This window comes from Ammoniphilus sp. YIM 78166 (assembly GCF_004522215.1).
Lineage (GTDB): Bacteria > Bacillota > Bacilli > Aneurinibacillales > RAOX-1 > YIM-78166.
The window spans coordinates 1-920,851 of record NZ_SDLR01000003.1; the positions used below are offsets into that span (position 1 = coordinate 1).

968 protein-coding genes, 7 tRNA genes, 1 other RNA gene, 25 pseudogenes, 3 riboswitches and 2 other annotated features are annotated in these 920,851 nt (G+C 44.2%); of the genes and pseudogenes, 602 read left to right on the forward strand and 399 right to left on the reverse strand.

Annotation, left to right across the window (positions count from 1 at the left end; genetic code table 11):
* Window positions 1–676 precede the first annotated feature (676 nt).
* The 6 genes from EIZ58_RS11485 to brnQ form a co-directional block, all read right to left on the reverse strand.
* Window positions 677–752 (reverse strand) — tRNA-Ala (locus EIZ58_RS11485).
* 33 nt (window positions 753–785) lie between these two features.
* Window positions 786–903, reverse strand: a tRNA-Thr gene (locus tag EIZ58_RS33255).
* Between the two features lie 3 nt (window positions 904–906).
* Window positions 907–983: transfer RNA gene (locus EIZ58_RS11495), tRNA-Val, on the reverse strand.
* A gap of 44 nt (window positions 984–1,027) precedes the next feature.
* Window positions 1,028–1,102, reverse strand: a tRNA-Asn gene (locus tag EIZ58_RS11500).
* 273 nt (window positions 1,103–1,375) lie between these two features.
* Window positions 1,376–1,513, reverse strand: coding sequence for a YvrJ family protein (locus EIZ58_RS11505; protein ID WP_370297670.1), 138 nt, complete (start codon window positions 1,511–1,513; stop codon window positions 1,376–1,378).
* Window positions 1,514–1,536: 23 nt separating this feature from the next.
* Window positions 1,537–2,877: a branched-chain amino acid transport system II carrier protein gene (brnQ, locus tag EIZ58_RS11510; protein WP_370297706.1), complete on the reverse strand. Its 1,341-nt coding sequence runs from the start codon at window positions 2,875–2,877 to the stop codon at window positions 1,537–1,539.
* Between the two features lie 170 nt (window positions 2,878–3,047).
* Here brnQ and EIZ58_RS11515 point away from each other — a divergent pair, with 170 nt between their 5' ends.
* Window positions 3,048–3,179, forward strand: a complete 132-nt coding sequence (locus tag EIZ58_RS11515; RefSeq protein ID WP_205672168.1) for a zinc ribbon domain-containing protein — start codon at window positions 3,048–3,050, stop codon at window positions 3,177–3,179.
* Between the two features lie 651 nt (window positions 3,180–3,830).
* The gene (locus tag EIZ58_RS11520) at window positions 3,831–4,085 is read left to right on the forward strand and encodes a hypothetical protein (RefSeq protein ID WP_134700985.1); all 255 of its coding nucleotides are present in this window, start codon (window positions 3,831–3,833) and stop codon (window positions 4,083–4,085) included.
* Between the two features lie 729 nt (window positions 4,086–4,814).
* On the opposite strand, the gene EIZ58_RS11525 is transcribed toward EIZ58_RS11520, so the two are convergent.
* Window positions 4,815–5,465, reverse strand: a complete 651-nt coding sequence (locus EIZ58_RS11525) for a DUF429 domain-containing protein (RefSeq protein WP_167577627.1) — start codon at window positions 5,463–5,465, stop codon at window positions 4,815–4,817.
* A 401-nt stretch (window positions 5,466–5,866) separates the two neighbouring features.
* On the opposite strand from EIZ58_RS11525, the pseudogene EIZ58_RS11530 reads away from it, so the two are divergent.
* The 5 genes and pseudogenes from EIZ58_RS11530 to EIZ58_RS11550 all read left to right on the forward strand — a co-directional run bounded on the left by EIZ58_RS11530 (window position 5,867) and on the right by EIZ58_RS11550 (window position 10,414).
* Window positions 5,867–6,166 (forward strand): annotated as a pseudogene (locus tag EIZ58_RS11530) (RNA-guided endonuclease InsQ/TnpB family protein).
* A gap of 455 nt (window positions 6,167–6,621) precedes the next feature.
* Window positions 6,622–6,891, forward strand: coding sequence for a hypothetical protein (locus EIZ58_RS11535; protein ID WP_134700988.1), 270 nt, complete (start codon window positions 6,622–6,624; stop codon window positions 6,889–6,891).
* 541 nt (window positions 6,892–7,432) lie between these two features.
* Window positions 7,433–8,218: a hydroxypyruvate isomerase family protein gene (locus EIZ58_RS11540; RefSeq protein ID WP_134700989.1), complete on the forward strand. Its 786-nt coding sequence runs from the start codon at window positions 7,433–7,435 to the stop codon at window positions 8,216–8,218.
* 3 nt (window positions 8,219–8,221) lie between these two features.
* Window positions 8,222–9,124 carry an NAD(P)-dependent oxidoreductase gene (locus EIZ58_RS11545; protein ID WP_134700990.1) on the forward strand — a complete coding sequence of 301 codons (903 nt, stop codon included), beginning with the start codon at window positions 8,222–8,224 and terminating at the stop codon, window positions 9,122–9,124.
* A gap of 84 nt (window positions 9,125–9,208) precedes the next feature.
* Window positions 9,209–10,414 carry an alpha/beta hydrolase gene (locus tag EIZ58_RS11550; RefSeq protein ID WP_134700991.1) on the forward strand — a complete coding sequence of 402 codons (1,206 nt, stop codon included), beginning with the start codon at window positions 9,209–9,211 and terminating at the stop codon, window positions 10,412–10,414.
* Window positions 10,415–10,607: 193 nt separating this feature from the next.
* Here the strand turns inward: EIZ58_RS11550 and EIZ58_RS11555 are convergent, their stop codons facing one another.
* A complete protein-coding gene (locus EIZ58_RS11555; RefSeq protein WP_134700992.1) occupies window positions 10,608–11,213 on the reverse strand; it encodes a histidine phosphatase family protein in 606 nt (201 codons plus the stop codon).
* Between the two features lie 471 nt (window positions 11,214–11,684).
* Here EIZ58_RS11555 and EIZ58_RS11560 point away from each other — a divergent pair, with 471 nt between their 5' ends.
* The 9 genes from EIZ58_RS11560 to EIZ58_RS11590 all read left to right on the forward strand — a co-directional run bounded on the left by EIZ58_RS11560 (window position 11,685) and on the right by EIZ58_RS11590 (window position 19,280).
* Complete coding sequence (locus EIZ58_RS11560) at window positions 11,685–14,111, forward strand: sensor histidine kinase (RefSeq protein ID WP_240689043.1); 2,427 nt, start codon at window positions 11,685–11,687, stop codon at window positions 14,109–14,111.
* Between the two features lie 10 nt (window positions 14,112–14,121).
* The gene (locus tag EIZ58_RS11565) at window positions 14,122–14,769 is read left to right on the forward strand and encodes a response regulator transcription factor (protein WP_134700993.1); all 648 of its coding nucleotides are present in this window, start codon (window positions 14,122–14,124) and stop codon (window positions 14,767–14,769) included.
* A gap of 151 nt (window positions 14,770–14,920) precedes the next feature.
* Entirely contained in the window at window positions 14,921–16,273 is a 1,353-nt protein-coding gene (locus EIZ58_RS11570; RefSeq protein WP_134700994.1) for a DJ-1/PfpI family protein, read from the forward strand.
* 14 nt (window positions 16,274–16,287) lie between these two features.
* Window positions 16,288–16,515 carry a hypothetical protein gene (locus EIZ58_RS34350; RefSeq protein WP_240689044.1) on the forward strand — a complete coding sequence of 76 codons (228 nt, stop codon included), beginning with the start codon at window positions 16,288–16,290 and terminating at the stop codon, window positions 16,513–16,515.
* A complete protein-coding gene (locus tag EIZ58_RS34355) occupies window positions 16,512–16,664 on the forward strand; it encodes a type 1 glutamine amidotransferase family protein (protein WP_240689045.1) in 153 nt (50 codons plus the stop codon). Before EIZ58_RS34350 ends, EIZ58_RS34355 begins: the two co-directional genes overlap by 4 nt.
* A gap of 17 nt (window positions 16,665–16,681) precedes the next feature.
* Window positions 16,682–17,038: a hypothetical protein gene (locus tag EIZ58_RS34360; RefSeq protein WP_240689046.1), complete on the forward strand. Its 357-nt coding sequence runs from the start codon at window positions 16,682–16,684 to the stop codon at window positions 17,036–17,038.
* 245 nt (window positions 17,039–17,283) lie between these two features.
* Window positions 17,284–18,000, forward strand: a complete 717-nt coding sequence (locus tag EIZ58_RS11580; RefSeq protein WP_134700995.1) for a nucleoside phosphorylase — start codon at window positions 17,284–17,286, stop codon at window positions 17,998–18,000.
* A 106-nt stretch (window positions 18,001–18,106) separates the two neighbouring features.
* Window positions 18,107–18,589 (forward strand): UPF0158 family protein, encoded by a 483-nt coding sequence (locus EIZ58_RS11585; protein WP_240689047.1) that lies wholly within the window; start codon window positions 18,107–18,109, stop codon window positions 18,587–18,589.
* A gap of 343 nt (window positions 18,590–18,932) precedes the next feature.
* Window positions 18,933–19,280 (forward strand): VOC family protein, encoded by a 348-nt coding sequence (locus EIZ58_RS11590; protein ID WP_134701951.1) that lies wholly within the window; start codon window positions 18,933–18,935, stop codon window positions 19,278–19,280.
* Between the two features lie 626 nt (window positions 19,281–19,906).
* Here EIZ58_RS11590 and EIZ58_RS35125 read toward each other — a convergent pair.
* Window positions 19,907–20,064, reverse strand: a pseudogene (locus tag EIZ58_RS35125) (FCD domain-containing protein); the annotation flags it as partial.
* A 199-nt stretch (window positions 20,065–20,263) separates the two neighbouring features.
* Here EIZ58_RS35125 and EIZ58_RS11600 point away from each other — a divergent pair.
* The 6 genes and pseudogenes from EIZ58_RS11600 to EIZ58_RS11625 all read left to right on the forward strand — a co-directional run bounded on the left by EIZ58_RS11600 (window position 20,264) and on the right by EIZ58_RS11625 (window position 27,241).
* Window positions 20,264–20,596, forward strand: coding sequence for a nucleotidyltransferase family protein (locus tag EIZ58_RS11600; protein WP_205672170.1), 333 nt, complete (start codon window positions 20,264–20,266; stop codon window positions 20,594–20,596).
* The gene (locus EIZ58_RS11605; protein ID WP_134700998.1) at window positions 20,572–20,964 is read left to right on the forward strand and encodes an HI0074 family nucleotidyltransferase substrate-binding subunit; all 393 of its coding nucleotides are present in this window, start codon (window positions 20,572–20,574) and stop codon (window positions 20,962–20,964) included. The genes EIZ58_RS11600 and EIZ58_RS11605 overlap by 25 nt, the downstream gene beginning before the upstream one ends.
* Window positions 20,965–21,252: 288 nt before the next feature.
* Window positions 21,253–21,357, forward strand: a pseudogene (locus tag EIZ58_RS34365) (VOC family protein); the annotation flags it as partial.
* 557 nt (window positions 21,358–21,914) lie between these two features.
* Window positions 21,915–23,960 carry a heavy metal translocating P-type ATPase gene (locus EIZ58_RS11615; protein ID WP_134701952.1) on the forward strand — a complete coding sequence of 682 codons (2,046 nt, stop codon included), beginning with the start codon at window positions 21,915–21,917 and terminating at the stop codon, window positions 23,958–23,960.
* A gap of 32 nt (window positions 23,961–23,992) precedes the next feature.
* On the forward strand, window positions 23,993–24,892 hold the full coding sequence (locus EIZ58_RS11620) for a type 1 glutamine amidotransferase family protein (protein WP_167577629.1): 900 nt from the start codon (window positions 23,993–23,995) through the stop codon (window positions 24,890–24,892).
* A gap of 381 nt (window positions 24,893–25,273) precedes the next feature.
* Window positions 25,274–27,241, forward strand: coding sequence for an oxidoreductase (locus EIZ58_RS11625; RefSeq protein ID WP_134701000.1), 1,968 nt, complete (start codon window positions 25,274–25,276; stop codon window positions 27,239–27,241).
* 52 nt (window positions 27,242–27,293) lie between these two features.
* On the opposite strand, the gene EIZ58_RS11630 is transcribed toward EIZ58_RS11625, so the two are convergent.
* The gene (locus EIZ58_RS11630; RefSeq protein WP_134701001.1) at window positions 27,294–28,196 is read right to left on the reverse strand and encodes a LysR family transcriptional regulator; all 903 of its coding nucleotides are present in this window, start codon (window positions 28,194–28,196) and stop codon (window positions 27,294–27,296) included.
* A gap of 228 nt (window positions 28,197–28,424) precedes the next feature.
* Here EIZ58_RS11630 and EIZ58_RS11635 point away from each other — a divergent pair, with 228 nt between their 5' ends.
* On the forward strand, window positions 28,425–29,834 hold the full coding sequence (locus EIZ58_RS11635; RefSeq protein WP_240689049.1) for a sodium:solute symporter family protein: 1,410 nt from the start codon (window positions 28,425–28,427) through the stop codon (window positions 29,832–29,834).
* 384 nt (window positions 29,835–30,218) lie between these two features.
* Here EIZ58_RS11635 and EIZ58_RS11640 read toward each other — a convergent pair whose 3' ends face one another.
* Window positions 30,219–31,136 carry a DMT family transporter gene (locus EIZ58_RS11640; protein ID WP_167577630.1) on the reverse strand — a complete coding sequence of 306 codons (918 nt, stop codon included), beginning with the start codon at window positions 31,134–31,136 and terminating at the stop codon, window positions 30,219–30,221.
* 276 nt (window positions 31,137–31,412) lie between these two features.
* Here EIZ58_RS11640 and EIZ58_RS11645 point away from each other — a divergent pair, with 276 nt between their 5' ends.
* The 17 genes from EIZ58_RS11645 (at window position 31,413) to EIZ58_RS11725 (ending at window position 49,805) form a co-directional block, all read left to right on the forward strand.
* On the forward strand, window positions 31,413–31,994 hold the full coding sequence (locus EIZ58_RS11645; protein ID WP_134701003.1) for a Uma2 family endonuclease: 582 nt from the start codon (window positions 31,413–31,415) through the stop codon (window positions 31,992–31,994).
* A gap of 659 nt (window positions 31,995–32,653) precedes the next feature.
* Window positions 32,654–34,024, forward strand: coding sequence for an MATE family efflux transporter (locus tag EIZ58_RS11650; RefSeq protein ID WP_134701004.1), 1,371 nt, complete (start codon window positions 32,654–32,656; stop codon window positions 34,022–34,024).
* 206 nt (window positions 34,025–34,230) lie between these two features.
* Complete coding sequence (locus tag EIZ58_RS11655) at window positions 34,231–35,277, forward strand: LacI family DNA-binding transcriptional regulator (protein WP_134701005.1); 1,047 nt, start codon at window positions 34,231–34,233, stop codon at window positions 35,275–35,277.
* Window positions 35,278–35,749: 472 nt separating this feature from the next.
* The gene (locus EIZ58_RS11660; protein ID WP_134701006.1) at window positions 35,750–36,163 is read left to right on the forward strand and encodes a VOC family protein; all 414 of its coding nucleotides are present in this window, start codon (window positions 35,750–35,752) and stop codon (window positions 36,161–36,163) included.
* A gap of 27 nt (window positions 36,164–36,190) precedes the next feature.
* The gene (locus tag EIZ58_RS11665) at window positions 36,191–38,440 is read left to right on the forward strand and encodes a PxKF domain-containing protein (protein WP_134701007.1); all 2,250 of its coding nucleotides are present in this window, start codon (window positions 36,191–36,193) and stop codon (window positions 38,438–38,440) included.
* 383 nt (window positions 38,441–38,823) lie between these two features.
* The gene (locus EIZ58_RS11670; protein WP_134701008.1) at window positions 38,824–39,471 is read left to right on the forward strand and encodes a GntR family transcriptional regulator; all 648 of its coding nucleotides are present in this window, start codon (window positions 38,824–38,826) and stop codon (window positions 39,469–39,471) included.
* Between the two features lie 58 nt (window positions 39,472–39,529).
* On the forward strand, window positions 39,530–40,573 hold the full coding sequence (locus EIZ58_RS11675) for a glycoside hydrolase family protein (protein WP_134701009.1): 1,044 nt from the start codon (window positions 39,530–39,532) through the stop codon (window positions 40,571–40,573).
* A 42-nt stretch (window positions 40,574–40,615) separates the two neighbouring features.
* The gene (locus tag EIZ58_RS11680) at window positions 40,616–41,662 is read left to right on the forward strand and encodes a glycoside hydrolase family protein (protein WP_205672172.1); all 1,047 of its coding nucleotides are present in this window, start codon (window positions 40,616–40,618) and stop codon (window positions 41,660–41,662) included.
* 14 nt (window positions 41,663–41,676) lie between these two features.
* Window positions 41,677–42,696, forward strand: coding sequence for a Gfo/Idh/MocA family protein (locus tag EIZ58_RS11685; RefSeq protein ID WP_134701010.1), 1,020 nt, complete (start codon window positions 41,677–41,679; stop codon window positions 42,694–42,696).
* 19 nt (window positions 42,697–42,715) lie between these two features.
* Window positions 42,716–44,074: an ABC transporter substrate-binding protein gene (locus EIZ58_RS11690; RefSeq protein WP_134701011.1), complete on the forward strand. Its 1,359-nt coding sequence runs from the start codon at window positions 42,716–42,718 to the stop codon at window positions 44,072–44,074.
* An 81-nt stretch (window positions 44,075–44,155) separates the two neighbouring features.
* Complete coding sequence (locus EIZ58_RS11695) at window positions 44,156–45,028, forward strand: carbohydrate ABC transporter permease (RefSeq protein ID WP_167577631.1); 873 nt, start codon at window positions 44,156–44,158, stop codon at window positions 45,026–45,028.
* Window positions 45,029–45,049: 21 nt separating this feature from the next.
* Window positions 45,050–45,928: a carbohydrate ABC transporter permease gene (locus tag EIZ58_RS11700; RefSeq protein WP_134701013.1), complete on the forward strand. Its 879-nt coding sequence runs from the start codon at window positions 45,050–45,052 to the stop codon at window positions 45,926–45,928.
* A 17-nt stretch (window positions 45,929–45,945) separates the two neighbouring features.
* Window positions 45,946–46,563, forward strand: coding sequence for a YesL family protein (locus EIZ58_RS11705; protein WP_134701014.1), 618 nt, complete (start codon window positions 45,946–45,948; stop codon window positions 46,561–46,563).
* Window positions 46,564–46,573: 10 nt separating this feature from the next.
* Window positions 46,574–47,311 (forward strand): amidohydrolase family protein, encoded by a 738-nt coding sequence (locus EIZ58_RS11710; protein WP_134701015.1) that lies wholly within the window; start codon window positions 46,574–46,576, stop codon window positions 47,309–47,311.
* A gap of 96 nt (window positions 47,312–47,407) precedes the next feature.
* Window positions 47,408–48,511 carry an isocitrate/isopropylmalate dehydrogenase family protein gene (locus EIZ58_RS11715; protein ID WP_134701016.1) on the forward strand — a complete coding sequence of 368 codons (1,104 nt, stop codon included), beginning with the start codon at window positions 47,408–47,410 and terminating at the stop codon, window positions 48,509–48,511.
* Window positions 48,512–48,612: 101 nt separating this feature from the next.
* Window positions 48,613–48,975, forward strand: coding sequence for a VOC family protein (locus EIZ58_RS11720; RefSeq protein ID WP_167577632.1), 363 nt, complete (start codon window positions 48,613–48,615; stop codon window positions 48,973–48,975).
* A gap of 575 nt (window positions 48,976–49,550) precedes the next feature.
* Window positions 49,551–49,805, forward strand: a complete 255-nt coding sequence (locus EIZ58_RS11725) for a hypothetical protein (RefSeq protein ID WP_134701018.1) — start codon at window positions 49,551–49,553, stop codon at window positions 49,803–49,805.
* A gap of 725 nt (window positions 49,806–50,530) precedes the next feature.
* On the opposite strand, the gene EIZ58_RS11730 is transcribed toward EIZ58_RS11725, so the two are convergent.
* A complete protein-coding gene (locus EIZ58_RS11730; protein ID WP_134701019.1) occupies window positions 50,531–51,355 on the reverse strand; it encodes an HpcH/HpaI aldolase/citrate lyase family protein in 825 nt (274 codons plus the stop codon).
* A gap of 234 nt (window positions 51,356–51,589) precedes the next feature.
* On the opposite strand from EIZ58_RS11730, the gene EIZ58_RS11735 reads away from it, so the two are divergent.
* The 23 genes from EIZ58_RS11735 (at window position 51,590) to EIZ58_RS11840 (ending at window position 77,755) form a co-directional block, all read left to right on the forward strand.
* Window positions 51,590–52,960, forward strand: a complete 1,371-nt coding sequence (locus EIZ58_RS11735; protein WP_167577633.1) for an MmgE/PrpD family protein — start codon at window positions 51,590–51,592, stop codon at window positions 52,958–52,960.
* Between the two features lie 15 nt (window positions 52,961–52,975).
* Window positions 52,976–54,136 carry an acyl-CoA dehydrogenase family protein gene (locus tag EIZ58_RS11740; protein ID WP_134701021.1) on the forward strand — a complete coding sequence of 387 codons (1,161 nt, stop codon included), beginning with the start codon at window positions 52,976–52,978 and terminating at the stop codon, window positions 54,134–54,136.
* Window positions 54,137–54,165: 29 nt separating this feature from the next.
* Window positions 54,166–54,663 carry a MaoC family dehydratase gene (locus tag EIZ58_RS11745; protein ID WP_134701022.1) on the forward strand — a complete coding sequence of 166 codons (498 nt, stop codon included), beginning with the start codon at window positions 54,166–54,168 and terminating at the stop codon, window positions 54,661–54,663.
* A gap of 15 nt (window positions 54,664–54,678) precedes the next feature.
* Window positions 54,679–55,866 (forward strand): CaiB/BaiF CoA transferase family protein, encoded by a 1,188-nt coding sequence (locus tag EIZ58_RS11750; protein WP_134701023.1) that lies wholly within the window; start codon window positions 54,679–54,681, stop codon window positions 55,864–55,866.
* Between the two features lie 15 nt (window positions 55,867–55,881).
* The gene (locus EIZ58_RS11755) at window positions 55,882–57,111 is read left to right on the forward strand and encodes an MFS transporter (RefSeq protein ID WP_134701024.1); all 1,230 of its coding nucleotides are present in this window, start codon (window positions 55,882–55,884) and stop codon (window positions 57,109–57,111) included.
* Window positions 57,112–57,122: 11 nt separating this feature from the next.
* The gene (locus EIZ58_RS11760) at window positions 57,123–57,896 is read left to right on the forward strand and encodes an electron transfer flavoprotein subunit beta/FixA family protein (protein WP_134701025.1); all 774 of its coding nucleotides are present in this window, start codon (window positions 57,123–57,125) and stop codon (window positions 57,894–57,896) included.
* Between the two features lie 17 nt (window positions 57,897–57,913).
* A complete protein-coding gene (locus EIZ58_RS11765; protein WP_134701026.1) occupies window positions 57,914–58,891 on the forward strand; it encodes an electron transfer flavoprotein subunit alpha/FixB family protein in 978 nt (325 codons plus the stop codon).
* A gap of 134 nt (window positions 58,892–59,025) precedes the next feature.
* On the forward strand, window positions 59,026–60,972 hold the full coding sequence (locus EIZ58_RS11770) for a sigma 54-interacting transcriptional regulator (RefSeq protein ID WP_134701027.1): 1,947 nt from the start codon (window positions 59,026–59,028) through the stop codon (window positions 60,970–60,972).
* A gap of 155 nt (window positions 60,973–61,127) precedes the next feature.
* The gene (locus EIZ58_RS11775) at window positions 61,128–61,817 is read left to right on the forward strand and encodes a carbon-nitrogen hydrolase family protein (RefSeq protein ID WP_134701028.1); all 690 of its coding nucleotides are present in this window, start codon (window positions 61,128–61,130) and stop codon (window positions 61,815–61,817) included.
* Window positions 61,818–62,009: 192 nt separating this feature from the next.
* A complete protein-coding gene (locus tag EIZ58_RS11780) occupies window positions 62,010–62,813 on the forward strand; it encodes a response regulator transcription factor (protein ID WP_240689050.1) in 804 nt (267 codons plus the stop codon).
* Window positions 62,814–62,852: 39 nt separating this feature from the next.
* Window positions 62,853–63,953: a Gfo/Idh/MocA family protein gene (locus EIZ58_RS11785; protein ID WP_134701029.1), complete on the forward strand. Its 1,101-nt coding sequence runs from the start codon at window positions 62,853–62,855 to the stop codon at window positions 63,951–63,953.
* Between the two features lie 59 nt (window positions 63,954–64,012).
* The gene (locus tag EIZ58_RS11790) at window positions 64,013–65,710 is read left to right on the forward strand and encodes a sensor histidine kinase (RefSeq protein WP_134701030.1); all 1,698 of its coding nucleotides are present in this window, start codon (window positions 64,013–64,015) and stop codon (window positions 65,708–65,710) included.
* A 146-nt stretch (window positions 65,711–65,856) separates the two neighbouring features.
* Window positions 65,857–66,861: an ABC transporter permease gene (locus tag EIZ58_RS11795; RefSeq protein WP_370297673.1), complete on the forward strand. Its 1,005-nt coding sequence runs from the start codon at window positions 65,857–65,859 to the stop codon at window positions 66,859–66,861.
* Window positions 66,862–66,880: 19 nt separating this feature from the next.
* Window positions 66,881–67,762 (forward strand): carbohydrate ABC transporter permease, encoded by an 882-nt coding sequence (locus EIZ58_RS11800; RefSeq protein WP_134701031.1) that lies wholly within the window; start codon window positions 66,881–66,883, stop codon window positions 67,760–67,762.
* A gap of 67 nt (window positions 67,763–67,829) precedes the next feature.
* Entirely contained in the window at window positions 67,830–69,344 is a 1,515-nt protein-coding gene (locus EIZ58_RS11805; protein ID WP_134701032.1) for an ABC transporter substrate-binding protein, read from the forward strand.
* Window positions 69,345–69,356: 12 nt separating this feature from the next.
* Window positions 69,357–70,880, forward strand: a complete 1,524-nt coding sequence (locus EIZ58_RS11810; protein WP_134701033.1) for a M81 family metallopeptidase — start codon at window positions 69,357–69,359, stop codon at window positions 70,878–70,880.
* An 83-nt stretch (window positions 70,881–70,963) separates the two neighbouring features.
* Window positions 70,964–71,533: a glucose-6-phosphate isomerase family protein gene (locus tag EIZ58_RS11815; RefSeq protein ID WP_167577634.1), complete on the forward strand. Its 570-nt coding sequence runs from the start codon at window positions 70,964–70,966 to the stop codon at window positions 71,531–71,533.
* Window positions 71,496–72,362 carry an isocitrate lyase/PEP mutase family protein gene (locus EIZ58_RS11820; protein ID WP_134701035.1) on the forward strand — a complete coding sequence of 289 codons (867 nt, stop codon included), beginning with the start codon at window positions 71,496–71,498 and terminating at the stop codon, window positions 72,360–72,362. Before EIZ58_RS11815 ends, EIZ58_RS11820 begins: the two co-directional genes overlap by 38 nt.
* An 18-nt stretch (window positions 72,363–72,380) precedes the next feature.
* Complete coding sequence (locus EIZ58_RS11825) at window positions 72,381–73,871, forward strand: M81 family metallopeptidase (RefSeq protein ID WP_134701036.1); 1,491 nt, start codon at window positions 72,381–72,383, stop codon at window positions 73,869–73,871.
* Window positions 73,859–75,073 (forward strand): MFS transporter, encoded by a 1,215-nt coding sequence (locus EIZ58_RS11830; protein ID WP_134701037.1) that lies wholly within the window; start codon window positions 73,859–73,861, stop codon window positions 75,071–75,073. Before EIZ58_RS11825 ends, EIZ58_RS11830 begins: the two co-directional genes overlap by 13 nt.
* Before the next feature lie 438 nt (window positions 75,074–75,511).
* Entirely contained in the window at window positions 75,512–76,738 is a 1,227-nt protein-coding gene (locus tag EIZ58_RS11835) for a cytochrome P450 (protein WP_134701038.1), read from the forward strand.
* A gap of 93 nt (window positions 76,739–76,831) precedes the next feature.
* Window positions 76,832–76,990 (forward strand): hypothetical protein, encoded by a 159-nt coding sequence (locus tag EIZ58_RS33260; protein WP_167577636.1) that lies wholly within the window; start codon window positions 76,832–76,834, stop codon window positions 76,988–76,990.
* A 171-nt stretch (window positions 76,991–77,161) separates the two neighbouring features.
* Window positions 77,162–77,755, forward strand: a complete 594-nt coding sequence (locus tag EIZ58_RS11840) for an SF0329 family protein (protein ID WP_134701039.1) — start codon at window positions 77,162–77,164, stop codon at window positions 77,753–77,755.
* Window positions 77,756–77,897: 142 nt separating this feature from the next.
* On the opposite strand, the gene EIZ58_RS11845 is transcribed toward EIZ58_RS11840, so the two are convergent.
* From EIZ58_RS11845 to EIZ58_RS11860, 4 genes are all read right to left on the reverse strand, one after another.
* On the reverse strand, window positions 77,898–78,869 hold the full coding sequence (locus EIZ58_RS11845; RefSeq protein ID WP_205672222.1) for an aldo/keto reductase: 972 nt from the start codon (window positions 78,867–78,869) through the stop codon (window positions 77,898–77,900).
* A 386-nt stretch (window positions 78,870–79,255) separates the two neighbouring features.
* Window positions 79,256–80,158, reverse strand: coding sequence for an NAD(P)-dependent oxidoreductase (locus EIZ58_RS11850; protein ID WP_240689051.1), 903 nt, complete (start codon window positions 80,156–80,158; stop codon window positions 79,256–79,258).
* Window positions 80,159–80,194: 36 nt separating this feature from the next.
* On the reverse strand, window positions 80,195–81,034 hold the full coding sequence (locus EIZ58_RS11855; RefSeq protein WP_134701042.1) for an aldo/keto reductase: 840 nt from the start codon (window positions 81,032–81,034) through the stop codon (window positions 80,195–80,197).
* Window positions 81,035–81,073: 39 nt separating this feature from the next.
* On the reverse strand, window positions 81,074–81,922 hold the full coding sequence (locus EIZ58_RS11860; protein WP_134701957.1) for an NAD-dependent epimerase/dehydratase family protein: 849 nt from the start codon (window positions 81,920–81,922) through the stop codon (window positions 81,074–81,076).
* A gap of 467 nt (window positions 81,923–82,389) precedes the next feature.
* On the opposite strand from EIZ58_RS11860, the gene EIZ58_RS11865 reads away from it, so the two are divergent.
* The 5 genes from EIZ58_RS11865 to EIZ58_RS11885 all read left to right on the forward strand — a co-directional run bounded on the left by EIZ58_RS11865 (window position 82,390) and on the right by EIZ58_RS11885 (window position 88,437).
* Window positions 82,390–82,959 carry an SF0329 family protein gene (locus EIZ58_RS11865; RefSeq protein WP_134701043.1) on the forward strand — a complete coding sequence of 190 codons (570 nt, stop codon included), beginning with the start codon at window positions 82,390–82,392 and terminating at the stop codon, window positions 82,957–82,959.
* Between the two features lie 62 nt (window positions 82,960–83,021).
* The gene (gene rbsK / locus EIZ58_RS11870; RefSeq protein ID WP_134701044.1) at window positions 83,022–83,927 is read left to right on the forward strand and encodes a ribokinase; all 906 of its coding nucleotides are present in this window, start codon (window positions 83,022–83,024) and stop codon (window positions 83,925–83,927) included.
* Between the two features lie 693 nt (window positions 83,928–84,620).
* Entirely contained in the window at window positions 84,621–85,640 is a 1,020-nt protein-coding gene (locus tag EIZ58_RS11875; protein ID WP_134701045.1) for an ABC transporter substrate-binding protein, read from the forward strand.
* A gap of 20 nt (window positions 85,641–85,660) precedes the next feature.
* On the forward strand, window positions 85,661–87,403 hold the full coding sequence (locus EIZ58_RS11880) for an ABC transporter permease (RefSeq protein WP_134701046.1): 1,743 nt from the start codon (window positions 85,661–85,663) through the stop codon (window positions 87,401–87,403).
* Window positions 87,400–88,437, forward strand: coding sequence for an ABC transporter ATP-binding protein (locus EIZ58_RS11885; protein ID WP_134701047.1), 1,038 nt, complete (start codon window positions 87,400–87,402; stop codon window positions 88,435–88,437). The genes EIZ58_RS11880 and EIZ58_RS11885 overlap by 4 nt, the downstream gene beginning before the upstream one ends.
* A 70-nt stretch (window positions 88,438–88,507) precedes the next feature.
* Here EIZ58_RS11885 and EIZ58_RS11890 read toward each other — a convergent pair whose 3' ends face one another.
* Together EIZ58_RS11890 and EIZ58_RS11895 are read right to left on the reverse strand one after the other, a co-directional pair.
* On the reverse strand, window positions 88,508–89,695 hold the full coding sequence (locus EIZ58_RS11890) for a Ger(x)C family spore germination protein (protein WP_134701048.1): 1,188 nt from the start codon (window positions 89,693–89,695) through the stop codon (window positions 88,508–88,510).
* A 7-nt stretch (window positions 89,696–89,702) separates the two neighbouring features.
* Window positions 89,703–91,112 (reverse strand): spore germination protein, encoded by a 1,410-nt coding sequence (locus tag EIZ58_RS11895; RefSeq protein WP_134701049.1) that lies wholly within the window; start codon window positions 91,110–91,112, stop codon window positions 89,703–89,705.
* Between the two features lie 120 nt (window positions 91,113–91,232).
* Between EIZ58_RS11895 and EIZ58_RS11900 the strand changes: the two genes are divergently transcribed.
* Genes EIZ58_RS11900 through EIZ58_RS11910 form a run of 3 tightly spaced genes read left to right on the forward strand, consistent with a single transcriptional unit; the run spans window position 91,233 to window position 94,667 of the window.
* Entirely contained in the window at window positions 91,233–92,210 is a 978-nt protein-coding gene (locus tag EIZ58_RS11900) for an AAA family ATPase (protein WP_240689052.1), read from the forward strand.
* Complete coding sequence (locus EIZ58_RS11905) at window positions 92,210–93,412, forward strand: DUF58 domain-containing protein (protein WP_167577637.1); 1,203 nt, start codon at window positions 92,210–92,212, stop codon at window positions 93,410–93,412. The genes EIZ58_RS11900 and EIZ58_RS11905 overlap by 1 nt, the downstream gene beginning before the upstream one ends.
* Window positions 93,369–94,667 carry a DUF4129 domain-containing protein gene (locus EIZ58_RS11910; protein ID WP_134701051.1) on the forward strand — a complete coding sequence of 433 codons (1,299 nt, stop codon included), beginning with the start codon at window positions 93,369–93,371 and terminating at the stop codon, window positions 94,665–94,667. The genes EIZ58_RS11905 and EIZ58_RS11910 overlap by 44 nt, the downstream gene beginning before the upstream one ends.
* Before the next feature lie 113 nt (window positions 94,668–94,780).
* On the opposite strand, the gene EIZ58_RS11915 is transcribed toward EIZ58_RS11910, so the two are convergent.
* The 4 genes from EIZ58_RS11915 to EIZ58_RS11930 are packed head-to-tail and all read right to left on the reverse strand — an operon-like array spanning window position 94,781 to window position 96,629.
* A complete protein-coding gene (locus tag EIZ58_RS11915) occupies window positions 94,781–95,263 on the reverse strand; it encodes a hypothetical protein (RefSeq protein WP_134701052.1) in 483 nt (160 codons plus the stop codon).
* 14 nt (window positions 95,264–95,277) lie between these two features.
* A complete protein-coding gene (locus EIZ58_RS11920) occupies window positions 95,278–95,766 on the reverse strand; it encodes a hypothetical protein (RefSeq protein ID WP_167577638.1) in 489 nt (162 codons plus the stop codon).
* A 13-nt stretch (window positions 95,767–95,779) separates the two neighbouring features.
* Window positions 95,780–96,208: a hypothetical protein gene (locus tag EIZ58_RS11925; RefSeq protein WP_134701054.1), complete on the reverse strand. Its 429-nt coding sequence runs from the start codon at window positions 96,206–96,208 to the stop codon at window positions 95,780–95,782.
* Between the two features lie 10 nt (window positions 96,209–96,218).
* Window positions 96,219–96,629: a hypothetical protein gene (locus EIZ58_RS11930; protein WP_134701055.1), complete on the reverse strand. Its 411-nt coding sequence runs from the start codon at window positions 96,627–96,629 to the stop codon at window positions 96,219–96,221.
* 190 nt (window positions 96,630–96,819) lie between these two features.
* On the opposite strand from EIZ58_RS11930, the gene EIZ58_RS11935 reads away from it, so the two are divergent.
* Complete coding sequence (locus EIZ58_RS11935) at window positions 96,820–96,984, forward strand: hypothetical protein (RefSeq protein ID WP_167577639.1); 165 nt, start codon at window positions 96,820–96,822, stop codon at window positions 96,982–96,984.
* A gap of 160 nt (window positions 96,985–97,144) precedes the next feature.
* On the opposite strand, the gene EIZ58_RS11940 is transcribed toward EIZ58_RS11935, so the two are convergent.
* Window positions 97,145–97,261, reverse strand: coding sequence for a YhfH family protein (locus EIZ58_RS11940; protein ID WP_134701057.1), 117 nt, complete (start codon window positions 97,259–97,261; stop codon window positions 97,145–97,147).
* A 209-nt stretch (window positions 97,262–97,470) separates the two neighbouring features.
* Between EIZ58_RS11940 and EIZ58_RS11945 the strand changes: the two genes are divergently transcribed.
* The 15 genes from EIZ58_RS11945 (at window position 97,471) to EIZ58_RS12020 (ending at window position 114,625) form a co-directional block, all read left to right on the forward strand.
* Window positions 97,471–98,034, forward strand: a complete 564-nt coding sequence (locus tag EIZ58_RS11945; protein WP_134701058.1) for a pyridoxamine 5'-phosphate oxidase family protein — start codon at window positions 97,471–97,473, stop codon at window positions 98,032–98,034.
* Complete coding sequence (locus EIZ58_RS11950; protein ID WP_134701059.1) at window positions 98,027–98,518, forward strand: GNAT family N-acetyltransferase; 492 nt, start codon at window positions 98,027–98,029, stop codon at window positions 98,516–98,518. Before EIZ58_RS11945 ends, EIZ58_RS11950 begins: the two co-directional genes overlap by 8 nt.
* A gap of 917 nt (window positions 98,519–99,435) precedes the next feature.
* A complete protein-coding gene (locus EIZ58_RS11955; protein WP_134701060.1) occupies window positions 99,436–100,668 on the forward strand; it encodes an MFS transporter in 1,233 nt (410 codons plus the stop codon).
* A gap of 449 nt (window positions 100,669–101,117) precedes the next feature.
* Window positions 101,118–102,551, forward strand: coding sequence for a PhoH family protein (locus tag EIZ58_RS11965; RefSeq protein WP_167577640.1), 1,434 nt, complete (start codon window positions 101,118–101,120; stop codon window positions 102,549–102,551).
* Between the two features lie 75 nt (window positions 102,552–102,626).
* Window positions 102,627–102,818: riboswitch (cobalamin riboswitch) on the forward strand.
* 189 nt (window positions 102,819–103,007) lie between these two features.
* On the forward strand, window positions 103,008–104,561 hold the full coding sequence (locus EIZ58_RS11970; protein WP_134701062.1) for an ABC transporter substrate-binding protein: 1,554 nt from the start codon (window positions 103,008–103,010) through the stop codon (window positions 104,559–104,561).
* Window positions 104,562–105,485, forward strand: a complete 924-nt coding sequence (gene nikB, locus EIZ58_RS11975; protein ID WP_134701063.1) for a nickel ABC transporter permease — start codon at window positions 104,562–104,564, stop codon at window positions 105,483–105,485. It abuts the gene before it with no gap.
* 12 nt (window positions 105,486–105,497) lie between these two features.
* The gene (gene nikC / locus EIZ58_RS11980) at window positions 105,498–106,313 is read left to right on the forward strand and encodes a nickel transporter permease (protein ID WP_134701064.1); all 816 of its coding nucleotides are present in this window, start codon (window positions 105,498–105,500) and stop codon (window positions 106,311–106,313) included.
* A complete protein-coding gene (locus EIZ58_RS11985; protein ID WP_167577641.1) occupies window positions 106,310–107,047 on the forward strand; it encodes an ATP-binding cassette domain-containing protein in 738 nt (245 codons plus the stop codon). Before nikC ends, EIZ58_RS11985 begins: the two co-directional genes overlap by 4 nt.
* The gene (locus EIZ58_RS11990) at window positions 107,025–107,804 is read left to right on the forward strand and encodes an ABC transporter ATP-binding protein (protein ID WP_134701065.1); all 780 of its coding nucleotides are present in this window, start codon (window positions 107,025–107,027) and stop codon (window positions 107,802–107,804) included. Before EIZ58_RS11985 ends, EIZ58_RS11990 begins: the two co-directional genes overlap by 23 nt.
* Before the next feature lie 122 nt (window positions 107,805–107,926).
* Window positions 107,927–109,534, forward strand: coding sequence for a helix-turn-helix domain-containing protein (locus EIZ58_RS11995; protein ID WP_240689115.1), 1,608 nt, complete (start codon window positions 107,927–107,929; stop codon window positions 109,532–109,534).
* Between the two features lie 84 nt (window positions 109,535–109,618).
* Entirely contained in the window at window positions 109,619–111,076 is a 1,458-nt protein-coding gene (locus tag EIZ58_RS12000; RefSeq protein WP_370297675.1) for an aldehyde dehydrogenase family protein, read from the forward strand.
* Window positions 111,076–111,990, forward strand: a complete 915-nt coding sequence (locus EIZ58_RS12005) for an NAD(P)-dependent oxidoreductase (RefSeq protein WP_134701068.1) — start codon at window positions 111,076–111,078, stop codon at window positions 111,988–111,990. Before EIZ58_RS12000 ends, EIZ58_RS12005 begins: the two co-directional genes overlap by 1 nt.
* 28 nt (window positions 111,991–112,018) lie before the next feature.
* Complete coding sequence (locus tag EIZ58_RS12010; protein WP_134701069.1) at window positions 112,019–112,855, forward strand: DUF3100 domain-containing protein; 837 nt, start codon at window positions 112,019–112,021, stop codon at window positions 112,853–112,855.
* A gap of 3 nt (window positions 112,856–112,858) precedes the next feature.
* On the forward strand, window positions 112,859–113,311 hold the full coding sequence (locus tag EIZ58_RS12015; RefSeq protein ID WP_134701070.1) for a hypothetical protein: 453 nt from the start codon (window positions 112,859–112,861) through the stop codon (window positions 113,309–113,311).
* A gap of 399 nt (window positions 113,312–113,710) precedes the next feature.
* Window positions 113,711–114,625 (forward strand): TRAP transporter substrate-binding protein, encoded by a 915-nt coding sequence (locus EIZ58_RS12020; RefSeq protein WP_167577643.1) that lies wholly within the window; start codon window positions 113,711–113,713, stop codon window positions 114,623–114,625.
* Here EIZ58_RS12020 and EIZ58_RS12025 read toward each other — a convergent pair.
* Window positions 114,602–114,946 carry a type 1 periplasmic-binding domain-containing protein gene (locus EIZ58_RS12025; protein WP_134701072.1) on the reverse strand — a complete coding sequence of 115 codons (345 nt, stop codon included), beginning with the start codon at window positions 114,944–114,946 and terminating at the stop codon, window positions 114,602–114,604. The two genes, EIZ58_RS12020 and EIZ58_RS12025, sit on opposite strands and share 24 nt — an antisense overlap.
* On the reverse strand, window positions 114,918–115,187 hold the full coding sequence (locus tag EIZ58_RS35130) for an ABC transporter substrate-binding protein (protein WP_134701960.1): 270 nt from the start codon (window positions 115,185–115,187) through the stop codon (window positions 114,918–114,920). Before EIZ58_RS35130 ends, EIZ58_RS12025 begins: the two co-directional genes overlap by 29 nt.
* Before the next feature lie 99 nt (window positions 115,188–115,286).
* Between EIZ58_RS35130 and EIZ58_RS12035 the strand changes: the two genes are divergently transcribed.
* The 6 genes and pseudogenes from EIZ58_RS12035 to EIZ58_RS12065 all read left to right on the forward strand — a co-directional run bounded on the left by EIZ58_RS12035 (window position 115,287) and on the right by EIZ58_RS12065 (window position 120,554).
* Window positions 115,287–115,982 carry an ABC transporter substrate-binding protein gene (locus EIZ58_RS12035; protein WP_134701073.1) on the forward strand — a complete coding sequence of 232 codons (696 nt, stop codon included), beginning with the start codon at window positions 115,287–115,289 and terminating at the stop codon, window positions 115,980–115,982.
* A gap of 567 nt (window positions 115,983–116,549) precedes the next feature.
* Window positions 116,550–117,488, forward strand: a complete 939-nt coding sequence (locus tag EIZ58_RS12040) for an SDR family NAD(P)-dependent oxidoreductase (protein ID WP_134701074.1) — start codon at window positions 116,550–116,552, stop codon at window positions 117,486–117,488.
* A gap of 258 nt (window positions 117,489–117,746) precedes the next feature.
* Window positions 117,747–118,121, forward strand: a complete 375-nt coding sequence (locus tag EIZ58_RS12045; RefSeq protein ID WP_134701075.1) for a nuclear transport factor 2 family protein — start codon at window positions 117,747–117,749, stop codon at window positions 118,119–118,121.
* A gap of 60 nt (window positions 118,122–118,181) precedes the next feature.
* A complete protein-coding gene (locus tag EIZ58_RS12050) occupies window positions 118,182–118,682 on the forward strand; it encodes a DUF1572 family protein (protein WP_134701076.1) in 501 nt (166 codons plus the stop codon).
* Window positions 118,683–118,823: 141 nt separating this feature from the next.
* Window positions 118,824–119,633, forward strand: a pseudogene (locus EIZ58_RS12055) (FtsW/RodA/SpoVE family cell cycle protein).
* A 516-nt stretch (window positions 119,634–120,149) separates the two neighbouring features.
* Window positions 120,150–120,554, forward strand: coding sequence for a hypothetical protein (locus EIZ58_RS12065; protein ID WP_134701079.1), 405 nt, complete (start codon window positions 120,150–120,152; stop codon window positions 120,552–120,554).
* A 499-nt stretch (window positions 120,555–121,053) separates the two neighbouring features.
* Here EIZ58_RS12065 and EIZ58_RS12070 read toward each other — a convergent pair whose 3' ends face one another.
* The gene (locus tag EIZ58_RS12070) at window positions 121,054–121,449 is read right to left on the reverse strand and encodes a hypothetical protein (RefSeq protein WP_134701080.1); all 396 of its coding nucleotides are present in this window, start codon (window positions 121,447–121,449) and stop codon (window positions 121,054–121,056) included.
* Window positions 121,450–121,759: 310 nt separating this feature from the next.
* Between EIZ58_RS12070 and EIZ58_RS12075 the strand changes: the two genes are divergently transcribed.
* The 4 genes from EIZ58_RS12075 (at window position 121,760) to EIZ58_RS12090 (ending at window position 125,309) form a co-directional block, all read left to right on the forward strand.
* Window positions 121,760–122,200, forward strand: a complete 441-nt coding sequence (locus EIZ58_RS12075; RefSeq protein WP_134701081.1) for a DUF4275 family protein — start codon at window positions 121,760–121,762, stop codon at window positions 122,198–122,200.
* Window positions 122,201–122,773: 573 nt separating this feature from the next.
* The gene (locus tag EIZ58_RS12080; protein ID WP_134701082.1) at window positions 122,774–123,154 is read left to right on the forward strand and encodes a fucose-binding lectin II; all 381 of its coding nucleotides are present in this window, start codon (window positions 122,774–122,776) and stop codon (window positions 123,152–123,154) included.
* Window positions 123,155–123,783: 629 nt separating this feature from the next.
* Window positions 123,784–124,722, forward strand: coding sequence for an SDR family NAD(P)-dependent oxidoreductase (locus tag EIZ58_RS12085; RefSeq protein ID WP_134701083.1), 939 nt, complete (start codon window positions 123,784–123,786; stop codon window positions 124,720–124,722).
* A gap of 200 nt (window positions 124,723–124,922) precedes the next feature.
* Window positions 124,923–125,309: a hypothetical protein gene (locus tag EIZ58_RS12090; protein ID WP_134701084.1), complete on the forward strand. Its 387-nt coding sequence runs from the start codon at window positions 124,923–124,925 to the stop codon at window positions 125,307–125,309.
* Window positions 125,310–126,097: 788 nt separating this feature from the next.
* Here the strand turns inward: EIZ58_RS12090 and EIZ58_RS33265 are convergent.
* Window positions 126,098–126,268: a hypothetical protein gene (locus EIZ58_RS33265; protein WP_167577645.1), complete on the reverse strand. Its 171-nt coding sequence runs from the start codon at window positions 126,266–126,268 to the stop codon at window positions 126,098–126,100.
* A 93-nt stretch (window positions 126,269–126,361) separates the two neighbouring features.
* Between EIZ58_RS33265 and EIZ58_RS12095 the strand changes: the two genes are divergently transcribed.
* From EIZ58_RS12095 to EIZ58_RS12120, 5 genes and pseudogenes are all read left to right on the forward strand, one after another.
* Complete coding sequence (locus EIZ58_RS12095; protein WP_167577646.1) at window positions 126,362–126,607, forward strand: hypothetical protein; 246 nt, start codon at window positions 126,362–126,364, stop codon at window positions 126,605–126,607.
* Between the two features lie 883 nt (window positions 126,608–127,490).
* The gene (locus tag EIZ58_RS12100; RefSeq protein ID WP_134701086.1) at window positions 127,491–128,516 is read left to right on the forward strand and encodes a DUF3231 family protein; all 1,026 of its coding nucleotides are present in this window, start codon (window positions 127,491–127,493) and stop codon (window positions 128,514–128,516) included.
* Window positions 128,517–128,530: 14 nt separating this feature from the next.
* Window positions 128,531–129,142: a hypothetical protein gene (locus EIZ58_RS12105; protein ID WP_134701087.1), complete on the forward strand. Its 612-nt coding sequence runs from the start codon at window positions 128,531–128,533 to the stop codon at window positions 129,140–129,142.
* A 420-nt stretch (window positions 129,143–129,562) separates the two neighbouring features.
* Window positions 129,563–130,146, forward strand: a pseudogene (locus EIZ58_RS34370) (DUF3231 family protein).
* A 49-nt stretch (window positions 130,147–130,195) separates the two neighbouring features.
* Window positions 130,196–130,666, forward strand: a complete 471-nt coding sequence (locus EIZ58_RS12120) for a hypothetical protein (protein ID WP_134701090.1) — start codon at window positions 130,196–130,198, stop codon at window positions 130,664–130,666.
* Here the strand turns inward: EIZ58_RS12120 and EIZ58_RS12125 are convergent.
* On the reverse strand, window positions 130,619–131,719 hold the full coding sequence (locus EIZ58_RS12125; RefSeq protein ID WP_134701091.1) for an ATP-binding protein: 1,101 nt from the start codon (window positions 131,717–131,719) through the stop codon (window positions 130,619–130,621). The two genes, EIZ58_RS12120 and EIZ58_RS12125, sit on opposite strands and share 48 nt — an antisense overlap.
* A 396-nt stretch (window positions 131,720–132,115) precedes the next feature.
* Between EIZ58_RS12125 and EIZ58_RS12130 the strand changes: the two genes are divergently transcribed.
* The 5 genes from EIZ58_RS12130 (at window position 132,116) to EIZ58_RS12145 (ending at window position 134,842) form a co-directional block, all read left to right on the forward strand.
* The gene (locus EIZ58_RS12130) at window positions 132,116–132,619 is read left to right on the forward strand and encodes a hypothetical protein (protein WP_134701092.1); all 504 of its coding nucleotides are present in this window, start codon (window positions 132,116–132,118) and stop codon (window positions 132,617–132,619) included.
* Window positions 132,620–132,811: 192 nt separating this feature from the next.
* Entirely contained in the window at window positions 132,812–133,159 is a 348-nt protein-coding gene (locus EIZ58_RS12135; protein ID WP_134701093.1) for a hypothetical protein, read from the forward strand.
* A gap of 144 nt (window positions 133,160–133,303) precedes the next feature.
* Entirely contained in the window at window positions 133,304–133,750 is a 447-nt protein-coding gene (locus EIZ58_RS12140; RefSeq protein WP_134701094.1) for a protease complex subunit PrcB family protein, read from the forward strand.
* A 103-nt stretch (window positions 133,751–133,853) separates the two neighbouring features.
* Window positions 133,854–134,042, forward strand: a complete 189-nt coding sequence (locus tag EIZ58_RS33270; RefSeq protein WP_167577649.1) for a hypothetical protein — start codon at window positions 133,854–133,856, stop codon at window positions 134,040–134,042.
* 236 nt (window positions 134,043–134,278) lie between these two features.
* The gene (locus EIZ58_RS12145; protein ID WP_167577650.1) at window positions 134,279–134,842 is read left to right on the forward strand and encodes a hypothetical protein; all 564 of its coding nucleotides are present in this window, start codon (window positions 134,279–134,281) and stop codon (window positions 134,840–134,842) included.
* On the opposite strand, the gene EIZ58_RS12150 is transcribed toward EIZ58_RS12145, so the two are convergent.
* The 5 genes from EIZ58_RS12150 to EIZ58_RS12165 all read right to left on the reverse strand — a co-directional run bounded on the left by EIZ58_RS12150 (window position 134,800) and on the right by EIZ58_RS12165 (window position 138,270).
* A complete protein-coding gene (locus EIZ58_RS12150; protein ID WP_240689054.1) occupies window positions 134,800–135,087 on the reverse strand; it encodes a DMT family transporter in 288 nt (95 codons plus the stop codon). The two genes, EIZ58_RS12145 and EIZ58_RS12150, sit on opposite strands and share 43 nt — an antisense overlap.
* 225 nt (window positions 135,088–135,312) lie before the next feature.
* Window positions 135,313–136,791, reverse strand: coding sequence for a potassium/proton antiporter (locus EIZ58_RS12155; RefSeq protein ID WP_134701096.1), 1,479 nt, complete (start codon window positions 136,789–136,791; stop codon window positions 135,313–135,315).
* A gap of 15 nt (window positions 136,792–136,806) precedes the next feature.
* A complete protein-coding gene (locus EIZ58_RS12160) occupies window positions 136,807–137,616 on the reverse strand; it encodes a YitT family protein (RefSeq protein WP_134701962.1) in 810 nt (269 codons plus the stop codon).
* Window positions 137,617–137,766: 150 nt separating this feature from the next.
* Entirely contained in the window at window positions 137,767–137,892 is a 126-nt protein-coding gene (locus EIZ58_RS34810; protein WP_255438256.1) for a hypothetical protein, read from the reverse strand.
* Between the two features lie 33 nt (window positions 137,893–137,925).
* A complete protein-coding gene (locus EIZ58_RS12165) occupies window positions 137,926–138,270 on the reverse strand; it encodes a hypothetical protein (protein ID WP_134701097.1) in 345 nt (114 codons plus the stop codon).
* A gap of 376 nt (window positions 138,271–138,646) precedes the next feature.
* On the opposite strand from EIZ58_RS12165, the gene EIZ58_RS12170 reads away from it, so the two are divergent.
* A complete protein-coding gene (locus EIZ58_RS12170; protein WP_205672174.1) occupies window positions 138,647–138,937 on the forward strand; it encodes a DUF6199 family natural product biosynthesis protein in 291 nt (96 codons plus the stop codon).
* 250 nt (window positions 138,938–139,187) lie between these two features.
* Here EIZ58_RS12170 and EIZ58_RS12175 read toward each other — a convergent pair whose 3' ends face one another.
* The 3 genes from EIZ58_RS12175 to EIZ58_RS12185 form a co-directional block, all read right to left on the reverse strand.
* Window positions 139,188–140,606, reverse strand: a complete 1,419-nt coding sequence (locus tag EIZ58_RS12175; protein ID WP_134701098.1) for a sodium:solute symporter family protein — start codon at window positions 140,604–140,606, stop codon at window positions 139,188–139,190.
* A gap of 62 nt (window positions 140,607–140,668) precedes the next feature.
* The gene (speB, locus tag EIZ58_RS12180) at window positions 140,669–141,652 is read right to left on the reverse strand and encodes an agmatinase (RefSeq protein ID WP_134701099.1); all 984 of its coding nucleotides are present in this window, start codon (window positions 141,650–141,652) and stop codon (window positions 140,669–140,671) included.
* A 145-nt stretch (window positions 141,653–141,797) separates the two neighbouring features.
* On the reverse strand, window positions 141,798–143,186 hold the full coding sequence (locus EIZ58_RS12185) for a sigma-54 interaction domain-containing protein (RefSeq protein WP_134701100.1): 1,389 nt from the start codon (window positions 143,184–143,186) through the stop codon (window positions 141,798–141,800).
* Window positions 143,187–143,386: 200 nt separating this feature from the next.
* Between EIZ58_RS12185 and EIZ58_RS12190 the strand changes: the two genes are divergently transcribed.
* From EIZ58_RS12190 to EIZ58_RS12205, 4 genes are all read left to right on the forward strand, one after another.
* Window positions 143,387–143,782: a VOC family protein gene (locus EIZ58_RS12190; protein WP_134701101.1), complete on the forward strand. Its 396-nt coding sequence runs from the start codon at window positions 143,387–143,389 to the stop codon at window positions 143,780–143,782.
* Between the two features lie 84 nt (window positions 143,783–143,866).
* Window positions 143,867–144,319 carry an SRPBCC family protein gene (locus tag EIZ58_RS12195; protein ID WP_134701102.1) on the forward strand — a complete coding sequence of 151 codons (453 nt, stop codon included), beginning with the start codon at window positions 143,867–143,869 and terminating at the stop codon, window positions 144,317–144,319.
* A 312-nt stretch (window positions 144,320–144,631) separates the two neighbouring features.
* The gene (locus EIZ58_RS12200) at window positions 144,632–144,997 is read left to right on the forward strand and encodes a hypothetical protein (RefSeq protein WP_134701103.1); all 366 of its coding nucleotides are present in this window, start codon (window positions 144,632–144,634) and stop codon (window positions 144,995–144,997) included.
* Between the two features lie 305 nt (window positions 144,998–145,302).
* Complete coding sequence (locus tag EIZ58_RS12205; protein WP_134701104.1) at window positions 145,303–145,821, forward strand: hypothetical protein; 519 nt, start codon at window positions 145,303–145,305, stop codon at window positions 145,819–145,821.
* A gap of 578 nt (window positions 145,822–146,399) precedes the next feature.
* Here the strand turns inward: EIZ58_RS12205 and EIZ58_RS33275 are convergent.
* On the reverse strand, window positions 146,400–146,543 hold the full coding sequence (locus EIZ58_RS33275; RefSeq protein WP_167577651.1) for a hypothetical protein: 144 nt from the start codon (window positions 146,541–146,543) through the stop codon (window positions 146,400–146,402).
* Between the two features lie 38 nt (window positions 146,544–146,581).
* Between EIZ58_RS33275 and EIZ58_RS12210 the strand changes: the two genes are divergently transcribed.
* The 6 genes and pseudogenes from EIZ58_RS12210 to EIZ58_RS12235 all read left to right on the forward strand — a co-directional run bounded on the left by EIZ58_RS12210 (window position 146,582) and on the right by EIZ58_RS12235 (window position 152,833).
* Complete coding sequence (locus EIZ58_RS12210; protein WP_134701105.1) at window positions 146,582–147,181, forward strand: hypothetical protein; 600 nt, start codon at window positions 146,582–146,584, stop codon at window positions 147,179–147,181.
* Between the two features lie 226 nt (window positions 147,182–147,407).
* Window positions 147,408–148,115, forward strand: a pseudogene (locus EIZ58_RS12215) (bifunctional acetaldehyde-CoA/alcohol dehydrogenase); the annotation flags it as partial.
* Window positions 148,116–148,312: 197 nt separating this feature from the next.
* Window positions 148,313–149,695 (forward strand): class II fumarate hydratase, encoded by a 1,383-nt coding sequence (gene fumC / locus EIZ58_RS12220; RefSeq protein ID WP_134701106.1) that lies wholly within the window; start codon window positions 148,313–148,315, stop codon window positions 149,693–149,695.
* Between the two features lie 101 nt (window positions 149,696–149,796).
* Window positions 149,797–150,165 (forward strand): hypothetical protein, encoded by a 369-nt coding sequence (locus EIZ58_RS12225; RefSeq protein WP_134701107.1) that lies wholly within the window; start codon window positions 149,797–149,799, stop codon window positions 150,163–150,165.
* A 199-nt stretch (window positions 150,166–150,364) separates the two neighbouring features.
* A complete protein-coding gene (locus EIZ58_RS12230; RefSeq protein WP_134701108.1) occupies window positions 150,365–151,969 on the forward strand; it encodes an ABC1 kinase family protein in 1,605 nt (534 codons plus the stop codon).
* A 123-nt stretch (window positions 151,970–152,092) separates the two neighbouring features.
* Window positions 152,093–152,833, forward strand: coding sequence for a YdcF family protein (locus EIZ58_RS12235; RefSeq protein ID WP_134701109.1), 741 nt, complete (start codon window positions 152,093–152,095; stop codon window positions 152,831–152,833).
* Between the two features lie 210 nt (window positions 152,834–153,043).
* Here EIZ58_RS12235 and EIZ58_RS12240 read toward each other — a convergent pair whose 3' ends face one another.
* Window positions 153,044–153,442, reverse strand: a complete 399-nt coding sequence (locus EIZ58_RS12240) for a GyrI-like domain-containing protein (protein WP_134701964.1) — start codon at window positions 153,440–153,442, stop codon at window positions 153,044–153,046.
* Between the two features lie 385 nt (window positions 153,443–153,827).
* Here EIZ58_RS12240 and EIZ58_RS12245 point away from each other — a divergent pair, with 385 nt between their 5' ends.
* The 6 genes and pseudogenes from EIZ58_RS12245 (at window position 153,828) to EIZ58_RS12270 (ending at window position 159,187) form a co-directional block, all read left to right on the forward strand.
* Window positions 153,828–154,766, forward strand: coding sequence for a YndJ family protein (locus EIZ58_RS12245; protein WP_134701110.1), 939 nt, complete (start codon window positions 153,828–153,830; stop codon window positions 154,764–154,766).
* 74 nt (window positions 154,767–154,840) lie between these two features.
* A pseudogene (locus EIZ58_RS34375) lies at window positions 154,841–155,172 on the forward strand (MBL fold metallo-hydrolase); the annotation flags it as partial.
* A 380-nt stretch (window positions 155,173–155,552) separates the two neighbouring features.
* Entirely contained in the window at window positions 155,553–156,593 is a 1,041-nt protein-coding gene (locus EIZ58_RS12255) for a Bug family tripartite tricarboxylate transporter substrate binding protein (RefSeq protein ID WP_134701111.1), read from the forward strand.
* Between the two features lie 80 nt (window positions 156,594–156,673).
* The gene (locus EIZ58_RS12260; protein WP_134701112.1) at window positions 156,674–157,093 is read left to right on the forward strand and encodes a tripartite tricarboxylate transporter TctB family protein; all 420 of its coding nucleotides are present in this window, start codon (window positions 156,674–156,676) and stop codon (window positions 157,091–157,093) included.
* 25 nt (window positions 157,094–157,118) lie between these two features.
* Complete coding sequence (locus EIZ58_RS12265) at window positions 157,119–158,639, forward strand: tripartite tricarboxylate transporter permease (protein WP_205672176.1); 1,521 nt, start codon at window positions 157,119–157,121, stop codon at window positions 158,637–158,639.
* A 29-nt stretch (window positions 158,640–158,668) separates the two neighbouring features.
* Window positions 158,669–159,187 (forward strand): gamma carbonic anhydrase family protein, encoded by a 519-nt coding sequence (locus tag EIZ58_RS12270; protein ID WP_134701113.1) that lies wholly within the window; start codon window positions 158,669–158,671, stop codon window positions 159,185–159,187.
* A gap of 49 nt (window positions 159,188–159,236) precedes the next feature.
* On the opposite strand, the gene EIZ58_RS12275 is transcribed toward EIZ58_RS12270, so the two are convergent.
* Entirely contained in the window at window positions 159,237–159,923 is a 687-nt protein-coding gene (locus EIZ58_RS12275; RefSeq protein WP_134701114.1) for a response regulator, read from the reverse strand.
* 12 nt (window positions 159,924–159,935) lie between these two features.
* On the reverse strand, window positions 159,936–161,534 hold the full coding sequence (dcuS, locus tag EIZ58_RS12280) for a DcuS/MalK family sensor histidine kinase (RefSeq protein WP_167577652.1): 1,599 nt from the start codon (window positions 161,532–161,534) through the stop codon (window positions 159,936–159,938).
* A 163-nt stretch (window positions 161,535–161,697) separates the two neighbouring features.
* Here dcuS and EIZ58_RS12285 point away from each other — a divergent pair, with 163 nt between their 5' ends.
* The 18 genes and pseudogenes from EIZ58_RS12285 to EIZ58_RS12360 all read left to right on the forward strand — a co-directional run bounded on the left by EIZ58_RS12285 (window position 161,698) and on the right by EIZ58_RS12360 (window position 177,228).
* Window positions 161,698–162,885, forward strand: a complete 1,188-nt coding sequence (locus EIZ58_RS12285) for a CaiB/BaiF CoA transferase family protein (protein WP_134701116.1) — start codon at window positions 161,698–161,700, stop codon at window positions 162,883–162,885.
* Between the two features lie 15 nt (window positions 162,886–162,900).
* On the forward strand, window positions 162,901–164,085 hold the full coding sequence (locus EIZ58_RS12290; protein WP_134701117.1) for a CaiB/BaiF CoA transferase family protein: 1,185 nt from the start codon (window positions 162,901–162,903) through the stop codon (window positions 164,083–164,085).
* A gap of 20 nt (window positions 164,086–164,105) precedes the next feature.
* A complete protein-coding gene (locus EIZ58_RS12295; RefSeq protein ID WP_205672178.1) occupies window positions 164,106–164,912 on the forward strand; it encodes an enoyl-CoA hydratase in 807 nt (268 codons plus the stop codon).
* Between the two features lie 34 nt (window positions 164,913–164,946).
* Window positions 164,947–165,966 (forward strand): 4-hydroxythreonine-4-phosphate dehydrogenase PdxA, encoded by a 1,020-nt coding sequence (locus EIZ58_RS12300; protein WP_134701118.1) that lies wholly within the window; start codon window positions 164,947–164,949, stop codon window positions 165,964–165,966.
* Between the two features lie 132 nt (window positions 165,967–166,098).
* A complete protein-coding gene (locus EIZ58_RS12305; protein WP_134701119.1) occupies window positions 166,099–167,361 on the forward strand; it encodes a nickel pincer cofactor-dependent isomerase, group 22 in 1,263 nt (420 codons plus the stop codon).
* Between the two features lie 32 nt (window positions 167,362–167,393).
* Window positions 167,394–168,809 carry an aldehyde dehydrogenase family protein gene (locus EIZ58_RS12310; protein ID WP_134701120.1) on the forward strand — a complete coding sequence of 472 codons (1,416 nt, stop codon included), beginning with the start codon at window positions 167,394–167,396 and terminating at the stop codon, window positions 168,807–168,809.
* Window positions 168,810–168,826: 17 nt separating this feature from the next.
* Window positions 168,827–170,029, forward strand: coding sequence for a hydroxyacid-oxoacid transhydrogenase (locus EIZ58_RS12315; protein WP_134701121.1), 1,203 nt, complete (start codon window positions 168,827–168,829; stop codon window positions 170,027–170,029).
* 94 nt (window positions 170,030–170,123) lie between these two features.
* Window positions 170,124–171,107, forward strand: coding sequence for a 2-hydroxyacid dehydrogenase (locus EIZ58_RS12320; protein WP_134701122.1), 984 nt, complete (start codon window positions 170,124–170,126; stop codon window positions 171,105–171,107).
* Window positions 171,108–171,173: 66 nt separating this feature from the next.
* Window positions 171,174–171,365 (forward strand): hypothetical protein, encoded by a 192-nt coding sequence (locus tag EIZ58_RS12325; RefSeq protein WP_134701123.1) that lies wholly within the window; start codon window positions 171,174–171,176, stop codon window positions 171,363–171,365.
* Entirely contained in the window at window positions 171,362–172,228 is an 867-nt protein-coding gene (locus EIZ58_RS12330) for a M56 family metallopeptidase (RefSeq protein WP_134701124.1), read from the forward strand. Before EIZ58_RS12325 ends, EIZ58_RS12330 begins: the two co-directional genes overlap by 4 nt.
* A 59-nt stretch (window positions 172,229–172,287) precedes the next feature.
* Entirely contained in the window at window positions 172,288–172,434 is a 147-nt protein-coding gene (locus tag EIZ58_RS33280) for a hypothetical protein (protein ID WP_167577653.1), read from the forward strand.
* Window positions 172,431–172,757 (forward strand): redoxin domain-containing protein, encoded by a 327-nt coding sequence (locus EIZ58_RS12335; RefSeq protein ID WP_167577654.1) that lies wholly within the window; start codon window positions 172,431–172,433, stop codon window positions 172,755–172,757. The genes EIZ58_RS33280 and EIZ58_RS12335 overlap by 4 nt, the downstream gene beginning before the upstream one ends.
* A gap of 66 nt (window positions 172,758–172,823) precedes the next feature.
* Complete coding sequence (locus tag EIZ58_RS12340) at window positions 172,824–173,363, forward strand: C40 family peptidase (RefSeq protein WP_240689055.1); 540 nt, start codon at window positions 172,824–172,826, stop codon at window positions 173,361–173,363.
* Between the two features lie 263 nt (window positions 173,364–173,626).
* Window positions 173,627–173,929: a hypothetical protein gene (locus tag EIZ58_RS12345; RefSeq protein WP_205672179.1), complete on the forward strand. Its 303-nt coding sequence runs from the start codon at window positions 173,627–173,629 to the stop codon at window positions 173,927–173,929.
* 283 nt (window positions 173,930–174,212) lie between these two features.
* Window positions 174,213–174,461: a hypothetical protein gene (locus EIZ58_RS12350; RefSeq protein WP_134701127.1), complete on the forward strand. Its 249-nt coding sequence runs from the start codon at window positions 174,213–174,215 to the stop codon at window positions 174,459–174,461.
* Between the two features lie 589 nt (window positions 174,462–175,050).
* A pseudogene (locus EIZ58_RS12355) lies at window positions 175,051–176,051 on the forward strand (glycoside hydrolase family 88/105 protein).
* Window positions 176,048–176,170: a hypothetical protein gene (locus tag EIZ58_RS35135; protein WP_370297679.1), complete on the forward strand. Its 123-nt coding sequence runs from the start codon at window positions 176,048–176,050 to the stop codon at window positions 176,168–176,170. The pseudogene EIZ58_RS12355 and the gene EIZ58_RS35135 overlap by 4 nt, the downstream one beginning before the upstream one ends.
* A 44-nt stretch (window positions 176,171–176,214) precedes the next feature.
* A complete protein-coding gene (locus EIZ58_RS12360; RefSeq protein ID WP_134701128.1) occupies window positions 176,215–177,228 on the forward strand; it encodes an NAD-dependent epimerase/dehydratase family protein in 1,014 nt (337 codons plus the stop codon).
* A gap of 1,018 nt (window positions 177,229–178,246) precedes the next feature.
* On the opposite strand, the gene EIZ58_RS12370 is transcribed toward EIZ58_RS12360, so the two are convergent.
* Complete coding sequence (locus EIZ58_RS12370) at window positions 178,247–178,858, reverse strand: class I SAM-dependent methyltransferase (protein ID WP_134701130.1); 612 nt, start codon at window positions 178,856–178,858, stop codon at window positions 178,247–178,249.
* 217 nt (window positions 178,859–179,075) lie between these two features.
* On the opposite strand from EIZ58_RS12370, the gene EIZ58_RS12375 reads away from it, so the two are divergent.
* From EIZ58_RS12375 to EIZ58_RS12525, 33 genes and pseudogenes are all read left to right on the forward strand, one after another.
* Window positions 179,076–180,512, forward strand: a complete 1,437-nt coding sequence (locus EIZ58_RS12375; protein WP_134701131.1) for an ethanolamine ammonia-lyase reactivating factor EutA — start codon at window positions 179,076–179,078, stop codon at window positions 180,510–180,512.
* A gap of 16 nt (window positions 180,513–180,528) precedes the next feature.
* The gene (locus EIZ58_RS12380) at window positions 180,529–181,914 is read left to right on the forward strand and encodes an ethanolamine ammonia-lyase subunit EutB (RefSeq protein ID WP_134701132.1); all 1,386 of its coding nucleotides are present in this window, start codon (window positions 180,529–180,531) and stop codon (window positions 181,912–181,914) included.
* Between the two features lies 1 nt (window position 181,915).
* The gene (eutC, locus tag EIZ58_RS12385) at window positions 181,916–182,629 is read left to right on the forward strand and encodes an ethanolamine ammonia-lyase subunit EutC (protein ID WP_134701133.1); all 714 of its coding nucleotides are present in this window, start codon (window positions 181,916–181,918) and stop codon (window positions 182,627–182,629) included.
* Window positions 182,630–183,202: 573 nt separating this feature from the next.
* Window positions 183,203–184,414 (forward strand): L-2-hydroxyglutarate oxidase, encoded by a 1,212-nt coding sequence (gene lhgO, locus EIZ58_RS12390; RefSeq protein ID WP_134701134.1) that lies wholly within the window; start codon window positions 183,203–183,205, stop codon window positions 184,412–184,414.
* Window positions 184,415–184,566: 152 nt separating this feature from the next.
* Window positions 184,567–185,274: a FadR/GntR family transcriptional regulator gene (locus EIZ58_RS12395; RefSeq protein WP_134701135.1), complete on the forward strand. Its 708-nt coding sequence runs from the start codon at window positions 184,567–184,569 to the stop codon at window positions 185,272–185,274.
* 162 nt (window positions 185,275–185,436) lie between these two features.
* Complete coding sequence (locus EIZ58_RS12400; RefSeq protein WP_134701136.1) at window positions 185,437–186,495, forward strand: TRAP transporter substrate-binding protein; 1,059 nt, start codon at window positions 185,437–185,439, stop codon at window positions 186,493–186,495.
* Window positions 186,496–186,548: 53 nt separating this feature from the next.
* Window positions 186,549–186,851, forward strand: coding sequence for an NIPSNAP family protein (locus tag EIZ58_RS12405; RefSeq protein ID WP_205672181.1), 303 nt, complete (start codon window positions 186,549–186,551; stop codon window positions 186,849–186,851).
* 124 nt (window positions 186,852–186,975) lie between these two features.
* The gene (locus EIZ58_RS12410) at window positions 186,976–188,232 is read left to right on the forward strand and encodes a benzoate/H(+) symporter BenE family transporter (protein ID WP_134701138.1); all 1,257 of its coding nucleotides are present in this window, start codon (window positions 186,976–186,978) and stop codon (window positions 188,230–188,232) included.
* A 401-nt stretch (window positions 188,233–188,633) separates the two neighbouring features.
* A complete protein-coding gene (locus EIZ58_RS12415; protein WP_134701139.1) occupies window positions 188,634–189,797 on the forward strand; it encodes an iron-containing alcohol dehydrogenase in 1,164 nt (387 codons plus the stop codon).
* Between the two features lie 22 nt (window positions 189,798–189,819).
* Entirely contained in the window at window positions 189,820–190,866 is a 1,047-nt protein-coding gene (locus EIZ58_RS12420) for a TRAP transporter substrate-binding protein (protein ID WP_134701140.1), read from the forward strand.
* A 32-nt stretch (window positions 190,867–190,898) separates the two neighbouring features.
* Complete coding sequence (locus tag EIZ58_RS12425; protein ID WP_305034062.1) at window positions 190,899–192,329, forward strand: NAD-dependent succinate-semialdehyde dehydrogenase; 1,431 nt, start codon at window positions 190,899–190,901, stop codon at window positions 192,327–192,329.
* 13 nt (window positions 192,330–192,342) lie between these two features.
* Window positions 192,343–193,767, forward strand: a complete 1,425-nt coding sequence (locus EIZ58_RS12430) for an FAD-binding oxidoreductase (protein WP_134701142.1) — start codon at window positions 192,343–192,345, stop codon at window positions 193,765–193,767.
* Window positions 193,768–193,775: 8 nt separating this feature from the next.
* Complete coding sequence (locus EIZ58_RS12435) at window positions 193,776–195,074, forward strand: (Fe-S)-binding protein (RefSeq protein ID WP_134701143.1); 1,299 nt, start codon at window positions 193,776–193,778, stop codon at window positions 195,072–195,074.
* Between the two features lie 216 nt (window positions 195,075–195,290).
* A complete protein-coding gene (locus EIZ58_RS12440; protein WP_134701144.1) occupies window positions 195,291–196,457 on the forward strand; it encodes an iron-containing alcohol dehydrogenase in 1,167 nt (388 codons plus the stop codon).
* A gap of 16 nt (window positions 196,458–196,473) precedes the next feature.
* The gene (locus EIZ58_RS12445) at window positions 196,474–197,526 is read left to right on the forward strand and encodes a TRAP transporter substrate-binding protein (RefSeq protein WP_134701145.1); all 1,053 of its coding nucleotides are present in this window, start codon (window positions 196,474–196,476) and stop codon (window positions 197,524–197,526) included.
* Between the two features lie 57 nt (window positions 197,527–197,583).
* Complete coding sequence (locus tag EIZ58_RS12450; RefSeq protein ID WP_134701146.1) at window positions 197,584–198,120, forward strand: TRAP transporter small permease; 537 nt, start codon at window positions 197,584–197,586, stop codon at window positions 198,118–198,120.
* Complete coding sequence (locus tag EIZ58_RS12455) at window positions 198,120–199,382, forward strand: TRAP transporter large permease (RefSeq protein WP_134701147.1); 1,263 nt, start codon at window positions 198,120–198,122, stop codon at window positions 199,380–199,382. Before EIZ58_RS12450 ends, EIZ58_RS12455 begins: the two co-directional genes overlap by 1 nt.
* Before the next feature lie 48 nt (window positions 199,383–199,430).
* Entirely contained in the window at window positions 199,431–200,903 is a 1,473-nt protein-coding gene (gene gucD, locus EIZ58_RS12460; protein WP_134701148.1) for an alpha-ketoglutaric semialdehyde dehydrogenase GucD, read from the forward strand.
* Between the two features lie 283 nt (window positions 200,904–201,186).
* A complete protein-coding gene (locus tag EIZ58_RS12465; protein ID WP_134701149.1) occupies window positions 201,187–201,897 on the forward strand; it encodes a FadR/GntR family transcriptional regulator in 711 nt (236 codons plus the stop codon).
* 37 nt (window positions 201,898–201,934) lie between these two features.
* Window positions 201,935–202,639, forward strand: a complete 705-nt coding sequence (locus EIZ58_RS12470; protein ID WP_134701150.1) for a FadR/GntR family transcriptional regulator — start codon at window positions 201,935–201,937, stop codon at window positions 202,637–202,639.
* A 500-nt stretch (window positions 202,640–203,139) separates the two neighbouring features.
* Window positions 203,140–203,313, forward strand: coding sequence for a hypothetical protein (locus tag EIZ58_RS33285; protein ID WP_167577655.1), 174 nt, complete (start codon window positions 203,140–203,142; stop codon window positions 203,311–203,313).
* A gap of 28 nt (window positions 203,314–203,341) precedes the next feature.
* Entirely contained in the window at window positions 203,342–203,785 is a 444-nt protein-coding gene (locus tag EIZ58_RS12475) for a CapA family protein (protein WP_167577656.1), read from the forward strand.
* A gap of 449 nt (window positions 203,786–204,234) precedes the next feature.
* Window positions 204,235–205,800 carry a spore germination protein gene (locus EIZ58_RS12480; RefSeq protein WP_134701152.1) on the forward strand — a complete coding sequence of 522 codons (1,566 nt, stop codon included), beginning with the start codon at window positions 204,235–204,237 and terminating at the stop codon, window positions 205,798–205,800.
* Window positions 205,801–205,805: 5 nt separating this feature from the next.
* Entirely contained in the window at window positions 205,806–206,915 is a 1,110-nt protein-coding gene (locus EIZ58_RS12485; protein ID WP_134701153.1) for a GerAB/ArcD/ProY family transporter, read from the forward strand.
* Window positions 206,912–208,099: a Ger(x)C family spore germination protein gene (locus EIZ58_RS12490; protein ID WP_134701154.1), complete on the forward strand. Its 1,188-nt coding sequence runs from the start codon at window positions 206,912–206,914 to the stop codon at window positions 208,097–208,099. The genes EIZ58_RS12485 and EIZ58_RS12490 overlap by 4 nt, the downstream gene beginning before the upstream one ends.
* Window positions 208,096–208,320 (forward strand): hypothetical protein, encoded by a 225-nt coding sequence (locus EIZ58_RS12495; RefSeq protein ID WP_134701155.1) that lies wholly within the window; start codon window positions 208,096–208,098, stop codon window positions 208,318–208,320. Before EIZ58_RS12490 ends, EIZ58_RS12495 begins: the two co-directional genes overlap by 4 nt.
* 42 nt (window positions 208,321–208,362) lie before the next feature.
* The gene (locus tag EIZ58_RS12500) at window positions 208,363–209,454 is read left to right on the forward strand and encodes a GerAB/ArcD/ProY family transporter (RefSeq protein ID WP_205672183.1); all 1,092 of its coding nucleotides are present in this window, start codon (window positions 208,363–208,365) and stop codon (window positions 209,452–209,454) included.
* Window positions 209,455–209,865: 411 nt separating this feature from the next.
* Window positions 209,866–210,174: an HPr family phosphocarrier protein gene (locus tag EIZ58_RS12505; protein WP_240689056.1), complete on the forward strand. Its 309-nt coding sequence runs from the start codon at window positions 209,866–209,868 to the stop codon at window positions 210,172–210,174.
* 527 nt (window positions 210,175–210,701) lie between these two features.
* On the forward strand, window positions 210,702–210,866 hold the full coding sequence (locus tag EIZ58_RS33290) for a hypothetical protein (protein WP_167577657.1): 165 nt from the start codon (window positions 210,702–210,704) through the stop codon (window positions 210,864–210,866).
* Window positions 210,867–210,914: 48 nt separating this feature from the next.
* Complete coding sequence (locus EIZ58_RS12510; protein WP_134701157.1) at window positions 210,915–211,166, forward strand: spore gernimation protein GerQ; 252 nt, start codon at window positions 210,915–210,917, stop codon at window positions 211,164–211,166.
* A 23-nt stretch (window positions 211,167–211,189) separates the two neighbouring features.
* Window positions 211,190–211,570 carry a spore coat protein gene (locus tag EIZ58_RS12515; RefSeq protein WP_370297680.1) on the forward strand — a complete coding sequence of 127 codons (381 nt, stop codon included), beginning with the start codon at window positions 211,190–211,192 and terminating at the stop codon, window positions 211,568–211,570.
* Window positions 211,567–212,553: pseudogene (locus tag EIZ58_RS12520) on the forward strand (alcohol dehydrogenase catalytic domain-containing protein); the annotation flags it as partial. The gene EIZ58_RS12515 and the pseudogene EIZ58_RS12520, both read left to right, overlap by 4 nt.
* Window positions 212,554–212,781: 228 nt before the next feature.
* Window positions 212,782–213,177, forward strand: a pseudogene (locus tag EIZ58_RS12525) (hypothetical protein).
* Between the two features lie 81 nt (window positions 213,178–213,258).
* Here the strand turns inward: EIZ58_RS12525 and EIZ58_RS12530 are convergent.
* The 3 genes from EIZ58_RS12530 to EIZ58_RS12540 are packed head-to-tail and all read right to left on the reverse strand — an operon-like array spanning window position 213,259 to window position 216,990.
* A complete protein-coding gene (locus tag EIZ58_RS12530; RefSeq protein WP_240689057.1) occupies window positions 213,259–214,359 on the reverse strand; it encodes a GerAB/ArcD/ProY family transporter in 1,101 nt (366 codons plus the stop codon).
* Between the two features lies 1 nt (window position 214,360).
* Window positions 214,361–215,404 carry a Ger(x)C family spore germination protein gene (locus EIZ58_RS12535; RefSeq protein ID WP_240689117.1) on the reverse strand — a complete coding sequence of 348 codons (1,044 nt, stop codon included), beginning with the start codon at window positions 215,402–215,404 and terminating at the stop codon, window positions 214,361–214,363.
* Between the two features lie 59 nt (window positions 215,405–215,463).
* Window positions 215,464–216,990 (reverse strand): spore germination protein, encoded by a 1,527-nt coding sequence (locus EIZ58_RS12540; protein ID WP_134701161.1) that lies wholly within the window; start codon window positions 216,988–216,990, stop codon window positions 215,464–215,466.
* Window positions 216,991–217,317: 327 nt separating this feature from the next.
* Between EIZ58_RS12540 and mnmA the strand changes: the two genes are divergently transcribed.
* The 10 genes and pseudogenes from mnmA to EIZ58_RS12580 all read left to right on the forward strand — a co-directional run bounded on the left by mnmA (window position 217,318) and on the right by EIZ58_RS12580 (window position 224,825).
* Window positions 217,318–218,439, forward strand: a complete 1,122-nt coding sequence (gene mnmA, locus EIZ58_RS12545; protein ID WP_134701162.1) for a tRNA 2-thiouridine(34) synthase MnmA — start codon at window positions 217,318–217,320, stop codon at window positions 218,437–218,439.
* 32 nt (window positions 218,440–218,471) lie between these two features.
* Window positions 218,472–219,422, forward strand: a complete 951-nt coding sequence (locus tag EIZ58_RS12550; protein ID WP_134701970.1) for an LLM class oxidoreductase — start codon at window positions 218,472–218,474, stop codon at window positions 219,420–219,422.
* Window positions 219,423–219,459: 37 nt separating this feature from the next.
* A complete protein-coding gene (locus EIZ58_RS34380) occupies window positions 219,460–219,624 on the forward strand; it encodes a Rossmann-fold NAD(P)-binding domain-containing protein (protein ID WP_240689058.1) in 165 nt (54 codons plus the stop codon).
* Between the two features lie 12 nt (window positions 219,625–219,636).
* Window positions 219,637–219,891, forward strand: a pseudogene (locus EIZ58_RS34385) (SDR family oxidoreductase).
* A gap of 29 nt (window positions 219,892–219,920) precedes the next feature.
* Complete coding sequence (locus EIZ58_RS34105) at window positions 219,921–220,061, forward strand: hypothetical protein (protein WP_205672185.1); 141 nt, start codon at window positions 219,921–219,923, stop codon at window positions 220,059–220,061.
* Window positions 220,062–220,274: 213 nt separating this feature from the next.
* A complete protein-coding gene (locus EIZ58_RS12565; protein WP_134701163.1) occupies window positions 220,275–220,589 on the forward strand; it encodes a DUF3219 family protein in 315 nt (104 codons plus the stop codon).
* Entirely contained in the window at window positions 220,582–221,196 is a 615-nt protein-coding gene (locus tag EIZ58_RS12570; protein WP_240689059.1) for a DNA-formamidopyrimidine glycosylase family protein, read from the forward strand. The genes EIZ58_RS12565 and EIZ58_RS12570 overlap by 8 nt, the downstream gene beginning before the upstream one ends.
* Window positions 221,197–221,222: 26 nt before the next feature.
* The gene (locus EIZ58_RS34390; RefSeq protein WP_240689060.1) at window positions 221,223–221,387 is read left to right on the forward strand and encodes a zinc finger domain-containing protein; all 165 of its coding nucleotides are present in this window, start codon (window positions 221,223–221,225) and stop codon (window positions 221,385–221,387) included.
* A gap of 343 nt (window positions 221,388–221,730) precedes the next feature.
* Complete coding sequence (locus EIZ58_RS12575) at window positions 221,731–223,662, forward strand: PAS domain S-box protein (RefSeq protein ID WP_134701164.1); 1,932 nt, start codon at window positions 221,731–221,733, stop codon at window positions 223,660–223,662.
* Between the two features lie 119 nt (window positions 223,663–223,781).
* The gene (locus EIZ58_RS12580; protein WP_134701165.1) at window positions 223,782–224,825 is read left to right on the forward strand and encodes an acyl-CoA dehydrogenase family protein; all 1,044 of its coding nucleotides are present in this window, start codon (window positions 223,782–223,784) and stop codon (window positions 224,823–224,825) included.
* Between the two features lie 47 nt (window positions 224,826–224,872).
* On the opposite strand, the gene EIZ58_RS12585 is transcribed toward EIZ58_RS12580, so the two are convergent.
* On the reverse strand, window positions 224,873–225,481 hold the full coding sequence (locus EIZ58_RS12585; protein WP_134701166.1) for a TetR/AcrR family transcriptional regulator: 609 nt from the start codon (window positions 225,479–225,481) through the stop codon (window positions 224,873–224,875).
* Window positions 225,482–225,609: 128 nt separating this feature from the next.
* Here EIZ58_RS12585 and EIZ58_RS12590 point away from each other — a divergent pair, with 128 nt between their 5' ends.
* From EIZ58_RS12590 to EIZ58_RS12625, 9 genes are all read left to right on the forward strand, one after another.
* Window positions 225,610–226,602 (forward strand): NADPH:quinone oxidoreductase family protein, encoded by a 993-nt coding sequence (locus tag EIZ58_RS12590; protein ID WP_134701167.1) that lies wholly within the window; start codon window positions 225,610–225,612, stop codon window positions 226,600–226,602.
* A 291-nt stretch (window positions 226,603–226,893) separates the two neighbouring features.
* Window positions 226,894–227,532: an alpha/beta fold hydrolase gene (locus EIZ58_RS12595; protein WP_240689061.1), complete on the forward strand. Its 639-nt coding sequence runs from the start codon at window positions 226,894–226,896 to the stop codon at window positions 227,530–227,532.
* 180 nt (window positions 227,533–227,712) lie between these two features.
* The gene (locus EIZ58_RS34815; protein ID WP_255438260.1) at window positions 227,713–227,844 is read left to right on the forward strand and encodes a hypothetical protein; all 132 of its coding nucleotides are present in this window, start codon (window positions 227,713–227,715) and stop codon (window positions 227,842–227,844) included.
* A 67-nt stretch (window positions 227,845–227,911) separates the two neighbouring features.
* Window positions 227,912–228,811 carry a phosphatase PAP2 family protein gene (locus tag EIZ58_RS12600; protein ID WP_240689062.1) on the forward strand — a complete coding sequence of 300 codons (900 nt, stop codon included), beginning with the start codon at window positions 227,912–227,914 and terminating at the stop codon, window positions 228,809–228,811.
* Window positions 228,812–228,974: 163 nt separating this feature from the next.
* Complete coding sequence (gene nasC, locus EIZ58_RS12605; protein WP_240689063.1) at window positions 228,975–231,092, forward strand: assimilatory nitrate reductase catalytic subunit NasC; 2,118 nt, start codon at window positions 228,975–228,977, stop codon at window positions 231,090–231,092.
* Window positions 231,093–231,104: 12 nt separating this feature from the next.
* On the forward strand, window positions 231,105–231,620 hold the full coding sequence (locus EIZ58_RS12610) for a hypothetical protein (protein ID WP_134701168.1): 516 nt from the start codon (window positions 231,105–231,107) through the stop codon (window positions 231,618–231,620).
* A gap of 51 nt (window positions 231,621–231,671) precedes the next feature.
* Window positions 231,672–231,983: an MTH1187 family thiamine-binding protein gene (locus EIZ58_RS12615; protein WP_134701169.1), complete on the forward strand. Its 312-nt coding sequence runs from the start codon at window positions 231,672–231,674 to the stop codon at window positions 231,981–231,983.
* A gap of 278 nt (window positions 231,984–232,261) precedes the next feature.
* Window positions 232,262–232,504, forward strand: a complete 243-nt coding sequence (locus EIZ58_RS12620) for a hypothetical protein (protein ID WP_134701170.1) — start codon at window positions 232,262–232,264, stop codon at window positions 232,502–232,504.
* 173 nt (window positions 232,505–232,677) lie between these two features.
* Window positions 232,678–233,823: a citrate/2-methylcitrate synthase gene (locus EIZ58_RS12625; protein ID WP_134701171.1), complete on the forward strand. Its 1,146-nt coding sequence runs from the start codon at window positions 232,678–232,680 to the stop codon at window positions 233,821–233,823.
* Between the two features lie 338 nt (window positions 233,824–234,161).
* Here EIZ58_RS12625 and EIZ58_RS12630 read toward each other — a convergent pair whose 3' ends face one another.
* Window positions 234,162–234,836, reverse strand: coding sequence for a hypothetical protein (locus tag EIZ58_RS12630; RefSeq protein WP_134701172.1), 675 nt, complete (start codon window positions 234,834–234,836; stop codon window positions 234,162–234,164).
* A gap of 666 nt (window positions 234,837–235,502) precedes the next feature.
* Here EIZ58_RS12630 and EIZ58_RS12635 point away from each other — a divergent pair.
* From EIZ58_RS12635 to EIZ58_RS33295, 5 genes are all read left to right on the forward strand, one after another.
* On the forward strand, window positions 235,503–235,826 hold the full coding sequence (locus EIZ58_RS12635; protein ID WP_134701173.1) for a hypothetical protein: 324 nt from the start codon (window positions 235,503–235,505) through the stop codon (window positions 235,824–235,826).
* Between the two features lie 221 nt (window positions 235,827–236,047).
* Entirely contained in the window at window positions 236,048–236,671 is a 624-nt protein-coding gene (locus EIZ58_RS12640; protein ID WP_134701174.1) for a CBO0543 family protein, read from the forward strand.
* A 199-nt stretch (window positions 236,672–236,870) separates the two neighbouring features.
* Window positions 236,871–237,377, forward strand: a complete 507-nt coding sequence (locus EIZ58_RS12645) for a GNAT family N-acetyltransferase (protein ID WP_134701974.1) — start codon at window positions 236,871–236,873, stop codon at window positions 237,375–237,377.
* A 128-nt stretch (window positions 237,378–237,505) separates the two neighbouring features.
* Window positions 237,506–237,691, forward strand: coding sequence for a hypothetical protein (locus tag EIZ58_RS12650; protein WP_134701175.1), 186 nt, complete (start codon window positions 237,506–237,508; stop codon window positions 237,689–237,691).
* On the forward strand, window positions 237,651–237,893 hold the full coding sequence (locus tag EIZ58_RS33295; RefSeq protein ID WP_167577658.1) for a hypothetical protein: 243 nt from the start codon (window positions 237,651–237,653) through the stop codon (window positions 237,891–237,893). The genes EIZ58_RS12650 and EIZ58_RS33295 overlap by 41 nt, the downstream gene beginning before the upstream one ends.
* A 158-nt stretch (window positions 237,894–238,051) precedes the next feature.
* Here the strand turns inward: EIZ58_RS33295 and EIZ58_RS12655 are convergent.
* Window positions 238,052–238,671, reverse strand: a pseudogene (locus EIZ58_RS12655) (NAD(P)-dependent oxidoreductase).
* A 104-nt stretch (window positions 238,672–238,775) separates the two neighbouring features.
* Here EIZ58_RS12655 and EIZ58_RS12660 point away from each other — a divergent pair.
* From EIZ58_RS12660 to EIZ58_RS12670, 3 genes are all read left to right on the forward strand, one after another.
* Window positions 238,776–239,339, forward strand: coding sequence for a hypothetical protein (locus tag EIZ58_RS12660; protein ID WP_167577659.1), 564 nt, complete (start codon window positions 238,776–238,778; stop codon window positions 239,337–239,339).
* A gap of 435 nt (window positions 239,340–239,774) precedes the next feature.
* The gene (locus EIZ58_RS12665) at window positions 239,775–240,017 is read left to right on the forward strand and encodes a hypothetical protein (RefSeq protein ID WP_134701177.1); all 243 of its coding nucleotides are present in this window, start codon (window positions 239,775–239,777) and stop codon (window positions 240,015–240,017) included.
* Between the two features lie 372 nt (window positions 240,018–240,389).
* Window positions 240,390–240,953 (forward strand): beta-class carbonic anhydrase, encoded by a 564-nt coding sequence (locus tag EIZ58_RS12670; RefSeq protein WP_134701178.1) that lies wholly within the window; start codon window positions 240,390–240,392, stop codon window positions 240,951–240,953.
* 5 nt (window positions 240,954–240,958) lie between these two features.
* On the opposite strand, the gene EIZ58_RS33300 is transcribed toward EIZ58_RS12670, so the two are convergent.
* Together EIZ58_RS33300 and EIZ58_RS12675 are read right to left on the reverse strand one after the other, a co-directional pair.
* On the reverse strand, window positions 240,959–241,255 hold the full coding sequence (locus EIZ58_RS33300; protein WP_167577660.1) for a hypothetical protein: 297 nt from the start codon (window positions 241,253–241,255) through the stop codon (window positions 240,959–240,961).
* A gap of 209 nt (window positions 241,256–241,464) precedes the next feature.
* Entirely contained in the window at window positions 241,465–241,659 is a 195-nt protein-coding gene (locus EIZ58_RS12675) for a transposase (RefSeq protein WP_134701179.1), read from the reverse strand.
* 543 nt (window positions 241,660–242,202) lie between these two features.
* On the opposite strand from EIZ58_RS12675, the gene sda (EIZ58_RS12680) reads away from it, so the two are divergent.
* The 4 genes from sda (EIZ58_RS12680) (at window position 242,203) to yhfH (EIZ58_RS12695) (ending at window position 245,121) form a co-directional block, all read left to right on the forward strand.
* On the forward strand, window positions 242,203–242,379 hold the full coding sequence (gene sda / locus EIZ58_RS12680) for a sporulation histidine kinase inhibitor Sda (RefSeq protein WP_240689064.1): 177 nt from the start codon (window positions 242,203–242,205) through the stop codon (window positions 242,377–242,379).
* 44 nt (window positions 242,380–242,423) lie between these two features.
* A complete protein-coding gene (gene arsB / locus EIZ58_RS12685; RefSeq protein ID WP_134701180.1) occupies window positions 242,424–243,488 on the forward strand; it encodes an ACR3 family arsenite efflux transporter in 1,065 nt (354 codons plus the stop codon).
* A gap of 148 nt (window positions 243,489–243,636) precedes the next feature.
* Window positions 243,637–244,917 carry an isocitrate lyase gene (gene aceA / locus EIZ58_RS12690; protein ID WP_205672187.1) on the forward strand — a complete coding sequence of 427 codons (1,281 nt, stop codon included), beginning with the start codon at window positions 243,637–243,639 and terminating at the stop codon, window positions 244,915–244,917.
* A gap of 72 nt (window positions 244,918–244,989) precedes the next feature.
* On the forward strand, window positions 244,990–245,121 hold the full coding sequence (gene yhfH, locus EIZ58_RS12695; RefSeq protein ID WP_134701181.1) for a protein YhfH: 132 nt from the start codon (window positions 244,990–244,992) through the stop codon (window positions 245,119–245,121).
* Between the two features lie 168 nt (window positions 245,122–245,289).
* Here the strand turns inward: yhfH (EIZ58_RS12695) and EIZ58_RS12700 are convergent, their stop codons facing one another.
* The gene (locus tag EIZ58_RS12700) at window positions 245,290–245,616 is read right to left on the reverse strand and encodes a hypothetical protein (RefSeq protein WP_134701182.1); all 327 of its coding nucleotides are present in this window, start codon (window positions 245,614–245,616) and stop codon (window positions 245,290–245,292) included.
* 566 nt (window positions 245,617–246,182) lie between these two features.
* Here EIZ58_RS12700 and EIZ58_RS12705 point away from each other — a divergent pair.
* From EIZ58_RS12705 to EIZ58_RS34400, 6 genes are read left to right on the forward strand one after another with little or no spacing between them, the layout of a single operon-like run.
* Window positions 246,183–246,431 carry a sulfurtransferase TusA family protein gene (locus tag EIZ58_RS12705; RefSeq protein WP_134701183.1) on the forward strand — a complete coding sequence of 83 codons (249 nt, stop codon included), beginning with the start codon at window positions 246,183–246,185 and terminating at the stop codon, window positions 246,429–246,431.
* Window positions 246,432–246,444: 13 nt separating this feature from the next.
* Window positions 246,445–246,804 (forward strand): DsrE family protein, encoded by a 360-nt coding sequence (locus EIZ58_RS12710; protein WP_134701184.1) that lies wholly within the window; start codon window positions 246,445–246,447, stop codon window positions 246,802–246,804.
* 12 nt (window positions 246,805–246,816) lie between these two features.
* Window positions 246,817–247,536, forward strand: a complete 720-nt coding sequence (locus EIZ58_RS12715; protein WP_134701185.1) for a sulfurtransferase TusA family protein — start codon at window positions 246,817–246,819, stop codon at window positions 247,534–247,536.
* Between the two features lie 23 nt (window positions 247,537–247,559).
* Entirely contained in the window at window positions 247,560–247,916 is a 357-nt protein-coding gene (locus EIZ58_RS34820) for a uroporphyrinogen decarboxylase/cobalamine-independent methonine synthase family protein (RefSeq protein WP_255438261.1), read from the forward strand.
* A gap of 29 nt (window positions 247,917–247,945) precedes the next feature.
* Window positions 247,946–248,305 carry a uroporphyrinogen decarboxylase/cobalamine-independent methonine synthase family protein gene (locus EIZ58_RS34825; RefSeq protein ID WP_255438300.1) on the forward strand — a complete coding sequence of 120 codons (360 nt, stop codon included), beginning with the start codon at window positions 247,946–247,948 and terminating at the stop codon, window positions 248,303–248,305.
* A gap of 12 nt (window positions 248,306–248,317) precedes the next feature.
* Complete coding sequence (locus EIZ58_RS34400; RefSeq protein ID WP_240689065.1) at window positions 248,318–248,719, forward strand: uroporphyrinogen decarboxylase/cobalamine-independent methonine synthase family protein; 402 nt, start codon at window positions 248,318–248,320, stop codon at window positions 248,717–248,719.
* A 102-nt stretch (window positions 248,720–248,821) separates the two neighbouring features.
* On the opposite strand, the gene EIZ58_RS12725 is transcribed toward EIZ58_RS34400, so the two are convergent.
* Both EIZ58_RS12725 and EIZ58_RS12730 read right to left on the reverse strand, forming a co-directional pair.
* Complete coding sequence (locus EIZ58_RS12725; RefSeq protein ID WP_134701186.1) at window positions 248,822–249,985, reverse strand: sulfite reductase subunit alpha; 1,164 nt, start codon at window positions 249,983–249,985, stop codon at window positions 248,822–248,824.
* Window positions 249,986–250,027: 42 nt separating this feature from the next.
* On the reverse strand, window positions 250,028–250,387 hold the full coding sequence (locus EIZ58_RS12730) for a hypothetical protein (protein WP_134701187.1): 360 nt from the start codon (window positions 250,385–250,387) through the stop codon (window positions 250,028–250,030).
* A gap of 282 nt (window positions 250,388–250,669) precedes the next feature.
* Between EIZ58_RS12730 and EIZ58_RS12735 the strand changes: the two genes are divergently transcribed.
* The 7 genes from EIZ58_RS12735 (at window position 250,670) to EIZ58_RS12765 (ending at window position 261,805) form a co-directional block, all read left to right on the forward strand.
* Window positions 250,670–252,220 (forward strand): glycine betaine uptake BCCT transporter, encoded by a 1,551-nt coding sequence (locus tag EIZ58_RS12735; RefSeq protein WP_134701188.1) that lies wholly within the window; start codon window positions 250,670–250,672, stop codon window positions 252,218–252,220.
* Between the two features lie 186 nt (window positions 252,221–252,406).
* Window positions 252,407–255,853: a pyruvate carboxylase gene (pyc, locus tag EIZ58_RS12740; protein ID WP_240689066.1), complete on the forward strand. Its 3,447-nt coding sequence runs from the start codon at window positions 252,407–252,409 to the stop codon at window positions 255,851–255,853.
* Window positions 255,854–255,868: 15 nt separating this feature from the next.
* Window positions 255,869–256,063, forward strand: a complete 195-nt coding sequence (locus tag EIZ58_RS12745; RefSeq protein ID WP_134701189.1) for a hypothetical protein — start codon at window positions 255,869–255,871, stop codon at window positions 256,061–256,063.
* A 226-nt stretch (window positions 256,064–256,289) separates the two neighbouring features.
* Window positions 256,290–257,099 (forward strand): ABC transporter permease, encoded by an 810-nt coding sequence (locus EIZ58_RS12750; RefSeq protein WP_134701190.1) that lies wholly within the window; start codon window positions 256,290–256,292, stop codon window positions 257,097–257,099.
* A gap of 17 nt (window positions 257,100–257,116) precedes the next feature.
* Window positions 257,117–258,988: a molybdate ABC transporter substrate-binding protein gene (gene modA / locus EIZ58_RS33305; RefSeq protein WP_167577662.1), complete on the forward strand. Its 1,872-nt coding sequence runs from the start codon at window positions 257,117–257,119 to the stop codon at window positions 258,986–258,988.
* 9 nt (window positions 258,989–258,997) lie between these two features.
* Window positions 258,998–259,561 (forward strand): 4Fe-4S dicluster domain-containing protein, encoded by a 564-nt coding sequence (locus EIZ58_RS12760; RefSeq protein WP_134701191.1) that lies wholly within the window; start codon window positions 258,998–259,000, stop codon window positions 259,559–259,561.
* Window positions 259,562–261,805, forward strand: a complete 2,244-nt coding sequence (locus EIZ58_RS12765; protein ID WP_134701192.1) for a molybdopterin-containing oxidoreductase family protein — start codon at window positions 259,562–259,564, stop codon at window positions 261,803–261,805. It begins immediately after the preceding gene.
* A gap of 241 nt (window positions 261,806–262,046) precedes the next feature.
* Here EIZ58_RS12765 and ystJ read toward each other — a convergent pair whose 3' ends face one another.
* Window positions 262,047–263,222 (reverse strand): NADP-dependent malic enzyme, encoded by a 1,176-nt coding sequence (gene ystJ, locus EIZ58_RS12770; RefSeq protein WP_134701978.1) that lies wholly within the window; start codon window positions 263,220–263,222, stop codon window positions 262,047–262,049.
* Between the two features lie 203 nt (window positions 263,223–263,425).
* On the opposite strand from ystJ, the gene EIZ58_RS12775 reads away from it, so the two are divergent.
* The 25 genes and pseudogenes from EIZ58_RS12775 to EIZ58_RS12890 all read left to right on the forward strand — a co-directional run bounded on the left by EIZ58_RS12775 (window position 263,426) and on the right by EIZ58_RS12890 (window position 288,530).
* Window positions 263,426–264,733 carry a glycine/sarcosine/betaine reductase component B subunit gene (locus EIZ58_RS12775; protein WP_134701193.1) on the forward strand — a complete coding sequence of 436 codons (1,308 nt, stop codon included), beginning with the start codon at window positions 263,426–263,428 and terminating at the stop codon, window positions 264,731–264,733.
* Window positions 264,734–264,747: 14 nt separating this feature from the next.
* Window positions 264,748–266,055: a glycine/betaine/sarcosine/D-proline family reductase selenoprotein B gene (locus tag EIZ58_RS12780; protein WP_134701194.1), complete on the forward strand. Its 1,308-nt coding sequence runs from the start codon at window positions 264,748–264,750 to the stop codon at window positions 266,053–266,055.
* A 26-nt stretch (window positions 266,056–266,081) separates the two neighbouring features.
* Window positions 266,082–266,540, forward strand: coding sequence for a glycine/sarcosine/betaine reductase complex selenoprotein A (grdA, locus tag EIZ58_RS12785; RefSeq protein ID WP_134701195.1), 459 nt, complete (start codon window positions 266,082–266,084; stop codon window positions 266,538–266,540).
* Window positions 266,541–266,615: 75 nt separating this feature from the next.
* Complete coding sequence (gene trxB / locus EIZ58_RS12790; protein ID WP_134701196.1) at window positions 266,616–267,581, forward strand: thioredoxin-disulfide reductase; 966 nt, start codon at window positions 266,616–266,618, stop codon at window positions 267,579–267,581.
* Between the two features lie 13 nt (window positions 267,582–267,594).
* Complete coding sequence (gene grdC, locus EIZ58_RS12795; RefSeq protein ID WP_134701197.1) at window positions 267,595–269,043, forward strand: glycine/sarcosine/betaine reductase complex component C subunit beta; 1,449 nt, start codon at window positions 267,595–267,597, stop codon at window positions 269,041–269,043.
* Window positions 269,043–269,378 carry a thioredoxin family protein gene (locus tag EIZ58_RS12800; protein ID WP_134701198.1) on the forward strand — a complete coding sequence of 112 codons (336 nt, stop codon included), beginning with the start codon at window positions 269,043–269,045 and terminating at the stop codon, window positions 269,376–269,378. Before grdC ends, EIZ58_RS12800 begins: the two co-directional genes overlap by 1 nt.
* 160 nt (window positions 269,379–269,538) lie before the next feature.
* On the forward strand, window positions 269,539–270,198 hold the full coding sequence (locus EIZ58_RS12805; RefSeq protein ID WP_370297683.1) for a TetR family transcriptional regulator: 660 nt from the start codon (window positions 269,539–269,541) through the stop codon (window positions 270,196–270,198).
* Between the two features lie 25 nt (window positions 270,199–270,223).
* Window positions 270,224–272,377, forward strand: coding sequence for a sensor histidine kinase (locus tag EIZ58_RS12810; RefSeq protein WP_134701200.1), 2,154 nt, complete (start codon window positions 270,224–270,226; stop codon window positions 272,375–272,377).
* 5 nt (window positions 272,378–272,382) lie between these two features.
* Window positions 272,383–273,594, forward strand: coding sequence for a sigma-54-dependent transcriptional regulator (locus EIZ58_RS12815; protein WP_134701201.1), 1,212 nt, complete (start codon window positions 272,383–272,385; stop codon window positions 273,592–273,594).
* A gap of 39 nt (window positions 273,595–273,633) precedes the next feature.
* The gene (locus EIZ58_RS12820) at window positions 273,634–273,798 is read left to right on the forward strand and encodes a helix-turn-helix domain-containing protein (RefSeq protein ID WP_134701202.1); all 165 of its coding nucleotides are present in this window, start codon (window positions 273,634–273,636) and stop codon (window positions 273,796–273,798) included.
* A gap of 13 nt (window positions 273,799–273,811) precedes the next feature.
* The gene (locus EIZ58_RS12825; protein WP_134701203.1) at window positions 273,812–274,786 is read left to right on the forward strand and encodes an ABC transporter substrate-binding protein; all 975 of its coding nucleotides are present in this window, start codon (window positions 273,812–273,814) and stop codon (window positions 274,784–274,786) included.
* A gap of 404 nt (window positions 274,787–275,190) precedes the next feature.
* On the forward strand, window positions 275,191–275,385 hold the full coding sequence (locus EIZ58_RS12830) for a hypothetical protein (protein ID WP_134701204.1): 195 nt from the start codon (window positions 275,191–275,193) through the stop codon (window positions 275,383–275,385).
* A gap of 371 nt (window positions 275,386–275,756) precedes the next feature.
* The gene (locus EIZ58_RS12835) at window positions 275,757–276,614 is read left to right on the forward strand and encodes an ABC transporter substrate-binding protein (protein WP_167577663.1); all 858 of its coding nucleotides are present in this window, start codon (window positions 275,757–275,759) and stop codon (window positions 276,612–276,614) included.
* A 183-nt stretch (window positions 276,615–276,797) separates the two neighbouring features.
* Window positions 276,798–277,040, forward strand: a complete 243-nt coding sequence (locus EIZ58_RS12840; RefSeq protein WP_134701206.1) for a hypothetical protein — start codon at window positions 276,798–276,800, stop codon at window positions 277,038–277,040.
* Between the two features lie 152 nt (window positions 277,041–277,192).
* Window positions 277,193–277,289 (forward strand) — tRNA-Sec (locus EIZ58_RS33310).
* A gap of 85 nt (window positions 277,290–277,374) precedes the next feature.
* Window positions 277,375–278,790 carry an L-seryl-tRNA(Sec) selenium transferase gene (gene selA / locus EIZ58_RS12845; RefSeq protein WP_134701207.1) on the forward strand — a complete coding sequence of 472 codons (1,416 nt, stop codon included), beginning with the start codon at window positions 277,375–277,377 and terminating at the stop codon, window positions 278,788–278,790.
* Window positions 278,787–278,993: a hypothetical protein gene (locus tag EIZ58_RS12850; RefSeq protein ID WP_134701208.1), complete on the forward strand. Its 207-nt coding sequence runs from the start codon at window positions 278,787–278,789 to the stop codon at window positions 278,991–278,993. Before selA ends, EIZ58_RS12850 begins: the two co-directional genes overlap by 4 nt.
* Before the next feature lie 209 nt (window positions 278,994–279,202).
* Window positions 279,203–280,595: pseudogene (locus EIZ58_RS12855) on the forward strand (YjiH family protein).
* A gap of 105 nt (window positions 280,596–280,700) precedes the next feature.
* The gene (locus EIZ58_RS12860; RefSeq protein ID WP_205672197.1) at window positions 280,701–281,888 is read left to right on the forward strand and encodes an aminotransferase-like domain-containing protein; all 1,188 of its coding nucleotides are present in this window, start codon (window positions 280,701–280,703) and stop codon (window positions 281,886–281,888) included.
* Window positions 281,889–282,086: 198 nt separating this feature from the next.
* Window positions 282,087–282,749, forward strand: a complete 663-nt coding sequence (locus EIZ58_RS12865; RefSeq protein WP_134701210.1) for a GntR family transcriptional regulator — start codon at window positions 282,087–282,089, stop codon at window positions 282,747–282,749.
* Between the two features lies 1 nt (window position 282,750).
* Window positions 282,751–283,806 carry a TRAP transporter substrate-binding protein gene (locus EIZ58_RS12870; protein ID WP_134701211.1) on the forward strand — a complete coding sequence of 352 codons (1,056 nt, stop codon included), beginning with the start codon at window positions 282,751–282,753 and terminating at the stop codon, window positions 283,804–283,806.
* A 66-nt stretch (window positions 283,807–283,872) separates the two neighbouring features.
* Window positions 283,873–284,379, forward strand: a complete 507-nt coding sequence (locus EIZ58_RS12875) for a TRAP transporter small permease (RefSeq protein ID WP_134701212.1) — start codon at window positions 283,873–283,875, stop codon at window positions 284,377–284,379.
* A gap of 23 nt (window positions 284,380–284,402) precedes the next feature.
* Window positions 284,403–285,686, forward strand: a complete 1,284-nt coding sequence (locus EIZ58_RS12880) for a TRAP transporter large permease (protein WP_134701213.1) — start codon at window positions 284,403–284,405, stop codon at window positions 285,684–285,686.
* Between the two features lie 23 nt (window positions 285,687–285,709).
* A complete protein-coding gene (locus EIZ58_RS12885; protein ID WP_134701214.1) occupies window positions 285,710–286,891 on the forward strand; it encodes an aminotransferase A in 1,182 nt (393 codons plus the stop codon).
* Window positions 286,878–288,530 (forward strand): M20/M25/M40 family metallo-hydrolase, encoded by a 1,653-nt coding sequence (locus tag EIZ58_RS12890; protein WP_134701215.1) that lies wholly within the window; start codon window positions 286,878–286,880, stop codon window positions 288,528–288,530. The genes EIZ58_RS12885 and EIZ58_RS12890 overlap by 14 nt, the downstream gene beginning before the upstream one ends.
* A gap of 50 nt (window positions 288,531–288,580) precedes the next feature.
* Here the strand turns inward: EIZ58_RS12890 and EIZ58_RS12895 are convergent.
* Window positions 288,581–289,219 (reverse strand): annotated as a pseudogene (locus EIZ58_RS12895) (MFS transporter); the annotation flags it as partial.
* Between EIZ58_RS12895 and EIZ58_RS12900 the strand changes: the two are divergent.
* The 13 genes and pseudogenes from EIZ58_RS12900 to EIZ58_RS12945 form a co-directional block, all read left to right on the forward strand.
* Window positions 289,217–289,549, forward strand: a pseudogene (locus EIZ58_RS12900) (transcriptional regulator YeiL); the annotation flags it as partial. The pseudogenes EIZ58_RS12895 and EIZ58_RS12900 sit on opposite strands and share 3 nt — an antisense overlap.
* A 499-nt stretch (window positions 289,550–290,048) precedes the next feature.
* Window positions 290,049–290,417, forward strand: coding sequence for a YciI family protein (locus EIZ58_RS12905; RefSeq protein ID WP_134701216.1), 369 nt, complete (start codon window positions 290,049–290,051; stop codon window positions 290,415–290,417).
* A gap of 442 nt (window positions 290,418–290,859) precedes the next feature.
* Window positions 290,860–291,204 (forward strand): sulfurtransferase, encoded by a 345-nt coding sequence (locus EIZ58_RS12910; protein ID WP_167577665.1) that lies wholly within the window; start codon window positions 290,860–290,862, stop codon window positions 291,202–291,204.
* Between the two features lie 198 nt (window positions 291,205–291,402).
* Window positions 291,403–292,083, forward strand: coding sequence for an NAD(P)H-dependent oxidoreductase (locus EIZ58_RS12915; RefSeq protein WP_370297685.1), 681 nt, complete (start codon window positions 291,403–291,405; stop codon window positions 292,081–292,083).
* A 191-nt stretch (window positions 292,084–292,274) separates the two neighbouring features.
* Window positions 292,275–293,089 (forward strand): annotated as a pseudogene (locus EIZ58_RS34405) (TOTE conflict system archaeo-eukaryotic primase domain-containing protein); the annotation flags it as partial.
* A 210-nt stretch (window positions 293,090–293,299) separates the two neighbouring features.
* Window positions 293,300–293,908, forward strand: coding sequence for a DEAD/DEAH box helicase family protein (locus EIZ58_RS35320; protein ID WP_483296328.1), 609 nt, complete (start codon window positions 293,300–293,302; stop codon window positions 293,906–293,908).
* 24 nt (window positions 293,909–293,932) lie between these two features.
* Window positions 293,933–294,379: a hypothetical protein gene (locus EIZ58_RS34415; protein ID WP_240689069.1), complete on the forward strand. Its 447-nt coding sequence runs from the start codon at window positions 293,933–293,935 to the stop codon at window positions 294,377–294,379.
* A complete protein-coding gene (locus EIZ58_RS34420) occupies window positions 294,376–294,516 on the forward strand; it encodes a hypothetical protein (protein ID WP_240689070.1) in 141 nt (46 codons plus the stop codon). Before EIZ58_RS34415 ends, EIZ58_RS34420 begins: the two co-directional genes overlap by 4 nt.
* Window positions 294,517–294,579: 63 nt before the next feature.
* Entirely contained in the window at window positions 294,580–294,966 is a 387-nt protein-coding gene (locus EIZ58_RS12925) for a DUF6398 domain-containing protein (RefSeq protein WP_240689071.1), read from the forward strand.
* Window positions 294,967–294,997: 31 nt separating this feature from the next.
* Entirely contained in the window at window positions 294,998–295,552 is a 555-nt protein-coding gene (locus tag EIZ58_RS12930) for a GNAT family N-acetyltransferase (RefSeq protein ID WP_240689072.1), read from the forward strand.
* Between the two features lie 217 nt (window positions 295,553–295,769).
* Window positions 295,770–296,000 (forward strand): type VII toxin-antitoxin system HepT family RNase toxin, encoded by a 231-nt coding sequence (hepT, locus tag EIZ58_RS12935; RefSeq protein WP_240689073.1) that lies wholly within the window; start codon window positions 295,770–295,772, stop codon window positions 295,998–296,000.
* A 246-nt stretch (window positions 296,001–296,246) separates the two neighbouring features.
* Window positions 296,247–297,422 carry a glycosyltransferase gene (locus EIZ58_RS12940; protein WP_134701219.1) on the forward strand — a complete coding sequence of 392 codons (1,176 nt, stop codon included), beginning with the start codon at window positions 296,247–296,249 and terminating at the stop codon, window positions 297,420–297,422.
* Window positions 297,419–298,180 (forward strand): DUF6492 family protein, encoded by a 762-nt coding sequence (locus EIZ58_RS12945; protein WP_134701220.1) that lies wholly within the window; start codon window positions 297,419–297,421, stop codon window positions 298,178–298,180. The genes EIZ58_RS12940 and EIZ58_RS12945 overlap by 4 nt, the downstream gene beginning before the upstream one ends.
* Window positions 298,181–298,254: 74 nt before the next feature.
* Here the strand turns inward: EIZ58_RS12945 and EIZ58_RS33315 are convergent, their stop codons facing one another.
* From EIZ58_RS33315 to EIZ58_RS12965, 4 genes are all read right to left on the reverse strand, one after another.
* Entirely contained in the window at window positions 298,255–298,482 is a 228-nt protein-coding gene (locus tag EIZ58_RS33315; protein WP_167577666.1) for a hypothetical protein, read from the reverse strand.
* Between the two features lie 400 nt (window positions 298,483–298,882).
* Window positions 298,883–299,917 (reverse strand): YheC/YheD family protein, encoded by a 1,035-nt coding sequence (locus EIZ58_RS12955; RefSeq protein ID WP_134701222.1) that lies wholly within the window; start codon window positions 299,915–299,917, stop codon window positions 298,883–298,885.
* Window positions 299,918–300,039: 122 nt separating this feature from the next.
* Window positions 300,040–300,219 carry a helix-turn-helix domain-containing protein gene (locus EIZ58_RS35140; protein WP_134701223.1) on the reverse strand — a complete coding sequence of 60 codons (180 nt, stop codon included), beginning with the start codon at window positions 300,217–300,219 and terminating at the stop codon, window positions 300,040–300,042.
* Window positions 300,177–300,419, reverse strand: coding sequence for an AAA-type ATPase lid domain-containing protein (locus EIZ58_RS12965; RefSeq protein ID WP_167577668.1), 243 nt, complete (start codon window positions 300,417–300,419; stop codon window positions 300,177–300,179). Before EIZ58_RS12965 ends, EIZ58_RS35140 begins: the two co-directional genes overlap by 43 nt.
* Window positions 300,420–300,517: 98 nt before the next feature.
* Here EIZ58_RS12965 and EIZ58_RS12970 point away from each other — a divergent pair, with 98 nt between their 5' ends.
* The 11 genes from EIZ58_RS12970 to EIZ58_RS13010 all read left to right on the forward strand — a co-directional run bounded on the left by EIZ58_RS12970 (window position 300,518) and on the right by EIZ58_RS13010 (window position 309,692).
* Window positions 300,518–301,678: an amidohydrolase family protein gene (locus tag EIZ58_RS12970; RefSeq protein ID WP_134701225.1), complete on the forward strand. Its 1,161-nt coding sequence runs from the start codon at window positions 300,518–300,520 to the stop codon at window positions 301,676–301,678.
* Window positions 301,679–301,692: 14 nt separating this feature from the next.
* A complete protein-coding gene (locus EIZ58_RS12975; protein WP_255438301.1) occupies window positions 301,693–303,033 on the forward strand; it encodes an APC family permease in 1,341 nt (446 codons plus the stop codon).
* Window positions 303,034–303,191: 158 nt separating this feature from the next.
* Entirely contained in the window at window positions 303,192–303,563 is a 372-nt protein-coding gene (locus EIZ58_RS34425; RefSeq protein WP_305034065.1) for a M20/M25/M40 family metallo-hydrolase, read from the forward strand.
* Between the two features lie 43 nt (window positions 303,564–303,606).
* Window positions 303,607–303,780 carry a hypothetical protein gene (locus EIZ58_RS34430; RefSeq protein ID WP_240689075.1) on the forward strand — a complete coding sequence of 58 codons (174 nt, stop codon included), beginning with the start codon at window positions 303,607–303,609 and terminating at the stop codon, window positions 303,778–303,780.
* Window positions 303,781–303,795: 15 nt separating this feature from the next.
* The gene (locus EIZ58_RS34435; protein WP_240689076.1) at window positions 303,796–304,098 is read left to right on the forward strand and encodes a hypothetical protein; all 303 of its coding nucleotides are present in this window, start codon (window positions 303,796–303,798) and stop codon (window positions 304,096–304,098) included.
* 44 nt (window positions 304,099–304,142) lie between these two features.
* Window positions 304,143–305,141: a glutamine synthetase family protein gene (locus tag EIZ58_RS12985; protein WP_240689077.1), complete on the forward strand. Its 999-nt coding sequence runs from the start codon at window positions 304,143–304,145 to the stop codon at window positions 305,139–305,141.
* Window positions 305,142–305,339: 198 nt separating this feature from the next.
* On the forward strand, window positions 305,340–305,822 hold the full coding sequence (locus EIZ58_RS12990; RefSeq protein WP_134701227.1) for a hypothetical protein: 483 nt from the start codon (window positions 305,340–305,342) through the stop codon (window positions 305,820–305,822).
* Between the two features lie 59 nt (window positions 305,823–305,881).
* Complete coding sequence (locus EIZ58_RS12995; RefSeq protein WP_134701228.1) at window positions 305,882–306,403, forward strand: hypothetical protein; 522 nt, start codon at window positions 305,882–305,884, stop codon at window positions 306,401–306,403.
* A 3-nt stretch (window positions 306,404–306,406) separates the two neighbouring features.
* The gene (locus EIZ58_RS13000; RefSeq protein WP_134701229.1) at window positions 306,407–307,738 is read left to right on the forward strand and encodes a glutathionylspermidine synthase family protein; all 1,332 of its coding nucleotides are present in this window, start codon (window positions 306,407–306,409) and stop codon (window positions 307,736–307,738) included.
* Entirely contained in the window at window positions 307,735–308,136 is a 402-nt protein-coding gene (locus EIZ58_RS13005; RefSeq protein ID WP_134701230.1) for a DUF350 domain-containing protein, read from the forward strand. Before EIZ58_RS13000 ends, EIZ58_RS13005 begins: the two co-directional genes overlap by 4 nt.
* A gap of 119 nt (window positions 308,137–308,255) precedes the next feature.
* Window positions 308,256–309,692, forward strand: a complete 1,437-nt coding sequence (locus EIZ58_RS13010) for a DEAD/DEAH box helicase (RefSeq protein WP_134701231.1) — start codon at window positions 308,256–308,258, stop codon at window positions 309,690–309,692.
* Between the two features lie 128 nt (window positions 309,693–309,820).
* Here EIZ58_RS13010 and EIZ58_RS13015 read toward each other — a convergent pair whose 3' ends face one another.
* From EIZ58_RS13015 to EIZ58_RS13025, 3 genes are all read right to left on the reverse strand, one after another.
* Window positions 309,821–310,564, reverse strand: a complete 744-nt coding sequence (locus tag EIZ58_RS13015) for a sulfite exporter TauE/SafE family protein (protein ID WP_134701232.1) — start codon at window positions 310,562–310,564, stop codon at window positions 309,821–309,823.
* A gap of 240 nt (window positions 310,565–310,804) precedes the next feature.
* Complete coding sequence (locus EIZ58_RS13020; protein WP_134701233.1) at window positions 310,805–311,257, reverse strand: DUF2269 family protein; 453 nt, start codon at window positions 311,255–311,257, stop codon at window positions 310,805–310,807.
* A gap of 354 nt (window positions 311,258–311,611) precedes the next feature.
* Window positions 311,612–312,052, reverse strand: coding sequence for a hypothetical protein (locus EIZ58_RS13025; protein WP_134701234.1), 441 nt, complete (start codon window positions 312,050–312,052; stop codon window positions 311,612–311,614).
* Window positions 312,053–312,176: 124 nt separating this feature from the next.
* Here EIZ58_RS13025 and EIZ58_RS33320 point away from each other — a divergent pair, with 124 nt between their 5' ends.
* The 7 genes from EIZ58_RS33320 to EIZ58_RS13055 all read left to right on the forward strand — a co-directional run bounded on the left by EIZ58_RS33320 (window position 312,177) and on the right by EIZ58_RS13055 (window position 318,597).
* Window positions 312,177–312,353 (forward strand): hypothetical protein, encoded by a 177-nt coding sequence (locus EIZ58_RS33320; protein ID WP_167577669.1) that lies wholly within the window; start codon window positions 312,177–312,179, stop codon window positions 312,351–312,353.
* 88 nt (window positions 312,354–312,441) lie between these two features.
* Window positions 312,442–312,960: a YfiT family bacillithiol transferase gene (locus EIZ58_RS13030; protein WP_134701235.1), complete on the forward strand. Its 519-nt coding sequence runs from the start codon at window positions 312,442–312,444 to the stop codon at window positions 312,958–312,960.
* 277 nt (window positions 312,961–313,237) lie between these two features.
* Window positions 313,238–314,662: a Na+/H+ antiporter NhaC gene (gene nhaC / locus EIZ58_RS13035; RefSeq protein WP_134701236.1), complete on the forward strand. Its 1,425-nt coding sequence runs from the start codon at window positions 313,238–313,240 to the stop codon at window positions 314,660–314,662.
* A 26-nt stretch (window positions 314,663–314,688) separates the two neighbouring features.
* Window positions 314,689–315,798 carry a mandelate racemase/muconate lactonizing enzyme family protein gene (locus EIZ58_RS13040; RefSeq protein ID WP_134701237.1) on the forward strand — a complete coding sequence of 370 codons (1,110 nt, stop codon included), beginning with the start codon at window positions 314,689–314,691 and terminating at the stop codon, window positions 315,796–315,798.
* Window positions 315,799–315,810: 12 nt separating this feature from the next.
* Complete coding sequence (locus tag EIZ58_RS13045; protein WP_134701238.1) at window positions 315,811–316,512, forward strand: GNAT family N-acetyltransferase; 702 nt, start codon at window positions 315,811–315,813, stop codon at window positions 316,510–316,512.
* 133 nt (window positions 316,513–316,645) lie between these two features.
* Window positions 316,646–317,956, forward strand: a complete 1,311-nt coding sequence (locus EIZ58_RS13050) for a uracil/xanthine transporter (RefSeq protein ID WP_134701239.1) — start codon at window positions 316,646–316,648, stop codon at window positions 317,954–317,956.
* A gap of 227 nt (window positions 317,957–318,183) precedes the next feature.
* The gene (locus EIZ58_RS13055) at window positions 318,184–318,597 is read left to right on the forward strand and encodes a GreA/GreB family elongation factor (protein ID WP_167577670.1); all 414 of its coding nucleotides are present in this window, start codon (window positions 318,184–318,186) and stop codon (window positions 318,595–318,597) included.
* 347 nt (window positions 318,598–318,944) lie between these two features.
* Here the strand turns inward: EIZ58_RS13055 and EIZ58_RS33325 are convergent, their stop codons facing one another.
* Window positions 318,945–319,100: a hypothetical protein gene (locus EIZ58_RS33325; protein ID WP_167577671.1), complete on the reverse strand. Its 156-nt coding sequence runs from the start codon at window positions 319,098–319,100 to the stop codon at window positions 318,945–318,947.
* Between the two features lie 92 nt (window positions 319,101–319,192).
* On the opposite strand from EIZ58_RS33325, the gene kamA reads away from it, so the two are divergent.
* From kamA to EIZ58_RS13070, 3 genes are all read left to right on the forward strand, one after another.
* Window positions 319,193–320,590, forward strand: coding sequence for a lysine 2,3-aminomutase (gene kamA, locus EIZ58_RS13060; RefSeq protein WP_134701241.1), 1,398 nt, complete (start codon window positions 319,193–319,195; stop codon window positions 320,588–320,590).
* Window positions 320,591–320,661: 71 nt separating this feature from the next.
* Window positions 320,662–321,357 carry an AzlC family ABC transporter permease gene (locus EIZ58_RS13065; protein WP_167577672.1) on the forward strand — a complete coding sequence of 232 codons (696 nt, stop codon included), beginning with the start codon at window positions 320,662–320,664 and terminating at the stop codon, window positions 321,355–321,357.
* Window positions 321,350–321,670, forward strand: coding sequence for an AzlD domain-containing protein (locus EIZ58_RS13070; protein ID WP_134701243.1), 321 nt, complete (start codon window positions 321,350–321,352; stop codon window positions 321,668–321,670). Before EIZ58_RS13065 ends, EIZ58_RS13070 begins: the two co-directional genes overlap by 8 nt.
* A 59-nt stretch (window positions 321,671–321,729) precedes the next feature.
* Here the strand turns inward: EIZ58_RS13070 and EIZ58_RS13075 are convergent, their stop codons facing one another.
* Entirely contained in the window at window positions 321,730–323,145 is a 1,416-nt protein-coding gene (locus EIZ58_RS13075) for a PQQ-dependent sugar dehydrogenase (protein ID WP_134701244.1), read from the reverse strand.
* Between the two features lie 107 nt (window positions 323,146–323,252).
* On the opposite strand from EIZ58_RS13075, the gene EIZ58_RS13080 reads away from it, so the two are divergent.
* The 10 genes from EIZ58_RS13080 (at window position 323,253) to EIZ58_RS13125 (ending at window position 332,531) form a co-directional block, all read left to right on the forward strand.
* Window positions 323,253–323,792 (forward strand): hypothetical protein, encoded by a 540-nt coding sequence (locus tag EIZ58_RS13080; RefSeq protein WP_134701245.1) that lies wholly within the window; start codon window positions 323,253–323,255, stop codon window positions 323,790–323,792.
* Between the two features lie 160 nt (window positions 323,793–323,952).
* A complete protein-coding gene (locus EIZ58_RS13085; RefSeq protein ID WP_134701246.1) occupies window positions 323,953–324,639 on the forward strand; it encodes a response regulator transcription factor in 687 nt (228 codons plus the stop codon).
* A complete protein-coding gene (locus tag EIZ58_RS13090; protein WP_240689078.1) occupies window positions 324,626–326,695 on the forward strand; it encodes a HAMP domain-containing sensor histidine kinase in 2,070 nt (689 codons plus the stop codon). The genes EIZ58_RS13085 and EIZ58_RS13090 overlap by 14 nt, the downstream gene beginning before the upstream one ends.
* Window positions 326,696–326,761: 66 nt before the next feature.
* A complete protein-coding gene (locus EIZ58_RS13095; RefSeq protein ID WP_255438265.1) occupies window positions 326,762–328,312 on the forward strand; it encodes a malate:quinone oxidoreductase in 1,551 nt (516 codons plus the stop codon).
* Window positions 328,313–328,351: 39 nt separating this feature from the next.
* Window positions 328,352–328,540, forward strand: a complete 189-nt coding sequence (locus EIZ58_RS13100; RefSeq protein WP_134701248.1) for a hypothetical protein — start codon at window positions 328,352–328,354, stop codon at window positions 328,538–328,540.
* Window positions 328,541–328,702: 162 nt separating this feature from the next.
* Window positions 328,703–329,182, forward strand: coding sequence for a DUF2975 domain-containing protein (locus EIZ58_RS13105; RefSeq protein ID WP_134701249.1), 480 nt, complete (start codon window positions 328,703–328,705; stop codon window positions 329,180–329,182).
* Between the two features lie 10 nt (window positions 329,183–329,192).
* A complete protein-coding gene (locus EIZ58_RS13110) occupies window positions 329,193–329,414 on the forward strand; it encodes a helix-turn-helix domain-containing protein (RefSeq protein ID WP_134701250.1) in 222 nt (73 codons plus the stop codon).
* Between the two features lie 32 nt (window positions 329,415–329,446).
* Window positions 329,447–330,661 (forward strand): DUF4153 domain-containing protein, encoded by a 1,215-nt coding sequence (locus EIZ58_RS13115; protein ID WP_370297708.1) that lies wholly within the window; start codon window positions 329,447–329,449, stop codon window positions 330,659–330,661.
* A 470-nt stretch (window positions 330,662–331,131) separates the two neighbouring features.
* Entirely contained in the window at window positions 331,132–331,839 is a 708-nt protein-coding gene (locus EIZ58_RS13120; RefSeq protein ID WP_134701252.1) for a YjjG family noncanonical pyrimidine nucleotidase, read from the forward strand.
* Window positions 331,836–332,531: a polysaccharide deacetylase family protein gene (locus EIZ58_RS13125; RefSeq protein ID WP_134701253.1), complete on the forward strand. Its 696-nt coding sequence runs from the start codon at window positions 331,836–331,838 to the stop codon at window positions 332,529–332,531. Before EIZ58_RS13120 ends, EIZ58_RS13125 begins: the two co-directional genes overlap by 4 nt.
* A 109-nt stretch (window positions 332,532–332,640) precedes the next feature.
* Here the strand turns inward: EIZ58_RS13125 and EIZ58_RS13130 are convergent, their stop codons facing one another.
* Window positions 332,641–333,096, reverse strand: coding sequence for a radical SAM family protein (locus tag EIZ58_RS13130; RefSeq protein ID WP_167577673.1), 456 nt, complete (start codon window positions 333,094–333,096; stop codon window positions 332,641–332,643).
* Between EIZ58_RS13130 and EIZ58_RS13135 the strand changes: the two are divergent.
* Window positions 333,061–333,784, forward strand: a pseudogene (locus tag EIZ58_RS13135) (TIGR00366 family protein); the annotation flags it as partial. The gene EIZ58_RS13130 and the pseudogene EIZ58_RS13135 overlap by 36 nt on opposite strands.
* A 51-nt stretch (window positions 333,785–333,835) precedes the next feature.
* On the opposite strand, the gene EIZ58_RS13140 reads toward EIZ58_RS13135, so the two are convergent.
* The 3 genes from EIZ58_RS13140 to EIZ58_RS13150 are packed head-to-tail and all read right to left on the reverse strand — an operon-like array spanning window position 333,836 to window position 335,730.
* Entirely contained in the window at window positions 333,836–334,195 is a 360-nt protein-coding gene (locus tag EIZ58_RS13140) for a GerD family protein (protein ID WP_134701255.1), read from the reverse strand.
* A gap of 32 nt (window positions 334,196–334,227) precedes the next feature.
* Window positions 334,228–334,848 carry a YdcF family protein gene (locus EIZ58_RS13145; RefSeq protein ID WP_134701256.1) on the reverse strand — a complete coding sequence of 207 codons (621 nt, stop codon included), beginning with the start codon at window positions 334,846–334,848 and terminating at the stop codon, window positions 334,228–334,230.
* 15 nt (window positions 334,849–334,863) lie between these two features.
* Window positions 334,864–335,730, reverse strand: a complete 867-nt coding sequence (locus tag EIZ58_RS13150) for a helix-turn-helix transcriptional regulator (RefSeq protein WP_240689079.1) — start codon at window positions 335,728–335,730, stop codon at window positions 334,864–334,866.
* Window positions 335,731–335,858: 128 nt separating this feature from the next.
* Here EIZ58_RS13150 and EIZ58_RS13155 point away from each other — a divergent pair, with 128 nt between their 5' ends.
* From EIZ58_RS13155 to EIZ58_RS13195, 9 genes are all read left to right on the forward strand, one after another.
* The gene (locus EIZ58_RS13155) at window positions 335,859–337,229 is read left to right on the forward strand and encodes an MATE family efflux transporter (protein WP_134701257.1); all 1,371 of its coding nucleotides are present in this window, start codon (window positions 335,859–335,861) and stop codon (window positions 337,227–337,229) included.
* 158 nt (window positions 337,230–337,387) lie between these two features.
* Window positions 337,388–338,365 (forward strand): sugar-binding protein, encoded by a 978-nt coding sequence (locus EIZ58_RS13160; RefSeq protein WP_134701258.1) that lies wholly within the window; start codon window positions 337,388–337,390, stop codon window positions 338,363–338,365.
* Window positions 338,366–338,370: 5 nt separating this feature from the next.
* Window positions 338,371–339,804 (forward strand): sensor histidine kinase, encoded by a 1,434-nt coding sequence (locus EIZ58_RS13165; protein ID WP_134701259.1) that lies wholly within the window; start codon window positions 338,371–338,373, stop codon window positions 339,802–339,804.
* Between the two features lie 18 nt (window positions 339,805–339,822).
* Window positions 339,823–341,394 (forward strand): helix-turn-helix domain-containing protein, encoded by a 1,572-nt coding sequence (locus EIZ58_RS13170; RefSeq protein WP_134701260.1) that lies wholly within the window; start codon window positions 339,823–339,825, stop codon window positions 341,392–341,394.
* 186 nt (window positions 341,395–341,580) lie between these two features.
* Window positions 341,581–342,681, forward strand: coding sequence for a D-xylose ABC transporter substrate-binding protein (xylF, locus tag EIZ58_RS13175; RefSeq protein WP_370297686.1), 1,101 nt, complete (start codon window positions 341,581–341,583; stop codon window positions 342,679–342,681).
* Between the two features lie 83 nt (window positions 342,682–342,764).
* Window positions 342,765–344,258 carry a xylose ABC transporter ATP-binding protein gene (locus tag EIZ58_RS13180; protein ID WP_205672226.1) on the forward strand — a complete coding sequence of 498 codons (1,494 nt, stop codon included), beginning with the start codon at window positions 342,765–342,767 and terminating at the stop codon, window positions 344,256–344,258.
* Window positions 344,259–344,263: 5 nt separating this feature from the next.
* The gene (locus EIZ58_RS13185) at window positions 344,264–345,442 is read left to right on the forward strand and encodes a sugar ABC transporter permease (protein WP_134701262.1); all 1,179 of its coding nucleotides are present in this window, start codon (window positions 344,264–344,266) and stop codon (window positions 345,440–345,442) included.
* Window positions 345,443–345,454: 12 nt separating this feature from the next.
* Window positions 345,455–346,447 (forward strand): Gfo/Idh/MocA family protein, encoded by a 993-nt coding sequence (locus EIZ58_RS13190; protein ID WP_134701263.1) that lies wholly within the window; start codon window positions 345,455–345,457, stop codon window positions 346,445–346,447.
* Between the two features lie 17 nt (window positions 346,448–346,464).
* Window positions 346,465–347,442, forward strand: coding sequence for a Gfo/Idh/MocA family protein (locus EIZ58_RS13195; RefSeq protein WP_134701264.1), 978 nt, complete (start codon window positions 346,465–346,467; stop codon window positions 347,440–347,442).
* Between the two features lie 44 nt (window positions 347,443–347,486).
* Here EIZ58_RS13195 and EIZ58_RS13200 read toward each other — a convergent pair whose 3' ends face one another.
* Window positions 347,487–347,669, reverse strand: a complete 183-nt coding sequence (locus tag EIZ58_RS13200; RefSeq protein ID WP_134701265.1) for a hypothetical protein — start codon at window positions 347,667–347,669, stop codon at window positions 347,487–347,489.
* Between the two features lie 449 nt (window positions 347,670–348,118).
* On the opposite strand from EIZ58_RS13200, the gene EIZ58_RS13205 reads away from it, so the two are divergent.
* The 6 genes from EIZ58_RS13205 to EIZ58_RS13230 all read left to right on the forward strand — a co-directional run bounded on the left by EIZ58_RS13205 (window position 348,119) and on the right by EIZ58_RS13230 (window position 354,907).
* Entirely contained in the window at window positions 348,119–349,351 is a 1,233-nt protein-coding gene (locus tag EIZ58_RS13205; protein ID WP_134701984.1) for an MFS transporter, read from the forward strand.
* 282 nt (window positions 349,352–349,633) lie between these two features.
* Complete coding sequence (locus tag EIZ58_RS13210; protein ID WP_134701266.1) at window positions 349,634–351,007, forward strand: hypothetical protein; 1,374 nt, start codon at window positions 349,634–349,636, stop codon at window positions 351,005–351,007.
* 96 nt (window positions 351,008–351,103) lie between these two features.
* Complete coding sequence (locus EIZ58_RS13215) at window positions 351,104–351,748, forward strand: glycoside hydrolase domain-containing protein (RefSeq protein ID WP_134701267.1); 645 nt, start codon at window positions 351,104–351,106, stop codon at window positions 351,746–351,748.
* 364 nt (window positions 351,749–352,112) lie between these two features.
* The gene (locus EIZ58_RS13220) at window positions 352,113–352,436 is read left to right on the forward strand and encodes a hypothetical protein (RefSeq protein WP_167577675.1); all 324 of its coding nucleotides are present in this window, start codon (window positions 352,113–352,115) and stop codon (window positions 352,434–352,436) included.
* Between the two features lie 116 nt (window positions 352,437–352,552).
* A complete protein-coding gene (locus EIZ58_RS13225) occupies window positions 352,553–354,088 on the forward strand; it encodes a gluzincin family metallopeptidase (protein WP_134701269.1) in 1,536 nt (511 codons plus the stop codon).
* 60 nt (window positions 354,089–354,148) lie between these two features.
* Window positions 354,149–354,907 carry a hypothetical protein gene (locus tag EIZ58_RS13230; RefSeq protein ID WP_134701270.1) on the forward strand — a complete coding sequence of 253 codons (759 nt, stop codon included), beginning with the start codon at window positions 354,149–354,151 and terminating at the stop codon, window positions 354,905–354,907.
* A 44-nt stretch (window positions 354,908–354,951) separates the two neighbouring features.
* On the opposite strand, the gene EIZ58_RS13235 is transcribed toward EIZ58_RS13230, so the two are convergent.
* From EIZ58_RS13235 to EIZ58_RS33330, 3 genes are read right to left on the reverse strand one after another with little or no spacing between them, the layout of a single operon-like run.
* On the reverse strand, window positions 354,952–355,308 hold the full coding sequence (locus EIZ58_RS13235) for an ATP-binding cassette domain-containing protein (RefSeq protein ID WP_167577676.1): 357 nt from the start codon (window positions 355,306–355,308) through the stop codon (window positions 354,952–354,954).
* Window positions 355,305–355,784 carry an ATP-binding cassette domain-containing protein gene (locus EIZ58_RS13240; protein ID WP_167577677.1) on the reverse strand — a complete coding sequence of 160 codons (480 nt, stop codon included), beginning with the start codon at window positions 355,782–355,784 and terminating at the stop codon, window positions 355,305–355,307. Before EIZ58_RS13240 ends, EIZ58_RS13235 begins: the two co-directional genes overlap by 4 nt.
* Window positions 355,777–356,151: a hypothetical protein gene (locus EIZ58_RS33330; RefSeq protein ID WP_167577678.1), complete on the reverse strand. Its 375-nt coding sequence runs from the start codon at window positions 356,149–356,151 to the stop codon at window positions 355,777–355,779. Before EIZ58_RS33330 ends, EIZ58_RS13240 begins: the two co-directional genes overlap by 8 nt.
* Window positions 356,152–356,406: 255 nt before the next feature.
* Here EIZ58_RS33330 and EIZ58_RS13245 point away from each other — a divergent pair, with 255 nt between their 5' ends.
* From EIZ58_RS13245 to EIZ58_RS13300, 12 genes and pseudogenes are all read left to right on the forward strand, one after another.
* Entirely contained in the window at window positions 356,407–356,967 is a 561-nt protein-coding gene (locus EIZ58_RS13245; RefSeq protein WP_134701273.1) for an acyl-CoA thioesterase, read from the forward strand.
* Window positions 356,954–358,261 carry an FAD-dependent oxidoreductase gene (locus EIZ58_RS13250; RefSeq protein ID WP_134701274.1) on the forward strand — a complete coding sequence of 436 codons (1,308 nt, stop codon included), beginning with the start codon at window positions 356,954–356,956 and terminating at the stop codon, window positions 358,259–358,261. Before EIZ58_RS13245 ends, EIZ58_RS13250 begins: the two co-directional genes overlap by 14 nt.
* A 225-nt stretch (window positions 358,262–358,486) precedes the next feature.
* Window positions 358,487–359,398, forward strand: coding sequence for an arginase (rocF, locus tag EIZ58_RS13255; RefSeq protein ID WP_134701275.1), 912 nt, complete (start codon window positions 358,487–358,489; stop codon window positions 359,396–359,398).
* 263 nt (window positions 359,399–359,661) lie between these two features.
* Window positions 359,662–359,982 (forward strand): DUF3870 domain-containing protein, encoded by a 321-nt coding sequence (locus EIZ58_RS13260; protein ID WP_134701276.1) that lies wholly within the window; start codon window positions 359,662–359,664, stop codon window positions 359,980–359,982.
* Between the two features lie 270 nt (window positions 359,983–360,252).
* Window positions 360,253–361,185, forward strand: a complete 933-nt coding sequence (glaH, locus tag EIZ58_RS13265; protein ID WP_134701277.1) for a glutarate dioxygenase GlaH — start codon at window positions 360,253–360,255, stop codon at window positions 361,183–361,185.
* Between the two features lie 29 nt (window positions 361,186–361,214).
* A complete protein-coding gene (lhgO, locus tag EIZ58_RS13270; protein ID WP_134701278.1) occupies window positions 361,215–362,429 on the forward strand; it encodes an L-2-hydroxyglutarate oxidase in 1,215 nt (404 codons plus the stop codon).
* Window positions 362,430–362,604: 175 nt separating this feature from the next.
* Window positions 362,605–363,828, forward strand: a complete 1,224-nt coding sequence (locus EIZ58_RS13275) for an acetate kinase (RefSeq protein ID WP_134701279.1) — start codon at window positions 362,605–362,607, stop codon at window positions 363,826–363,828.
* A complete protein-coding gene (locus tag EIZ58_RS13280; RefSeq protein WP_134701985.1) occupies window positions 363,825–364,415 on the forward strand; it encodes a phosphate propanoyltransferase in 591 nt (196 codons plus the stop codon). The genes EIZ58_RS13275 and EIZ58_RS13280 overlap by 4 nt, the downstream gene beginning before the upstream one ends.
* A gap of 102 nt (window positions 364,416–364,517) precedes the next feature.
* Window positions 364,518–364,661: pseudogene (locus EIZ58_RS35145) on the forward strand (IS1096 element passenger TnpR family protein); the annotation flags it as partial.
* A 78-nt stretch (window positions 364,662–364,739) separates the two neighbouring features.
* A complete protein-coding gene (locus EIZ58_RS34440) occupies window positions 364,740–365,285 on the forward strand; it encodes a DUF6155 family protein (protein WP_240689080.1) in 546 nt (181 codons plus the stop codon).
* A gap of 780 nt (window positions 365,286–366,065) precedes the next feature.
* Complete coding sequence (locus EIZ58_RS13295) at window positions 366,066–366,560, forward strand: cation:proton antiporter regulatory subunit (RefSeq protein ID WP_134701281.1); 495 nt, start codon at window positions 366,066–366,068, stop codon at window positions 366,558–366,560.
* The gene (locus tag EIZ58_RS13300; RefSeq protein ID WP_134701282.1) at window positions 366,560–367,735 is read left to right on the forward strand and encodes a cation:proton antiporter; all 1,176 of its coding nucleotides are present in this window, start codon (window positions 366,560–366,562) and stop codon (window positions 367,733–367,735) included. Before EIZ58_RS13295 ends, EIZ58_RS13300 begins: the two co-directional genes overlap by 1 nt.
* A 22-nt stretch (window positions 367,736–367,757) precedes the next feature.
* Here the strand turns inward: EIZ58_RS13300 and EIZ58_RS13305 are convergent, their stop codons facing one another.
* On the reverse strand, window positions 367,758–369,008 hold the full coding sequence (locus tag EIZ58_RS13305; RefSeq protein WP_134701283.1) for an MFS transporter: 1,251 nt from the start codon (window positions 369,006–369,008) through the stop codon (window positions 367,758–367,760).
* 133 nt (window positions 369,009–369,141) lie between these two features.
* Between EIZ58_RS13305 and EIZ58_RS13310 the strand changes: the two genes are divergently transcribed.
* Together EIZ58_RS13310 and EIZ58_RS13315 are read left to right on the forward strand one after the other, a co-directional pair.
* A complete protein-coding gene (locus tag EIZ58_RS13310; protein ID WP_134701284.1) occupies window positions 369,142–369,630 on the forward strand; it encodes a MarR family winged helix-turn-helix transcriptional regulator in 489 nt (162 codons plus the stop codon).
* Entirely contained in the window at window positions 369,602–370,789 is a 1,188-nt protein-coding gene (locus EIZ58_RS13315; protein ID WP_134701285.1) for an MFS transporter, read from the forward strand. Before EIZ58_RS13310 ends, EIZ58_RS13315 begins: the two co-directional genes overlap by 29 nt.
* 47 nt (window positions 370,790–370,836) lie before the next feature.
* Here EIZ58_RS13315 and EIZ58_RS35150 read toward each other — a convergent pair whose 3' ends face one another.
* Window positions 370,837–371,040, reverse strand: coding sequence for a hypothetical protein (locus tag EIZ58_RS35150; RefSeq protein WP_370297709.1), 204 nt, complete (start codon window positions 371,038–371,040; stop codon window positions 370,837–370,839).
* Between the two features lie 99 nt (window positions 371,041–371,139).
* Here EIZ58_RS35150 and EIZ58_RS13320 point away from each other — a divergent pair, with 99 nt between their 5' ends.
* The 4 genes from EIZ58_RS13320 to EIZ58_RS13335 all read left to right on the forward strand — a co-directional run bounded on the left by EIZ58_RS13320 (window position 371,140) and on the right by EIZ58_RS13335 (window position 373,677).
* Window positions 371,140–371,505 carry a group I truncated hemoglobin gene (locus tag EIZ58_RS13320; protein WP_134701286.1) on the forward strand — a complete coding sequence of 122 codons (366 nt, stop codon included), beginning with the start codon at window positions 371,140–371,142 and terminating at the stop codon, window positions 371,503–371,505.
* Window positions 371,506–371,510: 5 nt separating this feature from the next.
* Complete coding sequence (gene lpdD / locus EIZ58_RS13325) at window positions 371,511–371,840, forward strand: prenylated flavin chaperone LpdD (protein ID WP_134701287.1); 330 nt, start codon at window positions 371,511–371,513, stop codon at window positions 371,838–371,840.
* A 198-nt stretch (window positions 371,841–372,038) separates the two neighbouring features.
* Window positions 372,039–372,797, forward strand: coding sequence for a hypothetical protein (locus EIZ58_RS13330; protein WP_134701288.1), 759 nt, complete (start codon window positions 372,039–372,041; stop codon window positions 372,795–372,797).
* A 103-nt stretch (window positions 372,798–372,900) separates the two neighbouring features.
* Window positions 372,901–373,677 carry an alpha/beta fold hydrolase gene (locus tag EIZ58_RS13335; protein WP_167577679.1) on the forward strand — a complete coding sequence of 259 codons (777 nt, stop codon included), beginning with the start codon at window positions 372,901–372,903 and terminating at the stop codon, window positions 373,675–373,677.
* Between the two features lie 94 nt (window positions 373,678–373,771).
* Here EIZ58_RS13335 and EIZ58_RS13340 read toward each other — a convergent pair whose 3' ends face one another.
* Entirely contained in the window at window positions 373,772–373,888 is a 117-nt protein-coding gene (locus tag EIZ58_RS13340) for a YhfH family protein (protein ID WP_134701290.1), read from the reverse strand.
* Between the two features lie 288 nt (window positions 373,889–374,176).
* Between EIZ58_RS13340 and EIZ58_RS13345 the strand changes: the two genes are divergently transcribed.
* The 4 genes from EIZ58_RS13345 to EIZ58_RS33335 all read left to right on the forward strand — a co-directional run bounded on the left by EIZ58_RS13345 (window position 374,177) and on the right by EIZ58_RS33335 (window position 376,845).
* The gene (locus EIZ58_RS13345; protein ID WP_134701291.1) at window positions 374,177–374,968 is read left to right on the forward strand and encodes an amino acid ABC transporter substrate-binding protein; all 792 of its coding nucleotides are present in this window, start codon (window positions 374,177–374,179) and stop codon (window positions 374,966–374,968) included.
* A gap of 65 nt (window positions 374,969–375,033) precedes the next feature.
* Window positions 375,034–375,693 (forward strand): amino acid ABC transporter permease, encoded by a 660-nt coding sequence (locus tag EIZ58_RS13350; RefSeq protein WP_134701292.1) that lies wholly within the window; start codon window positions 375,034–375,036, stop codon window positions 375,691–375,693.
* A gap of 6 nt (window positions 375,694–375,699) precedes the next feature.
* The gene (locus EIZ58_RS13355; RefSeq protein WP_134701293.1) at window positions 375,700–376,446 is read left to right on the forward strand and encodes an amino acid ABC transporter ATP-binding protein; all 747 of its coding nucleotides are present in this window, start codon (window positions 375,700–375,702) and stop codon (window positions 376,444–376,446) included.
* Between the two features lie 180 nt (window positions 376,447–376,626).
* Window positions 376,627–376,845 (forward strand): hypothetical protein, encoded by a 219-nt coding sequence (locus EIZ58_RS33335; protein WP_167577625.1) that lies wholly within the window; start codon window positions 376,627–376,629, stop codon window positions 376,843–376,845.
* Here EIZ58_RS33335 and EIZ58_RS13360 read toward each other — a convergent pair.
* A pseudogene (locus tag EIZ58_RS13360) lies at window positions 376,756–377,385 on the reverse strand (glycoside hydrolase family 88 protein). The gene EIZ58_RS33335 and the pseudogene EIZ58_RS13360 sit on opposite strands and share 90 nt — an antisense overlap.
* Window positions 377,386–377,543: 158 nt before the next feature.
* Between EIZ58_RS13360 and EIZ58_RS33340 the strand changes: the two are divergent.
* The 21 genes from EIZ58_RS33340 (at window position 377,544) to EIZ58_RS13460 (ending at window position 403,395) form a co-directional block, all read left to right on the forward strand.
* Window positions 377,544–377,696: a hypothetical protein gene (locus tag EIZ58_RS33340; protein ID WP_167577626.1), complete on the forward strand. Its 153-nt coding sequence runs from the start codon at window positions 377,544–377,546 to the stop codon at window positions 377,694–377,696.
* Window positions 377,697–377,703: 7 nt separating this feature from the next.
* Entirely contained in the window at window positions 377,704–378,690 is a 987-nt protein-coding gene (locus EIZ58_RS13365) for a bile acid:sodium symporter family protein (RefSeq protein ID WP_134701294.1), read from the forward strand.
* Between the two features lie 358 nt (window positions 378,691–379,048).
* On the forward strand, window positions 379,049–380,110 hold the full coding sequence (locus EIZ58_RS13370; protein ID WP_134701295.1) for a TRAP transporter substrate-binding protein: 1,062 nt from the start codon (window positions 379,049–379,051) through the stop codon (window positions 380,108–380,110).
* 60 nt (window positions 380,111–380,170) lie between these two features.
* Window positions 380,171–380,737: a TRAP transporter small permease gene (locus EIZ58_RS13375; RefSeq protein WP_370297687.1), complete on the forward strand. Its 567-nt coding sequence runs from the start codon at window positions 380,171–380,173 to the stop codon at window positions 380,735–380,737.
* Window positions 380,738–382,015, forward strand: a complete 1,278-nt coding sequence (locus EIZ58_RS13380; protein WP_134701296.1) for a TRAP transporter large permease subunit — start codon at window positions 380,738–380,740, stop codon at window positions 382,013–382,015.
* A 19-nt stretch (window positions 382,016–382,034) separates the two neighbouring features.
* Window positions 382,035–383,063, forward strand: a complete 1,029-nt coding sequence (locus EIZ58_RS13385) for a C-terminal binding protein (RefSeq protein WP_134701297.1) — start codon at window positions 382,035–382,037, stop codon at window positions 383,061–383,063.
* Window positions 383,064–383,096: 33 nt separating this feature from the next.
* Complete coding sequence (locus EIZ58_RS13390; protein WP_134701298.1) at window positions 383,097–384,173, forward strand: TRAP transporter substrate-binding protein; 1,077 nt, start codon at window positions 383,097–383,099, stop codon at window positions 384,171–384,173.
* A 68-nt stretch (window positions 384,174–384,241) separates the two neighbouring features.
* A complete protein-coding gene (locus EIZ58_RS13395; RefSeq protein ID WP_134701299.1) occupies window positions 384,242–385,507 on the forward strand; it encodes a nickel pincer cofactor-dependent isomerase, group 22 in 1,266 nt (421 codons plus the stop codon).
* Between the two features lie 36 nt (window positions 385,508–385,543).
* Window positions 385,544–387,739 (forward strand): dihydroxy-acid dehydratase domain-containing protein, encoded by a 2,196-nt coding sequence (locus EIZ58_RS13400; protein ID WP_134701300.1) that lies wholly within the window; start codon window positions 385,544–385,546, stop codon window positions 387,737–387,739.
* 14 nt (window positions 387,740–387,753) lie between these two features.
* Window positions 387,754–388,707, forward strand: coding sequence for a U32 family peptidase (locus EIZ58_RS13405; RefSeq protein ID WP_134701301.1), 954 nt, complete (start codon window positions 387,754–387,756; stop codon window positions 388,705–388,707).
* A gap of 89 nt (window positions 388,708–388,796) precedes the next feature.
* A complete protein-coding gene (locus EIZ58_RS13410; protein WP_134701302.1) occupies window positions 388,797–389,567 on the forward strand; it encodes an IclR family transcriptional regulator in 771 nt (256 codons plus the stop codon).
* Between the two features lie 119 nt (window positions 389,568–389,686).
* Window positions 389,687–390,589 carry a fumarylacetoacetate hydrolase family protein gene (locus EIZ58_RS13415; RefSeq protein ID WP_134701303.1) on the forward strand — a complete coding sequence of 301 codons (903 nt, stop codon included), beginning with the start codon at window positions 389,687–389,689 and terminating at the stop codon, window positions 390,587–390,589.
* 17 nt (window positions 390,590–390,606) lie between these two features.
* Window positions 390,607–391,371 carry an SDR family NAD(P)-dependent oxidoreductase gene (locus EIZ58_RS13420; protein ID WP_134701304.1) on the forward strand — a complete coding sequence of 255 codons (765 nt, stop codon included), beginning with the start codon at window positions 390,607–390,609 and terminating at the stop codon, window positions 391,369–391,371.
* Window positions 391,372–391,411: 40 nt separating this feature from the next.
* Window positions 391,412–392,878, forward strand: coding sequence for an alpha-ketoglutaric semialdehyde dehydrogenase GucD (gene gucD / locus EIZ58_RS13425; RefSeq protein WP_240689081.1), 1,467 nt, complete (start codon window positions 391,412–391,414; stop codon window positions 392,876–392,878).
* A gap of 65 nt (window positions 392,879–392,943) precedes the next feature.
* Window positions 392,944–393,831 carry a fumarylacetoacetate hydrolase family protein gene (locus EIZ58_RS13430; protein WP_134701305.1) on the forward strand — a complete coding sequence of 296 codons (888 nt, stop codon included), beginning with the start codon at window positions 392,944–392,946 and terminating at the stop codon, window positions 393,829–393,831.
* A 92-nt stretch (window positions 393,832–393,923) separates the two neighbouring features.
* Window positions 393,924–395,909 (forward strand): YjhG/YagF family D-xylonate dehydratase, encoded by a 1,986-nt coding sequence (locus EIZ58_RS13435; protein WP_134701306.1) that lies wholly within the window; start codon window positions 393,924–393,926, stop codon window positions 395,907–395,909.
* Entirely contained in the window at window positions 395,906–396,703 is a 798-nt protein-coding gene (gene larE, locus EIZ58_RS13440) for an ATP-dependent sacrificial sulfur transferase LarE (protein WP_134701307.1), read from the forward strand. Before EIZ58_RS13435 ends, larE begins: the two co-directional genes overlap by 4 nt.
* Before the next feature lie 19 nt (window positions 396,704–396,722).
* Window positions 396,723–397,949, forward strand: coding sequence for a nickel pincer cofactor biosynthesis protein LarC (gene larC, locus EIZ58_RS13445; RefSeq protein ID WP_134701308.1), 1,227 nt, complete (start codon window positions 396,723–396,725; stop codon window positions 397,947–397,949).
* Window positions 397,950–397,974: 25 nt separating this feature from the next.
* Window positions 397,975–400,662 carry a UxaA family hydrolase gene (locus tag EIZ58_RS13450; RefSeq protein WP_134701309.1) on the forward strand — a complete coding sequence of 896 codons (2,688 nt, stop codon included), beginning with the start codon at window positions 397,975–397,977 and terminating at the stop codon, window positions 400,660–400,662.
* A 245-nt stretch (window positions 400,663–400,907) separates the two neighbouring features.
* Complete coding sequence (locus tag EIZ58_RS13455) at window positions 400,908–402,320, forward strand: HEAT repeat domain-containing protein (RefSeq protein ID WP_134701310.1); 1,413 nt, start codon at window positions 400,908–400,910, stop codon at window positions 402,318–402,320.
* Window positions 402,321–402,378: 58 nt separating this feature from the next.
* Window positions 402,379–403,395 (forward strand): zinc-binding alcohol dehydrogenase family protein, encoded by a 1,017-nt coding sequence (locus tag EIZ58_RS13460; RefSeq protein WP_134701311.1) that lies wholly within the window; start codon window positions 402,379–402,381, stop codon window positions 403,393–403,395.
* Between the two features lie 63 nt (window positions 403,396–403,458).
* Here EIZ58_RS13460 and EIZ58_RS13465 read toward each other — a convergent pair whose 3' ends face one another.
* Window positions 403,459–405,510: an alpha-amylase family protein gene (locus tag EIZ58_RS13465; RefSeq protein WP_240689082.1), complete on the reverse strand. Its 2,052-nt coding sequence runs from the start codon at window positions 405,508–405,510 to the stop codon at window positions 403,459–403,461.
* Between the two features lie 21 nt (window positions 405,511–405,531).
* Window positions 405,532–406,794 (reverse strand): alpha-L-fucosidase, encoded by a 1,263-nt coding sequence (locus EIZ58_RS13470; protein WP_134701312.1) that lies wholly within the window; start codon window positions 406,792–406,794, stop codon window positions 405,532–405,534.
* Between the two features lie 279 nt (window positions 406,795–407,073).
* Between EIZ58_RS13470 and EIZ58_RS13475 the strand changes: the two genes are divergently transcribed.
* From EIZ58_RS13475 to EIZ58_RS13500, 6 genes are all read left to right on the forward strand, one after another.
* Window positions 407,074–408,111, forward strand: a complete 1,038-nt coding sequence (locus EIZ58_RS13475; protein WP_167577681.1) for a LacI family DNA-binding transcriptional regulator — start codon at window positions 407,074–407,076, stop codon at window positions 408,109–408,111.
* A gap of 135 nt (window positions 408,112–408,246) precedes the next feature.
* Window positions 408,247–409,581: an ABC transporter substrate-binding protein gene (locus tag EIZ58_RS13480; RefSeq protein ID WP_134701314.1), complete on the forward strand. Its 1,335-nt coding sequence runs from the start codon at window positions 408,247–408,249 to the stop codon at window positions 409,579–409,581.
* 71 nt (window positions 409,582–409,652) lie between these two features.
* Entirely contained in the window at window positions 409,653–410,609 is a 957-nt protein-coding gene (locus EIZ58_RS13485) for a carbohydrate ABC transporter permease (RefSeq protein WP_205672199.1), read from the forward strand.
* A gap of 13 nt (window positions 410,610–410,622) precedes the next feature.
* On the forward strand, window positions 410,623–411,462 hold the full coding sequence (locus EIZ58_RS13490) for a carbohydrate ABC transporter permease (RefSeq protein ID WP_205672201.1): 840 nt from the start codon (window positions 410,623–410,625) through the stop codon (window positions 411,460–411,462).
* 22 nt (window positions 411,463–411,484) lie between these two features.
* Window positions 411,485–411,775, forward strand: coding sequence for a hypothetical protein (locus EIZ58_RS13495; RefSeq protein WP_134701315.1), 291 nt, complete (start codon window positions 411,485–411,487; stop codon window positions 411,773–411,775).
* Complete coding sequence (locus EIZ58_RS13500; RefSeq protein WP_134701316.1) at window positions 411,768–412,559, forward strand: phytanoyl-CoA dioxygenase family protein; 792 nt, start codon at window positions 411,768–411,770, stop codon at window positions 412,557–412,559. Before EIZ58_RS13495 ends, EIZ58_RS13500 begins: the two co-directional genes overlap by 8 nt.
* A 38-nt stretch (window positions 412,560–412,597) precedes the next feature.
* On the opposite strand, the gene EIZ58_RS13505 is transcribed toward EIZ58_RS13500, so the two are convergent.
* Window positions 412,598–413,440 (reverse strand): AraC family transcriptional regulator, encoded by an 843-nt coding sequence (locus tag EIZ58_RS13505; protein WP_134701317.1) that lies wholly within the window; start codon window positions 413,438–413,440, stop codon window positions 412,598–412,600.
* Complete coding sequence (locus EIZ58_RS13510; RefSeq protein ID WP_134701318.1) at window positions 413,441–414,451, reverse strand: LacI family DNA-binding transcriptional regulator; 1,011 nt, start codon at window positions 414,449–414,451, stop codon at window positions 413,441–413,443. It lies immediately after the preceding gene.
* 273 nt (window positions 414,452–414,724) lie between these two features.
* On the opposite strand from EIZ58_RS13510, the gene EIZ58_RS13515 reads away from it, so the two are divergent.
* The 33 genes from EIZ58_RS13515 (at window position 414,725) to EIZ58_RS13675 (ending at window position 446,417) form a co-directional block, all read left to right on the forward strand.
* On the forward strand, window positions 414,725–415,525 hold the full coding sequence (locus EIZ58_RS13515; protein WP_134701319.1) for an SDR family NAD(P)-dependent oxidoreductase: 801 nt from the start codon (window positions 414,725–414,727) through the stop codon (window positions 415,523–415,525).
* Between the two features lie 13 nt (window positions 415,526–415,538).
* Window positions 415,539–416,315 (forward strand): SDR family NAD(P)-dependent oxidoreductase, encoded by a 777-nt coding sequence (locus EIZ58_RS13520; protein ID WP_134701320.1) that lies wholly within the window; start codon window positions 415,539–415,541, stop codon window positions 416,313–416,315.
* A gap of 23 nt (window positions 416,316–416,338) precedes the next feature.
* On the forward strand, window positions 416,339–417,238 hold the full coding sequence (locus tag EIZ58_RS13525) for a fumarylacetoacetate hydrolase family protein (protein ID WP_134701321.1): 900 nt from the start codon (window positions 416,339–416,341) through the stop codon (window positions 417,236–417,238).
* A gap of 71 nt (window positions 417,239–417,309) precedes the next feature.
* Window positions 417,310–418,167, forward strand: a complete 858-nt coding sequence (locus EIZ58_RS13530; RefSeq protein ID WP_134701322.1) for an amidohydrolase family protein — start codon at window positions 417,310–417,312, stop codon at window positions 418,165–418,167.
* Window positions 418,168–418,374 (forward strand): hypothetical protein, encoded by a 207-nt coding sequence (locus tag EIZ58_RS13535; RefSeq protein ID WP_134701323.1) that lies wholly within the window; start codon window positions 418,168–418,170, stop codon window positions 418,372–418,374.
* Window positions 418,371–418,757: a D-ribose pyranase gene (rbsD, locus tag EIZ58_RS13540; RefSeq protein ID WP_134701324.1), complete on the forward strand. Its 387-nt coding sequence runs from the start codon at window positions 418,371–418,373 to the stop codon at window positions 418,755–418,757. The genes EIZ58_RS13535 and rbsD overlap by 4 nt, the downstream gene beginning before the upstream one ends.
* A gap of 95 nt (window positions 418,758–418,852) precedes the next feature.
* Window positions 418,853–420,037 carry a hypothetical protein gene (locus EIZ58_RS13545; protein ID WP_134701325.1) on the forward strand — a complete coding sequence of 395 codons (1,185 nt, stop codon included), beginning with the start codon at window positions 418,853–418,855 and terminating at the stop codon, window positions 420,035–420,037.
* Window positions 420,034–420,909 carry an SMP-30/gluconolactonase/LRE family protein gene (locus EIZ58_RS13550; protein WP_134701326.1) on the forward strand — a complete coding sequence of 292 codons (876 nt, stop codon included), beginning with the start codon at window positions 420,034–420,036 and terminating at the stop codon, window positions 420,907–420,909. Before EIZ58_RS13545 ends, EIZ58_RS13550 begins: the two co-directional genes overlap by 4 nt.
* Complete coding sequence (locus tag EIZ58_RS13555) at window positions 420,893–421,195, forward strand: MoaD/ThiS family protein (RefSeq protein WP_167577682.1); 303 nt, start codon at window positions 420,893–420,895, stop codon at window positions 421,193–421,195. The genes EIZ58_RS13550 and EIZ58_RS13555 overlap by 17 nt, the downstream gene beginning before the upstream one ends.
* A 40-nt stretch (window positions 421,196–421,235) precedes the next feature.
* Complete coding sequence (locus tag EIZ58_RS13560; protein WP_134701328.1) at window positions 421,236–423,104, forward strand: aldehyde ferredoxin oxidoreductase family protein; 1,869 nt, start codon at window positions 421,236–421,238, stop codon at window positions 423,102–423,104.
* 1,014 nt (window positions 423,105–424,118) lie between these two features.
* The gene (locus tag EIZ58_RS13565) at window positions 424,119–425,114 is read left to right on the forward strand and encodes a LacI family DNA-binding transcriptional regulator (RefSeq protein ID WP_134701329.1); all 996 of its coding nucleotides are present in this window, start codon (window positions 424,119–424,121) and stop codon (window positions 425,112–425,114) included.
* A gap of 242 nt (window positions 425,115–425,356) precedes the next feature.
* Window positions 425,357–426,382 carry a LacI family DNA-binding transcriptional regulator gene (locus EIZ58_RS13570; RefSeq protein WP_134701330.1) on the forward strand — a complete coding sequence of 342 codons (1,026 nt, stop codon included), beginning with the start codon at window positions 425,357–425,359 and terminating at the stop codon, window positions 426,380–426,382.
* A 25-nt stretch (window positions 426,383–426,407) separates the two neighbouring features.
* Window positions 426,408–427,376 (forward strand): sugar phosphate isomerase/epimerase family protein, encoded by a 969-nt coding sequence (locus EIZ58_RS13575; protein ID WP_134701331.1) that lies wholly within the window; start codon window positions 426,408–426,410, stop codon window positions 427,374–427,376.
* Between the two features lie 23 nt (window positions 427,377–427,399).
* Window positions 427,400–428,539 carry a Gfo/Idh/MocA family protein gene (locus EIZ58_RS13580; RefSeq protein WP_134701992.1) on the forward strand — a complete coding sequence of 380 codons (1,140 nt, stop codon included), beginning with the start codon at window positions 427,400–427,402 and terminating at the stop codon, window positions 428,537–428,539.
* A gap of 37 nt (window positions 428,540–428,576) precedes the next feature.
* A complete protein-coding gene (locus EIZ58_RS13585; protein ID WP_134701332.1) occupies window positions 428,577–429,683 on the forward strand; it encodes a Gfo/Idh/MocA family protein in 1,107 nt (368 codons plus the stop codon).
* 73 nt (window positions 429,684–429,756) lie between these two features.
* The gene (locus EIZ58_RS13590) at window positions 429,757–430,536 is read left to right on the forward strand and encodes a sugar phosphate isomerase/epimerase family protein (protein WP_134701333.1); all 780 of its coding nucleotides are present in this window, start codon (window positions 429,757–429,759) and stop codon (window positions 430,534–430,536) included.
* Between the two features lie 12 nt (window positions 430,537–430,548).
* Entirely contained in the window at window positions 430,549–431,877 is a 1,329-nt protein-coding gene (locus EIZ58_RS13595) for an ABC transporter substrate-binding protein (RefSeq protein ID WP_240689083.1), read from the forward strand.
* Window positions 431,878–431,944: 67 nt separating this feature from the next.
* Window positions 431,945–432,901, forward strand: coding sequence for a carbohydrate ABC transporter permease (locus EIZ58_RS13600; protein ID WP_370297688.1), 957 nt, complete (start codon window positions 431,945–431,947; stop codon window positions 432,899–432,901).
* On the forward strand, window positions 432,898–433,722 hold the full coding sequence (locus tag EIZ58_RS13605; protein ID WP_134701335.1) for a carbohydrate ABC transporter permease: 825 nt from the start codon (window positions 432,898–432,900) through the stop codon (window positions 433,720–433,722). The genes EIZ58_RS13600 and EIZ58_RS13605 overlap by 4 nt, the downstream gene beginning before the upstream one ends.
* Window positions 433,723–433,741: 19 nt before the next feature.
* The gene (locus EIZ58_RS13610; RefSeq protein ID WP_134701336.1) at window positions 433,742–434,833 is read left to right on the forward strand and encodes a Gfo/Idh/MocA family protein; all 1,092 of its coding nucleotides are present in this window, start codon (window positions 433,742–433,744) and stop codon (window positions 434,831–434,833) included.
* A gap of 33 nt (window positions 434,834–434,866) precedes the next feature.
* Entirely contained in the window at window positions 434,867–435,592 is a 726-nt protein-coding gene (locus tag EIZ58_RS13615; protein ID WP_134701337.1) for a ThuA domain-containing protein, read from the forward strand.
* Between the two features lie 66 nt (window positions 435,593–435,658).
* Window positions 435,659–436,165, forward strand: a complete 507-nt coding sequence (locus EIZ58_RS13620; RefSeq protein ID WP_134701338.1) for a type 1 glutamine amidotransferase domain-containing protein — start codon at window positions 435,659–435,661, stop codon at window positions 436,163–436,165.
* Window positions 436,166–436,447: 282 nt separating this feature from the next.
* On the forward strand, window positions 436,448–437,137 hold the full coding sequence (locus EIZ58_RS13625) for a GntR family transcriptional regulator (RefSeq protein WP_134701339.1): 690 nt from the start codon (window positions 436,448–436,450) through the stop codon (window positions 437,135–437,137).
* 22 nt (window positions 437,138–437,159) lie between these two features.
* Window positions 437,160–438,248, forward strand: coding sequence for a mannonate dehydratase (gene uxuA, locus EIZ58_RS13630; RefSeq protein WP_134701340.1), 1,089 nt, complete (start codon window positions 437,160–437,162; stop codon window positions 438,246–438,248).
* A complete protein-coding gene (locus tag EIZ58_RS13635; RefSeq protein ID WP_134701341.1) occupies window positions 438,232–439,080 on the forward strand; it encodes an SDR family oxidoreductase in 849 nt (282 codons plus the stop codon). The genes uxuA and EIZ58_RS13635 overlap by 17 nt, the downstream gene beginning before the upstream one ends.
* A 145-nt stretch (window positions 439,081–439,225) precedes the next feature.
* Window positions 439,226–439,831, forward strand: coding sequence for a nucleotidyltransferase family protein (locus tag EIZ58_RS13640; RefSeq protein WP_134701342.1), 606 nt, complete (start codon window positions 439,226–439,228; stop codon window positions 439,829–439,831).
* 14 nt (window positions 439,832–439,845) lie between these two features.
* Window positions 439,846–442,008 (forward strand): xanthine dehydrogenase family protein molybdopterin-binding subunit, encoded by a 2,163-nt coding sequence (locus tag EIZ58_RS13645; protein WP_134701343.1) that lies wholly within the window; start codon window positions 439,846–439,848, stop codon window positions 442,006–442,008.
* Entirely contained in the window at window positions 442,001–442,468 is a 468-nt protein-coding gene (locus tag EIZ58_RS13650; protein ID WP_134701344.1) for a (2Fe-2S)-binding protein, read from the forward strand. The genes EIZ58_RS13645 and EIZ58_RS13650 overlap by 8 nt, the downstream gene beginning before the upstream one ends.
* Entirely contained in the window at window positions 442,462–443,325 is an 864-nt protein-coding gene (locus tag EIZ58_RS13655) for an FAD binding domain-containing protein (protein WP_134701345.1), read from the forward strand. Before EIZ58_RS13650 ends, EIZ58_RS13655 begins: the two co-directional genes overlap by 7 nt.
* A gap of 4 nt (window positions 443,326–443,329) precedes the next feature.
* Window positions 443,330–443,830 (forward strand): 2-oxo-4-hydroxy-4-carboxy-5-ureidoimidazoline decarboxylase, encoded by a 501-nt coding sequence (uraD, locus tag EIZ58_RS35155; RefSeq protein WP_134701346.1) that lies wholly within the window; start codon window positions 443,330–443,332, stop codon window positions 443,828–443,830.
* 13 nt (window positions 443,831–443,843) lie between these two features.
* On the forward strand, window positions 443,844–444,791 hold the full coding sequence (gene pucL / locus EIZ58_RS13665; protein ID WP_134701347.1) for a factor-independent urate hydroxylase: 948 nt from the start codon (window positions 443,844–443,846) through the stop codon (window positions 444,789–444,791).
* Window positions 444,788–445,147, forward strand: coding sequence for a hydroxyisourate hydrolase (uraH, locus tag EIZ58_RS13670; protein ID WP_134701348.1), 360 nt, complete (start codon window positions 444,788–444,790; stop codon window positions 445,145–445,147). Before pucL ends, uraH begins: the two co-directional genes overlap by 4 nt.
* 13 nt (window positions 445,148–445,160) lie before the next feature.
* Complete coding sequence (locus tag EIZ58_RS13675) at window positions 445,161–446,417, forward strand: ArgE/DapE family deacylase (protein WP_134701349.1); 1,257 nt, start codon at window positions 445,161–445,163, stop codon at window positions 446,415–446,417.
* A 100-nt stretch (window positions 446,418–446,517) separates the two neighbouring features.
* On the opposite strand, the gene EIZ58_RS13680 is transcribed toward EIZ58_RS13675, so the two are convergent.
* The 3 genes from EIZ58_RS13680 to EIZ58_RS13690 form a co-directional block, all read right to left on the reverse strand.
* Window positions 446,518–447,312 (reverse strand): ABC transporter ATP-binding protein, encoded by a 795-nt coding sequence (locus EIZ58_RS13680; RefSeq protein WP_134701350.1) that lies wholly within the window; start codon window positions 447,310–447,312, stop codon window positions 446,518–446,520.
* A gap of 166 nt (window positions 447,313–447,478) precedes the next feature.
* Window positions 447,479–448,333, reverse strand: a complete 855-nt coding sequence (locus tag EIZ58_RS13685; RefSeq protein ID WP_134701351.1) for a M56 family metallopeptidase — start codon at window positions 448,331–448,333, stop codon at window positions 447,479–447,481.
* Entirely contained in the window at window positions 448,333–448,755 is a 423-nt protein-coding gene (locus EIZ58_RS13690) for a BlaI/MecI/CopY family transcriptional regulator (protein ID WP_134701352.1), read from the reverse strand. Before EIZ58_RS13690 ends, EIZ58_RS13685 begins: the two co-directional genes overlap by 1 nt.
* A gap of 174 nt (window positions 448,756–448,929) precedes the next feature.
* Here EIZ58_RS13690 and EIZ58_RS13695 point away from each other — a divergent pair, with 174 nt between their 5' ends.
* A complete protein-coding gene (locus EIZ58_RS13695; protein WP_134701353.1) occupies window positions 448,930–449,331 on the forward strand; it encodes a DoxX family protein in 402 nt (133 codons plus the stop codon).
* A gap of 270 nt (window positions 449,332–449,601) precedes the next feature.
* Here EIZ58_RS13695 and EIZ58_RS13700 read toward each other — a convergent pair whose 3' ends face one another.
* Window positions 449,602–449,805: a hypothetical protein gene (locus EIZ58_RS13700; RefSeq protein ID WP_134701354.1), complete on the reverse strand. Its 204-nt coding sequence runs from the start codon at window positions 449,803–449,805 to the stop codon at window positions 449,602–449,604.
* 348 nt (window positions 449,806–450,153) lie between these two features.
* On the opposite strand from EIZ58_RS13700, the gene EIZ58_RS13705 reads away from it, so the two are divergent.
* The 13 genes and pseudogenes from EIZ58_RS13705 (at window position 450,154) to EIZ58_RS13760 (ending at window position 464,101) form a co-directional block, all read left to right on the forward strand.
* The gene (locus EIZ58_RS13705; RefSeq protein ID WP_134701355.1) at window positions 450,154–451,182 is read left to right on the forward strand and encodes a DUF3231 family protein; all 1,029 of its coding nucleotides are present in this window, start codon (window positions 450,154–450,156) and stop codon (window positions 451,180–451,182) included.
* Between the two features lie 80 nt (window positions 451,183–451,262).
* Window positions 451,263–451,874 (forward strand): annotated as a pseudogene (locus EIZ58_RS13710) (DsbA family oxidoreductase).
* 178 nt (window positions 451,875–452,052) lie between these two features.
* Complete coding sequence (locus EIZ58_RS13715) at window positions 452,053–452,895, forward strand: aldo/keto reductase (protein ID WP_134701356.1); 843 nt, start codon at window positions 452,053–452,055, stop codon at window positions 452,893–452,895.
* A gap of 222 nt (window positions 452,896–453,117) precedes the next feature.
* On the forward strand, window positions 453,118–453,246 hold the full coding sequence (locus tag EIZ58_RS34835) for a hypothetical protein (RefSeq protein WP_255438268.1): 129 nt from the start codon (window positions 453,118–453,120) through the stop codon (window positions 453,244–453,246).
* 312 nt (window positions 453,247–453,558) lie between these two features.
* On the forward strand, window positions 453,559–453,741 hold the full coding sequence (locus EIZ58_RS13720; protein WP_134701357.1) for a hypothetical protein: 183 nt from the start codon (window positions 453,559–453,561) through the stop codon (window positions 453,739–453,741).
* Between the two features lie 312 nt (window positions 453,742–454,053).
* The gene (locus EIZ58_RS13725) at window positions 454,054–455,295 is read left to right on the forward strand and encodes an ABC transporter substrate-binding protein (RefSeq protein WP_134701358.1); all 1,242 of its coding nucleotides are present in this window, start codon (window positions 454,054–454,056) and stop codon (window positions 455,293–455,295) included.
* Between the two features lie 24 nt (window positions 455,296–455,319).
* Window positions 455,320–457,086 (forward strand): cache domain-containing sensor histidine kinase, encoded by a 1,767-nt coding sequence (locus tag EIZ58_RS13730; protein ID WP_134701359.1) that lies wholly within the window; start codon window positions 455,320–455,322, stop codon window positions 457,084–457,086.
* Window positions 457,076–458,245 carry a response regulator gene (locus EIZ58_RS13735; protein ID WP_134701360.1) on the forward strand — a complete coding sequence of 390 codons (1,170 nt, stop codon included), beginning with the start codon at window positions 457,076–457,078 and terminating at the stop codon, window positions 458,243–458,245. The genes EIZ58_RS13730 and EIZ58_RS13735 overlap by 11 nt, the downstream gene beginning before the upstream one ends.
* A gap of 184 nt (window positions 458,246–458,429) precedes the next feature.
* On the forward strand, window positions 458,430–459,821 hold the full coding sequence (locus EIZ58_RS13740) for a type 2 periplasmic-binding domain-containing protein (protein WP_134701361.1): 1,392 nt from the start codon (window positions 458,430–458,432) through the stop codon (window positions 459,819–459,821).
* 70 nt (window positions 459,822–459,891) lie between these two features.
* Complete coding sequence (locus EIZ58_RS13745) at window positions 459,892–460,824, forward strand: carbohydrate ABC transporter permease (protein WP_134701362.1); 933 nt, start codon at window positions 459,892–459,894, stop codon at window positions 460,822–460,824.
* Window positions 460,821–461,654 (forward strand): carbohydrate ABC transporter permease, encoded by an 834-nt coding sequence (locus EIZ58_RS13750; RefSeq protein ID WP_134701363.1) that lies wholly within the window; start codon window positions 460,821–460,823, stop codon window positions 461,652–461,654. Before EIZ58_RS13745 ends, EIZ58_RS13750 begins: the two co-directional genes overlap by 4 nt.
* Window positions 461,655–461,667: 13 nt before the next feature.
* Entirely contained in the window at window positions 461,668–463,146 is a 1,479-nt protein-coding gene (locus EIZ58_RS13755) for a glycoside hydrolase family 32 protein (protein ID WP_167577683.1), read from the forward strand.
* Window positions 463,139–464,101 (forward strand): carbohydrate kinase family protein, encoded by a 963-nt coding sequence (locus EIZ58_RS13760; RefSeq protein ID WP_134701365.1) that lies wholly within the window; start codon window positions 463,139–463,141, stop codon window positions 464,099–464,101. The genes EIZ58_RS13755 and EIZ58_RS13760 overlap by 8 nt, the downstream gene beginning before the upstream one ends.
* Window positions 464,102–464,472: 371 nt before the next feature.
* On the opposite strand, the gene EIZ58_RS13765 is transcribed toward EIZ58_RS13760, so the two are convergent.
* From EIZ58_RS13765 to EIZ58_RS13775, 3 genes are read right to left on the reverse strand one after another with little or no spacing between them, the layout of a single operon-like run.
* Window positions 464,473–465,324 carry a phosphate/phosphite/phosphonate ABC transporter substrate-binding protein gene (locus EIZ58_RS13765; RefSeq protein ID WP_134701366.1) on the reverse strand — a complete coding sequence of 284 codons (852 nt, stop codon included), beginning with the start codon at window positions 465,322–465,324 and terminating at the stop codon, window positions 464,473–464,475.
* A gap of 19 nt (window positions 465,325–465,343) precedes the next feature.
* Window positions 465,344–466,486, reverse strand: a complete 1,143-nt coding sequence (locus EIZ58_RS13770) for an acyl-CoA dehydrogenase family protein (protein WP_134701367.1) — start codon at window positions 466,484–466,486, stop codon at window positions 465,344–465,346.
* 33 nt (window positions 466,487–466,519) lie between these two features.
* On the reverse strand, window positions 466,520–467,806 hold the full coding sequence (locus EIZ58_RS13775; protein WP_134701368.1) for a sulfurtransferase TusA family protein: 1,287 nt from the start codon (window positions 467,804–467,806) through the stop codon (window positions 466,520–466,522).
* 229 nt (window positions 467,807–468,035) lie between these two features.
* Between EIZ58_RS13775 and EIZ58_RS13780 the strand changes: the two genes are divergently transcribed.
* The 4 genes from EIZ58_RS13780 to EIZ58_RS13795 all read left to right on the forward strand — a co-directional run bounded on the left by EIZ58_RS13780 (window position 468,036) and on the right by EIZ58_RS13795 (window position 472,072).
* Window positions 468,036–469,031 (forward strand): hypothetical protein, encoded by a 996-nt coding sequence (locus tag EIZ58_RS13780; protein WP_134701369.1) that lies wholly within the window; start codon window positions 468,036–468,038, stop codon window positions 469,029–469,031.
* A 101-nt stretch (window positions 469,032–469,132) separates the two neighbouring features.
* Window positions 469,133–469,930, forward strand: a complete 798-nt coding sequence (locus EIZ58_RS13785; protein ID WP_134701370.1) for an alpha/beta hydrolase — start codon at window positions 469,133–469,135, stop codon at window positions 469,928–469,930.
* A gap of 90 nt (window positions 469,931–470,020) precedes the next feature.
* Entirely contained in the window at window positions 470,021–470,551 is a 531-nt protein-coding gene (locus EIZ58_RS13790) for an NfeD family protein (RefSeq protein WP_134701371.1), read from the forward strand.
* Between the two features lie 15 nt (window positions 470,552–470,566).
* Window positions 470,567–472,072: a flotillin lipid rafts scaffold protein FloT gene (locus EIZ58_RS13795; RefSeq protein ID WP_134701372.1), complete on the forward strand. Its 1,506-nt coding sequence runs from the start codon at window positions 470,567–470,569 to the stop codon at window positions 472,070–472,072.
* Between the two features lie 53 nt (window positions 472,073–472,125).
* Here EIZ58_RS13795 and EIZ58_RS13800 read toward each other — a convergent pair whose 3' ends face one another.
* Window positions 472,126–472,791, reverse strand: coding sequence for a PspA/IM30 family protein (locus EIZ58_RS13800; RefSeq protein ID WP_134701373.1), 666 nt, complete (start codon window positions 472,789–472,791; stop codon window positions 472,126–472,128).
* A gap of 167 nt (window positions 472,792–472,958) precedes the next feature.
* Here EIZ58_RS13800 and EIZ58_RS34840 point away from each other — a divergent pair, with 167 nt between their 5' ends.
* The 3 genes from EIZ58_RS34840 to EIZ58_RS13810 all read left to right on the forward strand — a co-directional run bounded on the left by EIZ58_RS34840 (window position 472,959) and on the right by EIZ58_RS13810 (window position 474,536).
* Window positions 472,959–473,087, forward strand: a complete 129-nt coding sequence (locus EIZ58_RS34840; RefSeq protein WP_255438269.1) for a hypothetical protein — start codon at window positions 472,959–472,961, stop codon at window positions 473,085–473,087.
* A gap of 177 nt (window positions 473,088–473,264) precedes the next feature.
* The gene (locus EIZ58_RS13805) at window positions 473,265–474,092 is read left to right on the forward strand and encodes a metalloregulator ArsR/SmtB family transcription factor (RefSeq protein WP_134701994.1); all 828 of its coding nucleotides are present in this window, start codon (window positions 473,265–473,267) and stop codon (window positions 474,090–474,092) included.
* A 12-nt stretch (window positions 474,093–474,104) separates the two neighbouring features.
* Window positions 474,105–474,536: an SRPBCC family protein gene (locus EIZ58_RS13810; protein ID WP_134701374.1), complete on the forward strand. Its 432-nt coding sequence runs from the start codon at window positions 474,105–474,107 to the stop codon at window positions 474,534–474,536.
* 58 nt (window positions 474,537–474,594) lie between these two features.
* Here the strand turns inward: EIZ58_RS13810 and EIZ58_RS13815 are convergent, their stop codons facing one another.
* Genes EIZ58_RS13815 through EIZ58_RS13825 form a run of 3 tightly spaced genes read right to left on the reverse strand, consistent with a single transcriptional unit; the run spans window position 474,595 to window position 477,609 of the window.
* Complete coding sequence (locus EIZ58_RS13815) at window positions 474,595–476,148, reverse strand: DUF6056 family protein (protein ID WP_134701375.1); 1,554 nt, start codon at window positions 476,146–476,148, stop codon at window positions 474,595–474,597.
* A complete protein-coding gene (locus EIZ58_RS13820; protein ID WP_134701376.1) occupies window positions 476,145–476,549 on the reverse strand; it encodes a GtrA family protein in 405 nt (134 codons plus the stop codon). Before EIZ58_RS13820 ends, EIZ58_RS13815 begins: the two co-directional genes overlap by 4 nt.
* Before the next feature lies 1 nt (window position 476,550).
* Entirely contained in the window at window positions 476,551–477,609 is a 1,059-nt protein-coding gene (locus tag EIZ58_RS13825) for a glycosyltransferase family 2 protein (protein ID WP_134701377.1), read from the reverse strand.
* A 215-nt stretch (window positions 477,610–477,824) separates the two neighbouring features.
* Between EIZ58_RS13825 and thiT the strand changes: the two genes are divergently transcribed.
* The 6 genes from thiT to metA all read left to right on the forward strand — a co-directional run bounded on the left by thiT (window position 477,825) and on the right by metA (window position 482,608).
* The gene (gene thiT, locus EIZ58_RS13830) at window positions 477,825–478,370 is read left to right on the forward strand and encodes an energy-coupled thiamine transporter ThiT (protein ID WP_134701378.1); all 546 of its coding nucleotides are present in this window, start codon (window positions 477,825–477,827) and stop codon (window positions 478,368–478,370) included.
* An 84-nt stretch (window positions 478,371–478,454) separates the two neighbouring features.
* Entirely contained in the window at window positions 478,455–478,844 is a 390-nt protein-coding gene (locus EIZ58_RS13835; protein ID WP_134701379.1) for a VOC family protein, read from the forward strand.
* A gap of 553 nt (window positions 478,845–479,397) precedes the next feature.
* On the forward strand, window positions 479,398–479,874 hold the full coding sequence (locus tag EIZ58_RS13840) for a DUF3939 domain-containing protein (protein WP_167577684.1): 477 nt from the start codon (window positions 479,398–479,400) through the stop codon (window positions 479,872–479,874).
* Window positions 479,875–480,078: 204 nt separating this feature from the next.
* Window positions 480,079–480,249, forward strand: a complete 171-nt coding sequence (locus tag EIZ58_RS33345) for a hypothetical protein (RefSeq protein WP_255438302.1) — start codon at window positions 480,079–480,081, stop codon at window positions 480,247–480,249.
* 27 nt (window positions 480,250–480,276) lie between these two features.
* Window positions 480,277–481,464, forward strand: coding sequence for a dihydrolipoyl dehydrogenase family protein (locus EIZ58_RS13845; RefSeq protein WP_167577686.1), 1,188 nt, complete (start codon window positions 480,277–480,279; stop codon window positions 481,462–481,464).
* A 211-nt stretch (window positions 481,465–481,675) separates the two neighbouring features.
* Complete coding sequence (metA, locus tag EIZ58_RS13850) at window positions 481,676–482,608, forward strand: homoserine O-acetyltransferase MetA (RefSeq protein ID WP_134701382.1); 933 nt, start codon at window positions 481,676–481,678, stop codon at window positions 482,606–482,608.
* 42 nt (window positions 482,609–482,650) lie between these two features.
* Here the strand turns inward: metA and EIZ58_RS13855 are convergent, their stop codons facing one another.
* Together EIZ58_RS13855 and EIZ58_RS13860 are read right to left on the reverse strand one after the other, a co-directional pair.
* Complete coding sequence (locus tag EIZ58_RS13855) at window positions 482,651–482,893, reverse strand: hypothetical protein (protein WP_134701383.1); 243 nt, start codon at window positions 482,891–482,893, stop codon at window positions 482,651–482,653.
* Between the two features lie 67 nt (window positions 482,894–482,960).
* Entirely contained in the window at window positions 482,961–484,964 is a 2,004-nt protein-coding gene (locus EIZ58_RS13860; RefSeq protein ID WP_134701384.1) for a transglycosylase domain-containing protein, read from the reverse strand.
* Window positions 484,965–485,879: 915 nt separating this feature from the next.
* Between EIZ58_RS13860 and EIZ58_RS13865 the strand changes: the two genes are divergently transcribed.
* Entirely contained in the window at window positions 485,880–486,686 is an 807-nt protein-coding gene (locus EIZ58_RS13865; RefSeq protein WP_134701385.1) for a serine hydrolase, read from the forward strand.
* Between the two features lie 257 nt (window positions 486,687–486,943).
* Here EIZ58_RS13865 and EIZ58_RS13870 read toward each other — a convergent pair whose 3' ends face one another.
* Complete coding sequence (locus EIZ58_RS13870; protein ID WP_167577687.1) at window positions 486,944–488,998, reverse strand: ATP-dependent DNA helicase; 2,055 nt, start codon at window positions 488,996–488,998, stop codon at window positions 486,944–486,946.
* A gap of 145 nt (window positions 488,999–489,143) precedes the next feature.
* On the opposite strand from EIZ58_RS13870, the gene EIZ58_RS13875 reads away from it, so the two are divergent.
* The gene (locus EIZ58_RS13875) at window positions 489,144–489,575 is read left to right on the forward strand and encodes a hypothetical protein (protein WP_134701387.1); all 432 of its coding nucleotides are present in this window, start codon (window positions 489,144–489,146) and stop codon (window positions 489,573–489,575) included.
* A 54-nt stretch (window positions 489,576–489,629) separates the two neighbouring features.
* Here EIZ58_RS13875 and EIZ58_RS13880 read toward each other — a convergent pair whose 3' ends face one another.
* On the reverse strand, window positions 489,630–490,361 hold the full coding sequence (locus EIZ58_RS13880; RefSeq protein ID WP_134701995.1) for a ZIP family metal transporter: 732 nt from the start codon (window positions 490,359–490,361) through the stop codon (window positions 489,630–489,632).
* A gap of 79 nt (window positions 490,362–490,440) precedes the next feature.
* Here EIZ58_RS13880 and EIZ58_RS13885 point away from each other — a divergent pair, with 79 nt between their 5' ends.
* The 4 genes from EIZ58_RS13885 (at window position 490,441) to EIZ58_RS13900 (ending at window position 494,285) form a co-directional block, all read left to right on the forward strand.
* On the forward strand, window positions 490,441–490,998 hold the full coding sequence (locus tag EIZ58_RS13885; RefSeq protein WP_167577688.1) for a DUF502 domain-containing protein: 558 nt from the start codon (window positions 490,441–490,443) through the stop codon (window positions 490,996–490,998).
* Entirely contained in the window at window positions 490,995–491,546 is a 552-nt protein-coding gene (locus tag EIZ58_RS13890) for a SprT-like domain-containing protein (protein WP_134701389.1), read from the forward strand. Before EIZ58_RS13885 ends, EIZ58_RS13890 begins: the two co-directional genes overlap by 4 nt.
* Before the next feature lie 88 nt (window positions 491,547–491,634).
* Window positions 491,635–493,896, forward strand: coding sequence for a YcdB/YcdC domain-containing protein (locus tag EIZ58_RS13895; RefSeq protein WP_167577689.1), 2,262 nt, complete (start codon window positions 491,635–491,637; stop codon window positions 493,894–493,896).
* A 188-nt stretch (window positions 493,897–494,084) separates the two neighbouring features.
* Complete coding sequence (locus EIZ58_RS13900) at window positions 494,085–494,285, forward strand: cold shock domain-containing protein (protein WP_134701391.1); 201 nt, start codon at window positions 494,085–494,087, stop codon at window positions 494,283–494,285.
* 104 nt (window positions 494,286–494,389) lie between these two features.
* On the opposite strand, the gene EIZ58_RS13905 is transcribed toward EIZ58_RS13900, so the two are convergent.
* A complete protein-coding gene (locus EIZ58_RS13905) occupies window positions 494,390–495,529 on the reverse strand; it encodes a tyrosine-type recombinase/integrase (protein WP_134701392.1) in 1,140 nt (379 codons plus the stop codon).
* 131 nt (window positions 495,530–495,660) lie between these two features.
* Here EIZ58_RS13905 and EIZ58_RS13910 point away from each other — a divergent pair, with 131 nt between their 5' ends.
* From EIZ58_RS13910 to EIZ58_RS13920, 3 genes are all read left to right on the forward strand, one after another.
* Complete coding sequence (locus tag EIZ58_RS13910) at window positions 495,661–496,761, forward strand: DUF2515 family protein (protein ID WP_167577690.1); 1,101 nt, start codon at window positions 495,661–495,663, stop codon at window positions 496,759–496,761.
* A gap of 164 nt (window positions 496,762–496,925) precedes the next feature.
* On the forward strand, window positions 496,926–497,210 hold the full coding sequence (locus tag EIZ58_RS13915) for a hypothetical protein (RefSeq protein WP_205672203.1): 285 nt from the start codon (window positions 496,926–496,928) through the stop codon (window positions 497,208–497,210).
* 14 nt (window positions 497,211–497,224) lie between these two features.
* Window positions 497,225–497,569, forward strand: a complete 345-nt coding sequence (locus tag EIZ58_RS13920) for a carboxymuconolactone decarboxylase family protein (RefSeq protein ID WP_240689084.1) — start codon at window positions 497,225–497,227, stop codon at window positions 497,567–497,569.
* Window positions 497,570–497,599: 30 nt separating this feature from the next.
* On the opposite strand, the gene EIZ58_RS13925 is transcribed toward EIZ58_RS13920, so the two are convergent.
* Window positions 497,600–497,938 carry a hypothetical protein gene (locus tag EIZ58_RS13925; protein ID WP_134701395.1) on the reverse strand — a complete coding sequence of 113 codons (339 nt, stop codon included), beginning with the start codon at window positions 497,936–497,938 and terminating at the stop codon, window positions 497,600–497,602.
* A 42-nt stretch (window positions 497,939–497,980) separates the two neighbouring features.
* Complete coding sequence (locus EIZ58_RS13930) at window positions 497,981–498,442, reverse strand: YhcN/YlaJ family sporulation lipoprotein (RefSeq protein WP_167577691.1); 462 nt, start codon at window positions 498,440–498,442, stop codon at window positions 497,981–497,983.
* 288 nt (window positions 498,443–498,730) lie between these two features.
* Here EIZ58_RS13930 and EIZ58_RS33350 point away from each other — a divergent pair, with 288 nt between their 5' ends.
* The 7 genes from EIZ58_RS33350 (at window position 498,731) to lpdA (ending at window position 505,938) form a co-directional block, all read left to right on the forward strand.
* Window positions 498,731–499,048, forward strand: a complete 318-nt coding sequence (locus tag EIZ58_RS33350) for a hypothetical protein (RefSeq protein WP_167577692.1) — start codon at window positions 498,731–498,733, stop codon at window positions 499,046–499,048.
* A gap of 177 nt (window positions 499,049–499,225) precedes the next feature.
* Window positions 499,226–499,381: a hypothetical protein gene (locus tag EIZ58_RS33355; RefSeq protein WP_167577693.1), complete on the forward strand. Its 156-nt coding sequence runs from the start codon at window positions 499,226–499,228 to the stop codon at window positions 499,379–499,381.
* A 561-nt stretch (window positions 499,382–499,942) separates the two neighbouring features.
* The gene (locus EIZ58_RS13935) at window positions 499,943–500,734 is read left to right on the forward strand and encodes a lipoate--protein ligase family protein (RefSeq protein WP_134701397.1); all 792 of its coding nucleotides are present in this window, start codon (window positions 499,943–499,945) and stop codon (window positions 500,732–500,734) included.
* 363 nt (window positions 500,735–501,097) lie between these two features.
* Complete coding sequence (gene pdhA / locus EIZ58_RS13940; protein WP_134701398.1) at window positions 501,098–502,183, forward strand: pyruvate dehydrogenase (acetyl-transferring) E1 component subunit alpha; 1,086 nt, start codon at window positions 501,098–501,100, stop codon at window positions 502,181–502,183.
* 2 nt (window positions 502,184–502,185) lie between these two features.
* Complete coding sequence (locus EIZ58_RS13945; protein WP_134701399.1) at window positions 502,186–503,166, forward strand: alpha-ketoacid dehydrogenase subunit beta; 981 nt, start codon at window positions 502,186–502,188, stop codon at window positions 503,164–503,166.
* A 36-nt stretch (window positions 503,167–503,202) separates the two neighbouring features.
* Window positions 503,203–504,522 carry a dihydrolipoamide acetyltransferase family protein gene (locus tag EIZ58_RS13950; RefSeq protein WP_134701400.1) on the forward strand — a complete coding sequence of 440 codons (1,320 nt, stop codon included), beginning with the start codon at window positions 503,203–503,205 and terminating at the stop codon, window positions 504,520–504,522.
* A 3-nt stretch (window positions 504,523–504,525) separates the two neighbouring features.
* Window positions 504,526–505,938, forward strand: a complete 1,413-nt coding sequence (gene lpdA / locus EIZ58_RS13955; protein WP_134701401.1) for a dihydrolipoyl dehydrogenase — start codon at window positions 504,526–504,528, stop codon at window positions 505,936–505,938.
* A 53-nt stretch (window positions 505,939–505,991) separates the two neighbouring features.
* Here lpdA and yhfH (EIZ58_RS13960) read toward each other — a convergent pair whose 3' ends face one another.
* Window positions 505,992–506,138: a protein YhfH gene (gene yhfH / locus EIZ58_RS13960; RefSeq protein ID WP_134701402.1), complete on the reverse strand. Its 147-nt coding sequence runs from the start codon at window positions 506,136–506,138 to the stop codon at window positions 505,992–505,994.
* A 266-nt stretch (window positions 506,139–506,404) separates the two neighbouring features.
* On the opposite strand from yhfH (EIZ58_RS13960), the gene EIZ58_RS13965 reads away from it, so the two are divergent.
* The 5 genes from EIZ58_RS13965 to EIZ58_RS13980 all read left to right on the forward strand — a co-directional run bounded on the left by EIZ58_RS13965 (window position 506,405) and on the right by EIZ58_RS13980 (window position 509,288).
* Window positions 506,405–506,902, forward strand: a complete 498-nt coding sequence (locus EIZ58_RS13965) for a hypothetical protein (protein ID WP_134701403.1) — start codon at window positions 506,405–506,407, stop codon at window positions 506,900–506,902.
* Window positions 506,903–506,984: 82 nt separating this feature from the next.
* Complete coding sequence (locus tag EIZ58_RS13970) at window positions 506,985–507,791, forward strand: alpha/beta hydrolase (protein ID WP_134701404.1); 807 nt, start codon at window positions 506,985–506,987, stop codon at window positions 507,789–507,791.
* 45 nt (window positions 507,792–507,836) lie between these two features.
* Window positions 507,837–508,166 carry a YolD-like family protein gene (locus EIZ58_RS13975; RefSeq protein WP_167577694.1) on the forward strand — a complete coding sequence of 110 codons (330 nt, stop codon included), beginning with the start codon at window positions 507,837–507,839 and terminating at the stop codon, window positions 508,164–508,166.
* Between the two features lie 58 nt (window positions 508,167–508,224).
* Entirely contained in the window at window positions 508,225–508,395 is a 171-nt protein-coding gene (locus tag EIZ58_RS33360; protein ID WP_167577695.1) for a hypothetical protein, read from the forward strand.
* A gap of 56 nt (window positions 508,396–508,451) precedes the next feature.
* On the forward strand, window positions 508,452–509,288 hold the full coding sequence (locus EIZ58_RS13980; RefSeq protein ID WP_134701406.1) for a deoxyribonuclease IV: 837 nt from the start codon (window positions 508,452–508,454) through the stop codon (window positions 509,286–509,288).
* Here EIZ58_RS13980 and EIZ58_RS13985 read toward each other — a convergent pair.
* On the reverse strand, window positions 509,285–509,683 hold the full coding sequence (locus EIZ58_RS13985; RefSeq protein WP_134701407.1) for a hypothetical protein: 399 nt from the start codon (window positions 509,681–509,683) through the stop codon (window positions 509,285–509,287). The two genes, EIZ58_RS13980 and EIZ58_RS13985, sit on opposite strands and share 4 nt — an antisense overlap.
* A gap of 101 nt (window positions 509,684–509,784) precedes the next feature.
* Between EIZ58_RS13985 and EIZ58_RS33365 the strand changes: the two genes are divergently transcribed.
* Entirely contained in the window at window positions 509,785–509,940 is a 156-nt protein-coding gene (locus EIZ58_RS33365) for a hypothetical protein (protein WP_167577696.1), read from the forward strand.
* A complete protein-coding gene (locus EIZ58_RS13990) occupies window positions 509,940–510,488 on the forward strand; it encodes an SLOG family protein (RefSeq protein WP_134701408.1) in 549 nt (182 codons plus the stop codon). The genes EIZ58_RS33365 and EIZ58_RS13990 overlap by 1 nt, the downstream gene beginning before the upstream one ends.
* A gap of 39 nt (window positions 510,489–510,527) precedes the next feature.
* On the opposite strand, the gene EIZ58_RS13995 is transcribed toward EIZ58_RS13990, so the two are convergent.
* The gene (locus EIZ58_RS13995; RefSeq protein WP_134701409.1) at window positions 510,528–510,824 is read right to left on the reverse strand and encodes a DUF1292 domain-containing protein; all 297 of its coding nucleotides are present in this window, start codon (window positions 510,822–510,824) and stop codon (window positions 510,528–510,530) included.
* A gap of 170 nt (window positions 510,825–510,994) precedes the next feature.
* Between EIZ58_RS13995 and EIZ58_RS14000 the strand changes: the two genes are divergently transcribed.
* Both EIZ58_RS14000 and EIZ58_RS14005 read left to right on the forward strand, forming a co-directional pair.
* Window positions 510,995–511,693, forward strand: coding sequence for a thermonuclease family protein (locus EIZ58_RS14000; RefSeq protein WP_134701410.1), 699 nt, complete (start codon window positions 510,995–510,997; stop codon window positions 511,691–511,693).
* A 76-nt stretch (window positions 511,694–511,769) separates the two neighbouring features.
* The gene (locus EIZ58_RS14005) at window positions 511,770–512,588 is read left to right on the forward strand and encodes a C39 family peptidase (protein ID WP_134701411.1); all 819 of its coding nucleotides are present in this window, start codon (window positions 511,770–511,772) and stop codon (window positions 512,586–512,588) included.
* Between the two features lie 158 nt (window positions 512,589–512,746).
* Here EIZ58_RS14005 and EIZ58_RS14010 read toward each other — a convergent pair whose 3' ends face one another.
* On the reverse strand, window positions 512,747–513,160 hold the full coding sequence (locus EIZ58_RS14010) for a DUF309 domain-containing protein (protein WP_370297690.1): 414 nt from the start codon (window positions 513,158–513,160) through the stop codon (window positions 512,747–512,749).
* A gap of 145 nt (window positions 513,161–513,305) precedes the next feature.
* On the opposite strand from EIZ58_RS14010, the gene EIZ58_RS14015 reads away from it, so the two are divergent.
* Both EIZ58_RS14015 and EIZ58_RS34845 read left to right on the forward strand, forming a co-directional pair.
* Window positions 513,306–513,743 (forward strand): universal stress protein, encoded by a 438-nt coding sequence (locus EIZ58_RS14015; RefSeq protein WP_134701412.1) that lies wholly within the window; start codon window positions 513,306–513,308, stop codon window positions 513,741–513,743.
* 489 nt (window positions 513,744–514,232) lie between these two features.
* Complete coding sequence (locus EIZ58_RS34845) at window positions 514,233–514,367, forward strand: hypothetical protein (RefSeq protein ID WP_255438272.1); 135 nt, start codon at window positions 514,233–514,235, stop codon at window positions 514,365–514,367.
* Window positions 514,368–514,668: 301 nt separating this feature from the next.
* Here the strand turns inward: EIZ58_RS34845 and EIZ58_RS14020 are convergent, their stop codons facing one another.
* The gene (locus tag EIZ58_RS14020; protein WP_134701413.1) at window positions 514,669–515,094 is read right to left on the reverse strand and encodes a Fur family transcriptional regulator; all 426 of its coding nucleotides are present in this window, start codon (window positions 515,092–515,094) and stop codon (window positions 514,669–514,671) included.
* 186 nt (window positions 515,095–515,280) lie between these two features.
* On the opposite strand from EIZ58_RS14020, the gene cls reads away from it, so the two are divergent.
* The gene (cls, locus tag EIZ58_RS14025) at window positions 515,281–516,861 is read left to right on the forward strand and encodes a cardiolipin synthase (RefSeq protein WP_205672205.1); all 1,581 of its coding nucleotides are present in this window, start codon (window positions 515,281–515,283) and stop codon (window positions 516,859–516,861) included.
* Window positions 516,862–516,881: 20 nt separating this feature from the next.
* Here cls and EIZ58_RS14030 read toward each other — a convergent pair whose 3' ends face one another.
* Both EIZ58_RS14030 and EIZ58_RS14035 read right to left on the reverse strand, forming a co-directional pair.
* Window positions 516,882–517,709, reverse strand: coding sequence for a M55 family metallopeptidase (locus EIZ58_RS14030; RefSeq protein ID WP_134701414.1), 828 nt, complete (start codon window positions 517,707–517,709; stop codon window positions 516,882–516,884).
* 76 nt (window positions 517,710–517,785) lie between these two features.
* Window positions 517,786–519,417, reverse strand: a complete 1,632-nt coding sequence (locus EIZ58_RS14035) for a peptide ABC transporter substrate-binding protein (protein WP_134701415.1) — start codon at window positions 519,415–519,417, stop codon at window positions 517,786–517,788.
* Between the two features lie 164 nt (window positions 519,418–519,581).
* Between EIZ58_RS14035 and EIZ58_RS14040 the strand changes: the two genes are divergently transcribed.
* Entirely contained in the window at window positions 519,582–520,292 is a 711-nt protein-coding gene (locus EIZ58_RS14040) for a gamma-glutamyl-gamma-aminobutyrate hydrolase family protein (RefSeq protein WP_134701416.1), read from the forward strand.
* 37 nt (window positions 520,293–520,329) lie between these two features.
* Here the strand turns inward: EIZ58_RS14040 and EIZ58_RS14045 are convergent, their stop codons facing one another.
* A complete protein-coding gene (locus EIZ58_RS14045; protein WP_134701417.1) occupies window positions 520,330–520,542 on the reverse strand; it encodes an alpha/beta-type small acid-soluble spore protein in 213 nt (70 codons plus the stop codon).
* Between the two features lie 110 nt (window positions 520,543–520,652).
* Window positions 520,653–522,161 (reverse strand): S-layer homology domain-containing protein, encoded by a 1,509-nt coding sequence (locus EIZ58_RS14050; RefSeq protein WP_134701418.1) that lies wholly within the window; start codon window positions 522,159–522,161, stop codon window positions 520,653–520,655.
* 73 nt (window positions 522,162–522,234) lie between these two features.
* On the opposite strand from EIZ58_RS14050, the gene dapF reads away from it, so the two are divergent.
* The 23 genes from dapF to EIZ58_RS14165 all read left to right on the forward strand — a co-directional run bounded on the left by dapF (window position 522,235) and on the right by EIZ58_RS14165 (window position 540,299).
* Window positions 522,235–523,107, forward strand: a complete 873-nt coding sequence (dapF, locus tag EIZ58_RS14055; RefSeq protein WP_134701419.1) for a diaminopimelate epimerase — start codon at window positions 522,235–522,237, stop codon at window positions 523,105–523,107.
* 53 nt (window positions 523,108–523,160) lie between these two features.
* Window positions 523,161–523,499 carry a hypothetical protein gene (locus EIZ58_RS14060; RefSeq protein WP_134701420.1) on the forward strand — a complete coding sequence of 113 codons (339 nt, stop codon included), beginning with the start codon at window positions 523,161–523,163 and terminating at the stop codon, window positions 523,497–523,499.
* 50 nt (window positions 523,500–523,549) lie between these two features.
* Window positions 523,550–523,768 (forward strand): hypothetical protein, encoded by a 219-nt coding sequence (locus tag EIZ58_RS14065; protein WP_134701421.1) that lies wholly within the window; start codon window positions 523,550–523,552, stop codon window positions 523,766–523,768.
* Window positions 523,769–523,873: 105 nt separating this feature from the next.
* On the forward strand, window positions 523,874–524,374 hold the full coding sequence (locus EIZ58_RS14070; protein WP_134701422.1) for a GNAT family N-acetyltransferase: 501 nt from the start codon (window positions 523,874–523,876) through the stop codon (window positions 524,372–524,374).
* Between the two features lie 78 nt (window positions 524,375–524,452).
* A complete protein-coding gene (locus EIZ58_RS14075) occupies window positions 524,453–527,275 on the forward strand; it encodes a DEAD/DEAH box helicase (RefSeq protein WP_134701423.1) in 2,823 nt (940 codons plus the stop codon).
* Window positions 527,276–527,294: 19 nt separating this feature from the next.
* The gene (locus EIZ58_RS14080; protein ID WP_167577697.1) at window positions 527,295–528,017 is read left to right on the forward strand and encodes a hypothetical protein; all 723 of its coding nucleotides are present in this window, start codon (window positions 527,295–527,297) and stop codon (window positions 528,015–528,017) included.
* A 71-nt stretch (window positions 528,018–528,088) separates the two neighbouring features.
* Entirely contained in the window at window positions 528,089–529,030 is a 942-nt protein-coding gene (locus EIZ58_RS14085; protein ID WP_167577698.1) for an AEC family transporter, read from the forward strand.
* 43 nt (window positions 529,031–529,073) lie between these two features.
* Complete coding sequence (gene mscL, locus EIZ58_RS14090; RefSeq protein WP_134701426.1) at window positions 529,074–529,535, forward strand: large conductance mechanosensitive channel protein MscL; 462 nt, start codon at window positions 529,074–529,076, stop codon at window positions 529,533–529,535.
* A complete protein-coding gene (locus tag EIZ58_RS14095) occupies window positions 529,505–529,807 on the forward strand; it encodes a hypothetical protein (RefSeq protein WP_134701427.1) in 303 nt (100 codons plus the stop codon). Before mscL ends, EIZ58_RS14095 begins: the two co-directional genes overlap by 31 nt.
* Before the next feature lie 77 nt (window positions 529,808–529,884).
* Window positions 529,885–530,802 (forward strand): patatin-like phospholipase family protein, encoded by a 918-nt coding sequence (locus EIZ58_RS14100; protein ID WP_134701428.1) that lies wholly within the window; start codon window positions 529,885–529,887, stop codon window positions 530,800–530,802.
* Window positions 530,803–530,932: 130 nt separating this feature from the next.
* Window positions 530,933–531,565 carry a precorrin-2 dehydrogenase/sirohydrochlorin ferrochelatase family protein gene (locus EIZ58_RS14105; RefSeq protein ID WP_134701429.1) on the forward strand — a complete coding sequence of 211 codons (633 nt, stop codon included), beginning with the start codon at window positions 530,933–530,935 and terminating at the stop codon, window positions 531,563–531,565.
* A gap of 95 nt (window positions 531,566–531,660) precedes the next feature.
* Window positions 531,661–532,449, forward strand: a complete 789-nt coding sequence (locus EIZ58_RS14110) for a sirohydrochlorin chelatase (RefSeq protein WP_134701430.1) — start codon at window positions 531,661–531,663, stop codon at window positions 532,447–532,449.
* 60 nt (window positions 532,450–532,509) lie between these two features.
* A complete protein-coding gene (locus EIZ58_RS14115; protein ID WP_134701431.1) occupies window positions 532,510–534,129 on the forward strand; it encodes a nitrite/sulfite reductase in 1,620 nt (539 codons plus the stop codon).
* A gap of 14 nt (window positions 534,130–534,143) precedes the next feature.
* Window positions 534,144–534,395 (forward strand): DUF3906 family protein, encoded by a 252-nt coding sequence (locus tag EIZ58_RS14120; protein ID WP_240689085.1) that lies wholly within the window; start codon window positions 534,144–534,146, stop codon window positions 534,393–534,395.
* A 108-nt stretch (window positions 534,396–534,503) separates the two neighbouring features.
* Entirely contained in the window at window positions 534,504–535,223 is a 720-nt protein-coding gene (locus EIZ58_RS14125; protein WP_134701433.1) for a phosphoadenylyl-sulfate reductase, read from the forward strand.
* Window positions 535,224–535,252: 29 nt separating this feature from the next.
* A complete protein-coding gene (gene sat, locus EIZ58_RS14130) occupies window positions 535,253–536,398 on the forward strand; it encodes a sulfate adenylyltransferase (protein WP_134701434.1) in 1,146 nt (381 codons plus the stop codon).
* Window positions 536,399–536,413: 15 nt separating this feature from the next.
* Window positions 536,414–537,019, forward strand: coding sequence for an adenylyl-sulfate kinase (gene cysC / locus EIZ58_RS14135; RefSeq protein ID WP_134701435.1), 606 nt, complete (start codon window positions 536,414–536,416; stop codon window positions 537,017–537,019).
* Between the two features lie 70 nt (window positions 537,020–537,089).
* Window positions 537,090–537,887: an ABC transporter substrate-binding protein gene (locus tag EIZ58_RS14140; protein ID WP_134701436.1), complete on the forward strand. Its 798-nt coding sequence runs from the start codon at window positions 537,090–537,092 to the stop codon at window positions 537,885–537,887.
* On the forward strand, window positions 537,884–538,657 hold the full coding sequence (locus EIZ58_RS14145; protein WP_134701437.1) for an ABC transporter ATP-binding protein: 774 nt from the start codon (window positions 537,884–537,886) through the stop codon (window positions 538,655–538,657). The genes EIZ58_RS14140 and EIZ58_RS14145 overlap by 4 nt, the downstream gene beginning before the upstream one ends.
* Before the next feature lie 86 nt (window positions 538,658–538,743).
* Window positions 538,744–538,941: a hypothetical protein gene (locus EIZ58_RS14150; protein ID WP_134701438.1), complete on the forward strand. Its 198-nt coding sequence runs from the start codon at window positions 538,744–538,746 to the stop codon at window positions 538,939–538,941.
* Window positions 538,942–539,008: 67 nt separating this feature from the next.
* Window positions 539,009–539,818, forward strand: coding sequence for a bifunctional DNA-formamidopyrimidine glycosylase/DNA-(apurinic or apyrimidinic site) lyase (gene mutM / locus EIZ58_RS14155; protein WP_134701439.1), 810 nt, complete (start codon window positions 539,009–539,011; stop codon window positions 539,816–539,818).
* 19 nt (window positions 539,819–539,837) lie between these two features.
* On the forward strand, window positions 539,838–540,050 hold the full coding sequence (locus EIZ58_RS14160; protein WP_134701440.1) for a hypothetical protein: 213 nt from the start codon (window positions 539,838–539,840) through the stop codon (window positions 540,048–540,050).
* Window positions 540,051–540,068: 18 nt separating this feature from the next.
* Window positions 540,069–540,299, forward strand: a complete 231-nt coding sequence (locus tag EIZ58_RS14165; protein ID WP_134701441.1) for a hypothetical protein — start codon at window positions 540,069–540,071, stop codon at window positions 540,297–540,299.
* A gap of 29 nt (window positions 540,300–540,328) precedes the next feature.
* Here the strand turns inward: EIZ58_RS14165 and EIZ58_RS14170 are convergent, their stop codons facing one another.
* Complete coding sequence (locus EIZ58_RS14170) at window positions 540,329–540,904, reverse strand: guanylate kinase (RefSeq protein WP_134701442.1); 576 nt, start codon at window positions 540,902–540,904, stop codon at window positions 540,329–540,331.
* A gap of 283 nt (window positions 540,905–541,187) precedes the next feature.
* Here EIZ58_RS14170 and EIZ58_RS14175 point away from each other — a divergent pair, with 283 nt between their 5' ends.
* The 11 genes from EIZ58_RS14175 (at window position 541,188) to glnA (ending at window position 553,331) form a co-directional block, all read left to right on the forward strand.
* Window positions 541,188–541,940 (forward strand): DeoR/GlpR family DNA-binding transcription regulator, encoded by a 753-nt coding sequence (locus tag EIZ58_RS14175; protein WP_134701443.1) that lies wholly within the window; start codon window positions 541,188–541,190, stop codon window positions 541,938–541,940.
* Complete coding sequence (pfkB, locus tag EIZ58_RS14180) at window positions 541,937–542,848, forward strand: 1-phosphofructokinase (protein WP_134701444.1); 912 nt, start codon at window positions 541,937–541,939, stop codon at window positions 542,846–542,848. Before EIZ58_RS14175 ends, pfkB begins: the two co-directional genes overlap by 4 nt.
* 18 nt (window positions 542,849–542,866) lie before the next feature.
* Entirely contained in the window at window positions 542,867–544,756 is a 1,890-nt protein-coding gene (locus EIZ58_RS14185) for a PTS fructose transporter subunit IIABC (RefSeq protein WP_134701445.1), read from the forward strand.
* Between the two features lie 13 nt (window positions 544,757–544,769).
* Window positions 544,770–545,036 (forward strand): phosphocarrier protein HPr, encoded by a 267-nt coding sequence (locus EIZ58_RS14190; RefSeq protein ID WP_134701446.1) that lies wholly within the window; start codon window positions 544,770–544,772, stop codon window positions 545,034–545,036.
* A 1,050-nt stretch (window positions 545,037–546,086) separates the two neighbouring features.
* Entirely contained in the window at window positions 546,087–546,539 is a 453-nt protein-coding gene (locus EIZ58_RS14195) for a PAS domain-containing protein (protein WP_167577699.1), read from the forward strand.
* A 133-nt stretch (window positions 546,540–546,672) separates the two neighbouring features.
* The gene (gene spoVK, locus EIZ58_RS14200; RefSeq protein ID WP_134701448.1) at window positions 546,673–547,632 is read left to right on the forward strand and encodes a stage V sporulation protein K; all 960 of its coding nucleotides are present in this window, start codon (window positions 546,673–546,675) and stop codon (window positions 547,630–547,632) included.
* A gap of 99 nt (window positions 547,633–547,731) precedes the next feature.
* On the forward strand, window positions 547,732–548,733 hold the full coding sequence (locus EIZ58_RS14205; RefSeq protein WP_167577700.1) for an LCP family protein: 1,002 nt from the start codon (window positions 547,732–547,734) through the stop codon (window positions 548,731–548,733).
* Window positions 548,734–548,817: 84 nt separating this feature from the next.
* Window positions 548,818–550,095, forward strand: coding sequence for a GTPase HflX (hflX, locus tag EIZ58_RS14210; RefSeq protein WP_134701450.1), 1,278 nt, complete (start codon window positions 548,818–548,820; stop codon window positions 550,093–550,095).
* Window positions 550,096–550,143: 48 nt separating this feature from the next.
* Window positions 550,144–551,415, forward strand: coding sequence for a methionine gamma-lyase family protein (locus EIZ58_RS14215; RefSeq protein ID WP_134701451.1), 1,272 nt, complete (start codon window positions 550,144–550,146; stop codon window positions 551,413–551,415).
* Window positions 551,416–551,524: 109 nt separating this feature from the next.
* Entirely contained in the window at window positions 551,525–551,935 is a 411-nt protein-coding gene (locus EIZ58_RS14220) for a MerR family transcriptional regulator (RefSeq protein ID WP_134701452.1), read from the forward strand.
* Window positions 551,936–551,990: 55 nt separating this feature from the next.
* Window positions 551,991–553,331, forward strand: a complete 1,341-nt coding sequence (glnA, locus tag EIZ58_RS14225) for a type I glutamate--ammonia ligase (RefSeq protein ID WP_134701453.1) — start codon at window positions 551,991–551,993, stop codon at window positions 553,329–553,331.
* 915 nt (window positions 553,332–554,246) lie between these two features.
* Here glnA and lexA read toward each other — a convergent pair.
* Entirely contained in the window at window positions 554,247–554,867 is a 621-nt protein-coding gene (gene lexA / locus EIZ58_RS14230; protein WP_134701454.1) for a transcriptional repressor LexA, read from the reverse strand.
* Window positions 554,868–555,028: 161 nt separating this feature from the next.
* Here lexA and yneA point away from each other — a divergent pair, with 161 nt between their 5' ends.
* The 4 genes from yneA to EIZ58_RS33370 all read left to right on the forward strand — a co-directional run bounded on the left by yneA (window position 555,029) and on the right by EIZ58_RS33370 (window position 556,192).
* A complete protein-coding gene (gene yneA / locus EIZ58_RS14235; protein WP_134701455.1) occupies window positions 555,029–555,322 on the forward strand; it encodes a cell division suppressor protein YneA in 294 nt (97 codons plus the stop codon).
* Window positions 555,323–555,382: 60 nt separating this feature from the next.
* Window positions 555,383–555,616: a DUF896 domain-containing protein gene (locus EIZ58_RS14240; protein WP_134701456.1), complete on the forward strand. Its 234-nt coding sequence runs from the start codon at window positions 555,383–555,385 to the stop codon at window positions 555,614–555,616.
* A 90-nt stretch (window positions 555,617–555,706) separates the two neighbouring features.
* Complete coding sequence (locus tag EIZ58_RS14245; RefSeq protein ID WP_134701457.1) at window positions 555,707–556,015, forward strand: hypothetical protein; 309 nt, start codon at window positions 555,707–555,709, stop codon at window positions 556,013–556,015.
* A 3-nt stretch (window positions 556,016–556,018) separates the two neighbouring features.
* Window positions 556,019–556,192 carry a hypothetical protein gene (locus EIZ58_RS33370; protein WP_167577701.1) on the forward strand — a complete coding sequence of 58 codons (174 nt, stop codon included), beginning with the start codon at window positions 556,019–556,021 and terminating at the stop codon, window positions 556,190–556,192.
* A 407-nt stretch (window positions 556,193–556,599) separates the two neighbouring features.
* Here EIZ58_RS33370 and sda (EIZ58_RS35160) read toward each other — a convergent pair whose 3' ends face one another.
* Window positions 556,600–556,815 carry a sporulation histidine kinase inhibitor Sda gene (sda, locus tag EIZ58_RS35160; protein WP_134701458.1) on the reverse strand — a complete coding sequence of 72 codons (216 nt, stop codon included), beginning with the start codon at window positions 556,813–556,815 and terminating at the stop codon, window positions 556,600–556,602.
* A gap of 454 nt (window positions 556,816–557,269) precedes the next feature.
* Between sda (EIZ58_RS35160) and EIZ58_RS14255 the strand changes: the two genes are divergently transcribed.
* Entirely contained in the window at window positions 557,270–558,133 is an 864-nt protein-coding gene (locus tag EIZ58_RS14255; protein WP_134701459.1) for a metal-dependent hydrolase, read from the forward strand.
* 24 nt (window positions 558,134–558,157) lie between these two features.
* Here EIZ58_RS14255 and EIZ58_RS14260 read toward each other — a convergent pair whose 3' ends face one another.
* Window positions 558,158–558,931, reverse strand: coding sequence for a TatD family hydrolase (locus EIZ58_RS14260; RefSeq protein ID WP_134701460.1), 774 nt, complete (start codon window positions 558,929–558,931; stop codon window positions 558,158–558,160).
* A gap of 17 nt (window positions 558,932–558,948) precedes the next feature.
* Window positions 558,949–559,437: a hypothetical protein gene (locus EIZ58_RS14265; RefSeq protein WP_134701461.1), complete on the reverse strand. Its 489-nt coding sequence runs from the start codon at window positions 559,435–559,437 to the stop codon at window positions 558,949–558,951.
* A gap of 144 nt (window positions 559,438–559,581) precedes the next feature.
* Here EIZ58_RS14265 and EIZ58_RS14270 point away from each other — a divergent pair, with 144 nt between their 5' ends.
* Complete coding sequence (locus tag EIZ58_RS14270) at window positions 559,582–560,475, forward strand: DUF4349 domain-containing protein (RefSeq protein WP_134701462.1); 894 nt, start codon at window positions 559,582–559,584, stop codon at window positions 560,473–560,475.
* A gap of 35 nt (window positions 560,476–560,510) precedes the next feature.
* Here EIZ58_RS14270 and mug read toward each other — a convergent pair whose 3' ends face one another.
* A complete protein-coding gene (mug, locus tag EIZ58_RS14275; RefSeq protein ID WP_134701463.1) occupies window positions 560,511–561,032 on the reverse strand; it encodes a G/U mismatch-specific DNA glycosylase in 522 nt (173 codons plus the stop codon).
* A gap of 165 nt (window positions 561,033–561,197) precedes the next feature.
* Here mug and EIZ58_RS14280 point away from each other — a divergent pair, with 165 nt between their 5' ends.
* Window positions 561,198–562,550 carry an aspartate kinase gene (locus EIZ58_RS14280; protein WP_134701464.1) on the forward strand — a complete coding sequence of 451 codons (1,353 nt, stop codon included), beginning with the start codon at window positions 561,198–561,200 and terminating at the stop codon, window positions 562,548–562,550.
* A 38-nt stretch (window positions 562,551–562,588) separates the two neighbouring features.
* Here the strand turns inward: EIZ58_RS14280 and EIZ58_RS14285 are convergent, their stop codons facing one another.
* Window positions 562,589–563,686, reverse strand: a complete 1,098-nt coding sequence (locus EIZ58_RS14285) for a potassium channel family protein (protein WP_134701465.1) — start codon at window positions 563,684–563,686, stop codon at window positions 562,589–562,591.
* A gap of 68 nt (window positions 563,687–563,754) precedes the next feature.
* On the opposite strand from EIZ58_RS14285, the gene EIZ58_RS14290 reads away from it, so the two are divergent.
* The 3 genes from EIZ58_RS14290 (at window position 563,755) to EIZ58_RS14300 (ending at window position 565,993) form a co-directional block, all read left to right on the forward strand.
* Window positions 563,755–564,063: a thioredoxin family protein gene (locus EIZ58_RS14290; protein ID WP_134701466.1), complete on the forward strand. Its 309-nt coding sequence runs from the start codon at window positions 563,755–563,757 to the stop codon at window positions 564,061–564,063.
* 122 nt (window positions 564,064–564,185) lie between these two features.
* Window positions 564,186–564,803 carry a nitroreductase family protein gene (locus EIZ58_RS14295; RefSeq protein WP_134701467.1) on the forward strand — a complete coding sequence of 206 codons (618 nt, stop codon included), beginning with the start codon at window positions 564,186–564,188 and terminating at the stop codon, window positions 564,801–564,803.
* Between the two features lie 170 nt (window positions 564,804–564,973).
* Complete coding sequence (locus tag EIZ58_RS14300) at window positions 564,974–565,993, forward strand: zinc-binding alcohol dehydrogenase family protein (RefSeq protein WP_134701468.1); 1,020 nt, start codon at window positions 564,974–564,976, stop codon at window positions 565,991–565,993.
* A 555-nt stretch (window positions 565,994–566,548) separates the two neighbouring features.
* On the opposite strand, the gene EIZ58_RS14305 is transcribed toward EIZ58_RS14300, so the two are convergent.
* Entirely contained in the window at window positions 566,549–567,619 is a 1,071-nt protein-coding gene (locus tag EIZ58_RS14305; RefSeq protein ID WP_167577704.1) for a LysM peptidoglycan-binding domain-containing protein, read from the reverse strand.
* A 178-nt stretch (window positions 567,620–567,797) separates the two neighbouring features.
* Between EIZ58_RS14305 and EIZ58_RS14310 the strand changes: the two genes are divergently transcribed.
* Genes EIZ58_RS14310 through EIZ58_RS14320 form a run of 3 tightly spaced genes read left to right on the forward strand, consistent with a single transcriptional unit; the run spans window position 567,798 to window position 570,668 of the window.
* A complete protein-coding gene (locus EIZ58_RS14310) occupies window positions 567,798–568,007 on the forward strand; it encodes a DUF5342 family protein (RefSeq protein WP_134701470.1) in 210 nt (69 codons plus the stop codon).
* A gap of 28 nt (window positions 568,008–568,035) precedes the next feature.
* Window positions 568,036–569,943 (forward strand): DUF294 nucleotidyltransferase-like domain-containing protein, encoded by a 1,908-nt coding sequence (locus EIZ58_RS14315; protein WP_240689123.1) that lies wholly within the window; start codon window positions 568,036–568,038, stop codon window positions 569,941–569,943.
* Window positions 569,940–570,668 (forward strand): 3'-5' exonuclease, encoded by a 729-nt coding sequence (locus EIZ58_RS14320; protein ID WP_134701472.1) that lies wholly within the window; start codon window positions 569,940–569,942, stop codon window positions 570,666–570,668. Before EIZ58_RS14315 ends, EIZ58_RS14320 begins: the two co-directional genes overlap by 4 nt.
* Window positions 570,669–570,689: 21 nt before the next feature.
* Here the strand turns inward: EIZ58_RS14320 and EIZ58_RS14325 are convergent, their stop codons facing one another.
* Window positions 570,690–570,842 (reverse strand): YycC family protein, encoded by a 153-nt coding sequence (locus EIZ58_RS14325; RefSeq protein WP_134701473.1) that lies wholly within the window; start codon window positions 570,840–570,842, stop codon window positions 570,690–570,692.
* A gap of 215 nt (window positions 570,843–571,057) precedes the next feature.
* Here EIZ58_RS14325 and EIZ58_RS14330 point away from each other — a divergent pair, with 215 nt between their 5' ends.
* Complete coding sequence (locus EIZ58_RS14330) at window positions 571,058–571,585, forward strand: type 1 glutamine amidotransferase domain-containing protein (protein WP_134701474.1); 528 nt, start codon at window positions 571,058–571,060, stop codon at window positions 571,583–571,585.
* A gap of 70 nt (window positions 571,586–571,655) precedes the next feature.
* Complete coding sequence (locus tag EIZ58_RS14335; protein WP_134701475.1) at window positions 571,656–572,009, forward strand: flagellar protein; 354 nt, start codon at window positions 571,656–571,658, stop codon at window positions 572,007–572,009.
* Between the two features lie 34 nt (window positions 572,010–572,043).
* On the opposite strand, the gene ytxJ is transcribed toward EIZ58_RS14335, so the two are convergent.
* The gene (ytxJ, locus tag EIZ58_RS14340; protein WP_134701476.1) at window positions 572,044–572,385 is read right to left on the reverse strand and encodes a bacillithiol system redox-active protein YtxJ; all 342 of its coding nucleotides are present in this window, start codon (window positions 572,383–572,385) and stop codon (window positions 572,044–572,046) included.
* A gap of 115 nt (window positions 572,386–572,500) precedes the next feature.
* On the opposite strand from ytxJ, the gene EIZ58_RS33375 reads away from it, so the two are divergent.
* Complete coding sequence (locus EIZ58_RS33375) at window positions 572,501–572,677, forward strand: hypothetical protein (protein WP_167577705.1); 177 nt, start codon at window positions 572,501–572,503, stop codon at window positions 572,675–572,677.
* 117 nt (window positions 572,678–572,794) lie between these two features.
* Window positions 572,795–573,262, forward strand: coding sequence for a DUF2062 domain-containing protein (locus EIZ58_RS14345; protein ID WP_134701477.1), 468 nt, complete (start codon window positions 572,795–572,797; stop codon window positions 573,260–573,262).
* Between the two features lie 24 nt (window positions 573,263–573,286).
* Here the strand turns inward: EIZ58_RS14345 and hemY are convergent, their stop codons facing one another.
* The 8 genes from hemY to EIZ58_RS14380 form a co-directional block, all read right to left on the reverse strand.
* Window positions 573,287–574,741 (reverse strand): protoporphyrinogen oxidase, encoded by a 1,455-nt coding sequence (hemY, locus tag EIZ58_RS14350; protein ID WP_134701478.1) that lies wholly within the window; start codon window positions 574,739–574,741, stop codon window positions 573,287–573,289.
* A gap of 13 nt (window positions 574,742–574,754) precedes the next feature.
* The gene (gene hemH / locus EIZ58_RS14355; protein WP_134701998.1) at window positions 574,755–575,687 is read right to left on the reverse strand and encodes a ferrochelatase; all 933 of its coding nucleotides are present in this window, start codon (window positions 575,685–575,687) and stop codon (window positions 574,755–574,757) included.
* A gap of 16 nt (window positions 575,688–575,703) precedes the next feature.
* Window positions 575,704–576,747 carry a uroporphyrinogen decarboxylase gene (gene hemE / locus EIZ58_RS14360; protein ID WP_134701479.1) on the reverse strand — a complete coding sequence of 348 codons (1,044 nt, stop codon included), beginning with the start codon at window positions 576,745–576,747 and terminating at the stop codon, window positions 575,704–575,706.
* 148 nt (window positions 576,748–576,895) lie between these two features.
* Window positions 576,896–577,066, reverse strand: a complete 171-nt coding sequence (locus EIZ58_RS33380; protein ID WP_167577706.1) for a hypothetical protein — start codon at window positions 577,064–577,066, stop codon at window positions 576,896–576,898.
* 53 nt (window positions 577,067–577,119) lie between these two features.
* Entirely contained in the window at window positions 577,120–577,590 is a 471-nt protein-coding gene (locus EIZ58_RS14365) for a hypothetical protein (protein ID WP_134701480.1), read from the reverse strand.
* A 116-nt stretch (window positions 577,591–577,706) separates the two neighbouring features.
* Window positions 577,707–577,919: a hypothetical protein gene (locus EIZ58_RS14370; protein WP_134701481.1), complete on the reverse strand. Its 213-nt coding sequence runs from the start codon at window positions 577,917–577,919 to the stop codon at window positions 577,707–577,709.
* Window positions 577,920–577,984: 65 nt separating this feature from the next.
* The gene (locus tag EIZ58_RS14375) at window positions 577,985–578,836 is read right to left on the reverse strand and encodes a TIGR03943 family putative permease subunit (protein WP_134701482.1); all 852 of its coding nucleotides are present in this window, start codon (window positions 578,834–578,836) and stop codon (window positions 577,985–577,987) included.
* Between the two features lie 12 nt (window positions 578,837–578,848).
* Window positions 578,849–579,856: a permease gene (locus EIZ58_RS14380; protein ID WP_134701483.1), complete on the reverse strand. Its 1,008-nt coding sequence runs from the start codon at window positions 579,854–579,856 to the stop codon at window positions 578,849–578,851.
* 162 nt (window positions 579,857–580,018) lie between these two features.
* On the opposite strand from EIZ58_RS14380, the gene EIZ58_RS14385 reads away from it, so the two are divergent.
* Window positions 580,019–580,333: a hypothetical protein gene (locus EIZ58_RS14385; RefSeq protein WP_134701484.1), complete on the forward strand. Its 315-nt coding sequence runs from the start codon at window positions 580,019–580,021 to the stop codon at window positions 580,331–580,333.
* A gap of 31 nt (window positions 580,334–580,364) precedes the next feature.
* On the opposite strand, the gene EIZ58_RS14390 is transcribed toward EIZ58_RS14385, so the two are convergent.
* Window positions 580,365–581,099: a class I SAM-dependent methyltransferase gene (locus tag EIZ58_RS14390; protein WP_167577707.1), complete on the reverse strand. Its 735-nt coding sequence runs from the start codon at window positions 581,097–581,099 to the stop codon at window positions 580,365–580,367.
* 24 nt (window positions 581,100–581,123) lie between these two features.
* On the reverse strand, window positions 581,124–582,014 hold the full coding sequence (locus tag EIZ58_RS14395; protein ID WP_134701486.1) for a TIGR01777 family oxidoreductase: 891 nt from the start codon (window positions 582,012–582,014) through the stop codon (window positions 581,124–581,126).
* Between the two features lie 178 nt (window positions 582,015–582,192).
* Between EIZ58_RS14395 and EIZ58_RS14400 the strand changes: the two genes are divergently transcribed.
* On the forward strand, window positions 582,193–583,974 hold the full coding sequence (locus tag EIZ58_RS14400; protein WP_167577708.1) for a monovalent cation:proton antiporter family protein: 1,782 nt from the start codon (window positions 582,193–582,195) through the stop codon (window positions 583,972–583,974).
* A gap of 54 nt (window positions 583,975–584,028) precedes the next feature.
* On the opposite strand, the gene EIZ58_RS33385 is transcribed toward EIZ58_RS14400, so the two are convergent.
* Together EIZ58_RS33385 and leuS are read right to left on the reverse strand one after the other, a co-directional pair.
* Window positions 584,029–584,166 (reverse strand): hypothetical protein, encoded by a 138-nt coding sequence (locus EIZ58_RS33385; RefSeq protein ID WP_167577709.1) that lies wholly within the window; start codon window positions 584,164–584,166, stop codon window positions 584,029–584,031.
* A gap of 134 nt (window positions 584,167–584,300) precedes the next feature.
* Entirely contained in the window at window positions 584,301–586,721 is a 2,421-nt protein-coding gene (leuS, locus tag EIZ58_RS14405; protein WP_167577710.1) for a leucine--tRNA ligase, read from the reverse strand.
* Between the two features lie 64 nt (window positions 586,722–586,785).
* Window positions 586,786–586,995 (reverse strand) — a binding site (T-box leader).
* A gap of 147 nt (window positions 586,996–587,142) precedes the next feature.
* Here leuS and EIZ58_RS33390 point away from each other — a divergent pair.
* A complete protein-coding gene (locus EIZ58_RS33390) occupies window positions 587,143–587,310 on the forward strand; it encodes a hypothetical protein (RefSeq protein ID WP_167577711.1) in 168 nt (55 codons plus the stop codon).
* Between the two features lie 557 nt (window positions 587,311–587,867).
* Here the strand turns inward: EIZ58_RS33390 and EIZ58_RS14410 are convergent.
* Together EIZ58_RS14410 and EIZ58_RS14415 are read right to left on the reverse strand one after the other, a co-directional pair.
* A complete protein-coding gene (locus EIZ58_RS14410; RefSeq protein WP_134701489.1) occupies window positions 587,868–588,218 on the reverse strand; it encodes a hypothetical protein in 351 nt (116 codons plus the stop codon).
* Window positions 588,219–588,223: 5 nt separating this feature from the next.
* On the reverse strand, window positions 588,224–589,180 hold the full coding sequence (locus EIZ58_RS14415) for an HD-GYP domain-containing protein (protein ID WP_134701490.1): 957 nt from the start codon (window positions 589,178–589,180) through the stop codon (window positions 588,224–588,226).
* A 343-nt stretch (window positions 589,181–589,523) separates the two neighbouring features.
* On the opposite strand from EIZ58_RS14415, the gene EIZ58_RS14420 reads away from it, so the two are divergent.
* Both EIZ58_RS14420 and EIZ58_RS14425 read left to right on the forward strand, forming a co-directional pair.
* A complete protein-coding gene (locus tag EIZ58_RS14420; protein ID WP_134701491.1) occupies window positions 589,524–590,495 on the forward strand; it encodes a PH domain-containing protein in 972 nt (323 codons plus the stop codon).
* A gap of 264 nt (window positions 590,496–590,759) precedes the next feature.
* Window positions 590,760–591,194, forward strand: coding sequence for a DUF2621 family protein (locus EIZ58_RS14425; RefSeq protein WP_134701492.1), 435 nt, complete (start codon window positions 590,760–590,762; stop codon window positions 591,192–591,194).
* A gap of 21 nt (window positions 591,195–591,215) precedes the next feature.
* Here the strand turns inward: EIZ58_RS14425 and EIZ58_RS14430 are convergent, their stop codons facing one another.
* The 3 genes from EIZ58_RS14430 to EIZ58_RS14440 form a co-directional block, all read right to left on the reverse strand.
* A complete protein-coding gene (locus EIZ58_RS14430; RefSeq protein WP_134701493.1) occupies window positions 591,216–592,865 on the reverse strand; it encodes a protein O-GlcNAcase in 1,650 nt (549 codons plus the stop codon).
* Between the two features lie 92 nt (window positions 592,866–592,957).
* Complete coding sequence (locus EIZ58_RS14435) at window positions 592,958–593,641, reverse strand: zinc metallopeptidase (RefSeq protein ID WP_134701494.1); 684 nt, start codon at window positions 593,639–593,641, stop codon at window positions 592,958–592,960.
* 125 nt (window positions 593,642–593,766) lie between these two features.
* On the reverse strand, window positions 593,767–594,243 hold the full coding sequence (locus EIZ58_RS14440) for a YhcN/YlaJ family sporulation lipoprotein (protein ID WP_134701495.1): 477 nt from the start codon (window positions 594,241–594,243) through the stop codon (window positions 593,767–593,769).
* A gap of 150 nt (window positions 594,244–594,393) precedes the next feature.
* On the opposite strand from EIZ58_RS14440, the gene EIZ58_RS14445 reads away from it, so the two are divergent.
* Both EIZ58_RS14445 and gerQ read left to right on the forward strand, forming a co-directional pair.
* A complete protein-coding gene (locus tag EIZ58_RS14445; protein WP_134701496.1) occupies window positions 594,394–594,822 on the forward strand; it encodes a cell wall hydrolase in 429 nt (142 codons plus the stop codon).
* 12 nt (window positions 594,823–594,834) lie between these two features.
* Window positions 594,835–595,410, forward strand: a complete 576-nt coding sequence (gene gerQ / locus EIZ58_RS14450; RefSeq protein ID WP_240689086.1) for a spore coat protein GerQ — start codon at window positions 594,835–594,837, stop codon at window positions 595,408–595,410.
* Between the two features lie 58 nt (window positions 595,411–595,468).
* Here gerQ and EIZ58_RS33395 read toward each other — a convergent pair whose 3' ends face one another.
* The gene (locus EIZ58_RS33395; protein ID WP_167577712.1) at window positions 595,469–595,621 is read right to left on the reverse strand and encodes a hypothetical protein; all 153 of its coding nucleotides are present in this window, start codon (window positions 595,619–595,621) and stop codon (window positions 595,469–595,471) included.
* A 30-nt stretch (window positions 595,622–595,651) separates the two neighbouring features.
* Window positions 595,652–596,752, reverse strand: a complete 1,101-nt coding sequence (locus EIZ58_RS14455) for an esterase/lipase family protein (RefSeq protein WP_134701497.1) — start codon at window positions 596,750–596,752, stop codon at window positions 595,652–595,654.
* Window positions 596,753–596,917: 165 nt separating this feature from the next.
* Between EIZ58_RS14455 and purU the strand changes: the two genes are divergently transcribed.
* The gene (purU, locus tag EIZ58_RS14460; RefSeq protein WP_240689088.1) at window positions 596,918–597,790 is read left to right on the forward strand and encodes a formyltetrahydrofolate deformylase; all 873 of its coding nucleotides are present in this window, start codon (window positions 596,918–596,920) and stop codon (window positions 597,788–597,790) included.
* A 38-nt stretch (window positions 597,791–597,828) separates the two neighbouring features.
* Window positions 597,829–598,764, forward strand: a complete 936-nt coding sequence (locus EIZ58_RS35055) for a lytic transglycosylase domain-containing protein (protein WP_134701499.1) — start codon at window positions 597,829–597,831, stop codon at window positions 598,762–598,764.
* A 46-nt stretch (window positions 598,765–598,810) separates the two neighbouring features.
* Here EIZ58_RS35055 and EIZ58_RS14470 read toward each other — a convergent pair whose 3' ends face one another.
* From EIZ58_RS14470 to EIZ58_RS14495, 6 genes are all read right to left on the reverse strand, one after another.
* A complete protein-coding gene (locus tag EIZ58_RS14470; RefSeq protein ID WP_134701500.1) occupies window positions 598,811–599,923 on the reverse strand; it encodes a deoxyribonuclease IV in 1,113 nt (370 codons plus the stop codon).
* Window positions 599,924–600,020: 97 nt separating this feature from the next.
* A complete protein-coding gene (locus tag EIZ58_RS14475) occupies window positions 600,021–600,248 on the reverse strand; it encodes a hypothetical protein (protein WP_134701501.1) in 228 nt (75 codons plus the stop codon).
* Window positions 600,249–600,295: 47 nt separating this feature from the next.
* The gene (queC, locus tag EIZ58_RS14480; protein ID WP_134701502.1) at window positions 600,296–600,967 is read right to left on the reverse strand and encodes a 7-cyano-7-deazaguanine synthase QueC; all 672 of its coding nucleotides are present in this window, start codon (window positions 600,965–600,967) and stop codon (window positions 600,296–600,298) included.
* A 4-nt stretch (window positions 600,968–600,971) separates the two neighbouring features.
* A complete protein-coding gene (locus EIZ58_RS14485) occupies window positions 600,972–601,670 on the reverse strand; it encodes a 7-carboxy-7-deazaguanine synthase QueE (protein WP_134701503.1) in 699 nt (232 codons plus the stop codon).
* Window positions 601,670–602,137, reverse strand: a complete 468-nt coding sequence (gene queD, locus EIZ58_RS14490) for a 6-carboxytetrahydropterin synthase QueD (protein WP_134701504.1) — start codon at window positions 602,135–602,137, stop codon at window positions 601,670–601,672. The genes EIZ58_RS14485 and queD overlap by 1 nt, the downstream gene beginning before the upstream one ends.
* A gap of 159 nt (window positions 602,138–602,296) precedes the next feature.
* Window positions 602,297–603,325, reverse strand: a complete 1,029-nt coding sequence (locus EIZ58_RS14495; RefSeq protein WP_134701505.1) for an NADH:flavin oxidoreductase/NADH oxidase — start codon at window positions 603,323–603,325, stop codon at window positions 602,297–602,299.
* A gap of 121 nt (window positions 603,326–603,446) precedes the next feature.
* Between EIZ58_RS14495 and EIZ58_RS14500 the strand changes: the two genes are divergently transcribed.
* Window positions 603,447–604,562 (forward strand): alanine racemase, encoded by a 1,116-nt coding sequence (locus EIZ58_RS14500; RefSeq protein ID WP_134701506.1) that lies wholly within the window; start codon window positions 603,447–603,449, stop codon window positions 604,560–604,562.
* A gap of 30 nt (window positions 604,563–604,592) precedes the next feature.
* Here EIZ58_RS14500 and EIZ58_RS14505 read toward each other — a convergent pair whose 3' ends face one another.
* The gene (locus EIZ58_RS14505; RefSeq protein ID WP_134701507.1) at window positions 604,593–605,630 is read right to left on the reverse strand and encodes an enoyl-CoA hydratase/isomerase family protein; all 1,038 of its coding nucleotides are present in this window, start codon (window positions 605,628–605,630) and stop codon (window positions 604,593–604,595) included.
* Between the two features lie 123 nt (window positions 605,631–605,753).
* A complete protein-coding gene (locus EIZ58_RS14510; RefSeq protein WP_134701508.1) occupies window positions 605,754–606,719 on the reverse strand; it encodes a DMT family transporter in 966 nt (321 codons plus the stop codon).
* Window positions 606,720–606,814: 95 nt separating this feature from the next.
* On the opposite strand from EIZ58_RS14510, the gene EIZ58_RS14515 reads away from it, so the two are divergent.
* A complete protein-coding gene (locus EIZ58_RS14515) occupies window positions 606,815–607,372 on the forward strand; it encodes a methyltransferase domain-containing protein (protein WP_134701509.1) in 558 nt (185 codons plus the stop codon).
* On the opposite strand, the gene EIZ58_RS14520 is transcribed toward EIZ58_RS14515, so the two are convergent.
* From EIZ58_RS14520 to EIZ58_RS14555, 9 genes are all read right to left on the reverse strand, one after another.
* Window positions 607,352–608,236, reverse strand: coding sequence for an aminoglycoside adenylyltransferase domain-containing protein (locus EIZ58_RS14520; RefSeq protein ID WP_134701510.1), 885 nt, complete (start codon window positions 608,234–608,236; stop codon window positions 607,352–607,354). The genes EIZ58_RS14515 and EIZ58_RS14520 overlap by 21 nt on opposite strands.
* A 118-nt stretch (window positions 608,237–608,354) precedes the next feature.
* Window positions 608,355–609,452 carry a 3-phosphoserine/phosphohydroxythreonine transaminase gene (serC, locus tag EIZ58_RS14525; protein ID WP_134701511.1) on the reverse strand — a complete coding sequence of 366 codons (1,098 nt, stop codon included), beginning with the start codon at window positions 609,450–609,452 and terminating at the stop codon, window positions 608,355–608,357.
* Window positions 609,453–609,594: 142 nt separating this feature from the next.
* The gene (locus EIZ58_RS14530) at window positions 609,595–610,485 is read right to left on the reverse strand and encodes a metal ABC transporter permease (RefSeq protein ID WP_134701512.1); all 891 of its coding nucleotides are present in this window, start codon (window positions 610,483–610,485) and stop codon (window positions 609,595–609,597) included.
* Window positions 610,482–611,837, reverse strand: a complete 1,356-nt coding sequence (locus EIZ58_RS14535; protein ID WP_167577714.1) for a metal ABC transporter permease — start codon at window positions 611,835–611,837, stop codon at window positions 610,482–610,484. Before EIZ58_RS14535 ends, EIZ58_RS14530 begins: the two co-directional genes overlap by 4 nt.
* An 8-nt stretch (window positions 611,838–611,845) precedes the next feature.
* Window positions 611,846–612,598 (reverse strand): metal ABC transporter ATP-binding protein, encoded by a 753-nt coding sequence (locus tag EIZ58_RS14540; protein ID WP_134701514.1) that lies wholly within the window; start codon window positions 612,596–612,598, stop codon window positions 611,846–611,848.
* Window positions 612,599–612,614: 16 nt separating this feature from the next.
* Entirely contained in the window at window positions 612,615–613,550 is a 936-nt protein-coding gene (locus tag EIZ58_RS14545) for a metal ABC transporter solute-binding protein, Zn/Mn family (RefSeq protein ID WP_134701515.1), read from the reverse strand.
* Between the two features lie 157 nt (window positions 613,551–613,707).
* Window positions 613,708–613,854 carry a hypothetical protein gene (locus tag EIZ58_RS33400; RefSeq protein ID WP_167577715.1) on the reverse strand — a complete coding sequence of 49 codons (147 nt, stop codon included), beginning with the start codon at window positions 613,852–613,854 and terminating at the stop codon, window positions 613,708–613,710.
* 116 nt (window positions 613,855–613,970) lie between these two features.
* Entirely contained in the window at window positions 613,971–614,681 is a 711-nt protein-coding gene (locus EIZ58_RS14550; protein WP_167577716.1) for an exonuclease domain-containing protein, read from the reverse strand.
* On the reverse strand, window positions 614,681–615,700 hold the full coding sequence (locus tag EIZ58_RS14555; RefSeq protein ID WP_134701517.1) for a DUF294 nucleotidyltransferase-like domain-containing protein: 1,020 nt from the start codon (window positions 615,698–615,700) through the stop codon (window positions 614,681–614,683). Before EIZ58_RS14555 ends, EIZ58_RS14550 begins: the two co-directional genes overlap by 1 nt.
* A gap of 196 nt (window positions 615,701–615,896) precedes the next feature.
* Between EIZ58_RS14555 and EIZ58_RS14560 the strand changes: the two genes are divergently transcribed.
* The 4 genes from EIZ58_RS14560 to EIZ58_RS14575 all read left to right on the forward strand — a co-directional run bounded on the left by EIZ58_RS14560 (window position 615,897) and on the right by EIZ58_RS14575 (window position 619,759).
* Window positions 615,897–617,561 (forward strand): AMP-binding protein, encoded by a 1,665-nt coding sequence (locus tag EIZ58_RS14560; RefSeq protein ID WP_134701518.1) that lies wholly within the window; start codon window positions 615,897–615,899, stop codon window positions 617,559–617,561.
* Between the two features lie 104 nt (window positions 617,562–617,665).
* A complete protein-coding gene (locus EIZ58_RS14565; RefSeq protein ID WP_134701519.1) occupies window positions 617,666–619,156 on the forward strand; it encodes an ATP-binding protein in 1,491 nt (496 codons plus the stop codon).
* A 50-nt stretch (window positions 619,157–619,206) separates the two neighbouring features.
* Complete coding sequence (locus EIZ58_RS14570) at window positions 619,207–619,479, forward strand: hypothetical protein (RefSeq protein WP_134701520.1); 273 nt, start codon at window positions 619,207–619,209, stop codon at window positions 619,477–619,479.
* A 100-nt stretch (window positions 619,480–619,579) separates the two neighbouring features.
* On the forward strand, window positions 619,580–619,759 hold the full coding sequence (locus EIZ58_RS14575; protein ID WP_134701521.1) for an aspartyl-phosphate phosphatase Spo0E family protein: 180 nt from the start codon (window positions 619,580–619,582) through the stop codon (window positions 619,757–619,759).
* A 77-nt stretch (window positions 619,760–619,836) separates the two neighbouring features.
* Here EIZ58_RS14575 and asnB read toward each other — a convergent pair whose 3' ends face one another.
* The 6 genes from asnB to EIZ58_RS14605 form a co-directional block, all read right to left on the reverse strand.
* The gene (gene asnB, locus EIZ58_RS14580; protein WP_134701522.1) at window positions 619,837–621,684 is read right to left on the reverse strand and encodes an asparagine synthase (glutamine-hydrolyzing); all 1,848 of its coding nucleotides are present in this window, start codon (window positions 621,682–621,684) and stop codon (window positions 619,837–619,839) included.
* 112 nt (window positions 621,685–621,796) lie between these two features.
* Complete coding sequence (locus EIZ58_RS14585; protein ID WP_134701523.1) at window positions 621,797–623,014, reverse strand: ABC transporter permease; 1,218 nt, start codon at window positions 623,012–623,014, stop codon at window positions 621,797–621,799.
* Complete coding sequence (locus tag EIZ58_RS14590; RefSeq protein ID WP_134701524.1) at window positions 623,007–623,762, reverse strand: ABC transporter ATP-binding protein; 756 nt, start codon at window positions 623,760–623,762, stop codon at window positions 623,007–623,009. The genes EIZ58_RS14585 and EIZ58_RS14590 overlap by 8 nt, the downstream gene beginning before the upstream one ends.
* Entirely contained in the window at window positions 623,762–623,968 is a 207-nt protein-coding gene (locus tag EIZ58_RS14595; RefSeq protein ID WP_134702000.1) for a YrzA family protein, read from the reverse strand. The genes EIZ58_RS14590 and EIZ58_RS14595 overlap by 1 nt, the downstream gene beginning before the upstream one ends.
* Window positions 623,969–624,078: 110 nt before the next feature.
* Window positions 624,079–624,483, reverse strand: coding sequence for an FxsA family protein (locus EIZ58_RS14600; RefSeq protein ID WP_134701525.1), 405 nt, complete (start codon window positions 624,481–624,483; stop codon window positions 624,079–624,081).
* Window positions 624,484–624,541: 58 nt separating this feature from the next.
* Window positions 624,542–625,501: an SIR2 family protein gene (locus EIZ58_RS14605; protein WP_134701526.1), complete on the reverse strand. Its 960-nt coding sequence runs from the start codon at window positions 625,499–625,501 to the stop codon at window positions 624,542–624,544.
* Window positions 625,502–625,778: 277 nt separating this feature from the next.
* Between EIZ58_RS14605 and EIZ58_RS34850 the strand changes: the two genes are divergently transcribed.
* A complete protein-coding gene (locus tag EIZ58_RS34850; RefSeq protein WP_255438285.1) occupies window positions 625,779–625,907 on the forward strand; it encodes a hypothetical protein in 129 nt (42 codons plus the stop codon).
* Window positions 625,908–625,965: 58 nt separating this feature from the next.
* Here the strand turns inward: EIZ58_RS34850 and EIZ58_RS14610 are convergent, their stop codons facing one another.
* Window positions 625,966–626,145 (reverse strand): hypothetical protein, encoded by a 180-nt coding sequence (locus EIZ58_RS14610; protein ID WP_134701527.1) that lies wholly within the window; start codon window positions 626,143–626,145, stop codon window positions 625,966–625,968.
* Entirely contained in the window at window positions 626,138–627,892 is a 1,755-nt protein-coding gene (gene thiC, locus EIZ58_RS14615; RefSeq protein ID WP_134701528.1) for a phosphomethylpyrimidine synthase ThiC, read from the reverse strand. Before thiC ends, EIZ58_RS14610 begins: the two co-directional genes overlap by 8 nt.
* A gap of 391 nt (window positions 627,893–628,283) precedes the next feature.
* Between thiC and EIZ58_RS14620 the strand changes: the two genes are divergently transcribed.
* Complete coding sequence (locus EIZ58_RS14620) at window positions 628,284–628,520, forward strand: hypothetical protein (protein ID WP_134701529.1); 237 nt, start codon at window positions 628,284–628,286, stop codon at window positions 628,518–628,520.
* A 12-nt stretch (window positions 628,521–628,532) separates the two neighbouring features.
* Window positions 628,533–628,895 carry a hypothetical protein gene (locus tag EIZ58_RS14625; protein ID WP_134701530.1) on the forward strand — a complete coding sequence of 121 codons (363 nt, stop codon included), beginning with the start codon at window positions 628,533–628,535 and terminating at the stop codon, window positions 628,893–628,895.
* 78 nt (window positions 628,896–628,973) lie between these two features.
* Here EIZ58_RS14625 and EIZ58_RS14630 read toward each other — a convergent pair whose 3' ends face one another.
* The 4 genes from EIZ58_RS14630 to EIZ58_RS14645 all read right to left on the reverse strand — a co-directional run bounded on the left by EIZ58_RS14630 (window position 628,974) and on the right by EIZ58_RS14645 (window position 631,885).
* On the reverse strand, window positions 628,974–629,417 hold the full coding sequence (locus tag EIZ58_RS14630) for a DUF2062 domain-containing protein (protein ID WP_134701531.1): 444 nt from the start codon (window positions 629,415–629,417) through the stop codon (window positions 628,974–628,976).
* A gap of 216 nt (window positions 629,418–629,633) precedes the next feature.
* Window positions 629,634–630,302, reverse strand: coding sequence for an SOS response-associated peptidase (locus tag EIZ58_RS14635; RefSeq protein WP_134701532.1), 669 nt, complete (start codon window positions 630,300–630,302; stop codon window positions 629,634–629,636).
* A gap of 51 nt (window positions 630,303–630,353) precedes the next feature.
* Window positions 630,354–630,758, reverse strand: a complete 405-nt coding sequence (locus EIZ58_RS14640) for a hypothetical protein (RefSeq protein WP_134701533.1) — start codon at window positions 630,756–630,758, stop codon at window positions 630,354–630,356.
* Between the two features lie 2 nt (window positions 630,759–630,760).
* Complete coding sequence (locus EIZ58_RS14645) at window positions 630,761–631,885, reverse strand: DUF2515 family protein (RefSeq protein ID WP_240689090.1); 1,125 nt, start codon at window positions 631,883–631,885, stop codon at window positions 630,761–630,763.
* Between the two features lie 138 nt (window positions 631,886–632,023).
* On the opposite strand from EIZ58_RS14645, the gene EIZ58_RS14650 reads away from it, so the two are divergent.
* Complete coding sequence (locus EIZ58_RS14650; RefSeq protein ID WP_134701535.1) at window positions 632,024–632,383, forward strand: hypothetical protein; 360 nt, start codon at window positions 632,024–632,026, stop codon at window positions 632,381–632,383.
* 60 nt (window positions 632,384–632,443) lie between these two features.
* On the opposite strand, the gene accC is transcribed toward EIZ58_RS14650, so the two are convergent.
* The 10 genes from accC to EIZ58_RS14700 all read right to left on the reverse strand — a co-directional run bounded on the left by accC (window position 632,444) and on the right by EIZ58_RS14700 (window position 644,951).
* Window positions 632,444–633,796 (reverse strand): acetyl-CoA carboxylase biotin carboxylase subunit, encoded by a 1,353-nt coding sequence (gene accC, locus EIZ58_RS14655; RefSeq protein WP_134701536.1) that lies wholly within the window; start codon window positions 633,794–633,796, stop codon window positions 632,444–632,446.
* A gap of 13 nt (window positions 633,797–633,809) precedes the next feature.
* Window positions 633,810–634,277: a biotin/lipoyl-containing protein gene (locus EIZ58_RS14660; RefSeq protein ID WP_134701537.1), complete on the reverse strand. Its 468-nt coding sequence runs from the start codon at window positions 634,275–634,277 to the stop codon at window positions 633,810–633,812.
* A 26-nt stretch (window positions 634,278–634,303) separates the two neighbouring features.
* Window positions 634,304–635,845: an acyl-CoA carboxylase subunit beta gene (locus EIZ58_RS14665; RefSeq protein WP_134702001.1), complete on the reverse strand. Its 1,542-nt coding sequence runs from the start codon at window positions 635,843–635,845 to the stop codon at window positions 634,304–634,306.
* Between the two features lie 106 nt (window positions 635,846–635,951).
* The gene (meaB, locus tag EIZ58_RS14670) at window positions 635,952–637,094 is read right to left on the reverse strand and encodes a methylmalonyl Co-A mutase-associated GTPase MeaB (protein ID WP_134701538.1); all 1,143 of its coding nucleotides are present in this window, start codon (window positions 637,092–637,094) and stop codon (window positions 635,952–635,954) included.
* Window positions 637,095–639,281 carry a methylmalonyl-CoA mutase gene (scpA, locus tag EIZ58_RS14675; RefSeq protein WP_134701539.1) on the reverse strand — a complete coding sequence of 729 codons (2,187 nt, stop codon included), beginning with the start codon at window positions 639,279–639,281 and terminating at the stop codon, window positions 637,095–637,097.
* Window positions 639,278–641,404 carry a methylmalonyl-CoA mutase family protein gene (locus EIZ58_RS14680; protein ID WP_134701540.1) on the reverse strand — a complete coding sequence of 709 codons (2,127 nt, stop codon included), beginning with the start codon at window positions 641,402–641,404 and terminating at the stop codon, window positions 639,278–639,280. Before EIZ58_RS14680 ends, scpA begins: the two co-directional genes overlap by 4 nt.
* A gap of 33 nt (window positions 641,405–641,437) precedes the next feature.
* A complete protein-coding gene (accB, locus tag EIZ58_RS14685) occupies window positions 641,438–641,926 on the reverse strand; it encodes an acetyl-CoA carboxylase biotin carboxyl carrier protein (protein WP_134701541.1) in 489 nt (162 codons plus the stop codon).
* Between the two features lie 121 nt (window positions 641,927–642,047).
* Window positions 642,048–642,710 (reverse strand): TetR/AcrR family transcriptional regulator, encoded by a 663-nt coding sequence (locus EIZ58_RS14690; RefSeq protein WP_134701542.1) that lies wholly within the window; start codon window positions 642,708–642,710, stop codon window positions 642,048–642,050.
* A 161-nt stretch (window positions 642,711–642,871) separates the two neighbouring features.
* Window positions 642,872–644,119: a threonine ammonia-lyase IlvA gene (gene ilvA, locus EIZ58_RS14695; RefSeq protein ID WP_134701543.1), complete on the reverse strand. Its 1,248-nt coding sequence runs from the start codon at window positions 644,117–644,119 to the stop codon at window positions 642,872–642,874.
* A gap of 28 nt (window positions 644,120–644,147) precedes the next feature.
* The gene (locus EIZ58_RS14700) at window positions 644,148–644,951 is read right to left on the reverse strand and encodes a Cof-type HAD-IIB family hydrolase (RefSeq protein WP_134701544.1); all 804 of its coding nucleotides are present in this window, start codon (window positions 644,949–644,951) and stop codon (window positions 644,148–644,150) included.
* A gap of 168 nt (window positions 644,952–645,119) precedes the next feature.
* Here EIZ58_RS14700 and EIZ58_RS14705 point away from each other — a divergent pair, with 168 nt between their 5' ends.
* Window positions 645,120–647,399, forward strand: coding sequence for a DEAD/DEAH box helicase (locus tag EIZ58_RS14705; RefSeq protein WP_134702002.1), 2,280 nt, complete (start codon window positions 645,120–645,122; stop codon window positions 647,397–647,399).
* The gene (locus EIZ58_RS14710) at window positions 647,390–648,619 is read left to right on the forward strand and encodes a ribonuclease H-like domain-containing protein (RefSeq protein WP_134701545.1); all 1,230 of its coding nucleotides are present in this window, start codon (window positions 647,390–647,392) and stop codon (window positions 648,617–648,619) included. The genes EIZ58_RS14705 and EIZ58_RS14710 overlap by 10 nt, the downstream gene beginning before the upstream one ends.
* Before the next feature lie 205 nt (window positions 648,620–648,824).
* Here EIZ58_RS14710 and EIZ58_RS14715 read toward each other — a convergent pair whose 3' ends face one another.
* Together EIZ58_RS14715 and EIZ58_RS14720 are read right to left on the reverse strand one after the other, a co-directional pair.
* A complete protein-coding gene (locus EIZ58_RS14715; protein ID WP_134701546.1) occupies window positions 648,825–650,225 on the reverse strand; it encodes an amidase in 1,401 nt (466 codons plus the stop codon).
* A 345-nt stretch (window positions 650,226–650,570) separates the two neighbouring features.
* Window positions 650,571–651,233, reverse strand: a complete 663-nt coding sequence (locus tag EIZ58_RS14720; RefSeq protein ID WP_134701548.1) for a hypothetical protein — start codon at window positions 651,231–651,233, stop codon at window positions 650,571–650,573.
* Window positions 651,234–651,504: 271 nt separating this feature from the next.
* On the opposite strand from EIZ58_RS14720, the gene EIZ58_RS33405 reads away from it, so the two are divergent.
* From EIZ58_RS33405 to EIZ58_RS14725, 3 genes are all read left to right on the forward strand, one after another.
* Window positions 651,505–651,681 (forward strand): hypothetical protein, encoded by a 177-nt coding sequence (locus EIZ58_RS33405; protein WP_167577717.1) that lies wholly within the window; start codon window positions 651,505–651,507, stop codon window positions 651,679–651,681.
* Window positions 651,682–651,684: 3 nt separating this feature from the next.
* Window positions 651,685–651,807, forward strand: coding sequence for a hypothetical protein (locus tag EIZ58_RS34855; RefSeq protein WP_255438286.1), 123 nt, complete (start codon window positions 651,685–651,687; stop codon window positions 651,805–651,807).
* Between the two features lie 110 nt (window positions 651,808–651,917).
* A complete protein-coding gene (locus EIZ58_RS14725) occupies window positions 651,918–652,220 on the forward strand; it encodes a hypothetical protein (protein WP_134701549.1) in 303 nt (100 codons plus the stop codon).
* A 10-nt stretch (window positions 652,221–652,230) separates the two neighbouring features.
* Here the strand turns inward: EIZ58_RS14725 and EIZ58_RS14730 are convergent, their stop codons facing one another.
* From EIZ58_RS14730 to EIZ58_RS14740, 3 genes are all read right to left on the reverse strand, one after another.
* Window positions 652,231–652,914, reverse strand: a complete 684-nt coding sequence (locus EIZ58_RS14730) for a YwaF family protein (protein ID WP_370297693.1) — start codon at window positions 652,912–652,914, stop codon at window positions 652,231–652,233.
* Between the two features lie 133 nt (window positions 652,915–653,047).
* A complete protein-coding gene (locus EIZ58_RS14735) occupies window positions 653,048–654,859 on the reverse strand; it encodes a helicase-related protein (RefSeq protein WP_134701553.1) in 1,812 nt (603 codons plus the stop codon).
* 103 nt (window positions 654,860–654,962) lie between these two features.
* A complete protein-coding gene (locus tag EIZ58_RS14740) occupies window positions 654,963–655,454 on the reverse strand; it encodes an acyl-CoA thioesterase (RefSeq protein ID WP_134701555.1) in 492 nt (163 codons plus the stop codon).
* A 140-nt stretch (window positions 655,455–655,594) separates the two neighbouring features.
* Here EIZ58_RS14740 and EIZ58_RS14745 point away from each other — a divergent pair, with 140 nt between their 5' ends.
* A complete protein-coding gene (locus EIZ58_RS14745) occupies window positions 655,595–656,497 on the forward strand; it encodes an NAD(P)/FAD-dependent oxidoreductase (protein WP_134701557.1) in 903 nt (300 codons plus the stop codon).
* Between the two features lie 82 nt (window positions 656,498–656,579).
* The gene (locus EIZ58_RS14750) at window positions 656,580–656,879 is read left to right on the forward strand and encodes a hypothetical protein (protein ID WP_134701558.1); all 300 of its coding nucleotides are present in this window, start codon (window positions 656,580–656,582) and stop codon (window positions 656,877–656,879) included.
* 40 nt (window positions 656,880–656,919) lie between these two features.
* Here EIZ58_RS14750 and EIZ58_RS14755 read toward each other — a convergent pair whose 3' ends face one another.
* On the reverse strand, window positions 656,920–657,369 hold the full coding sequence (locus EIZ58_RS14755) for a universal stress protein (protein ID WP_134701560.1): 450 nt from the start codon (window positions 657,367–657,369) through the stop codon (window positions 656,920–656,922).
* Between the two features lie 143 nt (window positions 657,370–657,512).
* Here EIZ58_RS14755 and EIZ58_RS14760 point away from each other — a divergent pair, with 143 nt between their 5' ends.
* Together EIZ58_RS14760 and yhfH (EIZ58_RS14765) are read left to right on the forward strand one after the other, a co-directional pair.
* A complete protein-coding gene (locus EIZ58_RS14760; protein WP_134701562.1) occupies window positions 657,513–658,061 on the forward strand; it encodes a hypothetical protein in 549 nt (182 codons plus the stop codon).
* 76 nt (window positions 658,062–658,137) lie between these two features.
* On the forward strand, window positions 658,138–658,266 hold the full coding sequence (yhfH, locus tag EIZ58_RS14765; protein WP_134701564.1) for a protein YhfH: 129 nt from the start codon (window positions 658,138–658,140) through the stop codon (window positions 658,264–658,266).
* Window positions 658,267–658,309: 43 nt separating this feature from the next.
* On the opposite strand, the gene EIZ58_RS33410 is transcribed toward yhfH (EIZ58_RS14765), so the two are convergent.
* Window positions 658,310–658,468, reverse strand: a complete 159-nt coding sequence (locus EIZ58_RS33410) for a hypothetical protein (protein ID WP_167577718.1) — start codon at window positions 658,466–658,468, stop codon at window positions 658,310–658,312.
* A 172-nt stretch (window positions 658,469–658,640) separates the two neighbouring features.
* Here EIZ58_RS33410 and EIZ58_RS14770 point away from each other — a divergent pair, with 172 nt between their 5' ends.
* The 3 genes from EIZ58_RS14770 (at window position 658,641) to EIZ58_RS14780 (ending at window position 660,578) form a co-directional block, all read left to right on the forward strand.
* On the forward strand, window positions 658,641–659,501 hold the full coding sequence (locus EIZ58_RS14770; protein WP_134701566.1) for a copper amine oxidase N-terminal domain-containing protein: 861 nt from the start codon (window positions 658,641–658,643) through the stop codon (window positions 659,499–659,501).
* Window positions 659,502–659,596: 95 nt separating this feature from the next.
* Window positions 659,597–659,980 (forward strand): hypothetical protein, encoded by a 384-nt coding sequence (locus tag EIZ58_RS14775; RefSeq protein ID WP_134701567.1) that lies wholly within the window; start codon window positions 659,597–659,599, stop codon window positions 659,978–659,980.
* A 73-nt stretch (window positions 659,981–660,053) separates the two neighbouring features.
* The gene (locus tag EIZ58_RS14780) at window positions 660,054–660,578 is read left to right on the forward strand and encodes a YhcN/YlaJ family sporulation lipoprotein (RefSeq protein ID WP_134701569.1); all 525 of its coding nucleotides are present in this window, start codon (window positions 660,054–660,056) and stop codon (window positions 660,576–660,578) included.
* Between the two features lie 638 nt (window positions 660,579–661,216).
* On the opposite strand, the gene EIZ58_RS14785 is transcribed toward EIZ58_RS14780, so the two are convergent.
* On the reverse strand, window positions 661,217–662,167 hold the full coding sequence (locus EIZ58_RS14785; protein ID WP_134701570.1) for an MBL fold metallo-hydrolase: 951 nt from the start codon (window positions 662,165–662,167) through the stop codon (window positions 661,217–661,219).
* Between the two features lie 168 nt (window positions 662,168–662,335).
* Here EIZ58_RS14785 and EIZ58_RS14790 point away from each other — a divergent pair, with 168 nt between their 5' ends.
* Window positions 662,336–662,893 (forward strand): YpiB family protein, encoded by a 558-nt coding sequence (locus EIZ58_RS14790; protein WP_134701571.1) that lies wholly within the window; start codon window positions 662,336–662,338, stop codon window positions 662,891–662,893.
* Here EIZ58_RS14790 and cysQ read toward each other — a convergent pair.
* Window positions 662,890–663,657, reverse strand: a complete 768-nt coding sequence (cysQ, locus tag EIZ58_RS14795) for a 3'(2'),5'-bisphosphate nucleotidase CysQ (protein WP_134701573.1) — start codon at window positions 663,655–663,657, stop codon at window positions 662,890–662,892. The genes EIZ58_RS14790 and cysQ overlap by 4 nt on opposite strands.
* A 106-nt stretch (window positions 663,658–663,763) precedes the next feature.
* Between cysQ and EIZ58_RS14800 the strand changes: the two genes are divergently transcribed.
* Window positions 663,764–663,982 (forward strand): hypothetical protein, encoded by a 219-nt coding sequence (locus tag EIZ58_RS14800; protein ID WP_134701575.1) that lies wholly within the window; start codon window positions 663,764–663,766, stop codon window positions 663,980–663,982.
* A 76-nt stretch (window positions 663,983–664,058) separates the two neighbouring features.
* Complete coding sequence (locus EIZ58_RS14805; protein WP_134701577.1) at window positions 664,059–664,892, forward strand: protein-glutamine gamma-glutamyltransferase; 834 nt, start codon at window positions 664,059–664,061, stop codon at window positions 664,890–664,892.
* Between the two features lie 75 nt (window positions 664,893–664,967).
* Here the strand turns inward: EIZ58_RS14805 and EIZ58_RS14810 are convergent, their stop codons facing one another.
* The 6 genes from EIZ58_RS14810 to EIZ58_RS14835 all read right to left on the reverse strand — a co-directional run bounded on the left by EIZ58_RS14810 (window position 664,968) and on the right by EIZ58_RS14835 (window position 672,040).
* Window positions 664,968–666,755, reverse strand: coding sequence for an acyl-CoA dehydrogenase family protein (locus EIZ58_RS14810; protein WP_134701578.1), 1,788 nt, complete (start codon window positions 666,753–666,755; stop codon window positions 664,968–664,970).
* A gap of 16 nt (window positions 666,756–666,771) precedes the next feature.
* Window positions 666,772–667,959 (reverse strand): acetyl-CoA C-acetyltransferase, encoded by a 1,188-nt coding sequence (locus tag EIZ58_RS14815; protein WP_134701580.1) that lies wholly within the window; start codon window positions 667,957–667,959, stop codon window positions 666,772–666,774.
* A gap of 10 nt (window positions 667,960–667,969) precedes the next feature.
* A complete protein-coding gene (locus EIZ58_RS14820) occupies window positions 667,970–670,330 on the reverse strand; it encodes a 3-hydroxyacyl-CoA dehydrogenase/enoyl-CoA hydratase family protein (protein WP_134701582.1) in 2,361 nt (786 codons plus the stop codon).
* Between the two features lie 280 nt (window positions 670,331–670,610).
* Window positions 670,611–670,687, reverse strand: a tRNA-Arg gene (locus tag EIZ58_RS14825).
* 35 nt (window positions 670,688–670,722) lie between these two features.
* On the reverse strand, window positions 670,723–671,286 hold the full coding sequence (locus EIZ58_RS14830) for an HD domain-containing protein (RefSeq protein WP_134701583.1): 564 nt from the start codon (window positions 671,284–671,286) through the stop codon (window positions 670,723–670,725).
* An 88-nt stretch (window positions 671,287–671,374) separates the two neighbouring features.
* Entirely contained in the window at window positions 671,375–672,040 is a 666-nt protein-coding gene (locus EIZ58_RS14835; protein ID WP_134701585.1) for a uracil-DNA glycosylase, read from the reverse strand.
* 74 nt (window positions 672,041–672,114) lie between these two features.
* On the opposite strand from EIZ58_RS14835, the gene EIZ58_RS33415 reads away from it, so the two are divergent.
* Window positions 672,115–672,267 (forward strand): hypothetical protein, encoded by a 153-nt coding sequence (locus EIZ58_RS33415; RefSeq protein ID WP_167577719.1) that lies wholly within the window; start codon window positions 672,115–672,117, stop codon window positions 672,265–672,267.
* Window positions 672,268–672,464: 197 nt separating this feature from the next.
* Here the strand turns inward: EIZ58_RS33415 and deoD are convergent, their stop codons facing one another.
* Together deoD and EIZ58_RS33420 are read right to left on the reverse strand one after the other, a co-directional pair.
* Window positions 672,465–673,169, reverse strand: a complete 705-nt coding sequence (gene deoD, locus EIZ58_RS14840; RefSeq protein WP_134701586.1) for a purine-nucleoside phosphorylase — start codon at window positions 673,167–673,169, stop codon at window positions 672,465–672,467.
* Window positions 673,170–673,282: 113 nt separating this feature from the next.
* Window positions 673,283–673,420, reverse strand: coding sequence for a hypothetical protein (locus EIZ58_RS33420; protein WP_167577720.1), 138 nt, complete (start codon window positions 673,418–673,420; stop codon window positions 673,283–673,285).
* 151 nt (window positions 673,421–673,571) lie between these two features.
* On the opposite strand from EIZ58_RS33420, the gene EIZ58_RS14845 reads away from it, so the two are divergent.
* From EIZ58_RS14845 to phaC, 5 genes are all read left to right on the forward strand, one after another.
* Window positions 673,572–674,282, forward strand: coding sequence for an N-acetylmuramoyl-L-alanine amidase (locus EIZ58_RS14845; protein ID WP_134701588.1), 711 nt, complete (start codon window positions 673,572–673,574; stop codon window positions 674,280–674,282).
* A 128-nt stretch (window positions 674,283–674,410) separates the two neighbouring features.
* Window positions 674,411–674,590: a hypothetical protein gene (locus EIZ58_RS14850; RefSeq protein ID WP_134701590.1), complete on the forward strand. Its 180-nt coding sequence runs from the start codon at window positions 674,411–674,413 to the stop codon at window positions 674,588–674,590.
* A 93-nt stretch (window positions 674,591–674,683) separates the two neighbouring features.
* Entirely contained in the window at window positions 674,684–675,622 is a 939-nt protein-coding gene (locus tag EIZ58_RS14855) for an aromatic acid exporter family protein (protein WP_167577721.1), read from the forward strand.
* An 81-nt stretch (window positions 675,623–675,703) separates the two neighbouring features.
* Window positions 675,704–676,051 (forward strand): hypothetical protein, encoded by a 348-nt coding sequence (locus EIZ58_RS14860; RefSeq protein ID WP_134701593.1) that lies wholly within the window; start codon window positions 675,704–675,706, stop codon window positions 676,049–676,051.
* A 16-nt stretch (window positions 676,052–676,067) separates the two neighbouring features.
* Window positions 676,068–677,135, forward strand: coding sequence for a class III poly(R)-hydroxyalkanoic acid synthase subunit PhaC (gene phaC / locus EIZ58_RS14865; RefSeq protein ID WP_370297694.1), 1,068 nt, complete (start codon window positions 676,068–676,070; stop codon window positions 677,133–677,135).
* A 31-nt stretch (window positions 677,136–677,166) separates the two neighbouring features.
* Here the strand turns inward: phaC and EIZ58_RS14870 are convergent, their stop codons facing one another.
* The gene (locus EIZ58_RS14870) at window positions 677,167–678,141 is read right to left on the reverse strand and encodes a DUF4097 family beta strand repeat-containing protein (RefSeq protein WP_167577722.1); all 975 of its coding nucleotides are present in this window, start codon (window positions 678,139–678,141) and stop codon (window positions 677,167–677,169) included.
* A gap of 201 nt (window positions 678,142–678,342) precedes the next feature.
* On the opposite strand from EIZ58_RS14870, the gene EIZ58_RS14875 reads away from it, so the two are divergent.
* Complete coding sequence (locus EIZ58_RS14875) at window positions 678,343–678,840, forward strand: hypothetical protein (RefSeq protein ID WP_134701599.1); 498 nt, start codon at window positions 678,343–678,345, stop codon at window positions 678,838–678,840.
* Here the strand turns inward: EIZ58_RS14875 and EIZ58_RS14880 are convergent, their stop codons facing one another.
* The 5 genes from EIZ58_RS14880 to EIZ58_RS14890 form a co-directional block, all read right to left on the reverse strand.
* Window positions 678,841–679,035, reverse strand: a complete 195-nt coding sequence (locus tag EIZ58_RS14880; RefSeq protein WP_134701601.1) for a hypothetical protein — start codon at window positions 679,033–679,035, stop codon at window positions 678,841–678,843. It lies immediately after the preceding gene.
* A 130-nt stretch (window positions 679,036–679,165) separates the two neighbouring features.
* Complete coding sequence (locus EIZ58_RS14885) at window positions 679,166–680,116, reverse strand: 3'-5' exoribonuclease YhaM family protein (RefSeq protein ID WP_134701603.1); 951 nt, start codon at window positions 680,114–680,116, stop codon at window positions 679,166–679,168.
* A gap of 138 nt (window positions 680,117–680,254) precedes the next feature.
* Complete coding sequence (locus EIZ58_RS33425; protein WP_167577723.1) at window positions 680,255–680,416, reverse strand: hypothetical protein; 162 nt, start codon at window positions 680,414–680,416, stop codon at window positions 680,255–680,257.
* Window positions 680,417–680,485: 69 nt separating this feature from the next.
* Complete coding sequence (locus EIZ58_RS33430) at window positions 680,486–680,626, reverse strand: hypothetical protein (protein WP_167577724.1); 141 nt, start codon at window positions 680,624–680,626, stop codon at window positions 680,486–680,488.
* Window positions 680,627–680,820: 194 nt separating this feature from the next.
* The gene (locus EIZ58_RS14890) at window positions 680,821–681,357 is read right to left on the reverse strand and encodes a ribonuclease H-like YkuK family protein (protein ID WP_134701605.1); all 537 of its coding nucleotides are present in this window, start codon (window positions 681,355–681,357) and stop codon (window positions 680,821–680,823) included.
* Window positions 681,358–681,499: 142 nt separating this feature from the next.
* On the opposite strand from EIZ58_RS14890, the gene EIZ58_RS14895 reads away from it, so the two are divergent.
* Window positions 681,500–681,994: a hypothetical protein gene (locus tag EIZ58_RS14895; RefSeq protein WP_134701606.1), complete on the forward strand. Its 495-nt coding sequence runs from the start codon at window positions 681,500–681,502 to the stop codon at window positions 681,992–681,994.
* A gap of 98 nt (window positions 681,995–682,092) precedes the next feature.
* Here the strand turns inward: EIZ58_RS14895 and EIZ58_RS33435 are convergent, their stop codons facing one another.
* Window positions 682,093–682,242, reverse strand: coding sequence for a hypothetical protein (locus tag EIZ58_RS33435; RefSeq protein WP_167577725.1), 150 nt, complete (start codon window positions 682,240–682,242; stop codon window positions 682,093–682,095).
* 114 nt (window positions 682,243–682,356) lie between these two features.
* Window positions 682,357–682,809 carry a hypothetical protein gene (locus EIZ58_RS14900; RefSeq protein ID WP_134701608.1) on the reverse strand — a complete coding sequence of 151 codons (453 nt, stop codon included), beginning with the start codon at window positions 682,807–682,809 and terminating at the stop codon, window positions 682,357–682,359.
* Window positions 682,810–682,923: 114 nt separating this feature from the next.
* Here EIZ58_RS14900 and EIZ58_RS33440 point away from each other — a divergent pair, with 114 nt between their 5' ends.
* Window positions 682,924–683,082, forward strand: a complete 159-nt coding sequence (locus EIZ58_RS33440; protein ID WP_167577726.1) for a hypothetical protein — start codon at window positions 682,924–682,926, stop codon at window positions 683,080–683,082.
* A 147-nt stretch (window positions 683,083–683,229) separates the two neighbouring features.
* Here the strand turns inward: EIZ58_RS33440 and EIZ58_RS14905 are convergent, their stop codons facing one another.
* Both EIZ58_RS14905 and EIZ58_RS14910 read right to left on the reverse strand, forming a co-directional pair.
* The gene (locus EIZ58_RS14905; RefSeq protein ID WP_134701610.1) at window positions 683,230–683,490 is read right to left on the reverse strand and encodes a hypothetical protein; all 261 of its coding nucleotides are present in this window, start codon (window positions 683,488–683,490) and stop codon (window positions 683,230–683,232) included.
* Between the two features lie 94 nt (window positions 683,491–683,584).
* On the reverse strand, window positions 683,585–683,797 hold the full coding sequence (locus tag EIZ58_RS14910) for a DUF1540 domain-containing protein (RefSeq protein WP_134701612.1): 213 nt from the start codon (window positions 683,795–683,797) through the stop codon (window positions 683,585–683,587).
* Window positions 683,798–683,926: 129 nt separating this feature from the next.
* Here EIZ58_RS14910 and EIZ58_RS14915 point away from each other — a divergent pair, with 129 nt between their 5' ends.
* Together EIZ58_RS14915 and rodA are read left to right on the forward strand one after the other, a co-directional pair.
* Window positions 683,927–684,751, forward strand: a complete 825-nt coding sequence (locus EIZ58_RS14915) for an ion transporter (protein ID WP_134701614.1) — start codon at window positions 683,927–683,929, stop codon at window positions 684,749–684,751.
* Window positions 684,752–684,819: 68 nt separating this feature from the next.
* Window positions 684,820–685,956, forward strand: a complete 1,137-nt coding sequence (rodA, locus tag EIZ58_RS14920; protein ID WP_134701615.1) for a rod shape-determining protein RodA — start codon at window positions 684,820–684,822, stop codon at window positions 685,954–685,956.
* Between the two features lie 18 nt (window positions 685,957–685,974).
* On the opposite strand, the gene EIZ58_RS14925 is transcribed toward rodA, so the two are convergent.
* From EIZ58_RS14925 to EIZ58_RS14940, 4 genes are all read right to left on the reverse strand, one after another.
* Window positions 685,975–687,831 (reverse strand): flagellar assembly protein A, encoded by a 1,857-nt coding sequence (locus EIZ58_RS14925; RefSeq protein WP_134701616.1) that lies wholly within the window; start codon window positions 687,829–687,831, stop codon window positions 685,975–685,977.
* A 15-nt stretch (window positions 687,832–687,846) separates the two neighbouring features.
* A complete protein-coding gene (locus EIZ58_RS14930) occupies window positions 687,847–689,019 on the reverse strand; it encodes a MalY/PatB family protein (protein WP_134701617.1) in 1,173 nt (390 codons plus the stop codon).
* A 117-nt stretch (window positions 689,020–689,136) separates the two neighbouring features.
* Window positions 689,137–689,376, reverse strand: coding sequence for a hypothetical protein (locus tag EIZ58_RS14935; RefSeq protein WP_134701618.1), 240 nt, complete (start codon window positions 689,374–689,376; stop codon window positions 689,137–689,139).
* Between the two features lie 96 nt (window positions 689,377–689,472).
* Window positions 689,473–691,572, reverse strand: a complete 2,100-nt coding sequence (locus EIZ58_RS14940) for a DNA topoisomerase III (RefSeq protein ID WP_134701619.1) — start codon at window positions 691,570–691,572, stop codon at window positions 689,473–689,475.
* 161 nt (window positions 691,573–691,733) lie between these two features.
* Here EIZ58_RS14940 and EIZ58_RS14945 point away from each other — a divergent pair, with 161 nt between their 5' ends.
* Together EIZ58_RS14945 and EIZ58_RS14950 are read left to right on the forward strand one after the other, a co-directional pair.
* On the forward strand, window positions 691,734–692,525 hold the full coding sequence (locus EIZ58_RS14945; protein ID WP_134701620.1) for an HAD family hydrolase: 792 nt from the start codon (window positions 691,734–691,736) through the stop codon (window positions 692,523–692,525).
* 169 nt (window positions 692,526–692,694) lie between these two features.
* Window positions 692,695–693,120 (forward strand): hypothetical protein, encoded by a 426-nt coding sequence (locus tag EIZ58_RS14950; RefSeq protein WP_134701621.1) that lies wholly within the window; start codon window positions 692,695–692,697, stop codon window positions 693,118–693,120.
* Between the two features lie 88 nt (window positions 693,121–693,208).
* Here EIZ58_RS14950 and EIZ58_RS14955 read toward each other — a convergent pair whose 3' ends face one another.
* On the reverse strand, window positions 693,209–694,120 hold the full coding sequence (locus tag EIZ58_RS14955) for a DMT family transporter (RefSeq protein ID WP_134701622.1): 912 nt from the start codon (window positions 694,118–694,120) through the stop codon (window positions 693,209–693,211).
* 123 nt (window positions 694,121–694,243) lie between these two features.
* On the reverse strand, window positions 694,244–694,609 hold the full coding sequence (locus EIZ58_RS14960) for a DUF1516 family protein (protein ID WP_134701623.1): 366 nt from the start codon (window positions 694,607–694,609) through the stop codon (window positions 694,244–694,246).
* Between the two features lie 168 nt (window positions 694,610–694,777).
* Here EIZ58_RS14960 and EIZ58_RS14965 point away from each other — a divergent pair, with 168 nt between their 5' ends.
* On the forward strand, window positions 694,778–695,677 hold the full coding sequence (locus EIZ58_RS14965; protein WP_134701625.1) for a LysR family transcriptional regulator: 900 nt from the start codon (window positions 694,778–694,780) through the stop codon (window positions 695,675–695,677).
* A gap of 32 nt (window positions 695,678–695,709) precedes the next feature.
* Here the strand turns inward: EIZ58_RS14965 and msrB are convergent, their stop codons facing one another.
* Window positions 695,710–696,660 (reverse strand): peptide-methionine (R)-S-oxide reductase MsrB, encoded by a 951-nt coding sequence (gene msrB / locus EIZ58_RS14970; RefSeq protein ID WP_134701626.1) that lies wholly within the window; start codon window positions 696,658–696,660, stop codon window positions 695,710–695,712.
* 138 nt (window positions 696,661–696,798) lie between these two features.
* Here msrB and EIZ58_RS14975 point away from each other — a divergent pair, with 138 nt between their 5' ends.
* Window positions 696,799–697,248 carry a hypothetical protein gene (locus tag EIZ58_RS14975; protein ID WP_134701628.1) on the forward strand — a complete coding sequence of 150 codons (450 nt, stop codon included), beginning with the start codon at window positions 696,799–696,801 and terminating at the stop codon, window positions 697,246–697,248.
* 58 nt (window positions 697,249–697,306) lie between these two features.
* Here the strand turns inward: EIZ58_RS14975 and EIZ58_RS14980 are convergent, their stop codons facing one another.
* The 10 genes and pseudogenes from EIZ58_RS14980 to fdhD (EIZ58_RS15010) form a co-directional block, all read right to left on the reverse strand.
* Window positions 697,307–698,215 (reverse strand): STAS domain-containing protein, encoded by a 909-nt coding sequence (locus EIZ58_RS14980; protein WP_134701630.1) that lies wholly within the window; start codon window positions 698,213–698,215, stop codon window positions 697,307–697,309.
* Between the two features lie 311 nt (window positions 698,216–698,526).
* Window positions 698,527–699,132: a molybdenum cofactor guanylyltransferase gene (locus tag EIZ58_RS14985; RefSeq protein WP_134701632.1), complete on the reverse strand. Its 606-nt coding sequence runs from the start codon at window positions 699,130–699,132 to the stop codon at window positions 698,527–698,529.
* Between the two features lie 15 nt (window positions 699,133–699,147).
* Window positions 699,148–699,972: a formate dehydrogenase accessory protein FdhE gene (locus EIZ58_RS14990; protein WP_134701633.1), complete on the reverse strand. Its 825-nt coding sequence runs from the start codon at window positions 699,970–699,972 to the stop codon at window positions 699,148–699,150.
* Between the two features lie 54 nt (window positions 699,973–700,026).
* The gene (nrfD, locus tag EIZ58_RS14995; protein WP_134701635.1) at window positions 700,027–700,953 is read right to left on the reverse strand and encodes an NrfD/PsrC family molybdoenzyme membrane anchor subunit; all 927 of its coding nucleotides are present in this window, start codon (window positions 700,951–700,953) and stop codon (window positions 700,027–700,029) included.
* 13 nt (window positions 700,954–700,966) lie between these two features.
* Window positions 700,967–701,767: a 4Fe-4S dicluster domain-containing protein gene (locus EIZ58_RS15000; RefSeq protein WP_134701637.1), complete on the reverse strand. Its 801-nt coding sequence runs from the start codon at window positions 701,765–701,767 to the stop codon at window positions 700,967–700,969.
* Window positions 701,768–701,769: 2 nt separating this feature from the next.
* Window positions 701,770–702,057 carry a molybdopterin dinucleotide binding domain-containing protein gene (locus tag EIZ58_RS35325; protein WP_205672209.1) on the reverse strand — a complete coding sequence of 96 codons (288 nt, stop codon included), beginning with the start codon at window positions 702,055–702,057 and terminating at the stop codon, window positions 701,770–701,772.
* Between the two features lie 14 nt (window positions 702,058–702,071).
* A complete protein-coding gene (locus EIZ58_RS35330) occupies window positions 702,072–702,230 on the reverse strand; it encodes a hypothetical protein (RefSeq protein WP_205672211.1) in 159 nt (52 codons plus the stop codon).
* Window positions 702,205–704,271 (reverse strand): annotated as a pseudogene (locus EIZ58_RS34140) (molybdopterin-dependent oxidoreductase); the annotation flags it as partial. The gene EIZ58_RS35330 and the pseudogene EIZ58_RS34140, both read right to left, overlap by 26 nt.
* A gap of 63 nt (window positions 704,272–704,334) precedes the next feature.
* The gene (locus EIZ58_RS35335; RefSeq protein WP_205672238.1) at window positions 704,335–704,904 is read right to left on the reverse strand and encodes a twin-arginine translocation signal domain-containing protein; all 570 of its coding nucleotides are present in this window, start codon (window positions 704,902–704,904) and stop codon (window positions 704,335–704,337) included.
* A gap of 24 nt (window positions 704,905–704,928) precedes the next feature.
* A complete protein-coding gene (fdhD, locus tag EIZ58_RS15010; RefSeq protein WP_134701639.1) occupies window positions 704,929–705,681 on the reverse strand; it encodes a formate dehydrogenase accessory sulfurtransferase FdhD in 753 nt (250 codons plus the stop codon).
* 242 nt (window positions 705,682–705,923) lie between these two features.
* On the opposite strand from fdhD (EIZ58_RS15010), the gene EIZ58_RS15015 reads away from it, so the two are divergent.
* Together EIZ58_RS15015 and EIZ58_RS15020 are read left to right on the forward strand one after the other, a co-directional pair.
* A complete protein-coding gene (locus EIZ58_RS15015) occupies window positions 705,924–706,463 on the forward strand; it encodes a hypothetical protein (RefSeq protein WP_134701641.1) in 540 nt (179 codons plus the stop codon).
* A 187-nt stretch (window positions 706,464–706,650) separates the two neighbouring features.
* Entirely contained in the window at window positions 706,651–707,286 is a 636-nt protein-coding gene (locus EIZ58_RS15020) for a GNAT family N-acetyltransferase (protein ID WP_167577727.1), read from the forward strand.
* A 118-nt stretch (window positions 707,287–707,404) separates the two neighbouring features.
* Here EIZ58_RS15020 and EIZ58_RS15025 read toward each other — a convergent pair whose 3' ends face one another.
* Together EIZ58_RS15025 and EIZ58_RS34150 are read right to left on the reverse strand one after the other, a co-directional pair.
* A complete protein-coding gene (locus tag EIZ58_RS15025) occupies window positions 707,405–708,892 on the reverse strand; it encodes an IS1182 family transposase (RefSeq protein ID WP_240689093.1) in 1,488 nt (495 codons plus the stop codon).
* 116 nt (window positions 708,893–709,008) lie between these two features.
* Window positions 709,009–709,377, reverse strand: a complete 369-nt coding sequence (locus tag EIZ58_RS34150) for a hypothetical protein (protein ID WP_205672213.1) — start codon at window positions 709,375–709,377, stop codon at window positions 709,009–709,011.
* A 205-nt stretch (window positions 709,378–709,582) separates the two neighbouring features.
* Here EIZ58_RS34150 and EIZ58_RS15035 point away from each other — a divergent pair, with 205 nt between their 5' ends.
* Together EIZ58_RS15035 and EIZ58_RS15040 are read left to right on the forward strand one after the other, a co-directional pair.
* Window positions 709,583–710,233: a S1C family serine protease gene (locus tag EIZ58_RS15035; RefSeq protein WP_167577728.1), complete on the forward strand. Its 651-nt coding sequence runs from the start codon at window positions 709,583–709,585 to the stop codon at window positions 710,231–710,233.
* A gap of 111 nt (window positions 710,234–710,344) precedes the next feature.
* On the forward strand, window positions 710,345–710,521 hold the full coding sequence (locus EIZ58_RS15040; protein WP_134701646.1) for a sporulation protein YjcZ: 177 nt from the start codon (window positions 710,345–710,347) through the stop codon (window positions 710,519–710,521).
* A 104-nt stretch (window positions 710,522–710,625) separates the two neighbouring features.
* On the opposite strand, the gene EIZ58_RS15045 is transcribed toward EIZ58_RS15040, so the two are convergent.
* The 8 genes from EIZ58_RS15045 to purT all read right to left on the reverse strand — a co-directional run bounded on the left by EIZ58_RS15045 (window position 710,626) and on the right by purT (window position 718,487).
* On the reverse strand, window positions 710,626–710,733 hold the full coding sequence (locus tag EIZ58_RS15045; RefSeq protein WP_134701648.1) for a sporulation protein YjcZ: 108 nt from the start codon (window positions 710,731–710,733) through the stop codon (window positions 710,626–710,628).
* A 686-nt stretch (window positions 710,734–711,419) separates the two neighbouring features.
* Window positions 711,420–711,710: a stage VI sporulation protein F gene (locus EIZ58_RS15050; protein ID WP_134701650.1), complete on the reverse strand. Its 291-nt coding sequence runs from the start codon at window positions 711,708–711,710 to the stop codon at window positions 711,420–711,422.
* A 53-nt stretch (window positions 711,711–711,763) separates the two neighbouring features.
* Window positions 711,764–712,327, reverse strand: coding sequence for a hypothetical protein (locus EIZ58_RS15055; RefSeq protein WP_134701652.1), 564 nt, complete (start codon window positions 712,325–712,327; stop codon window positions 711,764–711,766).
* Between the two features lie 185 nt (window positions 712,328–712,512).
* Entirely contained in the window at window positions 712,513–714,306 is a 1,794-nt protein-coding gene (locus EIZ58_RS15060; protein ID WP_134701654.1) for an aliphatic sulfonate ABC transporter substrate-binding protein, read from the reverse strand.
* Window positions 714,227–715,066 carry an ABC transporter ATP-binding protein gene (locus tag EIZ58_RS15065; protein WP_134701656.1) on the reverse strand — a complete coding sequence of 280 codons (840 nt, stop codon included), beginning with the start codon at window positions 715,064–715,066 and terminating at the stop codon, window positions 714,227–714,229. Before EIZ58_RS15065 ends, EIZ58_RS15060 begins: the two co-directional genes overlap by 80 nt.
* A 181-nt stretch (window positions 715,067–715,247) precedes the next feature.
* Window positions 715,248–715,913 (reverse strand): GntR family transcriptional regulator, encoded by a 666-nt coding sequence (locus EIZ58_RS15070; protein ID WP_134701658.1) that lies wholly within the window; start codon window positions 715,911–715,913, stop codon window positions 715,248–715,250.
* 39 nt (window positions 715,914–715,952) lie between these two features.
* Window positions 715,953–717,185, reverse strand: coding sequence for a diguanylate cyclase domain-containing protein (locus EIZ58_RS15075; RefSeq protein WP_134701660.1), 1,233 nt, complete (start codon window positions 717,183–717,185; stop codon window positions 715,953–715,955).
* Between the two features lie 123 nt (window positions 717,186–717,308).
* Complete coding sequence (gene purT, locus EIZ58_RS15080) at window positions 717,309–718,487, reverse strand: formate-dependent phosphoribosylglycinamide formyltransferase (protein WP_134701662.1); 1,179 nt, start codon at window positions 718,485–718,487, stop codon at window positions 717,309–717,311.
* 197 nt (window positions 718,488–718,684) lie between these two features.
* On the opposite strand from purT, the gene EIZ58_RS15085 reads away from it, so the two are divergent.
* Window positions 718,685–718,888 carry a CotD family spore coat protein gene (locus tag EIZ58_RS15085; protein ID WP_134701664.1) on the forward strand — a complete coding sequence of 68 codons (204 nt, stop codon included), beginning with the start codon at window positions 718,685–718,687 and terminating at the stop codon, window positions 718,886–718,888.
* Window positions 718,889–719,201: 313 nt separating this feature from the next.
* Window positions 719,202–720,389 carry a methionine gamma-lyase gene (gene megL / locus EIZ58_RS15090; protein WP_134702004.1) on the forward strand — a complete coding sequence of 396 codons (1,188 nt, stop codon included), beginning with the start codon at window positions 719,202–719,204 and terminating at the stop codon, window positions 720,387–720,389.
* Window positions 720,390–720,438: 49 nt separating this feature from the next.
* Here megL and EIZ58_RS15095 read toward each other — a convergent pair whose 3' ends face one another.
* From EIZ58_RS15095 to EIZ58_RS15120, 6 genes are all read right to left on the reverse strand, one after another.
* Window positions 720,439–720,807, reverse strand: a complete 369-nt coding sequence (locus tag EIZ58_RS15095) for an ankyrin repeat domain-containing protein (RefSeq protein WP_134701666.1) — start codon at window positions 720,805–720,807, stop codon at window positions 720,439–720,441.
* Between the two features lie 66 nt (window positions 720,808–720,873).
* Window positions 720,874–722,445 carry an AMP-binding protein gene (locus EIZ58_RS15100; RefSeq protein WP_134701667.1) on the reverse strand — a complete coding sequence of 524 codons (1,572 nt, stop codon included), beginning with the start codon at window positions 722,443–722,445 and terminating at the stop codon, window positions 720,874–720,876.
* Window positions 722,446–722,552: 107 nt separating this feature from the next.
* Window positions 722,553–722,810, reverse strand: coding sequence for a DUF2621 family protein (locus EIZ58_RS15105; RefSeq protein WP_167577730.1), 258 nt, complete (start codon window positions 722,808–722,810; stop codon window positions 722,553–722,555).
* 158 nt (window positions 722,811–722,968) lie between these two features.
* Window positions 722,969–723,736: an NRDE family protein gene (locus tag EIZ58_RS15110; RefSeq protein ID WP_134701669.1), complete on the reverse strand. Its 768-nt coding sequence runs from the start codon at window positions 723,734–723,736 to the stop codon at window positions 722,969–722,971.
* A 27-nt stretch (window positions 723,737–723,763) separates the two neighbouring features.
* Window positions 723,764–724,723, reverse strand: coding sequence for a type I pantothenate kinase (gene coaA, locus EIZ58_RS15115; protein ID WP_134701670.1), 960 nt, complete (start codon window positions 724,721–724,723; stop codon window positions 723,764–723,766).
* 151 nt (window positions 724,724–724,874) lie between these two features.
* On the reverse strand, window positions 724,875–725,294 hold the full coding sequence (locus tag EIZ58_RS15120; RefSeq protein ID WP_134701671.1) for a hypothetical protein: 420 nt from the start codon (window positions 725,292–725,294) through the stop codon (window positions 724,875–724,877).
* Window positions 725,295–725,430: 136 nt separating this feature from the next.
* Here EIZ58_RS15120 and EIZ58_RS15125 point away from each other — a divergent pair, with 136 nt between their 5' ends.
* The gene (locus EIZ58_RS15125) at window positions 725,431–725,652 is read left to right on the forward strand and encodes a hypothetical protein (protein ID WP_134701672.1); all 222 of its coding nucleotides are present in this window, start codon (window positions 725,431–725,433) and stop codon (window positions 725,650–725,652) included.
* Window positions 725,653–725,697: 45 nt separating this feature from the next.
* Here the strand turns inward: EIZ58_RS15125 and EIZ58_RS15130 are convergent, their stop codons facing one another.
* Window positions 725,698–726,549, reverse strand: coding sequence for a DegV family protein (locus EIZ58_RS15130; protein ID WP_134701673.1), 852 nt, complete (start codon window positions 726,547–726,549; stop codon window positions 725,698–725,700).
* A gap of 139 nt (window positions 726,550–726,688) precedes the next feature.
* Here EIZ58_RS15130 and EIZ58_RS15135 point away from each other — a divergent pair, with 139 nt between their 5' ends.
* Window positions 726,689–727,606 carry an HD-GYP domain-containing protein gene (locus tag EIZ58_RS15135; RefSeq protein ID WP_134701674.1) on the forward strand — a complete coding sequence of 306 codons (918 nt, stop codon included), beginning with the start codon at window positions 726,689–726,691 and terminating at the stop codon, window positions 727,604–727,606.
* Between the two features lie 131 nt (window positions 727,607–727,737).
* Window positions 727,738–728,016 (forward strand): hypothetical protein, encoded by a 279-nt coding sequence (locus EIZ58_RS15140; RefSeq protein WP_134701675.1) that lies wholly within the window; start codon window positions 727,738–727,740, stop codon window positions 728,014–728,016.
* Between the two features lie 73 nt (window positions 728,017–728,089).
* On the opposite strand, the gene EIZ58_RS15145 is transcribed toward EIZ58_RS15140, so the two are convergent.
* Window positions 728,090–728,506, reverse strand: coding sequence for a hypothetical protein (locus EIZ58_RS15145; protein ID WP_134701676.1), 417 nt, complete (start codon window positions 728,504–728,506; stop codon window positions 728,090–728,092).
* 155 nt (window positions 728,507–728,661) lie between these two features.
* Between EIZ58_RS15145 and EIZ58_RS15150 the strand changes: the two genes are divergently transcribed.
* The 3 genes from EIZ58_RS15150 to htpX all read left to right on the forward strand — a co-directional run bounded on the left by EIZ58_RS15150 (window position 728,662) and on the right by htpX (window position 731,886).
* Window positions 728,662–730,215, forward strand: coding sequence for an ABC-F family ATP-binding cassette domain-containing protein (locus EIZ58_RS15150; RefSeq protein ID WP_134701677.1), 1,554 nt, complete (start codon window positions 728,662–728,664; stop codon window positions 730,213–730,215).
* 76 nt (window positions 730,216–730,291) lie between these two features.
* A complete protein-coding gene (dapD, locus tag EIZ58_RS15155) occupies window positions 730,292–730,921 on the forward strand; it encodes a 2,3,4,5-tetrahydropyridine-2,6-dicarboxylate N-acetyltransferase (protein ID WP_134701678.1) in 630 nt (209 codons plus the stop codon).
* A gap of 83 nt (window positions 730,922–731,004) precedes the next feature.
* Window positions 731,005–731,886, forward strand: a complete 882-nt coding sequence (gene htpX / locus EIZ58_RS15160) for a protease HtpX (RefSeq protein WP_134701679.1) — start codon at window positions 731,005–731,007, stop codon at window positions 731,884–731,886.
* A 51-nt stretch (window positions 731,887–731,937) separates the two neighbouring features.
* Here the strand turns inward: htpX and EIZ58_RS15165 are convergent, their stop codons facing one another.
* From EIZ58_RS15165 to EIZ58_RS15175, 3 genes are all read right to left on the reverse strand, one after another.
* On the reverse strand, window positions 731,938–732,900 hold the full coding sequence (locus tag EIZ58_RS15165) for an L-threonine 3-dehydrogenase (protein ID WP_134701680.1): 963 nt from the start codon (window positions 732,898–732,900) through the stop codon (window positions 731,938–731,940).
* A gap of 24 nt (window positions 732,901–732,924) precedes the next feature.
* Window positions 732,925–734,115: a glycine C-acetyltransferase gene (locus tag EIZ58_RS15170; RefSeq protein WP_134701681.1), complete on the reverse strand. Its 1,191-nt coding sequence runs from the start codon at window positions 734,113–734,115 to the stop codon at window positions 732,925–732,927.
* Between the two features lie 264 nt (window positions 734,116–734,379).
* Entirely contained in the window at window positions 734,380–735,276 is an 897-nt protein-coding gene (locus EIZ58_RS15175; RefSeq protein ID WP_134701682.1) for a MerR family transcriptional regulator, read from the reverse strand.
* Between the two features lie 188 nt (window positions 735,277–735,464).
* Here EIZ58_RS15175 and EIZ58_RS15180 point away from each other — a divergent pair, with 188 nt between their 5' ends.
* The gene (locus tag EIZ58_RS15180) at window positions 735,465–735,755 is read left to right on the forward strand and encodes a hypothetical protein (protein WP_134701683.1); all 291 of its coding nucleotides are present in this window, start codon (window positions 735,465–735,467) and stop codon (window positions 735,753–735,755) included.
* A 132-nt stretch (window positions 735,756–735,887) separates the two neighbouring features.
* A complete protein-coding gene (locus EIZ58_RS15185) occupies window positions 735,888–736,400 on the forward strand; it encodes a hypothetical protein (protein ID WP_134701684.1) in 513 nt (170 codons plus the stop codon).
* 278 nt (window positions 736,401–736,678) lie between these two features.
* Here EIZ58_RS15185 and EIZ58_RS15190 read toward each other — a convergent pair whose 3' ends face one another.
* The 3 genes from EIZ58_RS15190 to EIZ58_RS15200 all read right to left on the reverse strand — a co-directional run bounded on the left by EIZ58_RS15190 (window position 736,679) and on the right by EIZ58_RS15200 (window position 739,372).
* The gene (locus tag EIZ58_RS15190) at window positions 736,679–737,419 is read right to left on the reverse strand and encodes a ferritin-like domain-containing protein (RefSeq protein ID WP_240689095.1); all 741 of its coding nucleotides are present in this window, start codon (window positions 737,417–737,419) and stop codon (window positions 736,679–736,681) included.
* A 12-nt stretch (window positions 737,420–737,431) separates the two neighbouring features.
* A complete protein-coding gene (locus EIZ58_RS15195) occupies window positions 737,432–737,998 on the reverse strand; it encodes a spore coat protein (protein WP_134701685.1) in 567 nt (188 codons plus the stop codon).
* A 360-nt stretch (window positions 737,999–738,358) separates the two neighbouring features.
* Entirely contained in the window at window positions 738,359–739,372 is a 1,014-nt protein-coding gene (locus tag EIZ58_RS15200; protein ID WP_134701686.1) for an ABC transporter substrate-binding protein, read from the reverse strand.
* 191 nt (window positions 739,373–739,563) lie between these two features.
* On the opposite strand from EIZ58_RS15200, the gene EIZ58_RS15205 reads away from it, so the two are divergent.
* Window positions 739,564–739,755, forward strand: coding sequence for a hypothetical protein (locus EIZ58_RS15205; RefSeq protein ID WP_134701687.1), 192 nt, complete (start codon window positions 739,564–739,566; stop codon window positions 739,753–739,755).
* A 90-nt stretch (window positions 739,756–739,845) separates the two neighbouring features.
* Window positions 739,846–740,607: a divergent polysaccharide deacetylase family protein gene (locus EIZ58_RS15210; protein WP_134701688.1), complete on the forward strand. Its 762-nt coding sequence runs from the start codon at window positions 739,846–739,848 to the stop codon at window positions 740,605–740,607.
* Window positions 740,608–740,660: 53 nt separating this feature from the next.
* Here the strand turns inward: EIZ58_RS15210 and EIZ58_RS15215 are convergent, their stop codons facing one another.
* From EIZ58_RS15215 to EIZ58_RS34865, 7 genes are all read right to left on the reverse strand, one after another.
* Window positions 740,661–740,897 carry a hypothetical protein gene (locus EIZ58_RS15215; RefSeq protein ID WP_134701689.1) on the reverse strand — a complete coding sequence of 79 codons (237 nt, stop codon included), beginning with the start codon at window positions 740,895–740,897 and terminating at the stop codon, window positions 740,661–740,663.
* An 89-nt stretch (window positions 740,898–740,986) separates the two neighbouring features.
* Complete coding sequence (locus EIZ58_RS15220; RefSeq protein ID WP_134701690.1) at window positions 740,987–741,817, reverse strand: hypothetical protein; 831 nt, start codon at window positions 741,815–741,817, stop codon at window positions 740,987–740,989.
* Window positions 741,818–741,942: 125 nt separating this feature from the next.
* The gene (locus EIZ58_RS15225; RefSeq protein WP_205672242.1) at window positions 741,943–742,881 is read right to left on the reverse strand and encodes an NAD(P)H-dependent flavin oxidoreductase; all 939 of its coding nucleotides are present in this window, start codon (window positions 742,879–742,881) and stop codon (window positions 741,943–741,945) included.
* A gap of 205 nt (window positions 742,882–743,086) precedes the next feature.
* Window positions 743,087–743,269, reverse strand: coding sequence for a hypothetical protein (locus EIZ58_RS15230; protein ID WP_134701692.1), 183 nt, complete (start codon window positions 743,267–743,269; stop codon window positions 743,087–743,089).
* Between the two features lie 378 nt (window positions 743,270–743,647).
* The gene (locus EIZ58_RS15235) at window positions 743,648–745,486 is read right to left on the reverse strand and encodes an SLC13 family permease (protein WP_370297696.1); all 1,839 of its coding nucleotides are present in this window, start codon (window positions 745,484–745,486) and stop codon (window positions 743,648–743,650) included.
* A gap of 24 nt (window positions 745,487–745,510) precedes the next feature.
* Window positions 745,511–746,023 (reverse strand): EAL domain-containing protein, encoded by a 513-nt coding sequence (locus EIZ58_RS34860; RefSeq protein WP_255438290.1) that lies wholly within the window; start codon window positions 746,021–746,023, stop codon window positions 745,511–745,513.
* Window positions 746,016–747,128 (reverse strand): putative bifunctional diguanylate cyclase/phosphodiesterase, encoded by a 1,113-nt coding sequence (locus EIZ58_RS34865; protein ID WP_134701695.1) that lies wholly within the window; start codon window positions 747,126–747,128, stop codon window positions 746,016–746,018. The genes EIZ58_RS34860 and EIZ58_RS34865 overlap by 8 nt, the downstream gene beginning before the upstream one ends.
* A gap of 399 nt (window positions 747,129–747,527) precedes the next feature.
* Between EIZ58_RS34865 and EIZ58_RS15250 the strand changes: the two genes are divergently transcribed.
* On the forward strand, window positions 747,528–749,045 hold the full coding sequence (locus tag EIZ58_RS15250) for an NCS1 family nucleobase:cation symporter-1 (protein WP_134701696.1): 1,518 nt from the start codon (window positions 747,528–747,530) through the stop codon (window positions 749,043–749,045).
* Window positions 749,046–749,061: 16 nt separating this feature from the next.
* Here EIZ58_RS15250 and EIZ58_RS15255 read toward each other — a convergent pair whose 3' ends face one another.
* From EIZ58_RS15255 to EIZ58_RS15275, 5 genes are all read right to left on the reverse strand, one after another.
* On the reverse strand, window positions 749,062–749,607 hold the full coding sequence (locus EIZ58_RS15255) for a hypothetical protein (protein ID WP_134701697.1): 546 nt from the start codon (window positions 749,605–749,607) through the stop codon (window positions 749,062–749,064).
* A gap of 144 nt (window positions 749,608–749,751) precedes the next feature.
* On the reverse strand, window positions 749,752–750,645 hold the full coding sequence (locus EIZ58_RS15260; RefSeq protein WP_134701698.1) for a nitrilase-related carbon-nitrogen hydrolase: 894 nt from the start codon (window positions 750,643–750,645) through the stop codon (window positions 749,752–749,754).
* 14 nt (window positions 750,646–750,659) lie between these two features.
* Window positions 750,660–752,042, reverse strand: coding sequence for a dihydropyrimidinase (gene hydA, locus EIZ58_RS15265; protein ID WP_134701699.1), 1,383 nt, complete (start codon window positions 752,040–752,042; stop codon window positions 750,660–750,662).
* A gap of 27 nt (window positions 752,043–752,069) precedes the next feature.
* Entirely contained in the window at window positions 752,070–753,344 is a 1,275-nt protein-coding gene (preA, locus tag EIZ58_RS15270) for an NAD-dependent dihydropyrimidine dehydrogenase subunit PreA (RefSeq protein WP_134701700.1), read from the reverse strand.
* Window positions 753,345–753,370: 26 nt separating this feature from the next.
* Window positions 753,371–754,747, reverse strand: a complete 1,377-nt coding sequence (locus EIZ58_RS15275; protein WP_134701701.1) for an NAD(P)-dependent oxidoreductase — start codon at window positions 754,745–754,747, stop codon at window positions 753,371–753,373.
* A 224-nt stretch (window positions 754,748–754,971) separates the two neighbouring features.
* On the opposite strand from EIZ58_RS15275, the gene EIZ58_RS15280 reads away from it, so the two are divergent.
* Window positions 754,972–755,529, forward strand: a complete 558-nt coding sequence (locus EIZ58_RS15280) for a hypothetical protein (protein ID WP_134701702.1) — start codon at window positions 754,972–754,974, stop codon at window positions 755,527–755,529.
* Window positions 755,530–755,551: 22 nt separating this feature from the next.
* Complete coding sequence (locus EIZ58_RS15285; protein WP_134701703.1) at window positions 755,552–755,944, forward strand: hypothetical protein; 393 nt, start codon at window positions 755,552–755,554, stop codon at window positions 755,942–755,944.
* 62 nt (window positions 755,945–756,006) lie between these two features.
* Here EIZ58_RS15285 and EIZ58_RS15290 read toward each other — a convergent pair whose 3' ends face one another.
* From EIZ58_RS15290 to EIZ58_RS15325, 8 genes are all read right to left on the reverse strand, one after another.
* Window positions 756,007–756,189: a helix-turn-helix domain-containing protein gene (locus EIZ58_RS15290; RefSeq protein WP_134701704.1), complete on the reverse strand. Its 183-nt coding sequence runs from the start codon at window positions 756,187–756,189 to the stop codon at window positions 756,007–756,009.
* Window positions 756,190–756,295: 106 nt separating this feature from the next.
* The gene (locus EIZ58_RS15295; RefSeq protein WP_134701705.1) at window positions 756,296–757,561 is read right to left on the reverse strand and encodes a Y-family DNA polymerase; all 1,266 of its coding nucleotides are present in this window, start codon (window positions 757,559–757,561) and stop codon (window positions 756,296–756,298) included.
* A gap of 59 nt (window positions 757,562–757,620) precedes the next feature.
* Complete coding sequence (locus tag EIZ58_RS15300; RefSeq protein WP_370297710.1) at window positions 757,621–757,818, reverse strand: WYL domain-containing protein; 198 nt, start codon at window positions 757,816–757,818, stop codon at window positions 757,621–757,623.
* Between the two features lie 133 nt (window positions 757,819–757,951).
* Window positions 757,952–758,140, reverse strand: a complete 189-nt coding sequence (locus EIZ58_RS15305) for a hypothetical protein (RefSeq protein WP_134701707.1) — start codon at window positions 758,138–758,140, stop codon at window positions 757,952–757,954.
* Window positions 758,141–758,286: 146 nt separating this feature from the next.
* Window positions 758,287–760,014 (reverse strand): 5'-nucleotidase C-terminal domain-containing protein, encoded by a 1,728-nt coding sequence (locus EIZ58_RS15310; protein ID WP_134701708.1) that lies wholly within the window; start codon window positions 760,012–760,014, stop codon window positions 758,287–758,289.
* A 127-nt stretch (window positions 760,015–760,141) separates the two neighbouring features.
* Entirely contained in the window at window positions 760,142–760,459 is a 318-nt protein-coding gene (ppnP, locus tag EIZ58_RS15315; protein ID WP_134701709.1) for a pyrimidine/purine nucleoside phosphorylase, read from the reverse strand.
* A gap of 166 nt (window positions 760,460–760,625) precedes the next feature.
* Window positions 760,626–760,982: a hypothetical protein gene (locus EIZ58_RS15320; RefSeq protein ID WP_134701710.1), complete on the reverse strand. Its 357-nt coding sequence runs from the start codon at window positions 760,980–760,982 to the stop codon at window positions 760,626–760,628.
* 54 nt (window positions 760,983–761,036) lie between these two features.
* Entirely contained in the window at window positions 761,037–761,708 is a 672-nt protein-coding gene (locus EIZ58_RS15325) for an LbetaH domain-containing protein (protein ID WP_134701711.1), read from the reverse strand.
* Between the two features lie 131 nt (window positions 761,709–761,839).
* Here EIZ58_RS15325 and EIZ58_RS15330 point away from each other — a divergent pair, with 131 nt between their 5' ends.
* Complete coding sequence (locus EIZ58_RS15330) at window positions 761,840–762,340, forward strand: hypothetical protein (protein ID WP_134701712.1); 501 nt, start codon at window positions 761,840–761,842, stop codon at window positions 762,338–762,340.
* 400 nt (window positions 762,341–762,740) lie between these two features.
* Here EIZ58_RS15330 and EIZ58_RS15335 read toward each other — a convergent pair whose 3' ends face one another.
* Window positions 762,741–765,239: a U32 family peptidase gene (locus EIZ58_RS15335; RefSeq protein ID WP_134701713.1), complete on the reverse strand. Its 2,499-nt coding sequence runs from the start codon at window positions 765,237–765,239 to the stop codon at window positions 762,741–762,743.
* A 184-nt stretch (window positions 765,240–765,423) separates the two neighbouring features.
* On the opposite strand from EIZ58_RS15335, the gene yjcZ reads away from it, so the two are divergent.
* On the forward strand, window positions 765,424–765,693 hold the full coding sequence (gene yjcZ, locus EIZ58_RS34455; protein WP_240689097.1) for a sporulation protein YjcZ: 270 nt from the start codon (window positions 765,424–765,426) through the stop codon (window positions 765,691–765,693).
* Between the two features lie 119 nt (window positions 765,694–765,812).
* Entirely contained in the window at window positions 765,813–767,258 is a 1,446-nt protein-coding gene (gene hpaB / locus EIZ58_RS15345) for a 4-hydroxyphenylacetate 3-monooxygenase, oxygenase component (RefSeq protein ID WP_134701714.1), read from the forward strand.
* A 27-nt stretch (window positions 767,259–767,285) separates the two neighbouring features.
* Here hpaB and EIZ58_RS15350 read toward each other — a convergent pair whose 3' ends face one another.
* From EIZ58_RS15350 to EIZ58_RS15370, 5 genes are all read right to left on the reverse strand, one after another.
* Window positions 767,286–768,908, reverse strand: a complete 1,623-nt coding sequence (locus EIZ58_RS15350; RefSeq protein ID WP_134701715.1) for an ABC-F family ATP-binding cassette domain-containing protein — start codon at window positions 768,906–768,908, stop codon at window positions 767,286–767,288.
* Window positions 768,909–768,975: 67 nt separating this feature from the next.
* Entirely contained in the window at window positions 768,976–769,803 is an 828-nt protein-coding gene (locus tag EIZ58_RS15355; protein ID WP_134701716.1) for a YihY/virulence factor BrkB family protein, read from the reverse strand.
* A 90-nt stretch (window positions 769,804–769,893) separates the two neighbouring features.
* Complete coding sequence (locus EIZ58_RS15360; protein WP_134701717.1) at window positions 769,894–770,124, reverse strand: excisionase family DNA-binding protein; 231 nt, start codon at window positions 770,122–770,124, stop codon at window positions 769,894–769,896.
* A 9-nt stretch (window positions 770,125–770,133) separates the two neighbouring features.
* Window positions 770,134–771,042, reverse strand: coding sequence for a YitT family protein (locus tag EIZ58_RS15365; RefSeq protein ID WP_167577732.1), 909 nt, complete (start codon window positions 771,040–771,042; stop codon window positions 770,134–770,136).
* Between the two features lie 38 nt (window positions 771,043–771,080).
* On the reverse strand, window positions 771,081–771,998 hold the full coding sequence (locus EIZ58_RS15370) for a chemotaxis protein CheV (RefSeq protein WP_134701719.1): 918 nt from the start codon (window positions 771,996–771,998) through the stop codon (window positions 771,081–771,083).
* A gap of 142 nt (window positions 771,999–772,140) precedes the next feature.
* Between EIZ58_RS15370 and EIZ58_RS15375 the strand changes: the two genes are divergently transcribed.
* Window positions 772,141–773,235 (forward strand): DNA polymerase Y family protein, encoded by a 1,095-nt coding sequence (locus EIZ58_RS15375; protein ID WP_134701720.1) that lies wholly within the window; start codon window positions 772,141–772,143, stop codon window positions 773,233–773,235.
* A gap of 383 nt (window positions 773,236–773,618) precedes the next feature.
* On the opposite strand, the gene EIZ58_RS15380 is transcribed toward EIZ58_RS15375, so the two are convergent.
* The 3 genes from EIZ58_RS15380 to EIZ58_RS33445 all read right to left on the reverse strand — a co-directional run bounded on the left by EIZ58_RS15380 (window position 773,619) and on the right by EIZ58_RS33445 (window position 776,760).
* A complete protein-coding gene (locus tag EIZ58_RS15380) occupies window positions 773,619–775,700 on the reverse strand; it encodes a molybdopterin-containing oxidoreductase family protein (protein ID WP_134701721.1) in 2,082 nt (693 codons plus the stop codon).
* Between the two features lie 68 nt (window positions 775,701–775,768).
* Entirely contained in the window at window positions 775,769–776,389 is a 621-nt protein-coding gene (locus EIZ58_RS15385; RefSeq protein WP_134701722.1) for a LysE family translocator, read from the reverse strand.
* A gap of 215 nt (window positions 776,390–776,604) precedes the next feature.
* Window positions 776,605–776,760: a hypothetical protein gene (locus EIZ58_RS33445; protein WP_167577733.1), complete on the reverse strand. Its 156-nt coding sequence runs from the start codon at window positions 776,758–776,760 to the stop codon at window positions 776,605–776,607.
* 262 nt (window positions 776,761–777,022) lie between these two features.
* On the opposite strand from EIZ58_RS33445, the gene EIZ58_RS15390 reads away from it, so the two are divergent.
* Window positions 777,023–777,961 (forward strand): beta-ketoacyl-ACP synthase III, encoded by a 939-nt coding sequence (locus EIZ58_RS15390; protein ID WP_483296327.1) that lies wholly within the window; start codon window positions 777,023–777,025, stop codon window positions 777,959–777,961.
* Between the two features lie 63 nt (window positions 777,962–778,024).
* Here EIZ58_RS15390 and EIZ58_RS15395 read toward each other — a convergent pair whose 3' ends face one another.
* Window positions 778,025–778,300, reverse strand: coding sequence for an HU family DNA-binding protein (locus EIZ58_RS15395; protein WP_134701723.1), 276 nt, complete (start codon window positions 778,298–778,300; stop codon window positions 778,025–778,027).
* Between the two features lie 151 nt (window positions 778,301–778,451).
* Between EIZ58_RS15395 and EIZ58_RS15400 the strand changes: the two genes are divergently transcribed.
* Window positions 778,452–778,838, forward strand: a complete 387-nt coding sequence (locus EIZ58_RS15400; RefSeq protein ID WP_134701724.1) for a (deoxy)nucleoside triphosphate pyrophosphohydrolase — start codon at window positions 778,452–778,454, stop codon at window positions 778,836–778,838.
* 141 nt (window positions 778,839–778,979) lie between these two features.
* Here EIZ58_RS15400 and EIZ58_RS15405 read toward each other — a convergent pair whose 3' ends face one another.
* The 6 genes from EIZ58_RS15405 to EIZ58_RS15425 form a co-directional block, all read right to left on the reverse strand.
* Window positions 778,980–780,014 (reverse strand): cytochrome d ubiquinol oxidase subunit II, encoded by a 1,035-nt coding sequence (locus EIZ58_RS15405; protein WP_134701725.1) that lies wholly within the window; start codon window positions 780,012–780,014, stop codon window positions 778,980–778,982.
* Window positions 780,011–781,363, reverse strand: a complete 1,353-nt coding sequence (locus EIZ58_RS15410) for a cytochrome ubiquinol oxidase subunit I (RefSeq protein ID WP_134701726.1) — start codon at window positions 781,361–781,363, stop codon at window positions 780,011–780,013. The genes EIZ58_RS15405 and EIZ58_RS15410 overlap by 4 nt, the downstream gene beginning before the upstream one ends.
* Window positions 781,364–781,378: 15 nt before the next feature.
* Window positions 781,379–781,525 carry a hypothetical protein gene (locus EIZ58_RS33450; RefSeq protein ID WP_167577734.1) on the reverse strand — a complete coding sequence of 49 codons (147 nt, stop codon included), beginning with the start codon at window positions 781,523–781,525 and terminating at the stop codon, window positions 781,379–781,381.
* A 109-nt stretch (window positions 781,526–781,634) separates the two neighbouring features.
* The gene (locus EIZ58_RS15415; protein ID WP_134701727.1) at window positions 781,635–782,615 is read right to left on the reverse strand and encodes an ABC transporter ATP-binding protein; all 981 of its coding nucleotides are present in this window, start codon (window positions 782,613–782,615) and stop codon (window positions 781,635–781,637) included.
* A 23-nt stretch (window positions 782,616–782,638) separates the two neighbouring features.
* Window positions 782,639–783,451, reverse strand: coding sequence for an ABC transporter permease (locus EIZ58_RS15420; protein WP_134702008.1), 813 nt, complete (start codon window positions 783,449–783,451; stop codon window positions 782,639–782,641).
* 4 nt (window positions 783,452–783,455) lie between these two features.
* Window positions 783,456–784,259, reverse strand: a complete 804-nt coding sequence (locus EIZ58_RS15425) for an ABC transporter permease (RefSeq protein ID WP_205672216.1) — start codon at window positions 784,257–784,259, stop codon at window positions 783,456–783,458.
* An 83-nt stretch (window positions 784,260–784,342) separates the two neighbouring features.
* Here EIZ58_RS15425 and EIZ58_RS15430 point away from each other — a divergent pair, with 83 nt between their 5' ends.
* Window positions 784,343–785,602 carry a SpoIID/LytB domain-containing protein gene (locus EIZ58_RS15430; RefSeq protein WP_134701729.1) on the forward strand — a complete coding sequence of 420 codons (1,260 nt, stop codon included), beginning with the start codon at window positions 784,343–784,345 and terminating at the stop codon, window positions 785,600–785,602.
* A 108-nt stretch (window positions 785,603–785,710) separates the two neighbouring features.
* Here the strand turns inward: EIZ58_RS15430 and EIZ58_RS15435 are convergent, their stop codons facing one another.
* The 6 genes from EIZ58_RS15435 to EIZ58_RS34870 all read right to left on the reverse strand — a co-directional run bounded on the left by EIZ58_RS15435 (window position 785,711) and on the right by EIZ58_RS34870 (window position 791,792).
* The gene (locus EIZ58_RS15435) at window positions 785,711–786,457 is read right to left on the reverse strand and encodes an SDR family NAD(P)-dependent oxidoreductase (protein ID WP_134702009.1); all 747 of its coding nucleotides are present in this window, start codon (window positions 786,455–786,457) and stop codon (window positions 785,711–785,713) included.
* Window positions 786,458–786,593: 136 nt separating this feature from the next.
* Entirely contained in the window at window positions 786,594–787,370 is a 777-nt protein-coding gene (locus tag EIZ58_RS15440) for a 3-hydroxybutyrate dehydrogenase (protein ID WP_134702010.1), read from the reverse strand.
* A 31-nt stretch (window positions 787,371–787,401) separates the two neighbouring features.
* Window positions 787,402–788,721 (reverse strand): GntP family permease, encoded by a 1,320-nt coding sequence (locus EIZ58_RS15445; protein WP_134701730.1) that lies wholly within the window; start codon window positions 788,719–788,721, stop codon window positions 787,402–787,404.
* Between the two features lie 225 nt (window positions 788,722–788,946).
* The gene (locus EIZ58_RS15450; protein ID WP_134701731.1) at window positions 788,947–790,404 is read right to left on the reverse strand and encodes a sigma-54 interaction domain-containing protein; all 1,458 of its coding nucleotides are present in this window, start codon (window positions 790,402–790,404) and stop codon (window positions 788,947–788,949) included.
* A gap of 23 nt (window positions 790,405–790,427) precedes the next feature.
* Window positions 790,428–791,561 carry a peptidylprolyl isomerase gene (locus EIZ58_RS15455; protein ID WP_134701732.1) on the reverse strand — a complete coding sequence of 378 codons (1,134 nt, stop codon included), beginning with the start codon at window positions 791,559–791,561 and terminating at the stop codon, window positions 790,428–790,430.
* Between the two features lie 96 nt (window positions 791,562–791,657).
* The gene (locus EIZ58_RS34870) at window positions 791,658–791,792 is read right to left on the reverse strand and encodes a hypothetical protein (protein ID WP_255438292.1); all 135 of its coding nucleotides are present in this window, start codon (window positions 791,790–791,792) and stop codon (window positions 791,658–791,660) included.
* A gap of 200 nt (window positions 791,793–791,992) precedes the next feature.
* Between EIZ58_RS34870 and EIZ58_RS15460 the strand changes: the two genes are divergently transcribed.
* Entirely contained in the window at window positions 791,993–792,610 is a 618-nt protein-coding gene (locus EIZ58_RS15460; protein ID WP_134701733.1) for a TVP38/TMEM64 family protein, read from the forward strand.
* Window positions 792,611–792,629: 19 nt separating this feature from the next.
* Here EIZ58_RS15460 and EIZ58_RS15465 read toward each other — a convergent pair whose 3' ends face one another.
* Both EIZ58_RS15465 and EIZ58_RS15470 read right to left on the reverse strand, forming a co-directional pair.
* Window positions 792,630–792,968, reverse strand: coding sequence for an ASCH domain-containing protein (locus EIZ58_RS15465; RefSeq protein WP_134701734.1), 339 nt, complete (start codon window positions 792,966–792,968; stop codon window positions 792,630–792,632).
* 260 nt (window positions 792,969–793,228) lie between these two features.
* Window positions 793,229–795,106, reverse strand: a complete 1,878-nt coding sequence (locus EIZ58_RS15470; protein ID WP_134701735.1) for an electron transport protein — start codon at window positions 795,104–795,106, stop codon at window positions 793,229–793,231.
* A 140-nt stretch (window positions 795,107–795,246) separates the two neighbouring features.
* Here EIZ58_RS15470 and EIZ58_RS15475 point away from each other — a divergent pair, with 140 nt between their 5' ends.
* Window positions 795,247–795,474, forward strand: coding sequence for a hypothetical protein (locus EIZ58_RS15475; RefSeq protein WP_134701736.1), 228 nt, complete (start codon window positions 795,247–795,249; stop codon window positions 795,472–795,474).
* Window positions 795,475–795,535: 61 nt separating this feature from the next.
* Here EIZ58_RS15475 and EIZ58_RS15480 read toward each other — a convergent pair whose 3' ends face one another.
* Together EIZ58_RS15480 and EIZ58_RS15485 are read right to left on the reverse strand one after the other, a co-directional pair.
* Entirely contained in the window at window positions 795,536–795,766 is a 231-nt protein-coding gene (locus EIZ58_RS15480; RefSeq protein ID WP_134701737.1) for a DUF1450 domain-containing protein, read from the reverse strand.
* 8 nt (window positions 795,767–795,774) lie between these two features.
* A complete protein-coding gene (locus EIZ58_RS15485) occupies window positions 795,775–796,743 on the reverse strand; it encodes a cupin domain-containing protein (protein ID WP_134701738.1) in 969 nt (322 codons plus the stop codon).
* A gap of 131 nt (window positions 796,744–796,874) precedes the next feature.
* Between EIZ58_RS15485 and EIZ58_RS15490 the strand changes: the two genes are divergently transcribed.
* Window positions 796,875–797,747 (forward strand): LysR family transcriptional regulator, encoded by an 873-nt coding sequence (locus tag EIZ58_RS15490; protein ID WP_134701739.1) that lies wholly within the window; start codon window positions 796,875–796,877, stop codon window positions 797,745–797,747.
* 30 nt (window positions 797,748–797,777) lie between these two features.
* Here EIZ58_RS15490 and EIZ58_RS15495 read toward each other — a convergent pair whose 3' ends face one another.
* The 3 genes from EIZ58_RS15495 to EIZ58_RS15505 form a co-directional block, all read right to left on the reverse strand.
* Window positions 797,778–798,113 carry a YmaF family protein gene (locus EIZ58_RS15495; RefSeq protein ID WP_167577735.1) on the reverse strand — a complete coding sequence of 112 codons (336 nt, stop codon included), beginning with the start codon at window positions 798,111–798,113 and terminating at the stop codon, window positions 797,778–797,780.
* Window positions 798,114–798,185: 72 nt separating this feature from the next.
* Window positions 798,186–799,235 carry a hydantoinase/oxoprolinase family protein gene (locus EIZ58_RS15500; RefSeq protein ID WP_134701741.1) on the reverse strand — a complete coding sequence of 350 codons (1,050 nt, stop codon included), beginning with the start codon at window positions 799,233–799,235 and terminating at the stop codon, window positions 798,186–798,188.
* A 71-nt stretch (window positions 799,236–799,306) separates the two neighbouring features.
* A complete protein-coding gene (locus tag EIZ58_RS15505; RefSeq protein WP_134701742.1) occupies window positions 799,307–799,948 on the reverse strand; it encodes an L-fuculose-phosphate aldolase in 642 nt (213 codons plus the stop codon).
* Between the two features lie 187 nt (window positions 799,949–800,135).
* Between EIZ58_RS15505 and EIZ58_RS15510 the strand changes: the two genes are divergently transcribed.
* On the forward strand, window positions 800,136–801,368 hold the full coding sequence (locus EIZ58_RS15510) for an aminopeptidase (protein ID WP_134701743.1): 1,233 nt from the start codon (window positions 800,136–800,138) through the stop codon (window positions 801,366–801,368).
* A gap of 81 nt (window positions 801,369–801,449) precedes the next feature.
* On the opposite strand, the gene EIZ58_RS15515 is transcribed toward EIZ58_RS15510, so the two are convergent.
* The 8 genes and pseudogenes from EIZ58_RS15515 to EIZ58_RS15545 all read right to left on the reverse strand — a co-directional run bounded on the left by EIZ58_RS15515 (window position 801,450) and on the right by EIZ58_RS15545 (window position 806,154).
* Entirely contained in the window at window positions 801,450–801,734 is a 285-nt protein-coding gene (locus EIZ58_RS15515) for a hypothetical protein (RefSeq protein WP_134701744.1), read from the reverse strand.
* A gap of 194 nt (window positions 801,735–801,928) precedes the next feature.
* Window positions 801,929–802,066, reverse strand: a complete 138-nt coding sequence (locus EIZ58_RS33455; RefSeq protein WP_167577736.1) for a hypothetical protein — start codon at window positions 802,064–802,066, stop codon at window positions 801,929–801,931.
* 197 nt (window positions 802,067–802,263) lie between these two features.
* Window positions 802,264–802,977, reverse strand: a complete 714-nt coding sequence (locus EIZ58_RS15520) for a DUF421 domain-containing protein (protein ID WP_134701745.1) — start codon at window positions 802,975–802,977, stop codon at window positions 802,264–802,266.
* 305 nt (window positions 802,978–803,282) lie between these two features.
* Window positions 803,283–804,017, reverse strand: a complete 735-nt coding sequence (locus tag EIZ58_RS15525) for an AIR synthase related protein (protein WP_134701746.1) — start codon at window positions 804,015–804,017, stop codon at window positions 803,283–803,285.
* Window position 804,018: 1 nt separating this feature from the next.
* Complete coding sequence (locus EIZ58_RS15530) at window positions 804,019–804,516, reverse strand: ECF transporter S component (protein WP_134701747.1); 498 nt, start codon at window positions 804,514–804,516, stop codon at window positions 804,019–804,021.
* A gap of 78 nt (window positions 804,517–804,594) precedes the next feature.
* Window positions 804,595–804,780: riboswitch (cobalamin riboswitch) on the reverse strand.
* Between the two features lie 118 nt (window positions 804,781–804,898).
* Window positions 804,899–805,102: pseudogene (locus EIZ58_RS15535) on the reverse strand (manganese catalase family protein); the annotation flags it as partial.
* A 3-nt stretch (window positions 805,103–805,105) separates the two neighbouring features.
* Window positions 805,106–805,702 carry a CAP domain-containing protein gene (locus EIZ58_RS15540; protein WP_167577738.1) on the reverse strand — a complete coding sequence of 199 codons (597 nt, stop codon included), beginning with the start codon at window positions 805,700–805,702 and terminating at the stop codon, window positions 805,106–805,108.
* A 116-nt stretch (window positions 805,703–805,818) separates the two neighbouring features.
* On the reverse strand, window positions 805,819–806,154 hold the full coding sequence (locus tag EIZ58_RS15545) for a hypothetical protein (RefSeq protein ID WP_134701750.1): 336 nt from the start codon (window positions 806,152–806,154) through the stop codon (window positions 805,819–805,821).
* 139 nt (window positions 806,155–806,293) lie between these two features.
* Between EIZ58_RS15545 and EIZ58_RS33460 the strand changes: the two genes are divergently transcribed.
* On the forward strand, window positions 806,294–806,437 hold the full coding sequence (locus EIZ58_RS33460) for a hypothetical protein (protein ID WP_167577739.1): 144 nt from the start codon (window positions 806,294–806,296) through the stop codon (window positions 806,435–806,437).
* Window positions 806,438–806,471: 34 nt separating this feature from the next.
* Here the strand turns inward: EIZ58_RS33460 and EIZ58_RS15550 are convergent, their stop codons facing one another.
* The 3 genes from EIZ58_RS15550 to EIZ58_RS15560 all read right to left on the reverse strand — a co-directional run bounded on the left by EIZ58_RS15550 (window position 806,472) and on the right by EIZ58_RS15560 (window position 807,948).
* Window positions 806,472–806,861 (reverse strand): hypothetical protein, encoded by a 390-nt coding sequence (locus EIZ58_RS15550; RefSeq protein WP_134701751.1) that lies wholly within the window; start codon window positions 806,859–806,861, stop codon window positions 806,472–806,474.
* A gap of 284 nt (window positions 806,862–807,145) precedes the next feature.
* On the reverse strand, window positions 807,146–807,529 hold the full coding sequence (locus EIZ58_RS15555; protein ID WP_134701752.1) for a MaoC/PaaZ C-terminal domain-containing protein: 384 nt from the start codon (window positions 807,527–807,529) through the stop codon (window positions 807,146–807,148).
* A 14-nt stretch (window positions 807,530–807,543) separates the two neighbouring features.
* Complete coding sequence (locus tag EIZ58_RS15560) at window positions 807,544–807,948, reverse strand: FAS1-like dehydratase domain-containing protein (protein WP_134701753.1); 405 nt, start codon at window positions 807,946–807,948, stop codon at window positions 807,544–807,546.
* Window positions 807,949–808,098: 150 nt separating this feature from the next.
* On the opposite strand from EIZ58_RS15560, the gene EIZ58_RS15565 reads away from it, so the two are divergent.
* Window positions 808,099–808,368 (forward strand): hypothetical protein, encoded by a 270-nt coding sequence (locus EIZ58_RS15565; RefSeq protein WP_134701754.1) that lies wholly within the window; start codon window positions 808,099–808,101, stop codon window positions 808,366–808,368.
* Between the two features lie 216 nt (window positions 808,369–808,584).
* Here EIZ58_RS15565 and EIZ58_RS15570 read toward each other — a convergent pair whose 3' ends face one another.
* The gene (locus tag EIZ58_RS15570) at window positions 808,585–808,983 is read right to left on the reverse strand and encodes a secondary thiamine-phosphate synthase enzyme YjbQ (RefSeq protein WP_134701755.1); all 399 of its coding nucleotides are present in this window, start codon (window positions 808,981–808,983) and stop codon (window positions 808,585–808,587) included.
* 95 nt (window positions 808,984–809,078) lie between these two features.
* Here EIZ58_RS15570 and EIZ58_RS15575 point away from each other — a divergent pair, with 95 nt between their 5' ends.
* Window positions 809,079–809,267: a hypothetical protein gene (locus EIZ58_RS15575; RefSeq protein ID WP_134701756.1), complete on the forward strand. Its 189-nt coding sequence runs from the start codon at window positions 809,079–809,081 to the stop codon at window positions 809,265–809,267.
* Between the two features lie 44 nt (window positions 809,268–809,311).
* Here the strand turns inward: EIZ58_RS15575 and EIZ58_RS15580 are convergent, their stop codons facing one another.
* From EIZ58_RS15580 to EIZ58_RS15600, 5 genes are all read right to left on the reverse strand, one after another.
* The gene (locus EIZ58_RS15580; RefSeq protein WP_134701757.1) at window positions 809,312–809,971 is read right to left on the reverse strand and encodes a YpjP family protein; all 660 of its coding nucleotides are present in this window, start codon (window positions 809,969–809,971) and stop codon (window positions 809,312–809,314) included.
* Window positions 809,972–810,104: 133 nt separating this feature from the next.
* Window positions 810,105–811,223 carry a virulence factor gene (locus tag EIZ58_RS15585; protein ID WP_134701758.1) on the reverse strand — a complete coding sequence of 373 codons (1,119 nt, stop codon included), beginning with the start codon at window positions 811,221–811,223 and terminating at the stop codon, window positions 810,105–810,107.
* 24 nt (window positions 811,224–811,247) lie between these two features.
* Window positions 811,248–811,712, reverse strand: a complete 465-nt coding sequence (locus tag EIZ58_RS15590; RefSeq protein ID WP_134701759.1) for a hypothetical protein — start codon at window positions 811,710–811,712, stop codon at window positions 811,248–811,250.
* A gap of 13 nt (window positions 811,713–811,725) precedes the next feature.
* Window positions 811,726–812,700 carry a YbgA family protein gene (locus EIZ58_RS15595; protein WP_134701760.1) on the reverse strand — a complete coding sequence of 325 codons (975 nt, stop codon included), beginning with the start codon at window positions 812,698–812,700 and terminating at the stop codon, window positions 811,726–811,728.
* Between the two features lie 122 nt (window positions 812,701–812,822).
* On the reverse strand, window positions 812,823–813,848 hold the full coding sequence (locus EIZ58_RS15600; protein ID WP_167577740.1) for a YeiH family protein: 1,026 nt from the start codon (window positions 813,846–813,848) through the stop codon (window positions 812,823–812,825).
* A gap of 116 nt (window positions 813,849–813,964) precedes the next feature.
* Here EIZ58_RS15600 and EIZ58_RS15605 point away from each other — a divergent pair, with 116 nt between their 5' ends.
* Complete coding sequence (locus EIZ58_RS15605; protein ID WP_134701762.1) at window positions 813,965–814,852, forward strand: LysR family transcriptional regulator; 888 nt, start codon at window positions 813,965–813,967, stop codon at window positions 814,850–814,852.
* Here EIZ58_RS15605 and EIZ58_RS15610 read toward each other — a convergent pair.
* The 4 genes from EIZ58_RS15610 to EIZ58_RS15625 form a co-directional block, all read right to left on the reverse strand.
* On the reverse strand, window positions 814,844–815,818 hold the full coding sequence (locus EIZ58_RS15610; protein WP_134701763.1) for an MBL fold metallo-hydrolase: 975 nt from the start codon (window positions 815,816–815,818) through the stop codon (window positions 814,844–814,846). The two genes, EIZ58_RS15605 and EIZ58_RS15610, sit on opposite strands and share 9 nt — an antisense overlap.
* Window positions 815,819–815,892: 74 nt before the next feature.
* Window positions 815,893–816,888, reverse strand: a complete 996-nt coding sequence (locus EIZ58_RS15615) for an ion channel (RefSeq protein WP_240689099.1) — start codon at window positions 816,886–816,888, stop codon at window positions 815,893–815,895.
* 53 nt (window positions 816,889–816,941) lie between these two features.
* Window positions 816,942–817,403 carry a hypothetical protein gene (locus EIZ58_RS15620; protein ID WP_134701765.1) on the reverse strand — a complete coding sequence of 154 codons (462 nt, stop codon included), beginning with the start codon at window positions 817,401–817,403 and terminating at the stop codon, window positions 816,942–816,944.
* Between the two features lie 18 nt (window positions 817,404–817,421).
* Entirely contained in the window at window positions 817,422–818,348 is a 927-nt protein-coding gene (locus EIZ58_RS15625; RefSeq protein ID WP_134701766.1) for a DMT family transporter, read from the reverse strand.
* Between the two features lie 132 nt (window positions 818,349–818,480).
* On the opposite strand from EIZ58_RS15625, the gene EIZ58_RS15630 reads away from it, so the two are divergent.
* Window positions 818,481–818,714: a hypothetical protein gene (locus tag EIZ58_RS15630; protein ID WP_134701767.1), complete on the forward strand. Its 234-nt coding sequence runs from the start codon at window positions 818,481–818,483 to the stop codon at window positions 818,712–818,714.
* Between the two features lie 67 nt (window positions 818,715–818,781).
* On the opposite strand, the gene EIZ58_RS33465 is transcribed toward EIZ58_RS15630, so the two are convergent.
* The 9 genes from EIZ58_RS33465 to EIZ58_RS15670 all read right to left on the reverse strand — a co-directional run bounded on the left by EIZ58_RS33465 (window position 818,782) and on the right by EIZ58_RS15670 (window position 827,830).
* Entirely contained in the window at window positions 818,782–818,955 is a 174-nt protein-coding gene (locus tag EIZ58_RS33465; RefSeq protein ID WP_167577741.1) for a hypothetical protein, read from the reverse strand.
* A 61-nt stretch (window positions 818,956–819,016) separates the two neighbouring features.
* Window positions 819,017–821,059, reverse strand: coding sequence for a molybdopterin-containing oxidoreductase family protein (locus EIZ58_RS15635; protein WP_134701768.1), 2,043 nt, complete (start codon window positions 821,057–821,059; stop codon window positions 819,017–819,019).
* Window positions 821,060–821,114: 55 nt separating this feature from the next.
* Window positions 821,115–822,260: a thiolase family protein gene (locus EIZ58_RS15640; protein WP_134701769.1), complete on the reverse strand. Its 1,146-nt coding sequence runs from the start codon at window positions 822,258–822,260 to the stop codon at window positions 821,115–821,117.
* Complete coding sequence (locus EIZ58_RS15645; protein ID WP_134701770.1) at window positions 822,257–823,744, reverse strand: AMP-binding protein; 1,488 nt, start codon at window positions 823,742–823,744, stop codon at window positions 822,257–822,259. Before EIZ58_RS15645 ends, EIZ58_RS15640 begins: the two co-directional genes overlap by 4 nt.
* 85 nt (window positions 823,745–823,829) lie before the next feature.
* Window positions 823,830–824,390, reverse strand: coding sequence for a biotin transporter BioY (locus EIZ58_RS15650; RefSeq protein ID WP_134701771.1), 561 nt, complete (start codon window positions 824,388–824,390; stop codon window positions 823,830–823,832).
* A gap of 96 nt (window positions 824,391–824,486) precedes the next feature.
* Window positions 824,487–824,927: a threonine/serine exporter family protein gene (locus EIZ58_RS15655; protein ID WP_134701772.1), complete on the reverse strand. Its 441-nt coding sequence runs from the start codon at window positions 824,925–824,927 to the stop codon at window positions 824,487–824,489.
* A gap of 17 nt (window positions 824,928–824,944) precedes the next feature.
* Complete coding sequence (locus EIZ58_RS15660; RefSeq protein ID WP_134701773.1) at window positions 824,945–825,700, reverse strand: threonine/serine exporter family protein; 756 nt, start codon at window positions 825,698–825,700, stop codon at window positions 824,945–824,947.
* A gap of 95 nt (window positions 825,701–825,795) precedes the next feature.
* A complete protein-coding gene (locus tag EIZ58_RS15665) occupies window positions 825,796–827,313 on the reverse strand; it encodes a ferredoxin--nitrite reductase (protein ID WP_134701774.1) in 1,518 nt (505 codons plus the stop codon).
* 112 nt (window positions 827,314–827,425) lie between these two features.
* Entirely contained in the window at window positions 827,426–827,830 is a 405-nt protein-coding gene (locus EIZ58_RS15670; RefSeq protein WP_134701775.1) for a DUF2203 domain-containing protein, read from the reverse strand.
* Between the two features lie 136 nt (window positions 827,831–827,966).
* Here EIZ58_RS15670 and EIZ58_RS15675 point away from each other — a divergent pair, with 136 nt between their 5' ends.
* The gene (locus EIZ58_RS15675; RefSeq protein ID WP_134701776.1) at window positions 827,967–828,104 is read left to right on the forward strand and encodes a sporulation protein YjcZ; all 138 of its coding nucleotides are present in this window, start codon (window positions 827,967–827,969) and stop codon (window positions 828,102–828,104) included.
* A gap of 42 nt (window positions 828,105–828,146) precedes the next feature.
* Complete coding sequence (locus tag EIZ58_RS15680) at window positions 828,147–828,278, forward strand: sporulation protein YjcZ (RefSeq protein WP_134701777.1); 132 nt, start codon at window positions 828,147–828,149, stop codon at window positions 828,276–828,278.
* Between the two features lie 45 nt (window positions 828,279–828,323).
* Here EIZ58_RS15680 and EIZ58_RS33470 read toward each other — a convergent pair whose 3' ends face one another.
* A complete protein-coding gene (locus EIZ58_RS33470; RefSeq protein WP_167577742.1) occupies window positions 828,324–828,506 on the reverse strand; it encodes a hypothetical protein in 183 nt (60 codons plus the stop codon).
* A gap of 224 nt (window positions 828,507–828,730) precedes the next feature.
* Here EIZ58_RS33470 and EIZ58_RS15685 point away from each other — a divergent pair, with 224 nt between their 5' ends.
* Window positions 828,731–829,528 carry a C40 family peptidase gene (locus EIZ58_RS15685; RefSeq protein ID WP_167577743.1) on the forward strand — a complete coding sequence of 266 codons (798 nt, stop codon included), beginning with the start codon at window positions 828,731–828,733 and terminating at the stop codon, window positions 829,526–829,528.
* A gap of 46 nt (window positions 829,529–829,574) precedes the next feature.
* Here EIZ58_RS15685 and EIZ58_RS15690 read toward each other — a convergent pair whose 3' ends face one another.
* Complete coding sequence (locus EIZ58_RS15690; RefSeq protein ID WP_134701779.1) at window positions 829,575–830,396, reverse strand: ABC transporter permease; 822 nt, start codon at window positions 830,394–830,396, stop codon at window positions 829,575–829,577.
* Window positions 830,356–831,156 carry an ABC transporter ATP-binding protein gene (locus EIZ58_RS15695; RefSeq protein ID WP_134701780.1) on the reverse strand — a complete coding sequence of 267 codons (801 nt, stop codon included), beginning with the start codon at window positions 831,154–831,156 and terminating at the stop codon, window positions 830,356–830,358. The genes EIZ58_RS15690 and EIZ58_RS15695 overlap by 41 nt, the downstream gene beginning before the upstream one ends.
* Before the next feature lie 72 nt (window positions 831,157–831,228).
* Here EIZ58_RS15695 and EIZ58_RS15700 point away from each other — a divergent pair, with 72 nt between their 5' ends.
* Window positions 831,229–831,966: a YheC/YheD family protein gene (locus EIZ58_RS15700; protein ID WP_134701781.1), complete on the forward strand. Its 738-nt coding sequence runs from the start codon at window positions 831,229–831,231 to the stop codon at window positions 831,964–831,966.
* Between the two features lie 72 nt (window positions 831,967–832,038).
* Here EIZ58_RS15700 and EIZ58_RS15705 read toward each other — a convergent pair whose 3' ends face one another.
* The 4 genes from EIZ58_RS15705 to EIZ58_RS15720 form a co-directional block, all read right to left on the reverse strand.
* The gene (locus EIZ58_RS15705; RefSeq protein ID WP_240689102.1) at window positions 832,039–832,671 is read right to left on the reverse strand and encodes a response regulator; all 633 of its coding nucleotides are present in this window, start codon (window positions 832,669–832,671) and stop codon (window positions 832,039–832,041) included.
* A gap of 9 nt (window positions 832,672–832,680) precedes the next feature.
* Window positions 832,681–834,060, reverse strand: a complete 1,380-nt coding sequence (locus tag EIZ58_RS15710; protein ID WP_167577744.1) for a sensor histidine kinase — start codon at window positions 834,058–834,060, stop codon at window positions 832,681–832,683.
* 119 nt (window positions 834,061–834,179) lie between these two features.
* A complete protein-coding gene (locus EIZ58_RS15715) occupies window positions 834,180–834,362 on the reverse strand; it encodes a hypothetical protein (protein ID WP_134701784.1) in 183 nt (60 codons plus the stop codon).
* A 39-nt stretch (window positions 834,363–834,401) separates the two neighbouring features.
* Window positions 834,402–834,860, reverse strand: a complete 459-nt coding sequence (locus EIZ58_RS15720; protein ID WP_134701785.1) for a BsuPI-related putative proteinase inhibitor — start codon at window positions 834,858–834,860, stop codon at window positions 834,402–834,404.
* Between the two features lie 112 nt (window positions 834,861–834,972).
* Between EIZ58_RS15720 and EIZ58_RS15725 the strand changes: the two genes are divergently transcribed.
* The 3 genes from EIZ58_RS15725 to EIZ58_RS15735 all read left to right on the forward strand — a co-directional run bounded on the left by EIZ58_RS15725 (window position 834,973) and on the right by EIZ58_RS15735 (window position 837,275).
* Complete coding sequence (locus tag EIZ58_RS15725) at window positions 834,973–836,085, forward strand: metallophosphoesterase (RefSeq protein WP_134701786.1); 1,113 nt, start codon at window positions 834,973–834,975, stop codon at window positions 836,083–836,085.
* Window positions 836,086–836,144: 59 nt separating this feature from the next.
* Complete coding sequence (locus EIZ58_RS15730; protein ID WP_134701787.1) at window positions 836,145–836,363, forward strand: YozQ family protein; 219 nt, start codon at window positions 836,145–836,147, stop codon at window positions 836,361–836,363.
* 165 nt (window positions 836,364–836,528) lie between these two features.
* Window positions 836,529–837,275, forward strand: coding sequence for a yteA family sporulation protein (locus tag EIZ58_RS15735; protein ID WP_134701788.1), 747 nt, complete (start codon window positions 836,529–836,531; stop codon window positions 837,273–837,275).
* 95 nt (window positions 837,276–837,370) lie between these two features.
* Here the strand turns inward: EIZ58_RS15735 and EIZ58_RS15740 are convergent, their stop codons facing one another.
* Complete coding sequence (locus EIZ58_RS15740) at window positions 837,371–838,636, reverse strand: hemolysin family protein (protein WP_134701789.1); 1,266 nt, start codon at window positions 838,634–838,636, stop codon at window positions 837,371–837,373.
* A gap of 148 nt (window positions 838,637–838,784) precedes the next feature.
* Here EIZ58_RS15740 and speD point away from each other — a divergent pair, with 148 nt between their 5' ends.
* The gene (speD, locus tag EIZ58_RS15745) at window positions 838,785–839,204 is read left to right on the forward strand and encodes an adenosylmethionine decarboxylase (RefSeq protein ID WP_134702011.1); all 420 of its coding nucleotides are present in this window, start codon (window positions 838,785–838,787) and stop codon (window positions 839,202–839,204) included.
* 43 nt (window positions 839,205–839,247) lie between these two features.
* Here the strand turns inward: speD and fdhD (EIZ58_RS15750) are convergent, their stop codons facing one another.
* The 5 genes from fdhD (EIZ58_RS15750) to EIZ58_RS15770 all read right to left on the reverse strand — a co-directional run bounded on the left by fdhD (EIZ58_RS15750) (window position 839,248) and on the right by EIZ58_RS15770 (window position 845,365).
* Window positions 839,248–840,048, reverse strand: a complete 801-nt coding sequence (gene fdhD, locus EIZ58_RS15750; RefSeq protein WP_134701790.1) for a formate dehydrogenase accessory sulfurtransferase FdhD — start codon at window positions 840,046–840,048, stop codon at window positions 839,248–839,250.
* Between the two features lie 21 nt (window positions 840,049–840,069).
* On the reverse strand, window positions 840,070–842,427 hold the full coding sequence (locus tag EIZ58_RS15755; RefSeq protein WP_134701791.1) for an FdhF/YdeP family oxidoreductase: 2,358 nt from the start codon (window positions 842,425–842,427) through the stop codon (window positions 840,070–840,072).
* A gap of 153 nt (window positions 842,428–842,580) precedes the next feature.
* Window positions 842,581–842,946: a Na-translocating system protein MpsC family protein gene (locus EIZ58_RS15760; RefSeq protein ID WP_134701792.1), complete on the reverse strand. Its 366-nt coding sequence runs from the start codon at window positions 842,944–842,946 to the stop codon at window positions 842,581–842,583.
* Window positions 842,947–843,058: 112 nt separating this feature from the next.
* A complete protein-coding gene (locus EIZ58_RS15765) occupies window positions 843,059–844,318 on the reverse strand; it encodes an L-lactate MFS transporter (protein ID WP_134701793.1) in 1,260 nt (419 codons plus the stop codon).
* A 333-nt stretch (window positions 844,319–844,651) separates the two neighbouring features.
* Window positions 844,652–845,365 (reverse strand): sporulation protein, encoded by a 714-nt coding sequence (locus tag EIZ58_RS15770; protein WP_134701794.1) that lies wholly within the window; start codon window positions 845,363–845,365, stop codon window positions 844,652–844,654.
* A 178-nt stretch (window positions 845,366–845,543) separates the two neighbouring features.
* Here EIZ58_RS15770 and EIZ58_RS15775 point away from each other — a divergent pair, with 178 nt between their 5' ends.
* Complete coding sequence (locus EIZ58_RS15775) at window positions 845,544–846,074, forward strand: hypothetical protein (RefSeq protein WP_134701795.1); 531 nt, start codon at window positions 845,544–845,546, stop codon at window positions 846,072–846,074.
* A 46-nt stretch (window positions 846,075–846,120) separates the two neighbouring features.
* On the opposite strand, the gene EIZ58_RS15780 is transcribed toward EIZ58_RS15775, so the two are convergent.
* Window positions 846,121–846,717 (reverse strand): peroxiredoxin, encoded by a 597-nt coding sequence (locus EIZ58_RS15780; RefSeq protein WP_240689104.1) that lies wholly within the window; start codon window positions 846,715–846,717, stop codon window positions 846,121–846,123.
* Window positions 846,718–846,846: 129 nt separating this feature from the next.
* Between EIZ58_RS15780 and EIZ58_RS15790 the strand changes: the two genes are divergently transcribed.
* On the forward strand, window positions 846,847–847,143 hold the full coding sequence (locus tag EIZ58_RS15790; RefSeq protein ID WP_134701798.1) for a HesB/IscA family protein: 297 nt from the start codon (window positions 846,847–846,849) through the stop codon (window positions 847,141–847,143).
* 124 nt (window positions 847,144–847,267) lie between these two features.
* Here EIZ58_RS15790 and EIZ58_RS15795 read toward each other — a convergent pair.
* The 24 genes and pseudogenes from EIZ58_RS15795 to EIZ58_RS15900 form a co-directional block, all read right to left on the reverse strand.
* A tRNA-His gene (locus EIZ58_RS15795) sits at window positions 847,268–847,343 on the reverse strand.
* A gap of 5 nt (window positions 847,344–847,348) precedes the next feature.
* A non-coding RNA gene (gene ssrS / locus EIZ58_RS15800) (6S RNA) lies at window positions 847,349–847,537 on the reverse strand.
* Between the two features lie 88 nt (window positions 847,538–847,625).
* Complete coding sequence (locus tag EIZ58_RS33475) at window positions 847,626–847,793, reverse strand: hypothetical protein (RefSeq protein ID WP_167577745.1); 168 nt, start codon at window positions 847,791–847,793, stop codon at window positions 847,626–847,628.
* A 116-nt stretch (window positions 847,794–847,909) separates the two neighbouring features.
* The gene (aceA, locus tag EIZ58_RS15805) at window positions 847,910–849,193 is read right to left on the reverse strand and encodes an isocitrate lyase (protein WP_134701799.1); all 1,284 of its coding nucleotides are present in this window, start codon (window positions 849,191–849,193) and stop codon (window positions 847,910–847,912) included.
* A gap of 90 nt (window positions 849,194–849,283) precedes the next feature.
* Entirely contained in the window at window positions 849,284–849,586 is a 303-nt protein-coding gene (locus EIZ58_RS15810) for a hypothetical protein (RefSeq protein WP_134701800.1), read from the reverse strand.
* A 339-nt stretch (window positions 849,587–849,925) separates the two neighbouring features.
* Window positions 849,926–850,150 carry a DUF5348 domain-containing protein gene (locus tag EIZ58_RS15815; protein WP_134701801.1) on the reverse strand — a complete coding sequence of 75 codons (225 nt, stop codon included), beginning with the start codon at window positions 850,148–850,150 and terminating at the stop codon, window positions 849,926–849,928.
* Window positions 850,147–850,947 carry an ExeA family protein gene (locus EIZ58_RS15820; protein WP_134701802.1) on the reverse strand — a complete coding sequence of 267 codons (801 nt, stop codon included), beginning with the start codon at window positions 850,945–850,947 and terminating at the stop codon, window positions 850,147–850,149. Before EIZ58_RS15820 ends, EIZ58_RS15815 begins: the two co-directional genes overlap by 4 nt.
* A gap of 4 nt (window positions 850,948–850,951) precedes the next feature.
* Window positions 850,952–852,295, reverse strand: coding sequence for a DDE-type integrase/transposase/recombinase (locus EIZ58_RS15825; RefSeq protein ID WP_134701803.1), 1,344 nt, complete (start codon window positions 852,293–852,295; stop codon window positions 850,952–850,954).
* Between the two features lie 43 nt (window positions 852,296–852,338).
* Entirely contained in the window at window positions 852,339–852,620 is a 282-nt protein-coding gene (locus EIZ58_RS15830; RefSeq protein WP_240689135.1) for a hypothetical protein, read from the reverse strand.
* 37 nt (window positions 852,621–852,657) lie between these two features.
* A pseudogene (locus tag EIZ58_RS34460) lies at window positions 852,658–852,978 on the reverse strand (DUF6431 domain-containing protein); the annotation flags it as partial.
* A 267-nt stretch (window positions 852,979–853,245) separates the two neighbouring features.
* The gene (locus EIZ58_RS15835; RefSeq protein ID WP_134701804.1) at window positions 853,246–853,575 is read right to left on the reverse strand and encodes a DUF1904 family protein; all 330 of its coding nucleotides are present in this window, start codon (window positions 853,573–853,575) and stop codon (window positions 853,246–853,248) included.
* A gap of 214 nt (window positions 853,576–853,789) precedes the next feature.
* Window positions 853,790–855,367 (reverse strand): MDR family MFS transporter, encoded by a 1,578-nt coding sequence (locus EIZ58_RS15840; RefSeq protein ID WP_134701805.1) that lies wholly within the window; start codon window positions 855,365–855,367, stop codon window positions 853,790–853,792.
* Window positions 855,368–855,371: 4 nt separating this feature from the next.
* Window positions 855,372–855,812 (reverse strand): MarR family winged helix-turn-helix transcriptional regulator, encoded by a 441-nt coding sequence (locus EIZ58_RS15845; RefSeq protein ID WP_167577746.1) that lies wholly within the window; start codon window positions 855,810–855,812, stop codon window positions 855,372–855,374.
* Between the two features lie 119 nt (window positions 855,813–855,931).
* Window positions 855,932–857,182, reverse strand: coding sequence for an erythromycin esterase family protein (locus tag EIZ58_RS15850; protein ID WP_134701807.1), 1,251 nt, complete (start codon window positions 857,180–857,182; stop codon window positions 855,932–855,934).
* 302 nt (window positions 857,183–857,484) lie between these two features.
* Window positions 857,485–858,417, reverse strand: coding sequence for a manganese-dependent inorganic pyrophosphatase (locus tag EIZ58_RS15855; protein WP_134701808.1), 933 nt, complete (start codon window positions 858,415–858,417; stop codon window positions 857,485–857,487).
* Between the two features lie 102 nt (window positions 858,418–858,519).
* Complete coding sequence (locus EIZ58_RS15860; RefSeq protein WP_134701809.1) at window positions 858,520–859,506, reverse strand: NAD(P)/FAD-dependent oxidoreductase; 987 nt, start codon at window positions 859,504–859,506, stop codon at window positions 858,520–858,522.
* A 6-nt stretch (window positions 859,507–859,512) separates the two neighbouring features.
* Window positions 859,513–860,232, reverse strand: coding sequence for a metallophosphoesterase family protein (locus EIZ58_RS15865; protein ID WP_134701810.1), 720 nt, complete (start codon window positions 860,230–860,232; stop codon window positions 859,513–859,515).
* Between the two features lie 109 nt (window positions 860,233–860,341).
* A complete protein-coding gene (gene pdaA / locus EIZ58_RS15870) occupies window positions 860,342–861,076 on the reverse strand; it encodes a delta-lactam-biosynthetic de-N-acetylase (RefSeq protein ID WP_370297711.1) in 735 nt (244 codons plus the stop codon).
* 172 nt (window positions 861,077–861,248) lie between these two features.
* Entirely contained in the window at window positions 861,249–862,502 is a 1,254-nt protein-coding gene (locus tag EIZ58_RS15875) for an FAD-dependent oxidoreductase (protein WP_134701812.1), read from the reverse strand.
* A 188-nt stretch (window positions 862,503–862,690) separates the two neighbouring features.
* Complete coding sequence (locus EIZ58_RS15880; RefSeq protein ID WP_134701813.1) at window positions 862,691–864,493, reverse strand: L-lactate permease; 1,803 nt, start codon at window positions 864,491–864,493, stop codon at window positions 862,691–862,693.
* A 74-nt stretch (window positions 864,494–864,567) separates the two neighbouring features.
* Window positions 864,568–865,989 (reverse strand): FAD-linked oxidase C-terminal domain-containing protein, encoded by a 1,422-nt coding sequence (locus tag EIZ58_RS15885; protein WP_134701814.1) that lies wholly within the window; start codon window positions 865,987–865,989, stop codon window positions 864,568–864,570.
* Window positions 865,986–867,338 (reverse strand): (Fe-S)-binding protein, encoded by a 1,353-nt coding sequence (locus EIZ58_RS15890; RefSeq protein WP_134701815.1) that lies wholly within the window; start codon window positions 867,336–867,338, stop codon window positions 865,986–865,988. The genes EIZ58_RS15885 and EIZ58_RS15890 overlap by 4 nt, the downstream gene beginning before the upstream one ends.
* A gap of 2 nt (window positions 867,339–867,340) precedes the next feature.
* Window positions 867,341–868,648 carry an FAD-binding oxidoreductase gene (locus EIZ58_RS15895; RefSeq protein WP_134701816.1) on the reverse strand — a complete coding sequence of 436 codons (1,308 nt, stop codon included), beginning with the start codon at window positions 868,646–868,648 and terminating at the stop codon, window positions 867,341–867,343.
* 229 nt (window positions 868,649–868,877) lie between these two features.
* Complete coding sequence (locus EIZ58_RS15900; protein WP_134701817.1) at window positions 868,878–869,579, reverse strand: FadR/GntR family transcriptional regulator; 702 nt, start codon at window positions 869,577–869,579, stop codon at window positions 868,878–868,880.
* Between the two features lie 142 nt (window positions 869,580–869,721).
* On the opposite strand from EIZ58_RS15900, the gene EIZ58_RS15905 reads away from it, so the two are divergent.
* Window positions 869,722–870,879 carry an acyl-CoA dehydrogenase family protein gene (locus tag EIZ58_RS15905; protein ID WP_134701818.1) on the forward strand — a complete coding sequence of 386 codons (1,158 nt, stop codon included), beginning with the start codon at window positions 869,722–869,724 and terminating at the stop codon, window positions 870,877–870,879.
* 85 nt (window positions 870,880–870,964) lie between these two features.
* On the opposite strand, the gene EIZ58_RS15910 is transcribed toward EIZ58_RS15905, so the two are convergent.
* The 3 genes from EIZ58_RS15910 to EIZ58_RS15920 form a co-directional block, all read right to left on the reverse strand.
* Window positions 870,965–871,741, reverse strand: a complete 777-nt coding sequence (locus tag EIZ58_RS15910; RefSeq protein ID WP_134701819.1) for a GDYXXLXY domain-containing protein — start codon at window positions 871,739–871,741, stop codon at window positions 870,965–870,967.
* Between the two features lie 2 nt (window positions 871,742–871,743).
* Entirely contained in the window at window positions 871,744–872,934 is a 1,191-nt protein-coding gene (locus EIZ58_RS15915) for a DUF2157 domain-containing protein (protein ID WP_167577747.1), read from the reverse strand.
* A 144-nt stretch (window positions 872,935–873,078) separates the two neighbouring features.
* The gene (locus EIZ58_RS15920) at window positions 873,079–873,903 is read right to left on the reverse strand and encodes a histidinol-phosphatase (protein WP_240689106.1); all 825 of its coding nucleotides are present in this window, start codon (window positions 873,901–873,903) and stop codon (window positions 873,079–873,081) included.
* A gap of 104 nt (window positions 873,904–874,007) precedes the next feature.
* Between EIZ58_RS15920 and EIZ58_RS33480 the strand changes: the two genes are divergently transcribed.
* Window positions 874,008–874,166 (forward strand): hypothetical protein, encoded by a 159-nt coding sequence (locus tag EIZ58_RS33480; RefSeq protein ID WP_167577748.1) that lies wholly within the window; start codon window positions 874,008–874,010, stop codon window positions 874,164–874,166.
* A gap of 57 nt (window positions 874,167–874,223) precedes the next feature.
* On the opposite strand, the gene EIZ58_RS15925 is transcribed toward EIZ58_RS33480, so the two are convergent.
* From EIZ58_RS15925 to EIZ58_RS15935, 3 genes are all read right to left on the reverse strand, one after another.
* Window positions 874,224–875,375: a hypothetical protein gene (locus EIZ58_RS15925; protein ID WP_134701821.1), complete on the reverse strand. Its 1,152-nt coding sequence runs from the start codon at window positions 875,373–875,375 to the stop codon at window positions 874,224–874,226.
* A 431-nt stretch (window positions 875,376–875,806) separates the two neighbouring features.
* Window positions 875,807–876,634 carry a 1,4-dihydroxy-6-naphtoate synthase gene (locus EIZ58_RS15930; RefSeq protein ID WP_134701822.1) on the reverse strand — a complete coding sequence of 276 codons (828 nt, stop codon included), beginning with the start codon at window positions 876,632–876,634 and terminating at the stop codon, window positions 875,807–875,809.
* Window positions 876,631–877,275 carry a futalosine hydrolase gene (locus tag EIZ58_RS15935; protein WP_134701823.1) on the reverse strand — a complete coding sequence of 215 codons (645 nt, stop codon included), beginning with the start codon at window positions 877,273–877,275 and terminating at the stop codon, window positions 876,631–876,633. The genes EIZ58_RS15930 and EIZ58_RS15935 overlap by 4 nt, the downstream gene beginning before the upstream one ends.
* 202 nt (window positions 877,276–877,477) lie before the next feature.
* On the opposite strand from EIZ58_RS15935, the gene EIZ58_RS15940 reads away from it, so the two are divergent.
* The gene (locus EIZ58_RS15940) at window positions 877,478–877,966 is read left to right on the forward strand and encodes a GNAT family N-acetyltransferase (RefSeq protein WP_134701824.1); all 489 of its coding nucleotides are present in this window, start codon (window positions 877,478–877,480) and stop codon (window positions 877,964–877,966) included.
* A gap of 40 nt (window positions 877,967–878,006) precedes the next feature.
* Window positions 878,007–878,639: a bifunctional 4-hydroxy-2-oxoglutarate aldolase/2-dehydro-3-deoxy-phosphogluconate aldolase gene (locus EIZ58_RS15945; protein WP_134701825.1), complete on the forward strand. Its 633-nt coding sequence runs from the start codon at window positions 878,007–878,009 to the stop codon at window positions 878,637–878,639.
* A gap of 56 nt (window positions 878,640–878,695) precedes the next feature.
* Here EIZ58_RS15945 and thrS read toward each other — a convergent pair whose 3' ends face one another.
* The 4 genes from thrS to EIZ58_RS15965 all read right to left on the reverse strand — a co-directional run bounded on the left by thrS (window position 878,696) and on the right by EIZ58_RS15965 (window position 883,067).
* Window positions 878,696–879,895, reverse strand: coding sequence for a threonine--tRNA ligase (thrS, locus tag EIZ58_RS15950; protein WP_134701826.1), 1,200 nt, complete (start codon window positions 879,893–879,895; stop codon window positions 878,696–878,698).
* Between the two features lie 322 nt (window positions 879,896–880,217).
* Window positions 880,218–880,455, reverse strand: a binding site (T-box leader).
* Between the two features lie 63 nt (window positions 880,456–880,518).
* Window positions 880,519–880,974, reverse strand: coding sequence for an HAD domain-containing protein (locus EIZ58_RS15955; RefSeq protein WP_134701827.1), 456 nt, complete (start codon window positions 880,972–880,974; stop codon window positions 880,519–880,521).
* Between the two features lie 24 nt (window positions 880,975–880,998).
* Window positions 880,999–881,445, reverse strand: a complete 447-nt coding sequence (locus EIZ58_RS15960; RefSeq protein WP_167577749.1) for a hypothetical protein — start codon at window positions 881,443–881,445, stop codon at window positions 880,999–881,001.
* A 422-nt stretch (window positions 881,446–881,867) separates the two neighbouring features.
* Complete coding sequence (locus EIZ58_RS15965; protein ID WP_134701829.1) at window positions 881,868–883,067, reverse strand: MFS transporter; 1,200 nt, start codon at window positions 883,065–883,067, stop codon at window positions 881,868–881,870.
* 344 nt (window positions 883,068–883,411) lie between these two features.
* Between EIZ58_RS15965 and qoxA the strand changes: the two genes are divergently transcribed.
* From qoxA to qoxD, 4 genes are read left to right on the forward strand one after another with little or no spacing between them, the layout of a single operon-like run.
* A complete protein-coding gene (gene qoxA / locus EIZ58_RS15970; RefSeq protein ID WP_134701830.1) occupies window positions 883,412–884,371 on the forward strand; it encodes a cytochrome aa3 quinol oxidase subunit II in 960 nt (319 codons plus the stop codon).
* Complete coding sequence (gene qoxB / locus EIZ58_RS15975; protein WP_134701831.1) at window positions 884,334–886,313, forward strand: cytochrome aa3 quinol oxidase subunit I; 1,980 nt, start codon at window positions 884,334–884,336, stop codon at window positions 886,311–886,313. Before qoxA ends, qoxB begins: the two co-directional genes overlap by 38 nt.
* Window positions 886,303–886,908, forward strand: a complete 606-nt coding sequence (gene qoxC / locus EIZ58_RS15980; protein WP_134701832.1) for a cytochrome aa3 quinol oxidase subunit III — start codon at window positions 886,303–886,305, stop codon at window positions 886,906–886,908. Before qoxB ends, qoxC begins: the two co-directional genes overlap by 11 nt.
* Complete coding sequence (gene qoxD, locus EIZ58_RS15985) at window positions 886,909–887,208, forward strand: cytochrome aa3 quinol oxidase subunit IV (protein ID WP_134701833.1); 300 nt, start codon at window positions 886,909–886,911, stop codon at window positions 887,206–887,208. It abuts the gene before it with no gap.
* A 21-nt stretch (window positions 887,209–887,229) separates the two neighbouring features.
* Here the strand turns inward: qoxD and EIZ58_RS15990 are convergent, their stop codons facing one another.
* Entirely contained in the window at window positions 887,230–887,559 is a 330-nt protein-coding gene (locus tag EIZ58_RS15990; RefSeq protein WP_134701834.1) for a hypothetical protein, read from the reverse strand.
* Between the two features lie 126 nt (window positions 887,560–887,685).
* Here EIZ58_RS15990 and EIZ58_RS15995 point away from each other — a divergent pair, with 126 nt between their 5' ends.
* Entirely contained in the window at window positions 887,686–887,883 is a 198-nt protein-coding gene (locus EIZ58_RS15995; protein ID WP_134701835.1) for a hypothetical protein, read from the forward strand.
* Window positions 887,884–887,913: 30 nt separating this feature from the next.
* Here the strand turns inward: EIZ58_RS15995 and EIZ58_RS16000 are convergent, their stop codons facing one another.
* From EIZ58_RS16000 to EIZ58_RS16020, 5 genes and pseudogenes are all read right to left on the reverse strand, one after another.
* Window positions 887,914–889,227: a S8 family peptidase gene (locus EIZ58_RS16000; RefSeq protein WP_134701836.1), complete on the reverse strand. Its 1,314-nt coding sequence runs from the start codon at window positions 889,225–889,227 to the stop codon at window positions 887,914–887,916.
* Between the two features lie 102 nt (window positions 889,228–889,329).
* Window positions 889,330–889,905: pseudogene (locus EIZ58_RS16005) on the reverse strand (peptide-methionine (S)-S-oxide reductase); the annotation flags it as partial.
* A gap of 100 nt (window positions 889,906–890,005) precedes the next feature.
* A complete protein-coding gene (locus tag EIZ58_RS16010) occupies window positions 890,006–890,857 on the reverse strand; it encodes a DUF72 domain-containing protein (protein ID WP_134701838.1) in 852 nt (283 codons plus the stop codon).
* A gap of 103 nt (window positions 890,858–890,960) precedes the next feature.
* A complete protein-coding gene (locus EIZ58_RS16015) occupies window positions 890,961–892,412 on the reverse strand; it encodes a sensor histidine kinase (protein WP_370297701.1) in 1,452 nt (483 codons plus the stop codon).
* Window positions 892,409–893,101 (reverse strand): response regulator transcription factor, encoded by a 693-nt coding sequence (locus EIZ58_RS16020; protein WP_134701839.1) that lies wholly within the window; start codon window positions 893,099–893,101, stop codon window positions 892,409–892,411. Before EIZ58_RS16020 ends, EIZ58_RS16015 begins: the two co-directional genes overlap by 4 nt.
* A gap of 162 nt (window positions 893,102–893,263) precedes the next feature.
* On the opposite strand from EIZ58_RS16020, the gene EIZ58_RS33485 reads away from it, so the two are divergent.
* Window positions 893,264–893,410, forward strand: a complete 147-nt coding sequence (locus tag EIZ58_RS33485; RefSeq protein WP_167577750.1) for a hypothetical protein — start codon at window positions 893,264–893,266, stop codon at window positions 893,408–893,410.
* Window positions 893,411–893,431: 21 nt separating this feature from the next.
* On the opposite strand, the gene EIZ58_RS16025 is transcribed toward EIZ58_RS33485, so the two are convergent.
* Window positions 893,432–894,988: an ArnT family glycosyltransferase gene (locus tag EIZ58_RS16025; RefSeq protein ID WP_134701840.1), complete on the reverse strand. Its 1,557-nt coding sequence runs from the start codon at window positions 894,986–894,988 to the stop codon at window positions 893,432–893,434.
* Between the two features lie 154 nt (window positions 894,989–895,142).
* On the opposite strand from EIZ58_RS16025, the gene EIZ58_RS16030 reads away from it, so the two are divergent.
* Entirely contained in the window at window positions 895,143–895,604 is a 462-nt protein-coding gene (locus EIZ58_RS16030) for a DUF441 domain-containing protein (RefSeq protein ID WP_134701841.1), read from the forward strand.
* A 242-nt stretch (window positions 895,605–895,846) separates the two neighbouring features.
* Window positions 895,847–896,703: pseudogene (locus EIZ58_RS16035) on the forward strand (manganese catalase).
* Window positions 896,704–897,696: 993 nt separating this feature from the next.
* Here the strand turns inward: EIZ58_RS16035 and EIZ58_RS16040 are convergent.
* The 13 genes from EIZ58_RS16040 to EIZ58_RS16105 all read right to left on the reverse strand — a co-directional run bounded on the left by EIZ58_RS16040 (window position 897,697) and on the right by EIZ58_RS16105 (window position 908,835).
* Window positions 897,697–898,008 (reverse strand): hypothetical protein, encoded by a 312-nt coding sequence (locus tag EIZ58_RS16040; protein ID WP_167577751.1) that lies wholly within the window; start codon window positions 898,006–898,008, stop codon window positions 897,697–897,699.
* 79 nt (window positions 898,009–898,087) lie between these two features.
* The gene (locus EIZ58_RS16045; RefSeq protein WP_134701843.1) at window positions 898,088–898,759 is read right to left on the reverse strand and encodes a GNAT family protein; all 672 of its coding nucleotides are present in this window, start codon (window positions 898,757–898,759) and stop codon (window positions 898,088–898,090) included.
* A gap of 27 nt (window positions 898,760–898,786) precedes the next feature.
* Window positions 898,787–899,458, reverse strand: coding sequence for a GNAT family N-acetyltransferase (locus tag EIZ58_RS16050; RefSeq protein WP_134701844.1), 672 nt, complete (start codon window positions 899,456–899,458; stop codon window positions 898,787–898,789).
* A 12-nt stretch (window positions 899,459–899,470) separates the two neighbouring features.
* Window positions 899,471–900,328: a carbon-nitrogen hydrolase family protein gene (locus EIZ58_RS16055; protein ID WP_134701845.1), complete on the reverse strand. Its 858-nt coding sequence runs from the start codon at window positions 900,326–900,328 to the stop codon at window positions 899,471–899,473.
* 176 nt (window positions 900,329–900,504) lie between these two features.
* Complete coding sequence (locus EIZ58_RS16060) at window positions 900,505–901,314, reverse strand: alpha/beta hydrolase (protein WP_134701846.1); 810 nt, start codon at window positions 901,312–901,314, stop codon at window positions 900,505–900,507.
* Window positions 901,315–901,442: 128 nt separating this feature from the next.
* On the reverse strand, window positions 901,443–901,811 hold the full coding sequence (locus EIZ58_RS16065; RefSeq protein ID WP_134701847.1) for a hypothetical protein: 369 nt from the start codon (window positions 901,809–901,811) through the stop codon (window positions 901,443–901,445).
* Between the two features lie 297 nt (window positions 901,812–902,108).
* Window positions 902,109–902,606 (reverse strand): GNAT family N-acetyltransferase, encoded by a 498-nt coding sequence (locus EIZ58_RS16070; RefSeq protein ID WP_167577752.1) that lies wholly within the window; start codon window positions 902,604–902,606, stop codon window positions 902,109–902,111.
* A gap of 10 nt (window positions 902,607–902,616) precedes the next feature.
* Window positions 902,617–903,030 (reverse strand): hypothetical protein, encoded by a 414-nt coding sequence (locus tag EIZ58_RS16075; RefSeq protein ID WP_134701849.1) that lies wholly within the window; start codon window positions 903,028–903,030, stop codon window positions 902,617–902,619.
* Window positions 903,031–903,084: 54 nt separating this feature from the next.
* Complete coding sequence (locus EIZ58_RS16080; RefSeq protein WP_134701850.1) at window positions 903,085–905,241, reverse strand: sensor histidine kinase; 2,157 nt, start codon at window positions 905,239–905,241, stop codon at window positions 903,085–903,087.
* The gene (locus tag EIZ58_RS16085; protein WP_134701851.1) at window positions 905,219–905,911 is read right to left on the reverse strand and encodes a response regulator transcription factor; all 693 of its coding nucleotides are present in this window, start codon (window positions 905,909–905,911) and stop codon (window positions 905,219–905,221) included. Before EIZ58_RS16085 ends, EIZ58_RS16080 begins: the two co-directional genes overlap by 23 nt.
* Before the next feature lie 123 nt (window positions 905,912–906,034).
* Entirely contained in the window at window positions 906,035–906,502 is a 468-nt protein-coding gene (locus tag EIZ58_RS16095) for a PCYCGC motif-containing (lipo)protein (RefSeq protein WP_305034055.1), read from the reverse strand.
* A 180-nt stretch (window positions 906,503–906,682) separates the two neighbouring features.
* Window positions 906,683–907,204 carry a hypothetical protein gene (locus tag EIZ58_RS16100; protein WP_134701854.1) on the reverse strand — a complete coding sequence of 174 codons (522 nt, stop codon included), beginning with the start codon at window positions 907,202–907,204 and terminating at the stop codon, window positions 906,683–906,685.
* Between the two features lie 197 nt (window positions 907,205–907,401).
* A complete protein-coding gene (locus EIZ58_RS16105) occupies window positions 907,402–908,835 on the reverse strand; it encodes an NAD(P)/FAD-dependent oxidoreductase (RefSeq protein ID WP_134701855.1) in 1,434 nt (477 codons plus the stop codon).
* 56 nt (window positions 908,836–908,891) lie between these two features.
* A riboswitch (purine riboswitch) is annotated at window positions 908,892–908,991 on the reverse strand.
* 229 nt (window positions 908,992–909,220) lie between these two features.
* On the opposite strand from EIZ58_RS16105, the gene EIZ58_RS16110 reads away from it, so the two are divergent.
* Window positions 909,221–910,150, forward strand: a complete 930-nt coding sequence (locus EIZ58_RS16110) for a patatin-like phospholipase family protein (protein WP_134701856.1) — start codon at window positions 909,221–909,223, stop codon at window positions 910,148–910,150.
* A 42-nt stretch (window positions 910,151–910,192) separates the two neighbouring features.
* Here the strand turns inward: EIZ58_RS16110 and EIZ58_RS16115 are convergent, their stop codons facing one another.
* The 3 genes from EIZ58_RS16115 to hprK form a co-directional block, all read right to left on the reverse strand.
* Window positions 910,193–910,990 carry a TerC family protein gene (locus EIZ58_RS16115; RefSeq protein WP_134701857.1) on the reverse strand — a complete coding sequence of 266 codons (798 nt, stop codon included), beginning with the start codon at window positions 910,988–910,990 and terminating at the stop codon, window positions 910,193–910,195.
* A gap of 235 nt (window positions 910,991–911,225) precedes the next feature.
* Entirely contained in the window at window positions 911,226–912,065 is an 840-nt protein-coding gene (locus EIZ58_RS16120) for a phosphatase PAP2 family protein (protein ID WP_167577754.1), read from the reverse strand.
* A 231-nt stretch (window positions 912,066–912,296) separates the two neighbouring features.
* Window positions 912,297–913,220, reverse strand: coding sequence for an HPr(Ser) kinase/phosphatase (hprK, locus tag EIZ58_RS16125; RefSeq protein ID WP_134702014.1), 924 nt, complete (start codon window positions 913,218–913,220; stop codon window positions 912,297–912,299).
* Between the two features lie 164 nt (window positions 913,221–913,384).
* Here hprK and EIZ58_RS16130 point away from each other — a divergent pair, with 164 nt between their 5' ends.
* The gene (locus EIZ58_RS16130; RefSeq protein WP_134701859.1) at window positions 913,385–914,479 is read left to right on the forward strand and encodes a nitric oxide synthase oxygenase; all 1,095 of its coding nucleotides are present in this window, start codon (window positions 913,385–913,387) and stop codon (window positions 914,477–914,479) included.
* A gap of 49 nt (window positions 914,480–914,528) precedes the next feature.
* On the opposite strand, the gene EIZ58_RS16135 is transcribed toward EIZ58_RS16130, so the two are convergent.
* Together EIZ58_RS16135 and EIZ58_RS16140 are read right to left on the reverse strand one after the other, a co-directional pair.
* Window positions 914,529–914,807 carry an acylphosphatase gene (locus tag EIZ58_RS16135; RefSeq protein WP_134702015.1) on the reverse strand — a complete coding sequence of 93 codons (279 nt, stop codon included), beginning with the start codon at window positions 914,805–914,807 and terminating at the stop codon, window positions 914,529–914,531.
* Between the two features lie 64 nt (window positions 914,808–914,871).
* Entirely contained in the window at window positions 914,872–915,432 is a 561-nt protein-coding gene (locus EIZ58_RS16140; protein ID WP_134701860.1) for a non-oxidative hydroxyarylic acid decarboxylases subunit B, read from the reverse strand.
* Window positions 915,433–915,690: 258 nt separating this feature from the next.
* Here EIZ58_RS16140 and thrC point away from each other — a divergent pair, with 258 nt between their 5' ends.
* Window positions 915,691–917,085 (forward strand): threonine synthase, encoded by a 1,395-nt coding sequence (gene thrC / locus EIZ58_RS16145; RefSeq protein ID WP_134701861.1) that lies wholly within the window; start codon window positions 915,691–915,693, stop codon window positions 917,083–917,085.
* Between the two features lie 99 nt (window positions 917,086–917,184).
* Here the strand turns inward: thrC and EIZ58_RS16150 are convergent, their stop codons facing one another.
* From EIZ58_RS16150 to EIZ58_RS16170, 5 genes are all read right to left on the reverse strand, one after another.
* Entirely contained in the window at window positions 917,185–917,931 is a 747-nt protein-coding gene (locus EIZ58_RS16150) for a phosphate ABC transporter ATP-binding protein (RefSeq protein WP_134701862.1), read from the reverse strand.
* Entirely contained in the window at window positions 917,925–918,614 is a 690-nt protein-coding gene (locus EIZ58_RS16155; protein ID WP_134701863.1) for an ABC transporter permease, read from the reverse strand. Before EIZ58_RS16155 ends, EIZ58_RS16150 begins: the two co-directional genes overlap by 7 nt.
* 15 nt (window positions 918,615–918,629) lie before the next feature.
* Window positions 918,630–919,553, reverse strand: coding sequence for a helix-turn-helix transcriptional regulator (locus tag EIZ58_RS16160; protein WP_134701864.1), 924 nt, complete (start codon window positions 919,551–919,553; stop codon window positions 918,630–918,632).
* A 163-nt stretch (window positions 919,554–919,716) separates the two neighbouring features.
* The gene (locus tag EIZ58_RS16165; protein WP_134701865.1) at window positions 919,717–920,235 is read right to left on the reverse strand and encodes a hypothetical protein; all 519 of its coding nucleotides are present in this window, start codon (window positions 920,233–920,235) and stop codon (window positions 919,717–919,719) included.
* Between the two features lie 111 nt (window positions 920,236–920,346).
* On the reverse strand, window positions 920,347–920,787 hold the full coding sequence (locus tag EIZ58_RS16170) for a universal stress protein (protein WP_134701866.1): 441 nt from the start codon (window positions 920,785–920,787) through the stop codon (window positions 920,347–920,349).
* Window positions 920,788–920,851: the final 64 nt, after the last annotated feature.

The following is a 920,851-nucleotide window of genomic DNA, read 5'->3' on the forward strand; positions in this document are numbered from 1 at the left end:
GGCGAAGCATATTATCTTTAGGAACGACAATATCATAAAACTCTGTAAACCTACTTAGTTTCAGCGTTTCTTGGTTTGAAATCATTTTAGTACCACCCACCACATACATTATTATCTTCAAGTATAAAGCAAAAGGGATACAGTCGCTCGATAAACATCAAGCAATTGCATCCCTTATTGTATAAATGGTACTTTTTCAGTGCCCTCCATTACAATTGGATAGGTTTATTTACTTTTCAGGTCTCCACCAACGTAGTCTCGTTCTAGCATCCATGAATCGTTTGTGTCATCTCGTCGATCGAGGAGGTCAAGGCTTCCATCTTACTTCCAACGCTAGTTAAGAGGTACTTAGATTGCCAACCAGCGGGATCAGGTCCAACTGTTTAATTGATTTCCCTCCAGGGACTTTTTTCGAAATGAGATTATTCTTCTACAGCAAAGTCGGATATAGTTCGTTGAGTGATTCCGGCATCCTTAATAATCTGAAGCTGCGGAAAACCTATCTTTCTTCACACGCTTTCCATAACGCAAAAAGCACCTCCAGTAATTTTGGAAAGTGCTTAGAAACGAAACGTCTATGTAATGGACTTGTACAGTGATTGACCGTTGGGCGGTACAGTGTAACGAAATTTATTCGTTTAGTCCTCGTCTAAGTCCCCGTTAATTAAAACGCTATTGGTGGAGCATAGCGGGATCGAACCGCTGACCTCTACACTGCCAGTGTAGCGCTCTCCCAGCTGAGCTAATGCCCCTTTATACGCAAATAGGCAAGAATGGCAAGGAAATGGTGCCGGCTAAAGGACTTGCCTGTCCTCGAGCTTTGCTTCCTGAATAGACTTCGAGGGGAAACCCTCAACCCCCCTGATTACAAGTCAGGTGCTCTACCAATTGAGCTAAGCCGGCGTATGGTGGACGATGACGGATTCGAACCGCCGACCTCTACGATGTCAACGTAGCGCTCTAGCCAACTGAGCTAATCGTCCAAAAATGGCTATGGAATTATGACCACTTCGGTATTCCTCCATATTGGCTCCTCAGGACCGACTCGAACCGCCAGCGTACCGGTTAACAGCCGGTTGCTCCACCATTGAGCTACTGAGGAATCTCTTAACAAGAATGATAATAAGACAGTCGAAAGAGAAGATCAAAGGTAATTTTCTGGCATGAAAACCAAAGAAAACATACTATTTCTCGGCATTTAAAGGGTTACTTTTCTTTCTAGCGCTCCAGCTTTTCCGAAAGAAAGAGTTGATAGGCATCTATTTAAGGATCTGAGCGAATGAAGCAGTTTTGTTTATCTAGCTTTCAAACTAGGATTAGCTTCTGCTTGAAATACATAAAAAAGAACCCGAAGTAACGGGTTCATTTTACATTTTTAGGGTTTCCACCAACTAAGTCTCCCTTTGCCAACCGTGGATCGCTTGGCTTCCATTTTGCTTTCTTCCCTTGTGAGCAAATACCAGGAAACAAAGATGGGGAAACCCAGATTGCCGATCAGTGGAATCAGGTCCAACTGTTCCAGAAGCTGTGCCCTATTTAAGAAACCTTCCGCTTAACCTGTTCCCCTTGGCTCTTGCCTTTCTCTAACACATATCCGATTCCCCCGCCAATCACAGCAGGAAGAACCCAACCTAATCCTAGGTCATATAGAGGCAGTGAACCGAAAAGGGCGACCATAGACTCCATGTTTAAGCCTGCTGATTTCAAGGCATCCACAATGCTCACGATCGCGGTTCCGATCATGGCACCGACATACACGCGACTAGCCCCAGCTAGTCGGCTGATGAAAGACAGGGCAATCAGCGTCATGGCCAGCGGATAAAGAGCGAGCAATACAGGCACCGAGAAAGCGAGAATCTGATTGAGCCCCATGTTCGCTAACCCCATGCTGAATAGGGCCAGCCCTACAACAAAGGTGTGGTAGGATACACTCGGCCAAAGCTTCGTGAAATACTCTCCGCAAGCGGTAACCAGCCCGACCGATGTGGTCAAGCAAGCTAGCGTAATCGCCACACCCAGCAAAACAGAACCCGATGTGCCCAGCAAGTGATGAGCGACAGTCGATAGGATTTCTCCTCCGTTGCCGGTTGGGCCAAGCAAGGACAAGCTAATCGCCCCTACGTACCCCAAAGATACATACACCAAGCTTAAACCGATCGCGGCAATCACTGCTGCTTTAATCGTTGCTGCTGTCAGCGCTCGACGGTCGGTCACGCCCTGACTTTGTACCGCTGAAATGACGACAATTCCAAAAACCAAAGCGGCTAAAGCATCCAAGGTAAAGTAGCCCTCAATTAATCCTTTGAAGAAAGGAGCCTCGGCATACGCCTCAGAAGGAGCGCCGATATCATCCAAAGGAGAGAAAATCGCGCGCAAGACCAGGACGGCAATGACAATCAACAAGACCGGTGTCAGCAGATTTCCGATCCGCCCAACAAGCTTGGAGGGATTTAAAGCCAGCCAATAGGTTATTCCAAAGTAAACCAACGTATAGACAAACAACGGCCAGCCTTGGGCATTCAGCACTGTAGGGAGGAAAGGGACCGCTCCCATCTCAAAAGCTACGGTTCCCGTTCTCGGGATGGCGAGCAATGGACCGATTGCCAAGTAAATGGAAAAGGTGAAGACGACCGAAAACTTCGGGTGAACGCGACTGGCTAAATCCTGCAAGTCCCCTCCCATTCGCGCAATCGCGGTTACAGCCAACAGGGGCAAACCGACCCCAGTAGCGAGGAAGCCAAGAATAGCCACCCAGAGGCTGGTTCCCGCGCCCTGTCCTAAAGAAGGAGGAAAAATCATGTTTCCGGCCCCGAAAAATAAGGCAAACAGCATAAGTCCGATGGTGAAGGTGTCTTTGGTTGATATTCGATTCATAATGTATGAAACCCTCCGGAAATGTTCTGAAAATAGTATGTGAATAAATCTTTCTAAGAATAACACATCCGAGACAATTGTTTAAGAGACTCCATAATTTTATAAAGGATTATTCGTGACTTTAGTCGTGAGAGGAATATGCACTCTAGTTAGGTTTTTCTTGAGGCAGGCTAATGTACCCGCGATACACTTCTCAGACATGCCCAAAACGTGGACATGACGAGAAGGCAAACCGAAACAAGAAAATGCCTTCATTCTACTGCAAAACGTGCAGGTATGCGTCCAATGATGTAATATTTCATTAGGATCTAATAAGAGATATAGATTAATAGCTTATTAGAATTAAAGGAATCTAATTTAATATATTAACTATGAATGTAAATTCGTAGAGGGACTGAAGGATACGCCAGCAAAGAATAAAGAGGAAAATGTAATCAATATAAGGGATATTGCACAAGGGCATAAGAAAACAGGAAGTTTGTCTGCTACAACAATTAATCGAATATTGGCTTGTATATCTTCTTTTTATCAATGGGTGATGTTGTCTGATGAAAGCTCAATGGTCAACCCTCTGCCTTGTGTTATTAACTTCAAGAAACATTCTATTAATGAAGGGTATACCGGCTTTTTATCATTCGCTGTCAAGAAGAGTGAAATTAAATCTAAGTTTTTGAAGGTGAAGACACCAAAAGCTCTTTACCTTGTGATGAGGGACAGTCCCTCAGTTGAGTATAATGAAAGAGGGTCCTGCCATTTGCAGGGCCCTCTTGATTGTGTGGGGGTGCAAGTCGAAAGGATTGCCTATACTCGACCCTTTTACAAAGTAAAACGCACAGCACTTTGCCGTCGGCGATCATAAACCAGCTGGTTCAGTTTCAAATGTCGCCTATAAAGCTCGTCATTCCGTTCGCAACATGGTAAAATGAAGAAAATATGTAGGATTGAGGTGATATTTTATGGTTTTTCGTAAGAAGATCGTTGGTTCAGATGCAGAAGTATTCAAACAATGGCTGGAACAGGACGAGAATACAGTAATTGACTTAGACGGAAAATTGTATTTAGTCAAGCCATTAAAAAATGAGGTGCAGGAAGAAATAGAATCAGATCTGGAATTAAAAAAGATCATTCAACATGCTAAAAAAGATATTGTAAACGGAGATCTCTACTTGACGGATGACATTCTTGACGCCATTGAGCGTGGTGAAATATAAGATGGTTATCAAATGGACTCGTACTGCTAGGGAATGCTTAACCCGTATTTCCAGTGAACGTTTCACTATCGAAGAAACTATGGTGTATAAAAGGCATATAGTCAAAGAAATCGAAAGGAAAATACTCTTCATGATGGAAGTAACTCCTTCAAAGGAGCCAGAGTGGAGAGGTACGTATCGAATCCTAGTGGGAAATTACAAAGTTTATTATTCTTTTTCGGAGGACATGAATCATTGTTATATTGAAGGTCTTAAGCACCAGCATCAAAAGTGATAAAAGATTCCATCATGATAAATGCTACACAAACATCACCTCAAAATATACTCCTCTACTCCATTCCTCCCATGCTGGCATCGTAGTATGATAGCTCCCATCAAATAATTTCAAATTAAGGGGAATTGTCCCATCTTAGAAAATCGAGCTTTCAGCATCAGGGAACGGACTATTCAATTGTTTATCAAATTCTTGAAGATCGGATCGAGGTCAAAGTATTGCAAAATGGAACAAGGGTAAACTCCTATGATGAGCTGAAGTGTAGAAAATCGAATAAAGAAACCCATGTCCGCAACCAATACGAAACCTCGCCCGGAAATAATTATTGCTGAGACAAAGATACCCCCTCAGGTAGGGGTGTTGTTCCCCTTTTACAAGGCAAAGTGCGGAGCGCTTTACCGTGGCGAACAGGTTCCTAACAGGGAGCCTGTTTTTCTTTCATCTGAGATGTAAAATTAGCAAACGATGGGAAAAGGATGAAAGGGCGGACGAGCTTTTCCTACCCACTTGGCTTCGCCACGACTCCACGCCCAAACCCCTAAGGCCGCTCCGCAAGAATCGAGGGTGTGAGATTCAGCAGAGACTTCATTCGGTACTTTAAACATGGACCAATCGGGAAAATAGGATGCCACTCGCTCTCGGTCAGCTTGATCCTTTTTATAATTCAAGACGACATGGATCTCTTTTTGCATTCGTAAGCCAAAGACAGCACCCGGGTGAACCTCAGCGATCTGAATGGGATTAGGCGTTGGAATGCTTAAAAAAAGTCTAGTAAGGGCGATCCCTCTGAGGGTTAAGTAGGCCATTCGGGTAAAAGTTGGAGGCATCACAGAGCTGCTTCGCATGCCAATGGATTTTACAACGGTTTGAAGCTCTTTATCCAGCTGTCGTAAGCCCCCTCCGTCTTCGTAAGAAAGGGGCGAATCGATCCCGATGAAAAGTGGCTGTTCTTTCGTTAACGTTTGAACAAGCTGAAAGATTTGCTGATCGGAGACTTCCTTCCATTGTTTCTCAAAGAATAGGCCCTCTTCTTTCACTTGGAACAAAGTCATCACGGTATCGCGATGGTTGGATGGACCTGCTAAATCGATTCCCATTACTTTCATGCTGATACTCCTTTTTGTACAGTAGTTATGATCATTGTATCGTCTACGGGGAGAAGGAGGATAGGCTTTTTTGAGAGAGGAAGAAATGGTAACAAAGTCCAACGGAAACTGGACTTTTTTCCGTGACTGGCTTTCCTCCTGCAAAAAAGATAAGTTATCAATAAAAGATATATTAGATAGGCGAACGGGACTCCTCTCCAATTCATTGGAGAGATGAAAGTGAGCTTTGCCCAAGCATCCCTTTTGGCATGAGTAGGGCAAATTTTCTCTCTTTCTACATACCATATGAAATTCAATCAACCGTTTATATAATTGATATTTTAATATTTTTTGATAGACTATAATTCAAGTTTAAGCTAGAACCGACGAAAGAACAGATGGGAAAAATGGAATGGACATACATGATTGCTTTTGAAGATTTAAACATCAAAGGTATGGTTAAAAATCATAACTTGGCAAAAAGCATTGTAGACGGTGGATGGAAGCAACTCATTCAATACACGCAATACAAAGCAGGGTATGCTGGTAAGCGTGTTGTATTGGTCAATCCACATCATACAAGTCAAGTTTGTTTGGAATGTAGAGCCATCGTAAAGAAAACATGATCTGAACGGATGCACGTATGCTTATGCGGTTACACCGAACACAGGGATGTGAATGCCGCAAAGAATGTACTTCGTCTTGCTCTGCAAGTAGCATAAGAAAAATAGGCTCGGAACGTGCCTTCGGGGAGAGAACGACAATAGTCGGCTCAATGAAACGAGAAGCTCGCTAATTTATTGGCGAGAGGTTCACTGCGAGTGCTAAAGACCGATGGAATGAAGAACCGGTTTTCTGTAAAAACCAGTTTACTCAGCAAAGGTTCAGGCTCTTTTAAGAACCAATGGTTAGGTGATGCCCGAAGTGGGGATTAGAACTGGTTTTGAGTTGTCCTCAATCGGGAGAGGAGGTTTCCCCATTAGGGAAAGCACTGAACTGGGATGTCCCGCATGAGGCGAGTCTAACTTCAATCAGAAGGATATAGAGGACTTAGGGTTGGAAGATGCCGTCTTGATCTGAGTCATCCAGTGCATTTGGTATCGGTGTCAGACCGATGCTTTTTCTTTCTTCGCAAGGATGTGCTGTGCTAAAATAGAACGCAAGGAGGTGAACATGAATGAATCAAAATGAAATGCTGCAGCTGATTTTAGAGAAGCTTGTTTCTTTGGAACAAGGACAAAAAGCATTAGAACAAGGACAAAAATCACTCGAACTAGGTCTAAAAACGTTAGAACTAGGCCAAGCAAGCCTGAAGGAGGAAATTCAAGAAAATAGGCAAGCGATACGAGAATTGCAAAACGATGTACAGGAGATCAAACAAGGGATGCGCTTTTATGATCACAAGATCGTAGAACATGAAAAGGAAATCTTTAAATTGAAAAGCTAATCCCCCTTTTTTATATCCCCCAAAGACTACCTCTTGACCTTCCCCACGCCAAGTCTCTTTTCATATCCATCCATTCTTCCCAAATTAACCCTTATAAGAGGTGACTTGTCTATGGAAAATATGACAGAAGGGCTGCGTGCCGTTCTCCAGGAAGAATTAAAACCTTATTATTTAAAAAAGATCTTCAGGTCATAAAGGAAGGGCAAAAACAAAATCCCAGCGAGCCTATCTCCCCTTTTAAGTAAAGTGCGGAGCGCTTTGCCGTGGGCGTTAATGAAGAAGGCGATAAAAAGATCGTTAATGAAGTAGCCCTATTCGCGTGATTCCTGATGAAGAGGTAAATAGAGTTTTTTTGGGCAAGCCTAGGCGCATTGTTTACCATACATCTAATGAAAAATGTATTATTTCACTAAGGTGATAGATGAAATCCAAATAGAGCGGATCGATATATCGATTCGCTTTTTTTCATAGCTAGGATCAAGATGTGGTATAATTTAGAATATTTATCTATGATTGATTTTGGTATTGTCTAGGAGGGACTATGCTGAAATTTGCTGCTAATCTTTCTACGCTGTTTACTGAAGTGGAATTCATGAAGAGGTTTTCTGAAGCGCAGAAAGCAGGGTTTCGTTATATTGAGTTCCAGTTTCCTTATGCTTACCCTTTTGAATCGATTAAAAGGGAGATGGAAATGAGAGAGCAGGAGTTAATCCTTTTTAATCTTCCGCCCGGAAATTGGGAAAAGGGGGAACGGGGGATCTCTATTATTCCAGACCGTAGACAGGAATTTCGTGAAGGTGTGGAAGAGGGGATCCGATATGCGGAGGTCTTGGGTTGCAGCAAGCTTCACTGCATGGCTGGAATCCTTCCCCATGATCTGGATTTCAGGGATGCTGGGAAGGTTTACGAGGAAAATATTCGGTTTGCCGCCGACAGGCTAAGAGAGTACGAAATTACCCTTATGATCGAACCGATTAACCGTTTGGATATGCCTGGCTACTTCTTGCACCGACTTGATCAGGCTGTAGGTTGGATTCAGGAATGGAAGCTGCCGAATGTAAAGCTGCAGTTTGATTTTTACCATGTCCAGCGCATGCAGGGAGAACTGCTTTCCTCATTTGCCCAATGTCAGGAGTATATTGGGCATGTTCAGATTGCGGACAATCCGGGTCGGCACCAGCCGGGGACAGGTGAAATTCACTATCCTAATGTTTTCCGCTTTCTTCAGGAAAGGGGATATACCGGCTTTATAGGCTTGGAATACTTTTCGCTAGGAAATACAGCACAAAGCTTGGATTGGCTCCAAGCAATGGATAGGGAGGTATAAAAAATGCGGATCGGGTTTATTGGATTAGGCGTTATGGGCTCGCGTATGGTCAAACGACTTTTGGATGCAGGCTATTTGGTAACGGTGTTTAATCGAACTTCAGAAAAAATGGCGCCCTTGCTTGAGCAAGGAGCCGAGGCTGCTGAGGATAAAGCCACATTGGCTGCCGAGTCAGATATCCTCTGCACCTGCTTAGCGATGCCAAGCGATGTCTGGGAAGTCTATGAAGGAGAGGGCGGAATCCTGAAGCATGCCCGTCCGGATACGATTTGTCTTGACTTTACCACGGTTGATCGGGAGACCAGTGTACGGCTGGCCGCCAAGGCCAAACAACAGGGCATTTATTATCTGGATGCTCCGGTAAGCGGTGGACCGGAGGGAGTGGAACAAGGAACATTAACCATTATGGTTGGGGGAGAAGAGTCAGCCTTTGAACAGGTATCGTCTGTCCTTCAGCGGTTAGGCAGTCATGTTCATTATTTAGGGTCATCTGGTTTAGGGAGTGTGGCCAAGCTTATGAACCAATATTTAGTTGCTGTTCACTCCCTCTCTGCATCAGAGGTCATGGTAGCGGGAACGGCGTTTGGACTTCGGTCCGAGCAGCTGTATGAGATCCTGAAAACAAGCTATGGGGACAGCCGGATGCTGCGCAGGCATATGGAAACCTATGTCCTTCCGCGTTCTTTTGAACCTGGGGGTGCAGTGAAATATGTCCTAAAGGACGTTCGATTAGCCAACCAGCTGTTTGAAAAAGTGGGGCTCGACGCCCGCACGGGGAAAAGTGCAGCCGAAGCTTTTCAGCTAGCGGTAGACGAAGGGCTGGCAGACTTGGACATGTCAGCGGTGATTCAGCCGTTGGAGAAGCAAGGAAAGGTAATCGTAAAGGACTCTAATAATAGGGTCTAACCCCGTGGTGCCCCCTTTGCGGGGCCTTTGTTTAAAGTACTCCCGATCGGAGATATCAGCCGTGGTGTCTAGGGAGGTGATAACATGTTTGCCCGTGGTTTCGTTAGAGGTCCAGAGCATCTCGAACTGAGTGTTATCTCGTACTATGTTTCTCATGTACGCCCGTTTTTCGGGATCCTTGCTAGTTACCTGTTCGCTAGCCGCCATCATTTTTATCGTATTTTTCTGCGTGATGCTCCAATCATCGATCTTCGATTGGATCAGGCGAAGCTTCAAGTAAGCTTCATTCTCAAAGTCTGCGATTTTTTCTATTATTGTAAGAATAATTGGCACATGATTCATTTGGATTGGAGTGTGAGTTTGATGTCGTTGTATCCCCATGTTAAACAAGCCTTAAGTTTGCTGCCCCCAACCGAGCCGTCAGCGGAAGAGATTGTTCGCTCGCGGCAGCTGGAGCCTACGCTTGTTCCGCCACTTGAAGACCGCCCCCATGTTCCATCGGTGGAGGACTTCACCATTCCAGGGCCTGCGGGAGAGATTCCGGTTCGCCTATATACGCCTAAGGGGGAGGGGCCTTTTCCGCTATTCGTTTTTTATCATGGAGGAGGTTTTGTTCTGGGCAGCATCGAGACCCATGATGTAGTGTGCCGCATCTTGGCCCGAGAAACCCGCTGTAAGGTCATCTCCGTGGGCTATCGTCTCGCGCCGGAGCACGCTTTTCCGGCAGCGCCTGATGATGCTTATGCCGCTGCACAATGGGTGGCGGAGCATGCGAAGTCCTTAAACGGGGATCCGGAGCGGTTATTTGTCGGTGGAGACAGTGCCGGAGGAAATTTAGCCGCCGTGGTGGCCCTCATGGCTCGCGACCGGGGAACGCCTTTTATCGCCAAGCAGGTTTTGCTCTATCCTGTAACGGATTTTCACGAGCACGAAACGCCATCGATTTACCCTTCTTATCATGAGAATGCTACAGGCTATGGGCTTACCAATCAGAAGATGAGCCATTTTTGGAATTTCTATCTGAAAAACCGAGAAGATCGAATGAATCTCTATGCTTCGCCGATTCGCGCAAAGGATTTAAGCGGACTTCCTCCTGCCCTTTTGATCAGTATTGAAAAGGATGTTTTGCGGGATGAAGGGGAATGGTTTGGCGAGCAGCTGCGGGAAGCGGGGGTACCCGTGATGTCCAAGCGGATAAAAGGTACGATCCATGGGTACTTGCGAATGTTTCCGGATCAAGTGGAAACTCAAGAAACGATGGAGCTGATCACGTCCTTTATTATAGATTAACTAGGAAAAGCTGTTGTTTAACCCGGTCTTGAGGAAATGACCGGTACGGTCCATTGTGCAATATGTCAAAGGCGTTGGCACTTAGACAACAGAGATGTTCTTGTTTTTTCGTTCTAGCGGAAACTGGGGATCTTAAGCACCGGTATGAGTGGGATTTTCATACTGGTGCTTTTTCGTCATTCATCACCATAATTCACCTTGCACGGTCTTCAATTTTGATGGAACACGGCGAAGTACCGTCGAAACCACCAACTTGAAAATTTTCAAATACATACAGCTTGCCGTTCTCCGGGGTCCTGAATTGGGGTCCCTTAAACCCTCTCTTCCGTAATTCTTTTCTTAACTCAAACATGAGGGCAGCATGTGCAACAAGAAGAACTTCTTGTTCAGGCTGTTGTTCGAGGTAGTCTAGGTAGGCGGAGATTCTCTTGTGTACGTCTGCCTGGGTTTCTTTGTAGGCGCGATGTTGAACATACCACGAAAAGCGTACAAGCATAGCCCATACTAAGAAAGGAAGTCTTCCTCTCCAAATCTCATGAAAGACAGGATAGTCTATCTCTCTTAAATCCTTGATTTCTATAATGTTTCCAGAGTAAATGGTTTGAGCTGTAGTGATGGCTCTTGGCATCGGACTCGAATAGCAGATCTTCCACTCTGTATCACCAAGTTGAGTGGTGGTAGTCTCTACATCAGAACTGTCATAATCTATAAACCATTGAGTTAGCTCCTCTGGTGAGAGGGTTCTTTTTTTTGGTAAGCCCTTGAGGACTTTAAAATGGCGAACTAACCCGATCTTCATTTCACATTTTCCTTTTCGAATTTATATTTTGAATTGGTGAAGATAACGGCAGAGAGTAGAGAAACTCTAGCGGTCAAACGGTGACCGTCAACGGCAAAGTGGGAAAGTGTTTTACGTCAACTTCTTGGAAGAATAGACCTCGTTTACTTGAGGATGAACCGATAGTCCACTAGAAATGATCGTAGCTGCCGCTACTACGCTGGCTATGATTTTCTTCATACAGCTTCCTCCTCCATGTGTTTTACTTTCGTGCTTCTTGTTAACTAGCATAATAAAAACCAAGCTAGGTTCACGCGCAAACATTGAAGGCATCCACGCAAATTTTTGCGTGCCTTACGCTAGAAGAAAGGGGTAAATCATAAAACTCATCGGGTACTCGAAAATTGCGGGCAACCCCGTTTTTTTGCGCGGAAAACATGGGTTGATTTATCTATAATGAAGCGTAGAGGATAGAGTAAAGGGTGAGGATGTATGGGGAGCTATGAAGAGATCATCAGGGGGGCTCAGCGTTTGTTGCTGAACTTGCCTGATCCTATTTATATCATGGATTTAAATGAACGAGTGTTTTGGGGGAACCACACATTTAAAGATTGGGTGGGTCATGAGGAGGAAAATGTACATCATCATCAAATTCTCCAGCTCGGAGAATTCAGGTTCCAGGATGTCCATCGAGAGCCGATCCTGAATGATGAAAATGTGCCGATTGCTTATTCGGTGTTCATGCCAAGAATACCGGGGTCAAGAGGGGTGGAAGAAGAAATCTTTCGAATTATTGCAGAGAATACATTGGACACGATTGTATTGGTCGACAGCCAAACGCTGGTGAGATATGTCTCACCCTCCATGACCTCGCTTACGGGATACGAGAGGGAAGAGTATGTGGGAATGAATGCATTCGATATCATTCATCCAGAGGATCGGGAACGCGTTCGTCTCGTTCATGAGCGTGCGCTTGAAACCAAGCAGCACATTGATATTGAATATCGAGTCATCCATGCGAAAGGCCATACTTTGCATATTGAGGCCAGAGTAAAGCAGGTCATCGACCAAGAAGGGAATATCAAGTATGTAGTGGCAGTAGCTCGGGATGTTACCGAGCGGAAAACGACGGAGCTGTTGCTGGAGAATATTTTAGATAATGTAAACGCCGCTGTCTGGTCGACGGATAAAGACTTTACAAGCTATACTTTCTGTTCGAATAGTATCCAGAAGATTTCTGGCCTATCCAAAGAAGAGATCATGTCTCGTCCTATACGACTGCATGATCATATTCACCCTGAAGATAACGAGCGGCTCCTGGGGGAAGTGAAAACGGGGCTCGATTGCGGCCTTCCCGTCGAAGTACCGATTCGCTGGATTCATCTTGAAGAGGAGATCCGTTGGAGCAGACTGATCGTTCACCCTTGGCTGGATCATGCGGGGAATGTCGAGCGATTAGACGGCATGATCTTAGATATTACCGATAAGATGCGCGCTGAACGGGCCTTGGAAGAAAGTGAGCAAAGATATAAGTCCTTATTTGAGCATAATTTGGACGGTGTCTTTTCGATCGAACTGGAGAATCTTTATTTAGTTCATGCCAACCGTGCTTTTGAACAGATCGCTGGAATGGAGTTATCCAAGCTGACGGATCGGTGCTTCTTAGGTCTGATTTATGATGAGGATCACCCACAAGTCTATCAGACTTTAGTTGAGGTGATGAACAGCGGGGAACCCAGGGATCTGGAGTGTCGTCTGGCTAATCAACGAATGGGTGAGAGGATTGTCAGCATTACGTTTGTACCGATTTACCTGTCTCAAAAATTAAAGGGAATTCATGGCATTGTCAAAGATATTACCCAACGAAAAGCAGAGGAGAAGGAGTTGATCCAAAGCGGGGAGAGAACGAAATTCCTGCAGCAAAGCTTACATCGATTGGCTAACGATTTGGCGAATGTGATGAAAGTATCCCAATTAGAGACCCGTCTTCAAGATGAAGTACAGGCGACCCTACAGGAAATGAGTGTTACCATTGAAGAAGTGCCGAAAGGAAGGGAAGCGGAAATCATGCTTCCGCATGAAACCTGGATCCAAATTGGAGAGAAGCAGCATCCTGTCTACTTGCGATTAGTACTGGGCCAACCCTTGCTCAAAATGGAGGAAGAATGGCTGGACACGGCGGTTCACTATGTGACCATTCTTTATGACAATCTACAATTGATTGAAGACCTCATGAATCGACTCGAAGACATGGTGTCGACGAAAGAAACGCCAAGATGGATGCTAAGGCTGTTATTTAAGCTATCGGAGAAGGAACGTTCCTCTCTATCCAGCGACCTGCACGACTCGGTGCTGCAGGATTTGATCATCTGGTATCGCAAGCTGGAATCCTTGTGCTCCGGTGGACCGTTTCAACAGGAGGTAGAGAAGCAACTCAGACAGATTGAAGAAGGGCTGTTAGATGCCATTCATCAAATACGAATTACCTGCAATGAATTGCGGCCGCCATTCCTACTGAAGATGGGGTTGGTAGAATCCTTGAAGAGTCTCATTGAATATACACGAATGTTTGCCAACTATGAAATTCAATTCCAAGCCGATCCGCCAGATGTCCCCTTGCATGAGGACCAAATGATTGGCCTCTATCGAATTGTACAGGAGCTGTTGAATAATGCCTCCAAACATTCTGGCGCCAATCAAGTTTGCTTATCTCTTTTCAGTCAGGGCGATGAGATCCATTTTACCTATTCCGATGATGGAGTGGGCATGGATCGGGAACTGCTCAAGGGATCTTTTCAGCATATGGGGATTGCGGGAATTGAAAAAAGGGTGTTGAGTTTGGAAGGTCAAGTGGAATTTCATACCGCCCCGCAGCAAGGGTTTCGTGTCGCGATACAATGTCCAAAGAATATGGTTTAGAGGTGAGGAGATGGAAGTCTTATTAATTGATGATCACCGGTCTGTCGTGGAAGGAACGAAAATGCTAATCGAATCGGAGCCGGATATCAATGTGACCATTGAAACGGATGTTTATTACGTATCCGACTTGGTCAGGCTGAGAAAATTTGATGTCATCCTGTTGGATTTATATATGCCGCATATCAATGGGGCCGATTTATCTAAGATAATACTCGAGCATGTTCCGGATGCGATCATTCTGATTTATTCGGGATTTGAAATTGCGCCACATTTTAATTTGCTGATGGAGTCAGGGGTTTCCGGTTTCATATCGAAGACATCGACCCGTGAACAACTGATTCAGACCATTCGCTGTGCCGCCAGGAAAGAAGCCATCATTCCCATGCAGTTACTGAAACAGCTGAGACGGCAAGAGATTGTCGTGCAAGGGGACACGGAGCATGATCAAACCACCATTACCCAGGAGGAGGATAAGTTGCTTCGCGAGTTGGCAAAAGGGAAGAGCAATAAAGAAATTTCCAAAACCTTAATGATCAGTCAACGATCGCTGGAGTATAGCTTGACAGAACTGTTCCAGAAGCTGAAAGTCAGCTCACGCGTTGAGGTCATTAAGAAGGCCAAAAACTTAGGGATCCTTCCGACAGAGGATCTATACTAATTCCGACCAGTCCATTTGTGACTGGTCTTTTCTTTTTGCGTGACCTGCGCAAAAATCTGCGGGCAGAGGAGCATGGTTTGCGCGTTCGGCTGAACGCATCCGGATTATGATAGGACCAGGAAGATAAAGGAAAGAAGAAGGAGGAAAGGAAATGAAGAGGTTATTCATTCGTTTTCTTGTTTATGCCATGAGTTTTGTCGTGTTTGTGGGAGGGATTGGGGCACTCGGAATGATCCGCTCTCAAAAGGATTTTTACGGCGCTTTCCGCACAGAGCCCATCCCTTCTTTACCAGCTATGGAGAAACCAATCTATGATCCGAGTAAACCAACGGTGGCCGTTCTATTAGGTAACGAAACGACAGAGGGAACCGATTTTTCGATTCCGTACGAACTCTTCTCCAGGACCGGAGAATTCAATGTCTATGCCGTGGCTTCAGACAATCAAGTACGGACATTAACGGGCGGACTAGAAGTCGTGCCTCACTATTCTTTTGCAGAACTGGATCAACTAGTAGGAAGAAGTCCTGACATGATCGTCATTCCGTTTATGACAATGAAACATGAAAAGAAGTTTCAACCGGTTCAAGAATGGGTTCAAAAGCATGCGAAAACCAATTTGCTTACGATCTGCGGCGGGTCGGGAAATTTGGCAGCGATGGGTTTATTGAAAGGTAGCACGGTGGCTACCCACTGGCAGAACCGAATATTTGGCGGAATCGAAAGTAGATTTCCTGAAACCCATTGGGTCTGGGATCAACGCTATACGCAATCTGGCAATGTCGTATCTTCAGCAGGTGTTTCCTCCGGAATGGATGCTGTACTGTATGTGATTTCGCAAAGATTAGGCGAGCAGGCGGCTGCAAAACTGGTAGAAGAAATGAACTATCCATCTTACCACTATGTGAAAAACCCACAGATGGATCCATTTGATGTCAATTTGTGGACCTATACCTTAAATAACGCCTTTCATTGGAGTAAGAAAAAGGCCGGTGTCTTGCTTTATAACGGCATCGAGGAAATAGCGCTCGCTTCCGTCTTCGACATCTATTCGGATACAGGAACGACAAAGGTTCTTTCCATCTCCGCTTCGGAGCAGCCGATCGTGACCAAACACGGTCTCACCCTGATTTCCAGAAATCTAATAAAGAATACTCCAACGCTAGATAAATTGGTTGTTCCGGGTAGAGAAGCGAAGTCGCTTGCCGCAGAGGACATTATTAAATGGGAGGAAACGGGCCGTGCCAAGGAAGTGAAGTTCGTTCACAGTGATTCGCCACAACGATTTCTATTTGAAGTGGAGCTTGAAGATTTAGCTAAGCAAGAAGATCTTCTGACCGCCGAACATGCGGTGAGACGACTGGAATTCCGAGCCGACGATATCCAGCTTGAAGGCAAACCGTTTCCCGTGGAGACCTACGGCAATCTTCTTCTTACTGTCCTACTCGCAATTCTGGCAGCATTCTGCATGGACAGAAGATTAATTATGAAAAACAAAAGCCATTGAGGAGGAAAAAGAGCATGAAAAGGTTATTCCTGCGCCTGGTTATTTATGTATGTACATTCCTAGTGTTATTCGGAGGGATAGGGGGATTGGGATTTTTTCGTTCCACAGGTGCTTTTTACGAAGCTCCTCGCCAGGAGCCCCTTCCTTCTTTACAAGGAGTGAAAAAGCCGGAATATAATCCAAACAATCTACGGTTGCTGTACTGTTGGGAAATGAAACCACGTATGGCTCCGATTTTATGATTCCCTATGAATTGTTCTCTCGAACGGGAGCATTCAATGTCTATGCTGTTGCATCAGATACTCAGGTGAAGTCATTAACGGGGAGCCTAGATGTGGTGCCCCACTATTCTTTTCATGAATTAGATCAACTATTAGGAAACACGGTCTGAATCTGACTTCCAGATATGTGATACCAGATCTGCCGAAACTAGATAAAATCATCGTTCCAGGAAGAGAAGCGAGACCGTTGGCATCAAAGGAAATAACAGACTTGAATGAAAAGGAACCCACCATGGAAGTTCAGTTTGTTCATAGCGATTACCCAGATCGGTTTATATTGGAAGTGGAGCTCGAGGATCTGGCCAAGCAAGAGGACCTCCTTACCGCTAATCATGTGGTGAAACGACTTGAATTCCGAGGAGATGATATCCAACTTGAAGGCAGACCGTTTCCACTTGAAACCTATGGTAATATGATGTTAACCGCTTTACTAGCGTTATTAGTAGCATTCTATATGGATAGAATATTCTTGAAGAGTGTTTAACAGAAATACCTCCTCGGGTAGGGGTTGACACCAAATAGAAAAATTGAATATATTTCCATATCTGTTATAATGAAAAGGTGATTTTGAAAACAGACAGACTATACTTCTATTTGGAATTCATCAACCCGATGTCCATGCAAAATAGAATCCATGATAGCTTGAATGAAAAAAGTTGCCTCAGGTTCTATGAGACAACTTCTTTTTGTATGGGAACGACTTATTTCAGATGTGAGGGAGAAGATGAAATGTTTTTACCCATTCTAAAATTAGATTCTATCGATTTACCCACAGCCGCTCTGGTTTGCGGAGATCCAGATAGGGCAAAACAAATAGCCGAACGATTGGAGGGGGCGAGGGAATTGTCCTTTAACCGGGAATACCGGACCTTTGTCGGGAGCTATAAAAGCAGGGATCTCGCAGTTGTGAGCCATGGTGTTGGATCCCCTGGGGCAGCGGTCTGCTTTGAGGAGCTCATTCGAGGGGGAGTGAATACGATCATCCGGGTGGGGACAGCCGGATCCTACGTTCAAGATCTGTCTTCTGGGAGCCTTGTGGTTAGCATCGGGTCAGTGAGGGAGGAGGGGCTAACCCGCCAGTTGGTTCCCATGGGCTTTCCAGCCGTGGCTGATACGGTTCTTTCCGAAGAACTCTTTCAAATGGCGTTAGAGAGAAAAGCGAGCGTCCGCAAGGGAATTACGTTGACTTTGGATGCTTTTTATTCCGGAGTGGAGGAGTTCCCGCACAAAAAATACAAGCAAGCTGGCGTCTTGGCTGTCGAGATGGAGAATGCAGCCCTATTTGTGATTGCCTCTCTCAGGGGAGCGCGGGCGGGAGCGATTATGGCTATTGATGGTTACGCCGATGAGGAGTTGGCTGAAGTGTATGATCCTTATACGAAACAGGTCGGAAAAGCCATTGAACTCGAAATCGAAATCGCCTTGGAAGCTCTGGTTAAGATCTGATAGCAATGGAACGGACTTGGTGAGAAAGAAACAGCATCAAATATCTCTCGGAAACCCAAGGGTATGGCGGTAGGGAGCAAAATGATTAAAATACGAAACGACAGGAATGAAAATCATGAAAAATAAGCCTGTGAAGTTGAATGATTTAGTGGAAGAAATTGAAATACAAATAAATGGTACATTTACATATATCAATACCCAAACAGGAGAGGTGATCACATTATCGGAAGAAGAGATCCGTGCGGTAGAAAGTGAGAAGCCTATCGAGAACTTTCCTGATTGGCAAAAAGAGAATATTGAAAAAGCAATAGAAATCCTAGAGGATGAGGAAGGGATTTACTTCGACTTCACGTTGAGGAACGAGTACGATGAGTATGAAATTATAGAGGATTTTATTGGAACCGTTATTGAACAAGAGATTCAAGAAACATTGTATGAAGCCATTCAAGGAAGAGGGGCATTTCGGAGATTTAAAGATGGGATCATCGAACATGGTGTTGAAAAAGAATGGTATGAATATAAGGAAAAGAGGATAAAGGAATTAGTCATTGAATGGTGTAAAGAGCATGACATCGAAATAGAGGAATGATCCTTTGATCCTTGCATCATATCGGGATAGTCAATTGAATAGGAAATCCATTGATTTCTTACATATCAGTAGATGAAATGGGAGCGACGGATTCAACACCATCGCTCCTTTTGATTTCCTTTCTGACCAAGCAAAATCCCTTTAGCTAGGGAAGAGTTAATTAAAATAGCTTCATCTATAAACTAAGGTCAGACTGAAAACTTTGAACAAATGTGATCGATAGCGCGTGTCGGCATCAAGCATCCGTCGGTTGGTTGACAAAGGAATTTACTTTTTTTTCCTTGAATGGATTTCTAATTAATGGGAAAATTAAAATGTTAGAGAAGGGAGCGAGTTTATTATGATGATAAAAGGTTTTGGAGGAATATTTTGGAGGACTAAAAATATAGAGGCTATAAAAAAATGGTACAGTGAAGTGCTAAAAATTGAAATAGAGAATTGGAATGGTACCATTATTACACCACAATCAGGAAATCAAACTATCTTTTCCTTCTTTTCCGAAAATGACAACTATTTTCCAACAGAACAGCAAGTGATGTTAAACTTCCAAGTATATAATCTAAACGAGACTATTAAGCATCTTGAACATATTGGTGTACCTCTTGTAAAGGAAAAAGAGGTTAGTGAATTTGGTAAGTTTATTTGGATTAAAGATCCTGAAGGTAGATTGGTTGAGCTATGGGAGAAATAACAGGTTGTAATTATCCATATTTTGTTGAACAAAGGGTGCTTGAGCGAAACAAGGAGTTGTAGTTGGTTTTACTATTGGGGAGTTTAGCTCAACAGTGTGAGGGCATCGAGTTGGGACGTTGTAAAGATTAGTGGTATAAAGTCCATTTATCTGAAAAAATTAGAGGTAAAAGAGGAAAATAAGTGGAGAATCGATAACTACAGCTACAATATAGCTTGTAATTTTGGCTTTCAGAGCTAATAGTTGGATTTTTTCCACCTACAAAATGAATCCCGTTCTCTTTTTTATCAATAGGTGGAGAATCTCCACTATTTACTCTCCCTTCCATCTTACATGTATACTATCAGTGGACTTTTGCTGATTATTGTCTTTATAAATACCCTGTAGGGGGTATTTTTTAGTTTGGTCATTTTCAGGCGGGGGAACGGGATCGCGGTATTCATCTCCCTGCTTTTTTGCACCGGTAATGGGAGTTAAGTTAGGATACTGATCCAAAGCAAATGAAAGAATCGGCTTAATAATTGATGAGGGACTACCCTTCAGTTCGGTAAAGTGTGAAAGTGTTTTGCGATTACGTTCATTTTGAAAGGCGCAGGTGTGGCTGACTGATTGATCGATAAAGCCCTTATCTCTTCATGCTCGTCAATGAGAAAAGGGCGGTTATGGAGGACACAGTTTTTCGGAAAAGGTAGATGATAGATTGCATGCAGTCAATAATATCCACCATGACAGGATTGTGGCTGGCTTGGACGATGATATCGTGAAATTCCTCATTGGCCTTCATAACTATCGTAACGTTGCGGTTTGTAGTAATGCAGTCGTTCAATCGTTTTATGTTTTCTTCATCCATATAGGCTGCATTTTGTCGAAGCCGTGTTGAACTCAACACGGCTTCTTAGTTAACTCCCTGTTACCAGTTTTCCTGTTTTCCCTAAATTCCCTATGATACAATGAGGATAGTACAACTGAAGGGGTTGGCTATTGTGGTTCATTCCGAAGGTAGGTTGAATAGAGAAAGGCTGTTAGATCAAGTTAAAGACATAGTGGTACAAGCTACACAAGACTATCCCGTCTCTGTTTACTTATTTGGATCTTGGGCTAGAAATGAAGAAAAGCGATCTTCTGATATCGATATAGCAATTGATTCAGAAGAGGAGGGTATTTCTCCATCGCTACTCAACACTCTTCGTGATGCTGTAGAGGAATCACTCATTCCTTACCGTATAGATATAGTTGATTTGGTTAAAGCTGATCCAGCTATTCGTCAAAAAGTTCAAAAGGAGGGGATATTATGGAGAGATTACAAGAGCGTTTAAATGTAGCTGAAAAAGCCTTTAATACCCTTGAAGAAGTAATGGCCATTGTACAACCAAACTCCATTGAACGGGATGCCTCGATTCAGCGGTTTGAGTTTACATTTGAAGCTGTATGGAAAGCAGCTAAACAATGGCTCTATGATGTTGAAGGATTAGATGTTGGCTCTCCTAAAAGTGTGATTCGCACTTTCCGCGAGATTGGTCTTTTTGACGAGGAAACCACCGTTCTTGGACTCCAGATGGTCAATGACCGAAATCTTACGGTTCATACATACAATGAAGCTCTAGCCAATGAAATATATAGTAAACTTACCCTATACGCTCCCTTGTTAAAGGATTGGATTAGGAATATGAAAGAAAAGATTTGATCCCGCTCCCGGGGTCTGTCAGTTTAGTACGGACTATTAAAGATAGGGCTTCCCACACAAATTAAGGTTGCTGTAGGAGCGCTTTCTTTCTATTTCTGCGGTAATCAAACAGAACTGAACTTTGATTTGTATGAGAACACTTCATACGCAGAAGGGCTCCCTTGGTTTGTCATCCCCGTAAGAAACTAAAAAGCAGATTGAAAAAGTAGATAAAGAAAACGAGAAGCGGAAGCCCAGTTTGGGTTTCCGCTACTTAAATAACTCCTGTAAAAGTATGGGGAGGTAATCATGGGAAGATTAACTCATTTTCAAATTCATGTGAATAACATGGAACGGACCAAGAAGTTCTATGGAGAGGTATTCGGATGGTCATTTCAAAGGAGCAGATATGCTGCTTCTTTTATTTTATAAAATAGATATAGAGGTTCATTTCTTTAAAGACGGAGTCTAAATCCAAATCTTCATAATTAAACTAACGCTCATCCAAGCTGTTCATCCAGCGGTGCACCCAAGCTGGTACCCAGACAGGCATTTTCATACACCAGGTGTCCTCCAAACGCTCATTTCGCAATAAACGATACAAGCAGTAGATGAAGGTAATGACTGATATAAAAATGGTAAGTATTACATTCGTGCTCATTTTCTAGTTGGGAAGCTCAATGGAATTTACAGGATTATAAAACACAACGAAACGAAAAAGGGAGAAAAAAGCTGATTCTAAATGAGGAACGAAATAATTTCGTTCAACAACGCCTATACAGGTTTTCGCTGATCGGTCAAACGACCGGTCTTTTTTGCGTGAAGTCCGCAAAATTCTGCGTTGAGGCTTGCATGGTTTGCGCGTTGGCGTTTCGTGACCAGCAGTATGATGTAATCAAGAGAATGAATTAAACAGAAGGGTGTGACTTTCCTTGAATACAACGGCAACGGAAACGCTCGCGATATCCAGAATGACGTGCGCCGCGTGTGCAATGAGAATTGAAAAAGGACTTAACAAAATGCAAGGCGTCAAAGCATCAGTTAATTTAGCCATGGAAACCGCACGGGTTGAGTTTCAAGCAGAAGAGATCACTGCTGATGACATCATCAAAAAGGTAGAGAAATTGGGGTATGGGGCGAGTCTCCAATCCCAATCGGGCGGGAACCAAGATCAAGGTCGTCGGAAACATGAGATCCGCTTGCAACAAGGGATCCTATCCATCTCCATCCTACTCACTCTTCCGTTGTTGTGGGCGATGGTGACCCATTTTTCTTTCACCTCTTGGATCTGGTCTCCAGAGATCTTGATGAACCCCTGGTTTCAGTTTGCGTTGTCTACACCGGTTCAGTTTTGGATTGGAGCTCGGTTCTACATTGGAGCGTTTAAAGCTCTTCGAAACGGCAGTGCGAATATGTATGTACTCGTAGCGCTAGGAACCTCTGCGGCCTATTTCTATAGCTTATACGTCACGATCTACGAACCCTCCTCCGAGCTTTACTATGAAACCAGTGCGGTATTGATTACGTTGATCTTACTTGGAAAGCTGTTCGAGAATCTTGCGAAAGGACGGTCATCGGAAGCGATCAAATCCCTCATGGGACTTCAAGCGAAGACCGCACTCGTGATTCGTGTTGGAGTCGAGATGAGTATAGCGATTGAGAACGTGGTCGTTGGAGATCTCGTCCTCGTCAAACCCGGTGAAAAAATACCGGTAGATGGCACGGTCATGGAAGGATCCTCTGCTGTCGATGAATCGATGCTAACCGGAGAAAGCTTACCCGTCCGTAAGCGAGCGGGAGATTCAGTCATCGGGGCGACGATGAACAAAGAAGGTGTACTACAGATCAAGGCGACGAAGGTGGGCAAAGAGACGGCACTTGCCCAAATTATCAAAGTGGTGGAAGAGGCACAGGGTTCCAAAGCACCGATCCAGCGACTCGCTGATGTGATATCAGGAATCTTCGTCCCCATCGTCGTAGGAATTGCCATCATCACCTTTCTTGTTTGGTATTTTCTAGGGGAGCCAGGGAATTTTGCTGGAGCGCTAGAAAAAGCGATCGCCGTTCTCGTGATTGCCTGTCCGTGCGCATTAGGGCTAGCTACCCCAACCTCGATTATGGCAGGTTCAGGTCGTGCAGCAGAGCTCGGGATTTTATTCAAGGGGGGAGAACACCTTGAAAACACCCATACGATCACGACGATCCTTTTAGATAAAACAGGAACCGTGACCAAAGGAAAACCAGAGCTAACCGATATTCATATCGTAGGCGAGTATGAGGAAGCGAAGGTCCTCTCGTTCATTGGTGCAGCAGAAAAGAATTCAGAACACCCTCTTGCCGAAGCGATCGTGAGCGGGATTCAGAAAAGAGGACAGCTTCTCCCATCGACGGAAGAATTTCAAGCGATTCCGGGGTATGGCATTCAAGCGAGGGTTGAAGGCCACGAAGTATTAATTGGAACCCGAAAGCTTATGGAGCAACATGGGGTTAGGATTGAGAGTGCCTTAGAGGAAATGAGTCGATTGGAATCGCAAGGGAAGACCGCGATGTTGTTAGCCATCAATGGAAGGTATGCAGGATTTCTGGCCGTAGCCGACACCGTGAAAGAAACTTCCCGAGAAGCCATTACGCGTATGAAGGAGCTTGGGCTTGAGGTCATGATGGTCACGGGGGACAATGAACGGACCGCTAAGGCCATTGCGAATCAAGTACGCATTGATCACGTATTGGCTGGTGTACTTCCAGAAGGTAAGGCCAAGGAAGTCAAGAAGCTGCAAGCAGTAGGCAAGAAAGTGGCCATGGTTGGAGATGGGATTAATGATGCTCCTGCCCTGGCGACAGCGGATATCGGAATGGCCATGGGAACGGGAACAGACGTAGCCATGGAATCCGCCGATGTTACGTTAATGCGAGGGGATTTGGACAGTATCCCTGAAGCGATCTCTATGAGTCGGAAAACGATGGTGAATATCAGACAAAATTTGTTTTGGGCGCTGGCTTACAATGTCAATTGCTAGGTAAGAGCCCTGATATAATTGCCATTCCCTATATGACGAACACGAAAAACGAAGAACTCGTTAGCGATTGGATTCTAAAGCATCAAGATACGACATTATTAAGTATTTGTGCTGGAGCAGGCAATTTAGCAGCAACCGGATTATTAGATGGGAAGTTAGGGGCAACTCATTGGCAGACCATGCCCTATCTAACTAAGAAATTTCCTGATGTGAAATGGCAAGACAATAAACGATTTGTAACGAATGGCGAAAACATGGTTTCCTCTGCAGGCATTTCATCAGGAATTGACGCCACTCTGTATGTCATCTCGAAAAACCTAGGTGAGCCGATGGCAGAGAAAGTGGCGAAAGAGATAAACTATCCTTCCTATCAATTCGTAAAGAATCCGACAGTAGACCCCTTTTACATGGATTGGCGCTTCTCCACCTACGTATTGAACAATATGTTACAGTGGAACAAAACAGAGGCTGGGGTTCTCCTTTATAATGGTGTAGAAGAAATGGCCTTGGCCTCCGTATTTGATATTTATTCAGACTCCGGAACGAGCAGGGTACATTCCATTACCCGTTCGGCCGTTCCCGTAGTTACCAAACACGGACTCCATTTAGTTTCTAGATATGCCATGTCTGATGCACCAAAGCTGGATAAAATGATTGTTCCAGGTACCGACGCAAGAACATTGGCTTCAGAAGATCCTCAATGGAACGAGGTAGAGAATACGAAGGGTCTTCGATTTGTCCATAGCGATTCACCAGAACGATTTATTTTTGAGGTTCAGCTAGAAGATTTAGCAAAGCAAGAAGACATTCTAACCGCTAGACACGCAGTGAAACGACTCGAATATCGTGCGACGGATATTCAACTGGAAGGGAATGCTGTTCCGTTTGAAACTTATTTTAACCTTCTACTAACTGTGATCGTTCCTTATTAATTGCAGGTTATATGGATAGACGATTCATTTTAAAGAGAAAAATGCCAAAGGTCGTCAATCCAGAGCTCTGATCAAAATGCTGGAAAGGTAGTGACTGACAATGCTCATCCTCACGGACATTCAGGATGCAATAGAACGCCAACTTCTTCACAATAAGAGTAAGAGTATTTTTTATGAGCTGGCCAATTTACCTTGATGAGAGACTGTCCCTCAGTTGAGTAAAGCACGAAAGTGCTTTGCTATAACCTCTATAATTAATAAGTATAAGTTATTAGTTATTCATTAAATGAATATTGGACTTATTATTCAACATGTCTTACATTTAATTTATAGAATAATTCGAATAGGTAATCACCTACGAAACTATAAGGAGATGTGGATATGTATCAATTTCCGACACTTTTTAGCCCCATAACCATTGGGAAGCGAGTAATCAAAAACCGAATCGTATCGAGTGCCCATGGGGAAGGGTTTGCCCATGGAGGTCTTATGAATGAACAGCTGCTTCGCTATTATGAGAGAAAGGCCGAAGGGGGAACAGGCTTGATTATGGCCTTCGGTTCCGGGAATGTCTACGAGAAAGCTACTCATCCTAAGTATGTAAGCCTATGGAATCCGAAGAACGAGTCCCTGTTTAGAGAGCTTTCCGATCGGATCCATGCTCATGGCAGTTTGCTTATGGCTCAGGGGACTCATAAGGGGCGTCGTTTAAATTCAAAGGTTACAGGACACCCGATTCAAGCGCCTTCCGCCATTGCCGAAAAGATCAGTAGGGAAATTCCAGCAGCGCTACGAATAGATCAGATTAAAGAGATCGTTCAGGCCTTTGCTGCCTCAGCTGCCCTATTGGAGAGATGCGGGTTTGATGGAATGGAAATTACATCTTACGGCGGTCATCTGATTGAACAATTTTGGAGCCCCGCGGTCAACCAGCGTACCGATCAATACGGGGGTGATTTAACCGGACGGATGCGTTTTTCCATGGAAGTCATGGAAGCTATCGCAGAAGCCGTATCGGACGAATTCATTCTGAGTTTCCGAATGACCGGTGATCCTCTGGCGGAAGAAACGCTTGGCCTCAATCAAGACGATATGCTTGAAATTGCCTTAAAGCTCGATAGCTTAAAACGGATTAATGTTTTTCATATCAGTGGGAGCAGCGGGGATACGGCGGCCTTAACGGCGGCCATGGTGCCGCCGGATCCTTTTCCGCGCGGACTTTATAACCATTTGTCAAGGAGGATGAAAGAATATCTTTCCGTTCCTGTCCTGGTAGCTGGACGCATACTGGATCCCAATCAGGCTGAAAAGGCCCTTGCTGAAGGGGATTGTGATTTGGTCGCCATGACTCGAGCCATCATAGCGGATCCCGATATGCCGCGAAAGGCCATGGGAGGAGAAGTGCTGCAGATTCGTCCATGTATCGGAACCAATCAAGGTTGCATCGGAAGAACCTATGATGGACTACCCATGGGTTGTGCGGTAAATCCGGCCATTAGCGATGATCGTTTCTATGACTTTCAATCGACCACCGAATGTCGAAAGGTCGCTGTAATAGGGGGCGGTCCAGCGGGTATGGAAGCGGCCCGGGTGGCTGCGGAACGCGGACATGAGGTCGTTCTTTTTGAACGCTCCCAACGCTTGGGCGGTCAGGTCCTTTTCGGCGCGATGCAACCGGACCGTGAGCACTATGGTTTGCATATTGACTGGATTAGGCACGAGCTGCAAAGGCTTGGAGTGGATATACGCTTAGGCATAGAGGCAAGTCTGGAAGATATACTTGCCCTTAATCCTGATTCCGTTGTGCTTGCGACAGGCTCTAAGACGATCATTCCTAGAGAGGCTGAAGGGTTAGCGGTTCCATGTATAACAGATGTAGACCTCCTTACCGGCAAGGAGAAGATGGAACCGGGAGCGCGGGTTTTCATCTACGATGCGGGAGGAAGGCGGGGGGCCTATGCGGCAAAATTTGCAGCCCAGTCCGGAGCCGGCCGAGTGGAGTTGGCATCTTCGCTCCAAACGGTCTGTGAAGATCTTGACAGTACAACGAAACCCACGATGTTCAGAACTCTAACCCAAAGCCGCGTCGTATTAACGCCTAATCAGAATTTAATTGGGCAGCGTGAAGGGTTGCTTACCATTCGTGATAATTGGTCGGATACGGAGCGTGCGGTAGATGATGTAGATCTGATTGTTTTCGCTGGTTACCGAGTTTCCTTGAATTATCTCGAGGGGATGCTAAGAGAGCAAAAGCCAGATATGGATGTGTATACGATTGGGGACTCTCTTGCCCCGCGATCCATGAGTGATGCCGTTGCGGATGGGGTTCGTGTAGGAAATAAGATTTGATAACAAAGGCCGTTCTTCGAAAAGGAGGAGCGGCCTTTTCATTTGTTCTGCCTTAAGACTCGAGAAGGTGAGGAATGACCTCCTCATTCATAAGGGTAAGAAATGAACGCACAACCGGAGAGAAATTGTCTTTTTTGCATGCAATTGCGGTATGAATTTTCGTATATTCATCTTGTATGGGGAGATAGGCCACATTTTCATTTTTCAAGTATTGAATAGAAGCAGGCAAAATGCAAATCCCTAATTCGGAGGCAACAAGAGACACCATGGTTTGCAGTTCTTGCGCTTCCTGAACCGTCTTAGGGCTGAACCCCGCTTGATAACACAAGCTGATAATGGCATCGTAGTAGCCTGGCCCTGAGAGTCTTGGCGGCATGATAAACGATTCATTCATTAACTCAGACATAAAAAGAGTAGTAGCAGAATGGGCCAGGGGGTGACTTTTAGGCAACGCGACAATAAAGGATTCTTTCCTTAGTACCTCTAAATCCAAGGATACACTTTCAATCGGGGGGATCAGAATTCCTACGTCAATCTCCTCTTCAAGCAAGCCGTTCACCTGTTCAACTGTGGTTAGATGCCTTAGAACGATTTTCACGTTGGGGTAGTGTTCCCGGTAAACTTTAAGAATGAATGGCAAAAGGTCAAAGGTGACGAGCCCTGCAAACCCTAATTTCAATTCACCGGATTGTCCCTTATGTACTCTTTTAGCTTCCTCACACGCGTCATCGACCTGGATGAGGATTTGATTGGCCCGGTTCAAAAAGACCTTTCCTGCTTCTGTCAGATGGACCTGCCGTTTCGTTCGATGAAAGAGTGGAACGCCAATTTCGGTTTCAAGCTGTTTAATTTGTTGACTTAGTGCAGGCTGTGCCAACTGCAATCGTTCAGCCGCCCGGCCGAAATGGAGTTCTTTAGCCAAGGTTACAAAGTATCTTACATGCCGTAACTCCATCTTGATCTCCTCCTTTCTTCTTCATTAATAATTATAAACTATTAGTAATTAACAAACTAGATATTGGACTTATCAATAGGAAATCGTGTACATTTGTTTTATAGAATAATAAGAAATGTTTTAAAGTTAACAATAGTGAGAAAGGAGGACGTTCGAGGTTAATTACAAAGGTTGGGGGATCCTCTCCGCGAATTACATTCTTAAGCCATGTAGAAAGGAAGTTGATCTATGTCCGCATTGCCCGTTATTGTGATCTACGCTCTCCTAATGGTTATTTTTGCTATATACTTTAGTAAACGTGAGGTAAAGAGCGGGGAAGATTTTATGGTCGCAGGTCATCGTCTCCCCCTCATCGTGGTCATCGGTACGTTGACCGCCACATGGGTAGGTTCTGGATCCCTTATAGGCGGGGCAGGCTTTGTTTATCAAAAAGGGCCAATGGCGGCAGCCTTCTACTTCTTAGGGGCTCCTTTAGGAATCCTCGTCATGTATTTTATAGCTGCTAAAACACGGCTACTGGCGAAACGCACCGTTCCAGAAATGCTCGAAATACGATTTGGAAGCTTAACCCGTTTGCTGGCGGCCGTTTTTATCCTCATTACTTATATCAGTGTGCTATCTTATCAATTCATTGCTGGGGGCTATATCCTTCATATTACTACGGGCCTACCGGAGCAAACGGGATCCTTCTTGACCGTGTTGCTGGTGATTGTCCTTGCGTGTACAGGAGGATTGTTCTCCGTATCTTATACGGATGTGATCAGCGCCTTTATCATCGTTTTTGGATTTATACTAGCTATTCCCTTTATCTTGTCAGAGGTTGGAGGCTTCACAGGTCTTGCCGCTAGTTTACCCGATCAGCAGTCTACTTGGACTGGGGGATTAACGTTAGCACAGCTCATAGGTTACCTTTTACCCATGTTCATCTATATTATTGGGGACCAGAATTTGCTTCAGCGCTTTTCGGCTTCCAAGGATGAAAAAGTGGCCAAAAAATCAACCATCGGCTTTTTCATTGGGGTACTGTCTATCTACAGTTTAATTACATTATTAGCAACGTCCGCGATCGTACTTCTGCCATCGATCAAGCCCGATACCGCGCTCATAGAAATTGCAAGTCAAGTGTTACCACTGTCTGTCGGCTCTATTATCCTAGCTGCCTTTACTGCCTTACTTGTCACGACGGCAAATTCCTTCCTGTTATCCATGTCAGGTAATGCCGTATATGATTTGTATGGAAGATTTAAAGGGGAATTGAATGAGAGACAGTACTTGAAGATTAGTCGCATCTTTGTTGTCCTGATTGGAATTGTTGCTTATTTTCTTGGTACTTTCTTTACCAGTGTTCTGGAATTGTCCGTATTTGCCTTCACCATGTACGGAGCAGCGCTTACACCCGTTATTCTAGCAGGCTTCTTCTGGAAACGGGCCACGACGGCAGGGGCCATTGCCTGTATATTAACGGGAGGTATTGCAACGATAATCTGGCAAGCGATGGGTAAGCCATTTGGGTGGAACGCGGTACTCATCTCCTTACCTTTATCGATTCTAGCACTTGTTTTTGTTAGTTTGATCACTGGCAATAAACAAAATAGTTACCCAACCGAGCTAACCGGAAATGAAGAGCTGGCAAAATGATAGGAAGGCTGGCTCCGGCATTATGAAAGAGGGACCTGCAAATGGCAGGTCCCTCTGATGCTTTCCTACTGTGGCTGACACAGTCCTTTCCGAAGAACACTATCAAATAAAGCGAGCATCCGCAAGGGAACTACGTTGACTTTGGATGCTTTTTATTCCGGAGTGGAGAGTTCCCGCACAAAAAATGCAAACAAGCCGGCGTCTTGGCTGTCGAGGATGGAGAATCCAACCCTTTTTGTGATTGCCTCTCTCGGGCGCGAGCGATTATGGCTATTATGGTTACGCCGATGAGGAGTTGGTTGTAGTGTATGATCCTTATATGAACCAGGTCGGAAAAGCCATTGAACTCGAAATAACATTTAAAAGAAAAAGACTACAATTCTCCTAAGAGATTGTAGTCTTCTGATTTAATGCGGTTTTTTCTGCTTTAACTGTGCGTTGTTTGGTAGAAATCCAAATTCCTGCGCTGATTAGCATAAATCCAACAATATGCTGAATCAGTAATGTTTCTCCCAAATAGACGACCGACCCAAAAACGGCTGTAATGGTTATGACATTTAAGAAAATCGACGCGCCTCCGGCCCCCAGTCTCTGTAGGCAAATATTCCAGCCAATAAACCCAAGAGTGGTTAACACGGCGGACGAAAGGAAAATTTTTCCCCAAGTAAGCCCACCGAATGTAAATAAGGAAGACATATCCTGGCCTATCGGCACAACCAGTAGCATCAAAGCACCGAGCACATAGGTATACATATTCACATGGACAACGTGCATGGTATCCGCTAACTTTCGAAAGTATATAAAGCTAAAAGCTTGAGTAGCCATCGAAATGAACAGCAGAATATCCCCCGCGGAAAAAGCAAGAGAAGAAAATCCTTTAAATACAATCGAGAAGATTCCAATAAAACCAAGAACCACTCCGACATAGTGGTTTCTATTCAACGGTTCTTTCAACAGCAAAGCGGCAAATAATGTCGTTGTTAATGGGTTTAACCCCATGATGAGTGCCCCATTCGTGGCTTGTGACAGTTGGAGTCCAAGTGCTAGAGTGATCTGATGAAGAAAGACACCAAAAAAGCTGGTGAGAAACAAATGCTTCCACTGGTTACGATGAGGCCATATGAACCCGCATGCGGTATACGATAACAATACCAAGGTCAAAGCCGTAATCGTCATGCGAATATAGGTTAGAACGAGCGGTTCAACAGTAAAAAGCAATGACTTTATCAGAATCATATTATGGCCCATGGAGATGGTCACAAAGGTCGCAAATAGGTAGGCACCTCGTTGTGACTGAAACACAATGATCCCCCTTAAATGGACTATGATCATTCATTATATAACAATTGTTCTGATATGTCCCAGGAAATTGAAAAATTAACCAGGAAATGTTTGTTGTAAATCAGCTAGGTGTCAATTGCAGAGGATCTATCCTCATTCCGACTAGTCCATTTGTGACTGGTCTTTTCTCTGCGTGCAGGGGAGAATTGTTTTTTTTCAATTGCACTGGCAATGTGAAGTCAAATTCCATCTTATGGTATAATTGATGATAGATTAAATTTTTAGGTGGTGATGACATTGACAGTACCACAAGAAAAACAAAATTTTACTTACGAGGACTATATAAAATTAACTGATGATATGAGGTATGAGGCCATCGATGGTCAAATCTACAATATGACTCCCTCACCTACACCAAACCATCAAGGAATATTAGGTGAATTATTCATTGAATTTGGAAGTTATCTTAGAGGAAAACAGTGCAGGGCTTTTATTTCCCCAATAGACGTTTGTTTTTCTGATGAAAAAGAGGATTTAGGTCAGATTAAAGAATGGGTGATTCCAGATCTCGTTGTAGTTTGTGATAAGAACAAAATTGGGGATAAGCGGATCATGGGTACTCCTGATTTGTTGATCGAAGTATTATCTCCTTCTACGGCAAAACATGACAGGCTGACCAAGTACAATAGATATCAAAGGGCGGGGGTTAAGGAATACTGGATAGTAGACCCGGTCCATAAAACGATTGAGGTCTATTTTCTTGAGGGAGAAGGATATAAGCGAAAGGGTATTTATTCTAGGGGTGACATCCTTCCGGTAAGCATTTTTGAGGATTTCAGCCTTGATTTGGATATTGTTTTTCGAAATGATGAAGAATAACCTATTAGTGCTTATTTAGGGTATACCCCCCTCAGGTAAGGAATTGTCCCTTCTACAAGGTAAAGCACGGAGAGCTTTACCGTTAGCAAATATATAATATCCTCTACAGAAAAGAAAACTTGGCTGGGGCGCCAAGTCTTAAAAGGCTCCCCTACCTGCGGGTTCATTTTGATTTATCAAAATGAAGGTAAAATCTTGATGTCAAGATCGGGGAAAGGCGATAGCCAAGTTGCCTTTATGTAGAAAAATGAATTGCTATCATATATAAAATAGTTAATGAGAGTCTCTTGATCAATTCAGGAGACTTTTTTTACTATCATATCAATTGTTGAGAAAATGTAGTTGTTGAGTATCCGAGGCCAGTTTACCTATCGAACAGTTTCATTCTTGGGAGGTTATAAAGTACTGGCAAGCCTGCCGCCTATTAACTTTATTAGGCTCGATCCGTCGCTGCCATCTGTGTGAATCTAGTTTTATTGAGAATAATTAGAAATGGTCAAAAAAGGATGAGTTTTATGAATGTACAATATTCTCAATCTAAAATATAATTTGGAAAATATCATTTAAAGGAGAAAAATGAGTCGAGGTTCTATCATGACCGACTATGAATGCGAAGTGACCAATCGAAGAATAAAACTTCCGAGGAAGGCCGGGACAACATGAATAATGTAGATAGGAAGAAACTATCGCTTGTAGCGATCACATGGCCTATTTTTATTGAGTCTTTCTTACATATGATCTTGAGGTCCGCCGATACGTTCATGCTAAGCAAGGTGTCTGATGCTGCAGCAGCTTCGGTTGGCGTATCTAATCAGCTCATCATGTTTATATTTTTCCTTTTCAACTTTGTTGCGATGGGTTCAGCTATAGTTATTTCACAGTATCTTGGAGCCCGGAAATATGACGTGATACCCCAACTTACAGGGAACGCCATTTCATTGAATTTTCTGTTCGGATTGCTGATTAGCTTGAGTGTGTTCATATTTAGTGCTCCTCTTATCGGAATGTTCGGCCTAGAAAAAGAACTATTCTCACAAGCTGAAGTTTATCTTCGCATTGTTGGCGGTATGGTGTTCATTCAAGCGGTCATGCTTACTGTTTCAGCGATCGTCCAGGTTCATGGATTTACGAGAGACACGATGATTGTGACGGTAGGAATGAATCTCCTGAATATCGCAGGAAATTACCTGTTAATTTTTGGCGCTTTGGGCTTTCCTAAATTAGGGGTTGAAGGAGCAGCGCTATCGACCGTGATCAGCCAGGCTCTTGGGTTAATGGTTATGGTCGTGGTCCTCATCAAGAGGGTAAAAGTTCCCTTGAGGTGGAAGGAAGCCGTCCAATGGAAGAAGGATCACATAAAAATGATCGTGGCCATTGGAGGTCCTGTTTCTGTCGGACAATTGTCGTATACGGCGAGTCAAATTGTAACGACCTCTTTTATTACGGGCCTTGGAGCACAGATGTTAGCGACGAGAATCTACACGCAAAATATCATCATTTTCATTATGGTTCTGTCGATTGCTCTGGCGAAAGGAACACAGATCATGATTGGGCATTACGTAGGAGCGGGAAAAAAAGAGGAGGCCTATCAGCAGGCATTTCGAAACCTGAAGTTCAGTATCGGTATGGCGTTAGGGGCTACGGCCATAATCTGTCTATTCAGGGAACCGCTGTTTCAATTATTTACGGATGATCCTGTTATTATTGCGATGGGAACAACCTTGCTTTTACTGGGGTTTTTGCTGGAACCTGGCAGATGTTTTAATATCTTGATGGTCCAATCGCTGCAGGCGGCGGGTGATTCCCGTTTTCCCATGTTGGTACAGATCCTCTTGATTTGGAGTTTTACCGTACCGGTTACGTATGTAATGGGGATTCATTTCGGATTTGGTTTAATCGGAATGTGGGCAGCCTTTATCGCAGATGAATGGCTGCGTGGAATGATTGTCGCTTGGCGTTGGAAGAGTAGGGCATGGGATAAAAAAGCACTGGTACGGTCTGATAGTGCCACCATGATGAAGGAGGCTTAGGACCTCACCCCATCGGTAAAGGATACGCGGAAAGACATAATCAGTGCTCTTCGCACCATTGGATATGCAGGAAAGAGCTGTGGTAAAATAGATCGCCGAATCCTTCATAAATACATCATTGACAGTCTTTTCCATTTAATGGTACGATAGCACCGTAATAAACGCGTGTTCACAGGCGCCTATTATTGTGAAATGAGGATAATGACTTGAAGAAAAAAATAGATATCAACAGTGAAGAAATCGCGAGGCTTGCGGGAGTATCAAGGAGTACGGTTAGTAGAGTCATTAATCATTATCCGAACGTCCCCCAAAAAACGAAAGAAAAAGTCATGAAAGTCATCAAGGAATACAATTATTATCCGAACCTATCAGCGCAAGTTCTCGCAGGAAAGAAAACCAAGACATTGGGTTTGTTTATCATTGAACGGGGACACCTATCTGAAGACACATCGGTCAATGAAGTAATCACCTGTTTGATTGAACATGCCTCTCTTTACGGATTTTATGTGCTTGCCCATGTGATCAGGGATACAACCGATCCTGAGAATGTCCACAATGTGAAGGAATTCTTTTATCAAGGGAGAATTGACGGAGGCATTTTTATTGGCGCAGCGAACCATGAACCCCTGGTCGAAGAGTTAATCGCTGAAGGTTTCATTGTGGGCATTGTCGATCAGGTCCTGCCGGGCCGAAATGAATCGAATAGGATCGTATGCAACTTCAATAATGAAGGAGCAATCATGCAGGCAGTGGATTACTTCGTAAGCATGGGTCATAAGCGGATTGGCATCATTACGAGCGATCTGAAAAAGTCTTCCACAACTTCTAAGCTGAATGGCTTTATGGCGGCAATGGAAAAGCACGGCTTATCCATCAATGACAGATGGATTCTTCCAGGCTTTTACGAGGGTGGGGGGTACACCGCCATTGAGCATCTGGTCCGAAAATCCAAGGATTTACCCACAGCCATTTTTGCTTCCAATGATAATATTGCATTTGCCGCTATTAGGGCGCTAAACGATTTTTCTCTGCGAGTTCCAGAAGATATATCGATTATCGGTATGAACGATCAGAAATTAAGCGCCTATTATAAGCCTGCTTTAACCACATTTCGGGCAAACTTCCGGGAAATGATGCTATTGGTGACTAAAATGGTAGTAGAGTCTATCCTAGAAGGTGCAGGAGAAGAATCACTTAAGGTGACCATGGATATGCAGTTTATTGAACGTGAATCTGTCGCAAGAATCAACTGAGTGCCTCTATGTATCTATCCATAGAGGTGTTGCTTTTATCGATCTGTGAACGCGTGTTTATAACATGATTAATGACTATGAAATCGGGAGAGATCGGATTCTTGGAGACGCTGGGAATGCCCCTTTCCTTCAAACAGGATAAAGGACATGAAAGATATGCCTATTTTGATTCGTTAGCAAAATTGGGGGTGACCATAGAGTTGAAAGAAGGAGGAGAAAGATAGTCTTTCTTTGTCGCAATAATTCAGAAAATTAAATCCTGTCATAAAATACTGCAAATAATACTTAATTTTCTTCTATTAAATGTGAATGTAAAAAACGTAGAAAGAGCCCAAAAACTGTTAATGAAAGGGCTGAGTGAAGGGCCGTCAAGGGGTAACGCTTAAGTAACCCGAAGGCTTGAAAGGGGTGATGTCTTCAGCGGATTCATTTTGATAAAAAATGAAAATATCTCACATTGGAGGAGTTAAAAATGATTAAAGGAATTGGTCATGCAGCCTATACTGTCCAGGATATGGAAAAGTCGCTTCATTTTTATTGTGATGTGTTGGGTTTTAAAAAAATGTTTGAATTAAACAGACCCGAAAACGGAGAACCATGGATCGTTTATCTTAAAGTGCAGGAAGGACAATTCATCGAGTTGTTTTATGGTGGAAGTAAGAATGTAAGTATCGATAAAGATACGATCGGTTATTCTCACTTATGCTTAGAAGTCGAGAACATTCATGAAATCGCGGATCATATCAAGAGCCACGGGTTGACTCTAGATGTGGAGCCGAAGCAAGGTGTAGATTTAAATTATCAATGCTGGGTAAAGGATCCCGATGGAAACCGGATTGAATTTATGCAAATGAACCCAGAATCTCCACAAATGACATTAAAGTAAAATTAGCGAAAAGAAAGGAAGTTATAAATGAAGAAAATTTCAACCCGGATACTGACTCTGTTAATCGTGATGGTCATGATCCTTCCTATGAGCAGCTCTTTGTCTTTTGCCAACGACGGCAACATCACCGCAGCAGATCTTAAAGCGTCGATGCAGAACGCCAACCAGCTTCCCCCCCCAACGGACGTGGACGAGAGGGCGGCGAGAGGGAATTATCTTCCCTACACCGGCTACTTTGAGGAAAGTTTTACGGACGGCGCTGCTGCCGGCCGGAAGGCGAGGTTCTATATCCCGGAAGGCTCCTATGTGCGCAATTACTTTCTAACGCTTGCGCTGCCGAGCGAAACAGATGTCGAGGAATTTCTGGTGGACAGCGGGTGGATCGATATTGCCAAAGCCAATCGACTCTGCCTGATGATCCTGCTGCCGAACGGCGATAAGTGGGGCTCCTACGCGGAGGAGCGGGCCTATGTGGATTATATGCTGGACGGCTATACTTCAGCCCGCAAGTGGTATTCCATCTACAATGAATTCTATCTGGCCGGTTACGGTGACGGCGGAGACATCCTTCAGCAATGGACCGCCGAGAATCCCCTGTTTGTGATCAGTCAGGCCTATTTTGATTCGTCCATCGATGCAGACGCGCTTATGGCCGCGGGAGAAAAATATTACGTCCATGACGGGCAAAAGGCGGCGACCTCCGCAACGCCGGTGGAGGCTACCTTCGAGAGCGTACAGAAGAAGGACATCCCGGTTCCCACCTACTTCTTTGGAAGCCATACGCCGCAAGGCGCGATCGATTACTGGAAGTCCGCGAACGAGAGCGACGGGAGCGTGAAAGAAGGCGCCGGCCCGCTGGGAAGCGATATCTTCTTCCAGAACAAAGTGAACTCCAAGGCTATAGCCACTGCGTACAGTAATGTGGTTTCGCGGGTTGCGGTGCTGGACGATCAGGTCGACTACGTTGACCCGAAAGTTACGCAGGAAGTATACGATGCTCTCGCAGTATACACGCGTTACACGAACAGCTCGGCCTGGAGCAACGCGCTGGGATTCCGGCCCGACCACAAAAAGCTTGGAATCGAAATTGTGGATTTCTGGACCAAGGAAGAGGGCGGTAAAGATTTCAAACGCCAATACATCGTCTATGTGCCCGAGAAAGTGAAGGACAAGAAGCTTTATCCTAATGGCGCCCCCGTGCTTTACGCGTTCGGAGGCAATGGAAATAACGCCTTCCAGTTTTTCGAGGCTAGCCAGTATGTTGAGTTGGCCGATACGTATGGCTTCAGCGTTGTTATGCCCAGTGAACACACGTCACCAAACGGCGTGACCACAACGTGGCGCATCGGCGAGGATGAATATCAATTCGTTTTGGCTGTGATGAATCAAGTGAACGCCAAATACGGCGAATACTTCGACCAGAAAAGGCTCTTCGCCCTCGGGCACTCCCAGGGCGGCGGTATGGTGAACTACCTTTCCGAAAGGGATCCTGATCTGTTCACAGCTTACGCTATAATGGCCGGTGTGACCCGAACCTTCGCGGAGGGCGCGCCCCCTGTTCCGATGTACACGATTTACGGCGAGTATGATACCGTACCTTACGCTACTAACAGGGCCCAATGGCTTAAACGAAATCATTTCAAAGAAGAAGATGCCGTCATCACCGATCCGTTCGATCTGCCGGCGAGATACAATAACCCTATCCAGTACCTGATTTATCCTAACACCCCCGAATACCCGGGGAATAAGTTTGTAACATCCACCTGGTACGACGAAAGCGGCATTCCTATGTTCAACGACACAACCGCCTATGGGCGCGAGCACAACAACACCGTTCCGGACGCGTGGCGGATATGGAAAGAATGGTTCTCCAAATGGGGCCGCGATGAAGACGGCAACCGCGTATACGGATACATTTTCGACGGCGTTAGGGCTCCGCTCAAGATGGATCAGGAAAACACCGTTAACTCGGGCAGTGTCATACCGGTCAAATTTGCCTTGAAGGATATTAACGGCCAACATGTTGGCAGTGCAAAAGCAGAATTGTATTATGCGCCAGTTGTTTCGGGTACGGTCGGAGCATACCAACCGGCAATCTCCAGTGGCAAAGCCAATACGGGCCATACCTTCAAATTCAGCGCGGAGGATCATCAGTACGTTTTCAATATGGATACCAAAGGCCTTGCAGCCGGCTCCTACAGGTTGAAAATTGTACTTGACGGTTCTCGGGAATTCAAAATTGACGTTACAATCAAAGCAACCTCCAAAAAAGGATAACGATCGGATTCGGTTATTTGAAGGGCTCTATGTCAATAGGGTGTAGAGCATAAGCAGAAATGATCCGGCAGGTAGCGAAAGCTATTTGCCGGATTTTATAAGTCTTAAGCTTGTTTCCTGGACTGGAAGGTTCCTCCATATTACTATAGCCTCTTTTTATGTATACAAGGTATTCTGTAAGAACAGAGAATAGCTTATTGGTAGAATACAATAGTATTTGTTATAAGATTTTGAATAATTCCTATTTTCAGTATTGACAAAAATTGGTGAAAGATTTACTATAAATACATAGTACACGCTGTATACAGCGTTCCTGATGAATACATCAGTTAAACATAGGTGATTACTCGCCTATCAGATATATAAGAAAGGAGGGAAAGTCTATGTTACTAAGATCATACGAAACGCTCGATGAAACCGTATACACGAAAGTTAAGGAAATGATTGTCAATCAGGAATTAAAGCCCGGTGATCTGATTGTACAGAATCAACTGGCACAAGTTTTAGGCGTAAGCAGAACCCCTCTCCGAAAAGCAATAGGAGAGTTAGAAGTGGAAGGTTTATTAGTGCGAACGACAAAAGGCTGGTATGTCAAAGAGTTTACACTTCAGGACATGCTATCAATTTTTGAAATACGGGCTGTTCTAGAAGGGCTAGCCTGCAGACTCGCGGTTCTGAACATTACCAAGGCAGATATTGCCTACATGAGAGCCTTATTCCAAGATGCGTATAAGCAGATTGATAAACATCAGGCTGAAGCGTATTATCATGCGGACGTTAAATTCCACAATATGATTGTGGAAATAGCTGATGACGAAATGCTGAGAAAGACAATTGAGTCCCAAAAGATTATTGCTACTAGCCAAATTCAAGGCTTGTACAGGGATCCAGCAGAAACGTATGACGAACATATGAAGATAATTGATGCTTTGGAGGCAAGAAACGGAGATCTGGCAGAACAACTTATTTGTGAACATCTTCGAAAATCAGCTAGCGTTATCAGGTCAGGGAAATATCATCTCTACAAGTAATATGTCATGAAGAAATTTCTTCATCGATATAAATCTTTGAAAAATTAAAGGAGGTTCTATGAAAAGGAGAAACACCATCGTCTCTATCCAAGGAGATCGATTCTTGATCAATGGAGAACTGACGTATAAAGAAAGGTATTGGGAAGGAAATCGTATTGAAGGCTTATTGATGAACACGCGTATGGTACAGGGGATCTTTGACGATCGAAACCAAGATACTGTGGGAAGGTGGGTCTACCCGGATACAGGAGTGTGGGATCCCGAACGGAACACGCGTGAGTTTATTGAGCAGATGCCGCTTTGGAAGGAGCACGGGATTTTAGCTTTTACCATCAACCTGCAGGGAGGAAGTCCGGAAGGATACTCCAAGACTCAGCCTTGGTACAATTCCGCTTTTCTTCCTGATGGAACATTGGATCCGGCATACATGGGCCGTTTGGAGCGAATCATGGACAAAGCTGATGAATTGGGCATGGTCGTGATCCTGGGGTACTTTTACTTTGGACAAGACAACCGATTGGAAAGTGAACGAGCTGTTAAACAAGCCACTGCAAATGCAACAGCATGGATATTAGAGAAGGGTTATACGAACGTATTGGTAGAGATTGCGAACGAATGCGATAACGGCAAGTACACACAGCCAATCATAAAAGCTGAACGAATCCATGAGCTAATAGAGTTAGTGCAAATGATGAGCCGTGCGGTCCGGCCGATTCAGCCTCTATTGACAGGAGCAAGCTTCGTATTCCAAACTCCGACGGATAACGTGATGGAGTGCTCGGATTATGTGCTGATCCATGGAAACGTCAGTGACGTCAACTGGATGCCTCAACAAATTCAGTTAGTGAAAGACAGAAGTTCCTATCGAGGACAGCCGATCGTCAATAACGAGGATGATCATTTCGACTTTGAGCAAGAGAAAAACCATCTCAAAATATCCGTTCAGCATGGCGTTTCCTGGGGCTATTTCGATCCAGGTGAAAGCAACTACTGCGATGGCTATCAATGTCCGCCCGTGCAATGGGGGATAAATACCGAACGAAAACAGGGCTTTTTTAACAAGCTGAAGGAGATTACAGGGGTGGGAGCAGCTGTTAAGTAAGTTAACTTTGACAATAATTTTTTGAATATTAGGAGGATAAACGTGAAGCAAAGAAATACGATGGTTTCTATTCAAGGCAACCAATTTCTCATCAACGGTGAACTGACGTACAAGGGTAGGTACTGGCAAGGTCACCGGATTGAAGGGCTGCTCATGAATACGCGCATGGTGCAAGGGATTTTTGATGATAAGAATCCTGATACGGTTGGAAGGTGGGCTTATCCCGACACCGGTGTATGGGATCCGGAGCGCAATACACGCGAGTTTATTGAGGCCATGCCGACGTGGAAAGAGCACGGGATTCTGGCCTTCACGATTAATCTGCAGGGGGGAAGTCCAGAAGGATATTCCAAGACTCAGCCTTGGCACAATTCGGCTTTTTTGTCGGATGGAACGTTGGATTCGGAGTACATGGATCGCTTGGAGCGGATCATCGACTGTGCAGATGAGCTAGGGATGGTGGTCATTCTCGGCTACTTCTACTTTGGGCAGGATATCCGCCTCGGAAACGAACGAGCTGTCAAGCAAGCTGTAGTGAATGCGACAACATGGGTACTTCAAAAGGGGTATACGAACGTCATTATCGAAATCGCTAACGAATGCGACATTGTCTATAAGCATTCCATTATCTTGGCTCCGCGCATACACGAACTGATTGAACTAGCTCAAATTACAGGCAAGGCACTTCGACCGGAGAACCCATTGCTAGTAGGAACAAGTTTTAGCGGTCGCCAGGTTCCAACCGACAATGTGATTGAGGTATCCGATTTCCTCCTGATTCACGGCAACGGCAGCAACGTACTATGGGTGCCTCAGCAAATAAAAATCCTGCGCGAAAAGAAGGCATATCGTGGACAGCCGATCCTGAACAATGAGGACGATCATTTCGACTTTGACCAGGAAGAGAACCATCTTGTTCTTTCCGTTCAGCAGTATGTATCATGGGGGTATTTCGATCCGGGCGATAGCAATTATCGCGACGGCTATCAATGTCCACCAGTGCAGTGGGGTCTGAATACGGAACTGAAAAAATCTTTCTTTACAAAAATGAAGGAAATTACGGGAGTGGAAACGACCGTAAAAAATTGAGGTGAAGAGGGGACATGGGCCAAAAATTAAAAGGAGTCATCTTGGGCGCCGGCCACTTTGCTGATATTCAGCTGGAGGCCTGGCAATCAGTCCAAGGGGCGGAAATGAAAGGGATCTTAAGCCGCACAAAAAAAAATGCCGAAGTCCTGGCGCAAAAATACGGATTACAGGTCTATGACGACTTTGACCAGATGATCCTAGATATCCAGCCGGACTTCGTAGATGTTTGTACACCGCCAGATGTACATCTTCATTATACAATACTTTCGGCGGACAGGGGAATCCCTGTTCTTTGCCAAAAACCTGTTGCCCCCAGTCTAGAAGAAAGCGAAGCGCTGGTCCAATACTGCCTGGACAGAAAGGTCCCGTTGATGATCAACGAGAATTGGCGCTGGCAGGGCTGGTATCGGGAGATAAAGAACATGATTGATCAAGGGATGCTGGGGAAAGTCTATCATACTTACTTTGCAATGCGTCCGGGAGATGGATGGGGAAACGACCCTTACCCGGTACAGCCCTTTTTTAAAGATATGAAGCAGTTTTTAATCTATGAAACAGGTGTTCATTGGATTGATACATTCCGCTATTTGTTTGGGGAAATCCGAAGTGTGTACTGCCAAATTCGCAAGATTAACTCGGTTGTCGCGGGAGAGGATCTAGCCATCATACATTTTGATTTTCGTAACGGGATGACAGGGATCTATGATGCGAATCGGACTACTTATATGGAAGAAGTTCGTTCACCGGCCTATGGTTGGATGACCCTGGAAGGTACGGAAGGAAAACTCCGATTAGAGCAGGATGGCCGAATTTATTATACTCCGCGAGGAGGATTGGAAAAAGAACACGCTTACACTATCCCCCCTGGCTGGAAAGGCGGTTGCGCCATTGCTACACAGCAGCACTTTATCGATGGTTTGCTGAAAGGAATCTCATATGAATCCTCGGGACCGGAATACTTAAAGACCGTTCGAGTGGTATATGCGTGCTATGAATCTGCTAGACAAAATCAAGTCGTGCACTTAGAAGAATAAAAGGGGGGGCTTTCCATTTATGAAAAAAATTCGAAAGTGGCTATCTTCCATGCTGGTTGTATCCATGTTGGGCTTAGTGAGCATGGGTTGCGGCGGTTCAACACAGACTCAAGGGACGACTCCAAGCACATCTGGCGAGCAAACAACGGAAAACAAGAAAGAGGAACCGAAAAAAGAGGGAAAGCCGGTTGAACTTCGCTTTGCAACGAATCAGACAGAGCAAACGGCCCTTCCTGTTATCAGCGCAGTATTTGACCAGTATATGAAGGAAAATCCCCATGTCAAAATTAAGGTGGAACAAGCACCGAATTACGATTTACAAACGAAAATCCAATTGGATGCCACGAGTGGAAGATTACCAGACTTCTTTCAATACTGGCGTCCGGATCCAGCTTACGGCTTGGATAAGATGATAGCAGCAGGATTGATTGCTGACTTAACCGAGTTTGCTAACCAACCGGACATCAAGGGATTATTTGATGAAACCGCATGGAATACGGCAACGGTTGATGGGAAAGTTCGGGGGATTCCGTTGCTGATGTTTTATATTCACATTTTAGCGAATAAGGAAGTATTCGAGAGTGCAGGAGTAAAGATTCCAGAAACTTGGGATGAGATGCTTACGGCGATGGACCAGCTTAAAGGAAAAGGCATTATCCCTTGGGGAGCAACGATTAAAGGAGATCACGGGGTAAGATTGTTCGACTATGTGTTTAGCGCTCACTTAACGAATGACCGAGCCTTAAATATGTTTGCGGGTAAGGAACCGATCGATATTCCGGAAGTAGTAGCAGCAGCCAAAGATCTGCAAAAGCTAGTAGTGGGCAACATTCCGGAAGATTCCATCGCCATTGAATATGATGCTTTGTATGCCAAGTATATTAATACCGGTAAAGCTGCACTTGTCATTGACGGTTCCTTTAGAACTTCTTCAATCGATAAAGCGATGGAAGATAAATTCCAAGTCATTCATTTCCCGATCATTCCAGGGGGAGCTCAAACCGAAACGCGCATTGAAAAGGATTTAACTACTTTGTTCTATTCCAGCGCCAAAGCATGGGACGACCCTGATAAGCGCCCGCACGTTGAAGAACTATTAAAGCGTTTGGTTAGTCGTGAATCGGCCAAGAAATATGCGGAAGATCAAAAGCAGCCGATTCCAACGCTTGGAGTGGAAATTGATGGATCAAAGCTTGGTCCGATAGCATCTGAAGCTCAAGCTCTCGCGCTCAGCGTGAAAGGAAATGTATGGATTCCAAAAGTCATGCAGCCAGAGAAGAGAAAGAAGTGGGAGCCAATGCTTGCTGAGTTCTTGAATGGTAAGTACACGCCAGAAGAGTTCGTTAAAAAGATGCATGATATTTTCTATGAAGGATAATCCAGTCTAAGAGTTCGATGAAAAGTGCTCATACCCTTCACGAGTATGGGCACTTTTTTACAAAGAAAGGAGTCGGTTGCGTTGGGTGAATTGAAGTTCCGAAAGTCGATCCTGTTTTATATGCTGCCTGCCTTTTGCATTTATAGCCTCTTTTTTGTCCTACCTTTTGCCCAAACTTTTTACTACAGCCTTTTCAAATGGGATGGCTTTGGGGAACCAACCTTTATCGGAATAGCCAACTACTTTCAATTGGTGACAGATGAACTGTTTACAAACGGGATTGGAAGAGTGCTGATATGGGCGTTTATGGCGATTTTATTCAAGGTTGGGATGGCACTAATTTTAGCTAATATTTTACGTAAAGCTATACGGGGCTCTAAGTTTTTCACAGGTGTCTACTTCATGCCTGTCGTGATCTCTTCAGCTGCGCTCTGTCTGATGTTTACGCTCATGTATGACAAGGATATTGGCATCTTTAACTGGATCCTATCGGCGATTGGCTTGGAGGGACTGACGCGCGCTTGGCTGGGAGATCAGAATACCGCCTTCTATGCGGTTCTGGCTGTGCCTATTTTTCACACGATCGGCTACTTCTTTATCATCCTGTTAGCAGGCATCAAAAATATCCCCGAGGAAATCTATGAATCCGCAGTCATAGATGGAGCCAATGCATGGACACTGTTTACTCGGATTACGGTTCCGCTCATATGGCCAGTTCTGCAAATCTGCATTATCCTAGCGATTAATGGAGCTATGAAAAGCTTTGATTATGTATTTATCATGACGCAAGGCGGACCGGGAACGTCTACCCAGGTTCCTGCTACTTACATGTACGATACGATATTTACTGCTTTCCAATTTGGGTATGGAACCGCTATCGCGTTCAGCATCTTTATATTTACCCTATCTGTCGTGCTGGTCTTCCGCAAATTGACAAACTTCGGAACTCATTAACCCTGAAGGGAGGTATTTCAAGTGGAACAAATTGTTGAAAAGGAAAAACAGTACCTGGTGGTTCATCAAAAGGAGAGCGCGATCAAGCCAATCCTATTCGCAACTTTAAAGTATGCATTTTTGATTGGCTTTTCTGTATTAACGATCTTTCCTATCCTATGGGTATTTAGTAATTCTTTCCGAAACAACAGTCAGATCTTTACAAAGATCACTCTCATTCCAGAAGCCTTTGACTTAACAAACTATATCAACGTGATTACTAAATCTAACATTCCTTTATCTTTTTGGCATTCATTAAGCATTACCGTCGTTAGCTTATGTCTTTTGATCGCCGTTGTCTTGCCAACAGCTTTCGCGATATCCCGCTTCAAATTTAAAGCAGCAGGCTATATCTACATCTTTTTCTCGCTAGCCGTATTCGTACCAACCATCACGATCTTGCCGATGCTGTTCAAGCTTTACAACCAACTGGGCTTCCTTGGACAAAAGTATCCGATCGTATTTGCCTACGTGGTAGAGCAGATGCCCATAGCTATCTTCTTGATGGTGACGTTCATGCGGGCCATTCCAAAGGAATTAGAAGAGGCAGCGATCATTGACGGTTGCAGCACTTGGAAGATTTTCCTAAAGATTATTATCCCACTTTCACAAAACGCGATTGTAACAGTCTTAATTCTAGCCTTCGTCAGCATTTGGAACGATTATATTCAAGCCTTTATCATCATTCCGGATTTCCGCACACTTACCGTTCAATTGGCCTATGCGAAGGATGAATATACAGTCGATTATGGCATGATGTCTGCTTCGATTATGTTTGCAATCACCCCGATGATCATCTTCTATCTATTTATTAAAGAACGGTTAATTAAAGGGATGGCTGCTGGGGCTGTTAAAGGATAAACAAAGGAGAATGCCGCATGAATAGTTGGATAGAGGGAACAAACCGAATCTGTGACTGGGTCGCTAAGCTTGCCTGGCTTAATATCCTATGGCTTTTGTTCTCTCTATTGGGCCTAGGGTTGTTTGGATTAATGCCTTCAACGATTGCCATGTTTGCTGTCATACGAAAATGGCTGCAGGAGGAGGAAGTATCGGATGGGAAAGAGTTTTGGAGGATTTACAAAAAGGAATTCTGGAGAGCCAATCTATTGGGGGGCGGATTAGCGTTAATCGGCTATCTGCTGTATTTGAATGCTCAAATCTTTTCAACAATGGACGGTATGGCTTTCGAGGTAATGAGCTACATCCTAGTCGGCTTTCTAGGTTATCAGTGCCTTATGCTGATTTATTTCTTTCCTTTATATGCAAACTATGAATTCACCTTCTCTCAATACCTAGTTTATGCTAGCTCGATGATTATTTATCATCCGATCCGAACAGCATTTAGTTTAGCCGGTTGTATCCTATTATTTTTCCTGTATCTTTCTTATCCTGCGCTTCTCATCTTTTTCAGTGGAAGCTCGATCGCTTTTCTTCTTATGTGGAATGCGTATGGCATGATACTAAGATTTGAACAAATAAATATGAGAGGTTAGGTGGAAGTTGATGATTATCGATACTCATTGTCATTTAGGGGTTTCCAAATTCTCCGGGGTCGATACCACGGAAGAGGATCTCATTCGGGCTATGGACTGGAACGGAGTTCAAGCTAGCCTTGTTATGCCGCAGCCTACGCTGGAAGATATTAGCGAGGTGCACCGAAGAATATATCGTGCCAGTCAAAGCTATCCAGGGAGGATTTTCGGCATGAGCAGCACGGATCCTTGGCTTGATGAGGACAGCTACCGCAACGAAGTAAATGCTTGTTTGAGCGATTATGGCTTTGTTGCATTAAAACTCCATCCGATGGGTCATAACATTTCACCCCTTTCGCCTAGGTGCGACAAGATCTATGAAATGGCTCTTGAGCATAAGGTTCCAGTGATTGTACATACCGGGATTGGAAATCCGTTTTCCCTTCCGTCTTTGCTCATTGATCCGGCCAAACGCTATCCCGATGTCACCTTCATTCTCGCTCATGCTGGATTTGCAGTTTATACGGATGAAGCTGTTGTCGCTGCCAAATATTGTGAAAATATTATTTTGGAGCCTTCCTGGTGTCCAACCTATACGGTTCGGAAAATGGTCAATACGATCGGGGCTGAGCGGATACTGATGGGTTCAGACCACGCCAGCAATTTGTCAGTGGAACTGGCCAAGTTTCATTCTATCGGTTTATCGGAGAGAGAATTAGAACAGATATTCTATGAAAATCCCAAACGGATATTTAAGCTAGAACTATAAGGAGGAAACATCCAAACGGTTTTGTTCCTGGCATCTCCGCCACGGGAGGTTCTTCAAGAGCGGTTTCAATTTAAAATTGGAGAGGAGAATAAATAAATGAGTAATTATAAAATAGCAGTATTGCCTGGAGACGGAATTGGACCTGAGGTAACAAACCAAGCTTTGAAAGTACTTGATGCTGTAGAATCCGTATACGGAGATATAAAATTTGAAAGAGAACTATTTGATGCAGGTGCGGAGCGTTTCCTCAAAACGGGTGTTACGATGCCGGAAGGTGTATTTGAACACTGTCAAGCAGCAGATGCCATGCTGATGGGTGCTATTGGATTGCCTGAAGCACGTCACCCGGATGGAAGAGAAGTCAATGGTGATGTCATTTTTCGCCTTCGGTTCGATCTCGATCTATATGCTGGTGTAAGACCAGTTAAACTGTACCCAGGAGTAACTAGTCCCCTGAGAGATGTCTCGAAAGGAATCAATTATGTCATTGTTCGAGAAAATATTGAAGGGCTGTATGCTTCACGTACAGGTGGGTGTAATGTTCGTGGAAATGTAGCAACAGATACGATTATCATTACGAGAGAAGGGACTGAAAAGATCGTCAACTATGCGTTTAAATTGGCTCAGAAACGGACGGGGCGTCCTATCGATGGGAAGTCCATAGTCACGTGTGTTGACAAATCGAATGTATTAAGTTCCTACGCTTATTTTAGAAGTGTATATGACGAAGTGGCTTCTACATATTCGGATATTCATAAAGATTATGCTTATGTAGATGCAATGACTCTGTTCCAGGTAATGACCCCCCACAACTATGATGTAGTAGTTGCAGAGAATATGTTCGCTGATATTATCTCTGATCTTTCTTCTGCTACGGTAGGGGGACTAGGCTTAGCACCTTCTGGGGACATTGGCGATAATCATGCTTTATTTCAATCCTCACATGGGACGGCACCATCTATTGCAGGTAAGGATATTGCCAATCCTTTGGCAACGATTCTCTCGGCTTCTATGATGTTAGATTGGTTAGGGGAACGTCATCGAGATCATAAGGCAATAGAAGCTGGTAGAAAAATTGAAGAAGCAGTTTCTAATGTTCTTCGGGAAGGTCATTATTTGACGAGTGACATTGGCGGTAAGGCAGGAACTACTCAGGTAGGAGATGCTGTAGTGGCTGCGTTCAGAAAACTGTTTGTATAGTCGGCAAAAAATTAGCGTGGGGAAATTCAAGAACCATGAGCGCCCGGCTAGACTCCAGTTTAAATATGCAACGGATAGATATCAATAAGGGAGGAAACGAAATGAAAAATTTCATTTTAGACCATGTGCATATTTATACCGAAGATGTGGAAGGTACCATTCAGTTCTATAAGCAAGTATTTAAGGCTAAAGAATTAAGAAAGATTCAACTAGAAGATCTTCAGCTAGTCCATTTAAAAGTGGGCGAAAACAGATTGGTAGTTTCGAATTCCTCTGAGAAAAATCCTGTAGGATTAGGACATTTTGCTTTTGCAGTAGATAACTTAGAAGAGGTTATGACTTATCTTTCGGAAAAAAATAATATAAAGATAACTCAACGTGGTCAAGCAGGAGAGTATACTAATGTTTTTATTAAGGATCCAAATGGAGTAGTTATTGAAATCCTTTCACCAAGTACTAGATGAATGGGTGAGACTATTGTCAACGGTAAAGCACGAAAGTGCTTTTCGATAACCTCAACAACAATTTTTAGATATTTCAGAAATTACGCATCACAGCAGCGATATGAGTCTTACGACAGATAAACAAACGAATCAAGCACATCTTTTTTATATGATTGATTCTTTAATTGAATATACTAAGTAAGGGTATGGTTTTCCGAATCGAAGTTCATTCTTGTTAAACCAACAAAAGGCAGAGTGCCATTGTACTCTGCCTTTAGTACCATATGGGATTCGGGGGACTTTTGTGGAGAAAAAGATGTCAGCAGAAATGCATAGGGGAAGTAAAGTAAATGGATAACGAAAACCTTGAAAGTATTATGCAAATTATGTTAATCCATAGAGAGTGGCAATCGTCCCAGAAGTAAGGGGAGCCGCTAGACATTCAGCAAGAGTATCAAATGCATCGTTTGTTGTGCCCGGCTTCTGGGATACCCCCTCTGGTAGGGGGACTGGCTACTTTTACAAAGTAAAGCGCGCAGCATTCCTTTCACAAAATGGTAAAATGAAGAAATTATTTAGGATTGAGGTGATATTCTATGGTTTTTCGTAAGAAGATCGTTGGTTCAGATGCAGAAGTATTCAAACAATGGCTGGAACAGGACGAGAATACAGTGATTGACTTAGACGGAAAGTTGTATTTAGTCAGGCCATTAAAAAATGATGTGCAGGAAGAAATAGAATCAGATCCGGAATTAAAAAAGATCATTCAACATGCTAAAAAAGATATTGAAAACGGGGATCTCTACTTGACGGATGACATTCTTGACGCCATTGAGCGTGGTGAAATATAAGATGGTTATCATCCTAGTGGGAAATTACAAAGTTTATTATTCTTTTTCGGAGGACAGGAATCTTTGTTATATTGAAGGTCTTAAGCACCAGCATCAAAAGTGATAAAAAGATTCCTTCATGATAAATGCTACACAAACATCACCTCAAAATATACTCCTCTACTCCATTCCTCCCAGGCTGGCATGATCGCATGGTAGCTCCCATAGATTAGTCTCAAATATAAAGGATATTTTTGACTGCCTCTGCAGAAAGCGATACACCCTAGTCATTCCCCTCATCCTAAATCTCAGCGATTATCCGCAAGCCTATTTCACCTTCGAAAACCTTTGTCTATCGAAAAGTTCCACTTCTGGGATACCCACTCAGGTTGGAGACTCTCCACTTTTATAAGGTAAAGCGATGAGCACTTTGCCGTTGGAGATCAAAAAGAAATAGACCACCTACGAGCTAGCTGAGGGCTCCGAGGTCTATTTCTTCGACATTGAGCCGAACCCCGTACGGGGAGCGTCTGTTGTACGTGACCGGTAGTGTTCCAACACTGACGATCTCTTTTTATTGTTGAGACTTATGAAGCGATAAAAGGAACCATGTTCATCTCAATCCTCCTCCTTGCTTTCGCCTCGACGATCCGACAAAAGAGATATCCCCCTCAGATAATCCTCGTTTTATGTTTTCTTCCTATCGATATATTTAATTTTACTGCTACCGATAGCTTTCTAGTTAATCAAAGTGAACGAACCATCTCTACCATCTTTTTCGCAAGCTTATATACGGGAAAATCAATCAACTTCCCATCGAGGGAAAAGGCGCCCGTTTCGGTCCGAGTCTCAAAAGCTTCTACGATTCTTTTGCTCCATTCCATCTGTTCTTCGTTCGGCCTATACACTTCCCGTACCCAATTGATATGTTTAGGATGAATGATCAATTTCCCATAGAATCCGATCTTCCTCCCATAGGCTCCATCAAACAAAAAGGCCTGCTTATTGTCCAACTGTGGAAATACGGCATCAATCGGAGAGTCAGCTCCCGCGGTTCTCGAGGCCAAGACGAGGTGATTCATGGCAAAGTGCCGTTCGGTTCCGTCTTCACTCCATTCCGTACCGATATCCAGCGCATAATCCACCGAACCGAAGGCTAGTCTCTTCACTTGTTCGCTAGATTGAAGAATGTCATAGGCATGCCAAACGCCTCTCGCAGACTCGATTAAAGGGATGATTTCTATATCTTGAATATCGCTGGCAATCGTTTGGATATGACTGCAACTCTCGCATTTTGGCAGCATCACAGCGTCCGGTTTGGTTTGCGTGAGAATGGTCAAATCTTCGTGAAACCAGGGGGTATCAATGGGATTGATCCGCACGATGATTTTCTTGGTTGAGGAAGAGTGATTCTTCAAGGCCTGTACTAAGGTTCTGCGCGCGTTAGCTTTATCCTCAACCCGAATCGCATCCTCCAAGTCAAGAATTACGGCATCCGCTGAAGATTGAAAAGCTTTCGCGATTTTTTTTTCATCAATTGCGGGAACGAAAAGATAAACAAGGGAATCCATGGGAAGCCTCCTATACTAATGAAATTATTCTATCTATTACTAGTTGCAAAAATAATGCCATAAGCACCTGTTTAATTGTGGTTCACAATGATTTTGAATGCGTTTCAAAGTGTTCCAAAAAGAAATTGAGTCTGACACACTTTGAAACAGTAATGGGTAATTAGAAAGTGGAAAACTTGGCATCTAACTTGCAATATAAAAATGCGGAAAGACAAAAAGGAAAGGGAGGAAGGTATGACAACAGCTGAATTTTTATCTTATTTGAGCTCAAAGATTCGCTATGAAGAAAGTCCTTACGAGCTATTAGATCGCGCGAAATATCTCACACTCGATTATATAGGGTTAGCTGCTCGCGGCAGCCGATTTAGCTCCAGCGATCCTATCCTTCAATTTATAAGAAGCGCGGGGGGTGAAGGGAAAGGCACTATCATGGGGATCCGTGAACTTCGTTGTTCCCCTCAATATGCTGCACTTGCCAATGGAGCCTTTTCCCATAGCTTGGAGTTGGATGATACCTATAATGAAGGATCTCTCCACCCCGCCGCCGCCGTTCTTCCCACTGCGTTTGCCGTTGGAGAAGTGCAGGGTGCATCGGGTAAAGCCTTTCTAGAATCGGTCATCTATGGATATGAGGTCATGGGGCGTTTAGGGAAGGCCCTGAATCCGACCAGCATGTATAACAGAGGGTTTCATCCGACAGGGATTTGCGGCTTTTTTGGTGCAGCGGCTGCTGCAGGGAAGCTATTGAACTTATCCGAGGAGCAGCAAACCCATGCGTTCGGCATATCCGGCAGCCAAGCTTCGGCTTCCATGGAATTTCTAGAAACGGGCGCTTGGACCAAACGTTTGCATCCCGGATGGGCAGCCCATGGCGGGATGGTGGCAACGGAATTGGCCAAATCGGGATTTACAGGACCTTCTACCATCATCGATGGGAAAAAGGGCTTGGCTCATGCTTATTCCGACAACTATGACCTCTCTCTTTTGGAATCGGACTTTTCCCCAGAACATAACGTCGTAATGGGCACTTCCATCAAGGCTCATGCCTGCTGTAGATACAAGCAAGGGCCAATGGATTTAATAATAGATATCGTGAAAGCGAATCAATTGCGACCGGAGGATATTGAACAGGTACATGTTTATTTAGTCCAAACGGCTCTTCCTATCGTCTGTGAACCGGTTGAAGGGAAGAGAAACCCACAGTCCAGTGTGGATGCACAATTTAGTATGCCCTATGGGGCTGCCGTGGCCATTTTGTACCAAAAGACACTACTGGAAGCCTATGATCAGGGAACGGTCGATGCACCGCAAGTAAAAGAGATGATGCAGAAGGTATATTGCCATCATGATCCAACGTTGGATCTGGAATTTCCCAAGAAATGGCCGGCCCGAGTGGAGATCGTGAGTACAAAGGGAACCTTTGTCGGGTCGATCGAATACCCCAAGGGAGATCCCGAGAACCCGCTTTCCTGGGATGAACTCATCGCCAAATTCAACTACGTAACAGAGCCGGTCTATTCGAAGTCCCAGCAGGATGAAATTGTACATGCGGTTCAAAATTTGGAGAGATATGAAGATGTAGGACAAATTACGAGACTTTTCTAAGGAGGCTGGATGGAGATGGCGCTGCTTGAATTGAATGTGGAACAAAAAACGGTTTTGGACATGGTTCGTGATTTTTGCCGGAAGGAGATCGCTCCTGTGGCTAGGGAAATGGATCATCGGGACGAATATCCGCATGAGATTGTAGAAAAGATGAAAGAACTTGGATTTTTCGGCTTTACGATTCCTGAAGAATATGGCGGCATTGGACTGGATTATGTAACCTATGCTCTTGTCATCGAAGAAATCACGAGGCATTGGATGAGCGTGAGCGGTATTATCAATAGCCATCTGATTATGGCTTACATTATTGAAAAATTCGGAACCGAGGATCAAAAAAGGAATTTTCTCCCAAGACTCGCTACTGGTGAATTCCGAGGCGGCTTGGCCCTATCTGAAGCCGAAGCGGGAACCGATGTGCAAAACATGAGTACCAAGGCCGTTCGGGATGGAGATCGCTACATCGTCAACGGAAACAAAATGTGGATTACCAATGCGCGATTTGGCAATACCTTTATCCTTGCAGCCAAGACCAATACAGAAGTGTTGCCTCCGTATAAAGGAATCAGCCTTTTCATTGCCCAGAAAGGGCATCCTGGATTCCAGGTTCAGCGCGATATTGATAAGCTGGGGTATAAAGGAGTTAAAACCTGTGAGATTGTGTTTGATAATTATGAAATCTCGGCTAATCAGCTAATTGGCGGTGAGGAAGGAAAAGGGTTCAAGCAGGTGCTGGGTGGCTTGGAACTGGGCAGAGTGAATGTAGCGGCCAGGGGAGTCGGCTTGGCACGTGCTGCCTTTGAAGATTCCATTCGTTACGCGCAGGAAAGAAAGACGTTCGGTAAACCCATATGCGAGCATCAGGCCATTCAATTAAAGCTGGGTGAGATGGGCACGAAGCTGGAAGCAGCGAGACTGCTGACGCTTAATGCAGCGCAGAAGCTGCAGCGGGGTGAGCGCTGTGACCTGGAAGCTGGTATGGCTAAATTGTTCGCTACTGAAGCTGGGTTTGAACTCTCCGCGGAAGCGATGCGAATCCACGGGGGATATGGCTATACGAAGGAATTTGATGTTGAACGCTATTATCGGGACTCTCCGCTGATGCTGATCGGGGAAGGAACGAATGAAATGCAGAAAATAATCATCAGTAAAGGGCTTGTGGAAAAATATAAAATCTAATTCACGCAAATAAGGGAGGCTGATCGAATATGGCAGTGATTCATACCCCGTATGGAAGAACTTATGAGGATTTTCAAGTAGGCGATATCATTAAGCATTGGCCGGGAAGAACAATTAATGCGTCGGATGACACTCTATTCAGCTTGCTAGCTCTTAATCAGCATCCTCTGCATATCGATTCCCACTATGCTTCAAATAGCCAATTTGGCAAGAACTTGGTGAACGGAACCTTGGTGTTTGCCGTTGGTGTGGGGATGACCGTAAATGATATTAGCGGGGCAGCCATTGCAATGCTAGAGTATGAACAAGTAAAGCATCTTGGCCCCACCTTCCATGGCGATACTCTCTATGGTCGTACAGAAATCTTGGATAAATGGGAAACCCAAAGCAAGCACGACCGGGGAATCGTTTATGTTGAAACCATCATCAGCAATCAGCGCGAAGAGGAGGTTCTTTTCTTCCGCAGAAAGCTGCTTGTACCCAAAAGAGAATTTGCCGCTAGACCTTATACCCATCGAAACGACTAAAAAGGAGGTAAGCGGATGAGACCATTGGAAGGTGTCCGAATTCTATCCATTGAGCAGTATGGCGCAGGGCCTTTCGCCACTTCACATCTCGCCGATCTAGGAGCTGAAGTGATCAAAATTGAAGACCCAGGAACCCAAGGTGAGGTCTCGCGCTTTGTCATTCCTTATGCGGAAAACGGAGATAGCCTGTTTTTTCAAACCTTTAACCGCAATAAGAAAAGCATCTCGTTAAACCTGAAGTCAGACGCCGGCAAGGAGCTGTTTCATGAGCTGGTAAAGCAGTCCGATGCCGTGTTCAACAACCTTCGAGGGGACGTGCCGGAGAAATTGGGGATCACGTACCAGGCTCTCAAAGCGATCAATCCCCAAATTGTCACCTGCTCCTTATCCGGTTTCGGCACCTACGGATCCATGAAAAGCGAACCCGCATACGATTATCTGCTTCAAGGCATGCTGGGACATATGTCCCTTACGGGCGAACCAGGAGGTGTGCCGACGAAGTATGGGATCTCCATCATTGACTTCTCGACCGGAATGATGGCAGCTCTGGGATTAATGATCGGCATCTTCCAGTCCCGAATCCAGGGCAAGGGCTGTGATATTGACGTGAGCTTGTTTGATACGGCTCTTTCGGAGCTCAACTATTTGGCGACTTGGCATTTGAATCAAGGCTACAAGCCTGAGAGGAGCCGCCTTTCCTCTCATCCGACACTTGTTCCTTCGCAATTGTTCCCGACCAAAAATGGTCATATTGTCGTCATGTGCAACAAGGAGAAGTTCTTCCCGATCCTCTGTGAAGTGCTAGGGGCAACCCATCTCGCGAGAGATCTGCGCTTTAAAAATTTCTCTTCTCGCTTGGAGAATAAGGAGCTGCTGATCCCGGAACTGATCCGGTTATTTGAGAAAGAAGACACCGAAGTGTGGCTTGAGCGCTTGAGGGGAAAAGTGCCGATTGCGCCGGTCAATACCGTAGAAAAGGCGTTGCAGGAACCCTTGATTAGGGAAAGAGGCATGATCGTGGAAGTGGAGCATGAGCGCTTTGGAAAAGTGAAAATGCTGGGTACCCCAATCAAGGTGCTGGGTGACCAGCCAGATTACAAGAGGGGGCCACAGCTTGGGGAGCATAATCTGGAAATCTACGGAGAGCTATTGCAACTTACCCTGAGCGATCTGGAACGCTATAAGGCCGAGTCTATAATCTAGGAAAGGAGGGGGAGGATGGGCAGAACACCATGGATCATGCTGGGGTGGCTCCTTTTAGCTCAATTGACCGTTGCGTTTGTGGGGCGCAGCATTGGTCCGCTGGCTCCGTTCATACGCGAAAGCTTTGAGCTGTCAAAAGCGGAAATCGGTCTATTGCCGGCTGCGCTATTTGCCGGTCAGGCCTTGATCAGCCTACCGGCCGGTTGGTACGCGGATGTGATAGGTACTCGAAAAATGCTTTTGATCTTAACTTCTCTAGTAAGTATCGGCTTTATTGTTGTCAGTCTCGTTCCATCATTTGCTATCGTTCTCGTATTTGTCTTTATTGGGGGCTTTGGGTATGGCGCCATGCATCCAACGTCCAATCGCGGGATTATTCACTGGTTTCCTAGGAATCAGGCAGGAACCGCAATGGGGATAAAGCAGATGGGAGTGACCGGCGGATCGATGCTGGCCGCCGTCCTCCTCATCCCTCTTTCCGTCATGATCGGATGGAAGCCGGTTGTCATTCTAGCTTCCTGCGTGCTCTTTGGAGTTGGATTTCTTTCCTATTTTTTTTATCGGGATGCGCCGGAGGGCGAAGGCCAAAAAAAACCCAAACCAGCGTTTAAGTCGACGGTAATCCAGCTTCTCAAACATAAACCTCTTGTTTTGGTCAGCATCGCGGCGATGGGGTTGACGGGGGCACAATTATCCCTTACGACCTATTTGGTTTTGTATACCTCTGACATCCTTCGGTATCCGCTTGTCCTTGCTGGCGGATTCCTAGTCCTATCCGAATTAGGGGGCACCTTGGGCCGGGTGGTTTGGGGAACGGTCAGCGACCGTTGGTTTCATGGGAATCGAAGCTTTGTACTAATCTTGATTTCTATCATCACGGCTCTATGCAGCTTGGCCGTTGGCATGCTCCCGCCAGGCTTCTCGTTATTCCTGCTTATTCTTCTCATTTTCATTTTTGGATTTTGTATTGCCGGTTTTAATGGGCTTTGGATGAATTTTGCAGCAGAATCCGTTCCTAGGGAAATTGCGGGGGTAGCAAGCGGGTTCAGCCTGGCTATCGGTTCGTTGGGCGTAGTTCTGGGTCCGCCATTGTTCGGCTGGATCATCGACTTATCAGGGAGTTATGCATGGGCTTGGATATGTTTATCATTAGAAATGATCCTGGTTATTGGCTTGTTATTCTGGGCTGAAAGAGAAAGCAGAGCGCATCAGGATCGGCTGGAATATCAAGTAATTAAGCTATGAGGAGGGTTATTGTGAACATCGTAGTGCTTATGAAGCAAGTATTCGATACGGAAGAAAAGATTATCATTCAGAACGGTCAGATCCAAGAAGATGGCGTGGAGTTCATTATTAATCCTTACGATGAATACGCAATAGAAGAAGCAGTCAAGTGGAAGGAAGAGGTCGGAGGGGAAGTGACAGTAATCTCCTATGGACCGCCACGTGCTGAGAATGCCTTAAGAACGGCTCTGGCCATGGGAGCGGATAAAGCCGTGTTAATTGAACAACCGCATGATGGTAAAGAAGCGGACGAGTATGTGCTATCTCATATTTTCGCAGCTGAGATGAAGCAACACTCCTACGATCTCGTATTGGGCGGGAATATGGCTGTGGATACCGGGTCAGGTCAAGTGGCAATCCGAGTAGCGGAAGCCTTGGGTATTTCTCATGTGTCTACGATTACCAAGCTAACCATAGAGGAACAAAAGGCTACCGTCCAACGCGATGTCGAAGGCGATATCGAGGTTCTAGAAGTTACGCTGCCCTTCGTCGCAACCGCACAGCAAGGGCTGAACGAACCCCGGTACCCCTCACTTCCAGGAATCATGAAAGCGAAGAAAAAGCCGCTTAAGCGAGTATCTCTGAAGGAACTATCATTGACAGAGGAGCAAAGGTCGTCTCAGACGACAGTACTAGAGCAATATTTGCCTGCAAAGAAGCAAGCGGGGCGAATCTTAACTGGAGACAAGAATGAACAAGTGAGAACACTGGTTCAAATGCTCAGAAGCGAAGCCAAAGTGATTTAATAAGGAGGAAACAGCAGATGAGTAGAAAGGTGCTTATCCTAGCGGAGATTAAAGACGAAAAAGTCCGGAATATATCGCACGAAGCCTTAAGTGTAGGGAGGAAGCTAGCTGATGGCGGGGAAGTTGTTGCGGCACTTTTTGGCCCTTCTTCCTCAAAACATGTCGAGGAATTGAGCAAATACGGTGCGCATAGACTTTATACTTGTCAAATAGAGGCACTAGTCAACTATACGACAGATGCCTATACACAGGCTATTGTCCAATTGGTTCATGAAATTAACCCAGATGTGATATTAATGGGGCATACCTCCATCGGGAGAGATTTGGCGCCCCGCGTAGCTGGACGCTTAGGAATAGGTCTTGTCTCCGATTGCATTGAAATTCATGAGGAGAATGGATCGGTTGTACTCAGTCGTCCTATCTATTCCGGTAAGGCCTTCCAAAAGAAGAAGTTCTGCCATGGCAAGATATTTGCTACATTGCGCCCTAATAACTTTGAAGTCATAGAGCAGCAGACGGATACTCATGTTAATGTTTTTCTCCCGGAAATAAAAGATTTACGTACGAAAGTGATTGAAGTGGTAAGAAAATCCGCTGCAGGCGTGGATCTAAGTGAAGCGAAAGTGATTATCTCTGGCGGTCGCGGCGTTAAAAGCGCAGAAGGGTTTAAGCCACTTCAAGAATTGGCTGATGTTCTAGGGGCAGCAGTAGGCGCTTCTAGGGGAGCTTGCGATGCCGATTATTGCGATTACAGTCTGCAGATTGGTCAGACGGGCAAAGTGGTCAATCCTGACTTATATATTGCTTGCGGCATCTCCGGTGCCATCCAGCACTTAGCGGGAATGTCCAACTCAAGGTTTATTGTTGCAATTAATAAAGATCCAGAAGCTCCTATTTTCCAAGTAGCCGATTATGGGATTGTTGGGGATCTGTTTGAAGTTGTTCCCTTATTGACGGAAGAATTTCGTAAAGTATTGAACGGGGCAGCGGTCTAGGTTTGGACCAAGGTCTCTCCAGCAAAAAGAGGGAAAGATTCCGGTCAGTTTTATAAACTTTCCGAATCTTCCTCTTATTTGCGTTTGTCTAATGGTATAATTAACAAAGAGAGTTACATTAGCAGGAGGATCTTATGAAAACGAAAATCCTAGTCATTACTCACCGAAATTTTACCCAATTGGTTGAACAAGTTTTTTGGGACTTGCATCTTCCCATTGAGCTGAAGATTTTAGAAGCACGATTCGGGGAGGTCAATCGAGTCATTGATTTGGAGACTATTGGTGAATTTGATATCGTCATAACAAGCGGAGCTCACCTGGAATATATTAAGAGGGAGCTTTCTGAACTGTTTTATAAGATAACCATATACCCCCTAAGGTTTTCGGAATCTGATCTGGTAAAGGCGCTAGTGGATGCCAAGGCCTTTAGCTCAAAAATTCTGCTCATGTATTTCAACGAGGAGAACTACGACCTCGAGAAGTATCACAGGCTGTTGGACATTGAATTGATTCGTCTACAGCATAAGGATATCCGTGAGGTAAACAAGCTGTTAATGGAATACAAGGGACAAGGTTATCATGTAGTGGGGACAAGCTCGATCTGTGAACTGGCCGAACAAAATGGATATGACTGCACCCTAATTTATTCCGCAGAGATGATGAAACTGGAATTGATGAAAGCCTATCAGCTCGCCGCTGCAAGAAGCAAAATGATGCATTACGCCAAATTGAAGGATGCCCTTTTTCACTATGTCCCTATACCACTCTATGTTCTGGATGAAAACGGTATTATTTTGGATGCTAATGCAGCGGCCCTCGCCTATTCCCAAAAAAGATCAAAGAGGGAGCTCATTGGGGAAACGATCAATGATTTTTTACAGACTCGCCTGACCTTTGGAGCTGAACAAGCCCCAGGTCCAGACAAGGTATTCATCCATAGTCAAAAACAGATAAGAGAAACGACGGTTCCCATGTTTACTCAAATGAGACTAACAGGATTTTTGACCCTAATTGAAAGCGAGGGTCCAGTGCAGGGGAGTTCCTTATCACCGAAGTCACCCTCGATGCATTCAAAGTACAATTTCAGGGATATTGTAGTTCAGTCTTCCACCATGAAGAAAGTCATTGTCAAAGCTCAGCAGTATGCCCAATCTTCTGCTCCCACCCTGATCTATGGCGAATCGGGCACCGGCAAGGAACTAATTGCGCACAGCATCCACCGGTACAGCTCGAAGAGTACGGCCCCTTTTGTCGCCGTGAACTGTGCAGCTATTCCGCAGAACATTCTGGAAAGTGAATTGTTTGGTTACGAAGAAGGCTCTTTTACAGGCGCGAAAAAAGGCGGCCATATCGGGTTCTTTGAACTGGCTCAGAACGGGACCATTTTTCTTGATGAAATTGGGGAGATTGCACTTGAAACTCAGACTAAGCTGCTTCGGGTACTACAGGAAAAAGAACTGATTCGGGTTGGGGGAAGGAAAGTGATTCCGCTGGATGTAAGGATCATAACCGCAACGAATAAATCCCTTCCAGAACTCATTCGGAAGGGGCTTTTTAGAGAGGATCTCTATTACCGCATTAACGTATTGCAGATCAATCTTCCACCGCTTAAGGATAGAAAAGAAGACATTCCCTTGATCTTTAGTCACCTATTGCTTAAATATGGCATGGAGCCTGAACAAATCGATTACTTGATACAAATCGGGCGCTCATTTCTCTTTTCTTACAGTTGGCCCGGAAACATTCGAGAAATGGAAAACTTTGTCCAAAGAATTACCGCATTAAGTTCAATCACTCATACCACATATGAGATCGCGAAGTATTTCAAGGATGCCATCCATGAATACCTAGACTATCAAAAGATGAATAAAGAGAATCAAGTGGCGATGGAGCTAGAATCGAATCTAAAGCAAGAGGATAATATGGGTGGATCCGGATCACAAGTGAATTACCGGGATCTCGAAAAGAAAAGAATATTAAATTATCTGCTGGAGTGCAATGGCAATAAGTTAGAAGCGGCAAAAAAACTTGGGATTTCCAGAACAACGCTTTGGAGAAAGATGAATGAATTGGGTATTTGATCGATCCATTGCGTTTCATAGTGTTTCAAAATGTTTCTATTAAGTAGTAACGTTATGAAACACAAGTTGAAAGAAGTCAGCATTTTACTAGGAGATTTTTGGCATCCATTTTGCAAATGTGATAAGTGAAGAATTTCTATTAAGGAGGTGATAGTTTGTACAAGGAGATCAAGGTTTCAGTCATTCAGCTAGGTCCGTATCCTGGGTCTTACGAAAAAAACAGCAAAGTGTTATATCAGCTTATTGAGGAGGTTGTAATAAACGAGCAGCCACATCTGATTGTATTTCCGGAGCTCATGACGGTGCCTTTGGCTTCTGATGTTCAAATGGCTGAAGCGATCCATAGAGAAACCGTACAAAATTTCTGCGCATTGGCTAGCACATTCCACGTGAATTTGGTAGGAACATTGCTGGAGAAGGAACAAACGAATGGCAAGGTGAATCATTTTCATTCTGCCTTTGTTTGTACCCCAACCCAAGGGTTGCTCGGACGCTATCGGAAATTAAAGGGGGATGCTGCTTCACCGGTATGGGATTTAGGAAACGGTTTTCGTTTAGGGACCTTAATAAAATCTGAACCATGCGATCAGGATGTTTGGCAGTCCTTGTGTGAACAGCTGGTTGATATTATTGCCGTACCCATAGCTGCATCCGAATCTTCGCAGATTGTAGAAGAATTACGTGAGCGTGCAAAAGAGTACGGGGTATACGTAGTTGCCTCCAATAAAGCTGGTGAGGGTTTCAGCGGAAAAAGCTGCATCATTGATCCTTTGGGGAGAATCGTTGTCCAAGCAGGGGAAGAGGAATGGTCGGTCATTACGGGTAACGTTATTCGTAAGGAATAGAGACGACCTCGCTTACATGTAAGGGATAATCCTTCCTTTTTCTTTTGCTGGGCCTATGTTATAATGTCGATACAATTTGGAACGTTCTGTCTTCTAATAAACCTTGTCATATAATATGCCGCTATTCATTCCTCATCCATTCCCGCATTGTAAGGTAAAAGGAACGAGATCTCAGCACGAATGGAGGCGATCATGTACATGTACCATGTTCTTGTTGTCGACGATGAAGTCTATACCGTAAAAGGTCTTCAGGCCGGTGTCCAATGGGACAAGTTTGACATTTCATCCGTTCATACGGCACACAGTGCGAAGCAAGCAAGGGCTGTATTCGAAGCGCATCCTGTTGACCTGCTAATCTGTGATATCGAGATGCATCAGGAATCGGGCTTAGATTTGTTAGAGTGGATAAGAAGGTATTACCCATCCACTGAGGCTGTTTTCTTAACTTGCCACTCGGAATTTTCCTACGCCCAGAGAGCCATTCAACTCCATGCGCTAGACTATCTTCTTAAGCCAGTGAAGTATGAGGCACTGGAAGAAGTGATGAAGAGAGCGCTGGAAAAAATCAAAGAAAGCAAAAGATTATTGCAGGTATTGGAGTCCCATCGATCCAAGGCGCTCGCGATTTCAAACGGAGAGGTAGGGGGCATGCCGTCTGTCACCGTTGTCGAGAAGGCCAAGCAGTTTATCGATGAGCATATCGGTCAACAGGACCTGTCTAGAGTTGATATCGCAAATAGTGTCTTTTTGCACCCTGATCATTTGACCAGAGTGTTTAAAAAAGAAACGGGAATGTCCCTTTCTAATTACTTGCAAGTAAAACGTCTTGAACTGGCCAAAGAGCTACTGACGCATTCCGAAATGCCAATCAGCGATATTGCTCTTACAGTTGGCTATTCGAATTTATCGTATTTCTCCAATATTTTTAAGAAGCATACAGACATGAACCCGATTAATTATAGAAGGAATGCGCAAAGCCATTCTCCCACCGGATAAGCTCATCCATGAATCTTATAAAAACAGGAGGCTGTGAGAATGAGCAAAATTAAAGTAGGAATCATTGGGTGTGGAAACATCAGCCCGATTTATTTCCAAGCAGGAAAGAAATTTGGCCTGTTGGATATTGTGGCCTGTGCCGATAAGGATATAAGCCGCGCGAAGGATAAAGGAGAAGCATTTGGGATTCCCAAGATCTATACGATTGAACAGCTTTTATCCGACCCGGAAATAGAAGTGGTTGTCAACTTGACTATTCCCCAAGACCATGCGGAGATTCATATTCGGACCTTGGAAGCGGGAAAGCATACCTATGGGGAGAAGCCCTTGGCTGTCGGCCTGGAGGACGGAGCGCGAATTCTGTCCCTGGCGAGAGAGAAGGGGCTTCGGGTTGGTTCTGCGCCGGATACGTTTTTAGGCGGCGGAATCCAGACCTGCCGCAAGTTAATTGATGACGGATGGATCGGAACGCCCATTTCTGCAACCGCATTTTTTATGTCTCATGGACCTGAGCATTTTCACCCTAATCCGTCCTTCTTATATCGGGAAGGAGCGGGGCCCTTATTTGATATGGGACCCTATTATCTCACTGCATTGATCAATCTGATAGGCCCTGTTCGCCGTGTCGCGGGATCCTCCTCGATGTCGTTTAGAGAAAGAATCATCATGGCGGAACAAAATTATGGCACCCCCTTTCCCGTTCATACCCCTACTCATGCTGCTGGGCTGTTGGAATTTCATAATGGCGCTATCGGTACGTTGATTACTAGCTTTGATGTGTGGGGAACCCGTTCTCCAAACCATATTGAAATACACGGAACAAGCGGCTCCTTACTCGTTCCGGATCCGAACAAATTCGGGGGACCTGTTCTGATAAAAAGACAGCACCAGCGTGAGTTTGCCGAAGTGCCTCTGACGCATGGATATGCGGAAAACAGTCGCGGGCTTGGGGTCCTGGAAATGGCCGATGCAATCCAAACCGGAAGAAGCCACCGTGCCCATGGGGAAATGGCTTACCACGTGTTGGACATCTTGCATGGAATCTATCATTCTGCCCGAGAAGGAAGATACTATGAGATCAGAAGTTTCTGCGAACAGCCGGCCATTCTTCCGATGGCTTATCCAGAGCGCATGGTGTGAGTCCCATTAAATTATTCCTCAACTCATTAGGCACAAAACTCTTCTTGGGCATATTCCTGATGATTGTCCCGTTCGTCACGGTTTTGATCATTATTAATTACTATTCCGTTCAGGTTGTCCGCAATCAAGTGGCCGATTCCAATCATAATATGCTGAGCATGTACATGGGGGAAATCGATCGAAGGCTGTCGGCCGTGGATCACTACTTATTCCATTTGGTAGGTCAAAATTTAGATCTGCTGGACATGGAACTTCCTAAAAACATGGACATGGACAGGTATATGAAAGCACAGTTGCGCCTTTTTAACTCCATGAATCAGGAGATAGGTTACCATGAGTCCATCGATTTGCTGTTCATCTATTCAGCTGTCAATCAGGATCTTTTCATGACTCAAACCTTCGGCCGAGGATACGAAGAACGAGCAGAAGTCAGAAATCAGATTCTGAAGCTCGTCCAAGGGGATACCCAACCCTATAATAATAACCGGTGGTATATCTGGAAGGGCGACCAAGGCTATTATCTATTCCATCTTGTAAAAGCAGGGGATGTCTATGTGGGGGCTTGGGTGGATGCAGATAAAATCATTTTTCCCTTGGATCGGGTTGATTTTGGGGAAAATGGTTCAGCCCTCTTGGCGACGCAAGATTGGGTTCCCATGAACCACGCGGATCTTGTCGGGCAATACGGCATTTCCCTTCAATACGAACCTAGCCGCTACCATCTCTCAGGAGACAAAGCCCAGTATCTCGTTATGGGGCAATCCTCAAGCAAAGGGCATTTTCACCTGATTGCTTTTATTCCCGAGAGCAAGATATTAGAGAAGCTGCCCTACCTTCAGCGAATTTCGTCGATCTTAACAATTGGCGCAGGAATCTTTTTACTGCTGTTTATTTTCTTTATGAGAAAAGTATTTCTGCTGCCCATTAGTCGCTTAATCGTATCGATCAGAAAGCTTCAAAGTGGAAATTTCTCTCATGCACATATTAAAGAGGTTCCCACTTCTACGGAGTATAGAATGCTGAACGAGGCTTTCAATCAAATGGTAAGGGAAATTGAGAAGCTCAAAATCGACGTATACGAGGAAAAGCTAAACCATCAAAAAGCGGAATTGAAACATTTGCAGCTGCAGATTAATCCGCACTTTTTCTTGAATTCTTTAAATATAATTTATAATTTAGCTACCATTAAAGATTTTAAGCTCATTCAGGAAATGAGTATGTGCTTAGTCACGTACTTTCGGTTTATGTTCCGAAGCAACTCCAGTTTTGTAACTCTTCAAGATGAATTAATGCATACGGAAAACTATTTGCGGATTCAGCAACTTCGATTCCCGGATCGTTTAACCTTTCATGTAACTGCACCGGAACAGCTAATGAATTGTCCCATTCCTCCACTAGTCATTCAGACGATAGTAGAGAATTCCGTCAAGCATGCTGTAAATATGGATGATTACACGGAAATTACTATTAGGGTGGGGCTCGAACAAGAGCAGGAAAGTACGTATGCAAGAATTGAGATTCAGGATACCGGCCGAGGGTTCCCGCAAAGTGTCTTGGATCAATTGCAGCAAGATGAGGAATGGGAGAGCAAAGAAGGGGAACAGATCGGAATTTGGAATGTGAAGCGCAGACTCCGGCTACTTTATCACTACCAAGCCGTCATCGAGTTTTCTAACACTCCCGGAAAAGGAGCAAACGTACGATTCAGATTGCCGATAAAAATAAAGAAGGAGCAGGAGTTATCCTTGTTTTGTTGATTCATGCGACAGAACAGGGATTTTGTTTTGATCTGTAGACAAAAAAGTCGGAAAATTACAAATCGATGTCGTTTTATTAGTGAGTCGAGCCTGTTGAATTGAGATAGAATGAGTACAAATCCATAGAGGAAATGAGGGAGAAAAGCATGAAAGAAACCGAAGTTTCGGTAAGTTTGGAGGCTGTCAGCCATCCCGCTGTTCAGGTGAATGCCAGGCTGCCAACCCAATCCAAACTAAGGTTGAGTTGGAAAAAAATCTGGCGGTACCGTGCTTTATTCCTCATGATGGTACCGGGACTCCTTTATTTTATCATCAACAACTATCTGCCCATGTTTGGGGTCATCATTGCCTTCAAGGATATTGATTATGCCAAAGGGATACTCGCGAGCGATTGGGTAGGCTTCAAAAACTTTGAGTATTTGTTTTCAACATCGGATGCCTGGAGAATCACGCGCAACACGCTCCTCTATAATGGGGCATTTATCATCATTGACATCACGTTAGGTGTAGCTTTGGCCATCTTGGTAAATGAAATCAGAAGCAAATTCTTGTCGCGCTTCTATCAGAGCGTGCTGCTCCTTCCTTATTTAATATCCATGGTAATCGTAGCGTATTTAGTGCTTGCATTTCTGAATGTGGAAAATGGGTTCATGAATCGCCAGATCCTTCCGATTCTCGGGATTGAGCCGATATCCTGGTACAACGAAGCAGGAAAATGGCCTTTTATCCTCCCCCTTGTCAACATGTGGAATCATGTCGGTTATATCAGCATTATTTTCTATGCCTCGTTGGTTTCTATCGGGAATGAGTACTATGAGGCTGCCATGATTGACGGTGCAAGCAAATGGCAGCAAATCAAAGAGATTACGATCCCGATGCTGATGCCGACGATCATCATTATCGGATTGCTGAAAGTCGGGAAAATCTTCTATTCGGACTTTGGCCTTTTCTATCAAGTACCGCTGAATTCGGGCCCGATTCAATCAACAACGGACGTTATTGATACGTATGTATACCGGGGATTCATGACCCTAGGAGATATCGGGATGTCCTCGGCAGCCGGTTTCTATCAATCCTTGGTAGGTTTTGTACTCGTCATTGCCGCAAACTATGTTATTAGAAGGAAGAATCCAGACCAGGCGCTATTTTAATAGAAAGGGGAACCAAGCTATGAAATCGAATCATATGAATCAATTTGTAGTTAATGGAATTTTCATTGTTCTGGTCTGCTTGTGCGTGTTCCCGTTGGCGCTTCTGTTCATGACCTCCATTACGGATGATAAAGCGGTCATCCTCAATGGCTATTCCCTTTTTCCGAGTCAATTCAGTTTGGACGCCTACAAGTATTTGCTCTATGACTACAGCGCCATTCTGCGTGGATATGGGATCACGACGTTCATTACTGTTTTTGGAACGTTTACTGGCTTACTGATTTCCTCATTACTCGCTTACCCCTTGTCAAGAAAAGATCTGCCGTACCGCAACTTCTTCGCATTCCTTGTTTTTTTCACCTTACTCTTTAACGGTGGGCTTGTCCCAACCTATCTCGTATACACCGAAATTTTTCATATTAAAAACACCATTTGGGCTCTGATTGTACCCAATATCCTCACAAACGGATTTTTAATCCTGCTGATGCGAACCTACTTTATGAATTCCATACCGGCTGAGCTCATTGAATCGGCAAAAATCGACGGAGCTAGCGAATTCAAGATTTACTATCTGATCGTTTTGCCGCTATCGCTTCCGATCCTAGCTACGATTGGTTTGATGCTCACCATCACGTATTGGAATGACTGGTTTAATGGCTTGATATACGTGACCAACAGAGAACTCTTTAGCATTCAAAACATGATGTACCGGATGCTGGTGGATATCCAGTTCATGAACCAGGATACGAGCAGCCATGCAGCAGGTGAATTGGCCAGCATGCCTGCAGCTACCGTTCGCATGGCCATGGCGGTGATTGGAGTGTTCCCGCTGTTCTGCGCTTATCCGTTTTTCCAAAAATATCTGGTCAAAGGGCTTACGGTCGGGGCTGTTAAAGGGTAAAGGCGTCACCCGAACCACCAGGTTCGGTTCAATATAAAGAATTCATATTTTTAAGGGAGGGTCTACCATGTCTAAGAAAGCGAAATATCCTTCATTGTTACTTGCTCTTCTGTTAGGGGTCTCTACCGTCTTGTCCGCTTGCTCCTCTTCGAAGGAACAACAAGCCACCAATGCTCCAACCGATGGCAGTGAAGCTCCTCCCTATGAAGTGACGGTCATGATTATGGACCGTTCCGGACAAATGGCAGACCTTGGGTCAGTTCAAGAAGAGGTCAATAAAATGACGAAAGAGAAAATCAACGCCACGGTGAATTTTCTCCCCATTGGCCGATCCGCTTATTTGCAGCAGATGAATTTAATGATGGCAGGCAGCGAGAAGTTAGACTTGGTGGTGACCTCCAGCTATTACGGTTTCAGCGGGCAGGTATCGAAAGGGCAGCTCCTTCCATTAAATGAGCTTCTCGAAAAGCATGGATCTGGGATTAAGGAAGTTGTAAGACCTGAATACATTAACGCAACGAAGGTCAATGGGAATATCTACGGCGTTCCGAGCATCCGAGACTTGGCGGCAGAGTATGGCGCTGTGGTTCGCAAAGATATCTTCGACAAATATAATATCGATTCCTCAGCCATCAAGACATGGGAGGATCTAGAAAAAGCATTTGAAGTCATCCAAAAGGGTGAGCCGGGTATGGCCATGGTGGTCGGTACAGCCCAAGCCTTTCCGGTTGCCGAAGCGATTTGGGGCGGTTCCTATGACATCCTGAATGACCGGTTAGGCGTACTGCCGGAAATGGATAACAACCTTAAGGTGGAAAACCTGTTCGAAACGCAAAAGTATAGGGAAGCTGTTGATATGGCGAGAAGATGGTACCAAAAAGGGTATATCATGCAGGATGTCAATACGTCGCAAGAAGGTGGCGTTAATTTAGTAAAAGCCGGTAAAGTCGTCGGATATGTGGTTAACATGAAGCCGGGCATGGATACGCAGGAATCCAGAAATACGGGCATGGAAATGCTGGCCATTCCGCTGTCAAGAGCAACGGCACAAACGCACAACATGCAAACCTATATGATGTCCATTTCCAAGAACAGCCGCAATCCGGAAAAAGCCATGGAATTCATGAATCTGCTTTACACGGATAAAGATATTATGAATTTGATCACCAACGGAATTGAAGGTCAACATTATGTCAAAAAATCGGATCAAGTCATTGCCTTCCCAAGCGGAGTCACGGCAAAAGACACCAAATATTTGTTTAACCAATTCTTGTTAGGCAACAACTTTTTAACGCACGTATGGGAAACCGATGATCCGCAAATCTGGGAAAAAACCCAAGAATTTAATGACAGTGCTATTTTCTCCAAGGCCTTAGGCTTTACCTTCAGTCAAGAACCGGTGAAATCGGAAGTGGCTGCTGTAACCAATGTCATCAATCAGTATCGATTGGCACTGGAGAACGGTACCCTCGATGTGGAAAAGAACTTGAAGGAATTCAATACGAAGCTGAAGGAAGCAGGCTTGGATAAGATTATAGCGGAAAAGCAGAAGCAGTTGGACGATTGGATGAAGACGAAATAAGGAGGAAAGCTGATGAGGATTCTTACGGGCACAATGATGCATGAAACGAATACGTTTAATACGGTTCCGACCACCTTCGAGGATTTCCGGCCGGTTTACGGACAGGACCTATTCAACCATACCTTCTATGAGGACAACAGTGAAGCAACGGGCGGAATCATGAAAGTATTGAGGGCTGAAGGTGTGGAAATTATCCCTACCTTGCACGTATTTCCGTTCGTATCCGGAATTATTGTCGATGAAGCTTATCAAAAAGCGAAGGAAGTGATTCTTGAGGCGGTACGAAATGCAGGAGAGTTGGACGGCATTTGCTTCTGCCTTCATGGATCCATGTACACTCAGGCAGTCGAAGATCCGGAAGGCGATCTGATGAGTGCCATTCGCGAAATCGTGGGACCTGATCTTCCGATTGTTTGCGCCTTGGATATGCATGCGACCGTCACGGACGAACTGATCCGGAGTGTGAATGCCTTGACCGTGTTTCGCACGGCTCCGCATATTGACCGTTTCGACACAGGGGTACGTGCCGCTGACCTGCTATTGAAGATTATACGCCAAAAGCTAAAGGTTGTTACCGTATCGGCTAAGCTGCCAATGATCATAGCCGGAGAGCATTCCATGACGACGATCAATCCCATGAAGGAGCTGATACACCAGCTCTATCGCAAAAATCACCTGATCCATGTACTCAACGCAGATTATGCAGTCGGCTTTCCTTGGGCCGACACTCCGCACCATAGTGTGAGAACCATCGTATCCGGTGAAGTGCAGCATGTGGAAGAGCTTATGGAGGTCGCACTGGACTTGGCGCAGCAATTCTGGGATCGGAGATTTGAGTTCACTTACTCGTTTGAGGCCTATCCGCTGGATGAAGCGTTGGACGTTGCCTTGGCCGAGCCGCAGGGCCCCGTCATTATCTCCGACGCCGGTGATAACCCGACGGCAGGAGCGTCCTCAGATAATGCCCTTGTCCTCCATCGCTTATTGGAACGCAAGATCGACAACGCCCTGATTGCCGTTTTCGCCGACCGCTCGTCCTATGAAAAATGCCGGGAGGCAGGAGAGGGAGCGGTCGTGAATCTACAGCTTGGCCGCAAAGAGCCTTATGTGCTTGAACCTTACCCTGTAAGAGGGGAAGTGCTTGCGATCAAGACGGGACTTAGCGATCCGAAGCGAATCCGGATCAGCAGCAATGCGGCTATTGTGAAAATTGAGGGGGTTACGGTCATTATCGCCGAAGAGCGAATGGCCGTTTACGACCCAGGCTATCTCTATAAGCTAGAACTGGAACCGAAGGATTTTCAAATCATCGTCATCAAAAACGGGTATCAAAGCCCACCCTATCAAGAGCTTGCTTCCAAAAGCCTGTTTGCCCTAACACCGGGACATACCAATATAACCTTAACAGAGATTGAGTACCGCAAGGCGCCGCGTCCCATTTACCCACTAGATGAGGAGGCGGAATGGAACGCCGACCTGGATAGGGAAAGCATGAAAATCAATCTGCAGCTGTCCCAACGGTATGCGATAAAGTAAAAACTTGGTCCGGATCCCGCATCCTTACCGAAGCGATGCGGGATAATCATGGGAAACTATTATTTATGAGGAGAGATGCACTGATGGAAAAATTATTTTCAATCCCCTTGCTGCCTATGGACTACGAAAAATATGGAGCACTCAAAACAAGAAGAGTACTTTCGCAAATGAAGGGGCTGTACTTGGATCAAGAGGCCGTCGAGAAGCAGCTAGCAATAGAAGATCCGGTTATCTACGAAGTCTATGAACTCCCTCATCCGAATGATGAAACCGATTTGCTTGCTAATATCACAGTGCTTTATCCCGGGAAGATCGGGGATGAATTCTACATGACAAAAGGGCACTTTCACTTAGAGCCGGATACCGCTGAAGCCGTTATCGGCATCGCGGGCAGCGGGGAAATGCTGGTTCAAAATCGGGAAGGGGTGCTTAAAAGCTTGGCTGTATTGCCGGGGTATATTAGCTATGCCGGCGGAGGTTGGGGTCACCGTGTGGTCAATACCGGGACAGAGCAACTCGTGTTCTTTGCCGTAAGCGGAGCAAATATTATTCATGACTATGATACGGCAGCTAAATTGAACTTCAAGCCTGTCATGAAAGGAGAGGAGAGCCCTCATGAACAAGGCCAGCGTGCTGAAGGAGCGATTAAATAGACCTGGCATTATCATAGCCCCAGGCGTTTATGATTGCGTTTCTGCCAAGCTGGTTGAAGGCGCTGAATTTGAAGCCCTGTATATGACGGGGTATGGCACATCTGCTTCCTTATTGGGGATGCCAGACTACGGCTATATCACCCTGAACGAGATGGCAGACAATGCAGGGAGAATCGCCCGTTCGGTGGATATCCCTTTAATTGCCGATGCCGATACCGGTTTCGGCAATGCCCTTAACGTCATTCGAACCGTACAGGAGTATGAAAAACGCGGTGTGGCAGCCTTCCATATTGAAGATCAAGTGTTTCCCAAACGCTGCGGGCATATGGAAGGGAAGATGGTCATTCCGATGGAGGAGCATGTCCAAAAAATCAGAGCAGCCGTCGATGCCAGAGAGCATCTATTAATCATTGCAAGAACCGATGCTCGAGCCCCTTTGGGATTGGATGAAGCAATCCGCCGAGCGGTGGCCTATAAGGAAGCAGGGGCTGATATTATTTTCGTGGATGCCCCCCAATCCGCCCAAGAGCTTGAAGTGATCGCTAAAGAAGTTGAAGGGCCGTTATTTGCCAACATGGTTGAAGGCGGAAAAACGCCTAGTCTATCTGCACGCGAGCTAGAGAAGCTGGGATATAAAATTGTCGTGTATCCCGTGTCCACTCTCTACAGTGCTGTGAAGGCAATGCAGCAAACTCTATCGATTCTCAAACATTCGCATAGCACAGATGGAGCGATAGAGAACATGGTTAATTTCACGCAATTCAATGACTTGATGGATTTGAAGAACTCCTTCAACATACAGGAGAAATATGCGGCCGCAAGAAGCTGAGAGAAATGAGGGAAGGACATGAGAGTCTTAATCGGATCGATGCTGCATGAGACCAACACGTTTAATCCCATTCTTACCACATTGGAGCATTTTGACTTGTGGTATGGTGATCAATTATTTAAAACATCGTTAGGTCAACGAATGGAAGGAGACCCTAGCAATTGGCAACGATTCGCAACGGGAGGGATTGTTGACCGATTGCGGGCGGAAGGAGTGGACATTGTACCCACGGTGTACGCACGAGCGAACACATCGGGTACTATTGAAGGCTCAGCCTATCAAACCATAAAGGAAGGGTTTCTTTCCGCCGTTTCGATGGCAGGCAAACTGGATGGAATCTGCCTGGCGCTTCACGGATCCATGTACGCGCAGGGAGAAGAGGATCCTGAAGGAGATCTAATGAGTTCGATACGTGAAATCGTAGGACCGGAAATGCCGATTGTTTGCACGTTAGACATGCATGCTACGGTGACGAACCGACTCATTGAGAGCGTGAATGCTTTTACTGTGTATCGTACCGCCCCGCACATGGATACCTATCAAACGGGAGAAAGAGCCGTTAACCTGCTTCTCTCTATCATTCGTAATCAATTGCAGGTCAAGACTCTCTCTGTTAAGATTCCCATGATCATTTCAGGAGAACAAACGGAAACGGCGGTTTCTCCCATGAAAGAGCTGATGGATCTCGTATACGAAACTGACCATAATCCATTGATTATGAATGCCGATTATGTTCTTGGGTTTCCTTGGGCGGATACCCCTCACCATAGTGTAAGAACCCTGGTTTCCGGAGAAGTAAGGCATCTGGAAGAACTTCAATCCGTTGCGGCTTATCTGGCGACTGCTTTTTGGGAGAAGCGCTATGAGTTAGGCTACTCAACAGAAGCATATCCGCTTGATGAAGCATTAGATATAGCAATGGCTGAGTTGAAGGGACCTATCATTATATCGGATGCGGGAGACAATCCTACTGCGGGCGCAACATCTGATGTAACCCTTGTATTGAACCGATTACTCCAGAGAAAAATGGAAAACGTGCTGATTGCGGTTATTGTGGATAAAGAAGCCTTTGACCTATGTAAGGCTGCAGGGGTGGGAGCTCAAGTGAGACTGGCTTTGGGGCGCTTGGAGCCATCACCGGAAGCGGATCCCCTTCGGGTTGAAGCGGAGGTGTTGCATGTCAAAAGCGGTCTGGAAGCGAAGACATCGAGCTGGTGGAACAGCGACGCTGCTGTATTAAGATCGGAAGGCGTGACGTTTATCGTGGCGGAGCAGCGGATGGCTGTATACAATCCTGCTTATTTAGAAGAAGTTGGGCTAAACCCCCATGATTTTAACATCATTGTCATCAAAAGCGGCTATCAAAGCCCCTATTACCGAAAGATTGCCGCAAGAAGCTTATTTGCCTTAACGCCGGGGAATACCAATTTGGATATCGCATCCATCCCTTACCAGGTAGCTCCGCGCCCGATCTTTCCGTTGGATAAGAATTTCACATGGAATATATAAATGTAAATTTTAGATTGTTTTACTTCACTATTTATTTCAGTTTCGGCATCTTATCTACTTTAATTTCGGTCTATTTCCATAGTGAACTTCACTTGAACGGAACGCAGATTGGGATGATTCTATCGCTAACCCCTGTGATCGTTATTTTCAGCCAACCTCTTTGGGGAATTGCTAGTGATACTGTCCCAAAACCTAAATTGCTCCTCTTTATCGTGTTAATATGCACAGCATTGATGAGTATTTTTTTATCCAAGACCTCCACCTTCTTATTCTTGATTATTGTGCATATCCTATTTTCGTTCTTTCAAAGTGCTGTTGTTCCACTTTCCGACAGCACCACACTCAACTACACACAAAAAGAAGTTTCAGACTACGGCTCCATTCGATTGTATGGGGCCATTGGCTTTGCACTTGCTGTTTTTATTGGTGGAAAGGCTTCTGAGCTATTTGGACTAAAAATCATATTTTATATTTATTCTCTCATGTTCCTAATAGCAGCTTACTTATCCGTTTACCTGCCAGCTCCTAAGAGCCCTAAAAGGAATGACTTGCGCATTAAGGATGGGTTCTTGCTTTTGCTTAAACAAAAGCCGTTTATTCTCTTTCTCGCCGTTGTATTTTGTATTTTCGGTCCTATTAATGCCAATAATACCTACTTTGGTTTATTCATTGTCAGCTTGGGCGGATCCTTAACAAGCATAGGAATCGCCTTTTTGCTCTCTACAGGTTTGGAAGCCCCTATGATGAAAGTGGCCCAGCGATTTGTAAAAAGATTAGGTATGGAAAAAGTCATTATTTTAGCTGCAGCAGCGTCAACGCTCCGCTGGTTCATCTATTTCTTTCAACTGCCAATATATGTAGTGTATGCCTCTGCTATTTTACAAGGTTTGTCCGTTGGCTTGTTTATTCCAACCGCGTTGCAGTACGTTTCTAAATTGACAGAACGTTTCTCGATTCAATCTACTGCTATATCCATTTATCAGGCGATAGGACTAGGGGTGGGCGTTTGGTTTAGCACGGTTGTTGGTGGCGTCATCTTTGAATACCTGTCCATATTCTACGTGTATGCCTTCTTTATGATACTAAATATGTCTGGGATCATTTTTATGTATATGTTAATCAAAAGCCTTCGGTCAGAGGTGAGGAGTGATCCCTCAGTTTCTATGATCAATCTAATTCGCTATAAACTGCTGTTTTGTTGAGGATGAAAGCTCGATCATGAATGGCTCATGAAGTTCATTGGACACCGTATTGCTTCACATGCATAGTTTTGAGAGGATTGCAGGTCGAAAGGCCTGCTTCTACTCAACTCAGCCGAAAAACGTCGAAAGCCACGAAGTGTTCACCACGCGCTACAACTACTCGACCACATCCTCATGAAGAAACTTACCCACTACGTGGTAGACGCAGATATTGAGGATTCTTCGACCACGTAGACCATCAGTGGCTCATGACATTTATCTAACATCGAGTGGCGGACTCCAACATTTTGCGTCTAATTGATGCTTCCGGTTCATACTTGGTTATAATGAAAATATACCATTAGCTTTGTGGAGGGGAGTATTCTGAGTAAGATAGTAGAAATAGAAGGGGCTCGCCTGAAGAATTTCCTTCACTTTCAACGTGATTCTCTCGGATTTATGACGAGTGTACTACACCTGGGTGATATTGTTTCGGTACGGTCTAGTAAGAAGACGCCTTCTTACATTTTAAATCATCCGGAAGCGATCCGCGAGGTGCTGGTTTCGAAAGAGCAATCGTTTCGAAAAGGGAGATCAAGTAGAATTCTAAGAGAAACAGTAGGTCAGGGGATTTTGACTACGGAAGGTGAAAAGCATGGCCGTCAGCGACAGTCTATGCTGCCTGCCTTTCACAAACAGAGGATTCAGGAGTATGCTCCCATCGTGATCGAACAAGCCACGCGAACCTTTGATAAGTGGCAAGATGGAGAGGAACGATGGATCCATCGTGATTTTATGACACTGACCCTTACCGTGATCTTGGAAACCTTGTTTGGATCCAAAAAGATGGAGGATCCCGAGAAAATTGCCAGAGCTGTGGAAGAGACGATCCAATATACAGCCAAGCGGATGTATTCCCCGATCCCTTTGCCCAAGTTCATTCCGACTCGGGGAAACCTGCGGCACACCCAGTCTATGCGGGTGTTACAGGAAACAGCAAAGAGTTTTGTTCAACAACAAGAAAAACGAGATTCACCTTCTCTATTAAGGCATCTGTTGGAGGAAGAAGGGGTCGAGGAACAAGAGCTTATTGATCAGATCATTACGATGCTCATCGCAGGACATGAAACAACAGCGAATGCGTTAAGCTGGACATGGTACTTACTATCCCAACACCCTGAGGTGGAAGCTAAATGGAGAGAGGAACTACACCGAGTTTTGGGCGATCGCCCTTTGACATACGAAGATTTAACGAATCTTGCTTATACTCAGCAAATTTGGCAAGAGTCCCTACGTTTGTATCCTCCTGCTTGGATGATCCTACGGGAAGCAAACGAAGATGTGGACATTCTTGGGGAACACTTTTCTCGCCACTCTATTTTTATGATTTGTCCTTACAGTCTTCATCGTAACCCACAATATTTTTATCAACAAGAGAAATTTATGCCGGAACGGTTTGCCGATCAAGCCGCAAAAAGCATCCCTAGGTATGCTTATCTTCCTTTCGGAGCGGGTTCAAGATCGTGTATCGGAAACCAATTTGCTAGTATGGAGGCTATGTTGATTATGGTGCTTCTGGCCCAGAGATATCGGCTAGTGTTAGCTCCGTCACAGGCTCCGATTCAAGCTGAGCCTTCGGTTTCTTTAAGAATCAAAGGTGGATTAAAGATGGTAGTAAAGAAGTAACGAGGATATGTTATAGCAAAACTCTCCGTCTGGGGAGTTTTTCTTTGTCCAGAAAAACGGCAAGGGGTAAAAGGAGATGGGAGAAACCCTACAATGAGCTGGTGGGGGAACATGGGTGCCAACATTAACCCGGTGGTTAATCCGGGAAGACTAAGACGTGGCAGACCCAAGGTCAGAAACGGCGAGGGGAAATTCGATTGTCCAGGATCGCAGGGGGCTTTAGAAAACGTGATCTGCTCTAATCGAGCTTGATTCTACGGGCTCGTTTGTTTTTTTCACTACACATGAAACTAGAACAAATGGGAGTTATGTTTGCTATACTCATTCCAATTTTGTGGTAAAATGGCCAAAGGGATTTTATTGTTGATCAAGCCGATGTTATGTTTCAATAGGTATTAATTATATAGAACATAGGAGAATTACATGTCCTGGAGCAAATTGAAGCAAAATCTAGAGAGTTTTCTCTGTCCTGCGTTATATGGAAGGGTCGAATACCGTGCAACCAGCTATCGTTATTTGCCTGATAAAGCAGGACATTGTTATATTTCGGTTGATAAAAAGAACGTATTCAATATGAGTGATCGAACTACCTTAATCAGATGGTACGAGACGGAGCAGGAAATTAAGAATGATCCAGATATCGAAATTCCTATCAACCATGAAGAAATGGAATCGGTCAGAAGAGATACTAACGGGAAAGTACCGGAGGATCGTCTAAAAGTAATAGCTAGAAATAGAAAAATATCCGAATATGCAAAGGAGCTTTTGTCAGCACAGTCATCATTAAGTAAATCCAATTTTATCGTTGTGGCTAATAAGTTTCTATCCATTTCTATAGAGGAAAGCCTAGAGAGCCATGATATCTTATTGAATATTCTTGCTTTGGTGGATAGACGAGTTGGAAAAAAGCGACTGCTAAACATGGCCGAGAAGATGAAGTTAAAGCATCCCATTGTGCAGTATTTTTATGAACTACGGCTGAGTACGTTAAGCCAACCGAAAGGATCAGGTGGTTAAAGTCCCACTGAACCTCGGAATAGGGGGCTCATACAAACCTGGGGATAATGTCACAGGGGCTGATGTAACTAAAAAAAGGACCAGAAAAACCTTCATACTGGCCCTTTTTTATATACAACGAAAGCTATCTATTAATTATTGGTTAACCTTTCGTTATCCTATCCAGCTGATCTAAGATTTCCTTGTCTAAAATTATTTCCTTGCTCTGAATAATGTCTTCTAGCTGTTCCTTTTTAGTTGCTCCGACTATAGCCGATGTAATGATTGGATTATGCAACACCCAGGAGAGAGCGAGTTGAGGAAGGTTCACGTTCAACTGATCAGCAATCCTTCCGAGCTGATGCACCTTTTCAAGATTCTTTTCTTGATGGAGTAGATCGAGAAGACGCTCTTCACCGGCTTCAGCACGAGAATCGCTTGGAAATTCGGTGGCGGATTTATACTTGCCTGAAAGCAATCCGCGCGCAAGTGGACTATAGACGATCACGCCAACCTGCTCAGACTGGCAGAAAGGAAGCAATTCTTTCTCAATGTCTCGAACCAATAAACTATATTGCGGCTGCACTGCTTCGAATCGCTCCACCCCCATTTGAGCACTGATCCCATGACATTTTGCAACCTGCCAGGCCTGGAAATTGGAACAAGCAATATAGCGGACTTTGCCTTGCCTAATTAGGTCATCAAAAGCGCGAATGGTTTCTTCAAATGGAGTGTCAGGATCAGGGCGATGGGCGTAATAGACATCGATGTAATCGGTTTGCAGACGCTGCAGGCTATCCTCAACGGACTTCATAATATGTCGGCGATTCAGTCCAGCGTCATTAATTCCTGAACCCATCCTATTGCACACTTTTGTTGCGATTATCACATCATCTCTTCGACCCTTAAGGGCTTTTCCTAAGATGACTTCAGCCTCCCCGAGCTGGTCGAATTTGCCATTATCCTGCCCGCGACCATACAGATCTGCCGTATCAATCATATTGATGCCGTTTTCAAGCGCAATGTTAAGAATTTCTAAAGAAGACTGTTCATCAATCCACCTTCCAAATGACATGGTGCCAAGGCTAATCTCGGAAATTTTTAAGCCTGTGTTTCCTAGTCTCTTCATCTTCATCTTCATTTCACCGCCGCTTCTTTTATATAGAGTTCGTTTTTATCCAGGATCGGATTTAGTAAGGGTGTTGAGATCTCCGATACTGCCGCCCATGGTTTACTAGAACAAAGGGGGGCTGTTCATTAATCTCTGTGGTTGATAGGCTCCATCAACTGCCTATAATGCACAATGCATTGTTCATTTAGAAAACCTGCGTTCCATTGCGATTCTTCATGCGAATAAAACCCGCTTACCAAGACTCATTTCATCATGGAGGATGGGGAGAAGAAAGAGGTCTCAGAACGGGTTCGCACCTGGGAAGATGCTAATGAACCAAGTGGCGTCCACGGGAGAAAAGTGCTCTTATATATGCGTTGTTTGAATTCGGGATCAGAAAAACCTCAAGACTAGAGGTTTTTCTGATCGTGTTTCTTCACTTCTACATTTGCCCATTCTTCATAGAGCTTTACAACCGAACACACATCTTCTTTGCTGTAGCCCTTGGACATGCCCATTTGCAGCATTTGGCGCACCAAGGATAAAACAGGAACCGGAATGTTCATGTCCGCTGCAATATCCACGGCTAAGGTTAAATCTTTATGCATCAATTCTGTAGCAAAGTTGGGATGAAAGTCGCGGTTGATCATTTTGGGAGATTTGGTATCCACCATTCCGCTCCTTGCACCACCCCCGTTAACCACCTGGACAAACAGCTCGGGATCTATGCCAGCTTTTGCGGCCATGACGATGCTCTCGGATAAGGACAGTAAGTTGATGGCGGCCATCGTATTGTTGGCTAACTTGATATAAGACCCAGCTCCAGACTTCCCCATGTAGAAGGATGCCTTTCCCATGACTTCAAATAAAGGCAGGCACTTCTCATAAATTTCCTTCTTGCCGCCCACCATAAACGTCAGAATCCCTTCGATGGCTTGAGGCTCACTTCCCGTCACTGGCGCATCGAGCATGTCGACTCCGATGCCCGCCAATTGATCAGCCAGCTTTTGGCTGGTTTTTGGAGAAATGGTGCTGCAATCCATTACAATCTGGCCTGCTTTGGCGCCTGCCAACACACCGTTTTCTCCTAATATGACTTCTTCTACTGCACGGTCGTTAGATAGCATGGTGATCACAATGTCACTATGTTGCGTAGCTTCCTTGGGTGAGGAGGCGACGGATGCTCCCGCTTCCGCCAACTTCAGCGAACTTTCCCGTGAACGGTTATAAACCATGACATCATATCCTGCTCGCAAAAGATGCGTAGCCATCGGTCTTCCCATCGTGCCTAGTCCAATAAAACTAATTTTCATGATCGCTGTCCTCCTGGATTTATCCATGTGTTTGATCTAAACTCTATTCATATCATCAGGATCTGCAAACATTCGTTTATCCTGATTCAGAGCGTTAATTTGATCCATATCCTCTGGTGTAAGCTCAAAGTCAAAGACATCCGCATTTTCAGCAATGCGATGAGGCTTGACGGACTTAGGGATGGTCACGACTCCCGTTTGGATATCCCATCGGATAATGACTTGGGCTGTGGATTTATTGTATTTCTTTGCAATCTCAACTAAAGTAGGGTCTTCAAGAAGTCCGCCTTGCATTAAGGGAGACCAAGCTTCAAGCTGTATTCCGTGCTTTTTGCAAAAGTCATGCAATTCTCGTTGATTGAAGCGGGGATGATATTCCACCTGATTGACCATCGGTATCATCTCACAGTTGGCCATGATATCTTCCAGATGATGAATCTTGAAATTACTTACCCCAATGGCACGAACCCGTCCATCCTTGTAAAGTTTTTCAAGTGCTTTCCACGTTTCTACGTATTTTCCATGAGAGGGAAGAGGCCAGTGAATTAAATAAAGATCCAAGTAGTCCAAGCCTAATTTCTCCATACTCTCATCAAAGGCAGCGAGGGTCGTTTCATACCCCTGATTGGCGTTCCAAACCTTCGTTGTAATAAATAGCTCTTCCCGAGGTATATTAGACTCGGCAATGGCACGGCCTACTCCTTCTTCATTTCCATAAATAGCAGCGGTATCAATGCTTCGATAGCCTGCTTCCAGAGCAGCTTTAACCGAATGTACAACTTCTTCGCCATCGGTTACTTTGAATACGCCTAAGCCAACCCAAGGCATTTTTACGCCATTGTGTAGAGTTGTCGTGCTCTGTAAATTTTCTAGCATAGATCTCCGTCCTTTATCTCGTTTTTAGTCAATCCAAGCTTAAAGCAACACATAATTTCGCCACTGATGAACGGGCTTCCAATTTAATAGTTTCTTAGCTTTTTCACTGCTTAATAAGGATTCAAAGCCTGTTAAATCTTTGCGGAACTCTTTTACCGCTGGATAACAGGTTTCCATGAGCAGCTTGCTCTCGATATCCATGCTTGTATCATCGGCTGCAAGATTAAGGGCAACAGAACCAAGACCATCCGTTTCCACTGCTAATCGGAAAGCTGTTGCTGCATCTCTTGTGTCGATATAACTCCACAAAATGGTCTTTCGCTGTTCAGGCTTATGGATAAAATCAGGAAAATTTTTATACATTTCTGGTGAAATGACATTACCCAATCTCATGGATACGACTTGCATACCCGTTCTTTGGTGGATCATATCGGCTGTTTTTTCATTTACAATCTTGGATAATCCATAGCTTTCTTCCGGCAGTTGCGGATGATCTTCATCCATAGGCACATATTGCGGCTGTAAATTTTGTTTGGAAAAACAGATCCCATAAGAGGATTCGCTAGATGAGATAACAGCCTTTTTGATTCCTAGTTGGCCAGCAGCTTCTAAAATGTTATAGGTAGACATGACATTATTTTGAAACGTCACTTCATTGGGGTGAGAGTAAGCAACGGGAATGGCCGCAAGGTGAACGACTGCATCTGCACCGGCTAATACTCCATATACTTGGCCAAGATTCGTTAAATCGGTGATGACTGTTTGGCAGAGCGCTTCTTTTGGATGTTTAAGATCGGCATTAACCACATCATATCCATGATGTAAAAATTCTTTTATTACATCTCTGCCAAGTAGGCCGCTTCCGCCTGTGATGACTACTTTCTTCATCATGTAATCCCTCATTTCCTCGTAGCTAGCTACTTAGTTTATCCTTTGCACAAACTAAGTATATACAAATTTTATAAAATTGGCAATTATTTGGTGGGATTTGATTCCTTTCCAGTAAGAAGATGATCCCGGAAAGAGTTTGTAAACTAATTGCCTGAGGAACAGAGAAAGCAAAGCTGGAAATGTACACGAAACCTAACGGCAATTCCTAAGACATAAAAACTTTCAGTCGATCATGATGGATATACATATTGTACTATATGGGTTTTCATAAATGAAAAAGGAGCTTTTTCTTAGTGACACGATTTAACATGTGCTTCAATGTTTTTGCTTCGGGGATACCCCCTCAGGTAAGGGACTGTCCCTCAGTTGAGTAAAGCACGAAAGTGAAAGTTTACTTGTATTTTGTATGATCCGATGTGTTGGTTATTGTATTATGGATATAGTATGGATCACAGGAGGATTACATGACTTGGAGCAAAGTGAAGCAGCATCTGGAGAGTTTTCTCTGTCCTGCGTTATATGGAAGAGTGGAATACCGTGCAACCGGCTACCGTTATTTACCTGATAAAGCAGGACTTTGTTATATTTCGGTAGATAAAAAGAACGTACTCAATATGAATGATAAAACTACCTTAATCAGATGGTATCAGACGGAGTTGGAGATTAAGAATGACTCGGGCATTGAAATTCCTATTAACAATGAAGAACTGGAAGCAGTCAAAATAGATACCAAGGGGGTAATACCGGAGGATCGTCTAAAAGTAATAGCTAGAAATAGAAAAATATCTGAATATGCAAAGGAGCTTTTGTCGGCACAGTCATCCTTAAGTAAATCAAATTTTATGGATGTAGCGAATAAGTTTCTATCCATTTCTATAGAGGAAAGCCTAGAGAGCAAAGATATCTTATTGAATATCCTTGCTCTGGTGGATAGACGAGTGGGAAAAAAGAGAATTTTAAACATGACCGAGAAGATGAAGTTAAAGCATCCAGTAGTGCAGTATTTTTATGAACTGCGGCTTAGTACGTTATGAAAATGCGAAATAGGGTTTAATGACAAGTATCACCCTAGCGATAATATAGGAGGCTGACCCAATTGGTTAAACATGCAAAGATTGTAGTCGTAGGAAGCATAAACATGGATCTTGTGGTATCGGCCCCGCGAATCCCGCTTCCTGGGGAAACCATCATGGGAAAGGAGTTTGATACGATCTTTGGAGGAAAGGGAGCAAACCAAGCCGTTGCAGCGCGACGGTTAGGTGCCCAGGTTGATTTGATTGGGTGTATCGGTGATGATGCATTTGGCCAGGATATTCTTACTCATCTGTCTAAAGAAGGGGTAGGAGTGGAGCACATTGCCCTCACACAAGTCGCCACAGGCGTGGCCCTGATTACGGTAAGCGATGCGGGAGAAAATGCTATCGTGGTATCACCCGGTGCGAACTCGAAGTTAACCCCTGAGCACGTGAAGAACGGGGAAGAACGGATTCAAGAGGCGGATATCGTGCTTGTTCAGCTGGAGATCCCTATCGAAGCGGTAGAAGAAGCGATCTTACTGGCTAAAAAACACGGGGTCAAAGTCATATTAAACCCAGCTCCAGCGAGAGATTTACCTCATTCGATCCTGAAAAATATAGATATCCTCACACCCAATGAGACAGAAGGAAGAATACTTTTAACCCAAGACGCTAACAGTCAGCTTCGCGGAGAAGACATTATCCAAAGGCTAAATCAAAAAGGGATAGATAAAATCCTCTTAACTCAAGGGGCACACGGAGTAAGCTATAATGAAGGATCGCAGGTCCGACATGTCCCAGGCTATCAAGTGAAAGTAGTGGATACCACAGCAGCCGGGGATGCGTTTAATGCTGGATTAGGAGTAGCATTGGCGGAAGGCTTCCCGTTTGAAGAGGCAGTAGATTTTGCCCAAAAGGCAGCGTCTCTAGCCGTGACAAAACACGGTGCCCAGCCTTCCCTGCCGTTCCGAAGCCAAATAAACTGAAAATGATTAGGCACTTGGATGATTCTGAGTGTCTTCTTTCTATATGGTCCTATAGAATAAATGGAGAAAATCCACTTATCCGAAAAAAAGCAAGGAAAAGAAGAAAAATAAGTGGAGTTTTGTTAACTAAATCTTGAATAAGGCTTACAAATATGGCTTTCGAAGCTAATAATTGGAGTTTTTCCACCTATAAGAAGCATCTTATTCTTTTTTTAATCAATAGATGGAAAATTTCCATCCATTCATCCTTGTTCACTATAAATGTGTCTATCAGCGGTGTACTTTGGTGATCATTGTCTTTGAAAATACCCGGTAGGGGGTAACTGGTTTGGATGGTAAGAAAGGATGACCACTAGTCGTCTAACAACAGAGAAGATCGTAAGGAGGAGAAGATGAAATTAGAAAATATAGCCATGCCGCTTTCCATTGTGATCCTAGGTGGATGCATTGTACTATCAGCTTGGATCGGTACAGAAGGGGCAAGTGATCATTAACGGCAAAGTGCTTTACGATAACGACCATAGTTTCATATTTATCATGACCGATTGTGTAGGTGCACATCGGTCTTTTTGGCATTTCCTTATCAATCCAATAATTTATATTTTCCATACAAAACTCAAGACTCCAATTTATATTTTCTTAATATAGGAGAAGTACAATGAATCTGTATCTATTCCAAGGAGGAATTCTTTCATGCGTACAGGAAAATTTTTAACTCTAGGTTTAGCTGCTATGCTCATGCTTGCTGGTTGCGGAAATCAAACCCAGGAAACGAGTGCGGCTAAGGAAGGAGTCCAGGCTCCAACAGGTACCCTGTCCTTTTACACTTCCCAGCCCGATGAAGACGCGGCTGCACTAGTCAAAGGCTTTAACGCGAAGTATCCAGAGGTAAAAGTAGAGGTTTTCCGTTCCGGTACAGAGGAAGTCATGAGTAAGATTCAAGCGGAAAACCAAGCGGGTGAGGTACAAGCAGATGTCCTGCTTGTGGCGGATGCCGTGACGTTTGAAAGTCTAAAACAGCAAAATATGCTCTTGTCTTACCGTTCGCCCGAAGCGGACAAGATTCCAGCGGGCTTCGTCGATGCAGATGGGGCGTATAGCGGGACAAAAGTGATGGCTACCGCGTTGGTAGTGAATACGAAGACGGGGAATCTACCAGATTCCTGGAGCGTGCTCAGCGATCCGGCGACCAAGGGGCAAAGCCTAATGCCAAGCCCGCTTTATTCCGGAGCAGCGGCATATAATCTAGGAGTTTTTACGAGAACGAATGAATTCGGATGGGATTTTTATCAAGCGATGAAGGCCAACGAAGTCACGGTGACTAAAGGAAACGGTGCCGTTCTTAAAGCGGTTGCCGGCGGAGAGAAAAACTACGGGATGGTCGTAGACTTTATTGTCGCTCGCGCGAAGGCAGAAGGTTCTCCGGTGGAATTGGTTTATCCGAAGGAAGGGGTTCCCGTGATTACAGAGCCGATCGGGATTATGAGCCAAACGAAAAATGAAATCGCCGCGAAGGCGTTTGTCGACTTCGTTTTATCCCAAGAAGGACAGGAACTGGCCGCAGCCCTTGGTTACACTCCGATTCGTGAAGGGGTCAAAGCCCCTGAAGGTTTAAAGAGCATCCGTGAGATCCGCGTGCTGGAAGGAAAGATTGCGGAGCTATACCAGAGCAGGGATCAGGACAAGCAGGAGTTTTCTCGCATTTTTGAATAGACATCTTGGAGGAAAATCGAATGTTTCACTTGCTGACTGAACGCGTAAGGATGGGAAGGCGCACACGCCTCACCCGTCCTTTTCCCCTGTGGGCGGGGACTAAGAAGTGGGGAATGATGGCTGTCGGAGCCCTCCTTATTTTTTTTGTCTTGCCGATCTTAAAGCTGCTTTATCTCAGCTTTTCAACGACCGAGGGACTCTCACTCGCGAATTATCTGCAAGTTTTGCAGCAACCCAAAACCTTGAAGACGATTCATAACACGCTTCTTATCGTCTTCGGCTCGACGTTTTTATCCGTTGGTTTGGGCGTTTGTACCGCTTGGCTGATCGCGTATAGCGATATCCGAGGGAAGAGGATCGTCTCCATGCTGATCATGCTATCTTTCATTATTCCCTCCTATGTGGCGACCTTGTCGTGGACACAGCTGATGAGCCCCAATGGCTTGTTGGCCCAAGGATTAGCCAGTCTTCCGGGGAATGGGAGGCCGTGGAATATGTACAGTTACTCGGGAATGATTTTTGTGATGGGCATTCATCATTTTCCTCTGGTGTTTCTGCTAACGGTCAGTGTCCTGAAAAAAATTCCGCGGGATCTGGAGTGGGCCTGCCGCGTGGCAGGAGCGAACCGCTGGACTACATTTCGAAAAGTTACCTTACCCCTTGCCCTGCCAGGGATCGCCAGCGGGGGACTATTAGCCTTTCTCGCGAGTTTAGACAACTTTGGGATTCCTGCTTTTTTAGGGATTCCCGCGGACATTCGTGTACTGAGCACGGCGATCTACGAAGAAATCATCGGCTTTGGGCCTTCGGCTTTTGCTAGGGGAGCGACGCTTTCTGTGCTGTTAGGTGTGGTTGCACTGGCGGGCATGGGGCTGCAATGGCTGTTGCTGCGAAAAAGCAAACAGGTGGAAACCGTACAAGAAGACAATCAGCCTCGCTTTTCGCTTGGCAGGTACCGTGTCCTGGTCGAAGTCGGGGTCTATACCGGACTGATTACCCTGATCTTTGTTCCGCTCGTGTCGATGATCCTCGCTTCCTTTGTACGGGCTTACGGCTTGGATTGGACGTGGGAGAATCTGACGTGGAAAAACTACCGCTTTATTTTGTTAGATAGCCCTAAAGTACAGAACGCTCTCTTGAACAGCTTGATGCTGGCAATCGTGACCATGGGCGTTTGTCTCGTGGCCGGTACGGCCATCGCTTATGTACGAACGCGCAAGCCGTCTTTTTGGACGAAGGCGATGGAGCTTGCAGTGGGCTTGCCTTATGCTCTGCCAGGTGTGGTCTTTGCCTTAGCGATGATTTTTACCTGGATGGAGCCTATCCCGGGCTGGAATCCAGGCATCTACGGAACCGTAACCATCCTCATCATCAGCTATATCTCAAGGTTCATGATTCTGCAAGTTCGCGGAAGCATGACTGCCATGCTTCAGGTCGACCCCTCGATGGAAGAAGCCGCTCAGGTCTGTGGGGCGAAAGGTTTAGTTAAGTGGCAGCGGATTCTTCTGCCCTTACTGCTTCCTGGGATGCTCGGTGGGGCTTTTCTCGTGTTGCTTACTGCTTTTACCGAATTAACGGTGTCCTCCTTGCTGTGGTCAAGCGGATCGGAAACCGTGGGTGTGGTCATATTTAATTTTGAGCAAGCTGGTGCAACGACCTATTCAACAGCTCTTTCTAGTTTGATTGTGATCGGGATTTTGATCGTAATGATAGGGGCGTATGCGTGGCAAAGGCATTGGAAAAGAAAGGGGATGCGAGCATGAGTATACAGCTAGATGAGGTGAGCAAAACCTTTGGCGATTTTGAAGCGCTCAAGTCTGTTCACTTAACGTTTCACCCTGGGGAGTTTATCGCTATTCTGGGTCCATCGGGCTGCGGCAAAACGACCTTGCTTCGCTTGTTGGCAGGGTTTGATTCACCAACATCCGGCGAAATTCATATGAGCGGACAGCTGGTTGGAAAGCGTGGCTACGCGCTTCCGCCGGAAAAGCGCAACATTGGCATGGTGTTTCAATCCTTTGCGCTTTGGCCGCATATGAAGGTGAAGGAGCAAGTGGAGTTCCCGCTGCTTCACCACAAGGATGTAAGTTCAGAGCTACGAGCTCACAAGGAAGAACGGGTCGAGGAAGTGTTGGATATGGTCGGCTTGAAGCATTTAGCCAACCGCATGCCGAGCGAGCTGTCCGGTGGACAGAAGCAGCGGGTCTCGCTGGCCAGAGCGATCGCTCCGAAGCCATCCATGCTGCTGATGGATGAACCGCTGAGCAGTCTCGATGTGGAGCTTCGTCTAGAAATGAGAAGAGAGATACAAGAACTGCACCGTCTAACCCAAGCGGGAATCATCTATGTGACGCACGATCAGGGAGAAGCCTTAGCCATGGCAGATCGCATCGTCGTCATGAAAGAGGGAAAGGTTGAACAGATAGGCACCCCGCAAGACATCTATGAAAATCCTCAAACGGTTTTTGTTTCAACATTTGTAGGCAAGGCCAATCTAATCCCCGGGGAATGGAGAGGGAACCGATTTCGCCCGGCGGTGGCGTCCAATGGAGAAGGGGAATGGGTGCATCCGGGCATGGCTGTGGCGTTTCGAGAGCAGCAGCTTTTTCCAGTGCGTCCGGAACAATTCCTCATGAGGCGAGAAGGTCCTGGACTCCGAGGTTCGATTGTAAATCTGCAGTATCAAGGGAAGGAAATCTACTATACCGTAGACATCGGTACCCAGCAGCTAGAGGTTCATGGATCCATTCAAAATCCTTTCCGTATGAGAGAAAATGTGTATTTGCGGTTGAGGTAGGGGAGGATACAGGATTCCCATGATCGCCAGTTCCGCATGAGTCGAGACTGGCGATCGATTACCCCGACCTTTATCTGTCTCGTCCATTCACTAGGTTGCTATTCTTCACTCGTTTATTTTTAATCGAGGCGGCATGGGCAATATCGAGATCGACATCAATTTTTGCTAGGGTACCCTCCTGAAGTAAGACACGTTGGGGGGATGAAGTCGTTTTCCATACTTGAAAGTGGTTTCGATAGAGATCATGTTCCAAGTTAAAGAGATCTGTCCGGGTTTCTACCGCTTTCTCGAATAGCGTCTCTATTTCTTTTTTTATGGTGTCGGCTGTTTTCTCCGTTAGTTTTTCGAGTTTTAATAGTTCATTCTCACTGCGATTGACGATATAACCATTTCCCTTTATTTGAATCTGATATGTAGGTTTATCTTTCTGATCCAGGAGGGTGAACTCATATTTTGGTTGATCCAAGACGACTTGGACAGCGGGATCTGATAGTGAAGGCACAGGGATGCCGACTCTGACTGTACCCGGTCTGATCCATCTAAGCCCTTCGATCTCTTCCATCGTCAGAAAACTCTTATAGGACTGTTTTTGAAGAAAGAATGCCCCATTAATATATAGCTTTGGATCGCTTTTTCCGTCTTGTTCCCAGCTTTTTTCCTTGATGCCAAGTGAGGGTATGCTTAAGGTAAAGCCTGGTTCATACAGTTCTCTTGCAGCCTGATACAGCTGGATGGGTCGGATGAGCGAGGCTTGTTCATACGTGCTTAAGGGTTCATGCAGCAGCGTACTCAGTGGAGATTGGCCGAAGAAGCCCTTTGTGGTTAATATCTCCTCCATCGGTTCTACGGTACCAAACACCCATGGCGTCATGCGGAATTCATGATATCGAACAAGGCTATCATGAATTTTAGGGAAGTCCCCCTTTTTTAGCACCGATTCGCTTAAGACAATCGCTTCCATATGCGCCCAGAAAATCCGTTCCTGTGCCGTTTGGTAGACATCGAAAATCGCCTCTTCTAACGATTTCCCCTCGCCTAGACCGACGGTTACTAACGTGGGTTCCTTAGAACTGCCTTCCGATTTAGCAACCGAAGAGAAGGATAAAGACTGAGCATAAACTTTATATTTATCCCCTTTGTGGTCAATTCCCAAAGCCGTTACGTAATGAAGATCCTCAATTCTCTTCGCGTCCGTGCATCCCGTAAGGAACATGAAGACAAAGTTGATCACCAGAAGGATCCGAAGCGTATGAACCATAACCAAATCACCCTTTTCGCTTTTTCAGAATGTTGGCGGAGTATTTTTTTCTCTTAAAGGGATTCATCACTAATGCAGAAAGAAATTCTTTGACTTGTAAAGAGGACATTGGCTCTAGGTACGCCATACCAAAGGACTCTAACCTAGTTAGATAAATGAAAATGCCAAACATCGAAAGAAAAAAGCCGTAGATTCCGAGCAGGGCGGAAACTAAGATGGTAACAATACGTAAGATGCTCACGGTTCCCGTGAGGGATTGATTGACCAGAGCAAAGGTCGACACGGCAGATATCGCCATGACAACCAACATGATTGGAGAAGCAAGCCCTGCACGGATGACGGCGTCTCCAATAATGATTCCACCGACGATACCAATGGTTTGTCCTACCGCCTTGGGCAGGCGGATACCCGCCTCTCTTAATAGCTCAAATAAACCCAGGAGCAAGAGAGCCTCGAGAACGACGGGGATCGGAAGACCTTCGCGGGAAGTTACCACCGTGGCTAAGAGACTAAAGGGGATTTGATCAATGTTTACGCTTGAGAGGGCGATCCAGAAGCCTGGAACGAAAATGGCAAACAATAACCCAAGAAAGCGCAACCCCCTTTGGAAAATAACGAAATGATAAGGAAAATGAATATCCTCCGGAGATTTAAGCAATTCGAAGACATTAATTGGCCCGATTAAGACCATGGGCGAGCCGTCGATAATCAGGACAAATCTCCCTCGCAACAGGCATTCTATGACAAAATCGGGACGACCGATATAGTCGAATAACGGGAACAGGGTGAAGGTTCGATCCGATATCCATTGTTCAAGTTGGCCGCTGCTGACTAAGCTCTCAATCTGAAAAGTCTCTAAACGATGACACACCTCTTTTATCATGTCCGGATTCGCTTTATTTGCTAAATAAAGAAGGGAAACCTTTGTAGGGGAAATAGTGCCAATCTGAAATTGTTCATTATATAGCTCGCTTGTTTTTAATCGTTTGCGAATGAGAGATACGTTGATGGATATCTCTTCTGTAAAAGCATCCTTAGGACCCTTAATAGAAATTTCGGTGTTGGATTCAGAAGGTTGCCTTTGCGGAACTTTGGAAATATCAACAATCAGGAAGTTCGTAGCTTTCTCTTTGTAAAACACGAGGTTTCCAGACAACAGGATATGAACCATTTTTTCCATAGAATCTACGGTTTGCATCGGGGGCAGTTCCGTATCGCTGAGACTTTGCCCTCCCGTCATTATGTAGTGATAGACATGGGCGAAATACTCATTATATTGAGTCATGTCAACCATACCTTCACAATAGAAAGCTGTGATTTTATCCGACTGTTTCGCTTGCTCAACAGTTGGAAATTGGATATCAGCATGATGCTCAAAATACCTCTTGAGCTTTTCCTCGTTTAATTTTCCTTTCATTAGATCTTCATTGAGGGCTGCCAGCAACTTTGGAGCAGCCGTTATGGGTGCTCCTTTTTGCTATGGTTGTGCGAACACAATGGCGGATTTATGATAAACTGATGGAGGCTAAAATCTCGTTTGAAAGGATTTACTCTCTTGGATACCACAATAGCCCCTCTATTAGAAAAAGTGACAACAGAACTATCAAAGGTGGTGATCGGTCGCCGACATGAAACCAAGCTTCTCTTAACTGCCCTGCTGTCTAAGGGTCATATCCTGCTAGAGGATTTGCCCGGAACAGGGAAGACCACACTCGTGAAGGCTTTTGCTAAAGTATTGGACTGCTCCTTTAGCCGGATTCAATGTACTCCGGATCTTCTTCCATCAGATGTCCTTGGCATGTCCATCTATAATCCGAAAACTGCGGAGTTTACGTTTAGAACGGGACCGATTTTTAATCAAATTTTACTCGTTGATGAGATTAATCGAGCCCTTCCTCGAACCCAATCGAGCCTGCTAGAGGGGATGGAGGAGCATCAAGTGACGATCGAGGGAGAGACACGCTCCCTGCAACAGCCCTTTCTGGTCATGGCCACTCAAAATCCAATCGAGATGGAAGGGACTTTTCCCCTTCCGGAAGCGCAGATGGATCGATTCTTGATGAGAATCAAACTCGGGTACCCGAGTAGGGAAGAGGAAGAAGCGATGCTTAAAAAAGTGGGGGATTCGCTTCCGTTTCATGCTTTGGCCCCCATCTTAACACCAGCCTCCATCCTTTCTCTACAGGAAGAAGCCACGAAGGTGTTTGTTCACGATGAAGTCATTGAATACTTGGTCTTACTGGCACAGGAAACCCGTCATCATCCTCTCGTGTCTGTCGGTGTCAGCCCTCGAGGCAGCAAAGCTCTCTATAAGGCGCTCAAAGCCTGGGCTCTCTTAGCGGGTAGGAACCATGTGTTACCTGATGATGTCAAGGAACTCGTTCCGTATATTTGGGCCCACCGCATGGAACTTACGATGGAAGCCTCCGTTTCGGGGAAGGAGCCCCAGGCGATTTTACACGAGATCCTGGAAAAAACACCGATTCCGCTTCAAGCCACAGGGAAAACGCTATGATGGAGGAACAAGACAAAAAGCCCAGTCAAACGAGTATCTTATTTGAACGGTACATGATTTGGGGCGTCCTCTTGCTCCTTATAGGTGCTCTTTGGTTTCAACACGTTCAGCTCCTTGTCGTATCGTGCTTTCTGATGGCCCTATCCCTTATTATCAGGTATTGGAAAAACGAGTCCCTTGAACGTTTAAAGCCACAGATCGAGCTAGATCGGTCTCGGATCTTTGCCGGAGAATCCTTTTTCTTAACTTGTTCCCTAGTTAACGATAAATGGCTGCCTCTCGTTTGGGTGGAATGGGAGCCTTTACAACGTGCGGAACATGTCCGTTGGCAAGATGGGGCGGAGCATTCCGCGGTGATCCGCCTTTTATGGTTAATGGGCTATCAAGAGGTCAAATGGAGAATGGAGGGACAAGCCCTAAAACGGGGGGTCTATCCGCTTGGGAGGATCCGACTTCGATCCGGTGATGGTTTTCGTTTCGCTGAGAAGGAAATGGATGTCGAGCTCATGAAAGATCTTTACGTCTATCCCTCCATCGTTCCCGTTGCCGTTCCTTCCTTGTCCTTTGTTTTCCAATGGGGGGTTAGGGGGACGAAGGGAGGGATTATGGAGGATCCGACGCAAGTAAGCGCGATTCGGGAATATCAAAGTGGTGATGAGTTTCGCCGGGTGGACTGGCAATCGAGTGCCAGGACGGGGAAGCTTCAGACTAAAGTGTTCCAGTCCGTTGTCCCTCGACGCTTGATGCTAGCCATTGACACAGAAGGCTTTGATCAGGCGCAAGACGACGTCTTCGAAGGGATGCTGTCCGTGATCGCTTCGGTTGCACTCGCTTATCACCGTCAAGGAATTGAGGTGGGTCACGCCTCGTCTATCCCTCCCTCTGGCCAACTCACTCCGTTACTCGACGACTTGGCGCGTTTAGGACCGGAAGGACGGGGGAAGGAAAATTTATTGGAACGCCTCTCTTTGCATGGGGGATTATCAGCGCCGGTCTTTTATTTTTGTCACAACATACGTAAAGAGCATGTCCAGTGGATGCAGAAGCATCGAAAGATCGCCTCTCATGTCCTTTTTTACTACCTGGAGCCAACGGAATGGTCCACGTGGTTAAAGGGACAAGCCAAGCCCATACAGCAGTTGCAAGGAGGGAAGGCTCTTGAGTCCAAGATCGGCCTGGAAACGAATCATCACTTTATATAGTGAAACGGTTTGGATTTATTTCGGATTAGCCCTGTATGCCAAAATTGAATGGCAAATTACCCAGCCGCTTCACCCAGGACTACTCGCCATCGCTTGTTTAACGGGCTTTCTCAGTCAATGGCTTCTCGGGAAGTGGAGAATGTGGAATGCCCTTTTCGTCCTACCTATACTCTATTGGGGATGGAGTTCAACAGCTCACCTAGGGTTTAGCTATGCCGGCTTCGTCTTGTTTACCGTACTGTTTTTATTTGTTCGTAGCAGCTGGTTGGCCTACCGTGAACCCACGAGAAATCAGCTTCTGTTACGCTTAGAAGGGAATATCATTTGGTATATCCTGTTTTTATTGGTGATTCACGCTCATCCTGAAGTAAGCGAACGAACCCACCTTCCCTTTGTGATTGGCATTTTGCTCAGTCTCGTGGCCATGGTCCTTACACTCCATCCCGAACAAACGGAGCAAGATCACATTCAGGTTCGAGTCGTCGGAGGCATGACCCATCTCACGCTCCCTCTCCTAGGGATCTTCAGCCTAGCCATTGTTTTTACCTTATTTGCCCTACTTCCGATCGTCCGAAACGGACTGGTGTCCTTGTTAAAAGGCATGGGGGAGACAGGCCTATGGCTGGGAAATGGGATTTTGAAGGGGTTCGTTTGGCTCCTTACTTTATTCCCTGTAAAGGAGGAACCCAGCGGGATCCTACCCGCTCCCGTACCTGAACCTCATCCTCCGGTATCAGAAGGAGGCATGTTGCAGGCGATTCCTTTTCCTCTGGAAGCTGTGGGTGTAATTTTGGCTTTGTTCGTGTTAGGAGCCATCTGGCTCATCTCCCAACTCAAACTGAAAAAATGGAACGCACCCACGATAACAACCTCCGTCATACGTATTCAGAAACAAGCTTTCTGGAAAACCCTATGGCGTCGTTTTCTCACTTACTGGAAACAATGGATGGGAAACTGGAAAAGGAGACTTCCTGGTTATGATAGACTGCCCATCTACCGGGCGTTCCACCTCCTCGAGCGATGGGGGAAAAAACAGGGTTTCCCTCGTTTACCGGCAGAGACCCCACGGGAGTATGCCCTTCGAGTGAGTCACCAGGTGGCGATACCTGATGTAATAGAGTATAAAGGTAGAGAGTTTCCATTGCGAGAAGGGGTAAGAAAAGTAGGAGAGAGCTTTTCCCACGCCTACTATTCGCCTGACAGAAAGATGGAGGATGAAGATTGGGGTCCGTTGTTATGGTATTTGAGGAAATGAACGACTATGGATTGTATTGGGCCTAGCAGACAAAAGGGTGATTCCTTGAGGACGGTTTTTCTGACCTTAGGGACATCCTTTTTGCAATTCATGGGTGAACCCAACAATTATCCTTAATTAAACCCAAAGTTCAGGGCGATCATCTGTGGAATACGGACCACTCTTCTTCGTCCCGTTTCTCCGTCTACGATCACAATAAAATCGCAACCTACTCTAGCAAGCGTACCGGAAATGGAAGAGGAGCCTTCCAATTCTACATCGACGGCTGAAGCGGTAGTAAAAGCAACTACAGTTCTTCCAATTAAGGGTTGGATTGCATGCGTGAAGGTGATATTTAATTTGCCTCGTAGTGAACGGAAGGACCGGCTAGGTCTGGCTTTTCTAAGTTGTCTATTGGGTACTCTTCGAAGCTCTACAACCTCAGCCATTCGAATAATACCCGTTGAACCATTGATATCGAGGACAAAAAAATCGATTCCTACACCGACCAGCCGTCCTTCAAACGAGATATTCGGTCCTTCTTCCCCTTGTCCTGTCGTCGTTCCAGAGATGCGACTGCCAATCAATCTCTGTAGAAGCCGTTTGAAGCTTAACATCTCAACAACACTCCTTATGTCCTTCTCTGTTTTCTCATTACGGAAATAGCTACAATTTCTGCGATTCGAATCACTCTTCTACGTCTGGTTTCCCCATCTATAATGACAATAAAATCGGTATCCATGGCCGCAAGTTCACCTGTGACTTCATTGAAAATTTCATCATCCGGAGCAAACCTCCCCGCTCGGGCGGTTGTAAATACAACGACACGTCTACCTATTAACTTCCTGACTAGATTAACAAACGTTTGATTGAATGGTCCTCGGGTTTTGCTGGGCTTGGATAGGGGCGAACTTCTTTGGGACTTTCGTAGTTCTACAATCTCAGCGATTCTTATGATCACGCTTCTAGAAGCGCTTATTCTTAATATGACAAAGTCTACTCCGACTTTAGCTATCCTTCCTTCAAACCGTACAAGTGGGAAAACCTCTCGTTCCCCTGTAGTTGCGATGATCACTCGAGTGCCTATCAATTTCTGAAGAAGCTCTTTGAAACTGGTCATAGTCATCGTCTCCTTACTTTGTTGCAGTCCGAAAAGTTACCGTCACATTCGACAGAGGAATCAATTCGGTGAGGGTGCCGTCTCTGGTGACTTCGATAAAATCTTTGCCAATCTGGACGATTCGCCTATTGTTAAGAAAGGCTGGTGAGTTTTTTTCTGCTTCTCGTGCAATAGAATTCAAGGTGATGGTGTATTTTGGGGTGGTGGCCTTCGCGGCTTTTCGATGAACGGTCAAGTGTTGCAAACCGGAAGGGGAAAGGATTAGTTTTGAACTATTTTGCTGAACAACAATGATAGATTTAGATACTTTCAGAAGCTTTGCCTCGGTAATGGTGCCGAAAGGGTTGATAAGGGTGGACACTCTCGCACCTATCAGTTGTACCAACCGGTTTTGAAGGGAAAGTGAACTCATAGGAATACGTGTGCGATCTCTAATTTTCAATCGATCACTCCTAACTTTTTCTGGAAATGATTTTGAATTCACTGTGAACTAATCGTTGGGATGCCAGTACATTCCCCCTAGGACTTTTCGGGAACATCGCGATGATCACATTTTTAGCTTTGGCTAGAGTTCTAGCTTCAACGATGACTTGGACTTCATACCGGAAAAAATTTGCACTGGGGAGGGTATCCACATTGAGGGTATGCCCATCAAGGGTGTAATCAGTAAAAGCACCCCTCCGTCTTCTGAACGTATTGAGAGAAAAGATCCTGACTCGCACCGTTACTGGTTCACGGTTATTGTTAAAGACATTTACAAAAACCGCCCTGGCAATCGGTTGCAGACGAGGGGGTCTAACTTGGAAAGGATCAAAACCCTTATCATTTTCAATCACTCCTGATGAATACACAATACGTGCCATACCTGCACCACCTTACATAGAATGAGCTATTTCTTTATTAAATGTAAGTAAGATGAAAATGGAAACGTACATGTATCCATATTCCCAATCGACCCCTTCACGAGACGGAAGGGGGCTATGAGAAAAAATGATATCCAAATCGTAAGAGGGGCGCCAATAAGGGTGGGGGGTGACCTTGGCCGGCTTGGCCTTGCCAGCATTCAACTTGATGGCGGAACCGATTGAAGGGTGGTTACTTATCCTGAGCTACGTGGTTCAAATGCGGGTAAGGATGGGGAAGAATCAGCTTAAAATGGCTGCCATTGAGCGCATTTTAGTATGCACTTATAAAAACCGGACTAAAAATTCACTCTAATGGTGAAAAACCAAGCCAACTGCTGCCCGAGTGAATTGGAATTGCTTTCGTTTTGGGAGCAAACTAAAGTAAAAACAAAAGACCCTTGTCTGTTCAACGTTGAACAAACAGGGGTCTTATCTTTTGTGGGCAGCCATCTTGGTTCCTTCTCTCTTATCTCTTATTCTTCAGTCGTTTTCCCAAAACAGCGAGTGCACTCCATATGGATCGTGTTTGTACGCTCCATAAATTGTTCTCCACACTCGATGCATTCCTTCTCGATCATTTTAAAATTCATTGGTTATCCCTCCTAAAATTTGGTTGGTTTTCCTTGATGTTTTTATTGTATTATAACAGTGCCTATATGTCAATAGGTTGTTATATAACTATTTTTAACAAATTCAGAATGCGAATGGGTAAAAATTGCGATATCCTATTAGAAAGGGAAAGCCCCTGAAAGTCGTTCGAACGCATGGTCAAATTCAGGTAGAAAGAAGGAGAAATTACATGGGGAAGCTTTTTAACGAGTTACAACCGGAGCATGAAGAGTTTATCCGAAAGCAACGAATCTTTTTTGTCGGGACGGCGCCGCTAAGCGAGGACGGTCATGTCAACATTTCTCCAAAGGGCTATGATGTGTTTCGAATTCTTTCAGCCACGGAAGTCGCCTATCTTGACTTGACAGGCAGCGGAAATGAAACGAGCGCCCACATTAGTGAAAATGGGAGAATTACCTTCATGTTTACTGCCTTCGAGGGACCTCCTATGATTTTGCGCTTGTATGGTGAAGGGCAGACGATTTTACCTGGAACAGCGGAATGGGATAAGGTCGCTTGTCACTTTGACCATGTTCCTGGTATTCGTCAAATCATTCGTGCCAGAATTACAGCCGTGAAAACGTCCTGCGGCTACAGCGTACCTTTCTTTGACTATGTTGGCGAACGCGAAACCTTAAAGCAATGGTCCCTGACCAAAGGGGAAGAAGGTTTAGTTAGTTATCGAGAGGATCACAATACGATCAGTATGGACGGGTTGGTCAGTCCTATCGGTAGGAGAAATGAGGATGAATAAGATCTCCACCGTTCGGCTAGAGCGGTATCGGCTCTCCCATTTAAAACAGCTAACTGCGTTCACATTGCCTGACGAACAAGAACCATTTACTGCGCTTCCGTCCACGGTACTTCCTGAGGAGGCGGAGGGGAGACATCCGATCGTGATCGTAAATGAGGGGGCACCGGTTGGCTTTTTCATCCTCCATACGAGTGAGAGGGTAAAGGAGTACACCGAACATCCACGAGCTTTGTTGCTAACGGCTTTCTCCATTGATTATAAGCAACAGGGAAAAGGCTTCGCCAAGCTGGCCATGCAGCAAATTCCAGCCTTTGTGGCCCAGGAGTTGCCTGGCTATGACGAAGTTGTACTCGCTGTGAATCACAAAAACTTGCCAGCTCAGCAGCTTTATCAAAAGGTCGGATTTCATGATACAGGTCGACGCAAGATGGGAGCTATTGGGGAGCAGTATATTTATAGTTTTTCTTTTAGGGGGCACCATTGAATACTATGAATGTATTCGTCAATATTCGGGGAGTGACAGTGGTCGGACCCATTGGCAAGGAAACAGGAGGCGCGCTTGCACCCCTAGAAAAGTAAAGCGAGTTAACGCAGTTTAAGGGTAACCTTTACGGGTTTGGGACCAACTCACCGAGTATCGTGACCAAAACTCCGAGAATAGCTGGAATGGTTATAGGTACGTGACCATACGGTATCTACTCGTGAGCAAACGCTACCTTTCCGTGAGTAAATCAAAAATTTTGTGAGCATTCATGCCTCGAGCAAGAATGTTCGGGGCCAACAACAGGTATAGATGAAAAATAACAGCCGAATTACTTGAAAAATCAACTTGAATGAAAGGCTCTAAACCGAAGTTTAGATTGCACTTCTAAAAAGTAGCCCCAAATCACTCCATCTCTCAAAAAAACATAACGAGGTGCTCCTGTTTAAGTGTAACCGTTACCGGTATTCAGGCGGATGTTCTTACCTATCAGTTTAGTAAAACTAACACGATCAACCGCACCAGTTACGTAACCTGGCAGAGAAATGGATTCACCCTTATTCTAGCAGTCGGCGGAGAACCTGCAATTAAATGATTGAAGTAGCAAAAATAATTGATCAACAGGCAATGGAGCTAAAGCCATAGATAGGCGGCAGGATAAGTTGCCACGCATAGAATTTTCGTAAGGGGTAAAGGGCTAGTCAAGCTGGTAGGGAGCCAAGCTTGAGCAAGCTCTTTTCTTTTGATCTGCAATCCTTCAAGAAGCAGACTCGAATCTAAATGGAAGGTATTTGGGTCAACTTTCATAATGCTTCTTTTTAAGAGATATGGTCGGCCGCCCGTTTGATAAGAGCTGGTTTAGGTATGTGTATGGTATAATCTTTGATATTTGGAAACTAATTAAAGAAGGTAGGACTAACGTGAATCGCTCTTTCTATGCTTTGTTAGTTTGTCAGACTACAACTAACCTTGGTTTTGCGTTATATACCATGGTCGTTGTTTTACATCTATTTGATAAGACGGGTTCTACGACATTAGCTGCAACCGTCACCTTGGTAAGTCTCGTTTCACGGATGATCAGTACGATACTTCTGCCTACAATTTCAGATAAAATGAAACCACCGATATTGCTAATGTACTCTCAGTTAATCCAACTGATCCTTCTTTTTGGATTGTTTAGATTGTTTCTTGAGGAACTTAATACGATAAACCTACTGATCATCTTTATTTTGTTGGGATTTATATCATTTCTTTCTGGATTTTTTTCTCTCATTAAATCATCTATAGTGAAATCTATTGTGTCAAAAAGTTACAGAGTCAAGGCTAATAGCCTTCTATCAAGCGTGGACCAAACATTTTTATTTGCTGGTTGGACCTTTGGTGGGGTGCTTATAGCTTTTCTTGGCAAAGAAAATACCCTTTTCATTACAATTAGCCTCCTTATCGTATCGATGCTTTCATTATTTTTGGTAAAAGGCAGTATGCCTTCAATAGTTGAATCGCAAGCAGGAATTATCACTACCATAGTAGTGGGCTGGAAACTTCTTTTCACACATAAAGGACTTAGAATTATAATGATCATGGATTTAATAGAGGCTTGGGTCGGTACGATATGGATAGGAGCGGTAACACTCACTTATGTACAAGATGCACTTGGTAAAGGTGAAGCCTGGTGGGGTTATATTAATGGTGGCTACTACCTGGGAACTATTCTTGGGGGAATTTTAGTGTATCGTTTTTCCAAGTTGTTACAGGGGCATTTAACTAGCTTTATGTTGTTGGGTTCTGCGGCTTTTGGAGCTCTAACCTTGGCCTACGGTTTTGTTTCCGAACCTTTTATTGCTTTGTTTATCGTGTTATTAATGGGACCTTCTTATCAAATGAGAGACTTAGCGCAAGAAACCATGTTTCAAAATAGTGCGGATGAAGGGACTTTAACAAAAATACTTTCAGCAAGATCAACATTAGTTCAACTTATTTTCATAGCCTCTATTCTTGGGATTGGAGCGTTAACGGATTGGATAGGAGTTCGTCTTGTTTATATTCTATCAGGCTGCTTATTGATCGTTTCCTCTCTTTTCGGATTCATTCAGCTTCAACTTCGTGGAAAAGGGACTTCTTTAGAAAATGAAACTGTAAATGTAAATGGCTAAAAAGGTAGCGGATTTCTCGCTCTCTGGAAGGAAAGTGTTGTAATAGGACAATAAAATGAAGGGAGGTAGATTCTCATTTTTGCTCGACTGAAAGCATGGGCTAAGCAGCTTACTTAAAAGGCAGGTTTTTGTACTTTATTTCGCTTATAAAGATCATCGCACCCCTTGGTGTAAAGTAATGGCACAGGAACGAATGGAAAAGGGTAAACCCAAAAACTGGTTTGCCTTTTTATCTTAGTGTGGATAATAGGTGCTTTATGGATTTCAAACACAGCATATCGCTATTTGTCCATGTAACGGGGATCCCCCAAATTTTAATAGTTAAATTTTAGTTAATTTTTTATTAAGATTTTGCTAAACCTGTCTCAGTTTCCCCATTTTATTCCAGCCTTTGATACAATGAATCTAACCAGGTGTTAACTGGGTAATTCATGGTTAGGAGGCATTCAATGATTAAAACCTTTATACTTGATACCTCAGCAATTATTGAAGATCCAAAATTTATTCTTTCTCTCCAGGAAAACATGGTTATTATTCCCGAAGTAGTGTTAGAAGAATTGGATCACCTCAAAGAAAATAAGGGATATAAGGGGTACAGTGCCCGTGAAGCTCTGCGGACCTTAGATGACCTTGCTTATCATGGAAAAACCAAAGAGGTAAAGGAATCTCTAGCCGAGGGCATATACCTGCCGGATGGAGGAGTCATAAAGGTAGAATTGAATCACATTAAAGAAAAAATGCCCCATTCCTGGATTACGGACAAGTCGGATAACCGGATTCTACAAGTATGCATCGGATATATAGAGGAGCATCGGCGAAAAAGGAATCCCAGTCCTGTGTTATTAGTCACAGAAGATGCTGGTTTGCGTGTCAAAGCGGATGCATTACAGATCCCTTGCGAAAGCATCCGGCAAAACCGTGCTCCTAAATTGACGGATCAGTACACGGGAAGAATGGATTGTGTAGTCGATCCGAAATGGATAGACATGCTTCAACAGGAAGAATGGTTAGATCCTCAATGGATTGGCTTACATCCGCAGGATCTCGTGGTTAATCAGTTTATCATTTTGCAAAATATGTTTCAGGAAAAGCATACCTATGTTGGTATATGGACTAGCGAAGGGATCATGCCGATAAAACATTTAGGCGGTCATTACCCTGCAGGGATAAAACCCCGAAACTTATATCAGCAGCTTATGATTCACATGTGCTTATTGCCTGCTAAACAAGCTCCTTGTGTCATCATTAAAGGACCGGCAGGAACCGCAAAGACACTTATTGGGGTGGCTTGCGGTTTTCATCAGGTCAGACACTTTGGTGGGTATAAGCGTGATGAGGAAGGATATCGGAAGCTACTAGTTTGTCGGCCCGCCGTCAGCGATGAAGACTTGGGCTATCTGCCGGGTACCGAACAAGAGAAATTAGCACCGTACATGCGTCCTATCCGCGATAATTTAGAAACGATTTTACGAGCTTCGTCCAAAAACCGGGAATCCGAGGAATTGCAAAAAGAGTTGGTTCTTCAATCCGAAATTAATAAATTATTCGAAAGCGGAATCATTGACTGCCAAGCGGTAGGTTTCTTGCGCGGCCGAAGTATCCCTGACCAATACATTATTGTCGATGAGGCGCAGAACTTGACTGGTAGTCAGGTGGAGATGATTCTTACCCGTATTGGGGAAGGCAGTAAATTAATTCTATTGGGAGACCCCAAGCAAATCGATCACCCCTATTTAGATGAGAGGAGCAACGGGTTGAGTGTAGCTTCTGAAATAATGAAGGGTGATCCATTATGCATTCAACTGACGCTTTCGGAATCGGAATCTGTCCGCTCACCCCTTGCCAAATCATTAGCGGAACGGTTTAATCGACGTAAAACTTAATCATTCGACAAAATCCGGGGAGTGACAGGCACCCACTTGACACCTCATAGAGATAAGTGTAAATTTCAATAGAACTACATATTTGTGCTAATAGGTTCCTTATGAATAAAAATAAGGATGAAAAGGGAAGTTCGGTGAAAATCCGACACGGACCCGCCACTGTAATAAGGGAGTTCTCATCTAAGTGCCACTGATCTATCGGATTGGGAAGGCTGATGAGAATGATGATCTTTTAGTCAGGAGACCTGCCTGTTTCACGATTACACAACGAACCTACGGGAAACTAGGGAGGTGTTACGCACGAGCGGTATAATCTGCTATTTTATGCGTCAACATACAGCATCTTCCTTCTATAAACAGGGAGATGCTTTTTTGTTTGGTAAATCAATCATTTAATCAATCAATCATTCAATCATTCAACGAATCGATAGAACGATAGAGGAGGCTTTATTAATCATGAAGAACACGAAGAAAAACACGAAGAATCAACGTTATACTAAGTGGCTTACTCTCTTCGCCCTAATCATTCTATTAGTAGGCTGTAAGGCGCAGAATGAGGAAGCGACAGAGGCAAATTCTCACACTAGAAATAAGACATTAACGGTAGCTTTTCCATGGAGCCCGTCCACGCTTGATCCCCATGGCCAAGATAGCTGGGAAGTCATGCGCTCAGGAACGGGCGAGACTCTCGTTCGGTTAAATGAGAATTTAGAGCCAACCCCTTGGCTCGCGAAGGAATGGAACCAGGAAGACGAAACGACATGGGTATTGAAGCTGCAGGAACATGTAACCTTCCATAACGGTGTCCCGATGGATGCTGACAAAGTGAAAGATTCATTACTGCGATCGATGGAGAAGTCGCAACGAGCAAAGGATTTATTGCTAATAGAATCCATCGAAGCCTTAACCGCAAGTGAACTAAAAATCGTAACCAAACAACCCAACGCTGCGTTAATAGCTCATTTGGCGGATCCGGCTGCCATGATTGTGGACGTGAAAAGCTTAGAAGCGCCCTATCCTGCTCTTACGGGGGCCTTTAAGATCGAGGAATTTAACAAAGACCAGTCCCTTGTAGTAAGCAGGTATGAAGAGTATTGGGGTGAACCGGCTCTACTCTCGAAAGTGACCATCCAATTCATAGCGAATGGAAATACGAGATTAATGGCTTTACAAGCAGGGGATGTACATGCCGCTACGGATATCCCTATAGACCAAGTCCCTTTATTGGAGAAGGACGAGAAATTGAAGGTCTTGACTGCACCATCCCTTCGAACCCATATGATAGTTTATAATCTAGATTCACCATACCTTCAGGATGCAGCGATGAGAAAAATCCTTGATCATCTCGTCCCTCGTAAAAGTATCGTGGATTCGGTGATGAATGGACTGGGGACAGAAGCAAACAGTCCCTTTTCCGATGTGCTGCCATTTGGGAAAGTAGAAAGAGTTCAGCAAGAATCCTCTATTGAATCGATGATGACAGCCAACGGCTGGGAGAAAAATGGACAAGGACTATGGGAAAAGGATGGAAAAGCGCTGGAATTGACGATGTTAACCTTTCCCCAACGACCAGAGCTGACCGTGATGGCAGAAGTGATCCAGCATGAATTAGGAAAGCAAGGCGTAAAAGTCCATCTCCGTCAAGTCGAAAACATCGATGATGCCCTATCCAAAGAGGACTGGGATCTCTCGATGTATAGTATGTTAACGGCGCATACCGGAGATCCTGAATACTTTTTGAATGTGTTCTATCGCTCTGGCAGTGAATCCAATGTCAGTCGTTATACTTCGAGCACGCTAGAAGAAGTCATCGATCAGCTTAATAGGACAACGGACGGAGTCAAGCGTACTCAATTGGCTATCGAAGCACAAGAAATAATTAATAGAGACTTACCGCAATCGTTTATCGTGCATCCCGTAACGGTATTTGCTGTACAAAAGGGTGTCGAAGGATTTGTTCCTCATCCTATTGAATATTACTATATTCATGCGAAGATGGATGTGGATTAAATGTTTTGGGCAGAACGGGCCCTTCAATGGTTCGGTGTTGTATTTTTGGTTTCCTCGTTGACGTTTCTCCTATTACGGCTATCCCCCGGGGACCCCGCCCAGATCTTGCTCACTGCGCAGGGGGTACCTGCCACCGAAGAAGCGTTAGTCAACCTGAGAGAAGAACTGGGACTTACCGATTCCTTATGGAGTCAGTATATCAAGTGGTTAATCGACGTTTTTACTTGGCAATGGGGCACCTCTTACGCTTCCAAAGAACCTGTTCTAGCAGAGTTATGGAATAGGTTCCCTGCCACGTTGGAGTTAGCGATGGCTGGCTTGTTGGTCATGTTTATCGTCACAGTGGTGATAGGGGTGTTCACCGCGATTTTTTCGGCAGGCTGGTTCGAAAGGATAGGGAGAATGGTAGCGATATTGGGTGCGGCCATCCCTTCCTTCTGGCTTGGCTTTATCCTCATCTATATTTTTTCGGTCAAGCTGGGGTGGCTCCCGTCGATGGGGAGCAGTAGCTGGAAACACCTCGTTTTGCCAGCTCTTACCCTTGGACTCGGCATGGGTGCGGTCTATTCTCGCGTATTGCGCACGAATATGCTGGAACTGATGCAACAAAGCTTTGTCAAGGCGGCTAAAGCAAGAGGCTTGTCCAAAGGTCGGATCCTCATCTTTCATTTGTTAAAGCATGCCTTCTTACCCATTATTACGATGATTGGAACCAGTTTTGCCTTCATGTTAGGAGGAAGCGTGATTGTAGAAACGATATTCTCATGGCCTGGCCTAGGTAAATATATCATGGAAGCTATTCGTCTTCGTGATTACCCCGTGATTCAGGGCTATGCCATCTTCTCCTCCTTACTCTTTGTTTTCATCCATTTTATTGTGGATGTACTATTGGTGCTTTTAGACCCCCGATTAAGGGCAAGGTAGGAGGAGAGGCATATGACAAAGAAAATACCGTTGCTTCTAGGGGTGGGGATCATCCTGGTCATCCTGGCAATGGGCATCTTGGCGCCTTGGCTTGCTCCTCATGATCCGTTAGCTATTCATCTCTCCAATCGACTCTCATCGCCTAGCTGGTTCTACCCGTTTGGAACGGATCACCTAGGTCGATGTGTGTTATCTCGTATCCTATATGGGATCAGAACCACGGTTGCCTGTTCGTTTCTCATCTTGGTTTTTACTATTCTGATCGGTTTGCCTATCGGACTTTTATCCGGCTACTCACGCAGCCGACCGGATCACTTTTTGATGCGTGTCATTGAGGGGACGCTAGCCATTCCTGATATGGTCCTTACGCTTGCTATCGTCGGGATCCTTGGCCCTGGACTGCTAAATATGGCAGTGGCCATCCTGATGGTTCGCTGGGCGATGTATGTTCGAGTGATTCGCAGTCTTGTGCTGAAAGTGACAAAGGAAGATTATATCTTGGCCGCTCGAATGTCTGGCAATTCACATGTCCGTATTCTGCGGCATTATCTTCTTCCGCAAATTCTATCTCCCATCCTGGTTTATGCAACCCTAGATATGGGGAGAATTGTCTTGCTCATTGCCGGCCTTTCCTTTCTAGGGTTAGGGACCCAACCGCCCACACCCGAATGGGGAGTCATGTTGCATGATGCAACCGCCTATTTCCAGCTTGCTCCTCATGTCATGATTTTTCCTGGATTGGCCATTGTGTTGTTCGTATTGTCCTGCCAGCTTGTCAGTGATCGGTTCAAAGCGTTGGATGTCCCGTTACAAAAGAGAGGTGTATGATGAAAGAGAAAAAGCCCTTATTACGCATAGAACAGATGGTAATCTCCTATCTTACTAGGAAAGAATGGAGGCCCCTTGTTCAAGATGTCTCCTTTTCGTTATCCCCAGGGGAAATACTCGCCCTGGTTGGTCCTAGCGGCTGCGGCAAAAGCTTAACGGCCCAAGCCATCGTTGGGTTGTTGGAACCTGGCTTTAGAGTAACGAGAGGACATTTCTACTACCAAGATACCAATATTTCACAATATAACGAGAAAGAGTGGCAAAGGCTGAGAAGGGAAGAAATAGCCCTTCTAGTCCAAGATTCATTAAGCAGCTTAAATCCCATCCGCACGGTAAAAAGCCAGATGGTCGAAACGATCAACTTACGAAAAAAGGGAACAAAGGGAGACGTCGAGTCATATCTATGTTCCCTATTATCTCAAGTGGGATTTACCCATCCAGAGGAGATTCTGATTTCTTATCCATTTGAATTGAGCGGGGGAATGCGGCAACGCGTCTTGCTAGCCATGATGCTAAGCTTGCAGCCCAAGATCCTCATTGCAGATGAACCCACAACTGCTTTGGATATCATTAACCGAGAAAGGGTATGGTCCTTATTTAAGAAGCTGCGACAGGACTTTAATCTGGCCATTTTGCTTATTTCTCATGATAAAGCCAGCGTTCAGCGGATTGCGGATCGCGCCATCGAGATGAGTCCAGGAGGAAGGTGTCATGAACTTACTGGAGTTACGTGAGGTGACCAAGGAGTACCCAACAAGCTCGAGAAGAAAAGGCTGGTTTGGTCAGAAGACCCAAGTCCAGGCCGTAAATCGAGTCAACGTAACCATCCAAAAGGCGCAAACCTGGGGATTAGTCGGTGAAAGTGGTAGCGGAAAAAGCACGTTAGCGAAGCTGATTTTAAAGATTGAACCCTTAACCGCTGGCGAGATCTTCCTAAAAGGACAATGCCTATATGGGAAGAAAATGAAGGATCTCTTCATCTATAAGACCATTCAACTGGTCCTACAAGATTCGTCCTCCTCCCTTCACCCGAAGTTGAGTATCAGGGAAATCCTGATGGACCCGATACGGAACTTTTTTCCAAAGCAAAAAGGAGAGTGGGAGGATAGGCTGTTAAAATGCCTGCAGCTCGTCGAGCTTGATCCAACCTTTTTATCTCGATATCCTCATCAATTAAGCGGCGGACAGAAGCAACGAGTGGCGATCGCCAGAGCACTGGCGGTTGGGCCGGAGTTCATTATCTTTGATGAATCCCTGGCTAGTTTAGATGAAGAGTCGCAACACTCCATCCTCTCTTCCTTAAAGTCGATCCGAGAGGAAGAGCAGCTTACCTACCTCTTTATTACCCATGACCTCCAATCAGCTATGCAACTGTGTGACCAAATCGCGATTATGTATCAAGGTGAGCTGGTGGAAACGTTTAGTTGCTCGGAAGATGTGCGGACCTTGCAGCATCCTTATTCGCAGTTATTGTTTCAGGGTTTGGGCTAAAGAGGAGCTATGTTCGTCTACAGCTGAGGCAAGGGACTTTCCTTCTATGAAGCAAGCATTGGGTGCTTTGTAATTAGTGGATGCAAAATTTGGACAAATGATCAGGATGGTGATTAGCCTTGATGGTATATAAGCTCCTGGAAATAAATAAACTCCTGACGAAATCCCTTCAGTTGGAGGTGGTGCTCGAGACGTTAGTGAAGGCGGCGGTGGAGCTCATAGAGGTTTCCGATACCGTGATGCTTTATCTCTATGATTCGGAAGTTCAAGTGCTGAGACTTGCCGAGGGGGTAGGCATCGATAAGAAGGTGATGCAGAACATTGCGTTTCAGCCTGGAGAATCCTTGACAGGCATCACGTTTTTGGCGAAGAGACCGATGCTGTATAGAACCCATGAAGATATTCAGAAAAGCATGACGGGCATGACCCCTCAGAACTACAGCTATTATATTCAAGGCGTTTACGAGCGGCAGGTGAGAAGTGCATTTTGCGTCCCTTTGCTGTATCAGGACAGTTGTTTAGGCGTGCTTGCTGTAGACAATTTTGAGAATGAAGGGTACTTTACCGAGGAGGATATTCGGGTCATTGAGGTGATTGCTGATCAGAGTGCCATTGCGATCGTGAATTCCAGGCTGGTGCAGAACTTGAAAGAAAAAAATGCCCAGCTAAGCAGTTCTTTAGACATTCATCAGAAGTTCACGCAAATCATACTGGAGGGCGGCGGGGTCGAGCCGATCCTCACCTTGCTCGGCCGCATCCTGCGGACCAAGGTGAGCTACAAGGAGGCCATGCAACAAAACGATATTCTTCATATTTTCCCGATCATTCGGGAACGAGAAAACTTCGGCTACCTTCACCTTCAGCAGCGGAAGATTACCTCCCTTTCTTCTATTGAACGGAGCGCGATCGAACATGCAGCAACCGCGCTCGTCCTGTTTATGATGAAGGAAAACGCCCTCTATGAAAAAGAGCTTCACCTCCGCGGAGAGCTGTTTCATCAGATGACGAAAGGATCGGCCTCCTCCCTCGGACAGCTGAAGCAGATGGCACGGCAACTGCAGTGGGATCCTTTGGGGGAACTGCAATGTCTGGTCATGGAGGGGCGAAAGGAGACATTATGGAGGTCAGAGAATATCCGCGGCAAAGAAACCTTTGTCCGTTCGATCGAGTCTCTGAGTCGAGGGCTGCATGAGAGTAGCCTTGTTTTTCCGGTGGGCTATCAGATTGTTATTCTTATGTCGGTGGGAAAGGAAGAAACGATGCGTCAGCTCTACGAAACCATTGACCGGCACTGGGGGCATTTGAAGGATATCGTATATGGCTTAGGCAGGAGAAGTTCCTTGAGCCACGTGGGCAACTCCTATGAAGAAGCCTTGGATGCCGTCCGTTACGCAAAAGCCCGCAAGGACCTTCAGTTTGTCAGCTACTCTAAGCTGGGAGCAGAACGACTCTGGCAAAATCTTGACCCTACCGTACTTGAACATTTTGTAGAGGATAAATTAGGTCCTCTGTTTCAGGCAGGGGAAGAGTATTATGAGACGTTAACGATGCTCATCGATTGCAACAAGAACCATAAGCTGACCGCGCAGCGGCTTCATATTCACCCGAACACGTTGTATTATCGCGTGAAAAAAATCGAGCAGACCCTAGGGATTTCCATAGACCAAGACATGGACTGGCTCAACCTTGTCCTTGCTTATCGTATGCATGTGTCTACCCACAAAAAATAGGTGAAAACCTTGTGGGTAGACACATTCTTTATTATATTCAGAAGATTTATAATGATATAAAATATAATGAGGAGGACAAACATCATGAGTGTACCAGCCATGTATCACAATTATATTGGGGGCCAATGGATTCCCAGCCTGAGTGGGGAAGTCTACCCCAGTATCAATCCTGCCAAGGTAGAGGAGGTGTTAGGTTATTTTCAGAAATCCAACGAGGAGGACGTGAAGCATGCGATTGCGGCTGCGAGAGAAGCGTTCCCCGCATGGTCGCAGACTCCGGCACCTCAACGGGGAGAGATTTTGTTCCAGCTGATTGTTCACCTCGAGAAGGAAAAGGAAGAGCTCGCCCATATCCTAACTAAGGAGGTCGGGAAGTCCTTACGCGAGGCACGCGGGGAAGTGAATAAGACCATTCAAGCCATGAAGCAGTTTAGCGGGGAAGCGACACGCTTGACGGGAGAAACGGTGCCATCGTTTGATGCGGAGATCTTTGCTTATACTGTTCGGGAGCCGTTAGGCGTGGTGGGAGTCATTGCTCCTTACAACTTTCCTTTGGGAATTGGGGTCTGGAAGATCGCTCCTGCCTTGATTGCGGGAAACACAGTCGTCTTTAAGCCTGCCAGCCATACCTCCCTCATCAGTGTGAAGATTATGGAGCTGTTTGAAAAGTCAGGCGTTCCGGCTGGCGTGCTGAATATGGTAACGGGACCCGGCTCGGTGGTCGGTCGCGTGTTCGGGGAGGATCCTGAGGTCAAGGCGGTTTCCTTCACCGGCTCGACGGACGTGGGCGTCCAGCTGGGCAAAGCCGTCCAGGCTCGCGGCGGAAAAATGCAAGCAGAAATGGGAGGGAAGAATCCCGCGATTATTTTGGAGGATGCGGACCTGGATTATGCTTTAGACAGCATTGTGGTCAGCGGTTTTCTGGATAATGGCCAGCGCTGTACGGGAACCAGTCGCCTCATCGTCCTAAAGTCAATGGCCTCTACGATTATTCCAAAGCTGGTGGAGAAGGCCAAAGCTCTGAAAATCGGCAATGGCTTGGAACCGGGCGTGGATAACGGTCCTGTCGTGGACGAGGGACAGCTCCAGACGTATCTGCACTATGTCAAAACCGCCAAAGAAGAAGGGGCCGTCCTAGAGTGCGGCGGGGAGCGCTTGACGGAGGGCGAGCTGGCTCATGGCTACTTCGTCTTGCCTACGGTATTCAGTAAGGTCACTCCGGAGATGACCATTTTTAAGGAAGAGATTTTTGGCCCCGTGATTGGCGTGCTGGAGGTGGATAGCTACGAGGAGGCCATTGCGCTGGCGAATCAAAATGAATTTGGTTTGTCCTCTACGATCTATACGAATGACTTGAAGAAGGCCTTTCATTTCGTTCGTCACATTCAATCCGGCGTCACGCATGTCAACCTTCCGTCCACCTACTTCGAGAATCAATTCCCGTTCGGGGGGAAAAAGGATTCTAGTATCGGCCCTCGTGAACAAGGCAGTACGGCACTTGATTTCTGGACGGAGATTAAAACCGTCTACATGAAGCCATAATGGAAGGAGGGAAGGTGCAAATGAAGAAAGTAGGGGTTATTGGCTGCGGAGCCATGGGAAGAGGCATGGTCAAAAACCTGGTTCAGCAGGGGTATGAAGTTCACGTTTATGATGTCGATAAAGCTTGTGTGAGTGCAGCGGCGGCTTTTGGGGCGACCGCAGCGATGACGGTGGCCGAGCTTGGAGGGGCGGTGCAGGTGGTACTCACCTCGCTTCCTACTTCAGCCATCCTCATGGAAACCCTTGCCGGAGAGGAGGGCGTTCTGTCCACTTTAGAGCCCGGATCCTTCATCCTGGACATGGGCACCACGGACGTGGATGTGACGCGGAAGCTGTACGAAAAGGCATTAGCCGCAAACGTGGGGTTCTTGGATTGTCCGGTTAGCGGTGGTCCGCAGGGGGCCGACCAGGGAACCCTGACGATCATGGCGGGAGGCGATGAAGCTGCCTTTGCCCAAGTGCTCCCGGTGCTAGAAGCGATAGGGCAGGAGATCCTCTACATCGGCCAGTCCGGTTCGGGCCAAGTGGTCAAGCTTTGCAATAACATGGTAGTGGCAGGCATTAATGTGCTGTTGAGCGAGGCTTTTCTAACGGGTGTAAAAGCGGGAGTACCGGTGGAGACGATCGCCGAGGTGATGCAGAAGGGATCAGGGCAGAGCAAGGTGCTTTCGGTATTTGGACCGAATTTGCTTCAGGGCTCCTATGATCGAGTGATTTTTATGCTCAACCATATGGCGAAGGATGTAGATTTATACATGCAGCTAGCCAAGGGCGGAGGGGTTCCTTCTTTTATGGGCTCGCTCGTCCAGCAACTGTTTGAGCTGGCGAAGCAGCAAGGGAAGGGAACGATGGACACAACGGCTGTAGGTCAGATGCTTGAGGAGCTAGCGAAGCAAAAAATTGCTGCCCATTAAAAATGGATGAAACTCGGGAGGGATGAACATGTCGGAGCAACATAGAAACCTTTGGAAGGATTGGCGTTTGCACGCAATTGTTCTGTTTGTGGTTTTGCTTACGGAGTGGATAGGCACGCATCGGTTCACGGTTGGGCCGGGCGTGATTTTGCTGCTGCCGATGCTCTATGCGATCATCATAGGCTTAGGCCTCTACTTTACTCCTTTAATCAAGGAGAAGCAGTCGGCTAACGCAGAGCCGCTGATTGTATTAGGGGTGACGCTGCTAATTGCCAAGATTGGCGTGATCATAGGACCCTCCTTGCCCAAGGTCATCGCAGCAGGCCCGGCCTTGTTTCTTCAGGAGTTTGGGAACCTGGGTACGATCCTAATCGCACTTCCGGTAGCTGTGGCTCTAGGCTTGAAGCGGGAGGCCGTAGGGATGACCCACTCGATTGCCCGCGAACCGAATGTCGGATTGATCGTGGATAAATACGGGTTCAATTCGCCAGAGGGCCGGGGCGTTATGGCCATTTATATTTTCGGGACGGTGTTTGGTGCGGTATTCATGGGGCTCATCTCTGGTTTTTTGGCGACCCTTACCCCGCTTCATCCCTTATCCTTCGCCATGGCCTCCGGCGTCGGAAGCGGCAGTATGATGGCGGCGGCCAGCGGGTCGCTAATAGCAGCGTTCCCCGAACTGGAGAAGGATATTATTGCCTTTGCCGGGGCGAGTAATCTCCTTTCTTTGACCACCGGGTTGTATATGAGTATCTTCATCGGCTTGCCCCTAACGGAAAAGCTGTATGAATGGCTAGCGAAGTACCGGAAGTCCCCCGAGCCGGAGGCTGGATCTAATTCCAATCATGACAAGAGGGAGGTGTAGCGGATGATTCAAAACATTCAAGAATGGGTCTTGGTGCTCCTGATCTTCGGTATCACCGCATTACTGGGAAATTGGATTGGCTATGATGTGTTGCCCCTAGAAGCTATACCAGGCATGATTGTCCTTATCCTTATTTGTTTAGCGGGGCTTATCCTTCAGAAGCTTCTTCCCTTTAGCATGCCAAGTGTCGCCTACATTGGCATTATCGGGATTCTCGTGTCCATGCCTTGGATGCCCGGCGCCGCTCTCGTCGATCAGTGGACGACGAAAGTGAACTTATTGGCTTTAGCCACCCCGATCCTGGCCTACGCGGGTATTGCGATCGGGAGATCCTGGGCTGATTTCAGAAAGTTAGGATGGAAAAGCTTGGTGGTTGCCGTCTGTGTCTTCGTTGGCACCTTTCTCGGGTCAGCCATCATCGCCGAAATTATTTTAAGGATACAGGGGATTATTTGATAGAGTTTAGAATCCTTTGCAAGGGTGTCTTAGGTGAACCTGATGTTGGTGCAGGTTCATACGGGCATCCTTTCTTCGGGTATACCCTCGCAGGTAGGGGACTACAAGGATCTCCAGCCCATAAAGGGAGAGCAAAGCAAGTACGTTTGGAGCGCTCTTTTTCAAAGACCTTTTACAGTTGTATGACGATATCCTTCCCGCAAAGCAGCCCGTGCTTTACCTCATCACTTATATCAGCGTATTATCTGTCCCCCCTCCAAAGGCGCACCCCTCGGATTTAACTTTCTTTCGTCATGATTCCTCTTGCCCAAAAGTATTCACGCCCGCTCCTTGCATCCTCATTTGTCATAACATAAACCAAAAGTGTGATCACTTTAATAGTCATGGAGGAATATCCGTGTGGAAATTACGGTAGGTCATTTGAATCCGGTGGACTCCGCTTATCAGCGGGGCTCGTTGGTCTTTAAGAGAGCAGTGGAAAGCTTCTCAAAGGGTCGTGTTCAAGTTCGCGTCCTTCCTCGCTTGAACGTAAGCGGTGGACAATTGATCGAAGCGGTGCGGGCAGGAAAACTCGATATAGGCGTAACGGCCTCCGGGCCCATTGGAGAGCTTGTTCCGGAGACAAATGCCTTTGATTTTCCCTATCTATTTAAAAGTCGTAAGCACGCTTATAAGGTACTGGATGGAGAGATTGGGAACGAGGTCAGCCGAGCGATCAGGAAGATCGGATTGAGAAATTTGGCTTGGAGGGAAAATGGCTTTCGTAATATTACAACGACAAGAAAGCCGATCCGTAAACCCCGTGACCTGAAGGGGCTGAAGTTTAGGACCTTGGATAATCCTATCTATCAGACCTTGTTTAGGCTATGGGGTACCGAACTTTCTTCCATTCCGTTTCCCGCCCTCTATGCTGCACTCAAAAATGGGAGGGTACACGGCCAGGAAAACCCGCTGGGATTCATCATCCCCAACCGGTTTTACGAGGTGCAGCGGTATTTAACGCTGACGGGGCACACGTACAGCCCTGCTTTGTTTGTCATGAATGCTTCGAGATACGAACGTTTACCCGTTCCACTAAGGAAAATCATTCTGCAAGCCGCAAAGCTTGCTCGTGATTACGAAAGGAACTACTTGAGAAAAAATCAAATGGGCTTCTTGCGGACCGCCCAAAAGGGCGGGATGTGCATCTTGACCAAGAAAGACATTGATCTTTCGGCTTTCGTTCGTACTTCCAGGGAGGTATATGCCAGACTCGGAAAACCGTACAAAGAGATTCACCGGAGAATTCGCTTACTTTCCCCTCGCGTTCCATGAAGGAGCCGGCCAGATGACCTGGGTTTCCGCCAGCGCGGGAGGCCAGATGATCCGGTATTGCTGGTTCAATAGCTGAACCAGCAGACCATTCGCCCATTCGTTTTGGCCCGACTCATTGAATCGGACTCCCCTCCAAGGCATGATAAGCTGAGATCCAGGAAGTCTAGTCTGCCTTAGTGCCCGACGAATAGACTCGGGAGCTGTGCTATCTGCTCGATAGATGGCATCCGCCAGGACGATCATACCCGTGAAACTCCTGGCATTCGTTTCATTCATATCCTCGCCAAAGAGATCACGGTACTGCTGATTGATGGCCTTCACCCACACCCACTTGCCTAATCAGTTGCTTTGCTGCTTTTTCCCCTGTTGCCGGATCGCCCTTCGAGTCTCTCCACACAAGTCGAATTCTCCGTTTTCCCAGTAGGGGTAATCTATACGTTTGATGTAAGCGATGCACGGCTAATTCTAATGCTTGCCGAATACTCCTGCCGACGGGTGCATGCTCCCCGCTTAAGGGATAGATGGCGCCAACTACGATATCATTGCGTTTGCTGAATTCGATTTTTTTCGCCCCTCTTTCATAACTTCATCCCTGCCTATTGTATGAGTATAGGAATCAATATGACGCAACCGATAATAAACAGAAGGAGATGGATTAACTTTGGCAAGACCACACAGACCAAAACTTTATAAAGTTGGTACGGAAGCGGCAAACCCTCCGTACACCTTTATCAATAGAAAGGGAGCGTTGACCGGATTTGATATCGAGTTGTTCAATTGCGTAGCGCGTAAGGCTGGTTTAAACGTGCGGTATGTGCCTATGGCGTGGACATCACTGTTGGGCTCTCTTCGCTCAAGAAGAACCGATATCCTCGTATCATCTATTACCATAACGCTAGAAAGGGCAGCCTTAGTAGACTTCTCTAAACCCTACTTTCGAACAACGACCGCATTACTTGTGCCAAAGCATTCTTCTATTCGTTCGATAAATGATCTTCGCGGCAAGAGGGTGGGAGTCCAGGTTGCGACGATTACTTTGGATCAGCTTGAAAAATTCCTCGGAAAAAATAACCCCGGAATCGTGACCTTCCGGGATAACCCTGCAACTTTTCGCGCCCTCAGAAATGGATCTGTAGACGCCGTTGCAGCTGATCTTCACGTACTCCGCTACGTACTCCGCACCAGTCGAACCGCAGCTTTTAAAATCGTCAGAGACTCGAGATTTGCCATAGATTTACACGGCTTTGCCGTTAGAAACGGTCATTGTTCCCTCCTAAAAAAGATCAATGTAGGCCTGAAAAGAACTATAGCAAGCGGAGAATGGACCCGCATATATCGAAAGTATTTCAGAAGATAAATAAGCTAGTAGAAGTGGGTTTCACAGTAGTCATAAGAAAACCAAACGTTGTGCTATCCCCATTTAAAAGAAACCCGGGGGATCATCTTCATAGCGATCAATAGTCCAGTACATTTAGCATCGGTGTCAGACCGATGCTCCTTTCTTTGCAGGGATCCAAAAAGTTAATCTTCGGTATCACTTCATCAGACATTTCTCCTACACGATTGATCACCTTCACTCTAAAGTATTTTCCTCCATGTTGACCATCCAGGATTCAAAGTGTTTCCATTTTTTATACAGCATGTTGATCATAAGGATGTTCACAGTCCCCATCATCAATAGGGAGTTTCTGAAAGTGCTGCTAGCTTGTCCGTTTACTCTTTATGCATGTCACATTTAATAGATTTTGAGTCGATACATATAATAAAGCTTCTTTTATAGGGAGGTTTCGAAGTTGATTGACGCGTATTATTTTACTTTTAAGGAGGTCTGGTTCTTTGAAAGATCGATATATTTACCCAGCTGTAGTGCAGACCTTGCTCTGATCTATTATCTCGGACTGAGATTAAAAAGGGGGGTTCAAACATGAAAGATAAGATTGTATTGATTACAGGTGCCAACTCAGGAATCGGGAAAGCAGCTGCGTTGAAATTTGCAATGGAAGGCTACAAAGTGGTTATGGCTTGCCGTAACCTAGAGAGAAGTCGCGTTGCACAGGAAGAAATCATGAAGACGTCGAACAACGCGAACGTCAATCTGATGGAGCTAGATGTTTCCTCGTTTGAGTCTATACGTAGGTTTTGCGTCAATATTAAAGCCCAATACCCTCGTTTAGACATACTGATACATAACGCCGCCTACCTCAATTATGGTGAAAAAGAATATAAGCTGAGCCCAGAACAGATTGAATTATCATTTGCAACGAATACTTTCGGCCCTTTTTTGATGACTCGTTTATTAGAAGACCATCTTGAGAAGTCTGATGACCCTAGAATCTTGAACGCTTGTACGACAAATATCAAACACTTCTTCGATCCGAAAAGGAAGATTGAATTTGATAACTTGCGCGGGGAATTACGGGAAACTAAGTCCTACCGTGTCTATAAAATGTATGGGGATTCAAAAATGGCGTTATTAATGCTGACCTTTAAATTCGCTGAGGTATTAAAGAGCCGGCGAATTAAAGTCAATGCCCTCGAAATCAACCGTGTCAAACTCTCAAAAGAGACGATTCAAAAGATGAGTCCGGTCTGGAGAATCCTTGGAATGGCGCAGAATCTGATTAATCCTTTGCCAGCCAGCATGGCGGAGAATTATTTCCGCATTTGCACATCAGAAGAATTCGGAAAGGTGAGTGGTCAGCTTTTTAATCATAAGCTGGAAATTGTTCAGCCAGCGAAAAGCACCAAAGGTCTTGCGCAAGTAAAAAACATTTTGGGATCAGGTAGTTATCCGCCGTATGCGGCTCGTACTGAGAATATAGAAAAAATATGGAGCTTAAGCATGTCGTTTACGGAAGAATAAGAGTCGCCATGGGAAAAGCTCTGAGCTTTACCTTGTAAAAAGGGAACTGTCAATTAAGCCCTCAAGTCACTTCAAAACATAAAGAACCTATCCAACATCAGTTTGGATAGGTTTTTCTCCTTTTCGGATCTACCCCAGCAGTACATCAGGATATAGCGTAGTTATTGCATAGATCCATACCAAATTGAGTTGGTGTATCCACAATTTGGATATATAATGAATGAAATAACAACTCTTGTAAAGAAAGGATGATTGGATATGAAGACTTCGCTTAAAGAGAAGGCGGTGTCGTTTTTAAAATCGGTGGCGTCGGGGGAAGTACGCGAAGCATACGAGAGATACATCGGACCTGGTTTCCGCCACCACAATCCCTTTTTCCGTGGAGATGCTGAATCTCTAATGCTCGCAATGGAAGAGAGTGCCGCCATGAATCCTCACAAAATACTTGAGGTCAAACGTGCTATTGAAGAGGGTGATATCGTTGCGGTTCACTCCCATGTGAAGCAAAGGCAAGACGATATAGGAGGAGCAGTGGTCCATATCTTTCGCTTCCATAACGACCTTATCGTCGAATTTTGGGATGTGGGACAGCCCATACCGGAGGATTCCCCCAATGAGAATGGCGTGTTCTGAGGTAAATATTACACGTTTTGTGGATACCCCCTCAAGTAGGAGACATCCGGGAGGAATAGTATGAGCATTGGAGCCGAATATTTGGAAGTGGTAAAAGCAAGGTTTTTAGACATGAAGAAAACAGCGGAAAAAGCGTTCGAACAATTATCAGAAGAAGAATTGTTCTGGTCTCTAAATGAAGATTCAAATAGTATTGTAATCATTGTTAAGCATATAAGTGGTAATATGGTTTCCCGATGGACTGATTTCTTTACAACCGATGGAGAAAAGTCATTTAGAAATAGGGATGAAGAATTTGTTAGTGATGTAACCACAAGAGTTGAAATGTTGGAATTATGGGATGCAGGTTGGAATGTATTTTTATCTACCTTGAATGATATTGGTGAAGAGGACTTATTAAAGACCATTACTATTCGGAACGAGCCTCATACGGTTATCCAAGCAATAGAGAGGCAGATGTTTCATTATTCATACCATATAGGGCAAATTGTCTATATTGCTAAAGGCTTGAAATCTAGCGATTGGAAGACGCTAACTATACCACGAAAAAAAACTAAGTGATTATTCATCTGCGGGACGTTAACTTCGGAGCAGGCGGTCATGGCTGCTCATTTTTCATTATTTAGAGGGGTCAGTGAAAATTACTACGTATTGATATATTGAATTGGGCCAATATACGGTGCCCATTTCAACGGTAGAACAATGTTGACAATAGGATCGTTAACCGTAGACTTTATCAATCTAAGTCCCTATTTGTTTGTGATTGCATTAGGAGGAATGATATCCAAATGGAATTGGAATCAGCCAAAAGGATTTCTCAAATTAATTTCTTTGCTATTTCTCCCTAGTTTGATGTATTTTATGTCTTCATCGATGTTTTCAAATTTTATCTTTCTTATTTGTTTTTTAGTCCTTTTCGCTGCATCTCAAGCAACTCGTAAACAAAAACAACAAATGATTGCATTCTGTAGTCTTGGTTTTGGAATGACATGTTTCTATTTTACGATTTCAGCACCTTACAGATTGGATAGACTAACTATTTTCTTAAATCCATATAAAGATCCATTTACTAGTGGGTGGCACTATATACAATCAATAGAAGCTATTTCTTCCGCTGGACTCTGGGGACTTGGATTATCTTCGGCCTACAAGACTCTTCCGTATCCATACTCCGAATTCGTCTTTACATACCTTATTTATGCATTTGGTTGGGTTTCTGGAGCAATCTTGTTTGGATTAGCCATTCTCTTTATCCTAAAGCTAGGTACCATTTCAAATTAGCTAAATGACTTATTTGGAAGTTTAGTCATTAAAGGAATGCTAACCATCTTTTCAATCAAATTTATGTGGAGTATGCTAATGTCATTTAGTTTTGTACCGGTCATTGAGATAGGTCTACCCTTTATCAGTCATGGTGGTTCAGAATTTGTAATCCAAATGATGGCTGTAGGTATAGTATTAAGTATCTATCGCAGGAAAGATCTAATCATCTACAGATCGTCGAATATTTAGATTATTATTTTGGCTTGTTGTGAACTACTCGCCATTGAAATGGCAGAGCTTCTCGGTTCAACGAGTCACCCACGTTGCGCTCTCCCCGAAGGCTCGTTCCGAACCTATGAAAGTTGAAATAGCGTCCATTCGCTACACAGGAATCATTTTACGGTCAGACTGTTTTCCTCTGACCAACCCATAATGATTCGGTTATCAAAGAACATACGTTCTAATGTAAATTATACCATGTTTTGTCCTGCAATCCCACAAGGGGATTTCGACAAAAGCGGCCTTTCATCTCTCCTCTGAAGAGGTAGAGGCTTCCCGTCCGCAAATCCTAAAACAGGCCTTTTTTGTTGTTGAGGAAATTATATGATGGATGGTTCTGTGGATAAGTCAAGAAACCGCGCCTGATTCGGACAGAGAGGGCAAGGAGAGCTCAAGAGCGATTTTGTTCCTCCTTTATTGAAACCTTCTAACACATGGAAACGTATTAAAAGGATTGGTAAATCCAAAGGAGGTGGGTGGTGAAAAATGAGGAAAGTTGGGCGCATCCTTATCACTGTGGTATTTATCATATTCCTTTACAATTTTTTCTCACCTATTTTAACAAGTGGAGTTTATGTGAGTGGATGGGGTTCTAGTTCAAAACAACCCACTCCTCCTGAGAAATTACAGGAAATTAAATTTGATGCAACAGTTATTAATGAAAGAAGTTATCCCGTATTTATATCGAATGTAGAAGCATTATTTAATGATTCAGTTAAGGATAATTTTGTACGGGGCGACCAAAAAGTGCGGATAAACCAATGGTTAAAACCTGGTGAAACCAAAGAGATTAATGGAGAATGGGTGTTTGATACCACGGGGATTAAGGAGAAAAATATTATGCAAGTTTCGAATTGTGTTTATTTAAAGGTAAACAAATTCCCTTTTTGAGCTGTTACGAACGAGGATCGATAGCGGGGGAAAGAGATCGCATCATTCCCTGCTATTTGCTTCGGTAAAGGAGCAGCATAGTTCAATCATATTTAAAAGGACATACGATCCGCTATTTGAGTTGAGAAGGGGAGGTTCTCGATAATAGCGGACATTGGTTCCGTTAATCCTTCATTTTAGGGGATATTCTCTTGAATTTTGATGAAATAAGGGAACGTATGTCCGTGAACCCCTGTAAAATGAGGTTTTTAAGAAAATCGCGGATTCTATGTCCTCATGGTTTAATGATCTGCATATTATTCACCAAACGGAGATCGATAGTTCGATAAATAAGGCTGCATCTGGTAGTCTTTTTTTGTTCCGCTCAAGGACAGGACTGCGGAATAGCAATCAAAGAGAAATCTGGCAGATGTAATATTCTATAATGGAAATTAACTTTCGTTCCCTACACGCTTCGGGGATACCTCCTAAAGTGGAGGAATCAAGGATAGCCTCACAGCTAACCTTGATTCGTAATCCAATTCAACATAATTTTTTCTTCTTTATCTTTCCATTTGACGACAAGTTCCACAACTTCACCGCCAATGATAGGTGAGGTAGGACCGACCGCTATTTCTTCAAGGACACCATTATCGGATAAAGTTCCGTTTCCTCTGAATTCACCATATGGGTAATCTACTTCAAAACGAACCTCACCAACGGCATCCGCTGGATCTTCGTCAATATAGGTTAAAACCAAGGAAGATTTTTCTTCTTCGCCATCTTGTTTAATAAAATATTGAGCGATCCAGGAATCCCCTTCTCCTTCAAACACAATTCTCGAGTCTCCCGACGAGCATCCCCCCGAACTGAGTAGGAGTAATAACATCTGGGATAAAATCAATAGTCTTTTCAAGTTGAAACCTCCTTGAGAATCATATTCGTTTCAGGGTAACATGAATCGTTCAGGAGTGAAACCTTTCTGAAGAAATTGTAATGCGATTTTAATGAAGATGTAAAGCTCATGTTACATTCAACGAAGGGTATTACAAAAACCAGAGGTATTTTACTTAGCACGAATGACCGTCAACGGCAAAGCGCTTCGAGCTTTACGATAACGTCCATGAGAAGACAAGCTCATTAGGCAGGGGACGGAATATTGAACAACTGCACCTTTCATACTATCCTTTAATTTATAGATTACTCATTATTTCGGGAGGAATGAGATGGATATTGTTCATTGTCTTAGCAATAAAAAAGTCAGAGTAAAGGAAATACCAAAATGGGGGGCTTATCTACGAAAGCAGTGGGAAGATCAATTTGCTAGTCACATGAGCTATGAAGAAAAGAAATCCATTTATTTATTTGATCACGGTGGCGCCTGTGGTTATTTATGGCACTTATTTAGTTATGGGAAAAAGGACTGCTTAAAGGAAGGAAATGCGGAAGAGGCGTTTAATCTTGAACCAAAGAATACTTGTTATGTCTTCTACCAGCATTCAGATGATGCGTTAATTCTTGAGAATGCTTTATTGCTTGCTGCTGATGATCTTACAAACGAAACGGATATCTATGTTGTGGATAAAGAGTTTACCTGGACTTATGTCAAAACACATGAAACCGGATGGTGTGGTCCATACTTTAGTTGGAAAAGCGGGAGGCTATAAGTTCTATCGTAAAAAAATTTTTAGTATATTTCCATTCCTGCTATACATCAAGGGAGAAGATAAATGTTTTGCCACCCACAGCCGATCTTGTTTGCAGAGAGCCAAAGAGGGCAAAACAAATGACCGAACGATTGGAGTGGGCGAAAGGAGGGGCTACTTGCCAGTTGGTTCCGATTGGCTTTCCAGCCGTGGCTGACTCGAAATTGAAATCTCCTTTGAAGCTCTTGTTAACACATTGATTGTATCTTCATGATAAAAGAGGCTGTCCCCAAAAGTCGGTTTAGCTAAACTTTTGAGGGTCAGCCTTTTTTAACAGAATAAGAAAGTATAAACTTATTCGAGTTATCCACCTTATTCTGCACAAAAAACTTCGGTCAATACCCCTTCCAGATTTCAAGTAGCCGCAACGGTAGATACCCTCAAAGGTATGGGCATAACCTCTGTCAAAAGTAGTCGAACTGGATTGGCTTCCTTTCAATTGTCTCGTAATAGAAAAGATATTCGGGCGGACCCCTATGGAGTGTTTATCCTTCAAGCATATAGTATATCAACGAGATCAAAGGGAGTGGGAGTATGTCAGTTAGAGTTTTATTGCCCCTTAACACAACCGTTTTCATTCATGCTTATACCAACGCCTTATTTGTTCAAAGAATCACTTTGATAGCCCCTGATGGAAGAAGAAGAATTTTTCAAGGCTCTGGGGAAGGGAACATTATTGGCTCTTTTGTATTTCATACACCGTCGAGGAGACAGGGTGCCCAAGTCTTTCCGGTGAAAGTAAGGATGGAGTTTTCCAGTGACGGCGGCAGAACTTTTACGCGATCTCGAGTAATTCAAGATCGGGTGAAATTTTCAAGGGTTCCCTTTAAAGTAATAGGTGTTTTCGCTGAAGATGCAGAAGACGAGGACTTTAATGATGCTATCGTTACATTTTCCTTTCGTAGACCCATCTAGAAAATGTATGTTGATTCAAGCCAAAGGTTAAGGGTAATTTTATAATAACCCTATCCACCGGATAGGGTTTCTTTTTCTATCCTCGCTGGAAATAGCTGTTGGAAGTGCTGAGGGCCTGTCCGTTTATTCTTTATGGATGTCACAGTTTAATAGATTTTGAGTGCAGTACATATAATAAAGCTTCTTTTACATGAGAGGTTTTGAAGTTGTTTGACACGTATTATTTTATGTAATATATAATACCCCCTAGACTTTAGTAAACTAAGGATTAGTTTAGTCGTTTTATTAAACATTCCTTTGCCAGATCATGAGACAAAATAATTTTTCCCTGTTGAGCTAATCATTTATTATACTTCTCTTTAGCGTACACCCATAAACTGTATATAACTTTCCGTTGTAAATGCTATTTCATGCACTAAGTATCCCTTTATAAATTGGAAGAATGGTTTACTGGTAACCGTCTGTGTCTTCCTCGGCACCTTCCTGGGTTAGCTATCATCGCCAAGATTATCTGAAGGGGGATTATTTGATAGAGTTTAGGATCCTTTGCAAGGGTGTCTTAGGTGAACATGATGCAGACCTTGCTCTGAACTATTATCTCGGACTGAGATTAAAAAGGGGGTTCAAACATGAAAGATAAGATTGTATTGATTACAGGTGCCAACTCAGGAATCGGGAAAGCAGCTGCGCTGAAATTTGCAATGGAAGGCTACAAAGTGGTTATGGCTTGCCGTAACCTAGAGAGAAGTCGCGTTGCACAGGAAGAAATCATGAAGACGTCGAACAACGCGAACGTCAATCTGATGGAGCTAGATGTTTCCTCGTTTGAGTCTATACGTAGGTTTTGCGTCAATTTTAAAGCCCAATACCCTCGTTTAGACATACTGATTCATAACGCTGCCTACCTCAATTATGGTGAAAAAGAATATAAGCTGAGCCCAGACCAGATTGAATTATCATTTGCAACGAATACCTTCGGCCCTTTTTTGATGACTCGTTTATTAGAAGACCATCTTGAGAAGTCTGATGACCCTAGAATCTTGAACGCTTGTACGACAAATATCAAACACTTCTTCGATCCGAAAAGGAAGATTGATTTTGATAACTTGCGCGGGGAATTACGGGAAACTAAGCCCTACCGTGTCTATAAAATGTATGGGGATTCAAAAATGGGGTTATTAATGCTGACCTTTAAATTGGCTGAGGTATTAAAGAGCCGGCAAATTAAAGTCAATGCTCTCGAAATCAACCGTGTCAAACTCTCAAAAGAGACGATTCAAAATATGAGTCCGGTCTGGAGAATCCTTGGAATGGCGCAGAATCTGATTAATCCTTTGCCAGCCAGCATGGCAGAGAATTATTTCCACATTTGCACATCAGAAGAATTCGAAAAGGTGAGTGGTCAGCTTTTTAATCATAAGCTGGAAATTGTTCAGCCAGCGAGAAGCACCAAAGGTCTTGCGCAAGTCAAAAACATTTTGGGATCAGGTAGTTATCCGCCGTATGCAGCTCGTACTGAGAATATAGAAAAAATCTGGAGCTTAGCCATGTCGTTTACGGAAGAATAAGAGTCACCATTGGCAATGGAACTGTCAATTAAGCCCTCAAGTCTCTTCAAAACATTAAGAACCTATCCAACATCAGATTGGATAGGTTTTCCTACTTTTTTTTGGAAGGAAGTCCTTTTTTTGTTCATAGAGGGAGGATAGTTTAGTAATGATGGGAAGAAATGTAAGATCGTGATATATTAAAATCAAGAGGTGAAAAAATGAAAAATTCGAACTGGGTATTATATCTTATTGGTATATTAGTTCTCTGGGCGGGCATAAGGTATGCCCAGATTATGCCACTAATCTCAGAAAAAGAAGCATTGGGAATAACAAGTAAATATGTGAGCGAAGAATTTGTACTAAACAATACAAATTTAATAGACATTAGGAATGAAAACCACGTGAACAATTGGGATATACGGGTAAAAAAATATGAAAGTTTTTCTGGACGTTATCTATGGCGTATTGTCTATTATGATTCTGAAAACAAAATTGATGCGAGCGAGGCTTCATTCGTAATTGATGGACGTACAGGAACTCTGTTAGAGGGAAAAATCCTAGATATTAAAACTGGAAGGATGGAGAGTAATTTTGTAAAACAATAGGTCTTTTGATGATTCAAGGATCGATAGCTAAATAACACTAAACGATAATGGCAGACTATGTGTGACATCCTCTCCTCATTTGAAATGAGGATCTTCCTTGTGGAATTTCGGAGGCGACTCGCTTAAGCAGAGGCATGTACATGCCCGTTGTTCCATTTCTGACCTGCTCTCATCACGGACGCCATAGATCAAGTCACTTGAACCTCCTATGTCGGATTGTACCGCATAGGCACTTGGTCTATTACCGCCAAGCTCGTGTATATTCTCTCATGCTGTGGTTGAAATGATGCGCAGCACCCGATTCCCACAGCAACAGGAATCATTTTACGTGGTAGCTGCATTCCCTTCCACAACCCCTATGATTCAGTTATCAAAGAACAAATGTTCCTAAATAGATTATACCATGTTTTGTCTTGACATCCCACAAGGGGATTTCGACAAAAGCGGCCTCTCATCCCCTCATTGAAATTTTATTAAATAACCCTTAACCTAAGATGGTTAGAGAAATCATAGTAAATTGAATAGAATGTTTAACAAAAATTAGAGTATGGGTCTTAACTCATACTCTTTTTTTCTTTATGACCTCATACAAGACCTCTTTCTACAACAACATCGTTGTTCTAATGAGATAGGTTGTTGTGGTAAAATTTTATTAAACTAAGGGCAGGATAACGCAATAAGAAAGTCCATGCTTTTTGACATGGACTTTTTCGTGGTTTAAACTCGTCTTGGAATTTGAATAGCCACTATTTTATCGTTACATTAAAAGCGATTGGCTATTCTTTTAATTAACGAAAATCATCTTCAACAGGAATCATGCTAGGGTGTTCAAGAGTATCGGGTAAATCTTTACCTACCCCGCGGCGAATGAGTTCTTTCATGATTTCAAAGTTTTCGTGCTCATAATGAGCGGTTAACTCTTCAAGTTCTTCGATGGATTTTTTGCTATAATCTGACATAATATTCACCTCGTTTTTATGGAAAGTTATGGAATGGATTTATCCGTTAGGTGTTAAGATAACCATTAATTAGGATATCAAACAAAGAACGGAGTGAAAAAAGTGAATAATTTTAAGGAGAAATTGTTTGATCAAATTAAACAATGGAATACCAGAAGAGATGAACTGGACGATAAGATTGACTTTATTTATGAACTTATTGATCGAGAAGAAGTGGAAAATAAGAAGGAATTATTGAATGAAATCAAGGTGTTAGATACTGAGCGGGAAGAAATTGAAGATTTAATTGATTTAGCGTATAAACAGGTAGATAAATACTTTTACAATAAAGCAATGTAGATTCACAAAAGGACTGACCTATCTCTAAAGGGATTCGATAGCAGGGAACGGGATTCGCATCCCCTCTGCTTTTTTGCTGCGCTAAAGGCAGGATTATGGAATAGCGAGAATTATTTTGATGGAATAATTTTTCCAAAAAGACAAAAGGGAGGTGGACTAAAATGGGTTGGCTCATTACTATTGCCATCATATACGCTCCAATCTTATATAGAGTCCATAGGAGAATTGATTCATTAGAGAAGGAAGTAGAAAGATTAAAACAACAATAATCATAGCCGCTACCGGGAGTCAATACTTTAATTGGAGGATACTTTTATTCATGTGGCAAATTACAGTTATCTTATCATTTATTTTATCAATTATTTACCCTATTCTACTTTTGGTCGGAGGAGTAGTCAGTTAGAGAAGGTCGTTTAAAGAAGGTCGTTTAAAGAAGGTTTAATTTTCTTTATACTAATGTTAATCCACGAGGGTATTCTCTTTTCAATTAAACAAGAAACCTTCCTAAATGTATTTACCTACCTACGCAGATGCTTTATTGAACATATTTAAAACATCAGCAATCGTTATTTTACTTTCAGGAATTTATCGTCGATGGCGGTCAAATTGATGGCTTAAGACCTACCATTCCAAGCCTTTTTCTAACGGGACTCGATAGTTAGGGAGCGGAAATCCTAGCTCCTCTTTTTGTTATTGAACAAACGGGATTCGATAGCGAGGGAATGGGATGGGCATCCGTCCACTGCTTGTTTGGTGCACTAAAGGGCAGTTGAGTGAAATAAAAGACAATTAATATGGTTTTTTATGGTTGATTTGAGTTCAGAATACGATTTGTATTGGAGGAAAACAATAACAAAAAAAGAGAGAGGTTGCTTGGAAAAGGATGAAACCAATTACTCTAAGTTCCAATAAAACAAACACTATGGAAAAACTAACATCGGCAGAAATGGGCAAACTTTGGGTTACCTATATGGGAAACAGCATGTCAAAATGCATTTTAAGTTATTATCTTCAGCACGTTGAGGATGAGGATATTAAAACCTTAGTAGAGAATGCATTAGAATTAAGCCAAGAATTTGTGAAGTCAATTGAAGAAATTTTTACGAAAGAAAGCTTCCCAATTCCGAAAGGATTTTCAGAAGAGGACGTAAATTTAGAGGCTCCTCGTTTATTCCAAGACGAATTTTATGTCCATTATCTAAAATATATCGCAAAAGCAGGCATGAGTATTTATAGTGTAGGATTACCTTTATTATATAGAAAGGATGTTAACGAATTTTTTAGATATTGTCTTGATTCAACCATAAATTTAATGGAGCAAATCAAAGAAGTATTAATGAGTAAAGGCCTTATCATTAAGCCACCGATAATTCCAATTCCTGAAAAGGTTGAATTTATTCATCACGATTTTTTAAATGGTTTCTTTGGGCATGTTCGACCCATGCATGCATTAGAAATTGCCCATTTTTACGATAATATTGAAAATAATGTAACAAGTAAAGCACTCATTATGGCGTTCGCGCAAGTAGCGAAGGATAAAAAGGTTAGAGAATTGTTTGAAATAGGTAGAGACATGACAACTGCCAATATTGAACGCTATATGCAAATGCTACATGACGAAAATTTATCTACTCCCACTTTTCTGGACGATTTAGTAACATCATCTACTATTTCTCCTTTTTCAGATAAGATCATGCTTTATCATAAGATGGATATGTTTTCAATGAAAATAAGAGCTTTTGGAAATTCAGTAGCAGTAAACGGAAGAAGCGATATTGCTATGCAATATACTCAATCATTAACGAAGATCGCAGCATATGTTGAAGATTTACAAAAAACGTTGATTAAGAAAGGCTGGCTGGAAAAACCACCATATGCAGTAGATCGAAACAAATTGGCTTCTAAATAGTGGAGGCATTTTAAATGGAATATAGACAGTATTGGAATCAAATCCACGAGAAACAGGACGAGTTAAATTCGCTGGTAAGTACATATTGGAATAATTTTTCGAGCATGGGGGATTGGCAATATTGGATAGTTTTTTCCTTGTTTGTAGCACCACTTATACTGCTTTACTTTACAGTAGATCGAAAAAGAATTATTGAGATATTTTTCTTTGGATATACGGTACATATGTTTTGGGCGTACTTTGATATTGCACTTGGAAGAAACGGTTACTTGATTCACACATACTTTCTAACACCTGTATTACCGATTGCAAGCAATATGACTGCATCGGTACTTCCAGTTGGTTTTTTGCTTTTATATCAATACTGTACCAATAAGAATAAAAATTTCTATTTGTATACCGTGTTGTTAAGTGCTGTGTTTGCATTTGGTTTCGCAACGATTGAACAATATATGGGATTTGTTGAATTTAGACAGGGAATGACTCAATTTTACCTTTTTCTTATCGACGTTGGAGTAGCCTATATTGCGTACTGGTTCACAAAATTATTGCTAAAAGTAAGAGATAAGAGCGGTAATCGGAACCGTGAATTAAACTTTAATCCATTTAAACAGAAGGCACGATAAAAGAGAAGTATGATCAGTTTTTTGCCTTCGGGGATACAGAAGGCTTTTCATATATCTGAGGTTTTGAGTAGTTACTGTCTCTTCATTTAAATCTTTTTATAAGAATGAATAAAGTGTTTCATGTTATCGGAAAATAATTGTGCTGATGTTAAGTAATATTGTGTTTGGTTTCCATTCGTTCACCTTGTTAAACGGGGTGAACATTTTTTTGTTTTCACATGGAAACAAAATTAACTTTATAACAGGAGGAAACATATGGTGACTAAAGCGGAAACAGAACATAATATTCGCTTATCCTCAGCAGAGTTAGCAACCCTTTGGAATACCTACATGGGCGATACCGCTCGTTCCGATGTTCATGATTTCATGAAGGAATGTTTGGTTTCATCCACCGAATTGGAAGATCAAGCAAGGAAAGTAATGCTTTCGAAAGGGGGTTATATTAGACCTCCTTACATATCCATCCCTGAAAAGGTTGATTTCGTTCAAAAACAGAATTTTTTAACTGGTTGGTTTGGTGATCGCAGGCCGTTGACAGCCATAGAGATTACACAGTTATATAATATCCAAACCAATGCATTAGGGAAGGCGTTGATAATAGGGTTTAGTCAAGTCGCTAAATCCGATACGGTGAGTGAGTATTTTATTAGGGGAAGGGACATCGCTTCAAAGCATATTGAGATATTAGTTCCGTATTGAACGAGGAGCATATCCCTTCACCGGTGACGTGGGATCATACATTTATGGATTCAACCATATCTGTTTTTTCAGATAAACTCATGATGTACCATATATCTAGCTTAAATGCACCAGGTGCGGGAAATTACGGTGCTGCTCTCGCCTCAAGCTCAAGACGTGATGTAAGTTCGCATTATACAAGACTTATGACAGAAATCTTACAGTATGCGGAAGATGGAGCAAATATCATGATTAACAATGGTTGGATGGAGCAACCTCCGCAAGCTGATGATCGTGATGAATTAGCCAGAAAATCTTCGGAATAAATGCCTCGAAAAAGCAACCATTAACTAATGCAAGGTGAGAAGTGATGGAATGGAAAAATCGAAACATCTTGAGGTGCTTCTATGGAGTATTGCTTTTCCAGGCTTTGGGCAATACCTGAACGGAAAATTTTTAAAAGGACTTACGTTTCTAATTTTGGAATTTGTAATCAACATACAATCGAACTTAAATATCATTATTATTTCAAGCTTTCAAGGTCAAATTGAATCAGCAATTGATCAAGTGGACTTTCGATGGCTATTGTTCTACCCCTGTGTTTACCTATTTGCAATGCGGGATGCTTATCGTGATGCCGGAGGCGGTAAAGAACCCTATGCCTTTCTTCCTTTCGTATTATCTGCTTATATGGGAACGATAGGCGTAATCTACTTAACGGAGATATACGTTTATGGACGAAAATGGGGTCCTATATGGTTATCGATCCTATTTTTAATTATCGGTATTGGCGTTGGTTTAATTGTGAAAAGGATGCTTACTAAATTGGAAAGTAAACCTAAATAAAAGGACTGGTTTCAGTCCTTTGTTAAAGTCGAGCAGTCTACCTTTCCCCACTTGACTTTGAACTTTTATGCTACCCATATGGTCTTTAATGATGTCATGGGTTACCATTAAGCCTAACCCTGTCCCTTTCTCTTTCGTTGTGAAGAAAGGTTCCCAAATCCTTGCTAATTTCTCTTTTGGAATACCAGAACCTTGGTCACTAATACGGATAGCAATATCAACAACTTTTAATTCCCTACATTGTACCGTAATACATCCACCTTGAGTCATCGCTTCAATCGCGTTCTTAACAAGATTAACAAATACTTGTTTTAACCTATTTTCATCACATAGAATAAGTAATTCCTTATCATCGAACTCTGTTGTGATTTCTACACCTTCCATGTTGGCTTGGGTTTCCAAAAGTGCAATGACATGATTTAATATAATTCTAACGTCTATTATGTTATGTTTTGTTTCTTGTGGTTTGGAGAGTACCATAAGTTCATTAAGAATCAGTTCGATCCTATCCATTTCTGATTTCATGATCTTGACGTACTCTTCTTTTATTTTTCCATTTTCAATCAGAGATAGGAATCCTTTTAGTGCAGTTAAAGGATTTCTAATTTCATGAGCAATCCCTGCCGCCAATTGACCAGCTACCGTCAATTTTTCTGATTGAATAGCTAATTTTTCCGCGTTTTTGCGTTCGGTAATATCCCGGATAATAACCTGTGGAAATACTTCATCTTCCACACAATAAGGTGCAGCCATAATCTCAACATCAATGATCTTCCCATCGATACGGATGATCTTTTGTTCCATTAATTCTGCGGGTACTTTCTTACTCATCAATTTACTCATTCTTTGTTTACAGATTTCATGGTAATCGTGATGAATAAAGTCATACAAATCTCTTTCTAAAATATCGTCCGGAGATGTTCCACCAAAAAGATCAATACACGCTTCGTTTAGATACACTATTTTTCTTTGATTTACAATGAACATAGGAGTTAAGGAGCGTTTAACCAATTGGTGAAAATCGACAGAACGACCTCCAAACTGTTCGATCATTTCATCAATATCCTTTCTTAATGAGGTGCCTTAAATAATTATAAGTCTTCATACAATACTGTTACGAATACAATTTTTTACAATAAAGCACTTGCAATAGTCCGTGTATATACTTCATTGATTTAGTTTAGTAAATCCTACCATTTGAAATATTAGAAAAGATTGCACAAATGGTTAAGTTTTGTGCCATAAGTTCTCGTAATTTATTTCAGTTTTGATAAAGAAATTTTATCAAATAAATATACATCTAAGAGGAGTTGCTGTGTCAGTAGTTTGTTAAGCTAAACGGGGATCGATAGTGGAACAGGGCTACTTCGCTCGTAGCTCTTTTCTTTTGCTCGCTAAAGGTCAGAAAAGTTGGATAAAAGGCAATGATAGTGGCAAAGGAGTGATATTTTGAGGAATTTAATAAAACCAATCTGCTTGATGATGGTTCTTGTTCTTGTAAGTTGCCAAAACCAACAAGTATCTCACCTTGAAATCGATTCAGCCACTATGAAGCAAGTGACAAATATACTCAAAGAACAAGTGGGTATCTCACCAATATTTAATTCAAATTTTGTGAGAGTATCTTGGACTAGAGAAGCAAATGAACAAATACCTTCGCTTATGGATGCCCTTCTAGTGACAATGGAGCCAGTAAGGAAGATTGAAGAACCAAAAGGCTTAAAAGAAGACAGAGAAATAGTGAAAGCTGAATACCAACATTGGAGTGACAAAGGGTTTCTTCATAAACAAATCATCATATACATCCCGACTAGAGTAGAAAAACCGCACGATAAAATTATCATGATGATTAGCGATGAGAACTTTAAATCTCAGTATTTTCTACTTAAATCGAATGAAAAGGAAACAAAAAAACTTCTTAATTGGGTTAAAAAACGTGGACTTTTCAACTAAGAAGTTGTTCGGCGGGACTCGATAGCGGGGGAATGTGATCGTCATCCATCTTCTGCTTGTTTGTTGTGATAACGGAAGTTTAGTTTAATAAATCACCATTCACTATTTAAGATATGGATATATTTACCGTAAACAAATTCCATGTTCTCATCGGCAATAACAATGAAGGTAATTTATCAAGAGGGGTTTGTGATGAGAATCTTATTGACTTTTTTGTTTTTCACTTTGCTAATAGGTTGTTCATCCAGTTCAACATCCGAAGGTTCTTACGCTGTAAAACCATATCCTCCAGTGGTAACGTCGGAAAATAAAGCATACGTGGAATCTGGTGAAACGGTATCTGCCGAAAATATAGGGAAGCAAATCGGAGAAGTGAAAAGTTACGTTGATCCCAATGAAACCATGCCAGAAGAGGATGACGGTTCCACCTTTGCTCCTGTCGGAAGTAAACTATATGAAATCAAAGGTATGAAATTAAAAGATGGTTTTGCAGTTGAAATCAATGGGGAGTACCGTAAATTAACCCATTCCGAACCATGATAATTGGGGTATTAATACGACGGGATTCGATAGCGCGGGACGGGATCAACATCAGTCCCGTGTTTCATTTTCGCGGTAACGGGCAGGACAAAGCAGTACCATGATATACTTAAATTAGAGAATCTACTTTTATGAGGGAGTCGAATGAAGCATCTATTGATGACAATATCCTGCCTTTTGTTTACGGTAATCTTAGGCTGTTCTTCACAAGGGGAACCTAATTCTAAGATTGATTCCGTTATACCAATTGAAATCATAAATACCGACACCTTTAATTTCTGGATTAAAGAAAAAGAACCACAAGGTATATGGTTCAATGAAACGATGAATACGAAGAAAGAAGATAGAGGAATTGAACGTTTTGACTATGGCGATAAAACATATCTTCTGATTTCCAGCGGTATAAAGCCATCCGGCTTCTATGAAATCGAGTTAAAGGAAATCACCGATGAAGAAGGGGTTATCACAATCGTAGCAGAAGATGTGCCTCCACAAAGAAGTGAAACTCCTTCAGTAATGGAGAACCCAAGGTTGCTAATGTCTATTGATCGTACCGATAAAGATGTACAGTTAGAATGGCATGAGAGCTAGATACAGCTTCTTGCTGCTCCACTAACGGGGTTCGATACTTCGATAAAGAGCTGTCTGCCAGCTCTTTTTTAACAGGTAACGGGTAGATGTTTGGATTTTTGTTGTGGTACAATTTGGTACAAGAGGTGATTTAATGGGTTATGGCTCTTTACTTATCATTTTGGGTGCCGTGGTTTTGTTGGCGATGGCAATAGAAAAGAATGCAAATAAAATAGCATCAAAGCAGGAGGAAGAAATACATTTATTAAGAGAAATATCAAGTAAATTGTCTGACCTAAGTAAAGACAGGTAGTCTTGCACTAATTTAGTTTACCTAACAGATTCGTTAGCGTGATAAAGGGATGCTCTCTTGGCATTCTATTTTTTTATTCCGCTCCCGGATTCAATAGCATGATAGTGATAAGAGGTTCGAATGATACTTTCTAATTCACTCATATTATAAATATTTATGATACAGTGACATCATATTGAGGTCAAATGGAAGTAGAGGAGAAAATAATGTCTCGTTTATTTGTTCTGTTAGGGATGATGTTTACGTTAGTGACTACATTCTTAATCGGGTGTTCAACATCAACCGATAAGAGGATTATGGTTGAAATAGAACAAGCCATGAAAGAGAAAAATATTAGTTACAAAGAAATTATACATACCGAAATTATAAAAAACGGAGTACTCGTTTTTTATATACACAGGGAAATGCTGCATACCAGTCTTTTTAAAAGGCAAACAGGAGAGGTATGGACATTCATTTCTTCAGGTCCTTCCGCTGATTTAAATCCTAATAAAGACCTATCACTAGGTGTATCAGTTAAACCTTCTATTCCCTTGTCAATTTTGTGTGGTGTGATTTCGAACCCTGAAATTGTAAAAGTGATAGGAGTAGCGGATACTTGGAAAACCGAAAAAACCGCAAAAATAGTGACTACGGAAAGTGGCGAAAGGATTTGGTTTGCTTTTTATGAGCAGCCAATTGAACCAATTTTTGATGTAATAGGTCTATCTAAAGACGAAAAGGTGATATACAAAGAATGGAATGAAATTGGAAGGGGTCAAAGAGAATGGTTACTTAAACACGGTTTTACCACAGAATAAAACGCTGATGAACAATAGGTTGATTTGTTCTTGGGCTCTCCGTATATAAACATTCCGACTAATGCGCTTCCTACCTTTCCAATTCCAGTCCAAACCGCATATGCGGTGCCCATAGCTAGGCCTTTCATTGCAAGGGCTAAGAAAATAAAGCTAGATAAAAATCCACCCACCAATATTGAATAGGATGTAACAGAAGGTGATTGATAAACTTTGGTTATTCCAATGACACACCAAACAACTTCCAAACACCCAATTTTTGCTCATGTTACTGCTTCCCTTCTTTTTGTTATTTTCACCTATAATTCATTGGAAAATAAAAAAAAAGCCCGAGAGAATACCATAACTGTAATTCTCCCAGACTTTTATCCCTCCATGAACACTGACATCACTTGCGTTTTCTTCTCGGAACAGGGGAAGGACATAACCACTTTCCCGTAATTGGAACGATTTTCACCTTTTAAGAGGGTGATCTAAGCTTCGAAAGGGGTGTCTGTCTCTTGCTGTTTCTCACTCATAAATACCTTTTTCACACGCTCTCTGTGTGCCTTATTAATTAACACGTAAAGAATATCTCCTGAGCCTAATTTGGTACTACCTCGCGGAGTGATTAATTTGTCTCCTCTAATCACGGCTGTAATCAGCGTATCCTCTGGTAGGAAAAGATGTCGTAATTCCTTTCCCACAACGTTTGATTCTTCTTTGATGTGAACCTCAATAATTTCACTATTCGTCTTACCCATAGATACTAGCTCTAAACTATGAGGAACATTAATCTTGTCACCGCCGGAAAGTCCCAGTTTATTAGCCAAAGGAGTAATACTTGCTCCTTGAACTAACGCAGAAATCAAAACAACGAAGAACACAACATCAAAAAATAACTGACCATTCTCCAAACTAGCAATTAAAGGATAGGTTGCTAGGACGATTGGAACTGCTCCTCTTAGTCCTGCCCATGAGATGAATATCTTTTCCTTCACTGAAAACTTCATAAAGCTCGTACTAATGAATACCCCTATTGGTCTAGCTACAAACATGAGGATGACTGAAAGTGCAATACCCTGCCATGTGATGCCGAATAATTCGGTTGGGAAGACGAGCAGTCCTAGGATGATAAACATCAGGATTTGCATCATCCAAGCAAAACCCTCGTTGAATCTAAAGATGGAGTGCCGATAGGTTAAATCTGAATTTCCCATCCAAAGTGCCATGACATAAACGGCAAGTAAACCGCTCCCGTACATCAAAGCGGTAGCGCTATAGGTGAATATGGCAAAAGCTAAAGCCAATACCGGGTATAAACCTGAAGAATCAAGGTTTACTCGATTGATGCTCCAAACGGCTAATCTTCCCATAATGAGTCCCATCAAAAGTCCAAGACCCATTTGCCATAAAAAGCCGATAATCAAAGTAAAGAGATTGTTGGCTTCGGGAGCTTGGATTAATTGAATCAGAGATATCGTCAGGAAAACTGCCATCGGGTCGTTGGTTCCAGACTCTGCTTCTAATACAGAAGTCAATCGACGCTTGATATTTTTGTTACCGAGAACGGCAAAAACAGCAGCAGCATCAGTTGACCCAACAATCGCCCCGAATAAAAATCCTTCTAACCAAGTAACTCCAAGAATATATTTGGCAAAAACGCCTACAACAATCGTTGTTAAAAGAACTCCTAGTGTGGCTAGGGAAAGAGAGGGGGCAGCCACTTTTTTAACATCTGTCCATTTGGTTTGTAATCCACCTTCAAACAAAATGACAATAAGAGCTAGAATCCCGAACAACTGGGTAAGAAAAGCATTATCAAAATAAACAAAGTGGCTGAGCACCATCCCTACAACGATAAAGAGTACCAATGAGGGCAATCCAAATCGACTGGAGAACTTTGTTGTAATGACACCAACAACTAACAGAATCGCAAATAAAAATATCGAATTGTCTGTTGTAAATTCCATGCACACCTTCCCCCTTTAATGGATGTTTCTTTTTTTGAACCGTCCTCCCTTTACATCATGGATATTTCCAATGGCAAGGAATGCAGCACTATCAATTTCTTCAACAATGGCTTTCATTTTGGCTTCTTCTAATCGGGTGATAACACAAAAGATAACTTTCTTATCCTCACCAGTATACCCGCCTTCACCTTGCAAATAAGTGATACCACGACCTAAACGAGCCAAGATGGAATCGCCAATTTCTTTAAAATTTTCACTAATGATCCAAACGGATTTAGACTGATCCAGACCTTCAAGAGTAATGTCGATCATTTTAAAAGCAACATAATAGGCAATCAGAGAATACATTGCTCTATCCCATCCAAAAACAAAACCGGCACTTCCTAAGATAAAGAGATTGAAGAACATAACTACTTCCCCAACGGAGAAAGGGGTTCTCTTTGTAAATAAAATCGCGATGATCTCCGTACCATCTAGAGATCCTCCATACCGTATAACTAGCCCAACGCCTACCCCCAGAATGATGCCCCCAAATACCGCAGCAAGCAAAGGATCTTTGGTTAAGACTGGAACGGGGTGTAAAAGGAACGTTCCGATTGACATAATACTGATACCAAACAAAGTCGAGATTGCAAATGTTTTCCCTATCTGTTTATAACCAACAAAAAGGAAAGGCAAGTTTAATATAAAGAGCAAAAAGCCTAGTTTAATCTTCAGAAGATGCGCGAGAATAATGGAAATCCCAACTATTCCACCGTCAATAACCTGATTTGGAACCAAAAAAATTTCTAAACCTATTGAAACCAAACATGCTCCTAAAAACATAAAAACTGTTCTTTTCAATAAATTCAGTTTTGTGAGTTTTTGATGGTGAATTTGTCCTTGAAATTGCGGTGCTGCATCCAACAATTTTCACTCCTTATCTTGATAAGATATGGACAACCAGCTCATGATGCTGGGTGTCCATGTTTTATTCTAAGGTTGAAAATAGTAAGCAAGAGGAAGGACTACTGCTAGAATAACGATGCTAATCATAAGCATTCTGTAGATATCGTTATTCAAATCATAATCACCCTTTTTTGGTTCTTTCTCTTGGTCCATGATGAACCTCCTTAAAAGTTTTAGTTATAACTTTTAAGGAAAAAAAACCATCAGTCTGCTATTGAACACACGAGGATATAGATTAAACCTTTGTTTTAAGATCGGAATAAAAGAGGATAGGAAGAGCTTAACTTCCCTCAGATAATGAAATGAGGTTGTCGTTGTTGCCCAAACAAAAGATGCTAGAAGGAGCAAGGTAAGGATTGTGTTAGCATGGGTAATAACCCCGATATATCCTTCTTGTTTCTTCAGATCAACCAGTTCATGAGAAACTGGGGTATATTCATGGTATGCTGATGCGTTCTTAGGTTGGGTTACAATGGTTGTATATATAGATAACGCTACAATAGTCGAAATAATAATTTTAAGTGATTTCACAGGAATGACCTCATATAAAGGGATATAAAAAAGGTATAACAGGATGTATTAATATTATAACACGTAGTCTGTGCTTATTTAATACAGGAAAGGGCTCGAAGTAATGTAAAATGCCCCAGCTGTTATGGGCAGCAGTTGTTTGGCTTTCGTAAGGTTTTCCGTCGATAACTTATATGGTGTACCTGACTAACCTTTTAGCGGTACAGAAGAACTATCCGAACGCAAGCCGTGAAAATGTGGGGGAAAAGTAAAATATTAGGAAATTAAGATTGTAAGAGGTGAAATGTATGATTGGAATTCCGAAACCCTTTATGGATTAAATCGTATTTGAGAGAAAAGACTATTTCAATCATGTTAGCCATAAGGAGGGACATCCATGGCTGGTATAATTATTGCAGTTATTTTATTACTTCCTATATATGGAGTGTTAATCTGGTCTTATTTTTACCCAGAAGAAAGTATGTTGTTTTTTGGGAAGAGGTGGATGTATAAAGAAGAACCTGAGTTATCTGAAGACGCAATTAGTTATACAAAATTTGTATCGATTATTGCTATCTTCATAGTAACTATCATTTTGGTAAGTTTCATCTTTGATAATCCCTTAGTCAGGCTATTATTAGTTCTAGGATTGGTTTCTTTTATTGGATATAAATTAATTAAGAATTAAAAAATCCTCAACTAACAGAGATCGATAGTGCAGGAAGGTTGCTTTGGCAGCCTTCCTTTATTGTTGAAGTAAAGGAAGAGAGTCAATATGATAATGGATACTATCATGCAGGTTTTTAAGGCTTTATTCCATTCCGTTTTATCTATTGTTTTCTTACTCATTCTTTTTGCCTTCGATCTGCAGGATACTGGGGCGGATACGTTTATGAATAGAAAAAAGCCGGTTCTAAAGACCGGCTTCCATCCTTTTCTTAAGCAAATTTCTTTTTCTCCAAGTCTTCATCTGTTGATACTTGCTTCTGGTTGGAGAAATCTAGCAATGAAACAACAATAATGATGATAAAACTAGTAGCCATACCGTATAGGATAGGATTAGTGGAAGTAATGCCTTCTATGGCTAGGCCAGCTAATACAACGACGGTACTGCTGATAATGGAATAGAAAGCGGCTTTGGCTGTAGCTCGTTTCCAGAAGAAGCCCAATACGATGGGGAAGAAAACTGCCCCGGATAAAACAGCATACGCGACGTCAAGAGCCACGAGAACATCTTGAATCCATAAGGCAAAAATAATCGTAAGAGTCCCGATAAGGAAGGTAATGATGCGTGACACTTTTAAGAATTGTTTTTCGCTGATGTTAGGCATGAAGAATGACTTAATAATATCATTTGAAATCAGTGTCGACGAAGCGAGTAAAGTTCCAGAGTACGTCGACATAAGGGCGGATACTACGGCTGCGAGTACTAGGCCTAATATCCCATTTGGCAAAATGGTTATCGCCATGGCGGCAAATGTATTTTGAGTTGAATTTAGGTTGGGAATGACAATAAACGCACACATCCCGATGATTGCAACCACAATCGCATAGAGCAAACTATATATTCCGGCGTAGATAGTCCCTTGGCGAGCGATCTTAATCGTTTTAGCGGTAAATATTCTTTGCCAAATATCTTGAGCAACAACCATGCCTAAACCAAAGAGTAGGAGGTACTGGAAGATTCGATCTCCGCCAATGCTTGCAATGTTGAGGTAAGATTCCGGTAATTGGGTTTGTAGCGCTTCAAAGCCGCCTGCTTTCCAAAGACTCATCGGGAACATGATAAAGAATACGCCGATCGTCATAACCACGAATTGAATGATATCCGTCATCGTTACGGACCACATTCCGCCAAGCATGGTGTAAAATAAAACAATTCCCCCACCCAGCAGCATGGATAAAGTAAGGTTCCACTCCAGAAGCACATTAAGTATGGTTCCGATTCCAATAATCTGAGTCACGGCAACCATCATGGCATAGATAGCTGCAACAATGGCGCTGATAAGCCCGGTTTGCTTGTTATATCGCACTTCAAGCATTTGACTAATGGTCAAAACATTTAAACCGGCAATCTTTTTAGCGAGGAAAATGCCCAGAGTAGCAATCCCGATTCCTAGCATGGTAACCAACCAGATCCCCGAAATTCCAAATTCGTATCCCAGTCTGGCCGTTCCAATCGTGGAAGCGCCACCAAGGATAACAGCAGCCAAACACCCAAGATACATGAACATCCCTAGGTTTCTTCCTGCTACCATGTATTCTTCAGAGGTGGTCGCTCTTTTTGAGCCTAGATACCCTACGAAAACAATCATTCCAAAATAGATCAGCATAATGATGACATCTATGAAACTCATACATTTTCCCTCCTTTTAGACCTTATTCCCCCCGAAAAAGGGGGGATGGAAAACCATTGATCTTAATTTGCGTTGGAAAACGAAGCTTGCTTGAGATTTTCTTCCTGAACCTTGCGCTTCTTGAGTGCAACTAAGGAAATCATTTCAAAAGCTACCGCGGAGGCAGCAGCAGCTGTTATTTCTCCACTGTCATAGGCTGGCAACACCTCGACTAAGTCAAACCCCAGAATGTCTAATCCATCAAGACCGCGAACGAGATCAAGGGCATCTGCGCTAGTGGGCCCACCCACTTCAGGGGTACCCGTACCTGGGGCATAGGCGGGGTCAAGGAAGTCAATATCAAAAGAAACGAAAACGGGACGTCCGGCCACGCGCTTATGAATTCGATTTAATACTTCAGAATAGCCAATCTTTCGGATTTCCTTCATGGGAATCACTTCAAATCCAAGATGGCGGGCATCTTCTATGCACTCCGGACCGTACAGGGGTCCGCGCATACCGACCTGGATGGAATGGTTCACATCTAACAGACCTTCTTCTACTGCACGTCGGAAGGGGGTGCCATGCATATATTTTTCGCCATAATAATTGTCCCAGGTGTCACTATGAGAATCAAAATGAACAAGCGCAACAGGACCATATTGTTTAGCAAAAGCTCGTAAATTTCCTAGAGAGATGGAGTGATCGCCTCCTAGAATGATGGGAATGATAGACTTCTCCAGGATCGGAGCCAGACCCTTTACCATATTGTCATAGGTTCTGTGAATATTGCCAGGAATAACGTCAATGTCGCCATAATCTACACCTGAACAGTAATCAAAGATATTAATGTTCTGATCGGGATTGTATGGACGTAGCAAAACGGAGGAGTTGCGAATATGCTGCGGACCATATCGTGCACCCGTTCGATTCGATACAGCGGTATCGAAGGGTACCCCAACAATGACGAAATCGACATTGTCTGTTGTCTGGATATGCTCCAGCCTCATAAATGTACGAATGCCACAGAATCGGGGGGATAATGAAGAATCTTTTGGTTGATACATTATAGTAAACCTCCTGTTGATAATAATCTCTATCTTAAATGAAGCAATTATCATGCCAAGTATTCAAGCGAGAGAGAAGAGGATTTTGATTAATTTTTGGATCAAAACACGAAAAAAAGCGATTCATGAGTGAATCGCGATTCGTCTATGAATCAATTTGGTATTGTTTAAGCTTCCGAACCACGGAAGGTTGGCTAATTCCTAAGTACTTCGCCATTTCTCTTGTTGTTTTGCAATGCCGATAAGCTCGAAACAACCATTTTTTTTCTACCTCTTCAATAGCCTCTTGCAGAGTGGGGATGTGATCCATCCCTTGCTCAGTTTCGTCCTCCACACTCCAATTTTCCCATTCGTTTACAGGGTAAGGCAGATGTTTGGGTTCGATTAAACCATCCGTGATTAGAACCAGTCTTTCCATCAAATTCTCTAGTTCTCTTACATTGCCTGGCCATGAGTAGTGTAATAGCGCATTATAGGCATTCGGATCTAACATGCAGTTCTTGCCGTATTTCTCGTTATTCCTCTTTAAGCTCTCCTGAAGTAGGAGCTTGACATCCTCTAACCTGTCTCTAAGTGGTGGAATGCCAATAGGTATGACATGGAGCCGAAAGTATAGGTCTTCACGAAAGCTTCCTTTTCTCATCATTTCTTTCAGATCCTTATTCGTTGCTGCGATGATACGGAAGTTAACGGGGCTGGGTTTGGTACCTCCTACGCGTGTCAGCACTTTTTCTTCAAGTACTTTCAACAGTTTCACTTGCATGTTCATGGGGATTTCTCCTACTTCATCGAGAAAGAGGGTACCGTTATGGGCCAGTTCGATCATTCCGGGCTTTCCCTTATGATGGGCACCCGTGAAGGAACCCGCCGCATAGCCAAACATCTCGGATTCAAACAGCGTTTCAGGAATCGCCCCGCAATTCACTTCAATGAACGGACCCTGGTGTCGATCGCTTTTTTTATGAATTTCGCGTGCAAACATACTTTTTCCTACGCCCGATTCTCCCAGCATTAGCACGGATGCATCCGACTTGGATACCCGATGAACCAGATCCCATACATGATTCATCTCATTGCTCTCAAATATCACTCCACCTGTTTTGGTTTCTCGTTCACGTACTTCCTCAATTTCCGTTTCATAACGTTGCATAACGAGCTGAAGTTCCTCGAATTTGTCTTTAAGCTGTTGAATTTCGGTTAGATCATGCGAAAAACTAATGACTCGTATAAAAGCCCCGTTACTATCAAAGACGGGAATCCCTGTCGCCATGACGAACCTTCCGGTTTTTGTTTTTTGCATGACTTGCGCTTGTTTTTTCTCTTTTAGAACCTTCACCGTTACAGAAGGAGAGAATATCCCCTGCCTTTCTAACTCATAGACCGACTTGCCAATGAGAGAATCGGTGTCACTTCCGTAGATCGAAATACAAGAGGGACTGGCACGTAAGATAAGCCCTTCATTATTCGTGATCACAATATTGTCATTGGAAGCTTCCAAGATCGCTTTCAACTCTACTTCAATTAAATGATTCAAAAACGATCCCCCGCAATCAAATGGATTTCATATGTTGGTATTATACCTCAGTTGGTGAGTCATTGCTTTGATACCTACGGATTGATTCAGAAGCCAAGGATATCATTGGAGCTTCTTGAAGCGGGTTATAAAAATTGAATATATTTCCAACACTGTTATAATGAAAGATAGGATTTGTAAGCGAAATATGGGAGGAAATCATGGGAAGATTAGTTCATTTCGAAATCCATGTAGATGACATGGAACGGGCCAAGACGTTTTATGGAGAGGTATTCGGATGGTCCTTCCAGGATTGGAGTGAATACGCGGGAATGCCGTACTTCGGAGCCGTGACTGGCGATGAGAAGGAGCCTGGGATCAATGGTGCTCTGATGCAGCGTCAAAGTGCTCCGCCGGAAAGAAACCAAGCTTTAAATGGATTTGCTTGTACCATGGGAGTGGAGAATTACGATCTAACGGAGGCGAAAATTATAGAGCTTGGCGGTAAGGTGGCCATGCCCAAATACGCCCTGCCTGGTATGGCATGGCAAGGATACTATATAGATACCGAAGGTAATCTATTCGGGATTCATCAACCCGATGTACATGCAAAATAGAACCCATAATAGCTAAAAGTTGCCTCGATGAGACAACTTCTTTTTGTATTGGAGCGACTTACCTTTCAGAGAAAGGAGATAATCATGAAGGAATGGACGAAAGAAATGGAAATCCAGGCTCCTATTGAAGAGGTTTGGAAGCTATTTGATGGTTCGTTGGAGAATATGCAAAAAATAATGCCGCAGGTTGTGGAGCACAAGCCTATCAAAATAACGGAAGAAGGGGTTGGGACTGTTTATCGCCAAACCTATAAAGAAGGAAACCGGCTTCAGGAGTATGATGTAACTACCTTGGAATATGTAGATGACCCAGAAAAGAAAAAGCTAAAAGTCGGGTTTACTTTAGCCAATTTATTTCAAATCACTGCCTTATATGAACTGATTCAAGTTAATATTCAGACGACCCTTTTTAGGTATACAGTAACGAACACTCCTTTAAAATGGTTCGTCAAATTACTGCTGCTGTTTGCTGGCGAAAAGGTAGTCACGCAGTTTGTGGAACGAGTGAAACGGGTAGCCGAATCACCCATGGAATGAAAGGCTTAGAATAGATTTGCGTAAGGGTTACTGGGTCCTTGAAGAAGGACCTTTTTCTATTGACACGTGAAAGAAATTTCTGAAACAACCATTAATGGTAAAGCGTCCAATTTAAGAGATGATATTTTATATGTTAAAAAATATTCAATTGTCTCTTATCTTTTACTTTGTATTTAGCTTAATAGTATTTTCCATACCTTCAATTGGATAGCTTGTTCCTGCGTTGAATTACCAAGCGTAGAGGGAGAACTTGAACGCTCAGAAGCGGTCTTTGCAGGTAAGGTATTAGAAATTAATGATAAAAACTTTCCAGTGCAGGTTCATTTTAAAGTAACTAATACATGGAAAGGAAATGTAGCTTCTGCACAAACCATAGCCACTGGTTTTGGTGACGCAGATTGTGGCTATGAATTTAAGGAGGGAAAAGAGTACATCGTTTACGCTTCTAAGTCCTCTATGTATGGTGTTGATAAACTTTCTACTACGATTTGTAGAAGAACAAATGAGTTATCTTCTGCAAACGAAGATTTATCTGTTTTAGGAGAAGGTAAACCGACTGAACCAAAGGCCACCCCTATAGACTTAGAGCAAAAAAGCTATATTTGGTATGTTGTCATTCCACTTTTATTAACTCTAGGTGCAACATGGTTCATTAAGAGGAAGAAGGGTAATGAATAGATACATCCAGAAAGAATAGATTGAACATCGGTTAAAAGACAGAAGGAGAGGGATTAGATGGGAGGTAAGTATCATCAGTTTACACTTGACGAGGTTACTATGCAGGATTTCCTATACCTAGTTATATTACTTATTGTTTTTGTGCTATTCAAGTGGTATAGAGACAAGAGAAGGTTTTGATATTCTGGCTAGGAACCGCATATAAGAAATTTATAATAGAAGATTAACGAGAATAGAACAAAATTTATTTGTCACGCTAATTGGAACCTATAAGGGGAATGAATAATAAATGTTGGGGTGAGTAAGTGGCGGTTAGGAATATCATCTATACATTGCTGAGTATTTCCTTAGTTTTAAACATTTGGCTGATCTTACAAAATAAAAAGGAAAAAGAGCGAGCAGATATTGCGACGTTATTTTTAACAATCATTGCAGTTGAAAATAAATTAGATAGCTACGCAAGTTATATTGGCAATCCCGGTTTATTTGAATGGGCGTGGAATGATCCGGCACTTCCCAAAATACTGTCAAACAAGACCATCGACATCATAGCGGGTATTACAGAGACCATTAATATCGCTGAGTCAGATCAAGTTACTATACCTACTGATGTAAAAGGGAATTTAATTATGATGAGAGATATAGTTGAGAACAAGTATTTTCCAGCAACTTTAGAACCGACTACGAAGGAAAATCAGAAGAAAATTATTGATTTTTATAGAAGTATCAAATTTTATTTTGATGTTGGTGGTCCCTCAAATAGCTGGAGCAAATTTGAAGAAAGGATTGACAACTTTCTTAAATCAGAATCCAACAAATATTAAGGCACTTGGAAGTGAGGAAAATCCTACTGAATACCACTGTCATATTAGAGACCTAGTTCGATATACACGGGGACATCGATCGACTAAGAAGACTCAAGCAACAGGATAACCTACCCTTAAAAATAATCGATGTACAAGAATACCTTGGTGGAACTAATAGGAGTTCGATAAGTTGGGCTGCGTTCAGCAGTCCTTTTTTTGTTCAGCGATCTGGCTGGTTAACGAAACAGTACCAATGAATATTAGAAAATGTGGATGTTTGGAGTAAGAGATAGTGAAACATCGAGGTTGATTGGTAGTGGTAAAAAGTCCACTTATCCGAGAAAATGGAGGGAAAAAAGCAAAAATAAGTGGAGAATCGACAACTAGAGCTTCAATAAAGCTTGTAAATTTGAATTTTCAGAGCTAATAGTTGGATTTTTTCCACCTACAAAATGAAAAGCTACTCTATTATTAATTAATAGGTGGAGAATTGCCATCTATTTATTCTTGCTTCCATATTAGATGTTTACGTCTGTGGACTTTTCATGGTTTTGTCTTTAAAAATACCCTGTAGGGGGGTATATTTGGCTTAGTCATTATTCTAATGGATCGATAGCAGGGAATGGATCGGCATCCACCCCCTGCTTTTTGTTGCGGGACGGACTGTAATCTTCAATAACGGATACCAAATTTATGGTAAAATTTTTGAAGAAGTAAAAATCAGGTGTAGAGGTAATCATTGGATTTTTATTCACTGATTAGGTTTTAGGAGGGGACGATGAAAAAGATAGTAATTGCAATTGTAATCATCTTCTTGATATCTATTCTTTTATATTTAAGTGGATATAGATTAGATGGACTAAGTGCTGCAAGAGCAAACTCATTTATCTCGAAAGATTCAGTGCTATTGGATGAAGTTGAGTATAGTTGGGGAAAGGTATTCATTTTTAATTCTCCTGAAAAACCAGTTACAGCGATAAGTTCTAAGTCTTTTGGCTTTTTGTGGGTTTCAAGGATGTCCGTGTACTATTACCCTAATAAAGATCTGATAAAAACGATAGGTGGGGTCTCATATGTAAGTGATCAAAATAAGGCGACAACAGTAATAAGTGTATGGTCAAGTGACCCCAAGATATCTTATATCGAAATTGGACCCGAAGGAAATAGAATAAGGAAAGAAGCAATATTGAATTCGCCTATTACATTTTCTTGGGATAAATCATTTCAGTGGAATGATTTAAAACCGCAGGCATTCAATAAAGACGGGAAGGTTATTTATGAGTATCGCTACGCTAAATCTAATTTTATTAAGCATGAGGATTTAAAGTGGTATCCTGTTTTGCAAGATGAAGACCAAGAAAAGTCTATTAGTAATTGAACGGGGATTGATTGTTTGATAATTTGCTGCATCCGGCTTCTGTTTGCTCCACGAAGTGGATAATAGATGTAAATAGATTAGGTGATAAAAATGAATGCGCAGCTAAAAGAATTTGTGAATGATTTAGTTTTCTTGATTCATGAGAAGTACAACGATAATCTACAAAACACCGACAAAGAAATCGGGGCGATAAGACCTTTAGAATAGGTAGTAATCAAGCCTATAATTGACGCCGAATGTAGCGATTGTGGATTCCAACCTCGTCATGACCATGCCAAAATCGGTCACCGCTGACAGCGGAATGGATGTCCTGACCCACGCCATAGAAGCTTACGTTTCGGTAATGGCTTCTGATTATACTGATGCCTTGGCTCTTAAAGCGATCCAGCTCGTTTTTGAATATCTACCTCGTTCGTACAGAAGTGCAGAGGACAAGGAAGCCCGCGAGAAAATGCATAATGCGTCTACCATAGCTGGGATGGCCTTTGCCAACGCATTCCTGGGCATAAACCACAGCTTGGCCCATAAATTGGGGGCAGAATTCCATATTACGCACGGAAGAGCGAATGCCATTTTGCTGCCTCACGTCATTCGCTATAATTCAGCGAAGCCAAGTAAGTTTGTTTCCTTCCCGAAGTATGAAAGATTTATTGCTGATGAAAAATATGCCCAAATTGCGCGCTCCCTGGGACTTAAATCATCCACAGCGGACGAAGGGGTGGAAGGTCTGATTCAGGCCATTCAGAACCTCATGAAGGAGTTGGATCTGCCATTTAGCATTCAAGAGTGCGGAATCAGTGAAAAAGAATTTGAAGCCAAAGTCGAATGGTTGGCGGACAAAGCATTTGAAGACCAATGCACAACAGCGAATCCGCGACAGCAGCTGGTATCCGAGTTGGCCACCATTTACAGGCAAGCTTATAAAGGATCATGAGGCTTTATACACCGAGTCTCTTACATCTTCGGCTACTATCAAAAAAAGCACCTCGCGGGTGCTTTTTTTGATGTCATTATGGAGATTAGCAAGGTTGAGTGATTAGAGAGATAAAAACTGCATGACTGGATAACTTACTATGTTTTCCTGCAAAATATTGACAATGATGAATTAAAAACTAAAAGGGGAGAAGTATAGTGGAATTTCGTACTGAAAGGGATACTTTAGGGGAGATCAAAGTACCTGCAGATCGGTTGTGGGGAGCGCAGACACAGCGCAGCACGCAAAATTTTAGGATCGGTAAGGAAAAGATACCCCAAGAGATGATTCAGGCCTTTGCCATCCTAAAGAAAAGTGCGGCCCGGACGAACCAAAGTCTGGGCAAATTGGAAGTGAACAAGGCCAATGCGATCGTCCAAGCCGCTGACGAAATTCTAGAAGGCAAGTGGGATGACCATTTTCCATTGGTGGTTTGGCAGACCGGAAGTGGGACCCAAACCAATATGAACGTCAATGAAGTGATCGCGAATCGAGCAAACCAGCTGTTAAGCGACAGCGGCCTGCATGTCCATCCTAATGATGATGTCAACCGTTCACAAAGCTCAAACGATACCTTCCCAACGGCTATGCATATCGCCGGATTGTTAGCGATTGAAGATCACGTCCTGCCGGCTTTGCTCAAGCTGAAAGAAACGCTTCGACAAAAGGCTGAAGAATTTAAAGATGTCATCAAAATCGGCAGAACCCATTTGCAGGATGCCACACCATTAACCTTAGGACAGGAGGTTAGCGGATGGCAGCGGATGCTAGAAAAAAGTGAAAGGATGATTAGGGAGAGCGCTGAATACCTTCGAGAGCTTGCGATTGGAGGGACAGCAGTCGGAACAGGGATTAATGCGCATCCGAAGTACGGGGACATGGTGGCGGAAGAGATCAGCAGGTTGACAGGAAAAAGCTTCCTATCGGCCCCAAACAAGTTCCACGCTTTAACCAGTCATGACGAACTGGTATATGTTCATGGGGCTCTAAAGGCCTTGGCAGCCGATCTTATGAAAATAGCGAACGATGTGAGGTGGCTTGCGAGCGGACCACGCTCCGGAATTAGGGAAATTACCATCCCCGCCAATGAGCCCGGAAGCTCCATCATGCCCGGAAAGGTTAATCCGACTCAAAGTGAAGCTCTAACGATGGTGGTTTGCCAAGTCATGGGGAACGATGCGGCGATTGGTTTTGCCGCGAGCCAGGGAAACTTTGAGCTCAATGTGTTCAAGCCTGTGATCATTTATAACTTCCTACAATCGACCAAACTGTTGACGGATGCCATGATTTCCTTTAATGACCATTGTGCCGTAGGGATTCAACCCAATCTGAGCGTAATCAAACGTAATCTCGAAACATCGCTTATGCTCGTAACCGCACTGAATCCTCACATAGGCTATGAAAATGCTGCAAAAATAGCCAAATTGGCTCACGGGGATGATCTGACGTTGAAAGAAGCTGCTATCAAGTCTGGCTTGCTGACCGCTAAGCAATTTGATGAATGGGTCCAACCTGAAAGCATGATCCGTCCTACTGAATAGAAGATAAAATTCATGCGAGAGGGATCTGCAAATGGCAGGTCCTTTTCGTTGTTTGAGTAGGCTTTCGATTATGATAGAATGAAGAGAAAGGGGGTGAAAAAATGAGCGAAGACATGCTTCAGCAACTGATTAAGATGGTGGCCGCCAGTAACCGGCTACAGACAGAAATAAAAGAAGGGTTGGACAAGCTGGAAAGAAGACTTGGAAATGTCGAAACTAGACTCGAAAAGGTTGAAACAAGACTTGGAAATGTTGAAACTAGACTCGAAAAGGTTGAAACAAGACTCGGAAATGTTGAAACTAGTCTCGAAAAGGTTGAAACAAGACTCGGAAATGTTGAAAAGGATGTCCACGAGATCAAGAGTCAGATGTATCGCATGGAACGAATGGAGCGGCAACTCGATAAAACGGTAGCCCGTGTCGACCGTTTGGAAGTTGATGTCGAGCTTCTCCAACAGGAAAGTACCTAAATGGCCCTTCACTGTTTTCCTCTTTAGTCTTCAACATAAATCGCCTCACAGCACAGGTTCCTATCAGGGGAACCTGTTTTTTCTTTCGTCTGAGATGGGAAGTGTTTTTCGAAACCGTGATAGGCTTAGCAAGTTAGAGGATTATGGACCATCGTGAAGAATAAGCAAATACATACGTATTCTTAGGAGGAAGGTTTGGATGGCGAAGTGGAAATGGTTTCGGATGGTCTCCATTGTGGGGATGGCGCTCCGATTTTTCTTGCAGATTTTTTGGTACCAATGGAGGAAAAAATCGGGGCATGAATGGGATGAATTAATGCGCCGCCAAGCACGAGCGTTTAGGGAGAAGGCCATTCGGCTCCAAGGCTTACTTATTAAAGTGGGGCAATTCTTAAGCACTAGAGGGGATATGCTTCCTAAGCCTTTTGTCGAAGAAATTACCCAGCTCGTGGATCAGGTTCCAGCCACAGGTTGGGATCAAGCGAGGGTACAGCTTGAACGAGAATGGGGAAAATCGTACCGTGAAATTTTACGAAGCGTCGGCAGCGAACCGGTTGCGTCCGCATCCATTGGGGAGGTGTACCGTGCCGAGCTGCTGGATGGAACGAATGTGGCGGTGAAGATTCAGCGTACCGGTATTGATAAGGTCATTGCAGCGGACTTTCAAGCCTTAAGGTTCATTACATGGATTGCCCAGTTTACTCCTTTTTCAGATAAGGCCAATTTCCCCATGCTTTACAAGGAAATGAAGTCGGTTATCGAGCGGGAATTGGATTTCAAGAAGGAAATGGAGACCGCGCAACAGTTTAAGGAGCGATTTCGAGAAGAGGTGCAAGTATATATACCGGCAGTGTATTCGGATTACACCACGAAAAAGGTACTGATCATGGAGTGGGTCGAAGGACGAAAAATTACGGATACTGACTTTTTGAACCAATTCGGCATCGACAGAAAAGACTTAGCGGAAAGGCTCTTGGAGCTTTTTATACCTCAGTTTTTGGAGCAAGGCAAGTTTCATGCCGATCCTCATCCCGGCAATGTCATGGTGAATGAGAAGGGGGAGATCATTCTCCTGGATTTTGGGATGATGGGGGAAATCAGTAAAAAAGACGCGGAGCACCTTCAGCAGCTTCTCATTGCTTTAGGTTTGAAAAATTATGCCAAAGCCGTGGAGCACCTGATCAAGCTGGAATTTGTCCTTCCTTCTGCCAACCGAAAAGAAATGGAAAGTATGCTTGAAGAAGCTCTTTCTGTTGACCTGCAATCGTTCAAAAAGATGACCCATATCGAAATGTTGAAAATGAAGATGGAGCTTCAGAAGGTAATAGAGGCCCTTCCCATTCAAGTACCGACCCGCTTCGTGTTTTTGGGTCGATCCTTTATCACGGTGGAAGGACTGATCGCTACGATCTATCCTGACGGAGATTTAGTCGAACTGGGTGAACCCATTCTGAAAGAGTGGTTTGAGCAGCATCAGGGTGGATGGTGGAAGCTGGTGGCCAGTTGGGTTCAAGGACAGCCTTTCTTTCAAATTCTTCAAAGCCTGCCTAGCTTGTTGGAGGAACCGCGCCGATATCGTGAGTGGCAGGAGGAAGCCCAGCGCAGATCGTTTGAGTTTGAACATGCCAGGGACAAAAAGAGGGATGCCTTTATCCTGCTCGTCTTATCCATTGTCTTGGCGTTCATAGCCTACGGGTTACGAAATCCGGCTTTATGGACGGCATCTCTTATTCTTGCAGGTGTTTCCGGACCTCTATATCTCATAGCCTCTAGAAAAGTAAAAAAATGGACACGGCGGAAATAACGGTCATGGAATAGCATTGGCAAAATACGATATCCTTCGGGGAAGCCCAGGTAGGCTTCAACTTGAAAGGTTCTTTTGCTATGATAAGGGAGGTTCCATAGTCATCCTGGAAAGGATTTAACCATGTTATATATCATTAAATTTCTCTATAGCTTTGTGCTGCCTCCCGGTCTATTTATTCTAGCGTTTGCTCTATTAAGCATTAGGTTATATCGACGCGATAAGCATTCTGCTTATTACCTGCTCGCTTTTACCGTCCTCTTTTATCTATTCTCTACTCCTTTTCTAGGTGGAATGTTAGTTGCTTCTCTAGAAAATAGGTATCATCCGCCAGGGCAACCAAGTGGGGATGTTATTGTTATGCTGGGCGGGGGAGCGACAGCGGATACTCCAGATGTGGATGGAAAAGGACAGCTTTCGGGTCATGCAGCCAATCGATTCCTTACTACAGTCCGTCTGCATTTTCAAACGGGATTGCCTATTATCCTATCAGGAGGGATTGTTCACAGCGATTCGGGAAGCGAGGCCGAAATAGCAAAAAGAAAGCTAATCACCCTGGGTGTGGATAAAGAGAAAATATGGGTTGAGGGTGCAAGTCGAAACACGGAGGAAAATGCTGTTTACGTCAAGAGACTTTTAACCCAGCATGGATTTAAGAAACCTATTTTGGTTACCTCTGCGTTTCATATGGAGCGCTCCGTTCGAAACTTCGCGAAGCAGGGGATTGATGTGGTTCCGTACCCGACGGATTACCTGCAGAATCAAGATAGACATCTTCATTTAAATCTGTTTGCACCTACAGGTGGGGGATATTCATATTTAGCTTTAAAAGAATATCTTGGTATATTAGCTCTATTATTTTAGTTGTTTAACGCAAAAGCCAGCCGCAGACAAATTGTCATCCTACTAATAACAGTGTTTGTCGATCCGCATGAGCCAATGGGTGCGTAATCCTTACGGCAGGACGATCGAAGTTCCACTTCGTGATAAAATTCTATTACTAAAGAGGAGCAGTGATTGCTCACTGCTCCTCGCAAAGGCTTTTACTATCATGTAAACAGTTGGTTTATCCCCCTATTTTATGGCTATGTATACCTCGATTTTTCCGTTAGGATAATATTTTTCAAAATCAAAGGTGTAGGCTCTCTCAAGTGTACCGGTTTCTTCCTGTCGCCAGATTTCTTTCCACGTATTAATCATTCCTTGTTGTTCTGTTGAGGCTACATGAAAAATTTCGTATCTACTGTTCTTCGGTATTTCAAGGTAAGGTTCTCTATCGTTGTCCTCCAACGCGATGCTTAACGTATAATCACCCTTATAGTTACTCTCGTATTCATGATATAAACCATAGGCAATGCAACCTTGATTGGCCAAACGACCAGAAGCTTCCTTCCACAATCCTGCAATTTTTTCCATCAAGCGATCATCCTCAAAATTATTCGTCCGAATGCTGTTAATAATGCTCAATTTCATCATGTGATCATCCTCTCAAAAACCCTTTATTTATGAAATCATGTTTAAATAGACGTAGAGCGAAGTGTAAAGCTTACAATCACGAATCGCATGTATTTTGCGGAAATCAGATTCGTTATTTATACAAAATATGATCCGAAAAATCTATTCTTGGTAAATAACGGATTCTATGTCCGAGAATACCAACACGGAAGGCTTTTTCAAAGAAATAAGGTATTCTATGTCCGCCGACTTTCTCCCGTCCAACGCCCCACTCTGGAGAAGATTCAAAGTGTTTTATATGGGGTGGCTCTGCATGATAAGCAGGTAAGGTGTTGGCAGATTAAACGCGTCTAATGCTAAAATAGGAAAAAATGGACTCGTTACCAACGAAAGGAACCTTTCTATGAAGTACCCTTCTTTGCCTGTGATCATCGGTGGAATCATCACCATCGCTGCGTTTACCATGGATTACTTTCAATTTGAGTTAATTGAGCAGTTTTTAGTGTTTTCGTTTTGGGTGATGGTGCCGCTTGTTCTTTCCTTAATCGATGACAAGAATCAAACAAAGGCTCAAAAACAGATCTATTTTTGGTTGATCCGCTTGTACTTTCCGGCTGCCTTTTTAGCTTTTGCTTCGATGATGGCCAGTAAGACTTGGCAAGTGGAACATGTGATAATTCCAGGTGCCTTGTCTATTGGGTGGCTGGTCTTTACCCTTTTATTTGCAATTTATGGGCTGCTGATCCTTCGAGAAAAAGGTTTTTCTTTTATTGAAGAGGTTGCGATTGCCGCTGGACTGATCTATTTCTTTTTTGGTGGCATCTGGTATAGTCTCTATCAATTTGAAGTGCACCTCTTTCATTTAGCTCCCAAGATGAGTGCCTTAAGTGCGGTTCACTTCCATTACTCCTCTGCGATGGTTCCGATTTTTATTGGGATGCTGGGGCGGGTAATGGAGAAAAAGAAATGGTATCAATGGCTCGTGGGTATTGATATCGTAGGGCCGATCCTGATTGCCTTTGGCATCCTGTTTTCCAAGACGATTGAGGTCATTGGCGTCACGATTTTTGCCATCAACATTACCATTTACAGTACCTATGTGTTTATGAAGGTAAGAAAAAACTTGAATCAAAGAAAGGCTCGAATCTTTTTAACGCTCTCTTCCTTGGCGGTTTATGCCATTATGCTAATCGGGTTGGGGTATGGGTTCAACAAAAAGGTTGGCTTAATCCCGATCTCAATTTCAGATATGGTACTTGTGTATGGATCCTTGCATGCGGTAGGCTTTGTTCTCTGCGGCTTACTTGGCTGGTTGGCCGTGAAGCCGAGAGCGAAAGCGTAAAACGAATTTTACATTTCTCTCTAATGTCTTCATTCCATGCTGATTTCCACAACGGTAACCCAATTCACAATCTTGAATCCACCTATTCATTTTTAAACACAGTTGAGCCCGTATCGGTTGATCGTACAGTTTCGGCTGGTGAGCATCTGACTTGATGTGGTGGAATTGAAGTGAAGTGATCCATACTCCCGGACATATCTCATTGTACTTACCATCCAGTAAAACATTAATTGCTGGAGATGATGTTGTACTGGAACAAGGGAAGCTAGATATTGCAAATCCACAATACACATTGGATATAAAAGAAGCTGTGCGATCCGTTAGGAGGTTGATTGATCTAGATATTGAGCAATTGATTTGCTTCCATGGTGGGATATTGCAAGGAGGCTCAATGCCATTTTGGTGAAGCCAGTCTTTTTATTGGCATATATGGAAATTCCATCTGCAAATTTACATTGGGATGCAACCCTATAACATGATTATAGGGTTGCATTTTTTATTGTTTAGGTGTAACCGAATTCTTATGGTTCGCAACCCCGGGCCAAACCCGCTAATTCTAGGATTCCTGAGCTAGTGATTATATACGTTATCAGCACAAGCAAGTAATATTAGCATTTTTATAGGACTTTGTTCCCGTATTCATAGATTCCTATCTTTCCTAAATGACTTATCAAAAGTTACATAAATGCATCTTAATTCCATAAAAGATCAAATTTTAAGAATTGTTGTATACTTAATTTAAGAAAACGCTTACCAAAGCATTCAATCAAAATAGGGGGTTTTGCTGTGAAAAAAATTCATGGAGTTCTATTATCAGCTGTATTTGCGGTTTCAATGATTTCTGGTTGTTCATCAAGCACCAATACAGCCCAGCAAGGTTCGGCTAGCAGCAGCACCAAGACGGAAACCAAAGAATCCGCAACCGGTTTTGTTCCGCAACGGGATTTTGAATTTGTAGTTCCTTACAGTGCCGGTGGAGGAAGCGATACGAATGCCCGCGTTCTTGCGCAAGTCATTTCAGAAAACAAATTCACCGACAAGCAGATTAATGTGGTAAACAAGCCGGGCGGATCGGGAGCGGTAGGAAACGCTTATACCTTTGGCAAGAAAGGGGACCCTCATACCATACAAACTTGGGTTTCGGGTCAAGCAGCATCTGCCGTAGTGAATAAGAATGATGTGACGTTGGAAAATTTAACTCCTATTGCCACCATGGCGATCGATTCGTTCTTGGTTTCGGTGAATGCAGACAGCAAATACAAGACGCTGGAAGAACTTATCCAAGCCTCGAAAGAGAACCCGGATCAAATTGCCGTAGGGGGTTCAGGTGTTGGAAACGAGGATCATCTTCTCTTCTACTTAATCAACCAGCATACCGGGGCGAAATTAAAATATGTTACTTTCAATAGCGGCGGTGAGACGACTTCCGCTTTGCTCGGGGGACATATCGACGTGGTGCTGTCGAACCCGAATGAAATCGACTCTCAAATCGAAGCAGGAAAAATTAGGGCTCTTGCCACTTCATCGGCGGAACGCTTGCCAGGTGCTTTTGCAGACCTGCCTACAGTCAAAGAACTAGGCTATCCGGATGTCGTTCTCGAAATGTACCGAGGCATTGTCGGTCCTCCGGATATGCCGGCGGAAGCGGTGAAATACTGGTCAGATGTTTTCAAGAAGGTAAGCGAATCCAAGGAATGGCAGGAAAATTACATCGAGAAGTACAGCTTGCAGCCAACCTATAAAGATTCGGAAGAAAGCAAGGCGTATTTTACAGAAAATCTAAATAAATATATTGAGGTTCATAAAGCATTAGGGACCATCAAGTAGTAGCTTGGCTCTTCTAGGACGAGCCCTTGCACGAGGGCTCGTTTATCCTATCTCTACCATTCTTGCAAAGGAGGAATGCCATGATGACCAAAATCACTCCCCTTATCATGATATTGGTTGGTGGGTACGCAGTTTATAAGGGCTCGTTTGAGTATGGGCTTTGGGTGAACAAGGGGCCAGGAGGAGGCTTTTTGCCAGCTGTTATGGGTGTGCTGCTCATCCTTGCTTCTTTAATTTTGTTAATGAAAAAGGAAGCAAAGGTTGCCTATCAGCGGAAGAACTTTGCTCCCGTCTTTGCGGTGTTCATTGTTCTGCTTTTCATCAAGTATCTCGGCATGATGATCGCCTGCGGCCTGTTCATCGTTGCCTGGCTGAAATACCTTGAGCAATATAGCCTCGGACGAGCTTCAGCCATTGGAATAGGAACAACCGTAGCCATTTATCTCGTATTTAAAGTTTGGCTGAATGTGCCGCTTCCAACTGGCGTGTTAGGTACTTAATGATTACGGAAGGGGATGAAAAGGTTTGGAGACTTTCGGATTGCTGATGAGCGGCTTCGGCACCGCTCTATCACTGGATAACCTGTTTGCCGCCTTAATTGGAGCCCTGCTGGGGATTGTTGTCGGTGCCCTTCCTGGCCTTGGTTCAGTAACAGGAGTAGCGCTGCTGCTGCCGTTGACTTTCAAGATGGATCCCATAACTGGGATTATCATGCTAGCGGCCCTTTACTACGGGTGCATGTATGGCGGGTCATTCAGCGCGATTCTATTAAATATCCCAGGAGACTCGCCTGCTGTGATGACGGCCATCGATGGAAATGCCCTGACAAAAAAAGGCAAAGCGGGCAAAGCGCTATATGCATCAAACCTTTCTTCCTTTATCGGAGGAACCATAGGAATCATTTCCCTTACCTTTATTGGGCCCTGGCTTGCCAATATCGGATTGGCCTTTGGGCCTGCGGAAATTTTTGCGATCATCCTTCTTGCGCTGTGTTCGATCGGGTGGCTGCTGGGCGATAGCCCGACCAAAGGAATTGTTACCACTTTTCTTGGCGTACTGTTGGCCACTGTGGGGGTCGATGCCGCCATGGGTCAAACGCGCTTTACCTTTGGCTCTATTAATCTCCTCAGCGGAATCTCTTTTATTCCCTTAGTCATTGGGATGTTCGGCTTTGCTCAAGTGATGGAAATGATGACGCAAAGACTGGATGTCAAGGAGCTAAAGACGAAGTTATCCATCAAGGAGAGCCTTCTAGATAAAAGGGAAATGAAGGGGATCGTGGGCCCTTCCGTTCGATCAGGCCTGCTAGGGAACTTTTTAGGAATCTTGCCTGGAGCCGGAGCCACCACGGGAGCATTCTTATGCTATGTTTTGGAAAAGCGAGTGGGGAAAGATCGGGCCGCGATGGGAAAAGGCTCCTTGTCGGGTGTAGCTGCTGCAGAATCCGGCAATAATGCGGCGGCCGTAGGCTCCTTTGGCCCATTGCTCGCCCTTGGAATTCCGGGTTCCGGAACATCGGCGATTTTATTAGGCGGTTTGATCATGTGGGGACTAAAGCCAGGTCCATTGCTCTTTACGGAAAGTCCAGATTTTGTCTGGGGCTTGATATCCTCCATGTATGTAGGGAACGTCATCAGTTTATTGGCCTCCTTATTGATCATTCCCCTTCTCGTAAAAATGCTTAAAATCCCTTCGGCGGTAATGATTCCGGTTGTGGCGGTTCTCTGCATCATTGGTGCCTATAGCGTGAATAATAATATGTTCGATGTTTGGTTCATGCTTTTCGCAGGCTTAGTGGCCTTTTTCCTGAACATTCACCAGTATCCGGTAGCCCCATTGCTGTTGGCGTTCGTGTTGGCACCGCGGTTAGAGATGTCTGTCCGTCAGTCGCTGGACTTATCCAATGGGGATCCATCGATCTTTTTCAAGAGCCCGATATCCGCGACGATTCTGTCCATCGTTGTGCTCATCTGCCTGTCCCCGCTCATCGGCCGATTGTTCAGAAAGAAAAAAGCAGTGGAAAAGGAAAGCGAAGTCGCTAGCTAGTCATTAGAAATGAGGAGGAATCTTGCGTTATGATGTATTCATATGAGGATAAAAAACCGATGCTAGACCCCAGCGTTTATGTAGCACCAGGGTCCAAACTGATTGGGGATGTCTCGATCGGGAAGGATTCATCCATTTGGTTTAATAGTGTCCTGCGGGCAGACAATGATACCATGAGAATAGGAGAGAGAGTCAATATTCAAGATTTCACGATGTGTCATGTGGACACAGGGTATCCGATGGTGATCGAAGATGAGGTTTCGGTGGGCCATCATGTCATCCTTCATGGGTGTACGATTCGAAAAGGGGCATTGATCGGGATGGGAGCGGTCATCCTGAATGGAGCGGAAATCGGGGAATATGCTCTCGTAGCGGCAGGATCCCTCGTTCCTGAGGGAAAAAAGATTCCACCGCGCACCCTAGTAATGGGTTCCCCAGCCAAAGTGGTCAGGGAACTGACGGAGAAGGATATGCAAATGCTTATGGGAACCACTAGACATTATGCTGAGAAAGGAAGCAAATACAGGGAAGAGAGAATTATAGAATAGAGAGGAAAACGAGACTGCTGCGCACACGGTCTCGTTTTCCTTTTGGAATTTATCCCGCATAAATGTAGAGCTTCGTCGGTCTTCCTTGATTGGAGTACTTTAGATCAAGGATGATTTCATTCAACTCGGCTAAATACTCCAAATATTTCCGTGTCGTAATTCGGGATAAGTCGGTACGATCCGAGATGTCTTGTGCAGATAGAGGCTGAGCTGATTGCTGCAGCGTTTCACGAACCAAATTCAAGGTAATGGGGTCGATGCCTTTAGGGGTAAGCTCGTCTTCCCTAGTCGGTTTCGCCACGGGCTGCCTTTGCAGGGAATCAATGACCTCCTGATTGAAGGCAAAGGAGTGAGCCCTAAACATTTCATATCTTCTTTTATAAGCCATTAAGGCATCTTGAAAGCGCTTGTAGTCATAGGGTTTAAGAATAAAATCGACAACCCCTAGCCTCAAGGCTTCCTCCACCACTTCAGGAGCATCTGCGGCGGTAATCATGATGACATCGCATTGATATCCAGAATGGCGGATTTCCTTGAGTAATTCCAGTCCGTTCAAAACAGGCATATACATGTCCAGAAGCAATAAATCGATGGGTGTATCTTTTATTTTAGCCAAGGCTTCTTTTCCGTTTTTTGCCGTTCCAATCAACGAGAACTCAAGGCTTTTTCCCAAAAACCTTTTGTTAATGCTAGAAACCATAGGGTCATCTTCCACTATCAGCACGTTAATCCTCATGGATCATTCCTCCTAACCGGTTGATTTGGAATTGCAGTCTTTAGGAAGTCGAACAAAAAAGCTTGTCCCTTCACCAACATCCGTGGAAACATGAATCTCACCCTTCGCAACCTGCTCTACCTGATTTTTAACTAAGTAGAGTCCGTAACCCCGGTTGCTCCCTTTTGAAGAATAGCCTTTTTGAAAAATGAAAGGCAGTTTTTCTTTAGGGATACCCGGACCATTATCTTCTACGACGATCAAGATGTCTTCCATGCTATCGACCAGGCTGACTATGATTTCTCCATCTTCGCCTTCCTGATTTAGAGCATCCATTGCGTTTTGCAGCAGGTTGCCCAGGATGAGGACGAGAGTATCGCTGGAAATGGAAGGAGGCAATTCTCCCATATAGCTCCCCGGATCCATCGCTATTCTTATTTTCTGTTCTTCGGCTTGCTGTATCTTGCCTAGCAGCAGACCAGCGGTTTTGGCATCGCGAATCTTCCGATTTAGAAACTGAAGCATTTTCTGCTGCTTGGATGTGGTTTGGTAAATGTATCGCTTGGCTTCATCATACTCTTCGAGCTCAATCAGGCCAGAGAGCGTTTGCAGCTTGTTCATGAACTCGTGCGTTTTGGCCCGCAATCCATCGGCATAGCTCTTGACTCCCGTCAGCTCTTCCGCCAATTTCCGAATTTCTGTCAGGTCCCGAAAGACGGCTATGGCTCCGACAGTTTTGCCATTCACCCTAATGGGCGAACGATTGGAAAGGATCGCGACTTGATTTAAGTGAATTTCCAAATCACTCTCAGGTTCATTGCTATCGATTACCCGGGTTAAGGTGGAGCCTTCCAGCACCTCATCGATTTTCTTCCCTACCGGGTTTTTGTCGATGGATAGCATGTTCCTCGCGGATTCGTTTACCAGCGTAATGCGAGAATGGCGATCAATGGCAATGACCCCTTCGCCTAAGCATTCGAGCATGGCCTCCCTTTCTACGAATAAGCGGGCAATTTGATCGGGCTCGAGTCCATGTAGGATTTTCTTGATGCTTCTGGCCAGGAGGGCCGATGCCATAATGCCGACCGCAAAAGCAACCACGAGCCATAGAATAATCGAGGACGTGTAGGATACAACGATTTCAAAAATATTCCGCTCGAACATTCCGACGACCATTACGCCAAGCTGCTGATTCGTTTCGGAGTCGAAGATGGGGGTGAAAGCACGGATGGAAGTACCTGACATTCCGGTTGCTTTGGAAACGTACTCATTTCCTTGCAGAGCAGGCCCTTCATCCCCGCCGGTAAACGGTTTGCCGATCTCTCCCTGGAGGTGGTGGTTATATCTGATGCCTCGATTGTTGAGGACCACGATAAATTTCGCATTGGTTTTCTGTTTGTACTGCTCCATGAGCGGGTAAAGGATTTGAGATGGATCTTCAGTTTTCAGTGCTTCCTTAACGAGTGTCATTTGGGCCAGAAAACGGGCGGTTTCCATCGCGCTATGTCCAATTTCCCTTTCAACAGCTTGCTGGATAATTTTGCTGAAAGAAAGACCAGCAATCAGCAGCGCAAGGAGAACGACCATCATGACGAGACCGGTGATTCGGAGTTGCAGAGAAGGACGGGTCAATGCCTCTAGCCTCATGGTGTATTCCTTTCTTATGGGGTTTTGTAACTTATGGATACTAAGTGTAATTATTGATGGATAGAGTCCGTACACTTTTTAAAATATAATAAAAATATACAATACTTTAACATTTTGTTCAAACATTTTGTCGATTGGGGGGGATTTCATGCTGCCGTTAGAAGGCATGAGAGTATTAGATATGACGCAGGTGATGGCAGGTCCATACTGCACGATGGTGCTTGGGGACTTAGGAGCGGAAGTCATCAAAATCGAGAGAATTCCTGGAGGGGATGACACGCGGAGAATGGGTCCTTTCGTAAACGGCGAGAGCGCCTGCTTCATGATGATTAATCGAAACAAGAAAAGTGTGACCCTAAACCTGAAAGAGGAAGCAGGGAAGCGAATTTTCATGGACCTTGCCCAAAAGGCCGATGTCATTATAGAAAACTACCGCCCGGGTGTCGTGAAGTCACTGGGCATTGATTACGAAGTGATATCTGCTTCTAATCCCGGTATCATCTACTGTTCGATCTCGGGGTATGGGCAAACCGGTCCATACAGTCATAAAGGCGGCTTCGATATTATGGCCCAGGGGATGAGCGGGCTGATGAGCATGACCGGGGAGCCGGGTGGGCGCCCGGTAAAGGCAGGGATTGCCATGAACGACATTTCTGCTGGGGTGACCGCGCTCTATTCGATCTTAGCTGCTTATATTCACAAGCAAAGAACAGGTGAAGGGCAATTCATCGACGTCTCCTTGGTGGAGTCCGGATTGGCCTGGAGCGTTTGGGAATCGGCCGCTTATTTCGCAGAGGGCACCGTTCCGCAGAAAACAGGTTCAAGGCATCGGGTTTCTGCTCCTTATCAAGCTTACCGGACCCAAGATGGGTATGTACTCGTAGGCGGGGCCAATCAGAGAAACTGGGAGAAATTTTGTACGAATGTCGTCGAGAAGCCGGAGTGGATAGAGGATCCGCGCTTTCGTGAGCCCAAAGACAGGATTCGACATGTAGACGAGCTGGAAGTTTGCATTGAAGAGGTGCTGGAGAAGGAAACAACCCAGCATTGGGTGGAGCTCCTGGAGAAGGCGGGAGTTGCGGGCGGACCTATTAATACGTATGACCAAGCCTTGGCCGATCCTCATATCGCAGCCCGCGGCATGGTTCAGGAATTTGAGCATCCCGTGGCAGGCAGGATGAAGACGCTGGGCATCCCGGCGAAGATGTCTAAGACACCAGGGCAAATCCGTAAGCCGGCTCCGTTGCTCGGACAGAATACGGACGAGATTCTTAGAATGGAGCTTGGCTTAAGCGAAGAAGAGATTCGGCAATTGCGCGAGGCAAATGTGATCTAAAAGGGGGAGTGCTGTATGGCAAAGGCATTGCAGGGAGTTCGTGTACTTGATCTGACAAGGGTGCTGGCCGGTCCTTATGCATCCATGCTGCTAGCTGACTTAGGTGCGGAGGTCATCAAAATCGAGACTCCATTCGGAGGAGATGACGCAAGAGGGTATGGTCCTTTCGTTAATGGTGAGAGCGCTTACTTCATGAGCATCAACCGTAATAAGCAAAGCGTCACGCTAAACCTGAAAACGGAAGAAGGAAAAGAGATTTTTCTTAAGATGGTCAAGGATGCGGATGTCGTAATTGAAAACTATCGTCCCGGGACGATGGAGAAGCTTGGCCTAGGCTATGAAGAGCTAGAGCAGGTCAATCCGAGGATCATTTACGCCGCCAGTTCTGGCTTCGGACATACGGGGCCTTACAGCCAAAAGGCTGCTTATGACCTGATTGTGCAAGGGATGGGCGGTATCATGAGCTTAACAGGAGAACCGGGAGGCGCCCCGACCAGAGTAGGGGCATCAGTAGGCGATATTACAGCGGGCATGTTTACGGCCATCGGCATTTTATCGGCTCTTCATCACCGCACCCAAACCGGCATGGGGCAAAAGGTGGATGTGGCGATGCTGGACTGTCAAGTGGCGTTCTTAGAAAATGCGATTGCTCGCTATGCCGTTTCCGGGAAGTCCCCTCAAGCTACGGGCAACCGCCACCCCTCCATTTCGCCATTTGCCGCCTTTCAGGCCGAGGATGGTTATATTGTGGTGGCGGCAGGCAATGATTCGTTATGGAAAAAATGGTGCCTTTCCGTGAACCGAGAGGACTTAATTTCGGATGAGCGATACGCCACGAATGAAGCGAGGACGAGCAATTGGGCCATGCTGGAGCCCTTGATGAGCGACATCCTGAAAACCAAGAAGGTCGAGGAATGGCTCTTTATTTTTGAAGAAGCGGGCATTCCTTCCGGTCCGATCCATGATGTAGAGCAGGTTGTCAACCACCCTCAGGTCATCGCCAGAGAAATGATTGTAAAGCAAGAGCATCCGGTTGCAGGCAGCATCATGATGCCGGGAATACCAGTGAAGCTTTCCAGGACTCCTGGCTCGGTGGAATTGCCAGCCCCTTTGCTCGGTGAACATACCGACATGCTGCTTCAGCGTTTAGGCTATTCAGAAGAAGAAATTCAGAGCCTAAGAGACAAGCAAGCCATCTAATAGAAGGAGGAAAAAAAGAAATGTCAGAGATGAAACCGCGTGACCCTGGCTGCGTAAAGCTGGAAAGAGTAGGTGGCGTTGCCCTGCTGACACTCTCCCGACCCAGTGCGCTTAACGCCATTACCTGGGAGATGTATGAAGAGTTCGAGAACCACTTAGTGCAATTGGCTGCTGATTCGCAAACGCGGGTACTGGTCATTCGCGGGGACGGGGATAAAGCGCTTGCTGCGGGTACCGATATCAGCCAATTCCTCGGCTTTACCGGACGTGACGGGATCGAGTATGAGCATCGGATTGACCGCATTACCCAACAGCTGATTGATTTCCCCAAGCCAACGATCGCTGCCGTCCACGGCTATGCGGTAGGTGGGGGGATGATGATGACCACGAATTGCGATTTGCGCTACGCGACGCCGAAGGCGAAGTTCGGGGCACCCATGGCCAGGACGCTCGGAAACTGCTTGAGCTTGAACAATTATAACCGGCTTGTGCAGGAATTAGGGGCGATGCGGACCAAGGAATTGCTCTTCACCTCTCGATTGATTTCAGCTGAGGAAGCCATGAACCTAGGGTTTTTGACGGGGATATTTGAGGAAGATGAATTTTTCCCTAAGGTCATGGAGATTGCGGAACAGATCAGCAAAAATGCGCCCCTCACGATTCAGGCTACGAAAGAAGCGTTGAGACGCCTTCAATTGCCAAGCCAAATGGCCATCAGGGAGCAAGACTTTGACGAGGTCGTGGCCAGGGTGTACGGGAGCAAGGATTTTGCTGAGGGCGTCCAAGCCCATCTCGAGAAGCGTCCAGCGATATGGCGGGGGGAGTAGCGTTATAGAGAATATAAAAAAAGGAGGAGAATACATGAGTAATAAACCGGTAATGGCGCTGTTGTTTGGGGAAGCGACAGGGATTGGCTCTGAACTGGTAGTCAAGGCCTTGCAAGAGAAAGAAGTTCGGGAGCTTGCAACGTGGGTGCTTATTGGAGATGAAAGAGTGTGCAGGCAAGGAGAGGATATCACGGGCCTGAAGCTTTCCTATCAGAAGGTGGAGTCGATCGAGGAAGTGGAGCGTAACCAGGATACGATCTGGATGATCGATTTGAAAAATTTAGATCCTAGCCAAATTCAACTGGGCAGCCTTTCGCTGGAATCCGGGCGAGTGACAGGGGAAACGCTGGAATACGCTATGGGACTGGCAAAAGCGAACAAGATTGATGGGATTGTTTATGCTCCATTAAACAAAGAAGCCTTACATCGCGGAGGCTACCACTTCCAAGATGAGATTCACTTTTTCGCCGATCTATTGGATTGCAAGGAGGGATTTGGCGAGATCAATCACATGGATAAACTTTGGGTGACTCGCGTGACCTCCCATATCCCCCTTAAGGATGTAAGCGCCTTAGTGACAAAGCAAAGAGTTGCTGCGATCATTCAATTTGCCCATGATACATTAAGCAGTGCCGGATATGAGAATCCGAAAATTGTGGTTGCAGCCCTTAATCCCCATGCCGGTGATGGCGGACTGATGGGGATGGAGGAAATTGAAGAGATCGGCCCTGCAGTGAAGGAAGCCCAGCAACAAGGCCTCCATGTCAGCGGTCCGTTCCCTGCAGACACCATTTTCCGCCGCTTAGATAAAGAAGCTTTCGATTGCCTTGTAGGGATGTACCATGACCAGGCCCAGACCGGCATGAAGCTGCTTGGCTTTACCCGCGGAGTCACCATCAGCGGAGGTCTGCCTGTCGTCCTTACGACGCCAGCCCATGGAACAGCCTTCGATATCGCCGGGCAAGACAAGGCTGATCCAGGTGCCCAAATCGCAGCCATGAAGACAGCTATCCGACTGGTGAACGGGAAGAAAAGAGTGACCGCTCATTCTTAAAGGTTCAAAAAGAAAGTGGGTTTCTTAGCCCATTTTCTTTTCTATGCAGAGCTTTACAGAAATCGAGGCTAACACCAGGAGGTGTTAGCCCTACATAATAGAAGAGTTGGGCAAAGAAAGGAGGAAAAGATCTTGAATTTCCCTCGTATGGTGAAAGTTAAACAGTATTTCCAAGGTCTCGCAGTGAAAGATATCGATGCTATGGTAGCCCAACAGCTCGCGAAAGTAGGGTTGGCTGAGAAAATCAAGCCAGGAATGAGGATTGCGATCACAGCTGGAAGCCGCGGCATTGCCAACATTGCTGTGATTATTCGTGCTACCGCAAATGAGTTGAAAAAGATGGGAGCCTCTCCGTTCATTGTTCCTACCATGGGAAGCCACGGAGGGGCAACAGCTGAAGGGCAAGTAGAAGTTCTCGAAAGTTTGGGCATTACAGAAGCCTTTTGCGGGGCGCCGATCCTCTCGTCAATGGAGGTAGTCCATATTGGTGAAACGGAAGGCGGAATGCCTGTTCATTATGACCGAAATGCTTGGGAAGCAGATGGTGTCATCCTCATGGGAAGAATTAAAGTGCATACCGATTTTAAATCCCCCATTGGGATTGAGAGCGGCTTGATGAAGATGGCGGCGATTGGCTTGGGGAAGCATAAGCAAGCTCTACTGATACACAGCTACGGAGTACATGGCATAAGAGACATCATGCCTGAGGTAGCTGAGGTGATGCTGCAAAAGGCGAACATTCTTTGTGGAATTGGAATTATTGAAAATGCTTTTGAGCAAACAGCCAAGATTGAAGCTGTTCCTACGGAGAAGATTAGGGAAAGGGAAAGAGAGCTGTTAACAGAATCCGCAGCCCTCATGCCTAAACTTCCTGTGGAAGATATCGATTTATTGATTGTAGATGAGATCGGAAAAAATTACAGTGGCACCGGCATGGATACCAATATTATCGGCAGAATCCGCATTCTCGGGATCGAAGAGCCGAAGTCGCCGCGTATTAAATATATTTTAGCAAGGGATATAAGTGAAGAATCTCATGGCAATGCCTTAGGGATTGGGTTGGCAGACCTAACTACGAAGCGATTATTTGAAAAAGTAAATTTTCATAAGATGAATGAGAATGTGGTGACAAGTACGTTTCTACAACGAGCGGCCATTCCGATTGTCCTAGATGATGATAAAGAAGCCATAACGGCGGCCTTACGGGCTAACTGGGGAGTTGCACCTGAGCAGGCAAGAATAGTTTGGATCCCCAACACCTTGCATCTAGAGCACCTGTATGTATCAGAAGCTCTTGTGCCAGAGATTCGGGAGCTTGCCGGAGTAGAAGTGGTAGGTGATCTGGAATCCTTCAATTTTGATGATCATGGATATTTATCAAGTATTGGCCATTAAACCATGGAGAAACCAAGAGAGGAGCAGGATAGATGAATTACGGTCATTATATTCATGGAGAATGGATAAAGAGTGAGGAAACTTTATCGGTTTATAACAAATATACGGGGGAAGAATTTGCGAAAGTAGGGAAGGGAACCCGTGAAGTCGTGACGGAGGCTGTAACCAATGCCTTTGAGACCTTCCATTCTATAAAGCTGACTCCGTGGCAGCGCTATGAAATTCTGATGCGCGCAGCAGAAATTTTTAAGGAACGTAAAGAAGAGCTAGCGCTGATCATCGTGCGTGAAGTGGGTAAAGTCCTGAAGGATGCGCGGGCTGAAATTGATCGGGGAATCCAAACTTTCATCGCATCGGCGGAAGAAGCGAAGCGGATATCTGGCGAAGGAATCCCGCTTAATCAAGCTGGTGTAGACAACAAAATGGCTTTCTCGATTCGCGTCCCAGTCGGGGTAATCGGAGCCATTACGCCTTTCAACTTTCCTTTTAACCTCACCGCCCATAAGCTAGGACCTGCGATCGCTGCAGGAAATTCCATTGTGTTAAAGCCGGCTGAGATGACCCCTATTATTGCCTGCAAAATGGCGGAAATTCTGACGGAAGCCGGACTTCCAGCAGGGTATTTGAATGTTGTCAATGGATTTGGGCAAGAAACAGGGCAACACCTGTTAGAGGACGAGCGAATTGCGATGTATACGTTCACGGGCAGCCCAGGAGTGGGGCGACATATTAAGAGTGTGACCGGCATACGGAAAGTCACCTTAGAGCTAGGAAATAACTCTCCGAACATTGTTCATCGAGATGCACCAGATATTGAAAAAGCTGCAGAGCTTTGTGTAACCCGAGGTTACGTTAATGCCGGTCAAGCTTGTATTTCTGTTCAGCGCGTGTATGTTCATCGAGATATTCTTGATCGTTTTATGGACAAAGCCGTTCAAGTGGCTCAATCTTTGAATGTTGGAAATCCGGAAGATCCGACAATGGATGTTGGACCGATGATTTCGGAGAAGGAAGCTAAGCGAGCAGAGCAATGGATTCAAGAAGCCGTCGAGCAAGGGGCAAAGATCATCGTGGGTGGCAAGAGAACGGGGGCTATTCTAGAGCCTACGATCTTAACCGGTGTAACACCGGAAATGAAGGTCGTTTGCCAAGAGGTTTTTGCTCCGGTGATCAGCATTATTCCTTTTGATGATATAGAGGATGCTTTCAGACAAGCGAATGATACTCGATTTGGCTTGCAGGTGGGCTTATTCACATCGGATATTACCTTAGCTATGCGCGCTGCACACAGCTTGGAGTTTGGCGGAGTGATCATCAACGATGTTTCCACATGGCGCGCAGATGTTATGCCCTACGGCGGGATTAAGGACAGTGGTATAGGTAAGGAAGGGCCACATCATGCCGTGCAAGAAATGACAGATGAAAAAATTGTGGTTATTAGCCTGTAAAAGAGGAGAGGAAAAGGATGAGAAATAGCTGGGAGTTCTACTCAACGGAAAGAATCGTTTTTGGTAATGGATCCATTAAGCAATTAGATACGATTCTCCAACGCTTGAAGGCCAAGAATGTGTTGTTAGTCACTGATCCAGGGATCAGTAAAGCGGGGATTGCCGACCGAGTCTTAACCCTACTGAGGGAATCAAACTACCATGTCGTCGTTTATGATCAAGTTGTACCGGAGCCCCCTGTCCAATCTGCTTTTGACTGTTATGAATTTGCTAAATCCCAAATGGATACAGATGCCATTATTGGACTTGGCGGCGGAAGCAGCATTGATATGGCGAAGATGGTAGCGCTTCTTGTAGCGCATGGTGGACATCCTCTAGAGTACGCTGGGGAAAACAAAGTACCGGGGCCGATTGCTCCTCTCATCGCGATTCCGACCACGGCAGGAACAGGTTCGGAGGTCACCTCTGTCGCTGTGTTGACAGATGTGGAGAACAACTTAAAGGTTGGGGTTTCGGATAATTACTTGCGACCAGCGGTGGCCCTTCTTGATCCCGAGTTAACTGTTGGTCTTCCAGCGTATGTGACAGCCTGCTCCGGAATTGATGCCCTGTCTCATGCGGTAGAAGCTTATACTGCGAAACCTTCCGCCTATATCCAAGCGGAGGGACCAATCTTGTTCCAAGGTTCCATTCCTATCAGTGACACTTTGGCCTTGCAAGCCATAGAATTGATTGCTAAAAACCTGACACTGGCTGTACAGCAAGGGACAAACCTAGAAGCTCGCTCGAATATGCTATTAGGAAGTTTATTGGCCGGGATGGCTTTTTCGAACGCAGGGACAGCTTCTGCCCATGCCTTGGCGTACCCGATTGGGGGAATCGTAAAATCTCCTCATGGTGAAGTGACCGGATTGTTGCTTCCATACGTCATGGATTATAACTTAGCCGTTGAAACGGAGAAGATGGTAAAAATCGCAGAAGCATTCGGAGTCGATGTGCGCAGCATGTCCCAAAAAGAAGCAGGCAAGGCTGCTGTAGCAGCCGTTCTTCAATTGTTAGTGGATATCGGACTGCCCACTCATTTATCTGAAATTGGAATTGAAGAAAAGGATATTGCTGAAATTGCAGAGAAAGCCTTACAAATCCATCGATTAGTAAGAAACAATCCTCGAGTTCCCACTCAAAAAGGGTACGAGGAGCTATTAAGAAAAGCTTTATAGTATCATGGAGTTAGCACCTAATAGAAAAGTCTAGTATCCAAAAGGAACAGTGCTATAGCTGTTCCCTTTCTTTTAGATAAGAGGAGGAATTAAGATGGATTTTCCAAAGGTGGTAATAACAAGAAGAATTCCAAGACAGGCCATTGAACTGCTGGAACAGCATGCAACGGTGTTCCTTTGGGACAAGGAAGAGGATGCGATCCCGCAGGAGGTTTTACTTGAAGAAGTGAAGGATGCTCATGCAATCTATACCAATGTGTCGGATCGGATCGATCGAGAAGTGATTGCATCTGCTCCCCTATTAAAAGTCATCAGTACAATGGCCGTTGGATTTGATAATATTGATATCAAGTATGCTACAGAGAGAGGAATTGCTGTTGGACATACCCCTGGGGTTTTATCCGAAACAACAGCAGACCTCACCTTTGCCCTGCTGATGGCTACGGCGCGTCGAGTCGTGGAAGGGCATGATTATGTCAAATCGGGAAAGTGGACAAGCTGGTCCCCCATGCTGATGACGGGTCAGGATATTTATGGAGCTACCATCGGGATTATCGGAATGGGGAGAATCGGGGAAGCGGTAGCCCGCAGAGCGACAGGGTTTGGGATGAACATCCTCTATTACAACCGTAACCCGCGTCCTGAGGTCGAGGAACAGCTCGGAGCGAAGTATTGCCTAATGGATGATCTCCTTCAAGAGTCTGATTATGTAGTGCTTCTAGCACCGGGGGGAATAGGAACGAACAAGCTCATGGGCGATAGGGAATTTGGCTTAATGAAGCCCCATGCGATCTTTATTAACTCCTCCAGAGGGACAAATGTGGATGAAGCCGCCCTCTATCGTGCATTATCCGAAGGGCAGATTTGGGCAGCAGGGTTGGATGTATTTGATGTAGAACCTACTCCGACGGATCATCCTCTGCTTAGCTTGCCAAATGTCACCGCACTTCCCCATATCGGAAGCGCCAGTATTGCGACCAGAACCAACATGGCTATGATTGCTGCTCAAAATATTATTGCAGGACTTTTAGGTAACGAGCTATTGCATATAGTTAATCCATCAGTATATGAAAATTAATTTTTTTGGTGTTGTATTGCCGGAATGGAAGCAGCTTTGCCTAGTGTTGTAGGTGGGAGGCAATCGATGTTTCGTCCCCACCAATCGAAAGAACTGTTTATCGAAGAGCAATCCAAGAAATTAACCGAGAACTTGCTTGATGAGTTCGGAGGCGTTGTCATCAACCATATGCTTGATGCATTAAAGGAAGCTGATCAGACCCTGCTTGATAAATTGGAACAAAAAATCCAGCAATTGAAAAAGGACAACCCATCATGATGTGGAGAAGAAAGTCTGTATTTATCGTCGGATTGAGTCTAGCCATCGCTGGCTTGGTTTGGAGCCAAATGGGGATGTACCTTATCAATGTCATCTTTGGAGTGAGTGTGCCAGTTAACTTCTTCCACTTTTGCATTAGTCTGTTCAAGGAAGATACATTTTATTATTTTTTGACCATCATTCTCTTGAACACATTAATTGCGTACACAGCGTTAGTTACGCTCTTCAAGGTGACAGAACAATTTATTCTTTTACGCAGGTTTCGTCAAAAGATCCTGTCTCTTGAAAATCACGAATTACGTCTCATCGTAAATCAAGAGCTTGCGCGTCCCAATCAGGATATCGTCATCATTCAACATGATCAATTGATTGCTTTTACGATGGGGTTTCGACACCCTACTATCGTACTCTCTTCTGGATTGCTTGAGATACTCGATGATCCTGAGCTCGAAGCGGTTGTTCACCATGAAACGCATCACCAGAAGAATTTCGATTCGCTAAAGCTTTTTGTTCTGCAACTGATTTCCCAGGCTATGTGGTATATTCCCGTTACAAAGTGGGCTTATCAGAATTATCGTATTATCAGTGAGCTATCAGCGGATGAATATGCCATCGAAAGAATGGGTTCCGAATTGGGGTTGGGAAGTGCTTTGCTCAAACTGATCAAGAATTGCTTCAGTGAAAAATCTGCACCTGTCCTAGCGTATTTCGCAGACGTATCGAATGAATCTGTCAACTATAGGTTAAAACAACTGGTTGAGCCCGAGAGAACGATCCCTGTTAGACTAGAAACAAAATCTGTTCTTGTCTCCGTCCAAGTCCTGCTCGTCTTAATGTGTATGTTCTTGGTGGCTATTACCTAATTTTTTTTGCAACTAAACACTACAATCAGTAGTGTGACTACATGAAGGAGGGAAACAAAATGAAGAAAGGTGTTCTTATCATCCTGCTATGCATGATCATCGCTGTCGGCTGCAGCAGTCAAGCAAGTACAGCAGGCCAAGCTTTTGGGATGGAGGGGTTTGACAAAGGAAAACATGCTTTCTTTTTATTTACCTCAACCTATTGAGAATATTGCAGAGGCCAGCTCGGGAGCTGGAAAAGAGATGGGGTAAGCTGGCTGACACTGATGTAAGTATTCATATCATTGTTCCAGGCACAGAGGAAGAAGTGGCGAGGATGAAAGAAGAATTGAGGCTGAATTTTGAGGTCCACGCTGTTTCAGGCTTGGAAATTCACAAGAAATTTGGATTGATCGAAGAACAGGCCGATCATTCATTTCTACCTTTGCGCGGGTATGGACTCGTCCAGGACGGCATAATCGTGGATGCGGGAGAGGATAATTTTGTAGGAATGAAGGCACCGCAAATCGTCAATAAGCTTAGGGATTAAAAGGAATGATAAATTTCTTTCAATGAGATGACAACATGAATTTCAACTAGGGAAAGGATGAGTATGATGAAAAAGGCAACATTTCTTAACTACGCGTTAGCAGCAAGTATAGTAATTGGTGGTTGGATGGGGTACCCCATCCATTCTGAGGCTGCAGTGGACGAGCAGATAACGGCGCAACAAGTCATTGAAGCCGGAAAAAGATACATGGGAACCCCCTATGAGTTCGGTTCAAGTCGTTCCAATACGAGAACCTTTGATTGTTCCGATTTTGTCCGTCAAGCATTTTGGGAAGGGGCTGGCATTAAACTGCCTACGAATTCAAGGACCCAGGCTGAATTTGTGAAGAAGTCGGGAAAGGTCACAAAGAATTGGAAAGAGCTAGAGCCAGGTGATCTTATGTTTTTCATGTCTTACAAAGGGTCTAAGAAGGCCAATTACGCTTCCCTAAATCCAGAAAAGCAAAGAATCACGCATGTGGCTATCTACTTGGGAGATGGAAAAATGCTGCATACCTATTCTAAGTCATCAGGTGGAGTGCGAGTGGACAAGATCGAGGGAAAGCATTGGGAATATAGGTTAGTTTTCGCTGGGAGTGCTATATAAGAGAAGTTTAAGTTTCAATCATACTGCCATACACTACAATTCGTAGTTTAAATAGATTAAAACGAAGATAGGGGAGGTAAGCAAGCATCCGGAATCATATCGGATACTGAGAATGAGGGCTCTATACATCCATTTAAGTTTCTTTGAATCCTCTAGCATGTGCCCAAGCACTTAAGCCCAAATGAGAACATATCCTTTAGCGTAAGTGAATTTTGGGAAATGAGGGAGAATAATGAATTTAAAAAGCGAAAATATAATCGACAATGAAAATACAATTAATTTATGATAATAACCTATCCAATGAAAATGCTCGACAATTTGGTTTGGGAGGATTCGGTTCAGGTTTTGGGTTTTATCCTGGGCTTGGGTTCGGTCGCCCAGGCTTCGGTCTTGGGTTTCCCGGCTCCGGCTTTGGCTTCTACCCAGGTCTTGGGTTTGGTCGACCAGGCTTTGGATTTGGCAGACCATTCGGATTTGGCTACCCGTTTTATGGCTATCCATACCCTTATCCGGCATATCCTTACCCTCCATATCCTTATTGGGGATACCCATATCGACCTTACTAATCTCTATGCAATTCTGTTAAAGAATCATTATCAGATACCACAAAACCTTACCTTTTACACGATGAAAGGTAAGGCTTTTCTTTTTGGGTTCTCCCTTTTTTGGTGCACAAATATTTCAGATTCTGGATGATAGGGTTTGAACATTGTCCACCAGGCTGGACAGTGATTGGATCCATCCGGAGCGCTTTTCCTTCTATGAAAGTGATCGCGGTGTCAGATGATGCTTTGTCTTTCCTCGCAGGGAAGAGCTATGGTAAAATAGGTCGCAAGGAGGTGAATAAGAATGAATCAAAGTGAAATGCTGCAGCTGATTTTTGAGAAGCTGGTTTCATTGGAACAAGGGCAAGCCAGCATAAAGGAGGAAATTCAAGAAAATAGGCAAGCGATACGAGAATTGCAAGTAGAAGTACAAGGGAATGGGCATGCGATCAAGGAATTGCAAAAAGATGTACAGGAAATCAAACAAGGGATGCGCTTTTATGATCACAAGATCGTAGAGCATGAGAAGGAAATCTTTAAATTGAAAAGCTAATCCCTTTCTATTTTTATATCTCCAAAGACTACCTCTGACTTGCCCCAAGTTAAGACACACTTCATACCTATCCATTCTATTCAAATTTTGGTGCTTTCTCTTCTTTTCAATCCTTATAAGAGATTTATGGAAAATATGACAGAAGGGCTGCGTGCCGTTCTCCAGGAAGAATTAAAACCTTTCAAAAAAGATCTCCAGGCCATAAAGGATGGGCAAAACGTTCACAGCGCTCTTTCGAAGAATCCTAGCTGGTAAGCAGGGAAATCAAGAGATGGAGATTCACCGGATTCATAAAATGATCCATTCGAAATGGGACTGAGCCATGAAAAATTTTCAAAATGGGACAAGGATCCATTGACCCTATTCAAATAAAGGTTATGGATGCAACCTTATAACATGATTATAGGGTTGTATTTTTTATTGTCTCATGGTTCGCCCCTCCGGGCCATACCCACTACTTCTACGATTCCTGAGCAAGTGATTATATACGATATAAGCACGAGCAATTAATATAATACTAGTTTCATTATTGAGGAGGTTATGTTTCATGAATAAACAAAATTGGTCTGTAGCTATGGCTGAAACCATCATGTCCGGATCTGATTCAGAGGGCTACCATCCGGAAATAAAGGAACGTTGGGCTTACGTCCCAGGTATGATGCTCTTGGCTTTGCTGCGAGTTGGGGAAGTAACAAAGGATGATAAATATGATAACTATGTCAAAAAGCATATGGACCTATTCATCGAATCCGATGGGTCCATTCGTACCTACGAACTAGAGGAGTATAATCTTGACCAAATTAATGAAGGAAAAGTCCTGTTTCCGTTGTTTAAACAAACAGGAGAGGAACGTTTTGCCAAGGCTGCGCACTTACTGGCCGATCAATTAAAAGGTCATCCTCGTACATCGGAAGGCGGTTTTTGGCATAAAAAAATATATCCGTTTAAATGTGGCTGGATGGATTATATATGTCCTCTCCATTTCTGGCTGAGTATGCGAAAACCTTTGATCAGCCCGATTTGTTTGATGAAGTCGCTCATCAGATCCTAACGGTGGAACAGCGTACAAGAGATACGAAAACCGGCTTGCTCTACCATGGGTGGGACGAAAGCAAGGAGGAGGAGTGGTTTGATCCAGCTACAGGGAAGTCTCTTCATTTCTGGAGCCGCGCCATGGGTTGGTACGCGATGGCGATCGTAGATGCGTTGGAGCATTTCCCGCGCAATCATGTGAAGCGAGGAACCATCGCCGGAATCTTTTTACGGATGGTGGGATCTTTAGAAAAAGTACAAGATGCGGATAGCGGACTTTGGTATCAAGTGCTGGACAAAGGCCAGCGAGAAGGCAATTATTTGGAGGCTACCGGTTCTTGCATGTTTGTGTATGCGATTGCCAAAGGAGTAAGACTGGGCTATTTGCCCCGCTATTACCGCGAGCTCGCGGTCAAAGGTTATGAAGGGATCCTGAACCATTTGGTCACCCAGGATGAGACAGGCGTACATTTGCATCAAATTTGCAAAGGAGCAGGGTTGGGCAACCGGCCTTACCGGGACGGGTCGTATACCTATTATATCAGGGGAGCATCGTGAGTGATCACTTTATGGGCCAGGCGCCGTTTATTCTGGCTAGTGTGGAGATGGAGAGATTAGAATCGGTGCCGGATGAAGCGGTTGGCGACAGTGGAAGAAATCAATTGGTGTTTAATTGAGGTAGTTGAGTGATCGTAATAGGAAGAGTGAAAAGGGGTGTGAAATGAATGTCCTTGTATTAGGCGGAACTGGAGTCATCAGCCGCTGTATCGTCAATCAATTACTTGAGGAGCGACATGAAGTTGCGATTTTTAACCGGAAGAACAAGGAATTAAGTTTTTGGGGTGAAGTAGAGCAATATACAGGGGATAAAACCAACAAAGAGGCTTTCATTGCAGCGATGAAGAAAGTGAAATGCGATGTCGTGATTGATATGATCAGCTTTAATGAGGAGGATGCGAGAACGACCGTTCAGGCCTTCGAAGGAAACGTGGAGCAGATGATCTTCACCTCCTCCGTCGCAGCCTATCAACGCCCCTATCGTACCCTCCCTACGATAGAAGAGGGGGAACAACTGACCAATAACTCAGACTTCCCTTACGCCTTTCATAAAGCGGAGATGGAAAGATACCTTCAAAAGGTAATCCAAACCGAAACGGTTCCCATTACCATCATCAGACCTTCCCTAACCTATGGAGTGGGGGCAGCGAATGTCGGTGTCTTAAGGCAAAACTATGGCATCGTCGATCGGATTCGAAAAGGAAAGCCCTTGGTCATGTTTGGCGATGGCACGACCCCTTGGAGTTTCACCTTTGCCCCTGACCTGGCAAAAGGCTATGCAGGAATAGTGGGCAACCGAAAAACCTATGGAGAAGCCTATCATATTTGCAGTGAACATCGGCAGATCTGGGAGGATCTTTATCTGGAGTTCGGTCGTCTTCTAGGAATCGAGCCCAAAATCGTACACCTTCCATCTGACCTATTGATTCAAGCCGCACCGGATTTATTTAACCATATTTATTATGAAAAATGCTATGCAGGAATTTTTGATAATTCTAAAATCAAAAGGGATGTGGAAGGGCTATCCTTGGATATGTCCCTTCATCAGGGCTTGCAAATGCTCCTAGATTGGTTTGAGCAGGAGGCCAACACGGTTGACAAGGAAAAGGATACGCTGGAAGACCGATTGGTAGATCTCCATCAAAGGTGGTCGGAGCAAATCTGGGGCGTGAATTAGGGGGGGATACCCACTCGGGTAGGTGACTTGATAGAGTTAAGCGAGCTGGGTACAAGCTAAAAGAGGGTATTCCTTGACAGACTATATCTAATTCATCCTTTTGATTGCATACTACTTTCAAGATTGTTTAAGATCCTTCATTTGGTGGTTGCGTTTGGATATCTTATCCGTATCCCGGTCACGCAGAATGCCTTTAACGGATGCGGATATGGTGACGGATTATTCAGGCGAGGCGGAAACTACATAGACTAAAGTAAGTGCTTGCACTTACTTTGTGCAGATCGCTCGGATGAGGTACTGCAAGACCACGATTCGCGCCCTGAACCGGGCGGATCACTCGGATGAGGTACCGCATGACCACGATGCGTGCCCTGAAGCGGGCGGATCACTCGGATGAGGTACCGCAAGACCACGATGCGTGCCCTGAAGCGGGCGGATCAATCGGATGAGGTACCGCAAGACCACGATTCGTGCCCTGAAGCGGGCGGATCAATCGGATGAGGTACCGCAAGACCACGATTCGTGCCCTGAAGCGGGCGGATCACTCGGATGAGGTACCGCAAGACCACGATGCGTGCCCTGAAGCGGGCGGATTGCTCGGATGATGATCATTCAGAACAAGCCGGTCATGAGATGCGTTCTCTATCCATTCGTCAAACCGAAGCTCTCCTTTGTAGCCTTTTTCCAGGTTACTATAGTAGGTTTCTTCTTTAGTTGTTAAACCTATTCGAGCGTTTAATGACCTCAGTATTTTTAATTCTAAAGATTGATTACGAGGCTTAACTATCATAGGCATACCCCCATTCTTCTTTTAATTAATATAATATGAATAATTTAATAGATAAACAAGAATTTTTTCAGGAGCAGGCTTTGTCTACCTATCAATCAGCAATCCTTCTTGATAAGCGTATTCTAACATATTAAAGGACTCCCTAGTGAGAGCCCCACAAACAGATACGGTTTACCAAAGATTGTGGTCGGCAAAGCGCGCAAAAGTGAGAAGGAAGATCCGTTTCCTTCACTTCGTTCCATCCGCCTTTCTCAACACCCAATTCGTCATGCTTCTCTGCTGATGCACGAGAACGGTCTTGACCGGCTCGACAAAACTTCCTCCCAACTCCTTCGTCACCTGCTGAAGCCGATCCACGTCTACTAAGAAACGCTCGGTGCCATCCGGCAATTGATACCGTCCCTCGCCAAGCGGCTGGACCTGATCTTCGATGCCAATGCTAGAAGCCAACCGGGCAAACCAGAATCCACCAGGCTTCAGCCGCTTCCAAAGCTGATGTACCATTTCCGTAAAATGAGCATCGTTACGCGCAAAATGAAGGACAGCATTACAGATAATGGCATCGAAATGGTCTTTAGGGTAAGATAGATCCTCAATAGCCTCTACCCGGAAGTGATCAGCTTCTGTCCATGGCTCCGCCCATTTTCGTACATAAGCAATATTATCGATGCTTGTATCCACCCCATAGACGTCAAACGATTGTCGCAAAAAATAGGAGAGATTTCGTCCTTTTCCACAGCCCGCATCTAAAATCCGACTACCGGGAACGAAGCGATTTTTCATAATCTGGTCAAGCAGGTAAATGTCCATATTTCCAATCCATTTATATAGATCTTCCATCTTTTTATTCCTCCTCGATGTTTATCTTCCTATATTACACTTTATTCTCCTTCATACGCATAGCCTCATCATATAAAACTCACCAGACATAAGAAGGATTTTTTCCCATATTATAGAAGTTATACTATATTGGCTGACGGCGCTTTGTATGGTTTCTACGAAAAGTAGGGTGATACAGAGCGCCTTTTTGTTTGCAGTATCCCAGAGGAGGAAGGGCATGAACTGGATCACGAGCATGGGCTTAGATATTGGTACGAGTACGACTAAGCTCATTATTAGCCGCTTATGGATTGGAGAAATGGGAAGCCCCTATGGCCTGCCTCGATGTCAGATCAAGGAACGCGAAATTCTCTACGCCAGCCCGATCTACACGACTCCGCTCAAAAATGAAAATGAAATTGACATGCATCGTTTAGGTGAGCTTTTGACCTCTGAATACGAACAGGCCCGCCTTTCATTACACGATATGAAGGCAGGAGCGGTCATCATGACAGGCGAGACTGCCCGCAAAGAAAATGCCGAGAGGATTCTTCATTACCTCGCAGATCGGGCTGGGGATTTTGTCGTTGCGACAGCGGGGGCGGATCTCGAAGGGATCCTGGCTGGAAAAGGATCGGGGGCCATGAAGCGTTCGGAAGAGACAGACGCCATCATTGCCAATGTAGACATCGGGGGCGGAACGGCCAATGTGGCCTTGTTTTATAAAGGGAGGGCGATTCAAACCTTTACGTTTCATGTAGGTGGTCGGTTGATTCGTGTAACGGAGCAGGGGCTAGTCGAATACGTATCGGAGCACCTGAAACCATGGCTCCAAGCCAATGGCTGGGAGATTCAGGAAGTGGTCACGTACGAGAGGTTGTGGGAGTTGTGCCTACAGCTTAGCCAAAGCCTGCTGTCTTTTCTGTCCGGATCCCCGGAGTTCCATGCCGAGAAGTTGCTTCTTGCCCCGCTAACGAGTCCCATGATGCCTATTGGAGAAGTGATGTTCTCAGGGGGCGTTGGGCAAATGATGCCGCATGCACAGCCGCAAACGCTAAGCGAAACCGCCACGTACCATGACATCGGACCGCTGCTCGCTTTTGCCCTGAAGGTTTCTTCTGAACAATATGACATAAATGGGATCGAAGCCGCCCAAACCACGCGGGCCACCGTGATTGGGGCAGGGATGCAAACTACCGAGGTGAGCGGGTCAACGGTGTATGTAAAGGAGGCCCTGCTGCCGATCAAAAACGTGCCGATGGTTCCGATTCTTGTCCGGGTTCACGAAAATTGGGAGGAAGAAGCCTTCCGTCTTCGCTTGCTCCAGGCTTTGGTGGAGGGGAAAAAGCTCTTCCTCGAGACTAGGCGGGACCCTCCTTTTGCCATTGCCTTATCGGATGTTGGCTACTGCAGCTATCTCATGCTCCAAAGTCTAGCGGATGCTTTATCAAGAGAATATACAGCTTGCTTCCCCCAAGCCTCCCTCATGCTTGTCCTTTGTGAAAGTGATATGGCGAAGGCGCTCGGGCAGGCCCTTGCCAAACGCTGTGGGCAAAAGCCCCAAGTGATTTGCCTGGATCAAATCGATTTTTCCTATGGGGATTATATTGATTTAGGCCTGCCGGTTGCCGGAGAGGCCATTTCTATATCCATCAAAACATTAGCCTTCGGCTGAATGGAGGTGACGGAAGATGCATAAGAAAACGACCTTGCTCGGGACTACCTATGCCTTTCATAGCTTAAAGGAAATCTTGGCTAAAGCGAACGAAGAGCGTTCCGGCGATCAGCTCGCCGGTATTGGCGCAGCGAATATGAAAGAGCGAATGGCCGCCAAAGCTGTGTTAGCCAACTTAACGATGGCGGACATCCGAAATTACCCCGTCCTGACCCCAGAGCAGGATGAGGTGTCGAAGATCATTGAGGAAAGCGTTCAGGAAGAAATCTACCAGACGGTTCAGCGTTGGATGGTGGCCGACCTGCGGGAGTGGATGCTTGATGATCGAAACTCCGGACAGGATCTCTTGAAACTCGGTCAAGGCTTGACCAGCGAAATGATTGCGGCCGTAACCAAGCTCATGTCCAATCTGGATTTAATTCAAGCCGCAGCCAAAATCGAGGTGATCACCCACTGCCAAACCAAGATCGGCCAAAAGGGTACACTGGCTTCCCGCGCCCAGCCCAACCATCCGTCTGACGATGTGGAAGGAATCCGTGCCTCCTTGTATGAAGCCCTGAGCTATGGGGTAGGGGACGCGGTGATCGGTATTAATCCGGTCATGGATACGACCGATCATGTGTTTGCCCTTTTGCGAGAAACCAAAGATATCATGGAGCGCTTGGCCATCCCCACGCAAAATTGCGTGTTATCCCATGTCACCACACAAATGCGAGCTATCGAAAAAGGGGCACCGGCTGACCTCATCTTCCAAAGCCTTGCCGGAACGCAAGCAGGCAATGAATCCTTCGGTATTTCGGTTTTCTTGCTGAAAGAAGCTGACGCACTTATTCAGGAAAAGGGGACGGCAGCCGGCCCCAACCGATGGTATTTTGAAACCGGGCAAGGCTCCGAACTCTCCTCGGAGGCTCATTTCGGGGTGGATCAGGTCACACTCGAGGCCCGATGCTATGGATTGGCGCGAACGTTCAACCCTTTTATCGTCAATACGGTTGTGGGCTTTATTGGGCCGGAGTACCTGTTTGACAGCAAGCAGGTGATCCGGGCAGGGCTCGAGGATCATTTCATGGGAAAGCTGCACGGGTTGCCGATGGGCGTTGACGTCTGCTATACGAACCATATGAACGCCGATCAAAACGACATGGATAATCTGAGCATGCTGCTTGCGGCTGCTGGAGTGAATTTTGTCATCGGAGTGCCGATGGCAGATGACTGCATGCTGAACTATCAGTCGCTGAGTTATCACGATATAGCGACCTTGCGAAATATTCTTCGGCTCAATGCCGCACCTGAATTTGAAAAATGGCTGGAAGCCCAAGGGATCATGGAGGGTGGAAAATTAACGTCTCAAGCCGGTGATCCGACGGTCTTTCTAAAACGACTCTCACAGGGAGGGGTATAGCATGGCCCAGCAAGAAGGACGCGATTTTTTAGAGGCTCTCAAGCAAGTCACGCCTGCTCGTATCGGAGTGGGGCGTACGGGAACCCGGCCGCGAACCCAAGATCTTCTTTCGTTGCGGATCGACCATGCGGCTGCGGTAGATGCCGTATATGGTGAGGTGTCCGAAGCGCTTATGCAGGAGCTGGGGTTGTTTAGCGTCCGTACTTGCGCGGAAACAAAAGAGTGTTATCTCAAGCGGCCAGACCTTGGTCGAATGCTTTCTGCCGAGGGCGAGAAGATGATCCTGGAACGCTGCCTCTCCAATCCCCAGGTTCAGGTTGTCATCTCGGACGGCCTAAGCGCTAGCGCCATTGAAGAAAACATCCGGGATGTCTATCCTGCCCTGATGGATTCGCTCGAGGCTTATGGCCTCCAACAAGGGATACCCTTCTTTGTGAAAGGTGGAAGAGTGGCCTGTATGGATGCTATCGGTGAGCTGATCCAGCCGGAAGCTTTTGTCCTCTTGATTGGGGAGCGTCCGGGACTGGTTTGCGCAAACTCGATGAGTGCTTATCTGTGCTATCGTCCGAGGAAAGGGACCAAGGAATCCAGCCGGATGGTCATTTCCAACATTCACAGGAGGGGAACTCCTCCAATCGAAGCAGCCGCTCATATTGGCACGTTGGTTTCGAAGATGCTGGAGCAAAAAACAAGTGGGGTAGGGTTCATGATTTAAGAAATATGGGTAAGACTTCGCGCCAACAAGCACCTCAGGACCAAAGGCCTGGAAAGACATCTGGTCTGCAGGGCAGAGCGTGGGTGCGATTAATCGGGTGCAACCCGTTCATGCATTGGTAGAGCAGCTTCAGAAAGGAGTTTGACCAAGCATAAGACCGCGTTGGTTGCTAAGCGTTCGAAATAAGCTAAACCTAGCGATAGAGTAGAGTCCCTGGGCTTCAGGGACTCTTTTTTGTACTGTCTGAATTTATAACTGCGTCATATTATTTGGACTGCACGAGGAAAACTTGTTGGCGCTGAACTAAAGCTTGGCACAAGCCAAGTTTTCTAGCAATTCCTTTTAGGTAAACATGTGCGTCATTTGCAAAAGCGTACTGCAAGGACTTCAGGACAGTAGAACGAGATAGCCGTTTCAATTATCAGTGTTGTTATACAAATTTAAGAAAAATATTGATAAAAATACAAAGTTTGTGTAAAATATGGAATTATAAAAGGTTTTTTAACAACTATAAGGGTGCTTGTTTATTAAAATTGTATAACAACATTAATATGAGATGAAGAGGTAGATGACATGTATGACTATATTGTTGTAGGTGGGGGAATTGTTGGATTATCTACGGCCTACGCTTTAACAGAACGGTTTCCCCAAGCGAGGATTGCCGTTATTGAAAAGGAGAGTACGCTGGCGTATCACCAGACCGGACACAATAGCGGAGTGATCCATTCCGGAATCTATTATAAGCCAGGAAGCTTGAAGGCTAGATTTTCGAGGGCGGGAGGTCAACAGCTGAGAGACTTCTGCGATCAATATGAAATTCCTTACGAGATGTGCGGGAAGGTCATTGTAGCAACCGAACAGCACGAATTACCGCTTCTTGAGAATTTGTATAAACGTGGGCTTGAGAATGGAATCAACTTAACGAGAATTGGACGAGAGGAATTGAAGCAGATCGAGCCTCATACGAATGGTCTTGCCGCCATTCATGTGAAGGAAGCAGGGATTGTTAAGTATAAGTCGGTTGCAGAGACCTTTGCCCGAGTGATCCAAGAACGCGGTGGGGATATCCTGCTGAATAAGACGGTAGTGAATATCCGTGAGAAGCAAAGTGGAATCGAAGTAGAATGCCAAAACGCTGTCTTTACTACGGAATACTTGATCAATTGCGGCGGACTTCACTGTGATCGAATCGCGGCCATGCAAGGAATTGAAACAAATATGAAGATTATCCCGTTCCGTGGAGAATACTATGAACTTAAACCGGAGAAGAGCTACTTGGTTAAACATCTGATTTATCCGGTTCCTAACCCTAATTTTCCATTTTTGGGCGTTCATTTTACTCGGATGATTGATGGGCATATTCATGCTGGGCCCAATGCGGTATTGAGCTTTAAAAGAGAAGGCTACAAGAAAACAGATTTTGATTTGAAGGATTTAACGGAAGTCATGCTCTATCCTGCGTTTTGGAAGATTGCTAGACAGAACATTGGCGAAGGATGGAAAGAAATGGTTCGCTCCTTTAGCAAAAAAGTTTTTGTCCAAAGCCTGCAGCGGCTCATTCCAGAAGTAAAGGAAGATGACTTGGTCACATCGGAAAACGGGGTCCGAGCTCAAGCTTTAACAAAAGATGGGAAGCTGGTAGATGATTTTCTCATCGTATCCAACGAACGATCGATCCATATATTAAATGCCCCATCCCCTGCGGCTACAGCATCCATTTCAATTGGGCAGTCGATCTGTGAACGCATTCCTGGGCCTAAGAAGAGAATTGTTGTTGCAGGATAAGGACTGCAAAAAGCCTGATCACCCAACCATAGGAAGACTACTAGAAAGATTTGTACTAAGGATCTGATCTCTGTATAATAGTTGAATAAATAGAGGTCGGACCACCTAGCCATTTGACCTTCGTGACAATTATTATATAGAGGTGTCTAGCCATGATAAATTACACTCCGATTAAGAAACAAAAGATATTTGAGCAAATTATGGAAAAGATCAGGCAATCGATCGAAAAAGGCGATTTGCATCCTGGGGATAAGCTTCCCTCTGAGAGGGAGCTAGCAGCCATGTTTTCCGTTTCAAGAGGTGCGGTTCGAGAAGCGATAGGCGCATTAGCATCAAGAGGTATTATTATCGTTAAACCAGGTTTGGGCAATTTTCTAGCCGCGTTGAGTAATGAAGAACTCTTGAATCTGTTCAATCTCGTATTTGTGGAAGGGGAAGTTAACCTGCTTGAGATGTTAGAGTGGCGTCAGGGAATCGAGAGCAATGCAGCCTACTATGCAGCCGCACGTCGAACGGAACAAGATCTTCACAACATTAGAGAAGCACTTGAAAAGCTTGAATATTCAATGGGTCAGTTGGAGCTGGCAGCAGAAGAAGACTTTAAGTTTCACAACGCCATTATGGAAGCGTCTCATAACACACTGATGATTAACACCTTCAAACTCATTTCCACCATTTTCAGACAAGGGGTATATGAGGCCAGAATTGATGCCCTGAAGATTCCGGGTAAGTCGGAAATTGTGCTGAATGAGCACCGATTGATCTATCAGGCTATCCTCGAAGGTAATCCGGAGAAAGCTTGCCAAGCGATGAATAATCATATTGTTAACATTGGAGACCAAGTTGAAACCTTTTCCTAATGGAAGAGGGGAACCGGCGGACTCTATGGTCGAAGATTTCATAGGCAGCGGGAATGTATTGGCTAGTCCGAGGCTAACCCATGCAAAGGATATTCAGTGGTTAATTGAAAATGCTTATAAAGGAATATTATAAAAAATCTTATTAGTAGGGGATAAAAAAATATGAAAAAGTTTGCTTTACCGCTTGCAACCATATTGTCTTCAGCTTTGATTCTAGGAGCTTGTTCATCTGATACGCCACAGGCTTCTTCGAGTGAATCCGACGGGACGAATAAAGTTTATGAAATTAAACTCTCCCATTCCTCACCAGCAACAGAAGATCGTTTGGAAAACTCGTTGCAAGAATTTAAAAAGAAAGTAGAAGAACGAACGAATGGCGCTATCAAGATTACCACCTTTCCTGCCAGTCAATTGGGGGGTGAGCGTGAACAGCTGGAAGGCGTTCAAATGGGATCCATTCACATGGCTGCACTAGCTGGCCCGCTTCCTAGCGTTTACCCGGAGATCATGGTAATTGAAATGCCATATCTTTTCAAAAATGAAGAAATCGCCTATGAAGTGCTAGATGGGCCTGTTGGCCAGGAAATTTTGGATGGCATGCTTGAGAAGACCGGAATTCGTGCTTTGGCCTGGGGAGAAAATGGGTTCCGTAATTTTACGAACAATAAGCACCCCATCAAAAAGCCGGAAGACGTGAAAGGCTTGAAGATCAGAACGATGGAAAACCCTGCTCACATGGCGATGGTGGTGTCGTTAGGGGGCTCCCCGACGCCTATGGCATTCGGTGAAGTGTATTCTTCCTTGCAGCAAGGTGTCATTGATGGGCAAGAGAACCCTGTTTCCCTTATCGAGAGTATGAGATTCTATGAAGTGAATAAGTATGCCACATTGGATGGACATGTTTATAATCCGTATGCCTTTATCATCAATGAGAGCTTATATCAGAGTTTCCCAGATGAATATAAACAGATTATCCAAGAAGAAGCTAAGAATTGGAGCGACTTACAACGAAAAATGAACCAAGAGCAAGTGGCTAAGGGGATTGAAAACCTTAAGGGGCACGGCATGCAGGTCGAAACGTTGACGGATGAAGAAAAAGAGGCATTCCGCACAGCTACGCAACCCGTCTATGATCGTTTCCGTAACGAATTAGGCGTGGAATTGATGGATAAAGTATTGAAGGCGGTTGAGGAAGCAGAAGCCAAGATGGCCAAGAAGTAGGATGATTACTAAAGACTATTATGATGCGGGGAGAATGATATATGTTTTACGAAATGAGAACCTATACTATCAAAATTGGACAAGTTTCAACCTACCTTGAGCACTTCGAAAAAGTGGGCCTGCCCATCATCTCGAAGTACGCTAGGCTAGTGGGATGGTGGTATACGGATATAGGTGAACTAAATCAGGTTATTCATATTTGGGAATATGAAAGCTTAGATGATCGGGCCAGCAGAAGAAAAGCACTATATGAAGATACGGACTGGTTAGAGAAATTTATTCCTATAGCCTTCCCTATGCTAGAGAAGCAAGAATCGAAAATCATGTACGCAGCTAATTTTTCACCGATTAAATAAAATTTTAAAATCTTTCAACTCCATACCAGCTTGCGGATATCCCAAGTGTATTTACACCTGGGATTTTCCCCTTCTTAGAAAGGATGATCAGGGTGAAACTTCACCGAATTGAGGCTAGAAAAAAATGAATACAGCACCGAAGTATCAAGAGATTCCCGTTCATAAACGGAATGGAGGTAAGGGTTTACCTCGATTACTATCCGATGTGAATGCTCAGAACACCTCAACGGGACTGATTTCCGCGACCTTAATGATGACAAGTCCCATTATCATGCTCTTTGAAGTCGCGGAAAATGGCGGATTGACTGTTCAGCAGACGATAAACTGGATGTTTGCCGCTTACTTGTTTGCTGGCTTGCTTGGCATCTATATGGCCATTCGATATCGGATACCTATTACAGGAGGGAGTTCCTTAACGGGGGTGGCCTTCTTGACAACGGTAGCTTCCCAATTTACGTATCCGGAAATGATCGGCGGTTTTATTATGTCTGGACTCATTATTTATTTAGTCGGTCTTTCCGGGATCTTCACCAGGATTATCAAATGGGTTCCAAGAGAAGTCATATCGGCGATGATGGCAGGACTCGTGGCCAGCTATGCCGTTCGAATGGTTCCTTCTTTTCGGGAAATGCCCCTAGTGGGTGGAGCAGCACTGATCAGTTTTTTATTATTTTTGAAGTACAGCAAGCGGATTTCTCCTGCCTTAGGGGCAATGGTCGTAGCCGCCTGCACTTTGGGACTGACCCAGAAGATTGAAATAGCCGACTTGCCGGTCCATCCCTTTCTCTTTAGCTGGCAGCCCCCGGAATTTACTTGGATGGCATTACTTACCTTGGCTCTCCCGTTGGCGATGCTCATACTTAGCAATGATGCGGCTGTCGGAGTGAGTGCCTTGCAATCCGCGGGATATAAACCTCCCATTAAACAGACTTTATGCACCAGTGGGATCTTCTCGATGATCACGAGCCTAGCTGGTGGACAATGTGCGAATATTGCAGGGATGATGTCGGCGATTTGTGCTTCGAGTGAATCAGGGCCCAATTCCAAGCGTTATATGGCGTCGGTAGTGTCAGGAATAGGAACGATCTTATTTGGCATCTTTGCTTGGCAGATTGTACCGTTAATCCAATCCTTACCCCAAGCACTCATTACGATTTTAGCTGGATTCTCTTTAATTGGGGTTTTACTATCCAACTTGCAAACTGGGTTTTCAGGGAATAACTTTCCGATGAGTTCACTCCTGTCCTTTCTTATTGCCTTATCCAACGTCAGCTTTTTCCATATTAGCTCCGTCGTCTGGGCCTTGCTGTTAGGCGCTCTTGTATCGAAGACGATTGAAAAGCCGAATCGCCCTTTCGTTAAAGAGTCAAATAATGTTTAAAAACCCTAAGCGAAAGGCTTGGGGTTTTTATGTATGTGTTTAAGAACACCTGGCAGTGGATCTAAGTCACACGATCATTCTTGGAAGACGAAATCATGATTGTAACGATTACCCATCGCTTTGAAGATCGAATTCAATTCTATGAGCTGATTGCAATCTCTATATTATCGGATAGAGATCTTTTTCAAGAATGATTTAACTCTCTCATAGATAGAAAAAGATATTGAAAATGTTTGAACCTTATAGTAATATCTTTTACAGGTAAGCTGGTAGGACCACACGACCACCTAACCGATTGACTTCCAAGGACCTTGCACTAAGCAATCCTGGTTGGTGAGGCAAGAAGGGAAGAAAATATACTTAATTCATAGATTAGAAGGAGCAGGAAGGAGTAAGTGGAAGTGGAGAAATATAATTATTTTATGCCTACCCAAATGAAATGCGGGCAAGGCCTTGCTGGAAAAACTGGTATGTTTCTCAGGGAATATACAAGGGATAAAGTACTTATTGTGACTGACCCTGGGGTGAGAGGGGCGAACATCCTTCAACCGATTGAAGCCTCTTTGAGCGGAGAAGGTATTCGCTTTGACATCTTTGATCAAGTCGAACCCAACCCAACCACTCAGGTATTGGAAAAGGCTTTGAAGCTATTGGGGAATGGCAAATATGACCTGATCTTGGGCGTTGGAGGGGGAAGCAGCCTAGATACGGCCAAAGCCATTGCTGCTATGGCAAATAACGGCGGGAACATCCTGGATTATGAAGGAGTAAACAAACTTCTCCATCCAGCACTTCCGATCGTAGCGATTCCTACTACGATTGGGACAGGCAGTGAAGGGACTCCCTCTACGGTAGTGACAAACTCCGAGACCCATTTCAAGACAGCGATTATCAGTCCCTATTTGTATCCGAAGCTAGCGATCTTGGACCCTGAGCTTGTGCTCCAACTGCCTTCTCCCATTGTTGCTGCAACCGGCATGGATGCGCTTACCCATGCCATCGAATCGTATACCTCGAAATACGCTAGCCCGGTTAGCCAGGCCTTGGCGATACAAGCCGCGAAAATGATTGGGGAGAACCTAAAGAAAGCTTATTTTGTAGGAACGGACATGCAAAGCAAAGAGAACATGCTTGTTGCTTCATTCATGGCCGGAGTGGCCTTTGCCCAATCCCGTTTAGGAAATGTGCATGCGATCTCCCATACCTTTGGGGGCGTATTCAATATCCCTCATGGAATTGCCAACGCAACGCTCTTGCCTTATGTCCTAGCCTATAATCTGCCAGCCTGTCCCAAAAGATACAGGGACATTGCGATTGCGTTAGGTGAAGATGTCACTGGTCTATCGGAAATGGAAGCAGGGAAAAAAGCGATCCAGGCCGTGGTAAGCCTCAATGAGACGCTGAACATTCCTAACAATATCAAGGATTTGGGAGTTTCATTGGAATATTTGCAGCAAATGATAAGCGACTCGATGAGAAGCGGGAATGTATTGGCGAATCCTAGATTGACTTCCGACAAGGATATCAAGCAAATCATTGAAAGTGCGTATTACGGAGTATTGTAAACATAAAAAAGGGGGAAAAGTCATGAAAAAATTCTTCTTATCTATGGCATTAACACTAGCGGTGGGATCTGTGCTATCGGCATGCAGTTCATCGGATAAACCGACTGATGCAGCAACATCCGGAGCAGGGCAAGTCTATGAAATCAAAATTGCGCACTCCGCTCCAGCAACGGATGACCGCCTGGAAACCTCATTACAGGAATTCAAAAAAGAAGTGGAAGCAAAAAGTAACGGCGCCATTAAGATCAGTACCTTCCCAGCCAATCAGCTCGGCGGGGAAAGAGAGCAGCTTGAAGGCGTGCAATTGGGATCGATCCACATGGCTGCGATTACGACAGGACCCTTGCCTAGTATTTTTAAGCAATCGATGATTTTTGACATGCCGTATCTCTTTAAAAATGACAAGATAGCTTATGAAGTGCTAGATGGTCCGGTGGGTCAGGACATTCTCCAAAAGATGGCGAATGAGACAGGAGTCCGCGGCTTGGCATGGGGCGAGAATGGGTTCAGGCATTTCACGAACAGCAAGAGGCCAATCCGAAAGCCGGAAGACCTGAAAGGTTTGAAAATCAGAACGCAAGAAAATCCTGCGCACATGGATCTAGTAACCGCATTGAAAGCTAGTCCTACACCGATGGCCTTCGGTGAAGTATATTCCTCTTTGCAGCAGGGCGTCATTGATGGACAAGAAAACCCGGTTTCCTTAATTGAAAGCGTACGTTTCTATGAAGTGAATAAACATGCGACATTGGATGGTCATGTTTATAGTCCCTATGTCCTCATGATTAATGATGTATTCTATCAAGGGTTGCCGGCTGAACTTCAAGCCTTGTTATCGGATGCAGCGAAAAATTGGAGCGCTTTGGAGCGAGACTTAAATCAAAAGCAGGAAGCTGCTGGAATTGAAAACCTCAAGGCCAATGGCATGGAAGTGATCACACTGACGGATAAAGAGAAGACGGCATTCCAAGTAGCGACTAAATCGGTTTATGAAAAGTATCGCAGCGAATTAGGCGCGGAATTGGTAGACCAAGTTTTAGCTGCGGTAGCCGAAGCGGAAAAGAAGTAGAAGAGAGAAATGAACATGGAGGGATTTAAATGTTGTATATAAATGGGGAATTTTGTAACGCTCAGTCCAATAAAACGTTTGATGTGATCAACCCGGCTACAGGTGAAGTGGTCCGGACAGTAGCTAAGGGCGGAGCTGCAGATGCTCAAGCTGCCATTGATGCAGCCCAAGAAGCGTTCAAGCCATGGTCCCGTCTAACGGCTAAGGACCGCTACGCTTATCTGAAAAAGACGGCTGACATCCTTCGTGGCCGTACGGATGAGATTGCCCAATTGATTACCCTGGAAATGGGCAAGCCTCTTGCGGAAGCAAAGGGTGAAATTGGGCTTGCGATTGATTATCTTGACTGGTATGCGGAAGAAGGAAAGCGCATCTACGGAGATACCATTCCTGCATCGACTCCGAACAAGCGATTGATGGTCCTTCGTCAGCCTGTTGGTGTCGTTGGGGCGATCACGCCGTGGAATTTCCCGATTGCCATGATCACCCGCAAGCTGGCGCCTGCTCTGGCTGCTGGATGTACAATGATCGTGAAGGCTGCATCAGCCACGCCGCTGGCTGCTATTGAAGTATTCAAGGCGTTGCATGAAGCGGGGGTGCCGAAGGGGGTTGCGAATCTGGTAAACGGTTCTGCATCAGAAGTCGTAGGCACCTTGATGGCCAGTCCCGTTGTTCGCAAAATCACGTTTACGGGATCAACAGAAGTAGGGAAGGAACTCGTGCGTCAGTCGGCAGATACCATGAAGAAAGTGTCCATGGAGTTGGGCGGACACGCTCCGTTTCTTGTTTTTGAAGATGCTGATTTAGAGAAAGCGGCAGAGGGTGCCATTGCCAGCAAGTTCCGCAACGCCGGCCAAACTTGCGTTTGCACCAACCGAATTTATGTGCAGAAGTCGGTGGCTGACGAGTTTGCTGCGATCATGGCTGAAAAAATGAAGCGGCTTGTCATGGGTAACGGGCTGCAAGAAGGTGTTACCATCGGTCCGATGATTGATCGCGCGGCCATGGATAAAGCACAAGAGCATATTGATGATGCCGTCGAAAAAGGGGCCACCCTTCTGTCTGGAGGAAGCAAGGTTACAGAAGGCGAGCTTGAAAAAGGCTGCTTCTTCGCTCCAACGGTATTGCTCAATGCCACCCATGAGATGAAAATTGCCTATGAGGAAACCTTCGGGCCGGTTGCTCCGATCTTCACCTTCGAAACTGAGGAAGAGGTTATCCGATACGCCAATGATACCGTATATGGCCTAGCTTCCTATGTATACACGAAAGATGGTTCTCGCATGTTCCGCGTAGCGGAAGCCCTGGATTATGGCATAGTTGGAATTAACGATGCCCTGCCTACAGTCGCACAGGCGCCTTTTGGCGGCATCAAGGAATCTGGCGTTGGGCGCGAAGGTGGAAAGTACGGCATTGAGGATTATTTGGAGTATAAATTCCTGTCCCTGCAGTTGGACATATAAAAGGATGATCATCATGGCTTACAGAAGAGTTGATATTGAGATCATACGCCAGATTCGTTCAAAGATTGCCGATGATAAGCGCGTCATGACGGAAAAGCAGGATTTGGCAGGTTATTCCTATGATGGCTCGTTCGGCAGTTATATGCCGGAAGTCGTGGTTCAGCCGAAGAGTACTGAAGAAGTGGCTGCTATCGTGAAGCTAGCTTATGAGAATACCATTCCGATCATCCCGCGGGGACAGTCCACCTCCCTTTCCGGTGGCCCGCTGCCTGTGGAGGGCGGCATTGTGCTGGATTTGTCCAAGATGGATCAGAAGCTGGAGGTCATTGTGGACGATCTGATCGTTGTGGTCTCGCCTGGCGTGCTTACCGGTAATATCCATGCAGCTGCCGAGAGGGCGGGTCTCATGTACCCGCCTGATCCCAGCAGCTCTGCGGTCTCCACGATCGGGGGAAATCTGGCGGAGAATTCCGGCGGGCCGCGTGGGCTGAAATATGGCGTGACCAAGGATTATGTATTGGGTTTAGAGTTGGTGACGCCGCAAGGAGAGATCATCCGCACGGGTGGGCGCACCGTGAAGAACGTAACGGGCTATGATCTGACCAAGCTCATTGTGGGTTCGGAAGGAACGCTCGGGATCATCACGGAAGCGACGCTGCAGCTTATTCCAAAGCCGCTGGGAACAGCTACCTTGATGGCCATCTTTGACGATATCGTGACATCGGGGGAAGCGATTTCCAAGGTCCTTACCTCAGGCATCCTGCCTGCAAAGATGGAGATTATGGACCAGGCCTGCATTCAAGCCGTTGAATCGTATAAGCCAAGCGGACTGCCTGTGGATGCCGAAGCGATCATACTGATTGAGGTGGACGGGCATCCGCGTGCCGTCGAAGAAGAAATAAAGGAAGCGGCCCAGATCTGCGAAACGATTGGGGCGCGCAGCGTGCGAATAGCCAGTACGCAAGCTGAGCGCGAAAGTCTCTGGAAGGCGCGGAAAATGGTTTCACCGGCCATTACCCGGGTCAAGCCGACGAAAATTTCTGAGGATGCTACGGTTCCGCGCAGCCAGATTCCGGAAATGTTTGCGCGCTTAAAAAAGATTCGCGAAAAATATAAGGTCAATCTCGTTGTATTTGGGCATGCGGGCGATGGCAATCTTCATCCCAATATCGTTGCGGATAAACGGGATAAGGAAGAAATGAAACGCGTAGAGAAGGCCGTTGCTGAGATTTTTGAAACAGCCATTGAATTGGGAGGCACGCTTTCCGGGGAGCATGGCATCGGTAATATGAAGGCGCCGTTCATGGAGATGGAGCTGGGTGCTGCAGGGCTGGACATGATGAGGCGGATCAAAGAGAGCTGGGATCCGAAGAACATCATGAATCCAGGGAAGATTTTCCCGGAGCCGGGACAGAAGCTCAACTTAACGGAAGGGTAGTGAACAACATGACGAAGGGAATGGTCTTGCCATACGACGAAACGGTCCAGTGCGTCCAATGCGGCTACTGCTTGCCGGCTTGTCCTACCTACCTGACGATGGAAAAGGAGACCCATTCGCCGCGCGGGCGGATCAATCTGGTGAAAATGGCAGCCGAGGGTCACCTCACTCTGGATGAGCTGGAAAAGCCGATTGACCTTTGCCTTGGGTGCCGCGCTTGTGAGACAGCCTGCCCGTCAGGGGTGCAATACGGCAAAATCCTGGAAGATACGAAGGAAGTCCTGGCTGAGCATAAAGGAAAGAGAACCTCCAAAAAGGTCCGTTGGATTCAGGACAAGCTATTTCGGGATGTCTTCCCTGAATCAAAAAAACTGCAGCTTGCTGCGGATCTTATCTGGCTATACCAATCGACGGGAGTTCAGTCATTGGCTAATAAAGGGAAGCTGAATCGCGTGCTTCCTGAAAATCTCTGGGCATTTGAGGAAGTGCTCCCGGAGGTGAGTTCCCCTGCGGAGCGCAGAAAGAGGCCTCATCGGTTTGAACCTCCAGCGGAAACGGCACCCCGGTTTAAAGTAGCCTTTTTTGTCGGCTGTGTGATGGACGCCATTTTTGAAAAAATCAATCGCTTATCCATGGAATTGCTGGCTCTGTCAGGCTGCGAGGTTCAAGTCATCCGCGAACAGACCTGCTGCGGTGCGCTCCATGCCCACGCCGGGAGGCGAGACGACACGAAAGTGCTGGCTAAGCAAAACATCGAGGCTTTTGAAAAGATGGACGTGGACTTCATCGTGAATAATGCGGGAGGCTGCGGCGCGATGCTCGTTGAGTACCACCATCTTTTTCATGGGGATCCGGAGTGGGAAGATCGCTCCAAAGCATTTGTGGCCAAAGTTCGCGATATTAGCGAGGTGCTTGCGCAGTGCGAACTGCCGCTTACGAACCCTATTCATGAAATTGTCACATACCAGCGCTCCTGCCACATGACCAATGTACAGAAAATCACGAAGGAGCCATTAGATCTCATCAAGCGCATTCCAGGCGTTACTTTCAGAGAAATGGCCAATCCTAACATGTGCTGCGGGTCTGCTGGGATCTATAATGTAGTGAACTACGAGGAATCCATGGAGGTTCTCGATGTCAAAATGCAAACGGTAAAAGAAACCCGAGCGACGGTGATCATCACGACCAATCCAGGCTGTTTATTGCAAATGAAGCTGGGAGTGAAACGTGAACAGGATAGGGTGCCTAGTCGGTCAAGAGCCGTTCATTTAGTAGAATTGCTTGCTGAATCTGCAGGTTTGGTTTAATAGAATAACAGTTTAATAGTTATTCTTTCCTGTTTGCAATCAAATTTGTTTCTATGTATTGATAATTATAGTATTTTATAGTAGTATCATTAAAGGTAAGGTGGTCCTACCACATAGCCACACTACCGGATAAGATCAAAACATTCATTAAAATCGGAAAGGGTGGACAACCCTTTCCACCTGTAAAGTTTTAGAGATAAAAGAGGAGGGGTATATTTGCAATCGCATTCTTTTTTTACACCGACCAAAGTAGTCTGGGGAAGAGGTCTATCGAATAACACAGGTGAAATCCTTAAGCCTTATGTTCAGCGAAAGCTTCTCATCGTAACCGATCAGGGGGTGAGAAACGCAAATCTTCTTCAAGGGATTGAATCATCCCTTAATGAAAGAAACATAGATTACTGCATTTTCGATCAGGTAGAGCCGAATCCAAGTGCTGAAATTGTTGACCGCGGAACCATCGTCCTACGAGAAACGAACTGCGATGCCGTTCTTGGAGTTGGTGGAGGAAGCAGCATCGATACCGCAAAAGGAATCGCTGCCATGGCCAACAACGAAGGGAAAATCCTGGATTATGAAGGCGTAGGGAAGCTAAGGAATCCCGCTATTCCTTTATTTGCGATCCCAACGACAGCAGGAACGGGCAGTGAGGTAACCAACTCAACAGTCGTAACCAATAAGCAGACCTCCTTCAAAGCCGCGGTCATCAGCCCTTATATGCTACCGATTATCGCCATATTGGACCCGATGCTTACGATTAACTTGCCGCAAAGCATTACGGCCGCAACTGGAATGGATGCGCTTACGCATGCGATTGAATCCTATACGTCCAAGCAAGCTACGCCTGTCAGCAAGTCTTTTGCCATCTCTGCAGTGAAAATCATCGGAGAAAACCTGCGTAAGTCCTACTTTGTCGGTACGGATGTTGAAAGCCGAGAAAACATGCTGTTGGCTTCGATGATGGCAGGAGCAGCTTTTGCACAGTCCCGTTTAGGCAATGTTCATGCGATTTCGCATACTTTTGGAGGGGTTTTCAATATCCCGCACGGAATTGCCAATGCGACGCTGCTTCCCTTTGTTATGAAATACAATTTGCCTGCCTGCCCGAATGAAATGAGCGATATTGCAGCGGCACTGGGCAAGGATATTTCCGGACGTTCCGCTGAAGAGGCAGCTTACCTAGCCATTGAAGCCGTTCAAGAAATGAACCGGGATTTTGAAATTCCTCATAATATCAAGGACCTTGGCGTTTCTCTCGATTACTTGCCGCAACTGGTAGAGGATTCCATGCGAAGCGGTAACGTATTCGTCAATCCGAGGCTGACCCGTGCTGCCGATATACAGGCTATCATCGAAAATGCTTACCATGGAATCATGGAATAAACTGGAGGTAAGGGTCATGAAAAAAATATCAACATTGCTGTCCATCGCGTTGTCCTCTATTGTTTTGCTGTCGGCTTGCTCCTCATCCGATCAACCTGCGCAGACAAGTGCTGCTCCCGAAGCGGGAAAGGTTTACAGCATTAAGATTGCGCATAATTCGCCGCAGTCGAATGACCGATTGGAAGACTCCTTGCAGGCATTCAAAAAAGAAGTGGAAGAGAAAAGCAATGGAGCGATTCAGATTTCCACTCATCCTGCCGGCCAGCTGGGAGGAGAACGGGAGAATATGGAAGGGGTTCAAATGGGATCCATCGAAATGGCGGTTCTTTCTACAGGCCCGATCCCAGGCATATACCCAAACATGATGGTTACCGATCTTCCGTTCCTGTTCAAAAATGAGCAGATCGCTGACGCCGTGCTGGATGGGCCGGTTGGACAAGAAATCCTGGATGGCATGAGCTCTGTTGGGGTCAAAGGTTTAGCCTGGGGTGAAAATGGTTTCCGTCATTTTGCAAACAAGGTCAGACCCATTGAAAAACCCGAGGATATTCAAGGCTTGAAGATCCGCACCATGGAAAATCCGGCGCATATGGCTATGGTTCAATCGATGGGAGGGTCCCCGACGCCGATGGCCTTTGGTGAAGTATACACTTCCGTTCAGCAAGGAGTCATCGATGGCTTGGAAAATCCGATTTCCCTTATGGAGAGCATGCGCTTCTATGAAGTCAGTAAGTACTTCACGCTGGACGGCCACCTCTATGGTCCCTACGTGATGATGATGAATGCTGATTTCTTTAACAGCTTGCCTCAAGACCTGCAAACTATCATTCAAGAGGCGGCTAAAGATTGGAGCAAGCTTGAACGTGACCTGAACCGCAAGCAGGAAGCGAAAGGGCTGGAAAATATGAAAGCGCAAGGCATGGAAGTGGTCGAGCTGAGCAGCGAGCAAAAGGATGCATTCCAGAAGGCCACCCAGCCGGTATACGATAAATACCGAAATGAATTGGAAGCCGGGCTGGTTGATAAAATTGTGGAAGCCGTCAAGCAAGCCGAAAAAGAACATCAATAACGCAAGCGGGGGATTGATCTCCCCCCAGAAAATTTCTCTAAAGGTGGTGGAAACCATATGAGTGGACTGATCCGCAAGATCGATAGCATCCTGACAAAAATCGAAGAATCCATCATCTTTGTGTTTTTGTTTATTATGCTGGCTGTTGTTTTTTGGGGGGTCTTTAACCGTTTCCTGTTAAAGGATTCATTGTCTTGGGCAGAGGAGCTTGCCAGATATTTAATGATATGGGCGACTTTCATTGCTGCTAGTTTGGGTGTCAAAAGATCCATGCATATTAGTATTGATGTAGCAACCGTTTATCTCCCTGAAAAAGCCAAGCGAGTGGTTACTTTGTTAAGTCATTTTATAGCTTTGTGCTTTTGTATTCTTCTCATCGCCATCGGCATGCCTTTTGTTATGAAACTGATTGCTACCAACCAGCTATCTCCCGCCATGCGGGTGCCGATGTACTTAGTCTATTCGGCTGTCCCTGTGGGTGTATTGTTGATGGCTTTTCGATATGTGCTTGTAATATTAGAAGGATTCCTATCTTTTAGGGATACCAAGGAAGACAAGCAGAAAGACACTGAAAGAAAGGAGGCTACAGTCTGATGAGCAGTACGTTATTCCTGTCGCTGGCCGCGCTTCTCCTATTGAATGTGCCCTTGGCTGTTTCTATAGCCTTAGCGTGCATCTTGGCCATTGTATTGGTTTCCGATGTCCCTTCATTCGTCGTCGTGCAAAGGATGTTTACCGGATTGGATTCCTTCCCTCTAATGGCTATCCCCTTTTTCATTATTGCAGGAAAGATTATGGAGGTTGGGGGGATCTCCAAGCGCCTGATTGATTTTGCAGCCAGTATTGTCGGTTCCATGACAGGCGGATTAGCCATCATTGCGATATTAGCCAGTATGTTCTTTGCTGCCATCTCTGGCTCTGCGCCTGCCACGGTGGCTGCCATCGGAAGCATTATGGTCCCAGCCATGGTAAAAGCGGGGTACGATAAAGGCTTTTCCATCGCTCTCATGGCGGTAAGCGGTACAATTGGTGTCATCATTCCGCCAAGCATTCCCTTTGTTACCTACGGTCTGACGGCCAATGTGAGTGTCGGCAATCTTTTTGTAGCGGGTGTGGTGCCCGGCATACTCGTTGGGGTTAGTCTGATGGTCTACAGCTATTTCATAGCCAAGAAACGCGGGTACAAAGGAGCAGAGAAAACTTCGCTTTCCAAATTTTTCCGCACTTTCAAAGCATCGATTTGGGGCTTGCTAATGCCCATCATTATTCTTGGCGGAATTTATGGAGGGTTTTTTACCCCTACCGAATCTGGGGTTATCGCCTGTGTTTACGGTTTGATTATCTCGATTTTTGTGTACAGAGAGATGAAGCCGAAAGATTTGAAGGCAGTCTTTGTTGATTCAGGTCTCATTTCCTCCATGGTTCTTCTGATTATCGCAACGGCCAATGTGATGAGCTGGATATTAACTACCGAACAGGTTCCGCAAAAAGTTGCTGAATTTGTAGGCTCCTTCGCCACCAGCGCGACGATGCTCCTCATCTTTATTAATCTGGTTCTGTTGATTGTCGGTACTTTCCTGGAGCTGAATGCTGCAATCATCATTTTGGTTCCCATGCTGATGCCATTGATAGCTCAGTTTGATATTAATCCGATCCATTTTGGGGTGATTATGATCGTAAACCTGTCCATCGGCTTGCTAACCCCTCCGTTGGGCGTCAATCTGTTTGTCGCGAAAAGTCTGGGAGATATCTCTTTTAATACCATTGTCCGCAGAGTGGTGCCATTCTTGATCATCACCATTATTGATTTGATTCTATTGACCTTTATTCCTGCACTTTCTATCGGTTTCCTATAAAGCGCTTGAATTCGTAAAAAATCGGAAAGAAAAGGAAGGAACATCAAAATGACATTATCCACCGGAACACAAGTAAAAACCTATTTGAATTATATCAATGGGAAATGGGTATCCGCATCCTCTAATGAAATAGCTCCAAGTGTCAATCCGGCAAATAAGAATGAAGTGGTAGGTTACGTCCAAAGATCAAGCAAAGAAGACCTGGATCTTGCGGTAGAAGCAGCGAAAAAGGCGCAGATTCAATGGAGGAAGCTATCGGGGGCAGCAAGGGGAGAATACCTTTATAAAGTGGCCAATGTGCTTGAACAACGCTTGGACGATATTGCGAAGACCATGACAGAGGAAATGGGCAAGACTTTTCCGGAGGCGAAGGGGGAAACGGCAAGAGGAATCGCTATCTTGCGATACTACGCCGGGGAAGGCATGCGCAAGGTGGGTGATGTGATCCCTTCGACAGATAGTGAAGCCCTCATGTTTACCACCCGTGTTCCGCTTGGCGTGGTTGGATTGATTACACCTTGGAATTTCCCGGTAGCCATCCCCATATGGAAAATGGCGCCTGCACTTGTTTATGGAAATACGGTTGTCATTAAGCCGGCGCTGGAAACATCCGTAACGGCGGCTAAAATGGTAGAATGCTTTGCTGAGGCTGGACTGCCTACAGGCGTCCTTAACTTCGTAACCGGTTCCGGATCCGTCATCGGACAAGGAATCATCGATCACCCTGATATTAGCGGAATTTCATTTACCGGTTCTGATCAAGTGGGTAAGCAGGTTGCGCAAGGGGCTGTAGCCCGGGGCGCAAAGTACCAGCTGGAAATGGGCGGAAAAAACCCTGTATTTGTAGCCGATGATGCCGATCTGGAACAAGCCGTCGACGCAACCATCAGCGGGGGATTGCGTTCCACCGGCCAAAAGTGCACGGCTACGAGTCGCGTAATCGTTCAAAGTGGAGTATACGATGAATTCAAATCAAAGCTTCTTGCCAAAGTAAGAGAAATAAAGGTAGGCCATGGCTTGCATGCTGAATCCTGGATGGGTCCATGCGCGAGCGAAAACCAGCTGGAAACGGTGCTTTCCTACATCGAAAAGGGAATGGCAGAAGGCGCAACGCTCCTGCATGGCGGTAAGCGTGCCGAGGGAGAAGGATTAGAGAACGGTTATTTTGTGGAGCCTACAGTATTTGAAGATGTATATTCAAATATGATCATCGCTCAAGAAGAAATTTTTGGACCGGTGCTTGCCCTGATAAAAGTTGACACCATTGAACAAGCGCTTGAAATAGCAAACGATGTTCAATATGGCTTGAGTGCTTCGATCTTTACTCAAAATATCGGCAACATGCTTTCCTTTATCAATGAAATGGATGCAGGGCTTGTTCGCATCAATGCCGAAAGTGCCGGGGTTGAGTTACAGGCTCCATTCGGCGGTCTAAAGCAATCCAGCTCCGGTTCCCGCGAACAAGGACAAGCCGCGATAGAATTCTTTACTGCGATTAAAACGGTATTCGTTAAGGCCTAAATTAACCAATAATTACTATACAAAGCGCCTCCCTGAATCAAATTAAGCCCTTCGATTCAGAGGAGGTATTTCATTTTACTTAAAAAAGTATTCCATAGATCTATTGTGTTTATGATAGGATATAAGGACTGGCTATTGAATTCGAAATAGGAATTGAGAAAATGTATATTGAAAATTATGAAAGTATATAGTAATATCGATTTAGAATAATAGTGGTCTTACCACGGTACCGGACTATTGGGATCAGGCTAATCCTGCTTATAGTCTTGAAAGGTGGAAAAATATGGACTATGCACCAATCAAAAAGCAAAAAGTTTATGAAATCATTATAAACAGAATTAAAGAATCCCTTGAAACGGGTGATTTGAAACCGGGGGACAAACTTCCGGCAGAAAGAGAATTAGCAAGCTTGTTTTCCGTTTCTAGAGGTGCGGTTCGTGAAGCGATAAGCGTATTAGCGTCAAAAGGCATCATTGTTGTTAAGCCAGGCATTGGAAATTACTTGAATGATAATGAAGTCGATGAAATATTTAAGCTATTCGAATCCATATTTAATGAAGGGAATGTGGATCTTTTTGAATTGCTTGAATTGCGTCTTGGGATTGAGAGCTGTGCTGCCTTTTTTGCTGCTCAACGGAGAACAGAGCAGGATTTGAAACGGATCAAGCATACGTTCGACCTGCTGGAAACTTCGATAAAACAAAAAAAGCTTGCGGTAGAAGAGGATGTTGCTTTTCATTGTGCCATTGTGGAAGCAAGCCATAATACCATGATGGCCAACATGTTAAAATTAATTTCAGATACCTTTATTCGTGGGGTATATGAGGCAAGGATCGATGCTCTAAGAATCCCAGGGAAGACGGAAGAAGTGGTGGGGGAACATTATAGGATATATGAGGCCATTCTTTTGGGTGATCCGGAGATGGCGCGAAAGGCAATGGAAACGCATATCAACAATATTAAAAAGCAAATTAATTTTGTAGAAGAAACGTAGTGCTAGGATAGGAGCGGAAGAAAACGAGGTTTGGAATATGGAGAAAAAAGAAAAGATATCCCAAAAAATTGCCCGCGAGCTGTTAGCAATGATTGAAAGAAAAGAAATTATTCCGGGTTCCAAATTGCCGACGGAGATGGAATTGGCCGCCCGATTTGGTGTAAGTCGCTTACCCGTTCGTGAGGCTTTGAGCGTTTTGCGTTCCATGGGCGTCATTTATTCGCAACAAGGCGGCGGAAGCTATGTGGAAAGCAAAGTGCCGCCTTCCTTCTATCATCCATTCGAAATGGATTCCTCGGATGCGGAAAGCATCTATCATCTATTTGAAATCAGACGAATTCTTGAGCCGGAAGCGGCATATTTGGCTGCGCTGAGGCGAACGCCTGAAGATTTGGAGCACTTGCGCAATGTTTTGGAATGGCTTAAGGATGACTTTATTGCTGACGATAAGACCGGTCAGGAAGCTGACTTCGAATTTCATCGTGCCATTATTCAGGCTGCTCACAATCCAATGATGACTTACATGTTCGAGAATCTTTCTGCATTACATAAGAAAATTCTTCAAATGACATTAAGGCAAAATCTAGGTTTGACAAGGAAAAAGCAAATTGTATACAAGGAACATGAGAATATTTTCCTTGCCATTGAAGCGGAAGAACCCGAACTGGCAAAGGTACAATGTTTAGTTCATTTGAAGAATGTGGAAAAAAAGCTGCATTTATTTCTTCATGAAGGAGAGTAGTTCGAAGCGATTTCCATGGACAGGGTCCTCGTGATGTCTCGGAGCACCAGCACGTGACCGTCAACGGCAAAGCGCTTCTTACTTTACGATAACGTCCTTGATTGGCAGAAGAAAAAGGGCTCCAAGTTTACACGAAAGGGACTCCCAGAAGAGTCTCTTTTTGGTCTATTAAAAATGATAAAATTGTAGGCTGCCAAGTAGTCTTTAGAATAAAATCTTCCGGCTGGTGCCAAGGCAAAATCACGAGCAGAGCAAAAGAGAGAACCCATCAAAGGAGCAACAGGGAATAATGCTATCCAGTTGTTTGTGAGTTAGTAGCTATTGTGAAAGAAACTCAGCTCATCCAAAGGTTTAGTATACCTTAGAGCTTGTAAGGCAGAAGGGATAGAGATTAACTTTTCTAGAACATAAACCCGAATGACCACGGAGCATCTGTAGCCGAAAAGATCACCATTGGTCTCGTGGAAGCCGTTAAAGATGGTGCAGAGATTAAAAACCTTGTGATACTTGGAGATCAACAAGAGCTAAAACCTGAAATTCAACAGGGATCCACGCATGATAAGGTATTCATTTTGATCCCAGATGAGAAAACCGGAGACTACAGTTATATGTGGGTATTGGAACAAGTATGGTGGGATCCGAAGAAACAAGGCCACGGACCCAATCACATGTAAGCCCTAAAATGACAAAGAGATGACCAATATGCCAAAAATACGGATGATTGTTGCTTCGGTTGGAGATTTTGCTCCTTTCCGCGACGTTAGAAAATGCAAATCGGGAGTAAATAAGATTTGGGAGTATTTGCGCCAAGCTGACTTGTCCATCGCCAACCTGGAAATTCCGTTAACCAATGCTCTCGGGCGCGCAGATAAAGCGGCCACCATTAAAGCGGATCCCTCGCTCGCATCCTCCATAGCTGAAGTCGGGATTGACGTGCTGACAATCGCTAACAACCATGCACTTGATTATGGGGCGGAAGGCATGATGGAAGCCCGTTTCCTGCCTATTAAACTAAATTTCCAAGGTGATCCTGTGTTTTTGGATGAACCTTCTTCCGTGACGGTGCTTGATCGCTTAAATCGACTTTCCAAACCGTTCAATGTCTTGGCCGCAATCGATGGCAGCGTAGGTCGACTCAAACTGTAAACAGTCGGAGTAAAAAATGGCGAGCTGCATACATCGTACCGTTGTTGACAGCGCATAACAACTAGATTCTATCTGTCAATAATGAGCAAGATTTCCTTGATTGTTGCTTTAGTGGTAGACCGGGGAGAGGCCAATATAATGCCCTTAACACTTTAAACGAATTCATAAGAAATAGTTTTAATACTTGAGACACTGCTGCGGAGTTTTATCGTAGCGGTGTCTCTTTCTTTACATAACCTAGCCTTCCTGTTTACTTATATCAATCCGGCCCATGGAAACCGGGTAAAGGAAATTATTCACGAGGAGTACCCGGAGGCATTCATCACCACGTCTTCCAGTGTGATTATCGAATTCAATATATGGAAATGATGGTGTTAAATATGGCAGAGAAGAGGGTTGGAATGATATTTACCTTTTCCGTCGTTTTTACATAGGAGAGAGGGATTTGCGTGTTTTTTCGCAAGTGGTTCAGATCGAACGTCAAAACAGCCAAAAGTCAGCAGGGACAAAAGAGACAGGATGAAAAGCAACCGCTTTCTTCCGATTTGGATCAGAATCTCCACCTACTTCAATCAATCTATGAAGATTGCTCTGACGTCGTTTTCCGACCTTTTCTGATCGGCGGAAAAACCAAAGCGATTCTTTTATATATCGAGGGTCTGTCCAACATTGAAGAAATAGACGCCAGCGTTCTTTCACCGCTAATGGAGGAAAGCGCCGGGAAAATGAAAAACCTTAATGAATGGTTTGAAATGAAGATATCGGTTTCCAAGGTGAAGGAAATCAAAACCGTTGGTGATTGCATCGAACACCTCTCTATTGGCAACCCTCTACTGCTAGTGGAGAAGGAAATGAAAGGCTTTGCCTTAGGGTTGGCGAAGTGGGAGAAGCGGTCTGTTGAAGAACCAACGGCGGAGGCCGTGATTAGAGGAGCGCGTGAAGGGTTTACGGAATCTATAGGGGTCAATACTTCGTTGCTACGAAGGCGGTTGAGGACACCCCAATTGAAAATGAAATCGATGCAAATCGGTCGTTATACCAAGACGGAAGTCATCGTTTCCTATATGGAAGGCATCGCCGATCCTACGCTTCTGCAAGAAGTGAACACCCGGCTAAAGCGCATCGACATTGACGGTGTGCTTGAAAGCGGCTATATCGAGGAGCTGATCGAGGATAATCCCTATTCTCCCTTTCCTCAAATGCTAAATACGGAGCGCCCAGATGTAGCAGTATCCAGCTTGCTTGAAGGGCGTGTGGTTATTCTGGTTGACGGTACGCCCTTTGTGATCGTTGCCCCGATTACCCTCTATTCTTTGCTCCAGTCCAGCGAAGATTATTATCAGCGGTACATGATTGGTACGGTGATCCGCTGGCTGCGCTATGTATTCTTAGTGATTTCCCTGTTGCTTCCTTCCGTTTATGTGGCTGTGTTGACCTATCATCAAGAGATGGTGCCGACCACCCTATTGATCAGTATGGCCTCTTCCCGGGAACAGATTCCTTTCCCCGCCCTGGTTGAGGCCCTGATTATGGAAATCACCTTTGAAGCGCTGCGGGAAGCAGGAGTGCGGCTTCCCAAGCAGGTCGGGGCTGCCGTGAGCATTGTCGGGGCCTTGGTCATTGGCCAGGCAGCCGTTCAGGCCGGTATTGTTTCGGCTCCTATGGTCATGGTGGTGGCGATTACGGGCATTGCTTCCTTCACGATCCCCCGCTATACTGCGGGTATTGCTTTGCGCATGCTGCGCTTTCCCATGATCATCATGGCGGGCATGCTGGGGTTGTTAGGCGTGATGTTGGGACTGATCATCATGCTTACCCATTTGTGCAGTTTGCGATCCTTTGGCGTGCCCTACCTTAGCCCTATGGCTCCGATGAAATTCCGCGACATGAAGGATGTCTTGATGCGGGCGCCCTGGTGGATGCTCAACACACGACCTCACTTGACGGGTGAAGATAACAAATACCGGCAGGCACCGGACCAAAAGCCTGATCCGAGGCTCGGTGATGAGAGGTGAGGACGGTGGTTGAGAAAGGGAAAATATCGGCTCTGCAGATGGCCATCCTGATGCATCCGACCATCATCGCTACGGGCATTCTTCTCGTGCCGGGACTGACCGCCCATCATGCCGAACGAGATCTATGGATGTCGCCGGCGTGGGCTTCGCTTGTCGGATTTCTCACGGTATATATTGCCATTCAGCTGAACCGGATGTATCCGAAGGAGACGATTATCGAATACAGCTCTCGCATTGTAGGAACACTTCCGGGAAAAGCGCTCGGGCTGATTGTTTTGCTTTTTTATCTCCATGTCAATGGAATCATTATTCGGGAGTATGGGGAGTTTATCATCGGAATATTCCTTATGCAAACTCCCCTTGGCTTTGTTATGGGCAGCATGACATTGGCTTGCGCCTTTGCCGTGCGCGGAGGAATTGAAGTACTGGGACGACTGGGGCAAATGTTCGTGCCTATTGTCCTGCTGTTGACCTTGTTCATGTTTTTCTTGATTATCCCGGACATGGAACTGGAAAACATGTTCCCGATTATGGAAAAGGGGTTGATGCCTTCATTCAAGGGATCGGTTCCTCTACAGGCGTGGTTCAGCGAGTTTCTGCTGATTTCATTTCTGCTCCCTTTCTTGACTGACCGGGAAAAAGGGCTGAAATGGGGAATGATTTCTGTCTTTTTAGTCATGGTGATGATGGTAGTGACGAATCTGGCCACCCTGTTCGTCTTAGGGGGGACTACCGGAACGTTTCTCTACCCCGTTATGAATATCATCCGCTATGTGAGTGTTGGGGATTTTCTGGAGCATTTGGAGTCTCTTGTCATGGCCATGTGGGTGATTGGCGCATTTATGAAAATATCCGTGTTTTACTATGCGCTGGCGTTGGGAGCGGCCCAGTGGCTGAATCTGTCCGACTACCGCCCGCTTGTTTTTCCGCTAGGTTTCCTATTGGCGCTCTTCGCGGTGTGGGCATCTCCCAACCTACAGGAAATGGCCCATTTTCTAGGAACCTCAGGTTCTTTTTACCTGGTTTCAATCCAAGTCGGGATTCCGTTGTTCTTGTTGATGATCGCATGCATTCGAAAGGGAAAGATGCGAACAAAGAAGGAGGCAAAGGGATGAGGAACAAGCTTATGGTGCTTTTAGCCTTTGGGAATCTTCTGCTTCTTTCCGGTTGCTGGGATCGCACGGAAGTCAATGATTTGGCCCTTGTAATGGGAATCGGGATTGACCAAAAGGACGAGAAGACCATTGAGGTTACTGCCGAAATCATGATTCCTAAAGTGCTAGGCGCGGGAGGGACAGCCGAAGGTGGCGGTGGCGGCGGTGAAACCTTAGTGAGAACAGGGGAGGGTTATACCGTGGCTGATGCAGTTTCCCAGCTTCAGGAAAAACTTCCCCGAAGAATTTTCTGGGGCCACGCCAAGGTGATCATCATCGGTGAGAAGCTGGCCAAAGCAGGGGTCCAACAACATCTCGAATTTTTTTCCCGTATGCCGGAAGCCCGTCTGAGGAACCACTTGTTTGTGGCCAAGGGAAAGGCGAAGGATATGCTGGCCCTGGTTCCCCCGATCGAGCGCAGCAGCTCGGAAGTGCTGCGGGAAATGGCAGTATTTGAAATGCTGCTGGATGTTACGCTAAAGGATCTGATGCAGATGCTGATAGAGGAGGCAGGTGCTGCGGCATTGCCGCTTATTGAGCTCCTGCCTCCGGAAGAGGGGAAAGAGCCACAGGAAACGATTGCCTATATCAATCGCACCGCAGTTTTCAAGAAGGATAAAATGATTGGGGAGCTGGATGATAAGCTGACCAGGGGCGTATTATGGTTCCGCAACGAAATGAAGCAGGCTACGGTGACCGTCGAAATGAATGAGGACGAGGGACAGGGTCATATTTCAGCCAAGTTACTGCGGGCCGAAACCGAGCTCATTCCCGAGATTAAGAATGGAAAATGGAAAATAACCGTCCATTCCGTAACCGAAGATGATATCGTCTCTAACGGAAGCAAGTTGAACTTGATGAATCCAGAGTTCGTCAAGCTTCTGGAAAAAAAGCTGCAAAAAGATCTGGAACATCGCATGGCCATTACCCTAGACAAGATCCAGAAAGAGTTGAAGGCAGATATATTGGGTTTCGCAGAAGCGTTTCACCGGAAATATCCAAAGGAATGGCAAAAGGTTGAGGATGAATGGGATGACGTTTTTCCGAAGGTGGAAGTAAGCTATGACATTAAGATTTATGTCCGCAGGCCGGGAATGAATACGACTCCGCAAGGGCTGCCTGAGAAAGAGGTGAAGAAAAAATGAAATGGGGAGCCATTGTGGGCGCTACTTTCATCGTGTCGCTCATGACCCTCTATGAATGGCCGAAATTGAACCGGAAGCAAAAGAAGGAGAAAGCGGCTTTTGTGGCCCTGACGGGGATGGGATGGCTGTTGGCCATCCTGCTCGCCCATTTTCCGGAATTGCCCAGCCCAACCAAGGTGGTCGAAGCGGTTTATAAGCCGCTTGGGAAGCTTCTCGAATAATGAGTAGTGCCTTAAGAAATCAGAAGAAACCAGGAGAAAAATATGATAGAAAAAGGAAAAATCTCCAGTCTGCAAATGGCCATCATGATCTTTCCGGCGGTAGTGGCCACAGGAGATCTTCTGTTGCCGGCCGTCATGAGCAAGCATGCGGGACGTGACGCGTGGATTCCGCCGATCATTGCTTCCTTCATTGGATATCTTACGATTTACATTTTATTTCAATTGCACAAGCGCTATCCGAAGAAAACCATTATCGAATACGCAGAAATGATTGTCGGGCGCTTAGCGGGAAAGACTTTAACCTTTCTCATCTTGTGTTACTTTCTTATCTCCAATGGGGTCATTATTAGGCAGTATGGGGAGTTTGTCGTCTTAACCTTCCTGCAAAGAACGCCAATGATTGTTGTCCTTGGAAGCATGGCGCTTGTTTGTGGCTTTGCCATTAGAGGTGGTGTTGAAGTGTTGGCCAGATTGTGCGAAATGCTCGTCCCAATAGTGATTTTCCTGTGGGTCTTTGTGGTTGTTCTGCTGATTCCGGAAATGGAAACGAAAAACCTGCTTCCGATTCTGGAAAAAGGATGGATGCCTTCGATTAAGGGGGCGATAAGTCCGATGGGCTGGTTTTCCCATGTGATGCTGATCGCGTTTCTCTTGCCCTTTATCACGGACGTGGAAAAAGGGATGAAATGGGGAATGATCTCCGTCTTCTGCATCTTTTTTACTTTGTTTTCCATCAACGTAGCGACCCTTCTCGTATTTGGAGGAATTACTTCCGGATTAACTTTTCCTGTCATGAACGCTTCCCGATACATTAGTGTGGCCGATTTTCTTCAGCATCTCGAGGCGATCATCATGGCAATCTGGATAGTCAGTGCCTTTATGAAAATTTCCCTTTATTTATTTGCCACGAGTGTTGGTATTTCCCAATGGCTGCATCTGTCCGATTACCGGCCTTCGGTCTTTCCCTTGGCTTTTATCCTTTTACTGTTGGGGTCATGGGTGAGCCCCAATTTAGCTGAGTTATCCCATTATGTAGGGACCATTACCCCTTTTTATAACTTGACGATTGAACTTGTAATACCGATATGTCTTTTATTGATCGCATTCATTCGTCAGAGGTTCGTGAAGGTTTGATATAGGTGAACCCGGTCCCAATCCGGGTTCACCTAGGTTTGTAGAAGATCGTCATTCTGTTGTATCTTCCACTTCTGGCAATCTTATTGTCGGGGTCGTACCAATAACTACCTCATTTTCCACAAATACTTTGCAGGAAATAAGCGGAAAGTTTTGGATCGATCTGACAAAGGGATTTCCCGGGTTCTAGAGTCGCTTTGGGACGGAGATTTACATTGGCAGCAACGGACATATCGGCTTTTATGAACCGAATGATAAGCTCGGAGCCAGAACCCATATCGTCAATCTGACTGATGAAACGATCGAAGCCAATGCCCGTTTCTTTGCTAGTGAATTGGAGGTCCCGAGGCAAGCGGCAAAAGCAAAGCGCAAGCCATTCTGCAGACCCTTAATGGCCAAGTGGATGAATTCGTGAAAATTGCGAATGCATTTTCAAGTGATATCAAGATCGGGAAAAAGGAAAAATTAATCAATGGAAAAAGCGTTATCGGTATCATGTCGATAGCGGTTGCCTATGGTGAAGTAGTGACATTGGAAGCCGATGGAGCAGATGAAGGGGAGGCGGTTGAAGCGTGCCAAGCACTTGGTGGAAGGCGAGGAATAATTCGTGAAGAAGCCACATTCGAACGGATTTGGGAATGTCCACAGGATCTACACCCGGCTGTACCGTTGTCTATATATAAAGGAAGAAATCGATTTTCAATATGTGCAAATATTTAATTTGGAATAAGTATTATCCGATTTCTCCTAACGACCTCAAATTTTCTATTCCTACAAGAAGGAACATGTCTCTAAACCCTTAAATATATCTCAAGTTAAGAAAAGAAAGAACCCCCGAAAACCAGTTGAATTTTGAGGGTTCTTTATTAGTACCTAGAGTGGACACTAGTATGACTAACATCATATCTCATGAGATCGTTAAGCTCTCTATGAAGAGATATTAGCTCATTTTAAAAACAAGCCGTAAAACGTGCTGTGGGAGTAAGTAAGGGTAGAGAGATTTAAAGCAAGCGGCTAGCGTTACTATTGGAATCCGTGAAGGTACTGACTTGGTAAAACTAGAATTATGTACACTGTTAGAGAAGTACACAAATAAACTCCTAGGATCCCGCGCTCTAGTTCCACAAAAGATAAACTAAGCCCGATGTTTTGGGTTTAAAATATATTGGTTCGATGGTCACATAATGAATCATGCTACGTGGCAAATTATTGTGGTAGTAAAATTAATTGATTATTGGAGGAGCTAGTTGGAAAATTTCCAAACGCATAAGGATGATACACTTGTTCGTGGTATGACTCATCTCTTGGATGGTTCAAGAGATCGTGCTGGGGATCGTCTGATGGACCCAAGCTCAAATTTTAGATTCTGTCCTTTATTTTTCGGTTTTACTGCCTTAGTTTTTATTGAATAAGTTATCGAAAAAAAACTAACCATGTTTGATCTTTTTGGAGGTGATTACATGATAAAACAGCACCAAACGTTAGCAGCTCACGAAGCACTAGAGATACATGAGGCTCTTAATTTCAAGACACTTTGTTTAGCTAAATCAAAGTTAATGCAAGGATTAGTGTTTGACCAAGAGTTAAAAGATTTGATGCAAAAGGATGTGCAACAGAGCATTCAAGCCATTGCCGATCTGCAAGCTGTATATGCCAAAGCTCCGTTCCAAGCGCCGGTACCAGAATTTCGTCCAACACCAATCTTGAATTAAGGAGTCGCAGAGATCTGATTAAAATGGATTATGTTGATCCTGCTAACTCGCTTAACATGCCCGAGATGGCCGATATGACGTTTGCTATGGACTTTCTTATGCGTGCCAAGGAAGGGGTTCGAAATATGGCTGTGACCTTAACAGAAACGGTCTCCCCTGATGCTAGAGCCTTGCTTCGAACACAGCTATTTCAGGGCATCGCGCTGCACCAAGAAATTACGGATCTGATGGTCCGTAAAAAATGGTTCCATCCCTACGAGCTTCAAGAACAGTATCAATTGGATCTATTATCTGCAGAAAATACAGTGGAAATCAGCAAGATGAAGCTGTTCCCTGACGATACTAGTAGAAAAGGCATGTTTGATCGCACACCGGACGAGCATAGGGGAGGTACCGAAGCATGAAGGCAGTTACTTATCAAGGAATCAAGAATGTCACCGTTAAAGAGGTCACGGATCCGAAGATTGAAAAAGCGGACGATGCGATCATCCGAGTGACATCTACTGCCATTTGCGGCTCTGACCTGCACCTCATTCATGGGATGATTCCAAATTTGCCGGAGGATTATGTAATCGGTCACGAGCCTATGGGTATCGTAGAAGAGGTCGGTCCAGGTGTTACGAATTTGAAAAAAGGCGACCGCGTAATCATCCCTTTTAACATCGCTTGTGGTGAATGCTTTTACTGTAAAAATCACTTGGAAAGCCAATGTGATAATTCTAATGAACATGGGGAAATGGGTGCCTACTTCGGTTATTCCGGTACGACTGGCGGGTATCCAGGAGGACAAGCGGAGTACTTGCGAGTCCCTTATGCAAATTTTACGCATTTCAAAATTCCGGAGAGCTGCGAGCATCCCGATGAAACATTATGCCTCATGGCAGATGCGATGACAACAGCGTTTTGGAGTGTCGACAATGCGGGCGTGAAGGAAGGAGACACGGTCATTGTCATCGGCTGTGGACCTGTTGGACTGTTGACACAGAAGTTTGCTTGGTTAAAGGGTGCAAAGAGGGTGATCGCTGCCGATTTTCTCGACTATCGTTTAGAGCATGCAAAACGGACGAACCATGTTGAGACTGTTAATATAGAGTCAGAGGAGAACATTGGTAACCATCTGAAGGAAATGACGAAGGGAGGGGCCGACGTCGTCATTGACTGTTCGGGAATGAGCGGAAAGATGTCTCCGCTGGAATCTTTGGCTTCAGGCCTTAAGCTGCATGGCGGGGCGTTGGGAGGTTTCGTTATCTCTACGCAGGCCGTGCGTAAAGGCGGAACCATTCAAGTCACGGGCGTATACGGCGGACGATATAATGCTTTTCCCTTTGGGGACATTTTTCAGCGGAATGTCAATCTTCGTACAGGTCAGGCACCGGTGATTCACTACAGCTAGTGGTATAGCTTAGATAGGTTGAACCTTTATATATGTAAACTGTAATTATTTTTATAACATTTGTTTGTTGTTAATTTGGTGACTTCTATTCATCGGGAGGAGGAGTAAATCAATGAAAGATATAAAAGATACTCGTGTCGTGGTTGGGATGTCAGGCGGTGTCGTTCATCCGTTGCCGCTTGGTTGCTAAAACAACAAGGCTATGATGTGATTGGACTTTTTATGAAGAATTGGGATGATACCGATGAGCTAGGTCATTGTACGGCGGGTAGCCGATCAGACTGGGATTCCATATTATACGGTGAATTTTGAGCACAATACAAGGATAAAGTGTTCGCTTATTTTCTGGATGAATATAAAAAAGGAAGAACTCCCAATCCGGATGTATTACGCAATCGCGAAATCAAGTTTGGCGAGTTTTTACAGAAAGCGATGGATATCGGAGCAGACTATATAGCAACCGTACATTATGCGCGCATAGAGAACATCGATGGCGAATACCATCTGTTGCGCGGAGTCGATTCCACAAAAGATCAGTCTTATTTTTTAAACGCTTTGGGACAAGATCAGCTTTCTAAAGCTAAGTTCCCTTTAGGTCATTTGACCAACAAAAAGTAAGGCAATTTGCCTCTGAAGCAGGCTTATATACGGCAAAAAAGGACTCTACAGGGAAAGAAGTCTTTTTCATTATTAACGATTTTAAGGAACTCTTTGTGTAATTTTTTGTTTTAAGTGAATGGCTAAAAATAGAAGAGGGATATATCCATATAGAAAATAGAAACCAACTTTGGCGTATAAATCAGTATATTGTCTTATGATTCTATGTGTATCTAATCCACTAGATAAAAAGAAGATTAACGCAAGGATAAATAACAAGATGAAACGTTGTTTGATAGGGATTAATTTCTTAGCACAGCGACAGGCAACCCATAAACGCAAAGAAATATTGGGCAACACAATTAGAAAGTAGATGGAAACTACAATATATTCCACTCTTTCTAATACGGGAAATTGCGCGATTTTCAGCAAAGTTAATGTGGGCCAAATCAAATGCTTAAGATGCTCTTCGGTAAAGTAAACAAATGAAATGATAGTTACTAAAAGGTATATGAAGATCAAAAACAGGACGGAAAAATGGGCCCATTTCTGTGACTTTTCAGGATTCTTAATAAAGGGATAGAACATGAATAAGGTTTCAATTCCAAGAAACTGAAAAGTCATGGTTTTAGTTGATATGAAAATTTCCTGAACTGAGTGGTTAAAAAGTGGAAATAATTGGTTAGGTAACGTGAATTCTAAAGCAAAGAATAAAAGGGGATACAAAATAATCATTTTCATTGCTGTGCCCCAGAAACACACCCCGGTAATCACACGAAATCCACTTGTTACAATGTAATAAATAAGGATCAGAGAAACGAGGCTGATCTGCCATATCTTCATTGAAGGAAACATCCAGACCTGAACAATCTCAATATAGGTACGAAAGACAATAACTATCGACCAAACGAAGTAGAGAATAATCAAAAAATTTAATAATCTCCCTATCCATGTACCGAAGCAAAATGAGTTAATATATGTAATATCCCAATTCGATATTTTGAGGATACGATACACCATCCAAACCAAAAGATGAATGCTTACCCCGGATAATAGAACAGCAATCCATGCGTCGTAACCGGCGCCCTCGATAATCTCTTTTTGGAAGTTTAAAATCCCCACGACACCCATTTGACTAGAGTAAATCAGAAAGAAAACATAAAAAGGAGGTACTAAAAATCGTTCTTCGATTAAAGTTTTCACTTTACTCCCCCACACCTGTTTGTATAATTTTTACCTTCGTGTTGACCGTCTTTTTTAATTGAGGATAAATCACCTGAAAATGTTTATAGTCCCAATTTCTTGATTTTGCCCTAACTCTATCTCCTAGTCCGAGTGGATCTACATTATACTCTTGGAACAAGGAGATTAATTGCAGGATCTCTTTGTTAATATGATCCTCTATTATCTTTTCTATTTTTTGTACTTCTTTATTATCTGTAAGATGAACCCAAGTGGGGACCTCTTGTATCTTGACATTCATGGATAAATGGATCGTTATATTAGGAATCGGATCTATATTTCCAATCGTATACCTTGCTTTTGCATCCAGATTTTTTAATAAAATAAAACCTTCCGTTTTATTTTCGTTGATTTTGACTTTATACACTCCATTTTGCGTCCCATCCAACAGCATTTTTAAAAGAAAGGACTGTTTCATATTAATATGATGGATATATTCCCCTCTTTTAAATAAAGCTAATCCATCGATTTTGATTTCATTCTTTTCTTTGATAAGGTAAGGTAAAAAGGGATCCCTGCCTTCACCATAATAATATTCCAAGAATAGGTGCAAATTCATTTTTGGCAAATTTCCATTGTCCATATTTTGGGTTATTTTATGTGCTGTATGGAATGGAATATTTAATTCAAGGCTTGACTTCAATATGGTTTCAGCAGTAGGTTCGGCAACAGCCAGTTGCATGCGACTTGTTACCTTTGGATTCAATTCAAAACTCTTCACAACGGTATCAATCCCTTGAATTGCAAATTCTTTACCAAACAATGCTAATCGAACCTGGCCTATCTCAATCGGAAGGTCAGATTTGGTATTCAATCTCGGAAGAATATCTTGAGAGGAATCCGATTCCGTGTGGAACATATTTAAGTTGACTTTTCCTTTTTCTTCGAATCTAGGATAAATAACCGTTCCTATAATTTTTCCCTCATGCTTATCGTAGCCAATGGAATCAATCATCTGAATTTCATTAATAATCGTCTGATCGCTGCACCCCGACAGGAAGAGGATTAAGCTTAAAATAAAGAGAAAATAAGGGTTCATACATCATCTTCTCCATTCTCTTTTGGTCAATCATCGAAATCGTTCTTCTTTTTTTTATGGTCATTTGGATGATATCTCCAGATTGATTTAGGACGTAAATAGCCTGGTCTTTTTGTAGTGACGCTATAAGGTGATCGTATAAAGCTATCCGCAAAATCTTTAGGCCGGAAAGGATATAAGGGAACCATATAGGGGCTACCTAATGATTCTAAACGCAAAAGGTGAACCAGTAAAAAACTGAAGCCTAAAACAATGCCTAATCCTCCCCATAGTGCAGCAAATAGAATCAAGGGAAATCGTAAAAAACGTATGGTATTTGACATTTTATAAATGGGCGTATTAAAGGAAGCCAAGGCAGATAAGGCAACGATAATCAGTAAAACATTGCTTGTAAGAGCTGCTTCAACGGAGGCTTGACCGATCACAATACCGCCCACGATTCCCAGGGTTTGTCCGACCTTAGCAGGTAACCGGGCTCCCGCTTCACGCAAAAGTTCAATCGTAAATTCTAAAAAGAGCACTTCTAGTACCGGCGAAAAAGGAACGTTTCGACGTGACAAGCTAAGGGGACCGAGTAAAACCTCGGGAATCATTTCGTAATGATAAGTTAAAACGGCTATGTATATGGACGTTGCGAATATAGAGAAAAGAACACCAATGATCCGTGTCAATCGAAAAAAAGACGAAACAATCCAAGGTAAATAATAATCCTCTGGTGTAATAAAAAACTCAAGCAGCGTGCTAGGGGCCGTAATGGCATAAGGTGATCCACTACTAAGAACAGCGACTTGTCCGTTTAGCATAGACCAAACCACCCGATCCGCACGTTCTGTGGATAAAGCTAGTGGAAAGGGGGTAGAGGAATTATCAGCTATAAACTGGTGAAGTTGAGAGGAATCAAAAACGATATCAAAATCTATATTTTCTAATCGTTGAACCATCGTTTGAACATGCTGATCATTCGTAATTCCTTCTATATAGGCGATGACGACTTTGGTATGTGACATCGTTCCTATTGTCATTTCTTTAAAGATTAAATTAGGGGTATTGATCTGTTGTCTTAGCAAATGGATATTGATCTCGATATTTTCAACAAAACCAACCTTTGGTCCTACGACCGTGAATTCATTTTCAACGTCATTTTTATCCCGCAATCCTACTTCATTCGATAAATGAATTAATGCACATCTGGGATCATTTTCTTTTATTTGCAGGATAGCATAACCTTTAAGCAATTTGGATTGGATCACGTCCAGGTTATCTGTAATGATAATATCTTCTATCGGTATAAATTCCCGTACGTCGTCTATTTTCTTTAGATTGCCCCTATCAAGAGATCTATCTTGAAAAACTTGTAAAATTTTGCATTGAAGTTGTTGTTGATCAATAAGGCTGTTGTAGTAAGAAAGGATAAAAGATCCTTCTTCGTTTGAAAGTGAAAATTGTTTAAAATCGCTGGACTTTTTGGTTTTCGTAAATAAATTGTCCAAATTGAGCGTATCTATATCTTGTTTCTTATTTTCATTTTTTGAGAACCAATGATTGATGAACATACCATCCCCCCCTTCAGGTCATTTATAACTATCCATAGTATGAGGAAAAAACATCCATTTATGTACTTTTTAGTAAGGGAGGTTTCCTTTGTTGGAAGATACTATCAAGCCAAAAAAAGTAGTTGATGTTAAAAGTGGTATTGTGGTAATTTAAATTAACAGTAACTATTATTATTACAGATTATTTGTGGTTGGATTAGGACAATTACATGTAGCTTTTTTACGGCAAACTGTAATTTTTTTTGTAACATTAAATTTCGTTGTTGAATAAATATTTTGTTGCTGCGAGAGGAACGTGCTTGATGCAGCGAAAGGAGGAGAAGGTCCATGAAAGATCCAAAAGATACCCGTGTCGTGGTAGGCATGTCAGGCGGCGTAGATTCATCCGTTACCGCTTGGCTGCTCAAACAACAAGGCTATGATGTGGTTGGGCTCTTTATGAAAAATTGGGATGATACGGATGATTCAGGCTATTGTACGGCGGAAGCCGATTATGAAGATGTCCGCCGGGTAGCCGATCAAATCGGGATTCCCTATTATACGGTGAATTTTGAAAGACAATACCAGGATAAAGTGTTCGCTTATTTTCTAGATGAATATAAAAAAGGAAGAACTCCGAATCCGGACGTATTATGCAATCGCGAGATCAAGTTTGGCGAGTTTTTGCAGAAAGCGATGGATATCGGAGCAGATTATGTAGCAACCGGACATTATGCACGGATTGAGAACATCGATGGTGTATACCGTTTGTTGCGCGGAATGGATGCCACAAAAGATCAGTCTTATTTTTTAAACGCCTTAGGACAAGAACAACTTTCTAAAGCCATGTTTCCGCTTGGTCATTTGACCAAACAGCAAGTGCGTGAGATCGCGTCGCAAGCTGGCCTATATACGGCAAAAAAGAAAGATAGCACAGGTATTTGTTTCATCGGCGAGAAAAATTTCAAAACATTTTTAAGCTCCTATTTACCTGCAAACTCAGGTGAAATTCACACTCTATCAGGGGAGTTGAAAGGCAGACATGATGGCTTGATGTACTATACGTTAGGTCAACGGCATGGACTGGGGATCGGCGGAAGTGGGACGGGAGAACCTTGGTATGTGGTAGATAAAGATGTAGAGCAAAATATTTTGTATGTAGGACAAGGAGCTAACCACTGCGCCCTATTTTCTCAGGGGTTAACGGCAACCGACGTCCGTTGGATTTCCCCAGAGGAAGTAGGATCTATCTTTACCTGCACCGCAAAATTTCGATATCGGCAACCGGACCAATCCGTAACTGTGTTTGTTCGGGATCAACAAACCGTAGATGTATTTTTTGATAACCCGCAGAAAGCTGTAACGCCGGGACAAGCGGTAGTGTTTTATCAAGGAGAAGTTTGCTTAGGCGGGGGAACAATAGACTCGGTTTATAAAAACAGCTATGGTGTAGGAGAAGTTAGCGCATAAAAAGTTAAATTCGTTGGTTTGGAGGTGCGATGATGAAGCGTTTTGAAAGGCATAAAGGTTATTCACGCATGTTTGAGGAGAATCATCTGACTCTTGGGTTATTCTTTCCCTTGGAATCATACGAGGGTAGTATTCCTGAGATGAATATAGAAAAGCAAATGAAATTGGCCAAAAGAGCGGAGGAGTTAAATTTTGCGTCGTTGTTCGTTCGCGATGTTCCCTTGCATGACCCTAGTTTTGGGGATGTTGGGCAAATTTTTGACCCATGGGTTTATCTCGGGTATTTAGCGGCTCATACGGAAACAATTGCTTTAGGGACCGGGAGTATTATCTTGACCTTGCGTCATCCTTTACACGTGGCTAAAGCAGCAGCTTCGGTTGATAAGCTGTCAGGTGAACGCCTTGTCCTCGGGGTGGCGACAGGGGATCGTCCCGTGGAATTTCCCGCCTTTTCGATTGACCCTGATGAGCGTTCTGCTTTGTTTCAAGAAGCCATTCAGGTAATGAAAAAAGCATGGGCGGAAAGCTTTCCCGCCATCCATTCGTCAAAGGTGGAGCTAAGGAATGGGGACATTTTGCCCAAGCCGAGTCTTTTTGATATCCCGGTATTGGTAACGGGCCACAGCTCTCAGACTCCAGAATGGATCGCTCAAAATAGCGACGGGTGGCTGTACTATCCGCGGAACCTGCAATACCAGGGAGAAATGATAAAGCACTGGCGTTCTTTTGCCGATCACTTTAAGCCATTTAGTCAGTCCCTATATGTGGATTTAACCGAGGATCCTAATCAAGATCCGCTCCCTATTCATCTAGGGTTCCGGATAGGGCGCAATCCGCTGATGGACTTCCTCGAAAGGATCAAAACGACGGGTGTCAATCACGTGGCGTTGAACTTGAAATATGGTCGGCGTCCGGTTGATGAAGTGATTGAAGAATTAGGGCAAGAAGTTGTTCCGCATTTTCCTGCAAAAAGCGGGAAGTGATGAAATAATCAGATTGAGGCCCTTTAGCGATTTGTCTGTGGCCAAAGTAAGAGAGGCATTTGACAGCAAGTTCTGGGGGCAGTATTTGACCGCGAGAGCGGCGCTTCCGTACTTGAATGAAGCGTCGTCTATCACGTTAACCTCTGGTGTTTACGGCAGACGTCCCCCAAAGGGAGCTTCTACTTTGGCGGCCATCAACTAGGCTATCGAAGGATTGGTGCGCGGGCTTGCCGTAGACCTAGCCCCTATCCGCGTCAATGTGGTATCACCGGGCATTGTAGACACGCCGGTCTATGCAGGAATGCCGGAGGAGTAGCGACAAGGGATGTTCTCAGCTATCGCGAAGCAGTTACCCGTTGGACGCATTGCCACACCGGATGATATTGCTGAATCCTATGTATATCTCGCGAAAAATGGATTTACGACCGGATCTGTCGTACTCATCGACGGGGGCGCTCACTTGATCTAATGAATCATGGATGGTGAAGGGGAACAGCTGTGGAATTGGAGCTGAAAGACAAAGTCGTTGTCATTACAGGAGCAAGTGAGGGGATCGGACTGGCCATTACCCGCAGTTTTGCGTCTTGTGTCACAGGAGCCGAGTATACGGTAAACGGGGGCTCCTTAAAGGGGATGTAGGAAAAGCCATCTCCCAAGACCGCTGCCTTTTTTAGGAAGGTAGCAATTTTCCAGACCATCTTCCTATTTAAAGGAGGGCGGTCTTTTTCTTCCTCCGGCTTTATCATCTACATTAGATATATGCCTATAAACAAAATAAGATTAAGGAAAAATCAGCTATCCAATGAAGGAGCCATTAACAATATGGCGCATATTTGAAAGGGGACGAAAGACATGGCTACGGAAGTATTTTTGAATGAAGTTAAAATAAAGGTTACAGGCTATCAGGAAAAAGTAAATTGTAATCCAAATTCTAGAAATAAATTACATCATATTGCTTTTGACTTTAAAGTCAGAAGCGGGGAAGAGTATCATAAGATCACCACCTTATTGTATAAGCAAAGTTTTGATGTGAAGGTTCCTGAGAGCACGCTCGAATTCAGAGGAACCATTGTGAATTTTTCGACTTCGATCACAAACCTGTATAAGGAAAATGAAGTGGGTGATTTTAGATTAGAGCTTATCGAAATGGAGCAGACGCGTGGCTGAGCTTCCGGAGATCGAAAGGTATCGTCTGGTGTTAAGCCCCCATATCACCGGCAGAGAAATTACGGGAGTGGAAGTAAACAGAGCCAAGTCTATCAATATGCCTGTACCTGAGTTTATTGCCCAGGTGCAGGGCGAGAGGATTTCAGAGATCGATCGGAGAGCCAAGCATTTGATATTCCGATTAAGATCTGGAGAAGAGCTGCTACTTCATTTAATGATTGGGGGGTGGATTTTTTTAGGCGATTACGGTGCGCATCCCGTCCCCCAAAAGCAAGTGATTCTTTCCTTTGGGGAGAGGAAGCTCTATTTTGTGGGATTAAGGCTCGGATATCTTCATTTGCTATCGGCTGAAAAAATTCTGGAGAAACTGGCGGGATTAGGTCCTGAACCACTGGATCCGGCCTTTCGCTTTGAGGACTTCCAGGGCAGGATGAGAGATAGAAGAGGATCTCTTAAGTCTATATTAGTGGATCCTAAATTCATAGCGGGGATTGGAAGCTGTTACTCCGATGAAGTTTTCAAGCAAAGCTGCGGCCCTTCAAATCTGCTAGCGAACTCACAGCGGAACAGACTCGTTTTCTGTTCCATGCCATTAGACCTGTTTTAACTAGGGCCATTGAGATCGGAGGCTATATGGATTATCCTCTTTATGCAGGGGACGAAAAAACAGGTTCATACAATGACCATTTCCTAGTTTACGAGCGTGAGAACCAGCCATGTCAGAGATGCGGGACGAGGATCGAAAAGATTCAAATCTCCTCCCGAAAATCTTTTTTCTGTCCCGGATGCCAAGAATAAGAATGAAGTGAATGAGATAAGCACGCTCAACAAGAGGCTGTCGGGACTTCCTGACAGCCTCTGTTCTTAGTTTATTGTTTTGGCCTAACTAAAATTCACAACAGGGTTTTGCTCACTGTCAACCATGGTTACAATTTTGTTTCAGATAGTAATGGGCAGCCTGAGCATCGGCCATAATGGGTAGTAGAAAACTTTCATTAAGGTGTGCAATAATATGAAGAGAATAAATAATTAGATAATGGAAAACTTGTAGTAAAGTGTGGATACAAGGCTGCGAAAGACCAAAGCTAATCCATTTGTGAGCTAACGTCCGTTGCTTATTCAATTTGTTGGGAGATATCAGATGAAACTAAAACGAACGCGCGATTTTTTCTATAATTCAATTGATGAATTTCATGATATTACTGATCATAAAAATGGGATCCCTCAACCGATAAGCGAACGGATGGGGGTGGAAGAGGCATTGCGGATTCCTCGCGAGGAACTTCAGGAAACCGTTCAGCTGCAGCGAGGAATGACCTTTAAGTTTAAAAAAATGGACGAGAAGTTCATCCACACCCTCGCAGATGGGGAATTGCTCTATCGGTTGGGCCTTTCTCCCGAACAGTTGATAGGGAGGGATTTATTCGATTTTCTTCCTGGTGAAATGGCGAATATCAAGATAGAACACTATAAAAAGGCCTGGGCTGGGGAGAGAACAAATTATGTAGGACAATTAAATGGCATATATTATGTAGCCGCTTTAAATCCTATCGTTCGTAGCGGAAGCGTCGCTGAGGTGATTGCCTCTTGTATAGATATTACGGAAAGAATGCAAATTGAGGTTGATCTCAAAGAAAGTGAAGAAAAATATAGACAATTAGTCGATATTGCTCCGGATGCGATTGTCGTCCATAGGGACGGGGACATCCTTTATATCAATCAAGCAGCGGTTAAGCTTTTCGGAGCAGAACGTGCCGAAGACATCTTAGGTAAGTCTCTTTTGGATTTCATCCACCCGGATGACCACGACTTGACGAGAAAACGAATAGAGCAAGTTCAGCAGAACAATCTAGCCATCGGTCCTCTTGAAAAGAGACTTGTTCGTTTGGATAAACAATGCATTCATGTGGAAACGACGGCCGCACCTATTCATTACAAAGGAACACTGGTGACGCAAAAAATAATACGAGATGTGACAGAGCGCGTCCGAACTGAGGCGATCATGCGAGATCGTGAGGAAAAGTATAGACTGATTACTGAAAATATGTCGGATTTAATTGGTATTTTAGATTTAAATGGAGTCTTTCAGTATGCTTCACCTTCCCATCAATCGGTGGTGGGTTATTCACCTGAATATCTACTGGGTCAATATGTGATCGATTTTGTCCACCCTGAAGATGTACCTTATTTCAAAAAGCAATATGCTGAGATAATTCAGGCCAAGTCACCGTATCAAGTGGAATTCCGATGCCGCCATCACAACGGAAATTGGGTCACGTTGGAAGCTCAGGGGAATCCCATCATTGAGGAAAACGGGGAAGTGAAGCATATTGTATTTGTGGCGCGTGATATCACGGAACGAAAAAAATCGGAAGAGCTTTTGCGCAAATCCAAAAATTTATCCCTAGTCGGTGAATTAGCTGCGGGAGTAGCCCATGAAATTCGAAATCCAATGACTTCCATCAAAGGATTTATTGAACTGCTTAAAACTGGGATCAGTAAGCCTGAATATTTTGAGATTCTATCCACGGAAATGAATCGCCTGGAATCGATTATTGATGAGTTTTTGCTACTCGCCAAACCACAAGTGGTGGATTTTAATGAAGCGGACGTGAATGGCATCCTTCATCATGTAATCACTTTACTCAATTCACAGGCAATATTAAAAAACATTGAACTGAATTACGAGCTTGCTCCGGGTCTTCCGCGTTTATGGTGTGACTCCAATCAATTGAAACAGGTTTTCATTAATTTAGTAAAGAATGCGATAGACGCCATTGATAATAAAGGGAAAATCACCATTCAAACTCTATGGACCGGTGGAGATACCATCAAAGTCCGAATTGCGGACAGTGGATGCGGAATACCTGACGACCGATTGAAGTTATTGGGAGAGCCTTTTTATAGTACGAAAGAAAAAGGAGTGGGGCTGGGACTCATGGTAAGCTTTAAAATCATTCAGGAGCACCAAGGAAGGATTAGCTTCCAAAGTGAAGTGGGCGAAGGAACGATCGTCGATGTCAACCTTCCGATTGTATCGAATTCGCGGTGTGCGCGTAGCGTCTCCCGCTAGTCTTATACCGGGAGTTTTGATGAAAGTGGATGAGCCATTTCGTACGAAAGTGGACTGTCAGCTATCAGTCATTTTAATGTAATATTATATATTATGGTATTTAAAAAGGATGTGGGAATATGGCTTTAATTTTTGACAAACATGCGGTAGAACGTGTTTTAAATAAAAACCTTCTTCCACAGGTTTCGAGGATAGATCATGAAGGTCTTTATCCCCACAGCATGTTGAGGGGATTAGGGGATTCTGGAGCATTTGCGCTAAAGAATAGCGATGACTTAAACGATACCATTCAACTCATTGAAAATGTGGGGACACGGTGCGCGACAACCGCTTTTATTGTATGGTGTCATACTATAGCGATTCAATTACTTGCTCAGAGTAACAATAAATACTTAAAGGAAAAGCTGCTTGATGACCTTTACAAGGGTTTGATTGTTGGAAGTACCGGTTTATCTAATGCCATGAAGTTTTATGCGGGAATGGAGCCGATCCAGTTGAGGGGCCATCGCATAAACGATGGTTATAAGATTTCAGGTTCACTGCCTTTTGTATCCAATTTAGGTCCGGATCACTTGTTTGCCATTATCTTTGAAACGGATTCAACTCATCGCGTCCTTGCACTCGTTCCGTGCCATGTGATGGGACTTTCCCTAACCGAACGTAAAAATCTATTAGGGATGAACGGCACGGCTACCTATTCTTGTGAATTTAAAGATGTGCTTGTTCCAAATGAATGGATATTAGCAGAACATGCCGATGAGTTCGTTAGGGGAGTCAGAGCAGAATTTATTTTAAAGCAAACTGCTGTTCCCTTAGGAATCGCGCAAACATCATTGGAATCTATTGACTCATTATATAAAGAGAGTGAAATGAATCGTTATCTCCCCATTAAGCCTGAAGGGTTGTCACAAAAAATAAAATCTTTACGGGATCAAATGTACGATCTAGCAAAAGATCCGCATATCCAGAATAGGTTGATGGATGTCATGCGCTTAAGGCTGGAAAGTACGTATTTGGCTTTAGAAACAACCCAGGCAGAAATGCTCTATGCGGGCTCTACAGGATACGAAATGCACAGCCATCCGTCCCGTCGTCATAGAGAATCCCTATTTTTCACTTTAGTTACACCAACGGTGAAACATCTTGAAAAAATATTAACATGAACAATGTCATGTTACGGTTATGGATGAACGGGGATGTGGGCCTCTTTTCACCCTAACCCGTTCGTACGCTGATTCGTCAGATAGCTATGGAGGGTATCATAACAGGTATCCCGGTAATATTCATGGAGTTCATCCTGATCCCTCATGAGCCATTGAATCAAGCATCCATCGATTAGTGCCCTTATCGTAATGGCTGCTTGGTTTACATCTGCAATGAAAAAAGTGCCTTCGGCTTTTCCAAGGTTTACGATTTCCCTCCCCAAAGACCAACAATTTTCGTAAAATTGATTATTGATCTCTCGGAAGCGAGGATTGCGGCTTGCTTTTGCCAGGAACTCCAGATAGACACGATAAAATCGCTTATTCTCTTCTGGTGTAGAAAAGGCTGAAAGGACGTAAGCTTTCAATTTATCTAAGGAAGTTGCTTCCTTTTGAATCGCGGCCAATTCATTCTTGTAGATTCGGTCAGTCACCCATTCGAGCAAGTGGCAAAGAACGTCTTCTTTATTGGCAAAATAGTAGCTGGTTACTCCTTTACTAACCTCAGCATAATCGGCAATGTCTTGCAAGGTGACGGAAGCAAACCCTTTATCTGATACAGCTTGCAAAGCAGCCTTCAGGATCTGATTCCGACGTTTGGTTGCTAATTCACGCATCAATAGTCCTCCCACCTTCTTTGCGTATTATTATACAATAAACATTTTGACCGTACAAAATATTTTGACCGGTCAGAATAATTTTGGTATGCTTATATTAAAGAATATGGTAAAGGATGGTGTATGGGATGACAGCGTTTTCTGCTCTGGTAGTTAATAAAATGGATGAGCAATTTTCGGTCGATATAAAGGAATTAACATTCGACGATTTACCGTCAGGTGATGTAACGATTCGTGTGGCTTATTCCAGCGTGAATTATAAAGATGGACTAGCAGCTGACCCGAAAGGGCGCATCGTCAGATCCTATCCCTTTGTGCCTGGAATCGATTTGGCAGGAACTGTTGTATCATCCAAGAGCTCACGTTTTCGCGAAGGCGATGAGGTCATCGTGACCAGTTACGGGCTTGGGGTTAGTCATTTTGGAGGATTTAGCCAGTATGCCCGTGTTCCTTCTGACTGGGTTGTGCCGCTACCGCAGGGTCTTACTATGAAAGAGGCAATGGCACTGGGAACCGCAGGCTTTACAGCTGCGCTATCCATTCAGCGACTTGAGGAAAATGGCTTGCATCCTGAGAAAGGTTCTGTCCTCGTTACGGGCTCTACGGGGGGTGTAGGCAGTTTAGCGGTTTCGATGTTGGCGTTAAGGGCCTATCATGTGGTTGCAAGTACAGGAAAAGAGTCGGAACATGAGTACCTGCGCCAGCTTGGGGCAAAAGAGATCTTGCATCGGGCAGAGCTTTCCCCAGAGAAGATTCTGCCATTAGATAAACAGCGTTGGGCAGGAGCCGTCGATCCAGTCGGGGGAAAGACTCTCGCTTATGTATTGAGTACAACCCAATATGGAGGGTCGGTTGCCGTTAGCGGTTTAACAGGCGGCGGTGAAGTCCCTACGACAGTCTATCCCTTCATTCTTCGCGGTGTAAATCTTCTTGGAATTGATTCTGTTGAATGTCCCATGGACACGCGTACAAAAATATGGGACCGGATGGCAAGCGAGTTAAAACCTAAAAATCTATTAAAGCATATTGGTTATGAGGTCAACTTATATGAATTGCCTGCCGTATTATCCGAGATCCTGAAAGGTACGATTCGGGGTCGGACCATTGTTAGTTTAAACTAAGGTCTTGGAATTTTGCCAATGAATGAAACTTGATATATCATTTTGACACCTTGTCATATCAAATGGCAAGGTTTTTTATTTGCACAAACTCCGCAAGGGTTGCTTGCGGAGTATAAAGGATTAACCATTCAGCTTTTTGATGAATCCCTTCATCATCATAGAAGCAAACGTTCTGATAGAATATGGACAAATTGGAAATGGAGATCTTATCTTATGCTTGCAAAGATAAACCCGATGTTAGATAAGCGTGCGAGATGAATAGAAGTTGAATAAAAATGACCACGATGTGCATTGGTAGACATTGGATTAGAAGAAGAAGAAGAAGGGAAGGATTCCGTCGGTTTATTTGTGGAACACATGATCGCCTTTATCGAAACCAAGAAACTGAATAAAGTTTCGATTATCGGAAATTCCATGGGTGGCGGTTTAGCGCTTCATATTGCCCATCGACGTCCGGATCTGGTAAAGAAATTAATCTTGATGGGTAGTGCCGGCATTGATTTTCCCATCACGAAGGAATTGGATGATGTGTGGGGATATACTCCAAGCTTTGAAAATATGAAAAATCTCGTTGCTGCTTTTTCCAATGATCAAAGCATGGCGGAGAATGACAACTTGGTAGAGATGCGTTATCAAGCCAGCATTCAAGAAGGTTTTCAAGAAGCATTTTCTGCGATGTTTCCAGCGCCTAGGCAAAGGCATGTGAATGCTTTGTCCCTGACAGAAGGACAATTGAGAGAAATAGACATTCCGGTGTTACTGATCCATGGAAGAGAGGATCACATAATCCCGTTGGATAAAACCAGCTGGAAACTATCCCAAATCCTTCCTCATGCTCAACTCCATGTGTTTCCTAATTGCGGACATTGGGTTCAAATCGAGAAAACACAACCCTTTACAGGACAAGTGATTGAATTTTTGAAGCAATAAGCAGACTGCATTGCACTTAAAAATATGGTTATAGGTATTTGGCGGCCAAGATGGTCGCCTTTTTAGTGCGCCCAGCATGGGCGCTGTCTCTTGGGTGAGAGTCCCGAACGGGGGCTGGCGAACGCCTACCGTTAGCCAAGAGCAAGGGTGTCTAGAGACAATTTTCAAGGAGAAAATATTGTGACATCTTCATATTTAAAAGAAGTTCCTGTTGAACATTATTATCCGTTTGCAACACCCGTTTGTTTAGTAAGTAAATGGTATGGGCTGATTCAATTGGATGATCAAAAATCCTTTGAAGTGGATCATTAAAAATAAATCGACATGCATTATGATATGTACGGATCAAAAAATGATTATTTAAGAAGGAGTGAGTTAAATGAAACTAGAGAAAAATCAACACACGTTATCTTTTGAAGGACTAAACGTGTTAATCCCCAATTTTCTTTTTTGTATGAAATCCAACAAGATGATATTGAGTTTGATCACTGGGTGTTCTGTCTTGCTTCTGCTGTCAGGCTGCAATTCAAAAGATACGGAGAAAGTAGCGTCCAGTCACAGTCATCAAGGGACAAGCCATATCGGAATGGGTTGGCAGCACGATCATCCTGTCTCGCCAACAGCAGGGACCTGGAAAGGACTTGCGTTTAACGATGGCAATGCTTATACCGTTGAAGCCCCGCCTGCTAATGATTCAGCCACTACGAAAAGCGAGTTAGAAGAGTTGGCCAAGATCACGGCCAATCTGACACCGGAAGAAATCGAGCGGATCAATTATTGGCAGTATACGCCAAGCCCGAATACGCATTGGTTCTCGATTACCGAGGAGCTCATTGAAAAATATAAATTAAGCGGTCCGGAATCGGCTAGAGTACACGCCGTTGTCTCAGGGGCGATCTATACCTCGTTAACTGCTACATTCGATGTTAAGTACGAGCATCTTCGACCAAGGCCGACTGATTTAGATCCTTCGATTTCATTGCCGGAGAACTTTAATGTACCTGCCCATCCGGCTTATCCTTCAGGCCATACGTCAACGGCTTGGGCTGCTGCCTATATCCTTTCTCACTTCTTCCCGAATGAAAAGGAGATGCTGGAGGATGCGGCTGAGGAAGTAGCGTTTTCGAGAGAACAAGCAGGCATTCATTTTAACAGCGATAACGAAGCTTCGAAGAAGCTTGCAGAGGCTGTAACGAAGGATATTATTGATAGTTTAAAAGCTGACAAGCATGCCCCATGGCAGTATACAGAAATTAAAGAGGGACCAGGCGGTCATTAAAAAATTGAGAACTTCAATTCCTGCAGGAATTGAAGTCTCTTTGATTAGATACTAATTTGTGGACATAGGACGCACGTCCTGACTGTATCTACTATATTCGATTGATACGGAGCAGGATATAATGGAAATGGTCCTTGATCATAGATGGGAGAGGGTGAGACTCATGGTTGGTTTACAGCAACAAAAAAATTTAAGCGAACAAGCTTCGAGGATGAGTACCCAATGCCCTTTCTGCAGTGTGCAATGCAAAATGGAGGTCATTGAGGAGCAGGCTGGGGATCGAAAAACTTTTCGTGTGCTTCCTGTTTATAATCCTGCCTCACAAGGTCGTTTATGTATCAAGGGGGTGTATGGCCATCAGCATGCCCTGCATCCGGATCGCGTACTGTATCCGATGCGTAAGGTAAACGGTGAATTTGTCCGCATTTCCTGGCCTGATGCGCTGGAACTGATCAGGGAACAATTTACTCAGATTCAACAGGAAGATGGTCTGGATGCTTTGGGGGTATACGGTGCCGCAACTGTAACTAATGAAGTGGCCTATTTATTGGGGAAATTTGCCCGCGTGGCCTTAAAAACCAAGTATATAGATTATAATGGCCGCTATTGTATGTCAGCTGCGGCCAGTGCTGGGATGAAAGCATTTGGAATGGATCGAGGACTTACCATGGAACTGACAGATATTCCGTACAGCCAATGCATCATCCTAGCGGGTACCAATATTGCAGAATGTCAACCGACCTTAATTCCTTATTTTACAAAAGCCAAGGAAAACGGCTGTTATATAATTATTATTGATCCTCGAGAGACAGGCACCACTAAATTGGCCGATCTTCATCTGAAAGTCAAACCCGGGATGGATGCCGCTCTTGTCAACGGATTGTTAAAAGTCATTTGGGAAGAAGGGTATAGTGATCCCTCCTTTATTGCGGAACGAACGAAAGGATTTGAAGAGCTCAAAGAGCATCTATCCACAATTGATTTGGATGATATCGAAGAGATCACTGGAATACCCGTTGAGCAGATTCAACAAGCGGCGAGATTGTTTGGGCAATCGAAAACCGGCATGGTTTTTACGGCGAGAGGAGTAGAGCAGCATACGGATGGTCATATGATCGTCCGAAACTTTATGAACCTCTCGCTCATAACGGGTAAAATAGGGAAAAAAGGAAGCGGCTATGGCGCCATTACAGGCCAAGGAAATGGGCAAGGAGCCAGAGAACAAGGACATAAAGCGGACCAGCTGCCTGGATACCGCTCCATTGAGGATCCCGATCACAGAGCTTATATTGCCAAGGTATGGGGAGTGCATGAGAAAGACATACCTGGCAAAGGGGTTTCAGCCTATGAAATGCTGGAAAAAGTCCATCAGAAAGAGATTACGGGCTTGTTTGTCATGTGCTCCAATCCGGTCGTTTCAAGTCCGAATGCTAGCTTGGTAGAAGAGGGATTAAACAATTTGAAATTCCTCGTTGTCGTGGACCTGTTTGTTTCGGAATCGGCAAGGATGGCGGACCTTATCTTGCCGGCCTCCTCATATTTAGAAAATGAAGGGACAATGACGAACGTAGAAGGAAGGGTGACTTGGCGGCCAGGAAGCCGGGAATGTCCGGGTGAGGCTAAGCATGATTGGCAGATTCTGTGCGAGATGGCTCGTGTTCTGGGGAAAGAAAAGCATTTTTCCTTTTCTTCTGCAGGTGAGATTTTTAATGAGCTTCGGGTGGCCAGTCGTGGCGGGATTGCTGATTATTATGGGATTACCTATGATCGAATCAAGCAAGAAGATGGAGTGTACTGGCCGTGTCCGTCCCTTGATCATCCAGGAGAAGGCCGACTGTTTGAAAAGACATTTGCGAATCCCGATGGGAAAGCCGAAATCATCGCTGTAGCCAATCATTTTCCGAAAGAACAAACGGATGAAAATTTTCCTCTATATTTAACGACAGGACGCGTGATGTACCATTACCTTACAGGGGTCCAGACCAGAAGAAGCCCGTCATTAAAAGCTCGGGAAAAGGAATCTTTTCTGGAAATTCATCCGAATACGGCCAACAAATTTGGCATTGAAGATGCGATCCTCGTTAAGGTGGAATCCCGAAGGGGGAGCATGGTGGTAAGAAGCAAAGTCACGGAATCGATTCGAGAAGATACCGTCTTCCTTCCCATGCACTGGGGCGATCTGCAAAATGTAAATAAACTTACCCATCAGGAGCTGGACCCGGTGTGCAAAATGCCCGGATTTAAAGTTTGTGCAGTGAGGGTAGGTCCTCTTAACAAATAGCTGTGTAGTCAAATGCTCAGGTCTCATTTCCGGAGGATTCCATATGTTCTTTATCAAATTCCATTAGGATGGGGTGCGACGGAAGCTTCGATTCAATCCATTCAAAAAGCATACAACAAACAAGGCGGCTGCAATCCATTTCTAAGCGTTCAGCCGGATGAATTGCTGGCTGAGCTTGAGCAACTGCGAGAGCGAACGCTTGCCCTTGCGAATGCAACCGATTTGCCAAACCACTGGGGGGAAACATTAAAGATACGTTTAGATGTGATTCATTTGACTTCCGAAGCGGTACACGCTGACATGCTACACCAAGGTGGGGCGGGTTATCTTCAAAATAGCGGCCCTTCCCGGAGATTGCGGGAATCTTATTTTCTCGTGAATCTCACTCCAACGGTTCACAGTCATCATAACCATGGGATGGAGACCAGCGGAGTTTGGGAGATGTGGAGCCCTTACCAGTTTCTCGCGGCGCTTGTGCTCGGTATTGTCGCGAAACACACGACCAGAAACACCAAGGTGAAAAAGTAGCAGTATTTTGCAATAATAAGAGAGTATTCCAAACAAATCGGAGGTCTATCCATGGCTATAGTTGAAGTTACGATCATTCCTTTGGGAACAGGAACACCAAGTGTAAGCGAATATGTCGCAGATGTGCAGCGCATATTGGAAACAGCGGAAGAACCCATTAAATATCAATTAACACCGATGGCAACCATTATCGAAGGAGAACTTCAGGATATCCTTGCCGTAGCGAAAAGAATGCACGAACATCCCTTCACCAAAGGAGTGCTACGAGTAAATACGATCATTCGGATTGATGAAAGACGGGATAAGGCTTCCTCTATGGATCAAAAGATGAAGTCTATTCAGGAAAAACTCAGTCACACCTGATAAGATAACAAAGTAGTGGAGCTGTTGTCCTTTTTTGTTAAAGGATAACAGCTTTTTCTTTTGTGTCAGCAAAGGGTTTCGCTTTTAAAAAGAGAGTAATATTACAACAGTGTAGAAGAGTTTCACACCTAGAAGTAGAATTCTTCTACAACATTTGGGTAATCAGCGTTTAGATCTTTAAGAATATGAGAAGAAATGGTTGGCATGGTATTTGCTTTTAAATATTCATGTAAATGCTTTCAGTGGAAAACTCAAACCATTGATAGGGGGAGGTTTATATGATGATTTGGAAAGGTGAAAAGATTGTAACCATTAAGGATTTTTTGACCAAGGGAATTAACCGTTGTGAGTGCCAAGAGGAAGCAAAAACCTTCATGAAACTTTATCGGACGGAAAATCCCCGAGCAGACGAGAACATAGACTTTATGAGCTGTTATTATACAACGGAAGAAATGCTGCGCATTAAAAACTGGTTTGGCATAGAAAAGCAGAGTTATGCCAGCCAGGCGTTATTGGCCTAGTAGTTTTAGAGATGGATAGGATGGGAGAAACTTGAAAAATAAATATATAAATAGCAAAGCTCCAAAGGACGGACCTTATGCAGCTTTAAACCTCAGGCTCTAGGCAAAAGATTGCCAAAAATAGTCTTAAGATTCCTTATAATCATAACATTAATTAGTAGAGGAGAGAACACGTGATGTCAGTAGCAGGCTTAGAGGGGATTGTAGCAACACAATCTGCCATCAGTTCCATTTTAGATGGCATCCTTACTTATAGAGGAATAAACATCGATGAATTAGCGGAGCAGGCAAGTTTTGAAGAAGTCCTATATTTATTATGGAATGATAACTTGCCCAATGAAAAACAACTTGCTGAGCTTAAGGCGAAATTGGCCTATCATGGAAAACTGCCTGATGAAATGGTCTCCTTACTTCAGTCCTTTCCTAAAGATGCCCATCCAATGACTATGCTAAGAACGGCTTTATCGGCATTGGAGATGTTTGATCCTGATGCAAATGACATGTCCCAGGAAGCCAATCGTCGTAAAGCTTTAAAAATACAAGCAAAAATTTCAAGTGTTGTAGCTGCTATTCAACGAGTAAGGGAGGGAAAAGATTTGATTCCCCCTAACCCTGAATATGGTTTTGCTCAGAACTTCTTGTATATGCTATCGGGCAAAAATCCTGATGAGATTTCTATTAAGTCCCTCGATACAGCACTTGTCCTCCATGCCGATCATGAGCTTAATGCCTCTACTTTTTCTTCAAGAGTAACGGTAGCTACCCTTGCAAATATCTATTCTGGTATAGTTTCTGCAGTCGGGACGTTAAGTGGTCCTTTACATGGAGGTGCTAATGAAGCTGTTATGAATATGCTAGAAGAGATTGGGCAAATGGACCAGGTCGATTCTTATATTGGGCAGAAATTAACTTCAAAAAGTAAGATTATGGGATTTGGTCACCGAGTCTATAAGACTGGAGATCCACGCGCTAAGTTTTTGAAAAGAATGTCACAACAATTGACAACCCTTACAGGACAGAGTACTTGGTATAACATGTCAGTAAGGATAGAAGAGATTCTTTTAAGAGAAAAGGGTTTGCTGCCTAATGTTGATTTCTATTCCGCTTCTATGTATCATAGCCTGGGTATCTCAAGAGAACTATTTACTCCCATCTTTGCTGTCAGTCGAACATCGGGTTGGACAGCTCATATTTTAGAACAATATGAGAACAATCGTCTCATCCGGCCCAGAGCAGAATATATTGGCTCGAATTTAAGGCCCTACATACCTATGGAACAAAGATCTATCAATCAATCAGGTGATGCGGGGCTATGTTAAGAATTAAGAAAGAAAGAATCGAGCTTGGGAAATTAATGGATCAGTGTTCCGATTGTCTTGTTGTTCCTCGTGTAGCGAAAGGTACTTATGATGTTAACTATTGCAAATCGAAATGCCAACATTGGATTAAGCTGCAAAATCAGAGAACCGTTGTGGAAAAATTGCAGATGGAATCTCGTAAAAGTAGATGCTCGAACTTTTCTTGAATAAAGTATGATCCGCCTAATCATAACGGGTTCCGTTACGGGGTGCAAAATTGCAATTCGTAAGTCTTTTCGAGCGTCGATTCGCAAACCGAATCGACGCTTTCTTTTTTATTGTTTTACATATCATTGTTCTTATGAATATCCACCTCTAGGTTCAGGTAACTTTTTATATTCTAATCGAGATTGGATTATTTCATCTCTTATATACCAATCAATGAGTTCCTTCAGTTTTATAGCTTCATCTACTTCCGAAGCAATTCCTTTTTTCCAGTATATTTCTTTTACTTCTCCATTAAACCGTATTTTTAAGTAATAGCTGGGATGTGGAACTTCAGCAATATTACGATCAGGATTAAATCGAGTAGGATAATCTAAAATGTTGATTCTTCTCATTTCATCATAGATCGTTTTCATTTCTTCTTGAGAAAGTGCTAAGTTGATGGTGATTGGCGGATCAACTACCATGTCCTTTGTAAATGTATCCTCAAATGTGTTTAAAATATTCTTATTTCCAACTCCGTATTTGACTGAAAATTCAAAGTCCATCGGCATTTGAGCAGGCATTGCATTATTCTTAGTATTTTTTATTGATTCTTGAACAGGATACTTTTGCCGGAGTTCTTTATACTCCTTGAGGTCTTTACTTATGGAATTAAGTACGTTGTTCATGTCTTCAATAGGTCCGGTTCCATCTCTTGAAGAGCTGGCGTAGAATTTTTTATAAAAGGGAGCATCGGATTGTAATCTTTGGGTTGAGGTATCCACAATATATCCAAGCGAATAGATATTCTGTTTTATTCGTCTCATTATCTGTTTGATCTCTGTTACCTCGTCATTTGTAATTACAAGTTTTCGTCTTACTTCACTATGCCAACAGGTGCTTAACATTGGCAAGAGATAACGAGAGTGAAAATCTGTTAGATATACTAATTGAATATCCGCATCAATAATAAGGGGGTGTTCCTTCTGCGGTGGATTTTTTCGATTTTAACCATTTTGCTATTACTTTCATGGAGTTTACGTTGGTCGCAATTAGAATCGGAACACTCAATAGAAGGACATGCGCAAGTATCCTATAAACTAGATAGGTGGACGAGACAAACCTGGGGTGTTTATTTTCCCTCCACTTGGAGTATGGAGTGAAGGCATAGATATACCGCTTTATCCGTCAGAGAAGCGCTTTGTTTCAAATGATGAGGTAGTTAAAGAGCTTGAAAAACGAGGAACATCGGGTCAATTAGTTGACGCTTGGCGTAATAGAGATTTTGCTACATACATCTGGATAAGCCTCACGGTATTATGTTTAATCGGCTCGATAAGATATTGGAGAAACTTCAAAACCGAGAGCAAAATGTACGACGGAATTCGTTAGCACGGGGACGGGATCACATCCGTCCCTTGCTTCGTTAATACGGTAACTGGCAGGTGTTGTACAAGAACGAAGAAGCAAAAGTATAGAGAGGGGGATTAGACATGATTGGTTTTGATTGGCTTAATAATGGCAGTATCGTGCTTGGAATTATTGCTTGGATACTTCCTGTTGTAAATTTCGGACGGTATGAAAAGCATTACCATTGGGTCACTCGTTCCATAATGAGTATTAGTGCATGTGTTATTTCTTTAAGTTTCCAGATTTTCTATATCTATCATAAAGTAAAGATTGAGGAGTGGTCTACTCTTCTAGACACAATGGATGCCATTGCGTTTGTTTCAGCAGTTCTTCTCAGCGTTACCATTATATTAAATGGAATTACTCTATTTGTATATCGTGATAGAACCGCAAAGCAGGTTATTTAATCCAAGCGTAGTGAATGAGTATATTTGAAATTAACCGGAATGGGAATCGATAGCACGGGGAGGGCAGTTATGTGGAATAACCGAATCTAATGAAAGCACGATTTAATCCCTTATTGCATATAGGAGGTTTTAATTGGAAAAATTAACTTCACCATAAATAATATCAACGTTAACGTTAAGTACATCAACAGCAATAAGAGTAGTAAAGGAGAAATAAAGTCGTGACATTAGAAGAAGCAATCAAAAAAACAGACGAAGCATATGGCTTAATGGTTCAAGCAAGTCGTTTAATGACAGACGCAGTGATGAACGGTTTTTTATTTACATGGCAATGGTGGGCTGGGGTTAGTTTAGCCGTTATTCCTTGGATGCTTTGGTTTTTCTTTAGAAAAAAAGAAAGTTCAGATCGCTTACTTTATGCAGGATTTTTAGTTATGCTCTTAGCTTCTGTAATGGATCTTTTAGGTACTTCCTCTGGAAGATGGACGTATCCAATGAAAATACTTCCTACTACCGCCATTTTTCTTCCTTATCAATTTACGGTAATTCCTGTTTCTGCCATGTTTTTTCTGCAAATCAAGCCGAATCTAAACCCTTTCTTAAAAGCGATTGTTTTTGCGGGGCTGGGTGCATATATTGGATTGCCATTATTAGCAATGTATAATTTTTATAATCCAAAAAATTGGGCATACACCTACTCATTCTTTATATTGATGGGTATTTACTTGGTTGCACATTGGTTCAGTCGAATGAATAACTTTGAAAGAATTGAATTAAATGATCCCAAAAAGTCCAATCGTAAATTGGACTTCAACGTCTTGCGAAGAAAGGAAAAAATACGATAAAAGAGAAGTTTGTTTAAATGACTTAAGCCCTTTGGAAAGTAACCAGAAGGGTTTTTCACATGAAATTCGAGTAGTTATCGGGATTCGATTATTGAGGAACAGTGTGCCATCGCTGTTCCTTTTTATTGTTGAAGTATTGGGCAGGATTGTTCAAATAACTGTATAATTGAAGTTAAAAAGTTGGAATGAGGAATGAATGATGAATATTCGTGTTTTAAATGAGTCTGATGCTCATGTTTATCAGGAATTACGATTGAGTGCATTAAAGACCAATCCAGAAGCATTTGGTTCAACATATGATAAAGAAGTCCACTTTTCAATGGAAACAGTTGAAGAGCGAATAAAACCTTCTAAGGACAAATTTGTTTTAGGTTCTTTTGATAAAATGGGTTCATTAGTTGGAACTGTTATTTTTATTCGTGAGAATAATATTAAAACTACTCATAAAGCAAATGTTTATGGTATGTATGTAGCTCCAGAGGTTCGAGGGAAAGGTATAGGAAAATCACTTATTCTTGAACTAATAAAGCAAGCAAGAAATTGTGAGGGGTTGGAACACATAAATCTAACAGTAGTATCGAATAATCAATCTGCAAAGAAGCTATATGAATTTGTCGGTTTTGAGGTATATGGAACTGAGCGAAAAGCATTAAAATTCGATGGGCAATATTATGATGAAGACTTAATGGTGTTTACTATAAGCTAATTAAGACGGGATTCGATTGCGGAATACTGACTGCTTTTTGCAGTCTTTTTTTATTCGTTACGCTTTATGCATGTAATGTTTAGACAAGGCACTTTCTATTGGTAAAATAGGAGAGAGGAGGGGTTTTTTTGAAACGTATTTTAGGATTGATGCTTACTTTTACCTTTATGTCAGTGGCTTGTTCAATAAAAGAGGATACAACAGTAATCCCAAAAGAGCTTTTATCAGATCAAAAAGGAAAATACAGCTATCTATCTGTTCATCCCGAAGGTAATGGTATGGTTAGTCCTCTTTTTACCCACCGAATTAGATAAGTTAGAGAATGTGTTAACGGAAGGAGTCAGTATGTTTTTAGAGAATGCACAAAAAAGATATGCCACTTTAGATATTGAAAAAGCTCCTTATTTTATCTTTTTCGATACAAAAGATATTGTGTTTCAAACAGATAATGAAAGCGAAGCGACTTCGTTTTTAAAAAAGGAATTAAGTATAAAACAGAAGAATGGAATGCATTAAAGCGGAGATTTCTTCAACTAAAGGGGATCTATAGCTAAGAACCATTAATTATTAATAGCTGCCACGTTTGATGGCAGCCTCTTGTTATTGGGCAGTTTATCTCATTTTCTTTTTCAACAAACGAGTTAAACCACTTTGAAAGTCGTATAAGAATATAATTAGTAGGCGATACCTACACGTGATTTTACATAATCGCTTGTTTTTATCTGTCTAAATGTAAATTCTGCTGTATCCGGTACGGATATTTCAACTCCACCCTCCGGCAAAAAATCTCGGTCTATTCGATATTTGCCTACCCTTTCTCCATCCGGCAAGTACGTAGGACAGACAATCGTCCATTCGAGGGTTGATTGTTTGAGCAGATAGTAAACTTTATGATGTTCTTTCGCTGCACGGGTTGATTTACGCTTTGATTCCTTGACTGATAACGCAGAGAATCTGGGGTGGTTCTACTTTGCAGGATACCTGCAGATCCTATAGTTATTATTCGTTTTATACCTTCGTTTTCCATTGCTTCGATAATAAGTGGCATACTTTCTGATAGCGTGGTTGTGCCATCAGTATTTAGTGCACTAATAACTACATCAATCCCATGCATTGCACGTATGATATCATCTATATTTAAAACATTCCCTTGAATAATGGTTAAATTTTCATTATTGATTTGAATCTTCTCTGGAGTGCGAACTAATACAGTAACATGATGTCTGTCATGCAGGGCATAAGTAACGATTTGACTTCCAACTCGTCCAGTTGCACCTAAAAGGAAAATATTCATAAGAACGAGCCTCCTTTTGCAAATACTAATATTATACTATAAAAGTTTTTTATTGTTTCAACGAAGGGATTCAATAGCGGGGAAGGGATCGGCATGCGGTTGAGGTGAAAGCAATGAAAGAAGATAAGAGTGAATTGATTTTTGCATTTCCATCATGTTTACATAACGATGTTAGATCCGTCTTAAACCTATTTCCACAAACAACCGGTTTAACTTACACACCACACTTTTTCGAAGTGATTTCATGTGATGAAACACTATATATCCCTGAACGAATTTATTATGATGTGCCTTCTTCTAAGCAAATAGATCTACTCTCATTTGATCAGCAGAAAGTTTTAGATACTTTGTTTACAAGACATCATAATGGTTTTGTAAGGGAAGAGAAGGTGAAGGAGATTATTCGTTCAGCGAATGATGACATTTGGATAATACCTTATTTAATAAAATTAGTCGGTGAATATGTAATCGAAATATTACAAGCCATTAAGGAAAATCTTCATTTGATTGATATTGAAAAAATAAAGGTTTTTCTCTCCGAGAACCCAAAGTTTTATCAAACTATCGAAAGCCGTGTAATAAGTTATTGGGACTGTTATTACCGCCGTCGATACCCTAAAAAAGAGGACTATGTTGGGTTCGATATACTAAGTCATTTTAATGCCTAGAAAGAATTTTTGTTCCGACGGGGACCGATAACAGATATAAGGATGCCGGATGTCATCGGCATCTTTTTCTTGTTCAACAAAGGGCAGTTTAAAAAGGGATGGTAGAATGGGAGAAACTATTATGAACTTCTGGAGCTGAATGAAGATTGAAAGTTATTCCCATCACACCAGGTGTCTCCCGCAGGCCAGAAGGAAATTCTTGCAAGAATCCAACTTGTTGTTGGGAGGAGAGTAATATTTCAACAGTGTAGAAGAATTTCACACCGAACAGTGGAATTCTTCTACAATTATCGACCGAGTTTGTAGGGATCATTAGCAATATTAAGAATAATCTGTTGGCATAAATTTTGCATATTTAAATATGTGTAAGTGCTTTCAATGGAAAACAAGAAAAGAGATTCTGCAATTAAACCATTGCTATTGGGGGGCTATATAATGATTTGGAAAGGTGAAAAACTTGTAACGATCAAGGATTTTTTGACCAAAGGCATTAACCTGTGCGAATCGCAAGAAGAAGCAAAGGCCTTCATGGAACTTTATCGGGCAGAAAATCCACGAGCAGATGAAAACATGGACTTCATGAGTTGTTATTATACTTCTGAAGATATGCTGCGGATAAAAAAATGGTTTGATATCGAGAAGCAGAATTATGCCAGTCAGATCTTGATGGCCAATTAGAATTCCTTGAAGTGACCGGAGATGGAGAGATCCTCATTATATAGATAAAAATCAAAGCTGCCAGGCGGGACCTTGAGCTGCTTTGATAACCTACATATTACCGGAGTAGCAAAATTAAAGCTTTACAATATACAAAACCGAGTGTCGGGCACGTGCTGTCCAAGGTGGGTTACTTTAATTGTGCATCTCAAAATATTCCGTTAAATCCAATTCGAAAGGTTGTTGTTAATATGAAGAACGCAATTGTTTCAATCACAAAGGGTTTATTTTTTGGCGTTTTCGGGATTGGATTAGTGGTATTTTTAACATCGAAAGAATTTCGGGATATTACGACAAATCTATAGTAATTCTTAAGGTCTGGGAGAGGTTTAAATGACGTTACTTTCAGAGATTCTTAAATACAATAAGCAATACGTTGAAAATAAGGAATATGAAAAATACCAAACGACTAAATTCCCTGATAAAAAGATGGTCATTCTTACATGTATGGATACTCGACTTGTTGAATTATTGCCGCAAGCGATGAACGTTAAAAATGGTGATGTAAAGCTGATCAAAAATGCAGGAGCGATCGTTTCACACCCGTTTGGAAGTGTGATGCGGAGTATCTTAGTTGCAATTTATGAACTTGGAGCAAAGGAAGTCTCTATCGTCGGACATCACGGTTGTGGGATGAAAGGGTTAGAAGCTGATTCTTTCTTAGAAAAATGTGGACAAGCTGGATTAGATGAAGAAATCATAAAGACCTTAACCAACGCAGGTATTGATATCAAAAGTTGGTTAACAGGATTTCAATCGGTTGAAGAAAGCGTCGAACAAAGCGTTAAGATGGTCAAAAACCATCCCATGTTCCCAAAGAACATTCATGTTCATGGACTTGTTATCTGTGCAGAAACAGGAAAATTAGATGTAGTAGTAGACGGATATCAGTCCTAATTGGTCTAAAGCAAAACCTTATTCAATTGTAAAGGCTTTGCTTTTTTCTTTTTGGGGTATTGATGTGTTTTAGTCTGATAGGCATGTGGTATACCCCTTATTTTGGTTGTGGTACAATTTGGTAGAGGTGATTTAATGGGTTTTGGCTCTTTACTGATAATTTTGGGTGTCGTGGTTTTGTTGGCGATGGCAATAGAAAAGAACGCAAATAAAATAATATCAAAGCAGGAAGAAGAAATACATTTATTAAGAGAAATATCAAGTAAATTGTCCGACCTAAGTAAAGATAAGTAGTATTGCATTACCTAACCAGATTCGTTAGCGTGATAAAGGGATACTCTCTGGGCATTCTATTTTTTTATTCCACTCCCTCAGTACGATTTAATTTTCTCTCCAATACTCCCTTATTCGCAGGGTTTCGCCCTTATTAATAGGTGTTGAGGATATGTCTTTAATATTTCTGGGGGATAAGGTTCATGTTCTGAAAGTTTTCTACCATCATTCCTCCGTTTCACCCAAGTTTTTTACCCTTAACATTGTTGGAGTGGATGGTGGCTTTGAACTCCGGATTATAGATGACTAGGTTCATAGTCGCCATAAATAGGAAGCGTCGAAGTCGTGACCGTCCACGTTTAGATAGTACAATTTGTCCTTTCCACTTCCCTGAACTGGCCTCAGTAAGATGGAGTTCTGCATGGCGCAACAACGCATTTCTGTAAGCGAGTCAACTCAGATCCTCCGCTTTTCCAAGAATCCCAGCTAGGGTAATGGCACTGATTCTTTTAATGGCTAGGATCTTTTTAGCGAAGGAAATCGTTTAAAAGACTTTAATGGCTTCTTGTTCAATGGCCTTAAGTTGTGTTGTAGCCAGATTATATTCCGTAATTGCTTCAGGGATTCGATAGTTCAATAACGTATACAAATTTAAAGAAGGACTTCCTCCAACATAACAGTTGAGAGAAGTCCTTCTTTTGTGATTTTAACTGCTAATCTTTTTTTGTCTTTAACGGATGTGGCTCATCACCTACTTGTATTAGATGTAGCGCTTTTTACTTTAAGTGTTGAAAATATTTTCAATATGTAGAAAAGTGCTACAACAAGTTATAGAAAATTTCTACAATTCGGTGGCGTTTGCTTTATATATGAAGGCTTTTGTTTTGGCACAACTCTTGCAATATTTATTAACATGAATGATTGATTAAAAAAGTAAATGGGGAGGGCTTTCATCATTTGGAAGGGCGAAGAACTCGTGACGATTAGAGGAGGTGATGAATCGATGTTTTATTGGAGAATGGTATTAACAGATGTTCAATTGATAGAAATTTATAAGGATGCAATAAGGAAAAAATTGGATTTTGTGTTTATTGAACTTCTTCTTCAAGAACTGAAACACCGAAATATCACAATCATCGAAGAGACTGCGTAGAGGAATTAAATCGTTTTGGTCAGTACTAGAAAGGGAGTGAGAAAATGAGTGATAGTGTGGGTAAAAGAATGGCGATTCTTGACCGCTATCTAACACTTTGGATTTTTAGTGCCATGGCTCTTGGGGTTGGTTTGGGTTATTTATTTCCTGAACTCATTGCTGGGTTGAACGATTTTCAAGTGGGATCCACATCCATCCCTATTGCCATAGGACTTATTCTCATGATGTTTCCACCATTAGCAAAAGTAAGATACGAAGAACTTGGTAAAGTATTTAAGGACGGAAAGATTTTGGCGATTTCGCTTTTTCAGAACTGGATTATCGGACCTGCTCTCATGTTTACTCTCGCCATCGTTTTTCTAAGTGGTTATCCAGAATACATGGTTGGTCTTATTATGATTGGTTTAGCTCGCTGTATTGCCATGGTGATTGTATGGAATGATTTATCTAAAGGTAGTTCGGAATATGCAGCAGGTCTTGTGGCTTTTAACTCCATTTTTCAAGTACTTTTCTATTCTGTTTATGCCTACTTTTTCGTCACCCTATTGCCAATATGGTTTGGCTTGGAAGGTATGGTCATCGACATTACCATGACTGAGGTAGCTAAGAGTGTATTGGTATACTTAGGAATTCCGTTTATTGCGGGAATGTTTACGCGGTATGTTCTGGTCAAATCCAAAGGAAGTGATTGGTATGAAGAAGTTTTTATACCTAGAATTAGTCCACTAACCTTAATTTCATTATTATTTACAATTATTGTCATGTTCTCTTTAAAAGGAGATATGATCGTCACTCTTCCGCTTGATGCCGTTCGTATCGCGTTTCCGTTAATCATCTACTTTGTTGTTATGTTTATCGTTTCTTTTTGGATCGGCAGAAAGGCAGGAGCAAACTACCCTGTTTCGACAACATTGGCCTTTACTGCTTCCGGCAACAACTTTGAGTTGGCGATTGCCGTAGCCATTGGAGTTTTTGGCATTCATTCCGGTGTTGCCTTTGCGGCTGTAATCGGGCCGTTGGTAGAAGTACCCATCATGATCGTTCTTGTAAGAGTAGCCTTTTGGTTCCAGAAACGCTTTTTCACTAAACCATTACTAGCAGAATCTTAATGCAAATTTTTTTGCCAAATGTGTTATATATCAATAACAGTTATCGTATTACACAGTTGGCTGTAAAACATTATACTGGTTTTTGGTTTCATAATTCTGGTGTTAACAAATTAACATAAACCACTTAATGGATAGGGAGAGATGAGTAATGATGAGAGAACAACAAATTCGCGAAATCGAAGAAAGCTGGAAGTCGGATCGTTGGCAGGGAGTGAAAAGAAGCTATACGGGTACCGATGTAGTAAAGCTCCGTGGCTCTGTGGTTGTAGAACAAACCTTAGCCCGCATGGGTGCAGAACGTCTTTGGAATCTCGTAAACACCGAAGATTACATCAACGCTTTAGGGGCTCTTACAGGGAATCAGGCCATGCAACAGGTCAAAGCAGGATTGAAAGCCATCTACTTGAGTGGTTGGCAAGTAGCAGCCGATGCTAACCTTTCTGGTCACATGTACCCTGACCAAAGTTTGTATCCGGCTAATAGCGTACCACAAGTGGTGAAGCGGATTAACCAAACGCTTCAACGTGCTGACCAGATCCAACAAGCCGAAGGGAAGGGAGATACGTACTGGTTTGCTCCGATTGTGGCGGATATGGAAGCCGGTTTCGGTGGACCTTTGAACGTATTTGAATTAACCAAAGCGATGATTGAAGCGGGAGCAGGTGGGGTTCACCTTGAAGATCAATTGTCGTCAGAAAAGAAGTGTGGGCATTTAGGAGGGAAAGTATTACTTCCAACTCAAACAGCAGTTCGCAATTTAATTGCCGCTCGATTGGCTGCTGATGTCATGGGGGTACCTACTGTCATTATCGCCCGTACTGATGCGAATGCGGCTAACCTTATTACTAGTGATGCGGATCCGTATGATCTTCCATTTTTAACAAGTGAAAGAACATCGGAAGGATTCTATTACACGAAGCCAGGATTAGATCAAGCGATTTCACGTGGATTAGCGTATGCTCCTTACTGTGATATGATCTGGTGTGAAACATCAGAACCTAATATTGATGAAGCTCGCCGTTTTGCAGATGCGATCCATGCCAAGTTTCCGGGTAAACTTTTAGCTTACAACTGCTCACCATCCTTCAACTGGAAGAAGAAGTTGGATGATGAATCCATTGCTAACTTCCAAAAGGAATTAGGGAAAATGGGATACAAGTTCCAATTCGTTACCTTGGCCGGTTTCCATTCCTTGAATTACAGCATGTTTGAATTAGCGCGTGGATACAAAGATCGTGGCATGGCGGCTTACTCTGAACTCCAACAAGCTGAATTTGCGGCAGAAGTAAATGGCTATACGGCAACTCGTCATCAGCGCGAAGTAGGTACCGGCTATTTCGACGAAGTATCTCTTGCGATTACAGGTGGAAAGTCTTCTACAACGGCATTAGCTGGATCTACGGAAGAAGAGCAATTCCAACATAACTAAATAAATTATAGATTATGAGACTAGAGAGTAGGGAACGGTTCTCTACTCTCCTAATAAAAGGAGGGAATCATAATGATAATGAACCTAGATTTCTATAAGAGGATACCGCAAAAAGAGTGTAGAGAATGCGGTGAGCATTTTGAAGAGCAAGCAGAATCTTATATCTATGAGTGTGAGCGTTGCTTCGGACTGAAGGAAGAGTAAAGAGTTGCATGATTGGATTGAGTAGGCGAGGGTAACTCCCCAACGGGGATCAATATAAATAAGAACACAAAAAAAGCTGTTATCAATTAAAAGATAACAGCTTTTAGTATTATGATGGTGGAGCTCTCTCCGAGGACGAATACGAAGGCAGTGGAATGAATACATATCCTACTCTTTGACTTGAAGAATGTAACAGGCGCCATCATCTGCAAAATATAGATATTCCCCGTGGTACACATTAAAAAATACGTTTTCTTTGTCATATACTAACTTATTTAATATATCAAAATTTTCTATTAATTCAACTGCTGGATTTATAAGGATATCTTCACTTCTATCTGTTGCAACAAATCCTTTCGGATTGCATTTCCTTTCCGGTTTCAATTCTACATACCATTTTCCATTAAGAAGTATTGTATGTGCTGTTAAACTACGCTTTCTGCTTTGTACAGTCCAAGTATTACTACAATTACATCGATGAATTTTACTCTTCATAACCCCAACCTTCCTTCACTTTCTTTTATCCGTTATGTACTAGATGAATTAACAATTGGTTACCGTAAATTGGATGATTCCATTATAATATATTATTATAAATATTATAACTATTTATTATTTATGGAAAATTTCGTTACATCACTAGACTATTGTAGATATTTTTTACAGTGTTAAATTTTTCTACAATTGATTTGCGTGAAATTTATACAATTATTCTGAATAAATCCGTTTTACTTTTCCTGCAAATAAATATAAAATATTCTTATAAACCTAATAATTATATATTATTAGGTTTATAATTTATAAATTACCAATTTTGAGAGTGGAGTGAGCGTATTGAGCAAGCAGGGGGAGCCCTGATCATCGGGGTGGCAGTCTTGATGATCACCGGCAAGTTGAGTTGGTTGCAAGGCTTAGCCACATGGAAAGGCGGAAAACTAGTAAAAAACTTTTTAGGGATAGAATAGCCCAGTTACCATGGAGATGTTTTTTGTCCTTTTTATAAGAAAATCATATCACGTTTATAATTTGTTTAAACTCCTAAGCAAATGAAGGGGGAAAGTATGGAAGAATCACCCTATCATGTGGACATCGTTTATGACGCTGGTCCTACAGGCTGCGGCGAGTTAATCATGAATTTATTTCTGACCATGAAGAAGATGTCTCCACAGCAGATTATTGAAGTAGTTTCTTACGATCCTGGAGCCAGGGAGGATATTCCTGCCTGGTGCCGCCTGCAGGGACAAACTTTGCTCGTGCGCATCGATCGAGGGAATATCAATCATTATTATATTCAAAAAAATAAGAGTTAATGGAGGAAATAAGATGGCAAAATTAGCGGTTAGCATTACAAGTGGAAAAAATAATACGGATAAAGCAACGGTAGGATTTGTGGTCGCCAATGCAGCAGTGGCATCCGGCCAGGAGACGGTAATTTTTTTAAATGTAGAAGGAGCTTATTTAGCATCTGAAGGGTATGCCAACGATATACATGAAGAGGGATTTGCTCCCCTACAGCAATTGATCAGCCAATTCATCGAAGCGGGCGGTACGATTTGGGTATGCAGCCCATGCTATAAAAAGCGCGGGCTGGAAGAGAATCAATTAATTAATGGGGCGACTATTGTAGGAGGAGCTAAATTGGTAGAGTTCCTTTCACAGGGTGCCGCTTGTATCACTTACTAGGAGGCCGGAAAGATGGAGGAATTTCCTCACCCTCAAGCGACTTGTGATGGAGGGGACCTGGACTGCGGTTCAGGACTCCTTCTTATTATCAAAAAAAGCATGGATCCCCTGCAGCCTGGCGAAGTATTGGAGGTCCGAAGCCGGGAAGGATCTGTAGCGGGAGATTTGCCTGCTTGGTGCCGGAGGGTTAAGCATGAGTTTATCGGATCCCGTCCCAACTCTCTGGATACCAGCTATTTTATCCGAAAAGGCGGTTCGGAGAATCATCTGAAGCAAGACTTAGAAGCTGCAAGAGGGTATCAATGGAGTGTCCGCATAAGGGCAAACAAGGATTCCGCTAAGGTACATAGCCGCAATCATACGTTTATGATCGGTCAGCCGGCCGATTTTGGTTCCCAAGTGGAGGCGCCGAGTTCTGTGGATTACTTGCTGGGAGCGCTGGGTGGCTGTTTGACGGTTGGATTTAGCCAACATGCTTCCCGTAAAGGAATGGTCATCGATGCTTTAGAACTAAGTGTAAAAGGAAAACTAGGTAACGTCCTTTACCATTTGCAGCTTGAGGATGAAGGAAGTGCGAAGTTTTCCGAAATTAACGGAACGCTATATGTTAGCTCACCGGAGGAAGAGGAGAGTTTGCAGAAAATTTGGCAGTTGACACTAGAAAGATCGCCCATCTATCAGACCCTGGCAGGTCAAGTGAAGATGGATTTCAGATTTGAGATCATTCTATAGATTTGCCGAGAGGAGTTGTATTAATGAAATACCCATTGTTTCCAACGACTGTAGTAGGGAGCTGGCCAAGAACCCGGGAAATCCTTGCTGGATTACGGGATAAAAGGGCTGGGAGAATGTGCGACTCTGATTTTCAAGCGATTGCAGACCAAGCGGTTCTGAAATGTTTGAGGGCACAAGAAGAGGCGGGCATTGACATTGTCTCCGACGGAGAGCAACGCCGGGACAACTTTATTTCCTTCGTGTCTGAAAAGTTGGAAAACGTCAGGATGTTAACCGTTGCAGAATTGCTAGACTATGTCGAGGATAAAGCAAGCTTCGAAGAAATACTGGGGACACTAACGTTCCAGCCTATTCTCTGTCTAATCCAGCCGCGGTAGGAAAAATCGAGAGGCGTAAATCTATTGCACTGGATGAATACCAATTCCTTCGCCAACATACGGACAAAGCGATAAAAGTGGCCCTTCCCGGTCCTTATTTGCTTACCCGGTCGATGTGGGTAGAAGGTTTATCAGGATTGGCTTACCCCACTAAAGAGTCGCTAGCTGAAGACGTAGTTCGAGTCTTAAGAGAAGAGTTGGAAGATTTAATCAAGGCAGGAGTCTCCTTTATCCAATTCGATGAACCCGTCCTGACGGAGCTCGTATTTACCCAAAAAAATGCGAACCGAACTTTCATGTGCGGAGCGTTGACAGCCAAAGCAGATGCTGAAGAAGAACTGAAATTTGCAACTGGGCTAGTTAACCAAGTGATGGAAGGTATGAGGTAAAGAGGCACTCGCATGGGGGTTCATATTTGTCGAGGAAACTGGAGTACACAGGAAAATGTGCTTCTTAGCGGCCCCTATACTCCGTTGATGCCTTATTTGTCCCAAATGGATGTGGACCAGCTCATATTGGAATTTGCTACGCCAAGAGCTGGGGAATTGGATGCTGTAACCAGTTTAGAAGGGAAGGAGTTAGGATTGGGGGCAGTCAATCCGCGGACAGAAGATATCGAAACGGTGGAGCAAGTCGTGGAAAAAGGAAAGGAAGCTGCCCGCCTTTTATCGCCGGAAAAAATCTTTCTAAATCCTGATTGCGGTTTTGGTACTTTTGCCCAGAGGCCGATGAACACGCCAGAGAGGGCAATGGAAAAATTAAGAACACTGGTTCAAGCGGCTCAGATCTTAAGACAACAGTAGGAGGGCGGAGGAAGAGACTCTATCAGTCGATACTCTACTCTAACGTTTCAAGCCCAGTCCACTTAAAGGGAACTGGGCTTATTGGTGTTATACTTCTTTCGTTTAATACACATCACGTTGGTAACGCCCTTGCTCCTTCATATCCTCTAGATAGGCTTCGGCTGCTTCGCGGGTGGTGTCACCTTCTTTTTCAATCACGTCAATAAGCGTGTTGTGGACGTCTTTCGCCATATATTGCTTATCTCCGCAAACGTAGAAGTAGGCTCCATTTTCTAGCCATTCGAACAATTCTTTACTGTTTTCAAGCATTTTATGCTGTACGTATACTTTCTGGACTGTATCCCGAGAGAAAGCCGTCTCTAATCTTGTCAGAACTCCATCTTGTTGAACCTTCTCTAACTCGTCTTGATAAAGGAAATCAGATGCCGAATACTGGTCTCCAAAAAATAACCATGATCTGCCTGTTGCCTTATCCACCGCACGTTGCTGGATAAAGGAACGGAACGGTGCAATGCCTGTTCCTGGCCCAACCATAATGATATCTTTTTCCCCCGAGTCCGGGAGATGAAAGTGTTTATTTTCTTGAATAAACACGGGAAGCGTATCTCCTTCTTGAACACGTTCAGCACATAAAACCGAACAAACTCCTCTTCTTAAGCGTCCGTGAGCGGTATAACGCACAGCACCGATGGTGAGATGCACTTCCTCAGGACTCGCGGCTATGCTGCTTGCGATGGAGTAGAGACGTGGTGTCATTTTTCTTAATAGAGACACGATGTCTTGGGCAGAAGCATTCCATGGGCCGAAATCACGTAACATATCAAGCAAATCACGTCCGTTAGTATATTCTTTCAACTGATTTACATTTTCAACGGACACTAGATTTCGCAGCTCATCGTTTTCTGTTAATTCGACAGCCTGCTGTAAAATTTTTTTCGACAATAACGTAATTTCAAAGTGCGTTGTTAGCGCTTCCTTTAACGGGAGCGTTTCACCTTGCTTATTAATTTCTACTAACGTTTCTTCATCCCACTTCATTTCCTTAAGTAGAGAATCCACTAATTCCGGATCATTTGAAGGGATAATACCAAGGGCATCGCCTGGGATATAGGAAAGACCGGACCCCTTTAGTGAAAGTTCGATGTGCCTCGTTTCTTTACTAGAACTAGCTCCATTTAAATTTACATTTTTAAGAACGATCGCCTGAAATGGATTTTGCCTTGAATAGGTTGTTGGCACCGTTTTAACTGCAGTATGTTGCATCATTTTTCACCCCATCAAATTGATTTCGATTTTAGGATAACTTCTCTATAGCTTAGCGTCAAAAACCCATAGGTGGTGAACATTAAGCAGCCATGAGATGCATGGATGAACACTATAGCGCTCAGAAACATAGGAATGAAGCTGTTCTTGTATCCAAGGCACGGCTGAGTAATCCTTAGATTCAATGGCCTTGTTTATCTCCTCAAGAAGGAGGGTGTAAAATTCAACATCTTCCTCAATATCCCCGCAAGCGCATTTTTCTTCCTTCAGATGATCTCGTAGATAATGAACCGAGAGCTCTAGTTGGTTCTTCACTTTGACCAGCAATTCCATAGACCAATGATAATCATAGAGTAAAGACATCGTGTTGATCCCGTGATGATGTGATTGCATCCCTTTATTCATAAACCTCCACCACCATTTGTATAATCATGATTACATATTAATCAAAACCGCAATTGGCGTCAAATACTTTTTAAAATTTTCTAAACAATTAAATTATCTGGATTGTTATATAATCATGATTATGTTACAATCATGAGTGAAAATACTAGCTAAACTATTTTTATATCTGAAAGGGGTGAAGAGAATCGGATATAAAGGGATTCGAGGAAACTGTAGATGACCTTCTCCTTCCATCCTTGTATGGGATGATTGATCTGAATGATTAAAGGGGGAAAAGGGACGATGGCCAAAGTCTTTCGGGAAAAAACGGTTTTAGTAGTGTCTTTGCTGTTTACGAGTCTATTTATCTTGTTGGGTATTTTCTTTAATACAAAGCTAGCAGATGCAGCATCCGCATTCCTAAGTACGACTATAGATTATTTTGGCTGGTTTTATCTAACCGCTGTCATGCTTTTTCTTCTTTTTTCGGTTTTTCTCATGCTGTCCAGGTATGGGACCATTCGATTGGGCGATGATGCCGATCGGCCGGAATACAGTACAGCTTCGTGGTTAGCTATGCTTTTTAGCGCAGGTATGGGAATTGGATTAGTTTTTTGGGGAGCGGCTGAGCCGGTCTTTCATTATACAACACCTCCCATAGGAGAGGGCTCGACGGCCGAATCAGCGGCGGTTGCCATGCGATATACGTTTTTGCATTGGGGATTGCACCCTTGGGCGATTTATACTGTAATCGCTCTCAGTCTCGCCTACGCTCAGTTCAGGAAGAAACTACCTGCGCTGATTAGTTCTGCCTTCTATCCCCTATTGGGGGAAAGGGTCCATGGGCCGATAGGAAAGACTATCGATATTCTGGCGGTATTTGCAACGGTTTTCGGTGTAGCCACATCATTAGGACTGGGTACGATGCAAATCTCGGGAGGGATGAGTTTCCTCTTTGGCTTAGATAATAGCATCTCTTTGCAAATCGGAATTATTGTTGCGGTCACCGTTTTGTATATCTATACGGCCTGGAGCGGTGTGGACCGGGGAATAAAAACTCTCTCTAACCTAAACATGATTCTTGCGCTCGCCCTCATGCTACTCTTGCTATTTGTTGGTCCTACGGCACAAATATTCAAGATCTTAGTGAACACAACGGGAAGTTATATCAACAACATTATCTCCATGAGCCTTCGCTTAGAACCGTTTCGCGATGATACCTGGATAGCAGGATGGACTTTATTTTATTGGGCGTGGTGGATTGCCTGGGCACCATTTGTGGGCACCTTTATCGCCCGCGTTTCCCGGGGCCGCACCATCCGTGAATTTATACTAGGTGTACTGATAACACCTACTCTTGGGACGTTTGTGTGGTTTTCCACTTTCGGAGGTTCGGCCTTAAACATCATTCGGGACCAAGGAAAAACGGAACTGAGCGAAAAGATGACATCCGATGTCTCGACGGCACTCTTTGAGTTCTTCCAATACTTTCCGCTTAGCACGCTGTTAAGCGGCATAGCGGTTATCCTGGTCATTACCTTCTTTGCTACATCTGCCAATTCAGCTACCTATGTTCTTGGTATGCTTAGCTCAGGAGGAAACATGAATCCGTCGAATGGGACCAAATTAACGTGGGGATTAATTCAGTCTTCGATCGCTATCGTCTTGCTGATTAGCGGAGGGCTGTCAACGCTTCAAACGGTTTCCATTGCTACGGCATTTCCTTTTGCCATCATCATGGTGTTGATGTGCTATTGTCTCCTTAAAAATCTCCAAGAAGAGTTCGTTCGAAGGGAGTCCTTGGCTTATATGGAAGCGGCAGTGACTGCTCAGCCAAAGGACCATGAGGGATGATAGGTCCATGATAAATAGTTTTAAGATTTCAAAGAAGAAGAGGCCGACATGGAGTTGGGCTCTTCTTTTTCGTGTATACGGAATCTATTTTGAATATTACTAATTCATTTACAAAAACACTAAACTAGATTATTATATAATCATGATTAGATTTGAGTGCATCTTAAAAAGAAGGGGGAATGAGAAGTGGAAAATCTAAAGAAATTCAAAAAAGTGCTGGTTGCTAACAGGGGAGAAATTGCGATTCGAATTTTCCGGGCATGCACGGAGTTAGGCATCCATACAGTAGCTATCTATTCGGAGCAGGATAGTGTTTGTCTGCACCGCTTTAAAGCGGATGAAGCCTACTTGGTAGGTGAGGGGAAAGGGCCGATTGAGGCTTATTTAGATATGGAGAGCATTTTGGAAGTTGCCGTTAGAAATGAAGTGGATGCGATTCATCCGGGCTATGGCTTTTTATCGGAAAATGCGAATTTTGCTCGCCGCTGCCGTGAAGAAGGGATCGTGTTTATTGGTCCCAATCCGGAACACTTAGATATGTTTGGGGATAAGGTTCAGGCCAGGAAGACCGCGATTGCTTCGGGAATTCCGGTTGTGCCGGGAACGGAGGAACCGATTGATCGTTTGGAGGATGCCATCGCATTCACTAAGGATTATGGGTTTCCTGTCATTATCAAGGCTGCCATGGGCGGCGGGGGAAGGGGAATGCGCATTGTCCGCCGTCAAGATGAATTGGACGAAGCGTTTAATCGAGCCCGCTCCGAGGCAAAATCGGCCTTTGGCAGTTCAAAGGTGTATGTGGAAAAGTACATCGAGAATCCCAAGCATATCGAGGTGCAAGTGATCGGGGACCGGTATGGCGGAGCTGTTCATCTTTATGAGAGAGACTGCTCGGTGCAGAGACGCCATCAGAAAGTAGTGGAAGTCGCTCCTAGCCAATCTCTGGATGAGGAGTTTCGTCAAGAAATTTGCCAGTCCGCCCTTACGTTAATGAAGGAAGCGAATTATATTAATGCGGGTACGGTCGAATTCCTGGTCACGCCAGATCGGAATTTTTACTTCATTGAAGTCAATCCTCGCATTCAGGTGGAGCATACCATTACGGAAATGGTTACAGGGATCGATATCGTCAAATCTCAGATCCGCGTGGCGGAAGGCTATGCTCTGAGCGCACCGGAGGTTCGGATTCCTCCGCAGGATAAGGTAGAAAGATTAGGATATGCCATTCAGTGCCGAATTACCACAGAGGATCCCACCAATGGGTTTCTGCCGGATACCGGGCGTATCTTGGCCTATCGCAGCAGTGGAGGGTTTGGTATTCGCCTTGATGCCGGGAACTGCTATTCTGGGGCGATCATTACTCCTCATTATGATTCCATGCTGGTGAAGGTCTGCTCTTGGGGAGCCACCTTTGAAGAAGCCAGTACGAAAATGTCGCGCACCTTGAAGGAATTCCGTATTCGCGGGGTGAAAACGAACATTCCATTCCTAGAGAATGTCATGGAGCATCCTCAATTCGTAAGCGGAGATTATAATACCTCCTTTATTGATTCGACTCCTGAGTTGTTTCAGTTTGCCCAGAGGCAAGACCGGGGAACGAAGTTGTTGACCTATATCGGGAATATTGTCGTTAATGGATATCCGGGGTTACCGAAAGGAAAGAAGCCTGTGTTTACCAAGCCAAGGCTGCCGAAGACGTCCTTCCAGTCTCCTTACCCGGATGGTACTAAGCAAATTCTCGACCAGCAGGGACCCGATGGATTGATCCAATGGATCGGAAGCCAGAAGAAGCTTCTCATTACGGATACTACGTTTCGCGATGCCCATCAGTCCCTTTTAGCTACTCGCGTACGGACTCATGATCTGGTGAAAGCAGCGGAAGCGACGGGCAAGTTGGTCCCGAACCTATTCTCCTTGGAAATGTGGGGCGGAGCGACCTTTGATACGACCATGCGCTTCTTGAATGAATGTCCTTGGGATCGTTTGATTCAGCTTCGCGAGAAGATTCCTAATATCCTTTTTCAGATGCTGTTTCGAGGAGCCAATGCCGTCGGCTATAAGAACTATCCGGATAATGTGATTCGGGAGTTCGTGAAGACTTCGGCTGAAGCGGGGATCGATGTGTTTCGGATTTTCGATAGCTTAAATTGGGTAGAAGGAATGAAGGTCTCCATCGATGCCGTCAGAGAGAGCGGAAAAATTGCGGAAGCAACGGTCTGTTACACGGGGGATATTTTTGATCCGAATCGCCCGAAGTATAATCTGGAGTACTATGTCAAGATGGCAAAAGAACTGCAGGCCGCTGGCGCTCACATCTTAGCCATCAAGGACATGGCGGGGCTGTTAAAGCCGTATGCCGCTTATGAATTGATCAAGGCGTTAAAACAAGAGATCCATATCCCCATCCACCTTCATACCCATGATACCAGCGGAAATGGAGTAGCCATGCTGCTGAAAGCGGCTGAAGCGGGTGTGGATATCGTAGACCTGGCTATTGGCTCCATGTCAGGCCAGATCTCCCAGCCTAGTCTCAATGCTCTAGTCGCTGCCTTGGAAAAAGGGGAACGCGATACCGGACTGAATCAAGAAAACTTATACAAGCTCAATGATTATTGGGAGGATGTACGATCCTATTACTCCGGATTCGAAAGCGGCATGAAAGGCAGTCATGCGGAAATCTACAAGCATGAAATGCCCGGAGGACAATACAGCAATCTGCAGCAGCAGGCCCATGCGGTCGGCTTGGGTGATCGCTTTGAAGAAGTAAAGAAAATGTATACCACCGTCAACCATTTGTTCGGGGATATCGTGAAAGTGACTCCTTCTTCCAAGGTCGTGGGAGACATGGCTTTGTTTATGGTCCAAAATGAATTAAATGAAGAGAATATCTATGAAAAAGGAGCTTTCTTGTCTTTTCCTGATTCGGTGATCTCGTTTTTCCAAGGTTATATTGGTCAGCCTTATCAAGGTTTTCCGGAGTCCTTGCAGCAAATCGTTCTGAAGGAAAGAAAGCCAATTACCTGCCGACCGGGAGAATTGCTGGAACCAATCGATTTCGACCAAACCGCACGGGAGCTGCAGGAAAACATTCAGCGCGAAGTCTCCCATTATAACGTACTCTCCTATATCATGTATCCGCAGGTGTTTTTGGAGATGGAGAAAAATAGGGTAGCGTATAGCGATCTCTCTGTTCTCGATACGCCAACTTTCTTCTATGGTTTAAGAGAGGGAGAAGAAAACAAAATTGAGATGGAACAGGGCAAGACGCTTGTGGTCAAGCTGGTTTCTGTCGGTCCTGTACATCTCAATGGAATGAGAACCGTATACTTTGAATTGAATGGCCAGCCTCGGGAAGTGTCAATTCGAGATTTTTCGGCAGAGGTTACGGCGGTGCAAAGACCTAAGGCAGAATCCGGAAATCGAAAGCATATTGGTGCCTCCATGCCGGGCAAAGTGCTGAAAGTTGTCGTGGAAGAGGGAGATAAGGTGCAGAAGGGAGACCACTTAATCGTGACGGAAGCGATGAAAATGGAAACCGCCATTCAAGCCCCCATGGATTTTACGGTGAAGCGCATTTATGTTAAAGAAGGAGATATCATTGAGGTAAAGGATCTATTGATTGAATTCGCCTAAAAGGAGAGATAGAGGGTGAGCTTATTTCGAGAAGGAATGGCCCTAGAGGTAAGCAGACTGCTGGCAAAGATTCGAGTGGAGAGAGACCTAAAAATAAAAAATCAAATCAAAGAGAGCCTATTTGAGATATTCGAGGAATTAGATTTAGAGATGGAGGATTATCATTTTCTGCTTCAAGAGACGCAGTCAAACTATCAGTATTATATTTAATAGAAAGAAGGGTGACTCCTTAAGAATGGAGTCATCCTTCTTTTTGTTTCTGGTAAAATCACTCTAGTAATTACAAAATATTATTGTATTGATAATATTTTCTTTATAACGTATAATATAATCATGATTAAATTATGATTATGATTAAAACCGTTGAGAGGAAGTGGTAAGCTAATCAGTCAAAGCAACAATAACGAATAAAAGGTAAAAGGAGGAAGCAGAGGAAATGGTTTTATCTAGAAAGTTTGGAAAATTAGTTTTATTTTTGCTTATTGGAGTTATCATTACATACCTCTTATTGCCGTTATTGTCGGTGTTTATCACCAAGAGCCCGATGATGATTATGGAGAAACTGCAAAGTCCGGTGATTTACCAGGCGCTAAGTTTAAGTTTAAAGACCACCAGTATTGCTCTCATTTTTATTGTTGGGTTAGGTACGCCTTTAGCGTACTGGTTGGCAAAGTCCGAGTTCAAAGGGAAGAAAGGGCTTGAAGTCGCCTTGAAGATGCCGATCGTAGCACCAACTGCCGTTGTGGGGGTGGGCTTGCTGCTGATCTTCGGTCAGCGGGGTATGCTGGGGGGAACGCTGAGCGTGTTGGGGGTGACCGTACCTTTTACCTCGATCGCAGTTGTCATGGCGCAGATTTTTATGGCTTCCCCTTTTTATGTAACGACGGCGCGACAGGCGTTTGAAGCGGTGGATGACCAGCTGATTGCGGTATCGCAAACGCTGGGCGTCAATGCATGGAAAACTTACTGGCGCGTGACAACGCCCCTCGCCTTACCAGGTCTCCTTACGGGGGTAGCCTTAAGCTGGGCCCTGGCCCTTGGGGAGTTTGGAGCGACGATGATGTTTGCAGGGAATTTACCGGGGAAAACGCAGACGTTGCCTCTCGCGATCTACACCGCGATGGAATCGGATGCCGATGTGGCCGTATCGATTGCGGCGCTCCTGTTGACGGTCTCCTTTTCTTTGTTGCTCTTTGTTAGCTTTATCGAAAAATTCTTAGGTAAAATCATGGGCACAGCTCGATAGATAGGAGGAAGTAGGTCATGTTATCTTTTCAATTAAAGAAGCGACTACGTCATTTTACAGTAGAACTCTCCCAAGAGATCGGTGCGGAGACGCTCGTGTTAATCGGGCATTCCGGTTGCGGGAAAAGCACGATGCTCAAAATGCTGACGGGATTGCTTTCCCCAGATGAAGGATCGATTCAACTCGATGGACGAACGCTGTGGGATGGATCACAAGGTATTCAACTGCCACCGGAAGAACGGAATATCGGCTATGTGTTTCAAAATTACGCGCTCTTTCCCCATCTGACGGTCTTTAATAACGTAGGTTACGGCATTTCTAGCCTGGAACAGGAAGAACGGACGCAGCGAATCCTAGAAGCGCTAGATTTTCTCGGCATTCGCCATTTAGCCCAAGCGAAGCCAGCCATGCTGTCTGGCGGTGAACAACAACGCGTGGCTTTAGCGCGGGCACTTGTTACCCGACCGAAGCTTCTCTTGCTGGATGAACCCCTGTCCGCACTCGACGTTTCGACCCGTTCCCATGTTCGGACGGAATTAAAGGAGCTTTTGCAAAAGCTATCCATCCCCAGCATTGTTGTCACGCACGATTATGAGGATGCCCGCGTGCTAGCGGACCGGGTAGCGGTCATGGACCAAGGGGTGATTATCCAATCTGGAAATCCGAAGGAGATTGCGCAGTATCCAGCGAGTGACTTCGTGGCGGAGTTTATTGGGACGAACCTGCTTCCTCATGTGGAGCCGGGTCAAGAACAGCCTTCCTTCGTTTCGGTCCATCCTTGGCATGTCGAGATCTCGGAAGAACCGCAGCCTCGTCGATACCAATGGTCTGGGAAAATCAGGGATATGGCGTTTCAAGGGGGCTTTGTCCGCCTGCATATAGAAGGGGAAGTTTCCATCCTAGCGGATGTGCGGGTGGAGTTGGTGGAATCCCAGAATTATAAAGTGAATCAAGAGGTCTTTGCGTCGGTGCGAATCGAGCATGCGCGAGTGGTGGAAGGCGCCGTGGTGAAGAAACGTACACGAACCTCCGCAAGTGTTGAGCCGACCCCGATCCCAATGGGAGGAAAACGGACCAGATGGAAGGGATTAATAACGGCTGCGGCAGTCATCCTCGCCGTTGGGATTACCGGTTACGGGCTAAAAACCGATGCCGTCAATACCACTGCCACAGCCGCGCCAACGAAGGAAATGTTCGCCTTGGTGGCCGCTAACGCGACGCATCCGTTTAACGAGCTGATGGAAACGTTTGAAGAACAGCATCCCACGGTGAAAATGGGGGCTACGTTTGCCGGGACCCAAATCCTAAGAACGCAATTGGAGCAAGGGGCTAAGGCAGACATTTTTCTTTCCGCTGACCTGATGCATATTGAAGCGGTCAAGGAGCAAGGGCTGATCGATGAATTTTTTCCCGTTTCTAAAGGGCATGAAGTCATTGTCGTACCGAAAGGAAACCCGGCCGCCATTCAGGGCTTAGAGGATCTGGGGAGTAAAAAGGTGAAGCTCGTCATTGGCGTTGATAACGTACCGATCGGGGCGTATACCCGAGAGATTTTTGATAACGCGAAGACCGGATATGGAGAGGATTTTCCACAGCGGGTATTAGATAATGTGGTGTCCTTTGAAACCAGCACGAAACAAGTATTGCAGAAGGTGGGTCTAGGCGAAGCCCAAGCCGGAATCGTGTACCGAACAGACGTAACCCCGGACTTCCAACAAAAAGTGGAAATTGTAGAGATTCCGAAGGAGTATAACGTTCAAGCGACCAACTATATCGCTGTCACGAAGGTGTCCCCGAGTCCGGAATTGGCTCAGGAGTTTTTGAAGTTCTCTCTTTCCGATGATGGGCAAGCGATCTTTATCCACCATGGCTACGATCCGTTGAATTAGGAGGCCACTATGAGCTCTGGATATGTGATGCACATCAATCTGAATAGCTGTAGCGGCTGTCACGCCTGCTCGGTGTCTTGTAAAGCGGAGCACCGAGCTCCGCTGGGCAACTTTCGGCATCGTGTACAGGTGATCGAACAGGGGATGTTTCCTCATACATCCCGATCATTTGTCCCGACCCTTTGCCAACATTGTGAGGAGGCACCCTGTCTTGAGGCCTGCGGGGTGCAGGCCATCCAGCGAACAGCGGAGGGTATCGTCCGCATCGACTCCGCTGCTTGCATCGGATCGGGGACCTGTGTAGAAGCGTGCCCCTATGGTGCCATTTATTTAGATCCGATCACGAATCAGGCAGATAAATGCGATTTTTGTATCGACCGCCTGGAGGTGGGGGAACAGCCCGCCTGTGTGAGTACTTGCCCCACGGATGCCATCAGCTTTGGACGGGAGATAGAAGAGGGGTATAGACAATGGGAACCTGAAGCCACTCGTCCTCGCGTCTGGTATCAAGGTTTGACTCCCGAACTGCAGCGACAGCTAGGTAAGGTCAATGGAAGCAAGGAGGACGCGTAGATGTCGGTTGTTCAACAGATACCCACCATGTGTTTAAACTGTAGTACGGTTTGTGGGATGGTAGCCAAGGTCAAGGACGGTCGAATTCTCAAGTTGGAGGGAAATCCGAAGGATCCCAATTCCCGCGGCAAATTATGCGCCAAAGGACAAGCTGCCATCAACATGGTGGAGGATCCGGAGCGGATGCTGTATCCGTTGCGAAGAAAAGGGCCAAGAGGGAGCGGGGATTGGGAAAGAATCACCTGGAAAGAAGCCTTGGACACGCTCGCCACCCGGTTGCGCCCCCTTCGCCAAGAACAGCGTCCCGAAGAGCTCGTGGTGCTCTATGGTCGGGATCGAACCAATGGGTTTTTGGAACGATTTACGGATGCGTTTGGAACTCCGCATCGGCTGGGTCATCGCGGACTTTGTTCTTTGAACAAGCGAATGACCATTCGGGCAGCCCTTGGCGATGCCGATTGGGATACGCCGGATTTGGAGCATACCCGATTTATTCTGAATTTTGGCAGCAATTTTTATGAAGCCCATCAGGGCCATGTCGGCATGCTCCAGCGTGCTGCGAAAGCGAAAAGGGACGGAGCTCGGCTCATTACCTTTGACGTGAGGCTCTCCAATACAGCGGCACAGTCGGATCAATGGATTCCCCTGTTCCCTGGGACGGATGGCATTGTCGCCTTAGCCATCGGTCATGTGATTCTCCGGGAGAATTTACAGGACATCGAATTTCTAGAGGACTGGACCAATGCAACGCTAGAGGAGTGGCGCCAGCACTACTCGGTTTATACGCCCGAGTGGGCGGAACGGGAAAGCGGAGTTTCGGCAGAACTCCTGACCTCCTTAGCCCGAGAGTTTGCCTCTCAGGCACCCCGTGCCTTGACGTTGACGAACCGTGGCGCCCACGCGCATGAAAATGGATTTCATAACGAGTGGGCAATCCTTTGCCTGAATGCGTTAGTAGGGAGTCTGGGAAAAAAAGGAGGATGCTGTTGGATTCGAGGAGATGTGAATGATACGGTCCCGCAGCCGGGTCCGCTACCGCCGAAGCCGAAGGCTCGGACCGAGCTCTCCCATCCTTCCGTCTTCCCTTACGTCAATCAGCTTTATCCGAAGGCGGTTTCGAGTACCATTTTTCCGTATATCGCGGAGGGAAAAGCGAAGGTAGATACTCTTCTCTCCTATTATGTGAACGCGCCGATGAGCTGGCCAGAGGGACCCACCTTCGTGAAGCAGACGCTGCTCGATGAAGAAAAGATTCCTTTCCATGTGGTGATTGATGCGTTTTACAGTGAGATGGCGGAAGTCGCAGACTTAATCTTGCCGGACGCTACGTTTCTGGAAAAGTGGGACTTGGATGCGAGGAATTCGTTTGCGTTCAAGCCCTATGTTGGTCTACGCCAGCCGGTGGTTCCGCCTCCAGGGGAATGCCGAGACATACGGGAAACGCTCATCGACCTCGCTCACCGGATAGATGAAGATATGGCTGAATACTTCCCGTTTGAAAGTGCGGAGCACTTTGTCCGAGTGTGGGCTGCACCCGTGCCAGGGGGATTGGAAGGTTTGAAGGCGGAAGGAATGTGGACAAGTGAGTCGGCGTCTGTACCCTATGAGCCTTATCTCACTGAAACTGCCTATACGCTGGGTGATCCGAATATCTCGGTAGATGAGGATGGACTTGCTTACCTGAGAGGTGAGGACGGGAACTGGAGCGTGGTAGGAAGGGTATGGAAAGGGAAAATAGTTAAAGGATTTTCAACTTCGGATCGACGGTTTCAATGTAAACTTACGATCCCCGAAAGAGACGGGGAGATATGGCCAACCTATCATCCGATTCGATCCCATCAGGATTTGAACGAGGAGGACTTCGTGTTGACTACGTTCAAGTGGAATGTACACACGCAATCCAGAACGGCCAACCAAGCATGGCTGACCGAAATTGTGGGGGATAATCCATGCTGGATTCACCCGCGAACCGCAAAAGCTTATGGGATTCAAGCGGGGAAGGAGTTTCGCATCACATCGAAAACCGGCGAGCTAGTGGTGAAGGCCCACCTCACCGAAGCGATTCATCCGCGCGTACTGGCCATTTCGGCTAGCTTTGGCCATTGGCAATATGGCAAGACCGCGCAAGGAAAAGGCGTAAACCCGAATGGCCTGATCCCCGATTGGACGGATCCGATTGGCGGGGGGCAGGCTTGGAATGATACCGTGGTGAGAATTGATATGGTGGCCGAGGCGGCGGAATAAGCGGAGGGTATTCCGGTTATTTTGTCGTGCGGCTGCTAAATTGACCCAAAATGACCATCTAACTGTTAAATAAACGGAATCACGTCCGACTAATTTGCCATTCTGAGACACTTTACCCCAAATAAACGGAATCTGCTCCGATTAATTATCTGAGGGCTGACGGAGTTCACAATTCTAGAGCAAAGAGGGTGGTCCCTGGGGGTCGGTTTTACCGACCTTTAGGGATCACCCTCTTCTTTACTTAAATTTTCACCAATTGTCTTGCTACTCCACTGCGCTGGGCAGCCTCAGCTACTGCTGCTGCGACATGAGGAGCGACACGAGGATCAAAGGGGGATGGAATGACATAGTCGGGAGTCAACTCATGATCATCCACTAAACTGGCGATAGCATAAACAGCTGCCCGTTTCATCTCCTCATTTATATCTGTAGCGCCTACGTCCAAGGCCCCCCGGAAAATGCCGGGAAAGGCCAGGACATTGTTTACCTGGTTGGGGTAATCGGAACGCCCAGTGCCTATGACCTTGACACCGGCAGCTTTCGCCTCTTCCGGCATAATTTCCGGTACAGGATTAGCCATCGCGAAGACAATCGGATCCTTGGCCATGGCCTGGATGTCATCATAGGTAAGTAAGCCAGGCTGGGAAACACCGATGAAGACATCAGCGCCGCGTAAAACTTCGCTCAAGGAACCCTGTATGCGTTCCTGGTTCGTTATTTTGGACACTTCTTCTTTAATGAAGTTCATGCCGTCTGGACGCCCTTCATAGATGGCTCCCTTTGTATCGCAGAGGATGGTATGCCTAACGCCTAGGCTGTATAAAAGCTTGGTGATCGCGATGCCTGCAGCTCCCGCCCCGTTCACGACGATCTTAATTTCGGAAAGCTTTTTTCCTACCAACTTTAAGGCGTTAATCAAGCCTGCCGATGTAACAACGGCTGTTCCATGCTGATCATCGTGAAAGATAGGGATGTTCAATTCCTTCTTTAAACGTTCTTCGATAATAAAGCAGTTCGGGGCCGCAATATCTTCTAGGTTAATGCCGCCAAACATCGGTTCCAGTATTTTCACGGTGTCTATGAATCGTTCGATATCGGTTGTATTTAGGCAGAGGGGAAAGGCATCTACACCAGCAAAGGCTTTAAATAGAAGCGCTTTCCCTTCCATGACTGGAATGGCAGCTGAGGCGCCGATATTTCCGAGACCGAGCACTGCCGTTCCGTCGGAAATGACCCCGACCAAATTTCCTTTCATTGTATAGTCATATACTCGCTGAGGGTCCTTGAAGATTTCCAGGCAAGGTTCTGCCACACCTGGAGAGTAAGCCAAGCTTAAATCCTTCGCATTGTTGACAGGCACCTTCACTTGAACGCTTAATTTCCCCTGATAGTCTTGATGAAGTTTCAATGACTCCATTCGTAAGATTGACAATCCTATCTCTCCTTTTAAAATAAAGTTATAAACATGATTACATTATAATCAAGATTATAATAGGAGTAAAGATTTTAAAATTCTAATAATTAGACAAATTATGATTGACTTATAATCATAAACAAATTATAATCATGATTAGAAAGTAACCAACAACAAAATCTGCAAGGGAAGAAGGGGGATAGGAGATGAAGCTTGAAATCGGTAATTTCTATGTAAAAGATGTTGTTTTCGGTGACAGCACATCTTATCAAGATGGAATTCTGACACTGAACAAACAAGAGGCTTTGCAAGTGGTCCGTGAAGACGAACATATCACGGATGCAGATATTGTGCTTGCCAAGCCTGGTGATCCCATTCGCATTACTCCAGTGAAAGAAGCGATTGAACCGCGGTGTAAGGTATCTGGAGGAACGCTGTTTCCGGGAGTGCTTAATAAACTGGTTCCGGCTGGAAGCGGTCGTACACATGCCTTGAAAGGCACTTCCGTACTCGCTGTAGGAAAGTATTGGGGTGGATTTCAGGATGGACTGATTGATATGAGCGGTCCAGGGGCAAACCAGACTCAATTTTCCAGCTTGATCAATATCTGCTTGGTTGCGGATACGGATGAAGAATTCGAACGCCATGAACAGCAAAAGAAAAATAAAGCCCTTCGCTGGGCAGGTATGAGACTGGCTGAATATATCGGCAATTGCGTGAAAAGCCAAGAGCCGGAAGAGTTGGAAGTGTATGAACTTCCTCCGCTCAATCAGCGTGAGGCAAGAGTAACTGAACTGCCGGGAGTCGTCTATGTTATGCAGCTACAATCTCAGATGATTGAAAGCGGTCACAACGCTCTTTTCTATGGATGGGACAGCAACCGCATGGTGCCTACGCTCATTCATCCGAACGAATTGCTGGATGGAGCGGTGATTTCAGGAAGCTTTATGCCTTGCTCGTCCAAAATTTCCACCTATCAGCATGCCAATAATCCTACGATTAAAAACTTGCTGAAGGAGCATGGGAAGACGATTAATTTCCTTGGTGTCATTCTTTCCAACCTGAATGTCAAGCTGGAAGAAAAGACCCGTTCGGCGATGCAGGTAAGACAAATTGCCACGTCTTTGGGGGCTCAGGGAGCCATCGTATGCGAAGAAGGGTACGGTAATCCAGACGCCGATTTTATAGCTGTAATCAATGAGCTCGAAGATGCAGGAATTAAAACGGTTGGAATCACCAACGAATGTACAGGTAGAGACGGGCGCTCCCAATCCTTGGTTGACCTGTCTGATAAAGCGGATGCCATCGTCAGTACAGGAAATGTATCGCAGCTATTAAAGCTTCCTCCAATGGAAGTCGTCATCGGCAGCTTGATTGCTCTAGCTAGGGATGGCAATTCCGGCGGCTGGGAAGGGTCGGTGAAAGAAGACGGATCCATTGAAATGGAAAACAACGGCTTCTTCTGCTCCGATGCGAATACAGGAGCTCATTATAAAACGGTTATTGAGTATTAGGAGGTGATGGAGACATGAAAAAGGCTGTACATTATATCAACCAATTCTTTGGACAAATAGGGGGAGAAGATAAGGCGGATTACGCGCCGACGATACATGTTGGGGTGATCGGCCCAGGCATGCTTCTCAAAAACACCGTTGCCCCAGAAATCGAGGTTACGCATACGATCATCTGCGGAGATAACTTCTTCGGATCAAATGAAGAGACCGCGATTGAAACCATCATCGGCTACCTGAAGGGAGTGGAATTCGACCTCTTCATTGCAGGACCTGCGTTCCTCGCTGGACGATACGGTTTTGCCTGCGCCAAGATCTGTAAGGCTGTAGAAGAACATTTTGGGGTTCCGGTCGTAACCAGCATGCATGTAGAAAATCCGGCTGTCGAAATGTTCCGCAAGGATCTCTACATATTTGAAGGCGGTGATAGTGCAGGGGCGATGCGCAAGGATGTACCAGCTCTTGCTAAGTTTCTAAAGAAACTAGCCAACGGCGAACCGCTAAAGTCAGCCCGTGAGGAAGGGTATTTCCCTAGAGGTATCCGCTTTGAATCGTTTACCAATGAATTAGGGGCTGACCGTGTTGTCAACATGCTGTTGAAAAAGTTAAACGGCGAAGCGTTTACAACGGAAATGCCCATGCCAAAGGTGGACCGCGTGGCCATTGCGCCTACGGTTGATTTAAGGGATGCAACCATTGCTTTTGTAAACTCGGGAGGAATTGTCCCGGTAGGAAATCCGGATCGCATCCAGTCCGCTTCCGCTACCAAATGGGGCAAATACAGCATTGCTGGCCAGGATTCTTTAAAGGGTGGCGAGTGGCAGACCATCCATGCTGGGTTCGACCCTTCCTTTGCCAATGAAAATCCGAATGTCATCGTTCCGCTTGATGTGCTGCGTGAGTATGAGCAGGAAGGAAAAGTTGGCAAAATCCATGAGTATGTCTACTCCACGGTAGGAACAGGAACAACCCAGGCCGATGCTAGCCGCATGGGAGCAGAAATCGCCCAACAGTTAAGGGATGCCAACGTATCTGCGGTTATCCTAACATCCACCTGAGGGACTTGTACTCGTTGCGGTGCAACGATGGTGAAAGAAATTGAAAGAGCAGGCATTACGATTGTACAAATGGCCAACCTTGTTTCCATTGCCAAGACCGTGGGAGCTAACCGGATTGTGCCGACGGTTTCCATTCCTCATCCGCTGGGAGATCCTAACCTATCGCCGGCAGATGAACGGAAAATGCGTAAATATCGCGTAGGGGTGGCTTTGCAGGCTTTAGAAACAGGGGTTGAAGAAGCGACGATTTTTGAAGTGAAATACTAAAACTTGAAATTAAGGGAGAGATCAGCATGTTAAAAGATAAAAAGATTATTATTGTTGGAGAAAGAGACGGGGTTCCAGCTCCTGCGATTGCCGAGTGCGTGCAAGCGAGCGGCGGAGAAGTCATCTTCATGGACACCCAGTGCTTCGTCTGAACAGCGGCAGGCGCTATGGACCTTGAGGTTCAAGGTTCTTTAATTAAAGCTGTAGAGCAATACGGAAAAGATAACGTGATGGTGATCCTGGGATCTCCTGATGCGGATAGTGCAGATATCTACGCTGAAACCGTAACGATGGGTGACCCAACCTATGCCGGTCCTTTGGCCGGTGTGGCTTTAGGTTTGCAAGTTTATCATGTGCTAGAAGACGAAATCAAAGCGATTGTTCCAGAAGAGATTTACCAGGAGCAAATTGGAATTATGGAGCTTTCTCTTGATAAGGACGGCATTTGCGAAATGATGAAAACAGCTCGGGCGAGAGCTCTGTAAACATAAAGAAATCCATCAAGGGGTCGGATGCCCGCCCCCTTGATCCCATATCACATTAGGGGAGGGGTCAAAAAAATGAGCGAACAAAAAATTTATGATGTCATTATTGCCGGGGCAGGTCCAGCCGGACTGACGGCAGCAGTCTATACGGCACGTGCAAACATGAGTACGCTGATGGTGGAAAAGGGAAGTCCTGGCGGGCAGATGATGAACACGGAAGAGATTGAAAACTATCCGGGATTCAGCACCATCTTAGGGCCGGAGTTGTCCAAACATATGTACGATCATGCGATCAAATTTAACGCGGAGCATCTGCGCGGAAAAATTAGCGACATCAAGGATGGCCATCCCTATAAAACCGTTGTGATCGATGGACGGGATTATCTGGCCAAGTCCGTCATCATTACGACAGGCGCCCTTCCAAGAAAGCTAGGCGTACCCGGAGAAATCGAGTTTGCCGGAAGAGGGGTTTCCTATTGTGCGGTTTGTGATGGCGCCTTCTTCCAGGATCTTGAATTGGTGGTAATTGGAGGCGGAGATTCGGCGGTAGAAGAAGCTCTATTCCTCACTCGCTTTGCTTCCAAAGTAACGATTGTCCATCGCCGGGATGAATTCCGCGCGCAAAAGATTATCCAAGATCGCGCTTTTGAAAATCCGAAAATTCATATCATTTGGAACTCGGCAGTCGACCTCATTGAAGGGGATGGCATGGTTGAGTCTGTCAAAATCCGAGATTTGGTCAGTGGGGAAGTCACCCATTATCCAACCAACGGTGTATTCATCTACGTGGGAATGGATCCGATTACCGACTTTATTAAAGATCTTGGGGTAACCAATGAAGCGGGTTACATTCCGACGGATGAGCAGATGAAAACGAGCATCCCTGGGATCTTTGCCGCTGGGGATGTCAGGGAGAAGACCCTCCGCCAGGTGGTGACCGCAACAGGGGATGGCAGCATTGCCGCTCTATCTGCACAGCACTACGTGGAAAATCTAGAAGAAGAAATCAAAGCGATGAACTTGCAAACCACCCAGGTTTAATAGGAGGAAGACAATGAATAGACCCGTAATTAAAGGAGCTTCTTTTGTACTAACCCATACACCGAGCTTAGTGCGACATGGCTCCAAGCCCGTTCGCGAAATCGAAAAGGATCCGTCCGTGCTCGATCGGATTCTCCCCCATCTAAGAAGTTATGAGGAAGCCGTAGCCTATCCTCCGAACCAAGTGTTCATCGGGAACATGCGTCCAGAGGCGCTGAAGGAAATCAAGGGACCGTGGCACAAGGCGAAGGCGCCCAATGCCCAGCGTTTCAGCAAGGGCGGGGAAATCATGCCTGAAGATGAATTTTACGGCTGGCTGAAAATCTCGGATGAATTTAATTTAGTTCAGTTAGAAGAAGGATTTTTGTCCGAGGTCAAATTCAAGCTTGAACAGCATCCCTTGATCCAAGCCAATGATATTGAACGTTTAGGCAATGGGGTAAGCCTGGCAAGCATCGAAGAAAAAATTAATCAAGGACTAGCGGTTCCCTTGCATGTCAATAAAACGCAGCTGATTGGCTATGTGGCAACAGGACATGAAGAGGATCACAACTTAACAGGGGACATCATCTTAGAAAACTTATGCAACAAAGCTTCCGGTGTGGTAGCGATGCGTCACGCGCTAAGCGCATTTGGCGTAACTCCTGGTCAAGTGGATTATGTCATTGGCTGCGATGAAGAAGCGGTGGGTGATCGCTATCAGCGCGGCGGCGGAAATATGGCGAAATCCATTGCTGAGCTGGCTGGATGCCAAAATGCAACAGGATCGGATATCAAATCCTTCTGCTGCGCTCCGGCCCACGCGATTGTGGTAGCTGCAGGTCTTGTCCAGTCTGGCTTATATGATGAAATTGTAGTCATCGGCGGCGGATGCTTAGCCAAGCTCGGGATGAAATATGCCGGTCACCTGAAAAACGACATGCCGATTATTGAGGATCAAATGGGCGCGATTGCTATTCTTGTCGGGAAGGATGATGGAGTAAGTCCTGTCGTTCGCTTGGATGCTGTAGGCAAGCATGAAATTTCCGCAGGATCTTCCGCTCAGCAAATCTATAACTCTCTTGTGGTAAAGCCGTTGAAGAGGATTGGTCGAAGAATCCTGGATATCGATAAGTATTCCGTGGAAATGCATAATCCGGAAGTAACGGAACCGAACGGCAACGGAAATGTGCCTAAAACCAACTATCGCACCTTAGCGGCTATGGCCGTATTGGGCGGGGAGTTAGATAAAGCGAACATGAACGATTTTGAAGAAAAGCATGGGATGGTAGGATTCTCTCCAACACAAGGTCACATTGCAGCTGCCATTCCATTCATGGGCCATGCCCGCGACATGATTATGAACGGAGAGATTAACAACGCCATGTTTGTAGCCAAGGGAAGTCTGTTCCTTGGAAAGATGACGAAGCTTTCTGACGGAATGTCTTATATTATTGAAAAAAATGAGGGGAGCGGTTCATAATGATCGAAGTAAACAAGGAGAATTTTCAAGCGGAAGTACGGGAGTCCCAGCAGCCGGTTCTAGTCGATATTTGGGGACCAACGTGTGATCCATGCATCGCCCTTATGCCGGCAGTAGAAGAATTAGAAAAAAAATATCAAGGGCAAGTAAAAGTGGTTAAGCTAAACAGCGCTGAAAATCGGAGGCTATGCATCGATCTTCGAGTAATTGGATTGCCTTCCTTCCTGCTCTTTAAGGATGGGCAGGAAGTAGGCCGCTTAGGAGGTAAGGATGTCAACATCGAGTCTGTCGAAGGACTGATCCTTAGCCAAAGCGCCAGTGAGAATGCAGTTTAGGATTTAAATTAAAGACCGGCATCGAAACTGCCGGTCTCTTTTTTGTTCAAACGAAATACCTCAAAAATAAGAAAAAGGATTTATCGCTGTGGTATTTTACTTTATAATAAAAGCATACATGATTATTTGATGAATCTGATTAGGTCACAAGATGTGAGGAGTGTTTCGTTTGGATAAAAAGGAAATTCAAAGAACCCGGATCATGCGGTATTTCATTGACGCTACGGTCCAAATTATGAAAGAAGAAGGGATTGAGCATGTTACGATCCGAAAAGTGGCAGATATTGCGGGTTACAATAGTGCAACGATTTACAATTATTTTCAGGAGCTGTCCCATTTAGTTTTCTTTGCCGGAATGACTTTCTTGAAAAAGTATACGGATGCTTTACCGGAATATATGGCCAAAGGTGAAAATTCTCTTGAGAAGTATTTATTAACTTGGGAGTGTTTCTGCAAATACTCCTTTGCCGAGCCCAAAATCTATAGCGCCATTTTTTCGTCCAATCTAGGGGCTCAGCCAGAAGAATTGCTGCAGAATTATTATACGATTTTCCCAATGGATATTATTGAGCTGCCCGAGGAGTTTCTGCCGATGGTATTGGAATCGAATCTTTCGAAAAGAGGCCGCGTTGCATTGGAAAAGAGCGTGAAGGAAGGGTTAATCAAGGAAGAGCATGCGGAGGAACTGAATGAAATGGCTGTTTTAATATGGCAGGGCATGCTGACGCTCTTGCTGAATAACCGCCGAACCTATACGCCGGAAGAAGCCGTTGAAAAAACGATGAAATATATTAGAAAAATTGCCTATAGCGCTGCCTAATTCCATTTCTAATGAGGGATAAATTATGTTTATGCTAATGGGCAAGAGGATCAAGAGGGAGATATCCTCGAGTATCACTAAAAAATATCTTCTGATTTTCTCCACTCTTTTCATTATACCGCTTGTACTGATCTACTATTTGATTGTGGATCATGCGAACTCTATTTTAGAAGAAGATATTATAACGAAAAACGGTCTCCATGCGGATGCATTGGCCAAAAGATTGAATCGAGAAATTCAGGATGTGGTCTTGCAGCTGCAGCTGATAACCGAAACAAAGGACGATGGATCACTAGACCATAGCAAAATGTTCAATCGGGCGAAGCAAACCATTTCTAACAGTTCCATGATACACTCTGTTTTTTATGTGGATGAACAGCAGAACATTCACTTTGAAGCCCCCTTTCTCCCTGATCTGGGTCAGGGTAAGTACCGCTACCCCGGTTTCGAAGATGTTCGCTGGAGCTTAAACTTTCACGTATCTGACCAGATTCGCAATGTTCATGGCAAGTCCGTCGTTTCCATTGCTATTCCTGTGTTGGCAAAAGATCAGCGGTTTAAAGGAATCCTTGTCGCTGAATTGAGCCAGGAATATTTATCGGAAGTATTGAAGAGCATCAGCATTACGAATCAGGGCTTTAGCTTCTTGCTTGATCGAAACGGCAGGGTGATCGCGTCAACCGATGAGGGAGAGCTAGGGAAAGATTACTCCAACGATCCGGTTGCCATTCAATTAGCGATGGACGCGGCAGGTTCCATGAAAGAGAAATATAAGGGAGAGCAGGGAATCATTGCTTATCATTCGATGAGGGATGGATGGGGACTGGCTTTGGGAGTTCCTGAGAACATTGCCTTTCAATCTTTGAACTATCTTTCAAAGCTTCTATCTTTTGGTTTTATTGCCATATTGATGTTTTCACTGGGGCTAATCGGAGTAGGGATGAGGCAATTGCTTTATCCGATGGTCGGATTGACGAAGCTGGCTAGGGATTTTACAAAGGAGCAGTCCCTTCGCAGGATTCAAAATTTGAAAAAGTATCATTCCCCCGATGAACTTGGAGTTTTAATGAGGACGATCGTTACGGTGGGATTAAGCAACTTGGACAAGCAGCGCATGCTAGAAGAAAAGGAACGATACTTGCGCGATGTGATAGAAGGCATCCCCTATGCCATTGTAACCATGGATAAGGCGGGAGTGATTACGCATATGAATCTTGCCTTCGAAAGGCTGACAGGATTTCATCGGGACCTAATCATCGGTCTGCCTATAAAGGATGTACCCATAAAAAAGGAACACATGGATTTTGTCGCTTTGCAGCATCTTCAATCTGGTAAGATCACGGAAGAAAATGAAACCTACATTATGGATGCAGAAGGTCATAAGCATATCGTCAAGGTAGTGAGTTCCAAATTCTTTGACGAAAACCAAAACGAAATCGGGATCATTGCTATGCTAGAGGATATTTCCCAGCTCAAACTGTTAGAGGCTCATGCCAAGCAGCGGGAGAAGCTTGCTGTCATCGGTCAAATTACGACCGGGATTGCCCACGAGATCAAGAATCCTTTAGCCATTTTATCCGGGGCAAGCGAATTGCTCAAGGAAGAGGTAGAAGACTATCAATGCGGAGGAATGATCGAGGAACTGACCGAGGATATCCATCAAGTGGTTAAGCGAATGAAAGTGATCACAAATGATTTTCTGAAATTTGCAAAGATAAACACAGATGCCGTCAAGCCGATTCGAATGGACAAGCTGTTGGACGAGGTGCTTCACTTACTGCGCATCAAGTTAAAGGAATGTAAAGTAAATGTTGATAGAATGGTTGAAGAAAATGCAGCTTGTGTGGAAGGAAAATACGATCAATTGATGCAGGTATATTTGAATTTGATTCTAAACAGCGTCGATGCGATGCCAGAGGGCGGTGATTTAACCGTTCGGGTTTATCAAGAACAGGAGAGGGTGTTCGTGGAGATTGAAGATTCTGGCATGGGCATACCCACTCAAAACCTAGACTGGCTGTATAATCCGTTCTTTTCCACGAAAGAGGAGGGTTCGGGGTTAGGACTCACGATTGCTCGAGATATTATTGTGGAGCATGGAGGAAACATTCGGATCGAAAGCGAAGAAAAAAAAGGTACAAGAATCATTACTAGTTTTAATATAAGTAGGAAAGGGTGAGCGGTATGTCCTATTCCGTTTTGGTTATAGATGATGAAGAGCGTTTAAATAAAATTATGTCCCAAAAGCTTAAAAAGGAGGGTTTTGCAGTCCATCAAGCCTTATCTGGGCAAGAGGGGATCGATGCAGTTAAACGGGAGAAGATTGATGCTGTCATTTTGGACTATATGCTGCCCGATATGACGGGTATAGAGGTCCTGGAGAAAATCAAGGAAGAAAATGAACAGATCGCGATCATTATGCTAACGGCTTACGGGAATGTAGAAAACGCCGTAACGGCGATGAAACTGGGTGCTTATGACTTTATGAACAAGCCCATCGAGTTAAATATTCTAAAAGAAGTCGTCTTGAAAGCGTGTGCAAATAAACAGCTCCAGCTGGAAAATCAAATGCTGAAGGAAGAGCTGAAGCGAACCGGCGGAAATGATGACCTTGTTTATAAGAGTGACAAAATGAACGAAATCATTCAATTCCTAGAAAAGATCATCGAATCGGATGCCAATATCCTGATTCTCGGCGAAAGCGGTGTGGGAAAAACAGCACTGGCAAAATGGATCCATCAAAGAAGCAGTCGCAAGGATCGGCCTTTTGTGTCTCTCAATTGTGCCGCCATCCCCGAACAACTTCTGGAAAGTGAACTGTTTGGTGTTCGCAAAGGAGCGTTTACGGGAGCAAATGAATCCAGGCCGGGAAAATTTGAATTAGCGGACGGAGGCACTATTTTTCTCGATGAGATTGGGGAGACTTCGATGTCCATGCAGGCTAAATTATTGCATGTCATCGAAGAAAAAAAGTTTATGAAGCTGGGCAGCAGTGAATACCGATCCGTGGATGTCCGAATTATTACAGCAACCAATCGAGACTTGAAGCGATTAGTCATGGAAAAGAAATTTCGCGAGGACCTGTATTATCGATTGAATTTGGCGGAAATTCAGGTGCCTCCATTAAGGGAAAGAAAAGAAGACATCTCTCCCATTGTTTATGGGTATTTGCACAAACTCAACAGCAAATATAGCAAAACGATTTCTATCGCATCAGAAGCTCTTGAAAAGCTTACGGAATATGAATGGCCAGGGAATATTAGAGAACTATTAAATTCTCTAGAGAGAATTCATCTGCTGAAGGCTGCCGGAGAAATCAAACTGCATGATTTGCCCCATCCCATTGCAGTCGGTGATTTAGTCCTATCCGGTTCTCCAGCCCCACTTGAACCATGAAGCCATGATGAACCCTCCCTCGGTGAGGGAGTATTTAAGATGGAGAAGGATCTGACGCTGCAGTCCGTCCTGGAAAATGTAGAGGAACAGCTGATTCGGCGAGCATTGGAAGAAACAGGGGGAAATCAGACAAAGGCTGCTGAACGTTTGGGTATCTCTAGGCATACGCTCATTTACAAATTGAAGAAAATGCAATGCAAATAATGGGGATTCGTTTATGATGAATTCTACTCTTAAACTAACCTCATGGAAGAAAATCGCCCTCTTGTTCTTTAGTTGTATTCTCGTTGTTCTTGCCGGATGTGAAAAGGCGAGCCCAAATAAAAGTGAAGTAAAGGATCCTGCTCAGATGCCACAGATTGTCATGGGAGCAAGATCGGCTACGGAGCAGCGTTTGTTGATGAAAATCTCTACCCTCTTGCTGAGGGATCATGGGTATCGCGTGAAAGAAATGAACTTTGCGGACAGCAGCTCTCTTCGTAAGGGATTGGAAGCGGGAATAGTTGATCTCTGCTGGGAATACACCAATACAGTCAGAATGTACATTCATAAGAAACGTCCGATTTTTGATTCGGACCTAGCCTTTAAGGAAGTAAAGGAAGAGGATGGCAAAAAGGGCTTGATTTGGCTTACGCGTTCTGACTTTGATAGCTCATGGGTCATTCTGATGAGGGAAGACCTCGCGAAGAATTTGAATATCCAAACCATTAGTGACCTAGCTAGGTATACGAACCAAGAAAATGTAGAAATTGAACTCCAATCTATGAAATTTGCCATCAATGAGGAGTTTTTGCGAAGAGAGGATGGCGTAAAAAGGCTGAACGAGGTTTATGGCTTTTCTATTAAAGATGAAAATGTCCTAGCGGTAGAGAATAATCTGCTGTCTCAGGCTGTCAAGGAATCCAGGGTTCAGGTGGCCGTTGGATGGGTGGCTGACAGCCGAATTAAAAAGTTTCAGTTAACGGCACTTGAAGATGACCGTCATGTTTTTCCGCCTTACCATGTTGCCCCCATTATAAAGCAAAAGACCATGGACTCCCATCCGGAGATTGCAGAACTATTGGACAACATATCAAAAAAGCTAAATAATGAGGTGATGATCGACCTTACCTACAAGGTTGAGGTATTGCATCAGGATGAATTCGCTGTGGCAAGACAGTTCTTGATTGAAAACCATTTGTTAAAGAAGTAGGTAGGACGGAACATAGATAGAGAATTAGTGGAAATTCTCCACTTACAATAAAGCTTGATAGAATTTTATATGAAATAGTTGGATATTTGTCATCTAATCTCGATAATGACCTCGTTTTGGGCTGGTTTTATCGACGATAAGTGACATTTTTCCAACTATTTTCTTATTGTTTCTCATGATTTTAAAAATAAGTGGCATTTTATCAACTACATCGTCCTGAGAGGAAGGACCAGCTAGTTGCCCACACTTTTTGAGTAGATAATTCTTAATTGTGTTGACATTTTGCGTAATCATGATTATAATATAATCAAAGGTTGTGTTAAGTCTGCAACGTTTTTACTCCTACTCATTACTAGGCGCCTATGCGCCCCTTTTTTTTAGAATAATCACAAAGGAGTTTTATCATGGACATCGTACAGGAACATCGTTGCATTCATTGCGAAGGGTTAATGGGATGGAAGATCTCCTTTCTTGTTGAAACGGATGAGATGCATTGGTTTGTGGGAGGAAGGAAGGATCATCATCTTGAGGATTGGGATGATGGTAATCTCATCGTTTGTTGTCAGCATTGCGATAGTGAAAATTCATTCAGCGAGTAAATCTTCATCTCCGCCGCAGTCTCTATGGACTAGTGGGTGGAGATTTTTTTTGTGTTGAAATTACATACAGGTGTAGAAAAATTCTACAGTGGAATGGATAGAATATTTACGTTTTCTGTTAAAATACGGCGATATAAGGGTTCTGTCGGTTTGGCACGAATTTTGCAATGTTAACATGTTATAAATAATGGAACTGGAGAGGAGTCCTATTCAATGGATAAAAGACGATTAGAGATAGAATTGAATTCCTGTGTCAAACTTCTATTAAAAAACCCCCCACAGCAAGAACGAGAGAAAATATATGAAAGACTTTTTCAAGTATTTCAGAAGCTCGGCATCTCGATATGAAGTATGTTTTACTTAAATGGTTGATGATTATCCTCACTCTGGTTGGTTGGTTTATTCCGTGGGAGAAGCTGAGCTATAGCCAAGGGTCTGGCAGTAGTAAAGATCTTGCTCCCGCTTTTGAGCGAGCCGTCACGATTGGGGCGAAGAACGGAACCTTGTCAGCCTTATTGCTTAAAATGACAGGGATTTTGCTTAAGGACCAAGGCTATACCGTAAAGGAACTTTCTTTTTCTGATTCTGGGCTGCTTCGCTCAGCATTGGAAGCGGGTGTCATTGATTTGTATTGGGAATCCGCCTATCAGTTGATGGAAGAAGATAGGGCAAGAGAATTCGTATGGCTGCCAGAAAACAAGCTTGCGCATAAGCCAGTCTTCCTTATGAAGCCATCTCAGGCTAGTGAATGGAAGATTCAGACGATCAGTGACTTGGCTGAAATCATTCAGCAAAACAAGATAAAAATCAAATTTGCGGCAGATAAAGAATTGATTTTGAACAAAGAACTAGTACGTAACCTTAGCAACGGTTATGGGTTAGTCATTCCTGAAAAGGATTTGGTTTTAGTGGAATCGCATCAGATTTATCAGGCCCTAAACGAAAATCATATGCAAGTGGCCATTGGATGGTCCTCAGACAGCCGTATACAAGGATACGACCTGCTGGAACTAGCTGATGATCGGCTGCTTTTTCCTTCTGTCCCTATAACTCCAGTTATCCAGCAGGAAATTCATGATCTAGTGCCATTGGTAAGTAAAATTGTCGATAATCTTACTTTAGAGAAAGTGCTTGAGCTTCAATATGAAGTAGATATACAGGGCAAAGATGTCACAAAGGTAGCAAGGAAGTTTTTGATCGAATCCAACTTGTTGTTAAAAAGAGAGTAATATTACAACAGTGTAGAAGAATTTTACACCAAGAAGTAGAATTATTCTACAATATACGAGTGTTTTCGGTGAAAACCATGAAGAATATGAGAAAGAATTGATTGGCATGAGATTTGCAAATAAATAACAATGTAAATGCTTTCAATGGAAACTCACAAACCATCGATATAGGGAGGTTATATCATGATTTGGAAAGGCGAAAAGCTTGTAACGATTAAGGATTTTTTGACCAAGGGAATTAACCGTTGTGATTCGCAAGAGGAAGCCAAAATCTTTATGCAGTTTTATCGGGCAGAAAATCCTCGAGCAGATGAGAACATGGACTTCATGAGTTGTTATTATACTACAGATGAAATGATGCGCATTAGAGCATGGTTTGATATAGAAAAGCAGATTCATACTAGCCATACGCTATTGGCCAAATAGTTTTAGAGATATAGATAGGATGAGTGAAATCCGGAAAATATATAAATAGCAAAGCTGCAAAGGTGGGACCTCGTGCAGCTTTGCAAAAGAAAAATTCACTTTACTTTTTATCTTAGTTATATTATAATCATGATTATAATATAATAACAAATGGGAGTTGATGGAGTCCTGGTGGCTCTCCCGGTCTTCAAAACCGAGTGTCGGGCACGTGATGTCCGAGGTGGGTTCGATTCCTACCATCTCCCGCCAACCTTAACGAAGCAGGTCCCAAATGGTAATTTCACATTACCTTGGGACCTTTATTTTTTTACATAGAAGGAAGGAGTAGGCTTAAATGAGCATAAGCGTCATGTTAAGAGATTTACCAGCCACTCAAGTTATTATCCATCATCCCGAGTTGAAAACAGGCACGGACCAAAAGATCCCCTCGGCCCTTCTTTTACAAGTAACAAGGGAAGTACTAAACATATGGAGAAGACGCATTAGAGAAGGTGAAGTAAAAGAAGTCGATCTCGACAAGATCATAAAGGATGTAAAAGCTAGAATAGAACATACCCTAAACTTTCATCTTAAAGAAGTTATTAACGGAACTGGAATTATTCTCCATACCAACTTAGGAAGAGCTGTACTGCCTGACGAAGCGATTGATCACATGACCAAGGTGGCGGGAGGATACTGTAATCTAGAATATAATATAGAGCTGGGATCACGAGGATCTAGGCATGATATCGTTGAAAATATTATAAAGACGTTGACAGGTGCAGAGGCTGCTATGGTCGTTAATAATAATGCTGCTGCAGTATTTCTTATTCTTAGAGAAATAGCGAAAGGCAGAGAGGTGATCGTATCCAGGGGGGAAATCATAGAAATCGGCGGTTCTTTCCGTGTATCTGAAATTATGTCCGAAAGCGGAGCGATTCTTCGCGAGGTAGGGACAACGAATAAAACGCATAAGATCGACTATGAAAAGGCCATTGGAGCTCAAACCGCTTTACTTATGAAAGTCCATACTAGCAACTTCTGTGTTTCAGGTTTTACCCAAGCCATATCAGTAGAGGAACTTGCAGGATTGGGTAAACAATATGATATTCCTGTCTATGAGGACTTGGGCAGCGGTGTTTTATATGATTTGAGGAAGCATGGGATTGGCCGGGAGCCGATTATTCAAGAAAGTATCAAAGATGGTGCTGATATTGTTAGTTTTAGTGGAGATAAACTTCTAGGAGGTCCGCAAGCTGGCATCATCGTTGGCAAGAAGAAGTGGATTGACAGGATGAAAAAGAACCAGCTAGCACGCATGCTTAGGGTGGATAAAGTGACCCTCGCAGCTCTTGAGGCAACCCTTCGTCTTTATCTTGATCCTGCTAAAGCAAAACAAAGTATTCCTGCCTTGCGATCGATCCTCCAGCCCGTTGAAGAATTACAGGAGAGAGCAGAGCGTTTCCGTGCTTTACTTCCAGAATATGATATAGAGTTATGTCAGATGGATACGGAAGTAGGCGGGGGAAGTCTTCCGGACGTTACACTTCCGACTGTGGTTGCTGTTTTAAGACATTCCCATCTGCCGGCACATATCCTGGAGAAAAAGCTCAGAATCGGATCGCCTTCTATTATAGGAAGAATTTCTAAAGATCAGTTCTTGTTAGATTTTCGAACCATTGAAGAAAAAAATATAGACCGATTAGCTCAACATGTGAAACAAAGGGTACCTGAGAACGCACCAAAGTTGAAGGAGGCGGCGGTTGAATGAAGCCTGACCATGAGGTGATCACAGCTCTATTAAAAGTTTATTTTGAGTACTATGATATCTATCTTGAGCTTGGCGACATTAGGTATTTAAAGAGAACTCAAAATTGTTTGGAGCTCATTTCAGATTACTTTTCAGAGAAGTCACTTTCAACGAAGGAACTAATTTCACTCCATAATAGTAAAAACGCTTACAAAACAGGATAAAAAAACAGGCAAAATAAAAAGTATAAATATCTCAACCTAAAACCCTATCCACTCTATGGTGTTGGATAGGGTTTGCTTTTATTACTCCATTCATTTAAATAAAATTGTAAAATGATATTGCATATTTATACACATCGATGATATATTTTTTATTGTTCAATAAATTAATTTAACTAACGTGAATTAAGCAAAAGTGGGAGAGAGACAAAATGGGAGTACAGAAACTACAAACAGTAGTCGGATTTAAAAAAGAAAAAGAGTATACAGCGAAGCAATATATGAAGTTTTGGTTACCTTCATTACTTGGGGTTTTGCTATTTTTAGTGCCTATTTCCATTAATGATAAGGTAACGATTGGACTAGGGGTGTTAGCCGATGCGCTGCAGGGGGCCATCGCTGATTATATTCCCTTCATGATGACGATTATTCTTTGTCTATCAGCTATTGGTAGTTTGGTTGTTAAATTTTATAAACCACAGGCTGTGATGAAGAGTCCATTTTTAAACAGTTTATTTAGCCTTACACCTTTTTGGTTAGTCCTTCGAATCATGGGTGCGGTATTTGCAATTTTTACCTTGAATCAAGTAGGACCTGAATTTATATGGTCGAAATTTACCGGTGGGGTTGTACTGTATGATTTAATTCCCGTATTGATGGTCTGGTTCTTATTTGCTTGTTTATTTATGCCGCTTTTGCTTCAGTTTGGGTTGATGGATTTTATCGGAACGTTGGTACGAAAAGTCATGTATCCTTTATTTAAACTTCCTGGCCGTTCCTCTGTTGATGCCTTAGCCTCCTGGATGGGAAGCGGTACCGTAGGTGTCTTATTAACGACGCAACAATATGAATCAGGGTACTATACGAAACGAGAAGCAGCTGTTGTGGCAACCAACTTTTCCATTGCCTCGATTGCTTTCAGTCTTGTCATTGCTAAATTTTTGAAGATTGATCATATGTTTGTACAATTTTACTTTACCGTGATCGTAACAGGGATTATTGCAGCGATTATCTGTCCGAGAATCCCTCCACTGTCATTAAAAAAGGATACGTATTATGAGCCTGTTGGAAAGCAAATTGATGAAGTTGTTCCAAAAGGAGTATCAAGTTTCCGTTGGGGAGTCGAACAAGCGGTTGAAAAGGCTAGTCAAGTTAAGAGTTACCGCAGCGTGGTCAAAAGTGGAATTCTAAATGTCGTTGATATTTGGTTTGCCTGCCTTAATTCCATTGGTGATGGCGTTAGGGACGATGGCTCTTGTCCTGGCCGAATATACCCCGATCTTTAAATACTTGTCTTATCCTTTTGTCCCGTTCTTACAGTTATTGCAAATTCCTGAGGCACAAGCGGCTGCTCCAGCTATGATTGTCGGCTTTGCTGATATGTTTCTGCCTGCTGTTATTGGGAGTGGGATCGAGTCGGAGCTTACACGTTTTGTGATTGGTGTCATGTCTTTAACCCAGTTAATTTATATGTCTGAAATTGGAATTCTTCTATTGAAATCGAAAATTCCTCTTACCTTTTTGCAATTATTTATCATCTTTTTACAACGAACCATCATTACACTGCCGATCGCTGCTGCCATGGCACACTTTTTATTCTTCTAAAAATTCATTTGAATCGTAATAAAGTTCTAGTTTAATATGGGAGAAAGCATTGGTTTGTACCAATGCTTTCTATTTATTTTTCTGAAACGAAAGGTGAATGATAACGTGAATATCGATTCTTTTATTTCTAAACATAGTAAAGAAGCACTTAAGAATGATCCACCGGGTGAATGGATGCCAACGATACCAGATGGGTGCATCCGTCTAAGTTCTGGCTACCCAGCACCCCATCTTATGCCCGTTGAAGAGATCAAGGCCGCAGTAGCCAGCCTGCTTGAAGAAGAGAAGGATCTACCGTTGCATTATTTAGGGAGTCCTAAAAAGAAAAAACTGGATGAGCTGATCCAAGAAAGGTTGACCCAACGTGGTATACAGGTTTCAGAAGAAGAGCTGTTAATCACTTCAGGTGCATGCCAGGCGATTGATCTCATTGCTCGCATTCTCATCGACGATCAGACCCTGGTTGCCATCGAAGCACCCACCTATATGGAAGCGATAGAGATTTTTCAAAACTACACCCATCATTTTATTAGCATTCCAGTGGATGAGTATGGACTCCAAACGGATCTCTTCGAAGACTTATTAGAAGAACGGAAACGAAAAGGACTCAGCCTTCCCCGTTTTTTATATACAATTCCCACGTTTCAAAATCCAACAGGCACAACAATGACGGAAGAGCGACGGAAGCATGTACTGGAGTTAGCGGTCCAATACAACTTCCTTATTTTAGAGGATGATGCCTATGGGGAATTATACTTTAACAAGCAGTCCACTCCATTAAAAGCCATGGATCCGGATGGCCGTGTTCTCCATGTGGGCTCATTATCTAAAGTTGTAGCCCCTGGAATGCGAATTGGATGGACCGTGGCAGCACCTGAATTTATTACGGCTATGGCTTGGTTTAAAAAGGATCTGGGCCATCCCTTTGCTCAGGCCACGATGACTGCCTATCTAGAGAGAACGGATATGAAAGAGCGATTAGAAACCTTAAGAACCACCTATCAGGCCAAATGCTCCGTCTTACTTTCGGCACTGGAAGAATACGTGCCGAAATCGGTTTCCTGGTATATTCCAGAGGGCGGCTATTTTGTTTGGCTCAAAGTGGCAGCCGATACATCTGAGTTATTAGCTCAAGCAACAGAAGAAGGAGTATCCTTTATTCCTGGAAAATATTTCTTCTTAAATCAAGAAGAAGGAACGGGCTATTTACGACTCTCATTCAGCTATGCTGATGAAAAGGATATCGTCGAAGGAATTAAAATCCTTGGTAAAGTTCTTCGAGAGGTAGAATAAAATGAAAAGCCCTACCCAAGACCCTTTCTTGGACAGGGCTTTTTCTCCTTTTTTTCCATTTACAAAGTAATGTGACTACACTCAATTGGAAAATAACCAACAATATAAAGAAAATAATTTACTTTTGCATAATGTCACCTTATACTAAACTGTATACAGGATCCTGTATACAGAAAGTGCGGAAAGGGGGGACTGGTCGTGCTCACGAAGTTACAACAAACAGAAACACTGTCAGATCGCGCTTACCGTGAGTTGAAGAGAGCAATTATCCAAGGGGAATTCCTTCCAGGAGACCCTTTGCCCGAGGAATCGGTTGCGTCCATGCTGGGAATTAGCCGCACACCTCTACGTAAAGCCATTACTAGATTGGCTTATGATGGATTGATTGTACTAGAAACGGGGAAAAAGGCGAGAGTTGCCGAATATAGCCTGGTAGATTTGGATCATTTTCTGCAGCTGCGCCAACTGCTCGAGCCCTTTAATGCCCAACAGATTGCTTCTTATATTACCGACGAAGAGTTGGACGAGCTCGAACAATTGATCCAAGTGCAGAAAGAGGCCATCGAGCAACATGATATGTATCAATTCATCGAGAGCGACAGTCAGTTTCATATTATGCTAGCGGAGATCAACCACAACCATAAATTAAAGGAATTTATTGAACAACTCAACACGAGTTTCTATCGGAACTACTTGATCCTTTCTGGCACGCTAGAAGAGTACGCAGCCATTGCTTTCTCAGAACATCTGCCTATTATTGAGGCGCTTCGTCATCGCCAACCTGAGCAAGCAGGGGAAGCGATGAAAACCCATATACAGAATATCGAAGCAAGACTAAAAACAGTTGCCCAGGAGGAATAGTATGAAAAAGTTAACGTCATTTGTCATTGCATCTGCTCTTTTGCTTGTTACCGCTTGTGGGGGGGGCACAAGCCAAGGCCAGCCTGCAGCATCAGATTCCAATTCAAGCGCAGCAGCACCAGCCGCGGCGAAATCAGGGGAATTTAATCTTCGTATTGCCCACTTGGTTCCGGAGAATCATTCGAGTCATATTGCTTTAGAAAAGTTTAAAGAAACCGTTGAAACCAAAACCGAAGGAAGGGTAAAAGTCACGCTGTATCCTAACGGGTCTTTATTCCCATCGGACCGTGAGGCTATTGAAGCGGTTCAGCTTGGAAACGTAGAAATGACTTTACCGGCCTTAGCCCCGATTTCCGGATTCAACAAAAAATTCATGGTTTTTGACTTGCCTTTCCTATTCAAGAGTGAGCAGGCTGCCCGAAATGCTTTAGATGGAGAACTAGGTTCGACTTTGCTTAAGGATTTAGAAGGAAACGGTTTTAAAGGACTCGTTTTCGCGGAAAACGGTTTCCGTCACATGTCCAATAATGTTAAGCCCATCCAAAGTCCTGAGGATTTAAAAGGGATTAAATTCCGTACCTTGGAAAGTCCGGTCCATACCGCGACATTTAATGCCTTTGGAGCGAATGCCTCTCCTTTCGCGTTCGGGGAATTATACACGGCATTGCAACAAAAGGTATATGATGCGATGGAATGTCCAATCTCTCTTTACTACACCAACAAATTCTATGAAGTACAGAAATATTTGACCTTAAGCGGTCACGTGTACATGTCTACGATTTTATTATCCAATTTGGACTTCTATAACAGCTTGCCTGCTGACGTTCAACAGGTCATCGAAGAAGCCAGCGTAGAGTTCCGTGATTATCAGCGCCAGGTATGTGAAGAGCAAAACGGAAAGTTTTTAGCCGACTTGAAGGCCAGCGGTATGGAAGTAAACGAATTGACATCTGAGCAAAAGGATGCTTTTGTTGCTGCTTCTAAGCCGGTCTATGAGAAGTTCGCTTCTGAGATTGGACAAGATCTGATTGATCTCGCATTAAAGTCAAACGAATAATGGCCAGAGGGATTCCGCTAGGGCGGAATCCCTTTATCATACATGATGGTAGAGGGGAGGACACTTGTGTCTATTCGTAAATTGCTAGATGAAAAATTGGAAGAGGGCTTCCTCGTCTTTACTATGGTCCTGATGGTAATCCTGATCTTTTCTCAAGTCATCAGCCGCTACATTATAGGATCTTCGTTAAGTTGGTCCGAGGAGCTTGCCCGTTACATCCATATATGGCAGGTGTGGATTGGTGCGAGTTATGCCGTCCGCAAAAGTGCCCATATCAAAGTCGAGGCATTCAAGAAAATATTCAACGAAAAAATCCAAAAGATCATCGATCTTTTTGCGTTGTTGGCTTGGTTTGGTCTGTCTTTATTTCTCGCGATACAGGGAACACAGATGGTTATGAAGATGCTCGAGCGGGGCCAAACCTCACCCGCGATGGAAATCCCCATGTGGATTCTTTTCTCCGCCATTCCTCTCGGTGGACTATTAATGTCCATTCGACTCATTCAGCAAGTCATCTGGTTATTTCAAGGCCCTAAATCCTCTCCAGATGTGACGGATTCAAAAAGCGCTTAAGACAGCAGAAAGGAGGATTATACGTGACGATTGCAACATTGTTTGGAAGTCTGTTTTTGTTCATTTTACTCAATGTTCCTATAGCCATAGCGTTAGGCCTATCCGCACTTCTGACGATTGCGTTCACCACAGACTTGACGGTCAGCATTATTACGCAAAAAGCGTTTACGGCCCTTGATTCCTTCCCGCTTATGGCGATTCCGTTTTTCATGCTCGCTGGAATCTTAATGGGGAAAGGCGGCGTTTCGAAAAGATTGCTGGATCTAGCCACCGTTCTCGTCGGTTGGATGGTCGGAGGCCTTGCCATGGTCACTGTTGTGGCTTGTATGTTTTTTGCGGCCATTTCGGGATCTGGGCCAGCTACGGTAGCGGCTATTGGATCCTTCATGGTCCCAGCTATGAAAGAAAAGCAATATGGAGCCGGTTTTGCAGCCGCCTTAACCGCCACGGCGGGTTCAATTGGCGTCATTATCCCTCCGAGTATTCCTTTTGTCTTGTATGGAGTCATCGGAAGTGTATCGGTTGGAAGCATGTTTTTAGCGGGTGTCCTTCCTGGTTTGCTCATCAGCTTCGGTTTAATGGTTATCTCGTATATCATTTCGAAAAAGAATAACTATGCTCCGGTTACGACGGAAAGAGTAACCTTTGGCAGGGTACTACGTGCCGTGAATGAAGCCAAGTGGGCCTTGCTGATTCCCGTCATTATTCTGGGGGGGATCTACGGGGGAATTTTTTCTCCTACGGAAGCGGCTGTCGTTGCCGTTGTCTACGCAGCCCTCATCGGAGTGTTTGTACATCGAGAGCTGGGATGGAAGGAAGTCTATGATAGTTTAGTAGAAGCGGTTCTGATCAATGTTTCGACCATGATTATTATTGGTCTCTCAATCTCCTTTGCTTACATTATGACACTGGAGCAAATTCCAAATGCCATCGGCCAATATATTACATCTCTATCGGATAACAAACTGGTTATTCTTCTCGCGATCAATGTCTTTCTTTTAATCGTAGGGATGTTTATTGATACCATCTCTGCTTTGGTCGTCTTAACGCCGATCTTGCTGCCCGTTGTGACCCAAGTGGGAGTCGATCCCATTCACTTCGGTGTGATTCTCGTGGCCAATCTGGCGATTGGGTTTATTACACCACCGCTAGGTGTCAATTTATTTGTGGCTTCAAGCGTAAGTAAAGTTCCCCTTGAACGAATAACTGTAGCCGTCATTCCATTTTTGATCATGATGCTGATAACCCTGTTTGTCATCACGTATGTCCCAACACTATCGACATGGTTACCATCGCTATTTAAGTAAAGGTACAGAAATGGAGGATTAGGATGAAGTCGCTTATTAACAAAAAGGTAAAAAAGCTTGCCGTGCCGGGCATCCGGCAATTTTCCAATATGGTCTCTCAATTTCCCGATGCCATCAACTTAACAATTGGGCAACCGGATTTTCCCACCCCCGAGCATATCAAGCAGGCCGGCATACGGGCAGTTGAAAATAATAAGACGGGATACACCCATAACGCTGGGCTGATCGAATTAAGATCAGCCGTTAGTGAATTTGTTCAGACCAAATATGATCTTTCTTATGATCCGGAGAAGGAAATTATTATTACGAATGGGGCAAGCGAAGCCCTTGATATCGCTTTTAGAACCATCTTAGAAGAGGGCTGTGAAGTGATTCTTCCAGTCCCGATCTATCCAGGGTATGAACCTTTAATTGAGCTTTGCGGTGCGGTGCCTGTTTATGTGGATACAACCCACACGGGATTTCAGGTAACAGCGGATGCCATTGCGGAAAAAATAACGGAACGCACGCGTTGTATTGTGCTCCCTTATCCCTCCAATCCATTAGGAACCGTAACGGACGCGGAGAAATTGATTGAACTGGCCAATCTCTTAAAAGATAAGAAGATCTTTGTTCTCTCGGATGAAATCTACAGTGAGCTGGTGTACCAAGGTCAGCATATCTCGATTGCGTCTCTACCGGGGATGCGGGAAAAAACCATCGTGATTAATGGGGTGTCGAAGTCCCATTCGATGACGGGCTGGAGAGTGGGATTCACCTGTGCCCCGGCTTACTTAAGTGAGGAAATGCTGAAAGTGCATTTATATAGTACGATATCGGTTTGCACCATCAGCCAGTTCGCCGCACTCGAGGCACTGACTTATGGACTTCATGATCCACAGGAAATGAAAAAAGAGTATCAAAAAAGAAGAGATTATACCCACGATCGACTCACCCGCATGGGCTTAGATGCGATTCTTCCCAACGGAGCCTTTTATCTTTTCGCTTCTATAAAAAAGATGGGCATGGGATCTTTCGATTTCGCCATCGGGTTGCTAGAAGAAGAACGAGTCGCGGTGGTGCCTGGAAGCACATTTTCCGTCTATGGGGAAGGCTATATCCGCATTTCTTATGCCAGTTCGCTAGACGTCCTCGAAGAGGGAATGGACCGCTTGGAGCGTTATATTAAAAAATTAAGGGAGAGCAAGAGCCATGTTAGTGTGTAAAGAAGAAGTATTGTCGATTACGAAACAGTTAGTTGAGGTAGGCAGTGTCGTCAATACGGAAGGCGAGGCCGCGATGGCCCGGCATATTTATAACACGATATCACAATGGGCCTATTTTAAGGAAAATCCCGATTCGCTTGTTTTAGAACAAACCTTGAACGATGAACAGGTCCGCTATAATGTGATCGCACGCGTCGAAGGAACCAAAGCACGAAGTCCTCGGACCTTGATCCTGATGGGGCACTTAGACACGGTGGGCATTGAAGATTATAACCAGCTCCAACCGCTCGCCTGCAGGCCAGATGCCCTAAGGGAAGAAATGAGAAAGGAAGACGTATCACCCCTGATCCGCAACCACTTAGAATCAGGGGAGTGGATGTTCGGGCGAGGAACGCTTGACATGAAGAGCGGGGTTGCCAGCCATATGTATTTGTTAAAATACTATTCTGAGAATCCTGAACTCTTAGCCGGCAACTTAGTATTGGTATCTGAATGTGATGAAGAAGACAGCTCCCACGGCATTCTTTCCGCCCTCAAAACCTTGATTGCCTGGAAGAAGGAATATGGACTTGATTATGTCGGCGCGATTAACTCCGATTTTGTCTCTCCCCGATACGAGGGGGACGACAATCGTTATATTTATCGGGGAACCGTCGGGAAATTGCTTCCATCCTTTTTCATCACCGGAGCGGAAACCCATGTCGGCTCTTGCTTTGAAGGGTTAGATCCCAATTTCATTGCCGCCTATCTAACCAAGCAAATCAACTATAATCCAGAACTATGTGATGAAGCACTCGGGGAAACGACCGTCCCACCCGTATCCTTAAAACAAACCGATTTGAAGCCTAGCTATACGGTACAAACAGCTTTATCGGCTTACGTCTACTATAACTTCTTTGTCCATTCCTGGACACCCAAGGATGTTCTTGTAAAATTAAAACAGCAAGCAGAATTGGCTTTTAGTAAAGCCTTACAAGATTATAAAAATCACTATCAAGCCTATTGCAGCCTGGGCGGCGAAGCCTACCAGGAACCGGGTTGGCAGCCAAGAGTCCTTACATATGAGGAGATGGATCAGCAGCTTCAAGAACTTTATGGTGAAGCTTATACGAGTAGTATGCGTGAATTAAAGGAACGTTTACTAAAAGATCCAAGCCTAGACACCCGCATGTTTTCCGCACGAGTAGTAGAGGAAGCATGGAAGTGGATGAAGGATCGCAGCCCAGCCATCATTTTGTTTTACTCCTCCTTGTACTCTCCAAGGATTGAATTATCAGGGAAAAATGAGAAAGAACGCGCGCTGATCGACGGGTTGGATCAGGCATTGGAAGAAATCCAGCCGCACTATCCACATCCTATGACCATTCGCAACTTCTTCCCTTATATTTCCGATATGAGCTTTGTGGCCTTAAGTGACGACGAACAAGCCATTGACGCCATGATTCAAAACACACCCTGCTGGGGGAAAAAGCTCAAGGTTGAATTTGACGATATCCGTGCCTTGCAGGTTCCCGTTGTTAATATCGGACCTTATGGCTGGGATGCTCATAAAAAGTATGAAAGAGTTGAGATGGAATATTCCTTCCACATCGTTCCAAACCTAACCAACTCCGTGATTCAGTACATACTAGGGAACTAGCAACATGAAAAGATCCGGTTGCTAAATTTTAAAAGCTGTTATCCTTCATATTAAAGGATAACAGCTTTTTCTTTTACTGGCGTCATACTATGTTCTTGTTTTCGATAGACCAGCGCGAGCAGCATGGAGGGGAGGGAACAGGCGATCATGCCGATAAAGGCATACCGAGGCTCGATTTCGTATAAATAACCTCCGAAAATCGTGAACGCGGCTGTGCTCCAGCTAAGAGCAAGGGCTGAATAAATGCCTTGTGCTTTCGCAACCTGCGCATGGGGAACGTGATCGACCAGGTATTTCATAAAGGCATAATGCCCCATAGCAAAAGAGCATGCATGCAAGGTTTGCGCGATACAGAAAACTATCATATTCGGAAAGGCAAAGATTAAGATCCAACGCAAGGAAGAGCCAAGTGCGGCGAGTGCCAGCAAGGATCCTACGGAAAAGTGTTGGAATTTCGTATCGGCGATGGAGAAAAACAGGATTTCCGCGATCACGGCAATGTTAATAATCACACCAATTAAATATTTGGGCGCCTGAATGTCCTGTAAAAACAGGTAACCATAATTGTAATAAGAGGCATGTGCGGCTTGAAGTAAGATCACGATGACCAGGACTAAAGGGAAATGTTTAATCGTAAATAATCTCAGCAGGCTCTCTTTTTGTACTCGGTCTGCTTGCTGCGGCTTCGAAGGAAATTGCTTGAAGATGCCAAGTTCTTACGTGAACTGGCAAAATTTCTAAGTGTAAAGGCCACCAAGATGTCTGCAAAATATTCACAAAGTCTTGCCTTTCCCCTTGAAAACAGGCTGGCTGACTTTATCCTGCAAACGGAAGATAAAGGGGTTTACAAGGAGAAACGTGTAACCGTTTGTGATTATTTAGGCGTATCCTATCGTCATCTCTTGCATGTGCTGACCCAATTTTGCGATAAAGGTTACATGGAGAAGGTAGGGCGAAACTTTCAAATTAAACAGTACGAATCTTTAAGTGAACTTGCTGGGATGTTGAAGAGTAAGTAAGCTTCTACTCTGGTGTTGTCCAACTTATGAACATCTCCTTTGTCTGCGGTTTAGTTTTCGAGAAATGAAGTGATTTGGGCCTACTTTTAGAAGTGCAATCTAAACTTCGGCTTAGAGCCTTACATTTCAAGCTGATTTTTTAAGTAATTCGCTTTTATTTTTCGTCTATACCCTTTTTTGGCCTCGAACACGCTCGCTCGTGGGCGGATGCTCACAAAATTTTTGATTTGCTCACGGCAAAGTGGCGTTTGCTTACGAGTTGGTATCGTTTGTTCACGTACCTGTAACCATTCCAGCTAATCTCGGAGGTTTGGTCACGAGACTCGGTGAGTTGCTCCTGAACCCGTAATGAATACAATTAAGATGGAGTCACTTGCTTTACTTTTTCTCGGGAAGCGATCGGGCATCCCGGACAATGCCGGGGATTGTTATAAAAAATCCACTGTATTCAAGTATGAAAAAATATAGAAGATTACAAGTATCACAGGGGGGTTAGACTATGGAAAAGCTTGAGTTTTTAGCCATTGCAAAAGCGAAGCGTGAGAATTGGTTGACCACAATGACGGACGAAGAAAGAATGGTTATGGGCAAGCATTTGGAGTATGTTCAGCGAATGTTCTCCGAAGGAAATGTTGTTTTAGCTGGCCCTTGTTTAGACGGTGCTTACGGGATCGTTATTTACCAAGCCGAATCACCAGAAGCCGCACAAGAAATGTTTCTAAATGACCCTGCTGTTCAGTCAGGCATCTTGGATATGGAATTGCATCCTTTTAAAGGTATTGGAAGGTCGGTAATTGTTTTTATCAAAATTAACGAGACTAATCCCTCCCAATTCAGGAATTATTGGGAGAGGGGTTGGTTCAAATAACTCTTTTTATGTAAGCTATTTGTCAAGCTGCTTGGATGAACAGAGTTGCATTAAATTACGATTTGGGAGTGAAATAAAAAACAGGATATTGACTAACATAACTGTATACATTAAAATTACAGTATTCTTTAAAAGGAAGAAAAAACGGACAAATTGATGACGAACGGATTGCTTAGAGAATTTTTCATTTTGATTTAGCGATCCCAAGATCATTAACTCTAGCTGATGTTTATTGTGCATAAATTGTAATAAAAAATGTTGCAGATTAGTTGAAGATCAGTACGGTGGATCGAGGTGAGTGGGATCTGACTTAGGGCATTGTGTTGAAACTGTAATAAAAATTATTATATTTCACGATAAAAATCGGCGTATGCTCCACTGAGAAAAAATAGATAGGGGTGATGAAATGTTGGTGTATTTATTCCTTTTAGCGTGTCTTTTGATGATAGTTTATCCGAGATATGTTCCTGTTTTGGGTGTAGAATGCATGGATGGGGAGAAAAAGACACCCGGTGATGTCGAGGTCATAGATCTAAGAGATTATAATCAAGCAGACCAACCAACTTTACAAGGGAATATTCATTTACCCTATGCTTATTTAAAAAGACATTACGGTCAAATTAAAAAGAAGAAGGTTGTTGTAGTTGTTGCCGATCAGCTATCGCTAAACCTCAGCGTTCGATTCCTGAGACGAAAAGGCTTCCGTGTTGTAGGCTATTATATGGTGAAGAAGAGTCCCAATAAAGATCTTCACTGTAAAATCAACCATTCGCCCTGTCATTTCTAAATCTTGTCCTAGACAGAGAAGTTAAAAGCAGACGGAGATGATGGCCTATTCACGCTAGGAAATGCTCGGCATCATCCCAATGTCTGGACAAGAGTTAGGTTTGGGACCGGCTATGGGTGCTGATATCCATAATTAGGCTCATAGTAGGAAAGATTAAATAAAGGTGGGCTGTAAGAAGCCATTTGAGGAGGAATAATTATGCCACAAGTAGCAATGAATAAGGAAGAAATTCTTAATGCGTTTCGATTCAGACATGCGACCAAGGAGTTTGACCCCACGAAAACCATCCCAGAGGAGGACTTCCGTGTGATCTTGGAGGCCGCGCGACTTTCCCCAAGCTCTTGCGGCTATGAGCCTTGGAAATTCCTCGTGATTCAAAATCGTGAACTGAGAGAAAAGTTAAGAGGCGTTTCCTGGGGAGCACAGGGTCAATTGCCAACGGCAAGCCATTTCGTCATCATACTAGCTAGAACGATAAAAGATACAAAGTTTGATTCGGACTATGTAAGAAATCAAATGATTAACGTACATGGTTTTCCACCAGAAGTATTCGAACAGATCATTGGTAGGTACCAAACTTTTCAGGAAGAAGATCTTAAACTCCTGGAAAATGACCGAACCATGTTGGATTGGGCCGGAAAACAAACCTACATTGCCTTGGCAAATATGATGACAACAGCCGCCATGCTAGGTATTGATTCTTGTCCGATTGAAGGGTTTAATATGGAACAAGTTCAACAAATTCTCAAAGAAGAGAACTTGCTAGAGGATGACCACCTCGCGGTGTCCGTGATGGTGGCATTCGGATACCGTGCCCATGAACCGAAAAGGCAGAAATCAAGAAGAGATGTAAAGGATATCGTGCAGTGGATTGAATAAGATACAGGCGCTTCGATCGTTGGATGGAGGCTTCTGTCTCATGAATGAAATGGATCGTTTGGTATTAGAAATGCTGGAAAACTAAAGCCTATGGGAGCAGCTCTTTGCTGCTCTTTTTTTTCGCTGATACCAGAGCACCCGCATGATATAATTGTATGATAATTAGATCGTATCGGAACAGAGGGAAAAAAATGAAGCAGGAACAACGAGAACAAGCCTATCGTCACTTACAGTACGAAAACGACAAGTTACGCAGAGAAATCCAGCGGTTAAAAACGCGCCTCGCTATCTATGAGCCTGTGGACCAAAAGGACTTGTGGGCGACTCCGGCCGAAGTGGTTCAGGAGGAGTCCCAGTCCGCCTATCAAACTTTGAAAGAAAAAATCGCTTTATTCCGCCGCTTATTTCAGGGAAGAACAGATGTATTTGCAAAAAGGTGGGAAAGCAAGGAAAAGGCCGGATATATTTTCGCCTGTGCAAATGATGGAGTGCGTCCCTTATGTCGCAAGCCACGGGTAAAGTGCCGTGAGTGTAAGCATCGTGAGTATTTGCCCTTAACGGATGAGGTGATTTGGGATCACCTAGATAAAAACACGGAAACCACGATCGGCATCTACCCCCTTTCGCATGATGAGAGCTGTATGTTCCTGGCCATTGACTTTGATAAAAAAAGCTGGCAAGACGATGTGCTTGTCGCAAAGTATGCCAGCAAAATGAAATTCCGGCTGCTGTGGAACGGTCACGATCAGGAAATGGGGCGCATGTTTGGATCTTTTTTGAAGAGCCCATTCCTGCTTCCTTGGCACGGAATATGGGCAGTAGTCTGCTAACGATGACCATGGAACGAAGACATCAGCTCGGATTGGATTCGTATGACCGTCTTTTTCCCAATCAGGATACCATGCCAAGAGGTGGTTTGGGAAACCTGATTGCGCTGTCGTTGCAGGGAAGGGCCCGACAACACGGGAATGCCGTGTTTGTAGATGAACGCTTGGAGCCCTATCCTGACCAATGGATGTTTCTGTCTACGCTAAGAAAAATGAAGCAAACGGAAGTCGAGAATTTTGTCCGTGCTGCAGCCATAAAGGGAAGCTTCCTTGGGGTTCAAGAGGCGGAGAAGGAGGAAGCAGAGGATCGGTCTTGGCAGCCACCTATTCAAGGGAAGACGGAAAAGCGCTTGGAATTTCCCCGTCATTTGGCGTTGCCGAGAGGTTGTATGGAAGAGCTTGTTCGGACGCTAGAGGATTATGGGATTGAAGTCGAGGTTCGGGATGAGAGGAACAAGGGAGAAGCTCTTGAGGTGAAGTTTCAGGGGGAGCTTTACGAAGCTCAAAAGACCGCCGCCCAAGCTCTTCTCGCTCAGGAAACCGGTGTGTTGTCTGCTACGACGGCTTTCGGCAAAACGGTCGTGGCAGCCTGGATGTTGGCTGCCCGAGGGGTCAATACTTTGATATTAGTGCATCGGAAGCAGTTAATGGAACAGTGGAAGGAACGTTTGTCTCATTTTCTCAGCCTCCCGGCAAAGAACATCGGACAAATCGGAGGAGGGAAAAGCAAACGAACGGGAAAGATTGATATCGCCCTGATGCAAAGCATCAACCGGAAAGGAACCATCCAGGGGTTCGTGTCGGAGTACGGGCATGTGATCGTCGATGAATGTCATCATTTGGGCGCCTACTCCTTTGAGCAGATCATGAATCAAGTAAAAGCACGCTATGTGCTTGGTTTAACGGCCACCCCCATTCGCAAGGATGGACATCATCCCATTATCATGATGCAGTGCGGCCCCGTTCGTTACAAAGCGGAAGGAAAAAACCAAGCGTAGATCCGCCCATTCGAGCATCTTCTTGTGCCGCGCTATACCCGCTTTCACCATGGGGAAAGCTCATCAATCCAAGACATCTATGCCGCTTTAATTAATGACGAACAGCGAAATGACCTCATCTTTGATGATGTGCTCCTGGCTTTGGAGCAGAAGAGATTTCCCATTTTATTAACTGAGCGAACCGCGCATGTCGACTATTTTGCAGTAAGGCTCAAACCGTTTGCCAAGAATGTCCTTGTGCTGCGCGGAGGTATGGGAAAAAAGCAGTTGGATCAGGTCTTGAAACAACTAAAGGAACTCCCGGACGATGCGGAACGCGTGATTATTGCCACGGGGCGCTTTATTGGAGAAGGCTTTGATGACCCTCGGCTGGGGATACGCTGTTTCTGGCCATGCCGATCTCGTGGAAAGGAACACTGCAGCAATATGTCGGCCGGCTTCATCGCCTGCATCCCGATAAAAGGGTTGTGAAGGTCTACGATTATGTGGACCGACAGGTTCCGATGCTTCAGCGCATGTATGAGAAAAGGATGAAAGGCTACGAAAATATGGGGTATCGAATAGTTAAAGAGGAGAAAATTTGGATTCAGGAAAAGCTAGATTTATAGAAAGGTTGATAAGGGATGAAAGATCCAAAGATCATCGAGAAATAAGAGCAATTACTGCAGCTTGTGCAAGCGTTCTGCCGTGAACACCTGGATGAGGAATGTGAACATTTAGCAGTGAAATTGGTGGAAAAGCTGAGTCGCAAAAGGAATGTGCCTTTCCAGACAGGAAAGCTGGAGGTATGGGCTGCAGGCGTTATTCACGCACTTGGTACGATTAATTTTATGTTTGAAAAGAACGCACAGCCTTCCATCAGTGTTCACGATATTACGGGCTTCTTTGGAACCGTACAGAACACAACGAGTCAAGAGTCAAAAAACATTCGCGACATGCTGAAGCTGGACTATTATGATGAGAATTTTTCTACCCAAAGAATTCAGGAAGCGAATCCGTTTAAAGGGAGGCCCTCCCTCAAAGGTTTTTCTATTCCAAAGCATCTATTTAAACCGTAGCTGGTTTTTATATTAAGGTCTCTTTGAGAAGGTGATCAATCTGAATATTAGCGGGAAATGTATTGATCTTCGACCACTGCACCTGAATGATGTTTCTTCATTATTGGAACTGCGTGTACGGAATAAAAAGTTTCTTGAACCTTATGAATCCAAGCAAAGGGAATCGCATTTTACTGCTGAGGTTCAAACCGAGATGATCGAACAAGCGATGAGAAATTGGGAGCAAAATTTGGGTTATAGTTTTGGTATTTTCTTAAAAGAAAAGGATGCTCTAATCGGAAGGGTTAATTTAAGTAATGTGGTTCGTGGGGCGTGGCAAAGCTGTACGATCGGCTATTTTTTGGATGAGGATTTCAATGGAAGAGGGATTATGACAGAAGCTGTGGGATTAAGTGTAGATTTTGCTTTTACGAAAATTGATTTACATCGTGTCCAAGCAGGAGTGATGCCACGGAATCTGCCATCCATTAGAGTGTTAGAAAAAGTAGGTTTTCGTTTCGAGGGATTAGCGAAATATTATTTGAATATCAATGGCAACTGGGAAGACCATAACATCTATAGTATAACGAAAGAGTTTTGGAGTTAGGTGTATACCCCCACCCGGGTATTTACAAAGACAATATCATAAAAAAATCCACTGCTCGTAAACATGTAAGATAATGCAAGGATCAATAGATGAAAATTCTCCACCTATTGATCAAAAAAGAATAGGATTTTGTTTTGTAGGTGGAGAAAGTCCAACTATTAGCTCTGTAAGCCAAATTTACAAGCTATAATGATGCTATAGTTGTCGATTTCATATTGTGGCAGAAAAAAAGCTCGGCTTACCTCAAAGCAGTCGAAATACTTTTACATTTTTAAAAAATAAAGAAATTATCACTTCTTCTCTTTCATCAACAATGAAAGCGATGGTAGAGTTCCGAAATTTTGCTGTCCATGATTACCAAGAAATTAATCTATTGATTTTAAGAAAAATTCTCGATCAACATTTAGTGGACGTTACTCAATTTACCGAAACGATCCTTGAGGCTTAGCTCTACTCGACCTCATTTCGATAAAAAAACCTATCCATTATCTCAATGTGATAGGTTTTTTGTCCTTCTTGGGTTTCCACCAACGAGCTCTCCCTCTGCTAGCTTCGTGGATACCTTCTCAGGTGAGGGAGGTCCTGTTGGCCTTAAAATAATTTATTCATACCGCAATACCCAAGCCAACATGTATAGGAACTCATAGGATAAAAATGGGACCATTCCTGAGGACTTACTAAAGGAGAAAAAGGGATGACAAAGTATCAAGTCGTTTGGAGAGGCGGTATTTCCTATGAGGTTGGAGGAGGGATTGCTTGCGGTGAATACATTCTGGCCCTAGATCGACTAGGTGTTGATATTAAAGTAGAAGATACCTTTCCGCATCATCTTCCAGAGGACGATAAAGCGAGAAGCTTAAGGTTTAGACAGTTAATTAATAAGCCCTACACAACTGGTAAACCCCGAATATTAGTTTACCACTATCCTCCATATGACATTGACATAAGGAAAGAGAAGAAGAGGTTTAAACACATTCTCTTGAACACGGTATGGGAAACTACTAGAATTCCTGTTCAGTGGTTTCCACTAATTAATCAATTCGATGGAGTGTGTGTCCCGTCTCAGCATAATATTACTGCCCTACAGGAGAGCGGGGTGAACGTACCACTGTTCCTCGTACCACATGGAGCGGATACTCAATTTTTTCGGCCAGATAATGAAAATCTTCCGTTAGACGTGGCCGAAGGCAAGTTCGTATTTGTATCGGTGTTCGACTTTCAGCATCGTAAGAACCCAGAAGCGCTGCTAAGAGCTTATTGGGAAGAATTTAGCGCAGACGAAGATGTACTACTCCTGATCAAGACCCACTATAGGGGAACTAATCACGGGGGACGCTGGATTCGCGAGAGTATTTATAGATATAAAAGAAAACTGGGGATCGTTGGACATACGGCTCCGCTTGTTCTAATCACGGATACTCTAGACAGGAGAAAGCTCAGTGGTGTTTATACTCGGGGTAATGCCTTTGTTCTACCCACTAGAGGAGAAGGAGCAGGACTGCCTTTCATTGAAGCATTATCCAGCGGGATTCCGGTCATTTCTACCGGGTGGGGAGGGCAAATGGACTTTCTTAATGAAGGGAATTCCTTCCTCGTAGATTACAAGCTGGAACATCCTGCGGCCCGCATGTACCATGCGATATCCCCAGACTACCGTATCTTATTCAGCCAGCCAGGGCAATTATGGGCTGAAGTGGATCTAGCTAGCTTGAGAAAGCAAATGAGACTCGCATACCAATCTCCATTGCTTTGTAAACAAAAAGGGAAACAGGGAAGAAAAGATATGAAGACTCTCACTTGGGATCGTGGGGCATTGGCCATAAATCGAGCCGTACAAAATGTATTGCTAAAAGGGGGATTCTATCGATGAGTAATGTCAAGATAGATGTCTTAATTCCTGCCATCGATAAAGATTTAACAGTACTCCCACAAGTTATCGATGGGATTAGGAAAAACGTTTTGCATCCAATAGGAGACATTTATATTGTTTCGCCAAATAGTCCAAGAATCAAGGAGATGTGCAAGCAAAAAGACTGTCACTTCGTTTTAGAGGATACCATTCTTCCTGTTAACAAAAACAATCTCTATGGTGCAGGATGGATGTTGCAGCAATTACTAAAACTAAGCTGTGATAAAATTTGTTCTAATGACCACTTCCTGATTGTTGATGCAGATACGATTTTTATTGCACCCCATGTATTTATGTATGGAGAAAAAACGGTCTTTTACTGTGCGGATTTTTATTGGGATTGTAAACCTATATTTGATCATTTTAAAAGATTAACCCGGTTAAAACCTGTCGCCCACCGCTCCTTAATTAATCACTCCATGTTTTTTAGTAGAACTTATCTTTCTGAACTGAAGAACTGGATTGAGTCCATTCATGCAAAACCTTGGTATCAAGCTATTATAGACACGATTGATAATAAAGCCTATGTTCCTTTTTCCGAATATGAAACCTACGGAAATTTTATGCTGATCAAACATCCTGAGAACGTTTTTCTTGCGAGAAGCAAGAATCTTGATCGTAGAATTAAAGATTTTCAAGAATTCGGTACTTATGATCTGGATGAACTAGCTAAGCGTTATAACTCGATCTCTTTTCATAGCCGACCTGGCGGTCAGTAAGGAATAAGTCGCTACAAAACAAAACGCTCTTTGTTACCCCTTAAATAGGGAGCAAAGAGCATTTTGTTTTATTGTTACTCATCACAACATATGCAAAATGTTTTTTGTATGGTTAGAGTACCTGTACAATAATCTGCAACTTGTTCAAGAATGGCTTCCTGGGTTTGGGTTATTGTCACGGTAGGAAATTCAGTCTGGGTCACAGTGACTGGCGGTTGCGTTACTGTCACGGTAGGAAATTCAGTTTGAGTCACCGTGATTGGCTTGGTTTGCGTCACCGTGACCGTCGGTGAGGTTGTCACTGTCACGGTTATGGGTGGCCTTTCATGGCACCTTATGGAAACGGATCTTACATCTTCTTGTTGGACCGCAAAAGACCTCCCCGAAGGGATGCGAGGATACGACTTTTCATTAACTATAAGCTCCATTTCACAATAAGTTTCAGAGGTATTAGTGACTGTGATTAAAGTCTTGTTATGATTCTCCGTTTCATCTAGAAAATAATCTTCTGTTAGACCATCGCATAGTTGCTTAATCTGTAATTCCGCCTTATGCGTTTCGACAAAACAATTTTTAGGTCTAGGTTTAATCCCCATTCTTCTCAGCCCCTTAGAATGAATAAAATGATTCCAACAGTCCTTTAAAATATATGATAGGAAAGCGAATTCAGATTGGACTATTTTCCCAGAAGATTTACCCATATTATTGAGAGCTAAGGTAAACAGCATAATCAAGAGGTCTTACTATTGAATCATCCTTCATCCTGGATAAATCGAAAGGGAAGGGAAGGGGGTTAACCTCAAAGATCCAGATGTGCTCATTGTTATCTATTCCTAAATCGATTCCTAGATCTGCCATATGAACTCCGGATTGATCCAAGACATTACAAATCTTGTATCCTACATCTACAATAGCTTTCGCCCATTCCTCGTTTATTTTTTTAAGATCCAACAATTTACTTAAAGAGTAGTAGAGATGACTATCATTTGTTGACACACGATATAATAAAGCAGAAATGTCCCATTGCCCAAAACTATTTTTATTCATATTTAATCGGATGTCTGTTACTTTGTTCTGATAAAGCACAGTCTCGATACTTTGTTGTAGGATGAAGGGTTGCATGGATAAAATAGGTGAGGCCCAATTAACGAATTCCTCATATCCACCAAATTCTCTATATGTCATTTTCCCTCTACGACCATAGCTCACTTGGATATGAGATGGCCGCGACCGTCTCAGCCGATAAATCCCCTTACTGCTATGACTTTTGATAGGGTCGATAGATTTTAAGAAAACATCCTCTTGGCTGTTCAATATCTCCTGCAGATCCATCAGATCTTTCAATTTCCATGTTTTAGGGATATGATCAACAAGTGAGGTATCCTTTGCTAACATTTCTACACATTGGTACTTATCAAATATGAAGCTATTAAAAACTTTTGGACCTATAAGATCCTCGATCTTCTTTACGGTATCTGGGTCGACAAAGCATTGGAGATAAACCACATGAGGAAAAGGAAACTTCCCTTTTAATTTGGTGATATTGTCTCCTTTCTTTTGATAAAGATGACCTATAACATGATGTTGCTGAAAGTCAAGACCCTCAATGTAGAAACTAACTACATTAATATCTTCAGAATAGCATTCCAGTCTTCTTTTTATTAGTTTACGGAACGCTTTTTTATTCTTAGATATGCAGATTCCTATTAAAGGAGTATTGGGGCTAAGTAGTTCCATAGGTCCAGTCCCCTTATTTAATTGAATGTAGTCTACACTATTGTAATTTATGAGAGTAAAGAAGTGGCGGTGACACTATCTAGAGTCGCTTAGACTATGCAGTTTAGCACCAACCCCGTTGTTTACTCCCCCCTAACCTGATACTTCTTCAGCTTATAATTCAAGTTCTGGCGAGAAATTCCTAGCTGTTCACTGGCTTTCGTGACATTCCTTCGGGCTTCTTCTAAAGCTCTCTCAATTATTAGGCGCTCCAGGTTTTCTAGTTGTTCAGGCAAGGTTTGTTTTGACCCTGGGTCTTCCATTCGTGGAATCGCGCAGGTGGCTGAAGCATTTTTGCTTTGAAACTGGGCGGGAGATGATCATAGCCAATGGTCCGCTCGTCATAGACGAGGTTTAGGCAGCCTTCAATGACATGCTCTAATTGTTGGACATTGCCTGGCCACGCATAGTCGAGTAAAAATTGAAACACATCATTCTCCAATCCATCCACGGTGACATCCAAGGAGGCAGCATGTTTGGTGAATTATCTGAATGATCTAACCTCTCGGCATTGGCATGAGTCTTGCAAATATGACTGACAAAGACAAAAGGAGGTAAAAGATGTCAAATCTCAGCAAAGTGTCCTTAGCTCACTGTCAGGCCATTGATGTTCATGCCCATCCCTTTACACCAGAGGAATTCGTGCGGAAGCTTTCAATTTCCGTGATCCCCCAAGATATCGCTTCAACCTATATTTCAACACCCAATCAACCGTTTCCAGGAAGTAATATGTGGGTTCAAATTTTGATTCAGCGGTTAGCGCGCTATTTTGACATTAAACCACAGATTGAAGAAGTGGTCGCTCAGCGTAATGCTCGAGCTGGCGACTATGCGAAATATACCCGCGAGCTATTCAAAGATGTCAAGCTCACAGGTATTGTCGCGGATTTTGGCTATCCAACCCCCATGCTCAGTAAAAAAGAGTACGGCGAGCTCTGTGGGGCCCGACTTTGGGAGGTATACCGAATCGAACCGGTGATGGTGCGATTGCGTCAAACTTGCGCTTCCTACGGTGAATTCCAAGAACAGTACCGAGCCGACGTGGCGCAAGCCCTGAAAAGAGAAGGAGTGCTTGGCTTAAAGTCGATTATTGCCTATCGTAGCGAGCTGGAGATTGGTCCGATGAACGAAGCGGCTGCCGCCGAGCAATACGCGGAATTCCAGCTTCATGAACGTGCAAAAGCAAAGGAGCTGCGGGACTTCTGCCTACACATCGCCTTAGAAGAGTGTACAAAAGCGGGAAAGGTGATGCATATTCACACGGGGATTGGGGATGGGGACGTAATTTTACCGAAAGCCAGTCCGAGCTTTCTCTTAGATCTGTTGCGCGATCCCCAATACCGAGAAACCAAGGTTCATCTGGTACACGGGGGCTATCCGTGGGTAGAAGAAGCGGCTTTTATCGTGAGCATTCTACCGAATGTCTATATGGACATCTCCCTTCAAAATCCGTTTAGCGGACACGGGGTAGAGCGAATTCTTTCTCAAGTATTCGAATTTGCTCCTTTCGATAAGGTGATGTATGGATCGGATGCCTTTACGTTGCCGGAGATGAATTGGCTAGGGGTGCATCTATTTAAGGAATGTTTTGAACGGGTCTTAACCTCCTGGATCGACCGAGAGTATATGGATGCCGCGATGGCTCAAGCGATCGGAGAAATGGTGCTCTATCGAAACTTTGAAAATGTTTATCAAAAACAATTGAAGGAGGCCTGTGTATAAGTCAAGCGACAGCACTGGAGTTAGCACCGGAAAAGAAACTAGGGTACTGGCATATTTGGGCTCTTGGGGTAGGGGCCGTGATTGGGGACGGCATCTTCCTTCTCATGGGGGAAGGAATTGCATTAGCAGGGCCTGGTGCGATCGCGTCCTACTTGATCGCGGGTCTTTCTCAGCTGTTCCTGATGATTGCCTTGAGTGAACTGGCGGTCGGGATGCCGAATTCCGGAGCGATGTCGTTGTGGGTAGAACGTTTTATGGGAAAATGGTGGGGCTTTTTGGCCGGCTTCACATTTGCCATTGGCTGGGTCATCGCAGGGGGAAGCGTCGGGTTAGCCTTAGGTCAAATTACGATGTGGTTTTTTCCTCAGCTTGAAGGCTCATTTTGGTCCATCTTTTTTGCAATCTTCTTTATTTCTATCTTTGCCTTATTAAACATCCTAGGAACCCAAGTGGCGGCTAGAACGCAGTTGGGTCTTGTGCTCATCATGACAGGGGTGATGGCTTTATTTTCCCTGATTGGGTTAAAGGACATCAACATGGAGCATTTTACTCCTTTCTTACCCAATGGCATCGATGGATTTTGGGCGGCGGTCCCTCTTGGTACTTATGCCTATCTCGGGGCTGTCACCTTGGCTACCGCAGGGGGAGAGTGCCGTAATCCTAGGGATCTGCCCAAAGCGCTGATCTGGTCAAGCATCACCTTTATCGGATTGTATACCTTTGCGCAAATCGTGCTGCAAGGCCTCATTCCATGGGATCAAATCTCGATGAATCAATCTCCGTTTACCACAGCCGCCGAGCAGGTTTTTGGATTTGCTGGAGCCTTCATTATGAATATGACCGCTTGGATTGCGGCCGCGACTTGTATCTTAATGGGAACCCTGTTTTCCGCTTCCCGCATCTTTTATGCTCAAGCTCGCAGCGGGTACCTACCTGCCTTCTTTGCTTATATTCATCCGAAGACAGGGACTCCTGTCTATGGCATTGCCGCCGTATGGGCGGCCTCAGTCGTGCTTGTCCTTCTGGGAGCGGTGAATCCGGACCTGTTGTACGTTGAACTTTCGACCCAGTTGGTTCTTGCTTGGATGGTGTCTTGGACCCTTGCCCTGATCGCCGCTATTCTTTACCGCAAAAATAGCATGCAGGAAGTCAAGCAATTGTCTTGGAAGCAGCCTCTTTATCCTTTGTTCCCGATTCTTGGGTTGATCGGGATTGGCATTGTCTGTTATGGAACCTTTGTCGGTTCCCCGATGACCCTTGTACGCGGCGCCATCTGGATGGGGATTCTCTACGTACTGTTTAAGATCTTCCATAAAGATCAGTCGCCGGATCAATCCAAACCTCAAGCGATGTAAGGAGAATTATCGTGATTACCATAAAAGATATTGAACTCAGCTCCAATCTGGAGGAGCAGCTCCTTTGGATTCGCCATCAGCTTCACCAGCACCCGGAGTTATCGTTTTAAGAATTTCAAACATCCAAGCGAATCGCCGCTTGCTTAGACGAATGGGGCATCCCCTATCGAAGGGTTGGAGAGACAGGGATTGTCGTGGATCTAGTGGGGGAAAAGGGAGAAGGACCGCATATCGGCCTACGGGCCGATATCGATGCACTGCCCATTCAAGAGCAGTCCGGCTTGCCTTATGCCTCCCGCTATCCCGGCGTTATGCACGCCTGCGGACATGATGGACACACCGCTATACTGCTAGGCGCTACATATATGCTCAACCAGTTGAAAGATCGGTTTGGCGGGCGGGTGCGCAGCTTGTTCCAGCCTGGGGAAGAAGCGGATGGAGCAGCTTGGCAGATGATCAACCAGGGGATGCTTGAGCAACCTCCCGTCGACCACATGCTGGCCCTTCATCTTTGGCCGCACCTTACTTGAACTGCTAGGGTCTAGCGGAGTCCGTGTGCTGAAGGAGCCTTCCATGGGTGCCGATGATTTTGGCGCATTTGCCGAGCGGATTCCGAGTACGTATTTTCGCTTAGGAATTGGAAAAGAAGGAATCCCACCGGTGGACCTGCACCATCCGGAGTTTCACGATTATCCCCATTGGAGTCAAGCTTTTTACGTGGACTGCACTGGAATTACTAGCCAATAGATAGGAGTGAATGAGATGATAACGAAAGATGATGTCTTAGCCTTAGTAGAAAAAGAGAAGGTAGAATTTATTCGTATCGAGTTTTTGGATTACGCTGGCGTGACCCGGGGGCGAACCGTTCGTCCGAAGCAGCTCAAGGACGCGATGGAAAAGGGCATTAATTTCAGCACGGCCATCATGAGCTTTGATATGTTTGATGAATACATTCCAAACCCAACCTTTGACCAAACGATGGGGATTTCTTTGCTGTACCGGATCCAGCCACCTTTGCCATTCTACCTTATCGAAAAAATAAGGCTCGAATGCTTTGTGACTTAGTGGACGTCAACGGGGATCCATGGCCAAGGTGTCCAAGAAATGTCTTGAAGCGGTTGCTAGAAGAGGTAGAAACCCTGCTGGGCGGGACCATGTTTATGGCCTTTGAACAAGAAGCCTATCTATTAAAAGAAGTAGATGGAGAGCTAGAGCCAGCGGATCAAAGCCATTGCTTCTCCTCAGATGGAGCGGATATCCAGGAAGATTTTATCCAGGAGTTTGTCTATTCCTTAGAGGCCATGGGAGTGGAAACCGAACAGATCTCCAGTGAATTCGGACCGGGTCAACTCGAAATCAACCTGAAATATGCCCCGGCCCTCAAGGCTGCAGATGACCAAGTCACCTTTGCCCATCTGTTCAAGCAAATTGCCCGAGATAAAGGGATGGTGGGCACGCTGATGCCTAAACCCTTCAGCCATCTAGCCGGAAGCGGACTTCATGTGCATATCAGCTTGTATGATCCAGCAGGAGAAAACCTGTTTGAAGATCCCACGGATCCGCGCGGGTTGGATATGTCGGATAAAGCCTATCAGTTCATTGGTGGACTGCTTAAGCACGGTCCTTCGTTAATCGCCATCGGAGCTCCTAGCATTAATTCATATAAGCGAATGCAGCCAGGCTCCTGGGCGCCCGCGCACGTATGCTATGGGGCTGGCAATCGCTCCGTACTGGTGCGCATCCCGGAAAAAAGAAGAGCCCGTCGCTTTGAGTACCGAGGAGCGGATGGAACCTGCAATCCTTACTTACTAGCCGCTTGCATGGTGGCTGCGGGTCTACACGGTATACAAAACCGAATGAATCCTGGTGAGCCTGCGGATATCGACGTCAGCAAGCTCAGTGATTCGCAGCTGAAGGAACGTGGAATCACATGGGTGCCTCGCCACTTGAATCAAGCGATCGATTCCTTAGCGGAAGATACCGTGCTGCCCGAAACGATTGGACGTTCCATTTGGGAGGAGAATATTAAGATTAAACGTACAGAATGGGATAAATACTCTCGTTACGTGAGCAACTGGGAGCGAAAGGTGTTTGCCAATCGATTCTAAGACCCGAAGGGAACAAAAACCACCAGACCTGGGTTGTCTGGTGATTTTGTGTTTGGTCGATTACATCGAATGATAAGGACCTCGAATTGTAAGGACGGTTCAGGTATGAATAATCCACTTTTTAGCAACTCTTTGCTTGGTTATTTCGTCTATAATGATACATATTGTTTTCATCAATGCATCTAGGGAGGTGTTATTTTGTATAATGAACTTCCTGTTATTTATCAGGAATGGGATGAACAAACCGGACAATCACTGGAACCGATCGCGAAAGTATTGGTTAGCCAGGAGATTCTATTTTTGAGGAAACTAGTGAATGCAACTATGATTCGGAATCAAATTTGGGAGCATACTTCTCATGAAACAGATGGGGAGAAGTCTTTTATTTATGTTAAACCCTTTGACCCGAATGTCGTGACTCACGGTGAAAAGATAAAGCAGACTGCTTTTTCTAGGTACGATCTGGCGAATCGGTATGAAGCGGAATACTGGGGTTTCACAGGAATAGATTTTCAATTGTTGAAGATTGGCACCTATGAGCAAGCTTTGGATGCTGCACAAGTTTTACTAGATCATTATGTACATGTACATAAAGTTCATTATGAGGTTGACTATGTGATCTTAGATCCCAACCGCAAAAAAATTCTACTATTTTTGCAGCAAACCTCATTTAGTGATTAGAAGGAGGCGGCAAAAATAGCGGCGGCTTTTTTTCTGGAGGATAATGAAAGGAGTTATGTATGAATAGGTTGAAGATTGAGGAATGGTATCAGAAGGAATGTGAGAAATCGGGAAATAAAAATACATCCCAAACTCCTTTTCACCAGAAGCTTATGGCCTTCTCTCTTATTATGACAGTTCCTGTCGGACTAAGCGGTTGTTCCTCTAGCCCTGAACCGATTAATGTGTCAACTCAGCAGCCGATTCCGATTCCACCCTCGAATTCATCTGATCCATCGGGACCTTTGACGGCGTATGATGAATGTGTTTGGGAGAATGAGGAGTTCGGATGGGAGTTAGACTGTGGTGACAGTGAAATGGAGTGGTACAAAAGCAAGGGGTATACTAACAAGCATTCGTATGTTCCCTCTACATCGGCTTTCTATCAAAAAATGAGAGGAGGTTCCAAGCCGGTTGTAACTACTGGGAAATCGAGTTCCAGTTCGTCTGATTCCCGTACACTTTCAACTCCTTCCGGAGGTAGTGTAGGTGGTGTCGGCAGCGGAGGGACGAAGAGTGGTGGATTCACAACTGGAGGGTAAGGGATGAGAAAAGTATATTCACTTCCGGTCAATCATGATGGATTATTCTCAGAAGAACTTGGCGAGAGGATTCCTTATCACCGCATGTATGGAAAAGAGTACTGTGTTCCAGCAGTGACTGCTTTTTCTGAAAAAGAAATGCTCCTTTTAAAAGAGGCCTCGGAAAAAATAGATCGTATTTATCGTAAGGTGTTGAGATTTGTACAGCGATTTCTACCGGATCCGGTATTAGTAAACCAATTGGGCATCCACCCAGCACTGATCCCAGCTGCACGTCTAGAAGTGCCCTTTCACGGGGTTTCCAGACAGGATTGGATTATGCAGCCGGATGGTATCAAAATGATTGAAAATAATACCGATACGCCAACAGGGATCCCGGAAACGGCCTATCTTGCGGGGGCTATGGTAAAACGGTTTACCAAGATGCAAAATCCTTCAGAGGGGATGGATCGGCAGATTCGGGAATCCTTTTCGTCCCTTATTCAGTTTTATCGACAATGCGGTTTTTCAGGAGAGATTGCTTTTTCCTGTTATGATTGGCATGAAGAAGATTTGTGCAATACAACATACCTGATGGAGCAGGTGCAGAAAGAAGGATTTCCGGCATTCTTTGTCCCTTTGGAGAAGCTGGAAGTGAAGCCGAATGTGGGGCTGTTTTATGAAGGAAAGAGAATTGACATTTGGTATCGGCTTTATCCACTTGAGTATTTAGTCTATGACACCGATGACGATGGATGCGAAACAGGACTGGCCATATTAGAGCTGATTTCACAAAAAAAGCTGGCCATTATTAATCCAGTTCAAAGTATTATTACACAATCTAAAGGGTTCATGGCCCTGATTTGGTCGTTGTATGAGAAAAATGATCACCTTCAGACCTTATGGAATTTGAATGCTCCTATTTTTACGAAGGAAGAGTGTGAGGCGATCTCTCGTCATCTTTTGCCTACGTATTTCGAGGATACATTTTTTCGTCAAGATAGGATACCTTGGGTATCTAAATCGTTATTTGGCAGAGAAGGAAAAGGAACGGTTCTTTTCGATAAAGAAGGCTTGGAACATGAAGTCAAATGGGAGCACCAGGTTGATGATGAAGAAGATCAAGCAACTAGAGAGTATTACAGCAATCAACCTCGAATTTATCAACAGCGAATCAGTCAAGAACGAATAACCATTCCAACCGAAACCGGTTCGTTTGATGGTTATCTGCTCGTCGGTTCGTTTGTCATGGGCGGAGTCTTCGCTGGCATCCTTCCCAGGGTAGGGGGAGTAGTGACAGGTAATCTAGCTTATTTTATTCCTGCGGGAATGGAGAAAGAGGGGTTCACAAAATGAATGGAATGATAGATTTATTGAACGTAGGGATTGGAGTTATTCTTACATTACTGATTTTGCACATTGGTACATTTGTTTTTAGCAAGCTAACTAAGTTTGATGATTTGAAAGAAATTCAAAACGGAAATGAAGCAGCAGGGATATACTTAGGGAGTAAACTGATCGGGTTATCGATCATCATGGCTATGGTATCTTATAGTAGTCACTCTTGGATGGCCATGATCATATGGTCTGTTGTTGGAATGCTAACCCTTTCCTTGGTATATCTCCTCTTTGACTTTTTAACGCCCAAATTTAAGGTCTGTGATGAAATTGCGAAAGGGAATAAGGCCGTTGCACAATTATTGCGGGCCGTTATTATTGGAACATCCATCGTATTAGGAACCATTTTAATGTAGATTATAGCCGCCCTATCCAACAAAACCGTTGAGAGAGGGCTTTTTTCATTTTTGTATATGATCATTTGTTGAGAGAATCCTATCTATAAGCGATCAATCCATTTAAGCGAGGTAAATTCATGAATTTTGAGGACTATCATTTAAGCGATGAAATTCGAAGAGCGCTGGATTTGTTAAAATACGAAACCCCCACAGAGGTTCAGCGTCAAGTCCTACCTGTAGCCATGCAAAGCCAAGATCTTGTCGTAAAGTCTCAAACTGGCAGTGGAAAAACGGCAGCTTTTGGTATACCTGTCTGCGAAAAAATACAGTGGGAGGAAAAACACCCACAGGCTTTAATCCTAACTCCCACTCGAGAACTTGCTGTGCAAGTCCGTGACGATCTTACGAATATTGGCAGGTTTAAGCGGATTAAGGCGATGGCCGTATATGGGAAAGAGCCTTTTTCCAAACAAAGAGAGGAACTGCAACAAAAAAACCATATCATCGTGGGTACTCCTGGGCGTGTCATGGACCATATCGAGAGAGGGACCCTAGTATTAGATGAAATAAAATATCTGATTATTGATGAAGCCGATGAAATGCTAAATATGGGCTTTATCGATCAGGTAGAAAAGATTATTCAACAACTCCCTTCGCAAAGAGTAACGATGGTATTTTCAGCTACTCTGCCTAAAGATGTAGAGAAACTCTGTCATCAATACATGAAAAAGCCGATTCATATTGAGATTGCGGCTACGGGAATCACGACGGAAACTATAGAACATGGTTTAATCGAAGTGAATGAAGCGGATAAGCTTTCCCTGCTTAAAGATGTTACGGTCATTGAAAATCCTGATAGCTGTATAATTTTCTGTCGAACCAAAGAACATGTTGATACGGTATACAACGAATTGAATAGGTCCAATTATACTGTTGAGAGACTCCATGGAGGAATGGAGCAAGAAGATCGATTTGCCGTGATGGAGGGCTTTAAAATAGGGAATTTCCGTTATCTTGTAGCCACGGATGTTGCTGCGCGGGGAATTGATATTGATAATGTGACTCTTGTTATTAATTATGATGTTCCCATGGAGAAGGAGAGCTATGTTCACCGAACAGGAAGAACGGGCCGTGCCGGAAAGAAAGGAAAAGCCATTACGCTTGCCATACCTACGGAAGGGAAATATCTTAGATCCATTGAGAACTACATAGGGTTTAAGATTCCTAAAATCGAAACGCCTAGACACCAGGATGTGGCCAGGGCTAAGGCTGCATTCGAAGAAAAAATCAGCGGTCGCAGAATCGTAAAAAATAATAAAACGGCCCGGATCAACCAAGGGATCATGAAACTCTACTTTAGCGGGGGAAAAAAGAAGAAGCTTCGACCTGTAGATTTTGTGGGAACGATTGCGAAAATCCCTGGGGTAACCGTGGAGGATATAGGAATTATAACGGTTCAGGATCAGTTATCCTATGTTGATATTCTGAATGGAAAAGGCTCTTTAGTTTTACAAACGATGCAAAATACCCCGATCAAAGGGAAAAAATTAAAAGTGAGCCTGGCTAATAAATAATGTTGTCGTGTTGAATCGACCCTAAGTCTGACCTACGATTCCCTATTCGTTGGAAAATCGCCAAACAGGGGATCCATTTCTCTAAAAAAAGGATCCCCTGTCCGATATTTCTATAGAACGCTTGCCTTTTATACGATTAATCTTATAGCCCCAATAGAAGTAAGAACAAGGATGATATGCTGGAAGTGTTTCTGAGGAATCATGGGTAAAATTTTAATTCCGACAATGGCTCCTATCACAATAGTAGGCAGAAACCAAAGATTAAAAGCAATGGTGTCTATAGTGATGAGCCCTAGATGCACGCTGAATGGAACCTTTATCAGGTTAACAAGTAGAAAAAACCATGCACCTGTTCCGACAAATTCGTTTTTAGGTAGTCCTTTAGCCAATAGATAGATAGCCATCACACTGCCAGCAGCATTCCCTACCATGGTAGCGAAGCCTGCCAAAATCCCCATGCTAGAACTGAACCAAATGGATTCAGGAAGACTCGAGCTTGTTTTTTCATCAAGAAACCCCTTGCCCACATGGATCAGAAGCAATGAGAGAATTAAGATACCTAACAGGGTTTTTAATTGGGGGCTATCGATGCTCGCAAGAACAAAATAGCCTATTACAATCCCCCCCAATACCCAAGGGGCTAAAGACAAAATATATTTCCATACAACATTGCGCCGGTAATAGGTTACAGCAATTAGATCACCGGCGATAAGCATGGGCAGGATGAGTCCAGAAGCTTCTCTCGCAGGAATAATTTGTGTGATCAATACGATGCTAAACATTCCTAAAGCAGAAATTCCTGTTTTCGAAAAGCCGATTAGCAGGCTGGCGAGAAGACCCATTGATATTTCTAAAACGCCGAACTCGGGCATAATTTCACTCCTGTCTGGGAGAAACCAGAAAATAATATTGAATAGTTTAAAAAGTTATGTAATTTATTATAACTTCAGTTAGGCAAACTGGCAATCCGTTCCGCCTATTGAATTAGATCAACTCTGGGCTACTTTAAGTAAAAAGAGTGTAAGGAACACTAAGTTCCCTACACTCTACATACGGCAAAGTATTTGCCAGTTGCCCGAAATGGACGTAACTTTAAAGGTTATAAGTAGTATTTAAAATGGCTTAAGAGACATTAAAAGAATTAGAATAAAGACAGAAGCACGAGCAATGTTATCTAATTTAGCGATTTGCATGGCGACGGGCATAAATTCATCTGGTAATGTATCACTCTCTTGTTTTTCTAACATGATATATAAGTTTTCTGCTCTTTTAGGAATCATATAGGCCACAATGGGTTGAACCGCGATGTACAAAACTAAAGCAGTAATATACCATCCTTCGGTAAATAAGCTTGGATTTAACACCCCCAGAAGCAGACCCGTGATCAGGAGAGCAATACTTCCGATTTTCGCGTATTTTTCAACGTCTTTTGCGGTTTCCAATGCTTGTTTAGCCTTGCTGACGGTTGTTCCCCTCTTCATGATAGATGGGTTAGCAAATACTGCACCTAGACCACAGATTGCAGCCATAATGTGAATAAACACAACAACCCCATATAACGTCATTATCAAACCTCCCTCAAAATGATTAAATTGTAGTGTGAAAATCGAACTAGAATAGAAAGCGTTAGTTCTTCACTCCTAGAAAATGATATTACCGAAAGATTACATTAAGAATCGCTTTTTTTGTCGAACTGAAGTATCAGGGCTGAAAGCATCGAAAATTGTTTGAATTCCTGTTTTTTGTAAAACTAGCAAAGGAGCAACAGCAGAGTCGGGAGTATCCGAAGAGGGAAGAGGAAGAAGGAGGTGCTCTCTAAGCGGATTGCAGTTAGGATTCGTTCAAACAACAAAAAAGGGTATCCTAAACCTCTGACATATTAGAGGAGTTTGGGATACCCTTTTCGCTAACAGTTAAGTCTACATTTGCCTTATTTCGGGTTCTTCCGCAAGATCCAAGTCATGCCAAGCGTCTTCCAGCATCATTTCAATGTCCAAGGATGAGCACTGGGCTTGTACAATGGGGGAAGTAAGACTTAGATAATCCATTAGGTCTGTCATGCTGTTAATCAGCACAAAATCCGTACGGTGGTGGTTGAATGTCTGAAGGGCTAGATATTTATGGGGAATATCTGTATTTTTACCCTCGTCTTCCTTTTCAAAGATGACAATCTCAAACCCTGCATCAATATGTCCGAGCTGCATCATGTATCCATCCTCTTCATTCCCGAACCCGTTCATATACAATTCTTCTGCCCAATTCCCCTGCTCGCTTAACTTCCAATTCAGTTCCAGGTCGGCATACATACCTCCCTGTCTATATTCATAAAAGGCTGTTTTTTCATTAGTACGTTTGTGCATAATAATGATCCTCCTGGTTCCCAACCGGCTAAGTAGAATGTATTAACGTTCCAAAACTGTTGTTATTATCCCTTTTGTTTTTAAAGATATACCTTAATTCTTAAGGGTGAGTGGTCTCATCCCAATGTACCATCTAATGAATGGAGCATGGCTGCGAGAACTTTGCCTAGGAGCAGGGGCGGATGATGTAGGATTTGTCTCCTTGGATCGTCCGGAAATGCAGGATCAGCGAGCAGAAATCACCTCTCTTTTCCCCCATGCCAAAACCTTGATTAGTTTTGAATCGGGAGCCAATCAATAGAAGAACGTCTCATCCTATGAGATAATATAGGAACAGTTGAAGAAATGAGGTTTCATTTTACCCTATCATTTTAAAGGAGGTCATGAGTATGGACGTCAGATATCCGGTGGGTCTATTTCAGCACGAGGGAGACATCACAGCAAGTCAAATTGAAGGATGGATCAGAGAAATCGAGGCTGCTCCTTCCCATTTAAGAAAAGCGGTGGAAGGTTTGAATGATCAGCAGTTAGACACCCCTTACCGTTCCAGCGGATGGACGGTTCGCCAAGTTGTCCATCACCTTGCGGATAGTCACATGAATAGCTATATTCGATTTAAGCTTGCCCTTACAGAACAACACCCCACGATTAAGCCCTATCGCGAAGAGAAATGGGCTGAGTTGCCCGATTCCAACATGCCAACCGAAGTCTCCTTGACCTTGCTGGAAGCACTGCACGAGAGATGGGTTCATCTTTTATCTCATCTGAGCCCTGATGAGCTCAAAAGGACATTTAATCACCCAGACTCCGGCGAGATTCAATTAGCCTGGAACATAGGCTTGTACGCATGGCATGGAAGACATCATATTGCGCATATTACCACGCTTCGTGAACGAATGGGGTGGTAGAATCACAAAGGATTTCTCTCTTTAATGGAAGAGCATGACCGCTGGGACTACCCATGCGGCATGCTTTTCTTTGTATATATGCAAAATTTCTAGCACAATCGGTGCAAAAAAGAACGAAATCTTGCGGTAAAAGGACCGGTATGCCCTAAGAAATGTATTGGCATGGTTTGTGCTTATAGAATAGATAGGTCCATCATCATATTTAACGTCTATTTAACGACGTGATCTTTGCGGACCTTGACTAGAACTTGTAAAAAATGAGGTTGGGGGAACAGAAATGAAAAAAGAAATGTCCTTTAAGGTCGCCATCATACCATTACTCGCGATGATTGTGGTTATGACGTTTGCGGTGGTTGTGCTGGATCAGGGGCCGCATATTCCGTTAATTTTCGGAACATCGGTTGCGGCGATTGTAGCCTGGCGTATGGGATTTAAATGGCATGAAATTGAAGAAATGATGTATCAGGGGATTCGTCTGGCTTTACCAGCCGTTGTCATTATCATTCTTGTAGGACTAACAATTGGCGCATGGATAGGGGGCGGAATTGTTGCCACGATGATTTATTACGGTTTGAAACTGATTTCACCTTCCGTCTTTCTCGTATCGATTACTTTTATCTGTGCCATTGTTTCCTTAGCGATCGGAAGCTCTTGGTCAACCATGGGCACCATTGGTGTCGCTGGTATGGGAATCGGCCTGAGTATGGGAATTCCAGCACCCATGGTTGCTGGTGCCATTATTTCAGGTGCTTATTTCGGGGATAAAATGTCACCGCTTTCGGACACAACCAATCTGGCATCCGGTTTAACCAACACAGATTTATTTGTTCATATTCGCCATATGCTTTATACCACGATCCCAGGTCTAGTTATTGCACTTATTGCTTATGGCGTGATGGGGATGAAGTTCGGGAATCAAGGAATGGATGCAGCAAGTATCCAGAACACCTTAATTATTCTTCAGGAGAGTTTTGTAATATCGCCATTTTTATTACTTATTCCTGTTTTTGTTATCATTTTAGTAGCGAAAAAAGTACCGGCCATTCCAGCTCTGATTATCGGTATTACGCTTGGCTTTTTAGCGCACCTTGTTGTGCAAGGCGGTTCTCTTTCCTCAGCCGTTAGCGCATTGCAAAGTGGATTTACAATGAATACAGGGAATGAAACCGTTGACAGCCTATTTAATCGTGGGGGGATAGACTCCATGATGTACACGGTTTCCATGACGATTGTGGCCATGACTTTTGGGGGCATCCTGGAAAAATCGGGCATGCTAAATGCCATTGTGAAACAAATTCTAAAAGTTGTAAAGACGGCAAAAGGTCTTATTGTATCTACGATTGTTTCGTGCTTTGCTACCAATGCTTCTTGCTCTGAACAGTATATTTCAGTGGTGATTCCATCTAGAATGTACGCTAGTGCCTATCGAGAAAAAGGGCTTCATTCTAAGAACCTGTCGCGTGCTCTAGAGGATGGCGGAACGCTGACTTCCGTCTTTATTCCTTGGAATACTTGCGGAGTCTTCATCTTAGGAACACTGGGAGTCCATGCTTTTGAGTATGCCCCCTATGCGGTTTTAAATTTTGTTGTCCCTATCATCTCTATTCTGTACGGGCTAACGGGAATCACCATTTCGAGACTAGATGATGAGGAGTACCTTCAAGTCAAAGAGAAAAATCAAGAAAGATCACAAGTCGTATAACAAATAAAAAGGAAAGGAAGATTAGAGTGAAAATTACAGCCATTCACCTTTATGCGATTCATTTGCCGCTAGAACATCCATTTGTTGTTAGTTATCATACATATACACATATGCCTTCCATTATCGTCAAGATGGAAACGGATGAAGGCCTTGTCGGCTTTGGCGAAGGCGTAGCGGATGAACATGTCACAGGCGAATCCTGGGAAGGGGTTTATCAGATTATCAAAAACACTCTTGCCCCATTGATCCTGGGAAAAAATCCGATGGAAATAGAAAAAATTCATGATCTCATGAATCAAGTGATCTACGGAGCTCCAACAGCTAAGGCGGCTCTAGATATAGCCTGCTTTGATATTATAGGAAAGAAACTTCAAGTGCCGGTTTACCAGCTGATTGGCGGACGTTATCATGATGAATTTCCGATTACCCATGTATTAAGCATTGCCGAGCCGGAAGTCATGGCAAATGAAGCCAAGTTGATGCTAGAGCAGGGATACCGTTCTTTTAAAATGAAAGTGGGCACGAAGGTACAAGAGGATGTGGAACGGATCAAAGCTGTTCGCTCTCAGGTCGGGGACGATATTGCGATTCGGGTGGATGTCAATCAAGGCTGGAAGAACAGCGCGGCTACGCTGGTGGCCTTAAAACAATTGGAGAATTATCAGATCGACTGGGTCGAACAGCCGGTGGCAGCGGATGATATCGATGGCATGGTGGAAGTAAAGTCCAAGACCACGATTCCCGTCATGATCGACGAAGGATTAAAAGGAATGCGCGACATGCGTGAGATTATTCAAAAAAGAGCAGCGGATAAAGTCAATATCAAACTAATGAAATGCGGTGGGATATACCCAGCTGTGAAATTGGCCCATCTTGCGGAAATGGCGGGAATGGAGTGCCAGGTGGGGTCGATGGTGGAGTCCTCGGTAGGCTCAGCCGCGGGCTTTCATGTAGCCTTCTCCAAGAAAGGTATAACGAGCGTCGAGCTAACAGGTCCATTAAAGTTCTCAAGGGATATCGGCAACCTGGAATATGATGTCCCCTTTATCCGCTTAACGGGAAGACCTGGACTTGGAGTCGAAGTGAACGAGGAAACCCTTAGGGAGTTAACCGTATTTAAAGATGTGGTTCGATAGGAGGATATATGGATGGAATTGATATTTCAAGGAACCTTGCGAAAAGAGGATAAGCTGCTTCCTTTTTATGTCCGAAGGCTATCGGTTGATGATTTGCATGAGATCTTCGTTGTTCAGGAACAAGTGGTTGATCGAGCTGACAAAGAAAAGCTTCAGCCCCTTTCAAAGGAAGAAATTCAATCCATTTTACAAGGACAGGGCCTAATAATTGGAGCTTTTACGGAAGAGAAGCTGGTTGCCTTTCGGGCCTTGTTGGTTCCGGAGGTGGATGATGAAATGCACCTAGGCCTTGATATCAGCTTGTCTGAAGCAGAACTTTCCAAGGTGATTTATCAGGAGATTTCCATTGTCCTGCCGGCCTACCGCGGAAACCAACTGCAAAAAACAATGGCGAAGCTGATTATGCACGAATTAGAGAAGGATCCCCTTTCGTATCGATATGTTTGTTGTACGGTTGCGCCGTTTAATCTTCCAAGCTTAAAGGACAAGTTTGCTCAAGGGATGGAGATCGCAGCGTTAAAAGAAAAATACAGCGGAAATTTGCGCTACATTTTCGTAAAAGACCTTTTGCAACCGCAAAGGCCATCTTGGAAGGAGACGACACGCCTCCAAATGGGGGACACCGAAGCCCAACAAGAGAAACTGAAGGAAGGTTGGCGCGGCTTTGAATTAGAAGAAATCGATGGGGTCATGTGGGTCTACTATGGTCGATGATAGGTTTGGCTACAAGTTGTCTAATTCTCCTTCCCTTGTTATAGTAGTATCATAATAGAACGTGGTATAAACCCAGCACGACTTGTGCTGGGTTTATACCATTATAGATTGATTAAGAAGGAAAGGTGAAAGAGTGTTTACATTATCATCCTGGACAACCACATTGGCTTCGATCCAGTGGCTTTTTTTTATTTTTACCAATACCATCGTTGTTCCTCTCTCTATTGGGTCAGCCTTCGGCGTTCCTCCTGATGAGATGGCGGGATTGATCCGAAACTCCCTGATCTTTACAGGGTTTGCCTGTATGCTGCAAGGAATTTGGGGGCATCGATTCCCATTAATGGAAGGTCATTCAGGAGTCATGTGGGGGTTAGTATTAAATTTATCCTTATCCGCTTCTTCCTTAGGAATGAGCTTATCGACAATCGGTGGAGGAATGGCGACGGGTATGTTGCTTGCTGGAGTGACGATCGTCCTATTAGGGTCGCTGAATCTTCTATCGTTTGTTAGAAAGATTTTTTCGCCGATGGTCATGAGCGTTTATTTATTTTTATTAACCATTCAATTGATCATTATCTTTTTCAATGGCATGCTGGAAATATCTGCAGATGGATCCTTGAACGTACCGATAACCCTATTTTCATTTGGAATTGCGATCTTAGTGAGTTTACTCAAGATAAAGGGGAATCCTATCATCGGGAACTTTTCTATTTTGATTGGCATGGTTGTGGGGTGGATTTTGTATTTGATTCTTTTTCCATCCACTACCCCTTCCCTAGGAGGGAATCCATCCTTCTTCGATTTTCCGATTTATCCCTTAGGTTCTCCAAACTTAAACGTAGGGATCATTATCATTACCTTTTTGGCTTGTTTTGTAAATATGAGTAATACCATTGCTTCTATTCAAGCAGCTTCCAGCTTACTCAAAGAGAAAATGACGGAAAGACAACTAAATAGATCGTATGTACTCACGGGCGTGTATTCAATGGGGGCGTCTTTTCTAGGCTTAGTTTCTTATGCTCCCTATGCATCATCGATCGGTTTTTTAGAAAGCACTCGAATCTTTGACCGAAAACCCTTCTTAATAGGGGGAGGGTTGATGGCCGTTTTAGGCTTAGTTCCTATTCTCGGTAACTTGATGGCAACTTTGCCTATGTCAGTCGGGAATGCCATTTTGTTTGTTGCCTATTTACAGTTATTTGGGACATCGATTAAAAGTTTGAATGGGTATGAATTTAACTCCATTACCATTCACCGTTTAGCACTTCCTGTCTTACTTGGAATTAGTATTATGAATGTGGACGCAGGTCTTTTTAGTAACTTCCCTATTCTCCTGCAGCCCCTGGTAACAAATGGATTTATGATGGGCGTTTTGTTATCGATTTTTCTTGAAATAGTAATTGACTGGGATCGAGAAAAAGAAGGAAAGCAAGATGTAGCGTAATTTCAACAAAACCAATTGGTTAAAAACACGAACATCAGCTTGTTTTTTTGTTTTTATAACGAAATATTCTGTTCACTATCATGTTATAGTTAAGTTGAGATCTCAAACCAAGGGGATCTCTTTTTATATTAGGGAGGTATGCAAAATGAAAGTAGAATTCAGGTTTATTAAGAGTGAACAACATGTACGGGGGTGTATATATAATGAACCATAGTTATAATCATCCTTTGAGAAGAAGTTTGATCCAACAACTAGTGTTTATTGATGAAAATCGACTCGGGCTCATTGATATGTATTTGGCGGCTACTCCGGGTAAGGAGAAGGATTACCATTTTTTTGGTCGATATATTTTAGAAGTGGAAAAATTTTTAAGAGACTTTGATTATAGCTTTTCTCCAAAGTTAGATACCGTTTTTATTGGAAGTGAAGTTACTTTACTTTATATTGAGGAAAATCAATTGGTTCAGTATACGATTTGTTTTCCTGAGCAAGTCAATCCTGATAGCCAACACATTTCTTTATTTTCACCGATTGGTAGACAGATCATTTTAAAAGGAATCAACGAATCAATTCTCCTTACCACACCGGATGGCGAAGCTAATGTAATGATCAAAGATATTCAATTCAAGCTATACAGTTAAACATGACGTGGCTGGTTTATTGGATAATGAAAGAATGGCCGTACGGGGTTGGTAGGTAAGAAAGCAGGCTGTGTCCGATTTGGGACCAGCCTTTTTTGTGGATAAGAATTTATAAGATTGAGGAGTACAGGGACTCCTAACGTGAGGTGGGAAGTGGGGGAGTGGGATTAGGCGTACAATTCCGGTTAATTTGAGAAGAGGGTCAACGGACCGGGGGAATAATCGTAGAATTCCGGTTAATTTCCATATCGGGTCCTCAAAAAGGCTCAGGCAAGTGAATAGTCGTAAAAATACGGTTAATCGTAAGGGAATTGGCTAGGGAAAGATGATTAATCGTAAAAGTACGGTTATTCTTCTCGCCAGCCCACCCCGACCCCATCCCCACTAGAGTCCTGGTGGCGTCTTTCATTTGGTTCAAATTGAAGTGTCTTAAGAGCTGGTGCCAGAAAAATGGCTGCAAGAGACTTACCAATTGCCGCATTTCTTGCTCTTGTGGGTCTCAAAATCGGTGAAAACCCACTATTTGCTAGCCTTATCGCGTTGGCATAATCCTTGCGTTACTAATAGGTATCTAAAATATAAGGGGAATTTTCTAATGAGCCTATTAGAAAAGGATTTAAAACCAAAGCAAGCACCTGGAGCTCTCCGGCATTTTCGTGAGGTCGAGCTGTGGAAGGATGTTACCGATGAGCAATGGAATGACTGGCTGTGGCAGTTAACCAATACCATTCGTACATTGGATGATTTGAAGAAAGTCGTGAACCTGACGCCGGAAGAAGAAGAGGGGGTACGCATCTCCACTCAAACCATTCCGTTGAATATCACGCCTTACTATGCATCTTTGATGAATCCCGATGATCCACGCTGTCCGATTCGATTACAGTCTGTTCCCTTGTCAGCGGAGATAAACAAAACGAAATACGACTTAGAAGACCCACTGCACGAGGATGAAGATTCTCCCGTTCCTGGACTTACCCACCGCTATCCGGATCGCGTTCTGTTCCTTGTCACTAATCAGTGCTCCATGTACTGCCGATACTGTACGCGCCGCCGTTTCTCCGGCCAGGTGGGCATGGGCGTACCGAAGAAGCAGCTCGATGCCGCCATCGGATACATCCGTAATACACCAGAAATCCGGGACGTATTGATTTCCGGCGGGGACGGTTTATTGATCAATGATACGATTTTAGAATATATATTAAAAAACCTTCGGGAGATTCCCCATGTGGAAATTATTCGCATCGGCACCCGGGCTCCGGTCGTATTCCCGCAGCGCATTACCGAAAATCTGTGCAACATCTTGAAAAAGTACCATCCAATTTGGCTGAATACTCACTTTAATCACTCTTTGGAGCTTACGGATGAGGCGAAAAAAGCATGTGACATGCTATCCTTTGCTGGCGTTCCGATTGGAAACCAAGCGGTTATTTTAGCAGGGATTAATGACAGCGTTCCGATTATGAAAAAGTTGATGCATGATTTGGTGAAAGCTCGAGTAAGACCTTACTATATTTACCAATGTGACCTATCGGAAGGGATTGGCCACTTCCGCGCGCCCGTATCCAAAGGGTTAGAGATCATTGAAGGATTGCGAGGTCATACGTCGGGTTATGCTGTTCCAACGTTTGTTGTCGATGCGCCTGGCGGGGGTGGAAAAATTGCCCTTTCCCCGAATTACCTAATTTCACAGAGTCCGAATAAAGTCGTTCTCCGTAACTTTGAAGGGGTGATCACCTCTTATCCTGAACCGAAGAATTATGTTCCAGGTCGTGCTGACGACTATTTTAATGAAGCATTTGGAATAGAAAAAACGCCAGAGACCGTAGGGATTTCTGCGTTGCTAAATGATGAGAAGTTTAACTTAGTGCCGGAAGGACTTCGCCGGATGAATAAGCGTGAAGCGTATAAGGAAACCGAGGACCACAGTTCATTGAAAGACCGCAGAGAAAAGCGGGATGAGATGAAGGCAAAATTAATCAAGGCGAAATCCTAATGGAGATGGAATGCTTATAAATAGAGAACAAAGGAAGATAGCCGGGGGGAGGATTGCAACCCTCAATGAAAATGGAAGCGACAACAATCATAGAGAAAAAAGAACGTACGTTTTGGCTAGGGGTGAGGGATACCTTTCCGATTGTTGCTAGCGGCTTTTTTGACGGGATTGTTTATGCCGTGATCGCTCGACAAATCGGATTATCCTGGGGGGAAACAGTAGCCCTGTCCCTCCTGGTTAACGGGGCTTCCTCTCAATTTGCCGCACTTGGCTTGATGAAGCTGGGGATATTGGGCTGGCCGGTCATTCTCTCTACTTTGCTCATTAATGCAAGACATATCATTTATGGCCTTTCCCTTGGCCCTTATTTAAAGGGGGAAGGGAAAGGGAAGCTGCTCCTCGGCTCGGTCAGCCTTTCGGATGAAACCTATGGGGTAAATATTCATCGCTTCAAACGGTATGGAGGAGATTCCTCTTATTTCTTGGGTTCTGCAACGATAGACTATACGCTATGGCAACTCAGTGTGATGACAGGGGCTACCATCGGTCAGTTTACTTTCGATACGCATGCCGTTGGACTTGATTTTGCTTTTCTAGCTACCTTTATCGGATTACTCATGCTGCAGCTTGGAACCCGTACCGCCTGGGGATGTATGCTCTTGGTTGGCATCGTTAGCACCCTTGCTCAGATTTACGGAGGACCAATTCTCGCTGCTTTTTTAGGATCGATAACGGCTATGGTGTGGGGAGGGTGGAAGGGTGAGTAACGAAGTTTTGTGGACCATCATCGGAATGGGATTGGCTACCTATCTGACCCGATGTCCAGCCTTGCTATTTGGCGCGCGATGGGCTCTTCCTGCCAGGGTGTACCGTGCCCTTTCCTTTGCACCTCTAGGGGTGTTTACTTCGTTGTCGATTCCTCCGCTATTTCTGTCTGAACCGGGCCATTCCTGGAACCCCGCTTACTTAGCGGGGGCCCTTGTGGCAGCGGCGATGGGCTGGAAAACGCGACAGCCCTTTTGGGCTATGGTCGGAGGAGTGATAGTCGTAGCCGTCTGGAGGGGAATGGAAGCGGTATAGATTGCGAAAGCTTTAGCCACTAATCCATGATTGAGGAATAGTGGCTTTATCATTGTGACTCATGGAACAATTTCAAAAACCGTACCTTGGTTAAAATCCGTTACTTTCATTGAGCCATACACCCCTAAATATAATTTTGTTTGGTCTAAATTCGTTCCCAAGGTAACAAAGTAAGCCGATTGAGACCCAAAATTATAATCGGTTTCAATAACACTATAATCATGTAGATTGCAAACAGGTCTTACCCTCGTATAAGCTAAAACCCCTTTAGCCGGAGTCCGAGATTCTTCCTTTCGGGCAAGATCGGTAAACACCACACTTCCCGTTAAAGCGGGGATTGCCTTCCCCCTATAGGGTTGGACTCCTGTAAGTGCAGTTCCCCCAAACTTGTCGGGCCGGGGATCTTTGTGGAAATAACTAGTTAAAGGTTGAATCCGCCTCGCTGACGTTTCAATTGCTTCATTGAAGAAAGCAATCGTTTTCTCATCCCCATTCGGATGTTCAGAACAGTCCCTTATCATCGAAGTAGGAAAAGCCCCTTCCCACCCTCGCCAGCCTAGATTAATCCATCCTTCATGGTCAGGTTTTGAATTCATGGAAGAAGCTTGAGTTAACATAGTAACCGGTATGGGTTTATAATGAAGGAAGGAAAAAATGGACTCTACCAAATCCTGTCCGACATGTCCCACATATTTAATATAATGGTTATCATACCTTTGAAATGAAATCCCTGGTATATTTCGAACCCCTTTGACCATGACCGTAAGGGTTTCTTGAATCGGTGTGGGAAGTTCATTAAAACGGGTGACTACGGGTGGATCATAGGTCGACGTATTCTGAACGACATCGATTTCAATGATTTTACCCGCGATTTCCATCTCGTCCTGGGCTAAATTAAATGGATCATAGCCTGATCCACCATCTCCCGTTGTTAAAACAAGCTTGCCTGTTTCAGGTGAAAAGTTTAAGCTATTCACACCATTGTGGTTAAAAAATGGCCTTCTTAAGTATAGTAAGGTTCGTCGTTTTTGCGGTTGACCATTCGATGGTAAAATCCATTCTTCAACGGTATCAATATGATCATAGTGAGTATCTCTATTTGTCCACCTGAGGTTTAACGTGTTCGGATCACATGGATTCGGAATAAAAGAATCAGGAAGAGCACCCGGACCTTGTGTTCCAGCTACTGAGTAATGAAGATAAAACAAACCGTTATAATAAAATTCGGGATGAAACGCTAGTCCTAGCAATCCCCGTTCATCATATCCACCACCGGAAACCCCAAGTTGGATGATTCGCGAGCGAATATCTAAAAAAGTCCTCATATCCCCGTTTCCTATGTAAAAGATTTCTCCTACCTGGGTTGCCATAAATAATCTTTCCATGGAATCACCCGGAAGTATAGCTGTCTTCAAAACAGTGGGTAAATTTAGCCGACGTACCATGGGACGTAAACGAACCTTAACTTTGATCAACTACCTTTACCCTCCTTCGCCTTGTTTTCTTTTATAAGAATATGATTCGAACTGTTCTCATAGTACCTATTAGGGCATGGCACGATTTTCCATGGGGGGTAATATCTATGATGTGGAGAGATGAGTTCATTCCAAAGATGAACCGTTATTCTAAGAACATGCGGCTTGTAGTGGGTGCCCTATTAGGTTCAATTGCCGCTATGCTTCAATCTGCCGGGATTTTGACGGGTATTGGTTACATACTGAGCATGATGAGCACTGGCCCTCTAGTACTTGCTAGCCTATTGTCCGTCAGAATAGGTGTAATGACTTATTTCGTAACCTTATTTCTATTGGCCCTGTTCCAGCCAAGTGAACTCCTGGTGTTCCTCTTTACCACAGGATTATTAGGACTCAGTTTAGGTATTGGTCTTAAGTATTTAAAGCGAAGACTATTTATTATTCCTTTTGCCGCTTTATGTTTGACACTGGGTATCAGTATGTTGTTATATGGATTTCAATTTCCTATACTGGGACCATCGGTAACCCCTTATTTTAATAGTAGGGTTATCCTAGGGACATTTGCCTTTTCCTTATTGTATAGCTGGATTTGGATGAAATTAAGTATCTATGTTTTTAAAGTCTTCATAAAGCATTTTTCACGTTAATGCAACCTGTCTTATGGAAGGTTGCTTTTTCTTTGAAGACACTAAGAAAATCTTAAGAAATGCATCACGGGTTTATTAAGATTTTGCAGGTAGAATGATTTTAGAACAAAATAAGGGGGAGAGATGACATGCACGATTCTGATTTAGGAGTGAAGGGTTGATGAATATCTTGGTTTGTGATGATGATAAGTCGATTGTTGATGCTCTAGGGGTTTACTTAGAAAATGAAGGGTATGCCATATTCAAAGCTTTTAACGGCCTAGAGGCCATAGACATTGTGGAGAGGCAAGAGATTCACCTGATTATTATGGATATCATGATGCCGAAGATGGATGGAATAAGCGCGACGATCAAGATCAGAGAAGATAAAAAAATTCCGTTGATTATGCTATCAGCCAAATCCGAGGACTCGGATAAGATTTTAGGATTAAATTTAGGAGCCGACGACTATATTACGAAGCCGTTTAATCCCTTAGAACTCATTGCCAGGGTGAAATCCCAGCTGAGAAGATATACCACATTTGGGAGTCTGGAAACCAAGAGTAATGTATACCAGACAGGGGGACTCATGATCGATGATGAAAGAAAAACGGTGACCGTCGATGGGGAAGAGGTTCATCTAACCCCGGTGCAATATAAGATACTCAAGCTCCTGACCGCGAACGCGGGTAAAGTCTTTTCCATTGAGGAGATCTATGAGAAGGTTTGGAATGAAACGGCCTTTAGTCCGGAAAATACGGTGACGGTTCATATCCGCAAAATTAGGGAAAAAATCGAAATCAATCCGAAAGAACCAAAATATTTGAAGGTTGTGTGGGGAGTGGGATATAAAGTTGAAAAATTATAGTCATGCTATCATAACGAAAATACTGGCTTTTGTTCTGGTGATCCTTTGTTTTACCGGTATGGTTACTTCAATTGTGCAAGTGGAAAATGCAAATGATGGTGAATTTGGAATCATTTTTGAAGATAACTACTTTCATAGCAGGGCTTATATTCGGGAGAGTCGAAGCCTCGTAAACGATCTGACTAGACTCCTCGGAGAGTATAAGAATGAGGAACATATAGCAAGTGGCGGGACGATCAGTGAAGAGGAATGGAGCTGGGAAGAAAGACAACTGTTTTCGGAGTATCAATACCAATCCCCAGAGTATAGCTACGACTTAACAGAAAAAGAAAACTTCGAAAGGTTTAAAGAAGTGTATGCCAATCAGTTGGCCAAAGCAAGGGAACAGCTGATTCAGAATGATTTAAAGACCTTTCATCGATTACTGCAAAGCTTAAACGATTATGAAAATCGCTTGTTTTATGCCAGTGATGGTGTCCATGTATTTACCAACACGCCGAACACGGAAAAGGAACAGTTTCGAACCTATCCTTCCTATATGATGTTTGGGGAGTATAAAACCGAGCTCTACCCTAAGGAAGTAAAGGAAAATCAATACCTATATAAACAAATCACAGAACCAATCCAATCATTGGATCCGAAAAGCATGGTTGTTTATATCGCTTTTACACAAGAGTTTCTCGATCAAAACCTGAAAGAGTGGCAGGAAAATAAAGCAGTGGCTACCCAGAGCTTCTATAGATTACTCGGATTTTTAACAGCAGGTATCCTGTCCTTTCTCTATTTGGTGATCGTTATTGGGAGAACATCTTTTAAGGATCAAGAGGTAAGCTTGAATCCCTTAGATAAATTATTTACGGATGTGAAGCTAGGTCTATGCGTCATTCTTTTAGCGTTTTGGGCGGCCCTGCTAGAAGATTTGAATGATACTGAGATGATGTTCATGGTCATTCCAATCACGATTACCTTTGCCACTGTCGGATTGATGCTAGTGCTATCCCTCGTGAGGCATTGGAAGAATGGAACGCTCATAAAGCATAGCTTAGTCTTCCGCATTCTCTATACGATATATAAATTTGTTAGAAATATATATGACAGCGGAAGTGTTGGCATCAAGACGGTACTTATCGTAATCGGTTATCCCCTTATCGTTGCCTTAACGTTTTTTATGTTTCCCGTAACCCTCGGTATCGCCGCTTGGTTTGCCTTGAAGAAGGTCAAGTCCTTCCAGGCAATCCAAGAAGGGGTAGAGAAAATTAAGGATGGGGATATTCATCATCGCATTGACGTGGGAAGTAAAGGGGAGTTTTCAAGACTGGCAGCGAATATCAACGGCATCACCGATGGGTTAAAGAAAGCCGTGGATAATGAACTGAAAAGCGAACGGTTAAAAACGGAGCTCATTACCAATGTGTCCCATGATATCCGAACACCTTTAACTTCTATAATTACCTATGTAGATCTATTGAAAAAAGAAAAGGACCCTTCCAAGGTAGAAGAATATATCGAAGTGCTGGATCAAAAATCGAAAAGACTTAAAGTTCTCACCGATGATTTATTTGAAGCAGCCAAGGCTTCCAGCGGAAATATTCCCGTTCAGTTTGAGCGAATCAACATCGTATCTTTAATTTCCCAGGGGCTCGGTGAAGTCAATGAAAAAATTGAGTCCTTAGATTTAGAAGTGAAGTTTAATCATCCTAAGGAAAAGGTGTATGTTACCGCCGATGGAAAGCTGTTGTGGAGGTCAATCGAAAACCTCTTGTCCAATATCTTCAAATATACGCTCAAAGGCTCAAGAGTGTATATCGATATTGAAGAAGCAGGGGATGAAATCCTGCTTACCTTTAAAAACATCTCAGCCTATGAACTAAATATCTCCGCAGAAGATTTAATGGAACGTTTTACAAGAGGGGATGAAGCCAGATCAAGCGAAGGCAGCGGGTTAGGGCTATCTATCGCGAAAAGTCTAATTGAGATCCAAAAGGGGAGATTTTACGTTCAAGTGGATGGGGATTTATTTAAGTCTATGATTTATATGCGAAAGCATCAGGAATAGGGTGGAGTGAAATACATTACCACTGGCTAACATATTTGTAATCGCTTAGGACCATCATAATAATGAGTGGATTTATCCTTTCAGCAAATCTTAGGGCATAGGAAGGTTAATATGAGCGACAGACAAACGAAAGCCGATGTAATCTTAATTGGTGCTGGAATCATGAGTGCGACTTTAGGTGCGCTGCTGAAAGAACTAGCACCGGACTGGCATATCACCGTATTTGAAAAGCTCGAAAACGCTGGTGAGGAAAGCTCGAACGAATGGAATAATGCCGGAACAGGACACGCAGCTCTTTGTGAACTTAACTACACAACGGAAAAGCCGGATGGATCTGTAGATATTAGTAAAGCTGTAAAGATTAATGAACAGTTTCAGGAATCCATGCAGTTTTGGTCTTTTCTTGTAAACAATAACCGAATTCAGAACCCACAACACTTTATCATGCCATTGCCACATATGAGCTTTGTAGAAGGGGATCAGAATGTATCCTTCTTAAAGAAACGATTTAAAGCCATGTCTGCTAATCCCCTGTTTGAAGGGATGGAATTTTCCGATGATCCGGAAAAGCTGAGGGAATGGATGCCGCTTATGATGCAAGACCGTGTAATGAATGAACCCTTAGCGGCAACAAAAGTCAACGCTGGAACGGACGTTAACTTTGGGGCTTTAACGCGGATGATGTTTGATTTCCTCGAGAGTAAAAATGTCAATATTCATTATAATCATCGAGTTGATGATATCAATCGAACGAGTGAGGGCTTATGGGAATTGAAAGTGCGGAATGTCGATCAAGGTACTATTGAACTCCATACTGCCAAGTTCGTTTTTATCGGTTCAGGAGGAGGAAGCCTGCATTTGCTGCAAAAATCCGGTATTCCTGAGGGGGATTACATTGGTGGATTCCCCGTGAGCGGAATATTTATGGTGTGTAATAATCCGGATGTTGTGGAAGCGCATCATGCAAAAGTATATGGTAAAGCCAAAGTTGGGGCGCCTCCCATGTCTGTTCCGCATCTTGATACTCGATTTATTGACAATAAAAAAATGTTGCTATTTGGACCGTTTGCTGGCTTCTCACCCAAGTTCTTAAAAACCGGTTCCAAGCTCGATTTGGTGACTTCCGTAAAAAAAGATAATCTGTTTACGATGTTGTCAGCAGGGGTAAAAAACATACCTTTAACAAAATACCTAATCAAGCAAGTGAGGTTATCCAAAGAACAACGGATGGAAGAACTGCGTGAGTTTATCCCGAACGCCAGAAGCGAGGATTGGGAATTAGTCGTGGCGGGCCAACGGGTGCAAGTGATCAAAGATACGGAAGAGGGAAGAGGAATGCTTCGATTTGGTACAGAAGTCATTCATTCTGCTGATGGTTCGATCGCAGCCTTGCTCGGTGCATCGCCGGGTGCGTCTACTGCCGTTTCCGTCATGCTTGAGTTGATCAAAAAATGCTTCCCGCAACATATCCACGAGTGGGAACAGAAGATCAAAGAAATGATTCCTTCTTATGGCTTGTCCCTCATGGAAAACCCGGGGCTTTTGCATGAAATTCATACTTCAACAGCCCAAACGCTGGGTTTGGCTAGTAAGGATCGATCCTTTCAGGAAGCATAAGAGTCATCCACAATGAATGAGGTTGATGGAGGGATTCCTATGAACCAAATAAAGATATTCCTAAGAAACGGTTGTTTAATCGAAACGGCAACGGATAAACTTACCATAAAAAGAAATAATCTTGAACAAGTCATCGATCTCGCGTGGGAGAACATTCCTGATGGGTATCCAGTCCCGCTGCACCTTGATTTGACGGAAATTATCGCGATTACAAGTAAAAAGCTATAAAAGTGCCTAACGTTAAAGGCTGTTCTCCTGCGGGGAAACAGCCTTTTCTTTTTCCTTGAACTCCTATAACAATAACAATATAATTAAATTCAACAATATTTTATTGTAAAACGATAAATACTATGTTATAGTCAAATTGACAAAAAAAGTGAGGTGTTTATTATGAATCGAGGAACAACATTCTTCCTAAGGCTGGCTGTTATCCTTATGGGAATTCCAGTTCTTGCCTTGTGTATATTTTTGGTGCCTAGGATAGCAGTTATAGTAGCAGATTTTTTAGAGGTTGCTTATTTAAAATATCTCGTTTTCATCGTCTTTTATGGAGCGGCGATCCCTTTTTACTTTGCTCTCTATCAAGCTTTTAAACTTTTAAGCTATATTGATCAAAATAAAGCATTCTCCGAATTATCTGTAAAAGCTTTAATGAAAATTAAATACTGTGCCATTACAATCTGTAGTTTGCATGTACTAGGTTTGCCGCTCTTCTATCTCATGGCGGATAAAGACGACGCCCCAGGACTCATATTCATCGGAATGGTGGTACCTTTTGCTTCCATGGTGATCGCCGTCTTTGCTGCAGTGCTCCAAAGACTATTAGAGGAAGCTATCAAAATAAAAACAGAAAATGATTTAACGGTCTGAGGTGATTAATATGGCGATTATCATTAATATTGATGTAATGTTGGCTAAACGGAAGATGAGCGTAACCGAGCTTTCGGAGAGGGTTGGAATTACGATGGCTAATCTTTCTATATTGAAAAATGGAAAGGCGAAGGCCATTCGACTATCAACGTTGGAGGCCATTTGCAAAGCGTTAGAATGCCAACCTGGAGATATTTTAGAGTATAAAAAGGATGAAGAAGGGGAGGTATAACCTTGGAGCATAACCTTCCGATCATTGAAAATATGGCTAACCCCCGAGAGCTGGAGAGAATGTTTCGAAAGGAACCAGAAGCTTTTAAAAAGTCATTCTTACAGGCCTGGCAACAAAACCCGGATTCACAGGTTCTGGCTGTTTGGTATGAGAGATTGAATTTTAAGGAGACGGACCATACGGAAAAAGCTTCCTTCTTTCAAAAGGATTTCTTGTTTATGGGAATTATAGCCATTCTAGCTGGGATATGTACCAGGATCATTTTCCATTTTGTCGAACAGCAAGCGATAGCCCCGATTAACCTTGTTTTTGGGATCATTCCCTTTATAGCCGCCTATTTTGTATACCATAATACCCCAAGAAAACAGGTACTTTATACCCTGGGATTGTTCTTCGTCATCTCCGGATTTTATCTTAATATGCTGCCACTAGAGGAGAAAGACAGTATTATCCTGGCTTATCTGCACCTTCCGATCTTCTTATGGGTATTAGTAGGGCTTGCCTTCACTGGAAATGAATATGGGAAGGGTAGCTCCAGATTAGCCTATCTTAAATTTAATGGGGAATTTTGCATCCTCTACGCCAGCATGGCCATCAGCGGAATGCTGCTGACCGCCTTAACCATGCAGTTATTTACCTTTGTAGGCATGGATATCTCTGAATTCTATTTTAAAAATGTCGTTTTATTTGGTGCTGCCGCACTGGCTATTGTAGCAACCTACCTGGTATCAAGGAACCTTAAACGTTCTAAAAATATTGCACCATTGATAGCCAAAATTTTTAGTCCACTTGTATTGGCCACCTTGTTGGTTTATCTCATAACGGTTGTTTGGGTCGGAAAAAATCCATTCTTTGACCGTGATTTCCTCCTATCCTTCAACGGAATACTTCTAAGTGTTTTGGCCGTCACGATTTTTTCCATTACCGAAAGTGGGAAATACGAGAAAAAGACCATTTCCGATTATATCAATGTTGCCCTGATTGTTCTTGCTCTTATCATTGACAGTGTAGCTCTATCCGCCATCGTGTTTAGGCTGTCTTCTTATGGGATTACACCCAACCGGCTTGCTGTATTAGGGGTAAACATCCTGATCTGGGCCAATCTCATGTGGATTATGCTTTCCTATAGACATTTTCTACAAAACAAAACCGGACCTTCATCCGTCCAAGATGCCGTTACGAAGTATTTGCCGATCTATGGACTTTGGGCAGCTTTCGTTGCGTTTGTTTTTCCAATCATTTTTTAGTAAAAGGCTCACCGTCTCACACGTTGTGTAGGGGTATAAAGTCCATTTATCCGAAAAAATCAGAGGAAAAAAAGCATAATAAGTGGAGAATCGACAACTAAAGCTTCAATATAGCTTGTAAATTTGGCTTTCAGAGCTAATAGTTGGATTTTTTCCACCTACAAAATGAAATCCTACGCTATTTTAATCAATAGGTGGAAAATTTCCATCCATTTATTCTTGCTTCCATCCTAGATGTTTACTATCAGTGGACTTTTGCTGATTTTGTCTTTAGAAATACCCTGTAGGGGGTATGTTTAGCTTTCCAACCTAACAGTTGGGAGAAGTTCTGTTTCCTTGCTTGCACCTCTACACGGAACCCGTTATTAACCGTCTTTTTTAATTGGCGCCCAATAAGAAAGATCGCGGGAAGTGACAAAGCCATCAAGCTATGGCAAAATGGTGAGGTTAGATAGGGGGAGAGACTTACGATGAAACCATATAGATCTTTACTTTTTGATATTGATAATACACTGTTAGATTTTAACGCAACGGAAAAACAAGCCTTAAAACGGCTATTTGATAACCAGAATATATCCTTAACTGTGGAAATGGAAGAAGAGTATAAAAAAATTAATCACTTTCTTTGGAGATGCTTTGAAGAAGGAAAGCTTTCGCGGGAAGAGGTTGTGAATACGCGCTTTTCCCTTTTATTTAAGGAGCACGGCAAAGAGGTTGACGGAATGCTCCTAGAAAAGAATTACCGTACCTATTTAGAAGAAGGACACCATCTTGTACAAGGTGCGCTTGAACTAGTCACCAGCTTGCAAGATCATTATGAGTTATTTATTGTGACCAATGGAGTTTCCCAGACGCAGTTTAAGCGACTAGAGGCATCAGGATTATTGCCGCTGTTTAGGGAGGTCTTTGTTTCAGAAGACACAGGTTACCAAAAGCCGATGAAAGAATTCTTTGATTATGTCTTTGCTAGAATTTCTAATTTCTCCGCGGGACATGCGCTGATAATAGGAGATTCTCTAAGTGCGGATATCAAAGGAGGGCAGCTTGCTGGTTTAGACACATGTTGGTTTAATCCCGAGGGAACACCTAACCATACGGCAATCGAGCCAACTTATCAGATTCAAACGTTAGACGAGCTTCATTCCATCTTAAATGGGTCGTTAACCGGTAAGCCATGAGGAAAATCGTTATATTTTGCATCGTATTCCTAGCTCTAGGTCTTCTTCTATACGGCTCCTATAAGCTCATGAATGCGCGAACTTATCAGGTATTTGGCGAGTTGGTTTATCGTGTGGAAACCGAACAAAAGCGTGTGGCTTTAACCTTTGATGACGGGCCTACACCGAATGTGGAAAGTCTATTGCCCCTTCTTGATCAATATAACGCAAAAGCTACTTTTTTCTTAATCGGGAAAGAACTAGAGAATCATCTTCAGTTGGGTAAGGACATCGTAGCAGCGGGGCATCAATTAGGCAATCACACCTATTCCCACAACCGCATGGTGTTAAAAAGTCCTTCGTTTATCAAAGATGAAATAGAGAAAACCAATGTCCTCATTCGCCAAGCAGGGTATCATGGTCGAATCAATTTTCGCCCCCCGAACGGAAAAAAGCTGATAGGACTTCCCTATTATTTAAAGGGTCAGAATATGCGTACGGTGATGTGGGACCTTGAACCCGACACGTACTTTACTTCTGTCGCTGATAAGGTGGACTATGTGAGTACAAATGTGAAGCCTGGGTCTATTATTTTGCTACATCCTATGTACGATAGCACGGGAAATGAGTTGAAAGTCATAGAGGGGATATTAGAAAGCTTGACGGAAAAAGGATTTGAATTTGTCACGGTAGAAGAGTTGATTAGGCAGTAGCAGCCATCGTTCAGGAGACGCTAGAAAAAGAGAAGAACCCTATCCGGCATGAAGTAGTCGGGTAGGGTTTTTTCGGTAGGGACAGAAGATTTTTACAAACTTCTCATCTTTAAAACCCAAATGCCAGTTGTTCATCCTGATCCCTTGATTCGGATAATTGAGGTCGTTTATGTTCAGGGACATGAGCAGGCAAATCATACGCTTCAAGTATGGAATAGACACGGTTCATAAGAGCTTCAACATAAGGGTGTGAGGGATACGCCGATTGGTATTGGTTCGTATAGGCTGTTAGAAGATCAGGTGCACATGTCTCTAATGTTTTGTAATACCAGGCTTTCACTCCTGGCTTGAGGCGCAGGACGGAGGGAACCGCGTACATCGCTTGGTGTGCTTTAGCTTCCCGTACTAAACCTTTTAATTGGTCAGTCGAATCCGTGAGTCTAGGGAGAATGGGGGCTATAAAAATTCCGGCGGTCAGCCCGTGATTGACTAGTTGCTCCACCGTCGCCAGTCGCTTCTTTGGCAGGGGATGCCGATCCTGATTGCGCTTATGGCACCTAAACAAGAGATCAAATCTTATCAACCCGCCGAGGAAGGAAGAGCCAATCCTTCTTTTACAACGGAAAGCTCGCAAACCCCAGCAGAGAAACTAGAGAACAATCGGGTCTTAGGAACCCTGATGGGAGCAGTAGGAATCATTTATGTCATTTATGAGTTTGTGAACGGCAAAGATCTAGATTTAAATATTATTAATATTACGTTCCTAAGCGCCGGACTTTTTTTCCATCGCTCCTTGGCTAACTTTGCTCAAGCATTTAAGGATGCCGTTTCTGCGATCTCGCCCATTGTTCTGCAATTTCCTTTTTATGCCGGCATTATTGCCGTTCTTGGCAGCTCCGGAATGGGAAAAGCAATCATTGATTGGATGAGCTCGATTGCTAGTGTGGAATCTTTTTCCGTTTTTACGTATTGGACGGCAGGATTGGTCAATATCCTCGCTCCTTCAGGAGGTGGGCAATGGGCGTTGCAAGGTCCTCTGCAAATACCGGCAGGCATGCAGTTAGGGGTAAATCCTGCTTCTATCGCCATGGCCGTTGGGGGGAGATGCTTGGACAAATTTAATTCAACCATTTTGGGCGTTGCCGATCTTAAGCGTTGTAGGGCTAAGTATTCGTGATATCATGGGATATTGCGCCCTATTAAGTGTATGGGTGGGCGTGGTGACAAGTATACTCATCTATTTCGTTTACTAAAAAAGCTAAAGAAGGTAAGGGAGGATAAGGCCTTCTCTTCCCTTCTTTTTTTTACCATCTTAATTCTCTGACAATCTCACGAACCCCGATGGAGCGGATGACCTCAATGAATAATTGTTTCATTTCTGCGCTTTTCATGATCTGAACCATCGATTTTTGCATCTCTGGTGTTTTCATTAAATCAATCAGAACTTGTTGCATTTCAGGGCTTGATAATACACTTGCCATTTGTTGTCTCATTTCCGGAGTCGACATGATCTGGATAAGAGCTTGCTGGACTTCAGGCGCCTGCATGAGTTCAGCCATCTGCTGTGAGGAAAGCTTAAGTGGTACCGGGGAAAAGTTACTCCAAGCGTTGCAGCCCGTTAAGGTAATGGAAAAGAGCAAGAGTATAGATAGAAAGATTCGCATGGGTTGGACTCCTTTATATAAACTTAGTCCGGTTATTTTTCCCAATTGATCTCGTTGTCAATCTGCCGAAACGGAAAGCTTAATTTATACCCTATGTAAAAGAAAAGTTCCCGAAAAAAGAAGGGGGTTTGGGTCCTTATACTCTTATAGGCGGACGTTAAAGTAGGAGAGGAATAGGCTTTCATCCCTAAGTTCGTTGCCATGACCATCGAACGCTTCATGTGGAGCGGGTCACTGACAATAGTAAAGGTTTTGAATCCTTCTTCCATGGCAATCGCAAAAGCGTATTTAAGGTTTTCTTCGGTGATAGTGGATTGGCTTTCAGTGAAAATATCCTCGGGTTTCACATGGTTTTCTAAAGCATATTGTTTCGCAACCTCGGATTCGGAAAGGGGTTCTGTGTTCTTTTTGCCGCCAGTAAAAATTAGATGTTCCACGTAACCATTTTGATAAAGCCAGATGGCATGGTTTATTCGCTCTTGAAAAACAGGGGAGGGTTTGGCATCCCAAACGGCTGCCCCAAGAACGATAGCGGCATCTGTTTTCACCCTTTCCTGCTTGGTCCTATAATTCCAAATGTCCATGGCAGAATAGAGTATGAATACGATCGATACCACAATAAAGACTGACATTGCTTTTTTAAGTTGAGACATTTTATAACCACTTCCTTAGTAATCTGAAAACCGCTTTCGATACGTCCGTGGAGATACTCCCTCATACCGGGTGAAGCTGGAACTGAAGTAAGAAGGCTGATGGAATCCTACTTCTTCAGCAATGCGTGCAATCGGCAAATCAGTTCGCAGGAGCAGCAGCTTAGCTTGCTCCAGACGATACCGGGTGAGGTATTCAAATGGGGAACAGCCGAATTGCTTTTGCATACAGCGAGCGATATAGACCGGATGGAAATTAAGCACTTCTCCCAGCTGATCAGCCGTTATATCTTCCTTGTAATGCTTGCGTAAATAAGCAGCCGATTGCTCCGCGACATTGCTTCCAGGTACGATTGTACTCAAATCGATGGAGGAGTTTAATAATTCAAGAACCTGCTGGAAGATCAGTTGGCGTTTCCAACGCGCCCAGTTATGATGGGACTCATGCTCTAAATCATTAATTTGCTGCAGTTTGCTGTAAATGGCAGATGGTTGCTGAAGTCGAACAAACTGCGGGATCAGCATGGTGAAGGTTGACACCGTAAACGGATTCGTTTCCACTGGTTCTACCTGTTCCTGCATAAAGGTTTCTGTCGTTCCCCATGTTTCTGTTGTATCAAAATGGACCCAAAAGTGTCCCGTTTCCTCCTTGCACGCTTCAGTCGGATAATGGTGTCGGTCTGGCCGAAGGATGAGAGCATGCCCTGCCGGCACCTCGTATTGCTGCTGTTCTTCTGCTATATAAAGGCAACCGCTCGACACTACCAATAAGTCAAACACGCCCAGATTTCTGCGATTCAAGTGCTTTTGACCTGGCCGAAATGTATAAAAACCGCTCGCGATATGGTAGGGCATAGGCGGAGCCGTAAACTGAAGAATAGACAAGATCTCTCCACCTCGATCTCATGAAAGTTTGTATCGTGAAAGTTTTGGTTCAAATCCTAACACTTCCTCTAAAGTATAGCGTTTATAATTTGAAAAGACTAGATTGCTGCAAGCAGGAGGAATGGGAAATGAAGGAGAACAAGCAGGATATGACGCTGTGGATGCTGGCATGGCCTATCTTTCTGGAAATGCTGCTGCAGTTTTTGCTTGGGGCTGTAGACATCCTAATGGTGAGCGATATCTCGGATGATGCCGTCGCAGTCATTGGCATTTCAACACAGCTGTTTAACGCGGCCAATATTCTGTTTATGGCAATAGCAAGCGGTGCAGGTATCTTGGTAGCCCAGAAGCTGGGGGCCAAAAGAATGGAGGACGCTCGGACCATCGGGATTATGGGCACTATGGTTTGTATGGGCATAGGTATGGTCTTAAGTGTTCTCCTTTTCTTTGGGGCAGGTTCGATTGCACAGCTGCTTCAGCTGCCAGTGGCGCTGCAGCCGCTTGGTGAAACGTATATCTCCATTGTAGGAGCTGGCATGGTGTTTATGGCCGCTATGGCGGTACTTGGCACCATTATCCGAAACACCGGGAACACACGGGGACCCATGTATGTCTCGATCGGGATTAACATTATTCATGTCATTTTAAATTATGCTTTTATTTACGGCGCTTTTGGCTTTCCTCAGTGGGGCCTGGCAGGGGTTGCGTTATCGACAGCGATCAGCCGATTGATAGGAACGGTCATTTTGTTTGTGATGTTCCAAAACTCCTTCAGCAAGCAGGTGAGTTGGAAGGACTTAGGGGTATTTGACAAGCCTTTGTTTAAGGAAACCTTGAAGCTCAGCTGGCCACTAGGAGTCGGTATGTCCTCCTGGTGCTTTACCCAGTTGGTTATCTTTTCCTTTACAGCCATGCTCGGAGCAAAGGAGTTGAGTGCACGGACCTATTTGAACACCTTGGAATCCTTTTGCTTTCTCATTGGCTTTTCCATTGCAATGGCAGGTCAGATCTACATTGCACACTATTACGGATCCGGCTACTATAAAGAAACCTATCGAAGTGCCTATAAAGTCTTGTGGGTGGGACTTGGTCTCGTGATGGCCAATACCCTGCTGCTGGTTGTCGTCGGGAAACAAGCACTCATGCTGTTTACGGCCGACTTAGAAATTATCGCATTAGGGGTGTCCTTATTAGCCGTCAATCTATTGCTGCAACCAGCCAAGATGCTCAATATGGCGATCGGCAGCGCCTTAAACGCGGTAGGCGACACTCGCTTCAACATGATCATTGGGCTATTCTCCATGTGGTTAGTTGCTGTAGGCCTTTCCTATTATTTAGGCATTACGCTCGGGTGGGGATTATTCGGCATCTATGCAGCGATGATATTAGATGAACTCTTGAGAGGAGGACTCACCCTCCTTCGCTGGAGAGCCAAGAGGTTTATGAAAAAACCAGTGTTCAGGGAGGAATTCAAAACACCATCTGAGGCGATTTCTTAGATCTTGAATACGTAAAGGGAGTAGTGCCCGCTCATTTCCGTGGAACATGCAAATTCAGTCGTGTTCCACGAGAAAAAGCGGGCAGAATTTCGTTTTTGAGTCTTGTATGCGCTTACGAATTTAGTTAATATGATAGATTAAGAGGGAGGAGAGAAGGGATGTCGGACAAGAAGTGGAAGGTAGGACTCATTGCTCTCTCTATGATCGTGATCTATCTGTTTATTGGCTTTGCCATCAATGCTCGTACGATTGACAATGTCGTAGCCCTTCTGCGTGGAGCAGAGGTGAGCAGCTCCCAGCGCTATCATGTGGTTCTGATCGAACAGGAGCAGCGGCACCCTTACTGGCAATTGATAGAGAGAGGAGCCTTGGATGCTGCGAAAATATACGATCTTGAGCTAGAGTATACAGGCCCTGTTCGAAACAATATGGAGGAGCAAATCAAACTATTAGAAAAAGCGATCGCATCCAAAGTCGACGGCATTATTGTTCAAGGTCTGAATGACGAAAAATTTACGCCGGTGATCAATAAAGCGATTGATAAAGGAATTCCTGTGCTCACGATCGATACCGATGCGCCGACAAGCAGACGGTTAACGTATGTAGGGACGGACAACTTCCGGGCTGGGAACCGGTTAGGACATATGGTCGTTCAGGCAACAGGAGGACAAGGCAAAATCGGTGTCCTCATCGGGAGTGATAAAGCGGAAAACCAGATGCTCCGGCTCAATGGGTTGAAGCATGTGATCGATCAATTTCCTGGTCTTGAGATTGTCGCGGTGCGTCCCTCCAATATTTCTCGAATCGAAGCGGTGGAACAGGCGATCGCGGTGCTCGCTCAACACCCCGAGATTGATACGATGGTAGGGACCAGCGCACTGGATGCCTTGGGGATGGTTCAAGCGAAAAATCATGTGGGCCGATATGAGATACGGATCATCGGATTTGATGACTTGCCCGAGACGTTGGACGGCATTAGAAAAGGAGAAATTGTATCCACACTGGCACAAAAGCCCTACCTGATGGGATACGATTCCATTCGTCTGCTCCACGACCATTTCCGGGGAAGGCCCTTGCCAAAAGAGCATTATACCGAGGTTGAAGTGATCAACGCAAGCCACGCAAGGAGGGAGTGAAGACGATGACAATACGAACAAAGCTTTTCATTTTCATTCCCTTGATCGTCATCCTCATGAATGTCGTTTCTTACTTTATTTTTGACAGCAGTAAAAAAGTCCAAGAAAGCTATAATCTGATGATGGATCGGATACTGCTTTACAAGCAAATTAGCCATGAAACACAGGAGAGTCTAAGGTATTTCAGCCACTTTTTTCTGCGGCTGGATCAAGACAGTTTTCTGGAATTTAATAAACACACCAAGGAGCTGGAGAGGCTCAGGTTCCGGCTGCTTGCACAAAAAAAGACAGAACTCAACCATGTTCAAATCCGCAACTACGCCAATCTCATCGAGACGTTCTTAGAACAAGTGCAAGGGACAACCGCGACCATGAATAAGGAGGGCATCAACAACAATACCCATTTGTATATGGAAGCCGAGAAAACCTCTCGCTTCATTGCGGAGCATGGCCAGGCGCTAGTCGATTTGGAGTTGAGCTATTATCAGCCAATCTATCAGGAGATTATTCACGCGACTGACCGGATGAATCTATTGGGCGCCTTGCTGTTTATTACGTCCACCCTGCTGAGTATTACGTTTGCAATTTGGCTCTCTCGTTCGATTACCGCTCCGATCCGAAGACTGGTGGCTACAGCCAAACAGATCGCGAAAGGCAATCTGGACACCAAAGCGCCGGAGTTGGGAAGCACGGATGAAATTGGGATTCTTTGCCGGACGTTTAATCGCATGCTCGAAAACGTCAAGGACCTAATGGAGAAAAATTTGGAGGGCATCGAAAAAGACCGAATGGTCAAGGAATTTGAGCTGAAAGCGCTGCAGAGCCAAATTAATCCCCATTTTTTGTTTAATACCTTAAATGTCATCTCCAAGCTGGCCTATATCGAGGGAGCAGAGAAAACAAGCGATTTAACTATCTCCGTGTCCCGACTGATCCGCTATAACCTGCGCAAGCTCGATCAAGCGGTGACCCTGCGTGATGAGGTGGAGCATGCGAAGGAGTACTTTTCCATTCAAAAAGCAAGGTTCAGGGACCGGGTTTCCTTTGAACTCGACATCGATGACAGGGCACTCGAACAAGCGGTTCCTTGTCTGACTCTGCAGCCTATTTTAGAAAACGCTTTTATGCATGGGATTGAAGAAAAGGAAGAAGGTGCGGTGCTGAAACTCACGGTTCACTATGTCGATTCTCACGTTCGGGTGGAGGTTGCTGACAATGGAGTCGGGATGACGGAGGAAACGCGAAAAAAACTGCTTCAATTGAATGCAGAAGGGCCGAGCGGCCAACGCTCAGGTCACTCGACTGGGCTCGGAACTCACAATGTGTTCAAGCGATTGGATCATTTCTTCGAAGGCAAGCAAACCATTGAGGTGCTGAGCGGAATCAACGAAGGGACATCCGTGATTTTTCGGCTCCCCAACCGATCGTACCAGCCGTAAGAAAGGAGAAGGTGGAGCATGTACCGATTGCTTATTGCAGATGATGAGGTGTTGGAACGCGAAGGCCTCGAGCTCATGGTGGGCCGCTTGTTGCCGGGGAAATTTGAAATCTACCATGCGGACAACGGACGGAAGGCAATCCAGGTTGCAGAGGAGCATCGCCCGGATATCATTTTCATGGATATTAAAATGCCAGGGATTCAAGGGTTAGAAGCGATCAAGGAAATTCTCAAGCGGCATACAGGAGCCAAGATTGTCCTGGTCACGGCTTTTGACTATTTTGTTTACGCCAAGGAAGCGGTTGCCCTAGGGGTCAAGGATTATATCCTAAAACCCGCAAAAAAAGAGCAAATCCTCGAAATGTTGCAACGGATGATCTCGGAGCTGGAGGAAGAAAAAAAGAAAAGGCAAGAGGAGCTGGAGTTAAAAGAGAGGCTTTCCCAGCTGCGCCCTTTAATTGAAAATGAATTTGCCATTATGCTGATGCTGGATTATGTACAGGAAGTCGATCTTCGCCACGTAGCAGACATGCTGGATTGTGATTGGAGCTGGGGCTACGCCATGGTATTTTCCCTTGTGACGGATCAAGCCCCGCTTGACCTGAATAAAAAGGAGTGCTACGAGTCCATTAAAAGCTACATCAAGCCCCAGTTGCCTTGCCTGGTAAGTCCTTTGATCGGAAGTCAACTGGCTTTGTTTGTTCCGTCCGAGCCTGGTATCTCCTCCTATTCCCATCGGATCAAGTCGCTCCAGTGGGGGAAAAAGCTGCAGGACAAGCTCGAAGCAGAGCTTAAGCTCTCAAGTGTGATCGGCATCGGGTCGATTCAGGAAGGGATCGAGGGACTTCGCCAATCCTATCATCAAGCCATGTTGGTCTCAACTGACCCGACGGCGATGGGGAGCATCCGTCACTATGATGATGTAGCGCAAGGAGTAAAAAAACTGCTTTTTTCACTCAACGACGAGAAGCAGCTGTTTGATGCCGTACATCGCTTACACAAACAAGAGGCCCATGATAAGCTTACTGTGATGCTGGATAAGCTGGGCAGAAACGTTGACCTGGCGAGATGGCGAAAAGAAATCACCTACCTTTTCGAATCGCTGACCAAGCAATTTCTCCAGCAAGGGATCAAAGTGGAGGCGCATGCTGACTTTTCCTCGGTTTGTCAGATCGAAGAGCTGCGCCAGGCAAGCGTCGAACGGTTGGATGAGCTGATCCGGGTCGTCAAGGACGAGAGAGAAAAGCGCAGTGCGACGGTGATCGATCGGGCCAAAGCCTATATTGATGATCAGTACAGAGAGGAGATCTCGATGGAACAGGTGGCGGAGTATGTCAGCTTAAGCCCCTATTACTTCAGTAAACTGTTTAAAGTGCAAATCGGGGAAACCTTTATTGATTATCTAACTCAACTGCGGATTGAGGAAGCCAAGAAATTGATGTTAAATCCTGAATACAGCTTGAAGGAAATCTGCTACGATGTCGGTTATAAGGACCCGAATTATTTTAGCCGCGTGTTTAAAAAAGTTACCGGAACGACCCCCAAGGAATATCGACAAAACGAGCTTGAAGAAAAGTCCTGGTCATCATGACAGGACTTTTTTGTGTTCAAGACAAAATAGTCCTAGTGATGTTGAAACCGATATCACTCCCGCAAAAAAAGTGAAGCGACTAGACAAAGGAGTGCAGGTCATCCTGGTATCAGGCTGAGAACTCCGATGCTAAGATTAAGTTGTAAGCGTGATCATGATAAAGGAAATCAAAGGGGGATCATTCGTATGTTGAAATGGGGAAGAAGTCTTAGCTTAAGTACGGCTGCTTTATTGTTGGCAGCCTCCCTGACCGGTTGTGGAGTCGTTTCGAGCGGAGATAAGCCGGCTACCAATTCCGGAGAGCAAACACAGACCAAATCTGCAGATGACAAGATTGTAATTGGAATGTCCATGGATACGCTGAAAGAAGAACGCTGGCAAAAAGACCGCGACATTTTTGTGGCGAAGGTGCAAGAATTGGGCGGTGAAGTCAAAGTGCTAGCGGCAGATGGAAACGATGCCACGCAATTAAGCCAAGCGGAACAGCTGATTTCCCAAGGGGTTGATGTTCTCGTCGTCATCCCGCATAACGCGGAAGCGTCTGCACCGATTGTAGATAAAGCGCATAAAGAGGGCATCAAAGTCATCTCCTACGACCGACTCATTAAAAATTCCGACGTGGATTACTATCTTTCCTTTGAAAACGTTCGGGTAGGGGAAATGCAGGCTCAAGCCATCGTTGAAAAGGCACCGAAAGGAAACTATGTGTATATCGGTGGAGCGGACACCGACAATAACGCCCACATGTTTAAAGAAGGGGCAATGAACGTGCTGAAACCGTTGGTAGAAAAGGGAGACATCAAGATCGTTTACGATCAATTTTCTAAAGATTGGAAACCCGAAGAAGCTTTGAAAAACATGGAAAATGCGCTAACTGCTAACAACAACGACGTCCAGGCCGTTGTCGCGGCCAATGACGGGACCGCAGGCGGAGCGATCCAAGCCTTGAACGCACAAGGCTTAGTTGGCAAGGTTCCGGTATCTGGCCAAGATGCGGATATGGCCGCGGTTCAGCGGATTGCTGAAGGTAAGCAAACCATGACAGTTTACAAGCCGATCACGGCCATTGCAACCAAAGCTGCGGAGATGGCGGTGACTTTAGCCAAAGGGGAAACCGTACAAGCGGATAAGAAAGTCAACAACGGCAAGATTGAAGTTCCTTCCATCCTGCTAGACCCGATTTCGGTGAATCAAGACAACTTGGTCGACACCGTGATCAAAGACGGATTCCATAAAGTCGAAGATGTGTTCAAAAATGTTCCTAAGGATCAATGGCCAAAGCAATAGCAGCAGGTGTGGAGTATAGGGCAGCCCGGCTGTTCTATACTCTATCTTTTGATAGAGGAGTGAACGAAGTGTACGCATTGGAAATGGTTGACATTACAAAAGAGTTTCCAGGGGTTAGGGCCTTAGACCGAGTGAATTTCAAGGTAAAAAAAGGAGAAATCCATGCCCTCTGCGGAGAAAACGGGGCAGGCAAGTCGACGTTAATGAAAGTGCTCAGTGGTCTTTATCCAGCAGGGACGTATACGGGCGAGATCCGAATCGATGCTGAGAAAAAAGAGTTTCATAAGATCAGCGATGCCGAACAAGCGGGGATCACGATTATCCACCAGGAGCTGGCATTAGTGAAGGACATGACCGTCGGTGAGAACATTTTCCTTGGCGCCGAACCGACGAAGCGAGGGGTCATACAGTGGGATGAGCTGTATCACCACGCGGGAAAATGGCTAAAGACGGTCGGTCTCCATATCAGCCCTGATACCAAAATTGGAACACTCGGGATTGGCCAGCAGCAGCTCGTCGAAATTGCCAAGGCACTGTCTAAAAATACGAAGATCCTCATCCTTGACGAACCCACCGCTGCTCTCACCGAGAGTGAAGTGGACATCTTGATCGGGATTCTCAACCAGCTGAGAGAAGAAGGAGTCTCTTGTATTTATATCTCACACAAGATGCCGGAAGTTTTCCGTCTCGCCGACAGCATTACCATTCTCCGCGATGGCCAGACGATCGCGACTCTAGATCGTAAAGAGGCTGATGATGACAAAGTGGTTTCCTTGATGGTCGGAAGGGAGTTAACCGAGCGATATCCACGCGTGGAACACGTGCCAAAAGAGACGGTGCTTGAGGTTCGCCACTATTCCGTATGGCATCAGGATAAACCTGACCAGCAAGTGATTCGAAAAGTGAGCTTTTCCCTGCGAAAAGGGGAAATCCTCGGCATCGCGGGGCTCATGGGAGCCGGCCGAAGCGAATTGGTGATGAGCTTGTTCGGGGCTTATGGAGGAAAAGCGGAAGGCGAGATTTTGATCAACAATCGGCCCGTGCGTATCCAGTCCGTCTCGGATGCAATCAAGGAAGGTCTTGCCTTAGTCACCGAGGATCGCAAGCGATTAGGCTTGGTGTTGGGGATGGATATCAAGACAAATACGTCCATGGCGACCCTAAGTAAAGTAAGCAAGTGGGGAGTCATTGATGCCAATGAAGAGATTAAGTGGGGACAGAAGTATGTCAAAGACCTAAGAACGAAAACCGCTTCCCTTGAAACGCCCGTCGGGACCCTTTCGGGAGGGAACCAGCAAAAGGTCGTCATTGCCAAGTGGCTGATGTCAGATCCCAAGGTGCTGATTCTCGATGAACCCACTCGAGGAATCGACGTAGGGGCTAAATACGAGATTTACAACCTCATGAACCAGTTGGTCGATCAAGGAGTGGCGATCATTATGATTTCCTCAGAGCTTCCGGAGGTATTGGGCATGAGCGACCGGATCCTCGTGATGAGTGAAGGTCAGTTTGTCAAGGAACTGGATTGGCGTGAAGCCACGCAAGAAAATATTATGTTAGCGGCAACAGGAGGGTAAAACGCATGGAAATGAAAACGGAAATCAACGCTTCCAAACCAAGTGGACTAAAGAGTATCTTGGGTAAAATGGACGTTCGAGCCTACACGATGGTCGCCGCCGTAGTCCTGATCTGGATATTCTTCGGCCTAATGCATGACACGTTTTTAACCGCACGGAACTTATCTAATTTATTCACGCAAATGTCAGTGACCGCCATTCTCGCCATCGGGATGGTTCTGGTCATTGTGGCCGGCCATATCGACTTGTCCGTTGGTTCCCTTGTCGGCCTTACAGGCGGTGTGGCCTCGATCCTCAGCAATTGGCTGGGGATGCCTACCTCGGTTGTAATTATCGGTACTCTCGTCGTTGGAGCCTTGCTTGGCATGTTCCAAGGCTGGCTTGTGGCTTATCAGGCGATCCCCGCCTTTATCGTCACCTTAGGGGGGATGATGGTGTTCCGCGGGGCACTGATGGGAGTCACCAAGTCCTCGACCATTTCCATCTCCGACCCGGCGTTTGCGCTCTTGGGAAATGCGTACTTCGCCGCGGGATTTGGCTTAATTCTTGCCGTCCTTGCTATTGGGGCCATTCTATGGTCCACCTTGAAGAAAAGAAAGTCTCGGGAGAAGTATGGCTTCGACGTCGCTCCAATGGGGGTCGATCTGACGAAAATCGGATTTATTAGCTTGCTTGTAATCTCCTTTGTCCTGCTCATGAACAGCTATAAAGGCATTCCTTTTCCGATCATTTTTGTCATTATTCTCGCACTCGTCTTCAGTTTCCTGGCCAATCAAACCTCCTTTGGCCGCCATATCTATGCCATTGGGGGAAACCCAGATGCCGCACGCTTGTCTGGGGTGAACATCCGCAAGAAAACGATGCTCGTCTTCCTGCTCAGCGGCTTGCTGGCGTCGATCGCTTCCTTGGTTCTGACGTCCCGCTTGTCTTCGGCTACCATTTCCGCAGGACAAATGTATGAGCTCGATGCTATTGCCGCATGCGTGATCGGGGGAACCTCCTTAATGGGCGGATCCGGTACGATCCTAGGGGCGATCATCGGAGCCTTAATCATGACTTCCCTGGATAATGGGATGTCCCTAATGGGCTTGGAGTCTTTTTGGCAATATGTAGTTAAGGGAAGTATACTAGTAGCTGCCGTGTGGTTGGATATTTCCAGCCGCAAGAAAAAAGCAACCAAATAAGGAGGAGTTCCAATGCAAAAGGTCCGATGGGGAATTCTCAGTACAGCAGGGATTGCCAGACGTCAGCTCATTCCTGCCCTGCAAAAGGAGCCTGGAAGTGAAATCACAGCTATCGCCAGTTTAAGCGGCAAGGCAAGGGAGGTGGCCGATGAATTTGGCATTCCCCGGGCGTATGATTCCTATGAAGAGCTGTTACAGGATCCGGACATCCAAGTGGTATATATTCCGCTGCCCAATGCTTTGCACCAACAATGGGCGATCATGGCGGCCCAGCATCACAAGCATATCTTGTGTGAAAAGCCAGCTACGCTTCATGCGGACGAGATGAACGCTGTGATCGAAGCTTGTCAGCAGCACCAAGTCCTTTTTATGGAAGCCTTCATGTACCAGTTTCATCCGCAGCACGAAAAAGTCAAGGCATTGGTTCGCTCGGGAGCCATCGGCGAGGTTCGCTTGTTTCGAGCAGCCTTTAGCTTCGCGATAGGAGACCAGCCTGACAATATTCGTTTAAATAAAGAGCTGGGCGGCGGCAGCTTGTATGACGTCGGATGCTACGGAATCCATTCGCTGCGCTATATTCTAGAGGATGAGCCGGAGCAGGTATTTGCCATGGGAAAAATAGATCCCGCTTCGGGCGTCGATACCCTGATGACCCTAAGCCTGAAAATGCAGAGCGGGGTTCATGCCCTCGTGGATTGCAACTTCGAAATTCCCAATCGGCAAGAATATGAGGTGATCGGAACCAAAGGAAGGATTCACGTCCCCCGGGCGTACCGCCCTGATTTGGCCGGAGGGGAGGGACTGATCCGCCTTCATCATGAGAATGGGGAAGTCCAGGAGCTGCTCGTGGAGGGGGACCAGTATCTGCTGCAGGTCCAGCATCTCGCCGATTGTATCCGAAAAGGGATCGAGCCGTCTTATCCCCCATCGAATACGCTGCAAAATATGCGAGTAATCGATGCTGCCTACAGCTCGTTGCGTGAAGGTAAAAGCATATACTTATAAGACAGGAGACATAAAATATGGGAGTTGGAATTGGATTTATCGGGACTGGATTTGTTTCGTTAATGCATCAACAGGCCATTCAACAAGTGGAGAACGCCAGCTTGGTGGGGGTCTACGATCGCAATCGGGAGGTTCTGCAGCAAAAAGCAGCAGAGTGGGGCGTACAAGCTTTTTCATCAGTGGAGGAGCTCGTGAGCTCCCCAGACATTAATGTAATCTATGTGCTTTCACCGGTGGAGTACCATTTTGAGCATGCCAAGCAAGCCATTACCGCAAGCAAGCACGTCTTCATCGAAAAGCCCGTGGGCTTGTCCGTCGAGGAAAACCAAACCTTGGCGCGCTTAGCTCAAGAAGCCGGGGTCCACTGTGTACCTGCCCATAATTATGTTTACAACCCCTCCATTTGGAGAATTCGACGGATGATCGACAGAGGGGACATGGGGGAGATCGTAGCAGGATGGATTCAGTACTGCATCTATCATTCCGATGACATCTTTGCCCGTTATCCTGGCGTGATTCCACAAATTATGACCCATCATTTGTACACCTTGTTGTATCTGCTCGGCCGCCCCACCCGGGTTATGGCCATGGCAACAGAAACACGCGAAAACAAGGTGGGAAAAGAAGACCAAGCGTTTGTCACCTTGGAAATGCCCAACGGAGCAATGATCAGCTTGTTTGCTGGGATCCGGACGAACGACTTAACTTCTCAGCCCGGTCCGTTTATGGTGAAGATTCTCGGTACAGAAGGCGGAGGCAGCCACTCATGGCGTGAAGGCGTGAACACCAAGCAAGTGGGCACCCATCCCGAAACCTGGATTCCGTATGATGAATCCTACGAGCTAGAAACCGATCATCTCGTCAACAAAGTCCTACTAGGCCACCAAAAACCGCTCTCGACCATCGAGGATGCGGTGGACGCCCAGATTCTCCTTGATGCAATCAAGCAATCCGTGGAGAGTGGACGGTCGATCGAAATCAAATGGAATAAGTAAAATGGTAAAGGGTGTTCCAATAATACGGAACACCCTTTGCTACTTTACCCGTCAATGTAATCTGGATCGAAGGAAATGTCTTCCTTCTTATCTAGGTTATACATCGTGTCCTGGATTTCTTCTAGTTGATCGAATCTTTCCTGATTGTAAATCTTGGCTTCTTCAATTCTTTCCTGATTGGCATGTCTAGCTTTTTCAGGATCTCTTTCGAAAAACAGATTTTCCATTTTTTATCACCTCGGATTTAGTTTTCCTCATTCTGTAATAAATCATGTGAAGCTATGAGGGGAGGAGCCAGTCATCTACTCGGAGATGGAAAAAGTCCATCTATTTGACAAAATATTAAAGAATAGAGAGGTATAAGTGGAATTTTACCATTTAAATTGAATAACCACCCCTACTTAGTTGCTTTTATAGTACTATTAGTGGAGATTTTCCATCTATTGGGTTCCTCTCAAAGCCTTTATTCTAAAATAAGTGAACATTTTCCATCTGCACCCCAAACGATGCGTGGTTTATCCAATGCGGTATCTGCTCAGCCATAGTGAGGCGGCTAGTAGGGGGGGCATTCGGACAAGGACCCTGCCCGAACACAAGTCTATTTCTTAGGACTCATAGGAATGTAAAAATCAGGGATTAAGAAAATATTATAGTGTATAGAAAGGACGTGACTATAATAATCGCAGAAAATGATCATCCAAAGGAGTCCTGGAAAAAGAATATTATCCTCTTCTTAAGTAGCCAGACGATCTCGCTATTTGGTTCGTCCTTAGTTCAATATGCGATGATGTGGCACATTACCCTTACGACGAAGTCGGGGGTGATGATGACACTTTATATCCTTTGTGGTTTTCTTCCAACCTTTGTTTTATCGCCTATTGCAGGGGGATGGGCAGATCGCTACAACCGAAAAATGCTGATTATTTTTGCAGATGCACTAATCGCATTGGCTACTGTCATACTGGCCATTATTTTTTTCATGGGATATGATGCGATCTGGCTGTTTTTTGTGATGGCGGCGATTCGCGCCATTGGGACAGGCATACAAACTCCAGCGGTTGGAGCTATTCTGCCGCAAATTGTGCCGGAGGATCAGCTCACTAGGGTCAATGGCATAAACGGAAGTCTTCAGGCGCTGAATATGTTTCTGGCCCCGATGGCGAGTGCAGCACTTTTGACCACCTCGTCCATAGAGGTAATCTTCCTTATTGATGTGGTTACCGCGGTGATTGCGATTGTAACGTTATTTGTCTTTTTAAATATTCCGGTGCATGAGAAGGCGGCTAAAGAACAAGCAACAAGCTATTTTGCGGACTTAAAACAAGGTTTGGTCTACGTTAGAAATCACGATTTCCTCAAAAGCTTCTTTTTGTTTTTTGCCTTTTTCTTTGTACTGGTCGCACCGGCTGCATTCCTAACACCACTACAAGTCACTCGAACATTCGGTGATGAGGTCTGGAAGTTAACTGCTATCGAAATCACCTTTTCTTTAGGGATGATGGTAGGTGGAGGAGTCATTGCTGCATGGGGAGGCTTCCCTAATAAAGTTCATACCATGACATTCGCCAGTCTAATCATGGGCGTTTGTACGTTGGCGCTCGGTATAATTCCTATCTTTTGGATTTACTTACTTATCATGACGGTATTCGGAGTGGCCATGCCGATTTTCAGTACGCCAACCACCGTTTTATTACAGGAAAATGTAGAAGAAAATTATCTAGGAAGAGTATTTGGATTATACGGGATGATTTCAACCTCAATGATGCCGATGGGGATGCTCCTCTTCGGACCTATGGCGGATGTGATTCCAATCGAATGGCTGCTGATAGGGACAGGGGTACTGATTCTCATATTGGCTGTTTTCTTAGGAAGAAACAAGGTATTACTTGAAACTGGAAAATTAGCATAGACGGATGTGGCGATAATCAACTGTATAATAAAAAAGTGTAGAGAAACGGTGAAATTTCTCTACACTGTTAAGACTCTCAAATCCCATCAACCCTCTTGCTCTCATGACGAGAGAACCTGCTTCTTAGAAGTGTTAAACCCGCATGCAATCTATAAATTGTCAATCGTTATTAATTGGCTGCCACCGAGATTTTCAGGCGGCTGATGATATGAACAGTTGTGTTATAATATAAATTATTTTAAAAATATTACAACACGATTGTCCGTGAAACGAGGTCTTCGCATGATTGTACCGATATTTTCTACCTGCATTGTACTTTATCTGATCTCTATTGTATTTCCCAGTGCACTAGTTTCGCATGCAATTTCAGTGATGGCCGTGTTGGCAATCCTAATCTCTTATCGGTACGTGGGAAGAGTAGTGAAGATTTTAAGCGGAATTCTGCTCACGGTCGGCTTTGCGGTGATGTTGGCTAACGGAGCGGGACCTCTTGAGCTGTTGAAGTCCTTTGGGTACATGATGAATGTACTGACGTTGTTCGCCCTCGTCCCTTTAATGGCAATTCCCATGCAGATTGGTCATTATGGTCGTGACATACAGACCATCATCCATTCCCGGATCAAGTCGTCCGGCAGCTTATACGTCCTGACCTCAGGATTGTCCCATTTTCTAGGGGTATTTACTTATCTAGCATCGCTTCCGATGACATACTACGCCATCCGACCGGCTGCTGACCTGTATCCGATCCGAAACAAAGAACGATTTATGAGCCGTGCGATTACTCACGGGTTCTCTATGACGACGATGTGGACACCGATTGCTCCGATCCTGGCCACAGTCTTAGAAATGACAAAAGTCAGCTGGGCATCCATCATTCTTTTTGTGCTAGCGCTCGCTGTTCTGGGTCTAATCTTGGATTGGGCATTCGGTGTTATGATAGGGAAGAAGCATAGCTTAGATAAAGAAGTGGAATCCGCTCAGCAGGAAATGGCTGTTGCGGGAAGTGATTCTCATTACGGAAAGGTGTGGCATGTGCTCGCAGCCATTGCCTTACTCAGCGTGATCGTTCTTGTGATGGAGTTGATGCTTGGCATGTCCTTTATGCTGATTATCATCATCCTGATCCTCCCTTTTGGATTAGTCTGGTCTCTATTTATCGGAAAAGGGAAGGAATATGGGAACCTTGTCAAAAAGCACCCCGCCCACTATTTGCCCAAGATGAAGGATCAGTTTGTCATTTTTCTGTCTGCAGGATTTATGATTACAGCGCTACGGTGGTCTGGAGCCGATGCGGTCATTAATCTGACGATCTCCGATTTTAAGGATTTGGTCGGTGTCCATGTATTTATCGTGTTGATCCCGCTAATTCCACTGGGCTTGGCTTTTATTGGACTTCACCCGGCAGTGGCGCTTGCCTTGGTCGCTCAGTCTGTGAACCCGCAAATATTGGGCATATCGCCACAGCTACTCGCGGTATCCATGCTGGCTGGCGCAGCCAGTTCGTTCCTTATGGGACCTTACAATGCGACCATTGGAATGATGGCAGGAATCGTAAAACGATCGCCTTTTGAGGTTTCAAACTGGAATCTTCCCTTTACGGCGGCTTTCATCGTTCTTTCGATGTGCTTGCTCATTGTGCTGCAAATGGTAGTGTAGTACTTTCTGATTTATTGTCACTTTAAATAGACTCTTAACATAAATTAGCGTGAGGTAACTTTCTTTTCACCCTAGAAAGAAGGGATATGATTACCCATGCAGTGGGGTGTAGATTCATCTGCTAGAGTAACGGAATCTTTTTTTCAATGTGTTGTTCGAAACTTTGGCTATCCCGTTTTCTGGGGAAGATACTTAACAACCGTTCCTAATGTATCAGATGGTTTAACACCAGAGGAAATTCGGCTGATAAGAGGTAAAGGAGTAAAGATCTGGCCAATTTATAATGTAATGAAAGATGCCTTGGGCTACAGAAACGGCCATGTAGCTGCTAGTAATGCTATTTTTCATGCTAGGACATTAGGGTTGCCTACAGGGAAAATGATTTCAGCTAACTTAGAGCATAGAATAGATGAAGCTTGGATAAGGGGATGGGTGGATGCTTTTTTTCCCAGCGGATACTTGCCAGGTTTATACGGCGACCCAACGATAGGTGATTTTACTAATGCCTATTGTGAAGCTGTGAAGAATCATTCTAGGGTTATAGAGCAGGCCATTGTCTGGTCGAATCGCCCAAGACCAGGCGTAACGAGTAGAGTCAATGCACCAAAAGAATTTAAACCGGTTAAGATGCCTTGTGGAAGTAATACTTGGGGATGGCAATACGGATGGGATGACCCTACTTGTTCCATACCCATTGATTCTAATCTAGTTGACAGGCGCATGATTCAATTTCTTTGGTAAACCATCCTAGGTGTTAAGGTCACCTAGGATTTTATTTTACCAAAACTACTACTTGATCAATTTAATAATTCCACCTAAAATATAGACAAGCTCCCATATCACTCCAGATCTTACCCTCCTCACTAACTTCACTTTAGTTACCTTCTCCAACAGATTAGAAAACCACCTAATATCCAAAATTCCGTAAGCTATCCTCCATGAGACAACAAATTACCCAATTGATAAGGAGATGATTGTACTGTCATCGGTTATGTCTGCCGTAGAATGTCCACAATGTGGCCGGGTTGCTATAGAAGATTATTATTGCAATACGTTTGAGATATACATTTATTGCCTTCGGTGTGGCTATAATTACTCCAGAACCATGAGTGTAGGAACGGAATACGAGGAAGAAGTTCGCCGTGGTCATGGGATATTCTATTTAGTTAATAAGGGAGGTCAAAGGAAAACCGTTCTCTTGAATTGTGAGTTAGATACTAAACTGCTAGAAGAATATCGGATGGAGTTCTTCGGTCAAGATACTAATCAAGAAGAGAGCTACTTAGTAAGTGTTAAGGACAACGTCTTTATCACCCATTTAGGGAATGCTCCGGAAAAATTCAATCTATCATTTAATGAACATAAGGAACAAATGAGAACTAAATATGGGGATGATGAATTCATTGATGTCATAGTACCCATTGACTAGCAGTTGGCGAGGATAAGAGAGGTCTAAAGTGAAATGGGAGTTCTTTTTCAACCTTTCCTCTGATATTCCTCTGACATTTCCCCAATATAATGGGGGAAAGGAAGGAGCGGGATAACATGAGTGAGATATTTGATATCGAGAGGTTAATGTCCATTGAGGATGAGGAAACTTGGAGACTCACCTACGAAGAGGAGATCGCGAAGTTGGATCAGAGCTTTCAGGATTTAGCCAGGATCCAGTATGAAGAAATGATCGCCCCCACAGGATCGGGGGTGGAGGAGGAGCTTACGCTTCAGCATTTTCAGCTTTTTTCGAGTCCACTATGGAAGGTTTTTATTGAAGAATGGGAACAGAAGGAAACGGACAAGGAATGGAAAAGGAGGTTGGAAGTTTTAAAAGGAAAAGCGATGGAAGTGATCGTGGAGAGCCATCCCGAGATTGTGAAATGCAAAGCCGATATCCAATCCATATTGATGAAACAAAGTTTTCAATCTCATGGGGAGTCTTATCCTTTTCCCTCTGTTCAGGTCCAGTTGATGAATCAAGCGAATCGGGCGTTGCGTGAAGATTTATTCTTGCAGATGAACCACTTTGCAAAACAGGTCACCTCTGCTTTTCGCAAGCTGGTAAAAGCAAGAAATGGACGAGCGCAACAGCTTGGATTTGATCATTATTACCACTATGTATTTGAAGGAATAATGGGTCTCCACTTTCCAAGTTACAAGGAACAAGTTAAAAGGATGCTGGATGGATTAAGCAAAAGCTCGTCTGCAAGGGAACAGCGATTCCAAGAAAAATTCCAGTGGAACCAAACACAGTATTATGACATCCTTTATGCCGCTCTCCATTACTTCGAGATCCCAAAGGAACCTTTTTCTTCGGGAAAATTAATAGAAGCGTTACAATTCACTTGTCAACAGTGGGGATTAGACCCATGCAGCCTTCCCATAAAAATGGAGTTGCGGGATATTCCCTTTGGGGGACTTATGATGGCGATCTCTCCCGACGATATCCGATTGGTCGTGAAGAAGCGGGATGGCCATAGCGGATTTGCTGTGGGTCTTCATGAATTAGGGCATGCCTTATACGAATATTATTCCTCCCACCAGAAGCCGGACTTATTCCGGTTCAAAAGCCTAATTGGCCATGAGGCCATGGCAGAACTTTTTATGGGAATAGCTTCCCAGAGAGAGTGGCTGATCGACTGCCTAGGGCTCGAAGAGGCACTTATCCACCAAATACAAGGAGCTGAGAAGCTTTTCAGCTATACTTTAACGAAACTCTATTATTACCAGAGCCTACTAGAGCAATCTATCTATGAAAACCCGGATCAGGATTTCCAACAACGAGCGAATCAGCTGTTTGAAGAGGTGTTTGGCATGAAGGGAATGGCGATGAATCCGGCGGTCGATATGATGTTTTGTCTATATCCTGTGTATACCCACACGTATCTTTATGCCGACGGGATTCGAGAGATGATTCGTGCAAATGTGGACCCTAGGGGCTTGTACAAGAATCAAGAGCTTTGGGAAAAAATACGAATTCATTTTATGGTGCCATCCGAGAGTCTACCTTGGGAGGAAAAAGTGAAGACATTATGTGGGCAGGAATTTAGCTTTACCGCTTTTGGGGAGTATTTAAGTCAACCCTAATTTGTAATTTTTAACGGTTGGACTGCGTCTAATAGAAAGATGCGGAAATGGGGTGCGACGTTGAGCTCTAACTTCTTAAATAAATGGGTTGCTGCAACGGTACCCTTAGTTTTATTCTTTTTGCTATTCGGTTATTGGAATCCTCACGATATTTTAATCATGCTCATGTGGGCGGCCCCCATAAGTTATACTTATGGCATTCTTAGTTCTTACTTGATCGATGGGTTAGCATGGAAATGGAAAATCACCAATAAATGGCTGATTGGCGTTCTGTATGTCCTTGCTGGGGCACTGTTTTTTATCCCATTCTTTCAATTGGTGATTCGTATTCAAGAGATGGGAGCCATCCTTGGATTCATGGGGATAGGGGCTGGAATGGCCCTTAGCTTTTATCTGTGCTCTCTTGTGTTTCGCCATCGAAAAGTGAACCTTTACGTCGCTGTTTTAGGTCCGTTATTTCTCCTAGTCCTCATGCAAATCTATGTGTTCCAATGGGAGATGGATAAAAAGGACGGATGGGTAGAGAATCAGACCAAGCAATATGTTGAGGCGTCTTTTGATTATTTCCATGGAGAGCATCCTATCCCGATTCGTCTAGAAGCAGGACAGCGACTTACATTCAACCTAAAATGGAAGTATTGGCAGGAAGGAAGCATAGGGCATTATGTTCAACCACCTGAAGGTCAACGGGTAGGGATGGAGGAATTGGGTGATCAATCGTTCAGGTTTGAGGCACAAGAAGATGGCGTGTATCATATTTTCCTTACCGGGAGGAAAGTGAAGCATGGACAGTTTGCTGTTTATTGGAGTATAGACTAGCAGGCTAGGGGGGGACTAACCCCCGCTTCACCTTGCCCTGCACCTTATGAAGTCAGTTTCTCGATTACTTCCTCAATCGATAACCGTTGAATTTGAATGATCGGGATTTGTTGCCTCTTTAACTCCCTTTCTAAAGCGGATAAGTGGTTGGTGACGATTTGTGCAGGATGCTGACTAATATCTAAAACATAGGATTCATCTTTTAAAGAATCCGGAACGGCAGATACCCATACCCGCGCCCAATTCTCATGGACATCATCTTTATTAAACGTAAGAATGAGTTTTCCTTCTTCCATGACCGAGATATAATCCGCTAATTGCTCCACTTCATCGACCACATGGGTAGCCAATAAAATGCTTCGTTCTCCATCCTCCATATAACTCAGCAAATCTTCTTTCATTTTCCGTTGGGAGAGCATATCCATGCCCGCAGAAGGCTCATCAAGCACCAGCAACTCTGAATTGTGACATAATGAGAAGATGAACTCCACTTTTTTTCTTGTTCCTGTGTTGAGCCATTTCCATACTTCATATTTTCATCGATCTGGTATCTTGAGAGATAATGCACATAACGTTGTTGATCCCAAGTGGGATACCAATACGATATTAGGGAAGATAATTCCTTCACCGTTAAATGCCGATAGGGTTCAAGCCTATCGCCCACGTATCCGATCCTTTGCTTCGAGGCAGTCTCATCTTCCGTGAAATTTTCTCCATAAGCGTAAACCGATCCTTCATCCGCTTGAAGAATATTCATGAGGACGCGAAGAAAGGTACTTTTTCCCGATCCATTTGCTCCAATAAGTGCCATCACCGTGCCCTTTTGAACATCTAGATTAATGGGCCCCAGGCGGAAGGTCTTATACTTCTTAGTCAAATTCTTTATCGTTAATGCGGAGGTCGTCATCGTCATCCCCCATCTTTTCTTTGTCGTAATGTTGTTCGAGTACTTCATTAAAGATCGAGCGCAGTTCGTACGCTGAAAGACCAAGCTGCTTTCCTTGTGCCATTATTTTTGAAACCGGTCGTGTACGTTTTTTTTCGGCAGACGTGACGATCAACGTGATCAACATCATGATCATTCTGCTTAAAGAAAGCACAGAAACCGGGATAGGCAAAGATCGCAGCATGGCCATTCTTTTATTGAAGGGGTCTTCCTTTATCGTCCGAAAGCTCAGGTAGGGACCTGACATAAAAATGGCGCCCAAGGAAAGCGTAGTAATGACGAAAAGGATATCCAACATGACTTGATTATAATATATCACTTCTGAACCTAACATTTTTATGGCTGATTGGTCAAGCAATATCGATATAAATAAAGCGAAAAAAACAGTGACCAGTAAGGTAAATAACACATGAGGGTACGTAATGGAAGGAAGGTAAAATTATCTAAAAAAATATATTGAAAATTTTGATGTGATCAAATAAAATAATTTTAGCTTCATATCACAACTGGCATGCCACATACCAGTTAAATTAATTAGGAGGAATTTTACCTTATGTCTGCTTTTAAATATGTATGGGAGTCTCGATCATCCAAATCAAGTCACGTGCTTCCACCGGATACCAATTGCCACGGAACATTATATGGAGGGAAGTTGATGTCCCATATTGATGATGTGGCAGCTTTGTCTGCCATGAAGCACTCCAACTGCCGAATCGTAACGGCTTCTACCGACTCGATTGACTTTCTGCATCCCATCAAGCTTGATCATGAGGTTTGTCTTGAAGCATTTGTGACTTGGACGCATAAAACGTCTATGGAGGTTTTCGTGAAGGTGATTGCTGAGGATCTTCTTTCAGGGGAGCGTGTTGTATGCGGCACATCATTTCTCACGTTCGTGGCTTTAGATCAGAACGGACAGCCTACTCAGGTTCCTGAGGTTTACCCCGAAACACCTGAAGAGTTCCTTTTATATGAGAGTGCTCCTCAACGGGCAGCAGCTAGACGAATTCGTAGACAAGAAAGCAAAAGACTCGCAGAAATCATGGGTACCAAGAAGTTTGGGGAAGTCGATCATGAAAAACGATTAACGAGAGGTATCCATGCAACCGTTTGATGTGGTCATTGTAGGGGGAGGATTAGCGGGATTATCCGCAGGGGCTTTTTTATCTCATCATGGAAAGAAAGTGGCCATTGTAGAACGAGGGGCTCTGGGCGGAAGAGCCGTTACGTTACATATAAAGGGTTTTGCCTTTAACTTTGGAGCCCATGCCATCTATGGGCGGGATACATCCACCCTATGCCGATTAGAAAAAGAACTTGGACTTCATATCGATTGGCGAGATTTTAGTCCGAATAAAGCCAAGTATGATTTAGGGGATCAATTGACCGATGTTCCAGCCAATATTCAGGGGCTATTCCGGACAAAAATATTAAAAGGAAAAGATAAGCTCACGTTTACCTTTGAGATATTGAAAACCTTAACACGACTAGAAAAAGGCCATCCTCATGTCTCCATTCAAAAGTGGATGGAAATGCGCGGGCTCAATGAGGATGTCAAGGAAATGATGCTTACCTTGGCTTCTTCCAATTTTTTCACCAAGGAGCCGGAACACATTCCTTCAGATGTTTTCTTTTCTTATTATCAGAGACTTTTTCACACCCATAAGCCCGTTTCCTATATCGGGGGAGGGTGGCATGCGTTAATTAACGAATTGGTTCGGGTGATCGAAGAAAACCAAGGCGTAATCTTAACGAAATGCAAAGTGGAAGCCGTCTCCATTCATGAAGGCCAAATTCATGCGGTACACACGGGTGATCAGACGATCACCGGGACGGATTTTATGTTCTGCATACCGCCGAAGGAGTTAGTTAAAATTTTTCAGGGAACGGAAATACATCATCCGATGATGTATTATGCTCATCACGATCCAAGCCTAGTTGTGGTCTACGATGTTGGACTCAAGCAGCGGATCGATGTGCCGTATACCTATATTTACGATAAAAAGAACCAGATTTTTATTACAGATATTTCCTATTACGATGAAACATGTGTCCCTCCGGGAGGACAGCTTCTCCAAGCCACGGCCTATATGAAACAGGATGAGGCAGGAAACAAGGCCCATGTAGAAAGATATAAACAAAAGATAGAAGAACTCTATGATAAGCACTTTGCCGGTTGGAGGGAGCAATTAGTTGTTCCCCGTACATCGGGGCGAGCTACCGTTCAAGAAATCAAATGGACGATGACGCAGAAGCCTATGCCGATTTCCCTCCCAGATATCCAGAATCTATTTTTTGCGGGGGATTGGTGTGAAGGACAGGGACAGCTCTCAGAGCTTTCCTTTTCGAGCGCTTACGCAGCCAGTGAGTGCGTTCTGTTGAAAAGCAGTGTGGTCTCTAAGAAGTAGCAATTATAGAATCGAGCAATCGATTCTTTTTTTTTGAATGCAAAAAGATTTAGCTGCCAAAACGCAAAGAAAATTGGCACTCCTCAGAGTTTTCAAGGCTTAGAATCGCTTGTTACGCTTGGCATAGTTCTTGCTTTATTGTACTTCATTAGAGCATAAGGGGGAGTCGTTCGTGAGAAGTCGAACAGAGCTAACGAAAGAAAAACGCGTAGGAGGTCTATCAGCATGCTAGCCACAATAAAACAAACGATCTCATTGATTTCAGTGCCCTTTGACCTGGGAGCAGGGAAAAGGGGAGTAACTCAAGGTCCTAATGCTCTTCTGCGTGAGGGATTGAAGGATGCATTGCAAAGACTTGACGTGGAAATTGGCCATGATCACGCACTTCCGGAAATCCCTTTTGCTGGTGAACAAGCACATCCTCATCTTAAACATTACAAAGAGGTGCTTGAGGTGAATCGTCTTTTGGCTCAGTCTGTGTCTGACCTGGTAGAAACGAATCAATTCCCGCTGGTTCTAGGAGGCGACCACAGCATTGCCATCGGAACGATAGCGGGATTAACGCAGCGATATCAAAACATGGGCGTGATCTGGGTGGATGCTCATGGGGATTTAAATACACAGGATACAAGCCCCTCCGGGAATATCCACGGAATGTCCCTTGCCGCGAGTCTTGGGCTTGGCGATGGGGAACTTGTAAATTTAGGGGGCAGAGCTCCTAAGATTCGACCGGAACACGTCGTCTTGATCGGGGCAAGAGATCTGGATCAGGGAGAAAGGAGCTTAATCCGTGAATTAGGAATCACTTGTTTTACCATGCACGATATCGATAACCTCGGAATCTCGAACGTAATGAAACAAGCTATTGAGATTGCCAGCAGAGGAACGGACGGCGTTCATCTTAGCTTTGACATCGATAGTGTTGACCCTCAAGAGGCTCCAGGAACAGGAACTCCGGTAAAGGGTGGCTTAAATTATCGAGAAGCCCACATGATCATGGAGCTGCTGCATCAATCTGGGGTCTTAACCTCGGCTGAATTGGTGGAGGTTAACCCGACCATCGATGATCCTGATCAGAAAACGACGAAGTTAGCGATTGAATTGCTTGAATCCTTGTTTGGCAAAAGAATACTCTAGCTGAATAAAGATAGACCAATCAAACGCCCCCGCTTGATTGGTCTTTTACTGTTTGCGTTGAAGTTGCAAAATTAACGGTGCAACTTGCAAAATTATAAGCCAAACTTGCAAGATTATCACGTAAACTTGCAAGAATAAGAAATCATCCAACGTAATCTAGTATTATTTCCCTTTTTGATGGTATCATAAAGTAGATTTTCAGGCATGGCCTAGTCTCGAAACGAGGGCTTTTTTGATTTTTACAAAATAAGGAGGTGAATAGCATGGCCCAAACTCATACGGTATTTATTGCAGGGCACGCGCGACTCCCACAAGGGATGGCCGCCAAAAGCGTATTCGATACGCTTACCATTACAGTGGAGCTCGATAGGAAATATGGTGTAATCATCGAGGCTTCGTGTACTCTAGCTACTGAACATGGAAGAATGTATGTGGGAGATCTATTAAAGGGGATAAGCTTAAAGGACGGAATAGAGGAACCCCAACAGATCCTGCAAACCCATTATAAAGGCAGAGCCGGGAATGCGTTGACAGCAGCTCTGAAAGACTTGTACATTCAATTTGAACAATTAAAAGTTCGATAATAAAAAAAGATTGACAGCTAGATCAGTTGCAACTATTATAAAGATATAAACAGGAAAAACATTACTCCTTACTAGATAATCTCTGATAAGTCCAGTAATGGTACCGTTTATACGGAAATCAATTGAATAATTTATAAAACTGATAAATCTACTGAACTTCGAGAGATCGAAGAGACAAAGTTGATGTGAGCCAGTTGTATTTTTAGGATGTTTCCTTAAAATGCGACTGGCTTTTTTGATTTTATGAAAAAAATATAGGAGGAATGAACAATGAGTACTGTCCAAGAAAAAATGAAGTTTGTGCAAACCCAAGCTGGATATCAGGTGATTCCACACCCGGATCATCGAAGAATGTACCATATTAAGCTTAGCAATGATATCATTGGCCAATTTTTGAATGAGTTCAAACAGGAAGACTCTCAGCGATTGGAATATATTCCTTACATGCGCTTTGCGATGGCGGGTAAACTTCGAGATCTACTTGGCACATCCTTTGTCGAAACGGTAAGGGGAATCTTGCACGATCGTGAGACTGGAGGATTTACCATTGGACTTCAGAATCAAACCACAGACATTGAAGACTTTGTTAAATTCGGCACCGCAATCACTCATCTTATTGGAACGACTAACTTCGATGCGATGTCTGGTACCTACTTTGCTCGCTTTACGGTTAAAGATACCGATAATAGCGATTCCTACTTGCGCCAAGCTTATCGTCTTTTTACCCTTCATACGGACGGGACATTTGTGGATGAACCGACGGATTGGCTCTTGATGATGAAATTAGAGGAGCGTAATGCTATAGGAGGAGAATCGCGCTTGCTTCATCTTGATGACTGGGAAGATTTAGAGAAGTTTAGCAAGCATCCCCTCGGCAGCTATAAGTTTTTATACAAAGCTCCCCCTAGTAAAAATGTGGAACAACAAGTTCATCGGGCCACGTTCTTCGAGAACAACAATGGAACCTGCATGTGTTTTATCGATCAATTTGTCTGCCCGGAAACCATAGAGCAAGCCACTTATCTAAAAGAGCTCTCTGAATCTATGGAAAACAGTCCTGCCACCCATGCCTTGAAGCTTCCGGTGGGAAATCTAGTGATGTTGAACAATACCTTCTGGCTCCATGGCCGGGCACCATTTGAAAAACATCCTGAACTTTACCGAGAGCTTATGAGACAGCGCGGTGAGTTTGCCAAAGCATAAGTCTATGACAATGGAGTAGGGGGCGCAACATGTATGATTTTGCGATTGTAGGTGGAGGCATTGTAGGTTTATCTACCGGAATGGAGTTGACTCAGCGATACCCCAAGGCAAAAATACTAGTCTTGGAAAAGGAGGACCGATGGGCTGTTCATCAAACGGGACATAACAGCGGTGTCATCCATTCGGGAATCTATTACAAGCAGGGAAGTTTTAAGGCTAAATTTGCCCGCGAAGGCAGTAGAGCCATGGTTGAATTTTGCCAGAAGCATGGCATTGAACATGATATATGCGGGAAAGTAATTGTCGCCACGAAAAAGGAAGAGCTGCCCTTGTTGGATAATCTCTTTCAGCGGGGCTTAGATAACGGTTTGGCTATTCACAAGATTGGACCTGAAGAATTAAAAGAAATCGAACCGCATGTCAGTGGGTTAGCCGCAATCCGCGTGCCGATGGCAGGAATTGTAAACTATAAGCAGGTATCCGAAACCTATGCTTCGATTATTGCGAGCCATGGCGGAGACCTGCGGTTATCGACACGCGTAGAAAAGATCGTAGAAACAAATCATGGGGTGGAAATTGAGACCAATAAGGGCTCTTTCCGTGCAAGCTATATCATTAACTGTGCCGGGCTTCATAGTGACAGAGTCGCTCGAAGCGGTGGGATGAACACCGATATGAAAATTGTTCCTTTTAGAGGAGAATATTACGAGATCAAGCCTGAAAAACGCTATCTGGTTAAACACCTAATTTATCCTGTTCCCAATCCAGCCTTTCCATTTTTGGGCGTCCATTATACCCGAATGATTGGAGGTCATGTCGAAGCCGGACCCAATGCGGTGCTCGCCTTCAAACGAGAAGGCTACCAGAAGACGGATATTAATCTGAAAGATCTTTCGGAGGTCTTGGCTTACCCTGGTTTTTGGAAGATCGCGGCGAAGTACTGGAGGGAAGGAATGGAAGAGTATGTCCGTTCCTTCAGTAAGGCTGCCTTTGTACGCAGCTTACAGGAGCTTATTCCAGAGATTCAAGCGGGGGATCTAGAGCCAGCTCCGGCCGGTATCCGTGCCCAAGCCTTAAAATCAGATGGAACTCTAGTAGATGATTTTCATATTATTTCGGGTAAAAATAGCATTCACGTGTGTAATGCCCCCTCTCCGGCGGCAACGGCCTCGATTCAAATCGGCAAGGCCGTAGTAGATCGAATTCCAGAGCCCACTCTGACCAAAAAATATGCCATTTCATAAAGCAAAGTAGAGGAAACGAGCGATGGAAATCGCTCCTTTTCTCTTTTTCCATTTGGAAACGTTATATTAAATGAAAATAAAGACTGTTTTTCATAGGCTTCAAAAAACTAGTACAATAGTTTACAATGGAGTTGTAGAATATTGTCGAAAAAAATCGAAAAAGAGGGTTGTAACCGTGCCGATAGTATTATCCGTAAACAGTGGCAGTTCATCGTTAAAATACCAACTCATTGATATGCCTTCAGAACATGTCATGGCAAAAGGAGTAATTGAGCGCATTGGCTTGGGTGATTCCATCCATACGTATAGCATGAATGACATTAAAGTAGAAGTCACCGAAGATATCGCCAACCACGAGGCAGCTGTCGGTCACCTTCTCAAAATGGTACAGCATGACAAGTATGGGGCGATTCAATCATTAGATGAGATACAGGCCGTCGGACATCGGGTGGTCCATGGGGGAGAGCGTTTTTCAAACTCTGTACTCATGACGGACGAGGTCATGAATCAGTTACATGCGTGCATTGAATTGGCCCCTCTGCACAATCCAGCCAATATAACAGGCATACAGGCCTTTCAGAAGCTCTTACCTTCCGTTCCGCATGTGGCTGTATTTGATACAGCCTTTCACCAAAGTATGCCTAAAAAAACCTATCTATATAGTTTGCCTTATGAATACTATGAAAAGTTTGGAATTCGCAAATATGGATTTCATGGGACCTCTCACCGCTTTGTCACGAAGCGTGCGGCACAGATCATGGATCGCCCCCTCGAAGAACTCAAGCTCATTAGTTGTCATTTAGGGAACGGATCTAGCATTGCAGCGGTTCATGGGGGTCAATCGATCGACACCTCCATGGGTTTCACTCCCTTGGCAGGGGTAACGATGGGCACTCGATCCGGGGATGTTGACTCGGCCATCCTACCATTCCTAATGGATAAACTGGACCTTTCAGAAAAAGAGGTACTCGATATCTATAATCAAAAAAGCGGATTGCTGGCACTGTCCGGAATATCCAGCGATTTAAGAGATATAGAAGAGGCTGCGCAACAAGGAAATGAACGTGCGAATCTGGCTATCGATATTTTTGTAGAGAGAATCCGCAATTATATTGGGAGCTACGCTGTTCAAATGAATGGGGTAGACGCTATTATTTTCACCGCGGGAATCGGTGAAAATAGTCAGTGGATTCGCTCCTTAATCCTAGAGAAGCTAGACTGGATGGGCATCCACTTTGATCCTCAGCAAAATGGGGTGCGAGGTGTGGAGCGTGAATTAACCTACGCTACTTCACCGGTCAAAGCTTTTATCATCCCAACTAATGAAGAACTGATGATCGCAAGAGATACGATGAGTATATCCGGAATAGAGGAGGGAATGGAGTTATGTCTAAGATGATTCCTGTTGGTATTTCGAATCGGCACATTCATGTAAGTGAGGAGGATCTATTTGCTCTCTTTGGCGAGCATTATGATTTGACCAACTTGAAAGATTTATCCCAACCTGGTGAGTTTGCTGCAAAGGAAACGGTAACCATTGCTGGCCCCAAAGGGCAAATTTCAAAGGTTCGCATATTAGGACCGGTGCGTCAAGCCACACAGCTTGAAATTTCTATGTCAGACTCTATCCTGCTTGGCATTCCAGCGCCCATACGCATGTCCGGCGATCTGGCAGGGACACCCGGTATTGAAATTATAGGACCTCAAGGCAGCGTTAAGCTCAATCAGGGTGTCATTATCGCCAAACGCCATATTCATATGACACCAGAAGATGCGAAGAACTTCGGCGTCAAGGATCAAGAGGTCGTATGTGTAAAAACCTCGGGCATACGGTCTTTAATCTTTGATCAAGTGGCAATTCGAGTAAGTGACCAATTTAGTCTAGAAATGCATCTCGATATCGATGAAGCGAATGCGGCAGGACTGCGCAATGGAGACAGGGTTGAATTGATCGATCTAAAAGTCACGGAACTGCAGTTGGTGTAACTTCCTATGTCACTCCAAGTTGTGCCCGGGTGGTGGTTATAGAATAAATTTACAGTTGATTTACCAATTTGAGATAACGAATTAAGACATTAAGCCTGCGATCTGGAGAAGCTTTCAAGTAGAAACTGCCCTCAGGAGGATTGTGGTAGTGCATCTGGTCACCAGCAGGTGTTATCCGGCCCTTATCATCCAGAACACAAAGAAACGGTTTACTGGCTAATCGAAGGCTATGATCCCAAACATTTTGATCTGGAGGAAGTCAATAGGATGCTCCATGAAAGAGCCATAATATTAAGCGCGAAGAAGAAAAAGGAGAGCCCTGCTATGAAACCGGTAAAGCTCACTGCAGCAAAATTGAAGAAGCACTTACAGGGCTTGTCCCATTCCGATCTGATCCAGATGCTCACTGAGTGCTTTAAGCTCAGTAAAGATACCGAGCAATACTTAACCGTTCAGTTGCTCGGGGAAGAAGCCATCGTTTCGATTTTAGAGGTTTATCGTAAAAAAATAATGGAAGAATTTTTTCCAGCCCGTGGATTTGGTAAGCTGAGGCTGACCGAAGCCAAAAAGGCGATCCGGGAATTCGAGAAAATCACTCAAAGCAAGAGCTTCACTTTGGAATTGAAAATGTTCTATGTTGAAATGGGTGTGGAATTTACCAATACCTATGGTGACATAGATGAAAGATTTTATGATAGCATGATAAAAATGTATCAATCCGTTATCGAGTCGATCAATGAAGAGGAGACGGATGAACTGTTTCATAAATATGAAGAAAGGCTAAAAGCTATTGTGCGAGATACTCAAGGAATAGGATGGGGCTTCCATGATGGCTTAGCGTATCTCTATGGGGAATTGAAGTGGGTTTAAGGGAAGGGGCCTTAGAGCTTCTTCTCACAATCCAACATGGAATATGGGCATTGGGTTTGAGTAATGGTAAAAAGTCCACTTATCCGAAAAAAACAGGGCAAAAAAAGAAAAATAACTGGAAATTTTCCATTTATGCTTAAGAATCGCACCAAAAATGATGACTTTAAGAGCTAATAGTTGGAGTTTTTCCACCTAGAGGTGAAACTAAATTTTATTTTTAATGAATAGGTGGAGTATTTCCATCTACTCATTCTACATGTCTCCCATCAGTGTACTTTTTCCAATGAGTGTCTATGAAAATACCTGGTAGGGGGTATCTTTTATGGTGCAGATTTGTGGAATGAGACAATCAAGCCCAATCATACCTATAGGAAAACAATCAGGGGTGATTCGGCCATGAGAAACCAGAATCAAGTTGTTTTCTATACCATTAAAGGTTCAACGATTAAAAAGTTTATCATACTTGATTGTATTACTGGCTCCAGCGTATTCTATACGTTAAAGTTCATAACATCTAGTGTATTAGTTGGGTTTATTGGAAGCTATGTTTGTACAGAGAGTATTAAGAGGATCTTTTCAAGGTATATACCTAAACGACGAGGGTGTTGATCCAATAGGATTAACGCTTTTTTTGGTTGGAAAAGCCTGTATGTTCCTAAGTGGAAAATTTCCTTTATTCATTTTTGTTTTTTTCCAGCTTATCCTCTAATCTCCGAGTTAGACAATGATTGGAAAGTTGTTTAAACTAAAAGCAAGAAATAAAAAGGTGGGACCAAGCAAATGAAAATTAGAACTGCTGATCTTCCGGGTATAGGCAAGAAGATTTCCTTTATCACCGCTGCGCAAAGTATGATTGTCCTCATTGTTCATCATACAGGAAAGCGAGAACTGTATTTTTTTGAGGACGCGGACAATGATGAAGCGGATTTCTCTATCAGTCTGACCGGAGAGGAAACTCGAGAATTGGGGGCCCAACTCTTAGGTGCGATGTTCCAGCCGGTGGATATGGATAAGATGAAGATGTTTAAAAATCAAATCATGATTGAATGGGTAGATGTAAGTCCAGCTTCTCCGTTAGTGCATAAAACGATTGCGGAATCTCAAATTCGTACCCAAACGGGGGCTTCCATCATCGGAATCGTAAAAGGAAAGGATGTGATTGCGGTACCTGATATTAACGTCGTGATCCATCCAGGGGATACCCTAATGATTGTAGGAAAAAGAGATCAAATGAGTGCTCTAGAGGCTCTTTGTCGAGGGGAGGAAACGACTTAATGCATGAGGGGTTTCCGACTTTATTGGGAGCGGGTCTGATCTTCCTCGTCCTTTTTTTGTTCGGTTATTTAGGGACGAAAGTTAAACTCCCCGGCGTCATCCTTTATATCTTGCTTGGGATTGGCCTAGGTCAGTTTATGACCGACAACGAACTGATCCATATTGGCAGTGAAATAGGGATTGTTCTATTATTTTTTCTACTGGGAATGGAGTTTCCCATCGATAAACTAGGCGGTATAGCCAAACGGATATGGCCGGCCGGTCTGCTTGATGTTCTCTTGAATCTCGGGATTTCGATGGGGATCTGCTATTTGTTTGGCTTAGATCTCCTTACTTCTTTCTTGGTCGGGGGAGTGGTGTATGCGACAAGCTCGTCGATCACCGCCAAGCTGCTCGAAAGCTCGAAACGTATGGCTAACGTCGAATCCGAATTTATATTGGCCTTATTAATTTTTGAAGATCTGATTGCTCCGATTATTGTTGCGGTTTTAATGGGAATGAGTAAAGGGGACGAGCTTGAGGCCATGCAATTGGTCCTGCTAATGGGTAAGATCATTCTGCTGTCTCTTGGAGCGGTTCTGCTTGGCAAACTGGTGTTTAAGCGATTGAGCACCTATTTTGATCGCATGTTTAGTGAGGATGTTTTCATTCTATTGATGGTAGGCGTTGCCTTAAGCTATGGGGGATTAGCTCTGTATCTTGGCCTCTCTGAAGTATTGGGCGCCTTCTTAGCGGGGATGATGTTGGCCGAGGTAAGAAGAACAGAAGAGATTGAGCATAAGATGCTTCCGCTAAGGGATTTGCTTTTACCGCTTTTCTTCCTTTACTTTGGAACGACGATCAAGTTTGAGGGGGAGATCCCGCTTGTAGGCCTTCTGATTACGCTACTCGTCTGGTCCATTATAGCCAAGATCTTAGTAGGCATGTTTGGGGGCCTATGGTATGGATTGTCCAAGCGGGTTTCCTTGCGCGCGGGTTTATCTCTTACGGCTAGAGGAGAGTTCTCCGTTGTAATCGCAAGTATTGCCGTAGGATCGATCAAGATTTTTTCTGGGCTGTTTATCTTGCTAAGTGCATTGTTTGGTATCTTCTTGTTCCAATTTGCTCCCCGTATTACCAACCTGGTGTATGGAGAGCCGAAGAAAGGGAAGACCAAAGTAAAGGTCCCAGGATAATAAAAGGAAAGAACCTGACCTATCATCCATGTCGGGTTCTTTTCGTTTTAGAAGCCTGTCGCTTTTCCTTAATCGATATCACTCCAATCAACCCTATCATAGAGAAGATTACCGGAGTGATGAACCCGTAGGTGTATCCATTAAAATGATCTAAGATATATCCAAAAATACTCGGGAGCAAGACAGCACTTAGAAATCCTCCCGTATTGGCAAATCCAGAGACAATGCCGGAGTCGACTATATCAAATGATTGACGAACCAGAGCAAAAGTTAAGGCACTCGCCCCATAACCGAAGCCTATGATAAAGAAAAGCCCCACGAGCATGAACAATGGAGGATGTCCTTGAAAGAATAGAAAGGAAGACCAACACGATAAGACCGTGATATGAACGCCCACATACGGCCGTTTAATGGTGTCTGCCTTACTTGAAATCCAACCCATCAAAGGAGCACCAATAAGAGCTCCGATTAACCCAATCATGATGAGCTGACTTGCGTCTGTACGTGTCATTCCATACAGATTTATCCCATAGGGCACGGCCCATGAACTGATAAATCCCACATACGCTCCGACCACGCCAAAATGACAAAAGAATAAGGCCCATGCCTGCCGGTCCGAGAAAATTCTTCGTAGTACAACCAATGTCCCTTCCCGTTTCAGCTCCACTTTTACCGACCCCGATTCGTCAGGAAAGATCCGCTTAGGCTTTCTTAAGAGTACCCAATAGAGGAGAACGCCACAAAGACATAGGAGGATTCCCGCTGAAAAAAAAGCGCCTCTCCAACCCAGTAAGACAACCCATGCAGAAAAAGGAACGGTTGCTAAAAGGAAGCCGAGACTTCCTGTCATCCCTGCCAGACCAATTAAACGAACAAATTCCTTTGCATTAAACCACTGGCTTAAAATTAACACCATATTGACCCAAATGGTCGCATCTCCCGTTCCCGTCATGATTCTGGCTACAAACAGGACATATTCATGGGTACCTAGACTATAAATCACCGTACCAAGCCCGGTTAGGATGGCTCCCACAATGAGAAAGAAATTGGGGCCATATCGATCGGCTAACATGCCCATCGGAATTTGCAAACTCGTGTACACAAAAAACTGGATACTCGTCAGCAAGCCAATCGTGGAGGCCGTGACATGAAAATCCCTCATGATTTGATCAGTAATCAATCCCGGAGCGGTTCGTTGGCTTGCCATTAATAAATAAGTCAACAGAACAGAAGCAAATACAACCCATCGAAATCGGCTATTTTGTTTATCCAATAATTTCTACCCCTGTAGTTTTTATTCTATGTATATGGCTTTCTTGAGTATTAGTTGACCTACAAGCATTGGATATGATAACTTGATTGTTGTAGATATAATTGTTATGACAATTATTGTTGGAGGCATTATTATGAAGTTGGATGATTCACTTGGATACCTGATTAGCAATACAGGACGAAAATTAAGCAACGTACTAACCAACCAATTCACTCGCTACAACATTACGACGGAACAGTGGACATTGCTCAATCGTTTAGTGGAATGGGAGGGGATCAGTCAAAAGGATCTCGCGTCACAAACAGAGAAGGACCCGGCTAATGTAACAAGGATCTTAGATCAATTGGAACGTAAAGGTCTGGCTGTCAGAAGGTTAAATCCAAACGATAGAAGGTCTTTTTTGATTTATGCAACAAGTAAAGGAGAGGAACTCAATCATCGTTTAATCCCGATCGAAGAGCAGACTGTTCAGCGGTTGCTGAAGGGATTATCCGAACAACAGGTCCAAATGCTTAAAGAAACCCTGAATCAGATTGCTGAGAATGCGAATACCATGATGAGGGTTCAATCTATTCACCAGGAGAAAAAGAAAAATGACACAACCAATACTGTGGAACCGTGATTTTATTGCTGCTTGCTTAAGTAGTTTTTTTCTATTTATGACCTTTTACACTTTAGCCGTGACGATGCCTGTTTATGTTTTAGATGAATTACATTCCAGTCAAGATATGGTTGGGTTGGTCATGGCTGTTTTTATAATGAGTACCGTAGTGATGAGACCTTTAACCGGGAAATGGATCGATGAGCGGGATCGCAAGAAAATTCTATTCGTGTCACTCTTTCTTTTTTTGATGGCCTCGATCCTTTACCCTGTGGCAAAAGGTATTGTATTCCTTCTAATTTTGCGTTTTATCCATGGGATTGGGTTTGGCATGGGAACCACCTCCTTGGGGGCGGTTGTAATTAGCTTCATCCCGGAGAATCGAAAAGGGGAAGGGGTGGGATATTTCAGTTTATTTATGGGCTTAGCTATGGTTATCGGTCCGTTTGTAGGGTTGATGGTCATACAGCATTACAGCTTTACCGTTCTATTTAGTCTGTGCATTGTTTTTTCTCTATTGTCTTTCGTATGCGGCTACTTAACCCGAATCCCTGAGCGCGACGTAGAGAAGACATCAGAGAAGGAAAATAGGACCGGCTGGAAGAGCTTTATCGAACCCCGTGCAATACCCGTTGCTCTAGCCGGAAGCCTCTTGGCTTTTTCCTATGGTGGGATTACGACCTTTATTTCTGTTTATGCCATCGAGCTGAATATAAACCATATGTCAGGCTACTTTTTCATGGTGTTTGCTGCCATGATCGTTTTATCCCGACCCTTTACAGGAAAGATGTTTGATCGCATGGGTGAAAATGTTCTTATTTACCCGGGTCTCTTTTTGTTTGTAGTGGGGATGATCGGACTTAGTTTCGCAAGCTCCCCTGTGTTATTTCTAACGGCAGGTGCTGTTATTGGCCTTGGCTATGGAGCGCTTCTTCCAAGCTATCAGACGATAGCGATTAAAGTATCGCCGAACAACAGGCAAGGCTTGGCTACCAGTACGTTCTTTTTATTTTTTGATTCTGGCTACGGGATTGGATCCTATCTTCTAGGTATCATTGCTTCCCGCACCAGCTATGCTACCATGTATTTAGTCTCCGCCTTTATCGCAGGCTTTGCGGCACTGCTATACTACTTGCTTCACCACAGAAAGTTGGCGGCGGTGCAACCTAAAGGACTCTAGGTATGATGAAAAAAGGCTGCAGGAGCAGCCTTTTTATCGTATCGTGATTAAGTAATTTTGATCTCAACTGCTCTTTGTGTTCCCTCGTAAATAGCTAGCCCTTCGAGGTCTAAGCCACCAATGTTGACGGAGCTCCACACGGCTACTTCGGTATCTCCATGCTCTCCGATCATGCCACCATGCACACTTCTCGGATTAATTCTTAATCGTTCACCAAATAAGTAGCAAAAACGAGAACTATCGAGGAGGATACCGGAACCAGCTGCCTGTTAACTTTTCCTTGACTGTGGTATATTTATCCAGAAAAGTATCAAGCTAAGGTAAGACATAATCATGAGGAGTGGATACGAATGTCTGGACAAACATTGTATGAAAAAGTCGGCGGAGAAGAGGCGATTGCCAAAGTCGTGGACTATTTTTACTCAGAGCTAGTATTAAAGGATCCCACTGTTAGCCATTTTTTTGAGAACACCGATATGGAAAAACAACGTCGCCATCAAACGAAGTTTATCAGTTTTGCCTTAGGCGGTCCTAATCAATATACAGGAGCTTCCATGGCTAAAGCTCATGAAGGCATGAATCTTCAGCCGGAGCATTTTGGTGCAATTGCCAAGCACCTTCATGATGCGCTTGCCCATTTCGGCGTTCCCGAGGCAGACATTGACCAAGCCTTAACCCATGTGGCAACGCTAAAGGATGATATCCTATATAAGTAGTGCTTATGGCTACGAGTAAGTACAATATCCAGATCAAGCGATTGCAATTAGGTCACGATAGGGTTTATCTGATTTATGGCGGACAAGCCCATATTGGGGCTGTAGTTACAGCCTATTTTCATCATGGGGAAGTCCAAACCCAGTTGCAGGCCTTGCCCGGGCACCGGGAAGATCAATTGGCACTCGAGCTCGCTGAATATGCAGCATCTCAACTGAAGGTCACCGTTACTGTTGTGATGGGAATCCACTTTGACCGCGCGACTAAGGAGATGATTCAGGAAATTGTGGAAGAAGTGAGAGGGCTCATGCATGAAGAAATAGGGGCTAACCCTTGACGAAAAAGCCGATGTCACTCTATAGAAGAGGAGCATCGGCTTTTTTGAATGACTTAGGTTGCAGCTAATATACTGTCTGCTAGCTCGCGATACTTAAGCCAGCTGAGGAATCCCTAGTGCAATTATGAAGTAACGGTGCAGGGGAGACGACGCTGCAACCAAATAAATCTGCTATACTTTGAATAATGGAGTTGAGCCATGAATATCATTTATGCGGGTAAAAAGACGGACACAAAAAGGGGGCAAATCATCTATCAATTATTAAAAGAGGTTGTTCACAAGTTAAAGAAAAATACGCGAACTTATGGCATAATTCATGGAAATGGCGGGATCGGAGAAATACAGGGGTCGTACTTTAAGAGAAATAGGCGAGTGAAACAGGAGGGAGTGCATGTGAAACTTTTTTATAAGGGACGTATATTCCTTTTTGTTTTCTTGGCAGTAAATGCTTGCTCAATAAATTATGAGAAGGATATTCAATTTATAAGAAAAAATTTGGAACGTTACCAAGCAGAAACGATTCCCTATAGGGATAAAATAACGTTTACCCTTTCTACTGAACAAATGTTAGCTGGAATAGTTGAACCTATAAAGATCACTTCCATTCATGATACGGATGTTTTTGTCGTGGAATCCTTTGAAAGAGAAAATACCATAAACAAGAAACGAGAGATCTATCTTATGATCGGATTGGATAGCCAGGTTAAACCGAATAGCGGAACCATGCTTAGTCATTTCCGACTAAATGGTAACGATACTTACACCACAGGTGAGGTTATACTTCGAGCGTTTAACGACAATGGAGCCTTGGCTAATTTCGGAAGCGGAAGCGGCGACTATGAAGGGAAATATGGACAATTCTTTTCATATGTTTTAGCTAGAGAAGATGTGATAAACAGTAAAGAGGTGACCTTTGAAATAAGTGGCTTATATCTATTAAATTACAATAGGATATGATATTTAACTTCACAGCATTCTCTTTAGGTAATCGCAGTTGACGTTCACATATCATGGTTTATTATGGAAGAGTAGTAGATTGCACAAAATGGAGGTCAAGAGAATGAAGATGCACTATCGAACCTGGGGTGATCCGCAAAAGCCGCCCGTAATCCTGCTGCACGCACTTGCCTGTCACAGTGGTTGGTGGAGTTGGGTCTCCCCCTATTTGGAAGAGGAGTACTATTTGATTGCTCCTGATTTCAGAGGACATGGTAAGAGTCCCTGGGCGGATAGCTACCGTTTCGATGATTACGCTGCAGATATAGAGAAACTTGCGAGGGAGTTGAACCGCCCTTACGCCATCGTGGGACACTCGATGGGTGGATACGTTGGACTCAAAGTGGCCAGTCGCAGGATTTGTTCCCCTTCTGTATTAGTAGTAGCGGATATGAAAATAGACTCACCGGAAGAGGAGTTGGCTGGCCTGCGCAAAGCAGCGCAGAAAAGTGGACGTATTTACGACACTCTGCAAGACGCAGTAGCCCAGTATAGGTTTCTTCCACCCCAGCATACTGCCCCGAAGGAGCGCGTGGAGCAAGTGGCCCAAGAGTGCTATCATGAACTGGAGGATGGGAGTTGGGGAGAACGGTTTGATCGACGGGCTCTGGCTATCGAGAAAGTCGAAGCAGCGGCTCTGGCCCAACAGGTTAACTGTCCTACCTGGTTCGTTAGAGCCAAGGATAGCCAAGTGATGCCGGCAGATGGCGCCCAAGAGCTGGCTCGAATCACCGGGGGATGCCTGCACGAGATGGAAGGGGCTTTTCACCATTTGCCTTTGGAACAACCTGAAGCGTTTTCAACTTTGATCCGAAACTTCATGGTCCAGAGCAGGCTTTAAGTATAGGACGAAAAAACAAAGACCCTTGTTGTTCACCTTCGAACAAACAAGGGTCTTATCCTCTATGGGCAACCATCCTTAGATCCCTTCTCTCTTATTCCTCTGCAGTTCTGCCGAAGCAACGAGTACACTCCATATGGATGGTGTTCGCGCGCTCCATGAATGATTCTCCGCACTCAATGCATTCCTTCTCGATCATGTTAAAGTTCATCGGTCATACCTCCTATTAAGTGGTTAAGTATTCTTCATGCATTTATTGTATTATAACAGATTTAAAATGTCAACACTTTGTTATATAACTGATTTCGTCAATTAAGCTATTTTATCCGATAAATGAGGTAGCTTGGTGAAGAATTACTGAGATATTTGATGCATGAGTGAACTAATTCAAGAAAACCTTTTATGGATAAAAGATTTATCCTATTATCGAGTTAGCAATTTAACGTTATAAAGTGTAAAATCGAAAAGGTTGATTACACAGATATAAGGGGAGACTTACATGAAAAAGCTCGCTTCACTATTTCTATCATTGGGGATGATCCTGTCTGTCGCTGCAGGGTGTTCCAATTCTGACTCTAGCACTCAAGCCGGTTCTAGCGAAAGCAAAGCGTTAGTCATTGGAATTGATGATAAATTTGCCCCGATGGGATTTAGAGATGAGAAAAATGAGATTGTCGGCTTTGATATTGATTACGCGAGAGCCGCTGGCGAAAAAATGGGGGTTGAAGTAACCTTTCAACCGATCGATTGGAAAGCAAAGGAATCGGAGCTAAACAGCGGGCGCATCGACTTGATTTGGAATGGCTATACCATCACGGATGAACGAAAAGAAAAAGTTCTCTTCACCAAGCCTTATTTAGCCAATGCTCAGGTGATTGTTACTAAAGCGGATTCTGATATCGCTAAGATTTCGGACCTTGCAGGAAAGGTTGTAGGCCTTCAGGCTTTATCTTCCGCAGCAGATGCCTTAAATGCAAACGAAGTAAAGTCTCAAGTGAAAAGCATTACGGAATTCCCAGATAACGTATTGGCTTTAAGCGATTTGAAAATTGGTCGTTTAGATGCGGTCATTATTGATGAGATCGTAGCTAGATATTATATGACAAAAGAAGAAGGCACCTTTAAAATTGTAGAAGAAAGCCTTGCACCAGAAGAGTACGGAGTAGGCGTGAAGAAAGGGAATGAAGCATTGTTAGCCGAGCTGCAAGCCGCCCTTGATCAATTAAACCAAGATGGAACGGCCGCAACCATCTCCGAGAAGTGGTTTGGTGAAGATAAGGTATTAAAATAATATATTTTAAAACAGAAACGGATCGATCGTTATGATGATCCGTTTTGTTTGGGAGAAAAAGAATAATGAACCTAGATTACTTGATTAATATTACGATTCCGATGCTAAAAGGGGCTCAAATGACGGTGTTGTTATTTTTCATCGCCATTATCTTATCCATCCCTTTAGGCTTTGTGTTTACTTTGATGTCCCGAAGCACGATCAAACCCATCGCATGGTTTGCCAACTTTTATATTTATATCGTGCGCGGGACACCACTATTACTCCAGCTTTTGTTTGTCTGCTTTGGTTTGCCGATCCTTCCTGTGGTGGGTGAATATTTGGTTTTAGACCGCTTTGTAGCGGCATGCTTGGCCTTTGTTCTTAATTATGCGGCTTATTTTGCCGAGATCTTCAGGGGCGGTCTCTTAGCGATTGATAAGGGCCAGTACGAAGCCGCACAGGTTTTGGGACTCTCACGCTGGCAAACAACAAGAAAAATTATTGTACCCCAGATGTTTCGCGTGGCGCTTCCTTCGGTATCGAATGAATCGATTACGCTCGTAAAAGATACGGCTTTACTCTATGCCGTGGCCGTTCCGGAACTGCTGCACTTTGCACAAACTGCGGTTAATCGTGATTTCACCATCACTCCTTTTTTCATAGCTGGAGTCATTTATTTACTGATGACGCTCGTGTTGACCTGGTTCTTTAAACAGCTTGAAAAAAAGTTCAAATTTGAATAGGGGAGATTGGCCATGATTCAAGTTTCCAATTTAAAAAAGTCCTTTGGAAATATAGATGTGTTGAAAAGTGTGACCTTCGAGGTGAACAAAAGTCAAGTGGTAGCCGTTATTGGTCCGTCTGGCTCAGGCAAGAGTACAATGCTTCGAAGTCTTGTCCAGCTTGAAGAGATTGACGGAGGGAGCATTTGTGTGGAGGGTCAATACCTTGTCCAAGATGGAACCTATGCAACCCCACAGGAGATCAAGAACATCACCTCCAAAATGGGAATGGTCTTCCAGCATTTCAATCTCTTTCCCCATCTTACGGTTAAAGAAAACTTGGAACTGGCTCCGAGTTTGGTAAAAAGAGAATCCGCCGAGCATATTGCAAGAAAAAGCAAGGACCTTCTAGCCAAGGTAGGGCTGTCAGATAAAGCCGATGCCTACCCAGCACGATTATCAGGCGGACAAAAACAACGTGTAGCGATCGCAAGGGCGTTAATGATGAACCCCGATATTATGTTGTTTGATGAACCCACCTCCGCACTCGATCCGGAACTTACCGGTGAAGTGCTGCAGGTTATCAAACAGCTGGCGGAAGAACACATGACCATGATCGTGGTCACGCATGAAATGGGCTTTGCCAAGGAAGTAGCCGATCTGATTTTGTTTATGGATCAAGGGGAAATCATGGAGTCCGGGACACCGGAGCAACTGTTCCATCACCCAAAATCAGAGCGGACGAAAGCTTTTTTGAATCATGTTTTGAAGTAAACAAACTCTGACGTAAAACCTTAGTCTTTATTTAACAGGACTAAGGTTTTTTGATTCATGTATAGAAAGAAGTTCGATTACATGAGTCTATTAACCTTTGTAATAATAACCAAAATGCTGACGAACAGGTCCACTCAAACATTTTTTCCGAAATGAGAGGAAAATGGAGAAGTAGTTGCTATGTTCAGCGTAATTGGAGTTCTTATGGTATCGGGTATCCTTTTCGCATGGGAGATCAAGCCTCTCTTGAAGAAAAGTAGGAGAAAAGAATTATGGCTGTTTTCCTTCATGATGGCTATTGCAACGGGGTTAATGATAGCGGAAGTTATGGGAATGAACATTCTTAATCCGAATGAAGGCCTTAAAGTGATTTTTTCTCCTATTGGCAAATTGGCTTAAAGTATCCGCGTAATCCTTTTGGTCTGCAAATTCCTTGATATACCTAACGTAGAATGGCTGGCCCATGTAGAGACCATCAAGCCAAACTTGGTTCGGATAATTCTCCTTATGTCAAAAATTCCCTGACTCCGTTCGGGGATACGTCGTTGTCAGCTGAGTATAAAGCTGGTCTAACACGTTTTTATATTTAGGATCCTTTTCCTTGGCATAAAGGGCAAATAGGATGGAAGCCATTCGAATCTGATCGATGCTGAAATAGTCAAGATCGATTTCCGGAATGGTTCCTCCTTCATCGTAAAGGCGATCAATAAATTGCTTGACGAATTGATGATCCTCTTCGTTACCTGTTTGTTCATAGCTATCTAAGTAGCCCTTCAAAATACAGCTCTCAATATAGTGCCAACGAAGGGAGTACCATTGGTTTTCGCCATCCAAATACTGCTTTTTTAGACGTTCTACCATGGGAGTAAGCATGAATTTACCTCCTACAAATGTAAATAACAACGTTTTCACATTTTTCATCTTACCATATTCATGCATTTTTTCAATTGTTTAATTAGTTAATATTTTTCACTTAAGTAGACTTGTAAAGCATTGCTGCAGCTTCTGTTTTGGTATATATTAAATTTACAACCTTGTAATGTAATCGGCAGGAAAATGAAAACGTTATTAATGAGGCGAAGGGAGAGAGGAAAGATATGAAAAAATACGCCATTTGCGGAGTCAGCAAACGAGATGCAGGCGCTTATTCTATTGTCGTAGGAGAAGCTGTGTGGCGATCCTGCCAAGAAAATAAGTCGATTAAGATTCACAGCTTGTTACAATCTGATCTGCTGCAGACGCAACGGTAATTAAGCGATGCCATACGCTCAGATCAATAAATTCTTAGAATCCAAGATGGCCTTGTTGGTGCCAGGTAGTTTAGTCATCGGGATCGTCCTATCCGACTTTGCCATGAATTACGCCTATATAGTCCCGTGGATATTTGCTTTGATCACCTTTGCTGGCAGCCTGAACTTAAATTTGAAAGACTTCTGGAAAGCCATGGCAAGACCCATTCCCGTTCTGGTCTGTATTGTATTTTTGCATCTTCTTATGCCCACTATTGCCTATGGATTAGGAAGTTGGATTTTCCAAGGGGATTCCTATACCATTACGGGCTATATTCTCGCTTTTCTTATCCCAACCGGTATTGCTAGCTTCATCTGGGTTTCCATGTATCAGGGGAATATCGGGCTGACTTTATCCATCATCCTGATCGACACCTTGCTCGCCCCGATCCTCATTCCCATGATGCTCAAACTGATGGTCGGAGCCGAAGTAGAGATGAATGTATGGGATATCATGAGAGGACTTTTTTGGATGATTGTTGTTCCTTCTATTGTCGGAATGATTCTCAAGGAGTGGAGAGGGAATGAGATCAAAGAGAGGTTCGGCACTCGCTTGTCCATTCTCTCTAAGGTGGGTCTTGCAGTCGTGGTGTTCATTAACGGATCTGTGGTTGGTCCTTATTTAAAGAATATGAACCTGAAGGTTATCATGATCATTGGCCTGTGCTTTTTAACGGCTTGCCTCGGTTTCGCATTAGCATGGCTTATTGCCCGTTTCCTAAATTGGGATAAGGAGACGACCATTGCAGTCACTTACAATTGTGGCATGAGAAATAACAGCGCTGGCGCTGTATTAGCCATTGCTTATTTTCCACCTGCCGTTTCTCTTCCTGTAGTAACCGTGATCTTATTCCAACAAATTCTTGCAGCCCTGTTTGGCAAATGGCTTGAACTCTACTATAAGAAAAATGAAGTGCCTATTCGTACTGTTGATAGACAGGTATCCGGAGGGTAGAGCGGAGCAAAGGGGCATCCAACGAGGATGTTCCTTTTTCTATTGTTTTATGGCATCAATGCGCTTAACGTATTTGGTAGCATAGTCATTATTGTTTATCATGAAAATGTTTAGAACATTTTGTATTGACAACGCTTACCAACTAAAATATTATAGGTTTATAGTTAAAAATTTGAAAACGTGGTTTTATAATGTAAAACCTCCAACAAGGGTGATGTAGAGTCAGAATGGGGAATTTTATCAATATGACTAAACTCCATTTTATATTGTAAAACAAGCTGTTCAATCACAAACGAATAGATAGTTAAGCTATGATAGATTTAACTTTCTAGATAAATAAAAAAATGGGAGGGTTATGATGAACAGAAAAAAAGGGATTGCGTTGTTTTCAAGTATGATTCTAGCAACATCACTTCTACTAGGTGGTTGTGGGAGCAGCAGTCAACAGCCGGCCACGGGAGGCGCGCCTGAAGGAGCCAAGCCTGCAGCAGAAGCGAAAACCTATACGATAAAAGTTGCCAACTATTTTGCGACCGAGCATCCACAGAATGTGGCCTTGCGCGAGAAGTTCAAGCCCTTAGTGGAAGAAAGGTCGGGCGGTACACTTAAGGTAGAAATTTTTGATAACAGCAAGCTTGGCGCGGAAAAGGAATTCTATGACGGAGTCCGCAACGGAACCATTGAGATGGGGATCCCAGGATTGATCATGCAGGCCGACATTGAAAAAATGGCAGTGCCTGAGTGGCCATTCCTGTTTAAGGATTATGAGCATGTGCAGAAGGTGTTGAATGGACCGATTGGACAAGAGCTGACGGAGGATTTAGAAAGCAAGCATGGGGTGAAGCCCTTAGCTTGGAGTGCAAACGGCTTTAGGATGTTCTCGAGCAACAGGACGATTGGTAACGCAGATGAGTTTAAGGGTCTTCGTTTGAGAATGCCGAATATCCCTAACTACATTAAATTGGGAGAATTGTTAGGTGCCAATGTGACGCCGATGCCTATTTCTGAAGTGTTTACAGCTCTCGAACAGAAAGTAGTAGATGGGCAGGACAATCCGATTGCCACGCTGAAGGCATCTGGTTGGCATGAGGTACAGTCCGATGTGCTGGAATCAAAGCATATGTTCAGTCCGAACGTTTACATCATCAATACCAAATTTTTTAACAATTTGACCCCTGAACAGCAGAAGGTGATCGAAGAAGCGGCAAAGGAGTCCGCAGCTCACGAATTCGAGTTAATGAAGCAAAGCTATGAAGCGGACAAGAAGTTCCTAGAAGAACAAGGAATTAAGTTCACGACTCCTGACGCTTCCTTCGTTGCAGCGATGGAAGCGAAAGCACAACCATTATATGAAGAAATCTATGCGAAGTACCCATGGGCAAAAGAAATGGTAGAAAAGATTAAAGCAGAAGCAAAGTAACCATATCTCGGGGACAGCTTAGTCCCCGAAAGTCTAATCTTAAGGCAAGGAGGGAATCGATTGAAAGCTGTCTCTAAACTACTCATCAACGTGTTAAATGTGGCGATGGCCTTCTCGCTCGCCTCTATGGCGATTTTGGTATTCGGCAATGTGGTATTACGCTATGCCTTTAACTCCGGAATCACATGGTCGGAAGAAATGTCGAGGTATTTGTTCGTATATATGGTTTTTCTAGGGTCCATCGGAGCTCTGAAGGATAATCAGCACTTAGGCGTCGACATCATCGTCAAAAAACTTCCTCATACATTAAAAAGAGTCGTGTATATCATTAGCAGTCTGTTTATCCTCTATGTTTTATATCTGGTCCTTGATGGAAGCTGGAAAATGACTCTTCTTAATATGAACAGCTCAGCGCCGGCGACAGGCCTTCCTCTGTCCTTCATCTATGGAATTGGAGTCTTTATGAGTGTGTGCATGGCCCTAATTATCATCGTCAACATCATCCATGTGATCAGGGATCCGCATGCTATTGAACTGCTTTCACAAAGCAAGGATTCGGAAGAGATTGCGCCTGCCACACATCCCCATCATCTAAATAATATACCGCCAGTGGGAGGAGGGAAATAAGTGACACTTGTTATCTTTGTCGGATCATTAATTGGCGCCATGGCTATAGGGATCCCCATCGCCTTTTCCCTTTTATTAAGCGGCGTAGCTTTAATGGCCTATATGAATATTTTTGATAGTCAAATCGTGGCCCAGAATCTGATCAACGGAGCGGACAACTTTCCGCTAATGGCCATCCCGTTCTTCATCCTTGCCGGGGAGCTAATGAATGCGGGAGGAATCTCGAAGCGGATTATTGATCTATCCTTATCTCTGGTCGGACACATCCGCGGTGGCTTAGGGTATGTGGCAATCATGGCAGCCATTCTATTTGCCGGTTTGTCCGGGTCGGCTGTTGCCGATACCGCAGCGCTTGGCGCCATTCTCATTCCTATGATGGTAAAGGCGGGCTATAACCGCAACCGATCTACCGGCTTGATCGCTGCTGGAGGGATTATTGCACCTGTTATCCCTCCAAGCATTCCGTTGATCATCTTTGGTGTAACCAGCGGGGTATCCATTACGAAGCTTTTTATGGCTGGGATCTTTCCCGGGTTCTTGATGGGTGCCGGATTGGCTCTTGCCTGGTGGTTTGTCGCACGCCGCGATAACGTGGAAGTATTCCCAAAGAAATCACTAAAAGAGAGACTAGTCGCTGTTAAGAATGCAGTTTGGGCACTGCTCCTTCCGGTTATCATCGTGGGCGGTCTGCGCGGAGGCGTGTTCACCCCGACGGAAGCGGCGGTTGTTGCAGCTTTCTATGCTTTCCTTGTTGGGGTTGTCATCTATCGCGAGCTAAAGCTCAAAGACTTGTTCCATATCCTTGTCGCATCCGCGAAAACGACCAGTGTGGTGATGTTTCTTGCCGCGGCAGCGATGGTGTCGGCTTGGTTGATTACGGTAGCGAACATTCCTAGCGTTTTGACCGAAGTGCTGGCGCCGCTAATGGATAGTCAGCTCTTGCTTCTACTAATGATCATGCTGGTCATCCTTATCATTGGAATGGCGATGGACTTAACGCCTACCATTCTAATTCTTACCCCTGTATTGATGCCGATTGTCGTCAAGGCAGGAATTGACCCGGTCTACTTCGGAATTCTTTTTGTATTAAATTGCTGTATTGGATTACTAACTCCACCAGTCGGAACCGTATTGAATGTAGCCTGTGGCGTCGGGAAGATCGGCATGGAAGATATTTTGAAGGGCATCTGGCCATTTCTTCTAGTTCATGTGATGGTCCTCGTTCTCTTGATTCTGTTCCCGCAGCTCGTTCTCGTTCCGCTCAAGTGGTTGACGTAAGTATAGGAGGTATTAAGTGATGAGTAAGTTTAAGGTTGTAGTCAGCGATTGGGAGTATGCTGACTTAAGGTTTGAAGAGCAGGTTCTCGATCATCCGGATATCGAGCTGGTTCCGGCACAGTGCCGAACGGAAGAAGAGATGATAGAAGCCTGCAGGGATGCGGATGCCATCATTAATCAATATGCTCCCATCAGCAGTAGAGTCATTGAAGCGCTTGAAAAATGCAAGGTCATCACCCGATACGGGGTAGGGGTCAATACGGTTGACCTAGAAGCAGCGACGGCAAAGGGGATCTGTGTGGCCAACGTGCCGGATTATTGTAAAGATGAAGTGGCTGATCATGCCTTAGCGTTGCTGCTAGGCTGGACCCGCAAGGTCGTGATTGCCAACCATCACGTCAAGAACAATCGTTGGGATTATAAGGTCACTCAACCCATTCATCGGATGAGGGGGAAGGTCTTGGGGTTAATAGGATTCGGCATGATTCCGCAATCCCTCGCCGATAAGGTCAAGCCCTTGGGGATTCGCGTGATCGCCCATGACCCTTATTTTCCAACAGAGACAGCGCAAGCCAAAGGGGTCACCCTGGTTTCGCTCGATGAGCTTTGCCAGCAATCCGATTTCATTTCGGTGCACGCTCCGCTTCTTCCTTCCACGAAGGGCATGATCGGATGTAACGAATTCCGTCAGATGAAGAAGGAAGCCATCATCATCAATACCTCCCGGGGGCCTGTGATTGATGAGCAGGCGCTGATTAAAGCCTTATTGGAAAAGCAGATCGCCGGAGCCGCCTTGGATGTGGTAGAAGTAGAACCCATTCCAGCCGATAGCCCATTGCTTTCTATGGATAATGTGATTTTGACTCCGCATGTGGCATGGTATTCGGAAGAAGCAGCAGAAGAGATGCGCTCTAAGGCGGCTATGGGTGTGATGGACGTTCTCATATATGGTGAATATCCAAAGTATTTGGTTAACAAGCAGGTGAAAGATCAAGCTGAACTCAAGCCGTGTCAGCCTGATGAGCGATATGCTCCGCTTGTTAAATAAAAGGAAAAACAATTTTAAGGGGGAAATGAATTTATGAAGAAGTGGGTTAATCGATTATCAGCAGGTGTTTTGGTCTCCTCTATGCTGGCTCTAAGCGCATGCGGAGGGGGAGGAAATCAAACCGCTCCTTCGTCATCGACGCCTGAGGCTTCTAAGGAGCAAGCGGCCGATAGCAAGATTAAAGAACGGACGATTAAAGCAGGTATTGGTTTGAATGAAGACCATCCGCAAGGCCAAGGCTTGAAAAAGTTCGCTGAGCTGGTTGCAGAGAAGAGCGGTGGAAAAATCAAGGTGCAAAACTTCTATGCCGCCCAGCTAGGCGATGACAAGAAGATGACGGAAGCTTTGCAGGGTGGACTGCAGGAAATTACCATTCCGTCCACTTCCCCTATGACAGGAATCGTCAAGGAATATTCCATTCTCGACTTCCCGTTCCTCTTTAACAACGGGGAAGAAGCAGACGCGGTGTTAGATGGACCTGTGGGCCAACAGTTGCTAGATAAGCTTCCAGATCACGGTTTGATCGGTTTAACTTATTGGGAAAATGGATTCCGCAACCTAACCAACAGTAAGCGTCCAGTGGAGAAAGCAGAAGACTTCCAAGGACTAAAGATCCGCACCATGCAAAACGCGGTACACCTTGAAGCCTTTGCTAAGCTCGGGGCAAACCCTACCCCAATGGCTTTTTCTGAAGTCTTTACGGCATTAGAGAGCAAGACGGTGGATGGGCAAGAAAACCCGCTTGCTACGATTGAATCCAATAAATTTTACGAGGTCCAGCCGTACTTGAGCATGACGCAGCACGTGTACACCCCTTTTGCTTTCCTTGTGAGCAAGAAGTTCTGGGATCAGCTGTCTGATGAAGAAAAAGCGATCTTGAAGGATTCCGCTATTGAAGCAGGAAAGTACCAACGCGAGCTAAACCGCCAAGTAAACGGAGAAGCCCTCGAGCGTTTGAAGGCAGCAGGCATGAAGGTCAATGAAGTATCTGCAGAGGAAAAGGCAAAAATGAATGAAATCATTAAGCCTGTGATTGATAAGTTTGCCGCTGAAATCGGGGAAGATCTCGTGAAGCAGCTTTACGCTGAAATTGAAAAAGCAAGGAAGTAGTGAGTTTTCAGGGTGGTGGGATGGCAGTGCCTGTCACCACCCGAAAATTGTCGACGGAGGTTCTGAATATGACTATTATAGAAGAGTTGCTGCGCGATGTTCCGCTTCCGAGGATGGTGCGCATCCGGCAGAACTTCCACGCGCCCGAGATCAAAGATGTGGAGCAAGCTGTTCATGACGCAATAAAAGAAGCGGATGTCCTCTCGAGAATCGCCAAGGGAGACCGGGTGGCCATTGCAGTCGGTAGCCGTGGGGTCGCCGATATTCCACTGCTCACACGCGAAACCGTAAGAGCTGTAAAATCAGCGGGCGGAGAGCCTTTTATCGTACCAGCCATGGGCAGCCACGGAGGGGCAACGGCGGAAGGGCAAATCGATGTACTCGAACAGCTGGGAGTGACGGAAGACTTCATCGAGGCCCCTATCATAGCCAGCATGGATGTCGTAGAAGTAGGAAAGCTGCCGAACGGGCTCCCCGTCTATACAGATAAGCACGCCTATGAAGCAGATAAAGTGATTGTGATTAACCGCATTAAACCCCACACCGCTTTCCGAGGACCGGTCGAGAGCGGATTGCTCAAGATGATTACGATCGGCCTTGGCAAGCAAAAGGGAGCGGAGGCCGCTCACGCTTACAGCTTCAAGTACATGGCGGAGCATGTTCCACAGATGGCGAAGATCACTCTTTCCAAAGTCCCAATCATCTTCGGTTTGGGGACCATTGAAAATGCATATGATCGCCCGGCTAAAATTGTGGCAGTTCCATCTGAGCAATTAGAAGAGGTAGAGCCACAGCTCTTGCTAGAAGCCAAAGCCTTAATGCCTCGCATCATGTTTGATCCTATAGACGTGTTGATTGTGGATGAGATTGGAAAAGACATTTCCGGTGATGGCATGGACCCCAACATCACAGGACGTTACGCAACGCCTTATGCCAGCGGAGGACCGCAGGTCACACGCATTGTGGTACTGGGATTAACGGAAAAAACCCATGGCAATGCGAATGGAATAGGACTTGCGGATATTACGACTAGCAATGTGTTGAACGATACGATAAAAGAAAAGGGATACGCAAACGCCTTAACTAGTACGGTAACCACTGTGGTTAAAATGCCGATGGCCCTCGATACGGAGGAGCTGGCGGTTAAAGCGGCAATTAAAACCTGCAATGCATTCGACATGCATCAAGCTCGAGTGGTCCGCATCGAAAATACTCTGCACCTGAAGGAAATTTGGATTTCGGAGAGCTTGCTTCCAGAAGCTTTGGAAAACAAGGATATCGAGGTGCTGAGCGAGTCGGAACGAATCGCGTTAATAAACAAAAAAGAGGGATGATGTAAAAACAAAGGCAAGAAGGAGGAGAGGACATTCATGACATTATATCCTTTAATGAACACAATCAACCCGTATGACTTTAATGTCCAGGGCAAAGCGAATGAGCCGATATGTGTAGCCGGATTCCTTGACCGGGCCAAGCTGATTCTTGGTTCTTCCTATGACGGGCCAGCTCCCGATTGGAGCCTCGACGCGATCTATGACCGCCTGGAGGCGAATGCTCCGCGGATTGCCATCATTGGCGGTTCGCCTGATCATCCCGCCCATGTGATGGATTATTTAACTTCTGCCCGCGCTGCGATTCGGATCTGGCAGAATGGCGGAGTTCCCTTTTACTTTTCTACCCCGGTAATGTGTGATGGGACAGCTCAGAACACCATGGGAATGAGCTATTCCCTACAAAGCCGTAACGCCGTGGCTCAGATGGTCATCAATCAAGTGGAATCTCATGCTTACCATGGTGCCTTTGTCATCCAAGGTTGCGATAAACAGCCTCTAGGGGTGGTCAGTGCAGTGGCCCATCTGGATCGAGTCCGTCGGGAGAGGGGAGAAGCGCCTTTCTTTGCAACCTTCGCGCCAGCGCATGTGCTTCAAGGAGGGACGATTCCAGAAGATTTATATACCGAGCTGGAAAACTTAGCCGAGCAATGGAATCAACAGGGAGTTCAGGATCTCGCCTATGATTTAAGAGACGCGATGGCCTACATCCTTCAGTGCTCATCGAATACGGCGTTCCAAGGCGTGCTGGAGAGAGCCCGTAATCGAGGACTCATCACCAAAGAACAACATAAGGATTACGAGAAGAGGCTGGCGGTTGCAACCTGTGACGGAAAAGGCGGAGTATGTGCGTTTAACGGGACGGGCAACAGCTCTCGTCATCTGGTAGCTGGCCTGGGCTTGGTCCATCCTGCGCTGGAGCTGCTGACGGCCCCGCCTGAGCAGCATCAAATTAATGAAGCCGTCGATAGCTTGAGCGTCATGATCAATAATCCCGTATACGGGGCAGCTAACGTAATGGCGACCAACATCCGCAATGCCATTCGCATCCACAGCGCCACGGGAGGCTCGACCAACCTGATGATGCATGTGGTAGCAGCAATGCTCTATGGAGGTTACGCCTTTAACTTAGCCGAATATGATCGTATCCACCATGAAATTCCGATTCCAGACCTATTCGACTATAGCCTCACGCAGGGAAGAGATATTTTTGCTTTAGCTATGCAATGCTGCAGCGGCAAGAGCAGGGGGATGGAGAGCGTCATCTATGAACTCATCGAGAATGGCGTGCCGATGGATGTGGATGCACCGACGGTCGCAGGCAAGACCTGGCGTGAACGATTAAGCCGTCCGGATAGCCTTTCTGCAACCCATGTGCAGGAAAATCCGATCATCCTAGCTAAGCCTCGGCGCCCCTTCAGCGGAGTCGATGTGCTGAACGGCAATTTCTTCGAGACCGCCGTCGTCAAGATCAGCGGCATGACGACCGAACAGCTCGATCAATTTGATAAGAAGGCTGCATTTGTTCTCTATTACGAGAATGAGGAGAATGCCAACCGAGGATTGCTTGATCCCGACCTATTGAAGAAAATCAAGGAAAAACAAGAGTTTAGCCATGAAAATCTATTAGCTGTGCTCAAGAATAATGAACCTTCAAGCTACGAGGAACTAAAAGAGCTAGATTATGATGCCCTCTTTGACAAAATGACGGAAAACGGATCGCTGAAGCTGGCTGTGGTTGTTTCCGGACAAGGGCCTTTAGCCTTCGGCATGCCGGAGATGTTCACTCCGATGCAGCACATCAATGCCAATCATAAACTCAAGCGACTTGCCACCTTAATCAGTGACGGCCGTTATTCCGGCGTCACCTACGGAGCGGCCATCGGCCATATGACTCCTGAGGCGGTGCAAGGAGGAGGAATCCTTTATCTAGAAACGGGCGATCTGCTTTATCTGAACCTTCGTGAGCGTCAGGTGCAATACCTGAATGAAATGGCCTTCCGCTTCGGTACCATTGAATACCGCTTTGATCATGTCGTGACGGAGCGTCAGGAGCTAGCCCAATCCAGACTAGAGCGCATTCGAAAGCGTCAGCGCCAAGTCGCTGCGAGCAATCGCATGCTAGCTCATACAGATGCCGCCAACGGGGTCGTACCGATTTCAGTCTATGAAGAAGCAGAGCTAGATTATAAAAAAGATATTATCCTGCCCGAAAAGCAGATGATCCAAGAATAGGAGGGAATACAAAAATGGAAGCAACGAGACGAATGATAGAAAAGCTAGGTTTCCCAAGCAAGGATAGCCATGAGCTGCCGAGCTCCACGAAAACCTTTGCGGATGGGGCGCAATACCGGGTGGAGATCCCCAGCGTGGAAGGTCCTGCCACCTTCGAAGCGGTAGTCGAAGCTTGTAAGGAATATGGGGTGGATATTCACCGCATCTCACAGGGAAGCGGCATCATGCTGATGACGGATGAGGAATTAGAGCAAATGGCGGAGATCGGAAAGCGTGAAAACCTCGAGGTCAGCCTGTTTGTCGGACCTCGCGGAAGCTGGGACATTACGCCGATGCAATGGGCCAGCAATGGAAAAATCCAGGGCTTGCGCGTTCAGGGAATGGATCAGCTCGTTTACTCCATTGAAGATATCAAGCGGGCTTGCGACAAAGGAATACGCAGCGTGCTCGTATCCGATGAGGGACTATTATGGCTGGTTAACGAATTCAAGAAGCAAGGCGAGCTTCCAGAGGATTTGGTCGTGAAAATTTCCGTACAGATGGCGCATGCCAATCCGGTTTCCATTAAGATCATTGAGGATCTGGGGGCTGGAACCTACAATGTACCTACGGACTTGACGTTAGCTCGACTGGCTGCCATTCGTCAAGCGGTAGACCTCCCGATTGACATCTACGTGGAAGCACCTGATGATGTGGGCGGCTTTATTCGCCATTATGATATTCCAGAGATTATCCGTGTCGCAGCCCCTGTTTATATCAAGTTTGGCTTGCGCAACTCTCCAAACATCTATCCGTCTGGAACGCATCTTGAAAACACATCAATTGCCTTGGCCAAGGAGCGGGTTCGTCGGGCTCGAATCGGACTGGATATGATCAAGCGCTATGCCCCTCATCTTAGAACTTCAGAGAAAGGTGCGGCTGGTTTGGCGGTGCCTGTGTCGAAAAAAAGCTATGCAGAGCAGCCGTAGAACAGCGGGCAAAATACTTTAGTCCTAGTAGCAGCGACTCCCTTATGGTAGAATTAACGTAAGCGCAGAACTAGCAAAGGGTGGGTACAATGCCGATAATACAGGCGGTGGAGCGTGCTTTGAAAATATTGGATTTATTTGACGAGCATGAACAAGAACTAAAAATTACAGATATAAGCGAACGCATGGGACTACACAAGAGCACGGTTCATTCTCTGCTCAAGACGCTTCAGGTGCAAGGGTATATCGATCAGAACCCCGAAAATGGAAAATACAAGCTGGGAATGAAGCTAATTGAACGTGGAAATTTTGTCCTTCAGGGATTGGATATCCGGCATATTGCAAAAAAATATCTAGTGGACCTATCCTCTAAAACAGGTCAAACCACGCATCTCGTCCTCTTGGATGGAAAAGAAGGCGTGTATATCGATAAGGTGGAGGGACCTCAAGCCGTTATTTTATATTCCCGAATCGGGAGGAGAATTCCCGTACATTGCAGTGCCGTTGGAAAGGCGTTAGTTGCCTTTTCCAATCAGGATGAGATTCATAGGATCCTGACCAACTACGACTACGTGACCCAGACGGACCGAACCATAAGCTCTGAAGAAGAGTTTTTGGAAGAATTATCTCTTGTCCGCGAGGCGGGTCATGCCATGGATACGGAGGAAAACGAACCGGGAGTCCGCTGTGTAGCTGTTCCCATCTTTGACTATCGGGGCCAGGCAATAGCTGCCATCAGTATGTCCACGTTAATCTCCCGCGTTCATGATGAGATGCTGAAGGAATTTATCCACATGCTCAAGAAAGCCGCAAACGATATATCCGTAGAAATGGGATATGGTATTGTCACCAGATCATAGAAATAAGAGTCTAGGGTTAGGGGTACCTAAAGATTCCTTCATAGTCCTAGTCTCTTAAAAATATATCAATATATCAAAACTGAGTTTTATATTATAAAAACAATTGGAGGAATATCCCTATGAGAATCATCCGTTTCTTAAATGAACAATCTGTACCTACACTTGCTGCCTTAACTAATGAAGAAAAAGTATACGTATTGCCTCAGCAAGACTTTATGGAACTCGTAAGAACGGCAGAAGAGCAAGAGACGACTCCGCTAGCGTTAGTAGAAGGAGTGATCGCGACCTCTAATCCGATCGAGGCTAAGGCTTCTGAGTTAAACATCATCGTTCCGATTGAAGCACCGGAGGTTTGGGCATCCGGAGTAACGTATGAAAGAAGCCGCGATGCGCGTAACTATGAGGCAACTGGCGGGAAGCTTGATGCCACAACCTTCTATGATAAGGTATATGATGCCGAACGTCCGGAAATCTTCTTCAAGTCGACCGCAGCGCGTACCGTTGGTCCAAATCAGGATGTTTACTTGCGCAGTGATTCTAACTGGCAGATACCAGAGCCTGAATTGGGATTGGTGCTTAACAAGAGAGGGGACATCGTAGGATACACGATTGGAAATGACATGAGCTGCCGTGATATTGAGGGAGAGAACCCACTGTATCTGCCGCAAGCGAAGATGTGGAAGAATTCTTGCTCCCTTGGACCTGCGATCCGCTTGGCAGAAACCGTGGAGGATCCCTATACGTTTAAGATCACTTGCCGAATCTATCGAAATGGAGAGCTGAATGTAGAAGGTTCTGCGAGCACGGGACAATTGAAGAGAAAGTTTGATGAATTGGTATCCTTTTTAATTCGCGATAATGAGCTGTTTGATGGGACGGTTCTTCTCACCGGAACATGCATTGTTCCTCCCAACGAATTCACGCTTGAGGATGGCGATCGGATTGAAATCGAGATTTCCGGCATTGGTGTGCTGAACAACCCCGTGAAGAGTCAGGCGGCTAAATCTGTAGCTGCTCAATAAAGATGAGGGAGCGGGAGATGAAACTTGCCGGAAAGATTGCGATTGTGACGGGTGCTGCTTCGGGAATCGGAGAAGCCATCGCCAAAAAGCTGAGCAGTGAAGGAGCAACTGTAGCCATTTGCGACCTCGATCACGAAGGCGGAATCCGTGTAGTGGAAGAGATTCAATTTTTAGGAGGAACGGCGGCATTCTATGCCCTAGATGTTACGAAAGAAGAACAAGTGCAAACTACTTTCCGTATCGTAGTCGAAAAATATGGAAAAGTCGATATAATGATAAATAATGCCGGAATCGGCAAGGCAGGAACCGTCGTCGACCAGAGCGAAGCGGATTGGGATCTGATGATGAATGTGAATGCCAAAGGAACCTTTTTCGGTTGCAAATACGCCGTCAAGCATATGCTCGAGAAAGAAATCCGGGGCAGTATTATTAATATTTCATCAGTCGCCGGGATGGTAGGTGTACTCAACCGATCCGGGTATTGTGCCTCAAAGGCGGCGATTGTCGGATTAACCAAGTCGGTGGCTTCCGATTTCGCGGAGAAAGGCATTCGCGTCAATTCCATTTCCCCAGGAACGATCGAATCGCCGTGGATTGCCAAAATTCTGGCTGATCAGCCGGATCCGCAAAAAATGAGAGTCCAGATGCAGCAACGCCAACCGATTGGCCGCATGGGCACACCGGAGGAAATTGCCAATCTCGCTTGTTTTCTGGCCGGTGATGAAGCGTCCTTTATTACCGGCAGCAACATGGTGGCAGACGGCGGCTTAACCGCTCGTTAGAAGTTAATTATAACGATTGTAAAAGATTGGAGAGAGAACATTGACCGTACAAACCGAGGCTAAAACCTATCAAAATTATGTTAATAGCGAATGGATGGATTCTTCAGCTCAACAAGTCGATGCCAGCCTAAATCCTGCCAATAAAAAGGAAATCGTAGGGTACATCCAAAAATCAACCAAGCAGGACTTGGATCTTGCCGTGGCTTCCGCTAAAAAGGCTCAAACGGCTTGGAAGAAGCTTGCTGGTTCCGTACGCGGCCAATTTTTGCATAAAGTGGCTGACGAATTGGAGAAGCGCCTGGATGATATCGCAGAAACCATGACCAGAGAAATGGGTAAAACGCTCCCCGAAGCCAAAGGAGAAACGGCCCGTGGCGTAGCCATTCTTCGCTATTATGCCGGGGAAGGCATGCGCAAGATCGGGGATGTCATCCCTTCTACAGACAGCGAAGCGCTCATGTTTACCAGCCGCGTTCCGCTGGGCGTTGTCGGAATCATTACCCCTTGGAACTTCCCTGTAGCGATTCCGATTTGGAAGATGGCGCCGGCTCTCGTGTATGGCAACACGGTCGTATTGAAGCCGGCTCAAGAAACAGCCGTAACAGCGGCGAAGGTCATTGAAGCGTTTGCTGCTGCTGGGCTTCCTGCAGGTGTCGTTAACCTGGTTACCGGCAACGGCTCAGTGATTGGTCAAGGCCTTATCGATCATCCGGATATTGCAGGGATCACCTTCACGGGCTCTGATTCAGTGGGTAAGCTCGTTGGACAAGGAGCCTTGGCGCGCGGGGCAAAATACCAGCTGGAAATGGGCGGGAAGAACCCGGTCATCGTGGCTGCAGATGCCGATCTGGATCTGGCCGTGGAGCAAACGATCAACGGAGCCTTTAAGTCCACCGGACAAAAATGTACAGCAACCAGCCGAGCTATTGTAGTAAGTGAGGTGTACGAGACCTTTAAAGAAAAGCTGCTTGCAAAGGTGAAAGCAATTAAAGTGGGCGATGGCTTGAAGCAGGACACTTGGATGGGGCCTTGTTCTAGCGAAAGCCAGTTGAATACCGTGCTTTCCTATATTGATAAAGGCATCTCCGAAGGAGCAACCCTATTGTCGGGGGGCAACCGTTTGACCGAAGGTGAATGGGCAGATGGCTTCTATGTGGAACCGACCGTATTTGAAAACGCAACCCCTGATTCTACGATTGCCCAGGAAGAGATTTTTGGGCCGGTTCTAGCTCTGATCAAGGTGGATACCTTCGAGGAAGCCCTTCATGTCGCCAACGATGTAAAATTTGGGCTGAGCGCCTCGATCTTTACCCAAAATATCGGGAATATGCTCTCGTTCATTCAAGATATGGATGCCGGCCTTGTTCGCATTAACGCGGAAAGTGCAGGTGTTGAACTTCAGGCACCATTCGGGGGGATGAAGCAATCCAGCTCCCATTCCCGCGAGCAGGGGCAGGCGGCGATTGAATTCTTTACCGCGATCAAAACGGTGTTTGTTAAATCATAACCATAGGGGATATAGGCTGAGGGGACCTTTATGGGTTCCCTTCGGCTAATCGAGGAGGAGAAAACATGATTACAGTTGCGTTTCAAAAAGGGGAAGATTTAGGTCTAGGTGTCAAAACAGACAAGGGGATTTTGGATGTCAAGGCAGCGGTTTCGAAATTTGCGGATTTCAAGGATGCGCCGGTGAGCGTATCGGAGCTCATTTCCCGCGGGGAAGAAGGAAATGCCCTGCTCTCGAAATTGACGGATCGTGCTTATGCCGATGATGCCTTGTTTTTAGAGGAAACAACGCTTACCCTCGGACCATGCGTGCCTGAACCTTCTAAAATTATCTGTGTCGGACTGAACTATAAAAAGCATGCAGACGAGTGCGGCATGGCTTACCCCAAGGATCCGCTTTTGTTCAGCAAGTTCAGCAATGCGCTGGCTGCACATGGGCAGGAGGTGAAGCTGCCGCAGAAATCCACCCAAGTGGATTATGAAGCCGAGCTAGTCATCGTGATGGGCAAGACCGCCCAGGATGTGTCAAAAGAGGATGCTCTAAGCTATGTCTATGGCTATTGCAACGCCAATGATCTTTCCGCGCGCGATCTGCAGTTCAAAAGCTCGCAGTGGCTGCTTGGTAAAACCTGCGATGGCTTCAGCCCGATCGGTCCTTACCTAGTGTCTGCGGATGAAGTTGGCAATCCCAATGACTTGAAAATCCGCACGACCGTCAATGGGGAGGTTCGCCAGAATTCCAATACAGATGATATGATTTTCCACTGTGATGAAATTATCAGCTATATATCCCAGCACATGACGCTATATCCGGGTGACATTATCTTGACCGGTACGCCGGAAGGAGTAATCGTCGGATATCCTGAAGAAGAGCGCGTATGGCTGAAAGATGGGGATGAAGTCACCATAGAGATTGAAAAGCTAGGCAGCTTGACTAATGTATTGAAAAAGTAGCAGGGAAACCTAACAGAGAATCCGCCTTGATGAAGGGGGGATTTCTGTATTTCTTCAAATTTTCACATATATCTTTTTAGGGAGTCGATAGGATGAATCTGCAGTATATAATGGGAGAAGCACAGCAGAATGACTTATACAAACTAGAGACACATGCCTCCGGCCCATCGGGTTCCCTTCCCCTAACGCCTGACATGCTGCTGAACTCGCCTAGTGGCGATCTGTTCGGTATGACGCAAAACGTGGGCATGGGATGGAAGCCGACGGAATTAAACGGGAAACAATTTCTAATCTTAAGCACGCAGGGCGGAATCCGTGGCGAGGACGGAACACCCATCGCCTTAGGCTATCACACGGGCCACTGGGAAGTGGGACTTCTGATGAGAGCGGCTGCAGAAGAAATCAAAGAAAAGGGAGGCGTGCCGTTTGCCGCGTTTGTCAGCGATCCGTGCGATGGGCGCTCCCAAGGTACCACAGGGATGTTCGATTCCTTGCCTTACCGCAATGATGCAGCGATTGTGTATCGCCGCCTGATTCGCTCTCTGCCGACGCGCAAGGCTGTGATTGGCGTCGCGACTTGTGATAAAGGGCTGCCGGCCACCATGCTTGCCTTATCCGCTATGCATGACCTGCCAACGATTATCGTACCAGGCGGGGTGACCTTACCGCCGACCCACGGGGAGGACGCAGGAAAGGTGCAGACGATAGGAGCGCGTTATGCCAATGGGGAGCTTTCTCTGCAGGATGCAGCTGACTTGGGCTGCCGAGCTTGCGGCACGCCAGGAGGAGGTTGTCAGTTTCTTGGTACGGCTGCAACCGCCCAGGTGGTTGCCGAAGCGCTAGGACTTTCCCTGCCTCATTCGGCCTTGGCTCCATCCGGACAGCCGATCTGGACAGAATTGGCACGACAATCGGCACGTGCAGCGATCCGGATGGAAGAAGCCGGCATTACGACAAAGGATATCTTAACGGATGATGCGATTCATAATGCGATGGTGCTGCACGCGGCTTTCGGCGGTTCAACGAATCTGCTGCTACACATTCCAGCCATTGCCCACGCGGCAAAATGTACGATCCCGACTGTCGAAGACTGGAGCCGAGTGAATCGGGAAGTACCGAGGATCGTCAGCGTACTGCCGAATGGTCCTACGCATCACCCGACGGTTCGCGCGTTTCTCGCTGGCGGCGTACCCGAGGTGATGTTGCACCTTCGCAAGCTTGGGGTATTAAGAGAAAATGTCTTGACCGTTACAGGGGAGAAGTTAGGTACCGTATTGGATTGGTGGGAGTCATCAGAGCGTCGGGCTGAAGTCAAGAAGCGTCTGCAGGAAGCCGACGGCGTGAATCCGGATGATGTGATCATGAGTCTGGAGAAGGCCAGAAGCCGAGGACTTACCTCGACCGTCACTTTTCCTACCGGAAATATTGCCCCGGAAGGCTCCGTGATCAAATCAACCGCAATCGATCCATCAGTAGTCGATGAAGATGGCGTTTACCGTCACACCGGAAAGGTGAAGGTATTTACGGCTGAGAAGGATGCCATCGGAGCGATCAAAAGAGGAGAGATTGAAAAAGGGGATATTATGGCTGTCATTGGCCGCGGGCCGTCAGGCACGGGCATGGAGGAAACCTATCAGCTCACCTCCGCCTTGAAGCATCTATCTTACGGAAAATACGTCTCCCTGATAACGGATGCGCGCTTTTCTGGAGTTTCCACCGGGGCTTGCATTGGGCATATCGGACCTGAAGCGCTTGCGGGCGGACCGATTGGCAAGCTTCGTACAGGAGACATCGTCGAGATTATCGTTGATCGGAATGATTTGACGGCGAGCCTGAACTTCGTGGGGCAGAAGGATGACATCTTTGGCGCGGAGGAAGGGGAGAAGATCCTGGCGAGTCGGGGTCCGCATCCAGACTTGAGGCCAGACCCAGATTTGCCGGATGACACAAGACTGTGGGCTGCGTTGCAAGCTGTAAGTGGAGGCACATGGAAGGGGAGCGTCTACGACGTAGAGCGCATTATTGAGGTCATCGAGGCAGGGAAGAAGGCGTTAAAGGAACGAGGAGATAACGAATGACTTCGGAAAAGTATGAGAAATTGAAAGAAGTTTTATCCGATATGGGAAGTGTAGTCGTGGCCTTTTCCGGAGGGGTGGATAGTACGTTTCTGTTGAAGGTAGCCATTGACACGCTAGGAAAGGAAAAGGTGCTGGCCATTACAGCGGACTCCGAAACATATCCATCGTCTGAATTGGCGGAGGCCAAGAAAATCGCTCAGGAGCTCGGTGTCCATCACGAGGTCATGGAAACCTCCGAGCTAGCTATTCCCGGCTATGCTGAAAATTCAAAAAACCGCTGCTATTTCTGCAAGAAAAATTTGTTTGAAGAGCTCTTTCCAGCCTTAGAAAGAAAGGGATTCAACCAGATCGTTTACGGATTGATTGCAGATGATGCAGGCGAATATCGACCGGGGACAAAAGCAGCCAAGGAATTGGGAATCCGAGGTCCCCTGCATGAAGTGGGGCTGTACAAAAGCGAGATTCGTGAGCTTTCTAAAGCTTTGAATTTGGTTACATGGAATAAGCCTTCATTTGCTTGTTTATCTTCCCGGATTGCTTATGGAGAAACGATTACGCTGGAAAAATTGTCCAAGATTGAAAAAGCCGAGCACTATCTTAGAAGTCTCGGAATCAACCAGGTCCGTGTCAGGACGCATGGCGAGACGGCTAGAATTGAAGTGGAGCCTAAGGATATCCCCTTCCTCTTGGAGAGGCACGAAAAGATCCACGCTACGATTCAGGCCTATGGCTATACGTATGTCACACTAGATCTAGCCGGATACCAGAGCGGGAGTATGAATAAGATGTTATAGAAGGGAAGGCAACGGGGAAATGAAAAATCTGTATCTGGATTGCATCTCCGGCATTGCGGGGGATATGACTTTAGCCGCCTTGATTGACCTAGGGGCAGATCTCGGCTATATTCTCGAGCATCTAAGGAAGTTGCCGATTGATCCATTTGAGCTGGAAGTAGAACCGGTGGAGAAACGGGGAATTGCAGCGAAAAAGCTGTTGATTGAGTTCCCTGCGCAAGAGAGGCAGCAACCCTCCCCAACCTATCTGTTTAAAATGGCTAGCCATGACGACCACCAGCATCGAAAAGCGGAGGATATCCTCCAAATGATCAGCGATTCTCTATTGCCTGAGCGAGTGAAACAACGGAGTATGGCGATATTTCAGGTGATTGCCGAGGCAGAAGGCAAAATTCATGGTGTCGACCCCAAGGAGGTTCACTTTCACGAAGTAGGCGCGATGGATTCCATCCTCGATACAATCGGGTTCTGCTTGGCTCTCGAGAATCTTGAAGTCGATGAGATCTATGCTTCACCCGTTCCGACTGGTCAAGGGAAAATGAAAATGGCACATGGCCTTTATCCAATTCCCGCCCCTGCCACATTGGAGCTGCTGAAGGGAATTCCGCTGGCTGATTTACAAGTGCAAGGCGAGCTAACGACGCCAACGGGGGCTGGCATCCTGAAAGCTTTAGTAAAGGATTTTGGGCCCATCGGCGCTGTCAAGATCGAGCGCATCGGCTATGGAGCAGGCCACAAGGATTTTGCGCATCCGAATGTCTTGCGGGCGGTCCTTATTCAAAAGGAACGCGACAGGGAACGGGAGAAGATTATCGTCTTGGAAACGCAGGTTGACGACATGACAGGGGAAGCCTTGGGTTATGTGATGGAACGCTTATTCGAAGCAGGGGCGCTTGATGTGTACTATACCCCGGTGTACATGAAGAAGAATCGCCCTGGAACGCTGATGACGGTCCTAGTTCAACCCGACGAGGCGGGTCGTTGCGAGGAGGTTCTCCTCATCCAAACGAGCACCCTTGGCGTTAGAAGAAGTGAATGGACCCGAACTATTCTTGATAGAAGGATTGTAAGTGTGGAAACCCCATACGGTAAGATTCGTGTCAAGCAGGCAATAAGGGGGGGACAGGTTCTTCATCAGGCACCCGAGTTTGAGGATGTCGCCCAGCTCGCTCGGCAATGCGAGCTTCCTTTTCAAGAAATCTATCAAGAGGCTTTGAATCTAGCTAGTCAGAGGGCGGTAAAGTGAAATCCACCATAGGAGGTAAAATTATATGAGTATATCTTACCTGTTCGATGAAGTCGCTAGACTTCCCTTACCCGGAGATAATGTCGCTGTGGCCACCCGCAATCTGGAGGCTGGGGCGACAATTATCTATCAAGGCCAAACCTTCACTATAGATTACACGGTTTTGGAAGGTCATCGCTTTGCTGTAAAGGCGATTTCTCCGGGGGAACCTCTACTATCCTGGGAATTGCCGTTTGGCGTGGCCCTCGTAACGATTGAGCCCGGTCACTATGTGATAAACCAAGAGGTATTAGAAGCGCTTCGTGTGCGTACGTTGGCCTTTGCCCTCCCGGAAAAGCCTAATTTTGTGGATGAAGTTCCACCTTATGTACTCGACGAAGCCCATTTCCAAGCGGCCGAAGCTCTGCCTCCTTCCCCCGATACGCGCACGTTTATGGGCTATCGGCGCAGTCCGGAGCGCGGTGTCGGTACCCGCAATACGATTGTCGTATTGGGCACCACTTCGCGTACGGGAAGCTATGTCAAGCAACTGGCCGCCCGTCTTCAAGGTGAACTAAAGCACTATCCCCAAGTGGATGGAATCGTTCCCGTGGCCCATACCGAAGGAGGAGCTGAGCAGCCTAATAATCTTTCCCTGCTGCTACGCACCTTGGCCGGTTTTATCGTCAATCCCAACGTCGGTGCGGTCTTAATCGTAGACTTCGGCACGGAGCCCGTGACCAACCAAATGGTAGAATCGTATATGCGAGAGCATAACTATCCTTTAAGCGATGTGCTTCATCAGTTTATGTCCATTCAAGGAAGCTTTGAGGATCAGCTGAGGAAAGGGGAGGCGATCGTGCGCGATTGGCTGCCTACTGTCAATGGCATGGAACGCACTCCAGAATCCATTCGCCATCTGAAGATTGCCTTGCAATGCGGAGGGTCTGACGCTTTTTCCGGCATTTCAGCAAACCCGCTGCTCGGGTGGATGGCCAAGGAATTGATACGCTACGGCGGCGCTGCGAATCTAGCAGAAACGGATGAATTAATCGGGGCCGAGCCCTATGTCTTACAGAAGGTTCGCGACATCGAGACGGCTCGCAAATTCTTGACTCTCGTAGAAAACTTCAAAGATCGGGCAGCGTGGCACGGGGCGAACGCGGAAGGGAACCCTTCCGGAGGCAATAAATATCGCGGACTCTATAACATTTATCTAAAATCTATCGGTGCAGCCCGCAAGAAAGACCCGTCCAGCCGTCTCGACTATGTCATTGATTATGGCGAGCCTATGACAGAATCCGGATTCTATTTCATGGATAGCCCCGGAAATGATCTTGAGAGTATTGCCGGACAGGTCGCTTCCGGATGCAACCTGGTCTTCTTTACAACGGGCAATGGGTCGATTACCAATTTCCCTTTTGTTCCGACGCTCAAGGTCGTGACGACCACGCGCCGTTTCGAGCTGCTGGCCAATGATATGGATATCAACGCCGGTCAGTATCAGGATGGGATGTCCATGGATGAATTAGGCAAGCAAACGTTCGAGCTGACGTTGCAGGTTGCCTCCGGTCAGCGCAGTGTAGGGGAGAAGGCGGGCCACGCCCAGGTGCAGATCTGGCGAAACTGGCGACAGAGCGATAGAAGCCGACTGGATGAGCTGCTTCGTGCTCCACAACCGCAGGGAGAGCCGATCGCGATTCGACTCGACGGAGCCGTGTCGGCGGAGGGCTTCTCCTTTACTCGTCGGGACAAAGGGTCGATCGGATTAATCTTACCTACGAGCCTTTGCTCCGGCCAGGTGGGGAATCGGATTGCTCAGCGCTTGAACAGCCAGGGGATTGGCCAACCCGAGCCCATCTCGCGCTATGTCGCTTTGGCTCACACGGAAGGCTGCGGTAATTCTGGCGGCCAATCCGAGCAGCTGTATGCTCGCACGATGATTGGCTACGTTACACATCCGTTGGTTAAGCATTGCCTCTTGCTGGAGCATGGCTGCGAGAAGACGCACAATGACTTTATGCGCCACCAGATGGAGGAGATGGGCGTTGATCCTGATCGTCTTGGCTATGCCAGTATTCAACTTGATGGCGGAATCGATAAAGTCACGCAGAAGGTGGAAGGCTGGTTCGCTGAGCAATTGTCCGTTGCTGCGCCAAGCGTGGAGCAAAGCGTCGGGCTCGAAGGATTGCAAATCGGGATCGTAACCGATGGCTCCATTTCCTATGAAGCTGGGGAGCAGCTTGCCATGCTGACCCAAATGATCGTTGCTGCAGGCGGTACGGTTGTGGTTGCTGAGAATAGCGGTTTGCTTAAGACGCCGGCTTATCGGGATCGTCTTTGGACTGCATCCTCTGTCCACCCTTCCTTAGCCTATGGCGAGCACGCCCGCCACAGTGGATTCCATATCATGGAAACTCCAACCGAGCATGGGGTAGAGACCGTAACAGGCTTAGCCGCCACGGGTGTAGAGCTCATCATCGCCTGGATAGGGCAACAGCCGATGCAGACGCATCCGTTCGTGCCGATGCTCCAAGTAGCATCTGAGCCGGTTGTGCAGACAGCTTATGGTCATGATTTGGATCTGTCCCTAACTGGGGATCACAGCGCTTGGATCGAGCAGATTCTAGAGCGTTGCAAGCAAACCTTAGAGCAAAGCTATACGCCGCGTCTGTTCGCACAAGGGAACGTGGATTTCCAATTCACGCGCGGTTACTTAGGGATTTCGTTGTAAGAATTTATCAACTATAATTCTTTGTTTAGATAAAGCTTTACAAGTGGAAACGAAGGAGCCTCTCTAGCTTTCAAAGAAGAGAGGCTCCTTCTTTTGGGCGATTCGACAAAAACCGGGGAGTGACAGGCACTCTTAATTCTCGTCAAACATTCATTAGGATCGTCTATGTAGAAGTTTCCTTTTCTTCATTATAATGGGATCATCCCGTTGATTAACCCATGAATATGAAGGAGGCATCGGCTCGCATGAATCCAAACTCGCCCCTGTTGCTTACGGATGAACAAATGAGGAGATTTATTACAGAGGGATTCTTGATCCTTAATGCAGAATTCTCAGATGGTTTTCATGATCGTTTAGTTCAACAACTTAACGATGTATATGAACAAGAAGGAAATCCCGGAAACAACCTGTTGCCGAGAATACCGGACATTCAAAAGGTACTGGATCACCCGGTGGTTTCTGGCGCGTTAACCAGCGTGCTCGGTCCAAATTATTTGATGCACGCCCATCGTCACGGTCATTACAATGCATCGCCTGAACCTGGCCGTTGGCATAAAGACAGCTATTGGGGCTATAAGAGAATGCGCAATCATCACCCCTGGTGGGCGATGATCATGTATTTTCCGCAAGAAACGCCTATCGAACTGGGTCCGACAGGGATTATGCCCGGGACGCAAAATTACGAGACTCGTACATTTGAGGAAGACTGCCCGTCTGGGGAGTTTTTGGCAAGCGGTACAGCGGGTACCTTTGCTCTCATTCACTATGATATCTGGCATCGCTCTACATCCAATCGTTTAGGTCAGCATCGCTATATGCTGAAGTTTGAATTCATGCGGACGCAAGCCCCAACAAAGGCAAGCTGGAATCTTCAGAATCCGGATTGGGCGGCTCCGTTATCCTTAGCGCCTCCTTTAATCAGACAGGAAACCATGTGGGAAGAAACGTGGAACTGGCTAAATGGCCAGGTCGGTGGCTTGGCACATACAGCTGCTTACAGTCCGACAGCGTTACAGGATCTTTCAAAGGGACTGCAGGATGCATTTGAACCCTATGCCTTGCATGCTGCCTATGAGCTTGCACGCGGTGGACAGGAGGGAGTGGAGGCCTTGCTCGAAGGTCTGCATCACCCGAGTGAGAAGGTTTCGCGTACGGCTGCATATGGGTTGGCCATTTCGGGCTCTGAGGCCGTAGAAGGGCTTCTTTCCGCTCTTGAGAGCAGCCGCGTAGCCACCGTTGTCCACTCCGTTTTTGCTCTTGGCGAGCTGAGGCATGTAGCCGAGAAAGCGGTCTCTTATCTGATAAAACTACAGAACCATTCCTCCGAACGGGTGCGACAGGCGGCCGTGGAAGCGATCGGGATGATCGGCGTGCCCACGCAAGATGTGGTCTATGGCCTAACTCGCGGCTTGCAGGACACCGATGTTCAAGTCCGTTTCATGGCCGCTCTGTCTTTGGCAAGACTAGGCCCAAATGCCGATGAGGCGGTTCCCCAGCTGAAGAAATGCTTGGAAGATGACAACCGGTATGTCCGGGCGCATGCCGTGGATGCCCTCCATTATATTGGGACCGATCGGGCGAAGGATGTTCTCATCCCGTTCCTTCTCAAATCTCGATGGTGTCCCTCTACTACGAAAGTTAGTCAATATTATCCATAAGAGTCATTTGAGGGCAGGAAACTGCCCTCAATTTACGATAAGCGAGAGGAGACGAGCCATGAAGCAAATTCTCTGTGAACGCCCCCATCACTTGCGGATGCTAGAGGCAGAAATGCCGCAGCCCAAGGAAGGAGAGGCCTTAATCCGCATCCGCCGAATTGGGATTTGCGGAACAGATTTGCATGCATTTAGAGGAAACCAGCCGTATTTCACCTATCCGCGCGTATTGGGCCATGAATTGGCTGGGGTCATTGAAGCAGTAGGAGAGAACCAATGGGGGTTGAAAACAGGGGATCAAGTAGCTGTAATTCCCTATATAGAGTGCGGAACCTGCATTGCCTGCCGAAACGCTAAACCCAATTGCTGTACCGGGATGAGCGTATTGGGCGTTCATCTAGACGGGGGAATGCAAGAATTCCTGTCCGTTCCCTGCGATCATCTGATCCCATCCACGGGTTTGCCGCTTGACCATGTGGCTCTTCTAGAACCCATGAGTATTGGGGCGCATGCGGTACGACGCTCCGGCGTAGAGCCCGGAGAAACGGTTTTGGTGATTGGAGCAGGCCCGATAGGATTGACTGTAATGGCATTCGCCCGGCAAAGAGGCGCGAGAGTGCTAGCCATGGATATTAATAAAGAACGCTTGGCTTTCAGCCAAAGCTGGGCAAAGGTCGATGCTACGATTAACGCTTCTGAGCAATCAATGGAAAGGATTGTCCATCTGACCAATGGAGACTTTCCTACTATTGTATTTGACGCTACGGGAAATGCGAAATCCATGATGGAGGCTTTCCAGTATGTAGCGCACGGCGGGAAGCTTGTGTTTGTCGGTTTATTTAAAGGAGATGTGACTTTTTCTGATCCGGAGTTCCATAAGCGGGAAATGACCCTGATGTCAAGCCGCAACGCGACCCGGGAAGACTTTTTACAGGTGATGTCCTCGGCGGCAAGCGGGGAAATCGATCTGGAGAGCTTTATCAGTCATCGGGTTCCATTTGATCATATGATTGAGCATTATGAAAGCTGGACGCAGCCCCAATCCAAGGTGAGGAAGGTTATAATAGAATTACCCTAATTTCGCTACAAAAGAAAGGCTTCAACGCCCACAAATCGGACCGTTGAAGCCTTCTTCCATTTACTATGACTCAAAAAACTCCAATATCACCATTTGGTGACCTTCAATCTTTGGTACAGTGAAGGTTGCCCGATCCTCTGATAAGGTAAAATCCAAAGGAATGCCTTCAGGAGCGCATATAACGCTTTTGACGGGCTGCGGCACCTTCACGGACATGTGGATATTATACAAGGGAATCAAGTCTTCAATGATATCGATATCCTTGGAACGGCGCTCCGGGATATAGTGTAGGGCATGAAGGACTTGGCGGTTCTCCTCCTTTTGTTCATTCAATGCCACCAGCATGGTGCTTGGCCCGCTGTGCTTGACGAGCGGATCGGGAAGGAGCATTGCTAAGGCATTGGCAAACAGCTGCTTGCACCAACGAGGGGCATTTTGATTGTATTGCGTAAAGATCGGATGCATAAAGTAAATGGCGTTTTGATTTTTCACGATGCCAGGATACCCTGTCACCCCGGAAGATGGAGTATGCTTATGCGAACAAAAATGCTCCCAGGTCCGGTTAAAATAAGGAATTTTTGCTTCGGACAACACCACAGTGCCTTCTTCAGCTTGCACTTCCATCCCTTGTAGATACATGACGTGCTCGGTTTCAGGCATCCCTTGGCCGATTTCTCCTGTTGGTACCAGGAAGTCAGGGCTGTAGGGAGCTTGCCCCTTGAGTTTTACGCCTAAACCTCTTAAAGCAAACTCGGTTTGCTCCGGATTTAATCCGGATTGATAGGTGGCAACCAGCTTCCCGCCCATGGCCAAATATTCCTCCAGTTTATCCGCTAATCCCGCATCGACGGCAATCCGATCGGGGAGGACCAGAACTTTATAAGAGGAAAAGTCGCTTTTAGAATCCAGGATATCAAATTGATGCCCTAGCTCGAGCAGCATCCGCGTGACACCCATCATATCTTCAGGAAGATTGCGCGAATCCGCCTGACGAAATTCCTCGGTCGATAATACGCCGATATCGGTGACAGCAACCGCCCCTTGGCACCAGGGCTCTTTCTTTTCGACTTGGGTGTAGACCGAGCCGATGAGCTCATAGACCGCTTCTGACAGTTTGCCGTTCGGATCTAGTTGATCGCCGATTAGACACTTGCTGTTTAAGGCTAGCATGCGGAAGCATTCGAATTCGAGAGCAGCCTTATTCTTAAACGAGTGAAAATCCCCCCACATGGTATGGAATTTTCCCGTATGGGACAGACAATCAAGTCCAAGGGTCCGCGCGTACAGCATCGTCATGGGAAAATGCAGATAGCCCCAATGCCCACTAGGAAGGGATTCCAATTCAAAGTGAGTGTACGCATCCTTGACTTGTCTTTGCTTCGGACCCATATGCCCTTGGTTATAGTAAATCAGGCAATCTTGGTTAAACTGGCGGACGAAAGCGGTCATGTCCTCCTTGAATCCGTTGATCATCTCTTGGGCAAAGAGTTGGCGGTCCGCTTGCCGGGTGGGGTCTAGCCCTTGTTCAAGCATATCCCTGCGGCAGGATTTACACACGCATTCCACCGGCTTGACAATATCAAAGAAAATGCCGTCTGTCTCAAACATTTCTAACACTTCTTGGGTCTGTTCCTTGAGGAAGTCACGATACGGCGTATTCACGCAGAGAAATTGATAGAATCCTGCATCAAACAGCTTCTGGCCGCCCATTGCATAGGGAGCACCCTGTTCATCTCTGACAAGCCATTCGGGATGCTCTTCCGCTGAATAATGGTCCCACTGCACCGTAATGTAGATGGGGACTCGAATATCGTTTTGGTGGCAGGCTTCAATTTGCTCTTTTAATAGATTCTTGTTGGCGAGATGGGGATGAACCCTCTCCGGGAATTTTTTGGAATCATAGTAGAGGAGGCCATGGTGGCATCGGGCAAAGCTCGTAATCGAGTTGACTCTGGCTTTCAGTAGGGTGCTTACGAACTCCTCCGGTTTAAACTCGGCGCCAATCCCTTCGATTTGGGGACTCGTATGGAAATCCAAGTGAATCTGCCTATAGCGCAAATCCATGGCCCTTGCAGGGGAGAGAGACTGCTGATTTTTTACTTCTACTTGCTTCATCCAACTTCCTCCTCAATCATTTTACTCATTGATAGAATCATCAAATTCCAGCTTAATCACCAGGACGCTTCCCGTTAATTCATTGACCGGCAAATTTCGGATGCGAAGATGAGGCTTTTCTTTCCAAGCCCACGGAGTAATATCCACTCTAGCCTCCAGTTCCTGCTGATTGTTCAGCAAGACCGCTTTTTTTGGCAGCCTATCCAACGGCTTTAATAGAATGGATGTGCTCTGGGGGGCTCTTGGGAGATGAACGTAAACCGTATTGTCTCTTTTCGTCAGCAGGACCTCGTCCCGATCCACAATATGACCCGTCATATTCATTTGGTCTTTCTCCACCAGATCAGTTGCAGGGTAGGTATTCTCAAAGGCTTCTTTTACCGAATGGTACCACTCGCCGATCTTCTGCAAGGCTTCGATGTTTTCTTCCGGAAACTTGCCGTTCGCTTTGGGACCCACATTTAGAAGATAGTTTCCGCCCATGGCCAGTATTCGATCTAAGCTTTGCATAATAAATAGATGAGAATAATAGTCTTCGTCCTCTTTGTAACCCCAGCTCTCCCGGCCAAAGGCCTGACAGGCCTCAGTTGGTTTATGGAACTCTGTCCCAGCCGGCACATGACGCTCCGGAGTACTGTAGTCGCCTGGTCCGGGGCCGCGGTCATTGATCAGAATGCCCGGCTGCAGGGAACGTACCATCTCATTAATCGACGGATCATGGAATTCGGCAACATTAACATCCCAGAACAATTGATAGATGGGCCCATATTGGGTGCACAGCTCTCTAACTTGGTTTCTGACAAACTGAAGGTATTTTTCACTGTCCTGATCATCCCCAGGTCTCGGCCCAAACATTTCATGATGGCGTCCGCGATTTGGATAGTTCGGATGATGCCAGTCCGGCAGGGAGTAGTATAAACTCAAGGGAAAGCCTCTTCGGTGGCAGGCTTCGGCCAACATACCCAAGATATCCTTGCCATAGGGAGTGTTCATAACGTTATAGTCTGTATATTGGGTATTCCATAAGCAGAACCCGTCATGATGCTTCGTTGTAAAGCAGATGTATTGCATTCCCGCTTGTTCCGCATAATCAATCCATTCATCTGGATTGAAGTCAATCGGATTAAACTGATGGACATACTGTTCATAGTCTTTTCGCTTAATCTTCCCTCGCCATAGGATTTGTTCATGCCATGCAGGAATCGCATAGAGCCCCCAATGAATGAACAATCCAAAACGACGCTGGAAAAATACGTCTCTCTCATCTTTAAATCTTCGAATCATACCAAACCTCCTAGGTAGATTACAACTGAAATCGATTTCAAAATCCTATTCGTTCGACACACCCATTATCTTACAAAAGACAATAAATTGAAAATTAACAAAACTAATATAAACTTACACAATCCTAATATGCACCAACAAGTACTTGATCCAGGGACGTGTTGCTTCATTAGTATCTATATCGTTATTGATTGAAAATAAAAAATATTTTAAAAAGTACTTGAAATGGAAAAATTAATCATTTAGAATGAGGACAAGAAAAACGAGAACGTTTTCATTTTGGAAGCGAATGGAGTGGATGGAATGGCTACCATTAAAGACGTTGCAAGAGTTGCCAATACGTCGCCTGCTACCGTCTCTCGATTGCTGAACGGGGGAAGGGTGAAAAAAGCTACCGAAACTGCGATACGCAAGGCCATTCAAGAGTTGGACTATCGGGTGCATACCATGGCGAGGGGCTTAAAGACCAAAAAATCCTATACTGTAGCTTACATTGTGCCAGATTTGACCAATATGTTCTTCGCGCAGATTGCGAAGGGAGCGCAAGAAATCTTTCATCAGGCGGGCTATAGCTTCATGCTTTTGAGTGCAGATAACAATCCGGAGAGAGAGGAGGAAATTCTCCGATTTCTACTCAGCAAAAAGGTAGATGGGATACTGTTAAGCTCCGTGACTACATCCAGTCAGCAGGTGAAGGAGATTATGGAGAACATTCCTGTGGTGTTGATTGACCGGGTTTTGCCCAATCTAGAAGCAGATACCGTTCTGGTCGATAACGTGAACGGAGCCTATTTAGCAACCGAGGCCCTTATTGCAGAGGGTCACCGCAAGATTGGAATCATTTGTGGCCCTCAGGAACTATTGACCGGAAGAGAGAGGTACCGGGGCTACATACGAGCGTTTGAGGATTATGGTCTACCCATGAATGAGAGTTTAATTAAGTTCGGCGATTTTGAGATTTCAAGCGGGTATGCCCAGATGTGCGAGCTCCTGAAGCAACCGGAACGCCCAACTGCTGTTTTTGTGTGCAATTATTACATGTGCCTTGGCGCCATCATCGCCCTGAACGAAAAGAATATTAAAATTCCGGAGGATCTTTCCTTTGTGTCCTTTGACGATTATGAGCTGTCCCAAGTGTATAATCCACCGCTGACAGCTGTGGAGCAGCCGATGGTCGAAATCGGAGAGGAGGCTAGCCAGATCTTATTAAAAAGAATGGCAGACAATAGCAAAGAGAAGTGCGTGAAACGATTAAAGACTAACCTGATCAAGCGGGGATCGATAAAAACCGTCGACTCCTTTCAGCTTAATGGATAAAAGTAAGAACGTTTTCATTCTATTAGATGCGAAAGGGGGTGATGAAAGGAATACGTCAACTGTAATCGCACCTATTCCATGTGATCTCATGAAGGTAGGATAGTATTTTTATTTCCAAACCAAGGGGGAAACAAGATGAAGAAGCTATGGAAAAAAGTATCGGCGGTGTCTCTAGCTGTATCCTTGTCCATCCTAACCGCTTGCGGAGGAGGGGGGTCGACTCCGTCGAATACGAGCGGAGGCACGACAGAACAAGCCCAGGAGAAAAAAGCGGAGAATGTTCAACTGCGCTGGATGATGTGGACGGGTAGTGACGAAGAGAAAAAAGTATGGGAAGCACTGGCAGCGAAAGTTACAGAAAAGCACCCTGAAATCACCGTTAAGTTCGAAACAGACTCTTTCCCCAATTATTGGGATAAGCTCCAAACCCAGGTAGCCAGTGGTTCAGCTCCGGATATTATCTCCATGCAAAGCTTACGTATGCCTACCTTCGCCACACGTGGAGCATTGGAGCCGCTCAATCCGTTTATTGAGAATTCCCCCGAGTTTAAGATAGAAAACTTTGATGGCAGCATTCTCGATGCTCTGTCGTGGGATGGAAAGATTATGGCTATTCCTTATGATCTTGGACCTTATATTTTGTATTACAACAAAGATCTTTTCGATAAATACGGAGTGGCTTATCCGGATGAAAATATGGATTGGGCAGGCTTCCTAGAGAAGGCCAAGGCAACAACTCAGGATGGGAATTACGGCTATGTCATGCGCAATGTCATCGACCAAGTGGTGCCTTGGATCTGGGCAAACGGCGGAAATTACATGAATGAAGAAAAAACCAAGTCCATGATTAACGAAAAGGAAGCTGCAGAAGCAATCCAATTCCTGTCCGATCTCATGCATAAGCATAAGGTTACCATGCCGATTACGGACCCAGGAAACGATACCTTCTACCGTGAGCAATTCTATGCCGGCAAGGTGGCCATGTATCTTGATGGACCATGGAATTTTGGAAATGTTCGCGCTAAGGCGAACTTCAAGTGGGATATCACCACGATTCCACAAGGAAAAGGTGAGATCAATTCCTGGGTAGCGGGGTCAGGCTTTGGTATCAATCCGAAGTCTAAGCATAAGGAAGAAGCGTGGAAGGCGATTAGCGTCATGATGGGCGAGGAAGGCTTTGAATACCTGGCCACGACGGGACGCGCATTCCCTGCACGCAGCACGTCTATTGAAACCTTCAAGAAGGCGGATGATCGCCCAGCTAATATGGAGGCTGTGTCCAAAGCCGCATTAAAAGCCAAGCCTTTTGCCGTAACAACCAATTGGCAGGAAACGCAGCTGATGATTAATCGCGAACTAGACAAGATCTGGTTTAACAATGCACCTGTCCAAGAAGTGCTAGACAATATTCAGAAGCAGATGGACCCTCTATTAGAAAAGCACCAAAAGACGGTTTCCTCTTCGAAGTAGGCGGATGAGAGGAGCTGGATAGTAGTACCGGCTCCTCTTCTATACAAAAACGTTAGGAGGCAAAATCACCAATGAGTGTATTGCCAGATATTGATAATCGGGAAGCCAATCGGGTTGGCATGATGAAGCTAGCCACACAGAAAAAGCGAAGAAAAAAATGGAATAGCGAGGCCTTAGCCGGCTACCTTTTTCTGGCTCCTAATATCATTGGCTTTCTTTCCTTTACCGCGGTCCCCGTTCTTGTATCTTTGATTCTCAGCTTTTATGATTGGGAAATGTTGATTCCTCCCATTTTTGTCGGATTGGATAATTTTAAGAATTTATTTCTGAATGATCCCCTATTTTATCAGGTCATCAAAAATACGCTTTATTACGTAGGGGTGTACGTGCCTTTTAATATTGTGGCTGCGATGATCTTAGCCCTATGGCTATGCAGCATTACCAAAGGGGTGGCGATTTACAGAACCTTATTCTTCCTTCCCGTTCTGGCGCCAACCGTTGCAGCGGCCTTCATCTGGAAGTACATGTTCGAGCCGAATATCGGGTTTGTCAATACCTTTCTGGGTTGGTTCGGAATCGCTGGGCCCAATTGGCTAGGGGACACCCAGTATGCGATGCTCGCCATCATTATTATGAGCGTGTGGAAAATGGTCGGCTACAATATGGTGATTTTCATTGCCGGCATTCATGCCGTTCCAACTTCTCTATACGAAGCAGCCAAGATCGACGGAGCAAACAGCTGGAATCGATTTGTTTACATTACGCTCCCCATGCTTTCCCCTGCCCTGTTCTTTGCTGTGGTCATGACGATCATTACTTCTTTCCAGGTTTTTGACCAAGCCTATATCATGACGGCAGGAGGACCGGCAAATGCGACCAACACCATCGTGATGTACATCTATGAGAGCGGGTTCCAGTTCTTTAAGATGGGGTATGCCTCTTCGATTGCGTGGGTACTGTTCGGAGTCATCTTTACCGTGACGATGATCCAGATGAAGGTCCAAAAGAAATGGGTCAATTATGATTAGGGAGGAAGAATAGGTGCGTCCAAAATCAACTATGAAACGGATCATTCAGGTGATCTCCTATACAAGCCTGTCTTTTCTGGCTTTTTTGATGGTTGTTCCATTTATTGTCATGATTGCCACCGCGCTAAAACCGGAAAATGAGCTGTTTTCTCACGCTGGATCATGGATGGGAACCTACTTAGCCTGGGAGAACTTCACCTACGCCTGGAATTACATCCCCTTTGGGAAGTTTTTCATGAACTCAATTTTTGTTAGCTTATCCGTCACGTTTTTAGAAGTACTTACCTCTTCTTTGGCGGCTTATGCCTTTGCCCGGCTGCGTTTTCCAGGGCGCGATCTGCTTTTCTATCTTTATCTGGGTACGTTAATGATCCCGGCTCAAGTCACCATTGTACCGCAATTTATCCTGATGAATCAGTTTGGGTGGGTAGATTCTTATCAGGCCCTCATACTGCCCGCAGCCTTTACCGCCTTCGGTACGTTCCTGCTGCGCCAGTTTTTCCTGACGGTTCCGTTTGAGCTTGAAGAATCCGCAAGAATCGATGGCTGCTCTCGCTTCGGCACGTACTTCCGCATTATGCTGCCTTTATCCAAGCCGGCCTTGGCCACTTTAGGTGTATTTGCTTTTGTGACTCAGTGGAATGCGTTTTTCTGGCCGCTTGTTATTACCAATACCGAAGACATGAAGGTTCTTTCCGTCGGTCTGAAGATGTTTCAGGGGATCTATGGGACCGAGTGGCACTTAATGATGGCTGCATCCGCGATTGTAATTATCCCATCCATGATCGTCTTTGGCTTTTTGCAGCGATACTTGGTAGAGGGAATTCAATTGACGGGAATGGGCGGCAGGTAATTAAAATTAGGGAGGGATTAGGATGGAGTCTTTACGGCAGCAAATTTTGTTTCTCCACTTGGAAAATCCGGACTTGAATTCGAGAACGGTCGCGTGGGCCTTATACGATGGCGCACGACCTGCGGATCAACTGCAAATGCGGGAAGGAGATGAGGAAAAACCGCCCTATGAGTCAGTCCTTGCTGCGATGAGGGACGGATGGTTCGTCATGCAGATCCCTCAGCTTCCGTTGTATCTGCGAGGAATGGAGCACGAAACTGGTCATCTGAACTATGAATATGTACTGGAAAGGAAGGTGAAGATCGATGGCTAAAGTAGAGAGGGAGCATTTACTGACTGCTGCTCAGATGGCGCGGTTTGTTGTGGATGGATATTTGCAAATGGAAGGGATCGTGCCACAAGCTCTCAATGAAAAAGTCCACCACGAACAAATCCATTACTCCGGCAAGGGGTATGACTGGTTCTGGCATGAATCCGAAACAATCAAAGAAATTTTTGAGCTGCCCCAGGTGAACGGGATCATCGAGAGCCTGGTAGGAAAAAATCCGGTCTATGATCATTCGTACCAGCATGTCGTAGCACCCAAGCACCTGAAAGCACAAAATTGGCACGCGGACTCCGTCATCGATACGCGTCCATTTGCCTTTGACATTCAATGCTTCTATTTTTCTCATGATACGCCAATCGAGATGGGTCCGACCTTAATTCTGCCCGGTTCCCATTTACGCAGAGTGAACAATTATAGCATTGGGCGCTATAAGAATATTGTGGGTCAACGGCAAATGGCTTGCAAAGCGGGGACCATTGCCTTTCTTCACCATGGGCTATGGCACTGCGCGCAACCGAACTATACGGACACGACGCGCTATGTATTTAAACTGAGACTGCAGCCTGGGCAGGAGCAGCGCAACTTATTCAATACGGATGGCTACGATACGGAGGAGATTCGTCAGATATTCCGGGAAGGCTACCATCCCTGGCTCGGGAACGATGATCGAGCTGAGCATGTCCAGCGCGCGAAGCTCTGGAGATATGTAGTGGGGAACGACTCCGTGGATCTTTCCTTTGAAAACGCGCTGACGCGCATGAAGATATAAGAAGAAGCGACAGCCGCGTGATTTGCGCGGCTGTACTCCTAGTGAAGGGAGGCATCGGCTGTCTTCTGAAACATATTTCGATAATAAGTGGGACTATAGCCCGTATATTGCTTGAATGCTCTTGAAAAATAATGATTGTTCATCCCAATCGTTTCGGCGATTTCGGAGACATTCATATCCGATGCGGCTAATAGCTGCTTGCCTTTTTCAATCTTTACGCGGTTAATGTACTGAATTGGAGAGACGCCCATGACATTCTTGAAAAATGGAATGAAGTAATTGGGGTGGAAATGTACCAGATCTGCCAGTTGTTCCACCGTAATGGTCTCTGACAGGTGCGCATCGATATATTCTAAAATCTTATGGATCTTTTGGTTGCTGGGCGGCAGGATTGAAGCCCGCGCCTCTTGGCTCGAGATAAAAATTGAGATTAATTCCAGCGCAATGGCCTTGACCCGAAAGAGGGAGGGAAGGTCCTGCTTTTGGAATTGACGTTTCAGGTCTTCAAAGAGTCCCATTGTTTTGTTCAGCTCCAAAGGCTCAACAGCATAAGAGAGGTCAACGAGCTGAAAAAAAGGAAGTTGGCCGACTGAGGCTGTGAAATGACACCAATACTTGGAAAATGATTGTTCACTGATGGTGGAATAACTTAATTTTGCCCCTGCGGGCAACAGCATCATCTGTCCAGGCTTCGGATAGAATTCCTTGTTTCCGATTTTAACGTAGCCCTCACCGGAACAGATAAGGTAGAAGCGATTAAAGTCAGACACAAAGTCGATATCCCGCCAATGGGGACCCACGGTATTATACGATGCGGTTGTGATGTCCACTTGCAGGTTCGTCAGACAGCCTTTCAAAAATTCAAGGTCTCCCGGTTTCATTTAATACCCTCGCTTTTCACTAGATTGATGGTCAATGAATTGAGGCGGTAGTACAATCGTTCTCCATTCCTTTGGTCCGGTTCCATGGATTCGATCCAGCAGAAGCTGAACGCCCATCGATCCGAAATCATAGGCCGGCTGGGAAACGATGGTAAGAAACGGATGAAGAATGGAGAGGGGACCCAAGTCATCGAAGGTGACTACCCTCATTTGTTCCGGAATACTAAAGCCTCTCCTCTGAAGAGCTTGGATCACACCTATAGCGACCAAATTATTGGCAGCCAAAATCGCACTTGGATAAGATTCTCGGCTAAGGAGCGTTTCCATGGCGAAGCGTCCACTCTCAAGCTTATAGTCGGTTTCCATGACCAGTGCAGAATCATATGGAATCCCATTCAATAGCAAGGACTCTCTATATCCCTTTAGGCGATCCCTGGCGGTAGAAATATGCTGGGGGCCGCATAAGCAGGCTATACTGCGGTGCCCCTGCTGAATCAGATGTTCCATCAGAAGACGGGCCCCCAAAAGGTTATCGCCTAAAACCTGATCCGATTCTATCCCTGGAACATAACGGTCCAGGATGACAAACGGAATGTTATGCTTGCGAAGTGTTTGCAAATGCTTAAGGGAATCATCGCCACTGGGGGCGAAAAGTACGCCGTCGACTTTAGTCGATAGCAGCATCTCAACATATTCTTTTTCCTTATCCAAGCTCTCGTCACTGTTTCCGAATAACAGACGGTAGCCATGGCGGTTTGCTTGATCTTCTGCACCCCTGGCTAACGTCGTGAAAAAAGGATTCGTAATATCGGTCATCAAAAGATAGAGGAGGTTCGTCTTCTTTTTCACAAGGCCACGTGCGTTATAGTCAGGATAATAATGAAGCTCCTCCATGGCTTCGATTACACGCTTGCGGGTTTCTTCCTTAACGGTGCCTGTCCCGTTGATCACCCTAGACACCGTCATGGGAGAAACTTGAGCTTTACGGGCAACATCGACAATGGTGGCCATCCAGGAATCCCCCTTTGATTCGAAGAAATAACAAAATTGTTAACGTTAACATTTCACTTAACAATAAAATAACTCGAATAACTCAAGTTGTCAATAAATTTCAGATTATACAGAATATATTGACATGCAGGATGTTTGAAATTATATTAATGTTAACGTTAACATTCCTTAACTAGGAGGTGGAAGATACCCGCCAATGGCAAGCAGGTCAAGGCCGAAGTCCTCGGCCATCAGGAGTTCAACTTTTAATGGAGGAAAGGGGAGGACATGTTGATGAGTAGAAGACGACTGGAGGATCGAGTCGCGCTAGTTACAGGAGGCAGTCGGGGAATTGGGGAAGCTATCGTACTCCGCTTAGCCGAGGAAGGAGCCCATGTGGCGATCAATTATACGTCGGATCGTTCCCAGCCTATAGCCGAAAACGTCATGAAGCGGGCACAGCAATGGGGAGGCAGGGCCATTGTTGTCCAGGCGGATGTAGGGGATCGAGAACAAGTCAACGCGATGTTTGCCAAAGTGGAGCGAGAGCTTGGAGCCGTGGAAATTCTAGTGAATAACGCGGGAGTCGCCCCTTTTGAACCTTTCATGAAGCTGACCGACGAAACATGGGATCGCACCTTCAATACGAACGTAAAATCAATCTATATGTGTTCCCAACTCGCCGCCAAAGGCATGATTGAACGCAAGTCTGGGAAGATCATCAACATTCTGTCTACGGCAAGCCTCGTGGTGACGAGCCCCGTCATTCCCCACTACCAAGCTTCAAAAGCGGCGGGGCATATGCTGACCAAAGGAATGGCCATTGAATTAGGACCATACAACATTAACGTCAATGCTGTAGGACCTAGCACCGTAGACACCGATATGTGCACCGAATACTTGGCTGATCCGGCGATCCGACTTCGCGAGGAAGAGGCCAATCCCATGAAGCGCCTGGGGACAGCTAAGCAAATCGGGGATGCGTGCGTTTTCCTGGCATCCGATGAAGCCATGCAGGTCAACGGACATCTGCTGATGGTTGATGGCGGGTTAACGGTAAAGGCCGCCCAACCGCAAGACCATATGGAACGATAGGGGGCTTAAGCTAATGAGATTAAAGGATAAAGTGATCCTCATAACTGGTTCAGGTTCTGGCATAGGAAAAAGTACGGCTCTACTGTTTGCGGCAGAAGGAGCCAAGGTTATCGTGAACGATCTGTCCCGGGAGCATGGGGAAGAAACCGTGGAAGGGATCAGACAGAAAGGCGGAGTTGCACAATTCATCCAAGCCGACGTCACCAATGCACTGGAGGTAGATCGGATGGTACAGCTCGTGATCGATACCTACGGACGAATTGATGTGCTTTTCAATAATGCGGGGATCTCTGGTGTCGGGGCTGTTCACGAAACCAGCGAAGAGTTATGGGATCGTGTCGTGAACGTCAATCTCAAGGGAGTGTTCATGCCAAGCAAGTATGTGGTCCCCCATATGATGGAACAGCGGGAGGGCGGCAGTATAATCAACATGTCTTCGTGTATTGCCGAGATCGGGCTCATGAAAAGAGCGGTTTATTCGGCAACGAAGGGGGCGGTGCTTGCGCTGACAAAATCCATGCAGGTCGATTATGCCCCTTATAATATTCGGGTCAATGCCTTGCTCCCAGGTACGATCCTCACTCCTTTCGTAGAGGATTATCTAAAGAAATCCTATGACAACCCTGAAGAAGCACTGCAAACGATTAAGAAGCGGCAGCTTGGAGGAGAGCTTGGACGCCCTGAAGACGTTGCCCAAGCGGCTCTATTCCTCGCGTCAGACGATTCAAAATTTATGATGGGTTCCCCATTATATATAGATGGAGGAGCCGTATTCGGCAAGATGGCTTAAAGACGGAAGAGGAGGATATCAAAATGAAGCTGCTTACTTTCCATACCCCCGAAGGATTGGCCTTAGGGGTGAAAACGGCTAAAGGTGTATTAAATGTAGCAAAAGCGGCCAGTCTGGGCCCTGTTACCCAAATTCCTTTATCCATCCATGAACTTTTAACGGGAGGAGAAAAGGCGCGCTCAGAGCTAATGGAGCTCGTGCAAATGGCGGAAGGGCGCCGTGATGAGAACTTGTACCTTCAGGAAGAGGAATTACATATTGGCCCTTGTGTCCCAAATCCAGGCAAGATCATCTGCGTCGGTCTTAATTACCGCAAGCACGCGGAGGAGTCGAACATGCCTGTGCCGGAGTATCCTGTGCTTTTTAATAAGTTTAGCAACACGGTGGCTGCCCACGGCGATGTTATCGCTTTGCCGGAGAACGCCCGTGAAATTGATTATGAAGCCGAGCTCGTCATCGTGATGGGCAAGAAGGCGAAACAGGTGGAGAAAGACAAAGCCCTTGATTATGTATTTGGCTATTGCAATGTAAACGATTTGTCGGCACGCGATTTACAAATGAGAACGTCCCAATGGCTTCTGGGCAAATGTTTAGATCACTTTAGCCCATTAGGTCCCTATTTGGTTACGTCTGATGAAGTAGGCAATCCCAATGACTTGTCCGTTCGAACTTATGTAAACGGAGAAGTGCGGCAGGACTCCCATACGTCCGATATGATCTTTCACTGCGAGGAAATTGTCAGCTACATTTCTCAATATATGACCTTAGAGCCTGGAGATATTATCCTGACAGGAACTCCGGAGGGCGTCATTTTAGGTTATCCCAAAGAACAGCAAGTATGGCTGAAGGATGGCGATGAAGTCACCATTGAGATTGAGAAGCTGGGCCGACTAACCAATCGCTTCCGACAGGATGCGGTATAAAAAGCTTGAAGGAGGGTCTTAGGGATGTGTACCCGAAGACACTTCCTTACTAAATAGGGAGGCGAGTGGCTATGCGAATTGACGCCCACCAGCACTTCTGGAAGTTGGATCGTGGGGATTATCACTGGCTGAGTTCCGAACTAGGAATTCTCCATCAAGACTTTCTGCCGCACCATCTGCTTCCCCGGCTGAAGGAGCACGATATTGACCGTACCATCCTGGTTCAGGCTGCACCGACTGTAGAAGAAACAGAATACATGCTCGAATTATATGAACAAAACGAGTTTATAGCTGGAGTTGTAGGGTGGTTGGATCTAGATTCTTCGGATTTTCCAAAGCTGTTTCAAAAATATCGAAAGCATCCCGGATTTATCGGCTTAAGGCCGATGCTGCAGGATCTGCAGGATGATCGCTGGATTCTAAGGGAGCAAGTGAAAACAAATCTGAGAATCCTCGTTGAACATGATTTTCCCATTGATATCCTGGTTTTTCCGCACCATCTCCCTCATATCCATGAGCTCTTCTTAGAGCTTCCCAATTTAAGGGCTGTGATTGACCACGCGGCTAAGCCTCCTATTCGTGAGCATAAGCTGGAGCCTTGGAAACAGCAAATGGCAGCCCTCTCCCGCTTTCCCAAGGTGATGTGCAAGCTATCTGGTCTGATTACCGAAGCGGAACCAGACCATTGGACTGTACAAGATCTTGTCCCATATGTGCATCATGTTTTCGAGCAATTTGGCGCAAGGCGAGTCATGTTCGGCAGCGATTGGCCGGTTTGTTTATTAGCAGGCAATTATACTGAGGTTCACGAGGCTCTTATAGCAGCTCTTCCCAAAACGCTGTCACTAGAAGACCATACCGCTATTTTTGGCACGAACGCCGCCGCCTTTTACCAATTATTTAAAAGCATACCGGAGGAGGAACAGTAAATGAAATGGCAGTATCTGATCAGTCAGGATGAAGCCATGCTCCCTCGGCTCGGGCAGGAGGGTTGGGAACTGATAGCTGTCGTCCCAAGCGGTCAGCACTTAAAATTCTACTTTAAGCAGCCCTATTTAACCCTCGCCGAACAAATAACGGAAGAGCAACGCGAGGAAGTCTATCGCCAATTAAGGAAGGGAGAAGAGTACTCATGAAGAAAAGCGGAATTCTTCATCCCGAGCTCTCGCGTATGATTGCGAGTCTGGGTCATACCGATTATATTGTTCTAGCGGATAGAGGATACCCTATCCCGAAGGAAGTAGACCGTATAAACCTGGGGATAACCGATGATCTCCCTACCATTCCACAACTGCTTGAAGCCATTTCAGTAGAAATGAAGATTGATCGTATCCTGGTGACCCGTGAAATGGAAGACGTCAGTCCCAAGAGACTGAAAGAATTAAAAGACGCGTACCCAGACATTCCGATCCTGGCAGTTACACATAGGGAACTGAAAAAACTGACGAAAGAAGCGGCGGGAGTAGTGAAAACCGCGGATACGACCCCTTATTCAAATATGATACTTGTTTCGGGTTAAAGTAGTATTAAATTGCCAAGCTCGTCATATCTATCAAAAAGGGGGCTTGACTGGATGCCTCTGCTACTTTCGAAGAATGAAAGGTGTTGCGAACGATGCCATGGCGACACCTTTTTTCCATCCTATTGAAAGAAGGGTTCGTTTTGCTTCTACGTTTGGCTGTAGCGCAAATGCTATTCACTGCCATCTACCAATTTTCCACCCTGTTTATTAATACCTATCTTTTTAAGCAGAACCAGGATATTCGAATGGTTGCTGAGTATAACTTTTATCTTTTCTTTTTTTGGGGCCTCTGTTTTTATCTCGGATTTAAGTGCTGTGAGAAAAATGCGAGATTCAGTATGGTGATTGCCGGCGTTTCGAGTCTGATGGCCATGGGGCTGCTCATCGCGGAAGTCAGCTATCCGCTGGTCTTAGGGCTACTTATGGGAGCGACGGGCGGGTTTTTTTGGCCGCCTTATCTATCAATCTATCGAACCCTTGGAAAGAGCAGCGAAGGGTCAGGGACTTTTGCTAAAGCCTCCGTTCTGGCAAGTGTCATTCCTGTCCTGATCCCCATTTTTTTTGGTCATGTGGTGGAAGGAACGGGTTATCTAGTAGGGTTTGCTATCATTGCCCTTGTTTCTGCAGGCATCATAGGCATCAGCTTGTTTATGCCCAAGCATCATACGCAAAAAATACAACTCAGACCGTCTTCGTTTCGCCATCCATCCTTCTTCTTGTCTAATGTATTGCAAGGTTTCTATTTCAGTTTTATCGGCGTAGCCGCGGGACTTTTGGTTTACATATCCGGAGAAGGGGAGGCAAACGTCGGCACCTTCGCTACGTTTTATGGCTTAGTCACGCTAGGGGTTAATCTCATCATGGGTTTTCTTTTGTCACAGCGAAATAACGCGATGGGACTGGTTCTTGCTGTGATGGTCTATCCTCTTGCCTCCACCCTTTTCCTCAGTGAGTGGGATATGAGGTTAATCGTTTTTAATTTTTTAGTCGCCGCAGCCGGCCCCTTATTTTTGAATCCCGTCGTAGGGCTTAACTTTACGTACATTAACCAAGCGTTCCCGAATGGAGATGAAGGAATCTTTATCCGAGAATGTGGGTTAACGGTAGGAAGATTACTATTTTTTATATGCTTGGCGCTTGTAGGATTCTCCGCGGAGGATCTTGCATTCTATGCTTTTTGCCTAGCGGCTTCTTTTTTGCCGCTTAGTGTTTATATGATCATTCGAAAGTGGGAGAGACCTTCAGAGGTTGCTGGGAAAAAGGAGGAAAGTGCATGAGTAGAGTGGAGCTCGTTATCGATGCCAAAGCAATTTTAGGAGAGGGCCCCAGCTGGGATTCGAAGAAAGGGATTCTCTATTGGGTCGATATCATAGGGAAGAAGGTTCACCTGTTTCATCCCATGTCCGGAGAATCAAGGGTGATACCTGTAGGACAAATGGTAGGGGCTGTAGTTCCAAGAGATTCGGGAGGTGTCATGCTGGCCATGGAGGATGGCTTTTATGCTTGTAATACGGAAGCGGAAACCTTAGAAAAACATGGGGACCCTGGCTCCGTTGGAAGTCATATGCGATTTAACGATGGAAAGTGTGATGCTGCCGGCCGATTCTGGGCGGGAACCATGGATCGTAGTGAACTCGAGCCTATGGGAGCCCTCTTCGTCTTGGATCCGCATCAAGGGGTAAGAAAAATGGTGGATCGCGTTACCGTCTCCAATGGCATCACATGGAATAAGGAACATACGACGATGTATTATATTGATTCCCCGACAAGGAGGGTGGATGCGTTTGACTTTGATCTGCATTCCGGAGCCATTAGTCGGCGCCGGACAGTCGTTCGCATCCCTGAAGGTGAAGGACTTCCCGATGGCATGACGATGGACGAGGAGGGCATGCTCTGGATTGCCCATTGGGACGGCTATCAGGTTTCAAGATGGAATCCGGCAACGGGTGAGAAGCTGGAAAAAGTCCCTCTGCCTGTTGCTAGAGTCACATCCTGTGTGTTTGCAGGGGAACAGTTGAATGAATTGTATATTACCACGGCACGAATCGGGATCGATTCTAACAAATTGGAAAATCAGCCTTATGCCGGAGGGCTATTTAAAATCAAAACCGCAGTTCGAGGAGTACCTACCTATGGCTATTCCGGATAAAGAAGGACTCATAGAGGTGAGGATCAGACTGTTTGGCGCGATCCAAATGAAGACCAGGTGGTCTGACGAATCAATCTTCCTTCGCCAGAAGGCGACGGTTGCTGAGCTTCTCCAGGTTCTGTATGAAAAAGACCCCGGTTTACAGTCCATGATCGAAGGAAAGGAGCGGGCTCTCTCTGCGCTTATGCTAGTCAACTTCTTCGATATTAAAAGAAAAGAAGGCTTGAATACGGTGCTGTCTCATGGCGATCAAGTTGACGTGATTTCCATGATCAGCGGTGGGTAGGATTTACGGTTTATTATTCATAAAAAGGGGGAAAAAGGGCATGCGCGGCGGATATATGGGAAAAATCCTGTTTGTAAACTTAACCACAAGTAAAATTTGGGAAGAGGAATTGAGTCAAAAGCTCCAGCAGGAATTTTTGGGAGGATATGGTATCGGGGCTAGGATACTTTATAGCCGAATGAAGCCCCATGTGGATCCACTAGGGCCGGAAAACCTCTTTGGTATTGTGACTGGGCCTTTAACTGGAACCCCAGCCATTACCGGCAACCGCTGGGTGGCTGTAGCCAAATCCCCCTTAACACATACTTGGGGGGACGCCAACTGCGGAGGCACCTTCGGCCCCGCGCTCAAGCGCTCAGGCTATGATGCCATCTTCGTTGAGGGTCAAGCGGAGTCGCCCGTCTATATTTACATTGAGGATGGCCAGGTGGAGATCCGCGATGCGTCTGAAGCCTGGGGAAAAGAGACCTGGGAGGCGGAGGCCATCCTAAAGAAGGACCACGGCGGGACGAAGCCAGAAGCCGCCTTAATCGGCCCTGGCGGAGAAAAGCTTTCTTTAATCAGCGCAGTGATGAATGATGAAGGGCGAGCAGCCGGACGATCGGGTTTGGGAGCTGTTATGGGGTCCAAGAAGCTAAAAGCTATTGTCGCCGGAGGCAGTCAACCGATTCCGGTTGCCAGGCCAGCAGAGATGAAGAAGGTGCGGCAAAACGCCAACAAGCAAATGATCAAGCGCGATATATGGAAGTTTATGAGTAAATACGGAACGACTGGAATCACGGGCGGATCGGCGATTTCCGGTGATTCTCCGGTACGCAATTGGGGAGGCGTAGGCGTAAAGGATTTCCCCCATGCAGAGCCCATCGGCAAGGGGCTAGTCGACAACTATAAGGAAAAGTCTTATGGATGCTGGCAATGCCCCATCGCCTGCGGAGCCATTGTGGAAGTGAAGGAAGGTCCTTATAAGGTGCGGGGGCATAAACCCGAGTATGAAACGACAGGGGGATTCGGAACGCTGCTGCTCAACAATAACCCCGAGTCCATTATTTATCTCAATGATCTCTGTAACCGGGCTGGCTTAGACGTCATCTCCGTTGCGGGAACGGTCGGGTTTGCCATTGAGTGCCTGGAACATGGCATTCTCACTCAAGAGGATGTAAATGGTCTAGAGCTTTCGTGGGGAAACCATGAAGCCATTGTCCATTTGGTGAGAGATATCGTGGATCGGAGAGGGATCGGAAATCTGCTGGCCGATGGAGTCAAGGTGGCTTCAGAAAAACTAGGAGAACGCTCTGAGCCCTTCGCCATCCATGTTCATGGGCAAGAGCTCCCGATGCATGACCCTAGGCTCTCGCCAGGGTACGCAACGACCTATATGCTAGATGCGACCCCAGGAAGACATACCCAAGGCGGAAGCCACATCATTGAAGAAGGGGCAACGCATCCATACCTGGGAATCACGGAGTTAATTGCAGATAAGTACAACTATACAGGCAAAGGCAAGAAGCATAAAATCATGAGCAATTACATCCATACCGTCAATGCCGCAGGCATCTGCCTATTTGGCGACTTTTGCTCCACCCCAGAGGATCTTGCTCAATTTTTGACCGAGGCGATCGGGGAGGAGTTTACAGCTGAAAGACTTCTTACCATCGGTGAACGCATTGCCGCAATCCGTACGGCCTTCAATGTTCGAGAAGGAATCCTACCAATGGAGATTAAAGTTCCGAACCGAATGATCGGGATGCCCCCCCAAACTGAAGGACCTCTTCAGGATGTTACCATTGATCTGAAGACGCAAAACGAAGATTACTTGCGAGAAATGGGCTGGGATCTGAAAACAGGCGCCCCTACAGTAGAAAGCTTAATCCGACTTGGACTCACGGATGTAGCTGACGATATTTCATAGAGTGCCTGTCACTCCCCGAATTTTGTCGAGTGTTGTCGTTGTAAGATCCTTCTCCCGGATTCAAGTTTATCTAGAGTCTGGGGAGAGGGGTCTATTTGTCTCTAAGTCGGGTACTCGTGTTAATTGGAATCACTACCGGTCTTGGACCAAATCAATCCACTTTATATGAAAAGCCCCGGCATTAAAGTTGGTGCTTGATCACAGGGTGATCCGGGATGCCCGATCGCTTCCCGAGAAAAAGTAAAACAAGTGACTCCATCTTAATTGTATCAATTATGAGTTCGGGAGCAACTCTCCGAGTATCGTGACCAAACCCCCGAGATTAGCTGGAATGGTTATAGGTACGTGAACAAACGATACCAACTCGTGAGCAAACGCCACTTTTCCGTGAGCAAATCAAATATTTTGTGAGCATCCGGACCCGGACGCCAGTAATGGGGTCCAGGATCGGACAAATATCATAAAAAAGCGGAATTACTTAAAAAACAAGGTGAAAAATTAGATACTCTAACCCGAAGTTTAGATTGCTCTTAGAAAAAGTAGACCAAAATCACTCCCAATCTCGAAAAAGCTGAGCGAGTTCTTGGAATCATTACCGGTTTGGAAGCAAAATCCTTAGTTTCGAGATCAAAGTGGACTGGTTATTTGGAGCTGTTCCAGGTATATGAGCAAATCAGAAATTTGGTGAGCACCCGAACCCGGTACGGGCATGGGATGATTGAACTCTAAACCAAAGTTAGAGTGCTCTTAAAAAAAGCAACCCAAAATCACTCCACTTCTTGAAAAAACAGGGGACCAAACCGCAGACAAAGGGGATGTTCATTGAAGAGGGTGTTAGATCTGTAAACGATTGAGGATTTGGCAAAGCAAAACCGATTGGAAAAGAACTGAATGGAGTTTAGAAATAGATGGAACAGAAATAGTCTGAATTTTTTAGGATTACCTACTACTAAGAAGGTAGCTTTTCTTGTATAATAAATGTAAACCATTACAAAGTCGAAAGGAATAGAATTTATGGCCACCATTCAAGATGTTGCGTTACTGGCTAAGGTATCAACCGCAACGGTTTCACGAGTGATGAGACAGCCCGAAACCGTTAAAGATGCAACAAAAGAGAGAGTACTAGAAGCCATAAAGCTATTAGATTACAAGCCCAACATCCTTGCTAGACATCTTAGAAGGATGGAAACGAAGACCATTATCGTCGTTGTTCCCGATATTACCAACCCTTTTTTCTCAGAAGTGTTCTTAGGAATCGAATCGATTGCGCAAGAACAAGGATACCAACTGTTACTCGGAAACACGCAAAACGATTTGAACCGCGAATTTCAATATCTTGATTTGCTGAAGCAAAAGAAGGCGGACGGGATCATTCTTTTGACTGCCCGGTTGAAAAAACAGATTATCGAAGAACTAGCAGAACAATTTCCGGTGGTTCTTGCTTGCGAATACATTGAAGGTTCGAGGGTTCCAACGGTCTCCATTGATAATGTCAGCAGCGCGAAAAAGATGACCCAACACTTGTTACGGCTTGGCCACCAAAGAATTGGCTATTTGTCAGGCCCGATGGATATTATTTTAAGCCGTGATCGCCTTCGCGGATTCCAGCAGTGCATGACTGAACATGGATTAAGTACAGAGTCTATCCTTATTCAGGAAGGAGACTTCACTTATATAGCAGGATATAATCTCATGCTTAAATTGATGGCTTTGGAGAATCCCCCTACCGCGGTCTTTGCTGGCAATGATGAAATGGCAATTGGGGCTATCAAGGCCATTAAAAAACACGGACTAAACGTACCAAAAGACATCGCGGTAGTAGGGTTTGATGGAATTCAACTTGGAACGATTATACAACCTAGACTAACCACCATTGTACAACCGATGTTTGAAATGGGGGTTCAAGCCATGAAGCTACTCTTAAAACAGTTGGAAGGGGAACCTGTATCGGAAGGAACTTTAGTTCTTCAAGAGAAACTGTGGATTCGAAATTCCTGCGGGAGTTTATAGTGTTACTTATTTCTGAAAATTTATAAATAACTAATAGTAATCGTTTACATCCGTAAAAATATGTGTTATATTTAACTTAAGTTTGAAAGTATATACAAATATGATAATAAATGTAATGGTTTACATCTTGTTTTTACATACTGTGTGGTTAATTAATTCAAGAGATCTCAGGTAAATGTTCGTCCAAACTTGTAATGGATTACATCGTATTTTCTGAGAGCACGCAAGATGAGAGGGTAATTATGACAACGATCAATGATGTAGCGCGTCTAGCTAAAGTCTCAACAGCCACTGTTTCTAGAGTTCTCCATGATATCGGTAATGTAAAACAGGCGACGCGGGATCGGGTAATGAATGCTGTGGAAGCTCTGAATTATCAACCCAATATTTTAGCGCGACAGTTTCGGACAAAAGAAACGAGATCAATCGTGGTTGTGTTCCCTGATATTACCAGCCCTTTTTATAGCAAGGTACTCCTCGGGATAGAGGCGGTGGCCCACCGATATAATTATCAAGTACTGCTTGGTAACACGAGAAATGACCCAGAAAAGGAATACCAGTATCTTGATCTTCTAAAGCAAAAACAAGTCGATGGTATGATTTTGTTGACTTCAAGGATTGACCAAGCGGATGTAGTCGAGCTCGCAAGCCAGTTCCCTATCGTACTAGCCGGTGATTATTTCGAAGGCCTGCAGGTCCCAATGGTAGCTATTGATAACATTAGCGGAGCCAGAAAAATGACGGAACACCTCATTAACCAAGGGCATGAGAGGATTGCGTTTTTCTCAGGGCCAATGTACAGAAACTTTAGTAAAGACCGATTTAAAGGCTTTAGGCAAGCACTCGTAAACCACAATCTGCAAGTTTGTGAGGACTACATCCTCGAAGGTAACTACACGATTGATTCTGGCTATGCCCTAACGTTAAAAATATTAGAATTGAACCTGCGGCCGACTGCGATCTTCGCCTCAAATGACCAGATGGCTGTTGGGGCGATCAAAGCAGCTCAGGACATGGGGTTAAGGGTACCAGAGGATCTTGCCATTGTAGGTTTTGATGACATTGACATGGCCTCTATCTGTGAACCGGAATTAACAACGATTGCGCAGCCTAAGCATGTTATCGGGGAACAGGCGATGGAGCTATTATACCAGCAGATGATGAACATCCCACTTTCTAAGCCTCACTTTATATTGGACGGCAAGCTCATTATAAGAGAGTCATGCGGTAAAAGTTTTGAATGTAATCGATTACACCAAGTAAAGTAAAAAACTGAATTGGAGGCTGATCATAATGAAAGTTGGCGTTTTTTCCGTATTATTCGCAAACAAGCCCCTAGAAGAAGCACTGGAGTATATTGCTGCAAGTGGACTCCAAGCGGTGGAGATCGGTACGGGCGGGTATCCGGGTAAAGCTCATTGCAATCCGGCCGAGCTGCTCGAAAGTGAAGAAAAGCTCTCTCGCTTCAAAAATGCGATCGCAACCAGCGGATTAGAAATAAGTGCGCTAAGCTGTCACGGAAATCCTCTTCATCCGAACAAGGAAATCGCGCGCCAGCATCATGAGGATTTTCAAAATACCGTTCGCCTTGCAGCCTTGTTGGATGTTAAAACCGTGATTACCTTTTCTGGCTGTCCCGGTGAGTCAGAGCATTCCTTGAATCCTTCTTGGGTGACGTGCCCTTGGCCGGAGGATTTTGCAAAAGTACTAGAGTGGCAATGGGAGGAGAAGGTGATTCCTTATTGGAAGGAGCAAGATCGCTTCCTAAAGGAGCAGGGTGTCCGCGTAGCCATCGAACCCCATCCTGGTTTTGTCGTCTATAATACGGAAACGATGCTACAGCTTCGTGAACAATGCGGGGACAACATTGGCGTGAACTTTGATCCAAGCCACCTATTTTGGCAAAACATGGATCCAATTATCGGCATTAAACGATTAGCAAAAGCAGGGGCTCTCTATCATTTCCACGCTAAAGACACAGGGATTGATAAAGAAAATACGGCTTCAAACGGAGTATTGGATACTAAGAGTTATCGTGATGAGCTGAACCGATCCTGGATTTTCCGAACCGTCGGGTATGGCCATGGAGAAGAAACCTGGAAAGAAATCATTAGCACTCTTCAGTTGGTAGGTTACGACGGAGTAATCAGCATCGAACACGAAGACAGCTTAATGTCCGTAGATGAAGGATTTCAGAAAGCGTCTGCGTTTTTGAAAAACCTAATAATTAAGGAAAGGCTAGGTGAAATATGGTGGGCGTAGGAAAGAAAAAAGTCAGAGTCGGGATGGTAGGTTATAAATTCATGGGAAAAGCCCATAGTAACGCCTACAGGAATCTTCCTTTCTTTTTCGACCTGCAAGCAGAGCCTGTTCTTCAAGCCATTGCCGGGAGGGATGAGCAGGGTGTCAAGCTGGCAGCAGAAAAGATGGGGTGGGCATCTTATGAAACAGATTGGAGGCGTTTAATCGAACGGGACGACATTGACCTAATTGATATCGTCACACCCAATAACACCCATGCTGAAATTGCCATTGCTGCAGCTGAAGCCGGCAAGCATGTCCTGTGCGAAAAGCCGTTAGCGATGACAGTAGAACAAGCAAAGAGAATGCTAGATGCCGTAAATCGAAATCAGGTCGTACATATGATATGCCACAATTATAGATTCGCGCCAGCCATTCAGTTTGCCAAGAAGCTGATTCAAGAAGGGCGCTTAGGCAAGATCTATCATATCCGGGCCACCTATCTGCAAGATTGGATTATGGATCCAGCTTTCCCACTCGTATGGCGCTTGAGTAAAGAAGTGACGGGATCCGGAACCCATGGGGACATTGCCGCTCACAGCCTGGATCTGGCAAGATTCCTGGTGGGAGAATTCAGCGAAGTCGTCGGTATGATGGAAACCTTCATTAAACAGCGTCCCATCGCGGAGATGAGCGGAGGGCTTAGTGCGAAAGCTGAAAGTGGAAAAATGGGAGCTGTAGAGGTAGATGATGCCTCCGCTTTCTTAGCCAGATTTGAGAATGGGGCTATGGGGGTGTTTGAAGCGACACGATTTGCAGGAGGGAACCGCAATGGAAACCGTCTGGAAATCAATGGAGAGAAAGGCTCTCTGCGCTGGGATATGGAAAATATGAATAACCTGCAAGTCTATTTTCACGATGATGAACCTGGGTTGCAAGGCTTCCGCACGATCAACTGCACCGAGGAATACCACCCTTATGCAGGGGCTTATTGGCCGGCGGGACACATAATCGGGTATGAACATACTTTCATAAATCTCATGGTTGAACTAATGAACGGGATTGACAAGGGGTACAGCCCTCAACCTAATTTCGAAGATGGAGTTAGAAATCAGCTCGTATTGGAAGCAGTAGAAAGATCGGTGCAAACCGGCAAATGGGAAAAGCTCGAGTCAAAAATGTAATCGATTACACGAGTGCACATTGGAGAGGGGCATCTAAATGAGTAAGAAGATCAAAGTGGGTATTATCGGTTGCGGTACCATTAGTTCCATTTATTGCAAGATGGGAAAAACGTTTGACATCCTTGACATTGCCGCTTGTGCAGACTTGGACATTGAGCGAGCCAGAGCGAAAGCAGAAGAATTTGACATTGCAAAGGCTTATACGGTAGAGGAGCTTCTAGCCGATCCGGAGATTGACATCGTGCTGAACCTGACGATCCCTCAATCACATGCCGAAGTTTGCTTGGCCGCGCTTGAAGCGGGAAAACACGTCTATGTCGAGAAACCATTGGCCGTTAGCAGAGAAGACGGCAAAAAAATCCTGGAGTTGGCCCAGCAAAAAGGATTGTTGGTAGGCGGAGCGCCCGATACATTTCTTGGCGGAGGGATCCAAACCTGCCGCAAGCTGATCGAAGACGGCTGGATCGGGGAGCCGATAGCAGCGACAGCCTTTATGATGAATCACGGCCATGAGCATTGGCATCCGGACCCTGATTTTTATTATCAGGAGGGTGGGGGTCCGCTATTTGACATGGGACCCTATTACCTAACCGCATTGATTAATCTAATAGGACCAATCCGTAGAGTTACAGGATCTGCTAGAATTACGTTTCCTGAAAGGACCATTTCTAGCGCACCCCGTTATGGCCAGAAAATCCAAGTCCAAACACCTACCCATATCGCCGGGGTCATCGATTTTGAAAATGGTGCCATTGCTACGTTGATCACCAGCTTTGATGTTTGGGGAACGCAGGTTCCTCGAATAGAACTCTATGGGTCTGAAGGAACTTTAATCGTTCCTGATCCGAATACCTTTGGAGGTCCCGTGTATATCAAGCGGCAGGGATCTACAGAATGGTCCGCTGTTCCTCTCACACATGGATTCACCGAAAATAGCAGAGGCCTTGGTGTCGCGGATATGGCTCATGCTGTCGTCGGCGAAAGACCGCACCGTGCGAGTGGGGAACTCACCTACCATGTCCTAGATGTCATGCATGCCTTGATCGAGTCATCAAACAAAGGGGCCCACATTTACGTGGAAAGCACCTGCGCGAAGCCCGCGCAATTCCCTTTGGGACTTTCTAAGAGCGAGCTAGATTCCTAAGGTGGTTCCTCCGTTCCTGCAGGAAAGGAGTTTATAGCCATATAGCCAATAAAGTGGGGGTTGATGTTAGAAAATGCAACAGACACCAATTTCAGTGCAGATGTTTACTTTGCGGGAGGAATGCTCCCAGGATTTTGCCAATACGTTGGGAAAGGTAGCTGCACTAGGTTTTAACGGCGTGGAATTCGCTGGCTATTGGGGCGTGCAGCCGGTGGAACTGAGGAATATTCTGGATGGAATAGGACTTCGGGCTTCTGGAAGCCATGTGGCTCTCCATTTATTGGAAACCCAGTTGGAAGAGATCATTGAAACGCAGCACATTATTGGCAGCAACCATATTATATGCCCTGTTTTGCCATTGGAACGAAGAGACAAGAAGGAAGAGTACTATCGCTTGGCTGAACAGTTAAACCAATTTGGGGAAACCTGCAAGCAAGCAGGCCTTACGTTCAGCTATCACAATCATGACTTTGAACTCCAGGATTTCGATGGGATCACTGGGCTTGAAATTATCTTGGAGGAAACGAATCCCGAATGGGTCAAGGCCGAATTTGATGTGTACTGGCTTACGCGTGCAGGACATCAGCCTGTAGAATGGCTAAAACGCTATCAAGGGAGAACCCCGCTTGTTCACTTAAAGGACATGACCCTGGATGGCGAGAAGTTTTTTGCAGAATTAGGAACCGGGGGAGTGGATCTGAAGCCTATCATCGACCGAGGCCATGAGAACCAAGTGGAATGGTGGGTCATTGAGCAGGATCGCAGTAGGCGTTCACCTTTAGAAAGCATAGCGGCAAGCATCGATTTTCTTAAACGCAATCTTTTAACTCAAGCAAATCAAACCACAAAATAGGGGGCATATGAGATGAAAAAGATTAAACGATGGATGGTTTCTCTTACTGCGTTGTCCATGCTAGGTTTAACGGCTTGCGGCGGGGGCGGACAGCCTGCTAATAATGCCTCCCCAGAACCGGCTAAGCCGGCGGAATCCACTCCAGCTGCCGCTCCATCTGGAGGAAAGAAAGTGATTGAATACTGGTACATTGATCCAGCCCAGAAGGAAGAGGTGTACCTCGAGGCAGTTAAGCGATTTACGGACAAACATCCGGATGTGGAAGTCAAAGCATTACACATTCCGAATGACGCCTACAAGCAGAAGCTTTCGGTTGCCATGTCCGGAGGCAATCCTCCTGATGTTTTCCACTCTTGGGGAGGAGGCTGGCTGAAGGAGTTTGTGCAAGGCGGCAAGGTTCTGGATATTACGGGTAAAATTGATGCCTCCCACTTCAATCCGCTTGCTTTAGGAAACGCGACCTTTGACAACAAAGTTCACGGATTGCCTCTAGGCATTAGCTTGACGCAATTCTGGTATAACAAAGAGATTTTTGCCAAGTACAATCTTCAGCCGCCAACCACTTGGGACGAATTTAAGCAGGTGATTACCACCTTGAAAGAGAATAAGATTATTCCAATCGCCTTAACCAATAAGACAAAATGGCCTGGCGCTTACTACTTGATGTATCTCGCCGATCGCCAAGGCGATGAAAATCTTTTCCTTGAGGCCTTTAATCGCACGGGACGTGGATTCGATGATCCGGATTATGTTAAAGCAGGACAGTATATCCAGGAGCTTGTAGATTTAGGGGCATTCAACCCTGGATTTAATGGTGTACCTTATGATGCAGGCCAAGGCCGCCAATTGGTGTATTCCGGACAGGCAGCGATGATGCTAATGTCTAATTCCTTCTTAAATAACACCAGACAAGAAGCCCCTGATTTTGAAAAGAACATTGATTTCTTCACATTCCCGACTCTACCAGGTGGAAAGGGAGATGCTAGCAGCTTAGGTGCATCTAGTGCTCCGGTCTGGTCTGTATCGACTACATCTAAGAATCCAGACTTGGCTGTTGAATTAATCAAGGAATTGACCAGCTTGGAGACCGCTCAAGCTTATGCCGATCGTACCGCGTCTCCGACTGCCATCAACGGTGTGAAGTATAATGATGCATTTGCTAGCCGTTTGGTCGATATCATGGGCAAAGCCAAAGCGATGCACTTCCCTTATGATCAAACTCTTCCACCAGAGTTAGCCGAATTGCACAAAGATACAACACAATCCATCTTTGGTAAAACCATGACGCCAGAGGAAGCCGCCAAACAAATGGAAGCCAAAGCAAAAGAAGTCTTGAAGTAGTAGAATCTAGAAAGGGGAGATTCCTCTCCCCTTTCTATCTATTCGGATATAGAAGGAGGGGAATCTGGTGCAGAATGAGTTATCCATTGATACCAAACCGAGATCGACATCCAACCGTATTTTGGGGATTGAACACAAAAAGCTAAAAAGTGCCTTAACCATCACTTTATTTATTAGCCCCGCCTTCATTATTTACCTGATCTATGTTATTTACCCCATCTTTGCTACATTTAATTACAGCCTGTTTGAATGGAGAGGAACCCAGGATACCCGAACTTTTATTGGATTGGCCAATTACGTCCAGCTCTTTAACGATCAGGTGTTTTGGCTGGCTTTAAAAAATAATTTTCTAGTCGTATTTGCATCCGTCTTTATTCAAATCCCTTTAGGGCTTTTGATGGCCCTGATGCTCTTTGCCCCGATCCGAATGATTCGCTTTTTCAGTACGATCTATTTCATGCCGTTCCTGATGTCAACGGTTGCCATTGGTTTGTTATGGGTCTTCATCTACGATCCGCTTAACGGAACCATGAACCAGCTGCTAAAGGCCTTCGGCGTAGAAAATTGGCAAGTGGCTTGGCTAAGCGACGGAAAAACCGCCATGTTCTCCGTCCTGCTTGTTATCGTGTGGCAGTTTGCACCCTTTTATATGATTCTGTTTAAGGCAGCCATCGTCGGAATTGCAGAGGAACTCTATGAGGCTGCGCAAATTGACGGAGCTAATAAGTGGCAGCAATTCATCCATATTACCTTACCCCTGCTGATTCCGACCATCGTTTCTTCTTCGATCTTGGCTATCGTAGGATCTCTAAAAACGTTTGACTTATTTTACATCATGACCGAAGGCGGTCCGAACAATATGACCGAGCTGATGGGAACGTACATGTATAAGCAAGCATTCAAGTTATACAACATGGGCTATGCCAGTACGATTGCCTTTATGATGTTTTTCATTGCCTTTATTGTCGTTGCGATTATCCAAGTTATGGAGCATCAACGAAGAAAGAAGGGTGGTTTGCTATGAGTCCGGTGTTGAAAAAAGTGCCCTTGTACCTGATCGCCTTTCTTCTCTTGGCGTTTACAGGCTATCCCTTCCTGTATATGCTAGGCACTTCTTTGAAATCAATGCAAGGGTTTTTCGAGTCTCCGTTTTCCATTTTTTCTTCCTCGATCACATTTGAGAATTATCTCGCCGTACTGGAAATGGGAATGACCCATTACTTTGTGAATAGCGTTATTGTGAGTGTCATTTCCGTCGTCACGGTGGTATTTATATCGGCACTAGCCAGTTACCCGTTAAGCCGTATGCGATTTCGCTTAAACCGTACGCTCTTTCTTATCTTCATTTGCGGGATGATGCTGCCTATTCACTCGACCTTGATTCCTACTTTTTTACTGACACAAAAAATGGGACTCTATGATTCTCTTATGGCGCTCATTGGACCTTATATCGCCTTTGCTATACCGATTTCCATCTTTATTCTGACACAGTTTATGCAGGACATTCCCAAAGAACTGGAAGAAGCGGCAAGAATTGATGGCTGTACCCATTTCGGCGTGTTTTGGAGAGTGCTTCTTCCTATGATGACACCCGCGCTTGCGACCGTTATCATTTATAATTTCATCCATTTGTGGACGGAATTTATCTTTGCCTTAGTATTGTTGACCAGTCCCGAAAATATGACCCTACCGCTTGGATTACAGAAGTTCTATGGTGAGTTTTCGGTTAACGTGCCTGGATTGATGGCGGCACTTACCCTAGCAAGCTTGCCAATTCTATTAGTCTACTTCTTTGCTCAAGAAAAGGTAGTAAAAGGATTATCAGGTGGAGCTGTAAAAGGATAATAGAGATGGAGGATAAAGAATGGATAAAGTAAAAGTAGGCTTAATTGGCTGCGGAATGATTAGTGGCATCTACTTAAAAAATGCAACAGAAGTCTATAAAACGCTTGAGGTGGTAGCTGTTGCCGACCTGGATCTTCAGCGCGCAAGGTCTAGGGCCGATGAATTTAATATCCCCAAGGTGTATTCGCCGGAAGAACTCCTAGCCGACCCAGAAATCGAATTGGTCATAAACCTAACGGTTCCACAAGCCCATGCTTCCCTTTGCCTAGCAGCCCTTGAAGCCGGTAAGCATGTTTATGTGGAAAAGCCGCTTGCGGTCCATCGTGAAGATGGCCTGAAGATTCTTGAGTTGGCAAAATCAAAAGGACTATTAGTTGGTTCTGCTCCCGACACTTTCCTTGGCGGAGGGATTCAGACGTGCCGCAAATTGGTCGATGACGGCTGGATTGGGGAGCCGATCGCGGCTACAGCCTTCATGTTAAAACGAGGCCCTGAAGTTTTTCATCCGGAGCCTGACTTTTTCTATCAAGAAGGCGGCGGACCGATGTTTGATATGGGACCCTATTACTTGACGGCACTCGTTAATCTGATGGGGCCGATTCGCAGAGTAACGGGTTCGGCTCGCGCCACTTTTGATGAAAGAACGATCATGACGGGACGTCGAGCAGGTCAAAAGGTTCCCGTTCATACCCCTACCCATATTGCGGGTGTGTTCGACTTCGCAAGCGGAGCCGTGGGTACGATTATTACGAGCTTTGACGTATGGGGTACTCAGCTTCCGAGAATCGAGGTATATGGAACAGCAGGTACGCTGGTAGTTCCCGATCCGAACACTTTCGGAGGACCGATCTATATTCGCAGACAGGGAGAAACAGAGTGGTCGCAGGTGCCGTTAACCCATGGTTTTTCGGAGAATAGCAGGGGAATCGGTGCCGCTGAAATGGCTTTTGCGATTCGAAATGGGGGTTCCCACAGGGTAAATGGTGAACTGGCATACCATGTACTAGATGTCATGCATGCGTTCCTCGAGTCTTCCGATAAGGGGATCCATGTGGAAGTGTCAAGTTATTGCAAGCGGCCAGAAGCTTTGCCCATGAATTTTTTGAAGTAGGACGAAAAAAAACATACAAGGAGGAATTATCATATGAAGAGTGCGTTAATCGTTTGGGGAGGCTGGGAGGGCCATCAGCCCTCCCAAGTTGCGGAGATTTTTCGTTCGGTGCTAGAGAAAGAAGATTTTCAAGTGGAGGTGTCGGACACGCTCGAATCGTTTGCTGACGGGGAGAAGGTAAAAACCTATGACCTCATTGTTCCGGTTTGGACCATGGGGCAAATCGAGAAGCAGTATGTCCGCAATGTCTCATTAGCTGTGCAGGGTGGGGTAGGCCTGGCCGGATGCCACGGTGGGATGTGCGATACCTTTCGCAACAATGTCGATTGGCAGTTTATGACCGGCGGCAATTGGGTAGCCCATCCTGGAAATGACGGCGTGGAATACATGGTTAATATCAAGCACAGCTCCAGCCCGCTGCTGGCAGGCATTGAGGATTTTGCAGTCAAAAGCGAACAGTATTATCTTCATGTTGACCCAGCGGTGGAAGTACTGGCCACGACCCGCTTCCCGATCGTTCCTGGACCGCATGCCACTAACTCTCCGGTGGATATGCCGGTCGTCTGGACGAAGCGGTGGGGAGCAGGAAGGGTATTCTATTGTTCGCTCGGACATCAGGCCGATATCATAGAGATGCCTACAGTGAAGGAAATTATGCGCAGGGGACTACTCTGGTCAGCGGAGGGTAAGGACCTAGCCGTTAAGACACCTGATCTGGCTGTATTCGAGAGATTTACTGGAATGGGAGATAGTAATTAGAGCATTCCGGGTTGAAGAGGAGTCCATCTAATTGTATAATGGACCCAAAATTAGGAGGTGGGAAATATGGCACGAGTGGCTTTTTTATTAGCCCCTAACTTTGAAGACTCAGAGATGAAAAATCCATATGACGCAATCAGAGAAGCTGGCCATGAAGCTACTGTGGTAGGTATTGAAGGCGGAGTTGAGATTAAGGGAAAGAAGGGAACGGCTTACACGAGTGATGTATCCATCAGCGCGATTCATGCTAGTGATTTTGATGCCGTGATCATTCCCGGAGGATCCGCACCCGAGGCGATACGCGTCAATGATCAAATGGTTCAATTCGTCAAGGACGCCCATGCCCAAGCAAAGCCGATTGCCGGCATCTGCCACGGTCCCCAGGTGATGATCAGCGCTGATATATTAAAAGGGAAAAAGTCTACCTGCTATATCGGTATCCGCGATGATGTCAAGCTGGCGGGAGCTGAATATGTGGATGAGGAAGTCGTGGTGGACGGAAATATCATTACCTCACGGACCCCTAAAGATGAACCCGCTTTTATCCAGGCGATATTAAAGCAGTTATCCTAATACCTTAGGGATAGGTGGACACTGATTAAAGAGTAGGGGGAACCCTACTCTTTCTACGTTATGTAGCCCGCGTTACACTATACAATCAACCTTATGCTACCAATGGAAGTAGATATTGGGCTGGTTATTGGCTGTGAGCAGGATTTACCCTTGCCCAAAATTTATCGTGTAAACCCATGGCTAGAATCAGGATATTCACGAAGTAATGCTGGGGCCGTCCTTTAACCAACATACTTGTATGGTAGTATGTTAGTATGGTAATATACAATCAGGAGGTTTATCATGGACATAAAATTAGATAAAAAAAATGTAACCGGACCCATTCGAGAATATGTCTACCAAACCTTAAAGACCTATATATTAAACCTCAAACTTGAACCAGGACGTGCGATATCCGAGAGCGAGATATCGGAATGGCTTGAGGTAAGCCGTACACCTGTACGAGAAGCGTTCTTGAAGCTAGCGCAAGAAGAGCTTCTTGTAGTGTACCCGCAGAAGGGGACTTTCGTTTCTCTTATTGACCTCGACTTACTCGAAGAAGGCAGATTTCTAAGAGAGCATATGGAACGTGCCGTCGTAAGACTGGCTTGTAATGTAATGAACAGGGACACACTTCTTCAGCTCGAGACAAACCTCAAGTTGCAGGGGATTTCCGTTGAAATGAAGGATTATGTGCGCCTTTACGAACTTGATGAAGAATTTCATCGGCTCATTTTTCGGGGCTGCAATAAGGAGCGCATCTGGAATAGCATTCAGCAACTGAATGCTGATTTTAACCGGATTAGAATTCTGAGGCTCTCTGTTAATATGGATTGGGATCGCATCATCATTCATCACACACATATTTTGGAAGCTATCAAGGGCAAGAACGAAGAGAGAGCAGAGAGAATCATGACAGAGCATCTTCATCTTGTTATTGATGACGCCAATGAGTTAAGCCAGAAGTATGCAGAATACTTTAAAAAGAAATAAACCAAAAGGAGAGTTTACGTTCATGAGAATGACATTTCGTTGGTATGGAGAAGGCAATGATCGTATTCCTTTAAGTCATATTAAGCAGATTCCAGGTGTGGAAGGCATCGTATGGTCTCTACATGATCTTCCGGCTGGGGTAGAGTGGCCGATGGGTAGAATCCTAGAGGTAAAAGAGCAAGCGGACCAATACGGATTCAACATCGATGTGGTAGAAAGCGTGAATGTCCACGAGGATATCAAGCTCGGCTTGCCGACGCGGGATGAGTATATTGAAAATTATAAGCGAACGATTGAAAAATTGGGCAAGGTCGGCGTCAAGGTGATTTGCTATAACTTCATGCCTATCTTCGATTGGACCCGTACCGAACTTTATAAGGAACTCGAGGACGGCTCTACCGCCCTATTCTTTGAGAAGTCGAAGGTAGACAACATGGATCCGATGGAATTGGTATCCAAGATTGCCGGGAACCCGGATTTCACGATGCCAGGCTGGGAGCCGGAAAGATTAAGCCGCCTCAGCGAGCTGTTTGAAGCATATAAAGGAGTTTCCGAAGAAGACCTATTTGCCAATCTACAGTATTTCCTAGAACAGATTATTCCGGTAGCGGAAGCTAACGACATCAAAATGGCCATTCATCCGGATGATCCGCCATGGTCGATCTTTGGTTTGCCAAGAATTATTACGAACAAGGAAAATCTTCGACGTGTCCTAAGCCTGGTGGACAGCCCTTCTAATGGTTTGACCCTGTGCAGTGGTTCACTTGGAGCCAATCCCAACAATAATGTACCGGATATGGTGCGCGAATTTGCGGATCGCATTCCTTTTGCCCACATCCGCAATGTCAGAATCTATGAAAATGGAGACTTTATTGAGACTTCCCATCGAACGCAGGACGGTTCCGTGGATATCTATGATGTCGTGAAGGCGTACCATGAAAATGGATTTACCGGCTATGCCCGACCTGACCATGGTCGACATGTGTTTGATGAAGAGTGCAGGCCAGGATATGGATTGTATGACCGCGCCATGGGGATCATGTATCTCTGGGGAATTTGGGATTCATTGGAGAGAGCCAAGCAGGAGGGTAAGAATGCTTCCAATTCATGAGAATCTTAAAGGGAAAGTAGCCGTTGTGACAGGCGGAGGAGGCGTTCTTTGTGGAGCTATGGCGGTTGAACTGGGCCGTCAAGGTGTCAAAGTTGCGATATTGAACCGTACAGCGGAAAAAGGGGAAAAAGTCGCCGAACAAATTCGCGCTGCTGGCGGAGAGGCGATTTCTCTTGGCTGTAATGTATTAGATGAAGTAAGCGTGAAAAATGCTGAAGAAGAAGTTTTTCGCGTATTTGGCCCATGTGATATCTTAATTAATGGCGCAGGTGGAAACCACCCGCAGGGAATCACGACTAATGAGATCTTTAAGGCGGAAGATTTACTAAACCAAGAAATTACCACCTTTTTTGACCTCAGCCAAGAAGGATTCTCCCATGTATTCAATCTAAACATCCTAGGAACGCTCATCCCAACCCAAATTTTTCTCAAGAGAATGCTAGGAAAAAAGGGAGCTATTGTGATCAACATGTCGTCTATGAGTGCCCCATCTCCCATGACCAAGGTACCAGCGTACAGTGCTGCGAAGGCAGGAATCGATAATTTCACGCAATGGCTGGCGGTACATATGGCCGAGGCGGGCATCCGGGTAAATGCTATCGCTCCTGGATTTTTCCTAACCGAACAAAACAGAAGATTGTTAAAAAATGAAGATGGTTCTTTGACCCCAAGGTCAGAGAAAATCATCGCGCATACCCCGATGCGGAGATTCGGCAGCCCGAAAGATTTGCTCGGAACCATGCTATGGCTCGTGGATGACAATATGTCCGGGTTCGTGACGGGAATTACGATTCCTGTAGATGGCGGATTCATGTCTTATTCAGGTGTATAAAAAATTCTAATAGATAAAGCAGTCCAGCCCAAGTGCTGAACTGCTTTTTTGTTTTCTGTCCTACTAAAGAGCCTTACAAGTTATACGAACCATTCCCAAGCATATATTAGATTACATAATCAAAAATAGGAGAAATCTCGCTTGCATGAAGGGAGTGAGATCGTTGGAAGCGATCATCCTTGCTGCCGGCTATTCCAGCAGGGCCCAGGAGTACAAAATGACCTTCAAGCTAGGGACCATGACCGTATTGGAGCATACGGTTTCGAAATTTGAGGGCCTATGTCATAAGGTGATCATTGTGAGTGGATTTCAGTCGGAACGGATCCGACAAGCCGTGACAGAGATGCAGCAGTCGAACCCCTATAACATGGAAATCGTATGCGTGTTTAATCCTAGCTTTGACCAGGGAATGTTCAGTTCTGTTCAACGAGGGTGTCGAGAAGTGGGGGCCTCTTCGTTTTTTATTACACCTGGAGATTGTCCGTTTGTCAAAAAGCAAACCATACGAAATCTAGCAAGAGAAAAAGGAAAAGTCGTGATTCCGAGTTTTCAATGGAAAGGGGGACACCCCATTAAACTAGCTGGCGAGGTCAAAGATCGTATTCTGGAAGCACATACCAACAGCAACTTGCGAGAAATTCTTCAAGGCTATGAAAAGAAATATTTGAATGTGGAGGATCTGGGCGTCCTAATGGATTTGGATACCCCTGAAGATTTACAAAAAGCCTTAGTCTATTATAACGAACCATAAGGGGTGCTGCCTTCATGCAACCTAAGGATATAAGTATCTCGGTGAAGAAAAAAGATCACGATGGGAAAATATCAGGCCAACTGCCTTACGTCAGCGACCTAAAAGTAGATTCGATGCTGTATGGGGTTTTGTATCGCTCCCCGGTTGCCTACGGCAAAGTCCAATCAATCCAGCTGCCGCCTTTGCCTGAAGGATATACCAAAATTGGAGCGGAGCACATCCCTGGGGCTAATTTTGTCAAATTGCTACATAAGGATCAGCCGATATTTGCTAATGAGTGGGTCAACTATATTGGTGAACCGATCTTCATGCTTGTAGGCCCCAGGTTAGACGTCCTACATCAATTAATAGAGAACGTGCATGTCAAGATAGATGAACATCCAGCCACCTATACCCTAGAACACGCAATCCAACAAAAGGATCACACCGGCGTGTTTGCCCAGCATGAATTTGGCGAAAGTCTGGACGTGATCCAAGCTATCGAACAAAAGGCTCATCAGATTATCGAAGAAGAGTACGAGACGGGATACCAGGAACATGTCTATTTGGAACCTCAAGGCATGCTAGGGATTTACAAGGAGAATGAAATCCTGGTAGAAGGATCGATGCAGTGCCTTTATTATGTGAAAAACGCCTTGATCAGCGCCCTGGCTTGTGAGGATGATGAGGTCCGGGTGATCCAAAGTCCTACGGGCGGAGGATTTGGCGGGAAGGAAGATTTCCCTTCCATGATGGCGTGCCATGTAGCCATTGCGGCAAAAGTGGTAAAAAAACCGGTCATGCTCTTGTTTGAACGGGCGGAGGATATGGAAGTCACGACCAAGAGACATCCAGCGAAATTTAAATATCGGACGGCCATAGACAAACAAGGAAATATCCTTTGCATGAAGGTTGAAGTGTATCTGGACAGCGGGGCCAACGCGGGCTTAAGTCCTGTCGTCTTGCAGCGAGCATTATTAAATAGTGCAGGAGTTTATAACATTCCCCACTTTTATGCGAAAGGCTATGCGTTAAAAACCCATACCGTGCCGAATGGAGCTTTTCGAGGTTTTGGTGCGCCGCAGAGCTTTGCCGGAATTGAAAGTCATTTAGGACATTTAAGCCGATTGGTAAAGCGAGATCCCATAGAATACAAGCGCAGCTATTTAGTGAAGCAAGGCGACCCGACGATCACCAACGGGAGATTTCGAGATCCCGTTTTGTTAGACGACATGATTGAAGATGTTATGCGAACCATGGACTACGCCAAGAAAAAGCAGGAGATTCATCACTTCAACCAACAAAATAAGCGGTACAAAAAAGGGATGGGCGCTTCTTTTTTCTTACATGGCTGTGGATTCACCGGCAGCGGGGAGCGCGATCATATTAAAGCGACGGTCAAATTAGCTAAAACCGAGAAGGATCAAGTTCTGATCAAGATCTCCAATGCCGATATTGGTCAAGGAGTACTCACCACGCTGAGCAAAATTGTAGCTCAAGGGCTTGACCTGCGATACGAAAGCATTTCCTTTCCCTATCCCGATACGAAGGAGGTTCCGGATTCGGGTCCCACTGTCGCCTCGCGAACCACGATGATAGTCGGTAAATTGCTGGAACGGGCCGCAAGCAAGCTGAAGGCGCAATGGCAATCCGGGGTGGCTCAAGAGGTGGAAGAACACTATGTTCATGAAGAAATGATCCCATGGGATGAGGAAAAATTCTCGGGAGATGCTTATCCCGCTTATTCATGGGGCATCAATTGGGTTGAGTTGGAAGTAGATACCTTAACGGGAAATGTTCGATTGGAAAAAGTGTACGGTAGCTTTGATATTGGAAAAGCGATTGACGAACGCATTGTCAAAGGTCAAATCGATGGCGGCATGGCCCAAGGTCTTGCTTACGGCTTCATGGAAAAGATGACAGCTAAGTTAGGCAAAATCCAACAACGAAGCATATCTGACTATGGACCTCCCACGGCGATGGATATGGTCCCTATTGAAAGCAAGCTCTATGATAATCCTTATGCAGGAGGACCATATGGCGCTAAAGGAGTCGGCGAGTTGCCCTTAACGGGAGGAGCACCCGCGGTGCAAGCCGCCATCGAGGATGCGTTAGAAATCCCTTTTTATCAGATCCCGATTACACCGGAAGTGATTATCGAAAGTCTGACGAGGAAGGCAGGGGAAGCCCTTGATTAAATTTCATCTAAATGGAAAAGAAGTAGAAACCAAGGCCCCACCCACCGCACGGTTAATCGATGTATTACGAGAGGAATTTAATTTAATTGGATCCAAGGAAGGTTGCGGCGATGGCGAGTGCGGAGCTTGCAGTGTCCATGTAAATACGCTGGTGCAAAATAGCTGTCTGATCCCCATCGGCGCCATCGAAGGATCCGAGATTGTAACCATTGATGGATTTTGTAAGACGGAACAATTCCGAATCTTAAGTGATTGCTATTCACAAACCGGTGGCGTGCAATGCGGCTTTTGTATCCCGGGAATGGTGATGGCCAGTGCCGCTTTATTATCTAAGAATCCTCATCCGACAGAAGAAGAGATTCGCGATGGGATCTCGGGAAATTTGTGTCGTTGCACAGGCTATAACATGATTGTGGACGCGATTGACTTAGCGGCAAAAAAGGGGGAAGGCCTATGGTAGTGCAACCCATCTCCTCCTATCGATTGGCGAGTTTGCAGGAAACCATGGCTCAACTCAGCAAGGAAGACTGTCACATCATGGCGGGCGGTACCGACCTCATGGTGCAGCATAAAAGTCCGATGGGGGCCCCTGCCCACTTTGATAAACCCCTCGTTTTTATTGACCACTTAACAGAGCTAAGGGGGATCTATCAACAAAACCAGGATCTTCATATAGGCGCCTGTAGTACCTATTCCGAACTACTGGAGCACCCCCTCATACCGAACATCCTGAAAAAAGCCATCAGAGAAATTGCCGCGCCGGCGATTCGAAATCGAGGAACACTCGGCGGGAATATTTGCAACGCCTCCCCTGCCGGCGATACCTTGCCTTTGTTGTATCTCTACAATGCGAAAATCCGGTTAAGGTCCGCGAAGGGAGAGCGGGCAGCGGAGATTCATGATTTTATCCAAGGACCGCGAAGAGTGAATCGATTAAAGGATGAAATCGTCACGGAAATCCTGTTGCCAGACCTTCAGAAGGATCGGACTTCCTTAGTATTTGAGAAAGTGGCGAACCGCCGAGCCGATGCCATAGCGAAAGTTTCGTTTGCCGGTTCGATACAAGTAGACGAAGGCCAAATTCATGACGCCAGGTTTGCTTTCGGTGCCGTGGGACCTACGATCGTCCGTTCCAAGGAGTTGGAACAAAAATTAAGAGGAGAAGCTTTCCCTTTGAAGGGAAAGGTCATGGACGCAATATTAGCCGACTACGATCGCCTGATTAAACCCATTGATGATCAGCGGTCTACGGCCCTGTATCGGAAAACGGTGGCCCTGAATTTATTGCGTTATTTTCTGGAAACGAGGGGGATGTAACAGATTGATAGAATTAGGAATAGAGCAAGTCAATCAAATGAATAAAGAAGAGTTTGTGAGGAAAGTAGGGTGGGTGTTTGAGCACTCGCCCTGGATTGCGGAGAAAGCATGGGAAAGCCGACCTTTCCCCTCCCGAGAAGCTCTAATGCAAACGATGATTACCATTGTACAGCAGGCAGATGCATCCTCCCAGCTTCAGCTCCTCCGCGCCCACCCGGATCTTGGAACCCGATTGAAGTTGACAAGTGCCTCTCAAAAAGAGCAGGCGGGTGTAGGGTTAGATAAACTTTCGAAGGAGGAGTATGACGAATTATCTTCCCTCAACCAAAGGTATGTGGAAGCCTTTAGCTTTCCCTTTATTATGGCCGTCAAAGGGCAAAGCAAGGAATCCATTCTTTCCGCGATGAAGGAGCGGGTCCATCATACGTATGAGGAAGAATGTGCAAAGGCTTTGCAGGAGGTTTATAAAATTGCTACGTTCCGGCTAAACGAGACCATACGCTAAAGGAGGGCAGACGATGCGAAGAATGATGAGCTACGGAAAAGCCGATGTTTGGGTGTATCGAACCTACGCCAAGCCCCTGACAGGGGTTCAAGTCATACCGGAATCGCCGTTTACAGGTCGCAGCAATATTCTCCTTGGGTTGAATGTCAAGGTCGCCGTGGAAGGAGAAGGGTTTTTATCCTCTTTTACCGACGGGGACAATCGTTTAGTTGTCGCTACTGATTCGATGAAAAATTTCATTTTAAAGCATGCGGGGGATTTTGAAGGGGCCACCCAAGAAGGCTTCCTGGAATTCGTAGGGCGGCGCTTCCTTGAAACCTACCCGCAAATGACCGGCATCAAGCTGACCAGTGACCAAATTCTGTTCGATGAGCTTCCCATCCCGGACCAAGGGCAATTTGAACCGAGTCCGTTGGTGTTTCGCTATTCCTTAAATGAGCAGGCTCATGCTTGGATTGAGATGAAACGCGCGAAGGATGAAATTCGGACCACTGACCAACTAAGTGGGCTAAGGGGCTTAAAGCTGTTAAAGGTAAAAGGAAGCTCTTTTTACGGCTATGTCAAAGATGAATATACGACGCTTCCAGAATCATATGACCGTCCACTCTTTATCTTCTTAAATATCGACTGGCGCTACGAGGACAGGGAACATGCTAAAGGGCTTGATTCTGGTGGATACGTTGCGGCAGAGCAAGTAAGGGATATTGCCTACAATGTGTTCCATGAAGAAAATTCTCCATCCATACAGCATCTTATCTATCGAATCGGCCTACGTATCCTGGAGCGGTTTCCGCAATTGGCGGAGGTTTGCTTTGAATCGAACAACCGGACGTGGGAAACGGTTCGGGATGAAATACCCGCTTCACCGGTAGGAAAAGTTTTTACCGAGCCCCGTCCTCCCTTTGGGTTTCAATGTTTTTCCATGACTCGTGATGATTTGAAGAAAGGACCCAAAGTATGACAGGAAAGCTAACGACCCATGTCCTCGACATCAGCATCGGAAGACCGGCCAGAGAGGTTCTCGTGGAGCTTTGGCAGGTGGGTTTACATGAGGAGCTCGTTTTCCTTGTAAAAAGGGTGACCAACCTAGATGGCAGAGTCCATGAACCGTTTCTGGAAGGAGAGAAGATGAAACCAGGAATCTACGAATTCCGTTTTCACGTTGGAGCTTACTACCGGACTCAACGTACTGCTGGGAAACATCCTCCCTTCCTGGATTGTGTTCCCGTACGCTTTTCGATTACGGAGCCAGACTCTCACTACCATGTTCCGCTCTTGGTCTCACCTGGGGGGTATAGTACGTATCGAGGCAGTTAAGAGGAGGAGTGTTATGAATCCCGATAAGAAAGAAATCGTCGATTGGATTGACGAGCATCAGCAAGAGCTCATTCATTTTCTACGGACATTAGTGCAAACCCCCTCAGATAATCCTGTTGGGGATTGTTATCCCATCGCGTCTGTTTTACATGAGCAGCTGGAAGGGCTGGGTTTTGATGAGGTGTCGCTTCTTAAAGTAAACGAGGAGGAAGTGAAGAAAGCGGGGATGATTAGCCTCGCTAATGTTCTATCCAGACAGGTATTCGGCAGCGGGGAAGGTCCAGGAATCGTCTTGAATGCGCATGGCGATGTGGTGCCTCCGGGTTTAGGCTGGAGCGTAGATCCTTACGGTGGAGAAATCGTCGATGGAAAAATGTATGGGCGTGGAGTCGCGGTATCGAAATCTGATATTGCGGCTTACACCTACGCGGTTTTGGCATTAAAGCAGGCAAAAATCCACCAATCCCTGCAAGGGAAGGTGGAGCTTGCCTTTACTTTTGATGAGGAAACGGGAGGGGAGCTCGGTCCAAAATGGTTGCTCGACCAAGGGTTGGTGCAGGCGGAGCAAGCCATTGTCGCGGGGTTCTCGTATTCTGCGGTAAATGCCCATAATGGGTGCCTTCATTTCGAGATCACCACCACAGGAAAGTCCGCCCATGCGGCCCTTCCGCATACCGGTTGTGATGCCATGGAAGCGACATCCAAAATTCTGAACGCCTTATATGAACACCGGGAAACCTTGCGTGAAAAAAAGTCGTCTGTCCCCGGGATCGATACGCCAACCTTGGTGGTGGGACTCATCTCAGGAGGCATTAATACGAATGTAGTCCCGGATGAGTGCAAAATCCGTGTGGACAGAAGACTGATCCCGGAAGAAAACGAAGAGCAAGCAGAAAGGGAATTCCGCGTCCTTGTACAGCAAGCCATTGCTCCTCTCGAGGGGATTCACGTAGAAATACGAAAAATTCTCCATGCGAAAAGCTTTGGCCCCGTTCCAGAGGATTCCCCTCTGATTGCTTCGTTAAGCGAGAACTGGAAGTTGGTGATGAAAGCAGACGGAGACTTGCCCATAAATGGAGTTCCCCTTTATACCGATGCGCGTCACTTCTATGAAAAAGGGCTTCCTACCGTCATGTTTGGGGTTGGACCAAAAACCCTCGAAGAAGCCAACGGCCACCGTGCAGACGAAAATATTAGCCTTCAAGATTTACAGCATGCCACCAAAGTGATCGCTTGTACGCTTTATGATTTATTGGGGGGCAGGACTTAGTCAAGTGAACAATTCATAATAAAAGTAGAAGCCATGCAGGATACGAGATCCTTCATGGCTTTTGTCGGGTGCGAAAAAGTTTGGTGGCAACTGAGCTTTTTCACGAAGTGATGCCTTCCTTTAATTGCACCCAAGCGCGTCTCAATTTCCACTGCACCTCTAGGGGAAGCCCCAGTCCTTTAGTTAGAATTTCGTCAGAAATGACTTCCTCCTTCGGTCCTGCAGCGATGATCTTTCCTTCTTGCATGACTAGGGCATGGGTAAAGACGGAGCAAACCTCCTCAATATGGTGTGTCACGTAGATCATCGAGGGTCCGTTTACGCCTAGCTTTTCAATCGAGGCCAGCAGTTTCTCGCGGGAGTAAATATCGAGACCCGTACAGGGCTCGTCGAGGATCAGCAATCGGGGGGAGGCCATCAAGGCTCTTGAGATCAGTACTTTTTGCCTTTCGCCCTGGGAACATACCCCAAAAGGCCGATCGGCCAAATGACTAATATCCATTTCTTCCATAATGGATTCAGACTTTGCTTGGTCTTCAGTCGTCACCTCATCATAAATGCCAAGGGTCGCAAACTTTCCGCTTAACACAACCTGGGAGACCGTATGAGTAGGAGAAAGGGTGTCCGCCAGGGATGCACTTACCCAGCCGATCGATTTTCGAAGCTCTCTAAGATCAACGGTTCCAAGCGTTTTCCCTAACACCTTAATCGATGCTCCTGTCCCAGCAACCGGCCATATATATCCGTTGATCATCTTCAGCAGAGTGGTTTTTCCTGCTCCATTCAGACCAATGAACGCCCAATGCTGTCCCTCTTCCATCCTCCAGGAAATATCTGTTAAAATCTCCCGACCTTCTCTGCGATAATTTACATCCTCTACATGAATGATACTCATCTCTTCAAATGGACTCCTATCTTTGTTTGAATATTAACGCAATGTGATAGAAAATAGAATATCATATCTTTATGGTTTTGTCCGAGAAAAGATCAATGAAACAAAGTAGCTCGATGGGCCATTCTAACAAACACTAACATCTGTAGTATAAAATATTAAAAAAAATTTAAGCAACTCCCACCACAATCATACTCATCAAAAGAATCAGTACATAAATCGAAGCCACAATAGATCTTGTATCTAGTTTAAGAGGTATGGTTTTCTTTGGACTCACGAGTTGTTTAAGTCGGTAGTTAACCGATTCATCCGAAAAATGGACAATGACGGGGGCGGTGGGAACCGAGAAACAATTCTTGATTAACTTGATCAATGCACTTCCAAGACCAATTTCAGATCCCATTTTTTGTATGGCGTATTCATCGGCTGATAACTCACTGATAATTTTATAATTTTGATAACACCACTTGGTAAGAGGAATATACCATAGGGAATAGGCAATTACTTGTAAGACAAATGTCTTGAGGGAATCGTAGTTTTTTTGGTGATAGGTTTCATGATGAACGACGGCTTCAATCTCCTGTTGGTCTAGGATGTTAATCAACCCACTCGAAAGGACGATCAAAGGCGTTTTAAAACCCATCGAAAAAGCTAGCGACTGTTGATGGTTGACCACGATAATATCCTCATCTTGACGGTTAAATTTATGATTTATTAGTTTGGATAACTCCTGATTTTTTAGGGATAGAATCTTTAGCTTAAATTTCCTGTAAAGAAAAAATTGTTGGACGATTTTGATCAGGGCAATTAATCCAGTGTAAGCGATAATGGTATTTAAGGCATAGATCACAATAAAGTAGTAAAGAGTGGCTTCCTTAAACAAACTTACACAAAATTCAAAAAGGTTCATAGGGATAGCCACACCGAAAAAGAGATGCATTAAATATAATCCCATTTGACTCCAAACGAAAGCAGCAATAACCATACTAAATCCGGCGATAAAGATAGATTGTTGTTTCCACATTACGACTCATGGTTCCTTTTTAATTTTTGGATTTTCTGTTCAAGTTTTTCAAGTACGGAGTGATCTACCTCATCTAAAGCATCAATCATGTGATTAATCACCAATCCGCCAAACTCATCCAACAAATTCTCGGTTAGCGTTTTGGACTGTTCTTCGATAAACTCTTCTTTGGATTGAACAGGGCTATATAATGACAGGCGTCCTTGCAGCCTTTTTTCCAAAATCCCTTTCTCTACTAATCGATTCATCACCGTCATGACCGTATTGAAGTTAGCCGGCTTATCCTGATTGTCTAACCGCTGCTGCACTTCCTTAATACTCAGATCTTTTTGGGACCAGAGGATATCCATAATCTTCGATTCTAAGGGCCCGAAAAATCGATTAAGACCCACTTTATCGTACTTAAAGTTCTTGATGTTCATACGTTTATCCCTCCATTACAAATTGTAGTGTATTAGGGGAGGATTAGCAAGGACTTTAGTATAACTTCTTGACGATCAGCAACCTAGGGGTTGACAAGCTCAACTCCATAACACTACAATGGTTAGTGTTAAACTATAACGTGTAGTGCTGAAGAAAACACGAAGGAGGACATTATGTCAAAAAACATGGAAATCGCCTTATTTGTCATCAGAATCACCCTAGGTATCGTCTTTTTCGCTCATGGCTTACAAAAAGTCCAGGGAGTGGAGGGCATTGTGGGATTTTTCGGAAGTTTAGGACTGCCAGGATTCATGGCCTACGCGGTGGCTGGAATTGAATTGATTGGCGGACTGATCCTTATCCTTGGTTTAGGGACTCGCGTAGTTTCTGGTTTGTTCATCCTGATTATGCTGGGAGCTATTTTCAAGGTGAAATTATCGGCTGGCTTCCTGGGAGGATATGAATTAGATTTCGCTTTATTAGGAATGGCCCTTGCGTTAGCGATTAGTGGAAATAAGCTGTGGTCTTTAGATCAATATATTCGCCGACAAGAGATTCAGGTAGAAACAAAATAGGAAGCCATTTTGGAGCGTTGATTCACATCAGAATCGCGCTTTTCTTTTTGGACCTGCCTCGTACCGGGTTAGGCCAGGCTTTACGGCAATAGGGGGTCACTTCTTGGGTTTGGGGTAGGGGATGTCGGAACGAACTATGACACCTGCTAAAGGACCAAGGAGAGTCTCTAATAGGTAGGAGGAAGTAAGTGGGGCTTCCTCAAGATTCATTAACGAAGCCCTATCTCCAAGATAATGTATGGAAGATAGGGCGTTTTTCTGCTTCCTTGCTTAAAATCCATATTCAAAATTCAGGGATCCCTCTTTCCACATTACATAGTCAATCTGTCCAAAGTCTACTTCTTCCCCATTAAGATTGCAGGTGCAATGATTACATCCACATTGGGCTTTGATCTGCTCCAAAAGAGATTGTTCGACACCGCCTAGGACGATCAGAGGCTTATTTTTGGGGTATAAGACAAGAGTTCCAGTCATTTGTTCATCATCCTCCAGAAAAGTTTGTGCATTGCTTCACGTAACAATCATAGCTGATCTTACTGGTAAAATCATCCCTTATACAGAAAAGTTCAAATATCAGTCAAACATTAGTTACGATTTCTTTACATTGCAGACAAAGCTTTTGACGCAATCGTTAGACTGCTTAATGGTTAATGCCAAGATGCATTGCGCTGTAATCCCCGCTCATACTGACTGACACCTATACACTATTGTATTGTAAAATTCTCGCTAACAAGTATCTACCATCTCAAGAATGACTTTACAAATAATTACCAAACCATAGAGGAATACTATGAAAACCTTATTCCAATAAGGAGGAGCCTTATGGATGACGCGACACATCAAACAGAGCATAACACTGGATTAACCTCAGCGGAAATGGGAACACTTTGGTCTCAATACATATCAGATAAAATGGTTATTTGTATTTTGAGTTATTTCTTGGAAAAAATAGAGGATGAACAAACGAAAAGCGTTGTCGCTTATGCGTTGAGCTTAAGCCTTAACCAGGTCAAAAGAATTAGGGAGATTTTTAACAAAGAAAATTTCCCTATTCCTTATGGTTTTACGGAGCAGGATGTGAATAAAGACGCACCTCGTCTCTTCTCCGATTCCCTTATCCTCCAGTATGTCAAGAATATGTCGATTCTTGGTATGGCCTCAACTAGTGTAGCTGTAGGAATCACAACACGCTCTGATGTTAATGAATTTTTCACTGACTGCTTAGCCTCCGCGACTAAGCTCAACAACTGGGCAAAGGACCTATTGTTAATCAAGGGATTATACGTTCGTCCTCCGTTCATCCCTAATCCAGACCATGTTGATTTTGTTACCAAACAACACTTTTTAACAGGTTTTTTGGGGGATCGACGGCCACTCAATGCCATTGAAATTACTCATTTGTTCAACAATACCCAAACCAACATCATCGGGAGGGCGTTATTGATTGGATTCACGCAAGTAGCGGAGTCGAAAGAAGTCCGTGAAATCTTGATGAGAGGCGTAGAAATGTCAAAAAAACATATCGAGCTGTTTAGTTCCCTCTTAATCGATGAAAATATCCCTGCTGCGATGACATGGGATTATGGTACAACGGATTCTACTGACGCTCCTTTCTCAGATAAATTGATGTTATTTCATACCACAGCTTTGATTGCCGCAGGGATCGGAAACTATGGAGCAGCACTAGCTGCCAGTCCTAGACGTGATATAGGGGCCCTATACTATAGACTTTTTATGGAAGTAGCTCAATATGCGGAGGATTGTGCCAATATGATGATCAAAAATGGATGGTTGGAACAACCCCCGTTAGCCCCTGATTATAAAGCGTTAGCCAATCAAGGGGATAGCTAACTGCTCCTTCAAAAACTTGGATCCTAAGATTCTTTAACCAAATGGATCAACTACATATGTCGCTTTTATCGGAGGAATCTATGAGTTTAACCATAAGAGTATATTCAGATTATGTTTGACCCTACTGCTTTATAGCGGAGTTTCCGCTGGAAGAAGCGATTAGGGGAAAGGATGTTGTAGTGGAGTAGATGCCTTTTGAATTGCGTCCCTATCCAACGCCAACTTTGAAACCGGAAGAAAATTACCTACAAAATGCATGGAAAAATGGCGTCTATCCCACAGCAGAACGATTCGGGGTAGAAATGGTACTGCCGCGGGTATCGCCGCAACCTTATACTCATTTGGCCTTTGAAGGCTTCCAATATGCAAAAGAACATGCAAAAGCCAATGAGTATAACCATCGAGTGATGAAGGCCTTTTTTCAAGAAGAAATGGATATCGGTAAGGTGAATGTTTTGACCGAGCTTGCCACCCAAATCGGATTAAACGGGGAAGAATTTCGAAGGGCGTTAGAAACAAGGAAGTATAAAGAAGTTCATGAAATAGCCCTGCACCATGCCTACGAAGAAGCCAATATTACGGCAGTTCCTACGTTTAAAATAGGCGATAGGGTATTGCCAGGTTTGTACGATAAAGAGTCATTGGAAACCGTGATTCAGGAAGAGATAATAAAGCATCTCTCCAAAAATTAGAGACAGACTTAAATCATAAAAGCTGAATGATTGACTCATTCAGCTTTTTTCTGTTAAAAAACTAGCGGACCCACGCTTCGTGAGCCATTAGCGGACCCTATGTCCATAAGCAAGAACTACTGAAACCTATTCAAAATTATGGTAATCTTAAAACATTATAGAAAAGGAGAGAGTCATTATGAACAAACCTATTCCAGTGATATCCCTTTACGATGGGCTTACGTTGCCAGTTGTGGGCTTGGGTACATATAGATTAAAAGGGAACGAAGGGGTTCAAGCGATACAATCAGCCATCAATCTAGGGTACCGACTTCTCGATTCTGCTTATAATTACGAGAATGAAGGGACGGTAGGGGAAGCGGTCAGACGAAGTTCGGTTCCTCGGGAGGAATTAAGAATTACATCTAAATTGCCAGGGCGTTATCATACCTATGATCTTGCTGTAACCACGATTCAGGAGTCTTTATATCGAGCAAATCTAGATTATTATGATTTATACTTGATCCATTGGCCTAACCCTATACAGGATCAGTATGTAGAAGCTTGGCAAGCGTTAATAGACGCTAAAAAATGGGGTCTGATCCGTTCCATCGGGGTTTGTAACTTCTTACCAGAACATATCGAGCGCTTAGTAAAGGAAACGGGAACTACACCAAGCATCAATCAAATTGAATTGCATCCTTTTTTCAATCAGGCAGCGCAGAGAACATGGCATAAAGAGCATCACATTGCCACCCAATCCTGGAGCCCGCTATACCGGGGAAACGAACTTTTGCAAAATGACACCCTACAACAGATTGCTGACCAACATAGTAAATCCATCTCACAAGTAATCTTGCGCTGGCATTATCAAATCGGGGCCATTTCTATCCCCAAATCTGCATCGCTCGCACGACAGCTAGAGAATATATCCATTTTCGACTTTTCTCTGGGTGAAGTGGAAATGAGCCTGATTTCTGGCTTAACTCGTCCTGACGGCAGAATTAAAAATCAAGATCCGGCTAGTTATGAGGAGTTTTAAATCTTTTCAAGGAGATTCTTCGGGGTCGCAGCCGGTAATCACCCATAAATTGGGCATAAAATCCCTAAAGGGCAATTCATTCGCCCTATATCGAGGAACAGGAACGGGTGGGAGAAGGGCGATGCAAGCTGGACATACTAAGTCCAAATGGTAAAAAAGGGGTGAGTGGGTTCAATGGAGATGGATAAGGTTGAAAATCAGTTAGAAGCTTTATCTTGTGAAATGGATCAGTTACATCAGCAACTATATTCAGGTTTTCATGATGAGACGGGCCAATCGGAAATCCAGCAACATCTTAGGGAAATTCAAGATCGCTTCCGTAAGGTTGTTGATCAAGAATTAGACGTTTAACAGACCACTTGGGCTTGAGTAAGGTTGTTACTCGTCTAACATGAAAGAGTAAACAAGTGAGGAGAGGGGACTCCATGCTAATCCGAGGTTTTGATAAAGGAGATAACGCTCCTATCGTGGAAATATGACTTACCGGATCCATACAGGCGCATTTCATCTTTTCATCCTATTGGCACTCAGTCAAGACACAGCCACGTCGTAGAAGGAATAGAAGATGGGATCGGACAAAAAAATAACAGCTTTTAATCGAGGAAGGCCTATCCGTTTTAAGATTGGCCTTTTTGCCTCGATTGTGAGAGGAGTTCTTGCTAAATGGGGACAAAAACAAAGCTAATCACTGGGATGATCTCTGGTTTCATCGTCGGTTTTTTTGGTCTTTATCGCTTTATATTAGTCGGGGGATCATTGAATGAATCGTTGGTACCCGTCGCCTTTATGACTGGTGGTTTCGTTGGAGCGATTGTGAACTATTTTCAATTGAAGAAACTCAAATAAACAATGACCTGGAAGAGGAATGTATTGATTAAGAGTGTCTCAAAAGCCTATCACTTTTAGTGAATACCCTCTTTTTTTCCAATCCAGTACCACGTCACAGGCATTCCACTATTCAACGTAATAGTTATCCTTTCATCACAATGGTTTAGAATTGAACCAGGAGCGCAAGAGCGAAAGTAAAAATTTAAACAGGAATGCAAAGAATGTCCCATTTCCTATCACACGGCAAGTGGTTTATACTGAAACATAAATGTTTCTTCGTGTTGTAAGCGTTACCTAAAATCGACAAAAACCGGGTGGTGACAGGCACCCATGCGGAAACTGGTGCTCACGTGTTTACTTTTTTTGGCGGCCTGTTCAATCAGGTCGATCCATGAAGGGGAGGAAACCCCAAGATATAAGGAAAAAGTTCGCCTTGAGTTTTTTTCTCCCAAAGTGGAGACGGCGGGAATATTCAATCAACTCATTCGAGATTTCGAAAGGGAGCATCCGGATATTTATGTCGAGCAAACCATCATGCCGAACGGGATGGATGTTCTGAAAAGAAGAATCGCAAGGGGTCAAGCTCCGGATATTTTTATCACCTATCCCCTTGAACACGATTATGTGATTCGGGCAGAAAAGGGCTATTTGCTCGATCTCACGGAAGAAGACTTTATTCAAGCGATTACCCCTGTGGTTCAAGATAGGTATCTGGTCCATAGCAGGATGTACGGCGTGGCTTTAACCCAAAATGCGGTGGGAGTCTTATACAACAGGGATATTTTTGAGTCTTTGCATTTAAAGATCCCCGAGAGCTGGGCTGAGCTTGTCTATACCATGGTGACGATTCGCCAAACCGGTATAACCCCTATTCTTATGTCCAATAAAGACGCCGAAACGATCAGCGTATTTAATCTCAACTTCATAGCCAATGAATTTAGTAGCGATTATTGGGATGAGGTAAATCAAGGGCAGGCAAAGATATCGGATGATCCGAGATGGCAGGAGATGGCTGAAAACATGCTGAGCGTCGTTTCACTTGCCCAAGAGGACTCTTTTGAAGCTGATACGGATCAGGTTAACCAGCGTTTTGCCCATGGAGAGGGAGCCATGTATGTCACTGGCACCTGGATGCTGTCCATCATTGAAAAATGGAATCCGCAATTGAACTATGGGATCTTTCCCTTTCCCAGTACGAATGATCCTCAGAAAAATTATGTGTTAGGCGGCGTAGACATTGGGTTGGCGATTTCGTCCGACACTCCACATCCCGAAGCGGCAAAAGAATTCTTGAAATTTTTGGTCAAACAAAAAAATGCCCAAAAACTATCCGATTATGAAGGCTCCATCAGCGTGGTTCAGGGAGTGAACGTGAAAAAAGAAGTTGTAAAGCCCTTGGCTAAGAAGGTTCTAGAAGGAAAAAGCGTGAATTGGCCCAATCATTACTGGATAGGCGGAACCCGCGCAGAGAGGGATTACCGCAGAATCAGCCAACAATTTTTTATGGATAAAAACATAGAGGCCTATCTTCGCCAATTGGATCAAATGTTTGCCTACTACCGGGAAGAGTAGCGATGGGGGTGGAAAAATAATGCTATGATATTAGATCTGCAGCACCGAATGGTCATCGGATTTTTGCTATTCATTCTTTTGCCGATCCTCATTGTAGGTCGGGTTTCTTACTACACTTCCGCCAATACCTTGAAGGAAAATATCAGCCAGCAGATCCTTCAGACCTTAAAAGCGCTGGATATGAACCTATCCGCGTCCCTTTCGGAAATCCATACCTTCTCGGACACCATGGTGGATTCCGAGGATATACAAGCTATTCTGAAAGCAAAACCAACCAATGCGCCTGAGTTATACAATTACCGACTGAATATAACTAGCCTTATGTACAGCAATCCGATGGTGGAGGATCTGATTCTCTATAATAATAAAGGGACCGTGTTTCAATTGAAAAGAACCCTCGTTCCATCCTTTCAACAATTGCAGGAAAGCTCGTTCTTTCAAGAGATGGTAAGGGAGAAGGGGAGAGCGGTTTGGTTATCCGCGGCCGAACACGATTCGTTTGTTCCGCTGGAAAAGTTTGTGTTGACCCAAGGGCGAATGATCCATGACTATAATACCTTGGAGAATATAGGGTATGCCATTTTGCATATCAAGCTTAACCTGTTCGACGAGATCTATGCCCAGCTGCATCAGTCCGACTCGGAGGAGGAACTGATCATCGATCGGGCAGGAAACATCCTATATAGCTTCGATCACCAGTGGATCGGCAAACAGCTTCAAATAAACGGACTGGAGGAAATGATTTCTGGGAAGCAGGGCCACCTGATGGATACATGGGAAGGGAAGAAGAGCCTCATTACCTTCTACCCCTCCGAATCCAAAGAACTGGCTAAGCTGGATTGGATCCTCGTATCCATCAAGCCATGGAGCACTTTAACTAATCAAATTGAGTTTATCCGAAACACGACCCTTGCCATTGTGATGGTAGGGATTCTGATGGCCTTGCTTTATAAGCTGTTATACGTAAAGAAAATAATGGATTTCATCTCTGAGCTTCTCGAAAAAATGAAACGGGCGGAACAAGGGGACTTAGCGATTCGCATGCCTGTATCGGGTTATTTGGAGTTTAGGAAACTTGCATTAGGGTTCAATCGAATGATAGAGCAAATCGGATTGCTGTTACAGCAAGTGAAGGATGAGCAGGAAAGAAAAAGGGAAGCAGAGTTTCAAGTGCTCCAGCAGCAGATTAATCCTCATTTCCTGTACAATACCCTTGAATCGATTAATGCGATGGCCGCCCTGAATGGGCAAAAGGAAATTAGTAAAATGACGATCAACCTGGGGAAATTGCTCCGCATCAGCATAAATGGCGCTTATGAAGTCAAAGTCAGTGCAGAAATCCGCCATGTAATCAGTTACTTGGAGATCCAAAAAATCAGGTTCAATAACCGGTTTCAGTATGAAATTGACGTCGAGGATGGGCTGAGGGATCGCCCTGTTCTAAAACTAATTCTTCAGCCGCTCGTGGAAAATATCCTTTATCATGCATTTGACCAGCACCAGGAAAACGGACGAATCGCAATCAAGGGATGCCTAGAAGGGGAGAAAGGCTGTTTCTATATTCGAGATAATGGAAAAGGAATGAGCCATGAAGCCTTGATCCAATGGAATGATCAGCATGGGAGCGAAGATCGCCACAAACACAGCGGACATGGCTTAAGAAATGTTCACGACCGATTAAAGCTTTATTATGGCAATGCCTATGGACTCATGATTTGCTCAGGGGAGGTTACAGGAACAATAATCAAGATCACGTTTCCGATAGATAAGGGTGATTCGCATGCCGTTTAAGGTATTTATTGTGGATGATGAACCGATCATTGTGAAGAGTTTAGCCCATATCATCAATTGGCAGGGACTTCATTGCCTGGTAGCCGGAACGGCTGAAAACGGAAGGCAAGCTTTGGAAGGGATTAAAGCCATCGAACCGGATCTCGTGTTGTCCGATATTCGGATGCCCGTGATGAATGGGCTGGAGCTGCTTAAGGAAATCAGTCAGCTGCCCCGGCGGCCGAAGGTCATCTTGCTTAGCGGATACGACGAGTTTGAGTATGCGCGGGAAGGCATCAAATACGATGCCTCTGATTACATCCTTAAACCCATTGATTACGATGAACTGGAAGAATGCTTGTCCCGTGTGGTCCGTGAGCTGGAGCGGCTTCAGAAATACAGGCAGGAGGAATTCAAGCGGCAAATTCACGACCTCTTGACGCTAGGAACGGCCGAAATCGATCAGAATCTCCGACAGGGTACTTTTGCGGCTATGGTGATGGAATGGGATAATAACGCTGAAAAGCAAGATGCAATTTGGCAGTGGATCAGTGAAAGAGTCGAACATAACGAGCGGGAGAGCTGGTTCCCCTTTAAGCTCCATCCGACGGAATTAACCATCGTGTATGCGTCCCAAATGGCCAATTCATCCGGGATCAAGCAAACGTTGAAGCAAATGGCCAGCGAATTATCTGCCTGCTGCAACGAGCTTCGCATCGCAGTTGGGAAGGCCGTGAGTGAAATAGATCAACTGGTCGAGTCTTATGGACAAGCCAAAGAAATGCTAAAGGCAAAGCCATTCTTGAAGGCGACAGTCATCACAGAAGAAGAGTTCGAGGAGGAGTTCAAGTCCAGGAATAACCCGGGGGATCTTATCGAAAAAGCGGTGGATTATCTAGATGACCATTTTTACGAAGACATCGGAATTGAACAAGTGGCGGGCAAAATCGGCTTAAGCGTTAGCTATTTCAGTGTGTTGTTTAAGCAACAGACAGGCGTAACCTTCTTGGACTATTTGACGGACCAGAGAGTGAAGCATGCTTGCTATTTGCTGAAGAACTCGAATTTGAAAACGAATGAAATCGCAGGTAAAGTGGGCTATACAGATCAGCGATATTTTAGCCAAGTGTTTAAGAAAAGAGTGCAGATGACCCCAAGCGAGTATCGGAAAAGCAAGTGAAGAAAAAAGAAACCTCATCTTCCAAGACAGGGATATGAGGTTTTCTTTGTTTTCCGAAAAGTGAAAGCCTTATCATAAAAATTTGAACATTTATCATAGGAATGCCTCGTTTTGAAACCGTTTTAATTCCTTTACAATCAAGTCATAGCAATAAACAAGATTGACTATAGGGGGCCATAAAAGGATGAAAAAATTGATCTCGTTAGTTTTAACTGCGGTATTAGCCAGTTCATTAGTCGGCTGCGGTTCTAATCAGGCTTCAAACCAGGGTGGCGTCAGCGGCAAACTCGTGATTTGGACACAGGCTTCAGCCGACCACCCGGAAGGAAAAATGTTTGCCGATCGCGTGAAGCAATATAATGAGGCCAACCCGGACAAGCCTCAAGTGGAAATTCAGAACATCACACGGGCAGGTGCCGGTTCAGGGTATATCGACAAATTGAATGCAGCCATCACCTCCAATAATGTACCTGATATTTTTACGTTAGACGGACCGGATGTGGCAGCCTACGTCGAATCGGGAATTGTTGGAGAATTGGATGGCCATATGTCACAAGGATTTAAAGACGGTTTCACCCAAGCGATGATCGACCAAGGGACCATCGACGGGAAGTTTTATGCGATGGGTTACCAAGATTCCGGTGTAGCCGTGACCTACAATGAAGATATGTTCAATGCATTGCCGGATGACATTAAAGCGATGGTTCCTTCTTCTGATGAAGATTGGACATGGGATGAATTTGTGGCTCTGGCTAGAAAAATAGATGACTTCGCTAAAACAACAAGCGATTCCGCGTTTAAGGATTATGAGACGGCCGTCAGCTTGTCACTATATGAAATTCCTGCAGGCGGATATGAGCTCGGAACCTATTTCTTTACCCCGCTATTATGGGCTAATGACGCGAATATCGTGGCGGAGGATGGCGTAACCGTAGACAGCGTACTAAACAGTGATAAGACCGTGGAAGCCTTGACCAAATATGCCCAATTGTTTGAAGGGAACCCGCTTGCCAACGCCTCTGAATCGCAAAAAGCTTTCCATACGGGAAAAACGGCCTTATCTGTAAGCGGATTCTGGTTTATCAGCGACTTTGTCAACAACTATCCGAACTTGAAGTTCAAGACCCTCCGCTATCCGAAAATGAATGGAGCTTATGACGGATTATACACGCCATCTGGAAGCTGGGCCTTCGTCCGCAATGGCCAAGTTCAAGATGAAGAGCGCATCAAGCAAACCGTAGAAGTCATGGAATGGCTCAACAGCGATGATGCGCATAGGGAATACTTTAAAGCCAACGGCGCGATTCCGGGAAGGGTGAATGCGATCGATGCGATTGATACCAATACGGATAACCCATACCATAATGAGGCCTGGAAGGTCTTGAAATATCAAGTGGAAAACACCAATAAGTCCCGTCCGGTATCGCCTGGATACCCTTATTTGTCAGAAACCTTTGCCAAAGATGTCATCCTGAAGATTGCACAAAACAAAGCAACAGATTCCGCAACCATCCAGAAGTATGCGGATGATGCAGCCAAGAAGATTGATATGGAATTTAAGAAATACCGGAAATAGTCATGGGAAAGGAAAAAAAGGCGAGGCTTGGGTCTCGCCTCTTTATTTAAAAGTTAAAGGATGTGGAACCATGAGAAGTCTGACTCTCCAGCTTAAGCGGCTTGTAAAGGTGAGAAACCTCAATCAGAATTATCGATCAACCGATCTCTTGTCTGCCTTTGGATTTTTAACGCCTGCCATGGTCTTGGCGATTCTCTTTATAGTGCTGCCGATTGCCTTGGCTTTTACTTATGCGTTTACCGATTATTATCTTTTGAAACCGCAGGACAAGCAATTTATCGGCCTCGAGAATTTTGCGCGCATGATGTCAGATGAAGTGCTCATCAAAAGCTTCTTCAACACCTTGCAATTCGTATTGCTGGTGGTGCCCCTTCAGCTTTCCATGGCACTGGGCCTAGCGTTGATCGTGAACAAGAAGATTAAGGGAGGCAGTTTCTTCAGGACAGCTTATTTTTCTCCCGCTGTGTTATCGTTAGTCGTGATCTCGATTTTGTGGACGGTCATGCTGAACCCGACCTCCGGTTTGATCAATCAAATTCTGTTTAATCTAGGCTTATCCAAACAGCCCTTTCTTGCAAGCCCCAGCCAGGCTATGCTTACAATTGTTTTTATTTCCGCTTGGTCGGGCTGCGGCTATCAGATGATGATTTTCTTTGCCGGCCTCAAAAATATCGACTCCCAGTTGTATGAGGCAGCCGATATTGATGGCGCCAATGCCCTCCAGAAATTTTGGTATATTACCTTACCTTCATTAAAACCGATTACCATGTTTCTTGTGATTACTACCACCATTCAGGCCTTTAAGCTGATTGTCCAACCGATGGTCATGACGGGCGGGGGACCTGATTACTCAACGCTGACCCTTTTGCAATACATCTATGAATACGGATTCCGCCATAGAAATATTGGGTATGCAAGTGCCATCACCCTAATGTTTACAATCTTCTTGGTGGTCTTATCGATCGGCATTAAAAAACTGTTCAAGGAGGAGCGAGCAGCGTGAAGATCCTGAAAAAAACCTTATTTTACATGTTGGCGATTGTGTTGGCACTTCAATTCCTAGTTCCTCTCGTGTGGATGATTCTTTCCTCGTTTAAAATCGATGAAGTGATCTACAAAGATGTGAGCACAATCTATGCGATTGTTCCGAAATTCTCGGACTTATCTCTTAAATCATACACGGAGCTGCTAGGCTACTATAACATCTTTGGCAACCTGTTCAACAGTTTGATGTACGCGTCAGTCACCGTCCTCTTCGGATTAACGATTAACTCGTTAGCAGGATATGCCTTAGCGAGATTTCAGTTTCCATTGAAAGATGCCGTATTGATTTTTATCATCGCCCTTATGATCGTCCCGATCGAGGCGACCATTCTCCCTCTGTTTTTAGTCGTGAACGATTTGGGGATGATCAATACCATTCCGGGATACTTGCTGCCGTTCTTCGTTAACGTGATGAATATCTTTTTATTTAGGCAGCACTTTCTGTCGTTTCCGGGCGAATTGATTGAAGCCGCAAAAATAGATGGGTTAGGCGAGGTCAGAGCTTTCTTTCGTATCGTAGTTCCAGCCAGCTTGAATATGTATATCACGGTGGGAATCCTGACCTTCCTCGCTTCTTGGAACGATTTCCTTTGGCCGGTGATGGCCCTGTCCAATTCGAATTTAATGCCGATTCAAGTGGCCCTCAATGCCATCTTCAGCGACACCTATAATATCTTTACCAGCCATATTATGGCCGCTTTAACCCTTGTGACTATTCCGATCGTGGTTTTATATATCGTCTTCCAAAGGTACATTGTAGATGGCTCGATGCGAAGCGGGATTAAATAGGAGGAGAGAGAAAATGAATAAGTTAGAAAAAGCCAATGACTTTATCCTGAAACATAAAGAGAAGGTGACAAACCGGCCGTATTACCATTTCACACCGGAAATCGGCTGGATGAATGACCCCAACGGGTTTTCCTTTTATCGGGGAAAATACCATTTATTTTACCAGTACTACCCCTATGATGTGGTCTGGAACGATATGCACTGGGGACATGCGACCACACAGGATTTCATCCAATGGGGGTACCAGCCTGTGGCATTGGCCAATGATAAAATCTATGATGCCAATGGGTGTTTTTCTGGAAGTGCCATTGAAAAGGAAGGGAAGCTTTACCTGATGTATACCGGGCACATTGATCCGAACATCGGGTTTGACCGGGATGAAGCGCAAGTCGTGGAACGCCAATGCCTTGCTTTTTCCGAAGATGGAATTTGCTTTGAAAAATATGAGCATAACCCGGTCATTGGGGAAAAGGAATTGCCGAATGAGTATTTGATCTGTGATTTCAGAGACCCCAAGGTTACGAAAGTGGAGGATGTCTATTACTGCGTGTTATCGGTGAGAAATAAACAGCGGCGCGGAGAAATTATCCTTTTCAAGTCTAGCAATCTGCTAGACTGGACCTTCCATGCTTCTATCTATCAAAGCAAGTTTGAAGAAAATACGTTGCTGGAATGCCCGGATTTATTCCGCATCGGTAATAAGGACGTGTTGATCTTCTCCGAGATGCCCTGTGATCCTGAATTTCAGAAGGAAGTAGATCATAAGACTGTCTATGTCGTAGGGGAGATGGATTATCAAAGGGGGATCTTCAAAGCGGAAAGCAAAGGGCTTTTGGATTATGGACATACCTTCTATGCTCCGCAATCCACAGAGGGAAAAAATGGGGAACGGCTGCTCATCGGGTGGATGCACCGCTGGCATCAAACGGCACCGCCAAGAGACTACGGTTTTAATGGGATGATGTCCCTGCCGAGACGATTGGCCTTAAAGGATCATCAGTTGATTCAACAACCAGTCCTTGATCTCAACCATTATTTCCATCCTTCTATTGTCCATGAAGGCACGATCTTAAATGCTAATGAAAGGCTGGAGTGGACAGGGGAAGCAGGCTATCTGCGCTTGGATATTGATCCTTCGGATTCGAAACCTTTTACGGTGGAACTCCATAAAAGCGAAACGAAATCGACGCGAATCGAAGTGGATGTGGAGAGCGGCCGGATTTTCATGACGTCAGATTACGGCAATCCGGGCCAGATTAACCTGGAGGATTGCTTTGCAGCCGAAGATGAAAATCTGACCCTGGAATTCTTCATCGATCTCCATTCCGTGGAGCTGTTCGTGAACGCGGGGGAAAAAGTGGCAAGTTTTGCAGCGTATGATCGAGATAAAGGAAGCCAGGTCTCGATTTTAGGAAAAGGGCAAACCGTATTCCGGCGAATTAAGTGGGCGGAATTCAAACCAATTAAAGCTAGGAGTGCCGAGCATGAATAACTCAAGTAGGGTAATATGCCTAGGGGAGTTGCTTATCGATTTTTATTGTACCGATAGGGGCGTGGATTTAGTAGAGGGTTTTCACTTTTTAAAACAAGCAGGCGGGGCGCCGGCTAATGTGGCTGCGGCGATAGCCAAGCTGGGCGGTCAGGCCGCCTTAGCCGGAAAGGTCGGAGATGACTCGTTTGGGCATTATTTAAAGAGAACGCTTGAGGAGGTAAAGGTAGATACCTCGATGCTCGTGATGGATCCTCACTCCTACACCACTCTGGCTTTTGTCTCTCTGCAAGCTGATGGGGAGAGAGATTTTACCTTCAACCGGGGTGCTGACGGTTTATTAGCTCTAAACGAGTTGGATCTTCCTAGGATTAAGAGGTCGAAGATCATCCATTTTGGCTCGGCAACGGCGATGCTGGAAGGGCATTCTCAAGATACCTATTTTCAGGTGATGAACTTAGCAAAAGAATATCAACTCTTCATCTCTTTTGATCCGAATTACAGAGGCTTCCTCTGGAAAGGAAACACAGAGAAGTTTAGGGAGTTATCCATTAAGGCGCTATCGTTAGCCGACCTGGTGAAAGTCAGCCAAGAAGAGCTGATGCTGCTTACCGGCACGGGGAATTTGGAGGATGGAGTGAAGATTCTTCATCAATATGGGCCCAAATGGATCAACGTAACGCTAGGCAAAGATGGAACGTTCCTATCCAGCGGGGATCAGGCGGGTATGGTAAGCAGCATTCCCGTTCAGTCGATCGATTCCACAGGAGCGGGGGACGCATTTGTTGGAGCCATCTTGTTCCAGTTGTCTCAATTGGAACACCCTCGGGAAGAAATTCGAGATTTTGAGAAGGTAAAGGAAATGACGTTCTTTGCGAATAAGGTGGCAGCGCTCGTTTGCACCAAAATGGGGGCCATCTCTTCACTGCCGGATTATGAGCAGGTCGTAGGTCATTAATGGAAACTGTTGAGATGACAGAACATAAAAACCCTATTCAGCCATTGTATGGTGGATAGGGTTTTTATCATTTTGTACTTTGATTCAATCGCAGATCATCCCAATGCAAAGTTAAACTTGGTTCTTATCACAATGAATAACATCAAGGAATACGTTGTGTGGTTCTCGGTCACTCGACAAAATTCGGGGAGTGACAGGCACCATATTAACGATGCCAATACTTCTGCTCCATCCAATATAGCGGAAGCAATGACTGAGCAACGTCCAGGGAAAAAGTGAAAGGGGCTGCTTACCGCATCTTCAACAAAGGTATAATTAAACGTATAGAGCGGTGACAGAAGTCACCGCTCGTTAAGCTGTAGGCGCAAAATTTAAACCTGCCCTTGCCACTCTTTCTTGTGGTCTAACAAGTTTTGATCTTCCATAGCATCAAACAAAATCTGATATCCTTCCAAGCCTTTTCCTTCCGCGCTGACCCACTGATTTAAGCCTTCCATTTCCATCATCTTCTTAATCTCAGGCTGATTCGGATCCATCTGATAGAGCAATTCGGTAAACTTCGCAGCTAGTGTTTCGTCGAAGTCCGGTAGGACCGTAAAATTGCAGTGGGAGTAGCCAGGGGACGTATAAATACTTTTGACTTCATCGGTATCCACCAAGCCTTGTTCAAGGACGCGGATCCACGTTGATTCCCCGATGGCTCCGGCATCTGCCCTTCCTTCTTTTAAGGCACGTAAGACTTCATATTCACTTGTTCCTGTATCCCCGTGCTTGCCGACATCGAGATTGAAGCGTATCAACTGAGTATCCACTTCGGGATTGATGCCTTGTGTCTTTAAATAATGGTAGGGGAGGATGGCAGCCTGACCTGAATCTGCACTTCCTAATGCGAATCTTTTGCCTTTAAGGTCGGATAGGGTTTCAATGCCTTTATCCGTTCTAGCAATAATTTTAGTCGTGAAATCAATGTCCGTATCGCGCATGGCTAAGGCCTTTGCTCTTCCTTGTAAAGCATGCTGGATCCGTACATAGGCTACATTGGTATTCCAGGCAATATCGATAAATCCATTCAATAAAGCATCCACCTGTGCTTCATAGTTGGAGAAGAGGACATAATCGATAGGAAAATCATGCTCCCTATAGTAATCCCGGATAATGTCCCAGATCGGAATTACTTTCGGGTCATAGGCTACGGAGCCGATTAACAAGTTTTTTGGCTTCATTGGAAACACTCCTCTTATTTTAGAATAAAGGCAAATCAGCTACAGACTTGCCAACCCACTCTTTAAGGACTTCAGTGGTAGGTGCCATAACGGCTCCAGCTCTTGCATCGCGAAGATATCTTTCAACAGGGAGGGCTGAGGTGTATCCTTGTCCACCGCAGACCTGCATGGCTAAATTGGTGACCTTAATCGCTTGTTCAGAGGCCTGAATTTTGGATTGCATAACGGACAGAATGGCAGCTTCTTCTCCTGCATCTGCTGCACGAGCGGCGTTTTGGACGAAGAGAGAAGCGGACTCTACGGATCCGTGCATTTCCGCTAGATAGAATTGGATGGCTTGAATTTCACAGAGAGCACGTCCATCCGCATATTTGCGAGCTTTAGCGTGATCTAAGGCCGCATGATAGGCTCCTTTTGCAAGGCCAACATTCATACCGGCAATCCCCAGAATAAAGGTCGGCGCGACCACTTGGAAAATTAAGTCTAATCCGTCCCCTTCTTTGCCAATTACATGATGAAGTGGAACTTTCACATCGGTGAATTCAACGGCAATGCTGTTATTCCCGCGAAGTCCGATACCATCCCAACTCCCTGTGAACTGAACGCCAGGAGACGCCGTTTCCACCAGAAGCATATCCAAGCCGATGTCCGGTGATGAGGCATTGGTGACAACCACGAGAAAGTCAGCATGATCTCCGTTTGTCACGAAGCTTTTCTTTCCATTGAGGACAATGTGATCTCCTTGGAAGTTGGCAGTGATTTCAGGGGAATAGAAATGAGCTCCGGTTCCTCTTTCACTGAAAGCAAGGGTTCCGATCTTTTCCCCTTGGGCAATGGAACGAAGATACTCCTGTTGCTGAGCGGTCTGGGCCCTAGATGCAATAACCATTGTGGCAACAGAATGCATTAAGAAGCACATAGAGGTAGATCCGCAAGCTTGACCCATCACTTGGGTTACCGCAGACAGATCCGAGAGGGAACCGCCTAACCCGCCGAATTCTTTAGGCACAAGCAATCCAAGAAGCCCTGATTTTCCTAATGCATCAAAGGCTTCGGAGGGGAAGCGCTGTTCACGGTCAATTTTCGCAGCAAGCGGTGCGATAACCTCCTGGGCGATATGCTGAGCGATCTCTGTAGGGGAATAATGGTTTTCAATAGTCATACATCTACAACTCCTTTATCTATAATTGGTCATTTACATAAAATTAGGGGTGTGGGATTGTGAGATCTTCTCAGCGGTCGACATGTCCACCCCAATTTGCAGCATCCGTTGGATACGGTGATCGTACATGACTTCCTTTAATTTCTTTACGCGGGCAAAGCCAACTTTAAGCTGTTCCGGGCTTCTTCCACCCCCGGATAGAATGGCTAGAGCTTCAAGGAGGTGAGTATTTTCACCAGTACCGGCTTCACTTAAGTATTCATTTCTTTCCTCCGCGGCTTCGATCAACTGCTGGACCATGTTGGGATGTCGCGAAAGGATATGGCGGACATGCCCAATTCCATAGGCCACATGGCGGCCTTCATCAATCTTGGCTAAATTCACGATTTTTGCTGTGACGGGATCGGGCGCGTGCTCTTCAATAAAGTTCAGTAAATCAAGGAATGTTCCCTCTCCTAACACGTGAAGGAGGAAGGAAGATTTAAAATAATCTTCTTGAATAAACAAGCTGTGCAAGGAGCGCTCGGTTAGCGTAGACGAATATTGTAATCCGCCTCCATTGGCCAAGGCTCTTTTCATGAAGGCTTCTATGTGCCGGGATTCGTCCTGGACTAAAGTGGACAAATACATTAGGACTTCAATATAGTGCGGATCAATTCGGGCCATGAATTTAGCCGGTATGTAGAGTGCGGAATACTCGTTTTCTGCTAAAAAGGTCATGATCTGACATACAGCCCATTCCATGGCTTCCGGTAATTCAGGAAGTTGATCCCAAGGAATATCTATTGTCGCATTCCATTGGTTTTCTTTGGCTTGCTCGTACAGATCCAATACGTTGTCAGCCCATACGTGATCTTTTTTGTTTAGTGGAAATCGAAAATCAGGGATGCCGGTCTCGGCCACTGCTCCTCTTGGAACGAAACCAATATAAGCGGGTGCTTGTTCCATCACCTGACCGATCCGGCCCTCAAACCAATCTCGAATATCGAGGTGCTTGCCTTTACGCAGCGGAACTTTTACTCCCCAATCCGGTTGCTCGGTTGTATGGATGCGATCTTTGCGGATCAAATAGCGATAATGGTTTCCGGCATCCAACGCCATCATAAAGGTATGCTGATGAAGTCTACACCAGCTTTGCAAGTCTCCTTTAATATGGGGATTGGAGCTTTGCACTTCCAGGATTTGCTCTTGCCTCAGTCGATCAAGGGCATTTTTTAATAGAATAAATAGATTGGATCCGCTAGGGAGGTCACCCAGATCGAGATGATGGTCCGGCGTGATTCCTGATAGCTCATAGTCCTGAAGGTTATTGTCATCCATTATCAAGTCGATGCTCCTTTCTGAAGAACTTAGAAACTTATATAATATAAAATTATATCATAGATTATATTTTCTTACAGTTATAATATTCCAATGTGTCCGCCAATCACGGGGAATCTTGTAAACGATAGGGTACCAAAAATAATTGGTACTGTTGGAAAAAGGAGGAGCACGATAGAATAGGTCTATAGAACGACGAAGACTAAGTGCCTATTTGGAGTGAAAAAACATGAGAAATCAAAAAAATCCCTGGGTAGTAACGATGCTTTCCATCTTATATCCGGGACTAGGACATGCATATATGGGGGATATGGCAAAGGGAGTATTGTATGTTATTATCCATTCCTTGCTTCTCTTTTTGGGGTTAATTACCTTAGGCTTTTTAGGATTGCCTGCTATCATTTTCTGGATTGTCATCATTATCAAATCCATAGTCACTGCATTTGAGAAAAATACAGCGGTCGGGCATTCTTCTGAACATGTTCACGCACAGAGGAATTCTCTATCGTTTTGGATTACGCTCGTGCTAGCCATTTTCTTTTTCTATACCTTTCCATTTCTAACCTACTTTAATATCTATGACCGCCTCCCTTCAGAAAAAAGAGAGGTTCAGGCCTATATGGAACAGTCTCTAGCCACTAAATATGGAAGCAATGCCCACATGGAGGAGATTGAGTATTCATGGGATGCGTCTAATATGGATGGTAGGTTTGAGGGGACAGCAACGTTAGCAGCGTATCCGATGATCCCTTTCCGAGTTGCCGTCTCAGGGGATAAGCCCAAGAGTTCACAGGTGGAGGATACCTTTTTAGCAGATTTTGTGAACCATAAGTACAAGCAGTGGATGGATCAATACTTTGAGCAGCACGGATTCGTTCAATTTCGATTCTGGGCCGAGCCACGATTGCAGCAGGTACGACTAGATGCAACTAAGTTGCCGGAGCAGCTTCAACAATATGTTAAAATTTCAGTTTCAGGCTTTTTCTTAATGGATATTCATGAAGGAAATAAGCAGGAGCTGGCAGACCAAATTTGGTCTTTATTAAAACTACTAAATGAAAAGGGGATGCCTTCTGTATCTCTTGAAATAGGGATTGTAAGTACAAATTGGATAGAGAAAAAGCAGGATTATCTTTCCGATAAAAAGATAGCCCAGATAGATATACCAAATAGTAGAGCGATTCAGTCGGCAGAGGAAATTCTTTCTTTCATTATGTATAAATAAGGAGGACTGAAGAAACTAGATTCCCTAAGTAGGAATTGCTCGAAGATTAACGAAATTGATATAATAAGTGGATTAAAAACCATCAGAAAAGGAGCGTTACCATGTCGCTTTACCTTTGGCCAGAAGGCGCCCCATTTGCAGCCGGCATCACAGGAGAAGACCAGCCCTCGATCACCCCGTATCTCATAGAATCCGAGCAGCCATCGGGAGCTGTTATTATTTGCCCGGGAGGAGGCTATACGCGGAGAGCCAATCATGAGGGAGAGCCTGTGGCAAAGTGGCTGAACTCCTTAGGGATCTCGGCTTTTGTTCTCCATTATCGGGTACATCCTTACAAGCATCCCGTCCCACTGATGGATGCACAACGAGCTATCCGGGTTGTCCGGAATTATGCGAAGGAATGGAATATTGATGCTTCCCGAGTTGGAATCCTTGGATTTTCAGCGGGGGGACACTTAGCCTCGACGGCCGGCACTTGTTTCGATTCAGGTAACCTGGCAGCCGAGGATCCGATCGATCGAATTTGCAGTCGTCCCGATTTGATGATCCTTTGCTATCCTGTAATCACATTTGGCGAATATCGGCACCAAGGCTCCCAAGATAACTTATTAGGTGAACAGGCTTCAGAAGAGCTTCGAAATCAATTATCAACTGAAAGACGAGTCACCCCAGATACGCCTCCAACCTTTCTATGGCATACCATGGACGATGCTTCCGTCCCTGTGGAGAACAGCTTTCTTTTTGCCTCTGCTTTAAGAAAGCACCAGGTGCCGGTAGAACTTCATTGTTACGAGAGTGGCCGACATGGACTTGGGTTGGCCGAGGAACATCCGGAGGCCTATACTTGGCCCCAGTTATGTGAGTTGTGGTTGAAGAAGCAATGGTCAACAAATGGCTAGTTCTTTTGTTCTACTTTTCTAAAAAAGTGTAACCTTTTTACTTGTTTTTTCGTCTATAGTATTGGTGGTTAGTGGAGGAGGTGAATTCCACTGTATGAGTTTTACTTAGGCTGTTTGATCCTAGGGGTTGTTTTCGCTATTGTGACGGTGATTTTTGGGGATGTAATTGGGCAGGCACTTGATGGGGTGTTGGATTTTCTCTCGTTGGATGGCCCAGATTTTCTTAACCCGATGGTTCTGGTCGGTGGCGTTACCATGTTTGGGGGCGTCGGGGTCATGCTGACCCGCTATAGTCCGTTATCGGTGATCCCGATCGTTATTTTTTCGCTATGTGCTGCTATCATGCTTTCCGCTCTTGTTTATTTTTTTTATGTCAAGCCGATGCAAAACGCGGAGAATTCGACCGGTTACTCGATTCAGGAGCTTGCTGGCAAGATTGCTGAGGTTAACATTCCTATCCCAGTGAAGGGATACGGAGAGGTATTGATTAAGGTTGGGGCGTCGACCACCCACCAGATTGCCGCCAGCTTTGAAGGGGAGGAGATTCAAGCGGGAACCAAGGTGGTTATTGTTGAGGTTCGAGACGATACCCTCTATGTGGCCCGCTTTGAAAATACATAAAGAGGAGGAAGCAGAATGCAGGGATTTTTAACCGTGCCTTTAGTGATCATAGGTGTCATTGTCTTGTTAGGGTTAGCTTTCTGGGCCCGTTATAAGACGGTTAGTCCGGATGAGGCGATGATCGTCAATGGATCCTTTCTAGGGAGTAAAAACGTCATCACCGATGAGTCCGGTCGCAAAACGAAAATCGTGCGCGGAGGGGGAGCGTTCATCCTTCCGATCTTTCAGAATGCGCAATTTCTTTCTTTGCTCTCGCACAAGCTGGATGTTTCCACGCCGGAGGTCTACACCGAGCAAGGGGTACCTGTTATGGCTGACGGGGTGGCGATTATTAAGATTGGGGGATCCATTGAGGATATCTCAACCGCTGCCGAGCAGTATATGGGTAAACCGACAGAGGACTTAAAGAGTGAGGCACAGGAAGTGTTGGAAGGACACTTGCGCGCCATCCTAGGGTCGATGACAGTGGAAGAGGTGTATCGCAATCGCGATAAATTTGCTCAGGAAGTGCAAGGAGTAGCGGCCAAAGATTTGAAGAAGATGGGTCTGAATATTGTCTCTTTTACGATAAAAGATGTTCGGGATAAGCACGGATATCTTGATGCTCTCGGGAAGCCTCGCATTGCCGCGGTGAAACGCGATGCGGAAATTGCCGAAGCCCAAGCGATTCGCGATGCCCGTGTGCAAAAAGCGAAAGCTGAGGAAGAAGGACAGAAGGCGGAGTTGATTCGCGATACCAATATTGCCGAGGCCACTAAGGAAAATCAGCTAAAGATTGCTGCCTTTAAGCAGGAACAGGACCGAGCCATGGCCGAGGCTGACCAGTCCTATCATATTCAGGAAGCTCGCTCGAAGCAAACAGTGGTCGAAGAGCAAATGAGGATTGAGCTGGTTCGAAAAGACCGAGAGATTGATCTCGAAGAAAGAGAAATTCGCCGCAGAGAAAAGCAATATGATGCAGAAGTGAAAAAGAAGGCAGATGCGGATCGCTACGCGGTAGAGATGGCTGCCGAAGCGGAAAAAGCCAAGCGCATGCGGGAAGCCGATGCACTTCAGTATAAGATCGAAGCCGAAGCAAAGGCCATGGCAGAGCAAAAGAAGCTTGATGGTCTAGCGGTTGCTGAAGCAGAAAGGGCAAAAGGAACAGCGGAAGCCGAAGTCATTCGTTTGCGTGGTCTAGCGGAAGCCGAAGCCAAAGAAAAGCTAGCGGAAGCCTTCGCCAAGTTCGGTGAAGCTGCGGTCCTTGATATTATTGTTAAAATGCTTCCAGAGCTCGCGGGTAAAGTAGCCGAACCGATCAGCTCGATCGATAAGCTAACCGTAGTCGATACGGGAAATGGCAGCGGGGCTACTCGAGTGAGCAATTATGTGACAGAGCTGATGGCGACTGCTCCGGAGATGCTCAAGAGCGTATCCGGCATTGATGTGGAGCAATTGATTAAAGGTCTAACCCAAAAAAGCACAGGACCTCAGGCTCCACCTTTGGTGAATGACATTTTACCAAAAAGCGAAGACAAGTAAATAAAAAACCCAGACCGGCACCACTCCTAGAGGAGGGTCGGTCTGGGTTTTTTCTATTCTTCATATTTTTTCAGCAAGTCCGCCAATTCATCTTCAATCGCTTTATCTTTACTTAGCTTCGCAAATTCCTCATCGAGTGACTTTTCTTTTTTATACAGATCTGCGCTCGCCTCGGCTTCCGCTTCCAGCTGTCGCACCTTATCTTCCATCCGTCCGAGTCCATCAACCGCAGCTGACCCACCGAATCCGCCGAATGTCTTATTGATGTTCCTTTGCGCTTGGGCCGCATTCGCCCGTGCAGCAAGCGAGTCCCGTTTATTCTTTAATTCTTGGAACTGCTTTCTCATATCGGCTAGCTTCTCACGAAGGTTGTCAGCGGCCATCTTATTCTGCTCGTAGCTCAGCTGATATTCTGCCGTTTTCTGCTCAGCCTCTCTCTTTTCTTCCAGGGCTCTTCGAGCCAGCTCGATGTTTTTCGCTTGGGCCGCCAAGTGAGCCTGCTCTTCGCGCTTGCGAACAAGCGCCAGCTGGTCTTCGTACAGCTGCTTTGATTTTTTTTCTAAAGCAATCTGAGCCGCCACTGCCTGTTCCGTATCCTCAAGATCCTTTTGCATGTTCCTTAGATATTGATCTGTCATCTTGATAGGGTCTTCCGCTTTATCAATCAAAGCGTAGACATTCGAGAGCGTCAGATCTTTCAATCTTTTGAAAATGGACATCGTTCTCCTCCTGGAAACTATTTACTTTATTATTTACTACGTATGGCGAATTAAAAAGGTTTCATGGATTAAGGAAAATGCCTATTTTTATCGGATAGGACAAACATCCAATCATTTTGAATTCAAATTAATAGAATAATAGTAAACCGAGAAGGGAGGAAGACCAGATGAGAAGACTAAAAGATTGGAAAAAAAGACGCCCAGCTAACATGAGTGCAGAGGGGCTTATCGGTAAACTAGAAAGACTATTGACTCAGCTTAAAAATACGCTAAAGAAAAAGCCCAATAACGACTAATAGGGTAAAGAAACGAGTTCGGCATTTGCCAACTCGTTTTGTTTTTTCATCTGTTGTTATCATTTTACAAAAGAGCAAGTCCACTTGATTTTCTATATACATCATGTTACTATTTGGTCACATAATAAAGGTGTGACCAAATAGTAACATAAAAGGAGGTGCTTGAAGTTAACGAATATGAACGGGCACGAAATAACAGACATTTTTAAAGCGTTAGCCCATCCTTCCCGCGTTGAAATCTTGGATTACCTTAAAGATGGACCACTGACTACAGGTGAACTAAGCGATAAATTCAATGTGTCGCGATATGCAATCATGAAGCATTTAAACATCTTGGAATCTGCTGGGCTAGTTGTAGTGCGTCGTCAAGGCCGTATACGATTGAATTTTCTTCATGCCCTTCCGCTGCAGCAACTCTATAATAGATGGGTGAGCCAATATGAATCGCAATTAGCCTCATCATTGCTACGCTTAAAAAATAATTTAGAAGATCACAAAGGGGATTTGAATAATATGGAAAATAACCAAGAGAAGATTGCGATGAGTTCATTTCAAATTGAACAGGAAGTTGTTATTAATGTTCCACGGGAACGTGTTTTTCAAGCATTAACGGATGAAATTAACGAGTGGTGGGCAATCCGTTTGGGTACGCCGGATTCTAAGTTTACCTTCGAACCGAAAATCAATGGGCTTTTTTACGAAGATTGGGGAAATGGACAGGGTTCCGTTTGGGGCACTGTAATTTATTTTAAGGAACATGAGGAAATTAGATTAAATGGGCTGTTGGGGATGCAAGGGGCTGTTAACAGTAATTATATCTATAAATTAGAGGAGAGGGGGAACTCCACTTTGTTAAAGCTGTCTCACCAAGCGGCCGGGCTCCTCGAACCCCATTGGGAGGAGGCCCATCAACAAGGATGGAATGAGTTGCTTGGCAAACACCTTAAAGCATATTTAGAAGACGGCTTATCAGTAAATCAATACTCTAGCTGTGTAAAGGAATAAGCGGGTGCGAAGATGGTAGACGTATTAACGAAAATAAAAATAAAGTGCCCACGCGAAAAGGTTGCTCAGTATGCAGCAAACCCTGACCATACACCAGAATGGTATGTGAATATCAAATCCGTTGAATGGAAAACCTCCAAACCATTAGCCGTTGGGTCACAGATTGCATTTATAGCTCATTTTTTGGGACGACAGCTTTCCTATATTTACGAAATTGTAGAGTGGATTCCCGGACAAAAACTGGTAATGAGAACGGCTGACGGGCCATTTCCAATGGAAACGACCTATATTTGGGAAACACTAGACGACAATAGTACCTTAATGACTTTACGAAATAAAGGAAATCCAACCGGGTTTTCAAAATGGCTTACCCCCTTTATGTCGTCCATGATGAAAAGAGCCAACCAAAAAGACTTGAAAAAATTAAAAGAAATATTAGAGTAAGGTAATATATCATTAAGAGTCTCATTTCCATATGAGACTCTTTTTGGGCCATACGGAACTACTTCCACATCACCTTCGTCCGTTGCTTAAGGCCTAAGTACAGGTTGTAGTAGGGGTGGTAATACGAATTATGGTACGGCATCACCCAAGCGTATTGCTCATGAGGCAATTTATACTGAATCAGTTCCCCTGACTGGTGTTCTGCCTTATACGCTTGGGCCAGTTTCATATTCCGATCAAAAACTTGAGCATTGCTGGCATACCCTTCAACCGTAGGAATGAACACGGTGATGGCTATGGCGAGCAGGATTGTATAGCCTAGGATGATGCCTGTATTTACATAGAAAGATTTGTTGGCATAACGCCCAAACAGAAGGAAGATCAGACCCAGGAGTGCAATAGGAATGAACCAAGTCACATCAAATAGAAAACCAACTCCACATGCAGCTAAGATGGATATCCCTTTCGCATTCAGCCTTGGCAACAAGGTCGCCGTATATAAGGAAAGCATGACAATCGCAAAGACTAGATTTCGCGGGCCATAGACAGGGGATACCAGCATCATAAATTGAGATCCAAAGCATAAAACCAAAGCCACCATAGGCACACTGTTTCCTTCTTTTAGAGCCAATAGAGCGGCATACCCTAATACGAACACGAGGAGGAAATAGGCGAGTAAGATTTGGTTCTCATTCCATTTCATCATGGGATCCGAAGTCATAAGATAAAGCCAAGTTAAAGCTAACCCCATAGTGCTCCACTTAACTAGTAGGCGTTTTGAACCCTTCATGATGATGCCCACAGCGGATAGAAGGGCAAATAGGAGGTAGGGGGCCATCATTTCGGAGAAAACGAAGGTACTCCCTTGGGTATATATATTATGTTCAATGAGTTGAAAGAGATCATTCCTTGGGGAATCCTCAACCGAAGCTCGATGAAAAACACCAGGAGCAGCGATGACCGTTAGCATCCCAATTGCAGCCACCAAAAGGGTACCCAGCAAGAGCTTCCCTAGCTTTCTTTTTTGCATCCATTTGATCTCGATCAGAGTGAGTAAGGTGAGTCCGAACGTCATTAGACTCGCTTGTTCAACAGTGGCTGCAGATAAAAAAGCGAAAGCTGGAAGGTACCCTCTCATCCTCTGTGTCTTTAGCATCCGACGAATCAGAAACCAATAGACAAGCAGAAGGAACATAGGATACACATAATTAAAGGAACCTGTTAGCCAATACACGCTTTGTCTGGTGATTTCCGGATCTAACAACATAATCGCTATGCCGAGTATGATGGCTGAATAAAGCCCTAGCGTTTTATCCTCATAAACAGCGATTCGAGCACCAAAGTATACCATACCTGCCAACATCACAGAATTAATGAACATCCAGAAGTAAGTAGGAATGCCTAGGAAAAACGTAACAAGTAAATGAACGATAACCCGTCCATTTGCTACGAAATAATGCTCTAGATGTCTAGTGAAGAAATAAGGCAGATCACCCGACATAAAACGGGCGTAGAAAAAATCATCACCATATTGTCGAACATGAACATTAACCAATGCTGTAATGATAAAAACCGAAAACGCGATTAGGAAGAGTGAGTATTTTCGTATCATAGCTGCTTAAAAATAATAAATTGAGACAAGATATAATTCATTACTAACACCACCACACTAACCAGAATCTTTGCCATCATAGCCTCTAAACCAAGCAGGGTATAAAGGATAAACACTCCTCCGATTTCCACAACCATGGTAAAAGCCCGCGAGAATATGAATTTGAAAAACTCGTGCAACAGTTCCCTTGTTGAGTTGCATCTACTTTGAAATACGAACAGTTTATTCGTAATATAAGCGAAGATTACCGCACTAATTACTGAAATCGTATTGGCCAAGTTCGTATTGACCTTAATCAATCCATATAACAGCCAAAAAACCCCGAAGCTGACTAGGGTCGTTAGACCACCAATGAAGGTGTAACGAATGAGCTTGGCTATCAATGCACGGGATATTTCCATGTTATTCTATTTTCTCTGAGACAATATATTTGGGTCTTTGCTTTACCTCATCATATATTCGTGAAATATAGACCCCGATGATGCCCAGAGAAATATTAATGATAGAGCCAGACAATAAGATTAAAATAATGACGGTAGAAAATCCACTTACAGCTTGACCTAAGAAGTAATTGATTAAAGTTTGGATCCCTAGCACGAACGCCACAATAAAAAAGGCGATACCACCAAAAAGAGTCAAGTACAAAGGCTTACTGGTATGAGAGACAATCGCGTTTAAAGCCAATCCCATGAGCTTGGCAAAGGAGAATCGGCTGCTTCCTTCTGTTCGGTCCTCAACTGAAAAGAAATAATCCGTTTTGCTGAATCCGACCCAATCCACCAGCCCTCTAAAGAACAGATTACTCTCTCTAAAAGTTCTTAGCGTCTGAACCACTTTATGATCCAGAAGTTTAAAATCAGAAGAATTGTTTAAATTAAGCCCCGTTGTTCTTTTCAATACTTTATAAAACCCTTGAGCTAAAAAACGGTAGAGGAACGTCTCTGTCCCTCTTTCTTTCTTCATGCCATTTACGATAAGAACCCCAGACTGATCCATCATGGCCATCATCTCTTTTATACATTGCGGGGGATGCTGCAAATCGGAATCCATAACGAGATACCGGTCAGCTTCGATATGATCAAGGCCCGCACTGATGGCAATTTCTTTTCCAAAGTTCCTGGCAAAACGAATAGCGGAGACCTGCTCATAGTCATTAATCAGCTTGGTGATTTCATTCCAGGTGTCATCGGTTGAACCATCATCAACGAAGAGAAATTTACAGTGTAATCCATCCATTCTAACCCTCTCGTGAATGACCGAGAAGTTATGATGGATAGCCTTAGATTCATTAAAGACAGGGATAATAATGGCTAATGTCGTTGTGGTCGTTAAGGGATGTGCTTGCCGAATGAGAGACTCGACAATTTCTTTGATGGATTGCCCCGTTGCTTCTTTAATTTTATTGGCCATTTGCATTACTTCGGGTTCTGTCTCAATCTCCATATGCACATGAACCTTCATTTTAATTCACTCCCACGTGTTTATACACATTGAGGATAGTATTTCCATTTGAGTCGGAATTAGACCCTGAAAGTTGGGAATAAAGGTAATAAGGAACTGGCCCGTTGATGAAATAGGAAAGGTAAGTCTTTACCTTTTACAGTTGTGAAGAGGTAGAGTAATCTGGTAGACTCTTTCATTAAGAGTGAAGTGTTGAAGATTTTTCAGGAGGCTATATGCAAAGAGAACAAACAACCATCATGATAGAAACCGCTCTAGTAGCTGCCATGGCTTACGTCCTAAGCTTAGTTCAGTTTGGTGGACTTTGGGCACAAGGAGGTTCGATCTCCTTAGTGATGATCCCGATCGTGATCCTTGCTTTTAGAAGAGGGTGGAAGGCCGGAATAACAGCCGGGCTACTGGTTGGAGTGTTAAAAGCTATGCTGGGCGGCTATGTCATTCATCCCATTCAATTCATTCTAGACTATCCGGTAGGCTATGCAGCCATTGGGTTAGCGGGCTTGTTTTCCCTGTCAAAAGAAAGAAAGGTCCTTTACGCCGTCTTAGGTATTAGTTTGGCAGCCTTCATTCGCATGCTCGCTCATATTGTTTCTGGAGTGGTATGGTTCGGCAGCTATGCACCTGAAGGCATGCCGGTCTTCCAATATTCCCTATGGTATAACCTGTCCTACTTACTTCCAGAAGTAATCTTGAACAGTATTGTTATAATCATCTTGGTTTCCAAACGATTTACTCTTCTACAACCGCAACAGTCTAGGTAGAGACTCTAGAATGGGTAAGGGGGATAGATGCCTTGATTTCGGCTCTGAAGCATTTTGAGTGTAGCTTATTATAGGAGGCTAACTATGTCTGTGAAAAAGATCGAACACGTTGGAGTAATGGTAAAAGATATTGATACATCCATCGCATTTTATACTCAAGTAATAGGGATGGAATTTCTAGGAAAGATAGAACATCCCAACCCGAATATCCAATTAGCTTTCTTGGGGTTTAAGAACGCCAAAGAGACGGAGCTCGAACTAATTCAAGGCTACAATGACCAACTTCCGCAAGAAGGGAAGGTTCATCACATTGCCTTTACGGTAGATAATATTGAAGAAGAGGTTCACCGTTTGAAGCAATTAGACGTGAAGTTTATTGATAAAGAAATTACAACTTTGCCAAACGGTTCACGTTACATATTCTTTTATGGACCTGATGGAGAGTGGATTGAGTTTTTTCAGTCTACGAGATAAGTAGAATAAAAGGCTGTCCTCAAAAGGTTAGTAATAACTGACTTTGAGAGGACAGCTTTTTTTATTACAGCTTGGTGGCCTTAATTAGTTCAGGGATGCCTGCAACCGTCTGTTTTATTTATTCGCATCCACATACCATAATAAATATTATGCAAACTACTAGTATGGGAAATATTAAGGTACATACCAGCATAGGTATCCATTCTGTTCGGTTGTGGATAACTTCACTGTTCTGTGAATAGTTTGAATTGTGAATAATTTCAAGGTTCTGTGGATAACTCTATTCGCGGTTGTCATTCTGTTTCACCAGTTTTAATAAACTGTTCTATTCCTTCCTTATGTAGTTTATTCTTTATATGTTAACTTGTTTGATTGATATACTATACACAGTCTAAATAGGTCCTTTTCCTTATATTGAAAGATCAATCCGTATATACTAACCAAAGTATGACAGCCCGCCATCAGATGGTAACAAATAGAAGAAAATGCGGCGTTAATGCTTGGGAGAAGATGGTATAATAATTTTAGCAGGACAGCAATGGAGGTGTTCGTAATGTTAGGATTTGTGAAACGATGGCTAGGTATTTCCAAACCGCCTTCCGTTATGGAAAAAGTAGAAGTGCCAAAAGAGGACATCTCAATTGAAGAAGTGAGAAGGGCGGCGGCTTCCTTTGCTAAGGAAAAGCCAGAGGGTGTGCACTTCAGCGTATTAATTAATGATGATAATGAAATTGATTATAAATTTTTGGTTCCATATTTGAAGGCGATTCCAATCAAAAACTATTATATCTCTAGGGAAACTTATGAGATTTTTGAAGATAAGGTATTTGCCCAAACGATTGACCGTATCCAGCGCGCAGTGGATCAGTATATCGATACCGAAGAGAAGTTCCCCATTGTGGACGGGAACCCTGAGATGAAAGTTAGCTATATGAAGCTAAAGTCTTACTTGAGGGAAACGCCTCCGTTTGATACGTACTTAACTGCCGATGAAAATTTAATTACGTGGAGGAAGCCCTTAATTCAGTAGCGGAGAATGAGCATGAAAAGATGTATGGTGTGCACGAGAAAAAAGGATTCTAGATCGTTTTCGAAGTCCCTCGCTTTTGCTTATATCACCAAGAAGCAAGTCGAGTTGATTTGCAATAGTTGTATAAAAAAGACTCATCCAGACGGGTAACGGAGGGATGAGTCTTTTTGCATATATGTTCCACCTCCTAGGAACGCTATCTCTATACATGCCGTATTCTTAGGAGGGATCCCATTGAGTAAGCACTATGATCTGATTATCATTGGAGCCGGTACTGTAGGGTTCGATGGTCTCCGGGAGGCGAAATCGCTTGGAGCCAAGATCTTACTAGTAGAAAAAGAACGGGTGGGAGGAACCTGCCTAAACTGGGGTTGAATGCCTAAAAAGGCCTTGGTAAGGTCTATGAGTATTTGGAACTCCGTTAAAAAAGCGCAGGAATTTGGTATTTTTGTTAAGGAGCCTAGTTTGGATTGGTCTCAGGTGGTCCAGCGAAAAAATGACCTCATCGGTAAATTTGTCGGTGGCAAAGGACCCTATCTTGAGAAGATGGGGGTAGACCTTGTAATGGGCGAGGCTCGGTTTGTGTCCCCGGACGAAATTGAAGTGGGAAGCGAGCGATTCCGAGCCGAGCGTTTCTTAATTGGGGTAGGCTCGGAATCGGTGCTGCCTCCTATTGAAGGCGTAGAGCATGGAATTACGAGCAAAGAGTTATTGTTTATGGAAAAGCTGCCCAAAAGCATGGTCATTGTGGGTGGAGGCATTATTGCGATGGAATTTGGACATGTTTTTGCTAGTGCCGGAACGAAGGTAACGGTCCTACAAAGAGCGAACCGGGTCTTGACTACAGAGGATGTGGAATCTTCGACCGTGATTCAAGAGGTTTCCAAGAAGATGGGAATGGACATACTTTTGCAATGTGAAGTTCAAAAAATCACCGTCCAAGGGTCAAGTAAGGTCGTCCATGTTCGGGGGCCCGGGGGAGATCAACAGGTAGAAGGGGAGCTCGTATTGATCGCTACCGGAAGAAAACCTGCTCTACAGGGCTTAGGGCTGGAGTCTGCTGGGGTGGAATATACCGAACGCGGCATTCAGGTGAATGACTTTTTACAAACAACTTCCGAACGGATCTATGCAGCGGGAGACTCGATTGGCGGCTACATGTTTACCCCCATTGCTGCTCACCAAGCTAAAATAGCCGTCCGAAATGCGCTAAAAGGAAACCGTGAGAAACCAGATTATCGCTATATGACAAGAGCGATTTTCACTTCGCCGCCGATTGGAAGTGTGGGCCTAACGGAAGAAGAGGCTCGAAAGGAAGAGCTTGATATAGCCGTAGGCAAACTACCCTATGCCCATTCAGGTACCGCCATTTTACTGGGTGAAACACAAGGACATTTTAAGGTGATCGTTGATCGAAAGACTCGTCTGTTTGTCGGGGCTCACATTGTCGGTCAGGATGCAGATGAGTTGATCCATCTTATTACCGTAGCCATCAAGGGAAAACTAACCGTAGATGACTTTGTTGAAATCATTCCAGTTCATCCAACATTAGCGGAATCTTTCATCGAATTCATACGAACCATCAAATAAGCATAGATATGTAATGAGAGGTGATTCTATAGCGATGTGCTTGGAATTGCCTTTTTTTCATGATGTCCTAGTTGTCACAAGTCTGAACTATTGTTATAGTTAGTAGCAGACATTTAAGAACCGAACTTTTCTCTGTTAAAGGAAGATAATTTACTATAAAATATAATATAAAAATGGATTTACAGTTTGTTTTTGTGAAGGAGTGAAGACTATGCCTATAAAAATTCCAGACCATCTTCCTGCTATGGAGATTCTGAATAAAGAAAATATTTTTGTGATGTCTGAGAGTCGCGCGTACCATCAAGATATTCGACCTCTGAAAATTGTCATCCTAAACCTGATGCCGACCAAGATAACAACTGAGACGCAGATTCTCCGTTTGCTCGGAAACACTCCGCTTCAAGTTGAAATTGACCTGATCCATCCAAAAACCCACGTTTCTAAAAACACCTCGGCTGAACATCTCGAGACGTTTTATAAGACGTTTGATGACATCAAGGATCAGTACTATGATGGCATGATTATCACAGGAGCTCCCATTGAGCAGTTTGACTTCGAGGAAGTCAACTATTGGGAAGAACTGAAGGAAATCATGGAATGGAAAAAAGAATCCGTGACCTCCACGCTACATATCTGTTGGGGGGCGCAAGCCGGACTCTACCATTACTATGGCATTCCTAAATATCCTTTACCAGAAAAAATGTTTGGGGTGTTTCCTCATACGATAAATGTCAAGAATACGAAGCTTCTTCGCGGCTTCGATGATGTTTTTTATGTTCCTCAATCAAGGCACACGGAAGTGCGCAGAGAAGACATTGAAAAGGTAGAAGAGTTGGAAATCCTCTCCGAGTCCGAACAGTCAGGGATCTATATCGTGGCCTCGAAGGATGGCCGACAGATTTTTGTCACAGGGCATTCGGAATACGACCCCTTAACACTTAAGGCCGAGTATGATCGTGATGTTCACGCTGGGTTGCCGATTCAAGTGCCGGTTAATTACTTCCCCGGAGATGATCCGACGAAGCCTCCTCTTCAGACTTGGCGTTCCCATGGGAGCTTGCTATTCTCAAACTGGCTAAACTACTATGTTTACCAAGAAACACCCTATGAAGTTCCGAGAAAGCCTGTAAAGCAAGAAAAATAAGCAAGAAGAAGCCGTCCAATCGATTGGACGGCTTTTTATCTTTTACTCGTTGGCATCCCCCATAGCTACAAACACGGGGCTACCGGTAATGTTCTTGACTTTCAGCGAATAGCGGTCAGGGCCTTTTTCTACCCATTCATGGTGAACATAGCTGGCTGGATCAAGCGTATCGCTTTGCTCCTGCGATAATTTGACTTTTAGCCGAAAAACTTCATCTCCCGCAATTTCTTCCCCGAATTCGACTTCCTGATTGGGGAGGATGGGCTTGTAACCTGTTGGCTTCATTTCAGTCAATCCTCCTAGGTTCAAAGTTCACCAACCTAGTTTGCCAATCCATGGAAGCCATTATTCATTAATCATCGTCATCTTTACGCTTCTTCTTCTCATTTTCCTTCTTCTTTTTCTCTTCCTGTTTCTTTTGTGCTTTCTCGTTTTTTGGTTCTTTCTTCGGCTGCTCTTGTTGTACTTGTTTAGCTGCTGGGACAACTGGACTCTTCCAAGCTGGAGGAGGAGGAAAAGCGGCGAGCTGCATGTCTTTATGCGCTTGTTCCATAATAGCCTTCCATAGACCAGCTGAATATTTTCCGCCATCGGTTGGGAGGTGATGGTTCTTGTCGGTAGTATCGTATCCTACCCAAACGGCCGTGGCCAATTGAGGCGTGTACCCGACGAACCAAGCATCGGTTAATCCCTGTGTGGTTGCGGCTAGGGCTGGGGAGAGCTGTGTCGTTCCCGTTTTCCCAGCGGTTGGTCGATTGATGGCTGCGCGTGCACCTGTGCCACTCTCGATGACGCCTTGAAGCAAATAAGTCATCAAGTGAGCTGTTTCTTTTTTCATCACTTGATGAGGCTGAGGTTCCCAAACGGCTATATCTTGGTCGTCATAATCGGAAATGAACCTGATGGTGTGCGCTTCGTTCCAAAGGCCACCATTAGCAAAGGCAGCGTAGGCTTGCGCCATGTGCAAAGGGGAAACCCCTTGCTTCATGCCGCCGAGAGCCACGGGGAGGACCCGATCATCTTTTTCGAACGGAATTCCTAGTTTACTTGCAAAGTTCATTCCTTTATCGATCCCTATTTCATGTAGAAGCCACACGGCAGGGACATTCCACGATTTATGGATCGCCTCGGCAAGAGTAACTTCCCCGCGGAACCGCCGATCCCAGTTTTGCGGTTGATATCCCGCAATGTTAAGCGGTTGATCGTAAAGCATGGAAGCAGGGGTAAAGCCTTGTTCAAGCGCTTGCCCATAGACGACAAGTGGCTTCATGGTAGATCCTGGCTGCCTTCTTAAGTCCGTTGCACGGTTAAAGCCCAGGTAGGGCATCTCGCCTCTCCCTCCCATGAGCGCTTTGATTTCCCCGGTCTTCACATCCACAATGGCCGCTCCGCTTTGCGCAGGAACTTGATCGGGACTGACTGGGAAAAATTGATCATTTGCATAAATGTTCTCCACATTTTTCTGTAAGCTGCGGTCGAGGGTGGTGTAGATCTTAAGTCCACCATTCCAGACCTGATCTTCGTTCAGGTCATAACGTTGTTTTAATTCACGAAACACGTGGTAAACAAAAGACGGATGATCAATGTTTCGACTTAGATCGTGTTTCGTTTCGGGCAGTGGTACTTTAGAAGCTTCTGTCCGTTCGGCAGGAGTAATATAGCCGCTTTCTTCCATTAAACGAAGGACTAGATTTCGCCTTTCAAGGGAGCGTTCCCTATCCTTAAAAGGAGAATAGTGATTAGGGGCTTTCGGTAAGGCCGCCAATAAAGCACTTTCGGCGAGCGTCAGATCTCGAGCGTCTTTTCCAAAATAAGTTTGAGCCGCGCGTTGAATCCCCCAAGCCCCTTCACCAAAGTAAATGGTATTCAGGTAAAGCGTCATAATTTGATCTTTGGAGTAGGTCCGTTCTACTTGAATGGCTCCAAAAGCCTCTTGGATTTTCCTGTCCATTGTACGTTCCGAGGAAAGAAACGCATTTTTCACAAGCTGCTGGGTAATGCTGCTACCGCCTTCAAGCACCTGTCCTGCCTGAAAGTTCACCCAACCTGCCCGCAGTATTCCAATCCAATCAATTCCCAGGTGATCATAGAAGCGTCGATCCTCTGTTGCCACAACCGCTTGCATGACATGCTGCGGAATGTCTTGAAAGTCGATTGGTTCGGTTTTGGCTAGGGTGAGTTCGGTCAGCGGCTGTTCCTGTTGATCATAAAAGACCGTAGGCGGAAGGGCCTGGACAGAAAGCTGTTGAATATCGAGTTTCTCCACCGTTTGGTAAATATAAAAGACGCCCCCTGCCAGGAGAGCGCCAGATGTAAGTGCTAGAAGAAGAATCACAAGGATCCATCGTTTAAACATGGCTAACCCTCTTTCGACATAGTTTTATATACCTAAGATATTCGGATGGTCCTAGTCCATTATGAGGGTTAAATCTAAAAAAATTCAGGGTGCGTTGTATGGCTAAGATTTAATTGGAATGATTACTGGGATGTAAACAAACTACTTGATTTTGGAAACATTCAGGAGTTCCTATATTTGAAATTATTTTTGCAATGTAAGCACCTAGTAGGTTTTATATAAAAATCCCCGGCATTAAAGTTGGTGCTTGATCACTACCCGATAAAAAGTAAAGCGAGCTAGCCCTCTTAATTGTAACCATTACGGGTTCGAGAGCAAGTCATTGAGTTTTGTGACCAAACCTCCGAGATTAGCTGGAATGGTTCCTGGTACGTGAACAAACATTCCCAACTCGTGAGCAAACGCCACTTTTCCGTGAGCAAATCAAAAATTTTGTGAGCATCCCGTCCGCGAGCGAGAGTGTTCGGGGCCAAAAAGGGTATAGACGAAAAATAAAGGCGGAATTACTTAAAAAATCAGCTTGGAATGAAAGGCTCTAAACCGAAGTTTAGATTGCAAGTCTAAAAAGTAGACCCAAATCACTTCATTTCTCGAAAAAACTTTGGGACCAAACCGCGGACAAAGAGGATTTTCATTGGAGAGGGTGGCCAGGAGGGCAAGCCCTCCTGGCCTGGGGGTTTCGTGATCAAAGGTAGGGAAGTACCGCTCTGTTTCTAAGTGTCGATAAACTTCAAAAGCAAACCCACCGGGAAACCATATCCTAATACAAAAACAACCCATAAATCTAGAGTTTTTGATAACGCTGATCTTAGTTAACATAATGTTCTTTTTGTAAATCTACTAAACCTCCATTGTCATTATTCGGATAGGATGGTACATTATGAGCATGTTGAACTCGGAAAGGGTGTAGAGATTATGTTTAGTCAACTTGTGGACCAGGTGAAGCAGCAGATCGAATCGGCAGGCGGAGAGTGGGGAGTGGTTTTAGAAGATTTGCAGACGGGTGAAGAATATCGCTGGAATGCAGAGGAACGCTTCTATGCTGCAAGCGTGATTAAACTTCATATTATGGTGGCCGTATTTGGAGCGGCTAATGAAGGAAAATTCAACTTATCCGATACCCTCGTCCTGCGTCGTGAAGATATCACCACTGGGGCGGGTGTTCTTCAGCATATGACACCAGGCACGAGACTTTCAATCTACGATGTGATTACGTTGATGATCATCCAAAGCGATAACACAGCCACCAACATGCTCATCGATCTCGTAGGTAAAAAACGAATTCGAGATGTAATCAAAGAACTAGAGCTGAACAACACCACGTTCTACAATAAGCTTCAAGTGGTTCCTTACCCGCTGAAAGGGAGTAATCAGACGACAGCAGGGGATACGGCCCTATTATTGAAGCGACTGGTTACTCAAAAGGTCATTTCCTGGCATGCGTGCGAGCAGATGATTGACATCATGAAAAAGCAGCAACTCAATGATTTTCTTCCCTCTAACTATCCGGATCCTGATGGAGAAATCACCGGCAGCCCAAAAAGCTGGGAATTTGCCCATAAAACCGGTATGGTCACTCGTATCCATCATGATGCGGGGGTCCTGTACCGCAACGGACGAGCTCTCCTGGTCAGCTTCTTCTCACGAGGACTCGAAACGAAAGAGGCGAGAGAAGCGATGTCCCATATCGGGCAGGCGATATATGAGTATATGGAGAGGTAGGTTGATCGGTAAAGAGGGCTAGGAGAAGTCTCCTAGCCCTTTCGTGAAGTGGAAAATGTCCATCTATTAACAAAAAACCATCATTAGAGATAGTCAATAGGTGGACAATATCCACTTAAACAGATTTCGTGCCCCAATATTGATGGGTAGCTAGCTAATTTAATGAACTTTTTCCACCTATTCAACCACATACTACCTCTTTTATGTTGAATAAGTGGAGTTTTTCCATTTGCGGGATCCCCAGGCCCACCAACTACCTACTCCACCTTAAGATTAAACCGCTCCAGCGCCGACGCGACATCTTCAATGCGGGTCGAGAGCGGGCTCTCTGGGAGGCTCTCCAACACCTTTTTTCCATATCGCTTGGTGTTGATCCGAGCGTCTAGTATGATCACAATCCCTTTATCGTTTTTGGTGCGAATGAGTCTTCCATAGCCTTGCTTGAGTCGAAGAATGGAGAAGGGAAGCGTGTATTCTTCGAATGAGCTTTTACCCAACGACTCTAACCGATCGGTTCGCGCCTTGGTGATCGGGTCGGTCGGAACCGGGAAGGGAAGCTTGCTCATCACGACGCAAATCAGATCATCCCCTGGGACGTCGACCCCTTCCCAAAACGATTCACAACCGAATAAGACGCTCCGCGGATTCTTCTTAAAGTCAATCAGCAATTGCTCCCGGGAAACTCCTGACTCATGCAGCAACCCTTTTAATCCTTCCTTCAGCATCCAAGGATAAAGATCTTGATAAACCTTATTCATCTGCTGGTAGGAGGTAAACAAGAGAAACGTTCTCCCTCGGGTTTGCTGCAAGATTTCCTTCATAGCAGCCATGACGAATGAATCAAAGGAACGATGAGTCGGTTCCGGTACATTATCTGGTACGATGAGAAGCGACTGCTCGGCATAATTAAAGGGACTAGGAGCATCAAAGGTGTCATACTCGTCAATGCCTAGCCGTTGGGCGACGAAGCCAAAGTTTCCTTGAGTGGTGAGAGTGGCCGATGTTAACAGGACCGTTTTCTTTTGAAATAACTCTTCTCGAAGCAGATCCGCAATCTCAATCGGGGCGGAACACAAGGTTAAGCAGTGAGCCCAGTAGAGCTGGTCTTTGATTAACGGTTCTTTTTTAGGTGGGGTGAACTCCACCCAAGTGGCCCATTCTGAGGACTTCAATCGCAAGAGGACATGCCGCAGCATCTGATCCATCGCTGTGATATGGCCAATATAACGCCCCAATCCGGCTGTGGTTTCATTTTCCCCTTGTTCGAGCTCCATGAAATTCTTTTTATCTTGGATCAGCTGGATGATTTCTTTGAACGTGTCCTCAAAGGGATAGTGATCCAATATCGGCCGCTGCAGGATATACTGCGTGCGATCACGGGAGGCGAGATTCTCTCCCAGTGGAGCAAAGATTTCGGCCAGCTTCGTGTACAGCTGACCGTATTTCGCTTCGATGGACGTCTTCAGTTCGGGGTCTTCTACCCCCCGCGCCCAGTGGGTTCGACCTCTGGTGAAGCGGTAAAACAAATTGGTTAACAGGTCTAAATTCACGGTGTATTGAAACTGCTTGGTTACTTGATCCTCGATGCGATGAGCCTCGTCCATGATGACGCAATCGTAATCGGGCAAGAGGCTCGCCCCTTGGCTACGCAGGACCAGATCCGTAAAGAACAGGGCGTGGTTGGCGACAATAACCTGGGCCTTCTGTAATTTCCGGCGCGCTTGCTGGATAAAGCAGGAGTCGTGGAAGGGACTTTCTTTGCCCATGCAATCATCTGCATCTCCTTTAATATCGTCGAAAAAAGAAGAGGGCACGGAAAAGGGCAGTTCTTCCTTATCGCCATGGCGCATGGATCCTAAGTTTTGCTGGACTTGTTGGGCCAGCGCCGCAAAGGGGGTTTCTTTCATCAAGGATTCTGAGATCAGCTGATCGAGCTTTCGTTTGCAAATATAATTGCCTCGGCCTTTCGCGAGCTCATAGCGGAAGTTTTCCCCCCACTCCGGGTCGATGTCGGCCAGGATCGATTTCACTAGAGGAAGTTCTTTTTGCAAGAGTTGGTTTTGTAGTGTGATCGTATTGGTCGAGATGATGACTCGTTTTTCCTCCTGCATCGCCCAGTATGCCGCTGGAAGAGCGTAGCCGAACGATTTTCCGGTCCCCGTTCCGGCTTCAATTAAGCCGTGCTTGGCAGTAGACAAGCTTTCCCAGACGGTTTTGGCCATGCGGAATTGAGCCTTGCGCGGCTGGTAGGGCTGCATGCGCTTGGATAGAAGTCCATCTCGTTTGAATATGTCATAAAGAAAAGTAGTCATCATTTATACCTGCTTTGCCATTAGGTCTATCTCTCTATGATAACGCGGGTTTCTCTTGAGGTCTATGGTGGATTTGCAATTCGGCGTGGGGAAGATTACCATAGACATAGAACAATTATATAAAATGGTGTAAGGAGTTACGTCTATGGAATGGGAGATTTATCATATTAGTCAACAGACGGAAGTTAAAATCGACGAGACCGAGGAAGAAGCGGTTCTCATTTGTCTGGTCCCGCAGGCAGCGGAGCATTTCAAGAAGCTGTTGGATGGTGCCACGCAAGCGACGCTGGATTTCGATGGAGGCGTACTGGAAGGAGAACCGGTTATCGGATTTCGTTTACGCAATGCTAATGGGGAATTTTATATCGCCTTACCGAAAAAAGACTGGGAACATCTGTTAGACCAGCCCGATGAAATCAGCTTTCATTATGGAGAAGGGGAAAAAGCCCGTTTCACCTCTCCTTTTTACAATAGCATGTTTGAGCAATTTCTCGATCAAGTCATTGATCGCTACAATGATGGGGAAAAGGATGCTTTTACCGAAGCGATCGTTGCTGCATTTGGGGAAGAGGACTAGACAAAGGAAAAAAGGCCATACCCTTGTAACCGCAGGGTGTGGCCTTCCTTCCTTTTATCCAAACCATTGGATTAAGCTGACCATAATCAAGAGACCGATGATAAAGGAGAAGGTAGCTGCTTTCTCATGGCCGTCTCCATGGCTCTCGGGGATCAGTTCCTTGTAAACAATGAATAGCATGGCCCCGGCTGCAAAAGACAGTCCATATGGCACCAACCCCGAAACGAAGGAAGTTAAGTGATAACCTAGCACTGCGGTGACAATCTCTACGGCTCCTGTTAAGGAAGCAAGCAAAAACGCCTTCCAACGGCTGACCTGTTGGTTAATTAAAAACAAGGCGATCAGGAAACCTTCCGGGGCATTTTGGATACCGATAGCAAAGGCAATCAGGCCCCCTAGCTCATCGTGACCGCTGGCGTAGCTGACGCCTACCGACAACCCTTCCGGAAGGTTATGCAGTGTGATCGCAGCCAAGACCAGAAAAGCCTTTTGATCCATGGCGATATTAAATCTCGTATGTTCTAGATCAATATGTGGAACATACCTTTCTAGTAGAGTTAGCGTAAACGTTCCTAGCAGCACCCCAAAGCATAGAACAAACAGATTGGAAAGTGCGAGAGCTTCGGGTATTAAGCTAAATGTCGAGGCAGCCATCATGACACCAGCGGTTAACGCGAGTAGTATATCCCGCCATCGGTGCGTGACCTCTTTGAAAAATAAGATCGGCAGGGCTCCTACGCCCGTGGCCATGGCTGACAAAACACTTCCGATATAAACTTCCATGATGTATGTTCCCTCCGTGAAACTTGTGATCGTGCTATGCGTATAAATAGAATCTATTCTATTGGTGAAGAGGAGGATGATTGTGAAAAAAGTGCTATTAAGCGGCCTCATGGTCATAGTACCGCTGGGGCTGACTCTTTATGTTCTCTATCTCGTCTATCAGTGGCTCGATTCTTTGTCTTCCTTTATCCCTTTACCCGAATTTCCAGGCTCCGGTATTATTTATATCGTATTGATTATCTCTCTAATCGGCTTCATTAGTCAATGGTGGATCGGTAAAAAGGGGATCGCCTTGATAGAAGCGATTATTACGAGGTTCCCGGTAGTCAAGACCTTATACTTAATGACCAAACAAACCATGTCCTCGTTAGCGGGAGAGAAGCGAGCCTTTTCCAAGGTCGTCCTCTACAAAGAACAAGAAGATGTGATGCGAATTGGGTTTCTCACGACAGAAGACGTTCATCAATTTGAACTGGGTCAGGAGTTTGTGGCAGTCTACTTTCCACATGGCTTGCAGGTATCCGGCGAGCTGCGCTTGCTTCCTCGGCACCGGTTGATCTTCGTGGACACGCCCGTAGAAGAAGCCCTGCAATTTTGCTTGAGCGCAGGAGTAGCCGCGAAGAAAAGGGACACGTTATGAAATCACAACAGCGAGAGATTGACTTTGACCAGGAAAAGCTTCAAGCGTTAGCAAATAAGCTGTCCCAGCATTTTTGGCAGGTAGACCTGCAGATTCCGGTAGTCTGGAACGGCCGTCTGACGCGTGCCATGGGTCGGTTCGTGTTTCATCAAAAAGGAAAGAAGCGTGAACCGCTGAAAATTGAAATGAGCAAGTATGCGGCTCAATTCATTGATCGAGAGATTTTTATTGCCGTCCTATTGCATGAAATGTGCCATTATCACCTATTTATTCAAAATCAGCCGTTTCAAGACCATCATCCAGTGTTTGAACAAGAGCTTCGCCGTGTAGGAGCCATCTCGACGAACACAGTAAAACTGCCGACGAAAGCCTATCGATTAACCTGTACGAAGTGCAAGGGCGGACTTGGGATGATGAAGCGAATCAACCCCGACCGCTATCGTAGCGGATGCTGCCAGGCGTCGATCGCGCGAGAAGAAGTGCTGATGGGTTCCTTCCAATATGATGGGAAAATTCTAAAGCATAGCAAAGTTCGTTTTTTGTCATAATTTGCGATAATCCTCTTGAAACCTTTCTTAAAGGCTCATCGTCTAACTGGGTGAATAGAACATTTTACCTGGAAAGGGAATGATTACGATGAAGAGCTTTCATAAGAAAGGTTTTCCTATATTACTAGCAAGTACCCTTATGTTCACCAGCGGCGTGATTCCGGCGTTCGCTAATGAGACGATGCCTGCGAAGCCAGCTGAGGTCATTTCCGACACGAAAGCGATGGAAGCGGCCAAGATATCCAAGGAGCAAGCCTTAGAGATTGCTAAAAAAGCGGTGCCGATTCCTCAAGATTTTGTTCAGCGCAACGTGGAGTTCCATTCCAATTGGTGGGGCAACCAGACGGCAGCCTGGATTATCTATTGGGATCGACAAACGCCGCCTCAGTATGGGCATGCCCAAGTGGTCGTCGATGCAGCAACTGGAAACGTATTAAACGTAGAAGTGTATAACAACCAAAACTCGAAACCAAGCTACCCACCCAAAACCGATATCACTCGTGCGAAGGAAATTGCCCAAGCTTATATCGAAAAGCACTACCCGGACAAAGCTGGCCAACTCATTTATGACGATCGCTTCGAGCAAATCGCGAAGCCGCCTTTAAATGGGCATGTGGAATATCCGCTGATCTATAAGCGTCTGGTCAACGGTATTCCTTTTGAAGGAAATGAGATCCGCATTACGATCAACGGCGATGGACAGATGATCAATTTCGGTTACCGCTGGCAGGACGACTTGGAGTTCCCTAAACCAGAAAAGCTGCTGAGCCAAGAACAAGCCGTGAAGCTTTATCAGGATCAGGTCAAGCTGTCCCTCAAGCTTCTGCCTCAATGGGGACCGATATCGGAAAGAAAGACCTATGTGGGCTATTTGCCTCAAACCGCCAACTATTATCATGAACCGATTTACATTCGGGCGACGGACGGAGCGCTGGTTACGATCTGGGGAGATGTTATCAATGAAGCCGATACGGTTCGCGTTCCTGTATCCGATAAGAAGCTCGGTGAACTGACCCAAGGGAAGGTCACGGAAGCGCAAGCGTTAGAGATCTTGAAGAAACATTTTTCGTTGCCTAAGGATGCCAGCATGATTCGTTCTTCGTTTAGAGAACAATGGGGAGAAACGCAAACCTCGGTATGGGAATTTAACTGGGAGACTCGCAATGAAGGAATGGTAGCCGGCTGGTCCATGGCGGCTGTAGACGCGACGACGGGCCGAGTACTCAACTATAGCAATGAAAAGCACGTGATTATGGAAAAAGAAGGCGCGGCCAAAGTCGATGCCAAGGTAAAAAGAGAGCAAGCGCAGCAGAAGGCGATGGAACTCATGAGAACCTTGCACCCGGATATTGCCCACCAGCTTTATCTGCAAAAAATGCCTCCGTCCCCCTATGAAGAAGCTCAAGCGCGATACCACTCGTTCATGTTTATCCGTGAGGTGAATGGGATTTCGCTTGAGCATGGAGGGATCAACGTGAATATTGATGCACTCACGGGTGATGTCAGCCATTACTGGTTCCATGGAGAAAATTTGACCATCCCAGAAACGAAACAGAACTATATTTCACCGCAAGAGGCCCTTTCCGCGTACATGGCCCGTTTAGAAATCCCGTTAATTTATATGCTGCCGCAAGAAAAGCCGGTGATGAACCCCGGAACCCCAGTCAAGCCGAATAAGAAAGCCATGCTGATTTACCAGCCTCGGTTAAAAGAGTTTGGCGAATCCGTTTTCCTTGATGCAGTGACAAGCAAGTGGACGAATCGGGAAACCGGTCAAGCGGTGGTGGAAGTGACAGAGGTGAAGGATATTCGCGGCCATCGTGCAGAAAAAGAGCTCCAAACCTTACTGCGTTACAATGTGTTTGACGTGGATAACGGGATGATCAAGCCAGACGAGGAGATTACCAGGGGAGAACTGGTGAAAATGCTAGTCTTGGTTGAAAACAACGGATATCGCATTTGGTATGATGGAGCAAGAACAGCGACGTTCTCGGATGTCAAAAAAGATTCTCCGTACTTCTCTTATGTGGAGCACGCGATTGATCGAAATTGGATTGACCGAAACCAAGCCGCCTTTAATCCAAACGAAAAAATTAATCGAGAAGAGCTAGCCACTCTCATTATCCGGGCCCTAGGCTTTGAGAACCTGGCCAAGATGGACAATTTATTTATCAATGACCTGCAAGATGCGAATACGATTAAAAATATTGGGGCTGCCATCCTTGCTTCGAAGCTGGGGATTGTGGAAGTCCAAAACGGGAAGTTTGTTCCCCAAGGGCAGGTCACTCGTGCTGAGGCCGCTGTTTCCTTCTCCCGCTATTTGACTAAAAGAAGTGAATTAAGATACTAACCAATTCCATTCTCGTGCATAGACTATCAGCAGAGAAGTGAACTTCTCAAAGTGATCAAAACGCGAGGGTGTTTGAAAGTGGTTAAAACAATTCTTAAAGCCGATCTGCTTGCACTCAGTTTAGGGCTGAAGAAGTGTCAATCGTCCGCTTTTTAGCACTAATTATTAGCCCTAAGGAGGATTCAAGCATGCAAGGTAAAGTTAAATGGTTCAATGCGGAAAAAGGATACGGATTCATTGAGCGTGAAGATGGTGGAGATGTATTCGTTCATTATAGCGCGATCCAAACAGAAGGATTCAGAACCCTTGAAGAAGGCCAACAAGTCAAGTTCGACATCGTCGAAGGAAACCGTGGACCTCAAGCTGCCAACGTCGTTAAAGTGAAATAAACGAGAATAAGAAAAGGAGCATCCTTTATAGGGAGTGCTCCTTTCTTTTGGTGTGATTCGTCAGAAAAATGCATCTTTTTAATTAGTCGATTAACTAACTTGTCTTACTCCGTCGAAAATAATCGATTGAGAGAAGAGATGGCAGCTTCTTTCTCTCGATCCACGGCATGAACATAAATATTAGTGGTGGAGATATTTTCATGTCCTAAGAGCTCCTGAACCACTTTAATATTTGCTCCATTCTGTAAGAGGAGGGTTGCAAAGGTATGACGAAGCTTATGTGGAGAAAGCTTACTGACGGAGGTCTCGTCGATGTTGGCGACCCGGGCATATTTTTTCACGATCTCGTAGACGGCTTTTCGACTGATACGAGTATGATCTCGATTGAGAAAAAGCGCATGTTGATGCTCTTTTGGAATTTTTTTAGGACGTGCATCCAGATAGGAGCTAATCGCCAGAAAGGTTTGCTCATTAACGTGTAGAGTGCGGTTTTTCTTGCCTTTTCCTAAGACGGAAAGGGTGGTATTCTCGCGGTGAAGACGAATACTCTCCGTGTTTAAGCTGCATAGTTCCGAAACTCGTAGACCGGAGTTGAGGAAAAGCAGGATAATGGCACGATCACGAATTTCAAGCTCCGACTTGAAGCGTTTATCCTCTTCTCTATTTTCATAATATTTATTGATAGCCGCCAAATAGTCCAGGCATTCCTGATAGGTCAGAAACATCGGTTCACTTTGCTGCTTGGAGCCTCCGCGCTTACTGGCTTTTTTCTTTTCCAGCTCCTTCATGGGGTTGACAGAAATCGCATTGTTGCGAAGAAGATAGTCAAAAAAGGAGTTATAGGTAGAAACCTTTCTGGCTTGCCCACCGGCTAAGGAGTTTTTGCGGAAATAACGCTTCTCGACCCATTGTTCCTTTATTTCCCCTGTTTTTGGGTCAGCCTTCATCAATTTCGTGTAAACAATGCGTTCATATCCATTGGCTAAATACTGAAAGAAAGACTTAAGCAGGGCATGATCAATCTCCGCAATGTCACCAATCCCCTCATTTTTGCAAAAGTCCCAAAGCAGGTTCAAATCATAGACATAGTTTTTAACTGTTAACAAAGATAGTTCTTCGGCGATGAGATCCGCAAGGTATTGTTGCGCTTCACCGGGCAGCTTATGGACCAGGAGCCGAACCGGTTCATCAAGCTGTTGGAATGGATCTTTCTTGACAAAGCTTGAAAAAGGTTCAAAGTTCATAAGGACGTTCTCCTTTAACCGTTTTAGTTTACATAAAATTCATTATATAACAGAAGGATTTGGATGCATAGGATGGATGATCCATCCTCAACCTATAAACTACGATACTTCGATGGAAGGAGAGAAGAAGGTTGAGTTGGTTTTCGTGGCTCTTTCCTGTGCATCCCGAAATCAAAGAACGGCTTGAAGCATTCGACCCCCGTCCTGTTAAGCTTAGTCCAGAGGAAGAACAACTCGTTCAGGAAATAAAGAGTAAAACTGAACAGCTGAATCGGAATAATATCACACGGACGCAAGCGTATTGGGAGATCTATAAGAGAAATCCTGAGGTAGAGTGGGCCTTACTGGCTCATATGGTATCTCGAAATGCAGGCTGGAGTATGACCGATATTCGCGGCGAATGGTGTTCTCGTATGCTTAAGGAAAAGGAAAGAGAGGATTATTTCCGATTCCTAGAACGAGCGAATTGGCTGATTTTTCAAGATGCCTATCCGCAGCTGTTGCTATATGAGCATTGTAAAAAGGTAAATGAAAGCTCCTTTCATCTCTTGGAGAGCTTCAGAGTTTCCACTTTTATGAGAGTCATGTGGCAGGATTTTTGGGAGCATCGGAATCGAGAGCGGATCACGATATCCCTCATTATCAATGAACAAAATTATATCGAGTCGAGAGTGTTGAAAAGAGAGACCTACGCCGCTCCGATCCTCCACGATATCAAGTATTACCTCGAGGATTGGCTGAATTTATGCATGATCATCTTTCCCTCTCAGAAAAGCACGGGTATTCATTTATATGGCAGACATGTGCATTCTTTTCCTGAGCTTGAAGACCGGATTGAGCTTGGCAAACAGCTTTATACCTTGTTATTCTCCAAAGAAGTGCTTCCGGGTGTACGGGCATGGTGTGCCATGCAGCCTCATACAGGCTCACGTGAAGACTATTGGCCCCGATTTTTTTCTTCTGTTTTATCCAAGAACTTGGACCATCCCTACGTTCCGCGTCTTGAAACTCATGCGCCGCCCCGTCCCCAAATCTATAGTCCAAGTCTTCTCGTCGTTTGGCCTGATGTCCACCACGAACCCCCTGGCGGACAAGACTGGTATCAAAGCGCGGACGTCGTAGAAGCGTTAAGGCCTGAAAAAATAAGCATCGAGAAGGCTGACTGGGACTACTGGAAAATGCTTCAACGCATTGAGAATTTGGTTGAGATCAAACAAAAACTACTTCACTAACAAAGTAGATGTAGGGTGTACATGAGTTGTACAACTTTTAGAATGTATAAGTTTCGTATAACTGTAGTTGGTTTGTGGATCCCAGTTTTTCTCAAGTGATGAAAGTTCCGCCGTGGGTACGATAATAGGGAAAGGAACTTTTCAACGTAAAGGAGGGAATCACAATGGCAGATGGTGAAAAATACTCCTTGTTATCCACTGAACAAGGCCACCTTCACTCGCGAACTTTGGAAGAGTTTCCGGAAGGACCCTACGGAAGTACACTTCTAACCGAAAAGTTAGGAAAAAGCTCAGGATGGGATACAGGTGAAGAAAACGAACAGCGCTTCGGCTACGAAGCTGAAGGACTCCATGACGGACTTCCTCGTTTGGATCCGGGTGCTGACCCGATTCGCTATAAAGGGGATGGAATGGAGGAGGAAACACCAGCAAATTACGAAAAACAATAAGAGGGTGATCGATGATGAGCTTGCAACATGAAGACGAGTACAAATCCGGCATTCAAGAGCTGCACCACATCATGCCGCATGTGGTTGATCGGTACAATGAATTTACAGGAGCTTGTTTTGAAGAGAGGGCTGTGAGCAAAGGCAACAAAGAGCTAATCGCGTTAGGGATTAGCTTGAGTCATCGTGACGAGAATTGCGTAAGGTACCACGTAACCGAAGCTCTTCACAAGGGTGTTTCTGCTGAGGAGATTTGGGAGACGGTAAATGTAGCAATGGCGATGAGCGGCGGGATGATCGTTTCTCAATGCGTTCATTGGGTTTCTGAATCGCTTTCACAAGGAACCACGACTCCACAGTAGCAACACAAAGAAGACTGAGACATCGTGGTCTCAGTCTTCTTTGTTCTTGAGTACTTCTCGAATTTCAAAAAGATAGTTTATACGCGCACGAAGGCTTTCTTGAACCTGTTGAGCCAGATTGGCATCAGGATAGGGGGTTTCCATCATCCGTTGACTCTGATATATCATATGATCGACAGCTTCAAGAAGGAGTGGCTGGTATAATCTAGGGATGGCAACGTATTGCTCAGCATTGCGGTAAAATTGCTCATAAATAAGAACCGCTTGTTCAAAGGCTTCATTTTCGCTTATTTGCTGTTCCTGAGCGTGATACTTTACTTTTTGAATAGTGGCTTCTTCAAGATAATAGGTTTTTCTTTTTTTTCCCATCGCAAGTCCCCCTCTTCTACCCTAACTATAGCAAAGAAGAGGTTACCCGTGCATATCATCATTAATTTTTTTATACGTCTTCATGAGCTCCTTCGGTTTCCCTTGGCCGTGGTTCAACTTGCCTTGAATGTTGACAAGGTCTCGAAATAATTTTTTGTCTGTTGTAACATGAATGGTATAACGATCAGACAAGTCCCGTTTCAACTTCGTGGAAACTTCTTTTTTGATCCCCTTTAATCGAAAACGGTCAATCCCCGACACTCTAAGTGCAACCGAGACATCTTTGCCCATGACGACAGAGACCGCCTCATCCACCCCATTAACTTGTTGGCTGACCGCTTCGACATGGGTAGAAAGGACTGAATTGTACCCGATCTGCTGATAAGCGCCCCTTGTCGACTCCGCTTGCGTTCGAGCTCCATCCGGAGCTGTTCCTGCTTGGCAGCCCGCAAGCGTGAAGACTAGCGCACAGAGAAGCAGGGAATGTACTTTTAAGCCTAACATCGGTAAAATCCTCCTTATTATCGCATGGAACATAAGGGTATTTTTCGTAAAGATGGTAAAATTTATACCAACTAAAGTTACGGAGCAAGGGCGGGAACTGGCTTATTTGGAGGCTGCGCCTGGGAGAGGGCTGTTATTTGGTGTTAAACATTGGAGAGGGTACCTCTTCGAGAGCATTCGGAACCTAACGCGAACGATAGGGTCTGAGAATCAGCCAGGAAAATAAAACAGCGTAATTACTTAAACATCAGCATCATAATAAAAACTAAACTAAAATTACCCAAAACCTTGAAAAAACCTGAGCCAGCCGCAGGCTTGCGGTACCTCAATCGAGCGATCTGCGCGGTTCAGGGCTCGAACCGCAAGCTTGCGGTACCTAGTTGCTCGAACTTCTTGGAATCATTACCGATTTATATGAAGATCCCCTTAGAGAGAAAAGGGAAAGCAGGAAATTTTCGTTGGAGACGGTGCCCTGGAGGGCATGCCCACCAGGCCTGGGGTTTCGTGATAGCGTACCGTACCGTAAGTTATTTTGAAATGCACCTGGTAAGTGAGAAAATCAGAAATTACGTGTGCATCCGAACCCGGTATGGGCATGGTAGATAAAAAAAACAGCACTACTTGATATAGAAAGCTCTAAACCCAAGTTAGATTGCTCTTAGAAAAAGTAGACCGAAATCACTCTCAACCTCGAAAAAACATAAAGAGATCCTCCAGTTAATTGTAATCATTATTGGTTCATGAGCAAAACGCTTGGTTTCGTGATCAAAGCAGGCTGGTTATTTGGAATTGTACCAAGTATGGGAGCAAACGGCATCCTTTCGTGAGCATCGGCCGCCTTTCCGTGAGCAAAACCAAATTTTCGTGACCAAACGGACCCGGACGCCAGTTATAGGGTCCAAGGACGGACAGGATCATAAAAAAAGCGGAATTACTTAAAAAAGCAGCTTAAAATCAGAGACTCTAACCCGAAGTTTAGATTACTCTTAGAAAAAGTAGTCCAAAATCACTCCAAACCTCAAAAAAAGAATCACGAGGTCTTGGAATCATTACCGGTATGGGAGCAAAATGGTCGGTTTCGTGATCAAAGTGAACTGGCTAATTGGAATTGTTCCAGGTATGTGAGCAAATCAGAAATTTTATTTGAGAGAAAAGCGAAAGCAGGAAATTTTCATTGGAGACGATAGCTAGAAGGGCAAGCCCTCCTGGCCTGGGGGTTTCGTAACCATCCAGAGCAGGACTCGAGCGATAGGGTCTGAGAATCAGCTAGTAAAATAAAACAGCGTAATTACTAAAAATCAACTTCATATTGAAGGCTTTAAACGAAGGTTTAGATAGCACTCATAAAAAACTAGACTACCATTACCCAAAACCTTGAAAAAAACCTGAGCCAGACGGTACCTTAACCGAGCGATCAACCCAGTTCAGGGCACGAAACGCGGGCTTACGGTACCTCAACCGAGCGGTCCGGCACCCCTAAGAACAGAAAGGAAAACAACAATGAACCATTTAACCTTACTTGATTCAACGATGAAAATGTATACAGGGGATATTCTCTATCCCTTTGCTTTAGATGAAGTGTGGGCGCGAAAGGTAGGGCAAGGACTTGCAGCGCCTGGATTCCACCTTTGGCGGCATGAAAAAGCGTTTGTACTGGGACTTCGGGATCGTAAGCTTCCTTATGCTTTGGAGGCGATGGATGAGTTAGAGAAGCAAGGGTACGCAGTAACGGTCCGGAATTCCGGGGGAGCGGCGGTGCCGTTAGACCCTGGGGTGGTTAATCTTTCGATTATTTTACCGAATCCAACGGCCAAGCTGGATTTTAATCAGGACTTCGAGAAGATGTTTCAGCTGATTCGTGACAGTTTAGGGCCATTCGTAGAGAAGGGAGAAGTCGAGGGCTCGTATTGTCCGGGTGATTTTGATTTAAGTATTCAAGGGAAAAAGTTTTGCGGGATTGCTCAACGCAGGCAAACGAAGGCCTTTGTGGTACAGGCGTTTATTGTTGTGGAAGGGGAAGGGAGAAAACGAGCGGAGCTTGTACGTCAATTCTATGACATCGCCACAGGGGGACAGACCGGATTGAATCACCCGCTCGTGGAAAAGGGGAGTATGGGGAGCCTTCAGGACTTAGCTTCCGTGGAGTCGGTATCTGCTTATCTAGCCAATCTAGTTCAAGTCTTGCAAGGAGAGGGAGTAGCTTTATCAACATCCGAAGTTGACGAAACCTGGCTGCCCGAGATCCAAGCCACCCTCACAGAATTAAGAGAGCGATATGAAAAACGTGGGTAAACCAAGACTAATCTTTCAACCAGAAGGTTGAGGGTTAGTCCTTTTTCTTTTTTCTGTATCTGTCTTGATAACGAGTTGTTTCATAATCAAATGCCAGATATCTTTACTCTACCCCTGTGTTCATGTGGACTAGGTGTTTAGTGTAACACCTTTTTATTTTCGAGAGAATAACATGAAAAATAAGGGTAGATTTGTTTTTGATTGTACTATATAATGTGAATGTACTGTTTTAGTTATCTTTTCCACTGTGTCTATACAAGTAACAAGTTTCACCAATTTGTAATAATACAGTTAACTTCTACTTGTTGTAACACGGTCATTACAATCGTTAATAACCCAACTTTTAATATGAGGTGATTCCAATTGAGTAAAGCAGTTTCTGAAGTGCGTGCTGAACAGATTCAAACTCTATCCATTCTTGCTCCAGATGGTTCGGTCGTGAATGAAGAGGCAATGCCTAAGTTAAGCGATGAGCAGTTAAGAGAGTTAATGAGAAAGATGGTTTTTACTCGCGTATGGGACCAACGTGCCATTAGCTTGAATCGACAAGGTCGCCTAGGCTTCTATGCGCCGGTTGCCGGTCAAGAAGCGAGCATGATCGGAAGTCAATCTGCTTTAGTCAAGGAAGACTTCATTTTACCTAGCTATCGTGATATTCCTCAAATCGTATGGCACGGTCTTCCGTTATACCAAGCTTTCCTATATTCTCGCGGACATCAGCATGGCGGACAGATTCCTGAGGGAGTGAACGTTCTCATGCCACAGATCATCATTGGAGCACAGATCATCCAATGCGCAGGTGTAGCGATGGGATTCAAGAAGCGCAATAAGAAGAATGTTGCGATTACTTATATCGGAGATGGCGGAACGTCTCAAGGGGACTTCTATGAAGGATTAAACTATGCGGGTGCCTTCCAGCTTCCTGCGATTTTCGTTGTACAAAATAACCGTTATGCGATCTCTACGCCGATTGAGAAGCAAACCAAGTCTAGAACCCTAGCTGATAAAGCGGTAGCAGCTGGAATCGTGGGTGTTCAGGTAGACGGAATGGATATCTTGGCGGTCTACAAGGCTGTATCCGAAGCGGCGGAGCGCGGAAGAAACGGAGAAGGTCCTACCTTAATCGAAGCGTTGACTTATCGTTTTGGACCACACACCATGGCAGGAGATGATCCTACCCGTTACCGCACGACTGAAGAGGCAACCGAGTGGGAGCAAAAAGACCCGCTTACGCGTTTCCGCAAGTTCTTGGAGAAAAAAGGATTATGGACCGAAGCAGACGAAAACCGCGTGATCGAAGAAGCGAAGGCGGCTGTGGCTGAAGCGATTAAACAAGCCGATGAAACGGCGAAAATGACGGTTCCACAATTAATCGATACCATGTTCGAAACAACTCCTGCACATTTAGAAGAGCAAAAAGCTGAGTTTTTGGCTAAGGAGGGTAAATAATTATGGCTCAAATGACAATGATTCAAGCGATTACCGACGCAATGCGCGTAGAACTAGAGCGTGACCCCAATGTTTTGTTGTTTGGGGAAGACGTAGGATTAAACGGCGGGGTATTCCGTGCAACGGATGGTCTGCAAAAGCAGTTTGGTGAAGATCGCGTGTTTGACACCCCACTTGCGGAATCCGGGATTGGCGGCTTGGCGGTTGGCTTAGCATTACAAGGCTATCGCCCCATTGCAGAGATTCAGTTTTTTGGATTCGTCTTTGAAGTGTTTGACTCCGTTGCTGCTCAAGCGGCACGTATGCGTTACCGTTCTGGCGGAAGGTATTCCAGCCCGATCACGTTCCGTTCTCCGTTCGGCGGCGGCGTAAAGACACCTGAGCTTCATGCCGACAGCTTAGAAGGGTTAATGCTTCAAACTCCTGGGGTTAAGGTTGTTATTCCTTCCAATCCTTACGATGCCAAAGGCTTGTTGATCTCTGCCATCCGCGACAACGATCCAGTTATTTTCCTGGAGCATATGAAGCTCTACCGTTCTTTCCGCGGTGAGGTTCCTGAAGGAGATTACTCTATTCCACTAGGCAAGGCGAACGTGGTTCGTGAAGGTTCTGATGTCACGATCATTACGTATGGAGCTATGGTTCACACTTCCTTGAAGGCCGCAGAGGAAATTGAAAAAGCTAGAGGAGCAAAGGTTGAAGTCATCGATCTTCGTACAATCAGCCCACTAGATATTGATACGATCATTGCATCCGTTGAGAAAACTAATCGTGCCATCGTTGTCCAAGAAGCACAAAAGACGTCTGGTGTTGCTGCTGAAGTGATTGCACAGATCAATGAGAGAGCCATCCTTTCTCTTGAAGCTCCTGTATTGCGCGTAACGTCGCCGGACACGGTATTCCCATTTGCTCAGATTGAAGATGAGTGGTTGCCGAATCCAGCTCGTGTCATCGACGCGTTAAATAAAGTATTAGATTTCTAAAAACGTACTTTTATAGAAGATGGGAGGGACCCCCTAATGGCAATTTTTAAAATGAAGCTTCCTGAGTTGGGTGAAGGGATCCACGAGGGAGAAATCGTAAAGTGGCATATTAAGCCTGGAGATCAGGTAAAAGAAGATCAAATCATCGCTGACGTACAAAACGATAAATCCGTTGTTGAGCTTCCTTCTCCTGTTGATGGCAAAATTGTAGAAATCAAAGTGACAGAAGGAACCGTTTGTACCGTTGAAGATGTCATTCTTGTGTTTGAAGTCGAAGGAGAAGGAAACGCCGAAGAAGAGCGCGTCGAGTGTGCAGTAGGCGGAGGCGTTGCTGCGAATGTAGCTGCCGCTTCGATTGATACGCCTATGGCTGCAGGATCTGTTGCCGTTTCTGCTCCTGCCCCGGCTAACCGTAAGGTCATGGCCACTCCTAGTGTTCGTAAGCTCGCAAGAGAAAAAGGCATCTTCCTCATTGAAGTGACGGGAACCGGGAAAAACGGTCGAATCACACGTGAAGATGTATTGAATTATGTGTCTGGCGGAGCAACGACACCTGCAGAAGCAGCTCCAGTTGCAGTGGATGCACCAGCTGCAGCGGCGGCTCCTGAAGTTAAGGCAGCGGCCCCTGTCGTTTCGGTTGCAACGGGTGACCGTGTAGAAGAGCGTGTTCCATTAAAAGGCATTCGTAAGGTCATTGCCAATGCTATGGTGAAATCCAAGCAAACAGCTCCACATGTTACCTTGATGGACGAAGTAGATGTGACCGAGCTAGTCGCTCTACGTTCTAAGGCGAACCAGAAGTTCGCGGATAAAAAAGGCATGAAGTTGACCTACTTGCCTTTCATCACCAAAGCTTTGGTTGCGGCATGCCGCCAATTCCCAGCGATGAATGCTTCCATTGATGATGAAAAGAACGAGATCGTCTACAAGAAGTACTATAACGTGGGAATTGCAACAGATACCGATAACGGTCTTATCGTACCTGTGGTAGCAGATGCGGATCGCAAGAGTATCTGGAATATTGCTGCAGAGATCAAAGATTTGGCTGCACGTGGACGCGAAGGGAAGTTAGCCCCTACCGAGCTTCGTGGAAGCACCATTACGATTACCAATATCGGATCCGCTGGAGGGATGTTCTTTACTCCAGTCATCAACCATCCGGAAGTGGCGATTTTGGGTACTGGACGTATCTCCGAGAAGCCGGTAGTGAAGAATGGGCAGATTGTCATCGCGCCTGTCATGGCTCTTTCTCTAAGCTTTGACCATCGCTTAATCGATGGGGCGACAGCGCAAAATTTTGTAAATTATATCAAGCAATTGCTCGAGGATCCTCAGCTGCTTGTAATGGAGGTTTAATCCATGGTCGTAGGAGAATTTACAACGGAAATTGATGTCCTCGTCATCGGCGCGGGTCCAGGAGGGTACGTGGCGGCTATACGTGCGGCTCAGCTCGGAAAGACCGTAGCGATTGTGGATAAAGACGAAGTGGGGGGAGTCTGCTTAAATCGTGGATGTATCCCTTCCAAAGCCCTCATTTCTGCTGCTCACCAATACGAAAGCATGCACCATGCATCTGATTTGGGAATTCGTGCAGAGAACATTCAAGTGGACTTTGCTAAAGTTCAAGAATGGAAAAAGGGAGTTGTCAATAAGCTTACTGGCGGCGTTGGTTCCTTGCTTAAAGGCAATAAAGTACAGCGACTTAAAGGTGAAGTCATTTTCGTAAATGAAAATGAACTTCGTGTGATTGATGGTTATGAAGTGAATCGCTATCGCTTCAATCACTGCATCATCGCAACGGGCTCTCGTCCAATTGAGTTGAAGGCTTTCCCTTACGGCGGAAGAATTCTATCTTCTACTGAAGCTCTTGAGCTTGACCATATTCCAAAGAGTATGGTGGTTATCGGCGGCGGTTATATCGGAGTGGAGCTAGGTCAAACTTATGCTAAGTTCGGAACGCAAGTGACGATTCTTGAAGGATCGAACAGCATCTTGCCTGGTTTTGAGAAAGAAATGTCCCGATGGGTTGAACGTAACCTTAAGAAATTGGGTGTGGAAATTCATACGGAAGCTCTAGCTCAAAGCTCCGAGCAAACCGATGGAGAAGCGACTGTTACGTTCACCGTAAAGGGCGAAGAAAAGAAAGTAACTGCGGACTATGTATTAGTAACCGTAGGACGCCGTCCTAACACAGACGAACTCGGCTTAGAAGCCTTAAAGATGGAGATGACAGATCGCGGTTTAATCAAGATCGATCATCAGTGTAAAACTAGTGTTCCTAACATCTACGCTATCGGTGATATCGTAGAAGGACCTGCTTTAGCTCATAAGGCTTCTTATGAAGGAAAAGTAGCAGCAGAAGTTATTGCTGGCTTGCCTAGCATCATTGACTACAAAGCGATTCCTGCCGTTGTCTTCTCTGATCCTGAAATCGCTAGTGTTGGTTTGAGTGAGACGGAAGCCAAGGAGCAAGGATATGAAGTCCTTGTTGGAAAATTCCCTTATGCAGCGAATGGTCGTGCTTTATCTATGAACATCAGCGAAGGATTCGTAAAAATCCTTGGCGATAAAGAAACAGGATTAGTTCTTGGCGCTCAAATCGTGGGACCTGAAGCGAGCAACTTGATTGCAGAAGTGGGTCTAGCCATTGAGATGGGCACTACGCTTGAGGACCTGACGTTGACCATTCACGCTCATCCTACTTTAGGTGAAATCGTGATGGAAGCGGCTGAAGGCGCACTAGGCCACGCGATTCATCAAATTAATAAATAAGAACAACAAAAAAGTCATTCCTAAGATTAATATCAAGGGAATGACTTTTTTAATTAGTTATAAATAGCATAGTGTTGAAAATCGTTACAGTCTTCGCAAGTTGTTGTATAGCAATCAGCTTGCTCTGTCATAGAATTTCCACATTTTGTACAGGATTTAGCCGGTAGCATTTTGAAAAATTCAGACGTTTTTTGGATCATGTTGTTTCCCTCCAGTGATTTAAGTTATTGTTGTATGATGTACTTATAATGTACTATAACAGTGAAAAATAATAAAATGCTGTTTTGGGGGATTACGACCGCTTCTTGTCCCTAAATCTTGAATTTTCTCATTTTTCCTCTTGTTATCATACAAAAAATATTTTTCTTTAGTTGTTACAAAACAGTATCCCCTAGACGAAAAGGCTGTCACCGTCGGATTGGATTGTCACATATACATATAGAAAACCCTTGGTTGAGGTGATCGTTTGAGAGAATATCTTCTCTACTGCACATATTGTGATGAATACAGCGCCTTAGGGCACTATGTGGAGAAGGAAGGACATTTCGAAGGGGAATATTCTTTACTCCACAACGAACGCATGCAAAGTGACGAGTTGCTTTGTCGGTTCCTGCTCTGTCATCTCGGGCATCACATCAAGGCGATTCCAAACCGAACTGATGAGTTCTCCGATATTTTGAAAAGCGCTAAGCGCTTCAAAGATGGTGAAATTGATAAGTATGTTGAAGAAGCGCTGCTCCGCAAGCAAGCGAAGGATAAAGATATGGAAATGGATCGGGAATTAGGAAAGCTTCAGTTGAATGTGTTGTGTAAAATGCTGGAGGAAGAAGCCCAAGTGGTCGCCAAGCTGCCGACGGAAACCAAAGCTGAAGCCCAGTTCCTGTTGGGTAAGGAAGAGGGATTAAAGCGAGCCTTGATCCTGCTTCAGGATTTGATGGAGAAAACCAGAGCTTATTATAAATAAACACTCGTCTCCTTGCGAGTGTTTTTCTTCGTATCTGTGTTAAACTAATATATTATCTTGAAACAAAAAGGAGAGAAGCCGAATGAAACGCTACATACCCAACACCCAAGGACTGCGAATTCATCATGTGGAGCATCACCATAGTGAGGACCAGCTCTTTATTTTAGCTCATGGATTTACAGGGAGTCTCGATTCTCATGTTATTGCTTCTTTTCGGCAGTTTTTGAATGGAGCCGGCCTTTCCAATGTATCGATCGACTTTACCAACAACTTAAATGGATCTGACGGACAATTTGCGAACCATACCATTTCGGGGGAAGTCGATGATCTTAAGGTCATTTACGATGCCTACCGGGATCGTTATCAAAAGGTGTACCTAATCGGACATAGCATGGGATGTACCGTAGCCTCCCAGTTTGCCCTAAAGCATGAGGTGGATGGCTTGCTTTTAGTGGCGCCACCCTTCTCCATTAGAGAGATTATTTTGGGGATTGCTCAAGCTACCTTTGGCAATGTGAATGCGGCCCTGGCCAAATGGGAGAGGGACCGGATGTTTCCGATCTATAAGGAAAGGGATCAAAAGCATTACCCGCTTTCCTACGAGTTTTACCGAGATCTCAATCAGATTGATCCAAATGCCTTTCAACGGATTACGTCTCCTTCCGCTATCATCTATTCCCTGGCAGATCCTGTGGTTCCGCCCGCCCAATCGGAGCAGCTATTTCATAATCTGGGAACGGATCATAAGAAATTATTCCAAATTGAAGCCGCTCCGCATTCCTTTGATACTCCAGGGGCCACTCAAGCGCTGTTGGAAGCTGGGGAACAAGCGATTGAATTTTTAGGCGCCATAGAGAACGTGCGTTTGCATAAACCAAGCAGAACATGATAAAATAGAAAAAGGAACAAATGTTTGGTGGAGGAGCGTATGCCTATGATTCGCGATAGAGGCAATATCAAGTGGTCGACGATGATGCTGCCCGAGCATCGTCAGCTTCTGCAAGAGTTAGAACACTCTCAAGACGAACAAGAGTGTCCTGAGCCAAGCGAAGACAAGTGGGAAGAGCTGCAGCTGGTCATCGGAGAAGCCATAGAAACAAGGAAAGAAGTGACGTTAAAGTACTTTGCGAACAAACGATTTCATCGGTTAACGGGACAAATTCAAAAGTATGACCCCATTGGTCGCTTATTCTCCATTGTAAGTAGGGAAGGCACCATTGAACGGGTTTCATTTGCTGCGATCATTGACGCCGCTATGGAATAAAGTCTCCTCTAATTTGCCATACTGGAAAAATGAAAGCTGCTAGAGGAGGAGGTAGAGCATGAATCTATTGGCCTGGATTGGTGTTATCTTTGTTGCCCATATCGCTCTTTATTTCGCTCTAGGTACAGAAAACTGGATCAGCACAGCTACGCTGGCTACCTTGGTTTGGGCTGCAGCCCTTTACGGGATCCGTTTTTTCATTCGCCAAAGGCAAAGAGAACGAACATAAGAGAAAACTTGCTGCTTGGCTTAAGGCCAAGTTTTCTTTATTATTAGGGGGTCATTATGAAATTGGGAAGCCACGTCAGCATACGTCATGGCTATAAAGCAGCCGCTCAAACCGCTGTTCGGAACGGAGCAGAGGCCTATCAGTACTTTCCCAAGAATCCGCGAAGTCTCTCAGTGAAGACCTTTGATCAAAAGGATGCCGAGCAGTGCGCCGCTTTCTGCAAAGAAAACGGAATTCTTTCCATTGCCCACGCACCGTACCCCGTCAATCTTTCGTTGGAGGGGGAGGAGATGCGACAAGCACTTCAGCTTTCACTTGCTAATGACATGGAAATTGCCCAAGCCTGTGGCTCTGTAGGGCTAGTGGTGCACTTCGGGAAGTACAAAGGGCACGATCCTCTTGAAGGCTATAAGCTGATGATAGATATGTTAAACCGACTGCTAGTAGATTGGGAGGGTGATCTGCTTCTGTTAATTGAGAACAATGCGGGACAAGGAGGGCGGATGGGGATCACGTTGGAAGAACTTGTCCAAGTGCGAAAGCTATCCAGTTATCCCGAAAAGATTGGATTTTGTCTTGACACCTGCCATGCTTTTGCTAGCGGGTTATGGAACGGTTCAAATTGGTCTGAAGTCGAGTCCCATGGGAAAGATTTAGAATATTTTAAGCACCTTAAAGCTATTCATCTAAACGATTCCGCCTATGGGTACGCCTCGTTTCGCGATCGTCATGCCAACGTAGGAAAAGGAAAAATTGGGATGGAAGGCATGGCTCAGTTTCTGCAATCTTCTGTGATTCAAGGGTTGCCGGTCGTTCTTGAAACGCCGGATTCGGCCGGGTATTCGCATCCAGACGAAATCCGCTTTATCCGCGAAGCTCTCTTGAAAGATTAAGATTCGATCTTAGATTTATTTTTATTGTTCAATGCCACTAACCGCTTCAGGATGTCTTCCTTCCATTCGGGATCCTCTGCCGACTGCGCCAGGGAGTAAAGCTCAAGGGCGTGGTCGATATGATGTTTCACCACCTCGTTCATGCGTAAGAACTCGACGTGATTCCTCAGATCATACAACTCTTGCTTTTTTACATATGGCTTCAGATCCACTTCTCCTGCACGATCACCGCGTGCAAAATCCTTCAGAAGCTCGAACTCCAACTCCACATCCGGATGGATGGTGATTTGCTCACAAGCTAAGCAAAAAAGGACGGGTACATTCGTCATCACCGTGTGCCCAAGGTGAAGCTGAGCAATCGTCAGCAGCATATCTTTTCCACAGCAAAAATTCATCTCCAGTAACCTCCATTTTATTTTCTCTATTCTACCACAATACAGGGAAGCTATGCAGTTTGCGATTATGATATAATATCTCGTGGAAGGAGTCGTGAGAGATGAAGTATGTTATTTTATCTTTGATTATATCTGCATATGGAGGAGCCTTTCTGATTGCAATCATTCAGCTTGCACGCGGCCGTTTTAAGGTGGATTATGACCAAATGGCCCAAGATGCCATGCAAAAATACTTGAAAGATAAACAAAAAGGGTAATGAAAACCGTTGTTCTAACAGGACATAGAAAGCACGAAATTGGCTTATGGGGAGAAAAGCACCCCGCCTTTCCTTATATAAAGGAAGCGTATCGGCGCAAGATGGTTGAGGCTATAGAATTGGGTGTGGAGTGGTTCTTATGCAGTGCAACGCAAGGCTTGGAGCTCTATAGCGCCCAGTGGATGATCGAACTGCGTAAGGACTACCCTCAGGCAAAGCTCGCCATTCTATTGCCTTTTTATAACCAAGAAAAGAACTGGAAAGAAGATGCTCAGGAACAATACCAGAGAGTTTTGGCGCAAGCGGATTATATGGACTACATTTCCAAACGAGAGTATGTACAGCCTTGGCAGCTATCTCAAAAAAATCAGTACATGATTGAGAAAAGCGATGGTCTGATTACGTTTTTTAATGGTGTCGAACGTACGCATCCTTGGTATTACGTGGTTGAAGGACAGAAAAAGCAAGCAAGACAAGCCTATGAGCTTTGGGTGATGACCCCTGAGGAACTGCAGTACTTAGTGGATGAAATGAACCAGGAATGGTAGCAAAAAAGAAAAATCCCCCCATTATCCGGGGGGACTGGATTATCCGTGATTGTGCTCTGGATCGTCGCAGTGCTCTTCATCCATCGCGGATTCAAAGGCTTGCGCTACCTTTTCGAACTCTTCGTCGCTTTCAATCGCTCCAAGTTCACCGTCGGCATCAATACGAAGGAAAAAGACATCGATATCTTCTTCATCGTTTTCTTCAATTTCTTGAACAAAGCTTACTGCAATATAGTTGGAGCCTTCAATCTCCATCATACCCAATACTTCAACTTCTTGCTCCTCGTTGTTTTCGTCAACAAGCGTGAAAATCTCTCCTACCTCGATTGGTTCCATGATAATTCCCCTTTCCATTCCTTACCATCTTGGGTAAGGTTATTAATAGTATATCTTATCATTACCAATCTTCCCAAGGGCAAATTCATTTAATACATAAAAAATTTACAGATCTGCAAAAAACGACACAACAATCTAGGCATCAAAGGAAAAGAGGGGGACTTTTAGTTTTGACTAAGAAAGTTCATGTTTATTTATGGGGAATATTTATTGTACTATGTGGACTCGTGATAGGAGGCTGTTCGCCTCACCTAGACGGCCCTGAGCGTCCTTCAAACGCTGAACAGGCGATCGTAAAAAGGGTAGTAGATGGGGATACCTTTGTTTTAGATGACGGACGAAGAGTACGCATGATTGGGATTAATACACCCGAATCGGTGGACCCCCGTCGCCCCGTTGAATTTTACGGGAAAGAAGCAAGCCTCTTTACAAAAAAGTTACTGGAAGGCAATCCGGTATACCTAGAGTGGGGAAGAACGCCAAAGGATCGATATGATCGCTGGTTGGCCTGGGTATGGTTGCCTGATGGCACCTTTGTCAATGGACACCTGGTGGCCGAAGGCTATGCTCAAGTCTATACGTTTAAAGACAATCCTGACCACGCCGATTACCTGCTCGAACTTCAAAGACAGGCGAGAGAAGCGGGTCGTGGTCTGTGGAGTCAATCTCCTCCTGAGGAAGCGGAGGTAAAGGAAAGTGCGGCAGGAGAAAAGTTTGTTGCCTCCAAAAATTCTCAGGTTTACCACGAGGTGGGGTGCCCTGGGGCAAAAGCGATTGAAAAACATAACGAGGTCCTATTTGATTCAGAAGAGGAAGCGATCGCAAGCGGGCGAAGAATGTGTAAAGTCACTGGATGTACAAAGGGATAGGAAGGATTCCTCTAGAATCTTGTCGAATTACCTTTTAGGTAAAGAAACAGGATTCTTTTTTTTGAGGTAAAACTTGATGAAAAAACTTTCGATTACTACGATAGCCCTCCTGATAGGATTCTTTTTATTTCAGGAAACAACGGTCAGTCCCGTTGTAAAGATACAAGCCCAGACAGCGGCAGAAACGGCTCAACAAGCCACGCAGAAGCTTCTGGGGGTGGCTTCAGCACCCTCTCTCACTGCATCAGCGGTACTGGCCCAGCGTCCGCCAGCTGCGCTATTAGAGGCCCCTGCCGTTCGTCAGCTGCCCGAGCTGTATAATGGCTGTGAGGTATCCAGCTTAGCGATGCTGCTGGCGGCGGCTGGCCACTCCGTAGATAAAATGGAGCTCTCTGATCGGCTCGTGAAAGATCCTACACCATACATTGGAAAATCCCTGCAACAGATCCAGCAGTGGGGAGACCCGAACCTCGGATTTGTAGGAGATATCACGGGTAAGAAGAAGGGATACGGAGTTTACAATGGCCCTTTATTCGACTTGCTCGTGACCTATGTCTCAGAAGGAGCTGAGAATCTAACTGGGAAGAATTTCGACACCCTAGAATGGGTGCTAAGCCAAGGCCATCCCATCGTAGTCTGGACTACGGTGTCCTTTCAGCCTACGGATCGTTGGGTCACGTGGAAAAACAACGATCAGGAGATACGTGCCACTTTTCAGATGCACGCCGTACTCTTAGTGGGCTATGACGACCAGCATGTCTACATTAACGATCCCTTAACAGGCTCCAAGGGACAAAAGCTGAATAAATCCGCATTTATCAAAAGCTGGGAACAGCTCGGCAAGCAAGCTATTACCATTATGGAGGAGCATCCGCATTGGTATGTGTTGAGGTAGCCAAGTGAGAGGATAAGGTGCTCAAGAGATGAGCACCTCACTTCGTTTTTTCGAGATTTTGGCTGATTTTAGCCTGGTTTTTAAAAGAGCGGTCCAAACCTTGTAATTCACGCCATTTGGTCACAAACCAAGTCACTCATTCCTCACCTCAAACCCATTTAATACTTATCCTCCTCCGCGACCCCTTCGGGAACACAGTTCAAAGCCAGCTCCTCTAGCTTCGGATCTATGATCTCAATCGTAAGGTCATAGAAGGGAAAAGGAGCGGTATCATAGCACTTGAGTTTTTCCAAATAACGTGTTACTTCATCATAAAGCTTTTCTTTGTTGATCCCTAATTGTCCAATCCAGGGTTCGTTCTGTTTGGCAAGAGCTTGCTCAAGTAATTTTATCGCTCCTGTGATATTTCCATTTCGGAAATGGTAAAGCCCCACGGCAACCTGAAGGAGGCTTTGCAACAGTTTATTTTTCCCCTCAAGCAGCCAATACTCCTCCATCACTTCATGGCATTCATAGTAGTCCCGCTGATCATTAAAGTAGTAGAGATATTCCACATAAAGTCGATCGTACATCAGGCGTCCCTCCTCAACTACCATTACACCAAACAATGGAAAAAAACACAATTCGTTCACAGCTATTAAATTTATTAAGAGGTATAATAAAGGTGTAGTTAAGAGGTATAAGATGTTAATGATTCCTTGGGGGAGGATGATGAAGATGTTAACCGTATGTTCACGTATTGCTGTTCCTTATGATGATTCCGAGATGAGTAAAAAAGCGTTGGAAACGGCCATTATGCTTGCTAAACAAGATGACAGAATTGAGATTGATGTTTTAACGGTCATCAATGTTCCGACAACACTCGCCTATTATGGCGCCTATAATGATGATCGCATCCGCGAGTCTCATCTAGCAGCTGCGAAGGAAATGATGAATGCGGTGGAGGAAAAGCTCAGTGCGCTTCCTAATAAGACGAGATCCTTTGTTTTAGAAGGAAGTCCTTCACTTACGATTGTGGAATTTATTAAGCAAAACGACTCAGACCTCGTGGTTATGGGTAGCAGAGGTCTAAGTGGACTACAAGAATTATTCTTGGGCAGTGTCAGCCATTATGTTGTTCAGAAGTCCACTTGTCCTGTCTATATTGTAAAGTAAGGGTAGGGAAGAGGCACCGACAACAATCGGTGTCTTTTTAACGCTTCATAACCGTCATAACCCAAAACGAAAAAAATACTTTACAAGTGGAAAATAATACTATATTATTCCTATAGAGCAATAATAAATCTAACCAATCAGAAAGGAGTTGTGACCAATATGACGATGAATACTTTTTCTTCATGCCCCACAGCCGTAGTCGTGCCTTATGCAGTTGGTCATGATCTTCCGGAGTATGGTTATTCAGTGATGAAGGATAGATAGGCTATTTAATATAGCTCTAGCTCTAATTTGTCTTGATTACCCGGAAGACCAGTGGAATTATCCAATGGTCTTTTTTATATTTTTATAAGGGGTAATACCAATATAACGAAAAAGGAGGAGATGTTCATGATTTTAGCTGCTATCGTCCCATGTAAATTGATTCAAGAAAAGGTGCTAGACGGCACCTGAATAAAGATCTATTAAAATTCAGGAGGGTTATTTACCATGTCTATAAACTTTATCTTCTTCACACTAATTATTAAGAAAAAGAAGAAAACCGCTCAAACTCGATATGAGGAACAAGTCCTAACTTCGATGGAGCACAAGCGCAATGAATTTTTCTCAAGCTATACTTTATAAGAAAAGCTTCTATTGAAGCCCACTCGAAGATGTTATCGAATCCTTTTTTAGCGGAAGCTTTTCATGCCTCCAGGAAAGTTTAATACGCTTTAACGCTTTTGCGAACTTAACTTTCCTTCACGGTAAAAAAAACTTCTATTGAAGTATTTTCAGGGTAGCCAGACCACCTTTATAGGAAGTTTTTTATGCGTTTAAGAAAGTTTATTCACTTTAATGCTTAAGAGAAGTTAAACTTTCTTAAACAGTAAGGAAAACCAAAAACCTAGGTCGAATGAACATTCTGCCTAGGTTTTCTTGTATATTAGGAGGTTTCTTTGCAGTTTTCACAGAATCCCTTCAGTACGACTTCCTTGGCTACGAAGTCGAAACGGGCGGCCACTTGTTCAGAAGGGAAAATCCGAACCTCCTCTTCATCAATGTCTTCCATCCTCCCACAGGAGTAACAGAGAAAGTGGTGATGGTCTTTTTCTGCCATTTCAAATCGGGAGGCCTCTCCAAAGTGGTATTCTCTAAGAATACCCATCTCGTGCAAGGAGTGGAGTGTGTTATAAACGGTTGTAAAAGAAAGAGTAGGAAACTCCTTTTTCATAAACTGAAAAATTTCTTCTGCGGTGGGATGATCGAGCTTAAGGAGGACATTAATGATCGCTAACCTTTGAATGGTGACGCGGCCACCTTTTTCCTTAATTTTTTCTATCACTAGGTCAATCATGTTCTCCTTCATCATGTGTGTACCTCCAAATATGCTTTCATCTATTTCACCAATGATGTTAGTATTAATATTAAGTATATAATGTATGTGTAATAATTACAAATAAAAATCGTTTAAATTAATGGAACAGATTTTTGTGAAATGGGGAAACCTGTAAACAGTGGAAGGCCCCCGCGGTTCTAAGCAGAAGGGAGCAGCCAGATGCGGTCAAAAACTAGTTTACTGATTTTTTTGCTTGCTGGGTTTTTTATGGGGGTTTATTATCATTACCTGTTGGAGCAACTGTCCGGATTAGCGACCTTTGCTCATATTTCCTTGGACAGAGACTCGGCTTTCTGGAAAATTATCACCTATCTAATCACCCATTTATTTACGATATTATTCACATTATCTATTTTTTTAATAGGCTCCATCATTGTATTAGAAAATCGGAATCCCTCAAGGACAGTGGCCTGGTTAGTCATTTTAACGATCTTCCCGATCATTGGCTTTATCATTTATATATTTGTGGGGCGCAACATTCGAAAGAGGAGGCGTTATAAAGACAAAACGATCGACTTAAACGAGTTGCAGCATATTATTGATCTTCCGTATGACTTAAACGATATCAATGATGTTAAAGCACTGAAGTCAAAGCCGGATCGCATCGTAAATTTTCTTCTCTATAATGCAAGTTCACCCATGACTCGCTTTAATAAGGCAACGATTCTTACCAACGGGGATGAAACTTTTTCTGCGATGTTCAGAGAAATGATGCAGGCAAAGGACCATATTCATTTTATCTCCTTTATCGTGCGAGATGATGATATCGGTCAGGAGCTAAAAAAAATCTTTATTCATAAAGCGCGGGAAGGAGTAAAGGTACGGGCTATTTTTGATGGACTGGGAAGCCGAAAGCTCCCGCCACACTATATTGAAGATATGCAGGCAGCAGGGGTCGAGGTCGTATCCTTTTCGCCCATTATCTTTCCGTACCTTCGAAAGGTGAATTATCGGAATCACCGTAAGATCGCCGTTGTCGATGGACGGGTGGGGTTTGTAGGCGGGTTAAACGTAGGAGACGAATATTTGGGAAAGCATAAAAGACTAGGTTTCTGGCGAGATACTCACATGATGGTGGAAGGGGATAGCGTATACTTTCTGCAATTAATCTTTCTCTTAGACTGGCGGTTTACAACCGGGAAGAATGTGTATTGCCAACAATATTCGTTCCCGCGTCACAACGTTCAAGAGCAGCTTCTCATCCAAATTGCAGCCAGCGGACCTGACTCCGACTGGGAATACATTATGAAGGTTTACTTTTCCATGATTACACAGGCCAGGCGGACCGTTTATATTACAACGCCTTATTTAATCCCTGACGACAGTATTCTTATGGCGTTGAAAACCGCTGCCTTAAGTGGGATTGATGTCCGAATTATCGTTCCCGGTATTCCGGATCACTTGATCGTATACTGGGCCTCACGTTCTTATTTTCCAGAGCTGTTAGAGGCCGGAGTGCGGATCTATACGTATCAGAAGGGGTTTATTCATGCCAAAATCATTGTGGCAGATGGGGAAATCGCAACCCTGGGAACAGCCAACTTAGATATACGAAGCTTTCATCATAACTTTGAGGTGAGTGCCGTGATTTATGACACGGAGGTGGCCCAGCGGTTAGAACGGGATTTTCAACAGGATCTAGAGGACAGTAAGGAAGTGATTATGGAGGAATTGTACAATAGACCGATGAATCAAAAAATCAAGGAATCAATGGCTAGACTGATGTCCCCCTTGCTCTAATAGCCAAGGGGGTCTTTATTTTAGCAGAACTCAACCGTTCCTGCCAAATTAATCATCGCTCTCATGACCTTATATAATTCATATTGATCTTGTGCTTGGAACGTGACATGGGTCGTTCCTACTCGGTACTCAGTACCTGGCACGATAGCGGCCATTTCTGCCTGCCCCGTGTGGGCAAACTCAATAGCAAGCTCAAGGGGCACCTTCACGCCTAGAGGAGTCAGCAAAGGCACGCTGGTTAAGGCTTGTTTTGTTTTTTCTTTTAACTCTCTTGCGCTTGCAGAAAGAGAGAGGCAGGCTGCAGAGGTTCGCGATACGGCTCGTTTAACAATAGCCGTCGAGATAGAAGGGCAAAGCTCGATTGCCTCCTGGGCGATTTGGTCGTCACCCGATACAAAACAGACAGGCACACCACAGAGTGCCGCATAGATGGCGTTGAATCCAAATTCACCGACGACTTGTCCATTTACATAAAGGTTCTTAATCACGCCAGACATGGTGTGGCTCAACACGCCCGGAATTCCGTGGCGGGCATGATATCCGACAAAGAGGGCCGCATCAAAGCTGGAATCAAGACCTTCCATCATGGAGAAGTTGCGAGGGGACCCACAGAGCAAAGTAGCCTGGGGATGAAGCTCTTCAATCAAGAGATTTGACATTTTATAATGGCTGTCTGCTACAAGAATTTCGGTGGCACCAAACTCTACGGCAGCTTCGATAACGGCATTGACATCGTGCGTCATGAGACGACGACCTCGCTCATAATTTTTTCCTCGATCAGGATCGATATAGCTTGGATCAATAATGCCGGATATTCCTTCCATATCGGCTGAGATATACAGTTTCAAGGATATCACCTCATTTAGCATGTATGTAACGAAAGAAGGCATATGGAAAACCATATACCTTCTTTCTTAAAGCTTATTATTCAACATAGGCCCATTTCAAATCAACGTTACCCAATCCATCCATATAAACGTCCTTCACGTTGTCAGCCTTCAAGTAGGAGTACGTGTAGTAGTAAATCGGGATGATCGGCATTTCATCCATTAGGATGGCTTCGGCATCTTTCATCAGCTGCTGACGCTTCTCAGGGTCAGTTTCGGAGTAAGAAGCCTTAATCAGCTCATTGTACTTGTCAGAAGTCCAAAGCGTGTTATTGTTTCCTTGTGGAACCGTGTATAGCTCGAGGAAGTTGATCGCATCGTTAAAGTCACCTAACCATGCCATACGAGCGACCTGGTAGTTAGCCTTCTGCACGTTTTCTACGTGAACCTTCCACTCGGTATTCTCAAGCGTTACATCTACGCCCAAGTTTTGCTTCCACATGTCTTGAACAGCTTGTGCAATCTTCGCATGGGCTTCACTTGTATTGTAGGAAAGAGTAATGGCCGGAAGCTTATCGTAACCGGCTTCTTTCATTCCCTCTTCAAGAAGCTTCTTCGCTTCTTCTACGTTATGGTCAGGGAAAATACCCTTTTCATTATCAGGGAACATCGTAGGCGGTACATAAGCCATCGCAGGAAGCTGTCCACCTTGCGTTACGTTTTCTACTAAGCTATTGCGGTCAACCGCATAGGCAAAAGCCTTACGAATTTTAGCATTGTCAAATGGAGGCTTCTGGGTATTTAATTTATACATGTAAGTTCCTGCAATCGGAACAGTGGTCATGTGTCCGTCTGCTTTCAACTTCGGCATAGCTTCAGTGGGAAGGGAGGAGAAAGGAGATCCTGCCCAATCTAATTCACCGTTTTCGAACATGCTTAACTCTGTGTTTGTATCTTCAATGATCGCCATTTCTACGCGAGTCATCTTTACCGTTGCTGCATCCCAGTAATCTGCATTCTTTTCCATCACGACTTGGCTGCCATGATCCCACTTCGTTAGCTTGTATGGTCCGTTACCAACATACGAAGCAGCTTCTGCATGCCAGGTTGCACTCGCTTCAGCAACTTTTTGATTCACGGGGAAGAAGGTAGCAAACGCAGTCAACTCTAAGAAGTAAGGAGTTGGATTTTCTAGCTTGACTTCAAGTGTTTTTTCATCAAGAGCCTTTACGCCAAGCTGATCTAATGGAAGTTCGCCATTTTTTACTTTCTCAGCGTTTAGAATAGGGTACATTTGGTAAGCGTACTCAGATTCATTAGCAGGATCTAATGCCCATTTCCATGCATATTCATAATCATGAGCAGTTACAGCGTCCCCGTTGGACCATTTAAGATCGCGCAGCTTAAAGGTGTATGTTAATAAGTCGTCGGAAATTTGAATATCTTCAGCAGCAGCCGGTTGTGGCTTGCCATCTTGCCCTACACGAGTTAATCCTTCCATTAAGGACTTGAGGATCATGAGGGAAGTTGAATCTGTAGCTTGAGCTGGATGTAATGTAGGCGGTTCAGCGTGGATATTGACACGAAGAACGCTTTCTTTATTTTCTGCTGGTTTTTCCCCTTCAGCAGGCTTCTGTTCTGGCGCCGTTTGGTTACCGCCGCCACATGCCGTAAGGACCATGCTCATGGAAAGCGTTGCACTCAACATGGTGTAGAGCTTCTTTTTCATCAAAGTACCCCCTCTAATTATCTGATAATTCTGGAGTGATAGCCTCACAAATCGTATTGTATCATGGATTTTTTGAGAAATAAATATAATTATCATAAAAAAAGCATGGTATTTCGTAAAAAATTGTTCTAATTAACAATATAACCACAGAGAGGACGATGGAAATGAGACCCCTGATCGGAATAACTGCTTCTTTGGACGGAACAAAGATTCAAGTACAGCGGGAAAATAGTGATGCTATTAGTATAGCCGGAGGTCTTCCTTTTATCATTCCGTATCTAGAAGAGGAGCAAAGTATTCAGGATTTGGCCCAACGTTTAGATGGATTACTGCTGACAGGAGGGGGCGATATTGATCCGTTTTTATTTGGGGAGGAGCCTGTCCCAGGGTTGGGTTCCATTACACCCGAGCGTGATCGACTGGAAATGGCTTTGATTAATGAAATGTTAAAGCAGAACAAGCCGATTCTCGGGATATGTCGCGGATGTCAGATCCTTGGCATTACAGTGGGGGGGAGTATGTTCCAGGACATATATACCCAGATAGACGATTCACTTCTCCAGCACGCGCAAAAAGCACCGAGGTATCACGTTTCTCATCTAGCTCTAATCCAGGAAGGAACCCTTCTCCATCGCATAATGGGGGAAAAGCAAATCAAGGTCAACTCGTTCCATCATCAGGCGATCCGTGGGGTGCCTGAAACATTTCGCATTTCAGGTGTCGCCACGGATGGAGTGGTTGAGGCCATAGAGAGTTTGGAGCACTCCTTCGTTTTAGGTGTTCAATGGCATCCGGAAGATTTATACACAAAGCATCCTTATATGCTCAAGCTTTTTCTTGCTTTCGTTAAAGCTTGTAAAGAGCTGAAAAAATAAAGGGAGCCCCCGCAGGAGCTCCTTATTCCATGGTTTATTATTGAATTCTTTGCCCAGCAAGAGCTTGCTCAGCGAATTGTACAAGACGCTTAGTGATTTCTCCACCGACAGAACCATTAGCGCGAGCAGTTTGCTCTGGTCCAAGTTGAACTCCAAATTCTTGAGCAATTTCGAACTTCATTTGGTCAAGAGCTTGAGCAGCACCAGAAACTAGCTTTTGGTTTGAGTTACGGCTTTCGTTTTGTTGCATTTGAAATTCCTCCTTGAATTTAGTTTGATTTGATAAGAGAGGTTCAATGCCACTACTAGTATCTTGTCACTAAATCGGAAGAATATAATTAGAAAAATTTTACAATCGTTCTATTGCAGGATCCGATTGATCATGACCGCCGCTTCGGCTCTTGTGACGGTTTGATTCGGTCGGAACGTCTTATCTGGATATCCAGATAGGACTCCTGCTAGTTGAAGCTTGAGGATGTCTGCACTAGCCCAGTGACCCGTAATATCCCTAAAGTCACCCGCTTGAGTAGTTGGGGTTACACTAAAGCTGCGGGCCAGGGCTGCAGCTAACTCTGCTCGCGTGATGGGTTTGTCTGGACGAAAGGTTAGATCAGGATATCCTTTCATCATCCCATATACGGAAATAGTACTCACAAAAGGATAGGACCAACGGGTTGGAGCCACATCGAGAAAACGGGCGTCCGACTTGATGTCAAACTTTAAGGTTTGGGTAAGAATCGTGGCAACCTCTTCTCTAGAAATCGCATTCGTTGGTTTATATGTCCGATTCTGATACCCTTTGATCAAATTCCGCTCATTCATGGCTAAGATATCTTTTTTAGCCCAGTGATGATGAATATCGATAAAAGGACCTTGATGAGTTAAAGCTGTCCATAGGCTAGTATCCTCTTGACCCAGATGCCATGCTCCCCAGCCTCTAAGCCCATATGTTTCAGCCAGTTGGATGCGTTCCTGAATAGTTTGCGCATTGTCAAACCAGATTTCATAGGTGCGTCCTGTTGTCTGATCCTTAAAGCTAGAGCGTAGCGTTCGATGCACGGTATCAAACTCGACCTTTGCGTTGTTTCTTGTGATGAGATTCATGGCCTGGGAGTAATAAATACCCATCCCTTTTTCCTTATCACTCCAATAACGACCGTAGAATGGAACAGCCAGGATTAATTTTTCTTTTGGAATCTTTTTGCTCAAATACTGTATTGACTCTTCCACCCAGGACAAACCGGCCACGGGACCTGCCGGGCCATTGGGGTAGCTTTGGTCGTAGCCCATAATCACAACGGTATCTACAAGTTTGCCAATCGCTTCAAAATCATAAGATCCTACCCATCCCTTTGTGGTGTCGGATCGAGCAGGAGCCACAGCAATACTGACCGTTTTTCCATGTGGGTGTAGCTTATCACTAAGACGCTTTAGAAATTGGGTTTGCAAGCTCCGCTCTGCATAGGTTAAATTTTCAATGTCCACATTGACGCCATCTAAATCATGGCGCAAAACAGCTGCCGCCAGATCATCGGCTAATTTTTGTCCATTTTTCATCGCCTGGATCCCTATTTGCTGATCCCAGTGGTTACTGATAAAGGGTGTAATCTTATATCCTTTTTGCTTCGTGTAAGCGACAAACTCTTTGTCCACGCCAACAATGAGTTGTCCGTCTTTACTTAAATTAAAGTAATTCGGAGAAACGGTCCCCACATGGCCGTTAGTCCTTTCCAACTGTTTTTTATAGTTGCTAGAGTTTGAACCATAGAGGTAAATTAAATTATTATGGTTCGGCGATTGTGCAGAGACGTGGAAAGTGGTTAAACTTACAAGTAGAATAAAAAGCCAGCCTATCAACCATTTTTTCATCTGTTTCTCCCCTGCATTTGATATAACTATCTTAATAAAAGGCTAGAGAAGGGGTCACCCGGTAAAATTAGGAATGGAGTGTGAAGGAAGAGTGAAATTTACTAAAATGCACGCATTAGGCAACAATTATATTTACGTGAACTGCTTTGAGGAGGCATTGGATGAAAATCGGTTGCCAGATATTGCTAAAGAAGTGTCTAGGGTAACCACCGGAATTGGTTCCGATGGCATGATTCTGATCTGTCCCTCCACAGTGGCAGATTTTAAGATGAGAGTTTTTAATAATGATGGTTCCGAAGCGAAAAATTGCGGAAATGGTTTACGATGTGTCGCCCGTTATGTGTACGATCGAGGGTTAACTCAGCGAACTCAATTTTCAATCGAGACGCTTGGCGGAATCGTACAAGCTCAAATTAATGTAACAGGTGAACACGTTTCTAGCATTACAATCGACATGGGAGTTCCCGGATTGAAAAAGAAGGACGTTCCAGTGCAGGGAGATCCTGAGTCCGAGACGATTCATGAAATCCTGCGGTTTAAGGATTCGGAATACGCCGTAACGGCTTTATCCATGGGCAATCCGCATGCCGTCATCTTTACAGAAGATGTTTTGGCTATAGACGTAGCTAAAGAAGGAAAAGAAATCGAGTGGTCTCCTTTATTCCCGGAACGGGTAAACGTAGAGTTCATTCAGGTCGTAAATCCTAACGAAATTATTTTTCGAGTGTGGGAGCGGGGATCTGGCATCACACAGGCCTGTGGCACAGGGGCTTGCGCTGCGGTGGTGGCTGGAATACTTAATGGTAAGCTGCAAAGAGACCAGCCGGTAACGGTTCATTTACTAGGAGGGGATTTGGAGATCACCTGGTCTAACGATGGCCGAGTATGGATGACCGGACCTGCTGAGTTTATCGCCGATGGTGTTTTTTATCTGAAAGAAAGCTAAATAGACATCCTAAACCTTACAGCCTGTACATATAATGTACCGAGGTGAGAAGAATGAAGGAGTCATCCAATGCAATGCAAGGGTTTATTCTGCTTGTTTTTGTTATCAATCTTGCCCTCGCTGTCTCGATCCTGACACCCCAAGGGCATCTAGATTTACAAAATGTCGTAGATAGCCTCGATATGGAAGCTGTATCAGCGCCCTATGCAGTGGATCCGCCGATTCCCGATATGAACCTGGAATGGAGACCTGTTGAACAATTTTTGGATGGCGAATGGCGAGTGGAAAAGTACCAGGAATTTGAAATTTATCTCAGTCCTACGGGTGAAGTTCTCAAGGAAGTGCCCACGAATCATTTTAATTATCTAAGATATTGGCGTTATGAGAAGTAATATGATATTATCAGTTGATGAATGTACATACTGCAAGGAGGAAAAAGCAGATGACAATGGATGCCGTCAAGAATGAACCGATGGCGAAGAAATCGGAAGTGAAAGCTTACGAAGAATGGGTAATTGGCAGCCGAAATGCGGTTTGGTACACAGATTACCTGGCAGAGGTTCAGCGCTTAGAAAAGGGAGATTCTACTCTACTAGAGCCAAGCCATCTAACCAAGGCCGTTCTTAAACAGAAGCTTCAAGGTTACATCGCTTATCGTTAAGAGTACAAAAAACTTTTACAGAAGACGCCGCGGCTGCGGCGTTTTTCGTGTATAATGGAGTTTATCGATAAGTCACAGTTGGACAAGCAGGAAGGATGATGTTCCTTGAAGCTGGAATTAAGAACAACGATTCACGCCCGAGAGGTGTGGAAAATGCTAGAGTATTGGGTGAAGGAACCAGCACTTCAGAAACACGAAGAGCATTGCGAGTGGCTTGAGGACACCGTATTTCATATAAAAGAAGGCTCAGTGGAAGTAACGGAAAAGCTGCAGAACCCCCCAGACTATTTGTTTTATATGATTTATCACAAGGAGGAGCACGTCGGCTTTGTGGAGGCTTTCTCCAGACCTTTTGATTTTTATGGCTTGTCTATCGATATTACGTCGATCTGTGTGTTTGATGAACATCGGGGAAAAGGAATTGTAAAAGAGGCACTCCAGCTATTAATTAATCAATTATTTGACACCTTTCCCAACGCCCGCCACATCAGCTGCCAAACGGGCCTTGACAACAAACCGATGGTGAGGCATTTAACGGAACTTGGATTTCAACGAAAAGACTCCACCAAGATCGGCGAAATTTTCCTATATGAGAGGAGCTCCTAAGATTAAGTGAGCTTCTTTTTTTTTTGACCCAGATTTCTGGTATAATAAGGGTATGCTTTTACGGATGAGGTTCTACATATGATTACTCTACATGGTACGTATATATCCAATCAAATGGGTGAAGAACAGGCGTTTGGTCTTTGGGCAGAGCGAGAACAGAAGAAATGCGGCCTTCCTTCTGCCGTTCAAGAGCTCTTAGACGATTTGATTGTGGAAGAAAAAGACGAAGTCGTTTACTTGTCACGGATTGGGATGGCAAGGGGCTTGGAAGAACTAACCCAGAATAACCTGGAGGTATCGGAGGAGCTACGCTTTTGGATGGAATTGTATTATTGGGTCCGATCGTTAGCCGCCAGAGGACAGTTTTCTCCAGGCTTAGTTCGGGAAAAGGATCAAATCTATGCCAAGTGGAGGATTCAAGTCACTGACCCAAGGGAAAGAGAATTCCTAGCAGATTGGGGGAATAAGGGGGAAGCCTTTATCCCAGAGGGGAGGGACTCCTCGGAATGGATTTTAGGGTTCGCCCATGACGTGATGGATGGCTATGTCCGAGAAGTGATTAATACCAAGATCTCACTTAAGAATAGTCAGCTGGGCAAGCTTCTTAAATTCAAACCCTTTTATCTTCATGAGGAATGGCTACACCGTCTTTGTATGGAAGAACACATCGCAGGTTCAGGCGCGAGGTGGGAAGAGCTTTATCGCGCTTTTTTGGACTGGGTGGATGAAGATGACGTGAAGAAAGAGATCCTTGGCAAGTGTTGCTTTCGACTTGAATCATCAGCGGATCCTTCCGTTTGGTATCTCCGCTTTTACTTGCTTCAGCCTTCAGGTGAACTATGGACCTGGTCTCAGATGAAAGACACAAAAGTACGACATGCCTTCTTAGGGGATTTAGCTCATGCATCCGCATTGGTTTTTGCCGATCAAGAAGGGATGTGGGATCATCCTCCGTTCTACAGTCAGCTTACGATGGAGGAAGCCTATCGTTTCCTGAAGCACAAGGCCCCCCTGTTGCGTGAACAGGGATATGCCGTCTATGTGCCTTCTTCGTTGCTAGCTAGAGAAACCAGCCGAGTGAAGATGAACATTAACTACGAGGATTTCGACCCAGGAAAAGGAGGACTCGAATCCCTACTTCACTTTGATTTTAACCTTGCTTTAGGAGATCAGAATCTCTCGTGGGAGGACTGGGAGCAGCTGGTTCGTACGCAAGATCCTCTCTTTCGCTTGAATGGAAAATGGGTAGAACTAGACCCGGACAAATTAAAACAGACGGTCCAATGGCTAGAACAGCACAAGAAGAAGACTACACTTACGCTCCGTGATGTTTTATATCTTCACGCTGCGTCAGACGATGAGGAGCTTTCTCCCATCGAAGTGGTGGATACAAAGGGTTGGCTAGAGAATTGGATCTCTATGAGCGCCAAGGGGTTGGAGGAGTTGTCCCCTCCTGACTATTTTCAAGGAGAATTGCGTCCTTATCAGCAATTGGGAATGTCATGGCTGATCCACCTAAGAAGATGGGGGGTCGGGGCCTGCTTAGCTGATGATATGGGTTTGGGCAAGACCATTCAGTTTTTGGCGTATTTGGCCTACTGCAAGGAGCAGAAATGGGTAAAACAGCCATCGTTATTGATTTGCCCAACCTCTGTGCTTGGTAATTGGCAGCGAGAGATACAACGTTTTGTTCCTGACTTGTCGGTTCATATTCACCATGGTCCTGATCGGTTGTCAGGGGAGGAATTCGCTAAAAAAATTGAGTCGGTGGACCTAGTCATTACGACCTATTCACTTATTCAGCGAGATTATGCAGATTTAACCTCACTCTACTGGGATGGGGTGATCTTAGATGAAGCCCAACATATTAAAAATATGGCATCCATTCAGACACGGGCAATTAGACAATTGTCCTGTCACCATCGCATTGCTCTGACAGGGACGCCTATAGAGAATCGCCTAAATGAACTGTGGTCGATTCTAGACTTTTTAAATCGAGGGTTTTTGGGAAGCCAGACGGTCTTTCGCCGTCAGTTTGGCCATCCTATCGAAAAGGGAGGAAACCGAACTCGCTTAGACACGCTGCGAAAGCTTGTCAGTCCTTTTATCTTACGACGCTCGAAATCAGATCCTACAGTGATCAGTGATCTGCCCGATAAAATTGAAAAAAAGGAATACTGTTACTTAACAACGGAACAAGCGGTGCTCTATGAGAAAGTGGTCGAAGAGTTGTTAAATAAAGAAACAGGACGGGTCGGGCTCGAAAGAAAAGGACTTATTTTGGCTGCCATCGCAAAACTAAAGCAAATCTGCAATCATCCCTCCCTCTTTCTCCGTGAAACGACCCTTCAAGGGAATCGTTCCGGAAAAATGATGCGGCTTCGCGAGCTGATAGAAGAAATGGTCGCCGAGGGGGACCGGATCTTGCTGTTTACCCAATTCGCTCAAATGGGCCACTTGTTAAAAAGTGAGCTAGAGAAGCAGTGGGGCTTTCCTGTTCCTTTTCTTTACGGAGGACTGAATAGAAATCAGCGTGACGTGATGATCAACGAGTTCCAAGAAGGGAAAGGCTCTCCTCTGTTTCTCCTCTCGTTAAAAGCGGGGGGAATCGGGTTAAACCTGACTCGTGCCAACAGAGTCATCCACTTTGACCGTTGGTGGAATCCAGCGGTAGAGAACCAAGCAACCGATCGGGCCTTTCGGATAGGCCAAACGAAAACAGTCCATGTGCACAAGTTGGTTTGCATGGGGACGATCGAAGAAAAAATTGACCTCATGATTGAACGAAAAAAAGGATTGGTGTCCGATATTATGGGTCAGACGGAAGCTTGGATTACGGAGTTATCCTCTAGTGAATTGCGAGAACTTCTTGCACTGAGGAACCAACTCATTGAAGAATAAAGTGAACGGGGGAAGAGGTTTGGCTAAGAGCAATACCCCATGGTTTGCAAGTGAATGGCTCCAATATTGGGAGAGAAAAAGTCAACCCTCCCGCTGGAACAAGGCTAAAGCCCTCCTTAGGCAAAATCAAATTACAGACCTTCAAATCGAGGAATGCCGGGTTCGTTCTCAGGTCAAGGAGGATTCAGTTTCTCGTACCGTTCAAGTAGACATCGAGATCAAGGGACTATCTCCTGAAGAAAAGGACGAGGTACTTTCCATGTACCTCTCTCAACCTGCTCTGATCATGCGTGTGTATAGTGGAACGATTACGGAAGAAGAAGCGTTTTCCGCACCTTTTTCATTAGGGTTTTTCTTGCCTCGTACTGCTGCTGCCTGCAGCTGTGGAGAGAGAATGCAACCCTGCCTGCACATTCTAGCGACGGTATGGGCGGTGGCCGAGCGCGTGGAGGAAGATCCCTCTTCGTTCCTCCTTATGAACGGGGTACCTTGGGAACTCGTGCTGCAGCATTTAGGAGAACAGGAGGGAATGGAAAAAGCTCCACGCTCTGCAGCCGATCAATATAAGATGGTGCCGCTTCCTGAAATCAAGGGAATACCAGAGGGGAAAAAAAAGCAGATGCAAGTAACCCCTCCGTTTTGGACTTCACCATTCCCTTATGTTTTTATTATGCAAGAAATTTACGATAAGGTAGTCCAGGAGGCTCGTCATGCCTCCGCGAACTACCAGCGAAAAGGGTAGCACCATACCGCTTATCGGAATACTCACCAACTATATCTATGTACATAGATATAGCTTGGAGGTGTTTTCTCGTGAGCGGTTTTTCCTCTTTTTTTCAAGAGCTCTTCGTCTTATACGCTTTGATCGGGATCGGAGCGGCTGCAAAAAAAGCATCCATACTATCCTCACATGCTGATCAAGCGTTGACTCAGCTGGTCTTGTATATTACTCTTCCAGCCTTAATTTTATATTCTATGGATTTTCCTCTGACGCTGGCCTTAATCGGTCAGTTAGCATGGCTACTAGCTCTATCCTGCTTTGCTTTAGGGACGGCGACTGTCCTTGCGCGTATGTGGGTCCAATGGTTTCCTAGCCCTCTAGAGAGAAGAGGAGTCACGCAGGGGCTTATTGTGTTTGCCAACCAAGGTTTTTTGGGCTATGCCATTTGTTACGCTCTTCTCGCGGAAACCGGGATTGCCTATGCCACTCTCTTTAATCTGCCTTATCTCATCTTGATTTGGACCTATGGGGTTTACCTGGTAGCCCGGGTCAAGCCGTCTTTTTCTTGGAGGACCATTGTACTCAATCCCGGAGTGTTTGCGACTTTGGTCGGAGTTTTTCTGCTTGTGATCCCGATGAGCTGGCCTACCTCGGTAAACCATCTATTATCGACCTTAGGTACGACTACTGTCCCCCTGTCCATGGTGCTACTGGGGAGCTTACTTGGCAATTTAAAATTTGCTCACTTGTCTAGTTTGCTTCGGAACCCTCAGCTGTGGGGCGTAGCAACACTCAGGCTACTTGTATTACCGCTTTTGTTGTTTCTTTTTCTACCATTCGGACTGGACCCTAGCGTTTTACTCGTAGCTGTTCTCATTACGGGCATGCCCTCTGCGCCAACGACGTCCTTGTTTGCTCAAAAATATGGGGCAGATGCCACCTGGGGTTCGGTAGGGGTGTTGATCAGCACCTTTTTCGCTTTTATTACGATTCCCTTGCTTTATTGGCTTCTTACCTTGTTCATTACAACATAGGATGAACTAGGACGAGATCGAATGATAAGAAGGGAGACCAGGCTTGAACTGGCTAACAGATTTTAAAGAATTCATTAAGCGCGGCAATGTTCTAGAGCTTGCTATTGGCGTTGCAATAGGTACAGCGTTTAATCGAATTGTCACTTCCTTGGTCGAAGACATACTAATGCCGCCCATTGGGTTATTTGTCGGAGGGGTGGATTTCTCGCATCTTCGTATTCCACTGGAAGCAGAAGTCACTATAAACTATGGGAGCTTCGTCAATCACGTCATCCACTTTTTGATCATTGCTTTAAGCTTATATCTGGTTTTTCGTACCGCTTCTTCCTTGCAAAGAAGATCTATAGAAAGGACGCCGCCGATGAAGAGCTGTCCGATGTGCTACTCGCAAATTCCACGTGATGCAAAGCGTTGTTCATTTTGTACATCCTACTTAATACGTAGTAACGTTAAAAAACAAAGGAGTAATCGAGAATGGCATTCGGCATCAAACGAGAGGAACTAAATGAATGGAAACGAAAAGTGAAAGTAGGCGAGCTCGCCTTTTTAACTCACTATTGGCAGCACCCTCGTTTTCCAGACTTGAAGACGGTCACGAAAGCAGGATGCAGCGATATTGACCGCTTACTTCATTGGGGAAAGCAGTATGGCCTCAAAAAGGAGTGGATCCACTATCGCGCAGGGTATCCCCATTTTGATTTACTTGGGGAAAAGCAGCAAGAAATATTGATCCAAGAGGGTTTGTCTAGCCATCTGTCCCGCTTTAGAATGAAATAAAAATATTTTCTGGTTTTGGTATACTCCTTTTTTTGCTCCGATACAATGTATCAGGCAGCAAGAAGGAGGGTTCATCCATGAAGGTTGATGCAGTATTTGAAGGTGGGGGCATTAAGGGGCTTGCCTTTTTAGGGGCCATTGAGAGGCTGGAGGAGGCCGGTTATGAATGGGAACGAACAGCAGGAACCTCTGCCGGCTCGATCATGGCGGCCCTATTAGCCGCTGGATTTACGGCAAAAGAAACGAAACAGCTCTTTCTCCAGTTTCCATACGAACGCATTGAGTATCGAACAGGCATTTGCCGGGTGCCTTATGTAGGACGATGGGCTAGTCTAGCTTTTTATAACGGCATTTATAACTTATGCACACTTGAAGACTGGCTGACCACGGAGCTGAGGAAAAAAGGGAAGCTTACCTTTGGCGATCTGCCCAAGGATAAATTAAAGATTGTGGTGGCGGATATTACGCAAAATCGCATGGTCGTTTTTCCTGACGATCTTCCATCCTATGGAGTTGACCCCCTTCGATTCCCCATTGCCCGAGCGGTTCGAATGAGCAGCTCCATTCCCTTTTTCTTTCGCCCCTTGTCACTGGCTGGCAACGTCATGGTGGATGGAGCCATTCTCAGCAATTATCCCATCTGGCTTTTTGATCGGGAGGGCGCACCGCGCTGGCCCACCTTCGGGTTTCGGTTACCGAGCAAAAAGAGAGTCGAAGAAGAGCCGACAAAGGTCAGAGGGCCCCTGCAGCTTGCCATTGCTGTTGTACGCACGATGATGGATGGCCACGATAATCGCTATATCGATGTACACAGTGCCGCTCGAACCATCTTTATTAAGGATATTGAAGTCGGACTTACTCAATTTAATCTAAGCTTGGAAGAAAAAGAAAAGCTGGTGCAACTGGGGCGAGAGTCTGCCGATCGCTTTCTAACGAAATGGAATTTCGAGAAATATATTAAGCTTTACCGTCCTGTTCGAAAAACAATTATATAGCAGCAATCAATAGAAGACCGTCTGGGGAAAGCTTAACCTAGATGGTTTTTATTGTGTATTTGATGACAGGAATGTTAACATGGAAAACAGAGCACGATCAGCCAACTATTGAAGAAGGGTAAGAGAAGAGATGAAAGATTATCCCATTATGCTTAGACTTGCGGGAAAGCGCTGTGTTGTGGTGGGCGGAGGCAAAGTGGCCGAGCGGAAAATTAAAAGCTTGTTGTCAACGGGAGCAGCCTTAGTGGTCGTAAGTCCGGTTTCTACGGAAAAGATCACGGAGTGGGCAACTACTGGTCAACTTCAGCTTCTTGCTCGTCCGTTCGAGAACAAGGACTTGGACGGAGCCGTTCTCGTCATTGCAGCAACCAATCAGCCCGAGATCAATTTAGAGATCTATCAAGCGATTCAACCCTATCAGTGGATTAATGTCGTGGATCGTCCTGACCTTTGTTCCTTTACTGTACCAGCGACACTTGAACGGGGAGATATTCAGATCGCCGTCTCTACAGGCGGCAAGAACCCAGGGTTAGCTAAAAAATTACGCAAGCAGTTGGATCAGTGGATCGGCGAGGACTATGAAGAGTATGTTCATTTCTTGGGGAGCACTCGCCAACAGGTTTTGAGCTTAGGATTGGACAGCGAACGAAAAAAACAGTTGCTTCAAGAGCTATTGGATGATCGCTTTCTTTACTGGACTCAAGAGGGAAACCTTGAGAAACGGGACGAAGAAGTTCGAAAATTGATAAACCGACTCAATTAGTGGGTATTAAAAGTCAGTATTGACAACAACAGCTGATTAAAATATATTATTCTTATCTAGTAAGTCGGAATTAAAAGTGGAGAGGAGGGGTGTGTATGGATAAGACGGGAATTCTTGTGATCTCTCACGGTTCGCGTGACCAGGGCTGGGTGGAAATGATTGAACATGCGGTAGCGTTAGCGGGTACAGATTACCCTACGGAGACTGCTTTTTTGGAGCTGGTGGCTGGCAAGTCGATAGAAGACGGTGTCCGTAAGCTGGAGTCAGAAGGAATCAACCGGATCTTGGTGGTGCCCTTATTCTTAACCATGGGCAGCACACACTTGCATGAAATCCAATATGCTTTAGGTTTGTTGCCGGAATCCCCCATACCTACTGATCTCGAGCGGATTCATCCTAGGGCCCATATGGTTTGGTGTTCACCGCTTGAATCCCATCCCTATGTGCTAGCCATCTTAGAAGAGCGAATTCAACAGATCAGTGTGGAGCCCTCTCAGGAAATCCTGCTTCTGATTGGACACGGCAGTGATGTAGAAGGATTTCATGAGCGCTGGGAGAAATTATTGAGTAATATCACCTCTAGGCTGCAAAAGCGCTTTGGGTTTCTCCATGCCACGCATGCTACGTTTCACCCTGATAATATACAGGAGCGTGCACAAGCGCTTGCTTCCCATGGCAGCTTAATCGTCTTGCCCTTTTTCATGAGCGAAGGCTATTTTACTAAGTCCGCCATCCCGAGAAGACTCAGAGGACTGCAGACCCTCTATGAAGGCCATGCCTTGCTTCCACACGCGCTGGTAAGTGCTTGGATTCAAAATAGTGTGAGGTCCTGTGATAAAGAGGTTGACGATTTTGAAAGCTTAATATACACTTTAAACCATTAAAACATACTCATAAACTCTGAATTAAGAATAGAGACAAGGAATTGGGGAGAGTGAACGAAAATGGCTGCTGACAGACAATGGAAATGGGCGAATGACCCGAAACTGAACAAAATGGAGATTGCCAAACTTGAAAAAGACGGCTTAGATGTTATTGATACAATCATTAACAAGTATGCCGTTGAGGGTTTTGACTCCATCGAAGGAATGGACATGGACCGTTTTAAGTGGGCTGGCGTCTATCAACAAAAACCAAAAGATGGCTATTTCATGATGCGAGTTCGCGTTCCCGGCGGAATTATGACAAGCGAACAGGCCCGTGTAATGGCACAAATTGCAAAAGATTATGGCCGTGATCTCGTGGATGTTACCACCCGACAAGCCATCCAGTTCCATTGGTTGACCGTACAATCATTACCTGACATCTTTGAAAGATTGGCTTCTGTTGGCATGTCCTCGTTTGAAGCCTGTGGGGATTGCCCGCGTACCATCGTGGGAAATCCATTGGCCGGTATCGATCCGAATGAAGTGATGGACACTCGTCCGATTGTGGACGAAATGGAAAGATTCTTCCTTATGAATCGAGAGTACTCGAATCTTCCTCGTAAATATAAAATATCCATTTCGGCAAACGTCTTTAATACCGGGCATGCCGAAATCAACGACTTAGCCTTTACTCCAGCAAAGAAAGTGATCAATGGAGAAGAAGTCATCGGATTCCACGTATGGGTTGGCGGCGGCTTATCTGCTAAACCTTACTTAGCTCAGAAGCTGAATGTTTTCTGCAGACCGGAAGAAGTGGTAAGGGTCGCTGCAGCGATTACAGAGGTTTATCGAGATAATGGATATCGTGAAAAACGCACCCATGCTCGCATCAAGTTCTTGATCGCAGACTGGGGAGTTGAAAAGTTCTTAGGAGAACTAGTGAAAATCACCGGGGAACTAGAGACTGTTGGTGAAGATCTGACTAAAGGATGGAACGCTGGCTATTTCTACGGCCTTCATGAGCAAAAGCAGGAGGGACTATACTATGCAGGGTTGTCTGTTCCCGTTGGCCGGATGAATGCAGAGGAATTAGTAGAACTTGCTCGCTTAGCGGATGTATATGGGGATGGCACGATCGGCGCATGCAACTCCCAGAACGTCCTCATCCGCAACATATCTTCGGATAAAGTCGAAGCGTTTAAGCAAGAGGCGATCCTTCAAGAACGCTTTAAGCTTGCGCCAAGCACCTTTGTTGCCTATTCTGTAGCCTGTACAGGGAATGAGTATTGTAATCTAGCGGTAGTTGAGACGAAAGAGCGGATGCGTTCCCTGGCTCAATATTTAGATGATACCGTCGATTTGGATACACCACTTCGCCTTCATATGGTCGGTTGCCCGAACTCCTGTGGTCAGCGTCAGATTGCAGACATTGGATTCCAGGGTGCGTTAGTGAAAACGGAGCAAGGCATGGTGGACGCGTTTGACATTCATGTAGGCGGTACACTAGGCATTGATGCCCGCTTTAACCAGAAGCTCAAGGCGCGTGTGAAGGCTGACCAATTGGGTCCAGTAGTCGCTCAGATGATTGGCGTATACAAAGAAGAGCGTCTAGAGAACGAAGAATATTGGAAGTATGTAGATCGTGTAGGGGTCGAACACATTCAAGCGACTGTTGATCGTATCCTTGTTACTGCGTAAGTTTCCTTGAAGGAGTGAAGGATTTGGCTGAACAACAACCTGAACAAGAATTTTATCTTTATAAACTTGAAGCCGTCCTTGAAGAAAACAAACTGATGACCATCATTGTGATGGCTGACTCGGATGCCAAGGCGTTTACGTATGCGGAGAACAACCTTCTTCGGCATACGATCGCCCCGCCGCGGGTCAAAGAGCTCAGCATTGTACAGAAAAAGCCGATGACTCGAGGTGGAGTGGGTTACGTTGTAGAGACCCTTCAGTTTTAATGAGGAGAGAACGTTTCTCTCCTTCTCACTTCTTTCAAATTAAACCCGACTATTCGCATATGATTATATAAATAGACCAATATCTCTACATAAAGGAGGAGGTAAGGGATGAGTACCGAAACGATTTCGTTCCATACTTTGCAAGATGAGGATTATGAACGGATTAATGCAGAACTAGCTGCAAAAGATACCTTAGATGTTCTTCGCTGGGCGTATCAGACTTTTGAAGACGAGTTAGTTTATGCTTGCAGCTTTGGGGCTGAAGGGATGGTCTTGATCGACTTAATTTATAAGGTTCGTAAGAATGCGAAAATTATTTTCTTAGATACCAATAAGCACTTCAAGGAAACGTATGAGCTCATTGATCGCGTTAAGCAAAAATATCCTGAGCTTCGCATCGAACTTCAAGAACCGGAATTGACGCTGGAGCAACAGGCCAAGGAACATGGAGATGAACTATGGAAAACACAACCCGATCTCTGCTGTCAAATTCGTAAGATTCAGCCGTTGAACAAAGCCTTAAAAGGATCACGTGCTTGGCTGTCTGGATTGCGCAGAGAGCAGTCGCCGACTCGAGCAAACACACAGTTTGTGAACAAGGATCGAAAATTCGAGTCCTTGAAAATCTGTCCGCTCATCCACTGGAAGTGGGAGGATGTTTGGAATTATATTAAACTGTTTGATCTCACTTACAACGTGTTGCATGATCAAGGCTACCCTAGTATCGGCTGCGAAACCTGTACCTTGCCGGTTACGGATGGCGGCGATTCAAGAGAAGGTCGTTGGGCTAACTCTAAGAAAACAGAGTGCGGCTTGCATTTATCATAAATCTAAAAACAATTCGGGAGGTATTTCTTATGAGCTTAAGTCAACCACATGGCGAAACCTTAGTAAATCGCATTGATTTGGAATTAGATTATTCTACCGTGACAAAAGAAGTAGAACTAGATGGCTTTGCCCTATCTGACCTTGAATTAATCGCTATCGGTGCGTATAGCCCGATTACAGGCTTCTTGACCGAGAAGGACTATATCTCAGTCGTTGAAACCATGAAACTAAGCAGCGGGCACGTATGGAGTGTTCCGATCACGTTGCCAGTGAGTGAAGAAGAAGCAGGGCGTTTGACTCTAGGCGACCAAGTCAAGCTAGTCCACAAAGGATCCGTGTATGGGGTCTTAACGTTAGAGGATATCTATCGCCCCAATAAGCTAAATGAAGCCGAGAAGGTGTATCGTACAACCGACGAAGCCCACCCGGGTGTGAAAAAGCTTCTCGAAAGACCTACTGTTTATCTTGGGGGTTCCATCGTATTGGTACAACGCCCTGAGGTTAACCAATTTAAGGAGTTCTACCTCGACCCTGTAGAAACCCGAGCGGTATTCCAAGAAAAAGGCTGGAAGACGGTTGTTGGTTTCCAAACCCGTAATCCTGTTCACCGTGCGCATGAATATATTCAAAAAGCAGCCATGGAAATCGTGGATGGATTGTTCCTAAACCCACTTGTAGGCGAAACCAAATCCGATGACATTCCTGCAGATGTAAGAATGGAGAGCTACCAAGTATTACTGAAAAATTATTATCCACAAGAACGTGTATTCCTTGCGGTGTTCCCCGCAGCGATGAGATACGCTGGACCACGTGAAGCGATTTTCCACGCGATGGTTCGTAAAAACTACGGTTGCACGCACTTTATTGTTGGACGCGACCATGCAGGAGTAGGAAACTACTATGGAACATACGATGCTCAGCTAATTTTCAACAACTTCACGGCAGAAGAGCTAGGCATCCAACCCTTATTCTTTGAGCATAGTTTCTATTGCAAGAAGTGCGGCAACATGGCTTCTACGAAAACATGCCCACATGGTGCAGAAGACCGTTTAATTCTTTCCGGTACGAAAGTAAGAGAAATGTTAAGCAAGGGTGAAATTCCTCCAGTGGAATTTAGCCGCAAAGAAGTAGTTGAAGTCTTAATCCGCGGTATGCGCGTTGAATCTTACACATAGAAAAGAGGGGTAATGATGGCGAATCAAGCAGCAACGAATATCGTCTGGCATTCTGCGACCGTGACAAAAGATGATCGTCAGACATTAAATGGGCATAAAAGTTGTGTTCTCTGGTTTACAGGATTATCGGGTGCCGGTAAATCCACGCTAGCGAATGCGGTTGAAAAGCGCCTATATGAACTCAACAAGCGGACGTATATCTTAGATGGAGATAACGTACGTCACGGATTAAATAAAGATCTAGGATTTAGTGCAGCCGATCGGACGGAGAATATCCGTCGGATCGCGGAAGTGTCCAAGCTTTTTGTCGATGCTGGCCTGATTTCGGTAACGGCCTTTATCTCACCGTTCCGCGAAGATCGTCAAGTGGCCCGTGACCTCTTGGCACCAGGAGAGTTTATTGAGGTTTATGTAAAATGTTCGTTGGATGAATGTGAAAACCGTGATCCGAAAGGCTTATATGCCAAAGCCCGCAAAGGTGAAATCCCTAACTTTACAGGCATTTCTTCCCCTTATGAGGAGCCGTTAGAGCCTGAGTTGGTGGTCGAAACGGATCTATTAAGCTTAGAAGAAAGTGTGGAAAAGGTGATTTCGTACCTTCAATACCGCAATATTATTTAAAAGACCGGGCTTCCCGGTCTTTTTCTGTATGGAAACATATGTTAAGGTGGATAGGAGGTGAGTTCCTATTATGACAAATGTCTATGTCGACCATGTAGGCCGCGAACTTTTGATTCCGAGTGTTCCTCAGCGGATTATTTCTTTGTGTCCATCTATTACGGAAACCTTATATGCTCTCGGGTTAGGGTCATCCATGGTAGGTCGCACCCAGTTTTGTATTCATCCCGCAGAGCAGGTGGCTTCTTGCACCAAGGTAGGGGGAACGAAACAAGTGAAGCGTGAGATCATTGAGCAGTTGAAGCCCGATCTGATCATTGCTGAAAAAGAAGAAAACCCTAAAGATATGGTTGAGGACTTAGCCCGTGATTTTCCCGTTTACGTCGTGAATGTGGAAACCTATGAACAGGCCTTGCAGATGATTCGAGATTTAGGACAAGTGACAGGGAGATCGACGGACGGTGATCGCTTAGCCACTACCATTGATCAAGCCTTTCAGCAAATTCAAAAAGGTGCCGCTCGAGTTGGTTATTTGATTTGGCGCAAGCCTTACATGGCAGCAGGCCAATCTACGTATATTGATGCGATGTTGTCCTATTGTGGTTTTGAGAATGTCTTCAAAGAGTTGGACGGACGTTACCCGATTGTGGAATGGGAACAGATTCAAGAAAATGCACCTGAGGTCTTGCTTCTTTCATCTGAGCCTTTTCCATTTGAGGAAACTCATCAACGAGAGCTTGAAGAACGTTTACCGGGATTGAAAACGATGCTGGTTGACGGAGAGTTATTTAGCTGGTACGGTGTTCGTATGCTTTATGCAGTCGATTATTTTCAGAAGTTAATTAATCTATTACGGGTGAGGGAACCATGATTAAACTAGAGCATGTAGATTTTATTCGTGAGAATAGGCCGATTCTTCGTAACATATCGCTCGAGATGCAACCTGGTGAGCAGTGGATTATTTTAGGAAAAAACGGATCAGGCAAGACGACCCTGCTGGAATTAATTGCGGGATATCAGTTTCCGTCCAAAGGTCGAATAGAGGTCAATGGATACCGTTATACGGAATGCGATGTACGCGAAGCTCGAAAAAAAATTGGCTATATTAGCCAAACCCTTTTGGAGAAGTTGACCTTGCGTGATCCTGTTCTTGAAGTGGTGGCAACAGGCGCGTTTGGTTTCTTGCGATTCTATGAGCCGATACCACCAGCGGTGGAAGAGAAAGCAAAAGAAATGCTAGAGCTTGTTCGTCTTTCCCATTTGCAAAGTCAGCCATTGGCTAGTTTATCCCAGGGAGAGCGGAAGCGGATGATGCTGGCTCGCGCCTTGATGAGTGATCCGACTCTTCTTATTCTTGATGAGCCATGTGCCGGTTTGGACTTATGGGAACGCGAGCATCTCCTGTCCAATATTCAAGAGATGGGAGAACAACAGCGGATTCAGATGATCTATGTTACCCATCATATTGAAGAAGTAATGCCCCTCTTCACTCATGTTGCGCTAATAGACAACGGGGAACTAGTGGCTGTCGGCGCCAAAGAAGAGGTACTTACAGCGCAACGATTGAGCTCGGCCTTTCAGGTTCCGCTGGTAGTGGATTGGCACGAAGAGCGGCCCTGGATTAAGGTAGGCAAGGGTTAGATATTGTTTCCTGTGACACACGTCACATTCATCTATTGAAACGTTGGTTATAGTAGAGATAGAAGAAATGAGAGGGGTTGACGGAGATGAATGCTGTACTGATTTCAATTATCATCGTTTGCATCATAGCTTCATTAGTAGGGACTCTCTGGGTGGCAACGAAGCCTGGTGAAAAAAAATACGACGCGAAGAGTAAGGCCAATGTAAAAAGGCTTACCGTCATTTATGGCATAACGACCATTCTTTCCGTCTTGATCTTTGTCCTTTATTTGTACAGAACTTAATGAATGCATGAAAACGACCCCTCCGGGAGATACGAATAGAAGAACGTCTCTTAAGGAGGGTTGTTTTATGCCCGAATTACCGGAAATGGAGACCTATCGCACCCTCCTGACCGAGAAAATGGCAGGTAAGACGATTACCAAAGTGGAGATCAACAGAGAAAAATCGGTGAACACTACGGTGGACTTTTTTATTCACCATGTAACAGGTTCGCGAGTTGATTTTATTTCAAGGAGAGCCAAACACCTTCTTTTTCATTTAGATAATAACTATGTCTTGCTACTGCATCTTATGCTCGGGGGATGGATGTACTGGGGAACACCAGCCGATCGGCCTTCGAGGAACTTTCAGGTGATCTTGAGCTTCGGGGAGTATCAGCTTTATTTCATTGGGCTGCGTTTAGGCTACCTTCATTTGATTCCTTCGGCAGAAGTCGAGGAACGCTTCGCAGCACTCGGTCCAGAACCCTTGTCCCCAACCTTTACTGCGCAGGCATTAATGGAGAGATTCAAGGGTAAAAGAGGCAAGCTAAAAATGAAATTGGTGGATCAATCGTGGATCTCAGGGATAGGAAACTGCTATAGTGACGAAATCTGTTTTCATGCAGGATTGTTGCCTGATAAGGCTATCCAAAGCCTAACGAACACTCAAATGGAGCAGTTGTCTCGATCAATACCAACTGTACTTCAGGAGGCGATACGCTGGGGGGGCTATATGGAATATCCCCTGTTCAAGGAGGATCGTCTCACCGGTGGATATAACGACCAGTGCAAAGTCTATGATCGAGAGGGAGAACCTTGTTTTCGTTGTAGCCAGTTCATACAAAAAGAAGAAATTTCCTCCCGGAAAACGTTTTTTTGTACACATTGTCAGGAATAGTGGGAAAGGAAGGGATAGGATGGAGAACCGTGAGCCATGCTTGGAATGCGGCGGGCCTGTAGATGAATTAGTCTACGCCGTGTACTGGGGCAAAGATGATCCTAAAAAGGGGATCCAACAAGATGATATAGCTGGATTCTTGTGTGATCGTTGCCGAGAAAAGAAAAAAGTAAAAAGCATGAAGAATCGAAACGAACTTCATAAATTAGCGGCTCTGAAAAACTTGCTATAGATGCTGGGGGAGAGTCATGTGGGGAAAGCGGTTTTTATCAAGTATTTACTGATCTCCTTCGTCTTGATTGAGATGCTGGAATGGTCACTTCTGTTCTGGGGAGCACCATCCTATCTGGAGCAGTCTCAGCACCGCGGATATGTCATCCTATTCACAGTCTGGTCAGGGATTATCGGGGCACCTATTATGGCCTTGTTGTTGTTCGGGATGAAAAAACGAAAAACAGAAAAAGAAAAACCGAAGATGTGAATCGTTCATCTTCGGTCTTTTCTTTTTCTTTAATACTTGCTATCAGGATGGTACGTGAGATCCAGGAATTGTTCAATCCGATTGGTCAGCTCCTGGGCCGTGCTGGCTAAATCATAATTGGGGATGACAATGTCACACTTCGACTGGTATTCCATGATCTGTTCGTAGTGGCTGAGGTGGCGTTGAATTGTGGCTTCGTCATCTCCGCGCTCTTGCTGGCGTGCAATGACCGTGTCTCTATCTGCATAAACGAAGATAGTCAGATGCTTAGAGAAAATGTTCTTAAAGATCTCACAGCCCTCGGGGCTTAGAATGGCAAAAAAACTGCCCGCTTCATTAAGCAGCCGCTCGCAGTCGGATCGCTTAATCCCATAACGGTAACCATCTGCTTGTACGACCTCAATGAATTCCAGGTTATTCTCGAGCTGAATAAATTCCTCCGGGGAAACAAAATAATATTCCTTCCCATGGGTTTCCTTCCCGCGCTTGGGGCGTGTCGTATAAGAGACGACTCTAGGGATTTGAAAGGTAATACCCATGGCCTCAGCCAATGTAAAACGTCCGGATCCGTCGGGGCCAACAAATAATAACGCTCTTCCATCCATATTTCATCGCCTCCTAGAATAAAGATATGAACTCCAAACGAAAGTTCAGAGTTGTATGAATAATATATTACATTGCGCCATTGGCTAAGTCAATACAAATGAGGAAAAATAGGGGAAAAGTAACAGCTTTCAATGACAGAAATTGAACAAAAAATGACTTGTTTTGAATGAATGTGGTTGAATATAGAAAATAATGATTGATATTTATTGTTTTTTTAGATATTATGAGATCAATCAATCACAAACAGTCATTGATTGTTTAGGAAGGAGCGTAAAAGAGAACGTGTTAACTCCTGAACGTCATCAAATGATTATCCATCTTTTGAAGACCAAAGATGTCGTTAGACTACAAGAGCTAGTGGACTTGACTGGTGCTTCAGAATCTACCATTCGGCGAGACCTAAGTGAATTGGAAGAAAAGAAAATCTTAAAGCGAGTTCATGGAGGCGCTTCCATCCTTCATCGGAAACTAGAGGAACCTAGCATTCAAGAAAAAGTCATTCGCCATGAACAGGAAAAGGTAGCCATTGCCCGATTTGCTGCAGGATTGGTTCAAGAAGGCGATACGATCTATCTCGATGCAGGAACCACGACCTATCAGATGGTACCGTACTTGCATGAAAGCATCGCTGTGGTGACCAATTCCATTCAAATTGGCGTAGAGCTTCTCAAACGTAACATTCGCACGTTTTTGCTAGGAGGAGAGCTTAAGCCCGGAACGTTGGCATTAGTAGGGCCCGAGGCGATCCGTGGTATTGGTCAATACCGATTTGATAAATGCTTTCTCGGGATGAACTCAGTGCACGATAAGTACGGCCTAACCACTCCTGATCCGGATGAAGCTTATATCAAGCAGTTAGCCCTTCACTATTCCGATGAGAAGTTTGTCGTGTGCGATTCCAATAAATTTTCCCAAGTTTCATTCGCCAAGGTAGCCGACTTAGATCAAGTCACAATCATCACAAATGATGGATTAGATGAGGATGAACGGACAAAATATGGGAAACTAACTCAACTACAAGTGGTGAAATCATGATTTATACTTTAACGCTTAATCCCTCTATTGATTATCATATTCGCCTTCACTCGTTTTCTGAAGGCGTGATTAATCCCGTAACCGAGGAATGGAAAGATGCCGGAGGAAAAGGAATTAATGTCTCCAAGGTGCTAAACGTGCTTGGGATGGATAGCATGGCTTTAGGTTTTATCGGAGGATTTACTGGTGCCTTTATTCAACAACAAGTGGAGACTCTAGGTATTTCACACCAATTTATTGCTGTTTCAGGGGATTCGAGAATTAATGTGAAAATGAAAGCAGCAACGGAAACGGAATTTACAGGAATCTCTCCTATCATATCTTCCGAAGCTATGGACCAGCTTATGGACCAGATCAGAACGTTAGATCATGCTGATTTTCTAGTTTTAGCAGGAAGCGTCCCTGCCAGCCTGCCGCCAGACATCTATCAAATGATAATGCATGAGGTCAAAGGCAAAGGGGTACGCGTGTTTCTAGATGCCAAAGGAAAAGCGCTTGAGCAAAGTTTGGCCAGCCGACCCTTCTTAATAAAACCCAACCACCATGAGTTAGGGGAGTTATTTGCAACGACAATAGAGACACCCGAACAAGCGGTTCACTATGGGCGAGAGGCGGTCAATCGGGGAGCTCAGAACGTGATTGTCTCCCTGGCCGGTAAAGGGGCGGTATTTATTAATCAAGAAGTAGCCTATGTTGCCGAGATCCCTCCTACTCGCCCCGTGAATTCCATCGGCGCAGGAGATTCCATGGTAGCTGGTTTTCTCTATGCTTATGTAAAAGATTTCGAGATCAAAGAAGCGTTCCGCTATGCGGTAGCCGCCGGCAGTACAACGGCTCTTTCCCAGGGTTTTTGTACACCGGAAAAAATACATGCCTTTATACCATCCATTACCATTAATCTTATTTGATAAGAGGGGTGTTACGTCATGAAGATTACCGATTTGCTCAAGGAAGAGACTATGGTCTTGTCTCTTACCGCCAAAACCAAGCAAGAGGTTTTGGATGAACTTATCAATCAGTTGGATCGAGCGGGACGATTGACGGATAAGGTCAAGATGAAAGAAGCTATTATGGCCAGAGAATCCCATGCCTCTACGGGGATTGGAGAAGGGATTGCGATCCCCCATGCTAAAACCGCTGCGGTGAAAACACCGAGTATCGCCTATGGCTTTTCTAAAGACGGAATCGATTTTGATTCGCTGGATGGTCAAAAAGCCCATTTGTTTTTTATGATTGCCGCAACAGAAGATGCTAACCAAGCTCACTTGCAAACCTTGGCTCGACTGTCGCAGCTTCTCATGGACGAAGATCTTCGCGATCAATTGCGGGCGGCAATGAGCAAAAGAGAGATTCTAGAAGCCATTGCTTCAAAAGAAAGAGAATTGGATCAAGATGAAACCCAAGAGGAAGAGGCAACTCCAACGAAGGAATCCAAGGTCCTAGCCGTGACCGCGTGTCCGACAGGAATTGCTCACACATATATGGCTGCTGATGCCTTGAAAAAGAAAGCAGCCCAAATGGGCGTTGCCATTAAAGTGGAGACCAATGGTTCCGAAGGAGTAAAGAATCGTCTTACCGATGAGGATATCGCCGACGCCACAGCCATTATTGTAGCGGCGGACAAGCAAGTAGAGATGGACCGGTTCAAAGGAAAAGTGGTGATTGAAGTTCCTGTAGCCCACGCGATCCGCAACACGGAAGAGTTGATCACCAAAGCGGTGAAGCAAGATGGAGGCGTGTATGAAGGCGGTGCAGGCTATACGAATAAGGTAGTTGAAGCTAAAGCAGAACAAAAAGGAAAGCAGAACGCCTTCTATCGCCACCTGATGAATGGGGTATCGAATATGCTCCCGTTTGTTGTAGGTGGAGGGATAATTATCGCCCTGAGCTTCATGTTCGGTATTAAAGCATTCGATCCAGAAGACCCTTCTTTCCATCCTTTTGCGAAAGTCTTGATGGATATTGGCGGCGGTACAGCCTTTGGACTAATGGTTCCCATTCTAGCTGGCTTTATTGCCATGAGTATCGCTGACCGTCCAGGCCTAGCCCCAGGTATGGTAGGAGGAATGCTCGCCTCGACAACAGGTGCAGGATTCTTAGGAGGGATTATTGCCGGTTTTCTTGCCGGGTATATCGTGGTCGCGTTAAGGAAGGCTCTAGCTGGAATGCCAGCAACACTTGAAGGCCTAAAACCTATGCTACTCTATCCGCTATTAGGCATTCTGCTCACCGGCCTCGCGATGATCTACATCATTTCCGAACCCGTGGCTGCTATGAACGCAGGCCTTAGCAATTGGCTGCAAGGCATGGGAACGGCCAATGCCGTCATCTTGGGTGTTGTATTAGGAGCGATGATGGCCTTTGATATGGGCGGTCCATTGAATAAAGCAGCGTTCACCTTTGGTATTGCGATGATTGCAGATGGGAATTATATGCCTCATGCGGCCATTATGGCTGCGGGGATGACGCCTCCATTAGGATTGGCCTTAGCAACCACATTGTTTAAGAACAAGTTTACTTCTGAAGAACGTCAAGCTGGAAAAACGGCCTATGTGCTTGGGGCTTCCTTTATTACAGAAGGAGCGATTCCTTTCGCAGCGGCGGATCCTACCCGTGTCATTCCTTCCATCGTGGTTGGATCTGCTGTGGCAGGTGCCTTATCCATGCTATTCGGAGCCACCCTGCCTGCCCCTCACGGTGGATTGTTTGTTCTACCCGTAGTGGGGAATGTAGGAATGTACCTCGTAGCCATTGTCGCGGGTACTGTGGTGACCGCTTTAATGCTTAACATCTTAAAAAGAAAGATAGTTGAATAGGAGGATTATTTACATGACAGAAAAAACCTTTACCATTACAAGCGAAGCAGGAATTCATGCAAGACCAGCAACCGCTCTTGTCCAAACAGCCACTAAGTTCACTTCCGACATTAAGCTGGAATACAAAAACAAGAGTATTAACCTGAAATCCATCATGGCTGTTATGTCCCTAGGCGTGCAGCAAGGCGGAGAAGTCAAGATCTCTGCAGAGGGTGTCGATGCTGAGGAAGCACTAGCTGCTCTTACGGAAACCATCAAAAACGAAGCATTAGGTGAATAGGAATAGTCAAAGGGCATCCCAAGTGGGTGCCCTTTTTCAATAAGTCCCTCATTTCAAGACGAAAAGGAGGAGCTTATCGCCATACAAACACCCAATTGAGCCGGGGAGCCGACCTTGAAACTTATTTTGGGCAGATGCTCACAAAAAATCTGATATGCTCACGTACCTGGTACCATTCCAAATTACTCATGCCATTTGATCACGAAACCGAGCGTTTTGCACCAAACCGATAATGATTCCAAGACCTCGCGAAGGTTTTTCGAGGTTTGGAGTAAATTTGGACTACTTTTTCTAAGAGCATCTAAACTTCGGGTTAGAGTCTCTGATTTTTAAGCTGCTTTTTTAAGTAATTTGGCTATTTTTTATGATCCTTGTCCGTTCTCGAACCCCTTAACTGGCGTCCGGATCCGTTTGGTCACGAAAATTTGGTTTTGCTCACAGAAGGGTGACCGATGCTCACAAAAGGATGCCGTTTGCTCACATACCTGGTACAATTCCAAATAACCAGCATACTTTGATCACAAAACCGAGCGTTTTGCTCCCTAATCGATAATAATTACAATTAACTGGAGGACCTCTTTATGTTTTTTTGAGGTTGGGAGTGGATTTCGGTCTACTTTTTCTAAGAGCAATCTAACTTTGGTATAGAGTTTTCAATTTCAAGCTTCTTTTTTAGTAGTTCTACTTTTATTATCATCCCATGCCCACCACCAGATTATGAACACGAAATTTCTGATTTGCTCACGTACCTGGTGCGATTCCAAATAACTTAGGGTACGACATTTTATCTCGAAACCCCAGGCCAGGTGGGCATGCCCTCCAGGGCACCGTCTCCAATTAAAATTTCCTTCTTTAGCTTTTCTCTTAAGGGGATTTTCATATAAACTGAGAATGACTCCAGGTAACTGGATGTTCAAAGGAATTCATCCTTTGTCATTTTTGGAGATATTTTGAACACTGTATTCCATAATTACCAGATATTATATAATAGAGATGAGGAAGGATATCCAACAAATGCCCTTCCTTATTAAGAGGAAGGGAGTGGGCTTTATGGTTTGGTCTTATCTCGAAGAAGTTGCCGACTTATGTCGTCCCCACGGCCTTACGATTTCTGGTCCAGATCAACTGAAGAAATGGTTAGAGGAAACCGAAGAGCATGTAGGAGTGGTAGTCACCGATAAGGATTCTAATATCGTTATGGTAAACAACGTGTTCGTGAAGGCAACAGGGTATACACCTGCGGAAGTGATCGGGAAAAACCCTCGCATGCTGCAATCTGGAGAGCATGATCATGAGTACTATAGGAACATGTGGAATAGCTTACTTGATAAAGGACACTGGGGTGGCTTGATTTGGGACCGACGCAAGGATGGAGGGATCTATCCCGAATGGTTGAGCATTTCCGTCCTTGAAAATGAAGTAGGGGAACCGTTGTACTATATCGCCTCTTTTATGGTCTGTGAGAAAAAAGCTTTATATAACAATGGAAAAGAAAGTACCTGAACTAAAATATGCCGTACCCCCTATTCCTAAGGCTTGATTGTGATGAGGAGCAATTAAGCCTTTTCTGTTGCCTTTCACCTCTTTGGGCTCTTTCGCATATGATGCAGGTACGAAGGGAAAAGAGGTGACAGACGTGACACGGCGTGTATTACCAAATGAAGCGCCCCATCGAATCAATGTGGTCATTAATCACGAATCCAAGAAAGTGAAAAATTTATCGGATTCCTTTTCTAAGATCCATCAAGGTGAATATGGCACGGCACCACATGATCGCTTTGTTCAGGTTACAAAGGAACTAGATCGTCTTGTTGGAATGAAAGAGGTCAAAGACCTCATCTATGAAATCTATGCTTTGTTATTTATCAACCAATGCCGAAAAAAACAGGGCTTGAAGGCAGACGGTCAAGTCCTGCATATGATTTTTAAAGGGAATCCCGGAACAGGGAAAACCACCGTCGCTCGCATCATTGGCAAGTTGTTTAAAGAAATGGGTGTACTCTCGAAGGGGCATCTCGTAGAAGTAGAAAGAGCAGACTTAGTAGGGGAATACATTGGACATACAGCTCAGAAAACAAGGGATCATATCAAAAAGGCAATGGGCGGGATCCTCTTTATCGATGAAGCGTATTCATTAGCTCGCGGAGGAGATAAAGACTTCGGGAGAGAAGCCATAGACTGTTTAGTCAAAGGTCTGGAGGATTATCGCAATGATTTCATTTTGATCCTTGCTGGTTATTCAGGAGAAATGGATGAATTCTTAGCCTCAAACCCTGGTTTGCCTTCTCGATTTCCCGTGCAGGTACATTTTCCCGATTATAACCTCGAGGAACTCATGGGAATAGCGGAGATCATGTTAGAAGAACGGGAGTATCAACTATCATCTTATGCTAGACAAAAACTGCGAAGACACTTAACTACACAAATGTCGAATCCACAAAGGACCTTTAGCAACGCGAGGCATGTTCGAAATATCATTGAAAAGTCGATCCGCTATCAAGCCGTCCGGTTAATTCAAAAAGAAAACCCCAGCAAAGAGGAATTAATCACATTGGGTGCAGATGATCTAAACTGTGAATCATCCGCCCTATGGTAATTACACCGAGGAATTTCGACGTGATCCGAGATTCCTCTTCTGTTATTTTGTCGAATGTGATATGGTTAATTTATGAAAATCATCAATCCCTCCCAACCAATGAAACGAAGAAGACGGCAAAAACAGAGAAAACATAGAGCAGGGAGAGTACTCCTGCTGCTTCTCGTTCTTGTCCTTGCTACGGGAACCGGGATGACAGGCTATGCAGCTTGGCGGGTGGACCAAGCGATGGATCAATTTGCACAAAAGGATAGCCTTCCTGAGCTTGCCAACCAACCGATTACGGTTCTCATCATGGGCCGGGACCATCGTCCGGAAACAGGAACGAATCTGACCGATGTGATGATTGTGGCCGGGATCAATCCGCAGTCGGGTCAGGTCTCGATGGTCTCTATACCGAGAGATACAAAAGTAAAGCTTCCGATAATGAATAAGCGAGTTAAGGCGAATGAAGCCTATAACTACGGTGAGCATCTGAGGCTGCAGGCGGAGCGAAATCAGCAAACACCGGAAACAGACGGTCCAACCCTAGCGAAAGAAATGGCTGCTTCCCTATTCGAGATTCCCATTGACCACTTCGTCCTTGTCGATTTTACGAGCTTCACTTCCATCGTAGATGAGGTAGGCGGAATTACCGTCGACGTGGAAAAAGATATGCTCTATCATGACCCAACGGATGATACGAACATTAATCTAAAGGCAGGCGTTCAGCACTTAAATGGGAAGGAAGCGCTCGATTGGGTTCGTCATCGCCAGGATGATCGGGGACATGCCTTTTATTCCAGTGATTTTGATCGAAACAAAAGACAGCAAGAAGCGATTAAAGCCATTGCTCAGGAGTTAACGACGTGGAAAGGGCTTATGCGTATTTTTAACGTTATGGACACCATGGCCCAACATGTCGAAACCGATTTATCCAAGGAGCAGTTGAAAGAATTGATTTGGGCCTTTAAGACCTTTGACACTCAAAATCTAAAAAGCATTGAAACGCCCAATGTATACTGGGATAGCAGACGATTACAAACGGTCATTCCTGAAGAGGACCTGACTGTTGCTCATCGGGAGCTAGAGAAAATCAGATTAAGAGGGAAGACTAGCTAATGCTATCTTCTCTTTTTTTCTGACGTTGAACCCACTTCGAAAGAACATTATAATGAATAAACAATGCTGGAGTGGAGGTACCATATGGAAAATCAAGCACGTGAACGGGCTATTCTGGTAGGCATACAGTTGCAGAATATGACCGACGATTACTTTTATTCCTCATTAAAAGAACTGGAGAATCTGGCAGATACCGCAGGAGCTGATGTTGTTGCCCAGCTAACCCAAAAGCGGACGCGACCAGATAATGTCACTTACGTGGGCAAAGGAAAGGTTGAGGAGCTGCGCGCGGCCATTGACGAGCTGGAAGCCGACTTGCTCATTTTTGATGGTGAGCTGTCCCCGATTCAGCTTCGCAATCTGGAGAATGTGTTAGACATTAAGATTATCGACCGTACGACCCTGATTATTGATATCTTTGCTATGCGGGCCAAGAGTCGAGAGGGAATTCTCCAAGTCGAACTAGCTCGTTTGTCTTACAAGCTCCCGCGTTTGACGGGAAGAGGGCAAGAGCTAAGCCGCCAAGGGGGTGGGATTGGATCGAGAGGGGCCGGTGAACAAAAGCTGGAGCTGGACCGAAGACATATCCGCCGAAGAATTGATGAAATTTCTCGCCATCTTGAAGAAGTCAAGCGAACTCGTGAATTGCACCGCGCTCAACGAAAGAAAGCCGGTATTCCCGTTGTCTCTCTTGTCGGTTACACGAATGCAGGAAAGTCTACCCTCTTTAACGCGATGTACGCTTATATGAATCCTGCCGAAGAAGAGCAAGTAGAAGCCGAAAACAAGCTGTTTAAAACGCTTGATATCACGACCCGGAAGATGGAGCTTGATAACGGCTGGGAATGGCTCTTATCGGATACCGTAGGCTTTATTCAAAACCTTCCCCATAAACTGGTGAAAGCTTTTCATAGCACCTTAGAAGAGGCCATTCAATCTGATTTGCTTCTTCATGTTATTGATAGCTCTAGTTCTGAACGGGAGGAACAGATTACAACCGTAGAAGATGTCTTAAAAGAGCTTGGAGCAATCGACCGCCCTGTAATCAAAGTTTACAATAAGGCCGATCTATTAGAAACAAAGCCTTACTTGCGCGAGGGAGATGTTCTCGTGTCCTCTGTTACCGGTGAAGGAATGAAGGAACTCTTACATCAAATTGAACAAAAACTGTTCTCAAACGTAAAAGTTCATCGACTGCTCCTACCATATGATCAATCGATGATCATGTCGAAGCTGCACCGGGTAGGCGAAGTAACCCAAAAAGACGAGGAAGAAGAAGGCTGGAGACTTGCGGTAAGGTTATCGGATGAGAATTACGGAAGGTTATTTTCAGAGCTAGAACCTTACTTTGAACAAGAATAACGCAAGTGAACGAAAGATATATTATGTTAACTAAGGAGTCTGTTAGGTATGTATACGTTGTTAAAGTACGGCGAGAAGTTTCAACCTCTCGTTGAAGAGGTTGAAGCACAGATCGAAGCCCGCGTACGTGATATTAATAAGATGGCAGATTTCAATCAGTTTAAGGTTCTGCGGGCTTTCCAAGAAGAAGAAGTAAGCGATTATCACTTTGCTCCTTCAACCGGCTATGGGTACGATGATGTCGGGCGAAGTACCTTAGAGCGAATTTATGCCAAAGTATTTGGCGGAGAAGCCGCCTTGGTACGGCCTCAAATCATCTCAGGAACCCATGCGATTGCTATTTGCTTATTCGGTCTTCTGCGACCTGGAGATGAATTGATGTACATAACCGGAACACCGTATGATACGCTCGAGGAAGTGGTTGGTGTTCGGGGGAATGGACAAGGCTCCCTGAAAGATTATGGGATCGATTATCAGGCGATTCCGCTAACACCGGAAGGAACGGTTGATTATGAAAGGGTCTCGCAATCGATATCCGAGAAAACGAAGGTCATTGGTATTCAGCGCTCTCGAGGTTACGCTGACCGTCCCTCGTTTCCCGTGGAGCAGATCCGAGAGATGGTCCGCTTCGTGAAAGAACAGAAGCCAGATGTCATGGTCTTTGTCGATAATTGCTACGGAGAGTTTACCGAAGCTTTAGAGCCTACTCAAGTAGGAGTGGATATCATGGCAGGCTCTTTGATTAAAAATCCGGGAGGTGGGCTAGCTAAAACCGGCGGGTATATAGTGGGAAAACAAGACTTGGTCACTTTAGCTTCTTATCGCATGGCTGCACCAGGGATCGGTGCAGAAGGCGGGGCTTCCCTTTATTCCTTGCACGAAATGTATCAAGGCTTTTTCTTAGCCCCCCATGTCGTCGGCGAAGCCTTAAAAGGGGCTACCTTTACCGCCGGCATGTTAGAACGATTAGGGTTTCGAACGAATCCAAAATGGCATGAGGAAAGAACCGACCTTATTCAATCTGTAGAATTCGGCAGCGCTGAGAGACTTATTGCATTTTGCCAAGGGATTCAAAAAGCATCCCCCGTGGATTCACACGTTCGCCCAGAACCCAGCGATATGCCTGGCTATGCAGATAAGGTGATTATGGCCGCCGGTGCCTTCATTCAGGGTGCGAGCATTGAGCTTTCTGCTGACGGTCCCCTTCGAGAGCCTTATCTTGGCTTTGTCCAAGGAGGATTAACCTATTCGCATGTTAAGGTTGGCATACTCACTGCCCTTGATAGTTTAGTGGATAAAGGATTATTACACCTGGGCTAGCAAAATAAGTTGTTTTTGTGTCAGTTATTGTTACAATCATTGACACAATTATGGAACATGTATAAAATGTATATATAAACAAAATTTGCTTCGGTAAAGGGTGGTTCGGATGGGTGATGAGATTCGCCGCAATATGGCCCTATTTCCCATTGGGATAGTGATGAAGCTTACAGATCTAACGGCTAGACAGATTCGTTACTACGAAACGAATGATTTAATCCAACCGATCAGAACGGAAGGAAATCAGCGCTTGTTTTCCTTTAATGATGTCGATCGCCTCTTAACGATCAAGGCTTACATTGAGAAGGGGCTGAATATTGCCGGCATCAAGCAAGTCTTGAATTTGGATCAGAAGGAAGCAGCAAAGGAAGAGAACGTCATTACGGAAAAAACAGAACAGAAGCGCAAGGAAATGTCGGATACCGAGTTGAGACAGTTGCTTAAGCAGCAGCTGATGATGAATCGACCTGGTGGAGCAACACCGATGAACCGAGGAGAACTATCTAGATTTTTCCATTAATGGAAAATCGTATAGATGTAAACACTATGTGGAGAGAACTTGAGGAGGTCTATCAATGAGTACGCGTTATACCAAAGAAGACATTATGCGTTTAGCTAACGAGTCCAATGTAAAGTACATTCGTCTAGGATTTACTGACTTAATGGGAATGATTAAGAATGTAGAGATTCCTGTAAGCCAATTGGAGAAAGCGCTTGATAATAAAATGATGTTTGATGGTTCTTCAATTGAAGGATTCGTACGTATTGAAGAATCCGATATGTATCTATATCCGGACCTTGATACTTGGACTATTTTCCCTTGGGGAAGCGATTTCGGCACGGTTGCCATGCTCATTTGTGACGTTTATCTTGCAGATGGTGTGACTCCATTCCCTGGAGATCCTCGCGGAATTTTGAAGCGTCAGCTTAAGAGAGCCGAAGCACTTGGCTTTACTGCGATGAACGTCGGCCCAGAACCTGAGTTCTTCCTTTTCCGTTTAGATGAAAAAGGCGATCCTACCCTTGATTTGAATGATAATGGCGGTTACTTTGATTTTGCTCCACTTGATCTTGGCGAGAACTGCCGTCGTGATATCGTATTAACCCTAGAGAAGATGGGGTTTGAAATTGAAGCTTCTCACCACGAGGTTGCACCGGGGCAGCATGAGATTGACTTTAAATATGCGAATGCGATTAAAGCAGCAGACCAAATTCAGATTTTTAAGCTGGTTGTTAAGACCGTTGCGCGCCAGCACGGATTGCATGCCACCTTCATGCCTAAGCCACTTTTCGGTATTAATGGTTCTGGTATGCACTGCCATCAATCTTTGTTTAAGGGCAAAGAGAATTCCTTCTATGATGAGAGCGATGAGTTAGGCTTGAGCGAAACGGCTAAGCACTATCTTGCTGGCATCTTGAAGCATTCTCGTGGATTCTCTGCGATTACTAACCCGTTAATTAACTCATACAAGCGCTTGGTGCCTGGCTATGAGGCTCCATGCTACGTAGCATGGTCTGCGAAGAATCGTAGCCCGCTTGTACGTATCCCGTCTTCTCGTGGATTGAGTACACGTATTGAAGTTCGTAATCCAGACCCTGCGGCTAACCCTTACTTAGCTTTAGCTGTAATGCTTGCTGCAGGTCTTGATGGTATCGAAAATCAATTACCTTGCCCAGCAGGAACCGATCGTAACATTTACGTTATGAATGAAGCTGAAAGGGAAGAAGCCGGTATTGAAACTCTTCCAGCAAGCTTAAAAGAAGCTATCGAGTGCTTGAAGAATGACCCTGTCATGATCGAAGCATTAGGTGAGCATGCTATCCTTCACTTCATTGAAGCGAAGGAAATTGAGTGGGATATGTTCCGTACTCAGATCCATGCTTGGGAAAGAGATCAGTATATCATTAACTATTAATCACAGAAACCCTTGACACTCTCTGAGCGTTGAGGGTTTTTTCTTTGGTATGCAGTGACTGTATCGAGGACATATCAGATGGACAGCCATCATATTGCTGGAACATAGAGGAAGCTTTACGATTGATCTTACTGAATGCAAGTGAGGGAGATAAGTTGAACCAGCGATGGGTTCAGGGGGAGGATATTCCTACGTTAGGTAGAAAAAACAAAAACGCTAACCACAAGGTCAACGTTTAAAAGGTATTACGTTAGGGCCGAATGTTTCAGGTTCATTGAAATCTAACTCTGCAGAATATAGACGTAAAAAGTTGACTGTATCTTTTAACAGATCTTTCATCGATGAATCGACATCAGGATTATATAGGATGTCTTCAATCTCTCGTGCAGCAGAGAGTAATTTGCTTGAAGTATTCACTAACATCACCTCTATTAATACAGGATATGCAGAGAAAGCTCTAAGAATACAGGAATAAGATAAATATCAGCTTAGGGAAGTATAGTTCTATCACATCCGTGGAGGGGCGTTATACCCTGCAGTGTATTTTGAACCTTCTTAGTCGTGAATTGCCTGTAAATAGTCCTAAATGCTGCTAAAGCATGATAAGATGCCGGTAAAATACAAAATTCGCCGGTATTAGACTCACGAAGGTACAGGAAAGGATCCGTTAGGCTAAAATTTCATGTATATACCCCCAACCCTTAAGCTCACCATAGCGATTTTGAAGCCAGCTTGCCGGTATTCTATCAAACTCGCCGGTAGGACAGTCCTAGTTGCCGGTGAAACGTCTAAGGTTGCCGGTACCCCCTTCAATTTCGCCAGTAAGGCTGATGCAGCGGACCCCAGTAGAGGCGCTCCCTTACAAATAAAGGGCTTCATCCAACCGAAATAGTTGGTGAAGCCCTTACGTACATGCTAGTGAAGATTCCTGAATACGCCAACGACTTTTCCTAGGATGGTAACTGAAGGCAAAAGGATGGGCTCTAAATCAGGATTTTCCGGTTGTAGGCGGATGTGGTTCTTTTCCTTATAGAACGTCTTGACTGTAGCTTCTTCATCCTCTGTCATGGCTACTACAATATCTCCATTATTAGCAACAGACTGTTGTCGCACAATAACATAGTCTCCATCTAAAATTCCTGCCTCAATCATACTGTTCCCCTGTACCCTTAACATGTAGATCGTGTCAGGTCCGACCATACGTTCTGGTAGCACAAAATATTCTTCTACATTTTCCACTGCTAGAATCGGTTCTCCAGCCGTAACTTTCCCGACGACGGGGATTCTTACCGTTGGAATGGTTGCATCTTCTTCGACAAAATCCAGCTCATCTAAAATTTCAATGGCCCTTGGCTTCGTAGGGTCTCTTCGTATTAACCCTTTTTTCTCTAAACGTGCTAAATGTCCGTGAACAGTTGAGCTTGAGGCCAGTCCAACGGCTTCTCCAATTTCCCGAACGGAAGGTGGGTACCCCTTATCCTTAACTTCCTTCTTAATGAAGTCAAGGATGGCATGCTGACGTGAAGATAGTTTCATCCTGTTTCCCCCTAGCTTTTACCATAACCTTCTTTTTTCCTATTATATCAAGGTTCGCACAAATATACAAACATAAGTTCTGTAAAACCATTGACAAGAACACTCGTTCTGTTTATGATATGAGTAAGATCATTTGTTCGTATTAAAGGAGATGACTATAGATGAGAGCATTGGTATTCGGATTTACATTGATGGTTTTATTGGGGACAAGCTTATTTCAGCTCATTGGGAGCATCACCTGGATGAAGCCTGCTTATGCTAGCAACGACCTACCCTATCAAACCGTTATCGTTCAATCGGGGGACTCCTTATGGAAGCTAGCAGACCGATATAATGAAGAACATCAATTAACAGTACATGAGATGGTTGGAATCCTAGCTAGTGAGAATCGCATTTCCAATGGAATGATCTATCCCGGTCAGGTCATTCACATTCCACACCCTGTTCAGAAATAGACTCTAAGGGGACAATATGTTAGAATGGAAAAACACCTTTTAGAGAGGAGATGAATCTGTATGGTTACTCCTGAGAAGATTATGAGGATCAATGAATTGGCACGGAAAGCCAAGTCAGACGGGTTAAACGCGCAGGAGAAAAAGGAACAAGATGCTTTAAGACAAGAATATATTCAAGCCGTTAGGATGTCTCTTAAAGCCAACATAGATTCCCTTAAGATTGTAGATGAAGAGGGGAATGTTCTAAAAGACTACGGCGAAAATAAGTTAAAGCTTAAGAAGGATATTCACTAAGACCATCACTGTATGTGATGGTTATTTTTTTTCTAGGGTAAAGAGGGTACAATATAGATGGATATATATACCTCGAGGAGGAATAAGCTAATGAGTACAAAAACCAGTTTGCGTTTAAATCAAGAGCAAATTGAAAAAATGGTTCTCGATTTTATTAAATCAAGTGAGCCGGGGTTTAAAATAGAAGATGCGGTTTTAGAAACAAGCTATGCCGGTGAAAAAAACGAGATTCAATCTTGGTGGGTCGCCTGTGAACACAAAGATGGCAATGAATCGATTATGGAGGATGAACAAATTTTGATGTTAATTCAGCAGCAGCAAGGCTGGGGACAAATAAAGGAGCACTCTATCGTAGATTCTGAGCAAGAAGGGTTTATCCTTCAGCTCAAAGGAGAGTAGACGGTGTCTTTATCGGAAGAAGAAATACGGTTAATCGAGAAGTTTGGATTCCGAATAGATGGGGAGAAGGCGTTACATAGAAAAATGGGGATCGAAAGAGATCTTTCTACGTTTTATGGCTTCACTAGCCTTAGTGAACTAGAGCAGTTTATAAAACAAGTTCTAAGAGATACCTGAAACCAATGCTAAAGCACCCGGGGGGTGCTTTTTTTCTTTGGTAACATTTGTTTAGCGGCTGGTCCAAGGGATAGTTTGAACACAATCATGGCGGAGGGAGCATAAGTGGTAGAAAACTCGAAGTAAAACATGAAAAGCCCTTTGAAATGCTCGCAAGGGCTTTTAATATATATCTTTAATGATTATTTAAGATTTTGACTAGCCTGTAGTCTACGTTGATTTTGCATTTCATAAACAAGATTAAGAAGAAGAAGACGTTGAGATTTGCTAAGTCGTTTCCAATTCTTTACTGTACATTGCATAAATTGCGCCTCCTATTAACTAAATTTTATGTAGCGGCAGTGTTATTTCAGACAATAGTAACTATCACGGAGAAAAATTTTGACGATACATTCAAGGATTGTGGTTTAGGAAATAGACACTTGTTTTAGTTCAGAAATTATTTTTTCTCCATCTAGTCCATAAGTATTTAATTGATTGATAGCTTCCGTTTGCAATTCCCGCTTTATTATCTCTTCGTATAGATACCTAATGAAGAGATCTTCCAACCCCAAATTCACTGCAGATACAAACGAATAAATTAGACGTTTATTTGACAATTTGTCCAACATCAATCCCTCCATGTCAAGTGAATTACACCGCCAAAATTAACTTCTATTTTCATCAACCCTACAAAAGCAATGTTGACTTTTCCATTCACAATTGAACAATTTGATTTTAACTTAAATTACCAATCCAAGGTGTGATATTTTTAACACTTCGAAATATTTCATACATTAACTTCGATCAAAAGTTCATTATTCATTCACCGCTTTTTTATTGAAAAAGGACGAGTCACGAATTGCTGCAATTTTTAGGCTATGAAATATTTTTGCTGAGATAGTTGGTTACGAAAAAAAGAGGAGAACTTTACCTTTTAACCCTTTTATTTATTAAACAGGTTTTTTTTATTTTTATTTTCTAGCCCTTAGTTAATGGCGTTATTAAGTGAGAGCGTAACGGGGTTTATCGTTATGTGTGTAGATGGTATGATATGGGGGAAAGTATTACGGATATCAATTGTTTAACGGGGGAAGTATGGACTCTATTACACACACTCTCTTTGGAATTACGATTTATAAGGCTATCGACAAGGAAGACATGCCAAAGCCGCTCCGTCGTTCCCTACTCTTTACCGCCATTGCCGGGAGCCAGATACCGGATATCGATGTCGTATCCCAATGGTGGGATCAAGAAGGGATGTATCTCATGTGGCATCGAGGCATTACCCATTCTATCTTTCTCGTTCCGGTTTGGGCGCTTCTCATCTCCCTTGTTTGCTATGCTATCTGGAAGGTCAAAGACAAACGAATTTTCTACACAGGTTTACTCGCTGTATTTGTACATAATACCAGTGATATTTTTAATGCCTGGGGAACTGGCTATCTGGAGCCCTTCTCTTCTGTCCGTCTGACCTTTGGCACTATTCCGATTATCGACTTTGTGGTGTGGGCGATTATTCTTGGCGGGTTTCTTGTAAGCAGATTAAGGAAGTTCTCTACCCATACCGTATTCAAGGGCGTAGGGCTCCTTATCGCTTTGCATTTTTTCATACAATCTGCACACGGCTTTACTATTTATCAGCAGGTGAAGGACGAGTACGATCAGATAGCTTTATCTGCTGAATTTGTTCCTTGGAACTTTAAGATTATTGGAAAAAAGGAACAACAAGTAGAAATATCCAAAGCTACAAGCTGGAGCGAGCCTAGACCAGAAGTTGTATTAGATACAGCCGATGTGAGCCTAGACCGTTTGTTTGAAGAAAATGCTCGAGCAAGAACCTTGTATCAATGGGCACCTTTTGTGGTTGTGGTGATGAAAGATGGAAAATTTGGGATCTACGATCCGAGGTTTTATCGCAACGGACAATCCTTTTTATTTGAATACATTGAAACACACTAGGGTCCCTTTACAGGGACCCTATCATCACGTATGCTGAAGCAATCTACCAAGATTATCCCGACATGCTTGGAGTACAGCTTCTGGCGTCTGTCCATGGATCTGAGCGACTTTAGCGGCAACCTCTTTAAGGAAAATAGGACTTGTTAATCGTCCCTTAAATGAGCCCTCATACGGCCAGGGCCCATCTGTCTCCATTAACAACTGGGAAAGGGGGACATGGCTTACTAACTCCTGATCCCGTGCACGATAGCAAACCTCGGGGGTTACCGATACCCAATAGCCGGCCTGAATAATTCCGTGAACGACGGCTAGAGGAGCTTTAAGCCAATGAAAGTGAGCCTGCTTAACTCCGTACTGCTGCAAACAAGACAGAGCTAATTCAGCCTTATCATGAACCGCGTGCAGAAGGAGGGGAAGACGGTTTGTCACAGCGAGGTCTGCAAATTCGGCTAAAACCTCAAGGAAAGGAGCAAGATCAGGCGGCTCCTTTCCTTGAAATCGATAATGCGGCAACCCGATTTCACCAATCGCCGCGATCTTCTCTCGTTCTTGATAAATCAAACTCCTGATCTCGCTTCGTTCTTGCTCGGTTGGTAGAAGGAGTTCAGGGTGATAGCCTACAGCAGCAAAGATAAATTCCGGATATCTTTCTCGGAGCTCAAGGGTTTGATACGAGGACTGGAGGTTCGTGGATACAGCTAATACATGTTGCACCCCTTGGTTCCTCCAAGTGTCGATCAAATAATCTACCTGATTACTGGGATATTGGTCCAGATGGAGATGAGCATCGATATACATAGGAAACCTCCGTATTTCTAACGGTAAACATCGACGACAAACAAATGATAGCTTCTCACTCTTACCGTTTCTGATGTTTTGATCCCTTTCATGATGGTGGGCTTCACATACAGGGTAACAACCTCTTCATTTTTCAATCGAAGCTGTATGCGTTTAAAAACACCCGCATATGGCATATGTACATGATCCATGTATTCCAATGTTCCTGTCAAGAGCTGGAGTTCATCAGGGCGACTCTTATGCACCCATTGGCTTGAAAAATAATGATAGAGAAACGAATAGTTTGTCCACGAGGATAAAGAAACAAACAGAAAGATAAGGACCCCTACTGCGAGTATACTGAGTTTTAACAGTGGAAAGGAAGGAGAGAAAGTAAACATCGCCGTCATATTGCCTACAATACCGCTAAGAAGGCCAATAAATACCATCCCAGCAGCCATCGTCTGCAATTGGGCTTTTTTCTTTTTGTTCTCCCAGCGTTTTACATTAGATTCTAAGTTTGGCATTTGACCCTCAATCCTGGTTTCTATAAGATTTGCTCTCATTATGTCAAACACGGGTAAAAGGTTCATTAGAAAAAAGCTGGAAAACTTAAAACCTTTTCTCGTTGAATCTCGTCATACCTATATAGACATAAAAAGGAGGTTATTATGATAAACAGAAACTGGAAGGCCATCTGCTTTATCCTACTTATTGTCACCTTGCTCGTAGGGTGTGGAAACGAACAGCAGAGTAAAGAGGGGGCTTATCTTGAACACGCAGCCGATCAAGCCACCTCGAACTCATCAGCTCCTGAAGTATCTCCAACAGGCTACTCTGAAGGAGAGGCCCAAAAAGCAGATTCTGCTGCAATTCAAAGAAAAATTATTAAAGAGGCCGATATTCGCCAGAAGGTAACCGAGCTTGACCCAGCCTTACAATTAGTTCAGCAGCTCGTTGACCGTTCCGGCGGGTATATTCAGTCATCCTCTATGCACCAATATCGGGAAGACGAGCGAGAAGCCTCGTTTGTCTTGCGTGTTCCACAAGCCCATTATTCATCAATCATTGAGCAGCTGCAAAAGATTGGAAAGTCGATCATGATAACTCAAAAAGGTGAAGATGTCACCGAACAGTTTTATGATAATGAAGCCCGCATCAAGAATCTGTCCTTACAGGAGGAAGCCGTACAAAAGCTTTTAGATAAAGCCGATAAGATGGAAGATATCTTGCGCATACAGCAAGAATTGTTTCGCATCCGCGGGGAAATCGAAACCCTGCAAGGAAAAAATCGAGTCTTAGATCATCTTGCGAGTCTATCTACTATCAACCTTACTCTGGTAGAAGTGAAAGCAGTAAATTATGTGGAGGATAAGCCTTGGTTGCAGGCGCGTGAAGGGTTTGTCCAGTCTTTAGGCGGGGTGGGCGATCTCTTTGTACATCTCATGGTGCTACTAGCCACTTATCTCCCGTTTATCGTCCTCATTTATTTACCTCTGGGGATTCTTATTTGGTGTGCGATTCGACGACAAAAGAAAAAAACAGAAGATAAACACCATACCTAGACGTCAGAAACTGGAGAAGAGACCTTGTACAGATCTCAACTCCGGTTTTTTTGTACGACCAGATGGGCCAACTCTCGATAGATTTCAATCACATCTTCTATTCTCATCCTAACCAAGCCACTCGAGGAAGGACCTACAAATTCAATAACATTCTCTACAACTGTAGGATGCTGAATTCCCCAGGTGACATTTCGTCTGTTACTATATTGCTCATAAACTCCTTTTCCAACAAAACAAACGATCTTAGGTTTGTAGTAGGAGATCTTTTCTTGCAGCAGTCGTTTTCCCTCTTTATATTCTTCCTTGGTAATCTCTGCAGCCGTTCGGGTGGGTCGAGCAACAATATTAGTAAAGCCATAGCCTATGTCCAGTAAGTCCTGGTCCTCTTGTGCGGTGTATTTTCGCGAGGTAAGACCTGAACGATGTAAAATAGTCCAAAAGCGATTGTGCGGGTTCGCATAGTGATGGCCTGTTTCTCCCGATCGAATACTTGGATTGTACCCTACAAATAGCAGAAGTAAATCCTCTCGAAGGTGATCCGGGATTTCGTGTACCATAGAAAAAGACCTCCTTTCGCGAGCAAGTAAATTTATCATCTAGTATACCCTGGTGGTTACAATTGGAAAATGTATTTTTACTTTAACACGTCGAAAAATGATTGCAAGGAAAAGAAAATAGAGAGATAATAAGGTTTATTTAGAAATTCAAATTGGGGGATCAACATGAAGGTTGCAAAGTTTGGCGGAACATCTGTAGCGTCTGCCGCTCAGATTCAAAAAGTGTATCAAATTGTTGTTTCAGATCCTGAAAGAAAAGTAGTAGTAGTTTCCGCACCGGGGAAACGATCTAAGGAAGATACAAAAGTAACGGATCTACTTATTCATTGTGCAGAGCAATTCTTGCAGTACGGCGAAGGGAATGAAGCATTCCAGGCAGTAGTTGCTCGCTATCGCGAGATTGCTCAGGAATTAGGATTAACCGAAGAGATTGTAGACCGCATTTCCATGGATCTTTTAGAAATACTCCATGCCGACCGTACGGATGCTAATCGTTACATGGATGCCATTAAAGCCAGCGGTGAAGACAATTGCGCGAAGCTTGTAGCTCAGTACTTTGTCAGTCAAGGACATGAAGCTTACTACGTGAATCCGAAGGAAGCCGGATTATTTGTTACCGATGAACCAGGAAATGCTCAAGTATTGCCTGAATCCTACGATAACCTGAAGAGCTTAAGAGATCGCTCGGGCATTCTGGTTTTCCCTGGGTTCTTTGGCTATTCACTCGAAGGCAAGATCGTCACCTTCTCTCGCGGAGGTTCTGACATTACGGGGTCTATTCTTGCTGCGGGTGTGCAAGCGACCCTTTATGAGAACTTTACGGATGTAGATTCCGTATTCTCTGCGAATCCGAACATGGTTAGCCAACCAAAGGAAATCAAAACCCTGACTTATCGCGAGATGCGTGAGTTATCCTATGCTGGATTCTCTGTTTTCCACGATGAAGCCTTAATCCCGGCTTTCCGTGCTGGTATCCCTGTGTGTATCAAGAACACGAATAATCCGGATGCACCAGGTACAAGAATCGTACTAGAACGCAAACCTGAGAACGGACCGGTGAGCGGGATTGCAAGCGACGCAGGCTTCTGCAGTGTATACGTCAGCAAATACTTAATGAACCGAGAAATTGGTTTTGGTCGTAAACTCCTTCATATCCTAGAAGACTATGGTTTGTCCTATGAGCACACGCCATCAGGAATTGATGACATTTCCGTCATTATGCGCCAGAAACAGATTGATGAGGGAGCCGAGGCCGAGATCGTAAAGCGCATCTATACTGAGCTTTCTGCAGATAATGTAGTCGTCCAACACGACTTGGCTATGATCATGATCGTGGGAGAAGGCATGCGTCACAATGTGGGAACGACAGCAAGAGCAGCAAGTGCGCTTGCAAGTGCTGGAGTTAATATTGAGATGATCAATCAGGGTTCTTCTGAAGTAAGTATGATGTTTGGTGTCAAAGGTGTAGATGAAGTGAAGGCGGTTCAAGCGTTGTACAAGGAATTTTTCGAGAAATAGGAAAGAGAGAGGACAGCTGAGACGTTAAGCTGTCCTTTTCATTTGATCTTTTGATAGGTTTGCTGGTCGCAAATGACATACAGCTTGGCTCCTTTTGAGATAGGCTCAGACAGCTTCTGGTTAATATAAAGATCAGATCCATCAGCAATAAGCGTCGCACCTTCCTCTAACAATTCTAGAAAAGCATCTCGATAGGTGTACCAATGCGTACGGGTTTTGACTTCATAAATCGTCTCATTTTCTCCATACCTGCTTCGAATCAACTCCGTGTATATATCCGTTACCCCATGGGTAAACAACGAACGAACAGCCACGTTGGAAATCATCTCGTAGGAAGGGATAAACTCATCCACCCGAACATGCTTAAACATAGTAATATGATGCTTGCTGATCACTTCAACCGTAACATGGATGTGTACCTTGTATTTTTTCTCAATAGCTGTAACGGCGGTAGCCACTAATAAAGTTTTCCCATCTAAAAGAACAGGATCTGAAATATGAGCATCGTTTTGGACATAGGAAGCAAAAACAATCACCCCTTTTGCTTCGGTGATGTTTGCAGCCATCAAAGTTTGCTCATCGGTTGCTGGACCACGGATATAGTGAATGCGCTCATTAAGAAGAGGAGCTTTAGCTAGATTCGCGATCAAAACAATCTCTACAGCAGGCTCAGAACGGAGAATTTCTCGGATAGCCAGCTCAGATTTGACGCTCCAGCCGATGATAATCAGATGATTTTTACCAGTAAATTGCATATTTCCTTCCTCTCGAAGTTTTTGAATGGCGGTGACGGAGTTTAGGACCTTCCCGATTACGACACCGATAATCCCAATTCCAGTAATATAAAGAAAGATCCCAAATAGCTTTCCTACAGGAGTAGCTGGTGAAAAATCTCCAAACCCTACCGTTGTCAACGTTGTCATTACCCACCAGACCGAATTAAGGTAATTTTTGAATGTCTGTGGCTCGAGTTGCAATGCGATATAAGAAGATGTGAAAATATAGAATAATACAAAAGGAATAAAAAAACGATTTTTTAAATGAATAAATGCAATTAACCACTTTCGGGGGAGTAATCTCAAAACTTGGCCTCCAGAATCATAATCAGGGGGCGTGTTTGGAACTGACTCATTCATGTTCACGCCCTCATATCTATTTTCTATTTTCGACCAAAGAGGACAGGGGATAAACAAGGAGGATCAAGATGATTCAGGAATTATCGATAACAGAATGGGAGAAAGGGAGCTTTGAGTCCTTGACATACCTTTATCTCTATACCCCTTTATGCGGCACCTGTAAGGTAGGAGAAAAGATGCTTGAAGTGGTGATGGAGATGCTGCCTGATGTGCCATTATATAAGATGAATATCAACCTAGTTCCACAGCTGGCAGAAGAGTGGAGAATAGAAAGTGTGCCCTGTCTTATTTCCATGCAAGATAAGACGCCGATCCACAAAGTGTACGCAATGAGGTCTGTTGTTGACCTCTATAAGGTTTTAACAGAGTCTCTTTAGAATTTGTGATAAATTCCTTCATTAAGGGTTTCCGTCTACTGCAGGAAAAATGGCTGTAAATCATCTTCCCCGTGCAAACTAATACAGGTTGTGCAAATCTTAAATGAAGGTGGGGGACCTTTATGCAAGTACTCGAGCAAACAATGACGGTACAAGAAGCCATTAAATCGAGACATAGTATTCGTAAATTTATTCAAGAAACCATGCCTAGAGAGGAATTACAAGAAATCCTGAAGCTTGTGAGTCTCGCACCTAGTGCTTGGAATTTGCAGCCCTGGCGATTTCATGTAATTACAGACACCGTTCTTAAAGAAAAACTGCAAGAGGCGGCTTATGGTCAACAACAAGTAACATCAGCACCAGCCGTTATTGTAGTGGCGAGCGATATGGAAGACGTACTGGCAAACCTGATGGAAACCGTTCATCCAGGCTTAACGGAAGAACGAAAGCAAGAGGAAGTTGCGAACCTGGCGGCTTTATTTGGTTCTATGACCGTAGAAGAGAGAGCTCAATGGGCATTGGCACAAACCAACATTGCGCTTGGATTTTTGTTGCTTACCGCAGAAGGTTTCGGTTATTCTACCGTCCCCATGCTGGGGTTTGATCCGATTAAGGTAAAGGAGCTTTTAGGGTTAGCCGAACACGTGAAGTTAGCCGCTATGGTTCCTATTGGAAAAAAAGCAGCAGAGGGCTATCCTCACCACCGTCACGATCTTAACCGTATTGCTAAGTTCCATTAAAGGTAAGAAGGCCTGTCCAAAGGGAAGTCCTTGGATAGGCTGGTTTTATTACATAGGAGTTTGGGCATGAAGTTCGTTATTTACTTGAAAGATGAGCGGAATTCACATGATTTTAGCAGAGTGAGAGAACGTATGTTCACAAGAAACCAAAAGGCAAAGGAGTGTTTATGATGACCACCATGAAAGCGGTAGGACTGTTTCGTTATCTTCCGATTTCAGATCCAGAAAGCTTAATTAATGTCGAAGTGGAGAAGCCAAGTGTTAGCGGACGTGATCTACTAGTTAAGGTACATGCCATTTCGGTTAATCCAGTCGATACCAAGGTTAGAAAGCCCAAAGATAAGGTGGAGACGACCCCAAGAATCCTAGGATGGGACGTTGCCGGTGTGGTAGAAGAAGTGGGACCTGATTGTTCTCTTTTTAAAAAGGGGGATGAGGTTTTTTATGCTGGCAGTATTACCCGCCCTGGAGCAAACAGTGAATACCACCTGGTTGATGAACGAATTGTGGGGCATAAGCCGAGAAAACTAAGTTTTGCTGAAGCCGCAGCATTGCCTCTTACGGCACTTACGGCTTGGGAGGCTCTTTTTGACCGGTTAGGGATCCCCAAAGAAGGCCATGCCGGTAAAACCCTCTTGATAATTGGCGCCGCCGGGGGCGTCGGTTCGATTGCGGTTCAGTTAGCCAAGTGGGCCGGGTTAACGGTCATTGGTACCGCATCTCGGAAAGAATCAGAGATGTGGGTGAGGGAACGAGGAGCGGATCACGTCATCAATCATTATGAACCTTTTGTTCCTCAATTAAAGCAGCTAGCAATGGATGGCGTGGACTATATTTTATGTCTTAACCAAACAGATAAGCATTGGGATAACATGGCCCAAGCTATTAAACCACAAGGTAAAATATGTTCCATCTTTGAAACCGATGAGAAACTAAACCTTTTCCCATTATTCAACAAGAGCGTTACTTTTGTATGGGAACTTATGTTCACTCGTGCTATGTTTCAAACACCGGACATGATTGAACAACATCACATACTAAACCGGATCTCGGATATGATTGATTCGAATAAAATTATTACAACACTCAACGAAGTGATAACTCCCATCAATGCAGCAAATGTACGAAGGGCCCATGCACAGTTAGAAGAAGGCAGAACCATTGGTAAGATTGTGTTAGAACATTTCTAGGCTAGTATTGGGACAGCAGCAGGATAACAACGTAGGATCGGGTCCGAATACGGGCCTGATTCGGACAGCATTTAGATAAGAACGTTTGTTCAAGGCCGAATACCGGCCTGATTTGGACAGCATTAGGAACTCGAAATAGTAATTGAGAGAAAGCGCTTCCGTAAATAAAAAAATATCCTAACTGACTGAGAAACTAAAAGAGTTACAGTTCAAGATAAAGTTCAAGATATCGAACAAGAAGGATAAAATCACGATAAGCAGCTAAAACGGAATTATCCATGTAACATGAACTCAATGTGGTTCAAATTGGCATAAACGATGATACAAAATAAGTAAGAACCGCGAAATATAAATTCAGGTCGAATCAATCAAAATTAAGACTGAGAAATTATTAATTTAGATTCAAACCAGATCAAAAATCGAATTGAGAAATTTATCGATTAAATCTAAAACGATCACATCTCTATTGCTTTTCTAACAATACAGTAACAAAACTGATATTTTGTAACCCTATTTAAAAGAACTAAAAACGGGAGGATTTTATCCTCCCACTTATTATTGAAACTCCCACCATCTCAAATACCAATATGGATTCATCGGTTTCCACGGCTGGCTTTTCGTATCATACATTCCTAAATGTAAATGTGGTTCGAACTTCGCTCTGGTACCTTCTTCTCCGTATCCGGTCGATCCGACAAAACCAATGAGCTGGCCTTTTCTGATTTGAGTTCCAATATTGGTCCCTTCTGCATACCCGGTCATATGGGCGTAATAAAACGCAATTCCATTATTGGATTCTATCGTAAGTCTCCAGCCTCCATAGTAATTCCAGCCTTTACGTATCACTCGTCCATTATCAACAGCAAATATTGGGATCCACTGCTTAGCAAAGATATCGACCCCTTCATGACTTCTGGTGTTGCCTGTGGTACTAAAGGATCGAGGATCCCCATAGTCATTTCTGTACGACTGGTAAGTTCCGTCTACAAGAGGAAAAATTCCTTCCTTGAACAGGTCTGGCGGTTTAATTGAAGCTTGTGGCGGAATAAACAACCTTTGCCCTGGTTGAAGCATATCGCCGGCTAATCCGTTCGCTCTTTTGATTTCGACTACCGTGGATTCATTAGAAGACGCAATTTTACTAAGCGTGTCCCCTTGCTGAACAGTGTAATACGGGTCCGATATGTGTAGATGCTGGCCAGGATAGATCACGGGTGTCATTAAACCATTCCACTCCATCAGTTGGTCGATCGTCACCCCATAACGTGTCGAGATCCTCCATAGGGTGTCGTTGGCCTGCACTCGGTAGTGTCTTTCCAGGTCATCGGTTTTAGCGAGCTCATACACATGGCGAGTTGACATTTCGGCTACATGGGTTGTCCCATTTAAGCGCACCGACTGATCCATGGTTATTTTCTGCCCATTCTTATATGCAATACGCGAGCCTACGGCAAGCTGAATTTGATTCTTACCCCTTTGGATACGGATCACTTGTCCTTCAGGAATCCACTCCACCTGTGCTCCCATGGATTCAAACACATTGCGTATAGAGACCATGCCAGTTGAAGCTTCAGCAGGATAGTAAGGAAAACTGAGAAGCACCATCATCACCAAAACCAGCACCATTCCCCTTTTTCTAGCCAAAAAAATAATAGCCACTCTCCTCCCTTTAAAACATCTTTTTTATTTTGTTCCTGAAGGATTTTTTTAACATGAAAAAGAGGAATTTTTTCGATACAATGGACATAAATCTTTCACTTTTCAAGGATAGCGAGAAGATGAGAAAATAAGGGGAGAAAACCGTATGATTAACCATTTTCAATTCAAAGAAACCAAAGGAAAAGACTATTTCCGAAAAGCCTGGAGCTTCTCTTTTAATAGTCATGGTCGTTTTTACACAGGGGTTTATCATCAGGATGGCACTGTGGATTGGAATGAAACGGACCCAACTCGTGAACAGCCCGAATTGCTGAGGGAGCTTCATCTCCTGATGGGCTTTCATGTTTTTAGGTAAAACATAGGGGGATCAAGCGTTGGAGCGAGTGGATCAACAACAATTTCTTAAAAAACATCCCATATTTCAGGTATTGCAACAGGAACAATTAGAGTTTTTATTGGATAACAGCGAATTGCAACACCTACAGAAACATCATTTTGTCATTCATGAACAACAAACGAACGATGACATTTTCCTTTTAATGGAGGGCGTTGCCAAAAATACCTTTATCAATGATCATGGTGAAGAGGTGGCTGTACTCTTTTACCATCCCGGGGATTTTATCGGGATCATATCAGCTATCACGCATCGAAAAACGCAATTTTCTGTTCAAGGCATGAGTGATTTGCTGCTCCTCCGTATCCCCCATGATTTTTTTTCGCTTATGCTTCGAGAGAATTTAGCCTTCTCGGAAAAGATGATTCGAATGGTTAGTCAGAGACTGGATAATCTGTATCAAAGAATTCAAGAAGACACCTCTTACCACGCACATGGATTAGATCCATATCCCTATCGTAAAAAAATCGGTGAAATCATGTCCGTGCCTGTGATCACCGCCGCACCTACCGATCCTATTTTGAGTCTGGCACAGGTGATGAACGATCAACAGATTTCATCCCTTGTGATTGTGAATGATCAAAATTTCCCTCTAGGGATTGTCACGCAAAAAGATATGATTCGCGCGATGGTTACCCATCCAACGCAATTGATGAAGATTCAAGCCAGAGAACTCATGACCTCCACGCTATTGACGCTTCCGCCGGATGCCTACTTTTATGAAGCCATGCTCATGATGGTTAAGCACAATGTGAAGCATATTCCCGTTACCGCTGCAGATGGACGTGTGGAAGGCATGATATCCATGAGGAATTTAGCCCAAGCGAAAGGCAACGAGGTTCTCTCCGTTGTGGACCAAATTGAATCACAGACCTCCATTGCTGGATTAGCAGAAAAGAAAGGGCATATTCATCATATTTTAGAGTCCATGGTCAAGGAAAACGCTTCGGCCGATGAGATGTGCACGTTAATCACGGAATTAAATGACCGATTGCTCCGTCGGATTATCTTCCTCGCCGAACAACAACTCATAACGGAAGGCATCGGCCCTGCCCCTGTGGAGTACTGTTGGCTGACCATGGGAAGCGAAGGGCGCAAAGAACAAACACTGAGTACGGATCAAGATAATGCCGTCATTTATCAAGATGTGGATCCGCAAGAACAAGCAGGTGTGCTTACCTACTTCACTCATTTGGCAGAAAAAGTAGTAGATGGACTCGAACGTTGTGGTTTTCCGCGTTGCAGCGGCAATGTCATGGCAACAAATCCAAGGTGGTGCCATAGTTTAACGGACTGGAAAAAAGAAATCGACCAATGGTATACATACTTAGAAGGAGATGAGCTTCGAAACTACACCATTTTCTTGGATTTTCGCGGAGTCTTTGGAAACACAGCGTTAGCAGATCAGATCCGAACGTATCTAATCAGTAAGCGGAACCCCTTCCTACTCCACCGTTTAGCGGAAGATGATTCCGAGTATCATGTCCCCTTAGGAGCTTTTGGGAGAATCATTACGGAGAAAAGAAACAACCAGCCAGATTCCGTCAATTTAAAGCATGGTGCAGTCATGCACATTGTAAATGCCATGCGTATTTTGAGTTTAAGCGAAGGTATCACGGCGGTTTCTACTCTGGAGCGCCTAAAGGCATTACAGGTTAGAGCGGTCTTTACAAAAGAAGAAGCCGAAGAAATTGAACAAGCATTCAATACATTGATGGTCTTCCGCATAAACGAAAACCTGTGTCAGCTTGCCAACAATAAACCACTTAGCAACTATATTAGTGTCAGATCCCTAAGCAAACCGGATTACATCAAATTAAAAAGAGCGCTATCGACAGCCAAGTGGGTCCAACAACTGATTGCACGACGTTTTCATGTAGGAGGAGCTCACCTATGATAACAAGCTTTAAAAAATGGATTAGCTATATTCTCTTTGATACGAAAACCAAGGTCACTTATAGCCCTGAGCTTTTACTCGGCGTATCCGAATGGCTAGAACGGTCAAAGACCACTTTTCACAACCCGTCTTTACCTCTGAAGGAATCTACCTTTGTCGTTTTTGATACGGAGACTACAGGGTTTTACCCTTATGCCGGCGATGAACTCATTTCCATTGGCGCTATTTTGATAAAAAATGGAGAAATCCAAGAACATCAGGTTTTTCATGAATGGATTAATCCGTACAGATCCATTCCTCCTATAGTAAGAGAGTTAACCCAAGTCAAGGAGGAGGAGCTCAAAGAAGCTCCCCCTGCCCTTGTCGTGCTTTATCAATTTTTACAGTTTATTGAGGGTCACTATATTGTGGCACATTGTGCCGATTTTGACCTGAATTTTATTAATCTCCAACTAAAGAAACATGTAAAAACCAAGCTACAAAACCCAATCATTGATACCCTATCTCTTTCCTACTATTTAAACCCGCTACAGAGCTCCCACGACCTTGACTACTTGCTCGACCTTCATCATATCCCGCTCCTCCGGCGTCATCATGCTTTGGATGATGCAAAGATGACGGCAGCACTGTTTATCAAGTTCTTAGAGCGACTAGAAAAACGAGGGATTACGACTATGACAGGTTTGGATCATTTCATTAGATCCATGAAAATCCTACATAAATAGACTTACGTAGGAGGCGCAAGTCTATTCTTCTTTTTGCTTAGTTTCTTCTTGACTAAGCTCCATGAGCTTCTTCATCAGAATGTGTTGTGGCATATGCATCAGCTCCTCTAAAGGAACCTTCAGCTTTTCAGCGAGCTTTACAGCCGTATCGGCAGAAATATTTAAAGGCTTCATTTTTCCTTCCCCCTCTCTTCCTCCTTATTCTGCATAACAACCTCTAATGCTTCTGAGCTACGTCGATGATCATCCTGTTCAGAAGCATTTGTTGTCCCCGCAGGGGAAAAACTTCCTCTAAAGGCAGTCTGGCTCGATAGAAGTTTTTTTTATTATAACAAATATGAATGGTATAATAACCCTTGAATAATATATCCCCCAAGGAGGTTACTTATTTGAGACTCACTGGTAAGAAAATCATTGCCCTCGTGGATCATGAATTTGAAGACTTGGAGCTTTGGTACCCTGTACTGCGTCTACAGGAAGAAGGGGCCGCCGTGCACCTCGTTGGACCAAAGGCGAACGAAACCTATAAGGGCAAATATGGCGTTCCTGCGGTGGCTGAATACGCATTTGGCGACATTACACCATCTGATTTTGATGGGATCTTGGTGCCAGGGGGTTGGGCTCCGGACAAGCTGCGTCGCTATACGGAAGTGCTTGAGATGGTTAAGTACATGGATGAGCAAAAAAAGCCTATAGGTCAGATCTGCCATGCAGGATGGGTCCTTATTTCTGCTAAAATTCTTCAGGGAAGAAAAGTCACAAGCACCCCTGGAATTAAGGATGATATGGAAAACGCCGGCGCTACATGGATTAATGAACCGGTTGTCGTTGATGGTCATTTGGTTTCAAGTCGAAGACCGCCAGATCTACCTCCTTATGCTAAAGCCTTTGCGGATGCCTTAGCTGCTTTTCAATAAAAGTTCGATTTTTTTTAGTTGAAACTTTTCCCCGAATCCTCTAGCATAGAGAGAGGGAGGGTTGTCCGTTATGAGTCTATCCAATTGTCCAGAATGCGGGAAATTATACGTTCGTACTCGTATTGATATGTGCCCTGATTGTGTAAAGGGAATCGAAAATGACATTATGAAATGTCAGACGTTCCTGCGCAGTCATCAGAAGGCTACTATTTATGAAGTAAGTGAGGCTACGCAGTTATCGGTTAAGCGCATTACAAAATTTATACTGAAGAAGCGTATCCTGCTAGAGGACTATCCGCATCTTGACTATCCTTGCGAACGCTGCGGAACCTTAATCCGCACGAATAAGGTATGCGTCGACTGCTATCAAAATATTAATTCCTTAGTGCAAAGCTTTAAAAATAAAAATCGAATCATTAAATGATAGAAAAGAGCTACCTAACGAGGGTAGCTCTTTCTCACTTGATGGCTTCTTGCAAACTTTCCTTCGTAATTTTCCAATGAGAGGCGTTCCAAATTACCTTCTCATTCTCGAAGAGAATCGCTTGCGGCGATTCATGCTTCAGTTGGCTATCCTCTGCTATCTGATTAGAAACAGGTCGAGACTCGATTACCTTAACCAGGAAGAACCCTACCTTTTGCTCGGATGCCTCTATTACGTATTGTTCAAACTCTCGCAAAGCCTCGGCACTCACGGGACAAGCTGTGCTGTGCTTAAACACAAGAATAGGCTGCTGTGAACTAGACGCCCACTTTTCCTTCCACTCTTCTACACTGTTGATCTCAATCCAATTAGCCATTCTGGCTCCCCCTTTTTTCATTTTGGTGTTCATTGGTTCATTATACCAAAGTATAGATCACTGTAAAAATGACTAAGATAAAGGATATGATGTTTACTATAGGAGGAATGTAACGATGATAGACTATAGCCTACAGCCAAACCAAAGGTTTGTGGTCGTGCCTTCAGCCGAGCAACATTTTATTGCCTATGATTGCCTTTTAGAACAACCGATTGGATCCCCGTTTTCTTCGATGCAGCCTTGTATGGAAATGGTCACTCACCTCAATCGTATAGCTCCTGATTTTGAGTAGCTGGTGCCCAGCTTTTAGGCTGAGGCACTTTTCTATTGGTTTGATAGAAATACGTCCTTCTTGTTTGATATAATAAGCGATAAGAAAAAACATCAAGGATTGTTAGGTGAAAAAGGTATGAAGCTCAAGCGTCGACTGAAGTACTATCTCCTCCGTTTGTTTCGCTTAAAGGCTGGACCTCATCAGATTGCGATGGGTCTGACATTAGGCTTTGTTCCCAATTGGTTCCCTACTTTTGGACTTGGGCCCATGCTTTCCGTGGGACTTGCTAAGCTTACAGGAGTCAATCTCATCGCGGCTGTTATAGGAGGAGTACTCGGAGCACCCATTTGGCCTGTTCTCTTTCTTCTAAACTACAAGGTCGGGAGCCTGATTTTAAGTGAGCCAAGCAAGGTAAATGATATCGAGGAAGTAGATTATTACGAAGCCATCGATGATACCGTTGGCGTTGCTTCGGGAAGTATTCAATACATTACGGGAACCTTAGTCAACGTCGTGCTGTCTTCTCTCCTCGTTTACCTGTCTATTTATTTTTTATTTAGAAGATACCGATTGAATATCTTGTTGAAATTAAGGTATTGGTGAAAAGTAGAAAAACGTCATTGTCCTTTAGACAGTGACGTTTTCTTTTTGTGCCGATAGGTATTGGACAGCCCATCTTGCCGCGTTTTTTCCTTGCTGAATGCAATCAGGAATGCCTACACCCTCATAGCCTGCTCCTGCTAGGAATATCCCTGGCCGTTTCATTTTGAGCTCTTTTCTTACCTTCTGGAGCCGTTCTAGATGTCCCACTCGGTATTGAGGCATGGACTCATGCCAACGGGTGACACGGGAGAAGATCGGTTTGGCATCCAAACCCATTATATCGCGAAGATCTTTGCTGACACGATCTACAAGTTCTTCATCTGTATACTGCTTAAAGGTTTGATTCCTTGAGTGCCCTACATAGGAACGAATGAGAACTTTGTTATCCGGTGTTGTTAAAGGCCATTTTGAGGATGTCCACGTACTTGCCGTAATGTTCTTCCCTTCCTTATGAGGGACCACAAAGCCGGAGGCATCAAGAGGGTGCTGAATATCCTTGCGTTCAAAAGCCATAACGACATTCGCTACTGATACATATCTCGTTTCAGCCAGGGCTGAGATTTCTTCAAGGTCTCGAAGCATATGCATTGCTGCATAAGCAGGAGCAGCCAGCACAACCGAATCAACCTCCATTAGCTTGCCGTTTTCCATCTCCACTTGATAATGCCTTCCTTGAGAGGTGATGCTTTTAACCCCATGATTCGTCAGGATGTTGACATCGGTCATGGCCTCTTGGAGTGAATCTACAAGCGTCTCCAGACCGCCTTGATAACTTAGAAACATACTATTCTTTACAGCTGGCGGGAGATTGAGCTTTGGCAAGGGAGCGGCTCCTCCGGCTTTTCGACTAAATAGCATTCCTTTAATAATACTTCCGTATTTCCTCTCAATTGCCTGAAATTGAGGAAAGGTAGCACTGAGACTCAACGCTTGGGTATCCCCAGCATAAATTCCTGACAAAAGGGGCTCTGCAATGTTTTCAGCAACTTCTCTGCCTAAACGGCGTTGCAAAAACCCCCCTAAGGACTCGTCCGATTCTTCTTTTCGAGCTGGTATCACCAAGTCCATGGCTGCTCTTACTTTGCCTAATGGGGAGATTAATCCGGTTTTGACAAAGGGAGCCATCTGAGTAGGGATCCCAAGAATCAATCCAGGCGGCATGAGATGAAGTTGATTGCGATGCAGGATAAAGTTTTTTTTAGCGGCTGGGTTGGTCCCCACCATTTTCTCTTCCAAACCAAGCTCCAAGGATAAATCAATAATCGCCGGCTTGCGAGCTAAGAAAGAATCAGGTCCTTTCTCTATGACAAATCCGTCATGGCGTTCGGTTTGGATCTTGCCGCCTAAGCGTTCACTTTTTTCAGCTAATGTAATAGTCAAAGGAAGCTCTTCTTCCTTCATTTGCTTTTGTATGTAGTAGGCTACAGTCAACCCGGTAATGCCCCCGCCTACAACCAAGACATGCTGCTTTCTGTTCATAGGGATCCATCCTCTACTTTTTGTCTTGCAGGGGTTTGAGAACAGCGGAAGCTAATGCTTGAATAAATAATGGATCAGTATTGAGCGAAGATGTCCGTTCTACATGCATTCCTAATTCGGAAGCAAGGTCTTGCGCTTCGATATCAATATCGTATAGTACTTCTAGGTGATCGCTGACAAATCCTATGGGGCTAATGATCAGATTCGTCACTCCTTCTTCTTTTAACTGCTGCATTTTATCCAGCAGATCTGGACCTAGCCAAGGAACTGCTGTCTGTCCTGCGCTCTGCCATCCGGTCTCCCAGTTCGTCACCCCTACTTGATTGGAGATTGCTTCAGCGGTTTCATGAAGCTGTTTTGCATACGGATCTCCCATCTCCAGAATCTTCTCCGGTAAGCTGTGAGCGGTGAATAACACCTTTACATCTGACTGCAATTCGGGTGGAAATTTGCTCAAACATTCCTTTACCCGAATAACAAGGGCTTCGATTAGTTTAGGCTCTAGGTGGTAGCTGTCTACCAGGTGAAGTTGGACACCATGTGCCTGAGCGGCTTCCGCTGCATATTTGTTATAGGCCCCAATACTCATCACCGAATAATGAGGGGCTAGAACGATACCGACCGCCTCGGTAATTCCATCTTGAGCCATCTGAGCGACGGCATCTGCAATAAAGGGATAAACATGCTTCATCCCAGCATAGGCTTTAAAGGTATATTCGTCGGAAGTTTCATTAAGGTAACGCTCTAGCTCACTGACTTGGTTTTGCGTGATTTCCGTGAGTGGGGATACGCCGCCGATCGCTTGATAGCGATCTTTTAATTCCTGCAGCTTCTCCGGTGAAGGAGGATTGCCTCGACGGATATGAGTGTAATACGCTTCTACTTCGTCTAGACTTGCTGGTGTACCGTACGACATCACCAATAAGCCAAGGGTACGTTTGCTCATCATTCTTGCCGCCCCTCTATTTGTTCTTAATCACACTGGCGCTATATTCATGAACAAAATCAGTGAGACGCTTGAGCATATCTCCAGGTACTTCAGGGAAAATCCCATGCCCTAAATTAAAAACGAAGCCTGGCTTTTGCAGCCCTTCATTGATAATCTCCTTCGCACGCGCCTCTAACACAGGCCAAGGAGCAAGTAAAAGCGTAGGATCTAGGTTTCCTTGTACTGCATAGCGCTCTCCTATGCGATTGCGTCCTTCTGGAATGGACACACGCCAATCTAAGCCGATAACATCCGTATCAAGATCACTCCAGTATGTGAGAAGCTCTCCGGAACCTACTCCAAAATAAATCTTAGGAGCTTGCAGATCCTTTAACTGTTCGAAGATTTTCTTCATTGTAGGATAGACATACTTCATATAATCGGCTGGTGAGAGGGCTCCGACCCAACTATCAAAAATTTGAACAGCCTTTGCTCCAGCCTCTACTTGCGCATACAGATAGGTAACAACCATTTGTCCAAGCTTGTCCATAAGGTTGTTCCAAACATCCGGGTGGCTGTACATTAACTGTTTTGTACGAATATAGTTACGGGAAGGACCACCTTCCACCATGTAGCTTGCTAAAGTAAATGGGGCACCAGTAAAGCCAATTAACGGTACCTTAAGCTCGCGAGCCAGAATTTTAATCGTCTCGATCACATAGGGAAGATCTTGTTCCGGTTCAAGCGCGCGCAGGCTATTTATATCATCCGCAGTGCGGTAAGGTGTTTCAAGGACAGGTCCTCGCTTCTCAATAATATCGTACTTCACGCCCATTGGCCCGAGTGGAACCATGATGTCAGAAAATAAAATAGCGGCATCGACTCCAAGCTGTTGAACAGGCAACGTGGTGACCTCCGCACAGAGCTCTGGAATATGGCAAATTTCTAGCAAGCTGTATTTTTTTCTGATTTCACGGTATTCCGGCTGATATCGTCCGGCTTGACGCATATACCATACGGGAACATGATCGATATCTTTTTTCAAACAGGCATTTACAAACGTATTATTGAAACTCATGTCAAATCCTCTTTTCTGTCAATTTCGCTACCATTAACCATTATGACGTTTTTGTATAGAATTAACAAGGTAGAGCCGTTTTTGAAGTGTGACATTTTTTCAACATTAGTAAAATGGCGACCATCCACTGAGGTCGCCATTTTGAATGCTATTGGTAGTTTCCTGTCCTTGTGTCATACGGCCCAGGATTAGGGATTACAGGAGGATTGATGACCTCTGGTGTATCGGTATTGCGGGTTTGGTGCTGATTCGTAAGTCCAGCCATGTGTGTCCCAATTTCCTTTAACTCAGGGTTCTGATTATTGTTATTTTGCTTCATTCAGTACCTCCTTGAGTATGGGAATGAAAAAAAGTGGAGGGTTAACCTCCACTCTATCGGCGAGTTGTGGTTCCTCGAGTGATCACACGGTCATCATAGTTATTGTCATAAATGTAGGGTGATCCAGTGCCAAAACGATTATTCAAAGTATCCATACGACCAGTATTAGGCGCAAGCGGTAGAGGAGCTACACGAGTGCCTGGTGTCGCTGGAGTAGTATACGGCGTTACGCGGTTTGCACGGTTGTTTACAAAAGGTACAGCTCGACCCGTGGTATCGAAGTTACGACCTTGGAACATATTTGTTCGTCCAGTCATGTTTGTACGCCCTGTCATGTCACCCTGGAACTGATTTACCCTTCCAGTGTAGTCATTTACATTGTATACCCCGTCATATTGATTAACACCCGCACCACCACCTGCACCTGCACCACAACCTGTCAATAAGCCTACAGTCAACAAACTGACAATACTTAGCGGTCTCAATACTCGAGCAAGTAAGCTATGCTTCCCGGTTTTAATCAAATGAAAAACCACCTTCCGCTAATTTCACTCCTGCTCTGTCTTTATCGGAGTGTAATTATAGGATGTGGTCGTACGGGACTTGTTATGAATGTTAAATGTTCGAAAGAAAGGAAGACCTAAGCTCCAAATTCAGCATTGAGCTTCCTTCTGACCAGATATTCAATCTTTAGGTCTTGGTAGGTTTGATAACGGAGGCACTTGGAATGATTGCCCATACAAAATTTCTCGATGAGCTCTTCTTCCCCTTTTAAGTCCTCATCCGTAGCTTCACAGTTCACATGGTGCACGAAAAACCGCTGTTGTTCATGATAAAGAGGGCAAAACTCCATGAACTCATCCCCTCAGGTTTACTTCATTCCCAGCCTTGCCAAGTTCTGCTTTTTTTATTCTTTGTTTACTTAAGCTTGGGATAAACATAAGGGTCAGCAGGCATACCAACCATTTCCCATTCCTCTACTTTGAGTTTGGGGAGCTCAAAATCACCGTATTGGGTAATATCCAGTGTCCCCTTCACGCGTACCCATGTATCCTCTTGCAGTGTTTCTGCATCTTCCCATTCTGCCATAAAACCAATAACTCCAGCATCAGCCAAGCAATGGGTGATGATAAACCTTGCGACCACAAGCTGGGATGGGTCCATTCCCTCTTCTTTATAGACAAACCCAGACAGCTCTACCGTTTTTCCAATAAACTCCCTAGGATAAAAGGATATGGTATCCGCGTACTCTACAAAGTCGAAATCATTAAAAATGATTTCCGGTTGTTGGATCAGTACATTAAGCGAATCCTCATAAAGATCGTCCAGGTACACCAATTGATCTTCTCGAGACACCGGTATCGGATGCTCTTCTTCCATTGAAGCAGCACTTGCTTTGGGAGATGGAGACTGGATCATGACACCTTTTTTGGATGCCATGGCAGCGTCAAGTGTTTTTGCTGGAAGAAGGAACCCTGTGATTAAAGGAATAGACAGGATAGCATAAGCTAGCCCTCCTTTGAACGACCATCGCAGATGATGGTGATCACAACCTGCACCACAGTGATGATCATGTTGCGTTTGCTGAGTGTTTCGTATCCTCCCTAACTGAGCTAGGAACAATAGAAACAAGAGTGCACAAGCGATCAAGCTCATGGCTGAATATTTAATGTTAATATATTTGGCAATCTCGCCGGTCCAATGCATTTGACCAATCAACAAGGCAAAGCCAAGCAAAATTCCAGCGCGAAGTAACTGTTGTGAATTCAACACCCTTCCTCCTTACAACCAAAATTGTGTAGCTAAAACTGCACAAAACACCGTTACCGTTATTAAGCTCATAAGAACGAAGACAAAACGTGCTTTAAAAACACCGATCAGCATAAATGTGTTCTTCAAATCCAGCATAGGTCCATACACGAGGAAACCGAGCAACGCGGTAGGGGCAAACATATTACGGAACGAGGCCGCGATAAAGGCATCCGCTTCCGAACAGAGAGATAGCAAGAAGGCTAGCCCCATCATGACAAGAGTCGAGGTAACTACACTGCTTCCTAATTGAAGAATAGCTGCAGAGGATACGTAAGTTTGAACAAAAGCAGCTAAAAAGGCTCCCATGATCAGATATTTTCCCATATCAAAAAATTCATCAATCGAGTGATGCAGCATCTGGACAAATCGTTGGCCCAATGGCAGCTTCTGGCTGGAGTTGCTAACCATCGCTAGGACTTGTCCATGTTTCATTTGGTTCCCCTTGTAGACCAGAGCAATAATCGCGGCGATAACAAGGGCGACCGCAAAGCCTAGAAACATTCTCCAGCCCGCCATTTGGGCATCATTCCCAAAGGCCATATATGTAGATAAAATAACAATGGGATTAATGATCGGTCCAGTTAGCAAAAATCCAATTCCCGCATATAAAGGTACTCCTTTCGCGATCAGTCGGCGCACGATCGGAACGATGCCGCATTCACATGCAGGGAATAAAGCCCCTAGTACACAACTCATCAGTACCGCAAGGTACTTGTTGGTTGGCATCCATCTGCGAATATGATCCTCTGTTACAAAGATCTGAATCATCCCTGCGATGAGCACGCCTATGAGGACAAAAGGAATCGCCTCAATCAGGATACTTAGGAAAATGGTGTTTAAGCTTAATATAGAGGAAGGAACTTCAAATGGAAGCCCCTGTTCTTCTGTGGGATTAGGACTCAGCAAAAATAACAAAACTGCAGCTAACAGAACCACTCCGGAAAGTTCCAAAGAAAAGGAACGTATCCACTTTAACATTCGGTAACCTCCAAACAATTGAAATTGGTTTTCCTTATAAGGATAACGTATTAAAAAAAGATTTCAATAGAAATTCCACTTTTTTAGGCTGCCTCAACATTTTCCTCCCCTACAAAACCATTCGAACATCGTGTATAATTTTCTTATAATGGAGGGATGACCATGAAATATAACTTTGTTTATGATAGGAGAATAGAGCTTGATATGCCGGTGATCTACGTTCCCTTCGAGGAATGGAATTCAGAAGAAACCGCTGCATTCTACGAAAGAACTCAGGGAATTACGTCAAAAATCCCTGCCAAAATACTAGAGTTCGACAAGCGATATATGAAGAAATACGAGGAATTGCAGAGCCGCCCCGAAGCGTTTTTCGAGATCATGGATGAGCTTAATGAATTATCTGGGAAAATAAGCGAACTCAACGTTTTGTTTCTTCGCTTGGAAGGGACCTTTATCCAATCGGATACCCACTTCTAAAGGAAAAACCACCCGCAGTGTGTCGGGTGGTTTATTTTTTCTTGCAAATAAAGATCATTCGAGGGGAACGGTCAGCCGCGTATGGCGTGGCATCATAGTTGCCAAACACGTGCAGGATATCAAAGTTCTGCTTGATAAGCATAGATTGAAGCTGCTCGAGCGAATAAAGCTTCACTCTTTCCTCATACTGTCTGCTGCTTTCTCCTTGCTCCTTGATCACAATTCGCTTTTGAACAAATTCCTCGTTAACCGTTCGATACTGTAAAATCTCAAGGTCTTCCCCTTTCGACTCCGAATAAGGTACCAAATGGGCGCGAAGATACTCAGGATTTAAATAATCCATAAGGAAGTACCCGCCGGCCTTGAGCGCTTGACTCGCCTGTTTAAGTACTTTTTCATTTTCTTCATCTTCTACAAAATAGCCGAAACTTGTGAACAAATTGAATACATAGTCCACCTCTTCTTGGAACGGAATTTCTCTGGCATCTGCCCGCATATACAGTACAGGAAGGTTTAAAGATTGCTTTATGGCCTCCTGTAAAAGAACAGCGGACAAGTCCACGGCAATGACCCGTAGTCCAAGCTGGGCAAGCCAGCGACTGTGACGCCCCTGACCACAACATAAGTCCAAGGCGGTTTTTCCAGGTTGAATGTCTAGAAATGGAATCAGTTGCTCAAGCTCCTGTGTAGCTTTTACTTCATCGCGATGTGCATAGATCTTTAAGTAATCTTCTTGAAAGGATTTTTCAAACCATTCTTTACTCATCATGTCCACCTATCCTGTTCTTTTCTACAAACAATCCTCAAGTGCTTCTTTTAGGAAGGGATATTTAAACCGATAGCCTGTCTCTAATGCCCTGTGTGGGATGACTTGCTGCCCCTTTAGGACCAGATCAGACATCTCACCAAGGGCTAGTTGAAGAACGAAAGCGGGTGTAGGCAGCCAATGTGGGCGGTGTAACACCTGACCTACGGTTTTCCCGAATTGATCCATCGTTACAGGATTAGGCGCGGTAAAATTAACGGCCGCCTGTACGCCATCTTTTTCAATACAATGTAACATCAAACCAACAACATCGTCTATATGTATCCAAGAAAGATATTGGTTCCCGCTCCCTACTCTTCCCCCGGCAAAAAGCTTGTAGGGTAACACCATCTTCGGCAAAGCACCCCCCTCACGGCCAAGCACTACTCCGAACCGAGCTCGAATTACACGAATGCCTTGTTGGGCCATCGGTTTCACTTCTTCCTCCCAAGCATGAACCACTTCTGCTAGAAAATCTTGAGGAGGAATCATGGCATCTTCATCAAAAATCTCCGTGGTAGAATGTCCATAATAGCCAACCGCAGAAGCATTCAGAAGGACGGATGTACGAATTCCCTTTTCCAATTCTTGAGCAAGCTCTCGAGTGGTTTCAATACGACTATTCAGGATAGAGGCTTTAGCCGAAGAAGTCCACCTTTGGTTGATCGATTCGCCTGCTAGGTTAATCAAAGCATCCACCGCCAAAGGGGTATCTCCACCCTGCAGCGGCCATTTAAGGTAGGTTATTAAAGGATTACCGGTGTTATACTTATGAGGATTTCGGGTAAATAAGAAAAGTGAATGCCCTTGCTGGATATATTGTCGCGCAAGCTGGCCTCCAATGAAACCAGTCCCCCCTAGAACAGCAATCTTCATGATTATTCCCCCTCCGGGAAAGATAAGGAAAGATACTCCATATATTATACAACACTTATACAAGGGACATGAGACCTAAATGTGCTCTGTTGTCTAAATGTTGGAGAGTAGCTAAAATAGAACTGATACTTTACGAAGGAGGAAAATAATGGAGGGTCACCATTCACTCTTTTCCTTAATGATTGTTGTTACTCTTGCTTTTCTTATTCCTATAATATTGGATCGGCTAAAATGGCGATTCTTGCCCGTCGTGGTTGTTGAAATTCTGGCGGGTATCCTCTTAGGAAAAAGCGGGCTTGGCATCCTAGATAATGATGAATGGTTAACCATTCTATCTACTCTTGGATTTATCTATTTGATGTTTCTGAGCGGTCTGGAAATAGATTTTGATTCCTTTAACGTAAAAAAGAAATCGGATGAAGCCAATGCTCTAAAAATCTCTTCCATTACGTTTGTATTCATCCTGAGCCTCTCAGCTTTATTTGGAATGGTCTTCCAATGGATGGGATTTGTAACCGACGGACTTTTTATGATGCTTATTATTTCCACCATATCCTTGAGTATTGTCGTACCGATCCTAAAGGATAAAGGCATCACCAATACGCCTTACGGCCAGTCCATATTACTGACGGCGGTCATCTCTGATTTTGCCACCATGATTCTTCTGGCTGTTTACGTCGCTTTGCAAGCCGATAATCTGGCAAGACCTTTCTTGCTCCTTATCTTGTTCGTAGTCGTATTTTTCTTTTATCGGTTTATGCTTCGGTTTAAGAAAGGCAAAATCATCGAGAGGATTTCCAAGGAAAGTGTTCAGTTAGGTACACGCGGCGTTTTTGCCTTAATTTTATTTTTTGTTGTGTTATCTGAAGAAGTAGGGGCAGAAAGTATTTTAGGTGCGTTTTTAGCCGGGGTGCTGGTTTCTCTAGTCTCACCTAAGATAGAGTTTACTCATCAACTAACCTCTTTTGGTTTTGGGTTTTTGATTCCTATCTTTTTCTTTATGGTAGGTGCTACGTTAGAGCTGCGAGAACTGTTTGCCGATCAGGCGGCTTTACTCATGATCCCCTTAATCTTACTTAGCTTTTATGCGTCTAAATTTTTCCCCGTCTTAATTTGGAGAAGATGGTTTAGCGTGAAGCAAACCTTGGCAGCGGGTTCTTTATTGCCCTCGACCTTAAGTCTAGTCATAGCGGGGACAGCGATCGGCATCGATTTAGAGATCATGACACCTACGGTTCAAGCAGCTTTAATTCTTAGCGCCGTGATCTCGACAATTATTTCCCCCATCCTGTTCCAAAAGGTTGCACCAGAAGAGACAGAGACAGCTCCTAAGCGTATCGCGTTAATAGGGGCCAATACGATTAATTTGGCTTTAGGTAAACAATTGCACCAGGATGGATATGAGGTTACCATGTTTACCTCTGATCCCACCCTAAACGAACAAGAGAGGCAATATCCTTTTGAAACGCGAGTGGTAAAGGAACTAACACCAGATAAGCTCAGCACGCACCAAATAGCAGACAGTGATTATGTTGTCGTCTTTACCAGTAATGAAAAACGGAACATTGAATTAGCAAACTGGGCCAAAAAGGAACACGTGGCGAACGTCATTTGCCGAATTGATTCTGAAGAGCATCCTAATGAATTAGACCAAGAAATTCAAGCTTTCTCTACTTTTACTTCGAACCGAATCTTATTGCAAGCGTTGATTGAACATCCCTCGCTCTTTCGATTCTTGCAGGCAGATCAACCCATGCAGGAGGTCCGTTTCGAGAACCAAAACCTTCATGGCAAACAAATTAAAGATTTGTCTTTTTTGGCAGATGCATTGGTCATTCGCATTTTTCGCGGAAATGATACCATTATCCCGCATGGGGATACTCAGATCCATGTAGGCGATATTCTTCTTATCAGTGCCGATCGTCACTTGATTAAAACCATTAGGAAAGAATGTTCTTAAAACCAGCATACAAACAATGAAGAGGCTGCTTCGCGCAGCCTCTTGTTTATGGTGTCACTCGGAATCGTCGTAATCATGTGGACAAAGAAGGGAACTATTCAAATAATCGTCCGGATCATCCCCTGCAAAGCAAAGGTCACAAACGCCTCCGTGCAAGATATAAGAAGCCCCGCAACATGAACACCTTTCCATGTGACACCTCCTCGTAGATATTGTGTATCTAGTATATGGAACAAGACTTTCCATGATGTCTGGAAAAGTTGGACAGTTTTCCTGCACATGAAAAAACGCTGTCCTTTTTTAGGGACAGCGTTTTTTCGCTTTCTTTATCCTACAACAATATTGACGAGTCGATCAGGTACAACAATGAATTTACGAACTTGCTTGTCTTGCAGTGCTTCTTGAACGGCTTCAAGGGCTAGAGCTTTTTCTTTCATTAGATCCTGTTCTGTTCCCTTAGCCACAACCAACCGATCCTTTATTTTTCCGTTCACCTGTACAACGATCTCTACCTCGTTATCAATAGTCAATGCCTCTTGAAATTCAGGCCAAGGCGCATAGGCTAACGTTTCCGTATGACCTAGTCGGCTCCAAAGCTCTTCAGCAATGTGAGGAGCCAACGGGGAAAGCAGGAGAACAAAGTCTTCCATGGCTTTCTTCGGTAACACCTGTTCCTTATTAGCTTCATTCAAGAATACCATAAGATGACTAATGGCCGTATTGAATCGAAGTCCTTCGATATCATTCGTGACAGCCTTGATCGTTTTGTGTAAAGTGCGAGTGAAGGACTCGGATCCTTCTTTATCGGCAATCTTAGCATTCAGTTCGCCATTATCTTGAATGAATAAGCGCCATACACGGCTTAGGAAGCGGTGGGAACCTTCTACTCCATTCGGATTCCATGGCTTCGATGATTCTAATGGCCCCATAAACATTTCGTAAATACGAAGGGTATCCGCTCCAAACTCCTGCACGATATCATCTGGATTAACAACGTTTCCTCGAGACTTACTCATTTTTTCATTGTTTTCTCCAAGAATCATTCCTTGGTTAACCAGCTTATAGAATGGTTCTTTGGTGTCCACCACACCGATATCATAGAGGACCTTGTGCCAGAAACGAGCATAGAGCAAGTGTAGAACCGCATGCTCCGCACCACCAATATACAGATCAACCGGAAGCCAGGTCCGTTGCTTTTCTTTCGAGCAGATTTCCTCATGATTGTGTGGATCAATATAACGCAGATAATACCAGCAGCTACCGGCCCACTGAGGCATCGTATTGGTTTCACGTCGAGCTTTCATTCCTGTTTCAGGATCGACCGTATTTACCCAATCCTCGATATTCGCAAGAGGAGATTCTCCTGTACCGGATGGACGGATGGCATCCGTGTCAGGCAGAAGAAGCGGCAGTTGATCTTCCGGTACAGCTTTCATCGTCCCATCTTCTAAATGAAGAATTGGAATCGGTTCACCCCAATAACGCTGTCTGCTAAACAACCAATCTCTTAGGCGATAGGTAACTTTTTTCTTCCCTTTGTTGTTTTCCTCTAACCAAGAAATCATGCGAGAAATCGCTTCTTTATTGTTTAAGCCATTGAGGATGTCGGAATTGACGTGTGGACCATCTCCCGTATAAGCTTCTTCCTCTACGTTCCCACCTGCAACAACTTCGAGAATCGGGAGATCAAACTTCTTTGCAAATTCCCAGTCGCGTTGGTCATGGCCAGGAACGGCCATAATCGCTCCAGTTCCATAGCTAATTAACACATAGTCAGCCACCCAAATAGGAAGCTTAGCTCCGTTAACTGGATTAATGGCATAAGCACCTGTGAAAACTCCGGTTTTATCTTTGGCAAGATCCGTTCTTTCCAGATCACTCTTACGTGCCGCTTGCTCAATGTAAGCTTCAACAGCAGCTTTTTGCTCAGCCGTGGTAATTTCCCCTACAAGCTTATGCTCAGGAGCTACAACACAGTAAGTCGCACCAAACAAAGTATCCGGACGAGTCGTGAATACCCCAAGGGTTCCATCATGCCCGTCGATTGCAAACTCGAGTTCAGCCCCTTCGGACTTTCCGATCCAGTTGCGCTGCATATCTTTGATGCTTTCAGACCAGTCTAGCTCTTCTAAATCCTCTAGCAGTCGCTCAGCATATTCCGTAATGCGAAGCACCCATTGTCTCATCGGCTTACGGATAACCGGGTGTCCTCCGCGTTCACTCTTACCATCGATGACCTCTTCATTAGCCAAAACCGTACCGAGAGCCGGGCACCAGTTTACAGGGATTTCGTCTACATATGCTAATCCGCGTTTATAAAGTTGAAGGAAGATCCATTGCGTCCATTTATAGTATTCAGGATCTGTGGTAGAAATCTCTCGATCCCAATCGTAAGAGAAGCCTAATGATTTAATCTGGCGACGGAAATTATCGATGTTCTTGAACGTGATATCTCGCGGATGCTCTCCCGTATCCAAAGCATGCTGCTCAGCCGGCAACCCGAACGCATCCCATCCCATAGGATGAAGAACCTGAAACCCTCTCATTCGCTTATAACGAGAGATAATGTCTGTTGCTGTGTAGCCTTCCGGATGTCCCACATGCAGTCCAGCACCAGATGGATAAGGAAACATATCCAAAGCATAGAATTTCGGTTGCTCGTCGTTCTCTATTAGCTTAAACGTCTTGTTGTCTTCCCAGTATTTCTGCCACTTCTGCTCAATGCGGCGATGATCGTATGAACTCATAACTACCTCCAAGAAATTAATTGAATGTTTAAAAAACAAAAAACCCCTCATCCATAGCTTGATTGCTAGGGACGAGAGGTTGTTCTCCCGCGGTACCACCCTAATTAGTACACCGTACTCACTTCTCATCCCTTAACGCGGGTAACGGCAGGTATACTAGATTCCACGCTGCAGCTCTGAGGTGAGTTCCATGTCCTTAGCGTTGACTCGCACCTTCCGTCAACTCTCTGAACAGCTTCGGTCCCATGTACTATTCCTCATTCATAGCCTTTAAACTCATTTAAGCCTTGAAAAAACTAATAGGTATATTTTATTGTTTTTCTAATAACGCTGTCAATATCTTTATTTATCGGCAATTTCAGCTACTTTTAAACCCTCCTCTTGTACATACTACAAAAGGACAGAAAGGAGGGATGCAGTCATGCCAGATATTCAAGCCGGTGATGTAGAAATCACACAAGAGGAAGCGAAGCGTTTAAACCAATTAAATCAGGCCATCGCTTCCGATGATGTTGCTGGAATCATGCGTGTGGATGAGTTGGGCGAGGCGCACGATGAATCTGCTTATACCCATTTGGGAAGGTCGTAGTTCGGGATTGGGATTGGGATTAGAATCGGCCGATTAGGGTGAGCTTGCCGCTACGAGGGCATGGTCTAGGGTTTGGTGCCCTAATCCAGGCTTCAGGTGACTTGGAGGGCATCAAACGACGGTTTTGGTGCCCTGATCCAGGCCTCAGCCAACTTCGAGGGCATCAAACGGCGGTTTTAGTGCCCTAATCCAGGCCTCAGCCAACTTCGAGGGCATCAAACGGCAGTTTTAGTGCCCAGATCCGGGCCTCAGCCAACTTCGAGGGCATCAAACGGCGGTTTTAGTGCCCTAATCCAGGCCTCAGCCAACTTCGAGGGCATCAAACGGCAGTTTTAGTGCCCAGATCCGGGCCTCAGCCAACTTCGAGGGCATCAAACGACGGTTTTGGTGCCCTGATCCAGGCCTCAGCCAACTTCGAGGGCTTCAAACGGCAGTTTTAGTGCCCTGATCCGGGCATGCCACCATGCCTTGCCCCTAGTTTCAACACAAAAAGAGGACTCTCACACAAAAGTCCTCTTTCATTATGTGTTTTGCTTCATACCTTATGTCAGAGAGCCCTAAGGTATTGCGGATGGTGGATCGACTACAAAAAGATCTCTACCTGTTGAATCTTCAAAGAGTATTAGGGTAGGGATAGTTTTATCTTTAGTATTTTCAATAACCTTAGCTGCTCGGATGATACTATCCTTCATCGATACAGGGAAGTTTTCTCTGTCTCCAGAAAGGACTTTCACCTCAACTTTAGGGTTAACTCCTAACACTAAGATATGATCATTAATTAGTTGCTGTGTGCTTGTATCAACTCCATTTTCCACTGTTGTTGGTACACTATCCGCCCCAGCAACACCCATCATTAAAGCTTGTCCTACTAACAATGTGCTAAGAATAAGTCCAAAACGCTTCTTCATATTCTTCACCCCCTTTCAGTATCGAATTGAGCGGATAACTTAATGAATACATCGACAACATCAGGATGAAACAAGGTACCTCGGCAGCGGAGAATTTCTTCTAAGGCTTGTTCTTTTGAACGGCCCTTTTGATATACTCGGTCCGTAGTCATCGCATCATAGGAGTCTACGACCGCCACAATGCAAGCTTCAATGCTGATTTCCTCACCTTTGAGTCCTTTTGGATAGCCGCTGCCATCCATGCGCTCATGGTGTTGTTCGACTATAAAGCCAGCTGCGGCTAATTGGGGAATTTGTGTTTGTTCGAGCATTTCCCGACCGTATGTAGTGTGTAATTTAATAATATTATATTCTTCTGGAGTTAAACGACCAGGCTTAAGTAATATCGCTTCAGGCACCTTAACTTTACCAATGTCATGGAAAAAAGAGCCAAAGGCAAGTGCGTGCATCTGAAGAGTAGACAAGTTCATTTTCTTGCCTACAAGCATCGAAAAGTCTTGGATTCGATGACAGTGGTCAGCGGTGTAACCATCTTTCTCTTCAATTGCGATGGCTAAGTCCATGAATTCTTTCGTAGTCTTGCTGTAATGGTGGAAAACAGGACGCGAGGTTACATATAAGAACTGTACAACGGTTTCCGCAACAAACAGCATATGCTCCTGAACGGGATGAGCGGCAAAGCAGTCCCCTGCTTGCAAGATGACGTCACCTTTGGGCGATTGCCATTTTAACGTACCGGACAGGATGTAAATATGCTCAAGTGCGTCCCACCCCTCTTCAGGCAATAGGGACCATCTGCCTCCGGCATTCAACGTATGATGGATTACTTCTGTCCCTTCACCTGATGCCAACAAAGATATCTCAAGGTCACGAGTGGAGGTTTGTTCTATGGCTTGACCTTTGCGAAAAACCTTACTCCACGCAGAATGAGATGACGACAGGCCTCTGTTGTCAAAAGTCATGGCATCGCTCCAAGTATAAGTAGTGTATTAATTGTAAGTAGTATATCCTTCCATCGTTATCTTAACAGTAAACGATACCAGATGCATATTCAATAGGCCTAAAGTCACCAGTGTTTGAAAAAGTAAATAGGTAATAGGGTTCATCTTTCTGGATTTGTCTTCAACAAAGTTAAATGTAGTTGACAAAACTCGCGGGGGTACTGTTGTTTTCTGTCTTTTTCTGCGCTTGCCCGGGAAAGTTCGCTTATTTTTCAGGATTCCGCTTTTATTTTACATAGGAATCTATACCGTCAGTTGGTAAAATGGGAGAATAGTAAGTCCTGTATGTGAGAGGAGCCTCCCGATGAAGGTAGAAGATATTATCGCCCAGATCGTCAGAATTGACCGAAAAGAAGGAATGAAAATCATCAACCGGCCTGAAATTAAATTATTATCCAATGTGTTTCTCAGCGGGGAAGAAATTCAGGCGTTTACCATGGGAACGTATCAGACGACCAATGGATTAATTTTTGCAACGAATCATCGGCTCATTTTTCTTGATGCCAAATCCTGGACTCCTTTTCCCTATGCCAGCATAAGCGAAATTGATTATAAATCCTCTATTGAATTTCAAGATGGCAACCTGATGGGGACCATTTTTGTGGATTCCGCTGGAAATAAGATTTCCCTCAACAAAGTGCCGTCTACAGGCGGGAACCTCGTGCGCAAGGTTAAACAGATCTTGGAGCATTATCGGCCAGATGCTCGGTTTCATGTTGGGAAAAAACCAGACAGCCCACATAGAAGTAGCAGAAAGCCCCTTCTTATGGGTGCAGGCACCGTTCTCATCCTCTTAGTTGCTGCTGTATTTTGGTTATCGCTTGGAGAATCAAGACATGCTACTTCATCCCCTACGTTAGGGATGAATACCTCAGAGTTTACTCAACATTGGAATCAGATCGGAAAACAAATGGCATCCTCTCATGCCATGCCTAAATTGGAAATTGTCGAAAAAGATCAATTTCGCTCGTTTACGCACTATTTCACGGATGATATGAAAATAATGGGAATCCTAGGTAAGGATGGCAAGCTACAAAAGTTGATGATGCTGGGTCAAGATGACGGTACAGCTTTGGAGCTTATCGAGCAAACGATATCCACGGTACAACCCCATTTAGAAGAGACAGATAAAAACCAATTAATCGATGGATTGGGAATCTTCGCTTCAGAAGACTTGAAGGAGGATCGACAGATTGTTAACAAGGGAATCCGATACTCTATCACCTATTCCGATAAAATTGGCATTATTTTTGAGGCAGCGGCCATCAACAATTAACAGAAGATGGGTTTAACGCCTCTTCTGAAAATCGTCGATTTATGATATAATTTCTTAATAAAGTCGAAGGGAGAGGATGCGCTTGCATACGTATTACTGCCTTGTCTGTGGAAAATTAAAGCAAGGTGATGTCCGTCGGATCGAGTTAAATGTATGTGAGGATTGTTCTCCCCCCGAATCGGAAGAGGAAATACACCCCCATCCCGCCTAGGGTGGGGCATTTCTCTTACATATTGTACTAGCAGAAAGGAAACGTGCTTGCTTATGTCCACCCTCTTTGGATCATTTATGGTGATCTGGATGTTAATTCTGATTTCCCTTTTCTTTATTGGCGGCTATTTCATGTTCCGCAAATTCTTGAAGTCTATGCCGAAGTCTGACGGCAAATCGGACCTTGACTGGCAGGACCATTATATAGATCAAACCCGGGCACTATGGGATGATCGTACCCTCCAGCTTCTCGATGAACTAGTTGAGCCGGTCCCTACCCTTTTTCGAGATGTCGCTAAACGTTCAATCGCCGGTAAAATTGGCCAACTAGCTCTAGAAGCGAAAGCCAAGCAAATTAACCAGGACCTTGTAATCAAGGGCTATATTTTAGCCACACCTGCCCGAGATCATAAGTGGCTTGTGGCCCGACTGAAAGAAAAGCAAATTGATTTCACTCCCTATAAAGAACATTTAAAAATCAAAGTATAAGAATGACCCCGACAATTGGGGTCATTTTTTCTTTTGGTTAATCAATTCCCTACTGATTAAATAGGGGAAAAATCCTAGTGCTTGGACTTGATCCCGATAGGCTTTTTCGGCCATATTCTCCATCTCCTGAATGGTTGGGGCTGTCAATACATCCAGCAAGTATTGCAAATCCTCTACCACTTTTTTCATCCAAGGAGAGAGCTCATGAAGCAACGCTGTATTCTCCATTGTAAAGAGCCGCTTTACGGCGTTTTGATACTGTCTAACAACCTCTTGGAACTGTTCGTGCGCAGTAGGGTCATTTGGCCACTTTCGTTGATGCTCAAGCCACCTCATCAGCAACTCCCCACCTGGCAAAGGAGAGATAGGGGATTGATTAAAACAATCGCTGATCATGGCAAAGTCGGTTGTCAACTTCTGGCCCACAATTTGTTGGGTCGCATAACGGTAGCTTCCCTGTGCTTCATAGGCGTTAGGGTTCCACAGGTAATGGGCAATTGTAATCAGAGGAATTAAGGACGCCTCTGCATATTCCATCACGTTCGCGATCAATCCGGATGAATACAAATACAACTGGGGATGCCGATTGAGGAAAGGGCCAATATGCATCTCATCCCTCATATTCGCATCATTGACAGGATAGTTGTCCCAGTATAATGGCTGATGGCCTGTTTGTTCGTAAAAGATCCGTGCTTCTCTTACATCAATTTCTGGCGAGCAGATGGTTCGCCCTGTCCAAAATAATAGGATCTCCTCCGGGAGCGCATTGCCAAGACGAGTGATATAGGCTTCATCTCCTTTTCCAAAATATTGAGTAGGACAAACCAGGAGCTGGTTGCTAGGGTCGAGGTCTTTGAGCATCCCGTATATCGCTTGCGTAAGATGAATGTGCGCTTCTGGAAGATCCCCAAACTGGGATCGATCCGCCTCATGCATGAGCGTAAGCGGGATATCATCTAAAAACAAACCAAAATGACGAACACCTTGCTTGTACAGCTGCTTAAACTTTTGAAACAAGGATTCAATATGCGCAGGTGAAGAATACTCGATGGATAGACCTGGGCTTACGGCAAAAACAAAGTCGATACAAACCTTTTGACAATATCCAATCAGTGACGCCAAATGGGCAAGCTCCTGCGGTGGATAAAGCTCTGCCCAAACCTCCCGGTGGAATCGATCATTTTTAGGAGCGTATACATACGTATTCATTTTTTGTTCCGAAAGAATATCAAGTGCCCTTAGGCGCTGCTGATGTGACCAGGGGGCACCATAGTAACCTTCTACCCAACCTCTACGTCCCATTTGCGGGAAATCAAGAATCCACCCTTCCTCTAACGGTCTGCTTATCAGTTGCTTCCAGGTCTGATACGCATAGTAGTAGCCGCGTTTCGATTTTGCCGAGATCCAGACTGCGGCTTTGTTTTCTGTTATCTGCCTAATCTGAATAAAATACCCTTCCTCTTTGATTAGATGTTTCTTCTCTTGGAGAAATCCTTCTTGTGGAGGGAGATGTTCTACATAAACCTCCACTTCAATCTCTCCTTCTGTCGATACAGCACAGTGCCATTCCTTCTTCCATCTGAAGAGCGGATCCTTGTAGTGGATTCTGCCAACCGTCCCGAGCATTCTAGTTTCGTTGAGTTCTTTCGGCTGAGGATATAAATGATCCATCGTCACAGCTTCCTCCTTTACTTTACTCCTCCATTTATATTTCCCCCAAAAAAGAAATAGGCCTCCATCTAAGAGATAGAGGCTTGGCTATACTAGTCTTCTTGGCGATTCGTAAAAATCCAAAGGTATTCAGCAAGCTGCAGAACAGACATCAGTGCCGCAGCAACGTAAGTGAGGGCAGCAGCTCCTAAAACTCGGCTGGCGCCTCGTTCTTCATTGTTTCGGATGATCCCCATTTTGATCATGAGATCTTTGGCCCGAGAACTGGCGTTAAACTCGACCGGCAGTGTAACCACCTGGAACAGTACAGCCGCACTAAACAAGATAATCCCAAGAAGCAACAGCCCCTGAATTTTGAAGAAAAAACCTCCAAGCAATAACAATGGCGCAATTCCAGAAGAGAAATTGACTACAGGGAAAATCCGATGCCTTGCCACCAGCATGGGATACTGAACTTTATCTTGAATGGCATGCCCGACCTCATGACAAGCAACGGAAACCGCTGCTACGGAGTTACTCCCATACACTGCGTCGGACAAGCGAACAGCCTTAGCTAATGGATCATAGTGGTCTGTAAGATTTCCGGGAACATGCTGAACAGGGATATGTGACAGACCGTTAGCATCGAGTAGTCTACGCGCGGCTTCTGCTCCTGTCATGCCGGAAGAAATAGCTACATCATCATACTTTTTGAATGTGCCCTTAACGCGAAAGGAAGCCCATAAGCTTAATCCAAACGCAGCAAGGATCAAGATGGTAAACGGTGTAAAAAACATCAGGTATCCCTCCAACACGAATTTTGAATGGTTAAGTTTTTTCGCTACCAAGTAATACGTGTAAAGGTGTCAAGAGTTTCATCTTCACGAGAAAAAGAGGGCTTTTTGTGTTAGCCCTCTTTTCACTACTTTCGATTCAGCAATTGCCTAAAGTCTGCTCCAAGATTTTTAACCGTCCGACCCTCTGACTCTATAGTGTCTCGGTGTAAAATAGCCACTTGCTCATACCAATCCGGATCCGAACCCACTTGGATTCGATAATCCGGCATGGCCGCTTTTAATTTTTGAATGACGAGAGCTTGAACTTCCTGCGGGTTCGCATTTCCTTTAACCTGATAGCCTAATACCGCATCTTTTTCATAAACGACAATGACAGGATCAGTGACTTCAGGAACCTCTTTGACAACCTCCTGCATCTTTAGTGAAGCAGAATGATTAAACTGGTCATTCTGTCGCAGACGGGGCTTCTCGGTCTGGGTCGTTTGGGCTTTTTGCGTCTTTGCCTTTTTTTCATCTCCGCCTTTGGCTTGCTCTTTATTGCCACATCCTATGGCCATAACAGCCAACAAAAGAGACATAAGCATCAGTAGGATTCGTTGCATTCGTTCAGTTCCTCCTTATTTGCTTTCGTATCTTCTAGTTTTTCATTAGAGCTACTTTCCTATGTAAAACAATAAAAAACCAATAGGCGAGTCACCAAATTTCGATACCTCAATATCATGTAATTGTGATAAAAAAAGTGAGGTGAAGTTATGGCAGTAATCAAAGCTCGTGAAGAGGATGTTAGGCTACTAGCGAGGCTAATGAGAGCTGAAGCTGAGGGTGAAGGCGAACAAGGCATGCTTTTAGTAGGAAATGTCAGTGTAAACCGCGTACGCAGTGCGTGCCTTGATTTCAAGGACATACGCACAATTCCCCAAATGGTTTGGCAGAAACCTGGCGGTTACGAAGCCGTCGATAAGCCTTATTTTTATCAAAAAGCAAGAGAAAGTGAGCTCAGGCTGGCGCGTCGTATAATCAATGGAGACCGACTTCATCCAGGCGAGTTTAGTTTATGGTTTTTTAAGCCTGCAGGGAATTGTCCGCCTCGCTGGTGGAATCAATGGAACGTCGGAAGATACAAGTCCCATTGTTTCTACAAGCCAACCAATACAGATTGTCCTGAAGTCTATAATTATTAAGGAGTGAGCTTTATGCAGGAGTTCGGTAGCGAAGAGTACACAACTATAAACAGCCGTCAAACGGCACCAGCAAGTCCTTTTCCCACATACGGGTATGGAATGGGAAGCACGATGCCGCCAGCAGCTATGCCTTCCATGTATGGAATGAAACCATCATTTCCTGGCTTCCCTACTACAACAACCGGTTTTCCAGGAGCCCCTGTTTTCCCTCCACAGCCAGCAGGCTCTACAATTCCAGGATTGACTACTGGTGCCCCTACAGGAGCACCACAGATTCCTGGCATGCTTCCGCTTGAGCAATCATTCGTCGAGAATATATTGCGCCTAAACCGTGGAAAAATCGGTACCTTCTATTTTACTTATGAAAACAACAGTCAATGGAATGCGAAGGTGTTTAGAGGCCGTATCGAAGCCGCAGGTCGAGATCACCTTATCATCAGTGATCCACAAACTGGCGTTCGCCACCTTCTTCTCATGGTGAACTTTGATTATGCTACTTTTGACGAAGAGTTAAATTATGAATATCCATTTGGCGGCGGCGCTTATGGCGGGGTTAGTCCAGTTCCGACTACGGTAGCTCCAAGATAAGGTGAAAAAAGGATACCCAATGAGTCTTTTGGACTCACGGGTATCCTTTTTTAAGTCGTTATCCATTTCTTTCTTCTAGGGTTTCGGCCACTTCCCATCCGCTGGCCATCAATACCTCAAACAACGTGAGCGTAGCTGGAGTTAAAATAAACTCTTGTTCCTCGACGGTACCGTCCTCGTTTTCTAATTTCAGCAGATATTTCACATACACGATTACCTTCTCCTCTCCCTCTATATATCACTAGTGAAGCAGCCCCTCTAACACCCAATCGTGCGCAGTAGGATGATAAAGCAAATCTAGGTGATTGAGTGGTAAAACGGTTTTTCTCTTGACCTGGGTCAGATCATTCGTTAGGCCGTCCGTGTCTAGGACGCTCTCAACAAATACCAGTCCATCGCTTGGTCCATCCCACTCGGTCCACCATCCCTGAATGATGGGCAGATTACCAGCTAAGACGTGCAGCTCCAAATCTTGTTCTACTGGGGATTGTAGCAGTTTCTCCATATAGTTTCCACCGTCCTGAATGGCCCCCTCAATTCCCTTAGAATGCATTAGCCAATTTTGTCCTCCAAAATACAGGGTGTCAGCAATTATATGGACGGGAAAAGTGTCATCCCATCGAAATAACAGCTGGGAAAGCCCGGGGAAGGCCCCACCTTCATATAAGCTATGTTCGGTCGTGTCGATATAATGCCCATACCATAGCATAGAATCACATGATACGGGTGCGCTGGTATTTTGATATTTCACCCACCAATTGGGGCTTACATGTCGGAAGGGATAGTCTAAGCCACGGTTGGGCGTACCCAGCATGAAATATTTATCCACAAGTCCATGGGGTAAGGCACCCCACGGCGCTCCCCATCCCGCTAAAAACGTCCAAGCCACGATCCCCCCCTTGCTATGGGCGACAAGATCCACTCGATCGCCATTTGTTAGCTCTAGAATTCGTCTAATGGCATTATGCAATTGAACCGCTTGAAAAAGATTGTCTCCATGCGGGTGGGCAAAGGTCACAGCAAACACAGGACGTCCTACCCGACCTACCTGCAGAATCAGCTCAGGCCGCCAGGATTTCTCGGCAGAGTGACCCGCTCCATGGACAAAAAGAACCGGATTTTCCTTGGATGGAAGGTCGGGTTCTACATAATGAAGTAGGAAAATACTGGAATGAGGTCTGGGAGTATCAAAATATTGACACATATTACGGCACTTCCACTCATTTGCAGAGATAAACTTCTCTTGCGTGAAAAGAGATTGCATTCCTTGAACCCGCTCCGTCCAAGTCCAATAGGAATGGTCGCTATACCTCGCTTGCACCTCATAAGAATTTTTTTCCATCTTCCTGTCATCCTTTGTATGAAAAGAGTGAATGCTACACTACCCTGTATTCCCTCTTTTTGGGCTGTCCATAATTCCACTACAAAAATCCTGCAGGGGTGGTATAATATTTAAAAATATAGACCTGTCAGTAGCAGTTACACTGATAGGATGGAGGAAGCTTTTATGATGAAGTGGAAAGCAAATGAAAATCGAGCAAGGCTGCTTATCTCTTGTTTGGATCAACCTGGGATTGTATCCGCAGTATCCCGTTACCTCTTGGAGTGCGGGGCTAATATCGTACAATCTGATCAATATACAACAGACCCGGTTGGCGGCATGTTTTTCATGAGAGTAGTGTTTGATTTAGAGGACTTTGATGCCTCTTTAGCACGCATCGAACAAGAATTTCAATCAGTCGCCCAACCGTTTGACATGACATGGAATATTTCTGCTGAAAAAAGAACAAAGAGAATGGCCATTTTCGTTTCAAAAGAAGATCATTGCCTGATGGAGCTTCTATGGAGATGGAAGGCCGGGGAGCTCCCGGTAGATATTGCAATGGTCATCAGTAACTATGAAGACTCCCGAGAAGTAGTTGAGAGCTATGGAATCCCTTATTTCTGTATCCCTGTTACACCGGAAACCAAGAAGGACGCTGAACAAAAAGCCCTATACCTCATGAGGGATAAGGTTGATTTCATCGTATTAGCTCGCTACATGCAAATCCTTTCTTCTGACTTTGTGGCACAATATTCGCACCGTATTATAAATATCCACCATTCCTTCTTGCCAGCTTTTATCGGAGCCAATCCGTATAAAAGAGCCTTCGACCGAGGGGTGAAATTAATTGGTGCGACAGCTCACTATGTAACGGATGATCTAGATGAAGGTCCCATCATTGAGCAAGATGTTCTTCGCGTAAACCACCGCTATACTGTAGAGGAACTAAAAGTGGTTGGTCGCCAAGCTGAGCGCATTGCCCTGGCTAGAGCAGTCTCTTGGCATATTCAAGATAAAGTATTGGTTTATAAGAATAAGACCGTGGTTTTTGATTAGTTGATTCTTGGAAGACTGGCTGTTAGGGGGAGACCAAAATGACGATAGGAGTGTCGGGTGCGGCGGGTTCCAACCCATCTATCTATCCCGCCTCGACTCATACAGAGGCAAATCAATCAACAGAAAGCCCTTCTTCTGCTTTCCAGGAACTGATAGACAAGCATCTAGATGAAATCGCCCGCTCACAAGTGGCGTTTGCGCAGTATAAGCTCCAAGGAAGAAGTGATTTGGCACAAGGAGCCCATCATTGGGCTCAGAAGCAACGTGAAGCTCTTGTGGCATTGGGAGTGCCAACAGAGCTTTATCAACCAGGGGTGGACCTCTCCGCTCGTTTTCATGAAAAACACCCGACCGTAGAGGCAACCGTCTATGACCCTTCACAAAACGGAAGAGCGGTTCGAACAGACTATCAGCATTGGCTTGGCAAACTCAATCAGGCCTATGCCACTTTGGCTCCCCTGCCGGTACAGCAAGACGTACAGCCTAGTCCTACACCATCGGTTGTGGCACCAGCCGTTCAACCTGCGAAGCCACAACCGGTAAAGACAGGTCCTTTGCAGGCTGCTCCACCAAAAGTGAAGGACTATATCGTGAAAGCAGCCAAAGAAGTCGATATCGATCCACAGCTCCTAGCAGCGATCGCGCATAACGAATCCGGATTTAAATTGAGCGCACGCAGCTCAAAAGGGGCCGTTGGATTGTTTCAATTGATGCCAAGTACAGCGAAAGAACTCGGAGTTAATCCTCACGACCCTTATCAAAATGTATTAGGCGGAGCTAAATATATAAAAGATAAGATGGACAAGTATGACGGAGACCTGCGATTGGCTTTAGCAGCCTATAATGCAGGTCCAGGTAATGTTGACCGAGCGATAAAAAAAGCCGGTAACGTAAAAACCTGGGAGGCGGTTCAAGCCTTTTTGCCCCGAGAGACCCAACGATTTGTTCCTAAGGTGTTGGGAACCTACGTATAGAAAAACCCCTTATCACGAGACTAGTCGTGACAAGGGGTTTTTTTTATTACGATCGTTGATGAGCCTCAGCAAGCCATCCGAGGATTCGATACAGGCGCTGATCTTCAGCCATCTCGGCAAGCACCTGATGTTCTTCTACCAGGTCATATAACCGCTCGAGGGGCTCTCTCGAATCCTCTTTCTTTTTCTTTTTATCCTGAAGATCAGACCAAATCGTCTGAACCGTTTCATACGGCTGGAGTTCCTGCTTAGCAAAAAAGTGGCCGAGCTTGTCTACATCCTCTAAAAAGTCGCGGCCAAATCTTTCTTCCACTCGTTGGCTTAGTAAAGCAATTTCAACTTCATACATTGGATACACTTGGTTTTTGTCTTTTCCAATCCAAGGCGTCTCTAGAATAACTGGTTTTCCTTTGGCGGCATCATGATGGACGATATTTTTCAGTGCCTGATAGCCAATCAACCCAGAGCCCAGCGGAGCATGGCGGTCTTTACCCGCTCCTCGCATATTTTTGCTGTCATTGATGTGGAATACGGCTAATTTGTCCAATCCAATGATCCGATCGAAATCTTCTATCACCTGGTCAAAGTTGCCCACAATGTCATAGCCTGCATCGTGGGTGTGGCATGTATCGAAGCAGACGTCTAACTTCTCGTTGTATTTCACTTTTTCCATAATCGAAGCAAGCTCCTCAAATGACCTACCAATCTCGGTTCCTTTTCCCGCCATCGTTTCTAACGCAATATGTACGTCTTGGTCAGCCTCTAATACTTCATTCAACCCTTCAGCAATTCGCCGAATTCCATATTCAGGATCTTTATCTGTATAAGCTCCTGGGTGGAGCACGATATGCTTTACTCCGATATAAGCCGTACGTTTGATCTCTTCCCGTAGAAAGTTAACCGCCAATTCAAAGGTGTCGTCTTTATAAGACCCCAGATTAATGATATAGGGCGCGTGCACGACAATATCGGTAATTCCATGCTGCTCCATAAGCGCTTTGCCTTCTTCTATGTATAAGTCTTCCATGCGCTTGCGCCTGGTGTTTTGCGGTGCTCCTGTATATATCATAAAGGTAGAAGAACCATAGCTTAAAGCTTCTTCCGTAGCATTCAGCAGTCCTGTTTTCGAAAATGACACATGTGACCCTATTTTTAACATGTCTTGATCTCCCTCCGTCTAGCTTGACCCATCTTTTTATCTTACCAAAGTTTGCAAAAGAAAGAAAACCACACAGCAGGTTACTGTGTGGTTTAGCTTAAAATTCTGGAAGGTCTCCTAAGTTATGTCCTTCCATCGGTTGGACGCCATCGTCACCGCTAATGACCCAGGAACCATCCGCGTGAACCTCGGATAAGGTGTCAAGCTCTCGATTACGCGCTAGATCGTCGGCTTCCGCTACCGTGATCACGGTGTCTTTATCGGTTAAGAAATGCGTAATCTTTCCTTGATCGTCTTTTCTTACCGCTACGAGTTTCATGCTCATAAGGCCACCTCCCTTTATCAGGTTTAGTATGGCCCAATCTCTACATCTTACCTATATACGATGGGATCCTTGGCTCCCGCTTCTTCAAAGCCCTTCAGACGAAACTGACAGCTATCGCAGGTTCCACATGCCACTTCATCCCCTCGGTAACAAGAGGTTGTCAATTGATAAGGTACATTTAACTCTAATCCAAGCTTAATGGTTTCAGCCTTCGAAAGATGAGTCAATGGAGCGAGGATTTTTAGATTTCCTTCATTTACTCCAGCACGAGTTGCTAGATTAATCGTTTGAGTCATGGACTGAATAAATTCAGGTCGGCAGTCCGGATAACCGCTATAATCCACTGCACTTACTCCAATATAGATCACCTCTGCTCCTACAACCTCTGCATAGGCCGCTGCCAAAGAAAGAAAAATCATATTGCGAGCCGGAACATAGGTGACAGGGATATCCTCACTCCCGGAATAGTCGGGGACGTCTATCGAAGCATCGGTTAACGCACTCCCGCCGATTTGACCAAGAAACGTAAGGTCTACGATCCGGTGCTGCGGAGCCTTGTAAAAGGCTGCTACCTGTTTGGCATGCTCCACTTCATGTTTATGTCTTTGCCCATAGTCAAAGGTGATTGGATAGCATTCGTAACCCTCGTTTTGCGCAATCCCCATGCAAGTCGTACTATCGAGGCCTCCGCTTAAAATGACCACTGCTTTTTTAGACATTGATTTAGACTCCTTTCGTATCCGGATGCCAAATGTATTTATGGGTTTGAAGGCTTAGCTTCGCTCCCTTATATGGCGATAGAAGCAGCATCTTTACGAGATCGGCAGGGGCTAGCTTCTCCCAGACCGGACTAAAGAGAATTTGCCCTTGCTTATAGCGTGCTTCAATCACTTGGCTTGCTTCTTGAAATTCGGCTTCATCCCCAACAACGAATTTGATTTCATCCTGAGGTTCGAGCAGATCAAAATTGGAAAGGATCATCTGCTCACTTTCACCGCTTGAAGCCAGCTTGTAATCCAGAACGAAGCGTACTTTTTCCTTTACACTAGTATTGGCCTTTCGTTCTTCTTGAAAGGGAGACAAGTCAATGGCACCATTCGTTTCGATGTGAATATCCTGGATGTCTTTCACATCTGCTAAGGCTCGAACCAAAGCAAGCGACTTCTCTCCATGCATAAGAGGCTCTCCCCCGGTTAAGCAAACGTGAGGATTCCCATACTGAGCGGTTTGTTCCACGATGTCTTCGATCGTGGCATAGAACTCAGGCGGATGCGGCGCATAGCTGTATTGGGTATCACACCATACACAGCGAAGATTACAATTATATAAGCGAACAAAGGTGGTTAAAAAGCCGGCTTTCAGACCTTCGCCTTCCACCGTTTCAAAAATCTCTACCATTGGAAGTTTACGTGTTTGTTCCATTATGCCTCCATCCATTCCCGCTTCAGGTAAGCATAACTTGTAGGCGTTTCATATAAAGTAAGTTCCTCAATACGTAAGGAATCCCCTTCCATTTGAGCCAGAGCTTTCTCTAACTCCTCCCAAATCCAAACAATCATATTTTCCGCGGTGGTGTTCATCGGCGGCAAGACCTCGTTGAGGTATTTATGATCAAGTTTCGCCTCAATTTGCTCTTTAAACACGCGCTTGATATCCGAAAAGTCCACAACAATCCCGATCGCATTTACGAAGCCGCTAAAATGCACAATGGCTCGGTAGGTGTGTCCATGCAGGTTTACACACTTCCCGTCGTAGGCGTGCAAATGATGTGCGGCATCAAACGTAAATTCTTTGACTACCCCTACCCGCTTATGATGGTATTTCAACTGGTCTAAACCAATATCCTGGCCTAGCTTCTGTACTTTCGTTGGTATTTTATATTCAGACATGTTGGGCCTCCTTGAAGAAAATGAAAAACCCCCATAAATAAGCATATGGGAGCCATTATCGCTTTTTTCATTTTCTCTCCCTAGTTTTTTTGCTGAGTGGCGGGAATTTCGAACACTCATGTATCACTATAACATAATACCTATAGGGATGAAATAAGTTTATTTTTTATAACCCATGACATACTGCTTAGGGGTTAACGGGTTGCTATCTAGTGCAATGGAGGCTTCATTCGCCCAGAAAGGATTGCGTAACATGCCTCGTCCCACAGCGATCAGGTCCGCTTGCTCGTTCCCAAGGACGGACTCAGCCAGGATCGCATTGTCCAATCGACCTACTGCAATCACTGGCACGTTTACTTCTTTTTTAATTCGCTCTGCTAGCAGCACTTGATAACCAGGGTGAGCGCCAGGTGTTCCGCCTGAACCAATGGGACCTTCGCCCCCTGAGGATATGTGGAACACATCTACCCCCGCGTTTCGGTATCGCTTGGCCATCTCTACGGCATAATCAACGTCATATCCACCATCTGTGTATTCTTTTGCGGAAATTCGAATGATAAGTGGCATGTCTTCAGGCATGACTTCCTTCGCTGCCCGAATCACTTGTTCTCCGAAAAGGAATGGATCTTGTCCATACTCATCTGTTCGTTTATTGGTTAAAGGTGAAGAAAATTGGTGAATTAAATAACCATGAGCACCGTGGAGCTCGATCGTATCGACCCCAGCCTCTACGGCTCGTCTAACACCCGCTTGGTATTTCGTAATTATTTCTTTCACTTCATCTGTCGTCAGCTCACGAGGAGTCTTAAACTTATCGTTGAATGCGATCGGGGAAGAGGAAACAGGCTCTGGGGCATCTTGTGCTTTTCTCCCTGCGTGCGCCACTTGAATGGCTACCTTCGCCCCATACTTATGACACTCGTCAATAATTTGCTTAAAAGCTGGGACGTGCTCATCCGACCAAATCCCCAGACAATGATCCGTAATTCTTCCCCTGTCTTCTACATTCGTCATCTCGATAATGATAAGTCCAGCGCCCCCCACCGCACGGCTTGTATAGTGGACAAGATGCCATGAAGTCGGCATTCCATCTTTCTCAAGCGCTGAGTATTGACACATCGGCGGCATGACGACACGATTTTTTAGCTCTAAGCTTTTTAAAGAAAAAGGTTCAAACAACTTAGACATCGTTTTAGTTCCTCCCCTGTTTTTAGTATGATCTATGGTCTATCATAACCCAAATCCAGAAAACCGGTCTAGCTATATGGTACAATATGGAGAGAGTTTCATTGCAAAGGGGATTGATTTTATGGCCAAAACATGGATTACAGAAGAGTTCGATACACCTGCCGTTCTCATTCATCGTGGACGTCTACAAAAGAATATTGAAAAAATGGCTGAGTTTGCCCAAATGCATGGACTTGCCCTTCGTCCGCATATCAAGACCCATAAAATGATAGAGATTGCTCACATGCAGCTCGAAGCAGGAGCCATCGGTATTACCACTGCTAAAATAGGTGAAGCTGAAGTGATGGCCGCTCATGGGGTTCGCAATATCTTGATCGCCTATCCCATCCTTGGTGAAGAAAAGCTGTCCCGCCTTGCCCAGCTTAAGACGGTCGCCGCAGTAACCACGGTGATTGATGGCGTGGCTCAAGCGGAGGCCCTCTCTCGCTATGCTCTTGCGCATGAGCTACAGTTTCAGGTATTAATTGAAGTAGACACAGGGTTAAAACGATGCGGGGTGCTGCCTGGCCAGGATACCTTAAGCCTGTTTCACCAAGTGTCTGGACTGCCAGGCGTGGAAGTCGTAGGAATAATGACTCATGCAGGGCATGCCTACGGTGCAGCTACCCCGGAAGAAGTTGTCCGAATCGCGAGGCAAGAAGGCTTCGACATGGTCGAGAACGCAGGACTGCTTCGGTCCGAGGGTTTAACCCTTCATCAAGTGAGTGTGGGGGCCACTCCAACCGTTCGGCATTCCGGTCAGATCACAGGAGTTACCGAAATACGTCCAGGCAACTACGTTTTTAATGATCTAACGCAAATTCGACTTGGTGTAGCAACGGAAGAACAATGCTCCCTGCGAGTGGCTGCCCGGATCGTCAGTCATCCTGCAGTAGATCGATTGGTTATGGATGCCGGTGCGAAAACACTCGCGCTCGATCAAGGAGCACACGGAACCAAAGGAGTGGCCGGATTCGGACAAGTGCTCGGTCATCCGGAGCTAACGATTACGAGACTCTCAGAGGAGCATGGCGTGATACAGGTAGCTGGTCCTACAGAGCTTCGAGTGGGCGACATCATTGAGATTATCCCCAATCATAGCTGCCCAATTGTCAATCTAGCAGATCAAGTCATTGTAGTAGATGATAACGGCAAGAAAGAGGTTTGGAAGGTGGCCGCGCGGGGGCGTACGTCGTAAGGAGGCGGATCCTCGCCTCCCATTCCCAAACTATTTAAAATACCCAGCAACCATCTCTTCCGTGACCTCTTCTAAGGTAGCCGGCTTCCAATGCGGCTGGCGGTCCTTATCTACGAGGAGTGCTCGAACTCCCTCAAAGAAGTCATGGTTTTGCATAAAGTTAAGAGCCATTTTCCATTCCATCCCAAAGCAATCTGACAGCGATTTTCCCTGGCCTCGCTTGAGTTGCTCAAGGGTGACTTTTAAAGAGGTTGGAGATTTGTCCTGCAAGGTGTTCAGTTGAGCTTTTGCCCAGTCATCGCCAGACTCCGCAGCACGAGCCAAGGATTCCACAATCCCCTCCACCGTTTCTTTGGAAAAGTGTTGGTTAATCTGGGCTTCACGCTGTTCTAAAGAGGAGTCAATCGGCCCCTTCTCCCCGTAACGTTCCAACAATCCATCCACTAGAGCAAGGGGCTCCTTTGACTTCCAGTCTATGGTTTGCAGCTCTTGCTTGAGCTTCTCTACCTTCTCATGCTGTACGTAATAATCGGCAGCTCCGACCAACAGGATATCCGGAGGCAAAATAGTTTCCGCAGTCAAGGCAAAGTAGCGTCCGTATACGCCCGGCATCTGGTTTAGGAAATAACTCGCACCGACATCAGGGAAAAAGCCAATCGTCATCTCTGGCATCGCCCATCTGGTTTTTTCCGTTATAATCCGGTGAGAGGCTCCATAGGAAATTCCTACACCGCCCCCCATGACAAGTCCATCCATGAACACAAGAATGGGCTTAGGATAGTGATAGATCAATTCATCCATGCGATATTCAGTTTGAAAATAAGGCGAAGCAAACTCGACAATGCGGTCGTCTCTACGATCATAAAGAGAGCGAATGTCCCCTCCGGCACAAAAAGCTTTTTCACCTGCGCCCTGAAGACAAACGACGGCGATATCTTCTTGCTCCTTCCACGCGAGGAGTAGTTTTTCGATCTCTGTAACCATACCGTAAGAAAGAGCATTCAATGCTTTTGGCCGATTGAGCGTAATCCAGCCAATCCCACCTTTCGTTTCTGCTAATACTTCCATCTTCGCGCCCCCTATCCATTCTAGCTTTTATGTATCGCAAGGCTGAACCCTTTTCCTTAAAGGGTTCAGCCCTGCTTACTTACTTCGCTAAACTACCTAGAAATTCCTATTAAAAATATAATTTTAGTTGTGTTTCTCGAGAACGATTTCTTTTTCTATTACTACAGACTTTTTCTCGGACTTCCCCCGGTTAACGATAATAATTCCAGCCACCACTAATGCTAAAGCTACAAATACAAGCCCGTGTAAGGGTTCATCAAGGATCGCCGCGGAAAGCGCCACGCCGAACACAGGAATGAAAAACAAGTACATCGAGATATTGCCCACCTTGTTGTACTTCATGACATTATTCCACAGAACAAAACCAGCGGCCGATAGGATGGCTAAATAAAGAAGCATAAGAATGGATGCAGCGGTAAAAGGAAACGGGGTAAAACCAACGACTAGTCCTCCCGCTAAAGTAAGCCCTACTCCCCCCAACAGCATCTGATAGGAGGTCATATAAAGAATGTCTAGTTTAGCCGCTTCGTTTTTGGCGAAGATGTTGCCTAATGCGCCGCAAAACATCGCAATTAACAAACAGACTTCGCCTATACCGAAGGAAAAATGATAGCTTCCCTTGGATAAACTGACAACGATGACCCCCATAAAGCCAATCAACAGACCTGATACCTTCCGCCAGCTTAAAAAATCATTCTGGTAGAGGAAGTGCGCAATGATAATCTGAAAGAAGGACGTGGTTCCGGCGATAATAGAGCCTTGAATCCCCGTACTGTAGCTCAGCCCCACATAGAAAAATAGGTATTGGAAGAATGTTTGAAACAAACCAACCTTCGTTAAGCTAGGGAGAGTCTGCGTTTTTAGACCGGTGGGTTTCCCTAGAATTCGGATAAAGAGGAGAATCAGACAAGCAGCCAGAATGAATCGGTACCCCGCAAATAAAAGCTGCTCAAACGTTTCTCCAGGCTCAATATGTAGTGCTGCATAACTGAGCTTGATAAAGGGAAACGAGCTTCCCCAGAGAAACGTTGCTCCGCAGGAAGCTACGACGATCCCCACCGGGTGGGTAAAAAATGGTTCAGCCTTCACTTTAATTAACTCCCTGCTCTTCAATATTAAATACAGTTAAAGTATAGTGGATAGAAGCTTTGTCATCAATCTTAAAAACCTCAGGGAGGAAAAAAATGGCTACAGCGGATCGAATCAAATGGAATGAAAAATATCGACAAAAACTCCAGGAGAGACTCTGCCCCCCACCGCCAAACGAGACTCTTTTAGGTATTGTAAGCTCCTATCTGACAGGAGGAAGTTGCCTGGATCTCGCCTGTGGTTTAGGCGGCAACAGCTTTTATTTAGCTAAGCATGGATACCAGGTTACAGCTGTAGATGTCTCCGATGTGGCCTTAGATTTTATACAAGAAAAAGCAACAGACCATGGCTTGTCTATCCTAACGCAGCAGCAGGACCTAGATCAGATCCAACTGCAAGAAGAAGCGTACGACTTAGTCATCGTCACCTATTTTCTCGACCGGAAACTGTTTCCCTCTTTGAAGCAGGCCGTGAAAAAAGAAGGGTTATTGTTTATGGAAACCTTCTATCAGGAAGATCATGCTCCTCCCGAGATGAATCCAGCTTTTAAGTTAAAAACCGATGAACTGCGAACCGAGTTTGACGATTGGTCTATTCTTTATTGGAATCAAGCCAAAGGGATCCAGAGCATATTAGGGAGAAAGCCTCACTAACCCTGAATGAATAGCCGTAAAGGTATGTTGGTAAAGGATGGTGGTTCCGAGTGAAATCGGGGCTGGGATAGAGATCTGTAAGTTGAAGTGACGGAAGTACTCTGTCCAGAAGTAGGGGATCATGTCGGGCACCTTTTGGTAAAGGGCAAGAATCGCTTGTGGATCCTTAGTGGAGGGTTCAAGACGGAACTTCGCTATCGTTAGCAGCTCCTCTCGAAAAGGCTTGTATCGCTCAGCATACCATTGGGCAGCCTTACACTTTGTCAGGATTTTTCCTGTCTTCAGATTATAGAGAAATCGAGGGAAAGTTAAAATGATTCCAATGTCATCATCCGTAGGTCGTTCACGATGGTAATAGGGCTGAAGAGGTGTCGTCATAGAGTAGGTTTCTAATATTCGATAGAAGTTTCCCAGCTCATCGGCTTGATAGGTTTTGGGTAGACGAGGAAAACGGTGTATCAGATGTTCCCCTTTTAGGGTTTTACCGTGGTTAAGGAGGGTATGCAGTTCCATTCCGTCAATCGGCATGCCTTGAACTGTCCGCAGTCCCTTTTTACTAACCGTCCATGCCGTCCCCTTATTAGCAGTCAATAGCTTGACTCCTAATAAATTGATCCAAAGTTTTTCTCCGAAAGGATGCTTGCTTTCCCACTCATTCCATAATCCTATTAACAGACTAACGTCCTTTCGCGAGGCTTCTCTTAAAACAACAATCAAATCAATATCGCTGAAATGAAGCGTAAACTCGTTTAGGACAATTCCTCCGTGCAAAATGGTAGACATATGATTATCCCCAAAGGTACTTTCGATATCATTTCCGACTTGCTGAAGAAAAGCTTTTAGTTTTTGGGGCTGTTTAATCACACTTTCACTCCTCTTCTTTTCCGGTCCATTTACTACAGTCTATGTCTAGATAAGAATGTCCCGCAACCGAAGAACAAGGAAAAACCTCCAGTTCCCGACTGGAGGTTTTTCATGATGCTTACCCGTTCACCTTCTGGAATTGGAGCATGAATTCACGGAAAGCTAAGCAGGACTCATAAGGAACGGCATTGTAGATCGAAGCACGGCATCCACCTACTGAACGGTGACCATTAACTCCGATAAAGCCTTCTTTCTTAGCCTCGGCAAGGAATTGCTTCTCTAATGTCTCATCCTTCACGCGGAAGGTCACGTTCATCAGCGAGCGACTATTAGGCTCGGCATGGCCTACATAGAAGCCTTGGCTCGCATCGATTGCATCATATATCAGACCAGCCTTCTCTTCATTGCGTTTGGCAATTTGCTCTAATCCGCCCGTTTCCTCAATCCAACTCAGAACCTCTCCTAGCATATAGATGCCAAAGGTTGGAGGAGTATTGTACAACGAATTGTTTTTGGAATGGGTGCTATATCGCAGCATGGCAGGTAAATTCTTGTTTGCTCTCTCAATCATATCTTTACGAATGATGACGACCGTTACGCCAGAAGGACCAAGATTCTTCTGTGCACCAGCGTAAATCATGGCAAACTTGCTTACATCAACGGGCTTCGACATAATATCACTGGACATATCACCGATCAAGGGAACATCACCGGTGTCAGGGAAGCTAGACCATTGAGTTCCAAAAATGGTGTTATTGGATGTAAGGTGAACGTAAGCATCCGTAGGCTGATAACGCAGCTCATCAAAGGAAGGAATACGGCGATAGTTCTCCCCTTTTGTACTAGCTGCTTCGTAAGGCTTTCCGTATAATTTAGCATCTTCCAACGCCTTTTCAGACCAAGCTCCTGTCATGATATAAGCTGCCGTGCTATCAGGCTGCAGGAAGTTCATCGGAATCATGCCAAATTGCAAACTCGCTCCTCCTTGAAGGAAAAGCACTTCATATTCTTCAGGAATAGAAAGTAGGCTGCGCATCTTGGCAATGGCTGTGTTATGTACTTCTTCAAAGGCTGCACTGCGATGGCTTAACTCCATAACCGACATTCCGTTGGCACGAAAATCTACCAGTTCCTCTTGCGCCTTCTGCAAAACGGCTAAAGGCAAAGCGGAAGGTCCAGCATTAAAATTATGGGCTCGTCTAATTTGTTCTTTCACGTCTCTCACTCCTAATATCTCTACTTAATGTAAAATTTCAAAATCTCCAATAATCTTCATGTACCATATCTTATCACCACTTGATAAGAAAAGGAAAGAAAAAATAGGAATCCTGCGATTCCTATCTCTATTCTTTGCCTATTTACCTTTCTGTAGTATGGCTTCTTTGCAGCATTTTGTACGAAACCCATCTTGATAAGAGTCCTTGTCGAGGGGCGAACAGGAAGCCTAGAACAAACTGTAGCAGGGCAAAGGTCGTCATAGAGCCTGAGATGGAGACATCCCAAAAGACAGCTAACAGATACCCGCCTACGGCGGAGGTGACCCCAAACAGCAGACTGAGCAAAAGCATCCGGCTCAGTCGCTCGGTCAACAGGTAAGCCGTGGCACCTGGAATCACAAGCATCGCCACCACGAGAATGGCTCCGACACTTTCAAAGGCGGCCACCGTATTCATGGACACTAAACCCATCAGGGTATAATGGATCCACACAACCGGAATGCCTAGTGCCGTCGCGAGCTGGGGATCAAAAGAAGTAAGCTTAATCTCCTTATACAACAAGCCCACAACCGTGAGGGTCAACACAAACACTCCCCCCATCATCCAGACGGCCTTGGGAAGTTCAATACCTATAAAGGTAACCAGTTCCCAAGGGGCATACGCAATCTCACCGTATAAGACATGCTGGAGATCCAAGTGAACCCTTGAAGTATAAAGCGAAACCAAGACCACGCCAAGGGAAAATAAGGCGGTGAACGTGACGCCGATGGCCGCATCGGACTGAACGCCGCTTCCGTGTAGGGTCTGTATAAAAAAAGCGGTCAGTAAACCTACAATCGTAGCTCCGATCAGCATCACAATCCCGTCCATACTATGACTGATCAAAAAGGCAAGCACGATCCCTGGTAGAATAGCATGGCTAATCGCATCTCCTAGCATCGCCATTCGCCTCAAGATCAGGAAGCAGCCAACGAGTCCGCAAGAAGACGCGACCAACGAACCAATAAGAATAATCCAAGCGCTGTGGCTCATAGGTCCCCTCCTTTCGTCGGCGCTTCATTATAGTTATCTTGATAGGGGTGATCATAGCGGATCTCCAAGAATGGAGTTAATTGAGGTTTACGCTGATGATCAAGGAGTAGTCCCTGCAGTTCGTTTAAGGTGCTTTCAGAAACAAAATCCTGAACTCTCCTTGACTCCTCCTGCAAATTCAGAGTGCCATACCGCGCCTGATAGATTAAAAGCATTTCATACAGACGTTGATTGAGGGTCACGCTATAAGCTTCTTGAAGTCCTCTTTCGGTTAAAGTCCAGTTCACTCCCTTTTCACTAACCCATCCTGCTGCTTGAAGACGCTGCAGATATCTTAGCATGGTGTTCTTGTGATCAGGCCGAAGTTGATGCAACTGATCTAGCGTATACCCTTTTTTCCAAGATTGATCTTGGAGAAAGTCTCTTTCGCTCAGGTCGTAAAGGGATTGGAGAAGGTTTTCAGAGATAATCTTTTGCCTGAGCTTCAGGTGCCTAATAGCTTTTGCCAATAAGCCCCGTTCGGGAGCAAAAAATAAAGAAAGTAGAAATATAAAGGTTGCCGCCAGTACAATCACGGGTCCTGTCGGAAGATTAGGAGTTATGGCGCTGAGGACCGTTCCTAATACGCCTGCTAAACCTCCAAATACGCCTGAAAGGAAAACCATCCCATTCAGCTCCTCTGTCCAATAGCGTGCAGCTACGGCAGGGATAATGAGCATGGCGGCCATGAGGACCACCCCTACAGCTTGTAGACCAATGACAACAGCTAATACGATCATCAGCATCAGAAGCGTATTCAACGCGCCCATGGGTAAGCCTATCCCTCTTCCAAATTGAGGGTCGAAGCAAAGCAGCTTTAATTCTTTAAACAGAGCAAAGGTAATCGCAAGAAGAAGGAAGGCTACCACACTAATGACCTCTACATCGGCTCCAACCAGGGAAGCTGCCTTGCCGAAAAGGAAAGCATCCAATCCACTCTGACTTGCTTTCCCGGATTGGGAGATCTTCGTAAGCAATACGATTCCCACTCCAAAGAAGCCTGTTAAAATGATAGCCATCGAGGTATCCGGCTTAATCTTAGAATAAGCCGAAATTTGACCAATGCAGAGGGCACCGATTAACCCCGCGATGGTGGCACCCAGCATAAAGATTCCAATTGACTTTGAGCCGTACAGCATAAACGCTATGCATATACCCGGAAGAGCGGCATGGGCGACAGCATCGCCCATCAAGCTATATTTCTTAAATAGGGCAAAACACCCTAGTACACCACTGCTCAACCCGAGCAATAAACATCCAGTGATCACCCATCGGGCATTCGGATCCTGGAATAAGGCTACTAGAAATTCCATGTACATCCCTATCCTTGTAGAAGAGCCGGCCCCATGTCATTTAACACGTGCAGTCGACCCCCATATGTTTTTTGTAGATTATCGTACGTAAACACTTCCTCGGTTGGCCCAAAGGCTATCTTACGCAAGTTTATCAGAAGGACCCAATCAAAATACTCCTTTACCGTCTGCAAGTCATGGTGGACGACAAGTACCGTTTTACCTTGAGACTTGAGCTCATTAAGCAAGGCAATGATGGCCTTTTCTGTTGCTGCGTCGACTCCGACGAATGGTTCATCCATAAAGTAGACTTTTGCGTCTTGAGCTAGTGCTCTTGCAAGAAACACCCGCTGTTGTTGTCCGCCCGACAGTTGGCTGATTTGGCGGTGGGCATAGTCGGCCATTCCTACCTTTTCTAAGCAGGACATGGCTATCTCTTTATCGCTAGAACGAAGCCATTTGAACATGCCCACATGGCCATATCGCCCCATCATCACAACATCCAAGGCATTCGTGGGAAAGTCCCAGTCCACAGACTCCCGTTGCGGAACATATCCCACGAGCTTTCTTTGGGTAAGATAAGGTCTGCCGTAGATCTCTACAGAACCGGAAGCCAACGGTACAAGCCCTAAAGTTCCTTTAATGAGCGTGGACTTGCCGGCCCCATTGGGCCCGACAATTCCGATGAGCTTTCCTCCCGGAGCTTGGAAGCTGACTTCTCGCAGTACCGGTTTTTTATGATAGGCAATGGTCATGTTCTCTACGGTTACAGCAGGTTCCATGTGTTGTGCCTCCTATCTATTTCAAAGCCGAAACTATAGTATCGATATTGTGCCGGAACATTCCGATATAAGTGCCTTCTTCTGTCCCGTCATCCCCCATGGCATCAGAAAACAATTCTCCGCCCACTTGCACTTCATGCCCTTTTTTTCTAGCCCCTTCCACTACAGCCTCGATTGCTTTTGAAGATACGCTAGATTCTACAAAGACGGCTTTAATATTTCTGTCCACTAGGATGTCGACAAGCGCTTGAACATCGGCTAGCCCGTATTCGGCATCCGTGCTTATGCCTTGAAGCGCCATGACCTCAATGTTGTAGGCTTTTCCGAAATACCCAAAGGCATCGTGAGCGGTTACGAGTACGCGAGATTCCTCAGGGATGAGGGAAATTTGATCTTTTCCATATTGATCTAGCTCCTCTAGCTGAGCGAGGTAGGCAGCTGCATTCTTGGTATAGTCGGCCTTATGGGCAGGATCAAACTCGATGAGTGCGTCCCGTACTCGCTCGACAGCCTTCATCCATAATTGCACGTCAAACCAGATGTGAGGATCATAATGCCCATCAAACTCCTCGGGCTCTAGAAGAGCCTCTTCATCAATGGTTTCCGTTACTTGTATGGTGGGCTTACTGCTGGCCATCCGGACGAAAATATCGGCCATTTTACCTTCTAGATTCAAGCCATTGTAAAAAATCATATCTGCTTGGTCTAGCTTTCCAATGTCACCTTGGGATGCCTTATAAAGATGAGGATCCACACCGGGTCCCATAAGGGATTGGACTGCTACTCGATCTCCCCCCACATTTTTTACAATATCAGCGATCATCCCGGTAGTTGTGGTGATCTGAACTGTATCTTCAGGGGTTGATCCCGCTTGCTCCTGATTGGAGCAGGCGCCTAGGAACAAGCCCACAATCAATAGCAAGCTCAACGAAACGAACTTGAGACTCCTCATTGTGATCCTCCATTCTAATCTTTACTGTGTTTATATCGGTAAATTGTTTTTCCTTAAGTCAACAAATACGCGAAAAAAACTTCTTTCTTTTCACCACCTATCATGCCGCATTGTTTTTGGGTAATAGTAGCCTATGAGAATCCTAATCCATGCGTGCCTACTTTATCTTGGATTGCCTGTTAGAGGACCTAAGCTTAGCAATTTTTTCACGGATGTCTTTTTCTTCATCCGAAGTCAAAATCCCCAGTCGGAATAAAACTCCTGTAAGCTGTTCGACCCGATGAATATTTCGGTACGAGCCCATCTTTCTTCACCTCGTTGAAAAAAGTTTCCTATACTCAAAATATATTCCCCACCCAAAAAATATGTTACAAAGGAAACAAAAAAGAGGCCTCCCCCGTTCATGAATGGGAGAGGCACTCAAGTTTTATTCGTATTCCTATTCTTAGCCAGCTTCTGGTAAAGATGCTCTAAAGTTACAATTTCTTGATGCTCTAAGTCTCTGACAATGTGATTCCAAAGATCTATCACCGCCAGCGCATCCCCAAGAGCCGTATGGCGCCCAGAGTTCACTACCCCGTAATGCTGGCAGGCCTCGTCAAAGTTGGCATGTTCCAAATTCGAATCTAATAAGGGCATAATTCCGTATAGATCAAGAACTCGGTGGGTTATTCGCGTGCGGTGTTTTTTCCACAGAAAATAGTTGATAAACTTAATATCGTGTCCTACAAAATATCCAAGCAGAACGGAGGATCCGATATAGTTGAAAAATTCAGGTATCACCTTCTCAAGAGAGGGTGCTTGGTGAAGATGTTCGAGCGTGATGCCTGTAAGCTTACTAACCATGTGCGGGATATCTGCCTGGATACTCACGTAAGAATGGAAGGGTTCATCCGCAGTACCCCCACTCCATCTGGCTGCAGCTAGCGAGATGATTTCGTCGCCATGCTCCGGGGAAAAACCTGTCGTTTCTGAATCAATTCCTGCCACCTTGAGGGCACTTAAAGGAGTTTTTAGCTGTTTATCATGTTCGCTTGCTTCCCGGAGCATGTTTCTTTTCCAAGCCTCATTTTCTAATGAAGGGCGAGTTCCCCCAAGCATACGGTGGAGCATTTGTTGTAATCGCTGCATTACGGGAGCCCCTCCCATTTTTTTGCTGTTACTTCTTTTTTCCAGTGCTTTTGCTGCTTGCGAATGAACTGGAGATGTTGCTTCAGCTCCTCCACCTCATCCTGCCCCCAAGTAGACAGATTAATATAGTCCTGAAGCAACATATCCTGCTGGAAGCAATTCACATGGTGTCGAAGCCGAGAGAATAAATAAAAACGAAGGCATTCCAACCATTTATTTTTGATGTCCTTAGAAAAATATCCCCTTCGATACAGCTCTTCAATTCGTTGACGAGTTGACGTTTGTTCAATCCCTGAATAAAGGGCTAAAACGCGTATGATGGTAACCATCTGATAATAACCCCCTTCTTTTAGGTGAAAGAGGTCAGCGTGTGGACCGTAGCGCGGGGTAATCAGATTACCTAGCAACCCGATCGGTAATGGATAATTAAAGGCATATAGCATCACTTCTTTTATCCAAGGGGAAGAAGATGAGGTTTCGTGGAGCCAGCTTCGCACCGTCCTAAGCAAAGACGGATCACCATAGAGCGGGCGCAGGTCAAGGGAAAGCAGAAGATAACGCATATTTTCCGTCGTAAGCCGTTGGGTCCACTGTGTCCAATGCTCCTTCCATCCTGTTACACTCTGCATCCACCGCGGGTTGGTAGCCATAACCCAGCCATCACATAATGGATAACCATACGCAGAAAGTTCCTGAATGGCTTCTTCTGCCCAATCCACTAGATACTGATGGACCATCGTCCTAACTTCTTCCCCACAAGAAAAAATCACGGCATTGTCTTGATCCGTCCAGAGAGTTCTCTCCTGCCTTCCTCCACTACCCATCTCTAAAAAGCTAAAAGAAAATTCAAGCAACCTCTGCTTCGATCTAAGTTTTAGATCGATCGCCTCCAGCGCTTCCTGATGAACTTGATCGTGCAGCTTATTAATCGTAGTAATGGAGGAAAAAATAGTCTCTCTAGTAGCCTTTACCGCTACTTCTAGAATCTGTCGATGGTTCAGGTGAGAGTTTATATTCATGATGATCTCCCTCCTGATAGTATTGTGTAAGGTATTATAACATGATTGCGAGAAAATAAAAACAAGGGTTTTTTCGTGTCAAGAATCCTACAAAACAAAATATTGTAAACGGTAACATTCTTAGCAGGATATTTACCATTTCCTGTAGAATAGATCTTGGGATAAAAAAATTAGACAAACAATGAGGAGGAGTGACATGGCAGAGCTTCACTATACGACTATCGGGGATTTATTAGATTCAACAACAGCCAAGTACCCAGATAAAGATGCTGTGGTTTATATCGAAAGAGATCTTCGATACAGCTATAAGCAGTTCCAGGAAACATGCAATCAAGTAGCTAAAGGACTGATTAGCCTAGACATTCAAAAAGGGGAGCATATCGCCATCTGGGCTACGAATGTACCGGAATGGGTCGTTACTCAGTTCGCTTCTGCTAAGATGGGGGCTGTTCTTGTAACCGTTAACACGAGCTATCGAGCCCATGAATTAGAATACTTGTTGCACCAATCCGACTCCACTACCTTATTGCTCATTGATGGCTATCGCGGGACAAGCTACACTGATATTGTTTACGAAATTTGTCCGGAGCTCAAAGAAGCCTTGCCAGGTCAGCTTCAATCTCAACGTTTACCGAAATTAAAGAATGTCATTTATCTTGGGGAAGAGACAAAACCTGGCATGTACAAGTGGAGTGATTTAGTTGACCAGGGTTCCGCTATCAGTGACAGGGATCTCATCGCCCGCCAAGCTCAGCTTAAGCCAGAAGACGTCATCAACATGCAATACACATCAGGAACAACAGGTTTCCCTAAAGGGGTTATGCTTAGTCACTACAATATCATCAATAATGCCCTAAATGTGGCAGAAAGCCAAAGAATAACCGAGAATGATAAAATATGCATTCCTGTCCCTTTCTTTCACTGCTTCGGCTGTGTCATGGGCACCTTAGCGTCCGTGGCTACAGGTGCAACCATGGTCCCTTTAGTCACCTTTGATCCTGAGCGGGTGCTCAAGGCGGTAGAACTAGAAAAGTGTACCGCTCTTTATGGGGTACCTACTATGTTTATCGCTGAACTTAATCATCCAGCATTTCATACTTACGATTTATCCAGCTTGCGTACCGGCATTATGGCCGGCTCCCCCTGCCCTATTGAGGTTATGAAAAAAGTCGTTGAACTCATGGGTGCGAAAGAAGTCACGATTGCCTATGGACAAACAGAATCCTCTCCAGTCATTACCCAAACAAGATACAACGACAGTATAGAACGTAGGGTCTCCACCGTCGGTAAGGCGCTTGAAAATGTGGAAGTAAAAATAGTAGATCCTGCTACAGGTGAGGAAGTAGAGCGAACTGTTCAAGGGGAATTATGCACAAGGGGATATCATGTGATGGCAGGCTATTACAACATGCCTGAACAAACCAGCAAGGCGATTGATGTTGACGGCTGGCTACATACCGGTGACCTAGCCACCATGGATGAACAGGGCTATGTTAAGATCACTGGTCGGCTGAAGGATATGATTATTCGCGGCGGCGAGAACATTTACCCTCGTGAAATTGAAGAATTTCTTTATACACACCCAAAGATTTTTGATGTTCAAGTGGTAGGGGTTCCAGATGAGCGCTATGGGGAACAAGTCGCCGCCTTTATCAAAGTAAAAGAAGGTGAAGTATTGTCTCCGGAAGAAGTGAAAGCGTTCTGCGAGGGAAGAATTGCCCGATATAAAATCCCTTATTATATACATATAGTACAAGAATACCCTATGACCGCTTCGGGTAAAATTCAGAAATATAAACTCCGTGAGCTGGCCATCACGAAGAACAATCTTAGTAAAGCTAGTGAAATCGAGACCGCATAGATTGGTAAAATTAGGTTGCCTTCTTTTATGGCAACCTTTTTATTTATCCCCACAGTCATTAACTGTATAATAGATTAGGTAAAGATTCTTCAAGGAGAACAGCCGTGACTAATCATAAATGGTTCAACCATCTCGTGTTATATCTATTTATTGTAGTGATCCCTTCTATTGTGATTACTTCCACTTACATGCAATTTGTTCTTGAACGAGAAAGGGATAGAATTCAGCAATCGGCACAGGTTTATGCTAGTCATCACGCGATGAATATTGATAGTTTTATAGGGGAAACCATTGGTCGATTAGAATCCATGGCGCTGCTCATCAGTCTAGAAAATGCAGATCCAGGCAGGATTGAAGAGCTTCTTGTAGGGACCCATGGTAAAGATGATCGATTCTCAGGCTTCTACTGGGTCAGTCCTCAAGGAGACATTTTGCTAGGCTCTAATCAGCTTCCTCAAAAAATCAATTTAATGGATAGGGAATATTTCAAGGCGGCTCTTTCAACCAAAAAAACGACGATTTCAAACGCTCATCTTGGCCGAGTCACGGGCCGATACATCGTGTCGGTTGCCACCCCAGTTACGAAACATGACCAGGTGCTGGGAGTATTGATCGGGAGTGTTAGGCTGGATGTAATACAAGAACATCTTAGCGCATTAAAGAAAGAAGAAGAAATTACTGTCCTGGACGGAACCGGGCAGGAGCTCTTCCTCATCGAAAAGAAGGAGAATGATACCAGCATAGCAGCCACCGTTGCGACTTCACGAATTCCTTGGCTAGTTACCGTCCGATTATCGAACCTCAGTTTGGAATGGAGGTTCTCGGTGCTTCTTATATCCATTGGACTCAGCTTCATCATCACTCATATTTTGTTTCTCCTGATTAAGTATTACCAGCTGCAACGGCAAATCAGACTTGAAAAATTACAGAATGACGCCCAAAAAATGGAGCTTATTGGCGGACTTGCAGCCAGTACGGCACATGAAATCCGAAATCCTCTGACTGGGATTAAAGGGCTAACCAAGTTGCTAAGCGAAAGACACCAGGATAAGCAGGATCAATTTTATTTTTCCATCATCCAACAGGAAATCGATCGGATCAATTCTATCGTGTCTGAGCTGCTCGTTTTAGGAAAGCCTACTGTGCATGAATCCTCGGAAAACAATATGTTGGACATTCTAGCAGAAGTTGTCCCACTGATCGAATCGGAAGCTCATATATCAAAGGTAGACGTTGTCGTTCCAACAAATCTAAGTCCTATATTCGTCAACTGCTCGAGAGATCTCATGAAGCAAGTAATTCTAAACTTGACCAAAAATGCTTTAGAGGCCATGCCCAACGGGGGACGACTCTCCATCACACTAGACGAGAGTTATGGTTCTTGCGTCTTGGTGATTGCTGATACAGGCCAAGGGATACCCGAGAAATCGCTAGACAAGATCTTTGATCCCTTTTTCACGTTAAAAAAGCAAGGTACAGGTTTAGGGTTGGTCGTGTGCAAACGAATTATAGAAATGTATAAAGGAACGATAAGTGTAAAAAGTCAGGTTGATCAAGGTACGCAAGTGACGGTCACCCTCCCCCTAGATGGCTAAACATGGTATGATGGTAAAAATGGAAAAAACTCGGATGGGAGCGAGCGGGAATGACCTTACCTCACCAAGATAAAGAGAAGCTGGAGTTTGCGTCAATTAAGGAATGGTTTCCAGAATCGAGGATTAAAGAAGACTATAATCGAGAGATTCTGGATATCGGTGTCGAAATCCCCTATCAAGATCAATGGTTTATTTTGCTCAGGGGCGAGCAAACGAATCATAAGTACGAATTGATTGCACCTGATTGCAAATGGTTTGAAGGCCTAGAGGACTTAGAAGCTGTTGACTCGTTAATTAAGCGGTTGTGTCGAGAATCGTCATGAAATGACGAGCGAAAATGATCGAAATGGATCGCTTTTTCCATTACTATAGACTAGTATCTTAGTTTTCGTCGTTAATACAGTAAAGGAAGAAGGCGTTGAAGTGCTTACTCAAGCTAACGTGGACGAAGAAATATTAATGTTAAAAGAACAACTAGAGCAAACGGCTGCGAAGCATAACTTTAATTTTCAACATCCAGATGTAATTTCGCTTAGTCAACAGTTGGACAAGCTGATCACCTTAGTCATGAGGAATAAATGGCATGGTCAGGTAAATATATAGATACTCTACTCATAACGAATATAAATGGGGACGAAGAGAATATTTTCTTCGTCCCTTATATCTTCCTATTACCTAGATTATACGATTCTCACTTTATATTCTTTCATCCATGTGTTTAATTGGGCGAGATAAGCAAACCACTGCGGAACGTTCATCAACTGACCAAACCATGGAATGTGAAGAGCAGTCAGATTCGGTTGCTGCATGAATGCTTGCAATGCACGGGTATCAATAAGAGGAAGGATCGGAGCATGGGAATCTTCGAGGATTTCATTGAGCCATCGAGTGGTGGCTTCGAGATAAGCGGGATTATGGGTTTTGGGGTAAGGGCTTTTCTTGCGAGTTAGAACATCGTGTGGCAGAATCCCCTGAAGCGCACGGCGCAGCAATCCTTTTTCACGGTCTCCGCTTGTTTTCATTTCCCACGGGATGTTCCAGGCATACTCTACTAAACGATGATCACAAAAAGGCACACGGACTTCTAATCCTACCCCCATACTCATTCTATCTTTCCGATCAAGTAAAGTAGGCATCCATCTTGTTAAATTCAAGTAAAACATTTCCCTAATTTTCTCTTCAGAGGCCTCTTCACCAGCCAGATGCGGAACCTCAGCCACAGCTTCCCGATAGCGTTGCGCCATGTAATGTTCGGCATTTACGGCATCTTTTACATCCTTCGAATAAAAACCGAGTTTAAAATCTAAGTTTCTAGTCCATGGAAATTTAGAATCAGACCACAGCTCAGAGCGGTGAAACCACGGATACCCGCCAAACACTTCATCTGCACATTCCCCAGATAGAGCCACTGTTGCTTCTTTTTTGATTTCTTTACAGAATAAATACAATGAAGCATCAATGTCTGCCATCCCAGGCAAATCTCGAAAGCGTACCGCTTCTTTTAGCGCTTCAACTAATTGGTCGGTGTTCACTGTGATCGAGTGATGGATCGTCCCAAAGTGATCAACCACTTTCTTGATCCAAGGGCCGTCGGCATTAGGCTGATATTCGTTCGTCTTAAAATATTTCTCATTCCCTTCGTAATCCACCGAGAAGGTGTGTAACGGTCCCCTTCCCTCTTCTTGATAGCTTAGCGCAGCAATAGCGGTAATAGCACTAGAGTCAAGGCCTCCTGACAAGAGAGTGCATACAGGCACATCGGCAACCAACTGTCTCTGGACGGCGTCCTGAAACAATGCTCGCACCTTCTCAGTCGTCTCATCCAGCGTTTCCTCATGAGTCTGACTGACAAGACTCCAATATGCCGACTCTTGCAGACGATTTCGATCATAGGTTAAAAAATGTCCTGGCAGTAGTTCTTTTACTCCCCGAAAAATTCCATGTCCAGGTGTTCTTGAGGGTCCCATGACAAGAAGTTCCGCTAAACCTTCTTGCGTGATGTCCGGCTGTACGAGCGGATGCCCCAATAAGGCTTTCAGTTCCGAGGCAAATAGCAAAGTACTTCCGATTTGAGTGTAAAATAAAGGTTTTACACCTAATCGGTCTCTAGCAATAAACAACCGCTGCTGCGCTTCATCCCATATGGCAAAGGCGAAGATTCCATTTAATTTTACTAGGCAGCCTTCTCCCCATTCCATGAAGGCAGTCAACAGAACTTCTGTATCAGAATGCGAGCGAAAGCGGTAGCCAAGGTCTAGCAATTCTTTTCGAATATCCTCTGTGTTGTAGAGTTCCCCGTTATAAACGATGGTATAATCTCGGTTCCCTACCTTCCCTTTCATAGGCTGGGCACCCCCTTCAGGATCAACGACTACAAGCCGTCTGTGACCGAAGGCTGCACGCGGGGATAACCAAACTCCCTCCGCATCAGGTCCTCGATTATATAAAGGAGTCACCATTTTTTTCAATGTATCATATTCGTTTGATAAATCTCTTTGCCAATCAATCCACCCTGTAATTCCACACATACTGTATGTCATCCTTTCAATATTAGGTTATTTTGTATATTGTATACCATCTGCTAACATACATATGCTACGCGATAAAAAGTGTGAAAAAATAACACTTGGGACTTATGTCTCAAGTGTTAAGGGTTTTATCTATTTTGCGACCCATGATGGGGTACGAAACAACATAGGAAACAATGAAACCGAACAACAAGTAGCTTGACAACCATAGGATCCCATTTTTAGCCAGCACCACGCTCATCAGGGCCGATTGTAGAAAAAGGAACAAAAATAAAACACGCTGGAACCCTTTCTTCCGACTGTCTGCCGGAAAAGGATGAATTCGATCCCAAAACGAAAACTTCAGCCGGCTCCAGGTGTTCATAATCTGAATCGCGTTCGAAGCAAGACTAAACAGGAAGACAGCGGTAGCCCAAAGCCATGAGGAAGGCATAACATACAAACATACTCCCCCGAAAACAGTTAATCGGAAATAATGACTTGAGACATCCCTGTATCGCAGAAGGGATCGAGAATAAAGGTAGAAGTGACCCTTCTTCGGGAGGAGGGGAATCCTCTGAATGAATTCGACCCAGAGTGTTCTCTTCTTCATTCGAACGGTATAGTTTGGGACATCCATGAACCACTGGGCAAAGGTGTAAAAACGGGCTAGACTCTCTTCCTCACCTTGAACAAGGTTTGGCCAACTTAGACGCGTCCTTTTCCATATTCCTGCATAATAATAAAGAACCCATACTACCCCTAGACCCAAAAGAAGAGATCCGGGGATCAGGGGAATATGAAATAAGTACAAACAAATCAAGAAATTAAGCCCACTGCGACCCACTACATGAAGAGCTTGAGCATTTTGAGGCAAGCGATATTCGTTCCAAGATGCCCAAATATTCCCCCACTTTACTCCTAACAGCAGGACAAACGTCTGATAAAAATCACCCGAGCTAGGCGAAATCTTGGCATAATATAAGGGCGATAGCACCAAGAAAATAAAAAAGAGGGCAAAGCCCTGAACGAGAGCACTGTACAATAAACTTAAGCGAAAGTAATCGGTTAAGCGATGCTCCATTGGAAACAAAAATAAGGGGTCCGGTTTTTTGATAAAGGTTCTTACCGGGCTTCTAGTAACTGCAAGAGTAATTAACGGAGCCAGAATCCAGCCGAAATCCCATCCGGGGGGTACCGCTTTAAGCATATAATGATACAAGTAAGCAATTGAAATAAGTAAGATAAGGGGTAAATAAGCATACCCTATCAGTATGATTTTCAGATACTTAATTGCATCTGTCCAAAACCAGCCCGCTCGATCAAACCATAGTTTGCGAATGCTATTCATGGTGAGTAACCTCTGTGACTTTCATGAAGATCTCGTCTAGGGTTGCATTTTCCAGCTTGGTCTGTTGTTGAAGTTGACGGAGTGTTCCCTGAAGCAGGATCCTCCCTTCGTGTAGCAGGACAAACCGATTGCAAAAGCGTTCAGCAGTGGCCAAAATATGGGTAGATACGAGAATTCCACTTCCCTCCTCTTTTCTCGCGTCCATAAGCGTTAGCAAGGACTGAATGGCCCTAGGGTCTAGTCCAAGAAAAGGCTCATCAATGACATATAACGAAGGTCGTGCAAGAAAAGCGCAAATAATCATGAGCTTTTGCTTCATACCTTTTGAAAAGGTTTCAGGCAGCCAGTGTTTCATCTTCTCCATTCGGAATTCCTTTAGAAGGACATCGGCCGTATCGGTCCAATTCTCTTTTAAATCATAGGCCATCGCAGTAAGGTTCAAGTGCTCCCATAGGGTTAACTGTTCGTAAAAAATAGGGGACTCGGGTATGTAGGTCAGCTTCGATTGGTAAAGTTCTCGCTTTTCCTGACGCGATACTCCATGGATACGAATAGAGCCTTCTACAGGCTCAAGCAGTCCTAGGATATGTTTAATCGTCGTACTTTTCCCTGCTCCATTCAAGCCAATTAATCCTACAATCTCGTTGCTATGTACCTCAAAGTTTAAATCATGCAAAACCGGTTTTCTCTTAAGATAACCTCCAACAAGATGCTCTATTTTCAAGATCGGTTCTTGGACTGTACTCATTATTTCGCCTTAAAATGCACTGCAGCTGTATAAAGTCTTTTCCCTGTCGTAGGATCTAGCGTGACCTGATGGTGGACCGATTGTACGTGTAGCAGTAACGCTTTGTTATTTTCAATTTGTTCATCAATCAATTTCTCGAGTCTTTTTATATCAAAAGCTTCAAAGAACTCGACTTTATCCTCAATCCGTTCCAACTTAAATTGCATCATTCTCTTCTCCCTTCATTGTGTCGTTCCCTTCCTTATTTTACTGCAGAGTCCTACCGTGTTCAAACGACGTACAAGAAAAAAGACCTCGCGCAGCTGCTGCGCGAAGTCTACCATCTACGAAAGTTCCCACCATAAATTCTAAAGTTTCCATTCTGTATGTTTTTTTGCAACCAAGCCTTCAAATATGTTTTTATCACGCTGCGAGTGACGGGAAATAAGCAGAGAAAACCGACTGCATCTGTAAAGAACCCTGGTGTAAGCAAAACTAACCCCCCAGCAAACACGAGGATGCCGTCAAGAATCACTTCTCCAGGGAGCTCTCCCCTTTGCATTTGTGCTTGTGCTAACCGGAAAATTTGTAGGCCTTCTCTTTTCGCAAGCCATGCTCCAATGACACCTGTCAGGATGACTAAAACGAGGGTAGGCAACCAGCCAAAGGCTTGACCTGCAGTAATTAACCCCCAGATTTCAATCGCAGGTACGATAATGAGCAGGGCAACCAGATATTTCATGTTGTTCACACCTTTCCCTTGCTACACTCATCTTATCAAGTTTACTTTCGATGTACAATCAGTCTTGGGTTAGCTGTCTGAGAAGCAGAGGAATTTCTTGAAAGTCATTAACCCATATGACGTTTAGCCCCAGATTATTAGCGTCTTGCTCTTCAAACTTTTCAGCCGTCTCAATAAAAATTCTCGTATATTCATTGCTTTTTTCCTTTATCCCTAATTCTGCAATGTGTTTATCCACCTCATCCTGTTTATATCTTTTTTTGAAAACATAATGATTTTTCAATACTTTATCCGGTTTTTTTCTCATGCAAACATCTAGTAGTCTTCTCAAATTGGGATCTGTCAGGCTGAGTCCGATAAACAGGCATAAATTTTGATTAAGGTGGTTGAGCTGAACCAGATTAGACCAACTAAAGGGATCGATAAATTGAGAGTGGTAAGCATCTTCACTTGAGACGATGTTAAAGTCGGAAAGATCTCCTTGCCTTGGCAAAAAGCCGTGAACATGATAAATCGGCAGTTCAGAAGGGAGGTATCGTTCGCCTTCCTTTGAAATGGATTTGTATCTAATTTTATTGATCTCAAGATTTTTTTCGATCACATCATCAAAATTAAAGGTAATAATGGAATGCAATGATTTTCGCTCTCGTTGCGGGCGACACAAATCTACGATGACCTCCACCAGCTCATTGCTGGCCGGCTGTTTGCGATAGAGAGCTCCTCTTACATAAGAAAGAAAATCAGAACCCAATTGAATTTTTAAATATTGAAGAATAATTAAGGGAGACCGCTTAAAATATTCCAAATAAATTTGAGCTAAGACTTTAGGAGAAATTTCATCTTGTCCAATCTTTTTCATAAAAAGTTCGGAAAGCAGATCTTTTAAGAGATGATTCCAAATCGGTATGCCCGAGTCTGCGGATACTCCCGCCCCGCAGAATAGCGTGAGTTTCCCTTTGCTAAACTCTTCTTTGATATGAGCCAAATGAATCAGCAGGCTAGCGTCCACCTTATTCATTGTTCGTCTCTCCTTTCACCAAAGCTGAAATCATGGACTACTATTATCATATTGGTTACAAGTGGGAGTGATTCCTAAACTTCCTTTTCCTACGAACATTCGGAAATAGCCTAGCTTTTTGTTTAATAAAAGTAAAATCAAGATAAAAACCACTTAAATTGTGAACGATCTTAGAAGAATATGTGACAATATTGTGAAAAAACCATTGACACTGTGTATACCTATCGTTTATTCTGAAAAAAAGCAATAAAGGGGAGGAATTATAATGAGTGAAATGATGAGTGAATTCGTAAAGTTTATCGTGGTAGCTGAAGTGGTGTTTGCTGTATGCGTTTCCTTAACCGTACCATTCTTACCTAAGATAATGCAGCGACTTGAGCAACGTAAAGCAGAAAAAGCATCTTAATAATTGAAATAAAAAAAGCAGAGAGAGCCTCTGCTTTTTTCTTTTACCTGGTTGTTTCTTAATAATATATACTTTCTGATTGTAGACATCTTTGGCAGGTCTTCATTAATAGATTACTTCGATCGTCATGGATACAATTTTGCTGGAGTTTGGCTAGCTCGCGCTTAAGATGCAGCAGCGTTTCCTCCATGTCCTTAATCTGTTGGATCAGTTGTATTGCTCCATGATTCTTATCCATAGATTTTGCTGCCTTTTTCTCTAAACTCACGTGACTTTTCTTGCATCTCCTGGTCGAGCTGGTATTCCTCACGGATATTATGCGAAATTTTCATACTGCAAAACTTAGGTCCACACATGGAACAGAAATGAGCCGTCTTCGCTCCTTCTGCTGGTAAGGTTTCGTCATGATACTCCATCGCTCTTTCTGGGTCTAACGACAAGTTAAACTGGTCGCGCCAACGGAACTCAAATCGAGCCTTGGACAAGGCGTCATCTCGATATTGTGCATTCGGGTGCCCCTTTGCCAGATCTGCTGCGTGTGCTGCAATCTTGTAAGTAATGATACCCGTACGCACATCTTCTTTGTTAGGCAGCCCAAGATGTTCTTTTGGCGTTACATAGCAGAGCATGGACGTGCCAAACCACCCAATCATAGCAGCTCCAATAGCAGATGTAATATGATCATAACCAGGCGCAATATCCGTCGTTAATGGCCCAAGAGTATAGAATGGAGCCTCCGAACAGATTTCTAACTGCTTATCCATATTTTCTTTAATCTTGTGCATCGGAACATGGCCAGGTCCTTCGATCATGACTTGAACATCGTGCTTCCAAGCGATATGGGTAAGCTCACCTAGCGTCTCCAGCTCAGCAAATTGGGCCTCATCGTTCGCATCAGCAATGGAACCCGGTCGTAAACCGTCTCCTAAAGAGAAGGAAACATCATAGGCCTTCATGATTTCACAGATCTCCTCAAAATGAGTATAAAGGAAGTTTTCTTCATGGTGCGCAAGGCACCAAGCGGCCATGATAGATCCCCCACGCGAGACTATCCCGGTTACTCGATGGGCTGTAAGAGGGACATAACGCAATAATACGCCTGCATGAATCGTGAAGTAATCCACTCCTTGTTCGGCTTGCTCAATTAGGGTATCCCGATAAATTTCCCAAGTAAGCTCCTCTGCTTTTCCGTTTACTTTTTCAAGGGCTTGATAGATAGGGACTGTACCGACGGGCACGGGAGAATTTCGGATAATCCACTCCCTCGTTGTATGAATGTTTTTTCCAGTCGATAAATCCATGATCGTATCAGCTCCCCAGCGAGTGGCCCATGTCATTTTCTCTACTTCTTCTTGGATTGATGAGGTCACAGCAGAATTACCGATATTTGCATTAATCTTCACATGAAAATTTCGACCAATAATCATGGGTTCAATCTCTGGGTGATTAATATTAGCAGGAATGATGGCGCGTCCTTCTGCTACTTCTTTCCGAACAAACTCTGGAGATACTCCTTCACGGATGGCGATAAACTCCATTTCCGGAGTAATCACCCCTTGTCGCGCGTAGTGCAGCTGGGTCACATTCTTCCCGGCCTTGGCCCGTAAAGGCTTTCTGGTTAAACCAGGAAAAACCTGTAGATTATGAAGCTCGTTTCCTTCCTTATAACCATTATCCTCTGGCTTAATTTGTCTTCCCTTATATTCTTCTACATCGTTTCGCTCAAGCACCCATTTCCGACGTAAGACAGGCAATCCTTGATGAATATCGGCCGTAACAGCTTCATCGGTATAAATTCCGCTTGTGTCGTAAACTCGAACGGGTGCATTTTCCTCTTCACCAAAACTGCTTACGGTTTTGGAAAGTCCAATCTCCCGCATCGGTACGCGCAAATCCTCACGTGAACCTTCGACATAAACCTTGCGACTTCCTGGGAACGGTTGAATAACAGGTGCTTCGATTGACTTAGGTGTTGAATTAGACATTAAAAATACCTCCTATTAGTAAGATTCCTAATTTTTTGAACCTTTTTATTGGAGGCGGAAGAATCACACATACATCATAAATAGCCGCATGAAAATACATGCGGCTCATAGACACAAACGTGTGTTGTCAGGTTGACAAGGGTTGTTCTCAATTCCTCCGCTGGCATTATCCAGTTCAGGTTCAACGGTCGACAACGGCATAGTTATCCTCTCAGCCAGGTTCCCCCAGCTCCCGCAAACAGTATGAAGTTTTACTCTCTTAGATTAACATGGATAATGTATCCTGACAATACTTTTTTTAGCAATAGTAAATAGGATGACTTAATGCTGTATGATTTATCTCCCATTGACAAAACCTAAGGGGAAATCACACATGAGGTGAAGATCAATCATGAATGGAATATTTATGACCCTTCTAGCCATAGCATTCGTCACTATTCTGGCTGGATTGATTTTGTCGCTGCGTATCCGCTCAAGACAAAAAGGAGAGATTGATCACGGAGTAAACCAAAAAATCAAGGAAAATCCGATTATGCTTAATCCGATCATTTGGAGTTATGTCCTTTTTGCCGCTTTAATTATTATGCTATTATGGTTTTTTAAGCAATACTATCAAGTTCCTTTTTAGCGAGGTGCTACTGTGAAAAAAACAAGATATTATATCAACGTTGAGCATGGCGTCATTTTAGCTGATCAGGGTGCGGATAGCTATGAATTTGAGATTGATGCAGACGACAATGAGATTCACCAGCTTCAGGAATTGTTTGATAAGGCACATCAAATGGATGTCGGTATTGGGGAATGGTTCCGTGCCCATACCCCATATATACAATATCACGATGATGAAGATAATCACCAATATGACCATCAGCTATTAAACATCTATCGGAAGCTGCATGAATTGGGCACGGAAACCACCCGAAATCATATTGAAAGTATGGGTGTCCTGCATCTGCATGATAATTTAGCAGCACCAAACCCTCTTGCTAATAAGGCGGATTAACCCTAGAAGAGGCAGTTTGCTTCATAGCGACTGCCTTTTTCTTGTGCTAAAAGATAAAGGAACCCACTGAGGGTTCCTTTATTGGAGCTTTCTTAAAATGGTGTGACGATATTTACTAAATAGGAAATAAAACACAAAATAACTCAGGACGCCAAAGATCAGGGTATTAAGGGCAGCCCCTACAAAAAAGAATAGGCTAATCTCCTGGACTGCTGGTAAATATCCTACTGATGCTTCTTCTGCTTGTGCGGGACTGGCGTACATAAACAAACATCCAACTTTGTAATTGAGAAGAAAAAGGAATGGCCAAACAAGGGAGCCAAACGAGGCAGAGATAATCGCTGCGGGAATATTACCGCGAGTAACCTTGGCAAGTACGACAGACAGCATGGGACCTAATCCGAACGTGGGAAACCAATTGGGAACAAAGCCCATGACTAATCCTAAAGAAATCTGCCTTGCCCCTTTCTTGAGGCGGAAGAGGCGGATCAAATAAAACTTCAGTATCCTTTTAATTTTCATGATGTATGCCCTCAAAATCTCAGTATAGGTTACTCTTGCTTAGAACATCATCTCCTTAATCCTTACTATCTCACCTTACTTAGATTTCGTCAATATCTGATTATTTTCTCAGTTTCTAATCCTTCCCTTTCATTTTCCCCAATCCTGTACGAGTTATGTAGACGATAGAAAAAACCATGGGCTTCGAACCTAGCCCCACAGTTAGAATCGTACGATTTAATGCATTGAGATACAGCCAGGATGATCATTTTTCACGTTCCCTACGTCGGGTGATACAGGATAGACCTTCATCTGATCAGGGTGAAAGGACTGCAATAAACCAGAGAGTCTTTTGTTGTCTTGAATGTCGCGGTCTAACCATATAGCTTCCTCTTCAGGCTTGAGAATAACGGGCATGCGATGGTGGATAGGAGAAATAAGATCATTGGCTTGTGTTGTAATCACGGTACAGCTATGCACCTTCTGTCCCTCTGAGTTTAGCCATGTATCGTATAAGCCGGCCATAGAAAACACTTGTTCGTCCTTAAGTAAAATGCGGACAGGCTGTTTCCCTTCCCCTGTAACCTTCCATTCATAGAATCCATCTGCAGGAATTAAACATCGCTTACGGGACAACAGCGACTTGAACGCTGGTTTTTCATGCAAAGTCTCACTTCTTGCATTGATCATCTTATTCCCTATCTTTTCGTCTTTCGACCAGGCCGGAATCAAACCCCAGCGGAGAAAGCCAGCTCTGACACTTTGATTGTAATCCGTAATGATAGCTAAGATTAGCTGACCCGGGGCAATGTTAAAACGAGGACTATACCGATCCGGAAGCTGAGTCAACAAAAATCGATTCATAAGCTCTTCCGCACTGATTGTAAGAGTAAATCTGCCGCACATCCATTTTCACGCCTTCCTTCTCTTGTACGTCTTCCTAGTGTAGCATAGGCCTCAAAAAACGGCACGCAGCTCTTGGATAATCCAGTCTCTATGCTGATTACTTTCCCACTCTTCCTCGATGGCATGGTAGAGTCGATCATATTCATCATCTGTGATTCGTTGCTTGCACCATAGCTCATGAAAAGCAGAGAGCTTGGCTTGCGTACCCGCTACAATGTCCTCATAGGTGATTCCCATACTCATCTTATTTCGATTATAAAGAACATGTCCAGCTTCATGCGCTAATATTTCCAACAGAACTTGGGAGTCCGTGTTGTCAAGATCTGCTAAGAGATATATGATATGCCCCCCATTGCGAAACTCGACGAACCCGTTTGGTACCTGTTCATGATGCAAAAGATACACTTCACATTCGATGTGTTGCTCTATCCATTTGATACAATCATCAAGGGGCATGCTTATTCACTCCCTTCGTGAGGTGGGTATAACAGCTCTTGCGCTGCTATCGCCAGGTCTATTTTCTCTAGCGCTTTGCAATAACGGGCTTCGATTCTCTCATCCTGCAGCTCAATCTCCCCTAGCAGGTAACCGGCTTCCTTCCAATCCTTATACCAATCTTCTTTATCTCCTTGCTTGTGCTCGATATCCGGCCAAACCTGAGGCAGCTTAGGACTATAAATGCGAAGGGTACGATCTTTGAGTGAACATTTCTCTATTCTTATCTTATAGGGCATCCCTGGAACGGAATCCTTCACATCATTAAACAGGTGAAACCAGTAGTCTTTTCGCGACCCCGTATGTGGATGACTCGAAGCCCACTCTTCGACCTTTTTCCTATTCCATTCGTCCCTAAATAAGATCTTGTAGAGGCGCTTGCCCAGTTCAATTCTTTCGTGTAATGAAGCGAACTGATGAAGGGTTTGTCCTAGCAGATCTGGAATTCTTCCTTGTCCCTGAAATGGAAAAAGGATCTGGTTTAAGCTTAGTATGTCCTGAAGCTTGAATTGTAAAGTGGATAGAACTTGTTCCTGATAGTATGGATCTTGAATGAGGCGAGATTCAATATAATTTTGTTCATTGATAATGAGCGCCATACTAAGTAATGTCGAATCTTGAGTTTCGATATAATAATTCCAATTTACTTGCATAAATCTAGAAACCTGTATATGCGGCAAGAGATGGGATAGATTTTTCTCCCTTTTTTTCCCTTCTTCAAAGAGCAAGAGCTGAGGAAAAGCATCTTGAAAAATCAGCCAGTTCCCGCGTTCTAAAAAATGAAAAAAGGTTTCGGCCTCATCTTCTCTCAGTATTCGCGGCAACCACTCGCCTTTCAGATCCGTCATGCTCCACCCTGCATTTCTAGAAACCATATGAGCTAAAAAGGACCAATGAATCTGAGGATTTCGAAGGTAATAATCGAGGTATGCTTTTGTTCGCGTGAGGTTATTGCGATTAAAAGTCGAGGTGTGTTTCCGAATATCATCTAGAATCCCTTTCTCAAGGGAATCGGGCGGAATGGGTTTCTTTGCTTTTTTCTTTAACTCCTGCACAAGAGGTTTGATTGAGCCGAACTCCTTTTTCACTGGACCTCCCTTGAATCGAAAGAATTTTCCTACATACATCCTATAAAAAAATAAGTCATTTATTCCACATAAATTTATTTGAAATTATTAGAATATTATGTATAATAATGTATAACAAACCGAAGGGAGGGTAGACAATTGAATAAAGGAATGCTTTCCCACTATCATGGGATGAAAGGGATGTCGTTGCTGTATGACTATCACTGGACCTTTGACCTTCTAAGACAGGTTCAAGAAGAATTGATTCGTGCATCACAGCTGATGAGAGAGCATCTTTCATTAGAAAAATGCGGTTGCGGAGATTCAGAAGAAGAAGTTCATTTTTATAGCGAATTGCTTCAGGAAGTGAAGCAAGCTATTGAAAACAAGGACTTGTCTGCCGTACCTTGGGTTCAAGAGAAATTGCACGCCTACATGTTGCAGAAGTTCAAGGAGCATAATTGCATCACTCGATTACTGCGAAAACAGCAAACTTGGATATTAGAAGCCCAACTATAAATTAGGAAAAAGAAAGCAGCCAAGGCTCTCCTCTCTAGGGGGTCCTTGGCTGCAAACATTTTAGTCCTCAATATTCAATTGATAGGTCTCAAGAAACTTCGTATTGAATTCTCCACTCACAAACGCTTCATGCTCAAGAAGTTTTAAGTGGAACGGAATCGTCGTCTTCACGCCATCAATGACGAACTCGCCTAGCGCTCTTTTCATTCGTTGGATGGCTTCCTCACGGTCTTTTCCCCATACAATTAATTTCGCTACCATTGAATCATAGAAGGGAGAAATTTGATAACCCGGGTACACTGCACTATCCACACGTACCCCGTAGCCTCCAGGAGGCAAGTATCCATCCACTCGTCCAGGCGACGGCATAAAGTTCTTTGCAGGGTTTTCTGCATTAATGCGGCATTCAATCGCCCATCCGTTGATGGTGACATCCTCTTGTTTGAACGAAAGTGGGTAGCCTGCAGCAACAGAGATTTGCTCCTTGATGAGGTCAACCCCTGTAATCATCTCGGTAACCGGATGCTCAACTTGGATCCTTGTATTCATCTCCATGAAGTAGAACTGACCATGCTTATCCAACAGGAATTCCACGGTCCCTGCCCCATGATAATTTACCGCCTTGGCAGCGGCTACTGCTGCTTTTCCCATTTGCTCACGCAATCCAGGATCAAGAGCTGGACTTGGTGCTTCCTCTACTAGCTTTTGGTGGCGGCGCTGAATCGAGCAATCGCGCTCACCAAGATGGGCTACTTCACCGTGCTTGTCGGCGATAATTTGGATCTCGATGTGGCGTGGTTCTTCTAAGTATTTTTCTAGATATACACCGGGATTTCCAAAAGCCGTTTCGGCTTCTTTTTGTGCTTGTCGGATCGCTTTCCGAAGATCATCCTCGTTGGTGGCTACTCTCATCCCTTTACCGCCGCCACCTGCTGTCGCTTTTACGATAACAGGGTAGCCGATCTCCGCCGCTATGGTAACCGCTTCGTCGAGCTCTTCGATTAAACCCTCGGTCCCGGGAACGGTTGGTACACCTGCGTTTTTCATCGTCTCGCGAGCAACAGACTTATCGCCCATCCGATTAATGGCGTCAGCTTCAGGACCGATGAAAGTGATATTGCATGCTGTACATAGCTCGGCAAAGGTAGCATTCTCAGCTAGAAAACCATATCCAGGGTGGATAGCATCGGAATGTGTAATCGATGCCACACTCATCAGATTGGTCATATTTAAGTAACTGTCCTTAGAGGCAGTCGGACCAATACAATACGCCTCATCTGCCAGTTTGACATGCAGTGCTTCCCGGTCAGCTTCTGAAAATACAGCAACCGTTTGAATTCCCAACTCCCGGCAGGCACGGATAATGCGCACTGCTATTTCTCCTCGGTTAGCGATTAGTACCTTTTTAAACATTCGTTGCTCCCCCTTAATCCGCCTTTATCACAAATAAAGGCTGGCCATATTCAATGAGCTCCCCTTCTGCGGTTAGCACCTCAACAACTTCTCCGGAAACAGAAGACTTGATCTCATGAAAGAGTTTCAATGTCTCGACACTGCAATGACATAGCAACTGCCCCTCTTCCACGCGTTCCCCAACAGAAATGGTTGGGTTCGAAAATACTCCAACCCAGGGGGAAACAATACTCACAAGGTTCTCGATGGGCGCTGCAGTCTCAGGATGTTCGATCTCTTGAACCTGAGCTTCTAGAGCCGTAGCCGCTTCACCGAAGGTGGTTTCGACTTCAAACACAGGTACTTCGGACTCAACGCTTTCTTCTATAACAGGTGTAGCTTTTTTAAATGTAATTTGTACCCCGTCATTTTCTATTTCCAATTCCTCGATAGAGGATTGGTCCACTAGCTTTATTAGCTCTCTTATTTCGTGCAACTTCATGTCATCTCACTCCCAAAGCTTTATTCTTACAATGGAATATTGCCGTGCTTTTTGGACGGGCGGGATTCCTTCTTATTTCTAAGCATTTCTAATGATTCCTTGAGCTTCTTACGCGTATCTCGGGGATCAATCACATCATCCACCATACCGTTAGCCGCAGCGACATAGGGGTTTGCGAACATATCCCGATATTCTGCAATCTTTTCCGCCCGTGTTGCCGCAGGATTATCACTTTGTTCAATCTCTTTGGCAAAGATAATATTCGCCGCACCTTCCGGTCCCATAACCGCGATTTCAGCATTAGGCCAGGCATACACGATATCGGCCCCAATTGCCTTAGAATTGAGGGCTACATACGCTCCGCCAAACGCCTTGCGCAGGATCACTGTAATTTTGGGAACCGTTGCCTCGGAATAAGCATATAGTATTTTCGCTCCATGACGAATGATGCCCCCATGCTCCTGGTTTACCCCAGGGAAAAAGCCGGTAACATCCTCAAATGTGATAAGCGGGATATTAAAGCAATCGCAGAATCGAATAAAGCGTGCCAGCTTATCGGAGGAATTAATATCTAAACCACCTGCCATGACTTTAGGCTGGTTAGCGATAATGCCTACGCTATGACCGTCAATTCGCCCGAATCCAATCACAATATTTTTGGCAAAGTCACGTTGAACCTCCATAAAGTCTCCGTGATCTAGAATTTGCTCAATGACCTTGCGAACATCATAAACTTTGGTTCCTTCGACTGGTACAAGTTCAGCTAAATCCTCTCGCCAATCGTCTGAAAGAATTTTTTCGGATGCTGGAGGCAACTCATTATTGTTCTGGGGAAGAAAAGCTACTAATCTGCGTACTTGCTCTAAAACTTCAGGTTCGCTCTCTGCGCTAAAATGGGAGTTGCCGCTGATACTAGAATGAACCTTGGCTCCGCCTAAGCTTTCGGCTGTAATCTTTTCTCCAGTAACGGTCTCAATGACCTTCGGACCGGTAATAAACATTTGACTGGTCTTTTCAACCATAAATACAAAATCCGTAATCGCAGGAGAATAAACGGCACCTCCTGCACACGGTCCTAGAATCACCGAAATCTGTGGAATTACCCCAGAATAGATAGCATTTCGGTAGAAGATATGACCGTACCCATCAAGGGATACCACCCCCTCTTGGATCCTTGCCCCACCGGAGTCATTAAGCCCAATGATAGGCGCCCCATTCTGTGCCGCTAAATCCATGATCTTTGCGATCTTTTTAGCATGCATTTCTCCTAGGGCTCCACCGAAAACGGTAAAATCTTGAGCAAAAACATAGACTAGTCTGCCATGGATTTTTCCATAGCCAGTCACTACCCCTTCACCCGGTGCCTCGACTTTGTCCATACCAAAATTCGAAGCACGATGTTGAATAAAAGAGTTCAGTTCTACGAATGTGCCTTCATCCAGCAGCAAGTCAATCCGCTCTCTCGCCGTGAGCTTTCCGCGGTTATGCTGGGCCGCAATCCGATCATCTCCGCCGCCTAGTTCAATTTTTAGCTTCCGCTGAAACAACTCATCTATTTTATCATACATAGTCATGGTAAGCTCACCCTATCTTCTGTACTCTGATTTGTTTCGCCCGTTCTTTTCCTGCACTTGAGCATAAGTACTCCCACTCTCTTTGCTTCGTTTCGAAGCTCTATTTCTCTTTGTTTTGGTATGTTTTTATAAGTTGATCTACGGCTTGAGATACTGAGATCTGACCAAGGGATACCGCTTGTTCCATGATAGGGAGAACTTCTTTTACGTTTTTATCATTAAAAAAGCTCGATTGAAGGTAGTCCTGAATCATCGTGTGCATCCAAGCTAGAGATTGACGCTGACGACGCAGCCCAAATCCGCCCCCGGCTACCGTCGTTTGACGGAAGGAGTCGATCAGGGACCAGACCTCCTGGATGCCCTCACCCGTTAGAGCCGAGCAGATATACGCCTTGGTTTCCCATCCTTCTGTGGCCGGTTTTAGAAAGTGTAGGATACGGTTAAATTCTACTTGGGCGTTCAAGGCGCGCTGGCGGTTATCTCCATCTGCCTTGTTAATCAAAATGGCATCTGCCAGCTCCATAACCCCTTTTTTCATCCCTTGAAGCTCGTCACCAGCACCAGTAATTTGCAGTAGTAAGAAAAAGTCTACCATAGATCGCACGGTAATTTCACTTTGACCTACACCCACAGTTTCCACGAGAATCACATCAAATCCAGCGGCTTCACAGACGAGCATCGTTTCTCTCGTTTTCCTGGCCACTCCTCCGAGTGTGGTCCCAGCTGGAGAGGGTCTTACAAATGCATGGGGGTTACGAGATAGTTGCTCCATCCGTGTTTTATCCCCTAGAATACTTCCGCGGGTAACGGAGCTGCTAGGATCCACCGCGAGTACAGCGACTCGGTGACCTTGGCTGCATAAGTAAGTTCCAAAAGATTCAATGAAGGTGCTCTTTCCTGCTCCCGGTACGCCGGTAATGCCGATGCGGATCGAATTACCGGTATGCGGAAGCAGCTTGGTTAATACTTCTTGTGCCTGGTCACGATGCAAAGAGGCATTGCTCTCGACAAGGGTAATGGTTTGAGCCAATACCGTTCGATTCTGAGCTATTACACCTTGTACATACTCTTCAGTCGTGAGTCTTCGCCGACGCGGAACAGAAGGCAACGCAGGAACGGAATCATCATCCGCGCACTCCATTCCATCGTGCTTGCCGTCAACACCTTGGCGAACGCGAGAAGCAAACTTTTCACTTGGTTGATCTTGCGCCCATTCTGGCTTTCGATCATGGGGTTCGTTCATTTAGCTGACATCCTCCAAACGACGGATGATTTCTTGTAATACTTTTTGGGCAGCGACGGGAATCACCGTTCCCGGGCCAAAAATGGCCGAGGCGCCATGGGCCTTCAAGTACTCGTAATCCTGGGCAGGAATGACTCCTCCTATCACAACTACGATATCCTCGCGTCCCAGCTTCCGAAGTTCCTCTACTAGCTGTGGGAGAAGAGTCTTATGACCAGCAGCAAGGGAGCTCATCCCGATCACGTGAACATCGTTTTCCACCGCTTGCAGCGCGGTTTCTTCCGGCGTTTGGAACAAGGGGCCGATATCTACGTCAAATCCTAAGTCTGCAAAAGCCGTAGCTATCACTTTCGCACCGCGGTCATGTCCATCCTGACCCATCTTTGCGATCATAATACGCGGTCGTCGTCCTTCCATCTGTTCAAATTCATCGGTCATTTCCCGTACCTTGGCTACTTCTTGCTCATCTCCAAATTCTGCACTGTATACACCGCTTATGGAACGAATAACGGCCTTATGGCGTCCCGTCGTCTTTTCGTAGGCGTCGGAGATCTCGCCTAGGCTTGCCCGCGCCCGCGCGGCTTCCACCGCTAATTCAAGGAGGTTGCCTTCTCCACTTTCAGCTGCTCGCGTAATTGCTTGTAATGCGGCTTGAACCCTTGCTTCATCTCGATTCTGTCGAAGCTCGGCTAAGCGTTGCAATTGGGCTTGGCGAACAGCCGTATTATCCACTTCAAGAATATCGAGCGGGTCTTCTTTTTCCAATCGATATTTATTTACGCCGATAATCGTTTCTTTGCCTGAATCGATGTGCGCTTGGCGACGGGCAGCTGCTTCCTCAATTCGCATTTTGGGCAGCCCTGTTTCAATGGCTTTAGCCATGCCTCCAAGCTGTTCAATTTCCTGTATATGTCCCCATGCCCTTCGCACTAGTTCCTCGGTTAAAGCTTCCACATAGTAGGAGCCTCCCCATGGATCGACCACATGGCAGATGCCAGTTTCGTCCTGTAGAAACAATTGGGTGTTGCGCGCGATACGTGCAGAAAAATCCGTAGGCAAAGCAATGGCTTCATCTAATGCGTTCGTATGTAGAGACTGGGTATGACCCAGCGCTGCAGCCATCGCTTCCACGCAAGTTCTCGTTACATTATTAAACGGATCTTGCTCCGTCAAGCTCCAACCAGAGGTTTGACTATGTGTTCGCAAGGCCATGGATTTTTCCTTCTTTGGATTGAATTGCTTCATTAGCTTAGCCCAGATCAGTCTGGCCGCTCGCATCTTAGCGACTTCCATGAAGTAGTTCATTCCGATGGCCCAGAAGAAAGATAGTCGCGGAGCAAACGAATCGATATCAATTCCTGCTTTTAGTCCTGTACGAACATATTCCAATCCATCAGCTAAGGTATAACCGAGTTCTATATCAGCGGTTGCTCCTGCTTCCTGCATATGATACCCGGAGATGCTAATGCTGTTAAATTTCGGCATATGCTTAGAAGTGTAGGCAAAAATATCAGCAATGATTCGCATGGAAGGCTCAGGAGGATAGATATAGGTGTTTCTCACCATATATTCTTTTAAAATATCATTTTGTATGGTCCCGCTAAGCTGGGAAGGAGCTACTCCTTGTTCTTCCGCTGCAACAATGTAAAAGGCCATGATAGGCAGAACGGCCCCATTCATCGTCATCGATACCGACATTTTGTCTAAAGGGATACCATCAAACAGGATCTTCATATCTAAGATCGAATCTACAGCTACACCTGCTTTGCCCACATCTCCTACGACGCGGGGATGATCGGAATCATACCCGCGATGAGTAGCCAAGTCGAAGGCAATAGATAACCCTTTTTGTCCGGCAGCTAGATTACGACGATAGAAGGCATTACTTTCTTCAGCTGTAGAAAAACCTGCATACTGTCGAACGGTCCATGGCTGATTTACATACATGGTTGGATACGGACCACGAAGATACGGTGGAATACCCGCAACGTATTCTAGATGTTTCATGTTCGCTGTATCTTCTGCCGTATATAAGGGCTTCACGTTAATTTGTTCAAGAGTTTCCCAGGCATAGCTATCGAGCGTCTTCTTCGCTTCCTCTTCCGCTCGTTTCCGCCATTCGCTTACGTCAGGCTTGCGAAATTGGGACTGATACGAGATCTTCGTAAAGTCAGGAGATTTTCTCATAGCGAAATTCCTCTCTCTCGCTGAAGGTTAGATAGAAACTCAAAGCAATTCGTCTTTAGATGAATGAATTGATCTACCCCAGCTTGTTTATAGGACTCCGAGTGTACTTCTGCTGGGACGCCTGCCATGTAAACGATCATGTGAGGGTTTAGGTCCTTTATTCGTGGTACCAAGGCAGGAACCAGTTCAGGATATAGGGAATCGGCTGAACAGATAACGGTTGCAATGGCACCAGATTGGGATGCCGCTAAGCTAGCCTCTTCAATGGACACGAATCCTTGGTTCGAGATGACCTCAAAGCCCCCCACTTGAAAGAAGCTGGCGGAAAAATCAGCACGTGGCTTATGCTCCGCAACCGATCCCAAATTCGCAAGAAAAATCTTTGGATAGCCCCCTGTTCTTTCCTTGTAGGCCTCTGCCGCTTTTCGCAGCTCTTCAAACAACACGGATCCTCGTGAGGCATCAATGGGGGAAACCGTAACCGCCCCTTCATGGATAGGGTGCAGAGCCTGTGTTATTTCTCCAAGTGTTGCTCCCTCACCTATGGCCACAACGGCTTCCTCTAGCTTCATTTTGCCAGTTTCGAGGTGAGCTTGCAGCTGGCGTTCCTGACGGTAACGGCTAGCGGAAGCTGAACGCTGTTGTTGGGCGGAATCTCGAGCTTCGTTCGAAAGCCTCGATAAGCTTTTCTCCTGAAGGTTCGCATACATATTGGTACCCACGATTCTGTCTTTCCGCTGAGACACGTTTGTTCTTCTTTGCTCTGCAATTACTTTCACTTGGCGTTGGATTGCACCGTTCTTTAGCTGATTTAGCATGCCGCCTGACGCTTCGATTTCCTGAAAAAGCTTCCACGCCTGTTCGGCTACTTGATCTGTGAGTGCTTCTACGTACCAAGATCCTCCCGAAGGATCGATGACTTTTCCTAAGTGGGCCTCACTCTCGAGAATTAGCTGGGTATTTCGCGCGATACGCCGGGAGAATTCATCCGGTGTTCGCACGACTTCGTCAAATGGCGAAACATGAAGACTGTCCACCCCGCCTACAATTCCTGCAAAGGCTTCTGCTGTACTGCGAAGCATATTGACATAAGGATCGAGTAGGGTCTTATTCCATACTGAAGTTCGGGCATGAATCTTCATTTTCTGAGCATCTTCATTTCCACCGAAAGCTTCTATTACTTTTGCCCAGAGCATTTTAGCCGCTCTTAATTTGGCAATTTCCATAAAAAAGTGAGATCCTATAGAGAAAGAGAAGACCATAGCCTTCGAAGCCATTTGGATGTCTACGCTACGTTCTTGAAGCTCGCGTAAATATTCGACACCCGTTGCTAGTGCATAGGCAAGCTCTTGAACAGCATGTGCACCTCCATCATGGTACGGATAAACTCGCACAAAAATGGTCTGAAGGCGAGGAGAATGTTCAGCAGCCCATTGGGTCCATGTGGCCATGTCATCATATACTCTGTCCATGGAGCCATCTAGCCTTCCTTCTTCTGCTAACGTACCGAGTGGATCGGCCGCCATTACTCCTTGAAGCTGACTTGGCTGATATCCGTTTTTATCCATATAGGCTAGCACAAGGCTTGCCACTGGTAAGGCGAATGCCCCCGTGTGAATCATCAGAGGAACCTGGGCAAGGTCGATCCCTTTGAAGGCCGTCTTCAAGTCATCTAAGTTATAAAGAGACAGACCTCCCATCATGAGATCTTCCGAATGAGCCTGGTCAGGATCTTGACCTTTTCGGGTTGCCCGGTCAAGTACAATGTTCAATACACTCTGACCTCTTTGAAGCTCAAATTGTGCTTGACGATTAAAGTCTTCAGCATGACCAGCTGTGTACTCTTGTGCTACTTCCCAAGCCTTGGATAAGTAGCCAAGACTATGGGTCCCCCTTACAAATGGGGCAAATCCGGGAAGACTTCCCATGTGCGGAAGGTTTGCTGTCTGCTCGGAGCGGTAAAGCGGTTCGATGGATAGACCCTCATAGGTTGTACGAATCAATTTAGCGTAGGATGTACCCTTAAGGGCTTTTTCTGCAGCCTTTTGCCATTCTTCAAAGGAGGGCAAGGGAAATTCTTCAAAGGTTGGCAAAGAGAAGGATGGTTTATCGGAATGGCTCATGGTTTCGTCGCTTCCTTTCTTGGCTTTGAAGCCTTAAGGTTTTACTAAGAACAAAGGCTGTCCTTGCTCAACGAGCTGCCCATTTTTCACTAGAACTTCTACCACTTTCCCACGTACATCAGCTTCAATCTCATTAAACAGCTTCATAGCTTCGACAATACAGACAACCGTTGTCTTCTCAACCACGTCTCCTGACTTTACGTATGGAGGAGCATCTTCCGCTGGAGCTGCGTAAAACGTTCCTACCATCGGGGAAACAATCTTGTGGAGCGATTCTGTCGTGTCTGATGTTTCCTGACGAATCGGAGCGGGCTGGGATATAACTGTTGGCTTGGGTGCTGGAGCTTCTACAGGGATTGGTTTAGCTGTTGCGACCGGTGTCGGTTGCGAAGGTATAGCCACTTGAACCGGAGTGCTGCGTTTTATGCTAATACGGGTTTCTTCGGTTCTCATTTCAAATTCGTTTAAACTTGATTGGTCCACAAGCTTAATAATTTCACGCAGTTCATGCATTTTAAACATAGGAATCTCTCCTTTATTTTCTTGTTATCACTAAGACCGACTAGTTGGTCTGAAGGAATCAAGTTTGGTAAAATACAACGATAAAACCCTGATGCAAACCGACTAGTTGGTCTGAGTAGACCTAAAAAAAATCTTTCATTATAGGAAAGGAAGCTTCATCACGAGATTGTAAAAATAAATGCTGAAACTTGGGATTGGCCTTGGATTGTTCGGTAAGGGCTGAGTGTAAGATAATGTCTGCATATATATTCGCAATCTCTTCAATGGTGTTACGCCCTTCCTTCTGATACCACTTATAAATCCAATTAATCATCCCGAAAATCGCCATGGAAATTATAGGAACAGGAAGTTCCTTGCGGAATTCTCCACAGTCGATCCCATCTTGAATTACCTTAAACATCAGTTCCTTATAACGATCCCGCTTAATCTCTATCTCCCGGTAATACTCAGGTGCAAGGTACGAACTTTCTTGATAGAAAACGGTAACCTCTGACTTATACAAATCAATCATCATAACAAAAGACTTAACAATGGCGTGCAGACGTTCCGTTGGTGTACTCCACTTTTCATAAGCCTCTTGTCCTTTCTCCAGGACATACGAAATGAAGTGATCATGAATCGTATATAGCAGCTCGTCCTTGGACTTAAAGTTGTGATAGAATCCACCCTTTGAGGTTGCGCTTTCTTTAACAATCTGATCGACCGTTACCCGGTGGTAGCCATTCGCCTCAAATAAGCGCAGGGATGTTTCAATAATGCGGTCTCGAATCGATTTCTCTGCCATTCTTTGTCACCCCACTTTGATAGTAGCACACCTAACGTAAATAGACAATTCTAAAATTTTATAAGGAAAGCTCCACATGCAGTCTTTTTCAAGGAAACAGAAGCCTTCTTATGCGAAAAAGAGCATTCCTTTCAGTACACTGAATGGAATGCTCTACATCACTAAATCAATAGATTGAACAGATTTGGATCTTTGTTAATTTCAATGCAGTGGAATCCATGATTCTTCATACGTTCAATGAGCGGCTGATAATCCTCTGGGTGTTTGAGCTCAATTCCTACGAGAGCCGGCCCGTTATCTTTGTTATTACTCTTCGTGTACTCAAATCGGGTGATATCGTCTGTTGGCCCGAGTACCCCATCTAAGAACTCTCTTAGTGCACCCGCACGTTGGGGGAAATTAACGATAAAATAATGCTTTAGTCCTTCGTAGATGAGTGAACGCTCTTTAATTTCTTGCATACGATCAATATCGTTGTTTCCACCGCTTACCGTACATACAACCGTTTTGCCTTTAATCTGATCGCGGTATAGGTCTAATGCTGCAATGGAAAGAGCTCCTGCAGGCTCTACTACTATTGCATTTTCATTGTATAGCTCTAAAATGGTGGTACAAACTTTACCTTCTGGTACAACAATAATATCGTCTAATAAATCCTTGCAGATCTCCATCGTGAGATGTCCCACTTGTTGTACCGCAGCACCATCAACAAATTTATCAATGTCCTGAAGCGTGACAACATCATTAACGGCTAAAGATTCTTTCATCGAGGGAGCCCCTTGCGGTTCTACCCCAATAACCTTGGTTGATGGGCTGATTCCTTTAACATAAGTTCCTACGCCGGAAACTAACCCACCTCCTCCGATCGCCATAAAGATATAATCTATTGGGTCTTCCATGTCATTTAAAATCTCAAGTCCCACTGTCCCTTGCCCGGCAATCACATGCGGATCATCGAATGGATGGATAAAAGGCATCTCATGGGCTTGGGAATATTTCATCGCTTCCTTGAATGAGTCGTCAAAGGTGTCCCCGGTTAGAATCACCTCTACAAATGCTCCGCCAAATAGCTTTACTTGAGAAATCTTTTGTCTTGGTGTTGTCGAAGGCATAAAGATCTTCCCTTGAATCTGCAGATGCTGGCAGGAAAAAGCTACTCCCTGAGCATGATTCCCTGCACTCGCGCAGACAACACCCCGATTTAGTACTTCTTCAGAGAGGCTCCGGATGAGGTTATAGGCGCCTCTAATTTTAAAGGAGCGAACAATTTGAAGGTCTTCTCTTTTCAAATACACATTACAGTTATACCGATCCGACAGTATCTGGTTTCTCTGTAGGGGTGTTCGTTGGATAACGTCTTTAAGTACATGATTGGCAACGATGATGTCTTCTATTTTTACCTTGTTCATGGGATTATTCCTTTACTAGTCATAGTTTTTATTTTTTTAAAAAATGTTCGATGGCTTTTTTTACACCTTGGTCATTATTGCTAGCGGTGGTGTAGACAGCTTCCTTTTTAATATCCTCTGGAGCATTCTCCATGGCCACTCCAATTCCTGCGTAACGAATCATATCGAGATCATTATAATAGTTGCCGATGGCCATAATTCCCTGAGTGGGAATTTCCAAATAATTTGACAAATATTGAAGAGCGTTTCCCTTCGACGTTTCCTGGTGCATGATATCGATAAAGGTTGGACCGCTCTGAAAGCATTGTACTGGAATCGTACTTAATTGATCCGGCAAATAATTCATAATCGAAGTTATATGATCTGGTGGAGCGAATAGTGTTGCTTTCACAATAGGCTCCCTAACGGTTGTCATATCCGCTACGATCTCGGGATTAACCAAATACTTTTTATACATGTTGGCAATCTCTGCATTATGCGGCTTGGCGTACATCCCTTCAACCGATGTCAGGTCAAGATGGGCACCAGTCTGATCTAGAATGTGTAATAAGTCAGAGTGCTCTTGAATCGCTAGCTGCTTTACTGCCAAATTGCGGTTGGTTGGGATATGGTATACAATCGCTCCATTGTCCGTAACCAGATAGGACTCCATCCCCATGTCTCTTGCTATATTTATAGTAGCTGACAACGCCCTGCCTGTACAGAGCATAATGGATATGTCAGATCTCTGCAATTCTAGTAAAAGGTCTCGTGTTTCGTAGTCCCATTGGTAGTTATCATCTAATAGTGTACCATCAATATCGATCGCAATCATCTGTATATTATTGTGCATAGTCCCCTCCCTCCTATCTATCTCAAGGGAATAGATTGTATTTTTAGTAAATTCAACAGCAAATAAGGCTCGCTGTCTATCATACCAGACCTCTGAATAGAAATCAAAAACTTATAGATTTACGAAACGAACATTTATTCGTAAAATAGAAGGAAAGAGGTGATAGAATTGAAGCGGAAGCTAGATATACACGGTTTATTGAAAGAGTTAAAAACAGACGAACGATTTACAGGCCAAATTTACCATTGGCACACACTTCCTGAACGTGAGGCCAATCTTGTCCCTTTTCCATCGACGCTTGATGATCGCATATGTGACTCTCTTGCACGCAAACAGATCCATGCTCTCTATAGTCACCAAGCGACTTCTTTCGAAGCAGTAGAAGACGGGCATCACGTGGTTGCCGTGACCCCTACTGCTTCAGGAAAAAGTCTCTGCTATCATTTGCCGGTTATTCAAGCCATATCTAAAGACAGCCAGACAAGGGCTCTATATTTATTTCCAACAAAGGCGTTGGCATATGATCAGAAGACCGAGTTAAACGATTGGGTTAGCGATATGGGCATCCCTGTCAAAAGCTACACTTACGACGGCGACACCCCTTCTAACATTAGGCAAGTGGTAAGAAAAGCGGGAAATATTGTCATTACAAACCCTGACATGCTTCATTCAGCTATTCTCCCCCACCATACGAAATGGGTTTCTTTCTTTGAAAATCTCCGTTACATCGTTATTGACGAGCTACATATCTATCGCGGGGTATTCGGAAGCCATGTAGCGAATGTGATTCGGCGCCTTTTGCGAATCTGTGCTTTTTACGGAAGCACCCCGCAGTTTATATGTACCTCAGCTACGATTGCGAACCCTAAGGAGCTGGCCGAGCAATTGACGGGACGAGCCATGACGCTTATTGACAATAATGGAGCTCCGGCAGGAAAAAAGCATTTTATTTTTTATAACCCTCCGGTCGTGAATCAGCAGCTTCACATTCGAAAGAGCGCAACGCTAGAAGCAAGATCCCTAGCCGAGAATTTCTTAAGCAACGGAGTTCAAACCATCGTCTTTGCACGAAGCCGTGTTCGTGTGGAAATTCTGTTAAGTTATCTGCAGCAGTTAGTCCAGAGAAAACTGGGCCCTAAATCGATTCGAGGATACCGTGGAGGCTATCTGCCCGCAGAACGTCGTGAGATCGAACAAGGTTTGCGAAACGGCGATATTATAGGGGTGGTCAGTACGAATGCCCTTGAGTTAGGCGTAGATATTGGACAACTGCAAGTTTGCATTATGGCGGGATACCCCGGCTCCGTTGCCAGCACCTGGCAGCAAGCGGGGCGCGCTGGTCGACGTCAAGGCGAGTCTGTTGTGATTATGGTGGCAGGTTCCTCTCCATTGGATCAATATGTCATGCGGCATCCGGAATATTTTTTTGACCGAAGCCCTGAATCAGCAAGAATCAATCCAGATAACCTGATTATCTTGGTCGATCAGTTGAAGTGCGCAGCATACGAACTGCCCTTTCAGCTTGGAGAGCAATTTGGCGAGGTAGAAATTGAGGATATTCTGCATTTTCTCACGGAAGAGCAAGTCCTCCATTTCCAACGAAACAAGTGGTATTGGATGAACGATTCATTCCCGGCTCATAATATCAGTCTTCGCTCTGCCTCCCAAGAAAACGTCGTGATCATCGACCAAACTAATGTCGCTAACGTTCGAGTCATCGGAGAGATGGATCGTTTCAGCGCCATGACCCTTCTACATGACGAAGCCATTTACTTACATCAAGGAGTTCAATTTCAAGTAGAAAAGCTGGACTTCGAAGAGAAGAAGGCTTGGGTTCGGGAGGTCCAGGTGGATTATTACACCGATGCCAATTTAGCTGTTCAACTTAAGGTGTTAGAGATTGATAAGCAACGAGCTCTATCGAGGGGCGATATGGGCTATGGAGATGTCACGGTCAATGCGATGGCCACCATCTTTAAGAAGATTAAATTTGAGACCCATGACAACATTGGATCCGGCCCCATACATTTGCCTGAGGAAGAGCTTCACACCAGCGCTGCGTGGATCAGCTGGCAAGAAGAAGATCTACGCTCTCTTGGCGTCAAAGAATTGGAGTACGGTTTAGTCGGTCTTGCGCATGTGCTTCGGCACGTAGCCCCCCTCTTCGTGATGTGTGATCCTCAAGATTTGCATGTCGTTCCCCAACGCAAAGCCGTTCATTCGGGGCAGCCGACCATATTTCTCTATGATCGCTATCCAGGAGGCATCGGATTAAGTGAACAAGTCTACAAGCAATGGGATCGGGTACTTGAGGAAGCAGAAGAAGCCATCTCAGCCTGTCCCTGTAAGGAAGGCTGCCCATCTTGCGTCGGCGCAGAGGCGGCTGGAAAAGAACTCGCGCGAGAACTCATTAGCATGATGAAAGGAGACAGAGGAACTTGTCACTAAAAAGTAAGCTGCAGCGGATGAAGGCGCACTTGACCAAGGACACTCCCAGTAGTCAGCCTATTACATCTCCCCCAACGCGTGACATTCCCTATCTCCAGCAGTGGGAGGAGCTTCAGGCCAAGCCATTTTTCTTTGAAAATGAATATATCATGATTCGTGAAACCAGTTACCCGCTCTCCTACCAGCATGGCCGATATAGCTTTGTGAAGCTTCCGCAGCTGGTGGAGCAGTGGAACCAGGGCTCATCTACGCATCCCTTGTCAACGAGTGGCACCCAAGCCAGTGACCTACTTTTCTTTGATACCGAAACCACCGGCCTACATGGGGGCACCGGGAATACGATTTTCCTCTTAGGCTATGCCCGGGTATTGGCAGATAAGGTTACTGTTAAACAATATTTCCTCCCTGGTCCTCATGAGGAAGTTGCCTTTTACCAGGGTTTTCTGAGCGATGTGAAGGAATTAAAAAATCTGGTGACGTATAATGGGAAAGCCTTTGATTGGCCACAAGTGAAAACAAGGCATACACTGCTCCGTGATCTCGTCCCTCAGCTCCCTTTATTTGGACACTATGACTTGCTTCACGGAAGCAGACGGCTTTGGAAAGATCATCTGCCCTCTTGTCGCTTATCTATTGTTGAGCAGCAGATTCTGGGGGTGCACCGCCAGGATGATACCCCTGGCTATATGGCTCCTCTCCTCTATTTTGATTTTCTGAAGGAGCCGGATCCTTCCATCATGAAGGGCGTACTGGAGCATAATGAGTGGGATGTATTGTCCCTAATCACCCTGTATATCCACCTGTCTTCCCTGCTGCAAGGCGGAGATTTAGCAGCGTGTGGTTCCCATGAAAGATTTCAAATCGGTCGTTGGTACGAACAAGTGGGCGATTATTCAAAGGCTGTTGAGTTTTACCAATCATGCCAAGATTTGCAGCCCGCTCAGCATTCGTTAGCTGCTCTATACAAGAAAATGAAAGACTGGGACCAGGCTATAGTGTTGTGGGAGCAACTAGCCTCTGGGAATTCGCCGCTGTTGACTGAAGTCTATACCGAACTGTCCAAGGGCTACGAGCACCACCGAAAGGATTACGAGCGAGCCCTGCTATACGCGGATAAAGCCTATGAAACCTGGAAGTTGTATCGTAAAAAATTAGGGAAAGAAAAAGAAGCGTTTGTAAAGAGGATTGAGAGGCTGGAGAAAAAATGCAAACTAAGATAAAGGGTGTCGATCGTCACGACACCCTTTTTTGGTGGATAAGAGTTTATAAGTTATAAGAATTTCTAATCCACATAAGGGCAACTAATTTCCCCTAACTTGACATCTAGGGGTAAACCCTCATTTCTGATAAATCAAATTTTATCAGAAATAACCCGGAGGGTTGATGTCAAGTTAGGGGAATGCCGCCTGCGCCTTTCTTTACTGCTTAGACATCCCATTTTAGGGTAGAGATTTTCTGGTCCTGTTCAAATGCGTATCCAATCTGATAGATCTTCGCTTCGTCCAACGGCTTGCCAATAAGCTGCATGCCAATCGGAAGGCCATTTTTCGAGAAGCCGGAAGGCATGGCTAAACTTGGCAGTCCGGTGAGGTTCGTTGGTCCGTTCAAACGGAGCAACGAAGCGAAGGTAGGTTCTTTATAGCCATGAATGTCGGTTTCTCGCTCTCCAACTGGAGGTGGCAAAATAGGCAGTGCAGGAGCAATTAGAACATCTACCTGCTCTAACGCGTTTAGGAAGGATTGGCGAATTTCATATCTCAGCTGTTGAGCCTTCACATACTCATACGCAGGCGTGTCTTTGCTCAACTCTAATCGTGACAGAACTTCCGGCTGGAAGTGATCCTTGTGTGTTTCTATATGCTCGAGGTGAACAGCATAAGCTTCCCCTCTTACTGTCATGAGCTGAGCCCAGGGAGCCCGCGACAAGTCAATACTGACCGGTCGGATGTTCATGCCTAGCCCTTTTAAAGCCTGAATCGCTTGCTCTATTGAATGTCTTACAGAATCGTTAATGTGCTCATAATAAAAGCTATCAGGCACCCCTACCACCATATCCTTGACACTCTGGCCAAGCAAACGGGTAAAGTCTTCTTTCGGTTCGTTTAAGGAGTATGGATCCAACACATCAAAACCAGCCAAATAATTTAGCATCATGGCATTATCCTCAATTGTACGGGTCATTGGCCCGACATGGTCCAGTGTATAACCCAAAGGAAAGACTCCACGCTTGCTTACACGGCCAAATGTTGGCTTCATCCCGATGATCCCGCAAGCCGAAGACGGAATACGAATGGAACCCCCTGTATCTGTACCTAACGCACCAAAGGCCATGGCCGTAGCAACCGCTACCCCGGAACCACTGCTGGAGCCTCCAGACATTCTGTTACTATCATATGGATTGCGCACCGGACCAAAGAAAGATACATCCCCAGACGGACCATAAGCAAACTCATGCGTATTGAGCTTTCCAATGAAAATGGCTCCTGCCTCGCTTAAGTGATCAACCACGGTAGCATTTGTTTCAGGAACATGGTCCTTGTAGATCTTCGATCCCATCGTCGTCCGTATACCAGATGTGTTAATCAGATCCTTTAGTCCAATGGGGATACCATGTAGAGGACTTCTCGAATGTCCATCCATCAACTCCTGCTCTAGTCTTCTCGCTTGATCGAGGGCTTTTTCCTCACTGATCGTAATGAAAGCATTGAGCTTGGGATTAAGACGGTTAATTCGCTCAATACAAGCGGAAGTTACTTCCACCGGTGAAACTTGTTTTTGTTGAATTAAGTTGGAGATTTCCGTAATACTCAGGGTAAGGAAATTCATATTATTCTACTCCTTTAGGGTAATTGATGTTAGCTAGCGATGGGTCGAATCAATCTTATGAGCATTTTGCCACTGGTTGGTTCTAATAATCCTTCTATTTCTCCAAATTGGATAACGACCCTCACACCACCTGGGAGTTTATCCCTTTGCCATTTCGTCGAGACTGCTTATAGGAGGTGAACGATGGTGTCGGAGTCCATGATGTTCTTTTTTCTTTATACAAGTGTTGTTTTCCTTGCGGGACTGATCTTAGGATATTATCTAGAATCACTGTATCTCAAGGCAAAGGCTTATAGGGTGCGAAGGCGGTTCAGGAAAAAAGCAAAGCTCATGAGATAAGATGACTTAAGATTGACTAGGCAGCTTAAAGAGCTTGATCCACATGCCCATGGGATCTTTTTCTGGTTCAAAGAGGATCCAGTAAGCCAGCTGCCTCATTAGTTTTTCTGTACTCTCCTTCCCTTTTCCTTCCTTCTCTTTACGATTCAACTTATTGAATTTCCATCCTTCAACTTCTTCAAAATACCGTTTGAAAAATAAACTGATCTCCTCAGCATCTTGTTCAAAGTAAGTTTGGATTTCTTGGACTAGATTTTTTAGCTCGTCTGATTTACGAGAAGCTACGACGAGGACAGCGTTTACATTAGAACGATTGACATTTTCCGTCTTGGCAAGCATCTCTACTAAGGTGGAAAATCCTGAAATGGCTGCGAATCTTTGCGTGGCCTGATCATACTCTGGGCTTTTAAACTGGAGATGGTCACGGTAGAGATCTTTATAATCCTTGATGTACTGTATTATGACTCTGGTGTCTGTAGTATCTAGCCCCAATTTGCCCATATCTTCAAGTAATGCGTCTCCTAGTTTGCTTTGGACATACTCTACGGTAAAGTGTTCTCCAAGTTGGATGAGAAGATTTTGATTAGTACCTAGCAGCTGAAGAAACTCGTAACTAGTCGTATGTTGCAAAGCTTCGGACAGTTGAGCTACCCATTGATCTTTCGTCATAAGATATGTATTCCTTTCTTAAGCTAAGTTCTGTTTTTTCTTTTCTTCGCATATTCATAGATTAATAGTTTATAAGAATGAGGTGATCCCATGTTTAAATTCCTGCTTTATATGTTTCTGGTAGAAATGGTAGTTGTTTTAATGCTTGGGATTGGCAGTATGTCAGTCGAGCTTTATAAATAATAAACGAATTGAGACCCACAAACAAGAATAAGTCTTTTCTTCCTTGAACACAATACGCATATCCCTACTTAGGAAGGATGGATAAAGCATGAATCCAAGAGATACGAACCCCCAAACAGGGAAAAATGTAATGGATGATATCGACCGCATGACAAATGAGGGCCTGGCGGGTGGTCGAGAAGGTGATCTCACACGTAACGCCCTAGTAAATACCCCAGAAATGCCAGAGGAAACACCCCCTACTTTAAATGGAGAGGTGCAATAGGCCATGAAAAAGAAAAATAAAGGGGTAAACAATCTCGAGAAGAAAATGACTGCCGACGATATCGTAACTGATAAGGTAGATACAAGCATTGGACCGAGAGATAAGCATAACCGCACGTTAAAATAAGCCAGGATTTAGCATCCTGGTTTTTCTTTGCACTCCAAAAAATTATGTATAAATTTTCCTTGTTTTTTGCCATACTAGTAGGAAAGGAATTTTTTCGGAGGTCTTATACATTGATGCATTATAGAGAAGATTGGGAGATTGACAAGGAACGAGTTTTACTTCAGAAAAAAAAGCAGCGGCTGTTTGAGTCATTGCCTACCCTTCCCCATCGGAAGGGCTGGGTTGAGCGAGGGCCCGAATTTACGGAAGGTCAGTACTTCATTCATCCGAGTACCCAGGAGCTCTGGCTGGCAGTAGGAACGTTTTCTCCAACTTGGGGTACCGAGGTTCATATCTACTCCTCTTCTATAGGTCAACAAGTTGAGGAATGGGATGAACAGCTTGCAGAACTCAATTCTACCTATGTAAGCTAGGAACGGCGGATTATCGTACCGCCGTTTTTTTATTCTGCAAGGCAAAAGGAGCATACAAAAGAAAAAACAAAACTAAAACAACAAATTCCAAGGAGACAAGATACCAGGGGTATGGTCCAAGGAAATCTAAGAGGCTAGGGTTTGCCGGTTTATACGCCAAAAATAGATAGTTTCCTCCTGTAACGGCATTGACGCCAAGGATAAAAACCATATAGAGATTAAGGAATCCGAATGTTTTCCATAAGGAACGAAGCGTTGGCTTATACCCTTCTACCCAAGTCATGAAAAAACAAGCCAAAATAATGGCGATGTGAGCGATGAAAAAGTGAAAAAAGCGGTAGTGTGGAAACGGATAAAACAGTTCTGGCGTGAGCATGGCTTGTCCTGCGCCGCCAATTCCGGTAAAGTATGCTACCTCATAGAGCTTATAGCTTTTGGTAAATAACATAAAGATACATAGAAATAACGTAACACTGCATAGCTGAAAAGGCAGAGTCGAACCAGGATCCCAAATACCGGTAGTAAAATACCACAGATTCAGCGTTAACTCAGTTAAGATCAGAAGAATGGCTAGTCCATATCGAATAGCGAGGTAAGCCCGACCTGATGTTTTAATAAGCTTATGGTAACGGTATAACAAGGCAATTAAAAAAAGCATGATCATGAAAGTTACTACATGTGAAGGCGAAAACAAAGCAAAAGCATCTCCACTATAAGTTCCTGAGAAAAAATCGATACCATATCCCCCCTTTTTGTTCGCTAGGAATATTTAATCATAATCTAGGAGAAATTAACAAATGAGAAAAGACAACCCATAAAAGGATTGTCTAGACATAGGATGGCTGGAGTTGATTCTTTAGTAGTTCGTGAATCTGTTCTGAAGTTTGTTTTCGTTCCCTTTTTACCCACTTCCAATCATATGGAAGTCCAAAATTGGTGGCGAAGGAATAATACAAGCCAATGGCTCGATAATATACTTCTAGGGAAGCAAGGTGGTGACCTCTTTTTTTCGGTTTAGGGAGGGAAGTCCGGTTGATTTTCAAGCAATCTAAGTACATAAACCATTGGCTTAGCAGCTCTTTCTCCTGGTAATTAAAAGGAATGGTCGCTGCATGATATAGTGTTTCTATCGGCAACACCTGCTCGTAAGGGCTTGCTAGCTCCAAGAGCTCTAGCACTTCAGAAATATCTGCCTTCTGGAAATATGGTACTTGAACTTCATAATGAGTCCAGGCTTTTAGACGTTCGATTAAACTCCCAAAGGGCAGGCTGAGGATGGTCGTATCGTGCGGTGCGATAAAGGCTGCTTTAAGAGCAGGATCAGACATACCTAGCTTATTCTTTAGTTTAGCCTTTTCCCTTGTTGTATTAACAAAACCTTGGTCGTAAATCCCCTTCCGTCCCGCCCTTCCAGCAATTTGCTTAATTTCTTGGCTGTTTAGTTCTCGCACTTGATTCCCATCAAACTTCTCCATCTCTAAAAAAACCACTCTTTTGATCGGAAGGTTCATTCCCATTCCGATGGCGTCGGTCGAGACCACGACATCGGTTTCCTTGTTTAAGAAAAGGTTCACCTGCTTTCGCCGTGTTTCAGGAGGAAGATTTCCGTATATGATACTTGCGTTTAAATGTGATCCCGCTAATTGGGACGCGACCTGAAGTGCTTTTTTTCTTGAAAAGACAATTAATGCATCCCCTCGCTTAACATCTTGTGGAAAGCGGAAACATTGATCCTGAACGATTAGCGGGGTCTGACGGGTGTGTTCGATGATGGTTACTTCATCTTCACAGTCCGCAATCAACTGTTTTAGTAATGCAACGGCTTCTGGCGCACAGCACACGTGAATCTCATGAGCTCGCAGTCCAAGAACAGCACGCGTCCAAGCGTAGCCTCGCTGTGCATCCCCGATCATTTGCCCTTCGTCAATCACAGCAATGTCATATACTTCTTCATAATTCGCTTTTTCTATTGTACAGGCAATATGTCGAGCACCTGCAGCAAGGATCATTTCCTCCCCTGTAAGTAAATCACAAGGAACACCTTCTTCATTCAGTCTTTCATAAACTTCTAACGCCAACAATCGAAGAGGTGAGAGATAAATTCCTTTAGCGCTTTGCTTTAGCTCCAATAGGGATTGATACGTCTTCCCCGAATTTGTAGGGCCTGCATGGATAATAAAGGAGCGCTTCATTTTACGGGTTAGGGGATACTCATCTTTAGGATGCGGTGGAATAATATTTGTTAAAAGTTCTTGGAATAAATCATTAAGAATACCAGTTTTTTGCAGTGTTTGTAATATCCCGTATTGGTAATAGTACCAATCATGATTCTCAATCACTTGATCTACTGTAAACTGGGTATGGTACTGCTGATTTACAGAATGCAGAATCACTGCAGATGCTTCTTTAAGCTTCTTTTTCAGTCGGTCGCGAAGATCCTGTCCATGGTCATACAGCTCATGCTCTGCCCCCCCGTTCCTCTTCACTTGGGCAATCCATGTGGACAGACTTTGGATGGCCACGCGGAGTGCTCCTTCCCTCTTCATAGCGTGTTGAACAGAATCGAACTTACTTTCCTGTGAGATTAGAAATTTGGATTCTACCTGTTCCATTTTTTTGGCCAAGTGGGATAGAGACATAGTATGATCTCCTTGTTCTTAACTTGTTGTTTTTTATGTTGCCCAGAAACTGACGCGCTTCCCCACATTTTCGTTGAGGGAACTCTTCCCACCCTTGCAAGTTCTAGGGTTCTATCATCTGGGTAAATTCGTTCTTCTTCCGTATTTGTCTGAGTTGCTGCCTTTGTGGGGCGGTACGGTTTAATTCTTTTTCAAAATCTGTTTCGGGAATCACTCCCGGAACAGGAATGGATTTGCCATTCTCATCGACAGCGACCATCGTAATAAAGGAAGTCGCGGTCAATTGCTTCGTGCCCGCTTGTAGATTCTCTGAGGAGACTTGCGCGAAGATTTCCATGGAAGAGCGTCCTGTCCATGTAACAAACGCTTCTACCCGAATAGCATCTCCTCTTTTAACGGGGTTCAGGAAGTCTACTGAGTCAAAAGATGCAGTGACAACGGCAGTTTGGCAATGCTTCATAGCAGAGATTCCAGCCACTTCATCCAGATAAGCTAAAACCTTCCCCCCAAAAATATTGTCGTAATGATTCGTATCAGGTGGCAGGACAAGTGAAGTATGTATCACTCGCGAATCGCTGCAAGGTTTAGCTTCCATTCGAATTTCTCTCCTTTAGAGACTTTTATCTCTATTTTATTCTATTTCATTCAGTTGTACAAAAATAACAATTTCGTAAGAAATCTTAAGGGAATTGGGCACGATAATACAACCAAAAATGAAGAAAATGGGAGGATATGATGACATACGATTGCATTATCGTCGGTGGAGGCATTGCGGGCTTGCAGGGAGCCATCCAACTAGGGCGATATCAACACCACACCTTGGTCATTGATGCGCAAGACGGTAGGTCTACCCTATGCCAAAGCTACCACAACATATTGGGTTGGCCTGATGGCGTGAGTGGGATGGAATTGCGCAACAAAGGTAGAGCTCAAGCAGAAAAACTAGGAGTCCAGTTCACCAAAGGTGAAGTCATAAGAGTAGAATCCACAAGCGAAGGTTTTCACCTCCATACTGCTGAGGGCGAGGTTTATGCTGGCAAGCGTTTATTGCTGGCTACGGGGGTAAGGGATCGTATACCACCTGAGCTACACGCTTTATTGCCGTGTTTAGGGATAAGTGTTTATATCTGCCCGGATTGCGATGGCTATGAAATACGAAAAAAGGAAACCGTTGTTATCGGTTCAGGAAGTACTGGCGCTACGATGGCACTCACTCTCCACTACTGGACGCCTCATATTACCTATATTAATCATGAGCATCGTGATGTGAACCCTAAGCTGCTTGAGGAAATGAAAACGAAAGGAATTGTATATGTGCAGGACTCTGTAGAGGAATTTCACATAAAAGAAGGTTACCAATTATCGCAAATCAAATTAAACAACGGAACACGCCTTCACACAGACGGAACCTTTTTGGCCTTTGGAGGAAATGTGGTGAAATCTACCCTTGCGGCACAGCTTGGAGTCGAGATGCTGGAGAATAAACATATCCTAGTCGATGCCCGAACAAAGTTGACTAGTGTTAAGCATGTTTGGGCAGCCGGTGATGTAGTGGCCCATTCCGAACAGGTAACGATCGCCATGGGTGAAGGCGCACAAGCGGCTATTTGGATTCATAAAAGTCTACTTCAAGGATAAAGCAAATGTTGCGAAAATACGAATCATAGGATAAAATAAAGAGTATATTGTATACCAAATACAAAATAGGTGGTGGCCATACATGAGCTATATTATTCTGACCAATAAAGAAAGCTATCAAACGGCTTTAGACACTCCTGGCATTGAACTCATTGATTCCTATGATTTTCTCTTCTATGACAAGCTTCAAGCAAACTACTCCATCGTGAAAGTCACTGACACTAAATGCAAAATCAAGATCATGGAAGAAAACGACAAGCAGTATGTCAATCATATTCCTGTCAAGTTTTTTGAGGCTTTCGAGACCATCGAGGAAGCCATGGATGAACTCAAGGTGCTAGTCGGTAGCCATACGGAGCATCAGAAGCTAGTTAAAGTTTAATACTTTTGTGTGAAAAAAAACCGAGGAAAACCCTCGGTTTTTATTGTTTCATTTTCATTATAAACACAGGCACAAGAGCATGTCTGATGACATATTGGCTCACACTTCCTAACAGATAACTCTTCCACCGGCCCATTCCGCGATTTCCAATTACGATAAGGTCGCAGTTATATTGCTTAGCGTGATTAATAATCGCTCGTCCTGGATCCCCTTTGACAAGGAAGATCTGATGAGGGTTGGGCATTCCCCTCAATAGCTCCTCAGCCTTGCGAATAATCCCCTCTCCATGCTCGATGACAGGAAGACGTAGAGTTGGGCTCATCTCCCCTGCCAACTGAAATTCCTTCATATAGATGCGGTAGGTGCCGATATGAATCACATGTACCTCTATCAAGCTGTCTGTAGAAGCAAGCTGTGTCGCTTTTCGCAGACTTAACTCCGAAAGCAAGGACCCATCAAAAGCTACAAGAATTCGGCTAGCGATCATCATCCCAACCTACCTTCTCTTTTTTCCTTCATTTGTTGCCTCTTAATAAAATTATACCATAAAAATTACATTTATTGGGATATGATATTGGATAAAATGCCAATAAAAGTAGAGATTAGAAAGGTAAGGAAGGAGAGGACAGAAAGGTGCCAACGAAGATAAGAATCGGTATAATCATTCTACTTCTGCTGCATAACTGGGGTATCGTTCATGCACAGGTGGATATCAGTAAGCTGTTGGTGGAAGCTATCCCTCTATCGAGTCCACAAGAGTTGATAAAACAATCCACGCATATCGTATACTGTTCGGTGAGTAACGGGACTGAGGAATATCCAAGCCATCAGTTCGCGGATGGAGACCTTCAGGTTGTTAATTATGTACAAGCCCTGCAAGTCAAAAGAGTATTCAAAGGAACTGCATCTAGATCCTTGCGCTTGTTAACATCGGGAACAGATCCTCAGCCCCTTCCGCCCAATCCGCTTAATATTCGTTTTCCTGGACCATTGGCTGAAGGAGACTATGTTCTTTTCTTGAAAGAAATCCAAAACACAAACCTCTACTCTGTTTTAGGTGGATGGCAAGGGGTGTATCCTTACGTGCAAGGGAAAACCATTTCCTTGGGAGAACAAGGCTTTCCTCAGCTAAGAGGATTAAGCCTAGAACAAATGGAGCGTCTTATTAGAGAAACCACATAAAAATAGTGTCATAACACAGTAACATCGGAAATACTGTTATAATACAATAAAACATAACCACCCGGAGGGATGCCAGATGTTAGGATTAGAATTTTATCGTAGTTTACCAGCTAAGGTATGTGTAGAATGTGGATGTCATATTGATGAGCAGCATGAGTCTTACTTATATGAGTGTGAGCGTTGTCTGAACACTCGTGAAGAATAGGAAGAAGAGCCTAGCGTTTAGCGCTAGGCTCTTCTGTTATGGATTAAACAATTTTCAGCTGCTGCTGGACCTCTTTTATTGTCTTGACCATAGGAACCTTACAGGACGGACAAGTCAAGAAAAAATGGCTTCCAATGCGATACCAAACGTCACATTGTCCATTCGAGCAGATCATAGCCTCGTATGTATGATTATTTTTCAAACGAATTTCCTCCTCTCGGCTTCTTGTTGTTTCCCCCTTTAAAACTATTATATAACACAATGTATTCGCTTGCAACAAACAATTCTGTAAATTTAGTTTATTCTACCTTCTCATGAATACCCTTTTACTGGGTAAATTAAGGTGAGGTTTAAACACATGGGAGGAAAAGTGAATGAAACCAAGGTGGTTGATCCCTTTACTTGCTGTATTGTTCCTTTTAGTTGAAGGTGTGTTTGCCATGCAAACCATAAAACTTGTTGTCAATGAGAAAGAAATAAAAACGGATGTCCCTCCCCAGCTTGTACAAGGCAGAGTATTAGTGCCCGTCCGTTCCGTTGCTGAAGCCCTTCAGGCCGAAGTAAAATGGGATGAATTATCCCAAACCGTCACGATTTCTCAGAAAAAGTCACAACCACAAATCATCGCGAAGTTACCAGAAGCCAAAGCAAGCCTGCTGGCGATTGAACGGGACGGTTTATATGAGCGGTTCGAATTACAGGTTGGCGATCAGATCCGTGCCTTTCCTTTCTGGGCCTCTTCTGCCAGTCGACCACAGCAGATGCTAAATTATGACATTGATCAGGATGGGAACAATGAAATCATTATCTTGCTAAGTAGAACCAATGAAAGTGGTTCGGACAGTATTGAAGCTCATGTGATTAAAACAGGCAAGATGTTACACGAAGTATATGTTGACCATCCGCTCGCTGTTACCCTAAAGAATGTAAAAACGAAAATTAAATCTCAAGACATCCATATTCGTATAGGCAATAAGGACATATCCATACCTAAGAAAGAAATCGGAGCAGCCAAAGAAAATTGGTTTTCTACCCTTCATTTTGGCAACCGAATTTCCTACAATGTCTTAGATAATCGCCTTACAGCCCATATCAGCGGACAAATTTCGCCGAACGAATACGTCGGAGACGTAGTAATTGTCTATGAGTTTAAAGACCTCATGTTTCAAGCCGCTGAAATCAACTTTAAACCGATGTCAAATCAAGTAGAAGGTACTTCCCCAAGCAGCAAGTAAAATTCTTGGGGATCCTTTTTTATGCACGATCATTCAAAAGAGATCTTGAATAGGAATAAAAGGAGAAGTGTGAACATGATTGGAGGCGTTTTGACATGTCCCTATTCCCTTTTGATCCTATTCGCTATTTTCAGCAATTGGAGCGGGAAATAAGCCGTTTCCTTCCAGATGACCTTTTAACATTTGGACAGATCGAACTTCACGAAACGGACCAGCATATTTTTGTAGCTTGTCAACTGCCAGGTTTGAAAAAGATAGATGAAGTTGAGGCCCGGATTGTTCGCGAGATGTATCTACAAATGATTCGCAAGGCGAATGGCTCCTATGAGGTAAAACAAGATTCATGGGTAAGTAGTCAGCAGTTCACTGGCACCTCTCAGCAGTCTTTCCAACTGCCTGCTCGGGTTTACTCCTCCCCTATTTTTATGCGAATAGTCCAACCAGGTAAGCTTGAAATCCAACTGCTAAAAAAGCACTGATTAAAAATCCAAAAATCTCCTGACTAGCCCTCCAATTCTTTTCCCAAAATAACGAAAAGGAGGTGCTTGAAATATGAATCGGGTAAATAAGTTTATTGTTCCGATACTCGCTATTGGGATATTGTCGGCTTGTGGATTTGGGGATGGAGCACGCACCAACCGTGCAGCACCGCCGCCAGATGACCGATACCTGGTAAGAGAATACCGCTCTGACCGGGCATATAACTTGTCACAAGGACAAGTCAAAGCACAGAATCTGGCGACGCGTCTGTCCAATGAAGCAGAGCGTGTATATAATGTTGCGGAGGCGATCACCATAGTCGAGGGACATGATATTATCATGTCAATCGCGACCAAAGGGGATGCCTATGAGCCAGCTGACGAAGTGGTAAAGAAAGTCAGGCAAAGACTAATGAGCAAGGAGCCTCGACTTGCGGGATATAACCTTTATATTACAACGGACCAATCACTAGGAACCAGGATATCAAAGGCTCACAATAACATGGAAAATTTCAGTACGCCCGGTTATCCAATTGATATGACTGAACCCAATTTTGCACAGATCTTAGGTGATGTCCGAGCTTCATTGCTTCCATAGATTGTGAAATGAGGGTGTCCCAAAAGCCTAGCTTTTGAGGTACCGGGTTCCGTTTACGATTTTCAAGTCCGTTATTAAAATTCGCAGTTAAAATCCAAAAACAGGACTTCTCCCAACTGTTATGTTGGAAAAAGTCCTGTTTTCATTTTATCTGCATTATTGAACTGTCTAATCTCGATCGTGGTGTAATAATGACCAAGCTAAATATACCCCCTACAGGGTATTTTTAAAGACAAAATCAGTAAAAGTCCACTGATAATAAACATCTATGATGGAAGCAAGAATAAATAGATGGAAATTCTCCACCTACTGATGAAAATTGAGCAGGATTTCATTTTGTAGGTGGAAAAAATCCAACTATTAGCTCTAAAAGCCAAATTTACAAACTTTATTGAAGTTTTAGTTATCGATTCTCCACTTATTTTGCTCTTTTTCCACTAATTTTTTCGGATAAATGGACTTTCTACCACTATTTACAACCCAACTCGATGCCCTCTGTGCTATCCCGCCCGGTTTTCTCCCTCAGACGCCTATCCAAAAAACCACGGATCTAGGTCTACTTTGCATTTCCTATAATCTCCTCAAGTGAGATCCACACACCCTTAAGGGAGGCTAATCCCCCTAAACCAAAGAAGGTTCTAAGCATTCATTTTATTTACATACTCGATAAGGCCCATTGAACAAACGTCTAGATCCATTTTTATCAACGCAAATACAGGATGATCAGCAGGAACCTTTTCTCCTATAAGATAAGAGCTGACCTTATCGTAAAGGCGTGAAGAAAGCTCCTTTACATCCTTGTTTTCCGCTACGACCTGTCGGCCTGCTTCAACAAATACAGGAAGCCACTCCTCTATATGCTGGTATACTTCAGAAGGGTCTTGATGTACTCCAAAATGTCCAAAATAGATTCGCTCCACCCCTGTCTCCTGAATGCGCTTCATAGAGGCCAGCATAGCTTCAGGGTTAAATTGATTGGGCGAAGTGGACGGAAGGGTAAACGATGATAGACCGTTGTCTGCTAATTGATGGTAATATACCCCAACAGTATCACCGGTAAAAATACCTTTGCTTACAGGATCATAAATACTAAAGTGATGGTTCGCATGTCCTGGCGTATCCAAGAATTGCAATGTGCAATTGGGCCCAATCTCCAAAGTTTCCCCATCTGCCTTGATGATCAGCTTGTCCTCCGGTACTGGTAGAATAGGATCGAATAAACGATCAAAATCCTCTCCGTACACCGCTCTTGCTCCTTGAATAAGTCGCTCTGGTTTAGCTAAATGGCGAGCGCCTTTCGGGTGGACCACCACCTTGGCATTTGGGCAACTCTGTAACAGGAGACCGGCCCCCCCTGCGTGGTCGAGGTGGATATGGGTCACAATAATATATTTTAAGTCCAAAGGATTAAGGCCAAGAGCACGAAACCCTTCCAAAATGTAAGGAACGGAAGGGCTTGCGCTCGTTTCCACAATGGTCAGCTGATCTTCTAGTATACAATAAGCTCCTGTTCTCCCAGGTACCCCCAGGTCGTAACCATCAATGAGGTGTATGCGATGACCTAAATCTATAGGGTTGTTTTGGCTCAATTTTATCTCTCCTTACCCTAGCAGTTTTCAAACAATTGGTTATTTACGTATTATATCGCATATTCCCATTATCGACCAACGCTTTCTGTTAGAAAAGGATAACAGGGAATTAGGGTTCTCCTATAGAATAGTATATAAGGCAGGACAACTACGGGGAGGAAAATTGGAATGAGTAAGTGGGTACCTACATCCGAGAAAAGAAAGTTCATTCGATGGTTTTTAAACCAATATCGCTTTAAAAAAGCTGAAGTCAAAAAGCTGTTTGAATACCTTCTATCGCATGATCAACTCTTAGAGAGAGTTCATTTTACAGATAAGGTCCATCCTAGCAACCGGACGATCGTTATTTCCACGGTATGCTCTGAGACGGTTCCCTTCGAATATCGCCGAAACGCGAAGGTAACGATGAGCCCTGATGAGGCTTTTCAGGATCTTCGCAACCATACGAAGGAGAGAATTTATATTGTGCTGCATTTTAGGGGCAAGCCGTTTTCTCATCAGTATTCAGCCGTACGGGAGCAGTTTAAGCCCGAAATTCGCGAAGAGGAGCAGGAACCTCCGATTCTTCTTCAGATCCTTGCCGAGATTTATCTAGACCATCAGGTTCAAGAACATCGACTTGCTGAATTAGATAAAGAAATAGACCGATGTCTTGAAACGGGCGACAAAGATCTATTTCTTCGGCTAACAGAAGAACGCAAGCGTCTTCTCTCCCTTTCGTCCTAGGTAGACACAATGAAAAAAGGGTTCAATAAGCTTTCTTTATTATAGCAGAGTCTCTGTCCCTCAACCGTCTGCACCTTTCCTCCAGCGCACTCTACGATGGCTTGACCTGCAGCTGTGTCCCACTCCATCGTAGGAACAAAGCGGGGGTAAGCATCTGCTTCTCCTTCCGCCACGAGGCAAAATTTTAAAGAGCTGCCCTTATTGATTAACAACGTATCTCCGTGGATCCGCTTTACTTCTTCGAGATAAGCTTCCCCTTCTTCTGAAGAATGGGAACGGCTTTGAACCAGCACATACGGGCTCGTCTTCTTTTCCTTAAGTTTTAATGGCTCAATAATACCGCCAGCCAGCTGCCGGTACGCCCCCTTTCCTTGCTCCGCAAAGTACAGAGCATCCAAAGCGGGAGCATAGATAACACCAAGCTGAGGCAACCCTTCCACGATAAGAGCAATATTAACCGTAAATTCCCCGTTGCGTTTGATAAACTCCTTGGTGCCGTCTAACGGATCCACAAGCCAAAACATTGGCCATGTCTTTCTTTGACTATATTCAATCTCGGAGCCTTCTTCCGATAAAATAGGAATATCTGGATAAAGTTTTGTCAATTCCGTAAATATCCATTGGTGAGAGGCTTCATCCGCTGCGGTTAGCGGGGATTCGTCTGCCTTCTCTTTAATCCCGAAGTCGGACTGATAGATGTCCATAATCAGATTGCCTGCTTCTCTTGCAATTTGGATGATTCCATTCATATCAACATTTAGCATATGTCTACTCCTCTCCCTATCTATCTCATGTTCAGTGTAGCATATTTCAAGGCCTGGATGTTGTTTTCCATTCAAGGGCAGACTACGCTAAAAAGGAGGTTATGGTATGGATGCTAAGGAAAGAACGGCAGCTGAGACGTTGGAGGCCAACCGGAATATCAATAAAGAGTTTTATGGCCAAGATCCACTTACCGCCGAATGGCCGGAGAAGGGCTCAGCTCAAGAAGCAGAATCCGCCAATATGAAAATAGATAATATCTTTAATCACAATGATGATGAATTTGACTTAAATAGCAACGATTCGGTGATTACAAGAGGGAACTAAGAAAAAATTTAAAATTGGGCACACTACACACCTCCCGTCATACAGTAAAGAGAGAAACTTAACACGGGAGGTTGCCATGATTAAAGTTGGTGAAATACAACCAAACCTTCACGGTTTAGTGCACGCATGGGGATTAAATGATCTTCAGCTTTTAATATTAAGAAAAATGGTCATGAGTGGACAATTATATAGTTATGAAAATTTCAAGCAGCTTTATTTTGAATTGAAGCTGCGACAAAACCTGGTCTCCTCTGGAGCAGCGTTAAGCCGAAGCGGTGCGGCCTTTGCTGTTTTTCGAGATTCACGCTGCAACGAATACTTCTGGACTAGGACAGATAACGGGGGTTTCCTGCTGAAACCCCATGTAACGACAGCTCAAGGGATTCATGATATTTTCGTAAATGGCCACTTATATGCTTTCGAATGCACATCCGCGATTATGATTGTTTGCTATTACGCAATCCTTCAGTCAATTGATGAAGCTACATTTAACCGCTTGTTCCCTAACCTCTTTATCTGGAATGGATATTATGATGAAGACCTTGCCCTCGCCAAACAGCCGATTTCAGCGGGACTACCTGGTGACATCCGTTACTTCAAGAACCCTGACCATTCACCTACGAACCCAGAATGGCAAGGAGAGAATGCGGTATATTTGGGTAATGGGGCTTTTTTCGCTCACGGAATTGGAATTGCACCTGCCCAGATTATTATCCAAGCGCTTAATAGCAAGCGAAGGCCAGGAGCCTTGCAATCCGCTTACCTCATGAATGAGGCTTTTTTCCCCAACTTCAAATATCTAGCCCAGTATGACAAAGAGGTTGTCCCTACCCCCAATATGCGATCTACTTTTAGTTCATTGCCTCTAGTAATTGCTACTGTTGGTTCTTCAACATATATTGGGATGTAAAAAGAAAAAGAAAGGTTAACATGATCTCACACCCATTGGATGAGTATCATGTTAACCTTTTTATCAGGCTTATTTTTACACCGCTACAAACTTCCCTTGCTTAATAATCCTCTGAGCAATTTCCCTCTTCACAGGAACTAGATTTATAGGTTGAAAACGAACAAGCTTCTTGAGGATGGAAAGTTGGGTCATGAGCATATCCCCTTCGGAAATAGCAGATAAAGTCACCTTGGCATTGTATTCGAGTTTTGCGAAGGCCTCATGTATATAGACTGAAGTCATAAGTATCGGGTGCTGTACTTTTTCTGTCCCATGCTTTAACATCGTTTTCTTTGTCCGCAGAAGGGCACTCTCCATAGCAAAAATTTCAATGATCATGTCTGCTAGGCCTTCTAAAATCTCCTGCTGGGCTTCAAGCTGTTGTTGATAATGCATAACGGCAGAACCGCCCACCATCAGAAAGATCTTTTTCGCACTTTCCACCATAGCCGTTTCTTTAGCTAAGGCTTCTTCTTCATCTATGAAAGGTGGGATATACGAAATCAACTCTTGCTGCAAATCTTTTGTCATGGCAAAGAGAGGAAGCTCCCCTTTCATAGCCTTCCTTATTAAGGTGGCAGGGATAAGCAGTCGATTGATTTCATTCGTTCCTTCAAAGATACGGTTAATTCTGGAATCCCGGTAAATCCTTTCTATCTTATAATCTTGAGTGAAGCCATATCCCCCGTGAATCTGCACACCTTCATCCGCAACATAATCTAGGGCTTCCGACCCAAAAACCTTGTTAATCGAACACTCTAAAGCATATTCCTCAATTGCCTTAGCTACTTTTTGGCTATAGTCATCAGCAGTCTTATCAAGGGTTTGCATAGCAGCATCAATAAGTCCTCCCGTACGATACACCATACTTTCGGTTACATACGTACGGATGGCCATATCGGCAAGCTTCTTTTGGATGAGAGGAAACTCCACCAAGGCCTTATTGAACTGCTTACGTTCCTTTGCATAGGTCGTTGAGAGCTCAAGGGCCCATTTGCAGGCTCCTACACAGCCTGCCGCTAGTTTATAGCGACCGATGTTAAGAATATTGAATGCAATAACATGACCTTTTCCAATCTCCCCTAACAAGTTCTCAACGGGCACCTTGACATCCTCTAAAATCAGAGGACGTGTAGAAGAACCCTTGATTCCCATCTTCTTTTCTTCTGGTCCGGTAGATACTCCTGGAAAAGACCGTTCCACAATAAAAGCGCTGAATTGCAGCCCGTCGACTTTCGCATACACCACAAACACATCGGCAAAAGCCGCGTTGGTTATATACTGCTTCGTCCCATTTAGAACATAATACTTACCGTCCTCGCTTAAGACAGCCGTGGTCTTTGCTCCTAGGGCATCAGAGCCTGAGGAAGGTTCAGTAAGACAGTAAGCCGCTAGCTTTTCCCCTGTTGCAAGGGAAGGAAGGTACCGCTGCTTCTGTTCCTTCGAGCCAAAAAGCACAATAGGCAAGCTTCCAATTCCCACGTGCGCTCCGTGGCTGAGCGTAAAAGAAGATCCACGACTGAATTGTTCCGTAATTAGGGTAGCGCTTATTTTGTCTAAGTCACTGCCGCCATAGGGCTCTGGCACTTCCGCACCAAGAAGCCCTAGCTCCCCTGCTTGTTTTAAGAGACGGACAGTGACCGGAAAGTTTTGCTTTTCGATTTCCTCATCATGTGGTTCGACTTCCCCTGCTATAAACTCCGAAGCCATGTTGGCAATCATCTTTTGCTCTTCTGAAAAGTCTTCTGAAGTAAATACATCCTCCGGATTCGTTTCTTGTAAGATAAAGCTGCCGCCCCTATGAAGTTCGGTTTTTGAATTCATTCCTTATCTCCTCCTTTTAAGGTAGAAATTCAAATACGCCCGCTGCTCCCATCCCACCACCTATGCACATGCTTACCATACCGAAGCGGCTTTTCCTTCTTTTCGCTTCATGGATCAAGGTAACGGTAAGTTTGGTTCCCGTGCATCCTAAAGGATGACCTAAGGCAATCGCTCCTCCATTCACATTTACCTTTCCTTCATCGATTCCTAAATGCCGAATTACATACTTGCACTGTGAAGCAAAGGCCTCATTGATTTCAAAGAGATCCACCTGCTCGAGGGTAATCCCTGCTTTTTGCAACGCTTTGGGAATGGCTACCACTGGGCCAATCCCCATAACATCCGGATCTACCCCACCTAAGGCAAAAGAGCGAAAGATAGCTAAAGGCTTTAATCCCATTTGATCCGCTTTTTCTCTTGACATGACGACTACTGCAGCTGCCCCGTCGCTCGTCTGTGAGGCATTCCCAGCCGTTACCGTCCCCTGGACATGAAAGACAGGTTTAAGCTTTGCTAGCGTTTCAATCGTCGTATCCGGGCGAACTCCTTCATCCTGTTCAAAGAGTAGCTCCGCTTCCTGCTTTCTTCCGTTCTCATCCAGCCAACGTCTTTTGACTTGGACGGGAACAATCTCCTCTTTGAACTTTCCTTCAGAAAGGGCAATAGCCGCTTTTCGATGGCTTTCTACAGCAAAGGCATCCTGCTCCTCCCGAGTGACCTCGAATCTCCGGGCTACCATTTCTGCGGTATGCCCCATAGACATGTAGATATCAGGTCGATGCTCCACTAAATAAGGGTTAGGTAGTGGCCTATAGCCCTCCATCGGAATGTGGCTCATGCTTTCCACTCCACCGGCTACAATCACAGCGGCTGAGCCGCACATGATTCTCTCAGCGGCAACGGCGATCGATTGAAGGCCTGAGGAGCAGAATCGGTTGATCGTAAAGCCAGGTACGGAATTGGGCAAGCCGGCACGGATGGCTACGATTCGTCCGAGATTTAATCCTTGCTCTCCTTCTGGCATGGCGCATCCAATGATGACGTCTTCAATGTCCTCCGTTTGGAGTCCATGAGCTCTCTTAATACTTTCTGCGACTACTAAACCGCCCAGATCCTCGGGACGCACCTGACGAAGGGTTCCTTTTCCAGCTTTTCCAACGGGGGTTCGAACTCCCGCAACAATGACGGCTTCTTGTAGTTTCATCCTATCCCTCCTAATTTCGCAAAGGCTTACCTTTGACCAGCATATGATGCATGCGAGCTTGACTCTTGGGTTCGCCGCAAAGACTTAAGAATGCCTCTCTTTCAAGATCAAGTAGGTAAGCTTCGGATACTTTCGAATTGGCAGGAAGGTTGCCGCCGGAAAGAACATGAGCAAGGGTTCGGGCAATCTTGGCATCGTGTTCACTAATATAACCACTCATTTTCATTTGATAAACACCGAGTTTCATGACAGCTAAACCTGGTTCACCTACCACCCGAATTGACTTGGAAGCAGGTGGTTGATAGCTCGCGGCAGAAAGAGCTAGGACACGCTGCTTCGCCTCGTATAGGAGATAATCTTGATTAATAGAGATCGAATCATAGGATCGCAAATATTGGAGCTCCTTTGCTTCCTCTCCGCTTGTGGAAACTTTGGCCATAGCGATCGTCTCGAATACCCGATTGACGTAAGGCTGAAGATCCACCTTCCCATCGATGTCCAAGCTAGTCGTCATCCGCCAAAGCATCTCTTTGGTCCCCGCACCCCCAGGAATAAGACCTACCCCTACTTCGACTAGTCCCATATACGTTTCGGCAGAAGCCACCACGTGTGAGCTAGGCAGACATAGCTCAACCCCTCCTCCCAGCGTCATGCCATAAGGAGCAGCTACGACCGGTTTTTCCGAATATTTCATCGCCATAGAAAGAGTTTGGAAATCTCGAACCATTTGCTCGATTTCAAACCAGTTTTGATCCTGGGCTTCCATCAGCAGCATCATCAAGTTGGCCCCAACACAAAAGTTTTTGGCTTGACTCCCAATAACCATGCCACGGTAATTTTTTTTCACTTCCTCAAGAGCCCAACGGGTCATCTGAATCATATCAGGTCCAATGGCTTGGTTAGGAGAGTGGAACTCCAGGCAGGCCACATCATCCCCTAGATCAAGAAGAGTTGCCCCCGCATTTTTTTTAATGATCCTTCCTTGTTCTTTTAAGGCGGTCAAGGACAGTCTTTTTTCGGATTGCGGAATTTCTTTTTCTTGTCCGTAGAAGTTCAAATAGTAGGTAGTACTCTTAATCTTTTGGTAAAAGGAGGTTTTTCCTTGGGCTAAAATCTCTTTTATCCATGGCGGTATGACATCCCCTTCTTCTTCCATTCTAGCTATGGATTTTTGTAGTCCAATCGCATCCCAGACTTCAAACGGCCCCAGCTCCCAGTTGAATCCCCACTTCATCGCCTGATCGATGTCGTAGAGAGAATCTGAGATTTCGGGTACCTTTAGGGCTGAATAAAGTAAAGTATTTTTTAATACATCCCACACAAACAAACTGCCAGGATCTTTACCGTAAGCCATGAGCTGCAGCTTCTCTTGCAAGCTCTTGGCTCTTTTACTTGCTTCTAGGCTAGGGAAGCTTCCGTTCTGGATCGCCACATACTGACGGGTTTCTGGATCCATTTGAAGGATTTCCTTTCCTCCCGCACTCTTCACCTTTCTATAGAATCCCTGTCTGTTCTTATCTCCAAGATAGCCGTTTGCCACCATGAAGTGCAGAAGCTCAGGAACTTTAAACTTTTCTTTCTCCGTTTCACTGGACACCTGTTGATTTACATTATCAGCAACATGGATAAAGATGTCTAAACCGACCATATCCAAAGTTCTAAAAGTCGCACTCTTGGGTCTCCCTATAGCAAGCCCCGTTAATGCATCCACGTCGGCTACAGAAAGCCCATGATGTTTCATAGAAGATAACGTGGTCAGCAAACCGTATACCCCGATACGATTGGCAATAAAATTGGGGGTATCTTTAGCCAGCACCACCCCTTTTCCAAGCACCCTCTCAGAAAAATGTATCATGTAGGATAATATTTCTGGGTCAGTGTCAGCCGTCGGGATAACTTCCAGTAACTTCATATATCGCGGCGGATTAAAGAAATGCGTCCCTAGGAAATGCTTACGGAAATTTTCCGAACGCCCCTCCACCATTCTTTGGATGGAAATCCCAGAAGTGTTGCTGCTTACAATGGTCCCTGGCTTCCAGTATCCCTCAACCTGCTGGAGCAGCTGCTGTTTAAGGGATAGCTTCTCGGTGATAGCTTCAATGATCCAATCGGCCGTTCCTGCCAGATGCAAATCATCTTCGATATTACCAGGGGTGATTCGATCGAGGGACTCACGCGTATAAACCGGACTCGGCTTTTGCTTGAGCAAATTTTGCTTCGCAGCCTCCGCTAACTGATTACGATTGGGCTTTTCTTTTAACACAATATCTAGCAAATGAACCTGGATCCCTACATTGGCCAGATGAGCAGCGATTCCGGCACCCATCACCCCGGACCCAATAACAACAGCTTTGCGAATTCTCTTTTCCAAGCGAATCCCCCTATCTAGATAGAATGCATCGTTCGGTCAACATATGATGAAAAAAGCCCTTCTATACATATATAGTAAGGAATCGTAATAATATTAGGAGGTTTTGCACTTCTTTTTATTCCAGACAAAGAAAAAAAGCCTGGCATGATGCCAGGCAATTAGGAGGAGAAACAAAAGGATGTTAAGTTATTTTCTCCTAAAAAAAAAATCTTATGTAAAAAGCAGGAATTTCCTTAAGGAGATCCCTGCTGTAGATGCAGTTTCTATGTGTTATGAAGGGTGGCGTCCCAGGAGAGATTCGAACTCCCGACACACGGCTTAGAAGGCCGTTGCTCTATCCTGCTGAGCTACTGGGACAACAATCACTATTTTAATCACTCTGGACAGAGTTGTCAAGCCGGCTTCTCACCAAAAAGTTGAGTTACCGTATGTCTTAAGTCCTCAAAGATAAATAGCTTTTTTTCTTGGTCAGAGAGCCCCTGGCATAGGCTATCTACAAGTCCTTGATAATACCAGGCTTGTTTTTCTCGTCCTCTTTTAAAGGCTTCCCATACTCTTTCGCCTAGTACGCGCTGCTCTTCTAGTATCGAAAGACTATTATGAAGCTTATCAGCTCCTGCAACAAGCTTTACCTCTAGTGGGGCATCCTTGAGAAATTCGATTGTGTGTTGTTTTCGGTCTTCCCATGATAAGGATTTATCAGGTTCAGAGCACCCTTTCACAATGTCCGCAATCTGCTCACCGAATTCTTCTCTAATCTCATCGAGTGTCCATTCTGTATCTTCTACCACATCATGAAGAATTCCCGCAGCGACGAGCTCTTCTTTGCAACCGGCCTTCATGAGGATAATCCCCACCATTAAAGGATGAGAAACATACGGAATGCCTGAACATTTGCGAAGCTGCTGATCATGGGCTTGAGTAGCCACCTCAATCGCTTTCTCAATAATCTTCATCTTGCCCCTCCCCTCCCGGCCTTCGGGAGTTTTCCATCTTTTTTCCTATATTTATAATGGACGATCTAAAAGTATACGCAAATTTTCGTTAAAGTTCCCAGTTTACTGGATCCCCCCCCCACTTCCTAAGAATCGCGTTCGCCTTCGAGAAAGGACGACTACCGAGAAAACCTCGACTCGCGGATAAGGGACTTGGATGGGCTGACATGAGAATAGCATGATGGGGAGCAGTGATCAGCTTTGCTTTGGCTTGAGCCGGCTTTCCCCAAAGAATAAAGATAATGGGGTCCTGCCGATCATTCAGAAGCGAAATGATCGTATCTGTAAATGTTTCCCAGCCCTTTCCTTTATGGGAGTGAGCCTCTCCCGCTCGAACCGTTAGAACGGTATTTAAGAGGAGGACTCCTTGCCTAGCCCACTCTTCAAGAGAACCTTGACGCGGGTATGGACAGCCTAAGTCAGTAGTGAGCTCTTTGAAGATGTTCTTTAATGATGGCGGTAAGGGGGTTCCAGCTTTTACGGAAAAACTTAAGCCATGGGCTTGTCCTTCCCCGTGATAAGGATCTTGTCCTAGTATAACAACCTTCGTATTTTGATAGCCCGTGTAGTGGAGTGCGTTAAAAATGTCGGAGCAAGGCGGATAAACGGTATGACTCTGATACTCTTGGGTTACGAATTGCTCTAACTGTAAATAATAAGGTTGATTGAACTCTTTGTGCAGCAAAGATGCCCAATCATTGTAAAACCTGTCCATAATGTCTGCTCCCTCCACGTAGTAAATCTTTCTCTATTATAGGGTTAAAATCGAAGCAATGGAGGTGAAATTTGATGGATAAGCCTAACCAAGGCAATGAGCTTGAAACCATTACGATTTCCGTCCCGCCTATAGAACTAGGACCTGAGGATATTCCTCCACCCAGTAAAAAAATCAAGCCGCCAAGTATCGAAGAAAACACCCAGAACATTGATTACGGCGCTTAAACATCCGACTTTTGAAACAGCCTTTTTCCTAAAACACTTGCAAAACATGTCGAAATTAAGCTATAATTGTCGATGAGGTAAATGCATGTACTTTAGTTCATGAATGATTTTATATACCTCTCCTCACTTCTTGCCATCCTTTTTTAGGATGGCATTTTTTTTGAACAAAAAAGACGGAGTATCACTACTCCATCAGGTTAACGAATAGCAGTATCTAGAGCTACTTCAATCATTTGATTAAAAGTGGTCTGTCTTTCCTCTGAAGTGGTTTCTTCTCCTGTAAGAATATGATCGCTGACGGTAAGAATGGATAATGCCTGTGCGTTAAATTTCGCTGCAAGGGTGTATAGCGCCGAGGTTTCCATTTCGATGGCCAGGATTCCAAAGTCTGTGTATTTCTTTACATTGTCTTTTTCCTCATTGTAAAACGTATCACTAGTAAAGACATTTCCCACGTGAAGAGAAAGACCCTTTTGCTCAGCTGCATCATAAGCACTTTTCAGTAAGGTAAAGTTGGCAGTAGGCGCATAGTCAATTCCTTTGAAACGGATACGGTTAAAGGCTGAGTCTGTGGAAGCACTCATAGCTAGGATTACGTCTCTGACTCTGACGTCCTTCTGGATAGCTCCGCATGTTCCGACACGAATCAGTTTTTTCACGCCATAACTCTCCATCAATTCATGAATATAGATCGATATGGAGGGAATGCCCATCCCAGTTCCTTGAACCGAGACCCGATTTCCTTTATACGTCCCAGTATATCCATACATCCCTCGAACTTCGTTATAACACACTGCGTTTTCAAGAAAATTTTCCGCGATATATTTTGCCCTTAGAGGGTCTCCCGGCAATAATATCGCTTCTGCAATTTCGTTTGGTTTAGCACCGATATGTACACTCATCTGTTTTATCTCCTTTTGCAACTAGTCATCCAACTTGCTGTATATTTTATCCTTTTTAGCACAAAAAAACGAGCCCTAGAACTGTTCTAGAGCTTTAAATTTCAGAACTAGTCTTATCCTTTTATGGACTGCAGCCACTCGGTGTAGCAATCATGACAAAGAAGTTCGTTTTGTTCGTCATTCCCTTTGTAAAAGGTAACCAAGTGTGCTTTCTCTGTTTCATGGTCACAATGAAAACATTGATAAGCCATAAGAAACACCTCCCTAGATTATGTCCTGCATAGGTAGTTTTTCCAAATAAAAAAAGCTCTCTCCAGTAAATTTCTCCAATTAGCCATTAGCCGTTCCTCTCCGGCATGTACTTGAATAAGCTGTAGTAGCCTTGGTATAAGGAGGGTTGACATGCCTATTGTTGTTTTAGATCCAGGTCATGGGGGAAGAGACTCCGGTGCCCAAGGGAATGGTCTGGTTGAAAAGCACCTTGCTCTAGAAATTGCAATCAAGACAAGGGATATATTGGTGAAGCAATTTGAAGTGGTTGTTCATATGACAAGGACAGATGACACCTTCATTTCTTTATCCGAAAGAGCACAAATGGCCAACCGTCTAAATGCCGATTATTTTGTTTCCTTTCATCATAATGCGGCAGGTGGGTCCGGCTTTGAGAGCTATGTTTATATTGGAACACGCAATCAGCGGACGGGTCAGCTGCAGAATATCGTACACGATCGGATTATGGAGTTCCTTCGCCCTTTAGGCATACGTGATCGGGGGAAGAAAGAAGCCAATTTCGCTGTTTTGCGGGAAACCAGCATGCCAGCCATCCTGCTTGAAAACCTATTTGTGGATAACGCGGGCGATGCCGCCCACTTGCAGCGGGAATCTTTTCGAACGGATTTGGCCAATGCAACAGCTAAAGGAATTGCTTCCGCCTTAGGGCTAATAGATCGCTTTCCTCCCACCGCTCCGGATTGGAAAAGAGAAGCAATTGATTGGCTTTATCAAGAAGGACTTCTTACGCACGAGGATTGGAAAAAATCAATCGAAAATCCTCTTCCTTTATGGGCAGAAGCAGTTGTTCTGCGCAGGCTTTTTGATAAGCTCAATAAATAAGAGAAAGGTCAATCCCCAAAATTAGGATTGGCCTTTCTCTTTTTTACGTTGCAAAATCGCATAATTGTGAGGAGAGATGAAAAAATAGTGTTGTGTCCACCGATTAATAGCCCAAGGAGGAAATAACCATGAAAGAAAAAAACCTTATACCACCAGCGATGGAGGATATAGGAGAAGTTAAGGAAATGACGGGGCAACCACACAGGGCAGGCAATGAACCACCTATGGTGGAAATTACTCGCCGGGAGCCATGGGAAACGACAGATGTCATGAGAGAATCAGAATTCCGAGAAGACTCTATTCTTTAGAGTCTTTCTAAACTTCTTTGGATTGGCTTGCCAACTTTTCCAATATAAGATTAAATGAAGAGGACGAATTGGAATCTTCCAAAGGAGCCCCCCATGCTTACAATTGGCTTTCGCACATTAAAAACAGCTTTAGGAACAGGAATCTCTCTATTGGTTGCTCAGGAGCTGCTTAGCCTTCAGTATTTTGTCTCAGCTGGTATCCTAACCATTCTTTGTATTCAACCTACAAAAAGACGCTCCATCACGACTGCCTTCTCTAGGGCAACGGCCTGCGTTGTTGGAATGTTGACCGGGGTAATCCTTTTTACGTTGCTAGGTTATCACTGGTTCACCATTATTTTGCTATTTCTTTTGTTAATTCCGATATTAGTGCAATTAAAAATTCAAGAAGGTCTTTTGACAAGCACCGTTATTATTTTTCACTTGTACCTTGAAAAGCATTTTAGCTTAGCCTTTTTATGGAATGAGCTACAGCTCATTGGAGTGGGCGTCGGCGTAGCTTTAGTTATGAATCTCTATATGCCGAGCAAAGAAAAAAAGTTACTTGCATATCGGCAACAAATCGACCGCAATATCCAAAGGATCCTGAAGGAATTAGGGATCTTTATTCAAGAAGGGGATACCATGTGGTCTGGTAAAGAGTTTATGGAAACGGCCGAATGGCTTGCGGAAGCCAAGGACCTCTCCCTACAGACGGTTGAAAATGACCTATTATGGAAAAAAGACGAGCATTACCTTTACTTTCATATGAGGGAGCGTCAATTCGAGAGACTAGAGCGCATGCTCCCTCTCGTATCTTCCGTAGACTTGCAAGTCAAACAAGTTGCCTTTGTCAGTGATCTGTTTTCCTATCTCAGTCAACATCTGCATGATAATCCACGCGCAACGTACAACCATGTTCAGGAGGTCCGCAAGGTCCTAAAGGAAATGGATCTTCCTCAAACAAGAGAGGAATTTGAATCAAGAGCCCTTCTTTATACCCTCTTAAACGAAATGGAGCAGTTCATTCTCATCCATCTGGAATTCGCATAAATAAAGCTTGGGGCGCATAGTATGATCACATAAGTGCTGCTATCACCTATAGTAAAGATATAAATGGAAAGGAGTGTCCGGATGGAACAGGTCATGAATCCATTTCAATTATGGAAAAAGATCTATGATTATGCCGAACAAAATTATAGTGAGTCTATCCAAAAAAATATGCAAGAGGAAGCCTTCGCTTCTTGGATTGGCGCTTGTCAGCAATGGTATTTATTCTGGCAGGACATGCAAAATAAATCTCTCGAGCAATTTCTTCAAGCAACACATTTAACAAGCAAGGACGATTTAGCTCGTGTGTCCTCGCTTGTTCTGCAACTGGAAGAGAAACTTGAAAATCTGGAAGAAAAGCTGGATGAACAAGTGGTAGATGAGCTCAAGATCATTCGAGATACGCTTGACCAAATTAAGGCAACTTCTTAAGTAAGGGGTGTTAGATTTGGCATTAGCTCCTGTTTTTGACGTAAAGGAATGGGAAGATCAGTGGAAGAGTCTCACCCGTATTGGGGAGCTCACCTTTAAAGAAGGAAAACCCGCCGTTGGCCTAACGCCTAAGGAAGTAGTTTGGAAAAAAAACAAAGCGAAACTCTACCGCTATGCTCCTCATCTTCCAAAGCGATACTCCGTTCCGCTTCTCTGTGTGTACGCCTTGATCAATAAGCCGTATATTATGGACCTAGCTCCTGGTAACAGTCTCATCGAATACTTAGTACAGCAGGGCTATGATGTTTACCTTTTAGACTGGGGAGAGTTCGGGTATGAAGATAAGCACTTGGGATTTGAGGAAATTGTCCTGGATTATGTAGCGAAAGCAGTAAAAAAGGTACAAAGACTTACCCATTCCCACTCCATCTCTCTATTGGGCTATTGTATGGGCGGCACCATCACCTCTATGTACTCCGCTCTCCATGCTTCAGATATAAACATTCGCAATATTATTTTTATGGCCACACCGATTGATTTTTCGGATGCGGGACTGTTTACAAAATGGTTGGATGAGCGCCACTTCCCAATAGACAAACTCGTGGATACGTTAGGTTTAATACCGCCTGAGCTCATTGATCTTGGAAACAAATTGCTTAAGCCGATTACGAATTTCTACGGCCCAACGATCAGTCTAATTGATAAAGCACATGATGAACGGTTTGTATCTCGCTGGAGATTGATGAACACCTGGGTAAGCGATGGAACCCCTTTCCCCGGTGAAGCTTATCGACAGTGGATCAAAGACTTCTATCAGCAAAATAAGCTAGTTAAGGGAGAAATCGAGCTACGCGGCCGGCGGGTAGACCTGTCGAACATAACCTCCAACATTCTAAATATTATTGCTAAGCATGACCATATTGCACTTCCTTGTCAAAGTAAAGTTGTTGATAATCTGGTAAGCAGTGAGGATGTAACCAATGCTGTGATCAATGCTGGTCATATCTCCTTAGTGTTTGGGAGAAGCGCGACAAAAGAAACCTATCCGACCATACACCAATGGCTTGATAAAAGATCCGGCTAAAAGGAAAAGGGAGACTGGCATGTCTCCCTTTTTATTGTGCTTCAAAGTCAATCTTTCCTACATTCGTTCGAATCTTGACAAGGGGCGCACCAGAACCGATCGTTCCTATAACCTCTCGATTTAAGTTTTCTTCATAATCTAAATCCTTCATGGAGACCTCCACTCTCCCAATGTCCGAACGTAGATCTAGCTTCAGAGAGCTAGGTTTATTTTTAGAATAAACATTTACCTTTCCCGTATTGCTTTTTATCCGAACATCGCTCGTGATACCTTCTAAAAGCACATCGATCTTCCCAGTATTTGATGTAATGTCGAGTTCACCTCCCACCTTCTCTACGAAAATTAATCCGACATCTGTTTTTAATTCAGTCTTGACGCCACGAACCTCAAGAAGCGATATTTTACCGACATTCGTTTTAGCTTGTAGTTGATCGACTTGAATGTTTTCTATATTGATGGTCCCAATTGAACTGCGAATGTCAATTTCCTCAAACCTTTTATCAGGCAGCAATACGTCTAGTTCAAGCTCCTTGGCACTCATGCCAAATGAAAGTTTAGGGTTTGGAGGAAGTAAGAGTTCTATTGCCGCTTGATTTCCCTCCTGACGGACCTCAAATCGAAGATTATCCCTCCATTCCTGTTCCATATTTCCACGGAGCCGAACTTCTATCTCATCTCCTCCAGTTTCCCCTACCGACAAGTGAGCAATGTCGGTTCGAATTTGGATACGATCAAGGTCCGTTGAAGGAATGACTTTTCTTTCTGAAAACTCAACGGAAGGTCCATTAATCGACTCTTGCAGCCAATCCATCCGTAAGACATTGATAATCAAAAGCAATAAGCCAATTCCTATTAGGAGTACCCCGAATAACCGCTTTAACATGTTTACAATCGTCCTCTCTTTCACTTCCTTACCCTCATTATAGTCCTTTTCAGCGTTACCATCATTGGACGGATGATTGAAATCGCTCTCCGTCCAAAGACGGAGACCATAATATCTCGACACAAAAGCTGCAGATCGTTTTTTGCTCCATCATGGATCTCGTTTATTTGTAAAAATATATAGGTTTTTCCAGGATAATAGCAATATTTTTCTCTTATGTTCCGTGAACCTCAGGCATACCCTTTACTATAAATACGAAATACCGATCCAGGAACTTCACTGACCAAAAGGCGACGGCATCAAAAGATTGGGGGGAAAAATCCAATGAAATGTAATTCCATCCGCATTCTTATAGAAGTGGCTCAGTTCCTATTCAGAAAAGAAAGGGATTTACAGACGATTTTTCTTAGTGAACAAAGATTTCTGTATGAAGAGATGAATCTGATACGTAATGCTATCCTATTAGATCTTGGGGCAGTAAGGCTTGACGGAAAACAAAGTGAGATTATGAACGAAGAAGTATATGAGGGTTTTTCTAGTGTGTACTGGTCTGTTTGCGAGTCCCAAATGGATGCGAAGGTTGCTACCGATTATATTATTCAGCTTAAGAAGATGGATGCTTACCATGTTGTAAATGGTCCCGCAGTTAAATTATGCAATCCGACTGAGGTGATCAACATACTTTTTGATATCAAATACGCTTTGCAACTTAAACGCAAGAGAGTTGGACATTTACTTACGGATGAGTGTGATTTTTTTCGTGCAGAAAAAAGAATTTTGAATGTGATCTTAGATGAGTTAGGCAAGAAAAGATATTTTTAGTTAGCTGAGGATTTTTTCGTATTCTAGTTGGTCTATGCGTAGATTAATCTGCTGCACCTTACCGTACAGCAACATGCGGTGTTGCCAATCGAGATGCTTATCCATAACTTGTTCCTTAATCTGTTCTTTTAGCTCGACAAGCTGAGGAATGTCCTTGATTCGTTGAATTTCTAAAATAAATCTTCCTAGTCCCATACGCAAATAAATCTCCCATATCCATATAGTAAGTTCCAAATGTACAGACGATGCTCGTCTATAAAAGGTTTCAATAAAATGAAATTTTTTAGAAGAACGTATAGGACCGCTCCAATTAGCGGTCCTTCCCTTATTCTTCAAAACTTAATCGGTAAACTCTTCCCCCATCGATGGCTCTAAGGGAAGTGATGCATTCTTCTGTTGTACTATCCAGTGCGTCTTCTACGGCTTGCAGTCTGGAGTCTAACATATCAATATGGGCGAGAGCAACCGCCTCTGGAAGCTGCGGCAAAACCGGACTTCCATATTCCAATTTGCCATGATGGGATAAAACAAGATGTTGTAGGGCTGTTACCGTTTGGTCTTGAGTACCAATATTATGGATAAGTGCCGCTTCATAGACCCAATTGTTCACAATAGAGATATGACCTAATAAATTGCCTCTAGTTGTATATTCTGTTACAATGCCTTGTTCCCCACCGTTAAATTCCTCTACCTTACATAAATCATGAAGCAAGATACCCGCTTTCAGTAAGTCTGTATTGAGAAAGGGTCTTTGTTTACAAAGGAACTCAGCGAGCTCTAGCATTCTTACGATATGGTAAGCAAGTCCAGCATAATACGCGTGATGAATCGACTTGCCGGCAGGATAAGACATGAGCTGTTCTCTTACTCTGCCGACACAAAATTGGACTATGGTTCTTATCTTTGTATTAACAATGCTTTCAACTGTTCTTTCAATAACTTCTAGTAGATCTGCTGGGGGAATCGGAGCAGCTTTCACAAAGTCGGATACAGTGTAGCCATCCGTGTCATTTGCGGTACGCATGCGAGAAACCTTAGCTTGTAATTTTTCTCGATAGAGTGAAACGGTTCCTTGAACTTTAACTACCATACCAGAGAAATACGTCTCTTTATCCGTATCCGTAATATCCCAAAACTTTAGGGCTATCTCTCCTGTTTTATCCGCAATGATCATGTCCAAGTAATCTCGTTGGTCTGCTGTTTGTTTAACGGCTGCGTGTTTAAGAAGATAGAAACCTATGAATTCGTTGCGATCTAAAAAGTCCTTAATCTCCATCGATTGAATCCTTCCATTTCCTCATTATGTATCGTATCCCTCTCTACTTTATCACGATTTACTAGAGATTTCGATCAGATCCTTTTGTAAAAAAACAAAAACATGAGGGAGCAAAATTTGCTCCCTCATGTTTTTACTTTATCGGTCTTTGTACGTTACGACTAGTACCATATCCTCTAAACCGCCCTGTGCTTGAATATCGATAATCTCTTTATCCTGCTTATTCTCTTCTAACCAGCCTCTAAACTCCGCCAGAAAGCGGAACTTTACTACTTGGATAGGGTCTGTTGCTTGATTCATCTATCTTATCCTCCTGTAAGAAACGTCCTTAAGGATAGTAGATGATCATACATCTCTAATTATTCTTCTTTAATTCAGCGATTCCGGACAGTTAGCAAAAATCTTCAAATTCCATTCCTCTGCATTTTCGGATTCAATGAGTTGGCCACAGTGCTTACACTTCATAGTAACAAAAGGAGTTTCTAGTTCCTGCCATTCATGTCGATTCATCATACTGCCTCCTAGATATTAGAATGAGTGAGCTCAATTCCTAATCATAAGTAACGAAAAATTAGAATTATTAATATATTATATTTTTATTGTACGTCATAGCGTGGAATAACGTCAATCTCGTATGTAAGAACATAATGAACATATGGCTGTCACCTCTGCTTTTTTAAAGCAGGGCTTCAGCCACGGTAGCTCTATCCTAATTTGGTGTAATAATTGGCATAATGTGATGCGACAAAAGAATGAGGCTTTATCCTTGCTTGATAACCCGTAGCTTCGATGACCTTCATCATCTCGTCTACGAAGATACTTGTCTTGTTCTTTTTCCCTAATCCTATATCGAGATGGCACTCTCTAATCAAATGAGACCCCGCTGATAGGAGGGTGATCATCTCTTGTTCCTTTGCTTCATCGAAGTAAGAGGCAACATGTTGTGTTAATTCGGTTTCTTTTGTAATTTTCTGCCTTAGATCCATTTGACCACTTTCTTTTTGTTTCCGATAACAAGCCCATACTCCCTTCCCTAGTCGCTGGATCACTATACCTGTTACAAACGTAGTATGTTTTCTATAGACATGGGAGTCAGTACCAATCATAAAGCGAAATTCTCCATATGGGTCCACGGTTATGAATCGAAGAACACGCTGGAAAACATCTTCTAATGACAGGTTACGTTCCGTAGTGTTTTGAAAACTAAAATCATGAACGGTTAAATGCTTGAACTGTTTCATCTGCACTCACCTTCATTTCTTTGCTTTATGTTAAGCTGTAATAATAATTTAACCTAAACTAAAAACCAATATGATTGCCAACTCCTATCAGGACAGCTTACAATAGCCTTTAGAGTGAAAAAAATTTGGAGGTGCGATAAAGTTGAAGCTGCTTGAGTCCTTTCAGACCCTTTTTGAAAACGCTGCGACCGAGGAGGAAATCTCTGAACTGCAGCAGATTGTATTGAAGCAAGGCTATGCATTCGTAAATGAGTGGAGTTTATCCCTTAGAAAGCAAATTGAACTGGCTGATGGTTTTTCTGAATTAGACCTTATAGATGGTAAGATTGCACTTGCAACCAAGATCTTGCCTAATCCACATCAGTTAAGCCCACTCTGGGAAGAGCTTTGGACCGATATGCAGTTTATGATCCAAACCAAGAAATCCCTTTACGAACAGGTACCAGAGACGGACCAACCAGGTCAGTGGCAGTTATTGTTTAATAATCCTTATAGCACGGATGGCATCGTCGTTCATGCTGATTTATCCTTTCCTCAGGCCAGCTACCAATTTGCCGTGTACCGCAAAGACTTAGCGAAGCACGAGTATATATCCCTGCAAAAAATATTGCAAAGTATTACCGTATCTGGAGAATAAGCCGTTCTTCTACATATGTATTAGGTACAGGCATAGAATATTAATACAAACTAAAAAGGCCCACTCACCGAGTGGGTCTTCAAACATTTCACATGTTTTTATTCTTTAGTCCAACCAGAATAAACCGCATCCAAGTCTTCATAAGTTACCGTCACCGAAGCTTTTTTAACTTCTTTCATAAGGGCTGAAATAACATCTTCTTCCCCATATTCCTTAAGTAGGTCTTTCATTTTTTCATGCAAGCTCATGATGTTACTCCTCTCCTCTATGTTTGTGTTTTTAATCTTATATATTTTTCTATTTTAACATATTTTTAATTTTATTGGAACGCTTACAAAAAAAGTAGGCTCAGAATCGCCTACTTAATGTCGTTGTCGTTGCTGCATTTTGGTCCAGAGTCTGCGCAACAGCATAAAAATTACGGCAATAACTAAAATGTCAATGATTAAACCTAAAAAGGATAGGTCTCCTAACCCCCCAAACAAACCACCGAAAAGCATGCTTCCAATAAAGGCCCCTGCTAAAAATCCACCCATTCCTCCGAGAAAACCTCCAGCTCTTCGAGGGGTATCCGTTCGAGGGGGAACGGCCCTCGTAGGTGGTGGAGTCGTGGGTGCCGGACGATAAGTACGACGTCCAGAGCGGTACCTTTGAATTTCAGCGTCAGCATCAGAAGCCTCCTGATAAGGCGCCAGCATTTCTTTGGTGATAGAAATGGTGCCTTTGCTTTCCACTGTGCCCTTAGCCTCTGATACCGGATATGTAGCCCACAAGACTGATATCATCAAAGCAAGAATAGCCAGAAGTTTGCTCAATCGTTTTCCTCCCAATCAACCAGAGTTATCATGATTAGGATGCCCCTAACGAATTAGGCTCTGAATAGGGAATAGCTGGGAGGGGAAAATACAAATGGAAAGGTGGCGATGAAAATGGGTGAACAAGATAAAGAACGTATTAATTCCCAAGTAGGCCGGTACATCATTCGGGATCTAGAGACGACTGCATCCACTCATGATGCGGAAACCGAAGCCGTTAATCAAAATCCTCATATCGGCACAGAGAATGATCGCATAGAAAGACAAAAATAAAAAAAACTTCTATCGAAGTATATTCAGGGTAGCCAGACCGCCTTTAGAGGAAGTTTTTTATGCGTTTAAGAAAGTTCATTCACTGTAATGCTTTTGTGAACTTAAACTTTCTTAAACAGTAAAAAAAAGGAGGAATCCTCCCTCCTTTTATATGCCCTTAAGACTTTCTTGCCAGCATGAGTCAATAAACTCAATGAATGCTCCAGGATTAGCGTAGCTATTTTTGAGGTCCTGCATGGAAACTCGAATATGCGCTTGATTGCCAGGCAGTTGAAGGACAAACACCAACTCCTCGTCTTCAAATTTCACACCAACTGGACGCTGCAACTTTTCAGCAAGACCGATTTGGATAGTTTGCCCTATTTCTTCCTTGCTTTGAAACATAATCCATGGCTTGTTATAACTCATCTACATTTCTCCTCTTCAAGCAGTTTTCTTTTATTATAAACTAAACACAAGCAAAAGCACCTGTTGAAAGTTTCACAGGTGCTTTCTTTTAGCTTTACTTTTTGGGCCTAAAAGTTCGGCAGCACGTTTCTTTTGACTCTGCAGCTTGATCCTGATGCTCTGTATCAATGCCAAGCTCATTTCCCATTTCTGCGTTAAAGTTTGCATGAGGGTCTAGATCTACCATAATTGCCGGAGCCTGACAATTATTCCCTTGTCCCCAGAAGGAGCAGTTTGAAACGGAACATTTAACTTCAACTTGTGGCATGTGTCAACCACCTCCCAGTCATAGTATCAGTTGCATTGGCAAAAAAAATGAAAAGAAAATGAAACCAAATCAAGCCTACTCCGTATAGGAATAGGGTTGTTTATTTTCGAACCAACGGAGGAACTCTTCATGGAACAGATCTCGCAGGGCAAGCCTGGTTGGCTTGTTCAATTGGTACATCATCGTTCATTTACGAAAGTCGTCATGATTCTTATCTTACTAAATGCCCTACTTGTGGGGCTTGAAACCTACCCTGTCCTCTATGAACCTTATTCTGGCTTGTTTCATGTGGCTGACCGGATTCTTCTTTGGCTTTTTACCATTGAGATTGTGTTGCGTTTATGGGCAGCTGACAAAATCTCGTCATTTCTAAAGGACAATTGGAATATCTTTGATCTCATCGTTATTCTTAGCGGTCACTTTTTTGTTGGAGCACAGTTCATTACAGTTCTTAGGATTCTAAGAATCCTAAGGGTCTTGCGTGCGGTTTCTGTTATCCCATCTCTAAGAAAAATGGTAAATGCCTTACTTCTTACCATTCCTGCCATGGGCAATATTGGTCTACTTTTGTCCATTTTCTTTTATATCTATAGTGTGATTGGAACTTTTCTCTTTGCGGATGCCGCACCAGAATATTTCGGGACGCTTCACGCCTCGTTGCTGACTTTGTTTCAAGTAGTGACATTAGAATCCTGGGCCAGTGGAGTTATGAGACCTATACTAGCCATCGTGCCTTGGTCCTGGCTTTACTTCGTAACGTTTATCCTCCTCGGTACCTTTGTTATTTTCAACTTATTTGTAGGCGTTATAGTCACGAATATTGATAAGGCTAACGAAGAGGACGCTCCTCCTTCGGAGGTCAAGGAACTGGAAAAACAGATAGCAGAACTAAAGGAAGTCCTCCTTCAAATTCGTGAAGATCAGATTGCTCAAAAAAGACAGGGGAGTGATTAGGTAAGAATCACTCCCTTCCCTATGTAGGATAAAAAAAACCCATTCAATACGGAAAGGAGTGGGAGGTTATGAGTGAGGCCTTACGTAAACTAAAACGTTTAGATTGGACAATTCTCTTTATCTTGCTATGTTTTATGTTCGTCAGTACAGCCGCTATTTATAGCTCAACATCTGGAACCTCTTACTTTGGTTTGCATCGAAGTAACTTAGTTATGTATCTGCTTTTCATTCCCGTTATGCTTGGAATTGCTTTGTTTGACTATCGAATCGTTATCCAACAGTTCTCCCCTCTACTCTATGCGCTAGGGGTACTATTGTTGGTTTTAGTTCTCCTGATTGGAGATACGATAAATGGTTCTACACGATGGCTTGACTTGGGATTTATCCAGTTTCAACCCTCCGAACTAGCGAAGGTGTTTGTCATCCTGTTTCTGGCTCGCTTATTGGCAGAAAGAAAAGGAGAGCCCTTAAGAATATTCGATCTCCTGATACTTGGAGCAGTGACCTTTATTCCGTTTTTTCTCGTGATTAAGCAGCCTGACTTAGGGACTTCTCTCGTCTTTCTCTGCATCTGTATCGGGATGTTATGGGTTGGGCATATCCGCCTTCGCCAATTTGTGATTGGGGTATTAGGGGTGGTTATCCTTGCTGGAAACTTGATTTTTCTTTATTTTACCAATTTTGATCTATTTTCAAAAATTATTAAGGACCATCAGTTAAAACGAATTCAGACTTTCCTTGATCCTGCTAGTTCTCCAGATGGAGGATGGCACGTGGTCAACTCTATGACTGCGATTGGTTCAGGGCAATTGCTAGGTAGTGGTTTTCAGAATGGTCACTATATCCAAAATGGATTTATTCCCTATTCCTATTCGGATTCCATCTTTGTCGTTGTAGGAGAGGAATTTGGTTTTTTAGGTGCTGTTATTCTTATCTTCTTATATTTTCTATTAATCTATCGAATGATTATGATTTCGATTGAATGTACGGATCTGCGAGGAACCTATCTTATTATCGGTGTGATCTCCATGCTTTGCCTTCAGGTCTTCGAAAATGTAGGTATGCATATCGGTATGATGCCCTTAACAGGGATCTCCTTACCTTTTATCAGCTACGGAGGAAGTTCTCTGTTAATTAACATGATCCTAATGGGACTTATACTCAGTGTTAGAATGAACGAAACAAAGTTTTCTTTCATCGATTAAGAGTAGGGCTGTGCAGCCCTACTCTTTTTGGTCTTCTACTGTATAATCGACAACGAGTTCATCATTCCGCACATAAGCTTTGAGTTGGAATAAAGGGGAGGTAATATCGCGACAAGAACGACCGATACATATTCGTCCCTCTGTCATTTTTTCTGCGAGAATACGGTGACCGGCCGTCAGCTGGATTTGCCCGTTGCCTTCTCCCCCTACTGTCATCGCAGAGATGCTTCCTTCCGCAATAATGACTCCGCCCCGACAGACCGAGTTCTGATCGTAAAACACCACATTTCCTTCCGTAAAAAGGTCACTTTGAATCATTCCCTCTTGCTTGATGCGAATATCGCCAGTGGCTTTCAACGAAGAGTGGTGACATTGTCTCACCTCAATCGTAGCCTTCTTTTCTTGGTATTGGCGAACACGGTTCCGCATCTCCGCTAAAAATTCCTGTATCGCATAGAGTTCATCGATGGAGCGGATGGTTGATATTCCATGAGGCTTCAAAAACAGTTCCAACCTCTGATTTAGTTCGAGAAATTCGTTTTCCGCCGGAGATTTCATCGTATGCACTAGGCTAATCAGCCTTTGGAACATGGGGATAAGATGCATATATTTATGATCTACTAACGTCTGTACGACTCTGCTGATGGTCACGGCTTGCTTATTTTCATGCAAGTGATTACGGATCATTTGGATCGCTTCTAACAAAGAGGCGAATGGTTCACTCACTTTCTTGAGCTCCATATACAGCTGGGAGTAATCGACTCCGTATAATCCTGAATAAAGACGGCTTGATACTGCATTACCTTGTACTTGGATCCCACCGGTTGCAGCAATGGTAGCATGATATGCATTCCCGTGTACGATCACCCTCCCCATCGCCTCAACGGTCATCCCATCCATAACATCCCCGTATATTACAACATCTCCGATAAATAGGATATTGCCGGTATTCATGTCCACATTGCCCTGAACGATATAGGAGGTGCATACATCGAAAAATCGGACGGCATCTCCCATCATTCTAGGACGTCCGGGCTTAAGCGCATAGACCTCGCCATTTTCTCGCAGTTCCACATGTCCTCTTGTAGCTAGCATAAAATCTTTGACCGGTTTAGGCGACACCGCCTTGCCAAACAGGTTTCGCCCGCTCAATCCGTCTTTCTTCGGAATTTTGCGGGCCATCAGCTCCCCTTCTTGGACCATTGGGATATGGTGATGCTCCCGATAGTTCACCTTGCCGTTGATTTCTTCAAGATAGGACTGTTCTTCAAGGGAGAAATAAACTTCAACATTTGCATCTGTACCAGAAATGGGCTCAACACCTCGGGCAATTAGGATCTTCTCGAAGGTCGGATGCTCCAATTCCCCTTGAATGGCAAGCTTGTCCACTTGGCTTTGAATCCCCATTTGCTCTAGCTGACTTAGGATTACCTCCATTGTGAGCGAGTCGACCACCCTCCCTAGATTAGCTTCCACATGAAGGATGAGATGATGTTGAGCAGGCTGATCCGACAATCGCCATTCATAATGATGTAACTGATGGACTCGAAGATAAGCTTTCATTTGATCTTCAGATAAGTCAATGGTATACAGCGGAGAGATTTTTACTTTCCACTCGATCCTATCCTCGGAAATAATGCGAACGGGTCGGCTAACCTGGATTCCATTTATAAAAAGCTGAATAGGCTCCTTGGCTTCAATAATGGGGTCCTCTCCGCCGTCAGAAGGCTCTAGGATTTCTATCACTCCACCCTGTATCTGAACCGAGCCATTTTGTGGTCGGCTGCTAACTTGCGGTTCCTCTTCTTGTGTATTTGGGGACGAACTAAACCGTTGTATTAAACGTTTAAGCTCCTTCGTAATCCTCTTCGGCATAGGCGTTGACCTCACTTAAGGCGTTAGGGCTTTTTTCAATCGGTCGAGGCCTTCGATGAGGATGGCGCGCGGACATGCAAGGTTAACTCGAAGGAAGCCCTCCCCATTCTTGCCAAAAGACGATCCTTCATTAAAGGCTACTTTGGCTTGCTGATACATTAATTCTTTAAGCTGCGTACTATTTAGGCCTAACTTTCGAAAATCCAACCAAACTAAATAAGTCCCCTCTGGCTTGATGACATCGATTTTCGGTAGGTATTGGCCAATAAAGTCCGTCAAGTATTCTAAATTGCTCCGAACATACTCGATAAGCTCATCTAACCATTCATCTCCCTCATTAAACGCAGCCTCCACAGCAATCAAGCCGAAGCAGCTTTCTAAGTGAAGAGAAAGTGTGGAAAGTCTATCATTATACTCTTTTCTTCGTGAAGGATCTGCGATGATGACGGTTGAGGTTTGAATTCCTGCTAGGTTAAATGTTTTTGTTGGTGCAATGCAGGTAATGGAATTCAACGCAAACTCTTCGGACAAAGAGGCAAAAGGAATATGTTGATATCCTGGATATATCCAATCACAATGAATCTCATCTGAAATAATAAAAACTCCATGTTTTAAGGCAAGATCCCCAAGCTGGATCAATTCTTCCCTTCTCCATACTCTTCCCACCGGATTATGTGGATTGCAAAGAAGCATCAGCTTAGTTTCCGGGTCCATCATCTGCTCTTCAAGAGCGGCAAAGTCCATGCTGTAGTAACGATCTTCTAATAATAACGGATTCTGAATTAGCGTTCGGTTATTTTTGTTGACCACATCGTAGAATGGAGGATAGACCGGTGTCTGGATTATCACCTTATCCCCAGGCTGGGTGAGGAGGTCTACGAGCATACTCAATGCCGTTACTACACCGGGAGATGTAGTGATCCATTCCTGCTCTATCTTCCAGTCATGTCTTCTTTTCAGCCATCCCATGATCGCATCATAATACGATTGGGGTCTTATGGTATAGCCTAATACCCCATGATCCACTCGTTTTTTTATTGCTTCAAGGACACTTGGAGGTGCTGCAAAATCCATATCCGCCACCCACATTGGCAAAATCGCCGGATCACCGAACAGTCTTTCTACTTGATCCCATTTGTAAGAAGCGGTATTTCTTCTTTCAATCATTTGGTCAAAATTATAATTCATATCTAACACTTCCCCCTTTCACTGCATAAAAATGTGCGAAAAAAGTATACTAATAAAGGCATCGATGCCTAACTGGTGTGACCCCTACCAGGGCCTTAACCCCTGCTGGGGTCTTTTCTAAATGATTGAAATTATCGTAATAACCAGGATGACGATACTTCCTATTATACAGTAATAAAACAGCCAGTTCTTCCAAAAAGCCGCTGTCCTATAATTTTTATACTGTCCATACCAAGCCGTAGCTACATAAGCTATGACTCCAAGAAACAATAGAAAGAGAATTCCTTTGAGAAATATCCCAACAAACAAGCCAATAACGACACCCAGCCCAATTCCTTTCCAAGAGTCTGTTTGCATGCACTTCCACCTCCGTCCATTTGGTAGAGTGTATGTACAAACAAAAGGAGATATGTAAAGGCCGCTCTCTTTAGAAGAGCGGCTGTTTGCGGTTGGCTATGGCTTCTTGTTATCAAGTGCAGCCTTTAAAGCATCTGCTAGGCTAGATCCCACGCTTTCTTTATGTGTATATTCCTTAATTAAAGCTTTTTCTTCCCGTTTGTTCGTTCTTTTTCCATTCTTATTATCCTCTAGCATTTCGATCACGTTACATGGTTTGCAGTGAGCGTATTTCCCAGCCTTTCCCGTGCGAAGCTCCATTTTCTTTTTGCACTGAGGACAGCGCTTTTGAAGTAAGGGATTTTCTGCGGCACGACGGTACTTACACTCACGGTTCGAACACACCAAATTTTTACCTCTCTTGGTTTTCACCTCCATTAATTGCCCCTGACATTCCGGACATTTCGAGCCGGTCAGGTTATGAGGCTTGTATTCGATTTGACTCTGTGAAATTTGCTGAATCAATCTTTTCGTTTGTTGACGAATTTCCTGCAGGAATCGTACAGGGTCTCCCTTTCCTAAAGAAATTTGCTCCAGCTCTCGCTCCCACTTTTCCGTCAAGTCAGGAGAACGAAGATCCTCTGCAACGAGTTCAGCCAACTGCCAGCCCTTTTGGGTAGGACTCAAACGGTTAGCTTGGCGTTCAATGGTTTCGGTTTGTAGGAGTTTCTCAATAATATCAGCCCTTGTGGCTGGCGTACCTAAACTGTGCTTTTCCATCTGAGTTAAGAGCTCGGCTTCCGTGTAGCGCTGAGGAGGTTCGGTCAATTGTCTTTTCAAATCTATGGTAGGGCTGGGCAACGTTATTCCTTCTTGAAGCTCGGGCAAACTCTCCTGTTGTTGATCATCTTTGCCGTAGAGCTCCTTCCAGCCTAGATCTTTTACGATTGTCCCTTTCGCATGGAAGCTTTCCTTGCCGATTTGGATCTCGACTTGGACGAGCTCGTAGCGGTAAGGCGGATAAAATAAAGAAATGAATCGTCTAGCAATGAGATCATACAGCTTCTTTTCATCTGCGGTTAAATCGTTCAAGATTAATGGCTGATCCGTCGGAATGATGGCGTGGTGATCCGTGACCTTACTGTCATCTACAACCCGTTTGCTAATTGGTAATATCTTCTTCTGTAGGGGACGAACAAGAGAGGCATAGGGCCCCACCGCAATACTATTTAACCTTCCCTTTAGCGTGTCGACCATATCGCTTGAAAGATGACGTGAATCGGTTCGAGGATACGTAACCAACTTATGCTGTTCGTATAGCTTCTGCAGTACATTCGAGGTGTGCTTGGCAGCAAATCCGTAGCGCCTATTCGCATCTCGCTGCAGCTCTGTTAGGTCGTAGGCAAGGGGATGAAGCTCTTGCTTGTCCTCACGTTTGATTCGTTTTACAGTCGCTGCTTGGTTCTTTACTTGTTGTTCTATTCCTTTGGCTTGATCCTCTTGGAACATACGCGACTCCGTTTTGCCAGTTGGTCTCCATAGAGCTTTAAACTTGGCAAATTGGGCGTGCAACGTCCAGTAAGGAACCGGTTGGAAGCTTCTTATTTCTTTTTCCCGGTCAATGAGCATATAAAGCGTGGGAGTTTGAACCCGTCCGGCAGCGAGCTGGGCATTGTATTTACTTGTTAATGCTCGAGTTACATTGAGACCGATGAGCCAATCGGCTTCCGCACGGCAAACGGCAGACTGATACAAAGGAGTGAAGGCTTCCCCCGGTTTTAATTTTGCAAAACCCTCTTTGATTGCTTGATCGGTTTGGGAGGATATCCACAGACGCTTGAAGGGCTTTTTCCAGTGTACGATCTCCATGATCCATCGGGCAACCAATTCTCCTTCACGTCCTGCGTCCGTTGCAATGATAAGCTCTTTGATATCTGAGCGTCTCGCTAGTTGTGACACGGCACGAAATTGATGAGAGGTTTCCTTCATAACCTTAAGCTTCATATGCGAAGGCAAGATAGGCAGGTCTTCTAGTCTCCATGTTTTATATTTTGGATCATAATCTTCAGGTTCAGCTAGGGTTACTAAGTGTCCCATCGCCCATGTTACGACATAGTCCGGCCCTTCCATATACTGCTTGTGCTTCTGATGACAGCCAAGCACGCGGGCAATTTCTTTTCCTACGCTAGGCTTTTCTGCTAATACAAGTGATTTCATGCGTTTCTCCTTCATCATAGATTCCCATTTTCCATAGTACACAAGATCCAGTTAGAAAGCGAATGTATGATCATAGACAAAAAATTTTCACAAAACAAAACCATACAGCGTTAAATCGTGATAAAATGAGTAAAAAACATGGATATAAAAGGAGCCTGGAGATGATTAAATCTGTTTTTTTTGATCTTGATGACACCCTATTATGGGACGAGCGCAGTGTAGAAGAAGCCTTTCATACCACTTGCTTGCTAGCCAAGGAAAAGTATGGCGTGGACCCCGTTCAGCTTGAAGAAGCGGTAAGAAAAGAAGCCCGTGCTCTCTATTCATCCTATGAAACGTATCCTTTCACTACTATGATCGGAATCAATCCTTTTGAAGGTTTATGGGCTAATTTTTTAGAGGGGGAAGCTGCGGAGTTTCGATTATTGCAAGGATTAGCTCCAACGTATAGAAGAGAGTCGTGGACAAGAGGGCTACAAGCGCTTGGCATTAATGATCCTGAATTTGGCCAGATCTTAGCAGAAACCTTCCCAGCCGAGCGGAGAAAGCGTCCTTATGTCTATGAAGAAACCTTCCACGTATTAGACCAGTTGAAAGGAAAATACCAGCTGTTGCTACTAACCAATGGCTCACCTGATCTGCAAAACGAAAAATTAGCAGGCGTTCCTGAGATTGCACCTTACTTTGACGAAATCGTTATTTCAGGTAACTTTGGCAAAGGAAAGCCAGACATCGCCTTATTCGAGTATGCTTTAGGACTCTTGAACCTATCTAAGGACGAAGTCATTATGGTAGGTGATAAGCTGACAACCGATATTATGGGCGCCTCCCGCGTCGGAATGAAATCCGTCTGGATTAACCGCAATGGTCTGGAGAGAAATCCTGAGATTACTCCTACCTATGAGATTAAGCATTTGCAGGAGTTAATGGGAATCTTGGAAGAAGGAAAATAAATGATATCCCTAACACTCCTTTAGGCTGACGTTTTTTGTCAGCCATTTTTCGTTTAACTTCTCCAAGAAATTTAAAAAGAAAAAAATTCGTAAAAAATGAAACCTTAGCCGGGTTGTCCCGTATTATAGAATTAGAATTCTCATATATACTACAAGGAGGAACAGTTTGATGTTTAAGAAATTGCTTGTATTCTTCGTTGCATTCGCCTTGGTTCTTAGCCCGGGTGGATTATTCGATCACCAAGAGGCAGACGCAAAGAAGTCGTATAAGTCCGGCACCAAGTCTTTTACACCAACCAAAAATGATTCCAATATGAATTCCACCACCAATAAGCCTGCTACCAATAATCCTGCTACTAACACGCCAGCTGCAGCTAAGCCGGCAAGCAGCGGCGGTTTCATGAAGGGGCTATTATTCGGTGGTTTAGCCGGGATGTTGCTTGGCAGCATGTTCGGTGAAGGCATGCTAGGAGCCATTTTCGGATTGCTCATTAACATCTTGGTAATTGCAGCCGTTATTTTCCTTGTAAGAAAAATTTATGTATACTTCAAGAATCAACGCAATCCTCGAGACATCCAAGATTCTAGAAGATAAGCAACCTGCAAGGGCTGGTCATTAAGACCGGCCTCTTGTTTTTTTATCTAAAAAGGGTGAACCCACCTACTTGGGATCACCCTTCTTTCTATGAAGCACTTCTCTTTTTCCAAACGGTTGCACGCGATTGAGTAGCCTCTGGCCAATTAAAAAGCAATACCCCGCCAATGACAACGGCTGTACCCAAAAACTGCATGATGCTCATGGTTTCCCCAAGAAAAAGGTACGCAAGAATGGCCGTAAAGATCGGATTAAAATTCAAAAACATTCCCGACCTTGTTCCCCCAACCTTCTGAACACCTAGATTCCAAAACAGCATCGCGATTACTGTAGCCCCTACACTAACGTATAATAGAGCAATCCAAAAGCTCAGATCAGGTTCGACAATCTCAAAGCTAGGCAAGTTAATGGGAATCAGTACGAATACCCCAAATATACCTGCCCACAAAGTAGACATGTAGGCTGAGGTATATTGCATGGCCCTACGACCAGCTACGGAATAAACTCCCCAGGAAGCGACTGCAGCTAACATAAATAAATCTCCATTGTTGAACTCAAGAGAAAGAAGTCTTTCTATATGCCCATTGGTAATCACGATTAATACTCCACCAAAAGAGATCACCATACCTAACACTTTACGCGCGGTTATTTTCTCCCCTATCCAAAGAAAAGAAATAAGGGCAATGGCAACGGGATTAAGAGCAGAGAGAAGTCCTGCATTGTTGGAAGAAGTTCTCTCGAGAGCTAGAAACATAAAAATGTTAAAAAGAGCAACCCCAGTCAGACCCATGATGAATAAATATATAAGGGCCGGCTTGGGAGGAAGGATCTTCCTTTCCTTCAACCAAACGATAGGCAGCAAAAAAAGGACAGCAATAAACCAACGTAGATCCGTTAAAGTGAGTGCGGAGGCGTGGTTAACAAGGTACTTCCCTGCTACGAAGTTTCCTGCCCATAGCATACTGGTAACAAGTAGTAACCCTAAATATAGTATTGGCATGTCATTATCCCCTATTGTGATATGGAATCATCTTACCTCCTCCCCGGGGAAATGTCTATATTCAAACGTACAAAAGAAAAAAGGTGTCCCCCAAGCGAAAGCTTGAGAAAGACACCTTATCGATTAAAAAGAAATAACATTAAATCCTAGTAGAAGGACTAATACAAGAACAATTATAAAAGGAATCCATAGCTTGCCTGCCTCTTTTCCTTTTTTCGTCCGAACAAGGATCATTTCCATCAGTCCGATTAAAGCGATAGCTAAGATTCCTTTGATAACGAAAACCAGGGAAAATTGATAACCAACAAGCATGCCAATTCCCGAAACAACCATAATGACAAAGAATAATCGCAAGATCATATGGGTGATTTTTTGGGCTTTCATATTTTGCTTGGTTAACATGAAATAGCTTACACCAAAAAATAATAGGGTGAAAAACCATGAACCTGCATGGGATTGATAAAAGATGTTCATCAACTGTGGTGACATTGGACACTCTCCTTAAATTGTATATCGTTAACACCGTGGTTATAGTAATTACATAAAACATTATAATAGAAGTTTGTCATGTAGACACGCTAGAAAGTGACTTTTTCATGACATTTCTCGGTACATCTTCTATAATCAATAAAACAATGTAGCAAAGAAGGGATGTACATGGAATTTAGGCACTTGCTTACCTTTAAAGTGGTTGCAGAGGTTCGAGGTTTCACAAAAGCAGCAGAGATTCTAGGCTATGCCCAATCTAGCATAACGGCGCAGATCCAATCGCTGGAGGAAGAATTAGGAACCCCTTTATTTGATCGACTAGGCAAAAAAATTGTATTGACAGATGCAGGAGAACGATTATTGCCTTATGTTCAGGAGATGACAAAGCTCCAAGATTCTATCAAAGCGATTGCCCACTCCCAGGACGAACCCAGTGGAACCCTCGTGATCGGTGCACCAGAGTCTCTTGCAGCGTATCGATTGCCTCCGATTATTCGGGAGTTTCGGGAACGTTATCCTCTGGTCAAAATGGTCCTAAAGCCTGGCTTATGCTGGGAGATGAGATCTCACGTTCGTAATGGTGAGCTTGACCTAGCCTTTCTTCTTGAAGCTGAGAGTGATGCGCCCGATCTTCATATCGAGACCCTAGTCGTAGAGAAAATGTCCCTTATTGCGCCTCCTGACCATGCGCTAGTCTCCCTGCCAATGGTAGAGCCCTATCATTTAAAAGGCGAGACCATCCTGCATACAGAACCAGGATGCAGCTACCGCTCTCTTTTTGAAAAGCATCTCATTGCGCATGGTATCTACACGAATCCGGACATGGAATTCTGGAACATCGAAGCCATAAAAAATTGTGTGATGTGCGGCTTAGGGATTGCTTTTCTCCCCCATATCACGGTAGAGACCGAGATTTCGAATGGAAAACTCGTGGCTCTGAAGTGGAATGACGATTCTCATCGCGTCTCTACCCAGCTGGTCTATCACCGCTCTAAATGGATCACTCCGGCCTTGCGCGAGTTTCTAGGAGTGGTTCGAAAGCACTTGAAAGATTCGCAAACAGGGTAAAGAGGGAGCAAGACTCCCTCTTCTTAGTCTTCTTAATCAAAAAGCTTGAGGTAGCTGCCATAACCCTCTTCTTCGAGCTTGTCCTTGGGAATAAATCTAAGGGCAGCTGAATTGATGCAATAGCGAAGGCCGGTTGGCTTTGGTCCGTCATCAAACACATGACCGAGATGGGAATCTGCCCCCTTGCTTCTCACTTCAATCCTTACCATATTGTGACTAACATCCATCTCTTGCTTGATTTCTTGTTCATTTAAAGGTTTAGTGAAGCTCGGCCAACCGCAACCTGAATCAAATTTATCGAGGCTGCTAAACAAGGGTTCACCGGAAATGATATCTACATATATACCTTGCTCTTTATGATTCCAATACTCATTTCGGAATGGGGGCTCCGTACCATTATTTTGCGTGACTTCGTATTGCATAGGGGTAAGCCTATTTCTCAACTCTTCATCACGTTGATGATCCTTCCAGGCTTGCTGAATAAAGGCATCCCGTCCAGATCCTTTGCGATACATTTTATACCGGAATGGATTCTTTCTATGATAGTCTTGATGATACTCCTCCGCAGGATAAAACTCTGCGGCCGGCAAAATGGGGGTAACAATTTTCTTGCTAAACCGCCCACTTTCCTCTAATGCTTGCTTGGATTCCTCTGCAATTTCTCGTTGCTCCTCACTATGATAGAAGATCGCCGTCCGGTAAGATTCTCCTCGATCGTGAAATTGCCCTCCCTCATCCGTAGGATCGATCTGACGCCAGAAGAGCTCTACTAAATCTTTGTAGGAGTACACCGTGGGGTCAAAGGTAATCTGTACCGCTTCGTAGTGTCCTGTCGTCTCCGAGCATACTTCTTTATACGTTGGATTGGGGGTATGCCCTCCAGTATAGCCAGAAACCACTTTGACAATCCCTGGTTCCTCCTCAAAAGGACTAACCATACACCAGAAGCAGCCTCCTGCAAACGTAGCTAATTCGAACCTCATATTTCTATTCACCTTCTCCGTCCTTAGGATTTTTTCATCCAAGAATATTTTAGCATTTCTAGTGTGCAAAAGATCACATTTTCTTACTCTTTAATCCACTATAATGGTCTCAAATGTGCTGGAACGAGGTGTCAACAGATGAAATGGTATCCTATCTTTTTGTATATTCATATTTACTCGGCAATTATTTGTATTGGTCCTCTTCTCTGTTTTCCTGTGCTTTCTTACTTCCTTACCAATAAAGGGCGCTTAAGCCAAGAATCGTATGGATTAATGAAGCAGCTCTTCCCTCTGGCCGCCATTGGAGCGGTTCTTCTTCTTAGTTCAGGGTTTGCCATGGATGTCCTGGTCAAAGGGGCTTATATTCGGACGATATGGATGTCTGTGTCGGCTGTCTTAATTCTTCTCGTGGTGGCCCTCATTGTGTTTGCCTATCGTCCCATATATAAAAAAATAGGATCCCTTTTCGGGGACGGTCAATTATGCCCCCTTCAAGGAATCCCTTTAGCCATCAAGCTCAATCAGGTCAGTTGGACGATCTGCAGCTTAGTCACTGCCATTCTCGTACTCATGATTACCAAGCCTTAGTTGGATACTTACTTTCATATTCTGTGAACCCAAAAACATCTGATAGTGTATCAGATGTTTAATACCTTGAGCGTATTTTTCTCCCCTTAGTCGTAAAAGTCGAGGATGACTCGTTTTGAATGATATGTAAGGATTCGATTGCTTGTTTAATTGTCGCTTTGGACTGAATCTTCTCTGTGATGTCTAGTCCCTGTTGAACCATCATTTTGGCTATGTCGGGCTTAATCCCTGTAACAATGGTATCACAACCTAATAATCTTAAACCCTGTACGAGTTTAAGTACTTCCTTTACCACTTGATGATCAAGAAAATGAGCAGCCGTTATATCCATAATGAGGTTGCGTATTTGTACTTGACTGACGTGATTGAACGTTTGATCCATAATTCGAGTGCTGCGAGCATGATCAATAGCTCCAACAATCGAAAGGACGGAGGTGTCATGGGTAATGGGAATAAGGGGAACAGAGAGTTCCTCTACCGTAATCTGCTGGAAACGAATGAGTTCGTTTTTTTGGGCAACATAATTAGAGGCGAAATGATAAATGACCATATCGATGGCTTTGTTATAGTATCGTTCCCACTCAAAGACTTTTTTTGCGGAAAGGGTTTCTTGTGATTGTTGCAGGTAGTAATTTAGGGTCTTCCAAAAAATATCTCTGAATTCTGTAAACAGCTCAAGGCTATAATGTATCGGAAAATCACTTTGGGCTCTTCTTCGCCCGATATCCTGAGCCCATTGAATTAGCTCTTCCTCTCGTATACCTGGCATGTCTTTACCAATGATAAGAAAAAGATTTTCAAAGCTTTCTTGCAGACTGCTAGGGGTTGCTTTTGAGCTTTGAAAGAATTTGCCTTTCCCACTCGACTGGTTCCACTCACTAATTATTACTGACAGGTTTTGCTCAATAAATTGATTTAAATTCTCTCCCTTGATATAAACCAATTCCAAATAACCATAATTTAACATATAAGATCCCCTTGTCTTAAAAGAAGATACATCCTTTTGTATGATTATATCTTGAAATTAATAGGATTTCCACTTTTTTCAAAGAAAAGAGACCTGTATCATACACAGGTCTCTTCTTTAACTTAATATATGTAATCTATAAAAAATAGCTCGTTAGCTTTCGCTTTTCGGATGCTGACTAGGCTAACGAGCCCAATATATTTACGAGGATTTAATGCAAAGGTTATGAACCATATACACGATAAAATCACGATTGGAGAAGATAAGCTATGGCTCATATAACATAGTATATACTAGAGTATTGAATCTATCTACAAGAAATCCTTGGAAGTCAACATGCTTTTAGCTTTCTCGTAATCAATTGGCTGGTTCATATTAAACAACGCGCGATCCACATTTTCTAAATTGAGTAGCTCGGTCTCTTTAACATAGCAGACGTTAACTTGTTCTAACAGGGAGACCATGCGCAACGTTTGAGCTTCTAGCGCCTCCTTAATTTTAGGCAACATAGATTTTCGATAAAGTGCGAATAAGGGGTGAATTCGATTTTTAATCATAGGAACGACAGCATCATACCCAGGCGCTTTAGATATAAGATGCTCGGCCATTTCACACTGAACGAAGGGCATGTCACACGCGATGACCAGATTAAGATCATAGGGGGAATGGGAAAGCCCCGCCTCAATACCTGCCATAGGTCCAAGCCCGGGGTAATTGTCCCTTACCATATTAATCGGTAAGTTAGCAAAAAGCGCCGGTTCATTCGTGACAAGCAGTTTGCTTTTACATACTGCACCTAAGTTGTAGAGTATTCTTTCAACTGTTGTCTCCTCCCTTGCGCCAAATGTTAGTAATGCCTTGTTTGTCCCCATTCGGCTAGACCTGCCGCCAGCAAGGATAATTAAACCAACATCCATTTTTTCAGCTCCTCTTCAATATCTTTTATACCCTTTTTCTGTAGCGATTAAATCCAAGTGCAAGGTTGCTAAGTCTTCAAGTAGTAGCATCGGATAGGCTTGAGGGGAAAGAGAATGGACTGCTTTAACATAAGTTTGACACTGATTGCATACATCAACTCGGTACTTATTTTCATCTTCGATAAAGAGGTAATCGAGTTGATGGTGGTCTGTGGTTTCGCAGTGAGCGCACTGTACTCTTTGATAGAGCCAATCGCAGGAACATGAGCTGCATCTTAAATAACGAAATTTCTCAGATTCTCTAATTTCAGACATAATAGGATGGGCGCCGCAAATAGGACAATATCCCTTTTTCCAGTCATCCAGCGAAAAATCTCGGGACAATGCCAGACTGTACTCCACCAAGGTCGGCAGCAGACTGTACTGTGCGAGTAAGGCTAATAAGGGTATATCTATATTATATTCAGACGACCACTGCCATAGCCGGGTATCCTCGTTTTTTAAGGTTTCTAGAAGCATGCTAGATATATCTTCATTTGTCAACGACTTACCTAATATTTTCAACGGTTTCCTGCTTTTTCCTACGCCTTCCCACTCTAGAAGGCTTCTGAATAAAGGAATCGCATACGTAAGATCAACCTTCTCTTCATACCCTAATAGAAAATATTCACCATGGAGCTGTTTGTTTAGTTTCTCAGCCTCCGCCAGTTCAAAAGGCTGTATCAAAGGGGAATGCAAGAGAAATCGTTCAATTAGATCTAATTGAATATCAGCTAAAGGTTTTAGACTCTTGTTTTTTTCTTTAATAGATTTTGTTCTTGTTTTTACTGTTGCAAGCATGACAAACTACCTCCGTCCCAAAAATGAAGTGGTGAGGTTGACTCACCACTTAAACTAATGAAATTGGCCACCAATGACTAAGATGTAGCGCAGAATAAATCCGCCAATTAAAATGAGGGAGCTAGAAAGGATTAAACTATTTTTTTCACCTAGCATCGAGACTCTGTAACGGATGATGAGTGGTAGGATTAAGCCTGCAAATACAACGCCTCCAAATAAGAGGAAACCATTAGTACCACTCATGTAGGTGGGCGCAAGAGCACCTAAGCTAACTAGGAAGCCAGCAATAATAATAAGTTCGAGTATCATAACCACTGTGTCGGCTTTCTCCAACCGGTGTATATAGCCCTTGGCTTCTTTCATCTTTCTAGCCATCGCAAGTACCATGGCTGCGAGGCCAGTCGAAACGCCTGAAACAAGGAAAAGTATAGGAATCAAGCTTGAAGACCAAGCCGGCCAATGAGTCGTCGACAATAAAATTCCGGTATACGTACCAATATAACTCGCTGTAAGGATTCCAATAGGTAAGAAAGCCTTGCTTGCTTTTCCTTCATGTAGACCAATAATAAGAATGGAAAGAGGAATCCTCTTCTCCCATTTCAAAGTCTTAATGAGCGCATAGATAAACGATACGGTTGATAGTAAACTAAATAATCCAATCGCCCACGAACCCATAGACATAACCGATTCACCTTTTACAATAAAAGCGAGATCACGCGGATTGAACATCATGTGGTAAAAACGTAGGAATCGATCAGGTACAGCTAGATCCAATACGAGCAAAAGTCCACTTAAGGCAATTAGCGGCATCGCAAAAAAATAACCAGTTACTGAATACTCACGATCCGAGCGTGATCCCCAGAGTTGACCGAAGGCGGAAAACATATAGGAACCTATTGCAATGCCAGCGACAAAGAAATAATACACTATCTCCCAGTGCCAATCCGGACTGTTGAGTTGAGCGGTATAACTGTAACCCATTTGGTTCTCCCCCTTAGCCCTGAATTTGGTGTTGATCTTCGGCCATTTGCTTCATCCGATTCGCACGGAAGGTAAGGAGTCCAACTAAGCCTATACCAATCAAACCAAATACACTCATAAAATAACTCTTTGCTTGCTTTTTGCTTGGCAATTGAGGATTTTCCGGAAGAGCATAGACCGAAGGCTGGTCCATAAGCAAATAAAAGACATTTAGTCCGCCTAGTACATCAGATTTACCATAAATATTGGCTTCACTGTTTCCGTTTAGTTTTAAGAGTTCTAGCTTTGTGTCGGCTTGTTTCATTAAGTCATCTACGTCTCCAAACTGGATGCAATCAGTTGGACAAGTTTGGGCACAGGCAGGTTGCTGCCCATCCTGGAGTCGATCGTAGCACAGCGTGCACTTTTGCGCCGTTCCTTTGATGTCATCCACGGAAATTACTCCAAAAGGACAACCAGAAACGCAATAGCGGCAGCCGATACAGATATCATGGTCAATATAAACCGTATCAAACTCTGTTCGAATAATGGCGTTAGTCGGACATACTTCCATACACCCGGCTTGCTGACAGTGCTTACATGAGTCGGTCATAAATAACCATCGTTCTTGTGATCGATCATCTGAAAACTGCTCAATAAACTTCACGTGTCTCCAGTTTACAGCACTTAGTGAACCTGTATTATCATAACTGTTTCCAGTCAGACCAATCTCATCAGCCATAGGCAGCTTATTCCACTCTTTACAAGCAACTTGGCATCCTTTACACCCTGTACATACCGATGTATCAATAAACATTCCTTTTTTATCTGACATTCCTACACCCCCGCTTCGATTCTTCCTTTACGTACATTACACGTAAAGGCTTTCGATTCATGGATGTTTACGTTAGGATCAGCGACAATGGAAGTTAACTGATTAGCGGAAGACCCTGTTGCGATACCCGCATAACCCCAGTGAATCGGCATTCCAACTTGGTGAATAAGCTTCCCGTCAATCTTAAATGGTCGGATGCGTTTCGTAACCAATGCTTTAGCCTCAGCTTCGCCACGGGCCGTATTAATCGTGACCCATTCACCGTTTTTAATATTTAATTCTTTGGCCAATTCTGGACTTATTTCTAAAACACTTCTGGCATGATCTCAGCCAACCAAGGCAGGAAACGGGACATCGGCCCGCTTAAGTGATGCTCAGTTACCCGATAGGTGGTGATGACATAGGGGTATTTGCCATTCCCTACTCCATGCAGTTCATTATTCGGGATATCCTTGTAATACACCGGCAGGGTTATGGGGATACTTCGGATAAAGCTTATTTTCAATGGGTGTGTCTACCGGCTCATAGTGAGTGGGTAAAGGACCGTCAGCTAGCGCACCAAACAATTGAATGCGGCCTTCTGGCTGCATAATGAATGGATCCGAACCGGAATGTGCATCTAAACCGATCCCATCTAACTTGGCCTTGGAACTTGGAGATTTTTTAGCTGCAAAGTCCGGTACATCAAGACCTGTCCACTTCTCTTCTAATCCGTCCCACCACACATATTTCTTACGTGTAGACCATGGTCGCCCGCTTGGATCAGCTGAAGCCCGATTATAAAGAACATGTCGGTTAGCTGGCCAGCAGAATCCCCATTTCAAACTGACGTAATCATCCGCTTCCCGAGAGGCAGCTAGATTTGTTTGATCATCCGGCAAAATCCCTGTGTATACCCAGCAGCCAGCAGCTGTACTACCATCGTCTTTAAGATCGGCAAACTTCGGTACACACTTTTTATTTTCTGTGTAATAGCCGTTAATTTCTTTAAGGATTTTCACATCATCTGGCTCCGGTACATGGAAACCGCCATGATTTTTCTCGTCATCGTAATCCCACGTCAGATTTACGAGTGGCCAATCCCTCTTAGCCGTACTACCTTGATACATCGCAATAAGTTGTTTCCCTAATTCATTCGCAAACCATAGGTCAGATCGGCAATCCCCGGGAGGATCGGCGGCTTTTTCCTTCCACTGTGCCATACGATTAGTGTTGGTAAAACTCCCGCCCGTCTCAGCAAAAACGGCGGTCGGAAAAAAGAAGATCTCAGTCTTGATATCCTTCGGCTTGACCTGACCATTGAGTACTTCGGGAGCCTTGTTCCAGAAAGTAGCCGTCTCCGTAAGAAAAGGATCTCGAATGACCAGCCAATCTAATTTACTCATGGCTTCCCTATGGAAACGACCATTCTGTCCGCCCGCTGCAGGATTCTGCCCCATAACGAAAAAGCCCTTGATAGTGCCCTTATACATATCCTGGAACATATTATAGTGAGAATGATTTCCTAAAAGCTTAGGTAACGCGTCGTAGCCAAAGTCATTTTCAACTGTAGCAGCGTCACCAAACCAAGCTTTCAGCAGACTAATCGTGTACTTTGGATAATTTACCCACCAACCCGTTGGTTTTGTTTCGGCAAGTAAATAGTCTTCCAAAGTATCATGCTGCTTCTTGGCAGATGGCATGTTTAGATAACCTGGCAGCGTATGATATAAGGTCGAAATATCAGTTGCACCCTGAACATTGGCATGACCACGAAGCGCCATAATACCGCCGCCAGGACGCCCCATATTCCCTAACAGAGACTGCAGGATAGAAGCACACCTGATCGTCTGAACACCTAAGGTGTGTTGAGTCCATCCCATCGCGTAACAAATCGAGCTTGTTCGTTCCCGATTCGAGTTCTTAGCCAATGTCTCAGCTACCATGATAAAATCTTCTTTAGGTGTTCCACATACTTCTTCTACTAACTCCGGAGTGTATCTTACATAGTGCTTCTTTAAAATTTGGAACACGCATCTAGGATGCTGCAGGGTTTCATCCTGCTTCGGTCGACCTACAATCCTCTGTCTAGCAATTCTTTCAGTCAGATTAGACGGTTCCCCCTCAGGATAAATCGGCTCTTCACGCTCAAAATCCCAGGTGGATCGATCATAAGTCTGCTTGTCCGGATTGTAACCGGAAAACAACCCGTCCAAGTCTTCTGTGTCTTTATAGTTCTCATTTACTATGAATGGTGCGTTCGTGTAGTGAACCACGTATTCTTTAAAATACTTTTCATGCTGGATCATGTAATTGATAAGGGCTCCTAGAAAGACCATATCTGAACCCGATCTCATTGGCACATAATCCGTTGCTAGAGCGGAGGTCCGCGTAAAGCGAGGATCAACGTGCAACACCTTAGCGCCTTTTTCTTTCGCCTGAATCACCCATCTAAAACCAACAGGATGGTTCTCAGCGAAATTCGATCCCATAATTAGAATGCAATCACTTTCCGCAAGATCTCTAGGTGTATTAGTGGCTCCGCCACGACCAAATGAAGTACCTAGACCAGGTACTGTCGAGCTGTGTCAAATACGAGCCTGGTTTTCCATATTGACGACACCCAAGGCCCGCATGAGCTTCTGGTGGATATAGTTCCACTCGTTCTCCATAGTAGAACCGCCTAAGGAAGCAATGGCAGGCGCCACGTTTACGGTTTTTCCATCTGCTCTCTCGATGAAAAATTGATCTCTTGTCTCCTTCACCCGTTCAGCCACTCGCTTCATCGCCCAATCCAGAGGCTTTTCTTCCCATTCTTCGCTGTGTGGAGCACGGTACAACACCTTAGTTTGACGTTCCGTATTTTCTACTAGCTGAAACGCCGCGGCCCCTTTCGGACACAACGAGCCTAAATTTACCGGGCTATCTGGATTTCCTTCGATATTAATGATTTTACCTTCATATTCCGTTGAGATCATTCCACATCCTACAGCACAATATGGACAAACCGCAGGAACTTGCTTCCCTTTTTTCACCTGCAGCTGAATCTTTGAAGCTTGTGCTCTCACTGGCGTAAGATTTACCCCTGCAACAGATGCAACGGTTAGGCCAGCTACTGCAACCCCAGACTTTTTCAAAAAGTCACGACGTGTAATCATGCTAGTCCCCCTTTATTTTCTCCCCTATTTTCCAGCAACCTTAATTAGGTCATCTAAGACTCTGTGACAGGATGTGTACAAAACTGACATCTGTCCTCTTATGTACCCTACGATCTCAACCCCAAGTAATTCTGCTAGTTCTACGGCTTGATTCGTGGCTGCGGTCCTCGAGGCAAGAATTGGAATACCAAACTTTGCCGCCTTGGATAACATCTCGTAAGAGATTCTGCCTGTCGTCATCAGAATCAGCGAACTCGGATCCCTCAGCTCTTTGACTGCTTGTCCTATCACCTTATCGACAGCATTATGTCGTCCAATATCCTCACGAACCATGATATTTCCTAAGGGGTCAACTAAACAAGCAGCGTGCATTCCACCTGTCTCATGGTACATGGGTGTCAGCTTCGCAAACTCTTTCATTTTTTGGTTAAGAAAAGACAAACGAACAGAATAGGACGAGCTAATTTTGTGCAGCCCGCGAACATCTGCAATGGATTGAAACGTAACGCCGTTGCCGCAGCCTGCTGTCAGATGTCTTCTCTGTTTCAAAAATCTTTCCGCATCAAAACCCGGCTTAAGATCTGCCCAAATCTTGAATCGATCTTGATCTATGATTAACCTTTTTAGATCGCTGGCAGAATGAATGACTCCTTCAGAATACAAATAACCGATCGCCCAATCTTCCCAATCGGTATTACTCATCTGAATGGAAACCATCTCATACCGATTAAGATATAGGGTTACTGTAAATTCCTGCGGACAAAATTTACGAACCATACGCCACCCCTTCCTTTTCTGAATTAAATGTATAAATATTCAACATTAACTGGGATAAAAAACATTTACCGTGATATGTTAATTATGTTATCATTCTAATAAACCTTAGTAAATAGGGTTTTTCAAAAATAAATAATATACAACTCCAAATATTGGCTATTAATAATTATTCTAACATTTGCATAAATATTAACGTTAGTGCCGTTACAATAGTGTTAATGGGGTTTAGGGGAGTGGATAACATGTTACTTAAATCACAAGGAAATATAGAGAGATTTTTGAATCGGTGGGAGCTAATTGGAGCTAGCGTCTCTTTGTACCTTTTGATCGGCATTATTCTATTAGCCGCTTGGCAGTTTACCGTTAGTCCTGAATGGCTTATCCATCACCAGATCTTTGGGTGGCTTTGCTTTCTATTTATTGCTATAACCAGTATTCATGGGATTATGTGGGGCATGCTCATTCAGACTTTCATTATCTTTCCGGTGAGTGTGAAGAGATTCCTATCGAACAGTATACGAATGGTCAGACCTCTACATATGATGACGGGTTTACTTGGACTCGGCTTGGCCATTCTTCATGGTTTACCTTATTTAAACGCCACACTTTCCTTTGATCTTATTACTACATCCGGTATATTGGCCTTTGTCATGCTTATCATTCTTGCACTGGATGGAATTGGTCTTATGGTAAGTCCGTTTTTAAATCGTAAGACACATCGTTGGGTGGCTATCTTTTTTTTAATTTGTCTCTTTACACACTTATACTTTATACTCATGTAAAAGGGTGATCCTCCAACCAGGATCACCCTTTTATCATTTCTTTGTAAACCCCCCAAAGCATATAAACAATATAAGAGAATGCTAGAAACGGAACAAACCAAGTGCCTTTTCCTTCAGAAAAGTGGATAAGAGAAAGATATAAAAGACCTGTAGTTAGTGAGATTCTTATCATAGAAATTTGAACGTTGTGAATACGCATGGTTCCTCCCTACCTGCTCAAAGCATTTATAACATCTTTATGCTTATACATGCCCTGCTCATGCCAAACGTTCGAGAAACGCTTACAAAAACGTCATATTTTCAATCGCTTTCAAACATTGCTTTTCCTTTCGTTTTGAGGCAATATTATCTAGGAAAATTTATAACAGCTGGTGATACTATGTACTCATTTATTCCACAAGTCGCAGATGTTCTCGATCAGCATCATATTCATTATTCAGAGATGCTAGAGCCTGATCATATTACCATACTTACTGACAAACTTATGAGAGACCCTGGTTTTTCAGCAGATAATAAGGTCCTTGACCTATTCATAGACGATCAAAACAAAATCTTATTTATTGGATTACTTAGAATTCCCCATGAAAACCGTCGCAAAAATATCGGCAGAAGAATTATACGCCTCATCTCTGCATGGGCAGAACATCATGGCTACACGTTATTTATTGATAGCTGTGGAGAAAGTTGCTATTTCTGGTCTAAATGCGGCTTTAACTTAATTGAAAGGCGATATGACTTTGATATTATGGGGTATGGGTCCGACCGAGATTATTTAAAAGAAAGATGGAAGTTCGGCGAAACGATTTTTTCTGAAACCCATTAATCCAAATTATTAGAGGGTCCCCCTTAGAGAGCCCTGCAAAAGTAGTACTTTTTAAGTTGTAGGTTAGGTACAGAAACGAACATAAGGCAAAATAACAATAAAATGCAGTCAACCTCCCCTAGGAGGCTGGCTGCATTTTATTTATCAGCTTTATCATCCGTTTGGCATTAGCTGTAAAGGCTGTGAGAAAGGCCTGTATTCGCATGCGAAACAGACCACGGTATTTAGCCCTGGTCAGCCCGAGATATCTTTTCAATTCTGCATTCTTATGCTCAATTGTAGGACGAAGTTTCATATGGGCTTTAAATTCGTCGGTCGCTTCAAATTCGATGTGTTCCTTATATTGATCCGCGAGTAAACGGACGGAAAATGTTTTGCTCTTGGCACCTGGTTTGTAGCAACCCTCTTGGAAGGGACAGGTTTTACATTTTTCCACATCGAAAAAGAACACGAGAGAACGGCTATGTCCAGACGTTTTACTACCTTGGATCGCCTTCCTTACACTATGTTCTCCAGCTGGGCAAATCACAAAGTCAGCATCTTTGTTATACTCAAAACCTTCCTGTTTAGGTCCACCATGATGTACGATCGGATTTAACGGAATGACAGCCAAGATGTCCTTTGACTTTAATTCTGCTAAGTTGTCTTTTCCTGAATAGGCGGTATCTGCTTTTAGAATATCTACTTCCACACCAGAATCGAGCGTGTGACGTAGTAACTTAGAGAGCTGCTTACCATCGTCTTCATTTCCTCCCGTCACTTCAAGCGCTGTTATGATCTCTTCTCCCTCTACCATAGCTAGATGTTCTTTAAATCCATAGAAAGATTTCGTGTTGCTTTTCCATCCAAAACGAGCATCAGGGTCAATGGCGGACATCACTCCTTTATTTGCAAGTAACCGCTCATCTTCTACAATTTGTTTGGCTATGCTTACTTTTTCGGAAATGGCTCCTTCGTGATCAGGGAGAAGGGTTTCAACCGTTTCCCCTAATTCAGCTAAATAGCGAAGCATTATTTTTTCTGCATCCGGCTGGTCTTTTTCTAGTTTAGGTGCTTTAGGCAACTTTTTTTCTAACTTAGGATGTTTTTTGCTCACGGCACGAAATAAACGTTTCGCCGCCTGTTGAAGAACTTGAAGAGGCTTCTGCTTTTGGGTAGAAGCCAAGGTGTGAGTAGAATCTAAGATAACGGATTTGGATTTGATCAATCCTTTATCTATACATTGCTTAACGATCTCTTTTAGTAGATCTTCGACCCGGCTTGCACCCAGACGATGGTTACGGAAGCGAGAGAGTTGAGAGGGATCTGGCAGAGTGTCCTCTGGATTTAAACCGAGGAACCATTTGTAAGCTAAATTCACTTGAGTGTCCGATATGACGCGTTCGTCGGAAAGGTCGTACATGGTTTGCAGAAAGAGCAACCGAAATAAGAGCTCGGGTTCTGTAGCAGGGCGACCATAATACACACAGTAGGATGCTTGAACCATCTCGTGGATAAACGAAAAGCTAACCACTTCGTTGATTTGGCGGAGAATGTGATTTTGGGGAATAAGATTATAGAGTTCCGCATGAAAAGAGGCTTGGGCTTGCTTCGATGAGTACAACATTTTATTCTTCTTCCTTTTTTCTTTTCATTATAACAAAAACCAGCACCTGTAAATGCTGGTTTTACAAAATTTGTATTCGTTTTGCAGGGCTCTCCCCTTAGGGACCCTTTTTACTTTTAGATGACAAAAGGCAGTGAAAGAGCAAGAATAACATATAGCGGGAGAGCAATTCTGCTATACGCTAATCCTGCACCGTATCCTGGATAACCATAGCCTATGCCCGGATAGCCTATGCCTGGATAACCAACGCCTGGATAACCCCATTGCACTTGCTCCACTTCAGCTTTCCTGGGTTTACTGGCCTTGGTAAGTTTCAAATCTTTGTTTTTAGTTGAAACATAGCCCGCCCCCGGTCCGACTAGCTGCATGATCACCTCGCGCTGTGTTACATCCTGTACAATCCCGTAATATCTTCTTCCTCCAATACACTCGGCTATAACTTGTTTGCCTACAAATTGTCTGGCGAAAGCATGTGATACTGGCATGTGGTCACCTCTCCTCTTAGTATTACTGTAGTCTATTGCTATTCCTGCACTCTTGACTAAACGGATGTTTATATACCCAGTCAAAATGATCAAAATATGCTCGTGCGGATTTTCAGGATTTGACAGGATATGACGTTCCCCTGTCATCAGTCATGAATATTCTAGAGGATAAGGATATTGAATTTATAGTCGAGGGGGAAGGAACTTGCACCATCGTTTAATTGTTAACAAGCGTTCCACTCTTTCACATCCTGTTAATTATGTCGTGCGAATAGTCGATAGGGTTAAAAATAGTGTGGTGTCTATACAGTCTTTTCGCAGTACACCGGGTGGTTCGGATCAGCCCGAGAATATAGGTACAGGCTTTATTATCCATCCGGATGGATACTTCTTAACAAGCGAGCACGTAATTGGGAGTTCTCCCTATGTTCGAATCCGCTTTATCGACGGTCGTGAATATACAGTTAAAAGAGTCTGGGCAGACCGAAAGCGAGATTTATGCATAGTTAAGAGCCATACCCTCTCCCGATTCTCCCCTCTTCCTCTAGGATCTTCCAGTCAAAGCAAACTCGGGGAGATCGTAATTGCCGTAGGGAATCCATTAGATTTGGGGCAGAGCATCACCGCCGGGATCATCAGTGGAAAAAAACGATCGATTCGTACAGAAGATGCTTCCTACCAAGATTTACTCCAAACCGACTGTGCTATTAATCCCGGAAACAGCGGTGGCCCCCTCTTGAATATTAAGGGTGAGGTTATTGCGGTTAATTCTTTTATTGCTCAAGATTACCAACGTATAGGCTTTGCCATTGGAATTGATGGAATTAAAAAAGTCTTATCAAAAATAAAGATATAGGGTGTCACAAGTTAAAAAATTCCGCCTTCGCTATCGCCATCTATCTATACACTTGAGATAGAGCCGAATATACTAGAGTACGTTAAACGATAAAGGAGGTCGTGAAAACAAATGGGATTCCCGGGTTATGGTTTAGGTTGGGGGTACCCCGGCACTGGACTAGGTTATGGAGCAGGTCTTGGCTTTGGGGCTATTCCAGGCTGCGGTATAGCTGGATATAGCATTGGATATGTACTGGTATTATTCATTCTGCTTATCATCATCGCTCGACCTGGATTCTGGATCTAGATTAAAGCATAGCCTCCTGCTACGGAGGCCTTTCCTATAAAAAACAAAGGACTCCAATGCTTACCGATTGGAGTCCAGATAACATTTCCGTTTACTCTCCTATCCTAGTAGAAGAAACCAGGGCGAGCAACGATAACAAGAAGGATATAAAGAACCAGAATGAACCCAATTCCGTATCCCCATCCTCCAGCAACAGGTGCTACACAGCTCATACTTCCATCCCCCTTTCCCTTATTTACTTTATTCTATGCATTTTCTTGAAGATGGTTTGGACTCATACCCAACTCTAGACAACAAAGCAGATAAATAGACCAGGAATTTGGGCTTCTTAAACACGGGATTTCTGTACCTTCCTTTAGGCTCCTCACATAGTCTAATTAGGAGTAAAAGGAAAAAGGAGTGAGTCTTTTGATTTGGGACAGAAACCAACCTCAAGCCCCCCCTCAATACCCGACACATTTTCAAAATCCCTACATGGCTCCAAGACCCTCGTTCCCACCATCGCAACCACCAACACCACAGAGCACTCCAGGGCTGCCGAACCTATCGATGCAAAACATACAAGGGCTTATTAACAAAATGGGTGGCATTGATGGATTGATTAAAATGGCCGGTGAAATCCAAAAGCTATATCAAACTGCACAGCCGATTATTAATTTAATGGCTGGACTCCTAGCAAAGCCGAGCTCCTCCGAGTCTGACTCTACCGCTATAAGTGAACCGCCCGAGAAACGACCCAAGAGGAAGAAACGGCCTGCTAGCAAAAGGAAAGGAAGACCTAGAAAAAAAGTAAAAAGTAGAACTTAAGCTATACTTACCCTGGGCATCTAATAGGAAGATGCCCTTTTTCATGCTGAAGAAAAAAAGAGCCTTAACGGCTCTTTCCTTTATTATCCAATTACTTTTTATTCATTTTTTTGGCGATATCGTTTAATTGATTTTTAGAGACCCCATTTTTTAGTAAGGCTGAGATTAGACTTAGCGGTGATCCACCTTTTGCAATATTCCTAAAGTCTTTAGCGAATTTTTCCACTTCTTCATCAGAGAAATTTTTACCCGCTTCCTTTGAAGCTGCCTTAATCACTTTCTTTAACGTTTTTTCATCCGTTAATTTATCCGGGGGAACACTTTGCACCAACTTAATGATCGTATTAATATCCATCTTCATTTCTCCTTTCTCTTCATTCATTCAGTCGAGGGTGACCTTATATCCTATGTTGAAGCAGATGGTTTGGCAATGGTCTATAGTACTTTTTTCAGCAAGGCTTGGATTGAGGGATTATCAAGGACCTTGAGCAACTCAGTATAATCAGAGACTCTGGTCTGGTTTAGATTTCCTGTATTAGCCGAGGGATTTGTTGGGGGTTGACCTAGTTGGAATAAAGATTTGACTGTAGGATGTTGGAAAAGATTCAGCATTTGATTAAGCTCACCCATCCAATTCCACTGAGGAACAGCGCTGGAGTTTGAATTTGATTTCCGTGTGTTGCTATTGTTTCTTCTTTGGTGCAAGAAAGAATTCACAGTCGAGTCCTGTAAAAGATCTTCGAATTCAGTTCCATTAGGTGACCAGACGTTGCGTGAAGAATTCCTCTTGGGAATAGGTTGATGTTGGGTCGGTGAATATAGAATATTCTTCTTGCGAGATCTCTGTGATTTTTTTCTTGAGCTTTTTTGATTGAGTTTTTCTACTTTTTTTTGGGTATCCTTCATCGTTACTCTTATATGGTTAATGGATGATTCCATCCGATCTAGTCGAGTTTCAAATGTTGGTTTTGTACTCATCCCTTTCTTTTTGGCTTTCACAGCGATCACCTCCTTTATCTCTCCAAGAACATCACATAATCGACTGTTCAGCTTCTCGTTTCTTTTTACTATACGTAGGATAATGCCTTCTTGTATGTACGCCTGCCCAAGAGTTGAATATTCTTTAGAAATAAGGCTAATGAACTAGAAAAACACCGCTCCTAAGCGGTGTTTTTCTATATGGGCTATTCGGTGGCTTTCTTTAAGAATCGTTCATCAACAAATCCATCGAGATTAAAGGGCTGCTTAATATATCCGGATTTTGCCGTCATTTCTGCAAAGTCAATTAGCGTCCTCTTCTCAATTTGGTGGGTAAATACAACCCTCTCAAAAGAGGAATCTACAACATCAGCTGGCAGTTCTTTGTTTACAAGCAGCTTGAGCTGTTTGTTCACTGCCACTTTTGTTTCTTGAGGGTGCTCGGCAATATAATGAATGACCGCAACATGGGCCTTAACAAAATCTTCCACAATTTTAGGGTTCTCATCCACAAAAGATTGACGTGCAATAAGAATCGTCGTAGGATAGTCCCCATTTTTCCATATTTCCTTACTGTCCACAAGAATCTTAGCCCCCGCTTTTTTTATAAGCTGACTTCCCCATGGCTCAGGAACAATGGCTGCATCGATTTGCTTTTGAGAAAATAAAACAACCATGTCAGCTGGTGCGCTTTGTAGGATTTCGACCGTTCCGCCCTTTTTTACGTCTTCTAGTCCCGATTCCTGCAGAACATGTCTTAGGTGAATGTCCTGTGTGTTTCCCAGCTGAGGAACAGCCACCTTTTTACCTGATAAATCACGTACACTTTGAACATTGGCCTCTGGCGAGACTAGTAAAACACTTCCTCCGTCGGTTGAGCCTGCAATCATAATCGCCCCTGCCCCTTTAAGATGGTTCGTCAAAGCAGGTCCTGGACCAACATAGGCCATATCAAGCTGCCCCGTGGAAAAAGCCTCCATAAGGGATGGTCCCGCATCAAAGTGTTTTGCCTCTAACTGCAAGTCACCAAGTTCCTTCTCCAGCATTCCAGTTTCTAAGCCAACAAGAACTGGAGCATGGGTGATGTTAGGCAAAAAGCCAACTCTAACAGAGTCCTTTTCTTTAGCGTATGGATTTACCCCTATAAGCAACAACACAATTACCGTTGCAGCGATACTGATAGGAACCCATTTTTTCTTTCCTTTCGTCTTAGAGACAATTTTTTTACCGCCGTCACTTTTTAGCCCCCAGCGGACAAGCGTGGTATGCTCAAGCTTCTTGAAGAGAAGATTGTCCACGAGATACCCCTGAACAGCAATCACGATAATCACAGATAAAACAAGACTCATATCTCCAAGACTTCTTCCTACCATCAGAACCTGACCCAATCCTGTTCCACTACCAATTAATTCACCTGCTAATAGAGCCCTCCAGGCAAAAGCCCAGGCCACGCGCATTCCTGTAATCATTTGCGGGATCGTCGCAGGGATCATAACTTTGGTAAAAAGCTGGATTCCATCCAAGCCCATCATACGTGCCGCAGAAACATAGATAGGTTGAACGCTTCGCAACCCACTCTCAATATTCAGTGTCATCGTCCAAGTTGCTCCCAGCGTTACAACAAAGATGATGGCAAGGTCTCCAATTCCAAACCACAGAATGGCAAATGGCAGCCAAGCGATACTTGGTATCGTCTGCAGAGCCATTATTGCCTTTCCCAAAGTATCTGAAAGCAAGGCGAACCTAGCGAGAAGTATGCCTAATATAATACCGATAATAACAGCAATCACATAACCAATTAATAATCGTTTAAGACTGGCTCCCACGGCTAGCAATAAGGTTTGATCCATAATTCCGGCCCAAAACGTATGAGCCACTTCCATTGGACCAGGAAAAAGATAGGGTGGCCAAACCTCGAGTCTAAATACCGCTTCCCATAGAATGAGTATCGTTAGTAGAAAGAACCCTGCTCTTAAATTCGTACGCGTCATCCACTTCATGCTTCATCACCTTTTCTATTTCTTCGCGCAATACTTCCATAATTCGAAATTCAATGTCCACTAACTCATTCGTCATCATTCTAGGTCTGGAGGCTTGTATATTAAACTCACTCTTGATCCTTCCAGGTCTTGTTGAAAATACTAAAATGCGATCCGATAACGTTACCGCCTCACGGATATTATGGGTAACAAAAATAATACTTTTATTCGTCTTGATAAGAATATCCTCGAGTTCCGCATGGAGAAGCAATCTGGTCTGTTCATCAAGAGCTGAGAACGGTTCGTCCATCAATAGAATTTCAGGATCCATAGCGAGCGCTCTCGCTATAGATGCTCTCTGCTTCATTCCGCCCGATAACTGATGAGGATAGTGGTCCACAAACTTCGACATGTGAACCATCGCAAGGTAATATAACGCTTTTTCTTCAATTTCCTTCAGATTGAGTTTCCCGGCCGCCTTAAGCCCAAAGGAAACATTCTCCATGACCGTCATCCACGGAAAGAGGGCGGCTTCCTGAAAGACCATCATTTGTTCTTTCACAGGCCCTAAAATAGGTTTTCCCTGAATCTGGATTGTTCCTGATGATGCCTTTTCCAACCCCGCAATAATCTTCAGAACGGTTGATTTACCACAGCCGGATGGACCCAGTAGAGAAACAAATTCACCTTTCTTCACTTCAAACTGAATGGAATCGACAGCTTGAAAGGTTTCCCCATTTTGCTTATAAAACTTGCTGATATTATCTACTTGAAGTAACATCAGGCCCTCCCCTTCTTATCCAATCTATAATCATAAAACCCTATAAAAATACTTGGGATTATTCATGTGTTTAATAGGAATTATATTGAGAATCACGCGATTCGTCAAGAATAAATTAACGCAAAGAAAAAACGACGAATCCTTGCACAAAAGGACTCGGTCGTTTATCTGAAACAAGTCATTAAATTAGCCTTCCTAATTCATTCATGGCTCTTACCCAATTCATTCGCATCGCTTCAGCTGCTTGTTCTGGATTACGGCTCTCAAATGCCGAAATCATTGCTTCATGCTCTTCGAGAGAATGGATGGTGGTTGATAAGGGTTGTTGAAGAAGTACATATTTAAATCGTCTGATATGCATCTGTAAGGTCGTGCAAAAAGAAGTGATATAGGGATTGTTAGCCGCATCTAGTATAATATCATGGAATTGTTCATCTAATTCCATCGCTTTAAATAGTTGCTGTTTTTGAATCATTTCCCCAAACTGCTGATTGAGCTCACGTAAGGACTGGATTTGGGTCTTATCTATGACGGGGGTAGCCAGCTCAGCTGCAAGGGACTGAAGAGTTGCTAAAGGCGGGTAGATTTTTAATATATCTTCTTTTTCTATTAGCGTGACCCGGGTAATCTTTCCCGGCTGCATCTCAACAAAACCCTGGACTTCTAATAGCTGTAAAGCTTCGCGTATTGGCGTTCTACTTAAACCCAACGCTTCCGCTAGTTCCATATCATTCAATTTTTCTCCAGGTTGAAGTGTACCGTCAATAATCCACCGCTGTAATTGGGATAGTGCGCGTTCTTTAGCAGAAATTCGATGGGGTGCTAGGTAGTCTTTAGGTACTGGCATCTTATCATCCTCCGTAAGCGCTGTCCATGCTAAGGTAAGTTAACTGATTCTCGAGTGGTCGAAGATCTGAACATTGTTTTTGCCGCTTTTCTTCGCTTGGTACATGGCCTGATCTGCTTTATCCAACAGCTCATCTAATTTGGCTCCGTCTTCAGGAAAAAAACTGATTCCAATACTCGGTGTTACAAGAAGTCTGTATCCTCTAATAAAAAACGGCTCCTTCATCCCGTCCAGTATTCGGTGGGCGACACCCAGTGCTTGGGGCTTGTCTATATCTCTAAGGACAATAATAAACTCATCACCGGCTATCCTCGAAACGATATCGTTTTTACTGATCAAGCTGCGAAACCTCTTAGAAACCAATTTAAGTAGGAGGTCTCCGACCTCATGGCCAAATGTATCATTGACTGATTTAAAACGATCAAGATCAAGGAACATAACAGCTAGTTGTTGGTTCTTGCCTCGCTGCCCCCCGACTAAGCCTGAAAAGCTTTTTTGGAGATGTCTGCGATTAGGTAATCCAGTAAGGTCGTCCAAATGGGCTTCTTCTATCATCTTCATTTCCTGTCGTTTCTGTTCACTTAAATCCTGGAACGCTATGACAACACCCAGACTCTCTCCCATCTTGCTTTTCATTCGGGCAACACTGCTTAATACCCATACCCCCGAGCCGGATCTTGATCGTAAAACATATTGGTGATTTTTAGTTTTCTTGGAGCCTTTACCCATTGGGGCTAATGGGTTAATCACCTTATTGGATTGGTCATCCTCCTGAATTCGATATACGTCTCCTACCGGCTTACGAATCGCCTCCTGTTTCTTCCATCCAGTCAACTTCTCTGCCATAGGATTCATAAAGGTAATAAGCTCCTTTTGATCGGTTGTTATTACGGCGTGAGGCATACTGTTTAGCGTAGTAATTAGCCTTTCCTCTCTTAATCGAAGTTCTTCTTCAATCCTTCTATGTTCCTCCAATACTTGGCCAATAGAGGACACCGTGGTTTCTAAAGGTACATCGGTAATGGTTAGGCGAGGATCTGAAAGAGCAGGCGGGTTATATTGAGAAATACTATAATACAGCCTGAGTAGTAAAGCTAGCAATCCAGCAAATAGAATGAGGACAATTTCCTCGTTTAATGCAAAGGCAGGAGCATATTGGGTAAGTAAAAGAAGTAGAGCCAAGCCACTAAATACAAAGAGCGTAATAATAAGGACTAAAAGGTTCTTGGGCTCCCTGAGGATATTAGTTAATAAGTCACGAATAGTGCTCACCTCTTAAACATGCATGTCAAACTACATTCTATCTGATTCCGTCCGTATTCTCAACTAATTTTATCCAATCGAAAAACAAAAAAGGGCTGCTTCGAGATTGCTCTCTCAAGTGCCCTGGATCCTTTATTTATAGACAATGGTTAAGGCAGAAGCAGCGGCCTTTGCTTGGCTTCTAGCCGTTTCCACGTTATCTGCTGCGCTAAGAGCAACCGCCATTCTTCTTCCCTCTTTTGTTTCTGGCTTACCGAATATTCGAACCTGACTATTTGGAGTTTGCAGCGCCTGTTCCAGACCTGCAATCTGAAATTCCGATTCATCTCGGTCGGCCTTCAATGTATAAGAAGCACCAGGAGAATAAAGTCGAACGGATGGGATAGGCAGACCTAATACGGCTCTAACGTGTAAAGCAAATTCGGAAAGCTCTTGCGTGGCCATAGTCACCATACCTGTGTCATGTGGACGAGGAGATACTTCACTGAAATAGATCTTGTCTTTTCCAATAAAAAGCTCGACGCCAAATAAGCCGTAACCCCCGAGCGAATCTGTCACAATACCCGCGATTCTTTCTGCTTCTTTTAGCTGCTCTTCCGTCATGAAGTGGGGCTGCCAAGACTCGATATAATCCCCATCCTTCTGCACGTGTCCAATAGGTGGGCAGAAAGTGGTTCCTGAAACCGAACGAACCGTTAATAAAGTGATTTCCGAATCAAATTGAATAAATTCTTCAATAATTACACGTGTGCTTTTTCCGCGACTTCCCTCCATTGCAGCTTGCCATGAAACCTCTACATCATCGAGCGATCGGCAAACGGATTGTCCCTTTCCAGAAGAGCTCATGATGGGCTTAATTACACAAGGGGTACCTATTTTCTCTACGGCAAGCTTTAGTTCATCCAACGAATCTGCGAACTCATATTGAGCAGTTGGCAAGCCGAGGTCTTCAGCTGCTAATCGACGAATTCCTTCTCGGTCCATCGTTAGTCTAGTCGCCTGAGCTGTCGGCACAACGTTAAAGCCCTCTTTCTCCAACTCTACCAGAGCGGATGTTGCTATCGCTTCAATTTCAGGAACTATAAAGTCAGGCTTCTCTGCCTTTACAATCCGGTAAAGTTCCTCAGGATTAAGCATATCGATGACGTGTGCCCGATGAGCAACCTGCATAGCGGGTGCATTAGCGTAACGGTCTACAGCAACCGTCTCGACACCAAGACGTTGCGCCTCAATAATAACCTCTTTCCCGAGCTCGCCTGATCCAAGAAGCATAATTTTTTTAGATAATGGAGATAACGGTGCTCCAAACATGTTCAAACCCTCCTAAAAACGAACGTTCTATTTATTTATTACATATATTATTCGTCAATACTTTGAGTATAAAATTAAATTCGTTTAAAGTCAAATCTAAAGCCAACAAAATAGACGCTTGCCCTAGGACAAATGCTGATGCCTCCATAGACACCCGTACATAGGATATACAGAACAACAAGAGAGGGGTTGAAGTAATGAGGCCAATTGTCCATCCAATGAGAACCTGTGTAAAAGATGTTTATCACCACTGTGTAATACCGCATATCCATCCAAGTCAAACCATTATTCGTCATAATTACATCTATCAACACCAGCATATGTTCCCACACACCGTACGAAATGTAATGGGACCTGTTCACCAAGTGCATACTGTGGTTCCGCCAACACGCAACTGGTAATATAACAGAAGGGAGGATAGTCTCATGCTATCCTCCCTTCGCTATAAACATACATAAAAAGGCCACTTGATTAGCATTGTGGCCTACTCACTATTTAGAATTTTACACCATTTCTTCAGAAAAACTTTAGACTTCACAGAACTGTCAGGATTCCTGTAGCAATATTAGTCAAAGGAGCACCATAGGTAAAGTTGGCATATTTTTAAGTAGAGGGATCGTCTTTTGCCTTCTCCTATTTGGAGTATTAAGGGGCTTTAATTTGCATTGTATACGTTTACAAGACCCGAGACACAGGAGGTACTTTATGTCTAATATTGATAAGGATCGAAAATGGGGCTTAAACACAAAAGCCATTCACGAAGGTTATCATACAGATCCAGCCACTGGTTCCCTATCGCTTCCCATCTATCAAACCTCGACTTTTGTATTTTCCTCAGCGGAAGAAGGGGCAAAACGTTTTGCTGGGGAAGAAGCCGGGTATGTCTATTCTCGTCTCGGAAACCCTACGGTATCCGCTTTTGAGCAGAAAGTTGCCGCACTTGAGAAAGCAGAGTCCGGGTTAGCATTTGCTTCGGGTATGGCTGCTATTTCCGCTGTATTATTAGGATTATTAAAAACTGGCGATCATATCTTATGTTCCAAAGGGCTCTATGGTTGCACCTTCGGCCTATTAGGCTTAATACAAGAACGATTTGGAATTACGTATAGCTTATGTGACATGAATGATGAAACATCCATAGTCACAGCTCTCCAGCCCAATACGAAGGTGATTTACGTAGAAACACCGATTAACCCTACGATGCAACTAGTGGATCTATCGATGATTGGCAAAATAGGAAAACAGAAAAAGATCAAGACCGTGGTGGATAATACGTTTATGTCCCCTTACCTGCAACGCCCTATTGAACATGGCTGTGATATTGTTTTACACAGTGCAACCAAATTTATTGGAGGACACGGAGATGTAGTAGCAGGGATTGTGGTAGGTTCCAAAGAGATGATGGAGACCTTGCGAATGACCACTCAAAAGGATATCGGTGGCATACTTGCCCCCTTTGATGCATACTTACTTGTGCGCGGGTTAAAAACCTTGGGTATTCGGATGGAGCGACACTGTAAGAATGCTCAGAAGGTTGCAGAATATCTTGCTGAACACTCGAAAGTGAGTCAAGTTTATTATCCAGGTCTACCCAGCTTCACTCAACATGCTTTAGCTAAAAAACAGATGGACGGATTTGGCGGAATTATCAGCTTTGAGCTTAAGGGTGGATACGAGGCAGGAGTTAAAATGATGAATCGAGTAAGGCTATGTAAGAGAGCTGTTAGCTTAGGAGATGTGGATTCTCTGATCCAACATCCTGCATCAATGACGCACTCTATCATTCCCGCAACGGATCGCGAGAAGATGGGAATCACGAATGGCCTCATCCGACTATCGGTCGGAATTGAGGATTTTGACGATATTGTCCATGATCTTGATCAAGCTCTATCCAGCGCCTAGTATCTGCCAAGAAAAAACAACCGGCCATGATGGAGGCCGGTTGTTTTTTCTATAGCTCTTTTTTAATTCTTTTTAGATTTGATTTATAAGTAGCTGTATGGACCAAATGAGTACTGTCTCCAGCTTTATCAGTCTCTGTCATCACTTTTGCCCCAGACAGAATGAGATCCCTTGCGATCTCTGTATACCCATTAAAGATAGCTAGGGTTAATGGTGTTGTACCTCGTTGGTTTTCTTTCTGAAAATCAGCACCAAGGTTGATTAGTTGGTTGACTAGTGTTCGGTTATTTAGTCGCGTAGCGATCAACAACGCGGTGTCTCCTCGGTTGTTTCTTTTATTGATATCCGAGCCTAAGTAAGCCATTAAATCAGAAATACTATTTTTCCTAACAAGCTCGGTTAGGTGGTCTTCACTCATTCTTCTAATACCTCCCGCAAGAAACGTTCATTGAACTATCCTACGTGATGGTCAAAAGACTTATTCCTATTTTCCCTTAGCCAATTCTGTTAGCGTCACATAGTCAGTCTTTCCGCTACCTAATACAGGAACTTCTTCAATGTGGAGCATTTTTTGCGGAATTAGCAGATTTGACTGTTTAGCTGTACGAATATACTGCGCTAACTCCTTCTCTTCTGCTTCCTCTAAGGTCGTAAACAGAATAACCTTCTCTCCTCTTCTTTCATCCGGTACACTGACCGCAAAAAATCCCGGGCTGCCAAAGCATTTTGCTGCCATTTGTTCCACTTGGTTTAAAGAGATCATCTCTCCAGCCACTTTGGCGAAGCGTTTTAACCGTGCTTGAATGGTTACGTAGCCCTCCTCATCCAATGTGACCACATCACCTGTATCATACCATTCTTCCCTTGGAATAAAACCTTGGTTATGAAGGAGGTACCCTTTCATGAGGTTTGGTCCTTTGACAAGCAGTTTACCTCCCTCAGAAATTCCTTCAACCGGCTCGATCCTAGCCTCAACGAGCGGCAACAACCTTCCTACAGAACCTTTCTTTTGATGGGTAGGTGTGTTCAAGGATAGAATCGGGGCGGCCTCGGTGGTACCGTAGCCTTCCAGCAGATTAATCCGAAATTTGGCTTCCCACTTCGTTATTACTTGTTCTTTCAATCGCTCAGCTCCCGCAATCACGTAGCGAAGGGTGCGGAAATCATCGGAACCCGCATATTTTTCATAGCCTTCAAGAAAAGTGGACGTACCGAAAAGGGCGGTAGCTTTTCTTTCTCTAATAAGCTCAGGAATTTCTTTATAATGCAGTGGACTAGGATAAGCAATAACATACATCCCATTTAGTAAGGGAAGCATGGTGCCAACCGTTAAGCCGAAGCTGTGGAACATCGGAAGAGGGTTAAAAAAACGGTCCTCTAAAGTTAGATCTATAACGTTTAACGCTTGGTGTAAGTTTGCAAAAATATTATCATGGGTTAATATTACCCCTTTAGGTTTGCTCTCGGAGCCTGAGGTAAACAAAACAACTTCATTGACAGAGGTGGTTGCTTTTCGTTTTAGTTTAAAACTAATCAAACCTTTCACCTTGTCAATGACATTTACCTTTTCTCTTACATCCTCTAAATAGATAACCTCGAACGCAGCTGATAACGATTCCATGAGCGCTTCTAAGTTTGCTTTCTCTAAGAATTTGCGAGAAGTTAGGATCGTTCTCAAACCGGCAGTTTCCCCACAATCCCGTAGGTTCGCTTCTCCCATGGAGAAGTTTAAAATGGCTGGTGTTTTCCCTAGTTTAAATAAGGAAAACAAAGTAACTACATGACCAATAGAATTAGGGAGAAATATGCCAATATTCTGTTGACCCTTCAGCAAAGGCTCCAACTTGCCGCTTAAGACATAAGTTGCCAACAATAAGTCTTTGTAGCTAATCGATCGTTCAATATCTTCAATGATTTTTTTTCCATAGCCAAATTCATCGGCAGCGTCAACTAGCACATTAAATAAATTACGATTGATTGGGGCTGTTTTCTTCGCAAGCTCCGCTAAAGTGTATAAGGGCTCATAACGGGTATTGCTAAATGCCTTTCGTGTCATCTTATCACCTTTTCTATATCGACGATACTGTATTCTTATGTAGGAAAGTAGAGGGGGAAAGTATAGGTTTAATGTGGAGGGACTGGTGACATCAGTCCCTCATCTGATTATTTTAGCTCCTGCAGCAATTGTTCATAGGGAGTAAGGTCGATCTTTTTAGCTTGAAGCATCTTTACAGCTCGTTCCTGCATATTCCCTGGGGAGGCAATTAAATAACCGCGGATAACAGCATCTCTTGTAACCGTTCCTTCTGCTGCTTCACGTATTTTCTTTTCAATTCCCATTCTTGCCATCGGTCGTGCAAATATAGGAATCGGCTTTAACAACTCCTCTAACAAATCTTTCGCATCTTGATCCCATTCCATTACATTCTTCCTTCCTATGCTTATCTTATCTTCTTTAAAAATTCCCATAATGATATGTATATATCCGCACACTTACCCTCTTGCCTTTTCAATTTACATCATAACCAAGATAATAACAAGATAAATAAAAAGATACCTATCCGCAACGGAAGGTATCTTTAACTGCTATAGCTTACTTCTGTCCACTCGCAAGAACTATTATGATACGTCCGCTCAATAAATTGGATATGATGATCATAAGTCATCATTAGGATCGTCGAAGCTCTTGTTCCGTAATGAGGACTGTTGATGAAGATCGGCGACAAGGTTCTTTCCCACTCTAGTCCGACGCCGGTATTGGGCAATCGATCGTCTGCAGCTACTTCAGCATCAACGAGTATCTGGAATAACTTGTAAATATTGATATCACTCGCGGTTAGGGCAGATTCAAAGGCGACTTTGCCCTTTTCAACTTTAGGCCATGGTGTATTAAGCGCTGCGTTGCTTAATCCATAAATCCCAGATGAAAGTTTTTCTATGGAATTGTTTGTAGAGCTATAGTAGTACATCGATTCTGAATCAGCAAGGACTAAATTAAATCCTTGGTATGCTCCCACTCTCTGCGCAACATCAGAAAGATAGCTCTCCGGTGCCTCGGAACGCTGGAGATAATGGCTAACTAATTCTCCCCTAGAACGGAATCCTCGTTCGGAATGACCATCCTTAGGCCTTCCGCGAAAATTAGTAAGAGCGGCAAAATACCCTGTTTTACGATTGACTCCCATCCACGTTCCAAATCCTTCTAAGTCTCGTCCAGCTATTATATCTGGCTGATCTGCCCAAGGGGCAGCTGCTGCTGTTGGGCGTTTGAAAAATTCATCCCGGTTAGCAGCCACGACCAACCGGTACTTGGGATGTTCGTCATAAGCAAAGAAGAGTATACACATCGTTTTTACCTCGTCTTCCTTAAAGGGTTAAAGCTTGCGTAACTTAACACTGCTAACGGAATGGTTAGGTCCTTTTTTTAAGATTAAATGAGCTCGCTCTCTTGTCGGTAAGATATTATGTTGAAGATTGACCGCGTTGATCTCTAGCCATATTTTCTTAGCCGTGTCCATAGCTTCGGTGTCCGATAGTTCGGCATACCGGTGAAAATAAGATTGGGGATTTTGAAATGCAGTATCTCTTAACAATTGGAAGCGTTCAACATACCATTGAAAAATGTCTTCAATCTTTGCGTCTACGTAGATGGAGAAATCAAAGAAATCAGAAACAAATACTCGCGGAATATTCTGGTTTCGGTTCCGACTGTTTTGTAGAACATTAATTCCCTCTACGATAATAATATCTGGCTTTCTAATAATTTGCTCATCTTCTGCTAAGATATCATAATATAGGTGGGAATAAACGGGAACGCAAACCTCGGGTCTTCCCGATTTAATGTCTGCCATAAACCGTATTAATCGGCGAATATCGTAGCTTTCTGGAAAACCCTTCCTCTTCATCAAGCCCCGCTCTTCTAGTACACGATTGGGAAAGAGAAAGCCATCGGTTGTAACCAGTTCCACCTTTGGATGGTTAGGCCAACGCGATAGAAGAGTCTGTAGGATTCTGGCAGAGGTGCTCTTTCCCACAGCCACGCTTCCGGCAATCCCAATGATATATGGGACCTTTTCAGTGGTACTGTTTAAAAAAGTGTTCGTTGCTGCGTGGAGCTCCTGGGTTGCCGCTACGTACAAATTAAGCAGTCGAGAAAGAGGGAGATAAATCTCTGATACTTCATCAAGAGATACTTTTTCATTTAATCCTTTTAAGGCCTCTAATTCATCCTGTGATAACGGAAGTGGAATCGAATCTCTTAGTCGAGCCCATTCTTCACGGTTAAAGGTTATATAAGGTGAATAGTTTTCATCATGTGATGATGCAGTGAACATGTTCCGATGGAACCTCCTTTGGTAAAGCCAATATCACAAATAGATAATCCTCATTATAGCAAAATAATGGTCGATGAGAAGAAGATGCATATAAAAGGATTTAATGAAGCAAAAAAGTTCTGTCCCGCAAAGGAACAGAACTAAAAATAATCTATTTAATTGGAGCGGCATATTGTGCCCATTGCTTAATTTTCTCCCCTGTTTCTTCTACTATGGATACCACTTGCTCTTTTCCTTTATCTTGCTGTTCCTTGGCCTTCTTAATCATGGCTTCAAATTGATTCCAAGATTGTTGCAACGCCTTTTCTTGTTCCTGCCAGCCTTTTTGCATCCATACCGAGTCAGGAGTGCCCCAGCTTGCCCACTCCAAGTTTGTCTTCCCTGTCCATTTCTCATTCCATTGCTGAAGCAGGGATTGCTGCTGTTCGAAACCTTGCTTTAGCCACTCTTGCTGGAGCGTGATCATTTGCTCGGTTTGCTTCGCTACCTGATCTTGAACCTCAAATGTTTTCTTCACACCGTAGATCCATCCGTTAACCCAGGTTTGAACTAATTCTTGTGGTTGATACATATATCTTCCTCCTTATGGGAACACCTATGTGTAATTTACACCTAAATGGAGGATTTTGTCAACCAAAATTTAGTTTCGCACCCGCTCGTATTGATGTTATATAATCAAAAGAATAATGAAGACAGGAGTTATCACCATGACAAGATATAAATTCCATTTAGTAGAAAGCCAGAGTCCTCACTTCGAAGAAAAAGATCACATTATTTTTGCAGAGACATTGGCAGGAGCTATTGAAAAGTTCGAGCGAAAACATGACATCGAAGCTCCGGCCTACTTAGATGAACCTACATTTGATCGCTCCATCGAAGTGATGTTTAAAGACGATACTGGATTAGTACGCTATTTGATCAGCTGGTAACAAGCCTATAATGGAGTGTCCCTTTCTACGGGACACTCTACCCCTCTAGACATGGGTCCATGTTAAGGCAATAGTACCTTCTCCTGCATGAACTCCAATCGTTGAACTGATCTCACCTACCGTTATGGGGATTGATGGATGTGCGGTCTCAAGCTCTTTTTTCCACTCCGCTGCTTTTTCCGCAACATTTCCATGCATGATTTGCAGTGAAGCTAAAGGGGCCTTTTGTACGGCTTCCCGAAGCAACTCGAAGACTCGTTTGGTTGCTTTTTTTTCTGAGCGCACCTTCTCCACCATTTCAAATTCTCCTCGTTCATTGATACGAATAATAGGCTTTATCTGCAATAAGTTTCCGATTAAATATTGGGCCCCTGACATCCTTCCGCCTTTATAAAACTGATCCAAATTTCCAATTAAGATATAGTTTTTATTTTTTTTCACTTCTTCACGCAAATGTGCTGCGATCTCTTGTCTGCTTAGACCTTGTTTTTCTAGCTCCATCCCCTTATGGATCAGGACTGTAATGGGATAAGACATAGACAAGGAATCTATTCCCTCTAGAGGAAAATCAGCTATCCGAGCTGCTTGTAGGCTACCGTTATAGGTCCCGCTCAATTGGCTTGAAATATGTACAGCAATTCCACCCTCAAATTCTTCTTTTATCTTTTTATACAACTCCATGAATCGACCAGGTGACGGCTGAGAAGTCTTAGGGATTTTTTTGGACGCCTTGATTTTCTCAAACAGATCATGTGCCGTGAGCTCAACCCCATCATCATATGATTGTTCACCAAACATAATGGTTAAAGGAACGACAAATATGGATTCATTTTTTAATAATTCAGGGGTTATATAAGCAGTACTATCTGTAATCCAGGCTATCTTTTTTCTCGTCAAGAATTGCGGCTCCCTTCTTTTCTTTAGATATATCAATAATTTGCATCAAAGTAGCTATACTTATGAACGAACAATGGTTTCAGAAATAGGATTATGGTAAGATGGAATTATTAATTATGCGCGGATTAGGTGATCTAATATGAATCCCTTGATATTGGCTCGAGGTCAGTCTATAGAGAAAGTAACACTAAAAAACATTGAGCTTTCCCTCTTATCCTCTGGCCAGGGTACAGAAGTGATCCACCACCGGCTATCTAAGGGTAGTGATTGGTCCCTCATTCCAGAGGCCGGATGGGATGGCATGGAGTTTATTTATATCCTGTCAGGAGTTCTTCGGAAACACGATCGAGCCAAAGACCTGCTGTTGTATCCTGGGGACAATATGTTCTTTCATCCTGTTCGAGAACATACACTTTTTACAGCAGACAGTGAAGTAGAATTCTTGTATGTAACTTCTCGGCCGGTCTTTCACCTCTACAGTTTGGATACGAAAGAGCTTATGGATCTTGCGGTTAAAACAGAACTAAAGGATGGGTATTCTGAAACTCACTGTTCTAGGATTCGTAAGCTTTCCGTTCTGATTGGACGTGCCATGAATTTAACTTCAGAACAGCTTTATAATCTTGAGTATGGGGCTTTTTTCCACGATATCGGCAAGATGCGAATCCCAGAGAATATCCTCCAGAAACAAGAAGCCCTCACGAGCGAAGAATGGGAAATTCTAAAGCAGCATGCCGAATACGGAGCAGAAATTCTTAAAAATACAGGGATCCCTTCCCTCATTCAAGCGGCAACGATCGTGGAACAACATCACGAGAGATATGACGGAACAGGCTATCCAGAAGGTTTAGCTGGACAGCAGATTTCCATTGAAGCCTCCATCGTAGCAGTCGTAGATTCATTTGACGCCATGTGTGTGGATCGCCCTTACCACAAGCGACGAACCCAAGAGGATGCAGTTGCTGAGATTGTGCGCCACCGCGGGATCCTCTATCATCCCCATGTGGTTGATGCCCTGTTAGAAGTATTAACTAGTTTTAAATATGAAGACGAGTAGCTAGCCCAATTGTATCATTAGATGGGCTAACTTTTTTCTTGTGTATAAAATAGCACCGCGACCCTGTTCGTTTGCAAAGTGCAAGACACATGCTATACTATTCTTAAATAAGTATTTAGAAGGAGTCGTATATGTCGCACCCATGTGAAAAATGCGGGGCTGCCCATGCAGAACCTTTTCATACGTTCGAACTTGAGAGTTGGAATATTAAGTTGGAATCCGATAAGGAATATCACTATCTATGCTTTGACTGCTTTAATGCCTTAACTGAAGCCCCTCTTCAGGCTGATGAAGTAAAGCAACGGATGAAGCACAATCGTGAAGAGCTAAATAAACTGATTCGCGAAGGATTAGTGTGTCTTAAGTGCAAGGAAATGATTTTAGAAGAGAATCACGTTTGTCAGGTTTAATAGTTCCTAAGAAAAAGGCTGTCTTCTAAGGAGCCGGTTACCGGCCTTAAGAGACAGCCTCGTTTTTTACGAGTTACGAATTGACGAGCTTAAGAATATGCTGGGGCATGTAAGCGGATTGCAGCAAATACGGTTTCCTCGCTTCATCATACACAATAATGAACGGGTCTCGATCCGGCAAAAGAATGAAGAACACTTCATATATAGTGCCTTTTATCCATTGATTTTCGATTTGCGAGGGCGGTTGTATTGGAATCCGTACCATCTTTCCCTTTTTTGGCACCTGTCCTAAAGGAGGAATCGTTCGGTCAATGGTCTTTAGATATTGTGTAACGTCTTGTTGAATTTCAGGTGTGTTAGGAATGCGTTTTACAATCTGTTCTTTTTCAATGTCATAAATTTCAAGGTCTGTCGTTTCCTGAGCTAACACCGGCTGTATGGCCAACGTAAACAAAAAGACAACAAGTAAAGAAATGATTTTACTTTTCAAAGGGCACCGCCTTTTTCTTTTTAACTTGCCCTCCCCCCTCAGCTTCCATACTCTATAGGAGAATGGATGATATAGGGGATTTATTATTCTTAGAAAATCAGTTAAGATGAAATGTGAAAATTAGAAAGTACGTACAGGAGGACACAGAAAAGACGATGAGCTTATTAACTGTTGAGGATCTAAGTCATACATTTGGTGATCGAACCCTCTTTAAGAATGTTGCTTTCCGACTTCTAGCCGGAGAACACGTGGGGCTAGTTGGAGCTAACGGAGTGGGAAAATCTACTCTTATGAATATTATTACCGGTCAGATCGTGCGGGATAGCGGAAAAGTAGAGTGGACTCCAAAAGTCAATTATGGATACCTTGACCAACATACCAAGCTGACTCCAGGGAAGACGATTCGGGACATTCTGAGAGATGCCTTTCTCCCTCTTTATGAATTAGAAAAAGAATTGATGGTCATTTCAGAAAAGATGGGCGAGGCTTCACCTGAAGAGCTTGAAGTGCTTCTTGAGGAAATGGGAGAAATCCAAGAGCGTTTAGACGCGAGCGGATTCTACCTCTCTGACGTTAAAGTAGAAGAAATGGCAAACGGCTTAGGTCTCGATGCTATCGGTCTAGAAAGAGATGTTGCTTCTCTAAGCGGGGGGCAGCGAACCAAGGTGCTTCTCGCTAAGCTGTTGCTCGAGAAACCTACGGTTCTCCTGCTCGATGAGCCTACTAACTATCTAGATGTTGAGCATATTGAATGGTTAACCAACTATCTAAAGGACTATCCTTTCGCTTTTATCCTTATATCCCATGATACAGAGTTTATGAATCAGGTTGTAGATGTGATTTACCATCTGGAATTCGCTAAACTCACTCGCTATAAAGCCAACTATGAGAAATTCCTTGAAATGTCGGGAATTAATAAACAACAGCATATTGACGCCTACGAGAAGCAACAAGAATTCATCAAGAAACAAGAAGATTTTATCCAGCGAAACAAAGCTCGATATTCCACTTCCGGACGAGCGAAAAGCCGCCAGAAGCAGCTAGATCGAATCGACAGAATCGATCGTCCGGAAACGGCAATCAAGCCGACCTTTAGCTTTAAGGAATCGAGAGCCAGCGGAAAAACCGTCTTCGAAGGAAAGGATTTGGAGATTGGCTACACCTCCGCTCTCCTCCCCAAAATGAACATGGCGATCGAGCGCGGAGAAAAGATAGCGATCATTGGCTGCAATGGCGTAGGGAAATCAACATTGCTCAAAACCATCCTCGGAAAAATACAGCCCTTCAGAGGCTCATCATTTCAGGGTGACTTCCTGTACCCTGCTTATTTTGAGCAGGAAGTTAAGGCAGGAAACTTAACCCCTCTCGATGATGTCTGGAATGAGTTTTCTCACCTTAATCAGCACGAGGTTCGCGGTGCATTGGCTCGCTGCGGACTAAAAAATGAGCATATTACTCGCCCCCTTAACATGTTAAGTGGTGGTGAGCAGGCAAAGGTTCGCCTATGCAAGCTCATGATGAATGAGAGCAATTGGCTGTTGCTCGATGAGCCGACCAACCATCTTGATGTAACGGCTAAAGAAGAATTAAAGCGTGCATTAAAAGAGTATAAAGGAACGATTCTACTCGTTTGCCACGAACCAGATTTCTACGAAGACTGGGTTACTACCACGTGGAATGTTGAAGAGTGGTCTATGCAGAACGCGTAATCCTGAATAGCCATAGGGCTGTCCTTTCCAGGGCAGTCCTTTATCTTATATCTGATTCATGGTAGGAGGTTAACAAATGGAGACACAAGAAATCTTAGAGCGTATTCGAAATGCAAAACCACAAACCCCCGTAAAGGTATTTATTCAAGGCCAACTCTCTGAGCTAGACTTTGGACCTGATTGTAAGGTCATTAACATGGGACATGGCGGTGTCGTGATTGGTGATTGGGAAGATATCAAAGGGGTGCTTCAAGAAAGCGACGCAATCGAGGAGTATCATATTGAGACCGACCGTAGAAATTCAGCTATCACCTTACTCGATACCAAGGATCTTGGAGCTCGAATTGAACCAGGGGCCATTATCCGTGAAGCCGTCACGATTGAAACTGATGCCATTGTCATGATGGGAGCCTGTATTAATATTGGAGCCTCTATTGGCGCAAAAACCTTAATTGATATGAATGCCGTCATTGGGGGCCGGGCAAAGATAGGAAGAGGCTGTCATATTGGAGCAGGTACAGTCATTAAAGGAGTCATCTCCTCTCCCCACGCTCAGCCTGTTGTGATCAAGGACAATGTCGTCATTGGTCCAAACGCGGTGATATTAGAAGGGGTAACGATTGGTGCTGGGGCCATCATTGGTCCTGGATCTATTATTACTAGAGATGTTCAAGAAAAAGAGGTTATTCCAAGCGGGGTGTATTAAAAAATTTCATTAAAAATGAAACCAAAAAGGAAACATTCCGTATAGGTAAGAGGAAGAAACGAAGAAAGGATGAATGCAGAATTATGTTTAAAAGGATTGGTCTCTTTTTACTAGTTAACATGCTTGTCATCATCACCATCAGCATTATCACCAGCCTGTTGGGAGTGCGCGGTTACATAACGGCCGAGGGGATTAATTTTAATGCTCTTCTGGTATTTAGTGCAGTCGTAGGTTTCACGGGCGCATTCATCTCCCTAGCCATGTCTCGCATGATGGCGAAGTGGATGATGAAAATTGAAGTGATTGATCCGAACAGGCCTCGCAATGCCCACGAACGTTTTCTTGTAGAAGAGGTTCATCGTTTATCTCGAAAAGCAGGACTAACGGTGATGCCTGAAGTAGGAATCTATCAATCAGCAGAAGTAAATGCCTTTGCAACCGGACCATCCAAGAGCAGATCTCTTGTTGCAGTTTCTACCGGTCTAATGGAAACGATGGATCAGGATGCTGTTATTGGCGTATTAGCTCATGAGGTAGCTCACATCGCCAATGGAGATATGGTTACCATGACATTGGTACAAGGAGTAATTAATACGTTTGTTGTATTCCTCTCTCGGATCTTCGCCTATGCCGTATCACGTTTTGTTAAGGAAGATCTAGCGCCTATTGTCCACTTCGTGGCAGTTATCATTTTTGATATTTTGTTCTCGATCCTGGGAAGCATCGCTGTTATGGCTTACTCCCGCTATCGTGAGTTCCACGCTGATGCAGGCGGTGCTTATCTTGGCGGAAAGCAAAACATGATTCACGCCTTAAAGTCTCTTAAACACACCGTTGAGCTAGTGGATACAGAACAAAAGTCGCTTGCAGCACTAAAGATTAATGGGAAAAGAGGACTTGCTGGATTATTTGCCAGCCATCCGGACCTAGACGAACGCATTCAAAGACTAGAAGCAGGACGCTAAAATATGGGAACAAAGGGCTGCTCACAAAAAATGGTGAGACAGCCCCTTTTTTTAACTTGCCCCCACCAAGCTATACTTTTGGCTTAGTTTCAGCAACATATCTTTTGTCATTTTATCCAGGTCAAATTCAGGTTTGAATCCCCACTCATCTCGCGATGCAGTCGCATCGATGGAATTTGGCCAGCTATCTGCAATCGCTTGTCTCACCGGGTCTACCTGATAACTGAGCTTGAATTCAGGGATCTGTCGTCTTATTGCAGTAGCAATCGCTTCAGGATCCACGCTCATTGCTGTTACGTTAAAGGCATTGCGGTGAGTAAGGCGACTACTATCTGCTTCCATCAAATCGATGATCGCTTTTAAGGCATCTGGCATATACATCATATCCATGAACGTGTTCTTTGCGATGTATGACGTATAGGCTTGACGCTTCACAGCTTCATAATAAATCTCTACAGCGTAGTCGGTTGTTCCACCACCAGGTGGTGTAACATAGGATATCAACCCTGGGAAACGGAGTCCCCGTGTATCCAGGGAAAATTTTTGGAAGTAATAGTCACAAAGCAGCTCTCCAGCTACTTTGTTCACCCCATACATCGTAGTCGGTCTTTGAATCGTATCCTGGGGTGTATTATCCTTCGGCGTAGTGGGCCCAAAGGCGCCAATCGAGCTAGGGGTAAAAAATTTACAATTTAATTCACGGGCAACTTCCAGTGCATTAACCAGTCCACCCATATTTAGATTCCACGCTAGTAAAGGCTTTGCTTCCGCTGTAGCCGATAACAGTGCAGCCAAGTGGATAAGGGTGTCCGCTTGATGAGCCTTAGCGATTTCAAACATGCGGCGCCCATCCGTTACATCCAAGAGCTCGAACGGGCCGTTACAAACGACCTCATTGTCTGTGCGGCGTATATCTGTAGCCATCACATTATGCTCCCCATATACTTCGCGTAATTTAACAACCAACTCTGAGCCAATCTGCCCTAGAGCCCCGGTTACCAGTATTTTTTTCATGAGTTATCCCCTCCCACATACTCTTTAGATAATTCCCATTTCCTTACCTACCTTGTGATACACCGCTAAAGCCTGATCTAGCATTTCTTTTGTATGAGCGGCTGTTGGCATGTTACGCACTCTTCCTGTACCCCTTTGAACCGTAGGGAAGACAATCGCTTTTGCGTATACCCCCTGGTCATAAAGCTTCTTACTGAATTCCTGCGTTTTCACTTCATCACCAATGATGCAAGGAGTAATTGGCGTTTCACTGTGGCCGATATTAAAACCAAGATCCTCTAAACCTTTTTTCAAATAATTTGCATTTTCCCACAGGCGTTCTTGCAATTCCGTGCTGTCTGCTAGTATGTCGATGGCTTTTATAGTAGCCGCTACATCTCCGGGGGTTAAGGCGGTCGAAAATAGGAATGGGCGGCTTCTTACTTTCAACCAATCAATTAAATCTCTTTTTCCTGCAACATATCCCCCTATGACTCCTATGGCTTTAGATAAGGTTCCGATTTGGAAGTCCACTTTATCTGACAGACCAAAATGTTTAACTGTACCTGCCCCTTTTCCTAATACCCCAGATCCATGTGCGTCATCCACATAGGTAATGAGGTCAAACTCCTCAGCAATCTGAACGATTTCTGGAAGTTTCGCTATGTCTCCATCCATAGAAAATACACCGTCCGTAATAATCATAATCTTGTTGTATTTTCCCGAATCTTTTGCTTGCTTAGCTTTTCCTCTTAGATCGTCCATATCCGCGTGATTAAATCGAATGATCTCTGCACGAGAAAGTCTGCAGCCATCAATGATAGAAGCATGATTCCATTCATCAGACAAGATGGCGTCGTTTTTATCCATTACTGCAGAGATAGCCGCCATATTACAATTAAAACCAGATTGATAAGCAATCGCCGCTTCCGTATGTTTAAACTCAGCTAGCTTCTCCTCTAGCCTAATGTGGAGTTCCATAGTTCCATTAATGGTGCGAACGGCTCCTGCCCCAACCCCAAACTCCCTAATGACTTGAATTGCAGCTTCCTTGAGTCGTTCATCCGTTGCCAGACCTAAATAGTTATTGGAAGAAAGGTTAATAAGCTGCTTTCCTGAAATGGTAATCATAGGACCGTTAGCACTCTGCAATGGGTCAATTACATTGTATAAGCCTTTGTTTTTTAAATCTCCAAGATTCTCTTCTAAGAAACGATTTAATACATTGCTTGACATGATATACGCCTCCATTTTTATGGTTGTAATATAATTGATGCATTAATGTTCTTGAGTGGTGGACATTATGTAAATCGAGTAATCCCTTCAGTACCAATGGTTAATAAAAATAAATTACCATATATCATATGATAAGTCTACTACAAGTGGACACTATATTATAAAAAATTTTAATATATCCGTTAGCATTCTCACCTAGGGCTTGAACTATGTCCCAATGCCAAAAGGACTTTGCACGCTTGTGCAAAGTCCTTTTTTCCTGATTCACCTTCCTCTTTTGAACTGTTGTTCGAACCAATCTGACCAAGAAATAGACGTGCTACCGATGGCCCACTTGCTTATTGAGGCAGGGGCCTTATGCATTCCCTGTCCCCCAATAGCAAACTTTAAGGTAGGCAGCTTAGACTGAAGGCGATCTAATATGTCGAGGACATAAGACTGCAACTCTTCCCTAGTTATGGAGATACAAACCAAGCCGATTTCTAGCTTTTCAAGCATTTCAGCTAGACCGTCAACAGGTGTATCCGGTCCTAAATAAAGTACATCCAATCCTTTTCTTCGTAAAAAAAGAGTAAACAAAAGTAAGCCTACCTGGTGATGCTCTCCTGAGGGACATAAGGAAATCGCTCTAGGATACGTCTGATCGATGGGAAAAACACGTATGAATTGACTGATTCTATGCATAATCCAGTTACTTGCGAAATGCTCTTGAGCTACGGATATGCTCCCTTCTTCCCAGGCTGTTCCAATTCTTTTCAACAATTCGGGCAAAACATCTTGCAGAACGGTTTCAATAGGCCATAAAGCAAAGCAAAGCTCTAATGCTTCATTTGCCTTATTTGAATCTAGTGCAACCAAGGATTCATAGAGCATGTCTAATCGACTCAGATCCATCTCCTTTAGCTCTCTTTCGGCCAGGCTCTCCACTTTCGTGGATTGCTGCTTTTTTTGAACCAGCAATTGCACTGCCTGACTAATATTTAGCCCTTCATCTTCTGTTTGCTTCTTCAGCCATCTAAGGTCATGCACATCCTTTTCGGTGTATAGGCGATGACCCCCTTCCGTCCGTTCAGAAGGACTTAAGCCATACCTTCTTTCCCACGCTCGGATCGTCACTGCCGGTATTCCTGTTAATTCGGAGACTTTCTTAATCGTATACACGAAAAAACCACTCTCTTTACGGATTGTGAGATAAAAACACTCTATGTAAATTGTACAACATAAGTCTAATTATTGTACAGCGGAGTCCCATAAGCAGATCCTTTTTTTCGTTTCAAGGGACATACATCCAATCCAATAGAGGCTTTGGATAATAGACTACAAGTAAATGCGGAAAGGAGGAATTTAGAATGGCTAAAAAGTGGGGTAAACTACGTCACCTAAAAGCAGGTAAAACAGGCAAATTAAACCCGTTAAAAAGGATTAAGAGAGGAAAAACCAATAAAATCGCTCATCTGTTAGCCTTGCTTCATCGATTGAAAGGAAAGCCTATTACGCTTACTGACGGAAAAGGAAGAAAGGTCAGAGTTGTTTTTAGAGGGTTCAAAGGACTAAAAGGAAATAATGAAGCAGGAACTTCCGGAGTAATTCCATTCCCTCCCGTGAAAAAACCTTTTCCATTCTTCCCCCCTTTCATATAACAGCAGTACGCTTCAGAGCTGCCTAAAACCATGTTTTAGGCAGCATTTTCTTTTATCATGCCTTGTATTAGTCATATAATGGGCAGTCCCGCGATATTTATAGCGTATAGCCTGCTTGAGGGGGATTGCATCATGTCCAGTGTTGTCGAAAGAATCAAACGTGCATTTTCTAGTCTGGAGGGCCTGCCCGTTATACAGCAAGCGATTAAGAGTACTACAGCATCTGTATCGATTCCTATTACAGCTTCCATGATTCAGGCTACGTTGAATCAATCGCAGTTAAAGGACTTTGAGAAAATTCAAATTCAGATAGATGATACCTCGCTGATCCTACGTGGAGAAGTGCGAAAACTTATGATCAAAGTCCCATTTTCAGTTACCCTCCAACCCGTGTCTACTCAAGATGGAAAACTCGTGTTTGCACTTTCCCGGATGTCTCCTCTAAATGCCTCATGGATCAACCAGAAAATCTTTCACCATCCTCCTTACCTCTTTTTCAAGGATGGTCTGATCTACTTAGATCTAGAACCCGTAAAACATCTTGAACAATTGCAAGGGAAATTCATCCATCACATCGAAATTAAAGACGGCACATTATGGATTAATATCAGAACCGTAATAGATATCCAGAAGCAGTCTAAATAGACTGCTTCTTTTTGATCTACAATAAAATTTTAACACTATGAGTACCGTCTTTACCCATTTTATGATAATATTTAGACAGATTGGTGTTCGGATAAAATTCTAATGAAGGAGGAGAGATTTTTGTTTACATGGGTTAGTGTTGGCGCAGGATTACTCGTTACATCCTATTCCATTTTGGTTCATCAATTGTTGTCCTTGCTTGATGAAGAGGAAGCATAAAAAATATAAAATAAGAGGTGCCCCTTAAAGCCTTACCGTCAAGGGACACCTCTTATTATTTATTGAAGCTTACTATTAGGATTCATCGGACGGTCTCCAGCCATATCTCCAGAACCATCTAGTAGATGGATCATGCCACGAACCAACGTATCATCCTCAAGAACGCTATATAAATGATACGCCAGGTCCTCTCTATCTACTAGAACATCCTGAAGAACTTCAGCTGTGCCCCAGTCCTGCAGGTTATGAGCTCTTGCAATCGTTCTTCTTAGCATTTCTTGAATTTTCAATTCATGCTCTAAGTCATTTCGAATAAAATCTCTCATCGTGTAACGGCCTTCAACCTCATGCTTGATATAAGATAATTCATGCTGTGTTACAGGATGCGCGGTTGGAACTCCACCAAGTCTCGCTACGCGCTCCCCAATCATATCAATATGTTTTTCTGTCTTATCTCGATGTTCATCAAAAAGCTCGTGAAGACTCAAAAACGATTCGGCTCCTTCGCTAAGCCAATGGTGCTTGTTATACTGGTGCAACGCAACCGTTAGCGCACACTGATGGTCATCTAACATTAAAGCCATTTCCAACCTAACTTCGTAAGGAAGTCCAATTCCTGCTCCTATTTGCTTAACCGTTCTTGGCTGCTGACGGAATATCATATGGTGATTTGTTTGATGTCCTGGCATTTGGGGATTGAACCCCGATTTTGTTAAGTTAAATTCCCCTTGAAAATTACTCATGTTCGTCATGATTCTTGCTATATCTGAATTCATATGTTCATTCATTTGCTCGTTCATATGTAGGTCCCTTCAAATCATCATATTTGATACGTTATTTTGAGCTTGAAAAGATTGCATCATCGTATTCATAGTGTGATCTGCCAGTTGAGGCGCTTGATAATAACCCTTGTAATTCATAAACTGCCAGATCTCATAGGCCATCTCCTGACAGATGTTTGCACAGGTAGCGTGGTAGCTTCGAACCTGTGGATCTACACATTCACAAGCCCATAGCATAGCCACGGCTGCCCCTGTTTTGTGCATGTTTAACAGGATTGTTGCAGTGGTAGTATCAGCTAATCTTGTAGCATGAGGATTAGGAGCGGGCATAGAAGGCTGCTGTAGGCCCACCTGCGGCTGCTCATAGACGTTCATTTGAGGTGTATGGGGGGTCATTTGTACACCTTTACCTAAAAGCATATTCATACCTTGTTGATAAGCCTGTACTTCTCTGCGCTGCTGATTTTGTAAAATATCCCGAAGGTGAGCATCTTGCGTCATGTTGAGAAATACACCGTATAATTCAATGGTTGCTGCTTTGGACCTTAGAGCTTCTTGTGTTTCTAAAAATTCATGCGCTGCCCAGCGTGTTGTCATCTGATTAACCTCCAAAATATGGAATTTACTGTTTCACCTCTTTTATTATCTTAGAAATTAAAGATCTTATACGTATGTTTTAGAAGCTTGTACAATGGATAATAAAAAAAGGAAGTCCAACTTCCCTAAATAATCTCATCATCCGATGCAGTGAGTGAAATTCTATCTTGACATCCCCAGCACTCACTTCTGTTTTTTTCCATTAACGCTAGTTCCTCGCCACAATTGACACACAAATCGCTCATGCTACACACCCCCTTGTTTAGTTTATGATTATTCAGAACATTTTGTTCTTTGATCAAATAAAAAAGTTCTTGAATAGCTGGCGTCTGCGCTTGCTATCCAAGAACTTTTTAGATGTTATTGAATTAAGACTGCATTTTTCTTCATTTCTTCTGTTACTTCAATACCTGCTTCACTAGCAGCCTTCAGGTTAATGTAAAGATCCGTTTTTTCAGGGTACCCAACAGAAATTTCACCAGGGTTCTTACCTTTTAGGATTTCCACAGCCATCTCGCCTGCCTTGTAGCCGATATCATACTCTTCGACTCCATAACCCGCAAATACTCCACGCTTAACGGAATCGGCATCACCTGCAAAAAATGGAAGTTTGTTCTGGTTTGCCACTTGGATTACTGACTCTAAAGCCGAAGCAACTGTATTATCTTTGAAATAAGCTATTGCATCTACTCTGCCAATTAGGGCTTCGGCTGCCTGCTGAACTTCAGAGCTCTTAGTAGCCGTTGACTCAACAGGTTCTAAACCTAGCTCTTTCATGGCCTCCTTTGCTTTTTCAACGTTAAATACAGCATTTTGCTCCCCATTATTGTAGATAATTCCTACTCTCTTTGCATCAGGAAAGAAGTCCTTAATTGCCTTCACCGTGTTTTTTACTCCATCGGGATGGGTATCGGACATTCCCGTTACATTTGAACCAGGATTGTCTACTTGAGGCACTAATTTAGCACCCAGCGGGTCGGTAACCGCAGTAAATACGACTGGAATATTTTGTGCAGCTTTGACTGCAGCTTGTGCACTTGGTGTAGAGATGGCAAGAATAAGATCATCTTGGTCGTTTACAAATTTTTGTGCAATGGTAATATTATTATTCATATCCCCTTGCGCGATTTGAATATCAACTTTGAGATTTTTCCCCTCTTCATAACCGGCGTCCTTCAACGCATCCAGGAAGCCCTTTCTGCCCTCATCCAGTGACGGATGTTCCACAATTTGTGTAATTCCAATTTTCACTATTTTCTCAACAGAATTCGTTGCATCGGTCTTCACCTCTGCAGGCGCTCCCGAAGGCTGACTCCCACAAGCTGCCAGAAAAATCATAGCTCCAACCGCTGTTAATGACAAAAACTTTTTCATATCAAACTCTCCTCCTCTAGTCTCCACTAACTAACTAACTCAACTCTTAATGTTTTGTATTATATAATAGACAAAGCGATCCATCAATAAGAAAAAAAACAAAATAGACAAAAATATATGTAGTAAGCGCTTCCAATAATAGCTGTTTTATCGTATAATAGCCCTAAGGATCATCAAAGGAGGGGTTGGACATGTATTATACTTCCGGCAAAGATGTTACCGTTACCATTTGGGGGAAAGGACTTACCTTCCAAGGAAGGGTTGAACAATGGAACCAAAAGGAAGTTATTATTCACGAGCGAAATAAGCAGACGAAATGGACATTCCCCTATCAGGATATCTTAAAAGGGAAAGTTAAAATTACGCCAAAAAGAATACACTAACTGATAAACTCCCTCCACGGGAGTTTTTTGCTTTCTCATAAAATGGTTGATTTAAGGGGATCATGATAAAAAAGCACAAGGAGATGAGGCATGATAAGGATCGTCATACTGCTACTAACGCTTCTGTCCTTTCAAGGTAGTATTGTAGGAGCCCAGGAATCTGCGGTTAAGAGAGTCGCGATTGTTATCGATGATTTTGGAAATGATATGGATGGAACAAAGGAGATTTTGGACATGCCTGTACCTTTGACCATCGCGGTCATGCCATTTCTCCCTACCACGAAACGTGATGCCAATTGGGCGAAGCAAAGAGGGCATGATGTTATTGTCCATATGCCCATGGAGCCTAAGAAAGGCAAAAAGAGCTGGTTAGGGCCTGGTGCCATTACAACTGATTTATCAGACGAAGAAATCCGCAAACGAGTCAACGCAGCTATTGATGATGTCCCCCACGCAATAGGGATGAATAACCACATGGGGTCAAAGGCAACAGCAGATCCACGTGTGATGAGAATCGTTCTAGAGGTATGCAAAGAACGGAATCTCCTCTACCTCGATAGTCGAACTACCCCTAAAAGTGTCGTATCATCTATCGCAGGCGAGCTAGGTGTTCCCGTTATTGAAAATCATATCTTCCTTGATGATATTTATCGAACAGCACATATCAGCAAACAAGTACGTCTCCTCATCAAGCATCTACAGGCTCACTCTCACTGTATTGCCATTGGACATGTTGGTCCGCCAGGTAAGAAGACAGCCGCCGTACTCAAACAAAGTATCCCTACCCTCCAAAAAGAAGCCAAATTTGCATTGATTTCGGAGCTAGTAGTTCCACGGGTGCCTATATATTGACGAAGACGAAGAAAGCCTGACCCCAAAATATTAGGATCAGGCTTCTTACTTTTTTATGATATAGCTCGCGATAATTTATCCTTCATAATCGCTAAAGCTTCAATTTCATTGACATAGGCTGTTCTTGGAAAGTACCATAGCGCTTCTCCGTCAGGATTAATTGCGATATAAGTGAACGCTTCTTCATCCTCGCCCGGTTCATCCTGCTTACACAAATACTCAAGTCCATTAATGAATCCAACTGAAACAAATCCCAGTTCCATTAGTTCTGTTTTAGTTTTCTTATACATAATTTATCTCCTCATAGAAAAGCATTTCCATCTGTCTCCTATTATAGCAAGTTATCGACCCTTCAGATGTGAACCTTTCTTGTCTCTTTTCATTCTGTCTCTCGGGTAGCTGCGATTTGGCGTCGATGGCTTCGTGCAAAGATTCTTCTCCACCAAGGCATTTCTATATAGGCTTGAAGTAACGTCATTCTTTCATGGAGCAAAGTGGAACGCTTGGCTTCTCTCTCCATAAACTCCTGTGCCTCAGTCTGAAAGGCCTTCAGTTCTAATTTCATTTTTTCTTTTTGCTCTCTCATCTCTCTGGCAACATCTTCTTGGAGCAAGCGTAATTCTGAGATGGACTTTCTCGATTTTTTCTCTGTTGCCTCTGCCTGTTCAGCTATCCGCTGTACTTGATATTCCAGCTCAGTTTTCCACTGGTCAATCGCTTTACAATCTTTTCCTAACAGGGTAAGTCTCGTATGTAGTTCAACCCATTGCTTCTGCTGCTCTTCTAGCTCCTGCTTAACCTTCTGATAACCAGCTTGTAATTCAACAATGCCTTTCCATTCCGCTTCGTTTGCTTTCCATTCCTCTAGCATGGGTTGCAGGCTGATCATCTGTTCATTCCATTGCACATTTTGGAGATATAAGCATGTACTCAAGTAACCTAAAAACCTCATGGCTTCGTTATTATTTTCGATGGCTGTGGCCATTTCTTGGGAATTACGTCCAGTGACCTCGCCCATTAAACGTTTGATCAGACCTTGGTTTTGTATATTGATAAATCCATCTTTTGCTGTATCGGAAAAGTGTATAAGATCATCTGCAATCGCCTTGACTTGCTTCGGATCGGACAAAACCTTCAACATCTCTGCTGTTTGTTCATTAAGCTCAATCGCTTCACCGTTTATCATCCAAACCTGATTTGCTTCTTTCATAAGGCACCTCTAGACATCCAATTATTGTATCTTCCCTATGATACCTTAATTTAACTAAAATTTCGACCCGTGCACAAAAAGAAAAAGCTACCCTAGAAAAAACAGGATAGCTTCTTTAAATCAAGTTAAGTTGTAGTAGGTACCATGGACTCTCTTAATTCATTCATGAGCTTCTCCATAATGGTCTTAACTGGAAGAATTTCCTTAATCTCATGCACCCTTGCTCCAGCAAACACGAGCCCTTCCTCTACATCCCCTTTCACCGAGCGAATGAGAGAATCTAAAGTGCAAAATTGATAAGAGCAGGTCTTTAAGCATTGGCGGCACTTCTCGATTTTGAGCTTTGACCCTTCACAAACCCTATCGATGAAGGCATTTCGAATGGCCCTTCCTTCAAGGCCAACGGTAGTTTTGACTAAAATTGTGTCTCCCTCTTTACACTCCAAATACTTTTGCTTAAAGGATGGATGCGCATCGCACTCTACACTTGCCACGAAGCGTGTACCCATTTGCACACCGGAGGCCCCCATCGAGAAGGCTTTCGCGATATCGGATCCGGTTAAAATCCCCCCAGCAGCGATAACAGGAAGCTTAACGGCTTCCACCACCTCTGGCAAAATGTCAAACAAAGGACGGTCGGTACCAAGATGTCCTCCCGCTTCATGCCCTTCTACCACGATCGCTGAAGCCCCAAGCTTCTCGGCCAGCTTGGCAAACTTCGCGGAGGAAACTATTGAGATTACGGGTACTCCATACTCCTTCCCCCATGTATACATGTCTCTTGAGAATCCTGCACCTGATATGATAAAGTCTACCTTCTCTTCCATGGCAGCTCTGACTGTTTCTGCAAATTCCTTCATTGCAAACAATACATTTACCCCAATGTATCCTTTGCCCTGTGTGAGTTCTCTTGCTCGTCGAATATGCGACCTCATTTCATCAATGGGAATCCCGGTGCCTGAAATAATGCCTATGCCCCCGGCGTTGGCAACCGCTGAAGCCAGTCCGCTTAATGAAACAGCAACACCCATACCCCCTTGAATAATAGGCAGCTCTGGAGTCATGTGAGCAATTTTCAATTTTGGAATGTTCAAACGTGTTCCTCCTATACTTTTCGGAAATGATTTAATTCCTCCCCAGGAATCATATTACAACTATATACCATCTGATCGGCGTCTGCAAAATAAACTTGACGTTGAAAATGTGAACGATTTTCGACGTAGCTAAAAAAAAAAAGGAAGGCTACGCCCTCCTTCCTGAAATACGAATCTATACGCCAACAAACACAACTTTTGCATCAGGATTGTTCTGTTGGAGTTTTAGCACCTCATGTTTAATATCATCAATATTGTGGCGCAATACCGTACACTCTGGTTTTTTCTTCATCGTCATATTTACTTTATCTTGATTTCCATAAGTAATCGTATTTTCAACAAATATTAATTTAAACACGTTTGATCATCTCCTTTGCTATAGACTTTACTACAATTTAACAAATTACTCACGTATTTTTTTAAAAAAGTTAAGCGCACATTGTCATTTTTGTTCTGATTAATGCATAGAATGGTTTTTACCTAAATTTATTTACTGTTATAACTGAATAGATGAAATAGTTTGACATATAAAAAATACATTGTATAATAATATGAAATTAAACGTTATCTATTCTTCCATCCAATGAAAAGGAGCTGCATTTTTATGAAACACAAGGTCAAGCTTTACCTTTATTATCTTATTCCTTGTGCCTTGGGCATACTGTATTATGTATCCCGAATCTAGTTTATTGTTACGCCGAGATCCTTATCGGAAGAATCTCGGCTTGTTTCTGAGCTAAAGCCATACAAAAGCGACAATGATAATGGTAATAGCCATATATAAAAGATTTAATGGAATACCGACTTTGAGATAGTCGGAAAAACGATAACCACCAGGACCATACACAATGAGGTTCGTTTGATACCCAATAGGAGTAGCAAAGCTTGCCGAAGCTGCAATCGCAATGGTTATAAAGAAAGCCATCGGGTCAACGCCGGCCTGAAGGGCTATAGCTTGTGAGATTGGAAACATCAGAACAGCTGCTGCATTATTTGTAATAATCTCCGTAAAAAAAGTGGTAATTAGATAAATTACGGATAGCATTCCTATGACACCAAAGCCTTGCGTTGCAGAGACGAAGGCATTAGCAATCCAAGCGGCCGTTCCTGTTTTTTCTAGGGCTATTCCGATCCCAATAGCACAAGCAATCATAATGAGAACATTAAAATGCATATGTTTCTTAGCTGATTCAAAGGTGATGGTCTTAGTCAGGAATAACATGATCACTGCCAATATTGAGGCCTTGAACATCGACAGAATCTCGAACGTGGCGAGTAAGACCATGGCGAGCAAAATGATGACTGCAAAAGTTCCTTTTCTAGGGTTCATCCATTCAGGCTGGGGTACGGGCGAAATTAAGTAAAAGTCTCCTGAGTTTAACCATCTTGTCATAAATTGCTTACCCGCGAGCAGCAATAGCGTATCTCCGGCCTTCAAGGGTATATCCCCTACCTTGTTCTTTATTCGCTCTTGATTTCGATGTACAGCTACCACTCCTGCCCCGTATTTCCCTCGAAAGCTGCTTTCTTTCACCGTTTGATTAAGGATGGACGATTGATGAGAAACCACCGCTTCTACAAGATAAGCATTGCCGTTATGCAAATCGTCCAGCTTAAGATCTGTTCCTGTTTCAATTTTCAGTCCTTTTATCCGCTCGAGATCGACGATGGTTGACACGAGCCCCGTAAAAATCAAACGATCTCCTTCCCTTAGAGTTCTATCGGTCTGGACGGGAGCAATGCGATGTCCGTTTCGAATAATCTCAATAAGATAAAGCCCCTCTAAATGCTTTAACCCTACTTCTTCAACCGTTTTCCCCACAATGGGTGAGTCCTTTAATACGACGGCTTCTGATAAGAATTCCCGCGTGCTTTCCATAAACGATTCCTCTGATGTTTTTCGGGAAGGAAGCAGTCGATGACCAATGGTGCCCATATAGACAATACCCGCTACACAGGCCGGAATTCCTACCACCCCTAGTTGGAACATGCTGAACCCGCGCATCCCCTGCTCCAACATCATCCCGTGGATTAGTAAGTTGGTCGAGGTTCCAATCAGCGTTATCGTCCCTCCAAAAATGGTGGCGTAGGATAAGGGAAGCAAGAATTTGGAGGGTGAGATATTTTTGTCTCTGCACCATTTCTTGATAATGGGTGTAAACATGACTACAATCGGGGTATTGTTTAAGAAGCCGGAAAGGACCGAGATGGGAAGCATCATTCTGACAAGTGCTTTTCGTTCATTTTTTCCTGTCCCCAATGCCCTAGATACGATCCGTGTAATGAGACCGCTTTGTTGGACGGCACCCGCCACGATAAATAACAGAGCAACGGTAAGCATCCCTTCATTCGAAAAACCGCGCAATGCATCCGAGGGGCTTAATAGTCCGGTCAACAGGAGAAATGCCAAGGCACAAAAAACGATAAATTCTGGTCTCGTTACTTCAGTAACTAAGAAGACGAGCATGACGACAACTGTGAGAATGACTACTGCAATCTCCCATGTCATGGAAAGAACACCCCTTCGCTTCCAAGATCGAATAAAAGAGGTTGCTTCAACCCCATCTAGTGCCATGATATGCGCCCGCCAACGAACGGGTTATAGATATTCAGGAAGATTCCAGCCTCGCTGCAATTTGTAAAAAAAAGACCTCGTTTGCCTGCCGTGGCAGCTCAAACAAGGTCTTTTTTTATCCTCTGCAAAAAACTCAAATTCATCAGCTTTCAAAGGAGCACTTACGTAATAGCCCTGAATTTGATCGCATCCGTTTTCACGCAGGAACTCGTACTGCTGCAACGTTTCTACTCCTTCAGCGATTACACTAAGGTTAAAGTAATGGCCTAGATCTATAATCGCTTTCGTAATGGCCGAGTCGCTTGTACTGAGAGATACACTGGCAATAAAAGATCGATCAATCTTATTGACATTAATCGGCAACTGCTTCAAGTAGCTTAATGAACTATAACCAGTCCCAAAATCATCTATGGAGAGATGGATTCCTTGATCCTTAAGCTGCTTTAATTTCAGAATCGTCTTATCAACTTCTTGCATCAAGACGGTCTCAGTAATTTCTAATTCAAGGTATTGGGGTTGCATATTGGTTTCAAACACAATCTGTTGAATTTGTTCTACGAAGTCTTGCTGTTTGATTTGCAAGGCCGAAAAGATTGACCGAGATCGCGATGGGCAGTAACCCGCGATTGATCCAGATTTTCCATTGTTGACACGCCGTCCGGAGCACCCACTCCCCTATCTCAATAATCTGTCCGCTTGCTTCAGCTATCGGAATAAATCCAGCTGGAGAAACCTGGCCCAATAATGGGCTCTTCCACCTTATCAGTGCCTCTGCCCCCACAATTCTGCCTTGTTGCAGATCCATCTTTGGTTGATAAACCAGCATCAGTTCGTTTCGTTCGAGAGCATGTCGCAGCTGATGTTCCACGAGCAGCTTGCGATCCCATGTTTGATTAATTTCATCAGTATACCATTGAAGATCGTTTCCCCCTCTCTCTTTTACTTGTAGCGTCGCAAGATCACCGTTCTTAATCAAGATGGTGGAGTCCACCCCATCATCTAGGAACAAAGTAAGGCCAATGCTCACAGAAATGCATAGCTGATATTCCTCTAACTGGAAAGGCTGAGAAAGAGAATGCAGAATGGCTTTTACTAATTTTTTCTGCTTCCCCCTGCGTTGAATCGAAGGTAGTAAAATCGTAAATTCATCTCCTCCTAATCGGGAAATCACATCATTGGAACGGATACATCGCTGGAGCCTTTCGGTTACCTTCTGTAAGAGCAGGTCGCCTACATCATGCCCAAAAGTATCGTTGAGCGGCTTGAAGTCATCAAGGTCAAGAAACAATAGGGCTCCTTGTTCCTTAGACTGTATAGCATGTGTGATAGATTGCTCTAGTTTTTCCATAAACAAGGTTCGATTAGGCAAGCCAGTAAGCGAATCATGATAAGCCTGATAGGATAACTTCCTTTGGTATTCTTCCATAGAGCTCATCATCCGATTAAACTCTTTCTTCAGTTTACTGATCTCATCATTTCCCTTATATGAAACGCGTGCGGATAAATCATGGTTTTGACGGATGTAACTTAACTGTTGCGTAAAGGTTAATAATCGAGCCAATATGGTTCGATCCAAAAACACAACCATCATGATGGTAAACAGGCTGCCCATTATTAGAAGGAATAAATAAAACCACTCCACGCTTTTTTTCCCTTGGAGAAAAAAGTCAGTCTGGCTCTCTATCTCCACAACAAACGCAGGCTGCTGTTTTAAATCTTAAAGTCATAAAGGATCTCCTTAGGAGAAAATGATTCTATGTTTGTTTTATTATGGTAACATAGAACTCTTTTTTTATTTATTCACTTCCTCAGGTAATCATAAAATTGTCATAAGTTGTCGAGAACCCTTCAGATGTTTAATTAAAATATTGATAACTAATATCAATATTTTAATTTTAAATTTTGATATTAATATTTCAATACAAAATAAATGAAACAAAAAAACATTTAGGGTAAATAATTTAACAAAAAATATTGAATTTTAGCAAAAATAGGAATATAATGATCTCGTAAATCCAAAATTTATTAAGGGAGGCCTCCAATGCAAACGCAAGTCGAACAGAACGGCATCGTTACGTTGACTCATGAAGGCGAAGCTTTAATCAAAGACAGTCCCTTGTGGAACGAAGACTTAAGGCCGACGACTACGCTTGAGCATCACTGGACGGGCTACAACTTTGCCAGTTTATGGATTGGAATGGCCATATGCATTCCAACCTATACCATGGCAGCGGGGTTAATCTCCATAGGGATGAATTGGTGGCAGGCCATTCTTACGATTGTATTGGGCAATTTGATTGTTCTTATTCCTATTCTACTAAGTTCACATGCCGGCACGAAGTTCGGTATACCTTATCCTGTCTTTGCTCGCTTGTGGTTCGGCACTAGAGGAGCCCATATACCTTCTTTAGCTCGTGCATTAGTTGGAGCAGGTTGGTTTGGTATCAACTGTTGGTTTGGCGGAGCGGCCCTAGATGCCCTTTTAAGCTCGTTTACAAGCTGGGGATCGATCCCAGGACATTTAGGCATTGCCTTCGCCATTTTTTTGAGCTTAAATGTCCTCATCGCGTATTTTGGACCTGAAGCGATTCGCGTCATGGAGGCATGGGCTGCTCCGATATTAGTGATTATGGCGTTGGCTTTGCTGGGTTGGGCGTTTACCTCTGCAGGCGGGTTCGGCCCCATGCTTTCGGCCCCTTCTAAATTTGCAACTACGAGTGACTTTTTAAAAATCTTCTTTCCTGCTTTAACTGGAGCTGTAGCGTTTTGGGCTACGCTTGCTTTAAACATTCCAGACTTCTGTCGTTATGCCAAAAGTCAAAAAGCTCAGATATGGGGTCAGACCCTGTCTCTGCCTACCACGATGGGTGCCTTCTCGTTTATAGGCGTGGCTGTGGCTTCCGCTACGGTGGTTATTTTTGGAGAAGCGATCTGGGACCCTACGATATTGCTGGCTAAATTCCCCCCTTTCGTTATTTTTCTAGGTACCATTGGCATCGTATTAGCTACCTTAACCACGAATATTGCGGCTAATATTGTCGCACCTGCTCGCGCCATCGAAAATATTCTGCCTCGAAAGATTACCTTTGGAATGGGGGCTATCATAACCGGTCTTATTGCGGTTCTTATGCAGCCTTGGTACCTGCTTGAGAATTTCGGCAATTACCTGTTTGTTTGGTTAGGTACTTATGGGGCTCTTCTGGGACCCATTGAAGGTATTGCTATTGCCGACTATTGGCTTGTGAGAAGACGAAAGCTTGCCCTTGTAGATCTTTACCAACGAAATAGCCGATATGACTACGGGAATGGCTTCAACTCTAAAGCGATATATGCGCTACTGTTAGGTATTGGAGCTTCCCTGCTAGGAAAGGTAATACCGGGAATGGCATTCCTATGGGAAAATGCATGGTTTGTAGGATTGTTTGTCTCTGGCTTCCTATACACCTACTGGATGAAGGAACATGAGAGCGTAATTTCAGACCAATATTACGACTCGATTACACGTTACCAATCTTCCAGTCAAGCTCAAGACCGTACAGCTGCTGGTATCGCTGAATAAAAAGGAAAGAGGACGCTCATATGGCGTCCTCTTCTTTGTATTGCAGTTCCTCTATATCAAAAGACAATTCTAGCTCGATGTTAGACACTTGTTCAAAGGGATAGTAGGAAACATAATATCTAAAATGATCTTGAAGGGTATACTCAATTCCATCATGACCTTGGGCAAGCAGGTATTCCTTTATCAAATTCCCTGACCATAAGATATACTCCTGTCTTGGCGCATCGCTGTTGAGCATGGATGAGCATCCATAGGGGTACCGCCAGTCAAGGGCCTTTGTTCTCAATATACCCTCTCCTTCTCGCCCTTGCAATAACACCGGGTTTCTCATCGTAAGGTCTTGGCGAAGGACGGCTGCCTTCTGGTTCGAGGCTTCTGCGTGGCAAAACGCATATTCGATTGCCACCAATAAATCGCTCACTAGATACAAACCTGAACCAAACACGGCGTTTGCGGCTAGACCGGAAACAAATCTTTTTCTTTCTTCACTGGCATAACACTGGTGCTTCAGAACCTCACAAGCTTCAGTATAATCAATCCCCCGATAGACCCTTACTCCCAAAAGCTTGCACCACCTTTATAAAATGACTCTACTTTTTTCTATTCGATAAAATTCAGAAAATTCCTCTTTTTTCTTATGTAATGTGACATCATGAGAAAAAGAGGGGATCCCATATCACTTTAGGGACACCCTCTTACGCTTACGCTAAGGGAGTAGCTTTGACATATCACCGTAAGTTTCCGGCCGTCGGTCACGGTAAAATTGCCACAAGTCTCGAACCTCTTGGATCACATTTCGGTCCATGTCTCCTATAACAACCCCACTCTCGTTTCTTGTTCCCTCCGATACAAACTTCCCTCTCGGATCAACGAGGTACGACTGACCGTAGAATTCACCCATGTTCCAAGGAGCTTCGAATCCTACGCGATTAATGGCCCCAACATAATATCCGTTCGCTACAGCGTGAGCGGGTTGTTCCAGTTTCCATAAGTATTCAGACAAACCTGCCACCGTCGCTGACGGATTAAAAACAATTTCCGCTCCATTTAAGCCTAGTAAACGCGCCCCCTCTGGGAAGTGACGGTCATAACAAATATACACTCCAATTTTGGCGTAGGCTGTATCAAACACAGGATATCCTAAATTACCCGGCTTAAAGTAATATTTCTCCCAAAACCCATTTGGTTTGGGTCCCGCTTGCACCTGTGGAATATGCTGCTTTCGGTATTTTCCTAGAAAGGTTCCATCCGCATCAATCACAGCGGCGGTATTATAATAGACTCCTTCCGCTTCTTTCTCATATATTGGTAAGACAATTACGACTTGATTTTTTTTGGCAATCTCTTGGAATAGCTTCGTTGTCGGACCGTCGGGTATCGATTCGGCTGAGGCGTACCATTTTGAGTTTTGTTCTGTGCAGAAATAAGGACCATAAAAAATTTCTTGGAGACAGATCACTTTAGCCCCTTTGGATACCGCCTCATCTACCAATTTAAGGTGTTTTTCGATGGCTTTGTCTTTATGCACCTGTACGGGTTCATCCCCATGGACATCATGTGTGGCTTGAATCAATCCAATTTTGATCTTTTGCTTTGACATTGCCTTTCCCCTCTCTACATGGAATACGTATTCCGACGCAAAAACTTACCATTTCCAGGACGACCGACAAACTGCTTCTCACGAATCACAAACTCTCCGCGGGATAACACCGAAATCACATCTCCATGAACGGTCATCCCCTCAAACGGATTGTAATCCACGTTCATATGATGGGTTGCAGCAGAGATCGTCCGTTCCACTGTGGGGTCAAAAATAACGAGATCTGCATCACTGCCGACTGCAATTGTCCCTTTTTGCGGAAACATGCCAAACAGCTTCGCAGCTTTAGTAGAAATAATGTCAACAAACTGATTAATACTGATACGTCCTTGGTGAACACCCTCGGAATATACCACACTAAAGCGATCCTCAATAAGAGGGCCCCCGTTCGGGATTTTTGTGAAATCGTCTCTTCCAAGCTCTTTTTGTCCTTTAAAGTTAAACGAGCACTGATCAGAGCCTATAGTCTGCAAGTGTCCATTCTTTAACGCACTCCATAGCACATCCTGATGATACTTGGCCCGTAAGGGAGGAGACCATACATACTTGGCGCCTTCAAAGTCTGGCTTCTCCAAATAGCTGATATCTAATGCTAGGTACTGGGGGCAGGTTTCTCCCCAGACCTGAAACCCTTTCTTACGGGCTTCCGCTATTTTTTCCACGGCTTCTTCACAAGAAACATGGACGACATACAGCTGCGAGTTGGCCAAAGCAGTTAAGGCGACAGCTCTCCCCGTAGCCTCCCCTTCAACCTCGGGCGGTCGAGTAAGGGCATGATAAATGGGAGCCGTATTTCCATCCGCTAAAGCTTGCTTAACCAAATAATCGATGACGTCGCCATTTTCAGCATGTACTTGAACAAGCGCCCCTAGCTCTCGAGCCTTTAATAAGGTTTGATAGAGAATGTCATCATCGCATTGGAACACATTTTTATAGGCCATAAACACTTTAAGCGAGGTGATGCCTTCTTCCTGCACGACCTTTGGAAGCTGATCAATGACATGCTCGTTCATCTCTGAGATCATCAAATGAAAGCCATAATCAATGACCGCTTTTCCTTCCGCTTTCGCATGCCAGGTGTCAATCGCTTCTTTAATCGGCTTCCCTTTAGAAGTCAGGCAAAAGTCGACGATTGACGTGGTTCCGCCAAAGGCCGCTGCTCTCGTTCCCGTCTCAAAGTCATCCGCTGTGGTCGTACCCCCAAAGGGCATATCTAAATGCGTGTGGGGATCGATTCCCCCTGGAAAGACATAGCATCCAGCGGCATCAATCACTTCTGCACCGGGAATATCCAGCTGTTTTGCGATACTCATAATTTTTTCGCCTTCTATTAATAGATCCGCTTGGTATTTATCTGTAGCTGTAACAATGGTACCGCCTTTGATCACCTTACTCATCTTCGCTCCCCTACTTTCTTTGACGTTTTACCCGGTTTTCGAATCTGGCTTAGTTAAGGCGGCTTGACGCTCATTCCAGGTTAATGGTGGTTCTCCTGTACGGATTTCAACCATTTCGATGCAATCCTCGACCGGGCAGACAATGGAACAAAGGTTGCATCCAACACAATCTTCTTCCCTCACTATAAGCCTGACTTTACCGGTCTCATCAGGCACACGCTCAATACATTGGTGTGACGTATCCTCGCAGGCAATATGGCATTTATTGCAGCTAATACAGGTATCATTATCGATTCTAGCTACAATCTTATAGTTGAGATTCAAATGACCCCAATCCGAATAGCGCTCAACCGTTTTTCCAACGATATCCCTTACAGATGCGATCCCCTTAGCATCTAAATAATGATTTAGCCCATCGATCATGTCTTCAACGATTCGGAAGCCGTGATGCATGGCTGCCGTGCATACCTGGACACCCGTGGCGCCAACTAATAAATATTCAACAGCATCCTTCCAAGTCGAGATTCCTCCGATTCCTGAGATAGGGATGCCTATAAGCGGATCCCTGGCACATTCAGCCACCATATTCAGTGCGATGGGCTTCACAGCAGGGCCGCAATATCCACCATGGGCACCCTTTCCGTCCACATGAGGAATGGTATTCCATGAATCTAAATCTACACCCATCAAACTATTGATCGTATTAATCATGGATACGGCGTCCGCTCCGCCTTGAGCTGCGGCCCGGGCGGTATAGCGAATATCTGTAATATTAGGTGTAAGCTTCACAATGACCGGCGTTTGGGCTACTTCTTTGACCCATTCAGTTTGCTGTCGAACTAAATCGGGCTGCTGTCCTACGGCTGAGCCCATTCCTCTTTCGGCCATTCCATGCGGACAGCCAAAGTTGAGCTCAAGACCATCAACTCCAACTGCTTCCACTTGCTTTACAATTTCATGCCATTTCTTTTGACTTGGCTCTACCATTAACGAAGCGATAATCGTGTGGTTAGGAAATCTTTTTTTCGTTTCGTAGATTTCTTTAAGATTGACATCTAGTGGACGGTCTGTGATCAGCTCAATGTTATTAAATCCAGCTACACGTTGACCATTATAATGAAGGGCAGCAAAACGCGAGGTTACATTGATGATAGGTTCACCTAATGTTTTCCAAACAGCTCCACCCCACCCCGCCTCAAAAGCTCTCATTACTTGATAGCCCGAGTTCGTAGGGGGAGCTGAGGCAAGCCAAAATGGATTGGGAGATTCAATGCCGGCCAGGTTAATTCGTAAATCCGCCATGAAACAAGCCTCCTCTTTTCTAAATGTTAAGAAGCGATTTCCTCAGAATGAGCATCCGTCATGAGATCACGATCTACGGCTTGCGCAACTAATTTTCCTTGTTGAGCGGCTTCTACCACCATGGCTTCCCCTTGCCCTTTTCCAAAAATGCAATCTCCTGCAGCATATACTTTAGCTTGGGAGGTTTGGAAAGTATCTTGTTGGACCGAAATCACGCCATGGGAATGAGAGAGACCAAAGGCTTCTATTAATTCCAAATGTCGGGTTTGACCTATTGCCTTAACGACAGCATCGACTTCAAGTGTGAATTCTGAGCCAGGTATAGGTACAGGGGTCTGTCTCCCTGATGCATCCGGCTCACCTAACTCCATCCGAATGCACTCTAGCTTCTGAACCCGTCCTTCCCCTATGATGCGTTTGGGCGTAACAAGCCAACGGAATTCAATGCCGTCCTGCTTGGCGAATTCATATTCAAAAGGATAAGCGGACATCTCGTTCTCCGTCCGACGGTAAAGAATTTTGACGTTCTCGGCTCCCAAGCGCTTAGAACAGGTGGCTGCATCGATAGCTGTATTCCCTGCTCCGATCACAGCTACTCTAGAACCAATAAATCGGTCATCCAACTCCTTCGACTTTGTGTCTTGGATCAGTTCAATCGCATCGTATACTCCTGTCAGCTCCTCCCCTTCTATGCCTAAGTCTGGCACGTTGCCCATACCAATCGCTAAAACCACCGCATCATATTCACCCATTAGCTCTTGCGGTTGAATATCTTTACCAATACAGGTACTCGTCCGGATCTCAACTCCCAGCCTTCGTACTTGGTCGACTTCCCAAAGAGCTATCGATTGCGGTAAGCGGAAAGACACAATACCATAGGTATTTAATCCTCCTGCAAGTTCTTTTGCTTCAAATATGGTCACCTTATATCCCTTGCGCGCCAATTCCCTAGCGGTGGACAGTCCTGCTGGACCGCTTCCAATGATAGCCACTTTTTTTCCGTTGTACTCCCCTGGCTTAAACAAGACTTCGTTATTCTCTATCGCCCAATCCGTCGCATAGCGTTGTAGCATCCCGATCATAATCGGTTTGGAGGCATCATTAAGTACGCATGCCCCCTCACAGAGCTGCTCTGTCGGACAAACTCTCGCGCAGCTTGCACCCACGGGGTTTGCATCCATAATGGTGGTCGCTGCTCCCTTCATATTTTCCTGAGCTATCCGCTTGATAAACTGAGGAATATTGATCCCTGTTGGACAAGCCGTTATACAGGGAGCATCATAACAATACAAGCAACGATTAGACTCATCCATGGCATCCTTCTTTCGAAGCGGCGGAACGACTTCCGTAAAATGAGTAAGAAGACTCTCCACTGGAATGAAGGTGGTTTTCCTATCTTGCATACACCCATACCTCCTCGTCTTCGTAAAGTGTTATTTTTATGAATTAAGTGATAATTAACTATATTCAGTTTATGTTATCAATGTTATAATGTCAACATATTAATAACATGCTATAATATTTACTCCGTTAGTTGAGAAAAATCAGTTTTGTTTCTTTTCAATTTGAGATATCATGAAACCAAGGGCAATTGGTCTACTCTACAAATAGAGAGGAGGTACTAGCCTTGTCCCCAAACCAAATGGAAGAAATTTCTCTTCTCCGCAACGACATAGAAGGCCAAATCGAAATACTCGAAAAACGTATCCTGGATGATCAGCTTACTCTCCAATCTTTAAAGCTACGGTTAAAAGAATTGATTATTCAGGAAAAAGAACGCGCTTGTTACCTTTCATCCAGTGAAATATTAGATTTAATCTATGAACATACAGGTAAAGAAAGTAATATGTCCACCATTAAACGGTGGTCCGATCAGGGGTTTCTCGGCGAGGCGATTGACGAGCGAGAAGTCTTTTGGGCACTTAAAACGAAACAAGGAAAAAAGCGCTTCTTGTATCCCAAGAAGCAGGTGTACCAGTTTCTATATGATAAAAAATGGATCCGGCCTCGATTTGATGTACTGGATCGCGTGAAAATCTGCAAGCCTGGAACACCCTACCACGAAGAGGCTGCCGTGGTTGTAACGAGCCGATTAGAATTAGACGAGTTTCTGTATACGCTTCAAACAGAGAACGATTTCCTAGTTCTTCAGGACATAACAGAATCTTGCCTAAGCTTGATATAGAGAAAGAACAGGAGTGGATGAGATGAGGGTATCTTTAACGCTAGACAATACATTGGATAATCAGCATGTTTCTCGCCGAATTAAAGAATCCAACCGAGAAAAGAACAATGATATAGCCGTCTCTTTTTCAAACGATCTAAAGAAAATCGTATTAGAGGGAGAATCCATCTATGTACCAGATGCCCATGTTTTAGAACGTGAAGACATCCGAGTATCAGGTGAAGTGAAATGCCATGAGGATGGCTGTGAAATTACTGCAAAAGAAAAAGGCAAAACCGTTAATCTTCACTTGGACTCTCACTTGGTCGAGGAATTAGATCAAATCCGAAAGCACGTCTCAAGTAGAACCCAACATGATCTACTGCTCGAGATTTTTATCCGTGGTATCAAAGACATAAAATCTGAAAGAGAGTAATTAAATTAAGGCGATCCTCCCGGGCATTCCAGGGTGATCGCCTTTTTTGTTCAGCAACATTCTTAAGTTGGAATATATCCACTATCCCCTAATTTCTTCAACCATGTCTTGATTGTTCGACGGTGCCGTCCAAAATGGTCGACCATCTCATCCATGGAGGGTACAACAAACTTTCTTTCCTCTAAATACCGCCAGAGTATATATTCGCTCATACCTAGTTTTATTATAATTTCATGCGGATACATGATCCCTTTCCTTTCTTTGCTCCTACGTCTTTGTTTCCCCTAAATTTTAACATGGAAAAACCTTTCTCTAATCTTTTTAGAAAATTTAAACTTGCGACAATTATAACTACCCATAATGCCCGCCAATCTTCGCGCTCCGTTCAAGCGCAATGCCTCCTTCTAATAAACTTGAGGCTTTTATAATCGATGTGGATCCGAACACATCTCGGATCTCATCTATAGCAAAGGCTAAGCTCCTCTTTTTTTCCTTGGTTTTATAGTTGAACATATCCAATTGCATTTCCTGATCAGGACTGAGATTAGATAGGCTAACATAAACATTGCGAATTTCTGTGCCAGGTATGTGATGCGTATTGAATAGGCGAATACACACATCATAAACCTCGTCTTCTAGGTTAGTCGGCGTATCAATCGACTGAGATCGGGAGAAGCCTCCCATAATCTCGCGGGAATAGCCAATGCCTAACGAGATGGTTCGGCCCGCCATCCGATCTTTCCTTGCTCGACTCGTAACCTCATCACATAATTCGCGAATGACAATTTTAATTTCGGAAGGCTTCGTGTAGTCACGGAGCAGGGTAATGCCGTTTCCGTAGCTTTTATGGGTTTGATTGTAGTTCGGTTGAACTCGAGAAAAGTCTATTCCCCAGGCATGGTTAAACAGCTGTACGCCCATGATTCCAAAACGCTTCTCCAATAAAGAAACTTCAAATCCCGCGAGTTGACCTACGTTGCGGATTCCCATTCGGTTTAAATTTCGTTCCATCCTTGATCCGATGCCCCACATGTCTTTAAGAGGATGAGGCCATAACCGCTCAGGCAGGTCTTTGTAAGTCCATTCCGCGATGCCCTCAGGGGCCTTCTTGGCATCAAGATCTAAGCAAACCTTAGCCATGAGCATGTTCGGTCCTATTCCAATCGCAACAGGAATCCTTAATTCCTCCCAGATGGTTTGCTTTATTTTCCGTGCTACGAACCACTTATCTCCAAACAGCTTTTCTGTTCCGGTTATATCAATCCAAGCTTCGTCCACAGAGTATTGCAAGATACTATCAAAAGGAGCAAAACGCCCCAATATTTTGGTTAATTCTAGACTTACTTCGAGGTACTTGGACATTTGTGCTTTGACTACCTGAATTCGTGGATCACGGGGCAGCTCAAAGTACCTGGAAACATTTTTTACGCCAAAATCCCTTTTCAGTGCAGCAGAAGCAGCCAGCACAATGGAACCGCTCCGCTCTGGATCTCCTACCACAGCCAAGTAAGCTGTGAGAGGATCAAGTCCGAGCAAGGAGCAATGGGCAGAAGCGTAGAAGCTCTTGGCATCTAGCATCAGAATGGAACGATGGGGCATTTGGCTATAATCAAACATGCGCTCACCTCACAAACAAACAGAAACGTACGTTCTGTTCAGGTTTAAAAAAATAATCCTTACTGGACAGGAAGGACCGCTAAAATGTGATCTACTGAAAAACAACGAGGCGCTCGTCGATGCAAGCAATAAGCTTTAACTTTCGTCCCCTCAATGGTATAGGGTTGAATAACGCGCTTAGAAATACGTCCGCGCCCATCCATATAAATCATCTCCACCCGTTGACCCGTAGACACATAACGATGCAACTCAGTCATCACCGGCACTCTCCCTCCTTCAGGAACGTTTGTTCTTATTTTATGTGAAAGGGAATCATTCATGCAAGATCCAAAAAATATCCAAAAAAAAAGAGCCACTCCCAATGAGTAACTCCAAAGCTGTCGCCGATGGCTAATCAACATACATCAGTAAGGCTACAAAGCTCACGATAGCAATAAGAATCGATACAGTCCCTTGAACATAGTGTTTTTGAAAAAGACGCAAAACGCCAAAGCTAAAAAACGATCCCACAAGAAGCAGCATAATAGCACCAAGTGTGAAAAGTGGAATAGTTAAACTGTTTAATTTGGCAATACCCATAGTAAAAATGCCTCCTTACAGGAAACTCTCAATTTCGCTGATATCATATCATACCTTTGGACAAGAATCCATCTTTTTGACTCGCCAATTCCTCCATACGATGGAAAAAGGCTATTCCCCTTATGAGAATAGCCTCGTTCTTTAAGTTAAGGCAGAAGAATTTTCTGCCCTGGGAAGATCAAATGTGGGTTGCGCAGTTTATTTAACTCTTGAAGCTTTTTCCACACCGTGCCATGGGACTGGGCGATCTTAGACAAGGTATCGCCTTTTTTGACCACGTACCAAGCAGGCTGCGACTTGACTACCTCAGATACCGCAGGTTGCTGGACAGGTTGAGACTCATGTCCCTTAATGGCTTCAACCGTCACTCGACTTTCTATAATTGGAATTGCCTGTTGATTTTGCAGGTAATCAATTACAATCTCATCCAAGGTCGGGTAATGATTCAAAACTGGCTTTTGGGCAAACATTTTGTAGTCATCTCCACCAGCAGCAAGGAAATCATTCGTGGCGAGGATATACTCCTGGTTAGCGTTAAGGGGTTTCCCCGCGACGAATACCGAATGAATACGTTGCCCTTCTGGTTGATCCGGATCAATTTTAAAAGTTAATCCAGCTACATGCGGAAAGGCTCCTTTAGGTTCTGGATATTGGCCAGCCCCATGCTCTAGGGCTGCTTGAAGTTCGGATCCTGTGACCTTAATCGTAACCACATAGTTCCCAAACGGCAACACGGTAATAATGTTCCCTTTTGTGACGGTGCCTTGTTCAATAGAAGCTCGAATGCCTCCACCATTGGTCAGAGCAACATCAGCCTCGGTGGATTTTAGCATAGCGCTAGAAATCAAATTGCCGAGGTTTGTTTCACCAGCGCGTACCTTCTCCCTCTCCCCTTCTAGTTTCACGGCAGCTGTTCCGATCACTTCTTCAAGGACCTGGGCTTGGCTAGATTTAATGTCTTCAATAATCTTGGTGATCTCGGGATCCGGGATTACATCCTTCGCATCCTCTTTAGAGATAATCGAAGCTTTTTTTTCAGTGAGGGTTCCTTTGTCAAATGTAAGGTTCACCACACCAAGATTTTTGCTATATTCGCCTGCTTGAGTAATCAATGTTTCTCCTATCATCAAATCCGTGAAAACTTGATGGCTATGTCCATCAATAATCACATCAATGCCTTTTACCTGTTCGGCAACAAGACGGCTGGTGTGCTGACTAGATTCATCCATGCCAAGATGGGCAAGCCCTATAATCACATTCACTCGTTCTTGTTCGAGTTGCTCGACCATCTTCTTAGAATGGGCTACAGGATCTAAAAACTGTACGGTTTTAACATTCTTGGGATGAGTTTTATACGCTGTCTCGGGAGTTGCAATACCAAAGATCCCGATTTTTATCCCGTCCAGCTCTTTGATCACGTAGGAGTCAAGGACAGGTTTGCCATCAGCTCTATTGACTACATTGCCACCCATGACCGGAAAGTTTAGTTTTCCTTTAATCTCCAGTAGTCTATCCATTCCATAATTGAAATCATGGTTTCCAGCAGTCATGGCATCATATCCGATTTCATTCATAACGGGAATAATGCTTTCTCCCTGAACCAATGTGGTAATAGTTTGACCATGGAATGTATCTCCGGCGTCCAGTACGAGCGTATTGGGGTTCTCCGCTCGATGCTGCTTAACCAATGCAGCAATTTTGGCGTATCCCATTCCTGCAGAAGAGCTTTCTTCGAAGCGGGAATGAATGTCATTGGTGTAAAGGATCGTTATACGTTTTCCTTCAGCCGCCTCCACCGTTCTCGCCCCTATACTTGGCAACCAGACCGATAAAGCCAAGAAAAGGGCCATAAAAATGGACATGCTTCTCCTCATACTTTTCCTCCTTATGTATTTACTTGAAAAATATACCTATGATTATATTAACCTATTAACTAGTTCGTTGTAAAAGTTTGATAGGTTAAAAAGAAGAGACTGCCCATTACAATGGACAGTCTTCATTTTATTCTTCAATATAGGAACAGCAATAATCCGTAATTTCGGACACCTTAAGTTTAAAAGAAGTACCGGCAGGTACAATAAATTCCATACCCCCAGTGAACGATTTCCACTCGGATTCGCCAGGAAGTAAGACGTCCAATTTCCCTGCGGTGATCTCCATAATTTCCTTTTGGCTTGCCCCAAATTCATATTCCCCTGGCATCATAATCCCTAACGTTTTCTTGGACCCATCTGGGAATAATACCGTTCGGCTGGTAACCTTCCCATCAAAGTAGATGTTTGCTTCTTTTAATACGGTGACTTGATCAAATTGCGCCAATGTTCTCTCTCCTCTTTTTTCCTTAATGATACTACTATAGCTGTACAACAAAAAGGAAGCAATAAAAAAAACTTCTATTGAAGTATTTCCAGGGTAGCCAGATTAAACGCTTTAGTGAACTTTAACTTTCTTAAACAGTAAAAAATTAAAACCCTCATATGAGGGCTTAGCGACTTTCTCCATCAAGTTCCATGAATTCATCATCTGCAGCTGTCTGCATCCCGGGATACAGTTCGATGACGGCTTCTTTTTTGGGTTCATTATACTTATCAGGGCGATGCATATCACGGTAAGTTAGTTCAACATTGTGTTCAAATCCTGCATCCACCAATTTATTGTAGAACATTTCAACGGTTTTGTTCACTCGGTGAATATCATGCGTAATACCTTTATAAAGAAGGACGTAACCGGTTGGATCCTCCTCGTCTCCATAATGGGACAGCTCAAAATCTCGCGTAAGAATATTGCCTGACTCCTGAATTTTTTCCCACAGCTCCTGTGCATTGGCGAAGTAGGTTTGCATGGAAATACCCCCTCAAAATCACTTCTATCCTAGTATGAAACGAGAGGAGGTTTCTTATCCGCTAGCGATACCGCAGGAACAACGACGTTTTCCAAGCAGCAAAGAATACGAAGTTGGGAATTCTTGATTCACCCGTTGGACTTGCTTAGCAAACTCATCTTTATCCTGTGGCACGTAGGATAAAGAGTCGGCCTTTTCTTGCGTATCAATGCTCGCGCCTGGTGGAACAAACCGGTGAGGGGCAACCCGTACTCCATTGGTTACGACCGCGCCAGAAGCAATATAGACACCCTCCCCTACACTAGCGTTGAATACGGTAGATTGAAAACCTATAAAAACTTCATCCTCGATTAAGCAAGGGCCATGGACGATTGATCCATGCGCACAGGTAACGTCCTCGCCAATATAAATGGAAAATCGCTGGTTGTTTTTTTCAATAAACTCGTCACGAATCCCATGTAAAATGACACCATCTTGAATATTGCTGTTTTCCCCAATATGGAATGGAGTTCCCTCATCTGCACGTATACTGACAAAAGGACCGATATAGACATTTTTGTGAATTCTGACGTCCCCGACAACATAAGTAAAAGGACTGAGGAAAACTTGATCATCAATGGAAGGGTGTAAGGAATTTGGATTGAATGTTGTTGATGGATTGGGTCCAATAAATCTGACAATGGCATTCATAGGACCCCAAATTCCACCACCTGGAGAATTTCTCATATGAACTCCGCCCTTCTTTAGGAGATAGTGAGATATACTATTCAGCCAAGTGCGCATTTGCCTATATATCTCTAGATCCAGCTAGGTTGTTATCGCATATAGTAAGGTAAATTGCGTTGGAGGAAGGGTTTATGAATCGTTTTGTTAATCGCCTGAAGCAACAGCTTAACACCCTTGCTCGTCATCCGGAAATTGGGAAGATAAAATCCCAAACCGCTAAGACAATCCATCGAGCCAGTATCCCCATCCCCTTATCGGGGGTGTTAATTCAAACGGCCCTTGTACAGGCGCAGCTAGAGGATGTGCAAAAGATCAAGGTAACGATAGATGGCGGCTATTTGCACATTCGTGGAGAAGTACGGAAATGGATGGTAAAAGTCCCGTTTACCTTAGCGCTAAAGCCTTCTGAGGCTCATGAAAGAACTGTTGCCTTTTTAATCCATGAAATGACCCCTTCCCTAAATGAGCGAATCAAACAGCATATATTCCACCGTCCTCCCTATCTCCGTTATGAAGAGAAGCAAATCTTCCTGGACTTAAATCAAATTGAGGTGATCCGTAATTTTAAACAAGGAACGATTAAGAATCTGGAGATTAATGGAGATAAGCTGTGGGTTCGGATAGGGATTTAATTAAAATCATTATCGGTTTGGAAGCATGTTGCTTAGTTTCATGATCAAATAGCGTGAGTAATTTGGAATTGTACCAGGTACGTGAGCAAACGCAATGTAATCGTGACTATCCGCCACTTTTCCGTGAGCATATGAAAAATTTCGTGAGCATCCGGAACCGAACGCGAGCGATAGGGTCTGATAATCGGCCAGGAAATAAAAAAGCGTAATTACTTTAAAAAATCAGCTTCATTTTGAAGGCTCTAAACGAAAGTTTAGATAGCACTCATAAAAACCAGACTAAAATTACCCAAAACCTTGAAAAAACTTGAGCCAGGCGGTACCTCATTCAAGCGATCTGCCCCCTCATGTAAAAAGAACCCCCTGATCTCGCGAGAAGCGAAGCAGGGGGCTCTTTCTTTTATTTTTTAACTAATTGACCGCGCGTAACACCCAATTGATTCGTCGCTTTCAGCGATCTCCATACACTTGTGCCTGTCCGCTTTCCTTCAAGCGCTTCTCGGTATAAGCGAACGACCTCCTGTACCTTTTCACCCGTTTCTTCTAAGAACTCGATTCGGTAATGACGAATTCCACGGTGCTGGAATTGGGGTAGATACTCTGCGCCCGATTGTTCAATCGCATTATACACCGTGTTACGGCAGCCGATGTCCACTCGGACAGGATGAAGCATGCCGATGCGATCCTCAAGGGACACCCGATGAGTTTCACAAGGTCTTCCGCAATTGGTAAAGTCGGTACCTTCGCTTAGGAAGGTGCAATACACGCAATGTTCGGTATGGAACATCGGCAAATGCTGATGAATGACCATTTCCACATGTGCGTTATCAACCGATTGATCCAGCAGGTCAAGCATCTGTTGAATGTTGAGATCATAAGAAGGTGTCACTCGCTCTAAGCCTCGGTCTAAGAAAAGCTCAACCGCTTTATGATTGGCGATATTCAGCGAAAAATCACCAATAAGAGGAAGATCCAGCTTTGACTCAGTAAAGTACTGTACCGCTCCAAGACTCCTAACTAAAATAGCATCCGGTTCGGCTTTGACTATCCCATTCAGAATACCATTCTCTCCCGGCATATGAATGCGCGGGGTAGCCAAGGCAATCGGCTTTCCATATTGCCGTGCAACAGAAACCGCTTGTGGATAATCCTTCGTAAATTCAAAGTCGGCATATAGATAATCAGCATCGGTTTGACAGGCAGCCTTAATTTGCTCCATCGTACGACAAAGTGCATAGAGCTTGTTAGAAACTTCCGGCGCTACTCCGCGCTTACGAGCGGACAGCTCCTCCCCTATAACCACACGTTGGTACACCCTTGGCTTTTGTCTCAGTTCCACCAGCTGTTCAACCGCTTCTCTACGCATCCGATTCAGCTCACTTACAGGCACAATTACTTCTCCAACTAAATCGAGCTCCACGTCCGTTAACTCATAGATGGTTCCGCCTAAGCGCCCCCATTGGTCTTGCAAGTACTCTGCTGTAAGAGGTCGCTTAAGAGCAACTTGTAAGGACTCAGCAGACGTGATGGTAACCACACCTCCCGTGAACTCATCCTTCCAGGTGGAAACGAGTGGCTTCCCGTTTTCCCCACTCGCCGTCACTCTCAGAGGGAATAGCTTATAAGATTGCTCCGTCTCATAGGTTTTACGCAATTGGCGATCCAGCTCCTGATCACTGGTTTTCCAAATCCGGTCCCCTACATGCACCTTGGTAAGATTCACATCATGGCGTCCTGGAACAATCTCGACTATGCCTTCCTGCACTTCCCCTTCTAGCTTTACCCCTCTGCTGCGCAGATCATAAATTCGGCCGCCCTCTTCTTTTTCCTCAGGACGACCCGCATCAAACACAAGGCCATCCCCGCGCTTAAGAGGGGCCTGCAATTCGCATAGCACCGCATCGCGAAGTACTTTTTTTACGGTACCGACAAACACTCCTCTGCTCTTAGGAAAAGTCCCGTCCAGCAGCTGCTTATGATTTGTCCCTTTCAAAAATCCATGGGTAAAGCCGCGGCTGAAGCTTTGCTGCAATTCTCGAATGTCCGCTTTAGAAGGAGTGTAATCCCGGCCCGCCATGTATTCATCAATGGCTTTTCTATATTTGCTGACGACATTGGCAACATATTCAGGCGATTTGAGTCGGCCTTCAATCTTAAAAGAAGACACGCCCGCTTCAATAAGCTCCGGTACAATATCGATGGCGGCTAAATCCTTTGGAGAAAGGAGATAGGAGATATTGCCCATTTCCTTTTTCTCTCCATCAACAACAAGATCATAGGGCAAGCGGCAAGCTTGAGCACATTCCCCGCGGTTCGCAGAGCGGCCGCCCCACATCTCAGAGGTCAAGCATTGTCCGGAATAAGAGACACAAAGGGCCCCATGGACAAACACTTCTAATGGCGTATCGGTCTTACCTGCAATCGTTTCAATTTGTTTTAGATTGTTCTCCCGACCAAGTACGACTACTTCAATGTCATAGGGTTTAAGAAATTGAACGCCCTCTGGGGACGTTACCGTCATCTGAGTCGATCCATGGATCGGAAAGTCTGGCGAGATCTCGCGTATCAGCTTCATCAGACCCATATCCTGTACAATAAGAGCATCTACACCGGCATTCATACAGGCTTCTACGAGCTCTCGCGCTTCACTAAACTCATTTTCAAAGACGAGGATATTGAAGGTTACATAGCCTCGAACTCCATATTTATGCAAATAAGCCATGATGTCAGGGAGTTCTTCCATTTGGAAGTTATCTGCCCTCACACGAGCATTATATTTTCCAACACCAAAAAATACGGCATCAGCACCATTGGCCACAGCAGCACGCAAGCAGTCCCAGTTTCCAGCTGGAGCTAATAATTCAATGGCATGTCTAGAGTTGTTTTTCAAGGTTTTCATCCTTCCCATTTTAACCTACCAACGAATAATTCTACCTCATCTCTCCCCATATGGACAGACCCTTTATTAGGATATGGGCGTTTGACCTTGCCCGCCCAACTTCAGCTCATCTAGGCAGACGTACAAACAACCGGCTGGGTGTACGTATAGTATAAGGTGAACAAACAAAAGGAGGAATGTTTTGATGGCTTCAAGTTTTCACCATGGTTATGCGAATATCCCCCCGGCAGCCCCTTACGCTGGTTATGCAAACGTCCCCCCAACGGCAGCAGCCCCATATGGATATGAGAACATGGCCCCGGCAGCAATGGCTCCCATGACCGCACCGATGGCCCCCGTGACAGCTCCCGTATCGGCAGGCTGCGCACCTGTCGGGCCTCTTGGTGGAGGTTTTGCCTTCATTCTTGTGTTGTATATCCTGCTTGTGATTATCGCGAGACCAGGATTTATCTAAGAAGAGAAACGTAACCAAGGCCGATCCCATTAGGGGTCGGCTTTTTCATCTTTGAGTGGCCCAAATTCGTCACCGACTGCTTGTGCTAAGCGATAAACTATGGAAAGGAGGTGTGTGCCTTGGCTGCCAGAACAGGTCAGGAATACATCCACATGATCACCAAGCTCAAGCCCGTGCTTTGGTTTGGAGGCAGTAAAGTCGATGATCCTTTTGCCAGTTCAACCTTCCGAGGGCTCATCGAAAGTCAAGCCGCCTTATATGACATCCAAAGCCAACCCGAGAAGGCAAGTTTCATGACATACCTCTCTCCGACAAGCGGAATGCGAGTGGGAACCTCTTTTATGCAGCCGAAAACCAAAGAGGACTTAGAAAAAAGAAGAAAAACGACACAGGAATGGGGCAGATTTCATGCAGGTATGATGGGAAGATCACCTGACTATATGAATACCCTAATCATGGCCCTTGGGACTGCCGCAGAAGTCCTTTCCGAACAAGATCCTCGTTTCTCGTCTCACTTGCGAGAATATTATCAATACTGCCGAGAAAATGACCTAGCTTTGAGTCATACCTTTATTGGCCCAAAGATTCGTGTCTCATCGGAGTCCGAGCGGAGCATTGCTGCTCGAATCGTGGAAGAAAACGACAATGGGCTTGTTATTGATGGGGTCCTCCTCATGGCCACTCAAGGAGGACTCACCGATGAAATCCTGGTTGTTTCCAATTCATCGGCCAGTTGGCTAGACCTTGATCCCTGTACCTTCGGCTTTGCCATACCAAGCGATACCCCTGGCTTATCCTTTGTATGCCGGGAAGCTTTGAATTATGGGGGCTCGACCTTCAACTACCCTCTTTCCTCGCGGTTTGAGGAAATGGATTCGATCGTCGTATTTAATCGAGTATTAGTTCCTTGGCATCGCGTCTTTTTCTACGGCCAGCCCGATGTGGTCAATAAGTTATATAGAGAAAGTCAAGTTTCAGTCCACATTACCCATCAGGTATTAGCTAAAAACGTGGTAAAAACGGAGTTCGTGCTGGGTATTCTCCAGTTGATGACGGATACCATGAATCTGGGGCATCGCCCTGATATCCAGGAAAAAGTGGGCGAAGTCATCGTAGCTCTTGAAACGTTAAGAGGGTTGTTGTTTTCCTCCGAACTCCAGGCCGCAACAGACCGTTGGGGAAGCATGTTGCCGGATTACCGGCCCTTATTAGCTGCACGACAATACTTTCCCAAACTGTATCCTCGAATGATGGAGATCATGCAATGGATCGGCTCTAGCGCTTTGATGACGATTCCTAGTGAGGAAACCTTTCAATCACCAATAGGAGAAGACCTGATTCATTTTCTAAAAACGAATAACCAAGATGGCTATGAACGAACGAAACTTTACCGGCTGGCTTGGGAGCTGTGCATGAGTTCGTTCGGGACTCGTCAGGTACTCTATGAACGCTTTTTCTTTGGGGACCCTCTTCGTAAAGCAGAGGAACTGTATCGAAGCTATGACCGATCGGACTGTATAGCATGGGTTCGGCAATTTCTTGATGCACAAGGAAAACAGGGCTAACCCTTGTAAGGTAGCCCTGAATGATATTTAAGCATAAAGCTCTTCTCTTAATTTTTGAACTTCCGGACTGGCCAAGTACTCATCATAAGACATCATTTTATCAATGAGACCTTTAGGTGTAATCTCAATAATCCGGTTCGCCACGGTTTGGACAAACTGATGGTCATGAGACACGAATAGAGCTGTGCCGTCAAAGTCAATCAGTCCATTATTCAGTGAAGTAATGGATTCAAGATCCAAGTGATTCGTAGGTTCATCGAGAATGAGTACGTTAGCTCCTGTCAGCATGACACGAGAGAGCATGCAGCGCACCTTTTCTCCTCCAGAAAGAACGCTTGCCTTCTTTAAGGATTCTTCACCCGAGAATAGCATGCGGCCCAAGAAGCCTCTGACAAAGGTTTCATCTTGATCCTTAGAGTATTGGCGAAGCCAATCCACCAGGTTGAGATCCACCCCTTCAAAATACTCGGAGTTGTCCTTCGGGAAGTAAGCTTGAGATGTCGTCACACCCCATGCATATTCACCATTATCTGCTTCCAGCTCACCCATGAGGATTTTAAATAGGGTAGATTTCGCATTTCCGTTAGGGCCGACAAAAGCAATTTTATCTCCCTTATTTACTACAAAGCTCACTTGATTCAGCAGCTTTTCTCCCTCTAATTCCTTCGAGATCTGATCCACTGTCAGAATTTGCTTGCCTGCTTCTCTCTCCGGCTTAAAGTTAATATAAGGATATTTTCTGGAGGATGGCTTGATGTCATCAAGCGTTAGCTTTTCTAGTTGCTTTTTGCGGGAAGTGGCTTGCTTCGCTTTGGATGCATTGGAGCTAAAACGAGCAATAAACTTTTCCAACTCCTTGCGCTTTTCCTCTACCTTCTTGTTTTGATCTCTTACTAATTGCAAAGCTAATTGGCTGGATTCATACCAGAAATCGTAGTTACCAACATAGAGCTGGATTTTACCAAAGTCAATGTCTGCGATATGCGTACATACCGTGTTCAAAAAGTGACGATCATGAGATACAACGATAACGGTGGTATTGTCATCAATATTGAGCAAGAAGTTCTCTAGCCATGCGATGGATTCAGCGTCCAAGTGGTTCGTCGGCTCATCCAGCAGTAAGTTATTAGGGCGACCGAACAAGGCTTGCGCCAACAAAACACGTACCTTTTGGTTCCCATCTAATTCCTTCATCTTCTTATCATGAAGATCCTTGGCAATTCCTAGACCCATCAACAATTCGGCTGCCTCGGCTTCTGCTTCCCACCCGTTCAGCTCACCAAACTCACCTTCTAGCTCAGCCGCTCTCATGCCATCGTCTTCAGTAAAATCAGCCTTGGAATAGAGTGCATCTTTTTCTTCCATAATGTCATAAAGTCGCTTGTGACCCATAATGACGGTCTTTAGGACTTCGAATTCGTCAAATTCATAATGATTCTGTTTCAGAACGGCCAAGCGTTCCCCCGGATTCATGATCACATCACCTTTATTGGGTTCAATCTCTCCGGATAATATTTTAAGGAATGTAGACTTACCCGCTCCATTAGCCCCTATCAGACCATAGCAGTTCCCTGGAGTAAACTTGATATTCACTTCTTCAAACAGGGCGCGCTTTCCGTAGCGCAGCGTAACACCATTTGTACTTATCATATTGATAAATCCTCTTCCTATAATAAATTTACACTCACAAATCAATATTTTATCATAGATTGAGCATTTATCCTACTGTTCTCCTTCTTTCTTTATACGCGTAGTTGATCGCATTGATCTCTCCGCCAATCAAAATGTTCAATGCACAAAGGTAAAACCAGAGCATCAAGACAATCACTCCACCCAAGCTCCCATAGGTAGCCGAATAATTCCCCCAGTTATTTACATAGTAGGAGAACCCTAGAGAAGTAATCTGCCAACCCAAAGCTGCGATAACAGCCCCAGGAATGACGTCCTTGCAGTTGATGCAGGTATTGGGGGCAAAGAAGTAAATGCCAATAAATACCGTCGTAACAATAACAAAATTGATGGTCCAACGGAGGATATGCCATAAGTTAATGGTTTCCTTAGAAATATGGAGTCGCGCATGCATCCACTCCCCTATGGAATAACCAAAAACGCTCAAAACCAAGGCAGAGATCACTACGAGCAACATGCTCACCGTCAGTACGATAGAGAGCAAGCGAGAATGGATAAAGCTCTTGCGATCAGGTAGACCGTAAGCCTTATTGACGGCTTTGACAATGGCATCCATAGCACCTGAAGCGGTAAATAGACTAAATATAATCCCAAAGGATAGGGTTCCTCCACGCTTAATATCCAGGATGGACCGAAGATGCTCCTCCATGCCCATGGAAACTCCTTCAGGAATATATGCCGACACAACATCCATGACCTGTTCTGAGGTAATCGGCAAATAGCCTAACAAGCTTAAGGAAAAAAGCAAAAAGGGAAACAGCGAGAGAAGAAAATAATAAGCACACTGAGCGGACAAGCCGAGAAGATCATCTCTGTCAAATTGAATCCATAGCTCTTTTAGGACTCTAGTTACCATCCTATAAAGAACCCCCTGTCATTAGAGTGTTTCCGATTTAATCTTCCCTAAAATGCAAAGAAAAAAAAGGACTTTCCTAAGAAAGTCACTTTAATCCTCATCCTTATAGTCAATATCTTCAGGAATCCCTTCCTCCGCTTCGAGCTCCATTAGTTTCTTCCATTTTTCCATCTGTTCAAGATGATCGTTAAATTGCTCTTTATTGATGAGAAATTGTTCACCGTCGAATAGTGCGCGAATACGTTTTTCTCTAATAAGATGTTTAATAAAGTCCTCTGAGAAGTTAAGATATTCCGCTGTTTCCTTTATCGTGAGATACATCGCACCCTCCTAACCTTGGATCTTGGCTCGGCCTTGTCTAAAGTGGCCAAGTACCTCGTCTGTTGTATTTACAGTTATAAAAGCATCAGGATCAATATCAAAGACAAGCCTTTTTAGTTCAGCTATTTCAAAGCGGGTCATGACGCACATGATAATCTTCGTTTCTTGGTTGCTATATGCGCCGCTTCCATCGATGTAGGTTACTCCACGATGAAGCTTTTTCCATATGGCATCCGTAATCAGGCGTGAATGGGGAGAAATAATCATTACGGTCTTTTTGCTTTGGACAGACTGAAGTCCATCAATAATCTTACTGGAAACAAAGATGGTAATCAATGTATACATCGTTTGCTCAAGACTATATAAGAAAGTAGATAAGAGAATGACGATCCCATTCAGAATCAACGAAACCTGACCCACCGATAAGCCATATCGCTTATTCAAGATGACCGACACAATATCCATTCCGCCTCCGGACCCTCCAATTCTCAACCACAACACAACCGAAACGCCAAGAAGGATTCCTCCATAGATAGCCGCTAGCATGGGATCTTCCGTTATATAGATCGGTTGAGGAGGCAGAAAGTCAATGAAAATAGACAAGACGATAACCGCAATCCCGCTATAGAGGATGAACCGTCTTCCCAATTCTCGATAAGCCCATATAAAAATAGGGATATTAAATAGGAAATAAAGTAAACCGACCCCCCACCCCGTAAAATAGTTTATAACAATCGTAATTCCGGTAAGACCACCACTTAGAATATCGTTGGGGATAATCAGATAATTAAAAGCAAGGGCGGTTATAAAGCAAGCAAATAAATTAAGGAGAAAATGAAAGCTAACGGAAAGCATATTTTTCTTCAAAACGGCACCTCGGTTCTCTGTAGATATCGGAAATTCCATAGTACAATACATGTGGAATGAAAAAAAGTGTCTCATAGAGACACCATGCACTATACAATTAAACGATCCATCGTTTCGACCAACTTATCAATCTCGGGTTTAGTAATCTGAGCGTTCGCTCCTACCTGCTCTCCTTTATGTCGAAGCGAGTCTGATATGAGAGATGAAAAAATAATAACGGGCAGCTCTTTGAACACTTCATGCTCTTTGATCCTCTTGGTGAAATGAAGTCCGTCCATTCGAGGCATCTCAATATCGGTAATCACCAACTCGACATACTTCTTGAGTTGGTTCTTGTCCTTCTGATAGATCTCCTCAAGGTGATCCCAAGCTTGCTGACCATCCTGGAAAAAAGATAGCTGCTTATAACCGGCTTCTATCAGGGTTTCTTCGATAAGCTTGCGAAGAATCCAGGAATCCTCGGCAATCAGGATCCGCTTAGTTGCCCTTTCTTCTTTGGATCCCGTTTTCTGGACACGTTCCTTCGTAATGCCGACGCTAGGATTAATGTCAACCAGAATTTTTTCGAAATCGAGCAATAGAATGATTTTATCCATTTTCTTAATAACACCGATGAGCGAACCTTCCATGGTTTGAAACATCTGAGAAGGCTTCTCAATTTCTTCCCATGATACCCGATGGATCTGATTGACCCAGCTTACATGAAAGATCACCTTCATCTGATTGAATTCGGTCACGACAAAAACGCCTGTATCCTCGTTTTCCCACGGTAATCCAAGAGCTAGAGAAAGATTAATAACAGGTAGAATTTCATCACGCAACTGGATAAGCCCTTCAATATACGGATGATGCTTCGGGAGCTTCGTTACCCTAACTGGACTCGTGATCTCTCTGACCTTTGCCACATTAATCCCAAAGCAATTCTTACCGTCGATCCCCAATTCCAGTACTTCAAGTTCGTTTGTTCCGCTTTCTAGTAAAATTCCTTGTTTGAGTTGATTATTCATGCTATCGGCTCGCCTCCCTGGCGTATCCCTATTCTTGAATGGTAAGATAGTACTATAATATTCGCTTAAACTGTCTGTTTTCCTTCTGTCCCTTTTGTTGTTCACTAATCCTTCAATAAATGATAAAGGATCTTCAGATAACATGGCTGAAACTAATCGAATCATCCTTATGGCCGATATGAACGCGTTTTTTGCAAGCTGTCATCAAAGCGTTAATCCCTCATTGCGAAACAAGCCTATCATAGTGGGCGGCTCGATGACGGATAAGCGAAAAGGTCTAGTCATAGCTTGTAGCTACGAAGCAAAGAACCAAGGGATATATACCACTCAGTCGGTTTATCAAGCTAGAAAAAAATGCCCCGAAGCTATTTTCGTTCAACGTGATCATGCGCTATACCATTCTATCTCTTCTAAAATAATGGAGTTTTTACGTTTGCTAGGTCCTATAGAAGTCGCCTCCATCGATGAAGCCTATGTGGATGTCACAGAGCGCTTCGAGACAGGAACTCACCCCATTCTCATTGCCCGTTATATTCAACAGACCCTATGGGAAAAGATTCTTATTCCTTGTTCAATAGGCATCGGACCCAATAAGATCATCGCAAAGATGGCTTCCGAAGTTAAAAAGCCTCGTGGGATTGTACAGATGGGAGTCAAGCAGTTTATGACCTATTACCACCCGCGTTCTTTAAGCTCCTTATACGGATGCGGCACAGCAACAGAAGAAAAGCTAAATAGACACGGAATCTATACCATCGGTCAGCTTGCTCAAGCAGACCCTCCCTTTCTTCGATCGATACTTGGGAAACGGGGGGAATTGCTCAGCCAATTTGCTAATGGCATCTCCTCGAATGCAATTAATGAGGAAAGAGAAAAGGGAGATAAAACAATTGGAAAGGAAACAACCTTTAATGAGGACATTCATGATTCTGGCACCATTATGGAGATTGCGACGAACATGAGTCAAAGGCTGGCCCATCGTCTTCAGGAAAAAGGAAAAAAGGCTCGAACGGTATCCATTGTGTATAAGACGGAACGGACCGGACCATCCTACTCCAAAAGCTTAACCCTTCCTCATTCCACTAGTGATGCCACCCAAATCAAACGGGCAGCCCAAGCTCTATATCTAGAGCACTTAAATGGTTCAGCCTTACGCTTATTTGGAGTACGACTATCTAATTTAGAGGAAGCGGAGTATGATCAGCTTACGTTCCAGGATTTTGACTTTAAAGCATAGTAGTACAATACAAAATGCCCTCGCACTCATATCTAAATCAATGAGTCGAGGGCATTCGTGATTCATCTTCCGTATTCATGTTTCTATCCTTTCTAATCTAATAGACCTCAGTGATTCTTCTTATACCATCGCATCCCTCCCCTAGCATGGATCAAACAGAGGAGACATCACCTCAATCTTATGTATTTTCGCTTAGGATGTAATCTCTTGCTGTAATTAAATATTACCACTTCCTAAAGTTTTTGTAAAAGTCAGATATGCACAAAATTCAGTCATTTTTCACAAAAAAAGCTCCTTTTTCCTTCATTCTCTCCTTGTGGGTAGGTTTTTCTGCATTTTTCGACACTATACCTGTGATCAAATGAAACAAAGCGGACATAGAGTTATGTCCGCAACGATTCTACTTGTACCGTCGTGGAGAAAAATGTAGCTCCTCCACCCATATCAGCTAGTCGATTGGATGTAAGTTTATTTATAAGCTGCGACCCACTTGGCCCCTCCCACCAAAGTCCTTGGCTTACGACAACACCAGGAAGCATAGCTTCAGTAACCCATGCTGAAAGCTGACACTCCCCTCGTGCATTCCAGACTTTGATTTGATCTCCAGTCTTGATCCCCCGGTGTGCGGCATCCTCCGGATGCATCTGCAATGTGGGCATCTTTTCCATGTTCTGCAGCTTCTCTACATTAGCGAAGGTAGAGTTTAAGTAATTGTGGTTAGGCGGCGTGATGAGCATAAGAGGAAAAGACTCTGCACTAGATAGACTCTCGCCGTCATATCCTTCCTCTAAAGGAATATACTCCGGCAGAGCCGGTTTTCCTTCCAGCTTCAACCGTTCCGAGAACAATTCGATCCTGCCAGAGGGGGTTGGAAGACGTTTCAAGTAAGGTTTTTCTTGTCCGAGCGCAAGCTTCATCCACCCTTTTTCCTTTAAGCCTTCTAGCGTAATACCCTGCAGATAAGGATTCGCTGGATTGTCCAACGCCTGCTGAATCAGATCCTCTTCTGTATCCTGAAAAGGACTGTCCTCAAACCCCATAGCTTGCGCTAATCGTTTGAACAATTCGAAGTTGGACTTGGATTCTCCCAGCACTGGAATAACGGGCTCCTGTAGTTGAATGTAGGGGTGCCAGTAGGACTTATACAAATCCGTATTCTCAAAAGATGATGTAGCCGGCAATACCAGATCTGCATATTTAGCCGTATCCGTAAGGAAAAGATCATGTACAACGGTAAACAGGTCCTCACGCAAGAGCCCGTTTATCACTTCATTGGCATCAGGAGCAACCACCACTGGATTGCTATTATAAACAAACAGGGCTTCAATGGGGGGATTCTTTAATTGATTAAGCGCCTCCCCCAGTTGGTTCATATTGATTACTCTTGCTTCGGGATTCTTACGTAATTGTGGACAAGAGAGCGCTGTCTCATTCAACCTGGCATACCAGCCATTGCTTTTTGTCGCTCCACCTCCCCTAAGCTTCCATTGACCCGTTAGTGCCGGCAAACAGGCAATGGTTCTAACAGCCATCCCTCCATTGTCATGATGCTGCAGGCCATTTCCGATGCGGATGAAGGAAGGAGAAATCTCTCCGTACATTTGGCTAAGTTTGAAAATATCATCCACAGGGACACCAGTAATGGCAGCAACACGGTCAGGAGAATAGGCCAACACATGCTCTCTCAGCTCATCGTATCCATGAGTATATTGAGTAAGGAAGTCTTCATTAACCATCCCTTGTTTAAAAAGCACGTGCATCATTCCTAGAGCTAAGGCCGCATCTGTACCTGGACGTAGAGGAATGAACCAGTCCGCCCATTTTCCCGTTTGGTTCTGGTGTACATCAATCACCACAACCTTGGCTCCCCTTTTCCTCGCCTTTTCTGCTAGCATCACCTGATGCATATTCGTGCTCACAAGATTACCGCCCCAGATGATGATGAGCTTAGAGTCCACCGTTTCTTCCGGCTGCAGCCCTCCGGTTATTCCCATGGTGTAGGCGTATCCTACATTACCGGCAATGCTGCAAATCGTCTGGTTTAATTGACTCGAACCAAGCCGGTGAAAAAATCGCCGATCCATACCATCTGCGTTTAAGACCCCCATATTCCCGTAGAAGCTATAAGGGAGAATGGCTTCGCTGCCTGATCTATTGATGATTTGATGGAATCTGGATGTAATTTCAGCAATCGCTTCTTCCCAAGTGATACGTTCAAACTCTCCATGCCCCTTCTTCCCCACACGCTTCATCGGATACAAAAGGCGTTCGGGATGATAGATCCGCTCGGCCATATGGCGAACCTTATTGCAGATTGCGCCCTGGGTTACGGGATGCTCCGGATTTCCTCGGACCTTTGTAATCCTTCCTTCTTCTTTATACACGTGAAGCGAACAGGTGTCCGGACAATCTAATGGACAGACGGAATGAAAGATTCCATTGTCTTGAATACGGTTTGCTGTCAAATCTGTTCTTCCTTTCTACTAGACATATGAAGAAATTATATGTCTTTTCAAGAGATTTCTCCATTAGATTATCTGCTTGATAACAGAAGCTTGATGCCTAAACTACCAAAAACCGTGCCCTTGACGTACTTTAGCCCTTTGACAAACCAGCTGCTTCCGTTCACCTTTGCACCTAATCTTGAAGCGAATTGCGAAATAAGAGTGAAAATGATAAGCGTCTCGATGATAAAAATGAACCCGAATAGTAGCATCTGCAAGCCAGCATGACCTCGCAGAGGATCCACGAATTGGGGTAAAAACGTCAAGAAGAAAATAGCGACCTTTGGATTGGAGAGATTCATCAAAATCCCTTTGCGAAAGTGATTCCCATCTGATGTTTTATCCGCGGAAACTCCAATCGGCTTTGGCTTCTCTCGAAAAGCTTGAATCGCCAAATACAGTAAATAAACAACCCCTGCAATTTTGAGAATGTTAAACGCAATAATGGAGTGTTGAAAAATAATGGATAACCCGCCTGCTGCCAAGAAAGTGTGAATAAAGGTTCCTGTAATGGAACCAAGAACCGTTTGAATCCCAGCCTTATTGCCGGAAGCAATGCTTTGTGTTAGGACAAACAACATGTCTTGTCCAGGAATCAGAATAATGGATATGGACACAATGACATAAGAAATTAACCAAGAGTCAATCATAGCCTCCCTCTCCTTTAGCTCTCTTTATTATGATTCTCATTTAAGCATCCTCTCCAAAAATTCTCAAGCAACTGTGCTAACATACTAACAATCTAATAGATTAACAGACTAAAGCAAAAGCAAAAGCCTTCAAAGGGCGATCTTATCCCTTTGAAAGCATGGCTTCAAGTTTCCTGCAGTGCTCTTAACTTGCCGTAAAGATTAGAAGGAGGACACTACTCCTCCTCATTCATTAGCCTCGATTCGCTTTGATCAAGATAAATCTCTGCATCTAGGGCTCGATCGGTGGATTGAGCTTGATTTCCTAGATAATTTTTTGCATAAAGTTGTTGATTATCCGTAAGCTTGGTACTTCCCTTTCCCTTTTCCATGGTTCGCCTCCTCTTTAAGACTTGTGATCAGTTAATAGTGTGTGTTTGTGCCCACAACGGATATACTTAACATTATAACTGGGATATACTGGAGGACTCTGCTCTACTGACTATAAATCAACCTGGATGTGTGATAAAATACATTCATTATTAGTATTATTAGGTAAAACGGACATGCTTTTATTGTTTAGTGGAAACAATGCCTAATATTGAAAGATGCTTGTTGAACAAATCGCTAAAAATAATTGGAGCTGATACACGAATGATACGTGCTGGTATATTAGGCGTAGGGCACTACGTCCCCGAGCAGGTTATGACTAATCATGCGTTTGAGGAAACATTAGAAACGTCCAACGAGTGGATCCTCGCTCGGACAGGGATTAGAGAAAGACGAATTGCAGGAGAAGATACCGATACCTCTGACTTGGCAGCACATGCGTCCATCGAAGCCATTGAGCATGCCGGAATCGGCGTTGAGGATATCGATATGATCCTCGTAGCCACAGGAACAGCAGATTATGATGGATTTCCTTCTGTAGCCTGTCTTGTCCAAGAAAAAATTAAAGCTCGACAGGTTCCAGCATTGGATGTGAGCGCTGCGTGTGCAGGCTTCACCTATGCTATGGTCGTGGCCAAACAATTTATTGAGACAGGTACCTACCGCCATGTCCTGGTAATCGGAGCAGAAAAAGTATCCAAAAAGCTGGATTGGACCGATCGCAATACGGCTATTTTGTTTGGTGATGGCGCCGGAGCCATTATTATGGGACCGGTTTCCGAGGATAAAGGAATACTTTCCTTTGATTTAGGGGCTGACGGCACAGGGGCTGAGCAGTTATTTATCAAAGATTACTTAAGAATGAACGGACGGGAAGTCTATAAATTTGCCGTTCGACAAATGCCTAAGTCCATTCACCAGGTCGTTGAGAAGGCTGGGTTAAATTTATCCGAGATTGATTTGTTTATCCCTCACCAAGCCAACTCTCGCATTATCGAAGAAGCGGCAAACAAGCTGGGCGTAACGAAGGATCGCTTCTCCATGACGCTTGATCGTTATGCTAACACTTGTGCAGCGACTATTCCTCTCTCACTGAAGGAGGAGATTAACTCAGGCAGACTCAAGAGCGGTGATGTTGTGGTCATGGTAGGTTTTGGCGCCGGTCTAACCTGGGGATCTGTAGCGATGATATGGGGTAAATAATAAGACGCAGAAAAAGGAAAAAGCCTTGGATACTCCCAAGGCTTTTTTATTTATGTAGGATTCTTACGCGTTCACAGAGTCCTTAAGCAACTTCCCGGCAGAAAACGCTGGAATTCTAGAGGCTGCAATTTCAATTTCTTCTCCCGTTTGCGGATTACGGCCTTTTCGAGCAGCTCTCTCGCGAACTTCGAAGTTCCCAAAGCCAATTAATTGAACCTTCTCGCCTTTCTTTAAGCTTGTTTCAATCGCTTCAAAAACGGCATCAACCACCTTGGCTGCATCTTTCTTCGTTAGTTCAGCGGACTCGGCTACATAAGCCACTAGTTCTGTTTTGTTCATGGATTTACCTCCATAGTGAAATATTGGGTACGTGCTCTCATATTAAACAAACTTACGTTCGAAAACAAGGGGGAACGCACGATATTCGCTAATTTATTCTTATGGATATACTAGAAATGTTGTATTTTAACCTTTATTTAGGGGGGGTTACATGAAAAAGACCATCCATGTTGTAGGTGCAGTGATCCGTAATCATGAAGGGGAGATATTATGCGCGTTGCGCTCACCTTCTATGTCGATGCCAAATCTCTGGGAGTTTCCTGGCGGAAAAATGGAAGAGGGTGAAAGTCCAGAGCAAAGCCTAGTGCGAGAAATTCAAGAAGAGCTAGGCTGTACTATCGAGGTTCAAGATTTAATTGAAGATATCCATCACGACTACCCTTTTGCAGTCGTTCATCTGTTAACCTATCGCGCTAGGTTATTGAGCGGGACACCTACGGCTAAGGAACATGCACGCATCGACTGGGTTCCTGCTGATCAGCTTCTCTCACTCGAATGGGCTCCGGCTGACATACCGACCATTCGCGCTCTAATTTAAGAAACAAAAAAACCCCACCGATTCGGAGGGGCGATTCTCTCTCAACACTAAACTGAACTTGTTTAGTTACCTTGATTATACGAGCTATCTGCCTTTATGGATACCCAAAATTTTTACCTGCTAACCCAAAGAGAGGGAATTTCATTCCTGCCGAATGTACTTACGGTCATTCATGAACAACTTCCAAAAGTAAATGAAGCCCGGGAATAAAATAACAAATCCCACAATGTAACTAATAAATACGGCACGAAACGTTGCCGGGTGGGTAAAGCCGGATTCCACGGTCACCAAGGGATACACCATATAAGGCAGATGAGCTCGGCCATAGGCATAGCTTGCGATGAGGTATTGAGTGACGATGGCGATTACCGCTAACCGCGGCCGCCCTCTCACCCCTTCCTTTATCCCGGAAGGAATGAAGAGTGCTACGTAACCCAGCATAAAAATGAAAATAGAGGCTAGCAAATGAGGGAAATACTCCATCATATTGTCATAAAGCCAAGGGGCCTCTACTTCAATCGTCAACATGATAAAAAAAGTCATGAACAGCACGATAGGCCCTAAAAGTAATGCATCCCGCCGGTAAATGGAATAGGCTTCCCTTTCCTCAGCGACATTAGAATAATCTGCTAACAACAGAGACGATAAAAAAAGCGTACTGCTGACGGCAAAACCAATAAAAGCATAGGTCTGAGGACTGGTAAACAATCGATCCAGCTGAAGCTGCTCTACTCCATTGATGACCTCGATATAGCCACCATGAGTGATAGGTAATACACTTAAGAGCAATCCGGGAATAAGGACACCGGTAATCCCGGAGATATACGTGAGTGGCTTTCGATATTCATCTGCAATATGGGAAAAAACCAAAAAGCCGCTTCGTATGGACAGAAGTAAAAGAATGATGCTTCCGGGTATAAGAAGTACCGTGCCTAATGTAAAGGTCGCCCCAGGAAAAAAACTAATCAAAGCAACCACAATTCCCACAATAAATACGTTCGTTACTTTCCACGTCGGGGATAAATAACGGTTTGCAATATTGGTTGCGTTGTTTTTCTCTCGGTTAATATACACCATTGACCAAAAGCCTGCACCAAAATCCATCGTAGCCATAACCGCATAGATAAATACGAATCCCCAAAGGACAGAAATAGCGAGAAGCGCATCGGTACTCATGCCGGGCTTCCTCCTGCTGAGTCAGCGTGTTTACTAAGCTCGCTGTGTACAGGATGCCTCCGGAAATAATAGAACAGCACAAGGACGACGGATAGTCCTAAGATCACGTAAACACCAGCAAATAAGGCAAATAGGACCCCTAATTGAGTCGAGCCGGTTACGGCTTCAGCCGTTGTCATCATGCGGTAGATAACCCAGGGCTGTCTGCCTGTACAAGCGAAGATCCAGCCGAACTCAATGGAAAGCATAGACAACGGACCCGATGCGACAAAAGCCCACATCAGCCATTTAGGAAACTGATCTCGCTTCAAAATCTTGTTCCAGAAAAAGCCGACCATGGAAAGAAGAATGAGCATCGACCCTATCCCTACCATCGCATTAAACAACGTATGGACAAATAGAGGTGGCCACCACTCCTCTGGAAAATCATTCAACCCTCGCACAACCGTATCAAATCGATCTCCGGCAAGAAAGCTTAAGGCCCATGGAATGTGAATCGCATACTTTACTGTTTCCGTTTCCCGATCCGTAAACCCTCCTATAGCCAGCGGCGCATAGGGCTGTGTTTCAAATAATCCTTCGGCTGCAGCGAGCTTCTCGGGCTGGTAAATGTGGAGCATCTGTGCTGCTTCATGACCGTTCACAGCTGTGAGTAAGGAGAAGATTCCTCCCACAACCAAACTAAGAACAAGAGCTTTTCGGTGAAATTGGAATACTTCATTTTGGCTGCGCTCCTTCAGCATCTTAAAAGCTGAAATGGACGCTATCGCAAATGCCCCAGTCATAAAAGCAGATACCACCACATGGCCCGCTGTCACGAAAAAGCTTGGATTGAAGAAAGCAGCCCATGGATCGACATCGACGATTTCCCCCCCAACAATGCGAAAACCTGTAGGTGTTCCTTCAAAAGCATGTACATTGGTAATAAGAATGGCCGAAGCCGCGGCTCCTAAGGCAATGAGGGTTACACTAAGAATTCTCATCCATGGCGTAATGCGATCAGCCGCATAGACATAAATTGACATGAACAACGCTTCGACGAAAAAAGCATAAATTTCAATCTGAAAGGGTAACGCCATAACCTTCCCCACAACTTCCATAAAACCTGGCCATAGCAGCGACAACTGAACCCCTGCTATAGTTCCGGAAGGGATGGCTACCCCAAGCAGAACAGCAAATCCTTTGGTCCAACGATTAGCCATAATAGAGTACGCTTTGTCTTTTGTTTTTTGATAGAGAAGCTCTGCAAATAGAACCATTAAGGGAATGCCTACACCAAGAGTTGCAAAAATAATGTGAAACCCCATCGTCATTCCGAATAACGAGCGTGCTGTAAGTACGTGATCCATATAAGCAGCTCCTTTCTATTCCATTCTGTACAGGTTAAGCAGCCCATCGTGAAGCTGCTCAATCATCCCTTCGTACTCATGGGGATGGGTGAAGTGTTCTTCACTGCCGTATTGCTCTAGCCCAATAAACAGTAAACTGCCGTTATCCATATCCATCGCCATTTCCTTCCCCTTTACTTCACATAATAATGAACACAGGGATATTATTCCAAATAAAACCTTGCACATTCATGCTCATGAAAAAACCTCCCGGGGCTCCCCGAGAGGTCAACTAAAAACCTTGTTCATACATTTGGCGGATAATGGCATCTATTTCCGGTTCTTCCAAAGATAGATCGACAATTTCAGCTTGTTCCGATACTCTATTGATAATCTGTGCAGCCGTATACTCTTCTTTATTAAAACGATACCACTTCCGAACTCCTTCTTCACGGATTAATTCGGCTCCCTCCACACGAAGCTGCGGGAAATTCCTTTCTAAATCTACGATTAAGATACGCGTCTTGCCAAAGTGATCTTTTACCTTGGACAACAAACCATCATACATTACACGTCCCTGATCAATCAGTATCATCCGCTTACACAGCTTTTCAATATCTGACATGTCATGAGTGGTCAATATGACCGTAATGCCTCTCTCTTTATTCATCTCTTGGATAAATGCTCGCATGCGATCCTTAGCTACAACATCAAGCCCAATGGTCGGCTCATCTAGGAACAAAATAGATGGGTTATGTAAGAGTGAGGCTGCAATATCCGCCCGCATACGTTGACCTAGAGACAATTGACGTACGGGAGTTTGGTAAAATTCATCGAGACCAAGAATTTCAGTAAAAATCTTCATATTTTTCCGATACTGTTCATCAGGGACGAAGTAAACTTGCTTAAGCAGTTCAAACGATTCGATCGTCGGTAAATCCCACCACAGCTGAGATCTCTGGCCAAAGACGACCCCGATCTGACGCGCATTCTTTTGTCTCTCTTGATAAGGAACCAGCCCCCCTACGCGAACTTCTCCTGAGGTAGGAACCAAGATGCCGGTAAGCATCTTGATCGTTGTAGATTTACCAGCTCCATTAGGTCCGATATAGCCTACCATTTCACCTGTCTCGATCGAGAACGACACTTCCTCCACGGCGGTTTTCGTTAGATATTCCCGATGAAATAAGCTGCGCACCGCGCCCCACATTCCCTCCTGACGTTTGGCAATGAAATATTGCTTCGATAGGTCTTTTACCTCTATTAGGCTCATCAGTACTCCTCCTTTCTCCTTGTTTAAGAACCTGTGCTCTTATAACGGTTCAATCCTGCCATCCAAATCCGGAAACAACCCCCAAAGAATAGGAATCCTACAAAGGGGCTAAGGGTTCCCCAGAAGGTAGAATACGAAGGATGATATTTCTCGAGTAGAAACAAAGCAGGTAGGTAGTTCACAAAAGCAAACGGCACGATAAAAATAAAAAACCATTGCAGAAGACGGGGATATAAAGTCAGAGGGAAGTTCATCATGCTTTTAGTAGGGAACATCACAACCCAGTAAAATCGCTCGGAACGGGTTGTCCAAAAGGCCATCGCCGAGATCAGAACTAGTATCCCTCCTTGAATCAAGGTACCACCTATAATCGCACCACATAAAACAGCCCACTTCTCTAACCCCCAGCTCAACTCGAGCTTCCAATAGGCTATACCTAATGCCAGTACACTAAATAACAGCTGCCCAAATGCCCCGATGTCAAATTTCATGGCCATAAAATGAAAAAAGGGATGGATGGGGCGTACTAAAAAGCGATCAAATGTACCGTTAACAATATATTGATCCAAGCTTCGGAAGTGAAAGAAAAAAAGCACGCAGACTCCCCACGAGAGTACGGCTAAAGCAAAAAGAAAAATAAGCTCCCATAACGTCCAACCTTCTAAGGTTTGGAAGGAGTGAAGCATAACCCACATCGTCACGGCTGTTCCGGCATAGCTCATGGCCCAGCCTAATATGTTCATAAAAAAGGCATAACGATATTGCATTTGCGCTCGAATACTTGCTGACACCATCTGAAAGTACAACCGATAGCTACTTACCCATGTTTGCCACATCATACTAGCCTCCTTGGACGACGATTTTCAAGGATGCCTTTGACCACACCCAACGAAGAAGACTAAAACAAATGACAAGCCATACCACTTGTACGAACAGAGCGTAAACCATGGCTTCCCCTTGTAATTGCCCCACAAAGATGGCATTCGGAACAAAAAATATCCCCTGGAAAGGCAAAAATCGTGCAACCATTTCCAGCCAGTCCGGAAAAAACCATAGAGGAATTACAGATCCTGAAAAAAGTGAAATCGAAAAATAAAAAATATCCTCTACCCCCCCTGTTTCGATCAGCCAAAAGGTGAATAAACCAAAAGTAAGCTCGATACTGTATCGGATGAGATAACCGAGGATAGCTGACAACACAAAAACACCCCATTGCAAGAGCGAGGTTGGCGTTTGCAGATCTATTAGCCAAAACAAGACAATATACAAAGGAAGTACGGCAGTCAGCATGTGGAATAAGATATTGCCGAAGTCGGAAAACAGGGTTCTTGTGGGGTAATCATAAGGCCGCATCATTTCCATGGCGATGTCTCCCGAACGGACTCTTTCCTGGATTTCCCATAGGGGGGTTCCCGCTCCATGGATGCCCTGCAGCATTTGACTAATCACAATATAACTTAACATCGCTTCAAACGTAATTCCGCCCACATCCTCTTTCCCAGCATATAGGCCGTACCAAATAAATCCCCACATAAAAAGAAAGATGATATTGGAGAATAATCGTGTCCAAGCATCAAATCGATATGCTGCCGAACGCTGGAATGCCTTACGAGAAAATTCAAGATACATTCGGAGCTCCTGCACCACCTATCCCTCCTGTTTCTAGTTTTCACTCATTGTACCATCCCGTGGTATAGATGGTAAGATGTGCAGCACATACTACGCTCATGAGAACCTTACTGCTAATTCTTACCCTGACCGCTTTTTGTTTCACACCACAGCTTAGCAGCGCTGAAGAACTGGTTTCCATTAGACTTGCCAACTATATAGGAGAAACCAGAGAACTGGATGTGTATCTCACCGGGAACTATCTAAGCACAGATCCCTCTATCCGTCTGATCGAGGGGGTTAAATATCATCTTACCTCCCAACAGGACTCCCTGCGATTGGAAGGAAACGGGATCATTCAAGAATTTAAAACTCCTTTGGTCCTTTACCCAGAGCAATATGACACCCATCATGTAATCCGCATAAACCGAAGACCTTACTTAGGTGCCATGGAGTTTCGGCTGGTAGATACAGGACCCATCCAACCTGTAAATCATATTCCATTAGAAGATTATCTAAAAGGAGTCGTCCCTTATGAAGTGTACCCCACTTGGGGTTTGGAAACTCTGAAAGCTCAGGCTTTAGCCGCTCGAACCTATGCAGCTGCCCATGCCAAAAAAGAAATGGATGACACCATCTCCTATCAGGTCTACGGTGGTTACACTTGGTACCCTCAGACCACTAAGGCTGTTGAGGAAACCCGTGGAGAGGTCATTACGTATAGAAATCGATTAATTGAGGCTTTTTATTCTGCTAGTAATGGAGGCATGACGGAAAGCAATGCCCATGTATGGGGAGGAAACTCCATCTCTTACTATCCCATTAAGCGTGACCCCTTCGATCCGGTTCATCCATGGGAGTTTGAGCTGGAGCAATTGCAAATTTCACTTGAAGAGATTGATTGGGACCAAACGGACTGGTGGGAAAGCATCGTTGAGAAGGACGAAAACATAACGGCTACCATGAAAAAATGGCTCTATCGAAAAGGCTATTTAGGCGACTTGAAGATTTTGTCCATTCCTCGCTTTGAACTATCTGAGCATCGTTATGCTTCTCAACGTGCCACTAAGGGATCCATTGAAATTGAATTTCTAAGGAGATTACTTGATGGAACTGTTTTATTTGAGACCGTTAGCCTAACTGACGTTCCACTTTCTCACATCCGTCCGCTTATCGGAGGCAATCGGTTTAAAAGCTATCTTATTGACTCCCTGACGCTAGATAAAGGGACTTATTCCATGAAAGGCAAAGGATACGGGCATGGAGTGGGCATGAGCCAATGGGGTGCACACTATATGGGATTGCAAGGAAAAACGTATCGCGATATCTTACAGTTTTACTTTCCTGGTACCCAAATTACCTCGATGAGCCTGCCATGAGCAAGTTCATTCTCGTCTAAAGCGTTAAGTCACTGACCGTTCCGATAGCATTAGTACTTTCCCCGCCCTCAATTGATCTACTAACAATATATCGGCGGGGAACTGAACTTATTCTTCGTAGATCATCTTTCGGGTCATGCCTCCATCGACGACCAGGTTTACACCTGTAATAAAATCGTTTTCCGGATTGGTTAGATAGAGACACGCGCGAGCAATATCCTCAGGATGACCTACCCTACCTGCCGGATGTTGGGCATGGTCCAGCTCTCTGAGTCTTTCATACTCTCCAGTTTCAATCCACCCCGGACTGATCGCATTGACAGTAATCCGATCTGGACCTAAAGAAACGGCTAACGCATGAGTTAAGGACAGGATTCCTCCTTTAGATGCTGCATACGCTTCGGAGTGAGGCTCTGACATTAATGCACGAGTAGACGAAATATGGATGATCGACCCTCCCCCTCGCTGTCTCATGACTTTAGCTGCTTCTCTCGAACAGAGAAAGCTTCCTCGCAAATTGGTATGAATAACATCATCCCATTCTTCAAGCGTAATGTCGTAAGGTGATTTCCAGAAAGAGATACCTGCATTGTTGATGAGGATATCGATCGTTCCAAATTTCTGGACTGTTTCCTTGACAAGAGACTTTATTGCTTCAGGATCTCTTATATCAACGGTAACCCCTAAACATTCCCTATCACTCTGTAAAAGTAGCTGAACCGTTTCCTCTACGTCATGTTCCATTTTATCGGCGATAACAACTTTTGCCCCTTGCTCCGCATAGGACATAGCTATCGCCTTTCCAATCCCCTTTCCTGCTCCTGTGACGATAACCACTTTTCCTTGAAATAACATCATCTTTTCGCCTCCTTTTTGGGCTTTCTTTCTAGAGTCTACCCGAATGTCCCCAAGATGAAAACACTATTTCTGGGTGAGGATCAGAAATGATATGAAAGAGAGGCTATCCTGAAGGATAGCCTCTCTTTCATATCTATTGCGCTGTATATCCACCATCGATGACGGCAGCTTGACCTGTGATGCCTCCCGCTTTATCACTTGCAAGGAATAAGGCATAATCCGCGATTTCTTGAACTTGAAGAAGACGCTTCTGTGGAACAAGCGGATAAATGACTTCTGCTAGCACTTTCTCTAGCGGTACGTTTCTGGTTGCAGCTAAGTCAGCCAGCTGGTTTCGCACAAGAGGGGTGTCCACATAACCGGGGCAAATGGCATTGACTGTAATCCCATTTCCTGCCCCTTCTAGTGCAGCTACCTTAGTCAGTCCGATAACACCATGCTTAGCACTGTTATAGGCTGCTTTTCCAGCGAAGCCAACCAAGCCATTAATGGAAGCCATGTTAATCACACGGCCAAAACCTTGATTTTTCATGACCGGGAAAGCATGCTTAATCGCAATAAAAGGCGCCGTTAACATAACTTTCACTAACAGTTCAAACTTTTCAGTTGGAAAATCCTCAAGCGGCGACACATACTGCAGTCCAGCATTGTTGATGAGAACGTCTAATCGCCCGTATTTAGCCATTGTTTGCTGGATTGCTGCTTGTATCTGATCTTCATCTGTTACATTGCAACCCACCGCTAAAGCTTCAAGTCCTAGTTCTCTGAGCCTGCTTGCACTTTCTATAGCATTTTTTTCATTCAGGTCGCTGATTACGACTTTAGCCCCTTCTTGGGCAAAAGATGTAGCGATTTCAAGGCCTATACCACTTGCAGCCCCTGTAATAAAGACGACTTTTCCCTCTACCATTTTCCCCATTTATAACACTCCTCTCCTAATCTTATAATCCTAATCCCAAAGAGAACAAAGCGATCGCTATAATAACCCCAATGACAGGCACAATAACCGTTACCGCCCCTACAGCAGCGTACGCGTCTTTATGCGATTCACCACAAATTCCGCGAATCGTCGTTACTACATACCCATTGTGCGGCAAGGAATCTAGGGCACCGGAAGAGATAGCGACCACACGGTGAAGAGCTTCAGGGTTGACTCCAGCATCCAAATAGCCTGGCGCTAGCAGCGGAAGAGCAATGGTTTGTCCACCGGAAGCCGATCCTGTCAAACCAGCGATGACACTAACTGCGATAGCTGCACCGATTAATGGGCTTCCTGGAATACTAGTAAACGCCTCTACTGCAGAAGTAAAAGCAGGGGAAACTTTGGCCACACCGCCAAACCCTACTACAGCCGCTGTATTGGCAATGGCAATCAAAGCACCAAAAGTTCCGTTGGAAGCCGATTCCCAAACATTTTCTAGATATTTACGATTTAAAGCCCATGTCGCAATGATACCACCTAATAAAGCAATAATTAAAGCAGACTGTTTCAAGCTATCATGATAGACAAATGAGATCACTAATACAACAAGCAAAGGAATTAAACCCATTACAGGATTTGGCAAATCTCTGTGTACCACTTCAGGGTCGCCTTTACGGGCTTGGAAACGCTCTCCGTTTGCAACCGCTTTATTGATCATGCGCTTTAACCACCAGAATCCAAACACAACCATAAATAACGCTACAATTATACTTACTTCCCAACCCGCATAAGGTGTTGTCTCAAGATACTTGATGGGAATCCAGTTTTGAATTTCTGGCGATCCTGCAGAAGTCATGGTAAACGTAACGGAACCAAAGGCCAATGCTGCAGGAATAAAACGGCGAGGCAGATCCGCCTGCTTAAATAAGCTAAGGGCCAAAGGATAAACGGAAAACGCAACCACAAACAAGCTTACTCCACCATAAGTCAAAATAGCACAAGCAGCTACAACTGCGAGAACCGCTTGCTTCATGCCTAAGCGCTCGACTACCCACTTGGATACGCTATCAGCAGCCCCAGTGTCTTCCATTACCTTTCCAAATATTGAACCTAGCAAGAACATCAAGAACCAAGAAGATACAAAGCCCGAAAATCCAGACATATAGTTGCCTACAAAGTTTGCCTCACCTTCAGCAACCAGCTGCGGGAATAAAGGAATTCCGCTTAATACCGCCAGGAAAAGGGCACATAACGGAGCCGCAACAAGAAGGTTCATCCCTCTCATGGTCAACCAGACTAGGAGGGCGAGTCCTCCTACTAAACCAATCATACTTAACATAGTAAATCCTCCCTTTTATTTTTTAACCGCTTTCATGCTTTTATCTTAAAGCAAGAAGTGTGCCAAAAGATCTCAGATTAAGTGTCTAATCCATGAAACCTCCCTTATATCAAGGTTTTGTCGAATCAGAGCACAGTAAATTTACTTTTACACACCTTTAGTCCTAGAAAAAAACTTTCCTACATCTCGGATTGTATTCCTGATTGACGGAAAAAAGGACAACGATTACCGATGTCCTTTTTCTTCTTCAATCTGATATTTTTCAATTTTGGCGTAAAAACTCGACTTACTGATTCCCAGCCGTTTTGCAGCTGCGAGCTTGTTTCCTCGTTCCTTTCCGAGCGCCTCAAGAATGGCTTCCCTTTCCGCGTCCTCCAGTACGTCTTGTAAGCTTCGAGAAAAAGAAGTATTGTGGATCTCTCTTTTCCCTTTCCTAGATGAGCCCAGAAGAGTAGGAGGTAAGTCCTCTAAAGTAATTTCATTGCCTTCTTTTACATATAGAGAACGCTCAAGAATATTCCTAAGTTCACGAATGTTGCCAGGAAACGGGTAATTGACCAAGTGATGTAGAGCGGAATCCTCCAACCCTTCGACTTGAATCCCGGTTTCACTCCTTAATTGACTCAGTAAATGATTAATAAGAAGAGGAATGTCCTCCGCTCTTTCTCGCAAAGGAGGAATCTCAAGCATCAGAACATTTAAACGATAGTATAAATCTTCTCGGAATTGGCCTTTTTCAACGAGTTCCTCTAGATCTTTATTCGATGCCGCAATAATACGAACGTCAATAGGTTCCGGGGAATCAGCGCCGACAGGCTCTATCTCTTTTTCCTGCAGCACACGAAGTAGCTTTACCTGCATACTTAGAGGCATTTCACTAATCTCGTCAAGAAAAATAGTCCCGTTAAAAGCTAAAGCAAACTTTCCTTTTTTTCCTGAACGTTTCGCTCCGGTAAAAGAGCCTTCCTTATACCCAAAAAGCTCAGATTCAAACAACGTCTCGGGAATTGCAGCACAGTTTACACGGATAAACGGACCGTTTGAACGCATGCTCTCTCGATGAATGGCATGGGCAAACAACTCTTTACCAGTACCACTCTCCCCCTTGAGTAGAACGGTCGTGTCGCTTTTAGCTACTCTTTTGCCCAGCGTTTTCACCCTTTCGAGTATAGGACTCACGCCAATAATCTGGTCAAAAGAATACTTAGCTCCTACACGTCGGTGAACTTCCCCTTTATAGTTGTCTATTTCCTTGTATAGCTTTGAGAATTTGGAGTTCATCGCGAATAGTTCGTCGATATCCTGGAACATGATTTTCCCAACTACCGCAATGACCTCTCCATCTACAACAACAGGTATACGATGGGCAATCATCTGGTGACCGTTTATGGATTGGACATCGGCAATTTCTGCTTGTCCTGTTTTTGCAACAATATGCATTCGTGTATTTTCAACCACTTCGGTAACATGCTTGCCAATAATCTGGTCCACCTCTTGACCTACAAAGGATGCATAAGTGTCGTTTACAGTTTGAATAAAGCCGTCTTTATCTACAATAATGATTCCTTCATATGCATGCTCCAGTGCTGTGCGAAAAAGAGCAAGCTCCTTATCCGTGCGCCGGATCTGCTGAGTCAAGCTCCGCAGTAACTTATGCACCCATCCGTCTCGATTAATAATCATGATGTCCACCTTCTAGTAGAATATCAATCTAGTTTTTCCTGAATGAAAATGTTATGAATAAAAACTTCTTCAACTGGAGTGCTCGGCTCTCCCATATGGTTCCTTTTAACACTCACATTGGATAAGGCATCAATCGTACTCATCCCGTCTATTATCCTGCCAAAGATCGTATAATGCGGAGCATTATTTAAAAACTCGCTATCTGGTCCATTACAAATAAAGAATTGGCTCCCATTGGTGTTTGGACCTGCATTAGCCATTGCAACAATTCCTTTTTCATATTTGGTCTTGGAGTTTAATTCATCCTCAAATTGATATCCCGGACCGCCTGTCCCCGTTCCCGTGGGGTCTCCAGTTTGGATCATAAAATCTTTGATCACTCGATGAAAAAGTATATTTTTATAATATCCCTCTTGTGACAAGAAAATAAAATTATTTACCGTTTTTGGTGCTTGATCTGCAAATAGTTCTATCGTAAACTGCCCCATGTTCGTTACAACAGTAGCCTGATAATTCTTTTGTGGATTAATGATCATTTCCGGTGGCTTCGACCACTTCTTCGTAGAGGTTTCTCCACGAACAGCGGAGGATTTTGCTTCTTGTAACCCATTTTGTATTGCATTGAGAAGAAATTGAACCGCTTCGGCTCTTGTTAGTAAGTCATTTCCCTTAAAAGCTTCAAGAGGGTTGTCATGCTTGATTTTGCCGGAAGCAAGTTTTTTGGATATAATATAGCGGATAGCGGGGTCTCCCTCGAACGGATCCCCATTAGCTGCCGCAATCAACTCGGCTACTTGATTCCTTCTTATCGGCTGATTTCGGATAACATGGCTTTCCTGTCCTCGTACCGGATAAAGAAAGGCCGCAGCTTGTTGGTAAAAGGGATCTGCCCAGTGCTTATCCATCTTTTTCTCCACGTTGGTTTGGGCCGGAAGGGCCCGGAATAACATGGTTATAAACTCTGCTTCCGTAACAAAAGCATTGGGCTTAAAGGTTCCATCCTCATATCCTTTTATTACGCCTGCTTCAACAGCCCACTGGATCGATACGGATGCCCAGTGCCCATTAACGTCCCGAAAAGCAGGGGCTGCAGCCTCGCTTACTGTCGTCCAAAGTAGCGTAGTTGCTAGTATGGATATCATCGCTATCTTTTTCATGTTTACTCTCCTCCAGCCGTCATCACATACGAGTTCTATTCTATCACCTTTAGAACAAATGAAAAAGCCAACCTCATGGGGTTGGCCTCGGGAGACTCAAGAATTTTTAGGTGGGTTTAGCTTGATCCCTTTTTGATCATTCGTGTGGATGGCAGATTTCTTGCCACTTTGGTTTCTTACCATCCAGTCGCCGCTTTCAGGTTGGGCAAGATTATTATGTTTTTTATCCATTGATTCAGCTCCTTTTTCAAAGTTATACTTGACCTAACAGACAAGGAGGAAACGGTCATGCTCATTGGTGTTTCTATACTTATGTTTATTGCAGCACTGGTATTTGGGGGAATGATGTTCTACTTTATACGTAAAGGCAGCCGAGACGAATAGCTGTCTTGGCATTATTATGCGTTTAGAAAGGTCCAGGTATGTTGTTCATGAACCGCAAGCTAGCCCTTACGTTTTTTTACTTGCTTATAGGATTTCTCATATATCAGTATGCTGAATCTATCCTATCTTGGTTTCAATCCTCAACACAGCCAGGACTAACGATGGTGTTAGCCACAGGAATGGCTTTGTTCCCCGTTATCCCTTATCCCATCATTGGTGGGTTAATTGGCGCAGCATACGGACCCGCAATGGGAGGGATTATTACCTGGTTCGGCTCCTCTGTTGCCTCCATCTTAATGTTCCTGTTTGTTCGCTACGGTTATCAGGATTGGGGCTTAAAAATTCTGCACCGATACAAAGGATTAGCTAAAGTAACGGATCTTTATGAGGACAATGCTTTTTTAATGATTCTTTTCAGTCGAATGCTTCCTTTTATTCCTTCTATAATCATTAATGTCTACTCAGCATTAAGTAGAGTATCCTTCCTTAGCTATGCGATTGCTTCCTCCTTAGGTAAGGTTCCGGCCATGCTGCTATTTGCCTTAATCGGCAATAATCTCGTTACAGATTCAAGAAACCTTTTTATTACTTTGACCATCTACGGCGGATTCTTAGCAGTCACTCTAAGCTGTTACTATTGGTGGAAAAAAAAGCGACACGCATAGAGCGTGTCGCTTTTATCTTCTATTCTTCCACAGGACTAAATTCATGAACCCAGACCTTCATCTGGGGAAGCCATGGCATTCCTTTGTGAATCGAAAGGATGGAGTTCTTATATTCTTCTAGTGTAGCGTATCCTTCTCGCTTAGCGCTTTCGTCTGTTAGATCCCCAAGCGTCTCTTGATATACACGATCTACGCGAAAAGACTTACCCTGAAGCGTCAGGATCTCTCCTGGGTCCGCATATCTCCCATTTCGTCGTGTAGAAGTTTTCTTTCCCTCCAGCACCTTTTCCACGTCTTCAGGTCTCGTGATCATTCGATCAATTTCACAGGTCTTGGGTGGCAATGTCGTGTTAGACATCATGCTTCATCCTTTCTTCAACTATGTAATTAAAGCCTTAAAACAATTTTAATCCATCCGTCTTCCTTACGGGCAAACATATGATAAGCTTGCTCGGCGTCTTCAAGGCTAAGTTGGTGTGATCCTAAAGTTGCAAGATTTAATTCCCTACACAGTCTATCACAACTTGGGCCCAGCCGCCTGTATTTTCTTTAAGAATAGGACTCAAATCTTCAACTTTTTGAAAATTGAAGGCTTCCGCATTTCTAAGGTAAATGCTTTCATCGAGGCTTTTCCCCTGGATCTTGAATGGAAAACAAATAATAAATCATAGTTTCTTGCTCCTCTTTAGTGAATCCACTTTCTTCATCAACCCAGTAAGCATGACCCTCTCCAGTTACATGCGGGGTGATATCTTTCGCCTTACGATTAGCTTCTACTACGCGTTCGCGCAATCGGCGGTCCACCATGGCCCGCAAGCTATTAAAAGGATTTGGCTCTATCCCCTTTTGAACGGTTTCGGACACCCCGATTTGTTTTTCCAGATCTCTTCCCACCGCTACACCCCCATCATGCAAGTAAGGTGCTGACCAGTATAAACCTAATAAGCTTGGCACCTTATAGCCCCCTTTTGTCGGGCTATGCCCCCAAGCCAGCATAAGCTGATTTCTTTGGTCATCCGTAACCCTAAGAGGTACGGGTTTCACATTTGGGGGAACTGGCACTGGTGTATCTTTACTCCAAAGAGAAGGCTCCGAAAAATATTTTTCGGATAAGAAAAATCCTTTCGCGCGAGTAGGTTCCGTTCCGACCTCCTCGACAGGTACAACTCGGTTGTTGGTGAGGTAATCTCCCGCATGACAAGCTATGCAACCCGCTCGCTCAAATATTTCTCTACCTGCCGTTTTTGCGGTCACCTTCACCTCAGGTTCAGGCACAAGATTGGTATTCATCCAAGCTGACACCGCATTTACTTGCTCCCATGCGCGATATCCTGGGGTCCCCTGGAATAAACTTACACTGGATACATACGAAATCTTCGGGTAGAAAGGAGTCGGTACCAGTTCATTCAAGCCAATGACATCCCGAGTCGGATCGACTCTCTTCATGAATTCACTCGGCTTCTCACTGGTACTAGGATCGTATCGATATCGTGGAGTTGCGGCATGTTGCAAAAGCGTACCTAGATAAGACTCTTTATCAATCCCTAATACAGGACCGCTAATCTCCATTTGAGAAGTTGCATCCGTATTTTGAGCATGGGCATTGTTTATCGCCGCACTTAACCCTTGATAAGGACCAATCAAGCCTTGTCCGCTCCAGCCGTAGGGATGGTCGCCAAGGGTGAAGGTATCGGGAATTTGAACCGGATTATTCTTATAATCTAGGGTTGTATCAATACTTCCTCTTGGCCATTCTGCAATCTGCCGGTCTACCGCTTTTTCTAAGGCTTCGGGGTCAGGAAGTAGTACTCTCTTTCCCTTGGAGTCCATAATCTCCCGTGAAGGGTCAGTTAAATAATCTTGCAGGCTCTTTATATCGGTATGAGAGAAGTAGGAAGCCGTATTCGTCCCCATCGCCAGTATCATGCCAATATTGAGATCCGTATTTGAAACCCCTTGCAGTATATCCCCGGTTTTTTTATCTACGGCGGCATGACAGAAAGCACAGCTAATCCCTGCCTTCAAGCGACCATCAGCCACTTTAATCTTCACTCCAAGGGGAAAGAATGCTCCCTTAGGTACATCCAATCCTGTGTCAAAGAGCTCGCCCCTTTGGAAGGTTTTATCCCCGACTGTAAAGGATTCCGCCAGCTCCACCTGCAAGTTAGTGGTACCTTTTCCTGCCAGTGCCATAACTGCCTTTGTAATATTTGCTAAAGTAAAAGGGCCATCAAACGCCCCCAGTATATCCGTAAAAAAAACTTCATTCCCAAAGGTTTCGCCATAAAACATCTTACGGCCCAATTCCAGCGTTTCAGGGCTGTAGTCATCTCCTGATTGAACCTGAGCAAGATTAGTTTTCTCCGGATTTTTAATTTTCGCTTGAGAGGGAGAGTAAATAAACTCAAACTCTCCTCCGAACAGCCCCCATGCTCCTAGTAGGAGGATACCGGATGCAATGGAAATCAACCATAGTCCTCTTTTTTTCCAGTTCATTGTACGATCCCCCTCCTTAAGATCATCTTCCAACAAGCTTAGATTTTACCAAACAGCCAAGCTTCATGAGCTTTCCTAAAAAATGGATAATATTTCACTTTTGAGTAAAGCTAATAAAACTGTCGAAAGGAGAAAAAAGAATGGAACAGTCAGTGATCATTAAAGCAGGTCCATATGAATTCCATTACAATAGTGCTACAACTGAAGTCTATGTAAGCCAGACAGGAGACGAATGGGAGCTGGAGATCTACCAGCATAAGCATTTTCAGGGATCCCTAGAAATTGATGCAGAGGGAAGATTGACCATTATAGATGATTTTGGACTCAAGCTAGAGGAAGCTGGAGATTTCCGATTGAAGATAAAATAAGAGAGGGTTGCTCCAAGTAGAGCAACCCTCCTTCTTGTTTTACTGTTTTATAATCCTTTGATTATTCCCGTATACTGTCTAGCACCTTTTCCACAAGAATATCGGCATTCTCCGCTTCGATCGTTGTTAATTGAATCCGACAAAACGGCTTCACTCTACACATTAAACATCGACGAAAACAATCAACCACACGTACTGTTACTTTGTCGGAATGCTCCCTTTCAAGAAGCAGAAAGGCCTCTTTAGCTTCAGTATACAGAAGATTTCTTTCACAAAACTTCGCTACCCTCAATGAACCGGTTACTCCTTATTATAGTGTGTAAATTGAATGTCAAGAGTGCGCAAGTAGGTTTGTAAACCCGCATCTTGAATTGGGATGATAAACGCGGGTTCACCAGATTCATTATGGTGGGAGTGCCATAGGCCCGGCGGGGTTACAAATGCCTTTCCAGTAACCCAGTCAATACGAATGGGGTCAATAATTTCTGCGGTTACAGGATCTACCTTATCTCCCACTAGCGTATAGGTTCCAGGAGCTGCATATGCGACAAAGTCCAATGCCACAGACTTATGACTATGTGGGGCCTGATTCGCTCCCACGGGTACAATACCCAGCATGGCCCAAAGCGTATGCGTAATGGTCAGTGTTTGATCAAACTTTTGATTATTAAGCAAGATGGAGATGCGATTTTTCAGATGAGCATCCGGCGCATGAGCCACTTCGTCTAGTTTTTCTTTAGCATGTTCTGCAGTAAAAAGGGTCGGAGCAAAACGAGCTTCTGTTGCTTTCACACCAAGATAATCAAGCAAAGGGGTATCAAGAATATAGTAAATCGTTGAATCTTGAACAGCGGTATGGCGGCTGACCGATCCAGCGGGTAACGTGAAGAAGTCTCCCTGCTTCCAAGAAATAGTCTGGTCATTTACGAGGCTAGCACCGGCACCGGATATCACATAGTACAATTCACTTGTGGCGTTCGGTTTTGTTTCGAGCGAATCCCCTGAATTAATTCTCAGGAAGCTCGCTAGTAGCGATGGGCTTGTAGCAGGATATTTCGTGCCTAAATATTGAGCTAGATCTAGAGTGACTACACGGGTTTCACCTGTGGTGTAGAGTTCAGGGCCAAACTCCTGTGCAGGAATAGGACTTATGATCCCACTGCCAACGGGATCAGCTGCAGTTGTATATTCATAGAATCGGGCGTCACCCGTCCAATTTTCTTCAACGGTTCCAATCGTCAATACTCCCGGTGTAGCTAACTTTGACATAAAATAAAGTCCCTCCTGAATGTGTTATTAGCTCTATCCTATATTGAAGAGAGATATTTGTATAATATATAATTCATATTATTATTATTTAAACGATGTATAACTAAGTAGACAGAAGGGAGATGGTAGGGTTGGAGCTTCGCCAATTGGAGTATTTTTTAGCCGTAGCTGATGAGTTAAACTTCAGTCGAGCAGCCGAAAAGCTGCGCATTACCCAACCACCCTTAAGCTTGCAAATTCAAAACCTCGAAAAGGAACTAGGCTTCCCTCTTTTTCATCGCACTAACCGCTTTGTGCAGCTTACGGACGCTGGCAAAGCTTTCGCAGAAGAAGTGCGAAAAATCTTGGATCATGTCGACCGGGCCATCGTAAATGCCAAACGCACACATGATGGAGAAGTCGGAACGTTGACGGTGGGATTTGTTGGTTCAGCCACTTATGATATTCTTCCTGCAGTTTTGCGTGAGTTCCGCAATGAGTTTCCCACTGTCCAAGTGCATCTGCATGAGTTATCTACCCCTATGCAAATCACGGCTTTAAGAGAAGAAGAGATTGATGTCGGGGTTCTTCGCCCGCCTGTACAGAGTCCCCATTTGGTGACAGAAATCATATCTACAGTTCCATGCGTCCTAGCTGTGCCTAAGCACCATCCTCTAGTTGAGATTCCTCAACCTACTCTAGGCGATCTGTCTGGTTATCCGTTTGTTATGCTATCAAGGAAAACCTGGGCTGGACTATACGATCAGGTTCTCGGTTTATGTAACCCTCTTATCAGACAAGAAGCCCTCGAATTTCAAACTGTAATTGGTCTAGTAGCGGCTGATTTAGGAATTGCAGTTGTTCCTGAATCAGCTATGAATCTCCATTCGCAGCATGTGGTTTATCTGGAAATGGGTGGTCAGTTGCCGGAGGCCCACATGGGCGTTTGCTGGCGCAAGAATGATCCATCTCCTTTAGTCAGGGAATTTGTCCGAATGTCCTTGGCGTTTAAGAATAAAAAATAAAAAAGAACCGGTTTCCGGTTCTTGCATCAATTATATTTTCATCATTATTTTTTTCCTAGGATGAATCACATTGGTTACACCTTCAAAATAGTGCCGGTGGGTAGAATAAGAGCGAACGGTCGTATATCCAGAAACAATATGATAATGAGACCCATCCTGCAGGTAAATGGCCGGACCCGTTTTACCCGTAAACTCATGGTTATGCCGTTCATCGGTTGACGTATATCCTACATAATGATGAACATGGTTAGGCTCATCTGACTCTGGATTCGTTGTGTAATGGAAGGTGTGAAAATGTCCTCCTTTTCCTTCTATTGACGTTACGCCCTTAAAATAATGGGAGTGTGTGATCACATACTTTTCCAACTGGATTCCTCCTTCAGGTACCGTATTCCTCCTTTCATACTATGTAGGTTATTACCTAGATGTTTCGAATTTTCAACTTATTGGGATTGTGATACTGCGGTCCTCTCCGACGATGGCTTGGAAGTAGGGTGGAATGAATAAGGTAGAGCCTAGTTGGGTTATAATGCAAGGCCCATATACTATAGCATGGGGGAACAACTTGTCCCGTCGATAGAAAGAAAGCTCAACATGCTCCAACTTCTCACCAAAATTGAACAAGCCTTCTAGCCTTTTAAGCAACGCCAGCGAAGTAGGACGGTACCAGTCTTGTACCTGTTCCTCAGAATTCTCCATAAGCTTTGCTAGATATTGATTGGTCTCCAATCCCAACTCAGGGTAGGGCGGAATAATGACTCCAGCTAAACCTGCGCTTTTAGCCAGTTCGACCGCGTGGAGTGGCCCAACCCCACCGAGCGCTATCAAGTTCGTATCCCGAGCTTTTTTGTTCCTTTCCTTCAGGATGAATTTGATTTCCCTCGTTAGGGTACAGTTAATCTGTTCCAAAACTTGCTGCGCTATTAGATAAGGGTTTGCACCCTTCTCCTGAGCCAAGGCCAGCAAGACATGATACGATTGTTTAAGCTCAAGAATATGATTGTATTCCAAAAAATCATAGGGATAAAGCTTTCCCAGCAACATATGGACATCCATCAGCGTTGGCGACACACCTCCAAAACCATAGCAGGCAGGACCTAAAGCTTCCCCAGCCTCAACTCCGAAGTGGAAAGAACCAGCTGGGCTGGCGCTAATTATATCTTCCCCTCCAATTGGAAGATATCTTCTTTGTACTGAGGTTTTATGTGCCCCTATGTCCAATGTAATTCCAGGGTTATCCATTTTCCCCTCTTTGGCTTCAATTAGCTCTGCATGTGGAAATAAAAGCCGAAGTTCGCTTTCTGCATTCTTTAAACCTGTACCATACACCACTACTTGAATTTCTTCCGTCGGGATATCAATGATGGGCAGATTACAAGGAAAACCTGTTACCCGTAGTCGAAATTGGCGGGTGACCTTCCCTTCTCTCCTATCAAATACACATAATTTTACGGTCTTATCCCCTACATCGATCGCGATTACGCTCATTCCCCTTACTCCCCCTTAACAAAGGTGTTTGCTACACCATACTTACTCATGTTAAGAAGGGATTATGAGGGTTATTGTTGTCCATACCCTTTAAACTTTTCAATCAAAATCTTCATTTCTTCATCTGGCAGTAACACCGGCTCACCAATACTTTTTGCCCTGTAATACACTTCTGCACAAAATTCAATTTCTTCGGCTATGTTAAAAGCGTTCATAATGTCGTGTCCACCAGCTATTAGACCATGATTAGCCAAAAGAACGGCTTTACGGTCAATCATGGCATCAAAGGCATATTCCGCCAGTTTTCTTGTGCCAAAGGTGGCATACGGTGCACAACGTACATTATACCCAGCATAGGCCACGAGATAAGAAGCGGCAGGCAGCTCCCAATTAAGAGTTGATATCGTGGTGGCATAGGGTGAGTGAGTATGGACCACAGCCTGGATGTCATCCCTTTTTTCATAGAAGATGCGGTGCATCTCGAGCTCACTAGAGGGCTTGCGATGCCCGTCAACCACATGTCCATTGAGATCCAAAACAACCACGTCCTCGGGGCGGGTATGGAAATAATCTATTCCGCTAGGACTTATGGCCATGAGCTTCTGTTCTCGATTCAAGATACTGATATTCCCGCCGGTACCCTTCGTTAGCCCAGATTGGATTAACTTTTTACCATACTCAACAATGTCTTCTCGCTCCTGATTTAGTATCACTTGCATAACCCCCTTTGAATTTCTTTCCAAGATAGGCTTCTTTCCATTATTATCACCCAGTATTCTTACTCCATGTGCAGGAACAAACCCAGGCTATATGGAAGAAGCCGTTTTAACTTTCATACCAGTTTGTGGTAGGATGATCATATAAAATATGATGCAAGTTTCCAAGGAGGTCTACATTTCCATGTCAAACTTTGATATTTTTCTAGATCGCTACGCCCAATTAGCCGTCAAGGTCGGAGTAAACATCCAACCGGGACAGACCTTAGTCATAACCGCCCCACTTTCATCTGCTGACTTTGTACGCAAGATTGCAAAAAATGCTTATGAAGCAGGTGCGAAAAACGTACATACTGAATGGACGGACGATGAGCTTACTAGAATGAAATATGACCTCGCTCCAGACGAGGCTTTTTTGGAATATCCCTTGTGGAGGGCAAAAGGCTTCGAAGAAATGGCAGAGAACAATGCGGCTTTTTTATCCATAGTAGCCTCGAATCCTGATTTATTAAAAGGGGTGCCGCCTGAGCGAATTGCTGCAGCAAATAAGGCCACAGGTCAAGCCATGAACAAGTTCAGAAGCTATGCTATGGCAGATAAAGTCAGTTGGTCAGTTATCGCTGTTCCCTCCCCTGCTTGGGCAGGAAAGGTATTTCCTGACCTACAAGGGCAAGAGCAAGTAGACGCCCTATGGCAAGCTATCTTTGAAACAACGAGAATCACACTTGACGATCCCGTGCAAGCCTGGCAAGAGCATAATCTAACCTTAGGTAAAAAGGCTGAGTATTTAACCCAGAAAAAGTACCGGTACTTGCATTATCAGGCTCCTGGCACAGATCTAACTATTGAGTTGCCTGCGATGCATCTTTGGGTAGGGGCAGGCAGTCATAATGAGAAAGGGACTCCGTTCATGGCTAATATGCCTACGGAAGAGGTATTTACTACTCCCTTCAAGGAAGGAGTTAACGGAACGGTTCGCAGCACGAAGCCGCTAAGCTATAGCGGAAACCTCATAGAGAACTTTTCGTTAACCTTTGAGCAAGGAAGAATTGTAGATTTTTCTGCTGAAAAAGGCTATGACGTATTGAAGAGGCTCATTGAAACCGATGAAGGCTCTCATTATCTCGGAGAAGTGGCCTTAGTTCCTCATGACTCTCCTATTTCTCGTAAAAACCTTATTTTCTATAACACTCTGTTTGATGAAAATGCCTCGAATCATTTAGCCATAGGTAATTCTTATGCGTTTTGCTTAGAGGGTGGCAAAACGATGAGTAAAGAGGAATTAGAGCAGCATGGACTAAACCAGAGCCTGACACATGTAGACTTTATGATCGGCTCTGAATCCATGAATATCGATGGAGAAACAGCCGACGGTAAACGTGAACCCATATTCAGGAATGGGAATTGGGCATTTTAAATAAAGCTTCATACTCTATCCAACAAATGGCAACCCCATTCTCGACTCTTCGCCGGGGTTGCCCAATTTTAGTGCTGATAATTATTGATCTCGTAATTCGTTAATCCATTGTTGGAATGTCTCAATAGCTGCTTCAGTAGTTGGGAATTTTCTTTCTTCTTCCAGCTCAAATAAAGGGAAATCTAAGATCCTATTTTTCCTTACAACCACAACATTTTCTATAATTTTCATTTCAACGAAATAGGGAAGTAATTCATCATCCACATATTCATATGTTCGCACATGGCCAAGAACAGAAATTTCATTCGGTTTTAGATCCAATGCGTTAGCAAGTGACATTATCGTTTCGTTCTCAAAATAAAACATACAAACCTCCTAATTTGTTAAGAGAAAGTTTTCTCATAGCCCTATTTTAATACACCTAGGAGGTTAGTCAAAGTATAGAATAAAGACCACTTCGAATAATAGAAGTGGTCTTTATTGGTTTCATATGCTTTTCTTTACTTTAAATTATTTCCAATCTATCGTCCTGGAACCTTAAATATCCTTTTATCTCTTCTTTAATTAATTTTATCTCTGCGTAGAGATTCATTCTCTCTTGATGTTATATCAGATCGCATGACCTTTTCTTTTAATTTTTCCTTCTCAGTGGTAAGTTGTTCGATTAATGTTTTATCATGAGAACGATAATATTTCATAAATATTGCCCCTTAGTATTTATGTTTTAAATCCAACAAAGCATATCATTATTTTATATCCAAGCATCAAAAATGTAAAGGCTTTCAAGGTGTTGAGCACTAAATATTTTTAACTATAATGACAAAAAGTCCTCCACCGAATCATGATGGAGGATCATTTGATTATCATCATGTACGCTGGCTTTTAAAGAAAGAAATCAGCGTGATGGCTTTTCTTTACTCATTTCATCCCGATAGCAATCAATATAGATCTTCCCGTCATCTAAATATTCCATATAGCTTACTTCTTTGATTTCCTTAATTCCATTTTTACTTAGGGTATCAAACAGCCGATCCTTATTCCAACCGATCTCACTCAACTTTTTTTCATCAAGTTGTCCGTCAATAATGAGCTCGATACTTGGATTTCTCTTCACAATGGCTAGCGAAAGATCCTTCCTTGTCACCGCTTCTTCAGCCGCTTTCTTCAAGACCGATAAACTTCCGTCTGTTTCCATAACGGCAAATTCTACATCAGCAACAGTGAACAAACCGTTCTTTCGAAGAAGCATCCGCAAATGATCGATATCAATCCGCATATTGCGCAGATTCGCTTCGAGTATTTGTCCCCCTTTGATGACAACGATGGGTTCCCCTTCTGTCAGCTTTCTGATTTTCCGAGAACGTTCCCCAACATAGGACGCAAGGATAGATAAACTAGCTAATAAAGCAAGTGCCAGTATGGTTCGACTCAAGCTAATGGATTGATCAGAAATAACGCCAGCTGCAACATCCCCGATTGTGATCCCGGTTATGTAGTCGAAGTAAGTCATGTGAGAGATTTGTTTTTTCCCTTGAAGCCGGGTTAGTATCAAGAGAGTTATAAAAATGATCGGAACTTCCCAAAAAAGTTGAAGGAAATCCTTACTCATACGTCACTCCCTAAAATGGCTACTTTTTCTTTACTGGATTTTGTTGTTGAGATTGCTGCTTTCTTTGATCCATCATGTTCACAGATCCTTCTTGTTGATTAGGGTATGGTGTCGTGCCATTTTTCTGCGGTTTCATCTTATCCCTCCTAGTATTTCTTAGTATTCTAACTCTCATAGAAAAAAACACCTTAATATAGGTGTTTTTTTAAAGTGGCTTATTTCATCGCTATCGCTTTTTGTGCCTTTTTCACATCACCGGCTAGTAGTTCCGATAAATTATAGGCTGGATTATTCGCAAAGAGTGCCTACCTTAGCCTGCCTAGTACAGTTAGCGGTTGGGTGAGTTGTTGCTGGAGCATCGTGAGGAGCCCTTGTTCGAGGGTTACAATAACACAAGTCGAAGGCCCTGCAGATTTATCTAGAGATAATGTCGATGGCAACCATTCCATGTTCAGCCGATTCCGGTCAACAAGTGTCTTGATCTCGTATCCGATTCCCTTTGAACCCACTGGAACAATCTCATGAACCCCGATTAAGCCTCGCAAGTACATAACTGTCCGAACATCAGTAATTTCTGGGTCATCCAATGTAACTTCATTACCCACCTTTGGGAAACCAATGCATACAATAAAGTCCTTATCATTGCTGTGCCGAATGACAGCTGGAGCTTCTCCCATGATTACAATTCCTGCTCCAGTCTGCACAGTAACCATATTGTCTTCCGTACTTCCATTAATGCCGTCCTCCACGATCCCAGCAATAGCAGCTTCATCTTGAATACCTTTGATTATTTGCTTTCCCATAGGATTCATCTCTACATTCAGCGTGTTAAACAAAAGACAAGGCTTTGCACCTACAGAAATAATCTCCATGAGGGCTGTACGAGCAAGAAACCGCCCAACAGCATAGGGAGAGGCGTTGACTTGATCCATCGGTTTTGAACCAACGCCGCTACTAGAATCACAGGCAAAAACTAGCTTCCTATCCCCTAAGCTTAGAATAGTTAGATCTCGAAACCTCTCCAGTGGATAGAGATTCATCTTAGCCCCTCCTCTTTAAAGGTGCATAGAGGAGACCTACGACGAAAAGATTCAACGCGGTTCCAACTAATAAAGGAATGACCATGGCCGTAAAAAACGGCCAACCGAATCCTGGTACATAAATAAATAAGGCAGGACTGCCAATTCCGTTTAGAAGCAAAGTCAAAAGCAAAGCTGGTTTTATCCCCCACTTCGTATTGCACCATCCCATTAATATCGCAATCCCAGCCATTATTAGCCCTATAATCCCATGCATTAAAACCGTCAAAGGAAATCCTGCGATCAAGGAAGTGGCCAAATGACCAACGAACGCTACGATAGCCCCCGCAGATGGGCCAATTAAAAGAGCTGCAAGGAATGCTGGAGCAGAATCGAACGCTATGGTTCCCGCGGGGCTAGGTATTTTCAAGTAGCTTCCGACCACGGCTAACGCTATGAATATCCCCATCATGGTTAATCGTTTTACTTCTAAAACGCGGATTGCCTGTTCTGTTCTCATGCTTATTCTCCTCTCGATTAAAATACAAAAAAGCCTTCAATGAGCCTTGGACTCATTGAAGACTTTGCCGTCATCTTCATACAATCTTCGTAATAGGCAGGTCTCCTGGCTACGGTTCTCTTTACTCCCTTGCCTTCCCGCTTGATACGGTGGTCTTTAAGGTTTCATCCCCGATTACAGTGGTGGGTCCGCATCGTTTGAGACACAGGTGTCTCTTCGATTTCCCTATTCTCCCCTATGGGCACCTATTGCGTTTGTAAAACTAATTATTAATAATACTAACTCTCTGTGGATGTAACTGTCAAGAAAATTTTTCCTTTGAATAGACCTTTATCCACTATAAAAAACCGAAGCATATCATCTTCGGCTGATACCCTAGTTGCTAGATTCCAGCTGATCTTTGCAATCGTTTAGCCAGTTCCATAAACAAATCAGGGTCATAAGCTGCCGGGGCAAATTCTTCAGGCAGCTCTTCATGTTCAGGTATTGGAGCGCCTTCAGGAGCTCCAAAGATCACTTCTAATTTACTGCCATCAGAAGGATGGGTCCCTTTCCATATTTGGGTTATTTCTCGATAATCCTTATCATGCTACCTATTATCTTCTACAAATAGCTGTACAAAGGAAAAGCCATATTGTCCCCCACGATTGATTCCAATACCCACTTGATTAAAATGAGGGTTCAGGATGTTCGCACGATGGGCCGAAGACTCCATCAGTGCTTTATGGGCTCCAGATAAAGTAAGACTGCCTGTGACATTCTCTGCTGCTCTTCGATAGCTTACCCCTGCGTGCTGCAGCATAGTAAAAGGTGAACCAAACCTAGGCGATCGATGGTCAAAGTAATCGTCTTGGATCATATCAAGGGCCTTAAACCGAGCCAACCGAGTTAATTGTGGATCAGAAGCAAGGGGCCGGAGCCCTGCACGGTTTCTTTCCTTGTTTATGAGCTCAAGCATTTTCTCCTCATCTTCATTCAATACAATGCGTAAGTAAGTCATTCTATTTGCATTGACCTTATAGAGGCCGGCTTGGTTGGTTTGTGCATTACCAGCCAACATTCCAGCAGAGCGACCGTCTGTAGCTGGTTTGGCACTAGGAAGGACCCCTTCATTATAAGTACTACCACAACCAGTAAGAATTAGAGCGTACAATAATGTTAGGATCCAGACTCTCCGTTTGTTCATACTACTATCTCCTTCTTTCCCGTCAGGTTGCCAACTTGATGTCCCTATTTTCACCAATTGTTTAAAAAGACATCCAAAATAATAAGGATGACCCATATATGAGCCACCCTTATCTCTTATTGACGGAAAGTTGTAACAGGAAGCCCCTGCATCATTTGGTTAGTGGAATAATTGTTGTTCATGTTGCGAATGTCTTGCTCAAGATGGTTACACAGGTTCATCATATGCTGAAATTGCTGAAGAGCAGTCTCGTGACCTTGAAGTGCCGTTTGAATGGTCTGGACAGCCTGGCGCTCACGCTGAGCCAATTGTTCGCACATCATCGCATTTTGTTGTTCTTGCTGAAGCATTTGCTGATACATCATATTAGATTGCTGGGTTTGACGAATAAGAGCTTGAACATGTTGACGAACTTCGTTAATTTCCTGAATTACATGCTGATTTAGTAACATGTGGAATCCCTCCTCTGGAATATAGAAAGATCTCTGGCGACTTCGCCTCCACTATTTTCAACTTAACCAGAACTTTTAATACCCTACATTTCGGTTACATTATAACTGGGTCCACGTTAAGGATGAGGAGGGTGAAAACATGAAGCGCAGAACAAATTCAAGAACTGGGCAGTTAGGCAGTGAGCAACAACAAAGACAAGCCATTCGGAGAGCACAGCAGCCCAATGTGTATGCACAGCAAGAAATGGAACAAGCTCAACCTGTAATTGATGGAAAAGACTAATGAAAAAAACCGCCTTCATGGCGGTTCTTTACATTTAGCCTACTTTCTTTCCAGGGAAGACTTTTCCGATATAGTTTCCGGATAACTCTACCTTGTACTTTCGGTTTGGCTGTACTTTTTCATATTCCTTTTTGTCAATCATGAAGGTTACATTTTGTTGGGCTGTAAAACTAGCTCCACGTGTAGTTTGATTGAAGGTAACTCTTGCTGTTACTTGATAGGTTTTCACTTTAGGGAATTTAAGATTCGGGCGAATTGGCTGCTTCACCATTTTCTTATGAAGAACAAAAATTTCACGGACCTCTTTATGTGCCCGATACATTTTTTCGAATTCTGCCTGACGCTTCTTCATTGATCGATAAAGTACAAAATAAATAATTCCTGTTACTGCGAGTATTATGATGGTATACATCCACCAAGCCATGGAAAAATCCTCCTTCAAGATAAATCAGACCTCGCCCGAGCGATGCCTACCGTTTATTATACATTATGGAGAAAGGAAAGCAACAGATTACTCTTCTCTCTACATCTTTATATTTACCCTAATTTTCAAAACTATAACCATTTCATGGGGGTTCCCATCACATCTTGACCCTTCCTCGAAAGGCTACCCACTGGAGAATGTACATACGTACCGGAACATCGGTCTATCCATTGGCCGATTGCACTTAACTATTCTTGATATATTTCCTACTAGGATGCGTAGAGTTAATCCTTTCTAACAGTAAACTTTGCCAGTAATTTAACCTCCCCTTCTGCATTCAGAGCACGTGCTTCACAAAGCCACATCGTATCCGTCTCTCCCTTAACCACCCCTTGAACCCTTATAGCTTCTCCGGGGCGAGTCATCGCCTTAAAACGAACTCCATATTTAGCAAGACGATCAATGGAAATCCAGGTGCCAATCGCTTGACCAACAAATCCCATAATTAGCATACCGTGAGCAATAACATCCCCTAAACCTGCCTCCTGAGCAAAGGGAACAACCGTGTGAATAGGGTTAAAATCTCCGGAAGCACCTGCGTATTGGACTAACTGCGTGTGGGTTATAGGATTCTTGTGTAGTTCAGGAAATTCGAATCCAACAAACATCCAAGGTTCCCTCCTTATATAGGTCTTTCAATCAACGTCGACTTTCCATAAATCACAACTTCATCTTTTTCATTTCGGAAGATGGATTCAATCACCACAAACTTCATGCCTGACTTCTGGTAAGCCTTGATGACTTTTGCATTCACCCGAAGCACATCTCCTGGTTTTACTTTTCCAAAATATTCATACTCCTGCTCCCCATGTAATACTCTCGGAAGATGGAGGTTGAGAGCTTCAATTAAAGTAAAGAAGTCCACTCCCCCCCACATTTCTACTGCTGTAGGGAAGGTCGGAGGAATCACATCCCCTGACAGATAGGCCGGATGTATATCGCCTATCGCTTTGGCAAATTCCTTAATTTTTCCTCTTTCAATGGTAAAAGTATAAGGTTCGAATTCAAAACCAACGAGTTCGTCCATCTAAAACTCCTCCCTTTCATCGTTTCCCTTAGATTATATTCCTCCTCCTTCTTTGTAACTCCTTTAAAATGTTGCGTCGTGAGGTATCTTTTTGCCCTCAGAAGAGCTATACTGAGAGGCAACAAAAAAATTTTGGGGTGCTAGGACGAGATGATTCGAGCGTTTCGTGTAAGTCTTAATGAGGAAAATATACAAGTATTCGTATCTAAGATTGACTATGACGTCTATAAGTCCGTTCATCGTCAAAAAGAACATGGCTGGCTTGTATCCATCCCGCAATGGAACTGGTCAACTTTTGTAAAAGAAGGAACTAAATCCTTAGACGACCCCCGTTTCTGGATAAGCCAATTATCGAGTGCCTACACAGATGACGAAGACGGAATACACAGTGTAGCTGAAGCCATTGCTAGGAAATGCTAAGACAGTAGGATGAAGGCAGGGGCGGGATAGTGCGCTAAAGCCCGGGTCAGGGCACCAAAACTCTCGTTTGATGCCCTCCAAGCCCGTCGAATCCCAGATCAGGGTACCAAAACCCTGGTTTGATGCCCTCCAAGCCCGCTGAAGCCCAGATCAGGGCACCAAAACCTCGGTTTGATGCCCTCCAAGCCCGCTAAAGCCCGGGTCAGGGCACCAAACTTACTTTAATACCTTCACATAACAAGTTCGATTGCGCGGACCATCAAATTCACAAAAATAAATACCTTGCCACGTTCCAAGAAGCAGCTTTCCATTGCTTATGATCACATGTTGAGAAGCACCTACCGTGCTCGCTTTCAAATGAGAGGCGGAGTTTCCCTCCCCATGCCGATAACGGGGATGTTCCCAAGGATAGACCTCACCCCATCTCATCAACATATCACGGACAACATCTGGGTCAGCATTTTCGTTAATTGTAATTCCTGCTGTAGTATGGGGACAATAAATAAGAACAGCACCCTCCCTAACTTGCTCCTGTTCAACAAGGGTTTTCACTTTAGAGGTAATGTCAATCATCTCATCGCTTTTTTTCGTTTGCAACTGTAGCGTATGAAGCATAAGTCCCTGCCTCCTTAATATCGAATTTTTCTTGGTATTCTGTCTGTACATCAGGTATGCTCAGCATAAACAGATAAAAAGACGGGGGTCTTAATATGAATTTAAATAATTATGTAGGAAAAAAGATCAAGATGTACTATGCCTCACCTAAAGGAGAAGTATTCGATATTGGGTTGGTTAAATCCTCTAACAACAATGCAGCCATCACACTTCTCAAAGAAGCAAGCAATGAATTACTAACCATCGGTGTTTACCGCATAACTAAAATTGAAATCCTAAACTAAAAGAAAAAAGCCAAGAAAGTCGTTCCAAAACGACCTTCTTGGCTTTACGATACCCAACGCGGAGGGGTGTTTTTATCCCAATAAATTTTTCCTAGCTCATGGTGGTGTTGGAACTGGTCCTCACGCTTATGATAATGAAAGCTGAACCAAAAACCATCTTGAGGGGGCTTCTCACGTCTGACATGGAAGCGAACAACATCTTCCCCACTTCGCACATCATAAAGATGATAGATCTTCTCGCCTAAGCCTGGTGCAGGGTTCGATGTTACTTCTACATGACGAAGCAAAGCTTCATCCGCATCTCGGCTAAAATCAGTAAGGACTCGCTCAAACTTTGGTAAAATTACCTGATCGTACTCGTCCCCAACTCGGGCTCCGATTACAGTCCCGAATTTTCTTTGCGCTTGTACTTTCGCTTGATATGTCATATAAGCAGTGAACTGTTCTCCTAACAATTCACGATCGAAGATGGTTTCCGATAACGCTTGCCAAGACGTTTCATCCCAAGATATAGGGGGATAAATCTCAGTTTGTTCCGGCTCCAGATAATCAAGGCTAGTAAACTGAACGGCTTGTTCACTCTCTAAACGAGATAAAGACTCTTGATTCGCTGTTTCGTTATGTAATATATAGGGTGGAGTAACAATTCCAAGAGTAAGTACAGTTATAAGGATACTCGTAGCTTTTCTTAACCAGGGAGACACTTTCCTTCACCACCGACTCTATCAAAATATTGAACCTCTTTGCTAGATTATACGCAGACTAGACCAAAAAGGTTTCATAAATTTTTGTAACCAAAAAAGTGCCCCATTTGGGACACCTTAACGCTAAGTTCTATTAATCCAGCTCTTTCCGGGAAGCTTTGGTCATCTGTTGCCATACTGTACCGCTTGCTTCTTCCCCTCGTTCGATCCGCTCCACAGCCATTCTAGCTTGAAGGCTCACCTCGAATTCGGGATCATGTACGGCTTCCTTTAGTTCATCAAGAGCCGTATGGTCTCCAACTTCAAAGAGAAACCGAGCCGCTCTCCATCTTACAAGTTTATTCGGATCATGTAATGCTTCAGCCATAGGCCGAATGGCTAACGGATTCCCGATATCAGAAAGGGCGTCCCCCGCGGTTCTTCGAACGGAGGCAGATTTGTCTTTAAGCGCCTTATATAAATAAGGTAATACATCCGGTTGGCCGATCATCCCTAAATAAACAGTCGCGAGTCGGCGGATAGAGGTTTTAGTATCTTCTAGCGCCTTAGCTAACATGGGAAGGTCCTCTAGACTAGGGTTTATTCGAGATAATGCCGCAAATCGCTTTTCCCAGTCCGGGTGTTCTAAAAGGTCCGTTGCAGCGCCTTTCCCTTGTTCTTTAACCTCTTTCCCCATGGCTTGATCTAGAAGTTCACCTATGCGAGCTGGATCATAAGCGGCAATAATCTCTGCCACTACTTCCTCCCCTATTTCCTTAAAGGTTCCATAGCGCGAGCCTTGTTCAACCCATTTACGTTCCAAGAGTAAATTCGGCGAGTGACTCTGCAAGGCTAGAACGGCTTTTCCAAACTGCTCCGGCAAGCCAAAGCGCATTTCCTCTGCGTTTGCAGTCAATTTGACCTGAACTGGAATCCCCTTGAACATTTGAATAGAAACATGCACCTCTCCAAAGGTGATCGCAGGCGACGGCTTAACCTCCTCACTAAAAGCCGCAGGATCTCCAAAAAGCTGATTGACACGAGCCAGAATATCTTTCCAGTCCGCCTTAGGATGGCGTTCTAAAGCAATAAAATCGCTGACCTGGAATACACCCTGCACTCCATCCAGCTGTAGCAGCTGAAGAATATAGCTAGGGGCATTTTCCGTTTTTTCTTTCGTAAAATTGCGAGTTACTCCAATCGGAAGTGACTCATCCACATTTAGCTTCATCACGTTAGGACTTGGAGTAGGCTCGATTGACAAGATTTTCAAGTCATTCGCTCCTTTCCTTATTTTTCATTCTACCCTAATTATAGACTTCTTTTCTTGCCCGCGCCTCCTCAACATCAAACCCAATACTCCACCGTATAATCCATGACCGAGCAGCCAATAGATCCAAGCCAGGCCATCTGTTAATGCAGGAGTACGACTTGACAAGGAAGTGGTCGGGTATAATAGCAAGCCTATAAGCAGGCTTACAACGAATACCACTTGAAAACCTTCAAGCTTCCCCACTTCTTTTTTCTCTAGTATGTATAGCAGAATGATGCTTAACCCAACGGAGACAAGCAAGTGCAGGCTAAATTCAATCAATTCAGGAAGAAAGAATTGATTCAATAAAGGAATATAGTCGACATTTAGTAGCAAAGTATAGACTCGTATATGAGAGTAATGCTCAACCAACTTTAGTAAAAGACCAAGCAGGCTACCTGAAACGACACCTGCCCAGCTTCCCCATAGTAAGATCCTCTTTAATTCCATCACTCCCTCTCCCTTATGAAAGATCTCTTCCTTTTCCCGAATCTAATAACTCAACTAAGGCTTCAGGATAGGGTTCAAAGTAGGATTGCTTCATTAGATACTCGTTATCAAATCGAACCGCCCAAGCTTTGAGAACTCCCAAGGGACTACTCAAGGGGACCTTCATACCCCTATACTTCTCAATCAAGGAAAGAAAAAAAGCTTTTTCCTTGGCACTGATGGAGTGCTTAAAATAGCCTAGAATATGAAATAAAACATTAATGTTAGATTGACCTGTAGCTGGCCTTTCCAAGAGCTCATACAAACCCTGCTCATATGACCGATAAACCTCCTTAATTGAATTTTGCTCCAAATTGGCAATAATCTTCCCCAGTTTTTTCTGTTGAATCTGATGATACGCCATAAATAAATACTTGTTTTGACTTTGAAATTCGACTAGGGCCTTGTGAGAAGATGCCTTTTTTAATTGACGAAATCGAGCTAGGGTAAAAAGTTTAATTAAGAAATGTTCTCTGATCGAATAATTCTTTAGTCTGCCTTCATCCTCTACGGCTAGGTGTCCGTATTTCTCTAGAACGGCAAAACCAAATAGACCAGGCCCCTTTCCTTTTACAGGGGCCTTTTCAACGCCTGTAAACACCTTTGCATCCTTAAGGGCACAGCTTGGTGACCGGCTTTTTAGGATAAAACCATCGACTTCACTTAAGCTCCCAAGAAAATCAGTTGAAAATCGGTTCATATCTCCTGTAACATCTTTACTTGTTGCAGGTTGGATAAGCTTTAATCCTTGCTGCCCCTCCTCTACAATTCGAATGGGGTCTCTAGGTGTTCCGAGGCCAATTTCCACCTCGGGGCATGTGGTAATAATTCGGACGTAGTCAGCTAATTTCTCAAGAACGGCATCGTGCAGCATTTCTCCATTATATCGACACGCATCAAACCCTAAACATTTACTAACGACAACAATGGGAATCTCAAAGGATGTCATCTGATCACGCCTTTTTAAGTTTTAGCATTGCTACCACTATTATCATCTGTTTGTTTATGTTTTGTCAAAGTTTTGTATAATTTATACAGGTATTACGAATCCCTAATACGTATGCTGAACATTCAGAAATTTCCCGAGAAATAGGAAAGAATGACCAGGCTCGCTCCCATCACTATGATTGCAGCAAAACCAAGCAGTCCGAGCAATAGCGCTTTGCCGCCAACCCTTGCCGCATTTTTCAACTCTACACTCAGCCCCAATCCAGCCATAGCCATGCATAATGCAAGTGAACCGAGTAAGGTTAATCGTTCGACTATTATGTCTGGTACTATTCCGGTCATATTGAGTACACTACAGCCTGCAAAACCAAGGATGAACCATGGAATCGGCATAGAATGGGGTTGCTTTTTCCCTTCTGCAGAATACCTCTTACTAAATACCATCGCCACCGGTATTAATAGGAGTACCCTTCCTAACTTCGTAATAATAGCGACATCACTGCTTTGGGTACCACCTACCGCAGAAGCCGCGATCACATGAGCTACTTCCTGCAGGGTTAAGCCTGCAAAAACACCGAAATAATAAGCATTTAGGTTTAATAAGGGAAATAGTACCGTGTAGACTACTGTTCCTAATGTACCCAATATGGCGATGCAGGCAACAGATAACGCGACGGACTCATTCTTAACACGAATCAACGGGGCAATGGCAGCAATCGCTGCTGCACCACAGATCGCCGTGCCCACGGATAGTAGTAAGGTCAGGTCTCGCTCTACCGAGAGCCTTCGACCAAGCGGAATCATAATAGATAGTGTCCCCACAATAATGACTAGATCCATAATGAAAACAGAGCTTCCTACTGATAGGATATGGTCCGGATCTAGACGAAAACCAAGAAGGATAATACCAAAACGCAACAATCCTTTACTACTTAATTGTACACCTTCTTGCCAGTGAGGGGGCACGTCAAGGGCCACCTTCCAACACACCCCCATTAAGATGGATAAAACCATAGCCCCTACCGAAGATAATAAAGGCATTGTAGCTAGATAATACGCTATATAAGCTAGAAGGAGTGTAAGGGCTACTCCTTTATATAGACCTATATTTATAATTTTATACCAACCTGTTAATGGTGAGGTTTCCATGGTTATACTCCCCTTTGTAGTTTCTAATACAAAGGTATAGTAAAATAGAATATAAGTAAAACGACTTATTATCATCATTATCATTAGTTTTACTTATTACTAATCTGGAGGATTATATGGACCATCATCTCCGTACATTTGTTACTGTCGTGGAATACAAGAACTTTACTCGAGCAGCTGAGATCCTTCATATCACTCAGTCTGCGGTTACGTTATCCGTAAAAACCTTAGAGAAATCCTATCAAGTCAAATTGCTTGAGCGGACTAATAAATATGTACGATTGACCAAGGCTGGTGAAATATTATACCATCATGCCAAGGAAATCCTTGCAAAGTACGATCATGTTAAGCGTTTAATCGACGATCTTTCTCACCAGGCTAGCGGACCTTTATCTATTGGGTCAAGCTATACCTTCGGTGAATATATTCTTCCGAAGCTGATTTCTAACTTTAAAAGAAAATTCCCTCAGGTTACACCTAACATTACTATCCGCAATACAGAGGCCATCGTGACCCAACTTCTTCGTCATGAATTAGATCTTGGCATTGTGGAAGGAAGAGTAGACCATCCTGATCTATTGGTCCGCCCCTTCGCTAAAGACGAGTTGGTTGTTGTCGTTCCTGCGGACCACCCTTGCTCGAAAAAGAAAATCATTGAGTTACAAGATTTCAAAGATGAAACTTGGATCCTTCGAGAAAAGGGCTCAGGAACCCGACAATCCGTGGAAGACGTGTTTGCAGAATTGGACTTTTCCCCCAACTCCACGATGTCCTTTGGCAGCTCTCAAATTATAAAGGAGAGCGTCGAAGCAGGGCTAGGAGTTTCCATTTTATCAGAGTCTATCATCCGAAAAGAGTTATTGCTTGGAACGATGATTGGCTTGCGCATCAAGGGCTTCCCGATGATACGTGACTTTTCTTATGTCATTTATGACTCTGAGTTCCGCCCTCGATCAACGGATCTATTCCTTGAGCATCTTAGCCAGTTCAGTCCATTAATTTAGCGGGGAATATTCCCAGACCCCGTTCTTTTTTTCCTTTTGAATCTTTTGCCGCACTTCTAAATAATCCAAGTGCCCAATAATCTCTGACATGACTAAAGAAAAATCACTCTGGTACTTGTGTCTATATACTTGTTGGGCGAGTTCATTTGCTGATCGTACACCTTGTTTAATCAACTTCAAAAACTTTTCCGCTTTCTCATGAATGCGAAGAATCCTCTGCTTTACAAGTTGCTTAGGTTCATAGAGAAGGTCTCCGTGACCAGGAAATGCTATATCGTAATCCACGTGAAGACATTTCTCTAAGGATTGCAGATATTGCTCCAGCGTGAATAAGCGCTGTCCTTCGCGATTCGGCTCGACTATGGCGTTCGATGAGATGTGACCTAGAATATGATCGCCGCTAAAAAGCCAGTTTCTCTTGGCATCATGAAAAGATACGTGATCAGGAGAATGGCCAGGTGTTTCCAGCACAATTAAACCGGCGATAAACTGTCCTAATGGCAAAGCAAGGATGTCAGCTTGGATCTGCTGCTTCTCATTTTTACTGACTGCTTCCCTTAGCCTTTGTACTTGTCTCTCACCTGCTTCCCCGCATCCCATTTCACGATAGAGCTCTGCAAAGAATTGTGTTCGCATGGAGAAGAACTCCTGATCTCTTTTCAAACGCAAGTAGGCTTCTGGATGGGCATAGACGGGTGCCTCTTTCAATTTAGTTATCCGGTTAACCAGCCCAACGTGATCATGATGATTATGTGTCAAAAGAATCATGCTGATATCCTCAACAGAAAAGCCATGGGCAGTAAGAGTGTTTAAAAAAGCCTCCCAGCAGCTCTCCGAATCGATTCCCGCATCAATCAACAACAGGGTTCCTTCTTGCTCTACCAAATAAAAATTATAGCTTTTTAAACTCGAAGCTGTCGGAATCAAAATAGGCAATACGCTACTTCCATCATGGATCATATTCATGAAAAAACTCTTCCTATTCATTTATTTATTAAACCAAAGTGTACCATTATTTGAAAAAGCTCTCAATCCTAGACTTAGGAAGAGAGCTTTTTTATTCTTCTATACGTATCTTCATCACACACAATAAAAAGTCTTGCATCGGCTGGAATGGATTGATCAAGCCGGCGGTTAATATCAAGCTTATTTCTGTCTGAAATTAAAGTCGCTCCTTGCTCCAATAATTCAAGAAAAGCATCCTTGTAGGTATACCAGTTGGGCTTAACCGCAATCTCATAGACATTATCTCCATGAGCCTTGCTCGTTAACTGACGAAACAGCTCACTCGAACCGTGATGAAGAGACGCTTGTGCCACGAGCCTAGATACTGCTTCATTGGATAAAATGAACTCGTCCACATTAGCATGTTTGAATTTGGATATATGATTTTCCTTCATGACTTCTACAATGGTGTAAATCTCTATTCCATGCTGCTTAGAGAGTCCTTCCACAGCGGAGGAAATTAACAAGGATTTCCCGTCAGCATAGACGGAGTCATCCATTTGGTCATCTGCGAAAATACTAACACTATTGCATTCCAGAATGTTCGCCTTCAATAGGATCTCCTCATCCGATGCATCTCCATGAATATAATGCACGGAATCCTCCGATAAGGGGTTACGTTCATAAGGTCCAATAAAAACAAATTGAGCATGGCTCTGTACTTCCAGGATTTCTCGTACAGCATGGCTTACCTTCGTTACACTTCCTATCATGATATAGTGCAATCTTCCAGTATATCTCAACTTCCCAGCCTCCTTTAAGCGCTGATAGCTACTCAGGGAATCTATCGTTTTACCGATTAATACCCCTACGAATCCTATCCCAAATATGTAGAGAAAAATCATCGTATAAGCTTTTCCGAGGGTCGATTCCGGAGAAACATCTCCATACCCCACGGTTACGACCGTCGTCATCACCCACCAAATCGCTTCAAAATAGGTAGGAAAAGTTTCTGGCTCCAGTTGAACGATAATCCAACCGCTAACAAGAACGAGGGCTAAACAAAGAGTAAAAATTGAAGAAAATCCCATTCTGATGACTTTTGACCAAATTCTCGCGAAAATATAAATATGAATCCCCCCTTCTAGTCTAATTTCTTAATCACATCAAGCGACTCTTTGAAGTAGGGCTGATAATCCAACGGCTCTACAAACCGAAGAAACTGCTTGACCAACTTCTTGATCTCCTCTCGATATTGATCCGGCTGAATCACCCAAGAATCATAGATCCGATAATCCTCATGTTCTCTTTCTTCTACTTCAGTCCACTGGATTTCCCCTGTTGGCAAATGGCGAACAACAAACGAATAGGCCTTACATTCCGGATCCCCGCAGCCACAAATGAAAAACGGCATGTCTTCCCACTGGGTTGACCAGCGATTGGGGGACACATCCCTCTCTATGCTTCTAACTAAAGAAGGTAAACCCATATCAACACATAAAGCTTCATGGATCACTTGCTTGTTGTTAATCATAACTTGGACATCTGCCTGGATAATCTGAAGCCCTTGATCAAAGGACATATTTTCTACGATGAGTTTAAACATGGTACCACCTTCTTTCTTTTAAGCTGATTTAATCTCTTCTTTTTTCGTTGCTGAACGCCCACGCAGGGTACTAATATAGACGCCTCCCAAGACTAGCATGGCTCCTACAAAATGATAGAACTCGAAGGGCTCACCTAATAGGATAACGGATAAGACAACAGCGGATATAGGCATCACGTTAATAAAGATGGAGGCCTTCGAGGCGCCAATTTTCTGTATCCCATTGTAATACATGATGAAGCTGACTACAGTTACGAAAATGGACATATGTAAAATCGACAACCAGCTAATCATACTTGCTTCAGACAGGTCAGACCAGGTCGTTTCCATGAAGGTAAAGGGCAGCAAGAATAAAGTGCCAAATAAGCAGGCATAAGTTGTTGAAACGACAGAGTTAAACTTTCTTAACACGACCCTTCCCACTACACTATAGGCGGCCCAACTGAGCACGGCACCAAGTAAGATCAAGTCGATCCACTCAAACTCTAATTGTAGAATCGCCATAAAGTTTCCTTTTGAAACAATATAGAGCACTCCTAATAAAGCAAAAACCATTCCAATCACGTGCTTCTTAGAAATCACTTCCTTAAGGAATAGTCCTGCAAAAAGAGTAATCAATACTGGATTTGAGGCAATAACGAGAGAGCTCTTGATCACCGGCGCAAACTTGCTTGCCATAAAGAAGCAAATATTATAAATAGCGATTCCGGTAAGCCCCAAGATGGCAAAAAGCATCCAATCCTTCTTCGTTCGCTTAGGGATATTTTTCTCTCGGTACATCATGTAGGGGAACAAGATCAGAGTGGCTCCCAAAAAGCGCAGGAAAGCCACTGTGATGGGCTCAAAGCTTTCAACAGCATATTTTCCTGCAATAAAGGCCGTTCCCCATATTGCTGTGGAAATGGCTAAAGTAATATAGGTTACCCATAAACGTTCCTGACTCATGGCTGTACTTCCTTCCTTTTTTCAAAAAATTCCATTTGTCATTATTATGACAAAGAATCTAGTTTTTGGCTAAACCTTTTTTATGGGTAAAAAATAAAAGGGATACCTTAACTCAATGAGGCGGTGATCGAGATGCAAAAAGAACATAAAATGGTGGTTATTGACCCCCAATTATTAGAAGCACTAAAGCATTTAAAAGAAGATGAAGATTTTATGAGCTGGTTAAAGGAACCTAAAAGTGAAGAAGATATTCGACAGACCGATATGCGTTACCCGAATGGCGATCCAGTAGCGGAAGAACATAAAGTTGAATTATTTTATTTTTTCCGAATGGTTCTTGAAGAAAACGAGGGTCTGATCCAGTAGAGAAAAAGGCTGTCCCTAAAACTCGGAAGAAACCGACTTTTAGGGAACAGCCTTTACTTATCAAGCCTTATGTCTTCGTTTCTCTGTCATAGGGATCATTAATGATCTCGTTCCTTAGCATCTGAGAAAGGTCATCAACGGTTTGATCCAATAGTTTACCTTTATGGCTAGAAAACAAGCTTTTCTGTTCTTTCTCTAGGATCGTTAGGATGAGCTGCTTTTGGGCTCGGGAAAGTATCATCTTCATCCCTCCTTAAGATCATTGTATCCAGACTGGGCTTAAGGGAGAACCCTTAAGTATGCTATCGCTTCTTTACATCCACGCGGGTGGAGAAAAAGGTAGCCCCTCCCCCCATATCGGCCAAGCGGCTAGGGGTCAGCGTGTTGACAAGCTGATTGGTGCCTGGCTGGTCTGACCAAAGCCCCTGGGTAAGAACGGTTCCCCTGATGACCCGCTCCGTGATATGTGCACGCAATTCACATTCACCTCGATCATTAAACACACTGACCCAATCTTCGTGACTGATCCCTCTTAAGCTCGCATCTTCAGGGTGAATAATAAGAAACGGTCCTTTTTCCATCTTGATATGGCTAGGATTATTTGAGAACGTCGAATTTAAAAAGCTCCGGTTGGGCCCTGCAATAAAATATAAAGGATAGGAGCCCTTTTCTGCTATGGGAGTAAAGGTTGGCAAAGCGGGATGCCCCGCCTCCTCTAGTTGCTGTGAATACAGCTCTATCTTCCCGCTTGGCGTAGGGAGTTGACCCGGAAATTCCGGTCCATTGTCTCGATTCAGCTTGATAAAGGATTGTTCCTTCAACTGAGTCATTGTAATTCCCTCAAAATAGGGGGAGCTAGACTTCTCTATTGCTTGACGAATAATATCCTCTTCTTTTTCAAACAATGAGAGCTCTGTATAACCCATTGCCTCGGCTAGAAGGCGAAACACTTCTATATTGGATTTGCTGTCGCCATAGCGTTCAATGACTGGTTGTTGCAAATGGATATGATGATGCCAATAAGAAGTAAATAAGTCCAGGTTCTCGTAAGAAGATGTAGCAGGAAGCACCACATCAGCATACTTGGCGGTTTCTGTGAGAAACAGATCATGAACAACCGTAAATAAATCGTCTCTCGCGAAGCCTTCTTTAACCTTGTTTAATTCAGGAGCAACAACAAGGGGGTTACAGCCATAGACATATAACGCACGGATTGGAGGCTCTAGTTCGGTGAGCGCCTCCCCAATCTGATTCATGTTAATCAAGCGAGTCGTCTTGCTTTGTGTGTCTAGGTCTGCAGGCAAAGGAAATATGGGGGCCGAAAAATCTCCATTTTCCCGTAACGCCCCTCCCCCTTTCATCTTCCAGTGACCAACTAAAGCGGGAAGGCAAGAGACCGTTCGGACAAACATTCCCCCATTATCATGATGCTGAGGCCCATTGCCAATTCGAATAAAAGCGGGAGAGGCCTCTGCGTATAAATGGGTCAGGCGATAGAGGTCCTCAACGGGGACCTTCGTAATCTGGGATACTGTCTGTGGATCATAGCTCTGGATATGCCGAGCAAGCTCTTGATAACCTATCGTGTACTGAGACAAGAAGTCTTCATCCACTAAATTCTCATGAATTAAAATATGCATCATACCAAGCGCTAATGCCGCATCTGTCCCAGGTTCAATGGGAATAAACCAATCTGCCCACTGCCCCGTGCGATTCTGATGGATATCGATGGCCACAATTTGAGCACCGTTCTTTCTCGCCTTCTCGGCCAGCATGACTTGATGCATGTTGGTGTTCACCGCGTCACAGCCCCAAAAGATAATGAACTTGGAATAAACGGTATCCTCTGGATCCGTTCCATAGGTTGCCCCCATGGTATAACGGTACCCCGCGTTCCCTGCAGCATTACAAATCGTTCGGTCTAAGCGACTGGCACCTAATCGATGGAAAAAGCGATTGCCTGCCGCTACCATATTCACCCTTCCCATGTTACCAGCAAAGCTATAAGGTAGGATGGATTCGCCGCCATAATTCTCAATCAAAGACTTCCACTTCTGGGTAATCCAATCAATGGCCTCTTCCCAGCTAATCGGCTCGAATTGGTCCGACCCTTTGGGACCCGTCCGTCTTAGCGGCGTAGTTAGCCGAGCGGGATCATATAACCGAGAGGCCATATTTCTTACTTTATTACAGATGGCTCCTTGCGTCACAGGATGTGAAGGATCACCTTCAACTCTCGTTATTTTGCCGTCTTTTTTATGAATAAGCAGCCCGCAGGTATCCGGGCAGTCTAATGAGCAAACAGAGGGAAAAATCCCGTCGCGCTGTTCCACGTAAGAAGTCAACCTTTTCACCTCTTCTTTTCTTTCCCCTCATTATAGTCGAGGTGCTGCCACCCGTCTATGCCCCGCTGTAGCTTCGAAAAAGCGTGGCAACCCCTATTCCTCCACCGATTCCTAACGTCGCTATTCCGTACATGGCTTGGTTTCGGAGCATTTCTCTGCATAAACGCGTCACCAGGATGGCACCTGATGCACCATAGGGATGACCCAAAGCGATGGCACCTCCCCCAAGATTTACCTTATTCCAAGGGATATCTAACTGCTTGAGGGAGGCTATCACTTGAGAAGCAAACGCCTCGTTAAATTCTATTAAATCAATATCTTCTATTGTAAGGTGGTTTCGCTGTAAGAGCTTTTTAATCGCAGGAACTGGGCCTATCCCCAGATAGTTAGGGTCCACCCCGACGGCTACGGCATCTACAAACACTAATAAGGGTAGTAGGCGAAGATGCTCTGCTTTTTCACGCGACATCACCAACGCTACAGCTGCTCCATCATTAAGTCCGCATGAATTCCCAGCTGTTACCGTCCCTTGAGGGCGAAATACTGGCTTCATACGCGGAAGAAGCTTATTGTAATTACTCGTTACCCGTGGAGATTCATCCTCCACGATCTCATGGATAGCTACAATCTCCTGTTCAAAGACTCCTGTTTCTTTGGAATAAATCGCTTTCTGATAGCTTAGTCGAGCGTAATCATCTTGCTCCTCTCGACTTACCTCATACGCCTCCGCAACATTTTCTGCTGCCTCCCCCATTTCGGGATCCCCGATCTCTTCAGGCGAAAATCGAGCTCGACTATAGATTCTTGGTTCCTCCTGCCCTTCCAACATTTCCATTTTTAAGGGAGCGCGCGTTGTGCTTTCTACCCCCCCAGCCAAGTAGATCTCCCCAGCACCGGCTTGTACAAGCCGAGCTGCAAGATTGATCGCTTCTAAACCCGAACCACACTGACGATCAATCGTTACACCCGGAACATGAGCTGGGAATCCGGCCTGTAGAGCCGCAAGTCTAGACAAATTACCACCCGGTCCTACAGCGTTTCCAAGAATGACCTCATCAATTTGGCTAGGATCGATCGCTTGCTCTCGTATCAGCTTTTTCATCACTTCAGCCGCTAGATATTCCGGGGCAACTTCCTTCCATATTCCGCCTTTTTTTCCGATAGCAGTTCGATAAGCCTGTACGATCACGGCTTGCCTCATGATTTCACTTCACTTCCGAATAGTAGTTCGAAGATCTGTTTTCTCGCTACTTTTCCACTCGTGGTATAAGGTAGCTCCTTCACAAATTCGATTTCTCTTGGACATTTATAAGGAGCGAGATGCTTCCTGCAATGGTTTTGAATTACCTGCTTGGGAATCGTTGCATTTGGTTTTAGGAGAATGGCGGCCACGATCTTTTCTCCCCAATACTTATCGGGCTTTCCTAGAACTGCGACGTCTTCTACGTTGGGCAGAAGCTTAATCACTTTCTCTACTTCTTCCGGATATACGTTCAATCCACCATAAAGAATCATGTTCTTTTCGCGTCCTACAAGATAAATATACCCCTCATGATCTTGTCTGGCCATGTCATGAACGGTTGCCCATCCATCAGCAACAAGAACCTGTTGGGTCTCTGCTTCATTATCATAATAACCAGCAAACAAGTAGTCACTTCGGACAAATAGCTTTCCCACTACACCGATAGGGACATCCTGTCCCTGTTCATCTCGAATGGACACTTCAACTCGATAGAACGGTCGCCCCACCGAATCTGGTTTTTTCTTATTACCCTCAAGATCGATAACCGCAACAAAGCTCAGTTCCGATGCTCCGTAGAATTCATAGAGATCTCCTTGAGGGAACCATTGAGCAACCCTGCGCTTAGATTCAGGACTCCACTTTGCTCCCGCGGATAGAATAGCACGAATATCGTTCCCCTCCAATTGCTTTCGCGGGTCCTTAAGCTCTAGGTTAATCGCTTCAAACATGGTAGGTACCATATACAAGACGGAAACTTTCCATTGCGTAATTGCAGCGATGCATTTGGACGGAGTAAACTTTTCAAGAAGAATGACAGTGGCTCCTATGTGTAGAGCATGTACGGCGGCATAGAGGAAGGTAGAGTGAACTAACGCCCCAGGTGAACAGACAACATCCTCTGAAGTAAAGCCAAATTCTGCTGCACTTCCCTCGAAGCTTTTCACCCATGAGCGATGAGAACGAACGAAGCCCTTTGGGACTCCAGTAGTTCCTGAGGTGAAGCCCATATAAAAAAGCGTGGTATCGGCAACAGAATGACTGGGCTGGCAAGTCTCTTCTACAGGTACATTCTGACTAAACACAATCTGGGTTGATTGGGGTAGATCAGGAAGTTTATCTACCCACTCTTTGTCAACTACCAGCACTTTAGGTTGTACGGAAACCATAACTTGATTTAACTCCTGTTTACTCCATTTGGGATCTAGTGGTACAGCTATCCAACCAGCTCTAGCTGCACCCAAAAAATAAGTAAGGAATTCAATACGATTTTTCATAAAAAGGCAGGCCTTATTTTCCATAGGTCCCAAAGAACTCAAATAGCGAGCGAAGCCATCTATTTGCCTATCTAGCTCTTGATAGGTAATACATTGTTCCTCATCAACTAAAGCTATTTTCTCAGGATATGATCGGCTGTAAGTACGAAGCGAATCGGTAATCAGCATGAGAACCTCCAAGAAAAAAAAGGGGATGCCTTACAGGCAAACCCTTTCTTAATAAATATTTATTTTTAAAAAGAACTTAAGGATATTAGGCCACGTATTTCTGATCTTTTTCAATAATCGGTTTCATACTTCTCATCTTCATCGCAACATAAGCCGCGATAAACGCTTTTATTAAATCACCTGGAATATAAGTGACCGCGGAAATTGCAGCTTTATCCAGGGGCATTTCAGTAATCATGGCCAGAACAGGCACGCCAATGGAATAAATGAGTAAGATTCCACCTAATACATTAATAGCAAAGGACTTCCAGAGTGTTAAACGGTGCCAGAAACGTTCAGTGAAGTAGCCAATTAGAAAAGCGGCAATGGGCCAACTCCAGAGATATCCAGCACTCGGCCCAATCAGTACAGAGAAACCACCTCGACCTCCAGACAATACCGGTGCTCCTGCAGCTACAATCAATAGAAAGACAACAAGTGATAGACCGCCCAATCTAGCACCGAGGATGCCCCCCGCTAGCATCACTCCAAGCGTTTGTACCGTGATGGGAACAGGACTATATGGCAATGGGATGGGAGGTAAAAAGCCTAATACACACATAATAGCTGCAAATAGCGCAACGTACATCATATTTTTTGTTTTCATTTCCATTTCCCCCTTTCTTACTGTAGCTTTTCTTAATCCAAATATAATGGGAGAATAAGGTTATGTCAACTTATTTTTAGTGTTTGGTTAACCTTTTTAGTTGTTCTTTAAATAGGCATAACCTCTTAGGGAAATCCGCATTAAAACTTCAGAAAATATCAAGCCAATCGCTATAGAGCCCGATATCATCAGCGCTTTTGCAGCCAATTGAACGGCTAAGCTGTAGTCATTTTCCACAAACTTGCGAGTGGCATCGTAAGCAAGACCACCTGGAACAAGAGGAATAATGCCCGCAACACTATATATTATAATCGGCGTTTTATATAATTTGGCAAATATTTGACATAAAACAGAAATCACCATAGCAGCTATCAGCGTTGCTGGCACATAGTCATACTGTCGAAGCACTAATTCAAAATAAATGATCCAGCCGACCATTCCAACCAGCCCACAAATAAATAACGTTCTTCTAGGGGCATTAAAGAGAATGGCAAAGGTCGCTGAAGCAATGAAGCTCGTGATGAGCTGTTCCCACATTCGTTTTGGTCTCCTTTTTAATATAATGAAATTACCACAGCGATCCCGCTTCCAATGGCGAATGCGGTCAACAAGGCCTCCGCCCCTTTGGTTACTCCTGATACTAAATGTCCAGCGATCAAATCCCTTACGGCGTTAGTAATTAAGACGCCAGGCACTAGAGGCATGACAGAGCCAATGATAATCTTATCCAAGTCTAAGCCTAGCCCTATCACTACAAATGCTACCGATAAAAGGCCAATCACGAAGGCGGCTAAGAATTCTGCGAAAAACTTGACCTGCACTAAACGTTGAAACAATACTGCACATAGGTAACCCATTCCACCAGACACGAGAGCGGGAATAAAGTCCTGCCATTGTCCTTGGAACATGATCAGGAAACAACCGCTCGTGGCTGCTGCGGCTAGAATTTGGATGAACAAAGGATAGGTACCCTTAGCTGCTTCAATTTGTTTTAATCGCTTCACTGTTTCTTGCAGGGTTAGCTCTCCATCACTAGCTCTCCTAGAGATACTATTTACCTTGGCTACTTTTTGTAAATCTGTAGATCGTTCTGATATTCGTATGAGCCTCGTAGGATCCGCTCCCTCTAGTGAAAAAATAATAGCTGTTGGAGTTACGAAGCTATGGGATTGAGGTATACCAAACGACGCAGCCATCCTCATCATGGTATCCTCTACTCGCATAGTTTCAGCCCCATTCTCTAGCATGATTTTCCCAGCTAATAAGCAGGCTTCGATAATTTCAGATGTAGAGTTTCTTTGGATAGTCATTTTTTGTGTTCCCCACTAATTAATTTGGTTTACTAAGACTTTAGTTTAATAGAAAGTTATAAGATGAATCAAATACAAAAAAACACGAGGATAGCTTACCTCGTGTAATTAGGCTGTTGAACCTGCTTAGACTCCTGCATTTTTTGAATGAATCCTTCTAAGATATCGTGTACTTGGCTGCAAGGAACCTTGCTAGCCACTAGTTGTCCAAGCTTTGATTCTGCACCTAGATGTCCACCCAAGTAAATGTCTACTGCATCTACCATTACTCCGTCAATCTTTGTCTTAGTGCCTTGTAGACCAATGTCAGCGATTTGATGTTGACCGCAAGAGTTAGGACAACCAGACCAATGGATACTAAGCGGGGCACCTCCGCCAAATTGTTTATCTAATAATTTGGCTGTTTCTACAGCAAAATTCTTTGTCTCAATAATAGCTTTATCACAATGTTGTCGACCTGTACAGCTCACCGTACCTCGCAGCATGGATTTCGGATCGATCGACAGCTCATTTAAGATGGGCTCGCTTCTAAACTCCTCCACCATTTCCTCAGGTATAGAGGGGATCACCAGATCTTGGTGTGCTGTTAATCGCACTTCTCCTGTCCCATATTGAGCTGCAAGCAACCCACAAGATAAGAGCTGCTGAGTAGTCAATCGTCCTACGGGGACATGTAAACCTGCATAATAGTAACCGGATTGCTTCTGAGCATGAAGGCCTATATGATCTCCACGATGGGATGTTACTTTGACTAATGGGGAAGCAGGCTCTAGTTGCCACTCTACTTTTTTCTGCAGCTCTTCGCGAAACCGCTCCATTCCCCAATCTTCAAGTAGATGCATTAAACGCGCTTTAAACCGCTTCTCTCTTGGTCCGAAATCTCGATAAAGTTCTAGGATAGCCCTAGTAATGGAGACGACTTGGTCTGGCCATACGAATATATTTGCTGGCTCAGCTAACTTTTGATACGTAGGAGCCAAGGCCCCCCCAAGGTTGATATTAAAGCCTGTAACGTGGAGCCCTTCTCTTTCTTTCTGAGCAGGTACAAATCCAATGTCATTGATATCCGCATGTGCACAATCCTCGCAACAACCGGACAAGGAAATATTAAATTTGCGCGGAAGATTCGTAAAGGCTTTATTCCCTACAATCATTTGATCGATTTCTCGGATCAGCGGCGTCGTATCGATTAGCTCTTGTTCATCAAGACCTGCTACAGGACAGCCCATAATGTTACGGACATTATCAAATCCAGTTTGAAGCGGGGATAATCCTACTTTCTCCAGTTTTAATAGGATATCGGGAAAGTCCTTAAGCTGGATCCAGCGGATTTGCAATCCTTGACGCGAGGTAATGTCCACAAAGCCACGCCCATACAACTCCCCTAACTCTACTACTATTCTCCATTGCTCTTCATTTAATACCCCATTGGGCACACGGATGCGAAGCATGAAATGTCCATCAAGCCGCTTGCGGTAAAAAAGGCCATACCACCTGAGTCTGTCAATATCTTCTTGGGGTGTTTTTTCGATCCCTTGCTCTATTATGTGCCCTAGGTCTTTCAGGATGTCCAACCCATCTTTTTCGGCCTTCATTTGCTCAATTTTATTCATACCTCTCACCTCGGGATTTCGATTTCTTATTAAATCCCATTATAGGGGGATTCCCCTCGGCTGTAGGTATTTATGTAATAAATTCTGACATAGAATTATATCGTATTAAGATCTAATCAAATTGTCCTGGCTTTATGAGCTGCCTGCCGACAAATCCATCTTGCAAGCCATGAAAATATCGGATGCTCTCTTCACCCTTCTTCCAGCAAAGGAGCACTTCTTCGTCTCCGTTCAGGGCAGGAAAATCAATTAAGCCGTGATCAATGTCTTTTAATTGAATCCCCTTAGACTCGATGTTATTGACATGAAGTTGAGCTTCCATCTCTAGAAATTCAAGCTCACACTCCAATTTGAAGACCCGCTCAGCATCTATAGCATTTTTAGCCATAATAATTCTTCGTTCATAATACTTCAATTGGTAGTCCTCTCTCAGCACTTGCAGCTGATCAATTTCCTTAATAACCATAGGAAGTAGTGCATGTGCTTCGGCTAAGGTAAAAAACTTTTTTTGGGTCATGGTACCTCCTTTATCCCCATAATTTCGTCTTGACTTCAGTATATACTAATTTATTTGTTAGAAATAGTTATCTACCCAAGCATCTCTCTTACCAACTACATATCCTAAAATTAAATCACGAGAGGGGGAATGAAGAATGAGCTTTGGATATGGAGTTGGAGGATTTGGTGCTGGCGGATGCGGTGTTGGGGTAGGTCTTGGAGCTGGTATTGGGTTCATCTTGGTTCTATATATCTTATTGGTAATTATTGCACGCCCTGGATTCATCGTTTAACTAAGATTGGGCAGATTAGGGATCTGAAAGGAGGCAAAATTCATGGGTGTACCATTCGGAGCTGGTGTGGGGGCTGGCGTAGGTGTGGGTGCAGGACTAGGTACTAGTCTTGGAATGATTCTTGTACTCTACATCCTTCTTGTTATCGTTGCACAACCTGGTTTTATCTACTAGTTGGATAAATGTCAAAAAGGAGCCCTGAGAGCTCCTTTTTGGCTTTTAACTGTAGGTCTCAAACTCGGGACGGTGCTCATAAGCCTCATTCATCAGCTCTAGTTGTTCAACCTTTTGTTCCTCGTTAAGTAATGGATCATTCAATATTGATTGGGATATTAATTTATACGTGGTATCCGTGTAGCCAGACTCCTGAAACATTTCCATATAAAATTCTCTGTTGGACATGCTCCCACCTCCTCCTTCCTATTGTTAAAGAAATCCAACGAAATATACCTAGACGAGGTGTATATTCCATCCCTACTTCAAACATTCTAACTTTAGCTCCACATTCCCATTTGAACCTATTTAGAGGTGATATCTTGAGACGCTTATTCAGAACTGTTCTCCCCTGGTTTCTGGTCGCCATTCTTGCAACTTCCTGTGGGACAGCCCCACGTAATGAGGCTAGAATGCAACAAACTGCGCAACAGATGCAAATTATCAACGACGGCAAAGTAGCAGCACAAAACATCACCGTTCAGCTACATAACGGACTTCAATGGTTTCCCCTCGATCCCGTCATGTCTTCATTAGATCTTCGCGGACAGTGGGATGAAGCAGAACAGATGATGGGTTACGGCTTTACTGATCCGCTATACCGCGTAAGGGCTAATGATAATCAGGCATTTTCTGGTGATCGCGTGGTCTCATTGCCTCAACCGCCGACCCTAATCAACGGGTCCTTGCATATGACAGAGGCATCCATCTCCTCATTGTTAAATGCACCAGTATCCTGGAATCCGAATACACAGCGCTTATCGCTGCCCCGCCTTACGTTTGAGAATGCAGGAGATGGTGCGACAACGCAATCCAATGCCAATGTTAATAAAACAGCGGTTGTCAATTATGGAAAGCAATTTTTAGGTGTACCCTATAAATTTGGTACTGGGCCATACTCACCGAATAACAAGACATTTGACTGCTCTTCCTTTACCCGTCATGTTTACGGAAAATTTGGCGTAAATCTTCCCCGTAGCAGCCGCAGCCAGTCCGATATCGGTCAGCGAGTGACGGCAGATAATCTTCAGGTCGGTGATTTAATGTTCTTCTACACACCAGGTCGTTACAGCAGCAACAAAATAGTAGGTCATGTGGGAATATATGCGGGCAACAACAAAATTCTCCATACCTACGGCAACCCAGGTGTTGTAATCGGAGAATTTAGTCCTTATTGGCGTGGACGATTTTTATTTGGTAAACGACTGTAACAATAAGAAGGGTGCCTCGTATTTGGGCGGCACCCTTCTTTGTACATTAATTTGTTAATCTACGGCTCAAAATGGAACAAATGATGAGCATACCACAGGAAGCTGCAAGAAGAACGCCCCAATCTAGCAGTACATTCGCAGTATGTGAGAGGAGCAACAGTCCTCTAAGGGCATCAACCAAGTAACTTAAAGGGTTGATGGTCGCTATCACCTGCAGCCAATTGGGCATAATGGTGATGGGATACAATGCGTTTGAAGCGAAAAACAAAGGCAGCGTAATTAACTGGCCGATTCCCATCATTCTCTCCCTGGTACGAACAATGAAGGCAATCAACATGGATAATCCAGCAAAAAAAGCCCCCCCAAGAATGACGGTAAAAAACAGGCCTAACAAATTGAGCAGCCCCCAATCAAATTGGACACCGATTACAACGGAAAGGAAGAGAATCATGATGGCTTGGATGCAACAGCGAAGGGAGGCCGAGAGCATTTTACCTAAAACAAATGCAGAACGGTAAATGGGTGTCGATAAAATTTTTTGCAACACGCCAGACTCCCGATCCCATATAATCATGATTCCATAAAAGATGGAGAGATAGGTTATCGACTGAGCCAGGATCCCTGGCGCTAAGAACTCTAGATAGGTGGCCCCGCCTGTCGGGATCTCACGCAAACCGCTCAGTGCCTGGCCAAAAATCAACAACCATAAAGCAGGTTGGATTGCTCTCATTACCAGATCCGTTGGATCTTTTTTTAGCTTTCTGCCTTCCAACTCAATCATTACCCAAACATAGGACAAAAATAAAACAACAGGATTTCGTTTTTCTTTATCCAAGTCGTTTGGCTGTGCGGCGACTTCTATAGACATCCTTCATTCCCCCTTGCTGATCAGGACTTCCGGCAAAATGGACAAAGATCTCATTCATGCTTGCTTCCGGTTTACCCGCTTGGGCTTGGAGTTCTTGCAGCGTTCCTCTAGCAGCAATGCATCCCTTACTCATAATCGCGATGTTGGAGCACATGGATTCGGCTTCCTCCATATAATGAGTTGTCATAATGATTGTCATTTTCTCGTTTGCCCTGAGAGCCTCAAGATGAGACCAAACGGACTGGCGAGCAACTGGGTCTAATCCTACCGTAGGTTCATCTAAGAACAATACTTTAGGTTTATGAAGTATCGCTTGCCCAATTTCCAATCTTCTGATCATGCCTCCTGAATAGGATTTAGCCTGCCTATTTGCAACCTCTGCTAGATCTAATAGTTCGGTTACCTCTTGAATTCTTTCCAGTCTATCTTTTTTGGGTAAGCCATATAGCTTGGCAAAAAGAAGAAGATTCTCATACCCCGTTAAGGTCCCATCTACGGAAATGGCTTGAGGAACATAACCAATAAGCCGTCGGATAGACATGGGATCAAGCTGTAAATCAAAACCGCCAATCAATACCTGACCTTCATCCATATCCGCTAACGTTGTTAGCATTTTAATCGTCGTCGATTTCCCAGCACCATTCGGTCCAAGTAAACCGAAGCACTCCCCTCGTTCAACAAAGAAGCTAACATCATGTACCGCTTGGATCTCTCCATACTTTTTTGATAAGTGATTTACCAGGATCATCGGTTCCGTCATAGCCCAATCCTTTCTTGTTCATGGTCATATATTACTTTTGGGTGCTTATTTTAGGGAAGGAGAAAACGCGCAATGAGAAGGCATATTTCAAGCAAATGGGATAAAACTAAAGTGTTGTTAAAGAATCAAGACCTTTCGTCCTATATTCCTGAAACGAAGAAGCTTACAAAAAAAAATCTCTTCGACATGCTTGATCGATTTTTAATGGTTTATGTAAAGCCTAACAAGGGCATGCACGGTCGTGGAGTTATGAGAGTGGAAAAGTTAGGCAAAGGCTTCTATAGGTATGGATACCTTACTAAAAAAACCTCCCCTCTCCGCTTCGATACACTTCATCGCAGTATTTACCAAAGAAGTAAGGGCGAACCTTATCTGGTCCAACAAGGTATAAACCTTCTCACTTTTAATAATCAACGCTTTGACTTAAGAGTCATGGTACAGAAAAACTTGAAGAACCAATGGGAGTTTACCGGTATTGTGGGAAGAGTAGCCCAAAAAGCCAAAGTAGTAACTAATATCCATAATGGTGGCACAATCAGATCCCTTTCTACGCTTTTATCTCCTCACTTTTCCCCCAGCAGAAGAGAAAGGCTAGTTTCCCAATTAAAGTCTATAGGGTTAGCTGTCGCTAAGCAATTAGAGATACATTTCAGAGGTCTAAAAGAAGTAGGGCTTGACGTTGGTGTAGATCATCATGGTAGACCTTGGATTATCGAAGTAAACACAACACCCGATCCCTATCTTTTTAGGAGAGACAAAAAAGTTTTCTATAGAATTATGAGATACGCAAGAGCCTATGGAAGGGTATGAGTTTGTTAAGGGTAAACCTAATTGTTTACCCTTTTATTATTTTATAAAACGTTATAGTATGACAAATTCAGTCTAAAACATTTTTTTCTTTTTTGCCAGATCTGCTGCTTCTTTACTCGACTTAACCCCTAACTTCTTTAAAATACGATTGACATGATTCTTGATGGTCCTCTTGGAGATAAATAGACTTTTCTCAATTTCCGTCTGGGTTTCACCACTGTAGATTCTCTGTAAAACCTCTTTTTCGGAAGGGGTGAGTAACTGCTGATCCTCCTCCCGCTTTAACCTTAAAAATTCTTTTCGGAGGACTTCTGCAGCTGAGGGATGGATGGAAGATTCATTTAGGTAGGCAGTTCGAATGGCCCCTACAATCTCTTTAAAATGAATTTTATTAATATAGTTAATCGCCCCCGCCGAAAAAGACTCAACAATAACCTCTTCTCTTGTCAGAGAAGTCATCATGATAATCTTAAGGGACGCTATACGATCAGTCAGCTCTAGGGCCACTTCGATCCCATCCAAATTGTTTTCGCTGAGATTAATATCCAGCACCAGAACATCGATTTCATTTTGAAAGAAAGTTTCGATTGCCTCTTGCTTTGTCGAAGCAGTAGCTACAACCGTCATATCCTCTTCATCTTCAACTAAATCCCTTATCCCCTTTTGCCAAACAGGATCATCCTCAACCAACATTACTCGTATCATATCGATAGCTCACCCCCACCCCAACTTAATATTCCTTTTTTTAGGAAAATAGAGAAAAATAGTAGTCCCCTCTCCCTTGACACTATGAATATCTAGCCAGCCTCCATGTTTTCTCATGACATTATAGCAGTAAGACAGACCGAGGCCGAAATTCGTTGAACTATTTTTCTTTGTAGAAAAAAAAGGCTCCAGGACGTAGGGCATATTTTCTCGAGAAATTCCCTCCCCATTATCCTGTACGGAAACAGTCAAATGTTTTTTCGTCTCGTAAAGATTTATCCAGATGGTCCCAGATCTAGGTAATGCTTCGATCGCATTACAAAGCAGATTCGTAAAAGCTTCATGTAAATGTACGGAATCGCCACGGATAATAAAATCGGGGCCTTTTCTAGGGACTACAACCGAAATTTCCTTATCAGTTAGAAGAGGTTTTAAATGTTGAACAGATTGTTCGATAATAAGTTTCAAGTCACAAGGTTCCTCCTCCAATACCATATCCTTCATTTTGGATTGGATACGCTGTACCATGCGAAGGAGGTGATCGGCTGAAGCTTGAATCACTTTAAGATCTTCTTGCATAGATTCTTTCATGGATTCTTCTGCATAACGATCAAGGCGGTTCGTGAACAGTTGAATTTTTCCTACTTCATTCTTGATAGAGTGGTTTAAAATATCGGTTCCCGATGTAAGAGCACGCATGGTATTATCCAAACGGTGCCTCTCCACCCTAATCCTTACGCCTAAAACCCCATATTTTAAAGAAAAAACAAGAAACAATACAAATTGTGCGGCGATAATCCACACATTTGTCCTCCAGACTTCATACATTCCTACTGTCCTTAGAACATAGATCGTAATCATAACAAAAAGCAATGGAATCACACATAGCAATATCGTAATAAAATGGCTCCGCTTCATTACAGGATCCCGTTCTTTAAGGAACAGCTTAACCAACAAAAAAGACGCATACAAAACATAGGGTACGACCCAAGAGATCATCCACCAATAATTAAATTGAAGTATAGGAGAAATAGGTGTGAGCATCAAAGAGATCATTACGGGGATGAATGCCAACCAGCTTACTCTTTTTTTCCATAATGGGGATGGCTCAGGTGAAGAATATAAAGCAAACATAAAATAAGCATAAGGCAGTCCTGCCTGACAGATAAAAGAGCTGACATTCTCTAGATACTGCAAGATTTGTTCAAAAGAGCCTGAGTACCCAGATGACTGGAGCATGGGAAGCCAGACCTCTCCAATTACTCCTGATAAAAAGCCAAACCCACCAACAAACGCTATAGCAGCTGCCCATCTAGTTGAGATTCTTTGCCCATCTGTAAACCAGATGACAAAGCCTAGAATCCAAACAGCAATTAATACTAAACCCATATTGAATGGAGCTCCTTTTAACATATTCTTTTCTCCATTATACTGCATATTGCTTTAAAATAAATAAAGCGTATTTTGGTGTCTAAATATCCGACACAAAATACGCACTTTGGAACAAGTTAAAGAAATAAGGAAGAAAGAAATCGATAGGAGACCAAAAGCCCACTGACAGCCATGATAAAAATCCAAAGTATAAAGAGGGTTTTCAGGGTCCTCTTCAACTGTGTCAACTGTGCTTGATTCACAATTCGTTGGATCTCTTCACGGCTCGGATCTTGATTGGACGAATTATCCTTTTCCATCACACTCACTCTCCTTGCACCTGTTCCTTCCATTATATCCTATTCTTGAACAATAAAGGTGGCTTGATCACGAAGATCTGTATCCTGGGCCGTAATCCAAAATTCAAAGCTATATGTTCCAGGTTCTAGATCCTCAAATACTTCTTCATATTTCAACTCGTCTCCAGGTTTAATGGTGATGGTTTGGATCGCTTGGATAAACAGCTTATCAATAGAGTAATGCTTAACTACCGTTCCTTCTTCATTTTTTACCACGTAGTCGTAACGCTGCCCACTTGGAAAGGTTAACTCAACATCTTTTTCTGTTTGGTTCTTTACCCCAAAAGTTACGTGAATCCGTTTGGTTTGATTTCCTTCGATTACAATAAATGGTTCCATCAATCCCTCCACAATGGAAGGTGTCGGAGCCTTTGCACCAGTTGGAACCTCTCCGCCGCCAGCACATCCCATAAGAAATGTTAAGCACGCTATTGTCATCCATATCCACAATTTTTTCATTTTTGTTCACCTCTATATATTCAGACGGAAAACTCCCAAGAAGGTTGCAGGATTGGTTCTTATTTTTCTAATTATGATATAGTGGAAGAAAAGATTTAATGAGGTACTTAGAATGAAGAAGCGATTCGTATTTAACATGGTTACTCTATTTTCCATATATAACCTCATCGTTCTTTATATTGGTTGGCATGGATGGCTTTTCTTAAAGGTAGTTTGCTCAAAACCTTCTTTATTACTCTATAGCTTATCTGTTTTATTCCTTAGCTATTCTTATTTTATTGGTCGTTCATTTCGCCACGTTAAAATATTTCGATGGATTGGTTCCTATTGGATGGCCGTCGTTCAATATGGAATTGTTCTACTGCCGCTAGCCGATCTAATTGGAATGGGGCTTATTATAGCATTTATGTCAACCGACCAAACCATATTACTGGTGGGTACTGTTACATTAACACTTTTCATTCTGATCTTCGCTTTGGGGTCATTTAATGCCTGGAGTCCAGTTACAAGAATTTTCGACTTAGAAATGAACAAAAAAGGGAGTCATCTCAGCCAGCTTCGAATTGTAATGGCCTCAGACATGCACTATGGGGACATCTCGGGTAGCTCTCATCTCCAGCGTATGGTCAAGATAATTAACGATTTATACCCGGACATTATCCTTTTTCCTGGTGATATCATTGACGATGAGCCAGGACCGTTTATTCGAAAGAAGATGGGGGCTATTATGAAACAGTTAGAAGCGCCCCTAGGCGTGTATGGAGTTTTGGGAAATCATGAATATTATGGCGGCAAGGTGCAAGAAATAGTGGAAGAATTGGAACGTTCTGGAGTTCGGATTTTATTAGATGAAGCTATTGTCGTTGATCAATCCTTTGTACTAGTAGGCAGAAAGGACAGAACGGATAAGTCCCGTCGAGCTTTAGACAGCCTGCTCACCGGTTTAGATCCATCCAGCCTGCCCCTATTTCTTATGGATCATCAGCCCTATCATCTCGAACAAGCAGGTAGTCATGGCTTTGACTTGATGCTCTCTGGTCATACCCACCGCGGACAAATGGCCCCAAACCACTTAATCACCCGAAGAATGTATGAATTGGATTGGGGATATAAACAAAAGGATCAACTGCATGCCATTGTATCTTCCGGATATGGTTTTTGGGGACCACCGATTCGAATCGGAAGTCGGTCAGAAATTGTCGTGATTAATATTACATTCGGTTAATTTCCTTGCGGATAACAAAAATTAATAATGGCTCTTTATCCGAAAAAGGAGGAAATAAGATGAATAAATCCAATTTTTCTACCAATGAGAATTTAGCAGAAAAGATGTACGAACCTAAAGACTATACTTCCGATTCAGCTTTGGACCAAGGATTAGCCACCACACACGAACAAGTGTCGGATGCTTATATGGAAGGAACGGTCGATGCGGAAATCGAGAATGTTCAAGGTACAGGCCAGGCTCAACGAATTCCTCGCGAACCAAATCAACAAGGTTAAGCATGGTCATCCTCTAGCTTAAGAATAAAAAGCTTACTGATAAACGCCATCTTGGCCACTATTAGTAAGCTTTTTCAAATTCCCCCAACTCGTAATGTCCTGATTTAACTTGGTGAAATGAAGCACACTAAGAATGACCCTAAAATGAAGAAAGGGGGAAATATCATGCTTTCACCAGAACAACAGAATGAATTGAAACAAATCTTAATGGATGAAAAAAAGGATCTGGAGCACCGCTTGAAAGAAAACGATGATTTCGATATAGAAAATGCGTTGAACCAGGAATCTATAGGGGAATTGTCCAATTATGACAACCACCCTGCAGATCATGGGAGTGAGTTGTTTGAGAGGGAAAAGGATATTGCTCTACTCGAACACGAGGAGGAGCATCTTCAGGATATCCTTCGTGCATTAAAGGCAATGGAAGAAGGAACCTATGGTGTTTGTGAAATTTGCAATCAACCGATCCCTGAAGAGAGACTTCAAGCTTTACCCACCGCTACCAGGTGTATTGAACATACACCTAACCATTTTGTTTCCGAAAACCGTCCTGTAGAAGAAGATATTCTTCGTCCTGGTTTTGGGAAATTTGAATATGATGAACAAGACGCTACCCTATATGACGCTGAGGATGCATGGCAAGAAGTAGCTAGATATGGTACATCCGAAACACCTTCCGATTTTTGGGAGCAGGAAAAAAACCATTACAATGAAATGTTTGTGGAGTCCGATGAGCCCATTGGACTTACAGAAGCTGTGGAGGGCTTCCTTCTGGCTGATATTGAAGGGAATTTTATCGGTATTGCGGCTAATGATTTACATGAAATCTATGAACGGAAGCTGGATGAAGCGGGGATCATGTCCACTGTGGGCGGTCTTGGTGCCCCTACATGGGATTACGATGACGAATAACATCGCTTAGGTAAAGATTGATGGTGTCTTCAAAGAATGGAAATTTGAGGACACCTTTTTTTCATGAGAAAAATAGCGTTCCCTTATCGGAAACGCTATTCCTGCTGAACTTCAGCTAACTGATCTACCTTTAATTTCCTGATTCGACGATTCTCCACCTCTTGTATCGTAATCTTTAAATGCTCGTAATGAAACGACTCTCCTTTTTCAGGAACATGTTCTAATTGTTCGACGATCCAGCCACCTAAGGTGTGATAAGCGCTATCAGGAGGAGAGACATCAAGCAGCTTAGAGAATTCATCAAGTTGGAATTGAGCATCGAATTCAAAGGTGTTTTCATCGATCTTTGTTATGATATTAATTTTTTCGTCATGTTCATCCCATATCTCTCCTACAAGCTCCTCTAAAATATCTTCTAGTGTGATAAGTCCTGAGGTTCCCCCGAACTCATCAATGACGATGGCCATATGGCTCTTGCTTTTTTGCAATTCTGGCAAAAGAGAAGCAATTTTCATGGAGCGTACAACAAACATCGGCTTGCGTAGGAGCTTTCTGACATGTACCTGTTCATGCTGGAGCAATTCAGATAAAAATTCTCGTTCAGATAAAATGCCAATGATATTGTCAATATGTTCTTCGTATACAGGAATCCGAGAAAACCTTTCCTCAAAGAAAATTTGCTTAATCTGCTCGATTGGTTGTTCCACTTCTATGGCAATCATGTCAATCCGTGGGGTTAGGATTTCACCCACTAGGATCTCATTAAATTCTAACGAGCGATGGACCAACTCTTTCTCACTTTTATCCATTACTCCTTCTTCTTCACTAATGTCGACCATGACTTTAATTTCTTCTTCCGTAACCGATGGTCCATTGTTCCCGCCTTTAGAAAACAACTGGGAAACACTTGCCTTCAATTTACTGAAAATAAAATTAACCGGCGTCAAAATCTTTATTAAAAAAAATAGGATGCCTGCTATTTTTAGCGCGTAGGTTTCAGCATTCTCTTTAGCCATTGACTTTGGTAAAATCTCTCCAAAAATCAAAATCAACACCGTCATTACGATGGTGCTAATGACTAGTCCTCCACTAGCTCCAAATAAATCCGTAGCCAACTTTGCAGAAATACTTGCTGCAGCAATATTGACAATATTATTACCCACTAAAATCGTGGAAAGGGCGTTATCAAAGTTATCTGTTATAAATAAGGCTTTTTCACTTCCGCTTCTTTTTTCTGAAACGTAATTCCTCAGTCGAATTTTGTTGATGCTTGAATAGGCAGTTTCTGCGGACGAGAAAAAGGCAGAAAGGAAAATAAGAACACCTAAGAAAAAAATTAATCCTAAGGGCACTTCGGCCAAAGCATTCACACTCCCCCCGCTCATCTCTTCAGTCGTATTCTCATTTTTTGCATAATCCCCCCATTTTACACTAGAAATGATGCATTCATAGAAAACTTTGTAATGGGGAATTCTTATAACTATCAAGTACAAGGAGGCCTTTGTCATGATGGATACGATTGGTCGTCACATCATAATGGACTTGTGGGAATGCAACCCTGAGCTTCTCAAACGCAAAGAAGACGTTGAAAGAATTATGGTTGAAGCTGCCCAGCGGGCTGATGCAGATATTAGAGAAGTTGTTTTCCACCAGTTCGAACCAGACGGAGTAAGCGGAATCGTCGTGATATCGGAGTCACACCTGAGCATTCATACCTTCCCGGAGCACGGATATGCCAGTGTGGATGTATATACTTGTGGAGATATGAACCCCCATATTTCAATGGAATATCTGGAATCTCATTTTCAGTCTGCTTCAAATGAAACCATCGAAGTTGTACGTGGTCAACGCCCCTTGAAAGTGGAGAAAGAGTCCAATACGACTTCAGTGATAGTGGATGGGTACAAAGAAAACCAAGTTTATGTCTAAAATAAAACCAGGTACTCCCTAGACCTCGAGTACCTGGTCTTTTTCAATTCACTCTTGCCTCAATAATGCGTTGTGGATGCGTATAAATGTTAAGCGTAGTGCCGCGAATAAATCCAACGGTTGTAATTCCCAGGTCATTGGCTAAGTCTAAGGCTAACGTAGTAGGGGCAGATTTCGATAGAACGATGCCGATACCGATCTTTGCAACCTTTAGCAGAACCTCAGAAGAGATCCTCCCGCTGAAAACCATAATTTTATCCTTAGGTGAGATTCGATGCTGCAGACAGTATCCGAAAATCTTATCCAAGGCATTATGTCTTCCAATATCCGTTCGTTCAATGACTACACCATCCGGTGTACAGAGCGCGGCGTTGTGAACACCTCCAGTCATCTGAAAGTCTACGGAGCGATTCTGCATTTCTTTCATCAGCGAGAAGCATTGATCCACTGTTATTTGAGTTTGACTCAGCACCGTTTTAGCTGTTCGGGCATCGTTATGGAGATAGAACTGACGACTCTTTCCACAACACGAACCAATAAAACGCTTGGAATAAAAATCTTTTGTCACCTGTTGCTTCTGTTTTAGTTCTATATAGGCAAATCCTCGGCGTTCATCTAGTGACAAGGACACAACTTCGTCAGCGGTACGAATAAGACCCTCAGAGGCCAAAAATCCAACGACCAGTTCTTCCATTTGGGTGGGAGTACAAACCATGGTGGCTAACTCATCACCATCTACAACAATGGTAAGCGGAAACTCTACTGCAATTTCATCTTCCATCTCAAGTAAGCTTTCATTCGAAAAGCGAATGATCTTTTGCTGATTGGTTACAAGATCGTTCATCAGGCACCCCCTTCTTTTAAGCTAGCTGACTTCCATTTCTAACTCTTCTACGCGTTTCTCCAAATAGTTAACGTCTTTTCTGGCCAGATATCTTTCAGCCTTCTCAACATAGCAGGTTACATTGTAATCCGGAATTCCCGCGAACTTTTCGTATCTTCCTCTTGGCAATAAGAAATTTCCTTCTGGGAAGTGAACTTCTACATTTCCTCTAGCGATATCAACGAACTTGGCTCTTCCCTGGAAGACACCGAATCCGTTGTATACCACAATACCTTCTCCTTCTACAATGCTTAGGTCTCTCGCATCCTGTGCGTTCAATAAAACATCGTAACGATCTGCGCCGTTGAACGGATCCGTTTCACTATAGACCATAGAATTAAATTGTTTTCCACGTCGGGATGTCACAATAAATTGTCCGTCCTTCTTCCCTAGGTTCGGGATATCAACATCAATGAGATTCGCTTTACCATCAGGTGTAGGGCAAATACCATCTTCACATAACCAGGCTCCACCCCATTGGAAGACGTCACCAGCTTTTTTCAGGTCTTGAATGCCATCATAGTTTGGTGCAGCCTTCGCGATCTCGTTACGCACATCTTGTGCTTCTTTGAAATCCACTAAGTGTGCCGTATCTGGCTTTATGCGTTTAGCTAGATCAACATAGATTTTCCACTCCGTACGAGCTTCCTCAATTCGATTTTTGTTTCCTTCGATTTCGGGGGAGAAGTACACCATGCGCTCGGTTGATGTCGAGGTTCCACCGCCTTCTTGCTCATAACGGGTTTTTGCAGGCAAAAGGATGACGGCTTCTTTCGCATCGACAAGCGTCGAGGTATTGAGAATAATATCCTGATGCACACGTATCTCTAATTCAGACAAAGCCTTCTCTACAAAAACAGGATCCGGCATCGTTTCTAGGAAATTCCCTCCAGACAAATAGTAAAGCTTGATCTTACGCTCGTGATCATCTGGCAGAACAATATTCTCAAGGGTTACCCCTACGATATCCCCTTGCCATTTCGGCAGCTCAAATCCCCATAGCTTTTCGATGCGAGTAATATTTTCTCCATAGTAATCACCGCCAGGCAAGCTGAACGGGTCTGAACCCATCTCACCGGCTCCTTGAACCCCACTGTGTCCGCGAAAAGGCATAAGTCCAGCGTGCTTACGACCTAGGAAACCGCGAAGGAGGGCAAGATTAGCAACCTGGGAGATATTATCGGTAGCAAAGGAGTGCATAGTTAGCCCAAGCGCCCATACAAAGACTGCATTTTTGGTTTTGGCCAATAATTCAGCCAGCTCTGCAATTCTTTCTCTAGTAATTCCAGATGACTTTATAATTTCATCCCAAGATTGAGCTTCAACCTTAGCCTTTAATTCCTTATAGCCGTTCACGTGATCTTTAACAAATTGATGATTAATGGCCGAGCCTTTTTCTTTTTTCTCCATTTCGAACCAGTGCTTCATGATCCCGTGCATGAAAGCAATATCTCCACCGATATTGACTTGATAGAAGTCGTCAGCTACCTTCGTTCCGAATAAAGCGGATTCCACATTGGACGGAATCCAGTATTGTTCCATAGCTGGTTCTCTATAAGGGTTTACTACAATAATTTTAGTCCCTTTTTTCTTGGCCTCCAGCATGTACTTCGTGGAAACAGGCGATGCATTAGAGGCAATACTCCCCCAGAAAAGGATGACATCTGTTCCGATCCAGTCTTGATAATTCACTGTTGAAGCCCCTACCCCAACCGAACGCTTCAAGGCTGTTTTGCTTGGAGAATGACAAATCCGTGAAGCATTGTCAATATTATTGGTACCAAGGAATCTAGCCACTTTTCCTGCAACGTAGTAGGACTCATTGGTAATTCCTCGGGAGGTTAAATAAAAAGCATATTGCTTAGGATCGAGCTTCTTCATTTTATTCGAAATGGTGTCCATGGCTTCATCCCAGGTGATGCGTGAAAACTTTCTTTCGCCTTTTCGGCGGATCATAGGGTAAGGGATTCGCCCGAGCTTACGGAGCTCTGTACTGGAGTATTTACGCAGCTCATCGATATCAGCATGGAGGATTTCCGGTTTGATGGCCGGCATGGTATTCAGCCGTAGAACATTAAGCCTTGTCGTACAGACATGTGGACCTGTTAGGGTTTGGTCGTACAATCCTGCTACGCCTAGGGCACAACCATCGCACACCCCTTTAGTTATAATATTAGCGGCATATCCGAGATTATCTTTGTTTTCCCACAATATCTTAAAAGAATCTCGAATATGCTTTGGCTTTACCTTTCCAAGTCCGAACGGAATCGGGCTGACCCAATGCTTGGGTGCTGGTAGCGCTGCTTTTTTCATAGGTCCTCGGTGTTTTGTTTTTCCCATAGCTTTTCATCCTTTCTTCTTTTCGAATCATGATAAAAATACAAAAACCGCGCCTAACATTCGTTGTATACGATTGTTAACGCGGTTAGTCTTGAACAGGGTCGCTGTTAAAGTGCCAACCTCACTATATAAATCAACTTCAGAATAAGGGATTTATTTCCCCTTCCCGAACTTTTCTTCCAAATTTTGATCAAACACGAAGATGGACATTCCATAGTCCTTTTCAATATCGATATCCACAAACAACTCCATAAATTTAGCGCCTAAGAGATCTTCCATTTCCGTGGGAGGAAATTTCTTATACATTTCTTTTACCATTTCCGTGCGTGCTGCCCGAAGCATCTGCTTGCCTTCATCAGCGGTTGCAATAAACCTCTCAACAGGTGACAGATTACCTTCAAGTTCACAAATAGCCCAATTCTTGCAGAAGGTTGTGCGAACTTGGCTGGGACCTTTCCCCATATGGCGTTTTCGGAAGGATCTAACTAAGTTACTAAATTCAGCTTCGTATTTGTTCATTTGAATCCCTCTTCATCAAGTCTTTTCCCACATGTTACCATCAAGGAAGGTGGATTACAATGGAAATCGAACAGGATCATAAAACGTTCGATTTCCACTGTGTATTATCATTTTATGCAACTTTCTGTTGGCTAGCTTGTTGCTTACGAATTTTATTAATATCTTGTTTAATAAAATACGTAACAACCAGAGCCACAGCTAGTAAAGCGGCGAAAATATAGAAGGCAGGTACATAACTACCTGTCGCTTCTTTCATCCGAGCCACAATAATGGGCCCTACAACACCAGCCATTGACCACGCCGTTAAGATGTATCCATGAATGGCCCCAAGCTGCTTTGTTCCAAACATATCGCCAATAAAAGCAGGCAAGGAAGCAAACCCGCCGCCGTAACACGTCATGACAATAAGGATTAGCGCTTGGAATGCTACTGCATTTGTGACGTTAGGAATAATAAGGAATGCAATAATCTGGATGCTGAAGAACACCGCGAATACATTTGAACGTCCAATATAGTCGGAGATGCCTGCCCATCCAATCCGTCCCGCTCCATTAAAGATCCCCATGATGCCTACCATCGCAGCAGCAGCAGCTACTTCCATACCAACCATCTCTTGTCCCATCGGGGAAGCAACCGAGATAATCATTAAACCTGCACTGATGTTAATAAGAATCATGACCCATAGCAGCCAGAAACGCTTAGTCTTAACTGCTTCATTTGCTGTAAGCTGTGCCAAATCCTGATTAACCCCAGCCTTGCCAGAAGCAAGTCCCGTTTTCATACCCTCTAGCATCCATCCCTCAGGCGGGCGAGCAATATAAGAAGCCCCTAGCATCATAAGAATAAAGTAGGCGATTCCCAATGTGTAAAAGGTGGAAGATATGCCGAAGTCTGCAATCATATCTGCAGCGATAGGACCCGTAATTAGAGCACCTGCACCAAAGCCAAATACAGCCATCCCTGTTGCTAATCCACGGCGGTCAGGGAACCATTTAACTAGTGTAGATACGGGGGAAATATAACCAATTCCTAACCCCATCCCACCCACTACTCCGTATAAAATTAAAAACATAGTCAAAGATTCTTGAGCAATAGCAAATCCTGACCCAATCTGACCCGTACTGAACAATACAGCAGAAACCATCGCAGACTTACTTGGACCATACTTTTCTACGAAACGTCCAAAAACGGCAGCGGAAAGCCCTAAACAAATCAGTGCAAGCGTAAACGCTAAAGCAATTTCGGTTCCTGACCAACCCATAGAATTCTCGATTGGTTTCTTGAATACAGAGTATGCGTAAGCGGAACCAATGGATAAATGAATAGCTATTGCAGATAAAGCAATTAGCCAACGATTTTTCGTTTTCCCCATACTTTCCCCTCTTCCTTATGCAATTTTCTTTGGCAAAAGCAAAAACCGCCACAACTCCCCTATAATTGGGTATGAGTTGTGACGGTAGTTTTCCACAGGTCCGCTGTGTGTAACCAACGTCGTAGTAAGGGTTCTCCAGTCATCATCCTAAGAATCAACAGGTTCGCTGTTATTCGATTAGAATGAGTTGCATGAGTTCACATTATCGACAAATTTGATATTATAGTAGCATGGTCTTGGATCTAAAGCAATAACTATTTTAAACTTGGATACATTGCAAATAGAACTTAAAAAAGAAAGCAGGTCCTGACGACAGTAGGACCTGCTAGTTTTTTATTCGACGCACTGAACCCATTGTGAAAATTTTTGCAATTGTTCAGTAAGCTTACTCTGATCTTTTCTAGAGAAGGAATAAGCTACATCTCCCTCTTTCACTTTTAAAGTAACATCTTCGTCTGTAAAAATAAAATGTATTGTCCATTCAACCATCTTATTGCCTATCCATTTGTGTAGAATAAAGGATTGCTCATAAGGCACACCGTCTTCTTGCTTCGAACGATGCCGTCCCCTGCCACTATCTACCGCAAATAAATAGCCGTTTTGAGCGAATAGATTAAAACAAGCCTCAACAATAGGATCCTCAATAATAACAGGTTGTACTTCTACAGGGTCCGGAGCCAGCGGAATATGGACTTTTGTCTTTAATGAAATGGTTTGATTGGCGTTAGATAAGGGTGCTGATAATGGCAACTTTATCTCAAATGGATATATTTTTTCTTCATGAGCTTCAATCTTATCTATACATGGGATATGGACTTCACCAAGTGTGTACTCAATATGATGATTCTCTGAGTCTTCTTCATCTTTATACGATTCAAAGAAAATATCAATGTCAATTTGACTAATTTCCTGCTCAACTTCTCCGCCATATATATGCACTTCACCCTTGAGAATTTGTCCAGGGTGGACAGTCTTTTGTAAGATGACTGTATGCACCTTTGCTGAACCAATTCCGATGGTGGATAGAATTTTTTTAAAAGTTAGCATAGCTATTCCCCCCTCGCCTCTATTATACACTTCTGCTCTCCCAGTGTATGCCCTTTACGACCTATATTTAGGATTAACCTTTCTTATTATACATCAAATACTGGAATGGTTTGCACCAATAACTAACAATTAATTCGGGAAAACTAAAAACACCTTAAATAAAAGGAGATTATTAGATATGAGTATCGAATGGCAAGGCGGTCAATCTCAGTTACTTATTGATGGTGTACAAGTACCCTTAAAAGATCAGGCCTGTATGATTCAGCAGAATATGTTAAAGGATAAAGAAGTAACCGAAATTCCCTTACACATACACTTTATAATTACTGATCTTGATGAAAACGAAACCGATGATACAGATGTCACCCTTTCATTAATCAGAACTGATGATGATAGAACCCTTATACTCGTAACGGAGCTAAACTTCTTTCCGGGGGAAAACCCTGTTTCACAAGACCCTTCCGTGGCTGCACATGAATTCGGATTAGCGCTCCTTATGGATGTCAAAAGAATGGTTATTGAAAAACGTAAAGATGTTAAGCTTGAGGATTGGTACCAAAGTGAAAGTCTGGCCGCTATTGAATATTCTTTGGTATTTCATCATGAGAAGCATATAGGCGAGATTTTGAGCAAAGTTAAACAACTGATAGAATCCATTCATCTAGAAGCTCGTAACGGTGTGACTTCCTCTCCGAGCTTGCAGCACTAAGAACTGACTTAAATCCCCAGAAAGAATTCTGGGGATTTAAGTCAAGTCAGTGTGGGAGCTCAGGCTGCCATTCTTTCCATACTTCACCTGCCAGCGCCATGGATGGTTTTACCGTGGGGTCGCCTACCTCCCACCCACAGGGTGTACCCTCCTTAGTAAGTAGATAATGTTGATATGCTTTAATCTGCCGAAGGATCTCATCTGCATTTCTTCCCACGGCACCGTTTAACACTTCACCAGATTGAACAATTCCTTCAGGGTCAATAATAAAGGTGGCTCGCCTATGTTTTCCTGTTTCCGCATCATACACGTCATATAGCTTGCCAATTAATCCGTTTTGGTCCGCTAGCATGGGATAGGGAATCCCTCCGTTTACCATATGAGAGAGCTCAGTCTGATTCCAGACCTTATGCGATAGTATACTATCTACACTAATCGCCAGTACTTCACAGTTTAACTTTTGAAACTCCGTATAGCGTACCGCTATACATGCACATTCAGTTGGTCAGACAAAACTAAAATCAGAGGAGTAAAAAAAGAGAAAGACCCATTTTCCCCTATAATCCTGGAGATCAATCTTTTTCTTATGCCCATTAAAGAAGGCGTCAGCAGTAAATAACGGTGCTTGACTTCCTACGATCATCAACTGTCACTCCTTTCCTATGATTAGTTTTTCCAAATGAAATAAAAAATAGCATTCTTGGAATTGACTTTTATTTATTCGTGATGAAGAGTATAATAGTAAAGATTGAGATGAAGGGGGATTTATGAAATGAAATGCTCATTGACTGAAACAGCTGCTGCAAAGGTAAAAGAAATCATAAGCGGTGTCGAGGATCCCTCGCTAAGACTTCGAGTGTTCGTCTCTCATGCTCATGGTGACCACGCCCACTATGGTCTAGGAATTGACAAGCCTTCCGAAAAGGACGAAGTAGTAGAGGCTTCTGGAATTGAGGTTCTGCTTGAAAAAGGAAATGATTTTCTTGATGGGGTTGTAATTGATTATTTACCTGATCAGGACGCTTGGTCCGTCATCAATCCTGCCAAGGGTAATCACGGGGACCACTAGAGGCAACTCGGATAGCGGCACCTCTTTTCACGCAGATAAAGAATTCTACATATCTTTATAAATTCTTATCGGCGAAAACGAAAAAGCCATCCTCATTGAGGATGGCTATGTTTGTTAGTATGTATGGGGCGATCGATGGGACTTGAACCCACGAGTGCCGGAGCCACAATCCGGTGCGTTAACCCCTTCGCCACGACCGCCATAAAAGGATCCCACCTATGCCGTCTCCCTATCTGTTTTGTGAACCCGCGATCTCGCAGGTGGGTCTCCGCAGGTATAATTTTCTCGCGATCCTCGTCCTTAGAGGAGGCATGGCGTCAATTAACCAATCTAGGAATCCCGGTGAAACAGTACGGTTCAAAACATTTAAGGAAAACGAACATCGTAGGAATTAAAGTACTTGATAACAAAATTAATATTACACTACACATAAAACTTTCGTCAAGTATACTTTTTTCCAGGTGAAAATAAGACGTGTCTCCCTACTCTCCCATCGTTCTCCCGCTGCCATCACATCCGGGACATTCGTGGATATGGACAAACTCGAGTCCGTATTGGTAAAATCCTTTCCCGGAACAATGAACACATTCACCGTTGCTATAATCTTGATTTTCCTCTTTAGTTCGCTGTTTTTTTTGAAAAAGTCCCATTTGCAATTCCTCCTTATTTTCTAAATAAAAAATGAACATCTACATCTAGTCTGAACCAAAAACCAAAAGAGTATAGGGAAACTTATGGCCTCCCTATACTCTCGCTATTGGTAAGATTAGTTATGTTGGAACTGTTCTTCCTCTGTTGAACCCGATAATGCTGTTGTCGAGGATTTTCCTCCGGAAATCGCAAGAGATACTTCATCGAAATAGCCGGTTCCTACTTCTCGCTGATGGCGTGTTGCCGTATAGCCATGTACTTCAGCAGCAAATTCAGCTTGCTGTAACTGGGAGTAAGCAGCCATACCACTTTCTTTATACCCACGCGCTAGCTCAAACATACTGTAGTTCAAAGAATGAAAACCAGCAAGGGTCACGAACTGGAACTTATATCCCATCTTACCAAGCTCTTTTTGGAAGTTAGCAATGCTTTCATCATCAAGTTTCTTTTTCCAATTAAAAGAAGGTGAGCAGTTGTATGCCAGCAGTTTCCCAGGGAACTTAGCATGAATGGCTTCAGCAAATCGTCGAGCTTCCTCAATATTTGGCTCTGAAGTTTCACACCAGATCATATCTGCATAGGGAGCATAAGCCAAGCCTCTCGCAATCGCCTGCTCTAAACCAGGCTTTGTATAATAGAATCCTTCCTGTGTACGTTCGCCTGTGAGGAATGCTTGGTCGTATAGATCTGCATCGCTAGTAATCAGGTTAGCCGCGTTTGCATCGGTACGAGCGATGATCACCGTTGGTACGCCCATTACATCAGTCGCTAGACGGGCTGCAATAAGGTTACGAACTGCGGTTTGCGTTGGGAGAAGAACCTTTCCCCCAAGATGTCCGCATTTTTTCTCCGAAGATAATTGATCTTCTAAGTGGACTCCTCCTGCTCCTGCTTCAATCATGGCTTTCGTTAATTCAAACACATTTAACGGTCCACCAAATCCTGCTTCCATATCTGCGACAATAGGGGCGAACCAATATGTATCTCCTTGCCCTTCCGCCTGTTGGATCTGGTCAGCCCTTTGTAACGTTTGATTAATTCGTTTTACAACATTCGGCACACTATTAGCTGGGTATAAGCTTTGGTCTGGGTACATGTTCCCTGAGAGGTTAGCATCTGCGGCAACCTGCCATCCACTTAGGTAAATGGCCTTAAGGCCTGCTTTTACCTGCTGCATCGCTTGATTTCCTGTTAAGGCACCAAGAGCATTCACATAGTCCTCTGTATTTACAAGATTCCATAGGCGTTCAGCGCCCATACGAGCCAATGTTTGTTCAACTACTACTGATCCTCTTAACTTGACAACATCAGCTGCTGTATAACCTCTCTCAATACCACTCCAACGATCTGACTTCCAAGATTCCTCTAATTGCTGAATTTGTTGTTCCCTTGTTAACATCGTCCATTCTCCTCTCCGATTATCGGCATTCTGTTGTAAATCATCTTATATAATTAATTATTATTATATAACAGATTGAATAAAAAAATATTATTCTTCCATCTCCATACAGCATTCAATCGCTTCCTTGTAACTGCCATGCTCAATGCCGCAAGCTCTGCACATATTCTTGTTGAGACCCAGTTCTTCTCTATTACGGAAGATCACGACATGTCCAACCTTTTGTTCAACCTCGAGCACCCCAACCTGGTTTCGTATAAGGTGCATAATTTCATCTCCGAAGACAAACGTTGTATCAATCAATTCAGCTTCAGTTTTTCCTTGCTCAAAGCTTTGTTGAATCCATTTTTGGACGAGATCAACACCCTTAGACTTACCTAGTACCTTGTTCACTGTTCGTTTCCCTCCCTTAATTGCTTTTTCTTACTTGCGTCTGTCTTATTAATATAATAACAGTTTTTAGATTATATTCAACTGTAGTATAACAACAAATACAAGCAAAAAAACGTTAACAATCTTTATTATCTTCAAATATCTGCTAGTTTTATAGAACTATCTCTATTTTTTAAAAATTAAACTTAAAATAATTTATGCTCGACGACCGGAAAAAAATAGAGGATGTTACTGACGAGCTATAATGCCCGGAAATTGACGGTGTTTAATGACCTCAATTTGACGGATATTCTGACCTAAACAGGAGGCAGGTATTAGCCATGCCTCCCGTTTAGGTTTTTATATTTCTACCCTGTATGTTTCCTTTGGATGTAAATAGAATCGCATACCTTTCATCACGATGTACCATTTCCGGTCCCATTCAAGACGACAAAGCACACTTGTTTCTCCAAAAGATAGATCAAACCACTGTTTGTGGTATATCATTTGTTTGTGATCACCAAGTGTTACCACCCAATAGCCTAACGACTTGTCATATTTCAGATCCATCCATTGTCGCTTCATGACAATTCTCCTTGGATCACATGCTTGACCATCCGATCATCAATAATACGGTGCTTATTCTGTGCACCATATAGTAAAGAGTGAGTACATATTTTGTTGATGAGCCGAGCTGAGCCACTAGAGAATTGGTAGATATCGTCGATGGCACCATCTGAAAAAATGTCACTTTGAGCGCCAGCATACCTTAGATGCCGAAGGATATATTCTCCGACTTGGGCTCGATCATAATGTGAAAGCTTACATTGCAAATCAATTCGTTGGCGAATGGCTGCATAGGCTTGCAGCCTAAGTCGATCCCACAATTCACTTTGGCCGACTAATATGAGAGCCATAGGGCTTTGAGCATCCATCTTGAAATTGAGTAGAAACCTTACTTCTTCTAGCATTTCGCGGTCTAGTAAGTGTGCTTCATCCACAATCACAACGGGTTGCAAGTGATGAATTCCACGCATGAGTTCAATCTCCCGATGCAGTTGGCGTTTAGCATCTCCGCGGTAAAATTTTGCTTCGCACCCTAGCTGTTCTAATAGACCTTTGTAAAAGTGACGTGGTGTTAGTTTGGAGTCAGATAAATAGAGACTCTTAAACCTTGCTGGATCCAAGGTCTCCGTGAACCGCCGTATGGTGGTTGTTTTTCCCGTTCCGCAGTCACCTGTAATAACAGCAAAAAGTTGACGTTCTGCTGCGTATTCGAGTCTTCCAAGCGTTTCATCCAGCATCACGGACTCATACATCTCACCGGTTGGGATGTCCCGAACGAAAGGAGTTCGAGTAAGACCATAGAATGATTCAAACATGATCTTACACCCCCTTACGAACCGTTCGGTAAGAAACAGCAGGAGCCTGGCGCTCTTTTCGCTCCGCTTGTTTTTTCTCTGCTCCTCGAAGCAAACGGGAGGTTTCAGCAGGTTCACGCTGCAAGTGTTCCGGCAATTCTGGACGCTTCCCGGATCGTTCTCCAATAACCAGTTCTCGTACTTGCCATGGAGTATGGCCTTCATATTCAATCGTAAGTTCCGTGATGTCGGAAGGATCATATACGACTTGAACCGTTCTTCCGATGAAGGAGAGACCCACCTCATACTTCTTCGACATAAAGCTAATACACCCGGACTTATCCACTTTCCTTTCCTCGCAATGGAGGAAGGCGTTCGCAAGTACCTCAGGTTCCACAAAGCGAAGTGCCTTCCGATCCCTTCGGAAGGCTAATTCCGGGCTTGTTTCTTCTCCTAATGCCGAGTGAGTCTTGTTCTGGTAACATTCGGAGAGCCATGCCTGAAACCAGGTATTCAACCGTTCCAACGTTTTGGGTTTCTCGAGCGAAACCTCATTTAAAAATCCTTGAACCACACCATTCAGCCTTTCTACCTTGCCTTTTGACTCAGGCGAGTAAGGCTTTGTGAAAAGAAGTCGGATCCCCAGTTTAGAGCAGGTTCGGCCCATCCACTTGGTACGATACTGTTTCCCATTGTCGAAATAGACGGCTTCCGGTGTACCATATTGCTGAATCGCTTTTCTAAAACAATCTTCTACGATTGACTGGTCAAGGGTTTCATAGAATTCTCCATGGAGAACAAAGCGCGTGGCGTCATCCACGAATAATACGAGGTAAACTTGTTTATTCGTTCCGCCTGGTCCAATGGGGAGAAAGGGGCCATATTTAATGTCTGACTGCCACAAACTATTTCGATAGCGTTGTTGAAACCGTCTTGCTGCCACCCCGGCGCTGGTGTACATTCGCATTTGCCTGGAACTATATCCTCGTTCGGTCAGCTTTTCTTGTAAGGTACTTCGTTTGAGTTGTCCCGGCTGCGCTTTTCCTTCCCATTCTAGAATCTGTATGATCTGGCTGACACTGCGACTAGGAACTTCTCGTCGAAGCAGGATTGCTTGCTCCAATAATTCCAAGGGAATGGCATCTTTTCTTGGTTTCTGTCCTTTCCCTTTTGGGATGAGACCGTGGAATCCATTTCCGCGATACTGAGCCAAGTACCTCCGTATGGTCCGCTCAGACAGACCGGTTTGAGCACAGATATCCGCCTTGATGACACGCGCTCTGGCTGGGTCAAGTCCATCTGCTAATAGTGGTGATAAGATTTGAAAACGCTGTGCGGCCATTTCCTCCGCTTTCTTCTGATCTCTCATGTGAATCCTCTCCCCTTAATGGTAGTTTCAGCATGAGTGTATCTTAAGAAGATTCGGACAGAAATGCAGAACGGGTATGTATCCATAAATTTAAATTTGCGATCGGTCGGACAACTCTCGCCAGCCAACGGGGAGCGTCTCCTACAAAATGTCCAATTCGTTGGAGTGCAGAACGTGGAGCCACGGACAAAGCCTCCACAGAAATCTGAGAATAACGGATGGATAAAGAGGTAAGGCAGCCGGCCAGATAAGGAGATAAGGCAGCCGGCCAGATAAGGAGATAAGGTCTCAAACCAACGTTTCCATCGGTAGAGTGTGCACTCATCTGTTGCTATATCTAGGGTCAAATCTTGATCACTTACCACATTCTCAATACAATCTACCTCATATCTTTTGTATGGCACGATAAAATCCGGTAGTTCATGATGAATTTGCTTACAATGAACACATCGCAGTCTTCGAATGTTCAAGATGATGGTTTCTCCAGATCCTTTGATACACTTTCGTAAACGGCTACCAATGATCGTAAGCCGTTCCCCACAGCAAGGACAGGGTAAAATTTCCGCACTCCTAACAAAAAACTCCAGTGACGGGATTCTCAATGAGTTCAAAATCTGATACAATGACCATAAGTTTTGTTTTTGTTGGACGTCTCTAGTGGTGCTGTTGGCGCAGTACCACATCAAACAGAGGCGTCTTTTCCTTTCTATTATATATCTATTCGGATGAGGCAAGGCTGCCTATGGCTTCCCCTCGTTCGCCTTCCCTTCGGTTAGGCTCACTTCGGAGCCACATCCTCTACCTCCGATGACAATTATCTTATTAAATCTTTCAAATTAATCTATCTATTATGGTCATTATATCCGTCAATTTTTGGTCAGGCAATCCCGTCAGCTTTCGGGCATTTTAGATCAGCACAAACAAGGAGGAAGCCTAAGCTTCCTCCTCCTCTAAAACATTCTTCTACCGTTAAGGTAATAGCTATCCTCACGATAAGTTGTAAAAGCGGTTTCGAACTCCTCGACACCGATGGAATGGACATGCTTGGCGATGATCGCTGCTAGGCGATCGCGAACCTCCTGCCCACGTTCAAACCAAGATACTTCAATAAATGGATAAGAAGGAACGATCTTTCCATCAAAAACAGCCGTCGTATGTACGCATTCAATTGTAAAATTGTCCGTTCCGCATTCACAAATTGCAGCCATATCCTCGATTAATGATTTACTAACTTCTTTTATTTGTTCTGCTTCAATTCCCCTTATAACGAGTAACGGCATGACTAATCCCCTTTCCAATTCAATTGTTCTGAATATTCAATTATCAGAATACTTTGTACTATATTAAACTAAGGAGGAGACTCTTATGATACCAGATCCCAAAGAAAGAAGACAAATGATTACAGCTTACACCCTTCTATATGGAGGAGCTATTCTAGCCTTTGCACTTGTCATAACTATTATGAGATAACCGGAGGAGCCCTCCGGTCAATTTTCACCCTGTTTTTACCACATCCTTAGCTGAAATTGGTGAATTATTCGAAGTGCGAAGAGGGATTTCTTTTAAGAACAAAGTAAGTACAAAAGCACCCATGACAATGACTGCACTTACGAAGAAAACTTGGGTTAAGGAGTAGTTGAGAGCCTCTTTTAAAGAGAGAATCCATTGATCAAAAATAGGCTGCATTTGACCAGGCAAGGTTTCACGCATCCTTACTAATGCATCTGCATTGAGTAGGGATTGAGGGGTAACATCCATCTCTAGTTGGCCGTCAGGGATAGGAGTCCATACACTCTCCTTTAGCTTTTCAGACATTCTAGCAGCCATAATGTACCCCATAACAGAAACACCAATGGTTCCCCCAGTCATTCTAAAGAGTTGTGAAGTGGCCGTTGCAACTCCTAAATGTCGATGGTCTACCGCATTTTGTACCGTGAGAGTAAAGATGGGCATGGTCATTCCTAGTCCGGCTCCGGTAATGATGAGGTTAATAAGAATACTGGATAACGCTGCTCCCGGTGTAAGGGTTGAATTTAAGAAGATTCCTGTTGCCATGATCCCAATTCCTACAATTCCTAACAGCTTATATTTACCGGTTTTTGTAATGAGCTGCCCCGCAAGCGCACTGCATGTCACCATAGAAATGGTCATCACCATTTCTACTAGGCCAGCCGTGGTTGCAGACTTCCCCAGTACTCCTTGAACATAGAAAGGAACATACATAATGGTTCCAAACATCCCCATCCCTAGGAAAAAAGAAACTAGATTTGAGATGGATACCACACTGTTTTTAAATAAGTCAAGGGGGATAATAGGACTCTTTACCTTGCTTTCTACGAGAATAAAAAGAAGAAAAGCTATGCAAGAAGTAGAGAATAAACCAATAATCATCGCTGAGTTCCATGCATAATCTTGACCGGCCCAGCTAAAGCCTAACAATAAGGTTAGAATAACGATCGCTAGAATTAATGCCCCTAAATAATCCACTTTTTCTTTCTCCCTGGCTGGAGTTTGTGGATATAGCTTCAAAATCATAAAAAAAGCTAGGAATCCAACCGGAAGAAAGACCCAAAATACCCAAGACCAATCTAAATTATCAACAATGTAGCCTCCTAATGTTGGACCAAATAAGCTCGATAGACCAAATACACCTCCCATCATCCCCTGCCAACGGCCTCTTTCACGAGGTGAGAACAAATCTCCCACCGTAGTGAATGCCGTTGACATAACCATACCGCCACCTAGACCTTGGATTCCACGATAGATAATGAGTTCATAAATGGTTTGAGAAAAACCACTTAACAAGCCCCCAATCATAAATACACCGATTCCACATAAAATAAAGATTTTTCGACCATATATATCGGAAAGCTTACCAACCACAGCTGCTGTGATACTAGACGTTAAGGCATAGATCATGAATACCCAATTAAAGTAATCCATCCCCCCAATTTCAGCAACAATTTTCGGCAAGGATGTGCCAACGATCGTCATATTTAGGGCTGAGAAAAACATCGCCATCATAACAGCAACCATAATTACAATTTTTTTTCGAAGTTCTAATTCCTCCATTACTTCAACCTCCTTGTTTTTTCTTATAGCTGGTCAAGGCATCCGAAAGCTGGTTTATAGACTGAATGACAGAAATAATTTCTTCTAGCGTAAAGTTCTGCAGAATCTCTTCGAACATCATCACATTTTTTTCGCGCTTATTCTGTACGAAGATTTTGCCCTGTTCAGAAAGAGAGATCACAACTACCCTACGATCATCCTTATCACGTTCCCTTACAATCAGACCTAAATTCTCAAGTTTATCAGCAATAGCGGTGGCAGCTCCTGGCGTAATTCCAAAGTGTTTGGCAATGTCTGTTGTCTTGATGCTATTCTTCCGGTAAATCGTAAAAAGCAAAAATAACTGCCCATGGGTCAATCCACTTTCGTCTGACAGTTGAATCACGTCTATAAAGTTTTCATGAACCTGTCTTAATGCTATGATCAATTGTTCGAATGGATTCAAGTCTAAAGGCACCTCCATAAACTTTAGTAAATGAAATATTATGTATCTAAATATAATACCAACTAAACTAATGGTCAAGTGAACAAACCTCTTCTTTTGTTTAGAAGAGGTTTTACTAATCAAGTTAGTGCTACTTCAACATCAAGCGGCTTTAAAGCTTCCGTCTCATCGATAAAGACAAAAGCATCGTATCTTAGAGCCATAGCGGACGGGACATAATTCCCTCTTTCATCCTCGGGGTGATAGACAACACCAATGGCCCTGTGACCAATCGGCTCATCAAATGACGGCATATCCTCGTCAAAAAGAAGGATTTGATCTCTATTTCCCGCTCGATGCATTAGGTCCTCCCAGCTCCCGTCAATGGCTTGAGGCACAGGCATACTTTCCAGAGGTGCTGCCCATGAACGAGCTGCGATGACGGAACCTCGATGAGTTCCAAATCCTATGGAGAATACTTGTTCCTTGCCATACTGCTCACGAACGAGCTGTCCTACGTTGACCATTCCTTCTATTGCCATATCGGTGGCACGCGCATCACCAATATGGGTATTGTGCTCCCAAACAATGATCTTGGCTTGATGGAACTCTCTTAGCTTCGCCAGTACCTGTACCATATGATGATCTCGGATATTCCACGATTCAGGACCGCCACGAACCATGGAACGGTAATAACGTTCAGCGTTGACCGCTACCAGAGCGTTGATTTCCATATTAATAGAAGCCTCTTCCTCGTGATACGTCTTTCGATTTCTCCGTAGCTCCTGAAGTAGGGCTACTACTTCTTTCTCGCAGTCCTCGGAAAGGAATGCAGCCGAAACTCCATAGCTTTGAACACTCCGAGCAAAAGGTTCAAAGCACTCAAAGGCTTTTCTCGCTAAAAACAAGTCTGTCGAGCCTATTTTCTCCAAATAACGAACAATCTCCTCCATGGATTCCCATAAGCTATAAACATCTAGCCCATAAAATCCAGCTTTTGTATTTTCCTGTGATCGGTTGTGTTCACGAAGCCAGTCGATAAGCTCAGCTGTTTCCTGGTTTGCCCACATCCAGGTTGGCCACCGGTTAAAGGCCTGAAGAACCTCTTGAGTGCTCAAAGCCGTATTAGGATAGTCTCGAATGTAACGGTTAATTTCATAACATGAAGGCCAATCTCCCTCCACAGCGACGACAGAAAATCCTTTTTCTTTAATTAATCGTTTGGTAAGTTCTGCTCGAATAGTATAAAACTCCGATGTACCATGGGAGGCTTCCCCCAATAATACGAATGGTCGATCGCCAATAGCTTGAACCAGTACATCTAAGTCATCAGGCTCTTCAAGTGGTATAGCACGCTGTTGTATTTGCTCAATCCAGAACTGGCTGTTCACTCGTTAGTTCCCCCATCATTTTAAAAATTTTCCTCACTAACATTATCCCCTATATCGCTTCTCAATAATGACATGATGTGCTATAATAGAGTCTGAGCCGACTTATATGCGCTGCGTCTATTGCTTTCGGGTTGTGGAGCCCGTATAGACGTAAAGGAAAAAAAGGACCCAGCACATGGGTCCTTTTTCATTTTTTAAGTTATTTTTACTTGTTCAAAATAGTGGCGACTGAATCAGAAAAAAGAAGGAACCCTAGGATAGAGCTTACCCTCGAGCAGCCTTCTTTTGTATTCTACGAAAAATTACTGTGCACTAAGAACATCCGTCAACACAGGCACTATTTGCTTCTTGCGGGATACAACCCCTTTAAGAACAGCCGTGTTATCCTCAAGCGTCACATTGTACGCCTTCTCTACAGCTTTTGCTTGACGTCCAAGCGCTAAGCCAATAGAGTCGTTGTTTAAAATGTCCGTAACTACGAAAAAGAACATATCTAGTCCCTTGTCTTCAATTCGCTTAGAAAGAAGTTCTTCAAGCTCCTTCTTACGAGAAAGGACATCATTGGTATCAACCGCATTTACTTGTGCAATCTCCACCTTATAGCTTCCCATCTGGAAGTCTTTTGCATCTAAAGAAATCAACTGTTCTAGCGTCTTATCGCTTAAATCAGCTCCAGCTTTAAGCATCGCTAGTCCATAGCTTTCTAGTTCCACTCCTGCAATAGCCGCAAATTCACGTGCAGCTGCCACATCCTGCTCCGTGCAGGTTGGAGACTTAAACAACAACGTGTCAGAAATAATGGCAGAAAGCATAAGCCCAGCGGCTTCTTTAGAAATGGCGATCCCATTTTCCTTATAAATTTTATTTAAAATGGTTGTGGTACACCCAACCGGTTCAGCTCGATAGTATAGCGGGTCACTTGTCTCAAAATTAGCAATGCGGTGGTGGTCAATAACCTCAAGTACACGGACTTGATCAATATCGTTAGCACTCTGTTGACGTTCGTTATGGTCCACAAGGATAACAGCCTTTACTTCACTAGACACGCTCTCAACTAAACGAGGTGCAGCCACGTTAAAGGATTCTAGGACAAATTTAGTTTCATTGTTTAGATCTCCAAGGCGAACGGGTTCAGCATCCATTCCAAGTTGCTTTTTTAACTCTGCATAAGCAACAGCAGAACAAATCGAATCCGTATCTGGATTTTTATGACCGAAAATAAGTACTTTCTCCATGTCTTTCTCTCCTCTATTTGCATACTGTGAAAAATTTAAACACCCAAACCTTATTTTATCAGATCTAGATCAGCCGAGAAAGTATTCCACAAAAAAATGCAACTACTTATGAAAAGTGAGCCGCTGAGCAAGAGCCTCTCCAACGGCTATACCCGATAAGAAGGCCGTTTCCATACGTGTTCGACCAGAGGAATCCTCGGGGTATAGAAAGGCATCTCCCGCGATAAATAAAGGCTTCGTATTGGATCCTTCTAAAAATGGCATCCTGGCTGGTCGAGAAGCTTCAGCGTAGCTCCACCTTTTTAACTGCTTCATCTGAATGCTTTGCGGGTTTATGTCAACGTTAACCTTCTTCAGGATGGCTTCTAAAATCTCTTCATCTTGTTTTTCAAACCAGTCCGATGACCATGTACCCGTCATATAAATGCTTATAGATGGAAGGCTGGACATACCCTTTTGTTGATGATCCACGATTCTTTCTATCCCTTCAGGCAACTCCTTGTCCCTGTAACCAGCGTTCCCCACCGCAAAGGGAGCATTGAGCCCTAGCAGTGCAACAAGACAAGGATGGAAATGAATATCAGACAGTACTCTAGCCGCATCTTTCCTTAGCTGAACTTGTTTTAACAGCGTGACAGCTTGTGGTGCAGGTGCTGTGATAACAAGCGACTCTGTATAAATGCTTTCTCCATCTTCCAGGTAGAGAAGGAAACCCTCTTCACGCTCTAGGATCTGTTCTACTTTAACGTCGAGTTGAAGCTCTATTCCTTGCGCTAGATACGTTACTAATTGTTCCATTCCTCCTACACTCCTATATCTTGGATGAGACTCCCCAAACCAGTGCTCGATCAACCCATTCTGTAACCATTGATCTACACTTTTCCTGAAGGTCGCAGAGCGCACAGAGAAGAACTGGGCACCGTAGTCGACTAATGCCTCACCGAACCGGACAGTAGCTAGCCTTCCACCTATAGAGACATTTTTTTCAAGCAGGAGAATAGAATCGATCCCTTTCTCCTTCAGCGTGCGCATTGCCATTATTCCTGTCAGGCCGCCGCCAACTACAACTGCTTGGTATATGTTTTGCATTGTGTACTAGAACCTTCCGGAACGAACTACATTGATCATTTTTTCTGCATTAGGATAATCACTTTCCGTGTACTGTTGTACAACTCTTTCTATATCATAATTAACCCTTTGGATCGTAGTCGTGAAGCTGTCTCTTCCCAGTTCCACGATGGCGTATGAAGCCTTAGGCAAACCATCAAAAGGAAGCCCAACACTCCCAATATTAAGTACGACCTTCCCGCCGATGTACCTTACATAGGGGCGGTGAATATGAGCATAGAGGTATACCTCTGCGTTCGTTCCCGACATGAACGTTGTCTTCAGGACTTCTTCAGAAGCGTCAGGGGGCACGATGTCAAACAAACTGACTGGCGTGGCATGAAAACCGAAAAAAGATATTCCTTCATATTCTCCTTGGATCTCCATGGGAAGATTATTTAGGTATTGAATATCATCGGCATCCAAATGAGATAGCGTCCACTCACGTTCCCGATTCATCATTTCTAAGACTGGTTCGGGCACTTCTCCTGCCCTGACGCCACGAACTACCCATTCATCTGCGTTTCCCTTAATCACTTCTGTTTGTAAGGACTGAACTAGTTGCAACGCTCGCTTAGGTTCTGGTCCCCGATAACACAGATCCCCCAAAACATAGATTTTATCAATCTGTCTTATTTCGATATCCCTCAATACCGCTTCCAGTGCCACAGCATTTCCGTGTATGTCTGAAATAAAAGCCAGCTTCACTGCTATCACTCCTTTTATTACCAACTCTACCACGGTCTCAACCGAAAGTCTAAGATTAAAACATAAGAAAAAGCGACTGTATCCCTGTATGCAGCCGCTCTTCTTTCAACTAATAGCTTTTCGTTTTCAACTCATCCAAGCTTTTAAATTCATAGCCTTGTTTTCTTGCGTCATCAATGATTTGAGCAAGAGCATCCGCGTTATCTTTTGACACGGAGTGCAGCAAGATAACGGCACCTGGGTGAATCTGAGCCATGACCTTTTCATAAGCATAGCGTGAACCCATTCTTACCTTGGTGTCCCAATCCTTGTACGCCACAGACCAGAATACATTCGTAAAACCAAGGTCCTTACTTACCGCTAATGTCCTTTCACTAAAAATGCCACGTGGGGTTCGTAGGTATTTCATTTCTTTTTGTCCTGTCACTTGTGTAACTTCTTCCTTCACCCGAAGAAGCTCTGTTTTCATTTTTTCTGGAGAAATCCGGCTCATATCGGGGTGACTCCAAGAATGGTTTCCAATTAAATGTCCTTCATTCACCATTCTTTTCAAGAGTTCAGGTTGATCCTTAATGTAATGACCAGTGACAAAGAAGATGGCGGGAACCTTTTTTTGTTTCAAGACATCTAAAATTTGGGGCGTAAATCCATTTTCATACCCGTTGTCGAAGGTTAGATACAGCTCTTTTTTTGAGGTATCACCTAAAAAGATCGCTCCATGCTTTTGTACTATGTCCTTAAACCCTTCTTGATCTATGGAAGCTAGCTCGCCATTCTTACTTTTTTTAAACCCAAAGTGAAAAGATTGATCCATTGAAGCAGCGGTAATGGGCTGCATACTCATGCAACAAAGCAGCGCCAAGACAATGAGACTTATACGGTTCAATTTCATGTCGTTTCATTCCTCCTGTCACGTACTGGTAACAAGAATAATGTTCCACAAAGCCCAACGTTTCATTTTGGGATTTCTTTCCACAACAAAAAAACCCTTAACACTCGGTTAAGGGTCAAGGGATTTAGCTGTATTGTGGTCTGAGCTTCGTTCTTTGGTTTACGAACTGGTCAGCTCCAAGAGCTGCGATGGCACCATCGGCTGCGGAAAGTACCGCTTGCTTAATTGGGGTTCGACGAGCATCGCCGCCGGCAAATACGCCTTCGACAGAGGTGCGAAGGTGGGTATCTACATTAATATAGCCTTCGTCATCTCGATCCACCGCATTTTTAAGGAAGTCCGTCCCTGGCTTCATTCCTGCCAAGTATAAGAACACTCCATCAACCGTCCATTCTTTCTCATTTTTCGAATCATCGACGATCACCAATTTTTCTACTTTGTTCTGTCCTTTAATGGCTTTTAGTCGGTGTTTATAATGAATGCTGACATTCGATTTAGTTTCTAGCTCAGACAAGTCAACCTCACCCTTGAATTTAGATAAAGGAACGATCAGCTTGACTTCTTTCGCAAATTTGGAGAGGGCTTCCGCTTCGTGTACAGCTTCCTCATTTTCTCCTACTACAGCAACAACTCGATCTTGGAAGAAGGCAGCGTCGCATGTAGAGCAATAACTTACCCCGCGTCCCGTAAATTCTTCTTCCCCATCAATTTTGCTCGACGGCGCTTTTGCTCCTACGGCTATGAATACCGTTTTCGCTTTAATTTTTCCTTCCGGAAGTTCTAGAATTTTAATGTCAGTTTGACTAAAATCAACACCCAGCACATGGCTTCTTACAAACGTGGTTCCAAAATCCTTAGCTTGGGCCTGCATCGTTTGTACTAGCTCTAAGCCTGTCAATTCTCCTCGGACGCCAGGATAGTTTGCGATCTTATGAGTAATAGCCAAGGTTCCAGCAGCAGGAGCCTTATCGATCACTAAGGTTTTCAACTTTCCTCTAGAGGCATACACGGCAGCAGACGCCCCAGCTGGGCCAGCTCCAATACATACAAGATCCCACACCTCATCTAGTATCGCTTGATCAACGTTCTGGAAAATATCTTCATCGGTTTCTTTGGCTTCCGTCGCAACCGGTTTAGGTTCGTCTGTGATACCGAGATACTGCTTCATTTTATTAGGACGGTATCCAATAAAGGCTTCCCCGTCGATAAAGGTGACGGGGGTGGAAAACATCCCCTTTTCATGAAGATCATTAAAGAAATCAGGATTCACGGTAACATTTCGTTCTTCGTATTCTAATCCCCATTCCTTTAGTTCATTTTTGATTTTTTCGCAATAAGGACAACCTGTACTGCTATAAACAATAACCTCTCTAGCCATAACTACGTCACTCCTTTTATTATAGTTACGATTCAATCATGAATCGGTATTAACCTTGCTGCGGCCACACTGTTAATTGTAATGGTTTCATTCTAGTAATGATTATACCCTGATTGTCCAGTCGAATCAAGAGTATTTTCAGTGAAAAAAAAGAAGCCTTTTTATTAGGCTTCCTACTTATGGACAGTCTATGTGGCGATATTCTTTTTGGATTGTAGCTGGTTAAGCTTCCTCTGGTTGGAGCTTATAATGTAAATGGCCGCAATAGCAATTCCCAAGGCAATAAATGTGCCCATATTCAAAAGGCCTTTCTGTGAATACCAAACAATTGAATACCCGATTGAACCCAGGACAAGGGCATAATACGTGAACGGAAAGATCGTCTGACGTATAATGAAGCCCTCTTTGCCAACCAGCCCAACCACAGCTGAAGCGGCAACTACATTATGAACACAAATCATGTTTCCAGCCGCTCCGCCAACAGCCTGAAGAGCGACAATCCAGGTTGGGTCAACAGCAATCCGCTCCCCAACACCAAATTGGAATAGAGCAAACATCATGTTGCTAACCGTGTTGCTTCCGGCTACAAAAGCACCTAACCCACCAATAAAAGGAGCAAAGATCGGCCAACTAGAGCCTGTAAGAGCTGCTACTCCCTCGGCCAACGCGATAGGCATTCTCTCGTAACCTGCTATCCCGCCTCCCGTATTAATGAACACTTGAACCATGGGGACTGTAAAAATTAATGCAGTCGATGCGGCTAGCATGGTTTTAGCTGAACTACTCCACGCTCTAGCGTATGCGGCTCCATCCATTCGATGTAGGAAGAAGGTAATCAAAGAGACCAAGATGAAGATAGTACCCGGAAGATAGAGAGGCTGGAAGCTAGCCGTAATTTCTGTGCCAAATAGGTTATTAAAGCTAACCGTCCAAGAACGAAGCAAATCCATGAATGGAAGTGCTTTCAAACGAGTAGCGACTAAGAACACTCCGACTAGGATATAAGGTGCCCAAGCTCGGATCATACCCATGTCTCCATGCTTGCTAGAGATGTCTTTAATCTCAATTTTACCCGTCCATTCCGGATCCCAACTGTCTCTTCTATCGAAGTCCCAGCACTCACTCTTAGAAGGCATGAGAAAACCTTTTTTGGCTGCTGTAATGACAACCGCTAATCCCACTAACCCTCCAATCATGGAAGGAAATTCTGGTCCCAAAACATTTGCGACGATTAAATAGGGTATAGTCATAGCAAAAGCCGAGAATAATGCAAACTTCCAAATTTTCAAACCCTCACGGAACGACTTATTCTTACCATAATATTTAGTCATAAGAGCTACAACAAATAAGGGAACAAGTGTACCTGCGATGGCGTGAAGAAGAGCGACTTTTGTACCAACCATAGCCAAGAACTGACTCCAGTCCGCATAACCCATGCTTGACGCAAATTCTTTTACAGAGTCACTTGAACTAAGACCGCTGCCAATCCCAACTAAGATTGGCGTGCCGACGGCACCAAAGGAAACAGGAGTGCTCTGAATAATCATCCCCGCCATAACGGCTGCAACGGCCGGGAAGCCTAGACCAACCATAAGTGGAACAGCAACCGCAGCAGGTGTTCCAAAGCCAGCTGCTCCTTCAATGAATGAACCGAATAACCAGGCTATGATAATAACTTGGACTCTCCGATCAGGCGTAATATCGGTAAAGCCTTGGCGAATGGTTTTCAGCCCTCCGCTTTCTTGCAAAGTGTTTAATAGAAGAATCGCACCAAATATGATGAAAAGAAGAGTACCTGCGACAACTAATCCGTTGACAGAGGCAGCAGCAACTTGTGCACCTGGTACTTTCCACACAAATAGGGCCAATATAACCACGACCCCATAAGAAATGGGCATGGCTTTACTAGCTGGCCATCGGAGAGCGACGAGAAACAAAGCCACAGCTATAATCGGCAACAAAGAGAGAAAAGCTAACGTTCCAGTTCCCATATCTCAGTTCACCTCTTCTTAAAAATTTATATATACGTGTAGAGAAGACTTACTCCTCTCTACACGCAGATACCTTAGGAGCTGAAAGCTTTCCGAATTTCCGCACAACGACTAGGCTTAGGAAAAAGCTTATCTGGGTTTAACAGGTTGTTCGGATTGAATACATCGCGGATACTAGTTTGTGCTGCTAATTCTTGATCAGAAAAAACAAACGTCATTTCGTGCTGCTTTTCAATTCCTACCCCATGTTCACCCGTAATGGAGCCCCCAACATCAGCACAAACCTTAAGTACATCAGACCCTACTTGGGACGCGAGCTCTGTTTCCCCTGGTTTACGAGCATCAAATAAGATGAGCGGATGAAGATTCCCATCCCCAGCGTGAAACACGTTAGCGATGCGTAATCCCGATTGCGAGCTGATTGCCTCAATTTTTTCAAGAACCTCTGGCAAGCGGCTGCGTGGGATGACACCATCTTGAACGAGATAATCGGGAGAGATGGCACCCATAGCGGGAAAAGCGGTTTTTCGATTGGCCCACCAGCGAGCGCGCTCCTGGTCATTTTCTGCGACCTTGACTTGGGTAACGTTTCTTTTTTGGCATACTTCAAGGATCTCTTCGATTTGTGGTTCAATCCCCGCCGCGATACCGTCTACTTCTATTAGGAGCAGGGCTTTTAGTCCTTCTGGGTGTCCAACAGGGTAGTTTCCAGCTTCTACACCTATAATCGCAACTTCGTCCATCATTTCTAATGCAGCAGGAACTATCCCGGCGGCAATGATATCGGATACCGCGTAACTAGCGTCCTCTACGTTATTAAAGTAAGCTAGGACCGTACGCTTATCTTCCGGATTCTTAAGGATACGAACGGTAATTTTCGTCACAATCGCCAGGGTTCCCTCGGAACCTGTTAATAAACCCATGAGATCATATCCGGGGGAATCAGGTGCCCCGCCAATCTCTATGATGTCTCCATTCGCAAGAACCAGCTCCATCCCGAGTACATGATTGGTGGTCACCCCATATTTTAAACAATGTGCACCACCGGCATTTTCCGCCACATTACCGCCGATGGTGCAAGCATACTGACTGGAAGGATCCGGTGCGTAATAGTAGCCTTTACTTGCTACAGAATTGGTTAGCTTTAAGTTCACATACCCTGGCTCCACAACAGCTAATCGATTTTCCAGGTCGACATGGAGGAGCCTTTTCATCTTTACCAAACTGATAATCACTTCTCCTCCTAGAGGAGTAGCTCCTCCACTTAGTCCCGTTCCCGCTCCGCGAGGTATAAAAGGAATGTTTTGGGCGGAGAGTAGCTTTACGATCCTTGACACTTCCAATGTAGAGGAAGGAAAAACAACGGCACGCGGAGGCTGCTTATGAATGGTGTAACCATCACACTCATATGCGATCAAGTCTTCCTTACGGAACAGGACCGTGCCTTTACCCGTAATTTCCGTTAACTGCTGAATAATAGGATCTTGATTGCTCATGAACTACCCTCCCCCTTTCTTTTCTCATCCTCCAGTTGATAGGACCGATCCAGAAGTTGGATGGTATGCACGACTTTTGCGCTTCGACCATGCTTAGCAACCCCCATCGTCATTTGAAGCATACACCCCGGATTGCCCATCGAAATCATATCAACTTCTTGAGGGACAAAGGACATCTTCTCATCTAAAACCTTTCCGGCCATCTCTGGATTCGTTAGGTTATAGATCCCCGCACTACCACAGCAACGGTCTGCATTGGGCATTTCCACCATTTGAACCCCCGGGATATCTCGCAGCAGTTCTCTTGGCTGATTGCGTACGCCTTGCCCATGCGCAAGGTGACACGCATCATGATAAGTCACTTTCGTCTCAATAGATCCCTGGGGCTTTTGGTAGCCTTGTTCTACCAGGAATTTGGACACATCCTCGATCTTTTCAGCAAATTGCTCCGCCTTTTCTTTGTATTCCGGATCATGGTGGAAGAGCTCTGGATATTCCTTCAGGGCACACCCGCAGCCTGCAGCATTAACAACGACTTTATCTACATCTGCCGCTAAAAAGGCGTCAATGTTTTGCTTTGCCAATCTTTTTCCCTCTTCACGATCACCCGCATGGATATGAAGGGCTCCGCAGCAACGCTGGCTCCTTGGTACCACGACCTCATAGCCATTCCTAGTTAAGACACGCACGGTAGCCTCATTGATATCACCAAACATAACATCCATAACACAGCCCGTTAGCAGCGCGACGCGCTGTTTGGTTTCCCCTTTGGCAACAATGACTTCCGGGTACTTCTTCATCACCGGGTCTTGAACAGCTGGCATAATCGCTTCCATTTCTTGCAGATGTTTCGGCATGACCTTAATCAAACCTGATTTGCGAACGATGGATTGCATTCCACTCCTTTGGTATACCTTCATGAGTCCACCTAAGGCGTGCAGACGGTTTGGGTGTGGAAACACCCCGCGAAGGAAAAACTTGCTTATCCCTGCTTTCCATCCCTTAAGCGGAATCGCCTTACGGATTTGCCCGCGTGCTTCTTCAATTAATGCACCGACTTGAACGCCAGACGGACAGGCGGTCTCACAAGCTCGGCAGTCTAGACAAGTGAAGATAGGATCTTCGAATGCCTCATTAACGGTCATCTTTCCTTCTGCAACCGACTTAATCAAATGGACTCGCCCGCGAGGAGATTGTTGTTCGTGTCCCGTTTCTAGGTAGGTGGGACAGGATTCAAGGCACATCCCACAATGGACACAGGCTGAGAACTTATTTTCATCTGGTGGATCCTCCCATAGGAAGTTGCTTTTCGATTGGCATGGGGGCTCCAGCTTCAGTGAAGTTGACATCTTCAAATCCCTCCTACGAAACGTTTCGGACAAAGTATCCATTGCGGGTCGACCGCCCTCTTAATTCCTTCTAATAAGGAGAAATACAGAGGTTTCTCTCCCCATACATCCATTTGCTGACGAAGGGCAAGGTTAGCATGTTGAATGACGACATGTGCACGTTTAGATTTTGAAAAAGTTCGAATTTCTTCAATAAAATCTATATATTCTGATTCATCCCCGCGGAGAAAAACGCGTGAGATGCCGTGACCTGCTCCCCCATGGGAAAGAATTTGCAATTTACGCTTATGGGCAGCTTGTTCACAGAATGAAAGAATATCGATCACATCCATATTGTTACTTGCGATCTTAAGACCAAGTACCCTCGCACTGTCTTCTTCTGCACTATTGTGAGAAATGTGTGAGAAAGAAGTCCACCAACGCTCAGCGTCCTCCTTGTACAAAACATGCATAATTGCTCCTTCTGGCTTATGCTGTTCCGTCCATTTTACCTGGTACTCCACGGCTTCCTTAACATCTTCAAAGGCAATGGCTAAACCGTAACCGTTGTGCCCATTGCTTTGTTGGTTAAGGGAGGGATTCAGAATTTCAAGCGAATGAGGTTCATTAAAGGAATCTTGGAGAGTGATGATAAAGTTTTTTAGATTTGCGAGAACAGCTTCTGTAAAGGTTAATAGGACAAGAGCCTCGTATTTAGGCATAGGCCGAAGCTTTAGCGTGACTTCACTCATAACAGCTAGGGTTCCCATGGATCCAATAAAAAGCTTATTCATATCATAGCCGGCTACATTTTTAACAACCTTACCGCCTGTACGAATGACTTCTCCATTGGGATAAACCAGCCGAAGACCAATGACCAAATCCCGAGCAGAGCCATATCTGCATCTTTTAGGACCGCTATCATTGGAAGCCATTACACCTCCGATGGTAGCCCATTCTGGCCAAGAGGGATCTAGGGGGAGCATCTGCTTATTTTTGCGAAGATATTCTTGAATTACTTTTATTGTTGTCCCAGATTTCACCGTCAACGTCAGGTCCCCTTCTGAATATTCAACAACCCCCCCATATTCTGACAATGACAGCACGAGGTCGGCATTAGGCTTGATACCGCCAAAGCCTCTCTTCGTTCCTCCCCCTTCAGGGATGACGCTCAGACCTTGTTCATATGCGTAATGAAGTAAGGTAGATATTTGATCTTCTGATTTGGGATAAACCACAAGCGATCCATTATTTCCTAGCGGATGATAGTCTCCGACTTTTTTTGAGATCTGCTCTTTCTCTAGTAAAGACTCCAATGTTGCTAACACCATAACTCACACCCTCTCCTCTGACGACGAATTCTATTACAGTTTGTATTACAGTCGCTTTCTAGTCTGCTAGCCTATCCTGTATACTTATCAGATATGTGATATGTGATATGAAAAGTCTGCCTTATTAGACATTTTATTTGTCACACTAGACTTTGTCAATGTATTATAACAAACATTCAAAAGTAATCATTGTTATATTTTTTGCAAATAGAATGGGCTTTTGCCCATTCTATTTTGTCTGTAAACGATTCAGCAAACTCTCAACATACGTCAAGTGTTCTATAACACTTGCTCGTGCCTCGGAAGGGCGTCCTTCTTTAATTGCTGAGTAAATATTTTCATGTTGTACCACGATTTCGCGGGTAAGCTGAGGGTCCTCCATGATGATTTGGTGACAGCCCTTAATGGCAATCTTCATGGTTGAAGAAATGGTCTCGAGCAACAGGACCAATACTTCGTTTTTAGTTGCCTTAGCAATCGCTAGGTGAAATTCATAGTCCGCTTTCCATCCTTCTATTGTTTTTGCTTCTTTAATTTGATCCATCTGTGTTCTAATCCGATGAATATCCTCTGGATCACGGGCTTGAGCTGCCATTTCCGCAATTCCAGCTTCAAGAATCTTTCTTACATTAAAAAGCTTATGTATATCCGTTTGGTTCAATAACCGGATTTCATCAAATATCCGTGAGTAATCATACGATTTAACGTAAGTTCCTTCACCCCGCCGCACATCTACTAAACCCTTCCCCTTTAGGGTGGTAATGGCATCCCGTATCGCTGTTCGGCCAACATTAAATAAATCACAAAGTTCACGTACGGAGGGAAGTTTTTCACCTGGCTGCACTTTTCCTGTTTCAATCCATTCCTGAAGCTGATCAGCTACAAGTTCGGATATTTTCTTGTTGGAAATTTTTTGGATTTCTAGATCCATAGTTCCATACACTCCCGTTCAGTAATCATTCTGTTTCTTCCCATCTTACCTGATACGATAGTGAATCTCCATGAGAACATATTTTTGTTAATGATTTCATCGATGGTATAATTTTCTCAGAGCAAATGGGAGGGAATAAATCATGGTCATTGATTACTTTGTCCGAAATGAGAACGAGGCCTCTCTCGTGAAAAGAGCAGATGAATTGGCCATCATCCTTTCTCAACGAGCAGAAAAGCACGACATAGAAGGTTCATTTCCATTCGACAATTTCGCGGATCTTAAGAAAGCCGGTTACTTAAAACTCACTGTTCCTAAGAAATACGGCGGTGAGGAGATTTCTCTATATGAATTGTTGCTAGTACAAGAGCGTTTGGCTCGCGGCGACGGCTCTACGGCCCTAGCGGTAGGCTGGCACCTAGGTCTAGTCCATCACTATCGCCATACCTTAACTTGGCCAGAGCCTTTGTTTGCGCAATTTTGTCATAAGGTTGTCCAGGATGGGGCCATGATTAATCACTTTTCGAGTGAAAGAGGGACGGGCAGTCCCACACGGGGAGGTAAACCCGAAACAGTTGCCATCCGCGTGGACGGCGGTTGGAGTATTACAGGACGGAAGACCTTTAGTACTCTAAGTCCTATTCTGGATCAATTTATTGTTAGTGCCTATATTGAAGAGTCAGATGAAGTTGGGCTATTTTATGTACAAAAGCAAGAAGGAGTATCCATTGAAGAAACTTGGAACACCCTAGGAATGCGTGCAACTGGGAGTCACGACCTTTTGCTTCACCAGGTGTTTGTACCGCAAGAGGGCTTTATTCGAAAAAAAACGGAACAGAAACGAGATGGCGATGGCTGGTTACTTCATATTCCTGCTTGCTACCTCGGCATTGCCTTTGCTGCTCGTGACTATGCCTTAGCTTTCGCCCGGTCGTATCAGCCAAACAGTCTTACAGTACCCATTGCAGAAGTATCACATATTCAGCAACAAATTGGATTAGTGGAAGAATCCTTAATGACTGCCCGAACCCTCCTTTATTCTGTAGCGGATCGATGGGATAGTCAGCCTGAGTTGCGACTTACCCTTCAACCCGAACTGGGACTGGCCAAAAAAGTTGCCACAAACCAAGCGATACAAGTTGTCGACTTGGCCATGAGGATTGTGGGCGGTTCAAGCCTATCCAAAAGCTTGCCTCTTGAACGTTGGTACCGAGATGTCAGGGCGGGGCTCCACAATCCTCCTATGGACGATAGTGTGATGAAGCTCCTCGCGCGGCGGGCTATTGAAGAAGATCGTTAACCAAACAAGTTGACTCAAGACATCAAGTTGGGTTCAATCAGGAAAAGGCTGTTCCCTAAAGGGACAGCCTCATTACTGGTTAAACTTATTTTTCCAGAAGGATTTCTCCTGTTTTGGCGTCTAGAATGACCTGAACTAGTCGTTCTTCTTGAGGGTCTGCCTTATCGCCGTAGATGGTGATGTCTGCGACCCATACCGGTTGTTCTCTGCCCTCATATTGGTCAAATAACCTCGTATGAACAATTTGTATATGCGAGCCCTTAGAATCAAAGTGCTTATAAATTTGCTCCTGTATTTCCCATTGCGTCATGACTCCGGTAGCGATGAAGGTTAAACTGGAAAGATTTTGTCCCCATGGAGCAACCTTGACGATGACGTCAAACTGACCTCTTTTATCTTCAAGCTCTTTTCCTGTCCCTTCTGGGACATAATATCGTTCAAATCCATATAGGACCCGTACCGATTGGATTCGAGTGTTTTCTTGTTTTTCGGGGTCCCAGTACTCCGACACATAATTAATCTTACCTTTCAAAATGACCTCATTCTCTGACACAGAGGGCTTTTTTAAGTGAGCGGAGACGAGCTGATGATAGTTGCCCTCCTGCCTAACGACCACCCAAAGCTTATCTCCGCGTTTAGGTTTATTCTGTCCCTGTATAGCTAGGTAAGAAGCAGGAATATCACTAATTTCATAGTTTAAGATCACATAATCTCCATAGAGGAGGTCTCTTGGATCCACAGGGGCCGTTTTTAGTCGCACTTCTTGCCCTATCCATTCAACCGCATACTGGGAAACGGCCATATAACAAAGGACGAAGACCTGTAAGAGTACAAAGATAATAAATTTTTTCTTCAAAATCATGACTACTTCTCCCCCTTTGTCATCCACTGACTTCGTCGGCGCAAAAACCAATGGATACCAAACAAGAGAAGACCGCCGATAAGGAAGAAAATGGACTTATCAAGGAAATCCCAAGCTAATTGTACATATCCGATAAAACTGCTTAGCATAAAGAGAAAAACCCCAAGCTTCGAGACACTAGAATTCCCTTCTTGATCCCCCAAGAATATAAGACCAGAAGAATAAACAAACAAGATCACCAAATAAGCAAGGTCTGCGTATGTGAAGAAGAACAGGGGCAAAAACAGAAGCATTGGCAACCATTTTGCTTTCAGCCCACGACTTAACCAAATAGCAAGAAAAACTAAAATACTGAACAAGGGCAAATAAAGGAAAGGATTAGCTAGAAACGCTGACTCTTGATAAATATGCTCATGGAGAAAAACCATAAATACAGTAAATATAAAGCTAAAGATGGCCGGCCAGGCAAGAAAACCTTGGGCCATAGGCCGTTTACCTAACGCTAGGCCAACGACGTAGAGGAAGAAGAAAATTAAAGTAATCCACGACCAAGCCATATCGCTAGTTATTAACAGAAAAATTGATTGAATCCCAATCGAAAAGGATAGTATCCAACCAGCATATTCATGCTTCGTATGGTAAGAATAGATACCTAATCCAAGTATGGTTAGAATAAAAAGCAGCCAGCTCACATGATCAAAAGAAGCGATGGAATAAATTTGCCCCCCCAACAATAAGGCACTGGAGAGCAGGTAAAAGAAGGTGCGACGAAATAGATACAGTGTTCCTAGAGCGGCTAGTGACCATAAAACAAACACCGTAGCATCATAAGCAATAAGATGAAACATCTGCCCAATTAAGATCACACTTGCTCCAAAGGATACGACACCTAATCCTATTAGACCTTGCCCTACCCAACTTATCTGCCCCCTCACAAATCCAGTAGCATAAAACCCCACCGTGGTTGCTATCAAAAGGATAAGTCTTGCTATATCTGGAATTCCATTCCAGTTTGACGCTACAAACGTAAGCAAACTTAATCCAATAAGTACGGATGCCAATATGGGGAGCAATTGAGAGATGCGGCGCGGTGACTCGGGATATAGCTTTATAATTTCTTCCAATTGTTCAGGGGAGATAATGTTTTTTTCCACCCAGACAGACCCTTCACGCCTAAGCCACTTATCTGTCATATTCATTCCTCTCTTTCAGCAATATTCTTGCTCTACCTTCATTTTATCAGTATTGGAAGATCAGGATAGTACCAACTTTTTGTGGTACCCATCCAATAGCCTAAAAAAGAGTGTCCAAACCATGGTTTGGACACTCTTTTTGGATTACAGGGAAACTAGATACCTCTTCTTCTCTTTAAAATACGCCCAATGCTTAAAACCAATTTCTTTCAGGCGCTTGCGTACCAGCTCAAACTCATCTCCTACACGATCTGGTACATGGGCATCAGAACCAAACGTAACCGTCCCGCCATAATGCTTTACTAATTCTAATATGTCATCGGCAGGGTACCAACCGCCTGCGTCTTTTGTCTTCCCCGACGTATTGATTTCAAGAGCGATATCATACTCCGCAATGATTTTCACGGTTTTTTCTACCGCAGCCGTTTGAATGGATGAAAAAGCAGGATAAAACCCTTTCATAGCATCAATATGCCCCAGGATTTGAAACATCCCACTCTGGGCGGATCGCTCAATTAGCGAATAATACGTTTCTTTTGTTCGCACCTTTTCTTGCTCCGTTAATCCTTCCCACCGATCTTTTTTGAATATATTGATTCCGTCCACATGATGTACAGAACCAATGATAAAATCAAACGGATACTGATCAAAATGCCGTCGGTATCTTTCCACATGCTCTGGGAAAAAGTCCGATTCAATACCAAGTAATACGTCTATCTTTCCCTTATACTTTTGCTTCAGCAGCAATACCTCTTCCACATAATTGGCAAATTCGCTTCGCGCCATGGCAATGTGAGGATAAGGCTGGTCTTCCTCCGCTGAAAAATAAGGAGAATGATCGGAAATCCCAATCATATCTAACCCTTTTTCAATAGCAGCTTGAATATAATCTTCGATTTGCCCCTCCGCATGTCCACAACGCTGATGATGAGTATGGTAATCAAACTTGATATTATGGTCTTCGCCCATCGTTTTCACCTCTGTACATAAGTTACTTCGTTTATTCTTTGAATATACTTGTGGAAAATAATTCAAACTAAAGTATATCTAATTTCTTGATGGAGGGAAATCGTATGCAACAAGTTTTTCGTACAGGAGATAAAGCCCCAGTGGATGGGATGTATATCTGTGAAAATAATGGAATGGAAAAATCTTTTCATGAAGGCGAAACCTTTGATACTTGTCCTGTGACTTGGAAGAACACAACCTGGAGAAAAAAAGAAGATCAATAACTGAACAAAGAAAAAGGGTATGGCATCGCACATACCCTTTTTCATGTCAATTCTTTTTTATTTGGTACGAGTTTGGCCATCCGCTGCACTTCGGTTCTTAGGAAGCGCCTCATTCATGATCGTTTGAATATCAGTTGTGATTCCATTTCCACTTGTTGTATCATGACTAAGGTTGGCACGGACACGATCCATTGCCTGGATAGCACGATTACTGAAAACCGTAAAGACTTGTACGTTATTTCCTATTACACCTCTTACAAGATTTCGGGCATATTCAATGTCAGAGGTATTGGCCCTTTGTGTATTAGCAATTCCCGCTCCTCTAGTTCCCATCCCTGCACCAGTACCGAAGCCAGCACCCCGCCCAGTTCCGCCGGCGCCGCCAGTGAAACCACCGGTCATCCCAGCTCCTGTGCCTCTAGTACCTGCTCCCATACCAACACCGGCACCAAGGCCAGTTCGGTCGGTACCACCAGTGAAACCACCAGTCATCCCAGCGCCTGTGCCTCTAGTACCTGCTCCCATGCCAACACCGGCACCAAGGCCAGTTCCGCCGGCACCGCCAGTGAAATCACCAGTCATCCCAGCACCTGTACCTCCTCTAGTACCCGCTCCCATGCCAACGCCGGCACCAAGACCAGTTCCTCCGGCACCGCCAAAGAAACCACCGGTCATCCCAGCGCCTGTGCCTCCTCTAGTACCCGCTCCCATGCCAACGCCGGCACCAAAGCCAGTTCCGCCGGCACCGCCAAAGAAACCACCGGTCATCCCAGCGCCTGTGCCTCCTCTAGTACCCGCTCCCATGCCAACGCCGGCACCAAAGCCAGTTCCGCCTGTCATCCCTGTACCGGTATTATATCCCGTTGTTCCAGCTCCACGAGTTCTATCAATGGAGGCATCTAGAGATTGACCAAGGATTACGGTATCTCCTAGAACTAACACTCGGATTCCAGGGACTCCTGCAGAAGCAATATGTGACTCTAAGAAGGAGGAAATCCCAGTAGCTGCCTGACCGCCTTGATTTTGGTTGTTGAGGACATTATTAACATTAGTGTTGCCACGTGTTCCAAAGAAACCATTATTTTGTTGGGTATTCGTGTTTGTTCGAGTGGTAGCGTTGTCGTTTCCAGCCTGGTGATATCCACACGCAGACAAAACCGTAAACGCGCAAAGAAGGCTGGCAGAAGTTTTGAATAGTTTATTATTCATACTTACCTCCACTTTTAATTGGTGTTTACCAGAAAACATCACGAGCTCGTGATGGACATGGCAATAGCTATAGTGTTTATAAAAGCAGGGGTACTTCATGCCCTTTAGACTTCACCATTTTCTTACAAAAAAGCACCTACCTGTCTAAATACAGGCCTCTTTCGGACACAGCAACCCATCAAAGAGCTCCAACCTGTCCAAATACAGTCCTCATTGGGACACTGCAGCTCAAAAAGACCTCCTGCATGTCCAAATACAGGCCTCATTCGGACACAGCATCGCAAAAAGGTCTCCAATCTGTCCAAAAACAGGCCTCATCATGCCCTCAAAAGTGATCTACCTCGTCTGACTCTTTGCACCCCCAATATCCATTACATAACAAAAAGGCTACCTCCAAGATCCTCAATGGAACCTTTAAGATAGCCTTTGTATTAAAGACGAAGCTCCCGCAAGTTAATCCTCGGCACAAGTTCTTCCTGTGCTGCTCGGTCCAACAGCGTAATTACAGCTTCATAGCCTTCTTCTCCTAAATTTGCAGTAAATTCATTAACGTAAAGCTGAATATGGGCACGCACGACCTCTTCAGACATCTCTTGGGCATGGTGCAGGATGTAATCTTTAGAAGCATCAGGGTTTGCCCATGCGTACTCCACAGACGCTCGAATCCAATGGACTAGGGAGAAAGTGTCTATGTTTCGTCGTGCGATGATGGCACCTAATGGAATGGGTAAGTTGGTTTCTTTTTCCCACCAATCTCCAAGATCCGCAATTAATTTTAACCCATAGGAGGGGTACGTGAAACGAGCTTCGTGGATGACTAGTCCAGCATCTACCTTCCCATCGCGTACGGCGGGCATGATTTCATGGAAAGGGAGAATGATGATTTCACCTACTCCTCGCGGGGCATTTTGAGCAGCCCACAAGCGGAACAATAAGTAAGCTGTCGACATTTCACTAGGAACAGCTACACGTTTCCCCTCTAACGAAGCAAAAGGAGCGTCGTTGGTTAAAACTAGTGGCCCGCATCCCCTTCCCAAGGCTCCTCCACAAGGTAGTAGCGTATATTCTTTTAAGGCCCACGGCAAAGCTGCGTAAGATACTTTTAGAATTTCTGGTCCCTTCGCAGCCACAGCCCAATGATTGGTTTTATCAATATCCGCATAGGTCACACTAGGCGCTGGAGCTCCATTGATGAGATTATGTACCCACGCATGAAAAACAAAGGTATCATTCGGGCATGGGGAAAATGCTATGTTCATGTTAATACCTCCACTAATACGGCACTAGCCGATTCAATCGCATGAAGAGCGTCATCGATTCGCCATAGCTCACGTTGGCGAGGACCAACTGCATTGGAAATTCCTCTAATTTCCAATATAGGGATACCATATTGTTGAGCAGCAATAGCTACACCATATCCCTCCATGGCTTCCGCAGCGGCACCCGGTACTCTCAAGGCAAGTGCAGAAGCAGTTTCCACTGTGCCTGTAACCGTAGAAACGGTTATAATCGGACCTTGCTGAACAGTCATGCCCGATTGTTGAAAACCAGACATGACTCGCGCAACGAGTTCTTGATTTAACCCCATTCGATTCGTCCCGAAGCCCAGCTCTTCTATCAGCTGAAAACCATCATGGGTTTCAACACCAAGATCTGCTGCGATAATTTCTGTGGCGATCACTAATGAACCCACATCCACCTTTTCCAGAAAGCCACCAGCAATCCCCATACTGATGACTATGTCGTAGTCATCCTTGGTTAAAGCGATAGCAGTATTTGCTGCAGCAGAAGCTGATCCCACACCGGTAAGGAGGACATTAAATCGGCTGTCCCCCTTGAGCCCACGTTGCACAGCTTGTCTTTCCACTTCTACCGCGGTCATCACTAGAATTTTACTCATGTAGTTCTCCTTCAGCTACATCCTAATTTTCACTTATTAAGATATCATAAAAGAATTCACTAGAAAGCGCAAAAAATTTATTAAGGATATTTGTTTTATTATCATCTTCTATTATTATTAAAGCAGAACTACATTTGAGCTGAGTCAACTCTAAGATAACTACCATAAATAGGAGGAAGAAGCACTGGGATGGTGAAACAACTTGGAAACTGAGCGATTAATCCTAAGAAAATTCAAGGAAGAAGACTTGCCTGAATATGCTTTGATCCTTGGTGAGGACGAAGTAGGTAAATGGTTGCCAAAAGGTGTTGGATACACCTATGAAGAAACAGAAAAGTTTATTAAGTATTGGAATGACCACTGGGAAACTCATGGCTACGGTACATGGGCAGTCTTCGAGAAAAGCAGCGGAAAGCTTTGCGGACACTGCGGCCTGAATTATATCAAGGATCTTGATGAGGTGGAGGTACTATACGCATTTGGCAAGCACGCTCGCGGCAAGGGCTTTGGAACAGAAGCGGCAAAGGTAATCCTCTATTACGGAATTCATCACCTACAATTGAACCGAATAATTGGACTATCCAAACAGAAAAATAAACCATCCCGTCGCGTACTTGAGAAAATCGGGTTGACTTACAGCAAAGAAATAGAGCGCTTTAACACAAAGCTTGCTTACTATTCACTGTTATGATGATACCAATACACTTTTAATCACAAGGAGTCTAACAGAAATGGGACAATTTTATGAACAACTTAAAAAAGAACGCATCGTCATGATTTTACGGGATGTGCCGGACAGCCACCTCCACGCGGTAACGGAAGCACTCTACCAAGGCGGGATTCGCTTGCTTGAGATCACGATGAATACTCCAGGAGCAAGTCAGCAGATTTCCTCCCTATCTAAACAGTATGAAGGAAAACTTTTGATTGGAGCAGGAACGGTGCTGGATCTAGAGATTGCCCGTGTTGCCTATGAGGCGGGTGCATCTTATTTTGTGACTCCGAATGTGGATGAAGAAGTACTCGCCTACGCTAAGGAGCGTGACCTCGATGTGCTTCCAGGAGTTATGACGCCTTCCGAAATTGTACGCGCTTATCGATCAGGAGCAGAAATGGTCAAGCTATTCCCCATGAAGAGTCTGGGCCTTGAATATTTCAAGGAACTGCAAGGTCCTTTGCGACACATTCCTATGATTGCTGTTGGTGGCGTAACCTTGGACAATGTTTCTGACTTTCTAGCTGCAGGCGCAATAGGTATTGGGATTGGGGGCAGTATTATTGATAAAGAAGCAATAGCACGTGGTGAATATCACGTATTAACAGAAAAGGCAAAAGCCTTTGTCCATGCCGTCCAACAAAAGTAAGGAGGTAGAGTCCAAAAGGAAAAGGGGGTTTACCTTTCCTTTTGGACATTATTGAGCTATATATCCCTACCTATAAAGTCAAGCACATCCTGGATACTATACACCCCCTGTTTTCGATCCTTTCGTTGTCTAAGAGCTACGAGACCTTTTTCTTTCTCTTTATCTCCAACAACTAGTATATAAGGAACCTTTTCCATTTCCGCTTCTCTAATTTTCAAACCGATTTTTTCTACTCGAGAATCGATTTTTACACGCAATCCTGATAATTCCAGTTGTTCCTGGATGTTTTTTGCGTATTCGAACTGAGCGTCGGAGATGGTTAAGACCTTAACTTGAACTGGAGAAAGCCACAACGGGAATTCTCCGGCATAATGCTCTATCAGGATGGCCATAAATCGCTCTAGAGAGCCGTATATCGCCCTGTGAATCATGACCGGACGGTGCGGTTTATCGTCTTCCCCAATATAAGAACAATGAAATTTTTCTGGCATCTGAAAATCCAGTTGGACCGTTCCACACTGCCAGCTTCGCCCAAGAGAATCTAAGATATGAAAATCGATCTTTGGCCCATAAAACGCCCCATCCCCTGGGTTTACCTGAAAAGCCACCCCTTTCCTACAAAGTACAGTTTCAAGCGCATGCTCTGCCTGTTCCCACAAGGATTCAGATCCCATAAACTCATCAGGTCTTGTAGAGAGCTCCACCTTATATTCAAACCCAAAATGCGAATAAACCTCGTCAATAAGTGAAAGCACCTTTTCAATTTCATCCTCAATCTGATCTTCTCTTACAAACAAATGGGCATCATCTTGAGTAAAGGAACGAACCCGCAACAGTCCATTCAGTGATCCTGAAAGCTCATGACGATGGACCAATCCCAATTCAGCCAACCGTAGAGGCAGCTCTCGGTAGCTCCTCCTCTTACTGTTGAATAGCAACACTGCTCCTGGGCAATTCATCGGCTTAATAGCATAATTCTGTTCATCAACTTGAGAAAAATACATGTTCTCCTGGTAATGGTGCCAATGCCCTGATTGTTCCCATAGATGCTGTTTCATCATGATAGGAGTTTTGATCTCCTGATATCCGCCTTTCTGGTGTTTTCTTCTCCAATAATTCTCTAGTTCATTTCGAACAATCATACCATTCGGTAGAAAGAAAGGCATTCCTGGAGCTTCATCCAACGATATAAATAATTCCAATTCTTGCCCTAATTTTCGATGATTTCTTCTTTCAACGTCAGCCTGATTTAACATGCTCTTGCCTCCTATAATGTTTGAAATATAAAAAAAAAAACGCACTCATCCTGTAAGGGACGAATGCGGTCGTGGTACCACCCTAATTCCATAAAGCCTACTAAAATGCTTCATGCTCGAAAGAGATAACGGCTCTTCACCGATTACAGTTACTTTGGTTTCCCAGTTCCCTATAATAGCTCCAAGGGGGTAATAGATAGAGATACTTTAAAGGGCTTCCAGCCTACGTCCCTCTTCTCTGGTAAAGTAATCCTTCAATCCATCATGTCCTTTTCAACGCCATTTTTTTATTTTTAACAAACAAAAAACGCACCCATCCCAACAAAGGGACGAGTGCGGTCGTGGTACCACCCTAATTCCATAAGAAATAAACCTTCCTTATGCTTAAAACGTGTAACGGCTCTTCACCGACTATAGATAATCAGGGCATGACTCCCATTTCCCCATAGTAGCTCCAAGGTGGTAAATCATACATTTTCTTCACGGGGCTCTCAGCCTATCGACCCCGTTTCTCTGGAAAAGAAAAACAATATGATTCATATCCTTATCAGTGCTTTTGTCAAGTATGTGATTTATTAATTCATTACTATAATGGATTCTTGTGGAAAAGTAAAGAATAATTATTATTCCTTTTTTCCTAAGAGCATTTGGATGGCTTGCTCCTTGGCCTCCTCATCAAGTCCTGTCCTCCAATGGGTACGGACCAAATAAGAACGCAGGTGCCCCATATCATCGTTATCATCAAGAATGATAAAACGATCGACCTTAAGGGTTGGGTCCCACTTTGATTCTTCTATGTATTGCTGAATTTCCTGACCACGGCTGGCATAGTGTATGACTGGAGTTTGTCCTACCAGTCCCTTCGCAATCCCATTGCTATGAAACATATTCTGAAGAAAAGCAAAGCCACCTGTTCTCCAGGTTGAGCTCACAACGATAGCGGCTCCCGTCTGCTCTATAATTTCCTTTAAATTTTCCACTGCTACTGGTGCAAACTCATAGCCATTGTAAGCATGACTTGGTTTCAAGTGTGTTCCCGTAATCATAACTCCATCGATATCAAGAAAAATGACTTTCATGCCCCTTCCCCCTCGCGAAACGCTTTATCCTTTTTCATATAAGCTAATCCTCTCCTCTATCGTGTCTCCATTCTGGTTGTTCCAAGTTATCTGTGCATAAATATGCTCGATATCATCTAGTTTTATATAATCACCATCTTCTGTTAGTACAGGTCCTTCTATCCTTCCAATGTCCACATCACTGATCTGCATATCTCCAGTCATCGTTTTCCGCCAGATCACGACTTGTTTATTTTTACTTACCAACGTGAACTCTGCTTGAAAAAATTCAGAAACTAGTTTATCTGATTTTAATTGTATTCTGCCACCTCCAGAAACGAAAGTTTGTGGCTGAATTTCTATCTTATAATCTTCGATCCTCCAGTTCTCACTTTCAGCCGTTACGATCAGATGGTAATAGTGCTGCTCCGTTGCGCTTGGTTTGAAGAACACCACCGTCACAACGGTCAACATCGCAAATATTAATAGCATGTCTTTACCTAAAATCATGGGCTCTACCTCCTGCAGAAACACGTATCATTATTTTACCACGAAGGTTACATATAAAATATTAAATCTAATGACAAATATAAATATTTTGTTTATAATACTTTTTAGGAGAAAGAACAGAGCGAGGTGACAAAGATCAGGGGTGTCGCGCACATAAGTTGGATATCAAACAACCCCGATTAGAGAGCTATGACCACTGCTGAAATTATTATGAATCTAGGGATTAAGGAATACCGTCTTTGGCTTTATCTACAACAAAGAAATTTTGAGATACCAGAGATGAATGAAATGGTTGCCCATTTTGGAGCCAACCCAAGAACGATACGAACCTGGCTAAAAAAATTACAAAAGAATGGCTGTTTATAAGTAAAAAGGCATACCTCTGGTATGCCTTAAAATTATTTTTAGCCTGCTTGGGTTTGACTGATATCCTTTGACTGTATGAATTGGTAACGAATAAATTGTCTCCTAATAAAAACGCTCATGCAAAGAATAGCAACCGTAGCCGATCCAAATAGCAATGGTAAATGACCTTCTTTATATAGAATACTTCCAAGAAGTGGACCGGCCGCCATCCCCATATATCGAGAAAAGTTGTATATACCCGCAGCTGTAGCCCGCTGTTGGGTGAAACACTCTGTTAGCCACGTGGTTTGCACTGGCAGCGATAAGCCGAAGAACAAACCAAACGCTGCGATATTAATGGCAATCGCTACTATAGAGATTTCAGCAATGAAAACGAATGAAAAAGTACAGAAGGACAACAAAATTGAAAATACGATGATGCGCGTTCCCTCGGGGATGGACAGGAGAACTCTTCCGCCAAGGAAGCTTCCAACCATCATCATGACAGATAAAGCAAGAAAAAACAATCCCTTCTGCTGTGCAGTTAATCCATAGTATAACGAAAGAACTTCAGGCAGAAAGACAAGGTAATGATAATACACGTAGTATTGTATAAAACCTAGAACGAGTATGGCTGCTCCTATTGGATGCATGAGTACTCTTTTATAACTCGTAACCGATGAGCTCGCAGAAGACTGGCTTGCCATTGCGGTCTCAGGCAGCAGTTTACCATTTAAGATTAGCATTATAAAACCTGCTGCTGCTAATACCCAAAATACGCCGTGAAAACCGAAGTATCCCCCAACATATCCACCCACAACAGGTCCCACAACAGGGCCAAGAGCCACGAACATTTGAAATTGTCCCATAGCTTGTCCACGCCACTTGCCCTGGAATAGGTCAGCGATCACCGTTGTTGCCACAACCGAGCAAGAAGCGATTCCGATACCCTGTAGTACTCTTAGAAGGAGTAGTTGTTCGATAGAATTTACAAATGAGCCCAAAAGAGAAGCCACCATATAAAGCCCTAAGCCTGGCAGCAGTATTTTTCTTTTTCCATATCGATCAACTAATGGTCCATAAACCAATTGCATAACAGCCAAAGCAATCGTAAAGATCGATATCGAAAAACTAATCAATAATTGAGAGCTTCGGAAATCCGCTTGTATTTCAGGAATAATGGGTGTATAAATCGTTTGGGTAAATGGCCCGAGAAAAGTAGCAAAAGAAACTAGATATAAGATAATCTTGGGGTTCATCTTGCACCTCCCCTATAATGGATAAAGTTTATCGTACCTCCAGTTCAAAGAAAAGTCTATACTAGAAATTAGTAACCAACCTCATTTTTCCAAGTTCATCCAGTTTTCCCTTCTTATTTTCGTAACAATTTAGACCAAGATTCGTAACAAATTTTCGGCTGGGTCTGTGATATGATGTATTTACACAGTGAGTATAGTTTTAACAAACCAATCACCATATGAACGAAAACTTTACAACTTAGATTTTTTCAACAGGTATGTGATTGAATGCACAATATATTTTTTCGTGCGTTTTGTGAATAGTTTCACATAATTTTCTGTTCCCAAAAAAGGAGTTGAGAAAAATGAAGGTTAAAGCTTCTTGGTTCACCCTTATCACCTTGTTCTCCCTGGTCTTGCTAACAGGATGCAGTACTAACATGGTTGTTTTTCAGCCTGAGGGCCCTGTTGCCCAAAGCATCCTAGATCTCATTAACTGGTCCCTTATTTGGATGGCCCTAGTCGTTGCGGTGGTTTTTGTGCTATTTGGCTACATTGTTTGGAAGTACCGTGCAACCCCTGAAAATAAAGATTATGAGCCGCCAGAAGAGCATGGAAGTACGGTAATGGAGATTACATGGACAGTGATTCCTCTTCTGATTGTTATCGCCTTAACCATACCGACGGTTACAACCCTTTATGCACTGGAAGACGTGCCAAAAGGCTATGAAGATAAAGAGCCCATTACGATTCACGTAACATCCGCGGATTGGAAGTGGATCTTCAGTTATCCTGAGCAAGGGATTGAGACGGTTAACTACCTCAACATTCCTGCCGGCACACCGATTGATTTCCGCTTAACATCAGCTACCACGATGCAATCCTTCTGGATTCCTGCGTTAGGTGGGCAAAAATATACAATGAATAAATCAGAAAACCAAATGTACCTTGTTGCGGATCGTCCGGGTTCCTACCTAGGAAAGAACACGAATTTTAATGGGCGCGGCTATACGGAGATGGAATTCGAGGTGCTAGCTCAAACGGAAAAAGACTTTGAGAAGTGGGTACAAGATGTGAAAGAAACCGCCCCTGAATTAACAGAAGAAAAATACGAAGAACTGTTAAAGCCGACTCACTTAGGCCGCTTAACCTTTAGCAATACCCATCTAGAGTGGGTTGACCATTCTAAACCAGGATCAAGAACCTATAGCAATCCTGAATTATACCGTTTAGAGCATGGATACCCAGGAAAAATCTTTGATAAAAACAATAACGGAGGTGAACACCATGAGCAACATCCAGTGGGACCACATTCTAGTCATTAATGATCCGCTCCTCTTAGGAGCTTTCATATCTATGGTTTTATCCGGGATTGGAGCTGTGGCTCTAGTCACCTATCTGAAGAGATGGGGTTGGTTATGGAGAGAATGGATCACAACTGTTGATCATAAGAAAATCGGGATTATGTATATTCTTACCGCTGTTCTTATGTTTTTCCGTGGAGGGATTGACGGACTCTTAATGAAGGTTCAAACCTCCAGACCAGAAATGGAATTCCTAAATGCACAGCACTATAACGAGATTTTTACTACGCACGGCGTAATCATGATTCTTTTCGTGGCCATGCCGTTTCTTATCGGGATAATGAACGTCATCGTGCCGCTTCAGATTGGAGCAAGGGATGTTGCTTTCCCTCAGTTAAATGCATTAAGCTTTTGGCTGTTCTTAAGTGGAGCTGCACTCTTCAATATTTCCTTCGTTGTCGGAGGATCCCCTGATGCCGGTTGGACTTCTTATTTCCCTCTAGCAGGGAAAGAATTTAGTCCAGGGATCGGAAATAATTACTATGCTGTAGCCCTGCAAATTGCCGGGATTGGTACCTTGATGTCTGGTATTAACTTTATTGTAACGGTTCTGAAGATGAGAACCAAAGGTATGACCTTGATGAAGATGCCGATGTTCACATGGACTTCTTTTGTGACATCCATCATCATTGTTGCTGCTTTCCCAATCTTTACCGTGGCCCTTGCCTTAATGACCTTAGACCGATTGTATGGAACTCACTTCTTCACCTTGTCTGGCGGTGGGATGGATATGCTCTGGGCCAACCTATTCTGGCTGTGGGGTCATCCTGAGGTATATATCGTAGCTTTACCAGCTTTCGGGATTTTTTCTGAGGTGATTTCTACCTTCTCTCGCAAGACGCTTTATGGATATAAGACGATGGTTTATTCCATTGTAGCCATTGCTGGACTTAGTATGGTCGTATGGGTTCACCACTTCTACACTATGGGTTCAGGACCAGCAATCAATTCTTTCTTCTCCATCACGACGATGCTGATTGCCGTTCCAACAGGTGTAAAAATCTTTAACTGGCTGTTTACTATGAGAAAAGGTCGCATCCAATTTACAACAGCGATGTTATGGGCTCTAGCCTTCGTACCCAACTTTGTAATTGGAGGCGTGACAGGAGTCATGCTGGCTATGGCTGCAGCAGATTACCAATATCACAACACCTTGTTCTTAGTCGCACACTTCCACTATGTATTGATTCCGGGTGTCGTGTTTGCGGTATTTGCTGGACTTTACTACTGGTGGCCAAAGATGTTTGGTCACATGCTCAATGAAAAGCTGGGTAAATGGCATTTCTGGCTGTTCGTCATAGGTTTTAACGTAACCTTCATGCCTATGTTCTTCTTAGGATTAAAAGGTGCTGTACGACGCGCCTATACGTTTTCAATGGAATCTGGATTCGCATCCCTGTTCTTAGTTTCAGCTATAGGTTCCATCATTCTTGCCGCAGGATTTGCGGTATTCTGCTATAACATCTATTGGAGTGCAAGATACGCAGATCGCAATATCTCTCATGACCCATGGGATGCAAGAACGCTGGAGTGGGCAACGACAAACCCTGTTCAGTACTATAACTTCGCAACTCTGCCTGAAGTAAAGAAGCTTGATGCTTTCTGGGAGATGAAAAAGAACAAGGATAGTCTAGCTCTACAAGCCAAAGAGCTTGAAGAGATTCATATGCCGAGCAATTCTGGACTCCCCTTCTTTATGTTTGTAGTATTTACGATTGCAGGCTTCCTACTCGTCTTTGAATGGCATCTTGCCGCAGCGATTGCTGCTATTGGAATTGTAGCCGGATTACTCATTCGCTCCTTCGATTATGATCAGGGCTACCATGTTCATGTCGAAGAAGTTGCGGAAACCGAGCGCACATGGAGAAAGGTAGAAGGAGAGGTGAACACCCATGTCAGCTAAAGTCAATACGGCCTTGCCTTTGGAATACCAGACCCTCCAAAACCAAATGAACATCTTAGGATTTTGGATTTTTCTTGGAGCAGAAATCGTTTTGTTTGCCACACTATTCGGGGTTTATGGCGTATTAGGAACTCGTTTTGCTGATGGTCCGATTTTAAAGGATCTTATCGTCATGCAGGATGTGTATATTCAAACCGTACTGCTCTTGGTAAGTAGTTTTACTTGCGGTATCGCGATCTTTGAAATGCGTCGCCATAATGTGAAGGGGCTCATGACCTGGTTGATCATCACCTTGGGTCTTGGAGCAGGATTCCTTTTCATGGAGATCCGAGAGTTCTTGCACTATATTCATGCAGGAGCAACGATTCAGACCAGTGCCGCTTTCTCTAGCTTCTTTGCCTTACTTGGTACTCATGGACTTCACGTGACGCTAGGTATCTGCTGGGCGATCGCGATTATGGTTCAAATTAAGAAAAGAGGCTTGACCTCTGATACGGCTCGGAAGGTATTCATTATCGGTTTATACTGGCACTTTCTTGATGTCGTATGGATCTTTATTTACACCTTCGTGTATCTAAAAGGGGCGGTGGCTTAAATGAGACAAACAGCAGGTTTTCCTAAATCACAGATTTTCGGCTTGTTCCTCTCTTTGGTTCTTACGTTTGGAGCAGGATTCATTGCTTTGAAAACTTCATTATCCTTCGGCATGATTATGGCCATTATCGGTACTTTGGCTCTGATTCAAGCCGGCTTGCAGCTCTTCATGTTCATGCATGTAAGTGAGGGCGAAGATGGAAAAACAAATATCATCAACATGTTGTATAGTCTCTTCTGTGCAATTGTCATCGTGTTTGGAACGATCTGGGTCATGACTCTTGGGACCCATACCCACTAAAACACAAAAACCAGCTCAATTTTATGAGCTGGTTTTTTTTCTTATATACTTCGATTCTACACTGCTGTATCGTTTAGGATTACTAACTACAAGCGTGAGCTTCGGTTGGGCAGGAGTTGTCGAAGAAACCCTCTCCCTGTTCAAGTCAGCATCTTCAATCAGCGCTAAGAACATTCCAAACCCAAAAATAATCATGAAAGATACCATGACGCTCAGGCCAATAAAAAGGAAATATCGACTTTCGGTACCGCTTACAAAGAAGCTGGATATAAAAATAGTAAAACCTATTATTAGTCCAATAAGGGTAATTCTTTTAATATGTAAAAGTGCTTTACTCTGTTGTACGTTCATCGTTATTCAACCCCCCTTATCTTTATTTTATCCAAGTTCACAATTTTGTCAAATTCTTTTCACAGATTTGTTACATAATTAAACTTGACAAATACTATTCATAGAACACATTTTTGGAGGTTTTGTATGGTGAGGAAGCTTTTCTCCTTTTTCTTTATCCTTTTCCCTATTCTGACTGGTTGTGGGACATATGAAGAACCCATTCAGCCTACACGCTATCACATTGAGAATAGAGACAGAAATGCAGGAGATAACGAAGATCCCCATTTTCCAGTAGACCCGTCGATACAACATGATGATGAGTCCATTGTTATCAGAAAATGACAAAGAGAAGAGGCTGCAGCCTCTCCCCTATCAGCTTAGCGGAAGTTGATTTAAATCGAGGTAACCACGACCTTGATCATATGGGTGTAACCCGCGATCCTCCACAGAATTGAGAAGAATGGTTTTGACTGAATCTGGTGTATAGGCAATTCCATTGTTTTGGAGATGTTGGATAATTAAAGCGACAGCTCCTGCACAAATAGGAGTTGCCATGGAGGTACCAGAGAGGACAAAGTAGTTGGTTGCTACCCGACTAGACTTTTGAAGCTTATCGAGGTAGGAATTAGGGGAACGCAGAGAGACTATCGCAACTCCTGGCGCTAATAAGTCAGGCTTCGTAGCTTGATCTGGCGTAGGACCCCGGCTGGAGAAGTCCGCTATAATATCATCTGCTCTACTTTCTGTATTACGGTCATCCATGGCTCCAACGGTGATAACCCTAGGACTAATTCCCGGGCTGGCGATGGAGCCTCTTCGCGGACCTTCATTCCCTGCAGCTACACAGACAACAATCCCTGCGTTCCATGCTCGTTCTACCGCTCTAACCATCGGATCGTCAGCGGCGGGACCGGTGGCTGTACTTCCCAATGACATGGAAATAATATCAATTCCATACCTTTCCTTGTTTTGAATACACCAATCCACACCCGCAATGACGGTGGAAAGCGAGCCTGATCCTAGCTTATCTAGCACTTTTACTCCGATAACATGAGCCCTTGGAGCGGGTCCTTTATAGAGCCCATCCGAAGCCGTACCATCCCCGGCCGCATCTCCCGCACAGTGGGTGCCATGTCCATTATCATCATAGGCCTGATCCCGATTGTTAATAAAGTCGACAAATGTTGTCATACGATTAGCAAGATCTGGGTGAGCATAGATACCCGTATCCAGGACAGCGATGGTAACCCCTTCGCCTGTTAATCCATTTTGGTGTAAGGTAGTGCCGCCTATAGTTGGCGTAGCCACGTTCAGAAAAGCTTGGACTGCCCTGTCATCATGAATCTTCTTAATCCCATGACAGTTTTTGAGAAGCTCTTCTAAGGCCGCAGGCGTGGTCACAACAGAGCAACAGGAAATACTAGAATAATAGTGTTTGTATTCGCAAAACAGGGTTCTCTTCATGGTTTCCTCGACTTCCTGAACAGAAGAAAGGCAGTCTCCATCCTCGAATTCGATCACCACAGGAAATTTTTTTGTAAGCTTTAAGCTTTTTTCAAGAGGTTTATGCAAGAAGCAGGGTACCCAGCGAAAGGGACGGTAAAGATTCACCAGTTTATTTCGCAAAGGACTATCTAGTTTCGAAGCATATTGTCTTGCTGTTTGAATCATCGAAAATCCAAGCAATTTATCTCCCTCCTAATCATTAGTTCATAGGGTCTATATATTCTATGAATCTATGAATAAGGAGGAAGCGGTGTTTACCTAATCATTGATAAATGGGCGCTCTTACCATTTCAACGACTTAACTAGCTTCCAAAGGGTCTCCTGTTCACTTTCATCTAGCCCCCATTCTTGTATTTCTCTCCTAATGCCTTCGAGAGTCCCATAGCCTTTGACAAATCCATTTAACCTTGCAACAAGGGTAGATTGCATAAACTCTTCATGTGAAGGAAAATGAATGTTTAAAGCCTCGGTAGCAGATTTATATCTTTTTAAATAATATTTTTGGTGATAGTCTTCAGCTTGATAAAAGGCTTTAAATGGCGAGATTTCTGTCTGGATCACCCCCGTAAGGGTCTGCTCCCATTCGCTCTTCTTTTCTAAAATCTTCACTCTTTGTACTTCCGTATGATAAAGAAGGATGGACATATACTGGCGCGGTTTTATCCCTAGCCTCGAGGGGTTATGATTGCCAAAAAACACATCCAAAATGTCTTCAAATCTAATCACATGCGGGTTAAACTCCACCTGGAGTACTTCTGTATGATCTCCCATCTCCCGATACGATGGATTTTCCTTTGTTCCTCCAGCATAACCCACACGAGTGCGAATAACTCCAGATAGATGACCGAACCGGGCATCCGGGCCCCAGAATCAACCCATGCCAAACGTAACCGTTTCAATTAGATGGCTCATTTATCTTCTCTCCTTTTTAATACATAATAATTATTATGTTAACCGATTAGAATAACTCCAATTGATCCGGTGGTTGATTCAGCTTAAGATACTCCTGGCCCAAAAGATCCATCAGATCCATGGCATTAGACACGGCATGACCGCCAGAGTTATTATTGAATAGAACGATGATTTCTCTTGTATCCTTACTGAGCTCACCTAACCTGTCTACCCATTCAGCCAGTTCTTGCCGGCTGTAATGATAAAGATATCGCACCTCTCTCCAATTCGCATTCCCTGAACTTGTCCACCCTTGTACATTCCTTCCATGAAAACGAACAATTGCCAAATCTTCGAGTGTCGATTGTAGGACGATAGGAATTGAACCTTCTCCAGCCTGTGGTTCATCGCAAATGCTATGGATCCATCCCTCTTTCTGCATAAAAGAAAGCGTCTTATCCTTAAATTTAGGCGTGAACCAGCTTTGGTGACGAAACTCAAGTGCAACAGGGAGACTACCCATCTTACGCTTTACCGCTTTTAATGTATCTACGTTAGTTTTTGTACAATCAAACCAAGGTGGAAACTGAAAAAGGATAGCCTTTAATTTGCAAGCCTCCACAACCGGCTGTATCGATGCAATAAAACTCATAAACATTTCATCAGCTGACGGAAAGGGATTTTTACCGCGCAAATGACCTGTCATTCCTTGATACGCTTTAATTACGAAAAAGAATTCTGGCGGGGTTTTCTCAGCCCATTTTTGATAACTCTCTCTAGATTGGATCGCGTAAAACGAACTGTCGACCTCCACAACCGAGAAGTGCTGGCTATACCTTTGGAGTTTCTTCCGATTCGGTACACCATCCTGGTATAAGTCATCATGATCGCCCCAACCTGTTAAACCAATCCTAATCATTCATTCCTCATCCCTCTTTAAAAGATTAAAGAAAGTATAGCATAGGAGGACGTCAACTCATAGAAAAGAAGCCATCTAAGAGCAGTGATGGCTTCTCTAGTAACTAGCTTTCATCGTTGACTGACTTTTCTACGGTTGGTATCCAGAATGTAAAGCTCGTTCCTTTGCCTAATTGACTGGTTACTGTAATTCTTCCTTGGTGCATGTTAACCAATTCCTTTACGATCGCGAGGCCTAACCCGGTTCCTTTATTTGTTTTTGATCGGACGCGATCTCCTTTAAAGAAACGCTCCCATACCAAGTCAAGATCATCTTCGCTAATTCCAATTCCCGTATCGGATACACTGACTTGTAAGTATTCCCCATCCTTTTGTGCGCTAAGGACAATTTCTCCATTTTCTGTAAATTTTACTGCATTTTTAACTAAATTCTTTAGGATCTGCATGATTCTGTCCTTGTCCGCGTGAATTCTTGGCAGATCATTTTTAACACGAACAATGAGCTCGTTCCCCTTCTCTTCTGCTTCTTTCGAGAAGATCGAGCTTACCTTCGACATGACCTCGTTTATGTCAACCGGCGTCTTAAACAAGGTAACGTCGTTATTCTGCAGCTTGATCAAGTCCATAAGATCGTCAACTAAGCGATTAAGGTGCATAGCTTCCTGATACATGATGTCATAATACTTCTTTTTCATTTCTTCTTCTTCGACCAAATCATCAAGAAGGGCCTCGAGAAACCCTTGCATAGCGGTGAGAGGAGTTCGCAACTCATGGGAGATGTTAGTTAGAAAATCGTTGCGTATTTTTTCTTCTTTTTTCTGATTATTTTCAACCTGTTCCAGCTTTTCTGCCAAACTGTTAATCGTATCAGCAAGATCGGCAATCTCTGCAGGATGTTCAATATGAACCCGTTGCTTATAGTTCCCTTTTTCGATGGCCGAAGCGGTCCGTTCAATGTTTCGCAAAGGACGTGAGATCGACCAGGACAGATAGGAAACCAGCGTGGTTGTTAATAAGACACCAAACAAGGTAGCCCATACTATCGTTTCCCTAATGTATCGAAAAGTCTCAGTCAATCCTTCTACAGGGGCATGCAGAACAATACCGCCATAAATCTCATCCTTTTTACCCCATGGTACAACAACAGAGAGCATAGGGTTTTTTAGTCCATCGAACTGCAGCTCCGTCTGGACATCCTGCCCTTTTGAAATTCGACTTACGATGCTATTGGCAACTGACTTGCCTATAAACACTTCGTCCTTGGTGGAAGTCGCCATGATTCTGCCACTGAGATCAAATACCCAAATTCGGGTATTAAAAGATTGGTCGAGAAAAGCAAGTAATTCCGTCTGGGATTCTCCTAGTTTTGAAGTATGCTGAATGGCCATATTGACCTGCTTTGCCTTTCGCAATAACTCTTCTTGAGTAGCCTTGTAGATATGTCCCTTTGCGAACCAGGAGATCGTAAATCCTACAAACCCCAAACCGATTAAGACGATCATTAAGTAGCTTAACAAGAGTCTCCGGAACAAGCTTTTATTCTTCCAATCAATCATCCCGTCACCTCAAATTTATAGCCTACTCCCCACATCGTGTGAATAATGGGCTGATCCATGCCGCCTAGCTTTTGTCTTATTTTCTTTACATGAACATCTACGGTTCGGATGTCCCCAAAAAAATCATAGCCCCATATTTGTTCTAAGAGTTGTTCTCTCGTAAAGACAATTCCTGGGGATTTTGCCATATGGATTAACAGTTCAAATTCCTTGGGTCTGAATGCAACGACCTCCCCAGCTATCGTAACCTCCCTGCGCAAACTATCTATCGTTAAATTTCCAAACTGTAAGGCCTGGATATCCTCCTCTAATACAGGTTTTTGCTGCATCCGGCGCAAAATGGCTTTCATACGTGCCACTAGTTCTCTTGGACTAAACGGCTTCGTAATATAATCATCTGCTCCAAGCTCTAATCCTAAGACACGATCAAATTCCTCTTCTTTAGCTGTTAGCATAATAATGGGCACATCTGAAAACTTGCGTATTTCACGGCATGCATCAAAACCATCTAGTTCCGGCATCATAATATCCAATATGACAAAGTCTGGAGAATTCTGCTTAACTAATTGAACCGCTGAATGGCCATTATCAACCTCAAGCATCTCCATTTGTTGCTTTACAAGGTATAGCCGAACAAATTCACGAATATTAGGATCATCATCAGCCATTAACACGGTAATGGTGGACATGATATTCACCTTCCTTTTAATTACAAAGAAAAATAGGGACTCGCATGGCTTAACTTCATGAGATTCCCTATGACCCTATTTGGGGTTATGATATTATATTCGTGATAGATGCCCAATTTATGACCAAAGTATGACCACGTGCAGAAAGGAAAGTGAAAGAGAATGACAGGAACGGCTCATAAGCTAAAAATATTGGGAGAAGAATGGGTATATATAGGTGTTGAAAACGGACTTGAAGTTTATATCCATCAATTACATGAATGGATTAATTTATATAATCCGAAGACCGGCGAAATGCACGAAGACTAACCATGCTTGAAATAAGCAGTCCTACTCGGCGACAGAGGATACCTGACCAATGAAGTAGGTCTGCTTGCCCCCTTTACCCTGTACAATCTCTTCATTCCTCCACTCAATATGGAAAAACTTAGTCAGCTTTTCTTTATTCGATAAGGACAAGATATACCATGTATCGCTATCGTTTGATTGGAATGTTCTTTTCCATCTCAAATAAAACTCTGCATCATGTTTACCACCTTCATTGAAAGCCACAGCCTCCCTTACCTCGTTCGGGTCAATGCCGACAAGCGGACTAGAAAATCCCTTTACTCTAAGCATCTTGCTTACGGCTTCGGCTTGCTTGACTTGTTTATCTACCACTACTGGGGCCGCATGCTCGCTATTCTTGCTTTGCACGCTTGAGACTGCTTGAAACTCGGCGGAATTATCTCTCCCGGACTCAATATAGATCTCAGCATACTGATAAAAGTGGTATAAAGGAAGACTAAGCGTTACAACTAACCCGACAGCCGCTATTCGTCTACTTTGCCGTATCATAGAGGTGGAGCACGTAAGGATGTAAGCGATAAAGGATTGTAATCCCTTGGCGATTATGACAAAGCCTAATGGAAACAGATAGGCAATATAACGTGTCCAAACATAAAATTTATATTGATCATTGAGGAGTGGTATGACAAGAAAACTCAAAACAATAATGGAGATTACAAGACTTCCGCCATTAGATGACCACAGTTTTCTAGTCCCCTCGATGAAAGCAATCACAAATACTATGAAGACGAGCATGCTTACAAGATGAGTCCATCCGTCTCCATTTGGAAAGGCACTTGATAAAGAACGAAAGAATTCATTAGCCATCTCGTAAATGTTCATGAAGTAAGCTTTTAAGGACCACTCTGGATATAAAGCATAATCCTTTCTCTTTACCCACAGAATCGAATCCAATGGCGTAAGAATATTATGTACAATCATATTGCTATAGCCGAGTATTAAAGCAAGGAAAAACGTTTTTAGCCTTTCTTCACGCCATATTATTAGCAGAACTCCCACAATGGCCGCGATTACAGATGGGTGAGATTGAAGCGCTAATGCCCATACCACCCCCGCCCAAGCCCAAGAGGAAAGCTTTTTTTGACCTAGGCTCCTAAGTGTTAACAGCACCGCTAGAGAGACAAAGAATGGAGTGGTATCATTCGACCAGGCCATGTGGGTAACAAGTATATGCATGCTATTGGTAGCCAGAAGCAATGCAGCTACCAAAGACAAACGGGTACTCAGCCATTGTCTTGCTATCCAGTAGGTTATGACCACTGTGAAGGCACTAAGTGTAGTTACATACAATCTTGGAATATACAAGGAATGGCCGAAAGCCTTAAAGAGTCCCGCTAACACATAGTTATGAAGGGGCCCAATATCATGTGATGTATTGTGCAAGGGCCAAACCTCGCCTCTAGCTATCTGAGCAGCAAGTCCCACTTCGCGCCACTCGTCTATGAAGCGCGGTACATCGAACAGATAAGGCAGACGGACTGCAAAAGCTACAATGAATAATGCAATACAAATCCAAGCTTCCTTTTTCAACAATTTCACCGTCTTTCCGCTTTTTTCTTTTTATAGAATCCCATTTTTTTCTATATCTATCCCCGATTTCATTTTCTTTGGAAAGTCCATCTCCATGAGTATGATTGGAGACAAGCATTCATAGATTAAATATAGGTGATTCTCTGGTAAAAAAAGGAGCGCTATGAACGGTGAACTACTACTTGTACTCTTAATGATTATTGGCCTATTTTCTAAATCCAGCATCATTACCATAGCAGCTAGCTGTCTTTTGGTCATGAAGCTTTGTTCGCTTGAGCGCTTTTTTCCTCTCATCGAAAGAAGAGGATTAGAGCTGGGTGTCTTAATGCTAACCATTGTCATTCTTGTTCCTTTTGCTGAAGGTGAAATACAAATAGAGAACATTTATCACATTTTTGTGTCCACTACGGGCTGGTTCGCATTCCTTGGTGGAGCACTTGCCGTTTATATTAATCGTTTTGGATTGAAAATTCTGCGAACCCAGCCCGAATTTATTGTCGGATTAGTGATTGGTTCCATAATGGGGATTGTTTTCTTAGGGGGAATTCCTGTTGGCCCTCTCACCGCTGCAGGGATAACTGCCATGCTTAGCGTGATCTATAGGGGGATCTCCAATGAAAGGTAGTTGTGGCACATTTTGCCGAAACTTATCCTTGATTATTTAGCATTTCGACCGTATATGACTAATACTATCTTTATGGGGGTCGATACCTTTGGCTCCCCTACGCTTGGCTCTTGACCAAAGGTATCCAAGAAGAGAACGGATGGGCTTACCGTTCTTTTTTTGTCTCTTTTTTTAGAACGGGTCTTCGCCTATCTGCATACTGTGATTTTGTGTATATACCTAGACCAGAAAAAGGTGATTCAATGTTTTATCATGTCAAAGAGCTACAGTATCAAGCCAAACCAGAACGTCCTGATCCCGTATATGCAAAAAAGCTGCAAGAAATCATCGGTGGTGCACATGGAGAAATAACCGTGGCCATGCAGTACTTTTTCCAGGGACTAAACGCTCGTGAAGAAAAATATAAGGACTTACTCCTCGATACAGCTATGGAAGAATTCGCTCATGTTGAAATGATTGCCACTATGATTGCACGGCTTTTAGATAAAGCTCCTGTACAGCACCAAGACGAATTTGTTTCTAAAGACCCTCTGGTTGCAGCAGTTCTAGGGGGAATGAATCCGCAACACTACATCGTGTCTGGACTAGGCGCTCAGCCCGCTGATGCTGTCGGATATCCATGGAATGCCCGATATGTAGACGCGAGCGGTAACCTTCTAGCTGATTTCCGCTCCAATCTTACTAAAGAGTCACACGGAAGACTCCAAGCTGTAAGATTATACGAAGCGACAACAGATCGTGGAGTAAGAGATATGCTCTCTTGGTTAATTGCTCGAGACACCATGCATCAAAACCAATGGCTGGCAGCGATATCAGAAATAGAGGAAAGAGAAGGCCGGGTCGTTCCCAATACATTCCCTCGCCAGTTGGAGAAAAGAGAAGTTTCCTACGCCTTTTTAATCTCTCCCGCGGGGAAGAGAGCGCCACTGGAAGATGGGCGCAAGGACCTACCCCAGATGGCCTTGGACAATTCCAGTATGTCGCTCAACCTGTTCCTTTTGGTCCGAAGCCTGTATTACCCCCTCCTCCTCCTTATACACATAACACTTTACCTGTTTTACCGAAAAAATCGATGCCGAGTCAACCGCCCATGAAATAATGTTTCTCAAAAGGATCCCTTGCAGGCTCCTTTAAATGTTATTATTATAAATAAGTATTGATTTTATTTTCAGCGGAAGATATAATGTAATCATATCAAATAGCATTTAGATAAGGGGTAATCATGATGATTCAGGAGTTAATCCTATGCGATAAATGCCAAACACCAATTAAAAACTTAAAGCACACGATTAAGTGCGAGTGCGGTAGTAAACTGAAAACTACTAAATTTAAATAAGAACTTAGGGACCATTACCGGGTTCCGTTATGGGGTGCAAAATTTCTTTTCGAGCGTCCACACGCTCATTCGCAAAGTATTCTTAAGATTTGTGAATGAGCGGGATAGCACAGAGGGCATCGAGTTAGGGTGTTAATATAAGTGGTAAAAGTCCATTTATCCGAAAAAATTAGATAGAAAAAAGTAAAATAAGTGGAGAATCGACAACTAAAGCTTCAAAATAGCTTGTAAATTTGGGTTTCAGAGCTAATAGTTGAATTTTTTCCACCTACAAAATGAAATCCTACTCTATTTTAATCAATAAGTGGAGATTCGCCGTCTACTCATTCTTGCTTCCAATTTAGATGTTTACTGTCCGTGTACTTTCGCTGATTTTGTCTTTTAAAATACCCTATAGGGGGTATTTTCATTAGGCAGATAAAATAAAAATAGGACTTTTTCCAACCTAACAGTTGGGAGAAGTCCTTTTTGTGCATTTTGACGTTATATACTGATGAACACACCATGAAAACGGACTTGATTTGATGCCCGCCAGGCCTACCGATGCCTTAATCAGGGCACCAAAACCACCGTTTGATGCCCTCCATGCCTCCAGACACCCAGATCCGGGCACCAAAACCATCGTTTGATGCCCGCCAGACCTCCCGAAGCCCGCATCCGGGCACCAATTCCTTCGTTTGATGCCCTCTAGGCCTCCCGAAGCCCAGATCCGGGCACCAATTCCTTCGTTTGATGCCCGCCAGGCCTACCGATGCCTTAATCAGGGCACCAAAACCACCGTTTGATGCCCTCCATGCCTCCAGACACCCAGATCCGGGCACCAAAACCATCGTTTGATGCCCGCCAGACCTCCCGAAGCCCGCATCCGGGCACCAATTCCTTCGTTTGATGCCCTCTAGGCCTCCCGAAGCCCAGATCCGGGCACCAATTCCTTCGTTTGATGCCCGCCAGGCCTACCGATGCCTTAATCAGGGCACCAAAACCACCGTTTGATGCCCTCCATGCCTCCAGACACCCAGATCCGGGCACCAAAGCCATCGTTTGATGCCCGCCAAGCCCCCCAATCACCCGGATCAGGGCACCAATCCCATCCTCCTCATCGAAAAAAGGATGACCCTAAGAGTCACCCCGTCGAATAATCGTTCTATTAAATAGGTAATAACTTCGTAGTTTCTGTCTGTTCCAGTCGTTCGACCATATCGTACCAGGATTGTGGCTTATTGCTTAATACAGTATAATAGCGCTTTAGGAAGGCTACTATCAAGGAGGAAGAGAGCTCGTCCTCACTACCATTCATTGGCAAATAGCAAAGATCCAATCCTGTTACCGCTTCTCCGTCATTATTCCAGGATGGATGGACGTACGGGAAGTCTAGGCGCTTGTAGCCTAAATGCGATAACACTTCCCTACGAACATACGGGTCCATTGGCTTCACCCCGCCAAACTCGTAGTGCTCTACGCGATAAGGATCATAGATTTCAGCAAACATCCCCGCTAGTTGCTTGCCGTTGGCTTGGGCAAGGCCATGGAGGTCGTCTAGTCGCTTTTGGGCAAGATATCGTCCGATACCAAGACCTGGTTTGCCTATGATCGTAAAATCGGTCATAGCAACATTGAAATCTTCATAGTAACGATACTCTGTTGTACCTACCACTTTCCCCTCGTGAACGCAAACGAATACACGGATGCCCGGATCCTCTAAAGGATCTTTCCACAGGTCAAATTCAAGTACCTCCTCAGGCGGAAACACCTCCTGCATCAACTGATGCATTTGTTTAAATAAAGGATCTTCAATACTTGTAATGCGATGATATTCCATGCTCTTGTCCACTCCTTTTTTCGCTTTTTATCTAGAAGAATAAAATGGATTTCTCCACTCCATCAATGTTCCGTAATTACAGGACTCCTCATCCTCTAAATAGTTTTTGACCACATGCACAGGGGTTCGACCGCACCTCAGGAGAAAGGTGATTACTGGATCTTTAAGCTCTCCCTTGACTATAGCATGCAGATATTGCTCAGCTGTCATTTCCTTTGACACCTTATGATAACCAGGCATTCTCCCTCCACCAAGTAGACGTTCTAGTCTTAAGTGGACCACAACATCATACATGGATAGCATAAGCCACTTGCCCAAACCAAGTTTTCGATAAGCAGGTCTTACGCTAATATCTACAACGTACAATGTGTTTCCTTTAGGATTATGGTTTCGGATATACCCTTGATCCGTTACTTCCTCCCAAGAGTGTTCTGGATGCAACGGATCAAAATCAGTGAGCAGTCCTGTCATGGAACCAACAATCTCCCCGTCAACTTCTATACATAGTGCACCTTCTTGGAATAACCTGACATGATTGTTTAATTGTCCTTTGTTCCACCAGAGCTCGGACGGAAAAGGCGGCGGAAAGCATTCTTTCTGGACCTCGATTAGCTGATCGAAGTCTTCCTTGTGATAATTTCGTACCACAGCAGGAACAGGGCGTTCTTGGTCAAACACATAAAATTGTTTAAAATACAAGCCGCACCCCTCCTACTTCCAATCTGGATAAAGATCAATGCGTCGATCACGCCATGTTGTGACCGAGCCTCGCTCCCTTACTTCATAAAGCAATTCCAGATCTAAGTCAGCGGTCACGATCATATCATTATTTAATTCACCCTCCACCATAATCCCTTGTGGCGGGAAAGGAATATCATTCGGGGTAATAACGGCAGCTTGGCCAAAATTTGCGCGCATAAAATCCACAGTAGGAAGTGAACCTACTGTACCAGTAGTCACCACGTAGACCTGGTTCTCGATCGTTCTTGCGTGGCATGAATACCTAACGCGATGAAATCCATGACGATCATCAGTACAAGATGGGCAGAAAATCACATCGGCGCCTTTGGCCTTGACCATTCGGACGATCTCAGGAAATTCAATGTCGTAGCAGGTTAGCATGGCAATGGTCCCTTTTTCGGTTTCAAACACCTCAAGGCCTTCCCCAGGTGACATTTTCCATTCTTTTACTTCCGTTGGCGTAATATGCAGCTTAGCTTGCTCTGCAATGCGGCCATCTGGGTAGAACAAGTGAGCTACATTATATAATCGGTCTCCCTTACGGATAACATGAGTACCCCCAATAATGTACATCTTCGTTTGTTTGGCAAAGCTTGAAAACAGGTCGCGGTAACGATCCGTAAAATCAGGCAGATCGTTAATCGTGAGGGCGTTTCCGTTCTGATCGCCGATAGACATTAATTGGGTGGTGAAGAACTCTGGAAACAAGACAAACTCAGCCCCGAACTCTTCCGCTGTCTTAATATAATGCTCGGATTGTTTAGCAAAATCGTCAAAGGACTGAATCGTATGGAGATGATATTGTACAGCAGAAACTCTTAGCTTCATGTTTACCCTCCTCAGGAACTTATTGTCTCATTCTTGGTGAATTGGTAATCCCCACTATTATAACTTCATTTGGAAAATGTAGGTTTCAAATACTGTAATGATATAGCGTACAGTTAAGAAAGTCAATCAGAAAAAGCATTCAATCCCTCCTCAAGGAAGAATCGAATGCCTGAACGTTAAATCGCTTCGTGATCATTTACCTGTTGGGTATGAATCTGCTTTACCAGCCATTGAAGAGTCTGACGATATAAGGAAGTGCTAGCTTGAATCGAAGAATAGGTATGATCTGCTTCAGGAATTAGTATTTTTACACAGCTCTTACTTTTACCTCTAATAAACGAATACTGATAGATAGAACAATAGTCTGCCGGTATGACTTCATCATTCATGCCATGTGCTAGAAATACGTCCCCAGAGAATTGCTTGGATTCCTCAATGGGGCTATAGCCTTGCAAGGATTCCAAAAACCGATGAGTTAAGGCGAAGCCTTCATGGTCGATCGAATGGGTAGTTGCACTTTTGTGAAATTGCCCTTCTCCAATGATTTGCACAATATCATGGAAGGGATGACCGACAGCAGACCACATGGCTAACTTTTGGATACGTTTATCCCTGCTCGCTGTAAGTGCAGCAACCGCTCCTCCAAGACTATGTCCAAGGAGGATAATCTGGTTTTCATCCACTTCGTCTAGCTTGGTCGAGTAATCGATAACATCTAGGGTTTGCTGAATAAAGCGCTCAAAGCCATACGATCCGTAATCTCCTTCGCTTTCCCCACACCCTTCGTAATCAAAGCGCAATACAGCGATTCCATGCTGGACGAATTCACGAGCAGCCTTGACAAACAAGCGATTCACCCCGATTCGGCTTCCTACGAAACCATGGCAGATGATAACTAAAGGAACCTTAGCCCCCTGATTCTGTGGAAGGTGAAGTGATGCTGCTAATGTTACATTTCCGCTATCAATTCTTAATGTTTGCTCCACATCCAATCCTCCTGTTCCATACGCTCTCAGTAATTTTCCTTATTATATAACATATTATTCCGACCTGTAAAGTATGAATTGTTTCGTGCATACAAAAAAGCCTTCATGTATATGAAGGCTCAAACAAATTATCTAGATAGTTCTTTAATCTTATCTACCCAATCTTTAAAGCTCGTGTACTCATTAGGGTCAAATTGAAAATGCTTTTTTATCAGCTCTACTGATTTCCGTTCAGCATTGTGCAGCACGCCATCGGAAAAGATCAAGCGGAGCAATTCTGTCAGTGCTATATGCTTAGATCTCTCACTCGAAAAGTATGGGAGAATTTCCTCAAGAGATAAATATTGAATTTTATAATCTTCTATATTCATTTCTGTTGCATACTCTAACAGAAGGATTTCCTTTGCAGGGGTTAAATGACCATCGAAATTGGCTACTTTGTGCGCTAATTCGAGAAAAGCAGTTCTCTCCTTTGGCTCAAGCTCGGATAAAAACATGGGAATCGCCCTACTCTCTATTCTTTATATTTCGATCTACTATGTTATACGCTGTTAGGCACGCATGAGTTTCAGTGTACGATTAAAAAGAACCGCAAAAAGGAGCGGTTCTAACCATTTCTTGAACGTTTTTGACACAAATTTTTCACAATGTAAACACTGTTTTCATAGTAGAATAAGAGTATCCTCTCATCTCTTATGATGCAGATGATGGTATCTTTAGTTTTGGAAATTTTTGTCTCCATACCCCTTGTCCTTCTGCTTTATCGGCAGAGGGATTTTTTTTGTTTGGGTATACTATATTCTATTGAACTGTTCTCTAGTATGAGCCTTCGAATGTACCATCATCCAGGTTCCAACCTGATCTTTGTCAAAAATTTCGTTTTGAGTAAAGCCACATTGTAAAAAGAATGATTCAGCTCTTCGATCAATCGGATCCGTTAACACATAGTCCGTGTTCGCTTGTTCCAATACAAAATTAACGAGCTCCTTACCCGTTCCCTGATCACGATATTGAGGATGAACGAATATCGTGCCAATCAACAATTCCTTTACATGGTCTTGACTATTGGTGCAAAAGATCTCTTCACTGTATTCCACCATTCCCAGTAATTGCCCATTCACAAAGGCTCCGTATAGAATCTCCCCATTCCGTATCGAATCTTCCATGGCAGTTAGAATTCCTTGTTCATTCGCTCCAATGCCTACGCTGCTTACAGACAATGCATATCGAAAATCCAAAAACTCCTCTAGAGTAACAGGTCTTATCTTCTCTGTATGTATAGTGGGTCGCATGAAGTGTCTCCTATTTAAGCCTAACCAGCAGGTCCTTGATATCATAATCAAATTCAAAAAAGTAAGGTTTATTTTCCTCATCAAATACCATCAAAAGCGGAAGATCTTCATCAGGCAAGATAAGCTTGACCTCATCAATTAGGCCGCTTAACCATTGATTATTGATCGGGATGGGAGGTTCAAGAGGAATTTTGTAAATATGTCCATCCTTAGGAATTGGATTAAATCGCTTTGTAATATCTTGAATATGGTGTACACACTGTTTTACTTGGGCATGAACCCACGGGGAATTAGGCGCAATCCTAATGACACGCTCTTGTTTAAGATCAAACACTTCAATTTCCGAATCGGCGGCCAAAACGATAGGTTGAAAAATAAAGGAAAGACATATAAATATGGGAATAACCCATCTGATTGTCTGCATAGGTTCACCTCCAAAGTTGTTCGTTCATACTATTCCCCTTGGAGGTCATTCTACTCAAGTGGCAAGCGTAATGGTGACCTTAAATAGATCTCCGTCCACTTCCATTTCCATGCTGCCATCATGCAAGTCTATAATGGATTTGGCAATTGCCAATCCAAGTCCAGACCCTTCCGTATTTCTTGAAGAATCTCCTCGTTTAAACCGCTCGAATAATTCTTCTACATTTTCCCCTAGTTCATACTTGGCTACATTTTTAAACGTAATCACTACATACTGTGGATTCGTTTTCATTGTAATATAAACTCGGGTCTGCTCTAATGAATATTTCAGGAAATTGCCGATGAGGTTCTCAAACACACGCCATATTTTTTGTCCATCCACACGGGCATATACCGGTTTATCGGGAAGCACGACCCGGAGTTGCAAAGTAGACTCCTCGATTTTTTCGTTGTATTCTGCCAGTGCCTGTTGAAGAAGCTGTACCAAGTCTACTCGATCCTTTACTAATTGAATATTTCCGCTGGCCATTTTCGTTGCTTCAAATAAGTCGTCTATTAAGACCTTCAATCGTTTCGACTTACGATCAAGAATATCTATATAGGATTGACGATCCTCATTCGAAAGATCTTCCCTTTTCAATAACTCCGTGTAGGAAATAATGGAGGTCAAAGGGGTACGCAAATCATGACTAACGTTCGTAATAAGCTCCGTTTTCAGTCGTTCACTTTTGGCCTGCTCATTTATTGAAGTTCTCACCCCATGCTTAAGCTTGTTCATATTTTCAGCAAGCTTCGCGAACGAGGAATTTCCGGTTACCGGTAAATCAACCTCGAGATTCCCAAGTACCCATTGATTGGAACATAATACGATTCGATTAAAATATCCGGCTCTTTTGATGATTACAAATAACGCCGGAATGCCCAACAGAAGAGCATATGGCGCATAGAAAATGATCAACCTTGGTTTGAGCATAACAAGGAGGAAGCCAGCTCCTAATGAAAAAACAAAGAACAAGAGAATAATAAGTTGAGTACCAATATGTCGTACAAGAAAGACCTCTTTTATACTAAAGTATGTTCGGGCAAGGATCGTCTTCCGCCACTCTACTCTCATGTCAGATTGTTTTCTGACCCTTGTCCATAACCAGCTTCCTTGCATCAGGGTTAAAGCTACTAGTACGGTCGTTACAGCCAATCGCAATATCCAATCCCAAAAGTGTTGGTAGGAATAATTATAAAGGAAGTCATTTGCGCTAACACCTAGAAAGAAGAGCGTCATCAGCCCTATAAAGCCAAACGCGGTGATTCCGATATCTAGAGGAATTCGATTGTACAGGGTCTGCCATCGGCTAAATCCTTCATGAATGGGGACTTTTTTCAGGATGACAAATAGGGACACTAAACCAGTAGAAAGTGTCCAGTAACCTACTTTTTGTCTCTGCTGAAATTCATCATAACCCGGCAGAACAGAAAGGGCTAGCTCGGATGACTTGGGGACTGCAATTCTACCTTCGTACATGTTGATGTTACTTGGAAGGCTTAATTCACTTAGCAACTTCCCATATGCTCCCCCAACGGTCAGATAATGATAGGAAGCGGAAGGGTAATTTCGCTCGAATGCGATTATCTCGTTTGGGTTCACGATATTCGTAAACTCTTCTCCAGTTTCAATATTTTTAAAATGGTAAAGAAAGACACTTTTATACTTCATGTAATCACTGCGATGCTGTTCTCTCTCTTTATAAAATTCTTCAATCTTCTTCTCTTTTTCTTTTACAATTTTAACTCTAATGTGATCATCACTCTTAAAGTTATTCGTAATATCTTCGAGTTTCCTGTCTCGCTCCGCAACAAGGGCCTCCACAACATCATGTTGCTCTGCAGCAACAGCATCACGGATTCTATTTTCATACTGTCCTTTGATATTTTCTAGCTGCTGGGCTAAATCACCGTAACGATAGCGATGCTCGTTAATTTCTTCATCAGATACAGTGATCCACTTCTTTGTCTCATTCTCAGTTAGATGATGGAATTCAAGCATAGCTAAGTTGTCCAAAAACTGATTCAATTGATGCTCGAATGGATAATTACGAAAATAATCATGCTTCTCCGGACCATAGTTTAAAGCGATTGAAATGCCTATCAATCCGTATGTAAAGAGCAAAATCCAAACTGTTGTCAGCCCTCTATTATTTTTCCATTTTGTAGCCAATTCCCCAAACCACCTTTAAATATGTTGGATTTTTTGGATCAATCTCAATTTTTTCTCTTATTTTCCGAATATGGACGGCCACCGTATTTTCAGCGTTGTAACCAGGTTCCTGCCAGACCCGCTCATAAATTTCATGAATAGAAAACACACGTCCAGGATTTCTCATTAACAGCTCTACAATCTTATACTCAATAGGAGTTAGCTTTACTGGTTCACCCTGTACCAAAAATTCTTTAGCCGATTCATTTAAAGTTAATCCATGCAATTCAATCACCTTTTCAGAGCCTTCATAGGTTCCCAGCGTAACATATCTTCTTAGCAAGGACTTCACACGAGCGATTAATTCCAGTGGATTAAAGGGTTTGGTTACGTAGTCATCTGCCCCAACCTGTAGTCCTAGAATTTTATCTGTATCCTCAGTTTTTGCACTTAACATTAAAATGGGAATATTCTTCTCCTCTCGAATTTTAAATGTTGTAGCTATCCCATCTAATCTAGGCATCATGACGTCCAGCACGATAAGATGAACTTGATGCTGATGTAGCTTTTCAAGTGCCTCTAAGCCATCCTTTGCTTTTATGACCGTTATACCTTCGTTTTTTAAGTAAATCTCAATTGCATCCCGAATCTCCAATTCATCATCCACCACAAGCACACAATATCGGTTCAATTTTTCTCCTCCTTTGAGTTTCATTGTATGAGACGTTTCTTAAGAACAAGGTATAACAAATCTTAAGAATTTCTTAAATTCAACACTAGTACAAAAGAAAAAGACCTATATGAGGTCTTTGTTCTAATTGGGGAATGGTGTAGGCGTAGAATTCACACCATTAGCTCCGTATTTAGCATCTACTAACTGACGTATGGTTTTAAGGTCTGTTCCTTTTTCATACTCTTGCTTCGCCTCACGGGCGATATCCACACAAATCCCTCAGCCAAATCCCATCGTATCTAGAATAGCCGTATTGCCTTCTACCTTCTGAACGAAGCAATGTGTATTGTTAATGTGACCATCTTCTTCAAAGCAACCGCAATAACAAGGCATATAATCAAGAACCTCGGGATGTTCAACAGCAAATTGGTAAGCTTCTAAAACCTTTTCCTTAGGAGAATAAGCTGTAATAACAGACCAATCATTACTTCCTATTTCATATGTTAAGACAGGAGCGGTGGCTTGTCCATGGCTGTGCTGCTCTTTAGATCCACTGCATCCGGTGACTAACAACAAACATGCAATTAGAGTAAGCGAAACCTTCTTCATCGTGGAATCCCTCCGTTTCAACATCATACCACTAGTACCTGATGCTTGTCTTTATGCATTTTATCACAAAATTTATAACTTCACGCGAAAAAAGGCAGATGTTTAACAAAGTTGTCATCTTCCTTAAAAACAAAAGAGACAGACCCACTTTTATCAAGGTCTGCCTCTGTATCAATGGACCTAAGCGTGCAAAAACGTTGGGTGTTTAAAATACCTCTTACCTCCTAGCTGAGCCAAAGCAATGTGAAGAATCTTTTTTTCCATACTTAAAAGTCGGTGGTTATTACCGTCAATTGGGTAGAGCTTACTGCGAGTAGCTTGTAAGCTTTCCTTTAAGCTAAACAAACGATTGGCAATCTCGGTAGATTGATCCTTCTTATAGATCCCACCTTGGACAAAATCATAAATTTCCTCCGAACAAAGTGCTTGGATATATCCCATTAACTCATCTATAAACATCAGATCCTGATAATATTCATCAAGCTTTTCTACAATAAACTCGTAATGGTCTGTATTGACAATATAATGCGCATTCCCTCTGACCCATAAAATTCCCATATCCATGGCTAGTATTTCCTTAATCATTTTTAGCTCAGCCATAAACAACGTCTTCTCAGTACTATAATGGGTTAAGTATGCTTGCTGCTTTCGATACATAAACTGACCCACTTCTAACAGCTTTTGCAATTCCTTTAGTTTCATCCCCCAAACCCCTTTCAGCTTAACCTAAGCCGTATCTTTGAATTTAGTTCTACATTATGAACTTGAGACGGGGATTACCACTAGATTCATATAAGAATAATCTACAAATAAGTTCCCTCACCATCGAATAAAGAGGAATTAATACGATTAATAAACCAATAATGTAAAAAGACCACTGTTGTAGTGGTCTCTTTACATTAGATACAGCGTTTTACAATATTTCGAGCAATCCAAACACCTGCCGCTCCTGCTTGAGCCAATCCTCTGGTTATTCCTGCTCCGTCTCCCCCACAGAATAAGCCTTTGATCTCCGTCTCGAATTCTTCCGTAAGTTTAGGACGTGCTGAATAGAACTTGGCTTCTACACCATAGAACAAGGTATGCTCAGAAGCGATTCCAGGGGTCACTTTATCAAGTGCTTCTACCATTTCTATTAAACTCTTCATTGTGTTATAAGGCAATACCAAACCAAGGTCTCCCGGTACCGCCTCTTTTAACGTAGGCTCGAGAAATCCTTCTTTTATTCTACTATCGGTCGATCTTCTTCCGCGAATAATATCACCGTACTTTTGGACAATGACCCCGCCGTTCGAAAGATCGTTTGCCCGCTTACAGATTTCTCTAGCGTACTCATTTGGCTTATCAAAAGGATCTGTAAAGGTATGAGATACTAATAATGCGAAGTTTGTATTGCTTGACCCTAGAGCCGGATCTTTATATGAATGACCATTGGCTGCCATGATTCCACTATGATTCTCCACGACAACATGACCGGATGGATTGCTGCAGAACGTTCTAACTCTCGTTCCTACAGACGTATTAAATACAAATTTGCCCTCGTATAGGTGTTCATTGATCTCTCTCATCACCACATCGGATGTTTCTACTCGAACACCGACATCCACTTGGTTATTATACATTTTCAGTTTTCTTTTCTTTAAGATATCTGTTAACCAAGCAGATCCGTCACGTCCTGGAACAATAACCACATGATCAGCAGCAAATTCTTCTCCATTCTTAAGCACAATCCCTTTTACAATATGTCGATCATTATCTTTATCCGTAATCAAATCTGCGACTTCGGTTTTGTACATCATGGTAATTCGTTCTTTCAAATACTCATAGATCGAGGTTAAAATTTCTAAATTTTGCTCTGTACCCAGGTGGCGAACTTCAGCTCTCAGCAATTTTAGACCCGCAGCATAGCCTCTCTGCTCGATATTTTTAATGGTTTCTGTTGTTGGATCAGTAATGGATTCCGTCGCGCCGTGCTTTAAATTAATTTCGTCTACATACTTAATCAGCTCTAGAACCTTGGAGGGATTAAGATAATCGGTCATCCAACCTCCAAACTCCGTCGTAATATTAAACTTCCCATCGCTGTATGCTCCTGCCCCTCCAAACCCACTGGTAATCGAGCAAGCTGGCAAGCAGCCAGCATAATCTTTTTTGCCTGCAGGCGGTGGACACAGCTTGATTTTTTCCTCTAAGATCGGGCAGCGTCTAGAATATATATCATGTCCTTTATCAATTAACAGCACGTTAAGATGAGGAGCCTTCAAAGTTAATTCATAAGCCGTAAAAATTCCCGCTGGTCCCCCACCAACTACAACTACATCGTATGTGTTCATATATGTTCCCCCTTCAAAAATGAAAAAAAGCCAAGAAACTCCAACTGCCGAATGGGGTACAACAAGACCCCATTCGTAGTTAGGAATTTCCGGCTCCTAGTAGAAACCCTCAAACCATATTATTGAGGATATACGAACAGTTCACTTCCGTTATTTAATTCGGCAACAATAAGTATACTAATTCAGAAAGGGTGTATATGTCAAGTTCATTCTGAAAAGATATTCGTTTTTTGATACCCAGGTTCCTTACTAGGACCAATTCATTCCTCGATTCAGAGCAAAAACCGAACATTCAACATCGTTCGAATGAAGCAATAAGGAGAAAATGAATATCTTCTATCTCTATAACATATAATCAAGAAGAAATTTAAAGGAGAGATGAACCTTGAAGGCAGCTGGTATCTTTGAAGGCGGAGGCATTAAAGGATTGGCGCATCTAGGAGCGGTTGAGGTTATGGAAGATGCCGGTTATCGATGGGAGAGACTAGCAGGAACGTCCGCAGGGTCTATCGTAGCAACTCTACTAGCTGCAGGCTATACTGGAAAAGAGCTAATAGAGCTCTTTTCACATTTTCCTTATGAACAGCTTCAGAGGAAAACAGCGATCAGTCATCTTCCACTTATCGGGTCTTGGCTTAGTTTGTATATTTATAATGGCATCTACAAACTTTCTATACTCGAGAAGTGGTTAAACCAAGTGCTAAGCAAAAAGGGAGTATTGACCTTCGGTGATCTTCCTCCGAACAAGCTTAAAATTGTTATTTCCGATATATCAAACAATCGAATGGCCATTCTACCAGACGATCTTACCCGTTACGGACTGCAAGCAGCCACCTTTCCCCTCGCCTTGGCTGTTCGTATCAGCAGTTCTATTCCCTTTTATTTCCTTCCTGTACACTTAAAAAAACATACTTTTCTAGATGGCTCTATTCTAAGCAATTACCCTGTATGGATCTTCGACAAGGATAGTCTTCCTTCCTACCCCACCTTTGGGTTTCGCTTATCCGGCCCCACCATTGTTCCTCAACCTGAGCAAATTAGAGGACCCGTCAGTAAGACCTTAGCAATTGTCCGTACCATGATGGACGCTCGTGATTCACGATACATCGAAGAAAATGATGCCGTTCGAACGATATTTGTAAATAATATTAACGTCGGGACAACGGATTTTACCATTCCTGAAGAGAAGCGTCTTGAATTGATTGAGTTGGGCCGGGAAGCCTCTAGGAAATTTTTAAAGAAATGGGACTATCATCATTATATAAAAACCTACCATACCTCCATTGCTCCACAACTCTCCCCCAAAATTAAATAATCTGAAAAAAACCTCTGGATCTATCCAGAGGTTTCATTTTTCTTACACCGCCTTTTGCTTCTCTTCATTGACTGGAGTTGCTTCCTTCGAAAAGAACCAGCCACACACTGCAATTAATACTAATACAATATAGAAGGTAAACTTCCATGCTGGCAAGGTAGCAAACCCTTCAGGAAGAATGGAGAGGGCTTCATGTGACATCGTGTATACAGCTAGCTTTACCCCTACCCATCCTACGATGAAGAAAGCTGCGACTTCCAGACCTGGTTTGCGCTGCAGCAAGAGTACGAAATAGGTTGCAGCAAAACGCATAATAACAAGCCCAATAAATCCACCTGCAAAGATAACAAGGAACTGACCTCCATCCATTCCGCCAATGAGAGGGAGATTGGACTTAGGTAGGGCAACGGCGAGCGCAACGGCGGCTAAAATTGAATCGACCGCAAACGCAATATCCGCTAATTCAACCTTAAACACCGTCATCCAGAAACCAGAACCCTTTTTCACGGGAGCAGTGTTTCCTTCACTTGCAGCATCCTGTTCGGCTTTTCTAACCACAAATTTTCGATAAATATGATTGATGGCAATAAACAATAGATACAGGGCACCAATCGCCTGTACTTGCCATACGTCTACAAGGAACGAAATCGCAAATAAGGAGGCAAAACGGAAAACAAAGGCTCCAGCTAAACCGTAAAATAACGCTCTTTTTCTTTCTTTCTCTGGTAGATGCTTTACCATGATTGCCAGAACAAGGGCATTGTCTGCAGCTAGCAGCCCTTCAAGTGCGATCAATACGAGCAACACCCAACCATATTCGAGTAACAATGAAAGTTCCATTTCTTTTCTCCTCCTCTTTTTTCTTGAGAAAAATAAAAATGACCTTTACCCAAAACAGGTACAAGGTCATTGTTTAATGGAACAAAAATAACCTTTACCTGCTCGTGGTAAAGGTCTCGCTAACAACTAAACAGTTGCCAACAAAGCCGAGGGTAAACCCTGGAATGACGACTTTGCTGTTAAAGCTACTCCCCTTTAAGGGATATTTTATTTTGTTAAGTTTATAATATAGGCTCTATTTGAAAAAGTCAATAGTTTCGATTGCTCTCCCACGTTTTACATCCCATACTGTCTTCGCATAAGATTCGCTTAATCGTAAAGCAAACGTAGCTGCGAAAAGTCCAAGTCCAAGCCCTGCCACCATGTCAAGCACCCAATGAATACCTAAATAAAAGATTGAAAATATAATAACAGCTGCACATATTGAATATAGTGCGCCTATTCTAGGGAGCCTAGATTTCAAAGCAATGACGGCCATTGTAACCGAAAGCGAGGTATGAAGACTAGGAAAACAGTTATTGAGACCTGACAAGGCCCGATATTCGTGTTCGAAATTTGGATAAACCTGTGGGATTAAGAACTCCACCTTCGAATGAACATACCATACTTCGTTAACTGGAAAAAAAAGATAAAAGGGGATAGCAATTAAATAATTAAGCATGATTCCATAGAACAAGGCATAAAAGGCTTTATTCTCTTGATAGGCGTGATAAACAATAAAGGAAACAAACATCATGGCCGTAAATACGATGATATAAAAATACGTTAAGATAAAGGTTAGTCCATCATGGAGGAAAAAGTGCTGGATATAATAAACAATATTTCCCTCCGTTCTATACACCCACCAGGTAAAGTCTTCCACTCCTTTCATTTCTTTTTCAACCAGCTGCTGGACTTTGTTAAGAACCAAAACGACAAGCAGCGCAGAAAAATGCCATAATAACATTTTCTTAGTAACTACATCCCTTATGAGCCCCGTAACAGGGTATAAGGGATTGCACTTTAAAATATAGCCTACCATAACCAAAATAGTGATCACCATGGTCAATAAGATTGCGTTAACCGAATCAAACATGTTCTTTATCCCTTCCCGTATAAACTCAAACAACATAAAAAGACCTTAGCCTGATGGCAAAGGTCTTGCTTAGTACGGATGTGTACCAACAAAGCCGGAGGTAAAACCACGAAGTGACGACTTTGTTTCAGGCGGTTGACCTGATAGCTACTCCCCTTTGGTGGGATGCTGTATGTGATTTATTTTCATTATATGAAAACCGTAGTCCCTTGACAATGATATTTTTTTACTTTAATTGCCCATTTCTTGCCCTAAATTAATACGGTTTTGGAATTCTTCAAGTGCGTCATAACCTTCTTGCTGCAGCCGCCAATTTTTCGCCGCTGTTGTGATTAGTCCAGCTACATCACGTCCCGGCCGAACCGGTATCTCCACGTGTGGGATCGTGACATCTAAATAGGAGACAGTAAATCTTTCGAAACCAAGCGCATCATAATGATGCTTGTCCTTCCATGGAGAGAGCAAGATATCTATATTAATTTCCGTTTCATCCTGAACAGACCCCGACCCATGCATTCGTGGGATATCTACTAGCCCAATCCCGCGCAAGGATAAAAAACCTCGGTTACTAATATTGTGTGTGCCGATAATCGTTTCGGGATCAATTTGTTTGATCATAACGAGGTCATCGGAAATGAGGCGATGTCCTCGTTCAATAAGTGCTAACGCGGCTTCCGATTTGCCTATCCCGCTTTCGCCACGTAGCAAGATGCCGACTCCAAACACATTGAGACAAACGCCATGGACGCCAATCTCTTTTGCAAGAGACTTCTCGAGGAAGTTATTGACTTTCGTGATGAACTTCGTTGTCTTTTGACTAGTTCGCAAAAGAGGAATTCCCTGTTCCGAACAGTGCTTCTGAAAATAGGTTAACTCCTCTTGCCCCCGGGTAATAATAAAGCAAGGCGGATGAAGGCGTACCACATTCCCTATCCGTTCATCTCTTTCTTCATGAGTTAGCGAGTGCAGGTAATCTACTTCCTGCCTTCCAAGCAGCTGGATGCGATTATGGGGAAAGTATTCAATAAATCCTGTAAACTCCAAGCCGGGTCTATGAATATCATCTTCGGTTATCGGCCTATCCAATCCAACTTCTCCGGCTAAAACTTCAAGCTGAAACTTATCGACAAGGTCTTTAACGAATATTGTTTTCATTTCATTCCCTTTCTTATTTTCAGTACTCAATTTTTCTCTCTCTTCAAGGTAGAACAGATTGTTAAGAATGTCTACTAAAATAAATTGTCAAGGGATCGCCTTTTGATTTAGCGAATAGTTAATGATTTAATAAAAATAAGGATGATTCAAAAAGGAGAGCACTAATGATCGTAAAACAGAATCAGGAACTCTATATGGAAGCTGAGAGGTTCATAACCCGTTGTTATACCGAGCTCGGAAAATCTCAAGAAATCCAATCAAGACTCCAGGCCATTGAAGGCTCTATCCAAGAAACAAGCCAGTATGTCCATACTTTTGAAGAGCTAGAACACGGCGCAAAAATGGCTTGGAGAAATAGCAATCGATGCATTGGCCGACTGTTTTGGGACAAGCTCCATGTACTTGATAAAAGAGACCTATCTACTCCCAACGAAGTTGCAACGGCTCTGTTTGACCATATTTCCTATGCGACAAACCAGGGGAATATCCTTCCTACAATATCCATTTTTAAACCCCAGGCTCACGGCAAGGATCAAGTTCGAATTTGGAACCATCAACTCATCCGTTATGCTGGGTATGAAACAGAGAACGGCATCATCGGTGATCCCCACTCGATTTTGTTCACGAAAGTCTGTCAGGAGATGGGCTGGAATGGAGATGGAACTCGGTTTGATCTTTTACCAATCGTAATACAAACGAGTGGCAATCCACCTACCTTCTATGCCCTACCAAAAGATATTGTCCTTGAAGTGCCGATTACCCATCCTAGCTTAGAGGCATTTGCCTCGCTAGATCTCCAATGGTATGCCCTTCCTCTCATTTCCGATATGCTGCTGGAGATTGGCGGCATTCAGTACTCAGCAGCTCCATTTAATGGGTGGTACATGGGAACGGAGATCGGCGCCCGCAATTTGGCGGACCTGAACCGGTATAATCAGCTTCCCGAGGTCGCGCGTATACTCGGATTATCCACGGAAAGAGAATCCACTCTTTGGAGAGACAAGGCATTAGTTGAATTAAATATCGCGGTCCTGCACTCATTTAAGCAAGCTGGCGTGAGCATCGTTGATCACCATACCGCCGCTCACCAGTTCCAACTCTTTGAGAAGCAGGAAAAAGAAAAAAATAGAGCGCTGACCGGTGATTGGACTTGGCTCATACCCCCAGTATCACCTGCGACGACACATATTTTTCACCAGTCTTATGACGATCGGATGGTTACACCGAATTATTACTATCAAGCGAAACCATATAAATAAAAGGAAAAAAATAGCGTCCTACGATTAAACGGAGGGCGCTCTTGTTCCATCATCCATTTCTTTTAATTACAAATCTTCGATATCCCTTTAACCCTCGTATTGGCTGGCTTTGTACCTGGTCAACAACCGCTCTCAAGGGACCTTGCCAAAGCAACGTAATGAAATCGTTCATGTTTTGCGGCTTTCCCTCTGCCTCAATTTCAACTGTCCCATCCAGCTTATTACGTACCCATCCCACAATTTTTAAATTTACAGCTTGCTTTTGGGTAAAACGTCTAAATCCTACACCCTGTACTTTTCCCGTTACAAGTATATGATACCTAACGATAGGGACTCTCCTCCTTCACTTGCCAGTCTTCACCTTCAAGATATGCAAAGTTGGGAGGAGGAGTTTATCTTGGTTCAGTCCATCTATGAGTTAAGTCATTGTCAATATTGAATTGATCTAATGTACGTGCCACAATATGGTTGACCATATCGTCAATGGATTGAGGATGGTTATAGAAAGCGGGAACAGGCGGCATGATCACGGCTCCCATTCTTGAAAGTCCCAGCATGTTTTCTAGATGAATGTCATTTAAAGGCATCTCTCGGGTCAGTAACACCAGCTTTTTCCTTTCCTTCAATATCACGTCAGCTGCCCGGCTGACTAGATTATCTGCCAGCCCCATACGGATTGAAGCCAGAGTTTTCATACTGCAAGGCGCAATTACCATGCCTTGAACGCGGAACGATCCGCTCGAGATAGATGCTGCCTGATTTGACGGCTGATGAACAACGTGGGCTAGCTTTTGCACATCGTCTATCGTATACGGGGTCTCGAGACGTATAGTGGTTTCAGCCCATTTTGACATCACAAGATGGGTTTCTACACCTGCTGCATCTAAGGCTTCCAACATACGTATTCCAAATATAGCGCCAGTAGCACCTGTTATTCCTACAATGATTCTCAAATCTTTCACCTCGATCCTATTCTTAGTAACCTAAATAGTCTAACAAGTTTTCCATTCTATTTTTCATGGTTTTCGGCTATTTATAGCCTCCGTATCGATCCCCTTTGGGGTCTTTTTCTTTTTTACATATTAATACATCACGGAAAGAATTGAAAATCCCACCATTATAGATTAAAATTATCTAATCAAAAGGATACTGAATAGTATCCAAATAATATTTTCAATTATTAAATATATCATTTTTCATAGGAGAGAACCATGAAATATATAAGCACACGTGGTCAAGTACAAGACATTGGTTTTATCGATGCAGTCCTTATGGGACTAGCTGACGACGGAGGACTTCTAATCCCAAGTCACATTCCCCAAGTTTCAGAAGAACAGTTCCAACAATGGGCAACTCTCTCGTATCAAGAGTTAGCTTACGAAATCTTCTCTTATTATACGAATGACGAGATTCCACAAGATGATCTAAAGGCATTAATCGCTGAGAGTTACGGAACCTTCCGACATCCCGAAGTCACTCCTGTTCGTAAGGTCAATGACGATATGTATGTCCTGGAGCTTTTTCATGGACCGACCTTTGCCTTTAAAGATGTGGCTCTACAGTTTCTAGGTAACTTATATTCCTATATTTCCAAGAAGCAAGATAAAATCATACATATCATTGGAGCTACCTCCGGTGATACAGGAGCTTCCGCAATTGAAGGCGTTCGATCCAAAGAAGGAATTCGCATTTGCATCCTTCATCCGCACCAAAAGGTAAGTAAGGTGCAGGAACTGCAAATGACCACCGTCCATGACGAAAATGTCCTAAATTTATCTGTAGAAGGAACCTTTGACGATTGTCAACGCATCATTAAGGAATTGTTTGCAGACGTAGATTTTAAGAACCAATATCATCTTCGTGCAATTAACTCCATTAACTTTGCGCGGATTTTAGCCCAGACCGTTTATTATTTCTATGCGTACTTCCAAGTAACCAAACAAACCGATGCCAAATTGGTTAACTTCAGTGTTCCAACAGGGAACTTCGGTGATATCTTTGCTGGGTACCTCGCGAAGCGCATGGGACTTCCTGTAGGCAAGTTGATCGTAGCAACTAATGAGAATAATATTTTGGAACGTTTCGTAAAAGATGGAATTTACCAACCGGGGCAATTCCATAGTACCTTCAGTCCGTCAATGGACATTCAAGTTGCCAGCAACTTTGAACGTTATCTCTATTACCTACTGAACGAGGATGCGAATCAAGTTGCGGCTCTGATGGATCAATTTAAGGCTAATGGAAAAATTGTGATTGATGAAGCTAAGCTCCGTATTGTACATGATGACTTCGATGCCCATGGTGTAATGGGAGAAGAATGTTTAACTATGATAAGTAAATATTATAAGGAGTATGATTACTTGCTTGATCCACATACCGCTTGCGGTGTTGCTGCGTACGAGCAGGTTACCGACTCTAATGAAGTATGTGTGACCCTCTCTACGGCACATCCTGCAAAGTTTAATGAGTCCATTGAGCGTTGTAACATTGAGCAAACCTATCCAGAGCAGATCAGTCAGCTGTTCGATAAGCCACAGTACCAGGAGATCGTAAAGGCCGATAATGCCGAGATTGCTCGACGCTTAGAACAATTTTTTAGTAAATAAGATAGGAAATTAGGTTTAACTTTAAAAGGGTGTTCCTTGGGAACACCCTTCTCTATTTAACTATCCTGTGATTATCTGGTTTTTGGCCAAGGTATGAAGCTAGTAAATCATCCTGCCGGTAATAAAGTCCTCAATCTCCTTTTCTCTTGGGGAGTCAAAGAACTGATCTCTCTCCTGTTTTTGATAAACCTTTCCTTGGTGAACAAAGATGATTTCATCTCCCACTCGCCGTGCCTGCTGCAGGTTATGAGTAACCATCACAATGGTAACCCCTATCTGTTTATAAATCTGATGAATCGCCTCTTCTATAATCTCAATGTTCATCGGGTCCAGATTAGAGGTCGGCTCATCTAGCAAAAGGAGCTTCGGCTCAATGACTAGGGCTCGTGCCAGAGCTATTCGCTGCGCTTCCCCGCCGGAAAGAGAAACCGCCCTCCGATCAGTAAAGCCTGTTAGTCTTACTGCTTGTAAGACAGCCTCTACTCTTTCGTTTATTTCAACCTTACTTAGGTTCCGATATCTTAGGCCCATTGCAACGTTATCAAAAACGGATATATCAAACATGACAGGTTTTTGTGAAACATACACCATTTGTCGTTGAAGCTCCAATTGCTCGCTTCGCGAATACCCTTTGACAGGAAGGTTTTTTTGAAATAATCGCATCTGGCCTTTAGCAGGCTTCTCCAACAAATTTGTCAAACGCAAAAAAGTGCTCTTTCCTGAACCGCTTGGACCCACCACAGCGTAACGCCTGGCAGCTTGAAGCTCGAGATGAGGAATGGACAATGTCTCACGTCCTTCGAATTCAACACAAACTTGGTCATATTCCGCTACGTTAGCTACCATCCTCTCCCACCTCCCTGAATCCCCCGAAGCATGCCAACCATTAGAAAGCTGTTGATGATAAAGCTGAGGAAAAGAAGTACAATCCCCAGTGCCAATCCTACTTCAAAATTCCCCTTCCTGGTCTCAAGTATAATGGCGGTGGTCATCACACGGGTATGCCCTTCGATATTCCCGCCTACAAGCATTACCGCACCCACTTCTGAAAGGGCCCGTCCAAACGCCGTGGCCACCGCAGCCCAAATCCCTTTCCTGGATTCCTTGATTAACGCCCACACGAGCTGGAATCGGTTGGCTCCCAAGCTCTGAGCCGTTTCAGCGAATATTTTTTCTTTTGCGTAGACGGCTGAAAGGGTTAGCCCGGCAATAATGGGGGTCACCAAAATGACTTGGGCAATGATCATGGCAGACGGAGTAAATAGGAGCTCCCATTCACCCAAAATCCCTTGCCTAGAAAGCAAAAGATAAACAACTACCCCAATAAGTACGGGTGGAAACCCCATCATGGTATAGATAAGAGCGATCACCAATTTTCGTCCAGGGAAGTTAAATAACCCAATAACAGCTCCAACGGGGATACCTAGAAGCATTCCAACGAGGACAGCACTCGTTGAAACTTGCAACGAAAGTAGAATGACCGCTCTGACTTCTTGATTTTGAAAAATTTCAACTAAAATGTTCCACATAGTAGCCTCGCTTATCTAGTTTTTTTCGTATACCATCTCTCCCAAATGACTGAAATCATAACCATCCATCTCACTCGAGTGAAGACTTTCGCGAAAATCTTCAGAAACTAAAAGAGTGTAGAATGCCTCCCAGGCTTCTGTATTTTCAGATGTAAGCCGAACAATCAAATCAAACCGCTCTTGCGCAAGAGGAATAAAGGATAGTCCCATCTTTACCGCTGCACTTTCAATCCCAAGTGTGACATCAGCTGCCCCTCTACCGATAGCCGAAGCTGTAGCAAAGTGGTTCCACTCCTCTTTCTCATACCCAGTAATATCTTGAGGAGAGATTTGGTGTTTGCTCAAGTGATGGTCCAACAAAAACCGAGTTCCTGAGCCTTTTTGACGGTTAATAAATTGAATATCCTTGCGGATCAAATCGTTCCATTCTAATATCCTCTTCGGATTGCCACTAGCAACGATAAACCCCTGATTGCGTGTCGCTAAACGAATAACCCGAATAGGCTCATGAATGAACAATCGTTCGATAAAAGGAACATTGTAATCTCCGGATGCAGGGTCAAGTAGATGGACCGCAGCCATATCCGTAAATCCTCGATGCAGCATCATGATTCCTTCTAAACTTCCTATGTAACTCACTTGTAAGGAAAGGGTATGTGAAGATTTGCTTAGATACTGAACTAGATGCTCAACCAAAAAATCATGACTGCCCGCAAGACGAAGCAGCATGGTCCGTGGATGGCTTAAGGGTTGGACTGGATGAGCGGTAGCCCCTTTCTTGCCTTGAATAAACGCTTCTAAGTCTTCTTTCTCCACCCTTACCTTGTTGCCAATACGGTAGGAATTTAGCTCGCCTCGCTTCACTAGCTCATAGACCGTATACTTAGAAATCTTAAGTAGCTTAGCGACTTCTTCGGGGGTGTAAGTCTCATTATTCATAAGCAGTCCTCCTATTAACTAACTGATAGACAAATCATATGATAGATTCTAGTAGAGGGTCAATCTATACTTGTTTGTTTTTGTTGGTTTTTATTAGTTTTCAACAGAAAAAAGGCTATTCCTAAGAAGGAACAACCTTTAACAAGGATAAATATTTTTAGATTTATTTATTCTCCACTCGAAAGTTAAAAATAATATCGGGAATTTGTTTTACCATCGCATTATATTCTTCTAGCTCTTTACCTTCCAAGATTTGGTCTAGGGGAAGAACGTAAAAGTACATGCTTCCGTCAATCTGCGTAATTTCTTTTAATTGACCGGCACTTGGACTATCCTCTGATTTCACTTTCTCCCACTCCTCAACCGACATCCCTACAATGCGCATAAGCGACTGATTCGCTTCCGGGTTTGCTGAGGGATATAGAAAGTCGGCACTTCGACTGGCTTCAATTACCTTTACGTTAGCCCACTCCTTCGGTAAGTCTAGAAGGTATCCATCGACAGAATTTTGGTAAATCCGCGGTTCAGCAGAGGCTTCTTGTGGAGCAGTTTGACTATCTTGGCCATTGGCAGGTAATGTGACTTCAGCTGGGCTAGTAGATGCAGGCATCTCCTCTTGCTGACAACCCAACAATGAAAGGGTTAACACTCCCGCAGTTAAACATGATATCCACTTTTTCATCTTTCATCTCTCCTCTGTAATGTCTTTCCATTGACTTTGACGAGATTGAAGGATTGAAAGTTTCATGGTTAAAAAAATCCCCCAAAAACTTAATTGGGGGATCGATCTGCCTTATTTCACAATAAAAACGGGGCACGTCGCCTTCTGTACAACATAATGACTGACGCTGCCTAGAAATAACTCTTTCATATTACTTAAACCCCTGCTTCCCATTACGATAAGGTCTGCTTCGTTTTCTTTTGCAAAATGAAGAAGAACCTCTGCGGGGTTACCTTCAAAAACCAATGCTCGAGACGGATTAGGAATAGCCTTTAGCTTTTCCTGAATTTCTTGAAGCTCTTCTTCTGCTGCCGTCAGATAAGCTTTTCTCAGGGGATCAAAGTTATAGCTATATGCGGAGTAATAAGCCGTCGTAGGAATCATAACTACGGTAATAACATCAAGGGCGATGCGCTCATCCTGTGAAGCCATCTTCATTGCCGTTTCCAATGCTCTTTTGCTTAGTTCAGATTGGTCATAAGCTACCACAATGCGGGAATAAAGAGAAAACATCGAAATACCTCCCTGGTTTCTTCCATGTATTTGCTTTTAGTTTAGCAAACCCGTGCGGAGGTAG

Bases quoted from the DNA above. Each gene is read 5' to 3' on its own strand.
- EIZ58_RS12435 (WP_134701143.1), top strand. From the start codon at position 193,776: ATGACGAAGGGAATGGTCTTGCCATACGACGAAACGGTCCAGTGCGTC.
- EIZ58_RS13390 (WP_134701298.1), top strand. From the start codon at position 383,097: ATGAAGAAGTGGGTTAATCGATTATCAGCAGGTGTTTTGGTCTCCTCT.
- EIZ58_RS33475 (WP_167577745.1), bottom strand. From the start codon at position 847,793: ATGGGACTTTTTCAAAAAAAACAGCGAACTAAAGAGGAAAATCAAGAT.
- EIZ58_RS14050 (WP_134701418.1), bottom strand. From the start codon at position 522,161: ATGAAAAAATGGTTGATAGGCTGGCTTTTTATTCTACTTGTAAGTTTA.
- yneA (WP_134701455.1), top strand. From the start codon at position 555,029: ATGAGAGCATTGGTATTCGGATTTACATTGATGGTTTTATTGGGGACA.
- EIZ58_RS16115 (WP_134701857.1), bottom strand. From the start codon at position 910,990: ATGGAACTTTCATTGTTACTCGAATATGGTTGGGTGTTGCTCGTATTG.
- EIZ58_RS12325 (WP_134701123.1), top strand. From the start codon at position 171,174: ATGTTTCGTCCCCACCAATCGAAAGAACTGTTTATCGAAGAGCAATCC.
- EIZ58_RS14830 (WP_134701583.1), bottom strand. From the start codon at position 671,286: ATGAAGATTATTGAGAAAGCGATTGAGGTGGCTACTCAAGCCCATGAT.
- EIZ58_RS14420 (WP_134701491.1), top strand. From the start codon at position 589,524: ATGAAGGTAGAAGATATTATCGCCCAGATCGTCAGAATTGACCGAAAA.
- EIZ58_RS15045 (WP_134701648.1), bottom strand. From the start codon at position 710,733: ATGAGCTGTGTAGCACCTGTTGCTGGAGGATGGGGATACGGAATTGGG.
- EIZ58_RS13720 (WP_134701357.1), top strand. From the start codon at position 453,559: ATGGGGACAAAAACAAAGCTAATCACTGGGATGATCTCTGGTTTCATC.
- EIZ58_RS35055 (WP_134701499.1), top strand. From the start codon at position 597,829: ATGACGATAGGAGTGTCGGGTGCGGCGGGTTCCAACCCATCTATCTAT.
- EIZ58_RS14530 (WP_134701512.1), bottom strand. From the start codon at position 610,485: ATGAGCCACAGCGCTTGGATTATTCTTATTGGTTCGTTGGTCGCGTCT.
- hemE (WP_134701479.1), bottom strand. From the start codon at position 576,747: ATGAGTTTCAATAATACGTTTGTAAATGCCTGTTTGAAAAAAGATATC.
- EIZ58_RS12915 (WP_370297685.1), top strand. From the start codon at position 291,403: ATGCCACAAGTAGCAATGAATAAGGAAGAAATTCTTAATGCGTTTCGA.
- EIZ58_RS11650 (WP_134701004.1), top strand. From the start codon at position 32,654: ATGAATAATGTAGATAGGAAGAAACTATCGCTTGTAGCGATCACATGG.
- EIZ58_RS13410 (WP_134701302.1), top strand. From the start codon at position 388,797: ATGCCGATAATACAGGCGGTGGAGCGTGCTTTGAAAATATTGGATTTA.
- EIZ58_RS15385 (WP_134701722.1), bottom strand. From the start codon at position 776,389: ATGATTGACTCTTGGTTAATTTCTTATGTCATTGTGTCCATATCCATT.
- aceA (WP_134701799.1), bottom strand. From the start codon at position 849,193: ATGTTAACAAGGGAACAACAAATTCAGCAATTAGAGGAATCTTGGAAG.
- EIZ58_RS12830 (WP_134701204.1), top strand. From the start codon at position 275,191: ATGGACATCGTACAGGAACATCGTTGCATTCATTGCGAAGGGTTAATG.
- EIZ58_RS12105 (WP_134701087.1), top strand. From the start codon at position 128,531: ATGGAATATAGACAGTATTGGAATCAAATCCACGAGAAACAGGACGAG.
- EIZ58_RS14500 (WP_134701506.1), top strand. From the start codon at position 603,447: ATGGCCAAAACATGGATTACAGAAGAGTTCGATACACCTGCCGTTCTC.
- EIZ58_RS15235 (WP_370297696.1), bottom strand. From the start codon at position 745,486: ATGGCACTAGATGGGGTTGAAGCAACCTCTTTTATTCGATCTTGGAAG.
- EIZ58_RS12225 (WP_134701107.1), top strand. From the start codon at position 149,797: ATGAGCGAAGACATGCTTCAGCAACTGATTAAGATGGTGGCCGCCAGT.
- yhfH (WP_134701181.1), top strand. From the start codon at position 244,990: ATGATAATGAACCTAGATTTCTATAAGAGGATACCGCAAAAAGAGTGT.
- EIZ58_RS13950 (WP_134701400.1), top strand. From the start codon at position 503,203: ATGGCAATTTTTAAAATGAAGCTTCCTGAGTTGGGTGAAGGGATCCAC.
- EIZ58_RS15525 (WP_134701746.1), bottom strand. From the start codon at position 804,017: ATGAATCTCTATCCACTGGAGAGGTTTCGAGATCTAACTATTCTAAGC.
- EIZ58_RS13385 (WP_134701297.1), top strand. From the start codon at position 382,035: ATGAGTAAGTTTAAGGTTGTAGTCAGCGATTGGGAGTATGCTGACTTA.
- EIZ58_RS13935 (WP_134701397.1), top strand. From the start codon at position 499,943: ATGAACCATTTAACCTTACTTGATTCAACGATGAAAATGTATACAGGG.
- EIZ58_RS13765 (WP_134701366.1), bottom strand. From the start codon at position 465,324: ATGAAGCCAAAAAACTTGTTAATCGGCTCCGTAGCCTATGACCCGAAA.
- nikC (WP_134701064.1), top strand. From the start codon at position 105,498: ATGACAAAGAAAATACCGTTGCTTCTAGGGGTGGGGATCATCCTGGTC.
- EIZ58_RS34820 (WP_255438261.1), top strand. From the start codon at position 247,560: ATGAAATACCCATTGTTTCCAACGACTGTAGTAGGGAGCTGGCCAAGA.
- EIZ58_RS34350 (WP_240689044.1), top strand. From the start codon at position 16,288: ATGAAAAGGTTATTCCTGCGCCTGGTTATTTATGTATGTACATTCCTA.
- EIZ58_RS15935 (WP_134701823.1), bottom strand. From the start codon at position 877,275: ATGAGTAAAATTCTAGTGATGACCGCGGTAGAAGTGGAAAGACAAGCT.
- EIZ58_RS14430 (WP_134701493.1), bottom strand. From the start codon at position 592,865: ATGGATCATTTATATCCTCAGCCGAAAGAACTCAACGAAACTAGAATG.
- EIZ58_RS13725 (WP_134701358.1), top strand. From the start codon at position 454,054: ATGCGGAAACTGGTGCTCACGTGTTTACTTTTTTTGGCGGCCTGTTCA.
- EIZ58_RS15890 (WP_134701815.1), bottom strand. From the start codon at position 867,338: ATGTCAACTTCACTGAAGCTGGAGCCCCCATGCCAATCGAAAAGCAAC.
- EIZ58_RS11745 (WP_134701022.1), top strand. From the start codon at position 54,166: ATGGCAGTGATTCATACCCCGTATGGAAGAACTTATGAGGATTTTCAA.
- EIZ58_RS15100 (WP_134701667.1), bottom strand. From the start codon at position 722,445: ATGACACGAAAGGCATTTAGCAATACCCGTTATGAGCCCTTATACACT.
- EIZ58_RS15855 (WP_134701808.1), bottom strand. From the start codon at position 858,417: ATGGAGAAAGTACTTATTTTCGGTCATAAAAATCCAGATACGGATTCG.
- cysC (WP_134701435.1), top strand. From the start codon at position 536,414: ATGGCGAATCAAGCAGCAACGAATATCGTCTGGCATTCTGCGACCGTG.
- EIZ58_RS12420 (WP_134701140.1), top strand. From the start codon at position 189,820: ATGAAAAAATTCTTCTTATCTATGGCATTAACACTAGCGGTGGGATCT.
- EIZ58_RS14300 (WP_134701468.1), top strand. From the start codon at position 564,974: ATGACCACCATGAAAGCGGTAGGACTGTTTCGTTATCTTCCGATTTCA.
- EIZ58_RS15820 (WP_134701802.1), bottom strand. From the start codon at position 850,947: ATGTTTGAATCATTCTATGGTCTTACTCGAACTCCTTTCGTTCGGGAC.
- hflX (WP_134701450.1), top strand. From the start codon at position 548,818: ATGGAAAATCAAGCACGTGAACGGGCTATTCTGGTAGGCATACAGTTG.
- sda (WP_134701458.1), bottom strand. From the start codon at position 556,815: ATGGAGGGATTGATGTTGGACAAATTGTCAAATAAACGTCTAATTTAT.
- EIZ58_RS11850 (WP_240689051.1), bottom strand. From the start codon at position 80,158: ATGAAAATTAGTTTTATTGGACTAGGCACGATGGGAAGACCGATGGCT.
- EIZ58_RS16150 (WP_134701862.1), bottom strand. From the start codon at position 917,931: ATGGTAGCTAACGTAGCGGAATATGACCAAGTTTGTGTTGAATTCGAA.
- EIZ58_RS13160 (WP_134701258.1), top strand. From the start codon at position 337,388: ATGTCGGACAAGAAGTGGAAGGTAGGACTCATTGCTCTCTCTATGATC.
- EIZ58_RS12890 (WP_134701215.1), top strand. From the start codon at position 286,878: ATGTTAGTGTGTAAAGAAGAAGTATTGTCGATTACGAAACAGTTAGTT.
- EIZ58_RS13015 (WP_134701232.1), bottom strand. From the start codon at position 310,564: ATGCCCGAGTTCGGCGTTTTAGAAATATCAATGGGTCTTCTCGCCAGC.
- EIZ58_RS15210 (WP_134701688.1), top strand. From the start codon at position 739,846: ATGATAAGGATCGTCATACTGCTACTAACGCTTCTGTCCTTTCAAGGT.
- EIZ58_RS15715 (WP_134701784.1), bottom strand. From the start codon at position 834,362: ATGGAAAAGGATAATTCGTCCAATCAAGATCCGAGCCGTGAAGAGATC.
- EIZ58_RS14590 (WP_134701524.1), bottom strand. From the start codon at position 623,762: ATGAGTACAGTCCAAGAACCGATCTTGAAAATAGAGCATCTTGTTGGA.
- EIZ58_RS12835 (WP_167577663.1), top strand. From the start codon at position 275,757: ATGATTATCCTCACTCTGGTTGGTTGGTTTATTCCGTGGGAGAAGCTG.
- EIZ58_RS12430 (WP_134701142.1), top strand. From the start codon at position 192,343: ATGGCTTACAGAAGAGTTGATATTGAGATCATACGCCAGATTCGTTCA.
- EIZ58_RS11830 (WP_134701037.1), top strand. From the start codon at position 73,859: ATGGAATATATAAATGTAAATTTTAGATTGTTTTACTTCACTATTTAT.
- EIZ58_RS16075 (WP_134701849.1), bottom strand. From the start codon at position 903,030: ATGCAGACAATCAGATGGGTTATTCCCATATTTATATGTCTTTCCTTT.
- EIZ58_RS13350 (WP_134701292.1), top strand. From the start codon at position 375,034: ATGAACCTAGATTACTTGATTAATATTACGATTCCGATGCTAAAAGGG.
- EIZ58_RS15830 (WP_240689135.1), bottom strand. From the start codon at position 852,620: ATGAGTGCACACTCTACCGATGGAAACGTTGGTTTGAGACCTTATCTC.
- EIZ58_RS13020 (WP_134701233.1), bottom strand. From the start codon at position 311,257: ATGACGTTATATGGGGTTGTTGTGTTTATTCACATTATGGCTGCAATC.
- EIZ58_RS15105 (WP_167577730.1), bottom strand. From the start codon at position 722,810: ATGGAATGGGATCAAGATGCGAAAGATTTGTTAGAGGAGTTGTTAAAG.
- EIZ58_RS12710 (WP_134701184.1), top strand. From the start codon at position 246,445: ATGGCAAAATTAGCGGTTAGCATTACAAGTGGAAAAAATAATACGGAT.
- EIZ58_RS11675 (WP_134701009.1), top strand. From the start codon at position 39,530: ATGAAAAGGAGAAACACCATCGTCTCTATCCAAGGAGATCGATTCTTG.
- EIZ58_RS12735 (WP_134701188.1), top strand. From the start codon at position 250,670: ATGGCCAAAGTCTTTCGGGAAAAAACGGTTTTAGTAGTGTCTTTGCTG.
- EIZ58_RS15290 (WP_134701704.1), bottom strand. From the start codon at position 756,189: ATGTATCCGCATGAAATTATAATAAAACTAGGTATGAGCGAATATATA.
- EIZ58_RS33445 (WP_167577733.1), bottom strand. From the start codon at position 776,760: ATGGAAAAGGGAAAGGGAAGTACCAAGCTTACGGATAATCAACAACTT.
- EIZ58_RS33390 (WP_167577711.1), top strand. From the start codon at position 587,143: ATGCCAGATATTCAAGCCGGTGATGTAGAAATCACACAAGAGGAAGCG.
- EIZ58_RS33295 (WP_167577658.1), top strand. From the start codon at position 237,651: ATGGTATGGTTAGTCCTCTTTTTACCCACCGAATTAGATAAGTTAGAG.
- EIZ58_RS13550 (WP_134701326.1), top strand. From the start codon at position 420,034: ATGAGTAGAGTGGAGCTCGTTATCGATGCCAAAGCAATTTTAGGAGAG.
- accB (WP_134701541.1), bottom strand. From the start codon at position 641,926: ATGTTTAAAATGCATGAACTGCGTGAAATTATTAAGCTTGTGGACCAA.
- EIZ58_RS12615 (WP_134701169.1), top strand. From the start codon at position 231,672: ATGGCTATAGTTGAAGTTACGATCATTCCTTTGGGAACAGGAACACCA.
- EIZ58_RS14010 (WP_370297690.1), bottom strand. From the start codon at position 513,160: ATGTACGATCGACTTTATGTGGAATATCTCTACTACTTTAATGATCAG.
- EIZ58_RS11950 (WP_134701059.1), top strand. From the start codon at position 98,027: ATGAATAAGATCTCCACCGTTCGGCTAGAGCGGTATCGGCTCTCCCAT.
- EIZ58_RS16045 (WP_134701843.1), bottom strand. From the start codon at position 898,759: ATGGAATATCATCGCATTACAAGTATTGAAGATCCTTTATTTAAACAA.
- EIZ58_RS12550 (WP_134701970.1), top strand. From the start codon at position 218,472: ATGAAGCGTTTTGAAAGGCATAAAGGTTATTCACGCATGTTTGAGGAG.
- rbsD (WP_134701324.1), top strand. From the start codon at position 418,371: ATGAAGAAAAGCGGAATTCTTCATCCCGAGCTCTCGCGTATGATTGCG.
- EIZ58_RS15190 (WP_240689095.1), bottom strand. From the start codon at position 737,419: ATGAACGAGCAAATGAATGAACATATGAATTCAGATATAGCAAGAATC.
- EIZ58_RS33450 (WP_167577734.1), bottom strand. From the start codon at position 781,525: ATGGCGATGGATATGGATAACGGCAGTTTACTGTTTATTGGGCTAGAG.
- EIZ58_RS11750 (WP_134701023.1), top strand. From the start codon at position 54,679: ATGAGACCATTGGAAGGTGTCCGAATTCTATCCATTGAGCAGTATGGC.
- EIZ58_RS13580 (WP_134701992.1), top strand. From the start codon at position 427,400: ATGGTAGGTTATAAATTCATGGGAAAAGCCCATAGTAACGCCTACAGG.
- EIZ58_RS12270 (WP_134701113.1), top strand. From the start codon at position 158,669: ATGATGTATTCATATGAGGATAAAAAACCGATGCTAGACCCCAGCGTT.
- EIZ58_RS15200 (WP_134701686.1), bottom strand. From the start codon at position 739,372: ATGAAAAAGTTTTTGTCATTAACAGCGGTTGGAGCTATGATTTTTCTG.
- EIZ58_RS11810 (WP_134701033.1), top strand. From the start codon at position 69,357: ATGAGGATTCTTACGGGCACAATGATGCATGAAACGAATACGTTTAAT.
- EIZ58_RS12715 (WP_134701185.1), top strand. From the start codon at position 246,817: ATGGAGGAATTTCCTCACCCTCAAGCGACTTGTGATGGAGGGGACCTG.
- EIZ58_RS33460 (WP_167577739.1), top strand. From the start codon at position 806,294: ATGAAGCGCAGAACAAATTCAAGAACTGGGCAGTTAGGCAGTGAGCAA.
- EIZ58_RS12395 (WP_134701135.1), top strand. From the start codon at position 184,567: ATGATAAATTACACTCCGATTAAGAAACAAAAGATATTTGAGCAAATT.
- EIZ58_RS13700 (WP_134701354.1), bottom strand. From the start codon at position 449,805: ATGACTGGAACTCTTGTCTTATACCCCAAAAATAAGCCTCTGATCGTC.
- EIZ58_RS14495 (WP_134701505.1), bottom strand. From the start codon at position 603,325: ATGTCTAAGTTGTTTGAACCTTTTTCTTTAAAAAGCTTAGAGCTAAAA.
- EIZ58_RS13730 (WP_134701359.1), top strand. From the start codon at position 455,320: ATGATATTAGATCTGCAGCACCGAATGGTCATCGGATTTTTGCTATTC.
- EIZ58_RS12045 (WP_134701075.1), top strand. From the start codon at position 117,747: ATGAAGACTTCGCTTAAAGAGAAGGCGGTGTCGTTTTTAAAATCGGTG.
- yjcZ (WP_240689097.1), top strand. From the start codon at position 765,424: ATGGCTTCAAGTTTTCACCATGGTTATGCGAATATCCCCCCGGCAGCC.
- EIZ58_RS12540 (WP_134701161.1), bottom strand. From the start codon at position 216,990: ATGTTCATCAATCATTGGTTCTCAAAAAATGAAAATAAGAAACAAGAT.
- EIZ58_RS13010 (WP_134701231.1), top strand. From the start codon at position 308,256: ATGAATTTTGAGGACTATCATTTAAGCGATGAAATTCGAAGAGCGCTG.
- EIZ58_RS15475 (WP_134701736.1), top strand. From the start codon at position 795,247: ATGGAACAGTCAGTGATCATTAAAGCAGGTCCATATGAATTCCATTAC.
- EIZ58_RS14800 (WP_134701575.1), top strand. From the start codon at position 663,764: ATGGATGCTAAGGAAAGAACGGCAGCTGAGACGTTGGAGGCCAACCGG.
- EIZ58_RS11765 (WP_134701026.1), top strand. From the start codon at position 57,914: ATGAGTAGAAAGGTGCTTATCCTAGCGGAGATTAAAGACGAAAAAGTC.
- EIZ58_RS11570 (WP_134700994.1), top strand. From the start codon at position 14,921: ATGAAGAGGTTATTCATTCGTTTTCTTGTTTATGCCATGAGTTTTGTC.
- EIZ58_RS15630 (WP_134701767.1), top strand. From the start codon at position 818,481: ATGCAAAAAGAACATAAAATGGTGGTTATTGACCCCCAATTATTAGAA.
- EIZ58_RS14700 (WP_134701544.1), bottom strand. From the start codon at position 644,951: ATGCACAATAATATACAGATGATTGCGATCGATATTGATGGTACACTA.
- glnA (WP_134701453.1), top strand. From the start codon at position 551,991: ATGAGTACGCGTTATACCAAAGAAGACATTATGCGTTTAGCTAACGAG.
- EIZ58_RS13105 (WP_134701249.1), top strand. From the start codon at position 328,703: ATGAATCGAGGAACAACATTCTTCCTAAGGCTGGCTGTTATCCTTATG.
- EIZ58_RS14185 (WP_134701445.1), top strand. From the start codon at position 542,867: ATGAAGATTACCGATTTGCTCAAGGAAGAGACTATGGTCTTGTCTCTT.
- EIZ58_RS33280 (WP_167577653.1), top strand. From the start codon at position 172,288: ATGAAGAAAGGTGTTCTTATCATCCTGCTATGCATGATCATCGCTGTC.
- EIZ58_RS12575 (WP_134701164.1), top strand. From the start codon at position 221,731: ATGAAACTAAAACGAACGCGCGATTTTTTCTATAATTCAATTGATGAA.
- EIZ58_RS15920 (WP_240689106.1), bottom strand. From the start codon at position 873,903: ATGGGCGAAGACCATAATATCAAGTTTGATTACCATACTCATCATCAG.
- EIZ58_RS12705 (WP_134701183.1), top strand. From the start codon at position 246,183: ATGGAAGAATCACCCTATCATGTGGACATCGTTTATGACGCTGGTCCT.
- thiT (WP_134701378.1), top strand. From the start codon at position 477,825: ATGCAAAGAGAACAAACAACCATCATGATAGAAACCGCTCTAGTAGCT.
- EIZ58_RS13610 (WP_134701336.1), top strand. From the start codon at position 433,742: ATGGATAAAGTAAAAGTAGGCTTAATTGGCTGCGGAATGATTAGTGGC.
- EIZ58_RS14985 (WP_134701632.1), bottom strand. From the start codon at position 699,132: ATGGATGTTGGTTTAATTATCCTTGCTGGCGGCAGGTCTAGCCGAATG.
- EIZ58_RS15070 (WP_134701658.1), bottom strand. From the start codon at position 715,913: ATGCCAGTACCTAAAGACTACCTAGCACCCCATCGAATTTCTGCTAAA.
- EIZ58_RS14720 (WP_134701548.1), bottom strand. From the start codon at position 651,233: ATGACGAAAGATCAATGGGTAGCTCAACTGTCCGAAGCTTTGCAACAT.
- EIZ58_RS15530 (WP_134701747.1), bottom strand. From the start codon at position 804,516: ATGAGAACAGAACAGGCAATCCGCGTTTTAGAAGTAAAACGATTAACC.
- EIZ58_RS13460 (WP_134701311.1), top strand. From the start codon at position 402,379: ATGAAGCAAATTCTCTGTGAACGCCCCCATCACTTGCGGATGCTAGAG.
- cls (WP_205672205.1), top strand. From the start codon at position 515,281: ATGCGGTCAAAAACTAGTTTACTGATTTTTTTGCTTGCTGGGTTTTTT.
- EIZ58_RS13295 (WP_134701281.1), top strand. From the start codon at position 366,066: ATGAAAATTAGAACTGCTGATCTTCCGGGTATAGGCAAGAAGATTTCC.
- EIZ58_RS14745 (WP_134701557.1), top strand. From the start codon at position 655,595: ATGACATACGATTGCATTATCGTCGGTGGAGGCATTGCGGGCTTGCAG.
- EIZ58_RS14680 (WP_134701540.1), bottom strand. From the start codon at position 641,404: ATGAGCCATTCCGATAAACCATCCTTCTCTTTGCCAACCTTTGAAGAA.
- EIZ58_RS13520 (WP_134701320.1), top strand. From the start codon at position 415,539: ATGAGATTAAAGGATAAAGTGATCCTCATAACTGGTTCAGGTTCTGGC.
- trxB (WP_134701196.1), top strand. From the start codon at position 266,616: ATGAGCGAACAAAAAATTTATGATGTCATTATTGCCGGGGCAGGTCCA.
- EIZ58_RS14110 (WP_134701430.1), top strand. From the start codon at position 531,661: ATGGATAAGACGGGAATTCTTGTGATCTCTCACGGTTCGCGTGACCAG.
- EIZ58_RS12300 (WP_134701118.1), top strand. From the start codon at position 164,947: ATGAGTAATAAACCGGTAATGGCGCTGTTGTTTGGGGAAGCGACAGGG.
- EIZ58_RS13525 (WP_134701321.1), top strand. From the start codon at position 416,339: ATGAAGCTGCTTACTTTCCATACCCCCGAAGGATTGGCCTTAGGGGTG.
- EIZ58_RS15555 (WP_134701752.1), bottom strand. From the start codon at position 807,529: ATGTTTGTTGGATTCGAATTTCCTGAACTACACAAGAATCCTATAACC.
- EIZ58_RS33430 (WP_167577724.1), bottom strand. From the start codon at position 680,626: ATGAATCGACATGAATGGCAGGAACTAGAAACTCCTTTTGTTACTATG.
- EIZ58_RS33420 (WP_167577720.1), bottom strand. From the start codon at position 673,420: ATGGCTTATCAATGTTTTCATTGTGACCATGAAACAGAGAAAGCACAC.
- EIZ58_RS13560 (WP_134701328.1), top strand. From the start codon at position 421,236: ATGCGCGGCGGATATATGGGAAAAATCCTGTTTGTAAACTTAACCACA.
- EIZ58_RS15610 (WP_134701763.1), bottom strand. From the start codon at position 815,818: ATGAATATGATCCATGATGGAAGTAGCGTATTGCCTATTTTGATTCCG.
- EIZ58_RS12700 (WP_134701182.1), bottom strand. From the start codon at position 245,616: ATGAAGAGTAAAATTCATCGATGTAATTGTAGTAATACTTGGACTGTA.
- EIZ58_RS13400 (WP_134701300.1), top strand. From the start codon at position 385,544: ATGACATTATATCCTTTAATGAACACAATCAACCCGTATGACTTTAAT.
- EIZ58_RS14455 (WP_134701497.1), bottom strand. From the start codon at position 596,752: ATGGAAAAAAATTCTTATGAGGTGCAAGCGAGGTATAGCGACCATTCC.
- EIZ58_RS11625 (WP_134701000.1), top strand. From the start codon at position 25,274: ATGTATCAATTTCCGACACTTTTTAGCCCCATAACCATTGGGAAGCGA.
- EIZ58_RS14020 (WP_134701413.1), bottom strand. From the start codon at position 515,094: ATGATGAAGGAGAACATGATTGACCTAGTGATAGAAAAAATTAAGGAA.
- EIZ58_RS12455 (WP_134701147.1), top strand. From the start codon at position 198,120: ATGAGCAGTACGTTATTCCTGTCGCTGGCCGCGCTTCTCCTATTGAAT.
- gerQ (WP_240689086.1), top strand. From the start codon at position 594,835: ATGCAGGAGTTCGGTAGCGAAGAGTACACAACTATAAACAGCCGTCAA.
- EIZ58_RS13895 (WP_167577689.1), top strand. From the start codon at position 491,635: ATGAAGAGCTTTCATAAGAAAGGTTTTCCTATATTACTAGCAAGTACC.
- EIZ58_RS15370 (WP_134701719.1), bottom strand. From the start codon at position 771,998: ATGAATAATCAACTCAAACAAGGAATTTTACTAGAAAGCGGAACAAAC.
- EIZ58_RS15540 (WP_167577738.1), bottom strand. From the start codon at position 805,702: ATGAACAAACGGAGAGTCTGGATCCTAACATTATTGTACGCTCTAATT.
- EIZ58_RS16155 (WP_134701863.1), bottom strand. From the start codon at position 918,614: ATGTGGAACATTTTAGTTGAAATTTTTCAAAATCAAGAAGTCAGAGCG.
- EIZ58_RS14040 (WP_134701416.1), top strand. From the start codon at position 519,582: ATGAGACCCCTGATCGGAATAACTGCTTCTTTGGACGGAACAAAGATT.
- EIZ58_RS13530 (WP_134701322.1), top strand. From the start codon at position 417,310: ATGCGAATTGACGCCCACCAGCACTTCTGGAAGTTGGATCGTGGGGAT.
- EIZ58_RS14305 (WP_167577704.1), bottom strand. From the start codon at position 567,619: ATGGTGCTGGTTTTGGTGATGATGGTGCTTCTCAGTTTTCCTTACTAT.
- thrC (WP_134701861.1), top strand. From the start codon at position 915,691: ATGAAATATATAAGCACACGTGGTCAAGTACAAGACATTGGTTTTATC.
- EIZ58_RS15440 (WP_134702010.1), bottom strand. From the start codon at position 787,370: ATGGTAGAGGGAAAAGTCGTCTTTATTACAGGGGCTGCAAGTGGTATA.
- EIZ58_RS12670 (WP_134701178.1), top strand. From the start codon at position 240,390: ATGACGTTACTTTCAGAGATTCTTAAATACAATAAGCAATACGTTGAA.
- EIZ58_RS33330 (WP_167577678.1), bottom strand. From the start codon at position 356,151: ATGTTGGATATCCTTTTCGTCATTACTACGCTTTCCTTGGGCGCCATT.
- EIZ58_RS14545 (WP_134701515.1), bottom strand. From the start codon at position 613,550: ATGAGGAGTCTCAAGTTCGTTTCGTTGAGCTTGCTATTGATTGTGGGC.
- EIZ58_RS13340 (WP_134701290.1), bottom strand. From the start codon at position 373,888: ATGAACTTTAACATGATCGAGAAGGAATGCATTGAGTGCGGAGAATCA.
- EIZ58_RS12100 (WP_134701086.1), top strand. From the start codon at position 127,491: ATGAAACCAATTACTCTAAGTTCCAATAAAACAAACACTATGGAAAAA.
- EIZ58_RS12120 (WP_134701090.1), top strand. From the start codon at position 130,196: ATGGAAAAATCGAAACATCTTGAGGTGCTTCTATGGAGTATTGCTTTT.
- EIZ58_RS16105 (WP_134701855.1), bottom strand. From the start codon at position 908,835: ATGAACACATACGATGTAGTTGTAGTTGGTGGGGGACCAGCGGGAATT.
- EIZ58_RS13685 (WP_134701351.1), bottom strand. From the start codon at position 448,333: ATGTGGAAACAACAATCTATCTTTATCGCCGGATTTAGTATGGTTATT.
- dapF (WP_134701419.1), top strand. From the start codon at position 522,235: ATGGAGTGTGAAGGAAGAGTGAAATTTACTAAAATGCACGCATTAGGC.
- EIZ58_RS15485 (WP_134701738.1), bottom strand. From the start codon at position 796,743: ATGTCAAAGTTAGCTACACCGGGAGTATTGACGATTGGAACCGTTGAA.
- EIZ58_RS33385 (WP_167577709.1), bottom strand. From the start codon at position 584,166: ATGGAAAGGTGTTCATGTTGCGGGGCTTCTTATATCTTGCACGGAGGC.
- EIZ58_RS14620 (WP_134701529.1), top strand. From the start codon at position 628,284: ATGAATGGAATATTTATGACCCTTCTAGCCATAGCATTCGTCACTATT.
- EIZ58_RS12810 (WP_134701200.1), top strand. From the start codon at position 270,224: ATGTTTATGCTAATGGGCAAGAGGATCAAGAGGGAGATATCCTCGAGT.
- EIZ58_RS12400 (WP_134701136.1), top strand. From the start codon at position 185,437: ATGAAAAAGTTTGCTTTACCGCTTGCAACCATATTGTCTTCAGCTTTG.
- EIZ58_RS15560 (WP_134701753.1), bottom strand. From the start codon at position 807,948: ATGGACGAACTCGTTGGTTTTGAATTCGAACCTTATACTTTTACCATT.
- EIZ58_RS13925 (WP_134701395.1), bottom strand. From the start codon at position 497,938: ATGGGAAAAAAAAGAAAAACCTATTATCTTGAAGAAGCCACTATTCAA.
- EIZ58_RS13470 (WP_134701312.1), bottom strand. From the start codon at position 406,794: ATGATTCGAAGATTTAAAGATGAGAGAGACGTATTTTTCCAGCGTCGT.
- EIZ58_RS12135 (WP_134701093.1), top strand. From the start codon at position 132,812: ATGAGAATCTTATTGACTTTTTTGTTTTTCACTTTGCTAATAGGTTGT.
- EIZ58_RS14205 (WP_167577700.1), top strand. From the start codon at position 547,732: ATGAAACGAAGAAGACGGCAAAAACAGAGAAAACATAGAGCAGGGAGA.
- EIZ58_RS13235 (WP_167577676.1), bottom strand. From the start codon at position 355,308: ATGAAAGAAGATTTGCTGAGTTATATGGAGGATGGAGAACGAAGCATT.
- EIZ58_RS13655 (WP_134701345.1), top strand. From the start codon at position 442,462: ATGGTAGTGCAACCCATCTCCTCCTATCGATTGGCGAGTTTGCAGGAA.
- EIZ58_RS12870 (WP_134701211.1), top strand. From the start codon at position 282,751: ATGAAAAAGTTAACGTCATTTGTCATTGCATCTGCTCTTTTGCTTGTT.
- EIZ58_RS13495 (WP_134701315.1), top strand. From the start codon at position 411,485: ATGGAGTCTTTACGGCAGCAAATTTTGTTTCTCCACTTGGAAAATCCG.
- EIZ58_RS14890 (WP_134701605.1), bottom strand. From the start codon at position 681,357: ATGAAACAGTTCAAGCATTTAACCGTTCATGATTTTAGTTTTCAAAAC.
- EIZ58_RS15725 (WP_134701786.1), top strand. From the start codon at position 834,973: ATGAAGAAGCGATTCGTATTTAACATGGTTACTCTATTTTCCATATAT.
- EIZ58_RS12910 (WP_167577665.1), top strand. From the start codon at position 290,860: ATGATAGTTTATCCGAGATATGTTCCTGTTTTGGGTGTAGAATGCATG.
- EIZ58_RS34440 (WP_240689080.1), top strand. From the start codon at position 364,740: ATGAAACCGGTAAAGCTCACTGCAGCAAAATTGAAGAAGCACTTACAG.
- EIZ58_RS33455 (WP_167577736.1), bottom strand. From the start codon at position 802,066: ATGAAATATTATCGTTCTCATGATAAAACATTAATCGAACAACTTACC.
- EIZ58_RS15295 (WP_134701705.1), bottom strand. From the start codon at position 757,561: ATGTTTGATTATAGCCAAATGCCCCATCGTTCCATTCTGATGCTAGAT.
- EIZ58_RS12635 (WP_134701173.1), top strand. From the start codon at position 235,503: ATGATTGGTTTTGATTGGCTTAATAATGGCAGTATCGTGCTTGGAATT.
- EIZ58_RS15215 (WP_134701689.1), bottom strand. From the start codon at position 740,897: ATGTATAAGAAAACTAAAACAGAACTAATGGAACTGGGATTTGTTTCA.
- EIZ58_RS12825 (WP_134701203.1), top strand. From the start codon at position 273,812: ATGATGAATTCTACTCTTAAACTAACCTCATGGAAGAAAATCGCCCTC.
- lhgO (WP_134701134.1), top strand. From the start codon at position 183,203: ATGTATGACTATATTGTTGTAGGTGGGGGAATTGTTGGATTATCTACG.
- EIZ58_RS11840 (WP_134701039.1), top strand. From the start codon at position 77,162: ATGTCCTGGAGCAAATTGAAGCAAAATCTAGAGAGTTTTCTCTGTCCT.
- EIZ58_RS15000 (WP_134701637.1), bottom strand. From the start codon at position 701,767: ATGTCAGATAAAAAAGGAATGTTTATTGATACATCGGTATGTACAGGG.
- EIZ58_RS12905 (WP_134701216.1), top strand. From the start codon at position 290,049: ATGGAAAAGCTTGAGTTTTTAGCCATTGCAAAAGCGAAGCGTGAGAAT.
- EIZ58_RS14295 (WP_134701467.1), top strand. From the start codon at position 564,186: ATGCAAGTACTCGAGCAAACAATGACGGTACAAGAAGCCATTAAATCG.
- EIZ58_RS34150 (WP_205672213.1), bottom strand. From the start codon at position 709,377: ATGCCAGTATCACATGCTTTCGCCAGACAATTTGTAGGCAAACAAGTT.
- EIZ58_RS15640 (WP_134701769.1), bottom strand. From the start codon at position 822,260: ATGAGGCAAGCCGTGATCGTACAGGCTTATCGAACTGCTATCGGAAAA.
- EIZ58_RS12775 (WP_134701193.1), top strand. From the start codon at position 263,426: ATGAAGCTTGAAATCGGTAATTTCTATGTAAAAGATGTTGTTTTCGGT.
- EIZ58_RS15660 (WP_134701773.1), bottom strand. From the start codon at position 825,700: ATGACTATCCAAAGAAACTCTACATCTGAAATTATCGAAGCCTGCTTA.
- EIZ58_RS14975 (WP_134701628.1), top strand. From the start codon at position 696,799: ATGAAATGGTATCCTATCTTTTTGTATATTCATATTTACTCGGCAATT.
- EIZ58_RS14240 (WP_134701456.1), top strand. From the start codon at position 555,383: ATGGTTACTCCTGAGAAGATTATGAGGATCAATGAATTGGCACGGAAA.
- EIZ58_RS11890 (WP_134701048.1), bottom strand. From the start codon at position 89,695: ATGGTTCATACGCTTCGGATCCTTCTGGTGATCAACTTTGTCTTCATG.
- EIZ58_RS13690 (WP_134701352.1), bottom strand. From the start codon at position 448,755: ATGAACATCAAGAACTTTAAGTACGATAAAGTGGGTCTTAATCGATTT.
- EIZ58_RS14570 (WP_134701520.1), top strand. From the start codon at position 619,207: ATGACCTTACCTCACCAAGATAAAGAGAAGCTGGAGTTTGCGTCAATT.
- EIZ58_RS11740 (WP_134701021.1), top strand. From the start codon at position 52,976: ATGGCGCTGCTTGAATTGAATGTGGAACAAAAAACGGTTTTGGACATG.
- EIZ58_RS14595 (WP_134702000.1), bottom strand. From the start codon at position 623,968: ATGCAATTTAAGTTGGAACGGATTGAGGATAAAGTCGAGTTCTTTGAA.
- EIZ58_RS15680 (WP_134701777.1), top strand. From the start codon at position 828,147: ATGGGTGTACCATTCGGAGCTGGTGTGGGGGCTGGCGTAGGTGTGGGT.
- EIZ58_RS13005 (WP_134701230.1), top strand. From the start codon at position 307,735: ATGAATGGAATGATAGATTTATTGAACGTAGGGATTGGAGTTATTCTT.
- EIZ58_RS13890 (WP_134701389.1), top strand. From the start codon at position 490,995: ATGAAATCACAACAGCGAGAGATTGACTTTGACCAGGAAAAGCTTCAA.
- EIZ58_RS15965 (WP_134701829.1), bottom strand. From the start codon at position 883,067: ATGAACCCCAAGATTATCTTATATCTAGTTTCTTTTGCTACTTTTCTC.
- fdhD (WP_134701790.1), bottom strand. From the start codon at position 840,048: ATGAACGATCTTGTAACCAATCAGCAAAAGATCATTCGCTTTTCGAAT.
- EIZ58_RS13415 (WP_134701303.1), top strand. From the start codon at position 389,687: ATGAGAATCATCCGTTTCTTAAATGAACAATCTGTACCTACACTTGCT.
- EIZ58_RS15260 (WP_134701698.1), bottom strand. From the start codon at position 750,645: ATGTCAAAGCAAAAGATCAAAATTGGATTGATTCAAGCCACACATGAT.
- EIZ58_RS14100 (WP_134701428.1), top strand. From the start codon at position 529,885: ATGAAGGTTGATGCAGTATTTGAAGGTGGGGGCATTAAGGGGCTTGCC.
- EIZ58_RS13545 (WP_134701325.1), top strand. From the start codon at position 418,853: ATGCCATGGCGACACCTTTTTTCCATCCTATTGAAAGAAGGGTTCGTT.
- EIZ58_RS33405 (WP_167577717.1), top strand. From the start codon at position 651,505: ATGAATCCAAGAGATACGAACCCCCAAACAGGGAAAAATGTAATGGAT.
- EIZ58_RS13985 (WP_134701407.1), bottom strand. From the start codon at position 509,683: ATGAATTTTTGCTGTGGAAAAGATATGCTGCTGACGATTGCTCAGCTT.
- EIZ58_RS14290 (WP_134701466.1), top strand. From the start codon at position 563,755: ATGATTCAGGAATTATCGATAACAGAATGGGAGAAAGGGAGCTTTGAG.
- EIZ58_RS12510 (WP_134701157.1), top strand. From the start codon at position 210,915: ATGATAAAACAGCACCAAACGTTAGCAGCTCACGAAGCACTAGAGATA.
- EIZ58_RS12310 (WP_134701120.1), top strand. From the start codon at position 167,394: ATGAATTACGGTCATTATATTCATGGAGAATGGATAAAGAGTGAGGAA.
- EIZ58_RS35335 (WP_205672238.1), bottom strand. From the start codon at position 704,904: ATGATTACACGTCGTGACTTTTTGAAAAAGTCTGGGGTTGCAGTAGCT.
- EIZ58_RS13820 (WP_134701376.1), bottom strand. From the start codon at position 476,549: ATGGAAATATCCCGTGCATTGATAGCCAAGCTCATTCGTTACACCTTC.
- EIZ58_RS13210 (WP_134701266.1), top strand. From the start codon at position 349,634: ATGATTGTACCGATATTTTCTACCTGCATTGTACTTTATCTGATCTCT.
- EIZ58_RS12340 (WP_240689055.1), top strand. From the start codon at position 172,824: ATGAAAAAGGCAACATTTCTTAACTACGCGTTAGCAGCAAGTATAGTA.
- EIZ58_RS15275 (WP_134701701.1), bottom strand. From the start codon at position 754,747: ATGCAAGATAGGAAAACCACCTTCATTCCAGTGGAGAGTCTTCTTACT.
- EIZ58_RS13185 (WP_134701262.1), top strand. From the start codon at position 344,264: ATGGAAATGAAAACGGAAATCAACGCTTCCAAACCAAGTGGACTAAAG.
- EIZ58_RS13180 (WP_205672226.1), top strand. From the start codon at position 342,765: ATGGTTGACATTACAAAAGAGTTTCCAGGGGTTAGGGCCTTAGACCGA.
- EIZ58_RS13875 (WP_134701387.1), top strand. From the start codon at position 489,144: ATGGAATGGGAGATTTATCATATTAGTCAACAGACGGAAGTTAAAATC.
- EIZ58_RS15400 (WP_134701724.1), top strand. From the start codon at position 778,452: ATGAAAAAGACCATCCATGTTGTAGGTGCAGTGATCCGTAATCATGAA.
- EIZ58_RS12375 (WP_134701131.1), top strand. From the start codon at position 179,076: ATGAACTGGATCACGAGCATGGGCTTAGATATTGGTACGAGTACGACT.
- EIZ58_RS13395 (WP_134701299.1), top strand. From the start codon at position 384,242: ATGACTATTATAGAAGAGTTGCTGCGCGATGTTCCGCTTCCGAGGATG.
- EIZ58_RS12345 (WP_205672179.1), top strand. From the start codon at position 173,627: ATGAAAATACAATTAATTTATGATAATAACCTATCCAATGAAAATGCT.
- EIZ58_RS13755 (WP_167577683.1), top strand. From the start codon at position 461,668: ATGAATAAGTTAGAAAAAGCCAATGACTTTATCCTGAAACATAAAGAG.
- EIZ58_RS12475 (WP_167577656.1), top strand. From the start codon at position 203,342: ATGCCAAAAATACGGATGATTGTTGCTTCGGTTGGAGATTTTGCTCCT.
- EIZ58_RS11670 (WP_134701008.1), top strand. From the start codon at position 38,824: ATGTTACTAAGATCATACGAAACGCTCGATGAAACCGTATACACGAAA.
- EIZ58_RS15625 (WP_134701766.1), bottom strand. From the start codon at position 818,348: ATGAGTCAGGAACGTTTATGGGTAACCTATATTACTTTAGCCATTTCC.
- lpdA (WP_134701401.1), top strand. From the start codon at position 504,526: ATGGTCGTAGGAGAATTTACAACGGAAATTGATGTCCTCGTCATCGGC.
- EIZ58_RS14875 (WP_134701599.1), top strand. From the start codon at position 678,343: ATGAAATGTAATTCCATCCGCATTCTTATAGAAGTGGCTCAGTTCCTA.
- EIZ58_RS14255 (WP_134701459.1), top strand. From the start codon at position 557,270: ATGGACTCTATTACACACACTCTCTTTGGAATTACGATTTATAAGGCT.
- EIZ58_RS11920 (WP_167577638.1), bottom strand. From the start codon at position 95,766: ATGACCAGTTTCAAAGAGCTTCTTCAGAAATTGATAGGCACTCGAGTG.
- qoxD (WP_134701833.1), top strand. From the start codon at position 886,909: ATGAGACAAACAGCAGGTTTTCCTAAATCACAGATTTTCGGCTTGTTC.
- EIZ58_RS13220 (WP_167577675.1), top strand. From the start codon at position 352,113: ATGAGTGTAGGAACGGAATACGAGGAAGAAGTTCGCCGTGGTCATGGG.
- EIZ58_RS14750 (WP_134701558.1), top strand. From the start codon at position 656,580: ATGAGCTATATTATTCTGACCAATAAAGAAAGCTATCAAACGGCTTTA.
- deoD (WP_134701586.1), bottom strand. From the start codon at position 673,169: ATGAGTGTACATATCGGTGCTAAACCAAACGAAATTGCAGAAGCGATA.
- EIZ58_RS12620 (WP_134701170.1), top strand. From the start codon at position 232,262: ATGATGATTTGGAAAGGTGAAAAGATTGTAACCATTAAGGATTTTTTG.
- EIZ58_RS13585 (WP_134701332.1), top strand. From the start codon at position 428,577: ATGAGTAAGAAGATCAAAGTGGGTATTATCGGTTGCGGTACCATTAGT.
- EIZ58_RS14125 (WP_134701433.1), top strand. From the start codon at position 534,504: ATGAGTACCGAAACGATTTCGTTCCATACTTTGCAAGATGAGGATTAT.
- EIZ58_RS13125 (WP_134701253.1), top strand. From the start codon at position 331,836: ATGAGGAAAATCGTTATATTTTGCATCGTATTCCTAGCTCTAGGTCTT.
- qoxA (WP_134701830.1), top strand. From the start codon at position 883,412: ATGAAGGTTAAAGCTTCTTGGTTCACCCTTATCACCTTGTTCTCCCTG.
- EIZ58_RS15735 (WP_134701788.1), top strand. From the start codon at position 836,529: ATGCTTTCACCAGAACAACAGAATGAATTGAAACAAATCTTAATGGAT.
- EIZ58_RS12050 (WP_134701076.1), top strand. From the start codon at position 118,182: ATGAGCATTGGAGCCGAATATTTGGAAGTGGTAAAAGCAAGGTTTTTA.
- EIZ58_RS12240 (WP_134701964.1), bottom strand. From the start codon at position 153,442: ATGAAATTGAGCATTATTAACAGCATTCGGACGAATAATTTTGAGGAT.
- EIZ58_RS12230 (WP_134701108.1), top strand. From the start codon at position 150,365: ATGGCGAAGTGGAAATGGTTTCGGATGGTCTCCATTGTGGGGATGGCG.
- EIZ58_RS11905 (WP_167577637.1), top strand. From the start codon at position 92,210: ATGGAGGAACAAGACAAAAAGCCCAGTCAAACGAGTATCTTATTTGAA.
- EIZ58_RS11985 (WP_167577641.1), top strand. From the start codon at position 106,310: ATGATGAAAGAGAAAAAGCCCTTATTACGCATAGAACAGATGGTAATC.
- EIZ58_RS12470 (WP_134701150.1), top strand. From the start codon at position 201,935: ATGGAGAAAAAAGAAAAGATATCCCAAAAAATTGCCCGCGAGCTGTTA.
- EIZ58_RS14775 (WP_134701567.1), top strand. From the start codon at position 659,597: ATGTCCCTATTCCCTTTTGATCCTATTCGCTATTTTCAGCAATTGGAG.
- EIZ58_RS11690 (WP_134701011.1), top strand. From the start codon at position 42,716: ATGAAAAAAATTCGAAAGTGGCTATCTTCCATGCTGGTTGTATCCATG.
- EIZ58_RS13990 (WP_134701408.1), top strand. From the start codon at position 509,940: ATGAAAACCGTTGTTCTAACAGGACATAGAAAGCACGAAATTGGCTTA.
- EIZ58_RS14535 (WP_167577714.1), bottom strand. From the start codon at position 611,837: ATGGAATTTCTAGTAGCCTTATTCCAGGATCCGAATGCCCGATGGGTG.
- pfkB (WP_134701444.1), top strand. From the start codon at position 541,937: ATGATTTATACTTTAACGCTTAATCCCTCTATTGATTATCATATTCGC.
- EIZ58_RS14380 (WP_134701483.1), bottom strand. From the start codon at position 579,856: ATGTTAAAGTGGATACGTTCCTTTTCTTTGGAACTTTCCGGAGTGGTT.
- EIZ58_RS12850 (WP_134701208.1), top strand. From the start codon at position 278,787: ATGAAGCCTGACCATGAGGTGATCACAGCTCTATTAAAAGTTTATTTT.
- EIZ58_RS15835 (WP_134701804.1), bottom strand. From the start codon at position 853,575: ATGCCGTTACTCGTTATAAGGGGAATTGAAGCAGAACAAATAAAAGAA.
- EIZ58_RS15220 (WP_134701690.1), bottom strand. From the start codon at position 741,817: ATGAAAGAAGCAAATCAGGTTTGGATGATAAACGGTGAAGCGATTGAG.
- EIZ58_RS15945 (WP_134701825.1), top strand. From the start codon at position 878,007: ATGGGACAATTTTATGAACAACTTAAAAAAGAACGCATCGTCATGATT.
- EIZ58_RS14320 (WP_134701472.1), top strand. From the start codon at position 569,940: ATGATAACAAGCTTTAAAAAATGGATTAGCTATATTCTCTTTGATACG.
- EIZ58_RS15330 (WP_134701712.1), top strand. From the start codon at position 761,840: ATGAATCGTTTTGTTAATCGCCTGAAGCAACAGCTTAACACCCTTGCT.
- EIZ58_RS13915 (WP_205672203.1), top strand. From the start codon at position 496,926: ATGGCAGATGGTGAAAAATACTCCTTGTTATCCACTGAACAAGGCCAC.
- EIZ58_RS12315 (WP_134701121.1), top strand. From the start codon at position 168,827: ATGAGAAATAGCTGGGAGTTCTACTCAACGGAAAGAATCGTTTTTGGT.
- pucL (WP_134701347.1), top strand. From the start codon at position 443,844: ATGCGAAGAATGATGAGCTACGGAAAAGCCGATGTTTGGGTGTATCGA.
- speB (WP_134701099.1), bottom strand. From the start codon at position 141,652: ATGTATCAACCAAAAGATTCTTCATTATCCCCCCGATTCTGTGGCATT.
- dapD (WP_134701678.1), top strand. From the start codon at position 730,292: ATGGAGACACAAGAAATCTTAGAGCGTATTCGAAATGCAAAACCACAA.
- mug (WP_134701463.1), bottom strand. From the start codon at position 561,032: ATGGTACACGAAATCCCGGATCACCTTCGAGAGGATTTACTTCTGCTA.
- EIZ58_RS11615 (WP_134701952.1), top strand. From the start codon at position 21,915: ATGACGTGCGCCGCGTGTGCAATGAGAATTGAAAAAGGACTTAACAAA.
- EIZ58_RS14220 (WP_134701452.1), top strand. From the start codon at position 551,525: ATGGGTGATGAGATTCGCCGCAATATGGCCCTATTTCCCATTGGGATA.
- pdaA (WP_370297711.1), bottom strand. From the start codon at position 861,076: ATGAGTATGCAGCCCATTACCGCTGCTTCAATGGATCAATCTTTTCAC.
- EIZ58_RS13320 (WP_134701286.1), top strand. From the start codon at position 371,140: ATGTCTGGACAAACATTGTATGAAAAAGTCGGCGGAGAAGAGGCGATT.
- EIZ58_RS11520 (WP_134700985.1), top strand. From the start codon at position 3,831: ATGGTTTTTCGTAAGAAGATCGTTGGTTCAGATGCAGAAGTATTCAAA.
- EIZ58_RS13405 (WP_134701301.1), top strand. From the start codon at position 387,754: ATGGAAGCAACGAGACGAATGATAGAAAAGCTAGGTTTCCCAAGCAAG.
- EIZ58_RS15915 (WP_167577747.1), bottom strand. From the start codon at position 872,934: ATGACAGATAAGTGGCTTAGGCGTGAAGGGTCTGTCTGGGTGGAAAAA.
- EIZ58_RS13430 (WP_134701305.1), top strand. From the start codon at position 392,944: ATGATTACAGTTGCGTTTCAAAAAGGGGAAGATTTAGGTCTAGGTGTC.
- EIZ58_RS13515 (WP_134701319.1), top strand. From the start codon at position 414,725: ATGAGTAGAAGACGACTGGAGGATCGAGTCGCGCTAGTTACAGGAGGC.
- EIZ58_RS15085 (WP_134701664.1), top strand. From the start codon at position 718,685: ATGAGGCCAATTGTCCATCCAATGAGAACCTGTGTAAAAGATGTTTAT.
- EIZ58_RS13815 (WP_134701375.1), bottom strand. From the start codon at position 476,148: ATGATACGAAAATACTCACTCTTCCTAATCGCGTTTTCGGTTTTTATC.
- EIZ58_RS15705 (WP_240689102.1), bottom strand. From the start codon at position 832,671: ATGATACGAGTAATGTTGGTTGAGGATGATCCTGTTTGGCAAAAGGGG.
- EIZ58_RS11535 (WP_134700988.1), top strand. From the start codon at position 6,622: ATGAATCAAAATGAAATGCTGCAGCTGATTTTAGAGAAGCTTGTTTCT.
- EIZ58_RS13510 (WP_134701318.1), bottom strand. From the start codon at position 414,451: ATGGCCACCATTGTCGATGTTGCCCGTAAAGCTCAAGTTTCTCCCATG.
- EIZ58_RS15605 (WP_134701762.1), top strand. From the start codon at position 813,965: ATGGACCATCATCTCCGTACATTTGTTACTGTCGTGGAATACAAGAAC.
- EIZ58_RS33480 (WP_167577748.1), top strand. From the start codon at position 874,008: ATGCAACAAGTTTTTCGTACAGGAGATAAAGCCCCAGTGGATGGGATG.
- EIZ58_RS13970 (WP_134701404.1), top strand. From the start codon at position 506,985: ATGAAACGCTACATACCCAACACCCAAGGACTGCGAATTCATCATGTG.
- EIZ58_RS13505 (WP_134701317.1), bottom strand. From the start codon at position 413,440: ATGAAACCGGGAGACCTTGAATTTTTGAAAGGCTGTCTGACGAACCTG.
- EIZ58_RS11895 (WP_134701049.1), bottom strand. From the start codon at position 91,112: ATGAAAGGAAAATTAAACGAGGAAAAGCTCAAGAGGTATTTTGAGCAT.
- EIZ58_RS14855 (WP_167577721.1), top strand. From the start codon at position 674,684: ATGCTTACAATTGGCTTTCGCACATTAAAAACAGCTTTAGGAACAGGA.
- EIZ58_RS12765 (WP_134701192.1), top strand. From the start codon at position 259,562: ATGTCGGTTGTTCAACAGATACCCACCATGTGTTTAAACTGTAGTACG.
- EIZ58_RS14325 (WP_134701473.1), bottom strand. From the start codon at position 570,842: ATGAAGCCTTTAAATATTTCTGCCGATACGGCTGTAAAGCTCGCTGAA.
- EIZ58_RS13825 (WP_134701377.1), bottom strand. From the start codon at position 477,609: ATGAAGGTTCATGTGCATATGGAGATTGAGACAGAACCCGAAGTAATG.
- EIZ58_RS14930 (WP_134701617.1), bottom strand. From the start codon at position 689,019: ATGAATTATAATTTTGACCAAATGATTGAAAGAAGAAATACCGCTTCT.
- EIZ58_RS14485 (WP_134701503.1), bottom strand. From the start codon at position 601,670: ATGGAACAAACACGTAAACTTCCAATGGTAGAGATTTTTGAAACGGTG.
- EIZ58_RS13140 (WP_134701255.1), bottom strand. From the start codon at position 334,195: ATGCGAATCTTTCTATCTATACTCTTGCTCTTTTCCATTACCTTAACG.
- EIZ58_RS14555 (WP_134701517.1), bottom strand. From the start codon at position 615,700: ATGAATATAAACTCTCACCTGAACCATCGACAGATTCTAGAAGTAGCG.
- EIZ58_RS14770 (WP_134701566.1), top strand. From the start codon at position 658,641: ATGAAACCAAGGTGGTTGATCCCTTTACTTGCTGTATTGTTCCTTTTA.
- EIZ58_RS13455 (WP_134701310.1), top strand. From the start codon at position 400,908: ATGAATCCAAACTCGCCCCTGTTGCTTACGGATGAACAAATGAGGAGA.
- EIZ58_RS12140 (WP_134701094.1), top strand. From the start codon at position 133,304: ATGAAGCATCTATTGATGACAATATCCTGCCTTTTGTTTACGGTAATC.
- EIZ58_RS15450 (WP_134701731.1), bottom strand. From the start codon at position 790,404: ATGATTATTAATCGAGACGGATGGGTGCATAAGTTACTGCGGAGCTTG.
- EIZ58_RS12085 (WP_134701083.1), top strand. From the start codon at position 123,784: ATGAAAGATAAGATTGTATTGATTACAGGTGCCAACTCAGGAATCGGG.
- EIZ58_RS15575 (WP_134701756.1), top strand. From the start codon at position 809,079: ATGAATTTAAATAATTATGTAGGAAAAAAGATCAAGATGTACTATGCC.
- EIZ58_RS14105 (WP_134701429.1), top strand. From the start codon at position 530,933: ATGAAAGATTATCCCATTATGCTTAGACTTGCGGGAAAGCGCTGTGTT.
- selA (WP_134701207.1), top strand. From the start codon at position 277,375: ATGAGCATAAGCGTCATGTTAAGAGATTTACCAGCCACTCAAGTTATT.
- EIZ58_RS14075 (WP_134701423.1), top strand. From the start codon at position 524,453: ATGATTACTCTACATGGTACGTATATATCCAATCAAATGGGTGAAGAA.
- EIZ58_RS14150 (WP_134701438.1), top strand. From the start codon at position 538,744: ATGAATGCTGTACTGATTTCAATTATCATCGTTTGCATCATAGCTTCA.
- sat (WP_134701434.1), top strand. From the start codon at position 535,253: ATGAGCTTAAGTCAACCACATGGCGAAACCTTAGTAAATCGCATTGAT.
- hydA (WP_134701699.1), bottom strand. From the start codon at position 752,042: ATGAGTAAGGTGATCAAAGGCGGTACCATTGTTACAGCTACAGATAAA.
- EIZ58_RS15665 (WP_134701774.1), bottom strand. From the start codon at position 827,313: ATGAATAAAATTGAGCAAATGAAGGCCGAAAAAGATGGGTTGGACATC.
- EIZ58_RS13810 (WP_134701374.1), top strand. From the start codon at position 474,105: ATGGTAGACGTATTAACGAAAATAAAAATAAAGTGCCCACGCGAAAAG.
- EIZ58_RS14845 (WP_134701588.1), top strand. From the start codon at position 673,572: ATGCCTATTGTTGTTTTAGATCCAGGTCATGGGGGAAGAGACTCCGGT.
- larC (WP_134701308.1), top strand. From the start codon at position 396,723: ATGAAAAATCTGTATCTGGATTGCATCTCCGGCATTGCGGGGGATATG.
- EIZ58_RS13045 (WP_134701238.1), top strand. From the start codon at position 315,811: ATGGAATTGATATTTCAAGGAACCTTGCGAAAAGAGGATAAGCTGCTT.
- EIZ58_RS15410 (WP_134701726.1), bottom strand. From the start codon at position 781,363: ATGGATCACGTACTTACAGCACGCTCGTTATTCGGAATGACGATGGGG.
- EIZ58_RS16030 (WP_134701841.1), top strand. From the start codon at position 895,143: ATGAACGGTGAACTACTACTTGTACTCTTAATGATTATTGGCCTATTT.
- EIZ58_RS12940 (WP_134701219.1), top strand. From the start codon at position 296,247: ATGACAAAGTATCAAGTCGTTTGGAGAGGCGGTATTTCCTATGAGGTT.
- EIZ58_RS15015 (WP_134701641.1), top strand. From the start codon at position 705,924: ATGTTACTTAAATCACAAGGAAATATAGAGAGATTTTTGAATCGGTGG.
- EIZ58_RS13115 (WP_370297708.1), top strand. From the start codon at position 329,447: ATGGCTAACCCCCGAGAGCTGGAGAGAATGTTTCGAAAGGAACCAGAA.
- thrS (WP_134701826.1), bottom strand. From the start codon at position 879,895: ATGTTAAATCAGGCTGACGTTGAAAGAAGAAATCATCGAAAATTAGGG.
- EIZ58_RS14690 (WP_134701542.1), bottom strand. From the start codon at position 642,710: ATGGCAGAGAAATCGATTCGAGACCGCATTATTGAAACATCCCTGCGC.
- EIZ58_RS11555 (WP_134700992.1), bottom strand. From the start codon at position 11,213: ATGAAGATCGGGTTAGTTCGCCATTTTAAAGTCCTCAAGGGCTTACCA.
- EIZ58_RS15110 (WP_134701669.1), bottom strand. From the start codon at position 723,736: ATGTGTATACTCTTCTTTGCTTATGACGAACATCCCAAGTACCGGTTG.
- ilvA (WP_134701543.1), bottom strand. From the start codon at position 644,119: ATGAACAAGGTAAAAATAGAAGACATCATCGTTGCCAATCATGTACTT.
- EIZ58_RS13450 (WP_134701309.1), top strand. From the start codon at position 397,975: ATGAGTATATCTTACCTGTTCGATGAAGTCGCTAGACTTCCCTTACCC.
- EIZ58_RS33465 (WP_167577741.1), bottom strand. From the start codon at position 818,955: ATGATACTTTCCCGAGCCCAAAAGCAGCTCATCCTAACGATCCTAGAG.
- EIZ58_RS16020 (WP_134701839.1), bottom strand. From the start codon at position 893,101: ATGTCCACCATTACCGTGTTAATGGCTGATGATGATCCTAATATTCGT.
- EIZ58_RS11780 (WP_240689050.1), top strand. From the start codon at position 62,010: ATGTACATGTACCATGTTCTTGTTGTCGACGATGAAGTCTATACCGTA.
- EIZ58_RS14195 (WP_167577699.1), top strand. From the start codon at position 546,087: ATGGTTTGGTCTTATCTCGAAGAAGTTGCCGACTTATGTCGTCCCCAC.
- EIZ58_RS14345 (WP_134701477.1), top strand. From the start codon at position 572,795: ATGAAGCTCAAGCGTCGACTGAAGTACTATCTCCTCCGTTTGTTTCGC.
- EIZ58_RS12290 (WP_134701117.1), top strand. From the start codon at position 162,901: ATGGCAAAGGCATTGCAGGGAGTTCGTGTACTTGATCTGACAAGGGTG.
- EIZ58_RS15875 (WP_134701812.1), bottom strand. From the start codon at position 862,502: ATGGCTAGAGAGGTTATTGTTTATAGCAGTACAGGTTGTCCTTATTGC.
- EIZ58_RS33425 (WP_167577723.1), bottom strand. From the start codon at position 680,416: ATGAATCAAGCAACAGACCCTATCCAAGTAGTAAAGTTCCGCTTTCTG.
- EIZ58_RS34835 (WP_255438268.1), top strand. From the start codon at position 453,118: ATGGATCAGTTACATCAGCAACTATATTCAGGTTTTCATGATGAGACG.
- EIZ58_RS13195 (WP_134701264.1), top strand. From the start codon at position 346,465: ATGGGAGTTGGAATTGGATTTATCGGGACTGGATTTGTTTCGTTAATG.
- EIZ58_RS14245 (WP_134701457.1), top strand. From the start codon at position 555,707: ATGAGTACAAAAACCAGTTTGCGTTTAAATCAAGAGCAAATTGAAAAA.
- EIZ58_RS15180 (WP_134701683.1), top strand. From the start codon at position 735,465: ATGGCTAAAAAGTGGGGTAAACTACGTCACCTAAAAGCAGGTAAAACA.
- EIZ58_RS13155 (WP_134701257.1), top strand. From the start codon at position 335,859: ATGAAGGAGAACAAGCAGGATATGACGCTGTGGATGCTGGCATGGCCT.
- accC (WP_134701536.1), bottom strand. From the start codon at position 633,796: ATGTTTAAAAAGGTACTAATCGCTAACCGAGGAGAAATAGCAGTGCGC.
- EIZ58_RS15185 (WP_134701684.1), top strand. From the start codon at position 735,888: ATGTCCAGTGTTGTCGAAAGAATCAAACGTGCATTTTCTAGTCTGGAG.
- EIZ58_RS13800 (WP_134701373.1), bottom strand. From the start codon at position 472,791: ATGTCCATTTTCAAAAGATTGAAAGATCTGACGCTCTCGAATGTCTAC.
- EIZ58_RS11725 (WP_134701018.1), top strand. From the start codon at position 49,551: ATGGTTTTTCGTAAGAAGATCGTTGGTTCAGATGCAGAAGTATTCAAA.
- EIZ58_RS14435 (WP_134701494.1), bottom strand. From the start codon at position 593,641: ATGTTTTTTACACCGTTTACCATCTTGATCCTTGCTGCGTTTGGATTA.
- EIZ58_RS11715 (WP_134701016.1), top strand. From the start codon at position 47,408: ATGAGTAATTATAAAATAGCAGTATTGCCTGGAGACGGAATTGGACCT.
- EIZ58_RS34435 (WP_240689076.1), top strand. From the start codon at position 303,796: ATGATAACGAAAGATGATGTCTTAGCCTTAGTAGAAAAAGAGAAGGTA.
- EIZ58_RS14885 (WP_134701603.1), bottom strand. From the start codon at position 680,116: ATGGAGATTAAGGACTTTTTAGATCGCAACGAATTCATAGGTTTCTAT.
- EIZ58_RS11805 (WP_134701032.1), top strand. From the start codon at position 67,830: ATGTCTAAGAAAGCGAAATATCCTTCATTGTTACTTGCTCTTCTGTTA.
- EIZ58_RS15445 (WP_134701730.1), bottom strand. From the start codon at position 788,721: ATGTTAAGTATGATTGGTTTAGTAGGAGGACTCGCCCTCCTAGTCTGG.
- EIZ58_RS14810 (WP_134701578.1), bottom strand. From the start codon at position 666,755: ATGAATTCAAAAACCGAACTTCATAGGGGCGGCAGCTTTATCTTACAA.
- leuS (WP_167577710.1), bottom strand. From the start codon at position 586,721: ATGAGTTCATACGATCATCGCCGCATTGAGCAGAAGTGGCAGAAATAC.
- EIZ58_RS12955 (WP_134701222.1), bottom strand. From the start codon at position 299,917: ATGGAACTACTTAGCCCCAATACTCCTTTAATAGGAATCTGCATATCT.
- msrB (WP_134701626.1), bottom strand. From the start codon at position 696,660: ATGAGGTTCGAATTAGCTACGTTTGCAGGAGGCTGCTTCTGGTGTATG.
- EIZ58_RS12405 (WP_205672181.1), top strand. From the start codon at position 186,549: ATGAGAACCTATACTATCAAAATTGGACAAGTTTCAACCTACCTTGAG.
- EIZ58_RS12465 (WP_134701149.1), top strand. From the start codon at position 201,187: ATGGACTATGCACCAATCAAAAAGCAAAAAGTTTATGAAATCATTATA.
- EIZ58_RS14445 (WP_134701496.1), top strand. From the start codon at position 594,394: ATGGCAGTAATCAAAGCTCGTGAAGAGGATGTTAGGCTACTAGCGAGG.
- EIZ58_RS15695 (WP_134701780.1), bottom strand. From the start codon at position 831,156: ATGACGGAACCGATGATCCTGGTAAATCACTTATCAAAAAAGTATGGA.
- EIZ58_RS14095 (WP_134701427.1), top strand. From the start codon at position 529,505: ATGGCATTCGGCATCAAACGAGAGGAACTAAATGAATGGAAACGAAAA.
- asnB (WP_134701522.1), bottom strand. From the start codon at position 621,684: ATGTGTGGAATTACAGGGTGGATTGATTGGCAAAGAGATTTATCAAAC.
- EIZ58_RS15925 (WP_134701821.1), bottom strand. From the start codon at position 875,375: ATGAATAATAAACTATTCAAAACTTCTGCCAGCCTTCTTTGCGCGTTT.
- EIZ58_RS15900 (WP_134701817.1), bottom strand. From the start codon at position 869,579: ATGGATCTAGAAATCCAAAAAATTTCCAACAAGAAAATATCCGAACTT.
- EIZ58_RS15405 (WP_134701725.1), bottom strand. From the start codon at position 780,014: ATGAGTACCGATGCGCTTCTCGCTATTTCTGTCCTTTGGGGATTCGTA.
- EIZ58_RS14600 (WP_134701525.1), bottom strand. From the start codon at position 624,483: ATGAAATATCTGGTTGCCCTGCTCATTATCGTACCTGCGATTGAAATC.
- modA (WP_167577662.1), top strand. From the start codon at position 257,117: ATGTTATCTTTTCAATTAAAGAAGCGACTACGTCATTTTACAGTAGAA.
- EIZ58_RS12565 (WP_134701163.1), top strand. From the start codon at position 220,275: ATGGCTACGGAAGTATTTTTGAATGAAGTTAAAATAAAGGTTACAGGC.
- EIZ58_RS14400 (WP_167577708.1), top strand. From the start codon at position 582,193: ATGATTGTTGTTACTCTTGCTTTTCTTATTCCTATAATATTGGATCGG.
- EIZ58_RS13110 (WP_134701250.1), top strand. From the start codon at position 329,193: ATGGCGATTATCATTAATATTGATGTAATGTTGGCTAAACGGAAGATG.
- EIZ58_RS33435 (WP_167577725.1), bottom strand. From the start codon at position 682,242: ATGAGCTTGCATGAAAAAATGAAAGACCTACTTAAGGAATATGGGGAA.
- EIZ58_RS15325 (WP_134701711.1), bottom strand. From the start codon at position 761,708: ATGAGAAATTCTCCAGGTGGTGGAATTTGGGGTCCTATGAATGCCATT.
- rocF (WP_134701275.1), top strand. From the start codon at position 358,487: ATGCTAGCCACAATAAAACAAACGATCTCATTGATTTCAGTGCCCTTT.
- EIZ58_RS15060 (WP_134701654.1), bottom strand. From the start codon at position 714,306: ATGAAGTGGATGACGCGTACGAATTTAAGAGCAGGGTTCTTTCTACTA.
- EIZ58_RS13735 (WP_134701360.1), top strand. From the start codon at position 457,076: ATGCCGTTTAAGGTATTTATTGTGGATGATGAACCGATCATTGTGAAG.
- EIZ58_RS15195 (WP_134701685.1), bottom strand. From the start codon at position 737,998: ATGACAACACGCTGGGCAGCGCATGAATTTTTAGAAACACAAGAAGCT.
- lexA (WP_134701454.1), bottom strand. From the start codon at position 554,867: ATGAAACTATCTTCACGTCAGCATGCCATCCTTGACTTCATTAAGAAG.
- EIZ58_RS12515 (WP_370297680.1), top strand. From the start codon at position 211,190: ATGGATTATGTTGATCCTGCTAACTCGCTTAACATGCCCGAGATGGCC.
- EIZ58_RS15550 (WP_134701751.1), bottom strand. From the start codon at position 806,861: ATGGCTTGGTGGATGTATACCATCATAATACTCGCAGTAACAGGAATT.
- EIZ58_RS12190 (WP_134701101.1), top strand. From the start codon at position 143,387: ATGGGAAGATTAGTTCATTTCGAAATCCATGTAGATGACATGGAACGG.
- EIZ58_RS14630 (WP_134701531.1), bottom strand. From the start codon at position 629,417: ATGAAAATTAAAAGGATACTGAAGTTTTATTTGATCCGCCTCTTCCGC.
- EIZ58_RS14560 (WP_134701518.1), top strand. From the start codon at position 615,897: ATGGCAGAGCTTCACTATACGACTATCGGGGATTTATTAGATTCAACA.
- EIZ58_RS33440 (WP_167577726.1), top strand. From the start codon at position 682,924: ATGGGTGAACAAGATAAAGAACGTATTAATTCCCAAGTAGGCCGGTAC.
- EIZ58_RS34400 (WP_240689065.1), top strand. From the start codon at position 248,318: ATGGGGGTTCATATTTGTCGAGGAAACTGGAGTACACAGGAAAATGTG.
- uraH (WP_134701348.1), top strand. From the start codon at position 444,788: ATGACAGGAAAGCTAACGACCCATGTCCTCGACATCAGCATCGGAAGA.
- EIZ58_RS11550 (WP_134700991.1), top strand. From the start codon at position 9,209: ATGTTTGCCCGTGGTTTCGTTAGAGGTCCAGAGCATCTCGAACTGAGT.
- EIZ58_RS14960 (WP_134701623.1), bottom strand. From the start codon at position 694,609: ATGTCACCACAGTTGATGAACATCTTTTATCAATCCCATGCAGGTTCA.
- EIZ58_RS33320 (WP_167577669.1), top strand. From the start codon at position 312,177: ATGTACCATCTAATGAATGGAGCATGGCTGCGAGAACTTTGCCTAGGA.
- EIZ58_RS14280 (WP_134701464.1), top strand. From the start codon at position 561,198: ATGAAGGTTGCAAAGTTTGGCGGAACATCTGTAGCGTCTGCCGCTCAG.
- EIZ58_RS11735 (WP_167577633.1), top strand. From the start codon at position 51,590: ATGACAACAGCTGAATTTTTATCTTATTTGAGCTCAAAGATTCGCTAT.
- EIZ58_RS14065 (WP_134701421.1), top strand. From the start codon at position 523,550: ATGACAATGGATGCCGTCAAGAATGAACCGATGGCGAAGAAATCGGAA.
- EIZ58_RS14860 (WP_134701593.1), top strand. From the start codon at position 675,704: ATGGAACAGGTCATGAATCCATTTCAATTATGGAAAAAGATCTATGAT.
- EIZ58_RS14160 (WP_134701440.1), top strand. From the start codon at position 539,838: ATGGAGAACCGTGAGCCATGCTTGGAATGCGGCGGGCCTGTAGATGAA.
- EIZ58_RS14415 (WP_134701490.1), bottom strand. From the start codon at position 589,180: ATGACTTTTGACAACAGAGGCCTGTCGTCATCTCATTCTGCGTGGAGT.
- EIZ58_RS13715 (WP_134701356.1), top strand. From the start codon at position 452,053: ATGAACAAACCTATTCCAGTGATATCCCTTTACGATGGGCTTACGTTG.
- EIZ58_RS16010 (WP_134701838.1), bottom strand. From the start codon at position 890,857: ATGATTAGGATTGGTTTAACAGGTTGGGGCGATCATGATGACTTATAC.
- EIZ58_RS13080 (WP_134701245.1), top strand. From the start codon at position 323,253: ATGATGTGGAGAGATGAGTTCATTCCAAAGATGAACCGTTATTCTAAG.
- EIZ58_RS34430 (WP_240689075.1), top strand. From the start codon at position 303,607: ATGGGTGCCGATGATTTTGGCGCATTTGCCGAGCGGATTCCGAGTACG.
- EIZ58_RS15125 (WP_134701672.1), top strand. From the start codon at position 725,431: ATGACAAGATATAAATTCCATTTAGTAGAAAGCCAGAGTCCTCACTTC.
- EIZ58_RS11785 (WP_134701029.1), top strand. From the start codon at position 62,853: ATGAGCAAAATTAAAGTAGGAATCATTGGGTGTGGAAACATCAGCCCG.
- EIZ58_RS14910 (WP_134701612.1), bottom strand. From the start codon at position 683,797: ATGCCACAAGTTGAAGTTAAATGTTCCGTTTCAAACTGCTCCTTCTGG.
- EIZ58_RS15375 (WP_134701720.1), top strand. From the start codon at position 772,141: ATGGCTGAAACTAATCGAATCATCCTTATGGCCGATATGAACGCGTTT.
- EIZ58_RS15600 (WP_167577740.1), bottom strand. From the start codon at position 813,848: ATGGAAACCTCACCATTAACAGGTTGGTATAAAATTATAAATATAGGT.
- EIZ58_RS33380 (WP_167577706.1), bottom strand. From the start codon at position 577,066: ATGAAGCAAAATAACAATAATCAGAACCCTGAGTTAAAGGAAATTGGG.
- EIZ58_RS14605 (WP_134701526.1), bottom strand. From the start codon at position 625,501: ATGAATAAGGTGGACGCTAGCCTGCTGATTCATTTGGCTCATATCAAA.
- EIZ58_RS34840 (WP_255438269.1), top strand. From the start codon at position 472,959: ATGAGAAGACTAAAAGATTGGAAAAAAAGACGCCCAGCTAACATGAGT.
- EIZ58_RS15760 (WP_134701792.1), bottom strand. From the start codon at position 842,946: ATGAACAAATACGAAGCTGAATTTAGTAACTTAGTTAGATCCTTCCGA.
- EIZ58_RS11965 (WP_167577640.1), top strand. From the start codon at position 101,118: ATGATTAAAACCTTTATACTTGATACCTCAGCAATTATTGAAGATCCA.
- EIZ58_RS15515 (WP_134701744.1), bottom strand. From the start codon at position 801,734: ATGTTTTATTTTGAGAACGAAACGATAATGTCACTTGCTAACGCATTG.
- EIZ58_RS13000 (WP_134701229.1), top strand. From the start codon at position 306,407: ATGAGAAAAGTATATTCACTTCCGGTCAATCATGATGGATTATTCTCA.
- EIZ58_RS13605 (WP_134701335.1), top strand. From the start codon at position 432,898: ATGAGTCCGGTGTTGAAAAAAGTGCCCTTGTACCTGATCGCCTTTCTT.
- EIZ58_RS15840 (WP_134701805.1), bottom strand. From the start codon at position 855,367: ATGGAGGAATTAGAACTTCGAAAAAAAATTGTAATTATGGTTGCTGTT.
- EIZ58_RS15285 (WP_134701703.1), top strand. From the start codon at position 755,552: ATGAGGGTATCTTTAACGCTAGACAATACATTGGATAATCAGCATGTT.
- EIZ58_RS12945 (WP_134701220.1), top strand. From the start codon at position 297,419: ATGAGTAATGTCAAGATAGATGTCTTAATTCCTGCCATCGATAAAGAT.
- EIZ58_RS14390 (WP_167577707.1), bottom strand. From the start codon at position 581,099: ATGAGTAAAGAATGGTTTGAAAAATCCTTTCAAGAAGATTACTTAAAG.
- EIZ58_RS33470 (WP_167577742.1), bottom strand. From the start codon at position 828,506: ATGTCCAACAGAGAATTTTATATGGAAATGTTTCAGGAGTCTGGCTAC.
- EIZ58_RS11590 (WP_134701951.1), top strand. From the start codon at position 18,933: ATGATAAAAGGTTTTGGAGGAATATTTTGGAGGACTAAAAATATAGAG.
- EIZ58_RS12235 (WP_134701109.1), top strand. From the start codon at position 152,093: ATGTTATATATCATTAAATTTCTCTATAGCTTTGTGCTGCCTCCCGGT.
- EIZ58_RS13620 (WP_134701338.1), top strand. From the start codon at position 435,659: ATGGCACGAGTGGCTTTTTTATTAGCCCCTAACTTTGAAGACTCAGAG.
- gucD (WP_134701148.1), top strand. From the start codon at position 199,431: ATGACATTATCCACCGGAACACAAGTAAAAACCTATTTGAATTATATC.
- EIZ58_RS13370 (WP_134701295.1), top strand. From the start codon at position 379,049: ATGAACAGAAAAAAAGGGATTGCGTTGTTTTCAAGTATGATTCTAGCA.
- EIZ58_RS14990 (WP_134701633.1), bottom strand. From the start codon at position 699,972: ATGCTTGCAACAGTAAAAACAAGAACAAAATCTATTAAAGAAAAAAAC.
- EIZ58_RS15025 (WP_240689093.1), bottom strand. From the start codon at position 708,892: ATGTTGTACTCATCGAAGCAAGCCCAAGCCTCTTTTCATGCGGAACTC.
- EIZ58_RS15955 (WP_134701827.1), bottom strand. From the start codon at position 880,974: ATGAAAGTCATTTTTCTTGATATCGATGGAGTTATGATTACGGGAACA.
- EIZ58_RS12195 (WP_134701102.1), top strand. From the start codon at position 143,867: ATGAAGGAATGGACGAAAGAAATGGAAATCCAGGCTCCTATTGAAGAG.
- EIZ58_RS15790 (WP_134701798.1), top strand. From the start codon at position 846,847: ATGAAATGCTCATTGACTGAAACAGCTGCTGCAAAGGTAAAAGAAATC.
- EIZ58_RS12285 (WP_134701116.1), top strand. From the start codon at position 161,698: ATGCTGCCGTTAGAAGGCATGAGAGTATTAGATATGACGCAGGTGATG.
- EIZ58_RS15815 (WP_134701801.1), bottom strand. From the start codon at position 850,150: ATGAAGCGACAATGGATGGATCTGAAATATGACAAGTCGTTAGGCTAT.
- EIZ58_RS13705 (WP_134701355.1), top strand. From the start codon at position 450,154: ATGGATGACGCGACACATCAAACAGAGCATAACACTGGATTAACCTCA.
- purT (WP_134701662.1), bottom strand. From the start codon at position 718,487: ATGTTTGGAGCACCGTTATCTCCATTATCTAAAAAAATTATGCTTCTT.
- EIZ58_RS15880 (WP_134701813.1), bottom strand. From the start codon at position 864,493: ATGGGAACTGGAACGTTAGCTTTTCTCTCTTTGTTGCCGATTATAGCT.
- EIZ58_RS15765 (WP_134701793.1), bottom strand. From the start codon at position 844,318: ATGGGGAAAACGAAAAATCGTTGGCTAATTGCTTTATCTGCAATAGCT.
- mutM (WP_134701439.1), top strand. From the start codon at position 539,009: ATGCCCGAATTACCGGAAATGGAGACCTATCGCACCCTCCTGACCGAG.
- EIZ58_RS12295 (WP_205672178.1), top strand. From the start codon at position 164,106: ATGTCAGAGATGAAACCGCGTGACCCTGGCTGCGTAAAGCTGGAAAGA.
- EIZ58_RS15305 (WP_134701707.1), bottom strand. From the start codon at position 758,140: ATGGGTATTGCCAAATTAAACAGTTTAACTATTCCACTTTTCACACTT.
- EIZ58_RS15510 (WP_134701743.1), top strand. From the start codon at position 800,136: ATGTCAAACTTTGATATTTTTCTAGATCGCTACGCCCAATTAGCCGTC.
- EIZ58_RS12175 (WP_134701098.1), bottom strand. From the start codon at position 140,606: ATGAGTTTCATAGATGTCATCATTATGCTGATCTATTTTGGAATGATT.
- EIZ58_RS11580 (WP_134700995.1), top strand. From the start codon at position 17,284: ATGTTTTTACCCATTCTAAAATTAGATTCTATCGATTTACCCACAGCC.
- EIZ58_RS13555 (WP_167577682.1), top strand. From the start codon at position 420,893: ATGGCTATTCCGGATAAAGAAGGACTCATAGAGGTGAGGATCAGACTG.
- EIZ58_RS16065 (WP_134701847.1), bottom strand. From the start codon at position 901,811: ATGTTTTTATCCGAGCTTGAGCCAAAGGAGAGAACTGCTTTTCTCGAA.
- EIZ58_RS14115 (WP_134701431.1), top strand. From the start codon at position 532,510: ATGGCTGCTGACAGACAATGGAAATGGGCGAATGACCCGAAACTGAAC.
- EIZ58_RS11945 (WP_134701058.1), top strand. From the start codon at position 97,471: ATGGGGAAGCTTTTTAACGAGTTACAACCGGAGCATGAAGAGTTTATC.
- EIZ58_RS15755 (WP_134701791.1), bottom strand. From the start codon at position 842,427: ATGGGAAAAACAAAACACCGAGGACCTATGAAAAAAGCAGCGCTACCA.
- EIZ58_RS33335 (WP_167577625.1), top strand. From the start codon at position 376,627: ATGTTCAGCGTAATTGGAGTTCTTATGGTATCGGGTATCCTTTTCGCA.
- EIZ58_RS13860 (WP_134701384.1), bottom strand. From the start codon at position 484,964: ATGTTTAAACGATGGATCCTTGTGATTCTTCTTCTAGCACTTACATCT.
- EIZ58_RS13280 (WP_134701985.1), top strand. From the start codon at position 363,825: ATGATTCCTGTTGGTATTTCGAATCGGCACATTCATGTAAGTGAGGAG.
- EIZ58_RS13435 (WP_134701306.1), top strand. From the start codon at position 393,924: ATGAATCTGCAGTATATAATGGGAGAAGCACAGCAGAATGACTTATAC.
- EIZ58_RS14170 (WP_134701442.1), bottom strand. From the start codon at position 540,904: ATGGATGGAAGAGCGTTATTATTTGTTGGCCCCGACGGATCCGGACGT.
- EIZ58_RS13215 (WP_134701267.1), top strand. From the start codon at position 351,104: ATGCAGTGGGGTGTAGATTCATCTGCTAGAGTAACGGAATCTTTTTTT.
- EIZ58_RS13345 (WP_134701291.1), top strand. From the start codon at position 374,177: ATGAAAAAGCTCGCTTCACTATTTCTATCATTGGGGATGATCCTGTCT.
- EIZ58_RS12815 (WP_134701201.1), top strand. From the start codon at position 272,383: ATGTCCTATTCCGTTTTGGTTATAGATGATGAAGAGCGTTTAAATAAA.
- lhgO (WP_134701278.1), top strand. From the start codon at position 361,215: ATGTATGATTTTGCGATTGTAGGTGGAGGCATTGTAGGTTTATCTACC.
- eutC (WP_134701133.1), top strand. From the start codon at position 181,916: ATGGCCCAGCAAGAAGGACGCGATTTTTTAGAGGCTCTCAAGCAAGTC.
- EIZ58_RS15595 (WP_134701760.1), bottom strand. From the start codon at position 812,700: ATGACATCCTTTGAGATTCCCATTGTTGTCGTTAGTAAATGTTTAGGG.
- EIZ58_RS15655 (WP_134701772.1), bottom strand. From the start codon at position 824,927: ATGTGGGAACAGCTCATCACGAGCTTCATTGCTTCAGCGACCTTTGCC.
- EIZ58_RS11565 (WP_134700993.1), top strand. From the start codon at position 14,122: ATGGAAGTCTTATTAATTGATGATCACCGGTCTGTCGTGGAAGGAACG.
- EIZ58_RS13590 (WP_134701333.1), top strand. From the start codon at position 429,757: ATGCAACAGACACCAATTTCAGTGCAGATGTTTACTTTGCGGGAGGAA.
- EIZ58_RS14035 (WP_134701415.1), bottom strand. From the start codon at position 519,417: ATGAAAAAGAAGCTCTACACCATGTTGAGTGCAACGCTTTCCATGAGC.
- lpdD (WP_134701287.1), top strand. From the start codon at position 371,511: ATGGCTACGAGTAAGTACAATATCCAGATCAAGCGATTGCAATTAGGT.
- EIZ58_RS33340 (WP_167577626.1), top strand. From the start codon at position 377,544: ATGAAAAAATACGCCATTTGCGGAGTCAGCAAACGAGATGCAGGCGCT.
- EIZ58_RS14215 (WP_134701451.1), top strand. From the start codon at position 550,144: ATGTATACGTTGTTAAAGTACGGCGAGAAGTTTCAACCTCTCGTTGAA.
- EIZ58_RS12445 (WP_134701145.1), top strand. From the start codon at position 196,474: ATGAAAAAAATATCAACATTGCTGTCCATCGCGTTGTCCTCTATTGTT.
- EIZ58_RS11665 (WP_134701007.1), top strand. From the start codon at position 36,191: ATGAAGAAAATTTCAACCCGGATACTGACTCTGTTAATCGTGATGGTC.
- EIZ58_RS11995 (WP_240689115.1), top strand. From the start codon at position 107,927: ATGGTATATAAGCTCCTGGAAATAAATAAACTCCTGACGAAATCCCTT.
- EIZ58_RS15335 (WP_134701713.1), bottom strand. From the start codon at position 765,239: ATGAAAACCTTGAAAAACAACTCTAGACATGCCATTGAATTATTAGCT.
- EIZ58_RS13165 (WP_134701259.1), top strand. From the start codon at position 338,371: ATGACAATACGAACAAAGCTTTTCATTTTCATTCCCTTGATCGTCATC.
- meaB (WP_134701538.1), bottom strand. From the start codon at position 637,094: ATGAACGAACCCCATGATCGAAAGCCAGAATGGGCGCAAGATCAACCA.
- EIZ58_RS12610 (WP_134701168.1), top strand. From the start codon at position 231,105: ATGCTCAGGTCTCATTTCCGGAGGATTCCATATGTTCTTTATCAAATT.
- EIZ58_RS13775 (WP_134701368.1), bottom strand. From the start codon at position 467,806: ATGGATGACAATAACCTTCAGGACTATGAGCTATCAGGAATCACGCCG.
- EIZ58_RS13845 (WP_167577686.1), top strand. From the start codon at position 480,277: ATGAGTATTTGGAACTCCGTTAAAAAAGCGCAGGAATTTGGTATTTTT.
- EIZ58_RS34870 (WP_255438292.1), bottom strand. From the start codon at position 791,792: ATGGATAAAAAACATAATAATCTTGCCCAACCTGAAAGCGGCGACTGG.
- EIZ58_RS15895 (WP_134701816.1), bottom strand. From the start codon at position 868,648: ATGGTGTTAGCAACATTGGAGTCTTTACTAGAGAAAGAGCAGATCTCA.
- EIZ58_RS15960 (WP_167577749.1), bottom strand. From the start codon at position 881,445: ATGCTATTAATATTTGCGATGTTGACCGTTGTGACGGTGGTGTTCTTC.
- coaA (WP_134701670.1), bottom strand. From the start codon at position 724,723: ATGTTCACTGCATCATCACATGATGAAAACTATTCACCTTATATAACC.
- EIZ58_RS11800 (WP_134701031.1), top strand. From the start codon at position 66,881: ATGAAATCGAATCATATGAATCAATTTGTAGTTAATGGAATTTTCATT.
- EIZ58_RS11705 (WP_134701014.1), top strand. From the start codon at position 45,946: ATGAATAGTTGGATAGAGGGAACAAACCGAATCTGTGACTGGGTCGCT.
- EIZ58_RS14385 (WP_134701484.1), top strand. From the start codon at position 580,019: ATGAAATATAACTTTGTTTATGATAGGAGAATAGAGCTTGATATGCCG.
- EIZ58_RS15225 (WP_205672242.1), bottom strand. From the start codon at position 742,881: ATGACTCCAGAGCTGCCTATTATTCAAGGGGGTATGGGTGTTGCTGTT.
- EIZ58_RS14665 (WP_134702001.1), bottom strand. From the start codon at position 635,845: ATGTATGATAAAATAGATGAGTTGTTTCAGCGGAAGCTAAAAATTGAA.
- EIZ58_RS13335 (WP_167577679.1), top strand. From the start codon at position 372,901: ATGAAGATGCACTATCGAACCTGGGGTGATCCGCAAAAGCCGCCCGTA.
- EIZ58_RS14935 (WP_134701618.1), bottom strand. From the start codon at position 689,376: ATGCAAACAGACTCTTGGAAAGGAATTGGGCTGGGTGTCGTTATTGGC.
- EIZ58_RS14780 (WP_134701569.1), top strand. From the start codon at position 660,054: ATGAATCGGGTAAATAAGTTTATTGTTCCGATACTCGCTATTGGGATA.
- EIZ58_RS15420 (WP_134702008.1), bottom strand. From the start codon at position 783,451: ATGTGGCAAACATGGGTAAGTAGCTATCGGTTGTACTTTCAGATGGTG.
- EIZ58_RS13975 (WP_167577694.1), top strand. From the start codon at position 507,837: ATGATTCGCGATAGAGGCAATATCAAGTGGTCGACGATGATGCTGCCC.
- EIZ58_RS11885 (WP_134701047.1), top strand. From the start codon at position 87,400: ATGAGTATACAGCTAGATGAGGTGAGCAAAACCTTTGGCGATTTTGAA.
- EIZ58_RS33415 (WP_167577719.1), top strand. From the start codon at position 672,115: ATGGATAAGCCTAACCAAGGCAATGAGCTTGAAACCATTACGATTTCC.
- EIZ58_RS11875 (WP_134701045.1), top strand. From the start codon at position 84,621: ATGCGTACAGGAAAATTTTTAACTCTAGGTTTAGCTGCTATGCTCATG.
- EIZ58_RS15095 (WP_134701666.1), bottom strand. From the start codon at position 720,807: ATGAGTGAAGACCACCTAACCGAGCTTGTTAGGAAAAATAGTATTTCT.
- EIZ58_RS15990 (WP_134701834.1), bottom strand. From the start codon at position 887,559: ATGAACGTACAACAGAGTAAAGCACTTTTACATATTAAAAGAATTACC.
- EIZ58_RS12040 (WP_134701074.1), top strand. From the start codon at position 116,550: ATGAAAGATAAGATTGTATTGATTACAGGTGCCAACTCAGGAATCGGG.
- EIZ58_RS13695 (WP_134701353.1), top strand. From the start codon at position 448,930: ATGTCAAAAAACATGGAAATCGCCTTATTTGTCATCAGAATCACCCTA.
- EIZ58_RS13200 (WP_134701265.1), bottom strand. From the start codon at position 347,669: ATGGAAAATCTGTTTTTCGAAAGAGATCCTGAAAAAGCTAGACATGCC.
- glaH (WP_134701277.1), top strand. From the start codon at position 360,253: ATGAGTACTGTCCAAGAAAAAATGAAGTTTGTGCAAACCCAAGCTGGA.
- EIZ58_RS11515 (WP_205672168.1), top strand. From the start codon at position 3,048: ATGTACCCGCGATACACTTCTCAGACATGCCCAAAACGTGGACATGAC.
- EIZ58_RS14140 (WP_134701436.1), top strand. From the start codon at position 537,090: ATGACAAATGTCTATGTCGACCATGTAGGCCGCGAACTTTTGATTCCG.
- EIZ58_RS13780 (WP_134701369.1), top strand. From the start codon at position 468,036: ATGAGAAATCAAAAAAATCCCTGGGTAGTAACGATGCTTTCCATCTTA.
- EIZ58_RS14980 (WP_134701630.1), bottom strand. From the start codon at position 698,215: ATGTTAAATTATGGTTATTTGGAATTGGTTTATATCAAGGGAGAGAAT.
- EIZ58_RS11820 (WP_134701035.1), top strand. From the start codon at position 71,496: ATGAACAAGGCCAGCGTGCTGAAGGAGCGATTAAATAGACCTGGCATT.
- EIZ58_RS12580 (WP_134701165.1), top strand. From the start codon at position 223,782: ATGGCTTTAATTTTTGACAAACATGCGGTAGAACGTGTTTTAAATAAA.
- EIZ58_RS16120 (WP_167577754.1), bottom strand. From the start codon at position 912,065: ATGTTTGATTCGGTTAACGCAATCTTATTGACCATGGTGATCACTATT.
- EIZ58_RS11865 (WP_134701043.1), top strand. From the start codon at position 82,390: ATGACTTGGAGCAAAGTGAAGCAGCATCTGGAGAGTTTTCTCTGTCCT.
- EIZ58_RS13365 (WP_134701294.1), top strand. From the start codon at position 377,704: ATGCCATACGCTCAGATCAATAAATTCTTAGAATCCAAGATGGCCTTG.
- EIZ58_RS33260 (WP_167577636.1), top strand. From the start codon at position 76,832: ATGAGCTGGTGGGGGAACATGGGTGCCAACATTAACCCGGTGGTTAAT.
- EIZ58_RS12725 (WP_134701186.1), bottom strand. From the start codon at position 249,985: ATGATGCAACATACTGCAGTTAAAACGGTGCCAACAACCTATTCAAGG.
- EIZ58_RS34845 (WP_255438272.1), top strand. From the start codon at position 514,233: ATGTCTATAAACTTTATCTTCTTCACACTAATTATTAAGAAAAAGAAG.
- EIZ58_RS15615 (WP_240689099.1), bottom strand. From the start codon at position 816,888: ATGGGATTTTCTTCAATTTTTACTCTTTGTTTAGCCCTCGTTCTTGTT.
- EIZ58_RS12210 (WP_134701105.1), top strand. From the start codon at position 146,582: ATGAAAAAGATAGTAATTGCAATTGTAATCATCTTCTTGATATCTATT.
- EIZ58_RS15690 (WP_134701779.1), bottom strand. From the start codon at position 830,396: ATGTCTATAGAAGTCGCCGCACAGCCAAACGACTTGGATAAAGAAAAA.
- EIZ58_RS15885 (WP_134701814.1), bottom strand. From the start codon at position 865,989: ATGAGCAATCAAGATCCTATTATTCAGCAGTTAACGGAAATTACGGGT.
- EIZ58_RS12800 (WP_134701198.1), top strand. From the start codon at position 269,043: ATGATCGAAGTAAACAAGGAGAATTTTCAAGCGGAAGTACGGGAGTCC.
- EIZ58_RS12015 (WP_134701070.1), top strand. From the start codon at position 112,859: ATGATTCAAAACATTCAAGAATGGGTCTTGGTGCTCCTGATCTTCGGT.
- EIZ58_RS14015 (WP_134701412.1), top strand. From the start codon at position 513,306: ATGTTAACCGTATGTTCACGTATTGCTGTTCCTTATGATGATTCCGAG.
- EIZ58_RS16100 (WP_134701854.1), bottom strand. From the start codon at position 907,204: ATGAAACTAAAGGAATTGCAAAAGCTGTTAGAAGTGGGTCAGTTTATG.
- EIZ58_RS11835 (WP_134701038.1), top strand. From the start codon at position 75,512: ATGACGAGTGTACTACACCTGGGTGATATTGTTTCGGTACGGTCTAGT.
- EIZ58_RS15910 (WP_134701819.1), bottom strand. From the start codon at position 871,741: ATGATTTTGAAGAAAAAATTTATTATCTTTGTACTCTTACAGGTCTTC.
- EIZ58_RS11710 (WP_134701015.1), top strand. From the start codon at position 46,574: ATGATTATCGATACTCATTGTCATTTAGGGGTTTCCAAATTCTCCGGG.
- EIZ58_RS13865 (WP_134701385.1), top strand. From the start codon at position 485,880: ATGTTTAGTCAACTTGTGGACCAGGTGAAGCAGCAGATCGAATCGGCA.
- EIZ58_RS14955 (WP_134701622.1), bottom strand. From the start codon at position 694,120: ATGCCAATACTATATTTAGGGTTACTACTTGTTACCAGTATGCTATGG.
- EIZ58_RS15360 (WP_134701717.1), bottom strand. From the start codon at position 770,124: ATGTATCTCACGATAAAGGAAACAGCGGAATATCTTAACTTCTCAGAG.
- thiC (WP_134701528.1), bottom strand. From the start codon at position 627,892: ATGTCTAATTCAACACCTAAGTCAATCGAAGCACCTGTTATTCAACCG.
- EIZ58_RS12590 (WP_134701167.1), top strand. From the start codon at position 225,610: ATGACAGCGTTTTCTGCTCTGGTAGTTAATAAAATGGATGAGCAATTT.
- EIZ58_RS12820 (WP_134701202.1), top strand. From the start codon at position 273,634: ATGGAGAAGGATCTGACGCTGCAGTCCGTCCTGGAAAATGTAGAGGAA.
- EIZ58_RS33400 (WP_167577715.1), bottom strand. From the start codon at position 613,854: ATGGGCTCGTACCGAAATATTCATCGGGTCGAACAGCTTACAGGAGTT.
- EIZ58_RS13485 (WP_205672199.1), top strand. From the start codon at position 409,653: ATGAGTGTATTGCCAGATATTGATAATCGGGAAGCCAATCGGGTTGGC.
- EIZ58_RS13310 (WP_134701284.1), top strand. From the start codon at position 369,142: ATGAAGTTGGATGATTCACTTGGATACCTGATTAGCAATACAGGACGA.
- EIZ58_RS13575 (WP_134701331.1), top strand. From the start codon at position 426,408: ATGAAAGTTGGCGTTTTTTCCGTATTATTCGCAAACAAGCCCCTAGAA.
- hprK (WP_134702014.1), bottom strand. From the start codon at position 913,220: ATGAAAACAATATTCGTTAAAGACCTTGTCGATAAGTTTCAGCTTGAA.
- EIZ58_RS14470 (WP_134701500.1), bottom strand. From the start codon at position 599,923: ATGTTAAAAATAGGGTCACATGTGTCATTTTCGAAAACAGGACTGCTG.
- EIZ58_RS14835 (WP_134701585.1), bottom strand. From the start codon at position 672,040: ATGGACAGGTTTTACAATGATTGGGCATCTTTGCTGCACAAAGAGTTC.
- EIZ58_RS34355 (WP_240689045.1), top strand. From the start codon at position 16,512: ATGATTCCCTATGAATTGTTCTCTCGAACGGGAGCATTCAATGTCTAT.
- EIZ58_RS15300 (WP_370297710.1), bottom strand. From the start codon at position 757,818: ATGACTGAGTTGCATCGTTATGTGTCTACGGGTCAACGGGTGGAGATG.
- EIZ58_RS15350 (WP_134701715.1), bottom strand. From the start codon at position 768,908: ATGATAAGTACAAATGGTGTTACGCTGCGCTACGGAAAGCGCGCCCTG.
- EIZ58_RS15675 (WP_134701776.1), top strand. From the start codon at position 827,967: ATGAGCTTTGGATATGGAGTTGGAGGATTTGGTGCTGGCGGATGCGGT.
- EIZ58_RS15905 (WP_134701818.1), top strand. From the start codon at position 869,722: ATGGTCATTGATTACTTTGTCCGAAATGAGAACGAGGCCTCTCTCGTG.
- metA (WP_134701382.1), top strand. From the start codon at position 481,676: ATGCCTATAAAAATTCCAGACCATCTTCCTGCTATGGAGATTCTGAAT.
- EIZ58_RS13675 (WP_134701349.1), top strand. From the start codon at position 445,161: ATGAATCCCGATAAGAAAGAAATCGTCGATTGGATTGACGAGCATCAG.
- EIZ58_RS11790 (WP_134701030.1), top strand. From the start codon at position 64,013: ATGATTGTCCCGTTCGTCACGGTTTTGATCATTATTAATTACTATTCC.
- EIZ58_RS15170 (WP_134701681.1), bottom strand. From the start codon at position 734,115: ATGTCAAGCAATGTATTAAATCGTTTCTTAGAAGAGAATCTTGGAGAT.
- EIZ58_RS12600 (WP_240689062.1), top strand. From the start codon at position 227,912: ATGAAACTAGAGAAAAATCAACACACGTTATCTTTTGAAGGACTAAAC.
- EIZ58_RS11915 (WP_134701052.1), bottom strand. From the start codon at position 95,263: ATGTTAAGCTTCAAACGGCTTCTACAGAGATTGATTGGCAGTCGCATC.
- EIZ58_RS15355 (WP_134701716.1), bottom strand. From the start codon at position 769,803: ATGGTAACTAGAGTCCTAAAAGAGCTATGGATTCAATTTGACAGAGAT.
- EIZ58_RS12160 (WP_134701962.1), bottom strand. From the start codon at position 137,616: ATGTTTTTAGGAGCATGTTTGGTTTCAATAGGTTTAGAAATTTTTTTG.
- EIZ58_RS13740 (WP_134701361.1), top strand. From the start codon at position 458,430: ATGAAAAAATTGATCTCGTTAGTTTTAACTGCGGTATTAGCCAGTTCA.
- EIZ58_RS13100 (WP_134701248.1), top strand. From the start codon at position 328,352: ATGAACCAAATAAAGATATTCCTAAGAAACGGTTGTTTAATCGAAACG.
- EIZ58_RS15545 (WP_134701750.1), bottom strand. From the start codon at position 806,154: ATGTTACTAAATCAGCATGTAATTCAGGAAATTAACGAAGTTCGTCAA.
- EIZ58_RS15650 (WP_134701771.1), bottom strand. From the start codon at position 824,390: ATGAAAACAAAAAATATGATGTACGTTGCGCTATTTGCAGCTATTATG.
- EIZ58_RS13480 (WP_134701314.1), top strand. From the start codon at position 408,247: ATGAAGAAGCTATGGAAAAAAGTATCGGCGGTGTCTCTAGCTGTATCC.
- EIZ58_RS33485 (WP_167577750.1), top strand. From the start codon at position 893,264: ATGACAGGAACGGCTCATAAGCTAAAAATATTGGGAGAAGAATGGGTA.
- EIZ58_RS12275 (WP_134701114.1), bottom strand. From the start codon at position 159,923: ATGAGGATTAACGTGCTGATAGTGGAAGATGACCCTATGGTTTCTAGC.
- EIZ58_RS13855 (WP_134701383.1), bottom strand. From the start codon at position 482,893: ATGAAGCCAACAGGTTACAAGCCCATCCTCCCCAATCAGGAAGTCGAA.
- EIZ58_RS14585 (WP_134701523.1), bottom strand. From the start codon at position 623,014: ATGAATAGCATTCGCAAACTATGGTTTGATCGAGCGGGCTGGTTTTGG.
- EIZ58_RS14735 (WP_134701553.1), bottom strand. From the start codon at position 654,859: ATGTCTCTATCCCACTTGGCCAAAAAAATGGAACAGGTAGAATCCAAA.
- EIZ58_RS11940 (WP_134701057.1), bottom strand. From the start codon at position 97,261: ATGAATTTTAAAATGATCGAGAAGGAATGCATCGAGTGTGGAGAACAA.
- EIZ58_RS13615 (WP_134701337.1), top strand. From the start codon at position 434,867: ATGAAGAGTGCGTTAATCGTTTGGGGAGGCTGGGAGGGCCATCAGCCC.
- EIZ58_RS34855 (WP_255438286.1), top strand. From the start codon at position 651,685: ATGAAAAAGAAAAATAAAGGGGTAAACAATCTCGAGAAGAAAATGACT.
- EIZ58_RS14260 (WP_134701460.1), bottom strand. From the start codon at position 558,931: ATGTATATCGATGCTCATCTCCATCTGGACCAATATCCCAGTAATCAG.
- EIZ58_RS11660 (WP_134701006.1), top strand. From the start codon at position 35,750: ATGATTAAAGGAATTGGTCATGCAGCCTATACTGTCCAGGATATGGAA.
- EIZ58_RS11540 (WP_134700989.1), top strand. From the start codon at position 7,433: ATGCTGAAATTTGCTGCTAATCTTTCTACGCTGTTTACTGAAGTGGAA.
- EIZ58_RS13930 (WP_167577691.1), bottom strand. From the start codon at position 498,442: ATGTTAGGCTTAAAAGTACATTCCCTGCTTCTCTGTGCGCTAGTCTTC.
- EIZ58_RS12000 (WP_370297675.1), top strand. From the start codon at position 109,619: ATGAGTGTACCAGCCATGTATCACAATTATATTGGGGGCCAATGGATT.
- EIZ58_RS11990 (WP_134701065.1), top strand. From the start codon at position 107,025: ATGAACTTACTGGAGTTACGTGAGGTGACCAAGGAGTACCCAACAAGC.
- EIZ58_RS14475 (WP_134701501.1), bottom strand. From the start codon at position 600,248: ATGAGCATGAAACTCGTAGCGGTAAGAAAAGACGATCAAGGAAAGATT.
- EIZ58_RS13145 (WP_134701256.1), bottom strand. From the start codon at position 334,848: ATGTCTCAACTTAAAAAAGCAATGTCAGTCTTTATTGTGGTATCGATC.
- EIZ58_RS15500 (WP_134701741.1), bottom strand. From the start codon at position 799,235: ATGAGCGTAATCGCGATCGATGTAGGGGATAAGACCGTAAAATTATGT.
- EIZ58_RS33360 (WP_167577695.1), top strand. From the start codon at position 508,225: ATGAATCTATTGGCCTGGATTGGTGTTATCTTTGTTGCCCATATCGCT.
- EIZ58_RS14880 (WP_134701601.1), bottom strand. From the start codon at position 679,035: ATGGGACTAGGAAGATTTATTTTAGAAATTCAACGAATCAAGGACATT.
- EIZ58_RS13680 (WP_134701350.1), bottom strand. From the start codon at position 447,312: ATGAGTATCATTCATGTAGAGGATGTAAATTATCGCAGAGAAGGTCGG.
- EIZ58_RS33300 (WP_167577660.1), bottom strand. From the start codon at position 241,255: ATGCAATACTACTTATCTTTACTTAGGTCGGACAATTTACTTGATATT.
- kamA (WP_134701241.1), top strand. From the start codon at position 319,193: ATGAGCCTATTAGAAAAGGATTTAAAACCAAAGCAAGCACCTGGAGCT.
- EIZ58_RS11525 (WP_167577627.1), bottom strand. From the start codon at position 5,465: ATGAAAGTAATGGGAATCGATTTAGCAGGTCCATCCAACCATCGCGAT.
- EIZ58_RS13900 (WP_134701391.1), top strand. From the start codon at position 494,085: ATGCAAGGTAAAGTTAAATGGTTCAATGCGGAAAAAGGATACGGATTC.
- EIZ58_RS15165 (WP_134701680.1), bottom strand. From the start codon at position 732,900: ATGAAAAAAATACTGGTAACCGGGGCTCTAGGGCAGATTGGCTCAGAG.
- EIZ58_RS16170 (WP_134701866.1), bottom strand. From the start codon at position 920,787: ATGTTTTCTCTTTATTCCCGCATTGTGGTAGCTTATGACCAATCTGAA.
- EIZ58_RS12170 (WP_205672174.1), top strand. From the start codon at position 138,647: ATGGCTGGTATAATTATTGCAGTTATTTTATTACTTCCTATATATGGA.
- EIZ58_RS11585 (WP_240689047.1), top strand. From the start codon at position 18,107: ATGAAAATCATGAAAAATAAGCCTGTGAAGTTGAATGATTTAGTGGAA.
- EIZ58_RS13565 (WP_134701329.1), top strand. From the start codon at position 424,119: ATGGCCACCATTCAAGATGTTGCGTTACTGGCTAAGGTATCAACCGCA.
- EIZ58_RS14515 (WP_134701509.1), top strand. From the start codon at position 606,815: ATGGCTACAGCGGATCGAATCAAATGGAATGAAAAATATCGACAAAAA.
- EIZ58_RS15775 (WP_134701795.1), top strand. From the start codon at position 845,544: ATGAGTATCGAATGGCAAGGCGGTCAATCTCAGTTACTTATTGATGGT.
- EIZ58_RS13030 (WP_134701235.1), top strand. From the start codon at position 312,442: ATGGACGTCAGATATCCGGTGGGTCTATTTCAGCACGAGGGAGACATC.
- EIZ58_RS13640 (WP_134701342.1), top strand. From the start codon at position 439,226: ATGAAGGGAGTGAGATCGTTGGAAGCGATCATCCTTGCTGCCGGCTAT.
- EIZ58_RS13170 (WP_134701260.1), top strand. From the start codon at position 339,823: ATGTACCGATTGCTTATTGCAGATGATGAGGTGTTGGAACGCGAAGGC.
- EIZ58_RS15430 (WP_134701729.1), top strand. From the start codon at position 784,343: ATGAGAACCTTACTGCTAATTCTTACCCTGACCGCTTTTTGTTTCACA.
- EIZ58_RS13535 (WP_134701323.1), top strand. From the start codon at position 418,168: ATGAAATGGCAGTATCTGATCAGTCAGGATGAAGCCATGCTCCCTCGG.
- EIZ58_RS11845 (WP_205672222.1), bottom strand. From the start codon at position 78,869: ATGAAGATGAAGAGACTAGGAAACACAGGCTTAAAAATTTCCGAGATT.
- EIZ58_RS14440 (WP_134701495.1), bottom strand. From the start codon at position 594,243: ATGCAACGAATCCTACTGATGCTTATGTCTCTTTTGTTGGCTGTTATG.
- EIZ58_RS12330 (WP_134701124.1), top strand. From the start codon at position 171,362: ATGATGTGGAGAAGAAAGTCTGTATTTATCGTCGGATTGAGTCTAGCC.
- EIZ58_RS13870 (WP_167577687.1), bottom strand. From the start codon at position 488,998: ATGACTACTTTTCTTTATGACATATTCAAACGAGATGGACTTCTATCC.
- EIZ58_RS12010 (WP_134701069.1), top strand. From the start codon at position 112,019: ATGTCGGAGCAACATAGAAACCTTTGGAAGGATTGGCGTTTGCACGCA.
- EIZ58_RS13745 (WP_134701362.1), top strand. From the start codon at position 459,892: ATGAGAAGTCTGACTCTCCAGCTTAAGCGGCTTGTAAAGGTGAGAAAC.
- EIZ58_RS15395 (WP_134701723.1), bottom strand. From the start codon at position 778,300: ATGAACAAAACAGAACTAGTGGCTTATGTAGCCGAGTCCGCTGAACTA.
- EIZ58_RS15040 (WP_134701646.1), top strand. From the start codon at position 710,345: ATGGGATTCCCGGGTTATGGTTTAGGTTGGGGGTACCCCGGCACTGGA.
- EIZ58_RS12665 (WP_134701177.1), top strand. From the start codon at position 239,775: ATGATTTGGAAAGGTGAAAAACTTGTAACGATCAAGGATTTTTTGACC.
- EIZ58_RS14945 (WP_134701620.1), top strand. From the start codon at position 691,734: ATGATTAAATCTGTTTTTTTTGATCTTGATGACACCCTATTATGGGAC.
- EIZ58_RS35320 (WP_483296328.1), top strand. From the start codon at position 293,300: ATGGAAGAGCTTGTTCGGACGCTAGAGGATTATGGGATTGAAGTCGAG.
- EIZ58_RS12995 (WP_134701228.1), top strand. From the start codon at position 305,882: ATGAATAGGTTGAAGATTGAGGAATGGTATCAGAAGGAATGTGAGAAA.
- yhfH (WP_134701564.1), top strand. From the start codon at position 658,138: ATGTTAGGATTAGAATTTTATCGTAGTTTACCAGCTAAGGTATGTGTA.
- EIZ58_RS15730 (WP_134701787.1), top strand. From the start codon at position 836,145: ATGAATAAATCCAATTTTTCTACCAATGAGAATTTAGCAGAAAAGATG.
- EIZ58_RS13625 (WP_134701339.1), top strand. From the start codon at position 436,448: ATGGACATAAAATTAGATAAAAAAAATGTAACCGGACCCATTCGAGAA.
- rodA (WP_134701615.1), top strand. From the start codon at position 684,820: ATGAGTGAGGCCTTACGTAAACTAAAACGTTTAGATTGGACAATTCTC.
- EIZ58_RS14310 (WP_134701470.1), top strand. From the start codon at position 567,798: ATGATTAACCATTTTCAATTCAAAGAAACCAAAGGAAAAGACTATTTC.
- EIZ58_RS13225 (WP_134701269.1), top strand. From the start codon at position 352,553: ATGAGTGAGATATTTGATATCGAGAGGTTAATGTCCATTGAGGATGAG.
- nasC (WP_240689063.1), top strand. From the start codon at position 228,975: ATGGTTGGTTTACAGCAACAAAAAAATTTAAGCGAACAAGCTTCGAGG.
- EIZ58_RS12885 (WP_134701214.1), top strand. From the start codon at position 285,710: ATGAAGTCGCTTATTAACAAAAAGGTAAAAAAGCTTGCCGTGCCGGGC.
- EIZ58_RS12245 (WP_134701110.1), top strand. From the start codon at position 153,828: ATGAAGTACCCTTCTTTGCCTGTGATCATCGGTGGAATCATCACCATC.
- EIZ58_RS14905 (WP_134701610.1), bottom strand. From the start codon at position 683,490: ATGAGTTATAACAAGCCATGGATTATGTTTCAAAGCAAGGAAGAAATA.
- EIZ58_RS13025 (WP_134701234.1), bottom strand. From the start codon at position 312,052: ATGCACAAACGTACTAATGAAAAAACAGCCTTTTATGAATATAGACAG.
- EIZ58_RS11930 (WP_134701055.1), bottom strand. From the start codon at position 96,629: ATGGCACGTATTGTGTATTCATCAGGAGTGATTGAAAATGATAAGGGT.
- EIZ58_RS14755 (WP_134701560.1), bottom strand. From the start codon at position 657,369: ATGATGATCGCTAGCCGAATTCTTGTAGCTTTTGATGGGTCCTTGCTT.
- EIZ58_RS13980 (WP_134701406.1), top strand. From the start codon at position 508,452: ATGAAATTGGGAAGCCACGTCAGCATACGTCATGGCTATAAAGCAGCC.
- EIZ58_RS14045 (WP_134701417.1), bottom strand. From the start codon at position 520,542: ATGCAACAAAACGAAAGCCGTAACTCAAACCAAAAGCTAGTTTCTGGT.
- EIZ58_RS12840 (WP_134701206.1), top strand. From the start codon at position 276,798: ATGATTTGGAAAGGCGAAAAGCTTGTAACGATTAAGGATTTTTTGACC.
- EIZ58_RS12585 (WP_134701166.1), bottom strand. From the start codon at position 225,481: ATGCGTGAATTAGCAACCAAACGTCGGAATCAGATCCTGAAGGCTGCT.
- EIZ58_RS34850 (WP_255438285.1), top strand. From the start codon at position 625,779: ATGAGTGAATTCGTAAAGTTTATCGTGGTAGCTGAAGTGGTGTTTGCT.
- queC (WP_134701502.1), bottom strand. From the start codon at position 600,967: ATGTCTAAAAAAGCAGTGGTCATTTTAAGCGGAGGCCTCGATAGTACG.
- hemY (WP_134701478.1), bottom strand. From the start codon at position 574,741: ATGAACAGAAAGCAGCATGTCTTGGTTGTAGGCGGGGGCATTACCGGG.
- EIZ58_RS13835 (WP_134701379.1), top strand. From the start codon at position 478,455: ATGTCTGTGAAAAAGATCGAACACGTTGGAGTAATGGTAAAAGATATT.
- EIZ58_RS14395 (WP_134701486.1), bottom strand. From the start codon at position 582,014: ATGAAGATTGCTGTTCTAGGGGGGACTGGTTTCATTGGAGGCCAGCTT.
- EIZ58_RS12260 (WP_134701112.1), top strand. From the start codon at position 156,674: ATGATGACCAAAATCACTCCCCTTATCATGATATTGGTTGGTGGGTAC.
- EIZ58_RS14740 (WP_134701555.1), bottom strand. From the start codon at position 655,454: ATGGAAGCTAAACCTTGCAGCGATTCGCGAGTGATACATACTTCACTT.
- EIZ58_RS12970 (WP_134701225.1), top strand. From the start codon at position 300,518: ATGTCAAATCTCAGCAAAGTGTCCTTAGCTCACTGTCAGGCCATTGAT.
- EIZ58_RS14815 (WP_134701580.1), bottom strand. From the start codon at position 667,959: ATGAAACTACAAGAAGCCGTCATTGTTGCGGGAGTTCGAACCCCCGTT.
- EIZ58_RS14715 (WP_134701546.1), bottom strand. From the start codon at position 650,225: ATGAATTTCCTTACCCTGAGTATTACGGAAATCTCCAACTTAATTCAA.
- yhfH (WP_134701402.1), bottom strand. From the start codon at position 506,138: ATGATCCAAAAAACGTCTGAATTTTTCAAAATGCTACCGGCTAAATCC.
- EIZ58_RS13260 (WP_134701276.1), top strand. From the start codon at position 359,662: ATGGCCCAAACTCATACGGTATTTATTGCAGGGCACGCGCGACTCCCA.
- qoxB (WP_134701831.1), top strand. From the start codon at position 884,334: ATGAGCAACATCCAGTGGGACCACATTCTAGTCATTAATGATCCGCTC.
- EIZ58_RS11630 (WP_134701001.1), bottom strand. From the start codon at position 28,196: ATGGAGTTACGGCATGTAAGATACTTTGTAACCTTGGCTAAAGAACTC.
- hemH (WP_134701998.1), bottom strand. From the start codon at position 575,687: ATGAGCAAACGTACCCTTGGCTTATTGGTGATGTCGTACGGTACACCA.
- purU (WP_240689088.1), top strand. From the start codon at position 596,918: ATGATGAAGTGGAAAGCAAATGAAAATCGAGCAAGGCTGCTTATCTCT.
- EIZ58_RS33275 (WP_167577651.1), bottom strand. From the start codon at position 146,543: ATGATTACCTCTACACCTGATTTTTACTTCTTCAAAAATTTTACCATA.
- EIZ58_RS15700 (WP_134701781.1), top strand. From the start codon at position 831,229: ATGAGAAGGCATATTTCAAGCAAATGGGATAAAACTAAAGTGTTGTTA.
- EIZ58_RS15565 (WP_134701754.1), top strand. From the start codon at position 808,099: ATGATTCGAGCGTTTCGTGTAAGTCTTAATGAGGAAAATATACAAGTA.
- EIZ58_RS15520 (WP_134701745.1), bottom strand. From the start codon at position 802,977: ATGAGTAAGGATTTCCTTCAACTTTTTTGGGAAGTTCCGATCATTTTT.
- EIZ58_RS11560 (WP_240689043.1), top strand. From the start codon at position 11,685: ATGGGGAGCTATGAAGAGATCATCAGGGGGGCTCAGCGTTTGTTGCTG.
- EIZ58_RS15455 (WP_134701732.1), bottom strand. From the start codon at position 791,561: ATGAAAAAGATAGCGATGATATCCATACTAGCAACTACGCTACTTTGG.
- EIZ58_RS13595 (WP_240689083.1), top strand. From the start codon at position 430,549: ATGAAAAAGATTAAACGATGGATGGTTTCTCTTACTGCGTTGTCCATG.
- EIZ58_RS14965 (WP_134701625.1), top strand. From the start codon at position 694,778: ATGGAATTTAGGCACTTGCTTACCTTTAAAGTGGTTGCAGAGGTTCGA.
- EIZ58_RS12490 (WP_134701154.1), top strand. From the start codon at position 206,912: ATGAGGAACAAGCTTATGGTGCTTTTAGCCTTTGGGAATCTTCTGCTT.
- EIZ58_RS13785 (WP_134701370.1), top strand. From the start codon at position 469,133: ATGTCGCTTTACCTTTGGCCAGAAGGCGCCCCATTTGCAGCCGGCATC.
- EIZ58_RS14660 (WP_134701537.1), bottom strand. From the start codon at position 634,277: ATGAAGTTGCACGAAATAAGAGAGCTAATAAAGCTAGTGGACCAATCC.
- EIZ58_RS15570 (WP_134701755.1), bottom strand. From the start codon at position 808,983: ATGCTTCATACGCTACAGTTGCAAACGAAAAAAAGCGATGAGATGATT.
- EIZ58_RS15390 (WP_483296327.1), top strand. From the start codon at position 777,023: ATGATACGTGCTGGTATATTAGGCGTAGGGCACTACGTCCCCGAGCAG.
- EIZ58_RS11815 (WP_167577634.1), top strand. From the start codon at position 70,964: ATGGAAAAATTATTTTCAATCCCCTTGCTGCCTATGGACTACGAAAAA.
- EIZ58_RS11685 (WP_134701010.1), top strand. From the start codon at position 41,677: ATGGGCCAAAAATTAAAAGGAGTCATCTTGGGCGCCGGCCACTTTGCT.
- EIZ58_RS14915 (WP_134701614.1), top strand. From the start codon at position 683,927: ATGGAACAGATCTCGCAGGGCAAGCCTGGTTGGCTTGTTCAATTGGTA.
- EIZ58_RS13995 (WP_134701409.1), bottom strand. From the start codon at position 510,824: ATGGAACCAATCGAGGTAGGAGAGATTTTCACGCTTGTTGACGAAAAC.
- arsB (WP_134701180.1), top strand. From the start codon at position 242,424: ATGAGTGATAGTGTGGGTAAAAGAATGGCGATTCTTGACCGCTATCTA.
- EIZ58_RS33375 (WP_167577705.1), top strand. From the start codon at position 572,501: ATGATAGACTATAGCCTACAGCCAAACCAAAGGTTTGTGGTCGTGCCT.
- EIZ58_RS14925 (WP_134701616.1), bottom strand. From the start codon at position 687,831: ATGCCGAAGAGGATTACGAAGGAGCTTAAACGTTTAATACAACGGTTT.
- EIZ58_RS12360 (WP_134701128.1), top strand. From the start codon at position 176,215: ATGAATGTCCTTGTATTAGGCGGAACTGGAGTCATCAGCCGCTGTATC.
- EIZ58_RS12080 (WP_134701082.1), top strand. From the start codon at position 122,774: ATGTCAGTTAGAGTTTTATTGCCCCTTAACACAACCGTTTTCATTCAT.
- EIZ58_RS11620 (WP_167577629.1), top strand. From the start codon at position 23,993: ATGACGAACACGAAAAACGAAGAACTCGTTAGCGATTGGATTCTAAAG.
- EIZ58_RS14805 (WP_134701577.1), top strand. From the start codon at position 664,059: ATGATTAAAGTTGGTGAAATACAACCAAACCTTCACGGTTTAGTGCAC.
- EIZ58_RS13065 (WP_167577672.1), top strand. From the start codon at position 320,662: ATGGAAGCGACAACAATCATAGAGAAAAAAGAACGTACGTTTTGGCTA.
- EIZ58_RS12450 (WP_134701146.1), top strand. From the start codon at position 197,584: ATGAGTGGACTGATCCGCAAGATCGATAGCATCCTGACAAAAATCGAA.
- EIZ58_RS12500 (WP_205672183.1), top strand. From the start codon at position 208,363: ATGATAGAAAAAGGAAAAATCTCCAGTCTGCAAATGGCCATCATGATC.
- qoxC (WP_134701832.1), top strand. From the start codon at position 886,303: ATGTCAGCTAAAGTCAATACGGCCTTGCCTTTGGAATACCAGACCCTC.
- EIZ58_RS12065 (WP_134701079.1), top strand. From the start codon at position 120,150: ATGAGGAAAGTTGGGCGCATCCTTATCACTGTGGTATTTATCATATTC.
- EIZ58_RS13085 (WP_134701246.1), top strand. From the start codon at position 323,953: ATGAATATCTTGGTTTGTGATGATGATAAGTCGATTGTTGATGCTCTA.
- EIZ58_RS12320 (WP_134701122.1), top strand. From the start codon at position 170,124: ATGGATTTTCCAAAGGTGGTAATAACAAGAAGAATTCCAAGACAGGCC.
- EIZ58_RS15720 (WP_134701785.1), bottom strand. From the start codon at position 834,860: ATGAAAAAATTGTGGATATGGATGACAATAGCGTGCTTAACATTTCTT.
- EIZ58_RS14145 (WP_134701437.1), top strand. From the start codon at position 537,884: ATGATTAAACTAGAGCATGTAGATTTTATTCGTGAGAATAGGCCGATT.
- EIZ58_RS14005 (WP_134701411.1), top strand. From the start codon at position 511,770: ATGAAAAAACTTTCGATTACTACGATAGCCCTCCTGATAGGATTCTTT.
- EIZ58_RS15685 (WP_167577743.1), top strand. From the start codon at position 828,731: ATGCAACAAACTGCGCAACAGATGCAAATTATCAACGACGGCAAAGTA.
- EIZ58_RS13840 (WP_167577684.1), top strand. From the start codon at position 479,398: ATGTTAGGATTTGTGAAACGATGGCTAGGTATTTCCAAACCGCCTTCC.
- EIZ58_RS15320 (WP_134701710.1), bottom strand. From the start codon at position 760,982: ATGCAAACCTACTTCGCCAATGCACAGGAGCTGTGGGAAAAAATTCAG.
- EIZ58_RS16160 (WP_134701864.1), bottom strand. From the start codon at position 919,553: ATGAATAATGAGACTTACACCCCCGAAGAAGTCGCTAAGCTACTTAAG.
- EIZ58_RS12370 (WP_134701130.1), bottom strand. From the start codon at position 178,858: ATGGAAGATCTATATAAATGGATTGGAAATATGGACATTTACCTGCTT.
- EIZ58_RS12005 (WP_134701068.1), top strand. From the start codon at position 111,076: ATGGAAGGAGGGAAGGTGCAAATGAAGAAAGTAGGGGTTATTGGCTGC.
- EIZ58_RS15460 (WP_134701733.1), top strand. From the start codon at position 791,993: ATGAACCGCAAGCTAGCCCTTACGTTTTTTTACTTGCTTATAGGATTT.
- ytxJ (WP_134701476.1), bottom strand. From the start codon at position 572,385: ATGGCTAATTGGATTGAGATCAACAGTGTAGAAGAGTGGAAGGAAAAG.
- EIZ58_RS11970 (WP_134701062.1), top strand. From the start codon at position 103,008: ATGAAGAACACGAAGAAAAACACGAAGAATCAACGTTATACTAAGTGG.
- EIZ58_RS14940 (WP_134701619.1), bottom strand. From the start codon at position 691,572: ATGAAATCACTTGTATTAGCAGAAAAGCCTAGCGTAGGAAAAGAAATT.
- EIZ58_RS12750 (WP_134701190.1), top strand. From the start codon at position 256,290: ATGGTTTTATCTAGAAAGTTTGGAAAATTAGTTTTATTTTTGCTTATT.
- EIZ58_RS14635 (WP_134701532.1), bottom strand. From the start codon at position 630,302: ATGTGCGGCAGATTTACTCTTACAATCAGTGCGGAAGAGCTTATGAAT.
- EIZ58_RS13465 (WP_240689082.1), bottom strand. From the start codon at position 405,510: ATGAAGCAAGTAGAAGTAAAAAATCAGCAGTCTCTCTCCCCTGCAAGG.
- EIZ58_RS12350 (WP_134701127.1), top strand. From the start codon at position 174,213: ATGAATCAAAGTGAAATGCTGCAGCTGATTTTTGAGAAGCTGGTTTCA.
- EIZ58_RS16070 (WP_167577752.1), bottom strand. From the start codon at position 902,606: ATGCGACCCACTATACATACAGAGAAGATAAGACCTGTTACTCTAGAG.
- EIZ58_RS12760 (WP_134701191.1), top strand. From the start codon at position 258,998: ATGAGCTCTGGATATGTGATGCACATCAATCTGAATAGCTGTAGCGGC.
- EIZ58_RS13330 (WP_134701288.1), top strand. From the start codon at position 372,039: ATGAATATCATTTATGCGGGTAAAAAGACGGACACAAAAAGGGGGCAA.
- EIZ58_RS14425 (WP_134701492.1), top strand. From the start codon at position 590,760: ATGTCCACCCTCTTTGGATCATTTATGGTGATCTGGATGTTAATTCTG.
- EIZ58_RS14410 (WP_134701489.1), bottom strand. From the start codon at position 588,218: ATGAAGAAGCGTTTTGGACTTATTCTTAGCACATTGTTAGTAGGACAA.
- EIZ58_RS13190 (WP_134701263.1), top strand. From the start codon at position 345,455: ATGCAAAAGGTCCGATGGGGAATTCTCAGTACAGCAGGGATTGCCAGA.
- EIZ58_RS14270 (WP_134701462.1), top strand. From the start codon at position 559,582: ATGATAAACAGAAACTGGAAGGCCATCTGCTTTATCCTACTTATTGTC.
- EIZ58_RS14370 (WP_134701481.1), bottom strand. From the start codon at position 577,919: ATGGAGTTTTGCCCTCTTTATCATGAACAACAGCGGTTTTTCGTGCAC.
- EIZ58_RS15465 (WP_134701734.1), bottom strand. From the start codon at position 792,968: ATGTCTAACACGACATTGCCACCCAAGACCTGTGAAATTGATCGAATG.
- EIZ58_RS12090 (WP_134701084.1), top strand. From the start codon at position 124,923: ATGAAAAATTCGAACTGGGTATTATATCTTATTGGTATATTAGTTCTC.
- EIZ58_RS12125 (WP_134701091.1), bottom strand. From the start codon at position 131,719: ATGATCGAACAGTTTGGAGGTCGTTCTGTCGATTTTCACCAATTGGTT.
- EIZ58_RS14790 (WP_134701571.1), top strand. From the start codon at position 662,336: ATGAGTAAGTGGGTACCTACATCCGAGAAAAGAAAGTTCATTCGATGG.
- EIZ58_RS11860 (WP_134701957.1), bottom strand. From the start codon at position 81,922: ATGAAGAAAGTAGTCATCACAGGCGGAAGCGGCCTACTTGGCAGAGAT.
- speD (WP_134702011.1), top strand. From the start codon at position 838,785: ATGGATACGATTGGTCGTCACATCATAATGGACTTGTGGGAATGCAAC.
- EIZ58_RS33365 (WP_167577696.1), top strand. From the start codon at position 509,785: ATGAAGTATGTTATTTTATCTTTGATTATATCTGCATATGGAGGAGCC.
- EIZ58_RS13315 (WP_134701285.1), top strand. From the start codon at position 369,602: ATGACACAACCAATACTGTGGAACCGTGATTTTATTGCTGCTTGCTTA.
- EIZ58_RS11825 (WP_134701036.1), top strand. From the start codon at position 72,381: ATGAGAGTCTTAATCGGATCGATGCTGCATGAGACCAACACGTTTAAT.
- EIZ58_RS16165 (WP_134701865.1), bottom strand. From the start codon at position 920,235: ATGAAAAAGTGGATATCATGTTTAACTGCGGGAGTGTTAACCCTTTCA.
- EIZ58_RS12075 (WP_134701081.1), top strand. From the start codon at position 121,760: ATGGATATTGTTCATTGTCTTAGCAATAAAAAAGTCAGAGTAAAGGAA.
- EIZ58_RS11880 (WP_134701046.1), top strand. From the start codon at position 85,661: ATGTTTCACTTGCTGACTGAACGCGTAAGGATGGGAAGGCGCACACGC.
- EIZ58_RS13500 (WP_134701316.1), top strand. From the start codon at position 411,768: ATGGCTAAAGTAGAGAGGGAGCATTTACTGACTGCTGCTCAGATGGCG.
- EIZ58_RS15710 (WP_167577744.1), bottom strand. From the start codon at position 834,060: ATGGGTTTAGTATTAATTGCTGTTTGGATTCTAGGCTTTGTCATCTGG.
- EIZ58_RS13300 (WP_134701282.1), top strand. From the start codon at position 366,560: ATGCATGAGGGGTTTCCGACTTTATTGGGAGCGGGTCTGATCTTCCTC.
- EIZ58_RS12495 (WP_134701155.1), top strand. From the start codon at position 208,096: ATGAAATGGGGAGCCATTGTGGGCGCTACTTTCATCGTGTCGCTCATG.
- EIZ58_RS11795 (WP_370297673.1), top strand. From the start codon at position 65,857: ATGAAAGAAACCGAAGTTTCGGTAAGTTTGGAGGCTGTCAGCCATCCC.
- EIZ58_RS15120 (WP_134701671.1), bottom strand. From the start codon at position 725,294: ATGTATCAACCACAAGAATTAGTTCAAACCTGGGTTAACGGATGGATC.
- EIZ58_RS15135 (WP_134701674.1), top strand. From the start codon at position 726,689: ATGAATCCCTTGATATTGGCTCGAGGTCAGTCTATAGAGAAAGTAACA.
- EIZ58_RS13420 (WP_134701304.1), top strand. From the start codon at position 390,607: ATGAAACTTGCCGGAAAGATTGCGATTGTGACGGGTGCTGCTTCGGGA.
- EIZ58_RS15930 (WP_134701822.1), bottom strand. From the start codon at position 876,634: ATGAACATAGCATTTTCCCCATGCCCGAATGATACCTTTGTTTTTCAT.
- EIZ58_RS15415 (WP_134701727.1), bottom strand. From the start codon at position 782,615: ATGAGCCTAATAGAGGTAAAAGACCTATCGAAGCAATATTTCATTGCC.
- EIZ58_RS15860 (WP_134701809.1), bottom strand. From the start codon at position 859,506: ATGCAAAACATATACCAAGCAGTTGTAGTTGGCGGCGGCCTGACAGGA.
- EIZ58_RS12630 (WP_134701172.1), bottom strand. From the start codon at position 234,836: ATGAGACGAATAAAACAGAATATCTATTCGCTTGGATATATTGTGGAT.
- scpA (WP_134701539.1), bottom strand. From the start codon at position 639,281: ATGAGAAAATCTCCTGACTTTACGAAGATCTCGTATCAGTCCCAATTT.
- EIZ58_RS15365 (WP_167577732.1), bottom strand. From the start codon at position 771,042: ATGTATTGTACTATGGAATTTCCGATATCTACAGAGAACCGAGGTGCC.
- EIZ58_RS16055 (WP_134701845.1), bottom strand. From the start codon at position 900,328: ATGAAGCTAAGAGTTTCTGCTGTACAATATCATCTCCATACGATTCAG.
- EIZ58_RS12410 (WP_134701138.1), top strand. From the start codon at position 186,976: ATGAATACAGCACCGAAGTATCAAGAGATTCCCGTTCATAAACGGAAT.
- larE (WP_134701307.1), top strand. From the start codon at position 395,906: ATGACTTCGGAAAAGTATGAGAAATTGAAAGAAGTTTTATCCGATATG.
- EIZ58_RS11720 (WP_167577632.1), top strand. From the start codon at position 48,613: ATGAAAAATTTCATTTTAGACCATGTGCATATTTATACCGAAGATGTG.
- EIZ58_RS13795 (WP_134701372.1), top strand. From the start codon at position 470,567: ATGCAGGGATTTTTAACCGTGCCTTTAGTGATCATAGGTGTCATTGTC.
- EIZ58_RS12145 (WP_167577650.1), top strand. From the start codon at position 134,279: ATGTTTACGTTAGTGACTACATTCTTAATCGGGTGTTCAACATCAACC.
- EIZ58_RS14950 (WP_134701621.1), top strand. From the start codon at position 692,695: ATGTTTAAGAAATTGCTTGTATTCTTCGTTGCATTCGCCTTGGTTCTT.
- EIZ58_RS15065 (WP_134701656.1), bottom strand. From the start codon at position 715,066: ATGTTACTTCAAGTAGATAATATCAGCAAGTTTTATAAGCAAAATGGG.
- EIZ58_RS13120 (WP_134701252.1), top strand. From the start codon at position 331,132: ATGAAACCATATAGATCTTTACTTTTTGATATTGATAATACACTGTTA.
- EIZ58_RS33265 (WP_167577645.1), bottom strand. From the start codon at position 126,268: ATGTCAGATTATAGCAAAAAATCCATCGAAGAACTTGAAGAGTTAACC.
- EIZ58_RS14610 (WP_134701527.1), bottom strand. From the start codon at position 626,145: ATGGATAAGAATCATGGAGCAATACAACTGATCCAACAGATTAAGGAC.
- EIZ58_RS13645 (WP_134701343.1), top strand. From the start codon at position 439,846: ATGCAACCTAAGGATATAAGTATCTCGGTGAAGAAAAAAGATCACGAT.
- EIZ58_RS13945 (WP_134701399.1), top strand. From the start codon at position 502,186: ATGGCTCAAATGACAATGATTCAAGCGATTACCGACGCAATGCGCGTA.
- EIZ58_RS11605 (WP_134700998.1), top strand. From the start codon at position 20,572: ATGGAGAGATTACAAGAGCGTTTAAATGTAGCTGAAAAAGCCTTTAAT.
- EIZ58_RS14540 (WP_134701514.1), bottom strand. From the start codon at position 612,598: ATGGAACCTGCTGTAACCGTAGAGAACATGACCATTGCCTATCATAAA.
- EIZ58_RS11545 (WP_134700990.1), top strand. From the start codon at position 8,222: ATGCGGATCGGGTTTATTGGATTAGGCGTTATGGGCTCGCGTATGGTC.
- EIZ58_RS11855 (WP_134701042.1), bottom strand. From the start codon at position 81,034: ATGCTAGAAAATTTACAGAGCACGACAACTCTACACAATGGCGTAAAA.
- EIZ58_RS13770 (WP_134701367.1), bottom strand. From the start codon at position 466,486: ATGACTATTGAAAACCATTATTCCCCTACAGAGATCGCTCAGCATATC.
- EIZ58_RS15150 (WP_134701677.1), top strand. From the start codon at position 728,662: ATGAGCTTATTAACTGTTGAGGATCTAAGTCATACATTTGGTGATCGA.
- aceA (WP_205672187.1), top strand. From the start codon at position 243,637: ATGATGAGAGAACAACAAATTCGCGAAATCGAAGAAAGCTGGAAGTCG.
- EIZ58_RS12155 (WP_134701096.1), bottom strand. From the start codon at position 136,791: ATGGAATTTACAACAGACAATTCGATATTTTTATTTGCGATTCTGTTA.
- nhaC (WP_134701236.1), top strand. From the start codon at position 313,238: ATGAAAAAAGAAATGTCCTTTAAGGTCGCCATCATACCATTACTCGCG.
- EIZ58_RS11755 (WP_134701024.1), top strand. From the start codon at position 55,882: ATGGGCAGAACACCATGGATCATGCTGGGGTGGCTCCTTTTAGCTCAA.
- EIZ58_RS11635 (WP_240689049.1), top strand. From the start codon at position 28,425: ATGTCCGCATTGCCCGTTATTGTGATCTACGCTCTCCTAATGGTTATT.
- EIZ58_RS15310 (WP_134701708.1), bottom strand. From the start codon at position 760,014: ATGAGGAGAAGCATGTCCATTTTTATGGCCCTTTTCTTGGCTTTATCG.
- preA (WP_134701700.1), bottom strand. From the start codon at position 753,344: ATGGCGGATTTACGAATTAACCTGGCCGGCATTGAATCTCCCAATCCA.
- EIZ58_RS15250 (WP_134701696.1), top strand. From the start codon at position 747,528: ATGCAAACGCAAGTCGAACAGAACGGCATCGTTACGTTGACTCATGAA.
- EIZ58_RS34810 (WP_255438256.1), bottom strand. From the start codon at position 137,892: ATGGACCAAGAGAAAGAACCAAAAAAGGGTGATTATGATTTGAATAAC.
- EIZ58_RS11770 (WP_134701027.1), top strand. From the start codon at position 59,026: ATGAAAACGAAAATCCTAGTCATTACTCACCGAAATTTTACCCAATTG.
- EIZ58_RS15470 (WP_134701735.1), bottom strand. From the start codon at position 795,106: ATGAACTGGAAAAAAAGAGGACTATGGTTGATTTCCATTGCATCCGGT.
- EIZ58_RS12645 (WP_134701974.1), top strand. From the start codon at position 236,871: ATGAATATTCGTGTTTTAAATGAGTCTGATGCTCATGTTTATCAGGAA.
- EIZ58_RS15140 (WP_134701675.1), top strand. From the start codon at position 727,738: ATGTCGCACCCATGTGAAAAATGCGGGGCTGCCCATGCAGAACCTTTT.
- EIZ58_RS15620 (WP_134701765.1), bottom strand. From the start codon at position 817,403: ATGTTTAAACTCATCGTAGAAAATATGTCCTTTGATCAAGGGCTTCAG.
- EIZ58_RS11730 (WP_134701019.1), bottom strand. From the start codon at position 51,355: ATGGATTCCCTTGTTTATCTTTTCGTTCCCGCAATTGATGAAAAAAAA.
- EIZ58_RS13760 (WP_134701365.1), top strand. From the start codon at position 463,139: ATGAATAACTCAAGTAGGGTAATATGCCTAGGGGAGTTGCTTATCGAT.
- EIZ58_RS13570 (WP_134701330.1), top strand. From the start codon at position 425,357: ATGACAACGATCAATGATGTAGCGCGTCTAGCTAAAGTCTCAACAGCC.
- EIZ58_RS14640 (WP_134701533.1), bottom strand. From the start codon at position 630,758: ATGCCCCTTGATGATTGTATCAAATGGATAGAGCAACACATCGAATGT.
- EIZ58_RS35140 (WP_134701223.1), bottom strand. From the start codon at position 300,219: ATGGAAGACCCAGGGTCAAAACAAACCTTGCCTGAACAACTAGAAAAC.
- EIZ58_RS34390 (WP_240689060.1), top strand. From the start codon at position 221,223: ATGGATTATCCTCTTTATGCAGGGGACGAAAAAACAGGTTCATACAAT.
- ystJ (WP_134701978.1), bottom strand. From the start codon at position 263,222: ATGGAGTCATTGAAACTTCATCAAGACTATCAGGGGAAATTAAGCGTT.
- uxuA (WP_134701340.1), top strand. From the start codon at position 437,160: ATGAGAATGACATTTCGTTGGTATGGAGAAGGCAATGATCGTATTCCT.
- EIZ58_RS12730 (WP_134701187.1), bottom strand. From the start codon at position 250,387: ATGAATAAAGGGATGCAATCACATCATCACGGGATCAACACGATGTCT.
- EIZ58_RS14850 (WP_134701590.1), top strand. From the start codon at position 674,411: ATGAAAGAAAAAAACCTTATACCACCAGCGATGGAGGATATAGGAGAA.
- EIZ58_RS13905 (WP_134701392.1), bottom strand. From the start codon at position 495,529: ATGAACTTTGAACCTTTTTCAAGCTTTGTCAAGAAAGATCCATTCCAA.
- EIZ58_RS16130 (WP_134701859.1), top strand. From the start codon at position 913,385: ATGATCGTAAAACAGAATCAGGAACTCTATATGGAAGCTGAGAGGTTC.
- queD (WP_134701504.1), bottom strand. From the start codon at position 602,137: ATGTCTGAATATAAAATACCAACGAAAGTACAGAAGCTAGGCCAGGAT.
- EIZ58_RS13805 (WP_134701994.1), top strand. From the start codon at position 473,265: ATGAACGGGCACGAAATAACAGACATTTTTAAAGCGTTAGCCCATCCT.
- nikB (WP_134701063.1), top strand. From the start codon at position 104,562: ATGTTTTGGGCAGAACGGGCCCTTCAATGGTTCGGTGTTGTATTTTTG.
- EIZ58_RS13250 (WP_134701274.1), top strand. From the start codon at position 356,954: ATGCAACCGTTTGATGTGGTCATTGTAGGGGGAGGATTAGCGGGATTA.
- nrfD (WP_134701635.1), bottom strand. From the start codon at position 700,953: ATGGGTTACAGTTATACCGCTCAACTCAACAGTCCGGATTGGCACTGG.
- EIZ58_RS14550 (WP_167577716.1), bottom strand. From the start codon at position 614,681: ATGCAGCGATTACAACAAATGCTCCACCGTATGCTTGGGGGAACTCGC.
- EIZ58_RS14335 (WP_134701475.1), top strand. From the start codon at position 571,656: ATGAGTCTATCCAATTGTCCAGAATGCGGGAAATTATACGTTCGTACT.
- EIZ58_RS16015 (WP_370297701.1), bottom strand. From the start codon at position 892,412: ATGATTGATTGGAAGAATAAAAGCTTGTTCCGGAGACTCTTGTTAAGC.
- fdhD (WP_134701639.1), bottom strand. From the start codon at position 705,681: ATGGTTCGTAAATTTTGTCCGCAGGAATTTACAGTAACCCTATATCTT.
- htpX (WP_134701679.1), top strand. From the start codon at position 731,005: ATGTTTAAAAGGATTGGTCTCTTTTTACTAGTTAACATGCTTGTCATC.
- cysQ (WP_134701573.1), bottom strand. From the start codon at position 663,657: ATGCTAAATGTTGATATGAATGGAATCATCCAAATTGCAAGAGAAGCA.
- grdC (WP_134701197.1), top strand. From the start codon at position 267,595: ATGAATAGACCCGTAATTAAAGGAGCTTCTTTTGTACTAACCCATACA.
- EIZ58_RS15670 (WP_134701775.1), bottom strand. From the start codon at position 827,830: ATGACCCAAAAAAAGTTTTTTACCTTAGCCGAAGCACATGCACTACTT.
- EIZ58_RS13245 (WP_134701273.1), top strand. From the start codon at position 356,407: ATGTCTGCTTTTAAATATGTATGGGAGTCTCGATCATCCAAATCAAGT.
- EIZ58_RS13920 (WP_240689084.1), top strand. From the start codon at position 497,225: ATGAGCTTGCAACATGAAGACGAGTACAAATCCGGCATTCAAGAGCTG.
- EIZ58_RS14190 (WP_134701446.1), top strand. From the start codon at position 544,770: ATGACAGAAAAAACCTTTACCATTACAAGCGAAGCAGGAATTCATGCA.
- mnmA (WP_134701162.1), top strand. From the start codon at position 217,318: ATGAAAGATCCAAAAGATACCCGTGTCGTGGTAGGCATGTCAGGCGGC.
- EIZ58_RS14060 (WP_134701420.1), top strand. From the start codon at position 523,161: ATGAAGGAGTCATCCAATGCAATGCAAGGGTTTATTCTGCTTGTTTTT.
- EIZ58_RS15205 (WP_134701687.1), top strand. From the start codon at position 739,564: ATGTATTATACTTCCGGCAAAGATGTTACCGTTACCATTTGGGGGAAA.
- EIZ58_RS15645 (WP_134701770.1), bottom strand. From the start codon at position 823,744: ATGCTGATTACCGATTCGCTTCGTACTTACAGCCGATCATATCCTGAG.
- EIZ58_RS15770 (WP_134701794.1), bottom strand. From the start codon at position 845,365: ATGCTAACTTTTAAAAAAATTCTATCCACCATCGGAATTGGTTCAGCA.
- EIZ58_RS14285 (WP_134701465.1), bottom strand. From the start codon at position 563,686: ATGAATGAGTCAGTTCCAAACACGCCCCCTGATTATGATTCTGGAGGC.
- EIZ58_RS15435 (WP_134702009.1), bottom strand. From the start codon at position 786,457: ATGTTATTTCAAGGAAAAGTGGTTATCGTCACAGGAGCAGGAAAGGGG.
- EIZ58_RS12380 (WP_134701132.1), top strand. From the start codon at position 180,529: ATGCATAAGAAAACGACCTTGCTCGGGACTACCTATGCCTTTCATAGC.
- EIZ58_RS15590 (WP_134701759.1), bottom strand. From the start codon at position 811,712: ATGGAATTAAAGAGGATCTTACTATGGGGAAGCTGGGCAGGTGTCGTT.
- EIZ58_RS13635 (WP_134701341.1), top strand. From the start codon at position 438,232: ATGCTTCCAATTCATGAGAATCTTAAAGGGAAAGTAGCCGTTGTGACA.
- EIZ58_RS15825 (WP_134701803.1), bottom strand. From the start codon at position 852,295: ATGAGAGATCAGAAGAAAGCGGAGGAAATGGCCGCACAGCGTTTTCAA.
- xylF (WP_370297686.1), top strand. From the start codon at position 341,581: ATGTTGAAATGGGGAAGAAGTCTTAGCTTAAGTACGGCTGCTTTATTG.
- EIZ58_RS15050 (WP_134701650.1), bottom strand. From the start codon at position 711,710: ATGAATGAAGAGAAAGGAGAAATGAAGATGGATATTAATACGATCATT.
- EIZ58_RS14265 (WP_134701461.1), bottom strand. From the start codon at position 559,437: ATGCCAAACTTAGAATCTAATGTAAAACGCTGGGAGAACAAAAAGAAA.
- EIZ58_RS14505 (WP_134701507.1), bottom strand. From the start codon at position 605,630: ATGGAAGTATTAGCAGAAACGAAAGGTGGGATTGGCTGGATTACGCTC.
- EIZ58_RS15995 (WP_134701835.1), top strand. From the start codon at position 887,686: ATGGTGAGGAAGCTTTTCTCCTTTTTCTTTATCCTTTTCCCTATTCTG.